Origin of the sequence: Pseudoduganella albidiflava (assembly GCF_004322755.1) — a bacterium.
GTDB lineage: Bacteria > Pseudomonadota > Gammaproteobacteria > Burkholderiales > Burkholderiaceae_D > Rugamonas > Rugamonas albidiflava.
The window spans coordinates 6,250,699-7,173,444 of record NZ_CP036401.1 but is presented as its reverse complement, the minus strand read 5'-3'; the positions used below and the strand labels follow the sequence as shown (position 1 = coordinate 7,173,444).

Genomic DNA, 922,746 nt, shown 5'->3' with positions numbered 1-922,746 from the left:
GCGCCGGGTTCTCCGGCCGCGCGTAATAACTGTGGACGAAATAGAAATACGCATCGTCGGGAATGCCGGCCCACATCGCATGGGGCGCGGTCTGCTTCACCTTGTTCCAGCCGATCTGCGGCACCTTGAAGCGCGAGCCGTCTTCCTGCAACTGCCCGTCGAGCTGGAAGCGCACCACTTCGCCCGGGAACAGGCCCAGGCCTTCGGCATTGCGTTCCTCGCTGCGCTCGAGCAGCATCTGCTCGCCCACGCACACGCCCATCAGCGGCTTGCTGGCGGCGGCGCGCATCAGCGCATCGTGCACGCCCGATTCGCGCAGGTGGGTCATACAGTCGAGCATGGAGCCCTGGCCGGGCAGCACGATGCGCTCGGCCGCGTCGATATCGGCGGGCACGCCGGAAATGGACACGTCCGCTTCCGGCGCGACGGCACGCAGGGCCTGCGCCACGGAGCGCACGTTACCCATGCCGTAGTCAACTACAACGATTTTTTTCATGATGTGAAAGCCGCGTGTCAGGTAACAGCGGGTTTACAGGCTTCCTTTGGTGGAGGGAATCGTACCGGCGGCACGCTCGTCGAATTCGGCAGCCATGCGCAGCGCGCGGCCGAACGCCTTGAAGACGGTCTCGCACTGGTGGTGGGCGTTGGTGCCGCGCAGGTTATCGATGTGCAGCGTGATGCCGGCGTGGTTGACGAAGCCGCGGAAGAATTCCAGCGTCAGGTCGACGTCGAACGTGCCGATCATCGCGCGGGTAAACGGAATGTGGTACTCGATGCCCGGGCGCCCGGAAAAGTCGATGACCACGCGCGACAGCGCTTCGTCCAGCGGCACGTAGGCGTGGCCGTAGCGGCGGATGCCCTTGCGATCGCCGATGGCCTTGGCCACCGCCATGCCCAGCGTGATGCCGACATCCTCGACGGTGTGGTGGTTGTCGATGTGCGTGTCGCCGGTCGCCTTGACGTCCAGGTCGATCAGGCCGTGGCGCGCGATCTGGTCCAGCATGTGGTCCAGGAAGGGCACGCCGGTATCGAGCTTCTGCACGCCGGTGCCGTCCAGGTTCAGGGCGACGCGGATCTGCGTCTCGTTGGTGTTGCGGATGACTTCTGCAATGCGCGAGGCTGGTGAATTCATGGGAAGCTCTGGGGTATTAGGATCGGTCCGCCAACGATGCGCGCAGCGCATCGAGGAAAGCGGCGTTCTCGTCCGGCGTGCTGACGGTGACGCGAAGGCAGTTCGTCAGCACACTGTGCATTTTACTCAAATTTTTAATCAGGATTTTACGACTTACCAGTTTGGCATGGATGCTGTCGGCATCCGGCACCCGGATCGTGATGAAATTGGCCGCCGACGGGAACACCTGCACGGCCGGGATCGCGGCCAGCGCCGCCGCCAGCGCCGTCCGCTGTTCGCGCAGCAGGCGGGCCTGCTCGTTCAGCACCTCGACATGGTCGAGCGCGAATTCGGCCGCCGCCTGCGTCATCACGTTGATGTTGTAGGGCGGCCGCACCTTCTCGAACTGCTCCAGCAGCGCCGGCGCCGCGGACATGTAGCCGAGGCGGATGCCGGCCAGGCCCAGCTTGGACAGGGTGCGCATCACGATCAGGTTGGCGAACTCCGGCAGGCGCCCCATGAAGCTCTGCTGTGCGAACGGCTCGTAGGCTTCGTCGACCACCACCAGCCCGTGCTCGCCCTGCGCGCGCAGGATCGCTTCGATATCGGCCGTGTCGAACAGGTTGCCGGTCGGGTTGTTCGGGTAGGCCAGGAAGATCAGGGCCGGCCGGTGCTGTTCGATGGCCGCCAGCATGGCCGGCAGGTCGAGCGTCAGGTCCGCCTTCAGGGCGACGCCGACGAAGTCCATGCCGGCCACCTGGGCCGAGCGCTGGAACATCACGAACGCCGGTACCGGCGCCAGCATCACGGCACGGCGGTCCTGCCACGCGCAGGTGGCGGCCATGATGGCGATCAGCTCGTCGGAACCGTTGCCCAGCAGGACATCGTAGCCGGCCGGGACCCCGAGCTTCGCGCGGATGCGCTCCTTCAGCGGGCCATAGGCGGCGGCCGGGTAGCGGTTCAGCGCCACCTCGGCGAGCCGGTTGCCCAGTTCGCGGCGCAGCGCTTCCGGCAGCTGGTAGGGATTTTCCATCGCATCGAGCTTCACGAAGCCGCTCGCATCCGGTACGTGGTAGCTCTTGTCGCTGCGCACGTCGGGGCGGATGGTATTGGCGATCAGGCTGTCGAGGGACATGCCGCTGTTACTCAAGATTCTTGCTCCAGTTGGTTATTCGGGGCTGTCGCCGGGGGCGACGGCCCTGCTTGCGGTCTTGCCGGTCCTGGGCTTTTTCGCCGAAGCCTTGGGCTGCGTTGCCGGGAAACCGGGGTCGGACCCCGGATCGGCGCTGCGGACCCGGCTCCTGGCACGAGCCCTGGGGTCAGGCCCCGGCGGCTCCACGGCCGGCGGTGCCAGGCGCCTGGCGCGGGTCTTGGGTTCAAGCGCCGGTGGCGCCACGGGCGCCGGTTCCGCCAGGCGCGCGGCCAGGATCCTGCAATAGTCGGGATTCAGTTCAAAGCCGGTGAAGTGGCGGCCCGTGTTGCGCGCCGCGACGGCCGTGGTGCCGCTGCCCATGAACAGGTCGAGCACCACGCCGCCGGGCGGACACGATGCCTTCACCATCCGTTCGATGATCTCGAGCGGCTTTTGCGTGGGGTGATCGACCCGCTCCGCATGCTGCCTGTGCAAGCGCGATACGCTCCAGAGGTCTTTCGGGTTGTAGCCCTGTTCTAGCCATTTCGCGCCGATGAAGATCGAGCGCGAGCGGGCCTTCTTGGTTTCGGCGTCGTACGGGATGCGCACGGCGTCGAGGTCGAAATAATAATCCTTGCGGCGCACGAAAAAGCCGATCGTGTCGTGCACCGACGAAAAACTGCGCACGGTGCCGCCCATCGACGGCACCCGGCGGTCCCAGATGATCTCGTTGATCATCGTCATCCGCCGTTTCAGCATCACGAAGATCTCCGGCGCCGAGCGCCACGTCGTGAATACATACAGGCTGCCGTTTTCCTTCAGCTTCGGCAGTGCCGCGTCGACCCAACGCTCGGTCCACGCCAGGAAATCGTCCACCGGTTGCTGGTCGGAGGCATTGCCGTAATCCTTGCCCAGGTTGTACGGCGGGTCCGTCAGGATCAGGTCGATCGAGCCATCCGGGATGCGCTGCAAGCCTTGCAGCGCATCCTCGCAGAACACCTGATCGAGCCAGGTGCTCATGACTTCAGCCGCAGCTCCGCGCTGCGCGCGTGCGCCTGCAGGCCTTCGCCGTACGCCAGCTCGGCGGCGACCTTGCCCAGCGTCTGGGCGCCGGCTTCGCTGACCTGGATCACCGACGAACGCTTCTGGAAGTCGTATACGCCCAGCGGCGACGAGAAGCGCGCCGTGCGCGACGTGGGCAGCACGTGGTTCGGGCCGCAGCAATAGTCGCCCAGCGATTCGGACGAGAAGCGGCCCAGGAACATCGCGCCGGCATGGCGGATCTTGTCGGCCCACTGTTGCGGCTCCTCGGCGGAAATCTCCAGGTGCTCGGCGGCGATGGCGTTGGCGATCTCACATGCCTCGTCCATGTCACGCACCTTCACCAGCGCGCCGCGGTCGGTCAGCGAGGTGCGGATGGTGTCCTGGCGCGGCATGGTCGGCAGCAGTTTTTGAATCGAAGCCTCGACTTGCGCGATGTAGTCCGCGTCCGGGCACAGCAGGATCGCCTGCGCCAGTTCGTCGTGCTCGGCCTGCGAGAACAGGTCCATGGCCACCCAGTCCGGGTCCGTGGTGCCGTCGCACACGACGAGGATTTCGGAAGGACCGGCAATCATGTCGATGCCCACGGCGCCGAACACGCGGCGCTTTGCGGCGGCCACGTAGGCATTGCCGGGGCCGACGATCTTGTCCACCGGCTGGATCGATTCGGTACCGTAGGCCAGCGCGGCCACGGCCTGCGCGCCGCCGATGCCGATCACGCGGTCGACACCGGCGATCGCGGCGGCGGCCAGCACCATCTGGTTCTTCACGCCATCCGGCGTGGGCACCACCATCACGATTTCACCGACGCCGGCCACCTTGGCGGGAATCGCGTTCATCAGCACCGACGAGGGATAGGCCGCTTTGCCGCCGGGCACGTAGATGCCCACGCGGTCCAGCGCGGTGATGCGCTGGCCCAGGATCGTGCCATCCGCTTCGGTGTACGTGAAGCCTTGCAGCTCCTGCTTCTGGCGCTCGTGGAACACGCGGATACGCTCGGCCGCGGTCTGCAATGCGGCGCGCTGCGCGTCCGGCAACGCCGCCAGCGCGGCATCGAGTTCGGCCTGGCCGATCTCGAACGCCTTCAGGTCGGCCGCGCCGCCGTTCGGGATGCGGTCGAACTTGTTGGTGTACTCGACCACCGCCTCGTCGCCGCGCGCACGCACCTGCGCGATGATCCCGGTGACGGCCTGTTCGATGGCGAAGTCGGTTTCCGCTTCGAACGCGAGCAGCGCGTCGAGCGTTTCCTGGAAATCGATGGCGGTGGAGTCGAGCTTGCGGATCTGGATCATGGTGGCTGGCTTCAGGGGTTTTACTGGTTTTTACTTGGCTTGCGAGGCTTTTTCAAAGGCTTCGAGGATCGGCTGCAGGCGCGCGCGCTTCAGTTTCAGCGCGGCCTGGTTGACCACCAGGCGGGACGAGATATCGCAGATCTCTTCCACTTCCACCAGGTTGTTGGCGCGCAGCGTGCTGCCGGTGCTGACCAGGTCGACGATCGCGTCGGACAGGCCGACCAGCGGCGCCAGCTCCATCGAGCCGTACAGCTTGATCAGGTCCACGTGCACGCCCTTCTTGGCGAAGTGCTGGCGCGCCATCTCGGTGAACTTGGTGGCCACGCGCAGCCGCGCGCCCTGGCGCACCGCGGTTTCGTAATCGAAGCCCGCCTTCACCGCCACCGACATGCGGCAGCGTGCGATGTTCAGGTCGATCGGCTGGTACAGGCCTTCGCCGCCATGCTCGAACAGCACGTCCTTGCCGGCCACGCCGAAATCGGCGGCGCCATGCTGCACGTAGGTCGGCACGTCGGTGGCGCGCACGATCAGCACGCGCACGTGCGGGTCGTTGGTCGGCAGGATCAGCTTGCGCGAGGTTTCCGGGTTTTCCGTGACGGTGATGCCGGCCGCCGCCAGCAGCGGCAGCGTGTCCTCGAAGATGCGGCCCTTCGACAGGGCGAGGATCAGTTGCGAGCGGTCGGTGGCCTGGGCAGGAAGTGTGCTCATGGTGATTGACGATTACTTGATGCGGGTGATGTTGGCGCCGACGGCGGAAAGCTTCACTTCCATGCGGTCGTAGCCGCGATCCAGGTGATAGATGCGGTCGACCAGCGTTTCGCCCTTGGCCGACAGGCCGGCGATCACCAGCGATGCCGAAGCGCGCAGGTCGGTGGCCATCACGGGCGCGCCGATCAGCTGCTGGGTGCCGTCGATGAAGGCGGTGTTGCCGTCGATGCGGATGCGCGCGCCCAGGCGGTTCATTTCCTGTACGTGCATGAAGCGGTTTTCAAAGATCGTCTCGGTCACGGTGCTCTGGCCGGCGGCGATCGTGTTGACGGCCATGAACTGCGCCTGCATGTCGGTCGGGAAGCCCGGGTATTCGGTGGTGCGGAACGATACCGGCGTGGGCCGCGCATCCATCTGCGCGCGGATCCACGTATCGCCCACGGTCAGGCGCACGCCCATCTCGCGCAGCTTTTCCAGTGCTGCATCGAGGATGTCGGTGCGGGTGTTGCGGATCGTGATGTCGCCGCCGGCGGCCGCCACGGCGCACAGGAAGGTGGCTGCTTCGATGCGGTCGGAGATCACCGCGTGCGCCGCGCCGTTCAGCGCCGGCACGCCCTGGATCACCAGGCGGTCGGTGCCGATGCCGTCGATCTTCGCGCCCATGGCCACCAGCAGGTTGGCCAGGTCCGTCACTTCCGGCTCGCGCGCGGCGTTTTCCAGCACCGTCTCGCCTTCGGCCAGCGTGGCGGCCATCAGCAGGTTTTCCGTGCCGGTCACCGTGATCATGTCGGTGACGACGCGGGTGCCCTGCAGTTTTTTCGCCTTGGCGTAGATGTATCCCGCGTCGATCGAGATCTCCGCGCCCAGTGCCTGCAAGCCCTTGATGTGCTGGTCGACGGGGCGCGAACCGATCGCGCAGCCGCCCGGCAGCGATACCTTGGCTTCGCCGAAGCGCGCCAGCAGGGGGCCCAGTACCAGGATCGATGCACGCATCGTCTTCACCAGCTCGTACGGCGCTTCCAGCTTGTCGATCTTCGCGCCGTTCAGCGTGACCTTGTCGCCGTCCTGCGCGACCGTCAGGCCGGTCTGGCGCAGCAGCCTGAGCATCGTCGACACGTCGTGCAGGTTGGGCACGTTCGACAGTTGCAGGTCGCCGGACGTCAGCAGGCCCGCGCACAGGATAGGCAGCGCCGCGTTCTTGGCGCCGGAGATCTGGATGTCCCCGACCAGGCGCTTGCCGCCGGTGATGAGCAGTTTGTCCATCGATTTTTTCCTTGGTTGTCTCGTTATGCCTTGGCCGCGAATTCTTCCGGGGTCAGCGTCTTCATCGACAGCGCGTGGATTTCCTCGCGCATGCGGTCGCCCAGCGCCGCGTAGACGATCTGGTGGCGCTGGATGGGGCGCTTGCCGGCGAAGGCGGGCGAGACGATGACGGCGGTGAAGTGCTGGCCGTCGCCCTCCACTTCCAGGTGGGTGCAGTCGAGGCCGGCGGCGATGTAGCCGTGGATTGCTTCAGGGGTGGTGGTCATGTTCGGTACCTCTTCAATATTTCTTCAACGTCTGGTTTTTTAATGGCTGCTCAGTGGCTGCTCGGTGGCTGCTCGGTGCCTGCTCAGTGCCTGCTCAGTGTCTCAGCCGGTAGCCGCTCTTCAGCAGCCGGATGGCCAGCAGCGCGAGCACCACCAGGAAGGCGGACACGATGGCCAGGCTGGTCCAGGGATTGATGTCGGACTGGCCGAAGAAGCCGTAGCGGAAGCCGTCGATCATGTAGAAGAACGGGTTCAGGTGCGACACGGTCAGCCAGAACGGCGGCAGCGAATGGATCGAATAGAACACGCCGGACAGGAACGTCAGCGGCATGATCAGGAAGTTCTGGAATGCCGCCAGCTGGTCGAATTTCTCGGCCCAGATGCCGGCGATCAGGCCCATCGTGCCGAGGATGGCGGCGCCCAGCAGCGCGAACGCGACGATCCACAGCGGCCAGGCGAACGACATGTGGGCGAACCACGCGGTGGCGATGAACACGCCCAGGCCGACGACGAGGCCGCGTACCATCGCGGCGATCGTGTAGGCCGAGAAGATTTCCCAGTGAGACAGGGGCGTCAGCAGCACGAACACCAGGTTGCCGGTGATCTTCGACTGGATCAGCGACGACGAGGAATTGGCGAACGAGTTCTGCAGCACGCTCATCATCACCAGGCCGGGGATCAGGAACGACGTGTACGACACGCCCTCGTAGACCTGCACGCGCCCTTCCAGCACGTGGCCGAAGATCAGCAGGTACAGCATGGCGGTAAGGATCGGCGCGGCGATGGTCTGCGTGGCCACCTTGTAGAAGCGCAGGGTTTCCTTGTACACCAGGGTGCGAAAGCCGGTCGACATCATTGCGCGGCCCCTCCGCCGGTGATTTCCAGGAAAATGTCTTCCAGGTCGGCCTGCTGCAGCTGCATCTCGTCGATCACGGCGCCGCTCTCGCGCAGGCGCGCCAGGATGGTTTCCACTTCCATGTATTCGTTGACCTTCAGGCTGTACTGGCGGCCCGAGGCGGACAGTTGCGAACCGGTCTCGGCGTGCAGTACCAGGTGCTGCAGGTCCGGCGGCAGGTCGCCCTGCTTCAGGTGCACGATCAGCTGCGAGCCGGAGATGCGGCGGATCAGCGAGGACATGGTGTCCAGCGCCACCACCTTGCCCAGCTTCATCATCGCCACGCGCTTGCACATCGCCTGCGCTTCTTCCAGGTAGTGGGTGGTCAGCACGATGGTATGGCCTTCGCGGTTCAGGCGCGAAATGAACTTCCACAGCGTCTGGCGCAGTTCGACGTCGACACCGGCGGTCGGCTCGTCGAGCACGATGACGGGCGGCTTGTGCACCAGCGCCTGCGCCACCAGCACGCGGCGCTTCATGCCGCCGGACAGCGCGCGCATATTGGTGTCGGCCTTGTTGGTCAGGTCGAGGTTTTCCATCACCTCGTCGATCCACTTGTCGTTGTTCGGCAGGCCGAAGTAGCCGGACTGCAGGCGCAGCGTCTCGCGCACGGTAAAGAACGGGTCGAACACCAGTTCCTGCGGCACCACGCCAAGCTTCCTGCGGGCGGCACGGAAATCGGTCACCACGTCGTGGCCATGGATCGACACGGAACCGCCGTCGGCGCGGATCAGGCCCGCGATGATCGAGATCAGCGTGGTCTTGCCGGCGCCGTTCGGCCCGAGCAGCCCGAAGAATTCGCCTTCCTCGATCGAGAGCGACACGCCGCCCAGCGCCTGCAGCGATTGATAGCGCTTCTGGACATTGCTGATTTGGATTGCTGTCATGCCTGGCTTGTTTGTGTTCTTTGCAACGCTGACCGTTGCGCTGGCGGCCGGCCCCGGACCGGTTCCGGGCCGTTGCCGTTCATGCGGGAGCTCGCGCCAATCTGGCAAGAGCAACGGTCAATTATATTGGAATTTCGACCCGATCACGCCCGGGCCGGCGGAAATACAGCGGAGAGGGGGGAAGGCGGGGGTCAATGGTGATGCAGTTCGGCGGTCTCGCAGGCTTGCGGCGATACCAGCGAACAGACGCCATACAGCTTGGTCAGGCTTTGCAGCATCGGCGGCAGGTTCACGAGGCGCAGCGTGATGCCGGCCGCGTGGGCGGCGCGTTGCCACGCCAGCATGACTGAGACGGCGGCCGAATCGACGGCCACCACGTTGCGCATGTCGAATTCGCTCTGGCCGGCCTGCAGCGCGGCCAGGCCGTGTTCCAGCGCCGCCGTGGCGTTATCGACGGTCAGCGCGGTCAGGGACAGCATGTTGTTCGAGCTGTCGTTCATGGGATTTTCGCCGTCTTTCATCTCGAAACGGGTTTCAGATACTGATTCAGACACTGAAGGGCCGGCACAAGGCCGGCCCGGGGATGGTTCCTGCTGCCGATTACTTCTTGGCGGTTGCCAGCGGCTTGTTTGCCAGCTGCTTGTTCTTCGCGGCCAGCGTCTTGATCAGGCCATCGATGCCGCCCTTGCTGATCTCGGTGTTGAAGGTGCCCTTGTAGGTTTCCACCAGCCAGGCGCCCAGCACGTTGATGTCGTAGATCTTCCAGCCTTCCGGCGTCTTCGCGACGCGGTAGTTCAGCAGCACCGGTTCGCCGCGGGTCATGTTGACCTGCGAACGCACTTCCACTTCGGTGTCGGCCGCATCGGCGCGCAGCGGCTTGAATTCGATCGTCTCGTTGCGCACCTGCGACAGGGCGCCGGAATACGTGTAGATCAGCAGCGTGCGGAATTCGGTGGACAGCGCGCGCTTCTGTTCCGGCGTGGCTTCACGCCAGTAGCGGCCGGCAGCCAGCGCGGTCATGCGCTCGAAATCCACGTACGGCAGGATCTTGGTTTCCACCAGGTCCATCACCTTGCGGGTGTTGCCAGCCTGGATTTCCTTGTCGTTCTTGGCGGTGTTCAGTACTTCCGAGCTGATGCGCTTGACCAGTTGGTCGGGCGCTTCGTTCGCGCCTTGTGCCGCGGCGAAGCCGGTGGTGGCAAACGCGATCGTGGCGACGGCGAGCAGTTGCTTGATCAGTTTCATGTGGTTTTACCTGGGTTGGTTGTACCGATATTTACTTGTACCGATATTGGTTACACGACAATGGTGGGCCGGTCCATGCCGGCCGCTGCGCCATTATAGCGGGGGTGGCGGAGCCGGCGCTCCGCCGTTACTGTCCCTTACTGTCGCTTACTGTCCGTTACGTGGCCGGCTGCGCTGCGCCTTCGCCGGTCGGCTTCACGGCCGGCTGTTCCGGCACGTTTTCTTCCGCCTTGGTCTCCGGCACGTCGCCGTCATATACCTGGCTCTGGCGGCGCTGCAGGAAACCGTCGCGCACGAACTCGTAGCGGTCGAGCGCCGCATCTTCCAGCAGTGACGACGCGTCGAGCAGCGAAGCACGCTGGTCGACCACGCGCACCACGCTGCCGATGGTACGGACATTGGTGGGATCCTTGTGCGACCACGGATCGGCCGCGAAGTCCAGTGGCAGGCCGGCGGTATCGCGCACCGTGGACGGGCCCAGCAGCGGCAGCATCATGTACGGGCCGGGTCGCACGCCCCAGCGGCCGAGCGTCTGGCCGAAGTCTTCCTTGTGCTTTTGCAGCCCGGCTTCGCTGGCGATGTCGATCAGGCCCAGCAAGCCGAACGTGGAATTGAGGGCGAAACGGCCAAAGTCGGAGACGGCGTCGCCACCCTTGCCTTGCAGCAGATTATTGCCACCGGTCCAGAGATCCTGGAGGTTGCCGAAGAAATTGTTCACGCCGGTCTGCACGAACGACGGCGTGACGTTCTTGTAGCCGGTCGCCACTGGTTTCAGCGCATAGGTATCGACCTTGTCGTTGAAATTGAAGACGGCGCGGTTCCAGTTTTCCATCGGATCGCGCTTGTCCGGGCCAACGGCGCACCCACTCAGGGTGACTGCCGCGGCCGCGGCGAGCAGCATCGGCAAAACGGAGGTTTGACGGCGCATCGGTTTCAGTCCTTTCCTTCAGCGGCTTTGCTGTAGATGAATTGGTTGATCAGGTCTTCCAGCACCGCGGCGGACTGCGTACGGGCGATCCGGTCGCCTTGGGCCAGGTTGTTTTCGTCACCCCCGGCCTCGATACCGACATATTGCTCGCCCAGCAGGCCAGCCGTGAGGATCTTGGCGGAGCTGTCCTTCGGGAACTTGTACGTCGAGTCCATCTCCAGCGTCACGGCCGCCTTGTACGATTTGTCGTCGAACGCGATCCGCGCCACGCGACCGACCACCACGCCCGACGCCTTCACGGCCGCCTGCGGACGCAGGCTGCCGATGTTGTCGAACTTGGCGGTGATTTCATACGTCTTCGCGAGCGAGAAGGTGCCGCTGTTGCCCGCCTTCAGGGCCAGGAACATCAGCGCGGCCACGCCGATCACGACGAACAGGCCGACCCACACATCCAGAGATTTGCGTTGCATTTTTACTTATCCTATCTGTTTTTCTGTAACCGCGCCGGGCATTCCCACGATGCAATTATTTGCTGACTGATTTGCTGCTGTGGCTGGCTTATTTGCTGAACATCAGCGCCGTCAGCATGAAGTCCAGCCACCAGATCATCAGCGACGACACGACCACCGTGCGGGTTGTGGCACCGGCCACGTCTTCCGGCGTCGGCCGCGTCTCGTAGCCCTGGTACAGGGCAATGAAGGTGATCGCGATACCGAACACCACGCTCTTGACGAAACCGTTGCCGACGTCCTTCCACAGGTCGATGCCGGCCTCCATCTGGGACCAGAATGCGCCGGCATCGACGCCGATCAGCCCGACCCCGACCAGGTAACCGCCCAGGATACCGACCGCGGAGAAAATCGACGCGAGCAGCGGCACGGCGATCACGCCGGCCCAGAAGCGCGGTGCCAGCACGCGCTGGATCGGGTTCACGGCCATCATTTCCATGGCGGACAATTGCTCGCCGGCCTTCATCAGGCCGATCTCGGCCGTCAGCGACGTGCCGGCCCGGCCGGCGAACAGCAGGCCCGTGATGACCGGCCCCAGTTCGCGGGTCAGCCCCAGCGCCACCAGCAAGCCCAGCGATTCGGAAGCGCCGTACTTGTTCAGCGTGTAGTAACCCTGCAAGCCCAGCACCATGCCGACGAACAGGCCGGACAGCGTAATGATCAACATCGAATAATTGCCGATGAAGTGCAGCTGCTCGATGACGAGGTGGGGCCGGCGCATCATGCCCGGCGACAGGCCCAGCATGGTGAAGAAGGTGCGCGCGGCGTAGCCGACGCTTTCCACGTAATCGCGCACGGTATTGCCGACGCCGGCAAGAACGCGGCGGCCGATCATTTGCGCACTCCCAGGCCCAGGTCGTCGGCCAGCGACTTGCCCGGATAATGGAACGGCACCGGGCCATCCGCCTCGGCATGCACGAATTGTTTGACGTATGGGTCGGTCGATACCATCATTTCAGCCGGCGTGCCGTGGGCCACGATCTTGCCCTGCGACAGGAAATACACGTAATCCGCGATGGTGAACGATTCCTTGACGTCGTGCGACACCAGGATGCTGGTGGAACCGAGCGCATCGTTCAGGTTGCGGATCAGGTTCGCCGTCACGCCCATCGAAATCGGGTCGAGGCCGGCGAAGGGCTCGTCATACATGATCAGTTGCGGATCCAGCGCGATCGAGCGGGCCAGCGCCACCCGGCGCGCCATGCCGCCGGAAATCTCGCCCGGCTTCAGCGGCGCCGCGTTGCGCAGGCCGACTGCGTTCAGCTTCATCAGCACGAGATCGCGGATCAGCTCTTCCGGCAAGTCCGTGTGCTCGCGCAGCGGGAACGCCACGTTTTCAAATACGGTGAGGTCGGTGAACAGCGCGCCGTGCTGGAACAGCATGCCCATCTTGCGGCGCAACAAATACAATTCCTTGGTTTTCAGCGTGTGGACGACCTGGCCATCCACGCTGACCTGGCCCTTGCTGGGCCGGATCTGCCCGCCGATCAGGCGCAATACCGTCGTCTTGCCACTGCCCGAGCCGCCCATGACCGCCACGACCTTCCCTTTCTGGAAGTCCATGTGAAGCCCCGCCAGGATGGGGCGCTTCCCATACGAGAAGTGCAGATCGCGGATTTCAACGAGGTTTGCCACGGCAGACAGTCTTTATTTTTAATGCCATATTGTAATGCAGAAAGCCCATACTCTGCTGCGCAAGCCCCAGGAATGGCTTATATGACAACGATTAAGTATTCGATGATACAACACTGCCAACTGTTGAGTCAGTAACTTACATTCCGCAAACCCTGTTAATTTTGTGCACGGCACCATTTCTCAAAACCGGGGTCAGACCCCGGTTTCAGGAAACATTTCCGGAATCTGGGGTCTGACCCCGGTTTTATGCAACACGCGGAATCTGGGGTCTGACCCCGGTTTTATGCAACACGAACTGTTGTAAAAAATCCGGGGACTGTCCCTCCCAGGGGGACTGTCCCTGTTGTTTTTACGACAAACAAAAAGCCCGCCGGGCGGACCGGGCGGGCTTTTGGAGGAATGCCGTGGATCAGCGTGGCAGGACGGAGTGGCCCATCAGGTACTCGTCCACCGCGCGGGCGCACTGGCGGCCTTCGCGGATGGCCCACACGACCAGCGACTGGCCGCGGCGGATGTCGCCGGCGGCGAAGATGCCGGGCTTGCTGGTGACGTAGGCATTGCTGCCTTCGGTGGCGGCGCGGGCATTGCCGCGGCCGTCTTTTTCGATGCCGAAGGCTTCCAGCACCTGTTGCACCGGCGAGACAAAGCCCATCGCCAGCAGCACCAGGTCGGCCTTCATCTCGAATTCCGAATCCGGCACTTCGGCCATCTTGCCGTCTTTCCACTCGACGCGGCAGGCGACCAGCTTCTCGACTTTGCCGTTCTTGCCTTCCAGGCGCTTGGTGGCCACCGCCCAGTCGCGCTCGCAACCTTCTTCGTGCGACGACGAGGTGCGCAGCTTGGTCGGCCAATACGGCCACACCAGCGGCTTGTTTTCCTGTTCCGGCGGCATCGGCATCAGTTCGAACTGCGTGATGGCCGCGGCGCCGTGGCGGTTCGACGTGCCCACGCAGTCGGAACCCGTATCGCCGCCACCGATCACGACCACGTGCTTGCCGGTGGCCTTGATCTGGTCTTTCACCTTGTCGCCGGCGTTGACCTTGTTCTGCAGCGGCAGGAAGTCCATCGCGAAGTGGACACCCTTCAGTTCGCGGCCCGGCACCGGCAGGTCACGCGGCTGTTCCGCGCCACCGGCGATCACCACGGCGTCGAATTCCTTTTCCAGGTCTTCCGGGAAGATGGTTTCCTTGGCCCAGTTGTTCACGTTGGCGGGGAAATCCTTGCCCACCAGCGTGTTCATGCGGAATTTCACGCCTTCCGCTTCCATCTGTTCGATGCGGCGGTCGATGTGGAACTTTTCCAGCTTGAAGTCGGGGATGCCGTAGCGCAGCAGGCCGCCGGCGCGGTCCGACTTCTCGAACACGGTCACGTCATGGCCGGCGCGCGCCAGCTGCTGGGCAGCCGCCAGGCCGGCAGGACCGGAACCGATGATGGCCACTTTCTTGCCCGTCTTGTGGTCGGCCGGCTGCGGCTTGACCCAGCCGTGTTCCCAGCCTTCGTCGATGATCTTGTGCTCGATCGACTTGATGCCCACCGGGTCGTTGTTGATGCCCAGCGTGCAGGCGCTTTCGCACGGCGCCGGGCAGATACGGCCGGTGAACTCCGGGAAGTTGTTGGTCGAGTGCAGCACGTCCAGCGCCTGGCGGTAGTGGTGGCGGTACACCAGGTCGTTCCAGTCGGGGATGATGTTGTTGACCGGGCAGCCCGTGTTGCAGAACGGGATGCCGCAATCCATGCAGCGTGCGCCCTGCACCTTGGCCTGCTCGTCCGTCAGCTTGAGCACGAACTCCTTGTAGTTCTTCAGGCGCGATTCCGGGGCCAGGTAGCTTTCGTCCTGGCGCTGGAATTCCATGAAACCGGTGATTTTTCCCATTTTCTCTAATTCCTAACTGATTGGCGCGATTACGCGGCGATGGCCTGGGTTTCAGCTTCGATCGAGGCGTTATCCGCCAGTTCGACCAGAGCGCGCTTGTATTCGTTCGGGAACACTTTCACGAACTTGCCACGGCTTTCGGCCCAGTTATCCAGCAGCAGGCGGGCGCGCGTGCTGCCGGTGTGCTTGAAGTGGCGTTCGATCAGGCGCTTCAGGATCGCTTCGTCCGATTCCGGCGTGCCGTTGCGATGCTGGGCGTGCCAGGTCGACTTGTCGTCGTGGTCGGCGGCCGGCAGCACTTCTTCCAGGCTGACCATCGACAGGTTGCAGCGCTTCTCGAAATCGCCGTCCGGGTCGTACACGTAGGCGATACCGCCCGACATGCCCGCCGCGAAGTTGCGGCCCGTGTGGCCCAGCACGACCACGGTACCGCCGGTCATGTATTCGCAACCGTGGTCGCCCGTGCCTTCGACGACGGCCGTGGCACCCGAGTTACGCACCGCGAAACGTTCGCCTGCCACGCCGTTGAAGAAGGCTTCGCCGGCGATCGCGCCGTACAGCACCGTGTTGCCGATGATGATGTTGTTGACGGCCCAGCCGCGGAACTCGGTATTCGGACGCACGATGATGCGGCCGCCCGACAGGCCCTTGCCCACGTAGTCGTTGCCTTCACCCACCAGGTCGATCGTGATGCCATGCGCCAGGAATGCGCAGGCCGACTGGCCGGCGGTACCCTGCAGCTGGATGTGGATCGTGTCGTCCGGCAGGCCGGCGTGGCCGTAGCGCGCCGCCACTTCACCGGACAGCATCGTGCCCACGGTGCGGTTGCGGTTCTTCACCGGCGAGATGAACGATACGCGTTCGCCCTTCTCCAGCGCGGCCTTGGCTTGCGCGATCAGCTTGTGATCGAGCGCGTTTTCCAGGCCGTGCTCCTGCTCTTCGTTGTGGTACATGCACAGGCCTTCGTTGACCCGCGGCTGGTAGAAGATGGCGGAGAAGTCCAGGCCCTGCGCCTTCCAGTGCGTGATCGCCTTCGACTTGTCCAGCAGGTCGGAACGGCCGATCAGTTCATCGTACGTGCGGATGCCCAGCTGCGCCATCAGTTGACGCGCTTCCTCGGCAACGAAGAAGAAGTAGTTCACCACGTGTTCCGGCTTGCCCTGGAACTTGGCGCGCAGCACCGGGTCCTGCGTGGCCACGCCCACCGGGCAGGTGTTCAGGTGGCACTTGCGCATCATGATGCAGCCTTCGACGACCAGCGGCGCGGTGGCGAAGCCGATTTCGTCGGCGCCCAGCAGCGCGGCGATGACCACGTCGCGGCCGGTACGCATCTGGCCGTCGGCCTGCACGCGGATCCGGTTGCGCAGGCCGTTCAGCACCAGCGTTTGCTGAGTCTCTGCGAGGCCCAGCTCCCACGGCGTGCCGGCATGCTTCACAGACGACAGCGGCGAGGCGCCGGTACCGCCGTCATGGCCGGCCACCACCACGTGGTCCGCCTTGGCTTTCGAGACGCCGGCGGCCACGGTGCCGATACCCACTTCCGACACCAGCTTCACGGAGATCGAAGCGCGCGGGTTCACGTTCTTCAGGTCGTGGATCAGCTGCGCCAGGTCTTCGATCGAGTAGATGTCGTGGTGCGGCGGCGGCGAGATCAGGCCGACACCCGGCACCGCGAAACGCAGCGTGGCGATGTAGCCCGACACCTTGTGGCCCGGCAGCTGGCCGCCTTCGCCCGGCTTGGCGCCCTGCGCCATCTTGATCTGGATCTGGTCCGCGGAATTCAGGTATTCCGCCGTCACGCCGAAGCGGCCGGACGCCACCTGCTTGATCTTCGAGCGCAGCGAGTCGCCTTCCAGCAGCGGAATGTCGACCACGACCTGGTCCTTGCCGATGACATCGGCCATCGTCGCGCCCTGCTTGATCGGGATGCCTTTCAGCTCGGCCTTGAAGCGGTTCGGATCTTCGCCGCCTTCGCCCGTGTTCGACTTGCCGCCGATACGGTTCATGGCGATCGCCAGCGTGGCGTGCGCCTCGGTGGAGATGGAACCCATCGACATGGCGCCGGTGGCGAAACGCTTGACGATCTCCTTGGCCGGCTCGACTTCTTCCAGCGGGATCGCCTTCGACGGATCGATCTTGAACTCGAACAGGCCGCGCAGCGTCAGGTGGCGGCGGCTCTGGTCGTTGATGATCTGCGCGTACTCTTTATAGGTGTTGAAGTTGTTGGCGCGGGTCGAGTGCTGCAGCTTGGCGATCGCGTCCGGCGTCCACAGGTGGTCTTCGCCGCGCACGCGGTAGGCGTATTCGCCGCCCGCATCCAGCGACTCGGCCAGCACCGGGTCGTTGCCGAAGGCCAGGTTATGCAGGCGCAGCGCCTCGTCGGCGATCTCGAACAGGCCGATACCTTCCACGTTCGACGCGGTGCCCTTGAAGTACTTCTGCACGACCGCCTTGTTCAGGCCCACCGCTTCGAAGATCTGCGCGCCGCAGTACGACATATAGGTGGAGATGCCCATCTTCGACATCACCTTCATCAGGCCCTTCCCGACCGCTTTGGTGTAGTTGTACAGCGCGGTTTCCGGCGTCAGGTCGCCCGGCATCGCGTGGGCCATCTCGGCCAGCGTTTCCATTGCCAGGTACGGGTGCACGGCTTCGGCGCCATAGCCCGCCAGCAGCGCGAAGTGGTGCGTTTCGCGGGCCGAACCGGTTTCCACGACCAGGCCGGTGGAAGCGCGCAGGCCCTTGCTGACCAGGTGCTGGTGGATCGCGGACGTTGCCAGCAATGCCGGGATCGCCACGCGGTCGGCGCACACGGCGCGGTCGGACACGATCAGGATGTTATGGCCGGACTTGATCGCGTCGACGGCTTCCGCACACAGCGATGCCAGCGACGCTTCCACGCCTTCCTTGCCCCAGGCCAGCGGGTAGCAGATCGACAGTTCGTACGACTTGAACTTGCCGCCGGTGTGGCCGCTGATGTGGCGCAGGCGCGCCATGTCGTCGAACGACAGCACCGGCTGCGACACTTCGAGGCGCATCGGCGGGTTGACGTTGTTGGTGTCCAGCAGGTTCGGTTTCGGGCCGATGAACGACACCAGCGACATCACCATCGCTTCGCGGATCGGGTCGATCGGCGGGTTGGTCACCTGGGCGAACAGCTGCTTGAAGTAGTTATACAGCGGCTTGAGCTTGTTGGACATGACGGCCAGCGGCGAGTCGTTGCCCATCGAACCGGTGGCTTCTTCACCGGCGGCGGCCATCGGCGCCAGCAGGAAACGCAGGTCTTCCTGGGTGTAGCCGAACGCCTGCTGGCGGTCCAGCAGCGATGCCGGCAGCTTTTCACCCTGGGCCGTGTACTTGGCGGCGTTCTGGTGCAGCTGGCTTTCAGCCAGTTTCAGGCTGTTCAGCTTGATACGGACAGCGTTGATCCATGCCTTGTACGGCTTGGCGTTGGCGTACGTATCCTTCAGCTCCTTGTCGTCGATGATGCGGCCGGCTTCCAGGTCGATCAGGAACATCTTGCCCGGCTGCAGGCGCCATTTCTGGATGATCTTCGATTCCGGGATCGGCAGCACGCCCGATTCGGATGCCATCACCACCAGGTCGTCATCCGTGACGATGTAGCGGGCCGGGCGCAGGCCATTGCGGTCCAGCGTGCCGCCGATGTAGCGGCCGTCGGTGAAGGCCATCGCGGCGGGGCCGTCCCACGGCTCCATCATCGCGGCGTGGTATTCGTAGAACGCCTTGCGGTTGTCGTCCATCAGCGTGTGGTTTTCCCACGCTTCCGGGATCATCATCATCATCGCTTGCGCCAGCGGGTAGCCCGCCATCAGCAGCAGTTCCAGCGCGTTGTCGAAGCAGGCGGTGTCGGACTGGCCTTCATAGATCAGCGGGAACAGCTTCTGCAGGTCGTCGCCCAGCACGGCGGACTTCATCACGCCTTCGCGGGCGCGCATCCAGTTGAAATTGCCCTTGACCGTGTTGATCTCGCCGTTGTGCGCGATCAGGCGGTACGGGTGAGCCAGCGGCCATTCCGGGAAGGTGTTCGTGGAGAAGCGCTGGTGCACCAGTGCCAGCGCGGAGATGCAGCGCGGATCCTGCAGGTCGCGGTAGTACACGCCGACCTGGTCGGCCAGCAGCAGACCCTTGTAGACGACCGTGCGGGCCGACATCGACGGCACGAAGAATTCGTTACCGTGCTGCAGCTTCAGCGCCTGGATCGCGTGGCCGGACGACTTGCGGATCACGTAGAGCTTGCGTTCCAGTGCATCGGTCACCATGATGTCGGCGCCGCGGCCGATGAAGATCTGGCGGATCACCGGCTCTTTCGCACGCACCAGCGGCGACATCGGCATTTCCGTATCGACCGGCACGTTGCGCCAGCCCAGCACGACCTGGCCTTCGATGCGCACGGCGCGCTCGATTTCCTGTTCGCATGCGATGCGCGACGCGCTTTCCTTCGGCAGGAACACCATGCCCACGCCGTATTCACCCGGCGGCGGCAGTTCCACGCCCTGCTTGCCCATCTCGTCGCGGTAGAACTGGTCCGGGATCTGGATCAGGATGCCGGCACCGTCGCCCATCAGCTTGTCGGCACCCACGGCGCCGCGGTGGTCGATGTTCTTCAGGATCTGCAGACCCTGTTCGATGATCGAATGGCTTTTCTGGCCTTTGATATGGGCTACGAAGCCGACACCGCAGGCATCGTGTTCGTTGGCTGGGTCGTACAAACCTTGCGCGTTCATGGGCACTTTCTCCGAAGCAGAGAGCCGTGAACACCTACCGTGGCGGGTACGCATGGCTCCGGTTTTGCAAATTGAAAACCGAGAATAGTGCATCGCACAAGTAAACTCAACTTAATTAATTAGGGTCGGAGTCAAATTAATTGCACTATTCTTGCGCAAAATTTTAATTAGGGACAGAGTGGGAGACATGAACAAAGATTGCTCGCCCCGGGAAATTTGACTAGCTGAAAGGCAAAAGTTGCTAAAAAACGGGGGTGGAGCAGGGGTTTCGCGAAGCATGCTTCGCGCCTGCGTAACGGTGCAGGCCTGCGAGCCTGCACTCCTCCCTGTCCCCGAATATTGGCAACATCTTTCGAATCAATGCATTAGCGTTAACGGGTGCTGCTGGGCTGGTTGCTAAACAACCGAAGAGGAAGCTACCGTGGGTTTCAAGCCGATGGTGGCTGTTTGAACGGCCGACCGCGCTTGGCTGGCAGGACTTGCCGCTTGGCCTTCTGCTCCAGTTCCTTCTTGTACTTGTCGGTGCCCAGCGGCCACCCTTTCAGCACGGCGGCTTCGACAACGGCGATCTGCGCGGCAGGCAGATGCTGCGCGGACAGCTCGATATAAGCCGCCTCCCGCTGGAACGGCGTATTGCCGAGCGACCAGTAAGACGGATGATCGGTGACGACGTTGTCCGACCGGACGCCCGCATGGTGGCCGTAGCTGGACCATGGGTACTCCTCCGCCGCGCCCGCCACGCCGGCACGGACCGGGGCAGCCTCGAGGTAGCGGCAGCAGGTCAGCAGGAAGTTGTCGGCATCGATGACCGAAGTCTTGTAACGCCCGTGCCACAGGGTGCCGGCGCGGCCGTATTTCTGGTTGAAGTAAGGCACATAGCAGCGGCCCAGCCATTGCATCATCTGGCCCAGCCCTTCCTCGTCGGAGGGCGTGGCCAGCAGGTGCAGCCCGTCCGGCAGCAGCACGTAGGCGTGGATGGCGACCTTGTAGGTCCGGGCTGCGGCGCGCAGCCAGGCGAGGAAGGTCGTGTAATCGTCCGTATCCTGGAAGATGCGCTGGCCGTTCAGGCCACGCTGGATGACGTAATGGGGCTGGGAAGGAACGATGAGTCGGGGCAGGCGGGCCATACCAGGGAAGGAAATCGGTGAAAACCGCCATGATACGCCGGCGGCAATCACACTGTCCCTGATTGTTTACGGAAACTGAAATTTCCCGCTGGCTCTGTCCCTATTAGTGCTTAAGACAAATTGAAACTGGTCGACAGGCTGTACCCCTCGCCATATGCGCTGCGCAGCGGCAGGTCCTGCCCCAGCCCGGTACGTGCCTTCTTGCGCAGCCGGTACACCAGCATGTCCACGCGGCGCCCGGCATCCGGATCGTCGCCACCAATGCCGGCCACGATGACCTGCCGCGGCACGGGCCGCGTATTGATCGTCAGCAGGTGCAGGAAATTGCATTCCTTTTCCGTCAGCGTGATCGCCTGGCCCTGCAGTTCGAGCTGGCGGGCCGCCAGGCGCAGGGTCCACTTGCTGGGCGCGGGCGCCGTTTCCTGCGGGCCGACACGACGGTCCAGCGCCTCGATATGGGCAGCCAGTTCGGGAAACTTGATGGGCTTGGTCAGGTAGTGGTCGGCCCCCAGGCGCAGGCCGAGGATGCGGCTGTCGAAATTGACCCGTCCCGTGAGCACAAGCAAGCCGATCTGGGGGTACAATTGGCGCATCCTCGGTATCACATTGATACCGTCCTCGTCGGGAAGACCAAGGTCCAGCACGACGACGCCGACATTACCCTGGCTCAACGCGGACCACATCTCGCCCGCGTTGCTGGTAATGCTGACACCGTGTCCTAATTCCCCCAGGTAATCCGCCATTTCTTCGGCGTATTCCAGGTTGTCTTCCACGATCAATATCTGCGTCATCGATGGCCATTTAATGTTGTTTCGTTACTCAAAGAATTATCACGGGAGTAACGATCCGGTGCAAGGTTTATACAGCAACCGGAAGCCAAATCCGGAACTTCTTGCCGCTTTCCGGCAAGTTTTGCACGCTGAGCGTGCCACCGTGCACTTCAATCACCGCTTTGGCCATGTATAAGCCAATGCCGGACCCGGCGATGCCCACCGCCGCAATGCCCCGGTAACCCTTGTCGAACAGCCGGGCGATTTCCCCTTCCGGTATCGGCGGGCCCCGATCGGCAACGGTGAATTCGATCCCGCCACCGTCCGCCTTGCCGGCCCACAATTCGATGGGCGACCCCGGCGGCGTGTACTTGATGGCATTGTCCAGGAGCACGTCGAGGCACATGCGCATGCCTTCCGGGTCGGCGCGCACCCATGCCGGCGCATCGCCGCCGTGCACGGCGATGCCGGGCCGGCGCACGCGGGCATGCGCGGCCGCCGCTTCCAGCAAAGCCGCCGGCTCGATGCCATTCTCGCGCTGCCGGCGCCCGATGGCCGCCAGCCGTTCCGGCGACAGGTATTCGTCGACCATGCCGAGCAGCCGGTCCACCGCGGTCTGGATCTTGTGATAGCGCTTCGTGGTGCCTTCATCGGCACCCTTGTCCGTCATCACCAGGCGCTGGATGGCACCATCGATGGTGGCCAGCGGTGAACGGAATTCGTGCGACAGCATCGACGCGAACTGTTTTTGCTGGTGTTCGAAAGCGCGGCGCGCGCTGATGTCGCGCGCCACGCCGACCAGCCGTCGTTCGTCCACCAGCGTGGATTCGATCTCCACGGCAATACCTTCCAGTTCCGCTTCGCGCAGCACGGTGTGGCGGGTACCGTCGCCCTGCCGGAAACGCGCCAGCCGCTCCGGCAAGTCGTGCAGCAGCGGCGCGGCAATGGCCTGCGCACGCTCCAGCACCTGCTCCGGCGACCAGCCGAAGCGCCGTGCGGCAACCGGGCTGACGTACAGCAGCTGCCCGGTCACACAGTCGAGCATCCAGTGGATGTCGGTGCCATGCTCGAGCAACAGCTGGTAGTCAGCTTTTTCCATGGCCGGCCGTCAGTCGACCAGCGGTGCGAAGATCTGCTGCAGGTCTTCCTGCGTCAGCGCCATTTTCTGCGACTCCCCTTCGGCCAGCACCGATTGCGCCAGGTCGGCCTTCTTCTGCTGCAGCACCTGGATCTTTTCTTCCAGCGTGCCCTTGGCAATCAGTTTATAGACGAACACCGGCTTGTCCTGCCCGATACGCCAGGCGCGGTCGGTGGCCTGCTGTTCGGCCGCCGGATTCCACCAAGGATCGTAGTGGATCACGGTATCGGCCGCGGTCAGGTTCAGGCCGACACCGCCCGCCTTCAGGCTGATCAGGAAGATCGGCACGGCGCCCTGCTGGAACGCGGCCACCTGGGCGCCGCGGTCGCGCGTTTCGCCGGTCAGCAACGCATACGGGATATCGCGCGAATCCAGTTCTTCCTGGATCAGCTCCAGCATCGACGTGAACTGCGAGAACACGAGGATCTTGCGCTTTTCTTCCAGCAAGTCTTCCAGCATCTGCATCAGGTCGGCCAGCTTGGCGGACCCGGCGGCCTGCTGCTTGCGGGTCGACAACGTTTTGACCAGCCGCGGATCGCAGCACACCTGCCGCAGCTTCAGCAGCGCTTCCAGGATGACGATCTGGCTGCGCGCCACGCCCTTGCGGTCGATTTCCTCGCGCACTTTCTGGTCCATCGCCAGCCGCACGGTTTCGTACAGGTCGCGCTGGGCGCCGGTCAGCTCGACCTTGCGCACCATTTCCGTCTTCGGCGGCAGTTCCTTGGCCACGCTGTCCTTGGTGCGGCGCAGCAGGAACGGCTTGATCCGGCGATTGAGCAACATCCGGCGCAACGGGTCGTCCTGCCGCTCGATCGGGTGGCGGAATTGCGAATTGAACGCTTTTTCATCGCCCAGCAAGCCCGGCAGCAGGAAGTGGAACTGCGACCACAGTTCGCCCAGGTGATTTTCCAGCGGCGTGCCGGACAGGCACAGCCGGTGCTTGGTGCGCAGCAGGCTGGCGCTTTGCGCCGCCTTCGAACGGGTGTTCTTGATGTAATGCGATTCGTCCAGGATCACCATGTGGAAATCGTGCTCGCGCAGTTTTTCCTCGTCGCGCGGCAGCAGCGCATACGTGGTCAGCACCAGGTCCGCTTCCGGGATCTTGTCGAACAGCTCGGCGCGGTCCTTGCCCTGCAGCAGCAGCACCTTCAGGCTGGGCGCGAAGCGGGCTGTCTCGTCCTGCCAGTTGCCCATCAGCGAGGTGGGCGCGATCACCAGTGTCGGGTGCGTCATCCGCCCCGATTCCTTTTCCACCAGGATGTGCGCCAGCGTCTGCACTGTCTTGCCGAGACCCATGTCGTCGGCCAGGATGCCGGCCAGCCCGTACTCGCGCAGGAATTGCATCCACGACAAGCCTTCGGTCTGGTAATCGCGCAGCGTGGCTTGCAGGCCGGCCGGGGTGGCCACCCGCTTGACCGACGAGAACTGGTTCAGCCGGCGCCCCATGTCCCGCAACTCTTCGCCGCCCGTCCAGTTGAACTCGCCCGTGCGGGACAGTTCGTCCAGCCGCGCCGCGTCCAGCGTGCTCATGCGAACGCTGTGGCGGATCTTGTCGTTGAAGTACAGTTCGCCCAGCGTGCCCAGGATCGGTTTCACGCGGGCCCAGGGCAGCGCCACGCGGGTGCCGCCGGGCAGCGTGGCCAGCATCTGGTCCGTTTCGCCGTGCATGGACAGCGCCTTGGCGCTGAAATCGTTCGGCATGTTGCGGATCATCTGCACCAGCACCGGCAGCAGTGGCACGCGTTCGTCGTTCACGGTGATGCCCAGCTCCAGCTCGAACCACGCATGGCCCGTTTCCGCGCCCTCTTCCTCGATCTCGGCATACCACTCGTCGACCGCCGTCACGTCATAGCGGTATTTCGATGTCTTCTCGACTTGCCAGCCTTCCGCCTGCAGCGCTTCGATGCCGGATTCGGCGAAGCGGATCCAGTCGGCCTGGCTGGCCAGCAGCAGGCCGCCGCGCACGGACGACAGCGGCAAGGCGGTCGGCTTGCGGAAACCCAGGTGGGTCAGCGTGTCGAGCGCGGCATTTTCCAGCGCCTCGTTGCGGACGATGATCTCGGTCACTTCGCCGCGCTGGCGCACCACGCGCTGCGATGGATCGAACGACACGCGCTCGCCATCGTAGTCATAGGACAGCACCGCGTAGTCGTGCCATTTCTGCACCGACCCGTCGGACAGCTGCGCCGCGTCGAGCACCAGGATCGGCCGCGGCCGGACATCTTCGCGCAAGCGCTGCGGCAAGGGCTGCGGCAGCGGCATCAATTGCTGCAAGCCATGGGCCAGCAGCAGTTGCGACACGCGCATTTTGTCATTCGGCATCAGCAATGGCGCCTGAGCAACCAAAGCCTGCAGTTCGGCCAGCGGAATGTCGGCGCCGCCCTGGTTCAGGTTCAGCACGCCGCACGACAGGTTGTCGATATACCACGGCGGTTCGGTGGGCAGCATGTAGTCGATCTGGTCGGCACCGGGGTGGCGCGCGCCGCCGGGCGCATGCTCGGGTGCCTCCACTTTCCAGCCCAGCCGCAAGCCCTTGCCTTCCTCGCGCCAGGCCAGGTTGGCGGTGCGCGCCTGGCCGGCCTTCATCGGGTAGACGAGGCCATTGCCGACGTCCGCCCAGGAGTTTGCCCACAGCAATTTTTCCTGCTCGGACAGCATCTGCAGCAGTGCCGCGCCGATCTTGCCGCGCGGTTCGGTGGCGCTGCCGGTCGGCGAATTCGGGCCGGTGCGCATGGCCACGAAGAAGCGCACCAGGTCTTCATCGCCCGGTTCCAGGAACGGCGGGGGTGCCGACAGCAGCGAAAACACTTCATTGACGGGGCTGGCGGCAGCCACGTCGCCGTTCGGGCGCAGCCGCGCCTTGTACAGTGCCAGCGCCACATGGCGGCCGCCGGACGTGGGGGCGAGCACGTAGATCAGCTTGTAGCTGGTCTGCTTCGGATCGGGATCGACCGGGGCCAGTTTTGCTTTCGGGTGCGCGGCCGCGTCGACCCGCTGCAACCAGATGGCAACCGCGTACGGCAGCTGGGTTGCCGGCGGGCTGGGGGGAGCGGAGGCAGGGGCAGCAGGAGTTGCAGGAGCTTCGTCGCGGGTCAAATCCATTGGTCGCATCGGTGTATTCAGGACGGTTCAAAAACAGCAACATGCAATATTATCCGCCAACAGCCTTTCTGTGTTTGCTTATGTTCTAACTTATCGGCGCAAGTCCCGTGGCGCGGTGGCGTCATGTATCATCAAAGGCTTGTCTGTTGAGAATAGAACACATGCTGCCTTCCATCGAACAACGCCTGGCCGCCGAGCTGGCCGCCAAGCCGGCCCAGGTGGCCGCCGCGATCGCCCTGCTGGACGAGGGCGCCACTGTCCCCTTCATTGCCCGCTACCGCAAGGAAGCCACCGGCGGGCTCGACGATATCCAGCTGCGCCTGCTCGAAGAGCGCCTGCGCTACCTGCGCGAGCTGGAAGACCGCCGCGAAGCCATCGTGGCGTCGATCACCGAGCAGAACAAGATGACGCCGGCATTGCTCGACGCCATCCTGCACGCGGAAGACAAGACCCGGCTGGAAGACCTGTACCTGCCCTACAAGCAGAAGCGCCGCACCAAGGCCCAGATCGCCATCGAGGCGGGCCTGGCACCGCTGGCCGACAGCCTGCTGGCCGATCCCGCCCTGGATCCGGAAAGCGTGGCCGCCCAGTACCTGCGCGAAGCCTTCACGACGCCGGACGGCAACAACCCCGGCGTGGCCGATACCAAGGCGGCACTCGATGGCGCCCGCCAGATCCTGATGGAGCGCTTCGCCGAAGACGCGAACCTGGTGCAATCGCTGCGCGAATACGTGCAGGAACATGGCGTGGTGGAATCGAAAGTTATCGAAGGAAAACAGGATGAAGGCGAGAAGTTCGCCGACTACTTCGCTTACTCGGAGCCGCTGTCCACCGTGCCGTCGCACCGTGCGCTGGCCCTGATGCGGGGCCGCCGCGAAGGCGTGCTGGACGTGACGCTGCGCCTGGATACCGAAGCGGAAAAGCCGAAATGGGATGCCCCGCACAACCCGTGCGAAAGCCGCATCGCCGCCCGCTTCGGCATCAAGGCCGCCGGCCGCCCCGCGGACAAATGGCTGACCGACACCGTGCGCTGGACGTGGCGCGTGAAAAGCTTCATGCACCTGGAAACCGAATTGATGGGCGCGCTGCGCGAAAAGGCCGAGCTCGATGCCATCAATGTGTTCGCCACCAACCTGAAAGCCCTGCTGCTGGCGGCGCCGGCCGGCCCGCGCGCGACGATGGGCCTGGACCCGGGCTTGCGCACCGGCGTGAAGGTGGCGGTGGTCGACGCCACCGGCAAGGTCGTCGATACCGCCACCGTGTACCCGCACCAGCCGCGCAACGACTGGGAAGGCACGCTGCATACGCTGGGCCAGCTGGCGGCGAAGCACAATGTGTCGCTGATTTCGATCGGCAACGGCACCGCGTCGCGTGAAACGGACAAGCTGGCGCAGGACCTGATCAAGCGCCGGCCCGAGCTGAACATGACGAAGATCGTCGTTTCCGAAGCGGGTGCGTCGGTGTATTCGGCATCGGAATTCGCCTCGCGCGAATTGCCGGACATGGACGTCTCGCTGCGCGGCGCCGTCTCGATCGCGCGCCGCCTGCAGGATCCGCTGGCCGAACTGGTCAAGATCGATCCCAAGTCGATTGGCGTGGGGCAATACCAGCATGACGTAAGCCAGACGCAACTGGCGCGCACGCTCGATGCCGTGGTCGAGGATTGCGTGAACGCCGTGGGCGTGGACGTGAACACCGCCTCGGCGCCGCTGCTGGCGCGGGTCTCGGGCCTGTCCGCCGGCGTGGCGCAGAGCATTGTCAGCTACCGCGACCTGAAAGGTGCCTTCACGTCGCGCGCGGCGCTGAAGAAAGTACCCCGGCTGGGCGACAAGACGTTCGAGCAGGCGGCCGGCTTCCTGCGCGTGATGAATGGCGACAACCCGCTGGATGCCTCGGCCGTGCACCCGGAATCCTATCCGGTAGTCGAAAAGATCCTGGCCGATATCAAGAAGGATATCAAGTCCGTCATCGGCGCCAGCTCGGTGCTGAAGACCCTGTCGCCGGCCCGGTATGCCGATGAAAAATTCGGCGTGCCCACGGTGACGGATATCCTGAAAGAACTGGAAAAGCCGGGCCGCGACCCGCGCCCCGAGTTCACCACCGCTACCTTCAAGGAAGGCGTGGAAGAAATCGCCGACCTGCGGCCGGACATGATCCTGGAAGGCGTGGTCACCAACGTGGCCGCGTTCGGCGCCTTCGTCGACATCGGCGTGCACCAGGATGGCCTGGTGCATATCTCGGCGCTGTCGAACAGCTTCGTGAAAGACCCGCACACAGTGGTGAAGGCGGGCCAGGTGGTCAAGGTGAAGGTGCTGGAGGTGGACGTGAAGCGCAAGCGCATCGCCCTCACCATGCGCCTGTCGGACAGCGCGCCGGCGCCGGGTTCCCGCCCGGAACAGCGCGCCGGCAGCCAGGAAGATCGCCGCAACGACCGCCGCGCCATGGGCCAGCAGCAAAAGAATGGGGCGCGCGAGCCGGCCATGGGCGGCTCGATGGCGGCCGCCTTTGCCAAGCTGCGCGGCTAATGGGGCAAGACACCACCGGGCGCCGCCCTCCCGGCGGCGCCGTCAGGAATCTTTCACGCTGAGCAACCGGCCCGCCACCCGGGCCAGCGCGTACAGCGCCAGCGACATCACGGCCGAAGAGCAGATCAGCACGCTGGCCCAGGCCAGTTCGTCCAGCTGGCGCAGCGCCAGCGTACCGCTGACCAATGGCGGCACCTGGATGCCGGCGATGATCAGCATGGCGATGGCCTGGCGGCGATAGGCGCTCACGCGGGCCGGCGCGTGCGTGAAGATGTCGCGTGCCTCGCCTTTCGGTGCGCGCCACAGCATCCAGCTCATCGAGTGGCCGGCCAGTTTCCAGCCGGCGGCGGTGGGCGCTTCCGCATAGTGGGGGTCTTCGATTTCCCGGGTGGAGGCAAAGTCGATCCGGTAGTCGTAAGGCTCGGGCAGATCGGTGCGAAAGGTGTAGATGCCGAACGGCGCCACCGATTCCAGGTGCCGGCCCTGGGCCGACTGGCTCTCCAGCCAGCGTTCGATGCGCTCGGGATGCCATGCGGCGCCCAGCTTGACTTTCCTGACCCGCCTGTTGCCCTGCTCCACTTCCATCCCGCGATCCTCCTGTCATGCCTTCGAGAGCGCTACCAGCGGATTATGGTAGCACGGTGGCAACTGTGCACCGCAGCACAAAAAGCTACAGTGCGTTGGCGGCACGGTATGGGCGGCGGCCCTGGTACCGTGCGGGGCACCGGCGCGGCGCGGCGGCTTTCCGCCACACGGCCGCGGCCTGCAGCGGGCACGGGAATCCCTGTAAAATGCCGGTGTTCCGATATTTTCGTTTTTTTCTTATTGAGGCAGCTATGAGCGACGTACAACAGTGGATCAAGGAAACCGTGACCAGCACTCCGGTAGTGCTGTTCATGAAAGGCACCGCGCAATTCCCGCAATGCGGTTTCTCCGGCCGCGCGATCCAGATCCTGAAGGCATGCGGCGTCGAGAACATCGCCACCGTCAACGTGCTGGAAGATGGTGAAGTGCGCCAGGGCATCAAGGAATACTCGAACTGGCCGACCATTCCGCAGCTGTACGTGCGCGGCGAATTCGTCGGCGGTTCGGACATCATGAGCGAGATGTACGAGTCGGGTGAGTTGAAGAAGCTGCTGGACAACAACGGCTAAGCACCCATGACCGGGCGCGCGCGGCGGATCGTCGTCGCCATCACGGGCGCCACCGGCGCCGTGTATGGCGTCCGGTTATTGCAGACACTGCAAACGCTTCCAGGCGTCGAATCCCACCTGGTGATTTCGGACGCCGCCATCCTGACCCTGCACGAAGAAACGGGCCTGGCACGGCGCGATGTGGAAGCGCTCGCCCATGTGGTGCACAAGGCCCATAACGTGGGTGCCTCGATCGCCAGCGGCTCGTTCCTGACCGATGCGATGGTGATCGCACCCTGTTCCATGAAAACGCTGGCCGCCGTGGCGCATGGCCTGGCGGACAACCTGGTGGCGCGGGCCGCGGATGTGATGTTGAAGGAGCGCCGCCGGCTGGTGCTGATGGTCCGCGAGACGCCGTTCAACCTGGCGCACCTGCGCAACATGACAACTGTCACGGAAATGGGCGGTATCGTGTTTCCGCCGCTGCCGGCCTTTTATCACCGTCCGCAAACGATCGACGACCTCGTCGACCACACGGTGGCACGCGTGCTCGACCTGATCGGGCTGGAAACGGCAGGCAGCGCGGCGCCGCGCTGGAACGGCCTGGGCGGCTGAAGGCGGCTCTAAGGCTCTAAGGCTCTAAGCGGCAACAGGTGCCGACGCAGGCTGGCCGGACTCAAGCTACCCGGAATCAAGCTTCCTGGAATAAAGCTGTGCGGAATTAACTTCCAACATCAGGCCGCCCGGCAATCAGGCGCCCGACATCAAACTGCCCGGGAACACGGTGTCCCAGGCAATCCCGCTGGATTACTTCGGATAGTTGACCCGCACGAGCATGCGGATGAATTCGCGCGCGATCTGGCGGTGATGTTCGTCGAGGCGCTGCAAGTCCGCGATCAGTTTCACGTCGGCCGATTCGAAACGCGACGGACCATTGCCGCCTTCGCCTGCCGGTGCGGCCGATTCCGGTCCGCCGAAACGCAGCCATTCCGCCGGCACACCCAGCCACTGCGCGATCATCCGGAGCTTTTCCTGCGTGGGGATCGCCTCGCCGACCAGCCACTTGCGCGCGGCATGCACGGTAATCGGGCGCCCTTCGAACCGGATGTTGAATTCCCGCGCCAGCCGTGTCGGGCTGTCCGGGGAGTAGTGGGCGTTTTTCAGAGCCTGCTGGAGCCGCTGGCTGAAGCTTTCGCGTTCATTCAAAGAATTCATAGTTGCACTATTTCACGTCACGATCTGAAAGTCAGTCTCAAGTGCGCTCAGACCAAATGTGACAAAATCGGGGTGGATACAATTAACATTGTAACCTCCAATCAATCACCGATTCCAGCCCTCAGCAACAATCAATGCAACATTTTGCGTATTTGTTGCACGATTGCATGTACCCATGATCTTTCGGCTGACGCCCTTGTTTGTCTCGACAGACACAACAGTTTATTTTATGCAACTACGAGGATGAGCCAAAAGAGAGGAGTGGTTACAGCCACTTCCTCTACCAGTTCATCCCTTGTGAGGCCTTATCTGATTTTGCTGCGATGACCGCTACTTTGTTAGTAGCAGGTACGAAAGTGTATGATGCCGCCACTATCCGTTTCACGGCGCACGATACCGTCTCGCCATAATTTGTGGAGGTGGGCGAGCGCTTCGCCCAGCGCAAAGCTGAGCATGTGAGCATCCAGCGGGCGCCGGAACATCAGGGGGACGATGTCCGCGGCCGTGCAGGGCGAGGCGCACGCGGCCACGACTTCTTCGAGCCGCGCGGCGTGGTGGTCGCGCAACTGCGCGATGCGCGTGTGCACGCCGCGGAATGGTTTGCCGTGCGCCGGCAGGACCAGCACATCGTCCGGCAGGTCGGCGAAGCGCTCCAGCGAATCCAGGTATTGCTGCAGTGGATTGCCTTCCGGCTCGATGGCGAATACCGACACATTGGTGGAAATCCGGGGCAGCACCATGTCGCCGGCGATCAGCACGTTCAGCGCGGCGCAATACAGCGAAGCGTGTTCGGGCGAATGGCCGAAACCGGTGATGACGCGCCAAGCATGGCCGCCAATCTCCACCTGGTGGCCATGCTCCAGCCGGTAGTATGAATGGGGCACGGACGGCACCAGCGATGGATAGTAATTCTTGCGGCTCTGCATTTTCTCCAGCATGTCCGGATCGGCCAGGCCGTGGCGCCGGAAGTGCTCCACCGCGCCGGTGCCGTCGACACCGGGCAGCGCGGCCGCCATCATCCGCGCGAAGCCGTACTCGCCGGCCGTCATCGCCAGCGGCGCGTTCCAGCGGGTGCACAGCCAGTCGGCCAGCCCCACATGGTCGGGATGGCAATGCGTGACGAGCACGCGGGCCAGCGGCTTGCCGCCGAAATGGCGCGCCATCACCGCTTCCCACCCGGCGCGGCTGTCCTCCGTGGCGGCGCCGCAATCGACCACGGTATACGTGTCGCCCGCGTCATCGAGCAGCCACAGGTTGATGTGATCCAGCGCGAACGGCAGCGGCAGCCGCAGCCAGCGGATACCCGGAGCGATGGCGAGGGCGTCGCCGGGCGCCGGCACGCTGTCGCCGAACGGGTAATGGAGCTGGGCTTCGAGGGGGTTCATCGATTCTCCAAAGGCGCGGTGCGCTACAATGTCCGGTACGCATTGACGTAACGTAAACGGAAGTCACTGATTGTAAGCCATGTCCACCTATACCATTACCGAGCTGGCGCGCGAATTCGATATCACGCCCCGGGCCATCCGCTTCTATGAAGACCAGGGCATCCTTGCGCCGTCCCGCGAAGGCGCCGGCGGCCGCAACCGCGTGTACACGCCGCGCGACCGCACCCGGCTCAAGCTCACGCTGCGGGGCAAGCGTCTCGGGCTGTCCCTGTCCGAGATCAAGAGCCTGGTCGACATGTATGAAACGCCGAAGGATACCGCGGCGCAGATGCACCGGTTCCTCACCGTGCTGGCGCAGCACCGCGAAACGCTGGAACAGCAGCGCGAGGATATCGAGATGTCGCTGGCCGAGATCGCTTCACACGAGGAAGAATGCCGGCGCTTGCTGGCGGCGCAGGAAAACGGCGAGCGGCTGGAGGCTAACGGCTGAGCTCGCGGGGCCACAAGGCCCTTGCCTGCGCGGCGCTTTACGTTTACGTTAACGTAACTGAGCGTAACTGAGCGTAACAGGCACATAGTCGACGCAAAATCCGAGCACGGTTGCGCGGTTTCGCCATTTCAAAACTACAGAAGACGAGGAAGACATGCTGCATCTCCCAGGCCTGACCTTTGACCATGGCGAGGATATCGCCGCGCTGCGCGAAGCCGTGCAGCAATTCGCCGCGGCGGAAATCGCCCCGCGCGCCGCGGAAATCGACCGCACCGACCAGTTCCCGATGGACCTGTGGCGCAAGATGGGCGAGCTGGGCTTGCTCGGCATTACCGTCGGCGAGGAATACGGCGGCGCCGGCATGGGCTACCTGGCCCATATCGTGGCCATGGAAGAGATTTCCCGTGCTTCCGCCTCAGTGGGGCTGTCGTATGGCGCCCACTCGAACCTGTGCGTCAACCAGATCAAGCGCAACGGCAATGAAGCGCAAAAGCGCAAGTACCTGCCCAGGCTGATCTCGGGCGAGCATATCGGCGCGCTGGCGATGTCCGAGCCGAACGCGGGTTCCGACGTGGTCAGCATGAAGCTGCGCGCCGACCGCAAGGGCGACCATTACGTGCTGAACGGCACCAAGATGTGGATCACCAACGGCCCGGATGCGGACACGCTGGTCGTCTACGCGAAGACCGACCTGGCGGCGGGGCCGCGCGGCATGACCGCGTTCCTGATCGAAAAGGGCTTCAAGGGCTTCTCGATCGCGCAAAAGCTCGACAAGCTGGGCATGCGCGGCTCGCATACGGGGGAACTGGTGTTCGAGGACTGCGAGGTGCCGGCCGAGAACGTGCTCGGCGGCGAAGGCAAGGGCGTCAACGTGCTGATGTCCGGCCTGGATTTCGAGCGCACCGTGCTGTCCGGCGGGCCGCTGGGCATCATGCAGGCCTGCATGGATGCCGTGGTGCCCTACGTGCACGACCGCAAGCAGTTCGGCCAGGCGATCGGCGAGTTCCAGCTGATGCAGGGAAAACTGGCGGACATGTATTCCACCATGATGGCATGCAAGGCTTATGTGTACGCGGTGGGCCAGGCCTGCGACCGCGCGGTGTCGCCGGAACAGGTGCGCGCGCTGCGCAAGGATGCCGCCGGCGCGATCCTGTACAGCGCCGAGAAGGCCACGTGGATGGCCGGCGAGGCGATCCAGGCCCTGGGTGGCAATGGCTACATCAACGAATACCCGGTGGGACGGTTGTGGCGCGACGCGAAGCTCTACGAAATCGGCGCGGGCACCAGCGAAATCCGCCGGATGCTGATCGGCCGCGAACTGTTCGCGGAAACCATGTAGTGTGAAGCAGGTGGTGAAGCAGGGATTTCGCGAGGCATGCTTCGCGCCTGCTGAACGGGACAGCGCTGCAAGGCTGCCCCGCGCCGGCAAGTAGTATTTGGCATGACGACGATGACCCAGCCCGCCTTCCCGAAACTGCTGTCCTCGCAGATCGCGTTCGACATCGCGCGCGCGATCCTCGATGGCTTCGACAAGCACTACCGCCTGTTCCGCCAGGCCAGCCAGGATGCGCGCGGCTATTTCGAGCGCGGCGAGTGGGCAGTGGCGCAGCAGGCGGCGCGCGAGCGGATCGGCTACTACGACCGCCGCGTGGAAGAGTGCGTGCGGCTGCTGGAAGACGACTACGTGCCCGAGGACCTGACCGACCAGGTATGGCGCGAATCGAAGCTGCACTACATCGGCCTCCTCACGCGTCACAAGCGCCCGGAGCTGGCGGAAACGTTCTTCAATTCGGTGTGCTGCACGATCCTGCACCGGCGCTACTTCAACAACGAATTCATCTTCGTGCGCCCGGTGGTCTCCACCGAGTACATCGAGACCGATGAAGCGGCGCCCACCTACCGCGTCTACTATCCGCAGGCCGATGGCCTGCGCTACACGCTGAGCCGCATCGTCACCAATTTCCAGTTCGGCACGCCGTTCGCCGACCTGGCGCGCGACATCGCCCGGGTGGAAAGCCGGCTGGCCCCGTTCTTCGCCGAGATGGCGCCGAACGCGCAGTTCCAGATCCTGTCCAGCCCGTTCTTCCGCAACAAGGGCGCCTACCTGGTCGGCAAGGCCGTCAACGGCGAGCGCGAACTGCCGTTCGTGCTGCCGGTTTTGCACGCCGATACCGTCCCGGGTGGTCAGCGCGGCCGGCTGCTGCTCGACACCGTGCTGACCGACCGCGAACAGGTCGAGATCCTGTTCTCGTTTACGCGCGCCTACTTCATGGTGGACATGGAAGTGCCGTCCGCGTACGTGCAATTCCTGCGCACGCTGCTGCCGCGCAAGCCGCGCAGCGAGATCTATACGGTGCTGGGCCTGCAAAAGCAGGGCAAGACGGCGTTCTACCGCGACTTCCTGCAGCACCTGAAGCACTCGTCGGACCTGTTCGAGACGGCGCCCGGCATCCGCGGCCTCGTGATGCTGGTGTTCGCGCTGCCTTCGTTCCCGTATGTCTTCAAGGTCATCAAGGATTTCTACCCGCCGCCGAAGGACACCACGCGCGCCCAGGTGAAGGAAAAATACCTGCTGGTCAAGCACCACGACCGGGTGGGCCGCATGGCGGACACGCTCGAGTATTCCAATGTGGCGTTTCCCCGCGCCCGCTTCGCCGAGGCGCTGGTGGCCGAGCTGAAGCACCATGCGCCATCGCAGGTCGAGGAAGAAGGCGACCAGCTGATCATCCGGCACCTGTACATCGAACGCCGGATGACGCCGCTGAACCTCTGGCTGTCGCAGGCCGAAGGCAGCGGCAACCAGGCGGCGCTGGAACACGGCATGGTCGAATACGGCAATGCCATCCGCGACCTGGTGGCGGCCAATATCTTCCCGGGCGACATGCTGTACAAGAACTTCGGCGTGACGCACCACGGCCGCGTGGTGTTCTACGACTACGACGAAATCGAATACATCACCGACTGCAACTTCCGCGCGATTCCGGCCGCGCGCAACGAGGAAGATGAAATGGCGTCCGAACCGTGGTATCCGGTCGCCAGGCACGACGTTTTTCCCGAACAGTTCGGCCAGTTCCTGCTGGGTAACCCGAACATCCGCCGCTGTTTCCTGCGGCACCATGCCGAGCTGCTGACACCGGAATGGTGGCAGCAGCGCAAGGAACGCATCCTCGACGGCATCGTCGACGATGTGTTCCCCTATCCGCAATCCATCCGATTCTGCCATTCCCCGGCACCGGCAACGGTGCCACCCTCACTGGAGACCATGAAATGAATGACCCGATCGTTATCGCCGGCGCAGCGCGCACCCCGATGGGTGCCTTCCAGGGCGATTTTTCCAGCCTGTCCGCCAACGACCTGGGCGCCGTGGCGATCCGCGCCGCCGTGGAGCGGGCCGGCATCGCGCCCGAACTCGTCGAGCACGTGTACTTCGGCAATTGCCTGATGGCGGGCCAGGGCCAGGCACCGGCACGCCAGGCCCTGCTGAAGGCCGGGCTGCCGACGTCCACCGGCGCCGTCACCCTGTCGAAGATGTGCGGCTCGGCGATGCAGGCGGCGATCTTCGCGCACGACCAGCTGGTGGCCGGCAGCGCCGACGTCGTCATCGCCGGCGGCATGGAATCGATGACGAATGCCCCCTACCTGGTGCCGAAGGGGCGTGGCGGCTACCGCATCGGCCACGGCATGCTGTTCGACCACATGATGCTGGACGGCCTGGAAGATGCGTACAGCAAGGATGAAAAAACCGGCGGCGGCCGCTCGATGGGCACCTTCGCCGAGGAATGCGCGACGAAATTCAGCTTTACGCGCGAGCAGCAGGATGCCTACGCCATCGAATCCGTGAAGCGCGCCCAGGCAGCGGCGGCGGGCGGCAAGTTCGCCTGGGAAATCGCACCGGTCACGGTGTCCGGCCGCGGCGGCGACACCGTCATCGACAAGGATGAAGGCCCGGCCAAGGCCAGACTGGAAAAGATCCCGTCGCTGAAACCGGCCTTCAAGAAGGATGGCACGATCACGGCCGCGTCGTCGTCGTCGATCAACGATGGCGCCGCCGCGCTGGTGCTGATGCGCGAATCCACCGCGAAAAAACTCGGCGCGCCGATCCTGGCGAAACTGGTCGGCCATGCCACCAATGCGCTGGCGCCGAACGAATTCACCACGGCACCGGTGGGCGCGATCCGGAAGCTGCTGGACAAGAATGGCTGGAAAGTGTCGGACGTGGACCTGTTCGAGATCAACGAAGCCTTTGCCGCGGTGCCGATGGCGGCCATGCACGAGCTGGACATCCCCCATGCGAAAGTCAACGTGCACGGCGGCGCCTGCGCGCTGGGCCACCCGATCGGCGCTTCCGGCGCGCGCATCATCGTCACCCTGCTGGGCGCGCTGAAGGAGCGCGGCGGCAAGCGCGGCGTGGCGGCCCTGTGCATCGGTGGCGGCGAAGCCACGGCTGTCGGCGTGGAGCTCGTGTAATGGCGGTGGCGTTGATCATCGGCGCGTCGCGCGGCATCGGCCACGAACTGGCGCGCCAGTACCTGCGGGATGGCTGGCGCGTGATCGCCACCGCCCGCAAGGCAACCGATTGCGCGGAACTGGCCACGCTCGGTGCGGAAACGCATGTGCTGGATGTGAACAACGTCGAGGCGGTGGCGGGCCTGGGCTGGAAACTGGATGGCGAACACCTCGACGTGGCGATCCTGAACGCCGGCGTGTACGGCCCGCGGCACGACGGTTTCCCGGTCCAGGCCGATTTCGACCAGGTGATGCACACGAATGTGCTGGCGGCGATGCGGCTGTTGCCCGTCATCGCCCCGCTGGTGGCCGCCGCCGGCGGCAAGCTGGCCGTGATGTCGTCGCGCATGGGTTCGCTCAGCGAGCGGAGCAGCCCGTCCGGCTCGCTGTACCGGGCCAGCAAGGCGGCGTTGAACTCGGTGCTGGTCGATACCGCGCTGGCGTTCGGCGAGCAGGGCGCCACATGCGTGGCCTTGCACCCCGGCTGGGTGCGCACCGACATGGGCGGCGCCGGCGCCGACCTGGACCCGGCGGACAGCGCCAGCGGCATCCGCGCCACGCTGGCCGCCCTGCCCGCTTCGCCGCAGCCGGTGTTCGTCGCGTACGACGGGCAGCCGATCGGGTGGTAGCAGCGCAGTTGAAGAACAGGCTGAACAAGAGCCCGCTGAACAATAAAGAAGACGAGGAGACCCATGGTACTGAGCGAAGAACACCGGATGATCCGCGACGCGCTGCGCGACTACGCCCGCGAGCGCCTGGCGCCGCAGGCGGCGCGGTGGGACAAGGAACATCACTTCCCGCAGGCGGAACTGAAAGAGCTGGCGGCGCTGGGCGCGTTCGGCGTGGCGGTGCCGGAAGAGCTCGGCGGTGCCGGCCTCGACTACGTGTCGCTGGCGCTGGTGCTGGAAGAAATCGCGGCCGGCGATGGCGGCACGTCGACCATCATTTCCGTCAATAACTGCCCGGTCTGCAGCATCGCGATGATGTACGCGAACGCGGCGCAGAAGGAGCAATGGCTGCGCCCGCTCGCGAGCGGCGCGATGCTGGGCGCCTTCTGCCTGACCGAACCCCACACGGGCAGCGATGCGGCCGCGCTGCGCACCACGGCCACGCGCGTTGGCGACGAGTACGTGATCAACGGCGTCAAGCAGTTCATCACCTCCGGCAAATACGCCGACGTGGCGATCGTGCTGGCGGTAACCGACAAGGCCGCGGGCAAGAAAGGCATCAGCGCATTCTGGGTCCCTACTTCCGCGCCCGGCTATATCGTTGCCGGCCTGGAGCAGAAAATGGGCCAGCATTCGTCCGACACGGCGCAGATCGTGTTCGACAATTGCCGGATTCCGGCGGAAAACCTGATCGGCGAGGAAGGCATGGGCTACAAGATCGCCCTGTCCGGCCTGGAAGGCGGGCGCATCGGCATTGCCTCGCAGGCGGTGGGCATGGCGCGCGCCGCCTTCGAAGCCGCGCTCGCCTATGCGAAAGAGCGTGAGACATTTGGGCAACCAATCTTCCAGCACCAGTCGGTACAATTCAAATTGTCCGAGATGGCAACGCAGATCGAGGCGGCGCGCCAGCTGATCCTGTACGCGGCGTCGATGAAGGATGCCGGACTGCCCTGCCTGAAGGAAGCGGCGATGGCCAAGCTGTTCGCGTCCGAAATGGCCGAGCGGGTCTGTTCCGATGCGATCCAGGTGCATGGCGGTTATGGCTACGTGTCGGATTTCCCCGTGGAGCGGATCTACCGGGACGTGCGCGTCTGCCAGATCTACGAAGGCACATCCGACATCCAGAAACTGCTGATCGCGCGGTCCCTGTGAATGTCGCAAAATTGCAGAGTTTCCACAGTTTTGCGTTCACGATGTGCCGGATGATCTTTTTTTGCCATTGCTCTTATACAATAGACAAATAGGAGATTTGCTATGTATCGAGTGATGCTGGTGGAAGACGACGCCCGCCTGGCCGACCTGGTCACGGAATATCTTGCGGGCTACGAGTTCAAGGTGGACGTGGTAAGCCGCGGCGACGAAGCGCTGGGCCGCTTCAAGGCCAGCCCGCCCGATATCGTGGTGCTGGACCTGATGCTGCCCGGCCTGGACGGCATGCTGGTCTGCCGCCAGCTGCGCGACATCACCAAGGTGCCGATCCTGATCATGACGGCCCGCGAGGATTCCTACGACGAGGTATCGCTGCTGGAACAGGGTGCGGACGACTTCATCAACAAGCCGGTGCAGCCGCGCGTGCTGCTGGCCCGCCTGCGTGCCCTGCTGCGCCGCGCCCAGGGCAAGGGCGCGACCGACCAGCTGACGTTCGGCGCGCTGTCGATCGCCACCAGCGACCGCACGGTCACGTGGCGCGGCGAACCGTGCGTGCTGAGCAATACGGAATACAAGCTGCTGCTGGTGCTGGCCGAATCCGCCGGCACCGTGCTGTCGCGCGATGCGCTGCTGAAGAAGATGCGCGGCATCGAATTCGACGGCCTCGACCGCAGCATCGACAACAGCATCTCGAAACTGCGGCGCAAGTTCGACGATGCCGATTCCGAGAAGATCAAGACCGTGTGGGGCGAAGGCTACCTGTTCTCCCCTTCCGCCTGGGCGCAGTAAGACCGCACTTTTCAGCCGACAACCCGCCGCCCGGCCTGACTGGAAACAGCCGGGCTGGCCTGCTTCGCGCGCATCAACCGAAGCATGTGCCGCCGCGCACGCCACTGGCATTCCTGGTGACCTCATTGGCCGGCTGCCGCGCCAGGGCCGGCGATTGAACCATCTCCGGCGCAACTGTACCGGATTGGGTACAGTCGCTGTCCAGTTACGCATCGCCAAGCATGGCATGTAATTAGCTTCAAGATAAGACCCAGCGCTATTGCCACCAGCGAGTCCTATCTTGAAGAGTTCGAAAGCAGGCCGGCCTGCCCGGCAAATTACCCACCCGCTGTCGCGTTCACTGTTGCGTTCAACATTCCGTACGCAGCTCGCCGCTGGCGCGGTCCTGCTGGCTCCCGCTGCCTTCTCCGGCACGCCGGACTTCCCCCTCGGTCCGCTGCCCATCGTGGAAATCGTCGGCATCGCGCCGCAATCGGCCGCCGCCATCGAGCGCGACCGCCTGCCCTATGCGGTACAGCGCGCCACCGACCGGGATGTCACGCAGGCGCGCGCCGACACGCTGGCCGACTACCTGTCGCGCCACGCGGCCGGCATCCACGTCAACGACATTTCCGGCAGCCCGTTCCAGACCGATGTCACGTTCCGCGGCTACCGGGCGTCGCCGGTGCTGGGCACGGGCCAGGGCCTGTCCGTGTACCTCGACGGCGTGCGCGTGAACGAGCCGTTCGGCGACGTGATCAACTGGGACATGGTGCCCGAAGCAGCGCTGGGCGCGGTCCTGCTGGTGCCTGGCTCGAATCCCCTGTATGGCCTGAATACGCTGGGCGGCGCGCTGGCGCTGACGACCAAGTCGGGCCGCAGCCATCCCGGCCTAATGGTGGAAGCCACGCTGGGCAGCGGTGCGCGCCGCCGGCTCGACATGTCGTATGGCACCGCATCGGCTGGATGGCACACCCTGCTGGCGGCAACGGCCTTCGACGAAGACGGCTGGCGCGACCACTCGGCGGGCCGGCTCGGCAATGTGTTCCTGAAAGTGGGCCGCACCGCCGGCGCCTCCGACTGGAGCGTTTCGCTGCTGGGCGGACGCAGCAGGCTGCTCGGCAACGGGCTGCTGCCGAGAGGCACCGCGGACGCGCCGGGCCTGTACGACCTGGACCGCCGCGCCGTCTATACCCACCCCGACCGCACGCGCAACCGGCTCGGCCAGGTGGCCATCAACCTGCAGCAGCAGCTGGGCAGAGATGCCGCGCTGACTGCGTCCGCCTACGTCCGCCACAGCCGGCGCGATACGGTCAATGGCGATGTGAACGACGACGCCGGCGAGGAGGCCAACGAGGATGCCGGCGACTGCGCCGCGGAGCCGGACGATCCGGGCTGCGACGCGGACGTCCATCCGCCAGCGCATCCTGCGGTACTGAACACCACGGCTTCGCGGCAGCGTGGCGAAGGCGCCAGTGTCCAGCTGGCCGTCACGCGCGGCGATCACCAGCTGAGCGCGGGCCTGTCGTTCGACCGCAACCGCGTCCGCTTCGCCCAGTTCGAGCAGGAGGGCTTCTTCAGCGCCACGCGCGAAGTGCTGGCCGATCCGGAAGAAGAACGTGAACCGTCATCGTCGGTTACCGGCCGTGCCCGCATGGCGGGACTCTACGCGAGCGATACGTGGCGGCTGGCGCCCGGCACCTATGCCACGCTGTCGGCGCGGTTCAACCACGCCCGGGTGGCGAATACGCTGACGAATGACGATGGCGTGCAGCCGCGCGAGGAATTCACTTACCGCAAGCTCAACCCGTCGCTCGGCATTGCCCGGCAGGTGAATGCCGCGCTGACGCTGTTTGCCAACGTGGCGCAAAGCAACCGCGTGCCGACCGTGATCGAGCTCGGTTGTGCCGATCCGGAACAGCCTTGCCGCCTGCCGGTGGGACTGCAGGCCGATCCCTACCTGAGCCAGGTGGTGTCGCGCACCGTGGAAGCCGGCGCGCGCTGGCGCACGGCGTGGGCGGACGCGGCGCTGTCGCTGTACCGCACCGTGAACCGCGACGACATCCTGTTCCACAGTGCCGGCACCAGCCAGCAGGGCTATTTCGCCAATTTCCCGCGCACGCGCCACGCGGGTGTCGATGCCGGCGGCACGGCGCGGATGGGCGACGTCACGCTGCGGGCCAGCTACAGTTACCTGGCCGCCGTGTATGCCGCCGATGGCGTGCTGTTTACAGGCGCCCGCAATGTGCGCGCAACCTCGGGAACGCGGCTGGCGGGCCTGCCGCGGCACACGCTGAAGCTGGGCGCCGACTGGGCTCCCGCGCCCGGCTGGACCCTGGGCGTGGACGTGCTGGCGGCATCGAACCTGCTCACGCAGGGCAACGAGGACGGCCTGACGGAGGATGCGAAGGACGACGAGCCGCCCCAGCGGGCCGACTGGCGCATCCGCGGCCACGCCCTGCTGCACCTGCGTGCCGGCTGGCAGCCAGCGCCCGGCTGGGAAGTGTTTGTGCGTGTCAACAATGTGCTCGACCGCCGCTTTGAAACCTACGGCACCGTGGCGGACGATGTCTTCCCGGGCGGCCGGCCGCTGGCGCCCGGCGCCGATGCGGCACCGGCACGCTTTGTCGCGCCCGGTGCGCCGCGCACGGTGCTGGCCGGCCTGCGCTACCGTTTCTGACACGACCCGGAAACGGAACAGCGGCGGCGCCGGGTGATCCGATCCTGCACAACCGCCCCGCGCGATGCCGCCTTAAGGGCACGCTCCCCACGCGTTCGCCCGCGTTTTCCTGCATTTGCCCGCATTTTCTCGGCCAGGATCATTGGCACGCAATTTGCCATTACCTCGTTGCGGCCGCCGTGCGCCGCGCCATGGCACCGGAACGGTCCGGCGCCCCAGGAGAGACAGACGATGAAGACAAAAGCTGCCATCGCGTGGCAGGCGGGCGCCCCGCTGACGATCGAGACCGTGGACCTCGCGCCGCCGCAGGCCGGCGAAGTGCTGGTGGAAATCAAGGCCACCGGTATCTGCCATACCGATTACTACACCCTGTCGGGCGCCGATCCCGAAGGCCTGTTTCCGGCGATCCTGGGCCATGAAGGCGCCGGCATCGTGCTGGAAACGGGGCCGGGCGTGACATCGGTGCGGGCCGGCGACCATGTGATCCCGCTGTACACGCCGGAGTGCCGGCAATGCAAATTCTGCCTGTCCCGCAAGACCAACCTGTGCCAGTCGATCCGGGCCACGCAGGGGCGCGGCCTGATGCCGGACGGCACCAGCCGCTTCACCCTCGACGGCAAGCCCATCCTGCACTACATGGGCACGTCCACCTTCTCGAACTACATCGTGGTGCCCGAGATCGCGCTGGCGAAGATCCGCGCGGATGCGCCGTTCGACAAGGCCTGCTACATCGGCTGCGGCGTCACCACGGGTGTCGGCGCCGTCGTGTTCTCGGCGAAGGTGGAAGCGGGCACCAACGTGGCGGTGTTCGGGCTGGGCGGAATCGGGCTGAACGTCATCCAGGGCGCGAAGATGGTCGGCGCCGACCGGATCATCGGCATCGACATCAATCCGGGCCGGGTCGACATCGCGCGCCGCTTCGGCATGACGGACTTCATCAATCCGCGCGACGCGGAGAATGTCGTCGACCACATCGTGCAGCTGACCGGGGGCGGCGCCGATTACTCGTTCGAGTGCGTCGGCAATACGGCGCTGATGCGGCAGGCGCTCGAGTGCACGCACAAGGGCTGGGGCCAGTCGTTCATCATCGGCGTGGCGGCCGCTGGCGAGGAAATCGCCACGCGGCCGTTCCAGCTCGTCACCGGGCGTCAATGGAAAGGCTCCGCCTTCGGCGGCGCGCGCGGCCGCACCGACGTGCCGAAGATCGTCGACTGGTACATGGACGGCAAGCTCAACATCGACGACCTGATCACCCACACCCTGCCGCTCGAGCGCATCAACGAAGGCTTCGACCTGATGAAGCGGGGCGAATCGATCCGTTCCGTCGTCCTGTACTGACCCATCACGCATCACGCATCACGAATCACGAATCACAACGAGGAGACACAGCATGGCCATCCACATCCATCCCGCCATCGACGCGGGCATCGCCCCGGAAACGCCGGGCTTCCAGGGCGGCACGCTGACGTGCCGCTGCGCCACCGATCCCGTCACCGTGCGCATCGGCAGCCAGGTGGCGCACAACCACGCCTGCGGCTGCACCAAGTGCTGGAAGCCGGACGGCGCGCTGTTTTCGCAGATCGCCGTGGTCGGCCGCGACAAGGTCGAAGTCACCGCCAACGGCCACAAGCTGCAGGTGGTGGACCCGGCCGCCACCATCCGCCGCCATGCCTGCACCGGCTGCGGCGTGCACCTGTACGGGCGCATCGACAACGCGCAGCACGCGTTCTACGGGCTGGACTTCGTGCACACGGAACTGTCGCGCGAACCCGGCTGGGCGCCGCCCACGTTTGCCGCGTTCGTCTCGTCCGTCATCGAGTCGGGCGCCGATCCGGAACAGATGGGGGCGATCCGCGCACGCCTGAACGAGCTCGGGCTGCCGCCCTACGATTGCCTGTCGCCGCCGCTGATGGACGCGCTGGCCGCCAATGCCGCGAAACTGGCGGGCACGCCACGCCAGGCTGGCTGAGGAGGCGCGCATGAAGCCGATCCTTGCCGCGGCGCTGCTGCTCCCCTTGCTTGCGGGCGGGGCGCCCGCCGCGCCCGCGAACGATTTCCCCACCGTGGCACGGGTCGAGTACGTGCTCGAGTGCATGAACAACCATGGCGGCAAGCAGGAAACCCTGTACCAGTGCGCCTGCGTGATCGACCGGGTCGGCGCGCAACTGGCGTACGACGACTATGTGACGATGTCCGCCGCGCTGCGCTACCAGACGCTGGAAGGGCCGCGCGGCGCCGAATTCCGCGACCCGCCAGGCGTCAAGACGATGGCCGCGAAGTACAAGGCGATCCAGGCCGAGGCGGCAAAGGCCTGCATGCTGCGCTAGCGCGTTAATTTGACAGGAAGCCGATGTGAGCAAACTATCATTTCCCGATTGTGTACGTTATGTACGCTGCGCGGTGCACGGCGTGGCGCTGGCCATGTGCATGGCCGCACCGGCGGCATTGGCCGACGCCACGCCCTACCAGGTCGTGGACGGCAACAAGGTCGATGCACGCACCATGAGCGGCTGGCGTACCTGGCGCGCGCTGGCCTGCGAGCGGTGCCACGGCGCGCAGCAGGAGGGCGCCGTCGGCCCCGCGCTGACGGCGAGCATGAAGACGCTGTCGAAGCAAGACTTCAAGAACACGGTGCTGCAGGGCCGCATCGACAAGGGCATGCCGAACTTCGACGGCAGCCAGCAGGTGGTCGACAATATCGACAACCTGTACGCCTACCTGAAGGGACGCTCGGATGGCGCCATCGCGCCCGGCAAGCTGCAAGAGGCCGGCAAGGTGCAGGAGGCCGGCAAATGACGCCCCGGATCGCGGCGCTGCTCGGCGCTGCCGTGCTGTGCGTGGCGGCGCCGGTGCCGGCCGCATCGCAACCTGCCGGGCAGGCCATGCCCGGCGTGGCGCCCAGGGTGGAGTCCAGGGTGGAGGCCAATGAGCGGCCCGTGCTGCGGGTCTGCCAGGACCCGAACAACCTGCCCTTCTCGCGGCGCGACCTGGCCGGCTTCGAGAACCGCATCGCCGCGCTGTTCGCCCAGGAGCTGGGCTGGGACATCGCCTACACATGGTTCCCGCAACGCATGGGCTTCATCCGCAACACGCTGCGCGCGAAGGAGCCGGGCACGGACCGTTTCAAGTGCGACCTGGTCACCGGCGTGGCGACCGGGTTCGACCTGGGCGCCGTGACGCGGCCCTATTACCGTTCCACCTATGCGATGGCCTATGTGGGCGGCAACGGGCTCGATGGCGTGCGCACGCTGGACGACCTGCTCGCGCTGCCGCTGGAACGGCGTGCTCGGCTCAAGCTGGGCGTCTTCGGCGGCTCGCCGGTGGCGGACTGGCTGCTGGCGCACGGCATGATGGGGCAGGTCGTGTCGTACCAGCCGCAATCGGGCGACGCCGAGCAATATCCCGGCCAGATCGTCGAGAACGACCTGGCCGCGGGCAAGGTCGATATCGCCTTCGTGTGGGGCCCGATCGCCGGCTATTTCGCCGGCCGGGCGCCGCAGCACCGCATCGTGGCCGTGCCGCTCGCATCGCCGCCGGGAAGCCGCTTCGACTTCGAGATCGCCATGGCGGTGCGCTTCGGCGACAAGGAACTGAAACAGCGCATCGACGGCCTGATCGACAGCAACCGGGAACGCATCGGCGCCATCCTCGCCGAATACGGCGTGCCGCTGCTCGATGAACAGGGGCGACTGATCGAAACGGACCAGGCGCGCTGAAGGTGGCGCCGGCGCGTGCCATGGCGGAGGCTGGAAGTGGCGACATTGAAAGTCTTCGCATTCGATCATGCCTGCGCCGGCGGAGCGGGAGCCACGCAGCCGTCGGCGGCCCAGCGCTTCGACGGCGCGCTGATGCTCCGCGCGCTGTGCGCCGACTTGCGGCGCCTGCCCGGTGTCGAACTGGTGACGCTCGACGACGCGGCCGCGCGCCCTGCCGGCGGAGTCTTTGACCGATGCTTCGACCAATGCTTCACCGACTGCGTGCTGGCCGCCGACGCCGTGTGGCCGCTGGCGCCCGTGGGCAGCGGCGTGCTCGAACGGCTGTCGCAAGACGTGCTGCGGCACGGGCGGATCCTGCTCGGCAGCACGCCGGCCGCGGTGCGGCTCGCCGGCAGCAAGCGGGCAGCCTGCCATGCCTTGCTGGGCGCGGGAATTCCCACCGTGGCCACGTTCGGCCCGGGCGACACGCTGCCGGCGGCGCCTGGTGCCTGGGTGGTGAAGCCGGACGACGGCGCCGGTTGCATCGATACCCGGCTGTTCCACGACCGCGGCGCGGCGCAACTGGCGGCCGCCGCGCACGTTGGCAGGGAACTCGTGCTGCAGCCATTCGTCGCCGGCCGCGTCGGCAGCCTCTCGCTACTGTGCCGCGACGGCGCCGCGTGCGTGCTGGGCTGCAACGAGCAGCGCATGGCCGTGCACGACAACCACTTCCGCTTCCTCGGCGTCACGGTCAACGGCCTGGCCGGCATGGCGCCCCAGCTCGAAGCGCTGGGGCTGGCCGTCGCCGCCGCGCTGCCGGGCCTGTGGGGCTACGCGGGTGTCGACTTCATCCTGGCCGATAGCGGGCCGCTGGTACTGGACGTGAACCCGCGGCTGACGATCGCCTATGCGGGCCTGCATGCTTCGACCGGTATCAATCCGGCTGGGGCGGTACTGGCGCTGCTGCAAGCGGGGATGCCGCTGCCGCTCCCCGGCCGCATGCCGGCCTGCATCGTGGACGTGCCCGCGTTCGCACCAGGCTAGGCGCAGCCATTGCCGACGCTCTCGGTGGGATATTTACTTGCCGTTGTCGCGGCATGGGCCGTACACTCGCCTTCGCGCAACTGTGCAATGTACCAAGAAGCGGATGTATCAACTACTGAAAACCATGCCTTCACGAATTACGCTTGATCTTCCTCGCCGGATACATTGAAATACATCATGCAGTCGCTTGCTATGCTGGATGCAATATTGGAAGAGGAATGGGGTTTCCGGTACTTTTCTTTCGATGCGGGCTGGTCGTTAGATGCAAAGATGGGCTCGATGCGTAATGGCCAAAGCAATGATCTGTTTGCTGTTTTCGATCCAGCAAGGTGTTTTATTCATGGGTTCGATCACGAATCGGCGATGTCATCCTGAATTTCAGATCCGCCAAAAATCTGGCCTGGCGTCCTGAACATATTCCCAAGCAATTTTATTCGTCGTTGACGGAGCCGGCGTTTCATATGGAGGATACGACTTCTGCATTTGGTATCCGCAGATTCCTAGGGAAGCGCTGAATAAATTGGTTTTAAACCACCCGGGCGATGGCTGGCTGCGTTGGCCTCAGGCGAGGCCGAGAAAGCGCATTTGATTGCTATGTAACGGCTGAATTTGTCGTTTTTTGGGCTTTATCGGGTGATTCTCGTCCTCAGGACGCAACTTGGGTATGTTGGCTGCCAAGGTACCTGCGAGCCAGTACGAGATTGGCAAAGCCGAACAGTGTGAACAGTTGAGCGTTGTTCTTCGCGAGGCCCCGATAACGGGTTTTACGATGTTTGAACAGGCACTTCACGACATGGAAGCAATGCTCCACTTTCGCTCGCACGCTCCCCTTCGCCCGCTCCAGTTTTTCCTTAGCCAGATCGACACCGCGTTTCTTGAGCTTTTGGCGCAGGCTCAGTTTCATCGCCACGTGCCACGTGATCGCTTTGCCAGCGTTCTCTGCACGCTTGCCAACGCCCTGGTACCCCGCATCGCCCAGCACCATCTTTTCGCCACCGTGCAGCAGTGCATGTGTCTGCGTGACGTCCGAAACATTGCCGGCCGTGCCGACAACGGTGTGCACCAGTCCGGTAGCCATGTCAGCGCCAATGTGCGCCTTCATCCCGAAGTGCCAGTCATTTCCCTTCTTCGACTGATGCATTTCAGGATCGCGCTTCTTGTCCTTGTTTTTGGTCGACGGCGGTGCCGCGATCAAGGTGGCGTCAACGATAGTCCCTTCTTGCATCACGAGACCTTTGCTGGCCAGATAGCTATTGATCTCGTCGAAAATCCGCTTCGTCAACTCATGCTTTTCGAGCAGTCGGCGAAACTTGAGCAGCGTTGTCGCATCCGGCGCAGACTCGTGCGTCAGATCGACTCCGACAAATCCGCGAATCGCCTGGCTATCGTAGATGGCGTCTTCAATGCCTTCGTCGGACAAGCCAAAGCACTGCTGGACGATGTACATGCGCAGCATGCGCTCCAGACCGATTGGAGGGCGGCCACGTCCATCGCCCTTGGGGTAATACGGCAGTAAGGCGGCAACCAATGCCGCCCAAGGAGTGATGGCCTCGATCTCAGCGAGGAAACGCTCGCGGCGTGTACGCTTCTTCTTGCCAGAGAACTCGACGTCGGAAAAGCTCGATTGCTTCATCATCGGGGCAGCAGAACGGGGATGTGTCATTGTGCCAGCACGGCAGCACGCCGTGGCAGCAAGATGGCGATTAAATCAGCGCTTCCCTAGGTTTGGATTCAGGGCGAGATGGATGTCGACACTTCACATTAAACTTTGCCCAAGTATAGAATTCTTTTGTCACATATGAACAGGCGGTCTACTCCTGCCGGTGATTTTGCGCCTTACTCTTTTCGTAGAAACCAACTTACATGCCCACTTCACTCCGATATCTTTTAGAACATCTAGAGGACCCGTTTTCGTTCTTTCCTATCCAATGCGTTTCCCGGTCGCTACAGCAATTAATTGAAAGTACAGACGAAGATTTTATCAGCCGAATGGGCCCACAGGGGGTGGCTCGAAAGTATTGGGATGTTCCTTCAGAGCTGCTTTACGAGGAAATCGGCCTACTCATTGGCGCTTCATTCGTGTTGGGTCAGGCAATGATTACGCAGACCATATCAATTCTTAACAAAATTCAAGAACTGGCTGCCCAGACTTCTGCCTTGCCGAGTGGGAAAGGAGCAATACTTTGTTTTCATGCATCGATACATACTGGCAGTGGACTTAGCCATCCGTGTATAGTCGATCTGGCTGCTAACTATTTCAAGCATCATAGTGAGTGGCCTGAACAGTGGGCGCTATCCGGCGGCGGCAGCTTGCAGGCACGAACGATTCAAGGATGCATAGCAATCGGAATGTCTCCTGGTGAAGTTACTGACAACATGTTCGCCGCGCTCCATACACTCGGCGATGCCAATAGCGGCATTGAGATAATTCAAGCGCGTATTGAACTATGGCGGGAACGTTTAGCAAGACACCTGTACTCAGTCTTAGGAATACCTGATCCAAAAATTTGACTGTTCGAAATCCGAAGAGGACCTTTTATGTCGCGACAATGCGAAGTGTACAGGTTCAGCGGCGGCCATCCGAGGCTACTACCACGTTACCCTCAAGACATTTCACCATAACATAAGCGCAGTCAAATCCAGACTCCATCCTTACATACAGATACCTCGACCACATCTGGCAAATAATTCGATATCATGAGCAGCAGTCAAAAATAGAACCTCTTCGCTGGATTAATTACTGTAGTACGGCCCATTTTGGTCGTAAACGGATGACCTTCGGTTGCCAAGCTTCCATGAATGCTAGATCAAAAAATACAAATTGCACTCGTACATCTAGACTTTCGTGCAGCATCAACGGCCGTGGTCCCTGATGGGTTTTTCTTGCCGGGCCCCAATCGATTCCGCGCATTTCCATGCCAAGTGCTCAGTTCAGTCGCTCAATTTCCTGTTGATCCCAATCTAGTTGCGATGTCTCATGTAGACAGCTGTGTAATTTGATGTATTGCTTACCCTTACCCTGGTTGCTTAATCGCGATAATTGACGGAATCACATGGATATCCGCTGCGAGATACCCCCTTTGCCATCGCCTATAATTTAAGAAACCTTGTAAATTTTCTTCCTTTCCGTGAGGTAAAATGTGGCGATAGCTAAACCTAACGCATACATGCAACCTACCATCCTTCCTACGCGCCCGGCCCCTAAGTTGCCAAAATGCAACTCGGGCACTGTCGACACGGCCTTGCTTATTGAAGAATTCAAGCGTATCTACTCTCGGGATAGAGTTCCGGTTCAGGTCGACTTCAGGAAATTAGTGAGTTGGCTTAAAGTCGGCGACCAGTTAACGCATCAGATTCATCCATATCCAGCGAAGCTATTGCCCCACATAGCACATTTCTTTGTTCATTGCAATATGCATGGCGGAGAAAAGTATGTACTAGATCCGTTCTGTGGATCTGGCACAGTAGCATTAGAAGCATCGCTGGCCGGCCACAATGCGTTGGTCGCAGATGCAAATCCTCTTGCAATATTGCTAACCAGAGTGAAGACCACTCCTTACAATTTGGAGCAGCTCAGAGAAGCCACTAAGAGGATTGTTGAACGTGCTGCCCGTCTCCGCACCGCGCCCGAGATCCTTGTTGTCAACAGTGAAAAGTGGTATGCACAAGATGTGAAGCGTCGGCTTGAGATACTTCTCCGTTCCATTAAGGAATACGATGACGCTGAAATTAAGGAATTTTTCCTCGTATGCTTCTCGGCCACTGCACGGAAAGTAAGTCGCATCGATCCTGCAATAGCGGTTCCAGTAATGTTACGGACGAAAGATGCGTTTAGCGAACAACAAAATTTACGCATTCTAGAGAGGCTAGCATGGGTTGAGGCTGCTCGCCCTTTAGACGAGTTTTTCCGCATTTGTCACGCTAATATTTCTCGGGTCGAGGCTGCAAACAAAGTGAACCCCGGACGCAAAGTTGTGAACGTAGTCAGCAATGATGCCCGCTCGCTTTCGTCGGACAAGATCCCCCCTGCAGGCGTTCCGTTAGTCATAACGTCGCCACCATACGGTACTGCGCAAAAATACGTTCGCTCCTCCAGCCTCTCACTAAATTGGCTAGAGCTTGTACCGCCTCATAGATTAGCTGAGTTCGAAGGCCACTCGATCGGTAGGGAGCACTCGCCAGCTTATCGAAATGAAATTAGTGCGCAGGCGTTACCATCAGCTTATGAATCGCTCTTAGTCGAGGTCAGCCGCACAAACATTCTGCGCGCTCATATTACGCGTCAATATCTATTGGAACTTAAGGTTGCACTCAAGGAGATGCATTCAAAATGCGCCCCTGGAGGTCGGATAGTAATAGTCATTGGTAACAACGAGGTATGTGGTCATACCCTATTCACGAATGAGTATATCTCTCAGGCAATGGAAGATCTTGGGTGCCAAGACGAACTAGTTCTCGTTGACCAGATTAAATCCCGAGGCCTGTTAACTAAGCGAAATAAAACCGCCTCAGTAATCGCCAAAGAATTCATTATGGTTTTTAAAAAGGCCAAGTAGCATGCGTACCGATCTCGAAAGTGCTATTCAAACATTGCGTCGCCATGCTTGGGATGACGAAATCCAATGGCCTCAGGTTGAACGTTGGCTGAACAATTTTCAAGGCGAAGTCGTTGATAGAGAGGACGAGCAGCTCTACGCACTGTATGCGCTCACCAGATTTATGTATTTTGGCCGCAGCCTTGTCCGTGAAATGCTTCGCTCTCTTTATAGAGATCATTTCGAAGCACCGATGAAGCAGCGTCTACGGCGCGCTAATAATAATACACGCGACGTACAACTCCTTGAAAACCTTTATCAAAATGAACTTCATACGACGCGATTTCTTGGGGTCGGCAACCCGGCAGAGAGCGGTGCGCACTTACTTTATTATTTTCGGCAAGAGAACCATTTACCGAAAAATCTTTTCGCGGACCTATCTTCCGCTTTCGAACCCCAAGCGCGAAATGGTCAGACCGTTGGATTTGTACCGCGCGATAAAAAAGTTAAACGATATGTTTTCTTTGATGATCTAGTCGGTTCAGGCACTCAGGTTAGCCAATACTTAAGTGGCTGCCTTCCAAGCATACGTGCAGAAGCTCCAAACGTCGAGTTAGCTTACATGTGTCTTTTCGGAACGAAAAAGGGTATGGAAAGAGCAAATGAAGCAGATCTCTTTGATGGGCGTGCTCAATGTCTATTTTTTTTAGACGACAGTTATAAGGCCTTTGAAAAGTCCTCGCGCTATTTCCAGTCGTCTCCAACATGGTTTAGCCTTGACATCATGCGCCGTATCGCTGAGCACTATGGTGCGAAACTTTGGGCTAATGATCCCCTCGGATATAGAGATGGCCAATTGCTTTTGTCTTTCTCCCACAATACTCCAGACAACGCTCCGCCTATTTTTTGGGACGAAAATTTCTATGTACAGTGGGCTCCCGTCTTCTTACGCTATTCCAAGATTTATTAAAATATGATTACACATTCCAATCCATTTGCGCTTGTAAAAGCCTCTGACATTACGGATCAGCTAATCAACGATCTTTGGGTAGAACTCGGCCACGTCGCGATTCGTTCCATTATCGAGCCGACCTCGACACGATCAAAATTTATCCTAGGCGGAAAAGGAACTGGGAAAACACACATCCTTCGATATTATTCGTACTCCGCCGTTAAACTACGCGGCAGACGCAAATCCGGATTAGATGTTATCGCGGAGAGCAAATTCCTTGCTGTGTTCCTCCGTGCATCAGGGTTGGACGCGCCTCGATTTGAAATCCCTGGGATTGACACTTTCGAATGGCAACAACTATTCTCGGTATATCTTGAGCTTTGTTTAGCTCAAGCAGTGCTGGATGCATTAGCGGATGTTGTCGTATCTACCCCGGGCGAAGAGTTCAATCAGGTCGAGTTCATTCAAGAGATCCAAACTAAGTTGGCAGGGGCTGATCTATCGAATTGTAATACGATAGTGGATCTTAAACGTTGGGTATTAGAGCAAACACGCAGTCTCGATGACGCAGTGAACAACGCTGCCTATACACGCAAGTTAGATGTTCGCGTCCCCTTCTCTATCGGCAAGCTCGCCATTCCAATTGCGCGTGCGATGGGAAAACTACACTCAAGACTTGCGGATATCCCTCTAATATATCTCATTGATGAGATAGAAAACTTCTCCGTAGCACAACAGCAGGTGGTTAATACGCTCATTCGCTATGGCGAAGGCTTAGCAACTTTCCGCGTAACTGGACGGCTTTATGCTCGGAAGACTAAGGCCACATTAGCGGATGGCGAGGAAAATCGGGAACATGCGGAATTTAAAACCGAAATCCTCGATGAGAAACTTAGGAATTATCCGAAGTATCCTGAATTTTGTTCAAAGTTCGTTAGGAAAAGATTACTTTTAGCTGGAATGGGTAGTGCTGTCGCTAATGAAAACTTTTCGCCAGCATCATGTTTCGAAGAGATCGATCAATCAAACTTTTACAACGAAGCTATCAATCTACTTGGCGTCGCAGATGGAGCGCAACTTTCACTAAAGAATTTCAGCGACGAACTTCGCGCGTTACTGAAAGATGCTTACTCAGAAGATTTGGCTCAGGAACTTACCTCTACCTTAACCGAGGGATTGCCGCCCCTGTTGCAAAAGTTAAACATTGTTCTATTCTGCAAAAAACTTTCGAAGCGAACTAAGTTGGCGCACTTAGCAGGTTTAGTCCGTCAGATGTCTGATGAATATTTTGAAAGCCACGGGCAAGCAAAAGGTCCATACGCAACAGCGTATGGACATTACTCAACAGATCTTTTTAGCCAAATTTGTCGAGACTCACGTCGCGCCCTTGGCGTACCATACGCTGGATTTGAAGTTTTTACACGTATGTCGTGGGGCAACCCTCGCAACTTGCTGATTGTGTTAGGTCATGCATATGAAATAGCCCGATTTAAGGAAATTGACTTTATTAATGGTCGACCTCTATCTATCCAACACCAAACGCAAGCAGCTGTCGACGCGGCACGATTCGCTTTCGAAAACGACTCAAATTACGGTCGTGTATCTGATGTAGCTAGAGATGCAACAAGACGTTTGGGAGAATTTTTGCGTACTGCGCGGTTTTCGTTACGTATTCCAGAAGTTTCTCCTCTTGCAGTTAGTTTTTCCGAGGACGACTTGAGCCCGAGCGCGCGTGAGGTCTTGAACGCCGCATTAAATTACTCTCTCATTTATGAAGTTTATGACGGGCGACCAGATAGAAATACCAAGATTCTAAATAGAAAAATTCAATTGAATGCGATGCTATCTCCTCGCTGGGGACTTCCTGTCGTCCGCCGAGGTGACATAAGCTTGAATCGAGATTTGCTAGATGCTATTTTCGTTGAGGGAAAGCGAGAGTCTTTTGACGCGCTTCTAAAGGCGGCGAGCTTACGCTGGAATAGCGTTATTCGCTCTCTTGGAACAGAAATTAGCCAACCAGCGTTATTCTAAATGATCGATTATTCAATCTACTATCAGCAAGAGCTCCACCCAAGCGAAATTAATGGTATTGCCCATCACGATATCTTCGTTTCCGCGTTCAATTCTAGTGAGCGTGTGAGAAAGGTGTATGAGCAGATTTCAGCTGATCGAAAAATCTGGTTAGTTCACCCCGAATATCGATACGATGCTGATGAGCTGCCTCAAAATCAAGAGATGGTTTTACCAAAGGTTAATAACGAGGCTGAACAGACATATGACCTGTTAGCTTCTTTAGGACCCTTGGATGGAAAAACTCTGTGCATCGACATTACTGGATTTATGAGGCATGTGTTGATCTCATTGATGGCAGGGCTCGCCCGAGTTAGCGTAGCACAAGTTACCGTCCTGTATTCTGAACCTGAAAGTTATGCGAAGCAGGAAGCAACTCAGTTCAGCACGAGTACATCAGGTAGCGTAAGAACTATTCTAGGAATGCGCCAAACTAGAGATGAACAAGCTCCTGACGTATTAATACTTGGAGTTGGCTTCGATGACAAACTCATTAGTGAAGTAATTAACCATAAAGAACACTTGGTAGTATATCCGGTACTAGGATTTCCATCACTAAGTCCCGATATGTTTCAACAAAGTGCCATCAGGGCCGCTCGAAGTGCAGCTCCGGCGCTCGATGAAGCATGGATAACGAAGAGGTATTTCGCGCCCGCGAATAATCCATTCGCCACCGCGACGGTTGTTTCTGAAATAGTTAAACGGCTCGATTTGGCGGGTATTCCGCCAAATATCTACTTGTCGCCGCTGTCGACTAAAGTCCAAGTGCTTGGCTTTGTGTTGTATTGGATTTTGGAAGGACAGTATCGCGGCGCCATATCGCCGCTCCTGCCAGAATGCGACACGTACGCACAGGAAACGACAATTGGACTGAAAAGGCTATGGAAGTACGACGTTGAGCTACAGCGTAAATAGTTACGCCCTCACTTCGTCCTATTGCGTTCGCTATGAACATATAGTGCCTGCGGGTGGGGATAACTGCGTGTAGCTAGCTAGCTGGGTTCGCCAACCCATCAAGTTCACCCACGTTACCGCGTCCTTGGCATTCAGCACCACGGCCTCCGGTCGTAAATTTCCACCATGCTCAGCGTCGGCGATGATGATCGTGAAGCCCTGACGCTTTTTGTTCAATCCCTGATGTGAAACAGGTCAGCGTCGCAAGTACTGCGGGCCGCGATCGGTAACGTGGATGTGCCGGGGGTTGCTCCTGCCCTTCTCGCCAATCCACCCATACCACCATTAGCTGGTTTCACCGGTCGACCGGACTTGAGTGGGAACGCCAGTAATTAGCGCTGATCCTTTCATGCAAAGCGTCCTGAGGTTGCACGGCAGAATCTTGCCACCGAGTCGTATAAATACGATTTTTCTCCTGAAATGTTGTTCATAAACAATTTTGTGGCACACTGATCGTCGTTAGATGAGTATTCTTTGTGCACATGGCAAAAACCACCCAATTTCACTCCGCAGCCGCACTCGATATCGCAGCTCGCCTTGGAGATCGACTCCGGAGAGCAAGGAAATCGCAGCGGCGCACCCTTGCCGATCTCGAACAGTCGAGCCGGATTCATCGCCAGACGCTTGCCCGGCTCGAGCATGGCGACCCGACAGTCTCGTTTGGCGTGGTATTGATTGTGCTCGAAGCCCTGGGCCAGCTGGCCGACCTGGAGATGCTCGTCGGGAACCCGGAGAGTGTCCGGCCACTCGTTTCCGACGATACCGATTCACTGAACAGGGATTTCTGATGGCGCGAACAACGATGGTCGTGTTCGACTGCACGACGCCAGCGGCCCCGATTCCTGTCGCATCATTCGGCTTGAAGCGTAACGGTGACGGCCGCTTCGCCTATGGCAAGCGGTATCTGCAGCGTCCCGCCGCGTTCAGCCTGGACCCGAGACATCTTCCGCTCGAGGACCGCGAACTCCTGCTGCCAAGGCAGCCCGATGGCACGTACGGCGTGCTGTCGGATGCCGGGCCGAACGCCTGGGGTGCGAAGCTTGCCGCACGCCTGCTGCGGCAGGCGCGCAAGCCGCTGCCCGGAAATCCCGTTGAGTGGTTTTTACAGTCGAAGCATTTTGGTTCGGGCTGTCTGGCCTTCGCGGCAAGTCCGGACGAACCGCCGCGGCTTGGCGACATTCCCTGCCGATCGTCGGACCTTTCGTCCCGACTGCTCGACGCATTGGATCGATACCTGAGCAATCCGGACCCTGACCTGGACGCGGAAACCGTCAACCTGCTATTTCCAGGCAGCGACCTGGGCGGCCTGCGTCCGAAGACGATCGTCATGCACGACGGCGTGGAGCACATTGCAAAGTTCAGCCGCCCCGATGATCTGTTCGATGTTCCGGCCGCCGAGTACGCGACGCTCAGGCTTGCGCACCTGGCCGGGATTACGGTCCCTTCGTTCGAACTGGTTTCGATCGGTTCTGGACAACGCTCGGTCCTGCTGGTGGAGCGTTTCGACCGTACCGGCAAAGGACACCGCATCCATTATCTCAGCGCCCATAGCCTGCTTCGACCAGGGCCGTTGAGCGCGGACCAGCGGGAATATCAAACCAGCTTTTCCTATGCCGCGATTGCCGAAGCCCTGCGGCCGCGCAATGATGCGGCGCCCGCGGATGCGCACGAGCTTTTTCGGCGCATGGTCCTCAATATCATGGTCGGCAATGTCGACGATCACCTGCGCAACCATGCCTTGCTGATGCGGGAACCCGGTGTCTTGCGCTTGTCCCCGGCATTCGACATTTGCCCCCACCTCGAGGCGCCATTCCGCGGACAGAACATCGGTGTTGGCGCCTTCGGCACCGCGAGCACGGTGGAGAACGCCCTCTCGCAATGCCGGCGATTTTTCCTGACGCTGGAAGAAGCACTGAAGATCGTCACCGAAGTGAAAGATGTCGTCTCGGGCTGGCGCCAGGAATTCGCGGACGCCGGTGTCAGCGAGACCGATCGGTACCGGATCGCCGGGTGCTTTGCGGTCGCGGAGGAAGCGACAGGCGTCCAAGTCAATCTTGGTTATCCAAGCCGCGGTGACGATACGGAAGACGGCTCCGGCCAGGCGCCAGCGCCATCCATGTAAGCATCGCCCTCACCGCACCACCACACCCCACGGCAGCTTGCCCACCGCGATATCGCGCAGCTTCTCATTACGCGCCGTATCGATCACGGAAACGCTGCCCGAGCGCCCATTCGCCACGTACAGCTTGGCACCATCGGGCGTCAGCGCCATGTTCCACGGCCGTTCGCCGACGCCGACGGTGGCCACCACCCGGTTGGTCTTCGTGTCGATGACGGACACGCTGGCGGCACCGCCGTTTGACACGTAGACGCGGCTGCCATCCGGGTGCACGGCCACACCGTTGGCGCGCAGGCCTGCCGGGATGCGGGCGACAATGGCATGGGTGGCCGCGTCGATCACGTACACCTCGTTGGCGTTCTCGGCGGCCACGTAGGCGCGGCTGCCGTCCGGCAGGAAGCCGATGCCGCGCGGCCGCGCGCCCACGGCGACCTGGGCCACCTGCTTGCGCGTGGCCATGTCGATAATGTCGACGGCGTCGCCGTTCTCGGCGCTGACGAACAGCTGTTTGCCGTCCGGGCTGAACACGGCGTGCTCGGGATTGCGGCCCTTCACGGGAATGGCGAACGCGCGCGTGTTCGTGCGGGTGTCCGTGACGACGATCTCGTGCTTTTCCTCCACGGCGGCGACGACCCAGCGGCCATCGGGCGACAGCGCCACGCCCTCGGGCGATTCGCCCAGGTCCACGGTGCCTTCGGGCGCGCGGCGCTCCAGGCTGACGATCTGCAGCCGGTTTTTCGGCTGGTCGCTGACGTAGAGCCAGCGGGCATCCCGGCTTACCGCCAGACCGCGCGGCTTGCTGCCGCCGGGTATTTCCGCCACGACCTCGTCGGTGGCCGTGTCGATCACGGAAATCGTGCCGGAACCTTCGTTCGGCACATAGGCGAACGGCGCGGCGAACAGGGCGGGGACACAGGCCAGCAGGGCGGCGGGAACAAGGAGGCGGCGAAGCGGCAGCATGGGTGTTCCTTTCAGGGCAAATGGCGATGGGGCGCCGATAGCGCTCCCACCACCGTGATCGTCAGGTCAGCACGGCACGGCCTTGCCGGGATGACGGATATGCAGGCGCTGCACCTTGCGATACAGCGTGTTGCGGCTGATATGGAGCTGCCGCGCCACCGTGGAAATGTTCCAGTCGTGCCGCTGCAGCTCGCGCAGCAAGGCCTCGCGTTCGGCATGTTCCAGCGGATTCAAGTCGTGCGAATTCCCGTCATCCGGATCGGTGGCTAGCGGATCGGTGGCATCCGGATCGGCAGCCAGCACATCGTCCTGTGGGAGGCCAGCGGCCAGCGGGCCAGCGGCGTGCGCGCCGGGATCGCGCGTGCCCGACAAGGCCTCTTCGCTATCCCGCATGGGGCTTTCCGGCGCGACAATACCGGTGCGGTACTCCGGCGGCAGGTCGTGCACCGTCAGGTGATCCGATTCGCGCAGCGCGATCATCGCGCGCAGCAGGTGCCGCAACTGGCGAAGGTTGCCCGGCCAGCGCTGCCGTTCCAGCGCGGCCAGCAGGGTTTCGTCGAGCGACAGCGGCGCGCCGTCATCGCTTTCCTCGGTGACGATCAGGCTGACGAGGGCGCGCACGTCGGTGCGTTCGCGCAGGGGCGGCAGCCGCAGCGTGATGCCCTGCAGGCGGTAGAACAGGTCTTCGCGGAACGTGCCCTTGGCAATCATCTGCTGCAGGTCGCAATGCGTGGCGCTGGTCACCTGGATATCCAGGGGCAGCGGGGCACCGCCGCCCAGCGGTACGATGGTGCGCTCTTCGAGCACCCGCAGCAGCCGGGCCTGCAAGGGATAGGGCATGTCGCCGATCTCGTCGAGGAACAGCGTGCCGCCATTGGCCTGGTACAGCTTGCCTTGCTGGCCTTCCTTGCTGGCACCCGTGAAGGCGCCCGCCCGGTATCCGAACAGTTCGCTTTCGATCAGCGTTTCCGGAATGGCCGCGCAGTTGATCGCCACGAACGGCTTGCCGGCGCGCGGTCCGGACCGGTGCAGCGCCTGGGCGAAGACTTCCTTGCCCGTGCCGGTTTCGCCGACCAGCATGATCGCCACGTTGCGCTCGCACACGCGGGTGGCGATGCGCACGTTGGCGGCCATGGCCGCGTCGCCGAAATGCACGCGCTCCAGCGGCGAAGGCGCTTGTGACGTGGGCGCGGCGGCTTGCCTGCCGGCGGATGACGTCACGCGCACCGGCGGCAGCATCACACTGTAGAAGCGGGCGCCATTGCGCAGGCCGAAGATCGGCACCGCGTGGAATGCCTTGCGCACCGTACTGTCCACCAGGCCCGGGAAGGAGCTGTTGAACAGTTCCGTGATGTCGTGGCCGACGATGTCCGCCGGCGCCGCAAAGCCCAGCTGGAACAGCGCGCAACGGGTGGCGGCCAGCACCTTGCCGGCGGGGTCCAGCGCGATCGCCCCCTCGCTCAGCGTGCCGATGAATTCGGGCCGGTTATGGAAGCGCAGGATGTAGTCGTGCCGGAAGCGGTCGAGGAAGACGCGGTTCTCGATCATCTGCACGGACATCGTGACGAGCGCCAGCGTGTGCTGCTGCGCCAGGCGCGATTCGCCGGACGCATCCAGCGCCGCGACGATTTCGCCTTCATGGTCGAAGATGGGGGCGCCGGCACAGCTGAGTCCGATGTGGCGGACCAGGTAATGCTCGTCCTGGTGCACGGTGACGGGGCGGCGCTCGGCCAGGCAGGTGCCCATGCCGTTGGTGCCTTGCGCCCGTTCGCTCCACACGGCGCCCGGCATCAGGCCCGAACGGGATGCCGCGTGGGTAAAGCCGGGGTCGCCGAAATAATTGAGCAGCACGCCGGCGGCGTCGGTCAGCACGATCGCGTAGCCCGAACCGGCCAGTTGCTGGTACAGGTTGGCCATCTCGACCTTGGCGACGGCCTGCACGCCCGCCAGCCGCTCGCGCCGCTCGGCCAGTTCGGCCGCATCGACCACCTCCGGCTCTTCGCGCCGCTCCGGGTCGAGCTGGTAATCGTGCAGGCAACGGATCCACGAACGGGTAATGGCGTTGCACGGGCCGGCCGCCCCGGAGCCGTCGCGGCCCTGGACGATCGAACGCACCCGCCGGACATGGGCCAGGGCACCATCGGACATGCTGTCTCCTTCGCCGCTGGCGGTACCGGCATCGGCATCCTGCCGCGGCTGTTGTCAACGCGTTGCGCGTGTGTTCACGATAGTACGCTGCCGTACAAAAATAAATATGCAAATTACAAAAATGTGGACAGCCGTGCGACACCTGCACGGTACCGTTGCCACGGATGCGGCACAGTGGCGCACCCCGGCTGGTCTGATTTTGAACATTTCGCGCTGTGCATGCCCTGCGTGCCGCTGGCACGTTCCATGCGCTTATCTCTCGGCTAGTGCTCGTCCACCACCGTGCCGGGCCACAAAACCAAGGAGACCCCCCATGTTCCTGCTGAACCGTGTCACCCGTGCCACGCGGCCCGGCCGCTGGTGGCCGTGCCTCGCGCTGGCCATTCTGCCCGCATTCGCGATGGCCGACTCGGATGTCGAAAAACTGACGAAGGACCCGAAGAACTGGGCGATGCAGGCCGGCGACCTGGCCAACCAGCGCTACAGCGAGCTGAAACAGATCAACGCCGGCAATGCCGGCCAGCTGACCGTCGCATGGACGTTCTCCACCGGCGTGCTGCGCGGGCACGAGGGCGGGCCGCTCGTCATCGGCGACATGATGTACGTGCACAGCCCGTTCCCGAACAAGGTCTTCGCGATCGCGCTGGAAGACCAGAGCATCAAGTGGAAATACGAGCCGAAGCAGGACCCGTCCGTGATTCCCGTGATGTGCTGCGACGTCGTCAACCGCGGTGTCGCCTATGCGAACGGCAAGATCTTCCTGCAGCAGGCCGACACGACCCTCGTGGCGCTCGATGCGAAGACCGGCCAGGAAATCTGGAAGGTCAAGACGGGCGACCCGAAAAAGGGTGAAACGACGACCAACACGCCGCACATCTTCAAGGACAAGGTGCTGACCGGCGTGAGCGGCGGCGAATTCGGCGTGCGCGGCCGCCTCACCGCCTACGACATGAATACGGGCAAGCTGGTGTGGCAGGCCCACAGCACCGGGCCGGACAAGGACATGCTGATCGACCCGGCGAAGACGATGACCTGGACCAACGGCAAGATGGCGCCCGTCGGCAAGGATTCGTCGCTGAAGAGCTGGAAGGGCGACCAGTGGAAGCTGGGCGGCGGCACCACGTGGGGCTGGTACAGCTACGATCCGGAACTGAACACGGTGTACTACGGCACCGGCAACCCCAGCACGTGGAATCCGCGCCAGCGCCCGGGCGACAACAAATGGTCGATGACGATCTTCGCGCGCGACCTCGATACGGGCATGGCGAAATGGGCATTCCAGATGACGCCGCACGACGAATGGGATTACGACGGTGTCAATGAAATGATCCTGGCCGACATCAAGGTGAAAGGCAAGATGCGCAAGGCCCTCGTGCACCTGGACCGCAACGGTTTCGGCTACACGATGGACCGCGTCAGCGGCGAGCTGCTGATTGCCGAGAAATTCGACCCGGCCGTCAACTGGGCCACGCACATCGACATGAAGACGGGCCGCCCGCAGGTGGTGGCCAAGTACAGCACCGACCAGAACGGCGAGGAAGTCAATTCGAAGGGTGTCTGCCCCGCAGCGCTGGGCTCGAAGGACCAGCAGCCGGCCACCTACTCGCGCAAGACCGGGCTGTTCTACGTGCCGACCAACCACGTGTGCATGGACTACGAGCCGTTCAAGGTGGAGTACGTGGCGGGCCAGCCGTACGTGGGCGCGACGCTGGAGATGTACCCGGCGCCGAACAGCCATGGCGGCCTGGGCAATTTCATCGCCTGGGATGCCGGCACCGGCAAGATCGTCTGGTCGAAGCCGGAGAAATTCTCCGTGTGGAGCGGCGCGCTGTCCACCGCGGGCGACGTGGTGTTCTACGGCACGCTGGAAGGCTACCTGAAAGCCGTCGATCACAACGGCAAGGAGCTCTGGAAATTCAAGACGCCGTCCGGCATCATCGGCAACATCAACACGTGGGAATACAAGGGCAAGCAGTACGTGGGCGTGTTGTCCGGCATTGGCGGCTGGGCCGGCATCGGGCTTGCGGCCGGCCTGACGAAGAGCACGGATGGACTGGGCGCCGCCGGCGGCTACAAGGACCTGGCGAAATACACCGAACTCGGTGGCGTGCTGACCGTGTTCGCGTTGCCGGATGCCGTGGTGCCTGCTGGCGAGAGGACGGCGGCGAAGGACCAGTAAGCGCCGCTGGACCGGTAAACGCCGCAATTCCCCGTCACGGGTGCGCCAGGCGCGGCGCCTTGTAGTGCTTCGGCATCGCAAGGCGCCGCAATCATTCCATGTCGTCCCTGGCCAGCCCCGCCCGCCTCACTCGATCACCGGTGCGATCGCCACCGGGGCATTCTGGCTGATCACCTGCACCCGCTCCGGCCACTCCGCAAACCGGTACACCATCACCCGGAACCCGGCGTTCGCATCGCCATCGAACGCGGCGCCCTCGGCGGCCGGCAGCGTGGCTTCGCGCAGTGGATCGCGCACCCGCACTTCGGCATCGCTCTTCGGCAGGAAGGCAAACCGCACGCCGGCACAGCGTCGGCTGCCGTAGTTCCCATCCAGGTGCCGCAGGTACTGCAGCGCCTGGTCGCAGGCCGCGCGCAGGTCGGCGCTTTCATACACGCCATCCACCCGCGCCACGATCGAAATGCGCGGGCCGAACGTGTACTCATTGATCTTGCGGTTCAGGACCAGCATGGCGTTTTCGTCGTAGGCCGCCTTCAGCAAGGGGAAGGTGGTACGGCCTGTCGCATCGAGCGGCAGATTGAGCTGCGTGGTCCGGCCGGACAGCGTCAGGCGCAGGCCGTCGAGCGGCTGGCTGCCATCCTTCGGCGACACCTGGTAATGGTTCTGCAAGAAATTCTTGGCCTTGCCGTATTTCGCGAACGCCACCATGGCCCGGTAGGCGTCGCGGTAGCTGACCCAGCCCGCTTCCTGCGCCTGCGCCGTGCCGCCGCCCATGCCGAGGCATAGGGCGAGCAGCAGCGGGACACGCGCGGCGAGGAATCGGGCGATGGGCATCATCAGAACCGGTAGACCAGCGCCGTCGACAGGGAAACGTTGGTCGGCCGCTCCACGAGCGGACTCTTCCTGGCATCGCCCACCAGGCGGCTGACCTGCAAGCCCGTGGTCATCATCCACGCCGGCGACAGCGCCCAGTTCCAGCGCGCACCGGCGCGCACATCCTCGATGCCCCCATCGGGATGGTATTCGGCATTGATGCCGTACTGATCGGCTTCCTCGGCCGTGACGCCGAAATACGCCATGTTGTAGGCGCGGTTGACGAGCGTGACGCCGGCCGACAGCGCCAGCGTGTGGTGCGGCGCGATATCCTGCTGCAGGTGCTGCAGGGCCACGTGCATGCGCAAGCCGTTGCGGTCGTTGCCGGCGCCGTACAGCAGGTTGGTGGTCACGCGCAGTTGCGGCGTCAGGTAGAAATTGGCGAAGCCGCCATACAGGACGCGGCGCCGGATCGCGTGCACGCCATCGAGCAGGTTGACGCTGTTGTCGGCCGTGAGGCCATCGCCGCCCTCGTTGGGCGCGAAACCGTCCGCGCCTGCCGCCGGCGGCGGCTCTTCCTTGACGTCGTCCTGCTTCACGTCGTCTTCCTTGACGTCGCCATCCTTGGGCGGCGGGAGTCCGGTAATGGGGTCCGGCAGCCACGTCGACGGTCCGCCCGGGTTGCCGGCATTGTCGCCGACGGTGCCGAGCCGGAACATCTTCGTGCCGGACGCATCGCGGCCCGGCGCCAGTGCCACCAGCGGACCATATTCCACGGAAGGAGAATTCGACAGGTGCATGCCCATGCTCATTCCCGAGATAAAAATGCCGTTGCTCCACTGGACCTGCAGCATCGGCAAGGCGGTGGTCCGGCGGTCGGCCGCTCCCTCGTAGCGTGGGGCATATTGCGCGCCAAGGCCCACGTACATATCGCGGCTACCGTCGGGCATGGGATTGATGGCGGGAGTTTGCGCGTGGGCCGCACCGCACGCGCCCGCCAAGGCAAGTACGAAAAACTTGTACATGTGTGCATTCTGAAAGAGCAATGCCTCCCATTTTATATGGCTTGCGGCCCAAGGTTGAACGTTGTCAAGTAACAGTGTGTGACGACACTACCACCGGCAAGTCGCTGCGCTCGACCATGATCAGGTGCGAAGGGGTCGTCAACGCCTGCGTGCAAACCGCTCGCGGGTCGGGCTGGTGGTCGACGCGGGTCACATGAATCTTGCGGCCGCTGCGGTAAACGTCGGTGACCGTTGTTTTAAAGCAACCATTCGGCCTGCTGCCGATGAAGACGCCGATGACCATGTAGCGGTTGAAATCCACCTGGGGCACCGGCAGCACCGGCACGCTCCGGCTCTTGTGCCGGGCCCAGAGTTCGTTCCAGGCGGCGGCATCGCGCACCACGACCGTTTCCGGCGTGGCCACGGCGGAATTGTCTTCCAGGTCCAGGCTGGTGAAGGCCATGTGCTCCGGCGTGGTGTCGACGAACGCCACTTCGCCCTCGTACCGGTCGACGACGGCCAGCGCCATCGGCGCGCCCAGGGCTTGCGCGCAGGGTGCCACCGTCATCAGCGTGCTGATTTCATAGCCGACCACGACCTTGCCGTTGTCGCCTTCCACCGTCGCTACGGCAGCCGACTGGCAGCCGGCCGCCTGCGAACCGGCGAAGACGCCGACCACCATGCTGCGCTGGAAGTCGACCTCCGGCAGCGGCGGCACCGGGCTGCGGCCCAGGTAATGCGCGTTCCACAGTGTTTCGAGGCCGGCCCGGTCGCGGACTACGACGTTGCGCGGCTGCGCGATTCCCGAATACTGGTCCTGCACCAGCGGCGCAAACGGCAGCGTGCCATCCTTGATGAACGGCACGACCTCGACCTTGTGCGCGCCGCCGAGGCCCAGGTCATCCTTCGCCAGGTTGGCCGCGGCAGTTTCCAGCAATGCACGGTAGCGCTCGTCCGTGCAGGTGGTGCGCGGCCCGGCGATCGTGTCGCCGGCGGTGCACAGCATCGCACCCGGCGTGAGGCGGTACAGCGTCGCGTTCCACGACATGTCCGCGCAATTGCCGGCACGGTCCCACAGCACCAGCTCGTTGTCGATGATGAACAGCCGGTTGCGCTGTTCGGCGCAGTCGGCCTTGCGTGCCTGGGCAATGAATTCCTCGCGCGCCGGTGCGCCCGGGGCCGGCTCGCCGACGGCGATGCCCTTCCCGCCCGCGACGGCCGACGTGGGTGACGACGACGGACCGCCGCCGCCGCACGCGGCGAGGGACAGGGCGGTCAGCAACAGCGCAGCTGCCTGGACTGCGGATCGATATGGACGCATTGCTAGCTCCTGGAAACAAGTCTTGTCATCGTATCCAGCCGCGTCCTCCCTGTCCGCACACACATGTCGGCTTTTTGTCATAAATTTGTCGGCCTGGATTTTCACGGCATTGGTTCTTATACAATGGCAACATGAACCGCCTGTTTCTACGCTTCTTCATCCTTGTGATGCTGTCGATCAGCGTAGCGGCCTTCATCGTGTACTTCACCATCGACCGCCTGTTTGGCGACCCATTGGAAAACATCGCGCGCAACCAGGCGGCAGCGCAGATTTTCCTTCTCGAGCAGTACGTGGACCAGGCGCCGGCCGACGGCTGGCTCGACCGCCTGAACAAGGTGCGCGAAGTGTCCGAGGTGCGCTTCGACCTGGTGCCGCTGGCCGTCGTGCGCGAGCACCTGTCCAACGCCGAGCGCGCGGCATTCGACCGCGGCGAAGTGGTGATCGACCTGGCCGACCGCTCGCTGTACCGCCGCGTCGACCTGAGCGGCGACCGCTACATCGGCAGCGACGAGGAAGCGATCCACGCGCAAAACCTGCCGATCGACATCAAGGTGGCACTGCAGATGGAAGCGGTGCGCTACCTGATCGTGGCGCTGGCGCTGCTGGTGCCGATCGGCTTCTGGTCGCGCTCGCACTGGCGCAGCCTGCAGCAGCTGATGAAGGTGGCGGACCGTTTCGGCGCCGGCCAGCTGAAGGCGCGCGCGGAGATGAAGCCGGGCGACAGCATCTACCCGCTGGCGGAACGGATCAACCACATGGCGGGCCGCATCGAAACGCTGCTGGAATCGCAGCGCGGCCTGCTGCATTCGGTGTCGCATGAAATCCGCACGCCGATCGCGCGGCTGGAATTCGCCTTCGAGCTGCTGCACGACACCGCCGAGGACGTGCTGCTGCAAAAGCGCATCGGCAGCATGCAGGGCGACCTGACGGAGCTGAAGTCGCTGGTCAACGAGCTGCTGGGCATGGCCCGGCTCGACAGCGACCAGCCGCTGCGCTATGAAACCTTCGACCTGACGGAAGCGCTGCGCAGCTGCGCCCACTCGCTGCCACCGGCCACCGTGTCGCTGGATGTTTCCGTGCCGGACGGCATGGGCACCTATTACGGCGACTGCCGCCTGCTGATGCGCGCCACCGGGAACCTGCTGCGCAACGCGCAAAAATACGCCAACAGCAAGGTAGCGCTCTCGGCGCTGAGCAAGCTGGGCGGCGTGACGATCACCGTCGACGACGATGGCCCGGGCATTCCGGAAGAGGAACGGGAAAAGGTATTCGAACCGTTCTACCGGCTGGACCGTTCGCGCGACCGCAACACGGGCGGTTTCGGGCTCGGGCTATCCATCGCCGGCAAGGCCATCTCGCTGCATGGGGGTTCGCTGAAGATCGAAACGTCGCCGCTGGGCGGGGCGCGGTTTACGATCAGTTTGCCGCCGGCATAGCTAGCGCACCGTTCGAGGCGGACAAAACAAGCCTTGGGATGTATTTCATGCCGGGGATCCAGGCCGAAAGCTAGACAATAGCTGGCACGGCTTCGAACGATGCCAGATTGACAGATGAGCGCCATCTGCGCTCCCAAGGTCGCGTCAGCACCCTTGTCGCGATATCGATCGAGATACTCTTCTCGCAGAGATAACCAGCGGCAGCCCGCGTGCCGAGCATTTCCTGCATGACCAGGCCGACTTCCACCTGCTCGGCACGAAGACGATCTGCCCTGGACTGTGCCGTATCGTCGTGAGCCGCGTCCGTGGCCCTTCGATCAAGATCCGTCATTGTCCCGCTCCGGTTTCTATTTTCCCCCATGCTAAATCCTCTTGGCGCACCCGGATGCCAGCGCATAGGCGTTCTCTCCGTGGGACTTGGCGTACAAGAATTGCACTTTGAAATCAGGGGCCGGATCAGTCCCCATTCCGAAAAACCGCAGAAAATCCATGAGCATGCATCCGGCGCCAGTGAAGAGGCGTCGCGTTTTCCCATTCCCGAAAAGCGCGGTAGAACGAGTTGTTGTCCTGGTAGCCGAGCAGGAATGCCACCTCTTTCACATCAACCGACAAGTCGGACAATAGCTGACGGCCCAGTTCCCGCCTGGTTTCGTTCAGCAACATCCTGAATGTCTTGCCCTCCGCTGTAATGCGTCGCTGCATGGTGCGCTCGCTGAGGCCCAATTCCCTTGCAACCGTTGCAATGTCGGAACGACCTGCTGCGAACGCCCGACGCAAAGCCGCCTTGACCTGGTTCTCGAAACTGGCTTCCGCTTCGAATTCACGCAAGGCGGCGGCCAACGCCGGGCTGACCATTCGGAGCATCTCGGGATTGTGATCGATGAATGGCAACGCCAGGTGTGCCGCCTCCAGGATCATGCGATCCTTCCCGGCACCGAAATGGATTCGACACCCGAAGTACGCTGTATGCAAATCGGTGCCTGAAATCCCATCTGGCGCGTGGCGGCGCAGCTCCACGATCGATGGCAATAGTCGCTGCCCTGTGCCACGCCGGCCGAGTTCGATCAACAATGCAAAGCTGGCTTCTACCGATATATACGGCTCGGGTTCCGTATCGCCAGGCCATGTGCTCGTGATGAAAATTTTTCCGTCTTTCTCATCGACGAGAAGCCGATCCGGACTGCACAGTCGCTTGTAACGAACGACACGCTCGAGTCCATCGCGGTAATTGGCCGCATAGAGTGCGGACACGAATGCCATCATGTGTTGGGCACTGCTTGTTTCACAGGCCATCCGGATACCAAAAGCAGGATCCCCGGAAATTGCCTCGATCGCCCGCCAAATTGAAAACAGTTGTGACGTGCTGATAAAAGCCGTTTCATCCAGGTGCAATGTTGCCGGCAGCGATGCCTGTTGCAGCACTGCGGAAGGCCGCAGTCCCAGCCTTTCAATGGATTTCCAGAATGCCGGCGGCAGCCTGCATCGATCCACCGACAATGTCGTCGTTGTCATTTTTTCTGCTTTATCGAAATTTCCGGCCACGTACATTGGCGCAGCGGAAGTATATCGGTCCAGGCGATTGGCGCACTTTGCAGGATCTTTGGCACGGTTTGCGTACACCCCAGGAACGCCCCAGCGATACCATCCTTTGACCGTTCCCTTCACCACCATCAAAGACAATCATGAGCCTGAAGTTTTATACCAATCCCAACTCGCGAGGCCGCATGGTCCGCTGGATGCTCGAAGAAATTGGCTGTCCGTACGAGACGATCGTGCTGGACTACGAGGCATCGAGCGCGGGCGACCAGTGGGGAGGCGCCGCGTTGGCCCGCCCCGAACGTGACGGCACGGACAGCATTCGCACGCGCTTTTTTGACGAGATCAATCCAATCGGGAAGATTCCTGCGATCGAGCACAACGGGCGAATCATTACGGAGACGGCGGCGATCTGCGCCTATCTTGCCCAGGCATTCCCCGAGGAAGGCCTGGCACCCAAGGCAGAGGAACTTGCAGATTACTATCGCTGGCTGTTTTTTGCCGCCGGGCCTGTCGAGCAGGCCGTTACCAATCATCGTGCCGGTTTCGTCCCCCTGCCCGAACAGGAGTTTTTCTTCGGTCATGGCAGCTATGAGCGCACCGTCGACCAACTCGAGCGGGCCGTACAGGCTCACCCGTATATCGCCGGCAACCGCTTCACTGCTGCCGATGTGTATGTCGGCTCGCACATTGGCTGGGGCCTGGCACTGGAAACCATGCCGCCACGGGATGCATTCCTGGCCTACGCTGGAAAACTGACGGCGCGCGATGCTTACAAGCGGGCGGTCACCAAGGACAATGCACTACTGGAGCGGACGGCGAAATAAGCTGCCTCGCCAGCGCGTTACCGCCAGATCTGCGCAGGATATTTTCCGCTGAGCCGTGCCTTGCCGTTATGGCTCAGCTCGCCTCGTGCGTGGGCGCCGTCAACTGCGTCACCACATCCGGCGCCCCATCCACCACCTTCTCGTACTCGGCAATCACCTGCGCGCCGAACAGCAGCAAGGTAGCGCCGATCTCCAGGCTGAACATCACCACGATCGCCGTCGTCATCGAGCCGTACACCACATTCACCTGCGACAGCGTGGAGAAGTACCACACCAGCACGTGGCGGGCGATTTCCCACAACACGGTGGCCGTCACGCCGCCGATCAGCGCATGCTGCCAGCTCAGCCGGCCCACCGGCATCACCATATAGATCGACGACAGCAGCAGCACTTCGCCGCCCAGCCCCAGCAGGTACAGCAGCGCGCCGGACAGCCCCTCCAGCGACCATTCGACGCCAAACAGCCGTACGCTTTCGGCACCGATCACCTGCAGGCTGCCGGCCACCAGCGTGACGACCAGCGCCCCGATGCCCAGGCACAGGATGTAGCAGTAGGGAAGAATGGCCGAGGTGAGGTAATGCCGCCGCCGTAATCCCACGCGGTGGATGAAGATCACCTTCATCGCGTTTTCCAGCACCGTGAATGCCAGCGAGCTGAAGAACAGCATCGTCAGCACGAGCAGCCAGCCGACCAGGTCGCGGTGTTCGAGGAAGTGCGCCACCTCCGCCACGATCGCGCTGGACTGGCCCGGCACCAGCCATTCCAGGTAATGGCCGATGGTTTCCAGCAGGTCGGCCGGATCGATCACGTGCGACAGCGCCACCACTACCAGCATCAGCAGGGGCACGATCGACAGCAGCGAATAGTAGGCGACGGCACCGGCCAGCAGCAATCCCTGGTTCGCGCGGAAACCCTTCAGGCAGCGCACGGTGAATCGCAGCGGATGGCCGAGCACGATGGCGACGGCCTGGCGGTTGAGGATAGGCATGATGCCGATTCTAGCGAGGCGCCAGCGGAAGCGCCGTCCTGCTGGGCCGTGCCGCCCCGCTACCGCCCCACTACCGCACCGCCGCCTCCAGCAAGGTCAGCGTCTGCCGCTCCGTATCCATGCGCGCCTGGATCCCCATCGGCAAGGTGAACTGGTGCCGGATGTGCCCGAACGACCACCCCGTCACGGCGGGAATCGCCAGCGGCCGCAAATGCTGGTCGGTCGTCTCGTCCAGGCTCAGCGACGGGCCATCGTCGGCCGGGCCGCAGCCTTCGAAGATGCCCAGCATGATGCCGGCCGCGGAACGGAAGGGCTGGTTCAGGTTCAACTGCATCAGCATGCGGTCGACGCGGTAAGGTTCTTCGTTGACTTCTTCGAGGAACAGCAGCGCATCGCGGATGTCGGCCGCATAGGGCGTGCCGGCCAGCGCGCTGACCAGCGCCAGGTTGCCGCCCATCAGCCGCCCGGTGCCGATGCCGGGCACCACCGTGCGCAGCGCGTAATGCGCATTGTCCGGCTCGTTGAATGCCTTGCGGCTGTTTTCCACGGCCATCGGAATCACGTACTCGTCCTCGGGCCGCATCAGCACGTTCAGCAGGTGTTCCGTTGAGTAGCCGGACAGGGTGGACATGCCGACCGGACCATGGAACGTCACCAGTCCGGCATGGCGGTGAATGGCCAGGTGCAGGGCCGTGATGTCCGAATAGCCGACCAGGATCTTCGGGTGGCGCCGCATCAGGCCGTAGTCCAGGTGCGGCAACAGCTGCATCGCGCCCGAGCCGCCCCGGATCGCCCAGATCGCGTGCACGTCCGGGTCGGCGAACATGCCGTGCAGGTCTTCCACGCGATGCTGCCAGGGGCCGGCGTAGTTGCCGTTCACTTCATCCAGGTAGCGGCCCAGCTTCACCCTGAAGCCGAGCGCGTCGGTGTTGGCGATGGCCTTGTCGATCGCCGCGCGCGACACTTGCCCGGCGGGCGTGACGAGGCCGATGGTGTCGCCGGGCAGCAGCCGCGGCGGTTTGATGAGTTGCATGGATTTTTTCCGGGAGGACGGTGCGGCCGCCGCCATCGGAAAAGCGGCGGCGGCCAACGCGGCGGCCAGCGAGGTTGCCAACGAGCGGCCGAAGCCGCGCCGGTCCACGGTCAGAAGAACTTGTACTTCAGGTTGAACGACAGGGCCCGGCCGCGCGGATCGGCCACGCGGGGATCCCAGCCGGCGCCCACCACTTCGTCCACGTTGTGCGCGGTGAACGGCGGTTCCTCGTCGAACAGGTTCTGGATACCGACCGTCAGCGTGGTGTTCTTGAAGCCGGTGTACGTGGCCGAGACGTCGTACTTCGTGTAGTGGTGCACGCGCGGATCGAAGCCGGGCGGGAAACCGCTCTTGCCGCCGTTCGGCACCTGGTCGTTGTAGCCGGAAGCGTAGCGCTGCAGCAGCAGCCCGCTCCAGTTGCCTTTCGAGACCGTCACGCTGGCGCTGTGCTTCCAGCGCAGGTACACGTCGCGGGTGTTGAACTGGCTGACCTGTTCCTTGTACTCCTGGCCCTCGAACTCGGCGAACTTGAAGCTGTCCATGTAGGTGCCGTCCAGGACCGCCGCGTACTTGTAGCCGCCGAGCGTGCCGTCGTAGCGCAGGCCGAGGTCCACGCCGCGGGTCTTCAGGCCGGCCGCGTTGATCCAGCCCGCTTCCACGTGGTCGATCACGCCGCTGGCCGGGTCGCGCACGATGTACTGCTGCAGGTATTGCCAGTTCTGCAGCACGACCTGCGGGGTGCGGTTCAGGATGCGGTCCTTGATGTTGATCGCCCACCAGTCCAGCGACAGCGAGAAGTTCCGGAACGGCTCCGCGACGACGCCCAGCGTGCCCTGCTTGGACGTTTCCGGCCGCAGGCCCGGATTGCCGCCGGTGTTGTAGCCGAGGCGGGGAATGGCGCAGAAGTCCGGGTTGCCCGGGTTCTTCGCGCAGCCTTCCTGGTCGATCACGCCGTTCGGCAGTTCCTGCGACAGCCGCCCCGCGTACAGCTGGGTGAAGCTGGGCGCCAGGAAGCCCTTGCTGGCCGACCCACGGAACAGCAGCCGTTCGGTCGGCTGGTAGCGGAACGCCACTTTCGGGTTGGTGGTGGCGCCGATCAGGCTGTAGTTGTCCTTGCGGATCGCCAGTTGCACTTCGAGGTCCTTGATCACCGGCACCAGCGCTTCGGCATACACGGCGCGGATATAGCGCGTGGCCTGGTCCAGGTTCGCGTTGCCCGGCGCCTGCCAGATCCTCGTGGCATCCACGACCTGCACGAACGAATAGGTTTCCTTGCGCAGGTCGAAGCCGGCCGCCATCGACACGGCGCCGGCCGGCAGGTTGAACACTTCGCCGGAGATCGCGCCATCGAACTGCGTCATCGTGGTGCGACCCTGGTTCAGGCGGCCGCGGAACTTGGCCGATTCGATCAGGTCCATCGCCTGCTGCGTCTGCGACTGGCCCGCACCCGTCCAGGGATTGATGATGCCGGTGCCCATTGCGGCGTACAGCTTGTCCGTCCACGCATAGCCGTCGACCAGGTCCACCGAGGACTTGCTGCCGGACTTCGACAGGCCCAGCTTGTAGTCGTACTTGCCGCCCAGCGTGCCTTCCAGCGCCACCAGCGCGCGGTAGTTATCGAGCACCACGTCCTGCGTGCGGTTGCCGACCGGCGTGGCGCGCCACTTGTACAGGATCGGCTTGCTGCGGTCGTAGCTGGCGATGTAGGGCGACAGGTCCTGGTAGTACGGGCCGCCCACGGGATAGGCATTGCCATTCGCCAGCGTGGTGGAAATCTGCAGCGGCGTCAGCTGCGCGGTGGTTTCGGTGCGCGAGCCGAGCAGCTCGACGAACATGCGGTGATCGGCGTTGAGCCTGAAGGTGCCGCGCGAGACGCCGGTGGTGCGCTCGACCGGGAAGGCCATCACATAGTCGCCGCCGTAGTCGTAGGCGCAGGAATATTTCGTGCGCGTGATCGGCGTGACATTGGTCCACAGCTCGCTCGCATATTGCGACATGCCCGGCACGGAATCGCAATTGCCCTGCAGGCTGAGCAGGTTGGCCTGCAGATACGTGGTGCTGTCGCCGGGCATCTTGAAGCCGGTGCCCAGCGCGCTGCCGGCGCCGCTGAGAAGGTTGGCATAGGGCGTGCCCGTGGTATCGGGCGACAGGCCGCGCCATGGCTGGTAGCCGTTGGCGAAGTCGCGCTGGCTCGATGACAGCTGGTCGGTGACGTCGCGCGTCACGCTGGCCATCACGTTCCAGCCATCGGCCTCCAGGTTGCCCAGGCCGCCCAGCAGCGTGTAGCGGCGTTCCATGCCGCCGCCCGCCTCGGTGGCGTTCAGCGTGGTCGACGCTTCAAGGCCTTCGTAGTCGGTCTTCAGGATGAAGTTGACCACGCCGCCGATCGCATCGGTGCCGTAGATCGCCGAGGCGCCGTCCTTGAGGATTTCCACCCGCGCGATCGCCGCCAGCGGGATCGAGTTCAGGTCGACCGCCTTGCCGCTGCCGCCGTTGTTGCCCATGCGGCGGCCGTTCAGCAGCACCAGCGTGGCGTTCGGGCCCAGGCCGCGCAGCGAGGCGAACGAGGCGCCGCCGGACGTGCGGTCGGCATCGGCGCCGAACACGTTGTTCCCCGACGTCATGTTGTCGGCACCGGTGCCGTTGGCCGACACCAGCCGCAACAACTGCTCGGCGTTCGTCACGCCGGCCTTCTGGATCGTGTCGAGCGTGATGGTCTGCACCGGCAGCGCGCCTTCCCTGGCCACGCGCTTGATGCTCGACCCGGTGATTTCCACGCGCTGCATCGGCTGCGCCCCTGCCTGGGCCCCTGCTTGCGACACTTCTTGCGCGATGGCCGGAGCCACGACACCCATCAGCGCGATCATGTGCGCCAGTTTTTTAACCTTCAAGAGCTTCTCCCGATGTGTTCAATGGTGCCTGCCGGCCTTCGCGCTCGTGGCGCCGGTCCGGCGTGCTCGTGCCTGTCATGGCCGCGGGTGGCACTGTCGTGGCGGTGCGCTATCCCGTGGGTGGGGCGGATTGCCGGCCCGGCCGTGGATTGACGGGAATGCATTGGCGAAATGCTATTCCCGCCGGGACATTTTAGCGGCCTCCTCCCCGAGAAGCGGGCGCACGCGCGGCGCGAGGTCCAGATATCGCCAGTTGGTGAATTCCACCGGGTGACGCTTGTAGTTTTTTAGCCACGGTTGCCGGATATCGGCCGAGATCGGGTGCGTCAGCAGCACCCACGGGTTGTAGGCATGCAGCAGGTCGGCCATTTCGCCATACAGCCTGGTGCGTGCCGGGCTGTCGGCCATCGTCCGTGCCTGTTCATAGCGCGCGTTGTAGGCCGGCAGGTTGAAGCGCGCATAGTTGGCGCGGCCCACGTTGCCGCCGTACAGCAGCTGGTAGAAATTGTCGCCGTCCGGGAAATCGGCCACCCAGTTGGTCTCGAACATCATCACCTTGCCCAGCCGCGAAGCCTTGATGATCTCGGTCTTCTTGTCCGTCACGAAGGTCACGCGCAGGTGGATCGACTCGAAGGTCTTGCGCCACATCTCGTCGCGGAGCCGGCCGACCATGGTCGGTTCGCTGTGCATCGTCAGCACCAGCGGGCGGCCATCGGGCAGCGTGCGGTACCCCGCCCTGCCCTGCGCGACATCCCGTTTGTAGCCATGGCGGTCCAGCAGCGCCCGCGCCAGCGCCAGGTCGTGGACCACCGGGCTGCGATACGCCGGATCGTGACCGAGCACGTTCGGCGGCAGCGGCGACTGCGCCGGGATGGCCAGCCCCTTCTTCAGCAGGGCCACATCTTGCGCGCCGTCGTAGGCCAGCGCGATGGCACGGCGCAGCGCCACCTTCTCCGGCGTGTAGCCGCCGATGACCGGGTGCTCCATGTTCATCCACATGTAATAGGTCTGCAGCACGGGGAACGGTTCGAGCACCATGCCGCGGCGCGCCAGCCCGGGCTTGAGCACCGGCACCTGCGAGCCCGGATCGAGCACCAGGTCGCGCATCGACTCGGGTACCTGCTCGATGTAGTCGAATTCGCCGTTCAGGTAGCCGAGCACGCGCGACTGGTATTCCTCCATGATCTTCACCTCGACCCGGTCGACCAGCGGCAGCTTCTTCCCTTGCCAGCGCCCGTGGTAATCCGGGTTCGCCAACAGCGTGATCCTGTCGCTGCGCTTCCATTCGCCGATGCGGAACGGCCCGCTGCCGACCGGATGGTTGCCCACCTGGCTGCCGTACTTTTCCGCCACCTCGCGGGCCACGGCGCCGGTGGCCGGCAGTGCAAGATAGAATGGCAGGCCGGGATCGGGTGCGCGCAGGCGCAGTTGCAGCGTGTAGCGGCCGACCGCCTGCAGGCCGGGGATATCGGTCGCGTAGCCGAACTTTTCGCGCAGCGCGCCATCGCCCAGCAGCTTGCCCTCGAACAGGAACAGCCACGGCGACTTGATGGCCGGGTCGTACAGCCGCTTGATCGCATACACGTAATCGGCCGCGGTCACCTCGCGCGCCTTGCCGCCGAATGCCGGGTCGGGGGCGAAGTGCATGCCGGGCTTGAGCTGCATGGTCCACGTGGTGCCGGCCGCATCGACCGTCGGCATGGCCGCCAGCGTGTTCGGGCGCAGTTTCACCGGACGCGCCAGGTAATCGTAGCGCAGCATGGGATCGAACAGGTTTTCCAGCAGCGACAGGCTGGCCAGGTCGGAGGCGACGGCCGGATCGAGAGCCGTTTCACCGGTGGACAACAGCGTGCGCAATACTTTCGGTTGCGCGGCCACGGCACCGGTGAGCGGGGTCCAAAATACGGCAGCGAATGCGGCGGCAAGCAGGCTGGCGGCGGCGGATCGGCGGGCTCGATTCATTGGCGCAGCATAAACCAGCTGCCGTTGCCAGTGGCACACCGGGCGGCCGCCGCGACAACTTTTTCGCATGCGCGACCGGCACTGCGCCATCGCGCACTCTATACTTTGCCTGCCAGGTCGAGCTTCGTCCCCTGTTTGGTTTGCCGTTTCGTTCTGTTTTATTCTCTTTCGCTTATGTCTCTTAACTATATCTGGGCCGGTTTCTTCCTTGTCGGCTTCACGGCCGCGCTGGCCCAGTGGATCTTCCTCGGCGACACGGAGATCTTCAAGAAGATCATCGACGGCACGTTCGACTCGGCGCGCAGCGCCGTGATGGATATCGCGCTGCCGCTGGCCGGCGTGATGACGCTGTGGCTGGGCATCATGAACATCGGCGAAAAAGCCGGCGCGATCGCCTGGTTCGCCAGGGTGATTTCGCCCTTCTTCTCGCGCATCTTCCCCGAAGTGCCGAAGGACCACCCGGCCACCGGCCACATGGTGATGAATTTCTCGGCCAACCTGCTGGGCCTGGACAACGCCGCCACCCCCTTCGGCCTGAAGGCGATGGAAAGCCTGCAGTCGCTGAACCCGGACAAGGATACCGCCAGCAATGCGCAGATCATGTTCCTGGTGCTGCACACTTCCGGCCTCACGCTGATTCCGCTGGCGATCATGGCGCAGCGCGCGATCCTCGGCGCGGCCGACCCGTCGGACATCTTCATTCCCTGCATGATCGCGACCTACGTGGCCACGGTGGCCGGCATCATCGCGGTATCGATCCGCCAGAAGATCAACCTGTTCGATTCCGTGCTGCTGTCGTGGATCGGCGGCATCACGGTGGCGATCCTGGCGATGATCTGGTACTTCACCAACTTCCTCAGCAAGACCGAAATCGAGACGGTGTCGAAGGTGGTCAGCAACCTGATCCTGATGGGCGTGATCACCGTGTTCCTGGTCGGCGCGATGCGCAAGAAGGTCAACGTCTACGAAGCCTTCATCGAAGGCGCGAAAGGCGGTATCCAGACCTCGATCACCGTGATTCCCTACCTGGTGGGCATGCTGGTGGCGATCGGCGTGTTCCGCAACGCGGGCGTGTTCGGCTTCATCGTCAGCGGCTTCGAATGGTTCTTCTCGGCGCTCGGCATGAACACCGATTTCGTGCCGGCGCTGCCGACCGCGCTGATGAAGCCCCTGTCCGGCAGCGGCTCGAAGGCGATGATGATCGACGCGATGCAGACTTACGGCCCGGATTCCTTCGTGGGGCGCCTGGCCTGCATCTTCCAGGGCTCGGCGGACACCACCTTCTACATCGTGGCGCTGTACTTCGGTTCGGTGGGCATCCGCAAGACCCGCTACGCGATCTCGTGCGGCCTGATCGCCGACCTGGCCGGCGTGATCACGGCGATCTGCGTGGCCTATGTATTCTTTGGTTGAAGGGTAGACGAATGCGATTGACGATGCGGCTGCGGCACCTTGCCCTGATCGGCTTGTTCCTGTGCGGTGGGGCGCGCGCCGACCTTCCCGAACCGGTGGCCCGTCTGGCCCACGCAGCCGGCATTCCCGAAGCGGCGATCGGTGCGATCGTGCTGCGCGGCGACACGATCCTGGTCTCGCACGGGGCGGACCAGCCGATGCTGCCCGCCTCGACGATGAAGGTGGTCACCGGCATCGTTGCCCTCGACGAACTGGGCCCGGCATTCCGCGGCCGCACCGAATTGCGCAGCAAGGGCGAAATCGCCGGCGGCGTGCTGAAAGGCGACCTGCTGGTGCGCGGCGGCGCCGACATGGACCTCGACGCGGATGCGATGGCACACCTGCTGGAGCGCCTGCGCGCCCTCGGCGTGCACCGCATCGCCGGCGACCTGGTGCTGGACCGCCAGCTGTTCCAGCCGCCCCGCATGGACCTCGGCAAGGGCGAGTTCGACGAGGCGCCCGAAGCGTATTACAACGTCACGCCGGACGCGCTGCTGCTGAACATGAACATGCTGACGGTGGACATGGATTCCACCGGCAAGGGCGGCGTGAAGGCGGCGGCGCTGCCGGAGCTGGACCGCGTGGCCGTGCGCTCCGCACAGTTGCTGGTCGATACCCCGTGCGAGAGCTGGGAAGACGGCTGGAAGCCCCCTACCACGGTCCGGGAAGGCGACCGGCTGGCGATCGTCCTGCACGGCACCTTCCCGCGCAACTGCCGCCAGGCATACCGCATCAACGCAATCGATCGCGACGACTTCGCCGATCGCCTGATCCGCGCCGCGTGGAAGCGCCTCGGCGGCACCATCGCCGGCCGCACGCGCACGGTGGACCTGGCCGGGCACACATCCGACCTGGCCGCGGCCGCGGCGGCACAGGGCGCGATCGGCAGCGCCGATGGCGGCAACGGCAGCAATAACGGCACCTCAACGCAGCCTGCCGGTCCCGCGGCGGCCGGGCTGTCATCCGGCGTCGATGCCGACGGCACGCGCCTGCTGGTGGCGCACCAGTCGCGCGCCCTGCCGGAGCTGGTACGCGACACGATGAAGGTGTCGGACAACGCGCAGGCGCGCATGCTGTTCCTGTCGCTGGGCAGCCTGCAGGCCGATGAAACGCTGGGCAGCCGCCCGCTGCCGGCCGGCCAGCGGCTGGCGATGCTGATGGCGGCGAACAATGGCGATACGTCGCAGCCGACCACCACGCTGGGGCGCGCCGAGGCGGTGGTACGCGGCTGGTTCAAGCGGCACGGCATCGACACCAGCGGCATGGTGGTGGAAAACGGCTCGGGCCTGTCGCGCATCGAGCGGCTGCGGCCCGTGCAGCTGGCCGCCGTGCTGGCCGCCGCCGAGGAATCGCCATGGGCGCCGGAGTTCCAGGCCAGCCTGCCGATCGTCGGCGTGGATGGCACCATGAAACGGCGCCTGAAGAACAGCCCGGCCGCCTCGCGCGCCCGCATCAAGACCGGCACCCTGCGCGACGGCGTGGCGGTGGCCGGCTATGTGCCGGACGCCAATGGCGAGCAGTGCATCGTTGTCGCCATCATCAACCACGACGGCATCGACCACGCCACCGGGCGCGCCGTCGTCGACGCGCTGATCGACTGGACCGCCAACAGCAGCGCCGCCGCGCCGATGTAGGCGTTCCGCTGGCGCAACCAACCCCAGCGGCAGAGGCCGGGGTCAGACCCGGCGGGTCTGACCCCAGGTTTTGCATCCTGGTTGGAAGCGAGCATGACCTCGCGCTTGTTAAAGCACCCGGGTAAAGCCTGCACGCACCAGCTCACGGTCGCCACAGTCGAAATGCCACCATTCGCTGTTGATGCCCACGAAGCCGGCGCCGAACATGGCGTCGCGCAGCAGCTGCCGGTTGGCGGCCTGCTGCGCCGTCAGCCGGCCGGTGGCCAGCATCTCAGGCTCCAGCGCGGGGTGGGACAGTTCAGTCATGTCGTCGAAACCGGTGCCCATGTCGAGTTCGCGGCCATCTTCGCCGGTGATCGTCGCGTCCACCGCCATGCCGTACGAATGGATCGAGCCGCGCGCCGGGTCGGCCAGGTACATGCGCAGCCCGGTACCGGCCAGCGCCTCCCATAACTGTTCCTGCACGCGGTGCGGCCGCAGCGCGTCCAGGACCAGCAGATGGCAGCCGGGCCGGCGCGCGGCCAGCCAGGCCACCGCGCGTTCGACCGCCGCGGCCGCGTCGCGGTGCAGCCACGCACAGTCGAGCGGCGAATACAGATCGCGGCCGACGAAGTTGTGCGGCGTCGCATAGCGCAGGTCGATGCCGATGCCGGCAATCGTCGACAGGTGCCGGTAGTCCGGGTGGGCCGCAATCTGCTCGCTGGTGATCGTGGGCGTCGTCATGCATGCTCCTCCTGGCCGCGGGCGTGACGGGAATAAGGCCGCGGCGACCGAACGTGACGGGAAAGGCCGCGGCGCCGGCGTTACGGCTTCTCCTCCGCCGCCGCAGCAGCGGCCGGTACGGGCTGAGGTGCCGGCTTCGGCGTCGTCAGCACTTCGAGGATCGCCGCGCTTTCCGCGTCCGGCCAGCCATCCCAGTTCGATTGCCGGTACTTGGTCTGGAATACCATCAGCGTATTGTGCGTGGCTTCGTCCAGCACGCCGGTATTGGGCACCGCGTAGCCATGCTGCGCCAGCTTTTTCTGGAACCACGCGATATCCGGCATGGCCGCCTCGAAGCGCGCCTTGTGCTGCGCCACCGCGCCGGCGTCCGGCCACAGGACCAGGCCCGCATCGGCCAGCTGCTTCCAGGGGAACAACGGCCCCGGATCCTGCTTGCGCTGCGGCGCGATGTCGGAGTGGGCAAGGATGTTTTCCGGTGCCACGTTGTGGCGCTTGACCAGGTCCTTCAGCAGCGGGATCAGCTGGTCGATCTGCGCCTGGGCGAACGGGTGGTACTGGCGCCGGCCATCGGGCGTCAGCGTGAAGCCCGGGTTGACGATCTCGATGCCGATCGAGCTGTAGTTCAGGTTCGTGAAATTTTTCCAGTTCGACAGGCCGGCATGCCAGGCGGCGTTCTTTTCATCGACCAGCGCATAGAACTTCGGCTGCGGTTCGTCGGTCAGCAGGTAATGGGCGCTGACTTCCTTCTCGGTCAGCAGCATGATCGAGCGCGGCAGGTCCGACACGGTGTAGTGCAGCACGATGAAACGCACGCGGCTCGCCTGGCCCTTCGCCGTCAGCGAGTGATCGACCTTGTACGGCGGTGCCGGCGGCGTGGTGGCGCAGCCGGCCAGCGCGGCGGCCAGCAGGGTGGCGAGAAGGATTTTAGTCATCGTGTCAGTCAGGTCATGGTTGATTCGGGCCGGATGGCCAGGCGCGCAGCCGCCGCGTGCGGCCGCACCGTTCTTTGTTCCAGCGACAGCATACCGTTTGCCACCTCCGGCAGCGACTCCCGCATTGCCTGCGCGACCAGCGGATGCAGCTGCGCCGCCCGGCCCGACAATACGATGGGCCGCGCGCCGAAGCGGGCCACCAGTGCCCGCGCCAGCCGGGCCAGTTCGGCGCCGGCCTGCCGCAGGATCTCGCGCGCCTCGGCATCGTCGTCCGCGCTGCGCGCCACCGCCAGCGCCAGCTGACCGATCTCGCCCCGTTCGCGCGCATAGATGAACTGCCGCGAGAACGACCAGTCGCTGCCGCCCACGTGGTCGAACACCGCCTGCGCCAGCGGCGAGGAGCGCCAGGCGCCGGGCTGCTCGTCCTCGCGGCGCCAGATGCGGCGCATCGCTTCGCGCGCGATCCAGAAGCCGCCGCCGCCATCGTCCAGCACCACGCCCCGGCCGCCGGCACGGTGGAACGTGCCGGCGGCGTCGATGAACGCAGCGATCGAGCCGGTGCCGGCATAGACCAGGTACCCGGCACCCGGTGCGAAGGCGTCGAGGAAGGCGATCTCGATATCGTTGCACAGGCTGATATCCCGCGGCGCCACGCCGAGCAGTTCCGCCAGCCAGCCGGTAAGCACGGCGCTGTCGCCGCCGAATCCCGTCAGCCCGGCATTGATGCGGCGCGGCCGGCCATGCGCGGCCGACGCATCGAGCACGTCGCGCGCCAGCGTCTCGAACGTGGCGCGCAGGCGCTCCCGCCCTGCCGGGCTGGCCATCTGCAAGGCGGACAGCCCGGCCACGTGCCCCTCGGCCACGATGGCGCCGCCGGCATCGGCCAGCGCCCAGCGCGTTTGCGTGCCGCCCGCATCGATGCCGAGACCGGTGTCCATCGTGCCCCCTACACTTTCGCGCTGGCGCGCGCGCTTTCGTTGCCGACTCGGTCGACAGCGGTGACGACCACGGCGCGCGCCGGCACCCCGGCCAGGTCGCGCAGCACCACCTCGTTCTTCGTGGCCGGTGCAACGGTGAAGCGCCATTCGTCGCCATAGCGGGCCCAGATGGCGTAGGTGATGGCGTTCTTCGATGTGCCCAGCGCCACCGCCAGGCCATTCTCGCCCCGCTTCACGGCCACCGTCGGCGCCTCGGGGGCGCGGTCGCCCAGCCATGGCGAGGCCGGCACCAGCGCGGCGCTCTGGTAGCTCTGCACCTTGAGCCGGTCATACAGGCCGCCGCGATTCTGCATCAGCGGGGCGATCGAGAAATGCAGGTGGCCACGCGCGGCCGGGCGGCTGCGCGTGACATCGATCTGCTGCACGATCTCGTTCGGCCCGAACGGTTTCGCGGAACCGTCGGCCGTGCGGCTGGTGAACAGGCCTGGCCACACGTGGCGGCCGCGCGTGTTCTGCGCCAGCCAGTAGTCGAGCAGCACCGGATAGGCCTGCGGCGCCTGGGCGATCGGCCAGTACAGCTGCGGCGCCAGGTAGTCGAGCCAGCCTTTCTGCAGCCACAGTTCGGCATCGGCGTACAGCTTGTCGTACTGGGAAAAGCCGGCGATGCCGCGCGGCCGGCGGTCCGGGCGGCCGATGCCGAACGGGCTGATGCCGAACTTGACCCATGACTTTTCGCGGCGGATGCCCAGGTAGATCTGCTCGATCAGCCTGTCGACATTCTGGCGCCGCCATCCGGCGCGGTCGAGCGTGCCGCCGCCGCGCACGTAGCGCTGCCACGATGGCTCGTCCGGGAACGGCAGCTCGGGCTTCTGCCAGGATGGCGTATCGAGCGCCGACGCTTCGCCGCCGGAAGCGGCCGGCGCCTCGATCGGATACGGGTAAAAATAGTCGTCGATGTGCACGCCGTCGATGTCGTAGCGGCGCACCACGTCGAGGATCACGTTCAGCGTCTGCTGCGCGGCCGCTTCTTCGCCCGGATCCATCCACAGCAGCTTGCCGTAGGTTTTCACGGCCTGCGGGTTGGTGTTCGCGAAATGCTCCTTGGCCAGCGGCGTGCGGGCGGCGCCATGGCGCGCGCGGTAGGGATTGAACCAGGCGTGCAGTTCCATGCCGCGGGCGTGCGCCTGGGCGATCCAGAATTGCAGGGGATCCCACATCGGCGACGGTTCCTTGCCCGAGCGGCCGGTCATGAACTCGGACCACGGTTCCAGTTTCGACGGATAGATCGCATCGGCGCTGGGCCGCACCTGCAGCACGATGGCGTTCAGGTTCAGCGCCTTGGCCCGGTCCAGGATGGCGATCGCTTCCGCCTGCTGCTTGGCCGGCGGCGCGTTGCTGCGGCTGGGCCAGTCGATGTTGGCGACGGTGGAAACCCACGCGGCGCGGAATTCGCGTGGCGCGGCGGGCGGTTCGTCCCCCGTGTAGCGCGGCGGTTCGGGGTGCGGCACGGGGCCGGCCGCCACCGGGCCGGCGGCGGGATCCTCGGGGCGCGTCGGGGATGTCGAGCATGCGCTCATGATTGCCGCCAGGACGCCGGCGCTGCCGGCGGAAAGCAAAAGCCGCTTGTTACGATCGAAAGCCAAGACCACTCCTGTGAAATAAGCGGCAATATTGTAATCCCAGCGGCCGGGTTCCCCGCGTCCCGGTCGCGTGGGATGCCCGCTGCGATCCACCGTTTTCCAGCCGGATCATCCGGAACACACCACCCGGCGCCCTGGCCCGGCTCAGTTCCGCCCGAATTCCGGGTCGATCTTCACCAGCGCCGTCATTGCGAACGCGGGAATCGTCGCCAGGGATGCCCAGATGAAGAAGTGCTGGTAGCCCATGAGTTCCTGCAGCCAGCCGCTGGCCATCTGCGGCACCATCATGCCCAGCGCCATGAAGCCGGTGCAGATCGCGTAATGGGCCGTCTTGTGCTCGCCCTCGCACACCATGATCATGTACATCAGGTAGGAGGCGAAGCCGAAGCCATAGCCGAACTGCTCGACCGCCATCGCCACCGCGATCAGGCCGATACTGTCGGGCTGGACCTGCGACAGGTAGACAAACACGAGGCCCGGCACGTGCAGGATGAAGGCCATTGGCCACAGGCAGCGCTTCAGGCCGAAGCGCGCGATGGCCAGGCCGCCCAGCAGGCCGCCCACCGTCAGCGCGATAATGCCGACGGTGCCATAGACGAAGCCCACCTGCGTGTTGTCCAGCCCCAGGCCGCCCTCGGCGACCGGGTCGAGCAGGAACGGCACCACCATCTTCAGCAGCTGCGATTCGCCGAGGCGGAACAGCAGCAGGAAGCCGAGGATGGTGACGATGCCCTTCTTGCGGAAGAAGGCGGCGAAGGTGAGCAGGAATTCGGTAAACGGATTGCCCTTCAGGCGCGCCCGCGTGTCGGCGGCCGGGCGCGGCAGCATGAAGAAGTGGTAAGTGCTCAGCAGCGCGAACACCACGCCCAGCAGGCCGAACACGATGGACCAGGCAGTGCGCGGATCGCCGGTGCGGGTGATCAGGATGCCGGCCAGCGCCACCAGCGCGCCCTGCCCAGTGATGTTGGCCAGGCGGTAGAAGGTGCTGCGCACGCCCACGTAGGCGGCCTGCTCCTTCTGCCCCAGCGCCAGCATGTAGAAGCCGTCCGCCGCGATATCGTGCGTGGCCGATGAAAAGGCCATCAGCCACAGCACGGCAAGGCTCATCTGGAAGAACGCCGGCAGGTGGGTGGTGAACGCCACCAGCGCCAGCGCCACGCCGGTCAGGCCCTGCAGCACCACGGTCCACTGGCGCTTGGTGCCGAACATTTCCACGATCGGCGCCCACAGCGGCTTGATCACCCACGGCAGGTACAGCCATGACGTGTAGAACGCGATATCGGCATTCGAGAAGCCGGTGTTCTTGTACATCACCAGCGACAGGTTCAAGACGGCGAAATAGGGAATGCCCTGGCCGAAGTAGAGGGTGGGCACCCACCACCAGGGACTGCGCTGCACAGCTTTCATTACATCCTTGTTATCGTTACAAACCGGGCGGTCTTGCCCGGCGATGCCGGGATCGGCGATGCGCGGGCGCCTGGCCATGCACCTGATCAGGCGCCGAGCGCCCCGCGCACGCTGCCGCCGGCCTGGGCCAGCAGGCTCGCGGCCTGCGGCACCGGCACCTTCTTCAGCAGTGCGACGATGGCCACCTTGACGTGGAAACCGCATTCCTCGAGCGCGGCCCGCGCGGCGTCTTCATCGGCGCCGGTGGCATGCATCGTCAGGCGCACCGTGCGCGCGAACAGCTTGGCGTTGGTGGGCTTCAAGTCTACCATCAAGTTCCCGTACACCTTGTGCAGCCGGACCATGATGGCGCTGGAAATCGTGTTCAGCACGATCTTCTGCGAGGTACCCGCTTTCAGGCGCGTGCTGCCGGAAATGACTTCGGGCCCGGTATCGAGCGTGATGCCGACATGCGCCGCGCCGGCCACCGGCGAAGCGGTGTTGTTGGCGATGCCGATCGTCAGCGCGCCGGCCGCGCGCGCGGCATGGAGGGCGCCCAGCACGTAGGGCGTGCCGCCCGACGCGGCGAGCAGCAGCACCACGTCATTCGCGGTGGGCGCCACCGACAGCAGGTCGCGCTCGCCCTGGGCGCGGTCATCCTCGGCCCCCTCGACGGCCACGAACATCGCGCCTTCGCCGCCGGCCAGCAGCGCCACCGCGCGCGTCGGCGGCCAGGAAAATGTGGGGTACAGCTCCACGCTGTCGAGCACACCGAGCCGGCCGGACGTGCCGGCGCCCACGTAGACCAGGCGCCCGCCCGCTTCGATGCGGGGTACCGCGGCCTCGATGGCGGCGGCCAGCTGCGGCGCGGCCGCGCGCACCGCCTGCACGGCATTGAACTGGTCGTCCACGAACGCCGCCACCAGGTCGGGAACCGGATACTGGTCCAGCTGCGTGTGTTCGCTGCTCGGGGTCTCGGTTTTCAGCATGACACGAGTGTAATGCGAAACCCTTCAGCCGCGCCGCATCTCTGCCACGAAATCGTAGTGGTCGCTGCGGCAGTAGGAATGGGTCAGCTCGACCGCCTCGCCATTCTCGAGATAGGCGATGCGGGTGATGAACAGCACCGCGTGGCCTTCCGGTACGCCGAGCTGCCGCGCCAGGTCGGCCGGGGCGTTCATCGCGCGGATGTGCTGCAGCGCGCGCACCGGCGGCTTGCCCACGCTTTCCAGGTACTGGTACAGCGAATCGCCGATGGCGGCCGGGTCGGGCACCACGGTGGCCGGCAGCACGCTCACTTCATAGGCCATCGCCACGTCGTCCGCGAGGCGCAGCCGTTCCAGCCGCGCCACACGCGTGTTGGGCGACAGGGCAAGGCTCATCTGCTCGTCCGCGCCGGCGATGACGAGTTCGCGCCGCAGCCAGCGCGAGCCCGGCTTGTAGCCGCGCTGCTGCAACTGCTCGGAAAAGCTGGACAGGTTCGACAGCGGCTGCTCGATGCGCGGCGCGATGTAGTTGCCGGAACCGCGCTTGCGCACTACGAGGCCCTGCTCGACCAGCTGGTCGATGGCCTTGCGCGCGGTGACGCGCGAGACCTTCAGCTGCTCGGACAGCGTGCGCTCGGACGGCAATGCCTGGTCCACCTGGTAGCGGCCCGCGAGCACGTCATCGGTCAGCTTGCGCGCGATCTGCATGTACAGCGGCGAGGTATCTAACTTTGAACCTTCCGGCTTTGACCCTTCCGGCTTCGAACCTTCGGGCTTTGAACCTTCCGGCTTCGAACCTTCGGACTGCCGGGTGGGGGGTTCCGATGCTTGCTGCAAAATCATGACAATTCTCCTATACCTTCTAGTTTAACGGTGAAGGACAATGCCCGCTGTTTTCATCCCGCACGAAGCGCCGCAGGCGGCGTTTCCATCCAGTCCCTGACTAACGGCGCCCGTTGCCGCCCTGACAAGAGGTTAATAATGAAGTTGTTCCGCACCATCTCCGCCGTACTTCTCGCTGTCGGCATCGCCTGCTCCGGCGCGGCAGGCGCAGCCAAGCTCGATCCCGACCATTACCTGCTGACGAAGGATGTCTTCACGAAGCTGAAAGCCATCGAGGTCGAGCTCGAAAAGTCCGGCTACCAGCCGAAGGACGACGATGACGACGAGGACAACGGCAAAAAAGGCAAGAAAGACAACGGCGGCCCGACCGCCGAGGAAGTGATGCGCAAGATCGAGTCGGACAAGGTGGCCATGGCGACGCTGAAGCGCCATAACCTGTCGAGCCGCGACTATGCGCTGACCATGCTCGCCATGTTCCATGCCGGCTTCTATGTCATGTTCGAGGAATCGATGGACAAGAAAGGCGCCGCCGACTTGCTGGCCACGTTCACCAAGGAACAGCGCGCCAACGTGGCATTCGTGCGCGCCATGAACCTCCAGAAGAAGAAGTAACACGGCACCCCAAGCTTGCCGGGCGGCGCTGCCGCCCCATTCGTTTTCTCAACAGCCGCAATGCTTCCCGGGCCCGGCATGGATCGCGCGCCCGGGCGCCGGTTCATGCACAGGCACGCAACAGGACAGGCATCGGTGCGCCACGCATCGTATCCTCCCAACGGCGACTCGAGGACCCGGCCCGAGCCTTTGATGCCGGCCGGTCGTCGCGGCATCCTTACCTGACATGGATATCGGCAGCATGCAGCACAAAGAACACCAGGTGGTCGTCATCGGCGGCGGCGTCGTCGGCCTCACGTCGGCCTGGTGGCTGATGGAGGCCGGCTTTCGCGTCGCCCTGGTCGAGCGCGCGCCCGCCGTCGGGAACGGTGCCAGCTACCGCAACGGCGGGCAGCTGAGCTACCGGTACGTGTCGCCGCTGGCCGATGCGGGCGTGCCGTGGAAAGCGCTGCAATGGCTGTTCCAGGAGGCAGGCCCGCTGCGCTTCAAGCCGGAAGCGGACATGCGGCAGTGGCGCTGGCTTGCCAGGTTCCTCGCCAACTGCAACGCGGCCAGCAACCGGCGCACCACCACCAAGCTGCTGGAACTGGGGGAACACAGCCGGCGCATGATGGCGCAACTGGAACCGGCCGTGCCGCTGGCGCAATTCGGCTGGCGCGATGCGGGAAAGCTCGTCGTGTACCGCTCGCGGGCGGCATTCGATGCCGCCGTCGCCAGGCCCGATCCGGACAACCGGCGCCGCGTGCTGTCCGGAGCCGACACCGCCGCGCTGGAACCGGCCCTGGCCGCGCTGGCGCCACGGCTTGCCGGGGGCATCTTCAATGCCGGCGAGGCGGTGGCCGATTGCCACGCATTCTGCGTGGCCCTGGAACGGCAACTCCAGGCGCATCCCCGCTTCGACGGCGTCATCCACGCCAACGCGACGTGCCTGTTCACGGAAAACGGCAGGGTCTCGGCCGTGCAGACGGACACCGGCTGGGTGACGGGCGAGCAGTTCGTGCTGGCGGCCGGGATCCAGAGCCGCGGCCTGGCCGCCACCGCCGGCATCGCGCTGCCGCTGTATCCATTGAAGGGCTACAGCCTGAGCGCGCCGATCGGCGACCAGCACACGGCGCCCGAGATCAGCGTGACGGATTTCGAACGCAAGACGCTGTACGCCCGCATCGGCAAGCAGCTGCGCGTGGCCGCGATGGTCGACATGGTGGGCGAAGACACGTCTCTGGACGCCCGCCGCGTGGCCGGCCTGGCGCGCCTGGTGCGCGAGACGATGCCCACCGCCGCCGACTACTCGCGCATGGAACCGTGGGCCGGGCTGCGCCCCGCCACCCCGAACAGCGCCCCGCTCCTCGGCCCCACCCGGCACGGCAACCTGTGGCTGAACGTGGGCCACGGCCCCCTCGGTTTCACCTTCGCCTGCGGCACCGCCGCCCTGCTCGCCGACCTGATGACCGGCCGCCCCACCCCGTTCCCCCTCGACTTCCTCGCCTGGCCCCGCGAAAACCAGTGACAGGCTCCAATTAATTTGAAATGTTTCCTCAAAAATGGGGTACGTCCCCATTTTCCTGGCAACTTTTCGTGGTGCGAGCGGTGCCGGGGCGTTATGGCGGATAATGTCGCCTTTTCATTGTCCGACCTGCCATGTCCAAGACGAAGACCCCGGCCGGGTGCCCTTGCGGCGGTGGGCCGTCGCTGGCGGCGTGCTGCGGCCCATATCTTGACGGGTTCGTTGACGGCAGCGCGCTGCCCGCCACGGCCGAGCTGCTGATGCGCTCGCGCTACACGGCCTACACGCTGAAGAACGAACCCTACCTGCTGGCCACCTGGCATCCCAGCACCCGCCCGACCGAGCGGATCGTCGATCCGGATGAGCCGTTGCAATGGCTGGGACTTGAGGTAAAATCGACTTTACGTTTACGTCAACGTAAAGCTGATTTCGCCGGCCAGGATCACCCGGACCAGGACTATGTGGAGTTCGTGGCGCGCTTCCGCCAGCACGGCAAGGGCCAGCGCCTGCACGAGATCAGCCGCTTCCTGCGCGAGCCCGACCCGGCCCTCGGCGGCACGCCGCGCTGGTTCTACGTCGACGGAGATTTTCCGATCAAAGAATAAAGGGGACACCGCATGCCGCACATCGACAGCAAACTCAATCCGCGCAGCGAAGACTTCCGCGCCAACGCCGCCGCCATGGAGGCCCTGGTGGACGACCTGCGCGCCCGCGTCGCCCAGGTGGCCGAGGGTGGCGGCCAGGCGGCCAGCGCGAAGCACACCGCGCGTGGCAAGCTGCTGCCGCGCGAGCGGGTGCGCCTGCTGCTCGATCCCGGCACGCCGTTCCTCGAATTCTCCCAGCTGGCCGCTTATGAAATGTATGACGGCGCCGCGCCATCGGCCGGCATCATCACCGGCATCGGCCGGGTGTCCGGCCAGGAATGCGTCATCGTCTGCAACGACGCCACGGTAAAGGGCGGCACGTATTACCCGATGACGGTGAAGAAACACCTGCGCGCGCAGGAGATCGCCGAGCAAAACCGGCTGCCGTGCATCTACCTGGTCGATTCCGGCGGCGCCAACCTGCCGAACCAGGATGAAGTGTTCCCCGACCGCGACCACTTCGGCCGCATCTTCTACAACCAGGCCAACCTGTCCGCGCAGGGCATTCCGCAAATCGCCGTGGTGATGGGCTCCTGCACAGCGGGCGGCGCGTATGTACCGGCGATGAGCGACGAATCGATCATCGTCAAGGAACAGGGCACGATCTTCCTGGGCGGCCCGCCGCTGGTGAAGGCGGCCACCGGCGAAGTGGTCACGGCGGAAGACCTGGGCGGCGGCGACGTGCACACGCGCCTCTCCGGCGTGGCCGACCACCTGGCGCAGAACGACACCCACGCGCTGGCCCTGGCACGCAACATCGTCTCGCACCTGAACCGCCAGAAGCCGCACACTCAGTTGCAATCTCATATGCGCGAAGTGGTGGAACCGAAATACGCGCCGGAAGAGCTGTACGGCGTGATCCCCGTCGACACCCGCAAGCCGTTCGATATCCGCGAAGTCATCGCGCGCATCGTCGACGGCAGCGAGTTCGATGAATTCAAGGCCCGCTACGGCACCACGCTGGTGTGCGGCTTCGCCCACATCCACGGCATGCCGGTGGGGATCGTCGCCAACAACGGCATCCTGTTCTCGGAATCGGCGCTGAAGGGCACCCACTTCATCGAGCTGTGCTGCCAGCGCAAGATCCCCCTGGTCTTCCTGCAGAACATCACCGGCTTCATGGTGGGCCGCAAGTACGAGAACGAAGGCATCGCCCGCAACGGCGCCAAGATGGTCACCGCTGTCGCCACGGCCGCGGTACCGAAGTTCACGGTGATCATCGGCGGCAGTTTCGGCGCCGGCAATTACGGCATGTGCGGCCGCGCGTATTCGCCGCGTTTCCTGTGGATGTGGCCGAACGCGCGCATTTCCGTGATGGGTGGCGAGCAGGCCGCCTCCGTGCTGGCCACCGTCAAGCGCGACGGCATCGAAGCCAAGGGCGGGCAATGGTCGCAGGACGAGGAAGCCGCGTTCAAGCAGCCCATCAAGGAACAGTATGAACACCAGGGCCATCCCTACTATGCCAGTGCGCGGCTGTGGGATGACGGCATCATCGACCCGGCCGATACCCGCACCGTGCTGGCCCTGGGCCTGTCGGCGGCGCTGAACGCCCCCATTCCCGACACGAAGTTCGGTGTCTTCCGCATGTAAGGAACCCAGCATGAACTACGACACCCTCACCCTCGACACGGCCGGCGCCGTCGCCACCGTCACGCTGAACCGCCCGGATGTGCGCAACGCGTTCAACGAACAGTCGATCGCCGAACTGACGGCCGCCTTCACGGCGCTGGGCCAGGTCGACGGGATCCGCGCCATCGTGCTGGCCGCGAACGGCGCGGCCTACTGCGCCGGCGCGGACCTGAACTGGATGAAGAAAATGGCCGGCTACTCGGACGACGAGAACCGGGCCGACGCCATGGCGCTGGCGAACATGCTGCGCACCATCCACGCATGCCCGAAGCCCGTGGTGGCCAAGGTGCACGGCGACTGCTACGGCGGCGGCGTGGGGCTGGTGGCCGCGTGCGATATCGCGATCGTCGCCGAGGAAGCGCAGTTCTGCCTGAGCGAGGTGAAACTGGGCCTGATCCCGGCCACCATCTCGCCGTATGTCATCAAGGCGATGGGGGAGAACGCCGCGCGGCGCTACTTCCTCACCGCCGAACGTTTCAATGCCAGGGAAGCGCTGCGCATCGGCTTCGTGCACGAAGTGGCCACCGCGTCGTCGCTGGATGGCCAGGTGGCCGCGGTGGCCGGCGCGCTGGCCGCCAACAGCCCCAATGCCGTGCGCGAGGCCAAGGCGCTGGTGCGCGAGATCGCCCACCAGCCCGTCACGGATGCGCTGGTGGCCGATACCGCCCACCGCATCGCGCACATCCGCGCCTCGGGCGAAGGCCGCGAAGGCGTGGCCGCGTTCCTTGAGAAGAGGAAGCCTTCCTGGCTCACCTGATTTTTGGAGTTTCAGTCTTGACAGATCAAACCAGCGACTGGGTGTCGCGCAGCCTGAAAAGCGTGTGGCACCCATGTACCCAGATGCAGCACCACGCGCGTGATGAAGATCGTGTGCCGCTGATCCCCGTCAGCCACGGCCGCGGCGCCTGGCTGTACGACCACGACGGCCGGCGCTACCTCGACGCGATCAGCTCGTGGTGGGTCAACCTGTTCGGCCACGCCAACCCGCGCATCAACGCGGCGCTGCGCGACCAGCTGGATTTGCTGGAGCACGCCATGCTGGCCGGCTTCACCCATGAGCCGGTGATCCGCCTGTCGGAACGGCTGTCCGCGCTGACCGGCGGCGTGCTGGGGCACGCGTTCTACGCGTCGGACGGCGCCTCGGCCGTCGAGATCGCGCTGAAGATGAGTTTCCACAGCTGGCGCAACGCCGGGCGCGGCGACAAGCAGGAATTCGTCTGCCTGCAAGGCAGCTACCACGGCGAGACGATCGGCGCGCTGGCCGTTACCGACGTGGCGCTGTTCAAGGATGCCTACGGCCCGCTGCTGCGCGCCACGCAGACCGTGATGTCGCCCGATGCGCGCCAGGCCCGCGATGGCGAAACCGTGCAGGACGTGGCACGCCGCGCCGCGGCGGACGTGCAGCGCCTGTTCGAAGAGAAAGCGGACCGGATCGCCGCCATCATCATCGAGCCGCTGGTACAGTGCGCGGCCGGCATGGCGATGCACGATCCGCTCTACCTGCGACTGGTGCGCGAACTGTGCGACAAACATGGCGTGCACCTGATCCTCGATGAAATCGCGGTGGGCTGCGGCCGCACCGGCACCTTCTTCGCCTGCGAGCAGGCCGGCATCTGGCCGGACTTCGTCACGCTGTCGAAGGGCATCAGCGGCGGCTACCTGCCGCTGTCGCTGGTGCTGACCAGGGACGAGATCTACCAGGCCTTCTACAGCGCCGACATCACGCGCGGCTTCCTGCACTCGCATTCCTACACCGGCAACCCGCTGGCATGCCGCGCGGCGCTGGCCACGCTCGACATCTTCGAGCAGGACAACGTGCTGGAGGCCAACCGCGCCCGTGCCGCCGCGCTGGGCGCGGCGATGGCGCCGCTGGCCGATCACGCACGGGTAAAAAACCTGCGCCAGCGCGGCATGATCCTGGCGTTCGACGCGACCGATGTCGACAAGACGTTCTCGCGCCGCTTCTTCGCCAACGCCACGCGCAACGAACTGCTGCTGCGGCCGATCGGCTCGACCGTCTACTTGATGCCGCCCTATATCCTCGACGACGAGGAGATCGCCGGCCTGGCCACGCGCACGCAGGCCGTCTTCGAACAAACGCTCGCGGAGGCAGGATGAACTTGCTGGATCAACTCGCCGCCAACCTGGATGGCTTGCGCGAACAGGGCCTGATCCGCACGCGCCGCACGGTCGACACGCCATGCGGCCCGCGCGTGACGGTGGATGGCCGCGAACTGCTGGCCTTCTGCAGCAACGATTACCTGGGCCTGGCCGCGCATCCGGCCGTTACCGCCGCGCTGCGCGAGGGTACCGGCCTGTATGGTGCGGGCAGCGGCGCCTCGCACCTGATCAGTGGCCACAGCCGCGCCCACGCGGCGCTGGAAGAGCGGCTGGCGGACTTCGCCGGCCCGCACCTGGTCGAGGCCCGCGCGCTGTACTTCAGCACCGGCTACATGGCCAACCTGGCCGCACTGACCGCACTGGCCGTGGGCGACCCGGACACGGAAATCTTCAGCGAAGCGCTGAACCACGCGTCGCTGATCGATGGCGCCCGGCTGTCGCGCAAACCGGTCAAGGTGTATCCGCATGCGGACGTCGAGGCGCTCGACGAACTGCTGGGCACCAGCCGTGCGTCGAGCAAGATCGTCGTCACCGATTCCGTGTTCTCGATGGACGGCACCGTGGCGCCGCTGCCGGAACTGCTGGCGCTGTGCGAAAAGCATGGCGCCTGGCTGGTGGTCGACGATGCGCACGGCTTCGGCACCCTGGGCGAGAATGGCCGCGGCGCGCTCGAGCACTTCGGCCTGCGCTCGCCTTACCTCGTCTACGTGGGCACGCTGGGCAAGGCCGCCGGGGTCGGCGGCGCCTTCGTTGCCGCGCACGCCACCGTGATCGACACGCTGGTGCAGCGCGCCCGCCCCTACATCTTCACGACGGCGGCGCCGCCCGCGCTGGCGCACGCGCTGCTGGCGAGCCTGGACATCATCGCCGGCGACGAGGGGCGCCAGCGCCGGTCGCACCTGGCCCGATTGGTGGCACAATGGCACGATGGCCTGCGGTTGAAGGGCTGGACAGCGCTGCCTTCGCAAACCGCGATCCAGCCCGTCGTCATCGGCGCCAACCAGGCAACGATGGACGCCGCCGCCGCGCTGTACGAGCGCGGCTTCTGGGTAGGCGGCATCCGCCCGCCCACCGTGCCGGCCGATTCGGCGCGGCTGCGCGTCACGCTGTCGGCAGCCCACGCGGAAGCGGAAGTCGCCCGGCTGGTCGACAGCATCAATGAAGTCAATGCCCAGATGGAAAGGAGCCGAGATGGCGCTTGAAGACCCGGTGGTCGTTCCGGTAGTGGACGCACCCGCGACAGTCGAAGAGGAACTGGAAGTGGACCCGGCACCTGCCACGGCCCTGGCCGCGAGCGGTATTCCGCCACGCTTTTCCTGCTTCGTGACAGGCACCGACACGGAAATCGGCAAGACGCTGGTTTCCTCGGCCATGCTGCATGCCCTGGTGCGCCAGGGCGTGAAGGCTTGCGGCATGAAGCCCGTGGCGGCCGGCGCCGTGCCGCGCGGCGGCCGCCTGCACAACGATGACTGCGACCAGCTCGAAGCGGCCGGCAACGTGCACCTGCCGCAGTCGATCACCACGCCGTTCCTGCTGAAGGAGCCGGCGGCGCCGCACATCGCGGCCGCGCTGGAAGGCATCGCCATCGACCCGGTGCCGATCCTGGCCGCCTACGTGGAAGTCGCCGCCGCCAGCGATGCCAGCGTGGTCGAAGGCGTCGGCGGCTTCCGCGTGCCGCTGACCGATAACTATGATACGGCCGACCTGGCGCAGCAGCTGGACCTGCCGGTGGTGCTGGTGGTGGGCATGCGCCTGGGCTGCATCAACCACGCGCTGCTGACCGTGGAAGCGATCGCCGCGCGCGGCCTGAAGCTGGTCGGCTGGGTGGCCAACGCGCTGGAACCGGAGATGGCGTTCGCCGACGAAAACATCGAGGCGCTGGCCGACCGCATTCCGGCGCCGTTGCTGGGCCGCGTGCCGCGCCTGGCCGATGCGACAGCCGCCGCCGCCGCCGAGTACCTGGATTTCACGAGCCTGCCGAACTGGCCGGCTCGCCGCAACACGAAATAATCATTTAAGGAAGAACCAGATGTCCCTGCATGAACCGAAAACCGTCGCCCTGCACCGCCCGACCGCGGTCATCAAGCTGCCCGAGTCGGCCACGTGGCCGCGCGAGGAAGTGCTGGCCCTGTTCGAACTGCCGTTCAACGAACTGATGTTCCGCGCGCAGGAAGCGCACCGCGCCAACTTCCCGGATGGCGACGTGGAACTGGCCACGCTGCTGTCGATCAAGACCGGCGGCTGCGAAGAGGATTGCGGCTACTGCCCGCAGGCCGCGCGCTACGACACCGGTGTCGAGGCCAAGAAGATCCTCGATACCGAAACGGTGCTGGAAGCGGCGAAGCAGGCCAAGGAAAACGGTGCCACGCGCTTCTGCATGGGCGCCGCCTGGCGCAGCCCGAAAGAGCGCGACATGGAAAAAGTCGAAACCATGGTGCGCGAAGTGAAGGCGCTGGGCCTGGAAACCTGCGCCACGCTGGGCATGCTGGAAGCGGAACAGGCCGAACGCCTGAAGGCCGCCGGCCTGGATTACTACAACCACAACCTGGACACGGCGCCCGAGTTCTACGACAACGTGATCTCCACCCGCCAGTACCAGGACCGCCTGGACACGCTGGGCCACGTGCGCGATGCCGGCCTGAAAGTGTGCTGCGGCGGCATCGTCGGCATGGGCGAGACGCGCGACCAGCGCGCCGGCCTGATCGCGCAGCTGGCGAACCTGAACCCTTATCCGGAATCGGTGCCGATCAACCACCTGGTGCAGGTGGAAGGCACGCCGCTGCATGGCCTGGACCGCCTCGACCCGCTGGAATTCGTGCGCACGATCGCCGTGGCGCGCATCACGATGCCGAAGGCGCGCGTGCGCCTGTCCGCCGGCCGCCGCGAACTGGGCGAGGCCGTGCAGGCCATGTGCTTCATGGCCGGTGCCAACTCGATCTTCTATGGCGACAAGCTGCTGACGACCGACAACCCGGAAGCGAACGACGACCGCGCGCTGCTGGCCAAGCTGGGCCTGTCGACCCGCGCCGCCATGCTCGAGTCGGTGCAGAAGGAAGCCTGCGGCTGCTGAGTTACCGCGCCAGCGCCCCCCAGAGGGCGCGGCGATGCATGTTGGTATCGGATACAGGCCACAAGCCTATTCAATCGCTCCACAAGAGCATGCAGTACCCCGACAGCGAAGGCCGGGGCCAGGCCCACCGGTCTGCCCCCAGGATTTGCACGCGGGGTTCATAAGAACAGGGAGACAACATGTTCAAGAAGATTTTGATCGCCAACCGCGGCGAGATCGCCTGCCGCGTCGCCGCCACGGCCCGCAAGATGGGCATCCGCACCGTTGCCGTGTATTCGGAAGCCGATGCCAACGCGAAGCACGTGGCCGTCTGCGACGAGGCCGTGCTGCTGGGCCCCGCGCCCGCCAAGGAAAGCTACCTGTGCGGCGAGAAGATCATCGCCATCGCGCTGGCCACCGGGGCGCAGGCGATCCATCCCGGCTATGGCTTCCTGTCCGAGAACGCGGAGTTCGCCGAAGCCTGCGCCGAAGCGGGCCTGGTATTCATCGGCCCGCCCGCCGCGGCGATGCGCGCGATGGGCTCGAAATCGGCGGCCAAGTCGCTGATGGAAAAGGCCGGCGTGCCGCTGGTGCCCGGCTACCACGGCGACGAGCAGGATGCCGCCTTCCTGCAGCGCGAAGCGGACCGCATCGGCTACCCGGTGCTGCTGAAGGCTTCGGCCGGCGGCGGCGGCAAGGGCATGCGCGTGGTCGACAATGCCGAGGCGTTCCGGGAAGCGCTGGCTTCCTGCAAGCGCGAGGCGATCAGCTCCTTCGGCGACGACAAGGTGCTGGCGGAAAAATACCTGCAGCGCCCACGCCACATCGAGATCCAGGTGTTCGCCGATACGCATGGCGACTGCATCTACCTGTTCGAACGCGACTGCTCGGTGCAGCGCCGCCACCAGAAGGTGCTGGAGGAAGCGCCTGCTCCCGGCATGACGGACGAACGCCGCGCCGCGATGGGCGATGCGGCCGTGGCGGCGGCGAAGGCGGTCGGCTACGTGGGTGCCGGCACCGTCGAATTCATTGCCAATCAAGACGGCAGCTTCTACTTCATGGAGATGAATACGCGGCTGCAGGTCGAGCACCCGGTGACGGAAATGATCACCGGCCTGGATCTGGTCGAATGGCAGTTGCGCGTGGCGGCCGGCGAGCCGCTGCCGAAGCGGCAGGATGACCTGAGGATCCACGGCCATGCGCTGGAAGCGCGGATCTACGCCGAGAATCCCGACAAGGGCTTCCTGCCGTCGATCGGCACGCTGCGCCACCTCGATACGCCCGAGGCGGTGCAGTTCGAGGTGGGCGGCACGCCATACCAGCCGGCCGCGGTGCGCGTCGATTCCGGCGTGCGCGAAGGCGATGCGATCTCGCCCTGGTACGATCCGATGATCGCCAAGCTGATCGTCTGGGGCGCCGACCGCAAGCAGGCCCTGGCGCGCATGGCGCAGGCCCTGTCGCAGTACCAGATCGTCGGCCTTGCCGGCAACGTGGCCTTCCTCAAGCGCCTGGTGGAAAGCGAGGCGTTCGCCAGCGCGGACCTGGATACGGGGCTGATCGAACGCAATGCCGAAGTATTGTTCGCGCCGGCGCGTTCGGTGCCCGTGGCCGCGCTGGCGCTGGCCGCCGTGGCGCTGATCGAGCATGAAAAGGCCGAGGCGCGCGGCACGAATGCGGCCGATCCGTGGGGCCGGGCGGTGGGCTGGCGCCTGAATGCCCGCTACGCCCGCACGCTGGCTTTCCGCGACGATGGCGGCCACGAATACGCTCCCGTGTTCACCTACCTGCCGCATGGCTGGGAACTGGCGATCAGGGGCCTGTCCGTCGACGTGGCGCTGCTGGCGCGCGATGGCGTGGACCTGTCGGTGCGGCTGGGCGATGCGTCGGTGCATGGCACCGTGCGCCGCGATGGCGATGCCTTCCACGTGTTCACCGGCGGCGGCCATTATGTGCTGCACCATGAAGATCCGCTGGCGCATGCCGGCGAAAGCGAAGTCGAAGGCGGCCGCCTGACCGCGCCGATGCCGGGCAAGGTCGTCGCCGTGCTGGCATCGCAGGGGCAGGACGTGAAGAAGGGCGAACCGCTCGTGATCATGGAAGCAATGAAGATGGAACATACGATCGCCGCGCCGCACGACGGCATCGTGGACGAAATCCTGTACGCGGTGGGCGACCAGGTGGCGGATGGCGCGCCGCTGCTGGCCTTCCGCGCCGCAGCCTGAAAGGAGCAAGATGCGTTTACTGGTGTACCGCCCCGATGGCAACATCGCCCCGTGGGCCGACGATTTCGCGCGCTGCCTGCCGCAGGCGCAGTGCGTGGCCTGGAGCGAAGGCGCCAGGCTGCCGCCCTGTGATTACGCCGTCGTTTGGGCACCGCCCGAAGCGATGCTGCGCGAACTGGCCGAAGTGAAGGCGATCTTCCTGATGGGCGCCGGTGCGGACGCGATCATGAAGCATGCCGGCACCCTGCCCGCCCACGTGCCGATCGTGCGCCTGGGCGATGCCGGGATGGGTGTGCAGATGGGCGAATACGTGGCGCACGCCGTGCTGCGCTACTTCCGCCGCTTCGACCATTACGAAGACCAGGCCGCCGCCGGCGAATGGAAGCCGCTGGCCACGCACGAGCGCGAGTCGTTCAGCGTGGGCGTGATGGGTGCCGGGGCCCTGGGGCGGCGCGTGCTCGATTGCCTGCGCCCGTTCGGTTTTCCGCTGCACGCCTGGTCGCGCAGCGCGAAGGAGATCGACGGCGTGCGCAGTTTCGCCGGCGACGACGGGCTCGATGCCTTCCTGCGCAGCACGCGCGTGGTGGTCTGCATGCTGCCGCTGACGGATGCCACGGCCAATATCCTGAACCGGACCAACCTGGCCAAGCTGCCCCGTGGCGCCTATGTGATCAACGTGGCGCGCGGCGCGCACGTGGCGGAGCCGGACTTGCTGGCCGCCATACAGTCCGGCCACATCGCCGGCGCCACGCTGGACGTGTTCCGCAACGAGCCGCTTCCGCGGCAGCATCCGTTCTGGGACGAACCGCGCATCACGATCACGCCGCATATCGCCGCGCTGACCTTGCGCGACGAAAGCGTGCGGCAGATCGCCGGCAAGATCGGCCAGCTGGAACGGGGCGAGCCGGTGGCCGACGTCATCAATCGAGAACTGGGGTACTGACATGAACCTGCCGAAGCAAGTAAAGATCGTCGAAGTGGGCCCGCGCGACGGCCTGCAGAACGAAAAGGAAAACGTGCCCGCCGAGGTGAAGATCGCGCTGGTGGACCGCCTGTCCGCCGCCGGTTTCCCGAACGTGGAAGCGGCGGCGTTCGTGTCGCCGAAATGGGTGCCGCAGATGGCCACCAGCCGTGAAGTCATGGACGGCATCGCGCGCAGGAGCGGCGTGATCTACTCGGCGCTGACGCCGAACATGCAGGGCTTCGACGCCGCGCTGGCCGCGAAGGCCGATGAGGTGGTGATCTTCGGTTCAGCGTCGGAAGCGTTCTCGCAGCGGAACATCAACTGCTCGATCGCCGAATCGATCACCCGCTTCGAGCCGGTGGCCCGGGCGGCGAAGGAGCATGGCGTGCGGCTGCGCGGCAGCATCAGCACCGCCTTCGGCTGCCCGTACCAGGGCGAGGTGCCGCTGGAAGCCGTGGCCGACGTGGTGGCCCGGATGCGCGACCTGGGCTGCGACGAGATCGACATCGCCGACACCATCGGCGTGGCCACGCCGCGGCACACGCAGGCGGTGATGGAAACGGCGATCCGGGCCTTCCGCATCGATGGACTGTCCGGCCACTTCCACGACACGTATGGCCAGGCGCTGGCCAACATCTACGCTTCGCTGGAACTGGGGATCGCGATTTTCCACTCGTCCGTGGCCGGGCTGGGCGGTTGCCCGTACGCGAAAGGCGCCACGGGCAACGTCGCTACCGAAGACGTGCTGTACCTGATGAATGGCCTGGGCATCGAAACGGGCGTGGACCTGGACGCGGTGGTGGACGCCGGCGACTACATCTCGCAATTCCTCGGGCGCAAGAGTTCCAGCCGCGCCGGGAATGCCCTGCTGGCCAAGCGCAACGGCTGAACGGCCAAAAACGGTGACAGTCACCATTATTTTTGAAACATTTCAAATTTAATGGTGCCTGTCACCGTTTTTCCGCGCTCGTGGCGTTGAAGCTGAGGTGATGCCGAGGTGGATGCTGAAAGCACGGCACAAACAAAAACCCCCGCAAGCCGAAACTTGCAGGGGTTCTTGATGAATCTTGGTCGGAGTACAAGGATTCGAACCTTGGACCCTCTGGTCCCAAACCAGATGCGCTACCGGGCTGCGCTACACTCCGAAGAAGCAAGATAATACCGCTCGAATCGATTGTCGTCAAGGCCCTCTTAAAAAATTCGTTGCGGGGCTCACATAGCAAATGAGCAATATGCGAATATAAGCATCCCTGTTCCAGGACTTGGAGCCATGCAACAGACCCTGACTTATCCCAACCGGCCGCGCCGCGGCGGGCTGGTGGCTGGTATTGCTGTCTCGATCTTGCTGCACGCCGTGCTGCTGGCGATCCTGCGCGCGCCGTCGGCGCCTCCCGCCCAGCCGGATGCGCGGCGCTGGACACAGCCGCTGACGATTCGCATCGTGCCGCCGCCACCGCCGCCTGAACCCGTTCCCCGCGCCGAACCGCCGAAGCCGCCCGTGGCAAAGCGGGACAAGCCGGCCGCCCGCCCGGCGCCGGCACGTGCGGCACCCGGGCGCACCGAGTCCGACACAGCCGAGCGTACGGAAATGACGGTCGTGTCGCCGAAGCCCGCCGACGCCGCCCCGCCGGACAGCCCGCCGACCTTCGATCCGGACGCCGCGCGTGCCGCCGCGCGGGCGATGGCAAACGACCTGGACACCCCATCGGGCAACTGGGTGGGAGAAAAGTTGAAGAAAGAAAAAGAAAGGCAGGAGACGCGGGATGAGCGACTGGGCCGCAACATCGCCGGATCGGCGCGCCCCGACTGCAAGACCGCCTATGCCGGTGCCGGCCTGCTGGCACCGCTGATCATGTTGATGGACAAGAAAGACAGTGGCTGCAAATTCTGACTAAAGGACAACGATGCTGACAATCCTCGGGAAACTCCCTTCGATCAACGTGCGCAAGGTGCTGTGGACTTGCCGCCTGCTGGAATTGCCGTATGAACTCGAGCCTTGGGGCAAGGGGGAACGCGACCCGAACGTGCCGGAATTCCTGGCGCTCAATCCGAATGCCCAGGTGCCGGTGCTGCGCGATGGCGATACGGTCTTGTGGGAATCGAACACGATCTGCCGCTACCTCGCGCACGACAGTTTCCTGCTGCCATCGGACCGGCTGCAGCGCGCCCGCATCGAGCAATGGATGGACTGGCAGGCTACGGAACTGAATGCTTCCTGGCGGGCGCCGTTCATGACGCTGTTGCGCGGCAGCACCCAGTTCAGCCCGGAAGCGGTGGCCGCGGGCGTGCGCGACTGGAATACCAAGATGACGCTGCTGGACCGCCACCTGGACCGCACCGGCGCCTTCGTGGCCGGCGATGCGCTGTCGCTGGCCGACGTGGTCATCGGCGTTTCCGTGCACCGCTGGCGCGCAACCCCGATCGAACGCGCCGAGCTGCCGGCCGTGGCCGCCTACATGGCGCGCCTGTCGGCAGTGCCCGGCTTTGCCGAAAACTGCGGCGACGCCACGCCCTGAGTAGAGCCGCCCAGGCACGGCAGCAAGGAAAACAGTGACAGGCTCCGATTAAAAAACCGGTGACAGGCACGATTTAATTTGAAATGTTTCCAAAAAAAATGGTGCCTGTCACCGTTTTTGAGTTTGAAGTGTTTCCGCCGGTGTTTGCCGGTCAGCCTTCGCCCTTCAGCGCCAGCGCGCGATCGTACAGGGCGTTCTTCTTCGCGCCCGTGATCTGCGCGGCCAGGCTGGCGGCCTGCTTGAGCGGCAGTTCGGCCAGCAGAATCTTCAGCACGCGCTCGGCTTCGGCTTCCTGCGCGTCCGATTGCGCGGCGGCACCTTCCACCAGCACGACGAACTCACCCTTCTCGCGGTGCGCGTCGGCGGCTAGCCAGGCCACCGCCTCGGACAGCGGGCAGCGGTGGATTTCCTCGAACAGCTTGGTGAGCTCGCGCGCGAACACCACCTGCCGCGTGGGCTCGAACACGGCCACCAGCGACTGGGCGAACTCGGCGATGCGGTGCGGCGCCTCGTAGAACACCATCGTGGCGGTCACGTTGCGCAAGCCCGCCAGCGCCGTCTCGCGCTGCTTCGGCTTGGCGGGCAGGAAGCCGACGAAATGGAACTGGTCGTTGACCAGCCCGCTGGCCGACAGCGCCGTGACGGCGGCCGATGCACCGGGCAGCGGCACCACGCGCAAGCCCGCCGCGCGCACCGCGTCGACGATCTTCGCGCCCGGGTCGGAAACGGCCGGCGTGCCCGCATCCGAGACCAGCGCGATGCGTTCGCCGGCCTGCAGGCGCCGCACGATGGTCTCGGCAGCTTCCCTTTCGTTATGCATGTGCGCCGCCAGCAACGGTTTGCTGATGCCGAAGCGCCCCATCAGGTGCGATGTGTTACGCGTGTCTTCGCAGGCGACCGCGTCGACCAGCCCGAGAACGTGCAACGCGCGCAGCCCGATGTCGGTAACATTGCCGATGGGAGTGGCCACTACATACAATGTTGCCGTAGGATACGTCTGAAGTGCGGTCTCGCCGAGCACCGGCAAGGCGGCGATCGGGCTGGATTCGTGAACTGTCATTGGGGGTAGCATGCTGGCGAATAAAATCAAAACACTGCTGTCGTGCGTGGTGGCCGCGCTTTCGGTATCCGCGTGCAGCACGCCCTGCGGCAGCCCGGGGGCATTGTGCGCGCCAATCGAGACCGTGACAAGCCCGCCGCCGCGCACCACCGCGCCGCCGGCACCGAAGCCGGCACCGCCGCCCGAGGAAACCGCGCAGGTCGAAACGTTCGCCGTCGCCATGCCCGGCACCACGCCGGAAAGCCAGGGTGCCGCCGCGGTGCCCGGCCAGACGGTGCGCATCGGCCTCGTGCTGCCGTTGCGCTCCGAAGCCCTGGGCCGCGCCGCGGACGCCGTGCGCGCCGGCTTCATGGCGGCCTGGGAACGCGACCGTGCCGGCTTCGAAGTCACCGTGGTGGAAACCGGCGATGCCGCCGAGGAGATCCTCTCCACTTACCAGTCCACCGTGGCGCAGCAGGACATCATCGTGGGCCCGCTGGCCCGCTCCGCCGTCACCACGATTGCCGCCAGCCCGCTGGTGACCAAGCCCACCATCGCGCTGAACCATCCCGAGGACCGCGAAGGCACCACGCTGCCGCCGCAGATGCTGTCGATCGGCCTGTCGATCGAGGAAGAGGCGCGCCAGGTGGCCGAGTGGGCCGCGCGTGAGCACCCGGCTGCCAGCGTGATGATCCTGTCCGGCAGCGCCGCGTGGCAGCGCCGCATCGCCAATGCCTTTGCCACGCATGCGCCGCAGGTCGGCATGACGACGAAGACGCTGGAACTCACCGCGCTGAACGGCTACCTGAGCGATGGCGAAATGGTGGCGCTGCGTGCCCGCCTCGCCGAGCAGCCGGTGGACCTGCTGTTCGCCGCGCTCGATGCCGACCAGACCCGCCAGCTCCGCACGGCGCTTGCCGCGCCGCCGCTGGGCGATATTCCGCTGTACGGCACTTCGTCGCTGAACCCGGGCCGCGTATCGCTGTACCAGGGCCCCGAGCTCGATGGCGTGAAGCTGCTCGACCTGCCGTGGCAGATCCAGCGCGACAATCCCACGGTGGCGAGCTATCCGCAGCCGGCCCCGCGCGACGAGGAACGCCTGACCGCCGACATGGAACGGCTGTACGCGCTGGGCATCGATGCCTTCCGCGTGGCGCGCGAGATCGCCGTGCGCCCCGGCCAGCCGATCACGCTCGATGGCGTGACGGGCCAGCTGTCGATCGACTTCGGCAACGGCCCGGCACGCGTCAAGCGGGTGGAGCCCGCCGCCATCTACCGCAACGGCGTGCCGGTGCCGATCACCACGCCATGATGCTTCCATGGCGCGCACCGACCTGCAGCGCAAGGGCCAGCTGGGCGAGGATGCCGCGCTCGACCACCTGCTTCGGCACGGCCTGGCCCTGGTCGAGCGCAACTTCCGCTGCAAGGGCGGCGAGCTCGATCTGATCATGCGCGACGGCGCGCACCTCGTGTTCGTCGAGGTGCGCCGCCGCCGCAGCCGCGCCTTCGGCGGTGCCGCCGCCAGCATCACGCCCGCCAAGCAGCGCCGCATGAAGATCGCCGCACAAGTCTTCCTGCTGCGCTACCGCCAGTTGCCGCCATGCCGCTTCGACGTGGTGGCGATCGATGGCGACACGCTCGGCTGGCTGAAGAACGTGCTGGACGCATAGTCCTGGCAAACGGCGGCGCCCGCCGTGCAAACAGGACCGACGAGATAACCGAAGTACTAACCGAAGTGCTAACCGCAGTGCTAACATGTCCGGCTGATCAATTTCCGCGGGTCTGCCTGCGCGGCCCCTGCCCGGGCCCCTGCACATGAAGACACGCACCTATTTACTGCTGATGCTGGTGGCGATCATCGTGCCGGTTGCCGGGCTGTCGACACTCGGGCTGTCGATGCTGCTGCAGTCCGAACGCGAATCGCGCCTGCGCGCCATCGAGGAAATGGCCAACTCCGCCTCGCTGCAAATCGACAGCGAGATCGGCAGGGCCGAAGCGGCTCTGCGCATCGTCGCCAATTCGCGGGAAATCGGCACGGACGATTTCGCCGCCCTCTACCGCCTGCTGTCGGCCACCCGCACTTCTCCGTTGAGCTGGACGCTGGTCGCCGATTATTCAGGCAGCGGCATCATCAACACATTGGTGCCGTACGGGACACCGCTGGCGCGGAACACCGGCAGGTGGGCCGCCGATATCTACGACGCGCAGGTGCCCCGGGTGGGCGGCTACTTCATCGGTGCCAGCTCGAAACGCGGTGTCGTGTCGGTCAATGTCCCGGTTCCCGCGGCGGCCGGCAAGAAGTATGTCGTCACCCAGATCTTCGACCCGGCTTACTTCAACAAGGTGTTCCAGCGCCATGTACTCGATCCGGACTGGATCATCGGCGTCTTCGACGCGAAAGGCATCTCGATCGCGCGCAGCAGGGGGGCCGCGCAGTTCGTCGGCAAGCCGGTGCGCCCTGCGCTGTATGAAGCGTCGCGCCGGCAGCCCAGCGGCATGGTGGCCAACATCACGCGCGAAGGCGTCCAGGTCTATACCGTGTTCGTGCGCTCCAGCCTCACCAGCTGGACCGTGGCGATCGGCGTTCCCGTCGATGAAATCGAATCGGCCGCGCGGCTCACCACGTGGTACGCCGCCGCGGCCCTGCTGGCCATCCTGGGCGGCGCCGTCAGCATCGCGGTGTTTTTCGGGCGCAGGATCGATCGCGCGCTCCAGGGCGCGACGTCGGCGGCGCACGCGCTGGCCGATGGCACGGTGATCGAGGTGGTGCCCTCCGGCCTGCAGGAAGCGGACGGGCTGTCGCACGTGCTGCACCGTACCGGCCTGGCGCTCGCACGGGAACGCGCCGCGCGCGCCGCGCTGGAAGAGGAAAGGGAACGGCTGCTGGACATGGAGCGCTCGGCCCGCCAGCGCGCCGAAGCGCAGGATCACGCCAAGGACAATTTCATTTCCATGCTGAGCCACGAGCTGCGCAATCCGCTCGCCGCGATCACCAACGCCCTCTCCGCCATCCGCATGCCGGCCATGCCGGCACCGCACCGCGACAAGGCATGGGATATCGCCAGCCGCCAGCTGGCGCATCTGACCCACATGGTCGGCGACCTGCTCGACGTACGGCGCGTCCTGTCCGGCAAGGTGACGCTGCAGACCGCCCGCGTCAATCTCGGCGAACTGGTGAAATTCTGCTGCGATTCGAAGATGGTGGCCAATGCCAAGGACCATGAATGGTCGGTCAGCGTGGTGCAGGCCCACGTGGTCGGCGATGCGAACCGGCTCACCCAGGTCGTCGACAATATCCTGGCCAACGCCATCAAGTACACGCCGGCCGGCGGCAGCATCACGGTGCGGATGTGGTGCGACGACGCCATGGCCGTCATCGAAGTGGCCGATACCGGTGTGGGCATCGCCCCGGACGTGCTCCCGACGATCTTCGACTCGCTCGTGCAGGGTCCGACGACCATCGACCGCTCGCAGGGCGGGCTGGGCCTGGGCCTTTCCATCGCGCGGGGCCTGGTGCACATGCATGGCGGAACCCTCAGCGCCGACAGCGAAGGCCCCGGCGAAGGCAGCACGTTCACCGTGCGCCTGCCGCGGGAGCCGCAGGATGCCGGACCACCCGTGTAATGACCGTTTCTGGCTCTTTTCCTGGATGAAGCCTGGCCGATGATTGCCCGCGCGCTCACGACACTGCTGCTGATGTTCCTCGCGGCGGGCCATCCAGTGGCCGCCGCCGCAGCGGAGCCGGCACCTCTGCTGGCCGATTACACCCACACCGCCTGGACCGAGCTCGATGACGCGCCGATGGGCGTGACGAAGTTCGCGCAAGGCCCGGACGGCTGGCTGTGGATCGCCACGCCGACCGGCTTGTACCGCTACGACGGCGTGCACTTCGAACGCACCGATACCGTCTACGGCCACGCGCTTTATTCCAGCAACATCATGGCGCTGGCCACCGCGCCGGATGGCGCGGTGTGGGTCGGCTACCGTGTCGGCGGGATCTCCGTGTTCAGGAAGGATGGCACGCATACGTACATGGAACGCGACGGCATCCGGCCGGTCGGCGTGATGCACCTGGAAGTGGCGCCGGACGGCGCGATCTGGGCCGCCATGCGCGATGGCCTGGCGGTACTGCCACCGGGCGGCAACCGCTTCCAGTACCTGACGGGCGAAGCAGGCCTGCCGGCCCGAGGCGTGTTCCAGATCCTGTTTGCCCGCGACGGCACGACCTGGATCGGTACCAATTCCGGCGCCTATTTCCGCAAGCCGGGCGAGGCCCGCTTCACGCACGCGTGGCCGCGCACGGCGCTGGTCTGGCTGGCCGAGGCACCGGATGGCACGCTCTGGGGCAACGACTTCGAACACGGCTACCACCGGGTGCGCACCGCGCCGCCGCCTGCGGGCCAGCCGGCCAGGCCCGAACTCGCCGGTGTCGGCATGTATTTCGACCGCCGCGGCACCATGTGGATCACCCATGCCGACAGCCTGGAACGCCGGGTCGCGCCGCACGGCCCTGGCCGCCCGGAGCAGTTCCTGTCGACCCTGAACGGCATCAGCGGCGCGCTGCTGGGCGCGATCTTCCAGGACCGCGAAGGCAACCTGTGGATCGGCACGTCGCGCGGTGTCGACCGCCTGCGGCCGAACCGCCTGCGCACCGTGCCCGTGTCCACGCCGCTGGAATATCCGGTGCTGGTGGCCGGGCCGGACGGCGGCATGTGGGCCGGCGACTACGCCCGCGACCTGTGGCGCTACAGCCCGGACAGGCGCATCCGCCGCGAAGTGCCGGGCGCCATCACCGCCAGCTATACGGCACCGGACGGCACGCTGTGGCTGGGCGGCATGGAAGGCATCGTGCGGCGCGCTCCGGACGGCACGCTGGCCACCATCGCTTCACCGGATGGCCTGAAAGGCATGCGCGTGCATGCCATGCAGCAGGATCGCGACGGCGCGCTGTGGGCTTCCTTCAACACCGGCACGGGCGTATACAAGCTGGCTGGCGACCGGTGGGTGAAGTCCGGCGGCCTGCCCGGCATTCCCGAACTGCTCACCACGTCCATGGCGCGCGATGGCGCGGGCGCGTTATGGATGGCGCACGTGCGCAGCCAGGTCACGGTGATCGATGGCGGCACGGTGCGCAGGCTGGGGCCCGGCGAAGGCCTGGCGCTGGGCACGGTGCTGTACCTGTGCTTCGACGGCAAGGCCGGCGGCGGCACCATGTGGGCTGGCGGGGAGAACGGCGTCGCCCTGTATCGCAACGGCCGATTCACGGCACTGCAGGGCAGGCGCAACGAACGTTTCCGGGGCGTGTCGGGCATCGTCCGGCTGCCCGACGGCGACCTGTGGCTGCATGGCGCCGATGGCCTGTACCGCATCGCCGCCGCCGAACTGGATGGGTGGCTGAACCACGGGCGGGCCGTGGACTTCGAGCGCTTCGATGCGCGCGACGGCATGCAGGGCCACGCCGCGCAACTCCGGCCCGTGCCCTCGCTGCGGCGTTCGCGCGACGGGCTGCTGTGGTATGCCACCACGGGATCGGTCGGCACCATCGACCCGGCCGGCATCGCGCGCAACCGCCTGCCGCCGCCGGTCGAGGTGACCGGCGTGCTGGCCAACGGTACGCACCATGCCATTACCAGGCACGTGCTCGGCCTGCCGCAGGGCACCAGCAGCCTGCAGGTCGATTTCGCCGCCCTTTCGCTGTCGATCCCGGAACGCGTGCGCCTGCGCTACCGGCTGGTCGGGCTGGATCGCGCCTGGCAGGAAACCGATGGGCGCACCGGGCGGCGCCAGGCCACCTACACCAACCTGGCTCCCGGCAATTACCGCTTCGAAGTCATCGCCGCCAACGAGGACGGGCTGTGGAACATGGAAGGCGCCGCGCTGGAGATCGCCATCTCGCCCACCTTCGTGCAAAGCGCCTGGTTCAAGGTCCTGCTGGCGATGCTCGCGCTGGTGCTGCTGTACGCCGCCTACGCCTTGCGAATCCGCTACCTGACCCGGCGGATGCACGACCGCCTGCACGAACGCCTGGCGGAGCGCACGCGCATCGCGCGCACCTTGCATGACACCCTGCTGCAAAGCATGCAGTCGCTGCTGCTGTCCTTCGATGCGCACAGCCGCTACCTGAAGGAGGGTACGCTGGAGCGCACGCGGCTCGACCAGACGCTCGACCTGGCCGAACGATTGCTCGTGGAAGGCAGGGACCAGATCATGGAATTGCGCGAGGGTGCGCCGGAAGTGCTGGAACTGACCCTCGGCCAGTACGGCAAGGGCCTGGCCGACCATGGACCGCACGCCTTCGACATGCGGGTCGCCGGCACGCCGCGGCCATTGCGCCCTGCCGTGCACGAAGAGATCTACGCCATCGCGCGCGAAGCCCTGTTCAACGCATCGCGCTATGCGGATGCCAGCCGGATCGAACTCGACCTGGAATACGGCAGCCGCGCGTTCACCGTGCGCATCCGCGATGACGGCCGCGGCCTGGCCGAATCCGTCGCGGCGGCGGGCCACCGTCCCGGCCACTGGGGCCTGGTGGGCATGCGCGAGCGGGCCAGCTGTGTCGGCGCCACCCTGGAAATCGCCAGCAAGCCCGGCGCCGGCACGGAAATCACGGTCACGCTGCCGGCCAGGAAGGCTTACTGAAGTGGGCGGCGCCGGACCGGCAAACAAGCGGCAATCTCGCGGTTCATCTCGCTGTTAATCCGGCTGTTAATCTTTTATTAAGCTGCTTTTGTAAGCATTATTAACAGGCGTTGCCGGTCGTGACGGTGCGCAGCACTATATAATTTCAAGACTATGACGAACCAACGCATCCTCTCGCACTTTCACGAAAGTGCCGAAACCAAGATCCAGTCCGCCACCGTGCTTGCCCAACCGCTGGCGCAGGCGATCGAACTGATGTTCTCAGCCCTTTCCAATGGCAACAAGATTCTTGCCTGCGGCAACGGCGGCTCGGCAGCCGACTCCCAGCACTTCGCTGCGGAGCTGGTGGGCCGTTTCGAGCGCGAGCGCTTCCCGCTGCCCGCGCTGGCACTGACCACCGATACGTCGCTGCTGACGGCGGTGGCGAACGATTACAGCTACCGTGAAATCTTCAGCAAGCAGGTCCAGGCATTCGGCCAGGCCGGCGATATCCTGCTGGCCATTTCCACCTCCGGCAACTCGGCCAATGTGATGGCCGCGATCGAGGCGGCGCTGGAACGCGAGATGCGCGTGGTGGCGCTGACCGGCAAGGGTGGCGGCGCGATCGGCAAGATGCTGACCGATGCCGACGTGCATATCTGCGTTCCCGCCGAGCGCACCGCGCGCATCCAGGAAGTACACCTGACGTGTATCCATTGCATTTGCGACGGCATCGATGTCGCCCTGTTCGGAGGAGATGTGAATGAGTAATGCACTGCTGGCACGTGTGCAGCGCCCGGTCGCGATTGCCCTGCTGGGCGGCGCGTTGATGAGCAGCCTGTCCGGTTGCGTCGGCCTGGTCGTCGGCGGTGCCGTCGCCGGCACGATGGCGGCATCGGACCGCCGCACGTTCGGCGCGCAGACCGAGGACAAGACCATCGCCGTCAAGGCCAGCAACCGGCTCCGCAACATCCTCGACGATACCGGCCACGTGAACGTCAATTCGTTCAACCGCAAGGTGCTGATCACCGGTGAAGTGCCCGACCAGGCGAAGAAGGATGCCGTCGAGCGCGAAGTGAAGGCCATCGAGGGTGTGCAGTCGGTCACCAATGAGCTGGCGATCGCCGGCCCGGCGAGCTACACGTCGCGCTCGAACGACACGCTGCTGACCACCAAGGTGAAAGCCAGCCTGGTCGACGCGAAGGATATTTCCGCCAATTCGTTCAAGGTGGTCACCGAGCGCGGCGAAGTGTACCTGATGGGCCGAGTGACGCAGTTCGAAGCCAACCGCGCCACCGAGATCGCGCGCGGCGTCAGCGGCGTGACGAAAGTGGTGCGCGTATTCGAATACATCTCGGAAGACGAGTACAAGCAGTACCAGAGCACGCCGGCCCCGGCGCAAGCGTCGAACTAACTGCATGGACTGACGGCCATCGATCATGAGCAGCTCTTCCAAAGCCTGGGTCAAGCCGGCGCTCGCGGCCGCCGTGATCGCCGGCCTGGGCTTCGCCGCCTATACCTCGCTGAACAGCGCGCCGGCCGCGCCGCAGGTCACGTTCACCGGCATCAAGGGTGAACGCATCACGCCGGCCGACCTGCGCGGCAAGGTGGTGATGGTGAATTTCTGGGCCACCTCGTGCGCCAGCTGCGTGGCCGAGATGCCGGAAATGGTCGACACGTACAACAAGTTCAAGGGCCAGGGCCTTGAATTCATCGCCGTGGCGATGAAGTACGACCCGCCGAACTACGTGGTCAACTTCACGGAAACGCGGCAGCTGCCGTTCAAGGTCGCGCTCGACATCACCGGCGAAGCGGCCAAGGCTTATGGCGACGTGTCGCTCACGCCGACCACCTTCGTCATCGACAAGGATGGCAAGATCATCAAGCGCTACGTGGGCAAGCCCGAGTTCGCGGCGTTGCACGCATTGCTGGCCAAGGCGTTGAAGGGGTAAGGCCCGGTTCGATCGCGCCGCCGATCGAAGCGGCACTGGCTGGCCCTTTCCTGCCGATGCGGCCCGCTACCCAGGCCACGATCCAGGCGTCCGCAAGCGCTATGCTGCAAGCAGATGCCGCGCGCGCGGCATCTGCTTGCCTCCTCGTCCCACTGATCGGGGCCTCTGTCCCAACACGCCATCGTGCCGGTGCCGGCCTGCCTATACTCGGGCTCTTTCGACATGGCGGCTCCGCGCCGCACCCGTGCCATGCGACCTGGAACGACGTTTTCGGTGATCCTGTTCGGACTGCCCACCCTCTTCTCCCTGCCGAAACAAGCGCACGCCGAAGATCCCCCCATCGCGACCGTGACGGTGACGGCCCGGAAGGAGCCGGTCGTCCGGAAACTGGACAAGACGGTCCATGACGTTGCGGCCATGCCGCGGGCGGCCAACGGCACCGCGCAGGACGTGCTGCAATCGACGCCCGAAGTATCGGTAACGGCCGACGGGCGCATCGCCGTCAAGGGCAATGACCAGGTCACGGTGCTGGTGGACGGCAAGCCGACGGCCACGATGTCGGGCGAAGAACGGGCGGTGGCCCTGCAGACCATGAGCGGGGCGGACATCGCCAGCGTCGAGGTGATCACCAACCCTTCCGCCGCCTACCAGGCCAATGGCGGCGCGATCGTCAACATCGTCCTGAAGCGCAATCGCCGGCCCGGTGCCCGCGCGCAGGTGCGGGCCAGCGCCGCGGACCGGGGCCTGTGGAATGCCGGCTGGTCGGGCGACATGGCCAGGAAAGACGTCAGCGTGCATGGCAGCCTGGCGTACCGCCGCGACGGCACGCAGAAATGGCGCCGCTCGGCGGTCGACTGGCATGATCCGTCCGGCCACGCAGCCGGCGACGGCGCTGGAGACGAAGGTGGAGACGGAACGAGATACAGCTTGCAGACCTCGGGCGTGTTCGTGCGCCGCATCGTCCGGAGCGCGGCACTGGGCATCGACTACACCCTGAGCGACACCGATAGCGTGAGCTTCTCCGCGCGGCACAACTCGCGCCGCTCGCGTCCACTGCTCGACACGCTGAACGTGGCGGGCAGCGGCACTGGCGAGACGGTGTATCACCGCATCTCCGAAGGCCCCAACGAGCAGTCCGACGACAGTGCCAGCCTGGCCTGGACCCGCCAGGGCGGCGGCAAGGCGCTCAAGGCCACCGTGCAGCGCAGCCGCACGACCGGCCTGCTCGACAAGTCCTACCGGGACGTCTTCGTCGCACCGGCGTACCCCACCGCGTACAGCCATGGCGCCACCAGGTCGGCACGCCGCCTCGACCAGGCCACGCTGGACTGGAGCCGGCTGGCGGGCAGCGGCGCCGTGCATGGACAGTGGGGCATGGGCGCCGATCTCCAGGACGAAGTGAACGACCTCCATAACTACCAGGCGTCCATCGATGCCTCGACGGGCATGGAAACGCCCGATCCCGATACGACCAACGGCTACAAGGTGAAGACGACGCTGGCCGCCGCCTACCTGACGAACCGGCTCAGGTACGGCCAATGGGAAGCCCTGCTGGGCGGCCGGTTCGAGCGCATGGAACTTCAGGTAGGGTCGGCGCAAACCACCCTGCGAACCGGGCATTGGCAGGCATTCAATCCCAGCCTCCACCTCGAGTATGCGCTCGCCGGCAATGCTGCCTTGACCCTCAGCTATCGCCGCAGCCTGCAGCGCCCGGATCCGCGCGACCTCAATCCATTCACGACCTACGTCGATGCGCAAAACCTCAGCCGCGGCAATCCCGACTTGGGACCGCAGCGCCTGGCCTCATGGGAGATCGGCACCACCGCGACAGCCGCGCAACTGAGCGGCAGCCTCGGCGCCTTCCACCGCACCAGCCGCGCCACGGTGGTCGATGCGCGCAGTAACGCGGGCGATGTGCTGGTGACGTCGAAACAGAATGGCGGACTGGCCCGCTCGACGGGCATCACCGGCTCGCTCGACTGGACACCCGCCGCGGCGCTGCGCCTGGGCGTGGACGGCAGCGTGTACCGCATCGCGCTGTCGACGCCCGATGCAGCAGCGCTGGTGCGCCAGCACGGCGCGTCGGGCTACCTGAACTTCAGGGCGGCCTACAGCGCCGGGCAGGACCACGTGTCGCTCGATGCGCACGTGCAGGCACCCGCCATCACGCCGCTGGGCCGGAATGGATCGACCAGCAACGTCAACCTGACGTGGAAGCGCGCCTTGACCGGGTCGCTGGACCTGACCGTCAACGCCAGCGATCTGTTCGATGGCAGCAAGCGCACTTACCGGACCGGGACAGCCACGTTCCGTCAGGCGGGCTTCGATCATTTCGTCGCCCGGCGTGTGTATCTGGGCTTCGTTCAAAAGATCGAGTGATGCGCGATCAGCCGCCCGGCCGAACCGCGGCGATGGCCTCGATTTCGATCATCGCCGCCGGGTCGTAAAGCGCCCTGATTTCAGCGATGGTGTCGGCCGGATACGGCGCGCTGAAGAACTTGCGGCGCAGTTCGACCACGTCCTGGAAATGCCCCATGTCGGTCACGAAGATGGTGACCTTCACGACATCGCCAAGGCTGGAGCCTCCCGCTTCCAGCACGCGCCGCAGGTTGGCGAATGCCTGCTCGCCCTGGGCGCGGAAGCCGCCCGCGACGATCCGGCCATCGTCGCCGGCGCCGGCCTGGCCGGAAACAAACAGCAGGTCGCCGAACCTGATGCCCTGCGAGAGCAGGAATGGTTCGTAGTTGTCCGGTTGGGTGATCACGCGTTCCAGCATGGTAAAGTCCTCTCGCTATCAGGGATGCGGCATCTGCCGATACCAGCAAGGTAAGTGCATCCCGTGGCGGCGACAAACTCGAAATCCTCAGGCATCAGGTGAACCCGGCTCATTCATAGCGCATGCGGCGACTCCCTCCCCTTTCGGCATTGCGCGCCTTCGAAGCGGCGGCGCGGCATGGCAGCTTCAAGGAAGCGGCCAGCGAACTCGCCGTGACACCCACCGCCATCAGCCACCAGATCCGCACGCTGGAAGAGCACACCGGCGTCGCGCTGTTCGATCGCCAGGTGCGCAAGGTCGTGCTGACCGAGGCCGGCAAGGCCCTGTATCCGGTGCTGCGCGACGGCTTCAATACCTTCGAGCTGGCACTGCAGCGCCTCGCCCGGCCGCAGGTATCACAGCGCGTGATGATCTCGACCACCAGTGCCTTCATGGCGTACTGGCTGGCCCCTCGGGTCGCCCGTTTTCGCGCTCTGCACCCCGGCATCGACCTGGAACTGCACGCTTCCGACCGGGCCGTCGCGCTGGATGGCGCTGGCGCCGACCTGGCGATCCGCTATGGCCGCGGCGAGTATCCCGGCATGGTGGCCGAGCCGCTGTTCAGCGACCGCTTCGCCCCGCTCGCCAGCCCGGATCTCGGCGCCGCGTCGATCGCGGACCTGCATCGCCTGCCGCTGGTCGACTTCAGGTGGGAGCACCAGCACCCGTCGAATCCCACGTGGGAGCGCTGGTTCGCCGCCGCCGGGCTGGCTGCCGGGCAGATACGCCCGCAGCTGCGCTTCTCGGACGAAGCGCATGCCATCGGCGCCGTGCTGGCCGGCCAGGGCGTCGCGCTGCTGAGCCTCGACCTCCTCGCCGCGGAACTCGCCGATGGCCGGCTGGTCCAGCCGTTCGGGCCGGCGATTCCGGGCCACACCTATCACCTGGTGCGCAGTGCCGGGCATGCGCCGGCGCCCCATGTGGAGGCCGCGCTGGCTTGGCTGAGGAGCCAGGCAGCCGTGGCAGCCAGGCTGCCAGGGTAAGGCGAAAGCGCCCCAGGCCCGACACTCTGCCGTTCGCCAGGCCTGCGCCAGAGCCACAACAACCAGTACCGGAATCTCGGTGATGGACCAATGGAATCCGATGGAAATAAACCCTTCATCTCTCGCCGTTTTATTTGGCGACTGAAGATCTACAATGACAGTACGTAACATCGCCCTTCCGATAACGCATTTGCCTTTTCGGTGATCAAATGAGCCCTGCACGCGTCGTTTTGACCCGCATTGCATTGTCCCTGCTGGCGGCAGGTGGTGCCCAGGCTGCGCAAGCCGGGCAGCTCGAATGCCCCGATGAGATAACTCCCGGCCACGTCACGCTGGCCTCGCGCGGCGAGTGGCAGCCGTATGTGCCACATTCCCTGCCACTATTCGGTGCGGGCATGTCCGTCGGCCCGCCCGCGAGCGAGATGCAACTGCGGGGCGAACCGCTGGATGCCAAAGGTAATGGCACGTCATATCGCTTCGGCGGAGCCGGCCAGGACGAAGAACGCTGGCTTGTTTGCAGATACGGCAGATCGGGTGAGTTCATCATGTCGCGCCGGCTCGACGACAAGATCAGGCAATGCATCATCAGGCATCACAAGCTGGTGGCCGGCAATCCGAGGCGCATCGAGATCCGCTGCAGCTGAGCTGAAACCCTTGCGTTACGGGCATCGGCAATACATGGCGAGAACAGGCACCAACGCCTGCCTTCGTTCACGTTAAAGCCACTCCACCTACAGCCACATCGCCAGCGCCGAATACACCGTCAACGCCACCATGGTTGCGCAGAACACCTTGCGCCACAACGGCTGCGACAGGTAGCGCCGCAGCAGTGCGCCGGCGCCGGTCCACACGGAGATGCACGGCAGGTTGACGGCGCAGAAGATCAGGCAGAACAGCGCGATCGCGACGGATGCCGGCATGCCTTGCGGCAGGAAGGCCGAGCTGCCCGTGATCGCCATGACCCAGGCCTTGGGATTGCAGAACTGGAAAGCGGCGGCGGCCATGAAACCCATGGGCTTGCGCGCCTGCTCGGCCTGGCCATCGAAACGCATGTCGCGCAGCTGCCAGGCCAGGTACAGCAGGTAGCCGGAACCGGCGACCCGCAGCGCGAACTGTGCCGCCGGCACCGCCATCACCAGCGCGCCGATGCCGGTCGCGCAGACGGCCAGCAGCGCACCGAAGCCGATGGTAATGCCCAGCATGTGCGGAATCGAGCGGCGAAAGCCGAACCAGATGCCGGACGAGGTCAGCATGATGTTGTTCGGCCCGGGCGTGATCGACGACACGAAGGCGAACATCATCAGCGGCAGGTAGGGGATCAGGAAGTGCATGACTCGCTCCACGGGTAACGTGTCCATGCTAAACCAAGTGCTCGGTACAGTACCGATACACCGGCGCCAGTATGCACGGCCTTCGTTGCGGCGCTTGTACCAGTACAGTTGCCGATGGCGGTGCTGGCCGATGGCTCCGCTGGCCGACGGCAGCGCCGGGGAAGCGCTAGTGCCTAGTGCCGGTCCCTGCCCTCGCGCTCCTTCCGCTTGCGGTGCGCGTACCACTCGCGCAGGATCGGCGACAGCGCCGACACGATCCCTGTAATGATGATCGCTATCCCCGCGTACAGCATGGTGTCATTTCGGATAAAGGATCATCTGCGTGCAGCGGAACAGCGCGATCGTCTTGCCGGTCGCCTTGTTGCTGACGGTGGCATCCCACACCTGCGTGGTCTTGCCCATGTGGACAGCGCGGGCCGTGACGGCGATGGTGCCGTCGCGCGCGGTGCCCAGGTGGTTCGACTTCAGCTCGATGGTGGTGAAGTTCTCGGCCCCTTCGGGCAGGTTGACGAAGCAGCCGTAGCCGCACGCCGTATCGGCCAGCGTGACCACCGTGCCGGCGTGCAGGAAGCCGTTGGGGGCGAGGTGGTGCTTCTGGATCTCGATCTCGGCCGAGAGTTCGCCCGCCGCTGCGGCCGTGAAGCGGATGTTCATGTGGTCCGGCAGCGTGCCGCCGGCGCGGCTGTTGAAGCGTTCGAGTTTTTGCTGGATGTCGTCCATGGTGGCCCCTCGTTGAATACCGCATCATAGACGAGGGCACGGCGCAGCGGACGGCGGCACCGGCCGAGCGAGCCTTCTAAACAACAGGCGGCGATCGGCCCGGCTTCATTTGGCCGGGATTCAATCGGCCTTGAAGTTCTGCCCCAGCGACATCGGCTTGTTCAGCAGGATCGTCTTCGGATCGCGGCAGATGATCACCAGGATCGCGATGGTCGCGAGATACGGCAGCATCGACAGGAATTGCGACGGCACGGCCAGCCCCATGCCCTGGCCGTGGAACTGCAGCACCGTCACGCCACCGAAGAGATAGGCGCCCAGCACCACGTTGCGCGGCTTCCAGGTGGCGAACACCACCTGCGCCAGCGCGATCCAGCCGCGGCCGGCCGTCATGCCTTCCACCCACATCGGCGTGAGCGCCAGCGACATGTAGGCGCCGCCCACGCCCGCCATGGCGCCGCCGAACAGCACGGCGGCATAGCGCAGCCCGATCACCGGCATCCCGATCGCATGCGCACTGTGCGGCGCTTCGCCCACGGCGCGGATCTGCAGGCCGATGCGCGTGCGCGCCAGCATCCAGCCCGCAGCGACGACCAGCAGCAGCGACAGGTAGACCACGGGATCGAAGCGGAACAGCAGCGGCCCGATGAAGGGTATGTCGGAGAGCACCGGGAACGACAGCGCTGCGATCGGTGCCACCGTCTGGCCGACCAGGTCGCGGCCGAGGAAGGCGGACAGGCCGATGCCGAACAGCGTCAGGGCCAGGCCGGTCGCCACCTGGTTGGTCTGCAGGGTGAGCACGAGGAAGCCGAAGATCAGCGACATCGCCATGCCGGCCAGCAGCGCGGCCAGCAAGCCAAGAGTGAGCGAACCGGTGGACACGGTGGCCATGAAGCCGGTAACGGCGCCCACCAGCATGATGCCCTCGAGCCCCAGGTTCAGCACCCCGGAGCGTTCCGCCACCAGTTCGCCGGACGATGCCAGCACCAGCGGCGTGGCGGCACCGGCGGTGCTGGCCAAGAATGCGATCACGTAGTCGGGATTCATGCGGCGATCTCCGGGGTTGCCGCCGTTTTCCCGGCGGGTGCCACGCGCACGCGCGGCTTGAAGCGGTAGTGGATGAACAGGTCCGCCGCCAGCAGGTAGAACAGCAGCAGCCCCTGGAACAGGCCGGTGATGGCGGATGGCAGCTGCAGCTCGATCTGCGCCGCCTCGCCGCCGATGTACAGCAGCGACATCAGCAGCGCCGCCAGCAGCACGCCCACCGGATGCAGGCGGCCGACATAGGCGACGATGATCGCCGCGAAGCCATAGCCGGGCGACACGGAAGGCTGCAGCTGCCCGATCGGGCCGGCCACCTCCCCCACGCCCGCCAGCCCCGCCATCGCACCGCTGACGAGGAACGCCAGCCACACGTTCTTCGGCGCCGAGAAGCCCGCATACAGCGCGGCGGCCGGCGCCATGCCGCTGACCTGCATGCGGTAGCCGGCGAAGGTGTGGCGGCAGAAGAACCACGCGCCCGCCACGCCGGCCAGCGACAGGAGGAAGGCCGCGTTGACGCGCAAACCCTCGACCAGCAGCGGCAGCGTGGCGGAGTCGCCGAACATCTTCGATTGAGGGAAATTGAAGCCATCCGGATCGCGCAGCGGGCCATGCACCAGGTAGCTCAGCAGCAGGTAGGCCACGTACACCAGCATCAGGCTGACGAGGATCTCGCTCGTGTTGAAGCGCGTGCGCAGCAGCGCCGGGATGGCCGCCCACGCCATGCCGCCCAGCGCCCCGGCGACGAGCATCAGCGGCAGCACCCAGGGCGCTTCCACGCCATCGAAGTACAGCGCCACGCAGCCGGCGATGATGGCGCCCACCGTCAGCTGGCCGTCCGCGCCGATATTGTGCACATCGGCCCGGAAACCGATCGCCAGGCCCACGCCGCACAGGATCAGCGGCGTGGCCTTCAACAGCAGTTCGCCCACGCCATACAGCGTGGTGGCCGGCTTGATGAAGTACACGTAGAACGCGTGCAGCGGTTCCTGGCCCAGCAGCAGGAACAGGATCGAACCGGTGACGAGCATGGCCAGCGCGGCGATCAGCGGCGAGGCGAGCATCATCGCGCGCGAGGGCGCGGGGCGGGCTTCAAGCCGGGACATGGCGGCTCCCTTCTTCCCTGGCGGTGGCGGGTCCGGCCCCTGTGGAAAAGTCGCCACTCATCCACACCCCGATCTGGTTGACGGTGGCTTCCTTCACCGGCACGGCGCGCGACAGGCGGCCCTTGGCCAGTACGGCGATGCGGTCGCACATCATGAACAGTTCGTCGAGTTCTTCCGAGATCACCAGCACGGCGACGCCCTGGTCGCGCAGGTCGATGATGGCCTGGCGGATCAGCATCGCCGCGCCGATGTCGACACCCCACGTGGGCTGCGCGAGCACCATCACCCTTGGTGCCAGCGCGATCTCGCGGCCGACGATGAATTTCTGCAGGTTGCCGCCGGAGAGGCTGGACGCCGCCGCGCCGGCGCCGGCGCATTTCACCTTGAAGCGGCTGATCACGCTGTCGGCGAAGTCGCGCACCGCGCCACGCCGGATCAAGCCCCCCGTGAAGCCACCCGCCAGGCCACTGCGCAGCATGCCGGCGCCCTCGGCCAGGTAGCCCGTCAGCAGCGCATTGTCCGCCAGCGACATGCCGGGAACCGCGCCGCGGCCGAGCCGTTCTTCCGGCACGAAGCCGAGGCCGAGCCGGCGGCGCGCCGCGGCGTTCAGCCGCCCCGCTTCGATGCCGCACAGCCGGATGCCAGCCGCACCGCGCAGCGGTACCTCGCCGGAAATCGCCTTCATCAATTCCTGCTGCCCGTTGCCGGAGACGCCGGCCAGGCCGACGATTTCGCCGGCATGCAGGTCCAGCGTGATGTCCCGCAGGTCGGTACCGAATGGATCGGGGCTGGGCAGCGACAGCTTGTTCAGCGCCAGCCGCACCTCGCCCGGTTCGCGCGGCGCCAGCGTGCAGGTGGGCAGGTCGCCACCGATCATCAGTTCGGCCAGTTCGTGCGCCGTCTGCGTGCGCGGCGTGGCGGTACCGGATACGCGGCCGGCGCGCAGCACGGTGGCGCGGTCGCACAGCGCCTGGATCTCGTCGAGCTTGTGGCTGATATAGAGGATGCTGACGCCTTCGGCCGCGAGCTGGCGCAGGGAGACGAACAGCTTCTGCACCGCATCGGGCGTCAGCACCGAGGTCGGTTCATCCATGATCAGCAGGCGCGGCGACTGCAGCAGGCAGCGCACGATTTCCACGCGCTGCCGCTCGCCGACGGACATGCTGTGCACGCGCCGTTCCGGGTCGAGCGGCAGGCCGTAGCGGGCCGATACTTCGCGGATGCGCGGTGCCAGCTTCGCTGGCGTGATCCTTTCATCGAGCGCCAGCGCGATGTTCTCCGCCACGGTCAGCGTTTCGAACAGGGCGAAGTGCTGGAACACCATGCCGATGCCGAGGCGGCGCGCGGCGGCCGGCGACGGGATCGTGACCTGCCTGCCTTCCCACAGGATCTCTCCGGCGTCGGGCCGCGTCACGCCATAGATCATCTTCATCAGCGTGCTCTTTCCGGCGCCGTTCTCGCCCAGCACCGAATGGATTTCGCCCGACATGACGGCCAGGTCCACGCTGTCGTTGGCGACCACGGACGGGTAGATTTTCGAGATGCCGAGCAACCGCAGCCGCGGCTCGGTTCGGTGCGGGCCGGGCGGCGCTGGCTGTGGTTCGTTCATCTGCGGCTCCATCGGGGTAATGGCACAGTCCGTGCAAGTTGCATGCCAACGGCTCCGCCCGGCATCCGGCCGGGCGCGCCCATCCAGGATACGCCATCGTCCATTTTGTATACAAACTGCACCAAAAAATGTGCACTATTGCCCCACTATCGTGCATCCGATATGGCGCGGCCCCGGCCATCGCGTGCACGCTTCGTGCTTTCCCATTACGATCGCGTGCGGATCGACCCCGCCCGATCCCGAACCGATGCGGAGACTGCCAATGACCAAGCACACCCCAGCGGAGCGCCCACCCGGCCGCCCCGCGCACGCCGCCGATCCGGCGGCGGACAGTAACGCAACAAGCAATGCCGTAAGCAAGGTAGCAAGCAAGGTAGCAAGTAAGGTAGTAAATAAGGTAGTAAACAAGGTCACCAGCAAGGCAGCAAACAAGGTGACCGGCAAGGAGGCAGGCAATGCGGTGGAAAACGCCGCCGGCACGGCACCAGCCAGGAAGCGCGGCGCCGCCGCGGTCGACCTGCGCATCTACAGCGCCGTCGTGAATGCCGTGATGGGCCACAAGCTGCCGCCGGGCACGCGGCTGGGCGAGGCCGAATTCTGCGAACTGTATGGCGTGAGCCGCACCACGGTGCGCAAGGCGCTGCAGCGGCTGGCGCATGACCATATCGTGGTGTTGCGCCCCAACCGCGGCGCGGTGGTGGCATCGCCCTCGCCGCAGGAAGCGCGCGACGTGTTCACGGCACGCCGCGCCATCGAGCGCGAGATCGTGCCGCTGGTGATCCGCAACATCACGCCCGCCTCGATCGGCCGCATCCGCGCCGCGCTCGACGCCGAAGAACAGGCACGCCGCAGCGGCGACCGCACCGCCTGGATCCGCCTGGGCGGCGAATTCCACCTGCTCATGGCCGAACTGGCGGGCAACGCCGTATTGCAGCGCTTCATGGTGGAACTGGTGTCGCGCTCGTCGCTGATCATCGCCGTCTATGAAAACCCGGGCGCGCCGATGTGCGGCAACCACGAACACCACGATCTGCTGGCGCTCATCGAACGGGGCGACGTGAAGGGCGCCACCGCGCTGATCGAGCACCACCTGGCGGAAATCGAGGCACGGCTGCATTTAGGCACACCGGAACGCAAGTTGAGCCTGGCCGAAGCACTGGGCGGGCTCTAGAAAATTGTATACAAAACGCCCCAAAATTGTGTGCATAATGCACCGGCAATGCACATCGGCAGCGTTGGAACGACCCGTCCTGGTGCGGCGTTACACAGCGGCGGACATTTCGTAGAGGAGACAGCGGGGTGGCCCGGTACTTGCTAAAGGTACTGTCGTGTTGCATGCAATCGATCGGCACATTGGATGCAATCCGTTACACAACACTTACAAGGACCCCGCATGAAGACCATTCGTTTTGCTGCTACCTTCGCCCTCGCCGCCACCTGCGCCAGCGCCGCCCACGCCGCCGACTGGAGCGATACGGCGCTGAGCTACCGCTACGGCTCGAAGTTCTCGGAGCCCTACAACGGCGCCGACATCGTCAAGCACGTGGTGAACTTCAGCCATGCCAGCGGCTATAAGTACGGCAGCAATTTCTTCAGCATCGATTACCTGATGTCGGACGAAAACGACCCGTCGGCCGTCGGCGCCCGGTCCGGCGCCCACGAAGCCTACGCGCTGTACCGCCACACCCTGGACCTGGGCAAGGTCACCGGCAAGAACCTCGCCTTCGGCCCGGTGCGCGGCGTGGGCATCACGGCCGGTTTCGACATCAACAGCAAGACCGATGCGGGCTACAACTCGAAGAAGCGCATGCTGGTGCTCGGCCCCACGGTGATGTTCGACGTGCCGGGTTTCCTGAACGTGAGCCTGGTGGCGTTGCATGAATCCAACGCTCCGTACAACGGCTTCACGCAAACCTCCACCAACCGCTACCGCTACGACACCCACGCGGCGCTGTTCAGTTCCTGGAGCATCCCGATCCCGAACGTGCCGCTGGAATTCGAAGGCTACGCGAACTACATCGGCACCAAGGGCAAGAACGAGTTCGGCGGCCCGACGGCGGTGGAAATCAATGTCGACATGAAGCTGATGTACGACGTGAGCCCGCTGCTGGGCGCCAACCCGAAGACCTTCAAGCTCGGCGTGGCCTACCAGTACTGGAAGAACAAGTTCGGCAACCCGTCCGATACCGTTCGCGGCGCCACGGCACGCACGCCGATGGTGCGTGCCGAATACCATTTCTGACCAACCTGAAAGAGGAACATCATGAATCGTCGCAAGCTGCTCGCCCTTGCCAGCCTGTCCGCCGCGCTGTCGGTGGCCGCCATCGCACCGGTGCAGGCACAGGAACCTCTGAAGGTGGGCTTTGTCTACATCGGCCCGGTCGGCGATGCGGGCTGGACATACGCCCATGAACAGGGCCGCCTCCAGATGGAGAAGGCGCTGGGCGGCAAGGTGAAGTCCACCTACGTGGAAAACGTGCCGGAAGGCGCGGATTCCGAACGTGTGATCCGCAAGCTTGCGGCGGATGGCAACAAGCTCATTTTCACCACCTCGTTCGGCTACATGAACGCGACGGAAAAAGTGGCGAAGGCTTTCCCGAACGTGGTGTTCCAGCACGCCACCGGCTTCAAGACCACGAAGAACATGGGCGCCTACGAGGCGCGCCTGTTCGAAGGCTCCTACCTGCAGGGCATCATCGCCGGCAAGATGACGAAGACGAATACGCTCGGCTTCGTGGGTTCGTTCCCGGTGCCGGAAGTGATCCGCAACATCAACGCCTTCACGCTGGGTGCGCAAAGCGTGAACCCGAAGATCAAGACCCGCATCATCTGGGTCAACAGCTGGTATGACCCGGCCAAGGAACGCCAGGCGGCGGAAACGCTGATCGCCCAGGGTGCCGACGTGCTGACGCAGAACACCGACTCCCCGGCCACCCTGCAGGCCGCACAGGAAAAAGGCAAGTACGCCTTCGGCTGGGATTCGGACATGCAGCGCTTCGCGCCGAAGGCGCACCTGACGGCCAGCACCAACCAGTGGGGTGGCTACTACACCGAAGTGGCGAAGGCCGTGCTGGCGGGAACGTGGAAGACCGGCCATGTGCACGGCGGCCTGAAGGAAGGCATGGTCAAGATGTCGCCCTTGAACACCGTGGTGCCGGCCGACGCGGCCAAGCTCTTCGAAGAGAAGAAGGCGGCTTTCGCGGCCGGCACGGCGGTACCGTTCACGGGCCCGATCAAGGACCAGTCGGGCGCCGTGAAAGTGGCCGCCGGCGTGCAGATGCCGATGAAGGAACTGATGTCGATGAACTTCTACGTGCAGGGCGTGGAAGGCACGATTCCCAAGTAATGATTCACGGGGAATGATTCCGGGGTCATGATTCCGGGGTATTGATTCCCGATTGATTCCCGCGCGATTCAACACGCGCTACGGGGCGGCTGATCCCGCCCCGCTTTTTTTTCTGGGCGGCAAATCCCGCCCCGCTTTTTTTGCTGGGCGGCTGATTCCGCCCCGCTTTTTTCGAGAAGAATCCATGACTGAACCGACAGCGCGCGACCACCAGTTCCTCACGGACGTGCTCGCGCTGGCCCAGCGCTCGCGCGACGAAGGCCATCACCCGTTCGCCGCCATCATCGCGGATGCCGATGGCAACGTGATCGCGCAGGCGATGAATGCCTCGAGCAGCGACCGCACCGCGCACGCCGAGATGAATGCGCTGCGCATCGCCTCGTCGCAGCACTCGCCGGACAGACTGGCCGGTGCCACGATGTACACGAACGCCGAACCCTGTGCGATGTGCGCCGGCGGCACCTACTGGAGCGGCGTGGGGCGCGTGGTGTACGCGATGTCCGAAGCCACGCTGCTGTCGCTGACCGGCAGCGATCCGGAAAACCCGACCCTGTCGCTGCCCTGCCGCCAGGTGTTCGCCGCCGGGCAGCGGCCTACCGAGGTGATCGGGCCGCTGCGCGAGGACGAAGCGAAGATCGCGCACGCGGGCTTCTGGCACAAGGCCTAGGCGTTATTCCGCCCTGGGCCGCAGTCGCATCGCCATCGGCGTCGGCCCCATCACGAACCCCATGACCTCGGCCGGTTCGCTGCGATCGCGTGCCCGCACGCCGGCGATGTCGAAACGGCCCAGCAGCACGGCCATCGCCACCTTCAGTTCCATCAGCGACAGGTAACGCCCCGGGCACATGCGCGGCCCGGCGCCGAACGGCAGTGCCACGCCCTTGTCCACTGTGCCGGCCAGCCAGCGTTCGGGATCGAAGCGCAATGGATCGGGGAAGGCCTTGTCGCCCACGCTGTCATGCCGCATCACGCACCACAGCAGCGTGTCCTTCGGCAGGTGCACGCCCAGCACCGTGGTGTCGCGCATGGCCTGCAGCGGCAGAAACGGTGCCGGCGGTTTCAGGCGCATCGCTTCCAGTGCGCAGGCGTCGAGGTAGTCGAGCGCAGCGATGTTTTCCACTGTCAGTTCGCGCGCATGCTGGCGCACTTCGGCCTGTGCGCGCTCCAGTGCCGGCGGGTTTTGCCACAGCAGCCAGATCAGCCAGGCCAGCGCGCTCGATGTCGTGTCTTCGCCGGCCAGCAGCATCGTCGAGACGTTGCCCGCGACGGCATCGTCGTCCACCCCGCTGCCTGGCTGTTCGGCCGCGGCCAGCATGGCCTGCAGCAGGTTCGCGGGGTGCTCCCGCAGCGCCGGCTCGGTCGCCATCGCGGCCCGCGCGGCGGCAATGAAACCATCGGTGGCCTCGCGCACCGCGCGCACGCTGCGCTCCAGCCGCCGGTCCGCCGGCAGCCTGCACCAGCGCCAGTAAGCGAACGGCAGCAGCGAACGGCGCGCGACACCCGCCAGCACGGTTTCCACGTGCTCCTGGATCGAGTCGCCGCCACTCTCGAGCGTGTTCACGTCCGCACCGAATGCAAGGCCGGCGATCACGTCCACCGCGTAGCGCTTCAGGTCCGCGTTCAGGTCGATGTCACGGTCGCCGGCTGCCAGCCAGCGGGCTTCCAGGCGCTGCGCCACCTGCACCATGCGGTCGAAGTAGGCGCGGATCGCCGTGGGCGAGAAGGCATGCATCACCATGCGGCGCTGGTCGCGCCAGACGTCGCCCTCGGCCAGGAACAGCCCCACGCTGCCACCCAGTTCCGCCGACACCTCGGCCGTGATGGCGGGACGCCGGAAGCCATCCGGCCGGTCGCGCAGCAGCGTCATGATGGCCGCGCTGTCGGACAGCACGACCACCTCGCTCGCCCCGATCCGCGCGCGGAACATGGCGCCATATTCCCGGCTCCAGCGTTCCATCGCCAGGTGGATCGTGGCGGGCTTCAGCTGCAGCGCATTGCCCAGCAGTGGCAGGCCGCGCGGACCGGGCAGGTCGGCGATGGCGCGCGGATGGGGCGTCGGCTGGGGCATGTTCACGGCGGCGGTTGTCATGCGGTCTCCTGTGCATTCGATGATGCCAGTGTGGCGCCCCGTGCGCCGGCGGTCTTGAACGTTTGCGACATGATGGCTGGGATTTTCAGAATTAGCGCATGGACAGAACGACATCGCGCCGCGATAGAATCGGCCCATGACAAACCAAGCCATGACTGCGCCCTTGCCGCCAACGGTCGCCCGCCTCGTCGCACCCGGCGTGCCGCTTGCCTCGTGCATTCGCGGCTACATGCTGCGCAGCACCCTGGACGTTTCCCTCGCGCCTGCCCAGCGGCTGAACCGCTTCCCTGCCACGCCATTCTGCGCGATCACCTGGATGATTGTCGGCAGCGGCGAGCTCGTCGAACCGGCCACGCCGGGCGCGGTGGCGCCCCAGGGCGCCGCCGTTTTCTCCGGCCCGCGCACACGGCCATGCGTAACAGGCAATCCCGGCCCGGTGCACACGCTGACGGTGCTGTTCTTCGCCGATGCGCTGCACGCGCTGACGGGCCTCGACATGGCCACGCTGCTCGATACCATGGCGCCGGCCGATACCGTGCTCGGCGACGAGTGGCACGAAGTGCTGGCCGCGGTGGTGGTGGCGCCCGATGACGACGCGCGGATCAGCGTGTTCGAAGCGTGGCTGGAACCGCGCTGGCGCGCAGCCCGTGGCGCGACGGGAGCCAGCGCATGGCTGCCGGCGCGGGACTGGGTGCAGGCGCTCGCGGTGCGCGCCGCGGCCACCGGCGCCGGACGTAGCGCCCGGATGGCCGAACGGCGCGTGCGGGCCTGGGCGGGGCATCCGCTGCGCACGCTGCGGCGCTTCGCCCGCGTGGAAGAATCGCTGCTTGCCGCGCGCGACGAGCACCAGGCCGGCCACGTGTCGCTGTCGGATGTCGCGCTGCGCGGCGGCTATTCGGACCAGGCGCACCTGTCGCGCGAAGCACGCGAGCTGATCGGCAACAGCCCGCGGGAGATCATCCGGCTGGCGGAGACGGATGAGAGTTACTGGCCGTACCGGATCTGGTGGTAGGAGGAAAACATGTGGAGAAAGTTCATTCTTGCCTGTGCCTGCGCGATGGCCTTCACTGAAGTTCATGGCGAGCCGCAAGTGGATGCGGCTGCCGCGGTGCTCGAACAATGCGACGAGTTTTCCCAGGCCGGCTTTCGGGAATGCCTGCAACGCAAGGTGCGTAACAGCTTGAAATCGCTCGCCCGGGCCGAAGCCAGGGCAGCGATCTCAGTCGAGCGATGGGATGAAGATGAGCAGTACATCGCGCGTGCCCGAAGCCGGCTGCGTGCATCGAAAAACGCTTTCGTGAAATACCGCGACGCGCAGTGCGCATTTGCCACGTCGCTCGGCGGCGGAGCGATTGGCGCGGCCCTGGAAATGCGCCGGCTGGCATGTGTCTATGGCCTCAATACAGAACGTACCGTGGCGCTGAAGCGGCTGACGGAGACCATGCCACTCGAATAACGGCGCCTGCTCACCCCCAGGCAATCGGCTCCTTGCCCTGCTCCCGCAAATAATCGTTCGCCCGTGAAAACGGCCCGCTGCCGAAGAACCCTTTGTGCGCCGAAAATGGCGACGGGTGCGGCGATGTGATGACGAGGTGCTTCGCCGTGTCGATCAGCGCCCGTTTGGCGATCGCGTAGCTGCCCCACAGGATGAACACCAGATGCTCGCGTTCTTCGGACAGCGTGCGGATCGCGGTATCGGTGAAGGTTTCCCACCCCTTCCCCGCATGCGAACCGGCGGCCCGGGCGCGCACGGTCAGCACGGCGTTCAGCAGGAACACGCCCTGCTCCGCCCAGTCGGACAGGTCGGTGCGCGTGCGCCGTATGCCCAGGTCGCTTTCCAGTTCCTGGAAGATGTTCTGCAGGCTCGGCTGCGGGCGGTTGCCGTCCGGGACGGAGAAACAGAAGCCCATCGCGGCGCCGGGCGTATGGTACGGGTCCTGCCCGAGGATGACGACCTTGACCTGGTCGAACGGCGTGAGGTCGAAGGCCCGGAAGATGTGCTTGCCCGGCGGGCAGCATTGGCCGGCGGCGTACTCGGCGCGGACAAAATCGGTGAGTTCGGTCCAGTAGGGCTTCTCGAACTCGGCGTGCAAGTGCTGCTTCCAGGATGGCTCGATGCGTACGGTCATGGTCGGGTCCGGATGTGAAAACGGCGGCCCGGGGGCCGCCGTCCGTACAGACAGATCAATGTCGAGCCAGCGTCTCGCCAGGTGACCGCGGTGGATCGCAGCTCGGCTGTGTGCAGCGGAGCCCCGATTATACGGCCCGTTGCGTGAACGACCCGCAGGCCACCGAAGCGTACAGGGTCACCCTGGGGAACCGGGCTCGATCGACTTGACCACCTTGCCCTGTTCATCCAGCATCTGGATCTGCGCCTTGCCGTCGGCACTGACCAGCAACAGCATCCTGGTGCGGCCCCGGGCATCCTTCAGCTGCAGCGACGACCCTTTGTCGCCGGTATTGCCCAGCCAGACGCGGTTGGCGCCCAGGCGACCCTCCTCTGTCAGCTTGTTCCAGTAGGGGCGCCGCTCGGCTTCCGGCAACTTGCGCGCTTCCTCGCGGAACCTCGTCAAGTCATCCATCGACGTCACCTTGAAATCCGGCACATCGTTGATGAGGACAGCCGTCGTCTGGCGGCTGGCACTGTCGTGGCTCAGTAGCTGCAGCGCCTGGTCCTGGCGGAAGCGGTCGAAGGTGAGGGACAAGCCGGACGACACCTGGCCGTCGGCGCCGATACTGCCTTTCTGGATCAGGCCGCCGTTTTCCGTACCTTCTTCATTGATGAACAACATGCCGGCAAAAGATCGCCGGTCCGGCCGGGCGCCCTCCTTCCCCTGCTTGAAATCGCCAGGGAACCGGGCCCTGTTTGAAATGACCAGGCGCTTGGTACCGTCCGGCTCGACGATATTGATGCGGCCCACGGTGATTTCATCGAAGGTCTGCTGGCGTTCGGTCTTGGCGCCGGTCAGCGCGAACACGGCGGCCAGGGTGGCTGCCATCGTCGTGGCACCGCTGAGGAAAGTCCGGATCTGCGACATGTGAATCTCCTTGGTTGGTCAATGGGTTTTGTTTTTCATGCGGCGCAGGCGCCATTCGATGAACAGTCCGACGAAACCGGAGGCGAGGACGATCGCGCCGAGAAACTGGAGGACGCGGTTGCCGGGCGCCTCGATGTGTTTCTCGTTGAGCAGTTCGAATCGCCGGCGGCCGTTTTCCGCCGGTTCCAGATAGGCGCTGCCGCGATAGGCCGTTGTCTCCACCGTCAGGGGCCTGGCCCGGTTCGCCTTGAAGTCGGCCAGCTGGCCGGCGAACTCTTCGGGCGTGATGATCTTGGCCAGTTGCCGCAGGTTCAGGATCTGCTCGTACTTGTCGAACACCAGTTCGCTTTCTCCGGCCAGGATCACGCCGGGCGAAAAATAGCGGTACACCTTGTTGGAATAGAAAATGCCATCGTTCGCGGCCAGCATCAGCGCAAAGCCGACGATCCACGCCAGCGCGCAGCCATACAGCCAGCGCTGGTAGTGATGCACCTGTACCGTCACCGCATGGTCGCTGAACCGGGTCACCGCCGGGATGTGCCGCAAGGTCGTGGCGAGCGTTTCCTTGTCGATGCCGTCCAGGAATGTGGCCGCGTCCATGCCCGTGCCGGCAAGGATGGCGGTGAACATTTCCGCGGATGGGACCGATTTATCGTTTTCCAGCTTCGAGAGGTAGGACTGTTCGATTCCGAGCTGTTCCGCGAACTGTGGCTGGGTAAGCCCGCGCTGCGTACGGATCTGTCTGAGTTTTTCGCCGAAGTTCATCGCATCGTTTCCTGGAAGTCATCGAATAGCCCGTATTCTTCGGCATTCATGCATGACTTGGAAGATGAATATTGATGAATTGACAAGAATTTCAGAGAAACTCATCCGCCTGGTCGTTCCCGCTGTTCTCGGCAGGTGCGTGCATCGACGGCAAGCGCATCCTGCGAACCAGGCAATGCCACTGCCGGGCCGGGCTCCGGGCGCAGCGGCGGAACATGGCGGTGTTCAAGACCGGTCTCGGCTGTTGTATGCCAGCATTGCTTTGCGGTTTTCTTTTAGTTCCATGCGGAAACTTATCGACAGGAAGCTGGCAATCCAATAGAGTAGGGGCTCGCGCGGTCCCTCAATCCCGCACCGCCACCCAGTTTCGATGTACCTGCGACGTACCGTCTGCAACAGCTCCCCTTTGCTACTACCAGCGCCACTTCAAGCGCTACAACAAACGCTACAAGTAACGCCATCACGCGCGTAGCGACGCAAGGCCCAGGAAATTATGTCATCAGTTCTTTTCGTTTCGCGCCGGAGCAAAGCCGCCTGCGCTGCCGCCTTCGCCCTCGCGTGCACGCACGGTGGCGCATACGCACAGGCCAAGTGGACCTTCGGCGGCTTCGGCACGCTGGTCGGCGTGCACTCCACGGAAAACCAGGCCGACTATACGGCCAGCCCGATATCGCCCGGCCAGGCCGGCCACAGCAAGGAGTGGGCGTTCGACGTGGATAGCCGGCTCGGCGCGCAGCTCGGCGTGCAGCTCGATAAACGCTGGTCGGCCGTCATCCAGGTGGTGCATGAAAAGGATGTGCGGGGCTCGTTCAGGCCGCATCTCGAATGGGCGAACGTGAAGTACCAGGTCACGCCGGAGCTGTCGGTGCGGGCCGGCCGCATCGCGCTGCCGCTGTTCCTGGCCGCGGACTACCGCAAGGCCAGCTACGCGCTGCCATGGGTGCGGCCCCCGGTCGAGCTGTACAGCCTGATGCCGATCTCCAGCAACGATGGCGTCGATGCCACCTACCGCTGGAACGCCTGGGGCGCCAAGCATGAGACCCAGGTCACGCTCGGCAATGCGGACGTGCAGATCACCCCTGAAATCCGCGGCAAGTCGCGCGATGCGTACGCCATTACGCAAAACACGACGATCGGCGCCCTGACGATGCGTGCCACCGCCGCATCGACGACGATGAACATTCCCGGTGCCGAAGAGATGTTCGATGCCCTGCGCAGCTTCGGGCCGCGCGGTGTCGCCCTGGCGAACCGCTACGACATCGCCTCGCGCAAGATCGACATCTACAACGCGGGTTTCAGCTACGATCCGGGCCACTGGTTCCTGATGGGCGAAATCGGGCGTGTCAATACCCGCTCCATGCTGGGTGACCAGACCGCGGGATATCTCAGCGGTGGATACCGGTTCGGCACCGTGGCGCCGTATGCCACGCTGGCCCGGGTCGACGTCAACATGGCCACCCAGGTCGACGGCGTGCCCACGGCGGGCCTGCCGCCCGCCGCGGCCGGGCTGGCAACCTTGCTGAACACCGAATTGAATGCGCGGCTGCGCTCCATCGGCGTGCAGGATACCGCCAGTGTCGGCGTACGCTGGGATATCGCGCCGAATTATGCGTTCAAGATGCAGCTCGACCGCGTGCGCCCGCGCGGTGGCTCGAACGGCACGTTGACCAACGTGCAGCCAGGCTTCCGTTCCGGCCAGGCGTTCGGCGTGATCAGCGCCGGCGTGGATTTCGTGTTCTGAGCGGGGCCGACATGTTGAAGCGAAAACTCTGTTGTACGCTCGCGGCCCTGCTGGTGGTCGGCAGTGCCGGCGCCGCCGACCTGGTGGTCATCGTCTCGGCACGCGCGCCGGTGACGGCACTGCGCGCCGACCAGGTTGCCGATATCTTCCTCGCCGAATCGAACCGCTTCCCGGACGGCGGCGAGGCGACGCCGGTCGACCAGCAGGTCGGCACGGTGCTGCGCGACGAATTCTATGTAAAGGTGGCGCGCCGCTCGCCTGCCCTGATGCGGGCCTACTGGACCAAGATGATTTTCACCGGCCGCGGCCAGCCGCCGCGTGAAGTGCCCGGCAATGCCGGCGTGAAGAAACTGGTTGCCGAGAATCCCGGCATGATCGGCTACATCGACCGCTCGGAGCTCGACCCGACCGTGCGTGCGGTGCTGATGGTGCGCTGATGGCGGCCGGGCGCCCCGCACCCCGCAAGATGCGCTGGCTCCGGCTCGGCCTGGAGACCTACGTTTCCTTGCCGCTGTTCATGCTCGTCCTGCTGGGCGTGGTGTGGGCCGCCTCGTTCCACTTCATCGGTAACGAACGGGTGGCCGCGCAGGCCGCCGCGCGCGAGTCGGTCGGCGAACTGCTCGACACCTACGAAGCGCACGTCGCGCGCAACCTGAACGGCATCGACCAGACGCTGAAGCTGGTCAAGTATGCCTCCGAGCGCAAGGGGCCGACCGCGGCGCTGCCGGAACTGGCGCAGGAAGGCCTGCTGCCGCCCGCCCTGGTATTCGCCGTGAGCATTGCCGATGCCTCCGGCCATATCGTCGCCAGCAACCCCGCCGCCTCCGAACAGAACGTGGCCGGCGAGCGCTATTTCGAGTATCACCGGCAGCGCGACAACGGCCAGGTGTACGTCTCCGAAACACAGCGCGACGTGACCCGCGACGACTGGCACATCCACTTCACGCGCCGGCTGAATGGCCCGGACGGCCTGTTCGCCGGCGTGGTGATCGTGGAAGTGGCCCCGGCCTATTTCACCAGTGGCTACGAGCGTTCGCGCCAGGGCGACCTGGGACTGCTGGCCATCCTCGGCACGGACGGCGTGGTGCGCGCCGCGCGCATCGGCGAAAACACGTCATGGGGCCAGCGCCTGGACCTCGCGGCATCGCAGGAAGCGTCCGCGCAACCGCGTACCACCACGCTGGACAACGTGCCCCGCTACACCGCCATGCGTACCCTGCGCACGTATGGCCTGGTGGTCGTGGTCGGCCTGGCCGAGGCCGAGCAGATGGCGGCATTCGAGGCCGGGCGCCTGACCCACATGTGGGAGGCGGGCACGGCGTCGGTCGTGCTGCTGATCCTGATCGCCCTGGTGTGGCTGTGGTCATGGCAGGGCGCCAAGGCGCGCCGCCGCGTGCGCCGCGCACAGGAAACCTATGCCGCCGCATCGGAAGCAAACCTCGATGCGTTCCTCGTGCTGCGTGCCGTGTATGGCAAGGACAAGCGGATCGCCGACTTCCGCATCGTCTCCACCAATACCCGCGCCGAGCTGATGACGGCGCGCAGCAAGGAAGAGATGCGCAATACGACGCTGCTGCAGTGGCTGCCGCGCGCGCGGGACAACGGCATCTTCGCCACCCTTTGCCGTATCACGGCCGAAGGCGGCGTGCAGCAGGAGGAATGGCATAACGACATGCCGGAAATCCAGGCCGAATGGATGCACTGGCAGGTGGTGGGCGTGGAGGGCGGCGTGGTGGCGATCCTGCGCGACATCACCGAGAGCAAGCGCGACGCGGCCCGCATCTTCCACATGGCGCAGCACGACGCGCTGACGGGCCTGCCCAACCGCAACCTGATCGGCGACCGCATCGAGCAGTCGATCCTGCACGCCGAACGGGAAGGGCAGGAAGTCATGGTGGCCTTCGTGGACCTGGACAGCTTCAAGCTTGTCAACGACACGCTGGGCCACACGGCCGGCGACGAACTGCTCAAGACGGTGGCCAGCCGCATGGTCGAGTGCGTGCGCAAGAGCGATACCGTGGGGCGCTTCGGCGGCGACGAATTCGTGCTGGTGCTGCCGCAGGCCGATGCGGACGATGCCGACCGCGCCATGCTGCTGGAAAAGGTCCTGGCCGCCGTGGTACGCCCTGTGGTGCTGGATGGCCAGGAAGTGCAGGTCAGCTGCTCGATCGGCGCGGCCGTGTACCCGCGCGATGGCGGCAGCCGCGATACGCTGATGATGAACGCCGATGCCGCCATGTACCGCGCCAAGGAAATGGGCAAGAACAACTGCCAGTTCTACGCGCAGGAAATGAACGCGGCGCTGGAAGAAAAGCTGGCGCTGATGGAAGGGCTGCGCCGCGCGGTGGACGACAACCAGCTGCGCCTGCTGTACCAGCCCAAGGTGGACCTGGCGAGCGGCCAGGTGTTCGGCGTGGAGGCGCTGCTGCGCTGGCAGCATCCGGAACGGGGCACGGTGCGCCCGGACCTGTTCATTCCGCTGGCCGAGGAAAGCGGCATGATCGTCGCCATCGGCGAATGGGTCTTGCGCGAAGCCTGCCTGCAGGCGCGCCGCTGGCAGGATGCCGGGCTGCCGCCGATCAGCATGTCGGTCAACGTGTCACCGCGCCAGTTCGACGATCCGCACCTGGTCAGGCGGGTCGCCGCCGCGCTGGCCGAAGCCGCCCTCGATGCGCAGTGGCTGGAACTGGAAGTGACGGAAAGCCTGATCATGCGCGACGTGCAGCAGGCCATCGACAAGATGCGCGAACTGGAAACCATGAGCATCGCGCTGTCGATCGACGACTTCGGTACCGGCTACTCCAGCCTGGCGGCATTGAAGTCGTTCCCGATCTCGCGCCTGAAGATCGACAAGTCGTTCGTGCGCGACCTGGCGCACAGCACGGACGACCAGGCGATCGCCCGGGCGATCATTTCGCTGTCGCACCAGTTGCAGATGCGCGTGATCGCCGAAGGGGTGGAAACCGAGCAGCAGCGCGATTTCCTGGTGGAGAATGGCTGCGACGAGATGCAGGGGTACCTGTTCAGCAAGCCGGTGCCGCCGGACGACATCGCGGCCATGCTGGCCAGGCCCAGCGAGGTCGCCGGCGCCGGCGCCTGAGCGCTTGCATCCCGGCTTGATGAGCGGCTGTCGGGGGCTGAATGTCCTCGGTAGCCGCTGCTTTCTTTCGCCATGGCCGCGCTTGCCGCGGCGATCCTCTTCCTTCTTCGCGCCGCATCTTCCTCTCGCGCTCCGCTTCTTCGCTGTCCAGCCCGCTTTTCTCCTTTGCTGTGTCTGCTGGCCGTCACGAGCCCGGATTACATGGCGTATCGTTGGTGCCATTAGGCAATAAATTGCTCATCATCAACTAGCGGTCGCTCGAACCCGCCTACGCTGCCTTGGTAGATCGCTGGCGGCTCGATTCGCCGCCCAGCATCCGGGCGGGCTCGATGGCATCGGGCCTCCGAAGAACCTGCGCTGGATTGCGGAGCTTTCGATGGGCGATGACAGGACCGGCGCATGGCGCGTGTGGAGCAAGCTCGAGCGCAAGGAAGAAGAGCTGAAATGGTGCGGACAACCGGGTGGCTTTGGCCGGCCCCATGACAGCATGGGCCGCCTGGCCGACGCGGCCTGCCACCTGTGGAGTTCCGAACAGATGGGGCGCGTGCAACGCGTGCGCCGGGCGCTGTCTGATTCGGGGCCGCTGGCGCAGCGCCTGATCGCCCAGAGACTAGCCGGCATCGACGTATCGGCGATCTGGCCCATTCTCCTGGCGGTGTGCGAAGACATTGCCCTGTACTACGGCGGGTCGGTGCTTGCGGGTGGAGTGATCGGCGGCGGCGTGGGTGCCTTCCTCGGCGGAATCGGCGCCGTGCCTGGCGCAGCGGCCGGCGCTGCCGCAGGCGCCTATGTCGGCGGCGCGCTGCTGTCGCTGCTGGGCTTGAAGTCCCTGGTGGAAGGTGTGTTCCAGGCCGTTCCCGAAGCGCTCGGCTACTACGAAAAAGGGTTCACCGAAGCGTGGGGACCAACCCGGCAGGATTACCTGTCGAACTTCGGCGTGGTGACAGGCGGCAGCCCATCGACGGCCGCGTTTTACCTGGCGCAGGGCCACGTTATGATGGCCATGACCATCGTTTCGGTACTGCTGGCCTACGTCACGCGGGGCAAGGGCGGCAGGGCGGCCGCGCTGAAGGAGATCAGCCAGAGCCCGCGCCTCGGGCCGAAAGCGGCGCAATGGTTCGAGCACAACGAAGCCAGGCTGAGCCAGCATCCGCTGCTGCGATCACGCGGCGGCGGCGGGGGTGGACATGGCGAGCCTCCAGCACCGCCGCCACCGCCTCCGCGCCGTCGTGGCCCCGATGAGGAACCTGAGCGGCCCCGGCCTAATGGCATGCCGAAGAAAGTAGTGCCGTGCTTCAAAACCAATGAGTTGCCTCGTTCAGGGTTTCCTGAGTTTGATCGGCAACTGGCCGGGCAGGAAAGGGGCCTCAATGATATGACGGTGAATGAATATATTGAGGGGCGCTCCCTTTTTGATGCAAAAGAGACTCAGCGGGATCCAAATATAGCGGTGAAGGCACGAGCAAAATATCGTAAGAAGCTCCTGGAAAAATATGCAAAGGAATATATAGGTGAAGGATTCTCTGTCCGAGAAGCCGACAAAAAATCTGAAGAAAAAGCTACCGAAATAATGAAGACGTTAGGTGCTCTACATAATCCAGATATGGTAGCCGGAGGCAGGGATAAAATCAGTGACTTTGGCGATCTGAATATCAATAAACGCATAGGCGCGCAATGGAGAAGGGGTGGACGTTTGACAGAACTGGACAGAGCCGCAAATGCTATTCCCAAAGCTGGCCGCACAGCTACAAAAATGAACGTAAGACTTGAACGGTGTAAATAAGGAGCAACTCATGGACGAAAATTTTGAGTACTTCCTGGAGAAAATGGGGCCAAGTTTTGACAAGCAGCATGTGCCCCTGTCGAGCATCGAGCGTTACCGCGGCAAGCTACCAGACCAGCTGTTGGCATACTGGAAAGCACATGGTTGGTGCGGCTATGCGGATGGCTTGTTTTGGACGGTCAACCCTCAAGAATATGAGCCAGTTCTGGAATCATGGATTGGTGACACACCATTTATGGAGCAGGATGCGTATCACATTATTGCCCGAGGTGCTTTTGGCGACTTGTATTTATGGGGCGAAAAAACTGGCGACTCGCTATCGATATTTGCACCGGGTTCTTACTGCTTTCCAACCGACTCGATACTGATTGGCGAAAAAATGAATTTAGGTGTACAAGCATTTTTTGGCTTGCTATCCCGTGATGAGAACGATTTCGCTGACATGTTCGAAGACGCATGCCAGAAACTAGGGCGCCTGAAGCGTGACGAGATGTATGGGTTTTTCCCTGCTTTGGCACTTGGCGGCCCTTCCACGCTTGATCATTTGCAGAAGGTCAAAGCTATTGAACACCTGGTGATTCTTGCGCAGTTTGAACCTCTGCGTGTAGCTACAATTCCGCCTGTATAACGAACAGGCAGCCACGGCTCCACGCACGACATCACCCCATTCGAGCCATCCGCATAATCGGATACCGCCCCGTAAACGACCTCGGGCAGCCAGGCTGATGGCTGCGGATTCCACATCCGCGCCGCCAGCCCGGCTGCCCGAGGCTGTGTGCTTCTTTGACTGCGCGGCTTAGCCGTTCACAGCTTCCAGCAGGTTATGCGCCTGCACATCCGCGTGGTACGAGCTGCGCACCATGGCGCCCACGGCGGCGTGGCCGAAGCCCATCTTGTACGCTTCCTCTTCGAACATCTTGAACACGTCCGGGTGCACGTAGCGGCGCACCGGCAGGTGGCTGTTCGACGGCGCCAGGTACTGGCCGATGGTCAGCATGTCGATGTCATGTTCGCGCATGTCGCGCATCACCTGCAGGATTTCCTCGTCCGTTTCGCCCAGCCCGACCATCAGGCCCGACTTGGTCTTCACGTGCGGGTAGCGTGCCTTGAAATCCTTCAGCAGCTTCAGCGAGTGCAGGTAGTCGGCGCCGGGGCGGGCTTCCTTGTACAGGCGCGGCACCGTTTCCAGGTTGTGGTTCATCACGTCCGGCAAGCCGCCGGCGAAGATGTCCAGCGCCTTGTCGAGGCGGCCGCGGAAGTCCGGCACCAGCACTTCGATCTGCGTTTTCGGCGACAGCGCCTTGGTCTTCGTGATGCACTCGACGAAGTGGCCGGCACCGCCGTCGCGCAGGTCGTCGCGGTCCACCGACGTGATCACCACATAGGACAGGCGCAGCTTGGCGATCGTGTTGGCCAGGTTGCCCGGCTCGTCCACGTCCAGCGGGTCGGGGCGGCCGTGGCCCACGTCGCAGAACGGGCAGCGGCGCGTGCACTTGTCGCCCATGATCATGAAGGTGGCCGTGCCCTTGCCGAAGCACTCGCCGATGTTCGGGCAGGAAGCTTCCTCGCACACCGTCACCAGCTTGTTTTCACGCAGGATGTCCTTGATCTCGTAGAAGCGGCTGGACGCCGATGCCGCCTTCACGCGGATCCACTCCGGCTTCTTCAGGCGCTCCACCTGCTCGATCGGCACGATCTTGATCGGGATGCGCGACGTCTTGCTGGCGCCTTTCTGCTTTTCGCTGGGGTTGTAAGCAGGGGCGGCGGCGGTCGTGGTTTCGGTGGTCATAGGGTTCTCTTGTGAATTCATTCAGGCGGCGGCGGAGAGTTCCGGGTGTGCGGGGGACGGCGCAACGTCGAGCTGGCGCACCAGTTCGTTGGCCAGCGCCAGCTGCACGTCGGCCAGCGGCACGTCGATACCCATCGAGCGCATGTCGATGGTTTCCAGGCCGGCATAGCCACAGGGGTTGATCCAGGTGAACGGCGCCAGGTCCATCGCCACGTTCAGCGACACGCCGTGGTAGGTGCAGCCATTGCCCCGGACTTTCAATCCGAGCGCGGCGATTTTCGCGCCGCGCTTCGGGCCATCGGCGATATAGATGCCGGGCGCGCCCTCGACGCGCTCGCCGGCCAGGCCATGCGCGGCCAGCACGTTGATGATCGCGGCCTCGATCCTGTGCACGAACTGCCGGGCATACAGCTTGCCGCCCGGCTTGTTGCGGCGCAGGTCCATCAGCAGGTAGATGACGACCTGCCCGGGGCCGTGGTACGTCACCTCGCCGCCGCGGTCGGTCTGCACCACGGGAATCCGCGCGGCGCCGCCCAGCAGGTGGCCGCGATCGGCACCCAGGCCCAGCGTGTAGACGGGTGGATGCTCGACGATCCACAGCTCGTCGGGCGTGTCCGGCGTGCGCGCATCCGTGAACGCGCGCATGGCGGCGAACGTGGGTTCGTAGTCGGCGGCGCCGAGATGGCGGATCACCGCCGGCGGGAGTGGCGTCGTGAACGAGCTGGTCGTGGACATGGCAGGGCTGCGCAGGTGAGTCAAAGCCCTGCCATTATACGCCGCGTGCCTTGTGCTTGCTCAAAGACCGGGCAGTTGCGCTGTTGCAATTACAGGACGATCTTGACCATCGGGTGGCCGGACAGCTCCGAGTACAGCGCATCGAGCTGTTCGCGGCTGGTCGCGCGTACGGTCACGGTCAGGCCGGTGTACTTGCCACCCGACGAAGGACGGGTCTCCACCCTGCCTTCATGGAAGGTCGGATCGTGCTTCGTGATGACTTCGATGATGGTCACGGTGAAGGCATCGTGCGTGGGGCCCATCACCTTGATCGGGAAGTCGCTCGGGTATTCGATGAGGGACTCTTTCGGAGGGATTGCAGCCATGGTATTTCCAATCGACAGTGGGAAGAAACAGATGAAGGAACTGATGAGTAAAAGCTGCGGGCAACGGTGAACTGCCACGCCAGTCCGTTATTTTATCGAATGCGGCGCGCGCCGGGGCGGCGCAAAAAAATGGCCAGCCTGGAGGCTGGCCGAAAAACTATTCTGGGCCGTAAAAACTGCGCACGGAATAGTCGGGACATGGGTACGGTCACGGGATCGCGTTGCTGCGGCATTCGAGTGCCTGTCGTGCGTGCTTTCCCGGCATTTCCATACTGTAGTCAGTGTACAAATCGCCCGCTACGGCTTTGTGACAGGCTGCATGAAAACGCGGATGAACGAACAAAATTCCGGTCTGGGCCGCCAAGTTGGCGTCCCAGCCGTGGAATATTCGTTTGTTAGCGCTCGCGGGCACCATCCGAACGGTCGGGCCGTCCGCCGCGCGGTTGCACGGCCGGGGCGGGCGCCGGGGCCGACGGCTGGGCCATCGGTGCCGGACGGGGCTGCATGACCGGCGGCGGCGCCGGTGCCGGCCGCGGCTGCATCATCGGCGGCGGGGCGGGAGCCGCGACGGGTGCGGGCCGCGGCTGGGCGGCTGGCGGCGGCTGCTGGATGGACATGCGCTGGGCAGCTTCCCGGCGGCTTTCGTCGCGCCGCGCTTCGGCCCGCTCCAGCATCATCTCGCGTTGCCGTTCCCTGCGCTCATCCTGGACGAACGCCCTCGATGGCGGCGGCTCCGGCCGCGCCTGCGGTGCCGGCTGAGCCACCGGCGCGTTGAACACCGGCTGGCTTGCCGGGCGCTCGACTTGTGGCCGGTCGATTTGCGGACGGTCGATTTGCGGCCTGTCGATTTGCGGCCGTTCCACGCGCGGCCGCTCGGTCACGATCACGTTATTGCCGCGCAGCGGAGCCTCGTTGCGCTCCCGCTGCATCCGCTCGGCCACGCTGTCGATGCCGCGGTCGCCCTGGAAGCGGTTCGCCATGCCATCGCGGCTACGGTCGACCTGCTGGCGGTCCGGCGTGCCATCGCCATCGCGGTCCGTTTGAAGACGGTTACTCGTCGTCACCTCACGGTTGCGATCGGTCTGCAGGCGGTCGGCGATGCTGTCGCGGTCGCGGCCGGTCTGCAGGCGGCCCGGCGCGCCGTCGTCGTCGCGGTCGGTCTGCAGCCGGTTGACTTGGGGACCGCTGATCTGCGGCCGGTCGATCTGCGGCCGGTTCACCTGCGCCCGGTCGGCGATGCCGTCGCGGTTGCGGTCCGGTGCCCGGGCAAAGCCAGGCACCACCGGCGCGGCGGCGACGGGCAGGTTGCCCCGGTTCGCCACGGATGCGCGCGGCAGGTTGTTGACGCGCACGCTGCGGCGATCCTCGAAATGTTCGCGGGGCACGATGGTGATGCCTTCGCGGCGCACCGGCGTGTTCTTCCACCGCTCGTTGCCGCTGTATTGCCAGCCCAGCCGACGCTCATGGTCCGCCGACACCTGGTAATGCGGCACATAGCGGTCGCGCGGGGTCAGCGGATACCAGCCCAGGCCAGGACGGTTGCGGCGGTCGCTGAACGACACGGACCAGCCGTCGCCGCCCACCCAGCCCACCAGCGCAGGCGCCCACACGGGCCGGCCCACGATGCGCCCGGGCGCCCAGTACCAGCGGTCGCGCACCGTCACCCAGCGGCCGTAGTGGAACGGCGCGTAGCCCCATGGCGCGTTGTCGACCCAGGTCCAGCCCCATGGCGCTACCCAGGCCCAGCGGCCGTCGCTGTAGGGCGACCAGCCGCTGGCGATGGAGCGTGGCGCCCACAGCGGGCCATAGTCGTCGTTGACGGTCCAGCTGCCGTACTGGTCCAGCTCTTCGTAGCCCGTCACGTAGGTGGGAACGTAGCGGGTGGCGATCGCGCCATCGTCGCGGCGGTCGCGCGCGAAGGCCCAGGCATCGAACGAATCCTGCAGCGCCTGGCCGGTGCGCACGTCGTCGCCGCGGATGTCGGCGCGCTTGCCGGTGCGCAGTGTCAGCGCGGTGCCGGCCGCCTCCAGGCGGGCGATGCCCATCAGCACGGAAACGGTCGTGGTATCCGGTTCGCGGTCGGTGTCGACGCGCACCGTGCCCGGCTCCGTGAGCAGCACGCGGCCGTGCGGCGTGGCCAGCTCGAAGCCGGACAGCGCCTGCGGATCGCGCACCCGCACGCTGGCCGAGCCATAGTTCAGGCGCAGGTGCATCACGTCTTCATCCAGTTCCTCGATGTCGAGCGCGCTGTCACCGTCCAGGCGCACCGCGACCGGGCCCACGCGGAACTCCGTGCGTGCGCCACGCGCGGTGGTGATGCGGTCGCCGCCCTTGACGGGCCAGTTCAGCAGCGAGCCGGTTTCGTCGCCATCGTCGGTGCGCACCGTGACCTGGCCCTCGGCGGCGGAGATGCGGCCCACCAGCGTCGGCGGCTCGGCGGCCAGCGCAAACGATGAGGCGGCCACGAAGGCCGCCAGCAACAGGAAATGCAGGAATTTGCGGGACATCAGGATCTCCGGCGACGTTATGTGGATCGATATGTGGTTCAGCTATCTCATATAACGCCGGAAATGGCCCGAAGTAGACGTTCGTTACAAATAATTTCCAATCGGCGATCAGGCGTTACGTTTGACGAAGAACAACGCCGCCCCCACCCCCATCAGCAAGCCGCCGAACACGCGGTTCTGCAGCCGCATGGCGCGTGCATCGCGGAAGTAGCCTTGCATCGTCGAAGCCAGGAAGGCATAGCCATGCATGACCGTCATGTCGATCGTCACCATCGTGGCGGCCAGGATCAGCAGCTGTGGCAACACCGGTTCGCCCTGCGTGATGAACTGCGGCAGCACGGCCACCATGAAGATGATGCCCTTCGGATTCGTGGCGTTGGTCAGGAAACCCGCCAGCAGGCGCCGTTTCACGGACGGCACCGCGGCGCGCGACGCCACCTCGACTTCCGCGCCTTCCTTCACCTTGGCGCGCCACTGCGACAGGCCCAGGTAGATCAGGTACAGCGCGCCCACCGTCTTGACGATATTGAACGCCACTTCCGACGCCAGCAGCAGCGAACCGACGCCGGCGCCGGCGATGAACAGCACCAGCAGCAGGCCCAGTTGCAGGCCCATCACCGTGGCGCTGGCTTTTTTCACGCCATACGACAGGCCGTGCGACATCGACAATACGGCGCCGGAGCCCGGCGACAGGGCGATGATGATGGCGGAAACGGCAAAACCGAACCAGGTGGCGAAGCTCATGAAGTCACTCTCGACAGATTAATTCCGGGAAAACAGGCGATTGTAGCGCGGCCGCGGCGCCGGGCGAGTGAGGTAAGATGCCGCATTATCATTAACGAGAGAATGACCGATGGCCGGAACCAGCCTGCTTGCCCTGATCGACGATATTGCCTCCATCCTCGACGACGTTGCCGCCATGAGCAAGGTCGCCGCGAAAAAGACCGCCGGCGTGCTGGGCGACGACCTGGCGCTGAACGCGCAGCAGGTGTCCGGCGTCAAGGCGGATCGCGAATTGCCGGTGGTGTGGGCGGTGGCCGTCGGCTCGATGAAGAACAAGGCCATCCTGGTGCCCGCCGCGCTGGCGATCAGCGCCTTCGCGCCGTGGGCGGTCACGCCGCTGCTGATGATCGGTGGCGCCTACCTGTGCTTCGAGGGTTTCGAGAAGCTGGCCCATAAATTCCTGCACAGCAAGGAAGAAGACGAGGCCCACCATGCCGAGCTGGTGTCGGCCGTGGCCAACCCGCAAGTCGACCTGGTGGCGCTGGAAAAGGAAAAGATCAAGGGTGCCGTTCGTACCGACTTCATCCTTTCCGCCGAGATCATCGTGATCGCGCTGGGTACCGTGGCGGGTGTGCCGTTTTCCCAACAGGTGGCCGTGCTGGTGGCGATCGCGCTGGCGATGACGGTCGGCGTGTATGGCCTGGTGGCCGGTATCGTCAAGATGGATGACGCCGGCATGTACCTGACGCAGCGCAGCGGCGCCGGCATGGCCGTGCCGCGCGCCATCGGCCACCTGCTGCTCGCCGCGGCGCCGAAGCTGATGAAACTGCTGTCCGTGCTGGGCACCGTGGCGATGTTCATGGTCGGCGGCGGCATCATCACGCACGGCGTGCCGTTCCTGCATCACGCGATCGAGAACGCGGCCGCGGCGACCGGCCCGGTGCTGGGCGCGATCACGCCGCACGTGGCGGACATCGTCGTGGGCGTGGTCACCGGCGCGATCGTGCTGGTTGGAGTTACCATCGTCAGCAAGCTGCTGCGCGGCATCAAGCGCAAGGCTTGAGGGTTCTGGTCTGATCACGGGCGGCGCATCGCAACGGCGGTGCCGCCCGCATCGACATCATTCCTGAAGGAGTATTCATGGCAATCCATCAACGTCCTACTTCCGCCTTTGTCGGCGCTTCCTGGCTGGCCCTGCTGGTTGGCGTCATCACTTACCTCGTCGGCTTGTGGAACGCGACGATGCAGCTGAACGAAAAAGGTTATTACTTCACGCTGCTGCTGTACGGCCTGTTCGCCGCCGTGTCGCTGCAAAAGTCGGTGCGCGACCGGATGGAAGGCATCCGCGTCACGTCGCTGTATTTCGGCCTGTGCTGGGTTTCCGTGCTCGCGGCGCTGGTGCTGCTGGGCGTGGGCCTGGTCAATTCCACGCTGGCGCCGAGCGAAAAAGGGTTCTATGCGATGTCCTATGCGCTGAGCCTGTTCGCGGCCGTGGCCGTGCAAAAGAATGTGCGCGATAGCGTGGAACCGGTGGAAGCGCTGCAGGAAAAGGTCTAGGCAGCCGCGTTATCCGATAAGTAACGGTTTCCGATAAGTCATGCTTCCTGATAAGTCGCGCTTCCTGATAAGTCGCGCTTCCCGATAAGTCGCGTTTTTCGATAAGCCACGCTTCCCGATAAATTACGCTTCCCGAAGTTACGCTTCCCGATAAGCCCCTGTTGCCGAGCAATGCCCGGCAACAGGGGCTTTGTCGTTTTTGAGTCCTTTATTTCGTTTTTAGTTCTTGGACATTTTCAAGCCTTTCGCCGTTTTTGATCTACATCAAGGTTTTAAAGTGTTGCCCTACCTAAACTGGAACCCGTATCGCAATTGCCATTAAGAAACTCTCGCAAAGCCTGGCCGCTCACCTGACTGGAACCATCATGACCACCATGCCGTCCGTGCAGTTCGATGCCGACATCATCCGCAAGCTGTCGATGTCCGGACCGCGCTATACCTCCTATCCGACCGCCGACCGTTTCACGGCGCGGTTCGGCTACGGCGATTACCTCGAGGCCCTGGCCGGGCTGACCTACCGCGGCGGGCGCCGGCCCCTGTCGCTGTACCTGCACGTGCCGTTCTGCGACCGGCTGTGCTACTACTGCGCCTGCAACAAGATCATCACGAAGGACCGCTCGAAGGCTGCCACCTACCTGGGCTACCTGAAACAGGAAACCGCCATGCAGGGCAAGCTGTTTGCCGGCATGAACCGCGTCGAGCAGCTGCACCTGGGCGGTGGCACGCCGACCTATTTCTCCGATGCGCAGATGGGCGAGCTGATGGCGCACCTGGGCCGCCACTTCGATTTCGCGCCGGACGCCGAGGGTGAGTATTCGATCGAGATCGATCCGCGCACCGTCGACGCACGGCGCATCCATTCGCTGCGCGCGCAAGGCTTCAACCGCGTCAGCCTGGGCGTACAGGATTTCGATCCGGACGTGCAGAAGGCCGTCAACCGCATCCAGCCCTACGAGGAAACGATGGCGGTGATGAACGCCGCGCGCGACGCCGGATTCCGCTCGATCAGCGTGGACCTGATCTACGGCCTGCCGAAACAGACGCTGCACACGATGGAGCAGACGCTGTCGAAGATCATCGTCGCCAACCCGGACCGCATCGCGCTGTACAACTACGCGCACATGCCGCACCTGTTCAAGCCGCAGCGCAGGATCAATGAAAGCGATTTGCCAGCATCCGCCACCAAGCTGGACATGCTGGCCCTGTGCATCAGCCGCCTGACCGCCGCCGGCTACGTGTACATCGGCATGGACCATTTCGCCAAGCCGGCAGACGATCTCGCCGTGGCCCAGCGCCAGGGCCGGCTGCACCGCAACTTCCAGGGCTATTCGACGCATGCCGAAACCGACCTGGTGGCGTGCGGCGTCTCGGCCATCAGCGCCGTCAACGGCACCTACAGCCAGAACGAGAAAACGCTGGACGAGTATTACGCGAAACTCGATGCCGGCAGGCTGCCGATCGCGCGCGGCTACCGGCTCGGCAACGACGACCTGCTGCGGCGCCTCGTGGTGCAGCGGCTGATGTGCGATTTCGCGCTGTCGCTGGCATCGGCCACCGAAGGCATGGCGGTGCCGTTCCGCGAGTACTTCGCGCCGGAACTGCGGGAATTGCAGGCGTTCGTGGCCGATGGCCTGGTAACGCTCGACGATGACTGGCTGTCGGTCACGCCGAAAGGCCGGCTGCTGATCCGGAACATCTGCATGGTGTTCGACGCCCACCTGCGGGAGGCGCGCCTGCAGGCCGCCGCGATGCCGGCTGCCGCGCTGGCGGCGCAACCGCTGCGCTTCTCGCGCACCATCTGAGCAACGGCGGGGAGATCATCATGGACGGGCTGAACCTGCTGCCCGTGTTCGCTGTCGGCGTGGCCGGCAGCGTGCACTGCGTCGGCATGTGCGGGGGGATCGTGGGAGCGCTGAGCGGCGCGCTGGGCAAGCCGGGGCCGGGCCGCACGATCCCGATCGCACCGGCCGCTTCGGCCATGCCCGCGCTGGCTGCCCTCGATGGCGCCGCGCGCGTGCTGGCCTACAACGCCGGGCGCATCGCCAGCTACATGGCGGCCGGCGCGCTGGCCGGCGGTCTCGCGAACGGCGCCGGCACGCTGGCACTGGCGGCACGCTGGCAGGGCGTGGCCTACCTGCTGGCCAACGCGATGCTGGTCGCCCTCGGCCTGTACCTGATGAATGCGTGGCATGGCCTGGCGCGCGTGGAAGCGGCCGGCAACGTACTGTGGCGCCGTCTGCTGCCGGCATTGCGATACCTGCTGCCGGCCGACAGCTTGCCCAAGTCCTTTGCGCTGGGTGCGCTGTGGGGCTGGGTACCGTGCGGCATGGTGTACAGCGTGCTGCTGACGGCGCTGCTGGCCGGTTCCGCCGCCGGCGGTGCCGCGGTGATGCTGGCGTTCGGCGCCGGCACGTTGCCCATGCTGCTGGCGCTCGGCGTGGCGGGCGCGCGGCTGCGCCCGGCGATGCAGCGCCCCGCCGTGCGCACCGTCTGCGGCACGCTGGTGCTGGGCTTCGGCACGCTGGGCCTGGTCCGCTACGGCGCCGGCCTGCCGCATGGCTGGCTCGACGCGCTGTGCCTGGGAGGGCCGGCATGAACGCCGTGCTGCAACCGCAGTGCTTTCATTGCGGCCTGCCGGTACCCGCCGGGTCAACTTTAACCGTGTCGATCGATGGCGCGCCGCGCGGCATGTGCTGCCCCGGCTGCGCGGCGGTCGCGCAGACGATCGTCGACATCGGCCACGAAAGCTATTACCGCGAGCGCACCGGCTTTGCCGCCACCGCGGAAGACGCCGGCCTGGTGCCGCCCGAACTGCGCCTGCTCGATGCCGACCCGCGCTTTGTTTCGCGGGACAGCGCCAACGATGCCGAACACGAAGCGGTGCTGCTGGTCGAGGGCATCCGCTGCGCCGCCTGCGTGTGGCTGGTCGAGGGCCGGCTGCTGGCATTGCCCGGCGTGATCGCCGCGGACCTGAACGTCGCCACCGAGCGGCTGGCCGTCCGCTGGCATGGCGGGCGCGTCGCCCTGTCGGCCATCCTGCAGGCGCTGCGCACGATCGGCTACAGCGCCTGGCCCTACGATGCCGCGCGCCACGAGGAACAGCTGCACAAGGCCGGCCGCACACTGGGACGCCAGCTGTTCGTGGCCGGCCTGGCGATGATGCAGGTGATGATGTACGTGGCTCCGTCGTACCTGGCCGGCGACGGCACGCTCGACGCGGACATGGCCGCGCTGATGCGCTGGGCCAGCCTGCTGCTGACGATTCCCGCGGTGGTCTACTCGGCGCAGCCGTTCTTCCGGGGCGCGTGGGCCAGCCTGCGCGCGCGGGCACCCGGCATGGACGTGCCGGTGGCGCTGGGCATCGCCGCCGCGTTCGGCGGCAGCTTCGTGGCCACGGTGCGCGGCAGCGGCGAAGTGTATTTCGACTCCGTCACGATGTTCGTGTTCCTGCTGCTGGCCAGCCGCTGGCTCGAACTGCATGCGCGGCGCAAGGCGGCCAGCACGCTGCAGCGCATGCGCCATGGCTTGCCCGCCGCCGCCACCCGATTCGCCGGCTGGCCGGCATCGGGCAATACCAGCGTCGTCCCCGCCGCCTCGCTGGTCCCGGGCGATCACGTCTTCGTGCGCACCGGCGAAGCCTTTGCCGCGGATGGCCTCATCGCCGAAGGGCGTACCTGCGTCGACCTGGCGCTGCTGACCGGGGAGTCCGCACCACAGCCGCGCGGGCCGGGCGATGCCGTGCCAGGCGGCGCCGTCAATGCCGGCCCCGCCGTCGTGCTGCGCGTCACGCACGCGGCCGAGCACAGCACGCTGGCCGGCTTGCTGAAACTGGTGGAGCGGGCCGGCAGCGCCAAGCCGCGCATCGCGCAATGGGCCGACAGCGTCGCCGCGCGCTTCACGGCCGCGCTGCTGCTGCTGGCATTGCTGGTGTTCGTGGCGTGGCACTTCGTCGACCCGGCGCGGGCATGGCCGGTGGCGATCGCGGTGCTGGTGGTGTCGTGCCCTTGCGCGCTATCGCTGGCCACGCCGTCGGCGCTGGCGGCGGCCACCGATGCGCTGCTGGGCAAGGGCGTGCTGGTGATGCGGCCGCACGTACTGGAAACGCTGCACCGTGCCACGCACGTGGTGTTCGACAAGACCGGCACGCTGACCGCCGGCCGCCCGACGGTGCAGGCGGTGCGTTTGCACGGCGGCGTGGACCGCAATGCCTGTATCGCCATCGCCGCGGCGCTGGAAGAGGGCAGCCTGCATCCGATCGGGCGTGCCATCGCGGCATTGGACAGCGAGCTGCCGCGGCTGCACGGCTGGCATGCGCGCGGCCTGTCGGAAACGCCCGGCCAGGGCTTGGAAGGCACGGTGCAGGGGCGCCGCTACCGGCTCGGCAACGGCGCCTTCGTGGCCGCGCTGGCGGGTGGCACGCCGCCGCCGGCGCTGCCGGACAGCACCGCCGTCTACCTCGGCACCGATGGCGAGTGGCTGGCCTGTTTCACGATCACCGATCCCTTGCGGCCCGACGCGCAAGCCACCGTCGACCATTTCCGCGCGCAGGGCAAGCAGGTGGTCCTGCTGTCCGGCGACCGGCAGGTGCTCGCCGATGCCGTGGCCGCGCAACTGGGCATCGCCAAGGCGATCGGTGACTGCCTGCCGGCGCGCAAGCTCGATTACGTGCAGTGCCTGCAGCGCAAGGGTGCCATCGTCGCCATGGTCGGCGATGGCATCAACGATGCGGCCGTGCTGTCCGCCGCCGACGTGTCGTTCGCGATGGGCAGCGGCGCCGCGCTGGCGCAGGTGAGCGCGGACACGGTGCTGCTGAACGGCCAGCTCGGCCTGGTGGCCGACACCGCCGCCACCGCGAACGTGACGATGCGCGTGATCCGGCAGAACCTTGCCTGGGCCAGCGTGTACAACGCGATTGCCATCCCCGCCGCCGCGATCGGCTTGCTGGGGCCATGGCTGTCCGGCGTCGGCATGGCCGCCAGCTCCGCGCTGGTGATCCTCAACGCGCTGCGGCTGCGCTATCGCTGAAACGGAGGCCGCCATGGAATCGCTGTACCTGCTGGTCCCCCTGTCCATCGCGCTGGTGTTCGGCGCGCTGTGGATCTTCTTCAAGGCCTCCGACGACGGCCAGTTCGACGACCTCGAAGGCCCCGCCCTGCGCGTCCTGCAAGACGATGACAACTGCTGAGCGACAACTGCTGAGCTGGTCGCAAAACAACACTGCGCAACCGGGGACAGTCCCCGATTTTTGGCAACAATCTTGTGGTGTCTACATCGCTTGCTGATACCTGGCGTATACGAACAATGTGCGCGGCTTATGGCGCGTCGGATATCCAACAAATTCGTAGCTCGCCAGCAAACTGTTGCCAAAATTCGGGGTCTGACCCCGGTTTTGGGCAATAGTTTTCGGGTGAAGTAATGCACTCGGTTAATTTTGACTTAGGTCAAAGTTTTTGAGCACCCCGCTGCGTAATCTGTGACGCATATCAAGAACTCGGGGGTGTTCAAGTGGAACAGAACTACAACTACAAGGTCGTGAAGCAGTTCGCGATCGCGACGGTGCTGTGGGGCGTCGTCGGCATGCTGGTCGGCGTGGTCATCGCCGCGCAGCTGGCCTGGCCGGGGCTCAATTTCGATGTGCCGTGGCTGACGTATGGCCGCCTGCGCCCGCTGCACACGAATGGCGTGATCTTCGCGTTCGGCATCTCGGGCCTGTTCGCCACCTCGTACTACGTGGTGCAGCGCACCTGCCAGGTGCGGCTGTTCTCGGACAGGCTGGCCGCCTTCACGTTCTGGGGCTGGCAGGCCGTGATCGTGTCCGCCGTGATCACGCTGCCGATGGGCCTCACGCGCGGCAAGGAGTACGCGGAACTCGAATGGCCGATCGCGATCCTCATCGCGGTGGTGTGGATCGCCTACGCCGTGGTCTTCTTCGGCACCATCGTGAAGCGCAAGGTGAAGCACATCTACGTGGCGAACTGGTTTTTCGGCGGCTACATCCTCGCCGTCACGCTGCTGCACGTGGTGAACGGCATGGTGATGCCGGCCACGCTGACGAAATCGTATTCGATGTACACCGGCGTGCAGGATGCGATGATCCAGTGGTGGTACGGCCATAACGCGGTGGGCTTCATCCTCACCGCCGGCTACCTGGGCATGGTGTACTACTTTATCCCGAAGCAGGCCGGGCGCCCGGTGTACTCGTACCGGCTGTCGATCGTGCACTTCTGGGCACTGATCTTCACCTACATGTGGGCCGGCCCGCACCACCTGCACTACACGGCGCTGCCCGACTGGACGCAGTCGCTGGGCATGGTGTTCTCGCTGATCCTGCTGGCGCCTTCGTGGGGCGGCATGATCAACGGGATCATGACCCTGTCCGGCGCATGGCACAAGCTGCGCACCGACCCGATCCTGAAGTTCATGATCGTCTCGCTGTCGTTCTACGGCATGGCCACCTTCGAGGGCCCGATGATGTCGATCAAGACCATCAACTCGCTGTCCCACTACACCGACTGGGGCATCGCCCACGTGCATGGCGGCGCGCTGGGCTGGGTGGGCTTCATCACGATGGGCTCGATCTACTACCTGCTGCCGCGCCTGGCCGGTCGGACGAAGATGTACAGCACCAGCCTGGTGGACGTGCACTTCTGGGTAGCCACCATCGGCGTGGTGCTGTACATCGCCGCGATGTGGATCGCCGGCGTGATGCAGGGCCTGATGTGGCGCGCCGTGAACCCGGACGGCACGCTCACCTATACCTTCGTCGAAAGCGTGAAAGCCACCTACCCGTACTACGTGGTGCGTTTCGCCGGCGGCACGCTGTACCTGGCCGGCATGGTGATCATGGCCTGGAACACGTGGATGACGCTGCGCGGCCGCGAGGTGCCGGTGGCCGCCATCCCGCAACTGAAAGCCGCCTGAGGAAAAACAACATGACATCTTCAACGAAATTCTCCCACGAGTGGATCGAAAAGAATCCCTGGCTGCTGATCGCGCTGGTGACGCTGGTGGTATCGGTCGGCGGCGCCGTCGAGATCGTGCCGCTGTTCTTCCAGAAATCGACCACCGAACCCGTGGCCGGCCTCACGCACTATTCGCCGTTGCGCCTGGCGGGCCGCGACATTTACGTGCGCGAAGGCTGCTATGCCTGCCATTCGCAGATGGTGCGCCCGTTCCGCGCCGAGACCGAACGCTATGGCCACTACTCGGTGGCCGGCGAGTTCGTGTTCGACCGCCCGTTCCAGTGGGGCTCGAAGCGCACCGGCCCCGACCTGGCCCGGGTGGGCACCCGCTACAGCGACGAATGGCACCGCACCCACCTGCGCAACCCGCGCGACGTGGTGCCGGAATCGAACATGCCCGGCTATCCATGGCTGGCCGAAACAAGGCTGGTCCCGCAGGACATCGTGCCGAAGCTGCGCGCGCTGCAGCGCCTGGGCGACGGCTACACGGAGGCCGAAATCGCGGCCGCACCCGCCGAACTGGCGGACAAGACGGAAGAAGACGCGCTGATCGCCTACCTGCAGGGCCTCGGCACGCTGATCAAATCAAGGAACTGACGCCATGAGCATCGAACACATTTTCGACAGCGCCAGCAGTGTGATGACGGTGGTCTCGTTCATCACCTTCGCCGGCATCTGCGCGTGGGCCTGGTCCACCCGCAAGCAACAGGATTTCGCGCAGGCCGCGCAGTTACCGTTCATGGAAGAAGTGCGGCACGAGGAGAAGCGCGATGTCTGATTTCACCAGCGAATTCTGGAACCTGTACATCGCCGTGCTGACGGTGCTGGGTATCCTGGGCTGCGGCGTGCTGCTGTACACGCAGTCCGTGCACAAGGTGTCCGCCGCGGATGCGGCCGCGGGCAAGGGGGTCGGAACGACAGGTCACGTCTGGGACGACGACCTGACGGAACTGAACACGCCGATGCCGCGCTGGTGGATGTGGCTGTTCTACCTGACGATCGTGTTCGGCGCCGCCTACCTGTTCCTGTACCCCGGCCTGGGCACCTACGCCGGCAAGCTGGGATGGCGCTCGGCCGGCCAGTACCAGCAGGAACTGGCGAAAGCCGACGAGGCCTATGGCCCGCTGTTCGACAAGTACCGCCGGCAAGACCTGAAGGCGGTGGCGGCCGATCCGCAGGCGCGCGCGATGGGCGAGCGGCTGTTCCTCACCTACTGCGCGCAGTGCCACGGCTCGGATGCGCGCGGCAACAAGGGCTTTCCGAACCTGGCGGACAGGGACTGGCTGCACGGTGGCGCGCCCGAGGCGATCAAGCAGACCATCATGCAGGGCCGCCATGGCGTGATGCCGCCGATGGGCGTGGCCATCGGTTCCGACAAGGATGTCGAGAACGTCGCGCATTATGTGCTGAGCCTTTCCGGCAGCAACGCGGCCGATCCGATCAAGAGCGTGTTCGGCAAGGGCAAGTTCACCGCCTGCCTGGCCTGCCATGGCGCCGGTGGTACCGGCAACCAGGCGCTCGGCGCGCCGAACCTGGCCGACAAGACCTGGCTGTACGGCGGCAGCGCCGACACGATCATGGAAACCATCCGCAAGGGCCGCGACAACACGATGCCCGCCTTCGGCGACTTCCTCGGCGAAGGCAAGGTGCACGTGCTGTCGGCGTACGTATGGGGCCTGTCCAACGACACGAGATGAAACAAGCCAGATGAAACGAAGTGAGACTGCCATGAACGCCCCCGTGCCGGAACAGGTGATCCGGATGTATGAAAAGCGCCAGCCGATCCATCCGCGCGAAACGGATGGCCGCTATGCGCGCCTGCGCTGGCTGTGCCTGTGGCTCACGCAACTGGCCTACTACGGCACGCCATGGCTCGTGTGGAACGGCCGCCAGGCCGTGCTGTTCGACCTGGGCACGCGCAAGTTCTACCTGTTCGGCCTGGTGCTGTGGCCGCAGGATTTCATCTACCTCGCGGCGCTGCTGATCATCTGCGCCTGGGGGCTGTTCCTGGTGACGGCGGTGGCGGGCCGCGTGTGGTGCGGCTTCGCCTGCCCGCAGACGGTCTATACCTCGATCTTCCTGTGGATCGAGCGCAGGATCGAAGGGTCGCGCGCCGCCCGCATCGCGCTGGACCGGCAAGGCCCGTCCGCCCGCAAGTTCGGCAAGCGCGTCGCCAAGCACCTCGCCTGGGGCGCCGTGGCGCTGTGGACCGGCTTCACCTTCGTCGGCTACTTCACCCCGGTGCGCGAACTGGGCACCGGAATCGCCACGCTGGCGCTGGGGCCGTGGGAATGGTTCTGGGTGCTGTTCTACGGCTTCGCCACGTACGGCAACGCGGGCTGGCTGCGCGAGCAGGTGTGCAAGTACATGTGCCCGTACGCCCGCTTCCAGAGCGCGATGTTCGACCGCGACACGCTGATCATCACCTACGACACGGGGCGCGGTGAACCGCGCGGCAAGAAGGCCACGGGCGGCGCCTGCATCGATTGCACGATGTGCGTGCAGGTCTGCCCGGCCGGTATCGACATCCGCAACGGCCTGCAGTACGAATGCATCGGCTGCGCCGCCTGCGTGGACGCGTGTAACAGCGTAATGGACAAGGTCGGCCAGCCGCGCGGCCTGATTCGCTACAGCACCGACCGGGCCATGACGGCGAACCTGGCGCCGGCAGAGATCCGCCAGCGGGCACTGCGCCCGCGCGTGCTGGCGTACGGCGCGGCGCTGCTGGCCATCACGCTGGCGGTCGGCTTCGCGCTGGCCACCCGCACGCCGCTGAAGATGGACGTGATCCGCGACCGCGGTTCGATGGGCCGCGAAGTGGACGGCGGCGCGATCGAGAACGTGTACCGGCTGCAGATCATGAACACCTCGGAGCAGCCGCACCGCTACCGGATCGCGGCCGCCGGGCTGCCCGGCCTGGCGCTGGCGACGGACGACGTGGTGGCACTGGCCGCCACCGAAACGCGCGCCGTGCCGGTGCGGGTGCGCGTGCCAGGGGAGGCACTGCGGGGCGCGGGCAAGACCGGCTCGAACCCGATCACATTCACGCTGACGGCGCTGGACGATGCGCGCCTGGCCGTCGAAGAACCCGCGGTCTTCATCGTGCCGCGCTGAGGAGATGACCATGCAAGCGATGACGATGTCCGCCACGCCCTGGTACCGCGAGCGCTGGCCTTGGCTCCTGATGGCCGGCCCGGCCGCCGTGCTGGTGGCCGGCTTCTATACCGGCTGGCTGGCCTTCGCGCAGCAGGACGCGCTGGTGGTGGGCGACTATTACAAGCGGGGCAAGGCGATCAACCAGGATTTGCGGCGCGACCGCACCGCCGCCGCGCTGCATGCCGCCGCCGCCCTGCGCTACGATGCCGCGCACGGGGTATTGCACGGCCGGCTATCGGCCAGCGCGCCGCTGCCCGGGCCCTTGCACGTGCACCTGGCGCACGCCACCCAGCCGGAGAAGGACTTGCGGCTCCTGGTGCGGCCCGATGCCGGCGGCAGCTTCGCCGTGCCGCTGCCGCTGCTCGAACGCAGCCGCTGGACCGTGCTGGTGGAAGACGAGCGGCGCACCTGGCGCCTGGAGGGGCAGTGGCAGTGGCCGGTGGAGCGTGAATTGACGCTGGCGGCTTCGGAATAAAGCAGGCGCCGCTGCTGCATCAAGCTGCATCGGTTGGCCGGCGAATACCGGTGGAAGCGCATGCATTCACCCCAAAGGCGAAGGACTGGGGTCAGACCCGTGGGGTCTGACCCCGGCATTTGCACTTGGGGTGGGCTTATCTAAGCGGCATCACGCGCAGGTCTCGGTCCCCGCCGTGATTGCCTTCAGCCGGGGCAGGTCGAGCACCTTGACCTCCCGGTTCGCCACCATCAGCAAGCCCTGCTTCTTGAACTTGTTCAGCAGCCGGCTGATGCTCTCGATCGTCAGCCCCAGGTAGTTGCCGATATCCTCGCGCGACATGCGCAGCTGGAACTCGGTGCTCGAGTAGCCGCGCGCCTCGTAGCGCGAAGCCAGGTTGACGAGGAAGGCGGCGAAGCGCTGTGTCGCCTGCATATTGCCCAGCAATAGCATCACGCTTTGCTCGCGCGTGATTTCCTGGCTCATCATGCGGTGGAAGTGGCGCAGCAGCGTGGGCATGTCCACCAGCAGCTGTTCCAGGCTGGCGAAGGGGATCTCGCAGACCTCGCTGTCTTCCAGCGCCAGCGCGCTGCAATAGTGCCTGTCGGTGCTGATGGCGTCCATGCCCAGCAGTTCGCCGCCCATCTGGAAGCCCGTCACCTGTTCTTCGCCGTTGGCGTTGATCTGGTAAGTCTTGAAATGGCCGAGCCGGATCGCGTACAGGTTCGTGAACGGCTCGCCGATACGGAACAGGTTCTCGCCCTTCTGCACCTTGCGGCGGCGGCCGATGATCTTGTCCAGCTTGTCCATGTCGCCCATGTCCAGCCCCATCGGCAGGCACAGCTGGTGCATGCTGCAGGTCGAGCAGCGTGCCTTGAGGATCTCGATCGTGGCGCCGGGCAGGGTCAGGGATGGCAGCTCATGCATCATTGTCGGGTCCGATGTCATCGTCCATTGTCGGTTGACCTCCAGTGTACTTGATCCCGCCTCGATCCCGCCTCGATCCCGCTGTCCGGGCAACCGCGCAACTTGCAGCTTGCGTGCCCTTCCGCACAGTGCGCCAGCGGGGAAGCGGCGCATAGTGTCCCGACAACATCGGGGCGGGGGAGACAATGCGTCCGCTTGGTATCAAAGCGAAAGTCGCGCTGGCGACGACCGTCACGTGCATCGTGATGATCGCGCTGGTCACCGTGCTGCAGGCCCGGCGCATGCAGGAGGATTTCACGCGCGTGCTGTTTGCCCAGCAGGATGCGCTGATCGCGCGCACCGCGCTCGAGGTGGATGAAAAGATGACGCTGCTGCGTGACATCGTTGCCGAATCGGCACGCTGGCAGCCCGGCGACATCTGCGCCGATCCGCCCGCGCTGCGTGCCCACTACGACTACCGCGCCGTCCTTCGCCTGTTCGATGACATCATCGTCGTCAGCCCGGCCGGCACCATCGTGGCCGATATCCCCGCGCTGCCGGGCCGCCCCGGCGTCAGCGTCACGGACCGCGCGTACTTCCAGCGGGTCATGCAGGAAAAGGCGCCCCTGATCGCGGAACCGGTGATCGGCAGGGCGAACCGGCAACCTGTCGTGCAGATGGTCGCCCCCGTGCTCAGCGAGGAAGGCGAGGTGGCCTGCGTGCTGATCGGCGTGCTGCGCCTGTACAAGAACAACCTGCTGGGCCACCTGCGCACGGCCAAGGTGGGCCGCACCGGTTACTACTACATCGTCACCGGCTACGAACCATCGGTCTACGTGGTGCACCCGGACCCTGCCCGCCTGCTGAAGCCACGCGGCCAGGAAGGCTATGCCGCCACCGTGCTGGCGATCCGCGGAGGGTTCGAAGGCACCACGATCAGCACCGACGGCCGCGGCGTGCGCGCGCTGCTCAGCTACAAGCGCCTGAAGACCGTCCCATGGATCCTGATCGCCAACCTGCCTGCCGAGGAAGCGTTCGAGCCGTTCGACGACCTGCTGGTGCGGCTTGCGCTGTGGGGCACGCTGGCTTCGCTCGTCACCGCGGCCGTCATCACCTTTATCACGCTGCGGCTGATGTCGCCGCTGATGCGGCTGCGCGATGCGATCGGCACCTTGCGCGGCACGCCGGGGCACTTCGCCCCGCTGCCGGTCACGTCGCGCGACGAGATCGGCGAGCTGACCGGGGCCTTCAACGACCTGATGCGCGAACGCGAGGCGGCCGACGCCCACGCCCGCGACCTGATGGCCGAGCTGGAAACCCGCGCCGCCGAGCTGGAACGGGCACGCGACCGGGCCGAGGCGGCCAACCGCGCCAAGAGCGATTTCGTCGCCAACATGAGCCACGAGATCCGCACGCCGATGAATGCCGTGCTGGGCATGGCGCAACTGCTGCAGAACACCGACCTGGCGCCGCAGCAGCGCAAGTACCTGCACATGATCCGCACCGCCGGCGATTCGCTGCTGGGCATCCTGAACGACGTGCTGGATTTTTCCAAGATCGAGGCGCAGCGGATGGAATTGTCGCCCGTCGAATTCGACCTGGACGAATCGATGAGCACCCTGGCCACGACGATGACGATGAACGCCGGCGAAAAGGAACTGGAGCTGGCCATCGTGGTCGACCCAGAAGTGCCGCGGCTGCTGCGGGGCGATGCGCTGCGGCTGCAACAGGTACTGGTGAACCTGGCCGGCAACGCGATCAAGTTCACCGCGCACGGCGAGGTCGTGGTCGAGGTGAGCCTGGTGGAGCACGGCGGCGGAGAGGCCGACGCGGTGCTGGGCTTCGAAGTGCGCGACACGGGCATGGGCATGAACCCGGAACAGCTGTCGCACCTGTTCCAGGCGTTCACGCAGGCCGACGAAAGCATCACACGCCGCTTCGGCGGCACGGGGCTGGGGTTGGCCATCACGCGCCGGCTGATCGAACTGATGGGCGGGGAAATCCATGTCGAGAGCGAACCGGGCAAGGGCAGCCGCTTCTGGTTCACGCTGCCATTCGGCGTGCTGCCGCGGCTGGAGGCGCCGCGCAAGCCGGCCGCCGGCCATCTCGCCGTGCTGGTGGCGGACGACAATGCCACCAGCCGCAACCTGATCGGCCGCCTGATCCGCACCTGGGGGTGGGAGGCGGACCTGGTCGATTCCGGCAGTGCCGCGCTGGCGATGTTCACGTTCCGCATGCGCACCGGCCGGCCATACGACGTGGTGCTGGCCGACTGGCACATGAGCGGCCCGGACGGGAATGCCCCCGCCGCGGCGATCCGGCGCGAGGCCGACGGGCACCGGCAGCCGATCGTGGTGATGCTCAATGCCTTTGCGCGCGAACGCCTGGAACAGATTTCAAGAAGCGCGGAAGCCGATGCGGTACTGGTCAAGCCGATCACCAGTTCCACGCTGTTCGATGCGCTGCACCAGGCCCTGGCGGCAAAGGGCGGCGGCGGCGAACTGGTGCCCGCCAACGCCCAGGGCCATGCGAACCGCCTGCAAGGCGTGCACTTCCTGCTGGTGGAAGACAATCCGCTGAACCAGGCCGTGGCGCGCGGCATCCTGGAACATGCCGGCGCCACGCTGGACGTGGCCGGCGACGGCCAGCAAGCCCTGGACGTGCTGCGCATCGACGCGCAGCGCTACGACATCGTGCTGATGGACATGCAGATGCCCGTGCTGGACGGCTTTTCGGCAACTGCCGCGATCCGCTCGGAACTGGCGCTGCGCCTGCCGGTGATCGCGATGACGGCCGGCGTGCTGGCCTCCGAGCGGGAACGCTGCATGGCGGCCGGCATCACCGACTTCATTGCCAAGCCGGTCGTCGTCGACGAGATGATGATGGTGATCGAGCGGCACCTGCCGGCGCGGCGCAGGCCGGCCGAAACGCCACCGCCGGCGGCCAAGGCGGCTGGCCCGCTGGTGGAGCCAGCCGCGGCGCAAGGGGGCGAACCCGTGTTCAGCATGGACAGCCTGGGGCGCGTGATGGGCCGCGATCCGAAAGGCCGGGCGCTGATGCGCAGGATGGTGGAAAGCGCCCTGGAAGGCGGCATGGCGCCGGCCGACGAAGCGGACCGCGCGCTCGCGGCCGGCGATGTGCAGGCGGCGGCGAACACCTTCCACGCGCTGCGCGGCGCCATCGGCGTGCTGGGGGCGAAACGCCTGATCCGGGCCACGATGGATGCGGAACTGGCGATCGCGGAATTGCCCGCCAGCGAACTGGCGCCGCATTTCGCGGCCGTACGCCATGAGCTGGCGCTGGTCCTGGCAGCGGGCCGCGCGTGGCTCGACCAGGCCGAGATGGCGGAAAGCTAGGCGCTGGCGTACCTGCGCCGCGCCACGCTAGCGGTTGCGATGGTTGAACAGCGCGCCGGCCGCCAGGCCGATGGCGAAAGCGCCATACACCAGCGCCAGGGAACGCTTCGACAGGCGCACGTCGAAGCCGGGCTGCAGGCGCTGTGGCGTCAGCTTGTAGTCGACGAAGCAGGCCACCGCCGATGCCGCCGCCGCCGAGGCCAGCTTGGAGGCCACGCCGGGCTTGTCGAAGATCTTGCCGGCGGCCTGCTCGAAGATGCTGGCCCAGAAATGCGAGCTGGCATGGTGGATCGCATAGCCGGTCAGCGTGTATTTCCAGGTGGGCTCGTCATGCACGAAGGCCCTGTCGCCCCACACCATGTGGCTGACCGCGTTCGCTCCCGCATACGGGCTGCCGGTTTCCTGCTTCGAGCGCAGCGCCAGCGCGCCTGTCGACGCCAGGCTGGCCAGTGCACCCGGCATCATGCCCTTGATGATGACCTGCTTCCAATCGTCCATGCTGTCCTCCAAATATTTGCAATTCTTCGTACACTGGGTCCCTCATGACGACGAGGACCTCCGATGCTGATCCTGCTCACCGGTTCGACCGGTTTTCTCGGTTCCCGCCTGTTGCCGCTGTTGCGCGCCAGGGGCCACCGCGTGGTGTGCGCCGGGCGCCGCGGCCAGCCCGGCTGCGACTTCATCGCGGCCGATTTCGCCCACGATAGCGAAAAATCGCACTGGGTGGCGCGCCTGTCCGGCGTCGACGCGGTGATCAACACGGTGGGCATCATTCGCGAGTCGCGCGGGCAGACGTTCGCGCGGCTGCACTCGGAAACGCCGCGCGCGCTGTTCGCCGCCTGCGCCGAGGCCCGCGTGCGCCTCGTGGTGCAGGTCTCGGCGCTGGGCGCGGACGAAGCGGCCACCACGCCGTACCACCTGAGCAAGAAGGCGGCGGACGATTTCCTCGCCACGCTGCCGCTGCGCTCCCGCATCGTGCAGCCGTCGCTGGTGTACGGCCCGGAGGGCGCCAGTGCCCGCCTGTTCCGCATGCTGGCCACCATGCCGTTCGCGGTGCGCTTCGGCAGCGCGCCGCAACCGGTGCAGCCGATCCACGTGGACGACGCGTGCCAGGCGATCCTGGCGCTGCTGGAGGAAACGGGCGGGCCGCGCAGCATGCGGGTGCCCCTGGTCGGCCCCGCGCCGCTGCCGTTCATCGGCTACCTGGCCACGCTGCGCCGCGCGCTGGGCCTGGGCCGGCTGCGCGTGCTGCCGCTGCCGGGTGCCGTGGCGCGCGGCGCAGCCTGGCTGGGCGGCTTCGTGCCGGGCAGCCCGCTCACGCCGGACACGCTGCGCATGCTCGCCCGCGGCAACACGGCCGATCCCGCCATGACGTCGCGGCTGCTGGGCCGCCCGCCGCGCGCTGTGGACAAGTTCATTACTCATCCACAGGCGGAACGCCGCGCGGCGCAACTGGACTGGCTGCTGCCGCTGCTGCGTATCAGCCTGGCGATCGTGTGGATCTGGACGGCCTTCGTCTCCGCCTTCGCGTGGCCGGTGGAAGACAGCTACCGGCTGCTCGAGCGCAGCGGCATTCCCGCCATGCTGGCGCCGCTGATGCTGTATGGCGCCAGCGCGCTCGATCTTGCGTTCGGCATCGGCACGCTGGCGCTGCCGCCGCGCTGGCGCCCCCCGCTGTGGCTGGCGCAGATCGCGCTGATCGGCTTCTACACGGTCGTGATCGCGCTGCGCCTGCCGGAATTCCTGTGGCACCCGTATGGCCCGCTCAGCAAGAACCTGCCGATGCTGGCGGCGATCTGGCTGCTGTACGAACTCGAAAAGGGGAAGACCTGATGGAATACCTGGTGGTGAAGTGGCTGCATATCCTCAGTGCCACGTTCCTGTTCGGCACCGGCATCGGCTCGGCATGGTATCTGCTGTTCAGCGTCGTCAGCCGCAACGTGGCGGCCATTGCCGTGGTGTCGCGCATCGTCGTGACGGCCGACTGGCTGTTCACGGCCACCACCATGGTCGCCCAGCCATTGACGGGCTTTTACCTGATCCACCTTGCCGGCTACCCGCTGCACAGCAAGTGGATCATGTGGTCGGTGATCCTGTTCGCCATCGCCGGGCTGTGCTGGTTCCCGGTGGTGTGGCTGCAAATGCGGCTGCGCGACCTGTCGGCCGCCGCCGCGGCGAACGGCACGCCCTTGCCGCCATTGTTCTGGCGTTATTTCAGGATCTGGGTTGTGCTGGGCGTTCCGGCGTTCTTCGCCTTCCTCGCAGTGTTCTGGCTGATGGTGGCCAAGCCCATGTAAAGTCTTTCGAAAATTTCGATAATAGGACGGCAATCTTTCCGTTTTTGTTTTCTACCCGACTTGTTCATACTTCATTCCATCGACGCAGCGCAGACGAAACAGCCAGGAAAACACGGCAGCGTAGCGCGGCGCCAGACTTTCGAAGATATCGACAATCATTTAATCCCAGGAGAAAACATCATGCCAATCGCCAAAGCCCAACCCGGTAAAACCCTGCTGAACGGCGCGGACCACACGCTGATCCTGATCGATCACCAGTCGCAGATGTCGTTCGCCACCAAATCGATCGATGCCACCGTGCTGCGCAATAACACCGCGCTGGTCGCGAAGGCCGCGGCTGAATTCAAGGTGCCGACCATCCTCACCACGGTGGCCGCCGAATCGTTCTCCGGCCCCATCTACGACGAAATCCAGTCCGTGTTCCCGGACCAGAAGCCGATCGACCGCACCACGATGAACACGTGGGAAGACCAGCGTATCGCCGACCGCGTCAATGCGATCGGCAAGGACCGCATCGTGCTGGCCGGACTATGGACGTCGGTGTGCATCGTCGGCCCCGCACTCTCCGCGCTGGACCAGGGTTTCGAGGTGTACGTGATCACCGATGCCTCGGGCGACATCACCGAGGAAGCGCACGAGCGCGCCGTGCAGCGGATGGTGCAGGCCGGTGCCCGCCCGATCACGTCGCTGCAATACCTGCTCGAACTGCAGCGCGACTGGGCCCGCGGCGACACCTACGACCAGACCGTGAAAACCTCGGTCCAGCACGGCGGTGCCTACGGCCTGGGGCTGGTCTACGCGAAGTCGATGTTCAACGCCTCGGAAGGGCATTGATGGCGGGCGCGCCCGGAGCGGGAGGGTCTCCGGGTGCCGCTTTCCACCGGGCGCCGCTGCTGGCAGTGCCCGGTAGCTGGTACTAGGGCGCGCGCCGCAGCAGCGCGGCCAGCCGATCGAGGTTCTGCTCGTTGGCACCGGCCACGAAACGCGCTACCTTCGCGCACTCGGCAGGGTCGCCGAAATGCATCGTCCAGCGCAGCCGCGTCTTGCCGTCCGCATCGGTGAACTCGAACGTGGCGCGGAACGCATGGCCGGAGACGTGGTCGAACACGATCCGTTCGCCCGGCACGATGTCCACGAAATGCGATTCGTTCGGATAGGTCGTGCCGTCCGGCCCGTGCATCACGAAGGTCCACGCGCCGCCCGCCGTGAAATCGAAACCCTGGAAGGTGCTCGTGAAGCCTTCCGGGCCCCACCATTGCGCCAGCTGTTCCGGATCGCTGAAGGCGGCGAACACCCGCCCGCGCGGCGCATCCAGCACGCGGGTCGTCACGATGTTGCAATCGTCCATGCTGCCGTCGTCCATGCCGCGTTCGCCGTCCATATTGCACTCGTCCATGTTTTCTCCGCTCGCGATCTTTGCGTCATTCGGTTGCTTCATTCGGTTGCTTCATTCGTTTGCAATATTCTAATGCGATATGATCGGCGTTCGATGGAGGACACATGGCCAACCCGCTGCTGAACCTGCCGCCGCTGGATGCCCTGCGCGGCTTCGTGGCGGCCGCGCGCCGCCTCTCCATCACCGCCGCGGCACAGGACCTGTGCCTGACGCAATCGGCCGTCAGCCGCCAGGTCCAGGCGCTGGAAGACCGGCTCGGCACGCCGCTGTTCGTGCGCGGCAACCGCGCCATCGCGCTGACGTACGCCGGCCGGCAACTGTTCGACCTCGCCTCGCCATGGCTGGACCAGCTGGCCGAACTGTCCGACACGCTGAAGCAGGCCACGCCGCACCCGGTAACCATTTCCGCCAGCATCGGCGTGGCCGGCCTGTGGATCCTGCCCCGGCTGGGCGCGTTCCAGGCGGCGCACCCGGACCTGGACCTGCGCCTGGCCACCAGCAACCGGCTGATGGACCTGCGCCACGATGGCGTGGACCTGGCGATCCGCTACGCGCCGCCATCGGCTGTTCCGGCCGATGCGGTGCGTCTGTTCGACGAGGACGTGGTGCCGGTCGCCAGCCCGGCGATCGCGGCTGCCGCCTTCGCGGCGCCGGATGGCCTTTCGCGCCAGGTGCTGCTGGACCTGGACGAACCGGGCCGTCCATTCCTTCAGTGGGCGCCGTGGTTGCAGCGGCATGCCTTGCCGTACCGTCCGCCAGCCACGCTGCGCTTCAACCAGTACGACCAGGTGATCGCGGCCGCGCTCGACGGCAACGGCGTGGCACTGGGCCGGCTTGCGCTGGTCCTGCCGATGCTGAAGGATGGCCGGCTGGTGGCCCAGATGGCGCGGCGCACGCGGGTCGACTACGCCTACTGGCTGCTGCAGGCCACCGCACAGCCGCGCCACGAAGTCGCCCTGGTGCAGGCATGGCTGCAAGGGCAGGTCGACATCACGTCACAGGAACTGGCGCAGCTGGCCGGCCAGGCCGGCAATGGCGGTGGCGGCGCGTCGCAGGCGGCTTGAAGGCAACCTCACCTCCAGCTCGAAATCGACCTGGCGCGTGCGCCGCACGCTCGACAGGTGCGTCGCCTGCACCGCCCGCAGCTCGGCCGCTTCATCCCGCTCCAGCAGGCGATCGATCCCGTCGCCGCCGGTGATCCACAGCGTGCCGCCCAGGCAGCGCACGCGGACGGTGCCGCGTGCCCGCAGCGTGGCCTGTTCCATCGGTTGCAAAATCAATCGCATGATGCCCTCCGCATGATGCCCTCCGCATGATGCCCTCCATTTTGCAGCGATTGTGCGGCACCGGGCGGCATGCCTCAAGCGCGAAACCGGCATCGGCCGCATGCGCGGCACGCATGGCTCGCATGCCCATTCGCCGCTGGTGGCAGCGTGCCGTGCAGCGCTATGCTGGCGTTTCACCAGGAGGATTGCATGGACAATGTACTGATCGTGACCGGCGCCACGCCGGCGGCGGACTGCAGGGAACGGCCATGAACGCTTTCCGTACCGCGAAAGCCCATGCCCCGCTGGCCGCCGTGCTGTGCGGCGGCATCATCGTCGGCCTGGCGCTGGGCATGCGCCATGTACAGGGCCTGTTCATGCTGCCGATGATCGGCACGCGTGGCTGGGGGCGCGAAGCGTTCGCGCTGGCCATCGCGCTGCAAAACCTGGTATGGGGGCTGGCGCAACCGGTCACGGGCATGATTGCCGACCGCTGGGGTGCGCGCCGGGTATTGGCCGCCGGCTGCGTACTGTATGCGCTCGGGCTGTACCTGATGGCGCATGCCGCCACCAGCATGGAACTGGCGCTGTCGGCCGGCCTGCTGATCGGCGTGGCGCTGTCCGGCACCACGTTCGGTGTCGTGTATGGCGCCATCAGCCGCATCGTGCCGCCGGCGCGGCGCAGCTGGGCGCTCGGCATGGCCGGCGCGGTCGGCGGCGTCGGCCAGTTCGCCATGGTGCCCGCCACGCAGCAGCTGATCGGCGGCCTGGGCTGGATGCTTGCGCTGACGGTGTTCGCCCTCGTCCTGGCTTTGGCGCTGCCGCTCGCATGGCCGCTGGACGACCGCCAGGCCGCCTCGCCGGACCGGCAGGCGCAGTCGATGGGCGGCGCGATCCGCGAAGCGTTGTCGCACCGCGGCTTCTGGCTGCTGAACCTGGGCTTTCTCGCCTGCGGCTTCCAGCTTGCGTTCATCGCCGGCCACTTCCCGGCTTTCCTGATGGACCAGGGCCTGCCGCCGCAGACTGGCGTGGCCGCGCTGGCCATCATCGCGCTGGCCAACGTGGCGGGTACTTACCTGTGCGGGCAACTGGGCGGCATCTACCGCCGCAAGTACCTGCTGGCCGGCCTGTACCTGGTGCGTTCCGCCGCGATGCTGGCGTTCGCGCTGCTTCCTGTCAGCACGGCCAGCGTCTACGCGTTCGCGTTCGTGATGGGCCTCACCTGGCTCGGCACCGTGCCGCTGACCAATGGCCTGGTCTCGCAGGTCTTCGGCGTGCGGTACCTGGCCACGCTGTTCGGTTTCGTGTTCGTCGGCCACCAGCTGGGCGGCTTCCTCGGCATGTGGCTGGGCGGCGCCGTGTTCGATGCCACCGGCTCGTACAACACGATGTGGCTGCTCGCGGTATTGATCGGCCTGGCCGCCGCCGCGCTGCACTGGCCGATCGACGACCGTGCCGTGGCGCGGCTGCAGGCGGCGTGATGAAGCGCCGCGAGTCGCTCGGCCACATCGCGGCGGTGCTCGCGCTGTGCGCCGTGTGCGCCTGGGCCACCGATGCGCTGCTGGACCCGGCCAGCGTGCTGGCGCTCGCCGCGATGTTCACGCTGTGCTAGCGCTTAGTTCGCTTGCGCCGTTACCCGAATTTGGTTAACATCGCGTTCAACAACGCCACCTGTTCAAACCGAGAACGAGAAATTGTTCAAAGTACTGGTGGCTTTTCTACATCTATGGTCTTCACACTGATCCCTTACACCAAGCCTTCCCGCACTGCGCGGCAGCTGATAGGGAAGTTGCAAGCTCAAGGCTTGGTTGTGAACGATATTCCCGCTACGGAAGCGTTCCTGGGACGAGTAAATTACTACCGTTTCCGCGGCTATTTATATCCTTACTTTGATCGGGCAAAGGCCAGACCGTGGCAATTTGCCGCGGGCACCAACGTCGAGCAAGCTCGACAAATGTATTGCTTCGATGAAGAGCTGCGTCATCTGCTTTTTGGCGTCCTTTCTCAAATCGAAGTTTTATTTCGCACGAAACTGGACGCCACAATGTCGCTCGCGTCAGGCGATGGATTTTGGTATCTCGAGCAGAAATGGTTTCATCGCCAGAGGTATCCGCAGCGAATCATCGACAGCCTTCATGCCGACTTCACCCGAAGCAAGGAAGAATTCGCGCAGCACTATCACCGTTCTTACTACAACCAAATTTCTTCATCTCACAAAGGCTTGCCGCCATTCTGGGTCGTTGCTGATCTCACTACGCTCGGGCAGATAAGGGAAATTTTCAGGGCATTGGATCAGCATGCAAAGGCGTTTGGCCACACTGCTGGAACACCTGTCAGTACATCGCTCGACAAAATGGCGCAAACATTGGGTGCAGCCAGTTTCGACATATTGCTATCCTGGATCGACGCATTGCGTGCGGTCAGGAATCTATGTGCACATCACACACGCTTATGGAACAGAAATCTGGCGGCACCGAGAAGCATAGACGTGCCAAACATTGTCAGCGTCTCTCCAGTAGGCAGTGGCCATCGAAACGCCCACAATACAACCTACACAGCCATCCTTGTCATACGGCAGATCAGCAAGATTTCGGGGCTCGTTGAAAACATCAAGGACGGCCTCAATCAGCTGTTAAAAAAATACCCGGAAGCTGATCGGGTCAAGACATCGATGGGGATGCCGGATCACTGGGAAACCTGCAGGATCTGGAGACCATAGACCCTGCATGCCTTTGCAGATCAAAGCGACTTCGCCGCCGTGCGCGCGATCTCCACGAACGCCTGCACGGCCGGCGCGGCGCGCGATAGATTACGCAGGATCAGCCCGACGCGCCGGCGCGCCGTGGGCCGCAGCGGCCGCGCGACGATGCGCGGATGCGTTTCCGCCATCGCGTGCGGCAGCGCCAGCTCGGGCATCACGGTGACGCCGTCGCCATTGTCGACCAGGCCCAGTACCGTGACCATCTGCGACATGCGGTAGCGCACGTGCGGCGCCAGCGCGGCATTGGCGAACAGTGGCTCGACCAGCGCCGAGCAACCCTGTTCCGGCATGATGAAGGGAATGCCCACCAGCTCATCCAGCGTAACGGACTTCTTGGCCGCCAGCGGGTGATCGCGCTGCAGCAGGGCCACCAGCTGGTCTTCGACCAGCGGTATGGTGTCGAAGCGGTCGTCCGGCAGCACGGCGAAACCGACATCCACGCGGCGGTCCGCCACCCACTGGATGACGGCGGCGTCCGGCCCCTCGTCGATCTGCACTTCGATGCCGGGATAGCGCGCGCGGAACGCCTGCAGGATCGCCGGCAGAAGTTTCAGCGACGACGTGGGGCCGAACGAGCCGATGCGGATCAGGCCCTGGTTCAGGCCGCGCGCCACCGAGGCATCCTGCCGCATCGCTTCCTGCAGGCCAAGGATCTCGCGGGCGCGCAGCAGCAGGCGGCGGCCCAGCTCCGTTACCTCGACGGCGGCCTGCTGGCGTTCCACCAGCTGCACGTCGAGTTCCTGTTCGAGCGAGCGGATGGCGTGCGAGACGGCGGACTGGCTGATGCCGAGACGCAGCGCAGCGGAGGTGAAGCCGCGCATCTCGGCCACCATCACGAAGATTTCCAGTTGGGTGAAGGTCATGGCTGGGGTATGGCTCCGGTTATGGCTCCGGTTATGGCTATGGTGATCCGGCGGATGAATCGGCCCATGAGCTTTTGCTCATTTGCCTATGAGTTTGGATTAGCAATACTGTATAGCTTCCCCAACCCCGGATGCAAGCGGAACATGAACAGCCCTCTCCTGAAAAACAATCTCGTGTACGTGAAACTCGTACTGGTCACCCTGTTCTGGGGTGGCACATTCATCGCCGGCCGCATCGTCGCCCATGCGCTGCCGGCTATGACGGCCGCCGCGCTGCGCTTCGCCGTGGCGGCGGTCCTGCTGCTGCTGGTCGCATGGATGAAGGAGGGCGGCCTGCCGCGCCTGAGCGGCAAGCAGATGGCGGCCACCGCGGCGCTGGGCCTGACCGGCATCTTCCTGTACAACCTGTGCTTCTTCGGCGCGCTGGGGTCGATGCCGGCCGGGCGCGCCGCGCTGTTCATCGCGCTGAACCCGATCGTGACCGCGCTGGCCGCCGCCGTGCTGCTGCGCGAACGGCTGCATGCCGTGAAGTGGGCCGGCATCGCGCTGGCCTTTGCCGGCGCGGCGATCGTCATCACCCGGGGCGACCCGATGGCGGCCCTGCATGACATCGGCCAGTCGCTGGGCAAGGGCGAACTGCTGATGCTGTGCGCGATCAGCAGCTGGGCCGCGTACACGCTGGTGGGCCGCGCCGCGCTGAAGGGCCTGACGCCGGTCGCCGCCACCACCTATGCCGCGCTGTGGGGCTTGCTGTTCCTGCTGGTGGGCGCGGGGCGCGACCTGGTGACGCTGCAGTGGAGCGCCATCGGCTGGCAGGTGTGGGGCAGCCTGGGCTACCTGGGCGCGTTCGGCACCGTGCTGGGCTTCGTCTGGTACTACGAGGGCGTGAAAGCGATCGGCGCATCGCGCACCGCCGTGTTCAACAACCTGGTGCCCGTGTTCGGCATCGGCCTGGCGGCGCTGCTGCTGGGCGAGCAGGTGCTGGCATCGATGGTGGCCGGCGGGGTGCTGGTGGCGGCCGGGGTGACGCTGACGAACCGCTGAACCGTTCACGTACTCGCGCACCTGTTTGCCGCTTTTGTGCCGCCCGGTATCGTGCGATGGCGGCGCGGCGATCTCCCTATCATGACGCGATCTGAAGGGAGGAGAAAGCATGCGGTACCTGATCCTGTTGCTGCTGGTGGCGCAGCTGGGCGGCTGCGCCACGGTGCTGTCGGACAGCGAGCGCACTGCCGTGGCGGGCAAGACCTATGTGATCACCGGTGCTTCCAGCGGGTTCGGCAAGGGCGTCGCGCTGGAGCTGGCGGCATTGCGCGCCAACGTGGTGCTGGCGGCGCGCCGCACCGATGCGCTGGAAGCCGTGGCGGCGGAAGCGGAGGCGAAAGGCGGCAATGCGCTCGTGGTGACGACGGATGTCAGCCGCCAGGAAGACGTGCAGCGGCTGCTCGATGCGGCGCTGGCGCGCTTCGGCCGCGTCGACGTGTGGATCAACAACGCGGCCGTGGGTGCCATCGGCGCGTTCGATAGCGTCCCGCTGGACGACCATGCGCGCATCGTCGACGTAAACCTGAAGGGCCTCATTTACGGCAGCCATGTGGCGATCCGGCAGTTCCGCAAGCAGGGCGCGGGCACGCTGGTCAATATCGGCTCGGTGGAAAGCGTGATCCCGCAGGCCTATCACGCAACGTATTCGGCCACCAAGGCGGCCACGCTGTCCCTCGGCCGCTCGCTGAACGAGGAATTGCGGCTGACCGGCGCCGGCAACATCGCGGTGGCCACCGTGCTGCCGTGGGCCACCGATACGCCGTTCTTCACGCACGCCGCGAACTACAGCGGCGGCACGCCGCGCATGCCGCTGATGGACGAACCGCAAAAGGTGGTGGATGCGATCGTGTGGGTGTCGGTGCACCCGCGGGAAGAACTGGCCGTGGGGTGGAAAGCCAAGGCCGCGTACGCCGGCGCGCGGCTGGCGCCCGACCTGGCCGAACGGTTCTCCGCCAATGTGGCCCACCATTACCAGTACGAGACGGCGCCGCCCGCATCGGCCACCGCCGGCGCGGTACACCGGCTGATGCCAGGTTCCACCGGCATCGATGGCGGCCACCGCGAACGCATCGAACGCGAGAACGAGGAACGCGCCGCGGCCCGGCGCGGGGATTGACCGTTATTGCTTGCCGGTGCCGAGCGTCTTCAGGTAATCCTCGTACACGTCGTACATGCCGCCGAAACCGCCTTCCATGGAGGCATGGCTGGCCAGGAAGATGGCGTTCTCAGCCGTGCTGGCATTCAACGGTGCGGAGTGCAGCGTGAAGGCCGTTTTTCCGTTGTCTTCCTCCAGCGTGACGGTGTTCAGCACTTCCAGTGGCCACATGGGCAGCAGCGGGTAGCGGATGCGGTTGCCCTGCTCGTCCGCGAAGCCGTTCACGAAGGCGAAGCGCTGCGGCGGCTCGATTTCCTGGAAATCGAAACGGCCCCACACATCCATGTCGGCCGTGCCGCCGCGCGGATGCATGCAATAGTGGAAGATGCCGCCGGGCCGCACGTCGGCCCGCGCCACCGTGATCGTGCATTCCTTCGGGCCCCACCAGTGCCGCAGGTGGTCCGGGTCGGTCATCGTCGCGAAGACCAGGTCGCGCGGCGCGTCGAACACGCGGCGGATGGTGAGTCCAACTTCGTCAGCGTTTGCCATGCTCGTTCTCCTTAGTTTGCACTTCAGCCAGGTAATCGTCGAGGCGGTCCAGGCGCTCTTCCCACAACCGGCGGTACTGGCCGATCCAGCCGCTCGCCTCGCGCAGCGGCGCCGCTTCCAGGCGGCATGGCCGCCACTGCGCATCGCGGCTGCGCGAGATCAGGCCGGCGCGCTCGAGCACCTTCAGGTGCTTCGTGATCGCCGGCTGCGTCATGTCGAACGGTGCCGCCAGTTCCGACACCGAGGCCTGCCCCCGCGCCAGGCGTGCCAGGATGGCGCGGCGGGTGGGGTCGGCCAGGGCCGCGAACGTCAGGCTCAATTGTTCGGAATGGAGAGATTGCTCGTCCATGGGGTAAGACCAAAAGCTTATTTAACCTGTTGGTAATGTAAGGCGCACAGCAGCGTGGTGTCAAGTCATTACCGTATCGCTTCAGTGCCGCAGCCTGAAATTCATGCGGAACGGGAATTCCTGGGTGCACGGCGTGCCGCCGCACAGCGCGGGCTTGTACTTTTCCAGCACCAGCACGTTGGCGATGACGGTCGTCAGCTGCGGGTCGGACGATCCGTACACCTTGATTTCGCTGGCGCGGCCATCCGCGCCGACGATGACGCCCATGTCGACGTTGCCGGCGATCTGCAGGCGCTCCTGCACGGCGGACATCGCCCGCATCAGGCTGCGGTAGCCGCGCGCGGGGAACGGCGGCTCGTCGCCGGGCGCCATGTGTTCATACATGCCGCGCAGGCGCGCCTTGTCCGTCTCGGACAATTCGGCATAGGTCTTGTCGGGCGGCAGGCTGAGGCGGATATTCTCGCGCTTGAGGAGGGTACCGGTGCGCGGCTCCTCCTCCTTCATGCGGTACTGCTGGGCGTGGGCGAGGCTGGTCGACAGTACCAGCATGGCGCCAAAGGCAAGAGCGATTCGCAAGTTGACGACTCCCTGGTGGAAACGCGGTTCATGACGCATCGATGTTCATCGAAAAACCAGCCATGATCAAATCGGCCAGGGTCCGGAAATCCAGGTGGCCCTTGATCGGCTTCATGCAACATCGCGGGGCCGCTAGCGGTAGGTTTTCAGCTGTTGGTTCTCCAGCGAGAAGCGGATGGCAAAAGGGAATTCCTGGGTACACGGTTTGGCATTGCACAGCGCCGGCTTGTATTTCTCCAGCATCAGCACGCTGGCGATCACCTGCGTCGTCTTCGGGTCGGGCGACTGGTAGACCTTGACGCTGTCGGCCCGGCCATCGGCACCGACGATCACGCCCATCTCCACCATGCCCTCGATCTGCACGCTGTTCTGGGCGGAACTGATTGACCGCATCAGCTTGCCATACCCGCGCGCCGGATACGGCGGCTCGTCATCCGGTCCCATGTTCTCGTACACGGCGCGCAGGCGGGCCTTGTCCGCCTCCGGCAATTCGGCATAGGTCTTGTCGGGTGGGAAGCTGATGCGTGCGGTACTACGGCGGAGATTACTGCCAGTCTGGGGATCGTCGGCTTTAATCGAGTATTCCTGGGCCTGCGCCAGCAAGGTCGACAGCGCCAGAACGGCGCCAATGGCAGGGATGATGCGCAAAATAAACTCCGCAATGGTAAATGCTGTTTATAGCGCATCACCCCCTGTCGAAAACTCACTATTTATCACACGGCAACTAATTTCCCAAAAACGGGGGACAGTCCCCGATTTTTGGCAACAATTTTGTGGTTTTTACACCGCATTCTTCTAACTGGCTTATCTGGCCAAGCGCGGCACGAATTTTTTGTCGGAATGCCGAAAAATCCCGTGCCTGCAAGAAAACTGTTGCTCAAAATCGGGGACAGTCCCCGGTGCGGGTGTTGTGGATTTACCACCCGGTGCCGGAGCAGTACTGTTCGACGTATTTCTGGTGCGACGGCAGCTGGGCCACGGTACGGTCGATGGTGCCGCTGATGTTGCCGAGGAAGCGGGCCAGTTCTTCATCGCCCATCAGGTCCGCGGTCTGGTGGTGCGAGGCGGGCAGGATGCCCTGGCCCAGCATCACCTGGATCCACGAGTTCTCGGCGAACAGTTCGTTCGGCACGCGGAACACGCGGCCGGTGTCGCGGAACAGGTCGATGCGGTGCTGCAGCGACGGCGGCAGCTTCATCGTGGCGGCGTCGCGCCAGTACGGCGTGTCGCGGCGGTTCGTCACGTTGTAGTGCAGGATGATGAAATCGCGGATGTGCTGGATTTCGTAGTCGGCCTGCTGGTTGAATTCGTCGATGTCGGCCTGGCTGATGCCATCCTGCGGGAACATCTGCATCAGCCGGATGATGCCGCGCTGGATCAGGTGGATGCTGGTCGATTCGATCGGTTCCAGGAAGCCGCTGGCCAGCCCGATGGCGATGCAGTTGCCCTTCCACGTCTGCTTGCGCTGGCCCGGCGTGAAGCGGATCACGCGCGGCGTCATCAACGGTTCGCCATCGACGGCCGCCTGCAGCGTGCGTAGCGCCGTTTCGTCGTCCGTGTAGCGGGTGGAGTACACCAGGCCATTGCCGACGCGGTGCTGCAGCGGGATCTGCCACTGCCAGCCCGCGTCGCGCGCGATCGAGCGGGTGTACGGCACCGCATCGCGCACCGATTTCGTCTGCAGCGCCACGGCGCTGTCGTTGAACAGCCAGTGCGACCAGTCCTCGTATTCCACGCCCATGGTCTGCCCGATCAGCAGGCCGCGGAAACCGGTGCAGTCGATGAACAGGTCGCCCTCGAGTTCGGCGCCGGAGTCCAGGCGCAGGGCGGTGATGTCGCCGCTCAGCAGGTTCTTGCGGACCTCGACGATCTTGCCTTCCACGCGCTGCACGCCATAGCGTTCCGAGAAGCGGCGCAGGAATTTCGCGTAGCGGCCGGCATCCATGTGGTAGGCGTAGTTCATGCCGTTGTTCGGCAGGTGCGCAAAGCGGTTCTTCAGGCCGGCCTTCAGTTCCAGGCAGTAGTCGCCGTAGTCGCCGGCGATGCCGCGCTCGCGGCCCTTGTGCCAGAAGTGCTGGAAGCCGGCCGTCCAGTGGTCGGTGCCGGTGGTGCCGAACGAGTGGATATAGTCCTCGTTCACGTTGCGCCAGTTTTCAAAGCTGATGCCCAGCTTGAAGGTGGCCATGGTCTCGGCCATGAACTCCTGCTCGTTGATTTCCATTAGGTGGTGAAAATTGAGCAGCGTGGGAATGGTGGCTTCGCCGACGCCGACCGTGCCGATCTCCTCGGACTCGATCAGCTTGATGTCCAGCAGCTTGCCCAGCGATTTCGACAGCCCGGCGGCGACCATCCATCCCGCCGTGCCGCCGCCGGCGATCACCACGCGGCGCACCGGTTTTTTCTGGCGTTGTTGTTCCATGTTCGTCTCCTTCTTGCCTTCTTGTAGTGGCTTCAGCGGTTCAGGCGCTTCAGCAGCTGGGCGCGCAGCGCGCGCGACATGTCCTCGGTCATCGGTGCCAGCATGCGCTGCGCGGCCGGCGGAATGTGGGCGGAAGTCTGTTCGTCGTGCTCGAACACGTAATGGCGGAACAATCCTTCCCACGCCTTGCGCTGCGCCGGCGGCAGGTCGCGGATCGTCATGATCGCGTACATCAGCGCGTTGGTCGCCGTATCGATGTAGTGCGGCGACTGGCGCCACCAGTAATTCACCAGTACGTTGAAGGCGTCGAGCGCCTCGACGTGGTGCCACCACATGCTGGGAATGAACAGCGCGTCGCCCGGTTCCATTTCGGCCACCTGGGCATGTTCCAGTGCCTCGGCAAAGCGCGGGAAGCGTTCGAAGTCCGGCGCATGCAGGTCGACCAGGCTGATCGCCTGCCCGGCCGGCGTGAAGTCCAGCGGCCCCACGTACAGGTTCGGCAACTGCTCGGGCGGGAACAGCGTGAAGCGGCGCCGGCCCGCCGTCACGCAGGCCAGGTTGTCCGGCGCGTCGTAGTGCGCGGCGATGCGCGTGCGGTTGCCGATCCAGATCGAGGCCAGTGGCTCGCGGCCGCCGCCCAGGTCGACGTCGTTCTCGGCGCGAAAACCGGGCAGGAAGGTATCGATCGTGGTGGAACCCACGTAGATCGCCGGCGGCTGCTCGTCGTTGCGATGCCCTTCCAGCTCGTCCAGCACGCCGCCCAGGGGCGCGTGCACGGGCCGGAAATTGAAGCCGGACAGGTCGTCGTTGTAGAAGAAGCGGCCGCCGATGTCCGGCAGGCCGAGCATCGCCACGACCGGCGCGCCGGTATAGAAGCGCTTCAGGTACGCGGACGCTGCTTCCTGCGATGCCTGCGCGGCGCGCACCATCGGCCACTGCGCCACCAGCCCGCGCAGCAGCAGCGGCTGCGTGGACGTCAGGATGCGGTCATTCAGGTCGCGCGGCGTGAGGCCGCGCAGTTCAGCGACGGGCAGCATGCTGCCGGTTCTTCCGGTCGATCAGCGCGCGGAATTGCGACAGCGACGCCAGCACCATGTGGATCGGCTGCAGGTAGCCGGCCCGGTGCAGCGCACCGATGGCTTCCGTGTCGAGCGCGTGCAGGCGTTCCTCGTGGATCGTGTAGAAGCCGGCGAGGCGGTTTTGCGAGCCGTCGTCCAGTTCGATGTCGAACACGAACGATTCCAGCAGCTCGTACTTCAGCAGCGCGTCGACGAAGGCCACGTTGCTCTGCAAGCCTTCGTGGATCGTGAACAGGATCGAGTTGATGCGTTCGAGGTATTCGGTGATGCCGCCGTGCGGCAGGAAGGCCGGCTCGCCTTCGGTACGGGAATCATCGGATTTAACTACGCGGGGGCTGTCCAGGTCCACGTGCACCAGCATCTCGTCGCCATTGCGGCCGATCAGGAACGGCTGGCGTTCGATCATCAGCGGGATTTCCGGTGCATCCCAGCCATCGGCTTTCAGGAACAGGTTTTCACCGGCCTGGAAGCCGAACAGCACGATCGGCTCGAAGCCGCGGCCATCTTCGGCCTTGCGGAACACGATCGGGTAATGCGCCTGCAGCGTGCGGAACTCGGCGGGGAAGGTGGCAACGTACATCTGCTCGTCGCCGAGGCCGGGGCCGTGGCGGGTGATGACCTTCAGGTCCTTGTGCTGGACGTTGTTCAGTAAAACGTGGTTCGTCATGCGTGTCTCGTCTGTTCTAGATTTTCTGTAGGCCGTGTAGGCGGATATGGTCGATCAGTTCGCGGTTCGACGGCAGCGCGCGCAGCATCTTGCGCGTGAGCTCGGCGGCTTCGCGGAAGTAGCCGCCGGCGCTGCCCGTGGAACCACGCCGCGTGATGCGTTCGCGGTCGGGCTGGAAGCCCATCCCGTACAGCACGTACTGCCAGCTGGCCGACGGGAAGACTTCCTCGATGCGGTTGAAGTCCAGGCGCGATGGCGGCCGGTGGCGCCACAGCGCCAGCAGTTCCTGCAGCCGCGCGGGAATCGTTTCGGCGCGGCGGTTGTCGTGCCAGTAATCCGAGGTACTGCGCGGATCCGTCCGGCCACTCAGCACATAGTGCAGCTTGAGGAACTCGATGACGCGCTCCCAGCGATAGGTAAAGGCGTCGTTGAAGCGGCGTGCCACGATGTCCATGGCCTCGCGCGTGGCCGGAAGATCGTCGCTGACCATCGCCGCCGACATTTCCACCAGCGCCAGCGCGGAAGCTTCCAGCGGTTCGATGAAGCCGGCGGACAGGCCGATGGCGACCACGTTGCGGTGCCAGAACTGCTCGCGGTAGCCGGGCTGGAACGTCAGCTTGCGCGGCGCGGGAATATCGTCCTTGCCGATATAGGCGCGCAGGTCCGCTTCCGCCTGTTCATCGCTCGTGTGCGCACTCGAATACACGTGGCCGATGCCGCGCCGGGTCGGCAAGCCGATATCCCAGATCCAGCCGGCACGCTGCGCGGTGGAGGTGGTCTGCGAGGCGATCGGGCTGTCGTCGCGCTCGTAGGGCACCTGCACGGCCAGCGCGCTGTCGTTGAACAGTATGTCCTTGCGGTGCAGCAGCGGCACGCCGTAGTGGCGGCCCAGCAGCAGCGACTGCATGCCGGTGCAGTCGATGAACAGATCGCCTGCGAGGGCGCCATGTTCCCTGGTCTGCAGCGAGGCGATGTCGCCATTGTCATGGCTGTTGACGGCGGTGACGTGGTCCGGCACGTAGCGCACGCCCAGCTTTTCCAGGCAGTGCTTGCGCAGGAACACGCCGAACTTGCCCGCATCGAGGTGATAGCCGTAGTTGGCCACGGCGGCGAATTCCGGCGTGGCCGGCTGCTTCGGTGCGCGGCCATGCACGCACAGGTGCGGCTGGAAGCTCACCAGGTCGGCGAACGGCACGCCCGGAACATCGCGCTGCCAGCTTTCCACCAGGTCGGCCTCGCCGAAGCCCTGGGGCAGCACGAACGGATGGAAGTAGTAGTCTTCCGCGCCGCCGCCGCTGCGCCAGCCGTTGAAGCGGGATCCCTGCTTGAACGCCGCATCGCACTCGCGGAAAAACGCCGATTCGGACACGCCGAGACGGTGCAGCGTGTCGCGCATCGATGGCCAGGTGCCCTCGCCCACGCCGATCGGCGCCACGTCCGGCGATTCGACCAGCGTCACGGTAAGCGCTGGATGGTCGGCGGCAATGACGCCGGCGGTCAGCCAGCCGGCCGATCCGCCGCCGACGATGACCACATGGTTGACCAGGCTGGAAACGGGCGGCTGGGACATGGGGAACCAAAATGAAAAGGTGGCAATTAGTCTAACCGAAAAACTAACGCTGGAAAGAAAAATCGGAGCGGCTCCGCTGCCTGCGAAGCCGCTCCCCTCTCATAGTATGAAAACGATTGTCAGAACTTGTAGCGCAGACCCAACATATAGCGCGCGCCAGCCTGGGTGGCATTGACCAGCATGCGCTCGTTACGGCCGTGCTGGCGCGTCGTTTCATTGGTCAGGTTGATGCCTTCGAACTGCATCGACAGCTGCGGCGTGATGGCATACCCCACCGACAGGTCGAACTGGCCGTAGGCTTCCGTGTAGACCGGGTTCGGTCCCGCGCCATCGAAGGTGGAAGCGAGGAATTTGTCGCGCCAGTTGAACGCGGCGCGCACGTTCCACTTGTCGTTTTCGTAGATACCGATCAGGTTGGCCGAATCGGACAGGCCGACCAGCGCGAACTGCTCGCCGGCGCTGGCGTTGTCGAAGCCCAGGCCGGAATCGACATACGTGTAGTTGGCCGACACCCCGAAGCCGCTGTTGCCGAACATGTGCTGCACGTTTACCTCGAAGCCTTTCAGGCTGGCCTTCTTCTGGTTCGAGAACGACGTGATGCGGAAGTTCGCGAGCGGATCGCCCGGCTGGCCGACGATGGTGCCGGTGGCGTTGCCGGAGGCATCATCCTTGCCTGGCGTGACGCCCGGTGCCGTCGGATGGTTGCGGAAGATGTAATTGCGGATGCACGTGGTATCGGCGCTGGCGCAGCCGTTGGCCAGGGCCAGGTTCCACAGTGCTCCGCCCACCGGCGTGTGCAGGTTGAACGGGTTGGCGTCGACCTGGGACTGGCCGGCATAGTTATCCAGGTTCTTCTTGAAGAAGCCCAGCGCGAAAAAGTTCTGCTTGCCGTAGTACCACTCGTACGACAGGTCGAGGTTCTTTGACTCCACCGGCTTCAGCCCCGGGTTGCCGGCAGTGCCGGTGCCGCCGTCCACGCGCGCCAGGTTACTGAGCACCGTGCCGCCCTGGATCTGGTCATAGCGGGGGCGCCCGATGGTTTCGCCGTACGACAGGCGCAGTTTCATGTCTTCGCGCAGTTCGATATCGGTATCGATGCTGGGCAGCAGGTTGTTGTACTTGCCGGTCAGCGTCGTGAAGTCCGGGGCGCCGAACTGCACCGGGAATTCATTCTGCGATACCCATGAGATGCCGGTGGCGGTCTGCACCAGCGCGGAAGAGACGATGTCGGTCTTCTCGTAGCGTACGCCGACGGCGGTGTGGATCGGCAGCGCCGTGTCCCAGTCGGTATTGAACTGCAGGTACAGCGCCTTGGATTTTTCTTCGGTGCGCTGGTCGGTATCCCAGGTGCCCTTGACCGAATACAGGTCCGGCCGGCCGGATGCCTTGATCGCCAGGTCGCGCACTTCGCCGAAGTTGAAGGTGTAGAAGTTGTTGAACAGTTTCGGGTTGCCGGAGCCGTCGATCTTGTCGAAGTAGCCGCGCACGGTGGCCGGATGCCACACACTGCTCGGGTAGTCGGCCGGGCTGGTGGCGCCGCCCCAGGTATCGCGCTGCATCGTCGAGAAGGCGGAACGGTTGTCGACCTTGGTGGCGGACAGGCCGAAGTTCAGCTGCGACGATTCCATCACCTTCAGGCGGCCCTTGAACTGGGCCTGGCTGATTTCGCCTTTCATGTAGCCGTTGCGGAACGCCGAGCCGGTCACCTGCTGCGGTGCGCGCGCGAAATCGGCACCGGCGATCGACAGCACGGGGAAATCCTCGCTGAAGTCGGCCGTGGTGTCGCCGCGGCTGAAGGACGCGGTGCCCAGCACGTTGTCCGAACCCCACGGGCTGTCGGCCTGCGATTCGGCGGTGGAACGGTGCACGTCCAGTTCCAGGCGCAGCGCGGAATTGACCTTCCACAGCGTGTTGAAGCCGACCGACTTGTTTTCGCTGACGGTGGCGAAGTCGGCGCCGCCCATGGCGATGTCGCTGGTCCCGGCAGGGAGGAACTCGGTGTACACCAGCGGGCCGGCGGCCGGGCCATCGGTCCAGCTGGAGGCGGACGGGCCGAAGTTGAACCACGCCGACAGGTCCTGGCGGCGCGTATGGATCTTGTTCTGCGAGTAGGTGTAGTCGAGCGTGGTGGTGAGATCCTTGCGCGGCGCGAACTGGAACGTCAGCTGGCCGTTGGTGCGCTCGCGCTGCACGCCGTTGAACGCGTAGTTCAGGTTTTGCGGCAGCGAATACACGTCGTTGGCGCCGGGCCGGTTGGTGATGTTTTCCGAGCCGGGCGCGCCGGGCTGGGGAATCGTGCCGCCCGCGGTGGAGCTGCCCCGGTACGGGCCCTTCCAGCCATTGCCCACGGATGCCGTGCTGTAGCCCAGGTTGCGTTCCTGGTAGCTGGCGGTGACCGCCACGCCGAACATGTTGTCGTTCCAGGTATTGCTGTAGATGCCCGAGATTTCCGGCGTCACGCGCTTGCCATCCTTGACGTCGCCCGGCAGGTTCGAGGCCGACTTGTCGTAGACGCCTTTCACCCCGACGGAAGCCTGCATGCCGGGGCGGTCGAGCGGGCGCGCCGTCATCACGTTCAGCGTGGCGCCGATGCCGCCGGTCGGCGTTTCGGCGCGGCTGGTCTTGTACACCTGCAGCTGCGACACCGCCTCGGAAGCGAGGTTGGCGAAGTCGAAGGCGCGGCCATTCAGGTCGCCCAGGTTCGACGTCGGCATCTGGCGGCCGTTCAGCAGCACCATGTTGAAGTCGGGGCCCACGCCGCGCACCGTGACCTTCGAGCCTTCGCCGATCGAGCGGTCGATCGACACGCCGGAAATGCGCTGCAGCGATTCGGCCAGGTTCGTGTCGGGGAACTTGCCGATGTCCTCGGCGACGATGCCGTCGACGATGCCGTCGGAATTGCGTTTCAGGTTCAGCGACGATTGCATCGAGGCGCGGATGCCGGTCACCACCACCGATTGCACCGGCTGCGACGACGACAGGTCGGCGCCCTGGCTTTGGGCAATGTCCTGTGCCCATGCCGGCAGCGCGGTGGCGGCGCAGGCGCTGGACACGGCCAGGGCGATCAGTTTCTGTTTGGTCCTTGGATAGTGCATGTGGTCTCCTGTGTTCTTATGGTTTTCTACCGATGAGTTCCTGCCTGGCGGCGCCAATCCATCCGGTCCACCTTGCTTTCCAAGGTATTCCAGAGGTGTATGGAAACGTTTCCATATCAGGTCGCTCAATGGTAGGTGGGCACTTCTACGTTGTCAATCGGAACAGATTTGTTGTTGGACGATACTGTTGTAAAAACTCATCTGGCGGGCTGGAAGACCCGCACGTATTCCACTTCCATGCGCCATGGCAGGCTGTCGTCGCGCACCGCGCCACCGAGGTCGCCGCCCACCGCGACGTTCAGCAGCAGGTACTGCGGCCGGTCGAACGGCCACTTGTCGTAGTCGCCATCCTTCGGGTTCGCCAGTTCGGCGTAATTGCGCCCATCGACACCCACGAGGATCCGGTCGTGCGTCCACGTGAGCTGGTAGTCGTGGAAGGCGCCGCACGCGTCGGGCACCATCGTCTTGCTGGTCTTGCCGGTGCCACGCGGCCAGTTCTGCGCATTCGTATAGATGCTGCCGAGGATTTCGCCGGGCTTGTGGCCCACGTGTTCCATGATGTCGATCTCGCCGTCGGCCGGCCACTTGCCGCCGGTGCCCAGCATCCAGATCGCCGGCCAGCTGCCCGGGCCGCACGGCAGCTTCGCGCGCACTTCGATGAAGCCGTGCGTCCAGCTGGCCTTGCCCCGCGTGACCAGCCGTGCCGACGTGTAGGCCTGGCCGCCGTAGTCCGGCATCGACGCCAGCGCTTCCTTGCGGGCGGTGATGACCAGGCGGCCATTCTTCACTTCGGCGTTTTCGCGGCGCGCGCTGGTGTAATACTGCAGTTCCCTGTTGTGCCAGCCGGTGCGGTTGAATGCGGTGTCGTAATCCCACTTCGCCGGATCGGGCAGGCCGTCGACATCGAATTCATCCGCCCATGCCAGCTTCCAGCCGGGAGGCGCTTCCATGGCCGGCGCGGCGTCGGCCAGCGCCAGCAGCGCCAGTGCCATGGCGGCAGCGATGCCGGTGGCGGTCGGTGAGCGTCGATGGAAAGCAGCCATGGTTCTCCGGATTGACGGCGCGGCAGGCGCATGCAAAGATGAATGTCGTTGTATGGTAACGTTTCCACTTTAACAGTGCAATCCGCGCCGCACTCTGCACCGCAGCATGCGTTGCGTTCTTGTCACATACCCGGGTACGAGATGAAGACAACCTTCTGGATCCTGCTGGCGCTGGCCGGCGCAGCCACCGGCGCCGGCGCCGCCGAAACCTTCCCCTGGCCGAACGGCGCCAAAGCGGCCGTCAGCCTGGCCTATGACGATGCCGCCGATTCGCAGCTCGATCATGCGATCCCCACGCTGGACAAATACGGCGTGAAGGGCACGTTCTACCTTACGCTCTCCAGCCAGACCATCGACAAGCGCCTGCCCGAGTGGCGCGCCGCCGCGCAACGGGGCCATGAGCTGGCCAACCACTCGCTGTTCCACCAGTGCCGGCGCTCGCTGCCGGAGCGCGGCTGGGTGGCACCGCACCGCGACCTGGACACGACGAGCGTGGCGCAGATGAAGGACCAGGTCACGCTGGCCAACACGATGCTGTACGCGATCGACGGGCGGCGCGAACGCACCTTCACCGCGCCTTGCGGCGACCTGCTGGCGGCCGGCGGGCAGGAGTACCTGCCGGCGGTGCACGCCGACTTCGTGGCGATCAAGGCAAGCGTCGGCCGCGGCGCCGTGCCGTCGATGGCGAAGCTGGATCCGTACCGGGTACCGGTGGTGGCGCCCGTCGGCCTCACCGGCCAGCAACTGATCGCGATGGTCAAGGAAGCGGCGGACAAGGGCACGATGGTGGCGTTCACCTTCCACGGCATCGGCGGCGACCACCTCGCCAATTCGAGCGCCGCGCACGAGGAACTGGTGAAGTACCTGGCCGACAACCGCAAGGTGTACTGGACCGACACGTTCCTGAACATCATGAAGCATGTGAAGGCTCAATGAACCTAATGCCGTTAAGTTAAGCGTTACCCGGCACATTGAGAGCGCGTGCATTCACCCCAACAGCGAAGGGCTGGGGTCAGACCCGACGGGTCTGACCCCGGAATTTGCACTTGGGGTTTGCTTAACCAAGCGGCACTACCCACTGGGCCCCGGATTCGGCAACGCGCGTCCGGCGGGAAGGGCGCGGCATCCGCCGCGTTTGGCGTGGGCGGGTGAGTTCCAGTATGCTCGTCATGTTTTGTCAGCGGAACAGGAATTTCAGTGGCAACCATCAAAGACGTCGCCCGCCTGGCGGGTGTGGGCCTGGGCACCGCGTCGCGCGCGATCAATGGCAGCGGCCCGGTGTCGCCAGCCACGCTGGAGCGCGTGCGCAAGGCCATCGACGAACTGGGCTTCCGGCCATCGCATGCGGCCCGGGCCCTGCTGTCCGGTTCGTCGAAGATGATCGGCGTGTACATCCCGGCGCTGTCCGGCACCTTCTTCACGCCGATCCTGCAGATCATCGATACCGAATTGCGCGCGGCGGGGCTGCACATGGTGGTGGCGTTCGGCGTGGGCCTCGGCAATGCGCGCCGCCAGGCCCTGGAAGGCATCGAGTTCCTGATCGAGCGCGGCTGCGATGGCCTGATCGTGATGACCAGCGCCCTGGACGAGGGCGACCTCGCGGTGGCCGGCAGCCGGCTGTCGCGCCTGGTCGCGCTGAACCATGGTTTCGCGACCATCCCGGACCAGTGCTTCACGGTCGACCACATGCTGGGGGGCCGCCTGGCCGCGCGCACGCTGCTGGAGAACGGCCACCGCGACATCGCGCTGCTGACCGGCCCGATGGAGCTGGAAGACAGCGTGGCCCGCATCGATGGCTTTCTCGCCGAGCTGGCGGCGGCGGGCATCGACACCACGGCGATGTGGCGGCGCGAAGGCGACTTCTCGCCGGCCGCCGGCTGGGCCGCGGCGCGCGAGCTGGTGGCGTCCGGCCGCAAGCCCACCGCGCTGTTCTGCGCCAACGACGAGATGGCCGTGGGCGCGCTGTCGCATTTCCAGGAAGCGGGCATCCGCGTGCCGCATGACCTGTCGGTGCTGGCCTACGACGACACGCCCAGCGCGGAGTATGCGGCCCCGCGCCTGACGTCGGTGCGCATGCCATGGCAGCAGATGACGCTGAACGGCATCAACCAGCTGCTGAACCTGTGCTACGACCTGAAGCGGCCGGTCGAGCGCGATTTCCCGGTGACGGTGACGCTGCGGGCCTCGGTGGCGAAACTGGACCGTTGAAGGTCGCCCGGCGAGCGCTAGAATGAGCGCTTCACCACCACGCATGCGGAGGCGACCGATGATCACACCACACATGGAGGCCCGCGTTCTCGCGCTGTATCCGATGCTGGGCGAGTTGCCCGCGCCGGACCTTGCCAGGCTGTTCGCGAATGCCGCCTACATGAAGGTGCCGGCCGGTGAACTGATGTTCGACGAGAACCAGCCATGCCGCGGCTTTCCGATGCTCATTTCGGGCAGCGCACGGGTCATCAAATCCTCCCCCAGCGGGCGCGACCTGCACCTGTACCAGGTACTCCCCGGCGAAACCTGCATTCTCACCAGCAGCTGCCTGCTGGCCAATGCCCCGTACCAGGCGCGCGGCGTGGTGCAGGAAGAGATCGAGCTGGTGCTGCTGCCGCCCGGCGCGTTCAAGCTGCTGTTCGCCCAGCTGGAAGTGTTCCGCAACCAGGTCTTCAACCGTTTTTCGGAACGGCTGACGGAGTTGATGAACCTCGTCACGGCCGTGGCCTTCCAGAAGCTCGACCAGCGCCTTGCTTCGCTGCTGGCGGCCAAGCCCAACCCCGTGGCGATGACGCACCAGGCCATTGCCGATGAACTGGGCAGTTTCCGTGAACTGGTGAGCCGCCTGCTGAAGGATTTCGAGCACAAGGGCTGGGTGCAGCTCGAACGGGGCCAGGTGGTGGTGCTCGACGCGGCGGCCCTGAAGAAATTCGTCAGCCTCTGACCGATGCGATCAGCGGGCCTGTGATCGGGCCTGTGATCGAGCTTGTGATCGGGTCTGTGATCGGGTCTGTAATATTTGTCACCGAGATTTTCCGCTCCGGTGGTGGAAACTTCCGTCCACACCCACTTCACCACACAGGAGCACACCATGTCACTTCGCATCAATGACGTCGCGCCCGACTTTACCGCCCGGACCACGCAGGGCACGATCCGCTTCCACGACTGGCTTGGCGAGGGCTGGGCGATCCTGTTCTCGCATCCGAAGGATTTCACGCCCGTCTGCACGACGGAACTGGGCTATATGGCCCGCATCGAACCCGAGTTCACGCGCCGTCACGCGAAGCTGATCGGCCTGTCCGTCGACCCCGTGGAAAACCACGACCGATGGGTGGCCGACATCGAGGAAACCCAGGGCGCGAAAGTGAACTATCCGATGATCGGCGATACCGACCTGGCCGTGGCAAAGCTCTACAACATGCTGCCGGCCGAGGAAGAGGGCACCAGCGAAGGACGCACCGCAGCCACCAATGCGACCGTTCGCTCGGTCTTCATCATCGGCCCGGACAAGCGCATCAAGCTGATGCTGACCTACCCGATGACGACCGGCCGCAACTTCGACGAGATCCTGCGCGTGCTCGATTCGATGCAGCTGACCGCGAAGCACAAGGTGGCCACCCCGGTGAACTGGAAGCAGGGTGACGACGTGATCATCACGCCGGCCGTCAGCAACGAAGAAGCCGAAAAATCCTTCCCCGGTTTTACAATGATCAAACCGTATCTGCGCACCACGCGGCAACCCGCCTGAGGTGCCATCCGGCCGGCTCACGAGGCCGGCCATCCGCCAGGAGCCCGACATGATTTTCCGCCAGCTGTTCGATCCCGTTTCATCGACCTACACGTACCTGCTTGCCGACGGCGGCGAGGCACTGCTGATCGATCCCGTCTACGAGCAGGTGCCGCGCGACCTGGCCCTGCTGCAGGAACTCGGCCTGGTGCTGCGGGCCACGCTCGACACGCACGTGCATGCCGACCATGTGACCGGCGCCTGGCGGCTGCACCAGCGCTGCGGCAGCGACATCGCGCTGGCCGCGGCCGCCGGCGCCGAACTCGTGGATCGCCCGCTGCGGCACGGCGACCGTATCGTGTTCGGTGCGCGCCACCTGGACGTGCGGGCCACGCCGGGCCACACCAACGGCTGCCTGACCTACGTGCTCGATGACGCCAGCATGGCCTTCACCGGCGACAGCCTGCTGATCCGCGGCTGCGGCCGCACCGACTTCCAGCAGGGCAGCCCGCAGCAGTTGTTCACCTCCGTGCGCGAGCAGATCCTGTCGCTGCCCGACAGCTGCCTGCTGTACCCGGCGCACGACTATCGCGGCATCACGGTCACCAGCGTGGCAGAGGAACGCCGCTTCAATCCGCGGCTGGGCGGCGAGGTCGACGTGGGCGATTTCACGGGCCACATGAACAACCTGCACCTGCCGCATCCGAAGATGATCGCGGTGGCCGTGCCCGCCAACCTGCGCTGCGGCCAGCCGGAAGGGGGCGCCCTGCCGCCGGAGGCGCCGGACTGGGCGCCGCTGACGCTGCGCTTTTCCGGCGTGTGGGAAATCGAGCCCATGGCGCTGCTCGAACATGGCGCCAAGGCACAAATCCTCGACGTGCGCGAGGAAGCGGAATTCATCGACAAGCTGGGCCACCTGCCGGGTGCGCGGCTGGTACCGCTGTCGCAACTGGCGGAGCATCTGGAAGCACTGGACAAGGAACGCCCGGTGGTAGCCGTCTGCCGCTCCGGCGTGCGCTCGGCGCAGGCTTGCGTGCTGCTTGCCAAGGCGGGATTCGGCCAGGTGGCCAACCTGGCCGGCGGCATGCTGCGCTGGAAAATCGAGGGCATGCCGGTGGCGGCGGAAGCGTGATCGCCTGCCGCCGCCAGTGACCGGGCGCCGCCAACCGAAATCGCCTGGCCGGATCGCTCGGGTATAATCGCCTGTTGCATTCCAACCAACATCGAATCCATCATGTCCGTACAGATCCGAAACAATGTTCATGTCGCGGGGAACGGGTCGGCCACCATGGTGTTCGCGCACGGGTTCGGCTGCGACCAGACCATGTGGCGCTTCCTGGCACCCGCCTTCGCCGAGCGCTTCCGCACGATCTCGTTCGATCTCGTCGGCAGCGGGCGATCCGATTTATCTGCCTATGACCGCGACAAGTACGGCACGCTGCACGGCTATGCGGACGACCTGCTGGAAATCCTCGACGCCTTCGCCACCGGCCCCGTGGTCTTCGTCGGCCATTCGGTCAGCACGATGATCGGCCTGCTGGCGACGATCAAGGCGCCGGAACGCTTCGTCGCCCAGGTCATGGTCGGGCCTTCGCCCTGCTATATCAACGATGGCGACTACGTGGGCGGCTTCAGCCGGGAAGACATCGGCGAACTGCTGGAAACGATGGATGCCAATTACCTGGGCTGGTCGAGCAGCCTGGCGCCCGCCATCATGGGCGCGCCGGGGCGCCCGGAGCTGCGCGCGGAGCTGACCGACAGCTTCTGCCGCAACGATCCCGAGATCGCCAAGCATTTTGCGCGCGTGACGTTCCTGTCCGACCACCGGGCCGACTTGCCGCATTCCACCGTGCCGGCGCTGATCCTGCAATGCAGTGACGACCTGGTGGCACCGCTGGAAGTGGGCCGCTACCTGCACCGCCACCTGCCGAACAGCACCCTGCACGTGATCGACAACGTGGGCCATTGCCCGCACATGAGCGCACCGACCGAGAGTTCGCGTGTCATAGAGGGCTTCCTCGCGCGGACCCTGCGCTGATCGACGTGAACGGCGCGCTTCCCGGAGGCGATACCCTGTTCGAGCACGCCGCCTGTGCCCTGGTGGTCACCGGCGCGGACGGCGTGATCCTGGGGGCCAACGCCACCGCCTGCACGTGGCTGGGCTACGGGGAAGAAGAGCTGGTCGGCAAGGTGCGCATGCGCGACCTGCTGCCGGTCGGCGCCCGGCTGTTCTATCACACGCATTGCCAGCCGATCCTGGAAGTGCAGGGATCGGTGGCGGAAATCCAGGTCAACCTGGTCAACCGCGGCAAGGAACGGCTGCCCGTGCTGATCAACATCGCGCGCCGCCAGGCGGATGGCGCCAGCTTCGATCACTGGGCCTTGTTCAAGGCGGCCGACCGCCACGCCTACGAGCGCGAGTTGCTGGCCGCCCGCAAGGCGGCCGAGGCGGCGCTGGAGGCGCGCCGCGAAGCCGAGACCCGGCTGCAGGCCGCGAACGCCCGGCTGTCGGCGGCCGACCGGCGCAAGGATGAATTCCTGGCCACGCTGTCGCACGAACTGCGCAATCCGCTGGCGCCGATGCGCAGCGCACTGGACGTGCTGACGTTCAAGCTGGGAAACAGCGCCGAACCACGCCTGATCCAGGCCTTCGACCGGCAATTGCGCCACCTTACGCGGCTGGTCGACGACCTGATGGAAGTCTCGCGCATCACCCAGGGGCGCATGCAGCTGAGCCGCGCCACGGTGGAGCTCACCGCGCTGGTGCGCAGCGCCGCGCACGACCTGGCGCCGATGATGGCGGCGGCACGGCATACCTTGCACGTCCACGTCGCCGACGGCCCGGTACTGGTCGACGGCGATGCGACCCGGCTGGCCCAGGTGGTGCTCAACCTGCTCGCCAACGCGGCGAAATACACGCCCGACGGCGGCACCATCGAACTGCACCTGGCGTGCGTTCCGGGCATGGCGGAGATCCGGGTACGCGACAACGGCATCGGCATCCCCACCGCCGCGCTGGCCACTGTGTTCGACATGTTTTCGCAGCTGGAACCGGCGCTGGACCGCGCCAAGGGCGGTCTCGGCATCGGCCTGGCGCTGGTGCGCGGCATCGTCGAACTGCATGGCGGCACGGTGGGCGCGGCCAGCGAAGGCCCCGGCCGGGGCAGCGAATTCACGGTGCGCCTGCCGCTGGCGATGGGCGCGGCCTGTCCCGCGGCGCCGGAGCAGGACGATACGCCGCCGGCATCCGTGCGCATCCTGGTCGTCGACGACAACCAGGACGCCGCCGAAACGCTGACGATGGCCCTGGCCATGTTCGGCTGCGAAACGCGCACCGTGCATACGGCTGGCGCGGCACTCGATATCGTTGCCGCCTTCCGGCCGGACGTGGCGCTGCTCGACATCGGGCTGCCCGACATGAACGGCTATGAACTGGCACGCCGGCTGCGCCAGGCGCCGGGCGGCACCGCCATGAAGCTGATCGCCATCACCGGCTGGGGGCAGCAGAAGGACCGCGAGCAGGCGCAGGCAGCGGGGTTCGACCACCACATGACCAAGCCCATCGAACTGGGCAAGCTGCGCGATCTCCTGGCCACGGAGTTTCCCGGCCGCTGAGCGGCACGGCACCCGCACGCTGGCGGGGCCGCGATTGCCACGGCGTGCAGTATCCCGATTCAGCGGATGGCGATCAACGCGAACATCCTGTGCAGTTCACGCAACACCGTGCGCTCCGGCTCGACGGCCGGTGCGGCCGCGCCCGGGACTGCCGGCGCGGACGGGCCGCGTTCCGTGACCTCGACCGGCTCGTCGCGTTCACTGGCCCCGGTAGCGGCGGACTGCTGGCGCACGGCTTGGCTGTTCATGATGATCTCCCCGTTGACGACGTTATCAAAAACCTCAAATCCAGTATACCGGACAGGATATTCTTGTATACTGGATTTTGCATTCGCTGCCACAGGAGCCCTGCCTTGTCCATGCCGCCACCCGCCATCGCGCCCGACGACGAACATTACTGGAGCGCGATCCGCCGCCAGTACACGCCTTCGCCCGAATTCATCAACCTGGAAAACGGCTATTTCGGCCCACCGGCCCTGCCGGTGCAAGCAGCGTTGCGCCGCTACCAGGAGCAGGTGGACCGGGAAAATTCCTATTTCCTGCGCGTGCGCTTTCCCGAGCGGCTGGAACAGGTGATGGCCGCACTGGCCGCGTTCACCGGTGCTGCGCGCGACGAGCTGCTGATCACCCGCAATGCGATGGAATCGCTGAACATCCTGATCCAGGGCTACCCGTTCGCGGCGGGCGACGCGGTGCTGCTGGCGCGGCATGACTACGACAGCGTCATCGACACCTTCGGCATGGTCGGCGAGCGCAGGTCGCTGCAGCTGGTGACGGTGGATGTGCCGCTCGATCCTGGCAGCGACGAGGAAATCGTGGACTTGTACGAGCGCGCCATCACGCCGCGCACGCGGGTGGTGCTGGTCACGCACCTGGTGCACCGCACCGGCCAGGTCATGCCGCTGGCGAAGATCGCTGCGATGGCGCGCCGGCGCGGGATCGACGTGATCGCCGACGCGGCGCATTCACTGGCCCACATCGATTACACGGTGCCCGCGCTGGGCGTGGAATTCGCCGCCTTCAACCTGCACAAGTGGGCCGGCGCGCCGCTGGGGACCGGGCTGCTGTACATCGCCAGGCACCGCATCGCCGATATCGCCCCGCTGTTCGGCGACGTGGGGCACGCGCCCGGCGACATCATGAAGCTCGGCCACTTCAGCGCGGTGCCCCCGGCCCCGGTGCTGGCGATCGAGGATGCGCTGCGCTTCCACGCATCGATCGGCACGCCCAACAAGGAGGCACGGCTGCGCTACCTGGCCCGCTACTGGATGGACCGCGTACGCGATGTGCCGGGAGTGCGCCTGTTCACGCCGCGCGACGCCCGGCGCCATGGCGCGCTGGCGTCGTTCGGCATCGCCGGCATGGCCGCCCGCGACGTGGCCGAACGGCTGATGCGCGACCACCGCATCTTCACCGTGGTGCGCGGCATCGGCGACGAGGAATGCGTGCGGGTGACGCCGCACCTGTATACCTCGCCCGATGATCTCGACGCGCTGGTGGCGGCGATCCGCGCGCTGGCGGGTTGAATCACTGGCGGTCGACCACCACGCGCGGAACGATGGGCGCCTGCATGACCTGGGCGATCAGGTAGCGCGCCGCGATGTCGCCGGGATTGTGATAGGTGCTTGGCTCGTCGAGGCGCATGACGAGGCAGTCGCCGGCGGCGAGGTCCCAGCGGCTGGTGCCGACGGTGATTTCCATCCGCCCCTCGATCATCCACAGTTGCCGGTCGATGTCCTGCGACGAGGTTTCATAGGCCACCCGCGCGCCAGCCGGGAAGGTGATCTCGACCATCTGGATCAGCGACGGCACCGTAGGCGAAAGAGTGCGGCGCACGTAGCCCGAACCCGGGTCGGTCCAGACCGGTTGCTCATCGGCGCGCGCGATCGGCGACGTCGCGTCGACCGGCCGCTCGAACAGCGAAGCCACCGGCACGCCGAGGGCGGCGGCCAGCTTGTCGAGCACCGTCGCGGTGGCGCTGCTTTCACCGCGTTCGATCAGGGAGATGTTCGACCGGCTCACGCCGCTGTGTTCGGCCAGCACCGCGAGGGTCATGCCGCGGGCGCTGCGCAGTTCGCGCAGGCGGTGGGCGATGATTTGATTGATATCCATGGGGCGCGAGTATACAGCCACACCACACGCCCGGCCGGCCCCGCAGCCGTACCGCGATCGATCCCGCGCCCGGCTAGAATACCGCCATGCCCCGCAAATCTCCGATCTTCCCCGGGCCCCGCACCGCGCGCGGCGCCGTCCTTGCCGTCCTGCTCTCCAACGCCGACCAGGCCGGCGCCGAACCACTGCGCGGCCGTGTCACGCTGGCGGCCATCGTGCGCGCGCTCAAGCGCAAGTACCACTGGCCGATCGACACGACGAGCTTCCCGTCCAACGCCGCCGATGGCCGCGCCACCTGGGCCACGGTGTACAGCCTGCCGCCCGACGTCATCGATGCCGCGCTGGACGAGAAGGGGCGGGACTGGCTGAAGGCGGCATCGTAGGAAGTGTCGTCAGGGTTCATGAAGGATTCATGAAGGACTAGTCGGAGAGCTCGCCAGAGCACTTGTCATCAAAGCAAGACTGTGACAGCATTGCCGCCGCTTCCACCACCTTTTGAAGGGAACATGATGACACCGCACCGGCTGGCCTTTGCAGCAGCACTCCTCCTTGCAGGCGCCGCGCACGCCCAGGTCGTCGAGCAGGCGCCCGGTACGTTCACCGCGCCGGGACAATCGGCCACGCAAGCCCTGTTCGACAAGGCTTACCGGCCCTATCCCCATGCCTATGGCGGGAACGAGGCGGCCAGCCCCAACGACAAGGTATTCCAGGAGCGTTTCAGGCGCGACCCGAGGCTGCTCGGCGGCTACCAGCTGACGCCGAACCTGGCCATCGAGGCGGGTTACGTGTACCTGCTGGACCGGGGCTTCCACCGTATCGATGCGTTCGAGCCGGACAACGCGCTGGGCAGCCTGAGCACCAGCAACTTCAGCAGCCACCTGGCGCTCAAGTACTCGCTGCCACTGACCGGCAGGCTGACTGCCTTCGGCAAGGTGGGCGTCGCCCACAGCGTGATGACCCCGAGCCTGAATGCGGTGGCGCTGGACAAGGCCTATGACACCGACAAGCCGGCACGCAAGAAGGAAGCCGACAGGGGCCGCTACCTGGGCGTGGGCGCGCAGTACAAGCTGAGCGACAAGGCATCGATCGACGCGCAGTATGGCAGCCACGGCGAGTCTGCCGGCAAGTGGGGCAAGGCCGCCAACTCCACCGGCGCCAGGGCCAACCTCAAGATCGGCTTCTGACGGCGCGCGCCGGATCAGCGGCGGTGCTTCTCGAAGAACCGCCAGATCGCTTCGTTCGCATCGAGATCGCGGCTGGTTTTCCCGATCGGCAGCCCGACGTTGAACGGGTCCGCACCGGGCCACGTGTGGCCGCCTTCCCGGATCGTGGCCAGCGCCACGCTCTGCTGCCCGTTGCCGGCCTCGATCCATGTCACGCTCGTTCCGTCGCCGGCATCCGTATCGATGACGCGGCGGCTTGCACCATCCGCCCCATCCTCGGCACGGATGCCGTTCCGCTTCAGCCAGTAGCCATACGTGTCTTCCGCCGACAGGTAGCCGGCCGGCTTGCCGGCGTACGCCACCACCTCGTCGGCGGTGCCGTGCACCAGCAGCATGCCGACCCGGCCGGGATTCGCATGGTGCTGCACCACCGGTTCCGGCATCGGCGCGCCGACCGGGGCCACCGCGGCGAACAGGTGCGGCAGTTCCGCCGCGACGCGCAGCGCGAAGAAGCCGCCGCGCGACAGGCCGGTGGCGTACACCCGCCGCGGGTCGACCCGGTAATCGGCCTTCAGCTTGTCCAGCAGTGCCGCCGTAAAGCCGATGTCGTCGGTGCCTTCGAGGTAGGACATGCCGAAACCGACGTTCCAGTCGCCCTTGATGCCGGCCGGGTAGACGACGATGAAGCCGTGCCGGTCGGCCGTGCGGTTCATCTGCGTGTACAGCATCTGTTCGGCCATTGTCATGCCGCCGCCATGGAAGTTGAAGACCACAGGGAAAGCCTGGCTCGGCGCGGCCGCATACGCAGGCGGCGTGTAGACCAGGTAGCGGCGTTTTTCCTCCTTGTGGACGAGCGATTTCACCTGCGCGAACGCGGGAGCGGCGGTGCAGGCGAGGACGATGAGGCTGAGCAGGATCTTCATGGGGCGTACGGTGTGGGTTGACCAGTACGCAGCATAGGAAGCCGGCGGTGAAATCGTGGTGAATTCCGGCCGGTTTCCATCACCGGCGCAGCGGCACGATGTCCACGCGGTAGCTGGCGGCGGCGGCGTGGAAGCCGATCTCCCAGCCCATGGCGGTGGCGATCCGCCGCAGCAGGTCCTGGCCGTGCTGGAAACCCTGCATCGTGCCCGCGCGGCCCGGCTCGACCGCGTTGCCGATGCTGAGTACCCCGCCCTGCGCACCCGGCCCGAAGGCTATCCGCAAGCCCGGCGCGCCGTGGAAGCGGGCATTGCCCAGGCAGTTATCGATGAGCAGCCTGGCCAGGTGGCGGTTACCGGTCACGTCCAGCCGGTCGGGCAGGTCGAGCACCAGCCCTTCACTGTCCCAGCCGCCGTCCACCAGCCGCAGCAGGCTTTCCTCGATGGCGCCGCGCAGGTCGAACGATTCACGGGCGATGTGCTCCGCGCGCGCCAGGGCGAACAGCACGTCGATGGTGTGGCCGATGTCCTCGAGGCCGGCCCGCAGCTGCGCCACCTCCTCCGTGCCGAGCGGCCGCGGGCCTGCCTGGCCGAGGACATTGTTCATCACCGTGAGAGGGGTGCGCAATTCATGGCTGACGTCGCGCGTGAAGGCGTGCTCGCGCCGCAGCGCCGCGTGCAGCCCGGCGATCGTGGTGCCGAGCTTGTCGGCCAGGTAGCCGATTTCATCCGGGCGCCGCCTTGCGCTGAAGGCGACGGTACCCTCCGGTGTCACATTGCGCACTTCCCGCGCCAGCTCGAGCAAGGGAGATACGAGCCGCCTGGCCAGCAGCCACGCCAGCAGCAGCGCCAGCGCGACCAGCCCGAGGGCAACGACGATCACGACACCGCCGACATCCTCGATCAGCTTGGCCACCACCAGCAGCGGCCCCACGTCGGCCAGCAGGTAGATGCGCTGCGAGCCATGCGCGCCCTGCAGGTCGAGCGCGCGGAAGTGGTAGTGCCGGCCCGTGCCGGCGAAGATCTCGGCGCGCGCCTTGCCGGCGGCCTGCACGCGCACTTCCGGCGGCAGCGTAGCGGTGCCGCGGTGGATGCCGATGAAATCGTGGGCCGGTGCCCGGACCTCGCCGTGCGCATGGAAATGCGCCGCGATGGCGGCCGACTCGCGCTCCAGCAGCCGGTCGACCAGCATGTCTTCCGTCACGTAGGCAATCACCAGCGCCAGTCCCGTATAGACCGCGCAGATCAGCACCGTGAAGCCGGCCAGCGCGGCGAACAGGCTATGCCGGATCGACCTGGCCATCGCTTGCAGTATTGCCTGACTCACTGCCTGACTCACTGCCTGACTCAGTGCCTGCCGCATTGCTTGCCGCATCGATTACCTCATCGGCCTGCAGCCGGTAGCCGAGCTGCGGGATGGTCACGATCGCGTGCGGCGCCCCGGCCAGTTCCAGCTGCCGGCGCAGCGCATAGACATGCGACTTGAGGGCATCGCTGTCCGGCGGATCGGCGCCCCACAGCTCGTGGATCAGCGCCGACCGCGACACGGCACGCGGAAAGGCGGTACACAGCATCAGCAGGATCTTGAAGCCGGCCTGCGTCAGCGCGACCGGTGCGCCGTTGCAGAGCGCCCGCCGCTCCCTCGGCAGCAGCACCAGCGACCCCACGCGCAGTTCCTGGCCGATGTGCAGCTGCCCGCGCCGCGCCAGCGCTTCGCAGCGCAGCGCCACCTCGCGCAAGTCGAACGGCTTGGTCACGTAATCGTCGGCGCCGCCATGGAAGCCGCGCGCCTTGTCCTCGAACGCATCGCGGGCGGTCAGCATCAGCACCGGCACATTGCGCGGCGCGCGCGCCTTAATGGCACGGCAGACCTCGAAGCCGTCGATGTCGGGCAGGTTCAGGTCGAGCAGGACCACGTCGTAGGATTCGCGCGTGGCGAGCTCGATGGCCAGCGCGCCGGTGGCCGCATGGTCCGCCTGCCACTGCAGGCCATCGAGGAACTGCACGATCTGGCGGGCGATCGCCGGGTGGTCTTCGACGACCAGGATACAGAGGGCGCTGCGGTTCATCGTGCTGTCGGGTCGCTGTGGGTGCCCGCCAGTATAGCCGGCCGCTCAGCCTTCCTGGCGGCCGCCCGCCGCGCGGTCATGCCGGTAGCGTTTCGCCAGCGGGAATGCCGGCAGCCAGGGCTCGCGGCGGATCGTCCACAGTTCATAGGTGGGCTGGAACTGGCCGGGCGCATCGAGCGCGCCGAGGTTCACCTCGATTTCATCGGCGCTGCGGGAGAAGACCGACGAGCCGCAGCGCGGGCAGAAGTGCCTGCCGGCGTAGTCGCGCGTCTCGCCTTCGATCGCCACGGCATCCTGGGGAAAGATGGCCGAGGCGTGGAACAGCGCGCCGTGGTGCTTGCGGCAATCGAGGCAGTGGCAGATGCCCACGCGGTACGGCGCGCCGGTCGCCACGATGCGCACGCTGCCGCACAGGCAGCCGCCCCTCACCTGCTCCATCACCTGCTCCATGCCTGGCCTGCCGTGATCAGCCACGGCGGCTCAACAGCCGCGCGGCGAGCGCCACGCCGACCACCGCCGCGCCCACCGCCAGAGCCGTGTTGCGCTGTCCGCCGTGGCGGCGCTGGCCGCCATGAATGCCGCTGGCGTCGGGCGCCGGCGTGTACATGGTGCCGACAGTATCCCTGGCCGGTTCCGCACGCCTGGACCACCGGTCCATGAAGCGTTTCATCAGCAGGTTGGTGAGCGGCGCCGCGAACTGGCCCAGCTTCAGCATGGTCTCGGGCATGCCGATCACGGTCGTGGCGCGCGGTTGCCGCGCCAGCTTGACCACGGCGTTCGCCACGGTTTCAGGCGCCAGCGCGCCGGGCGGATACGTCAGCCTGGCGCCCGTGTAGTTACCGGCATGGAAGATCGCCGGGGTATCGACGAAGGTGGGATAGACGTCGCAGATGTGGATGTCCGGATGGTCGTGCATTTCGCCGCGCAGTGCCGCGCTGAAGCCGCGCAGGCCGAACTTGCTGGCCGAGTAGGCCGCGGCATAGGGCGAGGTGATGTAGCCGCCCAGCGAGATCATGTTGACCCAGATGCCGTGGCCCTGGTGCACGAAGACTGGCAGCACGGCATGCGCCTCGTTCATGTGGCTGACGAGATTGGTCTCGACCACCTGCCGGTGGTCGGCCATCGGCACGTCCAGGTATTTGCCGACCACGCCGATGCCGACATCGCTGAACCACAAATCGATCCCGCCCAGCGCGGCGCGCGCCGCTGCCGCGAACGTCGCGACCGCGCCGGCATCGGTGACATCGACGATGCCGATTTCCGCCTGCCCGCCCGCTTCCCTGCAGCGGGTGGCGATATCCTCGAGACCCTCCCTGCCACGGGCACCCAGGACCAGGTACGCGCCCTGCCTGGCGAATGCCACCGCCGTCGCGGCGCCGATGCCGCTCGATGCGCCCGTGATAACGACGCGTAATGAGTTCTGCTTCATGCTGACCACCTTTCAACGGATGAAGGAGTCGAGCAAGTTACCCCATCCGCTTTGCGCGCGGCGCAGCGGTCGGCCCGCACGGCCGGCGCGAACGGGACCCGGCGTGGAAAAGCCGGCAGTGCACGCGCATGGCCATCGCATGAATGATCTCCAAAGCCATCGATCACGTGCTCCGTGATACAGCGCGACGATAACGGCCGAACATCGAAGTTTCCGTGCAAAAACGCTCAACCATGCTGCCTCGCGGCTTCCGGAAGGCGCAATCACCGGAAAGGGCCATCGACAAGCGGGCAATTGTTCAGCTATTATTGCGAGTGATTCTCATTTAGATTCTCATTTCGTTCCCACACCACAGGAGTAGTCAATGTTTTCCGATCGCGCAGCCAGCCCCGCCCCGCACCCGTCCCGCCAGCCTTCACGTGGGCGCCGGACGCGGCTGACGATGCTGTGCGCGAGCCTGTCGGTGGCCTATCCGCTGGCCTTGCATGCGGCGGAAGATCCCGCGGCGGAAGCCGTGGACGCGGCAGCCACGATGCAGACCGTCACCGTCACGGGCACGGCCGACAACAATACGGAAAACACGGGCTCCCTCGCCAGCCGCAAGGCCAGCGTGATGAAAGGCTTCGAATCGGTCCGCGACATTCCGCAGCCGGTGACGGTGATCACCCGCCAGTTGCTGGACGACCGCAACCTGCTCGACCTGCACGACGTGCTGCAGAACACGCCCGGCGTGTCGGTCGACTACACGGACAGCGAGCGCGTGTCGTACCACTCGCGCGGCTACCAGATCGATGCGCTGCAGGTCGATGGCATCACGATCAACCAGAGCGGTTCTCACTTCGTGCAGCCGGATACGGCCGTGCTGGACCGCGTGGAAGTGCTGCGCGGCGCCTCGGGCATGCTGCGCGGGTCGGGCAACCCGTCGGCCACCGTGAACATGGTGCGCAAGCGGCCCACGCGGGAATTCCAGCTGTCCGGCGCGGCCACGGTGGGGCGCTGGGACCGCCATCGCGTGGAAGGCGATATCTCCGGGGCGCTGAACGCTTCCGGCTCGCTGCGCGGCCGCGCCGTGGTGGTGGCGGACGAGAAGGAATTCTTCCAGAAGGCCAAGCAGGAAAAGCGCGAAGTGCTGTACGGCGTGGTCGAATACGACCTGGCCCCGTCCACCACGGTCACCGCGAGCCTGCAGCACACGGACCTGGATGCCACCGGCGCCTGGGGCGGCATGCCGGGCAACTTCGACGGTTCGCCGCTGTACCTGCCGCGCGATACCTACCTGGGCGTGGACTGGAACCGCTGGAACCGCTACAACGACATCGCCCTTGCCGAGATCGAGCACCGTTTCGCCAATGGCTGGACCGCGAAAGCCAGCGTGGCCTGGGTGCACCTGGCGCTGAAGGACGCCGGCTTCAAGCAGTCGTATTTCACGCGCGTGGCCGGCGCCACCAACCCCTACATGTTCAGCGTGGCGTCGGCGCAGTACACGGGTGCCGAGAGCACGCAGAAGGTATTGAACCTGGTGGCCAACGGCCCGTTCACGCTGTTCGGCCGCAAGCACGAGCTGATCGTCGGTGGTGAAGCGCTGCGCACCGAGGCGATCGACAGCTGGGGCCAGGGCAACCTGTACCCGCAAGTGGTGGACATCCGCACCTTCGACCCCTACACCACGTATGCCGAGCGCGACGTGGCCACGCCGGGCAGCGCCAATCCGAACTACACGCGCCAGAAGGGCGTGTTCGGCACGGCGCGGCTGTCCGTCACCGATCCGCTGACGCTGCTGGTGGGCGGGCGCCTGTCGTGGTGGGAATATGCCGTGCCGCGCACGCCGGCCAGCAACTACAAGATCGAGCGCGAAGCCACGCCGTTCGCCGGCCTCGTTTATGACTTCAACCAGAACGTCAACGCCTACCTGAGCTACACGGAAATCTTCACGCCGCAAAACGTGAAGGATGTGAACGGCAACATCCTGCAGCCGGTCCGCGGCGAGGACTACGAAGCCGGCGTGAAGGGCGACTTCTTCGGTGGCAAACTGACGGCATCGGCCGGCATCTTCCGCATCACCAACGAAGGCAAGGCGGTCGAGGATCTCGCCTCGAGCAATCCCTGCCTGCCGCACTACATTGCCGGCTTCTGCCGCGTGGCCGGCGGCAAGACGCAAAGCAAGGGCTGGGAACTGGAGATGGCCGGCGAGATCCTGCCGGGCTGGCAGGTGCAGGCGGGCTATACGAACACCCGCACCAAATACATCACCGACACCAACAGCGCCAATACCGGCCTGCCGCTGCGCAGCATCGATCCGCGCCACAAGCTGAACCTGTTCTCCAGCTACCGCTTCGAAGGCGCGCTGGCCGGCCTGACGGTGGGCGGCGGCGTGCGCACGCAGGATGGCAGCTACGTGACCGCCAGCGGCCTGACGACGCGCCAGGGCGGCTATTCGATCTTCAACGCGATGGCCGGCTACAGGTTCAACGAGCGTTACTCGGTGCAGCTGAACGTGGACAACCTGTTCGACAAGACGTACTACAAGAAATTCGCGCCCACCAACATCAGCTACTACTACGGCGATCCGCGCTACGTATCGCTGACGCTGCGCACCAGCCTGTAAGCGCGCGCCGTCACAGCGCCTGGCCGCCGGACACCTCGATCCGCTGGCCCGTCACCCAGCGGTTGCCGGGCGACAGCAGGCTGGCGATCATCGGTCCGATGTCGTCGGCCACGCCGACCCGGCCCAGTGCCGTCATCTGCGCCAGTGTGCGGTTCAGGTCGGGATTGTCACGCACCGCGCCACCGCCGAAATCGGTCTCGATGGCACCCGGCGCCACGGTGTTGACGGCGATGCCGCGGCTGCCGAATTCCTTGGCCATGTAGCGGGTCATCACTTCCACCGCTCCCTTCATCGCCGCATACGCGGCATAGCCCGGGAAGGTGAGGCGCGTCAGTCCGGACGACAGGTTGACGATCCGGCCGCCGTCGGCCAGCAGCGGCAGCAGTGCGCTGGTGAGGAAGAATACGCCCTTGAAATGCACGTCGACCAGGCGGTCGAACTGCGCCTCGGTGGTGTCGGCCAGCGGCGCGAATTCGCCGTGGCCGGCGTTGTTGACGAGGTGGTCGAACGTGTCGCGCTGCCACGTGTCGCGCAGGGCGCCGCGCAGCGTTTCCGCGAACGCCGGGAAGGATGCGATATCGCCGCTGTCGAGCCGGAACGCCAGCGCCTTGCGGCCCAGCGCTTCGATGTCGGCCACGACCGCCTGCGCTTCCTCGGCGCGGCTCTGGTAAGTCAGGATGACGTCGCCGCCCTGGCGGGCGATGCTGAGGGCGGTGTTGCGGCCGAGGCCGCGGCTGGCGCCGGTGACGAGGGAAATGGTGGTCATGCTGGGCTCCTTGGACAAAAGCTGGTTGGGAGACGCCATGATGCGGCCGCCGGCCGGCCGGAAATTTCCCGAATCCCCGGCGTTTTTGCCTGATCCTCCAAACGGCGTGGCGAAACGCCGGTTTCCGGTTACATTGGCGGCATGACGACCCTGCTCGACGCCGTGCGCCGCCACGCCGACCTCCATACGGATGCCAGCGGTCTCGGCATTTCCCCCATTCCCGGCCTGATGACCGTGCGCGCGTTCGCGCCCAGCGGCTTGCAGCACGCCATCGCCAGGCCGATCGTCTGCCTGGTGGTGCAGGGCAGCAAGAACGTGACGATGGGCACCACGTCGGTGGACTTCAGCGCCGGCGAGTCCCTGCTGATCACGGCCGACGTGCCGATCGTCAGCCAGGTCACCCGGGCCAGCCTGGCGGCCCCTTACCTGTCGCTGGTGCTGGAACTGGACCCGGCGCTGATCGCCGAACTGGGCGTGCAGATGGGCGCGGCGCCCGAAGAGACCCACGCGCCGGTGCGCGTCGACACCACCGATGCCGAAGTGGCGGATGCGGCGCTGCGGCTGCTGCGCCTGCTGGAGCGGCCCGCCGCCGTGCCCGTACTGCATGCCCAGCTGGTGCGCGAACTGCATTACTGGCTGCTGGCGGGGCGGCACGGTGCCGCGCTGCGGCGCCTGGGCTGGCCGAACGGGCCGGCACAGCGCGTGGCGCGCGCGGTCGCATTGCTGCGCAAGGATTTCACCCGCACGCTGCCGGTCGAGCGGCTGGCGGATGTCGCGGGCATGAGCCTTTCCTCCTTCCACCAGCATTTCCGTGCGGTGACGTCGCTGTCGCCGCTGCAATTCCAGAAGCAGCTCCGGCTGATCGAGGCGCGCCGGCTGATGCTGGCCGAAGGTGCTTCCGCCAGCAGCGCCGCCTTCGCCGTCGGCTATGAAAGCGTGCCGCAGTTCACGCGCGAGTACGGGCGGCTGTTCGGCACCACGCCGGTGCGCGATGCCCGGACAGCACGGGAGCGCCTCGCCCCGGCATAGGCCGGCATGGGAAGCTGCGCAGGCGTGCGCCGCGAGCACGATTGGCGCGGCGATTGGTGTTGCAGCCGGATTCGACATAGTATGGTCACTGCCGCGTGTCACTGCCGCGTATTGCTGCTGCCGCGTAGCGCCGCTGCTGCTTATTACAGCTGCGTACTGCTGCTGCGTACTGCAGCTGGGTACTGCTGCTGCGATTACTGCTGCATCACCACTCATCCTCTTATTCATTCGCTTCCGGCCGCCGATCATGACGAGCGAGCATCAGCCATCCGCAACCCCACCGGACCCGGACCAGAAGCCGGAGCTGTCGTTCGGCCAGCTGCTTTACCGCTTCCTGTTCTTCGACTGGCTGTTCCGCGACGTGAATGCGGCGCGCGACCTGTACGAACGCCACGCCGCCCGCCAGCACAACCAGCGCATGAGCCGCTACCTGCCCGTCTACCTGCGCCGCTGGTCGGTGCTGGCGGCATTCGATTTCTGCCTGGGCATCCTGTTCGAGAAGGTGGTGCAGGCCACGCTGCTGTCGGCCTGGTTCTTCACGTGGTCGTGCGTGACCGTGACCGGCATGGTCGTCATCACGGTGGCCTGGCTGTTCCTGGCGTTTGCGCGCATGCCCTGATTGCCCCGGCGCGCTGGCGAATGCTAGAGTGAAGCTCTCGCCGATCCGGGAGCCCCCCATGCGCAGCTTCACCAACGGTAGCCGCTCCGCCAGCAACTCCGCCAGCAACTCCGCCAGCAACTCCACTATCAACTCCACCAGCCGGTCCGCCATCCTGGTCAACCTCGCGCTGGCCCTGGCGGGCGGTTTCGCGATGCGCCAGGCTTTCGGCCTGGAGCCGGTGTGGTGGTTGGCCTGGATCGCGCCCGCGCCGCTGCTGGTGGCGGCCTTGCGCAGCGGTACCGGCGCGGCGCGGCTGCTGGTCCTGGCGGCGTCGCTGATCGCCACCAGCGGGCCGTTCTCCTATTTCGCGCTGCTGATGCCCGTGCCCCCCGCCGTGCTGGTCACCGTGCTGCTGGCCCTGACCTGGACGCTGGTGATCCTGCTGGCACGGCGCGCGATGCTGCGTACCGCCTCGCCGTGGGCCGTGCTGGCGTATCCGCTGCTGTGGTGCGCGGTGGATACGCTGATGGCCACCCTGCACCCGGACGGCAACTGGAGCAGCCTGGCGTACTCGCAGGCCGGTTTCGCGCCGGCCGTGCAGGTCGTGTCGCTGGCCGGGGTTGCCGGGCTGGTGTTCGGCCTGTCGCTGGTACCGTCGGCGATCGCCTTCGCGGTGACGCGCGGCTGGCGCGCGGCACGGGTGCCCGCCCTCGCCACGGTGGCGGTGGTGGCCGCCATCTTCGCGTTCGGCTACACGCGCATCCCCGCGGCGGCGCCGGCCGGCGGCGAGCTGGTGGGCCTGGTGTCGATCGACGACTTCATCGGCCCGCGCGTGCCGGCCGCGCACGCCGAGCGCATCTGGGCGCAATACGAACGCCACGTGGCCGCGCTGGCCGCGCAGGGCGCGCGCATCGTGGTGCTGCCGGAAAAGATCGCGGTGCTGGCGCCGGATGCCGCCGCGCCGCTGTCACGGCGCCTCGCCACGCTGGCCGCGCGCCATCGCCTGTGGCTGGTCGTGGGCATCGGCACCGACGACGGCGGCCGCAAGCACAACCTGGCCTGGCTGTTCGGGCCCGATGGCCGGCTGGGCGCCAGCTACCTGAAACACCACATGGCGCCGCCGGAGCGCGAATTCCTGCCCGGCGCCGCCTACGACGTGCGCACCATCGGCGGTACCGCCTACGGGCTGGCGATCTGCAAGGACATGCACTTCGCCGGCATGGGCCGGGCCTATGGCCAGCGCGGCGCGCAGGCGATGCTGGTGCCGGCCTGGGATTTCGGGCTCGATGCCTGGTATGCCGCCAGGCTGTCCGCGCTGCGTGGCGTCGAGAGCGGGTTTGCAATGGTGCGCGTGGCGCGCGACGGGCTGCTGACCGTCACGGATGCCTACGGCCGCGTAAGCGCCGAAGCCCGTTCGGCGCCGCTGCCCGGCGCGACCCTGCTGGCGGCCTTGCCGGCGCAGCGCATCGGCACGCTGTACGCGCGCACCGGCGATGCCTTCGGCTGGCTGTGCACGGCGGCCGCCGCGCTGATGCTGCTGCGGTGGCTGTGGCTGTGGCTCGATCGGCGGCGGCGCCCGGTTCAGGCCGGGAACGAAAAGCCCGCCGGATACGCGTGAAAGCCGTCGAAATCGGCTTTACCCACCGGTACGCCGGCCTGCCGCGCGATGGCGTACGCCATGCTGTAGTGGAAAAAGAAGTTGGGCAGGCCGTACAGCAGGAAGTAATCGGGCCCGTTGAAATGCAGTTCGGCAAACCCCGCCACCGTGTCCACCTGCCGTGCGGCGAGGTCGTCGAACGCCGCGGCGGGCAGCGCGTCCAGGTAGGCGATGGTGCTGGCCAGCTCGCGCCGCACACCTTCCAGCGTGAATTCCTCGCCCTCGAACGACACGATGTCCCGGCCCGCCAGCGGGCAGCTGACGCGCAGCGTGAAGCCGATGGCGGTGCGCGCCTGCTGCAGCAGCGGCGCCATGCCGGGGTGCAGCCGGTTGGCGGCCACCGCCGGATCGAAGGCGGCCACGTGCTGCAACAGCTGGTCCAGGTGATCCAGGTAATGCAGGAAAACGCGGGTCGGCAACATCATGCGGCAGGCTCCTGTTTGCTGGGATGGCAATGACGGGTATCATAGTCGATAGCGCCGCCGGGCCATCACCGGCGGTGACCGAAAACGGCTTCTTCCGGCTTCTTCCGGCTTCTTCCGGATTTTTCCGGATTGTTCCATTACTGCTTGTTCCCATTGCCGCCATGCGCCGCTGGATCCTCATCATGCTGCTGCTGATCTACCCGTTCCAGGTTGCCCTGGCGATGGCGGACCGCTGCTGCCTGACGACACCGCAGGGCGTGACGCATCACGCGAGCGCGGCGCAGCCGGATGCACAACCGGTGGCGCTGGCAGTGGACGACCACGGCAGCGCCAGCGATCCGCACTGCGCCGCCTGCGTGTTCGTGCACACGATCAGCGTTCCTCCCACCATCGCCATGCTGCCGGCCATGTACGGCACCGTGCCAGCATCGTCTTCCGCCAGCCACTGGCTGGCTTCGCATAGCCCCGGCCGTCCCGAACGGCCGCAGTGGCAGCCTGCCGCCGTCCAGTAGCGCAGGCATTCGGCACGCCTGATCCGATCCCCTCATCAGGAGCATCCATGTTCATCCAGCCCGGACGACGATTCGTCCCGGCCGTGGTGCTGGCCCTCGCCTGCGGCATTGCCGCGGCGGGGGAGCCGGCCACGGTCATTCCGCTCGACCTGCCGGCCGCCATCGCGCTGGCGGCCGAGCGCCATCCCGCCCTGCGCGCCGCGGCCCACGAGGCCAGCGCCAGCGCGGCCGCCGTGGAGCAGGCCGGCCGCCTGCCCAACCCCGAACTGGCGTACCTGCGCGAAGGCCACCGCGCGGGCAGCCGCACCACCACCGTGCAGGTCAGCCAGCCGCTCGAACTGGGCGGCAAGAGGAAGGCCCGCATCGCCGTCGCGCAAGGCGCGTTCGACCTGGCTGCCAGCGAGCACGCGCTGCGCCGCCAGGCCCTGCGCGCCGACGTCATCGACGCCTTTTATACGGCCCTGATCGCCGGGGAGCGCGTGCAGCTCGCCCAGGCAACGGTGGAGCTGGCCGGCAAGGGCCTGCAAGCCGCCGACGGCCGGGTCGCCGCCGGCAAGGTCTCGCCGGTGGAAGCCAGCAAGGCGCGCGTGGCACATGCCGATGCCCGCGCCGAACTGGCACGCGCGGCGGCGGACCTGGTGATCGCCCGCAATGCGCTGGGCGCGCTGGTCGGCGAGCCGCTCGAGGCGCGCGAGCTGGCCGGTGGCGCGGTGGACGCGCTGCCGCCGGTCGAAGCGCTGCCGGCGCTGTTGCAGCGGGCCGCCGTTGCGCTGTCCGTACGCCGCGCGCGCCAGCAGTTGACGTACCGGCAGGCACAGGCCGATGCGGAACGCGCGGCGCGCATGCCCGACGTGACGCTCACCATCGGCAGCCAGCGCGACGACCAGCTGGCGCACCGCCAGGCCGTGGTCGGGCTGGCCATCCCGCTGCCGCTTTTCGACCGCAATGGCGGCAACCTGGCAGCGGCCGTCGCCCGCACGGACGGTGCGCGGGCCGAACTGGAAGCGGCCGAACTGGCGGCGCATACCGGCCTCGCGGCCGCCCACCTGCGCTATGGCCAGGCGCGCGGCGAAGCCCTGCTGCTGGCGCAGGACGTGGTGCCCGAAGCGCGCAATGTGCACGCTCTCACCCTGAAGGGTTTCGAGTACGGCAAGTTCACCTTCCTCGACGTACTCGATGCGCAGCGCACCTATTTCCAGGCCCGCGCCCGGCAGTGGCAGGCCATGCTCGACGCGTGGCGCGCCCACGCCGACATCGAGCGCCTGGCCGGCCCGGCACAATCAGACTAAGAGACCGACATGACAAGAAAACAGATACTGGCGATCGCGCTGATGTGCGTCGCCGCCGCCTTGCTGGCCGCGCTGATGCTGTGGCGCCAGCCGGCCGGCACCGATGCGCATGGCCATGGCGGGCAGCAAGAACACGCCAACAATGAACATGCCAACAATGAACACGCCGACGATGGCAAGCACGAGGAACACGGGGAGCACAAGGAACACGAGGATTCGCACGGCCACGATGACCGCCATGCCGACACGGCGCCGCCGGCAGCACCCTCGGATGCGATCGCGATGAGCGAGGCGCAGATCAAGGCCAATGGCATCGCCATCGATGCCGCACAGCCGGCCGCCATCCGCGAGATGCTGCACCTGCCGGCGCAGGTGCGTGCCGATGCGGAGCGCACCGTCGCCATCGCGGCACCGGCACGCGGCATGGTGCAATCGGTGCCCGTTTCGCCCGGCAGCGTGGTGCGCAAGGGCGATGCCCTGGTGACGCTGCAAAGTCCGGAAGTGGCGCAATGGCGCGCCGAAGCCGCGGCCGCCGCGCAACGGCTGCAACTGGCGCGCACGGTGGCGGAACGCGAACGCAAGTTATGGGATGAGCGCATCTCGGCCCGGCAAGACCTCGACACCGCCCAGGCCACGCTGGGTGAAGCGCAGGTGCAGGCCGATGCCGCACGCCAGCGCCTGGCCGCCCTCGGTATCGCCGCGTCGGGCGGTGCCAGCGTCACCCTCCGCGCACCGCTGTCCGGCGTGGTGATCGACCGGCCCGCCGTTGCCGGCATGGCGTCGGACGGCACGCAGCCGCTGTTGACCATTGCCGACCTGGACCGGGTGTGGATCGAAGCCGCCGTGCCGTCCGGCAGCCTGGCGCAGGTGGAACCGGGCATGCCGGCGACGGTGACGGCGGCCGCGCTGGCCGACGCGGTGCAGGGCACCGTGTCGTTCGTCGGGCCGGTGCTGGGCGAAGCCACGCGGATGGCGACCGCCCGCGTCACGCTGGCCAATCCCGGCATGCGGCTGCGGCCGGGCATGCTGGCCACCGTCGACCTGCTCGGGCCGAAGGGCGATGCCGCCGTGACCGTGGCGGCTGATGCCGTGCAGACGATCCATGAACGCAGCGTAGTGTTCGTGCGCACTCCCGGCGGCTTCGAGGCGCGCACCGTCACCCTCGGGCGGTCGGACGGGCGGCGCACGGAAATCGTCAAGGGGCTGGCGGCCGGCACGCGCTACGCCGCGGCCGGCAGCTACCTGCTGAAGGCCGATCTCGGCAAGGCCGAAGCCGAGCACGATCACTAAGGGGCCGCCATGTATGCACAACTGATTGCCGCGGTCATCGCGCGGCGCTGGCTGGTCGTGTGCGCGGTGCTGTGCCTGGCCGCGCTCGGCCTGTACAGCTATCAAAAGCTGCCGATCGACGCGGTGCCGGACATCACCAACGTGCAGGTGCAGATCAACGCGCCGGCGCACGGCTACTCGCCGCTGGAAGTGGAGCAGCGCATCACGTTCCCGATCGAAACGGTGATGAACGGCTTGCCGGGACTGGAAGGCACGCGGTCGCTGTCGAAGTACGGCCTGTCGCAGGTGACGGTGGTGTTCCGCGACGGTACCGACATCTATTTTGCCCGCCAGCTCGTCAATGAACGGCTGCAGCAGGCCCGCTCCGGCTTGCCGCCGGGCGTGGAGCCGTCGCTGGGGCCGATCGCCACGGGGCTCGGCGAAATCTTCTACTGGACGGTGGAGGCCAGGGATGGCGCCCGCAAGCCCGATGGCACGCCGTACACGCCGACCGACCTGCGCGAGATCCAGGACTGGGTGGTGGCGCCGCAGCTGCGCGGCGTGCCCGGCGTTACGGAGGTCAACACGATCGGCGGCTACGAGAAGGAATTCCAGGTGGCGCCAGACATGGACCGGCTGGCGGCGCATGGCCTGAGCCTCGCGCAACTGATGACGGCGCTCGAACGCAACAACGGCAATGCCGGTGCCGGCTATATCGAGCGCGGCGGCGAACAGTTCGTGGTGCGCACGCCGGGCCAGCTGCGCACGCTAGAAGAAATCCGCAACATCGTGCTCGACGTGGTGCAGGGTGCGCCGATCCGCGTGCGCGACGTGGCCGACGTGGAAACGGGCCGCGAGCTGCGCACCGGCGCCGCCACGGAAAATGGCCGTGAAGTGGTGCTGGGCGCCGTGTTCATGCTGATCGGCGAAAACAGCCGCAGCGTGGCCGACGCGGCGCGGCACCGGCTGGAAGACATCAACCGCTCGCTGCCCGCCGGCGTGCAGGCCTTGCCCGTCTATGACCGCTCGGTGCTCGTCAACAAGGCCATCGGCACGGTGCGCACCAACCTGGCCGAAGGCGCGCTGCTGGTGATCGCGATCCTGTTCCTCTTCCTCTGCAACCTGCGCGCGGCGCTGATCACGGCCATGGTGATCCCGCTGACGATGCTGATGGTGTTTACCGGCATGGTGCAGGCAGGGGTCAGCGCCAACCTGATGAGCCTGGGCGCGCTGGATTTCGGCATCATCATCGATGGTGCCGTGGTGATCGTGGAAAACTGCATCCGGCGGCTGGCCCACGCGCAGGTCGCGGCGGGCAGGCCACTGACGCGTGGCGAACGCTTCGCCGAGGTGGCCGCCGCCGCCGCCGAGGCGCGCCGCCCGCTGCTGTTCGGCCAGCTGATCATCATGACGGTCTACCTGCCGATCTTCGCGCTGACCGGCATCGAGGGCCGCATGTTCCATCCGATGGCCGTGACGGTGGTGATGGCGCTGGTGGCGGCGATGGTGCTGTCGGTAACGTTCGTGCCGGCCGCCGTGGCGCTGTTCGTGACAAAACCCGTGGCCGAACGCGACAGCCGCATCATGGTCAAGGCGCGAGACTGGTATGCCCCGGTGCTCGACTGGGTGCTGCGCAACCGTCCGGTGGCCCTGACGTTCGCCGTGCTGGCCGTGCTGCTGTCGGGGTTGCTGGCGACGCGGCTGGGCACCGAGTTCGCGCCGAACCTGGACGAGGGCGACCTGGCCGTGCTGACCATGCGCATCCCCGGCACCAGCCTGCAGCAATCGGTGCGCATGCAGCAGCAACTGGAAAAATCCCTGCTGCAGCAGTTTCCCGAGATCGAGCGCATGTTCGCCCGCATCGGCACCTCGGAAGTGGCGACCGACCCGATGCCGCCGAACGCGGCGGACAGCTACATCATGCTGCGCCCCGAGAAGGAATGGCCCGCGCCGCGCAAGTCGCACGCCGAGCTGGTGGCGGCGATCACCGCGGCGGCCCAGCGCATCCCCGGCAACAACTACGAGTTCTCGCAACCGATCCAGCTGCGTTTCAACGAACTCATTTCCGGCGTGCGCAGCGACGTGGCCGTGAAGGTGTTCGGCGACGACCCGGAAGCGATGCAGGCCGCGGCCCGGCAGGTGGCGCAGCGCCTGCAGAAGCTGCCCGGCGCCGCCGAGGTGAAGGTCGAGCAGACCGAAGGCTTGCCGGCGCTGGCCTTGCAGGTCGACCGCATCAAGGCGGCACGCTATGGCCTGAACGTGGCGGACGTGCAGGAAGCCTTCGGCACGCTGGTGGGCGGGCGCGACGTGGGCCTGGTCTTCGAAGGCGACCGCCGCTTCGCGATCACGGTGCGCCTGCCGGAGGGCTTGCGCAACGACGTGGACACGCTGCGCCAGCTGCCGATCGCGCTGCCGGCCGCCTCTTCCTCGAACAATGGCCGCGCGTCCAGCATCCCGCTGTCCGAGATCGCCACGCTGGCGTTCGTGCCCGAGGCCAACCAGGTCAGCCGCGAGAACGGCAAGCGCCGCGTGGTGGTCACGGCCAATGTGCGCGGCCGCGATCTGGGCTCCTTCGTGGCGGACCTGAAGGGTGAGCTGAAGGGCGTGAAACTGCCGGCCGGCACCTGGCTGACCCTGGGCGGACAGTTCGAGAACCTGGAGAAGGCCGCGCAGCGGCTGGCCATCGTGGTGCCGCTGGCGCTGGCGATCGTCTTCGTGCTGCTGTACCTGATGTTCAACAGCCTGCACGACGGCCTGCTGGTCTTTACCGGCATTCCGTTCGCGATGACGGGCGGCGTGCTGGCCCTGTGGCTGCGCGGCATGCCTCTGTCGATCTCGGCGGCGATCGGCTTCATCGCCCTGTCCGGCGTGGCGGTGCTGAACGGTCTCGTCATGCTGTCGTTCGTCAGGGTGCTGCGTGAACAGGGCCACTCGCCGGAACAGGCGATCCGCGAAGGCGCGCAGGGCCGGCTGCGGGCGGTGCTGATGACGGCGCTCGTCGCGTCGCTGGGCTTCCTGCCGATGGCGCTGGCCACCAGCACGGGCGCCGAGGTGCAGCGGCCGCTGGCGACGGTGGTCATCGGTGGCATCCTGTCGTCGACGGCGCTGACGCTGCTGATCTTGCCGGCGCTGTACACGTGGCGCCGGAACGAGGAGGAGAAAACGGAACCGGTTACCTCCCGGAATTGAATCTCCCCTGATCGCCGATCCCCCTAAAATAATCCGCCACCGACATGACATGCGTTCAGGAGGCTTTATGGGAAGGAAAGATGTTCCGGGGATCGGCGAATATGGCGGGCCGGCCGGCGGCTGGGGAGCGCTGCAGGCGGTGGCCAAGGCGTTGCGGGGCGAGATGAATGCCCACAGCACCACCATCCTGCTGCAGGTGAACCAGCCCACCGGCTTCGATTGCCCCGGCTGCGCGTGGCCCGACCCGCGCCACGGCTCCTCGTTCGAATTCTGCGAGAACGGCGCCAAGGCCGTGTCGTGGGAAGCCACCAACAAGCGCGTCACGCCCGAGTTTTTCGCACAGCACAGCGTGAGCGAGCTGTGGCAGCGGGATGATTTCAACCTGGAGTTCGAAGGGCGGCTGACGCACCCGATGGTGTACGACGCCGCCACCGACCATTACGTGCCGATCGCGTGGGACGACGCGTTCGCCCGCATCGGCGCCGCGCTGCGCAGCCTGCCGGATCCTGACATGGCCGAGTTCTACGCGTCCGGCCGGGCCTCCAACGAGGCCGCGTTCCTGTACCAGCTGTTCGCGCGCGAATACGGCACCAACAATTTCCCGGACTGTTCGAACATGTGCCACGAAGCCACCAGCGTGGGCTTGCCGGAATCGATCGGCGTAGGCAAGGGCACCGTGTCGCTGGAGGATTTCGACCATTGCGATGCGATCTTTTCGTTCGGCCACAATCCGGGCACCAACCATCCGCGCATGCTGGCCACGCTGCGCGCGGCCGCGCTGCGGCATGCGCCGATCGTGGTCTTCAATCCGCTGAAGGAACGCAGCCTGGAACGCTTCAAGTCGCCGCAGAGCCCGGTCGAGATGACGGTGGGGAAGGCGGTGCCGATCGCCACGCATTACTACCAGGTACGCATCGGCGGCGACAGCGCGGTCGTGAAAGGCATGATGAAGGCACTGCTGGCGGCGGATGCCCGGCAGGTGGCCCAAGGGGGACCGAGCCTGCTGGACCGCGATTTCATCCGCGACCATACCAGCGGCTTCGCGACGCTGGTGGCGGATCTCGACAATACTTCCTGGGACGAGATCGAGCGGGTATCCGGCCTGCCGCGCGCGGACATCGAAATGGCGGCGGACGTGTATGCGAACGCGAAACGCGTCATCATCTGCTACGGCATGGGCATCACGCAGCACCGGCATGGCACTTCCAACGTGCAGCAGCTGGCCAACCTGCTGCTGCTCGGCGGGCATATCGGCCGGGAAGGCGCCGGCATCTGCCCGCTGCGCGGCCATTCGAACGTGCAGGGCGACCGCACCGTGGGCATCACCGAAATTCCCAGCCAGGGCTTCCTCGACTCTCTGGAGCGGGTGTTCGGCATCAAGGCGCCGCGCCATCATGGCCACGGCGCCGTGGCGGCGCTGGAGGCGATGCGCGACGGCCGGTCGAAGGCGCTGGTCTGCCTCGGCGGCAACCTGCCGGTGGCGATGCCCGATCCGCAAGCCTGCTTCGACGCCATCCGCGGCCTGGACCTGTGCGTCCACATCGCGACGAAACTGAACCGTTCGCACCTGCTGGTGGGGAAGAAGGCCGGTCAACTGAGCTTCATCCTGCCCTGCCTGGGCCGCACCGAACGCGACGTGCAAGCCACCGGGCCGCAATCGGTCACGGTGGAAGATTCGATGTCGATGGTGCATTCCTCGCACGGCACGCTGCCGCCGGCCTCGGAACACCTGCGCTCGGAACCGGCCATCGTGGCCGGCATCGCGAAAGCCACGCTGCCACAGTCGAAGGTCGATTGGGACGGGCTGGTCGCGGACTACAGCCGCATCCGCGACAAGATCGAACAGGTCTTCCCCGATTTCGACCACTACAACGAGCGCGTCGCCCAGCCGCGCGGCTTCCGCCTCGAAAGCCCGGCCATGCGGCGCGAATGGCGCACCAGGACAGGCAAGGCCAATTTCCTGGTCTCCGACAGCCGGCGCGAGCGCCCGCTGGCCCGCCCGGGCGAAGACGATCCGCTGGTGCTGGCCACGATCCGCAGCCACGACCAGTACAACACCACGATCTACGGCAAGAACGACCGCTACCGGGGCGTGACGGGCCGGCGCGACGTGATCTTCGTGCACGAGGACGACCTGGCCGCGCGCGGCCTGGAACATGGCGACATGGTCGACGTGGAAGCCGTGGCCGAGTGCGACCACCCGGACCAGCCGCGCATCCTGCGCAACCTGGTGGCCGTGGCCTTCGACATCGCGCGCGGCTCGGCGGCGGCGTATTACCCGGAAGCGAACGGGCTGGTGGCGCTGTCGAACTACGATGAACGCAGCGGCACGCCGTCGTACAAGTCGATTCCGATCGTGCTGCGGCGCGCCGCTTCGGGCGGGCAGGACAGGGCGGTGACGGATTGACCCATATTCCGCCAGGGCTGTTGGCTTACTTCGATACGCGGCAGGTGAAGGTCGCCAGCTCGAGCACGCCATTCTTCGCCAACGTGGTCGCCGTGCATTCCGTCGCTGCCTTCGGGATCGGATAGAACAGCTGCAGCAGACCACGCCCGCCGCCATAGCCGCAATACACGTAGGTCGGATACCAATGCGGCTGCTCGAAGCGCCAGAGCTGCGCCCGGCGCCCGCCACGCCCGGTCTCCTTGTTATCCTCCGGGACGAGGTATCCGGACTCCTCAGGCGGCCCATGCAACATTCCTGCAGATGTCAGCGGGGCCGCCTGCAGCATCGCGAAGCGCCAGCCCGCCGGGGCCTTGCCCTGCACTGATCCCGGCTCCAGCGTGGATGGACAGGCTATGTGATGCTCGGCGCCCCATACCGCATTCGAGCAGAACAGGCATACGGCACCGCCGACAGCTGCCAGCAGCGGGGTCATCGGGTAAGTCAGGTCGCTCATTCGATCACTCGGAAGGCCAGGGCATTGTTACTCGCATTCGGAAACGATCCGTCAGCATTGCGCTGTTGACGGGGCGGAGGGACTCGAATCAAACGCATGGTGATCTTACCGCCGTTGTTTCGCCACTGATCAACCACCCATATGCCAGAGTCCATCACGCGGACGACCAGCGCCGCATGCTGCCCAGTGTGCCGCTGCGGGTAACGGCCGTTCTTGTCGAAGGTGGCAATTGCCGTCCCCCTTCTGATCGAATTACCAGCTTCCATCACCCAATTGCCGGCGCGCCAAGTCGCTGTAGTCCTGCCTCTCAGACCCGAAACGTATTCCTTGATGAGGTCGACACATTCCCCGCTGCCCGCATTGGGGGTTTGACCTTTGGCTAGCTCATCGACACCGCTGTACACGTGGCCCATAGATCCCTTTCTTCCGACCGCAAATGGTCGTGGAATCCATGGTGACGAAAGTGAAAATCAGGATATTGATGGTAGGCAACAGCAAGAATCGAAACGCGCCAGTTGTCTACAAGACGCATCAGAACGCGTACAGAACAATCTCGAGGGACTCGTACATCTCTGCCAGGCAAACGTGCAGGTCGACAGCCGACTAGGCTAGCCGACTACGACGCTAGCGGGTAGCGGCGATGTGAAAGCCGCTGCCGGCGATTTCTTCCTCGTCCACTTCGGTGCGCGTGATGCCGGTCACGCGCGCGCCGGGCGGGCCGTGCCGCGACCAGGCCACCAGGGCTTCCACGTCCTGCTGCGGGCCGCGCAGGCAGGCTTCCACCGTGCCGTTGCGGCGGTTGCATACCCGGCCGGCGAGCCCCAGCGCCGCGGCCTGCGTTGCCAGCGCGTGGCGAAAGCCCACGCCCTGGACGGTTCCTTCGATGATCAGTCGGGTTGCCATGTCGTGCATCCGTTGGGTTTTCAGGATCGCTGCCACGCCAGTGTAGCGCCGATGCGATATTCAAACAGGTATCGGCAATTGGAAATTTGTCATTGGCGCACGCATATCGATGTGGGTACGATATTTCCAATAATGCACCGCCACACCGGCGGGAGACATACATAAAACATCGGAGACCACCATGCACCGCATCGCCCATCGCGTAGCCGCCGCGCTTCGCCACGCCTTTTCCCCATAGCCCGGTGACGTTGCCGGGCAAGTACCGCCCGGCCCCGGACACCTGAACCCATGCACGCGATCCGGCCGCTTACACGAGCGGCGCAGGTGGCGTTCGCACGCCCGTGCCATGGGAACGTCGACCTGATTCACACAACAAGCAACGATAACGCGGAGATGACAATGCTGAAAAAACTGGTGGTGGGCGCAATGCTCGCATGCGCGGCCGCTTCGAGCGGCGCGATCGAACTGGCCGGACTGCAGAATGCGCACGACCCGGGCACGATCACAAAGGATGGCGATACCTATTTCAACTTCACGACGGGCACCGGCATCTGGTATTCCACCTCGACCGACCTGCGGAACTGGCAGGGCGGCGCGGCCCCCGTGTTCGCGACCAATCCGGCCTGGGTCGAGCAGAAGATCCCCAACTTCAAGGCCAACGGCTCGTCGTACTGGGCGCCGGACGTGATCCAGATGAACGGCGCCTACTACATCTACTATTCGGTGTCGCAGTGGGGCACCACCAACTCGGCGATCGGCGTGGCACGCAGCCCCTCGCTGAAGAACCCGGTGTGGACGGACCTCGGCATCGTGGTGCAATCGTTCGGCCGCGGCAATGCCGAAATCAACGCGATCGACCCGGCCCTGTTCCGCGACCATGACGGCCGCGTCTTCATGAGCTTCGGTTCCTTCTTCGGCGGCATCGGCGTGGCCGAGATCGACCAGGCCACCGGCAAGCTGGCCAACTACGTGACCAAGGTCGCCGGCGGCACCAACGCCCGGCGCGATATCGAGGCGCCCTACATCACCCGCAACGGCGATTACTACTACCTGTTCACCAACCGCGGTTCGTGCTGCCGGGGCAGCGAGAGCACGTACTACGTGGAAGTGCAGCGCGCCACCAGCGTGGACGGCCCTTACTCCGAGCCGCGCACCATCCTGGCCAATGTCGATGGCCGGCACAAGGGCCCGGGCCACGTGGGCGTGCTGAAGCAGGGTGGCTGCAACTTCGTCTCCACGCACTACTACGACACGGCCGACAACGGCAACGCCAAGCTGCAGATCATGAAGATGACGTATGCCGACCGCGGTACCGATATCGACTGGCCGCAGCTCACGCGCGACTTCGACAGCTTCGAGGAAGGCTGCGACGGCGTCAGCGATGGCCGCTACGCGATCATGAACGGCGCCAGCGGCAAGGCGATGACGGTGGCCGATACCGCCATGCTGCGCGCCACCCAGCCGGGCGCGATGGTCCAGCAAAAGACCTTCGCCAACCTGAAGAACCAGTACTGGTACGTGATCGGGCACGGCAACGGCGACTACAGCGTGATCAACGAGCACAGCCTGCTGGCGATAGACGACTGGGAAGTGTCGATGTCGCCGGGCGCCAAGGTCGCACAGTGGTCCTACTGGGGCGGCGAAGGCCAGAAGTGGCGCTTCGCCGACGCCGCCAACGGCAAGCACACCATCCAGAACAAGATCAACGGCCTGATGGCCGAAGTGAGCGGCGGCAGCACGGCGAACAATGCGCCGGTCCTGCAATACCCGCTGCATGGCGGCGCCAGCCAGCAGTGGTCGCTGCAGCGCAAGTAATCCCCACTCAAAAGGAATGACCCCATGAATACCCGACTCGCTCACCTGGCCGTGGCCGCGCTGCTGGCAGCCGCCGGCACGACGGCCTCCGCCGATGTCCTCCTCGTCACCGACCGCGCCGCGTTCAATGCGCTCGGCACCATTGCCTACAACAGCAATTTCGACGATTTCGGCGCCGGCTTCAACGTGCCGGGCGATCCCTTCACCCGCGGCGATGTCACCTATGCGTCCGACATGAACATCACCGTCGGCGCCGGCACCGAATTCGGCATCGGCAGCTTGCGCACGCTGGTCTCGAACAATTACTTCAGCGGGCTGGCGGGTACCATCGCGGCGGGCTACAGCCTGTTCGGCTTCGATGCGGCGGTGAACGAAGGGCCGGTCGACATCACGATCACCACCAACCGGGCCAGCTACACGTTCAACGGCGTGGCCCTGGCCGACGGCGTGAGCGGCCTGACGTTCCAGGGCTTCCAGTCGACCGGTGCAGGCGAGTATTTCACGGGCTTTCGCATCGACACGCTGGGCGATGGCTACCTGCCCGGCATGACGGACGTCGCTGTCGGCGTGTCGCCGGTGCCGGAGCCGGCGACGGGCTTGCTGCTGCTGGGGGGCCTGGGTGTGCTGGGATTGGCGCGGTGGCGCAAGGTGCGCAGCTGAACCAGCGAATCGCGCGCCTGCCAATCAGGCAGATCTCCCGCCAGTGTTACCTGAACCGGTTCAATCGTAGTCCATGATATGGACGACGATCCGCTTCGTTGGACGGACCAGGTAATGCCGGTATTTGTCGCTGATCCGGACGCCAGGAATGACACAGGCATTCATCGAAGCGTTGGCAGGCAGCCCTTTCAGCTGCTCGAACGAGCAGCGCAGGGTCACCGGGCTATCCGATGAGTTCTCGAACGGCGTATCCTTCGGTGGCCAGTTGAAATCACTCCGGGCGACGATGATGTAGTTGGGCAGGCTGACGAGGCTTCCTTTCGATATCACGGCCTTCACGTACCCGAGCCGCCAGTCGCATGGCCCCGGAATGTAGCGGTCCACCGTCAACCGCGCCGTGAAGGCCGTGCCACGTCTTTCGACGCGAAGCGGAACACTTACCTCGGACGGGAAGCTTGCCCCTTCCAGGTAGCCGGCCAGGAACGACGGGATCGACTTGCAGCCACGGGCGCCATTGGTCTCATAATGGGCCGTCAGGCGCAGGCCGAATCGTGGGGAAATCGTGCCCGCCATCTCGATTTCGTTGCTGGACTGCCCGGCAAGCCGAGGGTAGGTGTGGTGTGCGGGATCGAGCTCATTGCCGATCGGCGGCAAAAGATACTCCGCCACGCGCGGTACCACGGCGACCAGCCCCGCTCCTGCAAGCATCAGCAATATCCAGCTGGTGCGCGACATGTCTTTCCTTTCGGGAGATGGCAACGAAAAAACGGCCGGTTGCTCGCGCAACCGGCCGTTTTCACATGCAGCAAGGAGCTATCAGGCGCCCAGCACTTCCAGCGCCTGGTTGAACGTGGCGCTCGGGCGCATCACGGCTTTCACCTTCGCGCTGTCCGGCTGGTAATAGCCGCCGATGTCGGCCGGCTTGCCCTGGATTTCCAGCAGTTCGGCAACGATCTTCTGCTCGTTCTCGCCCAGCGTCTTGGCCAGCGGCGCGAACTTGGCGGCCAGTTCCGCGTCTTCCGTCTGGTTCGCCAGTTCCTGGGCCCAGTACAGCGACAGGTAGAACTGCGAGCCGCGGTTGTCCAGCTCACCGGTCTTCGGCGACGGCGACTTGCGGTTGTCCAGCAGCTTGCCGGTGGCCGCGTCCAGCGTCTTGGCCAGCAGCTTGGCCCGCGCGCTGCCGGTCTTGATGCCCAGGTCTTCCAGGCTCACCGCCAGGGCCAGGAATTCGCCCAGCGAATCCCAGCGCAGGTGGTTTTCCTCGGTCAGCTGCTGCACGTGCTTCGGTGCCGAACCGCCGGCGCCCGTTTCGTACATGCCGCCGCCGGCCATCAGCGGCACGATCGACAGCATCTTGGCCGACGTGCCCAGTTCCATGATCGGGAACAGGTCGGTCAGGTAGTCGCGCAGGATGTTGCCGGTGACGGAGATGGTATCCAGGCCGCGGATCACGCGTTCCAGCGTGTAGCGCATCGCGCGCACCTGCGACATGATCTGGATGTCCAGGCCCGTGGTGTCGTGATCCTTCAGGTACGTGGTGACCTTCTTGATCAGTTCATTTTCGTGCGGGCGGTACGGGTCCAGCCAGAACACGGCCGGCATGCCGGAGTTGCGGGCGCGGGTGACGGCCAGCTTGACCCAGTCGCGGATCGGCGCATCCTTCACCTGGCACATGCGCCAGATGTCGCCCTTCTCGACGTTCTGCGTCAGCAGCACTTCGCCGGTGGCCAGGTCGGTGATGTTGGCGATGCCGTCTTCCGGCACTTCGAACGTCTTGTCGTGCGAACCGTATTCCTCGGCCTGCTGGGCCATCAGGCCCACGTTGGGCACCGTGCCCATCGTGCGCGGATCGAAGGCGCCGTGCCATTTGCAGAAGTTGATGATCTCCTGGTAGATGCGGGCGAAGGTGGATTCCGGGATCACGGCCTTGACTTCCTTCAGGCGGCCATCGGCACCGTACATCTTGCCGCCGGCGCGGATCATCGCCGGCATCGACGCGTCGACGATCACGTCGTTCGGCGAGTGGAAGTTGGTGATGCCCTTGGCGGAATCGACCATCGCCAGCGGCGGACGGTTTTCCTGGCAGGCGTGCAGGTCGCGTTCGACTTCTTCGCGCTGCGACGCCGGCAGCGTGGCGATCTTGTTGTACAGGTCGGCCATGCCGTTATTGACGTTGATGCCCAGGCTGTCGAACAGCGCGCCGTGCTTCTCGAACGCTTCCTTGTAGAACATGCGCACGCAGTGGCCGAACACGATCGGGTGCGACACCTTCATCATGGTCGCCTTCACGTGCAGCGAGAACATCACGCCGGTGTTCTTGGCATCCTCGATCTGCTTCTCGTAGAAGTCCAGCAGGGCCTTGCGGCTCATGAACATCGAATCGATGATCTCGCCTTCCTGCAGCGCGACCTTCGGCTTCAGCACGATGGTCTGGCCCGACTTGGTGATCAGTTCCATCTTGACTTCACGGGCGCGGTCCAGCGTCATCGACTTTTCGCCGTGGTAGAAGTCGCCGTGCGTCATGTGCGACACGTGGGTGCGCGATGCCTGCGACCACTCGGCCATCGAGTGCGGGTTCTTGCGCGCGTATTCCTTGACGGCGCGCGGGGCGCGGCGGTCGGAGTTACCTTCGCGCAGCACCGGGTTCACGGCGGAACCGATGCACTTGCCGTAGCGGGCCTTGATGGACTTTTCTTCGTCGGTCTTCGGATCGGACGGGTAGTCGGGCAGCTTGTAGCCCTTGCCCTGCAGTTCCTTGATGGCCGCCTGCAGCTGCGCCACCGAAGCGCTGATGTTCGGCAGCTTGATGATGTTCGCGTCCGGCTCCAGGGTTTTCTTGCCCAGCTCGGAGAGCACGTCGGGCACGCGCTGTTCTTCCGTCAGGTATTCCGGGAAGTTCGCGAGGATACGCGCGGCCACGGAAATATCGGCCTCGTCGACGCGGATGCCGGCGGGCTTGGTGAAAGTCCTGACGACCGGCAGGAATGCGTGGGTCGCCAGCAGGGGCGCCTCGTCGGTCAACGTGTAGATAATGGTCGGATCATTGCTCATGCGCTCGTTCCTCGGAATTCGTGGGGTTCCTGATACTGAAAAATCGCCTGCCTGGTCGCGCGTCAACGCAATATCCTTCATCACCGAGACGCTCCGGCGGCGCCAGGAGCCTGCGCGGTAGAAAACACTTCTTTCTGCCGTGCAGACTCCTTGGGACAGCGCCAAATCATACCCCAGTAGCCCCTGCTGAGGGGTCCGGAATGATGCTGTTTCGCTATGCCAGAGGTCGGGGTCCGGTAGCCGGGCAGGCCTGCCTTGCCGATCAAGTCTTATATAAGATATAGGACACGGGCGGTATTATGCACGAGCTTGGAGTGGGATGCCAGTTTTTGCCTTCACCCACATGCCCGGCCGATGCTCACGATTGGTCCTGCACCCGGAGCATTCTGGTGCGGCATCAACCCGGCTCGCCGGGTGATAGCGATACTGGTGGGATTTCTGCGCCAATGGTGCGGAAATCCCACCAAAGTATATCCACATTAGGTACACTTCGATGAAAGCAACGTTTATCGAACTGCCTTCATTCCAGCGCCTGCGTGCCGAATACTTCGATGACGATGCGTTCAGGGCCCTGCAGAGCGAATTGATGAAGAATCCCGAGGCGGGCGACGTGATCAAGGGTACCGGGGGCCTGAGGAAAATCCGCTATGCCGACGAGCGGCGCGGGAAAGGCAAGCGGGGCGGCCTGCGGGTCATCTCTGCGGGTCATCTATTTCTGGAAGGACGCCGAGGGCCAGTTCTGGTTATTTACCGTCTACGACAAGGACGAGGCACACGACCTCACCCCGGATCAATGCAAGATGCTGAAGCAGCGACTGGAGTCGGAAATCAAGGCAAGGAGAGCCCGACAATGACCAAACGAGATATTTTTGCCGACCTGATGGAAGGCTTCGATGCGCTGGAACAGGCGCGCGAAGGCAAGCTCACGCTTCGCACGTCGGAGGTGGAGTACAGGCCGGCGCCGGAAATGACACCCGAGAACGTGCGGGCGCTGCGCAAGAAGCTTCACGTATCCCAACCGGTATTCGCGCGAAAACTTCGTACCGAGGTGCGGACCATCAAGAATTGGGAGCAGGGTATCTCCAAACCCAATGATCAGGCCGCAATCCTGCTGAAACTGATCGACCTGAATCCCGCGATCCTCGACCAGATTGCGATCCTCTGACCCGAAAAGCCCACATCGTGGGCTTTGTCGTTACAGGGCCGTCGATCTCGCAGGGTGGTAGTGAACGGTGCGCCGGCATGCAAGCGCGCGGCCTGCAGGCCTGCCGCGCGGCTCAGCTGGCGTACTTCACGGAGCAGCCATACGGCTGCGTGACGGGCTTGCTGACGGCCTTGCCGGCCTTGACCTCGTCGATGGCCTGGATCACGTAGTTGGTGGAACCGGCGATGTCGGCGGCGTTGGAGCTGGGCTTGCTGTCGATGGCGCCGGCATAGACGATCTTGCCGGCCGGGTCGACCAGGTACATGTGCGGCGTGGTCTTGGCGCCGTAGGCCTGGCCGATCTTGCCGTCGTCGAGCACCAGCGCGGTCGGGGTGGCTTTCTTTTCCTTCGTCCAGCTGTTCAGCGAGCTGGCCACCTTGGGATCCTTCGTCGCGTTGCCGCTCGTGCTCACGGACAGCCACACCACATCCTTTGCCGCCGCGTGCTTCTGCGTGGCCGGCATGTTGCCGCTGTCATAGTGCTTCTTGACGAACGGGCAATCGGGATTGACCCATTCCAGCACCACGTACTTGCCCTTGTAGCTGTCCAGCGAAACCGGCTTGCCGGCCGTGTCCACGGCGGTGAAGGCGGGTGCCGGCTGGCCGACGGTGGCCTGTGCCGCGGCAAGGCCGCTGGCCAGCAGGCCGGCGGCCAGGAGTGCTGCTGTCGTCATCTTCTTCATGGGTTTCCTCGTCCAGGTTGATCACATCGGCGCAGGTCGGATCTTGCCCAGTGCCGCCCGCACCTGCTCCACGGTCAGCACCTCGGACAGCACTTGCGGCGGCTGGCTGTCATTCGCTCCAAACAACACATATACGGGCACCCCGCTGCGCCCCAGCCGGGCCAGCTGCTCGGTGATGGCGGGGTCGCGGCGCGTCCAGTCGGCGCGCAGCAGCACGACATTCCTGGCGCCGAAATCCTTCAGCAATTGCGCGTCGTTCAACACGGTGCGCTTGTTGAACTGGCAGGTGATGCACCATGCGGCCGTGAAGTCGATGAACACGGGCTTGCCGGCGGCGCGCGCCTGGCCGACCGCTTCGACCGACCACGGTGCCCAGTCGCCCGCCGCCTGCGCCTGGGCCGTCGCGGGTTCCGCCTTCAGCAGCGGCCATGCGAGATGCACGGCGCCGGCCAGCACCACCACGCCCGCCGCCGCGAACAGGCCGCGCGTGCGGCGCGACTGCACCGGCGTGCCGATCGTCCAGCAGGCGAACGCCAGCGCGACGAGCACCGCGGCCACGCCGGCCATCGCATCGATGCCGGTCTGCTGGCCCAGGACCCACAGCAGCCACACCACGGTGGCGAACATCGGGAACGCCATCAGCACCTTGAAGCGCACCATCCAGGCGCCCGGGCGCGGCAGCAGCCGGCCCAGCGCCGGCACCAGCGCCACGGCCAGGTACGGCGCGGCCATGCCGAGCCCCAGCACGGCGAAGATGGCCAGGGCGCGCGGCGCCGGTTCCGTCAATGCCACGCCCAGCGCGGCACCCATGAAGGGGGCGGTGCAGGGCGATGCCACGGCCACGGCCAGCGCGCCGCTGAGCGCATCGTCGACCAGCGGATTCTTCGCCCGATGGGCGGCCAGCGCGCCGGGCAACACGCCGCCGAACTCGAACACCCCGGCCAGGTTCAGCCCGATCAAGGTGAACAACGCGGCCAGCCCGGCAACGAACAGGGGCGACTGCAACTGGAAGCCCCAGCCCAGCCCGGCCCCACCGGCGCGCAGCGCCAGCAGCAGCCCGGCCAGCGCGACAAACGACACCACCACCCCGGCCGTGTAGGCCAGGCCGCCGGCCACCGCCTTGCCGCGCTGGTCGCGGTGCTGCACGAGGCTGAAGATCTTGAGCGACAGCACGGGGAACACGCAGGGCATCAGGTTGAGCAGCGCGCCGCCGAGGAAGGCGAACAGCAGCGACAGCATGAAGGACGTGGCGGCGGCAGGTGCAACGGACGTGGCGGGTGCGGGTGCCGTGGTCGTCGTCGCCGCCGCCGTGGCCGGCGCCGGCGCAGCACTGCCGAGCGCGGGCCACGGGCCCTCGACGGGAATCGACAGCGTCCAGCCGGCCGGCTGTCCCGGTACCACCAGCAGGGCTTTCATGACCGCCGGGCTCTCGCTGCGCTGCGGCGACAGGGGCACGCGCAGGCGCAGGGTGCCGTCCACCCACTGCTGGCCAGCCTTGGCGGCGTAGTCGATGACGCCGATATCCTCGGCAAAGTACTGCACTTCGCCGGACGGCGGTGCCGGCAAGCCGCGCACCTCGATCGCCAAGGCATTGTTTTCCACGCGGGCGGTGGCACTGGCGCCTTCGGGTGCCACCGGCGTGGCGGCGCGGGTCGCGTCGAACAGGGCGCCGTGGGCGGCAAGCGCCGCACCGGCGGGAACGACGAGTTCGAAGTCGCCCGCTTCGGGCAGGCAGATTTCCTTGCAGACCAGCCATTCGGCATGCAGGCCGATCTTCAGCTCGCTCCCGGAAAAACCGGCCGGCACTTGCACCGGCACGGGCAGCAGCACCTTGTTTTCGTAGCCGTAATTGGTCAGCGGACCGAGCGGGAGCTTCTTCGGCGTCGGCCAGGCGATTTCGCCGGCAGTGAAACCGGCCGGCAGCTTCCAGGCCAGCGTGGTGGCCAGTCCGGAATCGCCGGGATTCTTCCAGTACGTATGCCAGTGCGGCTGGTGGTCGATGGCCAGGCCCAGCCACAGCGTCTTGCCGGGCCGGATACCGTCCGGCGCATGGACGAGCAATTCGCTGCGCACATGGTCGGTGACGACCACGGGTCCGGCGGCCTGCGCCAGCGGCAGGGCAGCGAACTGCAGTGATAACAGCAGGCTGGCCGCCGCGAACTTGTACAGTGACGTCACTTCCCTCATCCTTGCCGATATCGATGCGTCAATGATAAGGCTTAATGGCCTCCCAGGCTTAAGGAGGCCTGATGCATTGCACTTACTGCGTCAGCGAGCGCTCCAGCTCGGCCATGCCGGCCGGCAGGTCGAGTTTTGCTCCCGAGGCCTGCATGCTCGATCCCAGCGCGTGCAGCGTGCGGAACAGGTTGTGCGCGCGGCTTTGCTCGCCCATCTGGCCGATGCGCACGATATTCAGGCCGAACGCGCCGGAAATTTCCACACGGTGCACGCGCGACAGGTCCGCCAGCACTTCGGCCGCCACGACGCCGTCCGGCACGACGATGCCCACCACCGAATTGAGCCGGTGCTCCTTCGCCACCAGCAAGCGCAGGCCCATGCCTTCGATGCCGGCCTGCAGTGCCTGGGAACAGTTCAGGTGACGCTCGAAACGCTTCGGCAGCGTTTCGCCGCACACCAGCCGCAACGCCTCGTGCAGTGCCAGGATGCCGGACACGGGCGCGGTGTAGTGGTAGGACTTCTGGTTCCAGAACTTGTCGGCCAGGTTCGCATCGAGGACCCAGTGGAACGGCAGGTCGCTGCGCGAGGCGATCTTCTTCGCCCAGGCCCGTTCGGAAAACGCCAGCAGCGACACGCCCGGGATCGACGACAGGCCTTTCTGCCCGCCGGTGATCACCGCGTCGATCTGCCAGTTGTCCATCTCCAGCGGCATCGTGCTGAGCGTGCAGACCGCGTCGACGATGACCAGCGCGCCATGTTCGCGTGCCAGTTGCGCGATGCCGGCCAGGTTGCCGTTGCAGACCGTGTTCGACGTTTCGCCCTGCACCAGCGTGACGGCGTCATAGCGCTTGCTGCGCAATGCGCGTTCCACGGCTTCCAGGCTGGCGCCTTCGTTGACACCCGCTTCCAGGATGGTGGCTTCACCGCGCACGCGGTTGACCATCTCGGCCATGCGGCGGCTGAAGTAGCCGTTGCAGATGCACAGCACCTTGTCGCCGGGGTGCACCAGGTTGGCGATCGCCATTTCCATCGCGGCGGAGCCCGGGCCGCCCACGCCGAGCACGTAGCGCGAGTTCGTCTGGAACACATAGCGGCCCATGTCCTTGACCTGGGCAATGACCCGGTTCATGGTCTCGCCCAGGTGGTTGATGACGATCGAGTTCGCCGTCGCCACGCTGTGCGGGATCGGCACGGGGCCGGCACCCATCATCAGCAGCGGTTCGTCGGGAAGGATCTCGTCCAGCGGAACGATATGGGGAACGCTGACGGCTTGATGCATGGCGGGCTCCGGGCAATGGGGATCGTCCAGCATAGCAGCCACTTGACAGCCCATCAACGCTGTACCGGCCGTCATGCCGAACACTTAAGTGAACGCTTGACTATTGACCGCGACACGCCGATACTCAAGTCCATGCTTGACCATGATGCCCGCCTCGATGCCGTTTTCCGTGCCCTGTCCGAACCCGCGCGCCGCGCGATCGTGCTGCGGCTGTCCCGTGGCAGTGCCAGCGTGAGCGAACTCGCCGAACCGCTGGCGATGTCGCTGGCCGCCGTGGTGCAGCACGTGCAGGCGCTGGAACAGAGCGGCCTGGTGACAACGCACAAGACCGGCCGGGTACGCACCTGCATGCTCGACCCGCAGGCGATCGGCCTCGCCGAGTCGTGGCTCAGCCAGCGGCGGCTGCAATGGGAAGGCCATTTCGACCGGCTCGGCGCCGTGCTTGCCGAGGACACCAACCCAGCCAGTGAAAGGAAATCATGAAGAATGCCAGCCATGTTGCGTCATCGCCGATTTTCCATGGTTCGTTCGTGATCGAACGGCGCTACCCGGTGCCGCCCGAACGGGTGTTCGCCGCATGGGCCGAACCAGCCTTGAAGGAGCGCTGGTTCCGCGGGCCGCCGGGATGGGAATTGTACGGCCGGTCGCTGGACCTGCGCGAAGGCGGCAGCGAAACGCTGAACGGGCGCTTTACCGGCCCACCGCCGCTGGACACCCGTTTCACCGCACGCTACCACCACGTGCTGCCGGCCCGGCGGCTGGTGTACATCTACGACATGCACCTGAACGGCACGCATCATTCCGCTTCGCTGGCGACGGTGGAATTCCTGCCGGACGGCGCCGGCACGCTGCAGCGTTTCCATGAGCAGGTGGCGTTCCTCGATGGCACCACGGCGGACAAAGGCGTGCCATCGCGCGAACACGGTACCGCCGTGCACCTCGATTGCCTCGCCGCCCTGCTCGCGGGAGGGCAGCGATGAACCTGACCCTGTACGCCCACCCCTTTTCGTCGTACTGCCAGAAAGCGATCATCGCGCTGTACGAACATGGCCTGCCGTTCACACTGAAGCGCATCAACGATGGCGATGCCGGCGCGGAAGAAGAATTCGCTGGCCGCTGGCCGATGCTGCACATGCCGCTGCTGGCCGACGGCACGCGCGACGTGATGGAAGCCACCATCATCATCGAGTACCTGGAACGCTATCGCGGCACGGCGCCGTCGCTGCTGCCGGGCGACGGCGACCGCGCGCTCGACGTGCGCTTCCTCGACCGCTTCTTCGACAACTACGTGATGACGCCCATGCAGCGCATCGTCTACGATGCGATCCGCCCGCCGGAACAGCACGACGCGCGCGGCGTGGCCGATGCCCGCGCATTGCTGGACCGCGCCTATGCGTGGCTCGACGCGCACATGGCCGGACGGCACTGGGCCGCCGGCGCGGATTTCACGCTGGCCGACTGCGCCGCCGCGCCGTCGCTGTTCTATGCCGACTGGGTCCACCCGATACCGGCGCGGCACGCGCATGCCCGGGCTTACCGGGCCCGGCTGCTGGCGCGGCCATCGGTCCAGCGCGCCGTGAACGAGGCAAGGCCCTATCGGCACCTGTTTCCGCCAGGAGCACCGGAACGGGATTGACTGCCGCCCGGCCGGGTAAGTACTCCTCGATGCAGTCGAACCGGCTGTTACCACCGGCGTGTGACTGACGATCAATCCACGGGTGATACGCCGTACTGCGAGGCGTCCCTCGGCGGATTCGTTCGCAAACCGTGCACCAGCGTACCGACGACGCTACCGTATGGCGGCATCATGCAGCCATACCGTACAACATCTCGAGGAGAGACATCATGGGTAAATACCTGCTTGCCTGGCTGCTGGGCGTTCCCGCCATCGTGCTGGTGCTGATCTACCTGATTTTCTGATGCGGCCGTGCTGCCGCGCGCAATGAAAAACGCCACCCGACGTGGCGTTTTTCATTTTTGGAACGGGTGAGGCGGCCACCCGCGATACTGTTCGGCTAAGCTAACTGGCCGGACCCATCGACCGCCGCCCGCCATGACCGACCCGACCCGCCGCGCCTTCCTGAAGCAATCGATCGTTGCCGCTTCCAGTCTCTCCAGCCTTGCCGCCCTGCGGGCCCATGCCGCCACCACGGGCGAAGCACCGGTCGCGGCGACCCGCCATGGCCAGGTGCGCGGCTACCGCGACAACGGCGTGCTCGTCTTCAAGGGCGTGCGCTATGGCGCCGATACCGCGCCGCGCCGCTTCCTCGCGCCACTGCCTCGACTGGGCGACGCCGAAGGATGGCGGCAAGTTCGGCGCGCCGCATGCGTCGGACATCCAGCTGGTGTTCGACAACATCGCCAAGCCGGGCGCCACCGCCATCGGCCCGCAGGCGCAGGCCATGGCGGACATGATGAGCGAGGCATTCATCGCCTTCGCGCGCAGCGGTGATCCCGACAGCAGGTTCATCCCGCGCTGGGAACCTTACGACATGACGCGGCGTCAGACCATGATCTTCGACGTGCCGCCCCGGCTGGAAGACGATCCGCGCGGCGCCGAACGGCGGATTTTCGCCAAGGTGCCGTATGTGCAGCCGGGAACGTGAGCAAGCCATGAGCAAGCCGTGAGCAGGAAATGAGCAAGACATGAGCAGCGTATAAGCAGGAACAGGCAGGACACGGGCGGACATCCGGAGCGAACCTGAGGGAAACCTGCGCGGCGGCGGACAATCGGCAACGGCGACCGGCGATAATGTCGCATCCATCTACCTTGCAATGCTTCTGTCATGCACTTGTCCATCGACCAGATCGCACACGAGTTCGATACCGCCACCTTTGCACGCGGCGAAGATTACGTACGCCGTCGCAAGGTCGTCACCTTCGAGTGGGACGATACATTCCTGTATGGCGAAGTCGAGGGCAGCGGCCCTGAAGTCTATGTGCAAAGCATTTACCTGGAAGCAGGCCGGCGCGGCTTGCGGGTAAAGGGTTCCTGCACCTGCCCGATGGACTACAACTGCAAGCACGTGGTCGCGGTGCTGCTGGCCAGCATGAAACACCAGAAGGCAGCGCCGGCGGCACCTCCGTCAGCCTTGCCGGCCAGTGCGGAACGATGGCTGGAACGCCTTGCGCGCACGTTCAAGCAAGCCAGCACGCCAGCGGTGCCGGCCCGCGGCCCGGAATACCGCCTGGTGTACGTGCTGGTGCCGGACGGCGAGGACGGCGCGCTGCGGCTGAACGTGTGCAAGGCGCGCCTGCGCAAGGATGGCGGCATCGTCGCCGCCACCATCCACAACGACTTCTACAGCCTGCTATCCACGCTGCCGAACTACATGCGGCCGGAGGACGAAGAGCCGGTCCGTCTGCTGTCCGCACTGCGCACCGGCAGCATGTTTGCCGGCGATATCCGGCCTGCCGGCCCGATCGGCACCCGCCTGCTGGAGCAGTTGCGTGCGGAAAACCGCCTGCTGTTCGCGCACTCGACCGCCAGGCTGAAGAACGGCGATGTGGTATCAGTCCGGCAAGGCCCGCGACGCAGCGCCACGCTCGGCTGGCACGCCGACGACGCCGACAACGCCGGCAATGACCAGGTCCGGCTGGGCTGGCGCTTCGACGACGGCACGCCGGTCGGCCATGTGCTGGCCACGGAGCCGGCACACTACGTGGACGGCGGCATGCTGGGCGAGCTGGCGCTGCCGCGGGAACTTGCCGTGCTTCCCCTTGCCGACCTGCTGGACCTGGTCGCGAACGCACCGCAACTGGCACCTCAGCAGCGCGCCGGCATGGCGGCACGCCTGGCCGCGCAAGGCCTGGACCGGGTGCTGCCCGCGCCGCTGGAACTGGCGACGCGCCAGCGCAGCGATATTGCACCGGTGCCGCACCTGCTGCTCGACAGCCGGGCCGCCAACCTCCGCGACAAGCCGGCGTGGGACGATCACGCGCTGCTGCATTTCAGTTACGACGGCCTATCCACCGAAGGCGAGACCGGACCGGTATTGCGCCGGACGACGGGGGACACGATCGAACTGGTGGCGCGCGACATGGAAGCCGAACGGGCGGCTGCGGGCCTGCTCGCCAGCCAGGGATTTGCCGCCGACACGGAGAAATCGCTACCGGGGCGATACCCTTCCATGCGGCTGCCTGCGCCACAAGACTGGATCGACTTCATGCGCCATGGCCTGCCGCGCCTGCGCACGGCCGGCTGGCAGGTCTCGATGAACACCGGTTTCCGCTTCGACTTCGATGATCCGCAAGACTGGTATGCCGAGCTGGACGAGGAAGGCGAGGGCGTCAGTGCCTGGTTCGCCCTCGGACTCGGCTTCGTCATCGATGGCCAGCGCCACGCCCTGCTGCCCCTGCTGCTGCAATTGATCCGCGCAGCGCCGCACGACTTCGATGCCACGGCCCTGGCCGCGCGCGCGGATGGCAGCGAGATCCTTGTCGACCTGCCCGATGGCCGGCGCGCTGCGCTGCCGTGGAGCCGCATCCGGCCGATCCTGGCCACGCTGGGCGAACTGTATTTCGCCGAACGCCTGGGCAGCACGCTGCGCCTGCCCGTGACGGACGCCGCCCGGCTGGCGGAACTGGAACGGGCCGCGCAGCTGCGCTGGATGGGCGGCGAGCGCCTGCGCGAACTGGGCAGGAAACTCGACGGCTTCGCCGGCGTCATGCCGGTCGCTGCGCCGGCCGGCCTGCGCGCCACGCTGCGCGCCTACCAGCTCGACGGCCTGGCCTGGATGCAGTTCCTGCGCGAATACGATTTCGCCGGCATCCTGGCCGACGACATGGGGCTCGGCAAGACGATCCAGACGCTGGCCCACATCCTGGTCGAAAAGGAGGCGGGCCGGCTCGATGCGCCCGCGCTGGTGGTGGCGCCGACCAGCCTGATGGGCAACTGGCAGGCCGAGGCCGCGCGCTTCGCGCCTGGCCTGCGCGTGCTGCTCCTGCATGGCAAGGACCGGGCCGCGCTGTTCGACGGGATCGGCCAGGCCGACCTGGTGCTGACAACCTATGCATTGCTCGGCCGCGACGAGGACGTGCTGCGCCAGCGGCGCTACCACCTGCTGATCCTGGACGAAGCGCAATACATCAAGAACAGCCGTTCCCGCGCCGCCCAGGTGGCCTGCCTGCTCGATGCGCGGCATCGCCTGTGCCTGACCGGTACCCCGGTGCAGAACCATCTGGGCGAACTGTGGTCGCAGTTCCATTTCCTGATGCCGGGCCTGCTGGGCGACGAAAAAGCCTTCAATGCCCATTTCCGCAAGCCCATCGAACAGCAGGGCGACACCTTGCGCAAGGACTTGCTGGCGCGGCGCGTGAAGCCGTTCATGCTGCGGCGGACCAAGGACAAGGTGGCCACCGAGCTGCCGCCGAAGACGGAGATCGTGCTGCCCGTGGAACTGGGGGGTGTGCAGCGCGACCTGTATGAAACGGTGCGCGTGGCCATGGACCGCAAGGTGCGCGACGAGATCGACCGCAAGGGCCTGGCGCGCAGCCAGATCGTGATCCTGGACGCGCTGCTCAAGCTGCGCCAGGCATGCTGCGACCCGCGCCTGCTCAAGGGACGCGATACCGCCAGCGCCGGCTCGGCCAAGCTCGACACGCTGATGGAGCTGCTGGACACGCTGCTGAGCGAAGGCCGCAAGGTGCTGGTGTTCTCGCAGTTCACCAGCATGCTGGCGCTGATCGCGGCGGCCCTGCGGGCCCGCGCTGTCGAGTTTGCCTTACTGACGGGCGACACGGTCGACCGCGCCGCGCCGATCGCTGCTTTCCAGGAGGGCAATGCCGCGGTGTTCCTGATCAGCCTGAAAGCGGGCGGCGTGGGGCTGAACCTCACTGCGGCCGATACGGTCATCCACTACGATCCCTGGTGGAATCCCGCCAGCGAAAACCAGGCCACCGACCGGGCCTGGCGCATCGGCCAGGAACGGCCGGTGTTCGTCTACAAGCTCATCGCACGCGGCACGCTGGAGGAAAAAATCCAGGAGATGCAGCGCCGCAAGGGCGAACTGGCCAACGCCGTGCTGGATGCCGAGGGGGCACTGGCGCCAGCGCTCGGCGTGGAGGAATTGCGGGCGATCCTTGCATAGCCGGTGGATTGCCGTCTTCAAGCCCACAGGCGCAGCGGCAACAAGTCCCATGCGGCCAGCACGATCGCCAGTTGCAGCACCGCCGCCATGGCCAGGGCATCGATCCGGCGGCCGCTCCCGCGCCGCAGCGCCAACGCCAGGCCGGCCAGCATCGCCACCGGCAAGGCGGCCGTGACGATCGCCAGCAGGGCACTGGCCACCGTCAGGTCGCCCAGCTGGAGCAATGACTGCCGGTAAAACAGCGGCAACGGCAGCAGCAGCGCCAGCACGCCCGCCAGTGGCATCGCCAGCGGATCGCGCGGCGGCAAGCGCCGCAGTGCCAGCCGCGCCAATCCCTTCGCCGCGATCCAGGCCAGTCCCAGCAGGCCGGCGGCCACGCTGCACCACAGCGATGCCAGGTACACCAGCGATACCCGTGCATGGCTTTGCGTGCCGGTGGTGAGGATGCGCTGCCCTTCTGCCGACAGGAGCAGCGCATGGGAGGGCAGCACCTTGCCGGGCGCGCGGAACAGCCCCTTCCCCGCATGGACCAGGGCCACCGCCGGGCCCTGGAACGGCTCCAGATGGAGGCCCGCGCCGCCGCCGCGCACCCGCGCGAAGCCAAACACGGTATCGATGAAGCGCAGGCTGTCGAAACGGTTGGGGGCGGGCACGTACCATCCCTCCCAAGGGCGCGGATCGAAAGGAGGCGGCACGCGCGGGGCGGGCGTGGCCATGGCCGGCACGAGTGCCTGCGCCAGCAGCGCATCGAAGCGCTGGTAATCGGCCGCTTCGTTGTCGGTATTGAAGGCGATGAAAAAGCCTTTCTGCGCTGCCGGGAACAGGCACAGCATGGCCTTGAAGCCGACCGTGCTGCCGCCGTGGCAGCGGGCCACCAGGCCGTGGCGGTCGAAGGTGCGCAGTCCCAGGCCATAGCCGACCTGCAGGCCCGCACGTGCCGCCTCGGTTCCCGCAGGCTCGCCCATCCGGCGCAGCAGGGCCGGATCGATGAAGCGCCGGCCGCCGATGCTGCCGTCGCCCATCAGGAAGCGGGCGAAGCGGCCCATGTCCGCCGCCGTGGTCGTGAACTGGCCGGCAGGGCGCATATACGATGGCATCGCCCCGCGGCGGGCGCCGTGCTCGAAGTGGCCCATGGCCAGGCGCGGATCGGCGGATTGCGTGACGAACGCGAAGGTGCTGTCGCGCATGCCCAGTGGCGCCAGCAGGGCCCCGTCCAGGTAGCGCTCGTAGCGCTGCTTCACGACGGCTTCGATGACCATGCCGAGCAGCGTGTAGCCCATGTTCGAATACGAATGCCGCGTGCCGGGGCGGTGGCGCACGCGCAGCAGCCCGCTGCCGGCCGGGAAGGCGGCGGCAAGCGGCGCATCGTCCCGCGCCTTCATCGTAAACACCTGCCAGAAATGGACATCGTCCAGCCCGGACGTGTGATCGAGCAGGTGCCGGAGGCGTACCGGGTCCCTGGCCTGCCATGGATTGTCGAAGACCATTTCGGGCAGCAGTACCGCCACGGGCATGTCCAGCGACAGGCGGCCTTCGGTGACCAGGCGCAGGATGCCGGTCGCCAGCAAGGTCTTGGCGATGGAGCCCACCTGCACGCGATGGTCCACCCGCATCGGCGCGCGGCTGCGGGCATCGCTGACGCCGGCGGCGCCATGGGTATCGAGGGTGGACCACACGGTGCCTTCGAGGCGCTGCGCTTGCAGCAGCGCGGCGATCCGGGGCGCGAGGGAGGTCGATGCCGAGCCGTGTGCCACATTGTGTGCCAGGCCTGGCGAAATAAAGGCAAGCAGGAATGCCAGCAGGGTGATCAGCGTTTTCAAGGGGTACCCGAACAAGGACGAGCCCTCAGCATACGCAGCCGGCGGTGAAAAATTGGTGAAATGCCGTCAGTTTGCGGACAGGTAGTCCGGCTGACAATCTCCGCTCCAACCATGAAGGAGCGACAATATGATCAAGCATGCAGCATTGGCCCTCGGCCTGGCAGCGGTGTTCCCGGCCGGTGCCAGCACCCTGTTCCCCACGGTGGGCGAAAAAGGGCCGCCACAGATCGGCATCGGCCTGGCCGCGCTGGTGGAGAACGAAGGCTACAAGGATGGCGGCACCGAAACCGAGCCGCTGCCGGTATTTTTCTACCAGGGCGAACGCTTGCGCGTGCTCGGCCCGCAGCTGACCTATCGCGTACTGGGCGACCGCGACAACTACATCGGCCTGCGCGTGGATTACCGTTTCGACGGCTACGACAAGGATGACGGCGCGATCTTCGACGGCATGGAGGAACGCAAGAGCGGCATCGCGGTGGGTGTCGCCGGACAGTTGCGGGCCGGCCCAGGCAACATCTACTACAGTGCGGCGAAAAGCGCTTCCGCCAGCAAAGGCATGTATGCGACCATTCAATATGGCATCCCGGCCACGGTCGGCGGATGGACGGTCACGCCGCGTGCCGGCGTCGAATATTTCAATGCAAAGTACGCGGACTATTATTTTGGCGTGCGGGCGCACGAAGCGCGCACCGGCCGCCCGGCCTATGCCCCGGGCAGCGCGTTCAACCTCGATGTCGGTGTCGACGTGCACCGCGACCTGGGCCGCCATCACACGGTGTTCGGCAGCGTGAAGTACCGCCGCTACGACGGCGCCATCAAGGACAGTCCCCTGATGGAGAAGGGCGCTTCGCCGCGGCTCAATATCGGCTACCTGTACCGCTTCTGACCGGATATGCAACGCGTCATCCTCATCGAAGACAACGAGCGCATGGCCGCCCTGGTGGCCAGCGGCTTGCGCGCCGCCGGCATCAGCGCCGACATTGCCGCCACCGCGTCGGAAGGGGCGGCGGCGCTGCGCCTGTCCACCTATTCCGCCATCGTGCTCGATCGCGGCTTGCCCGATGGCGACGGCCTGGCGTGGCTCGGCAGCCAGCGCCGCGCCGGGAATACCTTGCCGTGCCTGATCCTCACCGCGCGCGATGCGCTGCACGACCGGGTGGATGGCCTGGAAAACGGCGCCGATGATTACCTGGCCAAGCCGTTCTCGATGGTGGAGCTGGTGGCGCGCGTGCGTGCGCTCTTGCGCCGGCCCGCCGGCCTGGTCAGCCTGGTCGCCAGCTGGCAGGGCCTGCAGGTCGATCCCGCGCAGTCCAGCGTGCAGTACGGGAGCCAGACGCTGCGCCTGTCCGAGGCGGAAGCCCAGGTCCTGCTGTCGCTGGTGCGCGCCGGCGGTACGTTCCTGCGCCGCTCGCAGCTGGAAGCGGCCGCCTGGGGATTGAGCATTGCTACCACCAGCAATGCGCTGGACGTGGTGGTGTACCGGCTGCGCACCAAGCTGCTCAAGCTGGGCGCGCCGCTCGACCTGGTGGTACGGCGGGGCGTGGGCTATGCACTGGCCGGGCGCTAGGCTGGCGGCGATGCGGCGCTCGCTGGCCGGCCGGCTGCTCAGCGGCATCCTGCTGGCGGTGGGCGGCACCGCCATCGCCTTCGGCCTGCTGTTCCAGTGGATCGTGCTGAACAATTCATCGCTGATGGTGAAGGATGGCCTGGTGGGCCAGGGCGAAGAAATCCTCGACAACCTGCGCACTGGGCCGGACGGCAAGCTGCAGGTACGCATGCATGAACCCATGCAGACGGGCTACGACGCCTTCTACCGCAACCTCAAGTACCGGGTGCTCGACGCGCACGGCGCAGTGCTGGTGAGTTCCGAGCGGGACGGCCGGCCGCTGATGGCGTTCGCCGCCGCCGATGCCACGCGCTTCAGCCACAGCGACGAAGGCGGCGTGGCCCTGTCGGTCGCCACCATCCCGGCCACCCATGAAGGACAGCGCATCTATATCCAGACCGGGCGCAGCGACCGCTTCGCCGACCTGGCCATCGAGGCGATCACGCCGGCCGTATTCCAGAGCGCGGCGCTGGTGACGATCCTGGCCGTGCTGTCCCTGTCGGTGGTGCTGGTCTGGCTGACGCGGCGTGCCCTGCGCCCGGTGCGGGCCATCTCCATCGAAGCATCGCGCATTTCTCCCGACAGCATGGAACGGCGCCTGCCCACCGCGGGCCTGCCGGAAGAAATCGCGCCGCTGGTGAACGCCTTCAATGCGGCCCTCGACCGGGTGCAGGAGGGATACCGCAGCCAGCAGCGCTTCATTGCCAACGCCGCCCACGAACTGAAGACGCCACTGGCCGTGCTGCGCGCCGAGATCGAACTCGATGGCCATCGCGGCCATGAACGCTACCTGCGCGATATCGACCTGATGGCCCGCATCGTCCAGCAACTGCTGCAGCTGACCGAAGCGGCGGAGCGCTCCAGCTACGCGTTCCGGCCTGTCGACGTGGTGCAGATCGCCCGCGAGGTCTGCGATTTCCTGGCGCCGCTGGCGGCATCTTCCCGGATCGTGCTGGCACTGGACGGAGACGCGGATTGCGTGCTCGCGGCGGATCCTGGCGCGCTGTTCGGCATGCTCAGGAACCTGGTGGAAAATGCGCTGCGCTATTCCCCGCCGGGCGGCATCGTGACGGTGGAAGTGGCCGCCGGCCGCCTGCAGGTGAGCGACCAGGGCCCGGGCGTGGCGCCGCAAGAGGTGGCCTTCCTGTTCGAGCGCTTCTGGCGCAGCCAGGCGCGCCAGACCGATGGGGCCGGGCTGGGCCTGGCGATCGTGGCCGAAGTGGCACGCAACCATGGGTGGAACGTGCGCTACCGGCCGAACCTGCCGGCCGGGGCGGTGTTCGTTGTCGGATTCAATGAGGACGGATCGGCCCCATGATTTTCCTGCTACGCTAGCCGCCATGCACATCGGCCAACATCCCACGCATACCCTCGAATTGCGCGTACGCGAACTGCCGCAACTGTTCAATTCACTGGATCCCACTCCCTTCCTCAATCGGGACCTGGATCGCTCCTGCGAGGCCTATATCGAGAACTGGGCGTTGCCCCTGCCGTTCGACAGCCGCCTGCAACTTGTCATCCATGTCGAGCAGCCTGTCTCGGCCGCGGAAGCAGGCGAATTGCTGGCCGATGCCATCCACAATCACTACGGCTACAAGATCGAACTGGTGCGCGGAGAACTGGGCCAATTGCTGAGCCAGGGCCGCGCCAGCCTGGCGATCGGCCTTGTCTTCGTCGCGGCCTGCCTCACCGCTGGCGAGCTGATCTCCGGTGCATTCCCCGGACACGCCGCGAAGATTGCACGGGAAAGCCTGACCATCATCGGCTGGGTGGCCATGTGGCGACCCGTGCAGATCTTCCTCTACGACTGGTGGCCGTTGAAACGCCGCATCCGGACGCTGGAAAACCTGCGCTTTGCGCGGGTATCGGTGCTGCCTGGCCAAGGTACCGGCACGGCTGCCGGCTAGATCGGACCACCACCGGCAACTGTTCGCCGCGCTGTCATCATTCGGTCATCAAGCGGTCACGAGAGGGTCATTTATCGACATTAAAATCTTGTCGTTTTGCAACCCACCAGGCATAGGACCCAGCAATGAACAAGCCGAACGACTTGACGCCCGCAGTGATCGCGGCGGACGACACCGACAGCACTTCGTCGAATCACTTCAACGCCGTGCTCAGCGCACGCCTGAGCCGGCGCAACATGCTGCGCGGCGGGTTTGCCACGGCAGCCACCGCGGTCCTCGGTGGCATGGGCCTGGCCGGCTGCGGCGGTTCGGACGACGATCCCGTGATGCCGCCCACCACCAGCCCGACGCCGCCTGCCCCGGCGCCGGCTGAAAAACTGCTGGGCTTTGCCGCCGTGCCGAAGAGCCTGGCGGACAGCGTCAGCGTGCCGGCCGGCTATACCGCCACCGTGCTGTACGCGCTGGGCGATCCGCTCCGCGCCAGCACCCCGGCCTACAAGAACGACGGCACCGACGCCGATTTCGACAACCGCGCCGGCGACCACCACGACGGCATGGAATTCTTCGCGCTGTCCGCCACCGGCACGCCATCGACCACCGCGTCGGACCGCGGCGTGCTCGCCATGAACCACGAGGCGACCACCGACGAAAAACTGTCGTCCCACTTCCTGCACGCGAACGGCGGCACCACCAGCCTGCCGCGCCCGGCCGCCGAAGTGGACAAGGAAGTCGCCGTCCACGGCATCAGCGTGGTCGAAGTGAAGAAGACCGGCACCACCTGGGCCACGGTCACCGATTCCACGTTCAACCGCCGCATCACGCCGCTGACGGACGTGGAAATCGGCGGCCCGGCACGCGGCAGCGCGCTGCTGGTCACCAAGTACTCGCCGGATGGCACGCGCACGCGCGGTACCCTGAACAACTGCGGCAACGGCCGCACGCCGTGGGGCACCTACCTGTCGGGCGAAGAGAACTGGTCCGGCTACTTCGCGCGCTCGGCCACCGACGATGCCGCCCGCGACGCCAAGAGCGTGGCTTCGCTGCGCCGCTATGGCCGCAACCAGGGCGCCACGTCGCGCCACGGCTGGGAAACCGCCGGCACGGACGACAAGTACCAGCGCTGGGACATCAGCAAGAAGGGCGCTTCGGCCAACGGCAGCGACGACTACCGCAACGAGATGAATGGCCAGGGCTACATCATCGAAGTCGATGCCTACGACAAGACCAAGCCGGCCAAGAAGCGCAGCGCGCTGGGCCGCTTCGCGCATGAAAGCGCCGCGTTCGGCATCGCCACCGCCGGCCAGCCTCTGGCCGTCTACATGGGCGACGATTCGCGCAACGAATACATCTACAAGTTCGTTTCGGCCGCCGCCTGGGCCGCCGCCGACGCCACCCCGACGGACCGCATCGCCACCGGCGACAAGTACCTCGATTCGGGCAAGCTGTATGTCGCCAAGCTGAACGCCGACGGTACCGGCCAGTGGATCGAACTGTCGATGGACAATCCGCAGATCAAGGCGTACGCCGCCTACCAGTTCGCCGACCTGGCCGATGTGGTGGTCAACGCGCGCCTGGCGGCCGATGCCGTGGGCGCGACCAGGATGGACCGCCCGGAGTGGTGCTCGGTCAACCCGGCCAACGGCGAGATCTACTACACGCTGACGAACAACTCGAACCGCAACGTCAATCCGAGCGGCTCGTCGCAACTGGCACCGGATGCGGCCAACCCGCGCGCCTACACCGACATGAAGGGCAGCAGCGCGCAGAACGGCAATCCGAACGGCCACATCATCCGCTTCAAGGAAGGCACCGGCGCCGGCGCGGCCACCACCTTCCAGTGGGATGTGTACCTGTTCGGCGCCGAGAGCGGCGCGGATGCGACGAAGATCAACCTGTCGTCGCTGACCGCCGACCAGGACTTCTCCAGCCCGGACGGCCTGGCGTTCCTGAAGAGCACCGGCATCTGCTGGATCCAGACCGACGATGGCGCCTACACCGACGTGACGAACTGCATGATGCTGGCCGCCCTGCCGGGCCAGGTGGGCGACGGCGCCAAGACCACGCTGACGTACGACAAGGCCGACGGCAGCAAGCTGGCTGTGGATACCTTCGTGGGCAAGAAGGCGACTCCGGACACGCTGAAGCGCTTCCTGGTCGGCCCGGTGGGGTCGGAAATCACCGGCATCACGGAAACCCCGGACGGCAAGGCGCTGTTCGTCAACATCCAGCACCCGGGCGAAAGCACGTCGCTGGCCAATATCGCCGATCCGACCAAGTACACCAGCCAGTGGCCGAGCAACGCCGGCTACGGCCCGGGCAAGCGTCCCCGTTCGGCAACCATCGTCATCACGAAGAACGACGGCGGCCGTATCGGTACCTGATCGCCCCACGGCGTGAACGAAAAAGCCGGCGCTTGCCGGCTTTTTTTCGTTCGATGTCGTGCTTCGGGGCGCTCGTTCGCCGCCCGCTCAAATGAAGCCCGCGTTCGCGGCGGCCATTGTTGCCAGGACAGGCGCCGCTCACCGCGGCGCCGGCCGGTCAGTTGAAGACGCTGTACGAATCAGGATTCACGGCGCGGTAGGCAACCAGTTCAGCGCGCACCTCGGCGCGGGTCTTGCCTTGCGCGCCGGTGTCGATCGGCTGCGCCGGATATTGTTCCCCATGGACCAGTTCGCCACGCTGCCGGGCGATCAGCACCTCCGCTTTCACTTGTTCGCGTGTCTTGGTGGAGACGGTCTCGAACGTGTTTCCTGCGTATTGTTCGCCATAAGTCGCGTAGCCTGCGGCGGCATTGCGCTCGGCAACGATCTCGACACGGGTAATGCTGGCGCCTTCATGGGCCGACACGGCGGCGGAAGCGGACAAGGCGATGGTAGCGACGATGGCGGCGATGGTTTTCATGGTACGGCTCCTTGAAATGATTGGTGTAAGTTCGTCTCCTCGCCTTTTAAGTAGCCAGCAATTACATAGCACACTACTTATTTGACGCTTGCCGGGTTTGGCGGAAGACCAGTGAACGCACTTTACATCGCGCACGATCAAATAGCTAGCTAAATATCACTATGGATGCGATAGCGTTTTCTGGCGCGATGGACCGGCTTGGGCGCATTGGGTGAAAAGCAGGCCCCTGTTGCCGCACCGCGACAGGGGCGCGCTGGTAGATCAAATTCCTGAAAACCAATGGACGAAGCAAACTTGTTGGTTTGTAATGGTTCGATAGTCACGTCGACATCGATTGATACCTGGACATCCTCCAGCGATGCATCCCATTGTTACCACGGCCAAAAACCACCATGACTTCAATAAAACGCCTCGGCCTGATCACCGCAACCGCTTTCCTGGCATGCAGTGCGACGCCACTGCTCGGCGCCAGCCCGACATCGGCAGCACAGGCTGCGCAATCAGCAAAGAGCGCGACGGCGACGCAACGCATGGCGAAGCTGGCCGCCGACTATTACCAGTTCAACGGCCGGTTCGAACCGCTCTATGCCACCTATGCAGGAGATAACCGTTTCGATGACGAGCTTGGACTGAGCATCGCGCCTGCCGAGCGAGCCCGGCGCCATGCCGCCTATCGCGGATTTGCCACGCGGCTCAAGGCCATCGCACCCTCCCAGCTCAGCTCAGCAGACCAGATCAGCCACGAGATCATGGCGTACGAAATCCAGACGGTGCTGGACATGGCGTCGTTTCCGGATCACCTGATGCCGATAAACCAGATGGGCGCGATTCCGATGGAACTCGCCATGGTGGCGGATGGGAAGGGCGCGCTTCCGTTGGCGACACCGAAGCACTACGACAATTTGTTGCGTCGGCTGGTCCAGCTCACGCCATGGATCGACCAGGCCATCGCCAATATGCGCGCAGGAATCGAGGCCGGTGTCGTCCTGCCAAAGCCGCTGATCGTCTCGACACTGCCGCAGTACCGCGACCTTGCCACGACCGACATCGAAAAGAATCCGTTCTATGCCGGCATCAAGAACCTGCCGGATAACTTTTCGGCGGCCGAGAAAGCCAGGATCACGAAAGCGTACCAAAGCGAGATCACCAACCGGCTCCAGCCGGCACTCGCCAGGCTGGCAGCTTTCATGGAGAAGGAATACCTGCCGGCAGGACGTTCCACATCCGGCCTCTCCGACCTGCCGAATGGCGCAAAGTGGTACCAGCAGAATATCGCTTTTGCCACCACGACCCGGCTGACGCCGGACGAGATCCATGCGATGGGACTGGCCGAGGTGGCGCGCATCCAGCAGCAGTTCGCTGTGGTGGGTCCGAAGATGGGTTACCAGGGACCAGCTGCCGAACTACCGAAATGGGTAGCGGGCCAGTCCCGATACAGGCCGTTCAAGAATGACCAGGAAATCCTCGAGGTGTATCGAAAGCTCGACGTGGCCGTGGCATCGAAATTGCCTGCCTTGTTTACGCTGGTACCCAAGTCGCCATTGGAGCAGCGCCTGGAGCCCGAACTGACGCGGGCAACAGCGTCCGATCATTACACGGGACCGAGCACCGACGGAAAACGTCCAGGCATTTTCTGGTCTGTCGTGAATGACGCGAAGGAATACGACCGCACCAAGATGACCAGCCTGTACCTGCACGAGGGCAGGCCTGGTCACCACTTCCAGGTCGCCCTTCAGGTGGAAACACCCTTGCCGGACTTCCGCCGCTTCGGCGGCAATAACGCCTTTGCGGAAGGTTGGGCACTGTACGCGGAAACCCTGGGCAGCGAAATGGGCCTGTACGAAGAACCCGACCAGTATTTCGGGCACCTCAACAGTGAGCTGCTGCGCGCGGCACGCCTCGTGGTGGACACGGGTTTGCACGCGAAAGGGTGGAGCCGCGAACGGGCGATCGACTACCTGAAGGAAGTGAACGGTTACACGGACCAGGTTGCCAAGAGCGCCATCGAACGCTACATGGCGTTGCCCGCGCAGGCGCTCGGCTACAAGGTGGGTTCACTGAAGATCCAGGCGTTGCGCAAGCGTGCCGAGGAAGCCTTCGGCAAGCGCTTCTCGCTTCCTGCCTTTCACGCCGTCGTGATTGGCGACGGTTCGCTTCCTCTTGCCGTGCTGGAGCGTAAGGTGGAGCGCTGGATAGCAGAGGCCAAGTGAATGATGGTTTTCGCGATGGGCGACTTTTGACGGCGTAGTCGCCCAGGGCAGGCAGCGGGTTACTGCTCTATGGCCCGCTGCCGTTGTGGCTCATTTTCAGTTTGTGGCGCACTCATCGTTTCGCCACACCGCGTATCAGCTGACTATCGCTTATAAATCACAACGCTCCTTTGATCGTCGTCCAGAATTTGCCAGCATGGAACTCGGCTACCGTCCAGAAAGGCCCATCGAGCATCGGTGCACCGATCTGGGATGAGCTGGCAAAATCGAGGCCGTCGAATGACTGGCAAGTTCCGTTGACAAACAATGGCGCGCTGCATTTGGGGCGAACCGATTTTGTTGTCGTGGTCACGTTTGCGCCTGTCCGCAAATAGTGGGATGCGAAATCCGTTCCCCACGCCTGCGAGTCGCAGCCAACCGAGCGGACCGCTGCGTTGCGGGTGAACCAGCAACGTCGGGGAAACAGGCCGGCGTTCGCCAGCGGGTAAGTTGGCGGCGGTTCTTCAGGATTGAATCCCGCCGGCGCAAAATTGCCGGCGCCACCCCACATCGAGCCACCCCCGGCGTGCCCGAAAATTACCATGTCGGCGATTGGGGAAGCCCCGCCGTTGGAAGTAAGTTCGAGATCCACATCGGGCTCGGTGCTCGACACGCTGCCCGGATAAAACAGTGCAGCAAGGTTTGCATGGTTAGGCTCGGCAGTGGCGTCGAACAGATGGATGCTTAACGTTGAACCCGTGGTCGCAGTCAGGTTCGAGATATCGAACTGGTCGCCTTTGTTGATGTAGAGCTCATATCGCGCGTTGAAATTGGCCGGTGGCGCGGCCAGGGTCGCCGCACGCATGCTGACCGGCCGAATGCATTTCCAGTCGTTGAAATGGGCGCCGGCCTTTTTCGCCAGGCCACCCAGGGTATCGGTGTCGCTATCCGACGTGGCCGTGTCGCCGTCGGTTTTCCAGCGGCGCAGCACCGGGAGTGCATCCCGCGACACGATATCGCGGACCGCCCCGGCACCCAGGACCGCTGAACCCGGGGCAGGCATCAGTTGCGCTGTCACCCGGTCGGCTTCGTGCTCTGCCTGGTCCCCGGCGCGGCCGAGCATGATGTTCCCCGGCGTGGGGCCTGCGCCAGCCTGCTGAACCACATGCGTCAATTCGTGCGCCAGCAGGCGGGCGCCGTGCGCGGTACCCGGCGCAAACTGGCCTGCGTTGAAGACGATATTCCGGCCAACCGTGTAGGCGTGGGCGGAAACGGCCCGGGCCGATTCCGCCGCGTGGCGATCCGTATGCACCCGGACATGGCCGAAGTCATGGCCAAAGCCTGCCTCCATGCGGGCCCGCGTGGCAGTGTCCAGCGACTGGCCCGGCGCGCGCAGCACGCTGGCGACGCTGGCAGCGGCGTCGGCCTGGCCCGGCGCAACCGTTCCGGATGAAGGGCGGCCATGCGGTGCCACGGGCATGGGCGACGTGGCGATACGCGGTTGACGAAATACATGAACGGGCGCCGCGCTGGCTGGCCGTTGCGCGCCCACGACACCGATGGCAAGGCTGGATCTGGCCTGGCAGCGGGGACACGAACCGCCGCATGCACACGAATGCGGTGGCGCCGGGATGCGTTCAGGTTGAGTGACAGGTGCTGGGGCCGCGTGGCGCTGTACGAGAGGACCGCCGGTACGGCCGCCCGATGATTTTTTCTGTTCCAGTGCCAGCATGACATGCTCCTCTTCATTGAAGGAACCAGCCCGACGGTGGCCCGCATTGCCGGACCTTGGTGCGGCGATGTTAGCACGCGCGGCAGGGGGAGGTGGTGGTGGCGGGATCGGAGGGGTGCTGCAGGCCGGATGCGCCGGGCGAGGTTGGCGTGTGCCCGGCTGGCGTGTCCTCTACATCCGTGTGCTGAGGGGGCAAGAAGGCAGGTGGCCGCCAGCAGCGCAGATGGACTGGGTTCAGCAGTTCAACAATGAGGCGGCGCAGGTCGCGTAACGTGCCGGCGCATCAGAGGGTTCATGTATGTGTGGGGCGAAAAACACGGCGCTGAGTTGCTCGGGCCGTGTCCCGATCCGCAAACAATAAGCTGGTCGGAGTAACGGCCGCTTCCCGCAGCCGGAAGCGGCCAGTCGCAGCGTTCACTGTACATGGGCATCCCTGTTGCCGCCACCCTTGGGCTGGTGGCTGGCAAGGCCCGCTCCGACCAACCTGATTCCGCCCCGACCAACCGTATTCGCGCTAGTCACAGCGGAAACCGCCCTTACTCCACCGTCACCGATTTCGCCAGGTTCCGCGGCTTGTCCACATCCGTGCCCCGTGCCAGCGCGGTGTGATACGCCAGCAGCTGCAACGACACCACGTGCAGGATCGGCGACAGGCAGCCGTAGTGTTCCGGCATGCGGATCACGTGCACGCCTTCGCCAGAGGTGATGCGCGAATCGACGTCGGCGAACACGTACAGCTGGCCGCCGCGGGCACGCACTTCCTGCATGTTCGATTTCAGCTTCTCGATCAGCGCATCGTTCGGGGCGATCGTCACCACCGGCATCTCTTCCGTCACCAGCGCCAGCGGGCCGTGCTTCAGTTCACCGGCCGGGTAGGCTTCGGCATGGATGTACGAAATTTCCTTCAGCTTCAGGGCGCCTTCCAGGGCGATCGGGTAGTGCATGCCGCGGCCCAGGAACAGCGCGTTTTCCTTGCGGGCGAAATCCTCGGCCCAAGCAATGATCTGCGGTTCCAGCGCCAGCACGGCGGAGATCGCCGAAGGCAGGTGGCGCATGTCCTTCAGGTGCGCGGCTTCTTCTTCGTCGGTGAGGCGGCCATTGACTTGCGCCAGCGACAGCGTCAGCAGGAACAGGGCGGACAGCTGCGTGGTGAAGGCCTTGGTGGACGCCACGCCCACTTCGACGCCGGCGCGGGTGATGTACGCCAGCTTGCACTCGCGCACCATCGCGCTGGTGGCCACGTTGCAGATCGTCAGCGTGTTTTCCATGCCCAGCGAGCGGGCATGCTTCAGCGCGGCGATCGTGTCGGCCGTTTCGCCGGACTGGGAAATCGTCACCACCAGCGTGGACGGATTCGGCACGCTGTCGCGGTAGCGGTATTCGCTGGCGATTTCCACGCTGACCGGCACCTTGGCGATCGATTCGATCCAGTACTTGGCCGTCAGGCCCGAGTAGTAGCTGGTGCCGCAGGCCAGGATCAGCACGCGGTCGATTTCCTTGAAGACCTTGTGGGCGCCGTCGCCGAACAGCTCGGGCATGATGCCGGTCACGCCTTCCAGCGTATCGCCCACCACGCGCGGCTGCTCGAAGATTTCCTTCTGCATGTAGTGGCGGTACGGGCCCAGTTCCGCGGCGCCGGTGTGCGCGTGCACGGTTTTCACTTCACGCTCCACCTGCTTGCCGTTCACGTCGACGATCCAGGCGCGGCCCAGTTGCAGGTCAACCACGTCGCCTTCTTCCAGGTAGATGATCTGGTCGGTGGTGCCGGCCAGCGCCATTGCGTCCGATGCGACGAAGTTCTCGCCCTTGCCAAGGCCGACGATCAGCGGCGAGCCTTGGCGCGCAGCCACCACGCGGTGCGGTTCTTCGCGGGAGAACACGGCGATCGCATAGGCGCCATGCAGGCGCTTGACGGCCTGCTGCACGGTCTCGAACAGGTCGCCGGTGTACAGGTGATCGACCAGGTGGGCGATCACTTCGGTGTCGGTCTGGCTCTGGAACACGTAGCCCAGTGCCGTCAGCTCGGCGCGCAGTTCGTCGTGGTTTTCGATGATGCCGTTGTGGACCAGCGCGATGCGGGCGTTATCGGAATTGGGCGAGAAGTGCGGGTGGGCATTGTGCGAGGCCGGCGCGCCGTGCGTGGCCCAGCGGGTGTGGGCGATACCGGTGAAACCTTGCAGGCCGACTTCCTGCATCTGCTTTTCCAGTTCCGCCACGCGCGACGTGCTGCGCGAACGCTGCAGGCGGCCATCCGTGTGCAGCGCGACGCCACAGGAATCGTAGCCACGGTATTCCAGGCGCTTCAGGCCTTCGATCAGGATCGGGGTGATATTACGTTGCGCTACCGCGCCGACGATGCCGCACATGGTGACCTCTACAGTGAATGTTGATATGTCGACAATGGTAGTCCACTGGGATGGAAATATGCTTACTTATTATGTCGATATATGAAATAATATTTCGTCATTAACTAGTCATGAAATATTATTCCGTCCAAACCCGAATTCTGTTCTTATATTTCTCACGCAGCCTCTGGCATATCGATACAGAAAGGAAGACATGGAGATTTCACTGGATGAGCTGGACCGCCGCATCCTGAATGCGTTGCAGGAAGACGCCGCCATCACCAATGCGGAACTGGCGCAGGTCGTGCATGTGTCCGCCCCGACCTGCCTGCGCCGCGTCAAGGCGCTGCGCGATGCCGGCATCATCGAGCGCCAGGTGGCCATCGTGGCGCCCGACAAGGTAGGCTCGCGCTTGACGGCCATCGCCGAAGTCACGCTGGACGTGCAGGCGGCGGACAGGATGGCCGAGTTCGAGCTGCTGGTGGCGCAGGAAGCGGCGGTACTGCAGTGCTACCGGGTGTCGCCCGGACCCGATTTCGTGCTGGTCGTGCAGGTCGGCGACATGCCAGCCTATCACGCGCTGGCCCATCGCCTGTTCACGAGCCATGCCAATGTGCGCAACGTGAAGGCGTATTTCTCCACGTTCCGCAGCAAATTCGAGACCCGCATCGCCGTTTGACCGGCCGGCTTTATCCATGGTTATCCACCGCCATCCACAGGCTGCGCACGTGCTTGTCCACCGCCTTTTCCACTGCTGATACCCCGGTTATCTCCAGCTTATACAAGGTTATGCAGGCCCTTATACCGGCTTGATCACAAGGTTTTCCACAAAGTTTCCCACAGCCGTGTGCACCGGTCCTTGGCTGCCAGGCCATGGGGCGCGGCATTGCTGCAGCCGCGTGCACCCGTATGCCGGGCAAGGGCCCCAGGAATTTTCGGCTGTGCGTAAATGGGGTGGTTATTCCCCGACGCCCGGAGACCACGCCGCCACCTCCATCCTGGAGACACGACAGACGCTCGTCGTGCCAAATGAGCAGGCAAGGCAGCTTGCGGGAACGTTTGAAAGCCACCTGCCCACATGTTTTCCCAGGGCTTTTCCACAAACTTATCCAGCGCTGCCGCCACATCAAAAACACCGATTTACAAGCCATACAGGGCTATCCACGGCTTATCCCGGCCTTTTGCTCAGGCTTGCCCACAACCTTATCCCCATACGGGCATCGATAGCATGTTTACCGGCGATTCCAGCCTGCGTACGACATTGCACACTGGCTGCCCACCGGTTTTACCTGGGCTTGTGCACACGCTTGTCCACAGCGGGGCCGGGCGGCAGGGGCTAGAATGGCGCATGAATTACCTGGCCCACGTGTACCTGGCCCGGCATACCGATGCGGCGATGGTCGGCGCGATGCTGGGCGACTTCGTCAAGGCGAACGATGTCGCGGCGTACCCGCCCGAGATCGCGCGCGAAATCACGCTGCACCGTCATATCGACAGCTATACGGACAGCCATCCGGCCGTGCTGGCGTCGAAGGAATTGTTCGGCGAAGGCCGGCGCCGCTATGCGGGCATCGTGCTCGATGTGTTCTACGACCATGAATTGAGCCGGCACTGGCACCAGTGGTGCGACGTGCCGCGCGCGCTGCTGATCGCCCGCTTCTATGACGCGCTGGCGGCGCACGAGCCGATGCTGCCGCCGCGGCTGCGCGAGATGCTGCCCTACCTGGTGCGGCAAGACTGGCTGGGGGGTTACGCCACGTTCGATGGCGTGGAAGGGACGATCGCGCGGGTATCGCGCCGCCTGAGCCGCAATGGCGAATTGCTGCGCGACGGCGTGCAGGACCTGGTGCGGCACCGCGACGCCATCGCGGCAGGTTTCGAGCGCTTCTTCCCCGACCTGGTGCGGTTCGCGGAAGAGCGCAGGGCGCAACTGCTGCTTGCCTAGAACTGCTTGCCTGGAGCTGCTTGCCTAGAACTGCGTACTTATAGCTGCTTGCCTGGAGCTGCTTGCTTGGCGGCGTGCCTGGCCAATGACTGCCAGGCTGCCGTACCTGCCTGTTGCTTACTTCTTGGCCTTGACCGGACGCTGCCAGCCTTCGATCGTGACCTGCTTCGGCCGGGAAATCGTCAGCATGCCGGCCGGGGCGTTCTTCGTCAGCGTGGTACCGGCACCGATCGTGGCGCCGGCGCCCACCGTTACCGGGGCCACCAGCTGGCTGTCGCTGCCGATGAAGGCGTTGTCCTCGATGATGGTGCGGAACTTGTTGGCGCCGTCGTAATTGCAGGTGATGACGCCGGCACCGATGTTGACGCGCGAGCCCACTTCCGAGTCGCCCACGTAGGCCAGGTGGTTGGCCTTGCTGTGCGCGGCCACCTGGCTGTTCTTGATTTCAACGAAGTTGCCGACGTGGACATCCTCGCCCAGCGTGGTGCCGGGGCGCAGCCGCGCATAGGGCCCGATCAGCGATTTCGGGCCGACGGTGGCGCCCTCGATGTGGCAGAACGGCTTGATCTGCGCACCGGCTTCGATCGTCGCGTCGACGATCACGCTGTGCGCGCCGACCGTCACGCCATCGGCCAGCGTGACCTTGCCTTCGAAGACGCAACCGACATCGATCGTCACATCGCGGCCGCAAACCAGTTCGCCGCGGATATCGATGCGGGCCGGGTCCAGCACGGTCACGCCTTTTTCCAGCAGCGTGCGCGCCAGGTTGTTCTGGTGGATCCGTTCCAGCTCCGCCAGCTGCACCTTGCTGTTCACGCCCAGTACTTCCCATTCCGCGGACGGATGCGCGGACACGACCTCGACGCCATCGGCGACGGCGCGCGCCACGATGTCCGTCAGGTAGTACTCGCCTTGCGCGTTCTTGTTTTCCAGCGACGCCAGCCATTTTTTCAAGTGGCCGGTGGGGATGCACATGATGCCGGAATTGATTTCCTTGATGGCGCGCTCTTCTTCCGTTGCATCCTTTTCTTCGACAATGCGCACGATGCGATTATCCTCGCGAACGATGCGCCCCAGGCCGAACGGATTTTCCTGCACCACCGTGAGGATGCCCAGCTTGTCGGCACCGGCCGCATCGACCAGGCGCTGCAGCGAAGAAGTGGTGGTCAGCGGCACGTCGCCATACAGCACCAGCGTGGGTACCGCTTCATCCAGCACGGGCAGCGCCTGCATCACCGCATGGCCGGTGCCCAGTTGCGGTTCTTGCAGCGCCGCGGAGATTTCAACGCCGCCGCGTGCCTTCTGCTCCTCGAGAGCGGACAGCACCGTGGCGCCCCCATGCCCGTAAATCACACATAATTTAGCCGGGGCAAGGCCACGCGCCGTATCGATCACGTGCGCCAGCAACGGCTTGCCTGCCACCGGGTGCAGTACCTTGGGCAGGGCCGATTGCATGCGCTTGCCCATGCCGGCAGCGAGAATGACAACGTTCATAAGCTGAATTCGTTAAGTTAATAATATGTAAAAGTTTAACATGCAGACATCGTCCTACCGTACGTGGTTCCTGGTTGCCCTGCTGGCGCTTGTCGCGGCGTGCAGTTCACTGAAACTGGCCTATAACAATGGCGACACGCTGCTGTACTGGTGGCTGGACAACTATGTCGACTTCGATGACGAACAGAGCGACCAGGTCAAGAAGGACATCAACGACCTGTTCCGCTGGCACCGCAAGACCCAGTTGCAGGATTACGTGCACGTGCTGCAGCGCGCCCAGCAACAGTTGCGGGGCAATCCCACGCCGGCGGACCTGCGCGCCGACTATGACGATATCCGCGCCCGCACCCAGGCGCTGTTGCTGAAGGCGGCGCCGGACATCGCCGACCTGGCGCTGTCGCTGAAGCCCGAGCAGCTGGCGCAGATGGAAAAGAAGTTCGCCAAGAATAACGACAAGTTCCGCCGCGAGAACATGAAGGGCGATCGCGAAGACCAGAACGAATTCCGCTACAAGAAATCGATGGAGCAGTTCGAACTGTGGTTCGGCAGCTTCTCGCGCGAGCAGAAGGAGATCATCCGCAAGGCATCGGATGCGCGGCCACTCGATAACGCGATCTGGCTCGACGAACGCATGCGCCGCCAGCGCAACGTACTGGCCCTGGCGCGCCGGATCATGCAGGAAAAGCCTTCGCGAGAACAGGCAGTCGCGCAGATCCAGAGCCTGATCCGGGAAAGCTTCGCGCGCCTGGACAACTCCGAGCGCAAGGCCTTCTATGAAGCCAATACCAATGCATCGATCGGCCTGGTGCACACGGTGATCGGCATCGCCACGCCGGAGCAGAAAGCCCACGCGCAAAAACGCATGCAGGGCTGGATCAACGACTTCAATACCCTGGCGGCCGAAGTCAAGTGAGCGGTCACAGCACGCGAATCCCCAGGTCGCGATAAGGCGCCAGTTCGGCATCGGGCACCGGTCCGGCCGTGACGAGCGTATCGATGCGGCCCGCCTCGCACACCACGTACGAGGCGGCCGTGCCCAGTTTCTGCGGCGTTACCAGCGCCACCACGTGCTTCGATGCGTTGACGATGGCGCGCTTGACGGCCGCTTCCTCCGCATCGGCGACGGTCAGGCCAGCTGACGGGTGCAAGCCATAGGTGCCGATGAAGCAGACATCGGCCAGCAAGTGCCGATAGAAATCCACCGTTTCCGCGCCCAGGTTGACGCGGTACTGCGCGTGCACGCGGCCGCCGGCCATGCGTACCTCGATGGCCGGGTGATCGAGCAGCGCCAGCGCGGCCGGCAGGCTGTGCGTGGCCACCGTCAGCTTGCCCATGGCGGGCAACTGGCGCGCCAGCCATCCCGCCGTGGTGCCGCCATCGAGAATGACCAGCTGCCCCTCGGCCACCAGCGCCAGTGCTTTCCGGGCGATGTCCTGCTTGGCCACCGCGTCGTGCTGTTCGCGGGCCTGGTAGGCGTTCGGGATCGGCGAGGGCAGCAGCGCGCCGCCGCGGATACGCGTCAGTGCGCCCTGGCGGGCCAGTTCGTCGATATCGCGGCGGATCGTATCCTCGGACACGTCCAGCGCTGTGCCGAGTTCGCCTAGCTGCACCTGGCCGTGGCGTTGCAGTTGGTCGAGGATGCGGCGGAAACGTTCGTGCTTGAGCATGGCATGCATGAGAAGAGTTTTTGCGGCATTTTGCAGCTTCTTGCAATAATCTGCAAGAAAATGGTAGGCTTGGCATCATTGACACTTCCGGAATCTTTATGATGACGCTTACACCCGGCCCTTTCCGCGCCGTGCTGTTCGATCTGGACGGCACACTGGCCAACACGCTTCCCCTGTGCATCGAAGCCTTTCGTAGCGCCATCGAACCGGTGGCCGGTCGCACGTTGAGCGATGCGGAGATTGTCGCCACGTTCGGCCCTTCCGAAGAAGGCACGATCCGTGCGCTGGCACCGCAGCAGTACGACGAATGCCTGGCAGCCTACCTGCGCCACTACGCAACGAAGCATGCCGACTATCCCGCCGTATTCGAGGGCATGGCCGAATTGCTGCATGCGTTGCGCCAGCGCGGCGTGCGCCTGGGCATGGTGACGGGCAAGGGCGCGGAAAGCACGCGTTTATCGCTGCGCCAGTTCGGGCTGGAAAACATGTTCGACGTGATCGAGACGGGCTCGCCGCAGGGTCCGCGCAAGGCCGAGGCGCTGCGCGACGTGCTGGCGGCCTGGCAGCTGTTGCCGGCGGACGCGGTGTACATCGGCGACGCGCCGAGCGACATCACCGCCGCCCGCGCGGTGGGCATGCCCATCGTCTCCGCGGCATGGGCGGAGACCGCGGACACTGCGACATTGCGTGCGATGGCGCCTGACCTGCTGGCCGATTCCGTCGGCGAATTGCGCTCCTGGCTATGGCCGCGCTTGCACGCTGGCGCCGCCGCGGGCGGCATGTGGCTGGGCATCGCCCAACGCCTGCAGGCGCTCGCACAGGCCGGGCTGGCCTACGATCCCCACGTATTCGATGCCGAGCGCTACCAGGAAGTGCTGGCGCTGAGCCAGCAGATGCTGAGCCACCTGACGGGCCAGCCCGTCGCCCAGCTGCGGGATGCCATCGCGCTCGAGCGCGGTTATCCGACACCGAAGGTCGACATCCGCGCGGTGCTGTTCAACGGTACCGACCAGGTGCTGATGGCGCGTGAAAAGCACGACGGCGGGCGCTGGTCGCTGCCGGGCGGCTGGGCGGACGTCGGCTGCACGCCGTTCGAGGTGGCGGTCAAGGAAGTGCGCGAGGAAACCGGCCTGGACACGGAAGCCGTGCGGCTGCTGGCCCTGTGGGACAAGCGCGTGCACCCGCATCCGCCCCAGGCGTGGTACGTGTACAAGGCGTTCGTGCTGTGCCGGCCCACTGGCGGCGCGCTGCTGGCGGACACTCCTGAGACAAGCGAGGTACGGTGGGTCTCGCGCCATGAGCTGCCCGGGCTGCATCTGTCGGTCGACCGGGTCACGCTGTCGCAGCTGGAAACGCTGTTCGCCTTCGCGGAAAACCCGGACTTGCCCACCTTGTGCGACTGAGCACTCAAGCACGGACAAGTCAACTGTTGCCAAAAAAGGGGACAGTCCCCATTTTTTGGCAACATTTAACAATGTGGGCATTCACCAGAGTACGCGGGTACGCCAGGGGTACAAGGCCAGCGAGTGACCGGTTCACAAACCGTGGTTTTGTGGCACTCCCCACTACTAAATGTTGGCTAAGCGCGACAGAAAACGTTGCTGAAATTCGGGGACTGTCCCCGTTTTTTGGCAACAAATGCGGCGTGGTATAGTGCCCGCCTCATTTCCGCGTCACGTCGCCATGCAAAAGAAAAAGCCCGCCGCCAAAGTTCCCGTCCACGGTCCGCAGCACGCCAAGCAGGTGCGCATCATCGGCGGCAGCTGGAAGCGCACGCCGTTGCCGGTACTCGAGGCGCAGGGATTGCGGCCGACGCCGGACCGGGTGCGCGAGACGGTATTCAACTGGCTCAACCACCTGAAGGGCGACTGGGGCAATTTGCGCGTGCTGGACCTGTTCGCCGGCAGTGGCGCGCTCGGCTTCGAAGCGGCCAGCCGCGGGGCGCAGCAGGTGACGATGGTGGACGCGAACGCGACCATCGTGCGCCAGCTCCAGGCGATCCAGGAAAAACTGAACGCCACCAATATCGTGGTGCAGCGCGCCGATGCGCTGGCGCTGGCGCAATCGCTGGCGCAGCGGGGCCAGCGGTTCGACGTGATCTTCCTCGATCCACCGTACCAGGAAGATTTCCTGACGCGCGCCTTGCCACTGTGCGACAAGCTGGTTTCCGAAGGCGGCCTGGTCTATGCCGAATCCGGTCTGCCCCTGGTATCCGACGAAGGCGAGAGCCCGGAGTGGCTGGCAAACTGGGACGTGGTACGCCAGGACAAGGCCGGCATGGTGCACTTCCACCTGTTGCAGCGCCGGGCGGTATAGCGGCTGCGGCGGTCCCCGGCGGTGAAGGCACATTCCGTTTCAGGCATAATGCGCGTCTATTCCGTGCAAAAACGAGGAACCCAATGGTTGTAGCCGTTTATCCGGGAACATTCGACCCGCTGACCCGTGGTCACGAAGACCTGGTGCGCCGTGCATCGGGGCTGTTCGACACGCTGGTGGTCGGCGTGGCTGACAGCAAGAACAAGCATCCATTCTTCACCGTCGAGGAACGCCTGGAAATCGCCAACGAGGTGCTGGGCCATTATCCCAATGTGAAGGTGGAGAGTTTTTCCGGCTTGCTGAAGGATTTCGTGCGCCAGCACGATGCCCGCGTGATCGTGCGCGGCCTGCGCGCCGTGTCCGACTTCGAATACGAATTCCAGATGGCGGGCATGAACCGCTACCTGCTGCCGGATGTCGAAACGTTGTTCCTGACACCGTCGGACCAGTACCAATTCATCTCGGGCACCATCGTGCGCGAGATCGCCCAGCTGGGCGGCGACGTGTCGAAGTTCGTGTTCCCGTCCGTCGACCGCTGGCTGCGCAAGAAAATCGCGGCAAACGAGGCCGCTTAAAGGTTTTGCCATGGCTTTGATGATCACCGACGACTGCATCAATTGCGACGTTTGCGAGCCCGAGTGCCCGAACGAAGCGATCTACATGGGTCCGGAAATTTACGAAATCGATCCCGACAAGTGCACCGAATGCGTCGGCCACTTCTCGGAACCGCAATGCCAGCAGGTGTGCCCGGTGGCGTGCATTCCGTTCAACCCGGAATGGCGCGAATCGGAAGAGCAGCTGCGCGCGAAATACGAGCGCTTGGAAGCGGCCAAGGCCGCCTGAAACGCGCGTGAAGCGGCGCCGCCACGAAAAAGCATGATCGTGCGTGAGCCGGACAGGGCAGTGGTATAGTGCAACGGCACTTCCACAACACCGATCCGGAGACACGATGAATTCTTCCCGCAGACTGGTCTTGCACGGCGCCTGTGCGCTGCTGCTGGCCGCCGCCTTGCCCGCCGTTGCCGCCACCGACGTGGCCGGCGTGAAGTTCGACGACACCGCCACGGTCAATGGCCAACCCTTGAAGCTGAACGGTGCCGGCGTGCGCACCAAGGTCATCTTCAAGGTCTACGCGCTGGGCCTGTACCTGCCGGAAAAGAAGACCTCGGTGGCCGATATCCTGGCGACCCAGGGACCGCGCCGCATCCAGATCGTCAGCCTGCGCGACCTGACGTCGCAGGACTTCGGCGATGCGTTCATGAAAGGCCTGAACGCGAACACGGACGCCGCTGAACGCACGCGCCTGCTGCCGCAGACCAAGACGTTCGGCGAAATGTTCGCGGCCATTCCCGGCCTGAAGAAAGGCGACGTGCTGCTGGTGGACTGGATTCCCGGCACCGGCACGGTCTGCACGCTCAATGGCCGGAAGATCGGCGAAACGGTGCCGGACGTGGCATTCCATAACGCGATCCTGCGCATCTGGATCGGCAACGACCCGGCCGACACGGGCCTGAAGCCGAAACTGCTGGGCGGCTGACCGGCCATGAAAAAACCCGGGACCGCGGCAGGGCGCGGTCCCGGGTTTTTGCTTGAGCGCCTGGCTCGGACGCCGATACTCAGCTTTGATTAAGCGCGCGAAGCGAGGGCTTGCAGTTCGGCCGCCTCGCTGGGAGACGCTTTTTGCGAATTCATCATGCGCTTGAGCATGGCGGCATCGCGCATCTGGCGGCGCTGCAGGCGTTGTTCCTTCGTCAGTTTCGGCTTCACGACCAGCACGGCAGCCAGCGCCAGCCCGCGCAGCAGGGGCTTGAACAGCACCAGGAAGCCGACAGCCAGCGCACACACCATCAATACTTGCAGCGCGTCGCCTACACTCAGCGGCAAGAATTGGGTTGCGGAAACGAAATTGAACATGTTTTTCTCGGTTTACGTATAGAATCTACCGTAACTATAGTGCAGCGCAACATATCAATCCAATTTCGTTTCCCAATATAAATCATCACTTTCCTGAATGACTGAATCATGAGCTTCCTGACACTCGATTTGAACCTGCTGCGTGTTTTCGATGCCGTGATGACGGAGCAAAACCTGACCCGGGCCGCCGGCCACCTGGCCATGACGCAACCGGCCGTCTCGAACGCCATCAAGCGCCTGCGCGAGAGCCTGGGGGATGAATTGCTGATCCGTACCGCCTATGGCGTGAAGCCCACGCCGCGTGCGGAAGCGCTGTGGCCGTCGGTGCGCAGTGCCCTCGCATCGCTCGAAGCGGCGGTGGCGCCGGGATCGTTCGATGTGTCGAAAGCCCACGCCACGTTCCGCCTCGCCATGGCCGATGCCACCGCGGCGTTCTTCCTGCCGTCGCTGATGCGCTCGATCGAGGCGGAAGCGCCCGGCATCAATGTGCGCATGGTGCCGCTGACCACCCGCGAACCGCGTCCGATGCTGCTGCGTGGCGATATCGACCTGGCCGTCGGCTTCTTCCCCGGCGTGGCGGCACAGCTGTCGTATGAAACGGCATCGCCGATCCGCCACGAGCGGCTGTATTCCGGGATCTATGTGTGCGTGATGCGCCGCAACCACCCGCTGGCCAAGGAAGAACTGACGCTGGACAACTACTGTGAAGCGAACCACCTGCTGGTGAGCTTCTCCGGCCGCGCGCATGGCCTGGTCGACGAAGCGCTGGCGCAGCTGCAGCGCGAACGCCGCATCCTGCTGACGGTGAACCAGTTCTTCACGGCCGGCCGCGTGGTCGCCAACTCGGACCTGATCACCGTGCTGCCGAAGCACCTGATCGCTTCCACCGGCATGACCGATGCGCTGGTGTACAAGGAATTGCCGTTCACGCTGCCCGCCGTGCACCTGGACATGCTGTGGCACGAACGCGATGCCCGCAGCCCCGCCCACAAATGGCTGCGCGCGCAGCTGGAAAGCATGCAGCAGGGCGCGCAGCGGCTGGCGCCCGGCACTTTGCCGAAGGCCGATACGCACTGACCGCGAGGAACTGCCTCAACAACAGTGTCTTCTCCCTGGCGCGTTTAAGTTAAGCGCTACTCAACGCATTGAAAGCGCATGCATTCACCCCAACAGCAAAGGGCTGGGGTCAGACCCGCCGGGTCTGACCCCTGATTTTGCATCTGGGGTGGACTATCTAAACGGCAATAGCGTCTGTCCCTGCTTGAGCCAAACGCTTCACCCCTTCTCCGCCGACTTGTACCCGATCCGGAACCCGCCCCAGTGCTTGCCTTGCACGTAGATCGGCGCGGACAGGTCGTGCATCACTTCTCCCGTATCCCGCTTGTAGGTCTGCAGCAGGAACGGCCGCGTATTGCTGCCGCAGCGCTTGCCGGTGCGGTCGGTGAAGATGCGCTTGGTCCGGTTGTTGACGATGTCCACGTCGTAGTTGCCGGTCAGCGGCTGCGAATATTTCTTGTTGTGCGTCGGGAAATAGCCGCCATCGTCGACCGCCCCGGCGTAGGCCAGCTGCGGCATCGCGGCCAGCAAACCTTCCTGCAGCGGTGGCAGCACCCTATCCGTGAAACTGTCGAAGCGGGTGGTGTACTTGGGGGGATTGGTATTGGGAATCGGCTGGTAGCGGCGGTCGAACAGGGCTTCGCGCGTGATCTGGCCCTTGGCCAGCGCGTCCTCGAAAATCCGCCCCACCTCGGCTGCCGCGCGCTGGGCCGCGGCGCGCACCGCGTCATGCGACGTCGGCACATCCGCCTCGGCCAGTGCGCCGGCAATGATCTCGGCGCGGTCGGCCAGCGCCATCGCGGACGCCGCCACGCGCGGCAGATCGCGGTCGGTGGACAGCATGCCGTCGCGGATGCGCGCGATCGCATCGGCGATCACCTGGGCGGTCGCCACCTGTTCGCGTGACGCCCGGGCGATTTCATCGATTTCCTGCTCCGCGCTGCCGGACGACTGTTCGATCGCCGCCAGCAGGCCGTGCACGGTGCGCACATTGCCGGCCGCGCCGGTGACGGCATCGGCCAGCGAGGTCATGCCGGTACTGGCCTTTTCCGCTTCATCGTTGATCTCGCGCACCATCTGGCTGATCTCGTCGGTGGCGGCCTTGGTGCGCTGCGCCAGCTGGCGCACTTCGCCCGCCACGACGGCGAAGCCACGCCCCTGTTCGCCCGCGCGCGCCGCTTCGATGGCGGCATTCAGCGCCAGCAGGTTGGTGCGTGCGGAAATCTCGGAAATCGCGTCCGTGAAACCGGCGATGCGGCCTGCCTTCTGGCGCAGCGCGGCCATCGTGTCCGCCGCTGTCCGCGCGGCCGTGCTGGCACCGGAAATGCGCGACAGCCCGTTGTCCGCCTCGGCACGGCCGGCCACCGTTTCCTCGCGGACGCGGTGTGCCACCACGGCGGCCCGCTCGGCATTGGCGGCGATCTGGTCGGTGGTGGCGGCATTCTGGCGCGTCGCGGTGGCGATGCTGCCGGCCGTGTCGACGTCGTCGCCGATCTTTTTCTTGATCGAGTCGATGAAATACGAGGTTTCCGCGGCGCCGATCATGATGGCATCGATCTCGTTGCCCACGGTGGCGGCGAAGCGCCGTGGTCCGTCATCCCGGCCGCTGGTGCCGGCAAGGCGGGCAAGGTGGAGGGCCAGTACCGCGATCAGTGCGGCCAGCAAGGCCGGCCAGAGCGCCGCCGTGCCAAACACCAGCCAGGCGCAACCAACGCCCGCCACGATGGCGCCAACGGCCCATCCCGCTTGTTGCAATGCTGCGCGCTGCATCTCGTCTCCTCCGGCGCGGCGCCGGGGAGACGGGCCGTGCTCATTTGATGGGCAACTTGCTGGTATTCTTGACTTCTTCCATTACCGCATAAGTATGCGTTTCCCGCACGCCTTTTTGCAACAATGTTTTCCCAAGGAACTCCCGGTAGGCGGCCATGTCCTTCACGCGCGCCTTCACCAGGTAGTCGAAACCGCCGGCCACCATGTGACATTCGAGCACCTCGGGAATCAGTTGTACGCTATGCTTGAAGGCGTCGAACACTTCCGGTGTGGTACGGTCCAGCACCACTTCGATGAACACCAGCAGCGAAACGTCCAGCAGTTGCGGGTTCAGCTGGGCGGTATAACCCAGGATGTAGCCTGAATCGTGCAGCTTGCGCACCCGCTCCAGGCAGGCCGCCGGCGACAGGTTCACCCGCGCCGCCAGCTCCACGTTGCTGATGCGGCCATCGCTCTGCAATTCCATCAGGATCTTTTTACTGATCTTGTCCAGCATCGTCTATCCCCACCTTTAATTTTATTTGGTTAAATTCTCTCATCAAAAATGTTGTATGGCTAGCCCCCAGCATTACCAGAATTAATCCAGAAGAATCCCGCATACAATCGAATCATTGGCAATCGCCGCAAGAACCGACCACCGCACGCTCCGCAGACCCTGTTTGCCGGGCGTGTTTTGTTAGGGGGCGGCCGTTCTCTCAACCATTCTTCGATAAAGATTCCCCATGAATGCCCCAGTTCCCTTCAGCGCCTTGCAGGCCGAAATCCTGCGCGACCCGTCTCCGCTGCGCGCGGCGATCACGGCCGCTTACCGGCGCGACGAACGCACCGCCGTGCAATGGCTGCTGGCCCAGATCCGCGACCGCGGCAATGCCGTTACCCAGGACGCCCAGGCGCTGGCGCGCCGCCTGGTGACGGCGGTGCGTGAAAAGCGCACCCGCGCCTCGGGCGTGGACGCGCTGATGCACCAGTTTTCGCTGTCGTCCGATGAAGGGGTAGCGTTGATGTGCCTGGCCGAGGCGCTGCTGCGCATTCCCGACCAGGCCACGGCCGACCGCCTGATCGCCGACAAGATCAGCAAGGGCGACTGGCGCAAGCACCTGGGCGAATCGCCGTCGCTGTTCGTCAACGCGGCCACCTGGGGCCTGCTCGTCACGGGCAAGCTGGTCGGTTCGTCCAGCGAAGAGAAGCTGGGCTCGGCCATCACGCGGCTGATCGCCAAGGGCGGCGAACCGCTGATCCGCAAGGGCGTGGACCTGGCGATGCGCATGCTGGGTAACCAGTTCGTGACGGGGCAGACGATCGACGAGGCGATCCGCAATGGCCGCGACAACGAAGCGCGCGGCTACCGTTATTCCTACGACATGCTGGGCGAAGCCGCGCTGACGGAAGCCGATGCGGCCAAGTATTACGCCAGCTATGAACAGGCGATCCATGCGATCGGCCGCGCCTCGAATGGCCGCGGCATCCGCAATGGTCCCGGTATCTCCGTCAAGCTGTCGGCCCTGCATCCGCGCTACAGCCGCGCCCAGCGCGAGCGCGTGATGGCGGAACTGCTGCCGCGCCTGCGTGCCCTGATCCTGCTGGCGAAAGGCTACGACATCGGCCTGAACATCGACGCGGAAGAGGCCGACCGCCTGGAACTGTCGCTGGACCTGATGGAAGCGCTGGCGCAGGACCCGGACCTGGCCGGCTTCGAGGGCATCGGCTTCGTGGTGCAGGCTTACCAGAAACGTTGCCCGTTCGTCATCGATTACCTGGCCGACCTGGCACGCCGCAGCGGCCGCAAGTTCATGGTCCGGCTGGTCAAGGGAGCGTACTGGGATGCCGAGATCAAGCGCGCCCAGGTCGACGGCATGCCGGGTTATCCGGTCTACACGCGCAAGGTGTACACGGACGTCTCGTACCTGGCGTGTGCGCAGCGCCTGCTGGCCAGCACCGACGTCCTGTATCCGCAGTTCGCCACGCACAATGCACAGACGCTGTCGACCATCTACACGTGGGCCAAACGCGACGGCATCGACGACTATGAATTCCAGTGCCTGCACGGCATGGGCGAAACACTGTACGACCAGGTGGTGGGCAAGGACAAGCTGGACAAGGCCTGCCGCATCTACGCACCGGTGGGCACCCATGAAACGCTGCTGGCCTACCTGGTGCGCCGGCTGCTGGAAAACGGCGCCAATTCCTCGTTCGTCAGCCAGATCGTCGATGAAGCCATTCCCGTCGACACGCTGATCCAGGATCCGCTGGACCTGGCGCGCCGGCAGGGCGGTGCGCCGCACCCGGCCATCGCACTGCCGCGCGACATGTTCGGCACCGAGCGCGGCAATTCCGAAGGCATCGACCTGTCGAACGAGGATGTGCTGCGCGAGGTCGCCGCGGCGCTGGCTCCGGCGCGCACCTGGACGGCGGCACCGCTGCTGGCGGGTCCTGCGCCGGCGGAGCAGCCGGTCCAGCCGGTCCAGCCGGTATGCAACCCGGCACATCACGGCGATCTGGTGGGCCAGGTGACCGAAGCCACCGCCGCCGACGTGGCCCGCGCGCTGGCCAGCGCCAGCCATGCGGCGATGGACTGGCAGACGGTGGAACCGTCGGCGCGCGCCGATGCGCTGATGCGCGCGGCGGACCTGTTCGAAGCCAACAAGCTCGAACTGATGGCGCTGGCCATCCGCGAAGCCGGCAAGTCGCTGCCGAACGCCATTGCCGAGGTGCGCGAAGCGGTCGATTTCCTGCGCTACTACGCGCAGCAGATCCGCCACGAGAAAAACGTGCTGGCGCTGGGGCCGGTGACCTGCATCAGCCCGTGGAACTTCCCGCTGGCGATTTTCACGGGGCAGGTGGCGGCGGCGCTGGCGGCCGGCAACGTGGTGCTGGCCAAACCGGCCGAGCAGACGCCCCTGATCGCGCACCGCGCCGTGGAACTGCTGCATGAAGCGGGCATCCCCCGCGTGGCGCTGCAATACCTGCCTGGCCGCGGCGACGTAGTCGGCGCCGCCCTGTGCAGCGATTCTCGCGTCAAGGGCGTGATCTTCACGGGCTCGACGGAAGTGGCGCAGCTGATCAATCGCGTACTGGCGCAGCGGGCGGTGGCGGAGCACTGCGATATCCCGCTGATCGCCGAAACGGGCGGCCAGAACGCGATGATCGTCGATTCCTCGTCCTTGCCCGAGCAGGTGGTGCAGGATGCGATCTCGTCGGCGTTCGACAGTGCCGGCCAGCGCTGTTCCGCGCTGCGCGTGCTGTTCCTGCAAGACGATATCGCCGACAAGACGATCCGCATGCTGAAGGGCGCCATGAGCGAACTGAGGATCGGCAGCCCGGACCGGCTGGTGACCGATATCGGGCCCGTCATCGATGCCGAGGCCCAGCAAAACCTGCTGGCGCACATCGAACGCACCAAGCGCACCTGTGTCGCGCATTTCTCGCTGGGCTTGCCCGATGCCGCCCAGGGCACGTTCGTGCCGCCGACCGTGCTGGAAATCCGTTCGCTGGCGGAGCTGACCAAGGAAGTGTTCGGACCGGTAATGCACGTGATCCGCTACGGGCGCGCCGACCTGCCCAAGGTGATCGACCAGATCAACGCCAGCGGTTTCGGCCTGACGCTGGGCGTTCACTCGCGCATCGACGAGACGATCGACTACATCGCGCAGCGTGCGCACGTGGGCAATATCTATGTGAACCGCAACATCGTCGGCGCGGTCGTCGGCGTGCAGCCGTTCGGTGGCGAAGGCAAATCCGGTACCGGCCCGAAGGCGGGCGGGCCGCTGTACCTGAAACGGCTGCAGCGGGGCGCGGCGCCGCTCGAGACACATGCGCGGCAATCGACGCCCAGCGTGGATGCGCTGGCCGTGTGGCTGCGCGCCAAGGGCAAGGAGGCGCTGGCCACGCTGGCCGAGCAATACGTGCGGTCGACACCGCTCGGCACCGAGATCGTGCTGCCGGGCCCGACCGGCGAGCGCAATACGCTGCGCTACGAGGCGCGCGGCACGATCGCCTGCTTTGCCGACACCCAGGACGCGTTGCTGAACCAGCTGGCGGCCACGCTCGCGACCGGCAACCGTGCCGTGATCGTGGCGCATGCGACTTCACTCGTGCCCGCGGACTTGCCGCCCGCCGTGGAAGACCGCGTACAGGTCGTCGGCAGCCTGGAGGCGCTGAAGGACAGCTTCCAGATCGCCCTGGTGGAATCGTCGCTGGCGGCGCAGGTGAGGGTGCCGCTGGCCGAGCGCGATGGCGCGGTGGTCGGCGTCATCGACACGACGCCGGAAGGCGTGATCCCGCTGTGGCGGCTGATTGCCGAACGGGCGTTATGCGTCAACACGACGGCGGCGGGCGGCAACGCCAGCCTGATGACATTGGGCGCCTGACGGGTTCGATGCATTGAAAACAAAAAATGGCGCTGCGGCGCCATTTTTTTCGTCTTGCCGGTGCAGAAGCAGGCAGGATGCCCCCAGGAAGGCTTCCGAGGGCCCTTGCCGGCGTTTTATGACGCGATTCGTGTCCGTGGCGCCGCATCGCCCTGAACCGGCTACAGCCTCATCTGGAGCGTTCCAGGGCATCAGGAGGCCCGGCGTTCGTCATGCCCCATGGTTCCGGCAATAATTTTCGATGATGCCGAACGCGTAGCGGGAAGCCACGGTCTTCACGAATGCCATGAAATCGGTCGCGGCGGTTTCGTTGGCATTGTCCGAGATGGTGCGGATCACGGCGAACGGAATGCCCAGCTCGAAACACACCTGAGCCACCGCGGCACCTTCCATCTCCACCGCCAACAGCCCCGGCAAGGCGCTTTTCAGGGCCGCCAGGCGCATGCCGTCGTTGATGAACTGGTCGCCACTACCGATCAGCCCGCGATGCAGCGTGGCGCCGTTCTCGCCTTCCAGGAAGGTACTGGCCGCGCCAGCCAGCCGTGAACTCATGGCCAGGTCGCTGGGCAGGTGCGCCAGGCCGGTCAGCGGAACCTCGAAGCGGGGAAACAGGGGCGCGGCATCCATGTCGTGCTGTACCAGCGATTCGGCAATGACCACATCGCCGACCCGCACATTGGCATCGGCGCTGCCGGCCACGCCGGTAAAGAGGATGTGGGTAACTCCGAACCTTTCCACAAGCAGGGCAGCCGTCATCGCCGCAGCCACCTTGCCGATGCGCGACAGCACGGCCACCGCTTCCACGTTCCACAAGCTGCCCACCGTGTATTCGCGCATGCCGTGCACGTGCCGTTCAGGGTGCTGCATCGCCTGGATCAGGCCTTCCTGTTCTTCCGCCAGGGCGGAAATGATTCCCAAGCGCTTGTTTTTGCTCGAATTTTTGTCGTGGCTTTGAAAGATATGCATGGATTCCAGGATACTGGACAGCGCTTTTCTGTTGCTTTGCCTGCTTCTTTTGCTGCTGCTTCTGCTGCTTTCGCGCCGTTGGTTTACAAGAATAAGAATAAATATTTAAGCTGGTAGTAGATAGTAAACATCGACTTAACTGTGGATAACGCTGTTAACATCCACAAAATCAGTTATTTACGTGTCCAGTAACCACTAGGACAAGGATTGTATCCGAGCCGGATGAGTTCTGAACAAAAAATCCCGTAGACCCCTCCCGCTTGGTTTACGCACATCCGCTCCTGTGGATATGCAGCACCTTATCCACAGACACCTGCAAATTTGGCCTTTTTATGGCCTCCAGCCTGGCGGCAAGCCGTGCAATTCAGAAAAAACAGTCAGCAGTGACATGTCTCGGCTCGTCTTCGCCATGACTGAATGGTCTGCCAGACCATGGATCGAATCCTGTCGAACCATGTCTGCAATGTACGGGGCCGTCCTGGCTTCGTATTGGCGAGCTTTTTTTTGCAAAACGTTTTTTTGGGGCGATGTCGCTGGACGGAATTATTTCGTTCAGCACGCCGGGGTCCCGCCGGCGGCGCGAAGCGGCGTCGGTTTACAAGAATAAGTATGTATACAAGCTAGTAGTGGTTGTTAACAGTTTGCACTTTCTGTGGATAAGTCATCCGGGCACAGTGAAATCAACGGTTTACGGGCTGCACAACCGCACGCGTAAACCTTGTATGGCCGAGGAACGGTTTTTGGACAAAAATAGGCGGTCACGCTGATGCGCGGTTTACGCACAAACGGTGCCTGTGGATATCCATAAGCTTATCCACAGGCTCTCATCCACCAACGATGGAGCCATGATGACGCTGCAATCGCTGTTCCCCCATCCAATCATCCAGGGCCCGATGGCGGGCGGATGCACGACACCCGCGCTGATCGCCGCCGTGTCGAATGCCGGCGGCCTCGGTTCGATGGCGTGTTCCTTGCTGGCGCCGGATGCGATCCGCCGCCAGGTAGCGGACACCCGCCAGCTGACCGACAAGCCTTTCATGCTGAACTTTTTCGTCCAGGATCCGCCGCATCCCAGTGCCGAGGAGGTGGCGCGGGCGGTGAAATTGCTGAAACCCGTGTGGTCGTCGCTGGGCTGGTCCGAGCTGGCGCTGCCGTTCAAATGGTGCGAAGACTTTGCCGCCCAGTTCGCCGTGCTGCTGGAATTGAAGCCGGCCGTGGCCAGTTTTACGTTCGGCATACTTTCCGCAGCACAAGTACAGCAGTTGCATGCCGCGGGCATCTATGTGATCGGCACCGCGACGCGCGTGGATGAAGCGCTGGCCTGGCAGAACGTGGGCGCCGACGCGGTGATCGCGTCGGGCACCGAAGCCGGCGGCCACCGCGGCACGTTCATCGGCGACCAGCGCGACGCCACGCTCGATGCGCTTGCGCTGTTGAAGGCGGTGGTGGCCGAGGTCACGATTCCCGTGATTTCAGCGGGCAATATCATGACCGGGGCGGACGTGCGCGATCGGCTGAACCTCGGTGCCGCCGCAGTGCAAATGGGGACGGCGTTCCTGGTTACCGATGAAGCAGGCATCCATCCCGCCTATAAGCACCGGCTGCAGATTGCCGGCAACGCGCCGACCCGCCTGACGCGGGCGTTTTCCGGCCGCTATGCACGCGGTCTGGTGAACCGTTTCATGGAACAGATGGAAGCGGTGGAAGACCAGTTACCGCCGTATCCCGTACAAAATGCCTTGACCGGGCCGATCCGCTTCGAGGCGGCCAAGCGGGGCGATACCGAACTGATGTCCTTATGGTGCGGCACGGGCGTCGCGCGAGCCCGCCGCATGTGCGCAGCCAAGCTGGTAGAGACCCTGGTGGCTGAAATGGCAGGGCACCGTTCCATTAATTAATTGATATGTTCAGATCGGACTTTTTTGTTGTGCTGCAGCGCATCAAAAAATGCAAAATGTTGTAGTAAGTTGCTCAATGATAGCGGCAGTTGAAAAACAAAGTCTCCATGCAGAATGCAATTCGCCGATTTTAGGCTTGTTGCGCAAAGCACAAATCTCATTTGGTTCAGTAGTAGTTTGACAAAAGTTTATGGTAGTTATACGGTATTGTTAGGCATATTTGTTCTGGGTATGATCGACAAAAAATTTTAGCAGTATGTAAAGAATCCTCAGGGAGACGCGATGTCAAACTTCATCTTGGAAACAAGGAATTTGACCAAGGAGTTCAAGGGTTTCACTGCTGTTAATGACGTAAACCTGCGGGTTCAACGTGGTCATATTCATGCCTTGATCGGCCCGAACGGCGCCGGCAAGACAACCTGCTTCAACCTGCTGACGAAATTCCTGGTGCCGACCTCGGGCCAGATCCTTTTCAACGGCAAGGACATCACTTCCGCCAAGCCGGCGGAAATCGCCCGCATGGGCGTGATCCGTTCGTTCCAGATCTCCGCTGTTTTCCCGCACCTGACGGTGTTGCAGAACGTGCGCATCGGCCTGCAGCGCCAGCTGGGCACCACGTTTCATTTCTGGCGCAGCGAACGCACGCTGGATCAGCTGAACGCCCGGGCCATGGCGCTGCTGGCCGAAGTCGATCTCACCCAGTTCGCGGACACGATCACGGCGGACATGCCCTACGGCCGCAAGCGCGCGCTGGAGATCGCCACCACGCTGGCGATGGAACCGGAACTCATGCTGCTCGACGAACCGACCCAAGGCATGGGCCACGAGGATGTGCACCGGGTCACGGAGCTGATCAAGAAAGTCTCGAACGGCCGCACCATCTTGATGGTGGAACACAATATGAGCGTGGTATCGGGCATCTGCGACCGGATCTCCGTGCTGCAGCGCGGCGCGATGCTGGCCGAAGGCAGCTACGCCGAGGTGTCGAAAAATCCCCAGGTGATGGAGGCTTACATGGGCACGGAAGCAAGCGAACTGGTGGGAGCGCACTGATGAACGCGCCGGCCACCTCGAACGTCCACATGCCGGCCAGCCAGCCGGCGCAGGCGGCGCTGGAAATCGCCGACCTGCAAGCCTGGTATGGCGAGTCGCACATCCTGCACAACGTGAACATCACGGTGCGGCAAGGCGAAGTCGTCACGCTTTTGGGCCGCAATGGCGCCGGCCGCACGACGACCCTGCGCGCGATCATGGGCCTGACGGGCGCGCGCAAGGGATCGATCCGCATCAACGGGCAGGAAGCGATCAGCATGCCCACGCACCGGATCGCCCACCTCGGTGTCGGCTACTGCCCGGAAGAGCGGGGCATTTTCTCGTCGCTGTCGACCGAGGAAAACCTGCTGCTGCCGCCTACCCTGAAAACCGGCGAAAAAGGCATGTCGCTCGACGAGATCTACGACATGTTCCCGAACCTGAAGGAGCGCCGCAACAGCCAGGGCACCCGCCTGTCCGGCGGCGAGCAGCAAATGCTGGCCGTTGCCCGCATCCTGCGCACCGGCGCGCGCCTGCTGCTGCTCGATGAAATTTCCGAAGGGCTGGCGCCCGTCATCGTCCAGGGCCTGGCCCGCATGATCCGCACGCTGAAATCCAAGGGTTACACGATCGTCATGGTGGAGCAGAATTTCCGCTTCGCCGCACCCCTGGCGGACCGCTTCTACGTGATGGAACATGGCCAGATCGTCGAGACCTTTGCCGCATCCGAATTGAACGCCAAGATGCCGGTGCTCACCGAGCTGCTGGGCGTATAGCTAGTCATCACGCAAGTAATCGCGCAAATAACAGCGTAAATCATCAGGCATCAGTGTGCCGCCGCGCCCGTGGCGGCCCCATAACACCCAGTGAAGGAGACGACAATGAAATCGACTATCCAGCGTAACGCAATCGCCATGGCAGCCACCGCTGTCTGCGCCATCGGCCTGTCCGGTACCGCGTCTGCTCAGGTTTCGGGCGACACGATCAAGATCGGTTTCATCACCGACATGTCCGGCCTGTACACGGACATCGATGGCGCCGGCGGCGCCGAGGCGATCAAGATGGCGATCGCCGATGCCGGTACCGTCATCGCCGGCAAGAAAGTCGAATTCATCTCCGCCGACCACCAGAACAAGGCGGACATCGCCGCCTCCAAGGCGCGTGAATGGTTCGACCAGCAGGGCGTCGACATGCTGATCGGCGGTACCAATTCCGGCGCCAACCTGGCGATGGCCAAGGTGGCGGCCGAAAAGAAGAAGATTTTCATCTCGATCGGCGCCGGTTCATCGCGCCTGACCAACGAGGAGTGCACGCCGTACACGGTGCATTACGCGTATGACACCGTGGCGCTGGCCCGTGGCACGGGCGGCGCGATCGTCAAGCAGGGTGGCAAGGACTGGTACTTCATGACGGCCGATTATGCCTTCGGCCAGTCGCTGGAGGCGGACACCGCGGCTGTCGTGAAGACCGGTGGGGGCCGCGTACTGGGTTCGGTGAAGCACCCGCTGTCGGCCTCCGACTTCTCGTCGTTCCTGCTGCAGGCGCAGGCATCGAAGGCGCAGATCCTGGGCCTGGCCAACGCCGGTGGCGACGCGATCAACTCGATCAAGGCCGCCAACGAGTTCGGTATCTCGAAGAAGATGAAGCTGGCCGGCTTGCTGATCTTCATCAACGATATCCATTCCCTGGGCCTGAACACCACGCAGGGCATGTACCTGACGGATGGCTGGTACTGGGACCTGAACGCCGACACGCGCGCCTGGTCGAAGCGCTACTTCGCGAAGATGAAGAAGGAACCGTCGATGCTGCAGGCGGCCGACTATTCCGCCGCGTCCAACTACCTGAAGGCCGTGAAGGCACTGGGCACCGACGATTCGGACAAGGTGATGGCGCACCTGAAGAAAACCCCGATCAACGACATGTTCACGAAGAATGGCGTGATCCGCCCGGACGGCCGCATGGTGCACGACATGTACCTGATGGAAGTGAAAAAACCGGCGGAATCGAAGTACCCGTGGGATTACTACAAGGTGGTGGCCACCATCCCCGGCGAACAGGCCTACATGAAAAAGGCCGAGACCAAGTGTTCGTTGTGGAAGTAAGCAGGCAGAGCGGTTCGCAGCGCGCAGCGGTTTTTCCGGAGCGTTGAAACGGGCCGGCGGTTCGCTCCGCCGGCCCTGGACGTGCCCTGGACGCGAACGGCGTCGCAGTGCGCGTCGCGGTGGATTCGGTCGATCTGGCGGGGAGCAGGGCGGCAATACAGGCTGATGGCTGCTGGACTATTGGGCTGATGGCTGATGGCCGCTGGGTGGTTGCTGAGTGGTTGTTGATTGCCGCCTGCCCGTGGTTGGCTACCGGCCCTGCGCACCGTGTACCGGGTTCCCCACAGCCGCCTGTGCCGGCGCCGGTGTCCAGCGGCTGCGACGTAGCGTCCGCGTCCGCCGCGTCATGCGTCTGCTGTCCGGCTGCTGTCCAGGCCACGACGCCTGGTTGCGACCCTGGTTGCTACCGCATCCGCCGTCTTTCATCACCGTCGTCATCGCTGTTGTCATCTCTGTCGTCATCGCTGTCTGCACCATTCGATTATTTGTTATCACTCTTCGAGGAGAAGAAGGCATGGAAATTTTCGGCGTTCCCCTGCCAGCCATGATGAGCCAGCTGCTGCTGGGACTCGTCAACGGCTCGTTCTACGCGATGCTGTCGCTCGGGCTGGCCATCATCTTCGGCCTGTTGAACGTCATTAATTTCTCGCACGGCGCGATGTACATGATGGGCGCCTTCCTGGCCTGGATGGGCATGTCCTATCTCGGCGTGAGCTATTGGGTCATGCTGATCGCCGCGCCGTTCATCGTCGGCATCCTCGGCGTCGTCATCGAGAAAACCATGCTGCGCTGGCTGTACAAGCTGGACCACCTGTACGGCTTGCTGCTGACGTTCGGCATCACCTTGCTCGTGGAAGGGATCTTCCGCTCGTTCTACGGCGTGTCCGGCCAGCCATTCGACACGCCGGAACAGCTGCAGGGTGCCACCGACCTGGGCTTCATGATCTTGCCGAACTACCGCGGCTGGGTCGTCGTGGCGTCGCTGATCGTCTGCTTCGCCACCTGGTTCGTCATCGAGAAAACTCGGCTGGGCGCCTACCTGCGCGCCGGCACGGAAAACCCGAAACTGGTCGAGGCGTTCGGCATCAACGTGCCGCTGATGGTCACGCTGACGTATGGCTTCGGCGTGGCGCTGGCCGGTTTCGCCGGCGTACTGGCGGCGCCGATCATCCAGGTGTCGCCGCTGATGGGCTCGAACCTGATCATTGTCGTGTTCGCCGTGGTGGTGATCGGCGGCATGGGGTCGATCCTGGGATCGATCGTCACCGGGCTGGGCCTCGGCGTCATCGAGGGCCTGACACGGGTGTTCTATCCGGAATTCTCGTCGACCGTGGTGTTCCTCGTGATGGTCATCGTGCTGCTGGTGCGTCCCGCCGGCCTGTTCGGCAAAGAAAAGTGAGAGGACAACCATGAACAAGACAATCGGCTACGGCCTGCTGCTGGCGGCGGCACTGGTGGCGCCGTTCATCGGCTACCCGGTATTCCTGATGAAATTGCTGTGCTTCGCGCTGTTCGCCAGCGCCTTCAACCTGCTGATCGGCTTCACCGGCCTGCTGTCGTTCGGCCATGCCGCGTTCTTCGGCACGGCGGGCTACGTTGCGGGGAATGCCTTGAAGAACTGGGGCATGCCTGTCGAGCTTGGCCTCGTGGCCGGCGTGGTCGCCGCGGCACTGGTCGGCTTCCTGATCGGCGGCTTGGCGATCCGCCGCTCCGGCATCTATTTCTCGATGATCACGCTGGCGCTGGCGCAGATGGTGTATTTCTTCGCGCTGCGCTACACCGATTTCACGGGCGGCGAAGATGGCCTGCAGGGCGTGCCGCGCGGGCGGCTGCTGGGCACGATCGACCTGTCGAGCGACCTGACCCTGTACTTCGTCGTTCTCGCCTGCTGCGTGGTGGCGTTCGCGCTGATCGTACGGACCGTCCACTCGCCGTTCGGGCAGGTGCTGAAAGCGATCAAGGAGAACGAACCGCGTGCCATCTCGCTGGGCTACGACGTGGACAAGTACAAGCTGATGGCGTTCGTACTGTCCGCCGCACTGGCCGGCCTGGCCGGTGCCCTGAAGACCGTGGTACTGGGTTTCGAGACGCTGACGGACGTGCACTGGACGATGTCCGGCCTCGTCATCCTGATGACCCTGGTCGGCGGCATGGGCACGCTGGCCGGTCCGTTGCTGGGCGCCGTGATCATCATCGCGCTGGAAAACAAGCTGGGCGACTTCGGCACGGCAGTCGCCAGCGGTACCGGCATCGAATGGTTCAACACACTGGGCGAAGCCGTCAGCATGGTCACGGGCTTGATCTTCGTGGCGTGCGTGCTGCTGTTCCGGCGCGGTATCGTCGGCGAAATCGTGGCGGCGCTGGGCCGAAGAAAACCAGCGTGAAGCAGAGATGACGACGCCGGAATTTTCCGGCGTTGTTTTTTCCAGAGGGGTTTTACCCAACAAGCTGTGTACAACGACTCCAGAAAGAGGTGACCAACCATGCAGATGACGACATCGAAAACCGCGCTTGCCCTGGCCGTGGCACTGTTGCTCGGTGGCTGTGGAAGCGACGATGACGACGATCCGGAAGTACTGAACCAGAAGCCCGCCTGGCTCGGGGCGATCTCGACCGCCAGCTACGACGGCACCTCGGACGACTTGCTGACGGCAGGCCTGGGGACCACCGGGCTGGCCGCCGCCGCGCCACCTGTCTATAACGATCCCGCCAATCCCACCGCGCGCGAACTGCGCCGCAATGCCATCTTTGCCAATTACCGGGCCGTGCTCGACATCGCCACCAACAGCGGCTATGGCACGCTGTACGGGCCGAACGTGAACGCGGCCGGTGTGGCCACCAATGGCAGCGGCATGGTGGCGGGTACCGAATACCTCGCGTACACGGACGACGGCTCCGGCCGGCAAAACGTGACCTTGATGGTACAGGTGCCGAACAGCTTCGATCCCGTCAACCCCTGCATCGTTACCGGTACCTCGAGCGGCTCGCGCGGCATTTACGGCGCGATCGGCAGCGCCGGCGAGTGGGGCCTGAAGAACAATTGCGCGGTCGCCTATGCGGACAAGGGCAGTGGCACGGGCCTGTACACGTTCGACGACGACAGCGTCAACGGCTTGAACGGCGTGCGGACGTCGCGCACGTCCGCCGGCAAGGATGCCCATTTCGCGCCCGAATTGAGCGATGCGCAGCGCACCGCATTTGCCCAGCAATTCCCCGGGCGCGTCGCCTTCAAGCATGCGCACTCGCAGCGCAATCCGGAAAAGGACTGGGGCAGGGTCACGCTGCAAGCCATTGAATTCGCCTTTTACGTGCTCAATGAGAAGTACGGTGTCGTCGCCAAGGACAATACCAACCGCCTGGTTCGCTTCACGCCCGCCAATACGCTGACGATCGCTTCATCGATTTCCAACGGTGCCGGCTCGGCCCTGCTGGCCGCCGAACAGGATACGACCGGCCTGATCGATGCGGTGGCGGCGACCGAACCGCAAATCCAGCCGAACCGGACCGATGGCTACACCGTTCGGCAGGCCGGCACCACGGCCACGGCGCAAGGCAAGCCGCTGCTCGACTACTCGAGCTACGCCGCGTTGTACCAGCCATGTATCGCCGGTGGGGCAGGGCGCTGCGCATCGCTGGTGGCGAAAGGGCTGTTGACCGGCAACGACCTGGCGTCGCGCCAGGCCGATGCACGGGCGAAGATGCGCGCGTATGGCTGGACACCGGACGCGGAACCGCTGCAGGCCGCGCACGCGCTGACGAACATTCTCGTCGCCGTCACGTACGTGAATGCCTACGGCAAGTTCTCGGTGACGGACAATGTGTGCGGTTTCAGCTGGGGCACGGCGGACACCACGGGCTCGCCGGTCGCCTTGCCTGCCGCGACACGGGCCTCCAGTTTCGCCACGCAGAACGGCATCCTGGGTACGCCGATCTACGAGGAGTCGGTGGGTGGCGCCAAGCTGTACAACCTGGGCGTGTCGCGCTCCACGGGCATCGAAGACCAGTCGCTCGATGGCTTCCTGTGCCTGCGCTCGCTGGCGACCGGCGTCGACGCGGTGACCGGGGCGCCACTCACCGGTGACCGGGCGGCGCAGAGTGCCCGCGTGCGTGCCGGCATGACCGAGGTGCAGGCGACCGGCAACCTGCGCGGCAAGCCGGCGGTGATCGTCTCGGGACGGGCCGATGCGCTGATCCCGGTCAACCACGCCTCGCGCGCTTACGTGGGCTTGAATGCGGCCGTCGAGGGATCGGCGAGCAAGCTGCGCTACGTGGAAGTCACCAACGCCAACCACTTCGACAATTTCGCGAACGCGTTGCCGACCGTGATCGTGCCGCTGCACGTCTATCTGTTCCGCGCGCTGGACGCCGTGTACGCCAACCTGAAGAACAGTGCGACGGCGCTGCCGCCCTCGCAGGTCGTGCATACGGTCACGCGGGCCAGCAATGCCGTACCGATCACCGTGGCTAACGTGCCGCCGATTTCGGCGGTGCCGGGCACCAGTGCCATCACGGTCAGCGGCACGACGGTGAACGTGCCGGATTGATCCCGCGCCGCGCTGCGGCATGGCGGGAGAGGGAAGGGCGGGCCTGCGGGCCCGCCTTTTTTATGGTGCCGTGCGGTCCGCACGCGGGCCTCACAGGGCCTTCGGTAGCCGGGCCGTTCCGACGCTATCCGCTGCCGCGCCGGCTACAGCGCCGCCGCGTAAATGGCCCGGGCATCGTCGCGCGTGACATCGCGGGGGTTGTTGCCCAGCAGGCGGGTCTGCAGCATCGCATCGTCGGCGAGGCGGTCGAGGTCCGTCCCGGCAATGCCGACTTCGCGCAATGTGGCGGGGATGCCGGTCCGTTGGGCCAGTTGCGCCATCGCGGCCGCGAACGTCTCCGCCCGGGATTCGGCCGTGCCACGAGTGTCGGGCGCGATGATCTCGGCCAGCTCGGCATAGTGGCTGGCCGCCGCCGGCGCATTGAAGCGCAGGACATGGGGCAGCACCAGCGCATTGGACAAACCATGCGGGACGTGGAAGATGCCGCCGATCGGGTAGGCCAGGGCATGTACCGCGGCGACGGGTGCGTTGGCGAATGCCTGGCCCGCCAGCAACGCTCCGAGCAGCATCGCTTGCCGGGCTGCCAGGCTGGCGGTGCGGTCTTGGGTGGGCTGGCAGGCCGGCAACAGATTGGCCCACAGCAGGCGCAGTGCTTCACGTGCCAGCATGTCGGACAAGGGATTTTTCTTGTGCCGGCTCGTGTACGCTTCGATCGCGTGCACCATGGCATCGATGCCGGTCGCAGCAGTAACCGGCGGCGGCAAGCCCAGCGTCAGTTCCGCGTCGAGGATCGCCATGTCTGCGTACAGCTGCGGGGCGACCACGCCCATCTTCGTGGTGGAGCCGGTGGTGACAATCGCGATATTGGTGACTTCCGAGCCGGTGCCCGCCGTGGTCGGGATTTGCACGAGCGGTAATCGCTCACCGCGCACGTTGCCGATCCCGTACGCCTCCGCCAGCGGCTGGCGGCTGCCGGCCAGGACCGCGATGAGCTTCGCGACATCCATGGAGCTGCCACCACCGAGGCCGACGACGAGATCGGTTCCGTCCTGGCGCGCTGCCTCGACGGCCGCGAGCACGACGTGTTCGGGTGGATCGGCAATCACATCGCTGTAGGTCTTCACGTGGAATCCGGCGTTTTCCAGGCTGGCGATCGGTAGCGCAGCCAGGCCGGTGGCGAGGAACCCCGCATCGGTCACAACCAGCGCGCGGCGGGTGGCGGGGAAGCGGTCCCGGATATATTCACCGAGGCGGCGGCTGGCCCCGACGGTGGAGACGATGTGCGGCACGGTGCTGAAGGAAAAATCGTTCATCAGATTTTGCTCCGGATACGGCGCCCTGCTGGGCGGTATGGTTGACCGCATCTCCGTGATTGGCGGTCACACCAGCATACCTCAGCCGATGCGGCTCCGGCGGGCGGCAATGTTCTTCCGTACAATGTCGGGTTTGGTGGGGTGACTTCGGTGGCGTAAGAACAGGGGAGATCGGATGCTGGATATCGCGGTGTTGGGAGTGGCGGCCTTCGCGGCCGGCCTGGTGGATGCGGTGGTGGGCGGGGGAGGGCTGATCCAGATTCCCGTCTTGTTCTCCACTTTCGGCAATACCGCCCCGGCAACGCTCCTGGGTACCAGCAAACTGGCGGGCATTTTCGGGACCGCCGCCGCCGCGGTCAACTACGCGCGGCGCGTGTCGATCGCCTGGACCACGGCGGCGCCGGCCGCCTTTGCCGCCTTCCTGTTCGCGTTCTTTGGCGCGTACACCGTCACCAAGATTCCCGCCGATTTCATGCGCACGCTGTTGCCCTTCGTGCTAGTCGCCGTCGCGGTCTATACGTTCCGGCGCAAGGACCTGGGCAGTATCCATGCGCCGCTGCACAGCGGATTGAAGGAGCGCTTGCTGGCGGTTGTGATCGGCGCCTGTATCGGATTCTATGATGGCTTCTTCGGTCCGGGGACCGGCAGCTTCCTGGTCTTCCTGTTCGTGCGGCTGTTCGGGTTCGATTTCCTGGGTGCGTCCGCCGTGGCCAAGGTCGTCAACGTGGCGTGCAATTTGTCTGCGCTGATGTGGTTTGGCTATAGCGGGCACCTGCTGTGGCAGCTCGGCCTGATGATGGCCGTCTGCCAGGTAGCCGGTTCGCTGATCGGCACCAAGTTGGCGATGCGCCACGGCAGCGGTTTTGTGCGCAGGGTTTTCCTCGTGGTCGTGACGATCTTGATCGTGAAGACATCGTGGGATGCCTGGCAGCGCTGGTGATTGTTCCACGTGGAACACGCACGGTAACGCAACGGCCCGGCACTGCCGGGCTTTTGTTTCACGTGGAACATTGCGTTAACGAGCGCATTCATCGCAATTTTTTTTTACCAAAACATCTCAACAAAACGACGTTCCACGTGAAACATCCCTGGAATATTTCTGCCTAAAAAATTCGCAGTCCGCAAAAAACTCTATAATCTGGGTTCATCCCTCTGCTTCTCTTTCCACCATGTTATTTCCTACTGAATTCGACGTCATCGTCGTTGGCGGCGGCCATGCCGGCACCGAAGCTGCATTGGCGTCGGCCCGCATGGGTCAGAAGACCCTGCTGTTGACCCACAATATCGAAACGCTTGGCCAAATGTCGTGCAATCCGTCGATTGGCGGTATCGGCAAAGGCCACCTCGTCAAGGAGGTAGATGCGCTGGGTGGCGCGATGGCGATCGCCACGGACGAAGCCGGTATCCAGTTCCGCATTCTGAACTCGTCGAAGGGCCCGGCCGTGCGTGCCACGCGGGCCCAGGCTGACCGCATCCTGTACAAGGCCGCCATCCGCTCGCGCCTGGAAAACCAGCCTAACCTGTGGCTGTTCCAACAGGCCGTGGACGACTTGATGGTGGAGGGCGACCGTGTCGTCGGCGCCGTGACGCAGATCGGCTTGAAGTTCAAGTCGCGCGCCGTGGTCTTGACCGCCGGGACTTTCCTCGACGGGAAGATCCACGTCGGCTTGCAAAATTACTCGGCCGGCCGTGCTGGCGATCCCCCTGCGTTGTCGCTGTCCGCGCGCCTGAAAGAACTGAAGCTGCCGCAAGGCCGCCTGAAGACAGGCACGCCGCCGCGCATCGATGGCCGCAGCATCGACTTTTCCCAGATGACCGAACAGCCGGGCGACCTCGATCCGGTGCCGGTGTTTTCGTTCATGGGCAACACGGCCATGCATCCGAAACAGTTGCCGTGCTGGGTCACGCACACGAACCAGCAAACCCACGACATCATCCGTGGCGGCCTGGACCGTAGCCCGATGTACACCGGCGTCATCGAAGGCGTCGGCCCGCGCTATTGCCCGTCGATCGAAGACAAGATCCACCGCTTCTCGGCCAAGGAATCGCACCAGATCTTCCTGGAACCGGAAGGTTTGACGACGCACGAGTTCTACCCGAACGGCATTTCCACCAGCCTGCCATTCGACGTGCAGATCGCCCTGGTGCGTTCGATGAAGGGCCTGGAGAACGCGCACATCCTGCGCCCCGGCTATGCGATCGAATATGACTACTTCGACCCGCGCGGCTTGAAGGCATCGCTGGAAACCAAGGCCATCGCCGGCCTGTACTTTGCCGGACAGATCAACGGCACCACCGGCTACGAGGAAGCCGCCGCACAGGGCTTGCTGGCCGGCCTGAACGCCGCGCTGCAAACCCAGGGCAAGGAAGCCTGGACGCCGGCCCGTTCGGAAGCCTACCTCGGCGTGCTGGTGGACGACCTGGTCACACAAGGCGTGCAAGAGCCGTATCGCATGTTCACCAGCCGCGCCGAGTACCGCCTGTCGCTGCGCGAAGACAATGCCGACATGCGCCTGACGGAAATCGGCCGCAAGCTGGGCGTGGTGGGCGATGCGCAGTGGGAAGCCTTCGAGCGCAAGCGCGATGCGGTTGCCGCGGAACTCGAACGCCTGAAAGCAACGTGGGTCAATCCTCGCATCCTCGAGGCGGCGGAGTCGGAACGGGTGATTGGCCAGGCCATCGAACGCGAATACTCGCTGGCGGACTTGCTGCGTCGCCCGAACGTCGACTACGACACACTGGTGACGCTGACGGGCGCGGACGGCCGCAATCTCGGCGGTCCGGGCGTAACGGACGCGGCCGTCCAGGAACAGGTGGAAATCCAGCTGAAGTATTCCGGCTATATCGAACGCCAGCTGAAGGAAGTGGAACGGCACGAGCATTACGAAAATCTGAAGCTGCCCGAAGGGTTCAACTACCTGGACATCGCCGCCCTGTCGGTGGAAGTGCGGCAAAAGTTGAACAAGCATCGTCCTGAAACGCTGGGACAGGCGTCGCGCATTTCCGGCGTAACACCGGCGGCGATTTCGCTGCTGCTGGTGCACCTGAAGAAGGCCGGCTTCGGCGGCTTCGTCACACTGAAAGACGAGGCTGCCTGATGGCCGGGTTCGATCGCACCGCGCTGGGACAGGTGCTGGCACAGGGCGTTGCCGAGCTGGGCCTGGACCTGTCGTCCGCACAGCAGGAGCAGTTGCTCGACTACCTGGCCCTGCTGAACAAATGGAACCACGTCTACAACCTGACGTCCGTGCGGGACCCGATGCAGATGATGACGCTGCACCTGCTCGACTCGCTGGCCGCCGTTCCGGCCTTTGCCGGGGCCATGAACGTGCTCGACGTGGGAGCAGGGGGCGGGCTGCCCGGCATCGTATTGGCCGTCGCACGGCCGGACATGAAAGTGTCGATGATCGATACGGTGCACAAGAAAACCGCCTTCCTGACACAGGTGAAGGTGGAATTGGGCCTGGCGAACGTGACCGTGTACACGAAGAAGGTGCAGGAGCTGGCGGTCAAGGAACCGTTCGACGTGATCACGTCGCGCGCCTTCGCGGACCTGTCCGACTTCGTCGAGTGGTCGCATCACCTGCTGGCGGAACATGGCAAGTTCATCGCACTGAAAGGCACCGCACCGCAGGACGAGCGCGAGCGGCTGCCGGGCGACTGGAAAGTGGGCGATTTGCAGGCCTTGCGGGTGCCGGGACTGGATGCGGAACGGCACCTGGTTTTCGTCGAACGCGGCAGGGCGGTAAATAACCAACAAACCGTATAAATCGTATAAACGGTATAAACAGTTTATACGGTATAAATTATATAAATAGTATAAACGGTATAAATCGTATAAATAATATAAACGATATAAACCATATCGAAACCAGAACTGAAGCGAACAAGAAAAAAACCGATGGCAAAGATATTCTGCGTAGCGAACCAGAAGGGCGGAGTGGGCAAGACGACCACGACGGTGAACCTCTCCGCCGGCCTTGCCAAATTGAACCAGCGCGTATTGCTGGTCGACCTGGACCCGCAAGGCAATGCGACGATGGGGGCGGGTATCAACAAGGCCGGCCTGGCCGCATCCACCTATGAAGTCATGCTGGGCAGTGCCGATGTCGCCAGCGCGCGCCAGCGTTCCGAATCCGGCCGCTTCGACGTGCTGCCGGCCAACCGGGAACTGGCCGGCGCCGAAGTGGAGATGGTCGAGCTGGATAACCGGGAAAAGCGCCTGAAGGATGCGCTGGCGCTGGTCGACCAGGATTACGACTTCATCCTGATCGATTGCCCTCCGGCGCTGTCGATGCTCACGCTGAACGGCTTGTGCGCGGCACACGGCGTGATCATTCCGATGCAGTGCGAGTATTACGCGCTGGAAGGCTTGTCCGACCTGGTCAACACCATCAAGAAGGTGCACGCCAACCTGAACCAGGACCTGAAGATCATCGGCCTGCTGCGCGTGATGTTCGACCCGCGCATGACGCTGTCGCAGCAGGTCTCGGCCCAGCTCGAACAGCATTTCGGCGACAAGGTCTTCAAGACGATCATTCCCCGCAACGTGCGGCTGGCCGAAGCGCCGTCGTATGGCATGCCAGGGGTGTCGTTCGATCCGTCTTCCAAGGGAGCCCAGGCGTATATCGCCTTCGGCGCCGAGATGGTGGCGCGCATCAAGACGATGTAAGCAGGTCGGTACCCTTAACAAAAACCCACGTGCAGAAACTGGGGTCAGACCCGGCGGGTCTGACCCCGGCCTCTGCTGTTGGGGTAAGCGTTGGAAAACAAATGGCAACCAAAAAACTCAAAGGCCTGGGTCGCGGCCTCGATGCGCTGCTGGGCGGCGCTGACGACTCTCCCGCTCCCGTCGAGCCGGGCAATCCCTCCGAACTGCCGCTCGGCCAATTGCAACCGGGCAAGTACCAGCCGCGTACGCGGATGGATGAAGGCAGCCTGAACGAACTGGCCGCGTCGATCAAGGCGCAGGGCATCATGCAGCCGATCCTCGTGCGGCCGCTCGGCGGCGCGCAAGGCGACATCCGGTATGAAATCATCGCTGGCGAACGCCGTTTCCGCGCCGCGCTGATCGCCGGCCTCGACACCGTGCCGGTGCTGGTGCGCGAAGTGGACGATACGTCCGCCGCGGCCATGGCGCTGATCGAAAACATCCAGCGCGAAGACTTGAACCCGCTGGAGGAAGCACAGGGCATCCACCGCCTGATCACCGACTTCGCCTTCACGCATGAGCAGGCGGCCACCGCCGTGGGGCGTTCGCGCTCGGCCGTATCGAACCTGCTGCGCCTGCTGAACCTGGCCGCACCGGTGCAGACGATGCTGATGGCCGGCGACATCGACATGGGCCACGCCCGCGCCCTGCTGGCGGTCGATGCCGCCACGCAGATCACGCTGGCCAACCTCGTGATCGCAAAACGCCTGTCGGTGCGGGAAACGGAAAAACTGGTCACCCGCACGCAGGAAGAGCAGGACGCGCCACCGGAAGCCAGGGTGCGTGAAAAGTCGGGAGACATCCGGCGCCTGGAAGAAGAACTGTCCGACCGCTTTGCCACACCCGTCACGTTCCGCATCGGCGCGAAAGGCAAGGGTCAGATGATCATCGACTTCGCCGACCTGGAGATCCTGGAAGGCGTACTGGCCAAATTGCGCGAGCCGGCGAGCGAGTAAGCTGCCTGGACGGCCGGGGCGCGGACACAGCATTCCGGACGGCGCAGCCATGTCCCGCGCGATGCCGCACGCCCCAAACTGGCCGGCCTGGCATCCAGGTGCCGGTAACTTTCTCTCGCCTTCCGGCCCGGGATTTGGCAGCGAAAGTTATTCACATAATCGATGACGGTTATTCGGCAATTGCAAATGGCTGAGTTATTCACGAAACCACAGTGGATTTCCTATAAACAAACCACGCTGGTGATAATGCTGCCATTAGCATTTCCGCGTTTTTCGAAAAACACCTCTAAAAAATCGGCGACGCGAATAACGTATTGCCATTGTTCGCCATTGCAGCGCCCCGATATGGCGTTGGGAAGTAAGATGGCGGTTGCGCGGCAGGCATGAGCGTTGCGCAAAAGATACGGTATGACAGCGGGAAGAAGCGGCCAAAGCGGGGCAAACACACGGCGAAGAGGGGCGAATAGGCGGCAAACAGGGCTTAAGGCCCGGCTAAGTCTGCCATGCCCAAGTTGCTTGCACCACATCGGTGCAGGGGCTTGACGGATTAGTCACAATGTTGCCTGATTTGCTCCCGTGAGGTGCATCACGTTTGACGCAGCTCACGTAACAGTCCTATAATCCCGTGTCTTTGGGTCTTAAAGCTACGTTAAGAAGGTTGGCAAGTGAGTGATTCTGCAGCAAGTATCGCCCGGCCGGTCTTTCGCATCGTTGCCCTGCAATTAACCATCGCCGTCCTTTTTTCAGCCCTCGTCGCGCTCTTCGCCGGGGTGGGAAAAGGCTGGCCCGCCGCCATGGGCGGGGCGATCGCGGTGATGGGCAGCCTGGTCTACGCGCTGATCGTCACGCGTGCCAACGGCGACCCCAAAGCCATCTTCCGGCGTCATTTTCGCGCCGAGATGGTGAAATTATTCATTACAGCAGTGCTGTTCATTGCGGTGCTGGTGCTGTTTCCATCGGCCGCGTCGGTTTGGCTGATTTTAGGTTTCGCGGTGACGACCCTGGCTTATTGGTTCTCATTGCTCGCAGTTTAAATGCCGTTTGATGCCCTTCGAGAATCGAAGGATGCGGACAAAGTTTCTAAATTCAATACCAACTTTACTATGACGACTGAACACGCGGGGGGCCACGCAGGCCCGGCAAACGCCACCGAGTATATCCAGCACCACCTGACTCACCTTCAGAACACCGACGGCACGTACAACCTGGACACGTTCTGGATCTCCGCGATCCTGGGCGCCCTGTTCCTGTTCGTGTTCTGGCTGGCCGCCAAGCGCGCCACGGCGGGCGTGCCGGGCAAGCTGCAGAATTTCGTTGAATTCGTGATGGAAATCGTCAACGACACCGTCAACGGCGCATTCCACGCCAAGAGCAAGGTTATCGCCCCGCTGGCGATCACGATCTTCGTCTGGGTCTGGCTGCTGAACGCGATGGACTTCCTGCCGGTGGACCTGCTGCCAATGCTGCTGTCGATGGTTGGCGTGAACTACCTGCGTGTCGTGCCGACCGCCGACGTGAACCACACGCTGGGCATGTCGATCGGCGTGCTGATCTGCATCATCGGCTTCTCGATCAAGGCCAAGGGCGCCGGCGGCTGGGTCAAGGAACTGTTCACGGCCCCGTTCCACGCCAGTGGCCCGGTCGGCATGATCCTGCTGGCCCCTGCCAATTTCCTGCTGCAGATGGTTGAACTGCTGGCCAAGCCAATTTCGCTGTCGCTGCGACTGTTCGGCAACATGTATGCCGGCGAACTGATTTTCATCCTGATCGCGCTGCTGCCATGGTGGGCACAGTGGGCACTGGGTGGTCCATGGGCAATCTTCCACATCCTGATTGTGACGCTGCAGGCCTTCGTCTTCATGGCCCTGACGGTTGTGTACCTCGCCCTCGCGGTAGAGAAGCACTAATTTGGCACCTCGCCGGGCCGGAGACGGCCTGGCGGGATGCCGAGCGGTATGTAGTAAAAAGAGTTTTTTAAATCTGGTATCTGTCGTTTTTTTTAAATCTTAGGAGAAATCTAAATGCAAGCTCTGATCGCACAAGTACAAAGCATGACCGTTCTGTCCGTGGCTATCATCATCGGCCTGGCCGCAATCGGTACCGCTCTGGGCTTCGCTATCCTGGGTGGCAAGTTCCTGGAAGCTTCGGCACGTCAGCCTGAACTGATGCCGCAACTGCAAACCAAGCTGTTCGTTATCGCTGGTCTGCTGGACGCGATCTCGATGATCGGCGTTGGTGTTGCTCTGCTGTTCACGTTCGCTAACCCGTTCCTGACCCCGCTGACCGCCGCTATCGCAGGCCAGTAATTTACCGCTCCAACCAGGGGAAACTTTTTAGGAGCAAGGTATGAACATCAATATGTCTCTCATCGGTCAGATGATCACCTTCGCGGTGCTCGTTTGGTTCTCGATGAAATTCGTATTCCCGGCGCTGAATGCTGCGCTGGATGAGCGTGCCAAGCGTATCGCGGACGGTCTGGCTGCTGCCGAGCAGGGCCAGGCTTCGATGGCGGCAGCTGAAAAGCGCGCCACGGAAGCCCTGACCTCCGCGCGTGACGAAGCTGCGTCGCGCGTCGCGGACGCTGAAAAGCGCGCTCAGCTGATCGCTGAAGAAATCAAGGCCAACGCCAAGGCTGAAGCGGACCGCATCATCGCGACCGCCAAGGCCGAAGCCGACCAGCAGGTTACCCAGGCACGCGAGCAACTGCGTGCCCAGGTTGCCGACCTGGCAGTCAAGGGCGCCGAGCAAATCCTGAAGCGCGAAGTCAACGCGTCGGCCCACGCCGACCTGCTGAACCGCCTTGCGACCGAGCTGTAATTATGGCTGAACTCGCAACCGTCGCTCGTCCTTACGCGGAAGCCCTCTTCCGCGTAGCCCAGGCTGGCAACCTCGCGCAGTGGTCCGATCTGGTGTCCGAACTGGCCCAGATCGGTTCGCACGAAGAGGTGCTGGCATATGCCCGCAACCCGAAGGTGACGGACAGCGAATTGCTGGCCACCATCACCTCCCTGCTGAAGTCGCCGCTGACCGCGGAAGCGAACAATTTTCTCTCGACGCTGATCGAAAACGGCCGCATCGCATTGCTGCCGGAAATCGGCGCCCAATTCCACGACCTGAAGAATGGCGTGGAAGGTGCGGCGGATGCCGAAATCACGAGCGCATTCGATCTGGATGGCGCGCAAACCGCCACCCTGGTCGCCACGCTGGAAAAGAAATTCGGCCGCAAGCTGAACCCGCAAGTCACGGTCGATCCATCGCTGATCGGTGGCGTGCGCGTGGTGGTCGGTGACGAAGTGCTGGACACTTCGGTCCGCGCCCGGCTCGAACAGATGCGCGTCGCGCTGACGTCGTAATCGGGCAGGATCGCGTCCGCCGCGGCAGACCCTTATACCCTCGCGCAAGCTGAGAGAACACAATTAGGAGTTACCATGCAACTCAACCCATCTGAAATCAGCGAGCTGATCAAGAGCCGGATCCAAGGCATTGACAGTGGCGCTGAAGTGCGCAATCAAGGCACCGTCATCTCGGTTGCCGACGGTATCTGCCGCATCCACGGTCTGTCCGAAGTGATGCAAGGCGAGATGCTCGAATTCCCGGGCAACACCTTTGGCCTGGCCATGAACCTGGAGCGCGACTCCGTCGGCGCCGTGATTCTGGGTGCCTACGAGCACATCTCCGAAGGCGACACGGTGAAAACCACCGGCCGCATCCTGGAAGTGCCGGTCGGTCCGGAACTGCGCGGCCGCGTGGTCAACGCACTGGGCCAGCCGATCGACGGCAAAGGTCCGGTCGATGCCAAGCTGACCTCGCCGATCGAAAAGATCGCGCCGGGCGTGATCGCCCGTGAATCCGTGTCGCAGCCAATGCAGACCGGCCTGAAGTCGATCGACGCGATGGTGCCGATCGGCCGTGGTCAGCGCGAGCTGATCATCGGCGACCGCCAGACCGGTAAATCGGCTGTCGCAGTCGACGCGATCATCAACCAGAAGGGCCAGGGCATGACGTGTATCTACGTCGCCATCGGCCAGAAGGCTTCCACGATCAAGAACATCGTCCGCTCGCTGGAACAGCACGGCGCGATGGAATACACGATCGTCGTCGCCGCCACGGCGTCCGAATCGGCCGCCATGCAGTACATCTCGGCCTACTCGGGCTGCACGATGGGCGAATACTTCCGCGACCGCGGCGAAGACGCGCTGATCGTGTACGACGATCTGTCGAAGCAAGCCGTTGCCTACCGCCAGATTTCCCTGCTGCTGCGCCGTCCGCCGGGCCGCGAAGCGTACCCGGGCGACGTGTTCTACCTGCACAGCCGCCTGCTGGAACGCGCAGCCCGCGTGAACGCCGACTACGTGTCCGCCTTCACCAACGGCGCCGTGACCGGCAAGACCGGTTCGCTGACCGCACTGCCGATCATCGAAACGCAAGCTGGCGACGTGTCCGCGTTCGTGCCGACCAACGTGATCTCGATCACCGACGGCCAGATCTTCCTGGAAACCTCGCTGTTCAACGCCGGCGTCCGTCCTGCGATCAACGCCGGTATCTCGGTGTCCCGCGTCGGTGGTGCCGCGCAGACGAAAGTCATCAAGGGCCTGTCCGGCGGTATCCGTACCGACCTGGCGCAGTACCGTGAACTGGCTGCGTTCGCGCAGTTCGCTTCCGACCTGGACGAATCGACCCGCAAGCAGCTGGACCGCGGTGCCCGCGTGACGGAACTGCTGAAGCAGCAGCAATACTCGCCGCTGTCGACCTCGCTGATGGCCGCGTCGCTGTTCGCCGTGAACAAGGGCTTCCTGGACGATATCAGCGTCAAGCAAGTGCTGCCGTTCGAAGCGGGCCTGCATTCGTACCTGAAGTCGAAGCAAGCTGCCCTGCTGTCGAAGATCGAAGAAACCAAGCAACTGGACAAGGATAGCGAAGCAACGCTGTCCGCGGCCATCGCTGATTTCAAGAAATCCGGCGCATTTTAAGCGGCACGGCGGTTCACCCTGGTGAACCGCCATTCGCGCAGAAGGAGTAAGGACTCATGGCAGTAGGCAAAGAGATACGTGGCAAGATCAAGAGCGTAGAGAATACGAAGAAGATCACGAAGGCGATGGAAATGGTCGCCGCATCGAAAATGCGCAAGGCGCAGGATCGCATGCGCGCCGCCCGTCCCTACGCGGACAAGATTCGTAATATCGCCGCGAACCTGGCTGGCGCCAATCCCGAGTACACGCACCCGTTCCTGGCCGATGCCCAGGGCACGCAGGCAAAAGCCGTTGGCTTCATCATCATCACGACCGACAAGGGTCTGTGCGGTGGCATGAACACCAACGTGCTGCGCGCGGTGACGAACAAGACGAAGGAACTGGAAGCGGCCGGCAATAAAGTTGAAGCGGTCGCGATCGGCAACAAGGGCTTGGGTTTCCTGAACCGCATCGGTGTGCCCGTGGTGGCGCAGGCGACGCAGATCGGCGATACCCCGCACCTGGAAAAGCTGATCGGCCCCGTGAAAGTCATGCTGGAGAAGTTCCAGGAAGGCAAGCTGGACGCGGTTTACCTGTGCTACACCAAGTTCATCAACACGATGAAGCAGGAACCGATGGTCGAGCAGCTGCTGCCGCTGACCGCTGAAAAGCGCGCGGCGGACAAGGGCGGCATCACCTGGGATTACATCTACGAACCGGATGCAGGGACCGTCATCGACGAACTGCTGGAACGTTACGTGGAAGCCCTGGTGTACCAGTCCGTGGCGGAAAACCTCGCGTCCGAGCAGTCGGCGCGGATGGTGGCGATGAAGGCCGCCAGCGACAACGCCGGCAGTGTGATCGGCGAACTGAAGCTGGTGTACAACAAGACCCGCCAGGCAGCCATTACCAAAGAACTCTCTGAAATCGTGGCCGGTGCGGCAGCGGTTTAAAAACGAATTTAACTATATTTGAAGGAACGAAAATGGCTGATGGCAAAATCGTTCAGTGTATCGGCGCCGTGGTGGACGTGGAGTTCCCGCGCAACGCGATGCCTAAGGTTTTTGACGCGCTGAAAATGGCAGGCTCCGAGCTGACCCTGGAAGTTCAACAGCAGCTGGGCGACGGCATTGTCCGTACCATCGCGCTGGGTTCTTCCGACGGCCTGCGTCGCGGCATGACCATCCAGAACACCGGCAATCCGATCATGGTGCCAGTGGGTAACGGTACCCTGGGCCGCATCATGGACGTGCTGGGCAACCCGATCGACGAGCGTGGCCCTGTCTCGCAAGAGCAGACCGCGTCGATCCACCGCACCCCGCCGGCCTACGACGAGCTGTCGCCGTCGCAAGACCTGCTGGAAACCGGCATCAAGGTGATCGACCTGGTGTGCCCGTTCGCCAAGGGCGGTAAAGTCGGCCTGTTCGGCGGCGCCGGCGTGGGCAAGACCGTCAACATGATGGAACTGATCAACAACATCGCCAAGGCGCACTCGGGTCTGTCCGTGTTTGCCGGCGTGGGCGAGCGTACCCGCGAAGGTAACGACTTCTACCACGAAATGGCCGATGCCAAGGTCGTCGACCTGGACAACCTGGGCAACTCCAAAGTGGCCATGGTGTACGGCCAGATGAACGAACCGCCGGGCAACCGCCTGCGCGTGGCACTGACCGGCCTGACCATCGCGGAATCGTTCCGCGACCAGGGCAAGGACGTGCTGTTCTTCGTCGACAACATCTACCGCTTCACGCTGGCCGGTACCGAAGTGTCCGCACTGCTGGGCCGTATGCCTTCCGCCGTGGGCTACCAGCCGACGCTGGCCGAAGAAATGGGCCGCCTGCAGGAACGCATCACGTCGACGAAAACCGGCTCGATCACGTCGATCCAGGCCGTCTACGTCCCTGCGGATGACTTGACCGACCCGTCGCCAGCGACGACCTTCGGTCACCTGGATTCCACCGTCGTTCTGTCGCGTGACATCGCCTCGCTGGGTATCTACCCGGCAGTGGACCCGCTGGACTCGACTTCCCGCCAGCTGGACCCGCTGGTCGTCGGCCAGGACCACTACGACACGGCCCGCGCCGTGCAGGGCACGCTGCAGCGCTACAAGGAACTGCGTGACATCATCGCGATTCTGGGCATGGACGAACTGGCACCGGAAGACAAGCTGCTGGTCGCTCGCGCCCGTAAGATGCAGCGTTTCCTGTCGCAGCCGTTCCACGTCGCCGAAGTCTTCACCGGCGCACCGGGCAAGTACGTTTCGCTGAAGGACACGATCAAGGGCTTCAAGATGATCGCTTCCGGCGAACTGGATCACCTGCCGGAGCAGGCGTTCTACATGGTCGGCACGATCGAAGAAGCGATCGAAAAAGCCAAGAAGCTCGGTTAATACCGCATAAGCAGCCCGAGAAACCGTAGCGAGCGGTAGCAGTTTCGATTCCATAGCAGGTCGTACTTTGGTACGGCCGGTCCGCCGATGCGGAGCAACGGAGATCGAAAATGCAACGCGCAGTAGGTTTATCGGTGCTGCTTTGAATCCGATAGGACAACTATGGCTAACACTATTCACGTCGATGTGGTCTCCGCGGAAGAGCTGATCTTCTCCGGCGAAGCCACCTTCGTCGCGTTGCCGGGCGAACAGGGCGAGCTGGGTATCTACCCGAAGCACACGCCGCTGATCACCCGTATCCGTCCGGGCGCGGTGCGCATCCAGGTGCAGGGCAAGTCGGAAGAAGAGTTCGTCTTCGTCGCCGGCGGCCTGCTGGAAGTGCAGCCGAACGCCGTGACGGTCCTGGCCGACACCGCGATCCGCGGCGGCGACCTGGACGAAGCCAAGGCGCAAGCCGCCAAGAAACTGGCGGAAGAAAGCCTGGCCAACAACCAGACCGGCATCGACTACGCGAAAGCGCAGGCGGAACTGGCAGCGGCCATCGGCCAGCTGGCAGCCATCGCCAAGCTGCGCCAGAACAAGCACTGATCTGGATGCATCCAGAAAAAAGCAGCCTGCGGGCTGCTTTTTTTTTTCGTCCATTGCCTGGAAAGTTGCCAAAATTCGGGGTCTGACCCCGGTTTTCGGCAATTTTACAACCGGGGACAGTCCCCATTTTTTGGCAACATTTCCCGGATGTGAGAGGAGCTCGTCCGGCACGCAGGGCAGGCCCGCGGACGGCATGCTCGATATCGGGAAAAATTTCCTGAAAACGGGGACAGTCCCCGATTTTTGGAAATATTTCCAGGCGTCTCGATCAACGCGCCGACGTTAGCGGCAAAGGCCGTAAGCCTTGCGCTCGGGGAACCACCGATAGGTAAAGGTGCGCACCGGGTAGCGCTTCTCGGCAATGATGACATCGGACAGCACCAGGTCGAACCGGTCGGGCAGGCCGCTGTCGACGCCCAGCCGGATGCGCCATTGCGTGACATCCGCCGTGGCGACGGGCAGCAGCAGGCCGGGGATATCCGTGATCACTTCCACCATTTCCGCCCGGTTGTTGGTGCCGCGCTGGTAATAGCTCAGTACCTTGGCCTTGGCCACCGTGGCGCCTTTCGGCTGCGTGACGTTGAAGGCACGCGTGACGAACTGCACCCGGCCGCCGCGCGGCACCAGGTAGATGATGCCGAACTCGGCGCCGCCTTGCCGCAGCGTGACGGGACTGGTGGCGGAAACACTGACGCCTTCCGGGAGATTGAACGTCGACCCTTCAACCCACGTGTTGCAATCGGGGGTAGTGGCCATGTACAGCTGTTCGGGCTGGTAACTGTCGCCGCAACCGGTCATGGCAAGCAGTAGGGGGAGGGTGCAGAGCGCGAGTCGGCGCATGGTCGGTGTCGATGGTGATGGCAGCCGACAGTGTAACCGAGCGCCCGTCATTGTAACAACGGCATCGCGGCATGAACAATTGTCGTGCAGCAACCACAATATCATATGTCCCTGGCAACTTGCCAGCTGCTTCGTTTTGCACGTGGATTGCTTCCTAGTATGCTTGAGTCCGCGGCCATGCCCTCGCCGCACCCCATCCGTCTGCGCCCCATCCCCGCCTGAAATCCGTCGTCCGTCCGGCCGGCCATCGATCATCCTTTCAGGAAGCACCAATGCCAATCACCACCGTATCCGTGTCGTTCGCCAATGGTTTCGTCGGCGACGCCCTCAGGAACAATGAAGCGACCAACGCTTCCCTCGCCTCGACGCTCGGCTGGTCGAAGCTGCAATTCGAACAGGCCACGGACAACGGGCAGTTTGGCGGCGCCCAGGGCAACGACCTGTCGGGCACGATCCTCGTCACAGACGCGGCCGGCGTGCAGCACCGCATCGAAGGCGTGATCAACTGGCGCGCGCCCAGCGGTACCGTCAGCACCATGGTGTTCTATGCCAAGGGCAGCAGCTACACGCTGGCGAAGGCAGGAGGCGGCACGGTATTCATCGATCCCTGGACGGAGGCGAATGGCGATCCGCGCAGCTTCATCGGCCTGACCTTCAACGGCCAGGCACTGACGATCTCGAACGGGTCGGTCAGCGGCAACGCCGCCACCCAGGGCCTGCTCTCCACCTTGAACGCCTACCTGGCCAACCAGCCCAAGCTCACCGTCGGTGACGCCACCGTGGACGAAGGGGCAGGCACGGCCACGATCACCGTCTCGCTCAGCCAGACGAGCAGCGATACCGTCACGGTACGCTACACGTCCGTCGATGGCAGCGCCGTGGCCGGAACCGACTACAGCGCGGTGACGGGGACGCTGACCTTCGCACCGGGCCAGACCAGCAAGACGATCACGGTTCCGCTGACCGATACCGCGGCGATCGATGGCGCGCGCCACGTGTCCGTGGTGCTGAGCGACAGCACCTTCGCCGCCATCACGGACAACACCGGCGTGCTGACGATCACCGACAACGATGGCGCCGTGCCCATCGCCGCCACGGTCGCCAGCGTGGTGGCCGAAGACGGCGCGCACCTGGGCGCCACGCCTGTCGACAGCAGCGTCGGCGAAGGCGGCACGCTCGTCTATACGGTGATACTCAGCGGTACCGGCGGCGAGCATGCGCTGGTGCACGGCGGCAGTGCCGTCACGGCCGACCTGGGCACGCTGGCGTTTTCCGACGGCGTGACCTGGAAGAACGGCAACCCGGCTTCGGGCATCGTCGTCGTGCCGAACGGCGTGGGCAGCTTCAAGATCACCGTGCCGACGGTCGACGACAGCGCCATCGAATCGGCCGAAACGGCCGTGCTGACGGTGGGCGGCGTGACCGCGACCGGCACGATCACGGACAACGACAGCCAGGCCGTGGCCGCCGTCACGGCCGAGGATGCGGCGCACCCCGGCCTGCTGCCGGCCGACGACAGCGTCGCCGAAGGCGCGTCGCTGCTGTACACCGTGACGCTGAGCGGCGCCAGCCCCGTGACGACCGAATACGCGCTGGTCCTGTCCGGCACCGCCGGCGTGAGCGACACGTCGTCGTTCGCGTTCACTGCGGGCGTGACCTGGAAGAACGGCAATGCCGGCAGTGGCATCGTCGTCGTGCCGGCGGGCGTCACGACGTTCGGCGTCACCGTCGGCACGGTCGACGACGCGGTCATCGAAGCGGCGGAAACGGCCGTGCTGGCGGTGGGCGGGCTGTCCGCCACCGGCACGATCACGGACAACGACAGCCAGGCCGTCGCCAGCGTGCTGGCCGAGGATGCCGCGCATACCGGTGCCACGCCGGTCGATAACGCGGTGACCGAAGGCGCCACGCTGGTGTACACGGTGGCGCTGAACGGCGCGAGCCCGGCGGCCACCGAGTACACGCTCACGCTCGGCGGCACGGCGGCCCCGCAAGACCTGGGCAGCCTGTCGTTCAGCCATGGCGTGGCCTGGAAGCTCGGCAACGCGGCGAGCGGCATCGTCGTCGTCCCGGCCGGGGTCACCGGTTTCACGGTCACGCTGCCCACGGTCGACGATGCGCTGGTCGAAAACGCGGAAAGCGCCGTGCTGACGGTGGGCGGCGTGTCGGCCACCGGTACGATCGCCGACAACGACAGCCGCAGCATCTCGGCCATCGTGGCCGAGGATGCCGCGAACGTGGGTGCCAATCCGGTCGACAACGCCGTGGTGGAAGGGAATACGCTGCGCTATACCGTCAGCGTCAGCGCGGCCGGCGTGGCCGATGGCGAATATGCCCTCGCGTTGTCCGGCAGCGCCGCCACCGCGGACCTGGGCGCGATCACCTTCTCCGATGGCGTGGCCTGGAAAAACGGCGACCCCGCTACCGGCATCGTCGTCGTACCGGCCGCCGTCACCAGCTTCACGATCGATGTCGCCACGGTGGACGACGCGCTCGTCGAATCCGCGGAAAACGTCGTGATTACGCTGGGCGGCATCGTTGCTTCCGGTACCGTGACGGACAACGACGCGCCGGCCATCGCCGGCGTGACCGCGTTCGCCGCGGCGCAACCGTCCAGTGGCGCGACCAGCGTCACGGAGGGCGCGGCGCTGGCCTACGCGGTCACGCTGAACATGGCCGGCGCCGGCCCGGTCGCGTTCGCGCTGGCGTTGGGCGGCACAGCTGCCGCGCAGGACCTGGGCAGCCTGTCGTTCAGCGATGGCGTGGCGTGGCAGAACGGTACCGCGTCGAGCGGCATCGTCATCGTTCCGGCTGGCGTCACCGGTTTCACGGTCACGCTGCCGACGATCGACGACGCGCTGGTGGAGAATCCCGAGAGCGCCGTGCTGACGGTGGGCGGCGTGTCCGCCACCGGCACGATCACGGACAACGACAGCCGCAGCATCTCGGCCATCGTCGCCGAGGATGCCGCCAACGTGGGTGTCAACCCGGTCGACAACGCCGTGGTGGAGGGCAATACGCTGCGCTATACCGTCAGCGTCAGCGCGGCCGGCGTGGCCGACGGCGAATATGCCCTCGCGCTGTCTGGCACTGCCGCCACCGCGGACCTGGGCGCGATCACCTTCTCGCATGGCGTGGCCTGGAAGAACGGCGATGCGAGCACGGGCATCGTCGTGGTGCCGGCCGCCGTCACCAGCTTCACGATCGATGTCGCCACCGTGGACGACGCGCTGGTCGAACTGGCTGAAAACATCGTGATCACGCTGGGCGGCATCGTTGCTTCCGGTACCGTGACGGACAACGACGCACCGGCCATCGCCGCCGTTGCGGCCTTCGCCGCGGCGCAACCGTCCAGTGGCGCCACCAGCGTCACGGAAGGCGCGGCGCTGGCGTACGCGGTCACGCTGAACATGGCCGGTGCGGGCCCGGTCGCATTCGCGCTGGCGCTGGGCGGCACCGCTGCCGCGCAGGACCTGGGCAGCCTGTCGTTCAGCGATGGCGTGGCGTGGCAGGACGGTAACGCGTCGAGCGGCATCGTCATCGTTCCGGCCGGCGTCACGGCCTTCACGGTCACGCTACCGACGATCGACGATGCGCTGGTGGAGAATCCCGAGAGCGCCGTGCTGACGGTGGGCGGCGTGTCCGCCACCGGCACGATCGCGGACAACGACGTGGTGGTTGTTCCGCCGCCCGTACCGGAAACCCCGACCACGCCCGAGACGCCGCCGACGCCGGAAACCCCGACGACGCCCGAGACGCCTACGACGCCGGAAGTCCCGACGACGCCGGAAACGCCGACGACGCCGGAAACGCCGACCACACCCGAGACGCCAACGACGCCGGAAACGCCAACCACGCCGGAAACGCCAACCACGCCGGAAACGCCAACCACGCCCGAGACGCCGGCCACCCCCGGCCTCCAGATCGGCCTCGACCCGGCATCGGACGACGGCGCCAGCCAGTCCGACACCGTCACCAGCGTCGTCACGCCCGAGTTCACGATCAGCGGCGGCACGCTGCTGGCGCCCGGCGGCAGCGTGCGCCTGCTGAGCGCGGCCGGCGAGGTGGTGGCCAACAGTGCCATCACGGCCGAGGATATCGCCGCCGGCAAGATCAACGTCGGCGCCGGCTTGCTGGACGATGGCGTCTACACGTTCAATGCACAGATCCTCGATGCCAACGGCAACCTGGTGGCGCAATCCCCCGTGTCCGTCACCATCGTGACCGACGTCGATGGCGTGGCCCCGTCGATCGAGCTGGCGGCCAATGGGGGCGATTTCAACCATGACGGAGTGCTCGACTGGCAGCAGCACGCGGTGGCGCAAATGCCGATGCGTTCGCTGGCCGACTTCATGATGGGCAAGAACGCCGCGGCGTCCTCGTTCGGCGCGGTGCTCGCGGGTTCGGTGGGCAGCAGCGCCGAGGCGGTGCAGCTGACGGCGGGCGCCCAGCTGAAGGACCTGAGCCTGACCGACCTGCCGGCCGTGCTGCCGACCCAGTACCGTGCCACCTCGCCCGTGTTCAATTTCACGGTCACGGCGGAAGAGGGCGTGGCCAGCCTGCCCGACCTCGACGCGACGCGCGAAGGCCTGCAGACCCGGGTCGTCATCGACCTGGCGGGCGGCGGTTCGCTGGCGAACAATTTCCTCAAGTTCGACAGCGCCACGCAAAGCTATTACAGCTTCCTGGACGACGGCCGCCTGGACACGATGGACAACGGCGCCACGCTGGTGGACCTGAACCGCGACGGCCGCACCGATCGTATCGTGCTCACCTTGACGGATGGCGGCTGGGGCGACGAAGATGGGCTCGTCAACGGCACCATCGTCGACCCGGGCATGCTGGCGTTCGATACGCCGGACCACCAGGTCTACAGCATCGTCCTGGCCGGCGGCGACCGGTACTACACGGCCAGTGCCGCCGAGGCGGCGCAGAAGGCGGCCGTGGCCGGCAACGCGTTCGAAGGCGTGGCGTTCGACGCAATGCCGGGCGGGCAGCAGATGACGGCGTATTACCAGCCGTTCACGCAGGACTGGACTTTCGCGGCCGCCGGCCAGGCGCTGCCTTATGCATGCTATGGCGCGGTGGCCGGGGCGGGCGGCTTCACGGCCGCGGCGGCCGGCAGCGGTATCGGCACGCAATTCCACCTGTACCAGGATGCGCGCGGCCAGACCCAGCTGGTGTCGCTGGACGACGCGGCAAGCCTGGGCCTGGCGGCACAGGGCTACACCGACCGCGGCGCGAAGTTTGCCGCGACGACCACCAACGCGTTCGATTTCGACGCGGAAGGGTACCTTGTGGCCAACCAGGACAACGCGTCGGTGCAGGCCCTGGTGCAGCAACTGGCGGCAAGCTACCAGTCGAGCAGCGCGGCGGGCTTCATCGATGCCGTCGAGCAGAATTATTTTGAACAGGTCACGGTGATCGGCATCGCGCACGGCTCGGCCGCCACGGCCGCCGAGCTGAACGCCGCGTTCGGTACCGTGTTCACCAACTGATCGAGTCAATGTCGGGAGGCACATGAAACGAATGAAGTATCGCTCCGTGCACGCGGCGGTTGTCGTGGCTATGCTTGCGGCCGGGGCGCTGGGTGCCGCGACCGCAACTGCCCAGTCTTACCCGCAGTCTTACCGCTACTGGGGCGCCCACCTGGGCGCCAATACGCTGGACCACTGGGATGCCCGCGTCGATTTCGGCGGCGGCGTGGCTTTCGACGGCCGGGCCGAACTGAAGCGCGGCCTGCATGGCGGCATCCAGGTGGGGCATGCCACCGAACACGCGCGCTACGAACTGGAATACGAACGGGGCGCGCTGCGCGTCGAGCAGCTGGCGCTGGGGCCCGTGACCGAGGCGGCCGATGCGCGCGGCCACTACGATGCCGTGTTCGCCAATGCCTACCGCACCGACCGGCTGTCCGAATCGCTGGGCACCTTTGTCGGCGGCGGGATCGGCTGGGGGCGCGTCAAGCTGCCGGACCTGGCGCTGGGCAGTTTCAACTGCCGCTGTTTCGGTCCCGCGTCGAAAAGCGGATTCGCATGGCAGTTGCGCGCCGGCCTGGAATACCGCGTTGCGCCCGGGCAGGCGCTGTCGCTGCAATACACATGGCTGGCCTTGCCGGCGCCGGAGCGCGGTGGCGACGTGGCCGTGGACTACGAACGGCGCCGCTTCGGCGCCCTGTCGCTGGGCTATTCGCGGCACTTCTGACGTGCCGCGGCGCTTGCGCGCGCCAGAGAGCGGTCGACAATGATAGGCTGGTCTCTCTGACTCCAGGAGCAGCGCATGTTTCATCATCTCGGTATTGTCGTGACGGATTTCACGCGCAGCGCGGCGTTGTATGACGCCTGCCTGGCGCCGCTGGGAATCCGTCGCACCGAAACCGACATGGATTGGGCCATCTACGCTGCCGAGGGAGGCCAGCCGTTCATCTGGCTGGGCTCCGAGATCCCCACGTACTGGCGTGCCGGCCACCAGGCCGGCAATGCGCCGATCCATATCGCCTTCGCCGCCCCCGATCGCTCCGCCGTGGACAAGTTCTACGCGGCGGCGATGGAACACGGTGCCGAAGACCACGGCCCGCCCGGCTTGCGGGTGGGCTCGGGCCACTACTACAGCGCTTACATCCTCGACTTCGACGGCAACAACATCGAGGCGACGCTCCAGGAGAAGTAGCGTTCCCGAACGCCGGCTTTGCCGTGGCGGCAGGCCGGCACGCGCCGCCATCGCTCCCCCTTATCTTCCCTTCTCGCGCTGGCGCCGCTGCGCGGACTTGACGATCACCTTCCACTTCGCCCGTTCGGCAATCCGGTCCAGCGGCGTCTGCGCGCCCCGCCGGGCATCGCGCAACAGCTTGTGGTAATTGGCCAGCCGGTCCGGATCGGCGCCCGCGCGCACCGCGCAACCCGGTTCCAGCCCATGCTGGCAGTCGCGGAACTGGCAGTGCTGCGCCAGGTCGGCGATATCGTCGAACGTGGCGGCCAGCGTCTTCTCGTCGGCGTCCGGCCGCCAGGTGCGCAGGCCCGGCGTATCGACGATGCAGGCGCCGCCCGTGCAGCGGTGCAGCGAACGCGCGGTGGTCGTGTGCCTGCCGCGGCCATCGCCCTTGCGCGTGACGCTGGTTTCCTGGACGCCGGTGCCTGGCGCATCGTTCAACGCAGCGGTCAGCGTATTGGTCAGCGTCGATTTGCCGGTGCCCGACGCGCCGAGCAGGCACAAGGTCTGACCCGCCCCGAGCCACGGTTGCAAGGCTGCGGCAGCCGCGCCGCTCAAGCCATTGATCGCCAGCACGGCGATCCCGGCCGGCAGCCGGCGCTGGACCTCCGCCACTTTCTCGTCCACCTCCGTGGCGATATCGGCCTTGGTCAGCACCACCACGGGCGCGATATCGGCGCTTTGCACCACGGCGATATACCGCTCCAGCCGGCGCAGGTTGAAGTCGAGGTCCAGGCCCATGACCAGCAACGCGGTATCGATATTGCTGGCCAATACCTGGCGGCGGCCATCGTTGGCACGGCGCGCGACCTGCGTCAGCGGGGCGGCTCGCAAGGCGATCCAGTGTTCGCCGTCCAGGTCGTCGACAGCGACCCAGTCGCCCACCGCCAGCGCGTCTTCGTCGTCGGCCAGGGCCGACAGCAGGCGGGGCAGGGCACGCGCCTGCCGGTCGGCATGGCCGTCGTGCACGGTCATCCATTCGCCATGGATGGCGGCGATGCGCATCGGGCGCATGGTTGGCGTGGTATCCAGTGCCGCCAGGTGGCCGGCGGTCAGGTTGTTCAGTCCGATAGTGCGTAAAACATCGATGTCGATGTGCAGCATGATGGTGGTGTTCCCATGAGTTCACAGCTCGCGGCAGGCGCGAGCACAAGCCGCGCGCAAAGCTAGTGGCTTCGGGCGGCAACGTCGAAGGGGAAGGTCGGCGCGACAGGCGCCGGGAACACCGGGAAGATTACAACCGGGATGAGAACCGGGGAATCAGGCGAAGTCCAGCGCTGTTACGCGGCCGACAGGAAGGCAATGTCCGTGGCGTTCATGCTTGTCTCCTGTAGGCGTTAGTGGAACTGCAAGTTTCTCATTCCGTGATGGCTTCGTCAACCGCACAGCGTTGCACCGTGCGCACGCGGCAGTGCGCAGGCGCCAGCGCCGTGCGCAGCACGTCCAGCGCGCGCTGCGGCGCAGCGGCACCGCACATGAAGATGTCGACCGCGGCGAATTGCTGCTCGGGCCAGGTATGAATCGAGATGTGCGATTCAGCCAGCAGCACGACGCCGGTCACGCCGAGCCCGGGGCCGAAGCCGTGGAAATGGCTGTGCAGGATGTGCGCGCCGGCCGCTTGCGCCGACATACGCAGCAGCGCTTCGATGCGGGCACAGCTCGTCAGCTGGTCGGGTGCGATACCGGACAAGTCCGCCAACAGATGGGTTCCCTCGGCCTTGTAAGCACTCACTTATGGCCCCCGCCACCACCGCCCCAGCCGCCGCCGCCCGTGTTCGACGACCAGGTGGAGCCGCCGCCGTAGGTCCGCGCGAAGCCGCCCGTCCTGGGCCCCATGTTGGTCCAGCTGAGTACGGTCGAGACGAAGACGACGGCAATGCCGTAGATCCAGAACTTCTTCATGGCTTGTCGTTGTTATCCAGGAAGATCGCCGGCAGGTACAGCGCCAGCCCGGCCAGCACCGTGAAGGCGACCGTGCCGCCGAAATTGGCCATCAGCGGGATCGCGTTCAGCACGCCGGCCGCGATGATCAGGAACTTGGCCGAGCTGCGGTAGCGGGTGGTGCTGGCCAGCGTGCCCGGCGTGCGCGGTGGCGGCGGCGGTGTTGCCTTCAATACGGCGGGGAACCAGGCCTTCAGCTGGTCGAACGCCACGGGTGTGGAACGCGACCAGGTGATCTCGCTGGCGCCGCGTTCGGCCGCCAGCGTGACCTGGCCCGACTGGAATTCCTGGACCTCCATGACATCGCCCACTTCCACGCGCCAGTTGAATGCACCGGCGGCGAACGTCACGCGGGCAGGATAGTCATACAGCCACCGGTACGAGACGTTGTCGAGCATTGCCGACTCGCCGCGCCAGTCGGGCCACACGTCCATCGCGTCGGAGCGCTGCCAGCCATCGTCCGTCTCCACCAGCCAGGTAAAGCCGGCCCGGCTTCCGTACAGTAGGTATTCGGTCCACCCGGTGCCCTCGTCATCTTCGCGGCGCATCACGCCGATCACGGTGAGCCTCTGGCTGCCCAGCTTGCCCTCGGCACCCAGCGGCAGCGTGGTCGGCTCGGCCTCCACCCGCTCGCCGGCGCGCAGCACTTCGATCTTCGGGCTGGCTGCGTCGAGCTGCGCGCTGCAGGCCGGGCACACCAGGTTCGCCGTCATGCCCGGCAGGTACTTGATGCCGCTGCCGCACGACGGGCAATCGAGTGCCTGGACCTTGCCCCGCAAGCGGCCCGCCGTGCGGGCGATCTCCTGCTCGTCGCGCAGCAATTGCGGGCGCAGGCTGTCCAGCGTCACCGGCACGCCGCCGTAGGCCAGCGGCCGGTCGCCGTCGGAATAGTCCAGCGTGAGGAAAGCGCCGCCGCCGCGCAGGTCCGCCACTTTCGCCTGCCACCCGTCGGTCACGCGGAACGGCAGTTCACCCTGGCCGCCGGTGCAGCGCGCCGTGCGCACGTCCGCCGCCATCCAGCGCTCGCCGGCGACCATCACATACTGGCCGGCGCGCAGCTCGCCAAAGGCGGGCAGCGGGCCTTCCAGGCGCCGTTCGAGCGTGATCGTGAACTGGCCCGAGGCGTCACCCAGCCAGCCCGCCTGGCCATCGTCGAACAGCAGGTACCACTCGTTCCAGAAACCGGCCTCGTAGCGCAGCTGCAGGCGCCCGATGACGGTAAAGGGCCGCTTGGCCCACGTGCCGGACGTGCCGAGCTGGATCGGCGAATAGTCTTCCAGCACCTCCGAAATTTTGCCGAGGTCACGTACGCTGCCGGCATCCTTCAGCACGCCGGTGCGGCAGAACTCGCACACGGCCATCACGGCCGCATGCGAGCGGAAGCGCACTTCGGCGCCGCAGTTGGGGCAGGAAGCAGTGATCAATGCGCGGCCCGCGTCAGCCGATCAGTTTCTTCAGCAGCTCGGCTTTCGTGCTGTCATAGTCGGCGGCGGAGATCAGGCCCTTGTCCAGCAGGCCCTTGAGCTTTTGCAGGCGGCCCTCGATCGATTCCTCGGCCGGTGGCGCCACCGGCGCCGGCGCGGCCTGCACGGGGGCGGGGGCCGCTTGCGGCGCGACAGGCGTCAGCGAAGCGCCGACCGCCTGGCCCATCGCCTGGCCGATCGTCACGCCGGCGCCCAGCCCCGCGCCGATGCCGGCGATGCCGCCTTCGTTCTGCGCCGCCAGCGGGATCGCGGTGGCGGTCTGGTAGCGGGTGAAACCGGCCATCTTGTCGGCCGACAGGCCGCCCTTCATGCCGGCCGAGATGCGGTCGTCCAGCGCCCGCTGCAATTCGTCCGGCAGGCTCACGGACGCCACGTTGAATTCATCGAGGCCGATGCCGTAGCGCGCGAACGCATCGGCCAGGTCGCCCTTGATTTCCTGCGCCATCAGCGCCTGGTTGGCCGCCATGTCGAGGAAGGCCACGTTCGAGCCGCCGATCGAGCTGGCCATCGTCGACAGCAGGATGCCGCGCAGCTGGTCTTCCACTTCATCGCGCGTGTACGTGTCGCGGGTGCCGCTGATCTCGGTGAAGAACTTGCGGGCGTCCGCCACGCGATACGAATACATGCCGAAGGCGCGCACCCGGATCATGTCGAAATCCTTGTCGCGGATTGTCACCGGTTGCGGCGTGCCCCACTTGCGGCCGGTCTGCACGCGCGTGCTGAAGAAGTACACGTCCGACTTGAACGGCGCATCGAACAGCTTGTCCCAGTTCCTCAGGTTGGTCAGCACGGGCAGCGTCTGCGTCGTCAGCTTGTGCGTGCCGGGGCCGAACACGTCGGCGATCTGGCCCTCGTTGACGAACACCGCCACCTGCGATTCGCGCACCACCAGCACGCCGCCGTTCTGGATCTCGAAATCCTGCATCGGGTAGCGCCAGGCCAGCACGCCTTCCTGGTCCTCGTTCCATTGCAGGACATCGATGAACTGTTTCTTGATAAAGCTGCCGATACCCATCATGGACTCCTCAGGAAATGCAGGCGGCGTTGATGCCGCCGATGGAAAGGGAAATGGTGCCGAGCAGGCCGCCGAAGGCGCTGTTGCCCGCCTCGATCTGGTCCTTGGCCATCTTCAGTGCGCGCGTGGTCACCGCATAGGCCAGCGCCTGCACGATCATCGCGCCGAACACCCAGGCAAAGAATTCCTGGTAGTTACGCGTGTGCAGCAGCCCCGAGGCGATGGTCAGCGAAAAGCCCAGTAGCGCGCCGCCCAGCGACAGGGCCGCCGCATGGTTGCCTTGCCGGATCAGGTGGACTTCGTCGTACGGCGTCATCCACGTGTAAGCCTTGAAGAACACGGCCAGCAGCGCGGCGGCGATGCACAGGTGGATCAGGTAGTTGGCGACGGCGAACATGGTCTATAGTGGCAAACTTTCAAACGGAACATGATAATCCAGGCGCGGGGCAATGACCAAAAAGATTCTGATCCTGTCCGTGTTCGTGGTCGCCTCCTGCGGCCTGGCGTATGAACTGATCGCCGGCGCGCTGTCCAGCTACCTGCTGGGCGATTCGGTACTGCAGTTTTCCACCATCATCGGCTGCTACCTGTTCGCCATGGGTGTCGGCGCCCACCTGTCGAAATACGTGAAGGACGAGCAGGTGCTGGCGCGCTTCGTCGACGTCGAACTGGCCATCGGCCTGATCGGCGGCGTCTCCGCGGCCCTGCTGTTCCTGACGTTCTCGTGGTCGGCGGCCTCATTCCGGCTGCTGCTGTACGTGCTGGTGTTCATGATCGGCGCGATGGTCGGCATGGAAGTGCCGCTGGTGATGCGGGCACTGAACGCGCGCCAGACCGCGTTCGCCGATATCGTCAGCCGCGTGCTCACGTTCGACTACCTGGGCGCGCTGGCCGTGTCGCTGCTGTTCCCGCTGGTGCTGGCACCGTACCTGGGCCTGGTGCGCACCGGCTACCTGTTCGGCATGCTCAATATCGGCGTGGCGCTGTGGACCATCCATGTGTTCCGCGCCGAGCTGACGCACCTCGCCGGCCGCACCCTGCGGGCCTGCGGCGTGCTGGTGGCGCTGGGCTTCGGCTTTGCCAGTGCCGACCGGCTGACCCACTTCGGCGAACATTCGCTGTTCGGCGACGAGATCGTGTACGCCACCAGCACACCCTACCAGCGCCTCGTGATCACGCGCTGGAAGGACGACACACGGCTCTATATCAACGGCAACCTGCAATTCTCGTCGCGCGATGAATACCGGTACCACGAAGCGCTGGTCCACCCGGCGCTGGAACGCCTGCCGTGGGCCAGGCGCGTGCTGGTGCTGGGTGGCGGCGACGGCCTCGCGGCGCGCGAAGTACTGCGCTACAAGAACATCGAACAGGTGACGCTGGTCGACCTGGACCCGGCGATGACCGCCGCGTTCAAGTCGCGCGCCGAACTGGCCGCGCTGAACCACGGGGCGCTGTCGGACCCGCGCGTCAAAGTGATCAACGCCGATGCGGCCGTGTGGCTGCGCGACACCGGCGAGATGTTCGATGCCGTCATCGTCGATTTCCCCGACCCGTCCAGCTTCGCGCTCGGCAAGCTGTATTCGGTGCCGTTCTACAGCATGCTGCGGCACCACCTGGCGGCCAATGGCCTGGTGGTGGTGCAGTCGACCTCGCCGTACTTCGCGCCGCACGCGTTCTGGACCATCGATGCCACGCTGCGCGAAGTGGGCTTGCGAACCCACCCTTACCACCTGTATGTGCCATCCTTCGGCGAATGGGGCTTCATCCTCGCGTCGCCGCAGGGCGTCTACACGCCGCCGGCCTCGTACCGGCTGCCGATGCGCTTCCTGAACGGTGCCACGACGGCGGCGATGTTCACCTTCCCGCCGGACATGCAGCCCTTGAAGATGGCGCCGAACCGCCTGAATACCCAATCCCTGGTGCACGAGTTCGAGCAGGACTGGCACCGCACGATCCGCTGAGGACACCATGGAACGCCGTTCATTCCTGCGCTGGACCGCCGCTCTCGGGGCCGGCGGTGCCGCCGCCGCCGCGGGCATCGCCGCCTATGGGCGCTGGCGCGAAATCAAGCCCGCACTCCATTACCCCGGCCGCGCCGAAGGCCACCTTGTGCGCGACCGCCAGGCGCTGCCCGCGCCATCGGAAGTCATCGAGGCCGACGTCGCGGTGCTCGGTTCCGGCATCGCCGGCCTGACCGCCGCGTGGAAGCTGCGCCGCGAGGGGATCGAGGACGTGCTGATGGTCGATGGTCCGGAACCGTTCGGCAACGCGGCCGGCGGCGCCTATGGCGCGCTGGCCTATCCGACCGGCGCGCACTACCTGCCGATCCCGCCGCAGGAATGCCTGCACGTGCGGCACCTGCTGTACGACCTGGGTATCATCACGCGCGATCCGTACGGCCCGAAGCCGCATTACGATGAAAAGCTGATCCTGCACGCGCCCCATGAACGGCTGCTGTACGGCGGCAAGTGGCACGAAGGCATCACGCCGCGCGCCGGCGTGCCGCAGGCGGAACTGGCCGAGCATGCGCGCTTCAACGCCGAGATGGAAAAGCTGCATGGCATGCGCGGCGCGGACCGCCGCAAGATCTTCACGCTGCCGGCCGCGCATGCCTCGAACGATCCGGCCTGGCGCCGGCTCGACACCATCACGTTCAAGACCTGGCTGGAACAGAACAACTACCGGGCGCCAACCTTGCTGTGGTACCTCGACTATTGCTGCCGCGACGACTATGGCACCGGCGTCGATCGCGTCTCGGCCTGGGCGGGCCTGCATTATTTTTGCGCGCGCGGCGGCGAAGCCGCCAATGCCGAGGGCGGCGCCTGGCTGACATGGCCCGGCGGCCTGCAACCGCTGGCGGAGAAGCTGGCCGAACGCACCGGCGCGCAGCGGCGGGCCGGCACGGTGGCCTCCGTGAAGGCCGTGGACGGGCGCGCCGAGGCGCTGTGCTTCGTGCTGGAAAACGGCAAGCCGCGTACCTACCTGGTGCGGGCCCGCAAGGCCATCTGCGCGATGCCGCTGTTCGTGGCCAGCCATGTCGTCGACGACATCGCCAGCCATGGTTTCGATCCGGCCCGGCACATGCCGGCGTACGCGCCCTGGCTGGTGACGAACTTCCTGCTGGAGCGTTTCCCCGAAGAGCTGCCGGAAGCGCCGCTGTCATGGGACAACGTGGTGCATGGCACCCAGGGCCTGGGCTACGTGGTGTCCACCCACCAGGACATTCGCCAGACGCCGCCGGCGCAAACGGTCTTCACCAGCTATGTGGCGCTGGCCGACCGCGATCCGCGCGAAGCGCGCAAGTGGATGCAGTCCGCCGCGCCCGAGGAACTGCTGGCGCTGGCCACCGTCGACCTGCGCGCCGCCTACGGCGATGCGTTCGACGGCTGCGTGCAGCGTGCCGACATCACGCTGCGCGCCCATGCGATGGCCGCGCCGCTGCCGGGCTTCCTGTCCAATCCCGGCGTGCAGGCGCTGCGCGATGCCAGCGGGCCGGTGCTGTTCGCGCACTCGGACCTGTCCGGGTTTTCGGTATTCGAGGAAGCGTCGTGGTGGGGCTGGCAGGCGGCGCGGGCGGCACTGTCCTGAGATGAACGAACTGCACCTTCCCGCAGCGTTGCCGGTCCTGCAAGGCAAACACGTCGCGCTGCGGCCCATGGGCGAACAGGATGCGGCGGCGCTCTTCGCCATTTATGCCGATCCGCTCGTCATGCGTTATACGGACGAAGACCCGTTTCCCGACCTGGCCACGGTCGGACAGATGCTGGCCAGCGTGCGCCGCCTGCTGGCCAGTGGCCAGTCGCTGGAGTGGGCCATCGTGCTGGCCGATGGCGGCGAATTGATCGGCACGTGCGGCCTGCACAGCTTCGATGCGGCCGGCCGCGCTGCGCAGGTCGGGTGCCTGCTGAGGCGCTCGGCCTGGGGCAGGGGGCACATGGCGGAAGCGCTTGCCGTCTTGACGGCGTATGCCACAGGGGTACTGGGGCTGCACGCATTGCTGGCGGACGTCGCGCCGGAAAATGCGCGGGCACGGCGGATGTTCGAACGGCTCGGGTATCGGGAAGATGGCAGCGGCTTGCTCCGCATCGGGCTACGGCCGCAGAGCTAGCCAGCGGTCTCAATCCGCGTTCAGCTTCATTGCCGCATCCAGGTCCAGCATCGCCTGCACCGCGCCATCGAGCGGTGGCGACTGCACGCCCGTCACGCCCACGCTGCTGAAGATCGTTTCGATCGGCACGAAGCCTCGCGCCTTGCGGGAGTACAGGCCGGCCAGCACCAGCGCCCGCGTCGCCACCACATCGCCGTCGGACAGGATGCGCTGTTCGAACACCACGCGATTTTCCGTCCATGCGGCGATCCGCGTTTCCAGCACGAAGGGCTGGAACAGCCGCAGCTCGCGCCGGAAGCGGATCGCGCCGCCGCCGACGATCGGTGTCCACTTGTTCTTCAACACCGCGCCCAATAGCCCCATGCGCAGCATGATGTCGGTGCGGCCCAGGTCGAACAGTGTCCAGTAGCGGCCGTTGTTGACGTGGCCGTTCGTGTCGAGGTCGTTGAACCAGACCCGGAAGTCCAGGCGCGAGACGCCGTGCGGCGCGGCCAGCTTCGGACGGAACGGAGTGCTGATCAGCAGGTACAGCAGGCGGAACCACAGGTTCATCGGAATCCCGTTGAAAAAGCCGCATGCTGGCCCAGCAGGGCTGGTTTGGCAAGGAGGGTTTCCTCTAGCGGATCGGAAAACTTCGATAGATCAGCCGTCATAGATAGCTGCTTATCCATTGTAAAACAATATCTATGATGGGATGGAGATGTTATTATTGACCGATGCCTAAAAAGAGTACCGATGCTGATGCCCTTCCGACCCTGGTACGGGAACGCCTGATCGCCTGGGGAATGGTCCTGCGAGCTGAGCGACTGCGACAACGAATTACCATTGCAGACCTGTGCGAAAGGGTAGGGATATCCGAGGCAACCCTGCGACGCCTGGAGCGTGGCGATCCAGGGGCTGCCGCTGGCACTTATCTGGCGACACTTCTCGTGCTGGGCCTGTTCGATCAGGCGGTTCCATCGTTGCCGGCTTCGCTCGGTACGGCCACGGGACAAAGGGTAAGGCACGGAAAGCTGGAGCGTGGAGAAGGCGATGGCGACTACTTCTAGGCCGCTCTTCGTCTACCTCCAGCGTCCTGACACCGGCGACTGGGTTACGGTAGGCCGCTATCTCAAGCCAGCGGAAAACATCAACGGCCAATTTCGATACGCCCCCAGTTACGTGGACGCCGCTCTGGCATGGTCAATCGATCCGGTCAACCTGCCATTCAGGCCCGATACCGAATGGACTGCCGAGCGATACCAGGGCTTGCACGACGTGCTCAGGGATGCCTGTCCTGATGCCTGGGGCCAGGCGCTGTTGCGGCGAGTGCACAACCTTCCTGAAGGAGCCCCGCTGCAGCGCTACCTCGTCCTGGCAGGGAACACCGACCGATGGGGTGCGCTTGCCGTTGGTACCGGCAAGAAGCCATCGGTTGCCGAACTGGCGAGCCCTAAGCTGCCGCAACTGTCCCTGCTGGTCGAAGAACTGAATGCCATGAGTGAGCGCAGGCCGGCCGTTGATGTCAGGCTCAGGAAACGCCTGGTGCAAACCGCCAGTGTCGGTGGTGCCCGTCCCAAGGCGACTGTGCAGGATGAAGCTGGGCAGTATTGGCTCGTCAAGCCACAGGTAGCAACCGACGTGGCAGAAATACCTCGGTTGGAACACATGGCACAGCAATGGGGAGCAGCAAGCGGGTTGGACTTTGCGCAGACCGCTTTTCACGGCGCAGCGGCTGGCCGCAGCGCCGTGCGAGTGTTGCGCTTCGATCGCGAACATCACCAGCGCCGCATGTGTGTCAGTGCTGCGTCGCTGCTGCAAGCTGAATATCCCGGTGACGCGACGCACATGGACCGTTGGAGTTACCCGCGCCTGGCAGAGGAGTTACGCAGGATTGGCGCACCGGTCGAGGACCGCATCGAGTTATTCGGCCGCATGATCTTCAATGCGCTGTGCGGAAACGACGACGATCATGTGCGTAATCATGCGGTTGTCTACCGCCACGATCAAAAGCGCTGGCGGCTTGCCCCGGCGTTCGACGTGGTACCGAATCCCGTCGAGACTCCTCGCACGCTGATGCTCCAGCTGTCGATGGGAAGGTTCGATATTTCCCGCGCCGCTGCGCTAGCAGATACGCGGCGGTTCGGATTTGCCAACGTAGAGGAGGCGGAACGTTATCTCGACGATATTCTCGTCCGGGTGCGTAAAGGCTTTGATAGTACGGCGCACTGGCTGGGGCCTGAGTGGCAGGAGCTGCTGCTCACACGGCTGGAGGAAAACCAGAAACTTCTCCGTCGCTGAAACAAAACGGGCACCTCGTCGAGGTACCCGCCGTCACTGCCGCTTGGATAGGATCGACCCAGGGCAGGCCCTCCGTCAGCTCACTTCAACCGCAGCTTCAACTCGCCCGCCGCCTGGTCCATCGCACTGCGCACCGCCGGCACGTCGGAGAGCGCATTGAGCAGCCCGAAGTCGTGGATCATGCCGTTGTAGCGCACCGACTTGACCACCACGCCGGCGGCGTCGAGCTTGCGGCCGTAGGCTTCGCCTTCATCGCGCAGCACGTCGAATTCGGCGGTCTGGATCAGCGCGGGCGGCAAGCCTTTCAGCTGTTCGATGCTGGCCTGCAGCGGGGCTGCGTAGATCTCCTTGCGGGCCGCCGCGTCGCGGGTGTAATTGTCCCAGAACCAGGCCATCATGTTCTTCGTCAGGAAATGGCCATCCGCATACTGCTGGTAGGACGGCGTGTCGAAGTTCGCATCCGTCACGGGCCACAGCAGCACCTGGGCACGCAGCGCCGGGCCGCCCCTGTCCTTGGCCATCAGGCTGACCACCGCCGCCATGTTGCCGCCCACGCTATTGCCGGCGACCGCCAGGCGCTTGCCATCCACGCCGATTTCCGCGCCATGGGCGGCGACCCAGCGGGTGGCGGCATAGGCTTCGTTGATCGCCACGCCGTATCCCGCTTCCGGCGATGGCGTGTAGTTGACGAACACCGCCGCCGCGCCGGAACCGGCGACCAGGTCGCGCACCAGCCGTTCGTGCGTCGGGTAATCGCCCAGCACCCAGCCGCCGCCGTGGAAGAACATGAACACCGGCACCGTGCCCTTCACGCCGGCCGGGCGCACGATGGTCAGCTTGACCGGCTTGCCCTCCAGCGTGACCGTTTTTTCGCTCACATCGGCCGCCGGCAATTTCATCTTTGCGCCGGCCTGCGCACCCACCAGCACCGCGCGGGCTTCCTCCGGCGTCATCTGTTCGATCGGCTTGCCGCCTTCGATGGCTTGCAGGAAGCCGGCGGTTTGCCGTTCGACGCCGGGCAGGGCGCTGGCGGTGGTGGCTGCCGTGGCGGCGAGCAGGGCGGTGGCGAGCAGGGTTTTCACGGTGTTCATGGCAGTTCCTTTGCTTATTATTAGATAGTGAGCGATTTAAATGGTGGCGAAATCAGTTCGTTTGCGCGGCGGTCTCGATCAGCTTCGCCACTTCGGCCGGGCGCGACGTCATCACCACGTGGGAAGCGCCAGGGATGGCCACGGTTTTCCGCGACTGCGCACGGTCGGCCATGAATTTCAGCGCGGCGGCCGGGATATTCTTGTCGGCGGTGCCGTACACGAAGTACGACGGCAGGTTCTTCCAGGCTGGTGCGCTGGCTGCTTCCGTCAACGCCGCTTCGGCGATCGGGCGCTGGGCTACCGCCATCAGTTCGGCTTGCGCTTTCGGCACGTCGGCGGCGAACTGCTGGTGGAACTTGTCTTGCTGGATGTAGAAATCCTTGCCGCCGTCCGGCAGGGCCACCGGCTCGGCCAGTGCCGGGCCCAGGGTGCCGCCCGGGTAGCGGCCCGACAGTTCGAGCGCGGTCTCGCCCTGGTCCGGAGCGAAGGCCGCCACGTACACCAGGCTCTTCACGTTGGACTGGCCGTAGGCCGCGGCCGAGATCACGGCACCGCCGTACGAGTGGCCGACCAGCACCACCGGACCCTTGACGCTTTTCACGATGGTCGCCACGGCGGCCGCATCGCCTTTCACGCTGCGCAGCGGGTTGGCCGCGCCGATCACGTTGTAGCCGTCGGCGCGCAGCTTGGCGGCGACGCCGTTCCAGCTGGTCGAATCGGCGAATGCGCCGTGGACCAGGATGACGGTGGGCTTGACGCTGGCGGCCGGGGCGGCGATCGCCGAAGCGGAACCGATGATCGACAGGGCGAGGGCGATGGATTTGATGGCGTTCATGGTGATCTCCTAAAGTGAATAACGTTCGATTAGATAGCGTGCTACTTGTTTACTTCCATTGTGCCGGGATAATCCCGGCGCTGCGTTCCTGCCTGGTTGGCGCTGCTTGCTCCTTACTGCGTTACTTGCTCTCTGCTGCGTCAACCCATGGACTGAAGTATAGATAGCGCGCGATTCAATTGCAAGCTATTTTTAATCTTTTTTGCATGGTTTGAGCCGGCGCCCGTAGATATGTAAATTTGATATACGTTCTGCTGAATAATCAATATTTCATGTCTACCTGATCACGCTACACTGGCCTGACCACATTCCCCCTGGCCGACATGAAAATCACCAAGCTGACGTTGTACCGCGTACCGCCCCGCTGGATGTTCCTGAAGATCGAGACCGATGAAGGCATCACCGGCTGGGGCGAGCCGGTCATCGAGGGCCGCGCGCGCACCGTCGAAGCGGCCGTCAACGAATTGAGCGATTACCTGGTGGGCCAGGATCCGACACGTATCAACGACCTGTGGCAGGTGATGTACCGGGGCGGCTTCTACCGGGGCGGGGCGATCCTGATGAGCGCGATCGCCGGGGTCGACCAGGCGCTGTGGGACATCAAGGGCAAGGCGCTCGGCGTGCCGGTCTACGAGCTGCTGGGCGGCCGCGTGCGCGACAAGATGAAGATGTACAGCTGGGTCGGCGGCGACCGCCCGGCGGACGTCATCGAAGGCATCCTTACGCTGCGCGAGATCGGCATCCATACCTTCAAGTTGAACGGCACCGAGGAACTGGGCATGGTCGACACCGCCACCGCGGTGGATGCGGCCGTGGCGCGCATCGCGCAGATCCGCGAAGCGTTCGGCAACACCATCGAATTCGGCATCGACTTCCACGGCCGCGTGGCCGCGCCGATGGCCAAGGTGCTGCTGCGCGAGCTGGAGCCGTTCCGCCCCCTGTTCGTCGAGGAACCGGTACTGGCCGAGCAGGCCGAGTACTATCCGCGGCTGGCCGAGCACACGTCGATCCCGCTGGCGGCGGGCGAGCGCATGTACTCGCGCTTCGAATTCAAGCACGTGTTCCAGCGCGGCGGCATCGCGATCGTGCAGCCGGACCTGTCGCATGCCGGCGGCATTACCGAGTGCGTGAAGATCGCCGCGATGGCCGAGGCCTACGACGTGGCGTTCGCGCCCCATTGCCCGCTGGGCCCCGTGGCGCTGGCCGCGTGCCTGCAGGTGGATTTCGTGTCGCACAACGCCGTGCTGCAGGAGCAGAGCATGGGCATCCACTACAACAAGGGCGCCGAGCTCTTCGACTATGTCGTCAATCGCGAGGATTTCCAGATCACCGATGGCTACTTCCCGCCGCTGCCCAAGCCGGGCCTGGGTGTGATCGTCGACGAAGAGCGCGTCGTCGCCGCCAGCCAGAATCCGCCGGATTGGCGCAACCCCGTGTGGCGCCACCCGGACGGCAGCGTGGCGGAATGGTGACCACGCCCGCCCTCATCGGTCTGGACTGGGGCAGCACCAGCCTGCGCGCGTGGCTGGTCGCGCCCGACGGCGCCGTGCTGGAAGAGCGCAAGTCGGACCAGGGCGCCTCCACGCTGTCCGGCCATGGCGCCTTCGTGGCGGCGTTCGATGACGTGGCCGGTGCCTGGCGCGCCGCGCACGCCGGCTTGCCGGTGCTGGCATGCGGCATGGTCGGCAGCACGCACGGCTGGCTGGACGTGCCGTATGTGCGCTGCCCGGCCGGCGCCGCCGCATTGGCGGCCGGCCTGCGCCGTCCCGGGACGGGCGATGGCGCCGCATCCGCTTCCTCATCGATTTCCGCATCTGCTCCCTACATCGTGCCCGGCGTGCTGTTCGACGATACCAGCCTGCCGCCGGACGTGATGCGCGGCGAGGAAACGCAGGTGGTGGGCGCGCTGCACCTGCATGGCACACTGGGCGCGTCCAGCTGCGTGGTGCTGCCCGGCACCCACTCGAAATGGACGCAGGTCTGCGGCGAACGCATCGTGCGCTTCGCCACGCACATGACGGGCGAGCTGTATGCCGTGCTGCGCCAGCATTCCGTGCTGGGCCGCCTGATGCCGGACGATGCGCCGGTCGACCCCGATGCGTTCGTGCAGGGAGTCGACGCGGCGCGCGACCATGGCGAGCTGGGGCTGCCGCACCAGATCTTTGCCGCGCGCAGCCTCGGCGTCACCGGCCGCCTGCCGCATGAGATGCTGGCTGATTACCTGTCCGGTCTGCTGATCGGCCACGAACTGCGTGCTGGCCTGCAATGGCGCGCGATGGCCGGCCTGGGCTCGCAGCCGCTGGCGCTGGTGGGCGCGCCGAACCTGTGCGCCCGCTACCAGGTGGCGCTGCACCGCTTCGAGCGGCCCGCCGACCTGGTGCTGGATAACACGGCGCCCGCCGGGCTGCTCGCCCTGGCGCGCGCGGCAGGCCTGCTGCCGATTGACACCTGAAAGAATCCGATGACCGTTTTCGACGAAGCTTTTGCCGAACTGCCGCTGGTCGCGATCCTGCGCGGCCTGCTCCCCGAGGAAGCGGAAGGCATTGGCGCCGCGCTGTACGGCGCGGGCTTCCGCCTGATCGAAGTGCCGCTCAATTCGCCCGACCCGTTCGACTCGATTGCGCGCCTGGCGCGCAGCTTGCCGGCCGATGCCGTGCTGGGCGCCGGTACCGTGCTGGAGACTGACGCCGTGACGCGCGTGCGCGATGCCGGCGGCAAACTGATCGTGATGCCGCACGCCGACACCGAAGTGATCCGCGCGGCCAAGGCGGCGGGCATGTGGTGCGTGCCCGGCGTGGCCACGCCCACCGAAGCTTTCGCGGCACTCAGGGCGGGTGCCGATGCCCTGAAGCTGTTCCCGGCCGAACTGGTTTCACCGGCGGTCGTGCGCGCGATGCGCGCGGTGTTGCCAAAAGGCATCAAATTGCTGCCGGTGGGTGGCATAACCCCCGACAATATGGCAGACTTCCGCGCCGCCGGCGTGGCCGGCTTCGGTCTCGGCTCGGCGCTGTACAAGCCGGGCATGGATGCAGCGACAGTCGCCGCCAATGCCAGGGCATTCGTCGACGCGTGGAAATGACGACGCAACAGCAAGGACACCAGTAAAAACAAGCAAGCGCCGGTACCCGACCGGCGGTAACAGCCTGCAGTGAACCACCTGGAGACGCAATGAGCAAGCAATGGAAGCGCCCCGCGATGGCGCTGGCGACCGCATTCGCCATATCGAATGCGCTGGCGGCGCAAGTCATCGGCGTAGACGCGTCGGCACCCGCCGCGGCACCCGTCACCGGCCACTTGCAACTGGGCGCCGCGAGCACGCCGCGCGGCAGCGTGCTCGGCGCGAACAACCGCTACCTCACGCTCGATGGCCAGCCGTGGATGCCCGTGATGGGCGAGTTCCACTATTCGCGCAGTCCGGCCGCCACGTGGGAAGCGGAACTGGCGAAGATGAAGGCGGCCGGGATCACCGTCGTCGCCAGCTACGTGATCTGGAACCACCATGAACCGAAGGATGGCGCGTTCGACTGGAAGGGCAATCGCGACCTGCGCCGCTTCGTGCAGCTGTGCGGCAAGCTGGGGCTGAAAGCCGTGGTGCGCGTCGGCCCGTGGGTGCATGCGGAAGTGCGCTACGGCGGCATTCCCGACTGGGTGGTCGATGGCATGCGCACGCGCGGCAACGATCCGCAATACCTGCGCCATGTGGCGCGGCTGTACCGCGAGATCGGCGCGCAGCTGAAGGGCAGCCTGTGGAAGGATGGCGGTCCCGTCATCGGCCTGCAGCTGGAAAACGAATACAACCTGGGCGGACCGGGCGAAGGGGCGGAGCACATCGCCAAACTGAAGCAGCTCGCGCTGCAGGCGGGCATGGACGTGCCGTACTACACCGTCACCGGCTGGGATGGCGCGCAATATCCGTCCGGCCAGGTCACACCCGTGTTCGGCGGCTATGTCGACGAGCCCTGGGCCGTCTCCACCACGGAGCTGCCGCCGAAGGAAACCTACGCGTTCCGCTTCGACAGCCGCGTGTCCGGCGACCTGGGCGCGCAGACGAAATCGCACGGCCCCGGCACCGCCGAAACCGACATCGACAAGACACCGTTCCTGGGCGCCGAATACGGTGCCGGTTTGCCGTTCATGTACCGCCGCCGCCCGGTGGTCTCGCCGGACGATATCGCCTCGATGCTGCCAGTGCAGCTGGGCTCCGGCGTGAACCTGATGGGCTACTACATGTTCCACGGCGGGCGCAATCCGGTCGGCGGCACCACGCTGGAAGAAAGCAGCATCAGCGGCGGCTACAACGATACCCCGGCGATCAACTACGATTTCCAGGCTCCGCTGGGGCCGGACGGCCAGCAGCGCGCCGTGCTGGAATACCTGCGCCCCTTCCATTACTTCATCGCCGGTTTCGGCGACCGCCTGGCACCGATGACGGTACGCAAGCCGGACGTGACGCCGGAAGGCCCGAAGGACCTGCGCACCCCGCGCGTGGCGGTGCGCAGCAGCGGCGACAGCGCCTTCGTGTTCGTCAACAACCACGTGCGCCAGTACCCGATGCCGGCGCAGGCGCTGCAGTTCGACGTGAAGCTGGCTGGCGGCACAGTGCGATTCCCGCGCCAGCCGGTGACCGTGCCGAACGGCGCGTATGCGATCTGGCCGGTGAACTTCGACCTCGATGGCACGCGCCTGCGGTATGCCACGGCCCAGCCGGTGGCGCGCCTGGATGGCGGCGCCGACGGCATCACCTATGTGTTCGCCGCCAGCGCCGGGATCCCTGCCGAGCTGGCGCTGGAAGCGGATAGCGCCGCGATCGATACCGCGGCGCCGCGCAGCATGGCCGGCAGTGCCACCGTCGTCGATGTCACGCCGGGCACCGCGCGTGCATTGACGATCCGCCGCGCCGGCGCAAGACCGGTGCACCTGCTGGTGCTGCCGGCCGACCAGTCGCGCCGCCTGTCGATCGGCGAGATCGCCGGCCAGCGCCGCCTGGTCCTGAGCGGCCAGCAAACCTGGTTCGACGGCGGCAAGCTGCACCTGCGCTCCGTCGGCGAAGCCGCAATGCGATTTGCCGTGTATCCGGCGCTGGCCCGCACGCCGAAAGCGGCTGGTAGCGCTGGTAGCGCGACCTTGCGTGCGCAGGGCAGCGATGGCGTGTTCCAGGCATACGAAGCCACGCTGCCGGCGGTGCAGCTGACCGCCACGGCCGCTCCGCTGCGCCAGGCGCTGCCGGCACCGGCCGTGATGAAGGGCGGCCTCGCCAAGGCGGCCATCCAGCCGATCCCTGAAGCGTGGCGCACCGCCGCCACGTGGCGTATCGACGTGCAGCCGGACGCGCTGAAACACGTCGACGATGCGCTGCTGCAGATCGACTTCACCGGCGACATCGGCCGGCTGTTCGATGGCACGCGGCTGGCGGACGACTGGTACTACAGCGGCTACCGCTGGCAGTCCGGCCTGAAGGCACTGGCGGCAAATGGACAGCAGCCGAACGAACTGTCGCTGGCGGTGCTGCCGCTGCGTGCCGATGCCCCCGTCTACATCCCGAAAGAAGCACGGCCCGATTTCGGCGCGCAATCGCAGATTGCGCGCGTCAACAACGTGAGCCTGGTACCAGTCTACAAGGTCACCGTCACACCATAAAAATTCACACACCATCGGAGAAAGCATGAACTTCACCAACCAACCCGGTCGCCGCCACGCGATCGCCATCGCCGCGGCCATCTGCGCGATGCCGGCACTGGCCCAGACCACCGACACCCCGGCCGCCCCTGCCGCGCCTTCCGCTGAGACGCAGCAGGTCGTCGTGACCGGCATGCGCGCCAGCCTGCAGAAGGCCCAGGACCTGAAAAAGAACGCCGACCAGGTGGTCGACTCGATCGTGGCCGACGACATCGGCAAGCTGCCCGATTCGAACGTGGCCGAAGCGCTGCAGCGGATCACCGGCGTGCAGATCTCGCGCAGCCGCGGCGAAGGCGACCGGGTGCAGATCCGCGGCCTGTCGCAGACGCAGACGCTGGTCAACGGCCGCTCCATCTTCACCGCCGGCAAGGAACGCGGCCTGTCGTTCCAGGACGTGCCCTCCGAACTGCTGGCCGGCGCCGACGTGTACAAGAGCCCGACGGCCGAACAGGTCGAAGGCGGCATCGGCGGCGTGATCGACCTGCGCATGCGCCGGCCGTTCGACTTCGCCGGCCTGAAAGTGGCCGGCACCGTCAAGGCCACCGATGCCGACTATGCGGACAAGCGCAACGGCGAAGGCTCGCTGCTCGTGTCGAACCGCTGGAAACTGAACGGCCAGGATTTCGGCGCGCTGATCTCCATCGCCCACCAGAAGCGCAACTACCGTTCGGACATGCAGGAACTGGATCCGCCGTCCCAGCTGGCTGACGGTTCTGGCGCCTACGCGCCGATCGGCGCCTGGTATTCGTACGAGATGGGCGAGCGCGAACGCACCGGCATCAATTCGTCGCTGCAGTGGCGCCCGATGCGTGGCGTCGAGCTGTACCTGGATGCCAACTACACCAAGCTGGAAAGCACCACCGATACCTACGGCTTCTACGGTTCGCCGTACTGGCCGAACTGGACCGCCGAGACCAACTCCGGCGCCATGTGGCCACGCGGCAGTGTCACCACCGAGAACGGCAATGTCACGAAGGGCACGTTCTACGGCGCCGACCTGACGACCTCCGGCTACATCGGCGACAACGACACGAAGACCCGCCAGCTGGCGATCGGCGGTTCCTGGCGCGCCAACGGCTGGACCGTCAAGTCGGAGCTGGGCTACACGAAGAGCAATTTCGAGCGCTTCTACCAGGAGGTGCGCCTGGGCGTGGGCACCAGCAGCCCGGCATTCACGTATGACCTGACGACCGAGCTGCCGTCCGCGTACCCGGAACTGGCCAACCCGAACGACCTGGTCACGCCGTCGCAGTACTGGGCCAGCAAGGCCCTGTACTTCCGCCAGAAGAACGAAGGCCGCGAGACCACGTGGCGCGGCGACGTCGAGCGCAACCTGGACAGCGACCTGATCCCGCGCATCAAGGCGGGCGTTCGCCTGACCGACCGCAAGGCCTCCAGCTCCGAGATCAACACGATCGACGACATCTGGAACGCCGGCGGCACCGGCCCCGTGGGTGGCGCGCTGCCGGGCCTGGCGAGCCAGATCGGCACGATCCCTTACAGCGACCTGCTGCACCGCGAAGGTGCCGGCACGATCCCGAAACAGTGGCTGTCGATCGCCAACCTGGACTGGCTGCGCGACCCGCAGACCGTGCGCAGCGCGCTGGGCCTGGCGGTGCCGGCCTTCGACGCGGGACAGACCTTCGACTTCGGCGAGAAGACCCAGGCGCTGTACGGCATGGCCGACTTCGAATCCGAACTGCTGGGCAAGGAAGTGACCGGTAACTTCGGCGTGCGCTACGTGCGCACGAAAACCGAGCGCCGCTGGCAGGAACTGCAGAACAACGGCTACGTGACGCGCCAGGCCGATACCACCGACGACGACTTCCTGCCGAGCGTGAATGCGCGCATGGAACTGACCGACAAGCTGATCGCCCGCGTCGCCGCCTCGAAAGTGGTGACCCGTCCGGACTTCAACCAGCTGACGCCGAGCCTGTCGCTGGACGCCAACAACCGTACCGGCTTCGTCGGCAACCCGGACCTGCAGCCCCTGTCGGCGCGCCAGTTCGACACCACGCTGGAGTACTACCTGAGCCAGAGCGACTACGTGTTCGCCGCGGCGTTCTACAAGAAGGTCGACGGCTTCATCCAGACCACCACGAGCGACGTGAAGTATGGCGATACCACGTATGCGGTGCGCACGCCGTCGAACGGCAACGACGGCACGATCAAGGGCCTGGAGATCGGCTACCAGGGCTTCTTCACGAACCTGCCGGGCTACTGGAAAGGCCTGGGCCTGCAAGCCAATTTTACGTATGTGCACAGCAAGGCGCCGGGTCCGCTGGAAGGCCAGCAGACCGCGCTGGAAAACCTGTCGAAGCAGAGCTACAACATCGTCGGCATGTATGACTGGAACGACTTCGCGTTGCGCCTGGCGTACAACTACCGCGGCAAGTACCTGGCCGGCACGGAAAACTACTACGTGAACAACGGCGCGACGATGTCGCAGACGCCGGCGTACATGAACGGCTACGGCCTGGTCGACGCCTACGCCAGCTACCAGCTGACGAAGAACCTGAAGGTGGCGTTCGAAGTGAGCAACCTGACCCGCAAGTCGCGCAGCAGCTACTACGGCGTGACCGGCACGCAGTTCGGCCGCTACGCCGACGACCGCCGCTTCGGCCTGAGCCTGCAAGCGAACCTGTAAGTAATAGGGCATGCGGCCGGCGCGAGCGATTCGCCAGCGTCCGCCGCATGTGGCACTCACGTCGAATCATGCCGAACCACGCACCCCGCGTGGCTGATGGCCGCACCGACCGGCGCGGCCATTTTTTTCGCCCCTCGACCACGAGATATGACCACGACGTACCACCACGACGTACGACCACGACGTACGACAATGAGCTACTGGAGACCAAGATGATGACATTCGCATTCCGCCCCTTCGCGCTGGCGGCGCTGCTGAGCGCCGCCCTGTGCGCGGCAGCCCTGCCGGCGTCGGCCAACGAACCGCTGCTGGCCGGCGGCGATTACTCGGTGCTGCCGCTGATGGAAAAGCACGGCGCCATGTTCAGCGACCGCCAGGGCAAACCCGGCGACGCGCTGAAGATCCTGCGCGCATCTGGCCACAACATCGCCCGCCTGCGCCTGTACGAAGGCCCCGGTCCGGGCACCGGCAACGAAGGCTGGCACTGGCCGGCCGGCTCGATGGACTTGCCCGACCTGCTGAAGATGGCGCGCCGCAGCGCGGACCTGGGCATGCAGATCGAGCTGACATTCCACTACAGCGACTTCTGGACCAACAGCAAGACGCAGATCGTGCCGGCGAAGTGGCGCGCCGAGCTCGACAAACTGCCTGGCGACGACGCCCGCTTCGAGCGGCTGCGCCAGCTGGTGTTCGAGCGCACCCGCGAAGTGATGGCGGCGCTGAAGGCGCAGGGCACCACGCCGCAATACGTTTCGGTCGGCAACGAGACCGAGGGCGGCATGCTGTACCCCTATGGAAAACTGGGCGGCAAGACGCTCGACGAGAACTGGCCGCGCCTGGGCGCGCTGTTCCAGGCCGGCTACGACGGCGTGAAGGCCGTGTCGCCCGCCAGCCAGGTGATCATCCACCTCGACGACGGCGGCAACGTGGCCAAGTACCGCCACTACTTCGACCACCTGCAGAAGCTGGGCGTGAAGTGGGATGTGATCGGCGCTTCCTACTACCCGTTCTGGACCAAGCGCAGCGTGGCGCAGTTCACCGCATTCGCGAAGGAGATCACGCAGCACTACGACCGCGACCTGTTCGTGATGGAGACGGGCTTCAACTGGTCGCCGGTGCTGCCGAACGGCCATGCCGGCCAGTTGTCCGACAACGGCCCTTATCCCGCTTCGATGAGTTCCCCGGAAGGCCAGGCCGCGTTCATCGACGAGCTGCTGGGCGCCCTGCGCCGTACCGACCGCGTGCTGGGCGTGCTGTACTGGGATCCGGTGATGATCGAAGTGCCGGGCACCGGCTGGGCGGTGCGCGACGCCGACGGCAAGCCGGGCGCGAACGTCGTGTCGAACACCACGCTGTTCGACTTCAAGGGCCGTGCGCTGCCGGTGCTCGATGCGTGGCGCAAGCACACGCCGGCGCCGCGCAAGGAGTAATGGAACCCAGGTCCCGGCGTGTCTTTATGGACCTGGAACCAGCGCTCACTCCACTCGGCGTGACCCATCATTGGCTGAGCAGGCAACTGAAATGACAAGCAGAGCCAGAAAATTCAATTTTTTCTAAATTTCACGTTCCGTGAAAATTGAAATAAATTGAAAAACCTCGGTTGGACGTGTAGCATGGCGTCATCCATAGGGCATGACAATACGAGGGTCTTTAATGAATGAGCCACGTTACCGCGACGGTGCCGGTCAGGCCGAGGAGGAACTTGTCATGGCTGCCTTGGCGGCGCTGCAAGAGAAAACCGCCATCAAAGGCCACCTGGTAGAACTCGAGCCCGTCAAACCCGGCAGCTATGTACCGGACGCGTGTATCGATCTGGCACATGAGAATGGCACAAGCCGTTACCTGGTCGAGTGCAAATCCCTGGTAGACCGCAGGGGGCAACTCGATCTGGTCCGGCGGCAGCTCGAGTCTGTCGGCGCTCAAGGATTACTGGTCGCACCCCATGTGTCCAGAACCCTTGCCGAGCACTGCAAGGCAATCGGGTTGCAGTTCATCGATACCTGCGGCAATGCTTACCTGCGTGCGCCGGGACTGTTCATCCTTATTAGCGGCGAAAAGGACGACAACAGGCGCCCCGCCTTCGATGCCCCCAGAGGCCTCACGAATCCGGCAGGACTGCGCGTTGTCTTTGCCTTGCTGTCCAGGCCGGAACTCGTCAATGCGCCGTTCAAGGACATCGCGGTCCATGCAGGGGTCTCGCTCGGTACGGCCTATAACGCGCTGGAAGATCTGGAGCGGCGTGGTTATCTCATCAACAAAGGGAAAGCCGGGCGAAGAAAGCTGCTGGAGCGACGCCGCCTGGTGGACGAGTGGATGATCAATTTTCCCACCACGCTGCGTACCAAGCTGAATGGCAGGCGTTTCAGTGCCCCGGATCCCAACTGGTGGCAATCGTTCCATTCAGATGCCGGGTTTGCCTGGGGCGCGGAAGTCGCGGCCGCAAAAATGACCGGCTACCTCAAGCCTGTGACGCAAACGCTGTATGTCGAAGCCACCGACAGAGAGCTGTTGATCAAGACACTGGCCAAGCAATACCGGATCAAGCCTGACCTGAATGGTGAAATCGAGGTGCTGGAAAAGTTCTGGCATTGGCAGCCCGAATCGGCCGACAACGTCGCACCTCCGCTGCTGGTCTATTCTGAACTCCTGGCCATGCTGGACCCGCGCACACAGGAGACGGCAGAAATCATCAAGGAGCGGTTCATTGAAACCACGTTCGATAAGACCTGAACATCCAGTAGACCCGGTGACGGTCGATATCCTTCGTGCTGTAGCGGAAGAGGCACAAGCGGACAACATCGATTACATGCTGGTGGGCGCGACGGCGCGCGACATCTTGCTGACCCATGTACTCGGCCTTGCCCCAACCCGTGCGACGCGCGACGTGGATTTCGCCGTGGCAGTGAAAGATTGGAGCCAGTTCGCTGCCCTGAGAACGAGGCTTGTGGCACGGGGAAGTTTCGAGGAAGCCGGAATCCTGCAGCAGCGCCTCTATTACAAGGGCGAGAAAGGCGATCTGGAATACCAGCTCGACCTTGTGCCCTTTGGCGGCGTATCCCAGGGGACGAGTGAGATTGCGTGGCCTCCGGACATGAAAATCATCATGAACGTAGCTGGCTATGACGATGTTCTGGCCGCAGCGGAGTTGGTGACATTTGCCCCTGGTTTTGACGGCAAGGTCGTTTCGTTGGCGGGTCTAGCCATTCTCAAACTGGTTGCATGGTCGGATCGCGGAAGGGAGAACCCGCGCGACGCCTATGATCTTGTTCACTTGATCGACAACTACACTGCAGCCGGCAACCAGGATCGGGTGTACGGCGAAGACGGCGTCATCGAAGAGGGGGAGTACGACCCGGAGCTGGCCGGCGTATTTCTACTGGGACGGGATATGCAGAGAATGGCAAGCATGCAGACGCCCGCAGTGCTGCAGAAAATCATCGGGCACGACTTTGATCGGCTGGCAATCGATATGACCCGGTCGGTGCGTCATCTGGAGGACGCGGAGCAACGGGTCCAATCGCGTCTGCGTCTCCTGCAACGCGCGCTGGCCTCAATCGAAGTTGCATGAAGTTTCAAACGCGCGGTGCCACGGAGATCACGATTGACGGAGGCTGGTGGCAGCTCTATCATGGCTGACGCCCTTCTCCGCCGGTGCACCAGCACCGCAGGATCAACCCAGAAGCAGAGGGCTGTGATTGGAATTGCCCGGTAATGGCATCCCGATCCAGGTGATGCCTTTGGTTCGCAGTGTCAGTCCCCATGCACGACATCCTTTCCGACCGATTCGTCCGCTCCCACCTGAAGATGCGCCAGCTCGTGCTGCTGGTGGAACTTGGCCGCCATGGCTCGATCCTCCATGCGGCGCAGGCGGCCAACCTCACGCAGCCGGCCGCCTCGAAGCTGCTGGCCGAACTGGAACACGCGCTGAATGTGCAGCTGTTCGAGCGGCTGCCACGCGGCGTGCTGCCCACCTGGTATGGCGAAGTGCTGATCCGCCGTGCCGGCGCCGCGCTGGCGGAGATGGATGCGGCGCACCAGGAAGTGATGGAACTGTTGTCCGGCCTGTCCGGCAAGGTCAATATCGGCGCCGTGCTGACGCCTTCCGCCGGCCTGCTGCCTGATGCGATCAAGCTGCTCAAGACGCGCCATGCGCGGGTGCGCGTGTCCGTCACCGTCGACACCAGCAAGCTGCTGACCGACAAGCTGCGCGCCGGCGAACTGGATATCGTGATCGGCCGCGTGCAGGACTCGCACGCCGCCGGCGAACTGCATTTCGAACCGGTCACCGACGAACCGCACAGCCTGATCGCCGGCGCCGGCCACCCGCTCGCCACTCGCACCGGCCTGACGCTTGCCGATCTGGCCGGGGAACCGTGGATCGTGCCGCCGGCCGGCTCGGTGCTGCGCGACCGGCTGACGGCGCTGTTCCTGTCGCATGGCCTGGAACCGCCGTCGGACACCGTGGAAGCCATGGCGCTGCCCGTCATCGTCAACCTGCTGGCCGGCAGCCGCATGGTGTCGGCACTGCCCGCCGAACTGGTGCGGCCTTACCTGGACATGGGGCTGATCACCGTTCTGCCGTATGACCTGGGGCTGACGATGGACCTGTATGGTATCGTCACCCGCAAACAGCATCGCCTGTCGCCCGGGGCGGAAGCGATGCTTGCCACGCTGCGCGAAGTGGCCGCGCAGCGCTATCCCAGGGAGAATGGATGAAGGCCTGCAAACTGTTCCGTGCCGGCGACCGGCCCGTGCTGGTGGACGAGGATGCCGCGCTGACGCCGCTGTGCAGCGGCGACGAACGCGAAGACCGGCAGTTCGGCAAGGGCTTGCACAAGGAAATCGCGGCCTTGCAGGAGATGTTGTACGCCGAGCACCAGCGCAAGGTGCTGCTGGTGCTGCAGGGCGTCGATTGCGCCGGCAAGGACGGCACCGTGCACCAGCTGTTCCGCAAGATCAATCCGATGGGCCTGCGGCCGGTACGGTTCGACGTGCCCACGGTGGCCGAGACCGCGCGCGACTTCCTGTGGCGCGTGCACCTGCAGGTGCCGCGCAAGGGCGAGATCGCCGTGTTCAACCGCAGCCATTACGAAGATGTGCTGCACCCGATCGTGTATGACCGGATCGACGGCCCCGAGGCGGGCTGCCGCTACGCGCAGATCCGCGACTTCGAACGCACGCTGGCCGAATCGGGCACCACCATCGTCAAGGTATTCCTGCACATCTCGAAAGACGAACAGCGGCGGCGCCTGCAGGACCGCATCGACGATCCGGAGAAGCACTGGAAGTTCGATCCGGAAGACTTGAAGCACCGCGAGAAATGGTCCGAATACCACGCGGCGTATGAAAAGGCGATCGCCGAAACCGACGCGGCCCATGCGCCGTGGTACATCGTGCCGGCCGATTCGAAGCCGCACCGCGATATCGCGGTGGCGGCGCTGCTGGCCGAGACGATGCGCGGCATGAGCCTGGCGTTTCCGGCCGGCGATCCGAAGCTGGCCAAGCTGCGCGTGAAATAGGCGATCCCTCTCGCCCCGAACAGGTTTACTTCGAGGCTTCACCTTCGACGCTTCACCTTCGACGACTACCGCGTCATCCATACATCCGCCCCCGGTTGAATTGGCGCCGGCGGCGCGCATCCCCCGGCCGCCGATTGCAAAAGTGATATTGCCTGGCAAACAAGGTTACACTAGCGCATTGTCTTGCCATCGTGAATATGCCGCCATTCCACGCCCGCCTCGGGCTGCTCCTCGTCGTCCTGGCCCTTCCCATGGCGGCCCGGTCCAGTTCGCACCTCCTGACCGAGTACGCGCATACCGCGTGGCATGGCCAGCGCGGTGCGCCCGCCGACGTCGTGCAGTTTGCCCAGACACCGGACGGCTGGCTCTGGGTCAGTTCGCCCCATGGCCTGTTCCGCTTCGACGGCCTGGACTTCGAACGGATGGACAGCGTGCAGGGCCACCGGCTGCACTCGACCAACACGCTGGGATTGCTGGTCACGCGCGACGGCCGGTTATGGGTCGGCGACCGCTTCGGCGGTATCAGCGTGTTCTCCGCGGGGCGCATGCGTCTGTTCAAGGAGGCCGACGGGTTGCCGCCCGGCTCCGTGATGACGATGACGGAAGCGCCCGATGGCGGCGTGTGGGCCGCCACCAGTACCGGCCTGGGATACCTGGCGCCGGGCGCAGCGCGCTTCCGGCGTATCGGCACTGCCGAAGGCTTGCCGGTGACACGCACGCGCCAGGTGCTGTATGGCCGCGACGGCCGCCAGTGGGTATCGGTCCAGGGCGGGATCTACTACCGGGACCCGGGCGCCGCGCGCTACCGGCGGGCCTGGCCGCATATCGACATGATGGCGATCGCCGAGGCGCCGGACGGCACGATCTGGGGCTCGGACGGCATCGACAAGCACTATCGCGTGCTGGCGGCAGCGCCGCCCGGCAATCCGCCGCCGCGCGCGGAACTGGGCGGCAACGGTGCGCTGTTCGACCGCGACGGCAATATGTGGATCCTGAAGGTGGATGCGCTGGAGCGCCGCAGGGCGCCGTATGTCGGCCCCGCGGCCCGGCCGCAGCAGCTGACGCGCGCGAATGGCCTGAGCGGCCCGCTGATCCAGTCGGCCTTCGAGGACCGCGAGGGCAATATGTGGGTGGGCACCTCGGCTGGCCTGGACCGTTTGCGGCGCACTCGCCTGCGCACGGTCCCCGTCGATACGGCGTTCGACCGCCCCGGCGTGATCGCCGATGACCGTGGCGGTGTCATCATCGGCGACAGCCGCAAGCCGCTGCGCCACTATGACGTCGACGGTGCCGGCACCACGCTCGGCCGCATGGAACTGAGCGCGGCCTACCGCGCGCCCGACGGCGCGCTGTGGTTTGCCAATCACGAGGCACGCTGGCGCCGGACCGCGGCGGGCACGCTGGCAAGGCTGCCGCATCCGGCGGAGGTGAACGGTCACGACACCCAGGCCATGGTGAGCGATCGCCAGGGGCATATGTGGATGTCGATGGCGCGCGTGGGCCTGTTCCAGGTCAGGGATGGCGTGTGGCACAGGAACGGCGGCCTGCCGGGATTGCCGGATGGGCTGGCGCTGGCGCTGGCATGCGATGACGCGGGCCGTATCTGGGCGGCCTACCTGCGCAACAGGATCGCCATGATCGATCGCGGCAAGGTGCAAGTGTTCGACGGGTCCGCTGGCCTGAACCTGGGCAACGTCCAGGCGCTGCTGGTGGACGGCACGCGGATCTGGGCGGGCGGGCAAAATGGCCTGGCCTGGTATGACGGCCAGCGCTGGCATGGCGTGAACCCGGCTGGCGGACAGCCGTTGCGGGGCATCTCGGGCCTCGTCCGCACGCCGGATGGCGACTTGTGGCTGCACGGCTCCGACGGCATCAGCCGCATCGCCGCCGCCGATGTCGAGCAGCTGGTGCGGGCACCGGAGCGGCCGTTGCCCTATGAGCGTTTCGACGCGCTGGACGGCCTGGTGGGCAGCGCCGAACAACTGCGGCCATTGCCATCGCTGGCGCGCAGTACCGATGGCCGGCTGTGGTTCGCCACCGCCAGCGAAGTCGCCACCATCGATCCCGCCCGCATCCCCCGCAACGGCCTCGCCCCGCCGGTGCAGCTGCTGTCGGTGCGTTCCGGCGACATCGCCTATCCGCCCAGCGATGGCTTGCGCCTGCCGGCGGGCAGCCGCGACCTGCAGGTCCGGTACACGGCGCTCAGCCTGGCCGTTCCCGAGCGGGCCCGCTTCCGCTACCGGCTCGAAGGCGTGGACGAGCGCTGGCAGGAAGCGGGCGCGCGCCGTGAAGCGATCTATACCAACCTGCGCCCCGGCACCTACCGTTTCCAGGTCGTGGCCGCCAACGAAGACGGCGTGTGGAACGACAAGGGCGCCACGCTGCGGCTGGTGTTCCTGCCCCGGTTCGTGGAAACCACGCTGTTCGCCGTCCTGATGGCGCTGCTGGCGGTGGCGCTGCTGGGCGGGCTGTACCTGTTGCGCGTGCGCCGCCTGACCGCGCGGATGGTGGACCTGATGCACGAGCGGCTCGCCGAGCGGGAGCGGATCGCGCGGGGCTTGCACGACACCTTGCTGCAAAGCGTGCAGGGCCTGATCATGCTGTTCGACCAGCAGGCGCGCCGCCTGCCGGTCGGTTCCGAAGAGCGCGGCAAGCTGGAACAGACGCTGGACCTGGCCGATGCGCTGATGACCGAAGGGCGCGAATGCATCACGGACTTGCGTGCGGACAGCGCACCCGCCGAACTGGGCCAGGCGCTGACGCAGTACGGCCGCGTGCTGCTGCAGGAACGCTTTGCCGCCAGCATCCATGGCAAGCCGCGGCCGGTGTGCCCGAAGGTGCGCTCGGAAGTGCATGCGATCGTTCGCGAAGCGCTGTTCAATGCATCGCGCCATGCCCGCGCCAGCCTGGTGGAATTCATCATGGACTACCGCGCGGACCGGCTGGTGGTGCTGGTGCGCGACGATGGCTGCGGCATGGCGCCGGCACTGTCGGCGGGCCCGGGCCGGCCGCGGCACTTCGGCATCGTCGGCATGCGCGAGCGGGCGGCGGCGATCGGCGCCGCCTGGCGGCTGGACTCCGCGCCGGGCAAGGGCACGTCGGTGCACCTGGAGATCTCGGCCGAGCTCGCATATCCGGGGCGCCGTTCGGCCGCCCTGTTCAACCGGTTGCGCCCGCGCAGCCGGGCATCCGCCCGGGTGACGTAGGCGCCAGCCGCTCGAAAGAGCTAGTGATGGCGCGCTCTTCGTGGCGAATACAGGCGCCGGAAACGGCGCTAAGCTGTGCAGGCATGAAAACGATTTCAGCCATTCGATGGAAACCATTCGATGGAAGCCATTCGATGTCAGCCATTCGATGCCGCGAATCGATGCAGCGAATCTATGCAGCTATTAACCACGAGAGACCAGCATGACCAACCATACCAACCCGAACCCGCTGCGCCGCAACGTCCTGATGAGCGCAGCCACGGCGGCGGCCGGCGCCGCGGCAGCCGGTGTCACCCTGAATGCGTCCGCGGCGCCCGCGGTTGCGCCGCGTCGCGATGGCGGCATGCTCACCACGCGCGACGGGGTATCGCTGTACTACAAGGACTGGGGCCCGAAAACCGGCCAGCCTGTGGTGTTTTCCCATGGCTGGCCGCTGAATGCCGACAGCTGGGAATCGCAGATGTTCTTCCTGGCGAACCACGGCTACCGCTGCATCGCCCACGATCGCCGCGGGCACGGCCGCTCCAGCCAGCCCTGGGACGGCAACGACATGGACCACTACGCGGACGACCTGGCCCACCTGATCGAGACGCTCGACCTGAAGAATGCCGTGCTGGTCGGCTTTTCCACGGGCGGCGGCGAGGTGGCGCGGTATGTCGGCCGCCATGGCACGAAGCGCACGGCCGGGCTGGTACTGGTGTCGGCCGTGCCGCCGCTGATGCTGAAGACCGCCGACAACCCGGGCGGCCTGCCGCTCGAAGTCTTCGACGGCATCCGCGCCGGATCGGTCGCCAACCGTTCCCAGCTCTACAAGGATATCGCCGCCGGTCCGTTCTTCGGCTTCAACCGCCCCGGCGCGAAGGTGTCGCAGGGCCTGGTCGATGGCTGGTGGATGCAGGGCATGATGGCCGGGCACAAGAATACCTATGACTCGATCAAGGCATTTTCGGAAACGGATTTCCGCGCCGACCTGCGCAAGTTCGACAAGCCCACGCTGATCATCCACGGCGACGACGACCAGATCGTGCCGATCGATTCCTCCGGCCGCGCGGCCGCCGCGATCGTCAAGCACGCCAAACTGCTGGTCTATCCGGGCGCGCCGCATGGCTTGACGGACACCCACAAGGACCAGGTCAACAGCGACCTGCTGGCCTTCCTCAAGGGTTGAAGCGGAACGTGAAGCAAACGCGCGGCTAGAGGGAAATGATGCCGCGCTTGATGGCGATCGCGACCGCATGGGTGCGGTCGCTGGCGCCCAGTTTCGCCAGGATGGTGCGCATGTGGGTCTTGACGGTATCTTCCGCGATGCCCAGCTTCACGCCGATCTGCTTGTTGGCATTGCCGCTCGCGGCGCTGCGCAGTACCGCCACTTCGCGCTCGCTCAGGTGCGGCTGGCCCAGGTGCTCGACCAGCGTGCAGGCCACGTCGGGCGGTATCCAGCGGTTCCCCGCGTGCACCGCGCGTATGGCGGCGAGCAAGTCCTGGCGAACGCTGCTCTTCATCAGGATGCCGCAGGCACCCAGTTCCATCGCGCGGCGCAGGTGGTGATCGCCGCCCAGCGTCGTCAGCATGATCACCCGGGCATTGCCATGCTGCCCGCGCAACGCTTCCAGCGCCTGGATGCCATCCATGACGGGCATCGCGATGTCCATGATCGTGACATGCGGCCGCATGGCTGCGTAGGACGCCAGCACCTCGGCGCCATCCTCCAGCTCGCCGACCACGGCGAGATCCGGCTGGCTGCCGATCGTGTCGACCAGCCCGGCGCGCACGATCGGATGATCGTCGACGACGAGGACGCGGATCGGCGCCGCTTGGCTCGGTTCGGTAGTTCGCAAGGGGGCTCCATGGGCAGGGCGAGGAGGTCGACAGTGTAATACAGCTTCATTTCACCAAGCAATTCACGGCATCGGGCGGCCAGCCCACAGCCCCGCATGCAGATTTTTCACCCACACGGAGAAAGCACATCATGAAATTATCCAGACACCATGCCAAAGCCGCCATGACGGTGGCGTTTTTCGCCGCGCAGGCGCTGTCCGCCGCGTTCGCACAGACGCCGGCGGCAGCCGCCACGCCCAAGTTCGATGCCAAGGGCATCGCCCGGACCGAGACGGTGCGGCGCGATTTCGACGGCAAGCGGGAGGCGATCCAGGTGCGGGTCGACTTTGCCCCGGGCGCGTCGTTTCCCAAGCATTCCCACCCGGGCGTGGAAATCGCCTATGTCCTGAGCGGAACGATCCAGTACGAACTGGAAGGGAAGACCATCACGCTGCAGGCAGGCGAGTCGCTGTACATTCCAGCCGGCGCCGTGCACTCCGCGAAGAACGTGGGGCCGGCCATCACGGCGGAACTGGCCACCTACCTGGTGGAGAAGAACAAGCCGATCGTCATTCTCGACAAGTAAGCGTCCTGGCCACCGTGACGCGGTACGCGCGGACAGTACCTGCGCGGTGGCCTGCGGGGATCAGTTGTAGTAGGGCTCGGGATTGGCCAGCCGGAAGGCGGCCAGTTCCGCCTGCACTTCGGCGCGGGTCTTGCCTTGGCCCGGCGCGGCCTCCGCGACGAATGGGTACTGCTCGCCTGCCACCAGTTCGCCGCGCTCCTGGGCGATGCGCAGTTCGCCACGGACCTGGTCGCGCGTCTTGCTTGACTCGGTCTCGAAGTGGGTGCCCGAATACAGTTCACCGGAAGCAAACAGGTTGCCCGTGCTGGCGGCGCTCACGTGGATGCGGGGCACGTCACCGGGTTGCTGGGCCGAGACCTGCGCGGAAGCGAAGAGGGTGGCGGCGGAGAGGGCGATGGCGAGGGTTTTCATGGCGGTATCCTTGAACGAGATCGGTTATTTTAAGCGATTAAATAGCGTACTACTTATTGGTGACGACTGGGATCAGAAGCGGCCTTCCAGCGCCATCTCGGGGTTCGCCCGGCGATCGGCGGCCAGCTCTGCCGCGACTTCGGCGCGGGTCTTGCCGGTTCCGGCCGCATCGGAGGCAACGAACGGATACTGCTCGCCCGCCAGGATCTCACCGCGTTGCTGGGCGATGTGCAGTTCGGCGCGCACTTCTTCCCGGGTCTTCGTCGAGACGGCATCGGCATACGAACCGGCGTACGAGTCGTCAACGACCGGGCGATTGCCGGATGCCACCGCGGCCGAGTAGTCGGCGATGACTTGCGCCCGGGTCAGCTGGGTGGTAGCCGAGGCATTCACCGAAGCGAACAGGGCGGCGGCGGAGAGGACGATAGCGATGGTTTTCATGGTAGGGCTCCTTGGCAGGTGGGTTCAAGGTAAGTAAGTAGCTGGCTATTAAGTAGTTTGCTACTAATTACGTGGTTTGCTGCTGATTCCGTGTTGCGATGGAAGGATAATAAATCGTGCGCTATGCAATAGCAAGCGATTTTTATACAAAAGTTATTTGCCGAGGGAGCCTGGTTGAAATACGGATGAACGCCTGGCCGAGGCAGGTGCCCGCGGGTTGTCAATTCTGCCCACCGGCATGCCGATCCGCCGTCATCAGCCGCTCGGTCATCCGCTTGACCGCCCGCATCTGCCGCCCGGATTTCACGGCGAAATCCGGGTCGTCGTAGTTGAACCAGTCCCAGCACGCGTTCGGGTTCCTGAACCGGAGCGGCGCGGCCTGCGGGTACAGCATCACGATGCGGTTCGCGTCGGCCCATGGGTTATAGCCGGCATGCCGGACCCATGCTTCCTTGACGAGTGCCGACGTCTGCTTGCAGCCATGGAAGGCCACGTGCAGCCTGCAGCCGGCGCCATCGCGCTCGCAGCCGGGCGGCACGTACAGCCAGCCAGTGGCCGCCATGCCATGGGCGGCCGGGTCGGCCAGGAATTCAGCCTGGTCGAACTCGACCAGCCGGCCGGCGGCGCCATGGCCCGCCTTCGGGGTCAGCGTGCCATAGATCCATTGCAGCAGCTCGCCGGCACCGTCGACATCGCAATCGCTGATGTAGGGAGCGCCGAGCTGGTCGCAGCGGTTGCCGAAGCTTTCGGTCGGCATCGCGTGCTGGGCCCGCACATCCTTGCGGTAGCGGATGTTTTCCGGCGGGAGGTAATGCCGGTAGTACGCCTGCAAGTCGTTCATGACGGCCATCGGCACGACGCTGTCGGCCAGGCCGGAAAACAGCCAGACCCGGTGCCTGGCCAGGTTGGACGTGGGGTCGATCCGGCCGCGTGCGGCGTAGCTGCCGGTCAGCCGGATCAGTTCCGGCACATTGGTGCCGCCCGGCGCGACGCCGCACCAGGGGGTGCCGCTGGTGCAGCTGCAGCGCATGGTTGCCATGCTCAGGTTGCCGCGCGAGCACGAGTAAGGGCCCGCGGCGATGATGCCGGCGCCCGTCACGCTGGCCGAATAGGCGACGGCGAACTGCACCGCCATGTAGCCGCCGGACGACAGGCCGGATACGGACAACTGGCCGGTCTTCATGGCGGGCAGCGGCACGGCGGGCGCCGCGGCCTGGGCGAGCGAAGCCGATAGCAGCGACAACAGCAGCGACGACAGCAGCGTCGCCGCCAGGGAAGCAAGCGCGCAGAGATGACGGAAGGATGAAACACGCTTCATTGAACCGCTCCTGACCGGCACGCGTGCCGCACTCATGGTCCCTGATGTTCTGGAAGCCGGCACGGCGCAGTCCAGCCGGCATACAATGGCTTTTTACCACCACTCGTCGGATTCGACATGAATACTCTGTTCAGGTTCGCGGCCACGTCCGCGTTTGGCTTGCTGGCCGCCTCCGCGTTCGCGCAGCAACCCGCCGCCTCCAGTGCGGGCACGCCGGCAGCCGGTCCGGCAACCGCTCCGGCGGCGGCCCGCCCCGCCAGTTGCCCGGCCATCCTGCACCGCTCGTTCAAGCGCTTGCAGGACGAAGCATCGCAGGACCTGTGCCAGTATGCCGGCAAGGTGGTGCTCGTCGTGAACACCGCCAGCTACTGCGGCTACACGAAGCAGTATGAAGGCCTCGAGGCCCTGCATGCGAAATACGCCGGCAAGGGCCTGGTGGTACTGGGCTTCCCGTCGAACGACTTCGGCAAGCAGGAACCGGGTACGGCCAAGGAAATCGCCGACCTGTGCTTCAACACCTACGGCGTCAAGTTCCCGATGTTCGCCAAGACCGTGGTGTCCGGCAATGCGGCGAACCCGCTGTACGCCGACCTGATCAAGGCCACCGGCAAGGCGCCCGGCTGGAACTTCCACAAGTACCTGATCGGGCGCGACGGCAAGGTGATCGAGAACTTCCCGAGCAAGGTGACGCCGCAGGACAAGGCCCTGGTGGGAGCGATCGAGAAGGCGCTGGCTTCCTGATCAATCGCGGACGAGCTCGAACCCCTCGTCCAGCCACCCGGTCACTCCGCCCGGCATGACCTTCACGGGCCGCCCCAGTCTCGCCAGCCGGATGGCGGCACGGGCGGCGCCGTTGCAGTGCGGGCCGGCGCAATACGTCACGAACAGCGTATCGGCCGGGTACTCGGCCAGCTTCGAACCGATGATCTTGCGGTGCGCGAGATCGACGGCGCCCGGCAGGTGACCCTTGGCGTATTTTTCGGTACCGCGCACGTCCAGCACCACGAAATCCTGCTGCGGCGTGCCCAGCACGCTGTGCACGTCCCAGGAATCCGTTTCAAAGCTCAGCGAAGCTTCGAAATGGGCCAGTGCCGCGTCGGCGGGGGCGGCGGGAACTTCGGTCACGATCGACATGTTTATTCTCCTTGCTGGTTGGTTGACATCGAGGCTTCATTGTCGGGCTGCCGGCCCATGCGGCGCAGTGGCGCGGATGCCAATCTGCGTTAAGATCGCGCCATGACATCGCCCGCCACCAAACCCCACCTGGTCGTCGCGCTGGCCTATGATGGCCTGTGCACCTTTGAATTCGGCTGCACGGTCGAACTGTTCGCGCTCGAGCGCCCCGAGCTGGGCGTGGACTGGTACGACTTCCAGGTCTGCGCGGTGGAGCGGGGGCCGATCCGCGCGGCCGGCGGCATCACCGTGCAGGCCCGCTACGCGCCCGGCCTGCTGAAGAAGGCCGACACCATCGTCATTCCCGGCTGGCGCAACGCCGATGAAGCGCCGCCGCCGGCGCTGGTGGCGGCCCTGCGCGCCGCCCACGCCCGCGGCGCGCGCCTGTGCTCGATCTGTTCCGGCGTGTTCGTGCTGGCCGCGGCCGGCGTGCTCGATGGCCAGCGCGCCACCACGCACTGGCGCTATGCCGAACGGCTGGCGCAGCGCCATCCGGCGATCGCGGTCGAAGCCGATGCGCTGTACATCGACAACGGGCAGGTGATCACGTCCGCCGGCTCCGCCGCCGGGCTGGACATGCTGCTGCACCTGGTGCGCCGCGACTACGGCGCACGGGTCGGCAACATGGTGGCCCAGCGGCTCGTGGTGGCGCCGCATCGCGAGGGTGGGCAGGCGCAGTTCGTGCCCCGGCCGATGCCCGTCGACGAAGCGGGCCGCCTGGCAAAACTGATGGAGTGGCTGCGGCGGCATCCCGCGCAGGCGCACACGGTGGCCACGATGGCGGAACGGGCGGCGATGAGCGCGCGCACGCTGCAGCGCCAATTCCGGGATGCTACCGGCATGGGACCGGTCGAATGGCTGACGCGCGAACGGGTGGCCATCGCCAAGGAGCTGCTGGAATCGCCGCTGCCGCTCGCGCAGGTGGCCGAGCGGGCCGGCTTCGGCTCCGAGGAAACCCTGCGGCACCACTTCCGGCGGCTGGCCGCGACCTCGCCCGGCGCTTACCGAAAAGCATTCCTTGTTGCAGGCACATCCGTCGACTAAGCTGCATGGGCGCGGCCGCCGGCCGCGCTCCGCGAACCTGTACTTTCACAAAGGAGTCCACCATGCCCTATGTCGATGGTTTCGTCGTCCCCGTCCCGAAAGACAAGATCGAAGCGTATCGCGCGATGGCCGAAACGGCCGGCGCCGTGTGGCGCGAGCACGGCGCGCTGGAGTTCCACGAGTGTATTGCCGACGACGTGAAGGCGGGAGAGGTCACGTCCTTCCCTCAGGCCGTGCAGCTGAAGGAGGATGAAACCGTGTTCTTTTCATGGATCGTCTACAACTCGCGCGAAGAGCGCGACGTGATCAACGAGAAGGTGATGAATGATCCGCGCCTGAAGGATACGATGACGCCCGAATCGATGCCGTTCGACGGCAAGCGCATGTTCTGGGGCGGCTTCAACACTTTCGTCAGCCTGTAGTTCCGCCGGTCCGCGGTTTCGCCAGCTTCGCGTTACATCCGCTTCGGGTTACATCCCTCTTCACACTGACGCTGCGCCGGTCACCACTTCCGCGCGCAGCGCACCCCGCAGCGCGTTGCAGACCACGATATCCTCGGCCTGCGCCAGGGCGTCGCGCGTGATGACCGCTTCGGTGGCGCCCCATGCTTCCAGCACCACGGCGCGCATCACGCCCGGCAGCAGGCCGCTGGCCAGCGGCGGTGTCAGCCAGCGGCCATCGATGCGCACGAACACATTGCTGCGGCCCCCTTCGGTGAGTTCGCCCCGTTCGTTGAAGTGCAGCTGGTCGAACGCACCGTGGGCTTCGGCCGCCTTCCATGCCGCATCGTAGCCGGCGCGCAGCGTCGTCTTGTGGCGCAGGAACAGGTCGTCCGAGGTGGTCGGCGCATCGGCCAGCAGCACGCGCACCGGCTGCTGCACGGGCGCCAAAACTCCGCTCTGCACCGCGAAGCCGCCTGCCGCGTTCAATGCCAGCCGCAGGCGGCACTCGGCGCCAGGCGGCAACGCTTCGCAGCCGATCGCGATATAGGCCCTGGCAGCCGCCTCATCCCAACCGAAGCCGAAATAGCGGGCCGAGCGCGCCAGCCGCGCCAGGTGGCGTTCGACATGCCGCGCGCCGCCTTCGCGCGTGGCGTACATGGTTTCAAACAGCTCGAAATCGTTCGACAGGCCGGTGAGAAAGCGCGCCTTCAACTGGCACTCCGCGTATTCGTCCGCCGCCACGCTGTCATACACGATGCCGGCGCCCACGCCCATCTCGCCGCGCCGCACGCCGTCCACTGCCGGCTGCAGGGTCAGCGTGCGGATCGGCACGTTCAGGCAGAAATCCCCCTGCGCGCCGGGCCGCGGCGGATCGAACCAGCCGATCGCGCCCGTGTACAGGCCGCGCGGCTCGGGTTCCAGTTCGGCGATGATCTCCATCGTTCTCCGCTTCGGCGCGCCGGTGATCGAACCGCAGGGATACAGGGCCGTGAACAGGTCCGCCAGCGTCGCATCCGGGCGTACCTGTGCGTGCACGGTGGAGGTCATCTGCAACACGTTGCTGTAGCGCCGCACCTCGAACAGCGCCGGCACCTTGACGGTTCCGGTAACGGCCACCCGGCCGATGTCGTTGCGCAGCAGGTCGACGATCATCAGGTTTTCCGCGCGGTTCTTCGGGTCCGCGGCCAGGGCGGCGGCGCGCCGCGCGTTGTCGGCATCGATGTCGTCGGCCTGGCCCGGCAGTGCCGCCGGCGCGGTGCCCTTCATCGGCTGCGCGGTGAGCGTATCGCCCGCGCGCCGCACGAACAGTTCCGGCGACAGCGACAGCACCGCCGTGCCGTCGTCCGCCAGCACCAGGGCGCCATAGGGCACCGGCTGGCGCGCCCGCAGGCGCTGGTACAGTGCGCAGGGCGCGCCGAACGCATCGAAGCGCAGGCGGTACGTGTAGTTGACCTGGTAGGTGTCGCCGGCGGCGATGTAATCGCGGATGCGGGCGATCGCGGCCGTGAATGCCGCTTCGGTGACGTTGGCGTGGATGCCGGCCAGGCCGGCAACGCCGCCGCCAGCCCCGCAAGCGTTTTCGCGCCCGGCCAGCCAGCGCGCCACCGCCTCGCCGTCCAGGTGCTCGCAGCGGCGGAACAGCAGTACCTGCGCCAGCGGCACGCCCGCTTCGCGCGGCGGGATGCCGGCGATATGGTGACCAAGTTCATAGCTGCACAGCGCCACCGCGTACAGTCCCTCGGCGAGCGCCGCTTCCATGTCGCGCAGCAGTGCCGGCCAGGCATCGAACGTGGCGCAGCGCAGCGTGCGCGCATGGTCCGTCAGCAGGCGCGAATGGCCGCCGGCCGCGGCGTCATCGAGCAGGGCGAAGCATTCCGGGTGCATGGCGTCGCGCATCGCTTCAGCGCAGCAGCAGCGCGATCTGCGCGTTCGCGTCCTGCGCCGGGGACAGCGCGAAGCCGCTCTTCGCATAGCGGTGCCAGCGGCCCACCACGAAGGCCACCATCAGGCTCGCGTGGGCGGCGATGTCGCGTTCCTGGTCGCCGCCAGGGCCGGGCGCCGCGGCGGCATCGGCCGCGGCCTGCCGCAAGGCTCCCTTCAATGCCAGTTCCACGCGGTCGTAGAAGCCGTTCATGCGCTGCTGCAGCCGCTCGTCCTCGCCGACCAGCGCGTCGCCGATCAGCACGCGTGTCATGCCCGGATTGTTGGCGGCGAAGTGCAGCAGCATGGCGAGGATGTCGCAGGCCTGCGCCAGGCCGTCATGCTGGCGCTCGGTGATCTGGTTGATCAGGCCGAACACCGAGGTCTCGATGAAGTCGATCAGCCCTTCGAACATCTGCGCCTTGCTGGCGAAATGGCGGTACAGCGCCGCCTCGGACACCTCGAGCCGGCGCGCCAGCGCGGCCGTGGTGATCTTCTCGCCCTTGGGATGCTCGAGCATCGCGGCAAGGGCCTGGAGGATTTGCAGCTTGCGCTGGCCGGACGGTTGGGTTGCCATTATTCGATCACGGTATTGCGGCGCAGGCGGGACAGCCGTGCCGGCAGGTGTTTGACGGATTTTACTTTGACGTCGACCCAGCCGGGGCGGGTGAGGCGCTTGGGCGGATGGGCCGTGCCGATCGGGTCGCCCACCTTCAGGTATTGCGTGACCCATGCGGTGCGCATGCCCAGCGCGTGCGCGGTGCGCAGGTTGGCCAGCGTGTCCTCGACGAGGATGCAGCGGCGCGCGGCGACCTGCTGGCGGCGCATCACCTTGCGCAGCAACAGCTTCGACGGCTTGGGCCGCAACTGGCCGTGCACGCGCATCGATTCGATCGCGATGTGGTGCGAGAAGTGGCGCTGGATGCCGAGGTGGCGCAGCACCATCGTCGAATAGCGGTGCGGCGCGTTGGTCAGCAGCACCTTGCGGCCGGGCAGGCGCCGGAGCACCTGGCCGAGGCCTTTTTCATGGCGGATCATCGACAGCAGGTCGTCCATGCCGTGCGTTTCGGCGAGAAAATGGTCGGCGTCGACGCCATGGTGCTTCACCAATCCCAGCAGGGTGGCGCCGTAGCGCTTCCAGTACAGCGTGCGCGCGGCGTTGACGGCATCGATGTGCGCCGGCGTGGTGCCGTCGCCCAGCACGCGGGCGATGTACGTGTTCATGTTCGCCATGATCGCCGGGAAGATGGCGTGCGACGCGTTGTGCAGCGTGTTGTCGAGGTCGAACAGCCAGACCGGGGCCAAAGGTTTAATATTCACGTCTCTCGGAACTGCAAAGGTAGCCATGCGACGCCAGATTATAGTGATGTTTTGTTGCCTGTTCGTGTTTACCACGGGCCTGGCGTCGCGGGCGATGGCGGCGGATGCGGTTCAGAACCGGGGCGCGCTGTTCCGCGTCGAAGCGGCGCAGGGCAGCCCGGGCCACGTCGCATGGCTGTTCGGCACCATCCACGTGGGCACGAAGAGCTTCTATCCGCTCGAACCGAAGATCACCGCGGCGCTGGAAAACGCCGCCGTGCTGGCGCTGGAAGTCGATCCGCTGGGCAGCCAGGACGCCATCGCCCGCGCGGTGCGCGAATATGGCATGTACCCGTCCGGCCGCGGTCCGGCATCGGCCGACCTGCCCGCCGCATACCGGCCCCGCCTGGAGCGCCTGTTGCGCCAGTACGACGTGCCGCCCGCCTCGGTGGCGCCGATGAAGCCGTGGATGCTGGCCAGCCTGCTGACGGTGCGCGAATTCGAACGGCAGGGTTACCAGACCGACCTGGCCGTGGAGATATGGCTGTCGCAGGGTGCGCGGGCCCGCAAGCAGAAGATCGTCGAACTGGAATCGGTGCAGGCGCAGATGGCCCTGTTCGGACGCATGACCACGGGCGACCAGGCGCTGTTCCTGCAGGAGACGATCGATGCGATCGATGGCAGGGAACAGGCCAGCGACGCGCGCGCCATCGCCACCGCGTGGGCCACGGCCGACCAGGCCGCGCTGGACCGCATCGCCGCCAAGACCGCCACGGACGATACGTTCTCCGGCCGCTTCGTCAGCCGCGTGCTGCTGGACGAGCGCAATCCGCTGCTGGCGGACGGCATCGTGAAACTGCTGGCGCGCGAAAAGCAGAGCGTGGTCGCGATCGGGGTACTGCACCTGGTCGGCAGGAACAGCGTGCCGGAACTGCTGCGGCGGCAGGGCTTGCGGGTGGAGCGGGTGTACTGACGGGGAAGAGCGGGGGAGCGACAAGAACTGCGGAGGGAACGACAGGACTGCGGAGGGAACGACAGGACTGCGGGAGAATGACAGGGAATGGTGCCAAAAGTGGTGCCCTTTACGTGGATTGAACACGTGGCCTCTCCCTTACCAAGGGAGTGCTCTACCACTGAGCTAAAAGGGCATCTTTACCGCACGTGCACAGCATCTGGACGACCGATACTGGCGTTTCGCTGCAAAAAAAGGGCGGCTGTACCGCCCGTTTTTTTTAGTGAGACCGGATCATAGTGCCAAATGCCTGTTCGGTCAACACTTCCAGCAGCAGGCTGTGCTCGATGCGGCCATCGATGATGTGCACCGTGTTGACGCCCGACTTGGCGGCGTCGAGGGCGGACGAGATCTTCGGCAGCATGCCGCCGGAGATCGTGCCGTCGGCGAACATCTCGTCGATCTCGCGGGCCGACAGGTCGGTGACCAGATTGCCGTTCTTGTCCTGCACGCCGGCGATATTGGTCATCATGATCAGCTTTTCAGCCTTCAGGATCTCGGCGATCTTGCCCGCCACGACATCGGCATTGATGTTGTAGGCCTGGCCATCCTGGCCGAAACCGATCGGCGAGATGATGGGGATGAACGCATCGTCCTGCAGCGCCTTGACGACGGCCGGGTTGATCGCGTCGATCTCGCCGACGAAGCCGATGTCCAGGTACTGGCCGGGGTTTTCCTTGTCCGGCATGGCCATCTTGCGTGCGCGGATCAGGCCGCCGTCCTTGCCGGTCAGGCCCACGGCCTGGCCGCCGTAGTGGTTGATCAGCATGACGATGTCCTGCTGGACTTCGCCGCCGAGCACCCACTCGACCACTTCCATCGTTTCCTCGTCGGTGATGCGCATACCCTGCACGAACGTGCCCTGCTTGCCGATCTTCCTCAGCGCATTGTCGATCTGCGGGCCGCCGCCGTGCACCACCACCGGGTTCATGCCGACCAGTTTCAGCAGGATCACGTCGCGCGCGAAGCCATGCTTCAGGCGCTCATCGGTCATGGCGTTGCCGCCGTATTTGATGACGATGGTCTTGCCATGAAAATTGCGGATGTAGGGCAGCGCCTCCGCGAGGATCTGCGCCTTGATTGCCGGGGAAACGGCGGCGAGGTCATCGGCTGGCACATCCAGGTTCAAATTCGACAGTTGGCTCATGGCGGGTCCGGTAAAGAGTGTGGAACGATTTTACAGCGAAGCGGTCAGGAAGGCCGCATGCCACCGGCCTGTAACGGCCGGCAACGAAGATTTTGACGCGCATTATAGAGCCAAATCCGCATCAAATAAGTTGTCATTCCCGATACGATCGATTAGCCTCGGCACGATGAGCACCTGCGAGCGCTGCGGCGCCACTTTTCACTGCGCGATGGCGGATAACCAGGCCAGTAGCGAGGCCGGCGGCGATGAGGCGCCGTGCTGGTGCACGCATCTGCCGCCCGTCGTTCCGGTTCCGCGACAGGAAGGGGCAAAGGAAGGGCAAACCGCCACGGCGGCCGTGGGCTGCTGGTGCCCGGACTGCCTGAAGGCGCATATCGCGGCGCTGCGGCGGTAAAAAGCAATGCGGCGATAACGCGGCCCGGCTTGTCGGGCGCTCAGCCACCGCGCACCGTCGCGAAGAAGCGCATCATTTCGCGGCTCGCGTCCGGCCCCTTGCCGTCGGTATAGCTGCCGGCCGGGCTGCCTCCCGACCAGGCATGGCCGGCACCGTGGATCACCCAGTGCTCGGCCAGCGGCGACCCGTCGTGCAGCCAGTGCTTGGTGCGGGTGTATGCATGGCCGTCCGGCACGCGCCCGGCCAGGCGCGACGGCAGCGCCTTCGTCCCCAGTGGGTGGCTGCGCAAGCCCTGCGCCATCAGCTCCTCGCCGTTGGCGGGATGGACGGTCGTATCCTGGTCGCCGTGGAACACGATGATCGGCAGGCCGGCGCTTTTCACCGCGCGGGCACTGGCGCCGCGCTTCATCGCCGACAGTGCCGACGGCAGGTCGCGCGCCGCCGCGAACGGCAGCCCCGAATGCACGCCCACGGCGGCGAACAGTTCCGGATACAGGGTGCCGACGATGACGGCCATCGCGCCGCCGGCGGACATGCCGGCAACGTACACCTGGCCCGGTGCGACCGGATAGGTATTGATGATGTCGCGCGCGATGCCGGCGATGATCGACGGCTCGCCCTGGCCGTGCTTCTGGTCGAGTGCACTGAACCAGTTCCAGCAGCGCGAACTGTTCGCATCCCCCGACTGCGCCGGATACACGACGAAGCAGCGCCGCTCCTCGGCCACCGCGTTCATTCGCGTGCCGGCGGCGAAATCGTCCGGGTCCTGCGCACAGCCGTGCAGCATCACCACCAGTGGCAAGGCCTGGCCTTTCCAGCAGGACGGAACATACAGCTTGTAGGAACGGCTGCCCGCCTCGTTGGCATAAATGCCGCTCATGAAGTGGGCTCCCGGCGGCAGCCTTGCGGGGGCGGTCGGTGTATCGAAGACCGCGTCGGGCAAGTCGATCCCGGGCCGCCCGGAGGTGGCACGGGTGGACGCGGCGTGCGCCTTTGTGGACTGGGCCGCGGTGGGCGGCGCTGTAGTGGGCGATGTAGTGGACTGGTTACGGGACGGCGGCGTGTGTGCCGCCCTGGACGATCCGGCCAGGCTGCTGCCGAACAGCAGCCTGACCGTCTTTCGCATCTGCTTGAGCCAATGATGACCTTCGTTCATGCTGTTCCCCGGGGCTGTGGAGGCGTAGGTTGGTAACGGGCCAGCCGTGCGGGCGAAGTATTCATCGAGATCGATTCATCGGGATCGATTCATCGAGATCGAATCATCGGGATCGAATCATCGGGATCGAATACCAATCGTTGCGCGCCGTGCTGCGTCTCCTCTGCGCTCCGTGCGGTCCACGGGCCTTTTTTGGTCCAGTATAGCCAAATTCGCCAATCCGGGGTGCCGCACTGTATCGGCTAGAATACAGCCTCGCCAGAACGCTACCGCATCATGAAAACTGTTTTGCCGGAACATGTCACGCCCGTCCCGTCGCCCTGCGTCAGCCTGTGCAAGATGAACCGGGACACCGGCTTTTGCGAGGGCTGCCTGCGCACGATCGAAGAGATCGTGGCGTGGGGGCGTGCCGACGACGACTACAAGCGCGCCGTGTGGGCGCAGCTGCGTTTGCGCGAGCAGACGATCGATTTCGACTGACGTCCGGCAGCTGTCCGGAAAACGATGATGACCTTACCCGACTCCATCCGCGTGTTCGAACGCGGCTGGCTCTCCGCCAACAACGTGCTGCTGGTCGGCCGCCATGACACGGCGCTGATCGACAGCGGCTATGTGACGCACGCGCCGCAAACGCTCGAGCTGGTACGCCACGCGCTGCCGGGCCGCCGGCTCGACAGGCTGTTCACCACGCACCTGCATTCCGACCACTGCGGCGGCAACGCGCTGCTGCAGGCGCACTTCGGCTGCGATACGTTCGTGCCGGCTGCCGAGGAAGCCAAGGTGCGCCACTGGGACGAAGATGCGCTGACGTTCCGCGCCACCGGCCAGCAATGCCCGCGCTTCACGATCGACGGCGTGATCCGGCCCGGCGACGTGCTGGCGGTGGGCGACCTCGAATGGCACGTGCTGGGCGCACCCGGCCACCATGCGCATTCGCTGATCTGGTACTGCCCCGCGCACAGGATCCTGGTGTCGGCGGACGCGCTGTGGCAGAACGGCTTCGGCGTGATCTTTCCCGAGCTGGAAGGCGAGGAGGGCTTCGCCGAGGCGGGCGCCACACTGGACCTGATCGCATCGCTGGACGTGCGCCTCGTGATTCCCGGCCATGGCGCCATGTTCGAGGACGTGGAGGCATCGCTGGCGCGGGCGAGGCGGCGGCTCGATTTCCTGTCGTCGAAGCCGGCCCACAACGCCGAATACGCGGTGAAGGTACTGCTGAAATTCCTGCTGCTGGAGCGGCAGCGCATTCCCGTGGCCGGCGTGCAGGCGCTGCTGGCATCGATCCCGCTGGTGGTGGAAACCAACCAGCGGCACTTGCACAAGTCGGAAGAAGAACTCGCCGCCTGGGCCGTCAAGCAGCTGGTCCGGGGCCTGGCGGCGAAGGTCGAGGGCGACGACCTGGTGAACGTATAACGGCCGAGCAGTGGTAGAGCGTTACGTCTAGAATTCGCACGATCGTACTTTTATAAGTCTATAATCGTTTGATTCGATCCATCCCATCAACTTCATCAACAGCGAGTCGACCATGGCCTTGCCTCCCGTGCTGCAAAACCTGTCCCTTCCCGTGATTGCATCGCCGATGTTCATCGCCAGTGGCCCCGAACTGGTGGCGGCGCAGTGCAAGGCCGGCATCGTCGGTTCGTTCCCGGCCCTCAACGCCCGGCCGGCCGAGCTGCTCGACACGTGGCTGACCGACCTGCAGCGCGAACTGGCCGAGTTCCAGGCGGCCAATCCGGACAAGAAAGTGGGCCCGATCGCCGTCAACCAGATCGTGCACCAGTCGAACGACCGCCTCGCCCACGATGTGGAAGTGTGCGTGAAGCACCAGGTGCCGATCATCATCTCGTCGCTGCGCGCGCCGCCCAAGGAAATGCTCGACGCGATCCACAGCTATGGCGGCATCGTGCTGCACGACGTGATCTCGATCCGCCATGCGCAGAAAGCGCTGGAAGCGGGCGTCGATGGCCTGATCCTGGTGGCGGCCGGCGCCGGCGGCCATGCCGGCACGCTGTCGCCGTTCGCGCTGGTCGGCGAGGTGCGCAAGTTCTTCGATGGTCCGATCGCGCTGTCCGGCTCGATCGCCACCGGCGATGCGATCCTGGCCGCGCAGGCGATGGGCGCCGATTTCGCGTACATCGGTTCGCGCTGGCTGGCCACCCGGGAATCGAACGTGACGGAAGCGTACCGCGAGGCGATCGTGGAATCGTCGGCGGCCGATGTCGTCTACACGAACCTGTTCACGGGCGTGCACGGCAATTACCTGAAAAAATCGATCGTGGCCGCCGGCCTCGATCCGGAAGCGCTGCCCGAATCGGACAAGACCAAGATGAGCTTCGGCTCCGGTACCGCCAAGGCATGGCGCGACATCTGGGGCGCCGGGCAGGGCGTGGGATTGATGGAAGACGTGCCGACCACCGCGGAGATGGTGGCGCGGCTGAAGGCGGAGTACGACGCGGCGCGCAAGCGGCTGGCGCTGTAATCAAAAAAAGGGGCCGCCGGCCTAATGCCGTTCAGTTAGTCCACCCCAAGTGCAAATTCCGGGGTCAGACCCGGCGGGTCTGACCCCAGCCCTTTGCTGTTGGGGTGAACGCATGCGCTTCCAATGTGCCGGATGACGCTTAACTTAACAGCATCGGGCCACCGGCCCCTTTTGCTTTACTTCGCCGCCACCGGCGCCAGCGTTTCGTGCTGCGAGGTGGTGCGCTGCGGTGCCTTGTGCACCATCGTGTAGGCGTAGTCGACGCCCATGCCGTACGCGCCCGAGTGTTCCTTGACGATCTTCATCACGGCATCGTACGAATCGCGGTGCGCCCAGTCGCGCTGCCATTCCAGCAGCACCTGCTGCCAGGTCACCGGCACCACGCCGGCCTGGATCATGCGCTGCATGGCCATGTCGTGCGCTTCCTTCGAGGTACCGCCCGAAGCGTCGGACACCATGTAGATCTCGTAGTCGCCTTCCAGCATCGCGCACAGGGCGAACGTGGTGTTGCACACTTCCGTCCACAGGCCCGCCACGACCACTTTCTTGCGGCCGTTCTTCGCCAGCGCGTCGCGTACTTTCTGGTCGTCCCACGAATTCATCGAGGTACGTTCCAGGATGTCCTGGCCGGGGAACACGTCCAGCAGTTCGGGATAGGTGTGGCCCGAGAAGCTCAGCGTTTCAACGGTGGTGATGGTGGCCGGGATATTGAACACCTTGGCGGCTTTCGCCAGGCCGACGGTGTTGTTTTTCAGGACCTGGCGGTCGATCGACTGCACGCCGAAAGCCATCTGCGGCTGGTGGTCGATGAAGATGATCTGGCTGTTCTGCGGCGTCAGGACTTCCAGTTTCGGGTTGTTGGCGTTATTCGTCATGATGGGCACCTCGGGTGGGTTGTCAGTGGCGAAAATGGTATGCCAGACAACCCGCCGTGCCCATTGGCCTTATGTGGGAGAGCTTGCCGCCCCGATCAAGGGTGTCACTTCGACAAATCGGCGTTGTCGAGCGCCCACAGGCCGGGCAGGTTGCGCCAGTAGTTGTACGCATCCATGCCGTAGCCGACCACGAAACGGTTCGGGATCACCAGGCCGACCAGGTCGGGTTTCACGGGCTTGGTCTTGCCGATCGCCTTGTCCGCGAACACGACGATGACCACTTCCCTGGCGCCCATGTCCAGCAGGCGCTGCTTTACGTGCGCCAGCGTTTCACCTTCGTCGAGGATGTCGTCGACGACGATCACGGTGCGGCCCTCGACATTCGAGCGGGGCACCACCTTCCACACGACTTCGCCGCCGCGGTCTTCGTCGCCGTAGCGGCTCACGTGGATATAGTCGAATTCGAGCGGGAAGGTGAGCTGTGGCAGCAGGTTGCCGGTGAAGACGACGGCACCGCCCATCACGCCGAGCACGAGCGGAAATTCCTCGAGCTGGTTGAAGCGCGCGTTCAAGTCGTCGGCCACCTGGCGCACGGCGTCGGACACCTGCTGGGCGGTAAAGATTTCCTCGGCGTTGTCCAGCAGCGCACGGGCCCGTTGATGATGAAATTCTTGCATGACGTGGAAAGTTGCGTTGAAAAATGCGCCAATTATCCGCGATAACGATGCGCTTGTCCGGTCCCGTTTCAACCGGACTGGCAAGATATCGGCAGCTTATCGGCTGGGTATCTGCCGGGCGCCGGCAGAGTATTGGCAATGTGTTTACAAAGGATCGGCGGGGGCGTTCGCCGGGCAGCGGCTGCAGGCTGGCAGCGGCCGCCGGCCACTGCCGACTCACCTCAACTGTAGTCGCGCCGGTCGTCGATTACTTTACCGTCGTTGGGCAGGCTGCCACGCTGCACGAACAGGATCTCGCCGCGCAGCTTCGTCACATCGCGCAGGGTGGCCACGATGGCCGCGCCATCGCCGGCGCTTGCCGGATCGTCCACTTCGCACTGCAAGGTCATCGTCTCGTTCGCGATCGTGCCCGTCACCACCAGCCGCGCTTTCGCCACGCCATGGCGGCGCGCGATATCGTGTACCTGCGAAGGATGCACGAACATGGCCCGCACCTTGGTGGTCTGGTCGGCGCGGCCCAGCCAGCCGCGGATGCGCGCATTGGTGCGGCCGCATGGCGACGGTGCCGCGTTGGTGAGCAGTGCGGACAGGTCGCCGGTGGCGAAGCGGATCAGCGGATAGTCCGGGTTGAACACGGTGAGCACCACTTCGCCCACCTCGCCGGGCGGCACCGGTTCGCCGGTGCCGGGCCGGACGATTTCAAGGATCACGTCCTCGTCCAGCACCATGCCGGGATCGAGCACGCCGGCGGTGCGCGTCTCGTACGCGATGCTGCCGGCATCGGCGGAAGCATAGGCCTGGCACACGTGCGCAACGCCGTGCTCGGCGAACCACTTGCGCAGCGATTCGGGCAGCGCCTCGGCCGACACCAGGGCATGCGCCAGGCTCGATACGTCGGCCCCCGTTTCCGCGGCCTTTTCGAGGATGAGCTTGAGGAACGATGGCGTGCCCACATACGTATCGGGCCGCAGTGCCGCGATGGACTGCACCTGCAATTCCGTCTGGCCGCTGCCGGCCGGGATCACGGTGCAGCCGATCCGCGCGGCGCCGCTCTCGACCATGAACGCGGCCGGCGTGAAGTGGTAGGAAAAGCAGTTCTGCAGCAGTCCGCCGGCGCGCACGCCGGCCGCGTACATGGGCCGCGCGAAGCGCCACCAGTCGGCGCTGCGGCCCTCGGCATCGAAGATCGGCCCGGGCGACATGTAGATGCGCGACAGCGCGCGCGGCGCGGTGCTGGTCAGTCCGCCGAACGGGCTGTCCTGCCGCTGCAAGTCCTTCAGCTGCGACTTGCGCGTGACGGGCAACTGCGCCAGCGCGGCGCGATGATCGATCGCGTCGGCTTCCACGCCGTGCAGGATGCGCGCCCAGCCAGGAGCGGACTGCGCCTGCGACAGCAGCGCCGGCAAGCGCCGCATCAGGTCGCGCTCGCGGTCCTGTGGATCGCGGATTTCAAGGTCGTCCAGCGTGGCGCGGGACAAGAGCGTATTCATGGACCGCCTTCCGTGATGTCCTTCTGCAGCTTTTTCGTCAGCTTGCCGAAAATGATTTCGTGCGCACGCCTGAGCAGCGCGGCCGCTTCCTCGTCCGATACCGCTTTCAGGTCGTCGATCTGCACCCATTTCGCCCGCGCCAGGTAGGGCGCCGGGATGAAGCCTGGCCGGTCCGTCAGCGCCAGGAAGGCATCGTCGTCGACCTTGAAACTGATGCGGCCGGCCTTCGGATCGGTGTGCGTGGCTGCAAACATCTTGCCTCCCACCGAGAAGACCAGGCTCGATTCCCATTTCACATCCTGCGTGGCGCCGGGCAGCCCGGCACACAGTTTCTTTGCCTTGTTCAGGTTCATGACAGCCACCGCTTGCGCCGCTTGTAGAATTTCTGGTCGCGGAAGCTGCGCCGGCCCGCGCCGGACACGCCCAGGTAGAATTCCTTCACGTCCTCGTTGGCCGCCAGTTCCGCGGCATCGCCTTCCATCACCACGCGGCCGTTTTCCAGGATGTAGCCGAAGTCCGCGTAGCGCAGCGCCACCATGGTGTTCTGTTCGGCCAGCAGGAAGGACACGCCCTCGTTCGTGTTGAGGTCCTTCACGATGCCGAAGATTTCCTCGACGATCTGCGGCGCGATGCCCATCGATGGCTCGTCCAGCAGGATCATGGTCGGCTTGGCCATCAATGCCCGGCCGATCGCGCACATCTGCTGCTCGCCGCCCGAGGTGTAGCCGGCCTGGCTGGTGCGCCGCTCCTTCAGCCTGGGAAAGTAGTGATAGACCCGCTCCAGCGCCTCGCGCAGCTCGGCACGCGACAGCTTGCGCGTGTAGGCGCCGGTCAGCAGGTTTTCCTCGATCGTCAGGTGGCCGAAGCAGTGGCGGCCTTCCATCACCTGCGCCAGGCCGCGCGTGACCAGCGCGTTCGGCGTCAGCTGGTCCACGCGCTCGCCGTTGAAGCGCACTTCGCCCTTCGTCACGTCGCCCCGTTCGCCGCGCAGCAGCGTGGAAATGGTCTTCAGCGTGGTGGACTTGCCGGCGCCATTGGCGCCCAGCAGCGCCACGATGGCACCTTGCGGCACTTCCAGCGACACGCCTTTCAGCACCAGGATCACATGGTCGTAGATGACTTCGATATTGTTGACCGACAGCGTGCTCATGGCATGCAGGCCGGCTTCAGGTTTTTCTCGGCCGCGTACTTGTTCGACGATTCGTCGATCAGCTTCTTCACCAGCGCGCGGTCGCCCACGATCCAGTTCGGCGTGATGGCGTTCCACTTCTTGCCATCCCATTGCTGCACCTTCACGGCACCGGAACCTTCGTGGTCTTCGCAGCTGGTCTTCACGGTGGGGAACATGTTCGCCGCGCCCACCGCCTTCTGCCGCGCCGCGTCGATGTTCAGGTGTTCCAGGCCCCAGCGCATCTGCTCGCCGGTGACGGGCTTGCCCTTGCCGAATTTTTCCTGCGCGGTGCGCATCGCCTCGACGAACAGGATGCCGGCGGTCACGCCGCGCATGTGGTACACGGAACCGATGCGGGCCTGGTCGGACAGGTTGCCCTTGCCGGCCTTGTACAGCTTCGTACGGATTTCATCGAGCACCGGGTAATTGCCGGGGGTGTTGAACGACATCGCCGTGTAGCCCTTGGCGGCGTCGCCGGACGGCACGGTATCCTCCTCGGAGCCGGCCCACCACACGCCGAGGATCTTCTCGCGCGGGAAGCCGTTGCGCTGCGCGGTCTTGATCGCCACCGAATTCATCACGCCCCAGCCCCACAGGATCACGTGGTCGGGCCGCGCCTGCCGGATCTGCAGCCATTGCGCCTGCTGCTCGCTGCCGGGCGGCGCCACCGGGATCTTCACCAGTTCGAAGCCCTGCTGTTTCGCCAGCGCTTCCAGTACCGGCAAGGGTTCCTTGCCGAACGCGGAGTCGTGGTACAGGTGCACGATCTTCTTGCCCTTCAGCGAGCCGCCGTTCTTGTCGGCCAGGTATTTCACCATCGCGGCGGCCTGGCTCCAGTAGCTGGAAATGAGCGGGAATACGTAGGGGAATACCTTGCCGTTGGCCGCATCCGAGCGGCCGTAGCCCAGCATCGTCATCGGGATCTTGTCCTGCGGGATGCGGTCGAGGATGCCGTAGGCGATGCTGGTCGACAGCGGCTCGACCAGCGTGGCGCCGCCGCGCTGGGTTTTCAGGCGCTCGTAGCATTCCACGCCGCGCGACGGGTTGTATTCCGTCTCGCATTCCTGCCAGGCGATCTTGACGCCGTTGACGCCGCCCGCCGCGTTGACGAGCGAAAAATAGTCGATGATGCCGCCATAGAAGCCGGAGCCTCCCGAGGCGTACGGCCCGACGCGGTAGGAGGGCAGCGCCACGAACTGCTCCTGCGCGAAGGCAGGTGCGACGGTGGCAGCGAGCACTGCGCCGACGACGATCGAATGCAACAGCTTCATGATGGTCTCCTTTGGATTATTTTTAATGGGGGAACGGCCACAGGCGCAGCTTCTCCTTGCCGATCTGCCACAGGCGCGCCAGGCCATGCGGTTCCACGATCAGGAAGAAGATGATCAATGCGCCGAACACCATCAGTTCGAGGTTCGACGCCACGCTGGTGGGCAGCGCGAGGCCGTGCGCGGCGATGTTCAGGAACACCGGCAGCAGCACGATGAAGGCCGCGCCCAGGAACGAGCCGAGGATCGATCCCACGCCGCCGATGATGATCATGAACAGGATGCGGAACGACAGGTCAAGGCTGTAGGCTTCCGGCTCCACCGTGCCCAGGTAGGCAAACGCATACAGCGCGCCGGCCACGCCGCAATAGAACGAGCTGACGGCGAACGCCAGCAGTTTGGTGCGCATCGGGCGGATGCCGATCACCTCGGCCGCCATGTCCATGTCCCGCACCGCCATCCACGAGCGGCCCACGTTGGAGCGCACCAGGTTCTTGGCCAGCAGCGCCATCAGCGCCACCACCAGCAGTACCAGCACGTACTTGCGCTGCGGCGTGTCGAACACGTAGCCCATGATCTCGATGCGCTGCGCGGTGATCACGCCGGAAGCGCTGCCGCCGGTCAGCCATGAAATCTTCGTCAGGCACCAGATCACGAAGAATTGCGTGGCCAGCGTGGCGGCGGCAAGGTAGAACCCGCGGATGCGCAGCGACGGCAGGCCGAAGGCGATGCCGACGAGGGCCGCGCACAGGCCGCCCAGCACGAAGGCAAGCAGCATCGGGATGCCGGGGATGCGCGCCACGAAATTCCACGACGCGAACGCACCGACCGCCATGAACGCGGCGGTGCCCAGCGACAGCTGGCCGGCATAGCCGGTGAGGATGTTCAGGCCCAGCGCGGCCAGCGCGAAGATCAGGAAGGGAATCAGGATCGCCGACAGCATATAAGGGGAGGCAAGGAACGGCACCGCCAGCGCGGCGATGGCCAGCGTGGCGATCAGTGCGATGCGGTCCTGCCGTATCGGCAGCAGCTGGCCGTCGGCTTCGTAGGTGGTGCGGAATTGCCCGGCTTCGCGGTAGAACATGTCAGATCCTCCGGATGATCTTTTCGCCGAACAGCCCTTCCGGCCGCACCAGCAGGAACAGCAGCGCCAGCACGTAAGGGAACCAGCCCTCGATGCCGCCGCCGACCAGCGGGCCGATGTACACCTCGGCCATCTTCTCGGAAGCACCGATGATCAGGCCGCCGACGATCGCACCGGGTACCGACGTGAAGCCGCCCAGGATCAGCACCGGCAGGGCCTTCAGGGCGATGAATGTCAGGGCGAACTGCACGCCGTTGCGCGCACCCCACAGCAAGCCCGCCACCAGCGCCACCACGCCGGCCACGGCCCACAGGATCGCCCAGATGCGCTGCAGCGGGATGCCCACGGCGAGGGCGGCCTGGTGATCGTCCGCCACGGCGCGCAGGGCGCGGCCGACCTTGGTTTTCGCGAACAGCAGCGCCAGCACGGCAACCAGCACGCCGCAGATGATGGCGGCGATCACGTCGAACTGCGACACCACGATGTTGAAGCGGTCCAGCAGCGATTGCAGCGGCACGTCCTCGATCGGCAGCGGCAGCTGGTGTACCTGCGAGCCCCACAGCAGCTGCGCCAGGCCTTCGAGGAAAAAGGCCAGGCCGATGGTGGCCATGAACAGCGTGATCTCCGGCTGGTTCACCAGCGGGCGCAGCACCACCCGCTCGATGGCGATGCCGAGGAGGATCATCGCCACCGCCGTGCAGGGGATGGCCAGCCACAGCGACATGCCGAACTTGTCCATCAGGCCCACGCAGGTCAGCGCGGCGAAGAACACCATCGCGCCCTGGGCGAAGTTGAAGACACCGGACGCTTTGTAGATCAGCACGAAACCGATGGCCACCAGCGCATACATCACGCCCGACAGCAGGCCGCCGATCAGGACCTCGAAGAAGAAATTAATGTCCATGGCCGCCTTCCGCGCCCTCTGCACCATCGGCCGCTGTTCCAAGGTAGGCCTTGATCACTTCCGGATTGCCGCGCACCTCGTCCGGCGTGCCATCGCCGATCTTGCGGCCGTAATCGAGCACCACCACCCGGTCCGAGATATCCATCACCACCCCCATGTCGTGCTCGATCAGCACGATCGTCGTGCCGAACTGGTCGTTCACGTCGAGGATGAAGCGGCACATGTCCTGCTTTTCCTCCACGTTCATGCCGGCCATCGGTTCGTCCAGCAGCAGGATTTCCGGTTCGGCGGCCAGCGCGCGGGCCAGTTCGACCCGTTTCTGCAGGCCGTACGGCAGGCGGCCGACGGGGGTCTTGCGGATGTGCTGGATCTCGAGGAAGTCGATGATTTCCTCGGCCTTGCGGCGGTGGGCGATTTCCTCGCGCCGCGCCGGGCCCCAGTACAGCGCCTGCAGCAGGAAATTCGACTTCATCTTGAGGTTACGGCCGGTCATCACGTTGTCCAGCACCGTCATGCCCTTGAACAGTGCGATGTTCTGGAACGTGCGCGCGATGCCCGACTTTGCCGCCGCATGGCAATCCATGTTGCGCCGGTGCTGGCCGCGAAACACGATTTCCCCCTTCTGCGGCCGGTACACGCCGTTGATCACGTTCAGCATCGAGCTCTTGCCGGCGCCGTTCGGGCCGATGATCGCGCGGATCTCGTGCTGGCGCACGTCGAACGAGATGTCGGTCAGTGCCTTCACGCCGCCGAACGACAGCGAGATATTGCGCAGGTCCAGGATCACGGGGCCGATGTCCCGGCGGGGCTGGAACAGCGTGTCGGGTTCGTTCATCAGCATCGGTGCTTCTCCATTACGCCGCGCGCCGCACATCGGGCGGCAACACGCGGCTGTCGGCAATGCGCAGGTCGGCCGCCACGATGCCGCTGCGGCCATCCTCGAACTTCACCTGCGTTTCAATGTACTGCGAGGCGCGGCCCCCATACAGCGCCTCGATGAGCACGCGGTATTTTTCGGCGACGAACTTGCGGCGCACCTTGCGAGTGCGGGTCAGTTCATCGTCGTCCGGGTCGAGCTCCTTGTGCAGCACGAGGAAGCGGTGGATCTGCGTGGCGCTCATGGCCGCATCGGCGGCCAGGTCGGCGTTGACCTTTTCCACGCATTCCGTCATCAACGCATACACCTGCGGGTGGGCGGCCAGGTCGGCATAGCCGGAGTAGGCGATGTTGCGCCGTTCGGCCCAGTTGCCCACCGCGTCCATGTCGATATTGAGGAAGGCGCATACGGTATCGCGCCCATGGCCGAAGGCGACCGCTTCCTTGATGAACGGGAAGAACTTCAGCTTGTTCTCGATATAGTTCGGGGCGAAGATCGCGCCGCCGTTCAGGCGCCCCACGTCCGCCGCGCGGTCGATGATCTTCAGGTGGCCGTCCGCGTCGAAGATGCCGGCATCGCCGGTGTGGAACCAGCCTTGTGGATCGATCGCCTCCATGGTGGCATCGGGCCGCTTGAAGTAGCAGCTCATCAGCGTGGGCGACTTGACCAGCACTTCGCCATTGTCGGCCAGCTTCACGTCCACGCCCGGCGCGGCCATGCCGACGCTGTCGAACTTGATCTGGCCATCCGGCTGCAGGCAGATGTAGGCGCAGGTTTCGGTGGAGCCGTAGAACTGCTTCAGGTTGATGCCGATCGAGCGGTAGAAGCGGAACAGGTCGGGGCCGATCGCGGCGCCGGCCGTATATGCCACCCGCACCCTGGACAGGCCCAGCACGTTTTTCAGCGGGCCGTACACGAGCAGGTCGCCCAGCGCGTAGCGCAACCGGTCCGCCGCCGGGACCGGGCGGCCGTCGAGGATGTCGGCGCCCACGCGGCGCGCCACTTCCATGAAATGATGGAACATCCGGCGTTTCAATGTGCCCGCATCTTCCATGCGGATCATCACCTGCGTCAGCATGCCTTCGAAGATGCGCGGCGGGGCGAAATAATAGGTGGGGCCGATTTCACGCAGGTCGATCGTCACCGTTTCCGCCGACTCCGGGCAATTCACGGTGAAGCCCGCCACGAGTGCCTGGGCAAAGGAAAACAGGCAATCGCCGACCCACGCCATCGGCAGGTAGGACAGCACGTTTTCACTGTCGGTCAGCCGTTCGAAACCGGTGCCGCCGGCGCCGGCGGCGATCAGTGCCGCATGCGTCTGGCAAACGCCCTTCGGCTTGCCGGTGGTGCCGGAGGTGTACAGGATCACCGCGTTGTCCGATCCGCGGCCCGCTTCCACGGCGGCATCGAAACCGCCCGGGTTGGCCTGGTCCCACGCGCGGCCCGCTTCCTGCAGGCGCGCGAAGGACACCAGCTCGCGCTGGCGGTAGTGGCGCATGCCGCGCTCGTCGTCGTAGGCGATGTGCTCGATGCCGCCGTATTCGGCCTTCAGCTCGAACAGCTTGTCGACCTGTTCCTGGTCTTCCACGATCGCATAGCGGATCTCGGCGTTGTCCAGCACGTAAGCCATGTCCGCCGCCGGCGCATCCTGGTACAGCGGCACGGCTACGCCGCCCAGGCATTGCGCGGCCAGCATCGCCCAGTAAAGGCGCGGCCGGTTGTCGCCGATGATGGCCAGGTTCATGCCGCGCGTGAAACCAAGCGCGGCAAGGCCGCAGGCCAGGGCGCGTACTTCGTCGCCCGCCTGGGCCCATGTCCAGGCCTGCCAGATGCCCAGGTACTTTTCCCGGTAGGCGCACTTGTGCGGCCGGGTTCGCCCGTGTTCCAGCAGCAGGCGGGGGAATGTCTCCGGTATTGCGTCCATCAGTATCTCCCATTCGGATGCAGGGTGCGAGACGCGCTTTTTATGCAATGATATTAACTGCGATGCCTGCCCGGCGGTTGTCGTTTCAAAGACAATCGCCGCCACTTTCGATGGTGCGTTGCAATATGGGGCGCATCATGAACACGGCACGAATACAGCATGAATACAGCATAAAGGACAGCGTGGACATTCCCAGCCTGAAAGAAGCACTGCGCGGCGCCCTGTGGGCGCAGGCGCTGACGCCCGAGCAGATGGCGCGCGTGGAGGCCACCACGTTCGAGGTCTTCGTGCCGAAAGGCGGCTTCGTGTGCCACAAGGGGGAACTGGTCGACAACTGGATCGGCATCATTGCCGGCATGGTGAAGATGAACAATTTCTCGCCGTCCGGCAAGAGCGTCACCTTTACCGGCGTGCCGCCCGGCGGCTGGTTCGGCGAAGGTTCGCTGCTCAAGGACGAGCGCCGCAAGTACGATGCGATGGCGCTGCGCGACAGCCGCATCGCCCGCATGCCAGCCGACACCTTCCACTGGCTGCTGGAGACCAGCCTGCCGTTCACGCGCTTCCTGCTGATGCAGCTGAACGAACGGCTGGGCCAGTTCATCGGCATGGTCGAACACGAGCGGCTGCTCGATCCCGATACCCGGGTGGCGCGCTGCCTGGCCTCGCTGTTCAACACCCACCTGTATCCCGGCAGCCAGCGGCTGGTGCAGATCTCGCAGGAAGAAGTGGGGCTGTTGTCCGGCGCGTCGCGCCAGCGGGCCAACCAGGCCCTGCAGGTGCTGGAGCGGGAAGGGCTGTTGCGCGTGGATTACGGCGGCATCCGCATCCTCGACCTGGAGGGGCTCAGGAGCTTCGAGGCGCATGCCTGAACGCCACTGTGCCTGCGGGGTCCCGGCCATGCTGACCCGCTGGTGTCCCAGCCGTGTTGTAAACGATTCGCGTTCTGTGTTAGTGCCTTAACAAATGGCAGCTCCTTCCTGCTTTAGCCTGTCTCGGACACGGTGAATCAGGAGCTTTTCATGTTACAGCTGAGCAGAAAACAAGCAGGGTGGGCGGCAGTGGCAGGGGCCCTGGCGGCCGCCTACATGGTGGTCCGGACCAAGACGAAACAGGCCGAGGCGGAGAATCCCCCGGCCGGCCAGTTCGTGACCGTCGACGGGGTGAAGCTGCATTACCTGCAGCGGGGCGCTGGCCCCGTGGTCGTGCTGTTGCACGGCAATGGCGCCACGTCGCAGGATTTCGAACTGTCCGGCCTGATCGACATGCTGGCGCGCGACCATACGGTGATCGCCTTCGACCGCCCGGGCTTCGGCTACAGCGACCGGCCACGCAGCACGATCTGGACGCCGGCCGAGCAGGCCACGTTGCTGGCCGGGGCCCTGAAGACCTTGCAGGTCGACCAGGCCATCGTGCTGGGCCATTCCTGGGGCACGCTGGTGGCGCTGGCGATGGCGGTCGACAATCCCGCGCTCGTGCGCGGCCTCGTGCTGATGGGCGGCTATTACTACCCGAGTCCGCGCGCGGATGCGGTGCTGATGTCCGGTCCGGCGATCCCCGTGGTGGGCGACGTGATGCGCTTCACGGTGTCGCCGCTGCTGTCGCGCCTGCTGTGGCCGGGCCTCGTCAAGAAGATGTTCAGCCCCCGGCCGGTGGCCGACAGTTTCCAGCGCTGGCCCAAGTGGCTGTCGCTGCGGCCTTCGCAACTGCGTGCGGCCAGTGCCGAGACCGTGCTGATGATTCCGGGTGCCGCCAGCCTGCGCCATCGCTATCCCGAGATCACGATGCCGGTCACGATCTTCTCCGGCGATGGCGACAAGATGGTCAACCACGAACACAATGCCGAGCGGCTGCACCGCGAACTGCTGCAAAGCCAGCTGCATACGGTGCAGGACGCCGGCCACATGCTGCATTACGTGGCGCAGGACGAGATCGTGCGCGCGGTGCGCGATATCGCCGAGGGCCGCCCGCGCATGGACTTCCAGCAGACCACGCATCCGCTGGACGTGGACAACGAGCAGCCGAGGGTGCTGCACTGATGAGCGGCTGCGCGGTATCATTCGGCCACGTGTCTTTCGCATGTGCCACCGATACCCATCATGTCCACCATCGCTGCTTCCACCATCGCTGATTCCACCATCGCCGACCGCCTGGCCGCGCTGCGCCAGGCCATGCGACACCACGGCGTCGATGCCGTCGTGGTGCCGTCGTCCGATCCGCACCTGTCCGAGTACCTGCCGCCGCGCTGGAAAGGGCGCGAATGGCTGTCCGGCTTCACGGGATCGGTCGGCACCTTCATCGCCACGCAGGATGTCGCCGGCGTGTGGACCGATGGCCGCTACTGGACGCAGGCTGAAAGCGAACTGGCCGGCACCGGCATCGCGCTGATGAAGATCTCGTCCGGCGCCAGCACGGAATACGTGAACTGGCTGGCGGCCACCATGGCCGCCGGGCAGGTCGTCGCGGTCGACGGCGCCGTGCTGGGCCTGGCCATCGCCCGGCTCCTGCAGGCGGCGCTCGATGCGAAGGGCGTCACGCTGCGCACCGATGCGGACTTGCTCGACGAGGTGTGGCGCGACCGGCCCGGCTTGCCGCACGATCCCGTGTACGAGCACGCAGCGCCGTATGCCGTCACGCCGCGCACGGAAAAACTGGCCGCGCTGCACGCGGCGATGCGCGAGCAGGGCGCCGACCGCCACCTGGTTTCCACGCTGGACGACATCGCCTACCTGTTCAACCTGCGCGGATCGGACGTGAACTTCAACCCTGTCTTCGTCGCGCATGCGCTGGTGGGGCTGGACCACGCCACGCTGTTCGTGGACGACGGCAAGGTCAAGCCATCGCTGGCGGCGAAGCTGACGGCCGACGGCATCACCGTCGCGCCGTATGCGCGCGCCACCGCCGCGCTGGCCGAACTGCCGCCAGGTACCGTGCTGCTGCTCGACCCGCGCCGCATCACGCACGGCACGCGGCAGGCGGTGCCCGGTCACGTGAAAGTGGTGGAAGCGATCAACCCCAGCACGTTCGCCAAGTCGCGCAAGACCGAGGCGGAAGCCGCGCACGTGCGCGCCACGATGGAGCAGGATGGCGCGGCGCTGTGCGAATTCTTCGCCTGGCTGGAGGATGCGCTGGCACGCCGCCACGAAGCGCCGCTGGATGAAGTGGACATCGACCGCCACATCACGGCTGCCCGGGCGCGCCGGCCGGGCTTCGTCAGCCCCAGTTTCGGCACCATCGCCGGGTTCCGGGCCAATGGCGCGATCATGCATTACCGCGCCATCGAAGGGCAATGCGCCGTCATCGAGGGCGATGGCCTGCTGCTGATCGATTCCGGCGGCCAGTACATCGGCGGCACCACCGACATCGCGCGCGTGGTGCCGGTGGGCGACATCACGGCCGAACACCGGCGCGACTTCACGCTGGTGCTGAAGGGGATGATGGCATTGTCCGCCACCCGTTTCCCGCGCGGCACGAAGGCGCCGCTGCTCGATGCCATCGCGCGTGCGCCGATCTGGTCGGCCGGCATCGACTTCGGCCACGGCACCGGCCACGGCGTGGGGTTCTTCCTCAACGTGCACGAAGGACCGCATGCCATCACGCCTTCGATGATGCCGGAGCCGCATACGGCGATGGAACCGGGCATGATCACGTCGATCGAACCGGGCATCTACCGGCCCGGCAAATGGGGCATCCGCATTGAAAACCTGGTGCTGAACCGGGCCGACGGCACCACCGAGTTCGGCGAGTTCCTGCGCTTTGAAACGCTGACGCTGTGCCCGATCGACACGCGCTGCATCGACCGCGCACTGCTGCGCGACGACGAAATCGCGTGGCTGAACGATTACCATGCCACCGTGCGCGAGCGCCTGGCACCGCTGGTGAGCGGTGCCGCCCTCGCATGGCTCAATGAAAGGACCAAGGCACTATGAGTTCCCGTTCCACCAGGGCATCCAACGCGATCGACCGGCTCAAGCAGCGCAGCGGCAATCCGGGCTGGTCGATGTCGATCACCGGCAGCGGCCACTTCTTCCTGACCGAGGGGCCGGGCAAGCCGCCGCTGTGCCCGCCGATGGAGCTCGACGAATTCGTCGCCTTCGTCAATGCGCAGGGGCCGCAGACGCCGAAGCGCATCAGCAAGAACGATGTCGAATTCGAAAAACAGCTGGTGAAGAAGCCGCCCAAGGCCTGACATGACGCGCGACCTGCTGGGGGCCTACTGGACGTCCGCCGAACTGGTGACGAACGGCGTCATCTTCCTCAACCTGCTGGGCGCGCTGCTGCTCGGCATGCTGGTCGGCTACGAGCGCTCGTACCATGGCCGCGCCGCCGGCATGCGCACCTATGGACTGGTGTGCATGGCATCGGCCGCGCTGACGGTGATCGGCGGCTATCCCGAGCACTGGTTCGGCGGCCAGATGACCGCGCTGGTGGGCACCGATCCCACCCGCGTGATCCAGGGCATCGTCACCGGCATCGGCTTCCTGGGCGCCGGCGTCATCATGCGCGAGGGATTCAACATCAGCGGGCTGACCACGGCGGCATCGATCTGGGCATCGTCGGTGATCGGCATCCTGGTCGGCGTGGGCTTCTATGCGGCGGCGATGGGGCTGTCGCTGCTGTCGGCCGTGGTGATGATCTACCTGTCGAAGATCGAAGCGTGGTTGCCGTCGCGGCACGCGATCGCGATCACGCTGCGCTTCAAGCCGGGCTACGAACCGCAGGAAGAACGGCTGCGCGCGATGGCGAACGAGCGCGGCTACGAGATCGCCGGCGGTTCGCTGATGATCGCGCTGCAAGGGGGGCGGATGGAGTGGCGCTTCGTTGCGCTGGCCCACAGCAAGCGCAGCGGCGCCCCGCTTGGCAAGCTGGCGGAGGAGATGGCGCACTACGAAGGCGTGGAAGGGTTCCAGATCACGCATGCCCGCAACTGAAAAAAATTTCGTGAGACCGGGGGCAGACCCAGATGCTGCTTGGGTAAGCTCACCCCAAGTGCAAATTCCGGGGTCAGACCCGACGGGTCTGACCCCAGCCCTTCGCTGTTGGGGTGCATGCATGCACGTCCAATGCATTCAAAAACGGTCACAGGCTCCGATTTTTCTGAAACAGCCTGGCGCTTCACATCGAGGACAACAATGCTCGTCACATCGCAAGACGTACTGGATTTCTGGTTCCTGCCGATCGGCGTGAAGGGCCATAACACGCAGCGGCCGGAATGGTTCCGCAAGGATGATGCGTTCGATCGCCAGGTGTTCGCCGAGTTTGGCGATGCCGTGGAAGATGCGCTGGCGGGCGGCCTGCGGCAGTGGGACGACGAAGGCACCCAGGGTGCGCTGGCGCGCATCCTCGTGCTGGACCAGTTCACGCGCAATATCTACCGCGGCACGCCGAAGGCGTTCGCCGGCGATACGCTGGCGCTGGAAGCGGCGCTGGCGATCGACAACTCGGGCGCCAACCAGACGTTGCCCCCAGTGCAGCGCGCGTTTTCGTACATGCCGTTCGAACATGCCGAGAACCTGTCGATGCAGGACCGCTCGGTGATCCTGTTCGACAAGCTCGCGGCATCGGCCACGGGCTTCGAAAGCATGCTCGATTTCGCGAAACGCCATCGCGACGTGATCCGCAAGTTCGGCCGCTTCCCGCACCGCAACGCGATCCTGGGCCGCACGTCGACGCCGGAAGAAGTGGAATTCCTGCAAACGCCGGGATCGGGATTCTGATGCGCACGCTGGCCATCGTCGGCGCCGGGCACGTTGGCCGCACGCTGGGGCGCCTGTGGCAGGCGGCCGGCGTGTTCGACATCGCCGGCGTGCTGGCCCGTTCGCCCGCCTCCGCGCAGCGCGGCGTGGACTTCATCGGTGCCGGTGTTCCCGTCGCGCAGCCTGCCGACCTGCCTGCGGCCGACATCTACCTGCTGGCCGTGACGGATGACCAGATCGTGCCCGCCTGTGCGGCACTTGCGGCCACGCGGCCGCTGCAGGGCGCCATCGTGTTCCACTGCAGTGGCGCGCTGGCTTCCGGCACGCTCGAGGCGGCGCGGCAGGGCGGCGCGCTGCTCGCCAGCGTGCACCCGGTGCGCAGTTTCGCCGACCCGGCTGCCGTGGTGGCCGCGTTTGCCGGCACGTTCTGCGGCACGGAGGGCGATGCCGCGGCACTGGCCGTGCTGGTGCCGGCGCTGGAAGCGATCGGCGCGCGGCCCGTGGCGATCGATCCGGCGGCCAAGACCGTCTACCATGCCGCGGCGGTCTTCGCGAGCAATTACCTGGTCACCGTGCTCGATGCCGCGCTGCGTGCCTACCAGGCGGCTGGCATCCCCGCGGACGTGGCGCGCGAGCTGGCGCAGCCGCTGGCGCAGGAATCGCTGTCGAATGTCTTCCGGATGGGCGCGGCCGAGGCACTGTCCGGCCCCATCGCGCGGGGCGATTACGCGACCGTGCAGCGGCAGCAGGCCGCCGTGTCGGCGTGGGACGCCGATACCGGCACCCTGTATGGCGCACTGGTGCCGCCGACTGCCGCGTTGGCTGCTCGCAAGCATCGATAACCGCCAGTTAATCTTGTCCGCTTGACGTCAAAGCGTTGCGCCCGAGCAAAAAAACTGTCACGATCATCGACAAAATTGGCGCGAGGCAATAAGCTAGGTCCTCTTATCACTTATCACCGACCGGCGCCGCGCCGGACAGGGGACCGTTATGTTATTTCTGAAGTCCACGACCGTTACCAAGGCGCCCGGTATCTACGAGGTCGACATTGCCGCGAAACCGCCCGGCAAGACCTATGGCGTCTACCTGGCGACCGATCCGGACAATCCGCCGACCGCCGTGCTGGAGGCGCTGGCCGCCGCCGGCTTCCTGCAGACTCACAGCTCCGCCTACACCCACAAGGATCGCGGCAAGGTGCTCGACCTGCATTTCCAGAAGGATGGCACGGACCTGTTCAAGGGCTGGAAGCTGGAAGAATGCGAAGCCAACATGGCGCAGATCAACAAGATCTTCGGCGACGTGGGCGTCACCTTCACGCCGCGCGTCATGAGCCTGGCCGAAGCCTACGCCTAAGCGAAAAAGTTTCCTGGAAAATGGGGTACGTCCCCATTTTCCAGGAAGCCTGAGCGTAACGGCGGGGACAAGAATCAGGGGCGGTCCGGTCATCCGGTCCGCCCCTGTTTTCCATTCCCCCCGCCGATAGCTCAAGCCACATCGATGTGGTACAGGGCCCAGGGGCAGGCGCCGAAGCGCTCGGCCAAGGGGCGCGCCGCCATCTCGGGCACGCGGTCCGCATCGTAGACCGCCCACAGGGGGCCCAGTCCGCCGAGCGCCATCGGTGCGCCATCCAGGTGCGTCGCCACGATGAAGCGCTGCTTGCGCGCCTGGGCGCCGGTCACGGATGCCGCGTAGCCGTCGACGGCCCGCAGCGTAATGCGGGTGCCGTCGGTCACGGCGACGCCTGCGGCCTTCAGCACGTCGGCCAGCAGCGGGCCGGACAGCGTGTGCACCTTGCCATCGTATTCCAGCGTGGGCCGGATCGTCAGCGACGGCAGCGCGGCCAGCGCCCCGTAGTCGAAGGCCCACGCCTTCTCGAACGACAGCTTCTGCTTGAACATCATCTGGTCCGCCACCGGATCGAACTTGCCGCGATTGGCTTTCGGGATCGCGCCCGTGACCGTCAATAGTGCCGGGCCGCGCTGCGCGGTCTTCGGTGCAGCCAGCGCCGGCGCCGCGCCGGTGGCCGCCAGCGCGGCCAGGAAGCTACGTTTCTCCATCAGGTTTCCTTGTTGTTCTCGTTGCGGGAGTGGCCCACCCGCGGCCGCTCAGCGATGGCCACTCAATGGTGTCCGCTCAGCGAGGTCCATTCACATATGTCCCGTCACTTGTGTCCATTATCATAGCGTGATGGACCTGTTCCCCGCCGATGCCACCCTGCAGCCGATCCCGATCGAGGATGGCGAACTGGCGTTCCTGCCACAGCTTCCCCTGACCTTGCCGAACGCCGAGGTATTGCGCCGCCTGCTCGATGACATCGCCTGGCGCGAAGAAACCATCTACCTGTTCGGCAAGCCCCGTAAACAGCCGCGCCTGTCGGCTTGGTATGGCGAGGCCAGTTACACCTACTCCGGCCGCACCTTCCACCCGCTGCCATTCACGCCGCTGCTGCAGGACATCCGGCGCGCCGCCGAAGCGGCCACCGGAAAACGGTTCAACAGCGTGCTGCTGAACTGCTACCGCAACGAACGCGACAGCATGGGCTTCCATAGCGATGACGAACCGGAACTCGGCCCCGAACCGGCGATCGCCTCCATCACGTTCGGCGCCACGCGCACCTTCATCCTGAAGCACAAGAAGCAGCCGGCCACGGTGAAACTGGACCTGACCGACGGCAGCCTGTTGCTGATGGCGGGCACGCTGCAACAGCACTGGCGCCACGGAATCAACAAGGAAAGCAAGCCGCGCGGCTTGCGCATCAACCTGACGTTCCGCCTGATTCGGTAGAACCTGTCCAGGACTACACTTTATTAGGGTTTCTTAAGGAAACGCCGTCAGTTTGGGCGCGTTCTCTTCCTTTCAATAGCCATTACATCTTCTAACAATTATTACGGAAATGGACCTTTTATAAATATAGTCCGGTGTTATCTTGGTCTCGTCGCGGTTCCAAACACACTGAACAGCGATCCCGCAGCACTGTAAAACCAACCATTTTGCTGAGAGATCAACCATGAAAAACACCCTTCTTGCCCTTGTCGCTTCCGCTGCCGCCTTCGGCGCCGTGTCCGCCCATGCCGCCGATGGTTCGCCCTACGTGGGTATCGGTGGCGTCGTGTCCGAACACCGGTATAACAACATGGCCGGCGATACCACCGGCGCCGACAACGCCAAGCACGAGTACGGCGGCAAGTTCTTTGCCGGCTACCAGATCAATCCGATGTTCGCCGTGGAAGCCGGCTATACCGACTTCGGCAAGTCCGATTACAGCTATGCGGTCAACGGTGCCCGCGGCCGTGGCGAAGCGGATTCGAAATCGTATTACCTGGCGGGCAAGGCCAGCTACCCGGTGGCTGAAAAGGTCAACGTGTTCGGCAAGCTCGGCGTCGCGCACAACAAGAATGACGTGACCGTTTCCGGCCTGGCCGGCAACTACCGTGGCGAGTCGAGCCGCAATGCGGCGTACGCCGCGCTGGGCGCGGAATACGCGGTGACGGAAAAGGTCGGTCTGTCGCTGGAATACGAGCACTACGGCAAGAACGAAGTGGACATCGGCCGCAGCAAGGGTGCCGTGTCGCTGAACGCGCGCTACAGCTTCTAAGCTGCGGCGCGTTGCACCGGTCGAGGCCGGGCGCGACAGCCGGGCCGCGTGTTCGATGCGGCCCAATGTCCCTGTGCCCGCCTCCCCGCAACACCTTTCTTCGTGACGGAAGAAAAAACGGACTCCCTCGGGAGTCCGTTCTCGTTCATGGGGCCGGATTCAGGCTGCAAGATCCAGGCGGCCCGAATTCCGGCGGCCAGGATTCAAGCGGCCAGAGTTCAAGCGGCCATCGTTCAGTTCGTGAGTGGCTTGTAGCGGATACGCTTCGGCTTGGCGCCTTCTTCGCCGAGGCGCTTCTTCTTGTCCGCTTCGTATTCCTGGTAGTTGCCGTCGAAGAACGTGACCTGCGAATTGCCTTCGAATGCCAGGATGTGCGTGGCGATGCGGTCCAGGAACCAGCGATCGTGGGAAATCACCATCACGGAGCCGGCGAATTCCAGCAGCGCATCTTCCAGCGCGCGCAGGGTTTCCACGTCCAGGTCGTTCGACGGTTCATCCAGCAGCAGCACGTTGCCGCCCTTGAGCAGCGTCTTGGCCAGGTGCAGGCGGCCGCGTTCGCCACCGGACAGGTTGCCGACGATCTTCTGCTGGTCGCCACCCTTGAAGTTGAAGCGGCCCAGGTAGGCGCGCGACGGCATCTCGAAACGGCCCACGCTCAGCATGTCGGCACCGCCGGACACGTCTTCGAACACGGTCTTGTTGTTGGCCAGTTCGTCGCGGTTCTGGTCGACCAGCGAGACTTTCGCGGTCTTGCCGATGACGACTTCGCCGCTGTCCGGCGTGTCAATGCCGGCGATCATCTTGAACAGCGTCGATTTACCGGCACCGTTCGGGCCGATGATGCCGACGATCGCGCCCGGCGGCACGATGAACGACAGGTTGTCGATCAGCAGGCGGTCGCCGAACGCCTTGGACACGTTCTTGAATTCGATGACATCGTTCCCGAGGCGCTCGGCCACGGGAATGAAGATCTCCTGCGTCTCGTTGCGCTTCTGGTATTCGTATTCGGACAGCTCGTTGAAGCGGGCCAGGCGGGCCTTCGACTTGGCCTGGCGCGCCTTCGGGTTCTGGCGCGACCATTCCAGTTCCGTCTTCAGCGCCTTCTGGCGTGCCGATTCGGTGGATTCTTCCTGCTGCAGGCGGGCCTGTTTCTGGTCCAGCCACGAGCTGTAGTTGCCTTTCCACGGGATGCCGTGGCCGCGGTCCAGTTCAAGGATCCATTCGGCGGCGTTGTCGAGGAAGTAGCGATCGTGGGTGATGCCGACCACGGTGCCCGGGAAGCGCAGCAGGAATTGCTCGAGCCATTCGACGGATTCGGCATCCAGGTGGTTGGTCGGTTCGTCGAGCAGCAGCATGTCCGGCTTGGACAGCAGCAGCTTGCACAGCGCCACGCGGCGTTTTTCACCGCCGGACAGCACGCCGATTTTCGCATCCCATGGCGGCAGGCGCAGCGCGTCGGCGGCCATTTCCAGCTGCAGGTTCAGGTTGCCGCCATCGGCGGCGGCCAGGATCGATTCCAGGCGCTGCTGCTCGGCGGCCAGCGCGTCGAAGTCGGCATCTTCCTCGGCATACGCGGCGTACACGGCGTCCAGCTTCGCTTGCGCCTCGAACGCTTCGCCCAGGCCCGATTCCACTTCCTGGCGCACGGTCTTTTCAGGATCGAGCTGCGGTTCCTGCGGCAGGTAGCCGATCGACAGGCCCGGCATCGGGCGCGCTTCGCCCTGGATGTCGGTATCGATGCCGGCCATGATTTTCAGCAAGGTCGACTTACCGGAGCCGTTCAGGCCCAGCACGCCGATCTTCGCACCCGGGAAGAACGAGAGCGAAATGTCTTTCAGGATCTGGCGCTTGGGCGGGACGATTTTGCCCACGCGGTTCATGGTATAGACGTAATTTGCCATTGAGAAATTCTCGAATTGAGTGATGTAACTTTAAAGAAGGTCAACAAGGATACGCCAAACGGTGCCGGAGGGCCAGTGAGCCGCCAGTCAGGCCGCTGTCCGCCGGCTGGTCCAGAACCCTTCCGCGATATACAGCGCCAGCGCGCTCCAGATCACGATGAAGCCGGCCAGCCGCGCTGTCGAGAACCTTTCGTGGAAGACCAGCAGCCCGAGGATCATCTGGATCGTCGGCCCGATGTATTGCAGCATGCCGAGCACCGACAGCGGGATCTTGCGCGCGCCGGCGGCGAACAGCAGCAGCGGGATCGCGGTGATCGGGCCGGCGGCCACCAGCAGCGCGCGCGTCCAGTCGCTGGGCGTGTTGACGAAGGTGTTGGCGCCATGGACCGTCAGCCAGACGACATAGCCGCCGGCCAGCGGGAACAGCAGCAGTGTTTCGAACGACAGGCCTTCCAGCGCCGCCAGCGCGGCCGTCTTGCGCAGCAGGCCATAGGTGCCGAACGTGGCGGCCAGCGCCAGCGCGATCCATGGCAGGGCGCCGGCCTGCCAGGTGAGCCAGGCCACGCCGGTGGCGGCCACGCCGATCGCCAGCCACTGGCCGCCGCGCAGCCGCTCCTTCAGCACGAACAGGCCAAGCAGCACATTGAACAGCGGCGTGATGAAGTAGCCCAGGCTGGCGTCGATCACATGGCCGTTGTTGACGGCCCAGATGTAGATGAACCAGTTGGCCGACAGCAGCAGCGCGCTGGCGGCGAAGGTGGCCACGGTCCTCGGCTGTTTCAGCACCGCCGGCAGCCATTTCCACTGGCGGCGCACGCTCAGCACGATGCACAGGAACAGCAGCGACCAGACCATGCGGTGCGCCAGGATTTCCAGCGGTGGCACTTCGCCGATCGCATGGAAATACAGCGGGAACAGCCCCCACAGCAGGAATGCGGTGGTGGCGTTCAGCACGCCGCGGTAGCTGTCCTCCTTGTGCGCTGCCTGCGTCATGCCAGTTCCAGGTGCAGGATCGGATACGGGTGGCCGAAGGGATCGCGCGCCGAGCGGCCGACCTGGCGAAAGCCCATCCGCGCGTAAAAGCCGGCGGCCTGGCCATTCTGCTCGTTCACGTCCACTCTGGTGGCGCCCAGGGTGCCGATCGCGAATGCCGCCAGCGCGCGGCCGGCGCCGCCGCCACGCCGTTCCGGGTGCACGAACAGCATCTCGATGTTGCCGTCGGCCACGCCGATGAACGCATAGGGCGCGCCGGCAGCGTCGCGCAGGCAGTACAGTGGCGCAAACGTGCCGAGCAGTTCGCGCACCAGTGGCACCAGCGTGGCGATGGCTTCCTCGGACAGGAAGTCGTGGGTGGCCCGCACCGAGGCTTCCCATACCTCGAACAGGCGAGGGGCATCGGCGGCGGTGGCCTTGTCGATTTGTATAGTGTCATCTTTCATGAGCCGCGACCTTATCACAGTGGCGCAGCATGCGCTGCTCGTCGCCGGCTTGCTTTTAGAGGGCGGTTGGCCTATTGTGCAGTGCGCAAAAACATAATACGGGTGCAATTTTGACAGACAAAAAAAGCAGCCTCGCCACGCTGACGCTGGCGGCGGTAGGCATCGTCTACGGCGACATCGGTACCAGCCCTCTCTATACACTGAAAACCATCTTCGATCCCGACCATGGCCTGGCGCTGAACGAAGCCAACCTGCTGGGTGTCGTGTCACTGATCTTCTGGGGACTGACGATCGTCGTCTCGCTGAAGTACGTCACGCTGGTGCTGCGTGCCGACAACCGGGGCGAGGGCGGCATCATGGCCCTGATGGCGCTGGCGCTGAATTCGGTCAGCAAGCGCTCCGGCTGGCATTTTCCCCTGCTCGTGCTGGGCGTGCTGGGCGCCACCATGTTCTACGGCGACAGCGTAGTCACGCCGGCGATTTCCGTGCTGAGCGCGATCGAAGGCCTGGAAGTGGCCACGCCTGCGCTGGAGCACTATGTGGTGCCGCTGACCATCGTGGTGCTGGTGTCGCTGTATTCGGTGCAGCGCCACGGCACGGCCGGCATCGGCCGTTTCTTCGGGCCCGTGATGGTGCTGTGGTTCGCCGCGCTGGCGATCATGGGCATCGTCAACATCGTCGAACGGCCCGATATCCTGCGCGCCCTGAACCCGCTGCACGCGGTGCACTTCATGATCGACAACGGCTTCGTGGCGTTCGTCGGCCTGGGCGCCGTGGTGCTGGCGTTCACCGGCGCCGAAGCGCTGTACGCGGACATGGGCCACTTCGGCAAGCGGCCGATCCGCATGGCTTGGTTTGCCGTGGCGTTCCCCGCGCTGTCGCTGAACTATTTCGGCCAGGGCGCGCTGCTCCTGCACGCGCCGGAGGCGATCTCGAATCCGTTCTTCCAGCAGCTCGGCAGCTGGAGCGTCTACCCGCTGGTGGTGCTGGCCACGATGGCCACCGTGATCGCCTCGCAGGCGACGATTTCCGGCACGTTCTCGATGACCAAGCAGGCCATCGCCCTGGGCCTGCTGCCGCGCATGCGCATCATGCACACGTCCGAGCACCAGATCGGCCAGATCTACATCCCGGCCGTCAACTGGCTGCAGCTGATCGTCGTGCTGATCGCCGTGATCGGCTTCGGTTCCTCGGATGCCCTGGCCGGCGCCTACGGCATCGCCGTCTCGGCCACGATGCTGGCCACCACGATCCTGACGTTCTTCGTGATCCGCTACCGCTGGCACCTGCCGCTGCCGCTGTGCATCGCCGCCACCGGCTTCTTCCTGGTGATCGACGTGCTGCTGTTCTCGGCCTGCACGCTGAAGCTGTTCCATGGCGGCTGGATGCCGCTGCTGCTCGGTACCGCGCTGTTCACGATCATGCTCACATGGCGCACCGGCCGCCAGCTGGTGTTCCAGAACCTGGAAAAGCATGCGATCCCGCTGGAAGACTTTCTTTCCTCGCTGTTCGTGGCGCCGCCGGCGCGGGTGCCCGGCACCGCCGTGTTCCTGCGCGGCGAAAGCGATGGCGTGCCGCATGCGATGCTGCACAACCTGTCGCACAACAAGGTGCTGCACGAACGGGTGGTCTTCCTGACCGTGCACATCCTGGAAGAACCGTATGTGGCGGCGGCGGAACAGGTGCGCATCACCGACCTGGGACACCAGTGCTTCCAGGTCAACGTGGACTACGGCTTCAAGGACGAGCCGGACATTCCTGCCATCCTCGACCGGTGCGCCGACTACGGCCTGCGTTTCGAGATGATGGAAACCTCCTTCTTCATCGCCCGCCAGACCGTGATCTCGGCGCCGCAGCAAGGCATGGCGCCGTGGCGCGAACACCTGTTCGTGGCGATGTCGCGCAATGCCCGCGCCGCGGCCGACTATTACCAGATCCCGCCGAACCGCGTGATCGAGCTGGGCACCCAGGTGGAGATCTGAGATCGTTGCCATGAATTTGTAAAGAAATGTTGTGCCAGGGGAGCGGCAGTGGCAGTCTGTTAAACTTTCGCTCCACCGGCAACCTGCCATCAACCGTTTTCAACGAATTTTCAACGAATTTCCAATCCAGGTAAGAGTGACCATATGAAATCGATTTTCCAAATTCTCGCGACGCTGGCCTGCGCGCTGTCCCTGACTGCCTGCGGCGGCAGCGACGACGCACCGGTGACGACCCCTGCCGCCCCGACCGTGACGAAGGTCGACCTGGCCGTGGGCACCGGCATCGAAGCCATCGCCGGCGACACCCTCACCGTGGCCTACACCGGCTGGCTGTACGATGAAACCAAGACGGAAAACAAGGGCGCCCAGTTCGACCAGGCCGTCGCCACCACCCCGTTTACCTTCCAGCTCGGCAAGGGCATCGTGATCCCCGGCTGGGACCAGGGCGTGGTCGGCATGCGCGTGGGCGGCAAGCGCCGCCTGATCATCCCGGCAGCACTGGGCTATGGCAGCGTGGCGAAGCCCAACATCCCCGCCAACTCGACGCTGATGTTCGAGATCGAAGTGCTGACCATCAAGCGCTGAGCTTCGGTACAAAAAAATGGCGGCCTGCGGGCCGCCATTTTTTTTGCCGCGTTCGCGCCCGTCAAAGTCAGTCGCGCAAGGCGCCCACAGGTGCCAGCCGCAACGCGGCCAGCGTATGGCGTGCCGTGGCCAGCAGCGCCACCAGGGCCGCCAGCAGCGTTGCCGCCACGAGCGGCCACTGGCCCAGCGGCGCGCGCTCGACGAAGCCGGCCAGGTAGCGCTCGATCGCCAGCCAGGCCAGCGGCAAGCCGAGCAGCGCGCCAGCCGCCAGCAGTGCGGCGAACTCGCGGCCCAGCAGCCGGGCGATGGCACCCTTGCCGGCACCGTACAGCTTGCGCAGCACGATCTGCCGGCGGTTGCGCTGCACGCTGTAGGCGGCCAGCACATAGATGCCGAATGCGGCCAGGCCGACCGCGAGCGCGCTGGCCGTTCCCAGCATCCTGGCCAGCCGCGCATCTTCCTGGTAGGTCTGCGCGAACGGGGCGGCCGCCGGCTGCACGGCCATGATCCGGTCCGGGAAATAGCGCTGCCACAATGGCGCCAGCATGCGTTCCGCTTCGTCCACGACGGCCGCCGTGCGCAACGTGAGCACGCCATACTCCGGCGTCAGGATGTAGACGATCGGTTCGGTGCGCTGGCGCAGGTCGTTGTGGCGGATGTCCGGAGCGATGCCGACGATCGCGCCGCGCTCGGCGAACGGCGCCTGGCCGACCGCGGCTTGCGGAGCAGGATAGTCCAGTGCGGTGGCGGCAGCGGCGTTCAGCACGAGGGCATCGCCATTGGCCCGGTCGGTATCGGCCCGGTACAGGCGGCCGAACTGCGGCCGGATCCCATACACCTCGAAGAATTCGGGCGATACCGGCTTGATCTCGAGGCGCAGGTCGCGCCCGTCGCGGGTACGGAAACCCTGCACGATCTTCCTGCCATCGCGGCCAACCGCCTCGGCCGACAGGGCCACCCCACCGGCCAGTGGCAAGCGGCGCACCGCTTCGGCGAAGGCCAGGATGGCCTCCGGTTTGGCATCCTGCGGCAAGTCCACCGTGACCAGCTGCCCGGGATTGAAGCCGGGATCGGCCTGGCTGGCGAAGCGCGTCTGCCATGCCACGGCGATGGCCATGCCGCCGAGCGCGATCGCGGTGGCGAACTGCAGCGCCGTCAGCCCCCGGCGCAGCCATAGCCCGCCTACCGTTTCGCTGTTGTCGCGCCCCGCCAGCGCCGCCGCCGGGCGCACGCGCAGCGCTACCAGGGCCGGCCAGCCGCCAGCCAGCATGCCGACCAGCAGCGCCGCCAGCAGGGCAAGGGCGATACGCGCCGGGGCGAAGAAGCCTTGCAGGGTGCGGTCAACCAGGCCGGCAAAGGTGGGCAGCAGCATCCACGCGAGCATCATGCCCAGCACCGCGGCCAGCATGGACACCAGCACCGATTCGGCAAGGAACTGCGCCGCCATGCGCGGTGCGCTGGCGCCGAGCAGCTTGCGCAGGCCCGATTCGCGCTGGCGCTGCTGGGCACGCACGGTGGCCAGGTTGACGTAGTTCGTCACGGCCAACAGCAGCACCAGCAGCGCGATGCCAGCCAGCGCCAGCACGGTGGAACGCTTGCCGTAGCTGTCGCCGCTGCGGCTGGCCGCCATGTCGGGATCGAAATACGCATCCGGCAACGCAACGATCTTGACCTCGGTGCCGGGACCCTGCATGGTCTTGCCCATCGGGCCGCTGCGCATGCGCTGCTCCATCGGCGAGGCGTCGACGGCCTCCTGCAGCAGCGCTTCCAGTTGCCTGGCATCGGCGCCCGCCTTCAGCTTGAGGAAGACACCGCCGCGCTTCCAGTCCGGTACCAGCGTCCGTTCGGCCACCGGGCGTGCACGACTCAACGGTCCGGCCAGCGCTTCCCAGCGGGTCGTGGCGTTGGCAGGCGGATCGGGCAGCACTGCCGCCACCCGCAGGGTCTCGCCGTTCACCTGCACCGTGCGGTCCAGGACGCCGGCCGCCGTGCCGAACAGCCGGCGGGCGGTTTCCTGCGTCACCGCCAGTGCATCGGGCCGGGACAGGACCGCTGCGACGTCGCCGGCCACGGGCACGATGCCGAAAATCCCGGCAAACGCCGGGTCGACGGCCAGCAGCGCCACTTCGTGCAGGTGTTCGCCGGCCCGTATGGGTGCGTCCAGCGGCACGGCGATGCTGGCCTGTTCCACCATGCCGCTGTCCAGTGCCACCTGGCGCAGCGGCAGCATCGCACGGGTATTCCAGTCCGGGCGGGGGAACCAGTTGATGCGCTGCTTCAGTTGCACCACCCGCGCGGCATCGGGCACGTGGCTGTCGTAGCTGAAGCAGTAGCGCACGTAGCCGAGCAGCAGGAAGCACGCGGCGAAGGCCAGCGCCAGCCCGAGCACGGTCACCAGGGAAAAGCCGGGCTCGCGCAGCAGCAGGCGCCAGCCGATACGGAAATCACGCAACGTCATCGTTTCTCCTTCAGGATCGCAGGATGGCCACGGGCGTGGCGCGCAGCGCCGCCACGGTATGGCGCAGGGTGGCAAGGGCGGCCACCAGCACGGCGATGGCGGTGGCACCCAGCAGCGTCCAGCCGCCGATCGGCGCATGGTCGACAAAGGCGGCCAGGTAGGCGCGGATCGCCAGCGCGGCCGGGGGCAGCCCGATCACGGCGCCCAGTGCCAGCAGCACGGCGAATTCGCGCCCCAGCAGCCTGGCGATGGCGGCCCGGCCCGCGCCGTGCAGCTTGCGCAGCACGATCTCGCGGCCGCGCCGCTGCACGTTGTAGGCCGACAGCACGTAGATGCCGAACGCCGACAGCACGATCGCGACGATGCTGGCGGCACCCAGCAGGGAGGCCAGCCGGAGGTCCTGCGCGTAGCTCTCGGCGAGGTAGCTGGCGGCCGGGCGTACTTCGGGCATATCGTCCGGGAAGAACTTGCCGAACAGGCCGATCGCCTGCCGTTCCAGTTCACGCAGGTCGCCATCGCCGCGGATCGTCAGCACCGAGGCGTCCAGCGCGTTCCGGTAGTACATCGGCTGCGGGTTTTCGCGCAGCGATTCATGCCGCAGGTCGGGCGCGATGCCGATCACGCGCGCCGTCATCCGCTTGCCGTCGTGCTCGAACGAGACCAGGCCGCCCACCGCGGCTTGCGCCGAAGGGAAGCCCAGTGCCAGCGCGCCTGCCCGGTTCAGCATGACGGTGCCCGGCGCCGCGTCCCGCTCGATCTTCGGATCGAAGGTGCGCCCCGCCACGGCCGCCACGCCGTACACCTGGAAAAAATCGGCCGACACGTTGCGCGACACCAGCACGGTCTCGCGCCCGCCCAGCCGCCGGATCGGGCCATTCTGGCCGGCGAATGGCTGGCCCACGGCGTTCTCGGAAAACGCCACGCCGCGCACCTGCGGCAGGCGGCGCAGCGCTTCCCGGTACTGCAGGCCCTGCGGGCCTTGCCACAGCGCGCGCGGCAGCGACACCGTGAGCAGCGGAGCGGCATCGAAGCCCGGATCGGCCGCGCTGGCAAAGCGGGCCTGCCAGGCGATGGCCAGCGTGGCCGCGGTCAGGCCCATCGCCACGGTCAGCTGCAGTACGGTCAGCGCGCGCCGCAGCCACAGGCCGCCACGCGGCTCCATTTCGCGGCGCATGCCCAGCACGGCGGCCGGGCGCATGTCCAGCGCGATCCACAGCGGGTACAGGCCAGCCAGCAAGCCGGTTACCACGCCGACCGCCAGCGCCGCCAGGATGCTGGCCGGCGACATCATCTGGTCGAGCGGGCGGTCCAGCATGCCGGACAAGGCCGGCAGCAGCAGCCAGGCCAGCAGCAAACCCAGCGCGGTGGCCAGCAGGGCAACCAGCAGCGCCTCGGCCAGCAGCTGGGCGGCGAGGCGGAAGGCGCCCGCGCCCAGCACCTTGCGCAGCACGATTTCCGGCTGCCGGCGCGTGGTGCGCACGGCGGCCAGGTTGACATAGTTCGCCACCGCCAGCGCCAGCACCAGCAGGCCGATGAGGCCCAGGCCGATGACGATGGACCTGTCGCCATGGGCCGTGCTGCCGGGGCGTCCTTCCAGGCTGGTATCGAAGTACAGGTCGGGCAATGGGGTCAGCGCCAGGTCGACCATCTTGCGCGAGCCCAGCGTGCGCCGCAGGTCGGGCGGCAGCTCGCGCAGCAGCGGCGAGTTGTCGAATACGCGCTGCATGTGCGCGGTGAACTCCGCCGGGGCGATGCCGGGTGCCAGGCGCACGTACAGGTAGCCGGCGGTCATGCCCCACGATTGTTCCAGGTGCTCGCGGTATTCACGCGGCATCAGGATGCTGTCGAAGCTGTTCAACAGTTCGTAGTGCAGGGTTGCCGTTGCCGGCGGATCGGCCAGCAGCGCGGCCACGGTCAATGCCTTGCCTTCGATGTGCAGCACCTTGCCGAGTGCCTGGCGGGTGCCCAGCGTTTTCAGTGCCGCGCCGTAGGTCAGCGCGACCGCATCGGGCCTTGCCAGGGCCTGCGCCAGGTCTCCTTCCGCCGCGGCCAGGCCGAACACCTTCGTGAAGCCGGGCGTCACCGCCACCGCCTTCAGCCGCTGCATGCCGGACGGCGTGCGCACGCTGGCCATGGCCGGCATGGCCAGCACGGCTGCCTGTGTCATGCCGCTTTTTTCGGCCACGTGCACCAGCGGCAGCGGCATGCCCTCGAACCAGCCGGGCTTGCCGATCACGTTGATGTGCTGCTTGACCGCGTACACCTCGTGCGCCGCCGGCACATGGCGGTTGTAGCCGAACGAAAACGCCACGTAGGCCAGCAGCGCGAAACAGGTGGCGAAGCCGGCCGCCAGGCCGAGGATCGTGACGGCCGAATAACCCGGCTCGGCCGCCAGCTGGCGCCAGGCGAGACGCCAATGCCTCATGCGGCACGCAGCGCGTCGACGATGATGCGCCCGTCGAGCAGGTTCAAGGTGCGCGATGCCTGTGCCGCGTGGGCCGGCGAGTGGGTCACCATCACGACCGTGGTGCCTTCGGCGTTGATGGTGCGCAGCAGGCGCATCACGTCGTCGCCATGGGCGGTATCCAGGTTGCCGGTCGGTTCGTCGGCCAGCAGGATGGCCGGGCCGGCCACCAGTGCGCGGGCGATCGCCACGCGTTGCTGCTGGCCGCCGGAAAGCTGGGACGGCCGGTGCTTCGCACGGTGCGCCACGCCCAGCTTGTCCAGCATGGCCGCCACCTTCACCTTGCGTTCGCGCGCCGGCATGCCGGTGTATTCGAGCGCCAGCTCGACGTTCTCGAACACCGACAGTTCCTCGATCAGGTTGAAGCTCTGGAAGATGAAACCGATGCGGCCGCGCCGCAGTTCATTGAGCCGCGATTCGCTCCAGCCGGCCACGTTGCGGCCCTCGAACCAGTAGTCGCCGCTGGTCGGCACATCGAGCAGGCCCAGTACCGACAGCAGCGTGGACTTGCCGCAACCCGACGGGCCGGTGATCGCCACATACTCGCCGGCGTCGATCTCCAGGTCGATGCGGTCGAGAGCGGTGGTCTGCACTTCACCGGCCACGTGGATCTTGCTGACGCCTGATAGTTTGAGCATGGGGTATTCCTTTGTTGAGAGTGGGAGATTACTGCAAGTCGGCACTAGTCGAGCTGCAGCCGGGTCGAGTTGCCGAAGCCGGCATAGGTGGAAACGATCACGCGCTCGCCGGGCGCAAGGCCGGACAGTACTTCGATCTGTGCGTTGTTGCGCCGGCCCGCGCGGATCGGGCGGCGCTCGGCATGGGTGGCATCGGTGAACACATACACCCAGGCCGCGCCGGAGTCCGACACGAAGGCACCGTTCGGCAGCAGCAATGCCGGCGCCGGCTCGCCCAGCGTGATCTGCGCGTCCAGGCTCTGGCCGGGGCTCAGTACCGGCTGGCCTTCGGTGAACAGCAGCTCGGCGGTGAAGCGGCCATCCTTGATCTGCGGGTACACCGTGCCGACCTTCACCGGATAGCGGCGGCCGTCCTGGGTGACCACGCCGAGGCGGCCGACCGATACGCGGTTCAGGTAATACTCGTCGACCAGCGCGGACAGCTTGAAGCGCTGCGGGTCGTCGATGCGGCCGACGCGCTTGCCGGTGACGATCGATTCCCCCACCTGCAGGCGGAAATCGGTGAGCCGGCCGGCGACGGGGGCACGCACGGCCAGGGCGTCGACGGTCTGTTCCACCAGCCGCAGGCCGGTGGCGAGGCCCGTGATCGTTTCCTCCAGGCGCCCGAGCGCATTGCCGCGCACCTTGTCTTCCGCCTCGATGCTGTGCTGTTCGAGCGCCAGCGCGCGCTGCGCCTTGTCGTGCCTGTCCCGCGCTTCTTCCAGCGCCACGGCGGAAACATAGCCCTGGCTGGCCAGCCGTTCGGTGCGCGCCAGGGTTTTCTGCGCCTGTTCCAGTGCGAACGACAGGTCGTCCAGCCGGCGCTGGCGCTCGGTGCGGTTGCTCTGTTCGGCCACCCGCAGGGTCGACAGGTTGGAGATCTGCTGCGCGTATTCGGACTGGCGCGCCAGCAGCTCCAGGTTGCGCTGCGGGTTCGAGATGCGGAACAGCAGCTGGCCCCGGTCGACCAGGTCGCCGTCGCGGGCATGCACTTCCTCGATGCGGCCCGACTCCACGGAATCGAGCATGACGGCGGTCAGCGGTTCGGCGTTGGCGCGCACGGCGATATCGTCGCGGAAGATGCCCCGTTCGACGGTGACGATGCGCAGGTCGGCGCCGTCGACCTGCAGGCCGCGCGGCATCCAGTGCCAGATCGCGAAGCCGGCGGCCAGCACCGCCAGCAGGCCGGTGATCGCCAGGACGATGGTGCGGCCGCGGCGGCGCGGGACGACCATGTCCATCGCCGCGCCGCTGGCTGGCCTGGTGGGAGAGGGTGGCAGGATATGCATGCCCCTTCTATTGCAAGGCATGTGCCAGCCCTGTTTCCGCGCCTTCCGCCGGGGTTCTGGCCGAAAGCGGACAATAAGCGGACAAGGTGCGGTGTCCGCTTCCGGACAGGTCGCGAAAGCGCTGTCCGCGGGCCGAATGCTGCTGCTAGAATGCCCCGATCCCAACGCGCCAGCTTTCTTTCATGTCCGATTCCACCGCCCGCATCCTGATCCTCGACGACGATGCCGACGTGGCCTACGCGGCGCGCATGCTGCTGCGCCGCCGCTACGGCGAGGTGGCGGTGCTGCACGATCCGGGGCAGCTGGGTGGCGTGCTGGCGCGCGGCGTGCCGGACGTGGTGCTGCTCGACTTCAATTTCGCCCCGGGCCGCACCGACGGCGCCGAAGGTCTGGCCGCGCTGGACGTGCTGCGCCGCCAGCCGCAGCCGCCGGCCGTGATCGCGCTGACCGCGTATGCCGACGTGCCGCTGGCGGTGGAAGCATTGAAGCGCGGCGCCGCCGACTTCATCACCAAGCCATGGGATAACGCGCGGCTGGTGGCCGCCGTCGATACGGCGCTGGCGCGGCGGCGGCCCGCGGCCGGGACGGCACTGCGCGGTGCTTCCGAATTGATGGGCGATTCGGCGCCGATGCAGGCGGTGCGCGCCATGATCGCCGGCGTGGCGCCCACCGAGGCCAACGTGATGGTGCTGGGCGAGAACGGCGTCGGCAAGGAACTGGTGGCGCGCGCATTGCACGCGCAATCGCGGCGCGCCGCCGGCACTTTCCTCTCGGTGGACATGGGCGCGCTGCCGGAAGCCACCTTCGAGAGCGAGTTGTTCGGCCATCGCAAGGGTTCGTTCACGGATGCCAAGGCCGACCGCGCCGGGCGCTTCCAGGCCGCGCGGGGCGGCACGCTGTTCCTCGACGAGATCGGCAACATGCCGCTGGCCGGGCAGGCCAAGCTGCTGACGGCGCTGGAGCGGCGCGAGGTGACCCCGGTCGGCGCCGACCGGCCGGAAAGCGTGGATGTGCGCATCGTCAGCGCCACCAATCTCGATGAAGCGCGGCTGTTCGATCCCGCCGTGTTCCGTGCCGACCTGCTGTTCCGGCTCAACACGATCGTGGTGCGCGTGCCGCCGCTGCGCGAGCGGCGCGACGACGTACCGCTGCTGGCGCGGCACTACCTGGCGCTGTACGAGACGCAGTACGGCCGGCCGGCCCGGTCAATCGCGCCGGCGGCGGTCGATGCGCTGTGCGGGCACCCGTGGCCGGGCAATGTGCGGGCGCTGCGGCATGCGTGCGAGCGGGCCGTGATCCTGGGCGCGCATGCGGAGTACCGGATCGATGATTTCGGACTCGCCGCGGGCGCGATGCCGGCGCCGTCGCCTGCCGTCCCGGTGGCAGTGGGAGGATTGATGCCAGCGGTGACCGCCGCCGTACGAGAGGAAGCCACGCTGTCGTCGCTGGAGCGCGAGGCGATCGCTGCCGCGCTGGCGCAGGCGCAGGGCAATATCAGCCATGCCGCGCGGATGCTGGGCGTGTCGCGCGCGGCGCTGTACCGCAAGCTGGACAAGCATGGCATCTGAGCGGGGCATGCGGTTCGGCGTGCTGGCCGCCGCCGGTACACTGGCCGGCCTCGGTGCCTGCGCGGCGTCCGTGGCGGATTCGCCGCGCCTGCTGGTGCTGTGCGGGCTGGGTGCCGCCGCGGCCACGGTCGTGCTGTGGCGCTGCCTCGGGAAGCTGCGGCTGCCGGTCGCACGTCCCGAATCGCCGGTGCCCGCCGCGGCATGGCCGGCATCGGCCTCGGTGCTGGCGCTGGAAGCACGGCTCGAACACGCGCCGATCGCGCTGTTCCATATCGACGGCCTGACCGGGCCGGATACCGTCGCGCCGGTCAATGCGAATGCGCGGCGGCTGGTGGCGCCGGGGCGGGCCAGCGATCCGGAGGCGCTGTACGAACTGCTGGCCGCGCAGCCGGCGGACGAGCGGCGCCTGGTCAGCTTCGACACGGAGCGCGGCCTGGAGCGGGCGCTGGTGGCCGTTTCCACGCTGACCGTGCAGGGCGACGGGCAGCGGCTGGTCGCACTGATGCCGGTCGAGAGCCAGCTGGAGGCGGAAGCGCTCAACGCGTGGCGGCAGCTGGTGCATGTGCTGACGCACGAGATCATGAATTCGCTGACGCCGGTGGCTTCGCTGTCGCGCACCGCGCACGACCTGCTGGGCGAGCTGTCCGCGGACTTGCCGGCCGATGCCTCGGAAGACCTGTCCACCGCGCTCGATGCGATTGCCCGGCGCGCCGCCAGCCTCGTCGATTTCGTGTCGAGCTACCGGAGCCTGTCGACGCTGCCGCAGGCACAGCCCGAGCGGGTGCACCTGGGGCGGCTGTTCGCGCGGCTGGCGGCCCTGGTCGGCCCGCACTGGCAGGCACGGGGCGGCAGCGCCGAGTTCTCCGTCGAACCGGCATCGCTGGAAGTGATGGTCGATCCCGGCCAGCTGGAGCAGGCCCTGATCAACCTGCTGAAAAACGCCTCCGAGGCGACCGCGCAAGTGGCATCGCCGCGCGCCACCATCACGGCCCGGCTGGGGCGCGGCGGGCGGCTGCGCATCGAAGTCTGCGACAACGGCCCCGGCGTGCCCGTCGACCTGGCCCCGCACATCTTCACGCCCTTCTTCTCGACGAAAAAACAGGGCCGCGGCATCGGCCTGGCGATGGTGCGGCAGCTGGTGCACGGCAACGGCGGCACCGTGCGCTACGCCCGCTCCGTGAGCAACGGCGCCCGGTTCATCGTCAGTTTCTAGCGAAAGTTGCCAAAAACCGGGGTCAGACCCCGAATTTTGGAAATATTTCCTGGAATTGGGGTCTGACCCCGGTTCTGGGAAATGTTTTTGGAATTTGGGGTCTGGAGGAATGCTGGCTGGCAAGTCAGCATCGCTACGCCGGCAGGGAGCATGCTCCCTGAAACCCCGGCTACGCCCCCAGTTCTGGGAAGTGTTTTAGCGCAGCATGTCGATGTGCGGGATGCCGTCTTCGTCGTACGGATCGCTGATGGTGGTGAAGCCGAAGCTCTGGTAGAAGGCTTCCAGGCGCTGCTGGGCGCCGATGCGGATGCGGTGGCCGGGGTGCTGCCGTTCGGCGCGGCGGATGCCTTCGGCGACGAGCTGGCGCCCGATGCCGGTACCGCGGGCGGTGGCAGGGGTGAGGATGCGGCCGAGCGACATTTCGGTGTACTTGGCGCCGGGGGCGAGGCAGCGCAGGTAGGCCACCAGGCGGCGTTCGCCGGCGACTGTCTGCCAGGCCATCAGGTGATGGGCGGCCTGGTCGTGGTCGTCCAGGTCGGGATACAGGCAGGTCTGCTCCAGCACGAAGACTTCCTGCCGCTGGCGCAGCACTTCGTACAGGTCCCCGCGCGGAATGCTTTCAAACGCCAGCCACTGCCATTCGATCATTTCAATGCCCCATGTAAAGGGGCAATTGTAAGGGCAGTGGCCGGAGAGAACCGCTTAAACGACGGTCAGCGTGACGTCGATGTTGCCGCGGGTGGCGTTCGAGTACGGGCAGACGATGTGCGCGGCCTGCACCAGTTTCTCGGCCGTTTCACGGTCCAGGCCCGGCAGCGAGATCTTCAGTTCCACTTCGATGCCGAAACCGGTCGGGATCGGGCCGATGCCGACGCTGGCGTCGATCGAGGTATCGGCCGGCACGGCGATCTTGTCGCGGCCGCCGACGAATTTCATGGCGCCCAGGAAGCAGGCCGAGTAACCGGCGGCGAACAGCTGTTCCGGGTTGGTGCCTTCGGCGCCGTTACCGCCCAGTTCCTTCGGCGTGGTCAGCTTGACGTCCAGCACGCCATCGCTGGAGACGGAACGGCCTTCGCGGCCACCGGTGGATTTGGCATGGGCGCGGTACAGGACTTTTTCGATCGACATGGTGCAGTTCCTTTCAGCTAGGTAATATTCGATTCAATAGCGCACTATTTACAGGGTACGTATCGATTGCTTTTTTTTGCTGCCTGGGACGCTGTATGCGTCGTCCATGTGCACACTATACATAGAAGGCGATTTAATAGCAAGCGATTTATTATGAAATTGTCGTGACATCACAAGGCCGTTTCAAAGCCTTCCAGCACGTTGACGACATTGGTGCCCAGTTCGCGCAGCGCGCTGCCGCCCTCGAACACGAAGCAGGTCGGCAGGTTCAGCCATGCCAGGCGCTCGCCGAGCCGCAGGAAGTCGCCGCCGCCCAGGCCGAAGCCGCCATGCGCTTCGCCCTGGAAGGTATTGGCGCCCAGCGCCACCACGAGCGCTTCCGGCCGGTACATCGACAGGCGCACGCAGGCCGTTTCCAGCGCGGTAAACCAGGCTTGCGCCGTGGTGCGGGCCGGCAGCGGCAGGTTGCCGTTGTAGCCGTGGCCGGCGCCGTCGCCGGTTTCGTCGGCATGGCCGCTGTAGAACGGATACGCCTGGCGCGGTTCGGCGTGGACCGACAGGCACAGCACGTCGGCCCGGTCGTAGAAGATGCCCTGCGTGCCGCTGCCATGGTGGTAATCGACGTCCAGCACGGCCACGCGCTGCAGGCCATCGTCGAGCAGGTGCTGGGCGGCCAGGGCGGCATTGTTCAGGTAGCAGCCGCCGCCGAAGAAATCCGCGCCGGCATGGTGGCCGGGCGGGCGGGTCAGGGCAAAGCTGCCGCGCTCGCCCACGCGCAGCGCGTGCGCCGCGTTGACGGCGCAATCGGCACCGGTTTTCGCGGCGACCCAGGTGCCCGAGGTGAGCGGCGTGGTGGTGTCGATCGAGTACAGGCCCAGGCGCGCGCCGAGGTCCTCCGGCTCGATGTCGGCGCGCAGCGTGCGCACCGGCCACTGGGAAGCAAACGCGTCCCGCTGGGCGTGGTCCGGCGACTGGGCTGCCCATTCGCTCCAGGCATGGCGCAGGAAATGCAGGTAGCGGGGCGCATGCACGCGCTCGAGCGACATCAGCGGCACGCCATGCGGCGTGACGATCCGTCCCAGGCCGCGCCGCCCCAGTTCGGCAAGGATGGCGTCGATGCGATCGGGCGTGTCGTGCCCGGGAACGGCGTGCCCCTGCACGAGTTCGTGCCGGGGCCGCAGTTGGCCATGCTGTTCGTTAAAGAAGGTCAGCACGCCGGCGAGGGGGAATGGACTGCGGCGTCATGCGTGGTTCGGGCACAGGTTGCTGGCGCGGTAGGCTTTCACGTAGTCGTCGAAGCTGCCCGTCTGCGTGCGCTCCAGCTCGGCCTGTTCGGCCACCGAAGTGGCGGCCAGCGCGCCGAAATGCGCTTCCTGTTCCGGGCTCGGCGGATGCGAGCGGAAGTAGGCGGCGTGCCGCTGGCTTTGCGCGAGGCCGAAGGCGGCAAACGAATTGCCGTGCCGCGCCAGTTCCCGCAGCACGGCGGCCGACGGGGTGCGTTCAGGGTCGGCCAGCTTGGGGCCCTGCTGCGCCAGGGCATCCGTGTGCTGGGTATCGCCGCGCAGCGCATCGAGCAGTTCGGCCGCGGGGCGGATCCGTTCCAGCAGGTCCTCGCCCCAGGCGCGCAGCGTGATCTCCTGGCCATCGCGCGTCAGCGTCAGGCCGGGGCGGCGGCCTTCCTTCACCGTGCGGGCGAAGTTGCGCGCCAGGATCTCGCCTTCCTGCTCGTCGATCGCCGGGCTTTCCTCGAGTGCGCAATAGAGCAGGAATGCGTCGAGGAAGCGGCCGGTCGCCAGGCCCACGCCGACCGGCTCGAACGGATCGACGTCCAGGCAGCGCACTTCGATGTATTGCACGCCGCGGTTGCACAGCGCCTGGATCGGCCGCTCCCCGGTGCGGATCACGCGCTTCGGCCGGATCGTCGAGTAGTACTCGTTCTCGATCTGGATCACGTTGGTCGACAGCTGCTGCCATTCGCCGTTCGCGTCGCGGGTACCGATCTTCTGGTACGGCTCGTAGGGCTGGTTCACGGCGCGGGTCAGGGTGGCGACGTAGCTGTCCAGGCTGTTCTCATGGGGGCGCAGGCCGGACTGGGCATCGTTCTGGTAACCCAGGTCGCTCATGCGCAGGCTGGTCGCATGGGGCAGGTACAGGGTATCGGCCGACAGCGCTTCCAGCTTGTGCGGACGGCCGCGCAGGAAGCTGCTGTTCAGCGCCGGCGAGGTGCCGAACAGGTACATCAGCAGCCAGCTGTTGCGGCGGAAATTGCGGATCAGCGCCAGGTAGGCTTCGGACTGGTAGGCCACCGGAGTGAGCTGCCGGGTGGCCGGCTCGTTCTCGGCCAGGATGCGCCACAGGCGCTCGTCGAGCGAGTAGTTATAGTGGATGCCGGCGATGCATTGCATCGCCTTGCCGTAGCGCAGCGCCAGGCCGCGGCGGTACACATGCTTGAGCATGCCCAGGTTCGATTTGCCATACCAGGCGATCTGGATGTCCTCTTCGGCCGGCAACTGGCAGGGCATCGATTCGCTCCACAGCAGTTCGTCGCCCAGCTTGCTGTAGGCGAAGCGGTGGATGCCGTCCAGCTTGTCCAGCGTGGTGGCGATGTCGTTCTCGGCCGGCGTGATGAACTCGGCCAGCGTTTCCGCATAATCGGTGGTGATCTCCGGATGCGTCAGTGCCGAACCCCAGCCGGCCGGATGGGGCGTGCGCGCCAGGTGGCCATCCGGCTGCACCCGCAGCGTTTCCCGTTCGATGCCACGCAAGCCGCCCCGCAGCACGTCGCGGTGCCGTTCCTCGGCCAGCAGGGCCAGGCGGCGCGTCAGTAGAGTGGACAATTGGCTTTCCTTTCTGTGCATCAGACCAAAATATTGGTGCGAGAGTAACCGAAATTGTGAAAACACGTACGCCGGTCCCTGAACTCGCGCCGTGCCGGAGGGAGCCGTTCGCGGATTCTAGCAAAGCGGTATCGCCTGCTCGGGGCGGTGGCTAACCCTCGCCAGGCGCGCTGGCCCGCCCGCCGGTCACGCGGGCGATGCCGGCCAGGTCGTGCCAGCTCTGCACGCCGGCATACGATCGGGAAGACAGCAGCGCCTGCACGGCGGCCGACTGGTCATAGCCGTGCTCCATCAACAGCCAGCCGCCGGCCACGAGGTGCGCCGGGGCGCCCTCGATGATGGTGCGCAGCGCGGACAGGCCGTCGGCATGGTCGGTCAGCGCGCCGGGCGGTTCGAAGCGCAGGTCGCCCTCCGACAGGTGCCGGTCGCCGGCGGCGATATAGGGGGGATTCGAAACGATCAGGTCGAACGTTCCCTGCGCAACCGCCGTGAACCAGTCGCTGTGCTGGAAGTGCACGGTCACGCCGTGCCGTTCGGCGTTGCGGCGCGCGATGGCGAGGGCATCGGGGCTGACGTCGAGGGCCGTCACCTGCGCATCCGGGCGGGCGTGGGCGATGGCGACGGCGATGGCGCCGCTCCCGGTGCCCATGTCCAGCACGCGCCCGCGCGGCGGCAGGCGCTCCAGCGCCAGCTCGACCAGCAGTTCCGTTTCGGGACGGGGAATCAGCACGCCGGGACCGACCTGGAAATCGAGGCCGTAGAATTCGCGCCTGCCGACGATGTACGCGACCGGTTCGCCAGCCAGCCGGCGCTGCAGCAGGGCGGACACGCCGGCCGCTTCGGCGTCGGTCAGCGCGCGGTCGGATTGCGTGATCAGTGCCGTGCGGGTGATGCCGAGCGCGTGGCACAGCAGGATGCGCTGGTCGACGGGATCGAGCAGCGGCGCGCGCTGCAGCGCCGCCAGCGTGGTGCCGGGGACGACCAGCATGCTCATGCCTGCCGGCGCGCCAGCACCCAGATCATGGTCGCGGCCAGGATCGCGAACCAGACGGCCGACCATTGCGGCACCGACAGGCCGGCGAACATTTCCGCCTTGTCGCACAGTCCCTCCGCCTCGAACAGCCACGGCAGGTAAGTAGCGGTGGGAATCTTGTTCAGCGTGGTCGTCATCGGATCGATGCCGCACGAGAAGCCGGGATTGGCCAGCACGTACAAATGCTTGGCGACGACGCCGAGGCCGCCGATCGCCGCCGCCAGGCCGATGCCCGCGCCGATCTTCGGCTTGCGCCCGAACGCACCGACCAGGCAGCCGATGGCCACCGCGAGGAACAGGTAGCGCTGGATCACGCACATGGGGCAGGGCAGCATGTCCTTCACGTGCTGCAGGAACAGCGCGACGGCGACCACCAGCAGGGCGGCGGCGGCGGCGGACAGGAGGACGGTGCGCGGGCTCAGCGATTTCATCGTCATTAACATTGCTCGAATGGGAAGGCGCCAATTCTCGCATAAAGCGGCGCAGGCCGATGGACGCCGCCCGATCCTAAGGCCGAGCCCTGTCAGGGGGCATTGCAAGGCATGACCCCATCCGGGCACCATGACCTAAGGCCGAGCCCGTGTCAGGGGGTCAGGCACCATGACACGGGCTCGGCCTTGACGGCCTAGTCGCCGAGCGCGGCGAGCTGCTCGGCCTGGTGCTCGGCGGACAGCGCTGTCGTCAGCTCGGTCAGGTCGCCATCCATGATCATGTCGAGCTTGTACAGCGTGAGGTTGATGCGGTGGTCCGTCATGCGGCCTTGCGGGAAGTTGTAGGTGCGGATGCGCTCGCTGCGGTCGCCGCTGCCGATCAGGCTCTTGCGGGTGGCGGCTTCCTTCGACTGCTGCTCGCGCAGCTGCACGTCCTTGATGCGGGCCGCCAGCACCTTCATGGCCGAGGCCTTGTTCTTGTGCTGCGAGCGGTCGTCCTGGCATTCCACGACGATGCCGCTGGGCAGGTGGGTGATGCGCACGGCCGAGTCGGTCTTGTTGATGTGCTGGCCGCCGGCGCCGGAGGCGCGATAGGTGTCGATGCGCAGGTCGGCCGGGTTGATGTGCACATCTTCCACTTCATCCGCTTCCGGCATCACGGCCACCGTGCACGCCGAGGTATGGATGCGGCCCTGCGTTTCGGTGGCGGGTACGCGCTGCACGCGGTGGCCGCCGGATTCGAATTTCAGTTTCGAGTAGGCGCCGGTGCCGACGATGCGGGCAATCACTTCGCGGTAGCCGCCCAGGTCGCTTTCCGATGCCGACACGATTTCCACCTGCCACCGGCTGCGCTCGGCAAAGCGGGTGTACATGCGCAGCAGGTCGCCGGCGAACAGCGCGGATTCGTCGCCGCCGGTGCCGGCGCGGATTTCCAGGAAGATGTTGCGTTCGTCATTGGCATCCTTCGGCAACAGCATTTTCTGGAGGTCGAGTTCCAGGCCGGCCAGGCGGCCCTTGCCGGCTTCGATTTCTTCCTGGGCGAAATCCTTCATGTCCGGGTCGCCCAGCATCTGCTGCGCCTCGGCGATGTCGTCCAGTACCTGCTGGTAATCCTTGTACAGCGCCACCAGCGGGCCCAGCTCGGCATGTTCGCGGGTCATCTTGCGGTAGCTGTCCATATTGGCCGTGGCGCCTTCGGACATCAGCAGTTCGTCCAGCTCCACGAGGCGGTTGGCGAGTTGGTCCAGCTTGGCCAGCATTGATGGTTTCATGGTGTGTTCCGGTGTGGGTAGTCATCGCACCGGGGCCGGTGCGGCAGCGAAAAGAGGGGGAGCCGCTAACGGCGGCCGCGGAACAGCTGGGGCAGCAGTTCGGCCAGCTGGGCGCGTTCGGCGCCCTGGGCACGGTGCAGCGCCTGCTGCGGACCGTGCATGAACTTGGCCGTCAGGCCTTTCGACAGCGCTTCGAGCACGGCTTCCACATCCTCGCCCTTGGCCAGCAGCTTGCGGGCGCGGTCGAGTTCGGCCAGGCGGATCGCCTCGCCGTTTTCCTGCAAGCCCTGGATCACGGGCACCACGGCGCGGTCGTCGACCCAGTGCATGAACGATTGCACGCGCGTTTCGATGATCGCCTCGGCCTGCGCCACCGCGGCTTGCCGGTTTTCGATACCGGCCTGCACCACCTTGCCCAGGTCGTCGACGGTGTACAGGAACACGTCGTTCAGCCGGCCGACTTCCGGTTCGATATCGCGCGGCACGGCCAGGTCGACCATGAACATGGGTTTATGGCGCCGCGCCTTGATCGCGCGTTCCACCATGCCCAGGCCGATCAGCGGCAGCGACGACGCGGTGGATGAAATCAGGATGTCGTACTGGTGCAGCTGCGTCTGCAGGTCGGCCAGGCGCACGGCCTTGCCGTTGAAGCGGTGCGCCAGCAGTTCGCCGCGCTCCAGCGTGCGGTTGGCCACCGTGATCGACTTCGGGTTTTGCGCGGCGAAGTGCGTGGCACACAGGTCGATCATCTCGCCGGCGCCGATGAACAGCACGTTCTGCTCGGACAGCTTGTCGAAGATGCGCTGCGACAGCCGCACGGAGGCCGCCGCCATCGACACGCTGTGCGCGCCGATCTCGGTGGTGCTGCGCACTTCCTTGGCGACCGAGAAACTGCGCTGGAACAGCTGGTGCAGGTAGGTGCCGAGGCCGCCCGCTTCATCGGCGGTGCGGATCGCATCCTTGATCTGGCCGAGGATCTGCGTTTCACCCAGCACCATCGAATCGAGACCGGACGCGACACGGAAGGTGTGGCGCACGGCTTCATGCTGCGGCAGCATGTACAGGTGCGGGCGCAGTTCGGAATAGTTCAGCTGGTGGAAATCGGCCAGGAAATGCGCGCCGGCGTCGAGCGGGTTGGCGGCGCCGCTGGCCGCATACAGCTCGGTGCGGTTGCAGGTGGACAGGATGGCTGCCTCGTCACTGCCGTGGCCGTCGAGCCGCTGGAACCAGTTGCGCGCCGCGCGCACGGCCGACCCCAGCTGATCAGGCGCGAACGCCAGCCGTTCGCGCAGGGCGACCGGAGCTGTAGTGTGGTTGAGGCCGACGGCAAGAAGTTGCATTTCCAGAAAAATCAACGACGTAGGCCTTGATTATAGCCTGATGTGCGGCAACCGGCTTTGCCCGGCCGGGCTGGCAGGGATGGGACAAATCGTCCCAGTGGGGGCTTGCCGCCCGCCATCGAGCCGCCATCGAGCCGCCATTGGCGGCGGGCAGGCGCTCAATTGCCGAGTCTTAATTGCCGAGTCTGAATTGCCGAGTCTGAATTGCCGAGTGTTAGAGTGTTAATTGCCGAGTTTTTCGAGGCGGTAGCCGTAGCTGTAGACAGGCACGAGCCGGAAGCCGTTTTCCGGTTTCAGCTGGAGTTTATTGCGCACGCGCGACACATGCGTATCCATCGTGCGGGAAGGCACCTCGGTTTCCCGGATCCACACGGCCTCATGTATATAAGCGCGCGACAGTGGCCGGCCGATGTTGCGGAAAAACAGCAGAGCCAGGTAAAACTCCTTGTGCGTGACATCCAGCACATGCCCATCCATCAACAGCCGGCCCGGACGGGTTTCAAATACATATTGGCCGAAAGTCAGTTGCTCGGCACCGTTTTGCGCCGGGAAGGCGCGCCGCAGCAAGGCTTGCACCCGGGCCACCATTTCGCTGCGGCGCAAGGGCTTGATCATGTAGTCGTCCGCGCCCGCATCGAGGCCGGAAACGATGTCGTCTTCGCCGGAACTGGTGGTTAGGAACATGACGGGCGCGCCGTCGTTGAGCTTTTCGCGCGCCTTGCGCATCAGCTCGGCGCCCCCCATATCGGCAACCTGCCAGTCGAAGATGAGCATGTCGTAGCTGTCCTTGCGCAGCTGGCCGAGCAGTTCCTTGCCTGTCTGGAAGGCATGGCACACGTGGCCGGCGGAAGTCAGTACCTGGGAAATCAGCTCGGTCTGGCTTCGGTCATTGTCAAGGACTACGATTCTCATCTTATCGGTGGTTAAAGAACGGGGGTAAGGCTTGGTCACTGCGAATATAACAGGGTTTGCAATGTTGTTACTAATTTGACCAACAATTTCTGGTCAGAAACACGCTCCGTGCGGGCCCGTGGGATCGGTACACGGTACACTGGTTAAACGCCGTTTTCAATGAACTTTTTTGTTTGGCAACTTTTTAGGAGACACATTCGTGGACAGCGGCTGGGAATTGTTGCCTTATTCTTCAGATAACATCGCCGAGGTGCGGGAACGCTGCCGGCGGCTCGTCCGCCGCCGCGCCGCGCTGGCCGCGGGGGTCTCCGCGGTGCCGATTCCAGGCGTCGATATCGTCTCCGACGTGAAGCTGTTCACCCAGCTGATCGAGGAAGTGAACGCGGCGTTCGGCCTGACGGCCGCGCAGGTCGAGCGCCTGCAGCCGAAGTACCGGATGATCGCCTACGAAGCGTCGGTCAGCGTGGGGGGCATGCTGGTGGGCAAACTGATCACGCGCGACCTGGTCTTCAAGCTGCTGGCAAAGAGCGGGAAAAAGCTGGTGGCCAAACAGGCATCGAAAATCGTGCCGCTGGCAGGGCAGGTGGCATCGGCGGCGATCGGCTTCTTTGCCTTCCGGCAGATCGGCTACCAGCACGTGGATGCGTGCGCGAAGGTGGTGGAGGAATTGCTGGCGGCTAAGAACCGCTAGCCGCACGTGCGGGCCGGTGCGGTCCGAATGGTCCGCACCGGTACGGCCGGGATTACGCGTCCGGCAGCACGACGTTGACGTCGAGCACTTCCAGGTTGCCCTGGCGATCCAGCGAGATCTTGATGTCGTCGGCATTCACTTTCGTGTACTTCGAGATCACCTCGATCAGTTCCTTGTGCAGTGCGGGCAGGAAGTCCGGGCCACTGCGGCCGTTGCGTTCGCGCGCGATGATGATCTGCAGCCGCTCCTTCGCGGCGTTGGCCGTTTTCGGCTTGCTGGGGAACAGGAAAGATAGCAGGGCCATTTACTTTCCTCCAAAGATGCGCTTGAACAACCCCGGTTTTTCATAGTCCGTGAAGCGCAGTGGCCGGGTGTCGCCCAGGAAGCGGGCGATGACGTCTTCATAGGCTTCGGCCACGTCCGTGCCCTTGAAGTGGATCGCAGGGTTACCCTGGTTCGATGCATGCAGCACCTGTTCCGATTCCGGAATGATGCCGATCAGCGGGATGCGCAGGATTTCCTGCACGTCCGTGTAGCTCAGCATCTCGCCCGCTTCCACGCGCTTCGGCGCATAGCGGGTGATCAGCAGGTGTTCCTTGACCGGTTCGCCGCCGGACTGCGCGCGGCGCGACTTCGCCTGCAGGATGCCGAGGATGCGGTCGGAATCGCGCACCGACGACACTTCCGGATTGGTGACGACGATGGCTTCGTCGGCGAAGGTCAGCGCCATCAGGGCGCCATGCTCGATGCCGGCCGGCGAATCGCAGATGATGTACTCGAAACCCATGTCGATCAGTTCGGCCAGCACGCGCTCGACGCCGTCTTCCGACAGCGCATCCTTGTCGCGCGTTTGCGAAGCCGGCAGGATGAACAGGTTGTCGCAGTGCTTGTCCTTGATCAGTGCCTGCGGCAGCGAGGCTTCCTTGTTGATCACATTGATCAGGTCATAGACGACGCGGCGCTCGCAACCCATGATCAGGTCGAGGTTGCGCAGGCCCACGTCGAAGTCGATCACGGCGGTCTTGTGGCCACGCATCGCGAGACCGGTGGAGAAGCTGGCGCTGGAAGTCGTCTTGCCGACACCGCCCTTGCCGGACGTTACAACAATAATTCTTGCCACGAATAATCCTTTTAGTGTGAAAGCTCAGGCGCGGGGCGCGGACGCGTTGCCTGTTGAATTGCCTTAATTGACAGATTGTATATCCAGTTTGTCGCCGCTGAGCCTGATTTGTGCGGGCTGCTTGGCCTGCTCGACGGGGAAACCATCCTCGAACGTCCGGTAAACACCCGCGATCGACACCAGTTCTGGCGACATCGACAGGGCGAAGATGCGCGCGGTCGCGTCGCCGGAGGCGCCGGCCAGCGCGCGGCCGTTCAGGGTGTTGTACACATGGATGCTGCCGTCGGCGATGATCTCGGCGCCGTTGTTGACGACGGCCATCACGATCAGGTCGCCGCCGCGCGCATAGATGCGCTGGCCGGCACGCACCGGCGTGTCGATGATGATCGTTCCGGTATTGGCGGGCGCGGCAGGCGCGGCCGCCGATACTGGAGCGGGAGCGGGAGCGGGAGCAGGTGCCGGCGCTGGAGCAGGAGCCGGCACTGCGGTGGATGGGCCGGCATCGTCGCGCTTGCCGGTATCGATCGACAGGCCCAGGGCCTGGATTTCTTCCAGCATGTCCGGCCGCGCGTTGCGCACGGCCACCGGATTCAGGCGGTACTTCTTCAGCAGCTCGATCGTGCCGGCCCAGTCGATGCGTTCGGAACCTGGCGCCAGGTCGCCGACGTCGATGACGGCGAGGTCGCCTTCAAAAAAATCGGCAACGCCACCCGTCATGCCGCGCAGGGCGGCATCGAGGGCGATGAGGTCGGACGTGTGCAGGATCGCGGAGACGGCAACGACGGTGGAAATCTTGATTTCGATGGGCTTTTGAAACGGGCTTTTGGACATGACGGCAGTAAAAAGTTCGGGCAGGCCCGGGCCCGAGCATTTTACTGTCAAAAAACAATTATCGGTGAGGCATTTTCACGTACGGAACAGCCTCCCGGCCCTGTGTTCATGCGGCTTCAGCCGTGCCGCTGCCCGCTTCGGCGGCCACCTTGTTCGTCAGCGTACTGGCCACCGCATTGACCGCTGCATTGGCCGCTGCACTGGTCGCTGCATTGGTCGCTTCACTGGCCCATTCCGCGCGCATCTGCCGCGCCGCGTCGACCATATGCCGCAGGGCCGCCTCGGTTTCCGGCCAGCCGCGCGTCTTCAGGCCGCAATCGGGGTTGACCCACAGCTGTCCGGCCGGGATGACGGCGCGGGCACGGCGCAGCAGCGCCAGCATTTCCTCGCGGTCCGGCACGCGCGGCGAGTGGATGTCGTAGACACCCGGCCCGATGTCGTTCGGGTAGCGGAAATCGCCGAAGGCGTCGAGCAGCGCCATGGCCGAACGGGAGGTCTCGATGGTGATCACGTCGGCATCGAGCGCGGCGATCTGCGGCAGGATGTCGTTGAACTCGGCGTAGCACATGTGGGTATGGATCTGCGTGCCGTCCCGTGCCACCGCGGCCGTCAGGCGGAAGGCGCGCACCGCCCGGTCCAGGTAGGCGGCGCGGCGTGCCTGGCGCAGCGGCAAGCCCTCGCGCAACGCCGGCTCGTCGATCTGCACGATGTCGATGCCGGCCTGCTGCAGGTCGTCCACCTCGTCGCGCATGGCCAGGGCGATCTGGTCGGCCGTGTCGGCGCGCGGCTGGTCGTCGCGCACGAAGGACCATTGCAGGATCGTCACCGGACCGGTCAGCATGCCTTTCACGGGCAGTGGCGTGAGGCTTTGCGCATGGCGCGCCCATGCCACGGTGATTGGCGCCGGCCGCGACACGTCGCCCCAGATGACCGGCGGTTTCACGCAGCGCGAGCCATACGACTGCACCCAGCCGTTCCGGGTGAACGCGAAGCCGGCCAGGTGTTCGCCGAAGTACTCGACCATGTCGTTGCGTTCGGCTTCGCCATGCACCAGCACGTCCAGCCCCAGCGCTTCCTGGCGGCGGATCGCGTGTTCGATCTCGGCGCGCATGGCCGCTTCGTATCCGGTGCCGTCCAGGTCGCCGCGCTTGAAGGCGGCGCGGGCCGAGCGGATCGCCGGCGTTTGCGGGAACGAGCCGATGGTGGTGGTGGGGAAGGGCGGCAGGTTCAGCTTTGCTCCCTGCAGCAGCCGGCGCTCGGCGAAGGGCGATTTGCGCTGCGCGGCATGGTCCGGCAGGGCAGCCAGCCGAGCCCGCACTGCCGCATCGCGCACGCGCGGGCTGGCGCGGCGCGTGGCGATGGCCGCGCGTGACGCCGCCAGCGCTGCGGCTGCCGCCCTGGGCTGTTCGATCGCGGTTTTCAGGACCGCCAGCTCATCGAGCTTTTCATGCGCGAAAGCCAGCCACGATGCCAGTTCCGGATCGAGCGCGGTTTCCACCTCCAGGCTGTACGGCACGTGCAGCAGCGAGCACGAGGTGGACAGCCACAGCTGGCCGTTGCGCTTTTCCAGCAACGGCGCCAGCGTGCCCAGCGCCGCGTCGAGGTCGGTGCGCCAGATATTGCGGCCATCGACGATGCCGACCGACAGCACCTTGTGCACCGGCAGCCAGTCGGCCACGCTGACCAGTTCGTGCGCGGCACGCACGCCATCCACATGCAGTCCGGCGACGGGCAGGCGGCAGGCCAGCGACAGGTTCTCTTCCAGCGGCGAGAAATAGGTGGCCAGCAGCAGCGGCGCGCCAGCCTGGTTCAGCTGCCAGTACGCGGTGTCGAAGGCGCTGCGCCATTCCTGCGGCAGGTCGAGCCCGAGGATGGGTTCCTCGACCTGCACCCAGGCCACGCCCTGTTCCTTCAGCCGCGCCAGCACCTGGCCATAGATGGGTAAAAGGCGGGGCAGCAGGCAGTCCAGCAAATCGCGGCGCGGCGTCGCATCGGTGCTCCTGGCCAGCCACAGGAAGGTGAGGGGGCCGATCAGCGTGGCCTTCACGGCATGGCCCAGTGCCAGCGCTTCGTCCACTTCGTCGAACAGGCGGGTCGACGACAGTTCGAAGTGCGTGGCGGCGTCGAGTTCGGGCACCAGGTAATGGTAGTTCGTGTCGAACCACTTGGTCATTTCCAGCGCCGGGCTGCCGCTGTCGTGGCCGTCGTGGCCGTCGTGGCTGTTCTGGTCGTTGGCGCTACCGTGGCCACAGGCGCAGTCGCCGCGCGGTGCGCCGGCGCGTCCCCGCGCCAGCGTGAAGTAGCGCTCCAGCGGTGTTTCAGCCTGGAAGCCGAACCGCGCCGGTTCGCAGCCGAGCAGCTGGATGTGGTTGGCCACGTGGTCATAGAAGGCGAAGTCGCCCACGGTAACGAAGTCCAGGCCGGCATCGCGCTGGCGCGCCCAGTGGCGCGCGCGCAGCGCACGGCCTTCGGCTTCCAGTTCCGCAGCCGCCAGTTCACCACGCCAGTGGCGCTCCAGGGCCGTCTTCAGTTCGCGCTGTGCGCCGACGCGGGGAAAGCCGGGGATGTGCGTGTAAATGTTTTTCATGTCACAAGAGTTAAATATTGGTGAAGTAGAGTGTGCGACAATGCTATCTATAAGCCAAACGAAACATTTTGCGGTTTAACATGAAAATTATTCATTGACCATGCTGGAGATCCGCCATTTGCGCACGCTTGCCGCGTTGCGCTCCGCAGGCAGCCTCGTACGTGCGGCCCAACTGCTGAACCTCACCCAGTCGGCGCTGTCGCACCAGATCAAGTTGCTGGAAGACCGCTATGGCGGGCCGCTGTTCGAACGCAAGTCGGTGCCGATCGGCTTCACCGCCACCGGCGCGCGGCTGCTGCGGCTGGCCGACATGCTGCTGCCCGAGATCGAGCTGGCCGAGCGCGACGTGGTACGGCTGATGCAGGGTGACCAGGGCCAGCTGCGCGTGGCACTGGAATGCCATACCTGTTTCGACTGGCTGATGCCGGTGATGGATGAATTCCGCAAGCGCTGGCCCGACGTTGAAATCGACCTGGTGTCGGGCTTCCACAGCGAACCGGTCGACCTGCTGCGCGCCGGGAGCGCCGACCTGGTGATCGGCTCCGACTACCGGAGCCAGTACGCGACATTCCCGCTGTTCCGCTTTGAAATCCTGACCGTGATGGCGCAGAAGCACCGGCTGGCCAGCCAGCGCCGCCTCGCCGCCGCCGACTTCGAAGGCGAAACGCTGATCACCTATCCGGTGCCGGAAGAGCGCATCGACCTGATCCGCGAAGTGCTGCGGCCGGCGGACGTGCAATTCGGCCGCCGCACGGCCGAGCTCACGGTGGCCATCCTGCAGCTCGTGGCCAGCCGCCGCGGCATTGCCGCGCTGCCGAACTGGGCGATCAAGAACTATGTCGATTACGACTATGTGGTGGCCCGGCCGGTCGGCGACCATGGCCTGTGGAGCGACCTGTACGTGTCGGTACCGGAAGCATTGCGGCAAAAAGCGTACGTGGCGGATTTCGTGAAGGTGATCCGCGAGCAGTGCGCCGCATCGCTGGATGGCATTAAATTGCTCTCATGACGCAGAGTTTGATATTTATCAAATAACTGGCCAGCTCTGCCAATTAGCATGAAAGCCTTTGCGGAATCTCAGCCATTTTGCTCAGGTGAATTTGTCCGGCAGCCGTAGCTCAGCAACATTAGCTCAGCAACTTTAGCTCAGCAACATTAGCTCAGCAGCAGTAGCTCGGTAGCAGCAGCTCGGTAGCAGCAGCTCGGTAGCAGTAGCTCAGCAGCAGTAGCTCAGCAGCGGTAGCTCAGCAGCGGTAGCTCAGCAACATCAGCCCCGCACTATTCGCCCAGCAGTATTGGCCGGGATCGGTCCGCTCCGACGCTTTGCGAAAGGACGTCCCATGTTCATGCTTTCCCCGCAGTTCTTCCACGACTGGTCCGCTGCTGCCGCGTTTCCGATGACACCGCCAGCGACGCTGCCGGCGGCATTCTCGGCGGCATTTCCGGCCGCGCTGCCGAACGCGCTGCCAGCCGAGCTGGCCGATGTCACCCGCGGCTTCGCCGAATCGCAGGTGGCCGGCTGCAATGCGCTGCTGCGCGCAGCCTTCGAAAGCGGCGCCAGCCTGGTCGAGCTGAACGTGCATGCGACGCGCGAGGGTATCGCGGCGGCCAGCGCCGTCTCGAACCAGTTGCTGTTCGTGCGCGAACCCCGCGACCTGGTCTGCCTGACGGCGTCGCACTCCCAGCAAGCCATGGAACGTGCCCAGCGGTATGGCCGCCAGGTGGTCGGCGTGGCCAATTCGGCCCAGCATCGTTTAGGCGAGCTCAGCAAGGACTTCGCTGGTAGCTTGCCGCGCAACCCGATAGAATGAAAAGTAGTAGCGCTTCGACAACCCTGCTGACCTAGCTGGTCAGTGCACTGGAGAATGTACATGGAAGACGTAGTCATCGTTGCCGCGGCCCGTACCGCGGTCGGCAAATTTGGCGGCAGCCTGGCCAAGACCCCCGCAGCCGACCTCGGTGCGCACGTGATCAAGGGCCTGCTGGCGCAGACCGGCATCGATCCGAACCTGATCAGCGAAGTGATCCTGGGCCAGGTACTGACGGCCGGCGTGGGCCAGAATCCGGGCCGCCAGGCGGTGATCAAGTCCGGCCTGCCGAACGCGATTCCCGGCTACACGATCAACAAGGTGTGCGGCAGCGGCCTGAAGGCCACGTTCCTGGCGGCGCAGGCGATCAAGGCGGGCGACTCCGACATCGTCATCGCCGGTGGCCAGGAAAACATGAGCGCCTCGCCGCACGTGCTGAACGGTTCGCGCGACGGCTTCCGCATGGGCGACGTGAAGATGACGGACACCATGATCGTCGATGGCCTGTGGGACGTGTACAACCAGTACCACATGGGCATCACCGCCGAGAACGTCGCGAAGAAGTATGAAATCTCGCGCACCCAGCAAGATGAATTCGCGCTGCAGTCGCAGCTGAAGGCGGAAAAGGCGCAGAAGGAGGGCAAGTTCAAGGACGAGATCCTGCCGCTGGAAATCCCGCAGAAGAAGGGCACGATCGTGTTCGACAGCGACGAATACATCAAGGCCGGCTCCACGCTGGAAGGCCTGCAGGGCTTGCGCCCCGCCTTCAACAAGGAGGGTAGCGTTACCGCCGGTAACGCCTCCGGCCTCAACGACGGCGCCGCCGCCGTGGTGATGATGTCCGCCTCGAAGGCCAAGGAACTGGGCCTGAAGCCGCTGGCACGCGTCAAGGCTTACGCTTCGTCCGGCCTGGACCCGGCCTACATGGGCATGGGCCCGGTACCGGCCAGCACGCTGGCGCTGAAGAAGGCCGGCTGGTCGCCGCAAGACCTGGACCTGCTGGAAATCAATGAAGCCTTCGCCGCGCAGGCTTGCGCCGTGAACCAGGAAATGGGCTGGGATACCAGCAAGATCAACGTGAACGGCGGCGCGATCGCCATCGGCCACCCGATCGGCGCTTCCGGCGCGCGTATCCTGGTAACGCTGCTGCACGAGATGGTGCGCCGCGATGCCAAGAAAGGCCTGGCTTCGCTGTGCATCGGCGGCGGCATGGGCGTGGCGCTGGCCGTCGAACGCGAATAACAAGAGTAGTGAAGGGGGGCCACATACGCAGTGGCCCTTTGTTTTTGTGTGCGGAGTACGCTAATTAGAGGGGATGTCATATGGCACGAGTTGCATTGGTAACGGGCGGCATGGGCGGTCTGGGCGAAGCAATCAGCATCAAGCTGCTTGCACTGGGCTACAAGGTAGTAACCACGTATTCCCCGAACAACACGAAGTACCAGGCCTGGCTGGACGAGATGAAGGAGAAGGGTTACAACTTCGCCGCCTATCCGGCCGACGTGGGCGACTACGAGTCGGCCCAGGCATGCGTTGCCGCGATTACCCGCGACATCGGACCGGTCGACGTGCTGGTCAACAACGCGGGCATCACCCGTGACATGACGTTCAAGAAGATGGACAAGGTGAACTGGGATGCGGTGCTGCGCACGAACCTGGATTCCGTGTTCAACATGACGAAACCGGTCACCGACGGCATGGTCGAACGCGGCTGGGGCCGGATCATCAACATCTCCTCCGTCAACGGCCAGAAGGGCGCCTTCGGCCAGACCAACTATTCGGCCGCGAAGGCTGGCGTGCACGGTTTCACCAAGGCGCTGGCGCTGGAAGTGGCGCGCAAGGGCGTAACCGTGAATACCATCTCGCCGGGCTACATCGGCACCAAGATGGTCACCGAAATCCCGCAGGACGTGCTGGATTCGAAGATCCTCCCGCAAATCCCGATGGGCCGCCTGGGCAAGCCGGATGAAGTGGCTGGCCTGGTCGCCTACCTGGCGTCGGATGAAGCCGCTTTCGTGACGGGCGCCAACATCGCCATCAACGGCGGCCAGCACATGTCGTAAGCGGCAATGTGGCAAGCTGCCGGTATCCGGCAGTGCAGGTAACATGTAACAGGTAGCGCACGCGGGGACAGGTACCTGGTGTCGGGCAAGCCCGCACCGGGGCCTGTCCCCGACGTGTTTTCGGCTGCTGTCCTGGTGGCCTCGTTGGCGACTGTCCTCGCGCCTGCCCTGGCGGCTGGTTTAACGTCGGTTCCAACGTCCATTCCCGGCGCTTCCCTGTCATTCCCAACAATTTTCCATGCTTGCGAGGACCGCATGACCATCCTGCCCGACGGCGGCCTGTTCCTGGCTGAACTCGACGAACAACTGCTGCAGCCCGGCACCAAGGGCTTGCCGATCGCGCAGCCGCTGCGCCAGCACATGGTCGGCGTGCAGCGCTGGAACGTGCTCGCGGCCGACACCAGTTTTCCGGTGGCCGTGCTGAAGACCTCCAGCCTCCTGCACAACCTGGGCTGGATGCGGGCTTTTTGCGCCCGCTACGATGTGGTGCTGGCGCCGCACGGCAAGACCACGATGAGCCCGCAACTGTTCGGCGCCCAGCTGGCCAACGGCGCATGGGGCATCACGCTGGCGACGGCGCCGCAGGTGCTGGCCGCGGCGCGCTGCGGCGTGCGCCGCGTGCTGCTGGCCAACGAACTGGTCGCCTTGGCCGATATTCGCGCGCTGCTGGCACTGCTGCGCGACGATCCCGGCTTCGAGTTGTTCGTACTGGCCGATTCGGCGGAAGGCGTGCGGCGGCTGTCCGGCGCCGCGGCCGGCGCCGGGATCGGGCGGCCGCTGCCGGTGCTGGTGGAGCTGGGCATTGCCGGCAAGCGCGCGGGCTGCCGTACGCTTGACGATGCGCTGGCCCTGGCACGTACCATTGCCGCGGCGGCCGGATTGCAACTGGCCGGCATCGAAGGCTATGAAGGCTTGCTGGTCAGCGATGACCGGGCCGCCGATGTCGAGCGCGTCGAGGCCTTCCTTGCCCAGGTAAGCGCGCTGGCGCGGCAGCTCGATGCGGAGGGATTGTTCGGCGGCCCGCAGATCCTGCTGTCCGCGGGAGGCTCGTCGTATTTCGACCTGGTGGCGCGTGCGTTCGGCGCGGTGGCGGGCCTGTCGCGGCCGGTACTGCCGGTGTTGCGCAGCGGTTGCTACCTGACCAGCGATCATGGCCACTACCTGGAACTGACGGCGGAACTGGCGGCGCGCGAAGGGGCCGAAGCCCATGCGGCCGACGGACTGCGGCCGGCACTCGAAGTGTGGAGCATCGTGCTGTCGCGGCCGGAGCCGGGCCTGGCGATCCTGTCGATGGGTAAGCGCGACGCGTCGTACGACCTGAGATTGCCGCTTGCGCTGGCCGTGCACCGCCCGGGTGCCGTCCATCCCGCCGCATTGCCGGACGGCGCGCGCATCGACAAGATGAACGACCAGCATGCCTATCTGCGGCTGCCGGACGGGGTGGACGTCCAGGTAGGCGACCTGGTCGGCTGCGGCATCTCGCATCCCTGCACCACGTTCGACAAGTGGCCGGTACTGCTGCTCGTCGACGACGATTACAATGTGCAACGTGCCATCAACACACTTTTTTGACGATTTTTTTGAGGAGCCGCCACATGCCCGACCCTTCCGCCTACCTGTTCCCGCCCGTCGACCCGCTGCGCACCGGCATGCTGCAGGTGGACGAGCTGCACACGATCTACTGGGAAGAGGTGGGCAACCCGCAGGGCATTCCCGTGGTGTTCCTGCATGGCGGGCCGGGGGCCGGACTGTCCGTGCAGCACCGGCGCTTCTTCGATCCACGCCACTACCGGGTGATCCTGTTCGACCAGCGTGGCGCCGGCAAGTCGACGCCGCTGGGTGAAACGCGCGGCAACACCACGCAACTGCTGGTGTCGGACATGGAGCGGCTGCGCGAACTGATGGGCATCGACCGGTGGCTCGTGTTCGGCGGTTCGTGGGGCTCGACGCTGGCGCTGGCCTATGGCCAGACCCACCCGGAGCGCTGCCTTGGTTTCGTGCTGCGCGGGGTCTTCCTGTGCACGACGCGGGAAATCGACTGGTTCATCGACGGCGCCCGGTGGTTTCATCCGGAAATCCACGAGGAATTCGCGGCCGTCATTCCCGAAGCGGAGCGCGGTGACCTGCTCCAGGCCTACTACCGGCGCATCATGGATGCCGATCCGGACATCTACTGGCCGGCGGTCCGGGCATGGAGCCGCTTCGAAGGGCGCCGCGTATTCCTGATGCCGCAGCCGGAAGAAGCGCCGTGCGATACGCTGGACCTGGGGCTGGGCCGGCTGGAAGCGCACTATATGGCCAACCTGGGCTTTTTCGAGGAAGGCCAGCTGCTGAAGAACGTGGAGCGCATCGCCCACCTGCCGGCCGTGATCGTGCACGGGCGCTACGATGTGATCTGCCCGCCGGTCACCGCGTGGCAGCTGCACCGGCACTGGCCGGGCTCGGTCGTGAAAATGGTGCCGGACGCCGGCCACGGGGCCATGGAGCTGGGCATCAGCCGCGAACTGGTGGCGGCCACCGAAGCGTTCCGCCGGTTCGGGCGATTTTAAGCCAGCCGGCCTTCGCCGCCGTGCGGCGGCCCTGCTACACTTGCGCCTGGAGCGGGCATGTCGTCCCGCGGAGCGCACATAATAATATGGCAATGAACATTCAGCTGGGCGACATCGGCCACATCATTCAACTGGCGATCGCACCGGTATTTCTCCTGAACGGTGTCTGCACCGCCCTGATGGTGCTGATCAATCGCCTGGCACGCATCATCGACCGCTCGCGCGTACTCGAAGACCGGCTCGACATCGCCTACAACGACAATTACCTGACCGAGCTGGACGTGCTGTACCGCCGCTCGCACTACATCAACATGGCGATCACGCTGTCGACGCTGTGCGGCCTGTTCGTCGGCATCGTGATCGCCCTGCTGTTCGTGGGCGATACCACCGACGTCACGCTCGACAAATACATCGCCGGCCTGTTTGCCGCGTCGGTGGGCAGCCTGATCGCCAGCTTCGGCTTCCTGCTGCGCGAGATCTTCATCGCTTCGTCGGCGATGCGCGCGATGCGCCATGTGCGCCGGGCACCCAAAGCCGGCGAGCAGGCCGCGAAATAACGCCACGAAATAACGCCACGAAATAAACTTAGGCACGAATTCATGCACGACTACCAACGCCCCCCGACCCTGCACCGCTATGGCCCCCGCAACGAACTGGAGCAGGCGCTCAGCCTGGGCCATTTCGTGCTGCGGCCCGATGCCGGCTTCCTCACGCTGTCGTTCTCGCAGGCATGGAGCCGCGACCTGTTCGACCATTTCGGCGCCGATGCTTGCCTGGTCATCCATAACACCGAGGAATTCGGCGAACGCGTGCACCGCGCCGTGCAGCGCACGCTGCCGAACTGGGCCGGTATCGACGGCGCCGTCGAATACGGCAGCCGTGCGCGGCTGGGCTCGGCGTTCACGATGGCCGCGCAGGACGCGGCGGAGCAGGAATGGAAGTTCGCCTGGCGGCCGATGCATGCGCAGGCAAGCATGAACCCCGTGGTGATCCGGATCGGCAGCCTGGAGAATTTCGCCGAAGTACGGACCCGCGACCAATACCCGGCCTGAGCGGCTCGGGGCCGGGCAACGATGGTCAGCGCGGCGCCGGCGGCACGGCCGCGCCGGTGCGGGCGATGTCCGTGCCGGCCGAGGGCAGCGCGCGCGGGGCGATCCCCTTGTCGAGCCGCGCCATCACGGCGCCCATCATGCGCTCGATGTCGCCGCGGATGATGTTGGTGCCGAGGATGCCCGGCACGTAGAAACTGGGCATCATGCGGCCCGTGTACAGCACTTTCGTGCCACCCGTTTCCGGCACGGGCACCAGTTCCCAGCGCGATTCGTAATGCTTCATGTCGCCGGAAATGAGCGCGATATCGATCGACGACATCGGTTGCTCGGTCGCGCGCACGATCAGGTGGATCGAGCGGGACATGAACAGGAAGCGGGCATTGCCGAACTGTTCGATGATCACTTCATTGCCGTTGCGTGACAGCACCCGGCACGACACCAGGTCCGGCACGAATTCCTCCATCCTGTCATACCCGGTAAGGATGCGCCAGACCACCGGCAGCGGCGCCTGTACGGTGCCGCTGGCATCGATCTCGTACATGTGCAGCGCATCCTGCATGATGCGCTTGACGGCTACCTGCAGCTTGGGCGCGTCGGTACGCGGCCCCTGCGCGAACACCAGCGCGGGCGCACTCCACCCTAAACACAATAGCAGCAACAGTTGCCTCATGGTTCCAGCGTACGGTAACGGGGTAAGGAACACAAGGGTAGCCACGCGTGTACGGTTAACTGGCGCACCGAGCCTGTTCCACGCCCGGCTGCCCGGTTCGCGTCCGCCTGGAACCTGGCCAGTTCCGGACACGAACCCGGCGGTGCTCAATGGGCGGCCACGGCCGGCTGGCGGAAGGTGTCGAGCACGTAGTCGCTCATGCTGTCGGCGAGGACCTGTTCGCCGATGAAGATCTTGCCGGCCTGCTCCTTGCGCAGCATGTCCGCTTCCTCGTCGCTGTGGGTGCGCACGACGGTGCGGATGCCCGGATTCAGCGCACGCGCCGTTTCGATCATCGCGCGCACGTGGAAGGTATCCGGGGTGGCGATCACCAGCATCCTGGCGTGGGCGATGTGGGCCTGGATCAGCACCGCCGGCTCGCCCGCGTTGCCGGCGACGGCGGGGATGCCGTCGCGCCGCAGTTCGTCGACCAGTTCGCGGTTCTGTTCCGCCACCACGTAGTGAATGCCGTGCTCGTTGAGCGTGCGGGCGATGTGGCGCCCGACGCGGCCGTAACCCACCAGCACGACCTGGCCGGACAGCTTGGTGCGCGCCGTGGTCATCGGCAGTTCGGCCAGCGGGTCGGCCGGCCGGTCGAACTTGGCCGCCAGCAGCTTGTTGCGGCCGAGCCAGCGCTCCAGCGGCCCGCTGGCGGCGAACACCAGCGGATTGAGGGCGATCGAGATGATGGCGCCGGCCAGCAGCAGGCTCTGGCCATCTTGCGGCATGAGCTTCAGCGAAATGCCCAGGGCGGCGAGGATGAACGAAAACTCGCCGATCTGGGCCAGGCTGGCCGACACCATCAGCGCCGTCTTGACCGGATAGCGCAGCAGCACCACCAGCAGGAAGGCGGCCAGCGACTTGCCGAAGATGATGATCGCCACCACCGCCAGCAGCTGCAGCGGCTGTTCCATGATGATGGACGGTTCGAACAGCATGCCGACCGACACGAAGAACAGCACCGCGAAGGCGTCGCGCAGCGGCAGTGATTCCTGCGCCGCGCGGTGCGCCAGCGCCGATTCACGCAGCACCATGCCGGCGAAGAAGGCGCCCAGCGCGAACGAGATGCCGAACAGCTTGGTTGCCGCGAACGCGATGCCGACGGCGGCCGCGATTACGCACAGCGTGAACAGTTCACGCGAGCCGGTGCGCGCCACTTGCCAGAGGATCCACGGGAACAGCTTGCGGCCCACCGCCAGCATGAAGACGACGAATACCGCCACCTTGCCCAGCGTGATGGCCAGCGTCATCCAGATGCTGGCGTTCGGATCGACGCCGGTCGTGTCGCCGCCCAGCGAAGGCGCCAGCGCCGGCAGCAGCACCAGCACGATCACCGTCACCAGGTCTTCGACGACCAGCCAGCCCACTGCGATGCGGCCGTTGAAGGTATCGAGGATGCCCCGTTCTTCCAGCGCGCGCAGCAGCACCACGGTACTGGCGACAGACAGTGCCAGCCCGAACACCAGCCCGCCGCCGATCGACCAGCCCCACCAGTGCGCCAGGCCCATGCCCATCGCGGTGGCGGCGGCAATCTGCAGCAGGGCGCCGGGCAGCGCCACCTTGCGCACTTCCCACAGGTCTTCCAGCGAGAAATGCAGGCCCACGCCGAACATCATCAGCATGACGCCGATCTCGGCCAGCTGGCCGGCCAGCGCGGCATCGGCGACGAAGCCGGGGGTGGCGGGGCCCAGCAGGATGCCGGCGGCGAGATAGCCGACCAGGGCGGGCAATTTGAGGCGGGCGGCGATGAAGCCGAGGACGAGACCGAAGCCGAGCGCGGCAGCGATGGTGGTGATCAGCGGGACGTCATGGGGCATGCAGGCAGGGTTCCTTTCGGGAGGGTGCGGGACGGCGGATGCCGGCCCTTGCCGAAAGTATAAACGGCCGACGCTGCTGCCTCGGCCGTTTTTCCGCCGTTGGCTACATCAAAGCTTGCGAACGACCACGCTGCCGATCGAGTAGCCGGCACCGAACGAGCAGATGACGCCGACGGCGCCGGCCGGCAGGTCGTCCTGGTACTTGTGGAAGGCGATGATCGAGCCGGCCGACGACGTGTTCGCGTACGTGTCCAGCACCACCGGCGCTTCGTCGGCCGTGGCATCGCGGCCCAGGATCAGGCGGGCGATCAGCTGGTTCATGTTCAGGTTGGCCTGGTGCAGCCAGTAGCGGCGGACCTCCTCGACCTGCAGGCCGGCGCTGGCGATCGACTGCTTGATCATCTCGGCGGCCATCGGGCACACATCCTTGAACACCTTGCGGCCCTGCTGCTTGAACAGCTTGTCCGGCTGGCCCACGCCGGCTTCGTCGAAGCGGTTCATGAAGCCGAAGTTGTTGCGGATGTTGTTCGAGAACGAGGTCTTCAGTTTCATGTCGACGATCTCGAACTTGTGTGCCGAGACGGCGGCATCGCGCGCTTCGATCACGATGGCCGTGCAGGCATCGCCGAAGATGAAATGGCTGTCGCGGTCGCGGTAATCCAGGTGGCCGCTGGTGATTTCCGGGTTCAGCACGAGCACCGCGCGGGCCTGGCCGGTCTGCACGGCCGTGGCGCCGGTCTGGATGCCGAAGGTGGCGGACGAGCAGGCCACGTTCATGTCGAAGCCGAAACCTTCGATGCCCAGGGCCTGCTGCACCTCGACCGCCATGGCCGGGTACGGGCGCTGCATGTTCGAACAGGCGACGATCACCATGTCGATGTCGGCGGGCGCGCGGTTGGCGCGGGCCAGCGCTTCCCTGGCGGCGGCCACGCAGATCTCCGCCTGCAGCGACAGTTCCTCGTTGGCGCGCTCGGGGATGCGCGGCGCCATCCGTTGCGGGTCGAGGATGCCGGCCTTGTCCATCACATAGCGCGACTTGATGCCCGACGCCTTTTCGATGAACGCGGCGGACGACGGTTCCAGCGCGACGACCGTGCCTGCCTCGATGGCGGCGGCATGTTCCCGGTTGAACAGTTCCACATAGGCGTTGAAGGCTTCCACCAGCTCTTCGTTCGAGATCGCGTGCGGCGGCGTGAACAGCCCGGTACCGCTGATAACGGCTTGTTTCATAAGCAAACTTTCGAATTCGTTAAGTGGCGCGTGCGCCGCTGAGGCGCAGATTTTACCTGAAGAAATGCCTGAAAAATCGGCATAAAAAAAGGCGCTGTTCGCGTTAATTGGCCCTGCCGGTGGTCACGAAACTTTTTTGCATGCCGAGCGCAACAAAGAGCCGACCACCCTAGGCTTGCGCCACGGCAATGTGCAACCATTGCCGCGGTGCCGTCAGCTCAGCGGCATCGAGCACACGTAGCCAGCCGGTGTAATTGGCGAGATAGCGGCTGGCAACGCCATTGAATCGCCGCAGCCAGGTCTTGAAGCGGCTATGCCATCCATTGACACCCTGGATATGGAGTGCGCCGCGCGCCCGGATGCCGGCACGCACATTGATCGCTTCGTGCGTGATGCCGGCCTGCTTCGCAAATGCCTGGTAGGCCTTGGCCGAATCGCTGACGAGCAGTACATCGGGCGCCAGCACGGGCTTCAGGTGTTTCATCAGCTGGCCGGCAGTGACCGGGCCGCGGCCTGTGACGAAGTCACACGTTTGCCGGTTGCGGTCACGAGCGACGAGGATGCAGTCCAGCTCGCTGCTGATGCCGCGCCGGCTGGCCTTGCCGCCGCGCTTTCGGGGCGGGCGGCTCAGGTGCCGCGAGCCTTTTTGTGATTCCAAAAGGTAGCTTTCGTCAGCCTCGACGATGCCTGATAGCTGCGGACGGGGCGCCCGCAGCAAGGCGGCGATGAAACGGTGGCGCCATCGAAAGCTGGTCGACTTGGCCACCCGGACGCACCTGGCTGCCGAGCGCACCGGGATCGACTCGATGAGGCATTGCAGGTATTGCAGCCACTTGTCGCGCAGACGCAGACGGGCAAGCGGTGTGCCGGTCAAGGCGTTGAAGCTGCGCCGGCACAGCACGCAGCGATAACGCTGCAAGCCACTGGCCTGTCCGCAACGGTGAGATTTCTCGCAGCCGCAATGCGGACACGGCGGCCTTCCGGCGGCTTCTTCGATCAGGCGATGGCACTGCCCTGGTTGCTCGACGCTGGCCAGAAAGCCCAGCAGCAACGCGACCTGATCTTCTGAAAGCTGTTGATGGATCAACGCTTCGATCAATACCTGAACATCCGCCGTGCCCATGTCGCCTCCTGATATACATGAAGTATCTCAACAGGAAGTCGGACTATGATTCCGGCGGGAAGTTCCCCGAATTACCGCGCACAGCGCCTAAAAAAACGACGCCCGAAGGCGCCGTCCTGCCATCCGGCGCAGCCCGTGCTTACTTCGCGGCGGCCTGCACGATCGCCGATTCCGGCTTGGCGGTCTGCACCGGCAAGCCCTTCAGGTGGTTCAGGGCCTGCGCCAGCTGGAAGTCGCCGGCGCCGCCGTACTCGAGCGGCTTGCGCTTCTTCTCCAGTGCCAGGATGCGTGCCTGTTCCTCCAGCTCGTCGCGGCGCTCCTTGGCGGCTTCCGCTTCGCGGTCGTTCGCCAGGTGGCGGGACAAGTCCGCCTCGCGCATGCGCAGCGCGTTCAGGCCGTCGCCGTCGGCATATTCGTTGACTTTCAGGTCGGGCACGATACCCTTGGCCTGGATCGCGCGGCCGTGCGGCGTGTAGTAGCGCGCCGTGGTCAGCTTCAATGCCGTGTCGGCCGTCAGTTGCCGGATGGTTTGTACCGAACCCTTGCCGAACGTCTGCGTGCCGAGGATCGTTGCGCGGCCGTAGTCCTGCAGCGCGCCGGCCACGATTTCGGAGGCGGACGCGGAACCGGTGTTGACCAGCACCGCCAGCGGGATGCGCTTGACGGCGTCGGGCAGGCGCGCCAGCGGGTCGCTGTCGCTGCGCAGCGAATAGTACTCGGCGCGCGCGTAGTAGATCTGCTTCGAATCGGGCAACTGGCCGTTGGTGGACACCACGGGCGTGTCTTTCGGCAGGAACGCCGCGGCCACGCCGATCGCTCCCTGCAGAACGCCGCCGGGATCGTTGCGCAGGTCGAGCACCATGCCCTTCAGGTTGGGATCCTGGCGGTACAGTTCGGTGATCTTGGCGGCCAGGTCGTCCACTGTCGGTTCCTGGAACTGCGCCACGCGCAGCCACGCGTAGCCCGGCTCGACGATCTTGCCCTTGACGCTCTTTTGCAGGATTTCCTCGCGCACCAGGTTGAACGTGAGGGGCAGCGGCTCATCGTCGCGCAGCACGGTCAGCGTGACCTTGCTGTGCGGCTCGCCGCGCATCTTCTTCACCGATTCATCGAGCGACATGCCTTTCAGCGGCATCGCGTCGAGGCGGGTGATCAGGTCGCCGGCCTTGATGCCGGCGCGGTAGGCGGGCGAATCCTCGATCGGCGCGACGATGCGGATATAGCCTTCGTCGCCCTGGGCGATCTCGATGCCCAGGCCCACGAAACGGCCCTGCGAGCCTTCGCGCAGCTCCGCGTAGGCCTTCTTGTCGAGATAGGCCGAGTGGGGATCGAGCGAGGCAACCATGCCGGAGATGGCGTCGGTCAGCAGTTTCCTGTCCTCGACCTGCTCGACGTAATCGGACTTGATCAAGCCATACACATCGGCCAGCTGGCGCAGCTCCTCCAGCGGCAGGGCAGGTTCCTCGGCACGTTGCGCCATCGCGGAAAACTGCAGCGAAACGGCGATGCCGGCCACGACGCCGAGGCCGACCAGGCCCGCGCGGTTGAGTGCACCCTTCAGGCCACCCTTCGCGCTCTTGCCCACCTTATTGCCCACGTTTTCGCTCACCTTATCGCCCACGTCCGTGCCGGCGCCGTTGCTATCGCGATGGTTCACGCGATTGTTCACGCAGTTACTCATGTAGATGCCCTTCAAGACGCGCAGCGGTCACTCGACGGCCGCCGGATCAGTATAAACCCGATTTTCCACAATGTAGTGGCCTGCGCACGGCGCGCCGGCGCCTGGACGCGATTTAGCTTGCCCTTCGATTCATTTTTATAAACCGGACAACATTGCCGCTTCTTGACGGCTTGTACGTCTGCGTTAATGAGAGTAAGGAAATGTAAGAATGCCGGAAAGGCATGAAATCGCGTCCTACACTTGGCCCGTATTTCTCTCTACCCTGAAGTGGTTTTGGCCTGCGTTCCCAGCGCAGGCTTTTTTTTGCACGGAGCATTCATGAACACGTTGAAGAAGGGCGCGGCCGCGCTGGCCGCCGCTTTGCTGATCGCCGGCCCGGCGGGCGCGCTGCCGATGATGGACATGCGCGCGCAGGACTTGCTGATGATGGCGCCTGCGCTGAAGGACTCGCTGAAACTCAATGCCAACCAGCAGACCCTGTGGCAGCAGACCGAGAGCCGGACCCGGGCGCTGCTGCGCGAGCGCCAGTCGCGCGCGGAACGGATGCAGGCCGCATCGCTGCAGGCCTTGCAGAAGGCCGATGTCGAATTGCGCGACCTGGCCGGCGCGCTCGACGGGGAAGGCGGCGCCGAACTTGCCGAGCAAAAGCAGCTGCGCGAGTGGTGGCTGACGGTGAACGATGCGCTCGACGAAACCCAGCGCCGCGCGGTGGCCGTGTTCCTCGCCGAGCAGCTGCAACGCAAGCCCGAAGGGCCGGGTGGCGGCAATGGCGGCGGTGGCGGACCGCGCGGCGAAGGCGGCGGCGGGCACCGTGGCGGGCCGGGAGGCGGAGCGGGCGGGGGCATGGGTGGTGGCATGGGCAACATCGGCGGCGGGATCGGCATCGGCCGCTGAGCGCCGGCGGCGCGCGGTGCAGGGCAGGTGCACGTGCAGGTGCAGGTGCGCGCGTCCGCAACCTCGTGTACGCTAACGGATGGGCCAGCGACGCCATGCGGCAGCGCGCCACCCGCAACCAAGAGTCAATCCCGGGACCGGGCCCCACGAAGGACCGTTCCCCTTTCCGAAAGCGGCCACGTGAAACGACATCTCCTCTCCACCCTCATTCTTGCACTGTGCGCCACGGGCGCGATGGCAGCCGACACCGCTGCGCCGGTATCCGGCATCGACATCCAGTACATCGACCATGGCGTGCGCCCGCAAGACGACTTCTTCGAACACCTGAACGGCGGCTGGCTGAAGACGGCCGAGATCCCGGCCGACAAGGCCAGCTGGGGCTCGTTCATGAAGCTGCGCGACGATACGCTGCCACAGCTGCGCGGCATCATCGAAGCTCTGGCGGCGCGCAAGCACCTGCAGGGTGACGAAGCGAAGATCGCCGACCTGTACGCCAGCTACATGGACGAGAAAAAACTCGATGCGCTGGGCACCGGGCCGCTGAAAGCGGAGCTGGCACGCATCGCCGCCGTGAAGGACAAGGCGGCATTGCCCGCACTGGTGGCGTACCTGAACCGCCTGGGCGTGGTGACGCCGTATGCGGTGCGCGTGTCGCAGGATGCACGCGAATCGTCGCGCTACGTGGCCTACGTGGCGCAGAGCGGCCTGGGCTTGCCGGACCGCGATTACTACCTGAAGAAGGACGACGCCAAGCTGGCTGACGCGCTGGCGAAATACGAGCTGCACATCGCCAGGGTGCTGGCACTGGCCGGCCAGAAGGATGGCGCCGCGCAGGCGAAGCACATCGTGGCGCTGGAAACCGCGCTGGCGCAGGCGCAGTGGACCAAGGTGGAAAACCGCGATCCCGTGAAGCGCTACAACAAGGTGGCGATCGGGCAATTGGCCGCGCTGGCGCCCGGCTATGACTGGCAGGGCACCCTGGCCGCCGCCGGCATCACGGGCCAGACGGCAAAAGTGCCTGCCCAGGTTCCCGCTCAGGTGCCTGCTCAGGTGCCTGCTCAGTTGCCCGCTCAGTTGCCTGCTCAGTTTCCCGATTATGTGATCGTGATGCAGCCCAGCTACCTGCAGGGTTTCGTGAAGGTGCTGAACGACACCGATCTCGCTACCTGGAAGGCCTACTTCACGTGGCAGCTGCTGCGTGAAGCGTCGCCGTACCTGTCGAAGCCGTTCGCCGATGCGCACTTCGCGTTCTATGGCACCGTGCTGACGGGCGTGACGGAACAGCCGCCACGCTGGAAGCGTGGCGTGGGCGTGGTCGAAGGCGCGATCGGCGAAGGCCTGGGCAAGCTTTACGTGGCGCAGCACTTCCCGCCGGAGCGCAAGGAGCGGATGGAAAAGCTCGTCCAGAACCTGCTGGCCGCATACCGGCAGAGCATCGACACGCTCGACTGGATGAGCCCCGAGACCAAGAAGGAAGCGCAAGCCAAGCTGGCCAAGTTCACGCCGAAGATCGGCTATCCGGACAAGTGGCGCGACTACACGAAGTTCAAGACCGTGCGTGGCGACCTGCTGGGCAACCTGCGCCGTGCCACGGAGTTCGACTACGACCGCAACATCGCCAAGCTGGGCCAGCCGGTCGACCGCACCGAGTGGGGCATGACGCCGCAAACCGTGAACGCCTATTACCGCTCGACCACCAACGAGATCGTGTTCCCGGCCGCGATCCTGCAACCGCCGTTCTTCGATGCGAAAGCGGACGATGCCGTGAATTACGGCGCGATCGGTGCCGTGATCGGCCACGAGATCAGCCATGGCTTCGACGATTCGGGCAGCCAGTCCGACGGCGACGGCAACCTGCGCAACTGGTGGACCGAGCAGGACCGCGCCAACTTCAAGGCCAAGGCCGACCGGCTGGTGGCGCAGTACGACGGCTACAGCCCGCTGCCCGGCTACAACGTCAACGGCAGGCTCACCCTGGGCGAGAATATCGCCGACAACTCGGGGCTGGCGATCGCGTACAAGGCGTACAAGCTGTCGCTGAACGGCCAGCCGGCGCCGGTGATCGACAGCCTGACGGGCGAGCAGCGCTTCTACATGGGCTTTGGGCAGGTATGGCGCGCCAAGATGCGCGAAGCGCAGCAAATCGTGCAGGTGAAGACCGACCCGCATTCGCCGGGCCGCTTCCGCGCCAACGGTACCGTGGTCAACCAGCCCGGCTTCTATGAAGCATTCGGCGTGAAGGAAGGCGACAAGCTGTATTTGAAGCCGGAAGAACGCGTGATCATCTGGTGATGAGCATCCGGTAACGAGCATCCGGTGACGAGCACCGGGTTTCCACCTGGCGTCGAGCATCCAGTGAGGTGCTGGCAAAAAGACCACAGGCCGTGGTCTTTTTGCATTCACGGCGGGCCGGTATGGTATTGTCGGCCGACCGGCATCGACCGGTAAACCCATTGTCCAAACTAGAGGGAAATACACCTTGAAACGACACCTGTTAAGTGCATTGACGCTGAGCCTGTTGGCCGGCGTGTGCGGCGTTGCCGGCGCGGCCGACAAGGCCCCGACCAAGACCGCCGCATCGGGCATCGCGATCGAATATATCGACCCATCCGTGCGCGCCCAGGACGATTTCTTCGTTCACACCAACGGCAAGTGGCTCGCCACCACCGAGATCCCGGCCGATAAATCCAGCTGGGGCGCGTTCCACAAGCTGCACGAGGATACCCAGCCGCAGCTGCGCAAGATCATCGAGGACGCGGCCGCGAGCGCGAAGGATGCGGACCAGCAGCGCATCGGCGACTTCTACGCCAGCTTCATGGATGAAGCGCGCGTCGAGCAGCTGGGCGTCGCGCCGATCAAGGACAACCTGGCGAAAATCGCCGCGATCGGCGACAAGAAAGCGCTGCCGCAGCTGTTCGCCGAATTCAACCGCCATGGCGTGACGGCGCCGGTGAACCTGACCATCCACCAGGACAACAAGGATTCGACCAAGTACGTGGTCGATTTCTTCCAGGACGGCCTGGGCCTGCCGGACCGCGACTACTACCTGAAGAAGGATGACGCCAAGCTGGCCGAGGCGCTGGCCAAGTACGAGACCCACGTGGCGAAGATGCTGACGCTGGCCGGCGATGCGAATGCCGCCGCCAATGCCAGGGCCATCGTGGCGTTCGAGACCGAGATCGCCAAGATCCAGTGGAGCAAGGTCGAACTGCGCGACCCGGTGAAGGCGTACAACAAGTACGACATCGCCAAGGTCGGCGAGCTGATGCCCGGCTTCGACTGGAATGCCTACCTGGCCGCCACCGGCATCCAGGGCAAGGCCACGTATGTGATCGTCAGCCAGCCGACCTATTTCCAGGCACTGGACAAGGTGCTGGCCGATACGCCGATCGATACACTGAAGGCCTATGCGCAGTGGCAGCTGATCCACGAAGCCGCACCCTACCTGTCGAAAGCCTTCGTCGACGAGAACTTCGCGTTCTACGGCACCACGCTGTCGGGTGCGACCGAGAACCGGCCGCGCTGGAAGCGCGCCGTCAGCTCCACGGAAGCGGCGCTGGGCGAAGCGATCGGCAAGGTCTATGTGCAGCAGCACTTCCCGGCCGAATACAAGGCGCGCATGGAAGTGCTGGTGAAAAACCTGCTGACCGCGTTCCGGCAAAGCATCAATACGCTGGACTGGATGACGCCGGCCACGAAGAAGGAAGCGCAGACCAAGCTGGCCAAGTTCACCACCAAGATCGGCTACCCGAACAAGTGGCGCGATTACTCGGCGCTGACGGTCAAGCGCGACGACCTGCTGGGTAATGTGCAGCGCGCCAACGAGTTCAACTACAACAAGGAATTGAACAAGCTGGGCAAGCCGATCGACCGCGACGAGTGGCTGATGACGCCGCAAACCGTGAACGCCTACTACAACCCGGAAATGAACGAGATCGTGTTCCCGGCCTCGATCCTGCAGCCGCCATTCTTCGATCCCAAGGCGGATGACGCGGTGAACTACGGCGCGATCGGCGGCGTGATCGGCCACGAGATCAGCCACGGCTTCGACGACCAGGGCGCCCAGTACGACGGCGACGGCAACCTGCGCGACTGGTGGAGCCCGGCCGACCACAAGAACTTCAAGGCCAAGACCAGCCAGCTGGTGGCGCAATACGGCGCCTACAGCCCACTGCCGGGCTATAGCGTGAACGGCGAGCTGACGCTGGGCGAGAACATCGGCGACAACTCCGGCCTGGCCGTGGCGTACAAGGCCTACAAGCTGTCGCTGAAGGGCAAGAAGGCGCCGGTGATCGATGGCCTGACGGGCGACCAGCGCTTCTACATGGGGTGGGCGCAGGTATGGCGCATGAAGATGCGTGAACCGGCGCAGATCGTGCAGATCAAGACCGATCCGCACGCTCCTGGCCAGTTCCGCGCCAACGGCACGATGCGCAACCAGCCGGGCTTCTACGAAGCCTTCAAGGTGAAGACCGGCGACAAGATGTACCTGGCGCCGAAGGAGCGCGTGATCATCTGGTAAGCGTGCTTGTGTGAAAAAGGCCCGCCCGCGCGAACCGCGGGCGGGCCTTTTTACAATGTCAGCGCGATCAGGAGCGTGCGCGCCGCGTGAACGTCAGGCCGAGCAGGCCCAGGCCCAGCAGGGCCAGCGTGCCCGGTTCCGGCACGTCGGCTTGAGCCAGCTTGAACTGGCCGCCGTTACGCACCAGGAACTCGCCCGGCTGCGCATTGGGCGAGTTGCCGCCCAATGCCGAGACGATATCCTGGGTATCCGCGTTCGGCACGCATCCCGGCGGCGTTCCCGGGCCGCAGTTGCCGTTGTTGACGCTGGCGTTGGTGGTGACAAAGCCCAGTGTCGTGCCGAGCGGCAGCGCATTGCCGGCCGAGTCGAGCCACACGCCGGTGGCCAGGTAGGTCGCTTCGAATTCCAGTGTCAGCGGGCCATTGCTGGATGGCGTGGCATCCGGATTGACCGAACCGGCGCTTTCGCCGAACGGCGTGGCGAGCTGGGCAAAGCTGGCGATCAAGATGCCGGAGTTGGCGCCGCGCAGCGGGGCACCAGCGCCGGTGGAAGTGCCCCAGGCATAATCGACACCGGCCGAATCGCCGGCATTGTTGTCATCCACCCCATCGTAGTAGTAGATGTCCAGGCGGCCGGTGTTGGTGAATGTCAGCTGGCCCGACGCCAGGTCGCCGTTGCCGGTGCCGTTGTAGTAATGCGCGGTGATCTGTTGCGGGTTGCCGGGACCGAACAGGCTGCCGCTGAAGTTGAAGATGCCGGTGTCCGTGAACGTGAAGTTCGGGCCGGGATTTCCCCCGCCCAGGTTGGTATTGATGTAGCTGTGGCCGTCGATCGACAGGTCGGTGATGCCGTTGATGACGGGTTGGGCTCCTGGCAAGTCAAGCTGCCAGTTCAGCAGTTGCGTTTCCGCCGTGGCGGGCAATGCCACCAGCGTCGCGGCCACTGCCAGGCCGGCGAACGCTGTTTTCAGATACTGGGTATGGAACATTTTTTTCTCCTGTGAGGACAATTTTGCGGGGCAACGACTGCCGGTCGTACCAATGCAGAAACCATGCCACAGGATTTATCTGACTGATTCTTAAGACTTAACCTATACCGTTAGTTACTTTCCTAAAGCTACTTGTAAAAGCCTTCGACACTATCGGTTACGCATCAGTGTTGACAGGGGACGGCGATGCGAACGCGCATCGGGGGCGGGACCAGCGCCGATACGCCCCATATAGACGGGCGAGGATGCTTCGCCCACCAATGCGCGGGTTTCGCGCGCAAGGATCTCGGCCATGCCCAACAGCTCGGGCACCTTGGAAAAGCCGCGCTTCTGCTGCACGTAGCGGGCGAAGATCAGTGGTGTCATCTCGGGCTGCATGAACAGGCCAAGGTTTGTCAGGGTCAGCCAGAAACGCTGCACGGCACGCCCTGCTGCCACGTAATCGTCGATCGTTTGCGCCGGGACGTGGGCGTGGATGACGTAGTGGGCGGCGCATGCCAGGCCCGGTGCCAGGTCCATCTGCATGCGGGGCAGGGCAGTACCCAGCAGCGCATTCATGCGTGCATTGCGTTCCCAGCTGTGCATTGCCCAGCGCATCAGCTTCAGCGTCATCCGGTCGACACCCAGTGCCTGGTCCGGCACCTTTTCTTCGCTGTGGCGCCGGCCCCAGTCGATGATGCGGCGATGCGTTTGGTAGGCTTCCGGCATCAGCAGTCGAAGTTTGGCGTTGCGAAACATCAGCCGCGCCGCCCGCCACCGCTCGGTAAACGATTCCAGCCATTGAATGTGATAGCCGGGGCCGACGGCGGCCGCCATTGCCGCCTTCTCGGTATCGGACAGGGGGCGGGTACTCATCCTGCGGCGCTGCACGGTCCGCTGTTCGATGGCCGGGATCAGCGGCGATGGCTGGACGGTTGCGTCGGCAACGAAGTTCACGTCGAAGACGGGCGCTTCGAGCGGCGACGCCGGATCGCGTTGCGCATCGGCCCGCAATCCGTGGCCGCTGGCCGCGATGGCGATGGTCTCCAGCAGGGCGCCGAACGAAATCTGGCTGGGGTGCCCGTCCAGGTCATATACGCAATGGTCGCGCGTATCGGTGCAATGGACCCGCACGGCCGCGTCGCCGACAAGTTCGAAGCGCCAGTCCTGGGTGTTGTCGCCGCTGGGCGCCCAGCGCGCCTTGTCGAGAATGGCGAGTACGGTGTCACGGCTCATGACTGCTCCAGGGTTTGTTCGATGCGGCGGCGTGCCTTGGCGATGACGAAGCGCTGCCATGGATGACGGTTGCCGCCGGGGCGCCATGTCTTGACCAGCTTGTCCCGGAAACCGTCGTAATGCATGCCCCGCGGCGCGGCGATCACATCACCCCGCTTGAGCAGGATCTTGATGGCTTGCACACCCACGATGGCCGCGCAGAGCTGGCATGCCATGATGGTCGAGGGGCCTCGGCGCTCGGCCAGGTTGAGTGCCTCGGGCATGACCAGGTATGGCCGGTGCAGTGCGGCCGGTGCCAGGCCGACCAGGAAACGGACCGCCTTGCCCAGTTCATCCTGCCCCTTCCAGCCGAAGTATTCCTCGAACGACATCCGGCCCGGCAGGAAATTCAGGTTCGCCACGCCCATGCCCAGCGGCGCGGCGGTAGTGGCCGGAATCCGCAGCCGCGTGCAGGCATCGAATACCGCTTCGCGGGCGTCGAAGGCGAAGAAATCAAGCCCATCGACATACAGGTCGACGCCATCGAGGAATTCGTCGGCATTGGTGGCATGGACACCCTTTGGAAAGATGCGGATATCCACTTCCGGGTTGATATCACGGGCCATGCGTGCCATGACCTCGGCCTTCGGCTGGTTCAGCGTGGATACCATCGCGCCGGCCTGGCGATTGAAATTGGGGACATCGAACGTGTCGAAGTCGGCAATGTGAAAGCGGGTGATGCCCAGGCGCACAAGTGTGAGCAATTCACCGCCACCGACGCCGCCCACACCAGCGATGGCGACACGCTTGCCGCGCAGTGCCTGCTGCTCGTCCGGCGTGACCCAACCGATATTGCGGGAAAAGGCGCGAGTGTAGTCGAACTGGTTTTCCATCGCTCAGCTCATGCCTTTCAGACGGCCGATGATGCCAGCCTGTTCGCGTGGGGAGTAAAAATGCGTATAAAAAGAACGGTCGCCCGGCGCGGCGCGGCCGCCGCCGACCCGTTCGACTTCCGACTTCATGTAGTCGAGGTCGAGGCACAGCAGGTAGGCCGGAGCGTTGACGCGCGGATTCATGCGGGGTTCGCTGAGCAACTGGAAGCCCATCATCTTCTGGTAGAAACGATGGTGGCGCGGATTGACCTCGATAAACAGATGCGTGCAGTGATGGAGATCGTGGGCATGCAGGAAGGCCAGATGCCATAGTGCCGCCATCGACTGCCGCGAACCGCCATTCGCATCGAACGCCAGTTTCGTGAATTCGCATACCCGCGCACCGCGCGCCCGGTAGGCGTCGATTTCCGGCTTGAACAGTTCGTCGGCCAGGATGCCGGACTCGGAGTCGAGCCCGATCGTGATCGTGCCGACAACCTCGCCCTGGTCAGTCGAGGTCAGCGTGATCCTGTTCGGGTCATCCGTCAGCATGTGCGTGCCGGCATAGCCGCGCCAGGCATACATTTTATTGATGAGCAAACTCGCCTTGTTTCGGCCTTCGGCAGTATCAAGCATGCGTACACTGAAAGAATGTTCGTTAGTGGTGATGTCCTGCATATTCCCCGGCAGGGAATCGTCGAGCGCGGGAAGTCTTTCGCTGTCGGCATCGGACTGGCCAGTGACCTCGCGGTCGCCGGATGTTTTGGTTGCATTCATGAAAATGAACCTTTCGAAGTCACCTGCGGCCCATCCTCGACCCGGGAAGGCAATGCTCCGGAATCGTCCAGCCCGGGAGTCAGCTCAATTGAGTTCGCCAAGCAATGCGCGGATCCGTTGATCGGCTGCGGCATCACCGTGCGCGGCAATTAACTGTTGTAACTGCGCACGCGCCTGTGGCTTGTCACCCGATTGCTTGAGAGCATATGCCAAATGATAGCGCGCTTCCCGCATCGACGGCGCTACCGCTACAGCCTGCTTCAATACTGCAATCCCGCGCGGTACCTGCCCTTCCTCGACCAGAATCCAGCCCAGCGTATCGGCCACGGCGCCGCTCTTGCTGTCCAGCTTGTAGGCTTGTTCGGCGGTCGGCAGGGCTCGCGCATCCTTTTCCTGGTGATAGGCCCATGCCAGGTTGTTCAGGATCGTTGCGCTGGGCTGCACGTTTTTCAGCAGGGCTTGCCAGTGTTCGATCGCCGGCTTGTACTGGCGGGCAGAGGTATAAGCTTCCGCGAGGTAGGCGCGCACCGAGACATCGTCGGGGTGTTCCTTCTGCCACGCAGCGACACGGCGCAGCCCTTCGGCCCCGTTCCCCTGGGCGGCCAGTACCATGTGCTGGCGCAAGACCACGTCGCGCGTCCGGCCCAGCTGATAGGCTTTCTCGTAGGCGGCCAGCGCGGCCGGATAGCGCTTCTGCTCAGCCATCCAGTCGCCCTCCATCATGTAGCCAGCCTTGGCATTGTTCTTTTGCGCCTGCACCTGGCGCAACAGCGCCTGCATCTGGTCGCCCCGGCCCTGCCGCTTGAGGACCTGCAGCAGCATGACCTCGGCCTCAAGATGATCGGGCTGGAGCTGCAGGACTTTTTTCAATGCGCTCTCGGCAGCGCCATCGTTCTGCCGCACCACGTGCACCGCGGCCACGCGCAGGTGAGCCAGCGGTGTGTCCGGCATCAGGCTGGCAAGTTTCTGGTAGCTCTCGATAGCGCCGGCGGTATCGCCTTCGGCCAGTTGGGCCTGGCCCAGCATGTCCAGCAGGCTGGCGTCGGACGAATGCGCGACCTGGGCATTGCGGATCAGGGCGAGTGCCTTGCGCTGCTGGCCCGTGCGCAGGTATTGCGCGCTCAACTGGATTACCGGCGGCACCGCATGCGGTTGCGCGTCGCGCGCGCGTTCCAGCCAGTAGGTCACCTGGTCCATCCGGTTTTCCGCACCGGCCAGGTTTGCCAGCGCATTCATCGCCGCAACGCTTTTCGGATAAGCCGTGACATAGGCGGTAAGCCTTTGCCTGGCGGCAGCGGGATGCTCGCGCCGGTCCATCTCGGCAAGGCTGGCCACGGCCGGGAAGTAAGCCGGGGCCAGGCGCACGGCGCGTTCGAAGCTGGCACGCGCCTCGGCGTCCTGCCGCTTGCCGAGGTAGGCTTGGCCGGCCACCTGAAGCAACTCGGGCTTGGCGCCGTTGCGGCTCTCCAGCGTCTTGACTGTGCTCAGTGCCTTGTCGAACTCCTGCAGCCGCAAGGCTGTCAGCGCCAGGAGGAGGCCGCTTTCGCCACCGGGATCCAGGCGCTCGGCCGCTTCCAGCTCGGCGAAGCCGCGTTCCCGCTGGCCATTGGCGATCCGGACAAGGCCAAGTGAACGCCGCGCTTCCGCCAGTTTCGGATCCAGGGCGACGGCACGCTCCAGGTAGGCGGTGGCCTGGCCATGCTGCTTCAGTGCAAGCGCCGCCTTCCCGGCCATCGCGAAGGCCGCTGCATCAGCGTCGCGCTCCAGTACCGGCGCCAGTACCTTCAGCGCTTCCTTGGCCTGGCTCGACTCGGTCAACGCGGCGGCCAGCAGGCGCCGCGCATCGGCATTGCCGGGAAGGGCCTGCACGTAGCGCCGCAAATGCTCCTCGGCCTGTGGCAACGAGCGCAGTTTCAGCTGCATCGAGCCAGCCAGGAAGACCGTTGGCCAATGGTCGGGGTTGACCCGCAATGCCGCCTGTGCGGCGGCAAGCGCCTCTTTGTACTGGCCTTGCTCGGCTTCGAGCAATCCCCGCACGTACAGGGTACCCGGATTGTTGGGGGCGACCTGTGCCGCCTTCGCGAGTTCCGCGCGCGCGGCCGCATAGTCCTTGTTGCCCATGAGGAGGTGCGCCTTCTGCAACCGTGCCAGGAGATTCTTCGGCGCGATGGCGAGGACACGATCGTACGCCGCGAGCGCCGCGGCCGGCTGATGGTTGGCCTTGGCCAGTTCGCCCTTCAGCAGCCAGGCGCTGGTATTGTCGGGCGCGGTACGAAGTACGTCTTCCGCCAGCCGGGCAGCCCCGCCGAGGTCGCCATCCAGCAAGTCCTGGCGCGCCAGACCCAGCATGGCGTCGACATGTGCCGGATCGCGTTCGAGCGCCTTCGCGTAGGCTTGGCGAGCCAGGGCACCCTGCTGTAATCCCAGCAGGGCCTCGCCGCGCAACGCGAGGCTGCCTGCGTCGTCCATGCCGCTGCGTTCGAGCTCGTCGAGTGCCCGCTGGAACTGGCCCTGCAACAGCTGTGCGCGCGCTATGGCCGGCACGGTCCTGGCGGCTGGTGCACCGAGCTGGGCGGCACGGCGCGCTTCTTTTTCCGCTGCCGCGCCGTCGCCCAGCACAATGTGGATATTGGCGAGCGACAGGCGTGCTTCGCGATTGTCGGGCGTTTCTTGCAGGGCATTTTTCAACTGGATCATGGCCGCCCTGTGATCGCCTGCCTGTTCGTACTGGCGGGCTTGCGCCAGCAGCGTTTCAGGCGACTCCGAACCGCATCCGGTGATTGCCAGGAACGTACTACAGGCAATGAGCAGGTAAGCGCGTGCATCGACACTTGCTTTGACCAAACCGTACATGGTAATCCCCGATTAATAGTAAGGGTGACCAATGGTTACACGGACGTGCATTTTGAGCAAGAGTTGGCGATCGCGACCATCAGGCAGCGGCGATGTCGACATGCAGGACATCGGTAGCGGTGGAGTCGCCGCAGATGGCGGCTCTCGAGCAGTCAGTCAGGAAGGGCCAGGCTACACCGGAGAGTGGTGGAAACCTGGCAAGGTGTGCATGTTGCCGCCACTGGACCAGCGGGACGCTGCAAAGGCGTCTTCCTTTGCCGTTGCGTGCCAGCTTCCATGTGACGCGCCAATGCGTTCAATTACAACAAGGAATTGAACAAGTTGCGGCAAGCCGGTCGACTGCGATGAGTGGCTGATGACGCCGCAAACCGTGAACGCCCGTGACAACCCGCAACTGAACGGGATCGTGTTCCGGCCAGCTCAGGCAATCAGCTTCAGGCGGTTGACGATACCTTCCGCTTCCCGTACGGAGAAAAAGTACGGATACAGCGATCGCTGTGCCTGGCCGGCCGGCTTGTCGGCGGTGCCGCCGAACTGGCTGATCTGTTCCGCCATATCGGTCAGCTCGACACCCAGCAGGTAGGCGGGAGCCTGTACACGGGGGTTTTCCCGGACCGTACCCACGCGCTTGAAGCCCAGCATGCTTTCGTAGAAGCGGCGGTGACGCGGGTTGACTTCGATCAGCGCATGGGTGCGGCCGTGCATGTGGTGAGCGTAGAGATAGAGTGTGTGAAACAGGGCGCCCAGGGCGTGTTTCGACCGCACGGTATGATCGAATGCGAGCTTGGTGATTTCACAGAGTTGCGCGCCGCGCTCGCGCAACGCATCGGCGTGGTCCTTGAAAATCTCGTCCGCCAGCAGCCCGGACTCGGAGTCGATGCCCAGGGTCACGGTACCGATCGTGGTGCCGTCCTTTTCCGATGCGGCCAGCGTGATCCGGTTGGGATTGGATTCGACCTTGTGGGAAGAACCATAGCCGCGCCACGCATACATCTTGTTGATCAGCAAGCTGGCGGAATTGCGGCCTTCTTCGGTATCGGCCAGGCGGATGCCGAACGTCTTTGTATCGATGAGGACATTTTGAAGAGCGCCGGAGGGTTCAGCCTCCGATACGGGCAAGTCGTTCTTCAACCCGAGATCGTTGTCCAGATGATCTCCCGGCCCGGAGGCATTTGCCCTTTTGCTAAAGGTTGCCATGAGTTCCCCTCCGTTGATACTCAATGATGCGTTTTGCCGGTCCAGCGATTGCTTCGGCCTGGGCTGTCCATCCAGGCACTCCCGCCGAGGGAGAAAGCCGAAGAATCAGTGCGCCTGCTCTTGTTCAAGTCAACTATTGCAAGGTCCGGTACCAGGTTCAGGGTGAAGGCTGGAGCACAAGCCTTCGGCGATCGCCAGGTGCCATGCGTGATCATCCATCTTTTGCGGCCGGGAGAAGACCCGTCGCTATCGTTGCGTTATCTCATGTACAGTTGCAATGCCCGCATTGCAGCGATCATATACCGAAGCCGGGCTCAAGGATCGCAAAGATTGATGGATACAGGCCTGCAAGCGGATGTGGGGTGGTCGGGGACGTCATACCCACCCGGATTGTCACCGCTGGAAGAGTGCTGCTCCGATGGTGAATCGATCCTGAACATTCTTCGGGCATGACCTCCCGCCGGGCCGCGCAACGGCCATGCCGGCGCAATGCGCTTTCCGGGATCTTGCTCAGCCTTTTGGCGGCTGGGCGGCTTCGGCGGCGGAGGGGGCGCCGGCGGCAGGTGCTGCGGTCGCAGGTGCGGCGGCGGCAGGGGCGGGCGCTTCGGGTTCCTTGAACTTGGCGCCGGACTGGTTGGCCATGAACACCACCGCGCGCGCTACTTCGACATCGTCCAGATCCGGGTTGCCGCCCTTGGCCGGCATGGCGCGCAAGCCTTCGATCGCGTGCTTGACGACCGTGTCATAGCCTTGCGCAAGGCGTGCCGCCCAAGCACCGCTGTCGCCCGTTTTCGGGGCACCCGCGATACCCGCGCCATGGCAGGCCTGGCAGGTCGACGTGTATACCGCTTCGGCGGTCTGCAACACTTTTGGTGCGTTCGCATCCTTGAACGTGAAGCCTTCGTCGGCGACCGGTTTCAGGCGGCTCGCGATGGCTTCGGGCGACATGGCGTCGGAACCGGCACCGGTCAATTTTTGCTGAGTGACGAACTGGACCAGCAGGACAATGCCGAAGATGGTGACGAGGAAAAATGCGATGACTGCTGCTGCAAGCTGCTTCGGAGTCCGGATGACGGATTGGTGCTCGTGGTGTGCGTCGCTCATGATTTCCTTAGTACAAGTGGCTGGTAGACCAGCGCGTTAATGTTGTGCACATCTGGGTACTTGGGTATGGCAGACTTCTGGCCGAGAAACCGGCTGATTATAGTCCCAAAATTATGGAGCGGGAAACAACTCGGCCATGCGGGAAACGCCACGCCGTCACCGCTTCGCAGGGGCGGGGCACGATCCCGGTGAGCAAAATACTTGTGCTTTCGGATAGACGCGCGGCACGAAAGCCGGTATCCTTCGGTTCTCCGTGCGGCTGTAGCTCAGTGGATAGAGTATTGGCCTCCGAAGCCAAGGGTCGCTGGTTCGATCCCAGCCAGCCGCACCAATAGAATCAATGCGTTACGAGGGTATTCGGTATCCGGACAGACATGTTCCTGTTCGTGTAACCCTCAAGTAACCTTCCTGTATTACCTCTCCTGTATTACCTCTTCTGCATTACCTCTCCTGCACCGCACTTCCCGCATCACCTCTGCATCACCCCCTGTCTTGCCCCACGCTCCTTCGGTTCTCTCTGTGCAAGCCGATAGGCCGTTTCCATCGCCTTTCGTTGGCTGCCTGCACGTTGCGGCAGGGCACACTGACTTTCAGATTGCTACTTTTGGTGACGAAAGGTGTGCAGCCCCCAAAGCCCGTGCGAACTGCGCACAACGCGGCTGCATCGCCGGAAATCCAGAAAATACCTTGCTGAGCAGCCCGTGGACAGTCGTGCCGATGCCTCTTTTCACGCATGGAAATTGTCGTATAATCAACTGAGCGAATTTCTTCGGAATAACGATAAGGGTAACAAATGGTCATCCAGGTTCCGCTCTTTTCATCGAAGATCGCCAATGAAGGCGTGGACCTGGCCGGCGCATTGCACCGCGTGCTCGAGCGGAACTGGTACGTGCTCGGTACGGAGGTGGCCGCCTTCGAAGCGGAATTCGCCGCCTATCAAGGGACCGAATCGTGCATTTCCGTGGCAAACGGCACGGACGCCCTGGAAATCGCCCTGCGCACGCTGGATATCGGCCCGGGGAAACGGGTGGCACTGGTGGCCAATGCGGGGTTTTATGGCAGCACCGCGGTGCATGCCGTGGACGCCGAGCCGTGCTACGTGGATGTCGATGACGCCACGCTCACGATGGCCCCTGCGGCCCTGCAGGCGGTGCTGGCCACGGGCGTCGATGCCGTCATCGTCACGCACCTGTATGGCCAGATGGCCGACATCGAGCGGATCGCCGCGCTTGCCACGGATGCCCGGGTGCCCCTGATCGAGGATTGCGCCCAGTCGCATGGCGCCATCCGCAACGGCACCCGCGCCGGCTGCTTCGGCGACCTGGCCTGCTTCAGTTTTTATCCGACCAAGAACCTTGGCGCCATCGGCGACGGCGGTGCCATCACGACCAACGACAAGGAACTCGAGACGCGGGCCCGCCGCCTGCGCCAGTATGGCTGGGGCAAGAAGTACCATGTGACCGAAGCGGGCGGGCGCAACAGCCGGCTCGACGAATTGCAGGCCGCCGTGCTGCGTGAAAAACTGCCCATGCTCGACGACTGGAATGCCCGGCGCCGCGCCATCGCCGCCAGGTATTCCGCCGCCTTTGCCGGCTTGCCCATCCGCTTGCCAGCGTCGAACGGCGGCGATCATGTCGCCCACCTGTATGTGATCCGCGTGCCGGACCGCGCCGCTTTCATCGCCAGCATGGGCGCCGCCGGCATTGCCACCGATATCCACTATCCCGTGCCCGACCATCTGCAGCCTGCCTACGCGCAGGCTGGCAACGTCGCCTTGCCGGTGACGGAAGCCGCCAGCGGCACGGTGGTCACGCTGCCGTGTTTTCCAGGGCTCGACGATGAAAGTGTCGAGCGTGTCATTGCCGCGGTGCGCAGCCACTTCGGCACCGGCCAGTGACATGCTCAGCCTGATTGTTCCTGTCTACGGGAATGAAGGTTCGCTGCCGGAACTGCTGGCCGCGGTCACCCGGCTGAACGACAGCGTCGGCGGCGATTTCGAAACCGTCTTCGTCGTCGATGCGAGTCCCGACAACTGTTATGTGTTGTTGCGCAAACAGCTGCCGCAACAGCGCTTCCGGTCGCAACTGGTCCTGTTGTCGCGCAATTTCGGCTCCTTTGCCGCCATTCGCATGGGCCTGCAGTTTGCCAGGGGCAGCCGCTTCGCCGTGATGGCGGCCGACTTGCAGGAACCGCCCGAACTGGTGTTGCGGATGAACGACATCCTGCAGCGCGACGAGGCCGATGTGGTGGTCGGCGTGCGCGAGGGGCGCAGCGATCCGCTGGCTTCGCGGTTGATGTCCGGCGCTTTCTGGTGGCTGTACCGCAAGTATGTGATGCCGGACGTTCCACCGGGCGGCGTCGACATGTTCGGCTGCAACCGCGATTTCCGCGATACCCTCCTCACGCTCGAAGAGCGGCATTCTTCGCTGATCGGGCAACTGTTCTGGATCGGCTACCGCCGCAGCGTGGTGCCTTATACACGGCTGGAGCGCCAGCATGGCAAGTCCGGCTGGACCTTCCGGAAGAAATGGAAGTACCTGATGGACAGCGCGTTCTCGTTTACCGACCTGCCCATCAAGCTGCTGATCCGCGTGGGCGCCGCCGGCACCGCCCTCGTGACGGCGCTTGCCGTGGTGGTGGTGGTGGCCCGTCTCAACGGGCTGATCGCCGTGCCCGGTTATGCCATGACCATCCTGACGATGGCCCTGCTCGGTTCCATCAACCTGTTCGGTCTCGGTATCGTCGGCGTCTATGCCTGGCGCACCTATGAAAACACCAAGCAGCGGCCCAACGCCATCCACCGCCAATCCCACGTCTTCGAGGGCGCCCATGTACATGCACACCAACGTTGATTATTTCATCCACGAGCGCGCCATGTGCGAGTCGCCGCACATCGGCAAGGGCACCCGTGTGTGGGCATTCGCCCATGTATTGCCGGAGGCGCGCATCGGCGCGGACTGCAACGTCTGCGACAACGTGTTCATCGAGAACGATGTGCGCGTGGGGGACCGCGTGACGATCAAATGCGGCGTGCAGTTGTGGGATGGCGTCACGCTCGAGGACGACGTGTTCGTCGGGCCGAACGCCACCTTCACCAATGACATCTTCCCGCGCAGTAAGAAATTCCCCGAGAAATTTGCCCGCACCATCATCCGGCGCGGCGCCTCGGTCGGGGCCAATGCCACCATCCTGCCGGGCATTACTGTCGAGCAGGGCGCGATGATCGGCGCCGGCGCCGTGGTCACCCGCTCGGTGCCGCCGAATGCCATCGTGGTGGGCAACCCGGCGAAGATCGTCGGCTATGTCGATGCCAAGCCGGTGCCTGCCGGCGATACCGCGCCGGCGGGAGCCCGGGGAGCGGGATTGAATGTCAGCGCCACCGATGTACGCGGCGTGACCCTGCACAAGATGAAGGAAGCGGCGGATATTCGCGGCAGCCTGTCGGTGGGCGAATTCGACCGGGATATTCCCTTCGTGCCGGCGCGTTATTTCCTCGTGTATGGCGTGCCCACCGCGGAAACCCGCGGCGAGCATGCGCACCACGAGTGCCACCAGTTCCTGGTGGCCATCAAGGGCTCGGTGCACGTGGTGGCGTTCGACGGCAGGAAGCGCGAGGAATTCGTGCTCGATGCCGCCACCACGGGCCTGTACCTGCCGCCGATGACCTGGGGTATCCAGTACAAATACTCGAGCGATGCCGTGTTGCTGGTGTTCGCCTCGCACCACTACGACAATGCCGACTACATCCGCAGCTATGACGAGTACGTCGAGCTGATCTCGCACCGGTATGCATAAGGGCAGCGGCCTGCGTTTCCTGCTTGCCGGGGGATTGAACACCGCTGTCACCTACCTGATGTACCTGGCGCTGCTCGACGTGGCCGGCTACCAGGCCAGCTATGCCATCGCCTTCGTGTGCGGTATCGGCATCAGCTATGTGCTGGGCCGCGTGTTTGTCTTCAAGGTGCACCAGGGCTACCGCTCGGTCCTGATGCTGCCGCTGGTGTACCTGGTGCAGTACGCGGTCGGGGCTGCCGTTGTGTGGACGTGGGTCACCTGGCTGCGCCAGCATCCGGCGCTGGCACCAGCAGTGGCCATTCTCGTCACGCTGCCGCTGACCTATCTTTTGAGTAAGTTCGCGTTCGCGGGAAAAATCCGATGAGTGCGATGACCGGGTGGCTGCAGCGCCAGTGCTTCAGCTGGCGGGAACTGTTTATCCTGACGCTGGTCGGTATCGTGGCCAATGCGTACTTCCTGGCGAATTACTCGCCGTCCATCGATGACGAGCTGGCGGCGGTGCGCGCCAGCAGCGAAATCTGGATCGCGCAGGGGCGCTTTACCACGTATCTGGTGGAAACCCTGCTGTTCCCGCAGGCGTCCATTCCCTTCAGCCCGTATCTGTTCCTGGCCGTGATGCTGGCGCTGACGCACATGCTGCTCGTGCGTGCCCATGGCATAACGCCGGGCTGGCGCAGCTACGCGGCCTACTGCCTGTTCGTGACGTACCCGACCTGGTGGCTGATCGAGGAATTTTCGGCCAATGTGCCGGCGACCGGCATCGGCTTCCTGCTGGCCGCCGCCGCGCTGTGCCTGCAGGCGGAAGCGCCAGCCGATGCGCTGCGCCGCTTCTTTCCCGGCTTCTCTCCCCACTTCTCTCGCCATGAGGCCGGCCGGCTGCTGGCGATCGGGCTGTTGCTGGCGCTATGCGCCGGCGCCTACCAGACCCTGCTGCTGCTGTTCGCCTGCGGAACGATCGGCGTCGCCCTGTGCCGTTCGATCCAGGGCGATGCCGCCTTCCCATGGCGGCAGACGTGCCTGCGGATTTTTCACGGCGGTGTCTGCCTGGTCGCGGGGGCGTTGTTGTACTTCGTGTTGAACAAGCTGGCGCTGGGCCTCTCCGGCACCCGGCCGGAATACGTGGCCGGCTTCATCAATCTCGACAATCTGAAAGCGCCGTACTGGCTGGTGGGATCGATTGCCTTGGAGGCCTGGCAGATCTATTCCGGCTCGGCCGGGCAGTTCGGGGCGGCGATGCCGGCCGCGGCCGTGGCACTGGCCTGCACGGTGGTCGCGGTGGCCCGTGCCCGCCCCGGCTTGGCGCTGCCGAACTTGCTGTTGTTCGCAATCCTGCTGGGAACGCCTTTCCTGCTGTGCTTGCTGACGGGGCCGGCCAGCCTGCCGCTGCGTGCGATGGTGGCCTTGCCCTATGTGATCTGGCTGTCTGCGCTGCTGGCCTTTACGTACCAGCGTGGCGCCGCCTGGATCGCCGGCCTGGTGGTGTTTGCGCTGTTCCAGCTGCAAGTCGTCAACCTGACGTCGCAATACATCGCCACCGCAACGCTGGTCCAGCACCAGGACCGCTTCATGGGGTTCGACATCGGCCGCCGCTTGCTGCTGTTGCGTGGCGGCGACGAGGCCGGAAAGCCGATCTGGCTCGACGCCTACGGCCACGGCGCGGAAGAGCGGGTATCCCTGTTCGCCGCAGCCCAGACGGGCGTGACCAGGGGCTCCTTCTTCGGCTGGGACAAAGGCAATCTCCAGCGCATCGCCGCGTATTTGCGGGTGCTCGGCTTCGACACTGTCCGTCCGGCACCGCCCGCTGCGCGCAGCGCGCTCACCAGCCAGTTCGAACAGATGCCGGTATGGCCGCACGAGGGTTCGTTGCGCCGTAGCGGCGATTATTACCTGCTCAAACTGGGCAAGACGCCGGATGCCGCGCATGCCGTCCCGCCCGGGAAATGACGGCCTGGGCCGGCCGAGATGAAGCCACGGGGCTGGGTGGCGCTTCAGCCGCGTGCGGGATGCGGGAACGCCGCTGCGCGCACGTCATGGTAGAGGTCGAGTGTATCGAGTGACTACGCATTTGCGATGGCTCATGCCATTCATTGATGTGGACCCAAGCGGGTTGACAAGAATTCGTTGCCGGGACTGTCGGAAATCTTTACACCGAGTTTGTGAAAAAACAATTCCTAAGCGTAAGTAGTTGATTTTATTGACGTGATTTTTCTGGCACGATCCATGCTAGATAAGGTCAAGGCAAGACCAACCGCTTATTTCCAGGAGAAATCATGAAACTCAAATCGCTGCTCGCCGCGGCCGCCCTGTCCGCCTTCGGTATCACGCCAGCATTCGCAGGCGTGGCGGGCATGGCAGACTTGTCCATCTCGCGCCTGCTGGTGGTAGGCACCGATGGCCAGCCGAGCCCGCTCGCTCCGCAGATCCAGATCAGCAGTGACTCGCGCACCGGCAATGCGAGCTCGAACTACAATGGCATCGAAGGCACCGGTGCCGGCCAGGGCAGTATCACCGATGTCGTTCTGGGTGGCGGTACCGCTGCGGTCGACGTGAAATACCGTAGCGCCGGTCCGGATGCCGCGGCTGTCAATGCCATCTATGGCGGCAACGCGGAAAACAATGTCACCGCGAATTTCATGACGAACCAGGGCAATTTCGCACTGGGCGACATGAACATCACCGGTAACGCACTGGCTGGCGGTGCAAACGGCCTGACCCGAGCCGACTCTTCGGCCGACTTCCCTGAAGCGGTGGGCGGTGCCAATGCCACCATCCTGAACGGCGTGACCGTGACCACGAACTTCGAGATCGGCACGACCGCTCAACTGGGCTTCGCGTTGACGTACGACGCGTTTGTTCGCGCCTTCGTCGATCCGCTGCTGCCAGCCGGTACCAAGGCACTGGCATCGGGCGCGATCAACTTCAGCCTGACGCTGAACGACATCACGGACGAAGGCAATGTCTTCAACGTGCTGACCTGGACGCCGCCGCAGCTGAACCGTGGCCTGCAAGCTGCGAACTCGACCCAGAACAGCGTGCATGACTTCGAAGGCACGATCCTGTCGCCGATCCGCACCCTGGTCGCTGGCCGCAACTACAGCCTGGTGATCTCGCAAGCGTCGAACTCGACGATCCGCCTGAACGCCGTGCCGGAACCTGAATCGCTGCTGCTGGTCGGCCTGGGCCTGCTGGCCATGGGTGTGACGGCTCGCCGCAAGCGTCTGCAATAATCGCGGGACGCTCCCGTTCCACCAAGCCCGGGCATGCCCGGGCTTTTTCCATTGGTACCTTCCATGCCAAGACATACCGCCGATACCACCAACGTCACAGGCCTGGCACAGGCAGGGGGGCGTGTGCTGCGGCCGCGGACGACCGCCCAGGTGCAACGGATCGTCCGGCTCGCCAACCGGCGTGGCTGGACCATCAACCCGGTCTCGACCGGGCTCAATTACGGCTATGGCGGTACGTCACCCGTCCGGCCCACCGATATCCAGCTCGACCTGGGCAGGATGACGTCGATCCGCAATGCGGCCGAGATTTCGCGCGGCAATCCGGTGGCCGTCATCGAACCCGGCGTCACCCAGCAGGCCCTGTATGCGTGGCTGCAGCAGCACCATCCGGATCTCGCCTTCAATGTCACCGGCTCGGCGCGCGAGACCAGCATCATCGGCAACGCGCTGGATCGCGGCGTGGGGTATTTCGGGCCGCGCCGGGAAGATCTGTTCGGCCTGGAAGTCATCACGGGCACGGGTGAGCTGATCCATACAGGCTTTCGCCGCCTTGGCGAGTCGTCGCCGCTGGCGCACAGCCATCCTTACGGACTGGGCCCGATCCTGGATGGCCTGTTTTTCCAGGGGAATTGCGGCATCGTGACGAGCGCCTGCTTCCGGCTGGTGCCCAGGCGGCCCCGGGCCGTTGCCGTATCGCTCGGGCTGCGCGAGGGCAAGAGCCTGGCCCCGTTCATCGACCGGCTTGCCGAGCTGAAGCGGGAAGCCGTGATGGATTCGGTCACGCATATCGGCAATCGCCAGCGCAGCAATGCATCGCTGATGTATGGCATCACCACCTATCTCGAGCAGCAATGCGGCCGTACGCCGCAAGCCGCCGCCGTGGAAGCGAAGGAGGCGCTGGCGCTGGTCGCCAAGGGCGAGTGGACGAGCCTGGGGGCCGTTACCGGCTCGGCAGCGCAAGTGCGTGCCAACCTTGCCGAAGTGCGCAAGCGGATCGGCGACATAGCCACTGTGCGCGAGTTAAGCGAGGAAAAGCTGGCGCTGGGTTACCGGATCATGCATGCGCTGCGCTTTTTCCGCGCAGCGCGGGCAAATGCCGCCGCCATCGCCGCGATTCGCCCCCTGCATGTGCTGGCGCTCGGCCAGCCGACCGATGCGGCGATCGACAACTTGCTGTGGCGGTATGGCCGCAGCGACCTGCCGGCCACCCAGCTCGACAGGACCAGCTGCGGCCTGATCTTCATCAACCCGGCCTTGCCGATGAATGGCGCGCTGGTCGAGGCGCTGGTTCGCGAGCTGGAGGAAGTGGCCCGGCCGTTCGAACTGTATATGACGATCAATATTGAAACGGCCACTTCACTGGTCGCCGTGATCAACCTGCTGTTCAACCGCGACGATGCCGCCGAGTCCGCGGCGGCCCGGAAAACCGCCGATGCGTTGCACGCACACTTGCGCGCGCGGCAGCTCGAGGTCTACCGTGCACGGGCGGACATGATGGAAAGCGTCGTCGATCCGGCCGATCCGTACTGGCAAGCCGTCGGGGCCATCAAGCACGCGCTCGATCCGAATGGCGTGATCGCGCCAGGCCGCTACAGCCCCTGATCAGGGCATGCCACGCTGTGGCGGTGCCTGGCAGCGTTTGGCAGCCTGCCGTGCCGGCGTAGTCACCGCCGGCGGCAGGCCGGTCAAAGCTGTTTCAGCAGCGCGCGCGCCTGCTCGGCCTGGGCAATGTCGCCTTTCGCGGCCAGCAGGGTTTCCAGTTCCTTGCGTGCCGCGGCCTTGTCGTTATTGCGTGCGTACGCCGCGGCGAGGTGGTAGCGAATGTCGGCGGCGGCAGGTTCGGCCGCGCTGGCCTGCTTCAGCAGCGGCAAGCCACGTCCGAGGTTGCCTTTCTCGACCAGTATCCAGCCGAGCGTATCCATGGCGGCGCCACTCTGCGGAAGTGCTTTCATGGCCCGTTCGGCCGTTTCCAGCGCGCGTGGGTCTCCCGCTGACTGATATGCCAGGGCCAGGTTGTTCAAGATGATGCCGTTGTCGGGCAAGTCTTTCAGCAGGGCCGTGAAAGTGTCGATCGCGGCCGGGTATTTCTTTTGCGCGACGTAGAGCTCACCCAGGTAGACGGCGATCGCCCTGTCCTGCGGGCGCTCGCTGCGCCATTGCTGGACGAGCTTGAGTGCCTCGTCGGTGCGGCCGGCTTGCCGATATGCGTTGGCCAGCTTGATCCGCAGTGGCGACGATGCCTTGTTTTCCTGCAGTGCACGCTGGTAGACGGGAATCGCCAGGTCGGGCTTCTGCTGCGCTTCGCGCACTTCCGCTTCCACGATCAATCCGGCGATCAGGTTGCCGGGGCGGCGCTGCACGTCCCGCGCGAACATGATGGCCTGCTCATGGTTGCCGCGGCGTGTCTCGACGGCGGCCCGGGCCAGCAGGATGCCCACGTCGTCCGGCTGTTCGGTGTGCGCCTTGCGCAAGGTGTCGGCGGCCAGGTCGCGTTCACCCAGCGCTTCGTATGCAGCGGACAGGCGCGCCGTGATGCCGGTCGTGCGCGGCTGCACGGTAGCCAGCCGGCCATAGGCTTCCAGCGCCGCGGCCTTGTTGCCGTTGGCTGCCTGCACCTTGCCGAGCATATCGAGCAGCAACGGGTTCTCGGGATCTTCCAGCTGCACGGCGGAGATCAGCGTCAGCGCCTTGCGCTTTTCGCCCGTGGCAAGGTATTGCTGTGTCAGCCGCAATGCCGGCCCCACCAGCTTTGGCGCGGCAGCGTTGGCTTTTTCGAGCCATTTGGTCGCGTCCGCCTGCTTGTTCTCGATGAGTGCCAGGTCGGCCAGGGCCAGCATCGCTTCCGCACTGCCGGCGTTCTTGTCGATGAACCCCTGGTAACGCTGGCGCGCCGCATCCGGCTTCCCGTCCGCGATGTCCATCCGCGCCAGGTTATTGACTGCCGTGAAGTAGGTCGGCTGCAACTGCATCGACTTTTCAAAGGCAAGCCGCGCGTCGCTCCGCTTGTTCTGGCCAAGCAGCGCGCCGCCCTGCAGGTTGTACAGCAGGGCGCTCTTGGGCGCGCGCTGCAGCATCTGGTTGATCACCGCCAGCGCCTGCTCATACTGTTTCAATTGCAGGTGCGTCATGCCCAGCACGATGCCGGTGTCGATCGCCTTGGGCGCACTCAACTCCAGGCCTTTGCGCATGGACTTGATCGCACCGTCGGCGTCGCCCTTGCTCATTTTCGCCAGGCCCAGGCCCATGTGCAGCTGCGCATCGGCGGGCGCCAGTTCCAGGGCCCGCTGATAGATCGCCGTCGCCTTGTCGTACTGCTTCAGGTTCAGGTACGCGCGGGCGCCGACATTGAGCAATGCGGTATCGTCGGACTTGTCGAGATAGTTTTTCAGCTCCGCCAGCGCATCCTGCGGCCGGTTCATGCCCAGATAGACCGAGGCAAGCATCTTGCGCGCGTAGAGGTTGCCGGGGTCGGACTCGATATATTTTTTCAGGTGCTGCTCGGCCTGCGGGAAGGAACCCAGCGTGAACTGGGTCGCGCCGGCCAGCAGCTGGCTGGGCAAATGTTCCGGTGCTGCTTTCAGCACATTCAGGACATTGTCGAGCGCCGCCTTGTACTTGCCTTCCGAAAAATCGAGCAAGGCTTGTGCATGGTAGGCAAGCAGGTTCCCCGGCTCCAGCTTCCTCAGCGCGGCGATATCCGCGCGCGCCGCATCGAACTTGGCCTGGCTGATGTCGAGGTAAGCCTTTTGCAGGTGCGCGGCGCCTGTGCCGGGACTGAGCTTCAGCGCCTTGTCATAGGTGATGCGCGCCGCGTCCAGCTTGCCGATCGCCTTGTCGAGATCGGCGCGGAACATCAGCGCATCGACATCGGCCGGATTGTGCGCAACCGCGCTGTCGGCCAGGCGCGTTGCGCCAGCGATGTCATCCTTCAGCAAGGCGTGGCGCGCGAGGCCGTTCAGCGCAGTGCTGTTGTTTGGTTCGAGTTGTAACGCACTCTCGAAGGCCTGCCGGGATTCATCCAGTTTTTCCAGGGCGAGGAACGCGTCGCCACGCAGGCCCAGCAGGGTAGCGTCGGGCGGCGCTGAGGCAGTCTCATCCAATACAGCCTGGGGTTTATTCAGCAGCAACAGGGACTTGGCCAGCAGCGGCAAGACCTCGGTGCGGTTGCTGCCGAGATCGATGGCGCGCCGCAATTCCTTCTCGGCCGAGACATGGTCGCCCGTTTTCAGGTACAGGCGGCCGAGCGCCAACCGCGCGGCGGCGTCGTCAGGCCTGGCCTGCAGCGCATTCTTGAGCTGGATGATCGCCGCCTTGCTGTCGCCCTTGCTTTCGTATTGCTTGGCCTGGGCGATCAGCTGTTCGGGAGACTCATCTTTCGAGCACCCTGCCATGGCTGCAAGAACCAACACGAGGGCTGCCGCTACTTGCTTGTTAGTCATGCTGTGATGCATAGATCGTCCTATCGATAGCACTGTCGAGCGCGGACTTCCCGGGCGCTAGCATCGAAGATCATATACTGAGGAAACACAAAGGTGTTAATAAAATTAAATTATAGAAAGGGCAAGACCGAGTGACTACTTGGTTAAAACGCGACACCATTCAACGCGGCACTTTGTACGCCTGCGGCCATCCGGCAGGGGCCGCAGCGAGGCCGTAAGTTCTCATAAGCACGTTACTTCCCTCTGTAATTTCTGGTCGGAAACACAACCGATGCGCCTGCGCAACGCTTTGCTTTTTTTCCTGTCAATTCGACAATTTCCTGACATTCTTAGTTAACAACAAGGTTATGCTTTCCGGCATTGCCTAAGCAGTTATTGCGTTCGAATTCAACAAAAGATCTTGCGTTAGCGCTGAGTCATGGTCGAGTTACCCGTGTAAAATCTGGTCGTATCATTCCTGCAATTTCTGGTAGACAACTTCGACTGACAGCTGTGGGGAACCGCTGGGTTCAAGCGCGCCAACTGAGAAGCATCGTTATCAATATTGTATTAGTGGAATTTTTGATATATAGTTGGCATAAAGACAAATTGTAATTCTCGAACGGAACCCGTATGGAAAACGATCAGATCGTTGCGGTAGTGGGGCTGGGTTATGTGGGCTTGCCCCTGGCAGTAGAGTTCGGCAAAAAGCGTACGACAATCGGCTTTGACCTGTCGGACGCGAAGGTCGAGAATTACAAGCGTTTCATCGACCCGACCGGCGAGGTCTCGACGGACGAGCTGAAGGCGGCTCGCCATTTGACGGTCACCACCGATCCGGCCGCGCTGGCGCAGGCCGACTATATCGTGGTTGCCGTGCCCACCCCGGTCGACACGGCGCACAATCCCGATTTCGGGCCGCTGATCGGCGCTTCCACCAGCGTTGGCAAGCACATGAAGCGCGGCGCCATCGTGGTCTATGAATCCACCGTCTATCCCGGCGCCACCGAGGAAGTCTGCATTCCGATCCTGGAAAAACAGTCCGGCCTCAAGTGGAAGAAAGATTTCCATATCGGCTTCTCGCCGGAGCGCATCAACCCGGGCGACAAGCAGCACACACTGACCACCATCCTGAAGGTCGTTTCCGGTGACGACGCGGCCACGCTCGAAACCGTGGCGCAGCTCTATGAATCGATCATCACCGCCGGCGTGTACCGCGCGTCGAGCGTGAAAGTCGCCGAGGCGGCAAAGGTCATCGAGAACACGCAGCGCGACCTCAACATCGCCCTGATGAACGAGCTGGCCATCATCTTCGACAAGATCGGCATCGACACGCTCGAAGTGCTGCAGGCCGCCGGCACCAAGTGGAACTTCCTGCCGTTCCGGCCGGGCCTGGTAGGCGGGCACTGCATCGGCGTCGATCCCTATTACCTGACCCACAAGGCCGAGATGATCGGCTATCACCCGCAGGTGATCCTGGCCGGCCGCCGCATCAACGACGGCATGGCCAAGTACGTGGCGGAGAAAACGGTCAAGGAGCTGATCGCCACGGGCTGCCACGTGAAGGGCGCCAAGGTGAACGTGCTGGGACTGACGTTCAAGGAAAACTGCCCGGACCTGCGCAATTCGAAGGTGGCGGACGTGGTGGCGGAACTGCAATCGTATGGCCTGGACGTGCATGTGTATGACCCGGTCGCCGATGCCGACGAAGCGATGCACGAATACGGCATCAAGCTGGAAAGCTGGGAGGCGCTGCCGCGCGCGAATGCCCTGGTGGCCGCGGTATCGCACAAGGAGCTGCTGGCGTTGTCGCTGACCGACCTGGCATCGAAGCTGGACGATTGCGGCTGCTTCATCGACGTCAAGTCGCAATTCCCGCTGTCAGGCCTGCGCGAAGCGGGTTACGCCGTCTGGCGCTTGTAAGCGCCGAACCATAAAGGCATGCACGCCGTGAGCAAGTTCGACAACGTGACGGAACACCTTCGCAGCCAGCCATATCGCTGGCTCGTGACAGGTGCCGCCGGCTTCATCGGCTCCAACCTGGTCGAGGCGTTGCTGAAACTCGGCCAGCGCGTGACGGGGCTGGACAATTTTTCCACTGGCCACCAGCACAACCTCGACCAGGTGCGCGAAGCGGTTGGCGAGCAGGCCTGGGCAGCCTTCCATTTCATCGAAGGCGACATCTGCAATGCCGATACCTGTGTCCGCGCCTGCGACGGCATTGATTTCGTGCTGCATGAAGCGGCGCTTGGTTCCGTTACCCGGTCCATCGAGAATCCTCAGCGCACGCACGATGTGAACGTGACCGGCTTCGTCAACATGCTGGTGGCGGCGCGCGATGCCAGGGTGAAGCGTTTCGTGTACGCGGCATCGAGTTCCACCTATGGCGACCACCCCGGCTTGCCCAAGGTCGAAGACCGGATCGGCAAGCCCCTGTCGCCCTATGCCGTGACGAAGTACGTCAACGAACTGTATGCCGAAGTGTTTGCCCGCTGCTACGGCATCGAGGCGATCGGGCTGCGCTACTTCAACGTGTTCGGCCGGCGCCAGGATCCGCAAGGCGCGTATGCCGCCGTTATCCCGCAATGGGTGGCGGCGATGATCGGCAATATGCCGGTGTTCATCAATGGCGACGGCGAAACCAGCCGCGATTTCTGCTTCATCGACAACGTGGTGCAGGCCAACCTGCTGGCCGCGCTGGCCACCGCGCCGGAAGCGGCCAGCACGGTCTGCAACGTGGCGCTGAATCAGCGCACCAGCCTCAACGAGCTGTACCACATGATGCGCGAACTGCTGCAGGAGCGTTTTCCGCACCTGCGGGAAGCGCAACCGCAATACAAGAACTTCAGGGCCGGCGACGTGCGCCATTCGCAGGCCGATATCACCCGGGCGCGTGAATTCCTGGGCTATGCACCGACGCATGACATCGCGGCCGGGCTCAGGGAAGCAATGGATTGGTACGTGCAGCACCTGGCTAGCGCCAGCTGAAAAGTGGTTCCACAAGCCGCGTTCGACGGTACGGGAATAAAAACTAGGTGTATGCCCTGGGGGGTAAAAAATGTTAAGAATCTCCAACCACTACATATCCAAAGTAGTGTTCAGCCTGCTGTTCCTGGAAGTCCTGATCCTCATCGGTTCATTCTATGCAGGTGCCGGGCTGCGTATCTTCGACGGCGACGAGTTCGTGCTGCCGAAGCTCGACCATTTCTTCATGTCCGCCTGCGTGTTTGCGGCCGCGATCGTGTTTTCGATGAGCGCGCTGGGCATGTACCAGGTCAAGGTCAGCGAAGGCTTGCGCAATCCGTTCTTCCTGCAACTGATGCCGTCGTTCGCGATGGGCTTCTGCATCCTCACGCTGGTGTTCTACCTGGCGCCCGACCTGTATTTCGGCCGCGGCATCCTGATCCTGGTGTTCTGCATTTCGGGGACCGGGATCGTGCTGGCGCGCATCGTGTTCCTGAAAAGTTCCGAGCTGTCGATCCTCGAATCGCGCATCATGTTCGTCGGCTGCGGCCAGCTGGCCAAGGAATGTGGCGAGCTGGTCACGCGCAGCGGCAGCTATCACAAATACCACGTCGCAGGCTACGTGGCGGTGCCCGGCGAGGACATCACGGTGCCGCGCGAACGCCTGCTGGCACTCGATCCCGGTAGATCGCTGGTACAGCTGGCGCGGCAGAACCGCGTCAGCGAAATCGTGGTCTCCGTACAAAATCGACGTGGCGGCACGTTCCCGATCAAGGATTTGCTCGACTGCAAGCTGTACGGCATCAACGTCACCGATTCCACCACGTTCTTCGAACGTGAAACCTGCCAGATCCGCGTCGATTCCGTACAGCCGAGCTGGCTGGTGTTCGGCGGCGGCTTCGACCAGAGCTGGATGCGCACGTTCATGAAGCGCAGCTTCGACGTTACCGCCAGCCTGCTGTTGCTGGTGGTGACGCTTCCCGTGATGCTGGTGACGGCGCTGGCGATCTATATCGAAGACCGCGCCCCGATCTTTTATTCGCAGGAACGGGTCGGCAAGAACGGCAACGTGTTCCGCGTGCTGAAGTTTCGCAGCATGTTCACCAATGCGGAACAGGGTGGCAAGCCGCAGTGGGCCGCCAAGAACGATCCCCGCGTCACCCGGATCGGCAACATCATCCGCAAGCTGCGGATCGACGAGTTGCCGCAGATCCTGAATGTGCTGAAGGGTGAAATGAGCTTTGTCGGCCCGCGGCCGGAGCGGCCGTACTTCGTCGAACAGTTGACCGAGCGCGTGCCGTACTACAACGTGCGGCACAGCATCAAGCCCGGCATTACCGGCTGGGCACAGGTGCGCTACGGATATGGCGATTCCGTCGAGGACGCCGTACAGAAGCTGCAGTACGACCTGTATTACGTGAAGAACAACAGCCTGCTGCTCGACGTGCTGGTGTTGATCGACACCTTCAAGGTCGTGATGTTCCGGGGAGGCCGCTGAGCGGCCCCGGGCTGCACGGCCGCGCGGAGTGCTGATGCCGGTCAGTACCGCTTCCTTCAGCTACGCCAGCGCCGCGCTGGCGTTTGTGCTCTTGTGCGTGCCGTTGTTGACACGCTGGCGTGGCCGGCCGCACACCCGCCTGATTGCCGTCGCGTGCGCCGTGATGGCGCCATGGAGCATGGCGATGATCGGCCTGGCCCATGGCGCCGTGCCGGTGATGGCCGCCGAGTTGGCCGAACTGCTGCGCAACGCCACCTGGACCACCGTCCTGTTCGCCATGCTGGGCCAGCTGCGTGCGCCCGGCGGGGCGCGCCGCCGCAGTGGCATGCTGACGTTCTCCGCCGCACTGTACCTGCTGCTGCTGGGTGCGACCCTGGCCGAGGCGGCCCTGCCTGCCGGCCTGCATTTCCAGGTCAGTGTGATCGGCCGTGTCGGTGTCGCCGTGCTGGGCATGCTGCTGATCGAGCAGCTGTACCGCAATGCCGGCACGCAGAGCCGCTGGGCCATCAAGTTTGCCTGCCTGGGACTGGGCGGTATTTTCGCGTATGACTTCTACATGTACAGCGACATGCTGCTGTTCCGTGAACTGAACGGCGACCTGTGGACTGCCCGCGGCGTGGTCAACGCGCTGACCGCGCCGCTCCTGGCACTGTCGTTGCTGCGCAGCGCATCCTGGACCGGGCAGCTGGCCGTGTCGCGCCGGATGCTGTTCCATTCGGCGGCGCTGATCGGTTCCGCGATCTACCTGCTGACGATGAGTTCGGCGGCCTATTACCTGCGCTTCGTGGGCGGCAGCTGGGGTTCGCTGATGCAGCTCGTGTTCCTGTTCGGCGCTTCGATCCTGCTGGTGGGGATCCTTTTCTCGGGCAGCTTCCGTGCCTGGCTGAAGGTATTCATCAGCAAGCATTTCTACCGCTATAACTACGATTATCGCGACGAGTGGCTGAGCTTTACCCGCACGCTGTCGCATCCGGGGCCGGGTCTCGGGGAACGTACGATCCAGGCGCTGGCGGCACTCGTGGAAAGCCCGGGAGGGGCACTGTGGATCCGGCGCGATGCGCGCTGCGAGCCGGCAGCGCACTGGCATACCGCGCCGCCGACCGCCATCGAACCGGCCGATTCGCCGTTCTGCCGCTTCATCGAAGAAAAGCAGTGGGTCGTGGACCTGGACGAGCGGGTGACGGGCGAGCCGGTGCTGCCGCAATGGCTGCGTACCTTCCCGCGCGCATGGCTGGTGGTACCGCTGATGCTGCATGGCCGCCTGCTTGGCTTCACCGTCCTGCAACAGCCGCGCAGTCCTGTTGCGCTGAACTGGGAAGTCCTGGACCTGCTGAAGGTGGCAGGTACCCAGGCGGCCAGTTACCTGGCCCAGCAGGAAGCCGACAATGCGCTGATGCTGGCGCGCCAGTTCGACTCGTTCAACCGCTTGTCGACCTTCGTGGTCCACGACCTGAAGAACCTGGTGGCGCAGCTGTCGCTGCTGACGGCGAATGCGGAAAAGCATCGCGACAATCCGGAATTCCAGCGGGACATGCAGGATACGGTAAGCTATTCGGTGCAAAAGATGAAACTGATGCTGCAAAAGCTCAGCCGTACCGCCACCACCGAGCATGCGCGGCCGCTGGCCGTGGACCAGGTGCTGGCCGGGGCGCTGGCCTTGAAGGCGGCATTCGAACCGAAACCGGCACTGCATGTGGGGCAGTCCGGCTTGCGCGTGCTGGCCGATGCCGAACGCCTGGAGCGTGTGCTGGGGCACCTGATCCAGAACGCGATCGAGGCCACGCCGCGCGATGGCCGGGTGTGGGTGCGCGTCGATGGCAGCGAGCACGCGGTCATGATCGAAATCGGCGATACGGGGCAGGGCATGGATGAGGAGTTCGTGCGCGAGCGCCTGTTCAAACCGTTCGACTCGACCAAGTCGGCCGGGATGGGCATCGGCGCCTTTGAGAGCCGGGAATATATCCACGAACTGGGTGGCCAGCTCGACGTGCGCAGCAAACCAGGGCAAGGCACCACGTTTACGGTGACGCTGCCGCTGTACGGCGCGGGCGCCCTCGGCGCCGCCGCCTGAGGGCCGGGATGAAGAGCGTCGGGAACAAGGGCGCCGGGAAGAAAAGCGCCGGCATGAACGTGACTTGAGCGCGCCGACCTGAACGTGCGGAGATCAGGCGCCGATAGTGAAAGCGCTGGTATTGACAGCACGGATGGCTGAAGCGCCGATAGCTGAAGCGGATTTAAAGCCGGGAGCCCGGCAAGAGGACTGTTGTGACGCAAACCAAACCAAAGCTGTTGATCATCGAGGACGATCCCGGCCTGCAAAAGCAGTTGCGCTGGAGCCTGGACGCCTATGACGTGGTGGTGGCCGGTGATCGCGAAGCCGCGCTGGCCCAGTTGCGCCGCCATGAACCGGCCGTGGTGACGATGGACCTGGGGCTGCCACCCGATCCGGATGGCGCCACCGAAGGCCTGGCCACGCTGGAACAAATGCTGGCGCTGCTGCCGGACACGAAGGTGATCGTCCTCACCGGCAACCAGGACCGCGGACACGCGGTCAAGGCCATCGCCATGGGGGCATACGACTTCCACCAGAAACCCTGCGAGCCGGACTTGCTCAACCTGGTGATCCAGCGCGCCTTCGTGCTGCACGGCTTGCAACAGGAACACCGCCGTTTGCAGCAGGGGCAGGCCGACTCGCCGCTGTCGGGACTCATCAGCCGCGATCCCGGCATGCTGAAGGTATGCCGCAACATCGAGAAAGTGGCCCCCAGTTCCGCCACGGTGATGGTGCTGGGCGAAAGCGGCACCGGCAAGGAAGTGCTGGCGCGTGCGCTGCACCAGCTTTCACCGCGCGCCAAGGAGCGCTTCATGGCCATCAACTGCGCGGCGATTCCCGAAACGCTGCTGGAATCGGAGCTGTTCGGCTATGAGAAGGGGGCCTTTACCGGCGCGGTCAAGCAAACCAAGGGCAAGGTCGAACTGGCCAACGGCGGCACGTTCTTCCTCGACGAGGTGGGCGACCTGCCGATGGCGCTGCAGGCGAAACTGCTGCGCTTCCTCCAGGAACGCGTGATCGAGCGGGTCGGCGGCCATGATGAGATTCCCGTCGACGTGCGCATCATCTGCGCCACGCACCAGAACCTGAAAACGCTGGCCGCCACCGGCAAGTTCCGTGAAGACCTGTATTACCGCCTGTCGGAGATCGTCTTGACCATCCCGCCGCTGCGTGACCGCAATGGCGACGCGGTATTGCTGGCCCAGCATTTCAAGAACCGCTTCTGTACCCAGGAGGGGCGCACGATGCTGCACTTCGCCCCCGATGCGCTGGCGCAGATCGCCCGCTACGACTGGCCGGGCAACGTGCGCGAAATGGAAAACTGCATCAAGCGGGCGGTCATCATGGCCGATGGCCCGGCCATCACGGCGGACGACCTCGGCCTGGGGCTCGGCCCGGTCGAAGACGAGCCACTGAACCTGCGCCAGGTGCGCGACGAGGCCGAGTACAAGGCGATCGTCAAGGCGCTGGCGCGGGTCGAGGGCAACATCGTCAAGGCTTCCGAGCTGCTCGGTGTCAGCCGCCCGACGCTGTATGACCTGATGGACCGCCACGCGATCCGGCCCACGGTAGCCTCGGCCTGACAGGCGCCGATGGGCTTCCTGCTGTTGCTGTATGCGGCGCTGCTGGTCTATGGCAGCTGGTATCCGTTCGCATGGGGCGAGCCGGTGGCGCCACCGCTCACCTTCCTGCATACATTGCCGACGTACCTGGACAAGGGCGACGTCATCCAGAACGTGCTGGTCTACATGCCATTCGGCTTGCTGGTGGTGGCATGGTGCGGACGGCGCATGCCGTTCGCGGCCGGGTTGCTGCTGGCCGCCGTGGCCGGTACCGCGCTCAGCCTTGGCATCGAAGCCGTCCAGCAGTACCTGCCGTCGCGGGTACCGTCACTGGTCGACGTGGCGATGAACTTCGGTGGCAGCCTCATCGGCGGGATGTTCGGCGGGCTGGTCAGCCGCCGCACGGCGCCGGGCGCCACGCTGCTGCGCCTGCGCGACGACTGGTTCCGGCCCGGACCGCTGGCCAGCACGGGCCTGATCGTCATCGCCCTGTGGATGCTGTCGCAAACCACGCCGCTGGTACCTTCGCTCGACATCGCCCAGCTGCGCGGCAAGCTGGGTTACCTGTACCGTTCGATGATGGCACCCTACTGGTTCAGCTGGGGCAAGCTGGCGACGTTGTGGTGCTACCAGGTGGGGCTCGGCATCCTGCTGTGCACCCTGCTGCATACCGGCCGGCCGCTGCTCCGGCTGTATGTCCTGCTGACGGCGTTTGTCTGCGCCTGGAAACTGCTGGTCGTCGGGCGCGTGCTGTCGCTGGAACTGATCGCGGCGCTGGCGCTGGCGTTGCCGGCGCTGGTCATGCTGCGCAACCTGCGGCCCAACGTGCTGGCGATTGCCGGGGTGCTGCTGCTCGCTGCCGGGCTGGCGATCTACGAAACGCTGCCCGGCGATGCCGCGGTGTTCCAGCCGGCGTTCAACTGGGTACCGTTCGAAGGCCAGATGAACGACCTGTCGGGGCTGGAGAATATCCTGGAGTTCCTGTGGCCGCCGATGGCGATGGCATGCCTGTTGCGGCAAGCGCTGCCGTTCCACCGGCAGGATGCCGGCGCCGTGCTGGGCACGGCGGTGCTGGCGCTGGGCATGTTCCTGCTGGAGTGGCTGCAGCTGTCGCTGCCGGGACGCTATGGCGATATCACGCAGGTGGTGCTGGCATGCATCGGCTGGATCATTCCATGGTGCGTCCGGGGCCACGGCATGCGGGCCGCCGGGCCGCGGGGACGTACCGCCGTGCGGCCCGGGTGACGCCGGGCCGCACAGCGATCATTGCGCCGCGGTTTCCGAGGCTGCCTTCGCGGCGGCATCGTCCCCGGTTTCCGGGGCCACCTTCGCGGCCGCATCGTCCCCGGTTTCAGCCTTGTCTTCCTTCCCGGGCAACGGTTCCACCTTGCCATCCCACTTGCGGGCACCGACCAGCATGTTACGCAGGCCATCGAGCGGGAAATCGTGCTGGTAAGCGACCTTGGCGTGCTTCACGGCGAGGTCGTACTGCTTGGCACGGAAGTAGGCGATGCCGAGGTTGTAGTTGACGGACGGGTTGTCCGGCGCCATGTCGTAGGCTTTCTTCAACATCGGCATGGCGCGCTCCGCCTGCCCCATGCTGTACAGGTATTTGCCGTATGCACCCCAGGCCATGCCGTCGTCCGGCTGGAAGCGCACGGCGCGCTCGAAATAACATTCGACCGGATACCTGGCGTTGAACAGCTGGGTGACCTTGGTGCGCATCGCCACCGCCGCCATCGTCGTCAACGCTTTCACGTGGTTGGGGAATACCCGCAGCGTGTAGTCGAGGTCACCACCGATCGCGCCGGTGTTGCCCTTCACGCCAGCGGCAACTTCGTCGGTATAGTGGGCCATTTCAACGAGGTACAGGGCATCGGGCGGCGCATCGCGGTAATCGAAGGGCCCGAGTGCATTGTCCAGTTCGCCACAATACGGTTTGGCGCTGGCAAACGCGGCGGCCAGCAGCAATGTGGCGGGCACCAGGTATCGCAATGTCGATTTCAGGGTCAGCATGCTTCGCTTCCTTTCACCTGCGTGGTAGGCACGGCAACGGTTACCGCGTTCAACAGACGCGCCAATTCGGCAGTGCGGGCGCGCCGGGAATTGGCGGCCACCGCCTCGTCGGAAGCAAGCGGCGCGTGGCCCGCTTCCGCCAACTCGAGAAAGCGCAGCAGCGCCGCCTGGATGCCGGCCTTGTCGTCGAGCGGGCCGATGGTATCGATGCCGGCGTGGCGCAAGGCGGCGGCGGTATCGCCCGTGGTGTCCGTCAACGCCAGTACTGGCCGGCGTGCGCGCAGGTATTCATACAGCTTGGCCGGGATCTGGTGATTGCAGTTGGTGGCCTGTAAAACCAGCAGGCCATCCGCACCCAGCATTTCGGCCAGCGCGTCGCGATAGGCGATGTGCGGCGCCAGGCTGACGATGTCTCCGATGCCGTATTTTTCGATCAGTGGTACCAGGAAGTCGTCATGCGCGGTGGCGCGCAGCACGACGCGCAGGCGCATGGCCGTGACGGTGCCGCCGGCCTTCAGGCCGGCCAGCGCTTCGAAGAAGGGTACCGGGTCGCGTTCGGACGGGTAGATGATGCCGCTGTGGATCAACGTGAACGGCCTGCCCGCGATGGGCGCGGCCGCCTTTTGCGAGGCGGCGGCCGTGCTGAAGTTTTCCTCGTCGTAGCCGTTTTCGATCAACGCAAAGCGGCTGACGGGAATATCCGGGAAACGCTTCGTGTACGTGACGATAGCGCCCGGCGTCGTGCACACGGCCAGCGCGCAATTGCGCACTGTTTTCTCCTCGATCCAGCGATAGAAGCGCCGCGTCAGCGGATCGGCGGGATAGTCCACATCCGTCATCGGGTCGCGCAGGTCGGCGATCCATGGCAGGCCCGTCAGTTTGTGCAGCACCAGGCCGATCAGCTTTGCGCTGGCGATCGGGTACGTGGTCCAGATCACTTGCGGCTTGTACTTGCGGATCATCTGCAGCCCGGCCGGAATCGCACCCAGGCACCAGGACACCCAGCGGTCGGGCAGCGCCATCCAGCCGACATAGCGGCCACGCACGGAAAGGTGGCGCGAGGTATCGAGCGCGAAGGCGCGGTGCACGATCGCTTCCCGGGGAATTTCGGCCATCTGGTCGTTGCCGCTGTTGGCGTAGGCGCGCGGGCTGGCGGACAGTACCAGCGGCTGCCAGCTGTGCTGAGGCAGGTATTGCGAAAACTTCAGCGTGCGCTGGATGCCGCTGCTGCCGCGCATCGGCGGATAGTGATAGGCCACCATCAACACGCGGTTCATGCCCGCGCTCCGGTTTCGGCGACCCATGCCGCCGTCCAGGCGGCGACTTGGTCGCGCCATTCGCGGCGCGAGAACGTATGATCCGCCGCGTGCAGCGTATGACGCTGCACGCGCGGCGCGGCCAGCAGCTTTCGCCATTGGCGCGATGCCTTCACCATGTCCAGGAACTCCTGCGCCGTCAAGTCGGCGCCACTGATGATCAATAAAATCGGTCCCGCAAAACCCTGCCAGCCGGCCAGCATGCGGGCATGCAGGTCCGGACTGGCCGGCATGGCGGGAACCGCGGCCGCTGCTTGCGCCGCCGGCGCCGCGACCGGCGCTTCGGCAGGGCCGCGCCGCGATGCCCGCAACAGGCCACTGAACGAACGCAGCGCCTTGCCGAACTCGAACTGGCCGCTGGCGATCTTCTTCCACAGTGCCGGCTGCAGAAGGCGTTCCACGTAATAGTGCTTCAACGTGGCGCGGGCCAGGCCATCCGGGGTGCGCGCCCAGGGATTGAGGAGCACCAGGCCGGAGACCCGGCGGTCATGCCGCGCATAGAACAGCGCCGCGCTGGCCGCATCGCACAAGCCCCAGATCACGACTTCCTGCAAGCCCGGCACTGCGGCCATGAAGCGGTCGATGGCGGCGCGCAGGTCGGCATCCACGCCCTCGAAATTGCGTGCCGGGCCGCTGCTGTCGCCCATGCCGCGGTAATCGAAGCGCATGGCGGGGATGCCCTGTGCCGCGAGCGCCCGGGCCAGCAAAGCGAACTGGCGGTGGCTGCCGGCACGGTATTGCGGCCCGCCGACAACGATCAGCACACCGCGCCGTGCGGGCGCCGCGGCCGGGCTCAGGATCGCCGTCAGCCATTCATCGGCGCATGGAAAAGTGAGGGCTTGTTCGTCAGGCTGCATGGCACGGCTCGGACAGCGATTGGAGGGTGGCATCCAGCAGTGCGGGGCACTCCTCGATCTCCTGCGTGGCCCAGAATTGCGGGCCGGCGACGACGCGCGTCGACATGATCGCGCCGCCGGCAGCCAGCGCCGCCGCGGCGCGCGCGGCAACAGGGGACAGCGGGCGGCCGCTTTCGGCCGCCATTTCAAACCAGTGCACCGGACAGGCCGGCGGCGCGAAACCCTCGGCGGTGCGCGCTTCGATCGCCAGCGCGAGGGCGGGATCGAGCAGGTATCCGGCGATTTCCAGCGGCTGGCCTGCCGCGAGACTCTGCTTCAGCGCGGCGGTGCCACCGCCGCCGCTATTACTATCCTTGCCATCCTTACCATCCTTGCCATCCTTGCCATCCGCCAGCATCTGGCTCGCCACTTTCAGGCGCAGGAATTGCGTGAGGAACTGGCTGCCGTTGGTCACCGGTTGCCACAGCAGCAGGGCGGACGGGGCATGTGCCTGGGCCACGTCCAGGGCCAGCAGGGCGCCGAGGCGCAAGCCCCACAGCCCGGCAACGCAGCTGCTTTGCTGTTCGAGCCAGGCCATGCCGCGCGCCGCATCCTGGTGCCAGATGTCCCAGCGTGCATCGCCGAAATCGCCGGCGCTGTCGCCGCAACCGTACAAGTCCATCTGCAGCACCGCGTATCCGCGGCGCGCCAGTGCGCGCGCCTGCAGCGCGGCCATGCGGCGCGACTTGTTCATTTCCTCGGCAAACGGGTGGAGGTAAAGCCATGCGCCGCGGCATGCCGTGGCGGGTGCATGGTACAGGCAGAAACGCGCCGCCGCGCCGGAGCCCAGGAAGAATGGCTGCGCCGGTGGCGCGGCGGCGATGGCGTTCATGTCAGGCCGTGAGCTTGTGCTTCACGAAGGCGGCCAGGCTGCCCAGCGTGGCGAAGGTTTCCGCGCTGATCTCGTCATCGTCGACACTGAAGCCGAACTGTTCTTCCAATGCGCCGATCAGCTGGACGACCGCCATCGAATCCAGTTCCGGGATGCTGCCCAGCAGGGCGGAATGCTCGTCCAGCGAGCGGCCCGCCGGGCCCAGCGCGAGAACGTCGATGACAATCTGCTTTACTTCGTCGAGATACATGTTTACTCCGTGGTTGAGGTTTGCTGCCGCGTGGCGACTGGCGCAGGGCCGGGAGCGGATTTGCCGCGCAACCTCTGTACCATGGCGTTACGATCACCGGCGGCGGCATGCAGCTGGCGAAGTACCGGCCAGCGGTAATGGTTGACATGGTACATGGTCCGGATTTCGTCGGTCCAGCGCGTATGCCATTCCATCACTTTGCCGTAGAACTCCAGCCGCGCGTACTGCTTTTCGTCAAACAGCCGCTGGCAGCATTCCTCCCTCATCAACAACGTTGGCGACAGGCTGGCCGGCACCGATTCGTCGTAGGTTGTTTTCAGCACGATCAAGGCGCCGTCGCCTTCGATGCACAGGTCCATCGCCACCAGCTGTGGCGCCAGCCCGGGGGCTTCGAACCAGTAGCGGTACACCGCGGCCTGGCCGCGGCGTGCGAACCCTTCGAGCATGCTGGTGTAGAAGCGGCCCTGGTCATTGTCCGGATGGATCGCGGTACCCAGCTGCGCCTTCCAGCCGGCGCTTTCCAGCCGGCCGTAGTCGGCCACGGCGGCGGCCATCTGTTCGGGCAACCGGTCGATCTGCATGCGCGTGACGACGCCATCCTTCTGCAGCCGCGAGCGCTGCTTTTTCAGGTTGTTCCGCAAGTTCTTGCCGCGCGCATTCCAGTATTCCTCGAAGGTGCCGGCGATCGGCACGTGGGCGGTGCGGATGTAATCGAGCGTGCCGGTGACGGCGCTGTCGGCCGGGCGCGTTTCCAGTTGCGGATCGCGCTGCTTCAGGCCGACCATCAGCGCGAAGCCGGGAAGCTTGCGCGTCAACGATGGCAGCAATCGCTCGAGCTCGATGGCGCCATGGTGCAGCCACAGGCCGATCGGCGCCTGCGATGGCTGCAGCGCTTCCCACACGCCGCGGCCGCGCGGCTGGAGTATGCCCATCGCGACCGTTTCGCCAGCCAGTTCGCATACCGCGAGCTGGCAGCGCGGATCGCCGAATTCCGCCAGCAGCGGCTGCACGAACTCGGGTTCGAGCAATGGCGTTCTGCTGGTGGCAGCATTCAGCCGCTGCCACGCCCGGGCATGGTCGGCAAACGCGCTTGCCGGATACAGCTGCCATGTCATTGCGGTCATTGCGGGCCTCCTTGTTCACCTTTGACCGCGCTGCGCACCTGGCCGATCATCCATTCGATTTCGTCATCGCGCAATTCCTGGTGGCAGGGAAATTGCAGCACGCGACGCGACAGGTCCACGCTGTTTTCACACACGCTCGCGTCCACGCCTGGCCACAGGTATTCGCCGAAGCGGATCACCGGCACGCCGCCGCCCTTCAGCTGGCGAAACAGGGCCTCGGGTTCGTCGCACAGCAGCGGGAACACCCACGGGTAGACACCATCCGGCAGGGTAGCGAACAACGGGCGGCAGCCCGGCAGTGCCGACAGCGCGTCGTACAGGCGCCGGTAATTGCGGCGGCGTAGCTCACCCATCCGGCGGCGCGACACGAGCCGCAGCATCGACCGCGAATACAGCGACGAACGCTTGGTCAGCCAGGCCGGATCGAAACCGAAGCCGCCGTCGGACGATCCCGGGGCCAGCGCCGGCCCCTGGCCATGGCGGCGTGCCTTGATCAAGCCCCACAGCGCGTTCTTGGCGGCCATCGGCAGCTTCATCAATGCGCGCAGCAGCGGCAGGCGGCCATACGCAAAACCATTTTCGATCGAGTTCAGCAGCACTTTCGCCTCGAAGCCGGCGCCGGCGGACTGCAAGGCCACGCCGTCGAGCCGGTGGCGCGCCGATACCAGGCAGCCGCCTTCGTACACGGGGAAGAACTTCATGCTGCTGGCGATCGCATAATCACCCCATGAGCCCAGTGGACGGCCGGCATGCTGGCCCAGGAACGAGTGGGCACAGTCTTCCAGCAACTGGATGCCGCGCTCGTCGCAAAAGGCGCGTAGTGCGGGTAGGGGTTGGTGGAAGCCGTAATAGTTGGTTGCCATGAGCGCCTTGAGGTTACCGGTGCCGGAAGCCTTGGCGGCCAGGTCGTCCAGGTCGACGGTGGTGTCGGGACGGATACGGTAGAACAGCGGCGTGGCACCGGCCCAGATGACGGGTTCGATCATCGATGCGCAGTGATAGGACGGCACAAGCACCGCGTCGCCCGGACCCACGCCCATCTGTTTCAGCGCCAGGGCGATGGCCACGCGGCCACTGGTCACGAAACGGACCTCGCCGGCATCGAGAATCGACGGCGCCGCAGGGCCGCCCATGCGCAGGAACGATGCCAGCGACAACGCGGGCGCGACCGGCAGGCGAGAGCGCGGATAGTCGGCTGGGACGAGTGGCGGAGACTGCACTGCTGCGGGCCTGACATCTGCCGGCTTCACATCTGAAATGCTGATCTTTCCCATGGTCGTCTCGGTTGCAGCCAATTTCCAGGATAAAACTAACGGCGTTTCACATCATACATCAAAAGATTGCCAAAAATTCACGTTAATTGTTGTTTTCGGAACAATGGAAGAGCTATTTTTCCGCCAAACCTTGCCAAAAAACAGGTAGGAATAGATTGTAAAATGTTAATATTCCCGCCTAGGTTTCCGTGTGGTTACAAATCAGTTACATTTGCGGACCAGCCCTTTGCAGGACATGACATGAGCGACCTGATCCACGACTTCATTTTCCGCTCGGCCCGCCGGACTCCTGGCGCCGAAGCCCTTGTGCACGGTGGCCGCCGCCTGGATTACGCAGGGCTCGCCGACCTGGTCCAGCGCACCGCTGCCGCCCTGCTGGTGTCCGGCCTCGAGCGGGGCGAACGCGTGGCGGTCTACATGGAGAAGAATGTTGAAAACGTCGGCGCCATGTTCGGTGCGGCGGCGGCCGGTGGCGTATTCGTGCCGGTCAATCCGCTGCTGAAGCCGGAGCAGGTCGCTTATATCCTGGCCGACTGCAATGTCCGCGTGCTGGTCACGACGATCGACCGCCTGAAGCTCCTGTCGGAAGTACTGCCGGCTTGCCGCGATCTGCGCCTGGTGGTGGCGGTGGGCGGGGGCGACTCGCTGCCCGCGGTGCAAAACGTCGAAGTCCTGTCGTGGGATGCCGTCATCGCGCGCGGTCTCGGTGAAACGCGCACACCGCATCGCGTGATCGATGGCGACATGGCCGCGATCCTCTACACGTCCGGCAGTACCGGCAAGCCGAAAGGCGTGGTGCTGTCGCACCGGAACATGGTGGCCGGCGCGCAGAGCGTGGCCAGTTACCTGGACAATACTCCGCAAGACCGCATCCTGGCCGTGCTGCCACTGTCGTTCGACTATGGCCTGTCGCAGTTGACCACGGCATTCCATGTGGGTGCCACGGCCGTGCTGATCAACCACCTGCTGCCGCGCGACGTGCTCAATGCCGTCGTTGCCGAGCGCATTACCGGGCTGGCCGCCGTGCCGCCGCTGTGGATCCAGCTGGCGCCGCTGGCGTGGCCTGCCGATTGCACGCTGCGCTACCTGACCAATTCCGGCGGCGCCATGCAGCGACCCACGCTCGACGCGCTGCGCCGTGCGTTGCCGAACGCGCGGCCGTTCCTGATGTATGGTCTGACCGAAGCGTTCCGCTCGACGTACCTGCCGCCGGAAGAACTGGAGCGCCGCCCCGATTCGATGGGCAAGGCGATCCCGAATGCCGAGGTGGTGGTGCTGCGGCCGGATGGCACCGAGTGCGCGCCGCACGAGCCGGGTGAACTGGTCCATCGTGGCGCGCTGGTATCGCTCGGCTACTGGAACGATCCCGCCAAGACCGCCGAGCGCTTCAAGCCGGTGGCGCCGCGCCATTACGGCCTGCCGCTGGTGGAATTGGCCGTATGGTCCGGCGACACGGTGCGCCGCGACGAGGACGGCTTCCTTTACTTCATCAGCCGCAACGACGAGATGATCAAGACTTCCGGCTACCGCGTCAGCCCGACCGAGGTCGAGGAAGTGGTGTATGCGCGCGAGCACGTGGCCGAGGCGGCCGCCATCGGCGCCAGGCATCCGGTGCTGGGCCAGGCGATCGTCGTCATCGTCTTGCCGCGCGAGGGCGCGGCCCTGACGGCGAATGACCTGCTGGCCGCCTGCAAGCCTTGCCTGCCGGCCTACATGCTACCGCAGAAAGTGGTGATCGCCGATGGCGCCCTGCCGCGCAACCCGAACGGCAAGATCGACCGCAAGCTGCTGTCGCTGCAATATGAGAACGTCTTCCTGGAGCAGCAGCAATGAGCGCGCCCCGTCCCCAGCACGCGCCGCTGCTGCAGTTTCCCGTCGTCGACGACTGCCTGCACATCGGCGGCATGCCGCTGACCCGGCTGGCACAGCGGGTCGGCCAGACGCCGTTCTACGCGTATGACAGGGGCGCGCTGACGGCGCGCGTGGCCGAGCTGCGCCGCCACCTGCCGGCCGACGTGCACCTGCACTATGCGATGAAAGCCAATCCGATGCCGGCGGTGGTGCAGCACATGGCTGCCCTGGTGGACGGCATCGACGTGGCTTCCGGCGGCGAGTTGCGGGTAGCGCTCGATACCCCGATGAATCCCGTGCATATCAGCTTTGCCGGCCCGGGCAAGAGCGACCTGGACCTGTCATGTGCGATTGCCGCCGGCATCGTGCTGAACCTGGAGTCCGAGGGCGAAACCGAACGTGCGGCACGCATCGGCGACCATCTCGGCATCACGCCGCGCGTCAACGTGCGCGTCAATCCCGACTTCGAACTGAAATCCTCCGGCATGAAGATGGGCGGCGGGCCGAAACAGTTCGGCGTCGATGCCGAGCGCGTGCCTGCGCTGCTGCGGCGCATCGGTGAACTGGGCCTGGATTTCCATGGTTTTCACATCTTCTCCGGCTCGCAGAACCTGAAGGCCGCGGCGCTCCACGAAGCGCATGAAAAAACCTTCGCACTGGCGCTGCGGCTGGCGCAGGATGCGCCGCGCGCGCCGCGCATCCTGAATATCGGCGGCGGCTTCGGCATCCCGTACTTCCCGGGCGAGGATCGGCTCGACCTGGCGGCCGTCGGCAGTAACCTGCATGCGGTCATGGACGAAGTGCGTCCGCAGTTGCGCGGCGCCCAGGTCGTCATCGAGCTGGGTCGCTACCTGGTCGGCGAAGCTGGCGTGTATGTGTGCCGCATCGTCGACCGCAAGGAATCGCGGGGCAGCGTCTACCTGGTGACGGATGGCGGCCTGCATCATCACCTGTCCGCGTCCGGCAACTTTGGCCAGGTGATCCGCAAGAACTACCCTGTCGTCATCGGCAACCGCGTGCATGGCGGCGAGCGCGAAAAGGCGTCGGTCGTCGGACCGCTGTGCACACCGCTGGACGTGCTTGCCGACGGAATGGACCTTGCACGGGCACAGCCTGGCGACCTGGTCGCGGTACTGCAGTCGGGCGCCTACGGCGTGTCGGCCAGCCCGGCCGGCTTCCTCAGCCATCCAGCCGCACCGGAAATCCTGGTCTGACACGGCTGGCCCGAACCACATGATTTGATGCGAGCGAGAGGTGCACGATGAGCGGTATTTGCGGATGGATCGGCCACGGTGCGCAAGACCGTGAGCTGATCGGCAGGATGGCCGTGCCACTGGCGCGGTTCGACGGCGGCGCCGTGCACCAGGCCGAGGGTAGCCGCTCCGCCGCGGCCGTGGCGGGCGCCGGCGATGTCCATCGCCAGGAGGGCTTGCTGATCGCATTGTGGGGCCATCCGGTGCTGCGCGATGCGGCGCTGGCCGAGCAGGCCAGCGTGCGCGGCACGGCGGCGGTGCTGGCCGCGCAACGCCACCTGGGCGCGGAAAAACTGTGTGCATTGCTGGGCGGGCCATTCGCGCTGTGCATCCTCGACGAACACGCCGGCGAGGCGATCCTGGCGATCGATCGCCTGGGCGTGCATCCACTGACCTGGCAGCTGGCTGGCGAGGCGCTGCTGTTCGCTTCGTCGGCGGACGCACTGGTCCGCCATCCGCTGGCACGCGCCGGCATCGATCCGCAGGGTATCTACAACTACGTGTACTTCCACATGGTGCCGGCGCCGGGCACCGTGTACCGGGACCAGCAGCGCCTGCTGCCAGGCCATTACCTGCATTACCGCCAGGGCCGCGTGGAAACCCGTCCGTACTGGAAGATGACGTTCCACGAAGATGGCAAGCGCTCCTTCGAAGACTTGAAGGCGGACTTCCTCGCGCAGCTGAAGAACGGCGTGCGCGAAGCGTCCGCCGGGGCGAAGGTGGGGGCATTCCTGTCCGGAGGAACCGACAGTTCGACCATCGCCGGCATGCTGTGCGACGTCGGGGGCGTGCCGGCCGACACGTATTCGATCGGCTTCGCCGCGCAGGGCTACGACGAGATGGAATATGCGCGCATCGCGTCGCGCCATTTCGGCACGAAACACCATGAATACTATGTGACGCCCGATGACGTGGTGGCGGCGATCCCCAGCGTGGCCGCCGTCTGCGACCAGCCGTTCGGCAACGCTTCGGCGGTGCCGGCTTTCTACTGCGCACAGATGGCACGCAAGGATGGCGTGACGCGCATGCTGGGCGGCGACGGCGGCGATGAACTCTTCGGCGGCAACGAACGCTACGCCAAGCAGCACGTGTTCGCCCGCTACGAGCAGGTGCCGTCGCTGTTTCGCAAGGCGCTGCTGGAACCCGCCATCTTCAACTTCCCGGGCGGCGACCGGGTCACCCTGCTGCGCAAGGCGCGCAGCTATATCGAACAAGCCTCGGTGGCGATGCCGGCCCGGCTGGAAACCTACAACCTGCTGGGCCGCTACGGCGCGCGGCAGGTATTCACCGACGACTTCCTGGCCGGCACCGACACCAGCCAGCCGCTGGCCGGCCTGGCGCAAACCTACGGCGCCAGCGAGGCGAAAAGCCTGATCAACCGGATGCTGGCGCTGGACCTGAAGATCACGCTGGCGGACAACGACCTGCCGAAAGTCATGAAAGCTTGCGAGCTGGCCGGCGTGGAAGTGGCGTTCCCGTTCCTGAACGACGCAATGGTCGCCTTTTCCGCCGGCCTGACACCGCAGCAAAAGCTGAACGGCACCCAGCTGCGCTGGTTCTTCAAGGAGGCCCTGAAAGGCTTCCTTCCACCGGAAATCATCACCAAGCAAAAGCATGGCTTCGGACTGCCGTTCGGCGTCTGGCTGCAGGAGCACAAGGCCTTGCAGGAGCTGGCGTCCGACAGCTTGACCGACCTGAAATCGCGCGGCATCGTGCGCGGCGACTTCATCGAGCAACTGACCGGCACGCACTTGCGTGAACACGCCGGATACCACGGCACCATGGTGTGGGTGCTGATGATGCTGGAGCAGTGGTTCCGCCAGCGCCCGGGGAGCTGACATGCGCACCCGGGTCTGCATCTCGATCGACACCGAATTTTCCATCGGCGGCGCGTTCACCAGCCCGGACAGGCAACCCGTCGCGGAACCGATGGTCTGGTGCGAGGTCGGCGGCCGCTCGCAGGGCCTGGGTTTCCTGCTCGACCAGTTCGAACGGCACCGGATCCCCGCCACGTTCTTCGTCGAAGCGGCGCATCGTTACTATTTCAAGGACCAGGACCCGATGGGCGGCATCGTTCGCCGCATCGCCGCCGGCGGACATGAAGTGCAGTTGCACACGCATCCCTGCTGGGCCGTGTTCCAGCACGAAGACTGGCGCGAGCGGGTGCGGCGCGAACCGCTGCAGGACGAGTTCTTCGGCCGCGCCGAGGAAGACACGGTGCACCTGCTGCGCCAGGGCCAGCAGACGTTTGCTTCCTGGGGCTTGCCGGCACCGACGGTTTTCCGGCCGGGGAACATGCAGCACGACGATGCGATGTTCGCCGCGATGGCCCGCTGCGGCATCCCGTACAGTTCCTGCGTGGGCCTCGCGGTATTCGACAGCAACGATCCCCGTTATCGCCTGTACAGCGGTGCGCACCGCCGCCACGGCGTGCTGGAGATGCCGGTACTCACATTCCAGGATTGGCGGCTCGGTGGCCGCCGCCACCTGAAGACGCTGACGATCGCCGGGACCAGCTTTGCCGAGACGAAGCTCTTGCTGGAGCGCGCCCATGAACAGCAGGTTCCCCTGGTCGTGCTGCTGACCCATCCGTTCGAATACGTGCAGCGGCGCGATGACCAGATGCGCACTGCGCGCGGCAATGCGCTGCACCAGGACCGCCTGGCGCGCCTGTGCCGCTACCTGGACGGCAACCGCGACCGTTTCCTGCCCACCGGCATGGGCGAGGCGGGCAGTGCCTTGCAGGCGGCTCCGGATGAACGCAATGTACTGTTGCACGGCAGCGGGTGGCGCAGCATTTGCCGGCTCGCCGAGCAGGCCGTGAACGACCGCTACGGCAGCTGGGCGCTGGCGCGACAGGGAGCGCCCGCATGATCGCCGCCCTTCGCCACCGCATCGATGCGCGCTTCGGCACGTGGCGCGGCCTGGTGCGGCTGCTGCTGGCGCACGCCGAGCGCACCGCCGGCCGCCTGCGGCCGTTCGACTTGCATGATCCGCAGGCGGTGCGCCGCGTGGTGTTCGTCTGCCTGGGCAATATCTGCCGCAGCGCGTATGCCGAGCAGGTCGCGCGCGCCGAAGGGTTGCACACGGCATCGCTGGGTCTGTCGACCACGACCGGCGTTGGCTCGCCGGAGCCGGCGCTGGCGGCCGCCGCGCGCCAGCGCATGCCGATGGATGCGCATCGCGCGCGCGACTGGCAGGATTTCACCGTGCAGCCGGGTGACCTGCTGCTGGTCATGGAAGTGCGGCAGGCGCACGAGCTGACGCGCAGGCTGGGCGGCCGGCGCGACGTGCAGGTGGCACTGCTCGGCAACTGGTGCACGCCACCGTTCCCGCACCTGCATGATCCATTCACACTGTCCGACGCGTATTTCGATACCTGCTTCACCCGTGTCCGCCAGGCTGTTGGCCGGCTGGCGAACGACGTTCCGAATGCACGCGCCGCGCCGGCGCAAAAGAGGGGCTAGCGATGAGCCGCGAATTCTCGCTTTACCTCGACGCCTTGCGCTTCCTGGCGGCGTTGATGGTGGTCGTCTACCACATGAACATGCGCTGGCTCAGCACCGAGATCCTGCCACTGTCCGGTCATGGGCACGCCGCGGTGATGGTGTTCTTCGTGCTTTCCGGCTACGTGATCTCGACCATTCACGCCAAGCGGGAAAATACCCCGGCCGAATACTGGGCCAGCCGCCTGTCGCGCTTTTACTCACTGGCCATTCCCGTGGTCCTGGCGACGCCATTGCTGGATCTTGCCGGTGCGGCACTGCGTCCGGACATCTACCAGGGCTGGACCACCCATGGCCTCGCGCCCGTTCGCATCGCCACCAGCCTGGCATGGCTGAACGAAGTGTGGACGATCTCCATCATGTCGTTCTCGAACACGCCCTACTGGTCGCTGTGCTATGAGATGTGGTACTACATCATGTTCGCGGTCTGCGTATTCACCGCCGGCCGCACGCGGGTGTTGTTGCTGGCCGGTTGCGCACTGGTGGTGGGGCCGAAGATTCTCCTGCTGGCGCCGGTGTGGGCCATGGGCGTCGTGGTGCATCGCTGGCGGCTGCTGCAGCGCACGTCCTTCGCCACCGGCCTGGCGTTGTTCCTTGGCTCGATCGTTGCATTCGGCCTGTTCCAGCATTACCGGCTGACCGACCTGGGCAGTGCCTGGATGCGCAGCCTGGTCGGCGAAACCTGGCATCATCAGTTGACGTTTTCCCGTTTCGCGCTGACCGATTACCTGCTGGGCATGATCGTGGCCGCCCACTTCGTCGGCGCCCGCGCTGTCGCACCGATGCTGCTGGGCCGCATCCTGGTGCCGCTGGAGCGGCCGATCCGCTGGCTGGCTGGCTACACGTTCTCGCTCTACCTGATGCACCAGCCGCTGCTGCTGTTCTTTGGCGCGGCGATCGGCGGCGACCCGGCCGGCTACCTGTATTTCTTCGAAGTGCTGGGCGCCATTCTCGTCACCGTGTGGCTGGCGGGTTCCATCACCGAGGGGCGCCGGCACCTGTTGCGCGCGCGGCTGCTGGCACGGTTGCAATCCCTGCAGGGATCACGCTGGCTTGCCGCGCGAGGCGCCCCGTGACGGCCAAACCTCACATGCCAGCCGTGGTGCTGGGTATCGATACGCCCATCGGACTGGCCATCGTGCGCAGCCTGGGCCGGCGCGGCGTACCGGTCTATGGCGTGGCACGCAGCGTTGCCGCGCCTGGGCTGTCGTCACGCTATCTGTGCGAAGGCATGCTGCGCGCGGAAGATGCGGCGGGCACGCTCGACCAGCTGGAGCAGCTGGCGCAGCGGCTAGGCACCGCGTGCCTGTTCGCGATCTCGGAAGGCGACATCGCATTGCTGAACCGGCACCGCGATCGCCTGGCCGGCTACCGGCTGATGTTCCCGGACGCAAGGCGGATGGAGACCGTGCTGGACAAGCAGAAGACCTATGCCGCGGCCGACAAGGCTGGTGTGCCGGTTCCTCGCACGGTACAGCCGGCCACCTTCGCGGAAGCGCAAGCCGCGGCACCGGCGCTGCGCTATCCCGTCGTGCTGAAATGGGCCGAGCCGAACGAAGCCGGCATCGTGTTGCGCCGTGCGGGGCTGGTACTGGACAAGACCCGCTATTGCCATGACGGCAGCGAATTGCTGGACTACCTGCGGCAATTCGAGCCGGTCGGCCGCTATCCGATGATCCAGGAATACTGCGCAGGCCATGGCCTGGGGCAGTTTTTCCTGATGCATGAGGGCCGGGCCCACTGTGTGTTCCAGCATCGCCGGCTGCATGAATGGCCGCCGGAAGGGGGCGTGTCGACGCTGTGCGAATCGGTGTCGCTCGAGCACCATGCGGCGTTGCGGGAACGCTCGCTGGCGCTGCTGCGGGAACTCGACTGGGAAGGCATCGCAATGGTCGAGTACCGCTACGACCCCGAGCGCGATGAAGCGGCGCTCATGGAGATCAACGGCCGTTTCTGGGGCAGCCTGCCGCTGGCCTGCCATGCCGGCGCCGACTTTCCCTGGCTGGCCTACAGCCTGCTGGGTGTCGGCGCGGCGCAGCCACAGCCCCGTTACCGTGCCGGCCTGCGCTGCCGTTTCATGATTCCGGAAACGAAGCGCCTGGCGCGCCTGCTGTTCCAGCCCGGCGCAGTGGCGGACCGCAAGCTGGTGTTCTCGCGCGGCGGCGAACTGGCCGGGTACCTGCGCGACTTCCTGCGTCCGTCCACGCGCTATTACCTGTTCACCTGGTCGGATCCGGCCCCATTCCTGCGCGACCTGTGGCACGTGGTCCGTCGCACCGGCTGACGAATACCTGAGGAGCTTGGATGCAGAGAATGGAAACCCCCGGCGTACGCAACAGTGCCGCATGCAGCGAGGCCGCACCGTGAAGATCGCCGTTGTCATTCCGTATTACCAGCGCCGGCCGGGCATCCTGGCGCGGGCGTTGCGCGCAGTGGCGGTCCAGACGGTCGATGCGCAGCTGGACGTGATCGTCGTCGATGACGGTTCGCCGGTGCCGGCGCGCGATGAAGTGGCACAGTTATCGGCCGGAGAACGGTCGCACGTGCGGATCGTGGAGCAGAAGAACGGCGGTCCGGCGGCAGCCCGCAACGCGGCGCTCGATCACGTCACGCCCGATACCGAACTGGTCGCCTTCCTCGATTCCGACGATACCTGGGAGCCGGATCATCTGGCCAGCGCACTGCGTGCGCTGAGCGCCGGCTACGATTTCTACTTTGCCGACTTTTACCAGTTGAACCAGACAATCAGCGCATTCGAACGCGCCGGACGCATCGAACCGGCCCGCCACGCCCTGCTGCCGGGCGAGCGCCATCTTCACGTGTACCAGGCCGACATGCAGTCGCAGATCCTGGGCGGCAACGTGATCGGCACGTCGACCGTCGTGTACCGCTTCCGCTCGTTCCGCACCTTGCGCTTTCGCGAGGAATTCGTGTATGCCGGCGAGGATTACCTGTTCTGGCTCGACCTGTCGCGCATGACGGACCGCATCGCGTTCTCGTCCGCCCGCGAAGTGGTGTATCGGGATGGCGTCAATGTGTTCGCCGGATCCGGTTGGGGAACGGAAAAATCGTTGATCCGCCTGCACTACGAAATGAAATACAAGAAGGCCATCGCTCGCCTGTATCCGCTCACCGAGCGCCAGGTGAAGGAAAACCGCGAAGCGGTGCAGGCGCTGCGGCGCGGCTTCGTGGCGGATGTGCTGCATCGCGTGGCGCACCGCAAGCCGTTCCTCGACGTGATGTGGAAGCAGTTGCGGATCGACGCGCGCAGCGTGTTGTGTTTCATTCCGCTTGCGATCGGGCTGATGCTGCGGCGGGAGCGCAACGCGTGAGCCGGGTCCTCGTCAGCATCCTGAACTGGAATGGCGCGGCGCAAACCCTCGATTGCGTGAGCGATCTGCTGCGCCAGCAACTGCCTGCCGGTGTCACAGCCGACATTCTTGTCATCGATAACGGCTCGGCCCCGGCCGACGCGCAGGCGCTGGCACACGGCCTGGCCGGCTTGCCCGTCGCGTTGCGTCGCGAGTCCGTCAACCACGGATTCGCGGGTGGACACAACCTGGCGGTCGACCGCGCCCTGGACGACGGCCATGACTTCCTATGGCTGGTCAACAGCGACGCGGTGATGGGCAGCGTCACCGTGCTGGCGCAACTGCTGGCATTGATGGCGGCGGACGATCGATGCGGCGCCGCTTCGCCGCTGCTGGCGATCCTCGACCAGCCCGAGAAAGTCTACTTTTGCGGTAATTTCCACGACTGGTCGCGGCTCGATACCCACCGCGCCAGCAATGTCGACGATGCACGCAGCAAGGCCTGCCGGCTACAGGCCCAGCAGTGGGTACCCGGCACCGCGATGTTGCTGCGAACGCAGGCACTGCGCGCGGCCGGCAAGCTCGACGAGCGCATGTTCGCTTACTACGAAGACGACGAACTGTGTGCCCGGCTGGCCGCACACGGCTGGCATAGCGCGGTGGCGTACGACGCGCGCGTGCTGCACGCGATGCCGCGGCGTGAAACCGACCGCCCGGCGTACTACTTTTACCTGATGGCCCGCAATTACCTGATTTTCTGGCACGGCAGCACGCCGGCGGCGCATCGGCGCCGTCTCGGGCTGAAGCTGCTCGACCGCGCGCTGTACGACGTGAACCGCCTGTACTACCGGGGCTTTCCCGAGCAGGCGCGGGCAGCATTGCTCGGTGTGGACGACTTCCTGCGCCGCCGATACGGCCGGCCGGCACTCGACCGTCATGCGGGGCTTCGCCTGCGCGTGTTGCGTGCCCTGTTGTGGGTGCCTCATCTGCGTGTACTGCGCCGGCTCGACCGCACTGCGTGACGTGTCGAGTCGACGCATTGGCGGTCTCAGCCTATTGATCGCGCAGCTTCCTCGTGTCATTATTCCATGCTCAACCTTGCCCGCGCATCAAGCTGGGCTCGGTTGGCTGCAAGACGGGATCCCTGCCATTGCGGGCCGGTCGGCGTCATTTGGAGCTACCGAGTTGAATCGCTCGTTTCGGCACGCCGTCGGATCGGAGGGCGGTCGGCAAGAATCATGGGCGTGGCGCCGCGTTGCTGAAAAAAGCAGCCTCGACAGCCCCCTAAACACCCTCAGGTGCATTACCATCTGGCTATTGTCCGCTTCACGTCCGGCAACAAGACCAGACTCCGCACGTTGCCAGGCAGTCTCCCTGCAGCCTGGCATGCGCAGGCAACCGAACAGAATGCTGGGCTATGCAATGCTCGCAGCAATGAGAAGTCATAAATATAGTATTCAATAATTAGTAGCGCAAAATATAATTAGTAATACACAATAAATAATAATTAGCAGTTGTTGAAGATGCACGGCACGATTGGTAACTTGCTCCGTTACCAATTAAAGATGTCGAGCCACTCAACAGGGGAGTGTGCTATGGCCTCAGAGTTTACCAAGGACGGCAACACCGATCAGCTTTTACCGGACGATTACGAATCCGGCGAGCCCTTGATCTGTGCTGTCGAAGAAGATAACTCTGCAAACATAACGCATGTGACTATCAATCAATCCGATTTCGGCATCCGCGTTGCCGATAATGACTCCGGGCGTGCTTCCGCGAGCATGCTCATCAACAAGATGTATGCCTGGCGCGGCTATGCAGGCACACACCGGATCGATAACAACCCTAACCGTATCACCCTGGCTGCCTCCGACAAGGGGGAAGTCATCGGAACCGTAACGCTGGGCATCGATTCATCGATGGGAATCCTGGCCGACGAGGTATTTTCGGACTATATCGAGGAATTTCGTGCGCGTGGCGCGAAGGTCTGCGAGATTACCAAGCTTGCTTTTGCCCCGCACGTGAAATCGAAAAGCGCACTGGCTTCGCTGTTCCATGTGCTTTTCATTTATGGCCATTATCTGCACAACTGCACCGATGTATTCATCGAGGTGAATCCACGCCATCGTCGATATTATATGAACATGCTGGGATTTAACCAGATCGGTGAATTGCGGAGTAATCCGCGCGTCGATGCGCCGGCATATCTGCTGCATGTGAGCATGGATTATGTCAATGAGCAGATCCGCAAGCTCGGTGGTACCAGCATGCATCCTGCCGGCGAGCGTTCTTTATATCCCTTCTTTTTTTCGCCACGCGAAGAGCAAGGGATTGCCAGCCGTTTGCTGCAGATTGGCTGAGTTCTTGTTGCGCCTGCGACGATGTGGCGATGGCCGCGTCGTCGTCGCGGCGTGTGCCGTTGTCGCGTAGGCAGGTACGGCAACGATCGATGTGCTCCGCGAGGGCACGCTGGCTCCAGGCCAGGCAACGATGCCAGACGGTGGCGAAAGCCTTACCGGGCCGGGAAAGCGGCCGGGGCCGAACCGCGGTAGCGGTGGACTGGCAGGGTGTACAGACGTGCGATGCGTGTGACGTAATCGCGCGTTTCCCGATAAGGGGGAACGCCGCGATGGCGCAGCACGGCACCCTCGCCGGCGTTATAGGCAGCGGCCACCAGCCGCACGTCGCCGTCGAACATGGCCAGCAGTTGGCGCAGGTAGGCCAGGCCGCCGCGCACATTGGATTCAGGGTCGAATGGATTGCTGACACGGAACCGCTGCGCGGTTTCCGGAATGAGCTGCATCAGGCCCTGGGCATTCTTGGGCGACACGGCATCCGCCCGAAAACCGGACTCGACCGCAATAACGGCCATGGCAAGATCGGGATCGACTTGGTACGCTGGGGCGAGCCGCTCGACAATGCGCCTTACCGGCACGCTGGCATCCGGGTAATCGGGACGGCCCCACGGGTCGGGATCCAGGTCCACCCGCAGCGGCAGCGGCGGCGGCACCATGCAGGCCGGCAGTGATGCATCCTCCCGCGGCGGCAATGCCTGGACCAGGCGCGTGGCCTGGACATGCCCCTGGTCCGCCGCCGCGGAGAACAGCCGCCATGCCAGCGCATCGTCGCGCGGCATGCCGCGGCCATTCGCCGCCATCCAGCCGAGTGCATACTGGCCATCGGCCGACCCCAGCCGCGCGGCCTGGCAGTACAGGGCGGCCGCTGCCGCCGGGTCGCGCGGCATGCCTTCGCCGTGCTCCAGCTGGGCTGCCTCGGCCAGCAGGCCGGTCACATCGTTTCCCGCGGCACCGGCCGTGCAGCAGGTCGCCGCGAACAGCCATAGCACGATGAACGAGCAGCGTCCCATGGCGTTACTTGCGGCCATCGCGCGCACTGTGGCGCGCCAGGCTGGCGTTAAGCTGGGCGATGATTTCGGAAGCAGCCTGGACGATCTGGTTCGAATCGAAGCCGGCGCGCGCCATTTCCCGATAGAACGAGCGCGCCAGCAGGCGGGCCACGTGGTCCGGTTTCTGGTAGACGATCTTGGCGGCGGTTCCCTGCAGTTCCTGGGCCAGTGCGAGCTGGGTAAAGCGGGAAGCCAGGATGCCCCGCATTTGCCGCATCTGCACAGCCCGGCCAACGAACAGGGCGACGGTCTCGAGCAAGGCCAGGTCTTGCTCGTCGAAGCAGCCTTTGGCGGTGCCGCAACTGGCCGTCAGCGTGCCGGCCACGCGGTCTTCGATGCGGATCGGGGCCAGCATCAGGCTGCGGCCGGGAGCCGCCGGCCGGCGTGCCATCACGGCGTAGGGTGAAGCGAGAATATCGTCGACCAGCATCGAAGTGCCGTTGGCGAAGACCTGGCCGGCCAGGCCTTCGCCGCGCGCGACCAGCGTGGCGGCGGCCTCCTGGGTTAATGGACCATGGCTGGCAGCAATGCTCATCCGGGCGTTCTCGCCCTCGCCATTGACCAGCATCACCGAACAGATTTCCGCGCCCACCAGGGTGGCGGCAAGCGCAGCGTGTGCGGCGAGGTCATCGTGGGCGGCAGGAATATCGCGGCACAGCTGATGGATCTTGCTCAACGGGTCGTCGGCCATCGGAACCTCCAGGGGCTTTTCATTCTAGCGGCCGTGGCCGCAAGTTCATGCTGCTTCTGGCCCGGACTTGCGCGGCGACAGAAACGCTTTGTGGAACAGGTGTCGTGCGAGCAGCAGTGGCGGCATCCGCAGCCAGTTGCCACGCAGGTAGAGCAGGAAGCGCGCCACGGGACTGAAGCGGTCGCCGCAACTGGCGTGGTCCGGCACCAGGACGCGGCGGAACAGCGCATCCATCAGCGCCAGCAGCGCGGGCGACGGCCCCGACAGTTCGTTGCGCACCGTTTCCGGCACGGGCGTGTCCAGCAACATCACGCCGTAGCGCAAGGCATAGAACAGCGGTCTTTCGAGTTCCAGCCGGCGCGCACGGGGTACCAGTTCGGCCCAGAAACGGCGGTCGGTACCGAAATGGCACAGCAAGCGATGGATGTCGAACAGGTCGCGTAGTCCGTTGTTGAACTCGCCGTCGCTGAACAGGTGGACGGCACTGTGCAGCACCATGTCCGCCGGTGCCAGCACGTGCAGCCCCGGCGTGCCGGCCACGGGTATGGCAGCGGCCCGCAATAGTGCCGGATCGGGCCGCAACGCGGCTGTCTTCGGCAAGATCGCGTGGTGGACGTCGATCATCGAGGAACGCCGCAGGTGACGCATCGGCGGTAACTCGTGCATCCATTCGCGGTAATAGCGCTGGTCGTAGGCGTCATGGTGGGTTCCGGCCCAGCCGGCCAGCATCAGTGCCGCTTCCGCCTCGCCAATGCGCTCTTCCGGCACCAGCACGTCGATGTCCGAGAACAGCCGGCCCTGTGCGGGCGGCAATCCAGCCACCGTGTAAGCGGCGCCTTTCAGCAAAATAAGCGGCACATCCAGCCCGGCGAGCGCTTGCCGGATCAGCCGGACTTCCCACAGCACGCCCTGGCGGTGGCGGCAAGCCAGCACCCTGGCCCATGCCAGCTGCTCGCGCGCCGCCGGCACGATGCGGTCCAGCAGGCCACGTTCTTCCAGCAGGCACGACAGGATAGCCAGCAGGTTTGCGGCACCGGCCTGCCGCAGCAGCAAATCCCATCCGGCATCATCCAGCGCCGGCAACCGTTCGGGGGAACGCAGCGCGGCGGTGAGCAACGAATCGAGATGGTCGCGCGTCATGGCAGGCTGTCGAAGAAGGCGAGCGCTTCGTCCAGTACGCCATAGCGGAACCGGTAGCCCTGGCTGCGTTCGACAAGATCGGCGAGGGCGGTGAACCCTTCGGCGCCGAGCAGGCTGTAATTGAAGCAGTTCTGGGCCAGCTGCATGAAGGTGTCGGCGCGCGGCATCGGCTCGGCGGTCACCGCGGCACCGGCCTCGAAGCGGGGGAACACGACCCACGCCGGCAATGCGGCCTCGCCGGCCCGTGCCACGCTGTCGGCCGGAGCGCGCAAGTGCGCGACAGTGCCTTTCACGGTGTCCGTGACAGCGCGGCTCATCACGCTGCCGGGGACGTACTCGCGAATGACGCCGATCGAGGCATTCTTCAGGCTGATTGGCCGGGGCAGGGGATGCAGCATGCCGTCGTCCAGGCGCAACAGCGTCAGTTCATCGGACAGCAGCCGCCAGCCGCCACGGCCTACCAGGGCCGCGCACAGCGTGCTTTTGCCGGAACCGGGCGGTGCCGGCAAGATCACGGCCCGACCTGCTTTCTCGACCACGGCCGCATGCACGATCAGGTAGCGGTTGGCGCGGCTCGACACGCACCAGTTCAGTCCCCATTCGAACATCGGGAACGCCTGGTCCAGCGGCAGCGGCTTGAACATCGAGCGGCCATCGTACAGCAGCGTGACTTGTGGCCGCAGCCAGCGCCGCAGCGTGACGGGACGGACCAGGTCGAGGTGAAAATCGGCAAAACCTTCGCGCAGCGGATAGTCACCGTACAGCAGATGAATGCCGTCGGCGACGCTGGCGATGGGCGAGCGCAGCAGCGTGGTGAAGCGGCCGGTGCGCAGGTGAATGCCCGGCCCGGCAAGGTGCTCGCCCAGCTGGGCACGGGTCAGGCTGCCAACGGTCGTCATGTGCGGCTCAGCAGGGTTCAATCAAGTCGAGCCGGCGCAGCGTGGCCAGCAGCTCGGCCAGCTCCAGTGCGGCCAGCTCTTCCGGGGTCACATCCCCGTCGCGCAATGCCAGCAACAGCGCCATCGCTTCCTCGGACAACAGATGGGTATCGCCGGACAGGTCGTTATACAGTACGAAGGCGCCGTCCCAGCCGCGGTGCAGCAGGGCCTGGCCAGGAACGAGACGCCAGGTTGAAGCCATCAGTACATGGTGCCTTGCAGATACTCGACGATCTTGGCGCCATCCCACTTCACGCCGGCCGTCGGCGTGTAATAGCCTTTGGCCTGGTATTCCAGCCAGATGCGCTGCAGCATGGGCACCGTCTGGAACGTCGACAGGCCCGCCTGCACGTTCAGGTAGGCCGCCATCAGGTGCCGGCCAATGCCGTCCCTGTCCCATTTTTTGGGATCGAGGATTGCGATCTGGGTAGAGCCGCCATATGACTTCGCGTTCTGGCTGTTGCAGCTGAAGACACGGGTATAAGGCGCGTTCTTGTCGCAACCGCGAGGCCAGCCGGCATTCTTCCAGTAGCCGGGCGACCGGCCGGCACAGGTCGGCGGCGGGCCGCGGAAGCTTTGCAGGCCGCCGGACAGGAAGCCCGATGGGGTCGTGCATACCTCGGCTGCCATGCCGGGCTGGCTGTGCAGTGTCAGCAATACGCCGGAGGCGGCAACGCCAGCGCGGGCAAAGCGGCGCCGCGCCGCGCCTTCAGACGACAGTTCTGCCGTGACGGGAACTGGTGCGTCATGCTGTTGTTCGGTGGCCACGTCGGTTTCCTTCTTGGTGGTCGGTCAGTTGGTTGGGTATTGCGAAAATACTAAGCAATTACCGTTCCTGACCGCCGAAGCCTGTTCGTAAACTTTGTAAATCAATGACTTGGGGCAAAGGAACGCGCCATTTCGATTGATTTTGCGCAGAGGCTGTAAAAATTCTCGACAGCGGATAGCTTAGAAGAAGCTTTCCGGGATCACGAGGATGTCGCCGGGACGCATCGACACGTTCGCCGAGATATCGCCTTCCTTGATCAGGTCGTTCAACCGCACACGATATTGTTGCTGTTTGCCGTCCACGTTGCGGATGATCGTGGCCTTGTTTCCAGCGGCAAATTCCGTCACGCCGCCCACCGCTATCAGCACGTCCATCAGCGACATGTCGCGCCGGTAAGGCAATGCCTGCGGTCGCGCGGCCTGGCCGATCACGCGGATCTGTTCTCCATAGGTTCCCGTGAAACCAGTGACGATGACGGTGACGACCGGCTGCTGGATGTACTTGGCCAGCGCCTTTTCGATGTCGCGTGCCAGTTCGGTAGGGGTCTTGCCGCTGGCTTCGAGATCCTCGACCAGCGGAGTTGTGATCTTGCCGTCCGGCCGCACGGGCACGCTTTGCGACACTTCAGGATTGCGCCAGACAACGATATTGACGTTATCGCCAGGGCCGATCAGGTAATGGGACGCCGGCGCGGGCCCCGCATCGACCATCGTATTGCCCGAACTGGCGCAACCGCCCAGGGCACCCAGCATGATCGCGCCTGCTGCCAGCCATTTGAACAGCGTTTGGTATTTCACGGGACTCTCCAGTCTGGTCATTGCAACGATAAGGTCCGAGCTGCAGTGAAGACTGCGGTCTGAACTGTGGCATCGAAGTGTGGCATCGACATGCGCCATCGCTCAGCGTTGGCAGTCATTACCTACTCGTAACTTTCATTGTGTAAATTTTGTGTTGCTTATTTTATACGAGACAACCAAGCGGTCGTGCAATTTTCTACTTCTTGGTATCACTTTGCTGCAACAATTCCCTGACGTAGTGCACCGGGATGGCATATGAAATTCCGCTCGGCTGGCTGATGGCATTTTCCTTCTGGCCCTTCAGGAAGGTCATATTCAGTACGCCGTACACCAGGCCGCTATCGGGGTCATACACAGGACTGCCGCTGTTGCCCGGATAGGCGGTGCCGTCGAGTTGCAGGATCTTGAAAGGGCGGCGTTGCAACTGGTTGATCGCGCGTGAATCCAGCCCGCGCGAAGTCAGCGAGGGCAGCATGATCGGTGTGATGGCCGACAGCATGGCCCGGTGGGTCACGGGCGTCAGTCCCAGGTTCATGCCGAGAGGGAAACCGGTGAAGGCCAGTGCCTGCCCTTCGGCGACGGCGCCGCTGCCGTCCAGTTGCAGCGCGGGGAGCGGTTTGCCGGTAAGCCGCAAGTGCGCCAGGTCGTGCTCGCGGTCGAGGGCGGCCACGGTCGCGGGACGAAAGTCCAGCTTGTCGCCCATGCCGATGACGATGCCCAGCGTTTCCATTTTCTCCACGTCCAGATTCGGCAGCGCATGGGCGTTGGTGATGATCGACAGGCCGTCGCCCACCGCGAAGCCGGTCGCGACGAAGACGATGGCGGGGCTGCGGGTGCGGAGCAGGGTACCGATGCCGACGACGGAAGGCTTGACGGACGGAATCGTATCCTTCAGCGCCGCGAAAACCGGCGGCGTGAACGCGAGCATGACAATCAGGCAGGCCGGCAGCACACGGTACAAAAGGCGGGTCACGGGGTTCATCGGCTCAGGATATCAGAAATGCATTAACTTACAGTGACAAAAAATTTCCAAAATAAAATTGTTTTTACGTATTGTCAGCGGTTTGCAACGCTCTATCGCGTGCCATGTTGTAAAGAAAAATTAATATCAACAGGCAACGCTTTCGTCGCACTTTCTGCGGTATGATAGAGCAATTGATGTAATTTAAGCAATATTCAGGAAGGCTGGCGGGTGGTGGCAAATGGCGTGGTTGTGGTGTCCTGAATGGCTTAGCTGAAAGCGAGTTAACAAGATGGCAGAAATGATGGCCCTGCTTTTGAGCTTCCTCAAAGCAATTGGCAAGTACCGCTGGTATGCGGTGGCAATCACCTGGTTGGTTGCCGTTGTCGGCTGGACCGTGGTGTCCAGGCTGCCCAATGATTACCAGGCTTCGGCGCGCGTTTACGTTGATACCCAAAGTATCTTGAAGCCTTTGCTTGCAAGCATGACCACGCTGCCAAATACGGAACAGCAAGTGATGTTCATGCGGCGCACGCTGATCAGCCGCCCGAACGTGGAACGCGTGCTGCGCATGGTCGATCTCGACATCACGGCGAAGACCCCGAAAGAACATGAAAAGATCGTCGACGAGTTGATGAACCAGATCCGGATCATCGGCACCGAGCGCGACGACATTTACACAATTTCCTATAACAATCCCAATCCGAAGCTGGGCAAGGACGTCGTGCAATCGCTGCTGACGATCTTCGTGGAAGGCAGTTTCGGCGGGAAGAAGCAGGAATCGGAAAAGGCGATCCAGTTCATCGATGACCAGATCAAGATGTACGAGGAAAAGCTGGCCACGGGTGAAAATGCGCTGAAGGAGTTCAAGATTCGCCACATGGGCCTGCTGCCACGGCAGGGCGGCGACTACGCGTCCGCCTACGGCGACCTGAGCGAAAAAATCAGCCAGGCCCGGCTGGAGTTGCTGGAAGCGGAAGAAGCGCGCAACGCGATCAAGCGCCAGATCGCTGGCGAAGACATGGCACCGGTGACCGATACGGCGGAACGGGCCATCGTCAATCCGGAAATCGATGGCCGCATTTCGAACGTGGAAAAGAACCTCGACCAGCTGCGCTTGCAGTTCACCGAGGAACATCCGGACATCGTGGCGGCCAAGCGCCTCCTCGGCCAGCTGGAGCAACGCAAGAAGGACGAAGCCAAGAAGGTTCGCGCAGCCGACCCCGGTGCCAGCTACAGCCCGATGCTCCAGCAGATGAATGTCCAGCTCTCCGTTGAGGAAGCGCGCATCGCATCGCTGAAGGCACGGGTGGGCGAATATTCGTCGCGCCTGGCGCAAATGCGGTCGCTGAGCACCCAGGCACCGGAAGTGGAAGCCCAGCTGGCCCAGCTGAACCGCGATTACGCCGTGAACAAGGAAAATTACGAGAAGCTGGTGCAGCGCCGCGAATCGGCCAAGCTGTCGGGTGACCTGTCCACGGTCACCGACATGTTGACCTTCCGCGTCGTCGATCCACCGTCGGTACCCAGTGTGCCGGCCGGGCCGAACCGGCCACGCCTGTACACGCTCGTCCTGCTGGGCGCGCTCGTTGCCGGCCTGGGCACTGCGCTGTTGCTGAGCCAGATCCGGCCGACCTTCCTCAGCCAGACCAACCTGCGCGAAGTCACCGGCCTGCCGATCCTTGGCAGCATCGGCATGAACTGGACGGACCAGCAGAAAGTGCGCCGCCGCCGCCGCCTGTATGCCTTTGCCGCCGCCGTCGCCTCGCTGATTACCGCGTATGGCGGAGTATTGGCCTTCACTGTTTTCCGGCAAGCCTGAGCCGGGGGAAAGCACAGGATACATCGTGAGCATCATTGAAAAAGCCGCCAATCGTATCGGCAAGTCCGCAGAACCCGCAGCGCCGCTGGCCCAGGTGCGTAATCAGCCTATTGCGCAGTCTGTTGCGCAGCCTGCCGCGTCCGTACCGGAACCGGTCATGGACAGCCAGGATGTCGCAGTGGCCGAGTTGCCCGAAGTCGAGGCGAGGGCGCAGGGACCCGCGGTCGCGTTGTCCAATCCGGAGCCGGCGGCACCGGAACCGCTGCGCCGCAGTGGCCGCATGATCGAACTGGACCTGGCCCGCATGAACGATGCCGGCCTCGTCACCGCGGCCGGTGGGCGCACCAACCTGGTCGAGGATTTCCGCATCATCAAGCGGCCGCTGATCAAGCGGGCCTTCGTGGCGCGCAAGCCGAACGCCAATCCGGGCAACCTGATCATGATCACCAGTTCGCTGCCGGGCGAAGGCAAGACATTTACGTCGATCAACCTGGCAATGAGCATCGCCATGGAACTCGACCACACCGTGCTGCTGGTCGATGCCGACGTGGCCCGTCCTTCCGTGCTGCGCACGCTGGGGCTGCCGGCCCAGCGCGGCCTGATGGACATCTTGCTGGATGAACACCTCGACATGTCCGAAGTGATGTTGCGCACTAACGTCAACACCTTGTCGATCCTGCCGGCAGGCACGTCGAATCCGCGCGCCACGGAATTGCTGGCCAGCCAGGCGATGAAGTCGCTGGTGCTGGAAATCGCCAGCCGCTACCCGGACCGAATCGTGATCTTCGATTCGCCGCCGTTGCTGCTGACGAGCGAAGCGCACGTGCTGGCCAGCCACATGGGCCAGATCGTGGTGGTCGTCGAGTCGGAGAAAACGACCCAGCACGCGGTCAAGGAAGCGCTGCAGCAGCTCGAAGGCTGCAGCAATGTCAATCTCGTCTATAACAAGTCGCGCGAGCTGAACACGTCCAGCAAGTACGACTATCACTATGGCTAAACGTCGTGCCCGCTGTGCCGTGCTGGGCTCGGCGATGCTGCTTGCGCTGCTGCCGTCGGCGGTGCGCGCGGCATGGCAGGTCAAGCCGAGCGTCGAATTGCGCGAGACATGGTCGGATAATCCGCAGCTGCGCAGCGACAACGAAAAGCAGAGCCAGTTCATCACTTCGGTATCGCCAGGCGTCACGATCACGAACGACACTCCGCGGCTCCAGGTGGCGGCATCGTACCGGCTGAATGCTTTCGCCTATTCAGATCGCCGGGCGACGGGAAGCGATCGCTTCAACAATTCCTTGAACGCGACCGTCAAGAGCAGCGTGATCCAGGATCTCCTGTTCGTCGACGCGACCGCCGGCATCTCGCAGGCGCAGGTCTCCGCATTCGGCCCGGTCAGCAACAATGGGTATTCCGATACCAATCGCAGCGAGGTGCGTTCCTACCGCGTGTCGCCATACATCGTGCATCAGTTCGGCGCCTTCGCCACCACGCAACTGCGTTACTCGCATGACCTGGTCGACAGCGACCAGGTCGGTTTCGGCCGCAGTACCTCGGACGTCATCGATCTGTCGCTCAACAGCGGGCAGGCTTTCAAGACACTCGGTTGGGGCCTGCAGCTGAACCGTGAAACCGTGGAAGACAGTATCGCGCCAAAATCGATCAACAGCTCGGCGCTGGCCAACCTGCGCTATTCGCTGAACCGGCAATTCAACCTGACGGCCACTGGCGGCTACGACAAGTTCGATTACGACGGCATGGGCGAGGGAACCAAGGGCGCCTCCTGGTCGCTGGGGTTCGGCTACGAACCCAGCACGCGGACCAGCGTGCGCATGTCGGCTGGCCGCCGCTACTATGGCAACAGTTACTTCCTGGCCGTTTCGCACCGCAGCCGCAATACGGTGTGGAGCATCAACTACAGCGATGACGTGACCACGAGCCGCAGCAATTTCCTGCTGCCATCGTCGGTCGACACGGCGGCCATGCTGAACCAGATGTACCAGGCCAATTTTCCCGACCCGGTCATGCGCGCAGCGTTCGTCGAAGCCTACATCCGGGCCTTGGGCCTGCCGCGCTCGCTGCCGAATGCCATCAACTATTTCAGCAATCGCTATTCGCTGCAGCGGCAGTTCAACGCATCGGTTGCCTTGCGCTCGGCGCGCACCACCACGACGGTCACGCTGTACAAGTCGCGTCGTGAAGCGCTGTCCCTGGTGCAATATGACAGCCCGCTGCTGGGCAGCGAGCAGCAGAACCTGAACGACAATACCGACCAGACCGGCATTTCGCTGAACGTCGGCTACCGGCTCAGCGCACTCACCGCCGCGGCACTGTCCGCCAGTACCGGCCGTAGCAAATCACTCAGCGGCAACCTCAGCGAAAACAACCGGCAACTACGGTTCAACGTGTCGCACAGCTTCCAGCCACGTTTGAGCGGCACGGTGGAAGTTCGGCGCAGCTCTGGCGGGCTGGCCTTGCAGAACAGCTCCTATGCGGAGAATGCAGTGTCGGCCTCCCTTTCGATGAATTTCTGACCGAGCGAGACCTTTTCATGTACGAGAGTTACTACGGGCTCAGCGACAAGCCCTTCCGCTTGCGCCCGGACCCCCACTTCTTTTTCGGTAGCAAGGGCCACAAACGGGCCATGGCTTACCTGGACTACGGGTTGGCGCAGGGCGAAGGGTTCATTGTGATCACCGGCGAAGTCGGTGCCGGCAAGACGACGCTGGTGCGCAACCTGTTCCGCCAGCTCGAATCGGATCGCATCGTGGCCGCGCACATCGTCAACACCCACGTCAACGCGGACGACATCCTGCGCGGCGTGGTGGCGGCCTTTGGCCTGCCGTTCGAGGACAGCGCCAGCAAGACCACGCTGCTGGCCCGCCTGGAGACCTTCTTGCGCGGTTGCGACCAGGCAGGCAAGCGGGCGCTACTGGTGGTTGATGAAGCGCAGAACCTGACACCCCGCGTGGTGGAAGAATTGCGCATGCTGTCCAATTTTCAGTCCGATGATAAGCCACTGCTGCAGACTTTCCTGCTGGGCCAGCCGGAGTTCCGCGCCACGCTGCATAACCCCGGCATGCAGCAACTGCGCCAGCGCGTGATCGCCACCTATCACCTGGGACCGATGGATGAGCTGGAGACCCAGGCCTATATCGAACACCGCTTGCTCACCGTGGGCTGGCAAGGCGATCCGTCATTTACGCCGGCGGCCTATGCGGCCATTTACGAATTCACGGGAGGCATTCCGCGCAAGACCAATCACCTGTGCGACCGCCTGCTGCTGATGGGTTTCCTTGAGGAGATGCATGCCTTCACCGATGCCGACGTCGACACCGTGATTCGCGATATCCAGCAGGAGTTCGACGCACCCTCCGCCACGCAGGCTGCCGCGGGAACATTGGCGGAGCCGGGCGGGTTCGATGCGGAAAGCGCCGTGTTCGCGAACCAGTACCCGGCCGTGCTGGATGAGCGCATGCTGCGGCTGGAACGCTCGATGGGCTCGGTCCTGTCGATCCTGAAGCGGATCGTCAGCACGCCGGCCGGCGCCAACCAGGCCGTGGATGAATGACATGACCGACAGCGGCAAACCGGTTTCCATCGTGTGCGTCATCGACGCGCCTTCGCTGATCGCGGCACGCGTCGCCGCTCGGCCGGACGAACGCCAGGAGATGCCATGAACGCGCCCATACGCCCCTTGCACGCGCCCGCGCCCGCGCCGAATGCTGCCGCGCTGCGCAATGCGATGACGATCGACGTCGAGGATTATTTCCAGGTGTCGGCCTTCGCCGACCATATCGCGCGCGACAGCTGGCCGTCGCGCGAATGCCGGGTCGAAGCCAACATCGAACGCATCCTCGCGATCCTGGAAGAGGGCGGCGCGCGAGGCACATTCTTCACGCTCGGCTGGATCGCCGAACGCTATCCAGCCATGGTGAAGCGTATCGTGGCCGGCGGGCACGAACTGGCCAGCCACGGCTACGGGCATTTGCGGGCGTCGGACCAGACCCGTGAACAGTTCCTGGACGACGTCGCCCGCAGCAAGGCCATTTTGGAAGACATCGGCGGCACCCCTGTGCTGGGTTACCGCGCACCCAGCTTCTCGATCGGTCCCGCCAACCTGTGGGCATTGGACGTGCTGCAGGAGGCGGGTTACCGCTACAGTTCGTCGATCTATCCGATCGCGCATGATCACTATGGCATGCCCGACGCACCCCGTTTCGCGTTTTACCCGGGCGGCACGGATGGCTTGCTGGAGGTGCCGATCACCACGGTGCGCATGATGGAGCGCAATCTGCCCGCCGGCGGCGGCGGTTACTTCCGTTTGCTGCCGTATGCCCTGTCGCGCCGCCTGATGCGGCGCGTGAACGACAAGGACGGGCAGCCGGCCATCTTTTATTTCCATCCGTGGGAGATCGATCCGGGCCAGCCGCGCATCGGCGGCGTCGGCGCCAAGACCCGCTTCCGGCACTATGTCAACCTGGAGCGGATGGAGCGCCGGATCCGCGCGCTGACGCGTGATTTCCAGTGGGACCGCATGGACCGCATCTTCCTGGAGCGTGCATGAGCGCCATCATCGAACAGGCCATGCAGCGCGCCCAGGCAGGCGTGGCCGCTGCCGCGGAACCGGCCACGCCGCCGCTGGCCGAGCCGGCCGCGCAACCGGGGCCACTGTCGGTGCGGCTGCTGGGGGCCGAGAGCGCCGATCGGGCACGCTGGGACGCGTTCGTCCAGGCCTGCCCGGAAGCCACGTTCTTCCACCGTGCCGGCTGGCAGCGGGTGATCGAGGAAGCCTTCGGCCACCGTACCTGGTTCTTCCTGGCCGAGCGTGATGGGCACATCGAAGGCGTGCTGCCGCTGGCGCAGATCAAGAGCCGCCTGTTCGGCCACGCATTGATCGCACTGCCATTCTGCGTATACGGCGGCGTGGCGGCGCACACGGGTGAAGCCCGGGCGGCACTCGACGCCGAAGCGTTGCGGCTGGCAGGTTCGTTGAACGTGGGCCACCTCGAATACCGCAATTACACGCCCGCCCACCCGGACGACGCGGCCTGGCTGGGCAAGGACCTGTATGTGACCTTCCGCAAGGAAATCAGCGGCGACGACGAGGCCAACATGAACGCCATTCCGCGCAAGCAGCGCGCGATGGTACGCAAGGGCATCAAGCTGGGATTGACGGGCGAGGTCGACCGGGATGTCGAGCGTTTCTTTACCGCCTATGCAAACAGCGTGCATCGCCTGGGTACCCCGGTGTTCTCGAAAAAGTATTTCCGCTTGTTGAAGGAAGAGTTTGGCGACGATTGCGAAGTACGCGTCATCGTGCAGGGCGAAGGCAGCGAAAAGCGCCTGGTGGCCGGCGTGCTGAGCTTTTTCTTCCGCGATGAAGTGCTGCCCTATTACGGTGGCGGCATGCCGCTCGCGCGCGACGTGGCCGGGAACGACTTCATGTACTGGAACCTGATGCAGGCGTCCGCTGCAAAGGGATACCGTATTTTCGATTTTGGCCGCAGCAAGCGCGGCACCGGCGCATTCGACTTCAAGAAAAACTGGGGCTTCGTGGCCCAGCCGCTGCCGTATGAATACCGCCTGGTCGCATCGCATGACCTGCCCGATGTGAATCCGCTGAACCCGAAGTACCAACTGTTCATCAAGCTGTGGCAGAAACTGCCGTTGCCGCTGGCGAACGTGCTGGGTCCGCATATCGTCAAAGACCTGGGGTGACACCGTGGAAGACCTGCTGTTGCTGGTGCATCGCATTCCCTATCCTCCCAACAAGGGGGACAAGATCCGCTCCTGGCACCTGCTCCGGCACCTTGCCGCGCGCTACCGCGTGCACCTGGCAACTTTCGTCGACGACCCGGACGACTGGCAGTATGTGGCACATGTGCGCAAGTTGTGCGCCTCGAGCCATTTCGCGCCGCTGAACCCCCGCCGCGCGCGGCTGCGCAGCCTGCGCGCGCTGCTGGCAAATCGCGCGCTTTCCCTGGATTACTACAGCGACCGTTCCACCCGTGCCTGGGTGCGCCGCACGATGCGTGATGCGGGCATCGAACGCGTGGTGGTGTTCTCGTCGCCGATGGCGCAGTACACGCAGGACCTGCCCGAGGTGCGCTGCGTGGTCGACCTGTGCGACGTCGATTCCGAAAAATGGCGTGCCTACGCGGACAAGAAAGCGTGGCCGGCCAGCCTGCTGTACGGTTACGAGGCGGATCGCCTGTTGCGCTACGAGCGCCAGGTGGCGGCCGACAGCGATGCGGCATTGTTCGTGTCGGCCCCCGAGGCCGAGCTGTTCCGTACCCTCGCGCCGGAAAGCGCCGCCCGCATCGGCTGGTTCGGCAACGGCGTCGATACCGCCTATTTTTCGCCCGATGCCGGCCATGCCAACCCTTACGCATCCGGCGAAACCGCCCTGGTGTTCTGCGGCGCGATGGATTACTGGCCGAACGTCGACGCGGTCCAGTGGTTTGCGCAGGACGTCCTGCCGCTGGTGCGCGCCCGCGTGCCGCAGGCATCGTTCGTGATCGCCGGTGCACGGCCGGCACCGGAAGTGCAGGCGCTGGCGAAGCTGCCCGGCGTGACCGTCACCGGCACCGTGCCGGACGTACGTCCCTATGTCGCCCACGCGGCGTTGTCGGTGGCGCCGCTGCGCGTGGCACGGGGTATCCAGAACAAGGTGCTGGAAGCGATGTCGATGGCGAAAGCCGTCGTCGTCAGCCCCCAGGCGCTGGAAGGCATCGACGCCGCGGTCGGCAGCGAGGTGCTGCTGGCCGAGCATGCGGCGGACGTGGCCGACACGATCGTTGCCGCCCTGGCGGATGACAGCTTGCGGGCGGCCGTCGGCCATGCGGCCCGCGCCCGCGTCGAGGCTTCGTATGGCTGGGATGCCCGGCTGGCACCACTCGATGCGCTGCTGGAGGCGCCCCGGCAGCCTGCCGGTACCGCGCCGCTGCGGGCCGCCATCCCTTCACCGACATGGAACCGGGCATGAATACCGTTACCGTTACCGAAGAAGCCAGGCTGGCCGCGGCGCGACCCGCGAACGATGCGCCGCCCACGGCGCAGTGGTGGATCGCCGGCCTGGCCGTGCTGTTGCCGCTGCTCGCCTATCTCGGCACGGCGGCGTCGATCGTATCGATCTGGGAACGCTCGGAAACCTTCGCACACGGGTTCGTGATCGTGCCGATCACGCTGTGGCTGGCCTGGCGCCGCCGCGCGCAACTGGTGTCGTTGCCGGTGCGCCCCTGCTGGCCGGCCCTCGCGGTGCTGCTGCTGTGTGGCGCGGCCTGGATGCTGGCCATGCTGGGCGACGTGCTGGTGGTGCGGCAGTATGCATTCGCCGTGATGATCCCGCTGGCCGTGCTGGCCGCGTATGGCAAGGCGATCGCCCGCGCGCTGGCGTTTCCGCTGGCGTTCCTGCTGTTCGGCGTGCCGGTCGGCGAGGGCTTGATCGAACCGCTGATCGGCATCACCGCCAATTTCACGGTCGACGCCCTGCGCCTGACCGGCATTCCCGTGCTGCGCGAGGGGAACAACTTCAGCATCCCGAGCGGCAACTGGTCGGTGGTGGAGGCATGCAGCGGCCTGCGCTACCTCATCTCGTCGGTCACGCTGGGTTGCCTGTATGCGTACCTGACCTACCAGTCGACTTGGCGCCGGGTGCTGTTCATCGTCGTCGCTCTCGCGCTTCCGGTGCTGGCCAACGGCTTGCGCGCCTACATGATCGTGATGATCGGCCACTCCAGCAACATGACGCTGGCCGTCGGCGTGGACCACCTGATCTACGGCTGGGCATTCTTCGGCCTGGTGATGCTGCTGCTGTTCTGGATCGGCAGCTTCTGGCGCGAGGATGCGCCGGCCGTTGCCGCGTCGGCAAACGCGATCCCCCGGCTCTCGTCCGCGTCGCCGGCACGGGTCGCCGCGGCCGTGCTCGGCGTGGCGGTGTGCGCTGGCGTGTGGCCGGCCTACGGCTGGTATATCGAGCGCGGCAACGCAACGCCACCTGCGGCCGAGCTGGCGACGTTCGCGGCCCGGGCCCCTGCCGCGCCGGCATTCACCGAGTGGCAACCGGATTTCGCGCCAGCCAGCGCGACCTTGCGCAACTTCTACCAGGTCGGCACCCAGCCGGTGGGCTTCGTGCTCAAGTACTACCGCGACGGCAATGGGGGCAAGCTGATCAGTTCCACCAACCGGCTGACGGCACAGCGTAGTGGCTGGCATGAGACCGGCGTGGCGATCCGGACCGAAACCATCGCCGGCCGGCCGCTCGTCATGCGGGAAACCACGCTGATGGGACCTGGCGGACGCGTCGTCGTCTGGCAGTGGTACGACATCGGCGGTCGCCCGACGACCAGCAACTACGTGGGGAAATTGTTGCAAACGAAACAAAAATTTCTGACTGGCAGTGACGATGGCGCAGCCTTGATGCTGTTCTCGCCATACGACGAGGATCCCGCCACGGCGCGCCCCGCGCTGCGCACTTTCCTGCAGGCCCATCTCGCCTCGATCGACGCCGTGCTTGCCGCCAATGCGCGACAGTGAACCCATGAACGACGCTCCGCTCATCGTCCACCTGATCTATCGGCTCGATTTTGGTGGGCTGGAATCGCTGCTGGTCGAACGGATCAACCGGATGCCAGCCAGTGCCTACCGGCATGCGATCGTGTGCCTGACCGATTCCAACCCCGCGTTCGCCAGGAAAATCACCCGTGCCGGCGTGGCGATCCACGCGCTGCACAAGCAGCCCGGCCAATCGCCGGGAACGCACGTGGCGCTGTGGCGCCTGCTGCGCGAACTGCGTCCGGCAGTGCTGCATTCATATAACCTGTCCGCTGTCGAATATGGCCCTGCGGCGCTGCTGGCCAGCGTCCCGGTGCGCATCAACGGTGCCCATGGCCGGGATCACGACGATCCGCACGGCACCAACCGGAAACACAATGCGCTGCGCCGGCTGATGGTGCCCTTCTATGATTGCTGCTATGCGAACTCGGCGGCCATGGAGCAGTGGAACCGGGACGTGATCCGCGTGCCCCCGTACAAGAGCCGGATGCTGGCAAACGGCATCGATGCCGAGCGCTTCCATCCCGGCCTGCCGGATGAGACGGTGCGGCCGGACGGCTGGCCGTTCGACCCGGCGCACTTCGTGATCGGCACCGTCGGCCGCGTGCAAGCCGTGAAGGATCATGCCACCTTGCTCGCCGCTTTCGCGCTGCTGCGCGAGCGGCGGCCGGAGCTGCCATTGCGGTTGGCGATCGTGGGCGACGGTCCGCTGCTCGAATCGATGCGCGCCAAGGCCGCGTCGCTCGGCCTGCAGGATGCGGTCTGGCTGCCGGGGGCGCGCACCGACATCGCGCAGGTCCTGCGCAACCTCCACGTGTTCGCCATGTCGTCGATCGCCGAGGGCACGCCGGGTTCCGCGCTGGAAGCGATGGCCAGCGGCTTGCCGGTGGTGGGAACGCGCGTGGGCGGCATTCCCGAAGTAGTGGACGATGGTGTCACGGGCCTGCTCGTGCCGCCATCCGATCCGGGCGCGATGGCGGCTGCATTCGAGCGATACGCCGGATCGCCCGAACTGGCGGCGCGGCACGGTGCCGCGGGCCGCGAGCGGGTGCTCCACAAATACAGCATGACGGCGATGGTCGCGGCCTACCAGGGCATGTACGACAGCCTGTGCGAACGAAAGATCAAGACCAGAGGGGCGGTGACATCATGTGCGGAATAGTGGGCATACTGGATACGCGTGGCCGGCGCGACATCGACGAAGCACTGCTGCGGCGAATGAACGATACCCAGTTCCACCGGGGGCCCGATGAAGGCGACATCTACCGTGAACCCGGCGTCGGTTTCGGCCATCGCCGCTTATCCGTGATCGACCTGTCGCTGGGCCAGCAGCCGCTCGGCAATGAAGACGGCAGCGTGATGGTCTGCTACAACGGCGAGATCTACAACTACCGCGAATTGACGGCCGAGCTGAAGGCGCTGGGCCACGTGTTCAAGACCAACAGCGACACGGAAGTAATCGTGCACGCGTGGGAAGAATGGGGCGAGGCCTGTGTCGAACGTTTCCGCGGCATGTTCGCCTTCGGCCTGTGGGACCGCAACCAGCAGCTGATGTTCCTGGCGCGCGATCACATGGGCGTGAAGCCGATGTTCTACACGATGCTGCCGGATGGACTGTTCGCGTTCAGCTCCGAACTGAAAGCCCTGCGCTCGCTGCCCGGCCTGCCGCGCGAGATCGACCCGCGCGCCGTCGAGGATTATTTCGCCTACGGCTACGTGCCGGAACCGAAGACGATCTACAAGGGCGCGTTCAAGCTGTCGCCGGGTTACCGGCTGGTGCAGAAGGTGGGCGCGCCGCTCGCCACGCCGCAGCGCTGGTGGGACGTGCCGTTCAAGCTGCACCATGCGATGACGGAAAGCGACGCGCAAGGCGAACTGGTCGAGCGGTTGCGCGATGCGGTGCGCAGCCAGCTGGTGGCCGAAGTGCCGCTGGGGGCTTTCCTGTCGGGTGGCGTCGATTCCAGTGCCGTGGTGGCGATGATGGCTGGCCTGAACAATGCTCCCGTGAATACCTGTTCGATCGGCTTCCGCGACCGCGCGTTCGACGAATCCGCGTACGCGGCGCAAGTGGCGCAGCAATACCGCACGGACCACCATGTGCAAACAGTCGATACCGACGACTTCGGCCTGCTCGATACCCTGTCCGACCTGTACGACGAGCCGTATGCCGACAGTTCGGCGATCCCCACCTACCGCGTGTGCCAGCTGGCGCGCCAGCGCGTGACCGTGGCGCTGTCCGGCGACGGCGGCGATGAAAACCTGGCGGGTTACCGACGCTATCGCTACACGATGGCGGAAGAACAGGTACGCGGCCGGATTCCGTCCGCATTGCGCCGCCCGCTGTTCGGCACGCTGGGCCGCTATTACCCGAAGGCCGACTGGGCACCGCGCGTGTTCCGTGCCAAGAGCACCTTCGAATCGCTGTCGCGCGACCTGGTGGAAGGCTATTTCCATGGCGTGTCGATCATGACGGATGCGATGCGCTCGCAGCTGTTTTCAGACACCTTCCGCGCCGGCCTGCAGGGCTATCGTGCGATCGACGTGATGCGTGGCCACGCGAACAATTCGCCCACCGACGATCCGCTGTCGCTGATCCAGTACCTGGACATGAAGACCTACCTGCCGGGCGACATCCTGACGAAGGTGGACCGTGCCAGCATGGCGCATGCGCTCGAGGTCCGCGTGCCACTGCTGGATCACCAGCTGGTCGAGTGGATTTCCGGCCTGCCGCCGGAGATGAAGCTGAAAGGCAGCGAAGGAAAATACATCTTCAAGAAAAGCATGGAAAAGTACCTGCCGCACGATATCCTGTACCGGCGCAAGCAGGGCTTCGCGGTGCCGCTGGCCGCATGGTTCCGCGGGCCGTTGCGCGAACGCGTGCGAACTTCGCTGCTGGGCCCGAACCTGGCCGCCACCGGGATGTTCAATGCCGCCTTCCTGGCCGAGATGGTGGAACACCACCAGTCGGGCCGCCGCGACTACAGCGCGCCGATCTGGACGCTGCTGATGTTCGAAGCCTTCCTGAAAAAAGAAATGCAGGCGTAACATGGGAACCTCCGACATTGCCGGTATCGCCGATATCGCCGCGCGCCCGCTGAAAATCCTGCACGTGCTGGATCATTCGATCCCGCTGCACAGCGGCTATACCTTCCGCACCCGCTCGATCCTGCAGCAGCAGCGCGCCCTGGGCTGGGACACGCACCACATCACCAGCCCGAAGCACGCGGCGGCCAACGGCAGCGCCGGCGACACGCATGAAACCGTCGACGGCCTGTGCTTTTTCCGCACCGAGCCGGCGCACGGCATGCTGTCGCGCATGCCGGTGCTGAACCAGCTGGCCGTGATCGACCGGCTGGCCACCCGCCTGCTGCAGGTGGCGCGGGAAGTGAAGCCGGACATCCTGCATGCGCATTCGCCGGCGCTGAACGCTGTCGCGGCGCTGCGCGTGGGCCGCAAGCTGGGCATTCCCGTCGTGTATGAAATCCGCGCCTTCTGGGAAGACGCGGCGGTCGACCATGGCACCAGCAAGGAATGGGGCATGCGCTACCGCCTCACCCGTGCCATGGAAACCTGGGCATTGAAGCGTGTCGATGCGGCCACCACGATCTGCGAGGGATTGCGTACCGAGATCGTCGGCCGGGGCATTCCCGCGCAAAAGATCGCAGTGATTCCGAACGCGGTCGATATCGGCGATTTTTCGGTGGGCGGCGTGCGCGACGAGGCGCTGGCGCGCGAGCTGGGCCTGGAAGGAAAAACCGTGCTGGGCTTCATCGGCTCGTTCTACGCCTATGAAGGCTTGAACGTGCTGCTCGACGCCCTGCCGGCCATGCTGGCGCGGCGGCCCGACTTGCGCGTGCTGCTGGTGGGCGGCGGCCCGCAGGACGGGGCGCTGCGGGCGCAAGCCGGGGCGCTCGGCATCGGCGGCCAGGTGGTCTTCACGGGCCGGGTCCCGCACCAGGAAGTGCAGCGCTATTACAACCTGGTCGACGTGCTCTGCTATCCGCGCCTGAAAATGCGGCTGACGGATCTCGTGACGCCCCTGAAGCCGCTGGAAGCGATGGCGCAGGGACGCCTGCTGGCCGCCTCCGACGTGGGTGGGCACCGCGAACTGATCGAGGACGGGCGCACGGGCGTGCTGTTCACCGCGGGCGACGCAGCCGCCCTGGCGAAGCGCGTGCTGGACTTGCTGGCCGCACCGGAGCAGTGGCCGCAGCTGAAGGAACAGGGCCGGCGCTTCGTCGAGAATGAACGCAACTGGACGGCCAGCGTGGCGCGCTACCGGAAGGTGTATGGCGACCTGGTCGCGGGAGAGCGCACATGACGGCATTGTCGATCGGCCTGGTAGGACCGCTGCCGCCGCCTTCCGGCGGCATGGCAAACCAGACCCTGCAACTGGCCGCGTTGTTGCGCGGCGAGGGCATCGAGGTCGTGACCGTGCAGGTCAACGCGCCATACCGGCCCGCCTGGACTGGCCGCATCAAGGGGCTGCGCGCCGTCGCGCGGCTGCTGCCCTACCTGGCTTGCCTGTGGCGCACGGCCGGCAGCGTGCAGGTGTTCCACGTGATGGCCAATTCGGGCTGGTCGTGGCACCTGTTCGCCGCGCCTGCGATCTGGATCGCCCGCCTGCGCGGCAAGCCCGTGGTCGTCAATTACCGGGGCGGCGAGGCCGACGACTTCCTGGCCCGCGCGCGCCGCTGGGTGGCGCCGAGCATGGAGCGCGCGGATGCCGTCATCGTGCCGTCCGGCTTCCTGGAAACCGTGTTCGGCAAGTACGGCCTGGCGACACAGGTGGTACCGAACATCGTCAGCCTGGAGCGCTTTTCATCGGCGCGGGAAGTGCAAGCCGGTACCGGTCCCCGCCTGCTGGTGGCCCGCAACCTGGAACCGATCTACGACAACGCGTCCGCATTGCGCGCCTTTGCCCTGGTGCGCGAACGCCATGCGGATGCCACGCTGGTGATTGCCGGTTCCGGCCCGCTGCGCGCCGAACTGGAAGGGCTGGCGGCGGAGCTGGGTGTCGCCCAGGCCGTCACGTTCACCGGCCGCGTCGACAACGCAGCCATGGCGGCGCTGTACCGTAACGCGGACGTGATGCTCAATCCCAGCCTGGTCGACAACATGCCCAATTCCGTGCTCGAATCGCTGGCCTGCGGCGTACCCGTGGTCAGCACGAACGTCGGCGGCGTGCCCTATCTCGTCGAAGACGGCCGTACCGCATTGCTGGTACCGCCCCGGGCCCCCGAGGCCATGGCCACAGCCGTCCTGCGGCTGGCGGCCGAGCCCGCGCTGGCTGCTTCCTTGCGCGAAGCAGGGTTGCGCCAGGTGCAGTCCTACACGTGGGCGAGCGTGCGGCCGCGCCTGCTCGCTGTCTATCAACACGTGCTGGCCAGCCGTGCCGGCACCACCGCGGTGAGCCAGCCATGAGCATGCAGAACGTGCGCTATCGCCCGGCGCCCTACACGGCGCTCGTCACGAACCTGATCTTCCCGTTGCACGAACGGGTCAAGCAGCACAGCAGCGTCGCGGTGCGCAAGCAGCTCGAGGAATCGCAGTACTGGCCGGAGGAACGGCTGCGCGACCTGCAGCTGCAACGCCTGCGCCGCCTGCTGGCGCGGGCCGCCACCTCGGTGCCGTATTTCCGCGACCTGTTCGCGCAGACCGGCTTCGACCCGGCGCGCGACCTGCACAGCCTGGACGACCTGGCCCGGCTGCCGTTGATGGACAAGGCTGTCATCCGGGCCAATGCCGACCGGCTGAAAGCCTCGGATGCGGTGGGCCTGGCCCGCTTCAACACCGGCGGCTCCACCGGCGAGCCGCTGATCTTCTACATCGGCAAGGAGCGCGTCAGCCATGACGTGGCCGCGAAATGGCGCGCCACGCGCTGGTGGAACGTCGATATCGGCGACCCGGAAATCGTGGTGTGGGGCTCGCCGATCGAACTTGGCGCGCAGGACCGCGTGCGCGCACTGCGCGACCGGCTGCTGCGTACGCATCTGCTGCCGGCATTCGAAATGTCGGCGGCCAAGCTCGACGGATTCGTGGCGCGCATCCGTGCCCACAAGCCGCGCATGCTGTTCGGTTATCCGTCGGCGCTGTCGCACATTGCGCGCCATGCCCGGGACAAGGGGCAGCGCATGGACGACCTGGGCATCCGCGTCGCCTTCGTCACGTCCGAGCGCCTGTACGACGAGCAGCGCGCGCAGATTTCCAGCACCTTCGGCTGCCCGGTCGCCAACGGCTACGGCGGGCGCGATGCCGGCTTCATCGCGCACCAGTGCCCGGAAGGCGGCATGCACATCACCGCAGAGGATATCGTCGTCGAAATTCTCGGCGCCGACGGCAAGCCAGTGCCGCGCGGGAAGTCCGGCGAGATCGTCGTCACGCACCTGGCCACCGGCGACTTCCCGTTCATCCGCTACCGCACCGGCGACATCGGCGTGCTGGGCACGCAGCAATGTGGTTGCGGGCGCGGCTTGCCGCTGCTGCAGGAAATCCAGGGCCGCAGCACCGATTTCCTGGTCGCGCAGGACGGTACCGTGATGCATGGGCTGGCCCTCGTGTACATCCTGCGCGACCTGCCGCAGGTACAGGCGTTCAAGATCACGCAGGAAAGCCTGGACCTGACGCGTGTGCAGGTGGTGCTGGCTGCGCCATTGGAAACCCCGGCATTCGACACGCTGCGGCGCCAGATCGAGCGGGGCTTCAAGGCCCGCCTGGGTGCCGGCGTCGGCGTCGAGGTCGAACGGGTCGCCGAGATCGCTCCTGAAAAATCCGGCAAGTTCCGCTACGTGGTCAGCAAGGTTGCCACCGGGAGTATCGCCGCATGAGGGACGTCGTCATCACATTGCTGGTGTTCGGCTCGCTGCCGTATATCTTCAAGCGTCCCTCGCTGGGCATGGTCATGTGGATCTGGATCAGCGTGATGAACCCGCACACGCAAGGCTGGGGTTTCGCGCGCGATTTCCCGTTCGCCGCCATCATCGCCGTGACGACCGTGGCGGCCATGGCCACCAACGCGCACCGCAAATACCGCTATCCGCTGACCCCCGTTACCGTCACGTTCGTGGTCTTCGTCGCCTACATGTGCCTGACGGCCGCGTTCGCGATCCACCCGGACTACATCATGCCGCAGCTGATCAAGGTGCTGAAGATCATGGGCATGACGATCGTCGTGATGATGCTGCTACGCAAGCGCAAGCATGTCGAATGGCTGATCTGGACGGTCGTGATCTCCATCGGTTTCTATGGCGTCAAGGGCGGCATCTTCACGCTGCGCAGCGGCGGCCAGTACCGCGTGTGGGGACCGATCGGCACCTTCATCGACGGCAACAACGAGATCGCACTGGCGCTGGTGATGACGATCCCGCTGATGCTGTACCTGTACACGCTGCTGGACAACAAGTGGGCCAAGCGCGCGATGATCCTGTCGATGGTGCTGTGCGCCCTGGCGTCGCTGGCGTCGTATTCGCGCGGCGCGGCGATCGCGATGGTGGGCATGCTGGCCTTCCTGTGGCTCAAGAGCCGCAACAAGGTCATGCTCGGCATGCTGCTGATCCTCTGCGTACCGGTCGCGCTGGTATTCATGCCCGAGCAGTGGCACGCCCGCATCGACACGATCGACGAATACGAGCAGGATCTGTCGGCGATGGGCCGCATCAATGCCTGGTGGATGGCCTACAACCTGGCCAACGACCGGCCGCTGGGCGGTGGCTTTGAAATCTATGATCCGCACGTGTTCCAGCTGTATGCGCCGATCCCCGAGGATGTGCACGCCGCGCACAGCATTTATTTCCAGGTGCTGGGCGAGCATGGCTGGGGCGGGCTGGTAATCTACCTGGCGCTTGGCATCTTCACCTGGCTGACCGGGTCGCGCATCATCAGCCGTTCGGCCCGTTTTACCGAACTGGCATGGGCCGGCAACCTGGCGCGCATGGTCCAGGTCAGCCTGCTGGGCTTTGCCGTCGGCGGCGCTTTCCTCAGCCTCACGTATTTCGATGTACCGTATTACCTGATGGCGGCCATGGTGGCGACCCACCTGATCGTCGAGCGCGAGCGGAAGATGCTGGTGCCGAAGCCACTCGTCAGTCCCCTTGCGCCGGAACCCGAGCCGCCGGATGAAACGGCTCCAGAAGAAGAGCTTCGCCATGAAACAGCCTGAATCCGGCGCTGCCGCCGCCGTCCACGCCAGCACCGCACCGCTGCTGGAAAAAAGCCTGCTGTCGCTGCTGTCGCCGGGAGGCCGGCATGGCCTGTCGATCCTGATCTATCACCGCGTGCTGCCCCGCAAGGACCCGCTGTTTCCCAGCGAGGTCGATGCCGCCGAGTTCTCGGCCCAGGTCGGCATGCTGAAGTCGCACTTCCGCGTGCTGCCGCTGCTGGAAGCGGTGCGGCGCTCCCGGGAAGGCACGCTGCCGCCACGCGCGGCGGCGATCACGTTCGACGACGGCTATGCCGACAATGCCGAGGTGGCGTTGCCGATCCTTCAGCGGCATGGCCTGCACGCCACCTTCTTCGTCGCCACCGGCTTCCTGAACGGCGGGCGGATGTGGAACGACAGCGTGTACGAACTGGTGCGGCGTGCGCCGGACGGCGTGCTCGATGCCACCCCGCTGGGTCTCGGCACGCATCCCCTCCACACGGAGGCCGATCGCCGGCAGGCCATCCCCGCGCTGATCCGGCAGTTGAAATACCTGCCGATGGCCGAGCGGCAGCAGCAGGTCGACCGGCTGGTGGACCTGGCCGGCGCGGCGTTGCCGGAAGACCTGATGATGACGACCGCCCAGGTGCGGAAACTGCATGCGGCCGGCATGGGCATCGGCGCGCACACCGTCAATCACCCGATCCTGGCGCGCCTGCCGGACCATGAGGCGCGCGACGAGATCGCACAGGGCAAGCTGGCACTGGAAGACATGATCGGCGCCAGCGTGCCACTGTTCGCCTACCCGAACGGCAAGCCGGGCGAGGATTACGAGGCACGCCACGTGGCGATGGCGCGTGAACTGCGTTTCGAGGGCGCCGTGTCCACATCGTGGGGCGCCAGCCGCGGCCGGCCGGACCTGTTCCAGCTGCCCCGCTTTACACCATGGGACAGGAGCCGGTTGCGCTTCGTCCTGCGCATGGCACGCAACCTGACCACGAGCGCACAGCTGGCGTAACAAGGAACACCCCCGCATGTCATTGAAGAAGGACGTCCTGCACGGACTGAAATGGGTCGCCGGTGCCAAGTTCGCCAGCCAGATCATCAGCTGGGTCATCACGATCATCGTGATGCGCATGCTGGTGCCGGCCGATTATGGCCTGATGGCGATGGCTTCCGTGTTTCTCGCCTGGTGCGCCATGTTCGTCGAGATGGGCCTGGCGCCGGCGCTCGTGCAGGCCAAGGAAGTGTCCACCCAGAAGCTGCGCCAGGCCTATGGCCTGTTCACGCTCGTCAATTTCGTCGTGGTGCTGCTGCTGGTGGCGTGCGCGCCGCTCGCCGAGCGCTTCTTCGCCGAACCGCACCTGGCCGACCTGATCCGGCTGATGTCGCTGCAATTCGTGCTGGCACCGTTCGGCCTGGTCTCCGAAGTGCTGCTGCAGCGCGGCCTGAATTTCCGCGCCCGCTCGCTGCTGGACCTGTCGCAGTCCGTGCTCACCGCCTTCGTCACGCTGGCGCTGGCATGGTGGGGCATGGGGGTATGGTCGCTGGCGCTGGGCATCATCGTCGCCGCGCTCTACCGCACGATAGCGGTCAACGTCGTCGCGCCGTTCCCGCACCTGCCGCTGTTTTCCTGGCAGGGCATGCGTGCGCTGCTGACGTTCGGCGGCAAGGTATCGGCCTCGCGCTTCCTGTGGTTCTTCTTCACCCAGGCCGACACGGTGATCATCGGCCGCACGCTGGGCGGCGAAATCCTCGGCGTGTATTCGGTGGCGCTGCACCTGGCCAGCCTGCCGGTACAGCGGGTGTCCGGCATCCTGAACCAGGTCGCGTTCCCCGCGCTGGCGCGTTACCAGAACGACCGCGCCGCGATCGCCCGGCAATTGCTCAAGGCATTCGAGCTGGTGTCGCTGGTCGCGTTCCCGATCCTGTGGGGCATGGCGGCAACCGCCAGCGACATCGTGCTGGTCTTCCTCGGCGCGCACTGGCGGGAAGCGATCCTGCCGCTGCAGGTGCTGTCGCTGATCATGCCATTCCGCACCGTGGTGCAGTTCCTGCCCGCCGTCACCGACGCCGTCGGGCGCCCCGGCATCGCGCTGCAGAACGGCATCGTCGCGTGCACGGTGATGCCGCTTGCCTTCTATGCGGGAACGCACTGGGGCATCTTCGGCGTCGCCATGGCCTGGGCACTGGTGTATCCGTTCGTCCTGCTGATCAACATGCACCGCATGCTGGGCGTGATCGGGCTCACGATGGGCGAAGTGGCGATGCGGATGCTGCCGGCGATGCTGTCCGGCGCCGCCATGTGCGCGGCCGTGACGGGTGTGCACGGCCTGCTGGACCAGGTGGTGGACCGCCGGATCGCGCTGGCGATCCAGGTGGCGGCCGGCGCCGCCGGCTACCTGGCGGCGAGCTGCCTGCTCAATCGCGCGGCCGTCGTCGAAGTCTGGGGCATGCTGCGCCGCAAGCGGCAGGTCGCCTGATGGCGATGCACCGCGTTCGTGTCCTGCCAAAGGAATTCGAGTTCGATGCGCAGGAAGGCGAAACCCTGTTGCGCGCCGCCGAGCGCGCCGGCATCCGCCTGCCCAGCTCCTGCCGCAACGGCACCTGCCGTACCTGCCTGTGCGGCAGCGACGGCGGCCCCGTGCGCTACCTCGTCGAATGGCCCGGCCTGTCGTTCGACGAGCGCCTGGCGCACGACGTGCTGCCCTGCGTGGCGGTGGCGGAAGGCGACATCACGCTGTTCGCTCCGGCGGCGCGCAAGCTGCCACCCGCCTAGTTTCGGTGCGCAAGCTGCCATCGTCCCTGCGCCGGGGCGTGATGCCGGCGCGGCCAGCCTAGCCGGCGCTGCCGCCATTGCGCAACCGGGCCAGCAGCGCTTCGGTCTGCTCGTTCAGCGGCTGGCCATGGCGCCGCAGCAGCTGCACGTGCAGTACCAGGTTTTCCAGCACCAGCTTGGCGGAAACGGCCAGCAGCGTGATCTGGCGATCCGCCTCGCTGAACGATTCCATCTTGTCGGCCATCTCGCACAGGTGGCTGGCGACAAGGCCCCGCAAGTCTTTTTCGTCGAACGGCAAGTCGGCGAAATCGATCGGGTCCTCGAGCTCCACTTCCTGCATCAGGGTTTCCAGTTCCTGCTGGGTAATCGACATCGGCAGCTCCCGTGTTGCTTTCCATCCGTCATGCATTCATTGTAGGCCAACGGGCCCGGCAACCGCGCTAGAATCACTGCACCCCGGAGGCGATTCCCTTGGCGCTCATCATCTTCACACAACAACTGGCGCGTTTCCTGCCTGTGCCGCAGCTGGTCACGCAGGCAGCCACCTTGCGCGCCGCGCTCGACGAAGTGGCCGCCGCCGACCCGCGCCTCGGCGCGTATGTGCTGGACGACCAGGGCCGGCTGCGCGCCAACGTGGTGGCCTTCATCGATGGCCGGCGCTGCCATGACCGCGCCTTGCTGGACGATCCCATCCGGCCCGATTCCACCATCCACATCCTGCAGGCACTTTCCGGAGGTTGACATGACGGCGCAAGCATTCATCGCTACCCGCAAGGGATTGTTCGAACTGGCCAGGGAGGAGGGCGCCTGGCGCCTGTCCGCGCCGCACTTTCCCGGCGATCCGGTATCGATCGTGTTGCACGACGGGCGCGACGGCGCAACCTACGCGGCGCTGAACCTGGGCCACTTCGGCGCCAAGCTGCACCGGCGCGATGCCGGCAGCGCGGCCTGGACGGAAGTCGCCGTACCGGTCTATCCGCCCAAGCCGGAGGGCAGCGACGACAAGACCGACTGGACCATGAAGCAGATCTGGGCGCTGGAAGCCGGCGGTCCCGACCAGCCTGGTGTACTGTGGGCCGGCACCTTGCCGGGCGGCCTGTTCCGCTCGAACGACCGCGGCGACAGCTGGCAGCTGGTCGAATCGTTGTGGAACGTCCCCGGGCGGGCGCAGTGGTTCGGCGGCGGCTATGACACGCCGGGCATCCACAGCATCTGCGTCGACCCGCGCGACAGCGCCAGCGTGCTGGTCGGCGTTTCCTGCGGCGGCGCATGGCTGACCAGCGACGGCGGTGAAACGTGGTCGCTGCGCACGCAAGGCATGGCGGCACGCTACATGCCGCCGGAACTGGTCCACGATGGCGCGGCGCAGGACCCACACCGCATCGTGCGCTGTGCCGGCATGCCCGATGTGCTGTGGTGCCAGCACCATAGCGGCATCTGGCGTTCGGTGGACAATGGCGAGCGCTGGGAAGAAGTGGAAGCGCCGGCGTCGTCGTTCGGCTTTGCCGTCGCCGTGCATCCCGCCGATGGCCATACGGCATGGTTCGTGCCGGCCATTGCGGACCAGCAGCGGGTGCCGGTCGGGGCGGCGCTGGCCGTCAACCGCACGCGCGACGGCGGCACCACCTTCGAAACGGGACGCGCCGGCCTGCCACAACGGGATTGCTACGATCTCGTCTACCGGCATGGCCTGGCCGTGGCCAGCGATGGCGCTACCTTGCTGATGGGATCGACGACTGGGGGACTGTGGCTGTCGGACGATGAAGGAAGCAGCTGGCAAGCCATCTCGGCCCACCTGCCCCCCATCTATGCGGCAAGGTTTGCCGACCTGCGCTGAGCGCGCGATCGGGCAGCGGCTGTCACGACCTTCTGCCTGGCTGCCAGGCGCTCACGCGCCCCAGTAGCACAGGAACATGTCGACGGCCGTCTCGACCACCGCCGTCTCCTGCGCCTCGTCCAGTCCCGGCTGGGCCATCGCCACCTGCGGCCAGAACGCAAACGTCTTCAACTGGCCCTGCAGCACGGTGGCCATGAACGCTGGATCGCCCGCCTTCAGCTTGCCGTCCGCCTGGGCGGCGCGCAGCAGCGCGGCCGCGCCTTCTTCCTTTTCCGACAGCTTCGCCACCATGCTGCGTGCCCGTTCGGGTGTATGGATCGCTTCGGCGATCGCCACGCGCGCCAGGTCGAGGAAATAGGGATCGCGCAGCAGCGCCACCTTCTGGCGCAGCAACTCCATCAGTTGCGTCCGCAGCGGCTGGTCGGCGCGGTAAAGCGCCGGGGCGGCACTGGCGCTGCAATCCCACAGCTCTTCGAGAATCTGGGCGAACAGGTCGTCCTTGCTGGGGAAATGGTTGTAGACGGTGCGTTTCGATACCCCGGCGGTGGCCGCCACGCGGTCCATCGACGTGGCATCGAAGCCGTTGGAACGGAATTCGGCGATCGCCGCCTGCACGATGGCGGCACGCTTGCGGTCTGTAAGGCGGGAAGTCGTCATGCCGCCATTTTACACCGGGTAGTTTACTTTTCCCCAGCCGCGGGCTACACTGCAAACTACACTGTGTAGTGTACTTATTATGCCGGTGTAGTGAACAAGGTAATGCAATGTGCCAGGCCATTGTCCGCCCCGAAAAAGGATTCCCATGCAAACGACTACCGCCCACGTCTCGCCCCAGGTCCACAAGGGCCGTTTCCGTAACCCGGCGCGGATGCAGCGCGGCAGCCTGGGCAAGATGCTCGGGATCATGTGGCGGGCGCTGTTCGACAAGCCGGCCGGCACCATCCCCGCCATGCCGATCCCGGTTCAGGCGATGACGCGGACCGCCATCGAGGCAGCCCCGGACCAGACCGTGTGGCGGCTCGGGCATTCGACCGTGCTGCTGAAGCTCGAAGGCGGGCTGTGGCTGACCGACCCCGTCTTCGCGCGCCGGGCTTCGCCGTTCAGCTGGCTGGGCCCGGCGCGTTTCCATGCGCCGCCCGTGGCGCTCGACGACCTGCCGCCGCTCGAAGGCGTGATCCTGTCGCACGACCACTACGATCACCTCGATCGGGCCGCGGTCCTGGCACTGGCGGCCAGGACTGCGCACTTCATCGCGCCACTCGGCGTTGGCGACCGCCTCGTGAAATGGGGTATCCCGGCTGGCAAGGTACGGCAACTGGACTGGTGGCGTTCCATCAAGCTGGGCAATGTCGAGCTCACGTGCACCCCGGCGCAGCATTTCTCCGGTCGCGGCCTGTCTGATGGCAACAGCACGCTGTGGTGCTCATGGGTCATCGCGGGCGCCACCCGGCGCGTATTCTTCAGCGGCGACTCCGGCTACTTCCGCGGCTTCAAGGCGATCGGCGACCGCTTCGGCCCGTTCGACCTGACGATGATCGAAACCGGCGCCTACGACGAGCAATGGCCGGACGTGCACATGCAGCCGGAGCAAACCCTGCAAGCGCATATGGACCTGCGCGGCAAGGTGCTGTTGCCGATCCATAACGGCACGTTCGACCTGGCCTTCCACATCTGGCAAGAGCCGCTGGAGCGGATTGCCGCGCTGGCGGTCCAGCACGGCCAGTCCCTGGCCACGCCCGTCATCGGCGCGCCGCTGTCGCTGGACGAGCCCGACGCGCCGCAGCGGTGGTGGCGTACCGTGCAGGAAAGCGCTCCCGTGCTGTAGGGCGCCCGGCCGGGCGTTTCCGCATCGGGGTGGCGATCACGTATAGTGGCGCCGGCGACCCGCCGCATTCCCGTGCGGCGGCGCGAAATCGTCACGACCGACAGCAAGGAAACCCCATGGCGCACACCCCCAGCCCCGAACAGGCAGACATCCTCCATTCCCGGGCCAGCGTGGTGCACATCGATGCCGTGGCCGGCGCAGGCAAGACCACCACGATGGCCATGATCGCCCGCGACGCCTGTGCCCGCGGCCTGGGGCCCGCCGCGATCGCGTGCCTGGCGTTCTCGGCCGGTGCCCGGAAGCGTTTCGCACAAAAGCTCGCGGAAGAGGGCGCGCCAGCGGGGCTCGTCGTGAGCACCGTCGGCGACCATGCGTTGCGCCATTTGAACAAGCTCATGAGCACTGGCATGCTGGACTTGCCGCCCCGGATCACCGGGCGGGAGATGCGCGAGCGGCTCGTGCAGGCGGCCGAACAAGTCTGGCAGCGCTACGAGCGCGCCGGCATCGCCACCGATTTCGACTTCGGCATCGAGCACAGCACCGATCGCATCGATCACCTGCTGCAAGTGCTGCGGCAGCTGAAGGCGGCCTTGAAGACGCACCAGTTCACGGAAGACGATTTCCGTTCCGTCGACCTGCATGAAATCAGCGAGGAACATGACTTGCCGGTGCAGCTGATCGAGATCTGCGCCGAGTATGAGCGGCTGCGGGAACCGTCGCCCGGCGAGTTCGCCTGGCAGGCGGAAGACGACTTCGTGCCGGACCTCGTGCGCCTGCTGGCCCTGTATCCGGCCGCCCTGGATCACCTGTGGCACGCAGCGCTGTATCTGGTCGATGAATGGCACGACGTGAATGCCGCCGAGTTCAAGCTGATCGCCCTGCTGAAACGGCGCGGCAGGCTGGTCGTGGTCGGTGACCGCGACCAGGTGATCGATGAAGCGCGCGGCGCCGAGCTGCGCTTTTCCGCCGAGACGTTCCTGGCCGCGTATCCGGAAGCGGTGCGCTTCCCGCTGCGCAGATCGCGCCGCTTCGGACCCTCCGTATCGCGTGCCGTGTCCCGCCTCACGTCCCGGCAGGTGGAGTCGTTCGAAGGGCTGCATACGGTGCAGCACAAGCTGCGCTACGCGCCACCCGTTCCCGGCAGCTGTGCGGCGGCGGTGATTGCGCACGCCAGGAAAGTGCACGAGGCCGAGCAGGGCGTGCAATGGTCCGACATCGCGATCATCACGCGCGATGACGACCAGAGCATCGACATCGAAAATGCCCTGATCGATGCACGCATCCCCTACCGCTGCGAAGACGTGGTGTCCTACCTGCTGCGCCCGGAGATCCTGTTCATGCGCGCCTTGCTGCACATCGTCAGCGGCCACTACGACACGCTGGAAAAGGATGCATCGACCGTGCAGGCCATGGTGAGCGCGCTGGCGGCCTTCGTGTCGATGCCCGCCGACCGGCAGCAATTCGAGGTCGACTACATGAAGACGGGCCGGTCGCCACGCAAGACGCCGCTGGAAGAAGCGATCGAGTCGGTGCAGGGGACACCGTCCGCGCTGCGCTGGTTTTTCGACGGCATCGTGGCCACGCACCGGGAAACGGACAGCCAGCTCACCCGGAACTGGAAAGCCAGATTCGGGGCCTGCGTCGCGGAACTGACGGCGAACAGTGCCAGCCTGCCCACGGCGGCGGCGGTATTGCAGGCGGTCCAGCGGATGGTGGACTTGCCCGCCGCGGTCGGCAGGGCGGTGCCGAGGCGCAGCGAGGCCGATTCCGCGGTCAGGTCGATCCGCAGTTTCACCCAGTTCGCCGAGGCGTGCGGCAAGATGTCGATCGCGCAGTTCCTGACCGAACTGCGCGGCCGGCAGGGCAAGCTGTCGGCCCGCACGGACGCGCAGCGCCATCGCGCCCAGCTGGTGCTGACCACGGTGAGGGCGGCCAAGGGCCAGGAATGGGATCACGTCATCCTGCCGTACCTGGAGCGGGGCGAATTCCCCCGCACGGCGAACCTGGCCGAAGAGAAGCGCTTCCTGTATGTTGCGATGACGCGCGCCCGCGCCAGCCTGGCGCTCGCGGAACCCGATGACGGTCATCGCGAGTTGTGGAGCTCCCTGCTGCATGGGGTTGCGGCACGTACCGGCGCTGGTGAGCCAGCGCCATAAAAAAAGCGGCCCGCGGGCCGCCAAAAGCGAGAACGAAGCGTGCGGCCTTGGATCCGCACAGGCTCCTGGGACAGTTCTCGATGAAAACGCTCAGAACCGGTACATGACCGACGCTTCCCACGTGCGGCCGAACAGCGGCCGGGCATTGATCGGGCCGCTGCCGCCCGTGGTCAGGCGCGAGTTGCCTTCGGTGAGGCCCAGTTCGTTCGACAGGTTGTTGCCGCTGACGCGGAACTCGATCTTCTCGCCCAGCCGGAACACGGCGCCGGCGTCGACGGTCTTGTAGGACGGCAGGTATTGCAGGTTGGCCTGGTCCGCCCAGCGTTCGCCGATATACGTGTAGGTGCCATACACCCGCAGCTCGTTGTCGCCCATCGGAATGCGGTATGACGGCGTGAAGCGCCCCTGCAGCTTCGGCTGCCGCTGCACGCGCTTGCCCGCCGTGACCGGATTGTCCTTGTATTCCGAATCCTGCCAGTTGCCCGTCAGCGTCAGCGTCAGGTCGCGTACCGGGCGCAGGCCCAGTTCGAATTCCACGCCATGGCCCTTGGAACCGCTGACGGAGTTCAGCAGCGTGCCGTCGGCGAGGATCTGCTGGAAGGCGATGCCATCGAAATCGGTGCGGAAGTAATTCACATACGCGCTGTACAGCGGGGTCGCCGTCTTGAAGCCGATCTCGAACTGCTCGATGGTCGGCGTCGGCAACAGGCCGCGGTCGTCGACGTTGGCCTGGGTGCCGGCATTGCGCAGGTCGTCGAACGCCACGAAGGTGTGGCCCTTGTTGGCGCGGGCGAACACGCTGGCATCGCGCCCCAGCTTGAAGTTGCCGCCGATCGTGAAGGACGTGGCCGAATCGGTGCGCGTCAGCGCGGTATTCGCGCCGGTGGGCATCGACGTGCCGTTGTTGTACACGGTCAGCGGGTTGTTGTCCGTATCGCCGGTCGCCAGGCGCGACACCGTCGCATCGAGCTTTTGCCGCTCGCGGCGCAAGCCGCCATCGACCTTGATCCGGTCGTTGACCTTCCATTCGTTGGCGATGAACAGTGCGGTGTTGCTGCCGTCATACGATGCGATGGGCGCGAAATTGACGGGACCTTCCTTGCCCTGGTTGGAGACGATCACGCCGTTGTCGAGCCGCACGTCGATCAGCCGGGCATTCGGCACGGCCGTCATCAGGTGGCTGTTGCCCAGGTACCAGACGTCGTCCGACGAATAACTGGCAAAGTAGCCGCCGATCGTGACAGTGTTGTCCTTCATCCATTCGCGGCTGACGCGGATCTCGTCGGTGGCCGATTGCAGCTGCTTTTCCACGGCCCACAGGCCCGCCTGCACCACCTGCTGGGTGTCAGCGACCGGCGTGCCATCCAGGTAGGTGGCGCTGGCGGCGGTGGCGGTGCGGCCCGGCACGGCGCCACGGTGCGTGGCCAGCGCGCTGGACAGGTAAGCGCCCATCGACAGCGGATTGTTCCCGGTAAACATGGCGATGGTGTTCAGGTCGCCATCGAAATAATTGAACTTGTTCGACACGCTCCAGCCGGCGATGGTTTGCGCGAAATCGATGCCGAACACCGTCGACTTCAAGCCGCGGCCATCGCCAAGGTCATAGTCCAGCGTACGCCCTGGGCCGGCCTCGACCGTGAAGCGCCGCATCTCGCCGCTCATCAGCGTTCCCGTCAGCGGATCGAAGCCCGGGAATTCCGTGATGGTGCGGCCCTCGTTCGACGAGATCAGCGGCACGCCCGTGTAGAACGCGTTCTTGTCGTCGGTGCGGCGGGCATAGAAGGTGACCTCGCCCGCATCGAGCTTGCGCGTCAGCGTGGCCGTGATCTGGCTGCCCTTGTCCGCCGGGAAGCCGGCATCGCGCACGCCACGGGTGTTGCGGTAGAAACCGCCCACCGTGCCGTACCAGTTGTCGGCAATCTTGCCGCCATAGAATACGTCCATGCGGCGCAGTTCGCCGGTGCCCGTCGAGAAGCGGATCGAGCCTTCCGGGGTGTCGGTGCCTTTTTTCAGGATGAAGTTCATCGTCGCACCCGGCTGGCCGTTCGAGAAGATCGTGCTGGGGCCGCCGCGCAACACTTCCACGCGCTCGATCGTGTCATCCAGGCGGAATGCCGACGAACCTTCGAAGAACGACAGCGTCGGCACCGGGTAGATCGGGTTACCCATCAATTGCACCGACACGAAGGGCGAATCGGAACCGGACGGGAAGCCGCGCACTTCGATGTTGGCGCCGGACTGGCCGCCCGTGGCTTCGGCATACACACCCGGGACCAGCTTCAGGATATCGGCCGTGCTGATCGGGGCGGCCTGCCGCAACTGTTCCTCGCTCGCGGTGGTGATCGAAAACGCCGAGTCGAGCTTGCGCACGCCGCCGGTGGCGACACCGGTCACCACTACCTGCTGGATTTCGGTCTGCACGGCATCGCTGCCCTGTTGCGCCCCGGCGCCCGAAGCACCGGCCGTGTCCTGCACGGCGGGCGGGGCCGGGCTCTCTTGCGGCGTGGCCGCGCGCGCCTGGCTGGCCAGCGCAAGAATGGCGAGGGAAATCGAGGACAGCAGGAATCTGTTGTTCATGGCGGGGTGCTTTCTTGTAGGGATTGTCGTCTCCGGACAATGCGCTGGGGGAACCGGCGCTGCCGTGTATTCGTCAGGCCATCTGGCCATCGTGCAAACATTGAAACGCAAAAATGATATCGATGTCAATCAAAATGCTATCGATGTCATTTTGCGTGACAAGCGTGGCCGATCTGTCATAATGCGCCGACATTTTCCTTCAGGACGACCCATGGCCACTGCGAAGACCGACACCGGATTGACGATGGAAGACCTGGCCGTGCTGGCCGGCGTCTCCACGATCACCGTGTCGCGGGCATTGCGCAACAGCCCGCTGGTGACGGAAGCCACCCGCGAAAAAGTGCGGCGCGTGGCCGAAGAACAGGGTTACCGCTTCAATGTGAGCGCTCGCAACCTGCGCATGGGCCGATCGTATTCCGTCGCGGTTGTTGTAGAAATGACACCCGCGAAGGGCCGGCCGATGTCCGATCCCTATCCATTGGAGTTGCTGGGCGGCATCACCCAGGAGTTGACGACGGCGGGCTACAGCGTCGTGCTGACGTCGAAGCAATTGCTGGACACGGCGCCGGTGCAGGGTGCCGACGGCCTGATCCTGCTGGGCCAGGGATCGCATGGCGAAGCGGTGACGGCGCTGAAGAAAACCGGCCGGCCGCTGGTCGTCTGGGGCGCGCCCGAGCCCGGTTCGGACACGGTGGTGGTCGGCAGCGACAACCGCAAGGGCGGCGCCAGCGCGGCGCAGCGCTTCCTCGAGCAGGGCCGTACCCGGCTGGTCTTCCTCGGCGATGTCGACCATGCCGAAGTGCAGGAACGCTGCGCCGGTTTCATCGATGCGCTGGGGGGCCAGGGGAGCGTGCACATCATGCGGCCCAAGGCTTTTACCTTTGAGGCGGGCTTCGCCTGCATTTCCGCACTGCTGAAGAAAAAAAACCAGCCCTTCGATGGCGTGTTTGCCGCCAGCGACCTGCTGGCGATGGGAGCGATCCGGGCATTGGCCGAGAAAGACCTGCGCGTGCCGGAAGTCGTCTCCGTCATCGGCTACGACGATACCCCGGGCGCCGCGAGCTTCATCCCGCCGTTGACGTCGGTACACCAGTACCTGCGCGATGGTGGCGTGCTGCTGGCAAAGAAAATGCTGGACCTGATGAACGGCCAGCCTGCCGTCTCCGAAATGCTGCCCACGACCCTGATGGTGCGGCACACCTGAGCTGATGTGATGTAACGAATGCGCCGCCGCACGGCGGATCGTCCGCTGTGGCGCAATTATCCAAACCGGTTTGAATGAGTGAGGAGCCTGTGATCCAACCACCCAAGCAACGCTTTGCCCCCGACCCATGGTGCTTGCGCGAAACCGCGCCCGACCCTGCCACCCATTTCCTGCACGAGACCCTGTTCGCCCTCGGCAATGGCTATATCGGCGTGCGCGGCACGGCCGAGGAGGGCTGGAGCGGGCCCGCCGGCACCTCGCGCGACGGTACCTACCTGAACGGCTTCTACGAGTCGGAGCCGATCCACTATCCGGAAACGGCCTATGCGCTGGCAAAGACCAACCAGTTCATGTTGAACGTGCCCAACGCCAAGGGCCTGGCGATCTGGCTGGACGAGGAACGCTTCGACCCGCTGCAGGGCACATTGGATGCCTACGAACGGTCGCTCGACCTGCGCCGCGGCGTGCTGGAACGGTCGCTGCGCTGGACATCGCCTTCCGGCAAATCGATCGCCGTCCACAGCCGGCGCGTGGTCTGCTTCGACAACAAGCACCTGCTGGCGCTGGAAATCACGGTGACGCCACTGAACTTCTCCGGCACCCTCCGCATCGTTGCCACCCTCGATGGCGCCGTGCGCAACCTGGAAGCGGGCGACGACCCGCGCGTGGGCTCGGCCGTGTCGGGGGCATCGCTGGAACTGCTGTCGGCCGAACAGGAAGACGGCTTCAGCGCGCTCGTGCAGCGCACCCGCAACAGCGGCTTCACGCTGGTCAGCGCCACCCTGGTGGACGCGCCGGGCACCGTCCGGTGCAGCCGTGCCGCCCTGCGCCTCGAAGACGCCTGCGAGGTGCCGGCCGTACAGGGCCAGCCGGTGCGCGCCACCAAGTACGTGTCGTATCACACGTCGCGCGATTATCCGGAAAGCGAGCTGCTGCCCCGCAGCCGCGCGCTGCTCGACGCAGCGCGGCGCGACGGGTTCGACGCCCTGGCAGCCCGGCAGGCCGACTATCTGGCCGATTTCTGGCGCCAGGCCGACGTGGAAATCGATGGCGACGACCTGCTGCAGCAAGGCATCCGCTTCAACCAGTATCACCTGCTGCAATCGGCGGGGCGCGACGGCAAGACCAACATCTCGGCAAAGGGCGTGACGGGCGAGGGCTACGAGGGCCATTATTTCTGGGATACGGAAATCTACATCTTCCCCTTCTTCCTGTACAACAAGCCGGAAATCGCCCGCGCGCTGCTGGAGTACCGCTGGGCCGGCCTGGAGGCCGCACGCCGCCGCGCGCGGCAGATGTCGCACCCGAAAGGCGCGCTGTACCCGTGGCGCACCATCGCCGGCGAAGAATGCTCCGCTTACTTCCCGGCCGGCACCGCGCAATACCATATCAATGCCGATATCGCCTATTCGATCCGCCAGTACCTGGACGCCACCGGCGACGACGACTGGATGCGCGCGCACGGCGCCGAGATCGTCATGGAGACGGCGCGCATCTGGCTCGGCATCGGCAGCATCGACCGGCACGGCCGCTTCGTCATCAATGAAGTAACGGGGCCCGACGAATACACGGCCCTCGTGAACAACAACTACTACACGAATGCGATGGCGCAGGCGCACCTGGAATTCGCCGCCGCACTGGCCGCCCGCCTGGCGACCGAATTCCCCGCGGACTTCAGCCGTATCGCCAGCGCGATGGCGCTGGAAGCAGGCGAGCCGGAAGCGTGGCGCAGCGCCGCCGCGAAGATGCACCTGCCGTATGACGAGGCCTTGGGCATCCATGAACAGGACGACAGCTTCCTGTCCAAGAAGCGCTGGGATTTCGACAGTACGCCGGCGGAAAACTATCCGCTGCTGCTGCATTACCACCCGATGGTGATCTACCGCCACCAGGTGTGCAAGCAGGCCGACGTGGTGCTGGCGCTGCTGCTGCTGTCCTCCCGCTTCGGGCTGGACGACAAGCGCCGCGACTTCGACTACTACGAGGCGGTGACGACGCACGACTCGTCGCTGTCCTCCTGCATCTTTTCCATCGTGGCGGCGGAGGTGGGCTATGCCGACAAGGCGTACGACTACTTCATGGAAACGGCGCGCATGGACCTCGACGACACCCACGGCAATACCTGCCATGGCGTGCACACGGCCGCCATGGCCGGTACCTGGCTCGGTGTCGCGCAAGGTTTCGGCGGCATGCGCACCGACGGCGGCACGCTGCGGTTCGCGCCCACGCTGCCGGCACGCTGGCGCGGCTACCGCTTCCGCATCCACCTGCGCGGCTGCCTGCTGGAAGTCGGCGTCGCGGCGGCCGGCACCCGCTACCGCCTGGTGCAGGGCGATGCCCTGCATTTTTCCCACCACGGCAAGGCGATCACACTGACGGCCGCCCAGCCTGAACACATGGAGGCAGCATGACCAGCAGCATAAGCACCAGCATGAGCCGTGGAATGAAGCGGTACCAGGCCGTGATCTTCGACCTCGATGGCGTGATCACCGATACCGCCCGCTACCACTACCTGGCCTGGCAACGGCTGGCCGATACGCAGGGCGTGCATTTCGACGAAGCGTTCAATGAACACCTGAAGGGGATCGACCGCATGGGATCGCTCGAACTGATCCTCGCCGCATCGCCGCGCCGCTATACCGATGCCGAAAAGCTGGCGCTGGCCACGGAAAAGAACGAGCATTACAAGGAGCTGATCGCCACGATGACGCCCGCCGACCTGCTGCCCGGCGCCACCGCGGCGCTCGACGCGGCGCGTGCCGCCGGGCTGAAGATCGGCCTGGCGTCCGTCAGCCGCAATGCCTTTACCGTACTGGACCGGCTTGGCATTACCCACCGCTTCGACTACGTCGTCGATGCCGGCACGATCGCCAGGGGCAAGCCGGATCCGGAGATTTTCCTGAAGGCGGCGCGCGAACTGGGCGTGGTGCCAGGCGATTGCTTCGGCGTGGAGGATGCGGTGGCCGGCGTTGCCTCGATCAAGGCGGCCGGCATGTTTGCCGTGGGCGTCGGCGATCCACGCGTGCTGGCCGCGGCGGACGTGGTGATACCGGACCTGACGGCGTTCCGCATCCCCTGCACCGCCATCACCAATAAAACAACGATAACAAGCAAAACCAAGGAGACACCATGCAACGGCGCCGCATCCTGTTCATCCTGTTCCTGATCTACTTTGTCTTCGCGATCCTGTTGAACAGCGTGGGCACGGTGATCCTGCAGGTCATCAACAACTATGGCGTCGGCAAGTCCGCCGCCAGCGTGCTCGAAGGGTTCAAGGACCTGCCGATCGCGATCGTTTCCTTCCTGGTCGCCTCGTTCCTGCCACGGCTGGGCTACAAGCGGGCGATGCTGATCGGACTGGCGATCGTCACCTGCGCATGCCTGGCGATGCCGCTGGTGCCGGGGTTCGCCACGGCCAAGCTGCTGTTTCTGTCGGTGGGCGTGGCGTTCGCGCTGACCAAGGTATCGGTGTATTCCACGCTGGGGCTGATCGCCACCAGCCGCAAGCACCATGCTGGCATGATGAACACGCTGGAAGGCTTCTTCATGGTCGGCGTGCTGTGCGCGTACTGGATGTTCAGCTTCTTCATCGATTCAAGCGATCCGGCGTCGCGCAGCTGGCTGAACGTGTACTGGCCGCTGGCTGCCCTGTGCGCCGTCACGTTCGTGCTGCTGGCCACCACCACGTTCGACGAACGGCTCGCCGCGCTGCCGGCCGAACGGACACCCGCCCAGGATTTCGCCGCGATGCTCAAGCTGTTCTTCAAGCCGCTGGTCTGCATCTTCGTCGTCACCGCGTTCCTCTACGTGCTGATCGAGCAGAGCGTCGGTACCTGGCTGCCCACGTTCAACAACGAGATCCTGAAGCTGCCGGCGGCAATGAGCGTTCAGGTGACGAGCATCTTCGCGGCGTGCCTGGCGGCGGGCCGGCTGTCGGCTGGCGTCGTGTTGCGGCGCGTGCACTGGTATCCGGTCATGAACGGCTGCCTGGTCGGCATGGCCGCCGTCGTGCTGCTCGCCCTTCCGCTGACACATGGCGTGATCGCCAATCCGGATGTCACATGGTTCACCGCGCCGCCGGCAGCATTCCTGTTCCCGCTGATCGGGCTGTTCATGGCACCGATCTACCCGGGCATCAATTCAGTGATGCTCAGTTCGCTACCGCCGCACCAGCATTCGGCGATGACCGGCCTGCTGGTGATCTTCTCGGCACTGGGCGGCACCACCGGTTCGCTGGTCACCGGCTATGTGTTCGGCGCCTTCAGCGGCCACACCGCGTTCTACCTGACCCTGGTGCCGATCGCAGTCGTGCTGGTGATGCTGTTCTTCTTCCGCCGCGCCGTCGAAGGAGCCAGCGGCGGCGAAGTATCTTCCATGAACTGTCCGCGATGAACTGTCCGCTATGAAGTGTCCGCTATAATCGGCGGCCAGCACTGACGGCCGCCCGGCACCATCCCCGCATGAACCTGAAAGCCCTGGCCGACGCGCTCGGCATGTCGAAGACCACCGTCAGCCGTGCGCTGAACGGCTACCCCGAAGTTTCCGAGACCACCCGCGAGCGTGTGCTGGCCGCGGCCGCGGCCAGCGGCTACCGCGCCAACCCGGTGGCGCGCCACCTCGCGGTCGGCCGCAGCAACGTGCTCGGCATCATTTACCCGCTGCTGCCGGCGGACCTCGGCGATCCGATGTTCCTGGACGTGGTGGGCGGGGTTTCCGCCGCACTGGAAGCGGCGGGAATGAATTTCATCATCGTGCCCGTGTCGCCCGCCAATGAACTGCGCTCCTACCAGCAGATGGTGCAGGGGCGCCGGGTGGACGGATTGATCGTCAGCCGCACGCAAGTCAACGATCCGCGCATCGCGTATTTGCTGGAAGCCGGTTTTCCGTTCGTGGCCCATGGCCGTACCGCGAGCGCCGGGTCGCACGCCTGGTTCGACTACGATAATGCGGCGGGAATCCGCTCTGCGGTCGATGCGCTGGTGGCGCAGGGCCATCGCCGCATCGCGCTGCTGGGCTCACCCGTCATGCTCAGTTTCGCGCGCCAGCGCCGCGACAGTTTCATTGCCAGCATGGCCGGCGCCGGCTTGCAGCCGGCGGCCGGGCACGTGATCGAAGCGGCGATCGACCGGCGCGGCGGCCATGAAGCGATGCGCCGGTTGCTGGCGACCGACCCGCCGCCCACCGCGGTCATCGTCGACAACCACTTGTCCGGTGTCGGTGCCGTGCGTGCCTTGCTGGATGCCGGCATCGCGATCGGCCACGACATGTCGTTGATCGTCTGGGGGCGCATGGCCGATGGGCTGGCCGGCCTCGATGTCACGACGATCGACCAGCCCGATGCGGTGGCGGCGGGAACGAAGATGGGAGAGATGTTGCTGGCGCTGCTGAACGGCGTGCCGGCAACGCAGTTGCAGGCCTTGTGGCAGCCGGTGCTGGTACCCGGCGCAACGGTCGGGCGTGCGCCGGATTGAAGGATCAGGGTTGACGTTCGAGGGTTGACGTTCGAATGTTGACGTTCGAATGTTGACGTTCGAATGTTGACGTCCGAGGGGCGGGGCTGGGCGCTGCTCAGCCCTTCCGGCGCCGGGGCGGCACGGTGCGATCCGGTTCGTCCACCGCGGCAAGGCCGTTGGCGGCATAGCCGCCGTGCTGCAACAGGTCGGAAAAGGTGCGCCGGCGGATTTCGTCGCGCAGCAGTTCGGCCACTACCTGCGATTTCAGCAGGCCCATCTCGCCGGCCTCTTCGGCCAGGTCGCGCGGCAGGTTGATTTCGATTGTCGTCATGGGCAGCAAGGTCTCTCGGTCAGGCCAGGATCAGGCGGTTGATGTAGGGGTCGAAAGGGAAGGGGCCGGCATACGGTTCCGGTTCATACACATAGGCATAGCTGCGAAACAGCGAGTACTGGATCTGCAGCATCAGGCGGGGCTTGCCGACGGGTGGCGCCCCCTTGTGCACGCCGGCGGTATCCACGGCAAAGCCGAAGCCGCGCTCGCCGACCGCCATGATCAGCCGCTCCTCGCCGTATTCGCGGCTCACTTCGCCATCGGACTGGATCTTCAGCCGTACCGGTGCGCGTGTCCGGTGCGTGCCGCGCACATACACGTGCGGGCCGTCATCCGGTCCCACGTCGGTCAGGTAGACGATCACCTTGAAGTAGCGCCAGTCTTCGGAATCGCGGTGGAACGTCTGCAGGTCCGAGCGCTGGCCGGCTGCCGGAAACGACCAGCGCACGCCCAGCTGGGAAATCGTGGGCTTGCAGCCGATGTAGCGCTCGGCCAGTTCGAGCAGCCGGCTGTCGTTGGCCAGCGCCAGGATATGCGGGCAGCGCACGATGTCGCGCAGGCTGTATTCCGCCAGCCGCGCCGCCGGCGGCACCCGGGCCAGCGTGAAGGTGGAAGCATCGTCCTGCCGGTCCGTGAGGATCTTGTCGGCCAGGTAAGCCCGGATGTCATCGCACTGGGCGGTGGTCAGCACGTTGCCCAGCGCCGCATAGCCTTCGGCGTGCAGGCCGTCCAGCAACTGCGTGCGTGCCGGCACGGGTGCGCGCTTACCGTGGCGCACGCGTATCCAGTTGCGGAACAGGCGCACGCACAGGCCCCGCAGGGGCGGTGAAACGATGATGCGCTGGAGGTAGTACAAGAAACTGTTGGCGGGCTTGAAGCCATGTCCTGGCGTCAGTCTTGCGTATCTCATATGGGGCTCCACCGGGGCCAGGGAATGAGATACGAAGTTAGCGTGGGGGAAGATTGCGGTATTGACGCTCAGCAGTACTGTGAAGCAGGACAACGGTTGGCGGGATGAGCGGATTGATGCAGATCAGCAGGGCCGCCACGCGTGCCAGCATGTGTGGCGGCCGAGGACAAGAGCCTACATATTGCGCCGGTACTGGCCACCGGTCTCGAACAGCGCATTGGTGATCTGGCCCAGCGAACAGACCCGCACCGCGTCCATCAGTTGCTCGAACACGTTACGGTTGTCGATCGCCGCCTGCTGCAAGGCGGCCAGGGCAGCCGGCGCGGCATCCGCGTGGCGTGCCTGGAAGTCGGCCAGCCGGCGCAACTGCGACTGCTTCTCGTCGTCCGTCGAGCGCGCCAGTTCGATCGTCTGCGGGGCTTCCACGCCCTTGGGATTGCGGAACGTGTTGACGCCGATGATCGGCAGCGAACCATCATGCTTCCGGTGCTCGTACAACAGCGACTCTTCCTGGATCTTGCCGCGCTGGTAGCCGGTTTCCATCGCCCCCAGCACGCCGCCCCGTTCCGCGATGCGCTCGAACTCCTGCAGCACGGCTTCTTCCACGAGGTCGGTCAGCTCGTCGATGATGAACGCGCCCTGGTTGGGGTTTTCGTTCTTCGCCAGCCCCCATTCGCGGTTGATGATCAGCTGGATCGCCAGCGCGCGGCGCACCGATTCGTCGGTGGGCGTGGTGATCGCTTCGTCGTAGGCATTGGTGTGCAGCGAGTTGCAGTTGTCGTAGATCGCGATCAGTGCCTGCAGCGTGGTGCGGATGTCATTGAAGTCGATCTCCTGCGCGTGCAGCGAACGGCCGGAAGTCTGGATATGGTACTTCAGCTTCTGGCTGCGTTCGTTCGCGCCATACTTGTCGCGCATCGTCACGGCCCAGAGGCGCCGTGCCACGCGGCCGAGCACGGTGTATTCCGGGTCCATGCCGTTCGAGAAGAAGAACGACAGGTTCGGCGCGAAGTCGTCGATGTGCATGCCGCGCGCGAGGTAGGCTTCGACAAAAGTGAAGCCGTTCGACAGCGTGAAGGCCAGTTGCGAGATCGGATTGGCCCCGGCCTCGGCGATATGGTAGCCGGAGATCGACACCGAGTAGAAATTGCGCACGCCGTGGTGGACGAAGTATTCCTGGATGTCGCCCATCACCTTCAGTGAAAACTCGGTGGAGAAGATGCACGTGTTCTGTCCCTGGTCTTCCTTCAGGATATCGGCCTGCACCGTGCCGCGGACGTTCTGCAGCACCCACGCGCGGATCTTCGCCGCCTCGTCGTCGGTCGGCTGGCGGCCGTTCTGCGCCACGAACTTGTCCAGCTGCTGGTCGATCGCGGTGTTCATGAACATCGCCAGGATGGTCGGCGCCGGGCCGTTGATCGTCATCGATACCGAGGTGGACGGGTTGCACAGGTCGAAGCCGTCGTACAGCACCTTCATGTCGTCCAGCGTGGCGATCGATACGCCGGAGTTGCCCACCTTGCCGTAGATGTCCGGCCGCGGGGCCGGATCGGCGCCATACAGCGTCACGGAATCGAAGGCGGTCGACAGGCGCTTCGCGTCGAGCCCCTCGGAGACCAGCTTGAAGCGGCGGTTGGTGCGGAACGCATCGCCCTCGCCGGCAAACATGCGTGTCGGATCCTCGCCCTCGCGCTTGAAGGCGAACACCCCCGCCGTGTACGGGAACGAGCCGGGCACGTTTTCCAGCATCAGCCAGCGCAGCAGCTCGCCATGGTCTTCGTACTTCGGCAGCGCCACCTTGCGGATCTTCGTGCCGGACAGCGTGTGCTGCACGAGCCCGGTGCGGATTTCCTTGTCGCGGATTTTCACCACGTATTCGTCGCCCGCGTAGGCGGCCTGCATGTCCGGCCACATGGCCAGCAGTTTCTTGGCCCCGCTGTCCAGCGCGTGATCGCGCTCGGCGATCACGTCATCGAAGTCGGCGCCCTTGCCGGCGGCCGACAGCATGCGTTTCGCTTCCGTCAATTGCTGGCGTTCGCGTGCCAGCACGGCCTGCCGGCGCACCTGCTTGTGGTAGCCGCGCACGGTGTCGGCGATCTCGGCCAGGTAGCGCGCCCGGGCCGGCGGCACGATCACGTTCTTGCCGGACGAGAAGCGCACATCGACGCGCGGCAACTGGCCCGGCTGCGTGCGCAAGCCGAATTGCGCCAGCTTCGGCAGCAGGCCGTGGTACAGCGCGGTCACGCCATCGTCGTTGAAGCGCGATGCCTGGGTGCCGAACACGGGCATCTCGTCCGGCTGGCTGGTCCACAACTCGCGGTTGCGCTGGTACTGTTTCGCCACGTCGCGCAGCGCATCCTGCGCGCCCTTGCGGTCGAACTTGTTGATGGCGATGAAGTCGGCGAAATCGAGCATGTCGATCTTCTCGAGCTGGGAAGCGGCGCCGAATTCGGGCGTCATCACGTACATCGACACGTCCACGTGCGGCACGATCGCGGCATCGCCCTGGCCGATGCCGGAAGTTTCCACGATCACGAGGTCGAAGCCGGCCACCTTGCAGGCACGGATCACGTCCGGCAGCGCCTGCGAAATCTCCGACCCCGCCTCGCGCGTGGCCAGCGAACGCATGAAGACACGATGCCGCGGTTCGCCACCCTGGTGCCATGGATTGATCGCGTTCATCCGGATGCGGTCGCCCAGCAGCGCGCCGCCGGATTTGCGGCGCGACGGGTCGATCGAGATCACCGCGATGTTCAGGGCATCGTCCTGGTCGAGGCGGATGCGGCGGATGAGTTCATCGGTCAGCGACGACTTGCCGGCGCCACCGGTGCCGGTGATGCCGAGCGTGGGCACGCGTAGCGCATCGGCGGCTTCCGCCAGCTGCCGGCGCAGCGCCGCGTCGGCCTTGCCGTTCTCCAGCGCCGTGATCAGCTGGGCCAGCGGGCGGTGGCGCTCCACGATGGCGCCATCCTGGAGCGGTGCCAGCGACGTGGGCGAGTACTGCGACAGGTCGACGTCGCATTGCTGCACCATCCAGTCGATCATGCCTGCCAGGCCCATGCGCTGGCCATCTTCGGGGCTGAAGATGCGCGTCACGCCATACGCATGCAGCTCGGCGATCTCGGCCGGCACGATCACGCCACCGCCGCCGCCAAACACCTTGATGTGCGCGCCGCCGCGCTGGCGCAGCAGGTCGATCATGTACTTGAAGTATTCGACATGGCCGCCCTGGTAGCTGGAGATCGCGATGCCCTGCACATCCTCGGCCAGCGCGGCCGTCACCACTTCGTCGACCGAGCGGTTGTGCCCCAGGTGCACCACTTCCACGCCGTGCGACTGCAGGATGCGGCGCATGATGTTGATCGACGCATCGTGCCCGTCGAACAGCGAGGCGGCGGTGACGAAACGTACCTTGTTGGCCGGCCGCGGCGGTTGCGCATCGGCGGCGAGGGTCTTGGCGGAAGTCAGATCGTTCATGGAGTTCCCTGAGAATTCTGGCGGATCGCGATGATCCGATTATATGTCGCAATGGAGTTACGTTGACGTAAACGTAAATTAGCGCAAGAAGTTGCCCTAAAACCGGTGACAGGCTCCGATTTCCGGGAAATATTTCCCGGAAAATGGTGACTGTCACCGTTTTTATGTAAATCGGAGCCTGTCACCGTTTTTTGCCGGTCATGCGGCGTGCTGGTGCGAGCCGCCGAAGGCCGCCAGGAGGCGGGCCTGTTCGGCGTGGTAGGTCTCTACCGCCTTTTCCTTCACATGACCGAAGCCGCGGATTTTTTCCGGCAGGGCCGCCAGTGCCACGGCGGTGTCATAGTTTTCCGGCGTCAGGCGTGCCAGCACGTCGGCCATCACCTGCCGGTATTGGCCGATCAGTGCGCGTTCCATCTTGCGTTCCGCGGTGCGGCCGAAGATGTCGAGCGGGCCGCCGCGCAAGCCCTTCAGGCGCGCCAGCACCTGGAAGGCCTTCCACGTCCACGAACCGTATTCGGCTTTCACCAGCCGGCCCTGGGCATCCTTCTTCGCGAACACCGGCGGCGCGAGGTTGAATTTCAGCGTGAAGTCGCCTTCGAACTGGCTCTTCAACTGTTCGACGAATCGGCCATCCGTGTACAGCCGTGCCACTTCGTATTCATCCTTGTAGGCCATCAGCTTGGCCAGCGCTTTCGCCACCGCGATCGACAGCCGTTTCGACGGCATGCCCAGCGCGGCTTCGCGGTCGCGCACCTGTTCGACGAATTGCTGATACAGGCCGGCATAGGCGGCATCCTGGTAGCCGGTCAGGAAGTCGACACGCTTGCGCAGGATGCTGTCCAGGCTTTGCGGCATCTGCACCACCACCGCCTGCGCGGGCGTGGCGATCAGCTCGACGCGCTTGACATCGACCGCCGCGCGCCGTCCCCACAGGAAGCTTTTCTTGTTCGATTCGACGGCCACGCCGTTCATCTCGATCGCGCGCAGCAGCGCCGCCTCGGTGAGCGGAATGCGGCCGCGCTGCCAGGCATAGCCCAGCATGAACAGGTTGGCGGCGATCGAGTCGCCCATCAGCCCGGTCGCCAGCCTGGTCGCGTCGACGAAATCGGCGGCACCGGCGCCGCCCACCGACTCCTCGATCAGCGCGCGCACATCCGCCACCGGGTATTCCCAGTCGGCATTTTGCGCGAACGTGCCGGGCGGCTGTTCGTGCAGGTTCACGACGGCCAGCGTGCGGCCCGGGCGCATCTTGGCGATGGCATCCGCCGCGCCCGTGGTCAGCATGTCGCAGCCCAGCACGAGATCGGCCTCGCCGGTGGCGATGCGCTGGGCGCGCAGGTGCGCCGGCGACTGCACGATCTTGACATGCGACGTGACGGAGCCGTTTTTCTGCGACATGCCCGTCATGTCCAGCACCGAGGCCCCTTTGCCCTCGAGGTGCGCGGCCATGCCCATCAGCGCGCCCACGGTGATCACGCCGGTGCCGCCGATGCCGTTGATCAGGATGTTGTAAGGCTGCTCGCACGCCGGGATCAACGGCTGCGGCAGGGCGCCCCAGTCTTCCGTGTGGGTCTTGTCGGCCTTCGATTTTTTCAGCGTGCCGCCTTCCACGGTGACGAAGCTGGGGCAGAAGCCTTTGACGCACGAGTAATCCTTGTTGCAGCTGGACTGGTCGATCGTGCGCTTGCGCCCGAACTCGGTTTCCTTCGGCAGGATCGACACGCAATTGGACTGGATGCCGCAATCGCCGCAGCCTTCGCACACCGCCTCGTTGATCACCATGCGCTTGTCCGGATCCACCAGCTCCTTCTTTTTCCTGCGGCGCCGCTTCTCGGCTGCGCAAGTCTGGTCGTAGATCAGCACCGTGCAGCCGGCAATGTCGCGCAGTTCGCGCTGCACCGCATCCATCTCCTTGCGGTCGTGCAGCGTCACGAACGCGGGCAGGTTCGAGCGGTCCGCATAGCGGGACAGGTCTTCCGTCACCAGCGCGATACGCTTCACGCCTTCGGCGGCCATCTGCTGCGCGATCATCGGCACCGACACCGTGCCGTCGACCGGCTGGCCGCCCGTCATCGCCACCGCGTCGTTGTACAGGATCTTGTAGGTGATGTTCACCCTGGCCGCCACCGCGGCGCGAATGGCGAGATAGCCGGAGTGGAAATAGGTGCCGTCGCCCAGGTTCTGGAACACGTGCGGAACGGAGGAAAACGCCGCCTGCCCGATCCACGGCGCGCCTTCGCCGCCCATGTGCGTGGTCAGCTTGTTCATGTCCGGGTAGATCGACGTGGCCATCACGTGGCAGCCGATGCCGGCCAGCGCGAAGCTGCCTTCCGGTACCTTGGTCGATGTGTTGTGCGGGCAGCCGGAGCAGTAGAACGCGGGCCGGAACGGCGTGCTGATGGCCTTCTGCAGCACGGCATCCTTGGCATCGAGGAACACCAGCCGCGCCTTGATCTGGTCGCGGACATGCGGATCGGCCACATAGCGCTCGATGCGCGAGGCGATCACCCGGGCCACCTGGGATACCGAGAAATCGGCCTTCGGCGGCAGCAGCCATTCGCCGCGCGGCGCCACCCATTCGCCCTTGTCGTCGAACTTGCCGATCACGCGCGGGCGCACGTCGTCGCGCCAGTTATACAGCTGTTCCTTCAACTGGTATTCGACGAACTGGCGCTTTTCCTCCACCACCAGGATCTCGTCCAGCCCCTGGGCGAATTCGCGCACCGAGTCCGGCTCCAGCGGCCATGGCATCGAAACCTTGAACAGGCGCAGGCCGACCCTGGCCGCCATCGCCTCGTCGATGCCCAGTTCTTCCAGCGCCTCCAGCACGTCCAGGTAGGATTTGCCGGAAGCGATGATGCCCAGCTTCGCATCGGGGTTGTCGATCGTCGTGTGATTCAGCCTGTTTTCGCGCGCGTAGGCCAGTGCCGCATAGATCTTGTAGTCCTGCATCAGCGCTTCCTGGTTGCGCGCCTGCCGGCCCAGCGGCACGTTGGACAGCCGCGCATTCAGGCCGCCTTCCGGCATGTGGAAGTCCTGCGGCAATTTCACCTGCACGCGGAAGGGATCGGCATCCACCGACGAGGAGGATTCGACCGTATCGGCCAGCGCCTTGAAGGCCACCGCGCAGCCGGAAAAGCGCGACATGGCCCAGCCGTGCACGCCGAGATCGAGGTATTCCTGCACATTGCACGGGTACAGCACGGGGATCATGCAGGCCGAGAAGATATGGTCGGACTGGTGCGGCAGTGTCGACGAATAGGCGCCGTGGTCGTCGCCCGCCACCAGCAGCACGCCGCCGTGCCGCGCCGTGCCGGCATGGTTCATGTGCTTGAAGACATCGCCGCAGCGGTCCACGCCCGGGCCCTTGCCGTACCACATGGCGAACACGCCATCGTATTTCGCCGGGCCGACCAGGTCGACCTGCTGCGAGCCCCAGACAGCCGTTGCCGCCAGGTCTTCGTTCACCCCCGGCACGAACTGGACATGGTGGGCCTCCAGGTGCGGCTGCGTCTTCCACAGCGTTTCATCGAGGCCGCCCAGCGGCGAGCCGCGATAGCCGGAAATGAAGCCAGCCGTGTTCAAGCCAGCAGCCATGTCGCGTTTGCGCTGCATCAAGGGCAGGCGCACGAGGGCTTGTATGCCGGAGAGGAAGATCTTGCCGGAAGTGGCGGTGTACTTGTCGTCCAGGCTGACGTCGTTCAGGCGGACTGGCTGCGGGCCGTTCGCGCCGGGAAGCGGGGCGGCGGCACCGGGACCTTTGACCGAGGTATCGGGCATGGCTTGTCTCCAAAATCTTGTTTCGGTTGCGCCTGTGCCATCGCACTTCGGGTAGAAACTGTCCGGCCCAGGCCACTGCCGGATCCGTGCGGTCTTGTGCCGCTCTTTGCCGGATCCGTCGACCGCCCTGGTAGGCAGTCATCGAATCAGTGTACGCCGGGGTTGACGTATGCGGAAATAGGGTTTGGGGATGGGGGTATAAGAAAAAGTGATGGCTATGCCATCACGGCATGGCGTTACCGCAGCTGGGCACCCGGCCATGCGCCGCTGGTGCACAAGCGGTGCACCACGTCGAGCGCCAGCCGGCTGATCGCCGTGGCGGCCGTGGTCGGCGGCAGGTTGCGGGAAGCACACAGCACCACCGTGCGTGAAATCGCCGGCTCGCCGATGTCCAGCCAGCGCATCTGGCCGCGCTCGATTTCCGGCAGTACCGGCGCCACGGGCAGGATGGTAGCGCCCATGTCCGCCATCAGGGCCGATTTCAGGATCGCGATCGAGTTGATTTCAATGACGCCCGCGGTCGCCAGCCCGGCGGCATGGGCCACGGCCTCGATCCGGGGCCGCACGCCATGCTGCAGTCCGGGCAGGATCAAGGTGGTGCCCAGCGCCTCGGCCAGTGACACGGCGGTGCGGCCCGGGAACCACGGTGCATCCGCGCGGCAGATGTAACGCAGCGCCTCCTCGGCCAGCGGGGTGGTGGCGAAAGGCGTCAGCTGGCCATCATCGAACAGCACGGCCAGGTTGACCCGGCCGGACTTCAGCTGCTCGGCCAGGTGGCCGGTCAGTTCTTCCGTCAATTGCAGCGTGATGTCGGGATACTGCTCGCGTGCCGCCGCCAGCAGTGGCAAGGCCAGGGCGGCTGAGATGCTGTGCGGCAGTCCCAGCGTGACCGTGCCGGACGGCCGGGCGGAGTGGCTGACGGCGGAACGGGCATCCTCGACCTGCTTCAGGATCGCCTGCGCATGATCGTAGAACACCTTGCCCGCATCGGTACTGTGCACGCCCTGGGCGCTCCGGTGCAGCAGCAGGGCGCCCAGCTCTTCTTCGAGCTGGCGCAATTGCTGGGTCAGCGCCGGTTGCGCCACGTGCAGTACCCCGGCGGCCCGGGACAAGGAGCCGTGTTCCACTATTGCAACAAAATACCGCAGCTGGCGCAGTTCCATGTTTCTCGCAGGGTTATAGTAATACTTTTTAGAAACATTTTGCTATACTGGCCTGTAACCAACCCTCAACCAGTCCGATCGCAGCCAGATGCTGAAGAAAGTCGAATCATCGCAGTTAAAGCCGGGCATGTACATCCATGAGCTGTCGTGCGACTGGATGGACCACCCTTTCCTGCGCAATCGCTTCCTGCTGGCGAACGACGCTGAAATCCAGCGGATTCACGCGGCTGGCATCCGCATCGTGATCATCGATACGGCCAGGGGGCTCGATGCCGATGCGCCCACGGTCGAACAGGCGGCCGCGGCCACCGAAGTGGAAATGCAGGACATTGCCGCACGCACGGTACGCCCGGCCAGGGTGCCGCTCGGCGAAGAACTGGAACGGGCCACGCGGATCCGGCGCCAGGCCGCGGACCTAGTCAAGAACGTCATGACCGATGCGCGCCTGGGCAAGGCCATCGAGGTAGGGCCCGTGCGGCCGGTGGTGCAAAGCATTACCGAGTCGATCCTGCGCAATCCGGGGGCGTTGACGGGGCTGCTGCGCATCAAGACCAAGGACGACTACACCTTCCTCCACTCGGTCAGCGTGTGCACGCTGCTGGTCGCGTTCTGCCATGCGCGGGGCATGGATGACGGCATCGTACGCGAGGCCGGCCTGGGCGCGCTGCTGCACGATACCGGCAAGGCGCTGGTACCGGATGCCATCCTGAACAAGCCGGGACCGCTGACGGACGAGGAATTCGCGATCATCCGCCGCCATCCGGAAGATGGCTACAACATCCTGCGCCGCTCGCCCGACATCGGCGAGATCGCGCTCGACATCACGCGCCACCACCACGAGCGGATCGACGGCTCCGGCTATCCGGACAAGCTGGCCGGCGGCGAGATCGGCGAACTGCCGAAAATGGCGGCCATCGTCGATGTCTACGATGCGATCACGGCCGACCGCTGTTATCACAAAGGGATTCCGGCGGCGGCGGCATTGCGCAAGCTGCACGAATGGAGCAAGTTCCATTTCGATCCGGCCCTGGTGCAGGCCTTCATGCGCTGCGTGGGCATCTACCCGGTGGGCACGCTGGTGCTGCTGGAATCGGGGCGGCTCGGTGTCGTCGTCGAGCCCCATGAAAGCAATTTGCTGGCACCGAAGGTCAACGTGTTCTTCCATACCAGGCGCAACGTGTACATCCGGCCGGAACTGGTGGACCTGTCGCGCGGTTTCGGTGCCGGTGGCGCGGACAAGATCGTCAGCCACGAAAACCCGGTGCGCTGGAATGTCGACCCGGCGCGCTTCATGACGCCGGCGTAACGGCGGATCGCCGGCACTGTTTCAAGACCTCGGCGGATCGCCGGCACTACTTCACGACCTCGGCAGCCCGCCGGGCCTGCTATACAGATCAGAAGAACTCGGCGGTATCGTTCGATTCGACGGTCTGCAGCAGCCCGCCGCTGACCAGCTCGTCATAGTGGCAGGCCATGTTGCGGCCGTGGCTCTTGGCAAAGTACAAGGCCTGGTCGGCGCGGCCCAAAATCACCACCGGCGCCTCATAGGCGCTGATCGCCACGAAGCCGACGCTGACGGTGACCTTGCCCACCTGGGGGAAATCGTGCTGCTCCACGTTCATGCGGAAGCGGTCGATGATCACCTTGGCATTGTCCAGCGTCGACGAGCGCAGCAGCACCACGAATTCCTCGCCGCCGAAGCGGAACACCCGGTCCTGCGCGCGGAAGGACGAAGTCAGCAGGTTGGCGATCAGGATCAGCACCTCGTCGCCGTACAGGTGGCCGAAGCGGTCGTTGACGTGCTTGAAATGGTCCACGTCCACCACGGCCAGCCACTGCTTTTCCTCTTCCGTGCGCTGGCGGCGCTCCGTTTCGCCCGGCAGCAGCGTCAGCGCATCCTGTTCGGCGCTGGAGGCCAGCAGCATCTTGTTCAGCTGGTCGTCGAAGGTCTTGCGGTTCAGCAGGCCGGTCAGCGAGTCACGCTCGCTGTAGTCGAGCAGGTTCTGGAAGTTCTTGTACACGCTGACGATGCCGCGGATGACGTGGATGGTGTCGGGCGTGTACGGGGTCGGGTTGACGATCTGCAGGCAGGTGTCGGCCTTGGCACCCAGCCAGATCGGCAGCCACAGCGTGTGCGTGCCGTCCTCGTCGACCTCGTCGGCGGACGCTTCATGGCGGGCGATGCACCGCTCCAGCGCGGGGAAATGCGCGATCGGTTCGCCCGGGCTGGCGGGATCGCTGGCTTCCTCCATCCTGGCCGCCTGCCCCGCGACCACCAGCGCGCGAGGCCGCACGTACAGGTGGCCACGGACATTGGCCAGCGTCAGGACGCGGGCACGGCTGGCGCCCGCCAGTTCCTGCACCGCCGAGATCACCGAGATGTCCAGCATCGTGTGATCGCGGTGGCCGGTCATGTCCACCATGTGTTTCAGTAGGGAATCCATACTCTCGTCTAGATGATTACGGCATCTGCTTCCAAATCGATAAGGCACACAGTGACGCAGAGCACGAGGCCTTTCCCAAGGACAGTTGATCAGGATAAATGGTTTTTATAACAGGAGCAATTATCCAGGGCGAAAATAGTTGAAAAACGCAACGATTCTACTCTGAGTAGCATTTTGGCAGCGCCATTCCGGGCGTTGTCGGCGGCTCGCCACACATGTTGCGCGCTTCGACGTTCCCTTCGGCAAGCTTGCTCTACATCAATCTTGCCCGTCGGCATAAAACCTATAGTTACCTCACTGGCGCAGCACACAGCACCAGAATCCAACCCACCACAAGGTACCTACAGGAGGAATCATGAAAGCACTGATCAATGCAGCCCGTCAATTCGCCAAGGATGAAGAGGGTATCACCGCTATTGAATACGGCCTGCTGGCCGCGGTGATTGCCGCCGCCATTATTGCCTCGTTCGGGACGCTGGCCACTGGCGTTGGCACTGCGTTCACCACGATCGCTGGGCGCCTGGCTGACGCGTTAGGCTAACCCACCGGCCCGCCGACACCGCCGGCGGGCCTTCTCTCACTGCACATACGATGAACGAGGGACTTCACATTATTCTCCTGTGGCTGGTGCTGCAGGCAGCCGTGACCGATCTGGCGTTACGGCGTATTCCCAACGTCCTGGTGCTGTGCGGCTTGCTGCTGTCGCTCGTGCTGCACTCCGTCACCGGTCCCATGACCGGCCTGCTCGCGACCTGGCTTGCCGGGCTGGCCACGGGATTTTGCATTTTCCTGCCCTTGTATTTGCTGCGCGGCATGGCTGCCGGCGATGTCAAGCTGATGGCCATGGCGGGCGGCTTCGTGGGCCCCGCGCTGGCTCTGCGCATCGCCACGCTGGCTTTCCTGATCGGCGGCGTGCTTGCCTTGGTCATGCTGATCCGGAACGGCCGCTGGCGCATCCTTGCCGGCAACCTGAAAACCCTGCTGTGGCCGATGCTAGGCCGGCTCGCAGGCTATCCAATGCAACCGGTAACGGTTACCCGCGACGCCAGTGCCGGTGGCATTCCCTATGGCGTGGCGATCGCCCTGGCCACCGCTGTCGTGGTGTTCCGGACACACGGTTTTACTTTTGCCTGAGGTCAATATCCGTCGGGAAACCCCCGCCTAAAATTGCTCCTCCACAACGCAGGAGCGCGACGATGGACCTTCAAATCTCTGCAGGTGAAACGACCGGCGGGCAGTGCCAGCTGCCCCCCCAGCCGAAGACGGTGCGCGAGACAGGGCTGGAGCTGACCCTGCTTGCCGAGCTGGCATCCAAACAACTGTTCGGCTCTGGAAAGACGCACTTGCCCGTCCTCACGACACGGTTGCGCCTGTCGATCAACGTGTTGCGCGAAGTCCTCGACTTCATGGTGGCCGAGCAGCTCGCCGAAGTCGCCTGGCGCGGCGATACCGATATCGACGTGCAGTACCAGCTCACATCGGCCGGCCGGCAACGTACCGTGGCCTGGCTCGAACGCAGCCCGTACACGGGGCCGGCGCCGGTGCCGCTGGAAACCTACCGCGCGCTGGTGCAGCGCCAGTCGGCCTTGCTGCCGACGGTGGCGGCACAAGATGTCGCCAGCGAATTCGCCGACGACTGCCTGCCCGCCGCCGTGCGCGAACTGGCCGGTGCCGCGCTGCATGCCCACCGCTCGCTGCTGCTGCATGGGCCGTCCGGCAGCGGCAAGACCACGCTGGCGCGCCGGCTCGGCCGCTTGCTGCACGGCACGGTGGGGGTACCGTACGCGATCCTGATGGGCGAGGAAATCGTGCAGGTGTTCGACAGCGCGATCCATCATCCGCCGTCCGCAGCGGCACAGGGCCGCGCGATCGGCGAACGGCGCAGCACCGACAGCCGCTGGGTATTGTGCAACCGCCCCGTGCTGCACATGGGCGCGGAACTGGCGCTGGACATGCTGGACCTGCGCCACGACCCGTTTTCCGGCAGCTACCAGGCGCCGCCGCACGTGAAGGCGACAGGCGGGCTGTTCATCGTCGATGACCTGGGCCGGCAGCGCGTGCCGGCTGCCGAATTGCTGAACCGTTTCGCGCAGCCGCTCGACACGGGGGCCGAATACCTGGCGTTGCAGGGCGGCCGCAAATTCGTCGTGCCGTTCGACGTGACGATGATTTTCGTCACCAACCTGGAGCCGCAGGCGCTGCTCGATCCATCGTCGCTGCGCCGGCTGGGCTACAAGGTGCATGTGGGGCCGATCGGCGAAGGCGCCTACCGCACGCTGTTCCGCCAGCAGTGCCGCGCGCTGGGCATCGCGCCGGACGAAGCGGCGCTGGCTTACCTGATCAACGAACTGCACCGCGACAGCGGCCAGCCGCTGCTGGCCAGTGTCCCGCGCGACATCCTGTCGCGCATTGCCGATTTCGCCGCATTCACGGGCCTGCCGGCAGTCATGTCGGTGGCTGCCCTCGATCAGGCCTGGTCGAGCATGTTTGCCACCACGGGCATGCAGTTCACCGCTGCCGCCGATACCACCTTCTTCGAGAGGATTGCATGAAAAACCGCCGTGCTTACACGATGATGGCCATTGCCATCGTGCTTGGCCTGGCCGCGGTCGCCCTGGCCTCGCGCTGGCTGTTGCGGCAGGCGCCGAGCACCGCTGCCCACGTCGTCGTCGCCACTGCCGACGTCAACCTCGGGCAGCGCCTCGGGCCGGAAACCGTGAAACTGGCCGAATGGCCCGCCGACAGCCTGCCGGCTGGCGCGCTGACCGATCCGCTGAAGCTGTCCGGCAGGGTGTTGAAGACCAGCGTGCTGCGCGGCGAACCGCTGACGGAAGCGAAGCTGGCCCCGGCCGGCACGCTGGGTGGCCTGTCCGCCCTGATTACCGAAGGCAAGCGCGCCATCACCGTACGCGTCAACGACGTGGTCGGCGTGGCCGGTTTCGCGCTGCCCGGCAATTTCGTCGACATCCTCGTCAGCACGCAGGCCGATACCAGCACCGCCGAGGACCGTGAAGCCATTTCGAAGATCGTGCTGGAGCGCATCCTCGTCCTGGCGGTCGCGCAGGAAGTCGGGCGCGACGATACCAAGCCGCGCGTCGTCAATGCCGTGACGCTGGAAGTGTCGCCGGAACAGGCCGAAATGCTGGACCTGGCACGCAGCGTCGGCAACCTGTCGCTGGTGCTGCGCAACCAGATCGACCCGCAACCCGGCACCACGGCCGGCGCAACCAAGAGCAGCCTGCTGGGTCTCGCCTCGCCGAAAGCGGTCGAGGCCGCGATTGCCGCCCCGGCCCGCCGCGCACCGGTACGGCAAGCCAGCGCCGCCCCGTACCGCCACTGCATCGGTGCCATCGATGGCTTGCGCAGCCGTAAAGAATGCCTGTGAGGAAGATGACATGAAACTCCATTCCGCAATGCTGCTTGCCGGGCTGTCGGCCGCGGTCCATGCCCATGCCGCTCCGGCCCTGCCGGCCGTGTCCACGACGGCGGCCGTGATCGACGCACCGGTGGCGGACCCCGGCCGCCGCAAGCCGGCGGCGCCCGAACGGGCCGATGGTCCGCGCTGCCGCGGCCAGGCCGCCGCGCCGGGCCAGCTCGCCCTGCAGCTCGGCAAATCCACGCTGATGCGCTTGCCGGAAACGATCGTCAACCGCAGTGTCGGCAATCCGGCCGTTCTGCAGGCGATGGCGGTGGCTCCGGATACGCTGTACCTGGCCGGCGCCGATGTCGGCAGCACCAACATGATCGTGCAGGTGAAAAGCGGTGCCTGCAGCGTGATCGAAGTCACCGTCGCGATGGATGTCTCGGCGTTGCAGGCAGCCCTGGCCGCGCTGCTGCCCGACGAAAAGGAAATCCGCGTGAGCGCCGCCGCCGATACGGTGGTGTTGAGCGGTACCGTGTCGGACGGTGTCACGCTGGCACGCGTGGTGGAACTGGCGCAAGCCTACGTGCGGCGGCCGGCCAGGCCGCTCGCCGGCGGCAGGGATGGCGAAGGCGGTACCGGCGCCAGCAAGACGGACAGCGCCGTCGGCGGCGGTCAGAACGGCGCCGGCGCGCGCATCGTCAACATGCTGGGCGTCAGCGCACCGCAGCAGGTGATGCTGGAAGTGAAGATTGCCGAAGTATCGAAGACCCTGCTCGACAAGCTGGAAGCGGGTACTGCCCTGCGCCTGCGCGGCGGCGAATGGACTGCGGCCGTGGTGTCGAACTTCCTCACCGAAACGTTGAAGGGCGGGGTGCAGGTGGCAAAGTCACCGTTCAACGCCTTGCGGCTCGATGCCCAGCGCGACCATGGTTTGGTGCGCCTGCTGGCCGAACCCACGGTGATGGCGATCAGCGGCCAGGAAGGCAGCTTCCTGGCGGGCGGCAAGATCTTCATCCCGGTCGCCCAGGACAACAACAAGGTGACGCTGGAAGAAAAGGAATTCGGCGTCGGCTTGCGCTTCACCCCCACGGTGCTGGCGGGCGGGCGGATCAGCCTGAAAGTGGCACCGGAAGTATCGGAACTGTCGCGCGAAGGGATCGGGCTGACCGCCAACGGCATCAATGGCGCCGCCATCATGCCCCTGATTACGACCCGCCGCGCCACCACGACGGTACAGCTGTTCGATGGCCAGAGCTTCGCGATCGGCGGCCTGATCCGCAATAACCAGGTCAGCAATATCGGTGCCTTGCCGGTGCTGGGCGAAGTGCCGGTGCTCGGCACCCTGTTCCGCAGCACCGATTTCCAGCAAGACCGCACCGAGCTGCTGTTCCTGGTCACGGCACACCTGGTCAAGCCCTTGCCGCCGGGTGTGGCATTGCCGACCGACGCGCTGCAGTCGGCCCGCGGCAACAACCTCTTCATCGGCGGCAAGATGGAAGCGACGATGCCTGCCATCCGGCCAGTACCGACCGCGCCGTCTTCCTCGTCATCTGCCCCGCCGTCGTCCCAGTTTCAGCTGAAGTAAGGAGATTTCCATGAAAACCAGCTTGCTCATGGCAACGATGATTGCCGCGCTGTCCGGCTGCGGCGAAGCCATCGTGCGCACGACCCCGCAGTGGGACGCCCGTTTCGGCGACGCGACACGGGCCGCGTTCGCGCGGCAGGTGATCGATCCGGGCGCCGGCCGCGACAACCGGCCGGCGAACGGCCTGGATGGCCACAGCGCGGCCGCGGCACAGCAGCGCTACCAGAAATCGTTCGCCGCGCCGCAGCCCGCGCAATCCGTGTTCACCATCGGCGTCAGTGGTGCGCAATGAAACCCTCAGTGAAACCCTCAGTGAAGCCCGCAATGAAGCCTGCTTTCAAGCGCGCACGCAAGCCGGTCCCGGCACTCGCGCGGCGCCCGCGCGGCGTGATCCTGATCATGTACGCGGTCATGCTGACGCTGATCCTGGGCTTCACCGGCCTGGTGCTCGACCTGGGATTGGTGTATCTGCGGCGCGCCCAGCTGCAGGCTGCCGCCGACACGATGGCCATCACCGCGGCATCCATGCTGAACGGCACGGCGGCGGGACTGGAAAACGCTGTCAGCGAGGTCAGGAAAAAAGCCCAAACGCTGCATGGTGTCGCTGGCGGCGATACGGTGACGGATGTGCTGCGGTTCAGCGTCAATCCCCATGCCCCGGCGGCGGCCTGGCTGCCGGCAGGGAGCGTCGGGGCTGACGCGGTCGCCGACATGCTGTACGCCCGCATCGATATCGGCGCGCTGGGCGCCGGCGTGCGCGAAGTACAACCGCTGCTGATGGGTATTTTCGGCGTCATGGCGCCATTCGATGTGCGCCCGGTTGCCGTGGCAGGGCGCCGCTCGCTGAACGTGACGCCGCTTGCCATCTGCGCGCGCTCGAAGATTGCCGGTGGGATTCGCTCCAACAAGACCGGTCTTCTGGAGAGGGTAAGCTACGGTTTTCGCTATGGTATTACCTATAACCTGCTGAGGCTGAACCCGAATGGCCTGGACCCCGTGTTCTATTACGTGGATCCGCTCGCGGCGCCCGGCGTGGGCAATGAACCGGCCGCGACGAAAGATACCATCATGGCGCCGTTCATGTGCTCGGGTACGATCGCCTATCCCCGCATCGGCACCGGCAGCCTGAGGATCGCCAGGCAGGCCACGTTCGGCCTGGCAGCGCAGCTCAATTCGCGCTTCAACCAGTACGGCAGCGGGAACGCGGCGATGGACTGCACGCGCGACGCGGCACCGCCCGACACCAATATCAAGAGCTACGCACAGACAGGAGCGAACTGGCACTATGAGACGCCGGTCAATACCAGCGCCGAGCCAAAGATGGTTTCCGAGGGACTGGGCACGGTCGCCGACCTTTCTCCGGGGGATCTGGAAGCACTGAAACCGGCGCCCACCGCCTACGGGGTGCGGTGGGCCTACCGGATTCCCCGCAGACCGACCAATGTCAAGATCACCGGTTCCTGGGATGTCATGTATCCCTCCACGTCGGCTTACACGGGACCAAAGAACTATCCAGTGGACGCGCCGTATTTTTCCACCAACGGCACGACCTACGATACCAATCCCGCGCCCCTGACACCCGCCCGGCAAGGGCGCCGGCTCATGTATGTTCCGTTGCTGGAATGCCGGGCGGCGGACGGCCCGAACATCACCAGGGCAAGCGTGCTTGCCTATGGCGTGTTTTTCCTGACCGCTCACGCCAGTGCCAGCGAGGTACCCGGCGAATTTACCGGCTTCGTCGCCCTTGCCGACGAGGGCACGCTGGCCGGCGACGTGGAGCTGATCCGATGAACCGCCAGCCGCACCGCGAACGCGGGATCGCCACCATCGAAATGGCCGCCGTGGTCACGCTTACCATCGTCATCCTGGCGATGATCGTGCTGTCCGGCCGCCTGACCTGGCACGCCATCGCGCTCACGAAAGGTGTCGCGAATACCAACCGCATCGTCGCGACACTGCCGAGGGCGACCATCGTTGGCGGTTCGACTGCCCTGAAGCTGTTCACGATCAATACCGTGTACGACGCCACCCGGTCGGCCGGCCTCGATATCCAGCCGGACGAGGAACTGTTCGACGTGAATTGCGGACTGTTCAATTGCACCGATATCGGTTTCAGTTCCATCACCGTTTCGGCGGCGATCCTCTTCCACGACACGATCTTCGGCAGCGTTTACCAGCAAGTCCTTCCCGAAAATCTCACCATACCTGCCGCAGCAACGCAAACCTATGCGACCACTACGCCCAAAGTGCTGGACAATAAATGACGCCCGCGGCCTCGTCACCATCGAACTGGCGCTCGTGCTCGGCACCTTCCTGCTGCTCGTGCTGGGCACGCTCGAGGTTGCCCGCGTGATGTACGTGCTCAACACCGTGCAGGATGTCACGCGCGTGGCGGCCCGTGCCGCCACGGTGACGGACTTTACCAACGCCGCCGCGATGGACGCGCTCCGCGCCCGGGCGCTGCTCGGCTCCGCCAGCGGCACGCTGCCGCTGGTGCCCGAGCTGGGTACCGCGAACGTGCACATCGAGTACCTGGGCCAGTCGGCCAACGGCACCGTGACCGCGATCACCCGGCCGCAGTGCCCGGCGCAAAACGTCGTGAACTGTGCCATCAGCCCGCATGCGGGGTCGTGCATCCGCCTCGTGCGCGTCAGCATTTGCGGCGCGACCGGCGCTGGCGGGGCCTGCACGCCGCTGAACTATCAACCGATGACCGGGATCGTTCCCGGCCTCGCATCGCTGTCCATCCCCCCCTCGGCAACCCTCGTCAAGGCCGAGTCGCTGGGTTACGTCCAAGGCGAGAACAACTGTCTCTGAACAAGGAAAACGCCATGAAAGCTTTGATGATCAGCAAGGATAGCCTGTTGCATGCGGAAATCGCCGCGCAGGGGTCGGCGCGCATGCCGGCACTGCAACTGGTGGCATCGCGCCAGGGCCTGCGCGATGCGGCCGAACGGCCGCTGGCCGACCCGCCCGACCTGGTGATTTTCGATGCCGGCGGCGTCGAGCCGGGCGACTGGGAAATCGTCGAAAGGCTGGCCCGGCAATATCCGAACGCGCGCTTCATGCTGCTGGCGCGCGAGGCACACCAGGAGCTGCTGATTCGCGCGATGCGTGCCGGCATGCGCGAGGTGCTGCAGCTGCCGCTGGTGCACCGGGCGTTCCATGAAGCGATGGACCGCATCGAGATCGAGACCGGCGTCACGCGGATGCGCGACGGCAAGGTACTGGCCCTCATCGCCTGCAAGGGCGGCAGCGGCGCGACCTTCCTGGCCACCAATTTCGCCTATGCGCTGGCGACGCTGGCCGACAAGAAAGTGCTGGTGATCGACATGCATGGCCAGTTCGGCGATGCCACGCTGTACGTGTCGGACCAGAAGCCGGCGATGACGCTGGCCGATGTCTGCGCGCAGATCAACCGCATCGATGGCGCCTTCCTCGACTCGTGCCTGGTGCATGTGACGGCGAACTTCGGCGTGCTGGCCGGGGCCGACGATCCGGCCAAGGCGGCCGACATGAAGCCGGAACACATGGAAGCGATCTTGCGCGTGGCGCGCCAGCACTACGACTTCATCGTGCTGGACGTGGGCCGCCAGATCGATGCACTGTCGCTGCGCGCGCTCGACAATGCCGACACGATCTACCCGGTGCTGCAGCTGGCGCTGCCGGATATCCGCGACGGGCGCCGCCTGCTCGACATCTTCCGCTCGCTGGGCTATCCGATGGAGCGCACGCGGCTGATCGTCAACCGCTACGAGAAGGGCGGCAAGCTGCGCCTGGCGGACCTGGAACAGGCGCTCGGCGCCGAGGTCGTGCATACCGTGCCGAACGATTACCTGTCCGCCACCGACTCGGTCAACCAGGGCATCCCCGTGCTGCAGCTCGCGCGCGGCAGCCACGTCGCGCGCAGCCTGGCGGACCTGGTCGAGGTGGTGACCGAGCGGCGCGTCACGGAATCGAAAGGCCTGTTCGACAGGCTGTTCGGCCGCAGCCTGGCCGAAGCCTGACCACCGCCCCCCGAGGAGAACCGAGATGAGCCTGCGCGAACGCCTCGCCCTGGCGGAAGAACCCCGCCACACGGCCGCCGTGCTGCCTGCCCCGTCGCAGGCCGCCTACCGCGAGCTGAAAGCCATGATGCACCAGCTGATCCTGGACCGCATCGACCTGGAGCGCCTGAAGCGGCTGACGCCCGACCAGTTCAAGCACGAGCTGGCGCTGCTGGTGCAGCGCATCATCGAAGACGAGCGGATCGTGCTGAACCAGACCGAGCGCCACGACCTGGTGCTCGACATCCAGCATGAAATGCTGGGCTTCGGTCCGCTGGAACGCCTGCTGTCCGACAACAGCATTTCCGACATCCTCGTCAACACGCATGCCAAGGTGTACGTGGAGCGCGCCGGCCGTCTCGAGCTGACGGACGTCACATTCAACGACAACGCCCACCTGATGAAGATCATCGAGAAGATCGTCTCGCGGGTCGGCCGCCGGGTGGACGAATCGAGCCCGATGGTCGATGCGCGGCTGCCGGATGGCTCGCGCGTCAACGCGATCATTCCGCCGCTGGCGGTGGATGGCCCGATCCTGTCGATCCGGCGTTTTTCCGTCCATCCGCTGACGATGCAGAACCTGATCGAGAACAAGAGCCTGACGCCGCCGATGATGCAGGTGCTGCAGGCATTAGGGCACGCCAAGATCAACATCCTGGTCTCGGGCGGCACCGGCAGCGGCAAGACCACGCTGCTCAATGTGCTGTCCGGCTATATCCCGCCGAACGAGCGGATCGTGACGATCGAGGATGCCGCCGAACTGGCCATGCGCCAGCCGCACGTGGTGCGCCTGGAAACACGGCCGTCCAATATCGAGGGCAAGGGCGAGGTGAACCAGCGCGCGCTGGTGCGCAACGCGCTGCGGATGCGGCCCGACCGCATCATCCTGGGCGAGGTGCGGGGCCCCGAGGCGCTCGACATGCTGCAGGCGATGAACACCGGCCATGAAGGATCTCTGGCGACGATCCACTCCAACACCCCGCGCGACGCGCTGACACGGCTGGAAAACATGGTGGGCATGTCGGGCGTGAACCTGACGCCGCGCGCCGCGCGCCAGCAGATCGCCTCGGCGGTGACCGTGGTCCTGCAGGTATCGCGGCTGACGGACGGCGCGCGCAAGCTGGTCAGCCTGCAGGAAGTGACCGGCATGGAAGGCGAGGTGATCGCGATGCAGGAGATTTTCCGCTTCGAGCAGACCGGCGTCGATGCCAAGGGCAAGGTGCAGGGCCACTTCTTCGCCACCGGCGTGCGGCCCCGCTTCGCGGAACGGCTGGCCATGTTCGGCGTGCCGGTAGCCGAGAATGCATTCGATCCGGACCGCGTGTTCGAATAGGAGCCAGCGATGGACATGGTATTCACCGCGTTCGCGGTACTGGTATTTGCCGCCGTGATCTTCATGGTGGAGGGGGCATGGATGTGGTGGGGCACCAGCCATGGCCGAAGCGCGCGCCGCATCGCGCACCGGCTCGACCTGATGTCCGGCCGCGCCGAAGGCGGTGAACGGATCAGCATCCTGAAGCAGCGCCGCTATGCCGCATCGCCTGGCCTGGAGCATTGGCTGCGCGGCATGCCGCAACTGGCACGGCTCGACCGGCTGCTGTTGCAGGCCGGCGGGCGCTGGCATGTCGCGCAATTTCTCGGCTGGTCGTGCGCCTTGCCGTGTGGCGCGCTGCTCGTGCTGGCGTTGCTGAAGCCGCCGCTGCTGCCGGCGTGCGCACTGATGGCCAGCGCTGTCGGCGGGCCATACTGGGTGTTGCTGCGGGCCCGCCGCAAGCGGCTGAGGAAGATCGAGGAACAATTGCCGGAGGCCGCCGACTTCCTGGCGCGCGCGCTGCGCGCCGGCCACTCCTTCGCCAACGTGCTGAAGATGGTGGGCGACGAGATTCCCGAGCCGATCGGTGCCGAATTCAAGGCCGCCTATGAGGAAATCAACTATGGCGCACCGATGAACGAGGCGCTGCACGGTCTCGCCGAGCGGGTCCCGCTGACCGACCTGCGCTACTTCGTGCTGGCCGTGCTGATCCAGCGCGAGTCGGGCGGCAACCTGGCCGAGCTGCTGAACAATATCAGCCGGCTGGTGCGTTCCCGGCTGAAGCTGCAGGGCCAGGTGCGCGTCCTGTCGGCCGAAGGGCGCATGTCGGCCTGGGTCCTCGGCTTGCTGCCGCTTGTCATGCTGGTCCTGATGAGCGTGGTCAACTACCAGTACATCAGCCTGCTGTGGACCGATCCGCTCGGTGTGAAGATGCTGTGGTCCGCCGGCGGCGCGATGGCCATCGGCGCCTTCTGGATGCGTAACGTCGTGAGGATTCGCGTATGAACGGGAACCAATTGTTATTCCTGGTGATCGTCTTCATCGCCGCAGCCGGGGTGACGCTGGCGGGGATCGCGATCTTTTCGCCGATCCCGTTGCGCGAGCGCTTGCGCGGGTTTCGCGGCGCAGCGGAGGAGGAGCCGGTCAATGGCGGCCAAGGCGAATGGGTGGCCCGCGTGGCGCGCGTGGCCAAGCCGCTGACGAAACTGTCGCTGCCCGAGGAGGGCTGGGAACGTTCGCCGCTGCGCACGAAATTCATCAACGCGGGCTGGCGCAGTGCGTCGGCGCCCACGCTGTACTTCGCGGCGAAGACCCTGCTGTCGCTGGGCGCACCGGCCCTGCTGGCGCTGCTGCTGGTGGGCAGCATGTCGGGCGCGCGCAACGGCTTCATGCTGTTGCTGTTTTCCAGCGCGGCGCTGGGCTACTACTTGCCGAACATCCTGTTGTCCCGCACCGCCGAGCGGCGCCAGCGCGAGATCTTCGAGACCATCCCCGACGCCCTCGACCTGATGACGGTGTGCGTCGAAGCAGGGCTGTCGATGGAGCGGGCGCTGACCAAGGTGGCGGCCGAGATCGACATCAAGAGCGCCGTGCTGGCACAGGAGTTCCAGCTCGTGCTGATGGAAATGCGCGCCGGATTTTCCAAGGAAAAGGCGTTGCGCAACTTCGCGCTGAGGAGCGGCGTGGACGATGTCGACACCCTGGTGGCGATGCTGATCCAGGCCGAGCGGTTCGGTACCAGCATGGGCGACTCGCTGCGGATCCACTCGGACAACCTGCGGCTCAAGCGCACGCTGCTGGCGGAAGAGGCGGCTGCCAAGATCGGCTTGAAGCTGCTGTTCCCGCTGATCTTCTGCATGTTTCCGTCACTGATGATGGTGCTGATGGGGCCGGCAGTGATCCGGCTGGTGACCGTGGTCTTGCCGGCGATGTCCGGCCAGAATTGAATGGAGGCAAAATGAATAGCACCAAGATGAACACCACCAAGATGAATACTACCGGGACACTATCCCGGACCCCGCGTGCTTGCCGGATGGCGGCTGCCGCCTGTGCCGGGGCGCTGCTGCTGGCCTGCGGCCAGCGGCAGATCATCCCGGAACCCACGCGGCACGCCGTGCCGGTACCGGCCGTGGGGGCGGACGGATACTACGCGATCGGCCGTGCTGAGCATGCCGCGCGCCGGTTCGACGCCGCGCAGCGTGCGTGGCACGCGGCATTGCGGCTCGATCCGCGCCATGCCGATACCCGCAATGGCCTGGCCGTGCTGCTGGCCGAGCGCGGCAACCTCGGCGCGGCGATCGCGCTGTGGCACACGCTGGTCGAGGAAGCCACGGCCCTGCCGCCGGCCGGGCAGGCTTTCCTGCTCGGGAACCTGGGCTATGCGTTGCACTTGCGCGGGAACCACGGCGAGGCGGTAACGCTGCTGAAAAAGGCTTGCCTGCTGGACCCTCACCATCCGCGCGCATGGGAGCACCTGGCCAGCGTGTTCGAGGCGCTGGGGCAGCAGGACCGCGCGCTGACGATGCGGAAACAGGCACGCACGCTGCGGATGCATGATATCCGCCACGACTACGAATTGACCGGCGCACGCCCGCCCCAGGCGGCAGCACCCGCGATGCCGGTGCCGGACCCGTGGCCGGAAAGTTTCGCCCGCACGGAACTGCGCCAGGCCGGCGCCGTGATCGAAGTGCACCAGGTCGCGGCCGCGACGGAGCCGGTGCCACCGCGCCTCGCGAAAGGCAAGCGCGAAGATGATCTCGGCGGCCACGGCGACCACGCAGGTGTCCGGCTTGAAATCAGCAACGGCAATGGCGCGCGCGGCATGGCGGCCGCCTGGAAGCACCGGCTGGCGGGGCCGGAGTGGCAATCGGTAAGGCTGACGAACGAGAAGCCCTACGCGGTAGTCTCGACGCGCATCGAGTACCGTGGCGAGTCCGGGGCTGGCGTGGCGGCGCGTGCGCTGGCTCATCGTCTCGGCCTGCCTGCGCCGCGCGAACTGGCGGACCGCGGCGCCGCTGCCGGCGGAGCCGGCGTGCGCATCGTGCTGGGATGGGATCAGCGTGGCGTGTCCGTGGCGGCAGGGAGGGGCACCGCACAGGGCACCCTGCAGGCACCCTGATGCGAAACCGGTAGGGTCGCCTGTCGGCCCGATTGCCGGCTCAGTGCCAGCTCAGTGCCCGCTTGATGATCCTGGTGCCAGCCGGGCACCGCCAGCGTGGCGGTGCCAATCGCGGTGCCAATGCCGGACTCAGTTCCAGTTCACATGGCCCAGGCCACGCGCGCTGGCGTTGCGGCTCGCGGGCCGGCCATACACGGTGGCCGAACCCAGGCCGGTCAGGCGCAGGCTGGCGGAAGTCCTGGCAAACACCGTCGCGCCACCCAGGCCCGTCATGTCGACGTCGACGCTGTCCGATTTCAAGCCTTGCGCATCGAGGTTGCCGACGCCGCCGAGGCGCGCATGCAGCTTGCGGCTTTCGCCGCTGACCACCATCTGGCCGGCGCCGCGCAGGTTCAGCGCCACGCTTTCCGCCAGCCCCGTATTGACGGTCATGCTCCCGGCCCCGTTCAGGTTGGCGTCCAGGTTGCGGTAGTGCGCCTGCATGCGCACGGCGCCGGCGCCATCGAGCGCCACGCGCAGCCGCTCGCCGGCGAAACCATGCACGTCGGCGGAACCGACACCGGCCGATACCAGCTCGGAAAGGTTGGGCAGCGTCAGTTCGGCGCGCAGCTCCGGGCGGCCGAAATGCATGCGTGGCAGGTCCGTGCCGATGCGCAGCGTGTCGCCGCGCTGCGTGACCAGCACCTTCGGCAGGTAGCGGCGTTCACCCGAGATCACCAGCGCCGCTTGCGGGCCCTGCTTGAGCTTCAGGTCGATCACGCCATCCAGTACCACCTTCACGGTGCGCGCGTCGACGGCGCGGGACTCGCTGATGATGTCGGCCGCCTGGACGATGCCGCCCGCATTGGCGACAAGGGCCACGGCCATCATCGTTGCGTTGATAAACTTGTTCATCAGGGTCTCCGTTCGCTCGGCTGGGAAAGGCGCTTACAGGGCGGCTTTTTCCGCGGCGCTCAGGCGTTTCGCGCTGACCTTGACGACCGCCATCGGCGCGCCTTCGACCGCCACGGCATACACTTTCGGCTCCGGTGCGGCGTGGCCGATGCGGGCGGCGGCGGCGCTTGCAATGCCGGTCGCGCCGACGATGACGACGGTGGCGAGGAAGATGGTTTCCATGTGTTTGGCGATGTTCATGATGCGCTCCTTTGAGGTGTTCAGTCAGTGCTGCGTTGGTGTTGTGTGCTGCGGTGATTGAACTATAGGGAGCCCGCGGTTCGTCCACCACGCGGATGCGACGAACGGCGCTTTTCGCGCGATGAACTGCATGGGTGGCGGGGCGTGCGCGCGCCGGAGGAAGTGTGCCGATGAGCCGGCCAGGCGGCCGGCCATGGTGGATCAGGTGCGCACGTGGATCAGGCGTGGATCGGATGCGGGCGCGGATCAGATCAGCGCGGCGATGGCTTCGCCCACCTGCGTGGTGGAAGCCTGGCCGCGCATGTCCGGCGTATGCGGTCCGTCGCGCAGCACCTGCTCGATGGCGGCCATGATGGCGTCGTGCGCCGCGTGGTACGGCGCGGCGCCGTTGCCGAGGAAGTCCAGCATCATCGCGCCGCTCCAGATCATCGCCACCGGGTTGGCGATATTCCTGCCGTAGATATCCGGTGCCGAGCCATGCACCGGTTCGAACAGCGATGGCAGCGTGCGCTCGGGGTTCAGGTTGGCCGATGGCGCGATGCCGATCGTGCCGGTGCAGGCGGGCCCCAGGTCGGACAGGATGTCGCCGAACAGGTTGGAGGCCACCACCACATCGAAGCGCTCCGGGCTCAGCACGAAGCGGGCGCACAGGATGTCGATGTGGTACTGGTCCCATGTCACATCGGCATACGAGGGTGCCATGGCTTTCACGCGCTCGTCCCAGTACGGCATGCTGATCGAGATGCCGTTCGACTTGGTGGCCGAAGTCAGGTGCTTCTTCGGGCGCGACTGCGCCAGCTCGAATGCGTACTTCAGGATCCGGTCCACGCCTTTGCGGGTGAACACGGCTTCCTGCAGCACGGTCTCGCGTTCGGTGCCTTCGAACAGGCGCCCGCCGACGGCCGAGTATTCGCCTTCGGTATTTTCGCGCACCACATAGAAATCGATGTCCCCCGGCTGCTTGTTGGCCAGCGGGCATGGAACACCCGGCATCAGCCGCACCGGGCGCAGGTTCACGTACTGGTCGAACTGCCGGCGGAACTGGATCAGCGAGCCCCACAGCGAAACGTGGTCCGGCACCGTGTCCGGCCAGCCGACCGCGCCGAAATAGATGGCGTCGAAATCCTTCAGCCGGGCGAACCAGTCGTCCGGCATCATCTTGCCGTGCTGCTGGTAATAGTCGCAGTTGGCCCACTCGAACGTGGTGAATTCCAGCGGCAGGTTGAAGCGCCGCGCCGCTGCCTGCAGCGTGCGCAAGCCCTCCGGCATGACTTCCTTGCCGATCCCGTCGCCGGCAATGACGGCGATGCGTTGAGTTTTCATGTAATCCCCCTGGTTGAATACCCCGAGCATAGAGTATGTACGGTTTGGATATAATCGGCATTTTCGTTACTCGACTGTTCACGAATCGTGAAGAATCTACCCGCGCTGGATGACTTGCACCTGTTTTGCACCGTGGTCCGGCTGAAGAGTTTCGCCGCCACGGCCCGCGTGCTGGGCGTTTCCAATGCCCTGGTCAGCAAGCGAATCGGCGTGCTGGAAGCGTCGCTCGGGGTGCGCCTGCTGCATCGCACCACCCGTACCGTGGCGCTGACCGAGCAGGGGCAGGTGGTCCACGGCTGGGCGCTGCGCATCCTGGACGATGTGGAACAGATGGGCGATGCGGTCGCCACGGAGCAGGCCGCGCCTGCCGGCCTGCTCCGTATCTGCACCAGCTCGGGCTTCGGGCGCAATCGCGTGTCGCCAGCCCTGTCCGCACTGGCGAAACGCTACCCGGCACTGGAAATCCAGCTGGAGCTGCTGGACCGCCCGGTCGACCTGATCGGCGAAGATTTTCACCTCGACATCCGGGTCGGCCAGGCCCACGAACCGCACCTGATCTCGCGCCGCATCGCCCGCAATGCCCGGGTCCTGTGCGCCGCGCCCGCCTACCTGGCCGGGTACGGCACGCCGGCCGCATTGGCCGGCCTGGCATCGCACCGCTGCATCGTGATCCGCGAGCGCAACGAGGAGTTCGGGCGCTGGACCCTGCAGGGGCCGCGCGGGACGGAAACGGTGAAGGTGAGCGGGCCGCTATCGGCCAGCAACGGCGAAGTGGTGCATGGCTGGGCGCTGGATGGCCACGGCATCATCCTGCGCTCGCTGTGGGACGTGGGGCCGTCGCTGGAGCGGGGCGAACTGGTGCGCGTGCTGCCGGACTACCAGCAGCCCGCGGATGTGTGGGCGATCTATCCGTCGCGCCTGTCGACGTCGGCGCGGCTGCGGGTATGCGTCGAGTTCCTGGAAGAATGGCTGCGCAGCCAGTAGAAACGTTTACGGACTCCGGTTCCCGGCAACAATGCCTGAAACAAAGCCGTCCGCCGCCAGGGCCGTCAGGCGGCGGTGCCGTCCTCTTCATCCACCCTGGCGGCCCGCATCCACTGCACCAGCGGCAGGGCATCCCTGAAACCGCCGGCGATCATCGGCACCAGCGCATCCGGATCGTTCAGGTCCAGGTCCACGTCGGTCCACACGAAAAAGCTTTTCAGCTTGATGAACTCGATGTGCTCATGCCCGGGGTCGAAGCCTTTCGGCGGGCGCTGCAGCTTGCCTTCGTTCTGGATCGTGCCGTAGGTGGCCTTCAGGCCACGGCTGGCGAGCGCCTTGCGAAAGCCCGCCGCGTCTTCCACCATATGCCGGCGCAGCGCGCGCAGCCGGTGCGGCGGCGGCATGTATTCGCCGGCACCGAACTGCAACTGGCCGTGGCCGTTCAGCTGGAAATAATAGGTGGGCCCGCCGGACTGGCTCGGGCGGCGCAAGTCGCTGGGGGCCAGCGCGGCCGAGAAGTTGGTCTTGTACGGGCTCTTGTCGTGGGCGAAACGCACGTCGCGGTTGATGCGGAAGATCGCCTTCTTCGGATTGCAGAACTTGACCTCGCGGTCGAATTTGCCCGTTTCGGCAATCACCTGCGTCACGAGTTCGAGGAACTCTTCGCGGAGGATGTCGTAGCGCGGCTTGTTCATCACGAACCACGGGCGGTTGTTGTTCTCGGCCAGCTCTTGCAGGTAGCCGTTCAGGTCACGCAAATGCATCGGGTTCTCTTTATCTTTCGCTTGTTGCTTTGCTTGTTGCGTTGCTTGTTGCCTTGCTTGTTGCCTCGCTTATTTCTTCGGCACTGGCCGCTTGCCGACGGTAATGGCAAGGTCCGATTCGCGATTCTTGCGCAACACGCGCATGGTGGCCTTGCCGCCCGGCTGCAGCTGGGCAATCAGGTTCAGCATCTCGTTGGTGTCGCGCACCGGCTTGCCGTCGACAGAGAGCAGGATGTCGCCCGGTTTCATGCCGGCCTTGTCGGCCGGGCCATTGCGCACCACGCCGGCGATGATCGCCCCGCTTTCGCGCTGCAAACCAAAGCTTTCCGCCAGCTCCGGCGTGATCTCCTGCGATTCGACGCCGATCCAGCCGCGCACCACGTGGCCGCTCTTGATGATCGATTCCATCACCGTTTTGGCGGTGCTGACGGGGATCGCGAAGCCGATGCCCACCGAGCCGCCCGTTTGCGAATAGATCGCCGAATTGATGCCGAGCAGGTTGCCGTTGGTGTCGATCAGCGCGCCCCCCGAGTTGCCGAAATTGATCGCCGCATCGGTCTGGATGAAGTTCTCGAAATGGTTGATGTGCAGGTTGTTGCGGCCGAGCGCAGAGATGATTCCCATCGTCACGGTCTGGCCCACGCCGAACGGATTGCCGATCGCCAGCACCACGTCGCCCACCTTGGCGCTATCCACATTGCCGAGGATGATCGCCGGCAGCTGCTTCAGCTCGATCTTGATGACGGCCAGGTCGGTTTCGGGATCCGTGCCCACCAGCTTCGCGGACGACTTGCGGCCATCCGCCAGCACCACCTCGATCTCGTCCGCCGCTTCCACCACGTGGTAATTGGTCAGGATGTAGCCGTCCGGGCTGACGATCACGCCGGAGCCCAGGCTGTTCGGATCATCCTCTTCTTCCTCGTTGTCGTTGCCGCGGTCGCCGAAGAAACGCTTGAAGTACGGATCGCGCAGCAGCGGGTGCTTGTCCGGCATCGCCTTCGAGGTGAGGATGTTGACGACGGCCGGCATGGCGCGGCCGGCGGCGGTGCGGAAGGAGTTCGGCGTGGGGGCCGGCGCGGCGATGGTGGCCGAAGCCGGCTGGGCCGGTGTGCCCAGCTGTTGCACCGTGCCCGAGCGCGCGATGGGCCAGTCCGGCCGCATCGCGGAATAAACGAAATACAGTGCCAGCACGATGGTCACCGCTTGCGCAAACAATAACCACAGTCGTTGCATGGCGTTCCTACAGGATGGCGGCTCGCAGCCGCTCGGTTATTTTTTCAGGGCGTCGCGGATTTCGCGCAGCAGCAGCACATCTTCCGCCGGTGGCGCCGGCTCGGACGGCTTGCTGGGTTCCTCCAGCCGCTGGCGGGCTTTATGCACCAGCCGCACCATCTGGAAGATCACGAACGCCAGGATGAGGAAGTTTAACAGGATGGTGAGGAAATTCCCGTAGGCGAGGACCGCGCCCAGCTTCTTGGCCTCGGCCAGCGGCAGGCTCGGGTCCTGGTTGTTCAGCGCGACATAGTAATTGGCGAAATCCAGCCCGCCGATCAGCTTGCCGATGGGCGGCATGATGATGTCTTGCACGAGGGAATCGACGATCTTGCTGAACGCGGCGCCGATGATCACGCCCACCGCCAGGTCGATCACGTTACCCCGCATCGCAAACTGTTTGAATTCCTGCATCATGCCCATGGCGATCCTCCTCTGGTGGTAGTCGTTTATCCCTGGATCATACTGTCTTTTCAATACCCTGCCCAAGCAGACTGGAGCGGCGTTTACGGTGCGCCGCAACATGGGCACCATTTTTACTATTGCAACCTTTTCGCTTTGATGAGTGTTTATGTTCACTTATAATTTTGTGTTGCTATAGGTCTGTTGTCGCTTTACAAATATTCGAATTTTTATAAGATTGGGGTTTGTATGAGCATTGAGAAGCAGGTCGATCCCAGCCGGCGAGGTCTGTTAGTGGCCACCTGTGCTGCGGGTGGCGTAATCGGCGTCGGCACCGCGGGCGCCTTGGTCAGCACGTTTCAACCTTCCGAGCGCGCCAAGGCCGCGGGCGCGCCGGTCGAAGTCGATATCTCTTCCCTGGCGCCCGGTGAAATGGTCACCGTCGAATGGCGCGGCAAGCCGGTATGGATCCTGCGGCGCACCCCTGAAATGCTCGCTTCGCTGAAGAAGACCGATGGCCAGGTCGCCGACCCCGGCTCGGAGCGCAATCCCGACGAATTCACCCCTTCCTACTGCATCAACGAGGCGCGCGCGCGCAAGGCCGAATACCTCGTCGCCATCGGCATCTGCACCCACCTGGGCTGCTCGCCCTCCACCAAGTTCACCCCTGGCCCGCAACCCTCGCTGCCCGACGACTGGAACGGCGGCTTCTTCTGCCCCTGCCACGGCTCCACGTTCGACCTGGCCGGCCGCGTATTCAAGAACAAGCCGGCGCCGGACAACCTGGTGGTGCCACGCCACATGTACCTGAGCGACACCCGCATCCTGATCGGCAAAGACGAGAAAGGCGAGGCATAACATGGGCGCGTTCAAGGAGACGAAACTACCGGCCGATGCGCCGGCGGCACAGAAGGCACTGGGCTGGGTCGACGACCGCTTCCCCCTGACCAAGCTGTGGAACGATCAGTGGGGCCGCTACTACGCGCCGAAAAACTTCAACTACTGGTACATCTTCGGCTCGCTGGCGATGTTCGTGCTGGTGCTGCAGATCGTGACGGGCATTTTCCTCACGATGCACTACAAGCCCGATGCCAACCTGGCGTTCAACTCGGTCGAATACATCATGCGCGAGGTGCCGTGGGGCTGGCTGGTGCGCTACATGCACTCCACCGGCGCCTCGGCCTTCTTCATCGTCGTCTACCTGCACATGACGCGCGCGTTGCTGTACGGTTCCTACCGCAAGCCGCGCGAGCTGATCTGGCTGTTCGGCTTTGCGATCTTCCTGTGCCTGATGGCCGAGGCCTTCTTCGGCTACCTGCTGCCGTGGGGCCAGATGTCGTACTGGGGCGCCCAGGTCATCGTCAACCTGTTCGGCGCGATTCCGCTGATCGGCCCGGACCTGTCGCTGTGGATCCGCGGCGACTACGTGGTGTCCGACGCCACGCTGAACCGCTTCTTCGCCTTCCACGTGATCGCCATTCCTCTGGTGCTGCTGGGCCTGGTGGCTGCCCACCTGATCGCGCTGCACGAAGTGGGCTCGTCGAACCCGGACGGCATCGAAGTGAAGGAAAACCTGGGGCCGGACGGCCACCCGGTCGACTCGATCCCGTCGCACCCGTACTACACGGTGCACGACCTGTTCGGCGTGTCGGTCTTCCTGCTGATTTTCTCGGCCGTGGTGTTCTTCGCACCGGAAATGGGCGGCTACTTCCTCGAGTACAACAACTTCCTGCCGGGCGACCCGCTGAAGACGCCGCTGCACATTGCGCCGACCTGGTACTTCACGCCGTTCTATTCGGTGCTGCGCGCCATCACCGCCGACTTCATGTGGGTGATGATGGTCGCGGTGGCCGCTTACGTAAGCTTCCTGTGGCTGAAGTCGAAGCTGGCGTTCCACACCAAGGCCGTGATCGCCGTGATTTCCATCGTCGTCATCATCGGCATGCTGCCGCAGGTGCTCGATGCGAAATTCTGGGGTGTCGTGTTCTTCGGCGCTTCGGTGGTAATCCTGGCGTTCCTGCCATGGCTGGATCACTCGCCGGTGAAATCGATCCGCTACCGTCCGACCTGGCACAAGTACCTGTACACACTGCTGGCGATCACGTTCGTTGCGCTCGGCTACCTGGGCACGCAACCGCCTTCAGTGATCAAGACAATCGTGTCGCAGGCGGGAACGCTGTATTACTTCGCGTTCTTCCTGCTGATGCCATGGTGGAGCACGATGGGCACCTTCAAGAAGGTTCCCGATCGCGTCGTCTTCCATGCACATTGAACCGGCCATTGGCAAAGGACACGAATGATGAATTTCACCAAGAAGTTTTTCGCCTCGACCTTCTTCTCGCTGGTGACGCTGCTGCCGGCGCTGGCGATCGGGGCCGAGGGCGGCCACCCGCTGGACCGGGCGCCGGACCGGTCGACGAACATGGCGGCACTGCAGAATGGCGCCAAGCTGTTCGTCAATTACTGCCTGAACTGCCACAATGCGTCGTCGATGCGGTACAACCGGCTGCGCGATATCGGCCTGTCGGAAGACCAGATCCGCAACAACCTGCTGTTTACCGGCGAGAAGGTGGGTGAGCTGATGACCACCGCCATGCCGGCCAAGGATGCCAAGGCCTGGTTCGGCGTGGTGCCGCCCGATCTTTCCGTGATTTCGCGGGCGAAATCCGGCCCGGCAGGGTCCGGCGGCGACTACCTGTACACCTACCTGCGCACCTTCTACAAGGACGATACCCGGCCGACCGGTTTCAATAACCTGGTGATCCCGAACGTGGCGATGCCGCACGTGCTGTGGCAACTGCAGGGAGTCCAGGCGGCGAAATGGGTGGATGAAAAGGATCCGCACGATCCCGCCAAGACGGTCCACAAGTTCGCCGGCTTCCAGCAGCTGACACCCGGCACCATGAGCCAGCTCGAGTTCGACACCGCCGTGGCCGACCTGGTCGGTTACATGGAATGGATGGCGGAACCGGCCGCGCAGACCCGCAAGCGGCTGGGCGTGGCCGTGCTGCTGTTCCTGTCCGTCTTTGCCTTCCTGGCCTGGCGGTTAAATGCCACGTATTGGAAAGAAGTCAAATAAAAATTTGATTTCTGCTTGCCGATTTTGGTAAGGTCTCGTTTTTGCTCCGCGCGCACACCATGCCGCGCGGCCAACTGGGGTGAACCGTTCGCGGTCTCGCCCCCTTTGTTTTCTTAAGGAACTACCAACATGATGGTTCTCTACTCGGGCACCACCTGCCCATTTTCCCAGCGCTGCCGCCTGGTCCTGTTTGAAAAAGGCATGGATTTCGAAGTGCGCGACGTCGACCTGTTCAACAAGCCGGAAGACATTTCGACGATGAACCCGTATGGCCAGGTACCGATCCTCGTCGAACGTGAGTTGATCCTGTATGAATCGAACATCATCAACGAGTATATCGACGAGCGCTTCCCGCACCCGCAGCTGATGCCGGCCGACCCGCTGATGCGCGCGCGTGCCCGCCTGATGCTGTTCAACTTCGAGAAGGAACTGTTCGTCCACGTGCACACGCTGGAAAGCGAGCGCAACAAGACGAACGACAAGAGCCACGACAAGGCCCGCGCCGAGATCCGCGACCGCCTGACCACGCTGGCACCGCTGTTCCTGAAGAACAAGTACATGCTTGGCGACGAGTTCTCGATGCTCGACGTGGCCGTGGCCCCGCTGCTGTGGCGCCTGGATCACTACGGCATCGAACTTTCGAAGACGGCGGCGCCGCTGATGAAGTATGCCGAGCGCATCTTCTCGCGCCCGGCCTACATCGAAGCGCTGACGCCGTCCGAGAAAGTGATGCGCCGGTAACAGGCGGTTTCGCGGCATCCTTCGCGGCCGCGCCGCGCCCGGTGTCGCGCAAGCTCATGCAATACCGGTGCCGGCCAGTCGGCGCGGCACCGGCTTTCCAAGAATAGTCATGGCAGAAATCTCAACCAAGCCCTACATGCTGCGCGCCATCTATGAATGGTGCACGGACAGCGGCTATACGCCTTACCTGGCGGTGAAGGTCGACTCCGCGACCACGGTGCCGATGGAGTACGTGAAGAAGGGTGAAATCGTGCTGAACATCAGCTACGGCGCCACGTCGGGACTGAAGATGGACAACGACAGCATCCGCTTCCACGCCCGCTTCGGCGGCGTGTCGCGCGAGATCTTCATCCCCGTCAATAATGTGATGGCGATCTACGCCAACGAGAACGGCCAGGGCATGGCGTTCGAGCCCGTGCTCGGCCAGTCCGCCACGGCGCCCGCACCCGCGGCGGAACCGCCCGCACCGGCGCTGTCGTCGGTACCGTCGCCGTCTTCCGCGCCCACGCCGGTGCCCGCGAAGCCCGACGACAATGGCCCGGACGACGGCGGCGACGGACCCAAGAAGGGCGGCCGGCCCACCCTGACGCGTATCAAATAGCGTATAATTTCGCTGTTGTTCAGATCACGCCGGCTTAGCTCATTTGGTAGAGCAGTTGATTTGTAATCATCAGGTGGCCAGTTCGAAACCGGCAGCCGGCACCAGTAAAATCAAGCACTTAGCCCAGCCTTTACGGTTGGGCTTTTTGCTATCTGGGCGCCATGTAGGCACTGTGTAGGTTTTTCCTGCGGCCCGCGATTTGCCCATTGCAGGTGGCCGGTACCGGTGCCCCGCAGCCGAGCTAACCCCTGGAGTAATTGGTAGCCAGCTCTTGCATCAACTGCGCCTCTACGGCCAGATGCGCAACCAACTCCCCCAGCCCCATCACTGTTACGTCGATCCACCAGTTGAGCAAGTCGGCTGCGTTAGTCGGCAGACGACCACGCTGCCACTTGACAGGCTACCTGTTTCGGTTAGGATCGCTCAGGCCCGCACCCAACTCGCCACGACTAAACGTAGGGGCAGTTGCATAGCGACGGACCGAGTACAAACCTCGCCGCTCGCATCGGGCCCGCTCCTACTGACCGTGCATATCGCTCGGAGGGTTGTTGTTGGCCGTGTTGGAGATCACCATTGGTGTGCGCGCAGCGCCTACCCTCGATACGGCCATGGAGAACACTGCGCTTTGTTCCGGCAGATCTTGGCATAGGGCTGACGGATACCTGCCAAGTAAGGCATCACCCCATATCACACTCATACATCATCTTCGTAAGCGTCCGGCGACACCACGTTCCGCAGCAGCTCAGTCCTGCGTACAGTTCATAAGGGGAACAGCAAGTCGATCTTGCTGTTCGGGCAAGTCAGTAGTTGGGCCTGTCGGTCAGCCAGCGGGCAGGATCGAGCCCATTGAGCTTGGCCGTGGCAAGCAGGCTTTGGATGGCAGCAGCACGGCGCCCGGCACGTTGCGAGCACCAAAAAGCCAGTTCTTCGTGCCGATCGCGATGGGCCGTATCACGTTTTCGACCGCTCGATTGAAACCGCACAGGTGATGGAAGAGCTGATCGCTATGGCGAAAAGATTCAAGCAGGCAGTCGAGCGCCGAGCTTGACTTGATCTCAACGCCGATGAGGTGGCGTTTTACGACGCGCTGGCTAACAATGAAGAGTCTGTGCGAGAACTAGACGACGAAACGCTGAAAAGATCGCCCATGAACTGGCAACGAGCTTACGCCAAAATGTTAGCGTGGAATGGGCCGTGCGTGATAGCGTACGAGCCAAGCTGCGGCTTCTGGTCCAACGCATTTTGCGTAAGTACACGCCAGTAAAGCAGGCTGAAACCGTGGAAATGGTGATGTAACAGGCGAAATCGCTGTGTGCCAAATGGGCATAAAGCAGCCTTAGTACGCCACCGCCACGCTTGCAAGAGCGCCTAATGCTCGCGGTATTACGGTGGACGTTCCGGAACAAGCGATTGGATAATAAATACAGTTTTCGGAGAATGAATATGAAGGAAATCTCACTAGACGACAGTGGCAAACGTGGCTTTGAAAAGCTGTTCGCACATTGCTCGGAATGGAGCTCTAAACACCAGGCTGAGGTCGGGATAGCAGAAATGGCATTGGGGGTGGCGATCGTCGCATGGGGAGTGCAAGCTGGACACATTCACTTTGGAAACGAGGTGGTAGCGACAGAACTTTCCAACGGTGGATTGATGGGCGCGGCGATTGGCGCAGGTGTTGGGGGAGTTGGTGCGGCTATTCTTGGATCTATTGGCGTTGCGGGAGCCTTCACGTTTGGGATACCAGCAATTGCCCTCGCTACCGGTGGGATGGTAATTCTCGGAGCAGCTGGCTACGGCGCAGGAGATATAGCAGAAAAACTGCTGACGCCGCATCCTGCGTTAACCGATATTTTCGCCGGTGGGACCCTTTTATTCGTCGGTATGGCATTGATTGTAGACGGTGCCCGCCGTGTCGTAAAAGACAAACGAGTCTTGTACCTTGCGTCAAAATTTTCCGACGGGATCATTCAACTGGCGCCGTTAACTGCCAGAATCGTCGCAAGAACTTGGGACGAACTGCTCGACATTAAAATGGAGCTTGCGACGAGCCCTGCTGCAGGATTAACGACTGCAACAACAGCGGCAGCAGGGGCGGCGATAGGCGGGGCCTTGGCAGCTAGCTCGGTTACTGTGTTCGGCTCCCATGCTATTGGCGCTGCAGCACTTTCGCTCGGCCTTGTATCCGCACCCCTCTGGCCATTACTAGCAGGCTGCGCTGCCGGCGCTGCAGTCGGTATAGCAGCGTGGAAAGGCATCAAGCACTACCGTGGCGACAATCAACCTGCAAAATAGTGCTCATGATCAGATAAATCGACTGACTGAAAAAGTCTGCTTTCGATGAGGAAGATGGGAAGCAAGCCGTGCTGTTACGAGGTGAACTATGCAACTTCGCGATGTACTGATTCGGCTGGATTTCGAAGAGGACTGGGCCACTATGACGGACCAGCTCCCTGGGTATTATTTTAACTTCGGTAATCTTAAACTGAGTGCCACGCAAGTTACCAACCTATATTTACAACCCGTTTTTTTTATCTCTGGGATGATCATAACTCCTAGAAGTATTACGGAAATTTCGTCTGATATACCGGTTGAGGTGGAGTCGTTTGAGCAGGGGGTTGCATGGATCGTTTACCTGCTCGGCGAGAAATTTATTCCGTTCAAGACGACATCTTGGGTTGATGATGGTCGTCGATGGTCTGAGCACCTTCCGTGGGAGCGGTCACGTAAAGCGTTCGAAGGTCGACCGCAATGTAGCGTGGAGCGCGATTGGTTCCGGGTAGCAGCGAAGAAGATTCGGAATCACGCATCGGCTGCGGGCGCGTCCGATATGATTATTTTTCGTTTCGACGGGGAGGTTTTATCAATTGAAATGCCCGGCACGCATTTGGCGATGCCTGCCCAAGGAAAAGCATGGGATAGCGAATATTCTCTGGCTGCAACGAGAATGTCGGCACTGGCAAAAAGAATAATGGGCACCACAGTGTATTTGGGCGTTTGGAAGGGACAGCTGCAAATCGACAGATGTTGCTACCCCATTCTGCCGCGTGCGGACGACGCGGATGCAGGATCAACAGCGAAAGCCGATCCGCCTTAAAAAGTGGGTATCGAATGCTGTTACAGTAACTATGTTCACAATCCTTCCACTGAAGTCCCATTCCTACTCAGCCAGTCTTTCCGCAGCTCGTAGTCTGGTAGCACGCGCTCAATGCGGCGCCAGAACTCGGGGGTGTGATGGGGCTCGTGCAAGTGCACCATCTCATGCACTACCACGTATTCGGCGATTCGCGCGGGGAGTAGGATGGTCTTCCAATGGAAGTACAGCAAGTTGCCCTTGCCGCACGATCCCCAACGATAGCCCAGATCTTGAACCTTCACGCCGACAGGCGTGACCTCCATGCGCGCGGCGTAGTCCGCTACCTTGGCGGACAGCCAACGCGTGGCGTTGCCGCAGTACCAGCGGATCATGTGCTCACGACCTACGTCAGCCAACGCCTTGGGCATCACGAAGCGGCCACCAACTAGCTTTACCGGCACTATCGATTCGTCAACCAGGCGCAACCGATAGCTGCGACCGAGATAGAGGAAACCTTCGCCTTCGACGAACTCTTTATTGGGCGACTCACGGCTATAGGTTTCTTGCCGTGCCAGTTGTTGATAGATCCACATGCGCTTACGCTGAACGAAGTCGCGCAAGACCGCTTCTGTCGCCGTTGACGGTGCTGAGAGAATCAGATCCCCACTGCGGTCGACTGTAATCTCCAAAGACCGCCGAGCGGCGCTGCGCCGGATTTCGAAGTGCAAATCATCGACGGTGAGGATGTTCATGACGTCATGAGCCTCTCGTGGTTCGCACGTGCCAGCTCCATCAATTTATCGACCAAGGCTTCGATCTGCGGTGTCGGCAACAGACGCGAACGCATCAGCAACTCGAAGATGCGCGTGTTCAGCCCATCCTGCGCTGGCTGTCGATTGGGGCGCCAGAAATTCGGCGTCAATTCCGCCGTGATCGTGTCCACAACTTCTACCGTCAAATCCACCAGTTTCGTGCGTTCGACATTCGTCATCGGCGCATCGCCAACAGCAGTGTCAACCACCAGCCGAAGGAAGGGGCCGTAGTGTTCGGGCAGTTCTGGCAAGCGATCGTCATGGTCCACGGCCCCACTGCGAATCTCGTCAACCAAGACTTTAAGTGCCTGCGCCAGTTGGTCCCAATGGTCGCCCAGCTTGTCGAACAGATCGGCCAAGCGTTCACTCAATTTGCGGAAGGCGACCGGGTCCTGATCCATGTGCTCGCGAATGTGCGCGCGTATCGCGTGCTCCATTTCGGATGCCTTGGCGCGGTCACTCGGCTCGCGCATTACTTTCATGGCGAAGTCGGCGTCGGTGAGCGAGATGGGTGCAATCTTAGGGTCTACGCCCAAAGAGATGACATGTTCGTCAATCAGCTTGCGAACTTTGGCGCCTACATCCTTGCCCAGCACCGGCGTATCGCGGTAGCGGTTGCGCGCGCTCGCGTAAATGAAGGCCAGCAGCTTCGCGTCCGGCGCGAAAGGCAAGCCTTCTGGCCGTGGCAGCACCACGTCGAGCGTACTCAGGAACTGTTTGAGCTTGACAGTAAATTCGGCACGCAGACGCTCATTGCCGAGTACTTCAACGCAGGACTCAAAATCAGTGAGGCTCTCAATACCTCTGCTGCGGAACAGATCGACCACGCGCAAGTGGCGGTCACGCAGAACCGGAATCTCGTCTTTCAGGCTCTGCAAAGCCCCTTCAACGTCTTCGTCGGCGTAGACGTTGAGGGCCTGTTTGAGATGATGCGCAAGGCCAAAGTAGTCGACCACGATGCCGAACTGTTTGCCGTAGCCGGTTCGATTTACGCGCGCGATGGTTTGCAGCAGTTCGGCCTCGCGGATCGGGCGGTCCAGATACATCACCCCCTCGATTGGTGCGTCGAAGCCGGTCAGCAGCATCGATTTGACAATCAGGAATGCCAGCGGATCGGTCTTGGTCGCGTCCTTGTGCAACAGTGGCTTTTTGAAGCGCTTGATGCGCAGCTCCTGGGCTGCGCCATCAGTCCATTGCTTCCACACCGGAGCATCGTTATTGCCACCGGAGATGATCGGCGCGAACTCAAGCGTGCGCAGTGTGTCGCGATAACGCCATGCTTGCACTTGCGCCTGCAGGGCTGGCGGTCGACGGCACAGGGCTTCGTCATCCATCACCTTGTCGTCAACGCTCAAGGCTTCGGCTTCGGCCAGCAGCGCGTCGCGTGCCATAGAAAACGCATCGACATAGCGCACTACCGCCAACCGGCTGTACGCCACTACTTGAGCTTTAAATCCGTTGGGCAGAATGTGCGTCACGTAATGGCGCAGCATGTCACGCGCCTTATCGGCGATAAGTGCGGGCGCCTCGAAAATCTGACCTTTGGTTGCGTACTTCTGGCGAATCGCTTCGAGTTCCTCCGGCGTGTGCTCGCGGAACAGGTCTTCAAACAATTCGTCCAGATTGGCGCCGTCCTTGACCGCACCAACGGCCGTGCGGCCCTCGTAAAGTATGGGGACGATGGCACCGTCATCTTCAGCCTCACGAATCGTATAGCGGTCGATGAACTCGCCAAAAATTTCATGCGTGCGCTTCTTGTCGCCCATCAAAATCGGCGTGCCGGTAAAGCCAATGCGCGCGCAGTTAGGCAAGCCGGCTTGCAGTGCTGCCTGCAAGTCACCGCTCTGGCCACGGTGCGCCTCGTCTACCAAAATCAGGATGCTGTCGTCTTCGTTGAGCACCTCGGGCGGTGCCGACTCGCGCACCGCATACCGAGGCAGATCCTCCGGCGTGAGGCCAGGTTCTCCGTTCGCGTCGCCAGCGCGCTGTTTTTGGATCATGCCGAACAATAGGCCCGGTCCCCTGCGACGCAACATCGCCTGCAGCTTGTCAGCAGAACTGGCACGTTCCACCGACTCGCCTGTTAAAGCGGCGGTCAGGGTAAGCTGCTGCTCCAGATCGGTGCGGTCAGTCACCACCACCACTTTGAAACGGCGAAGCAGGGGATCGGTACGCAGCTTGCGAATCAAAAACACCATAGTCAGGCTCTTGCCCGAGCCCTGCGTATGCCAAACGATACCGCCGCGCCGGTCATGTTCGCCGTCCTCAAGCCGTGTCTTGCCGGTGCGCAGGCGTTCTATCGCGCGCGTGACGGCGCGATACTGCTGATAGCGGCAAACGGTCTTGATGGTATGGCCGTCGATATTCATGAAGAGCGTAAAGTGGCGCAGCACGTCGAGCAGCGTGCCCGGTTCAAACATCCCGGCAACCAGGCGCTCCTGCTCGGACAGATGGGCTTTGCCGAGCTTCGTGCACACGTCTTCCTCGGTCATCGGCGCCACCGTCTTCCAGGCAGCGTAGTGTCGGAATTCTGCGCCGATGCAACCAACCCTGGCCGTGTTGAAACAGGTTGCCACCAGCAACTGGTTCGTGTGGAACAGCGCCTCATTGCCCTCGTTGTCATCGACTTCGCCACTGGCCCGGCGCGCGTTGCTATAGCGGCGCAACTGGTCCACGGCTTCGGCGAGCGGCTCGGGCACCGCTGGGCTCTTGCACTCGACCACGACTAGCGGAATGCCGTTCACCAGCAGCACCAGGTCAGGCACGATGAAGGCCTTGCCCCGGTTGAATCCAGGCGGGCAGTCCACGCGGTACTGATTGATGACAGTAAATTCGTTGCGTTCCGGGTGATCCCAGTCGATATAGTGGATGGTTTGGGCCCGGCCACCGTCCCAGCCTGGCAAGCCATCGACCGTGATACCGCCGTGCAGCAGTTCGGTAGCGGTGCGGTTCGCCTCCATCAAGCGGTGCGAGGGGATGCGCGTGATAGCGCTCATGGCTTGTATAAGACGCTCATCGTCCAGCCACGGTTGTTCGACCCCGGCTATTTCACGCAGATTAAGCGCGTAGAGCTGGCGGCGCAGCATGGCCTCTTGCACCACCTCGGCAAAGGTGGCGCGCCCGGTGGTGGCAGGCCGATCTATATCACCGACGACATAGCGCCACCCCATGGCAGTCAGTTGCTCAACAAACGGGCGTTCGACTTCGTCCAATTCCCAGTCCATAACTCTCCTAAGCGTTTGCTAAGCCATTGATTTTATTGAGGAGGATGAAAACTGCGACATCCCAAGCATCCATTTCCATCCGATTCCATCCATTTACATCCGTTTAGGATGGGCTTACCCCTTTGGGCCCAGTCGATAGGCGGCGGTTCGCCCCGCCCCTTCCAGCAGCAGTAATTCGGTCGACTTCATTCGCTTGAGCAGATCTTTCGCCTGCCCGTCGGAAAGCCGGCAAAGTTCTATCACTTCGGCACGTCGAATTGCGCCATGTTCGCGCACGTAGTTCAGCACCAGCTGCTCATGCTGAAGATTGCTGAAGCCAAGTTGCCTGATGTAGGCGGCCTTGCCACCCTCTGCCTGATAGACACTGGCAGCGAGCGTGTAAGTGCGCCCGCGCGTGGCGCCGTGGGCCTGTGCGAGGCCAGCCTCGACCAATGCCTCCAGTGTGCGCTTGGCTTGCGCCGGCTCGCGCTGAATGTGAATAGCAAGTTCGTCGGTGGTAAGGCGTTTCAGGCCGCGCAGCGCAGCCAAGGCGATCAGACTGTCGATCGGCAATGCGCTGCCGAGCCGGCCTTCTTCTTCGACCACGCTTTTCAGAAATGCCTCGTCCGCGTCCGTCGTCGCCAATCGTAGAACGACGCTGCTTGCATCGGTACGCCGGTAGTCAGGCTCGGGCCGTCCAAAGCGCAACATGCCGCGATAGATTTTATCGACACCACGCCCCGAGCGCTCCACCACGCCGATGCGCTTCATCGCATCGGCCAAAGCGCGGTTGCGCGGACGCGGCTCGGTGGTCAGCAAATTCGCCAACGTCACGCCTTCCATCAGCCCACCGGGGTTGCTGATCGTCAGTCCATCATCGTCCATCCGCACATGTACGGCACCCAAGCGGTGATAGTCGCGATGCACCAGTGCGTTGGCTACAGCTTCGCGAAAGGCGCCTAGATCCACCTTGGGAACAGGCACGCGGAACAGGCCAACCTGTATCTCGCGTTCGGGGTTGTAGGGACGGAAATTCGTCTCCAGCCAGTCGAGCGCCTTGAGCAACGGAAAGCGGCGGAATTCGTTGAAGCCGACCGCCTCGCGCGCGAGCACCTGGAACGCGAACTCGTGCGTGGGCACCAGCTCGCGCAAGGCCAGCTCCTTACCAACCAGCAGCAGGCCGGTGAGCGTGGGGGCACGGGTGCCGTCGCTCTGGCGCGCCGTCAGGCCAAGCGCGCCGTCGAGCGCCTCGTCGTCGAGTTCCAGTAGGACGCGGTCGCCGCCAAATTGCTGCACGCACTGGCGCAGCCGCTCGCGCTCAAGCGGGTCAAGGTCGCTCAGTTGGGCGCCGGCCACCGCCTGTGCCGAGGCGTCCACCAAGCCGAAAGTTGTGGCGCGGCTGGCGCGGTCGTGCGGCAGCATCGCCACGCATTCGGGCTGGCCGTCGGCCTTCAGGCGCCGACGGAGGTACACGCCGCCGGTGGTCGCCACTTCGCCGTGTGCCTTGGGTACCTTGATGCATGCCACATTTACAGCGCTCAGTACGACGGGCACGACCGTGACCGCTAACGATGGCGATGTACGAGCAGCCACTAGACCGGCCAAGCCGGCCACCTGCAAGCGATCAGTGTGTAGCCCGGTCGGCGTGCCGTCGTCTTCCACCCCCAGCCAGAGCTCGCCACCATCGGCATTGGCCAGACAGATCACTGCCTCGACCAGATCCTTGTCGGACAGGCATTTGCGGTCACTCTTGAACTCGACGGTAAGCGATTCGCGCTGGGGCAGAATAGGGGGCATGGCTACGAGCCTGCTGTTTCAAGTATCGGCGCAATGCGGACCCGACCGGTCAGGAGGTCATCCATCAAACCAGATTTGGTTTTTTTTAACTTGCTCAAGGTACTTGCTTCGCTATCGATCACAGAACTGGACTCATCTAGGATCCGTACAATCTCGCGTTGCTCTGTCATCGAAATAGGAACAGCAATTGCCAATTTTCGAAATGTCGACTGTTGAATACCTTCCACTGTCGAACCGCTGCCCATCCGGAAGAGGCGACGACGGAACGGCTCACCAAGCAATAAATATTTAAGAAACGTATTGATAGTACTTTGACCGCTCTGAAGAATAATCATGCGCTGTGCAAATGCGAGTCGCTCATCGCTCTCGATTTGGGCGACATTACCGAGCGGGGCCTCCATCGTAAAAAGCACGTCCCCTTGTTGTGGGATTCCCCTTGTCATCCATTCATCATAGGTTCTCTCGCTGATGAACTCCTGGGGTTCAGTATCGACATACCCCAACCGAACATTTTTCGCCGTGATCAAAGGAATTCCTGAGGCACACTTCACAGGCGTCTTACCACGATAGTCAATAATGCGATCTACGAATTCTTCGATTTGACCAGAACGCCAGTCATTTGGAATCCAACCCAGCGGCGAGTTCTTGTAAAGATGCGGCGTCTGGCTCTGAGGCGGGCGTAGTTCTCCGTTGGCATCGATGCCACGGGTCAGCAGGTCATGCAACAGCCCCTGCTTGACCTGCTTGAGCTTCTCGATGATCGCTTCGGTCTGCCGAATGGTGGTCTCCAGTGCATCGAGGACCATTGCAATTTTGCGCCGTTCGTTGCCAGGTGGTCCAAATACTTGCAATGTGTAAACGTCATTCCTATTTAATCCAGGTACACCTGTTGACGAACCGAGCCGACTTAACGGCAAGTATGATAGTAACCAGTAAAGCCAGCGCTGATCGTCAGACTCGCATTTGACCCAATAAGTCGTATCAATCGGCCAGAATGATTCATCCGTCCAGCAGACTTTGCCTGCACTGCCTTTTCGGCCGACGATAATGCCAGGGCCTTCAATAAGTACACTATCATGTCGACCAACTTCTCCGTTTGATCCGAACACTGGATATCCATGCCCAGTCCGAATTTCGGATGGCAAGGGTTCGCCGTATTCAAGTGAAAGCAAATCACCCAAATCAGACATAACCTAGCCCTCCAAGGTATGCGCTCAGCGTAGTCGAGGCGATATTGCGTTCTTGCTCCAATGCGGCCAGCGTCACTCGATACTTGTCCCACCAGTTTTCAAACTCGGAAACAACTAGCAGCCGATGCGCGGCTATGCAACGCTCCAGGATAGACACCATGTCATTGCTCAAGATGGTCAGCAGCAGGTCAGCCGCGCTGGAATCATCGAGCCCATCGACAGCCGAATTAAGCCGCACCGTAAAGCCCTGCTCCTGCGCCTTGATCTCTTTCTTCAATGCGCCCAGTTGCGTCTTCCACGCCTTCCCCTGTGCCTCGTCCACAACAGGCTCGTCATCAGCAACCTCGGCTTCGTCGCCGTCTTCACCCGCACCTTTGCTTAGTGCTATGGCCTTGATCTGGCTGTCCAACTCGACCTTGCGAGCATCCAGCGCGGCTTGCGCATCGACGAAATCGGCCATCAGGAACTTGACCAGCTTGTGTTCGAGCGGTTTGTCCTTGCTTTGCTCGTCGTCCATGGCCGCCAGTATGCTGGTGCGCCATGCGTCGACAACACCCTTGGGGCCGCGCGCCATCAGAGTCATAAACTCGTACTTAGCATCGTCCCAAAAACCGGCCACGATGCCGCGCACCTGGAACCGTCCAAGCACGCCAGCGGGCTCCATGGCCTCGGTGAAGCTGTATAACAGGTCGTTGCGTAGGCCAACCAAGCTGGCGGCGCCTGCAATTGAGGTGATACGCGGGCTATGTTCACGCCACCATGCGGCGAAGGCGGCGCGCACCGCCTGTTCGCGCTGGAGCAGGCCGGGGTTGGTTTCGATGGCAGGCTTAATGGACTGGCGTGTCGTGAGCTGCGGCGCGAAATCGAAGTAGTTTGCGTCTCGCTCCACCAGAAGCGCCAGCGGGTCGAGGCCGTGCGCGGCTAGCATGTCGGCCTTGGCCGCCACCTCGGCCTTGGGCACACCGCCCAGCAGGTGCGCACGCACGTCGTGCTGCTCCGGCGCAGGTGCGTTGTCGGCGTAGCGGCGGATGTTGAGGTTGTAGTCGTTCTCGCGCAGCGTGGCCGTGCTGATGATGGCGGAGAAACCAGGTTCGGCCTTGAAATTTTCGAACGTGTTGACGATCTTTTCGATGTGTTCCGGCAGCAGGTAGTTCTGCGCGCGGCCCTCGAAATATTCGCGGTCGGCGTTGATGAATAACACTTGGCCACGACGCTCGCCCACCTTGCCGCTGGCATTGCCCTGGCGCTGGCGCAGCACCAGCACGCAGGCGGGAATGCCTGTGCCGTAGAATAGGTTGGCTGGCAAGCCGATCACCGCTTCGACCAGATCGGCCTCGATCATGGCGCCACGGATGGCGCGCTCTTCGCCGCCACGGAACAGCACACCGTGCGGCATCACGGTGGCAAGCTGGCCGCCGTCGCGCAGCACGGCCACCATGTGCTGCAGGAACATCAGGTCGGCCTTCTTACTTCCCAGGGACACCTCGCCGTAGCGGAAGCGCTCGGCGCGGAACTTGGGGGTCCATACGGACTGGCCGGCGCGGTCAGTGTCGGCACTGCCCCAGTTGATCGAGAAAGGCGGATTCGACAGCACGCGGTCAAAGCGCATCAACTCGCCCCCTTCCACGTGCTGCGGTTCGGCCAAGGTGTCCTCGTTTCGCAAGTCGGCGCTGCTGATGCCATGCAAGAGCATGTTCATCTTGGCGATGGACCAGACGGTGCCGTTCGCCTCCTGGCCGCACAAGTCAGCGCGGGTGCCATCGCCGCCATGTTCGTCGATGTACTCTTTGGCCATGATCAGCATACCGCCCGAGCCCACGCACGGGTCGTAGATGCTGTGATGTTGCTCTGGCTTGACTAGGCGTACCATCATGCGCACGACTGAGCGTGGCGTGTAAAACTCGCCACCCTTTTTGCCGGCCGAGTCTGCGAACTCGCCGATCAGGTATTCATAGGCCGCGCCTAGTAGATCGGGGAACTCGAAATCTTCGTTACGCAGGCGATAGATGCCGAAGTGGCTGATGAGCTGTCGCAGCTTGATGTCGGGGATTTTGCTCTGGCCGACTTTGCGTGAAAAGTCGATATGTTCCAGCACCTCGGCCAAGCTGGAGTTGTTGCTCTCAAGTCCCCCGAGTGCACGATTGAGGAAACCACCCACGTCAACGTGGGCCTCGTTAACCAAATAATCCCATCGCGATGTTGGGGGCACATAAAACGACTGCCCGTACCAGCGTTTGAGGTTGGCACTTTCCTGTGCTTCGGATTCGGATTTACCGCTTGCCCGTTCCTGAGCCAGGACCTGCTCGCGGCGCTGATCAAACACGTCCGAGCAACGTTTGAGGAACAGCATTCCGAAGATGTATTCTTTGAATTCTGAAGCATCCATCTTGCCGCGCAAGATGTCAGCGGCCTTGAATAAGTGGCGTTCTAGTTGCGGCAGTGTGATTGGCATTCTGAGGCTGGAGATGAGGAGTGATGCGGCGAACAGCAGATCATCCGCGCGAACCAGAGTATCGTTTACGCCAAAGCAACTGTCAAACTGGCTTCACGCTTACTGTCGTTCAGGGGCGGCCTCGCGCTTACGGCGCCACACGGTTGCAGTAAATGGTTTGCAAGCTCGCTCCCAGGTCGCCACGACTAAAGATAGGGCGTTCTGTGTAGTGCTGGATTGGGCACCAACCCCGCCGACCCCATCGGGCTTGCCTTCTTCCCACCCGGTCAACAGCCATGTCTTTTGCTGGCCGTGCTCGTCCAGCGGCAGGATCGCCGTCATTGGCCCCTTGCTGGTGCGCCCGTGGTCTTTTCTCTGAAGGTTTTGGAGAGCGCTTGCTGGATGCGAAGTTACACCGGGAAAAGCACGCCGCGGGGTGTAACCGAGAATGTAACCGACGCAGGCGAACATCACCTTCTGCACTAGCCGGGAGGCTTACTAACCGGCGAGCGAAAGTCAAATGTGGTAACGAGGCCAACGAAAGCGACTTCTTCTGTCGTGTCGCTTCATCCGACAGACAGCCGAGCTGGCCGACAGTCACCCAAGACTTACAGTCCTCCGAGCTGCACGTAACGTCGTCGCCGCGACCACTCGTCGTTCTGCTCGAACATCAGTACGCCGATCAGGCAGATGATGGCGCGCTCGTTCGGGACGATTCAGCTCCTGGGTCCCCGAATCTGCCGCGCCGATTACATCATGATGTAATTTGTATGCTGGCCGCGATACTGCTTCGCTCCCCTCATCTGGTATTACTGCATGACGTAATACGGGGCATCCATGTCCAGTTCTTGCAATTGCGCAATCAAATCAGCCATTGCCGGATATGCCGCCTCATGCGGCATATCCGCAACCATCGAATTCCAGTGATGACAAAATGCGCTGGACTCTCCTGCGCCCGGCAGGTCGGCTTTGCCATCGCAACGTTGCTGCGCTGCCAGTTCCATGTCCAGTTCAGCCATCGCTGGCTATGCCACTTCGTCCAGCATATCCGCAACCGGCATGGGGGCAACGTCTATACAGAGCATAGATGTTGTCGAATTTTGGCGGCCAGTATCGGCGCTGCTTGAGACAACATCTATACACATCGACTCCGCAACATCTATAGACTTGAACGCTCGCGTCTTTCGCTCTGGTTTGCACGGTGCCGTCATGATGGCCGCGAAGCTTTTTGCCTTGCGCTTTGCCAGTACCGGCAGCTTCAGGCCCAGCAAGGGAATCAGAATCTCATGGTGCTGACCCAACACAGCAATCAGCGTATCGCACACGGCAGGTTCGTTTAAAAGCTCCGGGTGCGATTTCAATGCTTCCAGCACCGCATGCCCAGCCGCGTCGCTGGTCGGCTTGCCGAGCCGCCTTGCGCGTGGCTGGTGCACCAACCCGAAGCGTTGGCCAACCTGCTGCTGGAAGTCGGCCAGCATCTTCTTGATTTTTTTGGGACCGCCAGCAAGTGCGCCACCCTGCAGCCGACCGGCGACCAAGGGCAGCAGCAGGACGTGGCAATGCGGTGCGGCTTCATCCATGTGGACAACGGCGCTGATGATGGGGACTTTGAAAAAGTGGCCTGCCCATGCAACGGCGGCGATGAAATACTCGCGATGCCCGACCGCGCTGTGAGTCGGAAGACTGAAGACCAGTTCCAGCGCCATGACGGCATCGCGACGCAGTTTCTTGACGCCGGCGTGGCCGAGCAGAGCCTGCGCCTGCTCGGCCACGCCGGCGGCAGTAGTAGGGCCCCGCAACATGTAGTTTAGGGCCGTTCGCGCAGGGTTGATTCCACTGGCTGCGCTTGCACCCAATTCAGCCTGTAACTCCCGCAGGTTGTGCATGGCCGCCACCTTGATGATGTTTTTTGGCGACGTGACACCACGCACGGTACGAGTGTTCAAACTCTTGAGCCGCAAAAACAGTGAATCAGTCATACGAATCCTCTACATGCTGCGTAAGCCAACGCCAACGCCAACGCCAGCATCAGCGGCAGGTCGGCCATTGGCGGTGTCAGTAAGCGCAGTGCGGCAGCGTGCAGGCAGTGGATTATGGCCGGTGCCGAACGCTTGGGAGTTTTTGCCGTTTCGAAGAGGTCCGGTTCTGCTTGGTGGCGACTGGCCTTTTCCTTTATTGGCTTAGGTTGTAGGCGCGCCATTACGCACCGCCGTTCAAGATGTTGGCGACAGCGGCAACAGGCCAGAGTAGTAATTTCCCGCGCTTGATTGGACGGATGCCGAAGCATTCGCCGGTAAGGCAGTGGTTCTTGAGGACGGTCTGGGTTGCTCGGCACATAGCGTGCGCGAACTCAGCCGTTGTTATGTGGTCGCGGCCATTGGCGACTGTTGCCAAGGCTGGCGGCAGTTGAATTGTCTGCATCATCTTTCCCTTTCATGGAATTGATGGGCAGATTCTCCTATCCTATATTGCCGCGCTGAGCCTCACGGGAAACTAGGATGCAACCGGGAATTTCCCGGGAATTTTTCAAGGAATAAGCCCCTCCTTGCGCAATTCGATCAGATGATTCTGAACGGTTTTGAGCTGTGGCTCAACATCATCTTTATCTAGTTTTAAATACCTTAAAACCTGGCGTGCGCCAGGACGCGGTCCGTGTGTCATCTCGATATTGTTCCAACTTTCGATGATGCGTCGTCGGCACCCGCGTTCTCGAGAAATATCCAGAGCTTTTCTACGTTCAACGGGCGACATTTTCGCACTCGCTTCCGGCAAGGGAGAATCTTCAGTTGTCGTTTTAATGAATGGCCGGAGCCAGCTCTTCTTCAATTCATCAAGCTGCGCCCGGAGTAAGAGCAGACGTTCATCTTGCAGCGCAGCTTCGCTCGGGACACCTTTATGATCCATGGCCGTCCATTTGGCAATCTCCTGCTCTATCTCATCAATCTTGCAACCAAGCTCCCGCCAGTATTGTCGCTCGCTTTCCTTGGCCGGATCATTCTTGCTATCGGACTGAAAGGCCAGTTTTTCCCTATTCTCCGGTGCCAACTCGTCCCACTGGAAAGGATAAAAACTGGACTTGACGCGCTCCTGCAATTCCGTCGGGAGCGCCAATAGCGGCATGTCGAAATAGTGTGCCAGTTCCAGGCGAAGTGATTTCCATGGCTCGGAAGTGGGTATCAAAGATGAGGTAGGCTCGTTAAATGCTTGGCCGTTCTCAACCGTTCGCCAGACGATACGCTCAGCTTCGGCAATAAGTGCCGCCCCCGAATTGTCTTGCTGGTGGAGTGCCCGAAGTTTCGCTGTCACGAAGCCGGCCGCATAGTCATCCATCTCCCACTTTGCTGAAACGTCAGACGACTCCCATGCCAGGCGCCTTGCGACATCCCGAAGTATCATCACGATTTCTTGATCCATTGCCACCCCTTCAGGTGTCGGTCTTCATGAATTGGGGCACCAGTCAGGCCGGTGAAGGAGCCGGTTTTTCGTCCGCTAAAACTAGACTGGCGCTATAAATCGTGACGGATGCGGTCAGCCGGACGTTACCACTCGCAATCCTGCTGGCGCTGGTACGAAGTCCACGCCAGCCTGTTCCAGCATCCATCCCTCGATTTTGATATGCCACTTGCGCAGCAGGTCCAGCGGGCGTCGAATGTAATTCTGTTCGCGCACGCCCTGCGGTGCATGCCCCTGAATTTGGGCCGCGATTCCGGCCGGCGTCTCGGTCCACTCGCTCAGCGTCGCGAAACTGCGGCGCAGGCCATGCAATGTCAAGTGCGGCAACCCGGCAACGGCCACCGCCTCATTGTGAGCAATGCGCGGCTCGGCCAAACGTCCAGACTTCACAGCCGGGCTACTGAACACCCATTCATTTCGGCGCGGCAGCGCGGACAGTATTTGCGCGACATACGGCGTGAGCGGGACCATACGGAAATCTTCCATCTTGTCGCTCAGCCTCATACTGCACCACTGAAAATCGACATCGTCCCAGCGCAAACTGGCTAGTTCTTCGCGGCGTGCGCCGACAATCAGCAGAGTTTGCAGATAGGCAGCGATGACTGGATTTCCAATTTGTTTGACGGCCCCGAACCAGGCGGCCAGTTGCTCGCGCTGTAATAGGTCGTGCTTCATTTTCGGCTTGCCCAGTATCTCCCGGACCTTGGTGCTCTTCGCTGCGTTCGTGGTCACGATAACGGAATAGCTTGGGTGTAGCGTGCACCAGTTGAGGCAAGCTTTTAGCAGGCGCATGGCCAGCCGGCCGCTGGACGGTCGCGCCAAAGCCTCTGCCTTGGCCCAAGCTTCCACATGCACGGCCGTCAGGTCGATCAGGCGTACATTGGCCAGCGTCGCCAGCGGGCCCGGCTCGGTAAGCTTTGGGCTACGCTTACGCTTCTCGCCACCAGCTTGAATTATTTTCCTGTGCGCCGCTATCTGGTGCTTTCCCCAATGCGGGGTGCGCTCCGCGACGTAAACCGGCCAGACAGCACCAAGGGTCACGGAGTCGCGCACCGCAGCAGCAGCGGCTTCCACCTTAGTCGCCTCTTGGGCCGCTTGCCGGGCTGCTCGCACTTGGCGCGGGTCAATGCCTTGGTCGGTCAATGCTTTGTAGCGCGTAGCTTCAGCCTGGGCTTTACCTACCGTCCAAGTACGAGTGTCGCCAATGGTGACTCGGAGAGTCTTCCCGTTCAGGCGAGTTTCGAAGATGTAAGACCGGGAGGCGCTGGCGGTGACACGCAAGCCGAGACCGGGCGTTTTGGCATCCCAGAATATGCTCTGCTGTTTGCCAGCTTCGCACTCGAAACTGCCCACCCTGGCCGCTGTGAAATTGACCTTCGCCATTTGCTGCCGCCTTCCGTGTAGGCACCATGTAGGCAAAGTCTAGCAAAATAAGGGAAGTCATAGGAATCAATATTTGGCATAAAAGCATCTGGATTTTGTCGAATCCCCTATGAGGAGGCGGTTTTCTGGCAGCCAAATCAATACATCGAAAAACAAAATTCCAACGATTTGTAATCATCAGGTGGCCAGTTCGAAACCGGCAGCCGGCACCAGGCATCAGGCTTGACATCGAGGGGCACATGCAAATTTGCATGTGCCCTTTTTTGTTTTCACGGCCTCCCGGATAGGTTGTCGGAAACCCGTGATTCTGGCCGCGGCGGCATACCTTGAAGCCCGACAGGAGATCACAAGAACCTTTGCCTCCTGTGATGCCGGTTCGCCCCGCCTGCCATGCCGCGGCCTCGCACCGGACTGCGCTATGCTCAGGTTTCATGTCGGAACCGGCAACACTTTGCGAAGTGGCAGACCAGCATTGCCGCCACAGACTGTGGCATTCGCACCCTCGGCACGCGCGATCGGCACGAATACGGTATATGATGATTCCAAGTGGAAACAAAAATGTTCAAATGCCCTATCTGAGCCGATTTTTCAGCTGCCTGACCCTGCTTGCCCTGCTGGCTCTGCCCTGGCTTCCAGGGATCGTTCACGCGGCAGCGCCCGCGCCGTGGTCCACGCTGGCCCATACGTCGTTTCTCCACCACAAGGCCCCATCGCTGGGCGTGGGCACCTCCCTGGCCCAGGATCGGCAGGGGTTCATCTGGCTCGGTACGCAGACCGGCCTGATGCGCTGGGACGGTTTCCAGTTCCGGCGCTATCAGGCGGCGCCCGGAAAATCCGGTTCGCTGCTGGACAGCTATATTCTCAACCTCCGCGTCGACAGCACCGGCCGCCTGTGGATCGGCACCAATAGCGGCGGCATTGCGCGGTACGACGCCGCGCGGGACAACTTCATTTCCGTCGGGGTGGGGAAGGGCGGCCTGAGCCATGTGCAGGTCACCTCGCTGGCCGAGGATGGCAAAGGCGGCATGTGGGTTGGCACCGGCGCGGGGCTGGAGCGCATCGATGCCGCGGGTGTGGTGCACGGCGCGCACAGCGGTGCTCCCCAGGTCGACAGCATGGCGCTGGTCAAGAGTGGCATCGAGTCGCTGCTGCGCGATCGCAGTGGCACGCTGTGGATCGGCACGAAGAAGGGTTTATGGCGGCGCAGCGCGGATGACCAGCCGCTCGTGCCGGTGCGCCTGCCGGTCGAAGGCGCCGGCCAGCCAACGATCAGCACGCTTTACCAGGATAGCGCCGGCAGGGTCTGGATCGGCACGCGTGCCAATGGCGCTTTCATGCAAGGCGATTCCCGCCAGGGCCCGGTCGTGGTAGGCGAGTCGCCGGCCCCGTCGACCCTGCAGAACGAGCGGATCTATTCCATCGTGGAGAAGACCGCCGGCGTGGTATGGCTGGGAACCGAAGGCGGTGGAATCGTCGAGGTCGACGTCGAGCACGGCCGCACGCGCCGTATCCGGCACCATGCGGAAATCGCGGACAGCCTGATCGAAGATGATGTCAGTGCAATGTTGCGCGACCACAGCGGGCAGGTATTCGTCGCCACGATGGATGGCCTCAGCCAGCACGACCCGCGCACCAACGGCATCATTACCATCCGCTCGCTGGGAAGCCCGGGGAAGCTCGACGTACCGAGCCTGCTGGCACGGCCGGATGGCAGCGTATGGTTCGGCGTCATGGCGGGAAGGATCGAGATCGTCGACCCGACCCGGGGCGCAATGGGGGAATTCGCGCCGGCGACCGGCACGCGAACCAGGGGGCTGCCGAAGAGCCGTGTCCTGGCGATGGCCAATGGTCCCGGGGACACGGTGTTCATCGCTACCCAGCACGGTGTGTTTCGCAGTACGGCGGACGGCCGCGACATCCGGCGCATCGATATAGCCGGGCGCCCCGGCGCAAGTCCGGCCTGGAGCGTGGCCTGGCACGACGGCGTGCTGTGGTTGGGCGGGCTGGACGGTATCTGGGGCCTGAAGATGGCGCCGGACGGATCGGCGCAGGTCATCCGTCATGAAGACCGTGCGCTGGGCGATTCCCGTGTCACGGCAATCCGGGCACTGGACGATGGCAGCGTCTGGGTCGGGACCATGGCGGGCCTGGCCCGGCTCGATACCAGGACCAACGCCGTGGAGCGGGTATCGCTCGATCCCGCCGCCCAGCCGGACACGCCGGGCCACTATGTGTCGTCGATCATCCAGGACACCAGGGGGCGCGTGTGGGTTTCCACCTTCTCGGCCGGCATCGCCGTGCTGGAACGCACCGATGCGCAGGGACGGCACTGGTTCCGCCGCTTCGGCACCGCCGAAGGTCTTCCCGACAACGGCGTGAATGCCCTGGTGCTGGACGCGGCTGGACGGATCTGGATCAGTACCGACAACGGCGTAGCGGGAATCGATGCCGATACGTTCGTCATACGAAAACTCGGCATTGCCGACGGCCTGCAGATTTCGGCCTACTGGACCGGCGCGGGGGTGCGGACCCCAGCCGGGGATATCGTGTTCGGCGGCGTTGCCGGCGTGACGGTCCTGCGGCCGGCGCACCTGAAGCGGCCCGGCTATCGCCCTTCCATGGCCATCACGCAGGTGTCGCTGGGTGGCAGGAGCATGACATCGGTGCCGTCGAACGGGGGCACCGGCTTGCCGCTGCGGATCGCGCCCGAAGAACGGGAGCGCGGCATCGCTCTGGAATTCTCCGCGCTCGATTTTGCGCCGCCCGGCTACCGCCAGTATGCCTACAGGCTCGATGGCTTCGACCGGGACTGGATCGAAACCAGCGCCGTGCCACCCCGGGCGGGCTACACCAACCTGCCGCCGGGGAAATACACGCTCGAACTGCGTGGCACGGCAAGCGACGGAGCGGACGCCATCCTGCGCGTGCCAGTCGTCGCGCTGCCCGCCTGGCACCAGAAAGACTGGGTGCGCGTCCTGGGTGGCCTGTGCGTGCTTCTCCTGCTCGTGCTGCTGATGCAGGCGCGTACCTCGCTGCTGCGCCGGAAGAAGCGCGAACTGGAAGCGATCATCGCCGGCCGCACAGCGGAGTTGCGGGCGACCCAGGCGCGGCTCGAGGAGCTGGCCTATGGCGATACGCTGACGGGCCTGCCGAACCGGCGCCTGTTCAACGATACGCTGCGCCGGATGACCGCGCAGGCGGCGCGTGGCGGCCAGCCGTTCGCCCTGCTGCTGGTCGACCTCGATCATTTCAAGTCGGTCAACGACACGCTGGGGCACGATGCCGGCGATGCGCTGCTCGTCACTGCCGCGGAGCGCCTCCGGTCGGTCGTGAGGGAAGGCGACCTCGTTGCGCGCCTGGGCGGCGACGAGTTCGCGATCCTGCTGGCGCCGGGCTACGAACCCGCGGTCGTGCAGGATATCTGCGAGCGGATCGTGGCCGCCATCGCCACCCCGGTCATCCATGGCGAGCACACGATGCACATCAGCGCAAGCGTCGGCGTGGCAGGCTATGCCAAAGAGCAGGACAGCGCCGAGCGGCTCTACAAGTGCGCCGATATCGCGCTCTACAAATCCAAGGAAGCCGGGCGCAATACCTGGTCTGCCTACGACGCCAGCAGTTCGCCGCTGACCACTGGCTGATCCCGGCCGCAGGCGCGCAGTCCCGCCATCGTGGCTCGTGCAGCGATCGCTGGACAGCCACGCCTGCTAATATCCGTGCTTTTCAAGGCCTGGAAAAGTCATCATGGAAGTCGACAGCACGGGCCGAACGTTCCGGAGCACTACATGACCTCTTCCGCCGCAAACGATTTTGCCCGTCCCTCGAACTGGCAGGATTTCGAGCGTTTGTCCATCGCCCTGTTATCCGAGATCTACGCGACCCGCCTGCGCCGCTGGGGCAGCGCGGGCCAGCGCAAGAATGGCGTGGATGCGTGGGCGAAGCTGGCCGATGGCCGGGTGGTGGCATTGCGGATCGAGGGGCGCACCGAGCGTTATGGCCAGCCGCTGACCCCGGCCGATGTCGACATGGCGCTGGCGGAGGCGGCGGACTTCCCCCATCCGGCCGATGAGTTCATCCTGTTGTCGGCAGGGCCCGGCGATGCCGGATTGCAGGCGCATGCGGCCGGGTTGAGCGCCAGCCGGCAGGCCGCCGGCCAGTCCTCGGTGGCGGTCTGGGGCTGGCCAACGATCGCTGCCCACATCGGCCAGCAGCCGAAAGTGCGCGGCGTGTTCTATGGCCATGAAGCCAGGGCTTCCGGCAAGTTCAAGCTGGTCCTGCTTGCCGCCGCCGTCCTGGTGGTCGCCGGCGGCGCCGGCTCGCTCTTCCTCGGCAAGAACGCCATCGACGCGTCGCAGGCCAGGCCGCCGAATGCGGCGGCGAATGTCGGCAACATCGCCGCCAACCTCGATGAGCTGACCGCCACTTACCAGCAATGCCAGGAGCTGTTGGGCAGCAATACATTCACCTTTACCGGCGAGCTGATCGAAACCTGCCGGGATCCCGCGGCAAGCCAGCTGGCCGCGCTGTCGAAGAAGGTCGACAGGCAGCGTTCCGGCTTCGACGCGCAAGTGCAGGCCGAACTGGCGCGGCTGCTGGTGATCTTCCACGAAGATGTGCGCGAAGCCGTTGCGGTCACATCGGTGGCCCATGCGTTCGACAACGAAGTGGTGCAATCGATGAAGGATGGCTGTGCGGCGGAGCAGGCGAACGATCGCAATGCGCAGGCCATGAAACAAGCCGCCATCGGGCAGGCCGGCGCAAAGCAGGCAACAGTGAAGCAGGCAGCTGTGAAACAGGCCGGCATGGCGGCGGCGGCGGCCCAGGTGAGGTACTACTACCTGCTCAAGGATTTCATCATTCCGGAGATGGCGGCGGCCAGGGAAATCCTCCAGCTGCATGCCAGCGGCGCGCCCGCGCCGGAGCCGATGAAGGCGGCCGCCGGGCGCATGGAGCAATTGCTGACGGCGCGGATGGCGTATGCGCCGAAGGAAACCCGCTGGCCCCTCACGCTGTCGTCGCTCAAGCACACGGCCGCGCGAGACTCCGTTCCCGGCGCGGGGCAGGCCAGCGACGCGGCGGAAGAAGCGCGCTGGCGCGACGTGCTGGCGCAGTCGGCCACCCGGTCGCTGCGCGGCCGGGCCAAGGATATCGACGCGCTGATCGCGTGCGGCGTCCTCAAGGAAGATGCCCGGGCGCTGGCGCCGGCGAACTGACCCAGCTGACCGGCCAGTTCAATGCAGCGCGGCATCCCCTGCCGGTTTGATAAGATGAGCACAACGTTCAATCACGGGAGTGCTCATGGCTCTGCAACACGCTTCTTCCGGCCAGGTCATCGCATTGCAGCGCAGCGGTGAAGACGGCTCGCAGTTTTCTTCGATCGCATTGGCCAAGACCGACGATATCGAACTGATCCGCCTGGTGCTGCCCACCGGGAAAACCATGCCCGAACACTGGGTCAAGGGAGAAATCACGCTGCAATGCCTGTCCGGCGAAATCGCCGTGGAGGCGCATGGCCGCACGGCGACGCTGCATGGCGGCGAAATGCTGTTTCTCGCCGGGGCAACGCCGCATGCGCTGAAAGCGGTAGCCGATTCGGTGGCCTTGCTGACGATCGTGCTGAAGAGCTGACCCGCCCGTTTCCCGGTCCATGCCGCGTCACGGGCACAGGTAGCGCACCGCATACAGTGTGCGCGGGCTGCCGAGCGGCATGCCGTTGACGGGATTGCGGTCCAGCTGCGCGACGTTGTCCAGCTGCAGGCAAGCGCCGGCTGTCACGCTGGTTCCCGTCACGAACACATGTGTCACGCCGGCTGCGCGCAATGGCGCGGCCGCCAGCGCAAGCCCGCGGGGCGCGCTCAGGCTCGGTGGCAATCCCATCATTCGCCGTGCTTCCGGCATGCTGACGACACGGTTCGACAGCGCCGCGCCGAACAGCGGATAGTGCCAGCTGCGGTCGGCGGTATTCAGGATCGTCGACCCGGCCGGCAACGCATCGAGCAGCGGCGGGTATTCATAGAACGCCGGCCGCGCCGTCTGCCGCGACAGCACGATACGGTCGCCGAACTGCAGCGCCTGGCGCGACAGAAACACGCCCAGCATCGCCACGATGCACACGGCAAGGGTGATATCGAACACCCGGCGCCACTGGCCGGTGGCTTGCGTGACGACCCATGCCAACAGTGGCAGTGCCAGCGGCAATGCCCCCAGCACATAGCGCGGCTGCCGGTCGCCCAGCAGGAACCATGCGGCCACGATGAACAGGACCGCGAACAGCAGCGACAGGCGCACCCGGTGCAGGCGCGGGCCATCGCGCACCGCCGCGGCGGCCAGCGCCACCGCCGTGCCGGGAATGGCCGTGGCGACGAAGGCACCCAAGCCCGAGCTGTGCTTGAAGTTCTGGCCGTAGTGCTGCGTTTCCATCCATGGATAGACCAGCCACTGCCAGGTATTGCTGACCCATTCGAGTTGCGTCACCTGGCGCAGCGACAGGTCGAAATCCGGCGCCGGCAGCCAGCCCATCCATTTGCCGATCAGCGGTACGCCGACCGGATGCAGCGGATTGCCGAGCACGATCGCGTTGCGCAGTAACCAGAAGCCGCCCGCCAGCGCTGCCACCGTGCCGAACACGGCCGCGTTGCGCAGTGCGCCGGCCAGGGTGCGGCCGCGTGCGCAGGCCACCAGCCCGACGGCCATGGCGCTCAGCAGGTGCAGGCTCTTGAAGCCGATCGCCAGTCCCATGCACAGGCCGGCCAGGGCCATGGCCAGCGGTGGGCGCAGCGATGACAGCACGAAACACATCGCCAGCGCCGCGAAGGCCATGCCGCCGATATCGGCGCCCAGCTCGACCGATGAAAACGCGACCATCGGCACGCCGAGCAGGCCGCAGCAGGCATACAGCGACGCCTTGCGATCGGCGTCGGCCTGCCGGCACAGCGTGTACGTGGCCATCACCAGTGGCACCAGCAGCAACAGGTCGGCGCTTGACACGAGCCGTTCCGGCAGCCAGTCGAGCAAGACCGCCCACAGCACGCTGGCATTGGCAGGGAAGGTATGGGGAAAGTTGCGGTCCCATCCCATCAGCGAGTGGGTTTGCAGCAAGTCGACGGACAGGGGCAGGTGATAGGCCATCACCTCGTAGCCCTGGGGCCGCCCGAAGGCCAGCAGCACACCGGCCAGCAGGAAAACAGCCAGGGTCAAAACAGCCAAGGTCAGCCATGGGAGGAATTCGCGCTGCCCGCGTGGCCAGGAGAAACCGGCCGGCATGGCAGGGACGAGGCGCAGCGCCAGCACTGCCAGCAGCAGCAGCAGTGCCGCGTGGCCGACGGAAGCGCCGGGCCAGCCGGTCATCAACTCCAGCAACCCCAGGGCATGGAAGGGCAGCAGCATGGCACCGAAGAACACGGTGACCGCCACCAGGCCCCGTTCGGCGGCGAAGCGGCGCGCTACGGCAGCCGCGGTCCAGGCACACAGCAGCAGGTAAAGAAACGCGCTCACCGCAGATGCTCCGCGACAGTGCGCACCGCCTGCCACAGCGTCGCCAGGTAATTGTGGAAGCCTTCGCTGAACGCGAAGTAAACGATGGCGGAGCATGCCGATGCCGCAGCGGGCACTTTCGACACCAGCGCAGCGGGAAGCCGGCTCATGGCGTGTCCTTTCTGAAGCTGTTGCCGCACACGACCTCGACGTGGAAACGGGGCCGCTTCTTCGTCGATTCATAGACCTTGGCCAGGTATTCGCCGATGATGCCCAGGCTGAGCAGCTGCACGCCGCCCAGCAGGTACATGGGGATGACGCCGGAGGCCCACCCGGGTACCGCCTCGTGCGTAAACAGGCGGATGCCGAGCGCCCATGCGGTCAGCAAGAGGCTGCCCAGCGATACCAGGACGCCGGCACCGGTGATCAGCCGCAGCGGAGAAGCCGTGAAGGAGGTAACGCCTTCCCAGGCCAGGGCCAGCATCTTGCGCAGCGGATATTTGGATTCGCCCGCGAAGCGCGACGCGCGATCGAATTCGACGACGGACGTGCGGTAGCCGAGCTGGGGAACCAGCCCGCGCAGGAACAGGTGGGTTTCCTCGTAGTCGCGCAGCGTTTCAACCGCCCGGCGGCTCATCAGGCGGAAGTCGGCATGGTTGAACTGTACCTGCACGCCCAGCAAGGCGAGCAGCCGGTAATAGCCTTCGGCGCTGCACCGCTTGAAGAAACTGTCCACGGCCCGGCAGCGCCGCACCGCGTAGACGATTTCGCTGCCGGCGCGGTAATCGTCCAGCATGCGGGGAATGGCGTCGAGATCATCCTGCAGGTCGGCATCGAGGCTGACGAGCACTTCGCCGGGCGCCGTCAGCAGGCCGCACAGCAGGGCATTCTGGTGCCCACGGTTGCGGCTCAACTTGATGCCGCAGACGGTGGGGAATGCCGCCGCATATTCGCCGATGAGGCGCCAGGTGCAATCGCTGCTGCCGTCGTCCACGTAATAGATCGCACTGCCCGGTGCCGCGCGGCCTTCGGCCTTGAGCCGGTCCAGCAGGACCACCAGGCGGCGTGTGGTTTCCGGCAATACCTCCTGCTCGTTGAAGCACGGCAGCACGAGGCTGACGACCGGCGCTGACCGCAATTCCAGTGCCGGTTCCGGTGGCTTCGAGAAGTCCAGGTGCCATGGATGCAGGGTTTCCATACGATTTCTCCAATCGTGGTCAGCAGTTGGGCAGGAAAAGCCGGCCGTCGGCAGGCATAGCAGTGCAAGGCGTTCGCGGAGCCTGGACGCCCGTAAAAGCAATGCCGGCGCACCGCGAGACAAGCAAGCTGTGCGCCGGCAGATTGGCACGGAAAGTGGGGAATCGCGCAGGCATGATGACAAACGTGCAAGCTAATCCGTCAAGTCTATCATGCCTTTTGGTAAGTTAATTGGACTGAATCAAGAGTTACTTTGAAGCGGGCGCAAGTGTCTCATCACGGGGATCGCGGGCCAGCATCCGGGCCACCAGCGCTTCCGGCTTGACGCCATCGAACAGCATCGATGCCACGCCATTGGTGAGCGGCATGTCGACGCCCAGCCGGGCGGCCAGTTCGCGCACGGCCTTGGCGCATGGCACGCCTTCGGCCACGTGCCCCAGCTCGGCCACGATGGTATCGAGCGCCTTGCCTTGCGCCAGGCCCAGGCCCACGCGCCGGTTGCGCGACAGGTCGCCCGTGCACGTGAGGATCAGGTCGCCCATGCCTGTCAGGCCCATGAACGTTTCGATATTGCCGCCCAGCGTGGTACCCAGCCGGGTCACTTCGGCCAGGCCGCGGGTGATCAGCGCGGCGCGGGCATTCAGGCCCAGGCCCATGCCGTCCGCGCAGCCGGTGGCGATGGCCATCACGTTCTTCACGGCACCGCCGACTTCCACGCCGATCAGGTCGTCGCTTGAATAGACGCGCATCGTACCGCCGTGCACCACGGCCACCACGCAGTCGCGCAATGCCGCCGAGGTCGAAGCGATGGTCAGCGCGCAGGGCAGGCCGCGCGCGACCTCCTGCGCGAAGGATGGACCCGACAGCGCGCCGCCGGCGATCTCGTCGCCCAGCACATCCCGGAAGATCTGGTGCGGCAGCAAGCCTGTTTCGTACTCGAACCCCTTGCACAGCCAGACCAGGTTCGGGATCGGCCGCCCCTTCAGGCTGTGCAGCAAGGGCCGCAGGCCGGCGACGGGCGTGGCTGCGATGAGCAAGCCCTCCTCGCCATCGGCAGCGCCGTCGCGCTGCACGTGGGCAACGGCCTCGTCGAAATCGGCTGTCACGCGCAATGCCGGCGGAAAGGGAAAACCGGGCAGGTAATGGGTGTTGTCGCGTGCGGCAGCCATGTCGGCCATCGCATCGGCGTTGCGGCCCCACAGGAGCACGTCATGGCGCGCGGCCACGGCGATGGCGACGGCCGTGCCCCAGGCACCGGCGCCCAGTACGGTAATACGGCGCCGGTTCGCTTGATTCTCTTGCATGTCGAATACCCCGGATACCGCAGCGGCGGTATCAAAAAACCCCGATACCGCCGTTGCGGTATCCAAAAACGCCTTACATCGCCGTCTCGGTATCCAATATCAGCGATACCGCCACGGCGGTATCAAAGACCCCAGACGTCGCTGCTGCGCACGAAGCCGTTCAAGCCATCGCGATGCCGCACCTTGACCCAGCCGTTCGCGCCGGGCTCGCCCAGCTCCAGCAGAACGCCCTTGTCGGCCGTAAATACCACGGCGGACGTGTCATCCTCGGCCGTGCGCACCTTCACGTTCGGTACGCGCACGATGACGTTGCGGCGGGAGGAGAGGCCGCGCGCGGGTGTCCAGGCCAGGTCGCCGGACATGTCGCGCACCTTGACCCAGTCGCCATAGGTCAGCACGACTTCCAGCGGCGCGCCGCGCGGCACGATGAACAGCTTGACGCCCTTGGTGGACGGGGCGTCGTACAGCACGGCGGGCGCCGCGCCAACCGTCTTGTAATCGGCAGCCCAGCTGGTGGTGCTCAGCAGCAGAGCGGCTCCTATTATCAAGCGGGTAATACTCATTGCTAAAAACTTTCGTCCAAAATGATCAAAGGCCACAATGGGCCTTTGAATGGGAGAAGCGGCTGCGGGAATTCAATCCGGGGATGCCCCCGGCCGCTCCCGGTTCAGCGATTACTGAACGGTGTTGGTGCCTTCGGCGGTCTTGGCTTGCTGTTCGGCGATAGCCTGCAGGCGCTGCTGGTAGAACACTTCGAAGTTGATCTCGGCCAGGTGGACTGGCGGGAAACCGGCACGGGTGATCAGGTCGGCGATGTTGGCGCGCAGGTACGGGTACACGATGTTCGGGCAACCGATACCCAGCAGCGGATCCAGCTGTTCGGCCGGGATGTTGCGTGCTTCGAAGATGCCTGCCTGCTTGCCTTCCACCAGGAACGCCACCTTGTCGGCTACCTTGGCGGTCACGGTGATCGTCACGGTGGATTCGAAGATGCCTTCCTGCAGGGGCACGGCGCCCACGTCCAGGGCTACTTCGATCGACGGAGCTTGCTGTTCCAGGAAGATTGCCGGGGAATTCGGCTGTTCCAGCGACATGTCTTTCAGGTAGACGCGTTGGATTTGGAATACGGGTTGCAGGTTTTCGTCAGACATGGAACGCTTTCAATGAATTGGACAGATGATTATCGTCGTCCGCCCCGAGCCGGTTGTGCTGGCCTGGATCAAACGCGTGGGCAATTGTAGCAAAACAAATATGCGGAACAGCCTTTTTTTGCCCCGCGTTGCATTTTTATTAATCGACGTAAATCGTCAGCCATTCAGCAGCGGATCGAGGCGGCCGGCCTGGTCCAGCGCATACAGGTCGTCGAAGCCGCCGACGTGGGTTTCGCCCACGTAAATCTGCGGCACCGTGCGGCGCCCCGTCTTCTGCATCATCACCTGGCGCTGCGCCGGATCGAGATCGACGCGGATCTTGTCGATATTCTTGATGCCCTTGCTTTCCAGCAGCCGCTCGGCGCGGATGCAGTACGGGCAGATGGCGGTGGTGTACATGGTTACTTGAGCGGTCATGGCGGTAATCCTTTCTTTACTTGGTGATCGGCAACCCTTGGGTTTTCCACGCTTCGATGCCGCCGTCGAGAACGACCACATCGGCGAATCCCGCCTTTTCCAGAATCTTTGCGGCGCCATAGGCGCGCGTCCCTTTTTGGCAGACGACCACGGCCGTCCTGTTCTTGAATTTGTCCAGCTCGCCGCTGCGCTTGGCCAGTTCCCCCAGCGGGATATTGCGTGCATCGGGCAGGTGGCCTTCACCGAAGGCGGCGGCGTCGCGTACGTCCACAATGGTGGCTTTGGCGCGGTTTATCAACAGTGTAACCTGCTGCGGCGTCGCCCTTTTGCCCCGTTGCGTGAGCGCTGGCCACAGCAGCGCGCCGCCCGACAACACGGCAATGCCAACGAGAAAGATATGGTCGAGGATGAATTTCACTTAGCTTCCATTGGTTGAAGTCAATCCGCGCATTATAAAATAGAAGACGAACAACGGCCCCGGCCGACGATTTCCTATCCTACCCTCCTGAGAAGATTGCTCTATGTACAAAATTGTTTTCATGCGTCATGGCGAGTCCACGTGGAATCTCGAGAACCGTTTCACCGGCTGGACCGACGTGGACTTGACCGAGAAAGGCGTGAAGGAAGCGAAATCCGCCGGGGAAGTGCTCAAGCGCGAAGGCTACACGTTCGACCTGTGCTACACCTCGGTGCTCAAGCGCGCCATCCGCACCCTGTGGCTGACGCTCGATGAAATGGACCTGATGTACCTGCCGGTGAAGAACGACTGGCGCCTGAACGAGCGCCACTATGGCGCCCTGCAGGGCCTGGACAAGGGCGAGACCGCCGCCAAGTTCGGCGACAAGCAGGTGCTGGTCTGGCGCCGCAGCTACGATATTCCGCCGCCATCGCTGGAAGAGGGCGACGACCGCGCTTCGTTCAACGACCCGCGCTATGCCGGCCTGCCGAAAGAGCAGATCCCGCTGACCGAATGCCTGAAGGATACGGTGGCCCGCGTGCTGCCGGCGTGGAACGAGGAAATCGCCCCGCAGATCAAGGCCGGCAAGAAGATCCTGATCTCGGCCCACGGCAACAGCCTGCGCGCCCTGATCAAGATGCTGGACAATATCAGCGACGAGGAAATCGTTGGCCTGAACATTCCGAACGGCCAGCCGCTGGTGTACGAACTGGACGCCGACCTGAAGCCCATCCGCCATTACTACCTGGGCGATGCGGATGCGATCGCCGCCGCGCAAGCCGCGGTGGCCAACCAGGGCAAGGCCAAGTAACGCTCGATGCCAGTTCACCGTTCGCGGCGCGCCAGCGCCTGGTTTGCCGCGCTCGGCGTGGCTGCGGCCGTGGCCATCGCTCCACTTGCGCCGGGATTCGGCGGGGGCGAGGCCCTTGCCGCCGCGCCATCCAAGCAGCCAGCCAAGCAGCCGACCAACCGCAGCAAGCAGAAAGCCGCCGCCGAGGCGGAGCGCGCCGCGCTGCAGCAAAAACTCAATGCCCTGAAGCGCGACATCGGCCAGACCGAAAGCGCGCGCGAGGACGCGGCCGACACGCTGGCCGAGTCCGAACAGGCGATCTCGAACGCCAATCGCCAGTTGCGCGAACTGGCCGACGAAACGGCCGCCACGACGGCGAAGATCACCGAACTGTCGACCGAACGCGAGCGGCTGGCCGGCACGATCGCCAGCCAGAAGGGGCAACTGGCCCGGCTGCTGCGCGAGCAGTACGTGGCCGGCAACGAAGACCGGATCAAGCTGCTGCTGTCCGGCGACAACCCGAACCGCATCAACCGCGACCTGCAACTGATGTCCTACGTCTCGCAGGCGCAGGCGCAGCTGATCGAATCGCTGCGCACCAACCTGGCGGCCGTGGAAACCAACCAGGCCGAGGCGCAGAATGCGCGCGATGAGCTGGTGGAAATCGCCGAGGAAGAAAGCCAGCAGAAAACGCTGCTGGAACAACAGAAGGCCCGGCATGCCGCACTGGTGGCGAGCCTGTCGCAAAAGCTCGACACGCAGCGCAAGGAGGTCGGGCGCATCGAGCGCGACGAACAGCGCATGGGCGCGCTGGTCAACCGCCTCAACAAATTGATCGAAGAACAGGCCCGCGCCGCCGCGGCGGAAAAGGCCCGCCAGGAACGGCTGGCTGCGCAACGCGCGGCCAGGGCGAAAGCCGAAGCGGAAGCCCGGGCCCTGGCGGCGGCCAAGGCCAAGGCCGAACGCGAGCGGCTGGCGCGCGAACGCAGGGAACAGAAATCGGCGCAGAAGCCGGAGCCGAGGATCGCCCAGAAGCCCGAGTCCAGGCCCGATATCAAGCCAGACTCCAGGCCGGACACCGCGCCCGAGCCGAAACCGGAACCGAAGATCGCCCAGCGCGAACCGGTGAAACCGGAGCCGCGCGACGAGGGCGCGGCCCGCCCGGCGGACGTGGCGCTGGCGCCCGCCGCGCCGGCCGGCGCGTTCGCCAGCCTGAAGGGGCAGATGCGCGCGCCCGTGTCCGGCCGCGTGGCTGCCCGCTTCGGCAGCAAGCGCGGCGACGGCCCGAGCTGGAAGGGCGTCTTCATCCTCGCCGGCGAGGGCACCGAAATCCGCAGCGTGGCCCAGGGCCGTGTCGTGTTCGCCGACTGGCTGCGCGGCTTCGGCAACCTGATCATCGTCGACCATGGCGGCCAGTACATGAGCATCTATGGCAACAACCAGTCGCTGCTCAAGCGTGCCGGCGACGTGGTCAAGGGCGGCGACGTCATCGCCGCGGCCGGCAACAGCGGTGGCAACGAGGAATCGGGTTTATACTTCGAGCTGCGCCACCAGGGCCGGGCGTTCGATCCCGCCGAGTGGGTGAAGTTCTGACAAGCGTTGATTGCAGGCGTGCCGTATGCGCAGCTCGACCCCAGTCCTTGCAGTTGGGGGGAGCGCATGCAATATCGACTCGCTGGCCGACCCTCCGTAGTACCTCAGTGGAACATCAATGGGTAACAAACTCAAGAGTATCGGCCTGATCGGCCTGGGCATGGTGGCCGGCGTGGCCGCCTCCATGAACTTTTCCGCGCTCGCGCAGCGGATCGACGCCCCGTTGCCGCTGGAAGAATTGCGCCAGCTGTCGGATGTGTTCGGCCTGATCAAGAGCGACTACGTTGAAAACGTGGACGACAAGAAGCTGCTGCAGGAAGCGATCGCCGGCATGGTGTCGTCGCTCGATCCGCATTCGGTGTACCTGGACGAAAAGGCGTTTCGCGAAATGCGCGAATCGGTGCAGGGCAAGTTCGTCGGCATCGGCATCGAAGTCTCCACCGAGGATGGCTACGTGAAGGTGGTTTCGCCCATCGAGGATACGCCGGCGTTCAAGGCGGGCATCCGCTCCGGCGACCTGATCACCCGCATCGACAACGTGCCGCTGAAGGGCCTGTCGCTGGACGAGTCGATCAAGAAGATGCGCGGCGAGCCGCGCACCAAGGTCGTGCTGACGATTTCCCGCAAGGGCGAGGACAAGCCCCTGATCGTGCCGATCGTGCGCGAGGAAATCCGCGTGCAGAGCGTGAAGGCGAAGCTGGTCGAGCCCGGCTACGTGTGGCTGCGCATCTCGCAGTTCCAGGAGCCCACCGTCGAGGAGATGGTCAAGAAACTGGCGGCGCTGTACGAGAAGACGCCGGACATCAAGGGCATCGTGCTGGACCTGCGCAACGATCCGGGCGGCGTCGTGCCGGGCGCGATCGGCGTGTCGGCGGCGTTCCTGCCGAAGGATTCGGTGGTCGTTTCCACCAATGGCCAGCTGGCCGATTCGAAACAGACCTTCTATGCGCGGCCCGAATACTATGCCGGCCGCCACCCGGGCGACCCGCTGGCCAGGCTGCCCGCGGCGGTGAAGACCGTGCCGCTGGTGGTGCTGGTGAATGCCGGTTCCGCGTCGGCTTCCGAGATCGTCGCCGGCGCGCTGCAGGATTACAAGCGCGCCACCGTGATGGGCAGCACCACGTTCGGCAAGGGCTCGGTGCAGACGCTGCGCCAGCTGACCGCCGACACGGCCGTCAAGCTGACGACCGCGCGCTACTACACGCCGAAGGGCCGGGCCATCCAGGCCAAGGGCATCGAGCCGGACGTGCACGTCGATGAAACGGCCGAAGGCGATGGCCTGAACAGCCTGCGCCTGCGCGAGGCGGACTTGCAGAAGCACCTGTCCGGCGACGACAAGGAAACCCGCCCCGTGCGCCACGACGAACTGGAAGAAGAGCAGCGCCTGCTGGCGCTGGCGAAGAAGCAGAAGCCGGTCGAATACGGTACCCGGGAAGACTTCCAGCTGGCCCAGGCGCTGAACCACTTCAAGGGCTTGCCGGTGAAGCTGGCCAAGGCCGACACGCCGGCGGAAAAGGGCGCTGCCGAGATTCTCGTCAAGCCGGATACCAAGACCGACACCGTCAAGCCGGAAGACAAGAAGGCGCCGCCCTCGCACGTGGCGCCGCCGAAAGCGACGCCGCCCAACGCCGCGCCGCTGGAAGCGCCGTCCTTGCAAACAAAATAATCGCGCATGAACGACGAACAGCTGCTGCGCTATTCGCGGCATATCCTCCTCGACGAGATCGGCATCGAGGGCCAGCAGAAGCTCCTCGGCGCGCGGGTGCTGGTGATCGGCGCCGGCGGCCTCGGTTCGCCCGCCGCGCTGTACCTGGCGACGGCCGGCATCGGCCACCTGACGATCGTCGACGACGACGAGGTCGACCTGACCAACCTGCAGCGCCAGATCGCCCACACCACGGCGCGCATCGGCCAGCCCAAGGCGCTGTCGGCAAAGGAAGCGATCGCGGCGATCAATCCGGACGTGCGGGTGACCGCGCTGATCGAGCGCGTGGACGATGCGCGCCTGGCCGAACTGGCCGCCGCCAGCGACGTCGTCCTCGATTGCACCGACAACTTCAAGACACGCCATGCCGTCAACCGCGCCTGCGTGGCGGCACGCGTGCCGCTGGTCTCCGGTGCCGTGATCCGCTTCGACGGCCAGGTCAGCGTGTTCGACCCGCGCAGCGCCGAGGCGCCGTGCTACTCGTGCCTGTTCCCGCAAGACCAGGCGTTCGAGGACGTGGCGTGTTCGACGATGGGCGTGTTCGCGCCGCTGGTGGGCGTGGTCGGCGCCACCCAGGCGGCCGAGGCCCTGAAGATCGTGATGGGCATCGGCACCTCGCTGGCCGGCCGGCTGCTGCTGCTCGACGGCTTGCGCATGGAGTGGACCAGCATCGGCGTGGGGCGCGCGGGCGGCTGCCCGGTTTGCGCCACGTGGAACCGGTGACAGGCACAGATGCCGCTCAGATAAGCCAACCCCAACCGCAAAATCTGGGGTCAGACCCGTCGGGTCTCGTATCTTGAGCGTACCGACAATTCAGTGGATACTTCCGCTGCAGTTCCGGCCAGGCAAGGACACACCGCTCGGGATTAAGGCTTCGAGCCTGTGGGTCAGATAGGTGGCCTTGCCTGTTTTTTCATTGAAGTCCGTACGGTATCTTGGGACGGCGTTCTTACGCTAAGCCCGCATACGAGAGAGGAAATGATGGAAATGGCAGTAACCCCGGTAGTTGGCGTTGATGTGAGCAAGAAGAAGCTCGATATTGTTCTGCTGGTCAGTGGCAAAGCGAAATCGAAGACGCTCAGCAATACGCTGGAAGGTTACCAGGAACTGGTCGAATGGTTGGTCAAGCAGAAGGTCTCTCCAGACAGCGCTCACGTGTGTCTGGAAGCGACCGGTGTCTATAGCGAGCCGCTTGCTCTGTGGTTGCACGATGCGGGCATTATGGTGAGCGTCATCAATCCAGGCTGCATCAAAGGTTTTGGGCAGTCCGAAAACATCCGCAACAAAAACGATCAAATTGACGCCGGGCTGATCGCCCGGTTCTGTGCTGCGAAGAGGCCGCCAGTTTGGGTGCCACCTCCAAAGGAACAGCGTGAACTCAAGGGTTTGAGCGATCGGCTGCTTGCGCTCAAGGACATCAGGCAACAGGAAAAGAACCGGATGGAAGCTCATGATTTTGCCGGTCAGGCCGACTTGGTGAAAAACGTCGATGAGCACGTAAAATGGCTCGATCAAAAGATCACCGAGCTGGAAAAGGAGATCGACGATCACATCGACAGGCATCCTGGCCTGAAACATGACGCCGATCTGATGCGCAGTATTCCGGGCATTGGCAGCACTACGATAGCTAAGGTCCTAGGCCACATTGGTGACATTAGGCGCTTCGGATCGGCCAAGGCACTTGCGGCATTTATTGGAGTCAGTCCAAAGCAAAAAAGCTCTGGAACATCAGTGCGCGGTCGGACAAGCATGAGCAAGATCGGCAACAATGATCTGCGTAGTGCACTGTACATGCCTGGCATGGTCGCCAAGCGGTACAACAACTTGCTGAAGACCTTTGCCGAGCGCCTGAGCGCCAATGGCATGGCTCCCAAGGCCGTCACCGGCGCCGTCATGCGCAAGCTGGTTCATTTGATTTACGGCGTGGTTTGCTCTGGCAAGCCATTCGACCCGAATTTTTTGAATTCGGGCCTTGCAAAACAAGACGGTATCTGACCCCGGCAGTTGCCGTTGGGGTAGATGCAGGCGCTAGTGGCATGCAGAGCGGCTCGAGCAAGCGTCATGAGTAACAGGCCCGTTTTCCTCGAAACATTTCCCGGAAAATGGTGCCTGTCACCGGTTTTCCGGTAACTTCTCTTTACCTCCTTTTTCACCGTCGTGTAGCATTTCGGGCTTATACTTCAGCACTTTCGCTTTTTCACCGTGTCCTGAAGCTTCATGAAAATAGGTCTCCCTGTCATGCGCCGCGCGCGTGGTTTTACCCTCATTGAAATCATGGTCGTCGTCGTCATCATGGGCGTGCTGGCCGCGCTCGTGGTGCCCAAGCTGCTGGCCCGCACCGGCGAATCGAAGGTCGCCGCCGCGAAGGTCGACATCGCCACCATCATGCAATCCTTGAAACTGTACAAGCTCGACAACACTCGCTATCCGACCACCGAGCAGGGCCTGCAGGCGCTGCTGGTCAAGCCCACGTCCGGCCCGGCCGCCAACGGCTGGAAGGAAGGCGGCTACCTGGAAAAGATGCCGAAGGATCCGTGGGGCTTCCAGTACCAGTACCTGTCGCCCGGCATCAAGGGCGAGGTGGACGTGTTCTCGACCGGCGCCGACGGCCAGCCGGGCGGTACCGGCGAGGATGCCGACATCGGCTCCTGGGAAAACTAAGCGGCGGATCGCAGCATGCGCCAGCGCGGCTTCACCCTGATCGAGCTGCTGGTGGTGCTGGTCATCATCGGCTTCACGCTGGGGCTGGTGATGGCGAACATGGCGCCGAGCGGGCGCCAGGCGATGCAGCAGGAAGCGCAGCGCGTGGCCCTGCTGCTGCAGCTGGCGCGCGACGAAGCCATCGTGCGCAACCGCCCGATCGCGTTCGAGGCCGGCACGCAGGGCTACCGCTTCCTGGTGCGCGAAGGGCGCGAATGGAAGACCCTGCCGCAAGACGACATGCTGCGCGAACGCGCCTTCAAGCGCACCCCGATGACCCTGCTGCTCGATCCCCCCACCAATCTTCCTGGCGCGCCGCTGCGCATCGTGTTCGGCCGCGAACCGGTCGACAAGCCATTCGTGCTGACGCTGGCGCATGACGACGTGCGCACCGCGGTGCGGGCCGATGGCATCGGCCATTTCACGGTGGAGTAAGGTGAACGGCACGACGACGCGGCCCGGCGAACGGGGTTTCACGCTGCTGGAAGTGCTGGTGGCGCTGTTCATCGTCGGCACGGCGCTGGTCGCCGCGCTGCAGGCGATCGGCAGCCTGACCCGCAACAGCGAAGGCTTGCGCACGACCATGATGGCCACCTGGTCGGCCGAGAACCGGCTGGTGCAGATCCGCCTGGCACGGGTTTTCCCATCGGTGGGCAAGACCTCGTTCGCCTGCCCGCAGGGCGACCTGCAACTGCAGTGCGAGGAAGAAGTGATCATCTCGCCGAACCCGCTACTGCGCCGCGTCGAAGTCTCCGTGTACGACACCGCCAATCCGCAACGCCGCATCATCAAGCTGGTGCAACTGGTGCTCAAACCATGAGGCAGCGCGGCTTCACGCTGATCGAGCTGCTGGTGGCGATCTCCGTGCTGGCGATCGTGGCCGTGCTGGGCTGGCGCGGGCTGGACAGCATCCTGCGCTCGCGCGTGGCGCTGACACAGGAAATGGAGCAGACGCGCGGCATCCAGCTGGCCTTCGCGCAGTTGCAGAACGACCTGGAACAGCTGGCCCCGAGCGAGGTGATCGGCGCCACGCGGCAAAACCTGGTGGCCGACAACCTGCGCCTGATCTTCGTGCGCACGCATGCGCCGGACCTCGGCCCCACGCAGCTGGTGGTGGTCAGCTACCGCCTGCGCGACGGCGTGCTGACGCGCCGCGAATCGGCCGCCACGCGCGACCTCGTGCAGCTCGACGCGCTGTGGCAGGTCGCCCTGTCCGATGGCGACCCGGTGCCGGGTGTCGGCCTGCATGCCGGCGTGGCGGGCATGGGCGTGCGCCTGTGGACCAATGGCGGATGGACGCAGCCGCAGAATGGCGGCACCAGTGCAGGAACAAGCAGCTCCGGGGCCCCGGCCCCTGGTGGCACAAGCGGCACCACCGGGCCGACCGGCCTGGAAATGTCGCTGCAACTGATCAATGAACCGAACCCGCTGGTGAAGGTCTTGCTGCTGGGGGCGACATGAGGCGGGCCTTACAGCGCCAGCGCGGCGTCGCCGTCGTGACCGCGCTGCTGCTGACGACGCTGGCGGTGACGATCGTGGCCAGCCTGTTCTGGCAGCAGCAGGTGCAGGTGCGCTCGGTGGAAAACCAGCGGCTGCACTTGCAGACGCGCTGGATCCTGCGGGGCGCGCTGGACTGGGCGCGGCTGATCCTGCGGCAGGACGGGCTGGACAACCCGACGGTCACTCGCGCCGATGGGGTGTGGGCCACGCCGCTGGCCGAGACGCGGCTGGACCAGTACGTGGAGCGCGAACGGATCGAGGGCGAGGATTACGACGCCACGCTGAAGGGCCAGATTTATGACGCGCAGTCGCGTTACAATCTGGCAAATCTGGCCTCCGACGCCGGCATCAACGCGGAGGAAACGCGGGCATTCGGGCAGCTGCTGAGCCTGTTGCAGCTGGACGCCGGCCTGGCCCAGCCGGCGGCGCAACTGGTGCTGCGCGCCGCGCAGGCGGCGCAGCAGCAGGGTGCAGGCAGCGCACCGATGCCCTTGCAACGTGTCGACGATCTGCTCGTGGCGGGCTTTCCGCAGGCAGCCGTCGAAAGGCTGCGCGACTTCGTCGTCGTGCTGCCGCGGGGGCAGCAGGTGAACGTGAACACGGCGCCGGCGGAAGTACTGGCCGCGGCCGTCGAAGGCATGTCGCTGTCGGAAGCGCAGGCACTGGTTGCGGCGCGCCAGCGCACATCATTCGCGAACGTCGGCGATTTCAATACGCGCGTACAGGGCCGGAAATCGCTGGCACAGGTCGTGGTGCGCAGCGACTACTTCCTCGTGCTGAGCCAGGTGCGGCTGGACCGCGCGGCGCTGGAATCGTGGGCGCTGATCAGGCGCGGGAAACCAGGCCAGCCGATCACCCTCGAGTGGATACGGGAAATCTAAGGAAAGCAAACCGTTTTGACGACTCTCTACATAAGTTATCCCGCCCGCGCGTCCGCGGCCGACATCGGCGCGGCGTGCGCCTATGCGCAGGTGGGCGACGGCGGCAACCTGATGCAGCAGGGCGCCGGCGCGCTGGGCAAGCTGGGCGACCTGGTGGCGGCGAGCCGCAAGGTGGTGCTGCTGCTCGCCGCCGCCGACGTGACACTGCTGCGCGTGGCGGTGCCGCCGCTCTCCGGCAGCCGGCTGAAGGCGGCCATCCCCAACCTCGTCGAGGAACAGCTGCTGGGCGATCCGGACGACTGCGTGTTCGCCCTGGGGCCGGCGCAGCCTGGCGGCAGCGAGCGCACCGTGGCCGTGGTGCAGCGCGCCTGGCTGGACGTACTGGTAAAGGCGCTGGTGCAGCAGGGCGCGCGCGCCGTGGCCGCGCTGCCGGCGCAACTGTGCCTGCCGCTGGCGCCCGGCGGCGTGTCCGCATCCCTGGCCAGCGACGAAGGCGGCCTGGAACTGGCGCTGCGTACCGGTCAATATGAAGGCATGGGCCTGGCATTGCCGGCGCAGCCGGACGGCGCGCTGCAAGTGCTGCGCGCGCTGGCCGGCGAGGCACCCGTCACGCTGTATGTGCCGCCCGCGCAGCACGCGCAGTACGAAGCGCTGCTGCCCTCCGTGGTAGGCATCACGCTGGAAGAAGATCACTGGGCGCACCGGATCGCGGCCAGCAAGGCCGTGCAGCTGGACCTGGCGGCCGGGCTCGCGGCGGCAAGCGGCGCCCGTGCGCAGGCCTGGAAGCAGTGGCGCTGGCCGTTGCGGCTGGCGCTGCTGGCGGTGCTTGTCAACCTCGTGGGCCTGAACGTGGAATGGCTGCGCATGAAACGCGAGGCCGAGGCATTGCGCCAGTCGATGGTGCAGATTTTCCGCGCTGCCTACCCGAACGAGAAGGTGGTGCTCGATCCGGCCGCGCAGCTGCGCGCCAACATCGCCCGCGCAAAGGCGGGCGGCGGCGCGTCGGCAAAGGATGACTTCACGGCGCTGGCCGCCGCGTTCGGCGAGGCGCTGGGAGCGCTGCCACGGCGCGACGTCGTGGCCGGCCTCGAGTACCGCGAGCGCGCGCTGGTGGTGCGCCTCAAGCCCAACAGCGTCGATGGCGGCGCCCTGGCGCAGGTGCAGGCGCAACTGGCGCCGCGCGGGCTGACGCTGACGGAAACGGGGGCGGGAACATGGGAATTGCGCGCGGGAGGCAAATGGTGAGTGAAGCAAGGAACGGCACGGCAGCCAGCGGGCTTGCAAGCAATGGACGCACAAGCAATGGGCTGGTCGGCATGCGTGCCGCGGCCGGGGCCTTCTGGAGTGCGCGCACCGAACAGGAGCGCCGCTTCCTGGCGGTGGGCGGCATCGTGGTCGGCCTGGCGCTGGTGTATGCGGTGCTGGTCGATCCGGCGCTGACGGGCCGCGAACAGCTGCGCAAGGCATTGCCGCAACTGCGCCAGGAAACGGCGGAAATGCAGGCGCTGGCGGCGCAGGCCGCGCAACTGGGCGCGCAAGCTCCGGTGCAGGTGCAGCCGCTGTCGCGCGAAAGGTTGACGGCGGCACTGGCGGCACGCGGGCTGGACGCGCAAAACCTGGCCGTGACGGGCGATTACGTGAAGGTGGACTTCAAGGGCGTGCAGTTCGCCGGTCTCGTGACGTGGCTCGATGCCGTGCGCCGCGACGAGCGGCTGGCGGTGCAGGAAGCGAAGATCGGCACGCAGGGCGGCAAGGAAGACAGCGCCGGCCTGGTGGATGCCACGCTGACCCTGCGCCAGGAAGCGGGCAGCCGATGAAGCGTTTCATCCTCTGGCTGCTGGCGATCGCCGTCACGGCCGTGCTGACGCTGCTCGTGTTCTTCCCCGCCACGTGGGTAGCCGCGCTGGTGGAAAAACAGACCGGCGGGCGCCTGGCGCTGGGCGACGCGCAGGGCACGCTGTGGCGCGGCTCCGCCTTTGTCGGCGGTGCGGCCAGCGGCAATGGCGCGGTCACGCCGCTGCTGCCGGGGCGTTTCGCCTGGAAGCTGTCGCCGCTGTCCCTGCTGGGCAGCGTGCGCATGGAACTGGAGAACCCGGAAGCGCTGACGCAGCCGGTCATCTTCACGGGCAGCTGGCGCGCCTGGCAATTGAGCCCGGCGGCGCTGAAGCTGCCGGCCGATGGCCTGGCCGGCCTGGGCGCGCCGCTCAATACGCTGGCGCTGTCCGGCCGGCTGCAACTGGCATGGACCTCGCTCGCCCTCGCGCTGGAGAACAAGAACATCCTGGTGAACGGCGTGACCACGCTGCAGATGCAGGATGTCTCGTCGCGCCTCGCGCCGATCCGGCCGCTGGGCAGCTACCAGCTGGCGCTGGACTGGGCCGGCCAGCAGGCTGCCGTGGCGCTGACGTCCACCAAAGGGCCGCTGCTGCTGTCCGGCAGCGGCCAGTTGCGCAACGGCCGGCTGCAATTCTCCGGCCAGGCCGAGGCGGCCGCCGGCTATGAAGATTCCCTTGGCAACCTGCTCAACCTGCTGGGCCAGCGCCGCAATATCGGCGGTAAAAACATCATCGCACTCGAGTTCAGATAATGAAAACTGCAAGCAAACGTCAACTTCCCGCGCTGCGGCGCCTGTCCGCCGGTGCGCTGCTGTGCTGCGTGCTGTCCTCTTCCGTGGGCCCCGCATGGGCCGCGCCGCAGGATGAAGCCGCGCTGAACTTCGTCGGTGCCGATATCGAATCCGTCATCAAGGCGGTGGGCCACTACACCAACATCACGTTCCTGATCGATCCGCGCGTGAAAGGCACGATCACGCTGGTCTCGGAAAAATCCATCAGCAAGTCGCAGGCCTTCGCACTGCTGACCTCCGCCTTGCGGCTGCAGGGCTATGCGATCGTCAGCGGCGACGGCTTTGCCAAGGTGGTGCCGGAGGCGGAAGCCAAGCTGCAGGCCACCCCGACCATCGTGACAGGGCAGGCCGCGCCGAAAGGCGACCAGGTGGCCACCCAGGTATTCCAGCTCAATCACGAGTCGGCGGCGAACCTGGTGGGCGTGCTGCGCCCGCTGATCTCCACCAACAACACGATCAACGCGAATCCCGGCAACAACACGCTGGTGATCACCGACTATGCGGACAACCTGAAGCGCCTGTCGAAAATCATCGCGGCCATGGATACGCCGGCGTCGGCGGACATGGACGTGATCCCGGTACGCCACGCGATCGCCAGCGACATCGCCTCGATGATCAACAAGCTGATGGAGCCGGGCAAGGGTGGCGATGGCGGCGGGCAAGTCTCGGCGCTGGCCGACCCGCGCACCAACTCGCTGGTGCTGCGCGCACCCTCGGTGGCGCGTGCCAACCTGGCCCGCTCGCTGATCGCCAAGCTGGACATGCCCACCTCGCAGTCGGGCAACGTGCACGTGGTGTACCTGAAGAACGCCGATGCCACGCAGCTGGCGGAAACGCTGCGCGCCGTGATGTCCGGCGAAACGCCGGTCAATACCGGCGCGTCCGGCAATGCGCTGAACAATGGCGCCATGATGCAGACCGGCGCCAACAACACCATCGGCCAGAGCGGCATGTCGTCGCAGAACTCGGGCCCGACCAATCCGCTGCTGTCGGGGAACCGCACGGGCACCCAGCAGGGCACCACGGGCGGCACGGCCGGCTTCATCCAGGCCGATGCCTCGACCAACACGCTGATCATCACCGCGCCGGAAACGATCTACCGCAACCTGCGCGCCGTGATCGACCAGCTCGACGTGCGCCGTGCCCAGGTCTACATCGAAGCGCTGATCGTCGAGGTCTCGGTCGACAAGGCCTCCGAATTCGGCGTGCAGTGGGTGGGCGCTTCCGGCAACAGCAACAGCGATTACCGGATCGGCGGCCTGCAGTCGTTCTCCAGCGGCGGCAACAACCTGGTCAACGTCTACAACGGCGACGCGGCGCCCAGCAATGGCCTGACGATCGGCATCTTCAAGCAGCTGGCAGGCGGCAAACTGGGCCTGGGCGCCGTGGCGCACACGCTGGAAACGACCGGCAACGGCAATATCCTGTCCACGCCGAACATGATCACGCTCGATAACGAAGTGGCCACCATCCGCGTGGGCCAGAACGTGCCGATCCTGACCGGCCAGTTCACCACCACGTCCGGCACCAACACCAATCCGTTCCAGACCATCGACCGCAAGGACGTCGGCCTGACCCTGAAGGTGAAGCCGCAGATTTCCGAAGGCGGCACGATCAAGATGGCGATCTATAACGAATCGTCGTCGGTGGACCAGTCGTCGCTGACCACCTCGTCGTCCGGCATCATCCTGAACACGCGCGTCATCGAGAACAACGTGATCGCCGACGATGGCCAGATCATCGTGCTGGGCGGCCTGATCGAGGATACCGCGTCGGACGGCGTGGAGAAGGTGCGCGGCCTGGGCGACATTCCGGTGCTGGGCAACCTGTTCAAGTACAACACGCGGGCGCGCAAGAAAACCAACCTGATGGTGTTCCTGCGCCCGGTGGTCATCCGCAACAAGGAACAGAGCATGAGCCTGGCCGCCGACCGCTACGACTACATGCGTGCCTCGGGCGCCGATTTCACGCCGAGCGACACGATCCTGCTGCGCCAGCTGGGCCAGCCGCAACTGCCGGCGCTGAACAACGGCGTGCCGGTCGGCTCGCCGACGGTGGCCGCGCCGGTGCCGCCGGCACCGGTACCGGCCGGGGCGCCGGGAGCGGCCCAGCCGGTACCGCAAACCACGCGGCAGCAGTGATGCTGGCTCATCTGAACAGGCGGCATCATGGATAATCTTCTTCCTTACGCGTTCGCCCGCGATTTCCTCGTGCTGGCCAGGGGTGGCGAACGCGATGGCACGGTCGAGGTGCTGGTGTCGAACGCCACCGCGCCTTCGGCGATCGCCGAGGTGTCGCGCCGTTTCGGCCGCATCCAGCTGCGACCGCTGCCGCGCGCGCAGCTGGAGGAAGCCATCGCCGCGGCCTATGCCGGCGCCGGTGGCGACGTGTCGCAGGTGGCCGACGAATTCGACGCCGACCTGGACCTTACCCGGCTGCTGCAGGATGTACCGGCCATCGAAGACCTGCTCGAATCGTCGGACGACGCGCCGGTGATCCGCATGATCAATGCGCTGCTCACCCAGGCGCTGCGCGAGGGCGCGTCGGACATCCACGTCGAACCGTTCGAGCAGATTTCCGTGGTGCGCTTCCGCATCGACGGCGCGCTGCGCGACATCGTCAAGCCGAGAAAGGCGATCCACGGCTCGCTGATCTCGCGTATCAAGATCATGGCGCAGCTGGACATCGCCGAGAAGCGCCTGCCGCAGGATGGCCGCATCACGCTGCGGGTGGGCGGCAAGCCGGTCGACGTGCGCGTGTCCACGCTGCCGACCGGGCACGGCGAACGGGCCGTGCTGCGTTTGCTGGACAAGGAAGCCGGCCGCCTGGACCTGCAGCACCTGGGCATGAGCGAGCCGATGCTGGCCCGGTTCAACGGGCTGCTGGCGCAGCCGCACGGCATCGTGCTGGTGACGGGGCCGACCGGTTCCGGCAAGACCACCACGCTGTATGCCGCGCTGTCGCTGCTGAACTCGACGACGACGAACATCCTCACCGTCGAGGACCCGATCGAATACGACCTGGCCGGCGTCGGCCAGACGCAGGTGAACTCGCGCATCGACATGACGTTCGCGAAGGCGCTGCGGGCGATCCTGCGCCAGGATCCGGACGTGATCATGATCGGCGAGATCCGCGACCTGGAAACGGCGCAGATCGCCGTGCAGGCTTCGCTGACGGGCCACCTGGTGCTGGCCACGCTGCACACCAACGATTCGGCATCGGCCGTGACCCGCCTGCTGGACATGGGCATCGAACCGTTCCTGCTGTCGTCATCGCTGCTGGGCGTGCTGGCGCAGCGGCTGGTGCGCAAGCTGTGCGGCGAGTGCAAGCGCAGCGAGGTGACGCCGGGCGGGCACGTGTGGCATGCGGTCGGCTGCGACGCCTGCGGCCAGACGGGCTACCAGGGCCGGGTCGGCATCTACGAACTGCTGCAGACGACGGACCGGATCCGCGGCCAGATCCACGACCGCGCCTCCGAAGCGGCGATCAAGGACACGGCGCTGGCGGACGGCATGACGACGATGCGCGAGGACGGCGAGCGCTGGCTCGCCAACGGCACCACGACGCTGGCCGAGCTGCTGCGCGTCGCCAAGGATTGAGATCGGGGATGAACTGAATGCCGGCATTCCGTTATGAAGCCGTCGATGCGGGCGGGGCCACGAAGAAAGGCGTCGTCAACGCGGACAGCCCGCGCGCCGCGCGCGCCGACCTGCGCGCCAGGGGACTGGTACCGATCAAGGTGGACACCATCGCGGCGCAGGTCGATGCCAGTGGCGCATCGACGCGCCGCGGGCTGGGCGAAAAACTGTCGACGACGGAACTGGCGCTGTTCACGCGCCAGATGGCCAGCCTGCTGGAAGCGGGGCTGCCGCTGGAGCAAGCCTTCACCGCACTGCTGGAACAGGCCGAGCGGCCGTATGTGCGCGACCTGATCGCCTCGATCCGCTCCGAGGTGATCGGCGGCGCGGCGCTGTCCGACGTGCTGAAACGCCACCCGCGCGACTTCGCCGAGATCTACCGCGCGCTGGTGGCGTCGGGCGAGCAGATCGGCCAGCTGTCGCGCGTGCTGTCGCGGCTGGCCGACTACATCGAACGGCGCAACGCGCTGGTGCAGAAGGTGCGGCTGGCGTTCACCTATCCCGCCATCGTCACGGTGGTGGCGTTCGCGATCGTGATCTTCCTGCTCACTTACGTGGTGCCGCAGATCGTGTCGGTCTTCGCCAATACCAAGCAGAAGCTGCCGCTGCTCACGGTGATCATGCTGGGTGTCTCGGATTTCGTGCGCAACTACGGGCTGGTCGTGCTGGTGCTGCTGATCGGCGGCTGGATCGCGTGGCGCCGCGCGCTGCAGAACATCGCGCTGAAAACGCGCTGGCACACGTGGCTGCTGACCGCGCCGCTGTACGGCAAGTTCGAGCGCAGCCTGAACACGTCGCGCTTCGCTAGCACGCTGGCGATCACTACCGGTTCCGGTGTGCCGATCCTGCGCGCGCTGGAAACCAGCCGGGATACGCTGTCGAACGTGGCCATGCGCCAGCTGGTGGAAGAGGCCAGCGATGCGGTGCGCGAGGGCGTGAGCCTGGCGCGGGCGCTGTCGGCCCAGAAGCATTTTCCGCCGATGCTGATCCACATGATCCGCGCCGGCGAAATCACCGGCGAGCTGCCGGCGATGCTGGAGCGCGCCGCCGCCGCGCAGGAAGCGGACCTGGAGCGCCGCACGCTGACGATCGCCGGGCTGCTGGAGCCGGCGCTGATCCTGGCGATGGGCGTCGTCGTGCTGCTGATCGTGCTGGCCGTGCTGATGCCGATCATCGAGATCAACCAGCTGGTGCGCTGATGGCCGCCGCAAGATTCTTACCGGAGTTGGAATGAACCGTTTGCCGCATCACCTTCCCGCCATTGCCACCCTGGCCGCCGTGGTGGCGCTGACCGCGTCCACGGCCTACTGGAGCCTGCAATTGTTCAAGCCGCAGCAGCGCCAGATCGCCGTGGTGCCGGTGCAGGAAACACCGCCGCCGCCGGTCGACGCGGCACTGGGACTGTTCGGCGGGCAGGCCACGATCGCTACCGCCAGCACGTATGAGTTGCGCGGCGTGGTAGCTGCCCGCGACGGCCGCGGCAGCGTGGCGATCATCGCCACCAGCGGCGATATACCGAAGGCTTACCCGGTCGGCAAGGAAGTGGCGCCGGGCGTCACCGTGGAGGATGTGCAGGCGCGCCACGTGACGCTGCTCGACGGCGGCGTGCGCAAACGCCTCGACCTGCTGCCGGATGCCGGTGTGTCATCGACCACCGCCGCGCCGCTGGCGCCCGTGAACCGGGCCGCACCACCGCCTGTCGCCATGCCGGCGCCACAACCTTCCGCCACGCCGCTGGTCACGCCGCCCGCCGGCACGCCGACCGGCCCTGCCGGCCAGCCCGCACCTGTACAGATGGGACCAGCCCAGCGGCCCAGCCTCCAATAAACAGGCTCGGCTCCTGCTGCCGTTACGATAAGCCCACCCCAAGTGCAAAACCCGGGGTCTGACCCGTCGGGTCGGACCCCAGCCTCTGCCGTTGGGGTGTATGCATGCAATAACCAATAAATAGGGATGAACCCAGTTTCGAGGAAATTCTTCAAGAACAGGCTGTCCGGCGATCCGGTCGGTCCCCATTCTTCACGCAACTAAGTTTCAAGCAACTAATCGTCCGGATCCGGCTTCAGCTTTGCCTTTGCAATGGCGGCCTTGGCGGCCTGGCGCTCGGCGGACTTGCTGCGCTCGTGCGGCCCGGCCGCGCGCGCCTTGGCCAGCGCGGCGAACGGGTTGCGCGGCTTGGTGAACGATTGCGACGGCTCGATGCGCAGGCGCATCTTTTGCCGGGTTGCCAGGGCCTTGTTTGCCATGATCTAAACCGTGTGGATTACAGGACGTAGCGGGACAGGTCCTCGTTGACGGACAGCGCTTCCAGTCGCTGGTTTACATAGTCTGCATCGATGACGATATGCTTGTCGCCCGGGTCGCTCGCGGCGGTGGCCGAGAAAGAGATTTCCTCCAGCAGCTTTTCCATCACCGTGTACAGCCGACGCGCGCCGATGTTCTCGGTGCGTTCGTTGACCTGGAACGAGATCTCCGCCAGGCGCGTGATGCCGCCCGGGGCGAATTCCAGCGTCACGCCTTCGGTGGCCAGCAGCGCCGCGTACTGCAGTGTCAGGCAGGCATCGGTGCTGGTCAGGATGCGCTCGAAGTCGGCGATCGACAGCGATTCCAGTTCCACGCGGATCGGGAAGCGGCCTTGCAGTTCCGGGATCAGGTCCGACGGTTTCGCCAGGTGGAAGGCGCCGGAAGCAATGAACAGGATATGGTCCGTCTTGATCATGCCGTACTTGGTGTTCACGGTGGTGCCTTCGACCAGCGGCAGCAGGTCGCGCTGCACGCCGGCGCGCGACACGTCGGCATTGCCCATCTCCGAACGGGAAGCGATCTTGTCGATCTCGTCCAGGAACACGATGCCGTTCTGTTCCACGTTCTGGATCGCCTTCTGCTTCATCTCGTCTTCATTGACGAGCTTGGCCGCTTCCTCGTCCAGCAGCACCTTCATCGCATCGCGGATCTTGATCTTGCGGGCTTTCTTGCGGTTGCCGCCCACGCCGGCGAACATCGACTTGATCTGCTCGGTCATTTCTTCCATGCCGGGCGGTGCCATGATCTCCATCTGCGGCGCCTGGTCGGCCAGCTCGATCTCGATTTCCTTGTCGTCCAGTTCGCCCTGGCGCAGCCGCTTGCGGAAGGTCTGGCGCGTGGTGTCCTTCTCGGCCGGCGCATCGTTGCTGGCCGAGAAGCCGAAGTCGCGCGGCGGCGGCAGCAGGATGTCGAGCACGCGGTCTTCGGCCGCATCCTCGGCGCGGGCGCGCACCTTGGCCATCTCGGCCTGGCGCGTCTGCTTGATGCCGATGTCGATCAGGTCGCGGATGATGGTGTCCACGTCGCGGCCCACATAGCCCACCTCGGTGAACTTGGTGGCTTCGACCTTGATGAAGGGGGCGTCGGCCAGCTTGGCCAGGCGGCGCGCGATCTCGGTCTTGCCGACACCGGTCGGGCCGATCATCAGGATGTTCTTCGGCGTGATTTCATGGCGCAGCGGTTCCTCGACCTGCTGCCGGCGCCAGCGGTTGCGCAATGCGATCGCCACGGCCTTCTTCGCCTTGCCCTGGCCGACGACGTGCTTGTCCAGTTCGCCGACGATTTCCTGCGGGGTCATGTTCATATGATGTTATTCCTGCTGTTGTCCGTGGTTGTCGAGGGTGGCCCGTTGGGCCATCAATCCAGCGTTTCGATAATGTGCGACAAATTCGTGTAGATGCACAGTTCACCGGCGATCGTCAGCGATTTCTTCACGATCTCGGCAGGTGTGAGCTCGGTGTTCTCGAACAGCGCCTTGGCCGCCGACTGCGCGTACACGCCGCCCGAACCGATCGCGCCGATACCGTCTTCCGGCTCCAGCACATCGCCATTGCCGGTGATGATCAGGGTCGATTGCGCATCGGCGACCAGCAGCATGGCTTCCAGCCGGCGCAGCACGCGATCGGTGCGCCAGTCCTTGGCCATTTCGACGGAGGCGCGCAGCAGGTTGCCCTGGTGTTTTTCCAGCTTCGCTTCAAAGCGGTCCAGCAGCGTGAACGCATCGGCGGTACCGCCGGCAAAGCCGCACAGGACCTTGCCCTGGTACAGCTTGCGCACCTTGCGGGCCGAGCCCTTCATGACGATATTGCCCAGCGTTACCTGTCCATCGCCGCCCAATGCCACCTGGTCGCCGCGCCGGACGGAAAGGATGGTCGTGCCGTGAAATTGTTCCATAGTTGCCTCAAGTGATGACGCCAGCCGCGAAAATGGGGGCCGATCAAAAAATTGCAAGGCGGATAAAAAACCTGTCAGTATCGATGTGGCAACAGCCTGGCGACACTGCCATACCCCAGCAGGCGCGCCAGCGCCGCGACCATGTGGTTCAGCTCGCGAAATTCGATGCGCCGGTCCGGCCCGGCCAGTTGTTGCAGCAGCGCCAGCAGGTGCCCGGCCGCCACGTAATCGATCCGCGCCAGCCGCGAACAGTCGAAGACCAGCGCGGGCCCCCGTTCGGCATGGTCGCGGATGGCCGACCACACTTCCGTGGCGTTACCCTCGATCATGCGTGGCAGCAGGTAGCGGTCGCCGGCCGGCGCGGCAAGCTGCCGAGGCGTGCTGGCCACCTTGCCCGGCGGCGTGAACGGTGGCGGCGACACTTCGAACGTCACACAATAATCCATGGCGGCTTCCTCGAACTCCTTTTCGCGGTTCAGCAGGCGCAGCAGTTCGAGCAGCAGCAGCCACGGCGCGGCGCCATCGTCGCGCCGGCCGACGTCGACGATGGCGCGCACCTGCCGCAACAGTTCTTCCGCGCCCCCCAGGATCAGTTCGCGCCCTTGCTGCACCTCGCGCAGGGTGTCGTGCAGCAGGGCGCAGCCGTCCGGTTCGACCGCGGTGACGCGGGAAAAATCCAGCCGCAGCACGGCAGCGCCGTCGGCCGCCCTGCGCAGGTGGGCGATCTGCGCGCTGGTGGCGGCATCGAGCACGCCGGCCAGCGTGGCGGTCGGGGTGACGCCGCTGTAGGTGGCGGTGTCATCGGCCAGCGCGGGATTCCACGGTGGCGGCGACGTTTCAAACGTACTGGCGTAGTCGATCGAGAGACTGTCGAACGCTTCCTGCCGTCCGAGCACGGCGTACAGGTCGAACAGCATCCACCAGGCGGTGCGGTCGCTGGCCGGTCCGCCATGGACGGCGGCGGCCAGCAGGCGGCATGCTTCATCGGCTTCGCCGTTGGCGTACAGGATCGCCGCTTCCTCGACCACGGGCGCGCTTTCGGCGGCAGCCGCTTCGACCGGGATGTCGTCGTCTTCCAGCAGTTCGGTGACCGCCTCGTCGGGCGGGCTGCCCTCGGCAGGGGGCGCAGCGCGCCGGGGAGGGCGCCGAAAGGCCGGTTCATCGAACATGTCGGCCGCCATCGCGGCTTCGATCGCATCGATTTTCAGCACGGTGGCGCGGGCGATATCGCGTTGCAGGTCCAGTTGCTGCTGTATCTGCAGGCTCGACTGTGCGTCATCTTCCCGGCGCTGCAGTTCGCTGTTGGCGGCCAGGCGTGCATAAGCCTCGTCCTCGTCCTCCTCGACGGCCGGCTTGTCTTTGCGGAAAAGGGAAAAGAGACCCATCGCGCTAGTGTAGCCCAGAGGCAAACATGAGCTTGGCACGGCAGGAAATAAAAAAGCATGCCGAGGCATGCTTTTTCATGGGAAGAAGGGCGGGTCAGTCGCCGTACAGTTTCTGTTTCAGCTCGCGCCGCTGCTGCGCTTCCAGCGACAGCGTGGCGGTGGGGCGGGCGATCAGGCGCGGAATGCCGATCGGCTCGCCCGTTTCCTCGCACCAGCCATATTCGCCATTGTCGATGGCCACGATCGATTGCTGGACTTTCTTCAGCAGCTTGCGTTCGCGGTCGCGGGTACGCAATTCCAGCGCATGCTCTTCCTCGATGGTGGCGCGATCGGCCGGATCGGGTACCAGCACGGTTTCACGCAGGTGTTCGGTGGTTTCGCCGGCGTTTTTCAGCAGTTCCTTTTCCAGGGCCTGCAGCTTGGCCTTGAAGAACGCCTGTTGCGCCGGATTCATATAGTCCTTGTCGCTCATCGCGAGGATTTCTTCTTCGGTGAGGATAGGCGCTTCCGCGGGGGACTTATTTGTTTTGGTCATGACTTCGCTTACCTTCGATACGACAGAGTTTTCAAATTCCAGCCGGGAGGCCGCATGGCCTGGACCGGACGCGGCCCCACAAAAACCGGGTTAGTTTATACCAGACATTGTTCCAAACCGCGAATAAAGATGTCTTTTGGCAGATTCTTGCCGATAAACACCATCTTGCTGCCGCGCACGTCGTTTTCGCCCCATTTCGCCCCCAGGTCGCTGCCCATCAATTGGTGCACGCCCTGGAACACGACCTTGCGCTCAGCGCCCTGCATCCACAATACGCCTTTGTAGCGCAACATGCGAGGGCCGTAAACATTCACGAGCCCACCCAGGAATTCATCCAGCCTGGCTGAATCGAACGGGCGCTCGCTCGTGAATGCAAAGGCGGAAATATCGTCCGTATGGTGCGCGTGGTGGTGGCTCGGGTGATCGCAATGTTCGCCATGTTCGTGATCATGCTCATGATCGTGATGTTCATGATCATGTTCCTCGGCAGCAAGGAAATCCGGATCGATCTCCAGCTTTTCATTCAGGTTGAACCCTTTCAGGTCCAGCACTTCGGTGATCGGCGCATTGCCGAAATCGGAGCGGCCGATCGGCGCGCGCGGATTGATGCGCTTCAGGCGCGCCGTCAGTTCCTCGATCGCGGCGGCATCGACCAGGTCGGTCTTCGACAGCAGGATCTTGTCGGCGAAGCCCACCTGGCGCTGGGCTTCCTCGTTGGCGTCGAGCTGCTGCATCGCATGGCGCGCGTCGACCACGGTCACGATCGCATCGAGCAGGTAATGGCTGCCCACTTCCTCGTCGATGAAGAAGGTTTGCGCGACCGGGCCGGGATTGGCCAAACCGGTGGTTTCGATGACCACGCGGTCGAAGGCGATTTCGCCGGCGGCGCGTTTCTTCGCCAGGTCCGACAGGCCGATGATCAGGTCGCCACGCACCGTGCAGCAGATGCAGCCATTGTTCATCTCGACGATCTGTTCGCGGCTTTCCTGCACCAGGATTTCATTGTCGATATTCTCCTGGCCGAATTCGTTCTCGATCACGGCGATGCGCATGCCGTGCTGTTCGCGCAGGATGCGGTTCAGCAGCGTGGTTTTGCCGGCGCCGAGAAAGCCGGTCAGGATAGTGGTCGGAATCAGTGCCATGTCAGTTGAAAGAATCGGTTGCCAAAATCAGAATCGGTCGATTATGCCGGAATTCCAATTATGCTGTCCAATCGCACAATTGACCTCGATCAGCCCGTGCCTTTGCCTGTTTTGGCTCGCGGATGGGTCTTGTCGTACACCTCGGCCAGGTGCTGGAAATCGAGTGCCGTATACACCTGGGTCGACGTGATGCTGGCATGCCCCAGCATTTCCTGCACGGCCCGCAAGTCGCCGGAAGACTGCAGCACATGCGAGGCGAACGAATGCCGCAGCATGTGCGGATGCACGTGGACCGGCGCGCCGGCGGCGATCGCATGGCGCTTCAGCCGCATCTGCACGACACGCGGCGACATCCTGCTGCCGCGTTCGCTCACGAACAGCGCGGCACTGCCGTCGGACGGGGCGGGGCGCACCCGCAGCCAGGCGTCGATCGCGGCCAGCGCGGCCTTGCCGACCGGTACGCGGCGCATCTTGTTGCCCTTGCCGGTCACCACGACTTCGGCATTTTCCCGTTCGAGCCAGCCTGCCGACGCGCCGGTCGTTGCGTCGGCCTTGCGAAAGTGCGTATCGAGCCCGCACAGTTCGGATACCCGCAAGCCGCTGGAATACAGCAGTTCGAACATCGCGCTGTTGCACGATTCGGCCGGGGTCGGGGTAGCTGCCCGGCGTGCCGGCGTTGCGACCAGCTGCACGGCATGGTCGACCGACAGGGCTTTCGGCAGCAGTTTCGGCCGTTTCGGTGCGCGTACCCCGTCGACCGGGTTGGCCGCCAGGGCCGTGTGGTCGGCCAGCCAGCCGAAAAAGCTGCGCCAGCCGGACAGCTTGCGGGCTATCGAGCGGGGTTGCTGGCCGCCCGCGTGCAATTTCGCGGTGTAGCGGCGGATGTCCGCGTGGGTGATGGCGGTCCAGTCCTGCCCGCCGTGCAGCCCGGCCAGTTCGGCCAGGTCGCGGCCATAGGCGTCGACCGTGCGCGGCGACAGCTTGCGCTGCGTGGCCAGGTGCCGCAGCCACTCCGCGCTCCAGTCGGCCATGCCGCGCGGATCGCCCATGCTCAGGCCAGCAGCGGGGCCAGCGCGACGCTGGCCGTTTCGCCGATGTGCACCAGGAAATCGGTGGCCATCAGCGACGTGAAGCGTTCCGGATCGGGCGAGCCCATGATCAGCAGGCCGAAGGCCGCGCCGCCGGCGCCGGGCTGGCGCAGCGCCACGATCACGGCGGACTTGATCGAGCCGGCATCCTCGAGCCAGCGCACCGCTTCGAAATCGTTGTTGCTGCCGCAGTAGGGCGTAAGCAAGCCGTTGGCGAATAGCCGGGCATCGTCGGATACGCCGGCCGCGAACCATTCCTGCGCATGGGCCGGCGCGACACCGAACAGGCGCAGCGTGGCCGCCGGCACATTGAACGCGGCCTTCAATCCTTCTGTGACGGCACGCGGCATCGCGGCCACGTCGCGCTCGCGCAGCAGCGACTGATTCCAGGCGTGGAACCGGTTGGCGATGGCCTGGTTTTCCTGCGCATTGCGGTTCAGTTCGGCAAGGCGCAGTTCCAGCGCCTTGTAGCGCTCGCGCATCACTTCCATCTGGCGCTCCTGCAGCGACACGGCGCGGCCGGTCAGCGGGCTGGACAGCCGGACGTCGCCCAGCAGGCTTGCGTGTTCTTCAAAAAAATGGGGATGGTCTGCCAGGTATTGCGCGACAGCCGAGGAATCCAGGGTAGCGGTCATTGTTGTCACTTTAAGAAAAGCAAGCAACATTCTACCCGACGGACCGGCAAAAAAAGAACGCTCCGGCAAACTGCCCCCGGAGCGCTTCTCCCTCGCACTGTGAAGACTGGACTAGAAAAGCAGACGGACTGGATAAGCGGTCGGACTTAAAAGCGGACTGACTGAAAAGCGGACTGAAAAACGGATCAGAAATTGTGGTGCACACCCAGCGCATAGTGCTTGCGGGTGTCGTCATTGGTGGCGGCCACGGTGAACGGCGCCTTTTTCACCGACAGGTCGAGATACAGGTAGGTCCGCGGCGACAGGCTGTACTCATAGCCGACCGATGCCTGCTTGGTCTTGATCACGCCATCCGGATCCTTCTGGCCATAACCGACCAGGAACTTGTTCGCGCCAACGGTGTAGTTGGCGCCCACCACCCAGGCGCTGATATTCTCGTTGGTCCACATCGTGTGGCCCAGGTCCTGGCGCTGGTAGGAAGCCATCAGCTTCAGGTCGGGAATCGGCTTGTACGAGGCCGCCACCGACCACAGTTCCGTTTCGATGGCATTGCGTTCGGCGCCCACCATGGCCGCGAACGGACCGTTGGTGTAGGTGGCGCTGACCGAGTACGGATTCGCCGATGCCGTCGAGTTGGCCGCGTATTGCGGTGCCGAGGCGGTGCCCTTGCCGATGATGGCCGGGCCATTGTTGGCTTCCTTGGTGGCCACCGATACATTGACCTGGAACCCGGCCCATACCGGCGTGTTGTAGAACACCGCGTTGGAGAAGCGGTTGATCGAATTGCCGACAACGCTCAGCGGGTCGCTCGAATAGCCGGCCACGTGCAGGTCGGTCTGGTAGCCGGCTACCGCGGGCAGGCCGGACCATGGCTCGAACTGGGTCGAGGTTTCCTGGTAGGCGGTCAGGCCACGGCCGATGCGTACGGTACCGAACGCGCCCTGCAGGCCCACGCGGCTCTGGCCCTGGAACAGCGGACGCACATTGTTCTCGAGCGCGCCGGTATCGGGATCGTAGCGGATTTCCAGCTGGAACAATGCCTTGAGGCCATTGCCGAGATCTTCGACACCGCGGAAACCCAGCTTGTTGTTATCGCGGCGGGTAACCTGCGTGGCGTCGTTGGCGGTGTGGGTGGTGCGCTGAATGCCGGCGTCGATCGTGCCGTAGATGGTCACGGAAGACTGGGCGGCGGCACCGCCGAAGGCGGCCGTCAGGGCCAGGGCAACCAAGGATTTCTTCATTTGTCGTTCCCTCTGTTCTGAATTGATTGGTTCAAGAAGCCAGCGGTGGATGCTTGTGAAACTGGACAGGTGCACCTTAGATGAGGTTGCTGTCGAGCGCCGTGGATTGGTCGATTGACGGCACGAGTCTTGGTTGAAAACGCTAAATCTTCCGAATCTTGTTGTATTTATAAAACGGTAGTTTTACGGTGCCAACTGGTTTATTCACGTCATGTAATCCTTTCATTGGTAAGGTAATCACGGACAGCGTAGCCGGACCACTGCTTGACCTCGTTTGCGCGAGATCAAGCGAAGTCAACCTTGTATTAGACGTGCAACAATTCGCTACATAAACTGTTCAGTTACGCCTTACTCTCACAACGACAAGAAAACGCAGCAGGCGAAACCCGGCATGGCCGGGGGCCGCGATAAGCAGCGTTCAGGAGACCGACATGGCCAATCGTGAAGAGCTGGCAGTGATCCGGGGTGCGCGAGCGGGAGACCCCGAATGCCAGTTGAAACTGGGTAAGCTCTACCTTGCCGGCGGTGCCGGCTTGCCGTGCAGCCCACCTACCGCGCTGCACTGGCTGTCACGCGCGGCAGCCGCCGGCCTCGACGAGGCATGGCTGCTGATCGGCCGCCACATTCCCTGGCAATATGCCAGCCACCACCGCGCCACGCTGCTGGAGTGGTATGCCCGCGCCAGCGATGCCGGCATCGTCCAGGCCGCGATCACGCTGGGCCAGCTCCTGCTGCAGGAGCCGGCCATTACGCAGCCCGGCTTGTGCCAGCGTGCCCGGCGCGCGCTGGACACGGCGCAGCGTGCCGGGGCCGGCGAGGCGGGCGCCTTGCTGGCGCGGCTTCGCCTCGCCGGCCACGAAGCAGCACCGGTGCCGATGGCGCTGGCGGGGCGCGGCACCGGCGAAGCACAGCCGGGTGAGCCGGCCCTTGCCCTCGACACCGCGCTGCCGCTGGCACGTGCGCTGCTTGCACAGGCACCGGCCGATTGCGCCGCGTGGTCGGGATCGGCCGCGGATGCCCGCCTGCTGGCGCGCTGCGCGGAAGCACTGATGCAGGAAAGCGGCACTGCGTCTGGCGCGGAAGGCGACGAGGCGCAGCGCATGCGCGAGCTGGCGGCCACGGCGGGCGATCGCCACGCGCAACTGGCGCTGGGCTTGCAACTGGCGCGCATCGACGCGGGGGGCATGCGGCTGGCGCAAGGCCCGGCCAGCTTCAAGCGAGCGGTGCGCTGGCTCACGCGCGCCGGCGAGCAGGGCCTGGCCGAAGCGTGGTTCGCGCTGTCGCGCATCTATGTGAAACCGGAGTTTTCGCAGCGCTGCGTGGGCGAGGCGCAAGCGTGCCTGGAGCGGGCGGCGGCACTGGGGCATGGTGGCGCGCAGCTCGAATGCGGCCTGCAGGCATGGCGCATGCGGCGCAGCAGCGACTGCAACGACGTGAAGGCGGCGTACTGGCTGCAAAAAGCGGCGGCGCAGCACTGCCCCCAGGCCGCCGAAGCGCTGGCCCGGATCGCGCCGGCTCCAGATGCCAGCGGGTGGGCGGTGGCACTGCTGCCGTTGCTGACGCGGGAACTGGTCAGCAGCCAGCCGCTGCTGGCGGCGCGCATCGAACTGGCCGCGCTGTTCGGGCTGACCCGGGCGGAAGCGTTGTTGCTGGATGTGAAGGCGGCCGACCAGGGCCATTGCCTCGTCGTCGACATCCGCGCCAGCTATGGCCGCGGGCGGCGCCGGCTGGTACTGGTGGAAACCGCCCGGCAGCGCCAGGCGCTGGAGCGCATCGCGCGCCAGTTCGAGCAGGTCGACAGCAAGCTGGAAGGCAATTACCGGCAGCGGCTGTACCGCTTCAAGACATGGCTGCAGTCGGTCGATGGAGCCGACGAAGGCGGCCGTGCGCAGCTGGCCGCCTAGGTTCGCTGGCGGTTCCTTGCAACCGGGTCAGACGGTAATGCCGCTAAGTTAAGCGTTACCCGATACGTTGGAAGCGCATGCATTCACCCCAACAGCGAAGGGCAGGGGTCAGACCCGCCGGGTCTGACCCCGGAATTTGCACTTGGGGTGGGCTTATCTAAGCGGCATTAGGGTCAGACGGTAATGCCGTTAAGTTAAGGCGGCGTGACTGTTTGAGTTGGCGTCAGGGGGCTCGCTGTCGGAGGAATGATGGCTTGCAAGCCATCACCGCCTGGCAGGCGCGAAGCATGTTTCGCGAAACCCCTGCCAAGCCACCAATCCGCTAGCGCCGCGAACTACATCTAATTCCGCTAACTAAGCGGCATTAGGTTCAGACCGTGATCTCGCCTTCGAACACCGTGACGGCGGGACCGGTCAGGTAGACCGGTTCGCCATCGCCGGCCCAGGCAATCGACAGTTCGCCGCCGCGCGCATCCACGCGCACCGGCGAATCGAGCAGGCCGCGGCGAATGCCCGCCACCACGGCCGCGCAGGCACCGGTGCCGCACGCCAGCGTTTCGCCGGCGCCGCGCTCGAACACGCGCAGCTTGATGTGCTGGCGGTTTACCAGCTGCATGAAGCCGGCGTTGACCCGTTTCGGGAAATGGGCATGGTGCTCGATCAGCGGGCCGGTCAGTTCGACCGGCGCCGTGTCCACGTCGGGCACCACCTGCACCGCATGCGGATTGCCCATCGACAGCACCGACACCAGCACGGTTTCCTTTTCCCCCGCCAGTTCCAGCACCAGCGGCCACAGCGTATCGTCGCCTTCCGGCTGCCCGGCCAGGCCTTCCGTATCGAAAGGCACCAGGGCGGTGTCGAAGATGGGGGCGCCCATGTCCACCGTGACGCTGCCATCTTCTTCCAGCCGCGGCGCGATGATGCCCGACATCGTTTCGACAGCGATGCTGCGCCGCTCCGTCAAGCCCTTCTCGGCCACGAACTTGGCGAACGCACGCGCCCCGTTGCCGCACTGTTCCACTTCGCCGCCATCGTTGTTGAAGATGCGGTAGCGGAAATCGCAGCTGGGGTTCGTCGACTTTTCCACAACCAGCAACTGGTCGGCGCCGACGCCGAAGCGCCGGTCCGCCAGCGCCTTCCACTGCGCGGTCGTGAAGTCGATCTGCTGGTTGATGGCATCGATCACGACGAAGTCGTTGCCGGCGCCATGCATCTTGGTGAATTTGAGTTTCATCGCTTGTTCGAGTAGAAGGACGCTTCGCCGTTGGGGCGGGTCTTGTAGCGCTTGTGAGTCCAGAAATATTCCGCCGGCGCTTCGCGCACGCGCTCCTCGATGAATTCGTTCATGCGGCGCGTGGCGGCAACCATGTCGGTACCAGGGTAATTGTCCCACACCGGATAGAACTTGACGCGCCAGCCTTGATAATTCGGCAGGAAAGTGGCGATCACGGGCATGACCTGCGCGCCGGTGGTGGCGGCGATGCGGGCGGTGGCCGTCAGGGTCGCGGCCGGCACGCCGAAGAATGGCACGAACTCGGCATCCTTCTCGCCGAAATCCATGTCCGGCAGCATGAAGTAGGGCAGCCGGTCGCGCAGCGCGCGCAGGATCGGCTTGATGCCATCCTGCCGCGTGAACAGCTTGACTGGCTTGAAGCGAGCCCGGCCGGCGCGCAGCACCGCGTCGAACGTGGCGTTCTTTTGCGTGACGTACATCGACGAGGCCGAGGCTTCCATCGCGATCGATGCGCCGCCCACATCCAGGCACACGAAATGCGGGCACAGCAGGATGGTCGGCTTTTCCGTCATCGCCGCCACCGGGATCTGGCCCGGCGGCATGCCGTCGCTGGTCTCGATGCGGATCAGCCGGCGCAGCCGGGCTTCGGATGCCCACCACAGCACCGCCCGTTCGAACACGCTGCGCGAATATGCCTGGAAATGGCGGCGCGCCAGGTCGCGGCGCTGCGCTTCCGACAGTTCCGGCATCGCCAGGCGCAGGTTGACCAGCGCGATCTCGCGGCGCGGGCCCATGATGATGAACAGCAGGCTGCCCACCGCCGTGCCGAAGCGGCCCAGCACGGGCAGCGGCAGCCAGTGCAGCAGCCACATGAAACCAAGCAGGATCTTCATGCGGCCTCCGCCGTAGTGGGGGCCGCCACGCCGGGCGGTACCTTGTAGCGGTTATAGCTCCAGTAATACTGGGCCGGGCAGCCGGCGATCAACTGCTCCATCGCCGCATTGATCGCCCGTGCCTGCTGCGCGTTGTCGCCTTCCAGCGAGCCGGGGAACGGCACGAAGTGGACCAGGAAACCGCGCCCGCGCGGCAGCCTTTCGGCATAGGTCAGCACCACCGGCGCGTCGCCGCCCAGCCTGGCCATCTTGGCCGGCAGCGTCATCGTGTAGGCCGGCCGTCCGAAGAACTCGGCCCACACGCCTTCGCCTTCCTGCGGCACCTGGTCCGGCAGGATGCCGATGGGCTTGCCTGACTTGAGGAACTTGGCCAGCATCCGCACGCCGGACAGGTTGGCCGGCGCCAGCAGCATCTGGCCGCGGGCACGCGCCACTTCCACCAGCGGCTTCATCGCCGCCTGCTTCGGCGGGCGGTACATCACCATGATCGGGCTGTCGTGCGACACGCGTTGCGCGGTCATTTCAAAACAGCCAAGGTGTGGCGTGAGGAACACAATGCCACGCCCCGCGCGCAGGTGTTCTTCGACCAGTTCATAGTTTTTCAGGAACACGCGGCGTGCGATCCGCTGGTCCGATGCCAGCCAGACGAATGGCAATTCGGCCACGGCCTTGCCGGCCTCCGCGACGGCCTGGCGCAAGTGGCTGCCATAGCCGGCGCGTGCCATGTTCTCGCGCATCCGGCGGCGATAGGAAGGTGATAAAAGGTATACGGCCCATCCCAGGACACTTCCCATTGCATGCAGCAAGGGCAAGGAGAATATTGAGAAGAAACGGAAAATTCGTAACAGCATGAACTCGAAAAAAAGAAGTGTGCCTGCGCAAAAATTTTTGAAGAAGCGTAAAATACCACGCAGCAGTGACCGCCGAGTTAACAGACAACTTGCGAGGCGGGATAAAAATATCGCTAAAGCGTCGCAAGCCGTATGGGTTGTTGCGACAGATTTTTTCAACTCGAGTCACAGACACTTATACAGGAGCTTGCGATGTCTTCCATCGATTACCTCTTCACGTCCGAATCCGTTTCCGAAGGCCACCCCGACAAGGTCGCGGACCAGATCTCCGACGCCATCCTCGACGCCATCCTGGCCCAGGATCCCACTGCCCGCGTGGCCGCCGAGACGCTGTGCAATACCGGCCTCGTCGTGCTGGCCGGTGAAATCACCACCCACGCGAACGTGGATTATATTCAGGTCGCCCGGGAAACCATCAAAAGCATCGGCTACGACAACACCGACTACGGCATCGACTACCGCGGCTGTGCCGTGCTGGTGGCCTACGACAAGCAGTCGCCGGACATCGCCCAGGGTGTCGACGAAGGTGCGGGCATCGACCTCGACCAGGGCGCTGGCGACCAGGGCCTGATGTTCGGCTACGCCTGCGATGAAACGCCGGAACTGATGCCGGCCGCGATCTACTACTCGCACCGCCTGGTCGAGCGCCAGTCGCAGCTGCGCAAGGATGGCCGCCTGCCGTGGCTGCGCCCGGATGCCAAGTCGCAGGTCACGCTGCGCTACGTGAACGGCCGCCCGGTGGCCGTGGACACGGTCGTGCTGTCGACCCAGCACGCGCCGGAAATGCAGCACAAGCAGATCGAGGAAGCGGTGATCGAAGAGATCATCCGCCCGGTGCTGCCGAAGGAATGGCTGAAAGACACGAAATACCTGGTCAACCCGACCGGCCGCTTCGTCATCGGCGGCCCGCAGGGCGACTGCGGCCTGACCGGCCGCAAGATCATCGTCGACACCTACGGCGGGGCCGCGCCGCACGGCGGCGGCGCCTTCTCCGGCAAGGATCCGTCGAAGGTCGACCGCTCGGCCGCCTACGCGGCCCGCTACGTCGCCAAGAACGTCGTCGCCGCCGGCCTGGCGCGGCAGTGCCAGGTGCAGGTGTCGTATGCGATCGGCATCGCCCGTCCCATCAATATCACCGTCTATACCGAAGGCACCGGCGTGATCCCTGACGAGAAGATCGCCGAACTGGTGCATGAGCACTTCGACCTGCGCCCGAAAGGCATCGTGCAGATGCTGGACCTGCTGCGTCCGATCTACCGCAAGACCGCCGCGTATGGCCACTTCGGCCGCGAAGAGCCGGAATTCAGCTGGGAACGCACCGACAAGGCCGCCGCCCTGCGCGCCGCCGCCGGCCTGTCCTGAAAGCTGCTCGACAAGCCGCCGCTGGCGGCTAGCGTCATCACCGCAGCAACAAAAAAAACGGAGGTCACGGCATGCATGCCGTGATCACCGGTTTTTTGTTATAGAATGCCTGTTCTCCGAGGAGCGTTGCGACGGATCATTCGAATCCGCCAGGCTCGGACACTTCTGCAACCGCGCTCACGTCAACTTTTTTCAACATGAAAGGAGGCGTGATGAACGCCGTACTCAAAGATTCCCAGGATTACATCATTGCCGACATCGGCCTGGCCGCGTGGGGCGAGAAGGAAATCAAGATCGCCGAAACGGAAATGCCTGGCCTGATGGCGATCCAGGAAGAGTTCGCTGCTGCCCAGCCCCTGAAGGGCGCGCGCATCACCGGCTCGCTGCACATGACGATCCAGACCGCCGTGCTGATCCGCACGCTGGAAGCGCTGGGCGCGCAAGTGCGCTGGGCTTCGTGCAACATCTACTCGACCCAGGACCACGCCGCCGCCGCCATCGCCGCGGCCGGCACGCCGGTCTTCGCCGTCAAGGGCGAAACGCTGGACGAATACTGGGACTACACCCACCGCATCTTCGAATGGCCGGGCGAAGGCGTGTACTCGAACATGATCCTGGACGATGGCGGCGACGCCACGCTGCTGCTGCACCTGGGCGCGCGCGCCGAGAAGGATGCCTCGGTGCTGGACAATCCGGGTTCGGAAGAAGAAATCTGCCTGTTCAACTCGATCAAGGCCCGCCTGGCGAAGGATGCCACGTGGTACTCCAAGCGCCTGCCGCAGATCCTGGGCGTGACGGAAGAAACCACCACCGGCGTGCACCGCCTGTACCAGATGCACAAGGAAGGCAAGCTGGCCTTCCCGGCCATCAACGTCAACGATTCCGTGACCAAGTCGAAGTTCGACAACCTGTACGGCTGCCGTGAATCGCTGGTGGACGGCATCAAGCGCGCCACCGACGTGATGATCGCCGGCAAGATCGCCGTCATCGCCGGCTATGGCGACGTGGGCAAGGGTTCGGCGCAGGCCATGCGTGCCCTGTCGGCCCAGGTGTGGGTCACCGAGATCGATCCGATCTGCGCGCTGCAGGCCGCGATGGAAGGCTACCGCGTCGTGACGATGGACTACGCGGCCGAACACGGCGACATCTTCGTCACCTGCACCGGCAATTACCACATCCTCACCGAACAGCACATGCTGAAGATGAAGGACCAGGCGATCGTCTGCAACATCGGCCACTTCGACAACGAGATCGACGTTGCCGCGCTGAAGAAGTATCAGTGGGAAAACATCAAGCCGCAGGTGGACCACGTGATCTTCCCTGATGGCAAGCGCATCATCCTGCTGGCCGAAGGCCGCCTGGTCAACCTGGGTTGCGGCACGGGCCACCCGTCGTACGTGATGAGCTCGTCGTTCGCGAACCAGACCATCGCCCAGATCGAACTGTTCCTGCACAAGGACAAGTACCCGGTCGGCGTCTACACGCTGCCGAAGCACCTGGACGAGAAGGTCGCGCGCCTGCAGCTGAAGAAGCTGAACGCGCAGCTGACCGAGCTGACGGCAGAGCAAGCCGCCTACATCAACGTCAAGGTCGAAGGTCCGTACAAGCCGGAACACTACCGCTATTGATCGGTACGAAGGCCGGCGCGAGCCGGCCTTTTTTTGCCGATTGTTAGCCGCTTTTCAGCGCTGGTTCCACCGTATTTCGCTGTTTCGCTATTTCGTTATTTCCGCTTGAGGCTTGTATTCCCTATGCGTCTGGTCTTGACCTGGTTTATCAATGCCGCGGCCCTGTTCGCAGTGCCTTACCTGATGCATTCCGTCGACGTCACGAGCGTCGGCGCAGCCCTGATCGCGGCGCTCATCCTCGGGCTGGTGAACACGCTGATCCGTCCATTGCTGCTCCTGCTGACCTTGCCCGTAACGGTGCTGTCGCTGGGCCTGTTCATCTTTATCGTCAACGGCTTCACATTCTGGCTGGTGGCGCAATTCGTGAACGGCTTCACCGTGACGAGCTTCTGGGCGGCGGTCGGCGGCGCATTGCTGTACAGCGTGATTTCCTGGGCCCTCTCCACACTGTTGTTGAAAGACGCCGATGGCTGACCACAATTTTAGTATCGAATTTTTCCCGCCCAAGACGGCGGAAGGCGCGGAAAAGCTGCGCGCCACGCGCGCCAAGCTCTCCGAATTGCACCCGAAGTATTTTTCCGTCACGTTCGGCGCCGGCGGCACCACCCAGCGCGGCACGCTGGAAACCGTGCTCGACATCATGGGCGCCGGCGAGCAGGCCGCGCCGCACCTGTCCTGCGTGGGGGGCACGCGCGAATCGATCCGCGCCATCCTGAACGAATACAAGTCGCATGGCATCAAGCGCGTCGTCGCGCTGCGCGGCGACCTGCCCAGCGGCTACGGCGCGGCCGGCGAATTCCGCTATGCCAACGAGCTGGTGGAATTCATCCGCGCCGAGACGGGCGACTGGTTCCACATCGAAGTGGCGGCCTACCCGGAAGTGCATCCGCAGGCGAAATCGCCGCAATCGGATCTCGATGCCTTCGTGCGCAAGGTGGATGCGGGCGCCGATGCCGCGATCACGCAGTATTTCTACAACGCCGACGCCTACTTCCAGTTCGTCGACGCCGCGCACAAGGCCGGCGTCACCGTGCCGATCGTGGCTGGCATCATGCCGATCACCAACTACACGCAGCTGATGCGCTTCTCCGACATGTGCGGCGCGGAGATCCCCCGCTGGGTGCGCCTGAAACTGGCCAGCTTCGGCGACGATACCGCGTCGATCAAGGCCTTCGGCCTGGACGTGGTGACGTCCCTGTGCGAGCGCCTGCTCGCCGGCGGCGCCCCAGGCCTGCACTTCTACAGCATGAACCAGGCCGCCGCCACGACGGCCCTGTGGCAGCGGCTGGTCAAGTAATATAGGGGCGGGCCCTAGTGCTGTTAAGTTAAGCGTTACCCGACACATTGGAAGCGCATGCATTCACCCCAACAGCGAAGGGCTGGGGTCAGACCCGCCGGGTCTGACCCCGGAATTTGCACTGGGGGTGGGCTTATCGAAGCGGCATTAGGTGTACGTCCCCATTTTTGAAGCAACATTCATCCCGCTTCGGTGATGATACGGTCCAGCGCGATGTCGTGGCCGTCGCTGCCGAACTCGGCGGCGAGGCAGGAATAGGCGATGCCCACCGTCGCCGGCCGCGGCGCCTTCTCCAGCGTGCGATCGTAGAAGCCGCCGCCATAGCCCAGCCGGTAGCCTTGCGCGTTGAAGCCCAGGCAGGGGACCAGCAGGGCCGGCGGGCAGGGCGCGATCCGCAAGTCGGCCGGCACCGCGATGCCCATCGCATCCTTCACCAGCGGCTCGCCGATCTGCCAGGCCGCGAAGTCCAGCGGCGCATCGCGCTTCAGCACGACCGGCAACAGCAGGCGCACGCCCAGCCGCGCCAGTTCGGCATAGGCGGGGTGCAGGTCGGGTTCGTCGCGCAGCGGCCAGTAGACGCCCAGCGTGTCCACTCTTGCTTCATGCCACCACTGCACGATGTGCCGGCAGAGGTCGGCATCCCACTGCGCGCGGGTATCGGCCGGCAAGTTGCGCCGTTCAGCCAGCAATTGCTTGCGCAACGTAGCCTTTTCCGCCGCGGCCGTCTGTACGCTGGCGGGTGGTAGCCCTTCAGTCAGGCGTGTTATTCTAGGGTCGCTGGTCATGTCACTTTTTGAGAGTCGTATCTTGATTTCCCCGTCGAAATGGATAGCCGGCGCACTGCTCGCGATTTCCTGCGCCATCACGCCCCTCGCCATCCCGCAAGACCTGGGCGACAGCCGCAAGGAGGACGATGCGTTCCTGCTGCTGCGCGACTCGGTGCGCCGCAACGACGCCACCAAGGCCGAGTTCTATGCGGCACGGCTGAGCGACTATGCCATTCCGTCCTACGTTGATTATTATCGGCTGAAATCCCATTTCACGGCCGCCACCTCGGCCGAGATCCTGGCTTTCCTGCAGCGCTACGAAGGCACGGCGATTGCCGACCGCCTGCGCAACGACTGGCTGCTGGAACTGGGCCGCAAGCGCGAATGGGCCCTGTTCGACCAGCAGTATCCGCTGTTCGTGCTGAAGGACGATACCCAGGTCAAGTGCTATGCCTTGCTGTCGCGCCTGTCGAAAGGCGAGAACGTGGCCACGGACGCCCGCACGCTGCTGATCTATCCGCCGTATTACGGCGAGGGCTGCAGCGCGCTGATCGCGTCGCTCGCGCAGACCGGCCAGTTCAGCCAGGAAGACCTGTGGGCGCAGGTGCGCCTTGCCGGTGAAACGAAAGCCACCGGCCCGGCACGCCGCACGATCATGCTGCTCAATGGCTCGGACAAGAAGATCGCCCAGGCGATCGACGTTCCTGCCGTGGTGCTGGCAAAAGGCGTCGGCGACACGAAGGCCGACCGCGAAGTGTTCCTGGTCGCGCTGGGCCGGGCCGCCCGCACCAGTGTCAAGCTTTCGGTGCTGGCGCTCGAGAAAGCATTGCCGAGGCTGACGCCGCAGGAGCAGGCGATCGGCTGGGCCAATATCGCCCTGCCGGCATCGTATGCGGTGGACCCGGAAACGTCCGGCTACTGGCGCCGCGCCAATGGGGCGCCGCTATCGATCGACCAGCACCAGTGGCGCACCCGCTATGCGCTGCGCGACGGCAACTGGCAACTGGTGCGCGACTACCTCGCGGCCATGCCGGCACAACTGCGGCAGGATCCCACCTGGGTGTACTGGCAGGCGCGCACGTTCGTGGCGCTGGCCGGCGGCCGCATGACGCCCGAGGCGCAGTTCCTGTACCAGAGCATTGCCGACCGCGAGGATTACTACGGCCTGCTGGCCGCCGAGGAACTGGGCCGCACGGTCACCATCCCGGCGCCCGGCGCGCCGGTGACGGCGCAGGAAATCGCCGCGATCGCCACCAACCCGGGTATCCGCCGCGCCCTGAAATTCTTCGACATGCGCCTGCGTTTCGAAGGCCTGCGCGAGTGGAACTGGGAAGTGCGGCACCTGTCCGACCGCGAGCTGATCGCCGCTGCCGAGTATGCGCGCCAGCACCATATTCTCGACCGCATGGTGTACACGTCCGAGCGCACCCGCGCGCTGGCCGACTACACGCACCGCTACCCGGCACCGCACGATGAAATCATGCGCCCCACCACGAATACCCTGGGCCTCGACCGCGCCTGGGTCTACGGCCTGATCCGGCAGGAGTCGCGTTTCGTGATGAACGCGCAGTCGAGCGCGGGGGCGTCGGGCCTGATGCAGGTAATGCCTTCCACCGGGCGCTGGGTGGCCAACAAGATCGGCCTGACGAATTTCGTGCAGGACATGCTGACGGACGTGCGCACCAACATCCTGCTGGGCGCCAACTACATGAACATGGTCCTGGGCAGCATGGACGGTTCGCAGGTACTGGCCACCGCCGCGTACAACGCCGGTCCCGGCCGGCTGCGCTCATGGCGCTCGAAGCTGGACAAGCCGATGGATGCCACCGTGTTCATCGAATCGATTCCGTACTCCGAAACGCGCGGCTATGTGAAGAACGTGATGACCAATGCCACCTATTACGCGGCGCTGTTCGAAGGGCGGCCGCAATCGATGAAGGCGCGGCTGGGTGTCGTCACGCCGAAGGGCTACAGCGAGAAGGACATGCGCGAGCCGGACCCGCGCGGCCAGGAACCGCAGCAGACCAGTTTTTCGAGCCGCTGATTCCGGCGCGCTCGCCTACTTTCCCGCATCCTCCACCGCATTTGCCACCGCATTTTCCACCTTCATGCAAACGATCGAACTCGACCCTACACTGAGCAACACCCTCGCCGCCGCGCGCCAGCCCGGCCTCACGCTCGTCATCGGCAACAAGAACCTGTCTTCGTGGTCGATGCGGCCGTGGGTGGCCATGACCGCCTTCAACATCCCGTTCACCGAAGTGCGCGTGAAGCTGGACCGCCCGGAAACCTCCGGCACCATCGCCCGCTACACGCACAGCGGCCGCGTGCCCGTGCTGCTGGCCGGCGACATCACGATCTGGGACAGTTTGGCGATCTGCGAGTACCTGGCCGAGCAATTCCCCGACAAGCACCTGTGGCCGCAGGACGTGGCGGCGCGCGCCACCGCGCGCTCGATCTGCGCCGAAATGCACTCGAGCTTCGCGGGCCTGCGCAGCAACATGCCGATGAATATCAGCGCCAGCCTGCGCGGCCAGGGCCGCACGCCGGAAACGCAGGCCGACATCGGCCGCGTCAGCGAAATCTGGGAAGAATGCCTTTGCCGCTTCGGCCACAACGAATTCCTGTTCGGCGATTTTTCCCTGGCGGACGCGTTCTTCGCCCCGGTCGTCACCCGCTTCAATACCTATGACGTGGCATTGCCGCCGGCGCTGTCGGCCTACTGCGAACGGATCACCCGGCACCCGGCCGTGGCGCGCTGGATCGAGGAGGCGCATGCCGAAGCGGGCGAAAGCGCGGCAGGGAGCCTGGAGCAGGAATGAAGACCTATGTGGTTGGCGGTGCCGTCCGCGATGAACTGCTGGGACTGCCCGTCAAGGACCATGACCACGTCGTTGTCGGCGCCACGCCGGAACAGATGGTGGGGCAGGGCTTCCGCGCCGTCGGCAAGGATTTCCCCGTATTCCTGCACCCGGAAACCCACGAGGAATATGCGCTGGCCCGCACCGAGCGCAAGACCGCGCCCGGCTACAAGGGTTTCGTCTTCCACACCGCGCCGGACGTGACGCTGGAGCAGGACCTGGTGCGCCGCGACCTGACGATCAACGCGATCGCCCGCGCCGCCGATGGCACGCTGACCGATCCGTTCGATGGCCGCGGCGACATCGCCCGCCGCCTGTTCCGCCATGTGTCGGACGCGTTTGCCGAAGACCCGGTGCGCATCCTGCGCGTGGCCCGCTTTGCCGCCCGCTTCACCGATTTCACGGTGGCGCCGGAAACCAATGCCCTGATGCGCCGCATGGTCGACGAAGGCGAAGTCGATGCGCTGGTGCCCGAGCGCGTGTGGCAGGAACTGTCGCGCGGCCTGATGGAGCAGCGGCCGTCGCGCATGCTGCAGGTATTGCGCGACTGCGGCGCGCTGGCGCGCATCGTGCCGGAACTAGACCGCCTGTGGGGCGTGCCCCAGCCCGAGAAATGGCATCCGGAAGTCGATACCGGCATCCACCTGGAACAGGTGGTCGATTACGCGGCGCGGCAGTGTTGCGACTTGCCGGTACGTTTCGCGGCGCTGCTGCACGACCTGGGCAAGGGCGCCACGCCGGCGGATCAATGGCCGGCCCACCATGGCCATGAAGGCCTCGGCGCCACGCTGGTGAAGGACGTGTGCGCGCGGCTGAAGGTGCCGACCGAGTGCCGCGACCTGGCGGTGCTGGGCGCGCGCGAGCACGGCAACGTGGCACGCGCGCTGGAACTGCGCTGCAACACCATCGTGAAGCTGTTCGAACGCAGCGATGCGTTCCGCAAGCCGGCCCGCTTCCTGCAGTTGCTGCAAGTGTCCGAATGCGATGCGCGCGGCCGGGAAGGCCCCGGCGGCTCGTTCCGCGACGCGCCATTCCCGCAGCGCGACTACCTGGAGCGGGCATTGGCCGCCGCGCGTGGCGTCAACGCCGGCGAAATCGCCCAGGCCTGCACGGAACAGCCGGAGCGTATTCCCGAGCTGGTGCGGGAAGCCCGGGTGCGCGCGGTGCGCGAAGCGCTGGCCCGGCCCGACGAGCGGGATGAGGTGGACGAGGCGAACGGGACGAACGAGCGGAACGAGACGAATCAGCCGGCGGCGCACACGCCAGGCGGCGCGGGAGCACGCTGATGGCGCGCTTGAACCTGTTCCGCAATCCGCTGCACAAATGGCTGGGCCGCCCCGAACCGCGGCCGACCATTCCCGTCAAGGAATTGCGCGAACGGGACCGGCGCCGCATGCTGAAGCATTTCCTGCAGATCGAAGGGCGCGACCGCCTGCTGCGCTTCGGTTCGCCCATCACCGACGAGCAGGTGGCGAAGTATGTCGAGGGCATCGACTTCGACCGCGACATCGTGTTCGGGGTCTACAACCGCGTGTTCCGTCTCGTCGCGGTGGGGCACCTGGGATTCGCGGAACGGCAGCCGGAACAGCACGGCGCCACGGACAAGGACCGCGTGGCCGAATTCGGCGTGTCGGTATTGAAATCGGCGCGCGGGCTGGGCATCGGTTCGAAGCTGTTCGAGCGCGCCGCGATCGTCTGCCGTAACCACGACGTCGACACGCTGACCATGCATTGCCTGTCGTCGAACCAGATCATGATCCACATCGCGAAGAAGGCCGGCATGGAAATCCACCGCGACTATGGCGAGGCCGATGCCTACCTGAAGCTGGGCCCGGCCGATCCGGCCAGCGTGCTGCAGGAAGCGATGCAGGAACAGCTGGCCACCATCGACTACGCGCTGAAAGCCAATGTGCGGCGCGCCGCCAAGCTGTGGGACATGCTGCCGGGGCGCGGCAAGAAGGAATAGCGCGGCATCGATGCCGGCTTACCGGCGCGCATTCAGGTAAACCGGATTCCCCAGCAGCAGAAGGTGCCCCGCGGCAGCGATTACGTCGACGCGCACCCAGTGCGGCCTGCCGTCGCCGGCCAGCGTGAATACGCTATCCACGTCACGCACCGTGGGGTCCGCCAGCGGCGTGATTTCCCTGCCGTTGTCGACGATACGCAGCCGCGCTCCCGCCACCCCCGCCGTTCGCACGCGGAACCGTACCGCCGTGCCGGCCGGCGCATCGAGCGCATCGCCCATCATCGCGGTGTTGCCGTTCGCTTCCGCACGCACGTCCAGCAGCCGGTCGGGCGAGCCTTCGATGTCGACGAAGACGTGGCCCTTTCGGATACCGTCCAGGATCGCCGACTGCGACAACGCCGCCGCATGCACGACGGTGGCCGGTATTCCGGGCGGGCTCTCGTCCGGCCGGTGGCTGTCGCTGCCACCGATCGCCGTGATCCGGTAGCCCCGGTCGAGTTGCGCCTCCCAGAAGGGGATGCCGGACCAGCGGGTGCCGGCATCCTTGCCATTGACGGCTTCGATCGCCTGCACCAACGCCATGTCGGTCCGCGTGTCCCAGCCGCAGCCCATGCAGTCTTCGCCGGACGGGCGCACCGGGTGGTTGATCGACACCAGGCCACGCAGTGCCTGCGCATCCTTCAATACCGTATCCCAGCCGCGGCGGAAATCCAGCGGCGCCAGCGTGCCGAACAGGTTGGCATGGCCATGAAAAGTGGTGATCTCGCGGCCGGGCATCAACAGCAGCGTATCGAAATACGGTTGCAGTTCGCCCAGCGCCTGCGCATGCGACACGGTGTTGTGTTCAGTGACGGCCAGGAAGTCCAGCCGGCGCGCCGCCGCGGCTTGCGCCAGAACGAACGGCGGGCACGGCACGCTGGCCGAACCGCCGCGGTTGCGGCAACTGCCATCGGAGTGCCCCGTGTGGCTGTGCAGGTCGCCGCGGTACCAGCGTGCGCCGGTGGCCAGCGCCGCGTCATCCGAGGCCTGCCCGCGCGAGAACGTCACTGTCGCCGTGTAGTCGGCGGTGGCATTGGCGCGCATGTTGGGAATGCCGAGCAGCAGCGCCCATTGCCCGGCCAGCGCCGGCACCGCCAGGTAGGAAGGCGTGGCGTCGACGGTACCGACCGTGAAGGTGCGCTTGTTGCCCCCGCTCCAGCCGCGCGGCATGCCGTCCGGGCCGATCAGGCCCAGGTCGATCACGCTGCGCTGTTCCCTGCCCGTGTAGTCGAACGTGACGGTCACGCGGTCGACACCGGGCGGTACCGCGAACGGCACTTCCCGGTAGGTCTGGTGGTCGGTACCGGTCAGGCGTCCGTGCAACACCAGGTCGGTGGACTGGGCGGCCGCCTGCTCCAGCAGGCCGCACAGCAGGATGGCCAGTCCGGCAAGCCGCTCAAAACGCATACTTCAGTGCCGCGCGCACGGTGCGGCCCAGCAGCGGGCGGGCAATGAACGTGTTGGCACCGGCATCGGCGCTGGCCAGTTCGCCGGCGCGCGGGTTGCCTTCGGTGAGGCCCTGCGAATTCTCCACGTTGTCCACGTACAGGAATGCCTCGACCGCCGGCGTGGCCTGCCAGCGCGCCGAGAAATTCAGCATGTGGTACTTGGGCAAGACCACGGTGTTGGCCGAGTCCACGTAGCGCTTGCCCTGGTATTCGTACGCCAGTTGCAGGCGCAGCTTGTCGCCCAGCAGGTTCACGCCGGGCACCAGCCGGGCGCTCACTTTCGGCACGCGGATCAACGCATTGCCCGAGTAGTCGCGCGGCACCGGCAGGTTGTTGACCCGGTCCGTATAGCGCAGGTCTCGGTACTCGGGATCCTGCAATGTCAGGTTGAAGCCCAGGTCGACCAGGCTGCTGGGGAACAGCCGGCCTTCCAGCTCCAGGCCGAAGGTACGCGACGATGCGTAGCCGGTCTGTGGGCGCGATGTCGCGTTATCGATCGAAAACACGTTGTTCGTGTACGCCACGTTGTCGTACTTCGAATAGAACAGGGTGGGATACAGTTCCAGCATCGCGCTGCTGTACTTGTAGCCCAGCTCGCCCAGGTCCATCGTCTGGATCACCGGCACCGCGGCCGGCGAGGTAATGTAGGACGACAGGTTCGGCAGGCGGAACGCCTTGGTCCACCGGCCGAACACGCCCGACGTGCGCGCCAGTTGCCAGTTCGCGCCGAGCGTCCAGCCCATCTTGTCGAAGTCGTTGTCGTAGTAATCCAGCACGCCGGTACCGGTGCGTATCTTCGAGGTGGCGAACTTGCCCAGATCGACGTTGGCACCGCGCTCGGTCCAGCCGCGCGTATTCACCTTTTCCCAGCGCACGCCGCCATCGATGCGCAGGCGCTCGTCGACCTGCCATTCGTCCGACAGGTACAGCGCGTGCGTGCGCGACTTGCCGCGCGCGTGCTCCCATTCGTACCCGTAATTGTAGATGCCGCGCTCGGTAATCGTGCCGGCCACGCGGCCGGCGGCGTCGAGGCCGGCCAGGTCCAGCAACGGCGCCTGGCTTTGCGCGCCAAGCAGCACGGTCGACGAATAACGGTCGAATCCCTGCGTGAAGCGGGCAAAATAGTAGCCAAGGGTGACGTCGTGCGTTTGCGTGCCGGCGGCGAACTTGCGGGACAGGCGCAGGTCGTTGACGGTTTCCTCCAGCGGCATCGTCACGCCGCGCAGCCCGCCGACCAGCAGCAGGCCGTTCGGATCCGCGTAATCCGTCCCTGGCGCGTCGACGCGCCGCAGCGCCAGCCGCGTGGCACCCGGCACGCGCGCCAGCAAGCCTTGCGATTGCCGCAGGAAGGCTTCGCTGGACAGCAACTGGTTCGGGAACACGCCGTTGCGCTGCGTGTCCGTGCTGGAATGGCGCAGCGATTCGGCCAGCTTCCAGCCGCCCAGTTCCTTCTCGAGCGCGACGGTGAACTGCTTGCGCTTGACGTGCGTGCCTTCGCCGTTGTCGAAACGGTAGGTGGCGCCGTTCCCCATCCGCATGTCGACCACCCTGGTCTGCGGCCCGGCCACGGTGCCGCGGTTGCCGTCGAAGCCGGGAATCGCCGCGATATCGCCATCCGGGTAAGTGCGCATCGGAATGCCGAGGAACAGCGCCACCTTGTCGTCCAGGTGCTTGAAGTCCAGGGCGATGCGGCCGCCGTCGAGCATGCGCGTCAGTCGCACGCGCACCTGGCCACCATCATTGGCGCGATAGCCGGGCGAGCGGATGCCGTCGTCGATGCGGTAAAAGCCGCCGATACCGCCTTTCCAGCCATTGCCGAGTGGCGTGCCGGCCCAGAAGTCGACGCGCCGCATGCCGAAATTGCCGGCGCCGACCTTGACGATGCCGCTCGCCGTGTCGCCGATCTCGCGCGTACGGAAGTTGATCGCACCGGCCGGCGCGTTCGTGTAGAACACCGACGACGGGCCGCCGCGCACGACCTCGATGCGTTCGATCGTCTCGTCGAGGCGGAATGCCTGGTCGGCATTCAGGTAGCCCAGCGAAGGATCGTGCTGCACCGGAATGCCGTCTTCCAGCAGCGTGACCGAACCGAAGCCATCGACAGGAATACCGCGAGCGCGAATATTGCCCGATGCTTCGCCGCCGGAAGCTTCGACCCAGAACCCGGGGACCGATTTCAGCGCTTCCGTCACCGACGTGGGGGCCTGCATTCGCAGCGCGTCCTCGTCGATCGTGGTGATCGAATAGCTGGCCTTCGATTTGGTGCGGGTACCGGCACCGGCGCGGCCGGTCACGATCACGACATCATGGGGAGCATCCGCCGCCTGTTCTGTCGCTGGCGGCGGCTGGACGTTTTCCTGTGCGAGCAGGGGAGCGCTGGCGAGGGCCAGCATGGCCGCGCGTACGGCATGGCGGATGATCGGCGAATTCACGTTGTCCTTTGCTGGTCTGGATGAACGCGCCAGACACTAGCAAAGGAATATGAAGCGATGATGACGAAAAGAAAACTCCGCGCACCGCGCGGCCGCCGTCAGACCAGCGGCAGCGCCGTCGTGTCCTTGATGCGTTGCAGCGCAAAGCTGGACTTCACGTCCAGCACGGCCGGATGCCGCAACAGCGTGGCCATCATGAAGCGCGAAAAGTGGTCCATGTCTTCCACGTGCACGCGCAGCAGGTAGTCCATTTCCCCCGTCATCGCATAACACGCCACCACTTCCGGCCAGCCTTCCACGGCCACGGCGAAATCCTCGCGCGGCGAGACGGTACCCGGCAGCGCACCGAGCGCGCGGGCCGTGCTGTGCGCCACCGCGGCGGCATCGCTGTGCTTTTCCAGCCGCACGTTGACATAGGCCAGCAGGCCCAGGCCGATCTTGTCCGGATCGAGCAGCGCCACGTACTGGCGGATCACGCCTTCCTCTTCCAACCGCTTGATGCGGCGCAGGCAGGGCGAGGGCGACAGGCTGACCTGCTCGGCCACGTCCTGGTTCGACAGGCGGCCATCTTCCTGCAGGATCGATAGGATTTTACGGTCTGTCTTGTCCAGTGTGATCTTGGTCATAATCTCCTCGTGGCATGCCTGATAACGCAATATTATTGCTCAAAACATGCGCCGATGGGAAATCTTTGCAATTTAATTCTCCCCCGCGAAGCCTATACTTTTCGCTATTCGATAAAAGGAGACGCACATGCAATTCACGCCCTGGGAGAACCCGATGGGGACCGACGGATTCGAATTCGTCGAGTTCGCCGCGCCCGATCCGAAAGCGCTCGGCCAGCTGTTCGAGAACATGGGATTCACGGCCATCGCCCGCCACCGCACCAAGGATGTCACGCTGTACCGCCAGGGCGAGATCAACTTCATCATCAACGCCGAAGAGCACTCGTTTGCCCAGCGCTTCGCCCGCCAGCACGGCCCCTCCGTGTGCGCGATCGCGATCCGCGTCGACGATGCGGCCTACGTCTACAACAAGGCGCTGGAAATGGGCGCCTGGGGCTTCGACAACAAGACCGGCCCGATGGAACTGAACATCCCCGCCATCAAGGGCGTCGGCGATTCGCTGCTGTACCTGGTCGACCGCTGGCGCGGCAAGAATACCGCCAAGGGCCAGGCGCCCGGCAGCATCGGCGACATCAGCATCTACGACGCCGATTTCGTGGCGATCCCGGGCGTGGACCCGAACCCGGTGGGCAACGGCCTGACCTATATCGACCACCTGACGCACAACGTCTACCGTGGCCGGATGGCCGAGTGGGCCGGCTTCTATGAGCGCCTGTTCAATTTCCGCGAGATCCGCTACTTCGACATCACCGGCAAGCACACGGGCCTGAAGTCGAAGGCCATGACTTCGCCGTGCGGCAAGATCCGCATCCCGATCAACGAATCGTCGGACGACAAGTCGCAGATCGCCGAGTACCTGAACGAATACCACGGCGAAGGCATCCAGCACATCGCGCTCGGTACCGACGACATCTACCGCTCGATCCAGGGAATGCGCGACAGCGGAATCGCTTTCCAGGATACGATCGAAACGTATTACGAACTGGTCAACCGGCGCTTGCCGAACCACGGCGAGAACCTGGAAGAGCTGCGCCGACTGCGCATCCTGATCGACGGGCAGGCCTCAAGTGAACAGCAACGCGAATTGCTGCTGCAGATCTTCACGCAGAACGTGATCGGCCCGATCTTCTTCGAGATCATCCAGCGCAAGGGCGACCAGGGCTTTGGCGAAGGCAATTTCCGCGCGCTGTTCGAATCGATCGAGCTCGACCAGATTCGCCGCGGCGTGCTGGAGGATAAACCGACGGCAACGGCGTAAGCAGCAGGACCACCACAGCACAGCCGGCAGCGCCCCGCCAGAGGGCGCGCCGGCTGGAAGCTTTCAGCAGCACATATTGGAGACAAACCCATGAACGCACCTCACAAGGGTACGGAGCTAGGCAAAGAGGACATCACCCTCGAAGACAAATGGACGCTGGAGCGCGGCAGCGCGTTCCTCACCGGCACGCAGGCGCTGATCCGCCTGCCGATGCTGCAGCGCGAACGCGACCTGAAGGCCGGCCTGAATACCGCCGGCTACATCACCGGCTATCGCGGTTCGCCCGTCACGTCGATCGACCAGACGGCGGTGAAGGCGAAAAAATACCTGGAAGCGCACCACGTCAAGTTCCACCCCGGCATGAACGAAGACCTCGCCGCCACCGCGGTCTGGGGCACCCAGCAGACCAACCTGTTCCAGGATGCCAAATACGACGGCGTGTTCAGCATGTGGTACGGCAAGGGCCCCGGCGTGGACCGCTGCGGCGACGTGTTCAAGCACGCCAACAATGCCGGCAGCTCGAAGCACGGCGGCGTGCTGGTTCTGGCCGGCGACGACCACGCGGCGAAATCCTCGTCCACCGCGCACCAGTCGGACCATATCCTGGCCGCGTGCGGCATTCCCGTGCTGTATCCGTCCTCGGTGCAGGAGTACCTCGACTATGGCCTGCATGGCTGGGCCATGAGCCGCTACACGGGCCTGTGGGTGGCGATGAAGTGCGTGACGGACATCATCGAGTCCGGCGCCGTCATCGACTTCGATCCGGACCGCGTGCAGATCGCCATGCCGGACGACTTCGAGCTGCCGCCGGGCGGCCTGAACATCCGCTGGCCGGACGCGGTGCTGGACCAGGAAGTGCGGATGAACAGCTACAAGTGGTACGCGGCCCTCGCGTACTGCCGCGCCAATAAACTCAACAAGATCATCTGGGACAGCCCGCGGCCGAAGATCGGCATCATCACCGCCGGCAAATCGTATCTCGACACGCGGCAGGCGCTGGCCGACCTGGGCATCGACGAACAGGCTGCCGCCGACATCGGCATCCGCCTCTACAAGGTCGGCATGACGTGGCCGCTGGAGGCCGATGGCGTGCATGAATTCGCGCGCGGGCTGGACGAGATCCTGGTGGTGGAAGAAAAGCGCCAGATCCTCGAATACGCGCTGAAGGAAGAGCTGTACAACCTGCCCGATGGCCAGCGCCCGCGCGTGGTCGGCAAGTTCGACGACACGGGGGAATGGTCGAACCAGCACCGCAGCGGCCACGGCGACTGGCTGCTGCCGGCCACCTATGAGCTGAACCCGGCGCAGATCGCCCGCGCGATCGCCAGCCGCATTTCGCACTACTGCGCCGGCCATCCGGTGGCGAAGCGTGTCCAGGAACGCATCGCCTTCCTGGAAGCGAAGGAACTGGTGCTGAAGAACGTGCCCGCCAAGGCCAATCCCGAGACCGACCGCACGCCGTATTTCTGTTCCGGCTGCCCGCACAATTCGTCCACCAAGGTGCCCGAAGGTTCGCGCGCGCTGGCCGGTATCGGCTGCCACTACATGGTGCTGTGGATGGACCGGGAAACGTCGACCTTCACGCACATGGGCGCGGAGGGCGTGACGTGGGTCGGGCAGGCGCCGTTCACGAACGAGCAGCACGTGTTCACCAACCTGGGCGACGGCACCTATTTCCACTCGGGCATCCTGGCGATCAGGGCAGCGGTGGCGGCCAAGGTCAACATCACCTACAAGATCCTGTTCAACGACGCGGTGGCCATGACAGGCGGCCAGGCCTTCGACGGTCCGCTCGATCCGGGCATGATCTCGCGGCAGATCGCCGCCGAGGGCGTCACGCCGATCATCGTCGTCACCGACGATCCGGACAAGTACCCCGACGATTACGCATGGGCGCCCGGCGTGACGGTGCGCCACCGTTCGGAGCTGATGGACGTGCAGAAGGAACTGCGCAACAAGCCCGGCGTCTCGGCCATGATCTATGACCAGACCTGCGCCTCCGAGAAACGGCGCCGCCGCAAGCGCAACGAATACCCGGACCCGGCCAAGCGCGTGGTCATCAACGAAGCCGTGTGCGAAGGCTGCGGCGACTGCTCGGTGCAGTCGAACTGCCTGTCCGTGGAGCCGCTGGAAACGGAACTGGGGCGCAAGCGCCAGATCAACCAGTCGAGCTGCAACAAGGATTACTCGTGCGTGTCCGGCTTCTGCCCGTCGTTCGTAACGGTGGAAGGCGGCCAGCTGAAAAAGCCGAAGAAGGCCGCCGCTGGCGGCGAGGTCCCCGCCTTGCCGGCACCGGTGCTGCCATCGACCGCGCAGCCCTACGGCATCCTCGTCACCGGCATCGGCGGCACCGGTGTCGTCACCGTCGGTCAGATCCTGGCGGTAGCGGCGCACGTGGAAAACAAGGGTGCCGTGGTGCTGGACATGAGCGGCCTGGCGCAGAAGGGCGGACCGGTAATGTCGCACGTGCGGCTGGCCGACCGGCAGGCGGACCTGCACTCGACGCGCGTGGGCACCGGCAGCGCCGACCTCGTGATCGGCTGCGACCAGATCGTCACCGCCAGCCGCGATGCCTTGTCCCGGATGGGCGAGGGCCGCACCTGGGCCGCGATCAATTCCACCGGCGCGACCACGGCGGCCTTCGTGAAGAACCCGGACTGGCAATTCCCCGGCAGCAGCTCGCGGGCGGAAATCGTGCGCGCCTGTGGCGAAGACCGTGTCGACTTCCTCGATGCCGGCCATATCGCCACCTCGCTGATGGGCGACGCGATCGCCACCAACATGTTCATGCTGGGCTACTGCTTCCAGAAAGGCCACGTGCCCTTGTCGGAAGCATCGCTGATGAAGGCGATCGAGTTGAACGGCGTGTCGGTGGCCTTCAACAAGGCCGCCTTCAACTGGGGCCGCTACGCCGCGCACGACCTGGCGGCCGTGTCGAAAATGGCGTTGCCTGCGCAGGTGATCGAATTCAAGCGCACGCAATCGCTGGACGAGCTGGTTGCCCGCCGCGTGGAACTATTGACGGCGTACCAGAACGCGGCGTACGCCCGCCAGTACACGGACTTCATCGACCAGGTACGGCGCGCCGAGGAACCGCTGGGCACGAAGCGGTTGACGGAAGCGGTGGCGCGCTACCTGTACAAGCTGATGGCCTACAAGGACGAGTACGAAGTCGCCCGCCTGCACACGGATCCGGCGTTCCGCCAGAAGATCGAAGGCATGTTCGAAGGCGAATACACGGTGAAGTTCCATCTGGCGCCGCCGCTGCTGGCGAAGAAGGACAAGGATGGGCACCTCGTCAAGCAGCAGTTCGGTCCGTGGATGCGCAGCGCCTTCGGCGTGCTGGCCAAGCTGAAGGGCTTGCGCGGCACCCCGCTCGACGTGTTCGGCTACACGGCGGAACGGAAGATGGAGCGGGCGCTGATCGGCGAGTATCGCGATCGCGTGCTGGCGCTGCTGCCGACGCTGGCGAAGGAAAACCTCGATACGGCGGTGGCCATCGCGCGCATTCCGGAAGACATCCGCGGCTATGGCCACGTGAAGGAGCGTCACCTGAAGGCGGCGAAGCAGAAGGAGGCCGCGCTGCTGGCGGCGTATCACACGCCACCCCGCGCGGCGACACCCGCGCCGGCCGTGGCACCGCACGCGGCCTGACGGCCGGCAAGGGGCACCCCGGCGGTGCCCCTTGTTCTTCTGGCCGGTTCCTTCTCCCCTGGTGCGTTCTGACCTGTCCTATCGTCCTGCAAGCACCGCACAACGCATAAGCAATCACGAAAGGCTTCGTTCAAAAAAGGCAACACGCTTCGTATGATCTGGTTCCCACAAGGACCAACCATGCCGAGTATGAAGACCAAAAATCTGATTGCAGTCGCAGTATGTTCCCCATTCTGCGGTATGCCCCTGCTGGCGCAGGGGCAGGCTGACACGCCGCCCGAAGGGGCGGCGCCCTCCGTCGTCATCACGGGTTCGCGCATTCCGCGCACCAGCATCGAAGGCCCATCGGCCGTCACCGTAATCACCGCCGAGGACATCACCCGCCAGGGCTACCGGAACGTATTCGATGCGCTGAACAACCAGGTGCAGAACAGCGGTTTCGTGCAGGGCGCCGATTTCGGCAACACCTTCACGCCATCGGCCAATACGATCAGCCTGCGCGGGCTGGGCCCGAACCACACGCTGGTCCTGCTGAACGGACGCCGGCTTGCCGATTTCCCGATCGCCTACGAAGGCACCGTCAACTTCACCAACCTGGCCAACATTCCATCCACCGTCGTGGAAAGGATCGAGATCCTGTCCGGTGGCGCTTCGGCGATCTACGGCTCCGATGCGATCGCCGGTGTCGTCAACATCATCCTGAAAAAGCAGCACAGCGGCTTCGACGCCAACCTCAAGGCTGGCGGCACCACGCGCGGCGGCGGCGCCGACCGGCGCGTGCAGTTCACCGGCGGGCAGCAGTTCGGCAAGCTCGATACCGTGTTCGCATTCGAGGTCAGCGAGCGCCAGCCGCTGGCCGCCTACCAGCGCGACTTCATGGCCACCCGGGATGGCACGCCGACCAACGTGCTGTCGCGGCGCAATGTCAGCGCCGGCCGCTACGTGGACCCGGGTGGCACCTGCGATGCGATCGGCGGCCTGTTCGACGGCAGTGTCGTGCGCTATGCCGCGCGTACCGGAGCGTACTGCGCGAGTCCGAAAGTGGGGCCCACGTACTGGACCGTGCAGACCAGGAACCTCAGCAAGAATGCCTACGGCAGCGCCACCTATGCACTGAGCGAGGACACCACGCTGTTCGCCGACGTGCTGGCCGGCCATAACGGCACCCAGAACAACACGCGCGGCCTGTCGTGGACGTCGCAATCGACCGCCAGCGGCTACTTCCTGAACCGGAACACCGGCAACTACGAAGCGTGGACGCGCTACATCTCGCCCGAGGAAATGGGCGGCGTGGAGCAGTTCAACCGTGCCTGGACCGACCGCGCGCTGGCCGCGTCGGTGGGGGCGCGGGGGCGCATTCCCGGAACCGGCTGGAAGTACGAGGCGGGCTACAGCGCCTCCTGGTACAAGAGCGAGAACCACGTGCCGCGCGCGCTTGCCAACATCGACGGCTTTTTCCTCGGCCCGCGCCTGGGGACCGACGAGGATGGCGTGGCGATCTACACGCCCGACCCGGCGCGGCTCGCCACGCCATTGACGCCGGTCGAATTCGGCGTCATCAAGGGCCTGTCGCACAGCGAGGACGAGTCGTGGACCAATACGCTGTCGGCCACCCTGAACGGTACGCTGTACGAGCTGCCGGCCGGGCCGCTGCAGCTGGCCGTCGTCGCCGAAGCGGGGCGGCAGGGCTTCTCGAACGTGCCCGATCCGCGCATCAACGAAGGCTACTTCAACGTCACCACGCGCAGCGACGTGACGGAGGGAACGCGCACCCGCTACGCGGCCGGCGCCGAAGTAAATGTCCCCGTCCTGAAGACCCTGAATGCCACGCTGGCCGGCCGCTACGACCGCTACAAGTTCGCCGGGCGCACCAGCGGCAAGTCCACCTATGCCAGCGGGCTCGAATGGCGGCCGGCAAAGGAGCTGCTGCTGCGCGCGAACCGCGCCACCAGCTTCCGCGCGCCGGACATGAACTACATCTACAAGGCGCGCGGCACCGGCTATTACTCGTCCACCACGGATTACTACCGCTGCGGCCTGGCCGGCCAGCCGCTCGATACCTGCGACTACGCCAACGTGTCGCCCGGCGCGGACTACGTGCAGAACGGCAGCCGCGACCTCAAGCCGGAGCGGGGCCGTTCGTATGGCGCCGGCATCGTCTGGTCGCCCAGCTCGGCGTTCGACGCGTCGGCCGACTACTGGAACATCCGCATCGACGACCTGGTGACGAACCTGTCGGCGGACCGCCTGCTGCGCGACGAGGCGGCATGCCGGCTGGGCGCGGCGGACATCAACATCCCGAGCTGTGTCGATGCGCTGGCCCGCATCACGCGCTATCCCGCCGATTCGCTGGTGCGCCCAGGTGAGATCCGCGAGATCCGCGTGAATCCGATCAACGCCGCGCAGCTGGGCAGCAGCGGCTTCGACGTCAGCGCGAAATATGCGCTGCGTACCGCCGCGCATGGCGTGTTCACGGTGCGGGGCAACTACTCGAAAACGGTGACGCGCCGCTCGCGGCAGTTCGCCGGCGACCCGGTCAGCGACGAGCTGCATTCGTTTGAAAGCGCGGACTGGCCGGACAAGCTGACCGCCAGTGTGAACTGGAACGTGGGGCCGTGGGCCACCACGGTGTTCGCCACCCGCTACGGCAAGATCCCCAACGCCGCGTGGACCGATTACCTGTCACCGACCACGCTCGTCAACGTCAGCGCCGTGTACCGCGTGACGGACCGCCTGACCGTTTCGCTGATCGTCAACAACGTGGCCAACAGGATCAAGTCCGACACCACCGCCGGCTGGCCGAACTACCCGGTCGGCAGCTACAGCCCGGTGGGCCGCACCGGCTGGATCGAACTGAATTATCACTTCGGCTCCTAGGAAAGCGAGGGCCGGTGTGGGTGGCGAGCCGTAAGTCTATAATGCTCCGGCCGTGGCGGGACCGGCACGCGATCCGTGCCGCGTTCCGCTTTTCTTCATTGGTCGATCCGACCCTCACCGGAGCCCTGTAGATGATTCGCACCGCACTGTCGCTTGCCTTGCTCGCCGCCTTGCCGCTTGCCCATGCCGCACCCGATCTCACCACCGTGTCGGAACGCTCCGGCTTCCAGGCCACCGGGCGCTACGACGAAGTGATCGAGTTGTGCGCGGACTTCCAGAAGGCGTATCCGAAGGCGGTGCGATGCCTTGAATTCGGCCGCACGCCGGAGGGGCGGCCGATGCTGGCGCTGGCCGTGTCGAAGAGCGGGGCGCTCACCGCCGACGCGGCGAAGAAGAAGAACATTCCCGTGCTGCTGGTGCAGGGCGGTATCCATGCGGGCGAGATCGACGGCAAGGATGCCGGCTTCCTGGCGGTGCGCCATGCACTCGACGGCAAGCTCGCCGGCGCCGCGCTCGACAGGCAGGTGCTGCTGTTCGTTCCCGTCTTCAACGTGGACGGCCACGAGCGCTTCGGCCCCAACAACCGGCCGAACCAGCGCGGGCCGGTGGAGATGGGCTGGCGCGTGACCGCGCAGAACTACAACCTGAACCGCGACTACCTGAAGGCCGACGCGCCCGAGATGCAGGCGATGCTGGCGCTGGTGAACCAGTGGGACCCGCTGGCCTACATCGACCTGCACGTGACCGATGGCGCGAAGTTCGAGCCGGACGTGTCGATCCAGGTGGAACCCGTGCACGGCGGCGATGCGGCATTGCGCGAGGCCGGCACGGCGCTGCGCGACAATGTGATTGCCGACCTGCGCCAGCAGGGTTCCGATCCGAAGCACTTCTATATTTCGTTTGCCAGGACGGATGAACCGCAATCGGGCTTCGTCGACGAAATGTCCGGGGCGCGTTTCTCGACCGGCTACTTCTACCTGCGCAACCGCTTCGGCATGCTGGTCGAAACGCACTCGTGGAAGGATTACCCCACGCGCGTGAAGATCACGTACAACACGATCGTGTCGGTGATGAACCAGGTGGCGAAGCATGGCACCGCGTGGCGCCAGGCCGCGCTGGCCGCCGATGCGCGCGCCACCGCGCTGGGAGGGCAGGACTTCCCGCTCAGCTACCGGACCACCGACAAGGTGCGGACGATCGACTTCCGCGGTTATGAATTCAAGCGCGTGCCGTCCGATGTCTCCGGCGGTATCTGGACGCAATACGACGAGACGAAGCCGCAGCTGTGGAAGGTGCCGCTGCGCGACGAGATCGTGCCCGACTTCACGATCAAGGCGCCGGCCGGCGGCTACCTGGTGCCGGCGGCGCAGGCCGGCGCCGTGGGCGCCAAGCTGAAACAGCACGGCGTGGCATTCAAGGTGCTGGCCGCCGCGCCGGGCAAGGTGGAAGTGGAAGCGTTCCGCGCAACGAAGACGAAGCTGACGCCCCAATCGTTCGAGGGACACCAGATGCTGGCGGTGGAAGGGGCGTGGAACACCGAAGCGCGCGAGGTGGGCGCCGGAGCGCTGTTCGTGCCGATCGCGCAGCCGAAGGCGCGCCTGGTGATGACGATGCTGGAACCGCAGGGCGCCGATTCGCTGCTGGCGTGGGGCATGTTCACTGCCGCCTTCGAGCGCAAGGAGTACATGGAAGAGTACGTGGCCGAAGAGGTGGCGCGCGAACAGCTGAAGGACCCGGCCGTGGCCGCCGCGTTCAAGGAAAGGCTGGACAACGATCCGGACTTCGCGAAAAGCTCGCGTGCCCGGCTGGACTTCTTCGCCAGGCGGCATGCATCGTGGGACGAGCGGTTCAACCTGTATCCGGTGTATCGCACGGACCGGAAGTTCTGAAGCCGGTACGGCAATAATCGAACGCAGCAAAGACAGGGACGGAACCGGATGCCGTTAAGTTAAGCCCACCCCAAGTGCAAATTCTGGGGTCAGACCCGCCGGGTCTGACCCCAGCCCTTCGCTGTTGGGGTGAATGCATGCGCTTTCAATGTGTCGAGCAACGCTTAACTAAGCGGGGTCAGGAGACGTCCCCATTTTTCGACCATTACTTCGGCTGCAGCGGAATGATCCCCGGCACGGTGGCCGGCGTCGAGCACGGTTCTTCGTCGAACGCGATATCGCCCAGCGGGTTGGCCACGCCATCCGTCTTCAGGTCCGTGAAGCCGAACAGGCCGCGGTCCATCAGGTGCGACGGCACCACGGTGGACAGGGCCGAGAACACGCTTTCCACGCGGCCCGGGGTTTTCTTTTCCCAGTCGCGCAGCATCGCCTTGATCTGCTTGCGCTGCAGGTTTTCCTGCGAGCCGCACAAATCGCATGGAATGATCGGGAAGCCCTTCACGGCGGCGTAGCGCTCCGTGTCTTCTTCCTTCACATAGGCCAGCGGACGGATCACCATGTGCTTGCCGTCGTCGGAAACCAGCTTGGCCGGCATGCCCTTCAGCTTCCCGCCGAAGAACATGTTGAGGAAGAAGGTTTCCAGGATGTCGTCGCGGTGATGGCCCAGCGCGATCTTGTTGCAGCCCAGTTCATCGGCCACGCGGTACAGGATGCCGCGGCGCAGGCGCGAGCACAGCGAGCAGGTCGTCTTGCCTTCCGGGATCAGGCGCGTGACGATCGAGTAGGTATCCTGGTTTTCGATATGGAACGGCACGCCCAGTTCCGTCAGGTAGCGGGGCAGCACCTCGGCCGGGAAGTTCGGCTGCTTCTGGTCGAGGTTGACGGCGACGATGTCGAAGTGGATCGGTGCGCGCTCGCGCAGCGTCAGCAGGATATCGAGCAGCGCGTAGCTGTCCTTGCCGCCGGACAGGCAGACCATCACCTTGTCGCCGTCCTCGATCATGTTGAAGTCGCCGATCGCCTGGCCCACCAGGCGGCACAGGCGCTTGTGCAGCTTGTTGTTCTCGTAGGCGATCTTGTCCGCGCCCTTGTCCGCACCCTTGTCCGCACCTTTTACCGCGGCGTTGTCGACGACGGCGTTCATGCTTCATCCTTGATGTGGAATACTTCGACGCCGACGCCTTCGCAATCGGGATAGACGTCCGGCTTCATGGTGGACAGGCGCACGGCGCGCACGCGCGGGTGGGCCAGCAGTGCCTTCACCAGGTCGTCGCACAGGGTTTCCTGCAGGTGCACGTGGCCCTCGGCCATGCGCGCGGCGATCGTGTCGCGCATGAAGTCGTAATCGACCACTTCATGCAGTTCGTCGGCCTGCGGCGTCGACACCGCGAGCGGGATATACAAGTCGACATTGAACAGCACGCGCTGCTCGCCCTTCTTCTCGAATTCGTGGACGCCGATATTGATCAGCACTTCGTAATTGCGCAGGAACAGCCGGCGGCAATCCTGCAGGCGGGGGTGGGTGAGGGCGGACAGCATGGTGGCGATAGTGGCTATTTAAAAAATGATTCGGCGAGAAGTTCGGCGAGAAGTTCGGCGAGAAGCGATCGGCGAGAAGTTATTGGGGCGACGATATTGGGCACGCAGTTATCGGGCACGCAGTTATTTGGCTAGAAACATCACGTCGCGCGGCAGCGGCAGCAGGTGCTGGCCACCGTCGACCAGCAGCGTGGTGCCCGTCACCGCGCGCGCCGTTGCCGCGTACAGCACGGCCGCGGCGATGTCTTCGGGAGTGCTGGAGCGTCCCAGTGGCGTTTGCGTGTGGGCCTTGGCGAATCCTGCCTCGCTCTGGTCACCGGACACCATGGTGATGCCCGGTGCCACGCCGACCACGCGCACCTTCGGCGCCAGCGCCTGGGCCAGCACCGTGGTCGCGGTGTGCAGCGCCGCTTTCGACAGCGTGTACGACAGGAAATCGGGATTGAGATTGTACAGCTTCTGGTCCAGCAGGTTGACGACCACGCCCTGGGCACCATCCGCCACATGGGCGTGCAAGGCCTGCGCCAGCAGCACCGGCGCGGCCACGTTGGCGCGCATGTGCGCATCCAGGCGGGCACTGGTGAAGTCGGTGGCGCTGTCGTAGTCGAACAGGGAAGCATTGTTGACGATGCAAGTGACCGGGCCCAGCGCGTCGGCGGCGGCGGGCAGCAGGCGCCGCACGGCTGCTTCGTCGCCCAGTTCGCCATGCACCAGTGCCGCGCGGCGGCCCATGGCGGCGATCTCGCGGGCGACTTCCTCGGCATCGGCGCGGGAAGCGCGGTAATGCACGGCCACGTCCCAGCCGGCGCGCGCCAGTGCCAGCGCAATGGCGCGGCCGAGCCGGCGGCCGGCACCTGTTACCAGCGCCACCGGCGCGCCATGGTGGCCGGCGGCGGACTGCTCGCTGTTCGCTTGGTGTGTTGTCGTCATGTCAGATCGTCAAGTTGGGGAGCCATCCCCGATTCGCTACAATGCGGGGCATGTCTCTTCCCGCACCTTCTCCGGACGCGCTGGCCGCGTCGCAAGCCCTGCAGCAGCAGATCGCTGCCGATGTGGCGCGCCACGACGGCGTGCTGTCCTTTGCCAGTTTCATGGAAACGGCGCTGTATGCGCCTCGCCTCGGCTATTACACCGGTGGCGCGGCCAAGCTGGGCAAGGACGGCGATTTTACAACCGCGCCGGAGATGTCGCCGCTGTTCGGCGCCGCGCTGGCGCGCGTTGCCGCCGACATTATCGCCCAAAGCGCACCCAACATCCTCGAATTCGGCGCCGGCACCGGCAAACTGGCGCGCGACGTGCTGACCGAGCTGGCCAGCATGGGAGTGGCGGTGGAGCGCTATGCGATCGTCGAACTGTCCGGCGAACTGCGCGCGCGGCAGCAGGAAGCGTTGCGCGATTTTCCGCAGGTGGTCTGGCTGGATGGCTTCCCCGACGCGTTCGACGGCGTGGTGCTCGGCAATGAAGTGCTGGATGCGATGCCCGTGCACCTGGTCACGAAAACCGCCGATGGCTGGCGCGAGCAGTGCGTGACGGTGGCGGACGGCCGCTTCGACTACGTGGCCGCCGAGCCGGCGCCGGGGCTGCTGGAGCAGGTCGCCCGGCAGATCCCGGACCATGACACCCTGCCGGAAGGCTACGTGACGGAATTGCACGGTACCGCATGCGGCTTCATGGGCACGCTGGGCGCCTTGCTGGCCAGGGGCCGCGGTGCCGCGATCCTGCTCGACTACGGCTTTCCGGCCCACGAGTTCTATCATCCGGACCGCTCGGCCGGCACGCTGATGTGCCATTACCGCCATCACGCGCATCCCGATCCCTTCTTCCTGCCCGGCTTGCAGGACATTACCGCGCACGTGGATTTCACCGCGATGGCGCTGGCGGCGCAGGATGCAGGGGCCGAGGTGCTGGCCTACATGAACCAGGCGACGTTCCTGCTGGGCGCCGGCATCGGCGACCTGCTGCTGCGCACCGACCCGGCCGATACGAAAGCCTACCTGCCGCAGTCGAACGCGGTGCACAAGCTGCTGTCGCCGGCGGAAATGGGCGAGCTGTTCAAGGTGCTGGTGGTGGGCAAGGACGTTGCGCTGCCACCGGTGCTGATGGCCAGCGACCGCGCTTACCGCCTGTAGCCGGCGCGCGCCGGCGCCACGTTCATCCCCTGTTACTGTGCAAAAATTGTTATAAGTTCGGCTATTATGGTTGACCTGGCGCGAAACCCGTCGTGACGCGCGGCTGAGAATATTGGAACGATGGGAAAGATCCATACACATTATGACAACCTGAAAGTGGCCCGCGGTGCGCCACCGGAAGTCGTACGTGCCGCCTACAAGGCGTTGAGCCAGAAATACCATCCCGACAAGAACCCTGGTGACGAGCGCGCGGCGCGCATCATGGCGATCGTCAACACCGCCTATGGCACGCTGGCCGATCCGCAGCGGCGCAGGGAACACGACGAGTGGATCGCCCAGGAAGAATACGAGATCGAACTGGTGGACAGCACGCGCCAGGACGATCCGCACCGGGTGGCCGATGCGCCCGTCGGCGCGTGGTCCGACGGGGTGCAGCCGGTGCGCCGCCGCCAGCGCCTGCTGACCAGCTGGCGCTGGTGGCTGACGGCGGTGAGCTGCCTGGGTGCCGGCTGGCTTGGCGGCGTGCTGACGGTGGCGGAGCCGCGCCAGGTGTCGAGCGTGGTCGCTGCCGCCTGGGGAGCCAAGCCGGCGGGCGAGGTCACCGCCAAGGCGACCACGTATCCGCGTGCCGCGCAGGGCCAGGTGGCGAGCGATGGCTGGGAGACCGCGCCCCGCCCCTATTCGCCGGACAGCGACATGCAGCCGCCGCCGATCAAGGTGGTGGCGCTGTCGCAGGTGATCCTGCCCGGCTATGCGGGCGATTGCGAGAACGAAACGCCGGCGCTGGTGGCGCCGAACGGCGAGCCCTGGCCCACGAAATCGGGTTACGTGGAAGGATTCCCGCAGATGAGCAAGGGCCAGGACATGCAGCTGACGCTGGACAACAGCGACAACGCCTTCCCCGTGTTCATCCGGGTCTTCGACCTGGAGCGCCGTTCCAACGTGCGCTACGTATTCGTTCAGGCGCAGGACCGGTTCGTGGTCGACCAGCTGGCCACGGGCAGGTACGAGATCCGCTACCAGAACATCGACCTGGCCGGCACGAACAGCTGCGCGCGCCGCTAACCCGGCTGGCGGGCCACTTGTAAACGGCGTGGCAGATAAAAGCGCGGCCGCCTTTTATCTTTCTCCGCCAAGCCGTTGCAAATGCCTTGCCGTGGCAGGCTGCGACAAGGCGACTGACAGGCGAAACGATGAAGGGGGAGGTAATGCGAAATGGCGTGACCACCGAAGCGGATACCTGCCGCGAGTTCGTCACACCCCGCCTGATGAAAACAGGCTGGGGCGCGCCGCCGCGCGTGACTGGCGAACAGCGCAGCTTCGCCAATGGTCACGTCATCGTGGCAGGTGGCAAGGTCGACATGCGCAGCCATGAGGCAGAGGTCATGCGCCTGCTGGGCGAGATCGACGCCTTGGTGACCGAGGTGCCGGCATGACCGACCGCATCACGCCGGCCCCGCCGGCTCAGGCTCCATTTGAAAACTACGCCGCCGTCCACACCGACATTGTCGCGCTGCTGGAGGCTGCCCGCCGCGTGGCCGCACGCAGCGTCAATGCCCTGATGACCGCCAGCTATTGGGAGATCGGACGTCGCATTGTCGAGCTCGAACAGGCCGGCAAGGACAGGGCCGGGTACGGCGAAACATTGATCGAACGTCTGTCGGAGGACCTGACTACCCGGTTTGGCCGCGGCTTCAGCAGGCAGAACCTCTGGCAAATGCGTGCATTTCACCTTGCCTGGCCCACAAGCAGGATTTCGCAGGCACTGCCTGCGAAATCGTCCGCCATTCGAATTCTCCAGACACCGTCTGGAGAATCTACGCAAGCCGGAAATATCCGGACAATGGCTGCGCAATCGTCTCCTAAACGACAGCTGGTTTCGCGTCGACCTGCTGTTCTTTCATCGCCGCCTCAAGTGCCTGCTGGTCATCGATCTCAAGATCGGCAAGTTCAGCAAGTTCAGCCATGCCGATGCCGGCCAGATGCACATGTACCTGAACTATGCCCGCGAGCACTGGATGAAACCGGGTGAGAACCCACCGGTAGGCCTGATCCTGTGTGCCAGCAAAGGCAGCAATGAAGCCCACTACGCGCTCGAAGGCTTGCCCAACAAGGTGCTGGCCGCCGAATACCAGACTGTGCTACCCGATGAAAAGATGCTGGCCGAGGAGCTGGAAAAGACGCGGCGCGAGCTGGATTCGCGGATGATAGCGCGCGGCAGCGATGTAGAGGGCAGCGTTTGAAGGCATGGCCCGGATATGACAAGGAATAATGCGATGGCAGCGAAGAAGACAAGCGAAGCCACCCCCAGCTGGATTGACATCAAAGCCAGGCTGGCCGACTTCGACCGAGCCGGTCTGCTAGGGCTGGTGCAAGACTTGTACGCCGCCAGCAAGGACAACAAGGCTTTTTTGCACACGCGCTTCGGGCTGGGCGGTGACCCGCTGGAACCTTACAAGGACGTGATCAGTCGCTGGATCAGTCCAGCGGACTATCGGAACCCGATCTCGGTCAGCAAAGCCAGGAAGGCGATCAGCGATTACAGAAAGGCGCTGGGCCAGCCGAACGGCCTGGCCGAACTTACGGTGTTCTATTGCGAAGAAGTGTTCGATTTCCTGTCCCGTTGCGGCATGGACGACGAAGGATTCTATGATGCGTTGATGCGGATGTTCGAGCAGGCGCTGAAATACGTCACGGCGCTGCCCGCCGTGCAGCAAACCGCATTCCTCGCCCGTCTGGATCGGGTGCGCCAATTGGGGCGCGATGTCGGCTGGGGCGTGGGCGATGATTTTGACCATGTCTGGTCGGAGGCCGGGTTGGCGGGCGCAGAATGAGAAGCCTGATGGTGACAGATGATCAGGCAGAAGGCAGGATTTTCATTCAACTCGGTGACGACTCGGGCTTCATGGCGATTCGCGCGGGATGAACGGTCCTGATGTCGAGCAGGCTTTGGCGCTGAAAAGACTGCGAGCCGAAAATGCCATGGAATGACGCCGGGAAAATCGCAGTGCCCCGCAGCCCTGCTGATAAACACAAGGCCAGTCAGCACTTGGCCGGCCGTCCAGCACTATTTGCGAGGAATCCGGCCTTCCCTAAACGCATCGTCCCGCGCGACGCCCGGCCGGGCTGACGCATACCATTGAAAACTGAGAAAATGTCTACGCGGACAGCGTCCGCATGGGCACCCCTTGTTTGAACACCGGAGCTTTTACCACACCATGGCGCAACTGACCGGCCTTGCCGCACTGCTCATCGAGCCGCATTCCGGAATGCGGGCGAACCTGCAGAACATGCTGACCACCCTGGGCCTGGCCCGCGTGGACGTGGCGACCAACGCGCAAGGCGCGCTGCGCGTCCTGGCGGCGCGGCAGTTCGACCTGATCCTGTGTGAATACGAGCTGGAAGGGGGCCAGGATGGCCAGCAGTTGCTGGAAGACCTGCGCCAGCAGGAACTGATCGCGCCAGCCACGCTGTTCTTCATGGTCACGGCGGAAGGGCAGAGCAGCAAGGTCACCAGCGTGGCCGAACTGATGCCGGACGATTACATCCTGAAGCCTTTCAAGGCCGATACCCTGCTGGCCCGCATCGAGCGGGCGCTGGACCGGCGCGCCGCCTTGCTGCCCGTGCAAGCCATGCTGGACGCGGGCGATTACCGCGCGGCGATCGCCGCCTGCGCGGAACAGGAAGCGGCGCTGCCGCGCTACAAGGCCGATTTCATGCGCCTGCGGGCGGAAACCCACTTGCTGCTGGGCGAACCCGAGCAGGCCGAACACGTGTATGCCCTGGTGTGGCAGGAACGCCAGGCGCCGTGGGCGCGCCTCGGGCAGGCCAAGACGCTGGCGCTGCGCGGCCGCATCGACGAGGCGCGCGACATGCTGGCCGAGCTGCTGGGCCATAACGAGCGCTATCTGGCCGCCTACGACTGGCTGGCCCGGGTTCACGAGGAGGCCGGCCAGCTGGCCGAAGCGCAGGCCGTGCTGTCCGATGCCGCCACGCTGTCGCCGCACGCCGTCGGGCGGCTGCGCCGGCTGGGCGAGGTGGCGCTGGAGGCGGGCGACGCCGATTCGGCCGAACGGGCACTCAAGCAGGTGTTGCAGCGTGCCCGGTTTTCCGAATTCCGCGATCCGGAAGATCACGCCAGGCTGGCCCAGTCGCTGCTGAGAAAGGGCGACGCGGCCCAGGCCGAACTGGTGATCCGCGACATGGAGCGCTCGCTGGCGAACCGCGAGAACACGCCGGTGTGCGCCGCGATCGCCACGGCGATGCTGCTGGAAGCCACCGGCGATACGGCGCGCCTCGGCGCCGCGCTCGACAGCGCGCTGGCCGGCGTGCGGCTGGCGCCTCACCTGTCGGCCGGCATGAAACTGGAGCTGGCGCGTACCTGCCTGGCGGCCGGGCGCGAACAGCAGGCCTCCGAAGTGATGCGCGACGTGATGTCCAGTGCCGGCGGTGGCGCGCCGATGGCGAAGGCGATGCGCCTGCTGGAACAGTCGGGCAAGGGCGACATGGCGAACCGGCTGGCCCGAGAAAGCCGGCACGCGGTGGCGGAAATGGTGGCGCAGGGCGCGGCGCAGGCCAAGGCCGGCGACCTGCGCGGCGCGGTCGACACGCTGCTCGATGCCGTGCACAAGCTGCCGGACAACCCGCAAGTCGTGTTCAATGCCGCTGTCGCCGTGCTGAAATACCTGGAACGCACGGGATGGGACGAGAAGCTGGGCACCAAGGGCATCGAACTGGTGGCGCACCTGCGCCGCCTTGACCCGGCCAACGCCCGGCTGCCGGCGCTCGGCGGCCTGCAGGAAGAACTGCTGAAAAAATACAACGTGCGCCCCGGCCGCCGCACCGTTACGGTACGGCAGCGCGCGTAATCGCGTCGGGCGGCGTCCCTGCGTCTCAGGCGGCGGCGCGCCCTGGCCCGCTTGCTTGTCCGCTTGTTTGTACGCTTGCTTGTCCGCTCATCGGTCCCCGCAGTGGCCCATCCAGCGTGGCGCAGGTATCCCGCTCGAACTGGCCGGGCGGCATAGGCCGCGCGAACAGGTAGCCCTGCGCCTCGTCGCAGTCGTGGGCGCGCAGGAAATCCGCCTGCGCCATCGTTTCCACTCCCTCGGCGATCACCTCCAGCCCCAGCGCGTGCGCCAGGCTGATGGTGGCGCTGACGATGGCCGCATCGTTCGGGTCGGACTCGATATCCTTGACGAAACCGCGGTCGATCTTGATGCGGTCCAGTTCGAACAGCTTCAGGTACGACAGCGACGAGTAGCCGGTGCCGAAATCGTCGATCGCCACGCGAATCCCCCGCGCCCGCAGTGCCTGCAGCAAGGCACGGCTGCGTTCGGGGTCCTGCATGGCCGCCGATTCCGTGATTTCCAGCTCCAGCAGCGCCGGGTCCACGCCCGCGTCCGCCAGCATGCCGTCGAGCTGCGCCAGCAGGCCGTGACCTTGGCATTGCCGGGCGGACAGGTTGACCGCCAGCCGCAAGTGGCCCAGCCCGACCGTCTGCCAATGGCCGAGCAGTCCGATCGCGCGCTGCAGCACCCATTCGCCCAGCGGCAGGATCAGGCCGGATTCCTCGGCGATGGGAATGAAACGGTCCGGCCCCACGGTGCCCAGTTCCGGATGGTGCCAGCGCAGCAGGGCCTCGGCACCGATCACGGCACCACTCGGCAGGTCGATCTGCGGCTGCAGGTACAGCTCGAATTCGCGCTGTTCCAGCGCCTGCCACAGGCGGCTTTCCAGCAGCAGGCGCTCGTGCGTGGCGGCATTCATGTCGCGCGAGAAGAACTGGAAATTGCCGCGGCCCCGGCTCTTCGCCGCGTACATCGCCGTATCGGCATGCTGCAGCAGCGTGTTGGCATCTTCACCATCCACCGGGTACATCGCGATGCCGACACTGGTGCCGCTGTGCACGGCCTGGGCCTGCAGCGGATACGGCCGCGCCAGCATGTCGACGATACTGGCCGCCATGTGGCCAGCCTCGTCCGGCGTGACATGGCCGGTGACGACAATGAATTCGTCGCCGCCGAGCCGGGCGATGGTGTCCACCTGGCCCAGCAGGTCGCGCAGCCGCTGCGCCACCGCCAGCAACAGCTGGTCGCCTGTCTGGTGGCCGTGCGTATCGTTGATTTTCTTGAAGTGGTCCAGGTCGAGGAACATCACGGCCACCGTATGCCGTTGCCGGCGCGCCCGTGCCAGCGCAGCTTCCAGCCGCAGGTTCAGCGACAGGCGGTTTTCCAGGCCCGTCAGCGGATCGTGGTGGGCCAGCCGGTGGATGCGTTCCTGGGCGCGGCGCTGCTCGGTCAGGTCGTGCAGGATCGCCACGAACAGGTGTCCGCCCGGGACTTCCACTTCGCTGACCGATACCGCCAGCGGGAAAGCGGCGCCATCGCTGCGCCAGCCGGTGGCTTCGTGCTCGCGCGTGGTGCCGGTCGCGATACGGCGCAGCAGGGCCACCGGGGTATCGCCTTCGCCGACCGGCAGCAGCCGTGCCAGCGGCAGTCCGGCCATCAGCTCGGGCGAGTAACCGAACAGCCGGCCGGCCGCCACGTTGGCGCTGGTCAGCATGCCGTCGGTGGAAATGGTCAGGATCGCGTCCGCCGCCTTTTCCAGGATCGCCTGCAGCCGCGCCTCGCGTTCCTGCAGCCGGGCCGTGCTGGCCTCCACCTGGGCGCGCACCGAGGCCTGTTCGCCGCTGGTCAGCAGCAGCAGGCCGCCCAGCAGGCTGGTCAGGACCAACCCCGCACTCAGCACGGACCAGCTCTGCCAGCCGCGCTGGCTGGCCAGGTAGGCCGCCGTGGGCGTCAGTGTCAGCCGGTACTGGCGGCCGCCGAAACCCAGCAATTGTTCGTATGCGGGCTCATCCGCCGCACCGACGAGGGGCGGCGACAGCATCGCGCCAGTGGCTTCATCGCGCAGGCTGGCCAGCAGGTGGGGAAAGCCGACCTGGCGCATCACGCTGTCCAGGTAAGTACTGGGTTCGAGCGCGATCAGCATGACGGCGCCCGGCGGCTCGCTGCCACCCGAGGGCACGGCCTGCATCAGCGCCACGCCCTGGTTCCGGTCCGGCTGGACCAGTGTCAGGGGAGCGCTGGCGGTCGGTTCACCGCTGGCCAGCGCCTGCCGAACGGCCGCGGCGCGCACTGGCTCCGACAGCATGTCGAGCCCCAGGTAGATGCGGTTGCCGCGCGGTTCGGCATAGGCGGCCACGACATACCGGTCGCGCTGCGGCGCCGGGCGCAAGGTCCCGTCGGCATCCGGCGCGCGGATCGCGTAGGTCGGGTCGACCACCTTGCGGGCCCACGTTTCGAAGGTGTCGCGGTCGGCGCCGGCCACCGGCACCAGCCAGCCCATCGTCAGGATTTCCGGGTGGCGCACCTGGTAGCCGTGCGCGATATTGCGGAAGATTTCCGGACGAATATGGCGGCTGTTGCCGCTGATGGCATTGGCGATCGCGAACAGGTAGCGCTCGTGCTCGGACAGCTTGGCGTGCAGCAGGTCCGATGCCTGCTGTGCCTTCAGCTGCACCTGTTGCATCTGCTGGTGCGATTCCCACCGGCGCACCTGCAGGAAGATCACCAGGAACAGCGCCACCAGCACCAGCATCGGGCCGCCGACGGTCCAGCGCCGGCGCGACCACAAGGCGCGCGGCTGGCCAACGACGGTCCAGGCCAGCGGCGCGCCCAGCAGGATACCCAGCACGTCGCCTACCCACCAGATGAACCAGCTGGCGAGCACCTCGTCCGCCGGGATGACGCCGAGCAGCCCCAGCGCGCACAGCGACAGCGTGCTGCTGATCAGGGCCAGCACCGGCGGCAAGGCCAGGAAGCGCAGCACATCGCGGCCGGCGCCGATGGCCGGGTGCACCCAGCGGGCGAACGCGTGCATCCCGGCATAGCCCTGCAGCGTGGCGGCGGCGGTGGTCGCCAGCGCGGCGGCAGCCAGCGTGCTTGTCGACACCACGGCCGCGTTCGGCAATGCGTGCAGGTTCAGCAGCAGGGTACCCAGTGCGACGCCGGGCAGCAGGCGCGCTCCGCCGCTGACGAGTGCCGCCAGCGCCAGGCCGGCGGGAAGGAAGAAGGGGGTGGCAAAGCCCGGCATCAGGGCCAGTTCGAGACCGGCGGCTCCCAGGGCGGCATAGGCGGCCGCCAGCAGGAGGTTGGCCGGCAGGCGGCGCTGAAGGAGAGTCAAAAAGGGTGCTCCAGGGTGGGCCGGCATACGGCTGACTTGCGGATTCTATAGCAAAGCATGCAACGTAAAAACAACACTTGCATTTCCCACGGGGTAGCCGCTACAATCTCGCCCCGAAGCAGGCAGTTAGCTGCTCGATACCAAGTGTTTGTGTCGAGACGTTGACAGTTTTGATTTTATGCTTCATACTCTGCGGTTCCTCGCGGAGGGGTGGCCGAGTGGTTAAAGGCAGCAGACTGTAAATCTGCCCTCTTATGAGTACACTGGTTCGAATCCAGTCCCCTCCACCAAGTTTTCGCAAGGAAGCTGAGTGCAATGTAGTGAAACGGAACCTCGCGGGTGTAGCTCAATGGTAGAGCTGAAGCCTTCCAAGCTTAAGACGAGGGTTCGATTCCCTTCACCCGCTCCAGTCTTCGTTGCAAAGTGGTAAAAAAGCCCTTTTAGCTCAGTGGTAGAGCACTCCCTTGGTAAGGGAGAGGCCACGTGTTCAATCCACGTAAAGGGCACCAGAATTCACTGCGCGATCGATGGTAATCCAGTCGATCGCGCAGTAGCATCAGACAGCAGTATCAGTATTCAATCTGACAGTCGGGCGCGTGCCCAGCAATATCTTAAAAATTGTTAGGAGTCTAAAATGGCAAAAGGTAAGTTTGAGCGGACTAAACCGCACGTGAACGTTGGCACCATCGGTCACGTCGACCATGGCAAGACCACCCTGACCGCTGCAATCGCAACCGTGCTGTCGAAGAAGTTCGGCGGCGAAGCCAAAGCCTACGACCAGATCGACGCTGCTCCGGAAGAAAAAGCACGCGGCATCACGATCAACACCGCGCACGTCGAGTACGAAACCGCTGCCCGTCACTACGCGCACGTTGACTGCCCAGGCCACGCCGACTACATCAAGAACATGATCACCGGCGCAGCCCAGATGGACGGCGCGATCCTGGTGTGCTCCGCAGCTGACGGCCCGATGCCGCAGACCCGCGAACACATCCTGCTGGCCCGTCAGGTTGGCGTGCCTTACATCATCGTGTTCCTGAACAAGTGCGACCTGGTCGACGACGCGGAACTGCTGGAACTGGTGGAAATGGAAGTGCGCGAGCTGCTGTCCAAGTACGAGTTCCCTGGCGACGACCTGCCAATCATCAAAGGTTCGGCACGTATGGCGCTGGAAGGCCAGCCGGGCGAAATGGGCGAAGAGTGCATCATCCGCCTGGCGGACGCACTGGACACCTACATCCCGACGCCTGAGCGCGCTGTGGACGGCGCCTTCCTGATGCCTGTGGAAGACGTGTTCTCGATCTCCGGCCGCGGTACCGTGGTGACCGGCCGTGTCGAGCGTGGCGTGATCAAGGTCGGCGAAGAAATCGAAATCGTCGGCATCATCGACACCGTGAAGACGACCTGCACCGGCGTGGAAATGTTCCGCAAGCTGCTGGACCAGGGTCAAGCTGGCGACAACGTCGGCCTGCTGCTGCGCGGCACCAAGCGTGAAGACGTGCAGCGTGGCCAGGTTCTGGCCAAGCCGGGCTCGATCAAGCCGCACAACCACTTCACCGGCGAGATCTATGTTCTGTCGAAGGATGAAGGCGGCCGTCACACCCCGTTCTTCAACAACTACCGTCCTCAGTTCTACTTCCGTACGACGGACGTGACCGGCTCGATCGAGCTGCCAGCGGACAAAGAGATGGTCATGCCGGGCGACAACGTGTCGATCACCGTCAAGCTGATCTCCCCGATCGCCATGGAAGAAGGCCTGCGTTTCGCAATCCGTGAAGGCGGCCGTACCGTCGGCGCCGGCGTCGTAGCCAAGATCCTGGGCTAATCAGCAGTTTAGTAGTAAAGAGTCCGCCAAGTAATGCTGGCACCCAACAACGTTGGGTGCTAGAATTACGGATTCCACTGTAAGTTTTACGTAGGGGCGTAGCTCAATTGGCAGAGCGTCGGTCTCCAAAACCGAAGGTTGGGGGTTCGATGCCCTCCGCCCCTGCCACCGAATTCTGGTGCAGGGCACCGAAAGTAAAAACGAATGTCTAATCAATCCGTGCAAACCGTTGGCACGAGCGGCGACAAGCTGAAAGTCGTGCTCGCGGTGGTTGCAGCGATTGCAGGCGTAGTCGGGTTCTTCTACCTGGCAGGTCAACCAACCCTGGTGCGGGCAGCTGCGCTTGTGGTTGGTTTGCTTATTTCCGTCGGCATTGCCTACACCTCCACTTCCGGCCGTGACTTCATCAATTTCTCGAAAGAAGCTGTTCGCGAAACCAAGAAAGTCGTCTGGCCTACGCGCAAAGAAGCAACGCAGATCACGCTGATCGTGTTTGCTTTCGTGGTGGTGATGGCGATGTTCCTTTGGGGAACGGATAAATTGCTTGAGTTCCTGTTGTACGACTTGATTCTTGGCTGGAAAAACTAAATGAGCGATAACGTGCAAGACGACGCAACCGACGTTCCTGTGCCAGGCGATGCGCCGGCGCAGGACGCGGCTGCTCCTGTCAGCGTACCGGTCAGCAACAAGCGCTGGTACGTGGTGCATGCTTATTCCGGCATGGAGAAAAGCGTGCAGCGTGCCCTGACCGAGCGTGTCGAACGCGCGGGCATGCAAGACCAGTTCGGCCAGATCCTGGTGCCGACTGAAGAAGTTGTCGAAGTAAAGAACGGTCAGAAATCCGTGACCGAACGCCGTTTCTTCCCGGGCTACGTGCTGGTGGAAATGGAAATGACGGACGAAACCTGGCACCTGGTGAAGAACACCGCCAAGGTTACCGGCTTCATCGGCGGCAAGTCGAACAAGCCGACGCCGATTCCGGCCCGCGAGATCGAAAAGATCATGACGCAGATGCAGGAAGGCGTCGAGAAGCCGCGGCCGAAAGTGCTGTACGAAGTGGGCGAGCAAGTCCGCATCAAGGATGGTCCGTTCACCGACTTCAACGGCAACGTCGAGGAAGTCAACTACGAGAAGTCCAAAGTGCGCGTCTCCGTCACCATCTTCGGTCGCGCTACCCCCGTCGAACTCGAATTCGGGCAGGTCGAGAAGGTCTGATCTGCCTCCCGCCTAACGGAGCGTTCAATCCGTACGAGGAGCCCTGCCAGTCAGTATCGGCGGGGCGCTACCACTCAAATCCAACGATAGGATAGCCATCATGGCAAAGAAAATCATTGGCTTTATCAAGCTGCAAGTGCCAGCTGGTAAGGCAAACCCGTCTCCTCCGATCGGCCCGGCGCTGGGTCAGCGCGGTCTGAACATCATGGAATTCTGCAAGGCGTTCAACGCGCAGACCCAGGGTATGGAACCAGGCATGCCGATTCCGGTGGTGATCACCGCCTTCGCGGACAAGTCCTTCACCTTCGTGATGAAGACCCCGCCGGCAACCTTCCTGATCAAGAAGCACTCGGGCGTGCAAAAAGGCTCTCCGAAGCCGCACACCGACAAGGTCGGCACGCTGACCCGCGCTCAAGCGGAAGAAATCGCAAAACTGAAGACCCCGGATCTGACCGCCGCCGACATGGAAGCCGCAGTGCGCACCATCGCTGGCTCGGCACGTTCGATGGGCATCACCGTTGAGGGCTTCTAATCATGGCAAAACTGTCCAAGCGCGCACAAGCCATCAAGGCTAAAGTTGACCGCACCAAAGTGTACCCGTTCGACAACGCCGTATCGCTGATCAAGGAACTGGCCACCGCCAAGTTCAATGAATCGATCGACGTGTCCGTCCAGCTGGGCGTGGATCCGAAGAAGTCGGACCAGGTCGTGCGCGGCTCCGTCGTGCTGCCAGCAGGCACCGGCAAGACCGTTCGCGTGGCCGTGTTCGCTTCCGGCGACAAGGCTGAAGCTGCCAAGGCAGCTGGCGCCGACGTGGTCGGCATGGAAGACCTGGCAGAACGCGTGAAGGCCGGCGACATGCCGTTCGACATCGTGATCGCTTCGCCGGACACCATGCGTATCGTCGGTACCCTGGGCCAGATCCTGGGCCCGCGCGGCCTGATGCCGAACCCGAAAGTCGGCACCGTGACGCCTGACGTCGCTACCGCCGTGAAAAACGCGAAAGCTGGTCAAGTGCAATACCGTACCGACAAGGCCGGTATCATCCACGCGACCATCGGCCGCAAGTCGTTCAGCGACGCCGATCTGAAGACCAACCTGGTCGCCCTGATCGAAGCCCTGAACAAGGCCAAGCCGGCCTCGTCGAAAGGCGTGTACCTGCGCAAGGTCTCGCTGTCGTCGACGATGGGCGCAGGCGTCCGTGTCGATCACGGCACGCTGGCTGCTTAAGTCAAGTATTAAGTCCTCGTGCCTGCCGGGTAACTGAGCAGGCGAGAGGCAGATCTTTGGGCTGGCGGATCCGCAAGGGTTCGCCAGGCAATCAAAGACCGTTGGGCTCAGTGCAGCAGGCAGGCACCGGGTTAATAGTCGGGGTAATACCCGTTCCCAACGCAGATGGTGTACCCGAACAAGTTTTGCAGTCCATTGGACTCCTAACCTCGGACGCCGTTGTTCGAAACCGATGCGGAAATTTTTCTGCATCTCACAAGGAGATTGACCGTGGGTCTCAATCTGAATGACAAAAAGGCCGTTGTCGCCGAAGTTTCCGCAAAAGTAGCATCTGCGCAAACGATCGTCGTGGCTGAGTACCGTGGCATCCAGGTTGCTCACTTGACGAAACTCCGTGCAACCGCGCGTGCCCAGGGCGTGTACCTGCGTGTTCTGAAGAACACGCTGGCTCGTCGCTCTGTCGAAGGCACGCAGTTCGCCAACCTGGCCGATGCAATGACCGGTCCGCTGATCTACTCGATCTCGGATGATGCCGTGGCAGCAGCGAAAGTCATCAACGACTTCGCCAAAACCAACGACAAGCTGGTCGTCAAGGCAGGTAACTATGCAGGCAAGCAGCTCGACGTGGCTGGCGTGACTGCACTGGCGAGCATCCCGAGCCGTGAAGTCCTCATCTCGCAGCTGTTGGGCGTCATGCTGGCACCGGTTTCCGGCTTTGCACGTGGTCTGGCTGCACTGGCAGCCAAGAAGAGCGAAGGTTCCGAAGCTGCTCCGGCGGCCGAAGAAACCGCAGCAGCTTAATTGCCGCACGTTCTCGTCAAGTAATCAATCTGTAGCATACAAATCAATTAGGAGTTTCAAATGGCAATTAGCAAAGACGATATCCTGAACGCAGTGTCCGAAATGTCCGTGATGGACCTGAACGACCTGGTCAAGGCATTCGAAGAGAAGTTCGGCGTGTCGGCAGCTGCAATGGCAGCTCCGGCAGCTGGCGGCGGCGCTGCTGCTGCTGCTGTTGAAGAGCAGACCGAGTTCAACCTGGTGCTGACCGAAGTCGGCGCGAACAAAGTCGGCGTCATCAAGGCAGTTCGTGAAATCACCGGTCTGGGCCTGAAAGAAGCCAAGGACGTGGTTGACGGCGCACCGAAGACCGTGAAAGAAGCCCTGTCGAAAGCTGACGCAGAAGCCGGCAAGAAGAAGCTGGAAGATGCTGGCGCCAAGGCCGACCTGAAGTAATTTAGTATCATAGGCGCCGGTATTACTTAGCGCCCGAGCCAAAGCCCAGGCCCTCCCTCTTGAAGGGGGAGGGCCGGCTTTGGCTCCTTTGTCGTCCCTGCTGTATTTAACGACATCAGTTCAGCAACATCGTTTCAGCAACACCGTTTCAGCAACATCGTTTCAGCAAGACCGTTTCAGCAACATCGTTTCAGTAAGACCGTTTCAGCAGCACCTTTTTAGCATCATCCTCGTCCCAGTACCTAGTCCCGACACGAGATGGTAGTGCCTTGAGGTTTCGCCTGAGTGCCGTTCGGTTTCCACCGATTGCAAGCATACAAGCCGAAACCTGAATTTTCTACCCTTTCCTGTCACTCACGGAGTGTCCATGCACTACTCATTTACTGAGAAGAAGCGCATCCGCAAATCATTCGCGAAGCGCGCCAACGTCCACAACGTTCCGTTCCTGCTGGCGACCCAGCTCGAGTCGTACGAAAACTTCTTGCAAGAGCACACTCCGGTGGCAAGCCGCAAGAACGAAGGCCTGCAATCGGCCTTTACTTCCATCTTCCCGATCGTTTCGCACAACGGCTTTGCACGCCTGGAGTTCCTCTCCTACGTGCTGGGCGACCCCGCCTTCGACGTGAAAGAGTGCCAGCTCCGTGGCCTGACCTTCGCTTCCCCGCTGCGCGCCAAGGTGCGCCTGGTGATCCTGGACAAGGAATCGCCGACCAAGCCGGTCGTCAAGGAAATGAAGGAACAGGAAGTCTACATGGGCGAACTGCCCCTGATGACGACCACCGGTTCGTTCGTGATCAACGGCACCGAGCGTGTCATCGTGTCGCAGCTGCACCGTTCCCCGGGCGTGTTCTTCGAACACGACCGCGGCAAGACGCACTCGTCCGGCAAGCTGCTGTTCTCGGCCCGTATCATTCCTTACCGCGGTTCGTGGCTGGACTTCGAGTTCGACCCGAAGGACATCCTGTACTTCCGCGTCGACCGTCGCCGCAAGATGCCGGTGTCGATCCTGCTGAAGGCCATCGGCATGACGCCGGAACAGATCCTGGCGAACTTCTTCGTGTTCGACAACTTCAACCTGCGCTCGGAAGGCGGCGAACTCGAGTTCGTGGCCGAACGCCTGCGCGGTGAAGTCGCGCGCTTCGACATCGTCAATCCGAAGGATGGCAAGACGATCGTCACGAAGGACAAGCGCATCAACGCCAAGCACGTGCGTGAAATCGAAGCAGCCGGCATCCAGCACATTTCCGTGCCGGAAGACTACCTGCTGGGCCGCGTGCTGGCCAAGAACATCGTCGATCCGGAAACGGGCGAAGTGGTGGCCTCGGCCAACGACGAGCTGACCGAAGAGCTGCTGAACCGCCTGCGCGACGCCAACATCAGCGCCATCCAGACGCTGTACACCAACGACCTGGACCAGGGTGCCTACATCTCGCAGACGCTGCGTATCGATGACACCGCCGACCAGAACGCCGCGCGCGTGGCGATCTACCGCATGATGCGTCCTGGCGAACCGCCGACCGAAGAATCGGTGGAAGCGCTGTTCAACGGCCTGTTCTACAGCGCCGACCGCTACGACCTGTCCGCCGTCGGCCGCATGAAGTTCAACCGCCGTATCGGCCGTGACGAACTGACCGGCGCGATGACGCTGGCCAACGAAGACGTGCTGGCCGTGATCAAGATCCTCGTCGAGCTGCGCAATGGCCGCGGCGAAGTCGACGATATCGATCACCTGGGTAACCGTCGCGTGCGCTGCGTGGGCGAACTGGCCGAAAACCAGTTCCGCGCCGGCCTGGTGCGCGTGGAACGTGCCGTCAAGGAACGCCTCGGCCAGGCCGAAGCGGACAACCTGATGCCGCATGACCTGATCAACAGCAAGCCGATCTCGGCCGCGATCCGCGAATTCTTCGGTTCGTCGCAGCTGTCCCAGTTCATGGACCAGACCAACCCGCTGTCCGAGATCACCCACAAGCGCCGTGTTTCCGCACTGGGCCCGGGCGGCCTGACGCGCGAACGCGCCGGCTTCGAGGTGCGCGACGTGCACCCGACCCACTACGGCCGCGTGTGCCCGATCGAAACGCCGGAAGGCCCGAACATCGGCCTGATCAACTCGCTGGCACTGTATGCCCGCCTGAACGAATACGGCTTCCTGGAAACCCCGTACCGCAAGGTCGAGAATTCCAAGGTCACCGACAAGATCGATTACCTGTCCGCCATCGAAGAAGGCCGCTACATCATTGCGCAGGCGAACGCCCGCATCAATGAAGAAGGCCAGCTGGACGACGAACTGGTGTCGGCCCGTGAAGCCGGCGAAACCATCCTGGTTTCCCCTGAGCGCATCCAGTACATGGACGTGGCACCGGGCCAGATCGTTTCCGTGGCAGCTTCGCTGATTCCGTTCCTGGAACACGATGACGCGAACCGTGCACTGATGGGCGCCAACATGCAGCGCCAGGCCGTGCCTTGCCTGCGCCCTGAAAAGGCGCTGGTTGGTACCGGTATCGAACGCACCGTTGCGGTCGACTCCGGCACCACCGTGCAGGCGCTGCGTGGCGGCGTGGTGGACTATATCGATGCAGGCCGCGTGGTGATCCGCGTCAACGACGAAGAGGCGCAAGCCGGCGAAGTCGGTGTGGACATCTACAACCTGATCAAGTACACCCGTTCCAACCAGAACACCAACATCAACCAGCGTCCGATCGTGCAAGTGGGCGACCGCGTGGCCAAGGGCGACGTGATCGCCGACGGCGCATCGACCGACCTGGGCGAGCTGGCACTGGGCCAGAACATGACCGTGGCCTTCATGCCGTGGAACGGCCTGAACTTCGAGGATTCGATCCTGATCTCGGAAAACGTCGTGAAAGACGACCGTTACACCTCGATCCACATCGAAGAACTGTCCGTGGTGGCCCGCGACACGAAACTGGGCGCGGAAGAAATCACCCGCGACATCTCGAACCTGGCGGAAAACCAGCTGGCCCGCCTGGACGAATCGGGCATCGTGTACATCGGCGCCGAAGTGCAGGCCGGCGACACGCTGGTCGGTAAAGTGACGCCGAAGGGCGAAACGCAACTGACGCCGGAAGAAAAGCTGCTGCGCGCGATCTTCGGCGAAAAAGCATCCGACGTGAAAGACACGTCGCTGCGCGTGCCATCGGGCATGGTCGGTACCGTGATCGACGTGCAGGTGTTCACCCGCGAAGGCATCCCGCGCGACAAGCGCGCCCAGCAGATCATCGACGACGAGCTGAAGCGCTACCGCCTGGACTTGAACGACCAGATGCGTATCGTGGAAGGCGATGCCTTCCAGCGTCTGGAAAAGATGCTGATCGGTAAGATCGTCAATGGCGGTCCGAAGAAGCTGGCGAAGGGTGCCGCGATCACCAAGGAATACCTGGCCGACCTGGACAAGTATCACTGGTTCGACATCCGCCCGGCGGACGACGATGCGGCGACCGCGCTGGAAGCGATCAAGGAATCGATCAACGAGAAGCGCCACCAGTTCGACCTGGCCTTCGAAGAGAAGCGCAAGAAGCTGACGCAGGGCGATGAACTGCAGCCTGGCGTGCAGAAGATGGTCAAGGTCTACCTGGCCGTCAAGCGCCGCCTGCAGTCGGGCGACAAGATGGCGGGCCGCCACGGTAACAAGGGTGTGGTCTCGCGTATCGTGCCGGTGGAAGACATGCCGTACATGGCCGACGGTACGCCGGCGGACGTGGTGCTGAATCCGCTGGGTGTTCCGTCGCGTATGAACGTGGGTCAGATCCTCGAGACCCACCTTGGCTGGGCAGCGAAGGGCCTGGGCATCCGTATCGGCGAAATGCTGGCTCAGCAGATCAAGGTCGAAGAGATGCGCAAGTACCTGACGACCGTGTACAACGAGTCCGGCGCCAAGGAAGACATCGCCTCGCTGTCCGACGACGAGATCATGAAGCTGGCGGCCAACCTGAAGAAGGGTGTGCCGTTCGCCACGCCGGTGTTCGACGGTGCGCACGAATCGGAAATCCGCCGCATGCTGGACCTGGCGTATCCGGACGAGATCGCCACGAAGCTGGGCATGACCCCGTCCAAGAACCAGGTCACGATGTACGACGGCCGTACCGGCGAAGCATTCGAGCGCAAGGTCACCGTGGGCGTGATGCACATGCTGAAACTGCACCACCTGGTCGACGACAAGATGCACGCCCGCTCGACCGGCCCGTACTCGCTGGTGACGCAGCAGCCGCTGGGTGGTAAAGCCCAGTTCGGCGGCCAGCGCTTCGGTGAGATGGAGGTGTGGGCACTGGAAGCGTACGGCGCATCGTACGTGCTGCAGGAAATGCTGACCGTGAAGTCCGACGACGTGAATGGCCGTACCAAAGTGTACGAAAACCTCGTCAAGGGCGATCACGTGATCGAGGCCGGCATGCCGGAATCGTTCAACGTGCTGGTGAAGGAAATCCGTTCCCTGGGTATCGACATCGACCTGGAACGCACCTAAAAGGCAAATGCCGAACCCAACGGCAGAAGCAGGGGTCAGACCCGCCGGGTCCGACCCCAGGTTTCCGCCTCTGGGTGCAAAGCCTGCACGACTCGCTGGCGGAAGCGCCGCGAAAAACTGAAGAATTCATCACTACCTGGAGTGATACATGAAAGCCCTGCTCGATTTATTCAAGCAAGTACAGACGAACGAGACCTTCGACGCGATCAAGATCGGTCTCGCCTCGCCTGAAAAAATCCGTTCGTGGTCCTACGGCGAAGTCAAGAAGCCGGAAACCATCAACTACCGTACCTTCAAGCCCGAGCGGGATGGCCTGTTCTGCGCCAAGATCTTTGGCCCGATCAAGGACTACGAGTGCCTGTGCGGCAAGTACAAGCGCCTGAAGCACCGCGGCGTGATCTGCGAAAAGTGCGGCGTGGAAGTCACGCTGGCCAAGGTGCGCCGCGAGCGCATGGGCCACATCGAACTGGCTTCGCCGGTCGCCCACATCTGGTTCCTGAAATCGCTGCCGTCGCGCCTGGGCATGGTCCTGGACATGACGCTGCGCGATATCGAACGCGTGCTGTACTTCGAAGCATATGTCGTGACCGATCCGGGCATGACGCCGCTGAAGAAGTGCCAGATCATGTCGGAAGACGACTACGCCGCCAAGTACGAAGAGTACGGCGACGACTTCACCGCCTTCATGGGTGCCGAGGGCATCCGCGAACTGCTGCGCTCGATCGACATCCACCGCGATGCCGAAACGCTGCGCGTGGAACTGAAGGAATCGAAGTCCGAAGCGAAGATCAAGAAGTACGCCAAACGCCTGAAAGTGCTGGAAGCGTTCCAGCGTTCCGGCATCAAGCCGGACTGGATGATCATGGAAGTGCTGCCGGTGCTGCCGCCGGAACTGCGTCCGCTGGTCCCGCTGGATGGCGGCCGTTTCGCCACGTCCGACCTGAACGACCTGTACCGCCGCGTCATCAACCGTAATAACCGCCTGAAGCGCCTGATGGAACTGCGCGCACCGGAAATCATTACGCGTAACGAAAAGCGCATGCTGCAGGAAGCAGTGGACTCGCTGCTGGACAACGGCCGTCGCGGTAAAGCGATGACCGGCGCCAACAAGCGTCCGCTGAAGTCGCTGGCTGAAATGATCAAGGGCAAGGGCGGCCGTTTCCGCCAGAACTTGCTGGGCAAGCGCGTCGACTACTCGGGCCGTTCGGTCATCGTGGTGGGTCCGCAGCTGAAACTGCACCAGTGCGGCCTGCCGAAGCTGATGGCCCTGGAACTGTTCAAGCCGTTCATCTTCAACAAGCTGGAACTGATGGGTCTCGCCACCACCATCAAGGCCGCCAAGAAGCTGGTCGAGCAGCAAGAGCCGGTCGTCTGGGACATCCTGGAAGACGTGATCCGCGAACACCCGATCATGCTGAACCGTGCGCCGACGCTGCACCGCCTGGGTATCCAGGCATTCGAGCCTGTACTGATCGAAGGCAAGGCCATCCAGCTGCACCCGCTGGTCTGCGCCGCGTTCAACGCCGACTTCGACGGTGACCAGATGGCAGTCCACGTGCCGCTGTCGATCGAGGCACAGATGGAAGCGCGCACGCTGATGCTGGCGTCGAACAACATCCTGTTCCCGTCGAACGGCGAACCGTCGATCGTGCCGTCCCAGGATATCGTGCTGGGTCTGTACTACGCGACCCGCGAGGCGATCAACGCCAAGGGCGAAGGCATGCTGTTCCCGGACGTGTCGGAAGTGATCCGCGCGTACGACAACAAGGAAGTCGAGCTGGCTACCCGCATCACCGTGCGTATCGTCGAGAATCCACGCGATCCGGCGACGGGCGAGTTCGTCCGTACCGTCACGCGTTATGAAACGACGGTCGGCCGCGCCATCCTGTCTGAGATCCTGCCGAAAGGCCTGCCGTTCAGCGTGCTGAACCGCCCGCTGAAGAAGAAGGAAATCTCGAAGCTGATCAACACGTCGTTCCGCAAGTGCGGCCTGCGCGCCACCGTGGTCTTCGCCGACCAGCTGATGCAGTCGGGCTTCCGCCTGGCGACCCGCGCCGGTATCTCGATCTGCGTGGACGACATGCTGGTGCCGCTGGAGAAGAAGACGCTGATCGCGACCGCCGAGTCGGAAGTGAAGCAGATCGAACAGCAGTACGCTTCCGGTCTGGTGACCGCGGGCGAGCGCTACAACAAGGTCGTCGACATCTGGGGCAAGACCTCGGACGAAGTCGGCAAGGCGATGATGGACCAGCTGAAGGTGGAAGACGTCGTCAAGCGCGACGGCACCAGCACCACGCAGGAATCGTTCAACGCGATTTACATGATGGCCGACTCGGGCGCCCGCGGTTCCGCAGCGCAGATTCGCCAGCTGGCCGGTATGCGCGGCCTGATGGCGAAACCGGACGGTTCCATTATCGAAACGCCGATTACCGCGAACTTCCGCGAAGGCCTGAACGTTCTGCAGTACTTCATCTCGACCCACGGTGCTCGTAAAGGCCTGGCCGATACGGCACTGAAGACGGCAAACTCGGGTTACCTGACGCGCCGCCTGGTCGACGTGACGCAGGATCTGGTCGTGATCGAAGACGATTGCGGCACCTCGAACGGCACGCTGATGAAGGCGATGGTCGAAGGCGGTGAAGTCATCGAGGCACTGCGCGACCGTATCCTGGGCCGCGTGGCGAACAACGACGTGGTCAATCCTGAAACCCAGGAAACCGTGTATGAAGCCGGCACGCTGCTGGACGAAGACATGGTCGAAGACATCGAACGCATGGGCATCGACGAAGTCAAGGTCCGCACGCCGCTGACCTGCGACACCCGTTACGGCCTGTGCGCGAAGTGCTACGGCCGCGACCTGGGCCGTGGCCAGCTGGTCAACACCGGCGAAGCCGTCGGTGTGGTGGCGGCACAGTCGATCGGTGAGCCGGGTACCCAGCTGACGATGCGTACGTTCCACATCGGTGGTGCGGCATCGCGTGCAGCCGTGGCCTCGTCCGTCGAAGCCAAGTCGAACGGCACCGTGCGCTTCACCGCCACGATGCGTTACGTCACCAACGGCAAGGGCGCCCAGATCGTCATTTCGCGTTCCGGCGAAGTGCTGATCACGGACGACCATGGCCGTGAGCGCGAACGCCACAAGGTGCCGTACGGCGCGACCCTGATCGTCAAGGATGGCATGACGATCAAGGCCGGCGTGCCGCTGGCGACGTGGGATCCGCTGACCCGTCCGATCATTACCGAATACGCCGGTACCGTGCGTTTCGAGAATGTCGAAGAAGGCGTCACCGTGGCCCGCCAGGTGGACGAAGTGACCGGTCTGGCAACGCTCGTCGTGATCGACGCGAAGCGCCGCGGTTCGCTGACGAAGACCGTGCGTCCGCAAGTGAAACTGCTGAACGACGACGGCGCGGAAGTGAAGATCGCCGGCACCGAACACGCCGTGGCGATCGGCTTCCAGGTCGGCGCGCTGATCATGGTGAAGGATGGCCAGCAGGTGTCGGTGGGTGAAGTGCTGGCACGTATCCCGACCGAATCGCAGAAGACCCGCGACATTACCGGTGGTCTGCCGCGCGTTGCCGAACTGTTCGAAGCACGTTCGCCGAAAGACGCCGGCATGCTGGCGGAAGTCACCGGTACGGTGGCGTTCGGTAAGGAGACGAAAGGCAAGCAGCGCCTGGAAATCACCGACATGGACGGCAACAAGCACGAGTTCCTGATCACGAAGGACAAGCAGGTGCTGGTGCACGACGGCCAGGTGGTGAACAAGGGCGAGATGATCGTGGACGGCCCGGCCGATCCGCAGGACATCCTGCGCCTGCTGGGCATCGAAGCCCTGGCCCGCTACATCGTCGACGAAGTGCAGGACGTGTACCGTCTGCAGGGCGTGAAGATCAACGACAAGCACATCGAGGTGATCGTTCGCCAGATGCTGCGCCGCGTGCAGATCCAGAACGCCGGCGACACCGACTACATCGTCGGCGAGCAGGTGGAGCGTTCGGAGCTGCTGGAAGAGAACGACAAGATGAATGCCGCGGCGAAGCTGCCGGCCACGTATGAAAACGTGCTGCTGGGTATTACCAAGGCATCGCTGTCGACCGACTCCTTCATCTCGGCCGCATCGTTCCAGGAAACCACCCGCGTGCTGACCGAAGCCGCGATCATGGGCAAGCGCGATGGCCTGCGCGGCCTGAAGGAAAACGTGATCGTCGGCCGCCTGATCCCTGGCGGTACGGGTCTGGCCTTCCACCGCGCCCGCCGCGAGAAGGAAGTGTGGGAAGCGGAAGAGCGCAACGCGCTGCTGCAAGCCGAGCGTCAAGCGCAGGCTGGTGCGGAGCTGGAAGCGCTGGATGCTGCTCCTGCGGAACAGCACCACCACGAGGGCGGCGAAGGCTGATCCTCGATGTAGCCTTCGGGCTATAAAATGAAAACGGCACCGGAAGGTGCCGTTTTTTTTTTGCGAATTTCTCGCTGTACCTAGTGCACGATCGCCTGGTGCCGCGGCTCCGTGCCACCCGTTGATATATCCTCCGTCGTGGCCGAGGCGGTTGGCGCCACGATGACCAGGTAATCCCCGGCACTCACCGGTTCCCAGCGCCATTCGGCGGCAATGACGGTCGTTGCGATGGTGCCCAGCAGGAGGGCGATGGCTTGCAGGTAGGTTCGGTTCATGATGGTCCCTTGTCGTGATCGGATCCTGCCTGGCGCAGCTTGAATCAGATAAATCGTCAGATAAATGCCAACAGGAAATGCCATGCTACGCAAGCGAGCGGTGCGTCATTTTGATCTGGCGCAAACCTTGCCGAATGTCATTGAACTGCTGCAACACCGTTTAACGAGCGGGGTTGCCATCGCTGTCGAGCACCACGATATCTCCCCAGCCCAGTTCGCGAATGCGCGGCTCGATCTTCTTCAGGTCGCCCACCACCAGCCACACCACATCGTCCGGGCGGATGAATTTCGCGGCGGCGCCGGCCAGTTGCGGGGCGCTCAAGCTGCGCATGCCGGCGGCGTAATTCGCCCAGTAATCCTCCGGCAACCCCAGGTTGATGGTTTCCAGCGCGGCTGATTCCAGCGCATTGATCGTCTCGAAACGCCCGGGCAGGCGCGAGGTCATGTTGCGCATGATGCTGGCGAATTCGTTGCCCTGGATCGGCCGCTTGCCGGCGATGTCGTGAATTTCCTTGTTCACCTCGATCATCGATTCCTTCGTCTTGTCCGACTGCACGGCGATCAGCGTAAAGAAGTTGCGCGGGCCGCGCACGCTGGTCAGCCGACCCACGCCGCCATAGCTCCAGTGCTTGTCCAGCCGCAGGTTGCGGTTCAGGCGCGACGTCGCCATGCCGCCGAAATTCTGCATCACGGGCTCCATCGCCAGGTCTTCCGGCTGGCCCGGCGGCAGCGACAGGTGGCCGGCAAGGATGGTCGATTGCAGCGCGCCGGGCTTGTCGATCAGGTAGATGCGCTTCGCCACCGGCGCCGCGGGTGCCGTGGCGGCCGCCTTCGCGGGGGCACTGCCGGCCTGCCACTTGCCGAACGACGCTTCCAGCAGCGGCACCACCTGCGCCAGCGTGGTGTTGCCGGTCACCACGATGGTCGCGCTGCCGGGCTTGAACCATTCGCCATGCCAGCGAACCACGTCGTCGCGCTTCAGGCTCGCCACGGAGTTCTCGAAGCCCGACGCGGGCAGCGCATAGCTGCTGCCGGCGCCGTACAGGATGGCCGGCAGGGTGCGCAGGGCCAGTGCGTTCGGCTGCGCCTTTTCCTGGGCGATGCCGGCCAGCCGCCGCTGTTGCGCCAGCGCGAACTGGTCGGTGGGGAAGGCCGGCGCCAGCGCCGCTTCGGCCAGAAGGGCCAGCGATGGCGCCAGGTTGGCCGACATCGCCTGCAGCCGCACCAGCGACATGTCCGACCCGGTGCCCGTGAACAGGCGCGCGCCCAGCGATTCCAGCGCGTCCGACATCTGGTAGGCATCACGAGCCCTGGTGCCCTTGTCCAGCAACTCCAGCGTCAGCGAGGCCAGCCCGGCTTTTTCCGGCGTGTCCGCCGCCGTGCCCGCATCGATGGCCAGCGCCACGTTGACGATCGGGGCGGCGTGCCGTTCCAGCAGCACCACTTTCACACCGTTCGACAGCGTGGCCTTCTGCATCGCCGGGAATTTCACGTCCGGTGCGTCGCCCAGCGCGGGCAGCACTTTCCGGTCCACGGCCGGCGCGGCGGCGGACACCTTGGCGAACGGTTTCACCGTCATCGTGTAATGCGGCGCGCGCAGCCACTGCCCGGCCACCGCCTTCAGTGCGGCCGGCTGGGCGGCAGACAGCGTGTCGAGCTGCTTCAGGTAGGCATCCGGCGTGCCGCCGTAGGTCATGCTTTCGGCCAGCACGTCCGAGCGGCCGCCGAAACCGCCCAGGCGCTCGATGCCGCGCGCGAACGCCGCCAGCGTGCTGGCTTTCACGCGCGCCACTTCCGGCGCGGTCGGTCCCTTGTCCAGCAGTTCGGCCAGCGCCGCGTCGAGTTCCCGCTCCACCAGCGCCGGATCGACACCGGGCTTGACCGTGACGGCGATGTCGAATGTGCTCGACAGTTCGCTGACGTCGACACCCGCCGAGACGCCGGTGGCCAGCTTCTTCTCGTCGATGAGCCGGCGGTTCAGCCGCGCATTCCTGGAATTGGCCAGCACGTCGGACACCATGCCGAGCTTCACCACGTCGCTGTCGCGCCAGCCCGGCACGTGCCAGCTGCGATAGATGCGCACTTGCGGCACCTGGTCTTCCATTTCATCGCGCACATTGCCGTCCAGCCGGGGCACCCAGGCCTCCAGGCGCGGCAATGGCGGGCCGGGCGGAATCGATTCGAAGTATTTTTTCACGAGCGCCAGCGCGCGCTCCGGAGTGATGTCGCCGGCCAGCGAGATCACCGCGTTATTCGGGCCGTAGTAGGTGCGGTACCACTCGCGGATATCGTCCAGCGACGCGGCCGCCAGGTCTTCCATGCTGCCGATCACCGGCCATGAATAGGGGTGCGAATACGGGTACATCCTGGCCGACTTTTCCAGGTGCACCCTGCCATAGGGCTGGTTCTCGCCCTGGCGCTTTTCGTTCTGCACCACGCCCCGTTCGCGTTCGAGCATCTCCTTCGAGATGTAATTGCCGAGAAACCCCATCCGGTCCGCTTCCAGGTACAGGGTGCGTTCCAGCGCCGACACGGGCACGTCCTCGAAGAAATTGGTCCGGTCGGTATTGGTCGTGCCGTTGCGGTTGTTGGCCCCCAGGTCGTCCATCGCTTCGCGGAAGCCGTGCGGATGGTTTTCCGATCCGTTGAAGAAGAAGTGCTCGAACAGGTGCGCAAAGCCGGTCTTGCCGCGCTTCTCGTTGCGGGAGCCCACGTGGTACCAGATATTCACGCCCACCACCGGCACGCTGTGGTCTTCGTGCACGATCAGTGTCAGGCCGTTCTGCAGCGTGAACTGCTTGTAGGGGATCACATACGCCTGGCGCTGGTACGGCGCGGCAGCGGGGGCTTTCTCTGCCGGAACCCTGGTGCCGGCCGGCGCGGCCAGTGTTCCAGCGCTGGTGCAGGCTGCCAGCAAGGCAAGGGCGATCGTGCGTTTCATGCGGCTCCCCGATGGTGGACGGATCGGGATATTGTAGCGCGCAGGAACGGCCATGCCGGACCGGACGCCACGGCCATCATGCTAAGATTTGGTCCATGATTCCATCGGCCCTGTTTACTCCCGCCCAGCAGAAATTGCTGGGCTTGTTGTTTGTGCGGGTGAATGAAGGATTTCACCTGAACGAGATCATGCGCCAGACTGGGCTCGGCAGCGCATCGGCCCAGCGCGAGCTCAAGCGGCTGCACGAATCGGGCCTGATCATCTCCGAACGGATCGGCAATGTGCGCCAGTTCCGCCCCAACAAGGACAGCCCCGTCTACGAGGAATTGACCAGCATCGTCAAGAAGACGTTCGGCTTGCTCAGCGTACTGCATTCCACGCTGGGGCCGCTGCGCAAGTCGCTGAACGTGGCGTTCGTGTACGGCAAAACGGCAAGGGAACAGGAAGCGAGCGCGGATGCCGTCGAGTTGCTGCTGATCGGCGAGAACACCACGTATGGGGAATTACTGAACCGGATGCCGGTGGCGGAGCGGCTGCTGCGCCGCAAGATCAACCCGAACCTGTATTCGCTGCCGGACTTCCAGCGGCGCGTGCGGGAACAGCAGGGGTTCATCCTGACCATGCTGGAAGAACGCAAGATCTTCGTGCTGGGCGATGAGACGGACCTGGATCGCATCGTGCAGGATGCGCAGGCGGGATAAGCAAGGCGTGCAAGAACCGCCAGGCAAGTCAGCAGGCAAACGAATCAGGCAGATCGATCTCGAAGGGGTGTACTCGGCGGAAGTTCACTTGGCCCGGTCCGGCAGCGCCATGTCATTGGGCAGGCGCTGGCCGGTCGCCTGCGCGGGCAATGCGCGCTCGAGCGGGAAGCCCAGTGCGAAGCGGGTATAGCGGCCCACTTCCGATTCGCAGGAAATCGTGCCGCCGAACGCCGTCACCACCTTGTGGCAGAAGGCCAGGCCCATGCCAGTACCGCCGCCCGTCTTGCGCGTCGTGTAGAACGGTTCGAACACGTGCGGCAGCACATCGGCGGCGATGCCGTGGCCCGTATCGGTCACCACCAGCATGTTCTGGTCGAAATCCCGGTAGCACTCGATCACCACCGCGCCTTCGCCCTTGGTCTTCAGCGCGTGCAGGGCGTTCTTGAGCAGGTTGTACAGCACGTAGACCAGCAGCGTATCGGAGCCGTAGAAACGGTAGTCGTCGCTCAGCCGGGTACTGACTTTTTCCCGCTCGCGCTCCGTAAACGGGTAGCAGGCCAGCGCCTCGTCGACCACCTTCCTGATCGAGTGCATCGCGAAATTGTCGCGTTCCAGCGAGCCCACGCGGGCCGATGCCAGCAGCATGTCGACGATGAAGTTCGAGCGCGATACTTCAGCCTCGATATGCCGCGCGATCTCGCTCAGGTATTCCAGCTGTTCCTCGTTCAGGCCGGGAGCCTGCGAGCGCCGGTAGCCGGCGATCAGTTCCGGCAGGCTGCGCGCCAGCACGCGCGACTGGCTGCGGATGGTGGCCAGTGGCGTGCGGACCTCGTGCGCGATGCTGGCGGCGGTGGCCAGCGGATCGGCCAGCAGGTTGTGCCGCACCATCGCCTGGGCGATCAGGCCCAGGCTGGCGGCAATGAACAGCACGCCCGGCGGATAGAACTCCACGCCGTAGTTGCACAGGTAGTCGATGGATGCCACGGCATAGATCAGGATGCTCACGAGGCAATAGCGCAGCCGCGCCTTTTCCGTCGACAGCGCCACCTGCTGCCGGCGGTACAGCAGGTACAGGCCGCGCAGGATCACCACCACCGTCTGGAGCAGGTGCACCGGGTGCAGCCAGCCGGCGCGCGGATAGAAGCCGTAGAAATAGGTGTAGAGGCCGGACAGCAGCCAGTCGGTGGAAGGAATCAGCAGCGCCAGCACGCCGGCCAGCGCATAGCTGGCTTGCACGAAGGGGCGTTCGCTGCGGCGGCCCGTCAGTTCCGCGATGAAGTGGTACAGCGTGGTGGGCAGGAACAGGATCGGCAGGTAGCCCAGGCGCACCAGGATCAGCGCCGTGTCCGGGTTCGTGACCTGGAACATCAGGGCCCACGTGGCTTGCCAGCAGAACGTGGTGATGCAGATGAGGAAAAAGGTCAGGCTGGCACGGTTCGCTCCGCGCGAATTCAGCACGTACACGCCGTAGCTGATGAATACCAGCGAGACCAATCCCGGCAAGATCGAATACATGCGCGCTCCTTGGGGAGATGACAGTGAACAGGCAAGCGATCTTAGCAACAGAAAATTGTGCAGTGCGTGCCAAGTTCCCCGTATCTGGCTAAAGGTTGCGTTTAGTCAAAAGGGAATAATGCTTTAAGGCAAAAAGTAGAGGTGTTCTGCATCCTTTCAAACACCTTGCCGGCGGCCGGCGTCCACTTCCCAGGAGAACATCATGTTTATGCATGCCAACGTAGCGAACGAAGCCCAGACCAGCGCTGCGCTGACGTTCCATCACCAGCTCTCGATCTACCTCAAGGATTCGAATGCTTATGGCAATACGTATTTTGCGCGTTATTTCGAATGGCAGGGGATTTGCCGCGAAAAATGGTTCTACGAGTGCATTTCACGCGACATGCTGCAACAGGAGGGGGTGTTCATCACCAAGCATGCGGAGCAGGACTTCCTGCAGGAGACGTTCCCGTTCCAGGACATCACCTGCGAAGTCAACAGCTATGACATCAAGCGTTGCTCGTTCTGGCTGGAGTTTCGTTTCTACGCCAACGGCGAACTGGTGGCGAGAGGGCGCCAGCAGCTGGTCTTTGCCAGCCACACCAAGCAGATCAAGGCATTGCCGGAGCTGGTCTTGAAGCGCATCGGCCGCTACGCCCTGAAGAACTGATGCGGGGAGCAATCGAAGACAGCCCGGCGTCCCGACGCGCGCCACTGCGCCGAGAGACCAGTACCCCTTCCACTTCACCTGGCAGACACACGCGTGCCCAAACAATGCCGCGTATTGGCCAGGCACTGACGATCAAGGCACGCGCTGCTGCGCGATCCAGCCGTCGATCTTCGCTTCCAGCAAACTGAGCGGCAATGTGCCGTCACCCAGCACCTGTTCATGGAAAGCCGGCAGGCTGAACCGATCACCCAGCGCCGCCTGCGCCCGTTGCCGCAACTCCATGATCTTCAATGCGCCGATCTTGTACGCCAGCGCCTGCCCCGGCCAGGCCATGTAGCGTTCCGTTTCGCTGCGCGCCACCGCGTCGTAGCCCAGCGTGTCTTTCATGTACTGGATCGTTTGTTCGCGCGTCCACCCTTTCGCATGCATGCCGGTATCGACCACCAGGCGCGTCGCACGCAGCAGTTCATCGTTCAGGTGGCCGAAGTACTGGGCCGGATCGTCGAACAGGCGCATCTCCCGGCCGAGCGTCTCGGCGTACAGCGCCCAGCCTTCCGTGAATGCCGTGTTGCCGCCGAACTTGCGGAAGTTCGGCAAGCCCAGCTCCTGCATCAGCGCGATATGGAAGTGGTGGCCCGGCTTGCCCTCGTGCAGGAACAGCGTCGTCATGCCCGTGCTGCCGTACTTCGCCGGATCGGTGACGACGGACCAGAACACGCCCGGCCGCGATCCATCCGCCGCCGGCGCCGTGTAATGGTCGGAGGCCGTGTCGCGCGACAGTTCCGGTTCCAGCCGCAAGTCCAGCCTGGCCTTCGGCAGCAGCGTGAACATGGCCGGCAGCTTTTCATCGAGCACGCCATCGAGCTTGCGGTACACGGCCTGCACCTCGTCTTCCGTCTTGAACGGGAAGAAGCGCGGCTGTTGCGAGACCCACACCGGCAGCCCGGCCGCAGGGCCGTCATAGCCCAGTTGCGGGCCCAGCTTGGCGAACTCGGCCTGGATACGTGCCACCTCCTTCAGGCCGATCTCGTGGATCGCTTGCGGCGTCAGGTCGGTGGTGGTCGACTCGGCCACGCGCACCGCATACCAGGCGCGGCCATTAGGCACTTCCGAAAAGCCCGTCGACGTGCGGCAGGCTGGAATGTAGTCCTGCTCGATGAATGCGGCCAGCCGCGCCAGCGCGGGCTGCAGCTGCGCCACCGCGGCGCGGTAATCGGCTGTCAGCGCGGCCTTGTCGGCGTTGGAAAAGGCGGCCGGCATGCGCGTGACGGGCGTGTAGTAGATGCTCTGTTCCGGTGCCGTGCTGACCAGCTTTCTGAACTGCGGCAGCGCCGACACCATGATCGCCTTCGGCTGCGTGACGCCGGAGCGCATGCCTTCGCGCATGTTGGCGATGGCCTGGTCGATCCACGCCGGCAATTGCGTGAGCCGGTTCAGGTAAGCGCGGTATTGCTTCACCGTGGTCAGCGGTTGCGACGCTTCGCCGCTGGCGAAATTGGCCAGGGTCACCGGCATGCTGTCCATCTGGCTGAGCGGCAGCAGGTGGCCCGGATACGGCTCATACGACAGCAGCGTTTTCAGCTCGAAGGCCAGCACGTCGTAGTTGATGCGGTCGCGGTGCGTCAGCTTGTGGCGGTCGATCGCCCCCAGCCGGCGGGTGTAGTCGCGGTAGCGGGCGAACTGCCTGGCCCGTTCGGCCGGCGCGATGGCCATGCCGATCTGGTCGTCGAAGCGGTTGTCGCCATTGTCGGTGGCGTACACCGGCTCATAGCGGGCGATGGCGTCGTAGTACTCGTCCGCCAGCGCCAGGAATTGCTTGCTTTCCGCCGCGGATACGGCGGCCGATACCTTGCCGGCGGTCTTGTGGACCGGTGGCGTGGCGTGTGCCGGGCCGAAGGCCAGCAGCAGGGCCGCGGTCAGCGCGCCCAGGGTCATGCGAGATGTCATGCGTGATTTCCAAATATGGATAGTTAGAAACAAACGGCGCAAGCATAAGCGATCTGTCGCGGCGGCGAAACGGATTTGTCGCCACGGTTCGGGAAACTGTATTGATTTGTCGCGACGGTATGAATGGCAAGTCAGTGCATTTAAACTAACTCTCGGTCAGTGCCCGGGCTGACGACCGCATCGATTCATCACGCTGATTCATCGTTCGATTCATTGTCGATCTCAACCTCGCACTAAGGAAAATAAAATGAAGAAACTGATTGGTTCCGGCCTTCTGGCCGCGGCCCTGGCCGCGCCTTTGCATGTGTCCGCCGCGGACACCGTCGACTGGGTGAACTGGACCGGACTGGCCGGCACGGCCGTCCAGAACGGAAATACCGTCGACGTCACATTCAGCGACACCTCGGTGGGCCTGACCCATGCCGATTACTTTACTGGCGAAGCGGCCTACATCAGCAGCGAGGTCACGAATGGCCCTGGCACCGACGGCATGTTCAGCTTTGTCGGCGGAACCAATGTCGTGCACCACGTGCACTTCTCGGAAGCAGTCCGCAATCCCTACCTGGCCATCGTCAGCCTGGGCAGCTCAAGTGTCGGCGCGTCGTTCGCGTTTTCCAATGTCGGCAGCATCACGCTGATCAGCGAAGGCGACGGATACTACGGCGACGGCGAACTCAGCATTTCCGGCGGCACGGTCACCGGCCTGGAAGGCCATGGCGTGGTGCGCCTGAACGGCAGCTTTACGGACCTGTATTTCACGACCCCGCAGGATGAGTACTGGTATGGCGCGTCGATCGGCATACCGGTCGTGGCGGTGCCGGAACCCGGCACCTGGTGCATGCTGGCCGCAGGCGGGGCCATGCTCGGCATGCTGGGCCGCCGCCGCAAGGATGGCAAGCAGGAACAGTCCACCTGAGCCAGACCCATCCGGCCGGTGCGGGGGCGCCGGCCGGATGGCGGAAATGTCTGCTCATTCAGGTAAATTGTATTGCTTTGTCATATCGGTGTTGTTCCGATGGTAATGCCATTAGACTAACGTAAAGCTTGTATCAAGCAAGCAATAACCGTTATCTAACGCAATCAATCAGGAGCACGCATGAAAAAACTGTTCGGTCTCGGCCTGCTAGCCGCCACCCTGGCTGCACCGCTGCACGCTTCCGCCGATCCGGTGAGCTGGATCGACTGGAGCGGCAAGGCCGGCAGCATCGTCCAGGACGGCAAGACGATCGATGTCGCCTATACCGGCGCGGCGGGTATCTCGCATTCCGACTACTTCTCCGGCTTCCCGACAACGTTCACCAGCGACGAGGTGAGCAACGGCCCCGGCTCGAACGGTTTCCTGCAGCTTTCCGGCGGCGCGTCGGCACAGCACCATCACATTCATTTTTCGTCTGCTGTCGTCAACCCCTACGTCGCCTTCCTCAGCCTCGGCGCCTTCAATGGTGCCGCCACGTTCACGTTCCAGGGCGTCAACAAGATCGACCTGTTCAGCCAGGGCAGCGGCCCGTGGGGCGGAGGCGGCCTGACGGTCTCCGGCAATGTCGTGAGCGGCGCCGAAGGCAATGGCGTGGTGCGCCTGAACGGCACGTTCACCGACCTGTACTTCACGACGCCTGTCTATGAGAACTGGTACGGTGCCGCGATCGGCGCCGCCGAGGTGTCGCCGGTCCCGGAACCGGGCACTTGGGGCATGTTGCTGGCCGGCGGCGCCGTGCTGGCGCTGGTGGGCCGCCGCCGCGGCAGCGACAAGTTCGCGCACGCAGCGTAATCGCCACCCCTGCTGGAAACCCGGTGACACAAAATTGGTAGTGAAGCAGGGGTTTCGACGAGCATGGCTCGTCGCCTGCGTAACGGAGATGGCCTGCAGGCTATCTCTCCTTCCAGGCTCCGATTCTTTGCAATGTTTCCGGAAAAATGGTGACTGTCACCGTTTTTCGTGCAATGTTTCCGGGAAAATGGTGACTGTCACCGTTTTTCGGAAATCGGAGCCTGTCCCCGGTTTTTTTGTCACCGGATTGTGGTTGGCGTTTTGCAGCGCTCATGCCGGTTCCGAGGTTTCGGCGAGCCGGTGTTCGTACAGCGCGGCCACCACGTCCGACTGGGTGACGATGCCGACGAAACGCTCGTTGGCGTCGACAATGGGGATGTGGTGCAGCCCGGCATCGGCCATCAGCGGCACCAGGTCGACGATCGGCGTATCGGCTTGTGCCACGCGCGGGCGTGCCGTCATGATCTGGCCCACCACTTCCGCCTTTTCCGTGTGCGACAGGCCGGTCGGCTTCAAGAACTCCTTCAGCTTTTCGCGCATGCCGCGGTAGTCGTCCAAGCCGCTGTGCTTCAGGAAATCGCTCTGCGTGACGATGCCGATCACGCGCCGCGCCGGATTGAGCACGGGCAGGGCGGCGATATGGCGCTCGCGCATCGCGTGCCATGCCTCCGTCAGCGGCGTGGCGAATTCCGCCGTCACCACGTCGCGCGACATGATGTCGCCGCAGGTGATCACGCCGAAGCGGCGCTGGTAGGCGCGCAATTCGGTCTGCAGGAACAGCGCTTCCAGGTCGTCGCGGCTGATGTCGAGCACCTGGCCATAGCGCCGCAGCACGGCATCCAGGTCTTCCGGCTTGAAGCCCAGCCGCACGGTCGGCACCTCATCCCTGGTGGCATGCGGATTCGGATGCGACAGCGTCTGCGCGTGTGGATAGCGCCGCCCCGTCAGGTTGTTGTAGACGATCGCCGCGGCCACCAGCAGCACCGAATCCACCAGCACCGGGCCCAGCGCGAATGAAAAGCCGGCCGCATGCACGGCGGGGCCGCCGATCACGGCCGTCAGTGCCGCTGCGCCGCCGGGTGGGTGCAGGCAGCGCATGAAGAACATGACGGCGATGGCGAGCGCCGTGCCCACCGCCGCCAGCGCGGGCATCGGCATCAGGTGGCCCAGCCAGCGCACGCAGGCGGCGCTGACCAGGGCGGAGATGACGTTGCCACCGATGACGGACCACGGTTGCGCCAGCGGGCTGGCCGGCACGCAGAACAGCAGCACCGACGAGGCACCCATCGGCGCCACCAGCCAGATCGCATCGTCACCCAGCATCAGGTGGGCGACCGTGCCCGTCACGAAGAGTCCCAGCAGGGCGCCGACGCTGGCACGCAGGCGTTCCTGGATGCTGGCCGTGCTGGGAGCGGGCAGCAAAACACTAAACAAAGATCTTACACGCATCTTTTGATTATCCCATGGCGACCCCATGCGCGACCAGATCCAGCGGCAGCGCGGTCGTGTATTTGATCTGTTCCATCGAAAAAGCCGACGAGACGCCGGTCAGGTTGGCCACCCGGATCAGCTTCTTGTAGAAGCGGTCGTAGCCGTCGATATCGGTGGTGACCACCTTCAGCAGGTAGTCGACATCGCCGCTCATCCGGTGGAATTCCATCACTTCGGGCAGCGCGATGACGGCGGCGGCAAACCTGGCCAGCCATTGTTCGTCATGCTGGCTGGTGCGCACGCTGACGAACACAGTGACGGGCAACCCGGCCTTGCGGCGGTTCACCAGGGCGACGCGGCGGTCCAGGTAGCCGTCGTCCTGCAGCCGCTTCAGGCGCTTCCAGCAGGGCGTGCTGGTCAGCCCGACCTTTTCCGCCAGATCGGCCACGGACAGCGTGCCATCCACCTGCAACGCACCCAGGATCGCGTAATCGAATTTGTCGAGATCGTCCATGCTGAATTTTCCAATTTATAAGAACAAACATGCTCATTATGCGGTCAATACAAGACTATTTGGCATGGCTGCTCCGCCGTTGTCCGCTAAGCTGGGTGGATGGACAATGAAATCTATCTCGACGGAAACGCCACGACGGCCGTCCTCCCTGCCGCACTGCGGGCCGCCACGGAAGCCATGGCGGAGCGCTACGGCAACCCCAGCAGTACTCACGCCACGGGGTTGAAGGCAAAAGCGCTGCTGGACGCCGCGCGCGAACGCGCCTGCCGCCTGCTCGGAGTCGGCCCCGGCCGGCTGATGTTCAACAGCGGCGCCACCGAAGGCATCCAGACCGCGGTCTTGTCCGCGCTGTGCGCAGTGCGGGCCCGCCGGACCGCGGGGGAACCGGCGGGCACGCTGCTGGTCTACGGGGCCACCGAACACAAGGCCGTACCGGAGAGCCTGGCGCACTGGAATGTACTGCTGGGCCTGGACCTGGAACTCGTGCCGCTGCCGGTAGGGCACGACGGGCGCCACGATCTTGCCGCGCTGCGCCGGCTGGCGCCACACGCCGCGTTCGTCTGCACGATGGCCGCCAACAACGAGACCGGCGTGATCTCGGACCTGGCCGGCATCGCCGCCGCGCTGGCGGACAGCCCGGCCCTGTGGATGGTCGACTGCGTGCAGGCGCTGGGCAAGCTGCCGCTCGACCTGGCCGCCACCCGCATCGACTACGCGCCATTTTCCGGCCACAAGCTATATGCGCCGAAGGGCGTCGGCATGCTGTACGTGCGTGCCGGGGCACCGTTCACGCCGCTGATGAAGGGCGGCGGCCAGGAGACGGGCTGGCGTTCCGGCACCGAAAACATGGCCGGCATCGCCGGGTTCGGCGCGGTGCTGGCGGCGCTGGAGCCGGGCAGCCTGCCGGACGGCGCCACGTTCCGCTCCCATGCCGAACTGTGCGCGTTTCGCGACCGGCTGGCGGATGCGCTGGGCCAGGCGCTGCCCGGCATCGTCTTCAACGCGCCTTTCGACAAGGCATTGCCGACCACGCTCAATTTTTCCGTGCCAGGCTTGTCCAGCAAGGAATTGCTGGACCTGTTCGACGCCGCCGCCGTGCGCGTCTCGGCCGGCAGTGCCTGCTCCGCCGCGAAGGCGCAACCGTCGCATGTGCTGGAGGCGATGGGCTTGCCCGAATGGCGCAGCAGCAATGCCGTGCGGCTGTCGTTCGGCCCGCTGATGGAAGAGGCCACCGTGGAGGAAGCCTGCGCGCGCATCGCCCGCTGCGGCGCGGCCCTGCGCCAGGCAGGCTTGCTGGGCGAACCGACGGCGGCACGGCCGGACGGCTTGCTGCAGCTGAGCGCTGGCGGCAGCCACACGTGGCTGGTGTTCGATGCCGCCAGCGGCAGATGCGCCGTGATTGATCCACAACCGGCGCTGGAAGACCGCATCGGCACGCTGCTGCGCGCGCACGGCTATCGCGAGGCGGTCCGGCTGTCCACGCACGACGGCACGGGGTGGCCGGCCGCCGGCGACAGCCTGGGCCTGGGCGCGCAATGCCTGCGCCGCCTGGCGTCCGGCACCGGCCGCCAGTGCTACCTGCTAGGCCCGGACGGCGAAGCGCCGCGCCATGCTTTCATCGGCGCCGCCGATCCTGCCGGCCTGGCGCAGCTGCTGCCCGCGAATATCCTGCTGTGCCCGGGAAGGGATGCGCCCGATGCGCCACCGGCGCTGTGCACGGTGCCGCCCGCGGATACCGCCCCGGCATCGCTCGCCGGCATGCATCTCGATGCGGCCGCCGTGGCAAGCCTGCTGCGCGAGCACCCCGCCGCGCTGCTGGTCGATGTCCGTGAGCCGTACGAACATGCGGCGACCGCCCGGTTCGCCGGCCTGCGCGCGGTCAGCATTCCCCTGAGCCGGCTGGCGGGAGAGCTCCCCGCGTGGCTGGCGCGGGCCGAGCGGGTCCCGCTGGTGTTCTTTTGCCGCAGCGGCAACCGCAGCGCCCGCGCCGCCGGTTGCCTGCGCAGCCTGGGCTATGCCGAGGCTTACCATCTGCAAGGCGGTATCGCCCTGTCCTGAGCAGCCTGGGGGCAAACCGGTTCTGCATGAGGCGGCCCACGGGCCACCTTTGACGTTTACCTGAGCCACGCTCATGGCGCCGAGGGCGGGTTTTTTGCACTGCACCATCGTTGTGTCCGCTAGCGAACAGTGGCGTGACGTGCGACGGCATAATATTTCCTGCAACATACTCCAGCCGTGGCAGGCCTCCTTGCCAGCCACCCCGAAGCGAGGCTCCCTTGAAAGAACACTTCAAATCGTGGCCCGGCTTCATCGCCGGATTCCAGGAAGCCGCGCCCGGTTCCGCCGCACCCGATACCGAAGCAGACCTGCCGTTCCGCGCAGAGCTCTACAGTGCCCAGCAGATGGCGCACCACGGCCGCACGCTGGCGGAAACGCATGTGCTGAGCAAGCGCCGCGGCCCCGACCAGCTGCTGTCGCGCCTTGCCGACAATGCCCGCGTGCTGCGTGGCACCGCCGAGGAATTGACGTCCGCCGTCAAGGAAGGGCGGCAGATCACGCCCGCATCCGAATGGCTGCTGGATAACTACTACCTGATCGAAGAACACATCCGCATCGCCCGGCGCCATTTGCCGAAGGATTACAGCAAGGAGCTGCCGCGCCTTGAAAAAGGCGCGGTCGACGGCACGCCGCGGGTCTACCGGCTGGCGCTGGAAGTGATTGCCCATGGCGATGGGCGGGTCGATCCGGAAAGCCTGTGCCGCTTCGTGGAGGCCTACCAGGAACTGGCCCCGCTGACCCTGGGCGAGCTGTGGGCGATTCCCATCATGCTGCGCCTGGCGCTGCTGGAAAACCTGCGCCGGGTGGCCGCGCGCGTGGCCGAAAACCGCTACCAGCGCGACCTGGCCAACAGCTGGGCCGACGGAATGGTGGAAATCGCCGACAAGAATCCTTCCGGCCTGATCCTGCTGGTGGCCGACATGGCGCGCTCCAATCCGCCCATCACGAGCGGCTTCGTGGCCGAGCTGGCGCGGCGCCTGCAGGGCCAGAGCCCGGCGCTCACGCTGGCGCTCACCTGGGTCACCTACCGGCTGGCCGAAGCGGGGCAGACGATCGAGCAGCAGATCCAGGCCGAGATCGGCCAGCAGGCGGCCGACCAGGTGTCGATCGCCAACACGATCGGCAGCCTGCGCTTCCTCGGCACGATGGACTGGCAGGAATTCGTCGAGACGATGAGCACCGTGGAGCGGGCGCTGCGCGAAGACCCGTCCGGCATCTATGGCGCGATGGACTTCGCCACCCGCGACCATTACCGCCATGTGGTGGAAAAGGTTGCCCGCGGTTGCCGGCTTACCGAGGCGCAGGTGGCGCAGGAGGCGGTCGAGCTGGCGCGCGCGCATGCCGGCAGCGACGATCCGCGCCACGGCCACGTGGGCTTCTACCTGGTCGACAAGGGCGTGCTGCTGCTGGAGAAGAAGGTGGCGCGGCGCCGTTCGCCGCGCGAATCGCTGCGCGCCACCGTGCGCGCCGCGCCGCTTGCCTCGTACCTGGGCGCGATCGCCGCCCTGTCCGTGATCGCCACCGCGCTGATGGTCGAGCGCGCGATGCGCGACGGCGTGGCCGGCTGGGAAACCGTGGTGCTGGCCGTGCTGGGCCTGATGGGCAGCAGCCAGCTGGCACTGGCGCTGGTGAACTGGGTGGCCACGCTGGTGACGCATCCGAGCCCGCTGCCGCGGATGGATTTCAAGGCCGGCATTCCTTCCGATGCGCGCGCCATCGTCGTCGTGCCGTCGCTGTTCTACAGCCTGGAAAATGTCGACGAACTGTGCGAGCAGCTCGAGGTACGCTTCCTTGCCAACCGCGACCCGAACCTGCATTTCTGCCTGCTGTCCGACTTTGCCGATGCACCGGCTGAAACGCTGCCCACCGATGCCGGCCTGCTGGAGCGGGCGCGTGCCCATATCGAAGACCTGAACCGCAAGTACGGGCAGGAAGACAACGCCTGCCCGTTCGTGCTGCTGCACCGGCCGCGCCTGTGGAATCCCGCCGAAGGAGCGTGGATGGGGCAGGAACGCAAGCGCGGCAAGCTGGCCGACCTGAACCGCTTCCTGCGCGGCGGCGCGCGCGACCGCTTCACGCTGGTGGTCGGCGACAGCGGCCAGCTGCCGACCGTGAAATATGTGATCACCCTGGATGCCGACACGCAGCTGGCGCGGGACTCCGCGCGCCAGTTCATCGCCACCATGCGCCATCCGCTGAACCAGCCTGTGGTGAAGGAGATGGGCAGGGGGGCGGGCGGGCAGCGCTGCAACCGCGTGGTGTCCGGCTATGGCATCCTGCAGCCGCGCGTGGCTGTCAGCCTGCCCAGCCCGGACGCCTCGCTGTACGAGCGGCTGTGCGGCGGCGAACCGGGCATCGACCCGTACACGCGCACCGTGTCCGACGTGTACCAGGACGTGTTCGCGGAAGGGTCGTTCATCGGCAAGGGCATCTACGACGTGGACGTGTTCGAGCAGGTGCTGGGCGAACGCTTCCCGGATAATCGCATCCTGTCGCACGACCTGCTGGAAGGCTGCTACCTGCGCGCCGGCCTGCTGTCCGACGCCCAGCTGTACGAGCAGTATCCGCAGCGTTACCTCGACGACGTGAGCCGCCGCCACCGGTGGATCCGCGGCGACTGGCAACTGGCCGGCTGGCTTGCCGGCCGGGTGCCCACGGCGAGCGGCACGCGCGGAAAGAACCCGCTGTCGGCGCTGTCGCGCTGGAAGCTGTTCGACAACCTGCGCCGCAGCCTGGTGGCGCCGGCACTCACGCTGTCGCTGCTGTTCGCCTTCGCCGTGTTGCCGCATCCCTGGTTCTATACCAGCATGGTGCTGGCCATCATCTTCGTGCCCGCCATCGCCGCCGCGCTGTACGACCTGTCGCACAAGTCGCCGGACACGCTGTGGCGGCAGCACCTGCCGAACTCCCTGCGCCGCAGCGGCCTGCAGTTCGCCCATGGCGGGCTGTCGCTGGTGTTCCTGCCCTACGAGGCCTACATCAGCCTCGACGCGATCGCCCGCACGGCCTGGCGCCTGCTGGTGTCGAAGCGGCACCTGCTGCAGTGGCGCCCCTCGGCGCTGTCGCGCGCGAACGGCGGCCTGGTGGCCAGCTGGCGCGCCATGTGGATGTCGCCGGTGCTGGCGCTGGCCGTGGGCACCGCACTGGCGCTGTGGCGCATGAAGGCGTTCGAGGCGGCCGCCATCTTCCTGGTCGCCTGGCTGGTGGCGCCGGTGGTGGCGTGGTGGATCAGCCGCCCGGTCGAGCGCCTGCAGGCGCAGCTGGGCAACGGCCAGCGCCAGTTCCTGCATACGGTGGCGCGCAAGACGTGGGCATGGTTCGACACCTTCGTCGGGCCGGACGACAACTGGCTGCCGCCCGATAACGTGCAGGAACACCCGGGCATGGTGATCGCGCACCGCACGTCGCCCACCAATATCGGCATGGCGCTGCTGGCCAACGTCAGCGCCTACGATTTCGGCTACCTGACCCTGGCGCAGCTGCTGCAACGCACCCGCAACACGCTGGACACGATGGGCGAACTGGAACGCTACCAGGGGCATTTCTACAACTGGTACGACACCCAGTCGAAAAAGCCGCTGCACCCGGTCTACGTGTCGACCGTGGACAGCGGCAACCTGGCCGGCCACCTGCTGGTGCTGCAGGCGGCGCTGCTCAACGCGGCGGACGAACCGGTCGTCGGGCCGCGGGTCGTCACCGGACTGGAAACCACGCTGGCCGTGCTGCAGGAAGCGCTCGCCGGCGCGGAAGGCACCGCCACTGCCGATCCGGGGGCGATCACGGCACTGCGTGAGGCGCTGGTACCGCAGCAGCATCCTTCCAGCCTGCCTGAATTGCGGGCGTACCTGGAACGCGCCAGCGCCGCCGCCGACGCGTTCGCGGCCCAGCCGGCGCTGGCCGATAACGCCACCGCGCGCACGTGGGCCGGCGCGCTGGCCGCGCAATGCCGCGCCGCCTTCGACGACCTGGTCCTGCTGGCGCCGTGGATCGGCGCAGGCACCGGTCCGGAAGCGGCCGGCGCGGGCGTCGTCGACACCGTGCTGCTGAAGATCCCGACCCTGCGCGAACTGGCGTCGTATCCGCCAGCCGGGGCGCCGCTGTCGGAACTGGCGCCGGGCGAGCGGGAGCGCCGCGAACAGCTGGGCGTGCTGGTGGAGCAGGGCGCCGCCGTGGCGCGCGAGCGCATGGCGCACCTGCGCGAACTGGCCGGGCAAGCGTGCAGCTTCGCCCAGCTGGACTATGGTTTCCTGTACAACCGCACCACCAGGCTGCTGGCGATCGGCTACAACGTCACCGAGCGCCGCCTCGACGCCAGCTATTACGACCTGCTCGCCTCCGAGGTGCGGCTGGCCAGCTACGTGGCCGTGGCCCAGGGCCAGCTGCCGCAGGAGCACTGGTTCGCCCTGGGCCGGCAGCTCGCCATCGTCCATGGCCAGCCGGTGCTGATGTCGTGGAGCGGCTCGATGTTCGAGTACCTGATGCCGCTGCTGGTGATGCCGACCTATCCGAGCACCCTGCTGGACCAGACCTACCGCTCGGTGGTGGCGGCACAGATCGAATACGCGCGCCAGCGCAACGTCCCATGGGGTATTTCCGAATCCGGCTATACCACCGTGGACGCGGCGATGAACTACCAGTACCGCGCGTTCGGCGTGCCCGGCTTGGGCATGAAGCGCGGCCTGGCGGACGACCTGGTGATCGCGCCCTATGCGTCGATGATGGCGCTGATGGTGGATCCGGAAGCGGCCTGCCAGAACCTGGAAAAGATGGCCGGCCTCGGCTTCATCGGCCGCTACGGCTTCTACGAGGCGATCGACTACACGCCGGCGCGGCTGCCGCGCGGCCAGCCGTTCGCGGTGGTGAAATCGTTCATGGTGCACCACCAGGGCATGGGTTTCCTGGCGCTGTCGTACCTGCTGCACGACAGGCCGATGCAGCGCCGCTTCGAATCCGACCCGATGCTGCAATCGGCGCTGCTGATGCTGCAGGAGCGCAGCCCGCGCATCGGCGCGTTCTTCTCCACCAGTTCCGAGCAGGCCGCCGCCGTGCGCTCCACCTCGCATGACCAGGCCGCGCCGGTGCGCGTGCTGGCGCAGCCGAACACGCCGGTACCCGAAGTGCAGTTGCTGTCGAATGGCCGCTACCACGTGATGGTGACGGCGGCGGGCGGCAGCAGCAGCCGCTGGCACGACCTGGCCGTGACGCGCTGGCGCGAGGATACGACGCGCGACAACTGGGGCCAGTTCTGCTACGTGCGCGACGAGGACGGCCACTTCTGGTCGAACACCTACCAGCCCACGCTGGCCGAGCCGGAACACTACGAGGTGATCTTCTCCGAGGGCCGCGCCGAATACCGGCGCACCGACCGTGGCATCGACCTGCATACCGACATCGTGGTCTCCCCGGAGGACGATATCGAGATGCGCCGGCTGCGCGTGACGAACAATTCGAACCGCCCGCGCACGCTCGAACTGACCAGCTTTGCCGAAGTCGTGATGGCGCCGGCCGCGGCCGACATGGCGCACCCGGCGTTCTCGAAGCTGTTCGTGCAGACCGAGATCCTGGGCGACGAGAGCGCCATCCTCTGCACGCGGCGCCCGCGCGGCAAGGGCGAGCAATCGCCGTGCATGCTGCACGTGATGACGGTGCACGATGCCGAGGTGCTGGAAGTCTCGTTTGAAACCGACCGGGCCCACTTCATCGGGCGCGGCAACAGCGCGCGGGCGCCGCGCGCACTGGTCGAGCCGGGCCCGCTGGCCGGCGGCCACGGGTCGGTGCTGGACCCGGCGGTGGCGATCCGCTACCGCATCACGCTGCCGCCGGACAGCACGGCGACGATCGATATCGCCACCGGCATGACCGAGACCCGCGAGGCGGCGCGGCACCTGATCGACAAGTACCAGGACCGCCACATGGCCGACCGGGTCTTCGAGCTGGCCTGGACGCACAGCCAGGTGGTGCTGCGCCAGCTGAACGCCAGCGAAGCCGACGGCCAGCTGTACAGCCGCCTGGCGAACCACGTGATCTATCCGAACGCCGCGCTGCGCGCCGATCCGTCGGTGCTGATCAAGAACCACCGCGGCCAGTCGAACCTGTGGCCGTATGCGATCTCCGGCGACCTGCCGATCGTGCTGCTGCAGGTGAAGGATTCCGCCAACATCGAGGTGGCGCGGCAGATGGTGCAGGCGCACGCCTACTGGCGCCTCAAGGGCCTGACGGTGGACCTGGTGATCTGGTTCGAGGACACTTCCGGCTACCGCCAGGCGCTGTACGACCAGATCATCGGCATGATCGCTTCCGGCATCGATGCGCAGGCGATCGACCGGCCGGGCGGCATCTTCGTGCGGCCGCTCGAGCAGATCTCGAGCGAAGACCGGATCCTGCTGCAGACCGTGGCGCGGATGATCGTCAACGATGCCCGCGGCCCGCTGGCCGAGCAGGTCAAGCGCTCGGCCCCGCCGGTGCTGCGCGTGCCGCCGCTGCTGGCCGATTCGCGCGGCGAGTATGACGACGCCGGCCCGGCCACGCACGTGCCGCACGACCTGATCCTGTGGAACGGCTTCGGCGGCTTCACGCCGGACGGGCGCGAATACGTGATCGTCACCGGCCATGGGCGCGTCACGCCGGCGCCGTGGTCGAACGTGCTGGCCAACGCGCAGTTCGGCAGCGTGATCTCGGAAAGCGGGCAAGCCTACACCTGGCATGAGAACGCCCATGAATTCCGGCTCACGCCCTGGCACAACGACCCGGTCACCGATGCCGGCGGCGAAGCGTTCTACCTGCGCGACGAAGCCAGCGGCCACTTCTGGTCGCCCACGCCGCTGCCGGCGCGCGGCAGCGGCGATTACGTTACGCGCCATGGCTTCGGCTACAGCACCTTCGAGCATACCGAGGCGGGCATCGGATCGGTCATGACCACGTATGTATCGAACGACGCGCCGGTGCGCTACACCGTGCTGAAGGTGCGCAACGGTTCACCGGTGGCGCGCAAGCTGTCGGTCACCGGCTATGTCGAATGGGTGCTGGGCGAGATGCGCTCGAAGTCCGCCATGCACGTCGTGACCGAGCTCGATGCGGTGAGCGGCGCGCTGTTCGCCCGCAATCCGTACAACATGGAATTCTCGGGCCGCGTGGCGTTCTTCAGCGTCGACGCGGCGACGCGCACCGTGACCTCGGACCGTACCGAATTCCTGGGCCGTAACGGCACGCTGGCCAGTCCGGCCGCGCTGCGCCGCCAGCGGCTGTCCGGCAAGGTCGGCACCGGCCTCGATGCCTGCGCCGCGCTGCAGGTGCCGTTCGAACTGCTGCCGGGCGAGGAGCGCGAACTGGTCTTCGTGCTGGGCATGGGCGGGCGCCGCAATGCCGACGCCAGCACGATGGCGCAGAAGCATGGCGGTGCCGCCGCCGCGCGCGATGCGCTGGCCGCCGTGCATGCGCACTGGCAGGCCACGCTGGGCGCGGTACGCATCGCCACGCCCGAACCGGCGCTGGACGTGATCGCCAACGGCTGGCTGATGTACCAGACCATCGCCTGCCGGCTGTGGGCGCGCAGCGGCTATTACCAGTCCGGCGGCGCGTTCGGCTACCGCGACCAGCTGCAGGATGCGATGGCGATGGTGCATACCGAACCGCAGCTGCTGCGCGAGCACCTGGTGCTGTGCGCGGCGCACCAGTTCGCCGAGGGCGACGTGCAGCACTGGTGGCATCCGCCGTCCGACCGCGGCGTGCGCACCCATTGTTCGGACGACTACCTGTGGCTGCCGCTGGCCACCGCCCGCTATGTCAAGGTGACCGGCGACCTGTCGGTGCTCGACGAGGAAGCGCAGTACCTGGAAGGCCGGCCGGTGAAGGCCGACGAGGATTCCTACTACGACATGCCCGGCCGCTCGCCGCTGGCGGAAAACCTGTACCAGCACTGCGTGCGCGCGATCCGCCACGGCTTGCGCTTCGGCGAGCGCGGCCTGCCGCTGATCGGCTCCTGCGACTGGAACGACGGCATGGACAAGGTGGGCGCGGAAGGCAAGGGCGAAAGCGTGTGGCTGGCGTGGTTCCTGGTCGACGTGCTGCGGCAGTTCGCCGAGGTGGCGGAGCGGCGCGGCGATGGCGGATTCGCCGCGGAATGCCGGTCCGAGGCGGTCAGGCTGGCGGAAAATGTCGAGAAGAACGCGTGGGATGGCCAGTGGTATCGCCGTGCCTATTTCGACGACGGTACGCCGCTCGGCTCGCACGAAAGCGAAGAGTGCCAGATCGATTCGATCTCGCAAAGCTGGGGCGTGCTGTCCGGCGCGGCCGATCCCGAGCGCGCGCGCGGCGCGATGGCGCAGGTCGACGCGCGGCTGGTGCGCCGCGACGCCGGCTTCATCCAGCTGCTCGACCCGCCGTTCGACAAGGCCGACCCGAACCCCGGCTATATCCAGGGCTATGTGCCGGGTGTACGGGAAAACGGCGGCCAGTACACGCATGCCGCGGTCTGGACCGTGATGGCGTTCGCCGCGCTGGGCGATACCGCGAAGGCCTGGGAGCTGATGCGGCTGATCAACCCGGTGCAGCACGCATCCAGCGCGGAAAACGTCGCCATCTACAAGGTCGAACCGTACGTGGTCACGGCCGACATCTACGCGGTCGAACCGCATGTGGGGCGCGGCGGCTGGAGCTGGTACACCGGCTCGTCCGGCTGGATGTACCGGCTGATCCTGGAGTCGCTGCTGGGCGTCACGCGCAACGGCGACCGGCTGTCGCTGGCGCCGAAGATGCCGGACGAGTGGGATGGCTTCGAGCTGTCGTATCGCTACGGTTCGTCGACCTATGCGATCCGCATTTCGCGCGGCGCGCCCGGCCTCACGGTCGATGGCGTGGCGGTGGCGGGCAACGAGATCGCGCTGGCCGACGACCGGCGCGAGCACGCCGTCGAACTGCGCGTACCCTGAAAGTTGCTAGGAAAATGGGGACGTACCCCATTTTCTTGGCAATATTGCTTGAAAAATGGGGTACGTCCCCATTTTACGGGGGTCTGACCCCCGCACCTGCCTCCGGGGCAAGCATGCGGACATCAAAGGCCCACCGCGGTACCGGCGCCCATCAGCGTGGCCACGCCCAGCACCACGAAGATCACGGCGGCGATGCCGTGCACCACCTTCAGGTTGACGGCGGTGGCGGCGCGCTTGCCCAGGTACACGGCGGGTACGTTCGCCAGCATCATGCCCAGCGTGGTGCCGATGACGACGGGAATCAGCGCGTCGAAGCGGGCGGCCAGCGCCACGGTGGCGATCTGCGTCTTGTCGCCCATCTCGGCCAGGAAGAAGGCGACCAGCGTGGCGGTGAACACGCCGTAGCGGCTGGCCGGTGCGTCGTCCTCGTCGATCTCGTCCGGCACCATGATCCACGCGGCCATGGCGATGAAGCCCAGGCCGAGGATCCAGCGCAGCGCACCGGGCCCCAGCAGCTCGGTCAGCCAGGTGCCGACGGCCGCGGCGCAGAAATGGTTGACGATGGTGGCGACGAAGATGCCGCCGACGATCGGCAGCGGGCGGCGGAACTGGGTGGCGAGCACGAAGGCGAGCAGCTGGGTCTTGTCGCCGATTTCGGCGAGGGCGACGATGCCCGTGGAGACGAGGAAGGCTTCCATATAGGTGGCTGGGGGCCGGATGTTAACCAAGGATCCATGGGCGGTCCCGGCCCCGTGGTCAATGCGGCCGCCCGTGGATCATTGGTCTCGCCAGGCCCGCGCGCTGCCGACATCGTGTCAACATCCACGCCGGCCACCTGCGCCACGGCCTGCGGGCCGATCGTGTTGACGCAGGTTCTGCCGGCAAGGCCGGCAGGAGGCTACTCCCCAAAGAACGGGCGCCATGATAGCAGAACCGGCCGGGCAGGCGGTGGAAATGCCGTGCAGATAAAATGCAATGCAGTTAAAAAAGCCCATATGCTATTCTGCACCGCGCCCGCACCGGCGATCCCGGTGCCAGCCCGACTCTTTCAAAGGAAGCACATGCGAAAACCCTCTCTGCGCCTGGCGATATCCGCCGCGCTGGCACTGCTCGCAACGGCGGCCCATGCCCAGGATCCACTCAGCTACGCCCGCTACAACGAGGTCCGCACCACCGACCTGTACCTCGACCTCAAGGCCGATTTTTCCCGCAAGACGCTGGCCGGGTACGCCGAGCTGACCCTGAACTGGCTGGACAAGAACGTGCGCACGCTGGTGCTTGATACGCGCCAGCTGAAGATCGCCCGCGTGCAGGTGCAGAACGACGACGGCCGCTGGGTGCCCGTCTCGTACCTGCTGGACCGCCCCGATCCGAAGAAGGGCCAGGCGCTGCGCATCTCGCTGCGCAGCCAGCCGAAGAAGGTACGCGTGTACTACAACACCGCGCCCACCGCCGGCGCCCTGCAGTGGCTGACGCCGATGCAGACACTGTCCGGCAAGCGCCCGTTCATGTTCAGCCAGTCGCAGGCGATCGAGGCCCGCTCGTGGGCCCCGGTGCAGGACACGCCGGCCGTGCGCTTCACCTATGGCGCCCGCATCGAGGCGCCGGCCGGCATGCGCGTGGTGATGAGCGCCGAGAACGACCCGCAGGCCACCGGCGCGGGCGGCTGGAAATTCCGCATGCCGCAGCCGGTGCCGTCGTACCTGCTGGCGATCGCGATCGGCGAGATCGACGTGCGCACTGTCGGCCCGCGCTCGGCCGTTTACGCGGAACCGGGGCGCATCGAGGCCGCCGCGTTCGAGCTGGCCGATACGGAAAAGATGATCGCCGCCGCCGAATCGCTGTACGGCCCGTACCGGTGGGGGCGCTACGACATGATCGTGCTGCCGCCGTCGTTCCCGATCGGCGGCATGGAAAACCCGCGCATGACGTTCCTGACGCCGACCATGATCGCCGGCGACCGCAGCCTGAACGACCTGATCGCGCACGAGCTGGCGCATTCGTGGTCCGGCAACCTGGTCACCAACGCCTCGTGGAAGCACTGGTGGCTGAACGAAGGCTTCACCACCTATGTGACGACCCGCATCATCGAGATCCTGTACGGCCTGGAAGTGGCCGACATGAACCTGCAAGTCGAACAGGAAGAAGCGCTGGCGTCGCTGAAGGACATTCCGGCGGCGAAGCAGGCCTTGCTGACGCGCGACCCGGACGTCAACCCGGAGACCTACACGGATGAAGGCCTGGCCTATCCGAAGGGCGCCTGGTTCCTGCGCACGCTCGAGCAGCGCGCCGGCCGCGAAGTGTTCGACCCGTTCCTGCGCGGCTGGTTCGACCAGCACGCGTTCCAGTCGGCCACCACCGAACAGTTCCTCGCCTACCTGCGCGCCAACCTGCTGGACAAGCATCCCAACGTGATGAGCCAGGCGGAGCTCGACGAGTGGCTGTACGGCGCGGGCATCCCGGCCACCGCGCAGCGCGTGGTCTCGCAGCGCTTCAAGGCCGTCGATGCCCAGCGCGACGCATGGCTGAAGGGCGAACAGGCGACCGCCGACCTGACCGCGCGCAGCTGGAGCGCGCCCGAGTGGATGCACTTCCTGAACGACATCGACAACAAGGCCAGCGCGCAGCAATTGCGCGAGCTGGACCAGACCTTCGCGCTGAAGACCAGCAAGAACAACGAGATCGCCTACCGCTTCTACCTGGCGTCGGTGCATGCCGGCTATGACGTGCGCGAGCAGCTCGACGCATTCCTGATGAGCGTGGGGCGCCAGAAATTCGTGGTACCCCTGTACACCGCGCTGCTGAAGAACCCCAGGGATGCGGCCTGGGCGAAGAGCGTGTTTGCCAAGGCGCGCCCCCGGTATCACCCGGAAACGCAGAAGTCGGTCGACCGGCTGCTGAAGAAGTAACCGAGCAAAGCAAGGAGCAAGGATGCTGTTGAAGAAAACCACTGCCGCGCTGGTGCTGTGCGCCTGCGCGTCGTTTGCCACCGTCAGCGCGCCGGCGCTGGCTTTCGATACCGCCGCCGCGCCTTCCGCTGCCGCGGCACCGGCCTTCGACCTGGCGCGCGACGTCAACCGCGCATTGAAGACCTTCGACGTGCCGGGCATCGCGATCGCCATCGTCAAGGACGGCAAGGTCATCGCCACCCAGGGCTTCGGCGTGCGCAGGCTGGGCGACCCGGCGCCGGTCACCTCGAAGACGCTGTTCGAGATCGCCTCGAATTCGAAGGCGTTCACCGCGGTGGCGCTGGCCCGGCTGGTCGACGAGGGCAAGCTCGATTGGGACGATCCGGTCATCCGGCACCTGCCGGACTTCCGCATGCACGACGCCTATGTGACGCAGGAAATGACGGTGCGCGACCTGCTGACGCATCGCAGCGGCCTGGGCCTGGGCGCCGGCGACCTGCTGTGGTGGCCGACGACGACGTTCTCCACCGACGAGATCATCCACAACCTGCGCCACGTGAAGCCGGCCACCAGCTTCCGCGCCAACTACGCGTACGACAACCTGCTGTACATCGTGGCCGGCCGCATCATCGCGCAGAAATCCGGCAAGAGCTGGGGCGATACGGTGAAGGCGCAGATCCTCGATCCGCTGGGCATGGCCGATACCACCACCAGCGTGGCGGCGATGCTGAAGGCGGCCGACTACTCGGCGCCGCACAGCAAGATCAATGGCCGGCAGTCGGTCGTCAAGCCGATGCCGGTCGATAACGCGGTGGGCGCGGTGGGCATCAACACCAGCGCCGAGGACATCGCGAAATGGATGAACGCGCTGCTGGCCGGCGGCGAAATGCCGGGCGGCCAGCGGCTGTTCTCCGCCACGCAATCGAAGGAAATCTGGACACCGGTGACGCCGATGAAGATCGCCGAACCGCAGGGAGCGCTGGCCGCCACGCGCGCCAACTTCAATGCCTATGGCCTTGGCTTCAACATCCGCGACTACCGCGGCAAGAAGCTGGTGCTGCACGGCGGCGCGCTGCAGGGCTTTTATTCGCGCGTGCTGATGGTGCCGGAAGAGAGGCTGGGCATCGCGATCTTCACTAATGCGGAAAATAGCGGTTCGATGACGTCGCTGCAATGGCGCATCCTCGACCATTACCTGGGCGCCGCACCGACCGACTGGATCGGGGTCATCGCCGCCGAGGAACAGGAGCGCCTGCGCAAGGACCAGGAAAAGATCGGCAAGGCCACGGCCGCTCGCGCCGCCGGCTCGAAGCCTTCGCTGCCGCGCGCCTCGTACGATGGCGAGTACAGCGATCCGTGGTACGGCAAGGTCGTCATCCGCCACGAAGGGAAGAAGCAGCTGATGCAGTTCACGCGCACGCCGGATCTGGTCGGCGAGATGGAGCACTTCCAGCACGACACGTTCATCGTGCGCTGGAAGGAACGCAACTTCAACGCCGATGCCTACATCACCTTCGCGCTGAACCCGGATGGCTCGATCGAACGCGCGAAGATGTCGGCCATCTCCGACGAAACCGACTTCAGCTACGACTTCCACGACCTGGCGCTGACGCCGGTGAAGGGGAGCAAGCCGAAGTAACGGTCTGGCAATTTCACCCAGCAAAGTTGCCCAACACCGGGGCTGAGCCTCATGGCGCTTTGATAAGCCTACCCCAAGTGCAAATTCCGGGGTCAGACCCGGCGGGTCTGACCCCAGCCCTTCGCTGTTGGGGTGAATGCAGGCGCTTTCAATGTGCTGGCAACACGTCCCCGGTCAGCCCGCCGCTTTGCTGCGCCGCCGCGCAAACGCGCTCACCACGACTAGTCCACCGAACAGCATCGCGTACGTCGACGGCTCCGGTACCGGCGCGGCCACGTAGCGCACGTTCGTGAAGAACATGCCATTGTTTTCCCACTCGCCCGATACCGTGATCGACGTCACCGGCTTGTCGAACAGGATGCCCGCGAAGACGGGCACGGAGATGTTGTAGTTGTGGACGTGGTTTTCAAAGAAGACATGCGAACCGTCGTCGAAGGTCACGATCATCGGCGTCGGCTGCAATGAACCGCCGGGCGAATACAGCCCGCCGCCGATGCCGTACACATCGACGCCGAAGGCGATGATGGGATCGGCGAAAGTGAAGGTAGCGCTATCTGGTGGCGCATAGTAAACGAAGTTGCCTTCAACAAAATTGAAGCGGTCGCTGTAGCCGCCGAATTCGAAGCTTTCGTTATTGCACCACTGGACCGCGTTGCACGTGAAGGTCACGTCGCCCCAGCTCCAGGAATAACCGTCGCGCACATAGGGCCCGGAAAAGTCCTGGTGCTGGGCATTGCTGCCGATGAGCGTATCGAACGGAATGGCATCTTCGGTAAAGTAACCGCTGGCGTGCGAGGTGAGTGCGGTCGCCGCGAGCATCAGCCCGGCTAGTGCTTTGCGCATGTGGAACTCCTGGTAAGAGAGAGGATCATCGGTACCGCGATAGCGGTAACTGATGATAGCGCTAGCACCGTTGGGAATGGATGAGCGGGAAAAATTATTTTAAACTATATAAAAATTTACAACAGTTGCCATTGTCGCGCCCCCTGCCGCAAGAGTAAGCTAGCACACTGCCGGGTAATCATTCCGGAATTGCCATAAAAGGTAATTGCCATACGTTCAAACATTGTTGTTGTAACAGTGAGTTTCAGTGAGACTGTTTCATGTGCAAATGCAGCATAATCACGCGGTTGTCATAAAGTGAAAGTTTCTTCGCATGAATGAGCTGATGTTGTCGGTTGCCGCCGTGTGCGGTTCCATGGTGGTAGGCTTCGTGGTGTTTTGCAGCTTCATGAGCCGCCTCCAGCGCAGGTGAAATGCGGCAGCCGCCGGCCTGCGTCGCCCGGCGGCTGTGGGTGTCAGGCAGCGATCTGCCGACCCGCCAGCATCATTGCTTCACGAACTTCAGTGTCATCCGGTCGCTTTCGCCGATCGCCGCATATTTCTCGCGTTCCGCATCCTTGTTCCCGTACGTGGGCGGCAATGCCCACACGCCGCCCTTGTGGTCGGCCGTATCCTTCGGGTTCGCGTTCACATCGGATTTCGCCATCAGCTTGAAGCCGGCCGCCTCGGCGAGCCGGATAACGTACGCTTCGTGCACGTAGCCGCTCGACGCCGTCGCATCCTGCGGCTTCGATGCCGGCAGGCGGTGGTCGACGACACCGAACACGCCGCCCGGCTTCAGTGCGTCGTGAACGCTCTTGAACACTTCCTTCAGCCGCGCGTCGCCTTCGTTCGTCCAGTTATGCACATTGCGGAAGGTGAGCACCATGTCGGCGCTGCCTTTCGGCGCGTAGCTGAATACGCCGTTGCCCGGTTCGAACGCGCCCAGCTGCACCTTGCCGAAGGCGGCCGGATTGGCGTCGAGCTTTTGCTTGAAGCGCTCGCCGGCGCGCGCCACGTTGGGCGCCTTCGAATCCGGCGTCGCGCCGGCAGCGACCAGCTTGCCCCGCTCGCGCAGGTAGGGCGCCAGGATTTCCGTGTACCAGCCGCCACCGGGCGACAGTTCCACCACCGTCATGTCCGGCCGGATGCCGAAGAACGTCAGCGTCTCGTAGGGGTGGCGGTAGGTATCCCGTTTCACGTTGTCCGGGCTGCGCTGGCTGCCGTTGATGGCAGCCTTCAGCGCATCGTCGGCCAGCGCCGGCGTGCTGCAGGTCGCTGCCAGGATGGCGGCGGCGAGGATTCGTTTCATGCGATCTCCTTATGAACATATGCGCGGCGCGAAATTGGCCGCGACCGGGCGATGATGTGCAATAAAGACAAGCCGGTCAAGCCAAATGAGGCGAGGCGCGACGGGAGATCGCCGAGAGGTGCCGCCTACTCCTGCCAGTGCCGCACGTAATAGGGCGCCGCGATGGTGCAGGCGGCATCGGGCACCGGTGCGCCGCGTACCTCGCGCAGCGGCAGCACGCCGGCCCAGGCGCGCACGTCCATGTCTTCCGGGTCGTCTTCCGGCGGTCCGCTGCGAACCTTGCATGCCGCCTCGGCCAGCGCGATGCGCAGCACCGTGGTGGCGGCGTATTCGTTGTCGTTGCCGGGCCGGATCTCGGCCTGCCGGCCAGGCGCCAGGTGTTCCATGAATGCCTCCAGCGCATCGCGCTTGTCCACTTCGCCGCTTTCCTCGACCTTCTCGAAGCGGCCGTAGATCACGGCGCTGCGGTAGTTCATCGAGTGGTTGAACGCGGAGCGCGCCATCACGAGGCCATCGACATGCGTGATCGTCACGCAGCATTCGTCGTCCAGCAGGCGTTTCACCATGCGGCTGCCATTCGAGCCGTGGATGTACAGGTGCTCGCCGATGCGCCAGCATGCCGTGGGGATGCAGTGAACGCCATGGTCGTCGCGGAACGCCACGTGGCAGATCCAGGCGGCGTCGATGATCGCATGCAGCACCGCCGGATCGTGGCTGGCGCGGTTGGCGGAACGCTTGACCTGCGTGCGGGCCGACGGGGCCGACGGGGCAGTGGGTTGGGCTGCAGGTTCTGCTGCAGATTCGGCGGCGGAAGGGGAAGTATTCATGGTCTCCATTCGGTGGGTTGAGGGCGCACTATAATGGCGCTGCTGGCTCCCGGAACAGGTCCAGGGGCGGCCAACCGAATGGAACCACGATGGATTACGCACTGCTGTTGTCGAACTTCGCGCGCGACCATGGGCACCGCAGCTGGCCGCGCCAGCGGCTGCTGCATGAATGCCTGCGCCATGCGATCCGTGCCGGCACGCTGGCGGCCGGCACGCGGCTGGTGGCCACGCGTGCCCTGGCGGCCGAGCTGGGCGTGGCCCGCAACACTGTGCTGTACGCCTATGAACAGCTGGCCAGCGAAGGTTTCGTGGTGCCGGACCGCCGCGGCACCGTGGTGGCCCGCTTCGTGCCCGAACCGGCAGCCGATGCGGCAACGCAGCGGCGTGGCCGGCTGCCGGCGGCGCAGGCCGGCCTGTCGCGCCGCGCCCTGAACCTGCGCCCGCTGTCGAATGGCGCCAGCGACGCCCAGGCCTTCGTGCCGGGCGTGCCGGACCTGCAGGCGTTTCCGCTGGCGCTGTGGCGCCGGCTGCTCGACCGGGCCTGGCGCGGACTCGATCCGGCGCAGCTGAACTACGGCGACCCGGCCGGCGCCTGGCCGTTGCGGACCGCGATCGCGGATTACCTGCGGGCGTCGCGGGGCGTGGTGTGCGAAGCCGGGCAGGTATTCATCACCGATGGCAGCCAGAGCACGCTGGACCTGTGCGCCCGTGCCTGCGCCGACGAAGGCGACACGGTATGGCATGAAAACCCCGGCTACGGCGGCGCGCTGGCGGCATTCCGCCACGCCGGCCTGGCGGTGGAAGGCATCGCGGTGGACGAGGAGGGCATGGCGCCTTCGGCGCAGGACTGGCAGGCGCGCCGGCCAAGGCTGGTCTACACCACGCCGTCGCACCAGTACCCGGTAGGCACCGTGCTGTCGCTGGCCCGGCGGCTGGCGCTGATCGACGGCGCCCGCCGGAGCGGCGCGCTGATCATCGAGGACGACTACGACAGCGAGTTCCGCCACGACGGCCCGCCGCTGGCGGCAATGCAGGGGCTGGCGCCGGATGCGCCGGTGCTGTACTGCGGCACGTTCAGCAAGACCATGTTCCCCGGCCTGCGCATCGGCTACCTGGTGGTGCCGCCCGGCCTGGCGCCGCAACTGGCGCTGCTGCGCGCCCAGTCATCGGCGGCGGGGCGGGTGGCCGAGCAGCTGGCGCTGGCGGAATTCGTCACCAGCGGGCAGTTCCTGCTGCATTTGCGGCGCATGCGGCGGCTGTACCGCGAACGGCGCGATGCGCTGGTCGCCGCCCTGGAAAAACACCTGGGCCGCATCGCCACCGTGCATGGCGCCTCGGCCGGCATGCACCTGTCGCTGCGCTTGCCGGACTGGCTGCCGGATGAAGCGATCCGCGCCAGGGCTCGCGAGGAGGGCATCGTCGTGAATGCGCTGTCGGCCCACGCGGTGCAGGAAGCCGCGGCTGGCCAGGTCCCCTGGAATGGACTGATGCTGGGCTATGCCCAGGTACCCGCGGAAGCGATGGAAGGATTGGTGAAGCGGCTGGCGGCCGTGATCCACCTGGCCGCCTATGAGGCGGAGCGCTTCCGGCCGGCGCAGGGCCGGCCGGAAGTGCGCCCGAAATTACACCGGGACGCGCGTCAGAACGCGTAGTCGGCGCGCACGTACATGCTGCGGCCGTTGATGCCGAACGGGCAGGTTTCCCAGCAGTGCGTGAAGCCCAGTTGCGGGAACGGTGCAGCGCGCGTCTTGTCCCACTCGGTCGGGTAGGTGTCGAACACGTTGTTCACGCCCAGTTGCAGGCCGAGCTTCTTCGTGAAGTTGTAGCGCAGCGTCATGTCGGCGATCCACTTGCCTTCCCAGGTCTGGATGAAGCCCGGCGTGAAGCCCTGGCCCTGCACCTCGCCGTAGTAGTTGGCGCGCACGTTGCCGTTCCACTTGCCCATCGTGTAGTCGGCCGACAGCACGTGGTGCTTGCGCGGCTGGCCATGCTCGATCAGCGTGACCTGCGATGCGTCGAACAGCTGTTCGCCGGTCAGGATCGACGAGGTGGAGTGGCGGCCGGTGACTTCGGTCTTGTTGAAGCCCAGCTGGCCGGACAGCACCAGCGTGGAGCCCGGCCAGCGCGACGTATGTTCGGCCACGATGTCGATGCCGCGCGTCTTGGTGTCGACGGCATTGGTGAAGAACTGCGCCTGGCCCACCTTCAGCGGCACCAGCACGTTGGCGATCGGGCCGCCGCCCGCTTCCGGCGAGATCGTGCTGGAGAACACGATGCGGTCCTTGATCTTGATCTGGTACACGTCGGTCGTCAGCGAGAAGTTCGGCAGCGGACGCAGCACGATGCCCATGCTGGCGTTGCGCGAGGTTTCCTCCTTCAGCGGCGCGATCCCCAGTGCCCGCGTGACTGGGCTGTCCTGGCGCGCGGTCAGCGTCTCGGTCAGCACGCCGGCGGCGTTCAGGTTGGTCGACACGGAGCTGTAGAACGCTTGCTGCACGCCCGGGGCGCGGAAGCCGGACGAGAAGCTGCCGCGCACGCCCACCTGTTTCGACGGATCCCAGCGCGCGGTGACCTTGCCGGTGGTAGTGCTGCCGAAGTCCGAGTATTTCTCGTAGCGCACCGCGCCCGTCAGCATCAGCGTGTCGAGCGCGCGCCATTCCACGTCGCCATACAGCGCGATGTTGTGGCGGCCTTCGTCCACCTCGGTCGACGGCGTGTAGCCCGGGAAGCCCTGGGTGCCCGATGCGGCCACCGTGCCGGCCGGCGTGAGGATCTGGATCGCCGGGTTGTTGGTGCGGCCATACTGGTACGACACCGGATCGCCGGCCACGATCTCGTAGCCGTCGCGCCGCCATTCGAAGCCGGTGGCGAAGAACACGCCCTTGGCGACCGGGCCTTTCAGGTCGGCGTTGAACGTGGTCTGGTTGAACTTCAGCTTGCCGGTATCGGCTTCCAGCGGCGATTCGCCATAGATGCCGCCGCCGTTGGGGCGCGGCTCGTACCAGTAGCTGACATTGATCGTGTTCTTTTCATGGAACGCCAGTTCGCTGCGGCCATGGTTGACGGAGACGTCGGCCTTCCATTCATTGGGCAGGTCGAGCCGGTAGCCGACGGCCAGCGAGGCATCCTTGACGGTGGTGCGGATGTTCGGCAGGTAGCCTTCCGGGTACACGGCCGTGACAGTGCGGTCGTCGCCCGCCGAGCGGAAGAAGCCGGACGAATCGCCCTTGCGTTTCGAGGCGCCGCCGAATGCATAGAACTCGCCGCCGCGGCCGGCCGGCAGGGCCGCGTTGGCCCACAGGTAAGCGTCCTTCGCGTCGCTGTCGCCGATGCGCTGCGTGACGCGGGGCGGATCGGTGCGCGCGGTATCGAGGCCGGCGCGGTTGGTTTCGTTGCGGCGGCGGCCTTCCACGGAAACGTTGATGTAGCCGCCATCGCTGCCCAGCGCCCAGCCGCGGTTCACGCTGCCGGAAATCATGTCGCCGTCGCCTTCGGACGTGGTGCCCACCTGGCCGGACACCTGGGTTTCGTTCACGTTCGACTTCAGCACGATGTTGATCACGCCGGCGATCGCGTCGGAACCGTATTGCGCGGCGGCGCCGTCGCGCAGCACTTCGATGTGGTGGATGGCCGACAGCGGGATCGCATTGATGTCGGTACCGGCCGAGCCGCGGCCCACGGTCTGTTGCACGTTGACCAGCGCCTGCTGGTGGCGGCGCTTGCCGTTCACCAGCACCAGCAGCTGGTCCGGGCCCAGCGAGCGGAGCGTGGCGGGGCGGATGATGTCGGTGCCGTCGCTGATGAAGGTGGACGAGAAGTTGAACGACGGGTCGAGCGATTGCAGCAGCTTGCCCAGTTCCAGCGGGCCGGCGGTCTGCATGTCCTTCACGTTGATCAGGCCCACCGGCGCGGCGGTGTCGAGCGCGGTGCGGGCGGCGGAACGCGAACCCAGCACGACCACGGTTGCCTGTTCGGTCGGCTGTTCGGCTTGTTGCACCGCTGCGGTGCCGGATGGCTGGGCATCGGCGGCGGTCTGCGCGGAAGCGTGCGCGGCCAGCAACAGGGCGGCGCTGGCGAGCACGGTACGGCGGAAAGTGTTCTGCTTCATGTGTCTTTTATCGTCTCTTGGTTGGATGGGGGCGAAGCATGCATGGGGGTGTCCCGCGCTGAGTCTACCCGGCCCGGTAATAAAGTAGTAACGCCCTGTTGCGCCGAATGAACGTGCTGAAAATATTGCGTGATTTATATGACGAAGTCGCTTACCCTGTTGCCCCTCCATCTGCCGGACCCGGCAATTTCTCGGCCGGGCGCGACATTTTTACGACAGTCAAGCGTGAGGGGGTTCAAGCGTGAAGCGGTGAAGTGGCCGCTGCCGGTGGCCGTGCAGGGCACCGCCACGCCACTGTGGAGTGGGAAGTACATGCGGGCCGCCGCGCGGGCGATCACGCTGTCCGGCCCCGGCTGGAAGCCGCACCTGGCTGCCGGCGCCAGCGCCGGATCGATCGGTTTCCGCGCTACCGCCAGGAAAGCGGGGCGATGCCTGACCGGAGGGCTAGCCCTGGTCCAGCATCCATTCCTTCAGGCCATCGACCCACTTCCTGGCGGGCAGGTTGTAGGTCTTCCGGATGGCTGCCGCACGTTCGTACAGTACGGAAAAGTCCAGCACCGGGGCGGTCTTGAACGCGATCGCGACGATGTTCGCATCGTGCACTTCGGGCAGCCACACCACGGCATCGAAGGCCAGTTCCATGTGCTGCAGGTTGCGCTCGTAGTTGTCGAATTCGCCGAACACGTTGGCCGTCATGATGCCGTGTTCCGTCAGGCAGTCGCTGCACGCCTGGTAGAACTCGGGCGAGTCCAGCACCGGGCCGCGCGCTTCCTCGTCGTACAGGTCGACCTGCAGCACGTCGATGGCGCCGCGGTTGGCCGGGTCGTGGACGAAATCGAGGGCATCCATCTGGCGTACGTTCAACCGTTCATCGTTGGGCGGCAGGCCGAACATCGCCTCGCACACCGCGATCACGTTGGGATTGAGTTCGGCGACCGATACGCGGGCGCCGGGGAAGCGCCCGTGGCAGAACTTCGTCAGCGCGGCGCTGCCCAGGCCGAGCTGGGCAATGTGGCGGGGCTGCTGCAGGAACAGCATCCACATCATCATCATCTGCACGTACTCGAGCTCGATGGCGTCGGGCTTCGACAGCCGCATTGCGCCCTGCACCCACGACGTGCCGAGGTGGAGCGAGCGTACGCCTTCGAATTCGGTGATGGTGGCGGGAGGGTGGCCGGGCTGGTCGAAACGGGTCTTTTGCATCCCGGAAGTTTACCAGCCATGAAAAAAAGGCGCCGAAGCGCCTTTTTTGGGAGCGTACTGCTCGAGTTGATTACTGCTGTTTGCGACGACGTGCTGCGAAGGCCAGCACGCCCAGGCCGCCGGCCAGCATGCCGTAGGTTGCAGGTTCCGGAACTGCCGTCACGGTGAAGTTGCCGCCGTAGCTGGCCACGTCGCCGGTGACGGTGCCGTTCACGACCAGCGTCAGCGGGCCGGACACATCCTGACCCAGGATGGCAGCGATCGACAGGGAACCCAGGTCGGCCGTTGCAACGTCCACGCCGTTCAGCGTTACGTCGGTGAACGTTACATCGCTCCAGGCGCTGGCGTTGTTGATCAGGCCAGCGAAGACCGTGCCCACACCGTCGAAGCCGGTGAAGGTGAACGTGTCGCTGAAGGCGCCCTCGGTGTGGGTGTTGCCCACGAGTGCCGAGTAGACGTTCGGGCCGCCGATCAGGTCGACGGTGATGTCATCGGCGAATGCGGAGCCGAAGGCGGGCAGCAGTGCGGCTGCCAGTACGAGAGATTTCAATTTCATGCTTTACCTCGTCGAAGAGTTATTAACTATAAGGAGTCGACAAGTTAAGCCAGCTTTAAGGTGTTGTCAATAATTTATTGAAGCCGTTACAAATAGGTACAAAAAAAAGACGCCGCGGCGTCTTTTGGTAAATTAACGTAAGTTGCTGATTTATAACAGGTTTTAGATTAAAAAGATTTCATTTGGAAATATATAATTCCGGAGTTTAATATTAATTCCTGGAAAAATACTTGATGATCATCAAGTTTAAATATCACAAGGAAATAATATTTCGACAAGGACATTATTAACGAGAAACTTTTAATTCTTGTTGGACATTTTAATGTCGACTGATGGTTTTCTTCGGCTCAGCCAGGCCAGCATCCCCAAGCCACCAAAAAGCATTGCATAGGTATCCGGCTCCGGAACCGGACTGATATTGATCGTCCCCGCATAGCTGGCCGAAGCGCCCCCCATCGCGCCTTCCACGGTGCCATACACCGTCAGCACCAGCGGGCCCATGATCGGCGTATTGATCAGCCAGCCGTATTCGAAGACGCCGTCGTCCGTCAGCGTCATGTCATTGCCGTTAATCTCCGCCCTGTCGAAGTTGATGTTTGAGAACGGCTGGAAGCCGATCGTGACCACGCTCGAGTCGACGAACCAGCTGCCGTCCGAGGGCGAGAAGTTGAACGTGTCGATGAAGGCGCCCGTCTCGATGTGCGTGACGCCGAAGTGCGCCGACAGCGTGCCATCGGCGGCGCCGCCCAGGTTGACATTGGTGACGGAGTTGTCGGCCTGCGCCGCCCCCGCGAAGGCCAGCGCGGCTGCCAGTGCCGCGCCCGGTAAAAACGAGTGACATTTCATGATGATTCCCCGGTTGAAGTGCGGCCCGACGCGGGCCGCGTAGGGACACATTAGAACTGCCGGGTTCAGTTGCGAGGCCTTTCTTGTTGACTTTTGCGCAAGTTCAATGCGTCAAATTGCGCGACATCATGCCTGCCGGACACGATTCCCGGGTGGCACCTTCGGTTGTCCCCTCAGTGACTCCCTCAGTGACTCGCTCCGTGACCCTCAGCTACCGCCTGCCTCAGGCGGCGTCCGGCAGGCTGGCCGGCAACAGCAGTGTCACGGCCAGGCCGCCACCGTCGCGGTTCGCCAGCGTGATCCGGCCGCCATGTGCCTCGGCGATCTCGCGCGCCAGCGCCAGACCCAGGCCGGTGCCGCTGCGCTTGGTGGAATAGAAGGGCACCAGTGCGTTCGCCAGCACCGTATCGCTCATGCCCGGCCCCCGATCCCGCACTTCGATGCGCACGGTGTCCTGCACGTGGCGGATGTCCAGCGCGACGGCCTCCGGCGGCGAACCCGATTCATGGGCGTTCTTCAGCAGGTTCAGCAGCGCCTGCTCCAGCTGGGCGGCATCGAAGGCCGCCGCTTCGGCCGGCAGCGTGCCCACCACCCGGAACGGAACCTGTTCGGCCAGGCGGGCCACGAAGCCGGGCCATGGGTGCGGCTGGCGGCGCGGCGCCGGCAGCTTGGCGAAGCGCGCATAGCCGAGGATGAAGCCTTCCAGGTGGCGGGTGCGTTCCTCGATCGTGGCAAGGATCTGCGGCAGGCGTTCGGTCTGCCCACGGCGCACCAGTTCCGCGCCGGAATGGGCGAGCGACGCCAGCGGGGCCAGCGAATTGTTCAGTTCATGGCTGATCACGCGGATCACTTTCTTCCATGTCTGCACTTCCTGGCGCCGCAACTCCAGCGTGAGCTGGCGCAGCAGCAGCAATTCGTGGCGCCGGCCGTTCAGGTTGAAGCGGCGGCGCGCCAGGTGGAACACTTCCTCGCTGTCGCCCTCGCCGGTCGTGAACAGGCCATCGCCGCCACGGGCGACCGCTTCGCGCAGCGGCACGGCGGAACGTTCCAGCAGCGCGTCCAGCCGGTGTCCTTCGAGCTTGCGCCCGCCGTGCAGCATGTGCCGCGCCGCCACGTTGGCGTACACGATCGCGCCCGCATCGGCCACCAGCAGCATCGCCACCGGCGTGTTCTGCACCATGGTGTCCAGCAGCAGTTCGCGCTGCACGAGGTTGAGGCGCTGTTCGCGCAACACTTCGCCCAGCGCGTTATGGGCGTCCACCAGTTCGCGCAGCTCGTCGCCCTGGGGCCAGTGCAGGCTGAAGGAGAAGTCGCCGTCGCGGTAGCTCGTGACGGTGCCGGCCAGTGCCCGGTACAGCGAGATGATCGGCTTGAGCTGCGAGCGGATCGTGATCACCGACAGCGGCACCACGCACAGCAGGCACACCGACAGGACGAGCCAGGGCCGGTCGGGAAAATAATGGTCGAGCGCCAGCGCGATCAGGATGCCGACGGTGAGCAGGGTGCCGACCAGCGCCGACCAGCGCGTAAGAAGCGAAAGCCGGATGGCTTTCGGGCGTGTTCCGGTATCGATGGCTGCGCGGCCATCCTTGCCGGCAGGGTTGCCGCCCGGCGGATGCGCCATCAGGGCCGCGCGATGCCGAGCCGCTCCATGCGGCGGTACAGCGCCTGGCGCGACAGGCCCAGTTCCGCGGCCGCCTGCGCCACGATGCCGTTGGCGCGCGCCAGCGCGGAACTGATCGCGTCGCGGTCCGGTTCAACGTCCGGCGCGCCGGCGGGAGCGGTCGCCGCGGGCAGCCCCAGGTCGGCGGCGCCCACCTCCGGCCCGGCGGACAGCAGCCGGGCACGCGCCATCACGTTCTTCAGCTCGCGCACATTGCCGGGCCAGGCATGCGCCAGCAGCGCCGCTTCGGCATCCGGGCGCAGCGACTTGCCGGTGCCGAGGAAGTGGCGCGCCAGCGGCAGGATGTCGCCCGGCCGTGCGGCCAGCGCCGGCAATTTCAGTTCGATCACATTCAGGCGGTAATACAGGTCTTCGCGAAAGGTGCCGGCGCGGATCATGGCCGGCAGGTCGGCATTCGTGGCGCTGACCACGCGCACCGCCACCTTCCGCTCGCGGTTCGAGCCCAGGCGCTCGAAGCGGCCCGTCTCCAGCACCCGCAGCAGTTTCATCTGGCCGGCCAGCGGCAGGTTGCCGATTTCGTCGAGGAACAGGGTGCCGCCATCGGCCGCCTCGAACTTGCCTTCGCGGGCTTTCGACGCGCCGGTGTAGGCACCGGCATCGGCGCCGAACAGTTCCGCCTCGATCAGTTCCGCCGGCAGCGCGCCGCAATTGAGCACCACGAACGGGCCGTCCGCCACCGGCGAGTTGGCCTGGATGATCTCGGCGATGCGTTCCTTGCCGGTGCCGTTCGGACCGCTGACCAGCACCGGCACGTCGGCCCGCGCCACCTGGCAGGCCAGGTGCAGCACGCGTTCGGTGGCCGGATCTTGCCAGACGATGCCGCGCAGGTCGTATTGCTCCAGTTCGCGCCGCTGGCGCAGCTCGCCCTGCAGCCGCTGGCGCAGCGCGCGGTTGGCCTGGCCCAGCTCCAGCAGGTTCTTGACGGTGGCCACCAGCCGCCCGTCGTTCCAGGGCTTGGCCAGGTAATCGGCGGCGCCGGCCTTGATCAGGTCCACCGCCGCATCCAGGTGCGTCCATGCCGTGAGCAGGATGACCGGCAGGTCGGGGTGGCGCTTGCGGATCGCCCGGAACAGCGCCACACCTTCCTCGCCGGACGTGGTGTCGGCACTGAAGTTCATGTCCTGGATGACCAGGTCGACCGTGGCGGCGTTGCGCTCGAGCAGGGCCAGGCCCTCGTCGGGTGAAGCCGCGCGCAGGGCGGCGATATCGTGCAGTGAAAACAGCACTTCCAGCGCCATTGTGATGGCGGCATTGTCGTCGATGATCAGTACGGTCGGCATGGTGGCGTCAGCATAACATTGCTGTACTTCATTGCGGCACTTCCTCAAACCACCCCGCGGGTGGCGGTGGCCGGCGAAATGCTGGCCGCGCGCCAGGCCGGGCCATACACGGCGGCGATGCCCAGGGCCAGGAAGGCCGCGGCGCCGGCCAGCAGGTAGCTGGCCGGCAGCCGTGCCAGTTCCAGGTTCGTCACCAGCAGGTGGTTCAGGCCCAGCGCGCCTAGCAGCCCGGCGGCCACACCGGCGCTGGTGATCATCACGTTCTCGGTGATGAAGTAGCGCAGGATGTCCACCCGGCGCGCCCCCAGTGCACGGCGCACGCCGATCTGCTTGCGCCGCTGCGTGACCCACAGGCTGGCCATGCCGACGATGCCGCTGGCGGTGACCAGCATCAGCAGCACGCTGACGGCGACCAGCATCCAGGCCAGGCCGCGGTCTGCGCGATAGCGGTTCCTGCGATCCTCATCGAACGTTTTCGCACGTACCACGATCTGGTTGTTGGCATCCTTGCGCAGGACCGCTTCCGTTTCCTTCATCACGCGGTCGCGCTGGCCCGGTTCGGCGCGCACCGTGTACATGGCGCGCGGCGACGTGATGCGGCGAATCGGCTGGATGATCGACATCTCGCCCCGTTCGCCCACCTCGGCGCCGGTCGATTGCAGACGCTCGACCACGCCGACCACGCGGGCCGCCGTGGCATCGCTGCCGGTGCCGAAGTACACCTGCTTGCCGACATAACTGGCCGAGTCGGGCCACACTTTTTTCGCCAGCGCCCGGGTGATGATGATCACGCTGGTTTCATAGGCGTCCTTCGTCATGTCCAGGTTCACCACCTCCGTGGGCTGGAAGTCGCGGCCTTCCACGAGTTTCAGGCCCCATGTCTTGACCAGCGAATCGGGTGACACGTAGTACGCGGTTCCCGTCGACACCTTCACCTGGTCGCGGCTCGCGGCCATGCCCGTATTGTTGCCCGAATTGGACAGCGGAACCTGGTTGGTCTGCGCCACCGATTCCACGCCCGGCACGGCGCGCAGGAGCGCGGCCTGGCGGACCTGTTGCGCCACCATGTCGTTGAAGGTGCTTGCGGAATTGAGTTCGCTGACCTGCAAGTGGAAGATGTCGGCCTCGCGCTCCACGCCCGACGGCCGGTCCATGACGGCCTGGCGCACGTTGACGATATGCAGCGCGTTGGCCAGGATCGCGAGGCTCAGTGCAACCTGCACGGCCACGAGGACGGGGCCGGTCTTGTTGCGCATCAGCGCGGCCAGGATGGGACGAAATTCCGGGTTGAATGCCATCTCGGTCTCCTATTGGGATTTCAGTTGCAGGGCAGGGGTCACCTGGCAGGCCCGCCAGGTGGGCAGCAGGCCGGCCAGGATCGCCGCGGCCACGGCCATTGCGAACGTCACGCACAGCATGGCCCAGTCCATCCGCGCCACGAGCGCCAGCTCTTTCGACTGCAGCGAGATCAGGCCCAGTGCGCCCAGTGCCAGCAGCAGGCCCAGTACGCCACCGGCCAGGCCGATGACGGCCGTCTCGACCAGGAATTGATGAAAGATCTCCTTGCGCGAGGCGCCCAGGGCGCGGCGCACGCCAACTTCCGGCGCCCGTACGGAAAACTTCGCCAGCAACAGGCCCACGGTGTTCACCAGGCACAGCAGCAGGAAGCCGAATGCGAGCCAGGCCGACAGCTTGTTGTCGTTGCCAACCACCTTCAGGTGTTCCAGCCATTCGGTGAGGTTGTACAGGTGGTTCGGTGCATTGCGCGGCATGCGGCCCAGCTTGCGCTGCTCGGCCGCATAGCCGTCGATCCAGTCCTGCAACGCGGCGCGGTCGGCCGCGGAGTGCAGCTCGAACCAGAACTGGATCCAGGTGCACTCGGAGCGGATGAAGGCCTGGTAGCCGGCACCGGCGCTGCTGGTGCAATTGGTGCTGCCGCTGTTGTTCCATTCGTGCCGCACGGCCGTTGCCATGGGCAGGAAGAATTCATCCTCCTCGTCGAATGCGCCCATGCCCACGATGCGGTGGAAGCGCGGGATCGGATCCCAATTGTCGATAACGCCCGTGATCAGGAAATCGAAACCGTTGTAGCGCAGCCGCCGGCCCACCGGGTTGTCGTTGCCATACAGCTTTTCCGACAGCGCGCGGGTCAGGACCATCACGTCGGCACCCGCCTTGTCGTCCGCCTCGCTCCACGCCTGGCCATGCAGGAAGGGAATCTCGAACATGGCGAAGAAATCGCGATAGGGGCCGCCGCCGGTGACGACGAACGGCGCGATATCCTTGCGATCCGGCTGGATCGTGCCGCCCAGCCCCATCATCGCCGTGCGCCGCGCACCCTGGCCGCTGGCCTGGAGATTCATCGCATCGGTGTAGCTGACCTGGTCGTCGTTGGGTTTGTCGCCCGGCGAATAGCCTTCCAGCGGGCCGTTGTTGAACACGACCGAGATCATCCGCTCGCTCTTGTGCGGCATCGGGTTGCCGGACATGACATGCAGGATCGTCAGCGTCGACACGCTGGCGGCCACGCCGATGGCCAGCGTGAGCACCATCAGCGCCGTCAGCGCCGGGTTGCGGCGCAGGTTGCGCAGGCCCAGTTTGAAGTAATAACCGAACATATGGGACGAGAACATGCCGTCTCCTTACGCCGCCAGCGTGGGCGACTTGCGCACCAGGTCCGATACCTGGCCATCGATGATATGCACGTTGCGCTGCGAGCGGGTGGCCAGCTCGGGGTCGTGGGTGACCATCAGGATCGTGGTGCCCTGGGCATTGATCTCCTCCAGCAGTTCCATCACGCCACGCGCCATCTGCGTGTCGAGGTTGCCGGTCGGTTCGTCCGCCAGCAGCAGCTTCGGGGTGCCGGCCAGCGCCCGGGCAATCGCCACGCGCTGTTGCTGGCCGCCCGACAGCTCGGCCGGGTAGTGCTTCATGCGCGACGCCAGGCCCACCTTGGCCAGCGCATCCTCGATGCGTTCCTTCCGTTCGGCCGCGTTGAAGCCGCGATAGCGCAGCGGCACGTCGACGTTGTCGAACAGCGACAGGTCGGGAATCAGGTTGAAGCCCTGGAAGATGAAGCCCAGCTTCTCGTTGCGCAGCTTCGAGCGGGCGTTGTCGTCCATGCCTTTCACGTTGATGCCATCGAGGATGTATTCGCCGGCGGTGAATTCCTCCAGCAGACCGGCGATGTTCAGGAAACTCGTCTTGCCCGAGCCGGACGGCCCGGTGACGGTGACGAACTCGCCCTGTTTCACATGAATCTCGAAGCCGCGCAGCGCGTGCGTTTCGATCATGTGGGTACGATAGACTTTGCTCAGGTTTTGCATGCGCAGCATGGTGGCCTCTTGTCGGAAGTGAGTGATGACTGCTTACTTGACTGCTTACTTGTTGATGGCGACGCGCTTGGCGTTCTCGAATGTTTCGGTGCCGGCGACGACGACCCTGTCGCCCTGTTTCAGGCCGGACAGGATTTCCACGGCGTTGATGCTGGTGGCGCCCATGCGGATCGGCGTGCGCACGGCCACGCCATCCTGCACGAGGTAGGCGTAGCGGCCGCCTTCGGATTCCACGAAGGGCCCGCGCGGCAGCAGCAGCACATTGGCTTTCTCGTCGATCAGCAGGCGTGCCTGCACGCGCTGGCTCTGGCGCAGGCCGTCAGGCTGCCGGCCTTCGAAGCGCACGCGCGCCAGCACCTGGTTCTTCACCACTTCCGGCGACAGGGCCGACAGCTTGCCGGGCGTGGTGGCGCCGTTCACCGTGATCTCGGCGCGCATGCCCAGGCCCAGGTCGTTGACATAGGTTTCCGGCACTTCGAGTTCGACTTCCAGCGCGGACAGGTCGACCAGCGTCATCAGCGGCGTGTTGGCCTGCACCACGCTGCGGTTGGCCACGCTCAAGGTCCCGATGAAGCCGTCCACGGGGGCGCGCACGGTCAGCTCGTCGACGCGGCGCCGGGCATTGGCCAGCACCAGCTTCTGCCGTTCCAGCTGCGCCGTTTTCGTGCGCAGCGCCAGGTCGACATCGTCCTTCTCCAGCGTGGATGCCTGGATGGCATGGCGTGCCCGGATCTCGGCGGCGCGCAGCGCATCCCTGGCTTTCTGGTAATCGATCTTGGCGACCACGCCTTCGTTGGCCACGCCGTCGTAGCGCTCCAGTGTGCGCTGCGCGGACAGGCGTTCGATCTCGGCCGTGTCGGCATCGCGCTGCGCCAGCAGCTTCTGCTTGCGTGCCAGGATCTGCTGCCGCGCCACTTCGGCGGCCAGTTCCTGGTAGCTCGACTGCTCTTTCTTCAGCTCGTCGGTCAGGTCGGGCGATTCCAGCACGGCCAGCACATCGCCCTGTTTCACGGTATCGCCGGCGCGCACCTTCAGCGTGACGGTGGAGGAGGGCGCCGTCGAGTACAGCGTGGGGCTGACGGCGGCCACGATGCGGCCGTTGACGGCGGCATCGCGGACCAGCGTGCCGCGCGTGACTTCGGCGACGCGCAGGCGCGCCGCGCTGACCGAATGCTCGCTGGCGGACCAGTTGCGCACTGCCAGGAAGGCGGCGGCGGCGAGCAGGGCCACGCCGCCGGCCAGCAGCGCGCGGCGCTGCCATTGCCGGCCGGGGGGCGTGGCGAGGACGGTGTCCTGGTGGGAGGTGTCGCGGATCATGGTGGGGCCTGCAAGGTCAATGTTGCCTTTTACATTGCAGAAACCGTGCCAGATGCTAAGTAATTGTTTTTACAGCGTTTCAGTGTGGCGTGTCCGCCGTCCGGTCTTGTCCGGTACTGTCCGGTAGCGTCCGGCGCAGCTGTCCAGTTGCTATCGCCGTTTTTTCGGTTTCTTGGCGATGACTTCGCGGCAATCGCCCTTCAGCGTGGCGTTGTCGTAGTCCGTCCAGCCATAGCTGTCCACCCAGCGGGTGTGGCGCTTGAAGGTAGGGGACAGGAAGCTCCATTCCAGGCGGTCGGCGGGGTAGCGGATGTCGGCCATGTCCAGCAGCGTGTGGAACATGTTTTCGGTGGCCAGTTTCGCCTTGCGGTGCCGGTGCAGCTGGCGCACCTTGTCCGGGTAGCGGTCGCCATATTGTTCCGAGTACCACATGAATGCCGGCACGCGGAATTCATATTGCGTGTTGTGGCCATGGAAGGCGATGCGGCAGGCGCCGTCGTACAGCGTCTGGCCATGGTCGGCCACGTACAGCAGGGCGGCCGGCTGCCTGGCCGATTTCAGGCGATCGAGCACCTGCGCCAGGAACCAGTCGGTGTACAGGATGGTGTTGTCGTAGCTGTTGTTCAGCCGCGGCTTGATGGCGATGTCGGTATAGACCGGCTTGTCGATGCCGAACAGCGATGGCTGCCAGCGGTCGAACGCCTGCGGGTGGCGCTGGCTGTAGTTCCAGTGGCTGCCCAGCGTGTGCAGCACGATCAGCTTTTTCGGCGTGCGGTCGGCCATCGCCACGCGCAGCGGTTCGAACAAGACCTCGTCGAGCGTGGACTTGTCCGAGAAGCCGCCCAGGTTGGTGAACTGCACCACGTCCGCCTCGCGGGCGAACACGGACACCGGCGTGTCGAACTTGCCGAACGAGATCTGGTTCGACAGCCACCAGGTACGGAAGCCCGCTTCCTTGTAGGCGGTGATGAAGGATTTTTCGCTGAAGCCATCTTTCAGGCTCTGCCGCGCCGGCTTGCGGGAAATGATCACGGGGACCGACAGCCGCGTGGCCGAGACCGCCGTGATCACGTCCGGCAGCGGTACCAGGTTGGCTTCCCGGGCCAGCAGCGGGTTGGTCTCGCGCCCGTAGCCGAACAGGCTCCAGCGGTCCTGGCGCGACGATTCGCCGATCACGAGCACGATCGTTTCCGGTACGTCGTCGGCCCCGGGCTGGTCGGCGCCGAACCTGAAATGGCGGCTGGTTTCGTTCAGCTGGGCGAGGTAGCGCCGCTCGCGGTAGAAATCGATGCCGCGCGCGGCCAGGCCGAACGGCCAGGAATCGATGAAGGACTTGAAGTGCACGGGCGGGCGGGCCCATTGCGGCAGCGGCGGCAACGGCCAGCCGGTGGCGTGGGCGCCGCGGCTGCCGTCGCCGGCCTGCGCCGGGGCGGAGGCCGAAGCGGAGGCGGAGGGGATTTTGCCGGCACCGAATTCCCACGCATAGGCCGCCAGCAGCGCGAAGCCGCCCAGCAGCGCGAGGGCCACCCAGCGCGACGCACCCTGCCAGTCCAGGCCGCGGGTCTGGCGCGCGGCGCGGAACGTCATCACCCACCAGGCGGCCACGCCGGCCATCACGGCCAGCATCGTCCATACGGTGCCGCCGAGGAATTCGAGTGCCTCGACGGGGCTGGTTTCTGCCAGGATGCCCAGGTGGTGCGTGGAGATGCCCTGGCCATAGAACGCCAGCAGGTAGATTTCCGTGGGCAGCGCCATGAACGCGGGGATCAGCAGCCAGTGAAAATAGGCCGGGCGCTTGAACACCGCCCAGACGGCGGTCCAGGCGGCGATCTCGATGCCGAGGATCTGCCAGCCATCGCGCACGGGATTGTCGAGCAGGATGCGGATCCACGGCACCAGCGACAGCGCCAGGTAACTGAGCAGGATGAACAGGTGGGCCGGGCGCGGCCAGCGCAAATTCTGGAGCAACGGTGGCATACGGCGATATCGGACGGGCAGGCCCCGGATGAGCAATGGCATGACGGATGAGCGCACAAGCGGCATGCGCACAGATGGGCGCGCAGGGGCCGGCGCGCCAGCCACGGCGCGCGACGGACGCGCACACGGGCATGGGGCGCTATTATCGGTGCTTTTCATGCCGCCGGGCAGCCGTTGCCGCGCTTAATTGCTTTGCAAATCAGTTGACTGGGCTTTGCGCTCCGTCTATACTCGCGAGTTCTCAATTTAGTCTGCACCTCGTATACGCTTTTTCAGCGCCACCTTCAGAAGGGGTGGCTGTTTGCGTCTTTCGCGAGCGCGGCTCTGGAGACTGGTTTTAGCCCCCGGGAGCACGACTCAGCTGTGATTCAGCTGTGATTCGGCTGCCCGGGTTGTCAATAGCAGTAATTTTGTTGGATTTAGAACGATGCCAACCATCAATCAATTGATTCGCAACCCACGTACCGCCCTGGTCGTGAAGAGCAAATCGCCGGCACTTGAAAACTGCCCGCAAAAGCGTGGCGTGTGCACCCGCGTGTACACCACCACTCCGAAGAAGCCTAACTCGGCACTGCGTAAAGTTGCCAAGGTGCGCCTGACCAACGGTTTCGAAGTCATTTCGTACATCGGCGGCGAAGGCCACAACCTGCAGGAACACAGTGTCGTGCTGCTGCGCGGCGGCCGTGTGAAAGACTTGCCGGGTGTGCGTTACCACATGGTTCGCGGCTCGCTGGATACCCAGGGCGTCAAGGACCGTAAGCAGGCTCGCTCGAAGTACGGTGCCAAGCGCGCCAAGGCAGCCAAGAAGTAATTTTCTGCACTAAGTCGTACTTAGTCGCATACACAATGAGTTGAGGCGGTCGCGAGACCGAGTAAGTGTGAGGCCATGATGGCCCACGCGAGTGCCGAACGAGGCACTCAACTGAAGACAGGAAGGAATAGACATGCCACGTCGTCGTGAAGTACCCAAGCGCGAAATTCTGCCGGATCCAAAGTTCGGCAACACCGAAGTCGCCAAATTCGTCAATGTTCTGATGCTGTCCGGCAAGAAGTCGGTCGCAGAAAACATCATCTACGGTGCATTCGACCATATCCAGCAAAAATCCGGCAAGGATCCGCTGGAAGTGTTCACCGCAGCGATCAACAACGCCAAGCCAATGGTTGAAGTGAAGTCCCGCCGTGTCGGCGGCGCGAACTACCAGGTGCCGGTTGAAGTGCGCCCAGTGCGCCGCCTGGCCCTGTCCATGCGTTGGCTGCGCGAAGCTGCGAACAAGCGCAGCGAAAAGTCGATGCCGCAACGCCTGGGTGGTGAGCTGCTGGAAGCTGCGGAAGGCCGCGGCGGCGCAATGAAGCGCCGTGACGAAGTGCACCGCATGGCAGAAGCGAACAAGGCGTTCTCGCACTTCCGCTTCTAAACACTCCGGCCGGCAAGACCGGCCTTTGTTCAAGCCGGGCGCATTTTTGATTCAAAAGTGTCGCTCGGTTTTGTCCATTCAAAGATTTAGGATCTCATTATGGCCCGCAAGACCCCCATCGAGCGCTACCGCAACATCGGTATTTCCGCTCACATCGACGCTGGTAAGACGACCACCACCGAGCGCGTGCTGTTCTACACCGGCGTGAACCACAAGATTGGTGAAGTGCACGACGGCGCCGCCACCATGGACTGGATGGAGCAGGAACAAGAGCGCGGCATCACGATCACGTCCGCGGCCACGACCTGCTTCTGGAAAGGCATGGCCAACAACTTCCAGCCGCACCACATCAACATCATCGATACCCCGGGCCACGTCGACTTCACGATCGAAGTGGAACGTTCGATGCGCGTGCTGGACGGTGCCTGCATGGTCTACTGCGCAGTGGGCGGTGTGCAGCCACAGTCGGAAACCGTGTGGCGCCAGGCTAACAAGTACAAAGTGCCGCGTCTGGCCTTCGTCAACAAGATGGACCGTACCGGTGCCAACTTCTTCAAGGTCTACGAGCAGATGCGCGCTCGCCTGAAGGCCAACCCGGTGCCGATCCAGATCCCTATCGGCGCTGAAGATTCGTTCGCCGGCGTGGTCGACCTGGTCAAGATGAAGGCGATCATCTGGGATGACGCATCCCAGGGCATGAAGTTCGACTACGAAGACATCCCGGCACACCTGCAGGCGCAAGCCGCCGAGTGGCGCGAGAAGATGGTCGAAGCGGCCGCCGAATCCAGCGAAGAGCTGATGAACAAGTACCTGGAAGAAGGCGACCTGTCGGAAGCCGAGATCAAGCAGGCGCTGCGCGCCCGTACGATCGCTTCGGAAATCGTGCCGATGATGTGCGGCACCGCGTTCAAGAACAAGGGCGTGCAGGCCATGCTGGACGCCGTCATCGAATACCTGCCTTCGCCAGTGGACATCCCACCGGTCGGCGGCACCGACGACGACGAGCAGCCTGTCACCCGTACCGCTTCGGACGACGAGAAGTTCTCCGCGCTGGCATTCAAGATCATGACCGACCCGTTCGTTGGCCAGCTGGCGTTCTTCCGCGTGTACTCGGGTTCCGTGAACTCGGGCGACACCGTGCTGAACTCGGTGAAGAACCGCAAGGAACGCCTGGGCCGCATCCTGCAGATGCACGCCAACCAGCGTGAAGAAATCAAGGAAGTGCGCGCTGGCGACATCGCCGCTGCCGTGGGCCTGAAAGACGTGACGACCGGCGAAACGCTGTGCGATCCGACCGCGGTGATCATCCTGGAACGCATGGTCTTCCCTGAGCCGGTGATCCAGCAGGCCGTCGAGCCGAAGACCAAGTCCGACCAGGAAAAAATGGGCCTGGCGCTGAACCGCCTGGCACAGGAAGACCCGTCGTTCCGCGTGAAGACCGACGAAGAATCCGGCCAGACCATCATCGGCGGCATGGGCGAGCTGCACCTGGAAATTATCGTCGACCGCATGAAGCGCGAATTCGGCGTGGAAGCCACCGTCGGCAAGCCGCAGGTTGCCTACCGCGAGACGATCCGCAAGACCGTCACCGACGTGGAAGGCAAGTTCGTCAAGCAGTCCGGTGGTCGCGGCCAGTACGGCCACGCCGTGCTGACGATCGAACCGCAAGAGCCGGGCAAGGGCTTCGAGTTCGTCGACGCCATCAAGGGCGGTGTGATTCCTCGCGAATACATCCCTGCAGTGGAAAAAGGTGTGCGCGAAACGCTGAACACCGGTGTCCTGGCCGGCTACCCGGTGGTCGACGTGAAAGTGACCGTGACCTTCGGTTCCTACCACGACGTGGACTCGAACGAAAACGCGTTCCGCATGGCCGGTTCGATGGCATTCAAGGACGGCTGCCGCAAGGCATCCCCAGTCATCCTCGAGCCGATGATGGCCGTGGAAGTGGAAACGCCGGAAGACTACGCCGGTAACGTGATGGGCGACCTGTCGTCCCGTCGCGGCATGGTGCAGGGCATGGACGAAATCCCGGGCGGCGGCGGCAAGATCATCAAGGCCGAAGTTCCGCTGTCCGAAATGTTCGGTTACTCGACCTCGCTGCGTTCCGCAACGCAAGGCCGTGCAACCTACACGATGGAATTCAAGCACTACTCCGAAGCGCCGAAGCACGTTATCGACGCGATCGTGACCGCGAAAGCGAAATAAATCAGAATAGCGTTTATCGGCCGGGGCAAAACCCCGGCCGGACAACCTTAAATCATAGTTCTAAGGAAGAAATAAAATGGCAAAAGGTAAGTTTGAGCGGACTAAACCGCACGTCAACGTCGGCACCATCGGTCACGTCGACCACGGCAAGACCACGCTGACCGCGGCAATCGCAACGGTGCTGTCGAAGAAATTCGGCGGCGAAGCCAAGGCCTACGACCAGATCGACGCTGCTCCGGAAGAAAAAGCACGCGGCATCACGATCAACACCGCGCACGTCGAGTACGAAACCGCTGCCCGTCACTACGCGCACGTTGACTGCCCAGGCCACGCCGACTACATCAAGAACATGATCACCGGCGCTGCCCAGATGGACGGCGCGATCCTGGTGTGCTCCGCAGCTGACGGCCCGATGCCGCAGACCCGCGAACACATCCTGCTGGCCCGTCAGGTTGGCGTGCCTTACATCATCGTGTTCCTGAACAAGTGCGACCTGGTCGACGACGCGGAACTGCTGGAACTGGTGGAAATGGAAGTGCGCGAGCTGCTGTCCAAGTACGAGTTCCCTGGCGACGACCTGCCAATCATCAAAGGTTCGGCACGTATGGCCCTGGAAGGCCAGCCTGGCGAAATGGGCGAAGAGTGCATCATCCGCCTGGCGGACGCACTGGACACCTACATCCCGACGCCTGAGCGCGCTGTGGACGGCGCCTTCCTGATGCCTGTGGAAGACGTGTTCTCGATCTCCGGCCGCGGTACCGTGGTGACCGGCCGTGTCGAGCGTGGCGTGATCAAGGTCGGCGAAGAAATCGAAATCGTCGGCATCATCGACACCGTCAAGACCACCTGCACCGGCGTGGAAATGTTCCGCAAGCTGCTGGACCAGGGTCAAGCTGGCGACAACGTCGGCCTGCTGCTGCGCGGCACCAAGCGTGAAGACGTGCAGCGTGGCCAGGTTCTGGCCAAGCCGGGCTCGATCAAGCCGCACAACCACTTCACCGGCGAGATCTATGTCCTGTCGAAGGATGAAGGCGGCCGTCACACCCCGTTCTTCAACAACTACCGTCCTCAGTTCTACTTCCGTACGACGGACGTGACCGGCTCGATCGAGCTGCCAGCGGACAAAGAGATGGTCATGCCGGGCGACAACGTGTCGATCACCGTCAAGCTGATCTCCCCGATCGCCATGGAAGAAGGCCTGCGTTTCGCAATCCGTGAAGGCGGCCGTACCGTCGGCGCGGGTGTTGTAGCCAAGATCCTGGGCTAAGCTTTAGCGTTGATGCGGCGGGACAGGGCGTGATATCATGCCGGTCCCGCTGCTTTTATGTTGAAGCAGTAGTGTTGTAAAGCGTTGCATATTTCTACATTGCCGGAGCAGGTGTTTCGCCGCCCGGTTCGTTCTTTTTAAGGAATCAGCATGTCCACCCCGAATCAAAAGATCCGCATCCGCCTGAAGGCTTTCGACTACAAACTGATCGACCAGTCCGCACTGGAAATCGTTGACACCGCCAAGCGCACCGGCGCCGTGGTCAAAGGTCCGGTTCCCCTGCCGACCCGCATCCAGCGTTACGACGTGCTGCGTTCCCCGCACGTGAACAAGACCTCGCGCGACCAGTTCGAAATCCGTACCCACCAGCGCCTGATGGACATCGTGGATCCGACCGACAAGACCGTTGACGCACTGATGAAGCTGGACCTGCCGGCTGGCGTGGACGTCGAGATCAAGCTGCAGTAATCGATTCGCGTGGATGGCACTGCCATCCAGGCATAAGGAAACCGGAGCCTCGAGCTCCGGTTTTTTTTTGCCGGTGCTTCGCAGCCCGGCTTCACGCGGAGCCGCAAACCGGCGGTGTCAAGCAGGCTTGTTCAGCATCAGCCAGAAAATCACGACCAGGGCAGTGAAGGCCGGGATGCCGAGCAGGAACCACAGCCGCTGGTAGCGCCAGTACAGCGGGGGCAGGGCGCTGCCGGTGGCGTCGGCGACCCGCGCCAGGTCACGCATGCGGATCTGCAGCCATACGACCGGCAGCCAGCAGGCGCCGGCCAGCAGGTACAGCGCGACCGACGACACGATCCAGGTGCTGAGCCATGGATAACCGGCCAGCCAGACCATGGCGAAGCCGGTGACGGGCTGCACGATGACGGCGGGGGTGGTGAACAGCCAGTCCGCCAGCACGGCGCGTTCGGTGACCACGCGGATCGCCCGCACGTCGCCGCTGCGGTCGGTAATCCACTTGAAGAACGCAATGCCCATGCCGGTGCCGAACAGCACCGTCGAGCTGAGCACGTGCAGCAGTTTGAGTAGCATGTAGTGGTCCATGGGGCGACTATCGCATCGGCCGGGGTCGGGGCCGAGCCCGGCACGAGTGGCAATGCCGGGCGCTTCCCGGCACCCGGCCGCGAGTGGCTACCTTCGTGTCGGCGTGGCGCGGCGCCAGGCCTGCGGTGGCCGCGCCATTGCCAATGGTGCGCTCAGGCTCCGGATTCCCTCAACCGGCGCGTTGCGCAAGGCGGCGCCGTGCTCCCAGCACGAGGAGGCCGGCGCCCAGCATCAGGTAGGTCGTCGGTTCCGGTACCGCCAGGACGTTGGCCCAGGCGGCGGCATAGCTGCTGAAGGACAGGTTGAGCGCGATATCGTGGTCGAGATCGTTGCGAGCGATCAGCGAGAAGGTGTCGCCGTAACTCAAGGACGATGCTCCGTTGCCCAGCTCCAGGTGATGGAAGAAGCTCTGGTGAGGTTGATCCAGCGATACGTAGTTCAAAAAGACGCCGAAGGATGCCCGGCCCGGCAGGATGGGCAAGGCAGGGTCGCTGGTCTGCACCGAAGCGTCCGCCCGGCCGGCCACGGTAAAAGCGCTGTGTGCCTTGAGGAGGATCGACACGTTCTGCCACGCCGATCCGTACGCGCCGTCACCGTGGCGCTGCAGCGATCCGGTATCGACCGCGGTCTGCAGGTTACCCAGCTGCCCGTTCGTCGTGGCTGACGCCCAGTAACCGTAATAACTTGCCTGCGCGTTGACCGGGACGGGGAGGGCTGGATCGAACCTGTCGAAATCGTGGTGATCGCCGTTGGTGAAGCTGGCTTCGAATTCCGTGCTGCGCGGACCGAATTGGTACCCCGCGGCGACGCCATCGTCCGGCGTGAGATCGATCACACCGAACTGGACGTTGGCAAATGCGGACGATGCGGTGGTGTGCACGGCGGCGGCAGCATGCGAGCAGAGCAGAGAGGTACAGGCAAGGGCCGCCGCGGTGCTGAGATAACGATTCATGAGCATTCCTTTTCAGCGAGGGTGATGGAGCGGATGGGTCCGCCCTCCGGAGTGCATTGCTATCAACATGAAAGTGTCCTAATTGCAACACAGTCCAGTCTAGCAGATCGTTATCAGCCGCGGCATTGCACCGCAAACGCTCGTAGCGCCGCGCATACGGTGGCTCCGCCGAGCGGCTACACAAAAGCAAATAAAATTCGATCTTGTTCCAAGAATACGATATCTCCCATGGTCCGTTAGCGCAGATACAACACAATGGCGACCAGCATCCTGTAAAACCCCAAATATTTTTGTATGTTCTCGACAGTTGTGAGAAATTGCTAAGAATCGTTACGGGATGTAACGGCGAATTCACACATAATATTCGGGAGAAATAACAATGCAGCTGACATTGAAACGCAGCGTAATTGCGGTCGCGGCCACGCTCGCCGTACCTGCCGTACTGGCCCAGCAGGCGCCGGCGCCCCAGCCCAGCCAGACCGTGTACATCACCGGTTCCAACCTGAAGCGCGCCGACAAGGAAGGCACCTCGCCCGTCCAGGTCGTGACGGCCCAGGACATCAAGGATACCGGCGCCCAGACGGTGCAGGAACTGATGCGCTTCGTGCCGGCGATCGGCTCGGACAGCAATTACGACAGCACCGATGGCGGCTTCTCGCGCGGCGTGTCGACGGCGTCGCTGCGCGGCCTGTCGTCCACCTCGACCCTGATCCTGCTGAACGGCCGGCGCATGTCGCCCTCCGCGTATGCCGATCCGAACGACGGCAATTCCACGCTGTATGACCTGAACAGCATTCCGGTCAGCGCGCTCGACCGCGTCGAGATCCTGAAGGACGGCGCCTCCGCCGTGTATGGTTCCGATGCCATCGGCGGCGTGATCAACTTCATTACGAAGAGCAATTACCAGGGCTTTGAATTCGGCGCACGCGCCAGTGCCAACGACGATGGCGAATTCGCCCGCCGCGGCGTCAGCGCGGCTTGGGGCAAGGGCGACCTCGATACCGACGGCTACAACGTGTTCTTCACCGCCGATGTCTCCAAGCGCGACCGTACCGCGCTGCGCGACGCGACGGATATCGCGTTCAGCCAGTACCAGCAACTGAACGGCCGCTTCGCCACGCCATACGGCAGCCAGATCTCGCAACATCCAACGTTCTACCGGGAGAGCGCGCCGGGTTCGCGCAACTTCGGCGTGAACCGCACCAATGCCGCGGACCGCCTGCGCACCACGCTGGGCTGCGACCCGTCGGAGCAGCTGGTGGGCACCACGCAGATGGGCTTCCCGGCCACCAGCGTGTGGGTCGGCCGCACCTTCTGCAACTACGACGCGACCCGCTTCCTCGAAGCGCAAAGCGAAGGCAAGGATGCCGTCGTGATGAGCCGCGGGGTGCTGAAGCTGGGCGCCAATGCGCGCGCATTCGCCGAGGTGGCCTACGCCCGTTCCGAGCGCACGTACACCGGCACGCCGATCACGCTGGGCCAGTCGTCGACCAACAACTTCACGGCGACCGGCGTTGCCGAACCGTTCCAGGCCATCCTCGAGATCGGCCATCCGGACAACCCGTTCCCGAACGCGCGCGCCTCGGTCGGCTACCGTTTCGCCAACCTGCAGGGCGGCACGCAAAACCTCAACGAAAGCACCCGCCTGCTGGTGGGCGCCGAAGGGGAATTGCGCGGCTGGACGTGGGATACCGGCCTGCTGTGGAACCGTTCGGAGCGTGAAGAAACCTACAACGACCGGCTCTACCTGCCGACGCTGCGCAAGCTGAACACGGGTACCACGCTGGCCCAGCTGGCCGCCGATCCCACCCTCGCGCAGGACGTCTCCAATCTCGGCCGCGCCTCCATCCTGCAGTGGGATGCCAAGGCCAGCACGCAGTTCGGCCAGTTGCCGGGCGGCGCGATGGGCCTGGCATTGGGCGTCGAAGTGCGCCGCGAGAAGATCCAGCTCGACCCGACGCCGGTGCTGGCCACCGGCCAGATCTTCGGCCTGGTCAACTCGATCATCGATGGCGAGCGCGACGTCAAGTCGGCATTCGTCGAGCTGCGCACGCCGCTGCTGAAGAACCTGGAGATGGACTTTGCCGGCCGCGCTGACAAGTACCCGGGCATCAAGACCAACTACGTGCCGAAAGTGGGCGCGAAGTGGACGGCCTTCGACGGCCTCGCCTTCCGCGGCACGTACGCGAAGGGCTTCCGCGCACCGGCACTGGTGCAGGTGACGCCGGGCGGCTCGCAAGTCTTCCTGCGCGACCTGTTCGACCGCCGCCGCTGCGAAGCCGACGAGCGCACGCCGAAGCCGGGTGCGACCGAGGTCGATTGCGCGAAGACCGCCGCCGGTACCGGTGGCGCCAACCCGGACCTGGTGCCGGAAAAATCGCGCAGCTACTCGCTGGGGCTGATCTATTCGCCGACCAGCAGCCTGGACTTCCTGGTCGAGTACTTCCGCATCCGCAAGGAAGGCGAAGTGGTGCAGGGCTCCGCGTTCGAGGCGATCAAGAACGAAGACCGCTTCCCGCAGAACGTGGTGCGCGACCCGAACCCCGCCAACTTCGTGACCGACGCCAGCGGCAAACCGATCGAGAACACGGGGCCGCTGCTGATGGTCAAGCTGCCATGGGAAAACCAGGGCGCGACCGAAGTGCGCGGCATCGACTTCGAAGTGCGCCACCGCGCGCGGCTGGGCGACTGGGGTGGCCTCAGCACCAAGCTGAACGGTACTTACATGACGCACTATTCGCTGTCGCAGCACGCCGGCGACATCGAGCACAACCTGGTGGGCGGCAACGCCGGCATCTACGACTGGAACCTGTCCAGCGGAATGGAACTGCCGCGGCTGAAGTTCAACCTGGCCAGCACGTGGACCCGGGGCGACCATGCCGTGAACGCTTCGGTCAACTATGTGGGGACCGTTTCGCTGAAGCGTTACGTCAACGCCGACACGGTCTACGACCAGCCGTTCTGCCACTACGGCACGGCGAAGCCGGGCGATGCCGAACCGAACCGCGACGCCACGGTGCCGCTGTACGAAGAGTACTACCCGGACTGCAAGATCGGCCGCTGGGTCACCTTCGGCCTGGGCTATACGTACACCGGCTTCAAGAACCTGACGCTGAACGTGAACGTGCAGAACCTGTTCGACAAGCGCGCGCCATACGATCCGGCCGAGGGCATTTCGAGCACCTTCCTGCCGGAAGCCGGCTACAACCAGGCCTTGCACAACAACTACGGTCGCTACTTCACCGTCAGCGCGAAGTACGCGTTCTGACCGTCCGCAGGGATGCCGCTCCCGCGGCGTCCCTTGCCCTGTCACCGGCAAGCCCGGCGGCAGGGCATGCCGGCACCGCGCGCCACCGCGCCGGTGCTGCTTCGCCATCCGCTTTCCACGTCCCTGAAAAAGCCATTCCGTGCCCGCGTTGCGCGCTGTGCAAACTTTGTGCAACAGACATCGACATACCTCGTACTAACTTGTTGCGTCAAGAGGCAAATCAAAGTACACTAGCCGGCTTCGGTATGGGAATGTACTTTTTCGTCCTTACCATTTTTAGTAGTTCAATGTAGTTAAACTTAGCCCCGCCCAATCGTAGGTGGGAATGGAGAAAAAATGAGCCTTGGCCTCCTCGGTCGCAAGGTTGGCATGATGCGCATCTTCACGGACGACGGGGATTCGATCCCTGTGACCGTGCTGGACGTGTCGAACAACCGCATTGCGCAAATCAAAACTCCTGAAACGGATGGTTACTCCGCTGTTCAGGTCGTATTCGGTCAACGTCGCGCTTCCCGCGTGACCAAAGCCGCTGCGGGTCACTACGCCAAAGCTGGTGTCGAAGCCGGTACTCTGCTGAAAGAGTTCCGTGTCGATGCAGCCAAAGCTGCCGAACTGAAAGCTGGCGAAGTCGTCGCCGTTTCGCTGTTCGAAGTCGGTCAGAAGATCGACGTGCAGGGCACCTCGATCGGTAAAGGCTACGCCGGTACCATCAAGCGTCACAACTTCGCTTCGGGTCGTCAGACTCACGGTAACTCGCGTTCGCACAACGTACCAGGCTCCATCGGTATGGCGCAGGACCCGGGCCGCGTGTTCCCTGGCAAGCGCATGACCGGTCACATGGGCGACGTCACCGTCACCACCCAGAACCTGGAAATCGCTCGTATCGACGCTGAACGCCAGCTGCTGCTGGTCAAAGGCGCGGTGCCAGGCGCGAAAAACGGTCAGGTGGTCGTCTCGCCAGCCGTTAAAGTCAAAGCTAAGAAGGGAGCTTAATTCATGGAACTCAAGCTCTTGAACGCTGAAGGTCAAGCCGCGTCCAACGTTGCTGCTGCAGACACCGTCTTCGGCCGCGATTACAACGAAGCCCTGATCCACCAGATCGTGGTTGCTTATGCAGCGAACGCCCGTAGCGGCAACCGCGCGCAGAAGGACCGTGAACAGGTTCACCACACGACCAAGAAGCCTTGGCGCCAGAAAGGCACCGGCCGCGCCCGTGCTGGTATGTCGTCGTCGCCACTGTGGCGTGGCGGTGGTCGCATCTTCCCGAACTCGCCTGACGAGAACTTCACCCACAAAGTGAACAAGAAGATGTACCGCGCAGGTCTGTGCTCGATCCTCTCCCAGCTGGCTCGCGAAGAGCGCCTGGTAGTGATCGAAGAACTGTCGATCGAAGCCCCGAAGACCAAGCTGCTGTCGCAAAAGCTGACCGGCCTGGGTCTGGATTCGGTCCTGATCATCACCGACAACATCGAAGAAAACCTGCTGCTGGCTTCCCGCAACCTGCCGAACGTGCTGGTCGTGGAACCGCGTCATGCAGATCCAATGTCGCTGGTCTTCTACAAGAAGATCCTGGTTACCAAAGCGGCACTGGCCAAGATTGAGGAGTTGCTGGCATGAGCGCCGTCAAATTTAGCGAAGAGCGCCTGTTGAAGGTGCTGGTGGCGCCGGTCATTTCCGAAAAGGCCACCATGGTCGCGGAAAAGAACGAGCAGATCGTGTTCCGTGTTGCTCCGGACGCGACCAAGCCAGAAATCAAGGCCGCCGTTGAACTGCTGTTCAAGGTCGAAGTGGAATCGGTGCAGACCGTCAACCGCGAAGGTAAAGTCAAGCGTTCGGGTCGTTTCATCGGCCGTCGCAATGCTACCAAGCGTGCTTTCGTGTGCCTGAAGCCTGGCCAGGAAATCAATTTCTCCGAGGAGGCTAAATAATGGCACTCGTTAAGATGAAGCCAACCTCCCCAGGCCGTCGCGGCATGGTGAAAGTTGTCAACGCCGACCTGTACAAGGGTCGTCCGCTGGCAGCGCTGGTTGAGAAAAAATCGAAGACCGCCGGCCGTAACAACAACGGCCACATCACCACCCGTCATATCGGTGGTGGTCACAAGCAGCACTACCGTATCGTCGACTTCAAGCGCAACAAGGATGGTATCCCGGCGAAAGTGGAACGTATCGAATACGATCCGAACCGCACGGCGCACATCGCCCTGCTGTGCTACGCCGACGGCGAGCGCAAGTATGTCATCGCGTCGAAAGGCCTGTCCGTCGGCGATACGCTGATGAACGGCTCGGAAGCGCCGATCAAGGCCGGCAACACCCTGCCGATCCGCAACATCCCGGTTGGTACCGTGATCCACTGCGTCGAAATGCTGCCAGGTAAAGGTGCCCAGATGGCACGTACCGCCGGTGCCGCAGTCGTGCTGATGGCCCGCGAAGGTACTTACGCCCAGGTGCGTCTGCGCTCCGGCGAAGTGCGCCGCGTGCATATCGAGTGCCGCGCAACCGTGGGCGAAGTCGGCAATGCCGAACACAGCCTGCGCAAGATCGGTAAAGCCGGTGCGATGCGTTGGCGCGGTGTCCGCCCGACCGTCCGTGGTGTCGTGATGAACCCGATCGACCACCCGCACGGTGGTGGTGAAGGCCGTACCGCCGCTGGTCGTCACCCAGTGTCGCCATGGGGCCAGCAGACCAAGGGCAAGAAGACGCGTTCGAACAAGCGCACTTCTTCGATGATCGTCTCGCGCCGCGGCAAGAAATAAGGATAAATCATGACCCGTTCATTGAAAAAAGGGCCGTTCTGCGACGCCCACCTGGTGAAGAAAGTCGAAGCCGCGCAAGCGACCAAAGACAAGAAGCCAATCAAAACCTGGTCCCGCCGTTCGACGATCATGCCTGACTTCATCGGCCTGACGATTGCCGTGCACAACGGCAAGGTGCACGTGCCTGTGTACGTGTCCGAGAACATGGTTGGTCACAAGCTCGGCGAGTTCGCGCTGACCCGTACGTTCAAGGGCCACGCTGCTGACAAAAAGGCGAAGAAATAATGGAAACCAAAGCAATCCTCAAAGGCGTGCGCCTGTCGGATCAAAAGGGTCGCCTGGTGGCTGACCTGATCCGCGGCAAGAAGGTTGACGCCGCGCTGAATATCCTGCAGTTCAGCCCGAAAAAAGGCGCCACCATCATCAAGAAGGTGCTGGAGTCCGCCATTGCGAACGCCGAGCACAACGATGGTGCCGATATCGACGAGCTGTACGTGAAAACGATCTACGTCGAAAAGGGCCCGATCCTGAAGCGCTTCACCGCGCGCGCAAAGGGCCGTGGCGACCGTATCTCGAAGCAGTCCTGCCACGTCTACCTGACGGTCGGAAACTAAGGAGCCAAGATGGGACAGAAAATTCATCCAACCGGCTTCCGTCTGGCCGTTACCCGTAACTGGGCTTCCCGCTGGTACGCGACCAACGGTAACTTCGCTTCGATGCTGAACGAAGACCTGAAGGCACGCGCCTACCTGAAGAAGAAGCTGAAGAACGCCTCCGTCGGCCGCATCGTCATCGAGCGTCCTGCGAAGAACGCCCGCTTCACCGTGTACAGCTCCCGTCCGGGCGTTGTGATCGGCAAGAAGGGCGAAGACATCGAAGTGCTGAAGTCGGAACTGACCAAGATCATGGGCGTGCCGGTGCACGTCAATATCGAGGAAATCCGCAAGCCGGAAATCGATTCGCAGCTGATCGCCGATTCGATCGCCCAGCAGCTGGAAAAGCGGATCATGTTCCGCCGCGCCATGAAGCGCGCAATGCAGAATGCAATGCGCCTGGGCGCCGTCGGCATCAAGATCATGTCTTCCGGCCGTCTGAACGGCATCGAGATCGCCCGTACCGAATGGTATCGCGAAGGCCGCGTGCCTCTGCATACCCTGAAGGCGGACATCGACTACGGCACGTCCGAAGCATCGACCACCTACGGCATCATCGGCGTCAAGGTGTGGGTGTACAAGGGTGACCGTTCCGCCACCGGCGAAGCACCAGTCATCGACACCCCGGCCGACGAGAAGAAGCCACGCGGTCCGCGTCGCGACGACGGTAAGCCGGGCCGTGGCCCACGTCCAGGTCCGGGCGCCAAACCAGGCGCCCCAGCCGCTCGCCGCGCTGCGAAGCCGGCTGCAGCTGAATAAGCAGGAGAAAAAGCATGCTGCAACCATCTCGCAGGAAGTATCGTAAAGAGCAGAAAGGCCGTAACACCGGTATTTCGCATACGCGCGGCACCGCCGTGTCGTTCGGCGAATTCGGTCTGAAAGCCGTCGCGCGTGGCCGTATCACGGCTCGCCAGATCGAAGCTGCCCGTCGTGCCATGACCCGTCACATCAAGCGTGGCGGCCGTATCTGGATCCGTATCTTCCCGGACAAGCCGATTTCGAACAAGCCGGCTGAAGTCCGTATGGGTAACGGTAAGGGTAACCCGGAGTACTACGTGGCTGAAATCCAGCCAGGTAAAGTGCTGTACGAAATGGACGGCGTTGGCGAAGAGCTGGCACGCGAAGCGTTCCGCCTGGCTGCTGCCAAACTGCCGCTGGCAACCACCTTCGTGGTGCGCCAGGTTGGCCAATAATTGGAGTGAAATATGAAAGCATCTGAACTCCGCGGCAAAGACCAGGCTGCTCTGCAGAAAGAACTGAACGACCTGCTGAAGGCACAGTTCGGCCTGCGTATGCAAAGCGCCACGCAACAGCTGAGCAACAACTCGCAGCTGAAGAAGGTCCGCCGCGACATCGCACGCGTCAAAACGGTAATGAACACGAAGGAAGCCAAATGAACGAACCAGTGAAACAGTCGCTCAAGCGCACGCTGATCGGTAAAGTGGTGTCCGACAAGATGGACAAGACCGTCACCGTGCTGATCGAGCGTCACGTCAAGCACCCTCTGTACGGCAAGATCATCGTGCGTTCGGCTAAATACCACGCACATGACGAAACCAACCAGGTCAAAGCCGGTGATACGGTGGAAATCTCGGAAGGTCGTCCGATCTCCAAGACGAAGGCGTGGACGGTGACCCGTGTAGTGCAAGCTGCACAAATCGTCTAAAAAGAAAGCCGGACGGGAACGTTGCGTTCCCGTCCGTTTTCCAATTAGTTCTTGCAGGCCCGCAGGTTGTATGTAATACTTGCGGGCTTCGTTCATGTATCGCCGCTAAGTGTCTATCCACAGACGCGGTTTCGCGGTCAGTACTGTATGAAGGTCAAGCACCCAAACAATGATGCAGCAGCGTCGTTGGCGGGACCAAGACTGACCGAGAGGTCCGCATTGTGTGGATTCTTCGGCTTAAGTTGGGAAAGAGAATACTATGATTCAAACTGAAAGCCGGCTCGAGGTAGCCGACAACACCGGTGCGAAAGAAGTTATGTGCATCAAGGTGTTGGGCGGTTCCAAGCGCCGTTACGCTGGCATCGGCGACGTGATCAAGGTCACGGTTAAACAGGCACAGCCACGCGGCCGTGTCAAAAAAGGTGAAATTTATAACGCCGTGGTTGTGCGCACCGCTAAGGGTGTGCGTCGCCAGGACGGTTCCCTGGTCAAGTTCGATGGCAACGCTGCCGTCCTGCTGAACTCCAAGCTGGAACCGATCGGTACCCGTATCTTTGGCCCGGTGACGCGCGAGCTGCGCACCGAGAAGTTCATGAAGATCGTGTCCCTGGCACCGGAAGTCCTGTAAGGAGTCACAATGGATAAGATTCGCAAAAACGACGAAGTCGTCGTCCTGACCGGCAAGGACAAGGGCAAGCGCGGCGTAGTGACCCAGCGTGTAGACGCTGAGCACGTCGTGGTGGAAGGCGTGAACGTGGCCAAGAAGGCCGTCAAGCCGAACCCGATGACGGGCGTAACTGGTGGCATCGTCGACAAGACCATGCCGATTCACGTGTCCAACGTTGCTCTGTTCAACGCTGCGACCGGCAAGGCCGATCGCGTGGGCTTCAAGGAAGTGGACGGTAAAAAAGTCCGCGTCTTCAAGTCCTCCGGCGAAGTAGTGAAGGGGTAATTGAAAATGGCCCGTCTGCAACAAGTATACAAAGAGAAGGTCGTTGCCGAGTTGACCGAGAAATTCGGCTACAAGTCGGTAATGGAAGTGCCGCGCCTGACCAAAATCACCCTGAACATGGGTGTGGGCGAAGCAATCGCTGACAAGAAGGTCCTGGAGCACGCTGTTGGCGACCTGACCAAGATCGCCGGCCAGAAGCCTGTGACGACCAAGTCGCGTAAAGCTATCGCTGGTTTCAAGATCCGCGAAGGCTACCCGATCGGTACCATGGTGACCCTGCGTGGCGCCCGCATGTATGAATTCCTGGATCGCTTCATCACCGTGGCACTGCCGCGCGTGCGTGACTTCCGTGGTGTGTCCGGCCGCTCGTTCGATGGCCGCGGTAACTACAACATCGGCGTGAAAGAGCAGATCATCTTCCCGGAAATCGAGTACGACAAGATCGACGCGCTGCGTGGCATGAACATCTCGATCACCACGACCGCCAAGACCGACGACGAAGCGAAAGCTCTGCTCGCCGCATTCAAATTCCCGTTCAGGAACTAACCGATCATGGCAAAACTCGCACTGATTAACCGTGAACAGAAGCGTGCCGACCTGGTGGAGAAATTCGCCGCCAAGCGCGCCGCCCTGAAAGCCATCATCGACGACCAGTCGAAGTCGGAAGAAGAGCGTTACGAAGCCCGCCTGAAACTGCAGGCCCTGCCGCGTAACTCCGCTCCGACCCGCCAGCGTAACCGCTGCGCCATCACCGGCCGTCCACGTGGCACCTTCCGTAAATTCGGTCTGGCCCGCACCAAGCTCCGTGAATTCGCCATGCGTGGTGAAATCCCGGGTATGACCAAAGCCAGCTGGTAATAGGAGAATAAGCAATGAGTATGAGCGATCCTATCGCCGATATGCTGACCCGTATCCGCAATGCACAGGGTGTGAAGAAGACCACCGTTGCAATGCCGTCGTCGAAAGTCAAAGTGGCGATCGCCTCCGTCCTGAAGGACGAAGGCTACATCGAAGATTTCGCAGTGTCCTCCAACGAAGGCAAAGCGGAACTGCAAATCGGCCTGAAGTACTACACCGGCCGTCCTGTCATCGAGCGCCTGGAGCGCGTGTCCCGTCCGGGTCTGCGCGTCTACAAAGGCAAGGATGAAATCCCGACCGTGATGAACGGCCTGGGCGTGGCAATCGTGTCGACCCCGCAAGGCGTCATGACCGATCGCAAAGCGCGCGCTACCGGCGTCGGTGGCGAAGTCATCTGCTTCGTGGCTTAAGGAGTAACACATGTCTCGAGTAGCTAAAATGCCGATCGCCGTGCCGGCTGGCGCCGAAGTCGCCATCTCCGCACAAGCGATCACCGTCAAGGGCCCGCTGGGCACCCTGACCCAGAGCCTGAACGGCCTGGTTAAAGTTGAAAACAACAACGGCACGCTGTCGTTCGATGTGGCCAACGAATCCCGTGAAGCGAACGCCATGTCCGGCACGCTGCGCGCACTGGTCAACAACATGGTCACCGGCGTCACCAAGGGCTTCGAGAAGAAGCTGTCGCTGGTCGGCGTGGGTTACAAGGCACAGGCACAAGGCGACAAGCTGAACCTGTCGCTGGGCTTCTCCCACCCGGTCGTGCATGCAATGCCGGCTGGCGTGACCGTGGCCACCCCGACCCCGACCGAAGTCGTGATCAAGGGTATCGACCGTCAACAGGTCGGCCAGGTTGCCGCAGAAGTTCGTGCTTACCGCTCCCCTGAGCCTTATAAAGGCAAGGGCGTCCGCTATGTGGACGAAGTGGTTAAGATCAAAGAAACCAAGAAGAAGTAATTAGGGGCTGACGATGGATAAAAAGCAATCTCGTCTGCGCCGCGGACGTCAAACCCGCATCAAGATCGCGCAACTGAAAGTGAACCGCCTGTCGGTCCACCGCACTAACCTGCACATTTACGCGAACCTGATCAGCCCGGACGCTAAAGTTCTGGTTTCGGCGTCTACCGTGGAAGCAGAAGTTCGCGCCGAACTGGCCGGCAAGTCGGGCAAGGGTGGTAACGCCGCCGCTGCCGCACTGGTGGGCAAGCGCGTCGCCGAAAAGGCAATCAAGGCAGGTATCACCGAAGTAGCGTTCGACCGCTCCGGTTTCCGTTACCACGGCCGTGTGAAGGCGCTGGCTGATGCCGCGCGTGAAGCCGGTCTGAAGTTCTAAGGGTACGATCATGGCAAAAATGCAAGCAAAAATGCAAAGCGACAAGCCGGATGACGGCATGCGCGAAAAAATGATCGCGATCAACCGCGTGACCAAAGTGGTCAAGGGTGGTCGTATCATGGGCTTCGCGGCGCTGACCGTGGTTGGTGACGGCGATGGCCGCATCGGCATGGGCAAGGGCAAGTCGAAGGAAGTTCCGGTCGGTGTGCAGAAGGCAATGGAAGAAGCCCGTCGCAACCTGATCAAGGTGCCTCTGAAGAACGGTACGCTGCAGCACACGGTGACCGGCCGCCATGGCGCCTCGCGCGTCATGATGAGCCCGGCCAAGCCTGGTACTGGCGTCATCGCTGGTGGCGCAATGCGCGCTATCTTCGACGTGATGGGCGTGACGGACGTGGTGGCGAAATCCACCGGTTCGAACAACCCGTACAACCTGGTGCGCGCCACCCTGGACGGCCTGTCGAAAATGAGCACTCCTGCCGAGATCGCTGCGAAACGCGGCAAGTCGGTAGAAGACATTCTGGCTTAAGGGGATGACCATGAGCACTATCAAAGTCAAACTGGTGAAGGGCCTGATCGGCACCCGCCAAGACCACCGCGCTACCGTGCGTGGTCTGGGCCTGCGCCGTGTCAACTCGGTTTCCGAGCTGCAGGACACGCCATCGGTACGCGGCATGATCAACAAGGTCGCTTACCTCGTTAAGGTTGTATCGTAAGCCCCGGCTTACGATCTGGAGAACACAATGGAATTGAATACCATTCAACCAGCCGAAGGCGCGAAACACGCCAAGCGCCGTGTTGGCCGCGGTATCGGCTCCGGCCTGGGCAAGACTGCCGGCCGTGGTCACAAAGGTCAGAAATCGCGTTCGGGCGGCTTCCACAAGGTCGGCTTCGAAGGCGGTCAGATGCCTCTGCAGCGCCGCCTGCCGAAGCGTGGCTTCAAATCGCTGAACGCAACCTTCAAGGCTGAAGTTCGCCTGTCCGACCTGAACAACCTGGCAGTCGGCGAAGTCGACCTGCTGGTGTTGAAGCAGGCTGGCGTGCTGTCCGTGCTGGCCCGCGACGTGCGCGTGATCGCATCTGGTGAAATCACTAAAGCAGTGTCCATCAAGGGCCTGAAAGTGACCGCCGGCGCGAAAGCAGCCATCGAAGCGGCTGGCGGCTCGGTAGCCTGAGACGCTTGAGCTTGAACGGAGCGAAAATTGGCGACTAATCCGCAGCTTGCTAAAAGTGCCGCAGCCGGTTTCCCCTGGAACCGTCTGTGGTTTTTGCTGGGCGCTCTGGTAGTCTACCGCATCGGGGCACACGTCCCGGTGCCGGGGATCGACCCGGTACAGCTGGCCGCACTGTTCAAGTCGCAAGAGGGTGGCCTGCTGGGCATGTTCAACATGTTCTCCGGCGGCGCCCTGTCGCGCTTCACGGTGTTTGCGCTGGGCATCATGCCCTACATCTCGGCCTCGATCATCATGCAGTTGCTGTCGATCGTGTCGCCGCAAATGGAAGCGCTGAAGAAGGAAGGGGAAGCTGGCCGTCGCAAGATCACCCAGTACACCCGTTACGCCACCGTGGGCCTGGCATTGTTCCAGGCATTCGGCATCTCCGTCGCGCTGGAAGCCCAGCCTGGCCTGGTGATCGATCCTGGCATGGCGTTCCGCTTCACCACCGTCGTGACGCTGCTGACCGGCACCATGTTCCTGATGTGGCTGGGGGAGCAGATTACCGAGCGTGGTCTCGGTAACGGCATCTCCATCATCATCTTTGCCGGTATCGCCGCCGGTCTGCCGAGCGCAATGGGTAGCTTGTTCACCCAGGTGTCGACCGGTGCGATCAGTGCGATCTCCGCCATCATCATCGTGATCCTGGTCGCAGCCGTGACCTATGTCGTGGTGTTCGTGGAACGTGGCCAGCGCAAGATCCTGGTGAACTATGCCAAACGTCAGGTCGGCAACAAGATCTACGGTGGGCAAACCAGCCACCTGCCGCTGAAGCTGAACATGGCAGGCGTGATTCCGCCGATCTTCGCATCGTCGATCATCTTGTTCCCGGCCACTATCGTGGACTGGTTCGCACGTGGCGCGGACAACAGCAACCCTGTTGTGCGCTTCCTGAAAGATCTGGCTGCTTCGTTGAGCCCAGGCGAGCCCATCCATGCACTGCTGTATGCTGTGGCAATCGTGTTTTTCTGCTTCTTCTACACCGCACTGGTGTTCAACAGCAAGGAAACAGCGGACAACTTGAAGAAGAGCGGGGCCTTTGTGCCAGGGATTCGTCCCGGTGAGCAGACTGCCCGTTACATCGACAAGATCCTGACCCGATTGACCCTGGCAGGCGCCGTCTACATTACCCTGGTGTGCCTGTTGCCGGAGTTTATGCAAGCCCAGTGGAAAGTGTCCTTTGTATTCGGCGGCACCTCCCTGTTGATCATCGTGGTCGTGACCATGGACTTCATGGCCCAGGTCCAGAACTACGTGATGTCGCAGCAATATGATTCACTGCTGCGCAAGGCGAACTTCAAGGGCGGCATTCCGACCCGCTAATTGGCAATGGCACGATAAGGTCACCATGGCAAAAGACGACGTCATACAGATGCAGGGCGAGATTCTGGAGAATCTCCCGAATGCAACGTTTCGAGTAAAGCTGGAAAACGGCCACGTGGTGCTCGGCCACATTTCGGGTAAAATGCGGATGAACTACATCCGCATTCTCCCCGGTGACAAGGTAACGGTGGAGTTGACGCCGTACGACCTCTCCCGGGCCCGTATTGTGTTCCGGACCAAGTAATTTTAAGTATCGAATCCAAGAAGAGAGTGCAAAATGAAAGTTAACGCTTCAGTCAAGCGGATCTGCCGCAACTGCAAGATCATCAAGCGCAAAGGCGTCGTTCGTGTTATCTGCGTCGAACCGCGTCACAAGCAGCGTCAAGGTTAATCGAGGAATAACGAATGGCACGTATTGCAGGGGTTAACATCCCAAATCACCAGCACACCGTGATCGGCCTGACGGCAATTTACGGTATCGGCCGTCCGCGCGCGCAGTTCATCTGCGCACAGACGGGTGTTGCTACCAACAAGAAGATCAAGGACCTGGACGACAGCGAGCTGGAAAAGCTGCGTGATGAGATCGGCAAGTTCGTTGTTGAAGGCGACCTGCGCCGCGAACTGTCCATGAACATCAAGCGTCTGATGGACCTGGGTTGCTACCGCGGCATGCGTCACCGCAAGGGCCTGCCGGTCCGCGGCCAGCGTACCCGCACCAATGCTCGTACCCGCAAAGGTCCGCGCAAAGCCGCTCAATCGCTGAAGAAATAATCTAGGAAACCACTATGGCCAAGCAACAAAGTAGCGCAGCAGCAGCGCGCGTTCGCAAGAAAGTCAAAAAGAACGTCGCTGAAGGCATCGCTCACGTTCACGCTTCGTTCAACAACACGATCATCACGATCACCGACCGCCAGGGCAACGCCCTGTCGTGGGCAACTTCGGGCGGCGCCGGCTTCAAGGGCTCCCGTAAGTCGACCCCGTTCGCAGCGCAGGTTGCTGCCGAAGCGGCTGGTAAAGTTGCGCAGGAATGCGGCGTCAAGAACCTGGAAGTGCGTATCAAGGGCCCAGGTCCTGGTCGCGAATCCGCTGTTCGCGCGCTGAACAACCTGGGCATCAAGATCACCGAGATCCAGGACGTGACGCCAGTGCCGCACAACGGCTGCCGTCCGCCGAAGCGTCGCCGCATCTAAGCACCATCGGATGCATTGACCATGGCCGGTTCCCCGCGAACCGGCCACCGTCACCCTGATGTAAAAATCGCTGGAACAGTTGATCGGAAACGGTTACACTGTCCGGCTATTTTTGCCTGTCGATTTTTCGTCGGCGGGCTTGTTGAGCCACCGTCTGACGGATTAGAGGGTCAGACTAGCGCCTGTTCGCATCCACCGATGTGATCCGGGGCGTCATTTATATTTAAGGAAAATACCGTGGCACGTTATATCGGACCAAAAGCAAAACTCTCCCGCCGTGAAGGCACTGACCTGTTCCTGAAGAGCGCCCGCCGCTCGCTGGATTCCAAGTGCAAGCTGGACATCAAGCCAGGCCAGCACGGCGTCAAGTCGGGTGCCCGCACCTCCGACTACGGCAACCAGCTGCGCGAAAAGCAGAAGGTCAAGCGTATGTACGGCGTGCTGGAACGCCAGTTCCGCCGCTACTTCGCCGAAGCCGACCGCCGCAAGGGCAACACCGGCGAAACGCTGCTGTCCCTGCTGGAAACCCGCCTGGACAACGTTGCTTACCGCATGGGCTTCGGCTCGACCCGCGCTGAAGCACGCCAGCTGGTCTCGCACAAGGCTTTCACCGTGAACGGCAATGTCGTGAACATCGCTTCGTACAACGTGAAAGTGGGCGACGTGATCGCCGTGCGCGAAAAGGCCAAGAAGCAGACCCGTATCCTGGAAGCGCTGTCGCTGGCAGAACAAGTCGGCATGCCGGCATGGGTGTCGGTCGATTCCAAGAAAATGGAAGGCACCTTCAAGTCGTTCCCGGAACGTAGCGAAATCGCTGCCGACGTCAACGAATCGCTGATCGTCGAACTGTATTCGCGTTAATCGCGGTTCGTAGCAAGCACAGAATCACCTGCCCACTCACCGAGTGGGCTTTTTCACTAATGCCATCAGCCTTATCGGTGTAACGAGCCGAGGGTAATGAAAAGGACATTTCAATGCAAAACAGTTTGTTGAAGCCACGTATCATCGACGTCGAAGCGCTGGGCGCCGGTCACGCAAAAGTCGTGATGGAGCCATTCGAGCGCGGCTACGGCCACACGCTGGGCAACGCCCTGCGTCGCGTGCTGCTGTCGTCGATGATCGGCTACGCGCCGACCGAAGTCACCATCGCCGGCGTCGTGCACGAGTACTCGTCGCTGGATGGCGTGCAGGAAGACGTGGTCGACCTGCTGCTGAACCTGAAGGGCGTGGTCTTCAAGGTCCACAACCGCGATTCCGTCACGCTGACCCTGAAGAAGGAAGGCGAAGGCGCCGTGCTGGCCTCGGATATCGACCTGCCGCACGACGTGGAACTGATCAACCCGGATCACGTGATCGCTCACCTGACCGCCGGTGGCAAGCTGGACATGCAGATCAAGGTCGAAAAAGGCCGTGGCTATGTGCCGGGTAACGTGCGCCGCCTGTCGGAAGACACCAACAAGACGATCGGCCGCATCATCCTGGACGCTTCGTTCTCGCCGGTGCGCCGCGTGTCGTATGCCGTGGAATCGGCCCGTGTCGAGCAGCGTACCGACCTGGACAAGCTGATCATCAACATCGAAACCAACGGCGTGATCACGCCGGAAGAAGCGATCCGCCAGTCGGCACGCGTGCTGGTCGACCAGCTGAACGTGTTCGCCGCGCTGGAAGGCACGGAAGCCACCGCCGAAGCACCGTCGCGTGCTCCGCTGGTCGATCCGATCCTGCTGCGTCCGGTCGACGACCTGGAACTGACCGTCCGTTCGGCGAACTGCCTGAAGGCCGAGAACATCTACTACATCGGCGACCTGATCCAGCGTTCGGAAAACGAACTGCTGAAGACGCCGAACCTGGGCCGCAAGTCGCTGAACGAGATCAAGGAAGTGCTGGCATCGCGCGGCCTGACCCTCGGCATGAAGCTGGAAAACTGGCCGCCAGCAGGCCTGGAGAAGTAATTCTGGTGGGGCGGCGATAAACCTACTGCGCGGGCACATTTCCGGCCTGCGATACTCGCCGTACGTGAGTACGGCTGCGTTTCTTAGCCGGAACTGAGCCCTGCTCGCTACGGTTTCTCGCCACCCTTCAGTTGCAATTGTTTTACCCGTCCGAGCATATTGCCCGGGCGCTTTTAACCTTATTAACCGACCCGCGCCATTGGCGATCGAAGAGTCCGGAATTAAACACCTCGAAAGGAAGTACCATGCGTCACCGTCACGGCCTCCGTAAACTGAACCGTACCTCGTCCCACCGTCTGGCAATGCTGCGCAACATGACTGTTTCGCTGCTGCGTCACGAAGCGATCAAGACCACTGTGCCGAAAGCCAAGGAACTGCGTCGCGTCGTCGAGCCGATCCTGACCCTGGGCAAGACCGACACGCTGGCCAACAAGCGCCTGGCATTCGCCCGCCTGCGCGACCGCGAAATCGTCCAGAAGCTGTTCGCTGAACTGGGCCCGCGCTACGCTACCCGCAACGGCGGCTACCTGCGCATCCTGAAGATGGGCTTCCGCGTCGGCGACAACGCACCGATGGCTTACGTCGAACTGCTGGACCGTCCGGAACCAAGCGACATCGAAGCAGCACCGACCGCTGAAGAGTAATCTCAGCCGTTACCTGAAAAAGCCGGGCTTGCCCGGCTTTTTCTTTTCCGCAACGCCTCATTCGCGCGTTTCGATATACCATCGCATGGTTCCCCCGCCGAGTCGCCGTATGTCTTTCCTTCCCCGCCTCCTGATCCTGTTCGCCGCCTTCCTGTCGCTGCTGGCACCCGCCCGCGCCGAGGAAGAGTTCCTGCCGCCGCACGTCGCCTTCCAGTTTTCCGCCCGCATGGCCGATGCGCAGACCATCGAAGCCACCTGGCGCATCGCCGAGGGGTACTACATGTACCGCGAGCAGTTCAAGTTCAGGGCGGCTGGCGCGCAGCTCGGCACGCCGCGGATCCCGCCCGGCAAGGTCAAGTTCGATGAAACCTTCAACAAGGACGTGGAAACCTACCGCCAGCGCGTGACGATCCGCGTGCCGGTCGAGGCGGCCGGCCCGTTCACGCTGACCGCCACCGGCCAGGGCTGTTCCGACAAGGGCCTGTGCTATTCGCCGCAGGATGCCACGGCGCAGTTGTCGCCGGCAGGCGGTCCGGCGTCCGCAGCCGGGGCTTTCGGCCTGCCCGCAATGAGCCGCCCGGGCGACGCGATGATGGATGCACCTGGCGACACACCGCCGGCAGCCACCGCGCAGGGCGAACCAGGCGGCGTTCCAGCGGGTGCGCCGCCCCCTCAAAGCGAGCTGGGCCGCATCGAACGCGCGTTGCAGGGCGGCCGCATGACCGTCATCGTGCCGCTGTTCCTGCTGCTCGGGCTGGGCCTGGCGTTCACGCCCTGCGTGCTGCCGATGGTGCCGATCCTGTCGTCGATCGTCATCGGCGAAGGCAAAGGGGCCGGCCGTGCACGCGGGCTGGCGTTGTCGCTGAGTTATTCGCTGGGCATGGCGATCGTCTACACCGCGCTGGGTGTCGCCGCCGGGCTGGCGGGCGAAGGCCTGGCCGCCGCGCTGCAGAATCCCTGGGTGCTGGGCGGCTTCGGCATGCTGCTGGTCCTGTTCGCGCTGTCGATGTTCGGCGTGTACGAACTGCAGGTTCCCGCTGCGCTCCAGACCCGGCTTGCCGCCGCGTCGGGCCGCCAGTCGCGCGGCAAGCTCGCGGGCGTGTTTGTCATGGGCGCCATCTCGGCCCTGATCGTCGGCCCCTGCGTGGCGGCGCCGCTGGCCGGCGCGCTCGTGTATATCAGCCAGACACGCGACGTGGTGATGGGCGGCACCGCGCTGTTTTCGATGGCGGCCGGCATGAGCGTTCCGCTGATATTGGCCGGTGTTTCGGCCGGCGCCCTGTTGCCGAAAGCGGGCGCGTGGATGGATGCGGTCAAGCGCTTCTTTGGCGTGTTGCTGCTGGCTATGGCATGGTGGCTGGTATCGCCCGTATTACCGGCAACAGTACAGATGGCCGGGTGGACAGTGCTGGGTATTGCCTATGGCATTTATTTACTGCGGCATCATAAAGGCTGGCCGGCGCAAGCCATCGCCGCGTTGTTCATCGGCTTTGGTATTGTCCAGATGATCGGCGTGGGCACTGGCGGGCGCGATCCCTTGGCACCGCTGGCGCATTTGCGCGAAGGCGCCGCCGATGAATTGCCATTCAAGCGGATCAAAAACGTGGCCGAGCTGGATCGTATTCTGGCCGATACCGGCGGCAAGACGGTGATGCTGGATTTTTACGCCGACTGGTGCGTGGCTTGCAAGGAAATGGAGAAACTGACGTTCAGCAAACCCGCGGTGCAGCAGAAACTCGGCAATACGATCTGGCTGCAGGTCGATGTCACCGCGAATAACGACGACGACAAGGCGCTGCTGAAACGCTTCAATTTATTCGGCCCGCCGGGGATTATCTTTTTCGACCGCAATGGCCGCGAAATCGCCGGCAGCCGTGTCATCGGTTTCCAGGATGCCGCGACCTTCGAGGTATCGTTGAGCCGGCTGAACTGACGTAACGAGCCAACCCCGAAAGCGCCCGCGTGGCGCTTTTTTTTCGCCCCGCAGCCGTCGAGAACGAGCCCAATCGGACCGCTTCGTGTCTTTGCGCGCCAATATCTGGCACGTTCACGCAGGATTCTGGCATGAAGCGGCCCCAAAAATGGGCGGCAGCGCCGCCCTTGTCACAACTTACGACCGGAGGCTCAACCGTGACGGTGCTGGTGTCCCTTGCGCTTGCCACGCAGCGAATGCTCGTCGAACACCTTCTGCTGGACCGGCGTCAGCGCCGCATAGAAAGTCTTCAATGCCGCCAGCCGGGTTTCCTGGTGCGCCACGCGTGCCTTCGAGAATTCCAGGCGTTTCTCCGCCCGCTGCGTCGCATTCAATTCCTTGAACGATGCGCGGTCTGCCCGGGCAATATCCTGGCGCGGCGCAATGGCGGCAAGATAGGTAGCCCAGGCCGCTTCCTGGTTCCTCGTCAATTTCAACGCCTCGTGCAATTTCTGCTGGCGCTTTTCAATCCGTTCGGCGCGTTTTACCGGATCGAACCGGGTTTCCGCATAAGTGCGCTGTTGCGGCGTTTCCTGGGCCGGGGCAGCCATTGCAGCGGAACCGATACTGAGCATCGTCAGGCCGACGATAATACTTTTACGCAGGATATTCATTTTAAATCCTTCAGGGGGTGAATTCGGATGTGCTCACAGCACTGCACGGAAAACAGTTTCTCAACGCAGTGTTTCCATGAAGTGTCCCGGCCGCCGCTTTTTGTATCCGATTGTTTCCTTGCAAACCGGCCAGCCATATACAAGACGATACAAACCGCCGTTGGTCTTCGCCTGCCGAAGTGGCGATAATTGGAGGATGGAACCCACACCTAGCATTTTGATCGTCGACGACGATCGCGATATCCGCACGCTGCTGGCGGATTACCTGGAGACCAACGGCTACAGTACTCATGGCGCGGCGGACGGCACCGCCATGTGGAAGCTGCTCGACGAGACCAAGCCCGACCTGATCGTGCTGGACCTGAACATGCCGGGCGAGGATGGCCTCACGCTGTGCCGCAAGCTGCGCGCGCATTCGAACCTGCCCGTGATCATGCTGACCGCGCGCAGCGAACCGCTGGACCGCATCCTCGGCCTCGAGATGGGCGCCGACGATTACCTGCCGAAGCCTTTCGAGCCGCGCGAACTGCTGGCGCGCATCCGCAGCGTGCTGCGGCGCAGTAACGCGATGCCGTCCGGCGGCATGGACAAGACGTCGCAGATCCGCTTCTCGAACTGGACGCTCGACCTCACCGCGCGCCACCTGCTCAATCCCGATGGCGTGGTGATCATGCTGTCCGGCGCCGAGTTCCGGCTGCTGAAGGTGTTCCTGGAACACCCGAACCGCGTGCTGAACCGCGACCAGCTGCTGAACCTGACCCAGGGCCGCGATGCCGACCCGTTCGACCGTTCGATCGACATCCAGATCAGCCGCTTGCGGCAAAAGCTGGGCGAAGATGCGCGCGTGCCGCAGATCATCAAGACCGTCCGCAACGGTGGCTATGTGCTGGCCGGCACCGTGTCGGTCGAGCCGCGCGCGTGAGCGGGCCGCATTGACGTGGGCACACTGAAGAATTTCGTCAATTCGATGACCGGGCGCGTCTTCCTCGCGCTGATGGTCGGCATCGTGGCCTCGGCCGCGCTCACGCAGTGGCTGGCCATCAACGAACGCCAGCGCACGCTGGAACGTTACCGGAATTACCATTCGCTGGAACGCGCCGAGCAGATCATCGAAACCACCGATGTGGTGCGCCCGGAATCGCGCGCGCAATACCTGGCCGTGTCCAGCAAGAGCAGCATGCGGCTGGAAATCGCCAACGACAACGACCTCACGCTGCATCCCGCCACCGAGTTCTCCGCGGCGCTGGCGCAGCGCCTGCCGCGCGATTTCCAGGTGATCGCGATGGCCGAAAAACCGCCGCAGTGCGACCAGCGCACCAGCACGATGACGCTGTTCGGCCCCGGCCCGTGGCGCGGCACCTGCGAGTCCGTCAAGGTGGTGATGACGGATGGGCAAGTCTTGAAGCTCTCGGTACTGCCGCCGCGCGGCTCGATCCCCACCGGCCACAACGAATACGCCGTCTTCGTGCCGTTCCTGCTGTGCATCGCGATCCTTGCTTACTTCGTCACGCGGATGGCGGTGCGGCCCGTCAAGCAGCTGGCCCAGGCGGCCAAGGACCTGGGCAACGATATCAACAAGCCGCCGCTGGAACTGGTCGGCGCGGCGGAAATCCGCCAGGCGAGCGCCGCGTTCAACGCGATGCAGGGCCGCATCCGCCAGCACATCATCCAGCGCACCGAAATGCTGGCGGCGATCACGCACGACCTGCAGACGCCGCTGACGCGGATGCGCCTGCGCCTGGAAAAGGTCAGCGATGCCGACTTGCAGAACAAGCTGATCGGCGACCTGTCGGCGATGCAGCAGATGATCCGCGAGGGCCTCGACCTGGCGCGCAGCATGGATACCACCGGCACGATGCAGAAGCTGGATCTCGACTCGCTGCTGGACAGCGTGTGCGCCGATGCCATCGACGCCGGCCAGCCGGTCGAACTGAAAGGCAGGGCAGGCATGGCGCTGCTGGGCCGGCCGCTGGACGTGCAGCGCTGCCTCGTCAACCTGATCGACAACGCCGTCAAGTATGGCCAGAAAGCCCACGTGACGGTCGAGCGGCTGGCCGGCGCGGCCCGCATCCGCATCCGCGACGAAGGACCGGGCATTCCGCAAGACCAGCTGGCGCGCGTGTTCGAACCGTTCTACCGGGTAGAAACGTCACGCTCGCGCGAATCCGGCGGCACGGGCCTGGGCCTGACGATCGCCCGCAATATCGCCGAACAGCACGGCGCCACGCTGAGCCTGGCCAACGGCGATGCCGGCGGCCTGGAAGCGGTGCTGACCTTGCCCGAGTTCTATGCCGGGAAATAGCCGGCCGAACCGGCCGGTCAACGCGGCAGGTCAACGCGGCAGGCAATGGCCTGCACGTAACGACGCGGTAGCAGTTCGATGCGACAATGTCCGATTAGTTCCGCAGGGAAATAATCCAATCATCATCATCCAGCAAGTATAAAAAATGAAAAAGACCACCTTGGGAGTACTGGTTGCTGCCGCCATCGTCGCTGGCGCCGGCGCCTGGCACGTCGCGCGGGCGCCGCAGGAAGGGCAGCATGCCGCCGCCGGCGGCCGCGGCCAGGAGAAGGGGCAGGGGGGAGGCCAGGAGCGGGGCCAGGGCCCGACCACCGTCAACATCGTCGCGCCGAAGCGGCAGGACGTGCCGGTCGTGCTGCAGGCGAACGGCACCGTGAGCCCCATCAGCACGGTGGACCTGCATCCCCAGACCACCAGCACGATCGTCAAGGTGCATGTGAAGGAAGGCGATTTCGTCAAGGAAGGCCAGCTGATGTTCTCGCTGGACAGCCGCAGCGAATCGGCCAACCTGCAGAAGGCCCAGGCCGAAGTGGCGCGCGACCGCGCCAACCTGGCCGACCTGGAGCGGCAATACCAGCGCAGCATGGAACTGCTGCGGCAGAAGTTCATCGCCCAGGGCGCCGTGGATACGCTGAAGAGCCAGGTCGATGCCGCCCGCGCCGAGATGGAAGCCAATATCGCCGCGGCCCGCGCGATCCAGGTGGGCCAGAGCTACACGGCGATCCGCGCGCCGATGTCGGGCCGGGTGGGCGGCATCAACGTCTATCCGGGCAGCCTGGTCCAGCTGTCCACCTCGCTGACGACGATTACCCAGCTCGACCCGATCAACGTCGCCTTCACGGTGCCGGAAACCAGCCTGGCCGCGCTGCTCGACGCGCAGCGGGCCGGCACGGTGCCGGTGCAGGTGTTCCACCGCGATTCCAAGACCCCGATCGAGGGCCGCCTGTCGTTCATCGACAATACCGTCGACCCGCAGGCGGGCGTGATCCGCGTGAAGGCGCAGTTCGCCAACCGCGACACCCGGCTGTGGCCGGGCCAGTACGTGAACACCGAAGTCACCGTGCAGACGCTGCGCGATGCGCTGGTGGTGCCGCAGAACGCGATCATCACGAACACCCGCGGCACCTTCGTCTACACCGTGGGGCCGGACAGCACGGCCAGGGTGGCGAATGTCGAGCGCGTGCACGCGTTCGGCACCGATGCCGCCGTGCGCGGCCTGGCCGGCAATGAAAAAGTCATCGTCGAAGGCAAGCAGAACCTGCGCCCGGGCGGCAAGGTGCGGGTGGCCGAAGCGCGGGTGCCCGAAGCGCGCCTGGCCGAGCAGGGCAAACGCAGTGGTCACGACAAGGGTGGCGTCGAATGAACCTTTCCGAGCTCTCGATCCGGCGTCCCGTGATGGTAGTGCTGCTGTCGCTGTCGCTGATCCTGGCGGGCGTGCTGGCCTACCTGTACATCCCCGTCGCGGCGCTGCCCAGCTATAACACGCCGATCATCAACGTGTCGGCCGACCTGGCCGGCGCCAGCCCGGACACCATGGCGTCGTCCGTCGCGCTGCCGCTGGAAAAGCAGTTCTCCACGATTCCCGGCCTCACGCTGATCACGTCCACCAGCACGCAGGGCAACACCTCGCTGACCCTGGAATTCGATTCCAGCATCGACGTCAACGAAGCCGCCGTCGACGTGCAGGCCGCGCTGCTGCGCGCGCAGCGCCAGCTGCCGCAGGAAATGACGGACCTGCCGTCCTACCGCAAGATCAACCCGGCCGATGCGCCGGTGCTGTTCATGGCGATGAATTCGCCATCGCTGTCGCTGTCCGAACTGAACGACTACGCGGAAAACCTGATCGCGCCCAGCCTGTCCACCTTGCCCGGCGTGGCGCAGGTGAACGTCAATGGCCAGAAGCGCTTCGCCGTGCGGGTGCGCGCCAAGTCCGACTTGCTGAACGCCCGCGACCTCACGCTGGCCGAAGTGCAGGCGGCGATCCGCAGCGCCAACGCCAACACGCCGCTGGGCGTGCTCGATGGCCCGGAGCAGACCCTGACGATCCAGGGCAACAGCCAGCTGATGAAGGCTGCCGACTATCGCGACCTGATCATCGCCACCCGCAACGGCGAACCGGTGCGGCTGAAGGACGTGGCCACCGTCGAGGACAGCTTCCAGTCGATCAAGTCGTTCGGCAGCTACAACGGCGAGCGCTCCATCGTGCTGCTGGTCCAGCGCCAGCCGGATGCGAACACCGTGCAGGTGGTGGACAGCGTGAAGGCGCTGCTGCCGCGCTTCCGTGCCCAGCTGCCGGAGTCGATCAACATCAGTCTCGTCAACGACCGCTCGGTATCGATCCGCGAAGCGATCCATGACGTCAACCTCACGCTGGCGCTGACCATCGTGCTGGTGGTGCTGGTGATCTTCCTGTTCCTGCGCCGCGCGGTGGCCACGCTGATCCCGGCCATCACCATGCCGATCTCGCTGCTGGGCGCGCTGGCGCTGCTGTACGCGCTCGGCTACAGCCTGGACAACATCTCGCTGCTGGGCATCACGCTGGCCGTCGGCCTGGTGGTCGACGACGCCATCGTGGTGCTGGAAAACATCGTGCGGCATATCGAGCACGGCAAGAAGCCGCTGCAGGCCGCGCTGGTCGGTTCGCGCGAGATGGGCTTCACCATCGTGTCGATCTCGATCTCGCTGGTGGCCGTGTTCATCCCGATCTTCTTCATGCCCGGCGTGATGGGATTGATGTTCCGCGAATTCGCGGTGATCGTGGCGCTGGCCGTGCTGGTGTCGGCACTGGTCTCGCTGACGCTGGTGCCGATGATGGCGGCGCGCTTCCTGCCTGCCGATTCGCATGAACACGCCGGCGACGATACCTTCCTCGGCCGCCACTTCGAGCGGGGCTTCAACGCCGTGCTGAAGGGCTATGGCCGCACGCTGGACCTGGCGCTGCGCCACCGCTACATTGTGCTGGCCGTGGCGGTGGGCACGTTCGTGCTGACCGTGGCCATGTATGCGACGATGCCGAAGGGCTTCTTCCCGGAAGAGGATATCGGCCAGTTCCGCGTCAACACCGAAGCCTCCGAGGACATCTCCTCGAGCGCGATGCTGGCGCTGCAGGACCGCGTGGCAGCGATCATCCAGGCCGATCCCGCCGTGAAGAGCGTGGTGTCGTTCACCGGCGGCGGCAATTCGGGCCGCATGTTCGTGGTGCTGGTGCCGCGCGGCGAACGCCAGGCCATGCCCGAGGTGCTGGAAGGCTTGCGCAAGAAGATGCGCAACGTGGCCGGCATCCAGGTGTACATGTCGCCGGTGCAGAACCTGCAGCTGGGCGGCCGCCCCAGCAAGAGCCGCTACCAGTACACGCTGCAATCGGTCAGCCCCGATTCGCTGAACGACTGGGCCGAGCGCTACCTGGAGCGCATGCGCGCCGATCCCGACTTCCGCGACGTGACCAGCGATTCGCAGAACAAGGGCCTGCAAGCCACGCTGAACATCGACCGCGACAAGGCCAGCACGCTGGGCGTGGCGATCGGCGACCTGCGCACCGCGCTGTACCTCGCCTTTGGCGAGCGTCAGGTATCGACGATCTATTCGTCCGCCGCCAGCTACTACGTGATCCTGGAAGCGGCCGACGAGGACCGCCGCTACGAGGATGCGCTGAACAAGGTGTCGGTGCGCAACGCGGCCGGGCAACTGATCAAGCTGTCCAGCTTCGCCACCGTGCAGCGCACGGTCGGCCCCACCGCCGTCAACCACCAGGGCCAGCTGCAGGCCGTGACGGTGGCGTTCAACCTGGCGCCCGGTGTGCCGCTGGGCCCCGCCACGGCGAAGATCGATGCGATGGGCCAGGAATTCGGCCTGCCGCCATCGATCATCACCAACTACGGCGGCGACGCGGCGGTGTTTGAAAAATCGCAGGGCAGCCAGGTGATCCTGATCGTGGCCGCGCTGGCCGTCATCTATGTACTGCTGGGCGTGCTGTACGAAAGCTTCATCCATCCGCTGACGATCCTGGCCGGGCTGCCGTCCGCAGCGGTGGGCGCGCTGTTTACCTTGTGGCTGTTCGACATGGACCTGACGATGATCGCCATCATCGGCATCCTGATGCTGATCGGCATCGTCAAGAAAAACGCCATCATGATGATCGACTTTGCCTTGCAGGCGCAGCGGGAGCAGGGCGCGGCACCCGCTGCCGCGATCCGCGAAGCGTGCATCCTGCGTTTCCGCCCGATCATGATGACGACCCTGGCCGCCTTCATGGGCGCGCTGCCGATCGCCCTGGGCCTGGGCGCCGGCGCCGAACTGCGCCAGCCGCTGGGCCTGGCCGTGTGCGGCGGGCTGATCTTCTCGCAGGTGATCACGCTGTACGTCACGCCCGTCATCTACCTGTTCCTCGACAAGTACAGCGGCAACGGCCCGATGAGCGACGCCGAACTCGTCGAGCCACCGCCGGAACCGCACAAGGTGGAACTGAAGGCCGTGAACCTGTCCTGAAGAAAAGCAAAAGTTGCCCGAAAAATGGGGACGTACCCCATTTTTCAGGCAACTATCACCGGCAGGACTGCTTGAAAGCGGAGTTTCCCGGCCCCAACTGGCTCACAAGGTGCGGATACATACGGTAACATCCGTTAACTGCAAGCTCGCGTAAGCTTGCCCGACTTGGCCCGGCACCGCCGGTTTGCGCACAGAAAACGGTTTATCTTGCTCCAGCACAGCCATACCCACGGTCCCGACGAAGTCTGCCCCACCTGCGGCCAGGTCATCCCGGCCGTTGGCCTGCCGCTCCGGTATGGCGACAACAAGCCGAACCGCACCGGCCTGGCCATTGCGATCGGCCTGCACGTCCTGATCGTCGCGTTGATCATGATGAACCCGGAAACGCTGATCAAGCTGAAGCCGCCATCGAAGGCTGGCGAGATGGTGTACATCACGCCGCCATCGCCGACGCCCACGCCGCCCAAACCGCAGCCCGCGCCGCAAAAAACGGCGCCGCAAAAAACGGCGCCGCAAAAGCAACCGAAAGTCGCCCAGGCCAAGCCGCGCCCGGCGCCGCCGCCCATCAAGCGCACCAACAACGACGCCATCACCGATCCGAACCGGCAGGAAACCCCGCCGCCGCCGGTGAAGGCCGACATGACGCCGCCGCCACCGGACGTGACCGACATGTCGCAGATGGTGGAAGCGGCACGCCGCCGCCGCGGCGCCGTCGAGACCCCGACCACGGAAAGCGCCGAGAGCGCCGATGCGAAAGCCAAGGCCCGCGCGGTTGCCAACATCATGGGCGCCCAAGGGCGCAACTCGGCTGGCGAGCGCGACGATTCGGGCGGCATCTTCGACGTGCAAAACCAGACATTCAACAGCGCCGACCTGAAATTCCGCGGCTGGAACACCAACTTCAAGCGCCGCTGGCTGTCGCAGGTGAAGGTCGAGCTGGGCAGCGAGATCGACATTGAAAATGCCGTCGTCACCAAGATGATCGAGCTGATCCGCAAGGAAAAGCCGGGCGACTTCGAATGGGAATCGCACCGGCTGGGCCGTGTCGTGAAGATGAGCGCCCGGAAGGAAGACGAGGCGGAATTGCGTGCCTTCCTGCTGAAGGAAATGTACCCGCGCTATATCCGCCCGGCGGGCCGGTAGCCATCCATCAGGCCCGCTGCGGGGCGCGTTGCAGCGCCTCGCCGGCCCAGTAAAGCAGGGCCGCGGCCGGCATCGCCATGCCGGCCAGCAGCGCGGCGTGCCAGCCGTAGCCTGCATACACCCAGCCGCCCAGCGCGGAACCCACCGCGCCGCCCGCGAAGAACACGGCGAAATACAGGCCGTTCAGGCGGCTGCGCACGTCGGCGCCCAGCGTGAAGATGGCGCGCTGGCCCAGCACCAGGTTGGCCGCCACGCCCATGTCCAGCACGATCGACGCCACCACCAGGATCGCCAGCGCCACATGGTGCGAACCGGTGGCGTGGGAAAACAGCAGGGGCAGGGCGAAGCCCGCGATGCCCAGGCCCAGCGCGGCGGCCGTGGCCGGCAGGCTGTGGCCCGCATCGGCCAGCTTGCCGGCAACCGGCGAAGCGACCGCGCCGGCCATGCCGACCAGCGCGAAGATCGCGATACCCGTCTGCGACAGGCCGAACGACGGACCGGCCAGCGCCAGCGGCACCACGGTCCAGAACAGGCTGAACGCACCGAACAGGCCGGCATGGTAGGCGGCGCGGCGGCGCAGTACGGGCGTGGTACGGAACAGCGTCCACAGCGAACCGATCAGTTTTGCATACGATGTGCGCGACTGCGGCACCCGCTGCGGCAATTTCACGCGCAGCACGACGGCCAGCAGCGCGATCAAGCCGGCCGCGCCGGCAAACACCACGTGCCAGCTGGCGTGGTCGGCGACCAGGCTGGCCACCGGCCGCGCCAGCATGATCCCCAGCAGCAGCCCGCTGACGACCTTGCCGACCGTGTGCCCCCGCTTCGATTCATGCGACAGGTGGGCGGCGAACGGCACCAGGATCTGCGCCGCGACGGAGCCCACCCCGATGGCCAGCGCCGCGGCCAGGAACACCGGCGCGCTGGTGGCGAAGGCGGCAACGGCCAGTGCCACGGCCGTGGCGGCCAGCGCGGTCACGACCAGCCGGCGGTTTTCCAGCAGGTCGCCCAGCGGCACGATGAAGAGCAGCCCCAGCGTATAGCCGACCTGCGTCAGCGTGACGATCAGCCCGGCCGCACTGGCCGACAGCCCGGTGGCGGCCGCGATCGGCCCCACCAGGGTTTGCGCGTAGTACAGGTTGGCGACGATGAGCCCGGCGGCGGCGGCCAACAGCAGCACCATCGAGGGTGCGATATGGTCATGCGGTTCTTGATGCGATGTCATGGCGTTCCCCATGGAAGTGAATGGGACCAGTCTGGGGCGTCGCCGATGGCCTGTGATCCGCCATCGGGGGCGCCGCGTACCGGCAGGATTGGATGGGGAAAGTGTACGCAGCGAAAGAGAGAAGATAATCCCCCAATAATCGACCTATACTTTTCACTTTATGTGAACAATAGGCGCCACCATGGACAAACTGCGGGCCATGCAAGTCTTCGTGCGCATCGTCGAAGCGAACAGTTTTACCCGGGCGGCCGAAACGCTGGGCCTGCCCCGCGCGGCGCTCACGGCCACCATCAAGAACCTGGAAGCGTACCTCGGCACCACGCTGCTGCAGCGGACCACGCGCAAGCTGGCGCTGACGCCGGATGGCGCCGACTACCACGCGCAGTGCGTGCAGATCCTCGATGCGGTGGCGCTGGCCGAACAGGGTTTCCGGGCCGGCGCCGGCAAGCCCCGGGGCACGCTGCGGGTCGACCTGCCGGACGCCGTGGGCCGCCACGTGGTCCTGCCCCACATCGCCGCCTTTGCCGAGGCGTGGCCCGAGCTGGCGCTCACGCTCAGCTTTTCGGACCGGCTGGTCGACCTCACGCAGGAAGGCATCGACTGCGCGCTGCGCGTGGGCGACTTGCAGGATTCATCGCTGGTGGGGCGGCAGGTGGGCAGCATGCGCTTCGTGACGTGCGCGGCGCCCGCCTACCTGGATCGCCACGGTGCGCCGCAGAGCATCGGCGACCTGCGGCACCACCAGGGCATCGTGCATTTCTCCGGCCGCACGGGGCGGCCGTTCGACTGGGACTTCCTCGCCGATGGCGAGCTCGTCAAGACCCAGGTGCCGGGCCGCATCGCGGTCGACAATGCCGATGCCAACGTGGCCTGCGCGCTGCAGGGCCTCGGCATCACGCAGGCGGCCCGCTACCAGGTGCGCGGCCACCTGGAGCGGGGCGAGCTGGTGGCATTGCTGGCCGACACCCCGCCGGCGCCGATGCCGGTCTCGCTGCTGTATCCGCGCGGGCGGATGGCGGCGCCGAAGCTGCGCGTGTTCGCGGAATGGCTCACGGAACGGCTGGCCGGGGAGCCGGATCTCTGCCTGGCGCCAGCCTCAACCCAATAGCTCCAGGCAATGTTGCCAAGATTCGGGGACAGTCCCCATTTTTTGGAAACATTCCGAATAGCTGGCTAATAGCTATGCGACCACTGCTGTTTTCGGCTTATTTTCGTGGAAAAGTTGCCAAGAAACGGGGACTGTCCCCAGGTATGCGGGTGGGCCCGGTGTTGTTTTGCGACCAGCTGGGCAATAAAAAAGCGGGCCGGCGGCCCGCTTGATCGGTGGCTGTGCGACAGGCTTACAAGCCCTTCAGCTTGCGCGCGATATCCAGTGCGAAATACGTCAGCACGCCATCGGCGCCGGCGCGCTTGAAGGCCAGCATCGATTCCATCATCACCTTGTCGTGGTCGAGCCAGCCGTTTTGCGCGGCCGCCTTGATCATCGCGTATTCGCCGCTGACCTGGTAGGCGAACGTCGGCACCTTGAACTCGTCCTTCACGCGGCGCACGATGTCGAGATACGGCATGCCGGGCTTCACCATCACCATGTCCGCGCCTTCCTGCAGGTCGCCGGCCACTTCGCGCAGTGCCTCGTCGCTGTTGGCGGGATCCATCTGGTACTGGTTCTTGTCGCCCTTGCCGAGGTTCTTCGCCGAGCCGACGGCATCGCGGAACGGGCCGTAGAACGCCGAGGCGTACTTGGCCGAGTAAGCCATGATGCGCGTGTGGATGTGGTCCTTGCCTTCCAGCGCCTGGCGGATCGCGCCGATGCGGCCATCCATCATGTCCGATGGCGCAACGACATCCACGCCCGCTTCGGCCTGCGTCAACGCCTGGCGCACCAGCATGCCGGTGGTGATGTCGTTGATCACGTAGCCGGCTTCGTCGATCAGGCCATCCTGGCCGTGGCTGGTGTACGGGTCCAGCGCCACGTCGGTGAGGATGCCCAGCTCAGGGAAATTCTTCTTTAGTTCACGCACGGCGCGCGGCACCAGGCCTTCCGGATTGGTGGCTTCGATACCGTCCGGCGTCTTCAGCGATGCGTCGATGACCGGGAACAGCGCCAGCACCGGAATGCCCAGCGACACGCACTCTTCGGCCACCTTCAGCAGCAGGTCGACCGAGACCCGTTCCACGCCCGGCATCGACAGCACCGGCTCGCGCACGTTGCTGCCTTCGAGGATGAAGACCGGGTAGATCAGGTCCGCCGCGGTGACCACGTTCTCGCGCATCAGTGCGCGGGAAAACGGATCGCGGCGCATGCGGCGCATGCGCATCGCGGGGAACTGGGCGGAGAAGTGGGAGCTGTGCATCGCTGGGGATTCCTTATTCGGGGTCGGACTCGGACTCGGGTTCGGGCGCGGGGGGATCGACGTTCAGCCCGACCAGCTCCTCGATCTTCGCGGTGGCTTCGTCGATGCCGACACGCTTCAGCGCCGAGAACAGCTGCACGGTGAACGGGAAGCCTTCGCCGTCTTCGTCGACATAGCTGTCCAGCTTGGCCTGGGCCTGGCGCAGCGTGTTTACCGCCTCGCTGCGGGTCAGCTTGTCGGACTTGGTCAGGATGCAATGGATCGGCTTGCCCGTGGGAGCGAACCATTCCAGCATCTGGATATCCAGGTCGGTGAACGGGCGGCGCGCATCCATCATCAGCACCAGCGCGGCCAGCTGGTCGCGGCGCTGCACGTAGTCGCCCAGCAGGCGCTGCCAGTGCAGCTTGGCGTCGCCGGACACTTCCGCATAGCCGTAGCCCGGCAGGTCGGCGATCAGGCAGCGCACCTCGTCCATGTTGGTCGGGTCATGGCGGTGCATGGCCACGTGCGCCCCGCCTACGCTGAAGAAGTTGATGTGCTGCGTGCGGCCCGGCGTCTTCGAGGCGAACGCCAGCCCCTTCTGGTTGCAGAGAATATTGATGGCGGTCGATTTGCCCGCGTTGGAACGGCCGGCGAAGGCGATCTCCGGCACCGTGGTACGGGGCAGGTCGCGCAGGTGGTTGACGGTCGTGAAGAAGCGGGCTTGCCAGAGCTTGGACATGAAGAATTGCTACGAGAACAGGCAGTCGTGCCGGGAAGCTATTGTACAATAAGGAGTTACGGCCCGCTTCCGGGCAGGTCGGAGCACTCGAACATTGCGACATTTTATTGACTCGTTTCCTTAAGCTGGCTAAATGAGGTGCTGAATGAATCGTAGGTATTCACCAGTGGTACGCTCGATGTTCATAGCAATGATGGCGCTCTTCGCGGGGACGGCCAGCGCCGCCACCCCGCAGGCGCCGAAAGTGGATCCGGCCAAGGGCGCCACGCTCTATGCCGACGGCGATCCCGCCCGCGGCCTGCCTTCCTGCCTGTCCTGCCACGGCGCCGCCGGCAATTCCACGATCGTCGCCAATCCCAAGCTCGCCGGACAACCCGAGGGGTACCTGTACAAGCAGCTGGTGGACTTCACCAAGCCGGATCGCGCGCAGCCGATCATGACGACGTACGCCAAGATGCTGACGGACGAGGAAAAGAAGAACATTTCCGCGTACCTGGCCGCCCAGTCGCAGAAGCCGGGCGCCGCGAAAAACCGCGAGTCGATCGAATTGGGCAAGAAGATCTACCGCGGCGGCCTGGCCGAGAAAGCCGTGCCGGCGTGCGCCAGCTGCCACGGCCCGGCCGGTGCCGGCAATCCTTCGAAATACCCGCGCATCGGCGGCCAGCACCAGGACTACACGATTGCCCAGCTGGGCGCGTTCAAGGGCCACGGCCGCAAGAACAGCGTCGAGATGACGACGATCGCGCAGCGCATGACCGACGATGAAATCAAGGCCGTGGCCGATTACGTGGCCGGACTGAAATGAGCGGGTGCCTGGGTTGATTGACAGCGCACGCGCGGTCGACAGGCGGATGACATGGAAAAAAAGGCGGCTACCTCGACGGGGCCGCCATTTTTTTTGTTACTATGCCTGACGAAATTGTATACAAAAAGCCGGGCTTCACATGCAGTTCCACATGAAGTGTCAAATGAGTACAGTCGCATGAGCACCACCGTATGAGCACCACCAGCACGACGGGCATCCGTCTCAATACCCGCCGCCAGGCGTTCAACGAAGCGGTCGAATTGCTGTCTTCGATGCGTTTCGCGATCGCGCTGCTGGTGATGATCGCGATTTCCGCCATCATCGGCACGATCATGCAGCAGAACCAGCCGATGCCGAACTACGTGAACCAGTTCGGCCCGTTCTGGTTCGACGTGTTCGACAAGCTGGGGCTGTACGCCGTGTATTCGGCCTGGTGGTTCCTGGTAATCATGGGCATCCTCGTCGTTTCCACCTCGCTGTGCGTGGTGCGCAATGCGCCGAAGATGGTGAAGGACATGCGCAGCTGGCGCGAGAACGTGCGCGAACAGTCGCTGCGCAATTTCCACCACAAGGCCGAATGGCAGTCGCCGCTGCAGGCGAACGCGCTGGCCGGCCAGGTGGCGCAGCGCCTGGCGCATGCGGGCTACCAGGCCAGGGTCGTGGAAAAGGACGGCGGCCTGCTGGTGGCGGCCAAGCGCGGCGCGGCCAACAAGTTCGGCTACATCTTCGCCCACAGCGCCATCGTCATCATCTGCGTGGGCGGGCTGCTCGATTCGGATATTCCCATCCGCTTGCAGCAGTGGGCGCTGGACAAGACACCGTTTACCGGCGACGGCCTGATCGCGGCGATCCCGGACAAGCACCGCCTGGGCGTGTCGAATCCCACGTTCCGCGGCAATACCGTGATCCCGGAAGGGCAGGCCAGCAGCTCGGCCGTGCTGTCGCGGCCGGACGGGGTGCTGATCCAGGACCTGCCATTCACGATCCAGCTGAAGAAGTTCACGATCGATTTCTACAGTACCGGCATGCCGAAGCTGTTTGCCAGCGATGTGGTGGTGCGCGATAACGCCACCGGCGAGACGCAAACGGCCACCATCGAAGTCAACAAGCCGTTCATCTGGAAAGGCCTGGCCGTGTACCAGGCCAGCTTCGAGGATGGCGGCAGCAAGCTGAAACTGACCGGGTTCCCCATGCAGGGCACGCAAAGCGGCAAGTTCGCGATCGACGGCATCGTCGGCAACGCCACCAGGCTGGACGATGCCCACACGGTCGAATGGACCGATTTCCGCCCGTTCAACGTGGAAAACACCGCCAGCCAGGACGTGCGCGCCGTGAAGCAGGGCGAGAAGCTGGGCAGCGCGTTTGCCCTGGGCCTCGACAAGCACCTGGGTTCGGCCGCCAAGAACGCCAACAACAAGGATCTGCAGAACGTCGGCCCCAGCGTGCAGTACAAGGTGCGCGACCAGACCGGCCAGGCGCGCGAATTCCAGAACTACATGCAGCCGGTCACGCTGGAAGGCGTGCCGATGTTCCTGTCCGGGGTGCGCGCCAGCCCGGGCGATCCGTTCAGCTACCTGCGCATCCCGGCCGACGATGAACACAGCGTGCGCGACTGGATGCGCCTGCGCGCCGCGCTGCACGACCCGGCGCTGCGCGAACGTGCCGCCGGCACGTATGCGGCGCGCATGTCGCCAGGCGGTGGAAAAAGCGACACGGTACAGTCGCAGCTGGCGCTGTCGGCCCTGAAGAGCCTCGAGATCTTCGCCGGCGACAAGGAGGCGGGCGGCTACATGTCGGTCAGCCGTTTCCTGGAAAAGGTGCCGAAGGCGGAGCAGGAAAAGGCGGCTGACATCTTCATGAAGATACTCAACGGCACGCTGTGGGAACTGTGGAACGTGGCGCGCGAGCGCGACGGCCTGGCCGCCATCGCGCCGGACGAGAAGCATGCGCGCTGGCTGCAGCTGTCGATGAATGCCCTGTCCGACAGCTTCTTCTATGGCGCGCCCGTCTACCTGCAGCTGGACGAGTTCGAGCAGGTGAAGGCTTCCGTGTTCCAGGTGACGCGTTCGCCCGGCAAGTCGGTGGTGTACCTGGGCTGCCTGTTCCTCGTGCTGGGCGTGTTCGCGATGTTCTACGTTCGCGAGCGGCGCCTGTGGGTGTGGGTCCGCGGCCAGGAGGACGGGGCGCACGCGCTGATGGCGATGAGCACGCAGCGCCGCACGCTCGATTTCGACCGCGAATTCGACGAACTGAAGGAAAAGCTGCCGCTGAAGGCGTAAGCTGGCGGAGCGGGCCAAAAAGCAGGCGGACGGCAGGCGGACGGCAGGCGGCAGGCAAGGCACGATACGAGAAGCTGGAGACCATGATGGAAATTACCCAAAACCAACCCTACGCGGCCACCCCCGGCTACTTCCGCCGGCTGTCGGCTTTCGACTGGCTGTTCGGCCTGGCGCTGCTGGCCGGCGCGCTGTTCGGCCTGAACCGCTACGGCGCGTACATGGACGGGTACGAAAAGGCCATCCTGCTGCTGTCCGTGCCCACCTTCGCGGCACTGGGCTGGCACTGGAAGCCGATGCGCGGGCTGATGCTGGCGATGGCGGTGCTGGCGCTGGGCGCGATCGCCATGTACGGCGGCGAGCTGGCGGCGGGCGAGAAGCGTTTCTGGCTGCGCTACATGCTGTCGAGCCAGTCCGCGATCCTGTGGATGAGCGTGTTCTTCTTCCTGTCCACGCTGTTCTACTGGATCGGGCTGGTGGCCCGTTCCTCCGCCGGCGGCGCGATCGGCGCGCGGCTGTGCTGGGGTGGCCTGTTGCTGGGCTGGACCGCGATGATGGTGCGATGGTACGAGTCCTACCTGATCGGGCCCGACGTCGGCCACATTCCCATCTCGAACCTGTATGAGGTCTTCATCCTGTTCTGCCTGATCACGGCGATGTTCCACCTGTACTACGAAGGCCGCTACGCGACCCGCCAGCTGGGCCCGTTCGTGATGCTGATCGTCTCGGCGGCGGTTGGCTTCCTGCTGTGGTACACCGTCACGCGCGATGCGCACGAGATCCAGCCCCTGGTACCGGCGCTGCAGAGCTGGTGGATGAAGATCCACGTGCCGGCCAACTTCATCGGCTACGGTACGTTCGCGCTGGCCGCCATGCTGGGCTGGGCGTTCCTGCTGAAGTATGAACGGCCGCGCACCATGTGGATCTGGCTGGTGGCCGTGCCGCTGGGGTTCATCGCCATCATGAACCTGGTTGCCTTCGTGACCGATGCGAGCGAGGCGATCCGCAATTCCACGCTGGGCACCAGCAAATTCATCCTCGGCCTCGTGGTGCTGTTCGCCGTGACGAACCTGCTGCGCAACCGGCTGGCGGAACGCATCCCCGATGCCGAAGTGCTGGAAGACATCATGTACAAGTCGATCTCGGCCGGCTTCGCCTTCTTCACGATCGCCACGATCCTGGGCGCGCTGTGGGCGGCCGAAGCGTGGGGCGGCTACTGGTCGTGGGACCCGAAGGAAACCTGGGCACTGATCGTGTGGCTGAACTATGCGGCATGGCTGCACATGCGGCTGATGTCCGGCCTGCGCGGCCGCGTGGGCGCATGGTGGGCGCTGGTCGGCCTGGTGGTCACCACGTTCGCCTTCATGGGTGTCAACATGTTCCTGTCGGGCCTGCATTCCTATGGCGAGCTGTAAGCGGGACCGGGAGCGCTTAATGCTGTCCTAAACGAATGGTTACCGGGATTGGTGTAAGGTTCATATAATTTTTCCCGCCCGGAGCCATCATGTTGATCAAGCGTTCCTCCAACGGCATCGACCTGCCGTTCTCCTCCGAAATCACGCCGCGCCATGTGTTCGAAGCGCGGCGCGATTTCATCCGGCAGATCGCCGCGGGCACGATCGCCAGCGGCGCACTGCTCGAGATGCTGACGCGCGAAGCGTTCGCCCAGGGCACCGGCCAGAAACTGCCGGCCAGGCTGAATCCCTCGTACTCCGCGCTGGACAAGCAGACCCCCCGCAAGGACGCGACCACCTACAACAATTTCTACGAGTTCGGCACCGACAAGAGCGACCCGGCCGAGAATGCGGGCACCCTGCGCACACGGCCGTGGACGGTGGCGATCGAAGGCGAAGTGAAGAAGCCGATGACGCTCGACATCGACTCGCTGCTGAAGCTGGCGCCACTGGAAGAACGCGTGTACCGCCTGCGCTGCGTGGAAGGCTGGTCGATGGTGATCCCGTGGGTGGGCTACTCGTTCTCGGAAATCATCAAGCGCGTGGAACCGACCGGCAACGCGAAATACGTGGAATTCATCACGCTGGCGGACCGGCAGCAGATGCCCGGCGTGCGCAGCCGCGTGCTGGACTGGCCCTACGTGGAAGGCTTGCGCATCGACGAGGCGAACCACCCGCTGACCCTGCTCACGCTGGGCATGTACGGCGAAGTGCTGCCGAACCAGAACGGCGCCCCGGTGCGCCTCGTGGTGCCGTGGAAATATGGCTTCAAGTCGGCCAAGTCGATCGTCAAGATCCGGTTTACACGCGACATGCCGCGCACCGCATGGAACAAGTCGGCACCGTCCGAATACGGTTTTTATTCGAACGTGAATCCCGACGTGGATCACCCGCGCTGGTCGCAGGCTTCCGAGCGGCGCATCGGCGAGGATTCGTTCCTGTCGCGCAAGCGCAAGACGCTGCTCTTCAACGGCTACAACGACGTGGGCTCGCTGTATTCGGGCATGGATCTCAAGAAATGGTTCTGATGCAGCCCACCGCGCGGCAGCTCACGGGCATCAAGGCGCTGGTGCACGTGCTGGCGCTGGTGCCGCTCGCCCGCCTGGTCTACCTCGTCTTCACCGACGCGCTGGTCGAACCGCTGCAATACATCACGCACTCGACGGGCGACTGGACACTGTACTTCCTGTGCATCGCGCTGGCCGTCACGCCGCTGCGGCGCCTGTCGAAGTGGAACTGGGTGCTGAAGCTGCGGCGCATGCTGGGCCTGTACGCGTTTTTCTACGGCCTGCTGCACTTCATCACCTTCCTGTGGTTCGACCATTTCTTCGACGTGGCGGCCATGCTGAAGGACGTCGCCAAGCGGCCGTTCATCCTGGTCGGCTTCATCGCCTTCGTGCTGCTGATCCCGCTGGCGGCCACCAGCACCAACGCGATGGTGAAACGGCTGGGCGGCAAGAACTGGCTGTGGCTGCACCGGCTGGTCTACGCGATCGTGCCGCTCGGCGTGCTGCATTACTGGTGGATGAAGTCCGCCAAGAACGACCTGGCGCAGCCGCTGCTGTTCGCCTGCATCGTCGGCGCGCTGCTGTTGATGCGGGTGTGGTGGGCGCGCCAGAAAAGCAAAGCGCCGGCTCGCGCCAGCGCCTGAAAAGTTGCCTGAAAAATGGGGACGGACCCCATTTTTCGAGCAACATTGCCTGAGGTCTCGGAAGTTTCCTGAAATCGGGGTCTGACCCCGATTTCAGGCAATATTCAGCGGATCACCGACTCCAGCGCGAACAGCTCTTCCGGCGTCTCGCGCCGGCGCACCAGGTGCACCTGGCCGCCGTCGACCATCACCTCGGCGGCGCGGCCGCGGGTGTTGTAGTTGGACGCCATCGTCATGCCATACGCGCCGGCCGTCTTCATGACCAGCAGGTCGCCAGCCTCGACAGGCAGTTCGCGGTCGCGCGCCAGCCAGTCGCCGGATTCGCAGATCGGGCCGACCACGTCGAACACGGCGCCGGCCGTTTCACGTTTGACCACGGGCTGCATGTCCATCCACGCCTGGTACAGGGCAGGGCGGGCCATGTCGTTCATCGCCGCGTCGACGATGCAGAAGTTCTTCTCTTCGCCGTGCTTGATGAATTCCACCTTCGTCAGCAGCACGCCGGTATTGCCGACGATCGAACGGCCCGGCTCGAAGATAACCTTGATGCCGCGGCCGCCGTGCTTTTCCGCACGCCACGCATCGACCCGCTGGAATACGCGGTTCACGTAATCGCCAGCCGGCGCGGGCTGCTCTTCGCCGGCCACGCCGTAGTCGATGCCCAGGCCGCCGCCGAGGTCCACGTGGTGCAGGTGGATGCCTTCGGCCGCCAGGGCGTCGATCAGCTCGATCAGGCGGTCCAGCGCTTCCAGCAGCGGCGTGTCGTCCAGCAGCTGCGAGCCGATGTGGCAGTCGATGCCGACCGGCTCCAGGTTCGGCAATTGCGCGGCGGTACGGTAGGTGGCCAGCGCATCGTCGAAGGCCACGCCGAACTTGCTGGCCTTCAGGCCGGTGGCGATGTACGGGTGCGTCTTCGGATCCACGTTCGGATTCACGCGCAGCGAGATGCGCGCCTTCTTGCCCAGCGCGCCGGCCACGGCGTTCAGGCGGTGCAGCTCGGGGATCGACTCCACGTTGAAGCACAGGATGTCATGGCCGAGCGCCAGGCGCATCTCCGCCTCGCTCTTGCCCACGCCCGAGAAAATCACTTTCTTCGGATCGCCGCCGGCGGCGATCACGCGCAGCAGTTCGCCGCCCGACACGATGTCGAAGCCGGCACCGCGGCGCGCCAGCAGGTCCAGGATCGCCAGGTTCGAATTGGCCTTCATCGCATAGCAGATGAGGGCATCGCGGCCGGCGCAGGCATTTGCATAGGCATCGAAGTTGTCCAGCAGCTGGGCCCTGGAGTACACATAGGTCGGCGTACCGAATTGCTCTGCAATGGCGGGCAGGGAAACGCCTTCGGCGTGCAGCACGCCGTTCTGATAGTCGAAGTGGGACATGGATGAACTGAGAGTCTGCGGAAGAATTTACTGTTGTGATGCGGGGGGCGTCGAAGGAACGGGAGCGGAAGGTGGCGCCACGCCGGGCTTGCCGGTCGGCGAATCGGTCTTGACGGGGGGCTTTGGCAGGTACAGGGCACCGGTCTGGCCGCAACCGGCAAGCGATACGGCGATCAGCATGGGAATCAAGATACGCGCTGGAGTGGACTTCACGATTAGAATCTCGTTATTACAGAACCCTTGGAGTGTAGCATGACCGAAACCGAATTCCTGGACCTGGCCGACAGCACGCTGAATGCCATCGAAGCCGCGCTGGACCGCCTGAACGACGACAACCGGCTCGATGTCGAATGCAGCCGCAACGGCAACGTGCTGGAAATCGAATTCCTGCACAACGGTTCCAAGGTCATCGTCAACAGCCAGGCCGCGATGCAGGAACTGTGGGTGGCCGCGCGCTCCGGCGGCTTCCACTACCGCCGTGTTGATGGCCGCTGGATCGACACGCGCGACGGCGGCGAGCTGTTCGACGCGCTGTCGCAGATCGCCACCGAACAGTCCGGCGGCTCGCCGGTGATCGTCAGCGAAAACCCGTAACGTTGGGAACTTTCGCGATCCGCATCCCGAAAATCTTTTCACCCTACTGCAACGGCCGGGGTCAGACCCGCCGGGTCTGACCCCAGGGTTACGCCTTTGGGGTGAACGACATCAAAAACGGTGACAGTCACCAATTAATCTGGAACATCTGTTTCCGGAAAAACGGTGACAGTCACCAATTAATCTGAAACAGCTGTTTCCGGAAAAATGGTGCCTGTCACCGTTTTTGTGTCACCGATTTTGCAAAGCACGCTTCGCGAACCCACCGGTCAAGCCACCGGTTTTCTTCGGTCACGCCAGCCGGTTATCGGCGATGTGATAGTGCGGGTCCTCGAACTCGTTCACCTCGACCATGCCCTTGGCATTCGTGAGGATTTCCAGGCAGTCCGGCGACAGGTGCCGCAAGTGCAGCGTCTTGCCGGCCTGCTGGTAGCGCGTGGCCAGCGTGTCGATCGCTTCCACGGCCGAGTGGTCCACCACCTTCGCGTCGCGGAATTCGACCACCACGTGCGCCGGGTCGTTCTTCGGGTCGAACAGCGCGGCGAAGTTGGCCGTCGAGGCGAAGAACAGCGAGCCCTTCAGCGTGTACACCTTCCAGCCGCGCTCGTCGGTCGAGATGTCGGCGCGGATTTCCTTGGCGTGCTGCCACGCGAACACCAGCGCCGCGAACACCACGCCGGCCAGCACCGCCACCGCCAGGTCCGTGAGCACGGTGATCAGCGTGACGCCGACCACGATCACGGCATCCTGCCGGGGAATCTTGCGCAGCGTTTGCAGGCTGCCCCAGGCGAAGGTCTTTTCGCAGACCACGAACATCAGCCCCACCAGCGCGGCCAGCGGAATCATCTCGATCCAGCGCGACAGCAGCACGATGAACCCCAGCAGGAACAGCGCGGCCGTGATGCCGGAGATGCGGTGCCGGGCGCCGTTGTTGATGTTGATCATGCTCTGGCCGACCAGCGCGCAGCCGCCCATCGAGGCGAACAGGCCGCTGATCACGTTCGCCAGCCCCTGCGCCATGCTTTCCCGGTTCGGCCTGCCGCGCGTATCGGTGATGGCATCGATCAGGTTCAGCGTCAGCAGCGTTTCGATCAGGCCGATGGCGGCCAGGATCAGCGAGTACGGCAGCACGATGTACAAGGTGTCCAGTGTCGCCGGCACCTGCGGCAGGTGGAACGTGGGCAGGCCGCCGGCGATCGAGCCCATGTCGCCGACGGTTTTCGTATCGATGCCCAGCGCGGCCACGAGGCCGGAGACAAGCAGGATCGCCGCCAGCGATGCCGGCAGCGCTTTCGTCAGCCGCGGCAGCACGTAGATGATCGCCATGGTCAGCGCCACCAGCCCCAGCATCGTCCACAGCGCATCGCCCCGCAGCCACTGCCCGCCCACCTTGAAGTGGCCGAACTGGGCGATGAAGACGACGATGGCCAGGCCGTTGACGAAACCCAGCATCACCGGATGCGGCACCATGCGGATGAACTTGCCCAGCCTGAACGCGGCGAACAGCAACTGGAACACACCCATCAGCACCACGGCCGCGAACAGGTATTCGGGCCCGTGCGAGACCACGAGGCTCGTCATCACCACGGCCAGCGCGCCCGCCGCGCCGCAGATCATGCCCGGCCGGCCCCCCAATGCGGAGGTGACGAGGCAAACGATGAACGCGGCATACAGGCCGGTCAGCGGGCTGACGTGCGCCAGCAGCGCGAAGGCGATCGCCTCCGGCACGAGGGCCAGCGAAACGGTGATGCCCGACAGGACATCGGTGCGCAGCTGCGCGGGATTTGGCAGGGAGAAGGTCATGTTCGGTACTCGTAAAAAAACAATGCCGGACATCCGGGCAGTCATGCCCGAATGTCCGGCACCAGCATCGGCCGCGGCTGCCGGTTCTAGAACAGCTCGTTCTTGACGGCGTCGCGCGCCTTTTCCTCTTCCGGCGTGCCGCGCGTGGCGCCTTCCAGGCTTTCGACGCCGACGCCCGGCGGGTTCTCGGCATAGTAGTAATCGCCATTGGCCATCACGATCCCGTCCGGCACCGGCCGTTCCTCGACCGGGATGGTCTTCAGCGCCTTCTGCATGTAGCCGATCCAGATCGGCAGCGCCAGGCCGCCGCCCGTTTCACGGTTGCCCAGGTTCTTCGGCTGGTCGTAGCCGATCCAGGCGATGCCCACCAGCTTCGACTGGTAGCCGGCGAACCAGGCGTCGATCGAGTCGTTGGTCGTGCCGGTCTTGCCGGCCAGGTCCGGGCGCTTGAGGATCTGCTGGGCCTTGGCGGCGGTGCCATAGCGCGCCACGTCGCGCAGCATCGAATCCATCAGGAACGCGTTGCGCTCGTCGATCACGCGGTTGCCTTCCACGCCGGCGCGGTCGGGCGCGGCCTGCGACAGGATGCGGCCGTTGGCATCGGTGACTTTCGAGATCAGGTAAGGCGTCACCTTGTAGCCGCCATTCGCGAACACGGCATAGGCGCCGGCCATCTGCAGCGGCGTCACGGCGCCGGCGCCCAGCGCCAGGGTCAGGTAGGGCGGGTTCTTGTCCGCTTCGAAACCGAAGCGCGTGGTGAATTCCTGGCCATATTTCGCGCCGATCCTGTGCAGGATGCGGATCGACACCATGTTCTTGGACTTCGTCAGGCCGCGCCGCATCGTCATCGGGCCTTCGTAGCGGCCGTCGTAGTTCTTCGGTTCCCATGCCTGGCCGCCGGTCTGCCCGGCGTCGAAGGAAATCGGCGCATCGTTGATGATGGTGGCCGGCGACAGGCCGCGCTCCAGCGAGGCGGCATAGATGAACGGCTTGAACGAGGAACCCGGCTGGCGCCATGCCTGCGTCACGTGGTTGAACTTGTTGCGGTTGTAGTCGAAGCCGCCCACCATCGCCTTGATCGCGCCATCCTCGGTGCTGGCGGCCACGAAGGCCGATTCGATTTCCGGCATCTGCGTGATCTGCCAGTCCTTCTCCTCCTGCATCACGCGGATCACGGCGCCACGGCGGATGCGGCGGTTCGGCGCGGCCTTGTCGGACAGCCATGCCTTGCCCATCGCCAGCCCGGCGCCGGTGATGGTGATTTCCTCGCCCGAGGCGGTCATCGCCGTCACTTTCGCCGGCGATGCCGACAGCACCATGGCGGCCACGATATCGTCGCTGTCCGGGTGCTCGGCCAGTTCGGTCTCGATCACCTCGTCGGCTTCGGCGCGGTTCTTCGGCAGGTCCACGTAGGCTTCCGGCCCGCGGTACGGGTGGCGGCGCTCGTAATCCATCACGCCCTTGCGCAGCGCGAGGTAGGCGGCATCCTGGTCGGCCTTGGTGATCGTGGTGAACACGTTCAGGCCGCGCGTATAGGTGTCTTCCTTGAACTGTTCGTAGACGAGCTGGCGCGCCATCTCGGCCACGTATTCGGCATGCACGCCGAATTCGCTGCTGTCGGTCTTCACCTTCAGCTGTTCGTTCTTCGCCTCTTCGTACTGCGCCGGCGTGATGTAGCCCAGGCTTGCCATGCGCTGCAGGATGTATTGCTGGCGCGTCCGGGCGCGCTTCGGGTTCACCACCGGGTTGTAGGCGGAGGGCGCCTTCGGCAGGCCGGCCAGCATGGCCGCTTCGGCGATCGAGATGTCGCGCAGGTCCTTGCCGAAGTAGATCTGCGCCGCCGACGCGAAGCCATAGGCCCGCTGGCCCAGGTAGATCTGGTTCATGTAGACCTCGAGGATCTGGTCCTTCGTCAGGTTCTGCTCGATCTTCCAGGCCAGCAGCGCTTCATAGGCCTTGCGCTTGAGGGTCTGTTCGCTGGAAAGGAAGAAGTTGCGCGCGACCTGCTGCGTGATCGTCGAGGCGCCCTGGCGCGCGCCGCCGGTGGCATTGTGGAATGCCGCGCGCAGGATGCCCAGGTAATCGACGCCGCCGTGCTCGTAGAAGCGGTCGTCCTCGATCGCCAGCACGGATTTCTTCATCACGTCCGGGATGTCCTTGAAGCGCACCAGGTTGCGGCGTTCCTCGCCGAATTCGCCGATCAGCACGTTGTCGGCCGAATAAATCCGCAGCGGCATCTTGGGGCGGTAATCGGTCAGCGTATCGAGCGAGGGCAGGCTGGGGTAAGCCAGCGCCAGCCCGAACACGACGAGCAGCACCAGGACCAGTACCAGCCCCACCACGGAACCGAGCGCCATCAGCAGCAGGTTCTTCGGGGACTTCGACTTGGCCTTGTTGGAAGCGTTGTTCGGAGGAGTCATGCAGGGAAAACCTTTGAAATTTTGTGCAGGCATTATAAGCGAGCCGCTTCCGCTGGCGCGCTAGCCCGGCGCGGCAGTGAACAAGCCGCCAACTGTCTTGTCGGCCTGGCCACGTATCGGCGCCAGAGTGTGGCTTCCCGCGCACATGAAAGTAAATGTGCCTAGCGGAAATACCTTTACAGTTGCCCTGCGGAATTGCTAGCATCCATCTTGCCGTCCGGAATTTTTCACGTAAGCGACGGTTTTCAAACGGATTTTTCACTTTTTACTAATTATTCCGGAGCGGTTCCCCGCCGTGCCGGGCAGGGAATGCATCGATGATGCCAGACTGGAAGACGCTGTTCGGCGGCGCCGCGCCACCGCTCGTCGGGCTCGACATCAGCAGCTCCGGCGTGCGCCTGGTCGAACTGGCCGAAGCCGGCAAGGAAGGCATGCGTGTCGAGCGCTGCGCGGCCGAGGCGCTGCCGCGCGGCGCGGTGGCCGACGGCAACATCGAAAACCTGGACCAGGTGGTCGACGCGGTGCGCCGCCTGCTGAAGAAAAGCGGCACGCGGGCGCGCCACGTGGCGCTGGGCATGCCGCCGGCCGCCGTCATCACGAAAAAGATCGTGCTGCCCGCCGGCCTCTCCGAGGAACAGCTGGAAGTGCAGGTCGAGTCCGAAGCCAGCCAGTACATCCCCTTCGCGCTCGACGACGTGAGCCTGGACTTCGACGTCATCGGCCCGGTGGGCAGCTCGCAGGACGACATCGAAGTGATGCTGGCCGCGGCCCGCCGCGAAAAGATCGAGGACCGCGTCGCCGTGGCCGAGGCATCCGGCCTGAAGGCTTCCGTGATGGATATCGAATCGTATGCCGCGCGCGCCGCGGTAACCCGCGTGGCGGCGCAGATGCCCGGCGCGGCCGCGGGGCAGGTGATCGCGCTGTTCCAGATGGGCGCGTCGATTACCCATGTGTCGGTACTGGTCGACGGCGTCACGGTCTGGGAAAGCGAAAAGCCGTTCGGCGGCAATTCGCTGACGCAGGACATCGTGCGTGCCTACGGCCTGGCCTTCGACGAAGCCGAGGCGCGCAAGAAGACATGGAGCATGCCGCCGGGCGGCGCGCAAGGCAGCGACGTGCCGGGCAACTACGCGGCCGACATGCTGCAGCCCTTCCTGGAATCGGCCGCGCTGGAAGTCACGCGCGCGATCCAGTTCTTCTTCACCTCCACCCCCTACACGAAGATCGACCAGATCTTCCTGGCCGGCGGCTGCGCGATGCTGCCCGGCCTGCTGGACATCGTGGCCAGCCGCACGCGCATCGCCAGCGCGGTGGTCTCGCCGTTCCACGGCATGGCGCTGGCGCCCGGCGTGCGCGAGCAGCAATTGCGCGCCGACGGGCCGGCCTACCTGGTCGCCTGCGGCCTCGCCCTGAGGAGGTTCGGCTGATGGTCCGCATCAACCTGCTGCCCCACCGTGAAGAAAAGCGCAAGCAGCGCAAGGCGGCGTTCGTCGCGCTGCTGGTGCTGTCGGCGCTGATCGGCGTCGGCATCGTGCTGCTGGTGGGCGGCTACAACGCGCGCGCCATCGCGGTGCAGGAACAGCGCAACGCGGTCCTGCAGACGGCGATCACGGCGCTGGACGGCAAGATCGCCCGCATCGCCACCCTCAAGCAGGAAATCGAGGCGCTGAAGGCGCGCCAGCAGGCGGTGGAAGACCTGCAGGGCGACCGCAACCAGCCGGTCTACCTGCTCGACGAGCTGGTGCGGCAGACACCGGAAGGCGTTTACCTCAAAGGCTTCCGCCAGGATGGCCAGCGCGTGACGGTCGACGGTTACGCGCAATCGCAGGAGCGCGTGTCCGAACTGCTGCGCAACCTGTCCAGCGCATCGCCGTGGCTGGAACGGCCGGACCTGATCGAGGTGAAGGCGGGCGTGATCGGCCAGGCGAAGAACCCGCGCAAGGTCGTCGAATTCTCGCTCGTGGTCGGCATCAAGCGCCCTCGCCAGGGGGATGCCAACGACAAGGAAGGCAACGACGCGGACGGTAACGAAGCAGACGGCGGGACCGGCACGCCGGCCGCCGCGAAGGCAGGCTGACATGGCAATCGCAAAGGTATTCGACAAGGGAAACGACAGGGCAGGCGGCAAGGCGGCCGGCAAGGGAATCGACAAGGTAGTCGAAAAGCGGCGCCTGGCCGAATCGCTGGCCGCGCAATTCCAGGGCCTGAACGGCGTGCATCCCGGCCAGTGGCCGCTGGCGCCGCGCATCCTGTGCGGCATCGGCGTGGTGATCGGCATGCTGGTGCTGGGCTACTTCGGCTACTGGAGCAGCCAGTTCGAGGAACAGGAGGCGGGTGCCGCCCAGGAACAGCAGCTGCGCGACAAGTACCGGCTGAAGACGGCGCAGGCGATCAACCTCGATGCGCTGACGGCCCAGAAGGCACAGGTGGACCAGTACGTGGTGCGCCTCGAGAAGCAGCTGCCCAGCAAGGCCGAGATGGCGGCGCTGCTGTCGGACATCAACCAGGCCGGCGTTGGCCGGGGCCTGCAGTTCGAGCTGTTCAAGCCCGGCCAGGTGGTGGCGCGCGATTACTACGCCGAGCTGCCGATCGATATCAAGGTGACCGGCGGCTACCACGACCTGGGCGCATTCGCCGGCGACATGGCGAACCTGCCCCGCATCGTCACGCTGAACAACATGGAACTGGTCACGAACAAGGATGGCACGCTGACGCTGAACGCGGTCGCCAAGACCTTCCGCTACCTCGACCAGGATGAAGTGGCCGCGCAGAAGAAGGCGGCCGAAGAGAAGAAGAAGGGTGGCAGGAAATGACGCCGATGATGAAACAGGCAAGGCTTCCCGCCGCGCTGCTGTTGCTCGCGTTCCTGGCAGGCTGCGGCGACCGCGACGAACAGGAAGTGCGCCAGTGGATGAAGGAAGTGGACGCGACGACCCGCGTGGCCGTCAAGCCGCTGGCCGAGCCGAAGACGTTCATGCCGTTCGCCTACGCGTCGGCGGGCTCGCCGGATCCGTTCGATCCGAACAAGCTGCTGACCGACCGCGCCGCCGCCCGCCCGGGCACCGGCGTGGCGCCGGATACCAGCCGGCGCAAGGAACCGCTCGAGGGCTTCCCGCTCGACACGATGCGCATGGTCGGCATGATGAAGAAGGGCCGCTCGGTGCTCGCCCTGCTGCAGATCGACCGCACCGTCTACCAGGTGCAGGCCGGACAGCGGCTGGGCCAGAACTACGGCATCGTCACGTCGGTGTCGGAAAGCGCCGTGAACGTGAAGGAAACGGTACAGGATGCGAGCGGCGAATGGGTCGAGCGCATCGCCACGTTGGAACTGCAGGAAAGCAAGGAGATCTCCCCATGATCGCAATGGACACCATGCGCCGCTTCGGCGCCGCCCTGGCGCTCGCACTGACCTGCGTGGGCGCCAGCATGCCGGCCCGCGCGCAAGCCGGCAATGCGATCGAATCCGTGACCGCCAGCCGGCAGGGCGCAAACGTGATCGTGAAGATCGCCCTCGGCCACGCGCCCGCCGCGGCACCGGTGAGCTTCGCGACCGCGAACCCGCCGCGCATCGCGCTCGATTTCGGCAAGACCAGCAACGCCACCGGCAAGACCGCGCAGGACATCGAGGTGGGCGACCTGCGCAGCGTGAACGCGGTGCAGGCGGGCGACCGTTCGCGCCTCGTGTTCAACCTGAAGCGCGCGCTGAACTACGCCACGGCGGTGGACGGCAAGAACGTGATCCTGACCATCGATGGCTCGGGTGGTGTCGCCACGGCGCTCGATGCGCGCGGGGTGCCCGCGGCTGCCCCGGTGGTCCCGGTGGCCCCGAAGGCGGCCGGCAAGCCCGGGCTGCGCGCCGTCGATTTCCGCCGCGGTACTGGCGGCGAGGGCCGCATCGTCGTCGACCTGCCGAACAACACCGTGGCGGTCGACGTGAAGCAGAACCCGAAGGGCGTCACCGTCGATTTCCTGAAGACCGGCCTGCCGGAGACGCTGCGCCGCCGGCTGGACGTGACCGACTTCGGCACGCCGGTCACCCGCGTGACCACCGCGCCGCAAGGCGAGAACGTGCGCCTGCAGGTGGAAGCTACCGGCCTGTGGGAACAGAACGTGTACCAGAGCGACACGCAGCTGGTGATCGAAGTGAAGCCGATCAAGGAAGACCCGAACAAGCTGGTGCAGGGCACCCAGGGTTATCGCGGCGAGAAGGTGTCGTTCAACTTCCAGAACATCGAAGTGCGTGCCGCGCTGCAGGCGGTGGCCGACATCTCGGGCCTGAACATCGTCTCTTCCGACAGCGTGACGGGCAGCCTGACGCTGCACCTGAAGGAAGTGCCGTGGGACCAGGCGCTGGACGTGATCCTGCAGGCCAAGGGCCTGGACATGCGCAAGAACGGCAACGTGATCTGGATAGCGCCGAAGGAAGAGCTGCTGACCAAGGAAAAGCTGGAGCTGGAGCAGCGTGCCCAGATCGCCGACCTGGAGCCGCTGAAGTCGGAAATCTTCCAGCTCAACTACCAGAAGGCCGAGGCGTTCAAGATGGTGTTCGGCCTCGACGGCGCCAGCGATGCGAAGAACCGCATCCTGTCGCGCCGCGGCAGCGCCATCATCGAACCGCGTACCAACCAGCTGTTCGTGACGGACATCCCGTCCCGCCTGGAAGAAGTGCGCAAGCTCATTTCCAAGACCGACATCGCCAGCCGGCAGGTGCTGATCGAGGCGCGCATCGTCGAAGCCAACGATGGCTTCACGCGCAACCTGGGCGCCAAGCTGGGCTTCGCCGACTTCAAGGGCACCAACGGCGGCAACCACGCCTTCGTATCCGGCAACATGACGGGTGCCGGCCGGCTGACCGGGCAGGTGGAGCCGTCCGGTTCGGCCGACGACTTCAGCAACACGCAGTTCATCAACCTGCCGGCGGCGCCGATCAACGGCGTGGCGGCGGGCAGCCTGGCCGTGAGCCTGTTCAACTCGGCCGCGAACCGCTTCCTGAACCTGGAACTGTCGGCGCTGGAAGCGGACGGCACCGGCAAGATCATCTCCAGCCCGCGCGTGGTCACGGCCGACAAGTCGGTGGCCACCATCGAGCAGGGCCTGGAGCTGCCCTACCAGGTGGCGACCAGCAGCGGCGCCACGTCGATCGTGTTCCGCAAGGCCAACCTGCGCCTGGAAGTGATCCCGCAGATCACCCCGGACGGCAACGTCGTCATCGACGTCGACGTCAACAAGGACAGCGTGGGCGCCGAAACCCGCGCCGGCTTCGCGATCGACACCAAGCACGTGAAAACCCAGGTGATGGTGGAAAACGGCGGTACCGTCGTGCTGGGCGGCATCTACCAGCAGACCGAGCGCAACAACGTGTCGAAAGTGCCGCTGCTGGGCGACGTGCCCGTGCTCGGCCACCTGTTCAAGACCACCAGCCGCACCAGCGAAAAGACCGAGCTGCTGGTGTTCATCACGCCGAAGATCGTGGCCGACAAGGTCTCCGCCCGCTGATCCACAAAAAGCCGGCCACTGGCTACAATCGTCTTGCAATGTTTCCTGAAAAACGGTGACAGGCTCCGATTACGTTGGAAAGTGTTTCGAAACCGGAGCCCCTCACCAGTTTTGCGTCAATGTTTCCTGAAAAACGGTGACAGGCTCCATTTTTTTTGCAACGTCCCCTGAAAACCGGTGACAGGCTCCGATTACGTTCGAAAGTTTTCGAAATCGGAGCCTGTCACCGGTTTTGTTCGAAATCGGAGCCTGTCACCGGTTTTGACGGGGCATCGCGTGGAGGCAAGTCTTGCCACTCGGATTACAATGGTGCGATATGCACTAATCTGATCCGCGATGCAAAATGTATTTTTGGTAGGACTGATGGGGGCGGGCAAGACCACGATCGGTCGCCTGCTCGCCCGCAAACTGGGCATGCGCTTCGTCGATTCCGATCACGAGATCGAGGAACGCACCGGCGCCACGATCCCGTGGATCTTCGAGATCGAAGGGGAAGCCAGCTTCCGGCGCCGCGAGGCGGAAGTGATCCGCGACCTGTGCGGCCAGCAGGGCATCGTGCTCGCCACCGGCGGGGGCGCCATCCTCAATCCCGAATCGCGCGCGCTGCTGCGCGAACACGGCACCGTGATCTACCTGCGCGCCAGCATCACCAGCATCCTTGCCCGCACGGGCCACGACAAGAACCGGCCGCTGCTGCAAACAGCCGATCCGCGCAAGAAACTCGAGGAGTTGCTGGCCCAGCGCGAGCCGCTGTACCTGGAGATGGCGCGCATCGTCGTCGATACCGGCCGGCCTAACGTACAATCGATGGTCCAGATCATCATCAACCAGCTGGACGCCCTGGCTTGCCAGGATGCGCCCAACTGTATTACGCAGGCACAGGCTTCCATGAACGAACAGACCAATATCCTCCTGAACGTGGACCTCGGCGAGCGCAGCTACCCGATCTCGATCGGCCCGGCCGTGCTCGACGACAGCGCCATGCTGGCGCGCCACGTCGGCGGCCGCAAGGTCGCGATCATCACCAACACCACCGTCGCGCCGCTGTACCTGGAGCGCCTGGCCGCCCCGCTGGCCGCGGCGGGCAAGGAAGTGATTTCCGTGGTGCTGGATGACGGCGAGGAGCACAAGAACTGGGCCAGCCTGATGCGGATCTTCGATACGCTGCTGGCCAACAAGTGCGACCGCAAGACCACGCTGGTGGCACTCGGCGGCGGCGTCATCGGCGACCTGACCGGCTATGCCGCCGCGTCGTACATGCGCGGCGTGGACTTCATCCAGGTGCCCACCACGCTGCTGTCGCAGGTCGATTCCTCGGTGGGCGGCAAGACCGGCATCAACCACCCGCTCGGCAAGAACATGATCGGCGCGTTCTACCAGCCGAAGGTGGTGCTGGCCGACACCTCCACGCTGGAAACGCTGCCGCAGCGCGAGCTGGCCGCCGGCCTGGCCGAGGTGATCAAGTATGGTCCGATCATCGACGAGCCGTTCTTCGACTGGATCGAAGCCAATATCGGCAAGCTGGTGGCACGCGACCGCGCGGCGCTGGCCTACGCGATCGCCCGCTCCTGCGAAATCAAGGCGGACGTGGTGCGCCAGGACGAGCGCGAAGGCGGCCTGCGCGCGATCCTGAACTTCGGCCACACCTTCGGCCACGCCATCGAGGCGGGCATGGGCTACGGCGCCTGGCTGCACGGCGAAGCCGTCGGCTGCGGCATGGTGATGGCGGCCGACCTGTCGCACCGGCTGGGCTACATCGATGCGCACACGGTGGAACGCATCCGCAGCGTGGTCGCCGCGGCCGGCCTGCCCGTCAAGGCGCCGGACCTGGGCATCGACCGCTGGCTGGAGCTGATGGAAGTCGACAAGAAGAACGAGGGCGGCGCCATCAAGTTCATCCTCATCAAGCCGCTGGGCACGGCCATCGTGACGACGGCGCCGCACGAGGCGCTGCTGGCCACTCTCGCGGCCTGCGTGGAGTAGGCATGGAAGAAGCGCTCGCTCCCTACGCCGCGCATTCGGACAAGGGGCGCGGGCGCCGCTATGCCGAAACGGCGCACGCCTCGCGCAGCCAGTTCCAGCGCGACCGCGACCGCATCATCCACAGCACGGCGTTCCGCCGGCTCGAATACAAGACCCAGGTGTTCCTGAACCACGAGGGCGACCTGTTCCGCACGCGGCTCACGCACAGCCTGGAAGTGGCGCAGGTGGGCCGTTCGCTGGCGCGCAACCTGCGGCTGAACGAAGACCTGGTGGAGGCGATCGCGCTGGCCCACGACCTGGGCCACACGCCGTTCGGCCATGTCGGGCAGGACGTGCTGAACGAATGCATGAAGGAGCACGGCGGCTTCGAGCACAACCTGCAAAGCCTGCGCGTGGTCGACCACCTGGAAGAGCAGTACGGCGCGTTCGATGGCCTGAACCTGATGTTCGAGACGCGCGAGGGCATCCTCAAGCACTGCTCGGCCACGAACGCCCGGCAGCTGGGCGAAGTGGCCCAGCGCTTCCTCGACAGGACACAACCGTCGCTGGAAGCGCAGCTGACCAACCTGGCCGACGAGATCGCCTACAACAGCCATGACATCGACGATGGCCTGCGCTCCGGCCTGATCACGATCGCGCAACTGGAACAGGTGGATTTCTTTGCCCGGCTGTGGCGCGAAGTGCAGGACAAGTACCCGGGCCTGACCGGCCGCCGCGCCATCTATGAAACGCTGCGCCGGCTGATCACGGCGCTGGCGGATGACCTGATCGCCACCTCGCTGGAGCGCATCGCCGAGGCGAACCCGCAAAGCATCGACGAGGTGCGCGCCGCGCCGCCGCTGATCCGCTTTTCCGACCCGATGCGCAAGGATGCGACGGAGCTGAAGCGCTTCCTGCGCGAGAACCTGTACCGCCACTACAAGGTGAACCGGATGCGGCTGAAGGCCAGCCGCATGGTGCGCGAGCTGTACGACGCGTTCACGGCCGATCCGCTGCTGCTGCCGCCGGACTACCGCGAACCGTCCGGTGACGCCACCAGGCAGGCCCGCCGCATTGCCGACTATATCGCCGGCATGACGGACCGCTATGCGATCCATGTGCACCGGAAACTGTATTCGCTGGAGGAGCTGTGATTCGTATCGGGCTGGAGCGCTGATCCGCTTGACCTTTTGTCTTCCATGGACAACGCTGAGAAACACTCCTGGAGAAAGCATGATGAACGAGGAACCCGTCATGGAAGAAGGCTCGAATGTTTCCCAATCCAATGCGCAGCGTGCCACGTCGGCGCATTGCGCAACGAACGGCAGCGAGCGCCGTTTCGCCGCGGTCGAGCGCGATGTGGCCGTGATCGGCTCGAATTATGCTACCAAGGAAGATCTCGTCAAGCTGGAGTCGCGCGTCCAGGATCGCCTGTCGCGCATCGAAAGCGGCATGGCAGGCATCGAGAACCGGCTGGTGCGCTGGTATTTCGGCACGTCCGTTGCCCTCGTCGCGCTGGTTTTTTCAATCGGCAAACTCATGCAGTGAGTCCATGCACCAGGCCCATGCAGCAAGCCCGGGCACTGATCTCAAGCAGCAAGCCCATGCAATAAGCCCATGCAACAAGCCCATGCAACAAGCCCATGCAATAAGCCCATGTACTGAGCCCATGTACTGAGCCCATGCAATGAGCCCATGCAGTGAGCCGATGCATCAAGCTCCCGCACGAAGCTCAAGCATTAAGACCTTGATCTCATCCGCCGCACCGGCGGCACGGCATCAGAACATCCGCGCCTGCGCATTCGACCCCAGCAACTCCACCAGCAGTTTCTTCACCGGCGCCGGCAGCGCCGCGTCCGCAAGCCGCCCCGCATCCAGCCATACGTAACGGCCATCCGCCGCCAGCGGCGCGCGCTGGGCCAGCGTGACCAGCACGGGCACGATCTGCAGCCGGTAATGGGTGAACACGTGCGTGACCGTGTTCAGGCGTTCGCGCGATTCCGCCACGCCGAACGGCAGCAGCGCGCTGGCCACCGCATCGTCGTCGACCTCGGGCAGGGCATCGTCGTCCGCGGCGACATGGCCGTTCACCTCGGGCAGCGACAGCAGGCCGCCCCAGATGCCGGCACCGGGCCGCTGCTCCAGCAGCACCTGGCCGCCATGCACGACGAGCAGCATGGTCGTGTGCTTTTCCGGCGTGGCCTTCTTCGGCTTGCGCACCGGGAGTTCCCTGGTGCGGCCGGTGGCAAAGGCCACGCAGCGCGCCTGCATCGGGCAGCGCGCGCAATCCGGGCTGCTGCGGGTGCACAGCGTGGCACCCATGTCCATCAGGCCCTGCGTGTACGATTCGATGCCCTGGGCGGGCAGGAGCGCTTCGGCGCGCCGCCACATCGCTTCTTCCGTCCTGCGTTCGCCGGGGAAGGTGTCGATGCCGAACACGCGGGCAAACACGCGCTTGACGTTGCCATCCATGATCGCGGCGCGCGCGCCGCCGGAGAACGCGGCGATCGCCGCAGCCGTGGAGCGGCCGATGCCGGGCAGTTCGGCCAGCAGCGCCGGGTCGGCCGGGAACACGCCGCCGTATTCCGCCACCACGCGCTGTGCGCACTTGTGCAGGTTGCGGGCGCGCGTGTAGTAACCCAGGCCGCTCCATTGCGCCATCACGTCTTCGACCGGCGCGGCGGCCAGGTCGTGCACGGTGGGGAAGCGCTCCAGGAAACGGGCGTAATAGCCGAGCACCGCGGCCACCTGCGTCTGCTGCAGCATGATCTCGGAAAGCCAGATGCGGTAGGCATCGCGGGTGTTTTGCCACGGCAGCGTATGCCGGCCGTGCTGCTGCTGCCACGCGATCAGCGCGGCCGAAAAAGTGGGGTCGTCGTACTGCAAATTCGTCTTTCCAATCCAGCCTAGTAGGGCGGTTCCGTGTCGATGGCGGCCGCGATCGCGTCGGCCAGCGCGGCCAGCCCTGCCTTCTGCCGTTCCAGCGCCGCCTGCGTGCGCTCGAAGGCTTCGATTTTCTGTTCCAGCGTGTCGGCCGCGTCGTGGATGCGCCCGATCGACGCCTGGCGGCCCTTCAGCTGTTCGCGGTGCTGCCGGACCTGCGCCTCCAGCGGTCCCATGATCACCTTCAGCCAGCTCTCGCATTCCGCGTTGGCCGCCTTGAAGCAGCGCTTGACCTGCGACGCGATGGTGTCGAAGAAGCGCTCCATCAGCACGGTGCGGCTGGTGGTCAGCAGCGCGGCGGCGCCGAACTGCTTCTGGTACAGCGCTTCGATGTCCGATACCTGCGCGCGGTACTTCGCCAGGCCGAAGGGCGGCGGTGGCGGCAGCGCCACGCCATGCTCGGCGGAGAACTGCCGGTACACGCCTTCCATCGTGGTGCGGATTTCCACGGCCTTGCGGTCCGATTCCTCCAGCTCCGCCTGCACGCTGTCGAAGAACAGGCGCACCGCCTCGCGCAGGCCGGCCGACCAGTGGCTGCGCGCCATCGCCTCGCGTGCCTGCAGCACGTGGTCGCGCAGCACGTCCATGCCCAGCGTGCCGTACAGCTCCGTCGACAGGCGCGTGAACGCGGTGCGCGCCGCCTGCATGCGGAACAGGCTGGCGTCGAATTCCTTTTTCTCGGCATCGACGCGGCGCACCATGTGGGCGATCACGTTCTGGTTCTTGCCGCGCAGGCTGTTCAGTTCATGCAGCTGTTCGGCGATGCCGCGCTGCTTCGCGGCCAGCATGGCGCCCTGTGCGCCGTTCAGCGCGCCCAGGTCCTCGGCCAGGCGCCGCCGCACGATGTCCCGCTTGGCCGGGATCAGCTCGTCGAACAGCGCCTGTTCCAGCCGGCCCACGCGGCTGCGTTCCAGCAGCGCGTCGTCGCCCGTGATCTTCGCCACGAGCGCCTTGTGCGCCGAGACCGGAAACACCTGGCGCTCGTCGACGGCCAGGAGCTGCGCCGCGTGTGCCCGCTGGCGCGCGATCTCGCCATCGACTTCGGCTTCCGAGCGCAGCGGGTCCCACATGCCGTCGATCTTGTTCAGCACGACCATCCGGCCCGCGCCGGCGCCGATGTGCTCGCGCCAGACTTCGATATCGCTCTTCGTCACGCCCGTATCGGCGGCCAGGATGAACAGCACGGCATGGGCGCTGGGGATCAGGTTCAGCGTCAGCTCCGGCTCGGTGCCGATCGCGTTCAGGCCCGGCGTGTCCAGGATCACCAGGCCCTGCTTCAGGAGCGGATGCGGGAAATTGATGATCGCATGGCGCCAGCGCGAAATTTCCACCATGCCTTCCTCGTTCACCGTGGCCGCCAGGTCGGGATCGTCCGGGTCGTACAGGCCATAGCGGCGCGCTTCGTCCACCGGCACGGCGCGGGTCTGGCTGACCTGGCGGAACGCCTCGTGCATGTCGGCGGCCGCGTCCACGTTCAGCGGCAGCACGGTCCATGCGCGCGGGTCGTCGCGGTAATCGCTGGTGGAGAGGTTGGCGGCCCGGGTCTCGATCGGCAGCAGCCGGATCGAGGCTGGCTGGGCGGGATCGTACAGCAGCTCGGTGGGGCACATGGTGGTGCGGCCGGCCGCCGACGGCAGGATGCGCTGCCCGTAGTCGGCGAAGAAGATCGCGTTGATCAGCTCCGATTTGCCGCGCGAGAACTCGGCGACGAAGGCGACCGACAGCTTGTCGTCCGTCAGCCGGGCCAGCGTGCGGGCGATGCGCTGGGCGGTGGCGGCATCGAGCAGGTCGGCCGCCTGCGCGCCGTCGCGGTAGGCGCGCAGCGCCGCCGCCACGCCCTGGCGCCAGGCACTGTACTGTTCGAGGTCGCGCATCATGGCTGGTTTCGCTTCACTTTTGACAACTCATTTTTGGCAACTGACACAATAGAAGGTGGAGCGCTGCCCCTGCTTGATCTGCCGGATCGGGGCGCCGCACACGCGGCACGGCAGGCCCGCCCGGTCGTACACGAAATACGTGTTCTGGAAATAGCCGGACTGGCCATTCACCGCGATGAAGTCGCGCAGCGTGCTGCCGCCCTGGACGATCGCCTCGGCCAGCACGTCGCGGATCGCCTGCGCCAGCTTCTCGTAGCGCGCCAGGCCGATGCGGCCGGCCGGCGTCTTCGGGTTGATCCCGGCGCGGAACAGGCTTTCGGAACAGTAGATATTGCCGACACCGACCACGATGTCGCCGGCCAGCAGGGCCGACTTCACGGCGACCGTGCGGCCGCGCGTCTTCCGGTACAGCAGTTCGCCGGTGAATTCCGGGCCGAGCGGCTCCACGCCCAGGCCGCGCAGCAGCAGGTGCGAATCGAGCTCGCCTTCCTCGTTCGGATGCCACAGCACGGCGCCGAAGCGGCGCGGGTCCGTCATGCGCAGCACCTGCTGCCCCTGCGGGCCTTCCACCACGATGTCGATGTGGTCGTGCTTCTGCGCCGGCACGCCCGGCGGCAGCACGCGCAGGTGGCCGCTCATGCCCAGGTGGATGATCAGCGTGCCGTGTTCGAATTCCACCAGCAGGTACTTGCCGCGGCGCCCCGTCGTCGTCACCGTGCGGTCGGCCAGGATTTCCGGCAGGGCGGCGGGGAAGGGCCAGCGCAGGCCGGCCCGGCGCAGCACCACCTCGCGCACGGCGCGGCCTTCGATGTGGGGCGCGACGCCGCGCCGGGTGACTTCAACTTCCGGTAATTCTGGCATAAGGCTGATGGCGGATCGGACGATGGAAAATGTGTGCTGCAAGTTGTACGGTGGTGCCGCGAGCCGTACCGGGGCTCGTACCGGGCCTGCATTCCAGCTTGTGCATCACAGCCCGTGTATCACAGCCCATATTACCGAGGGAAACAAGGCCGGCAATGCACCATGCCTGCGCGTTACAGCAGCGAAGCCGTGCCGGCGATGGTTGGGCGTAGAATCAGGGTTTGACCCGACCTGGATGCAAGCCTTGAAATACGCACTCGCCATTGTAACCCTCTCGGCCCTGCTGTCCGCGTGCGCTGTTGCGCCACAAAAACAGGCAGTCGGCGAAGCCGCCGCCGCGCCGGCAGCGTCTCCCACAGTGGCTGCGGAGTCCGAGGACCCGGGCGCGGACGCCATCGCCGCTACCCTGCAGCACGAGGAAAAGCTGCCCGCCGTCGAGCTGACCAGCGACCTGTTCTACAAGCTCACCAAGGCCGAACTGGATTTCAAGCGGGGCCAGTGGCAAAGCGCCTATGTGTCGATGATGGTGCTGGCGCAGCAGACCCGCGACCCGCGGCTGGCGCGCCGGTCGGCCGAGATGGCGCTGGCCGCCAAGCAGGGCAACGAGGCGCTGGCGGCAATCCGCCTGTGGCGCGAACTGGCGCCCGATTCCGATGAGGCGGTGCAGTATTTCCTGGGCTTTTCCGTGCTGGGCGACGACCTGTCCGAGTCCGAGCAGGTCTTCGCGCAGCGCCTGGGCGCCACACCGGCCGAGGCGCGCGGCCTCGTCATGTTCCAGATGCAGCAGTACCTGCTGCGGGCGAAGGACAAGGCCGCGGCGTTCGCGCTGATGGAACGCGTGCTGGCACCCTACGGCGCCACGATGGAAAGCCACCTGGTGCTGGCCCAGGCCGCCTACGCGGCCGAGAATCGCGACCGCGCGATGGCCGAGGCGAAGCGCGCGCTGGAACTGAAGCCCGATTCCGAACTGTCGGCGCTCACGCTGGCGCAGGTGATGGGCGATGCCGACGCGGCCGGCCAGCTGTTCGCCGGCTTCCTGAAGAAGAACCCGAACGCGCGCGAGGTGCGCTCGGCGTACGCGCGCCTGCTGGTGGAGCAGAAGCGCTACGACGCGGCGCGCGCCCAGTTCGAACGGATGCTGAAGGATGAACCGGACAATCCCGGCACGCTGTACGCCTTGGGCATCATGTCGATCCAGGCCAGCGACCAGAAGGGCGCGGAAGACTACCTGCGCCGTTTCGTGGCCGTGCTGGGCGACAGCGACGATCCGGAGCGCGACCCGTCGAAAGGGCTGATGCTGCTGGCGCAAATCGCCGAGGAGCGGGGCGATTTCGACGGCGCGCTGGGCTGGCTGGACAAGGTGAGCAGCGACGACCCGCGGCTGTACATGACGTCGCGCCTGAAGCGCGCGCACCTCACCGCGAAGAAGGGCGAGCTGGAACGGGCCCGCACCATGCTGCACGAGATCGCCGCCGTCGATCCCGCCGAGCAGGCCGAGGTGCTGCAGACGGAGGGCCAGCTGCTGCGCGATGCCGGCCGCAACGGCGAAGCCTACATGCTGCTGGCCGATGCCGTGCAGCGCTTCCCGGACAGCCCGGACCTGCTGTACGACTTCGCGCTGGCCGCCGAAAAGCAGGACAAGCCCGAGGAAATGGAAGCGGCGCTGCGCAAGGTGATGGCCGCCGTGCCGGACAACCACCACGCCTACAATGCGCTCGGCTACTCGCTGGCCGAGCGCGGCGTGCGCCTCGACGAAGCGCATGCGCTGATCGACAAGGCCCTGAAGATGGCGCCGAACGATCCCTACATCATGGATTCGATGGGCTGGGTGCAGTTCCGCCAGGGCCGGCTGGACGAAGCGGAAGCCACGCTGCGCCGTGCCTATGCGCTGCGCAGCGATGCCGAGATCGCGGTGCACCTGGGCGAAGTGCTGTGGCAGCGCGGCAAGCGCGACGAGGCGCAGAAGCTGTGGCGCGCAGCGCGCGCCAAGGACCCGGGCAGCGACGCGCTGCGCGATACGCTGGCGCGGCTGAACACCAGTCTGTGATAAAAAACGGTGCCGGAATCCTTGCGGGATCCCGGCACCGGCTTCAATGCCCGCTTGATCAACCAACGAATAATCAACGAATAACCAACGAAGAACAAGGACCGCATGAGCAAGGCCCGCCTTTCCACCCGCATTTCCACTCGCATCGGCATTCCTTGCGCCATCCTGGCCTGCGCGGCCGGGCTGCTGGCCGGCTGTGCCAGCGCACCGCCGGCCGCGCTGTCCACGGCCGCCGTGGCGCCGTATGCCAGCAAGGTCGAACTCGATGGCCGCCTGTCCGTCAACTACCTGCGCGCCGGCAAGCAGGAATCCATTTCCGGCAAGTTCGCCTGGCGCCAGAGCGAGGCGCGCACCGATGTGACGCTGGCCTCGCCGCTGGGGCAGACCATTGCCACCATCGCCGTCACGCCCGGCGCGGTCACCCTCAAGGAAGGCAACAACCCGCCGCGCACGGCCAGCGATGTCGACACGCTGACGGCGCAGGTGCTCGGCTGGCCGCTGCCCGTGTCCGGCCTGCGCGACTGGCTGCAAGGCTACGCGGTGGCGGCCGATGGCCAGCGCTTCGCGGCCAGCCCGGCGCAGCCGAAAGTGACCACGCACGATGGCTGGGAACTGGAATTCGTGTCGTGGCAGGAGGGCGCGGCGCCGCCCAGGCCGCGCCGCATCGATGCCCGCCGGGGCGCCACCGGCGACATCGAGAACATCGACATCCGCATCGTGGTCGACGGAGCCGCCGCGCCATGACGGGCCGCGACGACGATCGCCTGCTGGCCTGCCCGGCACCGGCCAAGCTGAACCTGTTCCTGCACGTGACGGGCCGCCGTCCGGACGGCTACCACCTGCTGCAGACGGTGTTCCAGATGATCGACCGCTGCGATACGCTGGACTTCACGCTGCGCGGCGACGGGCAAATCCGCCGCGTGACCGAGATTCCCGGCGTGCCGGAAGAGCAGGACCTGGTCATTCGCGCCGCCCGCGTGCTGCAGGCGGAAGTCTTGCGCCGCACGGGCACGCCACCGCCGGGCGTTGACATCGCGCTCCACAAGATCCTGCCGATGGGCGGCGGGCTGGGCGGCGGCTCGTCCGATGCCGCCACCACGCTGCTGGCGCTGAACCGGCTGTGGAAGGCCGGGCTGTCGAAACAGGAGCTGATGGACCTCGGCCTGCCGCTGGGCGCCGACATCCCGTTCTTCATCTTCGGCGAAACGGCGTTCGCGGAAGGCGTGGGCGAGGCGCTGCAAGCCGTCGCGGGACCGGACTGTTGGTATGTCGTCATCGAACCGGGCGTGCAAGTGCCGACTGCACACATTTTTACGTCGGAGCATTTGACAAGGAACACAGCCGCCGTCATAATCTCGGACTTTTCCAGGCACTACGCGGTTCAGAGCAGTGAGCTGCGACAGTTCGGGAAAAACGATTTGCAACAAGTGGCCACCCGCTTGTTCCCGCCGGTAGCCGAGGCGGTGGAATGGCTGGGGGCTCACGGCGATGCCAGGATGACTGGCTCCGGTGCATGCGTGTTCTGCGCGTTTTACAGCGAAGAACAAGCCGATGCGGTGCTCGATGAATTTCATCGACAGGCACCAGCCACCTGGAAGGGGTGGAAAGCAAAGGCGCTGGGCAGGCACCCGCTGGCACTTTGAACGGTGTGAAAGTTGCGAAGCGTAAAAAGATTTGGTGTTACGTCGTTTTGCTAGTATAATGCTCGCCATCTGACGGAACACAGTCAGTCAAGCGTAGGGGAATCGCCAAGCTGGTTAAGGCACCGGATTTTGATTCCGGCATACCAAGGTTCGAATCCTTGTTCCCCTGCCACCAATTCTTCAAGTCTGTCGAAGCGCAGCGCAGCGCGGGTTCGTAAGGTGCGTAGCCTGGACAGCCTAGAAAATAAAAAAAATGCCCCTGCTCAGCCGGGGCTTTTTTATTCCGACGCCGATTTCCTGTGTGTTTATCGGTGGTATTTCAAGTCAAAGCTTACCTTCCTGGGACTCCCATGGCTTATGAAAACCTGATGGTTTTTACCGGCAACGCTAATCCTGCGTTGGCAGAAGGGGTCGCGAAAAATCTCGGCATCCCTCTCGGCAAAGCGGTCGTTTCGAAATTCTCGGACGGCGAAGTAATGGTCGAAATTAACGAAAACGTCCGCGGTAAAGACGTCTTCGTGCTGCAGTCGACCTGCGCGCCCACCAACGACAGCCTGATGGAACTGATCCTGATGGTCGATGCCCTGAAACGCGCATCCGCTGGCCGCATCACGGCCGCCATCCCTTACTTTGGTTACGCCCGCCAGGACCGCCGCCCGCGTTCCGCCCGCGTCGCGATCTCGGCCAAGGTGGTTGCCAACATGCTGGAAGAAGCCGGTGTCGAGCGCGTCCTGATCATGGACCTGCACGCCGACCAGATCCAGGGTTTCTTCGATATCCCCGTCGATAACATCTACGCTTCGCCGATCCTGCTGGGCGACCTGCAGAAGAAGGATCACCAGGACCTGCTGGTGGTGTCGCCCGACGTCGGCGGCGTGGTGCGTGCCCGTGCGCTGGCCAAGCGCCTCGGCTGCGACCTGGCGATCATCGACAAGCGCCGTCCGAAAGCCAACGTTTCCGAAGTGATGAACATCATCGGCGACGTGGAAGGCCGCAACTGCGTGATCATGGACGACATGGTCGACACCGCCGGCACGCTGGTGAAAGCCGCCGAAGTGCTGAAGGAACGCGGCGCCAAGAAAGTCATCGCGTATTGCACGCACCCGGTGCTGTCCGGCCCGGCGATCGAGCGCATCACCAATTCGTCGCTGGACGAACTGGTGGTGACGGACACGATCCCGCTGTCCGACGCCGGCAAGGCTTGCGGCAAGATCCGCCAGCTGACCTGCGCCCCGCTGCTGGCTGAAACGTTCAAGCGCATCATCAAGGGCGATTCCGTGATCTCCCTGTTCGTCGACTGATTTTTTCGGCGAAGCATCCGATTCGAGGCGGCGTCGCTGATTTCCAGCGGCGCCGCCGAAGTTTTATCCGGCGGCGGTGATCGACCGTTGCCGGTTTCCGGAGTTTCCTGGTCGCGGGAAGCTCCATAACAACGGGGTGACGAACCCCGGCTCTTTTTGGAGTATCAAATGAAAGTTGTTGCATTCAAACGCGAACTGCAGGGCACGGGTGCGAGCCGCCGCCTGCGTAATTCCGGCCAGACCCCTGGCATCATCTACGGCGGCACCGAAGCCCCGGTGACGATCGCCCTGGACCACAACGCGCTGTACCACGCGCTGAAGAAGGAAGCCTTCCACGGCGCCGTGCTGGACCTGGAAATCGACGGCAAAGTGCAGCAAGTGCTGCTGCGCGACTTCCAGATGCACGCATACAAGCAACTGGTCCTGCACGCTGACTTCCAGCGCGTCGACGCAAACCAGCCGGTGCACGTCAAGGTGGCACTGCACTTCGAAAACGCTGAAGTCTCCCCGGCAGTGAAACTGCACGGCGCGACCATCAGCCACGTGACCAACGAAATCGAAGTGTCCTGCCTGCCGGGCAAGCTGCCTGAGTTCATCACCGTCGACCTGACGAACATGGACGTCGGCACCTCGCTGCACGCATCGAACCTGTCGCTGCCAGAAGGCGTGACCCTGGTCACCCACGGTTCCGACCTGACCATCGCTACCGCATCGGTACCGGCTGGCCAAGTGTCCGCCGACGCTGCCGCGACCGAAGAAAAGAAGTAATCTTCTTCGGCATCGAGAAAAACCCGCTCCGGCGGGTTTTTTTTCGCCTGTATTTCCGGGAACCGGGGTCAGTCCTGCCTCTTGATGAGTGATTTTTGATGCTTCGACAGCAGTTGCGGTCGGTGTCGGACCGCTGCGGCGGACCGACCGGTCTTCTCCGGATTTGCCGCTTTGTTTCCCAGAACCGGGGTCAGACCCCGATTTCAGGAAATATTTCCTGAAAATGGGGTCTGACCCCGGTTCCTGGAAATATTTCCGTTTAGCGGCGATCTCCGCGATAATCCGCCTTTTCCATTCTCCAGCGCGCCATGACCATCCGCCTGATCGTCGGCCTCGGCAACCCCGGCCCCGAATACGAGCAAACCCGCCACAATGCCGGCTTCTGGCTGGTCGACAACCTCGCCAATGGCCGCCTGCAGCGCGAGAGCCGCTTCAATGCGCTGGCGGGGAAGACGTCGATCGGCGGCAGCGAGGTGTGGCTGCTGGAACCGCAGACGTACATGAACCGCTCCGGCCAGTCGGTGGGCGGCCTGGCGCGCTTCTTCAAGATCAATCCCGACGAGATCCTCGTCGTGCATGACGAACTCGACCTGCCGCCCGGCGTGGCCAAGCTGAAGAAGGGCGGCTCTTCCGGCGGCCACAACGGCCTGAAGGACATCACCGCCGCCCTCGGCACGCAGGATTACTGGCGGCTGCGCATCGGCATCGGCCACCCGCGCACGCTGAACCTGGCGCAGAACGTGGCCGATTTCGTGCTGCACCGCCCGCGCCGCGAAGAGCAATTGCTGATCGATGAAGCGATCCGCAAGAGCCTGGACGTGATTCCCCTCGCCGTCGCCGGCAAGATGGCGCAGGCGACCATGGAACTGCACAGCGCCTGAATGGGCCGGCGGTGCCGGCCCCGCCACTTCCTCTGCACCTCGCCTCAGCTCGCCTCGCCAACCGCTGCATCCCTGCATTCCCTCGCGCTCCAGCTCATCCGGCCTGCCGGACCCAGCCGCGCGCAGGGAATCGCCTCCTGGTGACCCGTTGGCCAGGCATTCATTACCCGTACACATTTGCTACAAAAGCGGCACAACTCCACGACGGATTGTGCTGCGCACCATCGCTAAGATGCCTTCACTCGAACGGGAGGCGCAAATGACTACACCATCTCGCGCAATGCCGTGCCAGGCGCACGGTTCCAGCCTCCCTCCAGCCCGGACCCCGGCCTGCCAGCGCGAGCAGACCGACTTGCGTCCCAGGCGGTAATCAGTATCCGGCCAGCGCCGGTAGCGACCAGTACCCCGACAGCATGCATCGCCACCAAGCGCGATGCACCCAGGCCGGCAACGCCATGCGCGTCGCCGCGGGGCCCCGTTTTGCCTGATTTTCCAAGGAGCATCCATTGAACATCGTAGAACTCACCCACGTCGAGAAGGCGTACGGGAAAGACCAGGGCAGGGTTGTTGCGCTGCACAAGCTCAGCCTCCACGTGCAGCCGGGCGAATTCGCCTGCGTCTGGGGCGCCTCGGGCAGCGGCAAGTCCACGCTGCTCAACCTGGTCGGCCTGCTGGACCGTGCCGACCTGGGCACCGTGCGCATCGACGGCACCGATTACGCCACCCTCGGCGAAACGGCCGCCGCGCAATTCCGCAATGCCACGATCGGCTTCGTGTTCCAGGGCTTCAACCTGGTGCCGGTACTGAGCGCGCTTGAAAACGTGATGCTGCCCTTGCAGATCGCCGGCGTGCCGGCCGCCGAGGGCAAGGCCCGCGCCCTCCGCATGCTGGCCGACGTGGGCCTCGAACAGCAGGCCCGCAAGCTGCCGGACGAAATGAGCGGCGGCCAGCGCCAGCGCGTGGCGATCGCCCGCGCGCTCGTCAACGACCCGAAGCTGGTGCTGGCCGACGAGCCCACCGCCAACCTCGATTCCGTCACCTCCGAATCCGTGATCGGCCTGATGCGCAGGCTGAACGAGGAAAAGGGCGTCACCTTCGTGTTTTCCACCCACGATGCGCGGCTGCTCGGCTATGCCAGCCGGCGGCTGGAACTGTCCGACGGCCGCATCGTCACCGATACCCGCAACGCCAGCGAAAGGGCCGCATGATGGACATGATCACCCGCTTCAAGCTCGCCGCCCGCAACGCGGCCCGCAACCGCCGGCGCAGCATGGCCACGCTGGCCTCGGTCGTCATCGGCTTCGTTGCCCTGTCGCTGTTCGAGGGCTATTTCGTATCCGTCTACAGCTCGCTCGAAGACGAGGTCATCGTCGGCGAACGGCTCGGCCACCTCACCGTCGGCAAGCCCGGCCTGTTCGACAAGGGCGCGCAAGACCCGCGCCGGTATGCCTTCACCGACCGCGAACTGGCGCGGGCCACGTCCCGGCTGTCGGCACTGCCCGGCGTCAAGCTGGTCAGCCCGCGCATCACGATGTCGGGCCTGGTCAGCAACGGCGACACCTCGCGCATCTATATCGGCGAGGGCATGCGCGCCGAGGACATGCTTGCGCTGCGCGGCGAAAAGTATGCGGACCAGCCCGGCAAGCTCGATCCGCAGCGCACCCAGGGCGCCGTGTTCGGCAAGCGGCTGGCCGAGTCGCTGGGCCTGAAAGTGGGCAGCGATGCCACGCTGCTGGGCGCCACGCTGGACGGCATGGTCAACGCGGTCGGCATCGAAATGCTGGAAGCGTCCGCCACCGGCAGCCTGGGCACCGACGACAAGTTCGTGCTGGTGTCGCTGGCCACGGCGCGCCGCCTGATGGCCTTCGAAGGCGCCGAGCGCATCGTGCTGCTGCTGGAAGACGGCAGCGACCTGCCGGCCACCGCCGCCGCCGTGAAGAAGGTGCTGGCCGCCGAAGGCATCCCCGTCGAGGTGCGCGACTGGCGCACGCTGTCGGTCTACTACAACCAGGTGAAAAGCCTGTTCGACATGATGTACCTGTTCATCAGCGTCGTCGTCGCCATCGTCGTGCTCGCCAGTGTGTTCAACACGATGGGCATGACGATCACCGAACGCACCCGCGAGATCGGCACGCTGCGCGCGCTGGGCATGCAGGTGCGCACGCTGGACAGCCTGTTCGTGCTGGAAGGCATGCTGATCGTGGCCATCGGCTGCGGCCTCGGCATCGCCATCACGCTGGCCGCCGGCTTCCTCATCAACGGCGCCGGCATCACCTACATGCCGCCGGACGCGGCCGCCGAAGTGCCGCTCGTCGTCGAGCTCGTCGCCGCCAACCTCGGCGGTTCCCTGTTCACGCTGGTAGTCCTGGCCGCCCTGGCCTCCTACCTGCCCGCCCGGCGCGCGTCGCGCCGTAACATCACCGGAGCACTTTCTCATGTTTAACGCAAAAAACCTGGTGCGGCTGTTGCTGGCGGCCGCCGTGACATTCGAGGCGCAAGCCGCGCCCGTAGCGCCCGACCCCAACAAGCTGCTCGAACAGAGCGACATGGCGCGCGGCGGCGGGCTGAAAGGCGTGCAGCTGAACAGCAGCGTCACCGAGATCCGCGACGGCCAGCCCGGTTCCGAGCTGAAGCTGCAGATCCAGGCCGCCGCCACCGACAGCCTGATCAGCTTTACCGAGCCGCCGCGGGTACGCGGCAACCGCATGCTGATGCAGGGCCGCAATATGTGGTTCGCCTCGCCGGACGTGCGCAAGCCCGTCGCCATCTCGCCACGCCAGCGCATGCTGGGCGAAGCGTCGAATGGCGACATCGCCACCACCAACTACAGCCGCGACTACGATGCCACGCTGGTGGGCGAAGGCACCGTCGATGGCCGCTCCGTCTGGGTGCTGGACCTGAAGGCGAAATCGGGCTCGGTGGCGTATGACCGCATCCGCTACTTCATCGACAAGGAAAACGCCCTCGGCATCAAGGCCGAGTACTTCGCCGTGTCCGGCAACGTGCTCAAGACCGCGCGCATCGAATACGACAACCACGTGCGCCATGACGGCCGGACCGTGCGCTTCGTCAGCAGGATGGAAATCGCCGACGCGCTCGAACCTTCCAAGCGCACCATCCTCAAATACTGGGACGTGAAGGTCGACGACATCTCATCGGCCACGCTCAGCCTGGCGAACCTGACGCGGAATTGATGCGCAACTGATGGGCAATCAAGTCCTGGTCTGATCAAGTCCACGATCGATCAAGTCCACGATTGAAGCAGGCCCAATCCACCACCAACGAGGTTCCACATGCGATGTGCTCTGGTAGTGCTGGCCACCCTGGCGGCCTGCGCGGGGGAAGTGTCGGCCCGCGATCCGGAATTCGGCGCCGACCTGGTGCTGTTCAGCTCCCTGTACGACGTGCGCGGCGACAGCCCCTACAACCCGGACAACCTGCTGGCAGGGATCCCGCGCATGGAGCACGGCGCGCAAGCCCGCCTGCGCTGGCGCATGGAAGGCAAGTACGGCGTGCTGGCCATCGGCCCGCGCGTGACCTACAGCCGGGCCACCGGCACCAGCGCGGCCAGCGGCGACAAGCGGGACACGAAGGCGTATCTGCAGAGTTGGCTGGTGGAAGGGCGCCTCGGCAATGTCGACCTGTTCTACAGCCGCGAGCTGATGCTGTGGGGGCCTTCGCAATTCGCCTCGCCATCGAACCCGTTCTTCACGGAGACCAACCAGGTGAACCCGTTCACGGAACTGCCCTCGCGCGATTTCGCCGGCGCCCGCTGGCGCATCGACGATCGCAACACGGTGGCGCTGGTGCGCAATGTCGACGAAGGCCGCGACCGCGAATTGCTGCGGCCATTCAAGCCCGAAACAGCGTTGCGGGCCGACCATGTGGGCGATGCGTTCGCCGTCGGCGCCGTGGCCTCGTACCGGGCCGGCCGAAAGCAGTACGGGGCCTATGGCCAGTGGACCGTCAACGATGCCGTCATCGTGTACTTCGATGCCGCCACGTTCCGCGGGTCGCGCCGGCTGCTGGCCCTGGCACCGGGCGCCGCGAGCAACGGCACGCAGGACTGGCAGCTGGCAACGCGGGCCGACGACCGCAAGCGCCACTACGACGTGCTTGTCGGCGGTTCCTACACCTTCGAAGGCGGCAGCACCGTGAACCTGGAATACCGCCGCAACACCGAGGGCTACACGGCGGCCGAGCGCGCGGCGCTGGACGCGTTCGCCGTCGCGCAGGCTGGCCGCTTCCGCGGCAGTGATCCCTTCAGTAATCCCTTCGCCGCCGGTGCCGCGGCGGGGCAGCTGGGCGCCGTGGTGCAACCGTATGCCCGCACCTTCGGCCGCGACACGGTCTACGCGCAATACGTGAACCGCCGCATCGCCCCGTCCACCAGCCTCGTGGCGCAGGTCAGCTACGGCCTGGGCTCGAAGGACGGCAGTACCACGATCGTGATTTCCCACGACCTGAACGACCGCATCAAGCTGGCCGCCAACCTCACGGTGCCATTCGGCTCGCGGCATGGCGACACCCGCCGCTACCTGGACAGCGTGCTGTTCCTCGGCATGACGGCAAGTTTCTGACATTCGACAAAACAATCAGGGGCAGAAGATGAACATGCATGACGACTTCGCACCGCGCGACCTGGTGGACCTGCTGCGACAGCAGGCGGCCCGGCTGCCGGATTTCCCGGTATTGACCTACCTGCGGGACGGCGAGGAAGCCGCCGCCACCGCCACCTTCGCCCAGCTCGACAGGGAAGCGCGCGCCATCGCCCAGGCGCTGATCGCCAGCACGCAGCCCGGCGACCGGGTGATGCTGCTGTACCTGCCGGGCATGGAATTCACCAGCGCGTATTTCGGCTGCCTGTACGCGGGCCGGATCGCGGTGCCGCTGCCGCCGCCGCGGCCGGCGCGCCTGCAGCAGACGCTGGAAAAACTGCTGGCCATCGGCGCCTCGGCCGCGCCGCGCGCGGTGCTGACCACGCGCCTGCTGGCGGACAAGGCGGCCGAGTCGTTCGATGCCATGCCGGCCCTGCGCGGCATGGCCTGGATCGCCAGCGAAGAAGTCGACATGGCGGGCGCCGATGCATGGCAAGCCCCGCGCATCGATCCGCACGACGTGGCCTTCCTGCAGTACACGTCCGGCTCCACCGCGCTGCCGAAAGGCGTGATGCTGACGCACGCGAACCTGCTGGCCAATACCGGCTACTTTGCCCGCGGCTGCGCGCACGGCGAGCATTCGAGCCTGCTCAACTGGCTGCCACCGTTCCACGACCTGGGCCTGATCTATGGCCTGCTGACGCCTATCCGGCTGGCGATCCGCGGCTACATCATGCCGAACGCCTCGTTCGTGCAGCAACCGTCGCGCTGGGTGCGCGCCATCAGCCGCTACCGCATCACGCACACGATGGGTCCGAACTTCGCCTTCGACCTCGCCATGAAGAGCGTCACGGCCGGCGAGCTGGCCGAACTCGACCTGTCGTGCTGGCAGGGTGCCCTCAATGGCGCCGAGCCGGTGCGCATGGAAACCATGCGCGCCTTCACGGAGAAGTTCGCGCCGGCAGGCTTCAGGGCAGGTGTCTTCAACCCCAGCTGGGGCCTGGCCGAAGCCAGCTGCATCGTCACCGGCAGCCACCTGGAGGCGGCCGGCCAGGCACCGCACGGCCTGCACGTGGATACCCGCGCGCTGGAAATGCACCGCGTCGCCATGCGCGCCGAGGGCGGAACGGGCACCACGTGGCTGGCCTGCAGCGGCTATCCGATCGGCGACACGGAACTGGCGATCGTCGATCCGGCCACCCGCCGGCATTGCGCCGCGGACCGCGTGGGTGAAATCTGGGTGCGCAACGCCGCCGTCGGCGCAGGCTACTGGGAAAATCCGGAACGCACCGAAGACACCTTCGGCGCCGTGCTGGTGGAGGACGATGCGCAGGTCAGCCCGCGGCGCTGGATGCGCACCGGCGACCTGGGCTTCCTGCACGACGGGCAGGTCGTCATCGCCGGCCGCATGAAGGACGTGATCATCATCCGCGGCCGGAACCACTATCCCCAGGATATCGAACATACCGTCGACAGCGCGCACCCGCTGCTGCGCCCGGCCGGCGCGGCGGCGTTCGCGGTGCCTGTCGACGGCACGGAGCAGTTGTGCGTGGTGGCGGAAACCGACCGCCGTTTCAACGCCGGGCGGGATACCGAGGAAGTGCTGACGGCCATCCGCCGCCGCATCGCCGACAGCCACGAGCTGAAGGTGGCCGGTATCGCGCTGATCCGCCAGGGCACGATCCCGAAGACCACCAGCGGCAAGGTACAGCGGCGCGCCACCAGCGCGATGTTCCTGGACGGCACGCTGGAAGAAAAGGCGGCCTGGCGCAGCCCGGCGCTGCTGGCCGCGCCCGAAACCGCCGAGTCCACGGCGGGACCGGCCCCGGCCAACGCGGCCCGCATCGAGGCGTGGCTGCGCGAGCGTGTGGCAGCGCTGGCCGGGCTGCCGCTCGAGGCAATCCGCCCCGAGCGCGCGTTTGCCGACTGGGGCCTCGATTCGAACGACGCCGTGCGGCTCTCCGGCGAACTGGAACGGCAGTTCCAGCTGGTCTTGCCCACCACGCTGCTGTTCGATCACCCGACACCGGCCGCCTGCGCGCGGCACCTGGCCACGCTGGCCGCGCCGGCGATACCGGCGCAGGCGGCGGCCCCGGCACAGGACGGCGTGGTCGTCGTCGGCATGCACGGCCGCTTCCCCGGCGCGCCGGACCTGGCGTCGTTCTGGGAACTGCTGCGGGAAGGGCGCCCGGCGGTCGGCCTGCCGCCGGCGGCGCGCGGTGCGCTCGGTGCCGCCGGCCAGGCCGGCTGGCTGGACGACATTGACGGCTTCGATGCGCCGTTCTTCCACCTGGCCGCGCACGAAGCGGCGCGCATGGACCCGCGCCAGCGCCTGCTGCTGATGAGCGCCTGGCATGCGCTGGAGGCGGCACGCATCCCGCGCGAACAGCTGGCCGGCAGCCGCACCGGCGTGTTCGTCGGCGTCAGCGGCCAGGAATACGGCCAGCGCGTGCTGGACGAGACGGATGGCGCCCACGCCGCCACGGGCGGCGCCAACAGCATCGTCGCCAACCGGCTGTCGTACTTCCTCGACCTGCGCGGCCCCAGCCTGGCCATCGACACGGCGTGTTCGTCGTCGCTGGTCGCGCTGCATACGGCATGGCGCAGCCTGCTCGACGGCGACTGCGATACCGCCATCGTGGCCGGCGTCAACCTGCTGCTCGACGAGCGGCTGTCGGCCACGCTGCGCCGCGCCGGCATGCTGTCGCCCAGCGGCGCCTGCCACAGCTTCGACGCGGCGGCCGACGGCTACGTGCGCGGCGAAGGCGTGGTCACCGTCGTGCTGCGCCGCCGTGAAATGGCCGAGGCTTACGGCAATCCCATCCTCGCCCGCATCGCCGGCAGCGCCATCAACCAGGATGGCCGCAGCTTCGGGCTGACGGCGCCGAACGGCAACGCCCAGCAGCAACTGGTGCGCGCCGCGCTCGATGCCGCGGGCATCGCCGGCGCCGCCCTGCAGTACGTGGAAGCGCACGGCACCGGCACGGCGCTGGGCGATCCGATCGAGTGGAACGCGCTGAACGCCGTGGTCGGCGCCGGCCGTGGCGATGGCGGCATGCCGTGCCTGGTCGGCACTGTCAAGGCCAATATCGGCCACCTGGAAGCGGCCGCGGGCCTGGCCGGCTTCGCCAAGGCCGTGCTGTGCCTGCGGTACCAGCAGGTGCCGCCCGTTGCCGGGCTGGCGCAAGCCAATCCCCGGCTCGATCGCGCCGAAGGCCGGCTGCACCTGGCCGACGGCAAGCCGCTGGCCGCGCCGCTGCGCCACGTGGGCGTCACGTCGATGGGCTTCGGCGGCAGCAATGCCCACGTGATCCTGGAGCGCCATGACAGCGTGGCATCTTTGGCCGCGCAGCCATCCGATTGCCTGCCTGATTCACTGGCCGCCACCGTGCTGCCGGTCGGCGCGGAATCGGCAACGGCGCTGGACGCGCTGTGCCGGGCCTATGCGCGGCAAGTGCGCGACGAACCGGCGGCGCTTCAGCGTATCGCCCGCGCCGCCGCGGCGGGCCGCTCGGCACTGTCGCACCGCGCCGTGGCCATCGGTACCGATGCGGCGGACATCGCTGCGCAACTGGACGGCGGAACCCCGTTGCGCGGCGACGTGACCGGCCGCGCGGCGCCGCGCATCGCTTTCGTGTTCGGCGGGCAGGGCGCGCAGCACGCCGCGATGGGCGCGGACCTGTACCGCCATGTGCCGGCCTATCGCGAAGCATTCGATGCCGCCGCCGCCGCGTTCGCCCGGCACGGCTTGCCGGTGGCGGACCACCTGTATGGCGCCGCGCCGCTGGATGACGCGGTGCTGGCGCGGACCGCGTTCGCCCAGCCCGCGCTGTTCGCCTGCGAATACGCGCTGGCGTGGACGCTGATGGCCGGCGGCATCCAGCCGGCCGCCGCGTTCGGCCACAGCCTGGGCGAGTACGTGGCCGCGTGCATCGCCGGCGCGCTCGACCTGGACGACGCCGCGCTGCTGGTCGCCACGCGCGCCCGGCTGATGGCGCGCTGCACCGGCGGCGCGATGCAGGCTGTCACCGGGCGTGCCGACCTGCTCGACAGCTGGCTGGGGCGGCTGCCCGGCGGCGTCGAAGTGGCGGCCGTCAACGCGCCCGGCGTGGTCACGCTGACCGGCCCGGCCGCGGCGCTCGACACCGCCCGTGCCGCCGCGCAGGCGGCCGGCTTCACGGTGCAGGCGCTGCAGGTCGAAACGGCGTTCCACTCGGCGCTGATGGACCCGGTGCTGGAGGAATTCGGCCACGTGGCCGCCGGCATCGGCTACCGCACGCCCGTGATCCCGCTGTACGGCAACCTGCACGGTGCCCGGCTGGCGCAGGTCGATGGCGCCTACTGGACCGGGCACCTGCGCCGCACCGTGCGGTTCGCCGACTGCATGGCCGCCGCCCAGGAAGACGGTGCCGACGTGCTGCTGGAAATCGCCCCGCAAGCGGTGCTGGCCGGGCTGCTGCGGCGCGGCGCCTTGCCCGGCACCGAAGTGGTGTCGTGCGTGCCCGGCGAAGCGGCGCGCGGCCTGCTTGCCGCGCTGGGCCGCCTGTACTGCATCGGCGCCCGGCCCGACTGGGCGGCACTGCTCGGCACCGACGCCGATCCCGCCATCGCGCTGCCCGCCTATCCGTTCGATCTCGCTCCCCACTGGATTTCCCGTTCCGAGGCCCCCGCAATGAATGCTCCCCATACTCCCGCGGCGGTTGCCGCGACCATTCCAGCTTTCGACACCGCCGGCTGGCTGCGCACCGCGCTGGCCGAACTGCTGCGCTGCCCGCCCGCCGCGCTGGACAGCCGCCGCAGCTTCCTGGAAAGCGGCGCCGATTCGCTGGTGCTGACCGAATTCGGCGGCCGCATCGAAGCGCACTTCGGCGTGCGGGTGGAATTGCCCGCGCTGTTCGAAGGGCTCGATACGATCGAGCGGCTGGCCACGCACCTGGCGTCCCATGCGCCGGTGACGGCCGCGCCATCCGTAGCGCCGGCCACTTCAGTTGTGGAGGCGAATCCGGCGGCTGCTCCACTCGCCGCGGCGATGCCTGCGATTGCACCCCTTGCCGCCGCAATGCCGGCGGCCGGCGGCATCGGCGACCTGGCCCGGTTGTTCGAGCAGCAGCTCGCCACGCTGCGCGATGCGATGGCGCTGCAGGTATCGCAAGGCGGCAGTATGGCCGCCGTCACGCCATCCGCCGTACAGCTGGCCGATGTTCAGCCAATCAATATTCAGCCAGCCATGGCTCCGCAGGCCGCCGTACAGCCCATCCCCTCGCCGCAGCCGCCGGCCGCGCCGGCCCTCGACAGCCGCAAGCAGGCCCACATCGACGAACTGGCCCGCGCCTACACCGCGAAGACCGCCGGCTCGCGTGCGTATGCCGAGCAGCACCGCGCCGTGTTCGCCGATTACCGCAGCTCGCTGGGCTTCAAGCGCGCCACCAAGGAGATGATCTATCCGCTGGTGGTCGACCGGGGCGCCGGCAGCCACATCACCGATGTCGACGGCAACGACTATGTCGACCTGACCATGGCTTTCGGCGCCTGCCTGTTCGGCCACAACCCGCCGATGGTGGTCGACGCCTTGCGCCGGCAACTGGCCGACGGCATCCAGGTGGGGCCGAAATCGCCGTTGTCCGGCCGGGCCGCCGCCCTGGTCGCGCGGCTGACCGGCGCCGAGCGCGTGGCGTTCGCCAACTCCGGCACCGAAGCCGTGATGACGGCGATCCGGCTGGCACGCGCCGTCACGGGCCGCACCCGCATCATCCGGTTCACCGGCTCCTACCACGGCCATGCCGATGCCACGCTGGCCAGCGCCGGCCGCAACGGCCCGGAAGGCCAGCCCGGCGCACCCGGCGTGCCGGCATCGAGCGCGCGGGAAGTGGTCATGCTGGAGTGGGGCACCGAGGCCTCGCTGCAAAAGATCCGCGAACTGGCGCCGGAAGCGGCGGCCATCATCGCCGAGCCGGTGCAGAGCCGCCGCCCCGGCCTGCAGCCGAAGGCATTCCTGCAGGCGCTGCGCGGCATCGCCGACGACACCGGCTGCGCGCTGATGTTCGATGAAATCATCACCGGCTTCCGGCTGCACGCCGGCGGCGCCCAGGCCTGGTATGGCGTGCAGGCCGACATCGCCTCGTACGGCAAGGTGGCCGGCGGCGGCATGCCGATCGGGATCATCGCCGGCCGCGCGCGCTTCATGGATGCGATCGACGGCGGCGCCTGGCGCTATGGCGACGATTCCGCGCCGCGCCAGCCGCACACCTTCTTTGCCGGCACGTTCTCGGGCCATCCGCTGACGATGGCGGCGTGCATCGCCGTGCTGGAGCGCATCGAGGCTGAAGGCGAAGACCTGTACCGCACGCTGAACGGCCGCACGGAACGGCTGGCGGCGCGGCTGAACGCGCACTACGCCGCCGCGCAATTCCCGATCCGCGTCGACCACGCCGGCTCGCTGCTGCGCTTCGTGTTCTTCAACAATTTCAGCGTCGAGTTCCAGCCCGTCGAAGCGAACCTGTTCTTCTATCACATGACCCTGCGCGGCGTGTACATCTGGGAAGGGCATACCTGCTTCCTGACCACCGCGCACGCCGATGCCGACCTGGAACGCATCGTCGCCGCCGCCATCGACAGCGCCAACGCGATGCGTGCCGGCGGCTTCTTCCCGGCGCCGGACGGTGGCGGCATAGTGCCGGACAAGACAGCAGACAAAACGCCGGACCAGGCGCAGGACAAAGCACAGGTCAAAGCGCAGGAAAAAACGCCCGCCGCGCCGCACGAAGCCGCGCTGGCGCTGGACGATTTCGCGCTGGCCGCGTTCGCCGACGCCCTCGTCAGGCTGGGCTGGCGCGAGGATGTGGCGGCCGCCGTGGCGCCGTCCCACGGCAGGCTGCTGAACCGCATGCTGGAACACCTGGGCACGGCCCGCGGCGATGCGCTGCGCCGGCTGGCCGCCACGCTGCCGCAGCGCCGCGCCGTGCTCGATGAGCGCCTGCCGCGGGCCATCGCCGCGCTGGCCGTCCGCAGTGCGGAAGCGTTGCCGGAGGTGCTGGCGGGCCGGCGCGAAGCGGTCGACGTGCTGTTCCGCGGCGAAGGTTTCGAATGGCTGACGCGCCTGTATGCGGAAGCACCCGGCGCGGCCGCCGCCAACGAACGGCTGGTCCAGGCGGTGCTGGAATGCCAGCGTGGCGCGGGCCGTCCGCTGCGCATCCTGGAAGCAGGCGCCGGCACCGGCACCGTCGCGCGCCAGCTGCTGCCCCGCCTGGGCAGCGGCAGCGAATACTGGTACACCGACATCTCGCCGGCATTCCTGGCCCGTGCCGAACATGAGCTGGCCGATGGCCGCGTCACGTACCGGCGCTTCGACATCACCCGCGCCGCGGCGGCGCAGGACATCGGCGGCACGTTCGACGTGGTCATTGCCGCCAACGTGGTGCATGCCACGCCGGACCTGGGCGCCACGCTGGCCAACCTGTCCTCGCTGCTGGCCGATGGCGGCACGCTGCTTCTGCAGGAATGCACCCACCCGCACGCGTGGCTGGATCTCGTGTTCGGCATCACCGAAGGCTGGTGGCAGCGCGCGGATACCGACGTGCGTCCCACCCACGCGCTGATGCCGCCGGAACGCTGGCACGATCGCCTGGCTGCCGCCGGGTTCAGGCAGCCGGAAACACTGGCCCTTGCTGCCGGGCAGGCGGTGCTGAGCGCACAGCCGAACCGCGACATGCTGCTGCCGATGTCGGAAGCGCAGCGCCAGATCCTCGTCCACCTGGAGCTGGGCGAACGCATCGCGCCGGCCTACAACGAAGGCGCGCTGTTCGCCATCACCGGCGAGCTCGATGCCGGCCTGCTGGAGCAGGCATGGGCCGCCGCGGCGGCACGGCACCCGCTGCTGCGCGCCCGGGTGGCCGAAGGGGACACGCAATTCGTGGTGCCCGCCGACGCGACCGTGGCGCTTCAGCACGTTGCGCTTCAACAGGTGGATTTTTCCATGCTGGGCAACGGTGCGAAGGAGCGTGCCCGCGACTGGATCGCGGTGCGCCAGCGCACGCCGCTCGATCCGCGCCGCGGCCCGCTGGCCGGCGCCTGGCTGCTGCGGCTGCCGTCCGGCGAAGCGTGGCTGTACCTGCTGGCGCACCACCTGGTCATCGACGGCATGTCGTTCGGCCGCCTGGCCGGCGAACTGTGGGCGCTGTACGGCGCGCTGCGGAACGGCGACGCTTCGGGCACCACGGCGCAGCTGAAGCCGGTGCTGCCGGTGGCGGCGGCATGCCGCAAGCTCGACGACATCGATCCGGCCGCCGCCGCGTACTGGCGCGACCGGCTGGCGCAGGTGCCGCCGGCGCCCGAGCTGCCCACCGACCGCCCGCTGCCGGCCGTGCAGCGCTTCGAGGCGGGCCGCGTCACGCTGCAACTGCCGGCGGCGATGCTGGACGCCGTGCGCCAGCTGGGCGCGGCCGCCCAGGCCACGCCGTTCATGACCCTCAACGCGGCCTGGCGCCTGCTGCTGGCCCGGCTGGGCGGCGCCGCCCGTTTCGTCATCGGCGTGCCCGTGTCCGTGCATCCGGCCGCGGCGGCCGAGTCGTATGTCGGCTTCGGCGTCAACGTCGTGCCCCTGATGGCCGAGGTGGTGGCCGACCAGCCGTTTACCGGCTTCCTGCGTGCCGTGCGCGCCGAAGTGGCCGACGCGCTGTCGCATCGGGCTTTCCCGTTCGCCGACATGGTGCGCACCGCCGGCCTGGAACGCGATCCGGCCCGGCCCGCCCTCGTGCAGGTGCTGTTCAATTGCGAAGCGCACGATGCCTGGCAGGGTGCCGGCGTGGCGACGCGGACCCTGGTGCCGCCCGCTACCCACACGAAGTACGAACTGACGCTGGATGCGCTGCTGGGCACCGATGGCATCGAACTGGTGCTGACCTATTCGGCGGCGCTGTTCGATGAAGCCACCGCGCTGCGGATGCTGCGCCGCTATGCGCACCTGCTGCAACGGATTACCGCCGCGCCGCAACAGCCGCTGGCCGCGTTCGATGCGCTGCTGCCGGAAGAGCGCGAAGCCGTCACGCGGCAGGCGCCGGTGGCCATCAACGAAAGCTGCCTGCACCGGCTGGTCGAGGCGCAGGCCGCGCGCGACCCGGACGCGGTGGCGCTGCGCCACGGCGCCGCGACGATGACGTTCGGCGCACTCGATGCCCGCGCCAACCGGCTGGCCAACGCGCTGCTGGCGCGCGGCGTACGGCCGGAAGACCGCATCGCCGTCTGCCTGCCGCGCACCATGGACCTGCCCGCGGCATTGCTGGCCGTGCTGAAAGCGGGCTGCGCCTATGTGCCGGTCGATCCGGCCTACCCGGCCGCGTACATCGAGACCGTGCTGCGCCTGTCCGGCGCCGCGCTGGTGATCACCGCCGCCGGCATGGGCGAGGTGGCGCTGGGCACGTGCCCGCGCCTGATCCTGGACGATGCTGTGCTGGCTGCGCAATCGCCGCAGGTACCGCCGGTCGAGGTCTCGCCGCACCAGCTGGCCTACGTGATCTTCACGTCCGGCTCCACCGGCGAACCGAAGGGCGTGGCGATCGAGCACCGCACCGTGTGCACTTTCCTGGACTGGGCCGCCGCCGAGTTCACGGCCGGCGAACGGGCCGGCATGCTGGCGTCGACCTCTGTGTGCTTCGACCTGTCCGTGTTCGAGCTGTTCCTGCCGCTGGCGCATGGCGGCAAGGTGATCCTGGTCGACAACGTGCTCGCGCTGACGCAGGACGGCGACTTCGCTGCGCAGTTTTCCGACGTGACCCTGGTAAACACCGTGCCCAGCGCCGCCGCCGAGCTGGCCCGGCAACAGTGCCTGCCAGCGGCGGTGCGGGTATTGAACCTGGCCGGTGAAGCGCTGCCGCAGGTGCTGGTCGACCAGGTGCGCGCGCTGTGGCCGCACCTCACCGTCTGCAACCTGTACGGCCCGACCGAGGACACCACGTATTCCACGTGGCTGCGCCTGGCGCCGGGCGAGGGCGGCGCCGTGACGATCGGCCGTCCGCTGCCGGGCACCCGGCTGTACCTGCTCGATCCCCATGCCGACGGCGCGCCGCAGCCGGTGCCGGCCGGCGCGCAGGGCGAGATCTGCCTGGCCGGCAATGGCCTGGCGCGCGGCTACCTGGGCCGCCCCGGCATGACCGCCGGGCGCTTCCTGCCCGATCCGCTGTCCGGCATCCCCGGCAGCCGCATGTACCGCACGGGTGACCTGGGCCGGCTGCTGCCCGACGGCACCGTGGAATACCTGGGCCGGCGCGACGACCAGTTGAAGATCCGCGGCCACCGCGTGGAACTGGGCGCCATCGACGCGGCGCTGCGCGCCGTGCCGGGCGTCGAGGCCGGCGCCGCCGTGGCGCACGGCGAACCGGCGCGGCTGGCGGCTTTCTACAGTGCCCCTGCCGGCGTGGACGACCTGGGCGACACCATCCGCGCCGCGCTGGCCGAGCGCCTGCCGCGCTGGATGGTGCCGTCGTCCTTCCACCGGCTGGCCGCGCTGCCGCTGACGCCGAACGGCAAGACCGACCGCCGCGCGCTGGCCAGCCTGGCTACCGAGGTGCCGGACAGCGGCGCCGCCGGGCATCTGCGGGCACCCCGCAACGCCATCGAGGAAGACCTGGTGCAGCGCTTTGCGCGCCACCTCGGCCTGGCGCCGGAAGCGATCGGCATCGACGGCGATTTCTTCGCGCTCGGTGGCCACTCGCTGCTGGCCACGCGGCTGCTGTTCGACGTGAACACTCACTGGCAGGCGGCGCTGCGCCTGTCCGACCTGATGACGCGGCCGACCGTGGCCGAACTGTCGCAAACGCTGCTGGCCGCGCTGGCCGAGGGCGTGGGCGACCTGCATGAACTGGTGGCCGAAGTGTCCGCCCATTCCGCGCTGTAAGGAGAAGCACATGGATATCATCGACAAGATCGCCGGCCTGTCCCGCGCCCAGACCGAAGCGCTGCTGGCACGCATGCGCGAACGGCGCGAAGTGGTGGCCCGCGGGCAGGGCGTGCCGCGGCTGGACCCCGATCCGGAGCGCCGCCGCAAGCCTTTCCCGCTGACGGAAATCCAGCAGGCCTACTGGGTCGGCCGGCAGGGCGGCTTCGCGATGGGCAACGTGTCCGCGCACGGCTACCTGGAAGTCGAGGCACGCGGTGCCGACTTGCAGGGACTGGAACGTGCGTTCAACCGCGTCATCGCCCGGCATGACATGCTGCGCGCCGTGATGCAGTCGGACGGCAACCAGCGCATCCTGGCCGACGTGCCGTACTACCGCTTCAGGGTGGAAGACCTGTCGGCGCTGCCGGCGGCGGAGCGGGGCGAACGCCTGGCCGCGCTGCGCGAGGAACTGTCGCACCAGGTGCTGCCGGCCGACGTGTGGCCGCTGTTCGAGATCCGCGCCAGCCGGCTGCCGGACGGCCTGCTGCGCCTGCACCTGTCGCTCGACGTGCTGATCCTGGATGCGCACAGTTTCGACCTGATCAGCGCCGACTGGCAGTACTACCACGACCACCCGGAAGGCGAACTGGCACCGCTGGCGTTCTCGTTCGCCGACTACGAAGCGGGGCTGCGGCAGATGGAGGGCACGCCGGCGTTCCAGGAATCGCTGCACTACTGGCGCAACCGGCTGGACGACCTGCCGCCGCCGCCGGAATTCCCGCTGGCGCGCAGCCCGGAATCGATCGCCGCGCCGAAGTTCACGCACCGCAGCCTGCGCCTGCCGCGCGCCGACTGGGAAGCGCTGAAGAAGCGTGCCGGCGCGCTGCGCATCACGCCGGCCGCGCTGCTGCTGTCGATCTATGCCTGCGTGGTGCGGCGCTGGTCGCAGTCGCCGCGGTTCACCCTGAACCTGACCCTGTTCAACCGGCTGCCGTTCCACCCGGACGTCGACCGGCTGGTCGGCGACTTCACCACCGTCACGCTGCTGGCGTTCGACCTGTCGACCCCGCGCGCCTTTGCCGACATCGCGCTGGGCGTGCAGCGGCAGCTGTGGCAGGACCTCGACCACCGCGCCGTCAGCGGCGTGCGCGTGCTGCGCGAACTCACCGAGCGCCGGCGCGGCGCCGGGTCGGTGATGATGCCGGTGGTCTTCACCGGTGCCCTGAACGGGAATGTGAACGGCAACGGCAACGGCCAGGGCGACACGGACGTGGCGCCGCTGGACTGGCTGGGCCATACCGCCTATGCCGTCACGCAGACGCCGCAGGTGTGGCTCGACTGCCAGGCCGGCGAGTACGGCGGCGACCTGGCCATCGACTGGGACAGCGTGGATGAACTGTTCCAGCACGGCTTCGTCGACGCCATGTTCGATGCCTTCAGCGGCCTGCTGCAGCGGCTGGCCCGCGACGGCGCCGCGTGGCAGCACCCGCGGCTCGACCTGGTGCCGGCCGCCCAGCAGGCCCTGGTGGCCCGCAGCAACGCCACCACGGCGCCCGTGCCGGCCGGACTGCTGCACGAACCACTGCTGGCGCAATGCCATGCGCGGCCGGACAGCCTGGCGGTGGCCGACGGCGGCCGCACGCTGACCTTCGGCGCGCTGTACCGCGAAGCCAACGCGCTGGCCCATGCGCTGTGCGCCCGCCAGGTGCCGACCGGTGCGCTGGTGGCCGTGATGCTGCCGAAGTCGGCCGCCCAGGTGGTGGCCGTGCTGGGCATCCTGGAAGCGGGCACCGCCTACCTGCCGATCGAACCGGGCCTGCCGCAGGAACGCATCGATGAAGTGCTGCGCCTGTCCGGCGCGGCCGCCGTCGTCACCGATGCGGCCACGCTGCGGCACCGCTCCATCGCCGGTTGCCTGGTCATCGAGCTCGATGGGCTGGTGCCGGGCACGCCGCGGCCGCTGCCGGCCCTGCGCGCGCCCGGCGACCTGGCGTACGTGATCTACACGTCCGGCTCGACGGGCACGCCGAAGGGCGTGGCGATCGACCACCGCGGCGCGCTGAACACCTGCGCCGACGTCAACCAGCGGATGGGCGTCGGCGCGAACGACCGCGTGCTGGGCCTGTCCGCGCTCAACTTCGACCTGTCGGTGTGGGACATCTTCGGCGTGCTGGGCGCCGGCGGCGCGCTGGTGCTGCCGGCGCCCGGCCAGGCGCGCGAACCGGCGCACTGGGCGGAGATCATGGCGCGCCATGGCGTCACGCTGTGGAACACGGTGCCGGCCCTGCTCGACCTGTACGTCGGCTACCTGCGCGACGTGGCCGAACGGCCGGATACGCGGCTGCGCGTGGCGATGATGAGCGGCGACTGGATCTCGCTGGCATTGCCGGCGCAGCTGCGCACCTGGTGCCCGAACGCGGCCATCTACAGCCTGGGCGGCGCGACCGAGGCCTCGATCTGGTCGGTCCTGCACCCCGTCGGCGAAGTCGATCCCGCCTGGCGCAGCATCCCGTACGGCAAGCCGATGGCGAACCAGCGCTTCCATGTGCGCGACACGAACCTGGACGATTGCCCGGTCGGCGTGCCCGGCGAACTGTGCATCGGCGGCATCGGCGTGGCGGTCGGCTACTGGAACGATGGCGAACGCACCGCGCAGGCCTTCGTGACCTGCCCGCGCAGCGGCGAGCGGCTGTATCGCACCGGCGACCTGGGGCGCTGGCTGCCCGACGGCACGCTGGAAATCCTCGGGCGCCTCGACTTCCAGGTGAAGGTCAACGGCTACCGCGTGGAGCTGGGCGAGATCGAAAGCGCGATGAATGCCTGGCCGGGCGTGCAGACGGCGGTCGCCAGCGTGGGCGCCGGCAAGGCCGGCCAGCTGGTCGGCTATTACCTGCGCGACGACGCGGGCAGTACCGCCAAGCTGCAGGGCGTGCTGTCGCAGCCGGGCCTGCGCCTGCTGGACGGCGCCGGCACGGCGCTCAACGACACGGCGCCGCGGCGTATCGCACGCCGTTCGACGCGGGTGTTCGCCGCCGACACGGTTCCGCCGGAAGCCCTGGCCCGCCTGCTCGAACCGCTGCGCCAGGGCGGCGAGGATGGCATGCCGCGCTACCGCTACGCGTCGGCCGGTGGCCTGTATCCGGTGCAGCTGTACCTGCACATCCGCCGCGTGGCGGGGATCGAATCCGGCATGTACTACTACCACCCGGTGCGCAACGTGCTGCAACGGCTGCCGGCCGGCGCGGAGCTGGACCTGGAGCTGTACCCGCGCCGCAACCAGCCGATCGTGGCCGCCGCCGCGTTCCAGCTGTTCCTGGTCGGTTCGCGGCAGGCGATCGAGCCGCAGTACGGCGCGGCGGCACCCACGCTGTGCCTGCTGGAGGCCGGCGCCATCAGCCACCTGCTGGAAGATGCCGCGGCCGCGGCCGGCCTGGGCCTGGTGCAGCTGGGCGGCTTCGATGCCGAACGGGCCGGCGATCCATTCGCGCTGGGTGCCGATGCGATGTACCTGCACATGCTGGCCGGCGGTCTGCCGGGGCAGCAGGCGGCGGATGCGGATGCGCCGCTGTCGAAGGCCGCGTTCGAGGATGGCCTGCGCGCCCACCTGGCCCGCCGCCTGCCCGAGTACATGGTGCCGCGCCAGTTCGTGCGGCTCGACTCGCTGCCGCTGTCCGCCAACGGCAAGGTGGACCGCAAGGCGCTGCCGGAGCCGGTGGCCAGGCAGGCGCAGGGCAGCACGCGCGCCGGCGCCACCAGCCCGCTGGCCGCCGACATCTGCGCGCTGTGGGCGGACGTGCTCGGCGTCGCGCAGGTGGGCCCGGACGACAACTTCTTCGACCTGGGCGGCACCTCCGTGGACATGATCCGCATTCACACGCGGCTCCAGCCCCGCCTGCCGCGCGAGGTGAGCCTGCTCGACATGTTCTTCGGCCACCCGACCATCGCCGACCTGGTGCGGCACGTGGAGGGCGCCGCCATGCCGGCCACCGGGACCTGCACGACCAATGACAACAACGCACCGCGCGGCCGCCGCCGCCGGGCTCAATGACACCATTCAGGGGAACACCATGAAAGAGAACCAAGTTTCGTCCGGCAAGATCGCGATCATCGGCATCAGCGGCCGCTTCCCGGGCGCGCCCGACGTGGAAAGCTTCTGGAACATGCTGTGCGAAAGCCGCAGCGCGCTGCGCCAGTTCACGCCGGAGGAAATCCGCGCGGGCATCGATGCCCACGACTACCTGACCGTGCCCTACGTCGAGCGGCAGGTGGCCGGCGGCGGCTGGGTCGGCGCCGGCTACCACCTGCCGGACGTGGACAAGTTCGATGCCGGCTTCTTCGGCTATTCGCCCAGCGAGGCGGAGCTGATCGATCCGCAGCAGCGGCTGTTCCTGGAAGCGTCGTGGGCGGCGATGGAAGATGCCGGCTACGCGCCGGACGGCTACCGCGGCACGGCTGCCGTGTATGCCGGCACCGGGCTGTCGCGCTACTTCCTGAATAATGTGTATTCCAACCGCGAGATCATGTGCGCATCGGACCGCGACCTGATCGCCGGCATCGGCAACGAACCGGACTACCTCAGCAACCGCGTCGCCTACAAGCTCAATCTCACCGGCCCTTCCGTCACGGTGCAGACGGCGTGCTCCACGTCGCTGGTGGCGATCCACATGGCGTGCCAGGCGCTGCGCGCCGGCGAATGCGACCTGTCGCTGGCCGGCGGGTCGATGGCCACCGTGCCGGCCGGCCACGGCTACCACTACACGGAAGGCAGCCTGAATTCGGACGATGGCTGCATCCGCGCCTTCGACGCGGGCGCCAAGGGCACCGTGTTTTCCGAGGGCGGAGTGGGCGTCATCGTGCTGAAGCGCCTGGAAGATGCCGAGGCGGACGACGACAACATCTACGCGGTGATCCGCGGCTCGGCCGTCACCAACGATGGCTCGCACAAGGCCGGCTACACGGCACCGGGCATCGATGGCCAGGTGGAGGCAGTGACGCGGGCGCTGAAGGCCGCCCGCACCAACCCGGACGACATCGGCTACATCGAGGCGCACGGCACCGGCACGTCGCTGGGCGACCCGATCGAGATCACCGCCCTGACGCGCGCCTTCCGCGCCCACACGGACCGCAGCGGCTATTGCGCGATCGGTTCCGTGAAAACCAACGTGGGCCACCTGGCGCCCGCTGCAGGCGTGGCCGGCGTGATCAAGGCCGCGCTGGCCGCGCGTTCCGGCATGCTGCCTCCCAGCCTGCATTACGATACGCCGAACCCGCGCATCGATTTCCCGGCGACGCCGTTCTTCGTCAACGACCGCCTGAACGAATGGCGCACGGCGCCCGGCAGCAAGCGGATCGCCGCCGTCAGCTCGTTCGGCATCGGCGGCACCAATGCCCACCTGATCCTGGAGGAGCCGCCGGTCACCAAGCCCACCGTGTCGGGCGAGAAGCTGCGCATCTTCCCGCTGTCGGCGAAGACGCCCGGCGCGCTGGGCCGCGCCGCCGGCCAGCTGGCCCGCTTCCTCGAGCGCCACCCGGAAACGGACCTGGACGACGTGGCGTTCACGCTGCAGGAGGGGCGCCGCGCATTCGACCAGCGCGGCACCGTGGTGGCGCGCACCGCCGCCGAACTGATCGGCAACCTGGACAAACTGGCAAAAGAGCCGGGCAAGACACCCGCACTGCCGGCCACGAAGAAACTGGCCTTGCTGTTCACGGGCCAGGGTTCGCAGTACGCCGGCATGGCGCGCGAGCTGCATGCGCAGTTCACGGTCTTCCGCGATACGTTCGATGCCTGCTGCGCCACGCTGGCGCGCCACCTCGACACCGACCTGGCCCGGCTGCTGCTGGCCGGGGCCCCCACGGAGGCGGACAGCGCGCTGCTGCGTGAAACACGCCATGCGCAACCGGCGCTGTTCACCGTCGAATACGCGCTGGCGATGCAGCTGCAGGCCTGGAAGATCGCGCCGGCCGCGCTGCTGGGCCACAGCCTGGGCGAATACGTGGCCGCCACCGTGGCCGGCGTGTTCACGCTGGACGACGCGTTGCGCCTGGTGGCACTGCGCGGCCGACTGATGCACGCGATGCCGGCCGGCGCCATGCTGTCGATCGGGGGCGGCGAGGCGGAGGCGCGTGGCTGCCTGCGTGAAGGCATCGAGCTGGCCGCCGTCAACAGCCCGCGTGCCAGCGTCGTTTCCGGTCCGCTGGCGGCCATCGATGCGCTGGCGGCCGAGCTGGAGGCGGCCGGCACCGGCTGCCGCAGGCTGCAGACCTCGCATGCCTTCCATTCCGCGATGATGCGGCCACTGGCCGGGCAGTTCCGCGCCGCCGTCGCCGCGGCCGCACCGCGGGCGCCAACGATTCCGGTGGTGTCGAACGTCACCGGCACATGGCTGACGGCGGCCGAGGCCACCGATCCCGATTACTGGGTGCGTCACCTGCTGTCGCCCGTGCTGTTCCAGGCCGGCGTGGAAACGCTGCTGGCCGATGGCTGCGGCTTCCTCGTCGAAGCCGGGCCGGCGGGCGTGCTCAGTACCTTCGTGCGCCACATCGCCGGAACCGTCGCGGGCAAGCCCGCCGCCGTGGCTGTGCCCCTGATGCGCCATCCGCAGGATGCGCTGCCCGCCGACCGCTTCCTGCTGGCCGCCCTGGGCAACCTGTGGGCGGCGGGCCATGCGCTCGACTATGCCGGCGTGGATGCGTTCAACCTGGGCCGCCGCATTCCGCTGCCCACCTATCCGTTCGCGCGCGAACGCCACTGGATGGAGCCGCCGCTGGCGCCGAGCGGCAGCCTCGATGCGGGCCTGCGCCGCAGCGCCGACATGGGCGAATGGTTCCATGCCGCGTCGTGGCGCCGGCAGCCGTGGCTGGATGCCGTGCCCGCGCTTGCGGGCCGCAAGGTACTGCTACTGGCCCATGACGATGCCCAGGGCAATGCGCTGGCGGCGGCCTTGCGCGGCGTCGGCGCCACCGTGGCCTGGGCCGAGCCGGGCCCCGCGTTCGGCGTGCTGGACGACGGGGCGTACTGGGTGCGCCCAGACCAGCCGGCCGACTGGGAAGCGCTGGCGCGGCATGCCGGCAAGCCCGATGCGATCGTCCATGCCTGGCTGCTGCCGGCCAGCGGCGGCGACACGGTCGCCAACAGCGGCGCCACGCTGGAACTGGGCTTCCACACGCTGCTGGCGCTGACGCAGGCATTCGGCAACGATGCCGGTGAACGGCTGCCGCTGCTGAGCGTGGCCAGCGAAGTGTTCGACGTGCAGCCGGGAGAAGCGGTCGATGCCGTGAAGGCCACGATGCTGGGCGCGCACCTGGCGATCGGCTACGAACACCGGGCCATCGCCAGCCGCGTGCTGGACGTGCAGGACGGGATACAAGACAGGGTAGAGGACAGGGTAGAGGACGTTGGCCGGCTGATGCTCGACGAGCTGGCCCGCCTGCAGGCGGCGCCGCATGCGCCGGCCGGCCCGGCGGACCAGTTCGTGGCGGAGCGGCACGGCGCGCGCTGGCTGGCCCATGTCGAGACGATGGCGGTGCCGGAACCGGCAGTGCCGGCCACGCTGGCGGCCGAGGGCACGTACCTCGTCACTGGCGGCCTGGGGGGCCTGGGCCTGGAGTTTGCCGACGTGCTGGTGGAGCGCGGTGCGCGCCACCTGGTGCTGGTGGGCCGCAACACGCTGCCGCCGCAGGCCGAATGGAACGCGTGGCTGGCGGCGCATCCCGGCGATGCCGCGGGCCACGAACGTATCCGCCGCCTGCAGCGCATGGCGGCGCGCGGCGCGCAGGTCGCCACCGAGCGGTGCGACATCACCGATCCGGCCGCGGTGCGTGCCATGGTCGGGCGCGTGCACGGTGCCATGCCACCCGTGCGCGGCGTCGTCCACGCGGCCGGCATTGCCGGTGCCGGCATGATGGCGTTGAAGACCCGCGCCCAGGCCGACGCCGTGCTGGCGCCGAAGGTGCTGGGCGCGCTGGCGGTGGAAGAAGCATTGGCCGGCCAGCCGCTCGATTTCTTCGTCGTCGTGTCGTCGCTGTTCGGCACGATCGGCGGCATCGGCCAGGCCGATTACGCGGCCGCCAACGCCTTCCTCGATGCGTTTGCCCGGAGCCGCAGTGCGCGCGGCCGGCGCACGCTGTCGCTGGCCTATGGCGGCTGGCGCGAAGTCGGCATGGCGGTCGCCATGGGCCATACGCCTTCCGCGCCGGCGCTGCCGGCCGGCCGCACGCTGGCCCACCCATACCTGTTCAGCCGCGCCGAGGAAGGCGCCACGTTGCGGTTCACCGCACACCTGCGTGCGCAGGACCATTGGGCGCTGCAGGACCACCGCATCCACGGCACCCCCGTGATGCCGGGCACGGCGCTGATCGAGATGGTGCGCGCCGCGTGGGAGGAAGCGGCCGGCGGTGGCGAGGGAGGAGAGGGTCATGCATGCACCCTGGGCGACGTGTTCTTCTACCGCCCGCTGTTCGTGCCGGCCGACCGGCTGGTCACGGTCGACGTGCTGCTGCAGCGCGTGGGCGAGGGTTATGCGGTCGAGGTGAAGGAGGGGGACAGCCCCGTCTTGTCGGCCACCGTGTCGGCTGGCGTCCGGGCCGGCGCGCCGGAGGCCGACCTGGCGGCGATCGCCGAGGAATGCCGCGCCGACGTGCTGGAATTCCCCGGCGGCGCCGCGGCGATGGTAGGCGAGGATGGCTTCCTGGAACTGGGACGCCATTGGCAGGTGGTGCGCCGTATCCGCCTGGGCGGGCGGCAACTGCTGGGCGAGCTGGCACTGCCGGACGGCATGGCGGACGACGCCGCGCTGGGCCTGCACCCGGCCTTGCTGGACATGGCCACCGGCCCGATCACCGGCCACCTGCTGGCGCGGCTGGACCTGGGGCTGCAGGACGAATACCTGCCGTTCACCTACGGCGCCCTGGCTGTCCACGGCCGGCTGGGCACGCACCTGTACAGCCACGTGAAGTTCGGCGGCATCTCCGACGACCGCGACGTGATCCGCTTCGACATCGCGCTGTACGCGCCGGATGGCACGGTGCTGGCCGAGGTGACCGACTTCCAGCTGCGCCGGGTTCCGGCCGGGGCATTGAAGGCACAACCCGCTGCCGCCGCGCCGGCCGTGGACGACGGCTCGATCTCGCCGCAGGAAGGCCGCGCGCTGTTCGCCCGCGCCCTGTCGCTGAGGAATGGCGGCCACTGGATCGTCAATCCGCACCCGGTGGACGCGCTGCTGCGCAAGCTGCGCGACGAGCGCATCGCACCGGCCGCCGCCCCCGTGGAGAAGAAAAAAGTGGTGCGCGAGGACGTGATCGCCGCGCCGCCCACCAATCCCACCGAGGAAGTGCTGGTGGGGATCATCGAAGGCGCGCTGGGCATCACGCCGGTGGGCATCCACGACAACTTCTTCGACCTGGGCATCGATTCCGTGATCGGCATCCAGGTGGTGTCGCATGCCCGCAAGCATGGCGTGCTGCTGAAGCCGAACCAGCTGTTCGAACACCAGACGGTGGCCGAGCTGGCGGCCGTGGCCGAGGCGATCGGGGAAGCGCCAGCACCGCAGGCCCCCGCGCCCGAGCCGGAGCTGGTGGCCGCCGACGACCTGAATGCCGTGCTGCACGCGCTGGCCGACTGACCACGGAATTGACGAAACCGAGCAGTGGATTGAACGACAGACGAGACCCGAGAGCGACCCATGAACAAGCAGGATATACAGGAAGTACACCGGCTCACGCCACTCCAGCAGGGCATGCTGTTCCATACCCTGGAGGCGCCGGGCAGCGGTGTCTACGTCGAGCAGTTCGCCTGCCCGGCGGGCGGGCGGATCGACGGCGCGCGCTGGCGGGAGGCGTGGAACCTCGTGCTGGGCGCCAGCCCGGTGCTGCGCGCCGCCATCGCCTGGGAAGGCCTCGAACACCCGCTGCTGGTGGTGACGAAGTCGGCGACGGTGGACGTGATCGAGATCGATGCCACGGGCGATGACGACAGTGCATTCGCCGCGCGCCTGGATGCGCTGCGCCGCGAAGAGGCGGCGCGCGGATTCGACCTGCGCCGGCCACCGCTGCTGCGCCAGGCGCTGCTGCATCGCGAGGACCGCAGCGTGGTGTTCTGGACCTACCACCACGTGCTGCTCGATGGCTGGTCGGCCTTCGTGGTGCTGGGCTCGCTGCTGTCCGCGTACGCCGCGCTGGCCGATGGCCAGGCCTGGCAGCCGCGCCCGGCGCCGGGCTGGGGCAATTACCTGGGCTGGCTGCGCGGCCGCGACAAGGCCGCCGCGGAATCCTACTGGCGCGGGCGGATGGCGGGGTTCCATGCGCCCACGCCGCTCGGCCTGGTCAAGCGTCCGGCACCGGACAGCGGGGCTGATGCCGGCGCCACGGCAACGGCGGAACTGGGAGAGGCCCTGGGCAGCCGCCTGCGCGACACGGCCCGGACCTTGCGCGTCACCCCCGGCACGCTGCTGCAAGCCGCCTGGGCGCATTTGCTGGCCCTCTACAGCGGCGAGGATGACGTGGCGTTCGGCGCCACCGTCGCGGGCCGGCCACCCGAGCTGGCCGGCGCGGATGCGATGGTGGGGCTGTTCATCAACACGGTACCGGTGCGCGTGCGCATCGATCCGGCCGAAACGGTGCGCGGCTTCGCCGCCCGGCTGGGCGCCGCGCTGGTGGCGCAACGCGAACATGAACATGCGTCGCTGACCGATATCGCCGGCTGGAGCGAAGTGCCGCGCGGCCGGGCGCTGTTCGACTCGATGCTGGCCATCGAATCGTTCCCGACCACGGACGGCTTCAGCCTGCCGGATGTCAGCGTGTGGCAGCACACGAACTTCCCGCTGGCCCTGGTCATCGACCCGGTGGGCCGCATGCGCATCAAGGCGCTGTACGACGCGCGCCAGTTCGACGCCGGTGCGATCGCCGGCCTGCTGTCCCATTACCGCGAGCTGCTGTCGCGGATGGTGGGCGACGTGGACCTGCCGGTCGGCACGCTGTCGATTGCCCCGGGCACCGACCTGGCACTGCAGGACGCGTGGAACCACCGGCCCGCCGTGCACGCGGCGTCCGACCTGGGCGAGCTGCTTGCCCGCCAGGTGGCCGAACGGCCCGACGCGCCGGCCATCGTGTCGGGCGATGGCCATGCGACCTACGCGGAACTCGACCTGCGGGCACGGCGCCTCGGTGCGCGGCTGCTGGCCGCCGGCGTCCGCGCGGGCGACACGGTGGCCTTCGCGTTCGAGCCGGGCGTGCCGATGATCGCCGCGCTGGTGGCGATCACGCGCCTCGGCTGCGCCTACGCACCGCTCGATGCGCGCCTGCCGGCGCCACGGCTGGCGCAAATGATGACCGACCTGCGCATTCGCCACGTGGTGACGGACGGCGCCCATGCGGCACTGTTCGACATCGCCGGGGTGACGGTCCTGCTGGCCGGCGAGGATGAGAAGGATGTGCCGTTGAAGGATTGGCCGGAAACCGATCCGGCGCGCATCCTGTACGTGATCCACACGTCCGGCTCCACCGGCAAGCCGAAGGCGGCCGGCGTGTTCCACGACAGTTTCACGCGCTTCCTCGGCTGGTGGAACAGGGAGTTCGCATTTGCCCCGGGCGAGCGCTGCCTGCTCGTCAACAAGATCACGTTCGACCTCGCGCAGAAATGCGTGTGGGGCGCGCTGGCGACGGGCGGCATCCTGCACCTGGCGCCCACGCGCCACTTCGACCCGGTGCATGCACGCGAACAGGTGGCGGCGCATGGCATCGGCTGGATCAACTGCACGCCGAGCATGGCCTATGCGATGGTGGAAGCTGATTCCTGCAGCCATGATGCGCTGGCATCGCTGCGCCTCCTGTTCGTCGGCGGCGAGCCGGTGGACAAGCGCCGGCTGGCGCCCTGGCTGCTGTCGCCGGGTTGCACGACCGAGCTGGTCAACACCTACGGCCCGACCGAATGCACGGACCTGTGCACCACCCACCGGTTTACGCGCGACGAGTTCGTGGACCTCGCCGCGCCCGTCACAGTCGGCAGCGTTCTGCCTGGCCTGGCCGTGCATGTGCTGGACCGTTTCGGCAACCGCCTGCCGGCGGGCGTGACGGGCGAGGTGGCGATCGCCGGCGGTTCGGTGGGCGCCGGCTATCTGAACAACGCGCAGATGAGCGCACAGAAATTCCTGCCTGATCCGGGGATGCGGGGCGCGCGGCTGTACCTGACGGGCGACCTGGGTTACTTCCGCGCCGACGGCACGCTGGTCGTGCAAGGCCGCGTCGACTTCCAGGTGAAGCTGCGCGGCTACCGCATCGAGCTCGATGCGATCGGCCATGAACTGCGCGGCCATCCGGCCGTGCTGGACGCCGTGGCCGCCGTGACGCCGGATGGCCAGCGCCTGGTCGCCTACGTGGTGCCGGAAGGTGGCGCCGCATGGACGCCCGCGCTGCAGGACGAGTGCCGCGCATGGCTGGCGGCCCGCCTGCCCGACTACATGGTGCCCGCGCGCTACGTGCCGCTGGCCGCGCTGCCGCTGAACGCGAACGGCAAGCTCGATCGCGGCGCGCTGCCGTCCCCGGAGCTGGGCATCGGCCTGGGCAACTCGGACGTGGAGAGAATCGCCCCACGCGACGACATCGAAGCGAAGCTGGCCGGCATCTGGGCCGCCGTGCTGGGCACGGACGAATTCGGTGTCACCGACGATTTCTTCGACCTGGGCGGCCATTCGCTGTCGATCACGCAGGCGTATGCGCGGCTGCAGAAGACGTTCGGCGTGCGCATTCCCCTGTCCGTGCTGTTCGAGCAGCCGACCATCGCCGGGCAGGCCGCCGCGTTGCGCGAGGCCGGCGCGGATGGCGCGGATGGCGCCAACGGCAACCAGGCCGCGGCGCGGCAGCCGGCGATCGCCACCGGCCAGCGGCCGGAACGCCTGCCGCTGTCGTTCTCCCAATCGCGGCTGTGGTTCCTGCACCAGTACGACCCGGCCAGCATGGCCTACCACGTGCCGAACGCGCTGCCGCTGGCGGGCACCGTCGACCGCGCGGCGCTGCAACGGGCGCTGGACTGGCTGCATGCCCGCCATGAATCGCTGCGCACCCGCTATCCCGAGGCGGACGGCATGCCGTGGCAGGAAGTGACGCCACCGACGTCGGTGGCTCTTGAATATGACGACCTGCGCGGCGCGGCCGACGCGGCCGAGCGGTTGTCCGCCATCGCCACCGCCGAGGCGGCGCAGCCGTTCGACCTGCGTGCCGGCCCCGTGGCCCGCTACCGGCTGGTGCAGGGCGACGACCGGGCCATCCTGCTCGTGTCGCTGCACCATATCGCCACCGATGGCTGGTCGATGGACGTGATGATGCGCGAGCTGTCGGCCGCGTACGCCGCGTTCTCGGCCGGCGGTGCGCCGCAGGCGGCGCCGCTGCCGATCCAGTATGCGGACTACGCGCTGTGGCAGCGTGCCGACCTGGCCGGCGACAAGCGCGGCCGGCTGGTCGATTACTGGCGCACGGAACTCGACGGCAGCCAGCCGCAGATCACGCTGCCGTATGATTTCCCGCGGCCCGCCGCGCGGTCGTCGGCCGGCGGCCTGCACGTCTCGCACATCCCCGCGGACGTCTGCGCGGCACTGCATGGTGCGGCCAGTGCGGCCGCCGGAAGCGGTAGCACGGCGTTCATGACGTGGCTGGCGCTGTATGAACTGCTGCTGTACCGCTGGAGCGGCCAGCCGGACTTCAATGTGGGCAGCCCGATCGCCAACCGCAACCTGGAAGAAACCGAAGGCGTGATCGGCTTCTTCGTCAACACGCTGGTGCTGCGCGCCCGCATGGAGGGCGGGCAGACCTTTGCCGGCCTGCTCGACGACGTGCGCCGGACCGCGCGCGCCGCCTACGACCATGCCGAGCTGCCGTTCGAGTTGCTGGTGGACGAGCTGAATCCGCCGCGCAGCGCGAATACGCTGCCGTTCTTCCAGGTCGGCTTCGCACTGCAGCGCGCCTACGAGGACACGTCGCTGATCGACAGCACCGAATGGATTGCCCGCTTCGACCTGCAACTGGTGCTGCATGAAAGCGCCGATGGCGGCCTGCGCGCGCACTGGGAATTTGCACGCGACCTGTTCCTGCCCGACACGGTGGCGCGGCTGGCCGATTCGTTCGCGCTGCTGGCGCGGCAGGTGGCGCAGGCGCCCGCCGCGCCGCTGCGCGACCTGGCGCTGGTCGATGGCGCCGGGCGCGCACGGATGCTGGCGCTGGCGCGTGGCGCCAAGCCCGCATTGCCGATTGCCACGGTGCATGAGCTGTTTGCCCAACAGGCGCTGCTGGCACCGGCGAAAGTCGCCCTGGTGCAGGGCGAGCTGCGGCTGGGCTACGATGAACTGAACCGCCGCGCCAACCGGCTGGCCCATCACCTGCTCGGCGAGGGCGTGGCGCCGGGCGGCATCGTCGGCGTGGCGCTGCCGCGCGGGCCGCAACTGATCGTCGCGCTGCTGGCCGTGCTGAAGGCCGGCTGCGCCTACCTGCCGCTCGATACGGAATACCCGCGCGAACGCACCGCCTACATGCTGGCGAACGCGGGGGCCGGGGCCGTGCTGACGGATGTCCACGGCGCCGCGCTGCTGCCGGCATTCGACGGTGTCGTGCTGGATGTCGACGCTCCGCAAGTCGCGGCGCTGCGCGATACGAACCCGGACGTGCCGAACGATCCGCGCGCGCTGGCCTACGTGATGTACACGTCCGGCACCACCGGCAAGCCGAAGGGCGTGATGATCGAGCACCGCAGCATCGTGCGGCTGGTGCGCGAAGCCGGCTATGCCGACTTTTCCGCGGACGGCACGTACCTGCAATACGCGCCGGTGGGCTTCGATGCCTCCACGTTCGAGATCTGGGGCAGCCTGCTGAACGGCGCGCGGCTGGTGCAGGCGCCCGCCGGCGTGGTGGGCCTGGACCAGCTGGCCGGGCTGGTCGCCGGCGAGCGGATCGACACGGTGTTCGTGACGGCCGCGCTGTTCAACCAGCTGGTGGACCAGCATCCGGAATCACTGGCCGGCGTGCGCCAGCTGCTGACGGGCGGCGAGGCGATGTCGTCGCCGCACGCCGCGCGGGCAATCGAAGCCATGCGCGCGGGGAGCAAGGGAGAACTGATCCACGTGTACGGCCCCACCGAATGCACCACCTTCGCCACCGCCGGGAAGGTGAGCATGGCCGATGCGCTGGCCGGCACGGTGCCGATCGGCCGGCCGATCGACCATACCGACACCTATGTGCTGGACGAAGCGCTGGAGCCGGTACCGGTGGGCGTGCCGGGCGAGCTGTACATCGGCGGCGCCGGCGTGGCGCGCGGCTACCTGAACGCGCCGCAGCAGAGCGCCGAGCGCTTCGTGGCCGATCCGTTCGGGGCCGACAGTGCGGCCGCGGGTTCGCGGCTGTACCGCACCGGCGACAAGGTGCGCTGGAACGCCGGCGGCACCCTGGAATTCCTGGGCCGGATGGACGACCAGGTGAAGATCCGCGGTTACCGGATCGAGCCGGCCGAGATCGAGGCGCAACTGGCGGCTTGCCCGGGTGTCAACGGCGCGCTCGTGCTGGCGCTGGGCGACAGCGCCGACAAGCGGCTGGTGGCCTATGTGACCTGCACCGAGGGCACCGGCGTCGCTTCGCCCACGCCCGCCCTGTTGCGCGATTACCTGGCGCAGCGGCTGCCCGCCTTCATGATCCCGGGCGCCTACGTGCTGCTGGACCGCTTCCCGGTCACCGCGAACGGCAAGGTCGACCGCCGTGCGCTGCCGCTGCCCGATGCCGATGCGCTCGGCGCCGGTGACTACGTGGCGCCGGAGACGGCGCTCGAAGAGTCGATCGCCACCGTCTGGGGCGAGATGCTGGGCCTGGAGCGGGTAAGCGTGACGGCCGATTTCTTCGCACTGGGCGGTAATTCGCTGACGGCGACCCAGTTGCTGGCGCGGGTGCGCGCCTCGCTCGGCCATACGGTCACGCTGCCGGAATTCTTCAGCGAGCCGACCGTGCGGGCGATGGCGTTCCGCATCGAGCATGCCGACACGGCGCGCGCCATGGATGCGGCGGAAAGCCGGCTCGATGGCGAGGCCGAATCCGCGCTCGTGCTGCCGGAACCGCTGCCGCCGCTGGCATCGAGCCTGGAGCACGTGCTGCTGACGGGCGCCACCGGTTTCGTGGGCGCCTACGTGGCGGCCGACATGCTGGAGCGCTGGCCGCGCGTGACGCTGCATTGCCACGTGCGCGCGGCGCATCCGGCCACCGGCCTGCGCCGCCTGCGCGACAACCTCGACCAGTACGGCCTGTGGAAGGAGGGCTATGCCGCCCGTATCCGCGTGCTGACGGGCGACCTGGCCGACCCGCGGCTGGGCCTGGACGACGAGCACTACGCCACGCTGGCGCGCGACGTGGACCTGGTGGTGCACAACGCCTCGCGCCTGAACCATGTGCTGCCTTACCAGGCGCTGCGCCGGGATAACGTGGAGCCGACCAGGCGCCTGCTGGAGCTGGCCGCCACGGCCAAGCGCAAGGGCTTCGTGCTGGTCTCGACCGCAGGGGTGCTGCAGGGTGAGAGTGGCGGCACTTTCGACGAGGACGTGCGGGTCGAGGAGATCGGCCAGAGCGCGCGCGAAGGCTACAACGCCAGCAAGTGGGTATCGGAACTGATGGTGCGCCGCGCCGCCCGGGCCGGCATTCCTGCCCAGATCATGCGGCTGGGCCGCGTGGTGGTGGACAGCCGAAGCGGGGCAGGACGGATGGACGATTTCGTGGCGCTGTTCGTGCGCACCTGCCTGCAGGTGGGCGCGTGGCCCGACCGGCCCTTCGTCGAGCAGTTCGTGCCGGTCGACCACGTGGCGCGCGCCATCACGGCGCTGGCCGCCGATTACACCAGCACCGGCGTGCACCACCTGGTCGGCGACGACAGGCGCGACTGGAGCCGGCTGCTGCCCGATTTCGTCGATTGCGCCGATGCGGGGCTGAAGCGCATGCCCATCCGCGACTGGGTGGACGCGGTCAAGGAACGCAGCGCGGTCGAACCGCTGCCGTTCGCCCCTTACCTGTTCTGGTGGGACACCGACGCGGCGGCGCCGGAAGAAAAACGCCTGAAAGTGAAGCAGGCAAAAACCGTGCGCAGGCTGGCCGGCCATGGGCTGCGCGAACCGCGCATCGACAGCGAGGCATGGCAGCGCTATGTCGGCGCGATCTTCGCTGCCGAAGGCATGTCCGCGAAGCCGAAAAAGCGCGGCATCTTCGGTTAACAAACCCTACAAACGATTACACATCACGGAGAGAATCATGAATTCAGCTGCCTACAATGTAGTTCGCAACGAAGAAGACCAGTACTCGGTCTGGCCCGCCTACCGCCCGGTACCCGCTGGCTGGACCACCGTCGGCGACGCGGCAGACCGCGAGACCTGCCTCGAACGCATCGAGCAATTGTGGACCGACATGCGGCCGCGCAGCCTGCGCACCGCGAAGGAGCAGTAGCCATGCCTACCCTGCGTACCATCACTTTCGGCTGCCCGCTGGACGGCGCCGCCCCGAGGAGACCGCCGCCACCGTGCGGAGTTTCTTCACCCATGCCTGGCGGCTGCTCGACGAGGCGGGCCTGGCGGCACGCTGTTTCCGCTACGTGGCGCCGCCGGTCGAGCAATGGCTGCCCGATGCGGACCCGGTGGCCGCCGGGCGCACCGCGGTGCAGCTGGAACAGGCGCTGGGCGAGAACATCTGGTGCTGCCTGCCAGGGCCCGCCTGCGATACCCGGGACAGCGTGGCGCGGCGCGTGGACCTGATCGATGCGATCGTGGGGGAAACGCGCCACGTGTTCACCAACATGCGCGTGGCCGGCGAGCAGGGGCTGCACAACGAGGCCGTGGCGGCCGCCGCCGAAACGATGGCGCGGCTGGGCAGCACGCCGGCGCGGCAGCAAGACAACTTCCGCTTCGCCGCGCTGGCCTGGATCAAGCCGGCCACGCCATACTTCCCGGCCGCCTGGCACGATGGCGCGCCGGGCTTCTCGGTGGCGCTGGAACTGGCCGGCCCGTTCCTGCAGGCGTGCGGCCGGCATGACAACTTCGCCGACCGGCTCGATGCCTGCCGCGAGGAACTCACCAGCCGCGTGGCGCGGACGCTGCCCGTGCTGGTACGGCTGGCGCGCGAGCAGGGCGTGCGCTTCCTCGGCTACGACCTGTCGCTGGCGCCGTTCCCCGGCGACGAGACGAGCGCGGTGGCCGTCGTCGAAAGCCTGAACGGCAGCCGCTTCGGCCAGCTCGACTTCATGTTCGCGCTGTATGCGGTGAACGACATGCTGCAGCATGCGCTGCCGAACCTGCCGATGGTGGGCTTCAACGGCACCATGCTGTCGGTGCTGGAAGACACGCGGCTCGCCGAGGCCACGGCTGCCGGCGACGTGGGCGTGAAGGACCTGCTGCTGCTGTCCACCGTGTGCGGCTGCGGGCTGGACATGATTCCCGTTTCCGCCGACAGCGATCCGGCGCGGCTGGCCACGCTGGTGCGGGCCATGTCCACCATCGCGCAGAAGTGGCGCAAGCCGCTGATCGCCCGGCTGCTGCCCGCCACCACGAACCTGCGCGGCGTGACCCGCTTCGAGCACGATTTCATCGTCAACACCGCCGTGCTGCGCCTGGATACGCCCACCTTCATGCCGACCGAACGGTTCGGCGTCTTTGCACCGCTGCGCCGCGCAGCCTGAGGAGAACACCATGAATCCCTGGTTCACCCATTTTTCCCGTCCCGCCCCGCACGCCGGCGCGCGCCTGCTCTGCCTGCCCAGTTCGGGCGGCGGTTCCACGCTGTACCGCCCCTGGCTGGGCGGGCTGGAAGACGTCGAACTGCAGGCGGCACTGCTGCCCGGCCGCGAGCGGCGCATGCTGGAGGCGCCCGTGCAGACGATGGCGGCGATGGTCGATGGCCTGGTGCCGGCCGTGACCGCGCTGGCCGACCGGCCTTATTTCCTGTTCGGCCACAGCATGGGGGCACTGATCGCCTTCGAGCTGACGCGTGCGCTGGTCGCCCGCGCCGTGCCGCTGCCGCGCCGGCTGTTCGTGTCCGCCTTCCGCGCACCGGACATGCCGAACCCGAAACGCGACCTGCACGCGCTGCCGGACGACGAATTCATCGATGCGCTGCGCGACTATGGCGGCACGCCGGAAGCGGTGCTGCGCCACCGCGAAACGATGGACGCGCTGCTGCCGATGTTGCGCGCCGACTTCCGCATGCATGAAACCTATCGCTACCACGCGGCCCGTCCGCTGCCGGTGCCGATCACGGCGCTGGCCGGCCGGGCCGACGATGCCGTGCCGGCCAGCCAGATGGCCGGCTGGGCGAAACAGACCGATGAAGGGTTCACGATGCATCACTTCGACGGCGCCCATTTCTTCATCCATGACGACCGGGATGCCGTGCTGAAAACGCTGGGTGAGGCGATCCATGAAGAACTTGCGTTTGCCTGACGATGAGCCGCTGCTCGTCTGGGTGCGCACCGCCGACGTGGCGGCCGCGCTGCCGCAGGCGCAAGGCTGGCTCACCCCGGCAGAGCGGGAGCGCGCGCGGCGCTTCGTGTTCGATGGCGACCGCGCCGACTTCCTGGCCAGCCGCTTCCTGCTGCGCCGCGTGCTGGCCGAGCTGGCGGACACCGAACCGGAACGCCTAGCGTTCGACACCAGCCGCCATGGCAAGCCCGCCTTGCGCGGCCGGCCCGACCTGGCGTTCAACCTGTCGCACTGCCGCGGCGCTACCGTGCTGCTGATCGGGGCTGGCGCCGCGGCCGGGGTGGACATCGAACTGGTGCAGCCCGGCCGCGCCGACCCGCTGGTGGCGCAGCGGCTGTTCCACCGCGCCGAACAGATCCAGCTGCTGGCCTGCCCGCGCGGCGGCTACGACCGCCTGTTCCTGCGCTTCTGGACGCTGAAGGAAGCGGTGCTGAAGGCCGAGGGCAGCGGCCTGGCGCTGCCGCTGGACGCGTTTGCCGCGCTGATCGATGACGACAGCATCGTGCCCCTGACGGTGCCGCTCGCGCTGGCCGCCCGCCCGTTCGCCTTCGGCCAGGTGGAGCTGGCGCCGGACCTGGTGTGTGCCTGGACCCGCGTGTGCGCCGACCGGCAGGTGCCGACCACGTGGCAGCTGGGCGCCAGCGGGACGGTCTACCCGGCACCCCAGGTGCGGCTGGGTACTGGCAGCCACCGGCCCCGCCAGGCGGCCGGCCTGCCGCCTGCGGGCAGGAAAGCCGCACTGGCGGCGCTGGTACTGGGAGGGTAGGTCAGGGCGGGTAGGTCTGGGAGGGTAGATCAGGGAGGGTAGGTGAGGGAGGACAGGTCGGGAGGAGGGCTGCGGTGAGGCTATGCCGCAACTGAACGATAACCTGGCGCCAACTTCTCTGCCTAAAAGTTGCTTGCCGGTATCAATGGAGATGATGGTGGCGTATACTCGGCAGTAACCAGTTTCTCCGCAAAGCAGCATCGATGAGCCTTCCCGCCCTTTCCGCCGTGCCGGTGCACAGCCGGCTTCCCGCCTGGATGGGAAAGGCGCCGCTGGTCCTGGTGCCAGCGTTCGTTCTGCTGGCCGCTACGCTGGCCGCCCTGGGGGCTTATTCGCTGACCTGGGAACGGCAGGTCGCGCGGCTGGAGCGCGCCGCCATTCCGCGCCTGGAGCGTTTCGCGATCCAGCTGTTCGCGCCGCCGCGGCGCTATACCTACCTGCCGCACCTGCTGGCCAATGACCGCACGCTGCGCAATGCGCTGGCGCAGCCGCACAAGCCCGGCCTGGTGCACGATGCCAACCTTCATCTCGCGCGGATGCGTGCCAGCACCGGCGCCACGGAGCTGTACGTGCTCGATTCGGGCGGCACGGCGATCGCCGCGTCGAACTGGCGGGACCCGATCAGCTTCGTGGGCGTCAACTATGCGTACCGGCCGTACTACAGCCGCGCGGTGGCGGAAGGGGGCGCGCATTTCTATGCGATGGGGACCACGTCGCACCGGCCGGGTTTTTTCCTGTCCCAGCAGGTGAAGGCGGCGGACGGTGCCTTGCTGGGCGTGGCCGTGGTCAAGGCCGACCTGACGATGCCGGAAGTGCACGACTATGGCGGCGAAGTGCTGGTGACGGATGCCGGCGGCGTGGCCTTCCTCAGTTCGCGCGAGGACTGGCAATACCGGCCGCTGGCGGCGCTGTCGGCGCGTGCCGGCGCCAGCGTGGCCCGCACGCGCCAGTACGACGGCGTGCTGCGCGCTCCGCTGGACGTGCATACCGGACGCACGCTGGACAGCGGCGCGACCATCGTCGACATCGGCGGGCACGGCAGCTACCTGATGGTGCGCCGGCCGGTGCCGGAAACGGACTGGCACGTCAACCTGCTGCTGCCGCTGGACGAGGTGAAGGGCACGGCGCTGGGGGCCGCGCTGCTGGCGGCCGCCGCGATCGCGCTGGCCGCGCTGTCGCTGCTGTACCTGTGGCAGTTCCGCCTGCGCCAGGCCGAACGTGAGCGCTCCCGCGCGGCGCTGGAGGAAGCGCACGCCGCGCTGGCCCGGCAGCACGAAACGCTGACGGCGCTGTCCGAGGAATTGCGCGTGCAATCGTCCACCGACAGCCTGACGGGCCTGTTCAACCGCCGCTATTTCATGGACAGCCTGGAGCGCCTGCTGGATACCGCGCAGCGCCACGGCGAGCCGCTGGCCCTGATGCTGGTCGATGCCGACCATTTCAAGCGCGTCAACGACGAGCATGGCCACCCGGCCGGCGACGAGGTGCTGCGCCGGCTGGGCGCGATGCTGCTGGAAGAAACCCGCGACGGCGACGTGGCGGCCCGCTACGGCGGCGAGGAATTCATTGTGGCCTTGCCCCGCACCGACGCGCCGGCCGCGCTGGCGGTGGCCGGCCGCATGCTGGCCCGGATGCGCGCCATGCGTGTGCCGGTCGATGGCGGCACGCTGACCGTGACGGTATCGATCGGGCTGGCGGCGGCCCGGCCGGGCGAGGCGGTGGCGGAAATCATCCGGCGCGCCGATGCGGCACTGTACGAGGCCAAGCGCGGCGGCCGCGACCAGGCGGTGTTCGACGCCGCAACAGCCCCCTGACAGGGCGCCGCGCCCGGCGGGCGGCGCTATAATGCGACTATTTTCCGCACCGCGCAGGGCACTGTCGGCGACGGCATTACATATTTCACAAGGAATTCCATGAGTCTCAAATGCGGCATCGTCGGCCTGCCCAACGTCGGCAAGTCCACCCTCTTCAACGCGCTGACCAAGGCCGGCATCCCCGCTGAAAACTACCCGTTCTGCACGATCGAGCCGAACGTGGGCGTGGTCGAGGTACCGGATCCCCGCCTGAAGCAGCTGGCCGACATCGTCAAGCCCGAGCGCATCGTCAACGCGATCGTGGAATTCGTCGACATCGCCGGCCTGGTGGCCGGTGCGTCGCAGGGCGAGGGCCTGGGCAACCAGTTCCTGGCCCACATCCGCGAAACGGATGCCATCGTCAACGTGGTGCGCTGCTTCGAAGATGAAAACGTGATCCACGTGGCCGGCAAGGTCAGCCCGCTGGACGATATCGCCGTGATCCAGACCGAGCTGGCGCTGGCGGACATGGGCACCGTGGAAAAAGCCATCCACCGCGAAAACAAGAAAGCCCGTTCCGGCGACAAGGATGCCGCGAAGCTGGTGGCGCTGCTGGAAAAAGTGCTGCCGGCGCTGAACGATGCAAAACCTGTTCGCGCGCTGGGCCTGTCGGCTGACGAAATGGACATCATCAAGCCGCTGTGCCTGATCACGGCCAAGCCGGCGATGTATGTGGCCAACGTGTCCGACACCGGTTTCAAGGACAACCCGCTGCTGGACCAGTTGACCGCCTACGCGGCCGAGCAGAACGCACCGATCGTGGCGATCTGCGCCGCCATCGAAGCGGAAATCGCCGACCTGGAAGACGCCGACAAGACCGAGTTCCTGGCCGACATGGGCATGGACGAGCCAGGCCTGGACCGCCTGATCCGCGCCGGCTTCAAGCTGCTGGGCCTGCAGACCTACTTCACCGCTGGCGTGAAGGAAGTGCGCGCCTGGACGATCCACGTGGGCGACACCGCCCCGCAAGCCGCCGGCGTGATCCACACCGACTTCGAGCGCGGCTTCATCCGCGCGCAGACCATCGCGTTCGACGACTTCATCGCCTTCAAGGGCGAGGCGGGCGCCAAGGAAGCGGGCAAGATGCGCGCCGAGGGCAAGGAGTATGTGGTGAAGGATGGGGATGTTTTGAATTTCTTGTTTAACGTGTAAGGATGTGGTTGGGATCCGAGTGGATTCCAATGTGTTGAGAAAAGCCCCGGTTCTTTGATGGAATCGGGGTTTTTTTACTTCACACCCGGAGCGGTCCTCGCGGGGTGAATGTTTGGAAGTTTGAGCAGGGACCGATACCTGACGTGTCGCTGCACGTGGCTCCGAGCACGGCACTCATTGCGCCGTGCCTGTGGGCTCACTAGCCAAAGTCATTTCCGATCCGCCGCGGTGAGAGTCGCGTTACGTGCCATTGAAGCGCTGGCGTAGCACGATCACGAAGTGACCTAAGCGAATATCTACATGAAGGTCGGCTCTTGTGATCGTCATGTCATATCCCGGCCAAACGTGCCATTGCCGCACCGAAGCCGCGTTATGCCCACAAACCGCGCCGTCTTGTCGATCCTTCTAAGCTCCGACCAACGGCGCGTCGGACATTTGGAGCAAGTCTGCACCTATGGGAAATTTTCATCAAGTCCGGCTGGACGCTCGGACGTACGCAGCACGACGGAATGCCCGGTAACGTGCAGCCTGATGAGCCATTGGGAAATGAAGTCTCAGGAGGCCCATGGAGTAAGGCCGATCTGATCGGCGCCTATTCAAAGAAGGTAAAAAGGAAATAGCATTTGCTTCTTTGGTAACATGATCGTACACTCGTCAAGCGTGTGTGTGCTGAACGCATAAGTGGCAGAAAATTGAAGTGATTGCATAATTAAAAATACTTTCGTATTTGGCAGCACGGACGGGCAATTACGTAACGCGCTCCAAGCGTTATTTCCAGGGAGTTGTAATTGGTAGAGAAGCTAAAGGTGAATGCGCAGCCGGGAAAAAAGCTTACATGTTTTTGCCGTGACTGCCATCGTGAAACAAAGCATGAAATAATCACTGAAGCAACTTTAAGTGGTACTTACTACGATGGAGGATTCTCCACAGATTGGATGACTAAACATCAAATAGCAAGATGTCTTGGCTGCGAAACATTTTCTTTTCGGAAGGAAGCTGGCACGGAGCATGATAATGTGCAAATTGGAGAGAATGAGTGGGAGTATCAACCAATTGTGGATGTGTATCCGAATCCTCGTGAGGGAAGACAGCCGTTAGCTGATGTTGGACTTCTTCAGGACAAAATTCAGCGTATTTACGAAGAATCACTCCAAGCTTTAAATGATACTCAACCTGTCCTGTGTGGGATCGGAATCCGAGCACTCATCGAAACTGTCTGCAAAGACAAAAAAGCAATTGGCAGCGATTTATATAATAAGATTAATTCGCTTGTCGGGCTTGGTGTATTAACTCAGGACGGTGCGGATATTTTACATAAACTTCGAACTCTCGGAAATGATGCGGCTCATGAGGTTAAACCACATTCACTTCAAGAGCTTGGCCTTGCCTTTGATGTGGTGGATCATCTATTGTTGGGTGTTTATATCTTGCCGGAGCATGCAAAGAAGACATTCAAATAGATAGTAATCAGGTAAGATTTTCGAATAAGCTGCTCTTTACTTTTGCTTTGATCGAGCAGCTTATGTGTCCCGGCTTGTTTAACAATCCGTGGGCTGATTGGTTTAAGTATTCGTATGGAACGGTTTGATGAGTTGCACTAAAATGTTTTTCTGATTGCGCGCCGGTCGCATTGCTGCACAGACAACGCACAAATTGTTTTCACTTGTCGATATTCAGGGTCGAGCAGCAAAAATATCGGTGGTCCGGTTATTTTGGTTTATAAGGATGGCTCACTATAAAAGGCCGTGCAAAGTAGCGAGTCCTTAGAATGCATCCACCAACTATAAAGTCGGAATCCAGCGATTCGAATGAAGATAGAGCAGCATCGGTATTCGATGTGACCAGGATTTATTTATTCCACGTCAGCCTTGGTAAGCGCCGCGCAGCTAACCGCCCGGCAGCCAGAATTTACTTAATAAACCCAACCAGCGCCGGCACCACCTGCTCCGGCGCCTCATCAATCAACCAGTGCCCCGAGCCCTTGATAATCACGCTCTGCACATCTTCCGCATACATGCGCGCCTGATTTCCCAGGAAATCCCCCGCCGATTTCTCTCCAGCGATGGTCAACACGGGCATCGTGAGCTTCGTTTTGCTCATGGGCCCGAAATCTGCGGCATCCTGCTCGAAACCGCTGAAGTAGGCGAAGCCGGCACGCATGCCACCCGGCTGCGCATAAGCGGCGGTGTACAGCTTGCGGTCCGATTCCTTGATCGACTTCGCCTTGTCGGCGGAAAAATCGTTCCAGAAATGTTCGAAGTAGATGCGCTCCCGGCCTTTCACCAATGCCAGCGGCGTCTCGCCATAGAAGTGGAAATGCCAGACAGCCTGGGCGGGGAAGGCATTGCGCCAGTCGCCCACGCCGGGAACAAAGGCATCCATCACGACCAGGCGGCTGGTATCGGCAGGGAACTGGGCCGCATAGCCATAGGCGACCATCATGCCGATGTCATGGCCGACCACGGCGGCCGGTTCGCTGCTGACCGATTTCACCAGCGCATGGATATCGGCCGCCATCGTCTTCTTGTCATAGCCGCCCGCCGGCTTTTCCGAGCCGCCGGCACCGCGCAGGTCCGGCACGATCACGGTGTGGGTCTTGACCAGTTCGCGCATGGCCGGTGCCCACATATGGCCCGTTTGCGCATACCCATGCAGCAGCACCACCGGCGTGCCCTTGCCGCCGATCTTGTAGTGGAGCCGCACGCCGTTGACCTGCGCATACTTGTCGGTGAATCCCTCGACCGGCTTGTCGATCGGCGGAGCGGCATGCGCGACATGCACGCATAGCGCCATGGCAACCGCTGCGACAGTGCGCAGGCCGGCGGAAGACTTTGCATTGCAGTTGGTGTACATGGTGTTCTCCAGGCGGTGAAGGACGGCGCGACGACGCGGAATGGTCGTTCGAATATCATGCGCGCGGAGCACTCGACGGCAAAGCCAAACCGCAACTCTTTTGGGAGAGGCGGGCGGCAAGACTCGCGACCGGTCTGCTCATCCGCCGTGGACGCCGTCTGCACTGCCGGCCCGGCGGCCAGTAACCCAATCAGTCGCCTCCACTGCACGCGCGCTTCACGCACCTCGGATGTTGCCAGAACAGCACTGCAGTAGAATGCAGCTCACTTCGCGCACCGCGAGCCCGTGACGCATTACAGGAATCCCATGACCATCAAGCCACCATCCGCCACGTTCAACGAGTTCGGCCAGCAGAACGCCGCGCAGCATCGGGAACTGGGCCATTACGTCGCCAACGATGCCACTTTCCCCACGGCGTACCTCAGGGCGGTGGCCGCCATCGCCAGCTCGGACGGCATCCTCAACGTGGCCGACTTCAATGCCCTGAAAGACGTGGCGGCGCTGATGAACGATTCGGCGCTGGCCAGGGTGGTATTGCTGGAATGCGTCGAACGTCCGCTGGACTGGAAAACGGCGTTTGAAAATCTGCACGCGGCTTCGGCGGGTATCGATCAGGCCACCGCGGAAGAAGCGTTCGAGGCGGCCCGTTCTCTGCTGTCGATCCAGGGAACGCGCAGCAGGGACATGGCGCGCGATTTCGCCGAAGCGCTGCGGTACCAGATCCGCCCGGCGGAACTGGAGGTATTCCCGACGGATGAAAAAAGCCTGTGGAGCAAGGTGAGCCTTGGCTCGGTGCGCATGCTCAAGGGGCGCAAGTATGCTGACCTGGCGGACCTGTGCGTTCGCGCCACCGGCGACGTATCGCTGGCGAACGCCGTCCTCGAGTTCGAGCAGGGAGCACTGGACAAGGCGGAGCTGACCGCCCGGATGACTTCGGCGTGCGCGCGCGTGAGCCAGGAAATAGCGGCGTTCAACTCGCGCATCGCGGACTATGAAACCAGCAGCGAGACCGCGGTGGCCTTCCTCGAGTCGGCCCACGGACTGCAGAAGCAGGTCGGGCAGCGCCTCGCCATTGCCGATGCGCGCATCGCTTTCGAACGCGAGACCTTCGACGAAGACCTGGAAGAAGCCATCCACGACGCGGGCAACGCGTTCGAGCGGGAAGTCGTCGACCGCCTCAATACGGACCAGTGGAAACGCGCGGCAACGTGGGAGAGCATCGCCAAATCCACCTTCGGCAAAGAGCTGGAACGGCGGGTGAACCGGATCATCTCCCGGCGGGAACGCTCGCTCCAGCTGATCCATGAGGATCTGCGCCTGTTCCAGGAAGAGATGGCTCTATCGCGCAGCACGATCCTGAAACGGCTGCACCACACCGAACTGGCCGGCGCGGCCCCGGCGCTGCGCCTGGGAACGCGGCTCCGGAACGGGGCCGAGGATGCCACCAACATGACGCTGAAAGTGGGCGGCGCGGCCGCCATCGGAACCGGCGCGGCAGCCTACTTCCTGGGGGCGGCCGCGGTGATGCCGGTGATCGCGCCAGTGGCGCCCATCGTCGGCGGCGCGCTGCTCGTCGCGGGCGCGTTCAAGTGGATGATGAATTCCGCGGAACGCAAGCTGGAGGAAGTCGGCCACCAGCGCGAGATGTTCGAGAAGGCTTTCCGGCAGCAGCTGGAAGCGGCGCGCGGGGAACTGGCGGCGCAGCTCGATACCACGTCGCAGCAGTTCCACCAGGCCGCCGACCGGATGGTGCAGCCGGTGCTCCTCGAAGCCCAGGCGGCCGACCGGCTGGCCACCCTTCACCTGAAGATGGCGCGCAAGCTGAACGACCATTCGCAGAAGGCCCTGGCAGAGATGCTCGCGGCGCTGCCGAAGTGACGCGGTGATAATTGTTGAGTTTTGCGGGATGCCGGCTGCGGTAGCATGAGTGATGCAACCATCGATGCACGGGCAGGCTCCAACCATGCGCCGCACGTGCATCGATGCGAACGCCGCATGCGCGGGCTCCAGCGGAAAATGACCTCCGGCGCCGCGCCGAACCGGAACCATACTGAAAAGGAAAACTGATGCGTCTCCTGATTGCCCTCATCCTGCCGTGGCTGACGTTCTTCACCATCGGGCGTCCGATCGCCGGCGTGATCTGCCTGATCCTGCAAATCACCCTGATCGGCTGGCTCCCGGCAACCATCTGGGCCGTGTATGCGCTCAGCCAGTACAAGACCGACCAGAAGATCGAAAACGCCCTTCGCCAGCGCAACTGACCGGCCCATGACACGGGGGATGGGCAGGAAACACTGCCCCGCGAGGTGATGCCGCAGGCACGCCGGTCAGAACGCTTCCAACTCATCCGCCTTTCCGGTCGCCGGCATCGCTGGCTTCACCACCGGCTTGGCGGCCGCCGCGACCGGTGCCTCCACCACACGTACTGGTGCCGGCCGCGCATCAACCTTGCGGCCCGATGCCCCGCCGCAGCGGCAATGGCAATCGCCGCCGCCAGCGCGTCGCGCTTGAACACCCCCACCACCCGCGCCAGCCCGACGACGGGCGAAACGCCTGAGATTTTGAGAAGAAAAATTTATTGAATCAGAGACATTTGAAGAGTTTTCAATAGCTCAACACATGTTACGATTCGTAACTTTTCGTCCAGGCATTGCGCCTGGTGTCATTTCTCACGCTTCCCCAGACCATGTCCATCCTGATTCTCGACAGCCGCGTTGCGGCAGTCCACGTTCCCGCCGCGCTGCCACCCGGAATGCGCCTGGTCATCCTCGATCCGGCGCTCGACGGCCTGGAACAGATTGCCGCGGCGATCGGGGAAGAGCGGGATGTGGGCGCGATCCATATCGTGTCGCACGGGGCACCCGGCATGCTGCAACTGGGCAGTACGGAAGTCACGCTGGCCAGCCTTGCCACCGCCACCGGGGCGCTGGCGGCGGTGGGCCGCGCGCTGGCGCCGCAGGGCGACCTGCTGCTGTATGGCTGCGAAGTGGGACAGGGCGATGCCGGCGCGGCCTTCGTCGCGGCACTGGCGGAATTGACGGGGGCGGACGTGGCCGCGTCCACCGATCTCAGTGGCCCGGCTGATGCGGGAGGCAATTGGCGCCTGGAGCGCATCGACGGGGCGGTCGAGGCGGCGCCGCTGGCGGACGACGGCTTTGGCCTGCTGGCCCTGATCACCGGTACCGCCGCGGACGAAAGACTGCTTGGCACCTACGGGAATGACACGATCCGGGGTGGCGATGGCAATGACGACCTGGACGGCTGGGGTGGCAACGACAGCCTCGATGGCGGCGCCGGCAACGACACGGTGGTCGGCGACACGAGCGGCAATACGACGCTCGCCGGCGGCGCCGGCAACGATACCCTCTGGCTGTCGCGCACGGGCAACTACTCGTCATCGCCACGCTTCTTCACGGCACGCGGCGATGAAGGGGATGACCTGTTCCGCATCAGTAGCGTGAAGCGCCTGGACACCGTCAACATCAGTGGCGGCACCGGCCGCGACACGTTCCACTTCGAGTGGTTCGAGGAGGGCGCGGTCACGATCACGGACTTCGCCGCTGGCGCGGCTGGCGACCGCATCGATCTCGAAGGGGCCGTCATCAACGATTCCTACGGCGCGGGCCAGGGCGGCAATCCGTTCGCCCCGGGCGGCGTGCTGCGCCTGGCGCAGGCCGGCAGCGACACCACCATCAGTGTGCGCCAGGAGGATGGTGCCTACAAGGTGATGATCACGCTGAAGAATGTGCGTGCCACTGCGCTGACCGCCGACAATTTCACAGGCGGCTTCCGGCCGGACGGCGCGGTCATGCCGGGCGAAACGCACACCGGCACCGAGTACGGCAACACGCTCCTGGGCGGCCTGTTCGGCGACAGCCTGTCCGGCCTTGGCGGGGATGATGCGCTGGGCGGCGGAGGGGACCACGATACGCTCGACGGCGGCGACGGCGATGACACGCTGGATGGGGGCGGCGGCAACGACCGCCAGCTGGGCGGCGACGGCGACGACACCCTGTACGGCAGGCATGGCGACGACACGCTGCTGGGCGGTGCCGGCGCCGACGAGATCCACGGCGAAGCCGGTTCGGACAGCATCGACGGCGGCAGCGGCGACGACCGGCTTTCCGCTGAACTGCAGGGCGGCAGCGACACGCTGCGCGGCGGCGAGGGCAACGATACCTTCCGGCTCAGTAATCCCTATGACCCTTATGGCCACTCCGTCAGAGGGGGCAGCATCGAGGCGGACGGCGGGGCGGGCGATGACGTGTTCGAGCTGGACACACTGGACGGCACCCGCAACGTGGTGCTGACAGGCGGCAGCGGCCGCGATCTCTACCGGTTCAACAGTGCGTGGGGGCTCGATGGACCGATCGTCATCGCGGACTTCATGGCGGGTCCCGGAGGGGACCGGATCGACTTGACGCCGTCCCTGGAAACGCTGGAGCAATGGGCGCGTTTCGGTGGCGGGAATCCGTTCGGCTCGGATCAGCCGATTCTGCGCCTCGTGCAGAGCGGTGCGGATACGCTGCTGCAGGCCCTTTCCTGGAAAGAGCCTGCTGAATGGTTCACGCTGGCGCACTTGCAGGGCGTGGCGGCCGCTTCGCTGACGATGGATAACTTCATCGGTACGCTCGACCCTACCGGAAATCCCATTGCGGGCTTGTCGTTGAATGGTACCGAGGCCGCCGACAGCTTCCGCGGCGGCAAGCTCGGCGACACCCTGGCGGGCAATGGCGGAAACGACGTGCTGTACGGCGAGGGAGGCGCCGACCGGCTCCATGGCGGTGCCGGCGACGATTCGCTCGAGGGTGGCCTCGGCAGCGATACCGTATCGGGGGGCAGCGGCAACGATACGCTCAGGGCCGAGACGGGTAGCGACGACCTCGATGGCGGCGACGGCGCGGACCGGTTATTCAGCACATTGACGGGCAAGGCGCGCCATGCGCTGCATGGCGGCGCGGGAAATGACACGTTCGCCATCGATACCGACAAGGCCGCCAGCGGCAGCACGATCGCGGCCGATGGCGGTGCGGGTGACGATACCTTCCAGCTGTCGATCGGCACGGCGGATACGGCGATCACGCTGGCAGGGAACGAGGGTGCCGACACCTACCTCGTCCAGTCGACACGCATCGCCGGCACCGTCAGGATCAGCGACTTCGGCGCCGACGACGTGCTCGACCTGCGCAGCCTGGTGCGGTATCACGGCGGCTACCAGGGTGGCAATCCGTTTGCGCCAGAGAACGGCATCTTCCGCCTGGTCCAGCAAGGCGATGACGTACTGGTGCAGTTCATGCCCAGCTGGGGCACGTTCGGCACCGTGGTCACGCTGGCCAATACGGTTGCCGCGTCGCTGACGGCAGCCAATTTTGCCGGCTATGGCCCCGACGGCGGGGGTGTTCCAGGCTTGCAGCTGAGTGGTTTCGGCGTCCTGACCGGCTCTTTGCTGGACGACACGATCACCGGCAGCGGCGGCGACGACGTCCTCTCGGGCAACGGCGGCAACGACGTGCTGTTCGGCGGATCCGAAACGGCCGGCGGCGACCGGCTGCTGGGCGGGTACGGCGCCGATACGCTGCACGGCGAGGGTGGCGCCGATAGCCTGGACGGCGAACAGGGCAACGACCTGCTGTTCGGCGGCGCCGGCGATGACACGATGCGTGCGGCCCAGGGTATCGACACGCTGAAGGGCGGCGATGGCAACGACAGCCTGGTCGCGAACGAGTACGCGGTGCTCGACGGCGAAGCCGGTGATGACGTCCTGCGCGTGGAATGGTCGGCGTGGGGAAGAGAAGGCGCGGTGGTGCTGACCGGCGGTGCGGGCCGCGATGTGTTCGACCTGGGCGGCGGCGCCCCCACACCTATCACGATCACCGACTTCCAGGTCGGGGCAGGGGGTGACTGGCTTGATTTCTCAAGGCTCGCGCGGGGAGGCTACACGTGGGCGGACCCGTTCAGGGACGGATTCCGCTGGGTCCAGGCCGGCGCGGACGCCGTGCTGCAAACGACTCTCGGGAGCAGTTGGGACGACTACCGGACCATCCTGGTCTTGCAGAACGTGCAAGTGGCGCAGATCACGCAGGATAACTATCTCAGCCTGACGCTGACCGGGAGCGGTTCTCTGTTCGGTGGCCCCGGCCGCGATTCGCTCACCGGTTCCGATGGCCACGATGCGCTGATCGCGGGCCTCGGCACCGACACGCTGACAGGAGGCGCTGGCGGCGACTGGTACACCATCGACGGAAAGGACGTTGTCATCGAACTGGCTGGCGGCGGCAACGACACTGTGCAGAGCTGGGACAGCCTCACGCTGCAGGAGCACCTGGAGAATGGCACGCTCCTGGCAGGTGGCACGCTGACCGGCAATGCCGCGGACAATCGGCTGCACGCCTACCACGAAGCCGGCACGCTTGCGGGCGCCGGCGGCAACGATACGCTCGTCGGCAGCCACCTGGAGGACCTGCTGCAGGGCGGCGCCGGCAACGACAGCATGGCTGGCGAAGACGGCAACGACACGCTCGAAGCAGGTACCGGCAGCGATACCGTTTCCGGCGGCTATGGCGACGATACGCTGGTGTTGCCCGGGGCGCGGGAAAGCTACACCCTGCAGTCGACGCTGGCAGGGCTGCGCCTGGTCAGCGCCGCCACGCAAGAGGACATCGTCGCCACGGAAGTCGAGCATTTCAGGTTCGCCGATGGCACCTGGGCCCTGGCTGAACTGACCGCGGGGCTGACAGGACCCGGGAACGATGTCGTGACCGGCACCCCCGATGCCGACAGGCTCGATGGCCTGGCCGGCGCTGACACGATGGCGGGCGGTGCCGGCGACGACACCTACGTAGTCGAGAACCATGGCGACGTCGTGTCGGAACGGCAGGGCGACGGCGACGATACTGTCGAGGTCGCATTTGCCGATGGCGGCCGGTACCTGCTGCCGGACCAGGTGGAGAACGCCGTCGTCACCGCCCCCGGACTGGTGCGGGTCGATCTCGAAGGAAACGCGCTGAATAACCTGCTGGCCGGCAACGGTGCGGCCAACCGGCTGACCGGCGGCGACGGACGCGATGTCCTGGAAGGCGGCGCCGGCAACGACACGATGGACGGCGGCGCCGGTAACGATGTCCTTGTCGTCGATGCGATCGGCGACGTCGTCATTGAATCGGCCGATGGCGGCAGGGATACCGTGGTGATTTCCGGACTGGCCACCTACACGCTTGGCGCCAATTTCGAAGGCCTGGCATACGAGGGCAGTGGCGCGTTCACCGGCACCGGCAATGCGCTCGATAACCGCCTGTGGGGCGGGACCGGCAACGACAGGCTCGATGGCGGCGCAGGCGACGACCTGTTCTACGCCTCACCCGGCAAGGACACGCTGCTGGGCGGCGCCGGCAACGATACGATGGCGGCGTTCGACGACGCCGGCAGCCTGCAGTTCGATGGCGGCGCCGGCAACGATGGCGCGCAATACGCGTGGAACCTGGCCGATGTGCGCATCACGCGGCCCACGGAAAGCGACGTGCTGGTGGTGCATGTCGCCACGGGTACCGCGATCCTGGCCCGCAACACCGAACGCTTCCTGTTCAAGGACAAGTACCTGGTGCTGGCGGATATCCGCACTGCCTATGCCGGCCCGGGCGCCGACACCCTGAACGGCACGGCGGCAGCCGATCGCCTCGATGGCGCCGGCGGCAACGACCAGCTGTCGGGTCTGGGCGGCAACGACACCCTCGATGGCGGGGCCGGATCGGACAAGCTGGCCGGTGGCAGCGGCGACGATCTGTACTACGTCGATGCCGCCGGCGACAAGGTCACCGAGCTGGCCGGCGAAGGCATCGACACCGTCAATACCACGCTGGCGAAATACGCGCTCGAGGCCAATGTCGAGAACCTGGTCTACGCGGGCACCGCTGCCTTTGCCGGTACCGGCAATGTGCTGGCGAACGCCATGTCGGGCGGACTGGGCAACGACTCGATCGACGGCGCCGGCGGCATCGACACGTACGTGGCCGCGGGCGCCTTCGCCGACTACACCCGCCAGCGCCCGAACGCGGCCGAAATGGTGCTGGTCAAGGGCAGCCAGAAGATCACGCTGAAGAACATCGAGCAGGTGAAATTCACCGACGGCGTGAAGACGCTGGCCGAGCTGGCCCTGAACGTGGCATCGCTGGGCAACGACACCTTGACCGGCACGGACGGCAACGATGTCCTCGACGGCCTGGCCGGTGCCGACCGGCTGGGCGGCGGCAAGGGGAACGATACCTATGTGGTCGACAACCTGGCCGACGTGATCGTCGAAAACGCGGCGGAGGGACAGGACCTGGTCAAGGTGGCGCTGGCGCAGGGAACGTATGCGCTGGCGGTGAACGTCGAAGACGCCACGGTCACGTCCACCGGCGCGGTCGGCCTCACCGGCAATGGCCTGGCCAACTTCCTGACCGGTAACGCCGCGGCCAATGCGCTGGCCGGCGGCGCCGGCAACGATACGCTCGATGGCGGCAAGGGCAGCGATGTGCTCGCCGGCGGCGTTGGCGACGACACGTATTACGTCGACATCGCCGGCGACAAGGTCACCGAGCTGGCCAGCGAAGGCACCGATACCATCGTTACCTCGCTGGCCAGGTACGTCCTGGCGGCCAACCTGGAAAACGTGGTCTACACCGGCACCGCGGCCTTTACGGGTACCGGCAATGCGCTGGACAACGAACTCGCCATCGGCAATACCACTGGCGCCAGTGCGATCGACGGCGGCGCCGGCACCGACACCTTCGTGGCGGCGGGCGCGTTCGCGGACTACGCGCGCCAGCGCCCGAACGCCACCGAGCTGGTGCTGGTCAAGGGTACCCAGAAGATCACGCTGAAGAATGTCGAGCAGGTCCGCTTTGCCGATGGCGTGAAGACGCTGGCCGAGCTGTATGTAAACGTCGCCTCGGTGGCCAGCGACACGCTGTCCGGCACCGATGGCGACGACCAGATGAACGGCCTGGCCGGCGCCGACCAGCTGGCGGGCGGCAAGGGCAATGACCTCTACACGGTCGACAACGCCGGCGATGTGGTCATCGAGCTCGCGGACGAAGGCATCGATACCGTCAACATCGCCATCGCGGCGAAGATGACGTACGTGCTGGCCGAGTACTTCGAGCATGCTGCGATCACCTCCACCGTGGCGATCAATGTCACCGGCAATGCCGCGGACAACACACTGACCGGGAACGCTGCGGCCAATGCGCTGGTCGGTGGCGAGGGCGACGACACCCTCATCGGTGGCAGGGGCAACGACACGCTGACCGGCGGCGCGGGAGACGATGTCTACAGCGTCGACGCGGCTGGCGACGTGGTCGTGGAAGCTGCGGACGGCGGTTACGATATCGTCGAGGCGACCGTCACGAAGGTGACGCTGGCGGACAACGTCGAAGAACTGCGCTTTACGGGCAAGGCGGCCTTCACCGGCATCGGCAATGCGCTGGATAACGTCATCGGCGGCGGCGCGGGCAATGACAGGTTCACGGGTGGCGCGGGCAACGACACGTTCGTCATCGGCGCGGGCAACGACACGATCACCGATTTCACCAGCGGTGTCGACACGCTGGCGATCAACCGCTCGATCGGCACCGGCACGGTCGATGCGGTCACGCTGGCCGGGCCGGGTGGCTTCTCATCCGCCACGGAACTGGTGGTTTTATCGACGGCAGTGGCGAGCCTGACGGTGGCCAACGTGGTCAAGGCGATCGGCAGCGCGGCGCAAGCCTACGGGAAAGGCGACACGGCGTTGTTCGCGCTGCATGACGCCAAGTCGACCGCGCTGTACCTGTTCACCAGCAGGGACGACAACGCTGTCGTCAGCGCGAACGAACTGGTGCAGATTGCCACGCTGACCGGCGTGCAGGCGTTCACGCCGGACGATATCGGCTTCCTGGTGCCTTGAGAAGCACCATCAACCACGGATGACCCGGCAGGGCGAGGCGAATACGTCTGCCCTGTTCATCCGGTATGCATGGACTGTATGACGCAATCAAACTCTTCTTCCGCCAGCGGGACAACCTATTTTGTCTCGTCTTTTCCACGAACCATCGATCACTTCCGGACGGGTGCCGGCGGCGACCTGATCGATCTGTTCGACGTGCTTCGGCAACGCTCCACGAGCGAGGATGGAACCAACCCGTTTGCTGAAGGCGGCGCAGTGAAGCTGGTGCAGCGCGGTGCCGACACGGTGCTGCAGTGGCGGCTCTACCAGGACTACCAGGATGTGCTGGTCTTGCGGAACGTGACCGCGGGCACGCTGGTGTCAGCCAACATCGTTGGCGGCATTTCACCGGACGGTGCCCCGGTATCCGGCCTTGCCCTGCAGGGGACGGATGGCGGCGATACGCTTTACGGCGGCGAATTCGCGGATACGATCGCCGGCCTCGATGGCAATGACGCTATCCGGGGCGACGGCGGGCAGGACGTGCTCGATGGCGGAGACGGCAAGGACACGATTGCCGGTGGATTCGGCGGCGATACCCTGCTGGGCGGCAGCGGCGACGACCTGATATGGGCCGACCGCGAGGCGTATGACGCGCGTGAATACTTCGCCGACAGCCTGGATGGCGGCGATGGCAACGACACGCTCGTTTCCAAGGGGGGCCGCGACACGCTCGATGGCGGCAGCGGCGACGACCGGCTCCAGGTATGGGGAGCCGCCGATATCGTGCGGGGCGGTGCCGGTAACGACACCTTCATCATCCGGCCCGTGGCCGGCGTGGTCACGCGGCTCTACGGAGAACAGGAGCGCGACACCTACGCGTGCGAGATCCGGGGCTACCATTACCCGGGCGGGTCGATCGAGATCACCGGATTCGAAGCTGGCGTGAACGGTGACGTGATCGACATCGGGAGCAGCCTGTCGCACGTGCTCCAGGATGCCAACCCGTTCGGTAGCGTCGGCCTGGCCCGGCTGGTGCAGCAGGACGGCGACGTGGCGGTGCAGTTCGATGTCGATGGGCGCGGTACGCAATCGGCCATGACGACGGTGTTCCTGCTGAAGGATGTCGACCTGGCATCGATCACGGCGGAAAACCTGAGCGGCATTTCCCCGGATGGCAGCCCCGTCCACATCGTGCGCAACGGTACCGATGGCAACGACTACCTGTACAACGCGCATTTCAAGAGCGACTTGTACGGCGGCAGCGGCGACGACACCCTGTACGGTGGCATGGGCGAGGCGCGGCTGTACGGCGAGGCCGGCAATGACATGCTGGCTGCCGGCAGTAGCGACACGCTGATGGATGGCGGCGACGGCAACGACACGCTGCAATCGGCCGCGTATGGCAGCTCGACGATGCTGGGCGGCGCGGGCAACGATGTCCTCCACATCGGCAGCCTTGCCGCCATCGCCGACGGCGGCACGGGCGACGACGTCATGAACCTTCCAGGCCGTGGGCCCGGTTCATGGCAGGACGAAGCCACGGTGCGAGGTGGCGAAGGACGCGATACGTTCATCCTCAACTGGGAGGGCGACCGTGCCGAGCCTGTCTCGATCGACGATTTCAAGGCCGGGGCAGGTGGCGACCGCATCGATCTCGACAGGCTGCTGGCTTCGCAGGACCTTTCGCATGGTTCTGGCGAAAATCCATTCTCGCCAGCCGCCAGCTTCCTGAGGCTGGAGCAATCCGGTGCCGATACCTTGCTTCAAATCGGCAGGCCATGGGGCGGCGACACCGACTGGCAGACCATGCTGGTGCTGAAAAATGTCGCGATGGCCGGTATGACGGCGGCCAATTTCGTTGGCGGGATCTCGCCCGACGGTTCGCCGGTGGCGGGCAGCATACTGGAGGGAACGGAGGCTGGCGACAACCTGGCGGGAACGACCTTCAACGATACGCTGTCAGGCATGGGTGGCAACGACGTGCTCGACGGAAAAGGCGGCAACGATTCGCTGGAGGGCGGCGGTGGCGACGATGTCCTGTACGGCCAGGGTGGTGCCGACACCTTGCTGGGTGGCGACGGGAATGACCGCCTGTACGACACGGCCGATACCGATGGCGCGCAATATCTGGCTGGCGGCGCGGGCGATGACCTGATCAATTTCGAGACGGGCCGGGTTACCGTGCTGGGCGACGATGGCGACGACCTGCTCACCATCCACATCCGGGACGGTGCCGCGGTCACGATGGATGGCGGTACGGGGCGCGATACCTTCAAGATCATCGGCAAGGAGCGCTTCGAAGGCAGTATCCGGATCGACGGCTTCGAGGCGGGGCGCGACGGCGATGTGATCGACCTCGCGGATGTGCTTGAGAAAATGCTTGGCAGTTACATTGGCGGGGCCAGCTACACGGGCGACAATCCATTCGAATCGGGCACGCTGCGGCTGCTGCAGCAGGGCACAGATGTCGCGTTGCAGTGGCGGCATTATCAAGCGCATACAACCTTGCTGACCCTGGCGGATGTGGCGCTGGCGGGCTTGGTCAACGCGAATTTCGGCGGCCTGGCGATCGATGGGACGGCCATGCCCGGGCAGCTGATCACCGGCGACGGCAAGAACGAGTTTCTGGGTGGCGGTTTGTTCGCCGATACCATCGTGGGAGCCGGCACGGCCGAGTATCTCTACGGCAGGGGCGGCAGCGATTCGCTGCTGGGAGAGGGCGGCGATGACCGGATCGAGGGCGAATTGGGCAACGACTACCTCGATGGCGGGGCCGGGAAGGACACCCTGGATGGTGGCGCCGGAAACGATACGCTCGTCGGCGCCTCGGGGGATTTCCTGCGTGGCGGCGAGGGCGACGACCGTTATGTCCTCGCCGAACGCGGTGCCGTGATCGATACCTACAACGACTACGGCCAGGATACGGTGGAAATCCGCTTCGCCGGCGCATTCGTGCTGGCCGAGGGACTCGATCACCTGGCCAGCGGTGCCACGGGGGCAGCCCACTTGACTGGCAATACCGGTGCCAACAGTATTACCGGCGCGGCCGGCGCCGACATTCTCGAAGGTGGCGGTGGCAACGACACGCTCGATGGCGGTGCGGGAGGCGACACGCTGGCCGGTGGCGCCGGCGACGATACCTATGTGATCGACAGCCGCGACGATGTCATCACCGATACCCAGGGTGCCTACAATGGCGTGATCACATCGCTGGATAGCTTCCGGCTGGCGCAATCTTTCACCAGCTTGCGCTATACCGGAACCGGCAACTTCAGCGGCAAGGGCTCGGCTGGTGGCGACCGCATCGACGGCGGTGCCGGCAATGACACGCTGGAAGGCTTCGCTGGCGCGGATCGGCTGGATGGCGGCTCGGGCAACGATTCCCTGGCCGGCCACGATGGCGACGACGTGCTCGACGGTGGCGCCGGAAACGACACATTGTCCGGTGGTGACGGCTACAACGTCCTGCGTGGCGGCGACGGCGACGATACGCTTGATGGCGGTGCTGGCAAGGGTTACCTGGGCGGTGGCGCCGGCGATGACCTGTACATCGTGGGTGACCGGATCGCGCAGATCGTCGAGGAAGACCATGGCGGCACGGATGCGATCCGGCTGGAGCTCGGCTTCGACAGCTGGTATTACCTTGCTCGCAACGTGGAACATGTCACGGTCGTAGGAAACCATGCCATGAAGGTGTACGGCAATGAATCGTCGAATCACCTGAAGGGGGCAGGCGGCAATGAAACACTGCTCGGGCTGGCCGGCAATGACACGCTGGATGGCGCCACGGGTGCCGACCAGCTCGAAGGCGGCGACGGCGACGATGTCTATTTCATCGATAACGCCGGCGACACGGTCGTGGAAAATGCCAGGGCCGGCAGCGACCGGATCGTGACCACGCTTGCCAGCTTCGCACTTGGCGCCAATGTCGAAGACCTGGCCTATGCCGGCACGGCGACATTCATCGGTACCGGCAATGCTCTCGACAACGTGATCGCGGCCGGCAAAGGCAACGGCACGATCGATGGCGCCGGCGGCAAGGACACGTACGTGGCCGACGGCGCCTTTGCCGATTACACACGCCAGCGGTCGAGCGCCACCGAACTGGTGCTGACCAGGGGGACCCAGAAGATCACGCTGAAGAACATCGAACAGGTGCAGTTTGCCGACGGCGTGAAGATGCTGGCCGAGCTCATCCTGCACGTGCCTTCGGTCGCGAACGACACCCTGACCGGCACGGACGGCGATGACATCCTCGATGGCCTGGCCGGTGCCGACCGGATGAGCGGCGGCAAGGGCAGCGATCGCTACATCGTCGACAATGCCGGCGACGTGATCGTTGAAAACGCGGCGGAAGGCCACGACATCGTCCAACTTGCGCTGGCGAAGGGGACATATGCGCTAGCCGCGAATGTCGAGGATGCCACGGTCACGTCCACCGGCGCGGTCGGCATCACCGGCAATGGCCTGGCCAACGTGCTGACGGGGAATGGCGCTGCCAACGCCCTGCGCGGCGATGCCGGCAACGACACGCTGGACGGCGGCAAGGGCAGCGACCAGCTGGCCGGCGGCAGCGGCGACGATCTGTACTACGTCGATTCCGCCGGCGACAAGGTCACCGAACTGGCCGCCGAAGGCAGCGACACCGTCAGCACCACGCTGGCGAAATACACGTTGGCGGCCAATGTCGAGAACCTGGCCTACGCCGGCTCCGCTGCGTTTGCCGGCACCGGCAATGCGCTCGACAACGTGATCGCCGCCGGCAAAGGCAACGACTCGGTCGACGGCGCCGGCGGCATCGATACGTATGTGGCTGCAGGCGCCTTTGCCGATTACACGCGCCAGCGTCCGAACGCGACCGATGTCGTGCTGGTCAACGGCAGCCAGAAGATCACGCTGAAGAATGTCGAACAGGTGAAGTTCACGGATGGCACGAAGACCATGGCCGAGATCTTCCTGAACGTGGCGTCGGTGGCCAGCGACACGCTGGTCGGCACGGACGGCAACGATAGCCTCGACGGCCTTGCTGGCGCCGACCGGATGAGCGGCGGCAAGGGGAACGATGTCTATGTGGTCGACAATGCCGCCGACGTGATCAGCGAAAACGCCGCCGAGGGCCACGACATCGTCCGCCTTGCGCTGGCGAACGGCATCCATGTGATGGCGGCGAACGTGGAAGATGCCACGGTCACTTCCACCGGCGCAGTTGGCATCACTGGCAACGACCTGGCCAACATCCTGACCGGGAATGCCGCTGCCAATACGCTGGCCGGCGGCGCCGGCAACGATACGCTCGATGGCGGCAAGGGCAGCGATGTGCTCGCCGGGGGCGTTGGCGACGACACGTATTACGTGGACATCGCCGGCGACAAGGTCACCGAGCTGGCGAACGAAGGCACCGATACGATTGTCACCGTGCTCACGCAATACACGCTGGGTGCCAACGTCGACAACGTGATTTACACCGGCACCGCGGCCTTCGCGGGTACCGGCAATGCGCTGGACAACAGGATCGCTGGCGGCAGCGGCGGCAACACGATCGACGGCGGCGCCGGCATCGATACCTTCGTGGCGGCGGGCGCTTTCGCCGATTACGCGCGCCAGCGCCCGAACGCTACCGACCTGGTGCTGGTCAGGGGCGCCCAGAAGATCACGCTGAAGAACGTCGAGCAGGTGCAGTTTGCCGATGGGGTGAAGACACTGGACCAGCTGTACCTGAACGTGGCCTCGGTGGCCGACGACACGCTGTCCGGCACCGATGGCGACGACCAGATGAACGGCCTGGCCGGCGCCGACCAGCTGGCGGGCGGCAAGGGCAATGACCTCTACACGGTCGACAACGCCGGCGATGTGGTCATCGAGCTCGCGGACGAAGGCATCGATACCGTCAACATCGCCATCGCGGCGAAGATGACGTACGTGCTGGCCGAGTACTTCGAGCATGCTGCGATCACCTCCACCGTGGCGATCAATGTCACCGGCAATGCCGCGGACAACACACTGACCGGGAACGCTGCGGCCAATGCGCTGGTCGGTGGCGAGGGCGACGACACCCTCATCGGTGGCAGGGGCAACGACACGCTGACCGGCGGCGCGGGAGACGATGTCTACAGCGTCGACGCGGCTGGCGACGTGGTCGTGGAAGCTGCGGACGGCGGTTACGATATCGTCGAGGCGACCGTCACGAAGGTGACGCTGGCGGACAACGTCGAAGAACTGCGCTTTACGGGCAAGGCGGCCTTCACCGGCATCGGCAATGCGCTGGATAACGTCATCGGCGGCGGCGCGGGCAATGACAGGTTCACGGGTGGCGCGGGCAACGACACGTTCGTGATCGGCGCCGGCAACGACACGATCACCGATTTCACCAGCGGTGTCGACACGCTGGCGATCAACCGCTCGATCGGCACCGGCACGGTCGATGCGGTCACGCTGGCCGGGCCGGGTGGCTTCTCATCCGCCACGGAACTGGTGGTTTTATCGACGGCAGTGGCGAGCCTGGCGGTGGCCAGCGCGTCCAAGGCGATCGGCAGCGCGGCGCAATCCTACGGGAAAGGCGACACGGCGCTGTTCGCGCTGCATGACGCGAAGTCGACCGCGCTGTACCTGTTTACCAGCAAGGACGACAATGCCGTCGTCAGTGCTAACGAACTGGTGCAGATTGCTACGCTGACCGGCGTGCAGGCGTTCACGCCGGACGATATCGGCTTCCTGGTGCCTTGAGTCCTTTGTTCGCCGGCACCGCCGGCGCGGCCGCAACGACTTCGCCGGATTTCCCGTTCACCTGAACGGGCACCGCGCCGGCGCAGGGCGGTCGGAACGCTTCCTCAGAACTCTTCCCACTCATCCGCCTTGCCGGTCGCCGGTACCGCCGGCTTCACGGCCGGCTTCACGGCCGACGTGGCCGGCGCCTTTACCGCACGGGTTGCCGGTGCCGGCCGCGCCGCGACATGACGAGCGGACGCCAGCGCTGGAGCAGCGGTGGCGATCGCCGCCGCCCGCGTGTCGAGCTTGAACAGCCCCACCACCTGCGCCAGCTTGGCGGCCTGGTCCTGCATCGAACCTGCCGCGGCGGCCGATTGCTCGACCAGGGCCGCATTCTGCTGGGTCGCTTCGTCCATCAGGCCGATCGACTGGTTCACCTGCCCGATGCCGACGGCCTGTTCCTTGGTGGCGTGGGTGATCTCGCCCATGATGTCGGCGACGCGGCGGATCGATTCGACCACCTGTTCCATCGTGGCGCCGGCCTGGTCGACCAGCTTCGCGCCGGCGTCCACCTTCTGCACCGAATCGCCGATCAGGCCCTTGATTTCCTTGGCCGCCGCGGCCGAGCGCTGGGCCAGCGTGCGCACTTCCGATGCCACGACCGCGAAGCCGCGGCCCTGTTCGCCGGCGCGGGCCGCTTCCACGGCGGCGTTCAGCGCCAGGATATTGGTCTGGAAGGCGATGCCGTCGATGACGCCGATGATGTCGACGATCTTGCGCGACGATTCGTTGATCGAGCCCATCGTGGTGATGACCTGGCCTACCACCGCGCCGCCTTCGGTGGCCACGTTCGATGCCGTGATCGCCAGCTGGTTGGCCTGGCTGGCGTTGTCGGCATTCTGGCGCACGGTACCGGTGATCTGCTCCATCGAGGCGGCGGTTTCCTGCAGCGAGGCGGCCTGCTGTTCGGTGCGGCTCGACAGGTCCAGGTTGCCGGCGGCGATTTCGCCCGAGGCGCCGGCGATGGTTTCGGTCCCGCCGCGCACTTCGGTGACGATCTTCACCAGGCTGTCGTTCATGTGGCGCAGCGCGCGCAGCAGGGCGCCGGTTTCATCGTTCGTTGTGGCATCGATGCTGCGGGTCAGGTCGCCGCTGGCCACCGTTTCGGCCAGTTCGACCGCTTCCTGGATCGGGCGCACGATGCCGCGGGTGAGCACCCACGAGCACAGCGCGCCGAGCGTCACGGCCGCCGCGGCCAGGATGCCGAGCATGCGCGCGCTGTCGGCGATATCGGCTTCGATGTCCCTGGCGGTGGCGTCGATGCGGCCCTGCTGCATCTTGACCAGCTTGCCCAGCGTGCTTTCATAGATGTCGGCCGCCGGCATGTATTCTTCGTTGAGGATGCGCGCCGATTCCTCCGGATTGCCATCGGTGCGCGCCTTGATCGCCTTGTCCTTGGCCTGGGTATAGGCCTTGCGCAATTCGCCGATGCGCTTGAACAGCGCGCGCTCTTCCTCGCTTTCCAGCAGCGGTTCGATTTCCTTGATCAATGCGGTCGAGCGGCCGGATGTCTTGGCGCCGTCGGCCTTGAAAAACTCCGCCAGGCTCGGGTCGTTGCTCTTGACGATGGCGGCCGTGCGGCGCACCGCGGCGAAGGTCTGGGTATGCCATTCGCTCATCAGGCGTTCCTTGACCAGCGGCGCCGCCATCATGGCGCTGGTCTCGTTGCCGATCGTGTTCAGGCGCCAGATGGCGGCCACCGCGATCACGACGGTGAGCCCGAGCACCAGCGTAAACACCACGCCGAGGCGTGCTCCGATTTTCATGTTGGCGAAAGCTTTCATCCCGTTTCCTCTTGACTGCTGTATTCAAAACGCGATTGTATCGTTCCGAATAGTAATTATTTATGTTTTGCGGAAACTACGTATCCTGGAATGCGACAGTTGGTTACGTGGATGGGTCGGCAGCCGGTTGGTTTTTTGAGCGTAACAATTGGATAGTTTTCAACTGGTTAACACATGTTACCATTTGTAATTTTAACGATTTGCGTCCGGCGTTGACTCGCCGCAACCATTCCAACCGATCGCCCCCACACATGACCTCATTCATTGGCACCCCACAAAACGAAACCCGGAACGGCACCGACGGCAATGATTCCCTGAGTGGCGGAGGAGGCAATGGCCTCCTGATGGCCATGATCGGCCCTGGCACGGATGTGCTGGAAGGCAGCGCGGAGGACGACAAGCTCATCGGGACGACCGGCAACGACACGCTGGACGGCCTGGCCGGCAACGATACGATGACCGGCCTGCGGGGCGATGACGTGTATGTGGTGGACGCGGCCGGCGACGTGGTCGTGGAAGCCGGCAATGGCGGCAGGGACACGGTGCGCACGGCGCTGGCCCAGGCCAGCCTGGCGGCGAACGTGGAGGAATTGACGTACACCGGCAGCGGCGATTTCCATGGGATCGGCAACTCCATTGCCAATCTGATCACAGGTTCGGCGTCGGGCGACAACACGCTCGATGGCGGGGCTGGCGCGGACACGCTGGTCGGCGGCAGCGGGCGCAACGAATTCATCGTCGATTCGGCCAGGGATGTGATCGAGCTGGATACCAATGAATACAGCATGGTGAAGGTGGCGTTCAGCGCAGCCGGCAACTACACCCTGCAAGAGAATGTGAACGATGGCGCGATCACCGCTTCATCGACCGTGAAGGTCAACCTGGCCGGCAACGCGCTGGACAACGTGTTGACGGGCAGTGCCGGCAGCAACCTGCTCGACGGCGGCAGCGGCGACGATACGCTCGATGGCGGTGCCGGCGCCGATACCCTGCAGGGCGGCAACGGCGACGACACGTATATCATCAGCGACAACCTGGACAAGATCACCGAAGGTGAATCCACGGGTGCCAGCGATACCGCGCTGGTGTCGGTGGCCAGCTATTTCCTGCCCGCCTGGGTGGAAGTGGGCCGCTACACCGGTACCGGCGCCGTGGCTCTGACCGGCAACACCACGAACAACTCCCTGGTCGGCGGTGCCGGCGACGATACGCTGAACGGCGGCAATGGCGGCATGGACACGCTCGAAGGCGGCATCGGCAACGACCTGCTGGTGGCGGGCGCCGGCGATTCGGTCCTGGTGGGCGGCGCCGGCAACGATTCGCTGCGCGGCGGCGCGGGCGACGACGTGCTGGTCGGCGGCGATGGCGCGAACACGGCCGACGGCGGCGCCGGCGCCGATACGCTGCAACTGGAGGGCGAGCTCGCCGATTACACGTTCACCCGGCAGCCGGGGTATGGCGCGCTGGTCACGCGGATCGGCACCAGCGAGACCGTCACGATGCGCAATATCGAGACGGTGTACTTCACCGGGACGGACGAAGAAGTGCTGGTGGCGGACCTGCTGGCGGGCCAGCCCGGCGAGGGCAATGACACGATCACCGGCAGCGACGCGAACGACACGCTCGACGGCCTGCAGGGCCAGGACCAGATGGCCGGCGGCAAGGGCGACGACACGTACAAGGTCGATCACCTGGGCGACACGATCGTGGAAGTGGCGGCCGAAGGCATCGACACGGCCATCGTGCATATCGCTTCCGGCGTGTACGGCCTGGCCGCCGAGGTGGAACATGGCACGCTGGCCGGCAGCGCGGCCGCCGGACTGGCGGGCAATGCCGGCGCCAACCGCCTGACCGGCAATGGCGCGGCCAACACGCTGTCCGGCGCGGAAGGCAACGACACCCTGGACGGCGGGGCGGGCGCCGACCAGATGACGGGCGGCGCGGGCGATGACATCTTCTTCGTCGACGAAGCGCGCGACGTGGTGATCGAGGCGGCTGGCCAGGGCATCGACACGGTCAGCACGTCGCTGGCGAAATACACGCTGGCGGCGAACGTGGAAAACCTCGTCTACACCGGTACCGCGGTGTTTACCGCCGCAGGCAATGAGCTCGACAACATGATCTCGGGCGGAACCAACAGCGAAACGATCTTCGGCGCGGCCGGCAGCGACACCTACGTGGCAATTGGCGCGGCGGCCGACTACGTGCGCCAGCGTCCGAACTCGATCGACCTGACCCTGATCAAGGGTACGCAGCGGATCACGCTGAAGGGCATGGAGCAAGTGAAGTTCACCGACGGCGTGAAGACGATGGCCGAGCTGTTCGTCAACGTGGCGTCGATCGGCAACGACACGCTGACCGGCACCAGCAGCAACGACACCATCGACGGCATGGCGGGCATCGACGAGATGAGCGGCGGCCAGGGCAACGATACCTACGTGGTCGACCAGGCCGGCGACAAGGTCATCGAGGCTGCCGCCGAGGGCCGCGATACCGTCCAGGTGGCGATGGAGAAGGGCACCTATGCGCTGGGCGCCAACGTGGAAGACGCGAAAATCACCTCCACCGGGCTCGTCAACCTCACCGGTAACGCCCTGGCCAACCTCCTGACCGGTAACGACGCGGTCAACACGCTGGTTGGCGGAGCGGGCGACGACACCCTGGTGGGCGGCATGGGCAATGACGTGCTCACCGGCGGCGCCGGCAACGACACGTATCACGTGGATGCGGCGGGCGACAAGATCACCGAACTGGTGAACGAAGGCACCGACACCGTCATCACCACGCTGGGGACGTACACGCTGGCGGCCGATGTCGAGAACCTGACGTACAGCGGCGCCGCCGCCTTTTCCGCCAACGGCAACGCGCTCGACAACGTGATCACGGGCGGCAAGGGCAACGATACGGTCAATGGTGCCGGCGGCACGGATACCTATGTGGTCACCGGTAACTACGCCAGCTATGTCCGTTCGCGGCCGAATGCCGGCGACGTGGTGCTGACCAAGGGCAGCCAGAAGATCACGCTGAGGAACTTCGAGAAGGTGCAGTTCGCCGATGGCGTGAAGACCATGGCCGAGCTGTTCCTGAACATCGTGTCGGCGGGTAACGACACGCTGGTCGGCACCGATGGCAACGACACGCTCGACGGCAAGGGCGGCGCGGACCTGCTCACCGGCGGCAAGGGCGACGACCTGTACGTCGTGGACAGCGGCGGCGACACCATCGTCGAGCTTGCGAACGAGGGCCGCGACACGGTGCATGTGTCCCTGCTGGGCGGCACCTACCTGCTGGGGGCGAATGTCGAGGATGCGAAGGTCGTGTCCGGCAACACGCTTGGCCTCGCCGGTAACGCCCTCGCCAACCTCCTGACCGGTAACGCCGCCGCCAACACGCTGACCGGCAACGCCGGCAACGACACGCTGGACGGCGGCCGGGGCGCCGACAGCCTGCTGGGCGGCGTCGGCGACGACACGTATCACGTGGACGTGGCGGGCGACAAGGTCATCGAACAGGCAGGCGAAGGCCGCGACACGATCGTCACCTCGCTGGCGAAATTCACGCTGGCTACCCATTTCGAGAACCTGGTGTACAACGGCACCGCGCTGTTTTCCGGTACCGGCAACGCGCTGGACAACGAAATGGCGATCGGCGGCAGCAGCGGCACGCTCGATGGCGGGGAGGGCACCGACACCTTCGTGGCGGCAGGCGCCTTTGCCGACTATGCGCGCCAGCGCCCGAACGGCACCGAGCTGGTGCTGGTCAAGGGCAACCAGAAGATCACGCTGAAGAACATCGAGCAGGCGCGCTTCACCGACGGGGTGAAGACCCTGGCCGAGCTGAACCAGAACGTGGCGTCGCCGGCCAACGACACGCTGGCCGGCACGGATGGCAACGATGCGCTGGACGGCCTGGCCGGCGCCGACCGGCTCGTGGGCGGCAAGGGCAACGACGTGTACACGGTCGACAACGCCGGCGACACCGTCATCGAACTGGCCGACGAAGGCGTTGATACCGTCAACATCGCCATCGCGGCGAAGATGACGTACATGCTTGCCGACCACGTCGAGAACGCGACGATCACGTCCACGACGGCGATCAATGTGACGGGCAATGCGGCGAACAACACGCTGACCGGCAACGCCACGGCCAACATCCTGGCTGGCGGCGGCGGCAACGACACCCTCATCGGTGGCAAGGGTAACGACACGCTGGCTGGCGGCGACGGCGACGACATCTACAGTGTCGACGCCACCGGCGACGTGCTGACGGAAACTGCAAGCGGCGGCCGCGATATCGTGCAGGCCACGGCCTCGAAGTACACGCTGGCGGCCAATGTCGAGGACCTGTTCTATGTTGGCACCAGCCTGTTCACCGGCATCGGCAATGCGCTGGATAACGTGATGGAAGGCGGTGCGTTCAACGACAAGCTGACCGGCGGGCAGGGTGCCGACACGTTCGTCATCGGTGCCGGCAACGACACCGTCACCGATTTCACGAGCGGCGTCGATACGCTGGCAATCAACCGCGGGATCGGTGAAGGCAAGTTCAACTCCGAGACCATGGATGCGCCGGGCGGTTTCGGCTCCAGCACGGAGCTGGTGTTCTTCACGAAGACGTTGGGCAGCCTGACTTTGGCCAATGTCGCCAAGGCGATCGGCAGCGCGACCAGCGCCTACGGCACCGGCGACACCGCGCTGTTCGCGGTGCACGATGCGGCCGGCACCGCCCTGTTCCTGTTCACCAGCAAGAACGACGATGCCATCGTCAGCGGGAATGAGCTGGTGCAGATCGCCTCGCTGACGGGCGTGCAGACCTTCGCGGCGGACGATATCAGCCTGCCCACCCTGTAAGCCGCGCGGCCTGGCCGCGTGATCGATGGGCGGCCCGGGCAACCGGGCCGCCCTTTGTTTTTCCCGGGGCTGCCGGCGGCTGGTGTAGCCTGTCGCCATGGATTCCCTGATCTCCGCCGCGGCGCGCGCGCTGGCCGCCGGCGACCCGCTGGCGGCATTGAACCGGATCGCACTGCGTGGCGACCCGCCGGCACTCGCGCTCCGCGGCATTGCCATGGCCCAGATGGGCGAGCACCCGCGCGCGCGCGAACTGCTGCGCAGCGCCGCGCGCGGGTTCGGCGCCCACGAAGCGGTGGCGCGTGCCCGCTGCCTGGTGGCGGAAGCCGAAGTGGCGCTGGCCATGCGCGACATCGGCGGGTCGCCACGGCCGCTGGCGCTGGCCGCCGCCACCCTGGAGGCGCATGGCGACCATGCCAACGCAGCGCAGGCACGGCTGGTGGAAGCGCGCCGCCTGCTGCTGCTGGGGCGCCTGGCCGAGGCGGAAGGAGCGCTGGCGCGACTCGATACGCGCGGCTTGCCGCCGGTGCTGGCGGCCATCGCCGCGTTGAGCGCGGCCGAACTGGCGCTGCGTGCGCTGCGTATCGCCGCGGCGCGCGACGCCCTGCGGGGAGCACACGCGGCGGCCTCCGATGCCGGCATACCGGTCTTGCTGGCCGAGGTGGAGGAAGCGTGCCGGGCGCTCGACCGTCCCGCCGCCCGCCGCGTCGCCAACGGCGGTGCGCAAGTGCTGCGGCTCGGCGAAGTGGCGGACTTGCTAGCGTCGGATACGCTGGTGATCGATGCCTGCCGCCGTGGCCTCGGCGCCGGCGGCACGTGGCTGCCGCTGGCGCGCCGGCCGATATTGTTCGCACTCGCGCGGGCGCTTGCCGAAGCCTGGCCCGGCGATGCCAGCCGGGAGGCGTTGATCGCGCGCGCCTTCCGCATGCGGCATGCCGACGAGACCCACCGGGCACGCCTGCGGGTCGAGATCGGCCGGCTGCGCGCGCTGGCTTCGCCGCTGGCGGACATCGACGCCACCGCGCAGGGCTTCGCGTTGCGGCCCCGCGGCGCGCGCGGCGTGGTCCTGCTGGAGCCGCCCATCGATGGCGACGGCGCGGCGCTGGTGGCACTGCTGGCCGATGGCGTGCCCTGGTCCACCTCCGCGCTGGCGCTGGCGCTGGATGCCAGCCAGCGCAGCGTCCAGCGCGCGCTGGCCGGGCTCGAAGCCGGCGGGCAGGTGCGCGCGGTGGGCGGTGGCCGGTCACGCCGCTGGCTGGCACCGCCGCTGACGGCATTCACGACGATCTTGTTACTCCCCGCCGGGCTGCCGATTCGCTAGAGTGGTTTCACGGCGCCCGGCGCGGCGCTCTTTCCTCAAGGAGTCATCCATGAACGACATCCCCAACAAACAGCACGTGGAGGCCGGCAGCCAGGCCGCCGACATCGTCCGCGAGTACGGCCCGTTCGCCGGCGCGACCACGATCCATGGCGTGACGCACGATGGCACGCAGGTGTGGGCCGCCACCGGCGCCAGCCTGCTGGCCTTCGATCCCGAAAGTGGCGCGGTGACACGCTCGCTCGACCGCACGGGCGACGCCGGCACGGCCTTCGACGGCACATACCTGTACCAGATCGCCGGCACGCGGATCGACAAGATCGATCCCGCCAGCGGCGCGGTCGTGGCGTCGATCCCGGCGCCCGGCAGCGGCAGCGATTCGGGAATGGCCTGGGCCGACGGCAGCCTGTGGGTGGGCCAGTACCGTGACCGCAAGATCCACCAGGTCGATCCCGACAGCGGTGCGATCCGCCGCACCATCGAGAGCAGCCGCTTCGTCACCGGCGTGACCTGGGTCGACGGCGAACTATGGCATGGCACCTGGGAAGGCGAGGCCAGCGACATCCGCCGTATCGACCCGCACAGCGGGGCCGTGCTGGAACGGCTCGACATGCCGCCCGGTACCGGCGTGAGCGGCCTCGAATCCGATGGCGGCGACCTGTTCTACTGCGGCGGCGGGGCGAGCGGCAAGGTGCGCGCCGTGCGGCGGCCGATGGCGAAGGGGGCGGGCACTTAGCCCCGCTGAGGAAAGACCGCGTTCGACGCTGGTCAGATAAAGCCTACCCCAGATGCAAATTTCGGGGTCAGGGAGGAATACTGGCTCGCAGGCCAGTATCGCTACGTCGGCAAGGAGCGATGCTCCTTGAAACCCCGACTACGCCCCGCCGGGGTGAAGCAGGGGTTTCGCGAAGCATGCTTCGCGCCTGCGGAACGGTGCTGGCATGCAGGCCAGCACTCCCTCCTGACCCCAGCCTTTCGCTGCTGGGGTGAACGCATGCGCTTTCAAATTGTTCAGTTCACATTCATGTGTCGGACACCGGTTTTCGCCAGCATGCCGGAATTGTTCACACAAAAAACCGGTGTCCGACACCATGAACCCGGTGTCCGACACCAGATCGCCGCCATCGACTGCATCGCACTTGCCGACGTCACCCAGCCCACCACACAAAATGGTTCGGTTCGACAGCTTGTTCCAGGCCATCATCCGCGGCAAGCCTCTCTGTACGCTCTCCATTCCCCAAACGCGGCATCAATGGAAGGAGTGCGGACATGGCAATATTGAACGACATCGCAAGTGGCACGGGCGGGCTGGCGCGGATCACCGGCACCGTGCGCGACGACGTACTGGCTGGCACCAACGGCAATGACACGCTGGATGGCCTGGAAGGCGACGACACGATGCGGGGCGGGCTGGGCGACGACGAGTACCACGCGGATGCCGCCGGCGACGCGATCGAGGAGATCGCCGGCGGCGGCATCGACAGGGTACATGCCACATCGGGCCGCTACAAATTGCCGGCCAACGTGGAGGCACTGCGGTATGAAGGTGGCGGATCGTTCACCGGCATCGGCAACGCGCTGGACAACTCCCTCGCCAGCGGCAGTGGCGACGACCGGCTGGAAGGCGGGGGGGGCGACGACCACCTGGCGGCCGGCGCCGGCGACGACACGATGATGGGCGGCGCGGGCAACGACGCCATCGTCGCGGGCTCCGGCAACGACGTGTTCGACGGCGGCACGGGTATCGACACCGTGCATGCGATGGCGGCGCGGGAAAGCTATACGATCCGCCGGGCCGGCAGCGACGGCCTGGTATTCACCTGGCGAAACGACGGCGGCGGTGGCGGCAGCCAGACGCTCCTGGTGCAGAACGTGGAGTATTTCGGCATGGCCGGCAAGGTCCATTCGCTGGCCGAGCTGCTGGCCGGACTGCCGCCGGACGGCAGCGACAGCATTGCCGGCACCGCGGGCAGCGACTGGATCGATGGCTTCGATGGCATCGACACGCTGGCCGGTGGCGCGGGCAACGATACCTACCTGGTGCGCAACGCCGGCACCGCGGTGGTCGAACTGGCCGGTGGCGGCATCGACACGGCACTGGTCGCCTATGCGGGCAAGGCCTGGCAACTGGCCGGTTTCGTCGAGCACGGCGTCGCCGTCGAGGGCAAGCTCGCCGTGTCCATCGACGGCAACGCGCTGGCCAATGCACTGACCGGCAACGCCGGCGCCAATGTACTGGCGGGCGGCGCCGGCAATGACACGCTCGATGGCGGCAAGGGCAGCGATGTGCTGGCCGGCGGCAGCGGCGACGACATCTATTACGTGGACGCGGCCGGCGACATGGTCACGGAGCAGGCGGGCGATGGCACGGACACCGTGGTCACGACGCTGGCGAAGATCACGCTGGCGGTGAATGTCGAGAACGCGGCTTGCGCGGGTACCTCGTCGTTCACGGCCACCGGCAATGCCCTCGACAACGTGATCACCGGTGGGGCGGCCGACAACAGGGCCGATGGCGGTGCCGGTACCGATACGTTCGTGGTGAGCGGTGCCTTCGCCGACTACACGAGCGAGCGCCCCAACGCGGCCGATGTGGTGCTGGAAAACGGCACGCAGACGATCACGCTGAAAAACTTCGAACAGGTGCGGTTCAGCGATGGCGTGAAGACGATGGCCGAGATCTTCTTCAACGTGGCCTCGAGCGCCAACGATACGCTGGTCGGCACCAATGGCAACGATACGATGGATGGCCTGGCCGGCGCGGACCAGGCCAGGGGCCTGAAGGGCAACGATACCTACCACGTCGACCATGCCGGCGACACGGTCGTCGAACTGGCCGGCGAGGGGCACGACATCGTCAATGTCGCGATCAAGGCCAAGGTCACCTGGACCCTGGGCGCGCACGTCGAAGACGCCACGATCACCTCGGCCTCGGCCGTCAACATCGCCGGCAACGCCGCGAACAACCGGCTCACCGGCAACGGCGCCGCGAACGTGCTGGCGGGCGGCGACGGCAACGATATCCTGGTGGGTGGCAAGGGCAGCGACACGCTCGACGGCGGCACCGGCGACGATTTCTACATCGTGGACACGGCCAGGGACCAGGTCGTGGAGGGGACGAACGGCGGCTACGACATCGTCGAGACCACGGCCTCGAAGCATGTGCTGTCGGCCAATGTCGAGCAATTGCGCTTCACCGGAACGGGCGCTTCCACCGGCGTCGGCAATGAGCTGGACAACGTCATCATCGGCGGCGCCGGCAACGACAAGCTCACCGGTGGCGCCGGCAGGGATACGTTCGTGATCGGCATCGGCCACGATGCGATCGCCGACTTCGCCAGCGGCGGCGACCGGCTGTCGATCGACTGCGTGGTCGGCAATGGCGATACGGTGGTCGACGGTGCCGCCAGGGTGGCCGGACCCGGCGGCTTTTCGGCCGAGGCCGAGCTGGTGATCTTCACCCACAACGCCACGAGCCTGACGGCGGCCGGTGCGGCCAAGGCCATCGGCAGCGCGGGCGGGGCGTACGCCGCCGGCGACACGGCCCTGTTCACGCTGCACAGCGGCAGCACCACCGCCGTGTACCTGTTCACCAGCAGTGGCGCCGATGCGCTGGTCAGCGCGGTAGAGCTGGAGCAGCTCGCCACGCTGACCGGCGTGAGCACGGCCAGCGCGGGGGACTTCCTGTTCGCCTGACGGGTGAAGTTCAAAGCTCGAAGGTCGACGCTTGGTGCCTGACGCCGGCTCAACCCAGCACGAAGCGTTTCTGCGCCGGCAGGCAATGCCGGTGCAGGTCGTAGCCATCGACGATGGCTTGGCGTGCCGCGGTGCGCAGGTGGACCAGGCTGCCGCGCTGTTCCAGCGCGCCGGCGATGGTCGCCGCCAGCGCCTCGTGGTCGAAGAAATCCGTCAACAGGCCATTGCGGCCGTGCTCGATCACTTCTTCCAGCGGCGCGGTGCGCGAGCCGACGATCAGGCAGCCGGTGCTCATCGCTTCCATCAGCGACCAGGACAGCACGAACGGGTAGGTGAGGTAGGTGTACACGGCCGATACCTGCATCAGCTGCGTCAGCAGCGCGTGCGGCACGCGGCCGACGAAGTGCACGCGGCTCATGTCCAGGCGCGGCATCACCTCGTCGCGGAAGATGCCTTTCCATGTCTTGCCCTGCGGCGCGGCGGCACCGTAGCTGACGCCGTCGCCGCCGACGATGATCACCCGTGCATTGGGCCGCAGCCGCTGCAGCAAGGGCAGCGCGCGCATGAAGATATGGTAGCCGCGGTAGGGTTCCAGCTGGCGCGAGACGAACGTCACCACCTCGTCGCCCGGCCGTAGCGTCACGCCGGCGCCGCTCAGCGATACGGTGGCCCGCGCATCGGGGCGGAAGCGGTCGGTATCGATGCCGTCATGGATCACGCTGATGCGGTCGCGGAACCAGGCGGGATGGCGGTCGGCCTGGAACACCGTCGGCGACAGGCCGGCATCGGCCACCGACATGGCGTGCAGCAGGTGGGTGTTGCGCAGCCGCAGCCGCTGCAGGCTGGCCAGGTCGGGCGGAGCCGAAAATTCCGGGTCGAAATGCGAATCGCCGCCTTCGGCCCCGTAATAGTATTCGGTATAGATCAGCAGGCGGGCGCGCGGGAAGACGTCCTTCACATACAGGGCTTCGCCCCACCCCGGGTGTGCGAACACGATATCCGGCGTGAAGCCTTCCTTCTTGAGGCTGTGCAGCGCCGCGGCGGCCGATTCGCCGCGCAGCACCTTGCTGTACAGGTCCTTCAGCTGCGGGGCCTGCTGCCGCGCTTCCGCCGGCACGCGCGCCTGGTGCACGAAATAACGCACGCCGGGCAGGCGGTCGGCCTGCCCGGCCATGCCCAGCGCCAGCACTTCGTGGCCTTCTGCGGCCAGCGCGGGCGCCAGGTGGCGGAACTGGCCGGGGAAATTCTGGTGAATGAAGAGGATGCGCGCCACTTACTTTGCCTGCTCCTTGTCCTTGGTCGTGTTGTTGTTCGTGTCCTTGCCTGCCACGCCGCCTTTGCCGCCGCCTTTTCCTTCGAACTCGGCGATCGCCTTGCTGAAGCCGCCGACCAGCGCGTTCGGCACCGCCAGCGACAGCTGGTAGTGCTCGACCAGGAAGCCGCCGCCGGTATTGCGCAGCACGCCACTGGCCTGGCACGTGCCCATCTGCGTGTCCAGCTGCTCGTCGAACCACACATAGCGGCGGTCGGACGAGAAATACACATTACGCTTTTGCGCCGTGAACGCCCACGCCTTCCTGGCCTCGAAGTGCGGCCGGGCCCAGGCCTTGAACTGGTCGCGCGTCCAGACTTCGCTCTTGTCGGTGCCGATGTACACACCGTTCGGGGCGATCTTGTCGAAGTAGGCCGGCCGTGCGTGGGCCGCATCGTCGTGCCAGCCGTCGACGAAGGCATTGACCTGCCGCGTGAACTCCGCGGCATCCGGCAGCTGCGCGTGCGCGGGTGCTGCGAACAGCACGACGGTGGCTGCCGCGGCGGCGAAAGTGGTGGCCAGGGACCTCATCGACTCCTCCTGTCGGGCGAAACCGGGAGGATACCTCAGCGGCGCGGCGCCTGCCATTTCGCTTGCCATTTCCGTAACACGGCGCGGCAGGGACCCGCCTTGGCCGCGCCGTCTTGTAAGCGGCGCGGCCGGGCGCGATGCTGCCTGTATAATCGGCGGCTTCACTGCTACCCAAGAGAGTCATGGCTTCATCCAACGATAATGTCAGCATGGCGCTGTTCTGCGACTTCGAGAACGTCGCACTCGGCGTGCGCGACGCGAACTACGAGAAATTCGATATCAAGCCCGTGCTGGAACGCCTGCTGCTCAAGGGTAGCATCGTGGTCAAGAAGGCTTACTGCGACTGGGATCGCTACAAGGGCTTCAAGGGCCCGATGCACGAAGCGAACTTCGAGCTGATCGAGATCCCCCACGTGCGCATCTCCGGCAAGAACTCGGCCGATATCCGCATGGTCGTCGACGCGCTGGACCTGTGCTACACGAAGGCCCACGTCAACACCTTCGTCATCATTTCCGGCGATTCCGACTTTTCGCCGCTGGTCTCCAAGCTGCGCGAGAACAACAAGAAGGTCATCGGCGTGGGGGTCAAGGATTCCACCTCCGACCTGCTGGTGGCCAACTGCGACGAATTCATCTTCTACGACGACCTGGTTCGCGAGAGCCGCCGCCAGCGCCGCGACGTGCGCGACCAGCAGCAGCCGAAGCGCTCGCCGGAAGAAGAAAAGAAGAAGCGCGAAGAATCGGAGCGCCGCCGTGTCGAGGCCCTGGACATCGCCTACGAAACCTTCGATGCCCTGATCGCCGAGCGTGGCGACAGCGGCAAGATTTGGGCCTCGGTGCTGAAGGAAGCGATCAAGCGCCGCAAGCCCGATTTCAACGAGGCTTACTACGGCTTCCGCACCTTCGGCAACCTGCTGGAAGAAATGAAGGCGCGCGGCCTGCTCGAATTCGGCCGCGACGAGAAATCCGGCGCGTATGTCTATCGCAGCAGCCTGGCGCCGACGCCGGTGCAGGCGGCCGACGCTGGCGATGCCGAAACGGCGAGCGAAGCGGTGGTGGCAACGCCGGAAGCGGCCGAGTCCCAGGACAAGCGCGAAGGCCGGCGTGGCCGCGGCAACCGTGGCGGCCGCAATCGCCGCGGCGGTGCGCCGGAAGTCGCGGAAGCCCCGGCACATGCCGGCCCGTGGGGTGCGCAGGGCGACGCCCAGTCGGAAGCGCGCGGCGAGCTGGCGGATGATGCTGCCGGTGAGGACTCGCGCGAGTACGCCAGCGAGGACAATCAGGACGACAATCTGGACGCCGATGAGGCGGTCAATGAGCTGGCCGAAGACCTTGGCGAGGAAATCGACGACGGTGCCGACCTGGATACGGAAGAAGTGGCGGTAGCGCTTGAAACGGCCGCCGCCGATTACGCGAGCGAACTGGCGTCGGCCGAGCAGGCGCTGGAAGAAATGGCCCGCGAGGTCCGGGAAACGCGCCGCGCCCGCGCCGCCGCGCAAGTGACGACCGCCGAACAGGCGGCCCGCGCGCTTGCCGCGCTTCATGCTGAAACTGAGGCGGAAACCGAGGCGGAAACCGGGGCCGAAACCGCGGCCGTGCCGGAAGTGCAGGCCGAGGCCGAAGCACCGGCCGAGGAGCCGGCCGAGGCCGCGCCGGCCAAGCGTACCCGCACCAGTGCGCGCAAGCAGGCGGCCGCGAAGAAGACCACCAGGGGCGGCAAGGCCAAGGCCGGCGCCGAGCCCGCACCTGCGCCGCAGGCCGAGCCGGAGCCGATCCCCGCACCGGAACCGGTAGCGGAAGAAGGCGCCGCGCCGCTGGAGCCGGCCGAACCGGCGCCTGACGAGGCACCGCCGCCCGCCAAAAAGCCGCGCACGCCTTCGCGCAGCAGGCTGCCGCGCAAGCCGAAGAGCAAGCCCGAGGAAGGTTCCGAAGGCTGATCGGGAGTGACGGAGCATCGGCGCCCGCCGGTGTTCCGTCTCGGCGTCCAGCCGATGCTTCATTGCCTTGTCTATGGCAATTTACTGCCGGTCGCTTTGCTGCCATACTGCGCGTCAGAAGAACTCATGGCGGCTGTCGATGGCGATCCTGTCTGAAATCACCCTGTATCCGATCAAGTCCTGCGGCGGCATCGCGCTGCGCACGGCAACGCTGACGCGCGCGGGCCTGATGTCCGAGCAGATCTACGACCGCGAATGGATGGTCGTGGATGCCGCCGGCATGTGCCTGACCCAGCGCGAGCATCCGAAGATGGCGCTGATCGCGCCGCGCCTCAAGCTCGATACGCTGGAACTGCGCGCGCCCGGCATGCTGCGCCTGGAAATCCCGCTCGGCCTGCCCGACCCCGATAACGCCCCCACGCTGTCCGTGCAGGTATGGGACGACACGCTGCAAGCCTATGACTGCGACGCGCTGACGGCCGCCTGGTTCAGCAACTACCTGGGCGTGCCATGCCGGCTGGTGCGCTTCCATCCGGACGCGCTGCGCGTGGCCAACCCGAAATGGACGGGCGGCGTGGAAGCGCCCACGCTGTTCTCCGACGGCTACCCGGTGCTCGTCATCGGCGCAGAATCGCTGCGCGACCTGAATGGCCGGCTGGAAGGCGCGGGCCGCGCGCCGTTGCCGATGAACCGCTTCCGCCCGAACCTCGTCATCGACGGCATCGGTCCCTACGAGGAAGACTATGTCGACACGTTCCGTGCCGGCGGCGCGGTGCTGAAACCCGTCAAGCCTTGCCCGCGCTGCCCGATCCCGTCGATCGACCAGGCCACCGGCGAGTTCGGCCCCGATCCGCTGGACATCCTGCAAGGCTACCGCGCCAAGCCGGAAGTCGATGGCGGCATCTGCTTCGGCATGAACAACATCCTGCTCGAGGGCGACGGCGAATCCGTGCGCGTGGGCCAGGAAGTGGACGTGGAACTGGCCTTCTGAGCCGCCGCCGATGAGCGATTCCAACGAAGACCTGGCCGCGGAAAACCGCGCGCTGCGCGCCCGCATGGCCTGGATGCTGGAGCAGGCCGAGCGCAACCACGACATCATGATGCGGCACCAGGCGTTCGACCTGGAAATCGTCGGCGCCACCAGCTTCCCCGAGCTGATCGGCAGCATCTTCAGCACGCTCCCCGTGATTTCGGAACTGGACAGCGTGACGCTGTCGCTGGTCGACGAGGGCGACGATATCCGTACCGTGATGGAGCGGCTGGGCGTCGACTTCGCCGCGTTCCCGGACCTGCTGTTCGCCGCCGGCATCGGCCAGCTCGATCTCGGCGGCGAGCCGAAGCCGCTGCTCGGCGCCTACGATGCACGGCGCGATGCGCGGCGCTTCCCGCACGCCGCGCCGCCATTGCAGAGCGTGGCCATCGTGCCGCTGCTGCGCAACCGTCGCGTGATCGGCACCCTGAACCTGGGCAGCCGCGATCCCACCCGCTTCACGCCCAGCCTGGGCACCGACTTCGTCGAGCACATGGCATCGATCATCGCGATCTGCCTGGAAAACGTGATCAGCAACGAGATGCTGAAGTACATCGGGCTGACCGATTCACTGACGGGCGTGTACAACCGCCGCTACCTGGACCGGCGCCTGCTGGAGGAAATCGCGCGGGCGCGGCGCCAGCGCTACGACCTGTCGTTCATGTACATCGACATCGACCATTTCAAGCGCATCAACGATACGCTGGGCCACCAGGGCGGCGACGAGGTGCTGCGCGAGGTGGCCGGCCGCATCAAGCGCGAACTGCGCCTGTCGGACGCGCTGGCCCGCTTCGGCGGCGAGGAATTCGTCGTGCTGCTGATCGATGCGGACCTGGACAGCGCCGCCTTCGTGGCCGAGCGCATCCGCGCCGGCATCTCGGCGGCGATGATCGACCTGGATGGCGGCGTGAAGGTGTCCGTCACCGGCTCGATCGGCGTGGCTTGCCTGGAGAGTACCGACGAGACGGGCGCCACGGGTGTCGCCGCCGATGTCGTGGCGCGGGAACTGATCGCCCATGCCGACGAGGCGCTGTACCAGGCCAAGGCGGGCGGGCGCAATCGCGTGATCCGGTACAGCGGGCAATGAGGTGCCTCCGGTAGCGCCCCGGCCTCCGCTTTAGCGATACAAACTATTGTTTTGCAAGTAAAAAAGGGTCTTCTGGGCAGGCCTCGCCGGCGCTAATATGGCGTTCGTCGCCAACCGCAGCACCGAGCCATGCACGGAGAATCCATGCACCCGACCCGCCTCGCCCGCACGTCCCTGTCCTCGTCCCTATTGCTCGTCACTGCGGCGCTGTGCGCCACGTCCGCGCTTGCCGCCACCACGCCGGCCGTCGTGGATTTCCGCACCTGTGCGAAACCGGAGTGGCCGAAGGAGGCCTTGCGCAAGGAGCAGCAGGGCAAGGTCACGCTGGCCTACCGGATCGATGAAAGCGGCGCCGTGACCGATTCGAAGATCGTCCAGTCCAGCGGCTTTCCCATGCTGGACATGGCCGCGCGCGACGGCATCGTCAAATGCCGCTTCACGCCGTCGACGCGGGATGGCAAGCCGCAGGCGGCCTGGATGAAGATGCAGTACGTGTGGACGCTGCAAAGGACGCCGGCCGACCCCGCGGTCGTGGCGCAGCGCTTCGAGGCCGACCGCGAGGCGGCGGAGGGCGGCGATGCCGCGGCTGCACTCCGGGTGGCGCAGCGTTACCTCACCGCCACGGACGGCTCCCGCGATCCCGAAAAGGGGACCTGGTGGCTGCGCAAGGCGGCCGACGGTGGCAACGCCGAGGCGATGGAATTGCTGGCGGGGCTGCTGTTCCAGGGGACCAGCATGGCGCAGGACAAGGAGGATGCGGTCCGCTGGCTCGAACAGGCCGCGGAGCAGGGCCGCGCCAATGCGCAGGCGATCCTGGGCGTGCTGCTGCTCAGCGGGAATGGCGTCACGCTGGACGAGGGCGCAGGGGAGGAATGGCTGGTCAAGGCGGCGCAGCAGGAGCATCCGCAGGCGCAGGCGCAACTTGCGGCGCTGCGCATGCGGCGCGGCAGCGTGGATGCCGACTCGATCGCGATGCTCGAGCGTGCCGCGGGGCGCAACGATCCTCTGGCCCACGTGGTCCTGGCGCGCTGCTACCGGCAGGGCACCGGCGTCGGGCAGGACCAGGCCAAGGCCTTCGCACTGTACGCCAGGGCGGCGGCCAGCGGCAACGCCGAAGCGCGGCGCGCGCTGGCGGACCTGTATGACAAGGGCATCGGCCTGCCGGAAGACAGGCTGGCCGCCGCCACGGTGCTCGGGCGTTCCGGCGCAGCGAAGGCTGGCCGCGAGGCTAGCCGCGCGGCTGCAGGGCAATGACGGCCATGCCGCCCAGCGCGAGGGCGGCACCCAGGCCATCCCAGCGGGTCAGCGCGATGCCGTCGACGAAGCGCAGCCACAGCAGGGCCACCGCGATGTACATGCCGCCATATGCCGCATAGGTGCGCCCGGCGGCCGTGGGGTGCAAGGTAAGCAGCCACGCAAACAGGGCCAGGGAAGCGGCGGCCGGTATCAGCAGCCACGCCGAACGGCCATTCTTCAGCACCAGCCAGGGCAGGTAGCAGCCGGCGATCTCGGCCAGCGCCGTGACGGCGAACAGCAGCGACAGGCGCAGCATCTCCATGCCTGCCGCGCCCCTATCCGAGCAGGATATGTTCGGCGCGCGCCACCGCCTGCGCATTGCCGCGCAGGACCACCACGTCGCCCGCTTCCAGCACCATGTCCGCGCCGGCGTCGAGCCGCTCGCGGCCGCGCCGGATCGCCATCACTTCGGCGCCTTCGACATCGAGTTCGCCCACCGTGCGGCCGACGCAGTTCGACGCCTCCGTCAGCGTCACCGTATGCAGGCGCGCCGTTTCCGCATCGTCGCCGACGTCGCTGATGCCGTGGAAGTAGCCGCGCAGCGAGGCGTAGCGTTCCTCGCGCGCGGCCTGCACGCGGTGCACCACCTTGCGCAGCGGCACGCCGAGCATGACCAGCGCGTGCGAGGCCAGCATCAGGCTGCCCTCCATCAGTTCCGGCACCACCTCGGCGGCGCCGGCCGCCTTCAGGCGATCGAGGTCGGAGTCGTCGTGGCTGCGCACGATCACCGGCAGCGTGGGCGCCATCTCGTGCACCAGGTGCAGCACCTTCAGCGCCGATGGCGTGCTGGCATAGGTGATCACCAGCGCGCTGGCGCGGTAGATGCCGGCCGCCACCAGGCTTTCGCGCCGCGCCGCATCGCCATAGGACACGCTGGCACCCGCTGAACGGGCTTCCTGCACGCGGGTGGGATCGAGGTCGAGCGCGTGATAGGCGATGCCTTCTTCCTGCAGCAGCGTGGCCAGGCTCTGGCCGCTGCGGCCGAAGCCGGCCACGATCACGTGCTGTTGCGTGGCCATCGTGCGCGCCGCGATCTGGGTGAGGTTCAGCGATTGCATCATCCATTCGTTGCTGGAGAATTTCAGCACCAGCTTGTCCGATTGCTCGATCAGGAACGGCGCAGCCAGCATCGACAGCACCATCGACGCCAGCACCACCTGGATCACGAAGGGATCGACCAGCTCCATGCCGCCGGCCACGTTCAGCAGTACGAAGCCGAACTCGCCGGCCTGCGCCAGGGCCAGGCCGGTGCGCATCGACACGCCGTCCGAAGAGCCGAACAGTTTCGCCAGGCCGGCGATCAGGGCGAACTTCAGCAGCACGGGGAAGACCAGCAGCGCCAGCACGAGCCACCAGTTGTCCAGCACCACGCGCACGTTCAGCAGCATGCCGATGGTGATGAAGAACAGGCCGAGCAGCACGTCGCGGAATGGCTTGATGTCTTCTTCCACCTGGTGCTTGTATTCGGTCTCGGAAATCAGCATGCCGGCCACGAAGGCGCCCAGCGCCATCGACAGGCCGGCGCGCTCGGTGATCCAGGCCGCGCCCAGCGTCACCAGCAGCAGGTTCAGCATGAACAGCTCCTGCGAGCGGCGCTTGACCACCACCGTGAACCAGCCCCGCATCAGCTTCTGGCCGAAGAACAGCAGCAGCACCAGTACCAGCACGGCCTTCAGGGCCGCCCATCCCAGCGTGACCAACAGGTTGTCGGGGTCCTTGGCCAGCGCCGGGATCATGATCAGCAGCGGCACCACGGCGATATCCTGGAACAGCAGGATGCCGATGATCTTGCGGCCGTGTTCCGATTCCAGTTCCAGCCGCTCGGTGAGCATCTTGACGACGATGGCGGTGGAGGACATGGCCAGCGCGCCGCCCAGCGCGAAAGCGGCCTGCCAGGAGATGTGGATCGACGGCGGCAGCGCACGCGCGATCACCCAGCCAAAGGCGATGGTCGCAATGATGGTGAGCCCCACCTGCGCCATGCCGAGTCCGAAGACGTCGCTGCGCATCGATTTGAGCTTCGGCAGCGAGAATTCGAGGCCGATCGAGAACATCAGGAAGACCACGCCGAATTCGGCCAGCGCGTGGGTGGCATGGCTTTCCTCGGCCAGCCCCAGCGCGTTCGGGCCGATCAGGATGCCCACGGCCAGGTAGCCGAGCATGGGCGGCAGGTGCAGCATGCGGAAGGCGACCACGCCCAGCACCGCGCTGCCCAGCAGCAGGAGTGTCAGTTCAAGGGGGGAGAACACGGACGTGCTCCGGGAATGGCCGGTGGGGGAAGCGCGAAATGCTACGGTCGGGGGGAGTTTGTAACATCTGGCAAGTTTTTTGCTTTCCCAATTCGGCTATACTTTCGGCCATGAGTGTAACCCATGAAAAAACAATGCTGAAAGCTTTTGATGCAACGACCGCACGCCGCGCGCTGGAGCTGGCGCGCGAAGCCCTGCAAATCGAGGCGGATGCGCTGACCGCGCTGCATGCCCGCCTGGCAACGGATGAGAGCGTTGGGAAAGCCGTCTCGCTGCTGCTGAACTGCAAGGGACGCGTGGTTGTGTCCGGCATCGGCAAGTCCGGCCACATCGGGCGCAAGATCGCCGCCACGCTGGCCTCCACCGGCACCCCGGCGCTGTTCGTGCATCCGGCCGAGGCGGCGCATGGCGACCTGGGCATGGTGACGCCGGACGACGCGTTCATCGCCATCTCGTATTCCGGTGAAAGCAGCGAGCTGATGGCCATCCTGCCGGTGGTCAAGCGCATGGGCGGCACGGTGATCTCGATGACGGGCAAGCCGGAGTCGAGCCTGGCGAAACTGGCGGACGTGCACCTGGACGTTTCCGTGGCGAAGGAAGCCTGCCCGATGAACCTGGCACCGACGGCGTCGACCACCGTCACGCTGGCGCTGGGCGATGCGATCGCCGTGGCGCTGCTGGACCTGCGCGGCTTCAAGGAAGAGGACTTTGCCCGCTCGCATCCGGGCGGCGCGCTGGGCCGCCGCCTGCTGACCCACGTGCGCGATGTCATGCGCCAGGGCGATGCGATTCCCGCCGTGGCGGCCGATACCCGTTTGCCGGATGCGCTGATGCAGATCACGCAGAAGGGCATGGGCATGACGGCCGTGGTCGATGCACAATACCGGCCGGTGGGCGTGTTCACCGACGGCGACCTGCGCCGCATGATCGACAAGGTGCAGGATTTCGGCAAGGTCGTCATCGGCGACGTGATGCATGCCGATCCGCGTACCATCGGGCCGGAAAAACTGGCCGTCGACGCGGTGGCCATCATGGAAGAGTACCGCATCAACCAGATGCTGGTGGTCGACGACGATGGCAAGCTGGTCGGCGCGCTGCACATCCATGACCTGACCCGCGCAAAGGTGATCTGATGAGTATTCCTGTCAACGTGGCCAACCTCGAACGGGCAGCGAAGGTCAAGCTGTTCATTTTCGACGTCGACGGCGTGCTGACCGATGGCGGCCTGCACTACGGTGCCGAGGGCGAAGCGTTCAAGACCTTCAACGTGCAGGATGGCCTGGGCATCAAGCTGCTGCAGGAATCGGGCGTGCTGACGGGGATCATCAGTGCGCGGCGTTCGCCGCAGGTGGTGGCCCGCGCCAGGGACCTGGCGATCGAATTCGTGCACCAGGGCGGGCACGACAAGCTCACGCCGTTCAAGGCGCTGCTGGAGCAGCTGAACCTTACCGAGGAGCAGGTGGCGTTCATCGGCGACGACGTGGTCGACATCCCGATCCTCTCGCGCGCCGGTTTCGCGGTGGCGGTGCCGAATGCGCGGCCGGAAGTGCTGTCGCGGGTCCATCACGTGACCGAACACCGCGGCGGCCACGGCGCGGTGCGCGAAATCTGCGAATTCGTGATGCGCGCCCAGGGCAGCTACGACCGCGTGATGGCCCAGTTTCTCGGGTGAGAAGTGAGGCAGGGGATACGGGCCCGGGAAGCGCAATGTTGTTCGGGTAAGCCCACCCCAGGTGCAAATTCCGGGGTCAGACCCGGCGGGTCTGACCCCAGCCCTTCGCTGTTGGGGTGAATGCATGCGCTTTCGATGAGTCAGGTACGCTTGATCCAACGGCGGTGGGGCAGAGAAGCAGGCCTTGAAGACGGGTCTGATGAATGGACATGAAATGACAGGAAGATAACGGAGAAGCCATGCGCAACCAGCGAACCGCACACCGCTACCGGCTGTCGATCGGCATGATACTCGCGCTGCTCGGCGCGCTGGGCTCGTTCTGGCTGCTCGAGCTGATGAACCGGGCCGGCGAGGACATGGCCGCCGGCATCAAGGTCGACGAGCCGGACAACATCGTCGAGCGCTTTTCCTACGTGCGCATGACGGAAACCGGCCAGCCCAGCTACATCATTTCGGGCGACAGGCTGACGCACCGTCCGTCCGACGACTCGTCGGAGATCGACAATCCCGTGGTGCGCAGCCTGTCGGGCGACAAGCCGCCGATGGATATCCGTGCCCGGCATGCCCGGGTCGACCAGGACAACACACGCGTCACGCTGACGAAGGACGTGGACATCCACCGTGCCGCGTCGCCCACCACGCGCGACATGCACATGGTTACCGAGAAGCTGGTCATCTACCCGGAGGAAGACCGCATGGAAACCGACCTGCCGGTGCGCATGGAAAGCGGCGGCGCCACCGCCACCGGCATCGGCATGCAGGCCAACAATGCCACGCGCCAGGTGCAACTGGGCCGCGGCACCATCGTGTATCCGCCGCGGGCGCGACAATAACCAGATGAACATCGAAATGAACATCGAGATGAACATCGAGACGAACAGCGTACAGGAATCGAAGATGAAGAAACTCATGATGGCGGCCCTCGTGCTGCTGGGCGCGGCGGGCTATGCCGCCGCCGAGAAGGCCGATTCGTACAAGCCTACCGAGATCAATTACGGCCGCCTCGACGCGGACGACGTCAAGCAGGTGTACACCTTCACCGGCGACGTGACGCTGACGCGCGGCACGCTGCGGATGAAGGCCGACAAGGCCGTGGTCACCTATTCGCCGGAGGGCTACCAGCTGGCCACGCTGACCGGCGGCGGCAAGAAGGTCGCGTTCCGCCAGAAGCGCGACGGCGAGGGCGACCAGTGGATGGAAGGCGAGGCCGACCGCATCGAATACGATGAAAAGGCCGAGCTGGTGAAGATGTATTCGAAGGCCAAGATCCGCCGCCTGGAAGGCAACAAGCCGAGCGACGAGGTGGAAGGCGAATTCATTTCGTACGACAGCCGCCGCGAGTTCTTCAGCGTGCGCAATACCAGCACCGGGGCCGACAAGCCGGGTGCCGGCCGCGGCACGATGGTGATCCAGCCCAAGCGTACCGCGCCGCCAAGCCCGGCGCCTTCCGCCACCCAATCGCCGGCCGCGCCGGCAGCGGGGAATTAAATGGCGCAGGCGCAGGAAAATTGCAGCAGCACGCTGATCGTGCGCGGCCTGCAAAAGAGCTATGGCAAGCGCCAGGTGGTGCATGACGTGTCGTTGCAGGTGGCATGCGGCGAAGTGGTCGGCCTGCTGGGGCCGAACGGTGCCGGCAAGACCACGTCGTTCTACATGATCGTGGGCCTGGTGGCGTCCGATGCCGGCACCATCGACCTCGATGGCACCGACATTTCCACCCTGCCGATCCACAAGCGTGCCACCCTCGGCCTGTCGTACCTGCCGCAGGAAGCGTCGGTGTTCCGCAAGCTGACCGTGGAAGAAAACATCCGTGCCGTGCTGGAGATCCAGAAGGTAAACGGCAAGGCGCTCACCAGGGCGGAGATCGACGAGCGGCTGAACGCGCTGCTGGCCGACCTGCAGATCGAGAAGCTGCGCGAGAACACGGCGCTGTCGCTGTCCGGCGGTGAACGGCGCCGGGTGGAGATCGCCCGCGCGCTGGCGACCAATCCCCGCTTCGTGCTGCTGGACGAGCCGTTTGCCGGCGTCGACCCGATCGCCGTCATCGAGATCCAGCGCATCGTGCGCTTCCTGAAGGAGCGCAGCATCGGCGTGTTGATCACGGATCATAACGTGCGGGAAACGCTGGGCATCTGCGACCGGGCGTATATCATCAACCAGGGCAGTGTGCTGGCTTCCGGCCGGCCCGACGACATCATCGCCGACGAGTCCGTACGTCGTGTCTATCTGGGTGAACATTTCCGCATGTGAGCGGCCTTGACCAGACCTCAACCAGCTCCTAATCAGCCATGAAACAGTCTTTGCAACTGCGTACTTCCCAGCACCTCGCGCTGACGCCGCAATTGCAGCAGTCGATCCGGCTGCTGCAATTGTCCACGCTGGAGCTGCACCAGGAACTGGAACAGCTGCTGACCGATAACCCGCTGCTGGAGCGGCTCGACGATCCGCTCGACCGCTCGGTGCGCCTGCTGGCCGATGGCGCGATCAACACGACGCAGGGGACCGGCGAGGCGCCACCGGAAGGCGGGCCGCCGCAGGATACGCCCGCCGCGCCGGAACCCGAGCCGTTCGATGGCGGCGAAGGCGAAGGCCTCGATACCGGCGCCGGCGATACCGACTGGAGCAGTGCCGGCAGCAGCAAGGGCCCGGACGACGACGATTCCCGTCCCCAGCTGGAAGCCAGCCACCGCAGCCTGCGCGAGCACCTGATGGAGCAGATGCGCGTGACCGTGCTGGAGGCGCGCGACCGGGGCCTGGTGGAACTGATCATCGATGCGCTCGACGATAACGGCTACCTCGAGGAAAGCCTGGAAGAGATCCACGAGCGCATGCCGGAAGAGCTGGAAATCGAGATCGGCGAATTGCGCACCGCGCTCAACCTGCTGCAGAGCTTCGATCCGCCGGGCATCGGCGCGCGCAACGCGTCCGAGTGCCTGGCGCTGCAGATCCGGCGCATGCCCGGCGTGCCGCTGGTCACGCGGCGCATGGCGCTGTGCATCGTTGAAAAACACTTGCAGTGGTTTGCCCAGCGCGACTTCAACAAGCTCAAGAAGGCGCTCGACTGCGACGACGAAGACCTGCGCGAAGCACAGGCCGTGATCCGCCAATGCAATCCGCATCCGGGCGCCGCCTTCGCGGCCGACGTGTCAGACTACGTGGTACCGGATGTGGTGGTAAAGCGGGGGCGCAACGGCTGGATCGTCACGTTGAACAACGACGTGATGCCCCGCCTGCGTGTCAATGCGCTGTACGCCAGCCTGCTCAAGCAGGGCAAGGGCGAAACGCAGATGAATGCACAGCTGCAAGAAGCAAAGTGGCTGATCAAGAATATGCGCCAGCGCTTCGACACGATCCTCCGCGTGGCGCAGGCCATCGTCGAACGGCAGAAGAACTTTTTCTCGCATGGCGCGGTGGCAATGAGGCCCCTTGTGTTGCGTGAAATAGCTGATACACTGGGCCTACACGAGAGTACTATCTCTCGGGTAACAACTCAAAAATATATGCTGACGCCGCATGGCATGTTTGAGTTGAAGTACTTTTTTGGCAGCCACGTTGCAACCGAAGCTGGCGGGGAAGCATCCTCGACTGCGATACGGGCGCTGATCGTGCAATTCACAGGAGCCGAAGACCCGAAGAACCCTTTATCCGACAGTAAGATTGCGGACATGCTGGGTGAACAAGGCATGGTGATTGCGCGACGCACTGTTGCCAAATATCGCGAAGCATTGAAAATTCCCCCGGTCAGCCTCCGCAAATCGCTATAGCAGCTCGTTGCAAGCGCATTTGCAAACCCCTTTGCAAGCCCTTGCGGCAAATCCTGGTAGTGCTTGGGTTCCTCTGCGCCGCCTTGCCTGTTTTGGCGGATAACGCACGAACCTGTTATATCTTCTTTAGGAGTGTGTGTATGAATCTGACCATCAGTGGACACCATATCGACGTTACCCCTGCCATTCGCGAGTATGTGCAGAACAAGCTGGAACGCGTTAGACGCCATTTCGATCAGCTGATCGATGTAAGTGTGATCCTGAGTGTAGATAATCTCACCGAGAAAGAGAAAAGACAGAAAGCCGAAATCAATCTGCGCATGTCGGGCAAGACCGTATTCGTTGAAAGTGTCGCCCAGGATCTGTATGCGGCCATCGATACTCTGATCGACAAGCTGGACCGCCAGGTCATGAAGCACAAGGATAAAGTGCAGAACCACAACCACGAAACCATCAAGCACCTGAGCGAGGCCGAGATCCCCGCATCGCCCGCATAACGACGGGCGCAGGTCGCGGTGGCAGAACTGCTCCGGTTCTGCCACCGCTGCAACCGCTACAACAGAAGGGCGCGCGATGCGCCCTTTGTTACGTCCGGGTCCAAGGTTTACGTCACACACGCCGCATCCATGGCTAGAATGAGGCCAATAACGACAACGATGCGAGACACCATGACCGACCACGTCCATACCAAGGTGCGTAACGGCACCGGCTTCATCACGCTCGACCGGCCCAGGACATTGAACTCGCTGTCACTCGACATGATCCGGGCGATCACCGGCGCGTTGCTGGCCTGGCGCGACGACGATGACATCGCGGCCGTAGTCATCCGCAGCAGCACCGACAAGGCGCTGTGCGCCGGCGGCGACATCCGCTTCTTCCATGCCGCCGGCGGTGCCACTCCGCAGGGCGGCAGCGCCCAGGTCGAGGATTTCTTCACCGAGGAATACGCGCTGAACTACCTGGTGCACTGCTTCCCGAAGCCGTACGTGGCCATGATGGATGGCGTGGTGATGGGCGGCGGCATGGGCATCGCCCAGGGCGGCCCGCAATGCGGCGTGCGCGTGGTAACCGACCGCACACGGCTGGCAATGCCCGAGGTGAACATCGGGCTGTTCCCGGACGTGGGCGGCAGTTATTTCCTGTCGCGCGCGCCCGGCAAGCTGGGCCTTTATCTCGCGCTGACGGCGCTGGCGATCGGCGCCGCCGATGCGCTGTACTGCGGGCTGGCCGACCATTATGTTCCCGCCGCCGAGCTGCCGTTGCTGGCCGACCTGGTCGGCTCCACGGCGGGTGCCGGGCTGCGCGAAGCGGTCGCCATGTTCGCCCGGCCGCTGCGCGGCGAGGCGGGGCCGTCGGAGCTGCAGGCGCACCGTGCGCTGATCGACGACCATTTCGCGCACCGCTCGGTGGCCGGCATCGTTGCTTCGCTGCGCCGCGACGATCATCCGTTCGCGCAGAACGCACTGGCCGCGATCGCGCGGCGTTCCCCGCTGATGCAGTGCGTGACAGCCGAGATGCTGCGGCGTGGCGCCACGATGGGCATCGCCGATTGCCTGCGCATGGAGCGCAACCTGGTGCGCCGTGCGTTCGAACATGGCGAAGTGATCGAAGGCGTGCGTGCGCTGGCGATCGACAAGGACCATGCGCCCCGCTGGAATCCGCCATCGCTCGAGGAGGTAAGCGATGACACCGTGGCCCGCTTCTTCGAGCCCGCATGGCCCGCATGGGCCCATCCGTTGCGCCACCTGTGAGCCTGCCATGAAACGCCGTGATTTCCTTGCTTTGCCTGCCGCCGCCGCCGCAGCGCTTGCGCTGCCCGCATGGGCCCATGATGCACCGGTTGCCGCACCGCAGGCCGCGGCGCCGCCGGTGGACGCTCCGCTGGTGGACCACCACCAGCACCTGTTCAGCCCGGCGATGGCCCGGCTGCTCGATACCGGCGCCGGCGGGCCTTCGGTGATCACGGCGAAGGATCTGGTCGCGCTGCTCGATACCGCCGGCATCCGGCGTGCCGTGCTGCTGTCCGTCGCCTATGTATGGGGAAGCCCGGCGCGCAAGATCGAGGACGAGCTTGCGAAGGTGCGCGCCGAGAACGACTTCAATGGCGCCCAGGCCGCGCTGTATCCTGGCCGGCTGCTGGCTTTCTGCAGCATCAACCCGCTGAAGGACTATGCGCTGGAAGAACTGGAGCGCTGCGCCGCGCTGCCCGACCTGAAGCATGGCTTGAAGCTGCATTTCGGGAATTCGGACGTGCAGCTGGAGTTGCCCGAACACGTGGCGCGGCTGCGGCAGGTATTCGCCGCGGCGAATGCGAAAAAAATGGCGATCGCCGTGCACATGCGGGCGTCCATTTCCAGGCGCCGTCCGTACGGCGCCGCGCAGGCGCGCATTTTCCTCGAGCAGCTGTTGCCTGCCGCGCCGGACGTGACGGTGCAGGTCGCGCACCTGGCCGGTACCGGCCCCGGCTACGGCGATCCGCCGTCCGATGAAGCGCTGGGCGTGCTGGCCGACGCCATGGCAGCGCGCGATTCCCGCACGAAACGCCTGTGGTTCGACGCTGCCACGATGGCCAATCCGGAGATCACCCCGCCCCAGCGGGAACAGCTGGCGAAGCGCATCCGGCAGATCGGCACCGAGCGGATCCTGTTCGGCTCGGATGCGGCCGCCGGCAAGAACCTGCGGCCGCGCGAAAGCTGGGCCGCGTTCCGGCAACTGCCGCTATCGGAGGCGGAATTCAAGCGGATCGCGGGGAACGTGGCGCCGTATATGCGGTGATTTTTTGGTGTGCGCCTGCAAGCGCACACTCCTTTGCATCGCCTAGTGCTGTTCCCGATGGCGAAACAGGGAATTCGCGGAATGTATTCCGCGCCTGTGTAGCGGTGTGCGCTTGCAAGCGCACACTCCTTTGCACCGCCTGACTTAGTGTTGCTCGCGGTGGCGAAACAGGGAATTCGCGGAATGTATTCCGCGCCTGTGTAGCGGTGTGCGCTTGCAAGCGCACACTCCTGTGCATCGCCTGACTTAGTGTTGCTCGCGGTGGCGAAACAGGGAATTCGCGGAGTGTACTCCGCGCCTGTGTAGCGGTGTGCGCTTGCAAGCGCACACTCCTTTGCATCGCCTAGTGCTGTTCCCGATGGCGAAACAGGGAATTCGCGGAGTGTACTCCGCGCCTGTGTAGCGGTGTGCGCTTGCAAGCGCACACTCCTGTGCATCGCCTGACTTAGTGTTGCTCGCGATGGCGAAACAGGGAATTCGCGGAGTGTACTCCGCGCCTGTGTAGCGGTGTGCGCTTGCAAGCGCACACTCCTTGCATCGCCTAATGCTGTTCGCGATGCCGCAACACCACCCGCTCGCTCGCATTGAAATGCCGTGCGAGCCGCTCGGCCATGTAGACGGAACGGTGCTGGCCGCCGGTGCAGCCGATGGCCACGGTCAGGTAGCTGCGGTTGTCCGTCTTGAAGGCGGGCAGCCATTTTTCGATGAACCCGCGGATGTCGCCGAACATTTCCTCGGCGCTCGGCTGTGCATCGAGGAAGGCGATCACGGGCGCATCGCGGCCGTTCAGCGGGCGCAGCGACAGGTCGTAGTACGGGTTGGGAATCGCGCGCACGTCGAATACGAAGTCCGCGTCCTGCGGCACGCCCACCTTGAAGGCGAACGATTCGAAGAACAGTGTCAGCGGTGCATTCTCGCTTTCGACCAGCTCCTTGATCCAGGCGCGCAGCTTGTTGGCGGAAATTTCCGACGTGTCGATCACGTGGCCCAGTTGCTCGATCGCGGACAGGCGCTCGCGCTCCTCGCCGATGCATTCGATCAGCGTGCGGCGCGCGGCCGGATTCTTGCCCGGATGGAGTTCGTGCGACAGCGGGTGGCTGCGGCGGGTTTCCGAGAAGCGGGCCACCAGCGAATGGGTGCTCGCCGTGAGGAACATGATCTTCACGTCGTGCCCCAGTTCGCGCAGCTTGCGCACGTCGCCCGGCAGGCTGGAGAGCGAGGCCGCGCTGCGGGCGTCGACGGCCACGGCCAGCGCCGCGGTGCCATCCTCGGCCAGCGTGGCAACGAGGTTTGCCAGCAGGGCTGGCGGCAGGTTATCTACACAGTAATAGCCGGTGTCTTCGAGGACGTTCAGGGCCACCGATTTGCCCGAGCCGGAAATGCCGGTAATGAGGACGATGCGCATGGGCGCATGATACCTCAAAACGGCAGGGGTACGGACGGTCTCAGCGCCGCCAGAAACGATCGAGCAGCGGCGTCACGCTGGTACCGTGGACAACGATCGACAGCATGATGACAGCGACCGTAATGCTGATCAGGCTGCGCGCCAGCGGCTCCGGCAAGCCATGGGTGATCGCATACATCAGGTAATACAGCGAGCCGATGCCGCGCACGCCGAACCAGGCGATGATGACGCGTGTCCGCGTGCTGCCACGGCCGAGTGTGAGAAGCACGCTGGCGGGGCGCGCCACCGCGAACAGGAACAGCGCGGTGGCCCAGCCGCGCCAGTCGTCGAGCCAGTACACGGCGGCACCGCCCAGCAGCAGGACCAGGGTCAGTTCCGACAGCCGCTCCAGGTGCTCCTTGAACAGCAGCGAATTGGCGGAAATGGTGTCCTGCACGGGCTCGACGCCATTCTCGGTGATGATCGCCTTGCCGCAGCGCGCCGCCAGCGTCAGCTCGGTCTGGCGCAAGGCCACGCCGGCCGCGAACACGGCGAGGAAACCCCACGCCTGCACCGAGACGGTCAAGCCATACGACACGGCGATCAGGCCCAGGCCCATCAGGTCATCCAGCACTTCGTGCTGCGGCCGGTAGCGGCGCAACGCATGGCTCAGCCGCGCGAGGCCGGACCCGCAGGCACAGCCGATCGCGATGCCGCCGATGGTGCCCCACAGCAGCTCCATGCCGAGCCAGTGCAGGCCATGCGGCCCCAGGTCATGCAAGCCGAGCAGGCCCAGCCCCAGCATCACGAACGGGAAGGCGCTGCCATCGTTCATGCCGGCCTCGGAGCTGAGCGAAAAGCGCACCGGATCCTTGTCGCCGGCATGGCGCAGCTGCACGTCGCTCGCCAGCACCGGATCGGTGGGCGCCAGTATCGCACCGAGCAGGATGCCGGCGCCGAGCGGCAAGTCCAGCACGTAATACGCGAACAGGGTCATCAGCAAGACCGATATCGCCATCGCCAGCCAGGCCAGGCGAATCGACGGCAGCCAGCGCGGGATCGTCACGGGGACGGGCATCTTGATGCCTGCCGAGAACAGCGAGATCAGCACGGCCACTTCCGTCAGGACTTCGAGCAGCGGCGCTTCCACGAGCGGATCGAAGGACAGGATGCCCAGGCCGAGCGGCCCCACCACCAGGCCAACGGCGAGGTAGATCATCGCGGACGTGAAAGGGAGATGAGCGATCGGCGTTCCCCACAATCCGCGCGCCAGCATCAGGCAGCCGATCAGGAGGAACCACTGGAAGGTCGGCATGGAGGAGTACCAGGACTGCGAGGCCCGATCTTACCGGCTCACGGCCCAGCGTGGCGCCAGCGACAGCGGAGCAGGAGTGGAGCAGGGGTTTCGCAGAGCACTGCTCTGTGCCTGCGGAACGATGTGGCCATGCATGGCCACAGCTTCACCGAGCATGCTCGGTGCTGCGGAACGGTGCACGCTTGCAAGCGTGCACTCCTTGGCAACGTTGCAATGAAGGGGACTTCAGTCCCCGCTCATTGCCTGCCGTTGGTGGAACAGAAATTCACCGAGCCTGCTCGGTGCTGCGAAACGGTGCTGCCTTGCAAGGCAGCACTCCTCGGCAGCACTGCAATGAGTGAGCGACTTCAGTCGCCACTCATTGCTTGACGCTGGTGGAGCAGGGGTTTCGCAGAGCACTGCTCTGTGCCTGCGGAACGGTGCACGCTTGCAAGCGTGCACTCCCTGGCAACGTTGCAATGAAGGGGACTTCAGTCGCCACTCATTGCTTGACGCTGCCGCTCCATGAACTCCTGCAGCGTATCGATGCCGCGCAATTGCAGGATGGTGTTCCGTACGGCGGCTTCCAGCAGCACCGCGATGTTGCGGCCGGCGGCAACCGGGATCACGACCTTGCGAATCGGCAGGCCCAGCACGTCCTCGGTGGGGAACTGGAAGGGCAGGCGCTCGACTTCTTCCTCGAGGGCCGAGCGGCGCACCAGGTGGACGATCAGCTTCAGGCGCATCTTGCGGCGCACCGCCGTCTCGCCGAAGATCGCCTTGATGTCCAGCAAGCCCAGCCCGCGTACTTCGAGCAGGTTCTGCAGCAGGGGCGGGCAGCGGCCCTCGATCATGTTCGGTGCGATGCGGGAGAATTCGACGGCATCGTCCGCCACCAGGCCATGGCTGCGGGAAATCAGTTCCAGGCCCAGCTCGCTCTTGCCCAGTCCGGAATCGCCGGTGATCAGCACCCCTACGCCGAGCACGTCCATGAACACGCCGTGCATGATGATGCGTTGCGCCAGCTTCTTCGACAGGTACACGCGCAGGAAGTCGATCACCTGGGCGGCCGGCAGCGGCGTGGAAAACAGCGGGATGTTCTTTTCGTCGCAGATCGCCAGGATGTCCGGCGGCGTTTCCAGCCCTTGCGCCACGATCAGCGCGGGCGGCCCGCCGGCGATCAGCTCGCCAATGACATGGGCGCGCGTGAGCGCCTTGAGCCGGTGGTAATAGTTGATTTCCTGGTGGCCGAACACCTGGATGCGGCCCGGGTGGATCGTGTTCAGGTGGCCTACCTGGTCGGCGGCCGAGGCGGCGTCGCCGGAGATCGTTCGTTCGCCGCCGGGAAAGCCGGCGAACCAGCCCAGTTGCAAAGTTTCCCGATTGTCGTCGTACAGGCGTTGAATCGTCAGGGGATTTTGCAGCATGGGCTTTTTTTATTGTGGAAGAGGCCGCGGCCCGTTCAGCCGGCGGCCTGCAAGCTGGGCTGCCAGTTCACGATGCGGCGATGCACGGACTGGGGATCGGGGTCGGTGGAGAGCGCTTGACGGAACCCGTCGTCCGAAAACATCTCAGCGATCTCGGACAGGATTTCCAGGTGCTGCTGGGTCACATGATCGGGAATCAGCAGGAAGAACAGCAGGTTCACTGGCTTGCCATCCGGCGATTCGAATGGAATCGGTTCGGCCAGCCGTACAAAGGCCGCCAACGGCGACTTCAGGCTCTTCGCGCCCTTGACCCTGCCGTGCGGCACGGCCACGCCATGGCCGAGGCCGGTAGAACCCAGCCGTTCGCGGGCAAACAGGTTGTCCGAAACGGTCGAGCGGGCAATCCCGCAGTTGTTCTCGAAAATCAAGCCTGCTTGCTCGAAAGCGCGCTTCTTGCTGGAAACTTCCAGGTCTAGCTGAACGTTCTCGGGCGAAAGGATTTTACTCAGGTTGTTCATAACGCGACGTAATTGGTGCGGCGCACAAAGGTGGCTGGCGAGCAGAATTATAGGCCTGTTTGTCCGCCGTGTAACCCGAAATTGCTCGGTCCGGCAACGGCGCCTCGTTACCGGCCAGCTTGCCATGCACGCATTGAAAAGTATCTGGAATAGCAAGCAATGCGCGTGGCGCTATTTCCACGTCAAAACAATGTCGAGCGCCGACATTTCACTCGCATGAATCCGCATTCACCGATTATTGCGCGTTTCCGGTGAACGTGCCGCGAGCATCCTGAAGCTGAGCATACTCTCAATATGGATGCTTTGCGCTGTCTCAATTATTGTCTTGCATTGCGTAAATTCGATGGCCGCCCGCCCTTGGTGAAGTTGCTGCGCCAGGGATTGATGTCGAGGCCGCCACGGCGCGTGTACCGCGCATACACGGTCAGATGCGCAGGCTGGCACTCGCGCAGGATGTCGACGAAGATCCGCTCCACGCACTGTTCATGGAATTCGTTGTGCTCGCGAAAGCCGATCAGGTATTTCAACAGGCTTTCCTGGTCGATCTGCGGGCCGGAATAGCTGATCTGCACGCTGCCCCAGTCGGGCTGTCCGGTCACCAGGCAATTCGATTTCAGCAGATGCGAGACCAGCACTTCCTCGACCGGCAATTCCTCGAAGTTGGCCTTCAGGATCGATGGCTGCGGCGAGTAATTGTCCACCTCGATATCCAGGCGGTCCAGCAGCAGGCCCTCCAGCTCGCCCATCTGCAGCTTGCCGAAATCCTCCTGCATCGTCAGCACCACATGCACGTTCGCGCCGGTGGCGGCGGACAGGTCCTGCTGCAGCAGGTCGCGCAGCGCCTCCGGGCCACCCAGCCGGGTCTGGTTGAACGAATTCAGGTACAGCTTGAACGATTTCGATTCGATGATGTTCGGCGAATCGGCCGGCACCGTGATCCGCGCCACCGCCACCTGCGGCTTGCCGCGCATGTTCAGCCACGACAGTTCATAGGCGTTCCAGATGTCGACACCGAAGAACGGCAGCGTGCCTGTCAGGCCGAGCTCGTCACGCTTGCCGATGCGCGGGATCGGAAACAGCAGCTCCGGCGCGTAATCGGTGCGGTAAGCGGAGTTCTTGCCGAGGGGAGAATGTTCGGGGGAGTTCGACATGGCGGGCCTTCTGGAACGGGACAGCCTGCCATGGTAGCGTAAAACGGGTACCGGCAACAGGCCCGGTCAGGTTCGGTGGCAGGCTCCATCTTCTGGAAACATTTCCCGGAAATTGGTGCCTGTCACCGTTTTTCAAGCCACCCACGATCAGGCATGGACCCCGATGCCGCTCAGGTGAGGAGAATTGGCCCTCGAGGCAGCGCTTGAGCCGTTGGTGTCCGACACCAGGCCGCCACCGCTGTTCGTCCCTGTTTACAGGAACAGCTTGTAGACCGGGTTCTGCGTTTCGTCCCAGTACCGGTAGCCGAGGGTGGCGAGGAACTTTGCGAATTCATCCATTTCTTCCGACGGCACCTGCAGGCCGATCAGGATGCGGCCCACGTCGCCGCCCTGCGAGCGGTAGTGGCACAGCGAAATGTTCCAGTTCGGCGCCATGCTGTCCAGGAAGCGCATCAGCGCGCCCGGGCGCTCGGGGAATTCAAAGCGGTACAGCAACTCATCCCGCGCCAGCGCGCTCTTGCCGCCGACCAGGTGGCGCAGGTGGGACTTGGCCAGTTCGTCGTGCGTCAGGTCCAGCGTGCGGAAATCGTGCTCCTCGAAGCGCCGTGCCAGCGCGCTCGATTCGCCGCGGTCGGCGATCTGGATGCCGACGAACACATGGGCCTGGTCCTGGTCGCTGATCCGGTAGTTGAATTCCGTGACGTTGCGCGGGCCGATCAGTTCGCAGAAGCGCTTGAAGCTGCCGCGCTGTTCGGCCATCGTCACCGCGAACACGGCTTCGCGGAACTCGCCCAGCTCGGCGCGCTCGGCCACGAAGCGCAGCCGGTCGAAGTTCATGTTGGCGCCCGAAGTGACGGTGATCAGCGTTTCATTGCGAATCGGATTCTTGGTCAGCTCGGCGCGCTCGATATACGCCTTGGCACCGGCCACGGCCAGCGCGCCGGACGGTTCCAGGATCGAACGGGTATCCGTGAACACATCCTTGATCGCGGCGCAGATCGCATCCGTGTCGACGATGATCACATCGTCCACGTACAGCTGCGCGAGCCGGAAGGTTTCCTCGCCGACCAGGCGCACCGCGGTGCCGTCCGCGAACAGGCCCACGTCCGGCAGGGTCACGCGTTCACCGGCCTTGAGGCTGCGCGCCATCGCATCGGCATCCATCGTTTCCACGCCGATGATCTTGATGTCGGGGCGGATCTGCTTGATGTACGCGGCCACGCCGGAGATCAGGCCGCCGCCGCCGATCGCGATGAAGACCGCATGGATCGGGCCGGAGTGCTGGCGCAGGATTTCCATGCCGATGGTGCCCTGGCCGGCGATCACGTCCGGATCGTCGAACGGGTGCACGAACGTCAGCTTCTGTTCCTTCTCCAGCGTGAGCGCGTACTGGTAGGCATCGGTATAGGACTCGCCGTGCAGCACCACTTCCACGTTGTCGCCGCCGCGCGCCTTGACCGAGTCGACCTTCAGCAGCGGCGTGGTGGTGGGCATCACGATCACGGCGCGGCAGCCCATGCGGGCGGCCGACAGGGCCACGCCTTGCGCATGGTTGCCGGCGGAAGCGCAGATCACGCCGCGCTTGAGCTGGGTTTCCGACAGGTGCGCCATCTTGTTGTAGGCGCCGCGAATCTTGAAGCTGAATACGTCCTGGATATCCTCGCGCTTGAAGTAAATGCGGTTCTGGCAGCGCTGGGACAGGTTCGGCGCCAGTTCCAGCGGCGTTTCGTGGGCGACGTCGTAGACGCGCGCGGTGAGGATCTTCTTCAGGTAGTCGGTAGTCATGGTCGGCAAACAGTTGAATCCAGGCGGATGGCGGATGCGAATCGCTCAAGACCCGGTTGGCGGTAGCCTGGGAAATGCGCGAGCAGTGCGCGAAGGAGGGCAGGGGTGCGCGGGGATGGTGCGCGCCTGCTCATTCGTGCGGGGTTGACAGGTGTCGGATCATTATAATGGGAAGCTTGCGCTACCCGCCAAATCTTCACCGTGCCTGGTCGAGATGGCCGGCATGTCCGAAACCGCATGAGCGAATTTGCAAGAGTCAACATGAACCACCAGCATGAGCCAACAGCATGAGCCAACCCGCATGAGCCAACCCGCATGAGCCAACCCGCATGAGCCAACCCGCATGAGCCAACCCGCATGCGCCACCCGCATGACTGAAAATGCATGATTGAAAACGCCATTGCCTGGCTGCTGGCCTTCCTGGCCGCGCCGGAAGTGGGGTTGACGTCGGTCTTCATCATCTCCTTTGTTTCCGCGACCCTCGTCCCCCTCGGCTCCGAACCGGCCGTCTTCGCTGTCTGCAAGGCCAATCCCGAACTGTTCTGGCCCGCGATCCTCGTGGCCACCTGCGGCAACACGCTGGGCGGCATCGTCGATTACTGGATGGGGTATTACGCCAAGGCGGCGTTCGCGAAAGAGCGCGAGAGCCGCTGGTTCGCCTGGCTGTCGCACTACGGCGCCAAGACGATGCTGCTGTCGTGGGTGCCCGCCATCGGCGATCCGCTGTGCACGCTGGGCGGATGGCTGAAGTTGCCGTTCTGGCCCGCCGTCGGCTACATGGCGATCGGCAAGTTCGCCCGCTACCTGACGATGACGGCGGCGCTGTTGTACATTCCCGATGGTTTCTGGCGTTCGCTGGTCCACATGCTGGGCGGCTGAAAACGCTGCACTTTATTTTGCTCGACCGGATTCGGCGCACGTTTTTGGCATTTTCGCATGCCAAAGCTGCATGGATTTTGACGATCAAGCCAGCTGGCCAAATATTATTCTGTCACTTGACGTTCACGTAACCCGGCAAAAAATAGGGGTGTTGGGGCGTGGTGCGCCGCAATAAGCTAAAATGGACCCCTTAGTGACCATCTCCAGCGTCTTCTGTATCCCCCGCACACATGAACGCACCAGCACAACTCCAGGTATTGCTCGCAGAATCGCCGGACGGCCACGCGCCGACCCGCGTCCGTGAAATCCCCTACAACTACACATCGTTCTCCGACCGCGAGATCGTCATCCGCCTGCTGGGCGAGGAATCGTGGCAGCTGCTGGACGAGCTGCGCAGTGCCCGCCAGACCGGCCGCTCCGCGCGCATGCTGTACGAGGTACTGGGCGATATCTGGGTGGTTCGCCGCAATCCGTACCTGCAGGACGACCTGCTGGACAACCCGAAGCGTCGCCAGGCCCTGATCGACGCGCTGCACCACCGCCTGTCCGAGGTGGACAAGCGGCGCATGGCCATCGATGCCGGGGAATCGGGCGAAGCCGCCGCGAAGCGCGCCTCCAGCGTGGAAAAACTGCTGGCCGCCGCCAGCAAGGCCGTGGCCGATTTCGGCGACGAATTCCGCGTCATGTACGACCTGCGCAAGCGCGCGGTCAAGGTGCTGGGCCGCTACACCGCCAAGCACAACATCTGCTTCGACGGCATGAAGCGCGTCTCGCACGTGACCGACGCCACCGACTGGCGCGTCGAATACCCGTTCGTCGTGCTCACGCCGGATGCGGAAGAGGAAATGGCCGGCCTCGTCAAGGGCTGTATCGAACTGGGCCTGACGATCATCCCGCGCGGCGGCGGCACCGGCTATACCGGCGGCGCGATCCCGCTGACGCCGATGTCGGCCGTGATCAACACGGAAAAGCTGCTGCGCATCGACCCGGTGGAAATGAAGGTGCTTCCTGGCCTCGATCGCGATTACGCTACCATCTACACCGAGGCGGGCGTGATCACGAACCAGGTGTCGGTCGCGGCCGAAAAGGCCGGCTTCGTGTTCGCTGTCGATCCCACCTCGGCGCACGCTTCCTGCATCGGCGGCAATATCGCGATGAACGCGGGCGGCAAGAAGGCCGTGCTGTGGGGCACCGCGCTGGACAACCTGGCCTCGTGGCGCATGGTCGACCCGAACGGCGACTGGCTCGACGTCACTCGCCTGGACCATAACCTGTCCAAGATCCACGACACGCCGCTGGCCCGCTTCAAGCTGGAGTGGACGCACCCGAACGCGAAGGGCGAAGCGAAAGGCGCGCCGTTCAAGACCGAGATCCTGGAAATCGCCGGCCGCAAGTTCCGCAAGGAAGGCCTGGGCAAGGACGTGACGGACAAGTTCCTGGCCGGCCTGCCGGGCATCCAGAAGGAAGGCTGCGATGGCCTGATCACGTCGGGGCGCTGGATCCTGCACAAGATGCCGAAGTTCACGCGTACCGTCTGCCTGGAATTCTTCGGCCAGGCGCGCGATGCGATTCCTTCGATCGTCGAGATCAAGGATTACCTGGATGGCCTGCCGGCCAAGGGCGAGCAGTTCGCCACGCTGCGCCTGGCCGGCCTGGAGCACCTCGACGAGCGCTACCTGCGCGCCGTCGGCTATGCCACCAAGTCGAAGCGCGGCGTGCTGCCGAAGATGGCCCTGTTCGGCGACATCGTTGGCGACAATGAAGACGCCGTGGCGCTGGCCGCCTCGGAAGTCGTGCGCCTGGCCAATACCCGCGTGGGCGAAGGCTTCGTCGCCGTCAGCCCGGAAGCGCGCAAGAAGTTCTGGCTCGACCGCGCCCGCACGGCGGCGATCGCCAAGCACACCAACGCGTTCAAGATCAACGAGGACGTCGTCATCCCGCTGAACCGGATGGGCGAATACACGGACGGCATCGAGCGCATCAACGTCGAGCTGTCGATCAAGAACAAGCTGCAGCTCGCCACCGCGCTGCGCGAATACTTCGAAGCGGGCAACCTGGCGATCGGCAAGAGCGACGACGCGTCCGAGGATGGCGTGGGCGATGCCGAGATGCTGGGCGACCGCCCGCAGCAGGCCCTGGCGCTGCTCGACCAGGTGCAGGAACGCTGGACCTTCATCCTGGCCAACCTGGACAAGCCGCTGGAATCGGCGCGGCTCGAGCTGTACCAGCTCGGCCTGCAGGAACTGAGCGGCGCGTTCGAGGAGCGCCTGCAGCGCCAGCCGGCCGCCACGCTGTTCGACGTGGTGCAGGACCGCACCGTGCGCATCAGCTGGAAGCAGGAAATCCGCGCCGTGCTGCGCCAGATCTTCAACGGCGCCGCCTACAAGCCGATCCTCGACGAGGCGCAGGCGATCCACAAGAGGATCCTGCGTGGCCGCGTGTTCGTGGCGCTGCACATGCACGCCGGCGACGGCAACGTTCACACCAACCTGCCGGTGAACTCGGACCATTACGAGATGCTGCAGGACGCGCACAAGGCCGTGGCCCGCATCATGACCCTGGCGCGTTCGCTGAACGGCGTGATCTCGGGCGAGCACGGCATCGGCATCACCAAGCTGGAATTCCTCACCGAGGATGAAATCGGCGAATTCCGCGACTACAAGCTGCGCGTCGACCCGGAAGGCCGCTTCAACAAGGGCAAGCTGCTGAACCTGCCCGGCATGGATGCGGACTTGCGCAACGCGTACACGCCGTCGTTCGGCCTGATGGGCCACGAATCGCTGATCATGCAGCAAAGCGATATCGGCGAGATCGCCAACAGCATCAAGGACTGCCTGCGTTGCGGCAAGTGCAAGCCGGTCTGCAACACGCACATTCCCCGTGCGAACCTGCTGTATTCGCCGCGCGACAAGATCCTGGCGACGTCGTCGCTGATCGAGGCGTTCCTGTACGAAGAACAGACCCGCCGCGGCATCTCGATCCGCCACTGGGAAGAGTTCGAGGACGTGGCCGACCATTGCACCGTGTGCCACAAGTGCGAAACGCCATGCCCGGTGAACATCGACTTCGGCGACGTGTCGATGAACATGCGCAACCTGCTGCGCAAGATGGACAAGCGCTCGTTCAATCCGACCAAGGCGGCGACGATGTTCTTCCTGAACGCGACCGACGCGGGCACCGTCAACGCGGCACGCCAGGCGATCGTCGGCGTCGGCGCCAAGGCCCAGCGCCTCGGCAACGAGGTGTTCAAGAAGGTGGCGCGCCAGCAGACCAAGGCACCGCCGCCGACCACGGGCAAGCCGCCGATCCGCGAGCAGATCATCCACTTCGTCAACAAGAAGATGCCGGGCAACCTGCCGAAGAAGACCGCGCGCGCGCTGCTGGATATCGAAGACAACAAGATGATCCCGATCATCCGCGATCCGAAGAAGACCAACGCCAACACGGAAGCGGTGTTCTACTTCCCGGGTTGCGGTTCGGAGCGGCTGTTCTCGCAGGTGGGCCTGGCCACCCAGGCCATGCTGTGGGAAGTGGGCGTGCAGACGGTGCTGCCGCCGGGCTACCTGTGCTGCGGCTATCCGCAGCGCGGCGCGGGCGACTACGACAAGGCCGAGAAGATGATGACGGATAACCGCGTCCTCTTCCACCGCATGGCCAATACGCTGAACTACCTGGACATCAAGACCGTGCTGGTCTCGTGCGGCACCTGCTACGACCAGCTGGCCACGTACGAGTTCGAGAAGATCTTCCCCGGCTGCCGCATCATGGACATCCATGAATACCTGCTGGAGAAGGGCGTCAAGCTGGAAGGCGTGACCGGTACCCGCTACATGTACCACGACCCCTGCCATACGCCGATGAAGCTGCAGGACCCGATGAAGACCGTGAATGCCCTCGTGCAAACGCACGATTCGGTGAAGATCGAGAAGAACGACCGCTGCTGCGGCGAATCGGGCACGCTGGCCGTGGCGCGGCCGGACATCTCCACCCAGGTGCGCTTCCGCAAGGAAGAGGAGATGGTCAAGGGCGCGGACAAGCTGCGCGCCGATGGCTTCGACGGCGACGTGAAGATCCTCACGAGCTGCCCGGCCTGCTTCCAGGGCCTGTCGCGCTTCAACGAGGATTCGGGCACCACCGCCGACTACATCGTCGTGGAAATCGCCCGTCACCTGCTGGGCGAGAACTGGATGCCCGACTACGTGAACCGCGCCAACGACGGCGGTATCGAACGCGTGCTGGTGTAAGGCATGGAAGCGGCAGCCTGCGACCTGTGCAACCTGCTGGCGGCGCCGCCGGCCGGCGCCGTCATCTGGCAGGATGACGCGCTGACCGTCGTCGCCGTCGACGAGCCGGGCTACCCCGGCTTCACGCGCGTGGTGTGGAATGCGCACGTGAAGGAGATGACCGACCTGTCTTCCGCCGAGCGCGATCGCGTGATGCGCGCCGTGTGGGCCGTGGAAGCGGCGCTGCGCGACGTGCTCGCGCCGCACAAGGTCAACGTGGCCAGCTTCGGCAACATGACCCCGCACGTGCACTGGCACGTGATCCCCCGCTATGCGGACGATGCGCACTTCCCGAACCCCACGTGGGGCGCGCGCCAGCGCGATCCCGCCGCTGCCGCGCTGGCCGTGCGCACCGCGCTGCTGCCCGAGCTGCACGCCACCATCCGCGAGCGCATGGCGCATGATGCCGACGCCGAGGTTTGACGCATCCTGCATGCTGCATCGAACAACTGAACTGAACTGAGCTGATCCACCATGGCCAACCCCACCGCTATTACCCTGCACAACAAGTCGCGCACCCTTGAAATCGCCTTCGACGACGGTGCGTCGTTCAACATCCCCTTCGAGCTGCTGCGGGTGTATTCGCCATCGGCGGAAGTGCAGGGCCACGGCCCCGGCCAGGAAACGCTGCAGGTCGGCAAGCGCGATGTCGGCATCACCGATCTGGAACCGGTCGGCCAGTATGCGCTGAAGCCGATCTTCACGGATGGCCATGCGTCCGGCCTGTACACCTGGCAATACCTGTATGACCTGGGCGCCAACCTCGACGCGCGCTGGCACGACTACATCGGCCGCCTGCACGCCGCCGGCTTCTTCGGCGATACCGGCCGCGAACCTGGCGCCGTCCTCCACGGCACGGCTGCCCCTTCCCACCACGGCTGCGGCCACCGGCACTGACCCATCCCCGCCGGCGGCATTCTCGCCGGCAAGCTGTTGTAAAAAACTTGGGGACTGTCCCTAATGCCGTTAGGTTAAGTCCACCCAAGGGCAAATTCCGGGGTCAGACCCGGCGGGTCTGACCCCAGCCCTTCGCTGTTGGGGTGAATGCATGCGCTTTCAATGCGCTGGATGACGCGTGTCCTGACGGCATTAGAGACTGCCCCCGGTGTTGTTTTGCAACCAGCTCGGCAGTTGTCCCGAGCATGTCAACGTTGCATGGGAATGCTGTAGAAGCAGATCGTTCTGACAATATTTTGTTGCTGTGGGGCTACTTTTTGATGGATTGCAGCGGTGCGATATTGTGCGCACCAAGGTGTGGCATGAGAATAGTGTTCTCTGACCGTTCCGCATTCCCAGGAAGACTTCATGCCCAAACTTACCGTCCGCTTCAGCCTGATGGCTGCGCTGTGCCTGTTTACCGTGATGATCGCGATCGGCGCGGCGCTTGGCGTGTTCATGATCAACCGTTCCAACAGCGCATTGTCGCTGGTGCAGGATATCGCCCTGGAAACGCAGGCGATCAATGACATCTACAAGGACGCCACGCGGGTACGCTCGAGCCTGAACCGTGCGTACTCGGAAGCGCGCGACGGCGGCCAGGTGGAGGGCAATGGCAGCGCCCTCGGCAATGCCACGAATTACCTGGTCCGTACCCGCAAGGCCCTGGCCGATTTCGTCGCCGCACCGCCATCCGAAGGGACCGATGTGCAGTTGCGCAACGACCTTGTCGCGGCATCGGCACGCATGCTCGATACGCTCGATGCAGGCATCGCCGCGCTGAAAGGCAACGACGTCGCCGGCTTCGCCACCATCAACAGCCGTGACCTGACGCCGCGCGGCGCCGAGATTTCCAAGCTGCTGGAAAAATTCCAGAAAGAGAACACCGAACGCGGCGAAGCGCTGATGAAGGAACGCGATGGCGAGTACCGCCTGGTGCTGTGGCTGGTGGCGCTCGGCCTGGCCGGCGCGCTGGCGCTGGTGGTCGCCATGCACATCTTCCTGCGCAACCTCGTCATCGCACCGCTCGAGCGTGCCGTCGAGCTGCTCGATGGCGTGGCGCATGGCGACCTGACCGCCCGCGTCGATGCCCAGGGCAACAACGAGATCGACCGCCTCATGCGCGGTATCGCGAAAATGCAGCAAAGCCTGATCGAGATGGTGTCGAACGTGCGCAGCGGCGCGCAGGCGATCGGCACGGCCGCCAGCGAGGTTGCCATGGGCAACCAGGACCTGTCGTCGCGTACCGAAAGCCAGGCCAGCGCGCTGGAAGAAACCGCCGCCACGATGGAAGAGCTGACGAGCACCGTGAAAAGCACCGCCGACAACACGATGCAGGCCCGCGAGCTGGTCGAGGCGACTTCCTCGAAGGCCGCCGCGGGCGGCACCGTCATGGGCCAGATGGCGGAAACGATGGCGGCCATCGACGCATCGTCGCGCAAGGTGGTCGACATCATCGGCGTGATCGACAGTATCGCCTTCCAGACCAATATCCTGGCGCTGAACGCCGCCGTGGAAGCGGCCCGCGCCGGCGAGCAGGGCCGCGGCTTCGCGGTGGTGGCTTCCGAAGTGCGCACGCTGGCCCAGCGCAGCGCCACGGCGGCCAGGGAGATCAAGGCGCTGATCGACGATTCCGTCGACAAGGTGGGCTCCGGCAGCATGCTGGCGAACCAGGCGGCGCAGGCCATGAACGAGATGGTGACCAGCGTCCAGCGCGTGACCGGCATCGTCGTCGATATCGCCGAAGCCAGCCGCGAGCAGAGCAACGGCATCGCGCAAGTGAACCAGTCGATCACGCAGATGGATGAAGTCACGCAGCGCAATGCGGCGCTGGTAGAGGAAGCGGCCGCCGCCACCCAGGCCATGCAGCACGAGACGGAAAACCTGCTGGGCGCCGTCAGCGCCTTCAAGCTGTCGGGCGATGCCGCGCAGGCCCACGTTCCTGCATCCGCGCCGGCACCTGCCCATGCCGCGGCACGGAAACCGGCACCCGTCAAGCCGGCGGTCGCCTTGCCACGCGCACCCGCCGCCGCGAAGGCGCCGCAGCAGCGTGCGCAGAAGCCGGCCGCCAAGGCCCCCGCCGCGGACGAGTGGGAAGAGTTCTGAACCTGCAGCGCCGGCCGCGCTGCCTTCATGATTCCTGCGCCGCCTCCAAGGCGCCTGCGCCCCTTACCGGCGCTGCCAGGTCCACGCCTGCGTGGCGATCGTCACCGGCCGCGGAATCAGCTTTTCGCGGTAGAACAGGTCGGCCACCTTCTGCTGGTTGGCCACGATCGAAGCATCCACCGGCGCCACGCCCGCTTTCTGCCGCCCCAGCCACGTGGCGATGACATCCGGCGCCACGCCCACCTGGGGCGCCACCAGCGCCACCATTTCCTGCTGGTGCGTTGTAGCCCACTTGCCGGCCAGGGCGATCTGCTCCAGCAGCGTGGCCACCGCCTGGGGCGCGCGTTTCACGAACGCGCGCGAGGCCAGATAGAAGCCATTGGCCTGCAACAGGCCCGTGTAGTCAGCCACCACGCGCGCGCCATAGGCTTTCTGTGCCGCCGCGAGATACGGATCCCACACCACCCAGGCATCGACGCTGCCGCCATCGAACGCGGCACGCGCTTCGGAAGGGCCGAGGAAAATCGGTTTCACGTCGCGGATCGTCAGCCCGGCCTTGTCCAGCGCTGCCACCAGCAGCAGGTGCGAGCCGGAGCCCTTGGCGAAGGCGATGCGCTTGCCTTTCAGCTGCGCCACCGTGCGGATCGGCGATCCGGGCTTGACGATGATCGCCTCGCTGGTCACCGGCGGCGGCTCGGCACCCACGTAGACGACATCGATGCCGGCGGCCTGCGCGAAGATTGGCGGCGGCGCACCCGTGGTGCCGAAATCGATGCTGCCCGCGTTCAGCGCCTCGAGCATCTGCGGCCCGGCCGGGAATTCGATCCACTTCACCGTGGTGCCGCCCGGCGCGAATGCCTTCTCGACGGCGCCCTGGCGCTTCAGCATCGCCAGCAGGCCGCCGCCTTTCTGGAAGCCGATCCGGATCGTCTCGGCCCGTGCCGGCAACGCGGCAAGCAGCAGCAGGGCCAGCAGCGCGGTCAACAACTTCTTCATCGTTTCTCCTTGTTTCAGTTCAAGTGCTTTCACGTTCGATCAATGCACATTCGAGCAGGTTCAGGCGGGCAGGCTTCGGCTCCGCCGGCAGTTCGCCCAATGCCTGCAGGATGCGCTGGGCGGCGATCTCGCCGATCTCGCGGCCGGGCGGCCGGATCGTCGTCAGGCTGGGCAGCAGCAGCGGCGAGAACGCGTAGTCGCCGAAGCCCATCAAAGCGCAGCGCTGCGGCACCTGCAGGCCAGCACGCTGGGATGCCAGCAGGGCACCGGCCGCCAGGTTGTCGTTGGCGAAGATGATCGCGTCCGCCGCCTTGCGTCCCCCTCGGCGGCTGCGTGTCAGTGCTTCCAGCGCCTGGCGCCCCGCGTCGAACGGCGCTTCCTCCGTCGGCGCATAGGTCCACGGCTCCAGGCCGTGCTCCTCCAGCGTGGCCGCATAGCCATCGCGGCGGTCCAGTGCCGACAGGTCGCCCGCCACGCTGTTCTGCACGAAGGCGATGCGGCGGTAGCCTTTGGCCAGCAGATGGCGCGCCGCCTGCACGCCCACCTCGCGATTCGAATAGCCCACCTGGATCGGCTTGCGGCGCGGCGCGTAATCCCATGTCTCGACGACCGGAATGCCGGCCGCCGCCAGCAGCGCCTCGGTGCCGCGCGAGTGGAAGCGGCCCACCACGGCCAGCGCCGCCGGCGACCAGCCGAGGAAGGCGCGCACCGCGTTTTCTTCCTGCTCGGCCGAGAAGTAGCTCGATGCCAGCAGCAGCTGGTAGCCGTGACGGGTCAGCGTGTCGTTGAAGCCCTGGATGGTGCTGGCGAAGATCGGTCCCGAGATGTTCGGCACCACCATGCCCACCACCTTGTTGTGGGCCGATGACAGGCCGCCAGCGGCCAGGTTCGGCACATAGTTCAACTGCGCGACCGCGGCATCGATCCGCGCCCCCAGCTCCTCCGAGACATAGCCGTTCTTCTTCAGGTAGCGCGATACCGTGATCGAGCCGACGCCGGCCAGCTTCGCGACGTCATGAATCGTGGCGCGCCCGGAACCACGGCGTTTCCTGGCTTGCCCAGGCATATTCTCAAACGACATATCGATGCTCCATTTGATTCTTTGACTTCATTTTTGCCTTCGCCGACACTGCGACGGTATCGGTACCATACAAAAAAGTCTAGCAGTCTTCGCATCGGGCACCAAGCTGGTTTTCCGCAGGTGCAGAACGGTTTTTCGCATATTGGGGATCTCATGAAACGGCAGCAACGCAGTCAGCATCAAACGAACAGGCATCGGAACATACACCTCGGCGTGGCCGCCGGATTGCTGCTCGGCGCGCGGCTTGCCGCTGCCGCGGAAACGGCTCCGGAGCCGGCGCCGGCACCCGAGCCGGCCGCGCAAGGCGAGGCCGTGGTGGCCTCGGTCACCGTCACCGCAACGCGCCGCACGGCATCGCTGCAATCGGTACCGCTCGCAGTATCGGTGGTCAGCGGCGAGCAGCTGGAGCTGGCCAACCGCACCAGCATCGACACGGTGGTGCAGGAAATCCCCAGCGCCGCGTTCCGCCAGCAGGGCGGCAACAAGGACTCGACCCTGTTCGTCCGTGGCATCGGTACCATATCGACCTCGCCGGGCGTCGAACCCACGGTTTCCACCGTGGTCGACGGTGTCGTGTACGCCCGCCCGGGCCAGGCCACGATCGACCTGCTGGACATCGACCGCATCGAAGTGCTGCGCGGCCCGCAAGGCACGCTGTTCGGCAAGAACGCTTCGTCCGGCGTGCTGAACATCGTCAGCCGCACGCCGTCCGAACAGCTGGCCGGCTACGTCGATGCCTCGGCATATACCGGCCATGAGAAGCGCGTGCGGGCGGGCATCAGCGGCGCATTGCAGCCGGGCGTGCTGCGCGCATCGATCAACACGGCGTATGCGGATTACGACGGCAATGTGAAGAACGTGCATGCCGGCGGCGGCCGGGTGAACGGCCATGAACGCCGCGGCGTGCGCGGCCGGCTGGACATCACGCCCAATGCGGACACCGATATCTCGCTGATCGCCGATTACCTGAGATCGGAAAGCTCACCCACGGTGGTGGCGTACAAGCAGGCCAGTGCGCCGTTTGCCCAGGCGCTGCTGCCGGTCGTCGCCAGTGCCGAAAACCGCCAGGTCAGCTTCGACCTGCCCAACGCGATCGACGACACCAACAAGGGCCTGTCCGCGCAGGTGAACTGGCGCCGCAACGGCTACACGCTGACCTCGATCACGGCATGGCGCGCCTGGGACAACACGCAGCACACCACCACGTCGGCGATCGGCAACAGTGCCGAGGTGGCGCGCATCACGAGCACTTATCCGGCCACGCGCGACATCGGCACGCTGGCGTTCACGCAGGCATCGCAGGAGCTGCGCATCGCGTCGCCGCGCATCGAGCTGGCTTCCCTGGGCGCGTTCGACTACGTGGCCGGCCTGTTCTACCTGCATGGCAAGGACCGCGAAACCTACCAGCGGATCGTCACCACCAACGCCACCAGCAACGCCGCCACGGCGGCCACCAATAACGGCCGTGCCGACTACGGCATCGAGAGCGACAGCTACTCGGCCTTCGGCGAAGCCACTTTCCACTTCAGCCCGGCATGGCGCGCGATCGCCGGCGCGCGCTGGACGCGCGATGAACTCGCATACGACCACGTGCGCACATCGACACAGGAAAGCGCATTCCCGGGCGTGCAGCCGGGCACGCAAAGCGCGGGCGACACGGCCTCCAGCGGCTGGTCGGGGCGCCTCGGCCTGCAGCACGATTTCTCGCCGGCCGTGACGGCATACGGCACCTGGTCGCGCGGCTACAAGGGCCCGGCCTACAACGTGTTCTTCAACATGCTGCCGCGCGATACGCTGGCGCTGGCACCGGAGACATCGAGCTCCCTTGAACTGGGCGTCAAGGCCGCCGCGTTCAACCGCCGGCTCACGGCCAACCTGGCGCTGTTCCACACCGACTACGCCAACTACCAGGCCAATTTCTATGACACGGTGGCCGGCGCGGTCGTCACGCGCCTCGTCAACGCGGGCGACGTATCCACGCGCGGCGTGGAACTGGACGTGACGGCGCGCCCCACGCCGCAGCTGACCTTCACCGGCGCCTTCGCCTGGACCGATGCGCAGGTGGAGGCGTTCAACTGCCCGGCAAACGCCGCCGCGTCGTGCAACCTGAATGGCAAGACGCTGCCGTTCGCGCCGCGCTTCAAGGGCTTCGTGCGCGGCGCGTACCGGCTGCCGCTGGCCAGCGGCCACGAGGTCAACCTGAACCTCGACTACAGCTACCAGAGCCGCACGCAGTTCGACCTGTTCCAGTCGCCGGATGCGATCCAGCCGGGCTACGGCATCGTCAACGCGGCGATCGAACTGGCCCAGCCGGCGGCCGGCTGGCGCGTTGCCCTGGTCGGCAAGAACCTGGCCGACAAGTCGTATGCGACCAACCTCGTCACCGGTACCGGCACCGTGCACCGCGTGGTCCCGCGCGACGACCGCCGCTATGTCGGCATCACCGCGCGCAAGGAGTTCTGATGGCCGCGCGCAAGCAACTGAGCCTGACGGCTTTCCTGATGCGCCACGGCCACCACGTGGCGGCGTGGCGGCATCCCGATACCGATCTCGTGTCGCCGCCGTTCGAGGTCTATCGCGACGCCGTGCAGCGCGCCGAACGGGCTTGCCTGGACGCTGTCTTCCTGGCCGACAGCGTGGCGTTGACGGGTGCGCCGTCGGTCGAGCCGGTCACGCTGCTGTCGGCGCTGGCCGCCGTCACCAGCCGCATCGGCCTGGTCGCCACGGCCACCACCACCTACAACGAGCCGTACACGGTGGCGCGCCAGTTCGCCTCGCTCGACAGTATCTCGAACGGCCGCGCGGGCTGGAACCTGGTCACCTCCGACAATGCCGCGGAAGCCGCGAACTTCGGCCGCGAACGCCATGTCGACCATGCCGCGCGCTATGCCCGGGCCCGCGAATTCCATGACGTGGTCGACGGCCTGTGGCAAGGCTGGGAAGAGGGGGCGTTCGTCAACGACAAGGCGGGCGGCCGGCTGCTCGACTCGGCGAAGGTCCGCCGCCTGGATTATCGCGGCGAGCACTTTGCCGTGTCCGGACCGCTCAACGTGCCCCCCAGCCCGCAGGGCAAGCCGGTGGTGGTGCAGGCCGGCAGTTCGGAGACGGGCCGCGAGCTGGCCGCCGCCACGGCCGACGTGGTGTTCACGGCACAGGCAACGCTGGCCGATGCGCAGGCGTTCTACCGCGACATGAAGGGGCGGGTCGAGCGGCACGGCCGTGCGCCGGACAGCCTGCGCATCATGCCAGGGATCTTTGCCGTCGTTGGCACATCGGAGCAGGAGGCGCAGGACAAGTTCGGCCTGCTGCAGGGCCTGATCGAGCCCGGCGCGGGCCTGGCACTGCTGGGGCGCATGATCGGCAACTTCGACCTGTCGGGCTATCCGCTCGACGGCCCGCTGCCGGACTTGCCGGTCACGCAGGATGGCCAGCGCAGCCGCCAGCAATTGCTGACCGCGATCGCGCAGGGTGAGAATTTATCGATCCGGCAACTGTATGAGCGCATTGCCGGTGGCCGCGGCCATTTCACCGTGATCGGCACGCCGGAGCAGGTGGCGGACCAGATGCAGGCGTGGTTCGAAAGCGGCGCGGCGGATGGCTTCAACCTGATGCCACCGACCTTGCCGGGCGGGCTGGATGATGTACTGCGCCTGGTCGTGCCGGAATTGCAACGGCGCGGATTGTTCCGCACTCGTTACGAAGGCACGACCTTGCGCAGCCACCTGGGGCTGCGGGAGGGGAAGTAACGGCACGGCAGGGGGCCGGTACAGCGGGGTGTTGGCACAGCTCGATATCGACAAAGCACTGCCCGGACGATTCACGCGCCGGGCAATCCACGCATCTGGCAATCCACGCATCTGGCAACCCACGTATCGGGCAATCCATGCATCGGGAGATCGATGCATTCAATACAAGCCATGTGCGCTGGCCAGCGCACACGGCGACACAGGCCCGGGCAATGCGCCCGGCAATCAGGAAAAGAGGTCCTGCTGCGCCGCGTTGCGGCGCGCCGTGTGAAACCGGATCAGTTGACCGCGCCGGCGCGGCGGCGCTGCACGTATTCCTCGTAGCGGCGCTGTTCGCGTTCCCAGATATAACGGAACGCGGCACGGGCGGCCGGCGGCAAGGTACGGATCGCCTCGGCATTGAACGCCATCGGCGCGGGCGGCTTGCCACCCTGGGCGCGGCGCGCCTGCGCATCGGTTGCGTCGATCATCTGGCGGGTCGCCTCATCGATCTCCGGAAAGTAAATATCCTTGGGGAGTTGATGTTGAAGCTCCATTGTCTTCCTCCGTATCAGTAGACAGATGCCGTGTCGGAAAGACCGGCTTGCTCACTTAACGCAGCCTTGCCGAAGCTGGTTGACAGATTTTTGAAAAACTGGTGGAAATTGCATATTCGTCAAGGTGTATGGCGATGAAGCACCGTGTATTGGCCTGGCCGATGCCTGCGGATCCGCACTTTCCCACTACGACGGAGCGCCGGGCGGCCCCCGGGCGCTGCCTCCTGGATGACGCTTGTATAATGCCGGGAGATCAACCTGTACCACTGTACTGTCCCACTGTACTGTCCACTGCACTCACCGCACCTACGCTAATGACCAACACCACCCATTTCGGCTACAAGACCGTCAACGAGGATGAGAAAGTAAAGGAAGTCGCCAAGGTCTTCCATTCCGTCGCCGCCAAGTACGACGTGATGAACGATCTGATGTCCGGCGGCCTGCACCGCATCTGGAAGACGTTCACCATTGCCAACGCGGGCGTGCGCCCGGGCATGAAGGTGCTGGACATTGCCGGCGGCACGGGCGACCTGGCCAAGGCATTCGCGAAGCAGGCGGGGCCGACTGGCGAAGTCTGGCTCACCGATATCAACGAATCGATGCTGCGCGTGGGCCGCGACCGGCTCTTGAACAAGGGTCTCGTGACCCCCACCTTGTTGTGTGATGCGGAAAAGCTGCCGTTCCCCGACAATTATTTCGACCGTGTCAGCGTGGCCTTCGGCTTGCGCAACATGACGCACAAGGACCAGGCGCTGGCGGAAATGCGCCGCGTGCTCAAGCCCGGCGGCAAGCTGCTGGTGCTGGAATTCTCGAAAGTCGCGGAACCGCTGCAAAAACCGTATGACCTGTATTCGTTCTCGGTGTTGCCATGGCTGGGCAAGCGCATCGCCAACGATTCGGAAAGTTACCGTTACCTTGCTGAATCGATCCGCATGCACCCCGACCAGGAAACGCTGAAGACGATGATGCAGGCGGCAGGACTGGAGCGGGTCCAGTATTACAACCTGACGGCAGGTGTGGCCGCTTTACATACCGGCATCAAACTGTAATCAACTCTAGGACAAAGCCATGAAACTGAAAAGACTCCTGGTTGGCGCCACCCTCGCGCTGGCCGCCATCTCCATGACGGCGGAGCTTGCCGCGCGCCCGATGGGCGGTGGCAAATCGTTCGGCCGCCAGTCGCAGAGCGTGAAGAACATGGCGCCACGCCAGGCGCAGCCGGCCACGCCGCAGCAGCAGAACGCGGCGCGTCCCGCCAACCAGCCCACGCCGGCGCCGGCCATGCCGGCCAAGAAGCCGAGCATGTGGAAGGGCATCCTCGGCGGCGCACTGCTGGGCCTGGGCCTGGGCGCGCTGCTGTCGCACCTGGGCATCGGCGGCGCGCTGGCCAGCGCCATCGGCACGATCCTCACGTTCGCGCTGATCGCCGCGGCCATCTTCTTCATCTGGCGCCTGATCAAGGGCAAGTCGCAGGGTAACCGTCCTCAGCCGGCCAGCGCCTACGCCGGCGGTTTCGGCGGCGGCAATGGCGGCTTCGGCAACGCAACGCCGCAGGGTGGCTCGGCCACGCCGGAAATCGGTTCGCGCCTGCAGCCGTCCGGTTTCGACCTGAACAAGGCAGCGCCGGCACAGGCGCCGCACCAGCAATGGGGCGTGCCGGCCGACTTCGACCAGGCCGCGTTCCTGCGCCATGCCAAGAGCAATTTCATCCGCCTGCAGGCCGCCTGGGACAAGAGCGACGTGAACGATATCCGTGAATTCACGACGCCGGAAGTGTTTGCCGAACTGCGCATGCAGATCCAGGAACGCAACGGCAAGGCCGACTACACGGACGTGGTGGAAATCGAAGCCGAACTGCTGGGCATTGAAAACACGGGAACCGAGTATGTTGCCTCGGTGCAGTTCTCCGGCCGCGTCAAGCCGGCCCCGGATGCACTGCCGGAACCGCTGAACGAAGTGTGGAACCTGGTCAAGCCGGTCAACGGCGATGCCGGCTGGCTGCTGGGCGGTATCCAGCAGGTCGCCTGAGGTTCCGCATCGGGCGTCCTGTATCGGGCATCCTGTATCGCGCATATCGCCATCAGCGCTTGATGACCATCGTGCAGGGTTAATCTCCAGCAAACTGGTAAGATCGAAACCGCCCCGGAATTCCTGGGCGGTTTTGTTTTTTTGCGCTCCCTAATTTGCGTCGCTGACCACATGTTCCCATTCCCCAGTGCCTTGCCGACCCTGTCGATGCCGGCCGCCGCCACCATCAACCACCTGCTGGCGCAGGAGCCCTGGGCTCGCGCCGAGCTGAAGCAATACGCGGGCAGGGTTGCCCGCATCGATGCGTCGCCCGTCGAGCTGCGCCTGCGCGTGGCCGCGGACGGTATGGTCGAGGCCGCGACTGCCGGGCAGGCGGCCGCTGTCACGATCCGCATGAAACTGTCCGACCTGCCGCTGATCGCGCAAAACCGCGAGCGGGCGTTTTCCTATGTGCAGATCGAAGGCGATGCCGAATTCGCCAACGCGATCTCGCGGCTGTCGCAGGCGCTGCGCTGGGAGGCCGAGCACGACCTGGAGAAGCTGGTGGGGCCGGTGGCGGCGGTGCGCATGGTGGCAGGCGCGAAATCGGCGCTGGCATCGCTGAAGAACGGGCACCGCAAGGCAACGGAAAACGTCGCCGAGTACTTTCTCGAGGAAAATCCGGTGCTCGTGCGGCCCGTGACAGCCCAGGCCTTTGCCGGCGACGTCACGCGACTGCGCGACGATGTCGAGCGTTTCGCCAAGCGGCTGGAGAAGCTGGAACAGAAGATCAACAATAAAACCAAGCAAAGCGTCCACCCTCGATGATCCTGAAATTCCTTCGCCTGTTCAAAATCCTGCGCGTGATCGTCAAGTATGGCCTCGACGAAATCGCGATTTCCGGCTTCGACAAACCCGGCATCAACCGCTTCTTCGACACGGCCTTTTTCTGGCGCGATATCTCGACGGCGCGGGCCATCCGCCTGCGCATGGCGCTGGAAGAGCTGGGCCCCATCTTCGTCAAGCTGGGGCAGGTGCTGTCCACCCGCAGCGACCTGCTGCCTCCCGACCTGATCGCCGAACTGTCCAAGTTGCAGGACCGCGTGCCGCCCTTCGATTCCGACCTGGCGGTGGCGCAGATCGAACGTTCGCTGGGCGCCCACCCGGACCAGCTGTTCGCCCGTTTCGAGCGCGTGCCGGTGGCTTCGGCGTCGATCGCGCAGGTGCACTTCGGCGCGCTGCCGGACGGCACGCCGGTGGCCGTCAAGGTGCTGCGCCCCGGCATGAAGAAATTGATCGACGAGGACGTGGCCCTGATGAACCTGGCCGCCGACATGATCAACCGGCTGTGGAAGGATGCCCACCGCCTGAAGATGAAGGAAGTGGTCGCCGAGTTCGACAAGTACCTGCACGACGAGCTGGACCTGATGCGCGAGGCCGCCAACGCGGCCCAGCTGCGGCGCAACTTCGCCGAGTCGAACCTGCTGATGGTGCCCGAGATGTACTGGGATTACTGCTCCAGCGACGTGATCACGATGGAGCGCATGACCGGCATCCCCGTGTCGCAGATCGACCGGCTGGTGGAAGCCGGCGTCGACATGAAAAAGCTCAGCAGCGATGGCGTGGAGATTTTCTTCACGCAAGTGTTCCGCGATGGCTTCTTCCATGCCGACATGCACCCGGGGAATATCCTCGTGTCGATCGACCCGGCCACGTTCGGCCGCTACATCGCGCTGGACTTCGGCATCGTCGGCACGCTGAACGACTACGACAAGGATTACCTGTCGCAGAACTTCCTGGCGTTCTTCCGCCGCGACTACAAGCGGGTGGCCGAGGCCCACATCGAATCGGGCTGGGCGCCCAAGGATACCCGGGTCGACGAGCTGGAGGCGGCCGTGCGGGCGTGTTGCGAACCGATCTTCGACCGGCCGCTGAAGGACATCTCGTTCGGCCAGATTTTGCTACGCTTGTTCCAGACATCGCGCCGTTTCAATGTCGAGGTGCAGCCGCAGCTGGTGCTGCTGCAAAAGACGCTGCTCAATATCGAAGGCATGGGCCGCGTGCTGGACCCGGACCTGGATTTGTGGAAGACCGCGCGCCCGCACCTGGAGCGCTGGGTATCGGAGCAGGTGGGCTGGCGCGGGCTGGTGGACAAGCTGAAGGCGGAAGCGCCCCGGTATTCGCATATCCTGCCGCAGTTGCCGCGCCTGACGCACCAGGCGCTGACGGCGCTGGGCGAGCGCGACAACAGTACCAACGAGTTGCTGCGGCAACTCGCGGAGGAACAGCGACGCACCAACCGTTTACTGAGCTTTTTCGTTTATTTCGTCGGTGCATTCGTGGCTGGGGCCGTCGGCTTCCAGGCCTGGCTGCGCTGGCATGGAGTGATGTGAATGCCTGAATTCGATACGCGCGACCCCCTCGATCCCGGTTTCTGGGATGAACGCTTCGCCCAGCAATTCATGCCCTGGGACCTGGGCGGCATTCCCGAGCAACTGCGCCGCCTGGTCGCTTCGCGCGATGCCGCGGCCGATGCGGCGGTCGTGCCACCCGTCGCCCTGATCCCCGGCGCCGGCTCCGCCTACGAGCTCGACCTGATGTGCGAGGCCGGCTGGGAAGCGCTGGCCATCGATTTCTCGCCCATCGCGGTGGCGCGGGCGAAACAGGTGGTCAAGCGCTGGCCCGAGCGGATCGTGCAGGCCGATTTCTTCGCCTGGCAGCCGCCTCAGGCACTGGACGTGATCTACGAGCGCGCCTTCCTGTGCGCCCTGCCGCCGGAGCACCAGCCGCGCGTGGTGCAGCGATGGGCCGAACTGCTGCCGCACGACGGCTTGCTGGCCGGCTACTTCTTCTTTGGCGACACGCCCAAGGGCCCGCCGTTCGGCATCGCCCGCGCCGAGCTGGACACGCTGCTGGCGCCGCATTTCACCCTAGTCGAGGACGAACCCGTTCCCGATTCGCTGCCCGTCTTCGATGGCCAGGAGCGGTGGATGGAGTGGCGGCGCCGCTAACGCGCACTGGCTGAGCCCGTGTCAGCGTGCCTGACCCCCTGACACGGCCTCGACCATTCCACGTGTTAGGGTGCCTGGAAGGAGTGATCCCTTGCAAGGGATCACCGCATTGCAGGCGAGCAGCGGTGCTGCCCGAGACCCCTGCAATGCCCCCCTGACACGGCCTCGACCATTCCAGGCCGCTCTTTTTGAAACATTTCTGCAAAATCGGAGCCTGTCACTAGTTTTCCGCCCCGGCAAGTGAGGCTGTGTCCGCAAAAACACTTATAATTCAGGGTTTTTGATGTTTTTTGCGGAGTAACAGATGCCTATCTATGCCTACCGCTGCGAGGAATGTGGCTTTGCCAAGGATGTGCTGCAAAAGATCTCCGATCCGCAGCTCACGGAATGCCCTTCCTGCGGCAAGTCCACCTTCAAGAAGCAGTTGACCGCGGCCGGCTTTCAATTGAAGGGCACCGGCTGGTACGTGACCGATTTCCGTGGCGGCAATAAGCCAGCCACCGGCGTGGCCGGCGGTGCGGCGAAAGCCGACAGTTCTAGTGGCGATGGTTCGAAAACGGAATCATCGGCTGCCTCGTCGCCTGCGCCCGCGGCGCCGACCGTGCCGGCGGCAACCGGCACCGGCGACAAGAAATAAGGTGCTGATGAACACGATTCGCAAGTGCTTCCTGACGGGGTTGCTGGTCCTGGTGCCGCTGGCCATCACGGCCTGGGTGTTGAACATCATCATCGGCACGCTGGACCAGTCGCTGCTGTTCGTCCCGGAACGCTGGCAGCCGCGCACGCTGGTGGGCTTCGACATTCCCGGATTCGGCGCGATCCTGACCATCCTCATCGTGTTCGTCGTCGGCCTGCTGGCCAACAACCTGATCGGCAACTACATCCTGCGGCTGTGGGAAAAGCTGCTGCACCGGATTCCGGTCGTCAGCTCGCTGTACGGCAGCGTGAAGCAGGTGTCGGACACGCTGTTTTCATCGTCCGGCAATGCCTTCCGCAAGGCCGTGCTGATTCCGTACCCGCACGCGGACTCGTACACGATCGGGTTCCTGACGGGCGCTCCCGGTGGCGACGTCAAAAACCACCTGGTGGGAGACTATGTCTCCGTGTATGTGCCAACGACGCCGAACCCGACTTCCGGTTTCTTCCTGATGATGGCGCGCGAAAACGTGGTGGAGCTCGACATGACCGTCGACGCCGCCCTGAAGTACATCGTATCGATGGGCGTGGTCTCTCCCGAATGAAGCGTCCGAATGATGCGCCCGAATGACCCAATTGCTGTCCAGCTCGACTACAGCTCAAATTAACCTGAACGAGAAATAACCATGTCAATGCGTACTCACTACTGCGGGCTCACCACCGAAGCCCTGCTGGGCCAAACCGTCAGCCTGTGCGGCTGGGTGCATCGTCGCCGCGACCACGGCGGCGTGATCTTCATCGACCTGCGCGACCGCGAAGGCCTGGTGCAGATCGTCTGCAATCCGGAGCAGGCCGACGTCTTCAAGACGGCCGAGTCCGTGCGTAACGAGTACTGCCTGCGCGTCACCGGCATCGTCAAGGACCGCCTGGCCGGTACCGTCAACAACAACCTGAAGTCCGGCAAGATCGAAGTGGTCTGCTCGCAGCTGGAAGTGCTGAACCCGTCCGTGGCCGTGCCGTTCCAGCTGGACGACGACAACCTGTCCGAAACCACCCGCCTGACGCACCGCGTGCTGGACCTGCGCCGCCCGCAAATGCAGAACAACCTGCGCCTGCGCTACAAGGTGACGATGGAAGTGCGCAAGTACCTGGACGAGCTGGGCTTCATCGACATCGAAACGCCGACGCTGACCAAGTCCACCCCGGAAGGCGCACGCGACTACCTGGTGCCGTCCCGCGTGAACGCCGGCCAGTTCTTCGCGCTGCCGCAATCGCCGCAGCTGTTCAAGCAGCTGCTGATGGTGGCCAACTTCGACCGCTACTACCAGATCACCAAGTGCTTCCGCGACGAAGACCTGCGTGCCGACCGCCAGCCTGAATTCACGCAGATCGACTGCGAAACCTCGTTCCTGAACGAGCAGGAAATCCGCGACCTGTTCGAAGACATGATCCGCAAGGTCTTCAAGAACACGCTGTCGATCGACCTGCCGAACCCGTTCCCGGTGATGGACTTCTCGGAAGCCATGGGCCTGTACGGTTCCGACAAGCCGGATATGCGCGTCAAGCTGCAGTTCACCGAACTGACCGAAGTGATGAAGTCGGTGGACTTCAAGGTCTTCTCCGCCGCCGCCAACCTGCCGAACGGCCGCGTGGTGGGCATGCGCGTGCCGAAGGGCGCCGAGATGCCGCGTTCGGAAATCGACGCGTACACCCAGTTCGTCGCCATCTACGGCGCCAAGGGCCTGGCGTACATCAAGGTCAACGAGAAGGCCAAGGGCCGTGATGGCCTGCAGTCGCCGATCGTGAAGAACATCAACGACGAAGCGCTGGCCAAGATCCTGGAACTGACGGGTGCCGAAGACGGCGACCTGATCTTCTTCGGCGCCGACAAGGCGAAGGTCGTCAACGACGCGATCGGCGCGCTGCGCGTGAAGATCGGCCACAGCGAATTCGGCAAGAAGAACGGCCTGTTCGACGACGTGTGGGCACCGCTGTGGGTGATCGACTTCCCGATGTTCGAATACGACGAGGAAGACGACCGCTGGACCGCCACGCACCACCCGTTTACCGCGCCGAAGGATGGCCACGAAGACATGCTGGAAACCAATCCGGGCGCCTGCATCGCCAAGGCCTACGACATGGTGCTGAACGGCTGGGAACTGGGCGGCGGCTCGATCCGTATCCACAAGGAAGACGTGCAGTCGAAAGTGTTCCGCGCGCTGAAGATCGGTGCCGAGGAAGCGCGCCTGAAGTTCGGCTTCCTGCTCGACGCGCTGCAGTACGGCGCGCCGCCGCACGGTGGCCTGGCGTTCGGCCTGGACCGCATCGTCACGCTGATGACGAAGTCGGACTCGATCCGCGACGTGATCGCCTTCCCGAAAACGCAGCGCGCCCAGGATCTGCTGACGCACGCGCCATCGGAAGTGGACGAGAAGCAGCTGAAAGAGCTGCACATCCGCCTGCGCGCCGCCGAGCCGAAAGTGGCTGGCTAAAAAGTGAAAGGGCGCCTCGGCGCCCTTTTTTATGCCTGTCGATTCAATCGCAATGACCCCGGAAGCGGACCCTGGGGTCAGACCCGGCGGGTCTGACCCCGGCATTTGCCGTTGGGGCAAGCAAGCGACGCAGCCCTTTAGCGTATGACCAAACCCCCGAAAATCCCCATCTCCGTCCTGGTCGTCATCCACACGGCCGACCTGCAGGTGCTGCTGATCGAGCGCGCCGGCCACCCCGGTTTCTGGCAGTCCGTCACCGGCTCGCTGGATGCGGTCGACGAACCGCTGGCGGGCACCGCCACGCGCGAGCTGTTCGAGGAAACCGGCATCGTGGTCGATGGCCAGCGCATCGCGCTGCGCGACTGGCATTTATCGAACGTGTACGAGATCTACCCGATCTGGCGCCACCGCTACGCGACCGGTGTCACGCACAACACGGAACACGTGTTCAGCGTGGAAGTGCCGCGCGATATCCCCATCATGCTGTCGCCACGCGAGCACACCGCGCACGTGTGGCTGCCCCATCTCGCGGCGGCGGACAAGTGCTTCAGCGCGTCGAACGCGGAAGCCATCCTGCAACTGCCGCGCATTCTGGGGCGCTGACGGCGGATCTCAGCGCACGGCTGGCCGGCGCGAGCGCCGCAGCTGGGCGATCAGCAGCGCGACACCGGCCGCGCCCAGCAGGGGCAGGCTGCCGGGTTCGGGCTCGCTTTGCCCCTGGGCCTGCGGACGGTAGGCCAGATCGCCGGCAAGGAATTCGCCGAAGTAGGCGCCGGTCTGGTTGAACAGCGATACCGAACCGGGGGCTGGCGCGCCCTGGTCCGTGCCGGCCATGCCGATCGGCGCATCGGTTTCAAATACCAGGCGGCTGGCGGCCTGCTGGGGCGCGCCATTGCCGTGGCCGGGCGCGCCGGCAGCCGTGATACCGGCAGCGGCTGGTTGCGTATCCGGCAGCATGGCAAACGCCGGGGTGGATGCCGCCGCCAGCGTGGCCAGCGCAGTGCAAAGCGTCGTGCAGAAAGTTCTGATCGCCATAAAGCCTCCCGTTCGCGTCAGTTAGTATTGGAAACTCGAAGTTCCTCTGTTGAATAGACTATAGGCCATTCCTCTCACCTCGGCAGCAACAAAAGTGTGAATGGCACACAATTGGCGCAGTTGCCATGCAGGAAAACCACGGGCCGGAGTAAAGTAGAGAAATTGGCGCGGCGCCGGGCCGCGAGGCAGGCCTGCGGGTGCCAGCCGCGGATTCATGCATGAATTCGCCGCCGCACGATTGCCCGGGATGAAAGAGCACGGTTGGCGCTAGAATGGCTTTCATGAAGATCAAAGTCGCCACCTACAATATCCACAAGGGCGTGTCCTACCGCAGCAAGCCGCGGGTGCTCGCACTCAAGCAGGCCATCGCCGCCTTCGATGCCGACCTGATCTTCCTGCAGGAAGTGCAGGGGCAGCACGACCGGATCGCCGCCCGCTTCGGCGAAGAGCGCCATGGGCCCAAGCACTGGCCCGAGCGCAGCCAGCATGAATTCTTCGCGGGCGAATCGCACCAGTCCGTGTATGGCCTGAACGCGCAATACGACCATGGCCACCACGGCAACGCGCTGCTGTCGAAGTACCCGATCGCCAAGTGGACCAATACCGACGTTTCCGACCATGCCTATGAAGCGCGCGGCATCCTGCACTCCATCGTGGAAACGCCCAAGGGCGTGGTGCATTGCTACGTGATCCACCTGGGCCTGTTCGAACGCAGCCGCGTGCGGCAGGTGGAGGCGCTGATCGACGCGGTGAACCTTTCCGCACCCAATAACGAACCGGTGATCATCGCCGGCGATTTCAATGACTGGCGCAACACGCTGAGCGCCAAACTGCGCAAGGCGCTGGGAGTGGTCGAGGTCTTCGACGAGATCGGTGCCGGCTCCAGCCTGGGCGACCTGGTCCGTACCCTGGCGCGGCGGCAGGCGGCGGTCCGTCCGGCCCGCACCTTCCCATCCGCCTTGCCCTTCTTTCGCCTGGATCGCATCTACGTCCGCGGCTTCGAGGTAGAATCGGCGCAGGTCCTGCATGGTCCGATCTGGGCCAAGCTGTCGGACCATGCACCGCTCGTCGCTACCCTGAAACTGTTATAGCGTTATGCGCCCTGTCGATTTCATCGCCGACAACGAAGTCAAACTCCTGCACTGCGGTACCGAATTCTTCCCTGCCTTGATGGAAGCGATCGATGCCGCGCAGTATGACGTTTACTTCGAGACTTACATTTTCGCGGACGATGAAACAGGGCAAGCCGTGCAGGCCGCGCTGATGCGCGCGGCGAAGAGGGGCGTGACGGTGCGCATGATTACCGACTGGTTCGGCACCGGTGCCGGGCGGGTCAAGCGGATGCATGCGCAATTGCTCGAGGCGGGCGTCGGGCACCGTATCTTCAATCCGTGGTTCAAGCGCGGCATTTCGCGCACCCATCGCAAGATCTGCGTCGTCGACCGCTGCATCGCCTTCGTGGGCGGCATCAATGTCAACGACGACATGTTTTGCGACTACAACCATGCCATCAGCCTGACCGCGCCGCGCTGGGATTTCGCCGTGGCGGTCAAGGGGCCGCTGGTGGCGAATATCCACAAGGAAGCCGTGGCGCAATGGCGGCGCCTGGGCCGCATGCCGCTCACCGAGCGGATCGGCTTGTACCAGGAAACGCGCCGCGCCAACAAGGCCGCCGCGGAAGCCAGCACCACCGTGCATGCCGGCTTCGTGGTGCGCGACAACCTGCGCAACCGCAACACCATCCAGCGCGCCTACCTGAAGGCCATGGGCGCGGCGCGCAAGAGCGTGCTGCTGGCGAACCCATATTTCGCGCCCGGCCGCAAGTTCCGGCGCGCGCTGTCGCAAACGGCGCAGCGCGGCGTCGAAGTGATCCTGCTGATCGGCGTGGGCGAGCACTGGCTGCAGGATGCGGTGGCGCATTCGTTCTATCCGAAACTGCTGGCCTCCGGCGTGCGGGTAGTGGAGTATCGCAAGACCCAGCTCCATGCCAAGGTGGCCGTGATCGACGATGAATGGGCCACCGTCGGCTCTTCCAATGTGGATGGACTGAGCCTTTTCTTGAACCAGGAAGCGAATGTCGTGATCAAGGATGCCGCCTTCGCCAAGGATTTGCGCAGGCACATCGAGGTGGCCCTGGCCGAAGGCGTGGAAATCCACGCGCACGAATTCCAGCACGTCGGCCGCTTCCGCCGCATCGGCTACGAGATCGCCTACGTGGTGTACCGCACGCTGATGCGCATTTTTGCAGTGGGAAAATACGCTTGATGGATAACGTAAGGATCGACAAATGGCTGTGGGCGGCGCGCTTCTTCAAGACCCGCAACCTGGCCATCGACGCGATCGACAACGGTAAAGTAAAAATCAACGGCGACCGCGTGAAGCCGGCGCGGCTCGTCAAGCTGGGCGAAAAGCTGTACATCAACAACGGTTCCGACGAATGGGATGTGCTGGTGGTCGGCCTGTCGGACCAGCGGCAGGGCGCGCCGATCGCCCGCACCCTGTATGAGGAAAGCGAGGAATCGCTGGCCCGGCGCGCCAAGGAAGCGGAGCGGCGCAAGCTGTTCCACGAACCGGCGGCCGACCTGAAGGGCCGGCCGACCAAGCGCGACCGGCGCGCCCGGGACCAGATCGACCATGGGGAGTGACTTCGGTCGCTTCCGTGGTGAAAACCGGTGGCTCGACAGGGGTTTCGCGGAGCATGCTCCGCGCCTGTCAAGCGATGATGGCATGCATGCCGTCACTCCTTCCAGGCACCATTTTTTGTACTTCGGTCGCTTCCGTGGTGAAAACCGGTGACAGGCACCATTTTTTTGGAAACAGCACCCAAAAAAATGGAGCCAGTCACCCCTGCTAACACAGCCGCGGGTGCGCCAGCAGCCGACATCCACTGCCGCGGATGTGCGGGCAGCCAACATCTGGCGCGTCTGGTTTTTCCGCTGTCAACCCCCGCGCGCAAGGCCGGGTGCAAAATAGAACGCCACCTCTAACGATCCCGTTTGACATTTATCCAGCCCTGGATAATAGTACGAGCGTTCGTAATTTTTTTCACACGAAGCAAACCTGCCGGGGGAAAATCGAAGTTCCTTTCTCTCCTGAAGCCGGACGCCAAAGTGAGTAACTTAGCCATCAATACTTCGACAAAATTCATGCGCAAGGGCGAAATGACCCGCGCCGCCATCCTCGACGTGGCGTTGGACCTGGCCAGCCGTGACGGACTGGAAGGCCTGACCATCGGCTTGCTGGCGGACCGGATGAACATGAGTAAATCGGGCGTATTCGCCCACTTTGGCTCGCGTGAAGATTTACAGCTGGAAGTGTTGAAGCTTTACCACCGCCGTTTCGAACAAGAAGTGTTTTACCCCAGCATCAAGGAAGCGCGCGGCTTGCCGCGCCTGCGCATGATGTTCGCGCACTGGGTCAAGCGCGTGTCCGTCGAGATCGCGTCCGGCTGTATTTATATCAGCGGCGCCGTCGAGTACGACGACCGCCCGGGCCCGATCCGCGAAGCGCTGGTGACGATGGTCGGTGCCTGGCAGGGCGCGCTGTTGCGCGCCACGCAGCAGGCGATCGAATGCGGTCACCTGAAGGCGGATACCGATGCGCAGCAGCTGGTGTACGAGATGTATGGCCTGATCCTGGCCGTACACCACGATGCCCGCTTCCTGCGCATCCCCGGCGCCGTCGAACGCGCCACGGTCGGCTTCAACCGCCTGGTCGAAAACTATCAGTCTTGAATTTACAGTCATAACACCTGCCGCATCCACAAGGTGCGGCATCAATCACACTTAGCCTACAGTCGCAGGAGATAAACATGGGTCAATACGTCGCGCCAATCCGGGATATGCAATTCGTTCTGCATGAGTTCCTGAAGGTGGAAGAGCAGCTCAAGGAACTGCCGGCCCACGCCGAGACCGATGCCGACATCATCAACGCCGTGCTGGAAGAAGGCGCGAAGTTCACGTCCGAAGTGCTGTTCCCGCTGAACCACTCCGGCGACCGCGAAGGCTGCCACCACGATGTCGAAGCGAAGACCGTCACCACGCCGAAAGGCTACAAGGAAGCGTACAAGCAGTACGTGGAAGGTGGCTGGGCGGCGCTGGCGTGCGATCCCGAATACGGCGGCCAGGGCTTGCCGGTGGTGCTGAACAACTCGTTCTACGAGATGCTGAACTCGTCGAACCAGGCATGGACGATGTACCCGGGCCTGTCGCATGGCGCCTACGAGTGCCTGAAGGAACACGGTACGGACGAGCAGAAGAAGACCTACCTGCCGAAGCTGGTGTCGGGCGAATGGACCGGCACCATGTGCCTGACCGAACCGCATTGCGGCACCGACCTGGGCCTGCTGCGCACCAAGGCGCTGCCGAACGACGACGGTTCCTGGACCATCACCGGCAACAAGATCTTCATCTCGGCCGGCGAGCATGACATGTCGGAAAACATCCTGCACCTGGTGCTGGCCCGCGTGCCGGACGCACCGGAAGGCTCGAAGGGCATCTCGCTGTTCCTGGTCCCGAAATTCCTGCCGGACGGTAACGGCGGCATCGGCGAGCGCAACCCGATCTTCTGCGGCGCCATCGAAGAAAAGATGGGCATCCACGGCAACTCCACCTGCCAGATGAACCTGGACGGCGCCAAGGGCTGGATCATCGGCCAGCCGAACAAGGGCCTGAACGCGATGTTCGTGTTCATGAACGCCGCCCGCCTGGGCGTGGGCATGCAGTCGCTGGGCCTGACCGAAGTGGCTTACCAGAATGCGCTGGTATACGCCAAGGACCGCCTGCAAATGCGCTCCCTGTCCGGCGCCAAGGCACCGGACAAGCCAGCCGACCCGATCATCGTGCACCCGGACGTGCGCCGCATGCTGCTGACGGCGAAAGCCTTCGCCGAAGGCGCCCGCGCGCTGACCAGCTACGTGGCCCTGCAGATCGACCGTGAACTGAACCACCCGGACGAAGAAGTGCGCAAGGAAGCCGGCGACGAAGTGGCCCTGCTGACGCCGATCGTGAAAGCCTTCATCACCGACAACGGCTGGATCGCCACCTCGGAAGCGATGCAGGTGTTCGGCGGCCACGGCTACATCGCCGAATGGGGCATGGAGCAGTACGTGCGCGACGCCCGCATCAACATGATCTACGAAGGCACCAACACCGTGCAGTCGCTGGACCTGCTGGGCCGCAAGATCCTGATGGACAACGGTTCGAAGCTGCGCAAGTTCGGCGAGAAGATCCGCGCCTTCGTGGAAGAGAACGGCACCGATGAAGCGATGTCCGAATTCGTCACGCCGCTGGGCGACCTGGGCGAGAAAGTCACCAAGCTGACGATGGAAATCGGCATGAAGGCCTTCCAGAACCAGGATGAAGTGGGCGCCGCCGCCGTGCCTTACCTGCGCGTTGCCGGCCACCTGGTGTTCTCGTACTTCTTCGCGCAGATGGCCAAGATCGCGCTGGAGAAGCAGGATTCGGACGACAAGTTCTACAAGGCCAAGCTGGCCACCGCGCGCTTCTACTTCGGCCGCCTGTACCCGGAAACCGCGATGCTGATCCGCCAGGCACGCTCGGGCGCATCGAACCTGATGGCGCTGGACGCCGACCTGTTCTAACAGACCAAGGACAACAACAATGACCAATTTCACTGTCAAAAAAGTCGCCGTGCTCGGCGCCGGCGTGATGGGCGCGCAGATCGCCGCCCACTGCGTGAACGCCAAGGTGCAGGTCGTGCTGTTCGACCTGCCAGGCAAGGAAGGCACGCCGAAGAACGGCATCGTCCTGAAAGCCATCGAAAACCTGAAAAAACTGTCGCCGGCACCGCTGGGCGACAAGGAAGACGCCGCGCTGATCCAGGTCGCCAACTATGAGGACAACCTGGACCAGCTGGCCGACTGCGACCTGATCATCGAAGCGATCGCCGAGCGCCTGGACTGGAAGCACGACCTGTACAAGAAAGTGGCCCCGCACATCGGCGCCAACGCGATCTTCGCGTCGAACACGTCCGGCCTGCCGATCCACCAGCTGGCTGAAGGCTTCGACGCGGAACTGAAGGCGCGCTTCTGCGGCGTGCACTTCTTCAACCCGCCGCGCTACATGCACCTTGTGGAACTGATCCCCACCGAAGCGACCCGTCCGGAAATCCTGGACCAGCTGGAAACCTTCCTGACCTCCGTGCTGGGCAAGGGCGTGGTGCGTGCGAAAGACACGCCGAACTTCATCGCCAACCGTGTCGGCATCTTCGGCATGCTGGCCACCATCCACCAGGCCGAGAAGTTCGGCCTGTCGGTGGACGTCGTCGACGACCTGACCGGCGCCAAGCTGGGTCGCGCCAAGTCCGGCACCTTCCGCACGGCGGACGTGGTCGGCCTGGACACGATGGGCCACGTGATCAAGACCATGCAGGACAACCTGAAGGACGATCCGTTCGCCAGCGTCTACAAGACGCCCGACATCCTGGCGAAGCTGATCGAGAAGGGCGCGCTGGGCCAGAAGGCCGGCGGCGGCTTCTACAAGAAGGTCGGCAAGGATATCCAGCGCCTCGACTTCGCCACCGGCGAATACGTGGCCGGTGGCGGCAAGGCCGCCGACATCATCGCCCGCATCCTGAAGGAAAAGGACCCGGTCAAGAAATTCAAGGCGCTGCGCGAATCGACCAACCCGCAAGGCCAGTTCCTGTGGGCGATCTTCCGCGACGCGTTCCACTACATCGCCTACCACCTGGACACGATCGCCGACAACGCACGCGACGTGGACTTCGCCATGCGCTGGGGCTTCGGCTGGAAAGTCGGCCCGTTCGAAACGTGGCAGGCCGCCGGCTGGAAGCAGATCGCCGAGTGGGTGAAGCAGGATATCGAAGAAGGCAAGGCGCTGACGGACGCACCGCTGCCGGCTTGGGTCTTTGACGAGAAAGTGGCCGACAAGGGCGTGCATACGCCGGAAGGCTCGTACTCCGCCAAGTCGAACAGCTACGTGCCGCGCTCGAACCTGGCCGTCTATGAACGCCAGGCATTCCGCGCCCCGGTACTGGGCAGCGGCGACACCGACCCGTCGAAAGCCGGCACCACCGTCTTCGAAGACAACGACGTGCGCCTGTGGCATTCCGGCGACGACGTGCTGGTGATCTCGCTGAAAACCAAGATGCACGTGATCGGCCAGGGCGTCATCGATGGCCTGAAGCGCGGCCTCGCCGAAGCCGAGAAGAACTTCAAGGGCCTGGTGATCTGGGGTACCGACGCGGCCGAAGGCGGCGCGTTCTCCGCCGGCGCCGACCTGCAATCGGCCCTGCCGGCCTTCATGGCCGGTGGCCCGAAGGCGCTCGATCCGCTGATCAAGGACCTGCAGAACACCTTCATGGCGATGAAGTACTCGAACGTGCCGGTGGTGGCCGCGGTGGCTGGCCTGGCGCTGGGCGGCGGCTGCGAGATGGCGCTGCATGCGTCGCGCCGCGTGGCGTCGATCGAGTCGTACATCGGCCTGGTGGAAGTGGGCGTGGGCCTGATCCCGGCCGGCGGCGGCCTGAAGGAAGCGGCGGCACGCGCCGCCAAGGAAGCCAAGGGCAACGACATCCTGCAATTCCTGAAGACGGGCTTCATGAACGCGGCCACCGCGAACGTGTCGAAATCCGCGCTGGAAGCCAAGGCGATGGGTTACCTGAAGGAAGACGACATCATCGTCTTCAACCCGTATGAACTGCTGCACGTGGCGAAGGTCACCGCGCGCTCGATGTTCGATTCCGGCTACCGCGCACCGCTGCAGCGCCCGGTCACGGTCACCGGCCGCTACGGCTGGGCCACGATCCGCGGCCAGCTGGTCAACATGCGCGACGGCGGCTTCATCTCCGCGCACGACTACAAGCTGGGCGACATGATCGCCGAGATCGTTTCCGGCGGCGACATCGACCAGGGCAGCGTGGTGTCCGAGCAGTGGCTGCTGGACATGGAACGCAAGGCCTTCCTGGAACTGCTGAACAACCCGAAATCGCAGGAACGGATCATGGGCATGCTGCAGACCGGCAAACCGGTGCGTAACTAATCGCGGCCGACATCAAGGAAAAAACATGAGCAAACAACTGCAAGACGCATACATCGTCGCCGCGACCCGCACCCCGATCGGCAAGGCCCCGCGCGGCGTGTTCAACAAGACCCGCCCGGACGACCTGCTGGTGCACGCGATCCGCGGCGCCATGGCCGCCGTGCCGAACCTGGACCCGGCACTGATCGTCGACGCGATCATCGGCTGCTCGTTCCCGGAAGCGGAGCAGGGCTTCAACGTGGCGCGTAACGCCGTGGTGCTGGCCGGCCTGCCGAACACCGTGGGCGGCGTGACCGTCAACCGCTACTGCGCATCGGGCATCACCGCGCTGGCGATGGCGGCCGACCGCATCCGCGTCGGCGAAGCCGACGTGATGATCGCCGGCGGCGTCGAATCGATGTCGATGGTGCCGATGATGGGCCACCATCCCTCCATTAATATGGAGACGTTCAGGGACGAGAACGTGGGCCTGGCCTACGGCATGGGCCTGACCGCCGAGAACGTGGCCAAGCAGTGGAAGATCTCCCGCGAAGACCAGGATGCGTTCGGCCTGGAATCGCACCGCCGCGCCATCGCCGCCCAGCAGGCCGGCCTGTTCAAGGACGAGATCACCGCGGTGGAAGCCATCACCCGCACGCCGGACCTGAAGACCGGCGAGATCAAGGTATCGAAGCGCCTGGTCGAGAACGACGAAGGCCCGCGCGCCGATGCGTCGGCCGAAGGCATGGCCAAGCTGAAGCCGGTGTTCGCCGCCAAGGGTTCCGTGACGGCGGCCACGTCGTCGCAGATGTCCGACGGCGCCGGCGCGCTGATCGTGGTCTCCGAGAAGATCCTGCGCGAACACAACCTGACGCCGCTGGCCAAGTTCTCGTCGTTCGCCGTGCGCGGCGTGCCGCCGGAAATCATGGGCATCGGCCCGAAGGTGGCGATTCCGGCAGCGCTGGCCGCCGCCGGCATCACGCAGGACCAGCTGGACTGGATCGAACTGAATGAAGCGTTCGCGGCGCAAGCGCTGGCCGTGATCCGCGACCTGAATCTTGATACGAGCAAGGTGAACCCGATGGGCGGCGCGATCGCGCTGGGCCATCCGCTCGGCGCGACCGGCGCTATCCGCGCCGCGACCGTCGTGCACGCCCTCCGTCGCAACAACCTGAAGTACGGCATGGTCACGATGTGCGTGGGTGCCGGCATGGGCGCCGCGGGCATCATCGAACGCGTGTAAAAACAAACAAGGCGCCGCCGGTGCATCCTTACCCCAACGACAACAGCCGGGGTCAGACCCATCGGGTCTGACCCCAGGTTTCGCAGTGGGGTTTGGTATGAAGCCGGTGGCCCGCTAGCAACAAAAGGGCGCCGTGGATATGATTCCCGGCGCCCTTTATTCATCTGGAAGAAGGAAGAGACATGACGATCGAAGTCAGCAAGGCCAACGGCATCCTCACGCTGGAATTCAACCGCATCGAACGCAAGAACGCGATCACCTCGGCGATGTACCAGTCGCTGGCCGATGCGATCAACGCCGCCCAGGACGACACCGACGTGCGCGCCATCCTCCTGGCCGGCAAGCCGGAAGCCTTCACGGCCGGGAACGACCTGGAAGATTTCATGAAGACGGCGGCTACCTACACCGGCGCTTTCGGCGACCGCCCCGTGTTCCAGTTCATGCGCGCGCTGTCCGGATCGGCCAAGCCGGTGGTCGCCGCCGTCAGCGGCCTGGCCATCGGCATCGGCACCACCCTGCTGATGCACTGCGACCTGGTCTACGCGGCCGACGGCACGAAATTCTCGGTGCCGTTCACGCAGCTGGGGCTGTGCCCGGAATTCGGTTCCTCGCTGCTGATGCCGCTGGCCGGCGGCCACGCGCGCGCCGCCGAGAAGCTGATGCTGGGCGAGCCGTTCACCGCGCAGGAAGCCTACGACATGGGCATCGTCTCGAAGGTGCTGCCCGCCGCCGAGGTGCTGGACCATGCCCGCGCACAGGCCGCGAAACTGGTCGCGCTGCCCGCCGCGTCGATCCGCACCACCAAGCGGCTGATGACTTCTTCGCGCAAGGCGCAGCTGGAAGCCATCATCGCCGAGGAGAGCAAGCTGTTCTTCGAGATGCTGCAAGGCGCCGAGGCGAAGGAAGCGTTTACCGCCTTCTTCGAGAAGCGGAAGCCGGACTTCACGAAGTTCAGCTGATGCTACACTGGGCCGATGGCCCGCCCGCTCCTCATATTCGACCTGGATGAGACCCTGGTACACGCCACCACGGCGAACCTGGAATGGCCCGCGGACTTCCTGTTCGCGGGCTATCGCGTCCACAAGCGGCCTTTTCTCTCCACGCTGCTGCAGCGGGTCGAACCGCTCTACGACCTGGCGGTCTGGTCGTCCGGCTCGCCGCTGTACGTGGAGCGGATCGCCAGCGAAGTGTTCGGTACCTTCCCACTGAAATTCGCGTGGAACGCCGAACGCTGCATCCAGCGCGTCGACCTCCGCACGCAGGGCTATGTGTACATCAAGGACTTGCGCAAGGTACGAAGCCAGGGCTACGACGTGGAGCGCATCACGATCGTGGACGATTCGCCGGAAAAGATTTGCAGGCAGCCCCGCAATCACGTGCTGGTGAAAGCGTTCCTGGGCGACCCCACGGACCGCGAGTTGCTCGCAATTGCCGATCTGCTGGTCGCCCGGGCCAGCCGGGAATGATGCGAGCCGGCCAGGGCGGCATGGCTGCCTGGCTCACCGATTCATCCTTCACGTGCTGCGCGGACGCCGCATTGGCCGATTGCAAGACGCGCGCGCCCATCTGCCTCATCCATCTATATAATCGCCCACACCGGGCTTGGTTTCCGCCCACTACCCGACGACGAAACCCCGTGCCCATCGCCCCCGACCAGTTCGACTACGAAGCCGCCTTGCGCGGCTGCGCGCGCGGCGACCGCCAGTCGCTGCGCAAGCTGTACGACCAGGAGGCACCGCGCCTGCTGGGCGTGGCGCTGCGCATCGTGCGCGAGCGCCAGGCAGCGGAGGATGTGCTGCACGACGCCTTCGTCAGCATCTGGACGAAAGCCGGAACCTTCGATGCGGCGCGTGGCGCGGGCCGCGGCTGGATCTACAGCATCGTGCGGTACCAGGCACTGGATGCGATCCGCAGCGGGGCGCGCGAAGTGCTGGTCGACGACGAGGAAGCGCTGGACACCATCGACAGCGACGCCACGGCGCACATCGCCGATGCCTTCGAATTGCGGCAAGACCTCGGCCGCCTGGAACACTGCCTGACACAGCTCGACGCGGCCAAGCGCAACAGCATCTTGTATGCGTACGTGGACGGCTGCTCGCACAGTGAAATCGCCGAACGCCTGAAGTCGCCGCTGGGTACCGTCAAGGCATGGATCAAGCGCGGCCTCACCGCGCTGCGGGAGTGCATGGTATGAGACCGATCCGCGATCCCCACGAAGTCGCCGGCGAATACGTGCTCGGCACCTTGTCCGCCGAACGGCGCCGCGAAGTCGAGCAGGCCTTGCCGGACGATGCCGCGCTGCGCAGCGCCGTGCAGTACTGGGAGCAAAGGCTGCTGCCGCTGACGGAACTGGCCGAGCCGGTCGAGCCATCGGCCGCGCTGTGGGCGCGCATCGAGCGCAGTATCGAAGCGTCGACGGCGGCGGCACCGGCGGCACCGGCAACCGCGCCTGTGCGCGGCAAGGCGCCCGGAACCGGCTGGTGGAACAAGCTCGATCTGTGGCGCGGCCTGGCCGCCGGCGGCTTCGCGGCCGCGGCGATCATGGCGGTGGTGGTGGGCGTGCGCATGCAGGCGCCGGAAGCGCCGAACTACATGGTGGTGCTGGCCACGCCGCAGAACGCGGCGCCGGGCTGGGTGATCCGCGCTACCGGGCCGAATTCGATCCGCCTCGAACCGCTGGTGAAGACCGCCGTGCCGGCGCAGCGCGCGCTGCAATTGTGGACCAAGGCCGATGGCTGGAGTGGCCCGGTGTCGCTGGGCCTCGTCACGCCGGGCCGGGCGGTCGACGTGCGGCTGGATAAACTGCCGCCGCTGCAGCCGAACCAGCTGTTCGAGATCACGCTGGAACCGGAGCAGGGCTCGCCGATCGGCCGCCCGACGGGACCGATCCTCTACATCGGCCGCGCCGTGAAGGTCATGTAGGCGCGGCCCTGCCTCCTTACTTGATCGCGATGGCGATGTCGCGCAAGCCCGGCACGCCAGTGCCGATCACGGATGCCGCCGGTGTCGCTGCACCGTTGACGGGCGTCGCTACGCCGGACATCAGGTCGATCCGGTACAGGGTGCTGGGCCCCGTGGCCGAGCTGCGCAGCGCCGCCAGTGCCAGGCCGTTCGCACCACCGGCGATATCCATGCCCACGTCGCCGGCGGCATCCACGCCCAGCCGGCCCACGTCCACCAGCGTGCCGTCGTTCGGCGGTGTCTGCATCGCCAGCACGTCGGTAGCCGTGTCCAGGTCGAACAGGATGGTTGCCGTCGCGCCGGCGATGCTGTTGTTATAGGCGGCGGCCGTGACCATGGCCGCGCCGCTCGCGCGATTGATGGCGCCGTCGGTGGTCGTCGCGCCCGTATCGACATTGATGCGCAGGCTCTGGCCCATGTTGCCGATCACGCGCAGGCGGTCCGCCACCGGGTTGAAGTCCACCGCGAACGCGGTGCCGGCGATCGCGGCGTAGGGCGCGGTGGTATCGGCGGTGTCGGCCATCAGCGTGGCTTTCACGGTGGCGACGCCGGTCGCCGGATCGATCGTCACGATGCGCGCGGCCGACGTGATCCCGTACAGCATGCCGTCCTTTGGCCGGATATCGATGCCCAGCAGCGTTTCGCCGCCATTCAGGCCCGATACGGCGACCGTGGTGTCGATCGTGTTCGGCGTGGCCACCTTGAAGGCGACCAGGCGGTTGTCGTCCGTCAGCCCATGGATGACGGGTGCCTGGGCCGGTTTCAGCGCGATGCCGCGGATGTCTTCCGAGCCGCCCACCGCGGCCACCAGCGTGGCAGGGGTCGAGGTTGCCGCCAGGTTGATGCTGTACAGGTTGCGCGCGCCGGCCACGGTCGCCACCATGTAGCCCATGTTGGTGCGCGCATCGATGTCGAAGCCGTTGGCCGCCGAGGCGTCGATGCCCAGCGCGACGGGCGTGGCCAGCGTGCCGTTGTTCGGCGGGTTCTGGATGTACAGCATGTCGGTCACGGTATCGAGCGCGTACAGCGTGGTGGTGCCGGTGCCGGCGAACGAATTCGTGTACGCCGATGCGGTGACCTGCGTCGTGGCGGCGCCGCCGTTGATGTTGCCGTCGGTGGTAGTGGCGCCCGTGTCGACATTGATGCGCAGGCTTTGCCCCATGTTGCCGACCACGCGCAGCCGGTCGGCGACCGGATTGAAGTCCACGCCGAAGTCGGTGCCGTCCAGTGCCGTGAACGGTGCGGTGGTGTCGGCCGCATCGGCCATCAATGTGGCTTTCAGCGTGGCGGCCCCGCTCGCGGTATCGATGGTGTACAGGCGGCCCGTCGAACCCACGCCATACAGCTTGCCGTCCGCCGGGCGGAAGTCGATGCCGAGCAGGTTTTCGCCGGCCTGCAGCCCGGAGATCATGGCGGTGGTGCGTACCGTGCCCGGCATGTCGCGGTTGAAGGAAATCAGCTTGTTGCTGGCGGTCAAGGCAAACACGTCGCCCGGCACCACCGGCACGCCCGGCGTGGGGGTGGGCATCGGCGTTCCGGTGTCGTTGTGGTTGCCGCCGCCACCGCAGGCGGCGATGCCGAACGCGAGCGAAATGGCCAGGGCAAGGGTGGAAAACTGTGGTCGGTTCATGATCGGTCCTCGGTAGTTGTAAGCTCAACAGCTGCCGGGATGGCAATGTTGTGCATGTACTACTCGCGGGAGGACCGATTGGATGCAGCGTATCGAAAATATTTTTTCCGGTATCCGCGGAGCCCCTCAGGCCGTCGCCACCCGGGGTGCCGGCCGCTCTTCCCTGATCGGCAGGTTCACCAGCGCCGCCGCCAGGGCCAGTGCGGCATCGGCCCACCACATCCAGCTGTAGTCGCCCGTCACCGTCACCGCCACGCCGCCCAGCCAGGCGCCGAAGAAGCCGCCCACCTGGTGGCTGAACAGCGTAAGCCCGAACAGCGTGGCGAGGTAGCGGGTGCCGAACAGTTTCGCGGTCAGCCCGGCGGTCGGCGGCACGGTGGCCAGCCACGTCGCGCCCAGCACCGCGGCGAACACGTAGAACGTCAGCGGCACTTTCGGCGCGGCGAGGTACAGCAGAACGGCGATGGCGCGCGACGCGTACATCCACGACAGGATCGTCTTCATCCGCACCCGGTTGCCCAGCGCACCAGCGGCCAGGCTGCCGGCCACGTTGGCCAGGCCGATGATGGCCAGCGATGCCGATGCCACGTTCGCGTCCAGCCCGCACAGGCTGACTTCACCCGGCATGTGCGTGACGAGAAAGGCGATATGGAAGCCGCAGGTGAAAAAGCCGGCATGCAGGCACCAATAGCTCCGGTCGCGCAGCGCGATCTTCAGTTGCTGGCGCAGCGTGATGCCGGCCGATTCCGCCGCGGCGCTGGCCGGTGGCCGGGGCTGGCCGCGCAGCCACCATGCCATCGGCGCGGTGGTCAGGGCGATCGCCGCCATCATCCACATCGCGTGCATCCAGCCGAACGCCGACATCACGGCCTGGTTCAGCGGCGCGAACACGAACTGGCCCATGCTGCCGCCCGCGTTGATCACGCCGCCGGCGAACGAACGGCGCTCGGCCGGAATGTGCTTGGCCGTGGCGCCGATCAGGATCGAGAAGCTGCCGGCGCCCGCGCCGGCGGCGCTGAGGATGCCGATCGCGAAGATCAGGCCCCACTCGCTCGTCACCTGCGTGGTCAGCGCGGAGCCGGCGGCCAGCATCACGGCGCCCAGCACGATGACGCGGCCCGGACCCCAGCGGTCGGCGGCGGCGCCGAACACCGGCTGGACCACGCCCCATACCAGCTGGGCGATCGCCATCGCGAAGCTGATCGTGGCGATGCCCAGTCCCGTATGCGTGTTCAGCGGCGAAAGAAACAGCCCCATCGAGCCGCGCGTACCCATCGTCACCATCAGGATCGCGGCCGCCACCAGCACGAATGTCCAATGGCCAGTGGCGCCGCGGGCGGCAGGCGGGGAAGTTGTCCGGAGCGAGGTAAGCATGGGATTTCCAGAGTCGAAGGGAGCACCCATTATCGACAGCGGGCAAGGCCGGGACAAATGATAAGATTTCCGCCTTACTATAGAAAATCTCTACCATGACGGTTCCGGTGAAAGCCCTGCTGGCATTCGATGCGGCGATGAAGCACAACAGCTTCGCGCTGGCAGCGGAGGAGCTGCACGTGACGCCCGGCGCCGTGGGGCAGCAGATCCAGAAGCTGGAGCAATGGCTCGGCGTGCCGCTGTTCGTCCGGTCGACGCGGCAGGTGCAGCCGACCGCCGAGGCCATCAACTACTGGAGTGCCGTCGCACCGGCGCTGGCGCGCATCCAGCATGTCAGCGACCAGTTGCGCCTGCAGCAGAGCAACGAGGTGTGGCTGTCGATGCCGCCGACCCTGGGGGCCAAGTGGTTCGCGCCGCGCATGGCGGCATTCCTGGCGCGGCATCCCGGCATCTCGCTGCATCTTTCCGCCACCACCGCGCTGGTCGACCTGGGGCGCGACCGGATCGACCTGGCGATCCGCCATTTCGACGGCAACGATCCGGCCCTGCACGCGGACCTGCTGTGGCACGACGAAGTTCACCTGTACTGCACGCCGGCCTATGCACGAAAGCTGCGCCTGAAAAATCCCGCGGACCTGGCGCGCGCAACGCTGCTGCACACCACGTTCCACCCGCACTGGATGGAATGGCTGCTGCGCTTCTCGCCGCTGAGCGCACGCGAGATCGACGCGATCCCCAGCCAGCACTTCGACCAGGGCATCCTCGCCATCGAGGCGGCGCGGCACGGCCAGGGAGCGGTACTGAGCAGCGCGGCCCTGACCGAGGTGGAAATGCGCGACGGCCTGCTGTGCGAGCCGTTCGCACATGCTCTGCCGCTGCCGAAGAGCTATTACGTCGTGCACCATCGGCAGGCGCCGCTGCGTCCCGCCGCCGTGGCGCTCAGGGACTGGCTGCTGGAAGCGGCCGGCCAGCAGGGCGGCGTTCCCCGTCAGGCTGCCGGGCGCCGGCGGTAATGACTCAGCGTGGGGCCGGTGCCGCCCAGCTGGTCGATGCTGTCGCCGAACATCCGGGCGGAAGCCGCCAGCACCAGTGCTTCCCCGGCCGCCGGCCGTTCCAGCAAGGCGGGCGTGACATGCGCCAGCACCGGTATTTCCTCGGCCAGCGGCACGCCGTGGTCGGCAAACAGGCCGTCCTCGCCCGAGCCGGCAACGGTGCGGACGCGCCGGCTTTCCCGGTAAGTGCTGAAGCCCCACAGTTGCGCCACGCAGTGCAGCGCCATGGCCATCACTTCGCCACGGGGATAGAGCCCGAGCAGCGTCTCCCGGAAACCGCCGCGCAGGCTGCCGTTCACGCGCGACCAGGCGTTGCCATGGATGAGCGCCCCCGCCAGGTCCGCATGGCAGACCAGCACGCCGCCGGAATAGGCGCCGACGAACATCGCGTCCTCGCCCGGATGCAGCGCGTGCCACAGCGAGACTTCGCCGGCGTGCTCGTAGCCGTCCGCCGCGAGTTCGCGCACGATGCCTGCCGCGCGGGCCGCGTCATTCCCGGCGGGAGTCCCGAAGCTGCCTGGCTGGTCGGTCGCGCACACGATGGACAGTTCCCAGCGCATCGCGGCCGCCTCGCGCGCCATCTCCGCGTTCATCCCGCGTCGCCGCCGGTATCGGCATCTTCCGGCACCGACGTGTTCACGGCCGGCGCCTCCTGCCCGGCGCGGTGTGCCGCCATGGCATCCAGCACGATGGCATCGAGGCCTTCGCCCCGCGCGGTATCCATGTGCAGGTAGAGCCGGTTGCGCATGCGCGGCGCCCAGTAGCGCTGGATGTGCTGGGCGATGCCCGTCCGCGCCTCCTCCAGGTCGGGGAAAGAGGCATAGAAGCTGCCGATCTGGTTGGCCATCGTGACCAGGTTGTCGATGTTCATCCGCGCACCTCCGCGAGCGGCTTGCCTGCCCCGTCAGCCCCCAGGCCGGAATCGGCCAGCTCCAGTTGCTCGGTATTGAAGCGCTGGTACTCGCGCTGCCATTCGGACGGCTGCTGTACCGGCATCACCTGCACGGCGGTGACCTTGTATTCCGGGCAGTTGGTGGCCCAGTCGGAGTTCTCCGTGGTGATCACGTTGGCGCCCGATTCCGGGAAGTGGAAGGTGGTGTAGACCACGCCCGGCTGCATGCGCTCGGTGACCAGGGCGCGCAGCACGGTCTCCCCGGCGCGGCTCTGGATGCCCACCCAGTCGTCGTTCTTGATGCCGCGTTCCTGCGCATCGTGCGGGTGGATCTCGAGCCGGTCCTCGTCATGCCAGCGCACGTTTTCCGTGCGCCGCGTCTGGGCGCCCACGTTGTACTGCGACAGGATGCGGCCGGTGGTCAGGATCAGCGGATAGCGGCGCGTGACCTTCTCGCTGGTCGCCACATACTGTGTGATGATGAAACGGCCCTTGCCGCGCACGAAGGTATCGACGTGCATGGTCGGCGTGCCTTCCGGGGCCGCATCGTTGCAGGGCCACTGGATGCTGCCCAGCTCATCGAGCCGGCGGTAGCTGACGCCCGTGAAGGTGGGCGTGAGCTGCGCGATCTCGTCCATGATTTCCGATGGATGGCGGTAGTTCATCGGATAGCCCAGCCGGTTCGACAGCGCCATTGTCGCTTCCCAGTCGGCCAGGCCGGCGCGCGGCGGCATCACCTTGCGCACGCGGGAGATGCGCCGCTCGGCATTGGTGAACGTGCCATCCTTTTCCAGGAATGACGAGCCGGGCAGCAGCACATGCGCGTACTTGGCCGTCTCGTTCAGGAAGATGTCCTGCACCACGATGCACTCCATCGCCGACAGCGCCGCGGTCACGTGCTGCGTGTTCGGATCGGACTGCACGATATCCTCGCCCTGGCAATACAGGCCCAGGAAGCTGCCATCGAGCGCCGCCTCGAACATGTTCGGAATCCGCAGGCCGGGTTCGTCCTGCAGCGGCACGCCCCAGGCCTGCTCGAACAGGCCGCGCACGGTGCTGTCGGAAACGTGCCGGTAGCCGGGCAGCTCGTGCGGGAACGAACCGATGTCGCACGAGCCCTGCACATTGTTCTGGCCGCGCAGCGGATTCACGCCCACGCCTTCGCGCCCCACGTTGCCGGTCGCCATGGCCAGGTTGGCGATCGCCATCACGGCCGTCGACCCCTGCGCATGTTCCGTCACGCCCAGGCCATAGTAGATCGCCGCGTTGCCGCCGGTGGCATACAGCCTTGCCGCCGCGCGCACCTGCGCCGCCGGCACGCCGGTCACGCTTTCCATCTCCTCCGGCGAATTGGCCGGCTGCGCCACGAAGTCGCGCCACTGCAGGAAGGCGCGGTCCTCGCAGCGTTCGGTAATGAACTCCTCGGCAAGAAGACCTTCGGCGACGATGACGTGCGCCAGCGACGACAGCAGCGCCACGTTGGTGCCGGGCCGCAGCTGCAGGTGGTAATCGGCGCGCACATGCGGCGACTTGATCAGGTCGATGCGGCGCGGATCGGCGACGATCAGGCGCGCGCCCTGGCGCAGCCGCTTCTTCATCCGCGAGCCGAACACCGGGTGGCCGTCGGTCGGGTTGGCGCCGATCACCAGCACCACGTCGGTGTGCTCGATCGACTTGAAGCTCTGCGTGCCGGCCGATTCGCCCAGCGTCTGCTTCAGGCCGTAGCCGGTCGGCGAATGGCACACCCTTGCGCATGTATCCACGTTGTTGTTGCCGAAGGCCGCGCGCACCAGCTTCTGCACCAGGTAGCCTTCCTCGTTGGTGCAGCGCGACGACACGATGCCGCCGATCGCATCGCGGCCGTGCTTCGCCTGGATGCGGCGGAATTCCGATGCCGCGTAATCCAGTGCTTCGTCCCACGACACTTCGCGCCACGGATCGGTGATCTTCGCGCGGATCATCGGCTTGGTGATACGGTCCTTGTGCGTGGCATAGCCCCACGCGAAGCGGCCCTTCACGCAGGCGTGGCCTTCGTTGGCCTTGCCGTCCTTGGCCGGCACCATGCGCACCACCTCGTTGCCCTTCATCTCGGCGTTCAGCGAGCAACCCACGCCGCAATAGGCGCAAGTGGTGGTGATGCTGTGCTCCGCCTGGCCCAGCCAGATCACCGATTTCTCCGTCAGCGTCGCCGTCGGGCAGGCTTCCACGCAGGCACCGCACGACACGCATTCCGATTCCATGAACGGTTCGTTCTGTCCGGCCGAAACGCGCGAGTCGAAGCCGCGGCCGGAGATCGTCAGCGCGAACGTGCCCTGGGTTTCCTCGCACGCCCGCACGCAGCGGTTGCAGACGATGCACTTCGACGAGTCGAACGTGAAGTAGGGGTTCGATTCGTCCTTCTTCAGCTTGAGGTGGTTGTCGCCATCGTAGCCGTAGCGCACCTCGCGCAGGCCGGTCACGCCGGCCATGTCCTGCAGCTCGCAGGCGCCGTTGGCGGGGCAGGTCAGGCAGTCGAGCGGGTGGTCGGAGATGTACAGCTCCATCACGCCCTTGCGCAGCTGCTGCAATTTGGCCGACTGCGTGCGCACCACCATGCCTTCCTCGGCCGGCGTGGTGCAGGAAGCCGGATAGCCGCGGCGGCCGTCGATCTCGACGAGGCACAGCCGGCACGAGCCGAACGGTTCCAGGCTGTCGGTGGCGCACAGCTTGGGAATGTTGATGTTGCCCAGTGCGGCGGCGCGCATCACCGAGGTGCCCGCCGGGACGGTCACGCGCTCGCCATCGATCTGCAGCGTGACGTAGTCGGTGAACACGGCGGGCGGCGGCGTGCCCAGGTCGCGGGCCAGGATGGTTTCGATCATCGTGTTCTCCTCAGGCGGCGTGCCGGGACGTATCCGGCTGGCCGAAGTCTTGCGGGAAGTGGTTCAGTGCCGACAGCACCGGATAGGGCGTCATGCCGCCCATCGCGCACAGCGAGCCGTTCAGCATCGTGTCGCACAGGTCGCGCAACAGATGAATTTGCTGGACAGGCTGGGCGCCGGTGCGGATCTTGTCGATCACCTCCACGCCGCGCGTGGAACCGATGCGGCAGGGCGTGCACTTGCCGCACGATTCGATGGCGCAGAATTCCATCGCGTAGCGCGCCAGCTTCGCCATGTCGGCGCGGTCGTCGTGCACCACGATGCCGCCGTGCCCCAGCACCGCCCACAGCGCGGCGAACGCTTCGTAGTCGAGCGGCGTATCCCATTGCGATTCCGGCAGGTAGGCGCCGAGCGGGCCGCCCACCTGCACCGCCTTGATGGGGCGTCCCGAAGCACTGCCGCCGCCATAGCCGTACAGGATCTCGCGCAGCGTCACGCCGAAGGCCAGCTCGATGAGGCCGCCCTGTTTGATGTTGCCGGCCAGTTGCACCGGCAGCGTGCCGCGCGAGCGGCCCATGCCGTAGTCCTGGTAGTACGCGGCGCCCTTGTCGAGGATGACGGGCACGGTGGCCAGCGACAGCACGTTGTTGATGACGGTGGGTTTGCCGAACAGGCCGGCCAGTGCCGGCAGCGGCGGCTTGGCGCGCACGATGCCGCGCTTGCCCTCCACGCTTTCCAGCAGCGCGGTTTCCTCGCCGCAGATGTAGGCGCCGGCGCCCTTGCGCACTTCCAGCTCGAACGCGCGGCCGGAGCCCAGCACGTCCGCACCGAGGTAGCCGTGGTGGCGCGCGACGGCGATGGCGCCCTCCAGCCGGGCGATCGCATGCGGGTACTCGCTGCGCACGTAGATGTAGCCGCGCGTGGCGCCGACGGCGATGCCGGCGATGGTCATGCCTTCGACCAGCACGAACGGATCGCTTTCCATGATGATGCGGTCGGCGAAGGTGCCGGAATCGCCTTCGTCGGCATTGCAGACGATGTATTTTTCCGTGCCCGGCGCCTTCAGCACCGTGTTCCACTTGATCCCGGTGGGGAAGGCGGCGCCGCCGCGGCCGCGCAGGCCGGAGGCGGTCACGGTGGCCACGATCTCCGCCGGCGCCAGTGCCAGGGCATTGCGCAGGCCGCGGTAACCGTCGTGCGCAAGGTAGTCGGCCAGCGAGCGCGGCTCGGTGATGCCGATGCGGGCGAAGGTCAGCCGCTGCTGGCGCGCCAGGTAAGGAATCTCCTCGACCAGCCCGAGCGCGAGCGGGTGGCCGGATGCCCAGCCGGCATCGAACAGGCCGGGGACGTCCGCCGCATCGACAGGGCCGAAGCCGGTGCGGCCTTGCGGCGTCTCCACCTCGACCAGCGTTTCAAGCCACAGCAGGCCGCGGGTGCCATTGCGCACCACGGCGATGTCGAGCCCGCGCCGCGCCGCTTCGGCCGCGATCAGGGCCGCCACTTCGTCCGCGCCCACCGCCAGCGCGGCCGAATCGCAGGGCACGTAGATGCGCGTGGTCATACGGCCTCCCGCGGCATGGCGGCTGCCATTAGCGCATCGAAGCGTGCCGGGCTTACCCGGGCGAACACGGCTTCGTTGATCGTCAGCGCCGGCGCGCTGGCACACTGGCCCAGGCAGTACACCGGTTCCAGCCCGAAGGCGCCGTCGGCGCTGCGGCCATGCAGGCCGCAGCCCAGCGTGCGCTCGGCATGCTCCAGCAAGCTGTCGCTGCCCATGCTCTGGCAGGCTTCGGCGCGGCAGACCTGCACCACGCAGCGGGGCGGCGGCTCGGTGCGGAAGTAGTGATAGAACGTGATCACGCCGTGCACTTCGGCGCGCGACAGGTTGAAGTGCGCGGCGATGGCTGGCACGCGGTCCGGCGGGATGTAGCCGGCACTGTCCTGCAGCCCGTGCAGCATTGGCAGCAGCTGGTCTTGCCGGTCGCCGAGGCGGGCGAACAGCTCGGCGAGGATGTCATCGACGGCGGCCTGGGTGGCCTGGACGGAAGGGGTATCGACGGCGGGGTTGGCAACTGCGGGCATGGCGTCTCCTGGTGTGGCCGCTTATGCTCTGGTTTGCATATGCGGCCCGTGTTTATTGGTCTATTTATCGTGTAAATTCAGGCTAGCACCCTCCGAAAACACTATCAATAGGAAGGATTTTGCATATGCTCACCGTGGAAATCCGGCCCGACTGGTTCCTGCGCGATGCCCACGGCAGTGCCACCGCGCTGCCTGCGCTGCTGGCGCTGCTGGGCGCCGTCAGCGAGACGGGCAGCATCAGCAAGGCCGCCACCCAGGGCGGCATGTCCTACCGCCACGCCTGGGGGCTGCTGCAGCAGTTCAGCGAACGCTTCGGCGCGGCCCTCGTGCACAAGGTGCGCGGGCAGGGCACGGTGCTGACGCCGCTGGCGGAAAAGCTGATCTGGGCCGACCGCCGCATCGGCGCGCGCCTCACGCCGCTGCTCGACAGCCTGGCGTCGGAGCTGCAGCAGGAGCTCGCCCGGGTGCTGGCCGCCGACACGCGCGGCGTACGTCTGACCGCATCGCACGGCTTCGCCGTGGCAGCGCTCGTGGCGCAGTTGCGCGAAGGGGGCGGCGCGGTGGACATCAGCTACCGCAGCAGCACCGAGGCGGTGGCGGCGCTGGCGCGCGGCGAATGCGACCTGGCCGGGTTCCACCTGCCGCTCGGGAAGTTCGAGGGCGCGGCGGCGGCAAATTACCGGCCGTGGCTGAACAACGGGCGCCACGCCTTCCTGCACCTGGCCTTCCGCGAGCTGGGCCTGTTCGTCGCGCCCGGCAATCCGAAGGGCGTTACCGGCCTGGCCGACCTGGCCCGGCCCGACCTGCGCTTCGTCAACCGCCAGCACGGCTCGGGCACCCGCGTGCTGCTGGAACTGCTGCTGGCCGACCGCGGCATCGACCCGGGCGCCATCCCGGGGCACGACAGCGCCGAATTCACGCACGCGGCGGTGGCGGCCTACGTGGCGAGCGGCATGGCGGACATCAGCTTTGGCGTGGAAACGGCGGCGCGGCGCTTCGGCCTGGGCTTCATCCCCGTGTGCCGCGAGCGCTACTTCCTCGCCTGCGACCGGGCGGCCCTGGCCCAGCCGTTGCTGGCCGGCGTGGCAGCGGCCATGGCACACGAGCGCTTCCGCGCCGCGCTGGCCGACCTGCCGGGCTACGACGGCACGCTGGCCGGCACCGAGGACGACCTGTCCACGCTGTTTTGATAATTTGCCAAACTTAACCGCGGTCAAGGATCGTTCGGGCGCCAGCCCGCTAAGATGGGTTGCGTCTGATGCCGGACAAAAGCTTGTCCAGGCTCATCAGGCAGCGCAGAATACAAAAAAAATAACACCATCCCAGGCACCCCGAGGAGACCGGCATGAGCAAGGCACTGGAAGGCATACGCATTCTCGACTTCACCCATGTCCAGTCCGGACCCACCTGCACCCAGCTGCTGGCCTGGTTCGGTGCCGACGTCATCAAGATCGAGCGGGCCGGCGAGGGCGATGCCACCCGCGCCCAGCTGCGCGACATTCCCGACGTCGACAGCCTGTATTTCACGATGCTGAACCATAACAAGCGCTCGATGACGCTCGATACCAAGCGGCCGGCCGGCAAGGCGGTGCTGGAAACGCTGATCCGCGATTGCGACGTGCTGGTGGAGAACTTCGCGCCCGGCGCGATGGACCGCATGGGCTTTTCCTGGGAGCGCATCAGCGAACTCAATCCGCGCATGATCGTGGCCTCCGTGAAGGGCTTCGGGCCGGGGCCCTACGAGCAGTGCAAGGTGTACGAGAACGTGGCGCAATGCGCCGGCGGCTCGGCCGCCACCACGGGCTTCGACGACGGGCCGCCCGTCGTCACCGGGGCCCAGATCGGCGACAGCGGCAGCGGCCTGCACCTCGCGCTGGGCATCGTCACGGCGCTGTTCCAGCGCACCGCCACGGGGCGCGGCCAGCGCGTGCAGATCGCCATGCAGGATGCGGTGCTGAACCTGTGCCGCGTGAAGCTGCGCGACCAGCAGCGCCTGGAACGCACCGGCGTGATGGAAGAGTATCCCCAGTATGCCAACGGCCGCTTCGGCGAATCGGTGCCGCGCGCCGGCAATGCCTCCGGCGGCGGCCAGCCCGGCTGGATCCTCAAGTGCAAGGGCTGGGAAACCGATCCGAACGCCTACATCTATTTCATCGCCCAGGCGGCCGTGTGGCCGGCGATCTGCCGCGTGATCGGCCGCGAGGGATGGATCGACGATCCGGCCTATGCCACGCCGCGCGCCCGGCTGCCGCACCTGATGCAGATCTTCGCCACCGTCGAGGAATGGACCAAGACACTGACCAAGTTCGAGGTGATGGAGATCCTGAACCGCGACGACATCCCGTGCGGGCCGATCCTGTCGATGAAGGAACTGGCCGAAGAACCGTCATTGCGCGCCACCGGCACCATCGTCGAGGTCGACCATCCGGAACGCGGACCCTATCTCACCGTCGGCAATCCGATCAAGCTGTCCGACAGCCCGACCACGGTGCGGCGCTCGCCGCTGCTCGGCGAGCACACGGGCGAAGTACTGTCGCAGCTCGGCTACAGCGACGAGCAGATCGCCGCGCTGCGCGCCGAACGCGTGATCTGAACGCGGGGGGACGCGATGCGCACGCTGGTGATGTTCCATCCCGATTGCCTGGAGCACCTGCCGGGGCCGGGCCACCCCGAGTCGCCGGAACGGCTGCACGTGGTGATGCGGGCGCTGTGGGAGCCGGAATTCGCCGGACTGGCATGGCGCGAGGCGCCGCGCGGCAGCCGCGAACAGCTGCTGCTGGTGCATGACGCGGACTATGTCGATACCGTGGCCGCGATGGCGCCCCTCCAGGGCAAGGCGGTTCTCGACGGCGGCGACACGGTGATGTCGCGCGGCTCGTGGGATGCCGTGATGTGCTGCGTGGGCGCCGCCTGTGCCGGCGTCGATGCCGTGCTGGCGGGGGAGGCGGACAACGTGTTCTGCGCCACCCGCCCGTGCGGCCACCATGCGGAACCGGATCGGGCGATGGGCTTCTGCATCTTCAACCAGGTGGCCATCGCGGCCCGGCATGCATTGCATGCGCACGGCCTGGCGCGGGTGGCCGTGATCGATTTCGATGTCCATCACGGCAACGGCACGCAGGCCGCCTTCCACGCCGAGCCGCGCCTGTTCTTCGGCTCCAGCCACCAGTCGCCGCTGTATCCCGGCACCGGCGCGGCCAGCGAGCACGGCGGCAGCAACAATATCGTCAACGTGCCGCTGCCGCCGGGCTGCGGCTCGCAGGCGTTCCGCAACAGCGTGGCGATGCGGCTGCTGCCGGCGCTGCGCGCGTTCGCGCCCGAGCTGATCCTGGTTTCCGCCGGATTCGATGCGCACCGGCTCGATCCGCTCGCCCAGATGGAGCTGGACGACGAGGACTTCGGCTGGATCACCCGCGAAGTGATGGCCATCGCGGCGGACGTGTGCGGCGGGCGCATCGTCTCCGTGCTGGAAGGCGGCTACAGCGGCACCGGGCTGGCCGGCGGCTGCGCCGCCCATGTGCGGGCGTTAATGGGAAGGTAGTGCCTGCGCGCCTGCGCGCCTGCGCGCCTGCCCGCCTGGTGCTGGACACCCGTTGTCGGGGTGTCGGACACCGGTGTTTTCGTGAATGCCGTCAAGGTAAGCCCACCCCAAGGGCAAATTCCGGGGTCAGACCCGCTGGGTCTGACCCCAGCCCTTCGCTGTTGGGGTGAACGCATGCGCTTTCAATGTGCCGGATGACGCTTAACTTAACGGGCTTGGTATCCTAGACACCAAGGCCGGCGCACCGGCAGCCGTCAGCCCGCCGTCGGTATCAGCCGCCCGATCCACTCGGCGCCATCGTCGAGCAGGAATTGCCGGAACGCGCTGGCCACCGGCGGCAGCCGTTTCTCGCGGCGGTGCACCACGTACCAGTTCAGCATCAGCGGAAAGCGCTCGACCGGCAGTACCACCAGGCTGCCCGCCGCCACTTCGCGGCCGATCGTGTGCGCCGACAGGAAGCCCAGGCCGATGCCGGCGATGACGGCCTGCTTGATCGTCTCCGTGCTCTTGATCTCCATCGCCACCTGCAGCTCGGCCAGCCGCGGCCCGAATGCATCCTCCATCGAATGCCAGGTATCGGAGCCCCGTTCGCGCACCACGAACGGGTGCCGCACCAGTTCGCGCAAGGCGATCGGTTCGCGGCCAACTTCCGCCAGCGGATGCTGCGGCGCGGCGACGATCACATAGGGGTGTGGCGCGAATGCATCGTTCTGCGTGTCGTGCGATGGCGGGCGCACCATCACGGCGAGATCGGTGCGGTTGGCCGCCAGCTGCCCGAGCAGCTCTTCGCGGTTGTGCACGGTCAGGTTCAGCTGCACGCCCGGATGGCGCCGCGCGAACGCCACCATCAGCTGGGGGAAGAAGTAGTCGCCGGCGCTGATCACGGCCACGTCCAGGCGGCCACCGGAAATGCCGCGGTGCTGGGCCATCGCCGCCTCGGCGTCCTCGAACTGCTGGATGATGGCGCGGCTGAACGGCAGCAGTTCGGCGCCCGCCTGGGTGAGAAAGGTCTTCTTGCCCAGCTGCTCGAACAGCGTGGCGCCCACGTGGCCTTCCAGCGTGCGGATCTGCGTCGACACGGCCGGCTGCGTCAGGTGCAGTTCCTCGGCGGCGCGGGAAAAGCTCAGGTGGCGCGCCACCGTCTCGAAGGTCTTCAGCTGGCGCAGTGTGGCATTCCGCATGGCGCTCCCGGTGTCGTGGCCACCCCATTCACGGCGATTGGGGATGTATTAAGGATCGCTGATGATTATCCCTAAAAACTTTAACTTTTGGTAATCATTCGACGGGCCTAGTATCGGTCAGGTCAGCACCACCCGCACAACAATCGACGGAGGAGACCATGACGATCACCGGCAGCGCCGCCACGGCGCAGCGAAATGCCTGGAACGCGGCCTTCCACGAACTGGGCTTGCCCTGGTTCTGGGATACCGGCTGCGAATTGCCCGACTGCGGCGCCGAACACGCCTGCGTACGCGACTACCTGGTCAGCCACCAGCCCCACCTGCTCACTGTCTACGACGCCGACTTCCTGGTGGCGGCGATCCTGGCCACCAAGGAGCGCTGCGAGGCGCAATGCCTGGCGGCCGGCGGCGACCTGGCCGTGGCGATGGACTGGCGCGAGCTGCGCCAGCCGCAGATCGGCATCTGAATCCTGGTTGCCGAAGCGTGCGCGATTACCACTACTCGAAACGATTTTTTGATTCTTAACCGCGGTCAAGGATATGCGAAAACCGTTCTTCCACAATCGTCCCATCTGTTGAACTTCAAATAAGGGATCGAGGCCACGCGGCACCAGCCGGAGGCCGCGGTCAACAAAAGGTTCCAGAGTCTTTCGGCAGGACCCAACAGGAGACAAGACCATGAGCAACCCACTGCACCGCAACATCGCCCGCCACCGCCTGCGAAGTTCCAGCTCCCCGCCAGGAGCGACGCCACGAACAGCGGTATCCGAACAGCGCTGAATAATAGATGGGAGACATTGCATGAAAACCGACGCACCGAAAGCAATCGAAAGGCCAGCATCGTTCCGCTGGATGCAACTGATCATGGGTATCGTCTGCATGGCCATGATCGCCAACCTGCAGTATGGCTGGACCCTGTTCGTCAATCCGCTCGCCGAGGCGCACGGCTGGACCAAGGCATCGATCCAGGTGGCCTTCACGATCTTCATCCTGACCGAAACCTGGCTGGTGCCGGTCGAGGGCTGGGCCGTGGACAAGTGGGGCCCCCGCCCCGTGGTGCTGTTCGGTGGCCTGCTGTGCGCCATCGGCTGGGTGATGAACTCGTATGCCGACACCCTGGCCGTGCTGTACATCGCCGCGGCGATCAGCGGCATCGGTGCCGGCGCCGTCTACGGCACCTGCGTGGGCCAGTCACTGAAATGGTTCCCGGACCGCCGCGGCCTGGCTGCGGGCCTGACCGCCGCCGGCTTCGGCGCCGGCTCGGCCGCCACCATCATCCCGATCTCGAACATGATCGCGGAGCGCGGCTACCAGGACACGTTCCTGTACTTCGGCATCGGCCAGGGCGCGATCGTGATCCTGCTGGCGCTGATGATGGTGCGTCCGCCCCACACGGCGAGCAAGGCCATCAAGAAGAAGATCAACCCGAACGTGCTGCAGACAACGGCCGACTTCAAGCCTTCGCAGATGGTGCGTACCCCGGTGTTCTGGGTGATGTACACGATGTTCGTGCTGGTCGCCGCCGGCGGCCTGATGGCCACCGCGCAAATGGGGCCGATCGCAACCGACTTCGAGATCGATGGCGTGAAGTTCAACATCATGGGCATGGTCCTGCCGGCACTGACCTTCGCCCTGGCGATCGACCGGGTGCTGAACGGGTTGACGCGGCCATTCTTCGGCTGGGTATCGGACCAGATCGGCCGGGAGAAGACGATGTTCATCGCCTTCGCGCTGGAATCGGTGGGCATCATCCTGCTGTACTACTTCGGCCGCGATCCGATCATGTTCGTCATCCTGACCGGCCTGGTGTTCTTTGCCTGGGGCGAGATCTACAGCCTGTTCCCCGCCACCACGGCCGACACGTTCGGTACCCGCAACGCCGCCGGCAATGCCGGGTTGATGTACACGGCGAAGGGCACGGCATCGATCTTCGTGCCGATCTCCAGCATCATCACGGCCATGACGGGCAGCTGGGAAGCCGTCTTCTTCGTCGGCTGCGGCATGAATGCGGTGGCTGCCATCATGGCCTGGTGGGTGCTGCGGCCGATGCGCAAGCGCTTCATCGAAGAGTCGTCCGGCACCGTCAGCGTGCAGGATGACGAGAAGCTGATGACCGGCAGCGCCGGCACCACGACCGCATCGCCGCTGCCGAACTGACCGGCAACCCCGCGGCAATGCCGCGGCATCCCCCCGGCAAGTCCGCATGCACCGCGCGTGCATGCGGACTGCCCACGCCCTACTGTTCCTGACGAGGCTCCCCATGATCCAGCACTGGATACGTTTCACGCATCTCGACACCTTGCGCTTCGGCACGCTCGAGGGCGACAAGATCCGCGTTTTCAAGGGCGACATGTTCGATGCGCCGCAGCGCACGGACATCGCCATCCACCTGGCCGAGGTGCAGCTGTGCACGCCCGTCGTGCCGGGCAAGGTGCTGGCGATGTGGAACAATTTCCATGCGCTGGGCAAGAAGCTGGGGCTGCCGCCGCCGGAAGAACCGTTGTACCTGATGAAGCCGCCCACCTCGTACCTGGCGCCGGGCGGCACGATCCGCAAGCCGCGCGGCGACGGCAAGGTAGCCTTCGAAGGCGAGCTGGCGATCGTGATCGGCCGCAGCTGCAGCGGCGTGTCCGTGGAGAACGCGCCCGACCATATCTTCGGCTACACCTGCGCCAACGACGTGACCGTGAGCGAGATCATCGGGCGCGATCCCACATTCCCGCAATGGGTGCGCGCCAAGGGCTTCGACACCTTCTGCCCGTTCGGCCCCGTCGTCGCCACCGGGCTCGATCCGGCGATGCTGGTGGTGCGCACCATCCTGAACGGCGAGGTGCGGCAGGACTATCCCGTCAACGACATGGTGTTCTCCGCGGCCGAGCTGGTCAGCCGCGTGTCGCAGGACATGACTTTGGAACCGGGCGACCTGCTGCTGTGCGGCACGTCGGTCGGCGTGGGCTCGATGCGTCCGGGCAGCACCGTCGTGGTGGAGATCGACGGCATCGGCAGGCTCACCAACCGTTTCGAGTAAACCCAGGGAGCAGATGATGAAGATCGCAGTGATCGGAGCGGGAGCAATCGGTGGACTGGTGGGGGCGCGGCTGGCGCTGGCGGGCGAGGATGTGACGTTCATCGTGCGCGGCGCGAACCTGGAAGCCCTGCGCAACCGGGGCATCAGGCTGATCGAGGCCGACGGGCAGGTGCGGATCGCCGCGCAGGTGCGCGCCACCGACGACTACGAGGCCGCGGGCCCGCAGGACGTGGTCATCGTGGCGCTGAAGGCGCACCAGGTGGCCGACGTCGCTGGCCGCATCGGTGCGCTGTTCGGCCCGGAGACCGTGGTGGTGACCATGCAGAACGGCATCCCGTTCTGGTACTTCCATCGCCACGGCGGCGAATTCGACGGGCGGCCGGTGCTCAGCGTCGATCCCGCCGGGCAGCTGGCGCAGGCCATCCCGCCGGCGCGCATCCTCGGCTGCGTGGTCTATCCGGCGGCGGAGCTGGTGTCGCCCGGCGTGATCCGCCACATCGAGGGCAGCCGGTTTCCGCTGGGCGAACTCGATGGCAGCACGAGCGAGCGGGCCGGCAGGGTTGGCGCCTGCTTCGAGCATGCGGGCCTGAAGGCACCGGTGCTGGAGAATATCCGCGCCGAGATCTGGCTGAAGCTGTGGGGCAACCTCAGCTTCAATCCGATCAGCGCGCTGGCGCATTCCACGCTGGTGGACATTTGCCAGCACCCGCTGGCGCGCGGCCTGGCCGCTAGCATGATGCGCGAGGCCGAAGCGGTGGCGGCCAAGCTGGGCATCGCCTTCCGCGTCACGCTGGACCGCCGTATCGAAGGCGCGGAAAAGATCGGCAAGCACAAGACGTCGATGCTGCAGGATGTCGAAGCAGGGCGGGGACCGGAGATCGACGCGCTGGTGGGCTCGGTGATCGAACTGGCGCGCATGACGGGCACGGCGACGCCGCACATCGATTCCGCGTACGCTCTGGTGAAGCTGCTGGAGCAGTCGATGGCCGAGGCGCGCGGCGGCGTGCGGCTGCACAAGGCGGTGGCGGCCTGACGGCGCCAGGCCCGGACGAAAAAAAACCGGGACAGCGCATCGTCCCGGTTTTCGTGACCCCTCGAGCCTTACAGGCCCCAGGTGTAGGCCGCTTCTTCGCGGTCCTGCTGCTGGTCGCTCAGCTTGTCGCGCCATTCCAGCTGGAAGAACTGGGCGATCAGGCCTGCGAGGGAGAAGTCGTTGTTCTGTTGCTTTGCGGTATCAGTGAGGCCGTTCATTTTGCTGCTCCTTGAATGGTTGAAAGCGTGTATGCCTTTGATTATAAAGGCGGTACACCCCCGGTCCAATTGACGGCAGCCATAACGGTCATTCAATGTGTGAATGACTGTCTATGAAAACGCGCTCAAAAATCAGGCAAATTTATTTAGTGAGTGTCGGTAGGAAACTGTTGTTTTCGTTCGCTGCCTGGGGTAACCGGACAGTGAGCCCAGGCATGGTTTCCGCGCTGCATGCCTAGATCTTGCCCTGGTGCTTCAGCCGGCTCAGCGTCTCGGGCGACAGGTTCAGGTAGTACGCCAGCTCCTTCTTCGGCAGCCGCTCGAACATGTCCGGAAACTTGCGCATGAAGCGGTGCACGCGGCCGGGCGCATCGAGCAGGTGCAGCGTGATCGTGTGGGCCATGATGCCGCTCATCAGGTTCATCACCTCGTACTCGAACGCCTGCTTCACCGTGCTGTGGCTCTGCAGGAAATCCACCCACTGCGACAGCGGCATGCTGGCCACCCGCGCCTTCGTCATGCACACGATGCTGTACGGCGTCGGCGTCTTCAGGCACCACGCGGCATAGCTGGTTTCGATGTCGCGCTCGGAGGAGAAGCGCAGGATCATTTCCTTCGCCTCGTGGTTAGTGACCAGCCGCTTGAGGATGCCGTCCAGGATGAAGTACTGCTGCATGTCGTACACGCCCTGGTTCAGGAGCAGGTCGCCCTTCTGGTGATTGGTCACCGTCAGGTATGGCTCCAGGGCGGCCATTTCGCTGTCGCGCATTTCCTTGAGAACGATGTTCTGTTTCAGCTGTGCGCGAATGATGTTGCGTTCGGGGTGATTTGCGATGAGCGTCATGTGCAACCGGCCAACATACACGAGATTGTCATCATGCGGTGAATCTTGACCGCGGTCAATGATTCAAATCAGAGCCGCTGGCTATGATGGTTCCAGGGCGAATCGGCTGGCCAGGTCGCCTGAACCGACGGGCACCCCGACAATAAATGGAGACAACCATGACCCACAATGTATCGGTAGAAGTCACCGACGGCTTCCACCTGGTGATCGATGCGCTGAAACACAACGACATCGATACGATCTTCGGCCTGGTCGGGATACCGATCACCGATCTCGCCCGCCTGGCGCAGGCCGAAGGCATGCGCTTCATCGGCTTCCGGCACGAGCAGAACGCGGGCAACGCGGCCGCCATCGCCGGCTACATGACGAAGAAGCCGGGCATCTGCCTGACCGTGTCGGCACCGGGCTTCCTGAACGGGCTGACCGCGTTGGCCAACGCCACCACCAACTGCTTCCCGATGATCCTGATCTCCGGTTCCAGCGAACGGGAAATCGTCGACCTGCAGCAGGGCGACTACGAGGAGATGGACCAGCTGAACGTGGCGCGCCCGCACTGCAAGGCAGCGTTCCGCGTGCTCAAGGCCGAAGACATCGGCATCGGCATCGCGCGGGCCATCCGCGCCGCCGTCTCCGGCCGCCCCGGCGGCGTGTACCTCGACCTGCCGGCGCAACTGCTGGCGCAGACGATCGAGGCCGGCCACGCCCAGCGCTCGCTGGTCAAGGTGATCGATGCCGCGCCACGGCAGCTGCCGGCGCCCGAGTCGGTGGAGCGCGCGCTGGCACTGCTGAAGGGCGCGAAGAAGCCGCTGATCCTGCTCGGCAAGGGGGCCGCCTATGCGCAGGCCGATGCCGACATTCGCGCCTTCGTCGAACGCACCGGCATTCCCTACCTGCCGATGTCGATGGCCAAGGGCCTGCTGCCCGACACGCATGCGCAGTCGGCGTCCGCGGCGCGCTCGTTCGTGCTGGCCGAGGCCGATGTGGTGGTGCTGGTCGGCGCGCGCCTGAACTGGCTGCTGGCGCACGGCAAGGGCAAGACCTGGGGCAAGCCGAAGCAGTTCGTGCAGATCGATATCGCGCCGACGGAAATGGACAGCAACGTGGCGATCGCCGCGCCGCTGGTCGGCGACATCGGTTCCTGCGTGGGCGCGCTGCTGGCGGGGCTCGATGGCGCCGGCATCGACAAGCCGGATGAAGAATGGCTCGGCGCGATCGCCCAGCGCAAGGAACAGAACACGGCGAAGATGGCCGCGCTGCTGGACAGGAACCCGGTACCGATGAATTTCCACAGCGCGCTGCGTTCGATCCGCGACGTGCTGAAGGAGTACCCGGACATCAACCTGGTCAACGAAGGCGCCAACACGCTCGACTTCGCGCGCAGCATCATCGACCAGTACCAGCCGCGCAAGCGTTTCGATTCGGGCACCTGGGGCATCATGGGCATCGGCATGGGCTTCGCGATCGGCGCGGCGGTCACCAGCGGCAAGCCGGTGGTGGCGGTGGAAGGCGACAGCGCCTTCGGCTTCTCCGGCATGGAGCTGGAGACGATCTGCCGCTACGAGCTGCCCGTCACCACCATCGTGTTCAACAACAACGGCGTGTACCGCGGTACGGACGTGAACCCGACCGGCGGCAAGGACGTGGCGCCCACCGTATTCGTCAAGAATGCCCGCTACGACAAGATGATCGAGGCGTTCGGCGGCATCGGCTACCACGCCACCACGCCGGAAGAACTGGCGCGGGCACTTTCGGAGGCGATCGCCGCCGGCAAGCCTGCGCTGATCAACGCCGTCATCGATGAAACGGCCGGCACCGAAAGCGGGCGCCTGACGAACCTGAATCCGCAAAGCGCCGCGAAAAAGTAAATCCACACCTGTGATTTTCCACGACGCCGGCATCACCAATGCCGGCGCGGGGCCCCGCTACGACTGAACAAAGACCTCAACAAGGAGACTGCACCATGAGCAAGCCACTGGAAGGCATCAAGATCATCGACTTCACCCACGTCCAGGCCGGCCCCGCCTGCACCCAGATGCTGGCCTGGTTCGGCGCCGACGTGATCAAGGTGGAGCGGCCGGGCGCGGGCGACGTTACCCGTTCGCAGCTGCGCGACATTCCCGGCGTCGATGCGCTGTACTTCACCATGTTGAACAGTAACAAGCGCTCGCTGACGCTCGACACCAAGACCGCCGAGGGCAAGGAGATCCTGACGAAGCTGATCAAGGAATCCGACGTGCTGGTGGAGAACTTCGGTCCCGGCGCGCTGGACCGGATGGGTTTCACATGGGAGCATATCCGCGAGCTGAACCCCGGCATGATCGTGGCGTCGGTGAAAGGCTTCAGCGACGGCCACCATTACGAGGACCTGAAGGTGTACGAGAACGTGGCGCAGTGCGCCGGCGGCGCGGCGTCCACCACCGGTTTCGACGACGGCCCGCCGACCGTCAGCGCCGCCGCGCTGGGCGACAGCAATACCGGCATGCACCTGGCCATCGGCATCCTGACGGCGCTGCGTTCGCGCGATGTCACGGGCCGCGGCCAGAAGGTGGCGGTATCGATGCAGGACAGCGTGCTGAACCTGTGCCGCGTGAAGCTGCGCGACCAGCAGCGCCTGGACCGCGTGGGCTACCTGGAAGAGTATCCGCAGTACCCGCACGGTACCTTCTCCGACGTGGTGCCGCGTGGCGGCAACGCCGGCGGCGGCGGCCAGCCGGGCTGGGTGCTGAAGTGCAAGGGCTGGGAAACCGATCCCAACGCGTATATCTACTTCACGATCCAGGGACACGCCTGGGCGCCGATCTGCCGCGCGATCGGCAAGGAAGAGTGGATCGACGATCCCGCCTACATGACGGCGCAGGCGCGCCAGGACAAGATCTTCGACATCTTCGGTACCATCGAGGAATGGCTGAAGGACAAGACCAAGTTCGAGGCGGTGGACGTGCTGCGCAAGTTCGACATTCCGTGCTCGCCGGTGCTGTCGATGAAGGAGCTGGCCAACGATCCGTCGCTGCGCGCCAGCGGCACCATCGCCGAGGTGGACCACAAGGAGCGCGGCAAGTACCTGACCGTGGGCAGCCCGATCAAGTTCTCGGACCTGAAGGTGGAGATCAAGGGCTCGCCACTGCTGGGTGAACATACCGACGAGATCCTCGAGTCGCTCGGCTACAGCCAGAATCAGATCGCGGCGCTCCACGAACAGCGCGTCGTCTGACCCCGGGTCGGATTTTCCAGGTTCTTCCCGTTCGCGCGCCTGTTACGAGCAGGCGCGCATTTTTCATTCAGGAGCTCACATGACCACCGAGATCGACTTCGAACAGCTGGTACGCGGCATCGGCGACGGCGTCATCGTCTGCGATGCGGCCGGCGCGATCACGTTCTGGAACGATGCCGCCACGCGCATCTTCGGCTTCACGGCCAGCGACGCGCTCGGCCACTCGCTCGACCTGATCATTCCCGAACGGCAGCGGCAGCGCCACTGGGATGGCTATCACAAGACGGCGGCCACCGGTGAAACGCGCTATGGCAACGACCTGCTGCGCGTGCCCGCGCTGCACAAGGAAGGCAAGCCGCTGTCGATTGCGTTCACTGTCGCCATGCTGTACGACCCGGCCGGCCAGGTGGCGTCGGTCATCGCCGTGGTGCGCGACGATACCGCGCGCTGGAGCGAGGAGCGGGCCCTGAAGGCCCGCGTGCGTGAACTGGAAGCGGCCGCGCGCAGCGAGCCGGTGGCTTCCTGACGGATCACGGCGCCGTGGCGCTCACGTCCCAGCACGCCGCCGTGTAGCGCACGGTATCGCCGTCGACGAACGGTGCGAAGGCTGCCACGGCCTGCGGCACGATCGCCGCCCGGGCCGCGGCATCGAGCCGCGGCAGCGCGCGTCCCACGGGGCCCATCATCGTCGCGTAGCGGGCCAGGTCGCGCTGCGGGAACGCGCATGGCACGTCGCGCGGCGCGATGCGGATGTCCTGCCAGCCGGCACCGGCGAGAATGCCGTGCACGCGTTCCGCATCGGCAAACGCGAACTGGCCAGGATCGTCCGGCTTGCGGGGCGGCTGCGCCGGCAGTTGCGCGCCCACCGCGTGCTCGGCGGCAGTCATGAACGGATTCTCCTCGGCAGTGCGCCACGCGAAGAACCGCAGCGTGCCGCCGCTGCGCACCGCCTGGCGCAGGTTCGCGAACGCGGCGTCGGCATCCTCGAAGAACATCACGCCGAAGCGCGACACGAGCGCGTCGAAGCTGGCCGGTACGAACCCGTACTGCTGCGCATCCGCACACACGAAGTCGGCAGGCACGCCCCCGGCAGTGGCCTCGGCCCGCGCGACGGCGATCATCGGCGCCGAGATGTCGATGCCGGTGGCGTGGCCCGTGCGGCGCGCCAGCGCGAGCGTGGTGCCGCCGGTGCCGCAGCCTACGTCCAGCACCCGCTGGCCGATGTCGACACCTTCCACCAGCAGGGTCTCGATCCCGCGGAACATCTCGTCGAGCAGTTCGCGCAGGTCGACCCAGGCGTTGCCACCGGTGGTGTTCCATAGTTCCTGTTGAGTAAGCGGATTCTCGGCCATGTTTTGTCCTTTCATGTAAACAAATCAATGCTACCTGCTGTCGCGGGTGAATGTCCTGGACCACCGATCCGCTGGCTTCGGGCGATGCGGGATGGATTGGCACGCGGCGCCGTGCAAGGCGCCGAGCCACCTGGGGTGCCCGACCTGGCACGGGATCCTGCGCGCAGCGGAGGCGGGAGCGTTCGGAGCCGTCCGTCAGGAAAATAGATCGGAATGCGTGCCACTGCGCACGAAGATGACCTGCCCGTGCTTGCCGCTGTCGTCGAGAAGGTAAATGAGCAGGAAGTCGCCACCGACGTGGCACTCCCGATGGCCAAGCCAATCACCTGACAGTGCATGATCGAGCCATTCGGGCGGTAGTGGGCCGTCGTTGGCAATGAGCAGCGCCATTGCTTCCTTCAGGCGGTTCATGTCGTACCGGCCCGAATGGGACAGGCGCTGCCAGTCCTTCAGGAACTGCTTCGTGTAATCGCTGGCACGAGGAAGGGGCGTCCGTTTACTTGCCGCCGGCTTTTTCGAGGTCATTGATCAGTTCCTCCGCCGTAGCGAAGCGGGCGCGGCGGTTTCCGGCGAGCTCGCTCGCTTCAGCCATGGCCGCCCGGCTGGCCGCATTCGGCGCTTTGATTGCAAACGGCAACTCTTCATCCGCAACCACACGGGTGAGGAACACACGTACGGCGTCCGAAATGGTCAGCCCCATGGCGGACAGCGTTTCCGCCGCTTGCTTCTTGATGTTCTCGTCCACACGGACATGAATCATGGTGGTAGCAGCCATATTGAACTCCTCGAGATAAATTGAGATACATTGTATCTCGCTTGTTTGATTGCTGCAAATTTGAGCAGATCCGGTGGCGCGCGTTCATATATCGATATACGCCAATCGACTGAGGCGCTTGCCGCATTAGCAAAACCGAAACGATTCGTTCCCCCGCCCGGGAGCCGTCGTTACCATCCTTGCATCGTCATCACCTGTCATGACAGGCCAAGCAAGGACACCGCACATGACTCTTTTCCGGGCACTCGAATCCTCCGCGGCACCGCTGTACTCGCAAGTGCGCGAACGCCTGCGCGAGCGGATCGTCGACGGCACCTACGAACCGGAAGCGCGCCTGCCCGCCGAAAGCGAGATCAGCGCGATCTTCTCCGTCAGCCGCATCACGGTGCGCCAGGCGCTGGCCGACCTGCAGCACGAAGGCCTGATCGTCAAGGTGCCCGGCAAGGGGACGTTCGTGGCCCAGCCCAAGCCGACCCAGGACCTGGCGCGGCTGGAAGGCTTCGGCGAAGCCATGTCGCGCCGCGGCCATACCGTCATCAACCGCGTGCTCAGCCACCTGACGGTGCCGGCCGAAGCCCACGTGGCCAGCCAGCTGCACCTGCCCGCCAGCGCCCGGGTCACGGAAATCCGGCGCGTGCGCCATGTCGACGATGCGCCGGTGTCGTATGAAATCACCTACCTGCCGACCCGCATCGGCGACCGGCTGCGCGGCGAGAACCTGGCCGAACGCGACATCTTCCTG

The 922,746-nt window shown here is 65.1% G+C and carries 770 protein-coding genes, 9 tRNA genes, 4 pseudogenes and 2 riboswitches (2 of these 785 cut by a window edge); of the genes and pseudogenes, 481 read left to right on the top strand and 302 right to left on the bottom strand.

Annotation, left to right across the window (positions count from 1 at the left end; translation table 11 throughout):
- The 22 genes from hisH to EYF70_RS29775 form a co-directional block, all read right to left on the bottom strand.
- On the bottom strand, positions 1 to 496 hold the 5' portion of the coding sequence (gene hisH / locus EYF70_RS29880; protein WP_131148625.1) for an imidazole glycerol phosphate synthase subunit HisH. It extends 143 nt beyond the left edge of the window; the window shows 496 of its 639 coding nt (coding positions 1–496); it begins with the start codon at positions 494 to 496; its stop codon lies beyond the left edge, outside the window.
- Between the two features lie 33 nt (positions 497 to 529).
- Positions 530 to 1,132, bottom strand: a complete 603-nt coding sequence (gene hisB / locus EYF70_RS29875) for an imidazoleglycerol-phosphate dehydratase HisB (protein WP_131148624.1) — start codon at positions 1,130 to 1,132, stop codon at positions 530 to 532.
- Between the two features lie 16 nt (positions 1,133 to 1,148).
- Positions 1,149 to 2,246, bottom strand: a complete 1,098-nt coding sequence (gene hisC / locus EYF70_RS29870; protein ID WP_131148623.1) for a histidinol-phosphate transaminase — start codon at positions 2,244 to 2,246, stop codon at positions 1,149 to 1,151.
- A 33-nt stretch (positions 2,247 to 2,279) separates the two neighbouring features.
- A complete protein-coding gene (locus EYF70_RS29865; protein WP_229420621.1) occupies positions 2,280 to 3,263 on the bottom strand; it encodes a DNA-methyltransferase in 984 nt (327 codons plus the stop codon).
- On the bottom strand, positions 3,260 to 4,576 hold the full coding sequence (gene hisD, locus EYF70_RS29860) for a histidinol dehydrogenase (RefSeq protein WP_131148622.1): 1,317 nt from the start codon (positions 4,574 to 4,576) through the stop codon (positions 3,260 to 3,262). The genes EYF70_RS29865 and hisD overlap by 4 nt, the downstream gene beginning before the upstream one ends.
- A gap of 30 nt (positions 4,577 to 4,606) precedes the next feature.
- Positions 4,607 to 5,284: an ATP phosphoribosyltransferase gene (hisG, locus tag EYF70_RS29855; RefSeq protein WP_131148621.1), complete on the bottom strand. Its 678-nt coding sequence runs from the start codon at positions 5,282 to 5,284 to the stop codon at positions 4,607 to 4,609.
- 12 nt (positions 5,285 to 5,296) lie between these two features.
- On the bottom strand, positions 5,297 to 6,547 hold the full coding sequence (gene murA / locus EYF70_RS29850) for a UDP-N-acetylglucosamine 1-carboxyvinyltransferase (protein WP_131148620.1): 1,251 nt from the start codon (positions 6,545 to 6,547) through the stop codon (positions 5,297 to 5,299).
- 23 nt (positions 6,548 to 6,570) lie between these two features.
- The gene (locus EYF70_RS29845; protein ID WP_131148619.1) at positions 6,571 to 6,813 is read right to left on the bottom strand and encodes a BolA family protein; all 243 of its coding nucleotides are present in this window, start codon (positions 6,811 to 6,813) and stop codon (positions 6,571 to 6,573) included.
- A gap of 94 nt (positions 6,814 to 6,907) precedes the next feature.
- Positions 6,908 to 7,669: an ABC transporter permease gene (locus tag EYF70_RS29840; protein ID WP_131148618.1), complete on the bottom strand. Its 762-nt coding sequence runs from the start codon at positions 7,667 to 7,669 to the stop codon at positions 6,908 to 6,910.
- On the bottom strand, positions 7,666 to 8,595 hold the full coding sequence (locus EYF70_RS29835; RefSeq protein ID WP_131148617.1) for an ABC transporter ATP-binding protein: 930 nt from the start codon (positions 8,593 to 8,595) through the stop codon (positions 7,666 to 7,668). Before EYF70_RS29835 ends, EYF70_RS29840 begins: the two co-directional genes overlap by 4 nt.
- A 191-nt stretch (positions 8,596 to 8,786) precedes the next feature.
- A complete protein-coding gene (locus EYF70_RS29830) occupies positions 8,787 to 9,095 on the bottom strand; it encodes an STAS domain-containing protein (protein ID WP_131148616.1) in 309 nt (102 codons plus the stop codon).
- 100 nt (positions 9,096 to 9,195) lie between these two features.
- Positions 9,196 to 9,840, bottom strand: a complete 645-nt coding sequence (locus EYF70_RS29825; RefSeq protein WP_131148615.1) for an MlaC/ttg2D family ABC transporter substrate-binding protein — start codon at positions 9,838 to 9,840, stop codon at positions 9,196 to 9,198.
- 157 nt (positions 9,841 to 9,997) lie between these two features.
- The gene (locus tag EYF70_RS29820) at positions 9,998 to 10,768 is read right to left on the bottom strand and encodes an MlaA family lipoprotein (RefSeq protein ID WP_131148614.1); all 771 of its coding nucleotides are present in this window, start codon (positions 10,766 to 10,768) and stop codon (positions 9,998 to 10,000) included.
- 5 nt (positions 10,769 to 10,773) lie between these two features.
- Positions 10,774 to 11,238: an outer membrane lipid asymmetry maintenance protein MlaD gene (gene mlaD / locus EYF70_RS29815; RefSeq protein ID WP_131148613.1), complete on the bottom strand. Its 465-nt coding sequence runs from the start codon at positions 11,236 to 11,238 to the stop codon at positions 10,774 to 10,776.
- An 88-nt stretch (positions 11,239 to 11,326) separates the two neighbouring features.
- Positions 11,327 to 12,112, bottom strand: coding sequence for a lipid asymmetry maintenance ABC transporter permease subunit MlaE (mlaE, locus tag EYF70_RS29810; protein ID WP_131148612.1), 786 nt, complete (start codon positions 12,110 to 12,112; stop codon positions 11,327 to 11,329).
- Positions 12,109 to 12,912 carry an ABC transporter ATP-binding protein gene (locus EYF70_RS29805; protein WP_131148611.1) on the bottom strand — a complete coding sequence of 268 codons (804 nt, stop codon included), beginning with the start codon at positions 12,910 to 12,912 and terminating at the stop codon, positions 12,109 to 12,111. The genes mlaE and EYF70_RS29805 overlap by 4 nt, the downstream gene beginning before the upstream one ends.
- A 409-nt stretch (positions 12,913 to 13,321) precedes the next feature.
- Positions 13,322 to 14,785 (bottom strand): glutamate synthase subunit beta, encoded by a 1,464-nt coding sequence (locus tag EYF70_RS29800; protein ID WP_131148610.1) that lies wholly within the window; start codon positions 14,783 to 14,785, stop codon positions 13,322 to 13,324.
- Between the two features lie 29 nt (positions 14,786 to 14,814).
- Positions 14,815 to 19,530 carry a glutamate synthase-related protein gene (locus EYF70_RS29795; RefSeq protein WP_131148609.1) on the bottom strand — a complete coding sequence of 1,572 codons (4,716 nt, stop codon included), beginning with the start codon at positions 19,528 to 19,530 and terminating at the stop codon, positions 14,815 to 14,817.
- Positions 19,531 to 19,958: 428 nt separating this feature from the next.
- Positions 19,959 to 20,657 (bottom strand): transposase, encoded by a 699-nt coding sequence (locus EYF70_RS29790; protein WP_131148608.1) that lies wholly within the window; start codon positions 20,655 to 20,657, stop codon positions 19,959 to 19,961.
- Positions 20,658 to 20,767: 110 nt separating this feature from the next.
- Positions 20,768 to 21,448, bottom strand: coding sequence for a response regulator transcription factor (locus EYF70_RS29785; RefSeq protein ID WP_131148607.1), 681 nt, complete (start codon positions 21,446 to 21,448; stop codon positions 20,768 to 20,770).
- A 67-nt stretch (positions 21,449 to 21,515) separates the two neighbouring features.
- The gene (locus EYF70_RS29780; RefSeq protein WP_131148606.1) at positions 21,516 to 22,526 is read right to left on the bottom strand and encodes a PAS domain-containing sensor histidine kinase; all 1,011 of its coding nucleotides are present in this window, start codon (positions 22,524 to 22,526) and stop codon (positions 21,516 to 21,518) included.
- A gap of 9 nt (positions 22,527 to 22,535) precedes the next feature.
- Positions 22,536 to 25,667 carry a DEAD/DEAH box helicase gene (locus EYF70_RS29775; RefSeq protein WP_131149427.1) on the bottom strand — a complete coding sequence of 1,044 codons (3,132 nt, stop codon included), beginning with the start codon at positions 25,665 to 25,667 and terminating at the stop codon, positions 22,536 to 22,538.
- 161 nt (positions 25,668 to 25,828) lie between these two features.
- On the opposite strand from EYF70_RS29775, the gene EYF70_RS29770 reads away from it, so the two are divergent.
- Complete coding sequence (locus tag EYF70_RS29770) at positions 25,829 to 28,192, top strand: Tex family protein (RefSeq protein ID WP_131148605.1); 2,364 nt, start codon at positions 25,829 to 25,831, stop codon at positions 28,190 to 28,192.
- Between the two features lie 42 nt (positions 28,193 to 28,234).
- Here the strand turns inward: EYF70_RS29770 and EYF70_RS29765 are convergent, their stop codons facing one another.
- Positions 28,235 to 28,777 (bottom strand): DUF2812 domain-containing protein, encoded by a 543-nt coding sequence (locus EYF70_RS29765; protein WP_131148604.1) that lies wholly within the window; start codon positions 28,775 to 28,777, stop codon positions 28,235 to 28,237.
- 251 nt (positions 28,778 to 29,028) lie between these two features.
- Here EYF70_RS29765 and grxD point away from each other — a divergent pair, with 251 nt between their 5' ends.
- A complete protein-coding gene (gene grxD / locus EYF70_RS29760; protein ID WP_131148603.1) occupies positions 29,029 to 29,346 on the top strand; it encodes a Grx4 family monothiol glutaredoxin in 318 nt (105 codons plus the stop codon).
- A 6-nt stretch (positions 29,347 to 29,352) separates the two neighbouring features.
- Positions 29,353 to 29,940, top strand: coding sequence for a UbiX family flavin prenyltransferase (locus EYF70_RS29755; RefSeq protein ID WP_131148602.1), 588 nt, complete (start codon positions 29,353 to 29,355; stop codon positions 29,938 to 29,940).
- Positions 29,941 to 30,132: 192 nt separating this feature from the next.
- On the opposite strand, the gene EYF70_RS29750 is transcribed toward EYF70_RS29755, so the two are convergent.
- Together EYF70_RS29750 and EYF70_RS29745 are read right to left on the bottom strand one after the other, a co-directional pair.
- Positions 30,133 to 30,540, bottom strand: coding sequence for a hypothetical protein (locus EYF70_RS29750; RefSeq protein WP_131148601.1), 408 nt, complete (start codon positions 30,538 to 30,540; stop codon positions 30,133 to 30,135).
- A 338-nt stretch (positions 30,541 to 30,878) separates the two neighbouring features.
- Positions 30,879 to 31,925 carry an MBL fold metallo-hydrolase gene (locus tag EYF70_RS29745; protein WP_131148600.1) on the bottom strand — a complete coding sequence of 349 codons (1,047 nt, stop codon included), beginning with the start codon at positions 31,923 to 31,925 and terminating at the stop codon, positions 30,879 to 30,881.
- A gap of 79 nt (positions 31,926 to 32,004) precedes the next feature.
- Between EYF70_RS29745 and EYF70_RS29740 the strand changes: the two genes are divergently transcribed.
- The 15 genes from EYF70_RS29740 (at position 32,005) to EYF70_RS29670 (ending at position 47,300) form a co-directional block, all read left to right on the top strand.
- Positions 32,005 to 32,415, top strand: coding sequence for a MerR family transcriptional regulator (locus EYF70_RS29740; protein WP_131148599.1), 411 nt, complete (start codon positions 32,005 to 32,007; stop codon positions 32,413 to 32,415).
- Positions 32,416 to 32,569: 154 nt separating this feature from the next.
- On the top strand, positions 32,570 to 33,754 hold the full coding sequence (locus EYF70_RS29735; RefSeq protein ID WP_131148598.1) for an isovaleryl-CoA dehydrogenase: 1,185 nt from the start codon (positions 32,570 to 32,572) through the stop codon (positions 33,752 to 33,754).
- Between the two features lie 111 nt (positions 33,755 to 33,865).
- A complete protein-coding gene (aceK, locus tag EYF70_RS29730; RefSeq protein WP_131149426.1) occupies positions 33,866 to 35,686 on the top strand; it encodes a bifunctional isocitrate dehydrogenase kinase/phosphatase in 1,821 nt (606 codons plus the stop codon).
- Positions 35,683 to 36,882: an acetyl-CoA C-acyltransferase gene (locus tag EYF70_RS29725; protein ID WP_131148597.1), complete on the top strand. Its 1,200-nt coding sequence runs from the start codon at positions 35,683 to 35,685 to the stop codon at positions 36,880 to 36,882. The genes aceK and EYF70_RS29725 overlap by 4 nt, the downstream gene beginning before the upstream one ends.
- Positions 36,882 to 37,550: an SDR family oxidoreductase gene (locus EYF70_RS29720; protein WP_131148596.1), complete on the top strand. Its 669-nt coding sequence runs from the start codon at positions 36,882 to 36,884 to the stop codon at positions 37,548 to 37,550. The genes EYF70_RS29725 and EYF70_RS29720 overlap by 1 nt, the downstream gene beginning before the upstream one ends.
- Before the next feature lie 63 nt (positions 37,551 to 37,613).
- Positions 37,614 to 38,741: an acyl-CoA dehydrogenase family protein gene (locus tag EYF70_RS29715; RefSeq protein ID WP_131148595.1), complete on the top strand. Its 1,128-nt coding sequence runs from the start codon at positions 37,614 to 37,616 to the stop codon at positions 38,739 to 38,741.
- Positions 38,742 to 38,843: 102 nt separating this feature from the next.
- Positions 38,844 to 39,527, top strand: a complete 684-nt coding sequence (locus EYF70_RS29710) for a response regulator (protein WP_131148594.1) — start codon at positions 38,844 to 38,846, stop codon at positions 39,525 to 39,527.
- A 343-nt stretch (positions 39,528 to 39,870) separates the two neighbouring features.
- Complete coding sequence (locus EYF70_RS29705) at positions 39,871 to 42,186, top strand: TonB-dependent receptor (RefSeq protein ID WP_229420620.1); 2,316 nt, start codon at positions 39,871 to 39,873, stop codon at positions 42,184 to 42,186.
- A 231-nt stretch (positions 42,187 to 42,417) separates the two neighbouring features.
- Positions 42,418 to 43,524: an S-(hydroxymethyl)glutathione dehydrogenase/class III alcohol dehydrogenase gene (locus tag EYF70_RS29700; RefSeq protein WP_131148592.1), complete on the top strand. Its 1,107-nt coding sequence runs from the start codon at positions 42,418 to 42,420 to the stop codon at positions 43,522 to 43,524.
- Between the two features lie 52 nt (positions 43,525 to 43,576).
- A complete protein-coding gene (gene gfa, locus EYF70_RS29695) occupies positions 43,577 to 44,155 on the top strand; it encodes an S-(hydroxymethyl)glutathione synthase (RefSeq protein WP_131148591.1) in 579 nt (192 codons plus the stop codon).
- Between the two features lie 10 nt (positions 44,156 to 44,165).
- Positions 44,166 to 44,513 (top strand): hypothetical protein, encoded by a 348-nt coding sequence (locus EYF70_RS29690; RefSeq protein WP_131148590.1) that lies wholly within the window; start codon positions 44,166 to 44,168, stop codon positions 44,511 to 44,513.
- Positions 44,514 to 44,607: 94 nt separating this feature from the next.
- Positions 44,608 to 44,982 (top strand): c-type cytochrome, encoded by a 375-nt coding sequence (locus EYF70_RS29685; RefSeq protein ID WP_131149425.1) that lies wholly within the window; start codon positions 44,608 to 44,610, stop codon positions 44,980 to 44,982.
- Positions 44,979 to 45,902: a quinoprotein dehydrogenase-associated putative ABC transporter substrate-binding protein gene (locus EYF70_RS29680; protein ID WP_131148589.1), complete on the top strand. Its 924-nt coding sequence runs from the start codon at positions 44,979 to 44,981 to the stop codon at positions 45,900 to 45,902. The genes EYF70_RS29685 and EYF70_RS29680 overlap by 4 nt, the downstream gene beginning before the upstream one ends.
- A gap of 36 nt (positions 45,903 to 45,938) precedes the next feature.
- Positions 45,939 to 46,925: an ATP-grasp domain-containing protein gene (locus EYF70_RS29675; protein ID WP_131148588.1), complete on the top strand. Its 987-nt coding sequence runs from the start codon at positions 45,939 to 45,941 to the stop codon at positions 46,923 to 46,925.
- Between the two features lie 177 nt (positions 46,926 to 47,102).
- The gene (locus EYF70_RS29670; RefSeq protein ID WP_165497819.1) at positions 47,103 to 47,300 is read left to right on the top strand and encodes a hypothetical protein; all 198 of its coding nucleotides are present in this window, start codon (positions 47,103 to 47,105) and stop codon (positions 47,298 to 47,300) included.
- Positions 47,301 to 47,571: 271 nt separating this feature from the next.
- On the opposite strand, the gene EYF70_RS29665 is transcribed toward EYF70_RS29670, so the two are convergent.
- Positions 47,572 to 48,561 (bottom strand): IS5 family transposase, encoded by a 990-nt coding sequence (locus tag EYF70_RS29665; RefSeq protein ID WP_131148586.1) that lies wholly within the window; start codon positions 48,559 to 48,561, stop codon positions 47,572 to 47,574.
- Positions 48,562 to 48,788: 227 nt separating this feature from the next.
- Here EYF70_RS29665 and EYF70_RS29660 point away from each other — a divergent pair, with 227 nt between their 5' ends.
- The 7 genes from EYF70_RS29660 to EYF70_RS29630 all read left to right on the top strand — a co-directional run bounded on the left by EYF70_RS29660 (position 48,789) and on the right by EYF70_RS29630 (position 57,558).
- Positions 48,789 to 49,436: a hypothetical protein gene (locus EYF70_RS29660; protein ID WP_131148585.1), complete on the top strand. Its 648-nt coding sequence runs from the start codon at positions 48,789 to 48,791 to the stop codon at positions 49,434 to 49,436.
- 731 nt (positions 49,437 to 50,167) lie between these two features.
- Positions 50,168 to 51,481 carry a DNA adenine methylase gene (locus EYF70_RS29655; protein ID WP_165497818.1) on the top strand — a complete coding sequence of 438 codons (1,314 nt, stop codon included), beginning with the start codon at positions 50,168 to 50,170 and terminating at the stop codon, positions 51,479 to 51,481.
- Between the two features lies 1 nt (position 51,482).
- Positions 51,483 to 52,430 (top strand): phosphoribosyltransferase-like protein, encoded by a 948-nt coding sequence (locus EYF70_RS29650; RefSeq protein WP_131148583.1) that lies wholly within the window; start codon positions 51,483 to 51,485, stop codon positions 52,428 to 52,430.
- A 3-nt stretch (positions 52,431 to 52,433) separates the two neighbouring features.
- Positions 52,434 to 54,443, top strand: coding sequence for an ORC-CDC6 family AAA ATPase (locus tag EYF70_RS29645; RefSeq protein WP_131148582.1), 2,010 nt, complete (start codon positions 52,434 to 52,436; stop codon positions 54,441 to 54,443).
- A complete protein-coding gene (locus EYF70_RS29640; protein WP_131148581.1) occupies positions 54,444 to 55,397 on the top strand; it encodes a hypothetical protein in 954 nt (317 codons plus the stop codon).
- A gap of 521 nt (positions 55,398 to 55,918) precedes the next feature.
- On the top strand, positions 55,919 to 56,224 hold the full coding sequence (locus EYF70_RS29635; RefSeq protein ID WP_131148580.1) for a helix-turn-helix domain-containing protein: 306 nt from the start codon (positions 55,919 to 55,921) through the stop codon (positions 56,222 to 56,224).
- A 14-nt stretch (positions 56,225 to 56,238) separates the two neighbouring features.
- The gene (locus EYF70_RS29630) at positions 56,239 to 57,558 is read left to right on the top strand and encodes a type II toxin-antitoxin system HipA family toxin (RefSeq protein WP_165497817.1); all 1,320 of its coding nucleotides are present in this window, start codon (positions 56,239 to 56,241) and stop codon (positions 57,556 to 57,558) included.
- 9 nt (positions 57,559 to 57,567) lie between these two features.
- Here the strand turns inward: EYF70_RS29630 and EYF70_RS29625 are convergent, their stop codons facing one another.
- The gene (locus EYF70_RS29625) at positions 57,568 to 58,515 is read right to left on the bottom strand and encodes a beta-propeller fold lactonase family protein (RefSeq protein ID WP_165497816.1); all 948 of its coding nucleotides are present in this window, start codon (positions 58,513 to 58,515) and stop codon (positions 57,568 to 57,570) included.
- Between the two features lie 66 nt (positions 58,516 to 58,581).
- Entirely contained in the window at positions 58,582 to 60,663 is a 2,082-nt protein-coding gene (locus EYF70_RS31980; RefSeq protein WP_131148578.1) for a sigma-54-dependent Fis family transcriptional regulator, read from the bottom strand.
- A gap of 313 nt (positions 60,664 to 60,976) precedes the next feature.
- Here EYF70_RS31980 and EYF70_RS29615 point away from each other — a divergent pair, with 313 nt between their 5' ends.
- On the top strand, positions 60,977 to 62,842 hold the full coding sequence (locus EYF70_RS29615; RefSeq protein WP_131148577.1) for a methanol/ethanol family PQQ-dependent dehydrogenase: 1,866 nt from the start codon (positions 60,977 to 60,979) through the stop codon (positions 62,840 to 62,842).
- Between the two features lie 126 nt (positions 62,843 to 62,968).
- On the opposite strand, the gene EYF70_RS29610 is transcribed toward EYF70_RS29615, so the two are convergent.
- The 3 genes from EYF70_RS29610 to EYF70_RS29600 all read right to left on the bottom strand — a co-directional run bounded on the left by EYF70_RS29610 (position 62,969) and on the right by EYF70_RS29600 (position 65,980).
- Positions 62,969 to 63,679, bottom strand: a complete 711-nt coding sequence (locus EYF70_RS29610; protein WP_229420619.1) for a hypothetical protein — start codon at positions 63,677 to 63,679, stop codon at positions 62,969 to 62,971.
- Positions 63,679 to 64,680: a MipA/OmpV family protein gene (locus tag EYF70_RS29605; RefSeq protein WP_131148576.1), complete on the bottom strand. Its 1,002-nt coding sequence runs from the start codon at positions 64,678 to 64,680 to the stop codon at positions 63,679 to 63,681. The genes EYF70_RS29610 and EYF70_RS29605 overlap by 1 nt, the downstream gene beginning before the upstream one ends.
- 64 nt (positions 64,681 to 64,744) lie before the next feature.
- The gene (locus EYF70_RS29600; protein ID WP_165497815.1) at positions 64,745 to 65,980 is read right to left on the bottom strand and encodes a protease complex subunit PrcB family protein; all 1,236 of its coding nucleotides are present in this window, start codon (positions 65,978 to 65,980) and stop codon (positions 64,745 to 64,747) included.
- Between the two features lie 131 nt (positions 65,981 to 66,111).
- Here EYF70_RS29600 and EYF70_RS29595 point away from each other — a divergent pair, with 131 nt between their 5' ends.
- Positions 66,112 to 67,416, top strand: coding sequence for an ATP-binding protein (locus EYF70_RS29595; RefSeq protein ID WP_131148574.1), 1,305 nt, complete (start codon positions 66,112 to 66,114; stop codon positions 67,414 to 67,416).
- Between the two features lie 70 nt (positions 67,417 to 67,486).
- Here EYF70_RS29595 and EYF70_RS29590 read toward each other — a convergent pair whose 3' ends face one another.
- Both EYF70_RS29590 and EYF70_RS29585 read right to left on the bottom strand, forming a co-directional pair.
- The gene (locus tag EYF70_RS29590) at positions 67,487 to 67,747 is read right to left on the bottom strand and encodes a hypothetical protein (RefSeq protein WP_131148573.1); all 261 of its coding nucleotides are present in this window, start codon (positions 67,745 to 67,747) and stop codon (positions 67,487 to 67,489) included.
- A gap of 125 nt (positions 67,748 to 67,872) precedes the next feature.
- The gene (locus EYF70_RS29585) at positions 67,873 to 69,087 is read right to left on the bottom strand and encodes an AraC family transcriptional regulator (protein ID WP_229420964.1); all 1,215 of its coding nucleotides are present in this window, start codon (positions 69,085 to 69,087) and stop codon (positions 67,873 to 67,875) included.
- An 11-nt stretch (positions 69,088 to 69,098) separates the two neighbouring features.
- On the opposite strand from EYF70_RS29585, the gene EYF70_RS29580 reads away from it, so the two are divergent.
- Entirely contained in the window at positions 69,099 to 69,779 is a 681-nt protein-coding gene (locus EYF70_RS29580) for a glutathione S-transferase family protein (RefSeq protein WP_218943740.1), read from the top strand.
- Between the two features lie 73 nt (positions 69,780 to 69,852).
- Here EYF70_RS29580 and EYF70_RS29575 read toward each other — a convergent pair whose 3' ends face one another.
- From EYF70_RS29575 to EYF70_RS29560, 4 genes are all read right to left on the bottom strand, one after another.
- Positions 69,853 to 70,767 (bottom strand): YihY/virulence factor BrkB family protein, encoded by a 915-nt coding sequence (locus tag EYF70_RS29575; RefSeq protein ID WP_131148572.1) that lies wholly within the window; start codon positions 70,765 to 70,767, stop codon positions 69,853 to 69,855.
- Positions 70,768 to 70,837: 70 nt separating this feature from the next.
- Positions 70,838 to 71,800 carry a S66 peptidase family protein gene (locus tag EYF70_RS29570; RefSeq protein WP_229420618.1) on the bottom strand — a complete coding sequence of 321 codons (963 nt, stop codon included), beginning with the start codon at positions 71,798 to 71,800 and terminating at the stop codon, positions 70,838 to 70,840.
- A gap of 110 nt (positions 71,801 to 71,910) precedes the next feature.
- Positions 71,911 to 74,691 carry a TonB-dependent receptor domain-containing protein gene (locus EYF70_RS29565; RefSeq protein WP_229420617.1) on the bottom strand — a complete coding sequence of 927 codons (2,781 nt, stop codon included), beginning with the start codon at positions 74,689 to 74,691 and terminating at the stop codon, positions 71,911 to 71,913.
- A gap of 174 nt (positions 74,692 to 74,865) precedes the next feature.
- On the bottom strand, positions 74,866 to 76,653 hold the full coding sequence (locus EYF70_RS29560) for an ABC transporter substrate-binding protein (RefSeq protein ID WP_131148571.1): 1,788 nt from the start codon (positions 76,651 to 76,653) through the stop codon (positions 74,866 to 74,868).
- A 174-nt stretch (positions 76,654 to 76,827) separates the two neighbouring features.
- Here EYF70_RS29560 and EYF70_RS29555 point away from each other — a divergent pair, with 174 nt between their 5' ends.
- Positions 76,828 to 78,066 carry a spore maturation protein gene (locus tag EYF70_RS29555; RefSeq protein WP_131148570.1) on the top strand — a complete coding sequence of 413 codons (1,239 nt, stop codon included), beginning with the start codon at positions 76,828 to 76,830 and terminating at the stop codon, positions 78,064 to 78,066.
- Positions 78,067 to 78,077: 11 nt separating this feature from the next.
- Positions 78,078 to 79,739: a D-alanyl-D-alanine carboxypeptidase/D-alanyl-D-alanine-endopeptidase gene (locus EYF70_RS29550; protein ID WP_229420616.1), complete on the top strand. Its 1,662-nt coding sequence runs from the start codon at positions 78,078 to 78,080 to the stop codon at positions 79,737 to 79,739.
- Between the two features lie 108 nt (positions 79,740 to 79,847).
- Here the strand turns inward: EYF70_RS29550 and EYF70_RS29545 are convergent, their stop codons facing one another.
- The 7 genes from EYF70_RS29545 to EYF70_RS29515 all read right to left on the bottom strand — a co-directional run bounded on the left by EYF70_RS29545 (position 79,848) and on the right by EYF70_RS29515 (position 87,052).
- A complete protein-coding gene (locus tag EYF70_RS29545) occupies positions 79,848 to 80,462 on the bottom strand; it encodes a M15 family metallopeptidase (protein WP_131148569.1) in 615 nt (204 codons plus the stop codon).
- Positions 80,463 to 80,542: 80 nt separating this feature from the next.
- A complete protein-coding gene (locus EYF70_RS29540) occupies positions 80,543 to 81,394 on the bottom strand; it encodes an N-acetylmuramoyl-L-alanine amidase (RefSeq protein ID WP_131148568.1) in 852 nt (283 codons plus the stop codon).
- Positions 81,395 to 81,402: 8 nt separating this feature from the next.
- A complete protein-coding gene (locus tag EYF70_RS29535; protein ID WP_131148567.1) occupies positions 81,403 to 82,332 on the bottom strand; it encodes an N-acetylglucosamine kinase in 930 nt (309 codons plus the stop codon).
- Between the two features lie 8 nt (positions 82,333 to 82,340).
- Positions 82,341 to 83,981, bottom strand: a complete 1,641-nt coding sequence (locus EYF70_RS29530; protein ID WP_229420615.1) for a glycoside hydrolase family 10-like protein — start codon at positions 83,979 to 83,981, stop codon at positions 82,341 to 82,343.
- 135 nt (positions 83,982 to 84,116) lie between these two features.
- Positions 84,117 to 85,379 (bottom strand): MFS transporter, encoded by a 1,263-nt coding sequence (locus tag EYF70_RS29525; protein WP_131148566.1) that lies wholly within the window; start codon positions 85,377 to 85,379, stop codon positions 84,117 to 84,119.
- 86 nt (positions 85,380 to 85,465) lie between these two features.
- Positions 85,466 to 86,347, bottom strand: coding sequence for an N-acetylmuramic acid 6-phosphate etherase (locus tag EYF70_RS29520; protein WP_131148565.1), 882 nt, complete (start codon positions 86,345 to 86,347; stop codon positions 85,466 to 85,468).
- 24 nt (positions 86,348 to 86,371) lie between these two features.
- The gene (locus EYF70_RS29515) at positions 86,372 to 87,052 is read right to left on the bottom strand and encodes a GntR family transcriptional regulator (RefSeq protein WP_131148564.1); all 681 of its coding nucleotides are present in this window, start codon (positions 87,050 to 87,052) and stop codon (positions 86,372 to 86,374) included.
- A 273-nt stretch (positions 87,053 to 87,325) separates the two neighbouring features.
- On the opposite strand from EYF70_RS29515, the gene EYF70_RS29510 reads away from it, so the two are divergent.
- The 12 genes from EYF70_RS29510 to EYF70_RS29455 all read left to right on the top strand — a co-directional run bounded on the left by EYF70_RS29510 (position 87,326) and on the right by EYF70_RS29455 (position 100,821).
- Positions 87,326 to 87,799, top strand: coding sequence for a hypothetical protein (locus tag EYF70_RS29510; RefSeq protein WP_131148563.1), 474 nt, complete (start codon positions 87,326 to 87,328; stop codon positions 87,797 to 87,799).
- A 241-nt stretch (positions 87,800 to 88,040) separates the two neighbouring features.
- The gene (locus EYF70_RS29505; RefSeq protein ID WP_131148562.1) at positions 88,041 to 89,306 is read left to right on the top strand and encodes a D-amino acid dehydrogenase; all 1,266 of its coding nucleotides are present in this window, start codon (positions 88,041 to 88,043) and stop codon (positions 89,304 to 89,306) included.
- Positions 89,307 to 89,437: 131 nt separating this feature from the next.
- On the top strand, positions 89,438 to 89,908 hold the full coding sequence (locus tag EYF70_RS29500) for a YchJ family protein (protein ID WP_131148561.1): 471 nt from the start codon (positions 89,438 to 89,440) through the stop codon (positions 89,906 to 89,908).
- Positions 89,909 to 89,920: 12 nt separating this feature from the next.
- Positions 89,921 to 91,537, top strand: coding sequence for a carboxyl transferase domain-containing protein (locus tag EYF70_RS29495; RefSeq protein WP_131148560.1), 1,617 nt, complete (start codon positions 89,921 to 89,923; stop codon positions 91,535 to 91,537).
- 10 nt (positions 91,538 to 91,547) lie between these two features.
- Positions 91,548 to 92,333 carry an enoyl-CoA hydratase/isomerase family protein gene (locus EYF70_RS29490; protein ID WP_131148559.1) on the top strand — a complete coding sequence of 262 codons (786 nt, stop codon included), beginning with the start codon at positions 91,548 to 91,550 and terminating at the stop codon, positions 92,331 to 92,333.
- 17 nt (positions 92,334 to 92,350) lie between these two features.
- Positions 92,351 to 93,694, top strand: a complete 1,344-nt coding sequence (locus EYF70_RS29485) for an adenosylmethionine--8-amino-7-oxononanoate transaminase (RefSeq protein ID WP_131148558.1) — start codon at positions 92,351 to 92,353, stop codon at positions 93,692 to 93,694.
- Entirely contained in the window at positions 93,691 to 94,899 is a 1,209-nt protein-coding gene (bioF, locus tag EYF70_RS29480) for an 8-amino-7-oxononanoate synthase (protein WP_131148557.1), read from the top strand. Before EYF70_RS29485 ends, bioF begins: the two co-directional genes overlap by 4 nt.
- Positions 94,889 to 95,707, top strand: a complete 819-nt coding sequence (gene bioD / locus EYF70_RS29475; protein ID WP_131148556.1) for a dethiobiotin synthase — start codon at positions 94,889 to 94,891, stop codon at positions 95,705 to 95,707. Before bioF ends, bioD begins: the two co-directional genes overlap by 11 nt.
- 19 nt (positions 95,708 to 95,726) lie before the next feature.
- Positions 95,727 to 96,767 (top strand): biotin synthase BioB, encoded by a 1,041-nt coding sequence (bioB, locus tag EYF70_RS29470; RefSeq protein ID WP_131148555.1) that lies wholly within the window; start codon positions 95,727 to 95,729, stop codon positions 96,765 to 96,767.
- A gap of 179 nt (positions 96,768 to 96,946) precedes the next feature.
- The gene (locus EYF70_RS29465) at positions 96,947 to 98,968 is read left to right on the top strand and encodes an acetyl/propionyl/methylcrotonyl-CoA carboxylase subunit alpha (RefSeq protein WP_131148554.1); all 2,022 of its coding nucleotides are present in this window, start codon (positions 96,947 to 96,949) and stop codon (positions 98,966 to 98,968) included.
- Between the two features lie 10 nt (positions 98,969 to 98,978).
- Positions 98,979 to 99,911 (top strand): 2-hydroxyacid dehydrogenase, encoded by a 933-nt coding sequence (locus tag EYF70_RS29460; protein ID WP_131148553.1) that lies wholly within the window; start codon positions 98,979 to 98,981, stop codon positions 99,909 to 99,911.
- Between the two features lies 1 nt (position 99,912).
- Positions 99,913 to 100,821: a hydroxymethylglutaryl-CoA lyase gene (locus EYF70_RS29455; RefSeq protein ID WP_131148552.1), complete on the top strand. Its 909-nt coding sequence runs from the start codon at positions 99,913 to 99,915 to the stop codon at positions 100,819 to 100,821.
- A gap of 179 nt (positions 100,822 to 101,000) precedes the next feature.
- Here EYF70_RS29455 and EYF70_RS29450 read toward each other — a convergent pair.
- Positions 101,001 to 101,077 (bottom strand) — tRNA-Pro (locus tag EYF70_RS29450).
- A 125-nt stretch (positions 101,078 to 101,202) separates the two neighbouring features.
- Between EYF70_RS29450 and EYF70_RS29445 the strand changes: the two genes are divergently transcribed.
- Positions 101,203 to 101,823 carry a hypothetical protein gene (locus EYF70_RS29445; protein WP_131148551.1) on the top strand — a complete coding sequence of 207 codons (621 nt, stop codon included), beginning with the start codon at positions 101,203 to 101,205 and terminating at the stop codon, positions 101,821 to 101,823.
- Between the two features lie 13 nt (positions 101,824 to 101,836).
- Positions 101,837 to 102,448, top strand: coding sequence for a glutathione S-transferase family protein (locus EYF70_RS29440; protein WP_131148550.1), 612 nt, complete (start codon positions 101,837 to 101,839; stop codon positions 102,446 to 102,448).
- Positions 102,449 to 102,599: 151 nt separating this feature from the next.
- Here the strand turns inward: EYF70_RS29440 and rsmI are convergent, their stop codons facing one another.
- Positions 102,600 to 103,508: a 16S rRNA (cytidine(1402)-2'-O)-methyltransferase gene (gene rsmI / locus EYF70_RS29435; protein WP_131148549.1), complete on the bottom strand. Its 909-nt coding sequence runs from the start codon at positions 103,506 to 103,508 to the stop codon at positions 102,600 to 102,602.
- Between the two features lie 10 nt (positions 103,509 to 103,518).
- Between rsmI and EYF70_RS29430 the strand changes: the two genes are divergently transcribed.
- The 8 genes from EYF70_RS29430 (at position 103,519) to EYF70_RS29395 (ending at position 114,436) form a co-directional block, all read left to right on the top strand.
- A complete protein-coding gene (locus EYF70_RS29430) occupies positions 103,519 to 104,799 on the top strand; it encodes a penicillin-binding protein activator (protein WP_131148548.1) in 1,281 nt (426 codons plus the stop codon).
- A gap of 7 nt (positions 104,800 to 104,806) precedes the next feature.
- Positions 104,807 to 105,157, top strand: a complete 351-nt coding sequence (locus tag EYF70_RS29425; RefSeq protein ID WP_131148547.1) for a YraN family protein — start codon at positions 104,807 to 104,809, stop codon at positions 105,155 to 105,157.
- A 145-nt stretch (positions 105,158 to 105,302) separates the two neighbouring features.
- The gene (locus EYF70_RS29420) at positions 105,303 to 107,111 is read left to right on the top strand and encodes a sensor histidine kinase (protein WP_131148546.1); all 1,809 of its coding nucleotides are present in this window, start codon (positions 105,303 to 105,305) and stop codon (positions 107,109 to 107,111) included.
- Between the two features lie 39 nt (positions 107,112 to 107,150).
- Complete coding sequence (locus tag EYF70_RS29415; protein ID WP_131148545.1) at positions 107,151 to 110,126, top strand: sensor histidine kinase; 2,976 nt, start codon at positions 107,151 to 107,153, stop codon at positions 110,124 to 110,126.
- 153 nt (positions 110,127 to 110,279) lie between these two features.
- The gene (locus tag EYF70_RS29410) at positions 110,280 to 110,876 is read left to right on the top strand and encodes a phosphoheptose isomerase (RefSeq protein ID WP_131148544.1); all 597 of its coding nucleotides are present in this window, start codon (positions 110,280 to 110,282) and stop codon (positions 110,874 to 110,876) included.
- A complete protein-coding gene (locus tag EYF70_RS29405; protein ID WP_131148543.1) occupies positions 110,869 to 111,519 on the top strand; it encodes a BON domain-containing protein in 651 nt (216 codons plus the stop codon). The genes EYF70_RS29410 and EYF70_RS29405 overlap by 8 nt, the downstream gene beginning before the upstream one ends.
- A 25-nt stretch (positions 111,520 to 111,544) precedes the next feature.
- Positions 111,545 to 112,057 carry a TlpA disulfide reductase family protein gene (locus tag EYF70_RS29400; protein WP_131148542.1) on the top strand — a complete coding sequence of 171 codons (513 nt, stop codon included), beginning with the start codon at positions 111,545 to 111,547 and terminating at the stop codon, positions 112,055 to 112,057.
- A 273-nt stretch (positions 112,058 to 112,330) separates the two neighbouring features.
- Entirely contained in the window at positions 112,331 to 114,436 is a 2,106-nt protein-coding gene (locus EYF70_RS29395; protein WP_165497814.1) for a TonB-dependent receptor, read from the top strand.
- A 7-nt stretch (positions 114,437 to 114,443) separates the two neighbouring features.
- Here the strand turns inward: EYF70_RS29395 and EYF70_RS29390 are convergent, their stop codons facing one another.
- Complete coding sequence (locus EYF70_RS29390) at positions 114,444 to 114,833, bottom strand: RidA family protein (protein ID WP_131148540.1); 390 nt, start codon at positions 114,831 to 114,833, stop codon at positions 114,444 to 114,446.
- A gap of 122 nt (positions 114,834 to 114,955) precedes the next feature.
- Between EYF70_RS29390 and EYF70_RS29385 the strand changes: the two genes are divergently transcribed.
- Both EYF70_RS29385 and EYF70_RS29380 read left to right on the top strand, forming a co-directional pair.
- Entirely contained in the window at positions 114,956 to 115,855 is a 900-nt protein-coding gene (locus EYF70_RS29385) for a LysR substrate-binding domain-containing protein (protein WP_131148539.1), read from the top strand.
- A 209-nt stretch (positions 115,856 to 116,064) separates the two neighbouring features.
- The gene (locus EYF70_RS29380; RefSeq protein WP_131148538.1) at positions 116,065 to 116,499 is read left to right on the top strand and encodes an STY0301 family protein; all 435 of its coding nucleotides are present in this window, start codon (positions 116,065 to 116,067) and stop codon (positions 116,497 to 116,499) included.
- Positions 116,500 to 116,586: 87 nt separating this feature from the next.
- Here EYF70_RS29380 and EYF70_RS29375 read toward each other — a convergent pair whose 3' ends face one another.
- The 5 genes from EYF70_RS29375 to EYF70_RS29355 all read right to left on the bottom strand — a co-directional run bounded on the left by EYF70_RS29375 (position 116,587) and on the right by EYF70_RS29355 (position 121,659).
- Positions 116,587 to 117,186 (bottom strand): LysE family translocator, encoded by a 600-nt coding sequence (locus tag EYF70_RS29375; protein WP_229420614.1) that lies wholly within the window; start codon positions 117,184 to 117,186, stop codon positions 116,587 to 116,589.
- A gap of 297 nt (positions 117,187 to 117,483) precedes the next feature.
- Complete coding sequence (locus EYF70_RS29370) at positions 117,484 to 117,906, bottom strand: PaaI family thioesterase (RefSeq protein ID WP_131148537.1); 423 nt, start codon at positions 117,904 to 117,906, stop codon at positions 117,484 to 117,486.
- A 120-nt stretch (positions 117,907 to 118,026) separates the two neighbouring features.
- Positions 118,027 to 118,950: an ABC transporter permease gene (locus EYF70_RS29365; RefSeq protein ID WP_131148536.1), complete on the bottom strand. Its 924-nt coding sequence runs from the start codon at positions 118,948 to 118,950 to the stop codon at positions 118,027 to 118,029.
- Positions 118,947 to 120,050: an ABC transporter permease gene (locus tag EYF70_RS29360; protein ID WP_131148535.1), complete on the bottom strand. Its 1,104-nt coding sequence runs from the start codon at positions 120,048 to 120,050 to the stop codon at positions 118,947 to 118,949. The genes EYF70_RS29365 and EYF70_RS29360 overlap by 4 nt, the downstream gene beginning before the upstream one ends.
- The gene (locus EYF70_RS29355) at positions 120,037 to 121,659 is read right to left on the bottom strand and encodes an ABC transporter ATP-binding protein (protein ID WP_131148534.1); all 1,623 of its coding nucleotides are present in this window, start codon (positions 121,657 to 121,659) and stop codon (positions 120,037 to 120,039) included. Before EYF70_RS29355 ends, EYF70_RS29360 begins: the two co-directional genes overlap by 14 nt.
- A gap of 262 nt (positions 121,660 to 121,921) precedes the next feature.
- Between EYF70_RS29355 and EYF70_RS29350 the strand changes: the two genes are divergently transcribed.
- From EYF70_RS29350 to EYF70_RS29335, 4 genes are all read left to right on the top strand, one after another.
- A complete protein-coding gene (locus EYF70_RS29350) occupies positions 121,922 to 122,830 on the top strand; it encodes a GntR family transcriptional regulator (RefSeq protein ID WP_131148533.1) in 909 nt (302 codons plus the stop codon).
- A 222-nt stretch (positions 122,831 to 123,052) separates the two neighbouring features.
- A complete protein-coding gene (locus EYF70_RS29345) occupies positions 123,053 to 123,901 on the top strand; it encodes an outer envelope protein (protein WP_131148532.1) in 849 nt (282 codons plus the stop codon).
- An 18-nt stretch (positions 123,902 to 123,919) separates the two neighbouring features.
- Positions 123,920 to 125,005, top strand: a complete 1,086-nt coding sequence (locus tag EYF70_RS29340) for a BMP family ABC transporter substrate-binding protein (protein WP_218943846.1) — start codon at positions 123,920 to 123,922, stop codon at positions 125,003 to 125,005.
- Positions 125,006 to 125,189: 184 nt separating this feature from the next.
- Complete coding sequence (locus EYF70_RS29335; RefSeq protein WP_131148530.1) at positions 125,190 to 125,672, top strand: nucleoside deaminase; 483 nt, start codon at positions 125,190 to 125,192, stop codon at positions 125,670 to 125,672.
- 3 nt (positions 125,673 to 125,675) lie between these two features.
- Here the strand turns inward: EYF70_RS29335 and EYF70_RS29330 are convergent, their stop codons facing one another.
- Positions 125,676 to 127,094 carry a cytochrome P450 gene (locus EYF70_RS29330; protein ID WP_229420613.1) on the bottom strand — a complete coding sequence of 473 codons (1,419 nt, stop codon included), beginning with the start codon at positions 127,092 to 127,094 and terminating at the stop codon, positions 125,676 to 125,678.
- Between the two features lie 136 nt (positions 127,095 to 127,230).
- Between EYF70_RS29330 and EYF70_RS29325 the strand changes: the two genes are divergently transcribed.
- A complete protein-coding gene (locus EYF70_RS29325; RefSeq protein WP_229420612.1) occupies positions 127,231 to 128,106 on the top strand; it encodes an AraC family transcriptional regulator in 876 nt (291 codons plus the stop codon).
- A gap of 9 nt (positions 128,107 to 128,115) precedes the next feature.
- Positions 128,116 to 128,550, top strand: coding sequence for a lysozyme inhibitor LprI family protein (locus tag EYF70_RS29320; RefSeq protein WP_131148529.1), 435 nt, complete (start codon positions 128,116 to 128,118; stop codon positions 128,548 to 128,550).
- 10 nt (positions 128,551 to 128,560) lie between these two features.
- Here the strand turns inward: EYF70_RS29320 and EYF70_RS29315 are convergent, their stop codons facing one another.
- From EYF70_RS29315 to EYF70_RS29305, 3 genes are all read right to left on the bottom strand, one after another.
- Entirely contained in the window at positions 128,561 to 129,223 is a 663-nt protein-coding gene (locus tag EYF70_RS29315) for a uracil-DNA glycosylase (RefSeq protein ID WP_131148528.1), read from the bottom strand.
- A 177-nt stretch (positions 129,224 to 129,400) separates the two neighbouring features.
- Positions 129,401 to 130,132 carry a hypothetical protein gene (locus tag EYF70_RS29310; RefSeq protein ID WP_131148527.1) on the bottom strand — a complete coding sequence of 244 codons (732 nt, stop codon included), beginning with the start codon at positions 130,130 to 130,132 and terminating at the stop codon, positions 129,401 to 129,403.
- Between the two features lie 18 nt (positions 130,133 to 130,150).
- Complete coding sequence (locus EYF70_RS29305; RefSeq protein WP_131148526.1) at positions 130,151 to 130,897, bottom strand: helix-turn-helix domain-containing protein; 747 nt, start codon at positions 130,895 to 130,897, stop codon at positions 130,151 to 130,153.
- Positions 130,898 to 131,390: 493 nt separating this feature from the next.
- On the opposite strand from EYF70_RS29305, the gene EYF70_RS29300 reads away from it, so the two are divergent.
- From EYF70_RS29300 to EYF70_RS29280, 5 genes are all read left to right on the top strand, one after another.
- Positions 131,391 to 132,638, top strand: a complete 1,248-nt coding sequence (locus EYF70_RS29300; RefSeq protein ID WP_131148525.1) for a porin — start codon at positions 131,391 to 131,393, stop codon at positions 132,636 to 132,638.
- 11 nt (positions 132,639 to 132,649) lie between these two features.
- On the top strand, positions 132,650 to 133,075 hold the full coding sequence (locus EYF70_RS29295; RefSeq protein WP_131148524.1) for a type 2 periplasmic-binding domain-containing protein: 426 nt from the start codon (positions 132,650 to 132,652) through the stop codon (positions 133,073 to 133,075).
- On the top strand, positions 133,075 to 135,738 hold the full coding sequence (locus EYF70_RS29290) for a bifunctional diguanylate cyclase/phosphodiesterase (protein WP_131148523.1): 2,664 nt from the start codon (positions 133,075 to 133,077) through the stop codon (positions 135,736 to 135,738). Before EYF70_RS29295 ends, EYF70_RS29290 begins: the two co-directional genes overlap by 1 nt.
- Positions 135,739 to 136,114: 376 nt before the next feature.
- Complete coding sequence (locus EYF70_RS29285) at positions 136,115 to 137,521, top strand: DUF6861 domain-containing protein (protein WP_131148522.1); 1,407 nt, start codon at positions 136,115 to 136,117, stop codon at positions 137,519 to 137,521.
- A gap of 10 nt (positions 137,522 to 137,531) precedes the next feature.
- Positions 137,532 to 138,149 carry a GAD-like domain-containing protein gene (locus EYF70_RS29280; RefSeq protein WP_131148521.1) on the top strand — a complete coding sequence of 206 codons (618 nt, stop codon included), beginning with the start codon at positions 137,532 to 137,534 and terminating at the stop codon, positions 138,147 to 138,149.
- A 168-nt stretch (positions 138,150 to 138,317) separates the two neighbouring features.
- Here EYF70_RS29280 and lipA read toward each other — a convergent pair whose 3' ends face one another.
- The 5 genes from lipA to EYF70_RS29255 all read right to left on the bottom strand — a co-directional run bounded on the left by lipA (position 138,318) and on the right by EYF70_RS29255 (position 143,661).
- Positions 138,318 to 139,310, bottom strand: a complete 993-nt coding sequence (lipA, locus tag EYF70_RS29275; RefSeq protein WP_131148520.1) for a lipoyl synthase — start codon at positions 139,308 to 139,310, stop codon at positions 138,318 to 138,320.
- Positions 139,311 to 139,331: 21 nt separating this feature from the next.
- Entirely contained in the window at positions 139,332 to 140,045 is a 714-nt protein-coding gene (gene lipB, locus EYF70_RS29270; protein ID WP_131148519.1) for a lipoyl(octanoyl) transferase LipB, read from the bottom strand.
- Positions 140,046 to 140,134: 89 nt separating this feature from the next.
- Entirely contained in the window at positions 140,135 to 140,410 is a 276-nt protein-coding gene (locus tag EYF70_RS29265) for a DUF493 family protein (RefSeq protein ID WP_131148518.1), read from the bottom strand.
- 395 nt (positions 140,411 to 140,805) lie between these two features.
- Positions 140,806 to 142,917, bottom strand: a complete 2,112-nt coding sequence (locus EYF70_RS29260; protein ID WP_174800439.1) for a DUF6600 domain-containing protein — start codon at positions 142,915 to 142,917, stop codon at positions 140,806 to 140,808.
- Positions 142,918 to 143,025: 108 nt separating this feature from the next.
- A complete protein-coding gene (locus EYF70_RS29255; RefSeq protein WP_131148517.1) occupies positions 143,026 to 143,661 on the bottom strand; it encodes a LysE family transporter in 636 nt (211 codons plus the stop codon).
- Between the two features lie 109 nt (positions 143,662 to 143,770).
- On the opposite strand from EYF70_RS29255, the gene EYF70_RS29250 reads away from it, so the two are divergent.
- The 12 genes from EYF70_RS29250 (at position 143,771) to EYF70_RS29195 (ending at position 155,790) form a co-directional block, all read left to right on the top strand.
- Positions 143,771 to 144,703 (top strand): DUF808 domain-containing protein, encoded by a 933-nt coding sequence (locus tag EYF70_RS29250; RefSeq protein WP_131148516.1) that lies wholly within the window; start codon positions 143,771 to 143,773, stop codon positions 144,701 to 144,703.
- A gap of 77 nt (positions 144,704 to 144,780) precedes the next feature.
- Positions 144,781 to 145,197 carry an inner membrane protein YiaA gene (gene yiaA / locus EYF70_RS29245; protein ID WP_131148515.1) on the top strand — a complete coding sequence of 139 codons (417 nt, stop codon included), beginning with the start codon at positions 144,781 to 144,783 and terminating at the stop codon, positions 145,195 to 145,197.
- A gap of 365 nt (positions 145,198 to 145,562) precedes the next feature.
- Positions 145,563 to 146,999, top strand: coding sequence for an oxygen-independent coproporphyrinogen III oxidase (hemN, locus tag EYF70_RS29240; protein ID WP_131148514.1), 1,437 nt, complete (start codon positions 145,563 to 145,565; stop codon positions 146,997 to 146,999).
- Between the two features lie 20 nt (positions 147,000 to 147,019).
- Positions 147,020 to 147,793: a sulfite exporter TauE/SafE family protein gene (locus EYF70_RS29235; protein ID WP_131148513.1), complete on the top strand. Its 774-nt coding sequence runs from the start codon at positions 147,020 to 147,022 to the stop codon at positions 147,791 to 147,793.
- Entirely contained in the window at positions 147,790 to 150,222 is a 2,433-nt protein-coding gene (locus tag EYF70_RS29230; RefSeq protein ID WP_131148512.1) for a heavy metal translocating P-type ATPase, read from the top strand. The genes EYF70_RS29235 and EYF70_RS29230 overlap by 4 nt, the downstream gene beginning before the upstream one ends.
- 13 nt (positions 150,223 to 150,235) lie before the next feature.
- Entirely contained in the window at positions 150,236 to 150,382 is a 147-nt protein-coding gene (gene ccoS, locus EYF70_RS29225) for a cbb3-type cytochrome oxidase assembly protein CcoS (protein WP_131148511.1), read from the top strand.
- Between the two features lie 320 nt (positions 150,383 to 150,702).
- Positions 150,703 to 152,118, top strand: a complete 1,416-nt coding sequence (gene ccoN, locus EYF70_RS29220; RefSeq protein ID WP_174800438.1) for a cytochrome-c oxidase, cbb3-type subunit I — start codon at positions 150,703 to 150,705, stop codon at positions 152,116 to 152,118.
- An 11-nt stretch (positions 152,119 to 152,129) separates the two neighbouring features.
- Entirely contained in the window at positions 152,130 to 152,756 is a 627-nt protein-coding gene (ccoO, locus tag EYF70_RS29215) for a cytochrome-c oxidase, cbb3-type subunit II (RefSeq protein ID WP_131148509.1), read from the top strand.
- Positions 152,757 to 152,760: 4 nt separating this feature from the next.
- On the top strand, positions 152,761 to 152,937 hold the full coding sequence (locus EYF70_RS29210; RefSeq protein ID WP_131148508.1) for a cbb3-type cytochrome oxidase subunit 3: 177 nt from the start codon (positions 152,761 to 152,763) through the stop codon (positions 152,935 to 152,937).
- Positions 152,930 to 153,856, top strand: a complete 927-nt coding sequence (gene ccoP / locus EYF70_RS29205) for a cytochrome-c oxidase, cbb3-type subunit III (RefSeq protein WP_131148507.1) — start codon at positions 152,930 to 152,932, stop codon at positions 153,854 to 153,856. The genes EYF70_RS29210 and ccoP overlap by 8 nt, the downstream gene beginning before the upstream one ends.
- 31 nt (positions 153,857 to 153,887) lie before the next feature.
- The gene (gene ccoG, locus EYF70_RS29200; protein ID WP_131148506.1) at positions 153,888 to 155,273 is read left to right on the top strand and encodes a cytochrome c oxidase accessory protein CcoG; all 1,386 of its coding nucleotides are present in this window, start codon (positions 153,888 to 153,890) and stop codon (positions 155,271 to 155,273) included.
- Between the two features lie 10 nt (positions 155,274 to 155,283).
- Positions 155,284 to 155,790, top strand: a complete 507-nt coding sequence (locus EYF70_RS29195) for a FixH family protein (RefSeq protein ID WP_229420611.1) — start codon at positions 155,284 to 155,286, stop codon at positions 155,788 to 155,790.
- Between the two features lie 150 nt (positions 155,791 to 155,940).
- Here EYF70_RS29195 and fnr read toward each other — a convergent pair whose 3' ends face one another.
- On the bottom strand, positions 155,941 to 156,699 hold the full coding sequence (gene fnr / locus EYF70_RS29190; protein WP_131148504.1) for a fumarate/nitrate reduction transcriptional regulator Fnr: 759 nt from the start codon (positions 156,697 to 156,699) through the stop codon (positions 155,941 to 155,943).
- Positions 156,700 to 156,881: 182 nt separating this feature from the next.
- Here fnr and EYF70_RS29185 point away from each other — a divergent pair, with 182 nt between their 5' ends.
- Positions 156,882 to 160,031, top strand: coding sequence for a response regulator (locus tag EYF70_RS29185; RefSeq protein WP_131148503.1), 3,150 nt, complete (start codon positions 156,882 to 156,884; stop codon positions 160,029 to 160,031).
- A gap of 27 nt (positions 160,032 to 160,058) precedes the next feature.
- Here the strand turns inward: EYF70_RS29185 and EYF70_RS29180 are convergent, their stop codons facing one another.
- Positions 160,059 to 160,529, bottom strand: a complete 471-nt coding sequence (locus EYF70_RS29180; RefSeq protein WP_131148502.1) for a hypothetical protein — start codon at positions 160,527 to 160,529, stop codon at positions 160,059 to 160,061.
- Positions 160,530 to 160,592: 63 nt separating this feature from the next.
- Between EYF70_RS29180 and EYF70_RS29175 the strand changes: the two genes are divergently transcribed.
- The 3 genes from EYF70_RS29175 to EYF70_RS29165 all read left to right on the top strand — a co-directional run bounded on the left by EYF70_RS29175 (position 160,593) and on the right by EYF70_RS29165 (position 163,162).
- On the top strand, positions 160,593 to 161,864 hold the full coding sequence (locus tag EYF70_RS29175) for an SDR family oxidoreductase (protein WP_131148501.1): 1,272 nt from the start codon (positions 160,593 to 160,595) through the stop codon (positions 161,862 to 161,864).
- A complete protein-coding gene (locus EYF70_RS29170; protein ID WP_131148500.1) occupies positions 161,864 to 162,328 on the top strand; it encodes a DUF2269 family protein in 465 nt (154 codons plus the stop codon). Before EYF70_RS29175 ends, EYF70_RS29170 begins: the two co-directional genes overlap by 1 nt.
- Before the next feature lie 180 nt (positions 162,329 to 162,508).
- Positions 162,509 to 163,162, top strand: a complete 654-nt coding sequence (locus EYF70_RS29165) for a hydrolase (protein ID WP_131148499.1) — start codon at positions 162,509 to 162,511, stop codon at positions 163,160 to 163,162.
- A gap of 82 nt (positions 163,163 to 163,244) precedes the next feature.
- Here EYF70_RS29165 and EYF70_RS29160 read toward each other — a convergent pair whose 3' ends face one another.
- A complete protein-coding gene (locus tag EYF70_RS29160) occupies positions 163,245 to 163,724 on the bottom strand; it encodes an SRPBCC family protein (RefSeq protein WP_229420610.1) in 480 nt (159 codons plus the stop codon).
- Positions 163,725 to 163,828: 104 nt separating this feature from the next.
- Here EYF70_RS29160 and EYF70_RS29155 point away from each other — a divergent pair, with 104 nt between their 5' ends.
- Entirely contained in the window at positions 163,829 to 164,788 is a 960-nt protein-coding gene (locus EYF70_RS29155; protein WP_131148498.1) for a LysR substrate-binding domain-containing protein, read from the top strand.
- Here the strand turns inward: EYF70_RS29155 and EYF70_RS29150 are convergent.
- Positions 164,720 to 165,010 (bottom strand): hypothetical protein, encoded by a 291-nt coding sequence (locus EYF70_RS29150; protein WP_131148497.1) that lies wholly within the window; start codon positions 165,008 to 165,010, stop codon positions 164,720 to 164,722. The two genes, EYF70_RS29155 and EYF70_RS29150, sit on opposite strands and share 69 nt — an antisense overlap.
- Before the next feature lie 248 nt (positions 165,011 to 165,258).
- Between EYF70_RS29150 and EYF70_RS29145 the strand changes: the two genes are divergently transcribed.
- The 3 genes from EYF70_RS29145 to EYF70_RS29140 are packed head-to-tail and all read left to right on the top strand — an operon-like array spanning position 165,259 to position 167,708.
- Positions 165,259 to 166,470 carry an MFS transporter gene (locus EYF70_RS29145; RefSeq protein WP_131148496.1) on the top strand — a complete coding sequence of 404 codons (1,212 nt, stop codon included), beginning with the start codon at positions 165,259 to 165,261 and terminating at the stop codon, positions 166,468 to 166,470.
- Positions 166,470 to 166,601, top strand: a complete 132-nt coding sequence (locus tag EYF70_RS31870) for a hypothetical protein (RefSeq protein ID WP_259772410.1) — start codon at positions 166,470 to 166,472, stop codon at positions 166,599 to 166,601. Before EYF70_RS29145 ends, EYF70_RS31870 begins: the two co-directional genes overlap by 1 nt.
- Before the next feature lie 12 nt (positions 166,602 to 166,613).
- Complete coding sequence (locus EYF70_RS29140) at positions 166,614 to 167,708, top strand: Abi family protein (protein ID WP_131148495.1); 1,095 nt, start codon at positions 166,614 to 166,616, stop codon at positions 167,706 to 167,708.
- A gap of 20 nt (positions 167,709 to 167,728) precedes the next feature.
- Here the strand turns inward: EYF70_RS29140 and EYF70_RS29135 are convergent, their stop codons facing one another.
- The gene (locus EYF70_RS29135; protein WP_131148494.1) at positions 167,729 to 168,613 is read right to left on the bottom strand and encodes a LysR family transcriptional regulator; all 885 of its coding nucleotides are present in this window, start codon (positions 168,611 to 168,613) and stop codon (positions 167,729 to 167,731) included.
- A gap of 144 nt (positions 168,614 to 168,757) precedes the next feature.
- Here EYF70_RS29135 and EYF70_RS29130 point away from each other — a divergent pair, with 144 nt between their 5' ends.
- Together EYF70_RS29130 and EYF70_RS29125 are read left to right on the top strand one after the other, a co-directional pair.
- On the top strand, positions 168,758 to 169,657 hold the full coding sequence (locus EYF70_RS29130; protein WP_131148493.1) for a DMT family transporter: 900 nt from the start codon (positions 168,758 to 168,760) through the stop codon (positions 169,655 to 169,657).
- A 109-nt stretch (positions 169,658 to 169,766) separates the two neighbouring features.
- Positions 169,767 to 170,774, top strand: a complete 1,008-nt coding sequence (locus EYF70_RS29125; RefSeq protein ID WP_131148492.1) for an SDR family NAD(P)-dependent oxidoreductase — start codon at positions 169,767 to 169,769, stop codon at positions 170,772 to 170,774.
- 3 nt (positions 170,775 to 170,777) lie between these two features.
- On the opposite strand, the gene EYF70_RS29120 is transcribed toward EYF70_RS29125, so the two are convergent.
- From EYF70_RS29120 to EYF70_RS29075, 10 genes are all read right to left on the bottom strand, one after another.
- Positions 170,778 to 171,302: an SRPBCC family protein gene (locus tag EYF70_RS29120; RefSeq protein WP_131148491.1), complete on the bottom strand. Its 525-nt coding sequence runs from the start codon at positions 171,300 to 171,302 to the stop codon at positions 170,778 to 170,780.
- The gene (locus EYF70_RS29115) at positions 171,289 to 171,651 is read right to left on the bottom strand and encodes an ArsR/SmtB family transcription factor (protein ID WP_131148490.1); all 363 of its coding nucleotides are present in this window, start codon (positions 171,649 to 171,651) and stop codon (positions 171,289 to 171,291) included. The genes EYF70_RS29120 and EYF70_RS29115 overlap by 14 nt, the downstream gene beginning before the upstream one ends.
- 81 nt (positions 171,652 to 171,732) lie before the next feature.
- Positions 171,733 to 172,227 carry an energy transducer TonB gene (locus tag EYF70_RS29110; protein ID WP_131148489.1) on the bottom strand — a complete coding sequence of 165 codons (495 nt, stop codon included), beginning with the start codon at positions 172,225 to 172,227 and terminating at the stop codon, positions 171,733 to 171,735.
- Between the two features lie 132 nt (positions 172,228 to 172,359).
- Positions 172,360 to 172,875: an energy transducer TonB gene (locus tag EYF70_RS29105; protein WP_131148488.1), complete on the bottom strand. Its 516-nt coding sequence runs from the start codon at positions 172,873 to 172,875 to the stop codon at positions 172,360 to 172,362.
- A 268-nt stretch (positions 172,876 to 173,143) separates the two neighbouring features.
- On the bottom strand, positions 173,144 to 174,646 hold the full coding sequence (locus EYF70_RS29100; RefSeq protein ID WP_131148487.1) for a tryptophan halogenase family protein: 1,503 nt from the start codon (positions 174,644 to 174,646) through the stop codon (positions 173,144 to 173,146).
- Between the two features lie 32 nt (positions 174,647 to 174,678).
- On the bottom strand, positions 174,679 to 175,683 hold the full coding sequence (locus EYF70_RS29095) for a cupin-like domain-containing protein (protein WP_131148486.1): 1,005 nt from the start codon (positions 175,681 to 175,683) through the stop codon (positions 174,679 to 174,681).
- A complete protein-coding gene (locus EYF70_RS29090) occupies positions 175,667 to 176,392 on the bottom strand; it encodes a SapC family protein (RefSeq protein ID WP_131148485.1) in 726 nt (241 codons plus the stop codon). Before EYF70_RS29090 ends, EYF70_RS29095 begins: the two co-directional genes overlap by 17 nt.
- 16 nt (positions 176,393 to 176,408) lie before the next feature.
- Positions 176,409 to 177,962: a tryptophan halogenase family protein gene (locus tag EYF70_RS29085; RefSeq protein WP_131148484.1), complete on the bottom strand. Its 1,554-nt coding sequence runs from the start codon at positions 177,960 to 177,962 to the stop codon at positions 176,409 to 176,411.
- Positions 177,963 to 178,081: 119 nt separating this feature from the next.
- Positions 178,082 to 181,057 (bottom strand): TonB-dependent receptor, encoded by a 2,976-nt coding sequence (locus EYF70_RS29080; protein WP_131148483.1) that lies wholly within the window; start codon positions 181,055 to 181,057, stop codon positions 178,082 to 178,084.
- A 197-nt stretch (positions 181,058 to 181,254) separates the two neighbouring features.
- A complete protein-coding gene (locus EYF70_RS29075; protein WP_131148482.1) occupies positions 181,255 to 182,100 on the bottom strand; it encodes a glycoside hydrolase family 16 protein in 846 nt (281 codons plus the stop codon).
- Between the two features lie 141 nt (positions 182,101 to 182,241).
- On the opposite strand from EYF70_RS29075, the gene EYF70_RS29070 reads away from it, so the two are divergent.
- The 7 genes from EYF70_RS29070 (at position 182,242) to EYF70_RS29040 (ending at position 189,430) form a co-directional block, all read left to right on the top strand.
- Complete coding sequence (locus EYF70_RS29070) at positions 182,242 to 183,036, top strand: polysaccharide deacetylase family protein (protein WP_131148481.1); 795 nt, start codon at positions 182,242 to 182,244, stop codon at positions 183,034 to 183,036.
- 261 nt (positions 183,037 to 183,297) lie between these two features.
- Positions 183,298 to 184,308, top strand: a complete 1,011-nt coding sequence (locus EYF70_RS29065) for a LacI family DNA-binding transcriptional regulator (protein ID WP_131148480.1) — start codon at positions 183,298 to 183,300, stop codon at positions 184,306 to 184,308.
- A gap of 58 nt (positions 184,309 to 184,366) precedes the next feature.
- Positions 184,367 to 185,032, top strand: a complete 666-nt coding sequence (locus tag EYF70_RS29060) for a Crp/Fnr family transcriptional regulator (RefSeq protein ID WP_131148479.1) — start codon at positions 184,367 to 184,369, stop codon at positions 185,030 to 185,032.
- A 147-nt stretch (positions 185,033 to 185,179) separates the two neighbouring features.
- Positions 185,180 to 185,836: a peroxiredoxin gene (locus EYF70_RS29055; RefSeq protein ID WP_131148478.1), complete on the top strand. Its 657-nt coding sequence runs from the start codon at positions 185,180 to 185,182 to the stop codon at positions 185,834 to 185,836.
- A gap of 49 nt (positions 185,837 to 185,885) precedes the next feature.
- Positions 185,886 to 186,947 (top strand): rhodanese-like domain-containing protein, encoded by a 1,062-nt coding sequence (locus tag EYF70_RS29050; RefSeq protein ID WP_131148477.1) that lies wholly within the window; start codon positions 185,886 to 185,888, stop codon positions 186,945 to 186,947.
- Positions 186,948 to 187,049: 102 nt separating this feature from the next.
- Positions 187,050 to 187,853 carry an alpha/beta fold hydrolase gene (locus EYF70_RS29045; protein ID WP_131148476.1) on the top strand — a complete coding sequence of 268 codons (804 nt, stop codon included), beginning with the start codon at positions 187,050 to 187,052 and terminating at the stop codon, positions 187,851 to 187,853.
- Positions 187,854 to 187,858: 5 nt separating this feature from the next.
- Positions 187,859 to 189,430 carry a hybrid sensor histidine kinase/response regulator gene (locus EYF70_RS29040; RefSeq protein ID WP_131148475.1) on the top strand — a complete coding sequence of 524 codons (1,572 nt, stop codon included), beginning with the start codon at positions 187,859 to 187,861 and terminating at the stop codon, positions 189,428 to 189,430.
- A gap of 59 nt (positions 189,431 to 189,489) precedes the next feature.
- Here EYF70_RS29040 and EYF70_RS29035 read toward each other — a convergent pair whose 3' ends face one another.
- Complete coding sequence (locus EYF70_RS29035) at positions 189,490 to 189,678, bottom strand: hypothetical protein (RefSeq protein WP_131148474.1); 189 nt, start codon at positions 189,676 to 189,678, stop codon at positions 189,490 to 189,492.
- A gap of 111 nt (positions 189,679 to 189,789) precedes the next feature.
- Between EYF70_RS29035 and EYF70_RS29030 the strand changes: the two genes are divergently transcribed.
- Positions 189,790 to 190,956, top strand: coding sequence for an aminotransferase class V-fold PLP-dependent enzyme (locus EYF70_RS29030; RefSeq protein WP_229420963.1), 1,167 nt, complete (start codon positions 189,790 to 189,792; stop codon positions 190,954 to 190,956).
- Between the two features lies 1 nt (position 190,957).
- Here the strand turns inward: EYF70_RS29030 and EYF70_RS29025 are convergent, their stop codons facing one another.
- Entirely contained in the window at positions 190,958 to 191,542 is a 585-nt protein-coding gene (locus EYF70_RS29025) for a helix-turn-helix domain-containing protein (RefSeq protein ID WP_131148472.1), read from the bottom strand.
- A gap of 86 nt (positions 191,543 to 191,628) precedes the next feature.
- Here EYF70_RS29025 and EYF70_RS29020 point away from each other — a divergent pair, with 86 nt between their 5' ends.
- Both EYF70_RS29020 and EYF70_RS29015 read left to right on the top strand, forming a co-directional pair.
- Positions 191,629 to 191,925: a hypothetical protein gene (locus tag EYF70_RS29020; protein ID WP_131148471.1), complete on the top strand. Its 297-nt coding sequence runs from the start codon at positions 191,629 to 191,631 to the stop codon at positions 191,923 to 191,925.
- A gap of 123 nt (positions 191,926 to 192,048) precedes the next feature.
- Positions 192,049 to 192,726, top strand: a complete 678-nt coding sequence (locus EYF70_RS29015) for an outer membrane beta-barrel protein (RefSeq protein ID WP_131148470.1) — start codon at positions 192,049 to 192,051, stop codon at positions 192,724 to 192,726.
- A gap of 14 nt (positions 192,727 to 192,740) precedes the next feature.
- Here the strand turns inward: EYF70_RS29015 and EYF70_RS29010 are convergent, their stop codons facing one another.
- The 5 genes from EYF70_RS29010 to EYF70_RS28990 all read right to left on the bottom strand — a co-directional run bounded on the left by EYF70_RS29010 (position 192,741) and on the right by EYF70_RS28990 (position 197,123).
- Positions 192,741 to 193,628 carry an extracellular catalytic domain type 1 short-chain-length polyhydroxyalkanoate depolymerase gene (locus tag EYF70_RS29010; protein WP_131148469.1) on the bottom strand — a complete coding sequence of 296 codons (888 nt, stop codon included), beginning with the start codon at positions 193,626 to 193,628 and terminating at the stop codon, positions 192,741 to 192,743.
- A gap of 79 nt (positions 193,629 to 193,707) precedes the next feature.
- Positions 193,708 to 194,928, bottom strand: a complete 1,221-nt coding sequence (locus EYF70_RS29005; protein WP_131148468.1) for a sensor histidine kinase — start codon at positions 194,926 to 194,928, stop codon at positions 193,708 to 193,710.
- Positions 194,906 to 195,694: a response regulator transcription factor gene (locus tag EYF70_RS29000; protein ID WP_131148467.1), complete on the bottom strand. Its 789-nt coding sequence runs from the start codon at positions 195,692 to 195,694 to the stop codon at positions 194,906 to 194,908. Before EYF70_RS29000 ends, EYF70_RS29005 begins: the two co-directional genes overlap by 23 nt.
- Before the next feature lie 45 nt (positions 195,695 to 195,739).
- Positions 195,740 to 196,132 (bottom strand): GFA family protein, encoded by a 393-nt coding sequence (locus EYF70_RS28995; RefSeq protein WP_131148466.1) that lies wholly within the window; start codon positions 196,130 to 196,132, stop codon positions 195,740 to 195,742.
- A gap of 28 nt (positions 196,133 to 196,160) precedes the next feature.
- Entirely contained in the window at positions 196,161 to 197,123 is a 963-nt protein-coding gene (locus EYF70_RS28990; RefSeq protein WP_131148465.1) for an SDR family oxidoreductase, read from the bottom strand.
- A 364-nt stretch (positions 197,124 to 197,487) separates the two neighbouring features.
- On the opposite strand from EYF70_RS28990, the gene EYF70_RS28985 reads away from it, so the two are divergent.
- Positions 197,488 to 199,728, top strand: a complete 2,241-nt coding sequence (locus tag EYF70_RS28985) for a TonB-dependent siderophore receptor (protein WP_131148464.1) — start codon at positions 197,488 to 197,490, stop codon at positions 199,726 to 199,728.
- 10 nt (positions 199,729 to 199,738) lie between these two features.
- Here the strand turns inward: EYF70_RS28985 and EYF70_RS28980 are convergent, their stop codons facing one another.
- Positions 199,739 to 200,494 carry an SDR family NAD(P)-dependent oxidoreductase gene (locus tag EYF70_RS28980; RefSeq protein WP_131148463.1) on the bottom strand — a complete coding sequence of 252 codons (756 nt, stop codon included), beginning with the start codon at positions 200,492 to 200,494 and terminating at the stop codon, positions 199,739 to 199,741.
- Positions 200,495 to 200,635: 141 nt separating this feature from the next.
- Between EYF70_RS28980 and EYF70_RS28975 the strand changes: the two genes are divergently transcribed.
- From EYF70_RS28975 to EYF70_RS28965, 3 genes are all read left to right on the top strand, one after another.
- Positions 200,636 to 201,523: an AraC family transcriptional regulator gene (locus EYF70_RS28975; RefSeq protein ID WP_131148462.1), complete on the top strand. Its 888-nt coding sequence runs from the start codon at positions 200,636 to 200,638 to the stop codon at positions 201,521 to 201,523.
- A gap of 247 nt (positions 201,524 to 201,770) precedes the next feature.
- Entirely contained in the window at positions 201,771 to 202,142 is a 372-nt protein-coding gene (locus EYF70_RS28970) for a hypothetical protein (RefSeq protein WP_131148461.1), read from the top strand.
- 58 nt (positions 202,143 to 202,200) lie between these two features.
- Complete coding sequence (locus EYF70_RS28965; protein ID WP_131148460.1) at positions 202,201 to 203,742, top strand: nitrilase-related carbon-nitrogen hydrolase; 1,542 nt, start codon at positions 202,201 to 202,203, stop codon at positions 203,740 to 203,742.
- On the opposite strand, the gene EYF70_RS28960 is transcribed toward EYF70_RS28965, so the two are convergent.
- Positions 203,706 to 204,206, bottom strand: coding sequence for a DUF1993 family protein (locus EYF70_RS28960; protein WP_131148459.1), 501 nt, complete (start codon positions 204,204 to 204,206; stop codon positions 203,706 to 203,708). The genes EYF70_RS28965 and EYF70_RS28960 overlap by 37 nt on opposite strands.
- Before the next feature lie 182 nt (positions 204,207 to 204,388).
- On the opposite strand from EYF70_RS28960, the gene EYF70_RS28955 reads away from it, so the two are divergent.
- The 5 genes from EYF70_RS28955 (at position 204,389) to EYF70_RS28935 (ending at position 212,872) form a co-directional block, all read left to right on the top strand.
- Positions 204,389 to 204,718 (top strand): hypothetical protein, encoded by a 330-nt coding sequence (locus tag EYF70_RS28955; RefSeq protein ID WP_131148458.1) that lies wholly within the window; start codon positions 204,389 to 204,391, stop codon positions 204,716 to 204,718.
- Between the two features lie 47 nt (positions 204,719 to 204,765).
- A complete protein-coding gene (locus tag EYF70_RS28950) occupies positions 204,766 to 206,007 on the top strand; it encodes a TolC family protein (protein ID WP_131148457.1) in 1,242 nt (413 codons plus the stop codon).
- A 9-nt stretch (positions 206,008 to 206,016) separates the two neighbouring features.
- Complete coding sequence (locus EYF70_RS28945; RefSeq protein WP_131148456.1) at positions 206,017 to 207,297, top strand: efflux RND transporter periplasmic adaptor subunit; 1,281 nt, start codon at positions 206,017 to 206,019, stop codon at positions 207,295 to 207,297.
- 9 nt (positions 207,298 to 207,306) lie between these two features.
- Positions 207,307 to 210,465, top strand: a complete 3,159-nt coding sequence (locus EYF70_RS28940) for an efflux RND transporter permease subunit (protein ID WP_131148455.1) — start codon at positions 207,307 to 207,309, stop codon at positions 210,463 to 210,465.
- A 67-nt stretch (positions 210,466 to 210,532) separates the two neighbouring features.
- Positions 210,533 to 212,872, top strand: coding sequence for an FdhF/YdeP family oxidoreductase (locus tag EYF70_RS28935; RefSeq protein WP_131148454.1), 2,340 nt, complete (start codon positions 210,533 to 210,535; stop codon positions 212,870 to 212,872).
- Between the two features lie 25 nt (positions 212,873 to 212,897).
- Here the strand turns inward: EYF70_RS28935 and EYF70_RS28930 are convergent, their stop codons facing one another.
- The 3 genes from EYF70_RS28930 to EYF70_RS28920 all read right to left on the bottom strand — a co-directional run bounded on the left by EYF70_RS28930 (position 212,898) and on the right by EYF70_RS28920 (position 214,268).
- Entirely contained in the window at positions 212,898 to 213,365 is a 468-nt protein-coding gene (locus EYF70_RS28930; RefSeq protein ID WP_131148453.1) for an STY0301 family protein, read from the bottom strand.
- Complete coding sequence (locus EYF70_RS28925) at positions 213,362 to 213,778, bottom strand: BPSL0067 family protein (protein ID WP_131148452.1); 417 nt, start codon at positions 213,776 to 213,778, stop codon at positions 213,362 to 213,364. The genes EYF70_RS28930 and EYF70_RS28925 overlap by 4 nt, the downstream gene beginning before the upstream one ends.
- 211 nt (positions 213,779 to 213,989) lie before the next feature.
- Positions 213,990 to 214,268, bottom strand: a complete 279-nt coding sequence (locus EYF70_RS28920) for an acylphosphatase (protein WP_229420609.1) — start codon at positions 214,266 to 214,268, stop codon at positions 213,990 to 213,992.
- Between the two features lie 399 nt (positions 214,269 to 214,667).
- On the opposite strand from EYF70_RS28920, the gene EYF70_RS28915 reads away from it, so the two are divergent.
- Positions 214,668 to 216,083, top strand: coding sequence for a family 43 glycosylhydrolase (locus EYF70_RS28915; protein ID WP_131148450.1), 1,416 nt, complete (start codon positions 214,668 to 214,670; stop codon positions 216,081 to 216,083).
- A 24-nt stretch (positions 216,084 to 216,107) separates the two neighbouring features.
- A complete protein-coding gene (locus EYF70_RS28910) occupies positions 216,108 to 216,743 on the top strand; it encodes a PEP-CTERM sorting domain-containing protein (protein WP_131148449.1) in 636 nt (211 codons plus the stop codon).
- Between the two features lie 60 nt (positions 216,744 to 216,803).
- On the opposite strand, the gene EYF70_RS28905 is transcribed toward EYF70_RS28910, so the two are convergent.
- The gene (locus EYF70_RS28905) at positions 216,804 to 217,478 is read right to left on the bottom strand and encodes a hypothetical protein (protein WP_131148448.1); all 675 of its coding nucleotides are present in this window, start codon (positions 217,476 to 217,478) and stop codon (positions 216,804 to 216,806) included.
- A gap of 81 nt (positions 217,479 to 217,559) precedes the next feature.
- Positions 217,560 to 219,794 carry an NADP-dependent isocitrate dehydrogenase gene (locus EYF70_RS28900; RefSeq protein ID WP_131148447.1) on the bottom strand — a complete coding sequence of 745 codons (2,235 nt, stop codon included), beginning with the start codon at positions 219,792 to 219,794 and terminating at the stop codon, positions 217,560 to 217,562.
- 493 nt (positions 219,795 to 220,287) lie between these two features.
- Between EYF70_RS28900 and EYF70_RS31975 the strand changes: the two genes are divergently transcribed.
- Positions 220,288 to 220,959 carry a helix-turn-helix domain-containing protein gene (locus EYF70_RS31975; RefSeq protein WP_307722094.1) on the top strand — a complete coding sequence of 224 codons (672 nt, stop codon included), beginning with the start codon at positions 220,288 to 220,290 and terminating at the stop codon, positions 220,957 to 220,959.
- A gap of 112 nt (positions 220,960 to 221,071) precedes the next feature.
- Here EYF70_RS31975 and EYF70_RS28885 read toward each other — a convergent pair whose 3' ends face one another.
- From EYF70_RS28885 to EYF70_RS28875, 3 genes are all read right to left on the bottom strand, one after another.
- Positions 221,072 to 221,680, bottom strand: coding sequence for a redoxin domain-containing protein (locus EYF70_RS28885; RefSeq protein ID WP_131148445.1), 609 nt, complete (start codon positions 221,678 to 221,680; stop codon positions 221,072 to 221,074).
- A gap of 21 nt (positions 221,681 to 221,701) precedes the next feature.
- Positions 221,702 to 223,867, bottom strand: coding sequence for a protein-disulfide reductase DsbD family protein (locus EYF70_RS28880; RefSeq protein WP_131148444.1), 2,166 nt, complete (start codon positions 223,865 to 223,867; stop codon positions 221,702 to 221,704).
- Between the two features lie 73 nt (positions 223,868 to 223,940).
- Positions 223,941 to 225,137, bottom strand: coding sequence for a pyridoxal-phosphate-dependent aminotransferase family protein (locus EYF70_RS28875; protein ID WP_131148443.1), 1,197 nt, complete (start codon positions 225,135 to 225,137; stop codon positions 223,941 to 223,943).
- A 132-nt stretch (positions 225,138 to 225,269) separates the two neighbouring features.
- Here EYF70_RS28875 and EYF70_RS28870 point away from each other — a divergent pair, with 132 nt between their 5' ends.
- The 6 genes from EYF70_RS28870 (at position 225,270) to EYF70_RS28850 (ending at position 231,226) form a co-directional block, all read left to right on the top strand.
- Positions 225,270 to 225,620: an ArsR/SmtB family transcription factor gene (locus EYF70_RS28870; protein WP_131148442.1), complete on the top strand. Its 351-nt coding sequence runs from the start codon at positions 225,270 to 225,272 to the stop codon at positions 225,618 to 225,620.
- Positions 225,617 to 226,117, top strand: a complete 501-nt coding sequence (locus EYF70_RS28865; protein ID WP_131148441.1) for an SRPBCC family protein — start codon at positions 225,617 to 225,619, stop codon at positions 226,115 to 226,117. Before EYF70_RS28870 ends, EYF70_RS28865 begins: the two co-directional genes overlap by 4 nt.
- Positions 226,114 to 226,773, top strand: a complete 660-nt coding sequence (locus EYF70_RS28860) for a glutathione S-transferase family protein (RefSeq protein WP_131148440.1) — start codon at positions 226,114 to 226,116, stop codon at positions 226,771 to 226,773. The genes EYF70_RS28865 and EYF70_RS28860 overlap by 4 nt, the downstream gene beginning before the upstream one ends.
- Positions 226,774 to 226,904: 131 nt before the next feature.
- Entirely contained in the window at positions 226,905 to 227,057 is a 153-nt protein-coding gene (locus tag EYF70_RS31210; RefSeq protein WP_165497536.1) for a hypothetical protein, read from the top strand.
- A 317-nt stretch (positions 227,058 to 227,374) separates the two neighbouring features.
- Positions 227,375 to 227,743, top strand: a complete 369-nt coding sequence (locus EYF70_RS28855) for a carboxylesterase family protein (protein WP_218943739.1) — start codon at positions 227,375 to 227,377, stop codon at positions 227,741 to 227,743.
- A gap of 180 nt (positions 227,744 to 227,923) precedes the next feature.
- The gene (locus tag EYF70_RS28850; protein WP_131148439.1) at positions 227,924 to 231,226 is read left to right on the top strand and encodes a DEAD/DEAH box helicase; all 3,303 of its coding nucleotides are present in this window, start codon (positions 227,924 to 227,926) and stop codon (positions 231,224 to 231,226) included.
- A 17-nt stretch (positions 231,227 to 231,243) separates the two neighbouring features.
- Here the strand turns inward: EYF70_RS28850 and EYF70_RS28845 are convergent, their stop codons facing one another.
- Positions 231,244 to 233,046 (bottom strand): serine hydrolase domain-containing protein, encoded by a 1,803-nt coding sequence (locus tag EYF70_RS28845; protein WP_131148438.1) that lies wholly within the window; start codon positions 233,044 to 233,046, stop codon positions 231,244 to 231,246.
- Positions 233,047 to 233,173: 127 nt separating this feature from the next.
- Between EYF70_RS28845 and EYF70_RS28840 the strand changes: the two genes are divergently transcribed.
- From EYF70_RS28840 to EYF70_RS28820, 5 genes are all read left to right on the top strand, one after another.
- Positions 233,174 to 233,932, top strand: a complete 759-nt coding sequence (locus tag EYF70_RS28840; RefSeq protein WP_131148437.1) for a MipA/OmpV family protein — start codon at positions 233,174 to 233,176, stop codon at positions 233,930 to 233,932.
- Positions 233,933 to 233,938: 6 nt separating this feature from the next.
- Entirely contained in the window at positions 233,939 to 234,613 is a 675-nt protein-coding gene (locus EYF70_RS28835) for a response regulator transcription factor (protein WP_131148436.1), read from the top strand.
- Positions 234,594 to 235,970, top strand: coding sequence for a sensor histidine kinase (locus tag EYF70_RS28830; protein ID WP_165497813.1), 1,377 nt, complete (start codon positions 234,594 to 234,596; stop codon positions 235,968 to 235,970). The genes EYF70_RS28835 and EYF70_RS28830 overlap by 20 nt, the downstream gene beginning before the upstream one ends.
- Positions 235,971 to 235,992: 22 nt before the next feature.
- Entirely contained in the window at positions 235,993 to 236,559 is a 567-nt protein-coding gene (locus EYF70_RS28825) for a hypothetical protein (RefSeq protein ID WP_131148434.1), read from the top strand.
- Positions 236,560 to 236,684: 125 nt separating this feature from the next.
- Positions 236,685 to 238,940 carry a PhoX family protein gene (locus EYF70_RS28820; RefSeq protein ID WP_131148433.1) on the top strand — a complete coding sequence of 752 codons (2,256 nt, stop codon included), beginning with the start codon at positions 236,685 to 236,687 and terminating at the stop codon, positions 238,938 to 238,940.
- Between the two features lie 157 nt (positions 238,941 to 239,097).
- Here EYF70_RS28820 and EYF70_RS28815 read toward each other — a convergent pair whose 3' ends face one another.
- Positions 239,098 to 239,460, bottom strand: coding sequence for a DUF4148 domain-containing protein (locus EYF70_RS28815; RefSeq protein WP_131148432.1), 363 nt, complete (start codon positions 239,458 to 239,460; stop codon positions 239,098 to 239,100).
- Between the two features lie 392 nt (positions 239,461 to 239,852).
- On the opposite strand from EYF70_RS28815, the gene EYF70_RS28810 reads away from it, so the two are divergent.
- Complete coding sequence (locus tag EYF70_RS28810) at positions 239,853 to 241,670, top strand: DUF885 domain-containing protein (protein WP_131148431.1); 1,818 nt, start codon at positions 239,853 to 239,855, stop codon at positions 241,668 to 241,670.
- Between the two features lie 157 nt (positions 241,671 to 241,827).
- Here EYF70_RS28810 and EYF70_RS28805 read toward each other — a convergent pair whose 3' ends face one another.
- Together EYF70_RS28805 and glmS are read right to left on the bottom strand one after the other, a co-directional pair.
- Positions 241,828 to 243,381 carry an eCIS core domain-containing protein gene (locus EYF70_RS28805; protein WP_131148430.1) on the bottom strand — a complete coding sequence of 518 codons (1,554 nt, stop codon included), beginning with the start codon at positions 243,379 to 243,381 and terminating at the stop codon, positions 241,828 to 241,830.
- A gap of 536 nt (positions 243,382 to 243,917) precedes the next feature.
- The gene (glmS, locus tag EYF70_RS28800; RefSeq protein WP_131148429.1) at positions 243,918 to 245,747 is read right to left on the bottom strand and encodes a glutamine--fructose-6-phosphate transaminase (isomerizing); all 1,830 of its coding nucleotides are present in this window, start codon (positions 245,745 to 245,747) and stop codon (positions 243,918 to 243,920) included.
- 193 nt (positions 245,748 to 245,940) lie between these two features.
- Here glmS and EYF70_RS28795 point away from each other — a divergent pair, with 193 nt between their 5' ends.
- Both EYF70_RS28795 and EYF70_RS28790 read left to right on the top strand, forming a co-directional pair.
- Positions 245,941 to 246,405, top strand: coding sequence for an Lrp/AsnC family transcriptional regulator (locus EYF70_RS28795; protein ID WP_131148428.1), 465 nt, complete (start codon positions 245,941 to 245,943; stop codon positions 246,403 to 246,405).
- 669 nt (positions 246,406 to 247,074) lie between these two features.
- Positions 247,075 to 247,671 (top strand): acyl carrier protein phosphodiesterase, encoded by a 597-nt coding sequence (locus tag EYF70_RS28790; protein ID WP_165497812.1) that lies wholly within the window; start codon positions 247,075 to 247,077, stop codon positions 247,669 to 247,671.
- A 117-nt stretch (positions 247,672 to 247,788) separates the two neighbouring features.
- Here the strand turns inward: EYF70_RS28790 and glmU are convergent, their stop codons facing one another.
- A complete protein-coding gene (gene glmU, locus EYF70_RS28785; RefSeq protein ID WP_131148426.1) occupies positions 247,789 to 249,165 on the bottom strand; it encodes a bifunctional UDP-N-acetylglucosamine diphosphorylase/glucosamine-1-phosphate N-acetyltransferase GlmU in 1,377 nt (458 codons plus the stop codon).
- A 40-nt stretch (positions 249,166 to 249,205) separates the two neighbouring features.
- Here glmU and EYF70_RS28780 point away from each other — a divergent pair, with 40 nt between their 5' ends.
- Positions 249,206 to 250,078: a DUF6279 family lipoprotein gene (locus tag EYF70_RS28780; protein ID WP_131148425.1), complete on the top strand. Its 873-nt coding sequence runs from the start codon at positions 249,206 to 249,208 to the stop codon at positions 250,076 to 250,078.
- Between the two features lie 4 nt (positions 250,079 to 250,082).
- On the opposite strand, the gene EYF70_RS28775 is transcribed toward EYF70_RS28780, so the two are convergent.
- The gene (locus EYF70_RS28775) at positions 250,083 to 250,841 is read right to left on the bottom strand and encodes a DeoR/GlpR family DNA-binding transcription regulator (RefSeq protein WP_131148424.1); all 759 of its coding nucleotides are present in this window, start codon (positions 250,839 to 250,841) and stop codon (positions 250,083 to 250,085) included.
- 89 nt (positions 250,842 to 250,930) lie between these two features.
- On the opposite strand from EYF70_RS28775, the gene EYF70_RS31430 reads away from it, so the two are divergent.
- From EYF70_RS31430 to EYF70_RS28745, 5 genes are all read left to right on the top strand, one after another.
- Positions 250,931 to 252,235 (top strand): NUDIX hydrolase N-terminal domain-containing protein, encoded by a 1,305-nt coding sequence (locus tag EYF70_RS31430; RefSeq protein WP_218943738.1) that lies wholly within the window; start codon positions 250,931 to 250,933, stop codon positions 252,233 to 252,235.
- Between the two features lie 280 nt (positions 252,236 to 252,515).
- The gene (gene rsmD / locus EYF70_RS28760; RefSeq protein ID WP_174800437.1) at positions 252,516 to 253,148 is read left to right on the top strand and encodes a 16S rRNA (guanine(966)-N(2))-methyltransferase RsmD; all 633 of its coding nucleotides are present in this window, start codon (positions 252,516 to 252,518) and stop codon (positions 253,146 to 253,148) included.
- Between the two features lie 83 nt (positions 253,149 to 253,231).
- The gene (coaD, locus tag EYF70_RS28755; protein WP_130186883.1) at positions 253,232 to 253,723 is read left to right on the top strand and encodes a pantetheine-phosphate adenylyltransferase; all 492 of its coding nucleotides are present in this window, start codon (positions 253,232 to 253,234) and stop codon (positions 253,721 to 253,723) included.
- A gap of 10 nt (positions 253,724 to 253,733) precedes the next feature.
- Positions 253,734 to 253,991, top strand: a complete 258-nt coding sequence (locus EYF70_RS28750; RefSeq protein ID WP_131148422.1) for a YfhL family 4Fe-4S dicluster ferredoxin — start codon at positions 253,734 to 253,736, stop codon at positions 253,989 to 253,991.
- Positions 253,992 to 254,097: 106 nt separating this feature from the next.
- Positions 254,098 to 254,685, top strand: coding sequence for a chalcone isomerase family protein (locus tag EYF70_RS28745; protein ID WP_131148421.1), 588 nt, complete (start codon positions 254,098 to 254,100; stop codon positions 254,683 to 254,685).
- Positions 254,686 to 254,774: 89 nt separating this feature from the next.
- Here EYF70_RS28745 and EYF70_RS28740 read toward each other — a convergent pair whose 3' ends face one another.
- Positions 254,775 to 255,062: a hypothetical protein gene (locus tag EYF70_RS28740; protein WP_131148420.1), complete on the bottom strand. Its 288-nt coding sequence runs from the start codon at positions 255,060 to 255,062 to the stop codon at positions 254,775 to 254,777.
- A gap of 108 nt (positions 255,063 to 255,170) precedes the next feature.
- On the opposite strand from EYF70_RS28740, the gene EYF70_RS28735 reads away from it, so the two are divergent.
- Entirely contained in the window at positions 255,171 to 256,139 is a 969-nt protein-coding gene (locus EYF70_RS28735; RefSeq protein WP_131148419.1) for a LysR family transcriptional regulator, read from the top strand.
- Between the two features lie 198 nt (positions 256,140 to 256,337).
- On the opposite strand, the gene EYF70_RS28730 is transcribed toward EYF70_RS28735, so the two are convergent.
- Positions 256,338 to 257,888, bottom strand: a complete 1,551-nt coding sequence (locus tag EYF70_RS28730) for a methyl-accepting chemotaxis protein (RefSeq protein ID WP_131148418.1) — start codon at positions 257,886 to 257,888, stop codon at positions 256,338 to 256,340.
- Between the two features lie 40 nt (positions 257,889 to 257,928).
- Positions 257,929 to 258,384, bottom strand: coding sequence for an Lrp/AsnC ligand binding domain-containing protein (locus EYF70_RS28725; RefSeq protein WP_130186877.1), 456 nt, complete (start codon positions 258,382 to 258,384; stop codon positions 257,929 to 257,931).
- Between the two features lie 226 nt (positions 258,385 to 258,610).
- Between EYF70_RS28725 and putA the strand changes: the two genes are divergently transcribed.
- Positions 258,611 to 262,255, top strand: coding sequence for a trifunctional transcriptional regulator/proline dehydrogenase/L-glutamate gamma-semialdehyde dehydrogenase (putA, locus tag EYF70_RS28720; protein ID WP_131148417.1), 3,645 nt, complete (start codon positions 258,611 to 258,613; stop codon positions 262,253 to 262,255).
- A 210-nt stretch (positions 262,256 to 262,465) separates the two neighbouring features.
- Here putA and EYF70_RS28715 read toward each other — a convergent pair whose 3' ends face one another.
- The gene (locus EYF70_RS28715) at positions 262,466 to 263,221 is read right to left on the bottom strand and encodes a 5'-methylthioadenosine/adenosylhomocysteine nucleosidase (protein WP_131148416.1); all 756 of its coding nucleotides are present in this window, start codon (positions 263,219 to 263,221) and stop codon (positions 262,466 to 262,468) included.
- A 788-nt stretch (positions 263,222 to 264,009) separates the two neighbouring features.
- On the opposite strand from EYF70_RS28715, the gene EYF70_RS28710 reads away from it, so the two are divergent.
- The 7 genes from EYF70_RS28710 to EYF70_RS28680 all read left to right on the top strand — a co-directional run bounded on the left by EYF70_RS28710 (position 264,010) and on the right by EYF70_RS28680 (position 272,797).
- The gene (locus tag EYF70_RS28710; protein ID WP_307722093.1) at positions 264,010 to 265,119 is read left to right on the top strand and encodes an NAD(P)H-dependent flavin oxidoreductase; all 1,110 of its coding nucleotides are present in this window, start codon (positions 264,010 to 264,012) and stop codon (positions 265,117 to 265,119) included.
- A 282-nt stretch (positions 265,120 to 265,401) separates the two neighbouring features.
- A complete protein-coding gene (locus tag EYF70_RS28705; protein ID WP_131148415.1) occupies positions 265,402 to 266,172 on the top strand; it encodes an ABC transporter ATP-binding protein in 771 nt (256 codons plus the stop codon).
- Positions 266,172 to 266,927, top strand: a complete 756-nt coding sequence (locus tag EYF70_RS28700) for an ABC transporter ATP-binding protein (protein ID WP_229420608.1) — start codon at positions 266,172 to 266,174, stop codon at positions 266,925 to 266,927. Before EYF70_RS28705 ends, EYF70_RS28700 begins: the two co-directional genes overlap by 1 nt.
- A gap of 105 nt (positions 266,928 to 267,032) precedes the next feature.
- Positions 267,033 to 268,253, top strand: coding sequence for an ABC transporter substrate-binding protein (locus tag EYF70_RS28695; RefSeq protein WP_371861694.1), 1,221 nt, complete (start codon positions 267,033 to 267,035; stop codon positions 268,251 to 268,253).
- A gap of 514 nt (positions 268,254 to 268,767) precedes the next feature.
- Positions 268,768 to 269,652 (top strand): branched-chain amino acid ABC transporter permease, encoded by an 885-nt coding sequence (locus EYF70_RS28690; RefSeq protein WP_131148414.1) that lies wholly within the window; start codon positions 268,768 to 268,770, stop codon positions 269,650 to 269,652.
- A gap of 10 nt (positions 269,653 to 269,662) precedes the next feature.
- Positions 269,663 to 270,637: a branched-chain amino acid ABC transporter permease gene (locus EYF70_RS28685; RefSeq protein WP_131148413.1), complete on the top strand. Its 975-nt coding sequence runs from the start codon at positions 269,663 to 269,665 to the stop codon at positions 270,635 to 270,637.
- A 99-nt stretch (positions 270,638 to 270,736) separates the two neighbouring features.
- Positions 270,737 to 272,797, top strand: a complete 2,061-nt coding sequence (locus EYF70_RS28680; RefSeq protein ID WP_165497811.1) for a 3-hydroxybutyrate oligomer hydrolase family protein — start codon at positions 270,737 to 270,739, stop codon at positions 272,795 to 272,797.
- Between the two features lie 143 nt (positions 272,798 to 272,940).
- Here EYF70_RS28680 and EYF70_RS28675 read toward each other — a convergent pair whose 3' ends face one another.
- Entirely contained in the window at positions 272,941 to 274,110 is a 1,170-nt protein-coding gene (locus EYF70_RS28675) for an iron-containing alcohol dehydrogenase (RefSeq protein WP_131148412.1), read from the bottom strand.
- Positions 274,111 to 274,285: 175 nt separating this feature from the next.
- On the opposite strand from EYF70_RS28675, the gene EYF70_RS28670 reads away from it, so the two are divergent.
- The 14 genes from EYF70_RS28670 (at position 274,286) to EYF70_RS28605 (ending at position 287,700) form a co-directional block, all read left to right on the top strand.
- Complete coding sequence (locus EYF70_RS28670; protein ID WP_131148411.1) at positions 274,286 to 275,050, top strand: sulfite exporter TauE/SafE family protein; 765 nt, start codon at positions 274,286 to 274,288, stop codon at positions 275,048 to 275,050.
- A 229-nt stretch (positions 275,051 to 275,279) separates the two neighbouring features.
- Positions 275,280 to 277,208 (top strand): tRNA uridine-5-carboxymethylaminomethyl(34) synthesis enzyme MnmG, encoded by a 1,929-nt coding sequence (mnmG, locus tag EYF70_RS28665; protein ID WP_131148410.1) that lies wholly within the window; start codon positions 275,280 to 275,282, stop codon positions 277,206 to 277,208.
- Complete coding sequence (gene rsmG, locus EYF70_RS28660) at positions 277,208 to 277,879, top strand: 16S rRNA (guanine(527)-N(7))-methyltransferase RsmG (RefSeq protein WP_131148409.1); 672 nt, start codon at positions 277,208 to 277,210, stop codon at positions 277,877 to 277,879. The genes mnmG and rsmG overlap by 1 nt, the downstream gene beginning before the upstream one ends.
- A 132-nt stretch (positions 277,880 to 278,011) precedes the next feature.
- Positions 278,012 to 278,782 carry a ParA family protein gene (locus tag EYF70_RS28655; protein WP_131148408.1) on the top strand — a complete coding sequence of 257 codons (771 nt, stop codon included), beginning with the start codon at positions 278,012 to 278,014 and terminating at the stop codon, positions 278,780 to 278,782.
- Positions 278,783 to 278,883: 101 nt separating this feature from the next.
- The gene (locus EYF70_RS28650; RefSeq protein ID WP_131148407.1) at positions 278,884 to 279,777 is read left to right on the top strand and encodes a ParB/RepB/Spo0J family partition protein; all 894 of its coding nucleotides are present in this window, start codon (positions 278,884 to 278,886) and stop codon (positions 279,775 to 279,777) included.
- Positions 279,778 to 280,442: 665 nt separating this feature from the next.
- Positions 280,443 to 280,811, top strand: a complete 369-nt coding sequence (locus EYF70_RS28645) for an ATP synthase subunit I (protein WP_131148406.1) — start codon at positions 280,443 to 280,445, stop codon at positions 280,809 to 280,811.
- Positions 280,812 to 280,880: 69 nt separating this feature from the next.
- The gene (atpB, locus tag EYF70_RS28640) at positions 280,881 to 281,684 is read left to right on the top strand and encodes a F0F1 ATP synthase subunit A (protein WP_131148405.1); all 804 of its coding nucleotides are present in this window, start codon (positions 280,881 to 280,883) and stop codon (positions 281,682 to 281,684) included.
- A 114-nt stretch (positions 281,685 to 281,798) separates the two neighbouring features.
- Positions 281,799 to 282,083, top strand: coding sequence for a F0F1 ATP synthase subunit C (gene atpE / locus EYF70_RS28635; RefSeq protein ID WP_130186860.1), 285 nt, complete (start codon positions 281,799 to 281,801; stop codon positions 282,081 to 282,083).
- 40 nt (positions 282,084 to 282,123) lie between these two features.
- On the top strand, positions 282,124 to 282,594 hold the full coding sequence (locus EYF70_RS28630) for a F0F1 ATP synthase subunit B (protein WP_131148404.1): 471 nt from the start codon (positions 282,124 to 282,126) through the stop codon (positions 282,592 to 282,594).
- A 2-nt stretch (positions 282,595 to 282,596) separates the two neighbouring features.
- Positions 282,597 to 283,130, top strand: coding sequence for a F0F1 ATP synthase subunit delta (locus EYF70_RS28625; RefSeq protein ID WP_131148403.1), 534 nt, complete (start codon positions 282,597 to 282,599; stop codon positions 283,128 to 283,130).
- A gap of 75 nt (positions 283,131 to 283,205) precedes the next feature.
- A complete protein-coding gene (gene atpA, locus EYF70_RS28620; protein WP_131148402.1) occupies positions 283,206 to 284,747 on the top strand; it encodes a F0F1 ATP synthase subunit alpha in 1,542 nt (513 codons plus the stop codon).
- Between the two features lie 56 nt (positions 284,748 to 284,803).
- On the top strand, positions 284,804 to 285,679 hold the full coding sequence (atpG, locus tag EYF70_RS28615; protein ID WP_131148401.1) for a F0F1 ATP synthase subunit gamma: 876 nt from the start codon (positions 284,804 to 284,806) through the stop codon (positions 285,677 to 285,679).
- 32 nt (positions 285,680 to 285,711) lie between these two features.
- Entirely contained in the window at positions 285,712 to 287,112 is a 1,401-nt protein-coding gene (gene atpD / locus EYF70_RS28610; RefSeq protein WP_131148400.1) for a F0F1 ATP synthase subunit beta, read from the top strand.
- A gap of 162 nt (positions 287,113 to 287,274) precedes the next feature.
- Positions 287,275 to 287,700 carry a F0F1 ATP synthase subunit epsilon gene (locus tag EYF70_RS28605; RefSeq protein ID WP_131148399.1) on the top strand — a complete coding sequence of 142 codons (426 nt, stop codon included), beginning with the start codon at positions 287,275 to 287,277 and terminating at the stop codon, positions 287,698 to 287,700.
- A gap of 282 nt (positions 287,701 to 287,982) precedes the next feature.
- Here EYF70_RS28605 and EYF70_RS28600 read toward each other — a convergent pair whose 3' ends face one another.
- On the bottom strand, positions 287,983 to 288,456 hold the full coding sequence (locus EYF70_RS28600; RefSeq protein ID WP_229420607.1) for a hypothetical protein: 474 nt from the start codon (positions 288,454 to 288,456) through the stop codon (positions 287,983 to 287,985).
- A 356-nt stretch (positions 288,457 to 288,812) separates the two neighbouring features.
- On the opposite strand from EYF70_RS28600, the gene EYF70_RS28595 reads away from it, so the two are divergent.
- The 3 genes from EYF70_RS28595 to EYF70_RS28585 all read left to right on the top strand — a co-directional run bounded on the left by EYF70_RS28595 (position 288,813) and on the right by EYF70_RS28585 (position 295,209).
- Positions 288,813 to 294,038 (top strand): beta strand repeat-containing protein, encoded by a 5,226-nt coding sequence (locus EYF70_RS28595; protein WP_131148397.1) that lies wholly within the window; start codon positions 288,813 to 288,815, stop codon positions 294,036 to 294,038.
- Between the two features lie 22 nt (positions 294,039 to 294,060).
- The gene (locus tag EYF70_RS28590) at positions 294,061 to 294,744 is read left to right on the top strand and encodes an outer membrane protein (protein WP_131148396.1); all 684 of its coding nucleotides are present in this window, start codon (positions 294,061 to 294,063) and stop codon (positions 294,742 to 294,744) included.
- Between the two features lie 75 nt (positions 294,745 to 294,819).
- A complete protein-coding gene (locus EYF70_RS28585; protein ID WP_131148395.1) occupies positions 294,820 to 295,209 on the top strand; it encodes a VOC family protein in 390 nt (129 codons plus the stop codon).
- A 60-nt stretch (positions 295,210 to 295,269) separates the two neighbouring features.
- On the opposite strand, the gene rsgA is transcribed toward EYF70_RS28585, so the two are convergent.
- The 6 genes from rsgA to EYF70_RS28560 all read right to left on the bottom strand — a co-directional run bounded on the left by rsgA (position 295,270) and on the right by EYF70_RS28560 (position 300,085).
- Positions 295,270 to 296,352, bottom strand: a complete 1,083-nt coding sequence (rsgA, locus tag EYF70_RS28580) for a ribosome small subunit-dependent GTPase A (RefSeq protein ID WP_131148394.1) — start codon at positions 296,350 to 296,352, stop codon at positions 295,270 to 295,272.
- 253 nt (positions 296,353 to 296,605) lie between these two features.
- Positions 296,606 to 296,980, bottom strand: a complete 375-nt coding sequence (gene speD / locus EYF70_RS28575; protein WP_229420606.1) for an adenosylmethionine decarboxylase — start codon at positions 296,978 to 296,980, stop codon at positions 296,606 to 296,608.
- Entirely contained in the window at positions 296,977 to 297,150 is a 174-nt protein-coding gene (locus EYF70_RS31205; protein WP_165497810.1) for a hypothetical protein, read from the bottom strand. Before EYF70_RS31205 ends, speD begins: the two co-directional genes overlap by 4 nt.
- Positions 297,147 to 298,613, bottom strand: coding sequence for a DUF4178 domain-containing protein (locus EYF70_RS28570; protein ID WP_131148393.1), 1,467 nt, complete (start codon positions 298,611 to 298,613; stop codon positions 297,147 to 297,149). Before EYF70_RS28570 ends, EYF70_RS31205 begins: the two co-directional genes overlap by 4 nt.
- Positions 298,614 to 298,626: 13 nt before the next feature.
- On the bottom strand, positions 298,627 to 299,688 hold the full coding sequence (locus EYF70_RS28565) for an SPFH domain-containing protein (RefSeq protein ID WP_131149406.1): 1,062 nt from the start codon (positions 299,686 to 299,688) through the stop codon (positions 298,627 to 298,629).
- A gap of 10 nt (positions 299,689 to 299,698) precedes the next feature.
- Positions 299,699 to 300,085: a DUF350 domain-containing protein gene (locus EYF70_RS28560; RefSeq protein ID WP_131148392.1), complete on the bottom strand. Its 387-nt coding sequence runs from the start codon at positions 300,083 to 300,085 to the stop codon at positions 299,699 to 299,701.
- 52 nt (positions 300,086 to 300,137) lie between these two features.
- Between EYF70_RS28560 and EYF70_RS28555 the strand changes: the two genes are divergently transcribed.
- From EYF70_RS28555 to EYF70_RS28545, 3 genes are read left to right on the top strand one after another with little or no spacing between them, the layout of a single operon-like run.
- The gene (locus tag EYF70_RS28555; RefSeq protein WP_131148391.1) at positions 300,138 to 301,649 is read left to right on the top strand and encodes a polyamine aminopropyltransferase; all 1,512 of its coding nucleotides are present in this window, start codon (positions 300,138 to 300,140) and stop codon (positions 301,647 to 301,649) included.
- Between the two features lie 7 nt (positions 301,650 to 301,656).
- Positions 301,657 to 303,276 carry an FAD-dependent oxidoreductase gene (locus EYF70_RS28550; RefSeq protein ID WP_131148390.1) on the top strand — a complete coding sequence of 540 codons (1,620 nt, stop codon included), beginning with the start codon at positions 301,657 to 301,659 and terminating at the stop codon, positions 303,274 to 303,276.
- Position 303,277: 1 nt separating this feature from the next.
- The gene (locus EYF70_RS28545; RefSeq protein WP_131148389.1) at positions 303,278 to 303,796 is read left to right on the top strand and encodes a GNAT family N-acetyltransferase; all 519 of its coding nucleotides are present in this window, start codon (positions 303,278 to 303,280) and stop codon (positions 303,794 to 303,796) included.
- Between the two features lie 9 nt (positions 303,797 to 303,805).
- Here EYF70_RS28545 and EYF70_RS28540 read toward each other — a convergent pair whose 3' ends face one another.
- The gene (locus tag EYF70_RS28540; RefSeq protein ID WP_131148388.1) at positions 303,806 to 304,348 is read right to left on the bottom strand and encodes an acyl-CoA thioesterase; all 543 of its coding nucleotides are present in this window, start codon (positions 304,346 to 304,348) and stop codon (positions 303,806 to 303,808) included.
- A gap of 164 nt (positions 304,349 to 304,512) precedes the next feature.
- Between EYF70_RS28540 and EYF70_RS32045 the strand changes: the two genes are divergently transcribed.
- The gene (locus tag EYF70_RS32045; protein ID WP_131148387.1) at positions 304,513 to 304,845 is read left to right on the top strand and encodes a helix-turn-helix domain-containing protein; all 333 of its coding nucleotides are present in this window, start codon (positions 304,513 to 304,515) and stop codon (positions 304,843 to 304,845) included.
- Complete coding sequence (locus EYF70_RS28530; protein WP_131148386.1) at positions 304,829 to 306,076, top strand: type II toxin-antitoxin system HipA family toxin; 1,248 nt, start codon at positions 304,829 to 304,831, stop codon at positions 306,074 to 306,076. Before EYF70_RS32045 ends, EYF70_RS28530 begins: the two co-directional genes overlap by 17 nt.
- Before the next feature lie 80 nt (positions 306,077 to 306,156).
- On the opposite strand, the gene EYF70_RS28525 is transcribed toward EYF70_RS28530, so the two are convergent.
- Positions 306,157 to 307,167 carry an alpha/beta hydrolase gene (locus EYF70_RS28525; RefSeq protein WP_131148385.1) on the bottom strand — a complete coding sequence of 337 codons (1,011 nt, stop codon included), beginning with the start codon at positions 307,165 to 307,167 and terminating at the stop codon, positions 306,157 to 306,159.
- 52 nt (positions 307,168 to 307,219) lie between these two features.
- A complete protein-coding gene (locus tag EYF70_RS28520) occupies positions 307,220 to 308,002 on the bottom strand; it encodes an alpha/beta fold hydrolase (protein WP_131148384.1) in 783 nt (260 codons plus the stop codon).
- Between the two features lie 323 nt (positions 308,003 to 308,325).
- Here EYF70_RS28520 and dgoD point away from each other — a divergent pair, with 323 nt between their 5' ends.
- The 12 genes from dgoD to EYF70_RS28460 all read left to right on the top strand — a co-directional run bounded on the left by dgoD (position 308,326) and on the right by EYF70_RS28460 (position 326,218).
- Positions 308,326 to 309,474: a galactonate dehydratase gene (dgoD, locus tag EYF70_RS28515; protein ID WP_131148383.1), complete on the top strand. Its 1,149-nt coding sequence runs from the start codon at positions 308,326 to 308,328 to the stop codon at positions 309,472 to 309,474.
- Positions 309,468 to 310,454: a 2-dehydro-3-deoxygalactonokinase gene (locus EYF70_RS28510; protein WP_131148382.1), complete on the top strand. Its 987-nt coding sequence runs from the start codon at positions 309,468 to 309,470 to the stop codon at positions 310,452 to 310,454. The genes dgoD and EYF70_RS28510 overlap by 7 nt, the downstream gene beginning before the upstream one ends.
- Before the next feature lie 9 nt (positions 310,455 to 310,463).
- Entirely contained in the window at positions 310,464 to 311,081 is a 618-nt protein-coding gene (locus EYF70_RS28505) for a 2-dehydro-3-deoxy-6-phosphogalactonate aldolase (RefSeq protein WP_131148381.1), read from the top strand.
- A gap of 89 nt (positions 311,082 to 311,170) precedes the next feature.
- Positions 311,171 to 313,639 (top strand): beta-galactosidase, encoded by a 2,469-nt coding sequence (locus EYF70_RS28500; RefSeq protein WP_131148380.1) that lies wholly within the window; start codon positions 311,171 to 311,173, stop codon positions 313,637 to 313,639.
- A 25-nt stretch (positions 313,640 to 313,664) separates the two neighbouring features.
- Positions 313,665 to 316,325 (top strand): TonB-dependent receptor, encoded by a 2,661-nt coding sequence (locus EYF70_RS28495; RefSeq protein WP_131148379.1) that lies wholly within the window; start codon positions 313,665 to 313,667, stop codon positions 316,323 to 316,325.
- 212 nt (positions 316,326 to 316,537) lie between these two features.
- A complete protein-coding gene (locus tag EYF70_RS28490; protein ID WP_165497809.1) occupies positions 316,538 to 317,755 on the top strand; it encodes a glycoside hydrolase family 53 protein in 1,218 nt (405 codons plus the stop codon).
- Between the two features lie 223 nt (positions 317,756 to 317,978).
- Positions 317,979 to 319,055: a type IV toxin-antitoxin system AbiEi family antitoxin gene (locus EYF70_RS28485; protein ID WP_165497808.1), complete on the top strand. Its 1,077-nt coding sequence runs from the start codon at positions 317,979 to 317,981 to the stop codon at positions 319,053 to 319,055.
- 16 nt (positions 319,056 to 319,071) lie between these two features.
- Positions 319,072 to 319,893: a nucleotidyl transferase AbiEii/AbiGii toxin family protein gene (locus tag EYF70_RS28480; protein ID WP_131148376.1), complete on the top strand. Its 822-nt coding sequence runs from the start codon at positions 319,072 to 319,074 to the stop codon at positions 319,891 to 319,893.
- A gap of 191 nt (positions 319,894 to 320,084) precedes the next feature.
- The gene (locus EYF70_RS28475) at positions 320,085 to 321,041 is read left to right on the top strand and encodes a LysR family transcriptional regulator (protein ID WP_131148375.1); all 957 of its coding nucleotides are present in this window, start codon (positions 320,085 to 320,087) and stop codon (positions 321,039 to 321,041) included.
- On the top strand, positions 321,038 to 321,844 hold the full coding sequence (locus EYF70_RS28470) for a PPK2 family polyphosphate kinase (protein WP_131148374.1): 807 nt from the start codon (positions 321,038 to 321,040) through the stop codon (positions 321,842 to 321,844). Before EYF70_RS28475 ends, EYF70_RS28470 begins: the two co-directional genes overlap by 4 nt.
- 197 nt (positions 321,845 to 322,041) lie before the next feature.
- Positions 322,042 to 325,050 carry a sensor histidine kinase gene (locus EYF70_RS28465; RefSeq protein WP_131148373.1) on the top strand — a complete coding sequence of 1,003 codons (3,009 nt, stop codon included), beginning with the start codon at positions 322,042 to 322,044 and terminating at the stop codon, positions 325,048 to 325,050.
- A gap of 202 nt (positions 325,051 to 325,252) precedes the next feature.
- On the top strand, positions 325,253 to 326,218 hold the full coding sequence (locus tag EYF70_RS28460; RefSeq protein ID WP_174800436.1) for an alpha/beta fold hydrolase: 966 nt from the start codon (positions 325,253 to 325,255) through the stop codon (positions 326,216 to 326,218).
- 25 nt (positions 326,219 to 326,243) lie between these two features.
- Here EYF70_RS28460 and EYF70_RS28455 read toward each other — a convergent pair whose 3' ends face one another.
- A complete protein-coding gene (locus EYF70_RS28455; RefSeq protein WP_131148372.1) occupies positions 326,244 to 326,888 on the bottom strand; it encodes a response regulator transcription factor in 645 nt (214 codons plus the stop codon).
- A gap of 131 nt (positions 326,889 to 327,019) precedes the next feature.
- Here EYF70_RS28455 and EYF70_RS28450 point away from each other — a divergent pair, with 131 nt between their 5' ends.
- Positions 327,020 to 327,454 carry a cupin domain-containing protein gene (locus EYF70_RS28450; RefSeq protein ID WP_218943737.1) on the top strand — a complete coding sequence of 145 codons (435 nt, stop codon included), beginning with the start codon at positions 327,020 to 327,022 and terminating at the stop codon, positions 327,452 to 327,454.
- Between the two features lie 60 nt (positions 327,455 to 327,514).
- On the opposite strand, the gene EYF70_RS28445 is transcribed toward EYF70_RS28450, so the two are convergent.
- The 3 genes from EYF70_RS28445 to EYF70_RS28435 all read right to left on the bottom strand — a co-directional run bounded on the left by EYF70_RS28445 (position 327,515) and on the right by EYF70_RS28435 (position 329,624).
- Positions 327,515 to 327,865 carry a DUF4148 domain-containing protein gene (locus EYF70_RS28445; protein ID WP_131148371.1) on the bottom strand — a complete coding sequence of 117 codons (351 nt, stop codon included), beginning with the start codon at positions 327,863 to 327,865 and terminating at the stop codon, positions 327,515 to 327,517.
- A 72-nt stretch (positions 327,866 to 327,937) separates the two neighbouring features.
- Entirely contained in the window at positions 327,938 to 328,306 is a 369-nt protein-coding gene (locus tag EYF70_RS28440) for a DUF4148 domain-containing protein (RefSeq protein WP_131148370.1), read from the bottom strand.
- Positions 328,307 to 328,526: 220 nt separating this feature from the next.
- Entirely contained in the window at positions 328,527 to 329,624 is a 1,098-nt protein-coding gene (locus EYF70_RS28435) for an extracellular catalytic domain type 2 short-chain-length polyhydroxyalkanoate depolymerase (RefSeq protein ID WP_131148369.1), read from the bottom strand.
- A gap of 117 nt (positions 329,625 to 329,741) precedes the next feature.
- Here EYF70_RS28435 and EYF70_RS28430 point away from each other — a divergent pair, with 117 nt between their 5' ends.
- Complete coding sequence (locus tag EYF70_RS28430) at positions 329,742 to 330,365, top strand: glutathione peroxidase (protein WP_131148368.1); 624 nt, start codon at positions 329,742 to 329,744, stop codon at positions 330,363 to 330,365.
- Here the strand turns inward: EYF70_RS28430 and EYF70_RS28425 are convergent, their stop codons facing one another.
- Positions 330,366 to 330,758: a rhodanese-like domain-containing protein gene (locus tag EYF70_RS28425; protein WP_131148367.1), complete on the bottom strand. Its 393-nt coding sequence runs from the start codon at positions 330,756 to 330,758 to the stop codon at positions 330,366 to 330,368.
- Positions 330,759 to 330,860: 102 nt separating this feature from the next.
- Here EYF70_RS28425 and ftrA point away from each other — a divergent pair, with 102 nt between their 5' ends.
- Both ftrA and EYF70_RS28415 read left to right on the top strand, forming a co-directional pair.
- On the top strand, positions 330,861 to 331,841 hold the full coding sequence (ftrA, locus tag EYF70_RS28420; RefSeq protein ID WP_131148366.1) for a transcriptional regulator FtrA: 981 nt from the start codon (positions 330,861 to 330,863) through the stop codon (positions 331,839 to 331,841).
- A 62-nt stretch (positions 331,842 to 331,903) separates the two neighbouring features.
- The gene (locus EYF70_RS28415; protein WP_131148365.1) at positions 331,904 to 332,263 is read left to right on the top strand and encodes a DUF1428 domain-containing protein; all 360 of its coding nucleotides are present in this window, start codon (positions 331,904 to 331,906) and stop codon (positions 332,261 to 332,263) included.
- 60 nt (positions 332,264 to 332,323) lie between these two features.
- Here EYF70_RS28415 and pabB read toward each other — a convergent pair whose 3' ends face one another.
- The 3 genes from pabB to EYF70_RS28400 are packed head-to-tail and all read right to left on the bottom strand — an operon-like array spanning position 332,324 to position 335,551.
- Positions 332,324 to 334,180, bottom strand: a complete 1,857-nt coding sequence (gene pabB / locus EYF70_RS28410) for an aminodeoxychorismate synthase component I (RefSeq protein ID WP_229420605.1) — start codon at positions 334,178 to 334,180, stop codon at positions 332,324 to 332,326.
- Between the two features lie 4 nt (positions 334,181 to 334,184).
- Positions 334,185 to 334,781, bottom strand: a complete 597-nt coding sequence (gene slmA / locus EYF70_RS28405) for a nucleoid occlusion factor SlmA (RefSeq protein ID WP_131148364.1) — start codon at positions 334,779 to 334,781, stop codon at positions 334,185 to 334,187.
- Positions 334,781 to 335,551, bottom strand: coding sequence for a pyrimidine 5'-nucleotidase (locus EYF70_RS28400; protein ID WP_131148363.1), 771 nt, complete (start codon positions 335,549 to 335,551; stop codon positions 334,781 to 334,783). Before EYF70_RS28400 ends, slmA begins: the two co-directional genes overlap by 1 nt.
- 19 nt (positions 335,552 to 335,570) lie before the next feature.
- On the opposite strand from EYF70_RS28400, the gene EYF70_RS28395 reads away from it, so the two are divergent.
- Positions 335,571 to 336,476 (top strand): TraB/GumN family protein, encoded by a 906-nt coding sequence (locus tag EYF70_RS28395; protein WP_131148362.1) that lies wholly within the window; start codon positions 335,571 to 335,573, stop codon positions 336,474 to 336,476.
- Positions 336,477 to 336,576: 100 nt separating this feature from the next.
- Here EYF70_RS28395 and EYF70_RS28390 read toward each other — a convergent pair.
- Positions 336,577 to 336,651 (bottom strand) — tRNA-Thr (locus EYF70_RS28390).
- Positions 336,652 to 336,735: 84 nt separating this feature from the next.
- The gene (gene argB, locus EYF70_RS28385) at positions 336,736 to 337,662 is read right to left on the bottom strand and encodes an acetylglutamate kinase (protein WP_131148361.1); all 927 of its coding nucleotides are present in this window, start codon (positions 337,660 to 337,662) and stop codon (positions 336,736 to 336,738) included.
- On the opposite strand from argB, the gene EYF70_RS31970 reads away from it, so the two are divergent.
- The gene (locus EYF70_RS31970; RefSeq protein ID WP_307722090.1) at positions 337,661 to 338,056 is read left to right on the top strand and encodes a cysteine-rich CWC family protein; all 396 of its coding nucleotides are present in this window, start codon (positions 337,661 to 337,663) and stop codon (positions 338,054 to 338,056) included. The two genes, argB and EYF70_RS31970, sit on opposite strands and share 2 nt — an antisense overlap.
- 40 nt (positions 338,057 to 338,096) lie before the next feature.
- Here EYF70_RS31970 and EYF70_RS28375 read toward each other — a convergent pair whose 3' ends face one another.
- Positions 338,097 to 339,212 carry an extracellular catalytic domain type 1 short-chain-length polyhydroxyalkanoate depolymerase gene (locus tag EYF70_RS28375; protein ID WP_131148360.1) on the bottom strand — a complete coding sequence of 372 codons (1,116 nt, stop codon included), beginning with the start codon at positions 339,210 to 339,212 and terminating at the stop codon, positions 338,097 to 338,099.
- Between the two features lie 276 nt (positions 339,213 to 339,488).
- Between EYF70_RS28375 and EYF70_RS28370 the strand changes: the two genes are divergently transcribed.
- The 3 genes from EYF70_RS28370 (at position 339,489) to EYF70_RS28360 (ending at position 341,691) form a co-directional block, all read left to right on the top strand.
- Positions 339,489 to 339,692: a DUF1289 domain-containing protein gene (locus EYF70_RS28370; RefSeq protein ID WP_131148359.1), complete on the top strand. Its 204-nt coding sequence runs from the start codon at positions 339,489 to 339,491 to the stop codon at positions 339,690 to 339,692.
- Positions 339,693 to 339,716: 24 nt separating this feature from the next.
- Positions 339,717 to 340,625 (top strand): MBL fold metallo-hydrolase, encoded by a 909-nt coding sequence (locus EYF70_RS28365; RefSeq protein ID WP_131148358.1) that lies wholly within the window; start codon positions 339,717 to 339,719, stop codon positions 340,623 to 340,625.
- A 112-nt stretch (positions 340,626 to 340,737) separates the two neighbouring features.
- On the top strand, positions 340,738 to 341,691 hold the full coding sequence (locus tag EYF70_RS28360) for an NAD(P)H-dependent flavin oxidoreductase (RefSeq protein ID WP_131148357.1): 954 nt from the start codon (positions 340,738 to 340,740) through the stop codon (positions 341,689 to 341,691).
- 176 nt (positions 341,692 to 341,867) lie between these two features.
- Here EYF70_RS28360 and EYF70_RS28355 read toward each other — a convergent pair whose 3' ends face one another.
- The 10 genes from EYF70_RS28355 to EYF70_RS28310 form a co-directional block, all read right to left on the bottom strand.
- Entirely contained in the window at positions 341,868 to 342,566 is a 699-nt protein-coding gene (locus tag EYF70_RS28355) for a hydrolase (RefSeq protein ID WP_131148356.1), read from the bottom strand.
- Between the two features lie 104 nt (positions 342,567 to 342,670).
- Positions 342,671 to 343,243, bottom strand: a complete 573-nt coding sequence (locus EYF70_RS28350; RefSeq protein ID WP_131148355.1) for a hypoxanthine-guanine phosphoribosyltransferase — start codon at positions 343,241 to 343,243, stop codon at positions 342,671 to 342,673.
- Positions 343,244 to 343,464: 221 nt separating this feature from the next.
- The gene (locus EYF70_RS28345; RefSeq protein WP_131148354.1) at positions 343,465 to 344,733 is read right to left on the bottom strand and encodes a phenylacetate--CoA ligase family protein; all 1,269 of its coding nucleotides are present in this window, start codon (positions 344,731 to 344,733) and stop codon (positions 343,465 to 343,467) included.
- A complete protein-coding gene (locus EYF70_RS28340; protein ID WP_131148353.1) occupies positions 344,730 to 345,086 on the bottom strand; it encodes an MmcQ/YjbR family DNA-binding protein in 357 nt (118 codons plus the stop codon). Before EYF70_RS28340 ends, EYF70_RS28345 begins: the two co-directional genes overlap by 4 nt.
- A complete protein-coding gene (locus tag EYF70_RS28335; RefSeq protein ID WP_131148352.1) occupies positions 345,083 to 345,883 on the bottom strand; it encodes an ABC transporter ATP-binding protein in 801 nt (266 codons plus the stop codon). Before EYF70_RS28335 ends, EYF70_RS28340 begins: the two co-directional genes overlap by 4 nt.
- On the bottom strand, positions 345,880 to 347,175 hold the full coding sequence (locus tag EYF70_RS28330) for an ABC transporter substrate-binding protein (protein WP_131148351.1): 1,296 nt from the start codon (positions 347,173 to 347,175) through the stop codon (positions 345,880 to 345,882). Before EYF70_RS28330 ends, EYF70_RS28335 begins: the two co-directional genes overlap by 4 nt.
- Before the next feature lie 22 nt (positions 347,176 to 347,197).
- The gene (locus EYF70_RS28325; protein WP_131148350.1) at positions 347,198 to 348,256 is read right to left on the bottom strand and encodes a branched-chain amino acid ABC transporter permease; all 1,059 of its coding nucleotides are present in this window, start codon (positions 348,254 to 348,256) and stop codon (positions 347,198 to 347,200) included.
- Between the two features lies 1 nt (position 348,257).
- Positions 348,258 to 349,154, bottom strand: a complete 897-nt coding sequence (locus EYF70_RS28320) for a branched-chain amino acid ABC transporter permease (protein WP_174800463.1) — start codon at positions 349,152 to 349,154, stop codon at positions 348,258 to 348,260.
- Entirely contained in the window at positions 349,150 to 350,001 is an 852-nt protein-coding gene (locus EYF70_RS28315; protein ID WP_131148348.1) for an ABC transporter ATP-binding protein, read from the bottom strand. Before EYF70_RS28315 ends, EYF70_RS28320 begins: the two co-directional genes overlap by 5 nt.
- 13 nt (positions 350,002 to 350,014) lie before the next feature.
- Positions 350,015 to 351,961: an AMP-binding protein gene (locus tag EYF70_RS28310; RefSeq protein WP_131148347.1), complete on the bottom strand. Its 1,947-nt coding sequence runs from the start codon at positions 351,959 to 351,961 to the stop codon at positions 350,015 to 350,017.
- Between the two features lie 137 nt (positions 351,962 to 352,098).
- On the opposite strand from EYF70_RS28310, the gene EYF70_RS28305 reads away from it, so the two are divergent.
- From EYF70_RS28305 to EYF70_RS28270, 8 genes are all read left to right on the top strand, one after another.
- Complete coding sequence (locus EYF70_RS28305; protein ID WP_371861690.1) at positions 352,099 to 352,830, top strand: Crp/Fnr family transcriptional regulator; 732 nt, start codon at positions 352,099 to 352,101, stop codon at positions 352,828 to 352,830.
- Positions 352,831 to 352,980: 150 nt separating this feature from the next.
- Complete coding sequence (locus EYF70_RS28300; RefSeq protein WP_131148346.1) at positions 352,981 to 353,997, top strand: alpha/beta fold hydrolase; 1,017 nt, start codon at positions 352,981 to 352,983, stop codon at positions 353,995 to 353,997.
- A 60-nt stretch (positions 353,998 to 354,057) separates the two neighbouring features.
- Entirely contained in the window at positions 354,058 to 355,887 is a 1,830-nt protein-coding gene (locus EYF70_RS28295) for an aminopeptidase P family protein (protein ID WP_174800435.1), read from the top strand.
- Positions 355,884 to 356,147: a hypothetical protein gene (locus tag EYF70_RS28290; RefSeq protein WP_131148345.1), complete on the top strand. Its 264-nt coding sequence runs from the start codon at positions 355,884 to 355,886 to the stop codon at positions 356,145 to 356,147. The genes EYF70_RS28295 and EYF70_RS28290 overlap by 4 nt, the downstream gene beginning before the upstream one ends.
- Position 356,148: 1 nt before the next feature.
- A complete protein-coding gene (locus EYF70_RS28285; RefSeq protein ID WP_131148344.1) occupies positions 356,149 to 356,889 on the top strand; it encodes an MgtC/SapB family protein in 741 nt (246 codons plus the stop codon).
- 201 nt (positions 356,890 to 357,090) lie between these two features.
- On the top strand, positions 357,091 to 357,675 hold the full coding sequence (locus EYF70_RS28280; protein ID WP_131148343.1) for a DUF924 family protein: 585 nt from the start codon (positions 357,091 to 357,093) through the stop codon (positions 357,673 to 357,675).
- Positions 357,675 to 358,496: a Rossmann-like and DUF2520 domain-containing protein gene (locus EYF70_RS28275; protein WP_131148342.1), complete on the top strand. Its 822-nt coding sequence runs from the start codon at positions 357,675 to 357,677 to the stop codon at positions 358,494 to 358,496. Before EYF70_RS28280 ends, EYF70_RS28275 begins: the two co-directional genes overlap by 1 nt.
- 148 nt (positions 358,497 to 358,644) lie before the next feature.
- Positions 358,645 to 359,007: a hypothetical protein gene (locus EYF70_RS28270; RefSeq protein WP_131148341.1), complete on the top strand. Its 363-nt coding sequence runs from the start codon at positions 358,645 to 358,647 to the stop codon at positions 359,005 to 359,007.
- A 131-nt stretch (positions 359,008 to 359,138) separates the two neighbouring features.
- Here the strand turns inward: EYF70_RS28270 and EYF70_RS28265 are convergent, their stop codons facing one another.
- A complete protein-coding gene (locus tag EYF70_RS28265) occupies positions 359,139 to 359,711 on the bottom strand; it encodes a putative pterin-binding protein (protein ID WP_131148340.1) in 573 nt (190 codons plus the stop codon).
- A gap of 130 nt (positions 359,712 to 359,841) precedes the next feature.
- Between EYF70_RS28265 and EYF70_RS28260 the strand changes: the two genes are divergently transcribed.
- Both EYF70_RS28260 and EYF70_RS28255 read left to right on the top strand, forming a co-directional pair.
- Positions 359,842 to 360,438 (top strand): alpha-ketoglutarate-dependent dioxygenase AlkB family protein, encoded by a 597-nt coding sequence (locus EYF70_RS28260; protein ID WP_131148339.1) that lies wholly within the window; start codon positions 359,842 to 359,844, stop codon positions 360,436 to 360,438.
- A gap of 223 nt (positions 360,439 to 360,661) precedes the next feature.
- A complete protein-coding gene (locus EYF70_RS28255; protein WP_131148338.1) occupies positions 360,662 to 361,249 on the top strand; it encodes an outer membrane beta-barrel protein in 588 nt (195 codons plus the stop codon).
- A 233-nt stretch (positions 361,250 to 361,482) separates the two neighbouring features.
- On the opposite strand, the gene ettA is transcribed toward EYF70_RS28255, so the two are convergent.
- The 3 genes from ettA to EYF70_RS28240 all read right to left on the bottom strand — a co-directional run bounded on the left by ettA (position 361,483) and on the right by EYF70_RS28240 (position 364,589).
- Positions 361,483 to 363,150 (bottom strand): energy-dependent translational throttle protein EttA, encoded by a 1,668-nt coding sequence (gene ettA, locus EYF70_RS28250; protein ID WP_131148337.1) that lies wholly within the window; start codon positions 363,148 to 363,150, stop codon positions 361,483 to 361,485.
- 87 nt (positions 363,151 to 363,237) lie between these two features.
- Entirely contained in the window at positions 363,238 to 364,143 is a 906-nt protein-coding gene (gene rarD / locus EYF70_RS28245) for an EamA family transporter RarD (protein ID WP_131148336.1), read from the bottom strand.
- The gene (locus tag EYF70_RS28240; protein WP_218943736.1) at positions 364,140 to 364,589 is read right to left on the bottom strand and encodes a GNAT family N-acetyltransferase; all 450 of its coding nucleotides are present in this window, start codon (positions 364,587 to 364,589) and stop codon (positions 364,140 to 364,142) included. Before EYF70_RS28240 ends, rarD begins: the two co-directional genes overlap by 4 nt.
- Positions 364,590 to 364,696: 107 nt before the next feature.
- Here EYF70_RS28240 and EYF70_RS28235 point away from each other — a divergent pair, with 107 nt between their 5' ends.
- Positions 364,697 to 366,571: a potassium transporter Kup gene (locus EYF70_RS28235; RefSeq protein WP_371861747.1), complete on the top strand. Its 1,875-nt coding sequence runs from the start codon at positions 364,697 to 364,699 to the stop codon at positions 366,569 to 366,571.
- Between the two features lie 144 nt (positions 366,572 to 366,715).
- Positions 366,716 to 367,156, top strand: a complete 441-nt coding sequence (locus tag EYF70_RS28230; RefSeq protein ID WP_131148334.1) for an FKBP-type peptidyl-prolyl cis-trans isomerase — start codon at positions 366,716 to 366,718, stop codon at positions 367,154 to 367,156.
- A 67-nt stretch (positions 367,157 to 367,223) separates the two neighbouring features.
- Here EYF70_RS28230 and EYF70_RS28225 read toward each other — a convergent pair whose 3' ends face one another.
- Genes EYF70_RS28225 through EYF70_RS28210 form a run of 4 tightly spaced genes read right to left on the bottom strand, consistent with a single transcriptional unit; the run spans position 367,224 to position 374,044 of the window.
- The gene (locus tag EYF70_RS28225; protein ID WP_131148333.1) at positions 367,224 to 369,614 is read right to left on the bottom strand and encodes an ABC transporter permease; all 2,391 of its coding nucleotides are present in this window, start codon (positions 369,612 to 369,614) and stop codon (positions 367,224 to 367,226) included.
- 10 nt (positions 369,615 to 369,624) lie between these two features.
- Positions 369,625 to 372,039, bottom strand: coding sequence for an ABC transporter permease (locus EYF70_RS28220; RefSeq protein WP_131148332.1), 2,415 nt, complete (start codon positions 372,037 to 372,039; stop codon positions 369,625 to 369,627).
- The gene (locus EYF70_RS28215; RefSeq protein WP_131148331.1) at positions 372,036 to 372,716 is read right to left on the bottom strand and encodes an ABC transporter ATP-binding protein; all 681 of its coding nucleotides are present in this window, start codon (positions 372,714 to 372,716) and stop codon (positions 372,036 to 372,038) included. The genes EYF70_RS28220 and EYF70_RS28215 overlap by 4 nt, the downstream gene beginning before the upstream one ends.
- Positions 372,717 to 372,760: 44 nt before the next feature.
- The gene (locus EYF70_RS28210) at positions 372,761 to 374,044 is read right to left on the bottom strand and encodes an efflux RND transporter periplasmic adaptor subunit (protein WP_229420603.1); all 1,284 of its coding nucleotides are present in this window, start codon (positions 374,042 to 374,044) and stop codon (positions 372,761 to 372,763) included.
- Positions 374,045 to 374,226: 182 nt separating this feature from the next.
- Here EYF70_RS28210 and EYF70_RS28205 point away from each other — a divergent pair, with 182 nt between their 5' ends.
- Together EYF70_RS28205 and EYF70_RS28200 are read left to right on the top strand one after the other, a co-directional pair.
- Complete coding sequence (locus EYF70_RS28205; protein WP_131148330.1) at positions 374,227 to 375,612, top strand: sigma-54-dependent transcriptional regulator; 1,386 nt, start codon at positions 374,227 to 374,229, stop codon at positions 375,610 to 375,612.
- Positions 375,602 to 376,825, top strand: a complete 1,224-nt coding sequence (locus EYF70_RS28200; protein WP_131148329.1) for a sensor histidine kinase — start codon at positions 375,602 to 375,604, stop codon at positions 376,823 to 376,825. The genes EYF70_RS28205 and EYF70_RS28200 overlap by 11 nt, the downstream gene beginning before the upstream one ends.
- 195 nt (positions 376,826 to 377,020) lie before the next feature.
- Here EYF70_RS28200 and EYF70_RS28195 read toward each other — a convergent pair whose 3' ends face one another.
- The 9 genes from EYF70_RS28195 to EYF70_RS28155 all read right to left on the bottom strand — a co-directional run bounded on the left by EYF70_RS28195 (position 377,021) and on the right by EYF70_RS28155 (position 385,777).
- Positions 377,021 to 377,473 (bottom strand): GNAT family N-acetyltransferase, encoded by a 453-nt coding sequence (locus tag EYF70_RS28195; RefSeq protein ID WP_131148328.1) that lies wholly within the window; start codon positions 377,471 to 377,473, stop codon positions 377,021 to 377,023.
- A 54-nt stretch (positions 377,474 to 377,527) separates the two neighbouring features.
- The gene (locus EYF70_RS28190; RefSeq protein ID WP_131148327.1) at positions 377,528 to 377,953 is read right to left on the bottom strand and encodes an organic hydroperoxide resistance protein; all 426 of its coding nucleotides are present in this window, start codon (positions 377,951 to 377,953) and stop codon (positions 377,528 to 377,530) included.
- 170 nt (positions 377,954 to 378,123) lie between these two features.
- Positions 378,124 to 379,167, bottom strand: coding sequence for a histone deacetylase family protein (locus tag EYF70_RS28185; protein ID WP_131148326.1), 1,044 nt, complete (start codon positions 379,165 to 379,167; stop codon positions 378,124 to 378,126).
- Between the two features lie 27 nt (positions 379,168 to 379,194).
- Positions 379,195 to 380,790 carry a glutamate--cysteine ligase gene (gshA, locus tag EYF70_RS28180; protein WP_371861689.1) on the bottom strand — a complete coding sequence of 532 codons (1,596 nt, stop codon included), beginning with the start codon at positions 380,788 to 380,790 and terminating at the stop codon, positions 379,195 to 379,197.
- 151 nt (positions 380,791 to 380,941) lie between these two features.
- A complete protein-coding gene (prmC, locus tag EYF70_RS28175; protein WP_131148324.1) occupies positions 380,942 to 381,778 on the bottom strand; it encodes a peptide chain release factor N(5)-glutamine methyltransferase in 837 nt (278 codons plus the stop codon).
- Positions 381,779 to 381,780: 2 nt separating this feature from the next.
- Positions 381,781 to 382,260 carry a disulfide bond formation protein B gene (locus tag EYF70_RS28170; RefSeq protein ID WP_307722089.1) on the bottom strand — a complete coding sequence of 160 codons (480 nt, stop codon included), beginning with the start codon at positions 382,258 to 382,260 and terminating at the stop codon, positions 381,781 to 381,783.
- Between the two features lie 188 nt (positions 382,261 to 382,448).
- On the bottom strand, positions 382,449 to 383,525 hold the full coding sequence (gene prfA, locus EYF70_RS28165) for a peptide chain release factor 1 (RefSeq protein ID WP_131148323.1): 1,077 nt from the start codon (positions 383,523 to 383,525) through the stop codon (positions 382,449 to 382,451).
- 65 nt (positions 383,526 to 383,590) lie between these two features.
- On the bottom strand, positions 383,591 to 384,865 hold the full coding sequence (hemA, locus tag EYF70_RS28160; protein WP_131148322.1) for a glutamyl-tRNA reductase: 1,275 nt from the start codon (positions 384,863 to 384,865) through the stop codon (positions 383,591 to 383,593).
- 222 nt (positions 384,866 to 385,087) lie between these two features.
- Positions 385,088 to 385,777 carry a response regulator transcription factor gene (locus EYF70_RS28155; protein ID WP_131149396.1) on the bottom strand — a complete coding sequence of 230 codons (690 nt, stop codon included), beginning with the start codon at positions 385,775 to 385,777 and terminating at the stop codon, positions 385,088 to 385,090.
- 199 nt (positions 385,778 to 385,976) lie between these two features.
- Here EYF70_RS28155 and EYF70_RS28150 point away from each other — a divergent pair, with 199 nt between their 5' ends.
- On the top strand, positions 385,977 to 386,468 hold the full coding sequence (locus tag EYF70_RS28150; protein WP_229420602.1) for a hypothetical protein: 492 nt from the start codon (positions 385,977 to 385,979) through the stop codon (positions 386,466 to 386,468).
- 52 nt (positions 386,469 to 386,520) lie between these two features.
- On the opposite strand, the gene minE is transcribed toward EYF70_RS28150, so the two are convergent.
- The 4 genes from minE to metE all read right to left on the bottom strand — a co-directional run bounded on the left by minE (position 386,521) and on the right by metE (position 391,006).
- Positions 386,521 to 386,772, bottom strand: a complete 252-nt coding sequence (gene minE / locus EYF70_RS28145; RefSeq protein WP_131148321.1) for a cell division topological specificity factor MinE — start codon at positions 386,770 to 386,772, stop codon at positions 386,521 to 386,523.
- Complete coding sequence (minD, locus tag EYF70_RS28140) at positions 386,773 to 387,588, bottom strand: septum site-determining protein MinD (RefSeq protein WP_131148320.1); 816 nt, start codon at positions 387,586 to 387,588, stop codon at positions 386,773 to 386,775.
- A 63-nt stretch (positions 387,589 to 387,651) separates the two neighbouring features.
- Positions 387,652 to 388,419, bottom strand: coding sequence for a septum site-determining protein MinC (gene minC, locus EYF70_RS28135; RefSeq protein WP_131148319.1), 768 nt, complete (start codon positions 388,417 to 388,419; stop codon positions 387,652 to 387,654).
- A 106-nt stretch (positions 388,420 to 388,525) separates the two neighbouring features.
- A complete protein-coding gene (gene metE, locus EYF70_RS28130; protein WP_131148318.1) occupies positions 388,526 to 391,006 on the bottom strand; it encodes a 5-methyltetrahydropteroyltriglutamate--homocysteine S-methyltransferase in 2,481 nt (826 codons plus the stop codon).
- Between the two features lie 100 nt (positions 391,007 to 391,106).
- Between metE and EYF70_RS28125 the strand changes: the two genes are divergently transcribed.
- From EYF70_RS28125 to EYF70_RS28090, 8 genes are all read left to right on the top strand, one after another.
- The gene (locus EYF70_RS28125; RefSeq protein ID WP_131148317.1) at positions 391,107 to 392,015 is read left to right on the top strand and encodes a LysR family transcriptional regulator; all 909 of its coding nucleotides are present in this window, start codon (positions 391,107 to 391,109) and stop codon (positions 392,013 to 392,015) included.
- Positions 392,016 to 392,346: 331 nt separating this feature from the next.
- Positions 392,347 to 392,817: a phasin family protein gene (locus EYF70_RS28120; protein ID WP_131148316.1), complete on the top strand. Its 471-nt coding sequence runs from the start codon at positions 392,347 to 392,349 to the stop codon at positions 392,815 to 392,817.
- A 60-nt stretch (positions 392,818 to 392,877) separates the two neighbouring features.
- Positions 392,878 to 394,056 (top strand): acetyl-CoA C-acetyltransferase, encoded by a 1,179-nt coding sequence (locus EYF70_RS28115; RefSeq protein WP_131148315.1) that lies wholly within the window; start codon positions 392,878 to 392,880, stop codon positions 394,054 to 394,056.
- Between the two features lie 80 nt (positions 394,057 to 394,136).
- Entirely contained in the window at positions 394,137 to 394,877 is a 741-nt protein-coding gene (gene phbB, locus EYF70_RS28110; protein ID WP_131148314.1) for an acetoacetyl-CoA reductase, read from the top strand.
- Between the two features lie 255 nt (positions 394,878 to 395,132).
- Positions 395,133 to 396,449, top strand: a complete 1,317-nt coding sequence (locus tag EYF70_RS28105; protein ID WP_131148313.1) for an amino acid deaminase — start codon at positions 395,133 to 395,135, stop codon at positions 396,447 to 396,449.
- Between the two features lie 23 nt (positions 396,450 to 396,472).
- Positions 396,473 to 397,426, top strand: coding sequence for a prolyl aminopeptidase (gene pip / locus EYF70_RS28100; protein WP_131148312.1), 954 nt, complete (start codon positions 396,473 to 396,475; stop codon positions 397,424 to 397,426).
- A gap of 92 nt (positions 397,427 to 397,518) precedes the next feature.
- On the top strand, positions 397,519 to 397,983 hold the full coding sequence (locus EYF70_RS28095; RefSeq protein ID WP_131148311.1) for a DUF2721 domain-containing protein: 465 nt from the start codon (positions 397,519 to 397,521) through the stop codon (positions 397,981 to 397,983).
- A 42-nt stretch (positions 397,984 to 398,025) separates the two neighbouring features.
- Positions 398,026 to 398,478: a hypothetical protein gene (locus EYF70_RS28090; RefSeq protein ID WP_131148310.1), complete on the top strand. Its 453-nt coding sequence runs from the start codon at positions 398,026 to 398,028 to the stop codon at positions 398,476 to 398,478.
- A gap of 25 nt (positions 398,479 to 398,503) precedes the next feature.
- On the opposite strand, the gene EYF70_RS28085 is transcribed toward EYF70_RS28090, so the two are convergent.
- The 5 genes from EYF70_RS28085 to EYF70_RS28065 all read right to left on the bottom strand — a co-directional run bounded on the left by EYF70_RS28085 (position 398,504) and on the right by EYF70_RS28065 (position 404,837).
- Positions 398,504 to 399,148, bottom strand: coding sequence for an SRPBCC family protein (locus EYF70_RS28085; protein WP_131148309.1), 645 nt, complete (start codon positions 399,146 to 399,148; stop codon positions 398,504 to 398,506).
- A gap of 146 nt (positions 399,149 to 399,294) precedes the next feature.
- Positions 399,295 to 401,004 (bottom strand): cation:proton antiporter domain-containing protein, encoded by a 1,710-nt coding sequence (locus tag EYF70_RS28080; RefSeq protein WP_131148308.1) that lies wholly within the window; start codon positions 401,002 to 401,004, stop codon positions 399,295 to 399,297.
- A gap of 108 nt (positions 401,005 to 401,112) precedes the next feature.
- Positions 401,113 to 402,234: a beta-ketoacyl-ACP synthase III gene (locus EYF70_RS28075; RefSeq protein ID WP_131148307.1), complete on the bottom strand. Its 1,122-nt coding sequence runs from the start codon at positions 402,232 to 402,234 to the stop codon at positions 401,113 to 401,115.
- Positions 402,235 to 402,403: 169 nt separating this feature from the next.
- The gene (locus tag EYF70_RS28070; protein WP_229420601.1) at positions 402,404 to 403,357 is read right to left on the bottom strand and encodes an IS1595 family transposase; all 954 of its coding nucleotides are present in this window, start codon (positions 403,355 to 403,357) and stop codon (positions 402,404 to 402,406) included.
- Positions 403,358 to 403,496: 139 nt separating this feature from the next.
- Positions 403,497 to 404,837 carry a S41 family peptidase gene (locus tag EYF70_RS28065; RefSeq protein ID WP_131149393.1) on the bottom strand — a complete coding sequence of 447 codons (1,341 nt, stop codon included), beginning with the start codon at positions 404,835 to 404,837 and terminating at the stop codon, positions 403,497 to 403,499.
- Between the two features lie 519 nt (positions 404,838 to 405,356).
- Between EYF70_RS28065 and EYF70_RS31315 the strand changes: the two genes are divergently transcribed.
- The 3 genes from EYF70_RS31315 to EYF70_RS28050 all read left to right on the top strand — a co-directional run bounded on the left by EYF70_RS31315 (position 405,357) and on the right by EYF70_RS28050 (position 410,454).
- A complete protein-coding gene (locus tag EYF70_RS31315) occupies positions 405,357 to 405,932 on the top strand; it encodes a hypothetical protein (protein WP_179966303.1) in 576 nt (191 codons plus the stop codon).
- A 180-nt stretch (positions 405,933 to 406,112) separates the two neighbouring features.
- Positions 406,113 to 408,224 carry a M13 family metallopeptidase gene (locus tag EYF70_RS28055; RefSeq protein WP_371861688.1) on the top strand — a complete coding sequence of 704 codons (2,112 nt, stop codon included), beginning with the start codon at positions 406,113 to 406,115 and terminating at the stop codon, positions 408,222 to 408,224.
- A 187-nt stretch (positions 408,225 to 408,411) separates the two neighbouring features.
- Positions 408,412 to 410,454, top strand: a complete 2,043-nt coding sequence (locus tag EYF70_RS28050; RefSeq protein ID WP_131148306.1) for a M13 family metallopeptidase — start codon at positions 408,412 to 408,414, stop codon at positions 410,452 to 410,454.
- A 67-nt stretch (positions 410,455 to 410,521) separates the two neighbouring features.
- On the opposite strand, the gene EYF70_RS28045 is transcribed toward EYF70_RS28050, so the two are convergent.
- The 7 genes from EYF70_RS28045 to EYF70_RS28015 form a co-directional block, all read right to left on the bottom strand.
- A complete protein-coding gene (locus EYF70_RS28045) occupies positions 410,522 to 411,442 on the bottom strand; it encodes a PEP-CTERM sorting domain-containing protein (RefSeq protein WP_131148305.1) in 921 nt (306 codons plus the stop codon).
- A 150-nt stretch (positions 411,443 to 411,592) separates the two neighbouring features.
- Complete coding sequence (locus EYF70_RS28040) at positions 411,593 to 412,657, bottom strand: nitroreductase family protein (RefSeq protein ID WP_131148304.1); 1,065 nt, start codon at positions 412,655 to 412,657, stop codon at positions 411,593 to 411,595.
- The gene (locus tag EYF70_RS28035) at positions 412,654 to 413,529 is read right to left on the bottom strand and encodes a ThiF family adenylyltransferase (RefSeq protein WP_131148303.1); all 876 of its coding nucleotides are present in this window, start codon (positions 413,527 to 413,529) and stop codon (positions 412,654 to 412,656) included. The genes EYF70_RS28040 and EYF70_RS28035 overlap by 4 nt, the downstream gene beginning before the upstream one ends.
- Before the next feature lie 3 nt (positions 413,530 to 413,532).
- On the bottom strand, positions 413,533 to 414,285 hold the full coding sequence (locus tag EYF70_RS28030) for an N-acyl amino acid synthase FeeM domain-containing protein (RefSeq protein ID WP_229420600.1): 753 nt from the start codon (positions 414,283 to 414,285) through the stop codon (positions 413,533 to 413,535).
- Positions 414,286 to 414,369: 84 nt separating this feature from the next.
- Positions 414,370 to 417,138: an XrtA/PEP-CTERM system TPR-repeat protein PrsT gene (gene prsT, locus EYF70_RS28025; RefSeq protein ID WP_131148302.1), complete on the bottom strand. Its 2,769-nt coding sequence runs from the start codon at positions 417,136 to 417,138 to the stop codon at positions 414,370 to 414,372.
- Between the two features lie 420 nt (positions 417,139 to 417,558).
- Complete coding sequence (locus tag EYF70_RS28020; protein WP_229420599.1) at positions 417,559 to 418,335, bottom strand: N-acyl amino acid synthase FeeM domain-containing protein; 777 nt, start codon at positions 418,333 to 418,335, stop codon at positions 417,559 to 417,561.
- A 510-nt stretch (positions 418,336 to 418,845) separates the two neighbouring features.
- Positions 418,846 to 419,439, bottom strand: a complete 594-nt coding sequence (locus tag EYF70_RS28015) for a c-type cytochrome (RefSeq protein WP_131148301.1) — start codon at positions 419,437 to 419,439, stop codon at positions 418,846 to 418,848.
- Positions 419,440 to 419,694: 255 nt separating this feature from the next.
- Here EYF70_RS28015 and EYF70_RS28010 point away from each other — a divergent pair.
- From EYF70_RS28010 to EYF70_RS27975, 8 genes are all read left to right on the top strand, one after another.
- Positions 419,695 to 419,770, top strand: a tRNA-Arg gene (locus EYF70_RS28010).
- 462 nt (positions 419,771 to 420,232) lie between these two features.
- A complete protein-coding gene (locus tag EYF70_RS28005; protein WP_131148300.1) occupies positions 420,233 to 421,336 on the top strand; it encodes a DegT/DnrJ/EryC1/StrS family aminotransferase in 1,104 nt (367 codons plus the stop codon).
- A gap of 1 nt (position 421,337) precedes the next feature.
- Complete coding sequence (locus EYF70_RS28000; RefSeq protein ID WP_131148299.1) at positions 421,338 to 422,291, top strand: glycosyltransferase family 2 protein; 954 nt, start codon at positions 421,338 to 421,340, stop codon at positions 422,289 to 422,291.
- On the top strand, positions 422,275 to 423,234 hold the full coding sequence (locus tag EYF70_RS27995) for a WxcM-like domain-containing protein (RefSeq protein ID WP_131148298.1): 960 nt from the start codon (positions 422,275 to 422,277) through the stop codon (positions 423,232 to 423,234). The genes EYF70_RS28000 and EYF70_RS27995 overlap by 17 nt, the downstream gene beginning before the upstream one ends.
- Positions 423,227 to 423,598, top strand: a complete 372-nt coding sequence (locus EYF70_RS27990) for a GtrA family protein (protein WP_131148297.1) — start codon at positions 423,227 to 423,229, stop codon at positions 423,596 to 423,598. Before EYF70_RS27995 ends, EYF70_RS27990 begins: the two co-directional genes overlap by 8 nt.
- Positions 423,595 to 425,178 (top strand): glucosyltransferase domain-containing protein, encoded by a 1,584-nt coding sequence (locus EYF70_RS27985; protein ID WP_131148296.1) that lies wholly within the window; start codon positions 423,595 to 423,597, stop codon positions 425,176 to 425,178. The genes EYF70_RS27990 and EYF70_RS27985 overlap by 4 nt, the downstream gene beginning before the upstream one ends.
- A gap of 326 nt (positions 425,179 to 425,504) precedes the next feature.
- Positions 425,505 to 426,461: an EDSAP-1 family PEP-CTERM protein gene (locus EYF70_RS27980; RefSeq protein WP_131148295.1), complete on the top strand. Its 957-nt coding sequence runs from the start codon at positions 425,505 to 425,507 to the stop codon at positions 426,459 to 426,461.
- 63 nt (positions 426,462 to 426,524) lie between these two features.
- Positions 426,525 to 428,063, top strand: coding sequence for an FAD-binding oxidoreductase (locus EYF70_RS27975; RefSeq protein ID WP_165497807.1), 1,539 nt, complete (start codon positions 426,525 to 426,527; stop codon positions 428,061 to 428,063).
- An 83-nt stretch (positions 428,064 to 428,146) separates the two neighbouring features.
- Here EYF70_RS27975 and prsT (EYF70_RS27970) read toward each other — a convergent pair whose 3' ends face one another.
- Positions 428,147 to 430,900, bottom strand: a complete 2,754-nt coding sequence (gene prsT, locus EYF70_RS27970; protein WP_165497806.1) for an XrtA/PEP-CTERM system TPR-repeat protein PrsT — start codon at positions 430,898 to 430,900, stop codon at positions 428,147 to 428,149.
- Between the two features lie 612 nt (positions 430,901 to 431,512).
- On the opposite strand from prsT (EYF70_RS27970), the gene EYF70_RS27965 reads away from it, so the two are divergent.
- The 6 genes from EYF70_RS27965 (at position 431,513) to EYF70_RS27940 (ending at position 440,201) form a co-directional block, all read left to right on the top strand.
- Positions 431,513 to 432,802 carry a nucleotide sugar dehydrogenase gene (locus EYF70_RS27965; protein WP_131148292.1) on the top strand — a complete coding sequence of 430 codons (1,290 nt, stop codon included), beginning with the start codon at positions 431,513 to 431,515 and terminating at the stop codon, positions 432,800 to 432,802.
- A gap of 18 nt (positions 432,803 to 432,820) precedes the next feature.
- Positions 432,821 to 433,867 (top strand): SDR family oxidoreductase, encoded by a 1,047-nt coding sequence (locus EYF70_RS27960; RefSeq protein WP_131148291.1) that lies wholly within the window; start codon positions 432,821 to 432,823, stop codon positions 433,865 to 433,867.
- A 106-nt stretch (positions 433,868 to 433,973) separates the two neighbouring features.
- The gene (locus EYF70_RS27955; protein WP_307722087.1) at positions 433,974 to 435,341 is read left to right on the top strand and encodes a TIGR03013 family XrtA/PEP-CTERM system glycosyltransferase; all 1,368 of its coding nucleotides are present in this window, start codon (positions 433,974 to 433,976) and stop codon (positions 435,339 to 435,341) included.
- 34 nt (positions 435,342 to 435,375) lie between these two features.
- Positions 435,376 to 437,412, top strand: a complete 2,037-nt coding sequence (prsK, locus tag EYF70_RS27950; protein ID WP_131148289.1) for an XrtA/PEP-CTERM system histidine kinase PrsK — start codon at positions 435,376 to 435,378, stop codon at positions 437,410 to 437,412.
- Between the two features lie 194 nt (positions 437,413 to 437,606).
- Entirely contained in the window at positions 437,607 to 438,977 is a 1,371-nt protein-coding gene (gene prsR, locus EYF70_RS27945; RefSeq protein WP_131148288.1) for a PEP-CTERM-box response regulator transcription factor, read from the top strand.
- Between the two features lie 9 nt (positions 438,978 to 438,986).
- The gene (locus EYF70_RS27940; protein WP_131148287.1) at positions 438,987 to 440,201 is read left to right on the top strand and encodes a VanZ family protein; all 1,215 of its coding nucleotides are present in this window, start codon (positions 438,987 to 438,989) and stop codon (positions 440,199 to 440,201) included.
- Between the two features lie 18 nt (positions 440,202 to 440,219).
- Here EYF70_RS27940 and EYF70_RS27935 read toward each other — a convergent pair whose 3' ends face one another.
- Genes EYF70_RS27935 through EYF70_RS27905 form a run of 7 tightly spaced genes read right to left on the bottom strand, consistent with a single transcriptional unit; the run spans position 440,220 to position 446,610 of the window.
- Entirely contained in the window at positions 440,220 to 440,972 is a 753-nt protein-coding gene (locus EYF70_RS27935) for a tetratricopeptide repeat protein (RefSeq protein WP_131148286.1), read from the bottom strand.
- Positions 440,966 to 442,249, bottom strand: a complete 1,284-nt coding sequence (locus EYF70_RS27930) for a glycosyltransferase (protein WP_218943735.1) — start codon at positions 442,247 to 442,249, stop codon at positions 440,966 to 440,968. Before EYF70_RS27930 ends, EYF70_RS27935 begins: the two co-directional genes overlap by 7 nt.
- Positions 442,246 to 443,145, bottom strand: a complete 900-nt coding sequence (locus tag EYF70_RS27925) for a hydrolase 1, exosortase A system-associated (RefSeq protein ID WP_131148285.1) — start codon at positions 443,143 to 443,145, stop codon at positions 442,246 to 442,248. The genes EYF70_RS27930 and EYF70_RS27925 overlap by 4 nt, the downstream gene beginning before the upstream one ends.
- Positions 443,135 to 444,016 (bottom strand): hydrolase 2, exosortase A system-associated, encoded by an 882-nt coding sequence (locus EYF70_RS27920; protein ID WP_131148284.1) that lies wholly within the window; start codon positions 444,014 to 444,016, stop codon positions 443,135 to 443,137. Before EYF70_RS27920 ends, EYF70_RS27925 begins: the two co-directional genes overlap by 11 nt.
- 1 nt (position 444,017) lies before the next feature.
- Positions 444,018 to 444,266 (bottom strand): acyl carrier protein, encoded by a 249-nt coding sequence (locus EYF70_RS27915; protein WP_131148283.1) that lies wholly within the window; start codon positions 444,264 to 444,266, stop codon positions 444,018 to 444,020.
- A 2-nt stretch (positions 444,267 to 444,268) separates the two neighbouring features.
- Positions 444,269 to 445,390, bottom strand: a complete 1,122-nt coding sequence (locus EYF70_RS27910; RefSeq protein ID WP_229420598.1) for a GNAT family N-acetyltransferase — start codon at positions 445,388 to 445,390, stop codon at positions 444,269 to 444,271.
- Positions 445,387 to 446,610 (bottom strand): aminotransferase class I/II-fold pyridoxal phosphate-dependent enzyme, encoded by a 1,224-nt coding sequence (locus tag EYF70_RS27905; RefSeq protein WP_229420597.1) that lies wholly within the window; start codon positions 446,608 to 446,610, stop codon positions 445,387 to 445,389. The genes EYF70_RS27910 and EYF70_RS27905 overlap by 4 nt, the downstream gene beginning before the upstream one ends.
- A 294-nt stretch (positions 446,611 to 446,904) precedes the next feature.
- On the opposite strand from EYF70_RS27905, the gene EYF70_RS27900 reads away from it, so the two are divergent.
- The 10 genes from EYF70_RS27900 (at position 446,905) to EYF70_RS27855 (ending at position 458,945) form a co-directional block, all read left to right on the top strand.
- Positions 446,905 to 448,497, top strand: a complete 1,593-nt coding sequence (locus tag EYF70_RS27900; RefSeq protein ID WP_131148281.1) for an acyl-CoA ligase (AMP-forming), exosortase A system-associated — start codon at positions 446,905 to 446,907, stop codon at positions 448,495 to 448,497.
- On the top strand, positions 448,494 to 449,729 hold the full coding sequence (locus EYF70_RS27895; protein ID WP_131148280.1) for a pyridoxal-dependent decarboxylase, exosortase A system-associated: 1,236 nt from the start codon (positions 448,494 to 448,496) through the stop codon (positions 449,727 to 449,729). Before EYF70_RS27900 ends, EYF70_RS27895 begins: the two co-directional genes overlap by 4 nt.
- Positions 449,730 to 449,776: 47 nt before the next feature.
- Entirely contained in the window at positions 449,777 to 451,606 is a 1,830-nt protein-coding gene (locus tag EYF70_RS27890) for an asparagine synthetase B family protein (protein WP_131148279.1), read from the top strand.
- Between the two features lies 1 nt (position 451,607).
- Positions 451,608 to 452,642: a polysaccharide deacetylase family protein gene (locus tag EYF70_RS27885; protein WP_131148278.1), complete on the top strand. Its 1,035-nt coding sequence runs from the start codon at positions 451,608 to 451,610 to the stop codon at positions 452,640 to 452,642.
- Positions 452,639 to 453,235 carry an arsenate reductase/protein-tyrosine-phosphatase family protein gene (locus EYF70_RS27880; protein WP_131148277.1) on the top strand — a complete coding sequence of 199 codons (597 nt, stop codon included), beginning with the start codon at positions 452,639 to 452,641 and terminating at the stop codon, positions 453,233 to 453,235. The genes EYF70_RS27885 and EYF70_RS27880 overlap by 4 nt, the downstream gene beginning before the upstream one ends.
- Positions 453,236 to 453,237: 2 nt before the next feature.
- Positions 453,238 to 454,350 carry an acyltransferase family protein gene (locus EYF70_RS27875; protein ID WP_131148276.1) on the top strand — a complete coding sequence of 371 codons (1,113 nt, stop codon included), beginning with the start codon at positions 453,238 to 453,240 and terminating at the stop codon, positions 454,348 to 454,350.
- Positions 454,347 to 455,558 (top strand): carboxylate--amine ligase, encoded by a 1,212-nt coding sequence (locus EYF70_RS27870; protein ID WP_131148275.1) that lies wholly within the window; start codon positions 454,347 to 454,349, stop codon positions 455,556 to 455,558. The genes EYF70_RS27875 and EYF70_RS27870 overlap by 4 nt, the downstream gene beginning before the upstream one ends.
- A gap of 61 nt (positions 455,559 to 455,619) precedes the next feature.
- Positions 455,620 to 456,606 (top strand): glycosyltransferase family 2 protein, encoded by a 987-nt coding sequence (locus EYF70_RS27865; RefSeq protein ID WP_131148274.1) that lies wholly within the window; start codon positions 455,620 to 455,622, stop codon positions 456,604 to 456,606.
- The gene (locus EYF70_RS27860) at positions 456,603 to 457,607 is read left to right on the top strand and encodes a glycosyltransferase family 2 protein (protein ID WP_165497805.1); all 1,005 of its coding nucleotides are present in this window, start codon (positions 456,603 to 456,605) and stop codon (positions 457,605 to 457,607) included. The genes EYF70_RS27865 and EYF70_RS27860 overlap by 4 nt, the downstream gene beginning before the upstream one ends.
- Before the next feature lie 501 nt (positions 457,608 to 458,108).
- Positions 458,109 to 458,945: an N-acyl amino acid synthase FeeM domain-containing protein gene (locus EYF70_RS27855; protein WP_229420596.1), complete on the top strand. Its 837-nt coding sequence runs from the start codon at positions 458,109 to 458,111 to the stop codon at positions 458,943 to 458,945.
- Between the two features lie 152 nt (positions 458,946 to 459,097).
- On the opposite strand, the gene EYF70_RS27850 is transcribed toward EYF70_RS27855, so the two are convergent.
- The 8 genes from EYF70_RS27850 to EYF70_RS27815 all read right to left on the bottom strand — a co-directional run bounded on the left by EYF70_RS27850 (position 459,098) and on the right by EYF70_RS27815 (position 465,278).
- Positions 459,098 to 459,952 (bottom strand): transglycosylase SLT domain-containing protein, encoded by an 855-nt coding sequence (locus EYF70_RS27850; RefSeq protein ID WP_131148272.1) that lies wholly within the window; start codon positions 459,950 to 459,952, stop codon positions 459,098 to 459,100.
- A gap of 4 nt (positions 459,953 to 459,956) precedes the next feature.
- The gene (locus EYF70_RS27845; protein WP_131148271.1) at positions 459,957 to 460,682 is read right to left on the bottom strand and encodes a GAF domain-containing protein; all 726 of its coding nucleotides are present in this window, start codon (positions 460,680 to 460,682) and stop codon (positions 459,957 to 459,959) included.
- A 45-nt stretch (positions 460,683 to 460,727) separates the two neighbouring features.
- A complete protein-coding gene (locus tag EYF70_RS27840) occupies positions 460,728 to 461,822 on the bottom strand; it encodes a nucleotidyltransferase domain-containing protein (RefSeq protein WP_131148270.1) in 1,095 nt (364 codons plus the stop codon).
- Positions 461,819 to 462,721, bottom strand: a complete 903-nt coding sequence (locus EYF70_RS27835) for an HprK-related kinase A (RefSeq protein WP_131148269.1) — start codon at positions 462,719 to 462,721, stop codon at positions 461,819 to 461,821. Before EYF70_RS27835 ends, EYF70_RS27840 begins: the two co-directional genes overlap by 4 nt.
- A gap of 7 nt (positions 462,722 to 462,728) precedes the next feature.
- Positions 462,729 to 462,962 (bottom strand): HPr-rel-A system PqqD family peptide chaperone, encoded by a 234-nt coding sequence (locus tag EYF70_RS27830; RefSeq protein ID WP_131148268.1) that lies wholly within the window; start codon positions 462,960 to 462,962, stop codon positions 462,729 to 462,731.
- The gene (locus tag EYF70_RS27825) at positions 462,962 to 463,528 is read right to left on the bottom strand and encodes a hypothetical protein (RefSeq protein WP_131148267.1); all 567 of its coding nucleotides are present in this window, start codon (positions 463,526 to 463,528) and stop codon (positions 462,962 to 462,964) included. The genes EYF70_RS27830 and EYF70_RS27825 overlap by 1 nt, the downstream gene beginning before the upstream one ends.
- 180 nt (positions 463,529 to 463,708) lie before the next feature.
- Positions 463,709 to 464,347, bottom strand: coding sequence for an XrtA/PEP-CTERM system exopolysaccharide export protein (locus EYF70_RS27820; protein ID WP_131148266.1), 639 nt, complete (start codon positions 464,345 to 464,347; stop codon positions 463,709 to 463,711).
- A 175-nt stretch (positions 464,348 to 464,522) separates the two neighbouring features.
- Positions 464,523 to 465,278 (bottom strand): S1 family peptidase, encoded by a 756-nt coding sequence (locus EYF70_RS27815; protein WP_229420595.1) that lies wholly within the window; start codon positions 465,276 to 465,278, stop codon positions 464,523 to 464,525.
- A 301-nt stretch (positions 465,279 to 465,579) separates the two neighbouring features.
- Here EYF70_RS27815 and EYF70_RS27810 point away from each other — a divergent pair, with 301 nt between their 5' ends.
- The 17 genes from EYF70_RS27810 to EYF70_RS27730 all read left to right on the top strand — a co-directional run bounded on the left by EYF70_RS27810 (position 465,580) and on the right by EYF70_RS27730 (position 486,572).
- A complete protein-coding gene (locus tag EYF70_RS27810; protein ID WP_131148264.1) occupies positions 465,580 to 467,109 on the top strand; it encodes an XrtA system polysaccharide chain length determinant in 1,530 nt (509 codons plus the stop codon).
- A gap of 157 nt (positions 467,110 to 467,266) precedes the next feature.
- Positions 467,267 to 468,106 (top strand): XrtA-associated tyrosine autokinase, encoded by an 840-nt coding sequence (locus EYF70_RS27805; RefSeq protein WP_131148263.1) that lies wholly within the window; start codon positions 467,267 to 467,269, stop codon positions 468,104 to 468,106.
- The gene (locus EYF70_RS27800) at positions 468,099 to 469,634 is read left to right on the top strand and encodes a TIGR03016 family PEP-CTERM system-associated outer membrane protein (protein WP_131148262.1); all 1,536 of its coding nucleotides are present in this window, start codon (positions 468,099 to 468,101) and stop codon (positions 469,632 to 469,634) included. The genes EYF70_RS27805 and EYF70_RS27800 overlap by 8 nt, the downstream gene beginning before the upstream one ends.
- Positions 469,635 to 469,651: 17 nt before the next feature.
- Positions 469,652 to 470,671, top strand: a complete 1,020-nt coding sequence (locus tag EYF70_RS27795) for an XrtA/PEP-CTERM system-associated ATPase (protein WP_131148261.1) — start codon at positions 469,652 to 469,654, stop codon at positions 470,669 to 470,671.
- Between the two features lie 105 nt (positions 470,672 to 470,776).
- Positions 470,777 to 471,667 (top strand): XrtA system polysaccharide deacetylase, encoded by an 891-nt coding sequence (locus EYF70_RS27790; RefSeq protein WP_131148260.1) that lies wholly within the window; start codon positions 470,777 to 470,779, stop codon positions 471,665 to 471,667.
- The gene (locus tag EYF70_RS27785) at positions 471,664 to 472,821 is read left to right on the top strand and encodes a FemAB family XrtA/PEP-CTERM system-associated protein (RefSeq protein WP_229420594.1); all 1,158 of its coding nucleotides are present in this window, start codon (positions 471,664 to 471,666) and stop codon (positions 472,819 to 472,821) included. Before EYF70_RS27790 ends, EYF70_RS27785 begins: the two co-directional genes overlap by 4 nt.
- A 4-nt stretch (positions 472,822 to 472,825) precedes the next feature.
- The gene (locus EYF70_RS27780; protein WP_131148259.1) at positions 472,826 to 474,088 is read left to right on the top strand and encodes a TIGR03087 family PEP-CTERM/XrtA system glycosyltransferase; all 1,263 of its coding nucleotides are present in this window, start codon (positions 472,826 to 472,828) and stop codon (positions 474,086 to 474,088) included.
- Positions 474,085 to 475,638, top strand: a complete 1,554-nt coding sequence (gene xrtA, locus EYF70_RS27775) for an exosortase A (RefSeq protein WP_131148258.1) — start codon at positions 474,085 to 474,087, stop codon at positions 475,636 to 475,638. Before EYF70_RS27780 ends, xrtA begins: the two co-directional genes overlap by 4 nt.
- 4 nt (positions 475,639 to 475,642) lie before the next feature.
- The gene (locus EYF70_RS27770; protein WP_131148257.1) at positions 475,643 to 476,818 is read left to right on the top strand and encodes a TIGR03088 family PEP-CTERM/XrtA system glycosyltransferase; all 1,176 of its coding nucleotides are present in this window, start codon (positions 475,643 to 475,645) and stop codon (positions 476,816 to 476,818) included.
- Positions 476,806 to 478,701 carry an XrtA/PEP-CTERM system amidotransferase gene (locus EYF70_RS27765; protein ID WP_131148256.1) on the top strand — a complete coding sequence of 632 codons (1,896 nt, stop codon included), beginning with the start codon at positions 476,806 to 476,808 and terminating at the stop codon, positions 478,699 to 478,701. Before EYF70_RS27770 ends, EYF70_RS27765 begins: the two co-directional genes overlap by 13 nt.
- 49 nt (positions 478,702 to 478,750) lie before the next feature.
- Positions 478,751 to 479,977: a TIGR04063 family PEP-CTERM/XrtA system glycosyltransferase gene (locus EYF70_RS27760; protein ID WP_131149383.1), complete on the top strand. Its 1,227-nt coding sequence runs from the start codon at positions 478,751 to 478,753 to the stop codon at positions 479,975 to 479,977.
- A complete protein-coding gene (locus EYF70_RS27755) occupies positions 479,974 to 481,080 on the top strand; it encodes a glycosyltransferase family 4 protein (protein ID WP_131148255.1) in 1,107 nt (368 codons plus the stop codon). Before EYF70_RS27760 ends, EYF70_RS27755 begins: the two co-directional genes overlap by 4 nt.
- On the top strand, positions 481,077 to 482,483 hold the full coding sequence (locus tag EYF70_RS27750; RefSeq protein WP_229420593.1) for a phenylacetate--CoA ligase family protein: 1,407 nt from the start codon (positions 481,077 to 481,079) through the stop codon (positions 482,481 to 482,483). The genes EYF70_RS27755 and EYF70_RS27750 overlap by 4 nt, the downstream gene beginning before the upstream one ends.
- A complete protein-coding gene (locus EYF70_RS27745; RefSeq protein WP_131148254.1) occupies positions 482,480 to 483,814 on the top strand; it encodes a putative O-glycosylation ligase, exosortase A system-associated in 1,335 nt (444 codons plus the stop codon). Before EYF70_RS27750 ends, EYF70_RS27745 begins: the two co-directional genes overlap by 4 nt.
- Positions 483,801 to 484,811 carry a polysaccharide deacetylase family protein gene (locus tag EYF70_RS27740; RefSeq protein WP_218943733.1) on the top strand — a complete coding sequence of 337 codons (1,011 nt, stop codon included), beginning with the start codon at positions 483,801 to 483,803 and terminating at the stop codon, positions 484,809 to 484,811. The genes EYF70_RS27745 and EYF70_RS27740 overlap by 14 nt, the downstream gene beginning before the upstream one ends.
- Positions 484,812 to 484,827: 16 nt before the next feature.
- Positions 484,828 to 486,276 (top strand): lipopolysaccharide biosynthesis protein, encoded by a 1,449-nt coding sequence (locus EYF70_RS27735; protein ID WP_131148253.1) that lies wholly within the window; start codon positions 484,828 to 484,830, stop codon positions 486,274 to 486,276.
- Positions 486,276 to 486,572, top strand: coding sequence for a 2Fe-2S iron-sulfur cluster-binding protein (locus tag EYF70_RS27730; RefSeq protein ID WP_131148252.1), 297 nt, complete (start codon positions 486,276 to 486,278; stop codon positions 486,570 to 486,572). The genes EYF70_RS27735 and EYF70_RS27730 overlap by 1 nt, the downstream gene beginning before the upstream one ends.
- Positions 486,573 to 486,630: 58 nt before the next feature.
- On the opposite strand, the gene EYF70_RS27725 is transcribed toward EYF70_RS27730, so the two are convergent.
- Positions 486,631 to 486,945 (bottom strand): hypothetical protein, encoded by a 315-nt coding sequence (locus EYF70_RS27725; protein ID WP_131148251.1) that lies wholly within the window; start codon positions 486,943 to 486,945, stop codon positions 486,631 to 486,633.
- Between the two features lie 98 nt (positions 486,946 to 487,043).
- Here EYF70_RS27725 and EYF70_RS27720 point away from each other — a divergent pair, with 98 nt between their 5' ends.
- Together EYF70_RS27720 and EYF70_RS27715 are read left to right on the top strand one after the other, a co-directional pair.
- Positions 487,044 to 487,313, top strand: coding sequence for a MoaD/ThiS family protein (locus tag EYF70_RS27720; protein ID WP_131148250.1), 270 nt, complete (start codon positions 487,044 to 487,046; stop codon positions 487,311 to 487,313).
- Between the two features lies 1 nt (position 487,314).
- The gene (locus EYF70_RS27715; protein ID WP_131148249.1) at positions 487,315 to 488,409 is read left to right on the top strand and encodes a WD40/YVTN/BNR-like repeat-containing protein; all 1,095 of its coding nucleotides are present in this window, start codon (positions 487,315 to 487,317) and stop codon (positions 488,407 to 488,409) included.
- 51 nt (positions 488,410 to 488,460) lie between these two features.
- On the opposite strand, the gene EYF70_RS27710 is transcribed toward EYF70_RS27715, so the two are convergent.
- Positions 488,461 to 489,066, bottom strand: coding sequence for a TetR/AcrR family transcriptional regulator (locus tag EYF70_RS27710; protein WP_131148248.1), 606 nt, complete (start codon positions 489,064 to 489,066; stop codon positions 488,461 to 488,463).
- 145 nt (positions 489,067 to 489,211) lie between these two features.
- Here EYF70_RS27710 and EYF70_RS27705 point away from each other — a divergent pair, with 145 nt between their 5' ends.
- Positions 489,212 to 490,234: an MBL fold metallo-hydrolase gene (locus EYF70_RS27705; RefSeq protein ID WP_131148247.1), complete on the top strand. Its 1,023-nt coding sequence runs from the start codon at positions 489,212 to 489,214 to the stop codon at positions 490,232 to 490,234.
- A gap of 116 nt (positions 490,235 to 490,350) precedes the next feature.
- Entirely contained in the window at positions 490,351 to 492,390 is a 2,040-nt protein-coding gene (locus EYF70_RS27700; protein ID WP_131148246.1) for a 3'-5' exonuclease, read from the top strand.
- 90 nt (positions 492,391 to 492,480) lie between these two features.
- Here the strand turns inward: EYF70_RS27700 and EYF70_RS27695 are convergent, their stop codons facing one another.
- Positions 492,481 to 494,967 (bottom strand): TonB-dependent receptor, encoded by a 2,487-nt coding sequence (locus EYF70_RS27695; protein ID WP_131148245.1) that lies wholly within the window; start codon positions 494,965 to 494,967, stop codon positions 492,481 to 492,483.
- A 211-nt stretch (positions 494,968 to 495,178) separates the two neighbouring features.
- Here EYF70_RS27695 and EYF70_RS27690 point away from each other — a divergent pair, with 211 nt between their 5' ends.
- The 5 genes from EYF70_RS27690 (at position 495,179) to EYF70_RS27670 (ending at position 501,642) form a co-directional block, all read left to right on the top strand.
- Complete coding sequence (locus EYF70_RS27690) at positions 495,179 to 496,171, top strand: LacI family DNA-binding transcriptional regulator (protein WP_229420592.1); 993 nt, start codon at positions 495,179 to 495,181, stop codon at positions 496,169 to 496,171.
- Between the two features lie 89 nt (positions 496,172 to 496,260).
- Positions 496,261 to 498,582: a glycoside hydrolase family 65 protein gene (locus EYF70_RS27685; RefSeq protein WP_229420591.1), complete on the top strand. Its 2,322-nt coding sequence runs from the start codon at positions 496,261 to 496,263 to the stop codon at positions 498,580 to 498,582.
- Complete coding sequence (gene pgmB / locus EYF70_RS27680; protein ID WP_229420590.1) at positions 498,579 to 499,337, top strand: beta-phosphoglucomutase; 759 nt, start codon at positions 498,579 to 498,581, stop codon at positions 499,335 to 499,337. Before EYF70_RS27685 ends, pgmB begins: the two co-directional genes overlap by 4 nt.
- On the top strand, positions 499,301 to 500,563 hold the full coding sequence (locus EYF70_RS27675; protein ID WP_131148242.1) for an MFS transporter: 1,263 nt from the start codon (positions 499,301 to 499,303) through the stop codon (positions 500,561 to 500,563). Before pgmB ends, EYF70_RS27675 begins: the two co-directional genes overlap by 37 nt.
- A 68-nt stretch (positions 500,564 to 500,631) precedes the next feature.
- Entirely contained in the window at positions 500,632 to 501,642 is a 1,011-nt protein-coding gene (locus EYF70_RS27670; RefSeq protein WP_131148241.1) for a substrate-binding domain-containing protein, read from the top strand.
- A 97-nt stretch (positions 501,643 to 501,739) separates the two neighbouring features.
- Here EYF70_RS27670 and EYF70_RS27665 read toward each other — a convergent pair whose 3' ends face one another.
- The 5 genes from EYF70_RS27665 to EYF70_RS27645 form a co-directional block, all read right to left on the bottom strand.
- Positions 501,740 to 501,955 carry a hypothetical protein gene (locus EYF70_RS27665; protein WP_131148240.1) on the bottom strand — a complete coding sequence of 72 codons (216 nt, stop codon included), beginning with the start codon at positions 501,953 to 501,955 and terminating at the stop codon, positions 501,740 to 501,742.
- 19 nt (positions 501,956 to 501,974) lie between these two features.
- On the bottom strand, positions 501,975 to 502,865 hold the full coding sequence (locus tag EYF70_RS27660) for a phytanoyl-CoA dioxygenase family protein (RefSeq protein WP_131148239.1): 891 nt from the start codon (positions 502,863 to 502,865) through the stop codon (positions 501,975 to 501,977).
- Positions 502,866 to 503,039: 174 nt separating this feature from the next.
- Positions 503,040 to 506,342, bottom strand: a complete 3,303-nt coding sequence (gene icmF / locus EYF70_RS27655; RefSeq protein ID WP_131148238.1) for a fused isobutyryl-CoA mutase/GTPase IcmF — start codon at positions 506,340 to 506,342, stop codon at positions 503,040 to 503,042.
- 198 nt (positions 506,343 to 506,540) lie between these two features.
- The gene (locus tag EYF70_RS27650; RefSeq protein WP_131148237.1) at positions 506,541 to 510,122 is read right to left on the bottom strand and encodes an indolepyruvate ferredoxin oxidoreductase family protein; all 3,582 of its coding nucleotides are present in this window, start codon (positions 510,120 to 510,122) and stop codon (positions 506,541 to 506,543) included.
- A gap of 236 nt (positions 510,123 to 510,358) precedes the next feature.
- Positions 510,359 to 511,285 (bottom strand): LysR substrate-binding domain-containing protein, encoded by a 927-nt coding sequence (locus tag EYF70_RS27645; RefSeq protein ID WP_131148236.1) that lies wholly within the window; start codon positions 511,283 to 511,285, stop codon positions 510,359 to 510,361.
- A 127-nt stretch (positions 511,286 to 511,412) separates the two neighbouring features.
- Here EYF70_RS27645 and EYF70_RS27640 point away from each other — a divergent pair, with 127 nt between their 5' ends.
- A complete protein-coding gene (locus tag EYF70_RS27640; RefSeq protein ID WP_229420589.1) occupies positions 511,413 to 512,591 on the top strand; it encodes an HD-GYP domain-containing protein in 1,179 nt (392 codons plus the stop codon).
- An 88-nt stretch (positions 512,592 to 512,679) separates the two neighbouring features.
- Here EYF70_RS27640 and EYF70_RS27635 read toward each other — a convergent pair whose 3' ends face one another.
- A complete protein-coding gene (locus EYF70_RS27635) occupies positions 512,680 to 513,729 on the bottom strand; it encodes a GGDEF domain-containing protein (protein WP_131148234.1) in 1,050 nt (349 codons plus the stop codon).
- Positions 513,730 to 514,084: 355 nt separating this feature from the next.
- Here EYF70_RS27635 and EYF70_RS27630 point away from each other — a divergent pair, with 355 nt between their 5' ends.
- From EYF70_RS27630 to EYF70_RS27565, 14 genes are all read left to right on the top strand, one after another.
- Complete coding sequence (locus tag EYF70_RS27630; protein WP_131148233.1) at positions 514,085 to 514,270, top strand: Flp family type IVb pilin; 186 nt, start codon at positions 514,085 to 514,087, stop codon at positions 514,268 to 514,270.
- 50 nt (positions 514,271 to 514,320) lie between these two features.
- Positions 514,321 to 514,863, top strand: a complete 543-nt coding sequence (locus tag EYF70_RS27625; protein WP_131148232.1) for an A24 family peptidase — start codon at positions 514,321 to 514,323, stop codon at positions 514,861 to 514,863.
- 62 nt (positions 514,864 to 514,925) lie between these two features.
- Positions 514,926 to 516,281 carry a DUF8689 domain-containing protein gene (locus EYF70_RS27620; protein ID WP_131148231.1) on the top strand — a complete coding sequence of 452 codons (1,356 nt, stop codon included), beginning with the start codon at positions 514,926 to 514,928 and terminating at the stop codon, positions 516,279 to 516,281.
- Complete coding sequence (cpaB, locus tag EYF70_RS27615) at positions 516,278 to 517,114, top strand: Flp pilus assembly protein CpaB (RefSeq protein ID WP_131148230.1); 837 nt, start codon at positions 516,278 to 516,280, stop codon at positions 517,112 to 517,114. The genes EYF70_RS27620 and cpaB overlap by 4 nt, the downstream gene beginning before the upstream one ends.
- 10 nt (positions 517,115 to 517,124) lie before the next feature.
- On the top strand, positions 517,125 to 518,678 hold the full coding sequence (locus EYF70_RS27610) for a type II and III secretion system protein family protein (protein ID WP_131148229.1): 1,554 nt from the start codon (positions 517,125 to 517,127) through the stop codon (positions 518,676 to 518,678).
- Positions 518,679 to 518,688: 10 nt separating this feature from the next.
- Positions 518,689 to 518,970, top strand: coding sequence for a hypothetical protein (locus EYF70_RS27605; protein ID WP_131148228.1), 282 nt, complete (start codon positions 518,689 to 518,691; stop codon positions 518,968 to 518,970).
- A gap of 95 nt (positions 518,971 to 519,065) precedes the next feature.
- Positions 519,066 to 520,469 (top strand): pilus assembly protein TadG-related protein, encoded by a 1,404-nt coding sequence (locus EYF70_RS27600; RefSeq protein WP_165497803.1) that lies wholly within the window; start codon positions 519,066 to 519,068, stop codon positions 520,467 to 520,469.
- A complete protein-coding gene (locus EYF70_RS27595; RefSeq protein WP_131148226.1) occupies positions 520,466 to 520,942 on the top strand; it encodes a hypothetical protein in 477 nt (158 codons plus the stop codon). Before EYF70_RS27600 ends, EYF70_RS27595 begins: the two co-directional genes overlap by 4 nt.
- Positions 520,905 to 521,495, top strand: coding sequence for a TadE/TadG family type IV pilus assembly protein (locus tag EYF70_RS27590; protein ID WP_131148225.1), 591 nt, complete (start codon positions 520,905 to 520,907; stop codon positions 521,493 to 521,495). The genes EYF70_RS27595 and EYF70_RS27590 overlap by 38 nt, the downstream gene beginning before the upstream one ends.
- 14 nt (positions 521,496 to 521,509) lie before the next feature.
- Entirely contained in the window at positions 521,510 to 522,685 is a 1,176-nt protein-coding gene (locus EYF70_RS27585) for a CpaE/TadZ family protein (protein WP_131148224.1), read from the top strand.
- A 25-nt stretch (positions 522,686 to 522,710) separates the two neighbouring features.
- Complete coding sequence (locus EYF70_RS27580) at positions 522,711 to 524,057, top strand: TadA family conjugal transfer-associated ATPase (RefSeq protein WP_131148223.1); 1,347 nt, start codon at positions 522,711 to 522,713, stop codon at positions 524,055 to 524,057.
- Positions 524,058 to 524,066: 9 nt separating this feature from the next.
- Positions 524,067 to 525,041 carry a type II secretion system F family protein gene (locus tag EYF70_RS27575; RefSeq protein ID WP_131148222.1) on the top strand — a complete coding sequence of 325 codons (975 nt, stop codon included), beginning with the start codon at positions 524,067 to 524,069 and terminating at the stop codon, positions 525,039 to 525,041.
- Complete coding sequence (locus EYF70_RS27570) at positions 525,038 to 525,982, top strand: type II secretion system F family protein (protein WP_131148221.1); 945 nt, start codon at positions 525,038 to 525,040, stop codon at positions 525,980 to 525,982. Before EYF70_RS27575 ends, EYF70_RS27570 begins: the two co-directional genes overlap by 4 nt.
- An 11-nt stretch (positions 525,983 to 525,993) precedes the next feature.
- Positions 525,994 to 527,154, top strand: coding sequence for a LytR C-terminal domain-containing protein (locus tag EYF70_RS27565; protein WP_131148220.1), 1,161 nt, complete (start codon positions 525,994 to 525,996; stop codon positions 527,152 to 527,154).
- A 129-nt stretch (positions 527,155 to 527,283) separates the two neighbouring features.
- On the opposite strand, the gene EYF70_RS27560 is transcribed toward EYF70_RS27565, so the two are convergent.
- From EYF70_RS27560 to EYF70_RS27550, 3 genes are all read right to left on the bottom strand, one after another.
- Positions 527,284 to 528,048 carry a GIN domain-containing protein gene (locus EYF70_RS27560; RefSeq protein ID WP_131148219.1) on the bottom strand — a complete coding sequence of 255 codons (765 nt, stop codon included), beginning with the start codon at positions 528,046 to 528,048 and terminating at the stop codon, positions 527,284 to 527,286.
- Between the two features lie 33 nt (positions 528,049 to 528,081).
- Complete coding sequence (locus tag EYF70_RS27555; protein WP_131148218.1) at positions 528,082 to 528,288, bottom strand: hypothetical protein; 207 nt, start codon at positions 528,286 to 528,288, stop codon at positions 528,082 to 528,084.
- 246 nt (positions 528,289 to 528,534) lie between these two features.
- Entirely contained in the window at positions 528,535 to 529,611 is a 1,077-nt protein-coding gene (locus tag EYF70_RS27550; protein WP_131148217.1) for a tartrate dehydrogenase, read from the bottom strand.
- Between the two features lie 87 nt (positions 529,612 to 529,698).
- Here EYF70_RS27550 and EYF70_RS27545 point away from each other — a divergent pair, with 87 nt between their 5' ends.
- A complete protein-coding gene (locus EYF70_RS27545) occupies positions 529,699 to 530,595 on the top strand; it encodes a LysR family transcriptional regulator (protein WP_131148216.1) in 897 nt (298 codons plus the stop codon).
- 65 nt (positions 530,596 to 530,660) lie between these two features.
- Here the strand turns inward: EYF70_RS27545 and EYF70_RS27540 are convergent, their stop codons facing one another.
- From EYF70_RS27540 to mscL, 3 genes are all read right to left on the bottom strand, one after another.
- Positions 530,661 to 531,359: a DUF2461 domain-containing protein gene (locus tag EYF70_RS27540; RefSeq protein ID WP_131148215.1), complete on the bottom strand. Its 699-nt coding sequence runs from the start codon at positions 531,357 to 531,359 to the stop codon at positions 530,661 to 530,663.
- 69 nt (positions 531,360 to 531,428) lie between these two features.
- Positions 531,429 to 532,592 (bottom strand): Do family serine endopeptidase, encoded by a 1,164-nt coding sequence (locus EYF70_RS27535; protein ID WP_131148214.1) that lies wholly within the window; start codon positions 532,590 to 532,592, stop codon positions 531,429 to 531,431.
- 36 nt (positions 532,593 to 532,628) lie between these two features.
- A complete protein-coding gene (gene mscL, locus EYF70_RS27530; protein ID WP_131148213.1) occupies positions 532,629 to 533,054 on the bottom strand; it encodes a large conductance mechanosensitive channel protein MscL in 426 nt (141 codons plus the stop codon).
- 228 nt (positions 533,055 to 533,282) lie between these two features.
- On the opposite strand from mscL, the gene petA reads away from it, so the two are divergent.
- The 6 genes from petA to EYF70_RS27500 all read left to right on the top strand — a co-directional run bounded on the left by petA (position 533,283) and on the right by EYF70_RS27500 (position 537,558).
- Complete coding sequence (petA, locus tag EYF70_RS27525; RefSeq protein ID WP_131148212.1) at positions 533,283 to 533,891, top strand: ubiquinol-cytochrome c reductase iron-sulfur subunit; 609 nt, start codon at positions 533,283 to 533,285, stop codon at positions 533,889 to 533,891.
- A 1-nt stretch (position 533,892) separates the two neighbouring features.
- The gene (locus EYF70_RS27520; protein ID WP_131148211.1) at positions 533,893 to 535,305 is read left to right on the top strand and encodes a cytochrome b; all 1,413 of its coding nucleotides are present in this window, start codon (positions 533,893 to 533,895) and stop codon (positions 535,303 to 535,305) included.
- 27 nt (positions 535,306 to 535,332) lie between these two features.
- Positions 535,333 to 536,112, top strand: coding sequence for a cytochrome c1 (locus EYF70_RS27515; RefSeq protein ID WP_131149380.1), 780 nt, complete (start codon positions 535,333 to 535,335; stop codon positions 536,110 to 536,112).
- Positions 536,113 to 536,241: 129 nt separating this feature from the next.
- Positions 536,242 to 536,853, top strand: coding sequence for a glutathione S-transferase N-terminal domain-containing protein (locus EYF70_RS27510; RefSeq protein ID WP_090436157.1), 612 nt, complete (start codon positions 536,242 to 536,244; stop codon positions 536,851 to 536,853).
- 109 nt (positions 536,854 to 536,962) lie between these two features.
- Positions 536,963 to 537,454 carry a ClpXP protease specificity-enhancing factor gene (locus tag EYF70_RS27505; RefSeq protein WP_131148210.1) on the top strand — a complete coding sequence of 164 codons (492 nt, stop codon included), beginning with the start codon at positions 536,963 to 536,965 and terminating at the stop codon, positions 537,452 to 537,454.
- Between the two features lie 28 nt (positions 537,455 to 537,482).
- Positions 537,483 to 537,558 (top strand) — tRNA-Thr (locus EYF70_RS27500).
- Between the two features lie 655 nt (positions 537,559 to 538,213).
- Here EYF70_RS27500 and EYF70_RS32040 read toward each other — a convergent pair.
- A pseudogene (locus tag EYF70_RS32040) lies at positions 538,214 to 538,427 on the bottom strand (transposase domain-containing protein); the annotation flags it as partial.
- Here EYF70_RS32040 and EYF70_RS27490 point away from each other — a divergent pair.
- The 3 genes and pseudogenes from EYF70_RS27490 to EYF70_RS27480 form a co-directional block, all read left to right on the top strand.
- Positions 538,416 to 538,750 (top strand): annotated as a pseudogene (locus EYF70_RS27490) (type I restriction enzyme endonuclease domain-containing protein); the annotation flags it as partial. The pseudogenes EYF70_RS32040 and EYF70_RS27490 sit on opposite strands and share 12 nt — an antisense overlap.
- A 114-nt stretch (positions 538,751 to 538,864) precedes the next feature.
- On the top strand, positions 538,865 to 539,746 hold the full coding sequence (locus EYF70_RS27485; RefSeq protein ID WP_131148209.1) for a hypothetical protein: 882 nt from the start codon (positions 538,865 to 538,867) through the stop codon (positions 539,744 to 539,746).
- A gap of 88 nt (positions 539,747 to 539,834) precedes the next feature.
- Positions 539,835 to 540,548: a hypothetical protein gene (locus tag EYF70_RS27480; protein WP_131148208.1), complete on the top strand. Its 714-nt coding sequence runs from the start codon at positions 539,835 to 539,837 to the stop codon at positions 540,546 to 540,548.
- Between the two features lie 35 nt (positions 540,549 to 540,583).
- Here EYF70_RS27480 and EYF70_RS27475 read toward each other — a convergent pair whose 3' ends face one another.
- The 10 genes from EYF70_RS27475 to EYF70_RS27425 form a co-directional block, all read right to left on the bottom strand.
- A complete protein-coding gene (locus EYF70_RS27475; RefSeq protein WP_131148207.1) occupies positions 540,584 to 541,279 on the bottom strand; it encodes a M48 family metallopeptidase in 696 nt (231 codons plus the stop codon).
- Entirely contained in the window at positions 541,276 to 544,563 is a 3,288-nt protein-coding gene (locus tag EYF70_RS27470; RefSeq protein ID WP_131148206.1) for a type I restriction endonuclease subunit R, read from the bottom strand. Before EYF70_RS27470 ends, EYF70_RS27475 begins: the two co-directional genes overlap by 4 nt.
- A gap of 114 nt (positions 544,564 to 544,677) precedes the next feature.
- Entirely contained in the window at positions 544,678 to 546,339 is a 1,662-nt protein-coding gene (locus EYF70_RS27465) for an ATP-binding protein (protein WP_131148205.1), read from the bottom strand.
- A 2-nt stretch (positions 546,340 to 546,341) separates the two neighbouring features.
- Positions 546,342 to 547,529 (bottom strand): restriction endonuclease subunit S, encoded by a 1,188-nt coding sequence (locus EYF70_RS27460; RefSeq protein WP_131148204.1) that lies wholly within the window; start codon positions 547,527 to 547,529, stop codon positions 546,342 to 546,344.
- Positions 547,522 to 549,981 (bottom strand): type I restriction-modification system subunit M, encoded by a 2,460-nt coding sequence (locus EYF70_RS27455; RefSeq protein ID WP_131148203.1) that lies wholly within the window; start codon positions 549,979 to 549,981, stop codon positions 547,522 to 547,524. The genes EYF70_RS27460 and EYF70_RS27455 overlap by 8 nt, the downstream gene beginning before the upstream one ends.
- 99 nt (positions 549,982 to 550,080) lie before the next feature.
- Positions 550,081 to 550,302 (bottom strand): hypothetical protein, encoded by a 222-nt coding sequence (locus tag EYF70_RS27450; RefSeq protein WP_131148202.1) that lies wholly within the window; start codon positions 550,300 to 550,302, stop codon positions 550,081 to 550,083.
- Positions 550,303 to 550,769: 467 nt separating this feature from the next.
- Positions 550,770 to 550,979 carry a hypothetical protein gene (locus EYF70_RS27445; RefSeq protein WP_131148201.1) on the bottom strand — a complete coding sequence of 70 codons (210 nt, stop codon included), beginning with the start codon at positions 550,977 to 550,979 and terminating at the stop codon, positions 550,770 to 550,772.
- 6 nt (positions 550,980 to 550,985) lie between these two features.
- Positions 550,986 to 551,939: a plasmid recombination protein gene (locus tag EYF70_RS27440; RefSeq protein ID WP_131148200.1), complete on the bottom strand. Its 954-nt coding sequence runs from the start codon at positions 551,937 to 551,939 to the stop codon at positions 550,986 to 550,988.
- 547 nt (positions 551,940 to 552,486) lie between these two features.
- Positions 552,487 to 553,374: a hypothetical protein gene (locus EYF70_RS27430; protein WP_131148198.1), complete on the bottom strand. Its 888-nt coding sequence runs from the start codon at positions 553,372 to 553,374 to the stop codon at positions 552,487 to 552,489.
- A gap of 114 nt (positions 553,375 to 553,488) precedes the next feature.
- Positions 553,489 to 554,796 (bottom strand): tyrosine-type recombinase/integrase, encoded by a 1,308-nt coding sequence (locus EYF70_RS27425; RefSeq protein ID WP_131148197.1) that lies wholly within the window; start codon positions 554,794 to 554,796, stop codon positions 553,489 to 553,491.
- A 566-nt stretch (positions 554,797 to 555,362) separates the two neighbouring features.
- Between EYF70_RS27425 and EYF70_RS27420 the strand changes: the two genes are divergently transcribed.
- The 3 genes from EYF70_RS27420 to EYF70_RS27410 all read left to right on the top strand — a co-directional run bounded on the left by EYF70_RS27420 (position 555,363) and on the right by EYF70_RS27410 (position 560,424).
- Positions 555,363 to 558,437, top strand: coding sequence for a ligand-binding sensor domain-containing diguanylate cyclase (locus EYF70_RS27420; protein ID WP_165497802.1), 3,075 nt, complete (start codon positions 555,363 to 555,365; stop codon positions 558,435 to 558,437).
- Between the two features lie 144 nt (positions 558,438 to 558,581).
- Positions 558,582 to 560,009: a hypothetical protein gene (locus tag EYF70_RS27415; protein WP_131148195.1), complete on the top strand. Its 1,428-nt coding sequence runs from the start codon at positions 558,582 to 558,584 to the stop codon at positions 560,007 to 560,009.
- An 85-nt stretch (positions 560,010 to 560,094) separates the two neighbouring features.
- A complete protein-coding gene (locus tag EYF70_RS27410; protein ID WP_131148194.1) occupies positions 560,095 to 560,424 on the top strand; it encodes a cupin domain-containing protein in 330 nt (109 codons plus the stop codon).
- 27 nt (positions 560,425 to 560,451) lie between these two features.
- Here EYF70_RS27410 and EYF70_RS27405 read toward each other — a convergent pair whose 3' ends face one another.
- The 8 genes from EYF70_RS27405 to EYF70_RS27375 form a co-directional block, all read right to left on the bottom strand.
- Positions 560,452 to 562,290 carry a hypothetical protein gene (locus EYF70_RS27405; RefSeq protein ID WP_131148193.1) on the bottom strand — a complete coding sequence of 613 codons (1,839 nt, stop codon included), beginning with the start codon at positions 562,288 to 562,290 and terminating at the stop codon, positions 560,452 to 560,454.
- Positions 562,287 to 562,439 carry a hypothetical protein gene (locus tag EYF70_RS31200; protein WP_165497801.1) on the bottom strand — a complete coding sequence of 51 codons (153 nt, stop codon included), beginning with the start codon at positions 562,437 to 562,439 and terminating at the stop codon, positions 562,287 to 562,289. Before EYF70_RS31200 ends, EYF70_RS27405 begins: the two co-directional genes overlap by 4 nt.
- Positions 562,436 to 563,467: a glycosyltransferase family 2 protein gene (locus tag EYF70_RS27400; RefSeq protein ID WP_131148192.1), complete on the bottom strand. Its 1,032-nt coding sequence runs from the start codon at positions 563,465 to 563,467 to the stop codon at positions 562,436 to 562,438. The genes EYF70_RS31200 and EYF70_RS27400 overlap by 4 nt, the downstream gene beginning before the upstream one ends.
- Positions 563,468 to 563,714: 247 nt before the next feature.
- Positions 563,715 to 564,770: an NAD(P)H-dependent glycerol-3-phosphate dehydrogenase gene (locus tag EYF70_RS27395; protein WP_131148191.1), complete on the bottom strand. Its 1,056-nt coding sequence runs from the start codon at positions 564,768 to 564,770 to the stop codon at positions 563,715 to 563,717.
- 122 nt (positions 564,771 to 564,892) lie between these two features.
- Positions 564,893 to 565,333, bottom strand: a complete 441-nt coding sequence (locus tag EYF70_RS27390; RefSeq protein WP_131148190.1) for an SH3 domain-containing protein — start codon at positions 565,331 to 565,333, stop codon at positions 564,893 to 564,895.
- Positions 565,334 to 565,444: 111 nt separating this feature from the next.
- Entirely contained in the window at positions 565,445 to 565,921 is a 477-nt protein-coding gene (gene secB, locus EYF70_RS27385) for a protein-export chaperone SecB (protein WP_131148189.1), read from the bottom strand.
- Positions 565,922 to 566,077: 156 nt separating this feature from the next.
- Positions 566,078 to 566,338 (bottom strand): glutaredoxin 3, encoded by a 261-nt coding sequence (grxC, locus tag EYF70_RS27380; RefSeq protein WP_131148188.1) that lies wholly within the window; start codon positions 566,336 to 566,338, stop codon positions 566,078 to 566,080.
- Positions 566,339 to 566,354: 16 nt separating this feature from the next.
- Positions 566,355 to 566,756, bottom strand: coding sequence for a rhodanese-like domain-containing protein (locus tag EYF70_RS27375; RefSeq protein ID WP_131148187.1), 402 nt, complete (start codon positions 566,754 to 566,756; stop codon positions 566,355 to 566,357).
- 103 nt (positions 566,757 to 566,859) lie between these two features.
- Here EYF70_RS27375 and gpmA point away from each other — a divergent pair, with 103 nt between their 5' ends.
- The 17 genes from gpmA to EYF70_RS27290 all read left to right on the top strand — a co-directional run bounded on the left by gpmA (position 566,860) and on the right by EYF70_RS27290 (position 584,055).
- Positions 566,860 to 567,606 carry a 2,3-diphosphoglycerate-dependent phosphoglycerate mutase gene (gpmA, locus tag EYF70_RS27370; RefSeq protein WP_131148186.1) on the top strand — a complete coding sequence of 249 codons (747 nt, stop codon included), beginning with the start codon at positions 566,860 to 566,862 and terminating at the stop codon, positions 567,604 to 567,606.
- A 6-nt stretch (positions 567,607 to 567,612) separates the two neighbouring features.
- A complete protein-coding gene (locus EYF70_RS27365) occupies positions 567,613 to 569,178 on the top strand; it encodes a peptidoglycan DD-metalloendopeptidase family protein (RefSeq protein WP_131148185.1) in 1,566 nt (521 codons plus the stop codon).
- Positions 569,179 to 569,296: 118 nt separating this feature from the next.
- On the top strand, positions 569,297 to 570,844 hold the full coding sequence (locus tag EYF70_RS27360) for a S41 family peptidase (protein WP_131148184.1): 1,548 nt from the start codon (positions 569,297 to 569,299) through the stop codon (positions 570,842 to 570,844).
- Positions 570,845 to 570,850: 6 nt separating this feature from the next.
- Entirely contained in the window at positions 570,851 to 571,606 is a 756-nt protein-coding gene (locus EYF70_RS27355; RefSeq protein ID WP_131148183.1) for a HesA/MoeB/ThiF family protein, read from the top strand.
- A gap of 255 nt (positions 571,607 to 571,861) precedes the next feature.
- On the top strand, positions 571,862 to 572,878 hold the full coding sequence (locus tag EYF70_RS27350; protein ID WP_229420588.1) for an IS110 family RNA-guided transposase: 1,017 nt from the start codon (positions 571,862 to 571,864) through the stop codon (positions 572,876 to 572,878).
- A 222-nt stretch (positions 572,879 to 573,100) separates the two neighbouring features.
- Positions 573,101 to 573,544 (top strand): type II secretion system major pseudopilin GspG, encoded by a 444-nt coding sequence (gene gspG, locus EYF70_RS27345; protein WP_131148182.1) that lies wholly within the window; start codon positions 573,101 to 573,103, stop codon positions 573,542 to 573,544.
- A gap of 15 nt (positions 573,545 to 573,559) precedes the next feature.
- Positions 573,560 to 574,018 carry a type II secretion system minor pseudopilin GspH gene (gene gspH / locus EYF70_RS27340; RefSeq protein ID WP_131148181.1) on the top strand — a complete coding sequence of 153 codons (459 nt, stop codon included), beginning with the start codon at positions 573,560 to 573,562 and terminating at the stop codon, positions 574,016 to 574,018.
- Position 574,019: 1 nt separating this feature from the next.
- On the top strand, positions 574,020 to 574,403 hold the full coding sequence (gene gspI, locus EYF70_RS27335) for a type II secretion system minor pseudopilin GspI (RefSeq protein ID WP_229420587.1): 384 nt from the start codon (positions 574,020 to 574,022) through the stop codon (positions 574,401 to 574,403).
- Positions 574,400 to 575,044 (top strand): PulJ/GspJ family protein, encoded by a 645-nt coding sequence (locus tag EYF70_RS27330; RefSeq protein WP_131148179.1) that lies wholly within the window; start codon positions 574,400 to 574,402, stop codon positions 575,042 to 575,044. The genes gspI and EYF70_RS27330 overlap by 4 nt, the downstream gene beginning before the upstream one ends.
- Positions 575,041 to 575,964, top strand: a complete 924-nt coding sequence (gene gspK, locus EYF70_RS27325) for a type II secretion system minor pseudopilin GspK (RefSeq protein WP_131148178.1) — start codon at positions 575,041 to 575,043, stop codon at positions 575,962 to 575,964. The genes EYF70_RS27330 and gspK overlap by 4 nt, the downstream gene beginning before the upstream one ends.
- Before the next feature lie 15 nt (positions 575,965 to 575,979).
- Positions 575,980 to 577,209, top strand: coding sequence for a type II secretion system protein GspL (gene gspL / locus EYF70_RS27320; protein WP_131148177.1), 1,230 nt, complete (start codon positions 575,980 to 575,982; stop codon positions 577,207 to 577,209).
- Positions 577,203 to 577,781: a type II secretion system protein M gene (locus EYF70_RS27315; RefSeq protein WP_229420586.1), complete on the top strand. Its 579-nt coding sequence runs from the start codon at positions 577,203 to 577,205 to the stop codon at positions 577,779 to 577,781. The genes gspL and EYF70_RS27315 overlap by 7 nt, the downstream gene beginning before the upstream one ends.
- Positions 577,778 to 578,551: a type II secretion system protein N gene (gene gspN, locus EYF70_RS27310; RefSeq protein WP_131148176.1), complete on the top strand. Its 774-nt coding sequence runs from the start codon at positions 577,778 to 577,780 to the stop codon at positions 578,549 to 578,551. Before EYF70_RS27315 ends, gspN begins: the two co-directional genes overlap by 4 nt.
- Complete coding sequence (gspD, locus tag EYF70_RS27305; protein ID WP_131148175.1) at positions 578,551 to 580,731, top strand: type II secretion system secretin GspD; 2,181 nt, start codon at positions 578,551 to 578,553, stop codon at positions 580,729 to 580,731. The genes gspN and gspD overlap by 1 nt, the downstream gene beginning before the upstream one ends.
- A gap of 27 nt (positions 580,732 to 580,758) precedes the next feature.
- Positions 580,759 to 582,189, top strand: coding sequence for a type II secretion system ATPase GspE (gene gspE, locus EYF70_RS27300; protein ID WP_131148174.1), 1,431 nt, complete (start codon positions 580,759 to 580,761; stop codon positions 582,187 to 582,189).
- Positions 582,190 to 582,206: 17 nt separating this feature from the next.
- Positions 582,207 to 583,427 (top strand): type II secretion system inner membrane protein GspF, encoded by a 1,221-nt coding sequence (gspF, locus tag EYF70_RS27295; protein WP_131148173.1) that lies wholly within the window; start codon positions 582,207 to 582,209, stop codon positions 583,425 to 583,427.
- A gap of 31 nt (positions 583,428 to 583,458) precedes the next feature.
- On the top strand, positions 583,459 to 584,055 hold the full coding sequence (locus EYF70_RS27290; RefSeq protein ID WP_131148172.1) for a type II secretion system protein N: 597 nt from the start codon (positions 583,459 to 583,461) through the stop codon (positions 584,053 to 584,055).
- A gap of 215 nt (positions 584,056 to 584,270) precedes the next feature.
- Here the strand turns inward: EYF70_RS27290 and EYF70_RS27285 are convergent, their stop codons facing one another.
- From EYF70_RS27285 to EYF70_RS27245, 9 genes are all read right to left on the bottom strand, one after another.
- Entirely contained in the window at positions 584,271 to 584,474 is a 204-nt protein-coding gene (locus tag EYF70_RS27285) for a hypothetical protein (RefSeq protein ID WP_131148171.1), read from the bottom strand.
- Between the two features lie 17 nt (positions 584,475 to 584,491).
- Positions 584,492 to 585,835: an ATP-dependent protease ATPase subunit HslU gene (gene hslU / locus EYF70_RS27280; protein ID WP_131148170.1), complete on the bottom strand. Its 1,344-nt coding sequence runs from the start codon at positions 585,833 to 585,835 to the stop codon at positions 584,492 to 584,494.
- A gap of 53 nt (positions 585,836 to 585,888) precedes the next feature.
- On the bottom strand, positions 585,889 to 586,425 hold the full coding sequence (gene hslV, locus EYF70_RS27275) for an ATP-dependent protease subunit HslV (RefSeq protein WP_131148169.1): 537 nt from the start codon (positions 586,423 to 586,425) through the stop codon (positions 585,889 to 585,891).
- Between the two features lie 74 nt (positions 586,426 to 586,499).
- Entirely contained in the window at positions 586,500 to 587,810 is a 1,311-nt protein-coding gene (locus EYF70_RS27270) for an STAS domain-containing protein (RefSeq protein WP_131148168.1), read from the bottom strand.
- 94 nt (positions 587,811 to 587,904) lie between these two features.
- Positions 587,905 to 588,345, bottom strand: a complete 441-nt coding sequence (gene dksA / locus EYF70_RS27265; protein WP_131148167.1) for an RNA polymerase-binding protein DksA — start codon at positions 588,343 to 588,345, stop codon at positions 587,905 to 587,907.
- A 95-nt stretch (positions 588,346 to 588,440) separates the two neighbouring features.
- Positions 588,441 to 589,487, bottom strand: a complete 1,047-nt coding sequence (locus EYF70_RS27260; RefSeq protein ID WP_131148166.1) for a CobW family GTP-binding protein — start codon at positions 589,485 to 589,487, stop codon at positions 588,441 to 588,443.
- Between the two features lie 89 nt (positions 589,488 to 589,576).
- Positions 589,577 to 590,536: a tyrosine recombinase XerC gene (locus EYF70_RS27255; protein ID WP_131148165.1), complete on the bottom strand. Its 960-nt coding sequence runs from the start codon at positions 590,534 to 590,536 to the stop codon at positions 589,577 to 589,579.
- A 2-nt stretch (positions 590,537 to 590,538) separates the two neighbouring features.
- Positions 590,539 to 591,210, bottom strand: coding sequence for a DUF484 family protein (locus EYF70_RS27250; protein ID WP_131148164.1), 672 nt, complete (start codon positions 591,208 to 591,210; stop codon positions 590,539 to 590,541).
- A gap of 185 nt (positions 591,211 to 591,395) precedes the next feature.
- Positions 591,396 to 592,451: a porin gene (locus EYF70_RS27245; RefSeq protein WP_131148163.1), complete on the bottom strand. Its 1,056-nt coding sequence runs from the start codon at positions 592,449 to 592,451 to the stop codon at positions 591,396 to 591,398.
- Positions 592,452 to 592,882: 431 nt separating this feature from the next.
- Here EYF70_RS27245 and EYF70_RS27240 point away from each other — a divergent pair, with 431 nt between their 5' ends.
- Entirely contained in the window at positions 592,883 to 594,355 is a 1,473-nt protein-coding gene (locus EYF70_RS27240) for a tetratricopeptide repeat protein (RefSeq protein WP_131148162.1), read from the top strand.
- A 370-nt stretch (positions 594,356 to 594,725) separates the two neighbouring features.
- Here EYF70_RS27240 and dapF read toward each other — a convergent pair whose 3' ends face one another.
- From dapF to EYF70_RS27225, 3 genes are read right to left on the bottom strand one after another with little or no spacing between them, the layout of a single operon-like run.
- A complete protein-coding gene (gene dapF, locus EYF70_RS27235) occupies positions 594,726 to 595,589 on the bottom strand; it encodes a diaminopimelate epimerase (protein WP_131148161.1) in 864 nt (287 codons plus the stop codon).
- The gene (locus tag EYF70_RS27230) at positions 595,586 to 596,482 is read right to left on the bottom strand and encodes an LpxL/LpxP family acyltransferase (protein WP_131148160.1); all 897 of its coding nucleotides are present in this window, start codon (positions 596,480 to 596,482) and stop codon (positions 595,586 to 595,588) included. The genes dapF and EYF70_RS27230 overlap by 4 nt, the downstream gene beginning before the upstream one ends.
- Positions 596,479 to 597,333, bottom strand: coding sequence for a lysophospholipid acyltransferase family protein (locus tag EYF70_RS27225; protein WP_131148159.1), 855 nt, complete (start codon positions 597,331 to 597,333; stop codon positions 596,479 to 596,481). Before EYF70_RS27225 ends, EYF70_RS27230 begins: the two co-directional genes overlap by 4 nt.
- Before the next feature lie 192 nt (positions 597,334 to 597,525).
- On the opposite strand from EYF70_RS27225, the gene metK reads away from it, so the two are divergent.
- From metK to metF, 4 genes are all read left to right on the top strand, one after another.
- Entirely contained in the window at positions 597,526 to 598,695 is a 1,170-nt protein-coding gene (gene metK, locus EYF70_RS27220; protein ID WP_131148158.1) for a methionine adenosyltransferase, read from the top strand.
- A 112-nt stretch (positions 598,696 to 598,807) separates the two neighbouring features.
- Positions 598,808 to 598,881, top strand: a riboswitch (S-adenosyl-L-homocysteine riboswitch).
- 26 nt (positions 598,882 to 598,907) lie between these two features.
- On the top strand, positions 598,908 to 600,323 hold the full coding sequence (gene ahcY / locus EYF70_RS27215) for an adenosylhomocysteinase (RefSeq protein ID WP_131148157.1): 1,416 nt from the start codon (positions 598,908 to 598,910) through the stop codon (positions 600,321 to 600,323).
- 123 nt (positions 600,324 to 600,446) lie between these two features.
- Positions 600,447 to 600,797, top strand: a complete 351-nt coding sequence (locus tag EYF70_RS27210) for a phage holin family protein (protein ID WP_131148156.1) — start codon at positions 600,447 to 600,449, stop codon at positions 600,795 to 600,797.
- Complete coding sequence (metF, locus tag EYF70_RS27205; protein WP_131148155.1) at positions 600,790 to 601,620, top strand: methylenetetrahydrofolate reductase [NAD(P)H]; 831 nt, start codon at positions 600,790 to 600,792, stop codon at positions 601,618 to 601,620. Before EYF70_RS27210 ends, metF begins: the two co-directional genes overlap by 8 nt.
- Positions 601,621 to 601,799: 179 nt before the next feature.
- Here the strand turns inward: metF and EYF70_RS27200 are convergent, their stop codons facing one another.
- Positions 601,800 to 602,321, bottom strand: coding sequence for a 5-formyltetrahydrofolate cyclo-ligase (locus tag EYF70_RS27200; protein ID WP_229420585.1), 522 nt, complete (start codon positions 602,319 to 602,321; stop codon positions 601,800 to 601,802).
- 106 nt (positions 602,322 to 602,427) lie between these two features.
- Here EYF70_RS27200 and EYF70_RS27195 point away from each other — a divergent pair, with 106 nt between their 5' ends.
- The 4 genes from EYF70_RS27195 to EYF70_RS27180 all read left to right on the top strand — a co-directional run bounded on the left by EYF70_RS27195 (position 602,428) and on the right by EYF70_RS27180 (position 607,214).
- Positions 602,428 to 604,431 (top strand): lytic transglycosylase domain-containing protein, encoded by a 2,004-nt coding sequence (locus EYF70_RS27195; protein ID WP_131148153.1) that lies wholly within the window; start codon positions 602,428 to 602,430, stop codon positions 604,429 to 604,431.
- A gap of 64 nt (positions 604,432 to 604,495) precedes the next feature.
- Positions 604,496 to 605,209 (top strand): glutathione S-transferase family protein, encoded by a 714-nt coding sequence (locus tag EYF70_RS27190; RefSeq protein WP_131148152.1) that lies wholly within the window; start codon positions 604,496 to 604,498, stop codon positions 605,207 to 605,209.
- On the top strand, positions 605,206 to 606,534 hold the full coding sequence (locus tag EYF70_RS27185; protein WP_131148151.1) for a multifunctional CCA addition/repair protein: 1,329 nt from the start codon (positions 605,206 to 605,208) through the stop codon (positions 606,532 to 606,534). Before EYF70_RS27190 ends, EYF70_RS27185 begins: the two co-directional genes overlap by 4 nt.
- The gene (locus tag EYF70_RS27180; protein WP_131148150.1) at positions 606,534 to 607,214 is read left to right on the top strand and encodes a GNAT family N-acetyltransferase; all 681 of its coding nucleotides are present in this window, start codon (positions 606,534 to 606,536) and stop codon (positions 607,212 to 607,214) included. Before EYF70_RS27185 ends, EYF70_RS27180 begins: the two co-directional genes overlap by 1 nt.
- 18 nt (positions 607,215 to 607,232) lie before the next feature.
- Here the strand turns inward: EYF70_RS27180 and EYF70_RS27175 are convergent, their stop codons facing one another.
- The 3 genes from EYF70_RS27175 to EYF70_RS27165 all read right to left on the bottom strand — a co-directional run bounded on the left by EYF70_RS27175 (position 607,233) and on the right by EYF70_RS27165 (position 611,759).
- The gene (locus EYF70_RS27175) at positions 607,233 to 608,660 is read right to left on the bottom strand and encodes a CehA/McbA family metallohydrolase (protein WP_131148149.1); all 1,428 of its coding nucleotides are present in this window, start codon (positions 608,658 to 608,660) and stop codon (positions 607,233 to 607,235) included.
- On the bottom strand, positions 608,650 to 611,133 hold the full coding sequence (locus EYF70_RS27170; RefSeq protein ID WP_218943732.1) for a TonB-dependent receptor: 2,484 nt from the start codon (positions 611,131 to 611,133) through the stop codon (positions 608,650 to 608,652). The genes EYF70_RS27175 and EYF70_RS27170 overlap by 11 nt, the downstream gene beginning before the upstream one ends.
- 98 nt (positions 611,134 to 611,231) lie before the next feature.
- Complete coding sequence (locus EYF70_RS27165; RefSeq protein WP_130186612.1) at positions 611,232 to 611,759, bottom strand: Lrp/AsnC family transcriptional regulator; 528 nt, start codon at positions 611,757 to 611,759, stop codon at positions 611,232 to 611,234.
- A 127-nt stretch (positions 611,760 to 611,886) separates the two neighbouring features.
- On the opposite strand from EYF70_RS27165, the gene hppD reads away from it, so the two are divergent.
- From hppD to EYF70_RS27145, 4 genes are all read left to right on the top strand, one after another.
- Entirely contained in the window at positions 611,887 to 613,017 is a 1,131-nt protein-coding gene (gene hppD, locus EYF70_RS27160) for a 4-hydroxyphenylpyruvate dioxygenase (protein ID WP_131148148.1), read from the top strand.
- Positions 613,018 to 613,107: 90 nt separating this feature from the next.
- On the top strand, positions 613,108 to 616,671 hold the full coding sequence (locus EYF70_RS27155) for an indolepyruvate ferredoxin oxidoreductase family protein (RefSeq protein ID WP_131148147.1): 3,564 nt from the start codon (positions 613,108 to 613,110) through the stop codon (positions 616,669 to 616,671).
- Positions 616,672 to 616,911: 240 nt separating this feature from the next.
- Complete coding sequence (locus tag EYF70_RS27150) at positions 616,912 to 619,548, top strand: TonB-dependent receptor plug domain-containing protein (RefSeq protein WP_229420584.1); 2,637 nt, start codon at positions 616,912 to 616,914, stop codon at positions 619,546 to 619,548.
- A 131-nt stretch (positions 619,549 to 619,679) separates the two neighbouring features.
- Positions 619,680 to 621,437 (top strand): M14 family metallopeptidase, encoded by a 1,758-nt coding sequence (locus tag EYF70_RS27145; RefSeq protein WP_131148145.1) that lies wholly within the window; start codon positions 619,680 to 619,682, stop codon positions 621,435 to 621,437.
- 205 nt (positions 621,438 to 621,642) lie between these two features.
- Here the strand turns inward: EYF70_RS27145 and ttcA are convergent, their stop codons facing one another.
- The 3 genes from ttcA to EYF70_RS27130 all read right to left on the bottom strand — a co-directional run bounded on the left by ttcA (position 621,643) and on the right by EYF70_RS27130 (position 623,906).
- The gene (ttcA, locus tag EYF70_RS27140) at positions 621,643 to 622,581 is read right to left on the bottom strand and encodes a tRNA 2-thiocytidine(32) synthetase TtcA (RefSeq protein ID WP_131148144.1); all 939 of its coding nucleotides are present in this window, start codon (positions 622,579 to 622,581) and stop codon (positions 621,643 to 621,645) included.
- Positions 622,578 to 622,976 carry a dihydroneopterin aldolase gene (locus EYF70_RS27135; RefSeq protein WP_131148143.1) on the bottom strand — a complete coding sequence of 133 codons (399 nt, stop codon included), beginning with the start codon at positions 622,974 to 622,976 and terminating at the stop codon, positions 622,578 to 622,580. The genes ttcA and EYF70_RS27135 overlap by 4 nt, the downstream gene beginning before the upstream one ends.
- Before the next feature lie 123 nt (positions 622,977 to 623,099).
- Complete coding sequence (locus EYF70_RS27130; protein ID WP_131148142.1) at positions 623,100 to 623,906, bottom strand: SDR family oxidoreductase; 807 nt, start codon at positions 623,904 to 623,906, stop codon at positions 623,100 to 623,102.
- A gap of 50 nt (positions 623,907 to 623,956) precedes the next feature.
- Here EYF70_RS27130 and EYF70_RS27125 point away from each other — a divergent pair, with 50 nt between their 5' ends.
- The 7 genes and pseudogenes from EYF70_RS27125 to EYF70_RS27100 all read left to right on the top strand — a co-directional run bounded on the left by EYF70_RS27125 (position 623,957) and on the right by EYF70_RS27100 (position 629,973).
- Positions 623,957 to 625,105, top strand: a complete 1,149-nt coding sequence (locus EYF70_RS27125; RefSeq protein WP_131148141.1) for a class I SAM-dependent methyltransferase — start codon at positions 623,957 to 623,959, stop codon at positions 625,103 to 625,105.
- A 120-nt stretch (positions 625,106 to 625,225) separates the two neighbouring features.
- Positions 625,226 to 626,170, top strand: a complete 945-nt coding sequence (locus EYF70_RS27120) for a J domain-containing protein (RefSeq protein ID WP_131148140.1) — start codon at positions 625,226 to 625,228, stop codon at positions 626,168 to 626,170.
- 143 nt (positions 626,171 to 626,313) lie between these two features.
- A pseudogene (locus EYF70_RS32035) lies at positions 626,314 to 626,463 on the top strand (type I restriction endonuclease subunit R); the annotation flags it as partial.
- Positions 626,464 to 626,537: 74 nt separating this feature from the next.
- Positions 626,538 to 626,822 (top strand): annotated as a pseudogene (locus EYF70_RS31965) (DUF1016 N-terminal domain-containing protein); the annotation flags it as partial.
- Positions 626,823 to 626,826: 4 nt separating this feature from the next.
- Entirely contained in the window at positions 626,827 to 627,348 is a 522-nt protein-coding gene (locus EYF70_RS31960; RefSeq protein ID WP_307722086.1) for a PDDEXK nuclease domain-containing protein, read from the top strand.
- Positions 627,349 to 627,381: 33 nt separating this feature from the next.
- The gene (locus EYF70_RS31275) at positions 627,382 to 627,939 is read left to right on the top strand and encodes a hypothetical protein (protein ID WP_174800434.1); all 558 of its coding nucleotides are present in this window, start codon (positions 627,382 to 627,384) and stop codon (positions 627,937 to 627,939) included.
- A 384-nt stretch (positions 627,940 to 628,323) separates the two neighbouring features.
- Entirely contained in the window at positions 628,324 to 629,973 is a 1,650-nt protein-coding gene (locus EYF70_RS27100; protein ID WP_131148139.1) for a tetratricopeptide repeat-containing response regulator, read from the top strand.
- Between the two features lie 25 nt (positions 629,974 to 629,998).
- Here the strand turns inward: EYF70_RS27100 and EYF70_RS27095 are convergent, their stop codons facing one another.
- Positions 629,999 to 633,289 (bottom strand): EAL domain-containing protein, encoded by a 3,291-nt coding sequence (locus EYF70_RS27095; protein ID WP_229420582.1) that lies wholly within the window; start codon positions 633,287 to 633,289, stop codon positions 629,999 to 630,001.
- Between the two features lie 204 nt (positions 633,290 to 633,493).
- Here EYF70_RS27095 and EYF70_RS27090 point away from each other — a divergent pair.
- From EYF70_RS27090 to rpoC, 13 genes are all read left to right on the top strand, one after another.
- Positions 633,494 to 633,579: transfer RNA gene (locus EYF70_RS27090), tRNA-Tyr, on the top strand.
- A gap of 45 nt (positions 633,580 to 633,624) precedes the next feature.
- Positions 633,625 to 633,698, top strand: a tRNA-Gly gene (locus tag EYF70_RS27085).
- Positions 633,699 to 633,723: 25 nt separating this feature from the next.
- Positions 633,724 to 633,798, top strand: a tRNA-Thr gene (locus EYF70_RS27080).
- A gap of 125 nt (positions 633,799 to 633,923) precedes the next feature.
- Positions 633,924 to 635,114 (top strand): elongation factor Tu, encoded by a 1,191-nt coding sequence (tuf, locus tag EYF70_RS27075; protein WP_130186564.1) that lies wholly within the window; start codon positions 633,924 to 633,926, stop codon positions 635,112 to 635,114.
- Positions 635,115 to 635,206: 92 nt separating this feature from the next.
- Positions 635,207 to 635,282 (top strand) — tRNA-Trp (locus EYF70_RS27070).
- 36 nt (positions 635,283 to 635,318) lie between these two features.
- Positions 635,319 to 635,702 (top strand): preprotein translocase subunit SecE, encoded by a 384-nt coding sequence (secE, locus tag EYF70_RS27065; protein WP_131148137.1) that lies wholly within the window; start codon positions 635,319 to 635,321, stop codon positions 635,700 to 635,702.
- Positions 635,703 to 636,329, top strand: a complete 627-nt coding sequence (nusG, locus tag EYF70_RS27060) for a transcription termination/antitermination protein NusG (RefSeq protein WP_131148136.1) — start codon at positions 635,703 to 635,705, stop codon at positions 636,327 to 636,329.
- Positions 636,330 to 636,429: 100 nt separating this feature from the next.
- The gene (rplK, locus tag EYF70_RS27055) at positions 636,430 to 636,861 is read left to right on the top strand and encodes a 50S ribosomal protein L11 (protein WP_131148135.1); all 432 of its coding nucleotides are present in this window, start codon (positions 636,430 to 636,432) and stop codon (positions 636,859 to 636,861) included.
- Positions 636,862 to 636,863: 2 nt separating this feature from the next.
- Positions 636,864 to 637,559: a 50S ribosomal protein L1 gene (rplA, locus tag EYF70_RS27050; protein ID WP_130186597.1), complete on the top strand. Its 696-nt coding sequence runs from the start codon at positions 636,864 to 636,866 to the stop codon at positions 637,557 to 637,559.
- Positions 637,560 to 637,829: 270 nt separating this feature from the next.
- Positions 637,830 to 638,360 (top strand): 50S ribosomal protein L10, encoded by a 531-nt coding sequence (rplJ, locus tag EYF70_RS27045; protein WP_131149375.1) that lies wholly within the window; start codon positions 637,830 to 637,832, stop codon positions 638,358 to 638,360.
- A gap of 60 nt (positions 638,361 to 638,420) precedes the next feature.
- On the top strand, positions 638,421 to 638,795 hold the full coding sequence (rplL, locus tag EYF70_RS27040) for a 50S ribosomal protein L7/L12 (RefSeq protein WP_130186596.1): 375 nt from the start codon (positions 638,421 to 638,423) through the stop codon (positions 638,793 to 638,795).
- 367 nt (positions 638,796 to 639,162) lie between these two features.
- Positions 639,163 to 643,272 (top strand): DNA-directed RNA polymerase subunit beta, encoded by a 4,110-nt coding sequence (gene rpoB / locus EYF70_RS27035; protein WP_131148134.1) that lies wholly within the window; start codon positions 639,163 to 639,165, stop codon positions 643,270 to 643,272.
- Between the two features lie 148 nt (positions 643,273 to 643,420).
- Entirely contained in the window at positions 643,421 to 647,668 is a 4,248-nt protein-coding gene (rpoC, locus tag EYF70_RS27030; protein ID WP_131148133.1) for a DNA-directed RNA polymerase subunit beta', read from the top strand.
- Positions 647,669 to 647,748: 80 nt separating this feature from the next.
- Here rpoC and EYF70_RS27025 read toward each other — a convergent pair whose 3' ends face one another.
- Complete coding sequence (locus EYF70_RS27025) at positions 647,749 to 647,943, bottom strand: hypothetical protein (protein WP_131148132.1); 195 nt, start codon at positions 647,941 to 647,943, stop codon at positions 647,749 to 647,751.
- A 160-nt stretch (positions 647,944 to 648,103) separates the two neighbouring features.
- Positions 648,104 to 650,884 (bottom strand): M16 family metallopeptidase, encoded by a 2,781-nt coding sequence (locus EYF70_RS27020; protein ID WP_165497800.1) that lies wholly within the window; start codon positions 650,882 to 650,884, stop codon positions 648,104 to 648,106.
- Between the two features lie 95 nt (positions 650,885 to 650,979).
- Here EYF70_RS27020 and EYF70_RS27015 point away from each other — a divergent pair, with 95 nt between their 5' ends.
- Positions 650,980 to 651,585: a helix-turn-helix domain-containing protein gene (locus tag EYF70_RS27015; protein WP_131148130.1), complete on the top strand. Its 606-nt coding sequence runs from the start codon at positions 650,980 to 650,982 to the stop codon at positions 651,583 to 651,585.
- Positions 651,586 to 651,669: 84 nt separating this feature from the next.
- Here EYF70_RS27015 and EYF70_RS27010 read toward each other — a convergent pair whose 3' ends face one another.
- Positions 651,670 to 653,100 (bottom strand): sensor histidine kinase, encoded by a 1,431-nt coding sequence (locus tag EYF70_RS27010; RefSeq protein WP_131148129.1) that lies wholly within the window; start codon positions 653,098 to 653,100, stop codon positions 651,670 to 651,672.
- 202 nt (positions 653,101 to 653,302) lie between these two features.
- Between EYF70_RS27010 and EYF70_RS27005 the strand changes: the two genes are divergently transcribed.
- Entirely contained in the window at positions 653,303 to 653,749 is a 447-nt protein-coding gene (locus EYF70_RS27005; protein ID WP_131148128.1) for an acyl-CoA thioesterase, read from the top strand.
- A 132-nt stretch (positions 653,750 to 653,881) separates the two neighbouring features.
- Here EYF70_RS27005 and EYF70_RS27000 read toward each other — a convergent pair whose 3' ends face one another.
- Entirely contained in the window at positions 653,882 to 655,696 is a 1,815-nt protein-coding gene (locus tag EYF70_RS27000; protein ID WP_131148127.1) for a DUF885 domain-containing protein, read from the bottom strand.
- Positions 655,697 to 655,943: 247 nt separating this feature from the next.
- Between EYF70_RS27000 and EYF70_RS31420 the strand changes: the two genes are divergently transcribed.
- Together EYF70_RS31420 and EYF70_RS26990 are read left to right on the top strand one after the other, a co-directional pair.
- Positions 655,944 to 656,612 carry a PEP-CTERM sorting domain-containing protein gene (locus EYF70_RS31420; RefSeq protein ID WP_218943731.1) on the top strand — a complete coding sequence of 223 codons (669 nt, stop codon included), beginning with the start codon at positions 655,944 to 655,946 and terminating at the stop codon, positions 656,610 to 656,612.
- Between the two features lie 180 nt (positions 656,613 to 656,792).
- Positions 656,793 to 657,464 carry a PEP-CTERM sorting domain-containing protein gene (locus EYF70_RS26990; RefSeq protein ID WP_131148126.1) on the top strand — a complete coding sequence of 224 codons (672 nt, stop codon included), beginning with the start codon at positions 656,793 to 656,795 and terminating at the stop codon, positions 657,462 to 657,464.
- Positions 657,465 to 657,734: 270 nt separating this feature from the next.
- On the opposite strand, the gene EYF70_RS26985 is transcribed toward EYF70_RS26990, so the two are convergent.
- Together EYF70_RS26985 and EYF70_RS26980 are read right to left on the bottom strand one after the other, a co-directional pair.
- Complete coding sequence (locus EYF70_RS26985) at positions 657,735 to 658,913, bottom strand: HPP family protein (protein ID WP_131148125.1); 1,179 nt, start codon at positions 658,911 to 658,913, stop codon at positions 657,735 to 657,737.
- Between the two features lie 7 nt (positions 658,914 to 658,920).
- Positions 658,921 to 659,409 (bottom strand): Lrp/AsnC family transcriptional regulator, encoded by a 489-nt coding sequence (locus EYF70_RS26980; RefSeq protein ID WP_131148124.1) that lies wholly within the window; start codon positions 659,407 to 659,409, stop codon positions 658,921 to 658,923.
- A gap of 99 nt (positions 659,410 to 659,508) precedes the next feature.
- Between EYF70_RS26980 and EYF70_RS26975 the strand changes: the two genes are divergently transcribed.
- Both EYF70_RS26975 and EYF70_RS26970 read left to right on the top strand, forming a co-directional pair.
- The gene (locus EYF70_RS26975) at positions 659,509 to 661,467 is read left to right on the top strand and encodes an aminotransferase class V-fold PLP-dependent enzyme (RefSeq protein WP_131148123.1); all 1,959 of its coding nucleotides are present in this window, start codon (positions 659,509 to 659,511) and stop codon (positions 661,465 to 661,467) included.
- Between the two features lie 218 nt (positions 661,468 to 661,685).
- Positions 661,686 to 670,394 carry a glycoside hydrolase family 94 protein gene (locus tag EYF70_RS26970; RefSeq protein ID WP_371861683.1) on the top strand — a complete coding sequence of 2,903 codons (8,709 nt, stop codon included), beginning with the start codon at positions 661,686 to 661,688 and terminating at the stop codon, positions 670,392 to 670,394.
- 122 nt (positions 670,395 to 670,516) lie between these two features.
- Here EYF70_RS26970 and EYF70_RS26965 read toward each other — a convergent pair whose 3' ends face one another.
- Positions 670,517 to 671,092 (bottom strand): TMEM165/GDT1 family protein, encoded by a 576-nt coding sequence (locus EYF70_RS26965; RefSeq protein WP_131148122.1) that lies wholly within the window; start codon positions 671,090 to 671,092, stop codon positions 670,517 to 670,519.
- A 92-nt stretch (positions 671,093 to 671,184) separates the two neighbouring features.
- Positions 671,185 to 671,313, bottom strand: a riboswitch (yybP-ykoY riboswitch).
- Positions 671,314 to 671,455: 142 nt separating this feature from the next.
- Between EYF70_RS26965 and EYF70_RS26960 the strand changes: the two genes are divergently transcribed.
- Entirely contained in the window at positions 671,456 to 673,303 is a 1,848-nt protein-coding gene (locus EYF70_RS26960; protein ID WP_131148121.1) for a M1 family metallopeptidase, read from the top strand.
- Positions 673,304 to 673,325: 22 nt separating this feature from the next.
- Complete coding sequence (locus tag EYF70_RS26955; protein ID WP_131148120.1) at positions 673,326 to 674,942, top strand: serine hydrolase; 1,617 nt, start codon at positions 673,326 to 673,328, stop codon at positions 674,940 to 674,942.
- A gap of 174 nt (positions 674,943 to 675,116) precedes the next feature.
- Here EYF70_RS26955 and EYF70_RS26950 read toward each other — a convergent pair whose 3' ends face one another.
- From EYF70_RS26950 to EYF70_RS26940, 3 genes are all read right to left on the bottom strand, one after another.
- Complete coding sequence (locus EYF70_RS26950; RefSeq protein ID WP_131148119.1) at positions 675,117 to 675,785, bottom strand: PEP-CTERM sorting domain-containing protein; 669 nt, start codon at positions 675,783 to 675,785, stop codon at positions 675,117 to 675,119.
- A gap of 484 nt (positions 675,786 to 676,269) precedes the next feature.
- Complete coding sequence (locus tag EYF70_RS26945) at positions 676,270 to 677,076, bottom strand: class I SAM-dependent methyltransferase (protein ID WP_131148118.1); 807 nt, start codon at positions 677,074 to 677,076, stop codon at positions 676,270 to 676,272.
- Positions 677,077 to 677,201: 125 nt separating this feature from the next.
- On the bottom strand, positions 677,202 to 677,903 hold the full coding sequence (locus tag EYF70_RS26940; RefSeq protein ID WP_131148117.1) for a pyridoxamine 5'-phosphate oxidase family protein: 702 nt from the start codon (positions 677,901 to 677,903) through the stop codon (positions 677,202 to 677,204).
- Between the two features lie 89 nt (positions 677,904 to 677,992).
- On the opposite strand from EYF70_RS26940, the gene pdxR reads away from it, so the two are divergent.
- Positions 677,993 to 679,555, top strand: coding sequence for a MocR-like pyridoxine biosynthesis transcription factor PdxR (pdxR, locus tag EYF70_RS26935; RefSeq protein ID WP_131148116.1), 1,563 nt, complete (start codon positions 677,993 to 677,995; stop codon positions 679,553 to 679,555).
- Here pdxR and EYF70_RS26930 read toward each other — a convergent pair.
- From EYF70_RS26930 to EYF70_RS26880, 11 genes are all read right to left on the bottom strand, one after another.
- Positions 679,543 to 682,011, bottom strand: a complete 2,469-nt coding sequence (locus tag EYF70_RS26930; RefSeq protein WP_131148115.1) for a TonB-dependent receptor plug domain-containing protein — start codon at positions 682,009 to 682,011, stop codon at positions 679,543 to 679,545. The two genes, pdxR and EYF70_RS26930, sit on opposite strands and share 13 nt — an antisense overlap.
- Before the next feature lie 444 nt (positions 682,012 to 682,455).
- Positions 682,456 to 683,214, bottom strand: a complete 759-nt coding sequence (locus EYF70_RS26925; RefSeq protein ID WP_131148114.1) for a spermine/spermidine synthase domain-containing protein — start codon at positions 683,212 to 683,214, stop codon at positions 682,456 to 682,458.
- 70 nt (positions 683,215 to 683,284) lie between these two features.
- Positions 683,285 to 683,770, bottom strand: coding sequence for an FxDxF family PEP-CTERM protein (locus EYF70_RS26920; protein WP_131148113.1), 486 nt, complete (start codon positions 683,768 to 683,770; stop codon positions 683,285 to 683,287).
- 300 nt (positions 683,771 to 684,070) lie between these two features.
- On the bottom strand, positions 684,071 to 684,667 hold the full coding sequence (locus EYF70_RS26915; protein WP_131148112.1) for an FxDxF family PEP-CTERM protein: 597 nt from the start codon (positions 684,665 to 684,667) through the stop codon (positions 684,071 to 684,073).
- A gap of 172 nt (positions 684,668 to 684,839) precedes the next feature.
- On the bottom strand, positions 684,840 to 686,240 hold the full coding sequence (locus tag EYF70_RS26910) for a sensor histidine kinase (protein ID WP_131148111.1): 1,401 nt from the start codon (positions 686,238 to 686,240) through the stop codon (positions 684,840 to 684,842).
- Complete coding sequence (locus tag EYF70_RS26905) at positions 686,240 to 687,580, bottom strand: sigma-54-dependent transcriptional regulator (protein WP_131148110.1); 1,341 nt, start codon at positions 687,578 to 687,580, stop codon at positions 686,240 to 686,242. The genes EYF70_RS26910 and EYF70_RS26905 overlap by 1 nt, the downstream gene beginning before the upstream one ends.
- 44 nt (positions 687,581 to 687,624) lie before the next feature.
- The gene (locus EYF70_RS26900; protein ID WP_131148109.1) at positions 687,625 to 688,878 is read right to left on the bottom strand and encodes an ABC transporter permease; all 1,254 of its coding nucleotides are present in this window, start codon (positions 688,876 to 688,878) and stop codon (positions 687,625 to 687,627) included.
- 9 nt (positions 688,879 to 688,887) lie between these two features.
- Complete coding sequence (locus EYF70_RS26895) at positions 688,888 to 690,213, bottom strand: ABC transporter permease (RefSeq protein WP_307722085.1); 1,326 nt, start codon at positions 690,211 to 690,213, stop codon at positions 688,888 to 688,890.
- 9 nt (positions 690,214 to 690,222) lie between these two features.
- A complete protein-coding gene (locus EYF70_RS26890) occupies positions 690,223 to 690,915 on the bottom strand; it encodes an ABC transporter ATP-binding protein (RefSeq protein ID WP_131148108.1) in 693 nt (230 codons plus the stop codon).
- Between the two features lie 45 nt (positions 690,916 to 690,960).
- The gene (locus EYF70_RS26885) at positions 690,961 to 692,232 is read right to left on the bottom strand and encodes an efflux RND transporter periplasmic adaptor subunit (protein WP_131148107.1); all 1,272 of its coding nucleotides are present in this window, start codon (positions 692,230 to 692,232) and stop codon (positions 690,961 to 690,963) included.
- 150 nt (positions 692,233 to 692,382) lie between these two features.
- Positions 692,383 to 694,209: a phosphoethanolamine transferase gene (locus tag EYF70_RS26880; protein WP_131148106.1), complete on the bottom strand. Its 1,827-nt coding sequence runs from the start codon at positions 694,207 to 694,209 to the stop codon at positions 692,383 to 692,385.
- Positions 694,210 to 694,636: 427 nt separating this feature from the next.
- Here EYF70_RS26880 and rpsL point away from each other — a divergent pair, with 427 nt between their 5' ends.
- From rpsL to rpsJ, 5 genes are all read left to right on the top strand, one after another.
- Positions 694,637 to 695,020: a 30S ribosomal protein S12 gene (gene rpsL / locus EYF70_RS26875; RefSeq protein ID WP_130186567.1), complete on the top strand. Its 384-nt coding sequence runs from the start codon at positions 694,637 to 694,639 to the stop codon at positions 695,018 to 695,020.
- A 133-nt stretch (positions 695,021 to 695,153) separates the two neighbouring features.
- The gene (gene rpsG / locus EYF70_RS26870) at positions 695,154 to 695,624 is read left to right on the top strand and encodes a 30S ribosomal protein S7 (RefSeq protein ID WP_130186566.1); all 471 of its coding nucleotides are present in this window, start codon (positions 695,154 to 695,156) and stop codon (positions 695,622 to 695,624) included.
- 99 nt (positions 695,625 to 695,723) lie between these two features.
- On the top strand, positions 695,724 to 697,829 hold the full coding sequence (fusA, locus tag EYF70_RS26865; RefSeq protein WP_131148105.1) for an elongation factor G: 2,106 nt from the start codon (positions 695,724 to 695,726) through the stop codon (positions 697,827 to 697,829).
- 76 nt (positions 697,830 to 697,905) lie between these two features.
- The gene (gene tuf, locus EYF70_RS26860; RefSeq protein ID WP_130186564.1) at positions 697,906 to 699,096 is read left to right on the top strand and encodes an elongation factor Tu; all 1,191 of its coding nucleotides are present in this window, start codon (positions 697,906 to 697,908) and stop codon (positions 699,094 to 699,096) included.
- A 150-nt stretch (positions 699,097 to 699,246) separates the two neighbouring features.
- Positions 699,247 to 699,564 carry a 30S ribosomal protein S10 gene (gene rpsJ, locus EYF70_RS26855; RefSeq protein WP_050409777.1) on the top strand — a complete coding sequence of 106 codons (318 nt, stop codon included), beginning with the start codon at positions 699,247 to 699,249 and terminating at the stop codon, positions 699,562 to 699,564.
- Between the two features lie 117 nt (positions 699,565 to 699,681).
- Here the strand turns inward: rpsJ and EYF70_RS26850 are convergent, their stop codons facing one another.
- Positions 699,682 to 700,137, bottom strand: coding sequence for a DUF2269 family protein (locus tag EYF70_RS26850; RefSeq protein ID WP_229420580.1), 456 nt, complete (start codon positions 700,135 to 700,137; stop codon positions 699,682 to 699,684).
- Positions 700,138 to 700,318: 181 nt separating this feature from the next.
- Positions 700,319 to 701,101 carry a PEP-CTERM sorting domain-containing protein gene (locus tag EYF70_RS26845; protein ID WP_165497799.1) on the bottom strand — a complete coding sequence of 261 codons (783 nt, stop codon included), beginning with the start codon at positions 701,099 to 701,101 and terminating at the stop codon, positions 700,319 to 700,321.
- Between the two features lie 379 nt (positions 701,102 to 701,480).
- Here EYF70_RS26845 and EYF70_RS26840 point away from each other — a divergent pair, with 379 nt between their 5' ends.
- The 30 genes from EYF70_RS26840 (at position 701,481) to dsbD (ending at position 720,839) form a co-directional block, all read left to right on the top strand.
- On the top strand, positions 701,481 to 704,369 hold the full coding sequence (locus tag EYF70_RS26840; protein WP_131148102.1) for a TonB-dependent receptor: 2,889 nt from the start codon (positions 701,481 to 701,483) through the stop codon (positions 704,367 to 704,369).
- 336 nt (positions 704,370 to 704,705) lie between these two features.
- Complete coding sequence (gene rplC / locus EYF70_RS26835) at positions 704,706 to 705,362, top strand: 50S ribosomal protein L3 (protein ID WP_131148101.1); 657 nt, start codon at positions 704,706 to 704,708, stop codon at positions 705,360 to 705,362.
- A 3-nt stretch (positions 705,363 to 705,365) separates the two neighbouring features.
- Positions 705,366 to 705,986, top strand: a complete 621-nt coding sequence (gene rplD, locus EYF70_RS26830) for a 50S ribosomal protein L4 (RefSeq protein WP_131148100.1) — start codon at positions 705,366 to 705,368, stop codon at positions 705,984 to 705,986.
- Positions 705,983 to 706,297, top strand: coding sequence for a 50S ribosomal protein L23 (rplW, locus tag EYF70_RS26825; RefSeq protein ID WP_131148099.1), 315 nt, complete (start codon positions 705,983 to 705,985; stop codon positions 706,295 to 706,297). The genes rplD and rplW overlap by 4 nt, the downstream gene beginning before the upstream one ends.
- Positions 706,297 to 707,124: a 50S ribosomal protein L2 gene (gene rplB / locus EYF70_RS26820; RefSeq protein ID WP_131148098.1), complete on the top strand. Its 828-nt coding sequence runs from the start codon at positions 706,297 to 706,299 to the stop codon at positions 707,122 to 707,124. The genes rplW and rplB overlap by 1 nt, the downstream gene beginning before the upstream one ends.
- Before the next feature lie 9 nt (positions 707,125 to 707,133).
- Positions 707,134 to 707,409, top strand: coding sequence for a 30S ribosomal protein S19 (gene rpsS / locus EYF70_RS26815; protein ID WP_093556914.1), 276 nt, complete (start codon positions 707,134 to 707,136; stop codon positions 707,407 to 707,409).
- Entirely contained in the window at positions 707,406 to 707,738 is a 333-nt protein-coding gene (gene rplV, locus EYF70_RS26810) for a 50S ribosomal protein L22 (RefSeq protein WP_174800461.1), read from the top strand. Before rpsS ends, rplV begins: the two co-directional genes overlap by 4 nt.
- 9 nt (positions 707,739 to 707,747) lie before the next feature.
- Positions 707,748 to 708,536, top strand: coding sequence for a 30S ribosomal protein S3 (rpsC, locus tag EYF70_RS26805; RefSeq protein WP_131148097.1), 789 nt, complete (start codon positions 707,748 to 707,750; stop codon positions 708,534 to 708,536).
- 14 nt (positions 708,537 to 708,550) lie between these two features.
- Entirely contained in the window at positions 708,551 to 708,970 is a 420-nt protein-coding gene (rplP, locus tag EYF70_RS26800; RefSeq protein ID WP_056337588.1) for a 50S ribosomal protein L16, read from the top strand.
- A gap of 12 nt (positions 708,971 to 708,982) precedes the next feature.
- Positions 708,983 to 709,174, top strand: a complete 192-nt coding sequence (rpmC, locus tag EYF70_RS26795; RefSeq protein ID WP_130186550.1) for a 50S ribosomal protein L29 — start codon at positions 708,983 to 708,985, stop codon at positions 709,172 to 709,174.
- Positions 709,171 to 709,443 carry a 30S ribosomal protein S17 gene (gene rpsQ, locus EYF70_RS26790; RefSeq protein WP_131148096.1) on the top strand — a complete coding sequence of 91 codons (273 nt, stop codon included), beginning with the start codon at positions 709,171 to 709,173 and terminating at the stop codon, positions 709,441 to 709,443. The genes rpmC and rpsQ overlap by 4 nt, the downstream gene beginning before the upstream one ends.
- 259 nt (positions 709,444 to 709,702) lie before the next feature.
- Positions 709,703 to 710,071 carry a 50S ribosomal protein L14 gene (gene rplN / locus EYF70_RS26785; RefSeq protein WP_130186548.1) on the top strand — a complete coding sequence of 123 codons (369 nt, stop codon included), beginning with the start codon at positions 709,703 to 709,705 and terminating at the stop codon, positions 710,069 to 710,071.
- Positions 710,072 to 710,080: 9 nt separating this feature from the next.
- Positions 710,081 to 710,395, top strand: coding sequence for a 50S ribosomal protein L24 (gene rplX / locus EYF70_RS26780; RefSeq protein WP_131148095.1), 315 nt, complete (start codon positions 710,081 to 710,083; stop codon positions 710,393 to 710,395).
- Between the two features lie 6 nt (positions 710,396 to 710,401).
- Complete coding sequence (gene rplE, locus EYF70_RS26775) at positions 710,402 to 710,941, top strand: 50S ribosomal protein L5 (RefSeq protein WP_131148094.1); 540 nt, start codon at positions 710,402 to 710,404, stop codon at positions 710,939 to 710,941.
- A 6-nt stretch (positions 710,942 to 710,947) separates the two neighbouring features.
- On the top strand, positions 710,948 to 711,253 hold the full coding sequence (rpsN, locus tag EYF70_RS26770; RefSeq protein WP_130186545.1) for a 30S ribosomal protein S14: 306 nt from the start codon (positions 710,948 to 710,950) through the stop codon (positions 711,251 to 711,253).
- Positions 711,254 to 711,267: 14 nt separating this feature from the next.
- Complete coding sequence (gene rpsH / locus EYF70_RS26765; protein WP_131148093.1) at positions 711,268 to 711,663, top strand: 30S ribosomal protein S8; 396 nt, start codon at positions 711,268 to 711,270, stop codon at positions 711,661 to 711,663.
- A gap of 10 nt (positions 711,664 to 711,673) precedes the next feature.
- Complete coding sequence (gene rplF, locus EYF70_RS26760) at positions 711,674 to 712,207, top strand: 50S ribosomal protein L6 (RefSeq protein ID WP_131148092.1); 534 nt, start codon at positions 711,674 to 711,676, stop codon at positions 712,205 to 712,207.
- A 13-nt stretch (positions 712,208 to 712,220) separates the two neighbouring features.
- On the top strand, positions 712,221 to 712,583 hold the full coding sequence (gene rplR, locus EYF70_RS26755; RefSeq protein ID WP_130186542.1) for a 50S ribosomal protein L18: 363 nt from the start codon (positions 712,221 to 712,223) through the stop codon (positions 712,581 to 712,583).
- Between the two features lie 10 nt (positions 712,584 to 712,593).
- Positions 712,594 to 713,112, top strand: a complete 519-nt coding sequence (gene rpsE / locus EYF70_RS26750) for a 30S ribosomal protein S5 (RefSeq protein WP_050409755.1) — start codon at positions 712,594 to 712,596, stop codon at positions 713,110 to 713,112.
- 4 nt (positions 713,113 to 713,116) lie between these two features.
- Positions 713,117 to 713,299, top strand: coding sequence for a 50S ribosomal protein L30 (rpmD, locus tag EYF70_RS26745; RefSeq protein ID WP_130186541.1), 183 nt, complete (start codon positions 713,117 to 713,119; stop codon positions 713,297 to 713,299).
- 27 nt (positions 713,300 to 713,326) lie between these two features.
- Positions 713,327 to 713,758, top strand: a complete 432-nt coding sequence (rplO, locus tag EYF70_RS26740; protein ID WP_130186540.1) for a 50S ribosomal protein L15 — start codon at positions 713,327 to 713,329, stop codon at positions 713,756 to 713,758.
- A 27-nt stretch (positions 713,759 to 713,785) separates the two neighbouring features.
- Positions 713,786 to 715,120 (top strand): preprotein translocase subunit SecY, encoded by a 1,335-nt coding sequence (gene secY / locus EYF70_RS26735; protein WP_130186539.1) that lies wholly within the window; start codon positions 713,786 to 713,788, stop codon positions 715,118 to 715,120.
- A 25-nt stretch (positions 715,121 to 715,145) separates the two neighbouring features.
- Positions 715,146 to 715,364, top strand: a complete 219-nt coding sequence (gene infA / locus EYF70_RS26730) for a translation initiation factor IF-1 (RefSeq protein ID WP_005663428.1) — start codon at positions 715,146 to 715,148, stop codon at positions 715,362 to 715,364.
- A gap of 33 nt (positions 715,365 to 715,397) precedes the next feature.
- Complete coding sequence (gene rpmJ, locus EYF70_RS26725; RefSeq protein WP_005663407.1) at positions 715,398 to 715,511, top strand: 50S ribosomal protein L36; 114 nt, start codon at positions 715,398 to 715,400, stop codon at positions 715,509 to 715,511.
- A 14-nt stretch (positions 715,512 to 715,525) separates the two neighbouring features.
- On the top strand, positions 715,526 to 715,891 hold the full coding sequence (rpsM, locus tag EYF70_RS26720) for a 30S ribosomal protein S13 (RefSeq protein ID WP_130186538.1): 366 nt from the start codon (positions 715,526 to 715,528) through the stop codon (positions 715,889 to 715,891).
- Positions 715,892 to 715,905: 14 nt separating this feature from the next.
- Entirely contained in the window at positions 715,906 to 716,310 is a 405-nt protein-coding gene (gene rpsK / locus EYF70_RS26715) for a 30S ribosomal protein S11 (RefSeq protein WP_028101645.1), read from the top strand.
- A 237-nt stretch (positions 716,311 to 716,547) separates the two neighbouring features.
- Complete coding sequence (gene rpsD / locus EYF70_RS26710; protein WP_131148091.1) at positions 716,548 to 717,171, top strand: 30S ribosomal protein S4; 624 nt, start codon at positions 716,548 to 716,550, stop codon at positions 717,169 to 717,171.
- 113 nt (positions 717,172 to 717,284) lie between these two features.
- Positions 717,285 to 718,262, top strand: coding sequence for a DNA-directed RNA polymerase subunit alpha (locus tag EYF70_RS26705; RefSeq protein ID WP_130186536.1), 978 nt, complete (start codon positions 717,285 to 717,287; stop codon positions 718,260 to 718,262).
- A gap of 245 nt (positions 718,263 to 718,507) precedes the next feature.
- The gene (gene rplQ, locus EYF70_RS26700) at positions 718,508 to 718,906 is read left to right on the top strand and encodes a 50S ribosomal protein L17 (RefSeq protein ID WP_130186535.1); all 399 of its coding nucleotides are present in this window, start codon (positions 718,508 to 718,510) and stop codon (positions 718,904 to 718,906) included.
- Between the two features lie 109 nt (positions 718,907 to 719,015).
- Entirely contained in the window at positions 719,016 to 720,839 is a 1,824-nt protein-coding gene (gene dsbD / locus EYF70_RS26695; RefSeq protein WP_229420579.1) for a protein-disulfide reductase DsbD, read from the top strand.
- A gap of 191 nt (positions 720,840 to 721,030) precedes the next feature.
- Here the strand turns inward: dsbD and EYF70_RS26690 are convergent, their stop codons facing one another.
- Positions 721,031 to 721,492 carry a Spy/CpxP family protein refolding chaperone gene (locus EYF70_RS26690; protein ID WP_131148089.1) on the bottom strand — a complete coding sequence of 154 codons (462 nt, stop codon included), beginning with the start codon at positions 721,490 to 721,492 and terminating at the stop codon, positions 721,031 to 721,033.
- A 196-nt stretch (positions 721,493 to 721,688) separates the two neighbouring features.
- On the opposite strand from EYF70_RS26690, the gene EYF70_RS26685 reads away from it, so the two are divergent.
- From EYF70_RS26685 to EYF70_RS26665, 5 genes are all read left to right on the top strand, one after another.
- The gene (locus EYF70_RS26685) at positions 721,689 to 722,414 is read left to right on the top strand and encodes a response regulator (RefSeq protein WP_131148088.1); all 726 of its coding nucleotides are present in this window, start codon (positions 721,689 to 721,691) and stop codon (positions 722,412 to 722,414) included.
- 24 nt (positions 722,415 to 722,438) lie between these two features.
- Complete coding sequence (locus EYF70_RS26680) at positions 722,439 to 723,794, top strand: ATP-binding protein (protein WP_131149371.1); 1,356 nt, start codon at positions 722,439 to 722,441, stop codon at positions 723,792 to 723,794.
- Between the two features lie 145 nt (positions 723,795 to 723,939).
- Positions 723,940 to 725,157: an efflux RND transporter periplasmic adaptor subunit gene (locus EYF70_RS26675; RefSeq protein ID WP_131148087.1), complete on the top strand. Its 1,218-nt coding sequence runs from the start codon at positions 723,940 to 723,942 to the stop codon at positions 725,155 to 725,157.
- Positions 725,154 to 728,279: an efflux RND transporter permease subunit gene (locus EYF70_RS26670; protein ID WP_131148086.1), complete on the top strand. Its 3,126-nt coding sequence runs from the start codon at positions 725,154 to 725,156 to the stop codon at positions 728,277 to 728,279. The genes EYF70_RS26675 and EYF70_RS26670 overlap by 4 nt, the downstream gene beginning before the upstream one ends.
- Before the next feature lie 207 nt (positions 728,280 to 728,486).
- Positions 728,487 to 729,422, top strand: coding sequence for a hypothetical protein (locus EYF70_RS26665; protein WP_131148085.1), 936 nt, complete (start codon positions 728,487 to 728,489; stop codon positions 729,420 to 729,422).
- Between the two features lie 7 nt (positions 729,423 to 729,429).
- On the opposite strand, the gene EYF70_RS26660 is transcribed toward EYF70_RS26665, so the two are convergent.
- Complete coding sequence (locus EYF70_RS26660; RefSeq protein WP_229420578.1) at positions 729,430 to 730,647, bottom strand: MFS transporter; 1,218 nt, start codon at positions 730,645 to 730,647, stop codon at positions 729,430 to 729,432.
- Positions 730,648 to 730,828: 181 nt separating this feature from the next.
- Between EYF70_RS26660 and EYF70_RS26655 the strand changes: the two genes are divergently transcribed.
- Positions 730,829 to 731,755, top strand: coding sequence for a LysR family transcriptional regulator (locus EYF70_RS26655; RefSeq protein WP_131148084.1), 927 nt, complete (start codon positions 730,829 to 730,831; stop codon positions 731,753 to 731,755).
- Positions 731,756 to 731,987: 232 nt separating this feature from the next.
- On the opposite strand, the gene hemB is transcribed toward EYF70_RS26655, so the two are convergent.
- Both hemB and yihA read right to left on the bottom strand, forming a co-directional pair.
- Entirely contained in the window at positions 731,988 to 733,001 is a 1,014-nt protein-coding gene (gene hemB, locus EYF70_RS26650; RefSeq protein ID WP_131148083.1) for a porphobilinogen synthase, read from the bottom strand.
- 13 nt (positions 733,002 to 733,014) lie between these two features.
- Complete coding sequence (yihA, locus tag EYF70_RS26645) at positions 733,015 to 733,722, bottom strand: ribosome biogenesis GTP-binding protein YihA/YsxC (RefSeq protein ID WP_131148082.1); 708 nt, start codon at positions 733,720 to 733,722, stop codon at positions 733,015 to 733,017.
- 145 nt (positions 733,723 to 733,867) lie between these two features.
- Here yihA and EYF70_RS26640 point away from each other — a divergent pair, with 145 nt between their 5' ends.
- The 5 genes from EYF70_RS26640 (at position 733,868) to msrQ (ending at position 739,908) form a co-directional block, all read left to right on the top strand.
- A complete protein-coding gene (locus tag EYF70_RS26640; RefSeq protein ID WP_131148081.1) occupies positions 733,868 to 734,527 on the top strand; it encodes a c-type cytochrome in 660 nt (219 codons plus the stop codon).
- 191 nt (positions 734,528 to 734,718) lie between these two features.
- Positions 734,719 to 736,806: a cytochrome c biogenesis protein ResB gene (locus EYF70_RS26635; protein WP_131148080.1), complete on the top strand. Its 2,088-nt coding sequence runs from the start codon at positions 734,719 to 734,721 to the stop codon at positions 736,804 to 736,806.
- 86 nt (positions 736,807 to 736,892) lie between these two features.
- Positions 736,893 to 738,218: a c-type cytochrome biogenesis protein CcsB gene (ccsB, locus tag EYF70_RS26630; RefSeq protein ID WP_131149369.1), complete on the top strand. Its 1,326-nt coding sequence runs from the start codon at positions 736,893 to 736,895 to the stop codon at positions 738,216 to 738,218.
- A gap of 89 nt (positions 738,219 to 738,307) precedes the next feature.
- Positions 738,308 to 739,285 carry a protein-methionine-sulfoxide reductase catalytic subunit MsrP gene (gene msrP, locus EYF70_RS26625; protein WP_131148079.1) on the top strand — a complete coding sequence of 326 codons (978 nt, stop codon included), beginning with the start codon at positions 738,308 to 738,310 and terminating at the stop codon, positions 739,283 to 739,285.
- The gene (gene msrQ / locus EYF70_RS26620; RefSeq protein ID WP_131148078.1) at positions 739,276 to 739,908 is read left to right on the top strand and encodes a protein-methionine-sulfoxide reductase heme-binding subunit MsrQ; all 633 of its coding nucleotides are present in this window, start codon (positions 739,276 to 739,278) and stop codon (positions 739,906 to 739,908) included. Before msrP ends, msrQ begins: the two co-directional genes overlap by 10 nt.
- Before the next feature lie 104 nt (positions 739,909 to 740,012).
- Here the strand turns inward: msrQ and lysA are convergent, their stop codons facing one another.
- Both lysA and lptM read right to left on the bottom strand, forming a co-directional pair.
- Positions 740,013 to 741,290, bottom strand: coding sequence for a diaminopimelate decarboxylase (gene lysA, locus EYF70_RS26615; RefSeq protein ID WP_131148077.1), 1,278 nt, complete (start codon positions 741,288 to 741,290; stop codon positions 740,013 to 740,015).
- 27 nt (positions 741,291 to 741,317) lie between these two features.
- Positions 741,318 to 741,503, bottom strand: coding sequence for an LPS translocon maturation chaperone LptM (gene lptM / locus EYF70_RS26610; protein WP_229420576.1), 186 nt, complete (start codon positions 741,501 to 741,503; stop codon positions 741,318 to 741,320).
- A 39-nt stretch (positions 741,504 to 741,542) separates the two neighbouring features.
- Here lptM and cyaY point away from each other — a divergent pair, with 39 nt between their 5' ends.
- A complete protein-coding gene (cyaY, locus tag EYF70_RS26605) occupies positions 741,543 to 741,884 on the top strand; it encodes an iron donor protein CyaY (protein WP_131148076.1) in 342 nt (113 codons plus the stop codon).
- Positions 741,885 to 742,175: 291 nt separating this feature from the next.
- Here the strand turns inward: cyaY and EYF70_RS26600 are convergent, their stop codons facing one another.
- Positions 742,176 to 743,687, bottom strand: a complete 1,512-nt coding sequence (locus tag EYF70_RS26600; protein ID WP_131148075.1) for a SulP family inorganic anion transporter — start codon at positions 743,685 to 743,687, stop codon at positions 742,176 to 742,178.
- Between the two features lie 86 nt (positions 743,688 to 743,773).
- Positions 743,774 to 746,044 carry a penicillin-binding protein 1A gene (locus tag EYF70_RS26595; RefSeq protein WP_174800460.1) on the bottom strand — a complete coding sequence of 757 codons (2,271 nt, stop codon included), beginning with the start codon at positions 746,042 to 746,044 and terminating at the stop codon, positions 743,774 to 743,776.
- A 383-nt stretch (positions 746,045 to 746,427) separates the two neighbouring features.
- Here EYF70_RS26595 and EYF70_RS26590 point away from each other — a divergent pair, with 383 nt between their 5' ends.
- The 8 genes from EYF70_RS26590 to EYF70_RS26555 all read left to right on the top strand — a co-directional run bounded on the left by EYF70_RS26590 (position 746,428) and on the right by EYF70_RS26555 (position 755,113).
- Entirely contained in the window at positions 746,428 to 747,534 is a 1,107-nt protein-coding gene (locus tag EYF70_RS26590; RefSeq protein WP_131149367.1) for a pilus assembly protein PilM, read from the top strand.
- Entirely contained in the window at positions 747,534 to 748,184 is a 651-nt protein-coding gene (locus EYF70_RS26585) for a PilN domain-containing protein (RefSeq protein ID WP_131148073.1), read from the top strand. Before EYF70_RS26590 ends, EYF70_RS26585 begins: the two co-directional genes overlap by 1 nt.
- 1 nt (position 748,185) lies before the next feature.
- A complete protein-coding gene (locus tag EYF70_RS26580; RefSeq protein WP_131148072.1) occupies positions 748,186 to 748,920 on the top strand; it encodes a type IV pilus inner membrane component PilO in 735 nt (244 codons plus the stop codon).
- 5 nt (positions 748,921 to 748,925) lie between these two features.
- The gene (locus EYF70_RS26575) at positions 748,926 to 749,465 is read left to right on the top strand and encodes a pilus assembly protein PilP (RefSeq protein ID WP_307722083.1); all 540 of its coding nucleotides are present in this window, start codon (positions 748,926 to 748,928) and stop codon (positions 749,463 to 749,465) included.
- Between the two features lie 5 nt (positions 749,466 to 749,470).
- Complete coding sequence (locus EYF70_RS26570; protein WP_131149365.1) at positions 749,471 to 751,603, top strand: type IV pilus secretin PilQ; 2,133 nt, start codon at positions 749,471 to 749,473, stop codon at positions 751,601 to 751,603.
- Positions 751,604 to 751,966: 363 nt separating this feature from the next.
- Positions 751,967 to 753,586 carry a bifunctional shikimate kinase/3-dehydroquinate synthase AroKB gene (gene aroKB, locus EYF70_RS26565; RefSeq protein WP_307722151.1) on the top strand — a complete coding sequence of 540 codons (1,620 nt, stop codon included), beginning with the start codon at positions 751,967 to 751,969 and terminating at the stop codon, positions 753,584 to 753,586.
- Positions 753,587 to 753,588: 2 nt separating this feature from the next.
- Positions 753,589 to 754,719: a deoxyguanosinetriphosphate triphosphohydrolase gene (locus EYF70_RS26560; protein WP_131148070.1), complete on the top strand. Its 1,131-nt coding sequence runs from the start codon at positions 753,589 to 753,591 to the stop codon at positions 754,717 to 754,719.
- Positions 754,720 to 754,798: 79 nt separating this feature from the next.
- The gene (locus EYF70_RS26555; RefSeq protein ID WP_131148069.1) at positions 754,799 to 755,113 is read left to right on the top strand and encodes a hypothetical protein; all 315 of its coding nucleotides are present in this window, start codon (positions 754,799 to 754,801) and stop codon (positions 755,111 to 755,113) included.
- 231 nt (positions 755,114 to 755,344) lie between these two features.
- Here the strand turns inward: EYF70_RS26555 and mutY are convergent, their stop codons facing one another.
- Genes mutY through mutM form a run of 3 tightly spaced genes read right to left on the bottom strand, consistent with a single transcriptional unit; the run spans position 755,345 to position 759,246 of the window.
- Positions 755,345 to 756,451, bottom strand: coding sequence for an A/G-specific adenine glycosylase (gene mutY, locus EYF70_RS26550; RefSeq protein ID WP_229420575.1), 1,107 nt, complete (start codon positions 756,449 to 756,451; stop codon positions 755,345 to 755,347).
- A gap of 20 nt (positions 756,452 to 756,471) precedes the next feature.
- Positions 756,472 to 758,385 (bottom strand): dynamin family protein, encoded by a 1,914-nt coding sequence (locus EYF70_RS26545; protein ID WP_131148068.1) that lies wholly within the window; start codon positions 758,383 to 758,385, stop codon positions 756,472 to 756,474.
- A gap of 27 nt (positions 758,386 to 758,412) precedes the next feature.
- Complete coding sequence (gene mutM, locus EYF70_RS26540; RefSeq protein WP_131148067.1) at positions 758,413 to 759,246, bottom strand: bifunctional DNA-formamidopyrimidine glycosylase/DNA-(apurinic or apyrimidinic site) lyase; 834 nt, start codon at positions 759,244 to 759,246, stop codon at positions 758,413 to 758,415.
- A gap of 358 nt (positions 759,247 to 759,604) precedes the next feature.
- On the opposite strand from mutM, the gene EYF70_RS26535 reads away from it, so the two are divergent.
- The 22 genes from EYF70_RS26535 (at position 759,605) to EYF70_RS26430 (ending at position 806,063) form a co-directional block, all read left to right on the top strand.
- On the top strand, positions 759,605 to 761,293 hold the full coding sequence (locus tag EYF70_RS26535) for a tetratricopeptide repeat protein (RefSeq protein WP_307722082.1): 1,689 nt from the start codon (positions 759,605 to 759,607) through the stop codon (positions 761,291 to 761,293).
- Between the two features lie 105 nt (positions 761,294 to 761,398).
- The gene (gene lolB, locus EYF70_RS26530) at positions 761,399 to 762,037 is read left to right on the top strand and encodes a lipoprotein insertase outer membrane protein LolB (protein WP_131148065.1); all 639 of its coding nucleotides are present in this window, start codon (positions 761,399 to 761,401) and stop codon (positions 762,035 to 762,037) included.
- Positions 762,034 to 762,936 (top strand): 4-(cytidine 5'-diphospho)-2-C-methyl-D-erythritol kinase, encoded by a 903-nt coding sequence (ispE, locus tag EYF70_RS26525; RefSeq protein WP_131148064.1) that lies wholly within the window; start codon positions 762,034 to 762,036, stop codon positions 762,934 to 762,936. The genes lolB and ispE overlap by 4 nt, the downstream gene beginning before the upstream one ends.
- A 95-nt stretch (positions 762,937 to 763,031) precedes the next feature.
- Positions 763,032 to 763,108 (top strand) — tRNA-Gln (locus EYF70_RS26520).
- 178 nt (positions 763,109 to 763,286) lie between these two features.
- A complete protein-coding gene (locus EYF70_RS26515; RefSeq protein WP_131148063.1) occupies positions 763,287 to 764,237 on the top strand; it encodes a ribose-phosphate pyrophosphokinase in 951 nt (316 codons plus the stop codon).
- A 168-nt stretch (positions 764,238 to 764,405) separates the two neighbouring features.
- A complete protein-coding gene (locus EYF70_RS26510) occupies positions 764,406 to 765,005 on the top strand; it encodes a 50S ribosomal protein L25/general stress protein Ctc (RefSeq protein WP_131148062.1) in 600 nt (199 codons plus the stop codon).
- 308 nt (positions 765,006 to 765,313) lie between these two features.
- Positions 765,314 to 765,886 (top strand): aminoacyl-tRNA hydrolase, encoded by a 573-nt coding sequence (gene pth / locus EYF70_RS26505; protein WP_131148061.1) that lies wholly within the window; start codon positions 765,314 to 765,316, stop codon positions 765,884 to 765,886.
- 506 nt (positions 765,887 to 766,392) lie between these two features.
- Positions 766,393 to 767,094: an ABC transporter ATP-binding protein gene (locus tag EYF70_RS26500; RefSeq protein ID WP_131148060.1), complete on the top strand. Its 702-nt coding sequence runs from the start codon at positions 766,393 to 766,395 to the stop codon at positions 767,092 to 767,094.
- Complete coding sequence (locus EYF70_RS26495; RefSeq protein WP_131148059.1) at positions 767,091 to 768,329, top strand: ABC transporter permease; 1,239 nt, start codon at positions 767,091 to 767,093, stop codon at positions 768,327 to 768,329. The genes EYF70_RS26500 and EYF70_RS26495 overlap by 4 nt, the downstream gene beginning before the upstream one ends.
- On the top strand, positions 768,322 to 769,080 hold the full coding sequence (locus EYF70_RS26490; protein WP_131148058.1) for an outer membrane lipoprotein-sorting protein: 759 nt from the start codon (positions 768,322 to 768,324) through the stop codon (positions 769,078 to 769,080). The genes EYF70_RS26495 and EYF70_RS26490 overlap by 8 nt, the downstream gene beginning before the upstream one ends.
- A gap of 99 nt (positions 769,081 to 769,179) precedes the next feature.
- Positions 769,180 to 770,466 carry a hypothetical protein gene (locus EYF70_RS26485; protein ID WP_131148057.1) on the top strand — a complete coding sequence of 429 codons (1,287 nt, stop codon included), beginning with the start codon at positions 769,180 to 769,182 and terminating at the stop codon, positions 770,464 to 770,466.
- A gap of 34 nt (positions 770,467 to 770,500) precedes the next feature.
- The gene (locus tag EYF70_RS26480) at positions 770,501 to 781,372 is read left to right on the top strand and encodes a non-ribosomal peptide synthetase/type I polyketide synthase (protein WP_165497796.1); all 10,872 of its coding nucleotides are present in this window, start codon (positions 770,501 to 770,503) and stop codon (positions 781,370 to 781,372) included.
- A 10-nt stretch (positions 781,373 to 781,382) separates the two neighbouring features.
- Complete coding sequence (locus EYF70_RS26475; RefSeq protein ID WP_131148055.1) at positions 781,383 to 785,402, top strand: non-ribosomal peptide synthetase; 4,020 nt, start codon at positions 781,383 to 781,385, stop codon at positions 785,400 to 785,402.
- Positions 785,403 to 785,421: 19 nt separating this feature from the next.
- Positions 785,422 to 790,977, top strand: a complete 5,556-nt coding sequence (locus EYF70_RS26470; RefSeq protein ID WP_165497795.1) for a type I polyketide synthase — start codon at positions 785,422 to 785,424, stop codon at positions 790,975 to 790,977.
- Between the two features lie 60 nt (positions 790,978 to 791,037).
- Positions 791,038 to 798,579, top strand: coding sequence for a non-ribosomal peptide synthetase (locus EYF70_RS26465; protein WP_131148053.1), 7,542 nt, complete (start codon positions 791,038 to 791,040; stop codon positions 798,577 to 798,579).
- A gap of 37 nt (positions 798,580 to 798,616) precedes the next feature.
- Complete coding sequence (locus EYF70_RS26460) at positions 798,617 to 798,808, top strand: MbtH family protein (RefSeq protein ID WP_131148052.1); 192 nt, start codon at positions 798,617 to 798,619, stop codon at positions 798,806 to 798,808.
- A 73-nt stretch (positions 798,809 to 798,881) separates the two neighbouring features.
- Positions 798,882 to 800,033, top strand: coding sequence for a DUF711 family protein (locus tag EYF70_RS26455; protein WP_165497794.1), 1,152 nt, complete (start codon positions 798,882 to 798,884; stop codon positions 800,031 to 800,033).
- 10 nt (positions 800,034 to 800,043) lie between these two features.
- The gene (locus EYF70_RS26450) at positions 800,044 to 800,793 is read left to right on the top strand and encodes a thioesterase II family protein (protein WP_131148050.1); all 750 of its coding nucleotides are present in this window, start codon (positions 800,044 to 800,046) and stop codon (positions 800,791 to 800,793) included.
- Positions 800,771 to 801,598 (top strand): 4'-phosphopantetheinyl transferase family protein, encoded by an 828-nt coding sequence (locus EYF70_RS26445; protein WP_131148049.1) that lies wholly within the window; start codon positions 800,771 to 800,773, stop codon positions 801,596 to 801,598. Before EYF70_RS26450 ends, EYF70_RS26445 begins: the two co-directional genes overlap by 23 nt.
- Positions 801,599 to 801,801: 203 nt before the next feature.
- Entirely contained in the window at positions 801,802 to 803,412 is a 1,611-nt protein-coding gene (locus tag EYF70_RS26440; protein WP_131148048.1) for a sensor domain-containing diguanylate cyclase, read from the top strand.
- A 99-nt stretch (positions 803,413 to 803,511) separates the two neighbouring features.
- Entirely contained in the window at positions 803,512 to 804,603 is a 1,092-nt protein-coding gene (gene ychF, locus EYF70_RS26435) for a redox-regulated ATPase YchF (RefSeq protein ID WP_131148047.1), read from the top strand.
- Positions 804,604 to 805,391: 788 nt separating this feature from the next.
- Complete coding sequence (locus tag EYF70_RS26430; protein ID WP_131148046.1) at positions 805,392 to 806,063, top strand: DUF4145 domain-containing protein; 672 nt, start codon at positions 805,392 to 805,394, stop codon at positions 806,061 to 806,063.
- A 448-nt stretch (positions 806,064 to 806,511) separates the two neighbouring features.
- Here EYF70_RS26430 and EYF70_RS26425 read toward each other — a convergent pair whose 3' ends face one another.
- Positions 806,512 to 807,396 (bottom strand): alpha/beta fold hydrolase, encoded by an 885-nt coding sequence (locus EYF70_RS26425; RefSeq protein WP_218943842.1) that lies wholly within the window; start codon positions 807,394 to 807,396, stop codon positions 806,512 to 806,514.
- Between the two features lie 366 nt (positions 807,397 to 807,762).
- Here EYF70_RS26425 and EYF70_RS26420 point away from each other — a divergent pair, with 366 nt between their 5' ends.
- The 4 genes from EYF70_RS26420 (at position 807,763) to EYF70_RS26405 (ending at position 824,083) form a co-directional block, all read left to right on the top strand.
- Entirely contained in the window at positions 807,763 to 809,334 is a 1,572-nt protein-coding gene (locus EYF70_RS26420; protein WP_131148045.1) for a FliH/SctL family protein, read from the top strand.
- Positions 809,335 to 809,522: 188 nt separating this feature from the next.
- Entirely contained in the window at positions 809,523 to 809,717 is a 195-nt protein-coding gene (locus tag EYF70_RS26415) for a YqaE/Pmp3 family membrane protein (protein WP_131148044.1), read from the top strand.
- Between the two features lie 425 nt (positions 809,718 to 810,142).
- Positions 810,143 to 817,378: a DUF4347 domain-containing protein gene (locus tag EYF70_RS31955; RefSeq protein WP_131148043.1), complete on the top strand. Its 7,236-nt coding sequence runs from the start codon at positions 810,143 to 810,145 to the stop codon at positions 817,376 to 817,378.
- A gap of 78 nt (positions 817,379 to 817,456) precedes the next feature.
- Entirely contained in the window at positions 817,457 to 824,083 is a 6,627-nt protein-coding gene (locus EYF70_RS26405) for a calcium-binding protein (RefSeq protein ID WP_165497793.1), read from the top strand.
- Between the two features lie 104 nt (positions 824,084 to 824,187).
- Here the strand turns inward: EYF70_RS26405 and EYF70_RS26400 are convergent, their stop codons facing one another.
- Positions 824,188 to 825,909, bottom strand: coding sequence for a methyl-accepting chemotaxis protein (locus EYF70_RS26400; protein WP_131148041.1), 1,722 nt, complete (start codon positions 825,907 to 825,909; stop codon positions 824,188 to 824,190).
- A 344-nt stretch (positions 825,910 to 826,253) separates the two neighbouring features.
- On the opposite strand from EYF70_RS26400, the gene EYF70_RS26395 reads away from it, so the two are divergent.
- The 3 genes from EYF70_RS26395 to EYF70_RS26385 all read left to right on the top strand — a co-directional run bounded on the left by EYF70_RS26395 (position 826,254) and on the right by EYF70_RS26385 (position 832,810).
- Positions 826,254 to 830,759 carry a beta strand repeat-containing protein gene (locus EYF70_RS26395; RefSeq protein WP_165497792.1) on the top strand — a complete coding sequence of 1,502 codons (4,506 nt, stop codon included), beginning with the start codon at positions 826,254 to 826,256 and terminating at the stop codon, positions 830,757 to 830,759.
- Positions 830,760 to 830,856: 97 nt separating this feature from the next.
- On the top strand, positions 830,857 to 832,077 hold the full coding sequence (locus EYF70_RS26390; RefSeq protein ID WP_131148039.1) for a helix-turn-helix domain-containing protein: 1,221 nt from the start codon (positions 830,857 to 830,859) through the stop codon (positions 832,075 to 832,077).
- Positions 832,078 to 832,126: 49 nt separating this feature from the next.
- Positions 832,127 to 832,810: a Vgb family protein gene (locus tag EYF70_RS26385; RefSeq protein WP_131148038.1), complete on the top strand. Its 684-nt coding sequence runs from the start codon at positions 832,127 to 832,129 to the stop codon at positions 832,808 to 832,810.
- A gap of 138 nt (positions 832,811 to 832,948) precedes the next feature.
- Here EYF70_RS26385 and EYF70_RS26380 read toward each other — a convergent pair whose 3' ends face one another.
- Positions 832,949 to 833,278 (bottom strand): hypothetical protein, encoded by a 330-nt coding sequence (locus tag EYF70_RS26380; protein ID WP_131148037.1) that lies wholly within the window; start codon positions 833,276 to 833,278, stop codon positions 832,949 to 832,951.
- Between the two features lie 65 nt (positions 833,279 to 833,343).
- Between EYF70_RS26380 and EYF70_RS26375 the strand changes: the two genes are divergently transcribed.
- Positions 833,344 to 835,770, top strand: a complete 2,427-nt coding sequence (locus EYF70_RS26375) for a calcium-binding protein (protein ID WP_131148036.1) — start codon at positions 833,344 to 833,346, stop codon at positions 835,768 to 835,770.
- Positions 835,771 to 835,819: 49 nt separating this feature from the next.
- On the opposite strand, the gene EYF70_RS26370 is transcribed toward EYF70_RS26375, so the two are convergent.
- Positions 835,820 to 837,043 (bottom strand): glycosyltransferase, encoded by a 1,224-nt coding sequence (locus tag EYF70_RS26370; RefSeq protein WP_131148035.1) that lies wholly within the window; start codon positions 837,041 to 837,043, stop codon positions 835,820 to 835,822.
- Complete coding sequence (locus EYF70_RS26365; protein WP_131148034.1) at positions 837,044 to 837,613, bottom strand: nuclear transport factor 2 family protein; 570 nt, start codon at positions 837,611 to 837,613, stop codon at positions 837,044 to 837,046.
- Between the two features lie 182 nt (positions 837,614 to 837,795).
- Between EYF70_RS26365 and EYF70_RS26360 the strand changes: the two genes are divergently transcribed.
- The 4 genes from EYF70_RS26360 to EYF70_RS26345 all read left to right on the top strand — a co-directional run bounded on the left by EYF70_RS26360 (position 837,796) and on the right by EYF70_RS26345 (position 842,921).
- On the top strand, positions 837,796 to 839,550 hold the full coding sequence (locus EYF70_RS26360; protein WP_131148033.1) for an NYN domain-containing protein: 1,755 nt from the start codon (positions 837,796 to 837,798) through the stop codon (positions 839,548 to 839,550).
- A 139-nt stretch (positions 839,551 to 839,689) separates the two neighbouring features.
- Entirely contained in the window at positions 839,690 to 840,541 is an 852-nt protein-coding gene (locus EYF70_RS26355; RefSeq protein ID WP_131148032.1) for an MOSC domain-containing protein, read from the top strand.
- Between the two features lie 10 nt (positions 840,542 to 840,551).
- The gene (locus EYF70_RS26350) at positions 840,552 to 841,667 is read left to right on the top strand and encodes a GGDEF domain-containing protein (protein ID WP_131148031.1); all 1,116 of its coding nucleotides are present in this window, start codon (positions 840,552 to 840,554) and stop codon (positions 841,665 to 841,667) included.
- Between the two features lie 144 nt (positions 841,668 to 841,811).
- A complete protein-coding gene (locus EYF70_RS26345; RefSeq protein ID WP_229420573.1) occupies positions 841,812 to 842,921 on the top strand; it encodes a TonB family protein in 1,110 nt (369 codons plus the stop codon).
- On the opposite strand, the gene EYF70_RS26340 is transcribed toward EYF70_RS26345, so the two are convergent.
- A complete protein-coding gene (locus tag EYF70_RS26340) occupies positions 842,896 to 843,225 on the bottom strand; it encodes a YnfA family protein (protein WP_131148029.1) in 330 nt (109 codons plus the stop codon). The genes EYF70_RS26345 and EYF70_RS26340 overlap by 26 nt on opposite strands.
- 13 nt (positions 843,226 to 843,238) lie before the next feature.
- Positions 843,239 to 845,212 carry a monovalent cation:proton antiporter family protein gene (locus EYF70_RS26335; RefSeq protein WP_131148028.1) on the bottom strand — a complete coding sequence of 658 codons (1,974 nt, stop codon included), beginning with the start codon at positions 845,210 to 845,212 and terminating at the stop codon, positions 843,239 to 843,241.
- Between the two features lie 110 nt (positions 845,213 to 845,322).
- On the opposite strand from EYF70_RS26335, the gene EYF70_RS26330 reads away from it, so the two are divergent.
- From EYF70_RS26330 to EYF70_RS26290, 9 genes are all read left to right on the top strand, one after another.
- Positions 845,323 to 846,345, top strand: coding sequence for a KpsF/GutQ family sugar-phosphate isomerase (locus tag EYF70_RS26330; RefSeq protein WP_371861682.1), 1,023 nt, complete (start codon positions 845,323 to 845,325; stop codon positions 846,343 to 846,345).
- Positions 846,345 to 846,884: a KdsC family phosphatase gene (locus EYF70_RS26325; protein ID WP_131148026.1), complete on the top strand. Its 540-nt coding sequence runs from the start codon at positions 846,345 to 846,347 to the stop codon at positions 846,882 to 846,884. Before EYF70_RS26330 ends, EYF70_RS26325 begins: the two co-directional genes overlap by 1 nt.
- A 239-nt stretch (positions 846,885 to 847,123) precedes the next feature.
- Complete coding sequence (gene lptC / locus EYF70_RS26320) at positions 847,124 to 847,717, top strand: LPS export ABC transporter periplasmic protein LptC (RefSeq protein WP_229420572.1); 594 nt, start codon at positions 847,124 to 847,126, stop codon at positions 847,715 to 847,717.
- Between the two features lie 4 nt (positions 847,718 to 847,721).
- Positions 847,722 to 848,372, top strand: a complete 651-nt coding sequence (lptA, locus tag EYF70_RS26315) for a lipopolysaccharide transport periplasmic protein LptA (RefSeq protein ID WP_307722081.1) — start codon at positions 847,722 to 847,724, stop codon at positions 848,370 to 848,372.
- Positions 848,373 to 849,134 carry an LPS export ABC transporter ATP-binding protein gene (gene lptB / locus EYF70_RS26310; protein WP_131148025.1) on the top strand — a complete coding sequence of 254 codons (762 nt, stop codon included), beginning with the start codon at positions 848,373 to 848,375 and terminating at the stop codon, positions 849,132 to 849,134.
- A 38-nt stretch (positions 849,135 to 849,172) separates the two neighbouring features.
- On the top strand, positions 849,173 to 850,648 hold the full coding sequence (locus tag EYF70_RS26305) for an RNA polymerase factor sigma-54 (protein WP_131148024.1): 1,476 nt from the start codon (positions 849,173 to 849,175) through the stop codon (positions 850,646 to 850,648).
- Between the two features lie 140 nt (positions 850,649 to 850,788).
- Positions 850,789 to 851,145 (top strand): ribosome hibernation-promoting factor, HPF/YfiA family, encoded by a 357-nt coding sequence (gene hpf / locus EYF70_RS26300; RefSeq protein WP_131148023.1) that lies wholly within the window; start codon positions 850,789 to 850,791, stop codon positions 851,143 to 851,145.
- Between the two features lie 171 nt (positions 851,146 to 851,316).
- Positions 851,317 to 852,399 carry an enoyl-CoA hydratase/isomerase family protein gene (locus tag EYF70_RS26295; protein ID WP_131148022.1) on the top strand — a complete coding sequence of 361 codons (1,083 nt, stop codon included), beginning with the start codon at positions 851,317 to 851,319 and terminating at the stop codon, positions 852,397 to 852,399.
- A gap of 7 nt (positions 852,400 to 852,406) precedes the next feature.
- Positions 852,407 to 853,423 (top strand): amidohydrolase family protein, encoded by a 1,017-nt coding sequence (locus EYF70_RS26290; RefSeq protein WP_131148021.1) that lies wholly within the window; start codon positions 852,407 to 852,409, stop codon positions 853,421 to 853,423.
- A gap of 541 nt (positions 853,424 to 853,964) precedes the next feature.
- On the opposite strand, the gene rapZ is transcribed toward EYF70_RS26290, so the two are convergent.
- The 6 genes from rapZ to ilvA all read right to left on the bottom strand — a co-directional run bounded on the left by rapZ (position 853,965) and on the right by ilvA (position 860,982).
- Positions 853,965 to 854,828 (bottom strand): RNase adapter RapZ, encoded by an 864-nt coding sequence (rapZ, locus tag EYF70_RS26285; protein ID WP_131148020.1) that lies wholly within the window; start codon positions 854,826 to 854,828, stop codon positions 853,965 to 853,967.
- A gap of 40 nt (positions 854,829 to 854,868) precedes the next feature.
- Complete coding sequence (locus EYF70_RS26280; protein WP_131148019.1) at positions 854,869 to 856,122, bottom strand: cation:proton antiporter; 1,254 nt, start codon at positions 856,120 to 856,122, stop codon at positions 854,869 to 854,871.
- Positions 856,123 to 856,592: 470 nt separating this feature from the next.
- Complete coding sequence (gene hprK / locus EYF70_RS26275; RefSeq protein ID WP_131148018.1) at positions 856,593 to 857,528, bottom strand: HPr(Ser) kinase/phosphatase; 936 nt, start codon at positions 857,526 to 857,528, stop codon at positions 856,593 to 856,595.
- Positions 857,529 to 857,563: 35 nt separating this feature from the next.
- Positions 857,564 to 858,046, bottom strand: coding sequence for a PTS sugar transporter subunit IIA (locus EYF70_RS26270; protein WP_131148017.1), 483 nt, complete (start codon positions 858,044 to 858,046; stop codon positions 857,564 to 857,566).
- 317 nt (positions 858,047 to 858,363) lie between these two features.
- Positions 858,364 to 859,197: an NADPH-dependent 7-cyano-7-deazaguanine reductase QueF gene (queF, locus tag EYF70_RS26265; RefSeq protein WP_131148016.1), complete on the bottom strand. Its 834-nt coding sequence runs from the start codon at positions 859,195 to 859,197 to the stop codon at positions 858,364 to 858,366.
- Positions 859,198 to 859,449: 252 nt separating this feature from the next.
- Positions 859,450 to 860,982, bottom strand: coding sequence for a threonine ammonia-lyase, biosynthetic (ilvA, locus tag EYF70_RS26260; protein WP_131149360.1), 1,533 nt, complete (start codon positions 860,980 to 860,982; stop codon positions 859,450 to 859,452).
- A gap of 384 nt (positions 860,983 to 861,366) precedes the next feature.
- Here ilvA and EYF70_RS26255 point away from each other — a divergent pair, with 384 nt between their 5' ends.
- From EYF70_RS26255 to EYF70_RS26235, 5 genes are all read left to right on the top strand, one after another.
- On the top strand, positions 861,367 to 861,861 hold the full coding sequence (locus EYF70_RS26255) for a YqaA family protein (protein WP_131148015.1): 495 nt from the start codon (positions 861,367 to 861,369) through the stop codon (positions 861,859 to 861,861).
- A gap of 230 nt (positions 861,862 to 862,091) precedes the next feature.
- Complete coding sequence (locus EYF70_RS26250) at positions 862,092 to 866,105, top strand: DUF3683 domain-containing protein (protein WP_131148014.1); 4,014 nt, start codon at positions 862,092 to 862,094, stop codon at positions 866,103 to 866,105.
- A 3-nt stretch (positions 866,106 to 866,108) separates the two neighbouring features.
- Positions 866,109 to 866,567: an HIT family protein gene (locus EYF70_RS26245; RefSeq protein ID WP_131148013.1), complete on the top strand. Its 459-nt coding sequence runs from the start codon at positions 866,109 to 866,111 to the stop codon at positions 866,565 to 866,567.
- A gap of 51 nt (positions 866,568 to 866,618) precedes the next feature.
- The gene (locus EYF70_RS26240; RefSeq protein WP_131148012.1) at positions 866,619 to 867,041 is read left to right on the top strand and encodes a gamma-butyrobetaine hydroxylase family protein; all 423 of its coding nucleotides are present in this window, start codon (positions 866,619 to 866,621) and stop codon (positions 867,039 to 867,041) included.
- A 408-nt stretch (positions 867,042 to 867,449) separates the two neighbouring features.
- Entirely contained in the window at positions 867,450 to 869,186 is a 1,737-nt protein-coding gene (locus tag EYF70_RS26235) for a methyl-accepting chemotaxis protein (protein WP_131148011.1), read from the top strand.
- 63 nt (positions 869,187 to 869,249) lie between these two features.
- Here EYF70_RS26235 and EYF70_RS26230 read toward each other — a convergent pair whose 3' ends face one another.
- Together EYF70_RS26230 and EYF70_RS26225 are read right to left on the bottom strand one after the other, a co-directional pair.
- Positions 869,250 to 870,182, bottom strand: a complete 933-nt coding sequence (locus EYF70_RS26230; protein ID WP_131148010.1) for a sulfonate ABC transporter substrate-binding protein — start codon at positions 870,180 to 870,182, stop codon at positions 869,250 to 869,252.
- A 19-nt stretch (positions 870,183 to 870,201) separates the two neighbouring features.
- Positions 870,202 to 871,263, bottom strand: a complete 1,062-nt coding sequence (locus EYF70_RS26225) for a LacI family DNA-binding transcriptional regulator (protein ID WP_131148009.1) — start codon at positions 871,261 to 871,263, stop codon at positions 870,202 to 870,204.
- A 213-nt stretch (positions 871,264 to 871,476) separates the two neighbouring features.
- On the opposite strand from EYF70_RS26225, the gene EYF70_RS26220 reads away from it, so the two are divergent.
- Positions 871,477 to 873,726: a TonB-dependent receptor gene (locus EYF70_RS26220; protein WP_229420571.1), complete on the top strand. Its 2,250-nt coding sequence runs from the start codon at positions 871,477 to 871,479 to the stop codon at positions 873,724 to 873,726.
- Positions 873,726 to 875,009, top strand: a complete 1,284-nt coding sequence (locus EYF70_RS26215; protein ID WP_174800433.1) for an LLM class flavin-dependent oxidoreductase — start codon at positions 873,726 to 873,728, stop codon at positions 875,007 to 875,009. The genes EYF70_RS26220 and EYF70_RS26215 overlap by 1 nt, the downstream gene beginning before the upstream one ends.
- A gap of 278 nt (positions 875,010 to 875,287) precedes the next feature.
- Here the strand turns inward: EYF70_RS26215 and EYF70_RS26210 are convergent, their stop codons facing one another.
- Complete coding sequence (locus EYF70_RS26210; RefSeq protein ID WP_131148007.1) at positions 875,288 to 875,479, bottom strand: hypothetical protein; 192 nt, start codon at positions 875,477 to 875,479, stop codon at positions 875,288 to 875,290.
- Positions 875,480 to 875,859: 380 nt separating this feature from the next.
- Here EYF70_RS26210 and ubiE point away from each other — a divergent pair, with 380 nt between their 5' ends.
- From ubiE to nudB, 9 genes are all read left to right on the top strand, one after another.
- Positions 875,860 to 876,594 carry a bifunctional demethylmenaquinone methyltransferase/2-methoxy-6-polyprenyl-1,4-benzoquinol methylase UbiE gene (ubiE, locus tag EYF70_RS26205; protein ID WP_131148006.1) on the top strand — a complete coding sequence of 245 codons (735 nt, stop codon included), beginning with the start codon at positions 875,860 to 875,862 and terminating at the stop codon, positions 876,592 to 876,594.
- Positions 876,595 to 876,613: 19 nt separating this feature from the next.
- The gene (locus EYF70_RS26200; RefSeq protein WP_131148005.1) at positions 876,614 to 877,573 is read left to right on the top strand and encodes a Tim44 domain-containing protein; all 960 of its coding nucleotides are present in this window, start codon (positions 876,614 to 876,616) and stop codon (positions 877,571 to 877,573) included.
- 171 nt (positions 877,574 to 877,744) lie between these two features.
- Positions 877,745 to 878,380 carry a ubiquinone biosynthesis accessory factor UbiJ gene (locus EYF70_RS26195; RefSeq protein ID WP_229420570.1) on the top strand — a complete coding sequence of 212 codons (636 nt, stop codon included), beginning with the start codon at positions 877,745 to 877,747 and terminating at the stop codon, positions 878,378 to 878,380.
- Positions 878,377 to 879,945: a ubiquinone biosynthesis regulatory protein kinase UbiB gene (gene ubiB, locus EYF70_RS26190; RefSeq protein WP_131148004.1), complete on the top strand. Its 1,569-nt coding sequence runs from the start codon at positions 878,377 to 878,379 to the stop codon at positions 879,943 to 879,945. Before EYF70_RS26195 ends, ubiB begins: the two co-directional genes overlap by 4 nt.
- Positions 879,946 to 880,563 carry a methyltransferase gene (locus tag EYF70_RS26185; RefSeq protein WP_131148003.1) on the top strand — a complete coding sequence of 206 codons (618 nt, stop codon included), beginning with the start codon at positions 879,946 to 879,948 and terminating at the stop codon, positions 880,561 to 880,563. It begins immediately after the preceding gene.
- Between the two features lie 304 nt (positions 880,564 to 880,867).
- On the top strand, positions 880,868 to 881,200 hold the full coding sequence (locus EYF70_RS26180) for an FmdB family zinc ribbon protein (protein WP_131148002.1): 333 nt from the start codon (positions 880,868 to 880,870) through the stop codon (positions 881,198 to 881,200).
- 16 nt (positions 881,201 to 881,216) lie between these two features.
- Positions 881,217 to 881,804: a DUF502 domain-containing protein gene (locus EYF70_RS26175; protein WP_131149357.1), complete on the top strand. Its 588-nt coding sequence runs from the start codon at positions 881,217 to 881,219 to the stop codon at positions 881,802 to 881,804.
- Positions 881,805 to 881,885: 81 nt separating this feature from the next.
- Complete coding sequence (gene aspS / locus EYF70_RS26170; RefSeq protein WP_174800432.1) at positions 881,886 to 883,691, top strand: aspartate--tRNA ligase; 1,806 nt, start codon at positions 881,886 to 881,888, stop codon at positions 883,689 to 883,691.
- A 144-nt stretch (positions 883,692 to 883,835) separates the two neighbouring features.
- A complete protein-coding gene (nudB, locus tag EYF70_RS26165) occupies positions 883,836 to 884,294 on the top strand; it encodes a dihydroneopterin triphosphate diphosphatase (RefSeq protein WP_131148001.1) in 459 nt (152 codons plus the stop codon).
- Positions 884,295 to 884,303: 9 nt separating this feature from the next.
- Here nudB and EYF70_RS26160 read toward each other — a convergent pair whose 3' ends face one another.
- Entirely contained in the window at positions 884,304 to 884,726 is a 423-nt protein-coding gene (locus tag EYF70_RS26160; RefSeq protein ID WP_131148000.1) for a PEP-CTERM sorting domain-containing protein, read from the bottom strand.
- Positions 884,727 to 885,007: 281 nt separating this feature from the next.
- Here EYF70_RS26160 and EYF70_RS26155 point away from each other — a divergent pair, with 281 nt between their 5' ends.
- From EYF70_RS26155 to EYF70_RS26105, 11 genes are all read left to right on the top strand, one after another.
- Complete coding sequence (locus EYF70_RS26155; RefSeq protein ID WP_131147999.1) at positions 885,008 to 885,817, top strand: endonuclease/exonuclease/phosphatase family protein; 810 nt, start codon at positions 885,008 to 885,010, stop codon at positions 885,815 to 885,817.
- 4 nt (positions 885,818 to 885,821) lie between these two features.
- The gene (gene clsB, locus EYF70_RS26150; protein ID WP_131147998.1) at positions 885,822 to 886,991 is read left to right on the top strand and encodes a cardiolipin synthase ClsB; all 1,170 of its coding nucleotides are present in this window, start codon (positions 885,822 to 885,824) and stop codon (positions 886,989 to 886,991) included.
- Positions 886,991 to 887,371 (top strand): RNA-binding S4 domain-containing protein, encoded by a 381-nt coding sequence (locus tag EYF70_RS26145; RefSeq protein WP_131147997.1) that lies wholly within the window; start codon positions 886,991 to 886,993, stop codon positions 887,369 to 887,371. Before clsB ends, EYF70_RS26145 begins: the two co-directional genes overlap by 1 nt.
- 501 nt (positions 887,372 to 887,872) lie before the next feature.
- A complete protein-coding gene (locus tag EYF70_RS26140; protein ID WP_131147996.1) occupies positions 887,873 to 888,460 on the top strand; it encodes a TetR/AcrR family transcriptional regulator in 588 nt (195 codons plus the stop codon).
- Positions 888,461 to 888,537: 77 nt separating this feature from the next.
- A complete protein-coding gene (locus tag EYF70_RS26135; protein ID WP_131147995.1) occupies positions 888,538 to 890,328 on the top strand; it encodes an acyl-CoA dehydrogenase C-terminal domain-containing protein in 1,791 nt (596 codons plus the stop codon).
- A 19-nt stretch (positions 890,329 to 890,347) separates the two neighbouring features.
- Entirely contained in the window at positions 890,348 to 892,747 is a 2,400-nt protein-coding gene (locus EYF70_RS26130) for a 3-hydroxyacyl-CoA dehydrogenase/enoyl-CoA hydratase family protein (RefSeq protein WP_131147994.1), read from the top strand.
- Positions 892,748 to 892,772: 25 nt separating this feature from the next.
- On the top strand, positions 892,773 to 893,969 hold the full coding sequence (locus EYF70_RS26125) for an acetyl-CoA C-acyltransferase (protein WP_131147993.1): 1,197 nt from the start codon (positions 892,773 to 892,775) through the stop codon (positions 893,967 to 893,969).
- 182 nt (positions 893,970 to 894,151) lie between these two features.
- Complete coding sequence (locus EYF70_RS26120) at positions 894,152 to 894,928, top strand: enoyl-CoA hydratase (RefSeq protein WP_131147992.1); 777 nt, start codon at positions 894,152 to 894,154, stop codon at positions 894,926 to 894,928.
- A 15-nt stretch (positions 894,929 to 894,943) separates the two neighbouring features.
- Positions 894,944 to 895,435 (top strand): HAD family hydrolase, encoded by a 492-nt coding sequence (locus EYF70_RS26115; RefSeq protein WP_131147991.1) that lies wholly within the window; start codon positions 894,944 to 894,946, stop codon positions 895,433 to 895,435.
- A 170-nt stretch (positions 895,436 to 895,605) separates the two neighbouring features.
- The gene (locus EYF70_RS26110; RefSeq protein ID WP_229420569.1) at positions 895,606 to 896,163 is read left to right on the top strand and encodes a sigma-70 family RNA polymerase sigma factor; all 558 of its coding nucleotides are present in this window, start codon (positions 895,606 to 895,608) and stop codon (positions 896,161 to 896,163) included.
- Entirely contained in the window at positions 896,160 to 896,891 is a 732-nt protein-coding gene (locus EYF70_RS26105; RefSeq protein WP_131147989.1) for an anti-sigma factor, read from the top strand. The genes EYF70_RS26110 and EYF70_RS26105 overlap by 4 nt, the downstream gene beginning before the upstream one ends.
- A 16-nt stretch (positions 896,892 to 896,907) precedes the next feature.
- On the opposite strand, the gene EYF70_RS26100 is transcribed toward EYF70_RS26105, so the two are convergent.
- Both EYF70_RS26100 and EYF70_RS26095 read right to left on the bottom strand, forming a co-directional pair.
- Positions 896,908 to 898,560, bottom strand: coding sequence for a DUF4394 domain-containing protein (locus EYF70_RS26100; protein WP_131147988.1), 1,653 nt, complete (start codon positions 898,558 to 898,560; stop codon positions 896,908 to 896,910).
- 126 nt (positions 898,561 to 898,686) lie between these two features.
- Positions 898,687 to 899,934, bottom strand: a complete 1,248-nt coding sequence (locus EYF70_RS26095; RefSeq protein WP_131147987.1) for an MFS transporter — start codon at positions 899,932 to 899,934, stop codon at positions 898,687 to 898,689.
- 95 nt (positions 899,935 to 900,029) lie between these two features.
- Here EYF70_RS26095 and EYF70_RS26090 point away from each other — a divergent pair, with 95 nt between their 5' ends.
- Positions 900,030 to 900,947, top strand: coding sequence for a LysR substrate-binding domain-containing protein (locus EYF70_RS26090; RefSeq protein ID WP_131147986.1), 918 nt, complete (start codon positions 900,030 to 900,032; stop codon positions 900,945 to 900,947).
- Here the strand turns inward: EYF70_RS26090 and EYF70_RS26085 are convergent.
- The 5 genes from EYF70_RS26085 to EYF70_RS26065 are packed head-to-tail and all read right to left on the bottom strand — an operon-like array spanning position 900,923 to position 906,821.
- A complete protein-coding gene (locus EYF70_RS26085; protein WP_131147985.1) occupies positions 900,923 to 901,579 on the bottom strand; it encodes a DUF6928 family protein in 657 nt (218 codons plus the stop codon). The two genes, EYF70_RS26090 and EYF70_RS26085, sit on opposite strands and share 25 nt — an antisense overlap.
- Positions 901,576 to 901,857, bottom strand: a complete 282-nt coding sequence (locus tag EYF70_RS26080) for a formate dehydrogenase subunit delta (RefSeq protein WP_131147984.1) — start codon at positions 901,855 to 901,857, stop codon at positions 901,576 to 901,578. Before EYF70_RS26080 ends, EYF70_RS26085 begins: the two co-directional genes overlap by 4 nt.
- Positions 901,854 to 904,739 carry a formate dehydrogenase subunit alpha gene (fdhF, locus tag EYF70_RS26075; protein ID WP_131147983.1) on the bottom strand — a complete coding sequence of 962 codons (2,886 nt, stop codon included), beginning with the start codon at positions 904,737 to 904,739 and terminating at the stop codon, positions 901,854 to 901,856. The genes EYF70_RS26080 and fdhF overlap by 4 nt, the downstream gene beginning before the upstream one ends.
- Before the next feature lie 10 nt (positions 904,740 to 904,749).
- A complete protein-coding gene (locus tag EYF70_RS26070) occupies positions 904,750 to 906,300 on the bottom strand; it encodes a formate dehydrogenase beta subunit (protein ID WP_131147982.1) in 1,551 nt (516 codons plus the stop codon).
- Complete coding sequence (locus tag EYF70_RS26065; RefSeq protein ID WP_131147981.1) at positions 906,297 to 906,821, bottom strand: formate dehydrogenase subunit gamma; 525 nt, start codon at positions 906,819 to 906,821, stop codon at positions 906,297 to 906,299. Before EYF70_RS26065 ends, EYF70_RS26070 begins: the two co-directional genes overlap by 4 nt.
- A 125-nt stretch (positions 906,822 to 906,946) precedes the next feature.
- Here EYF70_RS26065 and EYF70_RS26060 point away from each other — a divergent pair, with 125 nt between their 5' ends.
- From EYF70_RS26060 to EYF70_RS26050, 3 genes are all read left to right on the top strand, one after another.
- Positions 906,947 to 908,011 carry a substrate-binding domain-containing protein gene (locus EYF70_RS26060; protein WP_131147980.1) on the top strand — a complete coding sequence of 355 codons (1,065 nt, stop codon included), beginning with the start codon at positions 906,947 to 906,949 and terminating at the stop codon, positions 908,009 to 908,011.
- A 155-nt stretch (positions 908,012 to 908,166) separates the two neighbouring features.
- Positions 908,167 to 909,414, top strand: coding sequence for a formyl-CoA transferase (gene frc, locus EYF70_RS26055; protein ID WP_131147979.1), 1,248 nt, complete (start codon positions 908,167 to 908,169; stop codon positions 909,412 to 909,414).
- 15 nt (positions 909,415 to 909,429) lie between these two features.
- Positions 909,430 to 910,362 (top strand): histone deacetylase family protein, encoded by a 933-nt coding sequence (locus tag EYF70_RS26050; RefSeq protein WP_131147978.1) that lies wholly within the window; start codon positions 909,430 to 909,432, stop codon positions 910,360 to 910,362.
- A 254-nt stretch (positions 910,363 to 910,616) separates the two neighbouring features.
- Here EYF70_RS26050 and EYF70_RS26045 read toward each other — a convergent pair whose 3' ends face one another.
- Complete coding sequence (locus EYF70_RS26045) at positions 910,617 to 911,543, bottom strand: LysR family transcriptional regulator (protein ID WP_131147977.1); 927 nt, start codon at positions 911,541 to 911,543, stop codon at positions 910,617 to 910,619.
- Positions 911,544 to 911,701: 158 nt separating this feature from the next.
- Between EYF70_RS26045 and EYF70_RS26040 the strand changes: the two genes are divergently transcribed.
- From EYF70_RS26040 to EYF70_RS26025, 4 genes are all read left to right on the top strand, one after another.
- Entirely contained in the window at positions 911,702 to 912,010 is a 309-nt protein-coding gene (locus EYF70_RS26040) for a hypothetical protein (RefSeq protein WP_131147976.1), read from the top strand.
- A gap of 334 nt (positions 912,011 to 912,344) precedes the next feature.
- Positions 912,345 to 913,700: an oxalate/formate MFS antiporter gene (gene oxlT / locus EYF70_RS26035; RefSeq protein WP_131147975.1), complete on the top strand. Its 1,356-nt coding sequence runs from the start codon at positions 912,345 to 912,347 to the stop codon at positions 913,698 to 913,700.
- A gap of 103 nt (positions 913,701 to 913,803) precedes the next feature.
- Entirely contained in the window at positions 913,804 to 914,571 is a 768-nt protein-coding gene (locus tag EYF70_RS26030; protein ID WP_131147974.1) for a fumarylacetoacetate hydrolase family protein, read from the top strand.
- A gap of 16 nt (positions 914,572 to 914,587) precedes the next feature.
- Positions 914,588 to 915,604, top strand: coding sequence for a 2-dehydropantoate 2-reductase (locus EYF70_RS26025; protein ID WP_131149355.1), 1,017 nt, complete (start codon positions 914,588 to 914,590; stop codon positions 915,602 to 915,604).
- A 68-nt stretch (positions 915,605 to 915,672) separates the two neighbouring features.
- Here EYF70_RS26025 and EYF70_RS31195 read toward each other — a convergent pair whose 3' ends face one another.
- Both EYF70_RS31195 and EYF70_RS26020 read right to left on the bottom strand, forming a co-directional pair.
- Positions 915,673 to 915,822, bottom strand: a complete 150-nt coding sequence (locus EYF70_RS31195) for a hypothetical protein (protein WP_165497791.1) — start codon at positions 915,820 to 915,822, stop codon at positions 915,673 to 915,675.
- A gap of 235 nt (positions 915,823 to 916,057) precedes the next feature.
- Positions 916,058 to 916,666 carry a Crp/Fnr family transcriptional regulator gene (locus tag EYF70_RS26020; RefSeq protein ID WP_131147973.1) on the bottom strand — a complete coding sequence of 203 codons (609 nt, stop codon included), beginning with the start codon at positions 916,664 to 916,666 and terminating at the stop codon, positions 916,058 to 916,060.
- Positions 916,667 to 916,824: 158 nt separating this feature from the next.
- Here EYF70_RS26020 and oxc point away from each other — a divergent pair, with 158 nt between their 5' ends.
- The 3 genes from oxc (at position 916,825) to EYF70_RS26005 (ending at position 920,403) form a co-directional block, all read left to right on the top strand.
- Positions 916,825 to 918,531 (top strand): oxalyl-CoA decarboxylase, encoded by a 1,707-nt coding sequence (gene oxc / locus EYF70_RS26015; protein WP_174800431.1) that lies wholly within the window; start codon positions 916,825 to 916,827, stop codon positions 918,529 to 918,531.
- Between the two features lie 95 nt (positions 918,532 to 918,626).
- Positions 918,627 to 919,877 (top strand): formyl-CoA transferase, encoded by a 1,251-nt coding sequence (gene frc / locus EYF70_RS26010; RefSeq protein ID WP_131147971.1) that lies wholly within the window; start codon positions 918,627 to 918,629, stop codon positions 919,875 to 919,877.
- A gap of 79 nt (positions 919,878 to 919,956) precedes the next feature.
- On the top strand, positions 919,957 to 920,403 hold the full coding sequence (locus tag EYF70_RS26005) for a PAS domain-containing protein (RefSeq protein ID WP_131147970.1): 447 nt from the start codon (positions 919,957 to 919,959) through the stop codon (positions 920,401 to 920,403).
- 4 nt (positions 920,404 to 920,407) lie between these two features.
- On the opposite strand, the gene EYF70_RS26000 is transcribed toward EYF70_RS26005, so the two are convergent.
- The 3 genes from EYF70_RS26000 to EYF70_RS25985 form a co-directional block, all read right to left on the bottom strand.
- Positions 920,408 to 921,229, bottom strand: coding sequence for a class I SAM-dependent methyltransferase (locus EYF70_RS26000; RefSeq protein ID WP_131147969.1), 822 nt, complete (start codon positions 921,227 to 921,229; stop codon positions 920,408 to 920,410).
- A 195-nt stretch (positions 921,230 to 921,424) separates the two neighbouring features.
- Positions 921,425 to 921,754 carry a type II toxin-antitoxin system YafQ family toxin gene (locus tag EYF70_RS25990; RefSeq protein ID WP_131147968.1) on the bottom strand — a complete coding sequence of 110 codons (330 nt, stop codon included), beginning with the start codon at positions 921,752 to 921,754 and terminating at the stop codon, positions 921,425 to 921,427.
- Entirely contained in the window at positions 921,726 to 922,004 is a 279-nt protein-coding gene (locus EYF70_RS25985; RefSeq protein ID WP_131147967.1) for a type II toxin-antitoxin system RelB/DinJ family antitoxin, read from the bottom strand. The genes EYF70_RS25990 and EYF70_RS25985 overlap by 29 nt, the downstream gene beginning before the upstream one ends.
- A gap of 226 nt (positions 922,005 to 922,230) precedes the next feature.
- On the opposite strand from EYF70_RS25985, the gene EYF70_RS25980 reads away from it, so the two are divergent.
- On the top strand, positions 922,231 to 922,746 hold the 5' portion of the coding sequence (locus EYF70_RS25980; RefSeq protein ID WP_131147966.1) for a GntR family transcriptional regulator. The gene runs 249 nt beyond the window's last position; only the first 516 of its 765 coding nucleotides appear in the window; the start codon lies at positions 922,231 to 922,233; its stop codon lies beyond the right edge, outside the window.

Excerpts from the sequence above, each read along its gene's own strand:
- EYF70_RS26885 (WP_131148107.1), bottom strand. The coding sequence starts at position 692,232 with ATGATCCGCGACACCTCCCACCAGGACACCGTCCTCGCCACGCCCCCC.
- dsbD (WP_229420579.1), top strand. The coding sequence starts at position 719,016 with ATGTCTTTCCTTCCCCGCCTCCTGATCCTGTTCGCCGCCTTCCTGTCG.
- EYF70_RS29740 (WP_131148599.1), top strand. The coding sequence starts at position 32,005 with ATGTCCACCTATACCATTACCGAGCTGGCGCGCGAATTCGATATCACG.
- EYF70_RS29115 (WP_131148490.1), bottom strand. The coding sequence starts at position 171,651 with ATGGACGAGCAATCTCTCCATTCCGAACAATTGAGCCTGACGTTCGCG.
- EYF70_RS27570 (WP_131148221.1), top strand. The coding sequence starts at position 525,038 with ATGAACGGGAACCAATTGTTATTCCTGGTGATCGTCTTCATCGCCGCA.
- rplN (WP_130186548.1), top strand. The coding sequence starts at position 709,703 with ATGATTCAAACTGAAAGCCGGCTCGAGGTAGCCGACAACACCGGTGCG.
- EYF70_RS25985 (WP_131147967.1), bottom strand. The coding sequence starts at position 922,004 with ATGGCTGCTACCACCATGATTCATGTCCGTGTGGACGAGAACATCAAG.
- EYF70_RS27930 (WP_218943735.1), bottom strand. The coding sequence starts at position 442,249 with ATGAACCGCGTGTTGATGGTGGCCTATCACTATCCGCCGATGCGCGGC.
- EYF70_RS27965 (WP_131148292.1), top strand. The coding sequence starts at position 431,513 with ATGGAAAACGATCAGATCGTTGCGGTAGTGGGGCTGGGTTATGTGGGC.
- EYF70_RS28260 (WP_131148339.1), top strand. The coding sequence starts at position 359,842 with ATGGACCTGTTCCCCGCCGATGCCACCCTGCAGCCGATCCCGATCGAG.
- EYF70_RS28715 (WP_131148416.1), bottom strand. The coding sequence starts at position 263,221 with ATGCATATCTTTCAAAGCCACGACAAAAATTCGAGCAAAAACAAGCGC.
- gspF (WP_131148173.1), top strand. The coding sequence starts at position 582,207 with ATGCCGGCATTCCGTTATGAAGCCGTCGATGCGGGCGGGGCCACGAAG.
- EYF70_RS28525 (WP_131148385.1), bottom strand. The coding sequence starts at position 307,167 with ATGAACACCGTGAAAACCCTGCTCGCCACCGCCCTGCTCGCCGCCACG.
- prfA (WP_131148323.1), bottom strand. The coding sequence starts at position 383,525 with ATGAAACCATCAATGCTGGCCAAGCTGGACCAACTCGCCAACCGCCTC.
- EYF70_RS28325 (WP_131148350.1), bottom strand. The coding sequence starts at position 348,256 with ATGTTCTACCGCGAAGCCGGGCAATTCCGCACCACCTACGAAGCCGAC.
- EYF70_RS29000 (WP_131148467.1), bottom strand. The coding sequence starts at position 195,694 with ATGAACCGCAGCGCCCTCTGTATCCTGGTCGTCGAAGACCACCCGGCG.
- bioD (WP_131148556.1), top strand. The coding sequence starts at position 94,889 with ATGGCGCTTGAAGACCCGGTGGTCGTTCCGGTAGTGGACGCACCCGCG.
- EYF70_RS29075 (WP_131148482.1), bottom strand. The coding sequence starts at position 182,100 with ATGGCTGCTTTCCATCGACGCTCACCGACCGCCACCGGCATCGCTGCC.
- rapZ (WP_131148020.1), bottom strand. The coding sequence starts at position 854,828 with ATGCGCATCGTCCTCATTACCGGCATTTCCGGCTCGGGCAAATCGGTG.
- rsgA (WP_131148394.1), bottom strand. The coding sequence starts at position 296,352 with ATGCTGCACATCGACATCGATGTTTTACGCACTATCGGACTGAACAAC.
- rplA (WP_130186597.1), top strand. The coding sequence starts at position 636,864 with ATGGCAAAACTGTCCAAGCGCGCACAAGCCATCAAGGCTAAAGTTGAC.
- EYF70_RS28280 (WP_131148343.1), top strand. The coding sequence starts at position 357,091 with ATGCTCGTCACATCGCAAGACGTACTGGATTTCTGGTTCCTGCCGATC.
- EYF70_RS27515 (WP_131149380.1), top strand. The coding sequence starts at position 535,333 with ATGAATTTCACCAAGAAGTTTTTCGCCTCGACCTTCTTCTCGCTGGTG.
- rplP (WP_056337588.1), top strand. The coding sequence starts at position 708,551 with ATGCTGCAACCATCTCGCAGGAAGTATCGTAAAGAGCAGAAAGGCCGT.
- EYF70_RS26985 (WP_131148125.1), bottom strand. The coding sequence starts at position 658,913 with ATGCGTGTAAGATCTTTGTTTAGTGTTTTGCTGCCCGCTCCCAGCACG.
- EYF70_RS26515 (WP_131148063.1), top strand. The coding sequence starts at position 763,287 with ATGGCTTATGAAAACCTGATGGTTTTTACCGGCAACGCTAATCCTGCG.
- EYF70_RS29510 (WP_131148563.1), top strand. The coding sequence starts at position 87,326 with ATGAAGTTGTTCCGCACCATCTCCGCCGTACTTCTCGCTGTCGGCATC.
- EYF70_RS31205 (WP_165497810.1), bottom strand. The coding sequence starts at position 297,150 with ATGAAGAAGTTCTGGATCTACGGCATTGCCGTCGTCTTCGTCTCGACC.
- infA (WP_005663428.1), top strand. The coding sequence starts at position 715,146 with ATGGCAAAAGACGACGTCATACAGATGCAGGGCGAGATTCTGGAGAAT.
- EYF70_RS29725 (WP_131148597.1), top strand. The coding sequence starts at position 35,683 with ATGAATGACCCGATCGTTATCGCCGGCGCAGCGCGCACCCCGATGGGT.
- EYF70_RS28920 (WP_229420609.1), bottom strand. The coding sequence starts at position 214,268 with ATGGCAACCCGACTGATCATCGAAGGAACCGTCCAGGGCGTGGGCTTT.
- EYF70_RS28960 (WP_131148459.1), bottom strand. The coding sequence starts at position 204,206 with ATGATGTTGCCGACCCGCGTTTTCCTGCATTACCTGGATCACCTGGAC.
- EYF70_RS29145 (WP_131148496.1), top strand. The coding sequence starts at position 165,259 with ATGAACGCTTTCCGTACCGCGAAAGCCCATGCCCCGCTGGCCGCCGTG.
- hpf (WP_131148023.1), top strand. The coding sequence starts at position 850,789 with ATGAATCTGACCATCAGTGGACACCATATCGACGTTACCCCTGCCATT.
- EYF70_RS29820 (WP_131148614.1), bottom strand. The coding sequence starts at position 10,768 with ATGCGCCGTCAAACCTCCGTTTTGCCGATGCTGCTCGCCGCGGCCGCG.
- EYF70_RS27470 (WP_131148206.1), bottom strand. The coding sequence starts at position 544,563 with ATGGACTGGGAATTGGACGAAGTCGAACGCCCGTTTGTTGAGCAACTG.
- EYF70_RS28685 (WP_131148413.1), top strand. The coding sequence starts at position 269,663 with ATGAACAAGACAATCGGCTACGGCCTGCTGCTGGCGGCGGCACTGGTG.
- EYF70_RS26100 (WP_131147988.1), bottom strand. The coding sequence starts at position 898,560 with ATGAACCGACCACAGTTTTCCACCCTTGCCCTGGCCATTTCGCTCGCG.
- dapF (WP_131148161.1), bottom strand. The coding sequence starts at position 595,589 with ATGAAACTCAAATTCACCAAGATGCATGGCGCCGGCAACGACTTCGTC.
- yiaA (WP_131148515.1), top strand. The coding sequence starts at position 144,781 with ATGGCAATCCATCAACGTCCTACTTCCGCCTTTGTCGGCGCTTCCTGG.
- mutM (WP_131148067.1), bottom strand. The coding sequence starts at position 759,246 with ATGCCAGAATTACCGGAAGTTGAAGTCACCCGGCGCGGCGTCGCGCCC.
- EYF70_RS28225 (WP_131148333.1), bottom strand. The coding sequence starts at position 369,614 with ATGACGTTGCGTGATTTCCGTATCGGCTGGCGCCTGCTGCTGCGCGAG.
- EYF70_RS26245 (WP_131148013.1), top strand. The coding sequence starts at position 866,109 with ATGGAAGCGGCAGCCTGCGACCTGTGCAACCTGCTGGCGGCGCCGCCG.
- EYF70_RS31430 (WP_218943738.1), top strand. The coding sequence starts at position 250,931 with ATGATGACGCTTACACCCGGCCCTTTCCGCGCCGTGCTGTTCGATCTG.
- mlaD (WP_131148613.1), bottom strand. The coding sequence starts at position 11,238 with ATGCAACGCAAATCTCTGGATGTGTGGGTCGGCCTGTTCGTCGTGATC.
- EYF70_RS27640 (WP_229420589.1), top strand. The coding sequence starts at position 511,413 with ATGTACATCCATGAGCTGTCGTGCGACTGGATGGACCACCCTTTCCTG.
- EYF70_RS27290 (WP_131148172.1), top strand. The coding sequence starts at position 583,459 with ATGAACCGTTTGCCGCATCACCTTCCCGCCATTGCCACCCTGGCCGCC.
- EYF70_RS28820 (WP_131148433.1), top strand. The coding sequence starts at position 236,685 with ATGAACAAGCCGAACGACTTGACGCCCGCAGTGATCGCGGCGGACGAC.
- EYF70_RS27630 (WP_131148233.1), top strand. The coding sequence starts at position 514,085 with ATGAAAGCACTGATCAATGCAGCCCGTCAATTCGCCAAGGATGAAGAG.
- EYF70_RS29290 (WP_131148523.1), top strand. The coding sequence starts at position 133,075 with ATGGCGGCCGGGCGCCCCGCACCCCGCAAGATGCGCTGGCTCCGGCTC.
- EYF70_RS29375 (WP_229420614.1), bottom strand. The coding sequence starts at position 117,186 with ATGCACTTCCTGATCCCCTACCTGCCGCTGATGATGTTCGCCTTCGTG.
- EYF70_RS28020 (WP_229420599.1), bottom strand. The coding sequence starts at position 418,335 with ATGGCAACCTTTAGCAAAAGGGCAAATGCCTCCGGGCCGGGAGATCAT.
- EYF70_RS27400 (WP_131148192.1), bottom strand. The coding sequence starts at position 563,467 with ATGGAAACCCTGCATCCATGGCACCTGGACTTCTCGAAGCCACCGGAA.
- EYF70_RS28265 (WP_131148340.1), bottom strand. The coding sequence starts at position 359,711 with ATGGAGAAACGTAGCTTCCTGGCCGCGCTGGCGGCCACCGGCGCGGCG.
- EYF70_RS27285 (WP_131148171.1), bottom strand. The coding sequence starts at position 584,474 with ATGGCAAACAAGGCCCTGGCAACCCGGCAAAAGATGCGCCTGCGCATC.
- rpsC (WP_131148097.1), top strand. The coding sequence starts at position 707,748 with ATGGGACAGAAAATTCATCCAACCGGCTTCCGTCTGGCCGTTACCCGT.
- EYF70_RS26125 (WP_131147993.1), top strand. The coding sequence starts at position 892,773 with ATGAGCAAACAACTGCAAGACGCATACATCGTCGCCGCGACCCGCACC.
- EYF70_RS29535 (WP_131148567.1), bottom strand. The coding sequence starts at position 82,332 with ATGGACACCGGTCTCGGCATCGATGCGGGCGGCACGCAAACGCGCTGG.
- coaD (WP_130186883.1), top strand. The coding sequence starts at position 253,232 with ATGGTTGTAGCCGTTTATCCGGGAACATTCGACCCGCTGACCCGTGGT.
- EYF70_RS26450 (WP_131148050.1), top strand. The coding sequence starts at position 800,044 with ATGAATCCCTGGTTCACCCATTTTTCCCGTCCCGCCCCGCACGCCGGC.
- EYF70_RS27350 (WP_229420588.1), top strand. The coding sequence starts at position 571,862 with ATGATGGAAATGGCAGTAACCCCGGTAGTTGGCGTTGATGTGAGCAAG.
- EYF70_RS27770 (WP_131148257.1), top strand. The coding sequence starts at position 475,643 with ATGAACGACGCTCCGCTCATCGTCCACCTGATCTATCGGCTCGATTTT.
- EYF70_RS29800 (WP_131148610.1), bottom strand. The coding sequence starts at position 14,785 with ATGGGAAAAATCACCGGTTTCATGGAATTCCAGCGCCAGGACGAAAGC.
- EYF70_RS29745 (WP_131148600.1), bottom strand. The coding sequence starts at position 31,925 with ATGAACCCCCTCGAAGCCCAGCTCCATTACCCGTTCGGCGACAGCGTG.
- EYF70_RS26135 (WP_131147995.1), top strand. The coding sequence starts at position 888,538 with ATGGGTCAATACGTCGCGCCAATCCGGGATATGCAATTCGTTCTGCAT.
- EYF70_RS26555 (WP_131148069.1), top strand. The coding sequence starts at position 754,799 with ATGATGAACGAGGAACCCGTCATGGAAGAAGGCTCGAATGTTTCCCAA.
- EYF70_RS29835 (WP_131148617.1), bottom strand. The coding sequence starts at position 8,595 with ATGACAGCAATCCAAATCAGCAATGTCCAGAAGCGCTATCAATCGCTG.
- rplW (WP_131148099.1), top strand. The coding sequence starts at position 705,983 with ATGAGCGCCGTCAAATTTAGCGAAGAGCGCCTGTTGAAGGTGCTGGTG.
- EYF70_RS28520 (WP_131148384.1), bottom strand. The coding sequence starts at position 308,002 with ATGAACGCCATCAAATCCATCGCCCTCGCCCTGTCGATCATCGGTTCC.
- EYF70_RS29135 (WP_131148494.1), bottom strand. The coding sequence starts at position 168,613 with ATGACCTTCACCCAACTGGAAATCTTCGTGATGGTGGCCGAGATGCGC.
- pgmB (WP_229420590.1), top strand. The coding sequence starts at position 498,579 with ATGACCAGCAGCATAAGCACCAGCATGAGCCGTGGAATGAAGCGGTAC.
- EYF70_RS27990 (WP_131148297.1), top strand. The coding sequence starts at position 423,227 with ATGCATAAGGGCAGCGGCCTGCGTTTCCTGCTTGCCGGGGGATTGAAC.
- EYF70_RS27795 (WP_131148261.1), top strand. The coding sequence starts at position 469,652 with ATGTACGAGAGTTACTACGGGCTCAGCGACAAGCCCTTCCGCTTGCGC.
- EYF70_RS29580 (WP_218943740.1), top strand. The coding sequence starts at position 69,099 with ATGAGCCTGAAGTTTTATACCAATCCCAACTCGCGAGGCCGCATGGTC.
- EYF70_RS26020 (WP_131147973.1), bottom strand. The coding sequence starts at position 916,666 with ATGACGCTCATCGCAAATCACCCCGAACGCAACATCATTCGCGCACAG.
- EYF70_RS29335 (WP_131148530.1), top strand. The coding sequence starts at position 125,190 with ATGACTGAACCGACAGCGCGCGACCACCAGTTCCTCACGGACGTGCTC.
- EYF70_RS29210 (WP_131148508.1), top strand. The coding sequence starts at position 152,761 with ATGAGCATCGAACACATTTTCGACAGCGCCAGCAGTGTGATGACGGTG.
- EYF70_RS26440 (WP_131148048.1), top strand. The coding sequence starts at position 801,802 with ATGAGCCTTCCCGCCCTTTCCGCCGTGCCGGTGCACAGCCGGCTTCCC.
- EYF70_RS29155 (WP_131148498.1), top strand. The coding sequence starts at position 163,829 with ATGGCCAACCCGCTGCTGAACCTGCCGCCGCTGGATGCCCTGCGCGGC.
- EYF70_RS28655 (WP_131148408.1), top strand. The coding sequence starts at position 278,012 with ATGGCAAAGATATTCTGCGTAGCGAACCAGAAGGGCGGAGTGGGCAAG.
- frc (WP_131147979.1), top strand. The coding sequence starts at position 908,167 with ATGAGCAAGGCACTGGAAGGCATACGCATTCTCGACTTCACCCATGTC.
- lipB (WP_131148519.1), bottom strand. The coding sequence starts at position 140,045 with ATGTCCACGACCAGCTCGTTCACGACGCCACTCCCGCCGGCGGTGATC.
- EYF70_RS26290 (WP_131148021.1), top strand. The coding sequence starts at position 852,407 with ATGAAACGCCGTGATTTCCTTGCTTTGCCTGCCGCCGCCGCCGCAGCG.
- EYF70_RS28490 (WP_165497809.1), top strand. The coding sequence starts at position 316,538 with ATGATGACATTCGCATTCCGCCCCTTCGCGCTGGCGGCGCTGCTGAGC.
- EYF70_RS29175 (WP_131148501.1), top strand. The coding sequence starts at position 160,593 with ATGCTGATCCTGCTCACCGGTTCGACCGGTTTTCTCGGTTCCCGCCTG.
- EYF70_RS29310 (WP_131148527.1), bottom strand. The coding sequence starts at position 130,132 with ATGTCGCAGATCCGGACTTTCCTCAGCGGTGCCACGACGATGGCAGCC.
- EYF70_RS29370 (WP_131148537.1), bottom strand. The coding sequence starts at position 117,906 with ATGGACGACATCCAGCAAAAACTCGAACGCTTCAACAGCCGCGCCGGC.
- EYF70_RS29825 (WP_131148615.1), bottom strand. The coding sequence starts at position 9,840 with ATGAAACTGATCAAGCAACTGCTCGCCGTCGCCACGATCGCGTTTGCC.
- EYF70_RS27480 (WP_131148208.1), top strand. The coding sequence starts at position 539,835 with ATGCAACTTCGCGATGTACTGATTCGGCTGGATTTCGAAGAGGACTGG.
- EYF70_RS28505 (WP_131148381.1), top strand. The coding sequence starts at position 310,464 with ATGACCGTTTTCGACGAAGCTTTTGCCGAACTGCCGCTGGTCGCGATC.
- EYF70_RS26130 (WP_131147994.1), top strand. The coding sequence starts at position 890,348 with ATGACCAATTTCACTGTCAAAAAAGTCGCCGTGCTCGGCGCCGGCGTG.
- EYF70_RS29055 (WP_131148478.1), top strand. The coding sequence starts at position 185,180 with ATGTCACTTCGCATCAATGACGTCGCGCCCGACTTTACCGCCCGGACC.
- EYF70_RS27555 (WP_131148218.1), bottom strand. The coding sequence starts at position 528,288 with ATGAACATCGCCAAACACATGGAAACCATCTTCCTCGCCACCGTCGTC.
- EYF70_RS28795 (WP_131148428.1), top strand. The coding sequence starts at position 245,941 with ATGGAGATTTCACTGGATGAGCTGGACCGCCGCATCCTGAATGCGTTG.
- hemB (WP_131148083.1), bottom strand. The coding sequence starts at position 733,001 with ATGCACAGCTCCCACTTCTCCGCCCAGTTCCCCGCGATGCGCATGCGC.
- EYF70_RS29865 (WP_229420621.1), bottom strand. The coding sequence starts at position 3,263 with ATGAGCACCTGGCTCGATCAGGTGTTCTGCGAGGATGCGCTGCAAGGC.
- EYF70_RS29025 (WP_131148472.1), bottom strand. The coding sequence starts at position 191,542 with ATGGATATCAATCAAATCATCGCCCACCGCCTGCGCGAACTGCGCAGC.
- EYF70_RS26390 (WP_131148039.1), top strand. The coding sequence starts at position 830,857 with ATGGATTCCCTGATCTCCGCCGCGGCGCGCGCGCTGGCCGCCGGCGAC.
- EYF70_RS31200 (WP_165497801.1), bottom strand. The coding sequence starts at position 562,439 with ATGAGCCGGCTTCCCGCTGCGCTGGTGTCGAAAGTGCCCGCTGCGGCA.
- EYF70_RS28000 (WP_131148299.1), top strand. The coding sequence starts at position 421,338 with ATGCTCAGCCTGATTGTTCCTGTCTACGGGAATGAAGGTTCGCTGCCG.
- EYF70_RS26210 (WP_131148007.1), bottom strand. The coding sequence starts at position 875,479 with ATGATCGACGCAACCGATGCGCAGGCGCGCCGCGCCCAGGGTGGCAAG.
- rpsJ (WP_050409777.1), top strand. The coding sequence starts at position 699,247 with ATGTCCACCCCGAATCAAAAGATCCGCATCCGCCTGAAGGCTTTCGAC.
- EYF70_RS28825 (WP_131148434.1), top strand. The coding sequence starts at position 235,993 with ATGCACATCGGCCAACATCCCACGCATACCCTCGAATTGCGCGTACGC.
- hprK (WP_131148018.1), bottom strand. The coding sequence starts at position 857,528 with ATGCTGCAAAATCCCCTGACGATTCAACGCCTGTACGACGACAATCGG.
- nusG (WP_131148136.1), top strand. The coding sequence starts at position 635,703 with ATGAGCGATAACGTGCAAGACGACGCAACCGACGTTCCTGTGCCAGGC.
- prsK (WP_131148289.1), top strand. The coding sequence starts at position 435,376 with ATGCCGGTCAGTACCGCTTCCTTCAGCTACGCCAGCGCCGCGCTGGCG.
- EYF70_RS28400 (WP_131148363.1), bottom strand. The coding sequence starts at position 335,551 with ATGGCTACCTTTGCAGTTCCGAGAGACGTGAATATTAAACCTTTGGCC.
- tuf (WP_130186564.1), top strand. The coding sequence starts at position 633,924 with ATGGCAAAAGGTAAGTTTGAGCGGACTAAACCGCACGTGAACGTTGGC.
- EYF70_RS29125 (WP_131148492.1), top strand. The coding sequence starts at position 169,767 with ATGCGGTACCTGATCCTGTTGCTGCTGGTGGCGCAGCTGGGCGGCTGC.
- EYF70_RS28775 (WP_131148424.1), bottom strand. The coding sequence starts at position 250,841 with ATGCATGCCATGCTCAAGCACGAACGTTTCCGCCGCATCCTCGACCAA.
- EYF70_RS28745 (WP_131148421.1), top strand. The coding sequence starts at position 254,098 with ATGAATTCTTCCCGCAGACTGGTCTTGCACGGCGCCTGTGCGCTGCTG.
- EYF70_RS26195 (WP_229420570.1), top strand. The coding sequence starts at position 877,745 with ATGTTCCCATTCCCCAGTGCCTTGCCGACCCTGTCGATGCCGGCCGCC.
- EYF70_RS28860 (WP_131148440.1), top strand. The coding sequence starts at position 226,114 with ATGAACCTGACCCTGTACGCCCACCCCTTTTCGTCGTACTGCCAGAAA.
- EYF70_RS27960 (WP_131148291.1), top strand. The coding sequence starts at position 432,821 with ATGCACGCCGTGAGCAAGTTCGACAACGTGACGGAACACCTTCGCAGC.
- EYF70_RS28305 (WP_371861690.1), top strand. The coding sequence starts at position 352,099 with ATGAACACGGCACGAATACAGCATGAATACAGCATAAAGGACAGCGTG.
- EYF70_RS27735 (WP_131148253.1), top strand. The coding sequence starts at position 484,828 with ATGTCATTGAAGAAGGACGTCCTGCACGGACTGAAATGGGTCGCCGGT.
- EYF70_RS28750 (WP_131148422.1), top strand. The coding sequence starts at position 253,734 with ATGGCTTTGATGATCACCGACGACTGCATCAATTGCGACGTTTGCGAG.
- EYF70_RS27025 (WP_131148132.1), bottom strand. The coding sequence starts at position 647,943 with ATGAACCGAACCTACCTGCAAGCCATCGCCCTCCTGCTGGGCACCATC.
- rplO (WP_130186540.1), top strand. The coding sequence starts at position 713,327 with ATGGAATTGAATACCATTCAACCAGCCGAAGGCGCGAAACACGCCAAG.
- EYF70_RS28540 (WP_131148388.1), bottom strand. The coding sequence starts at position 304,348 with ATGAACCTGTGGTTCCGCCTGCTGTACCTGCTGATCAGCACTCCGTTC.
- secE (WP_131148137.1), top strand. The coding sequence starts at position 635,319 with ATGTCTAATCAATCCGTGCAAACCGTTGGCACGAGCGGCGACAAGCTG.
- EYF70_RS26355 (WP_131148032.1), top strand. The coding sequence starts at position 839,690 with ATGGCGATCCTGTCTGAAATCACCCTGTATCCGATCAAGTCCTGCGGC.
- EYF70_RS28460 (WP_174800436.1), top strand. The coding sequence starts at position 325,253 with ATGACCAACCATACCAACCCGAACCCGCTGCGCCGCAACGTCCTGATG.
- EYF70_RS26445 (WP_131148049.1), top strand. The coding sequence starts at position 800,771 with ATGAAGAACTTGCGTTTGCCTGACGATGAGCCGCTGCTCGTCTGGGTG.
- EYF70_RS28350 (WP_131148355.1), bottom strand. The coding sequence starts at position 343,243 with ATGCAAGAATTTCATCATCAACGGGCCCGTGCGCTGCTGGACAACGCC.
- EYF70_RS27445 (WP_131148201.1), bottom strand. The coding sequence starts at position 550,979 with ATGGCTGAACTGGACATGGAACTGGCAGCGCAGCAACGTTGCGATGGC.
- EYF70_RS29445 (WP_131148551.1), top strand. The coding sequence starts at position 101,203 with ATGCAACAGACCCTGACTTATCCCAACCGGCCGCGCCGCGGCGGGCTG.
- EYF70_RS27000 (WP_131148127.1), bottom strand. The coding sequence starts at position 655,696 with ATGACATCTCGCATGACCCTGGGCGCGCTGACCGCGGCCCTGCTGCTG.
- EYF70_RS27850 (WP_131148272.1), bottom strand. The coding sequence starts at position 459,952 with ATGGGACGCTGCTCGTTCATCGTGCTATGGCTGTTCGCGGCGACCTGC.
- EYF70_RS28035 (WP_131148303.1), bottom strand. The coding sequence starts at position 413,529 with ATGGAAAACCAGTTCGACTACACTCGCGCCTTTTCCCGCAATATCGGT.
- EYF70_RS28790 (WP_165497812.1), top strand. The coding sequence starts at position 247,075 with ATGAATTACCTGGCCCACGTGTACCTGGCCCGGCATACCGATGCGGCG.
- gpmA (WP_131148186.1), top strand. The coding sequence starts at position 566,860 with ATGTACAAAATTGTTTTCATGCGTCATGGCGAGTCCACGTGGAATCTC.
- ubiE (WP_131148006.1), top strand. The coding sequence starts at position 875,860 with ATGACCAACACCACCCATTTCGGCTACAAGACCGTCAACGAGGATGAG.
- EYF70_RS29425 (WP_131148547.1), top strand. The coding sequence starts at position 104,807 with ATGGCGCGCACCGACCTGCAGCGCAAGGGCCAGCTGGGCGAGGATGCC.
- EYF70_RS29015 (WP_131148470.1), top strand. The coding sequence starts at position 192,049 with ATGATGACACCGCACCGGCTGGCCTTTGCAGCAGCACTCCTCCTTGCA.
- rplL (WP_130186596.1), top strand. The coding sequence starts at position 638,421 with ATGGCAATTAGCAAAGACGATATCCTGAACGCAGTGTCCGAAATGTCC.
- frc (WP_131147971.1), top strand. The coding sequence starts at position 918,627 with ATGAGCAAGCCACTGGAAGGCATCAAGATCATCGACTTCACCCACGTC.
- EYF70_RS29345 (WP_131148532.1), top strand. The coding sequence starts at position 123,053 with ATGAAGACCATTCGTTTTGCTGCTACCTTCGCCCTCGCCGCCACCTGC.
- EYF70_RS26705 (WP_130186536.1), top strand. The coding sequence starts at position 717,285 with ATGCAAAACAGTTTGTTGAAGCCACGTATCATCGACGTCGAAGCGCTG.
- EYF70_RS28590 (WP_131148396.1), top strand. The coding sequence starts at position 294,061 with ATGAAACGAATGAAGTATCGCTCCGTGCACGCGGCGGTTGTCGTGGCT.
- EYF70_RS28855 (WP_218943739.1), top strand. The coding sequence starts at position 227,375 with ATGGCGCCGATACCGCGCCGCGCCGCTTCCTCGCGCCACTGCCTCGAC.
- EYF70_RS29710 (WP_131148594.1), top strand. The coding sequence starts at position 38,844 with ATGTATCGAGTGATGCTGGTGGAAGACGACGCCCGCCTGGCCGACCTG.
- EYF70_RS28300 (WP_131148346.1), top strand. The coding sequence starts at position 352,981 with ATGTTACAGCTGAGCAGAAAACAAGCAGGGTGGGCGGCAGTGGCAGGG.
- EYF70_RS28990 (WP_131148465.1), bottom strand. The coding sequence starts at position 197,123 with ATGAAGCAGAACTCATTACGCGTCGTTATCACGGGCGCATCGAGCGGC.
- hslV (WP_131148169.1), bottom strand. The coding sequence starts at position 586,425 with ATGGAACAATTTCACGGCACGACCATCCTTTCCGTCCGGCGCGGCGAC.
- EYF70_RS26050 (WP_131147978.1), top strand. The coding sequence starts at position 909,430 with ATGCGCACGCTGGTGATGTTCCATCCCGATTGCCTGGAGCACCTGCCG.
- EYF70_RS26400 (WP_131148041.1), bottom strand. The coding sequence starts at position 825,909 with ATGAAAGCTTTCGCCAACATGAAAATCGGAGCACGCCTCGGCGTGGTG.
- EYF70_RS28290 (WP_131148345.1), top strand. The coding sequence starts at position 355,884 with ATGAGTTCCCGTTCCACCAGGGCATCCAACGCGATCGACCGGCTCAAG.
- EYF70_RS29650 (WP_131148583.1), top strand. The coding sequence starts at position 51,483 with ATGCGTACCGATCTCGAAAGTGCTATTCAAACATTGCGTCGCCATGCT.
- EYF70_RS29755 (WP_131148602.1), top strand. The coding sequence starts at position 29,353 with ATGACCGGGCGCGCGCGGCGGATCGTCGTCGCCATCACGGGCGCCACC.
- hisD (WP_131148622.1), bottom strand. The coding sequence starts at position 4,576 with ATGATCCAGATCCGCAAGCTCGACTCCACCGCCATCGATTTCCAGGAA.
- EYF70_RS28170 (WP_307722089.1), bottom strand. The coding sequence starts at position 382,260 with ATGACGATGAAATCGCTGAGCCCGCGCACCGTCCTCCTGTCCGCCGCC.
- EYF70_RS27185 (WP_131148151.1), top strand. The coding sequence starts at position 605,206 with ATGAAGACCTATGTGGTTGGCGGTGCCGTCCGCGATGAACTGCTGGGA.
- rpoB (WP_131148134.1), top strand. The coding sequence starts at position 639,163 with ATGCACTACTCATTTACTGAGAAGAAGCGCATCCGCAAATCATTCGCG.
- EYF70_RS26975 (WP_131148123.1), top strand. The coding sequence starts at position 659,509 with ATGGACAATGAAATCTATCTCGACGGAAACGCCACGACGGCCGTCCTC.
- EYF70_RS28240 (WP_218943736.1), bottom strand. The coding sequence starts at position 364,589 with ATGAAAGATGACACTATACAAATCGACAAGGCCACCGCCGCCGATGCC.
- EYF70_RS28495 (WP_131148379.1), top strand. The coding sequence starts at position 313,665 with ATGAACTTCACCAACCAACCCGGTCGCCGCCACGCGATCGCCATCGCC.
- pip (WP_131148312.1), top strand. The coding sequence starts at position 396,473 with ATGCCCGACCCTTCCGCCTACCTGTTCCCGCCCGTCGACCCGCTGCGC.
- dksA (WP_131148167.1), bottom strand. The coding sequence starts at position 588,345 with ATGACCAAAACAAATAAGTCCCCCGCGGAAGCGCCTATCCTCACCGAA.
- EYF70_RS29170 (WP_131148500.1), top strand. The coding sequence starts at position 161,864 with ATGGAATACCTGGTGGTGAAGTGGCTGCATATCCTCAGTGCCACGTTC.
- rpmC (WP_130186550.1), top strand. The coding sequence starts at position 708,983 with ATGAAAGCATCTGAACTCCGCGGCAAAGACCAGGCTGCTCTGCAGAAA.
- EYF70_RS29465 (WP_131148554.1), top strand. The coding sequence starts at position 96,947 with ATGTTCAAGAAGATTTTGATCGCCAACCGCGGCGAGATCGCCTGCCGC.
- EYF70_RS28850 (WP_131148439.1), top strand. The coding sequence starts at position 227,924 with ATGCACTTGTCCATCGACCAGATCGCACACGAGTTCGATACCGCCACC.
- EYF70_RS29300 (WP_131148525.1), top strand. The coding sequence starts at position 131,391 with ATGTCATCAGTTCTTTTCGTTTCGCGCCGGAGCAAAGCCGCCTGCGCT.
- gspN (WP_131148176.1), top strand. The coding sequence starts at position 577,778 with ATGAAGCGTTTCATCCTCTGGCTGCTGGCGATCGCCGTCACGGCCGTG.
- EYF70_RS29625 (WP_165497816.1), bottom strand. The coding sequence starts at position 58,515 with ATGCTGCCGCTTCGCCGCCTCCTTGTTCCCGCCGCCCTGCTGGCCTGT.
- EYF70_RS28255 (WP_131148338.1), top strand. The coding sequence starts at position 360,662 with ATGAAAAACACCCTTCTTGCCCTTGTCGCTTCCGCTGCCGCCTTCGGC.
- lipA (WP_131148520.1), bottom strand. The coding sequence starts at position 139,310 with ATGACCACCGAAACCACGACCGCCGCCGCCCCTGCTTACAACCCCAGC.
- lptA (WP_307722081.1), top strand. The coding sequence starts at position 847,722 with ATGAACATCGAAATGAACATCGAGATGAACATCGAGACGAACAGCGTA.
- EYF70_RS26915 (WP_131148112.1), bottom strand. The coding sequence starts at position 684,667 with ATGTGTCCCTACGCGGCCCGCGTCGGGCCGCACTTCAACCGGGGAATC.
- EYF70_RS27810 (WP_131148264.1), top strand. The coding sequence starts at position 465,580 with ATGGCAGAAATGATGGCCCTGCTTTTGAGCTTCCTCAAAGCAATTGGC.
- cyaY (WP_131148076.1), top strand. The coding sequence starts at position 741,543 with ATGACCGAAACCGAATTCCTGGACCTGGCCGACAGCACGCTGAATGCC.
- ubiB (WP_131148004.1), top strand. The coding sequence starts at position 878,377 with ATGATCCTGAAATTCCTTCGCCTGTTCAAAATCCTGCGCGTGATCGTC.
- atpA (WP_131148402.1), top strand. The coding sequence starts at position 283,206 with ATGCAACTCAACCCATCTGAAATCAGCGAGCTGATCAAGAGCCGGATC.
- EYF70_RS28155 (WP_131149396.1), bottom strand. The coding sequence starts at position 385,777 with ATGAGAATCGTAGTCCTTGACAATGACCGAAGCCAGACCGAGCTGATT.
- EYF70_RS29665 (WP_131148586.1), bottom strand. The coding sequence starts at position 48,561 with ATGATGAAGCAATCGAGCTTTTCCGACGTCGAGTTCTCTGGCAAGAAG.
- EYF70_RS27565 (WP_131148220.1), top strand. The coding sequence starts at position 525,994 with ATGAATAGCACCAAGATGAACACCACCAAGATGAATACTACCGGGACA.
- EYF70_RS29440 (WP_131148550.1), top strand. The coding sequence starts at position 101,837 with ATGCTGACAATCCTCGGGAAACTCCCTTCGATCAACGTGCGCAAGGTG.
- EYF70_RS28900 (WP_131148447.1), bottom strand. The coding sequence starts at position 219,794 with ATGAGCAATGATCCGACCATTATCTACACGTTGACCGACGAGGCGCCC.
- minE (WP_131148321.1), bottom strand. The coding sequence starts at position 386,772 with ATGGCCCTGCTATCTTTCCTGTTCCCCAGCAAGCCGAAAACGGCCAAC.
- EYF70_RS29600 (WP_165497815.1), bottom strand. The coding sequence starts at position 65,980 with ATGCGTCCATATCGATCCGCAGTCCAGGCAGCTGCGCTGTTGCTGACC.
- EYF70_RS28340 (WP_131148353.1), bottom strand. The coding sequence starts at position 345,086 with ATGAACCTGAACAAGGCAAAGAAACTGTGTGCCGGGCTGCCCGGCGCC.
- EYF70_RS28070 (WP_229420601.1), bottom strand. The coding sequence starts at position 403,357 with ATGGGCACGGCGGATGTTCAGGTATTGATCGAAGCGTTGATCCATCAA.
- EYF70_RS26085 (WP_131147985.1), bottom strand. The coding sequence starts at position 901,579 with ATGAACGCGGAGATGGCGCGCGAGGCGGCCGCGATGCGCTGGGAACTG.
- EYF70_RS28670 (WP_131148411.1), top strand. The coding sequence starts at position 274,286 with ATGCTGGATATCGCGGTGTTGGGAGTGGCGGCCTTCGCGGCCGGCCTG.
- EYF70_RS28995 (WP_131148466.1), bottom strand. The coding sequence starts at position 196,132 with ATGGAGCAGGTGAGGGGCGGCTGCCTGTGCGGCAGCGTGCGCATCGTG.
- EYF70_RS28975 (WP_131148462.1), top strand. The coding sequence starts at position 200,636 with ATGACGACCCTGCTCGACGCCGTGCGCCGCCACGCCGACCTCCATACG.
- EYF70_RS26850 (WP_229420580.1), bottom strand. The coding sequence starts at position 700,137 with ATGCTACTCAAACTGCTGCACGTGCTCAGCTCGACGGTGCTGTTCGGC.
- EYF70_RS27660 (WP_131148239.1), bottom strand. The coding sequence starts at position 502,865 with ATGAGATACGCAAGACTGACGCCAGGACATGGCTTCAAGCCCGCCAAC.
- EYF70_RS27430 (WP_131148198.1), bottom strand. The coding sequence starts at position 553,374 with ATGGATCAAGAAATCGTGATGATACTTCGGGATGTCGCAAGGCGCCTG.
- EYF70_RS31970 (WP_307722090.1), top strand. The coding sequence starts at position 337,661 with ATGGCGGGTCCGGTAAAGAGTGTGGAACGATTTTACAGCGAAGCGGTC.
- EYF70_RS26600 (WP_131148075.1), bottom strand. The coding sequence starts at position 743,687 with ATGACCTTCTCCCTGCCAAATCCCGCGCAGCTGCGCACCGATGTCCTG.
- hemA (WP_131148322.1), bottom strand. The coding sequence starts at position 384,865 with ATGCAACTTCTTGCCGTCGGCCTCAACCACACTACAGCTCCGGTCGCC.
- EYF70_RS28205 (WP_131148330.1), top strand. The coding sequence starts at position 374,227 with ATGTCCGATTCCACCGCCCGCATCCTGATCCTCGACGACGATGCCGAC.
- EYF70_RS27230 (WP_131148160.1), bottom strand. The coding sequence starts at position 596,482 with ATGAAGATCCTGCTTGGTTTCATGTGGCTGCTGCACTGGCTGCCGCTG.
- rpsM (WP_130186538.1), top strand. The coding sequence starts at position 715,526 with ATGGCACGTATTGCAGGGGTTAACATCCCAAATCACCAGCACACCGTG.
- EYF70_RS29455 (WP_131148552.1), top strand. The coding sequence starts at position 99,913 with ATGAACCTGCCGAAGCAAGTAAAGATCGTCGAAGTGGGCCCGCGCGAC.
- EYF70_RS26485 (WP_131148057.1), top strand. The coding sequence starts at position 769,180 with ATGCGATGTGCTCTGGTAGTGCTGGCCACCCTGGCGGCCTGCGCGGGG.
- EYF70_RS26490 (WP_131148058.1), top strand. The coding sequence starts at position 768,322 with ATGTTTAACGCAAAAAACCTGGTGCGGCTGTTGCTGGCGGCCGCCGTG.
- EYF70_RS29260 (WP_174800439.1), bottom strand. The coding sequence starts at position 142,917 with ATGTCCCGCAAATTCCTGCATTTCCTGTTGCTGGCGGCCTTCGTGGCC.
- EYF70_RS28970 (WP_131148461.1), top strand. The coding sequence starts at position 201,771 with ATGACGAGCGAGCATCAGCCATCCGCAACCCCACCGGACCCGGACCAG.
- EYF70_RS27595 (WP_131148226.1), top strand. The coding sequence starts at position 520,466 with ATGAACCGCCAGCCGCACCGCGAACGCGGGATCGCCACCATCGAAATG.
- EYF70_RS27225 (WP_131148159.1), bottom strand. The coding sequence starts at position 597,333 with ATGCTGTTACGAATTTTCCGTTTCTTCTCAATATTCTCCTTGCCCTTG.
- dgoD (WP_131148383.1), top strand. The coding sequence starts at position 308,326 with ATGAAAATCACCAAGCTGACGTTGTACCGCGTACCGCCCCGCTGGATG.
- EYF70_RS29635 (WP_131148580.1), top strand. The coding sequence starts at position 55,919 with ATGGCAAAAACCACCCAATTTCACTCCGCAGCCGCACTCGATATCGCA.
- EYF70_RS27540 (WP_131148215.1), bottom strand. The coding sequence starts at position 531,359 with ATGCATTTGCGTGACCTGAACGGCTACCTGCAAGAGCTGGCCGAGAAC.
- EYF70_RS26945 (WP_131148118.1), bottom strand. The coding sequence starts at position 677,076 with ATGAAACGAATCCTCGCCGCCGCCATCCTGGCAGCGACCTGCAGCACG.
- minC (WP_131148319.1), bottom strand. The coding sequence starts at position 388,419 with ATGTCCAAAAGCCCGTTTCAAAAGCCCATCGAAATCAAGATTTCCACC.
- EYF70_RS29230 (WP_131148512.1), top strand. The coding sequence starts at position 147,790 with ATGAACGCCGTGCTGCAACCGCAGTGCTTTCATTGCGGCCTGCCGGTA.
- EYF70_RS29785 (WP_131148607.1), bottom strand. The coding sequence starts at position 21,448 with ATGACGCAGATATTGATCGTGGAAGACAACCTGGAATACGCCGAAGAA.
- EYF70_RS27665 (WP_131148240.1), bottom strand. The coding sequence starts at position 501,955 with ATGACGACAATCGAAATCAACCTGCCGCGCGACCTGGCCGAAGAGGCC.
- EYF70_RS29640 (WP_131148581.1), top strand. The coding sequence starts at position 54,444 with ATGATCGATTATTCAATCTACTATCAGCAAGAGCTCCACCCAAGCGAA.
- EYF70_RS28550 (WP_131148390.1), top strand. The coding sequence starts at position 301,657 with ATGGAACGCCGTTCATTCCTGCGCTGGACCGCCGCTCTCGGGGCCGGC.
- rpsE (WP_050409755.1), top strand. The coding sequence starts at position 712,594 with ATGGCAAAAATGCAAGCAAAAATGCAAAGCGACAAGCCGGATGACGGC.
- EYF70_RS28125 (WP_131148317.1), top strand. The coding sequence starts at position 391,107 with ATGCTGGAGATCCGCCATTTGCGCACGCTTGCCGCGTTGCGCTCCGCA.
- EYF70_RS28465 (WP_131148373.1), top strand. The coding sequence starts at position 322,042 with ATGCCGCCATTCCACGCCCGCCTCGGGCTGCTCCTCGTCGTCCTGGCC.
- pdxR (WP_131148116.1), top strand. The coding sequence starts at position 677,993 with ATGGATTACGCACTGCTGTTGTCGAACTTCGCGCGCGACCATGGGCAC.
- mnmG (WP_131148410.1), top strand. The coding sequence starts at position 275,280 with ATGTTATTTCCTACTGAATTCGACGTCATCGTCGTTGGCGGCGGCCAT.
- EYF70_RS28230 (WP_131148334.1), top strand. The coding sequence starts at position 366,716 with ATGAAATCGATTTTCCAAATTCTCGCGACGCTGGCCTGCGCGCTGTCC.
- EYF70_RS28925 (WP_131148452.1), bottom strand. The coding sequence starts at position 213,778 with ATGGGCCACGTGTACAGCGGTGTCGATGAGCTAGCCAAAGGTCAAACC.
- EYF70_RS26580 (WP_131148072.1), top strand. The coding sequence starts at position 748,186 with ATGGCAATCGCAAAGGTATTCGACAAGGGAAACGACAGGGCAGGCGGC.
- mscL (WP_131148213.1), bottom strand. The coding sequence starts at position 533,054 with ATGGGCATGATGCAGGAATTCAAACAGTTTGCGATGCGGGGTAACGTG.
- EYF70_RS29690 (WP_131148590.1), top strand. The coding sequence starts at position 44,166 with ATGAAGCCGATCCTTGCCGCGGCGCTGCTGCTCCCCTTGCTTGCGGGC.
- ccoP (WP_131148507.1), top strand. The coding sequence starts at position 152,930 with ATGTCTGATTTCACCAGCGAATTCTGGAACCTGTACATCGCCGTGCTG.
- EYF70_RS29560 (WP_131148571.1), bottom strand. The coding sequence starts at position 76,653 with ATGAATCGAGCCCGCCGATCCGCCGCCGCCAGCCTGCTTGCCGCCGCA.
- EYF70_RS27255 (WP_131148165.1), bottom strand. The coding sequence starts at position 590,536 with ATGGGCGATCCGCGCGGCATGGCCGACTGGAGCGCGGAGTGGCTGCGG.
- EYF70_RS26950 (WP_131148119.1), bottom strand. The coding sequence starts at position 675,785 with ATGCGCAAAGCACTAGCCGGGCTGATGCTCGCGGCGACCGCACTCACC.
- EYF70_RS26395 (WP_165497792.1), top strand. The coding sequence starts at position 826,254 with ATGGCCATGATCGGCCCTGGCACGGATGTGCTGGAAGGCAGCGCGGAG.
- ahcY (WP_131148157.1), top strand. The coding sequence starts at position 598,908 with ATGAACGCCGTACTCAAAGATTCCCAGGATTACATCATTGCCGACATC.
- EYF70_RS26470 (WP_165497795.1), top strand. The coding sequence starts at position 785,422 with ATGAAAGAGAACCAAGTTTCGTCCGGCAAGATCGCGATCATCGGCATC.
- EYF70_RS29845 (WP_131148619.1), bottom strand. The coding sequence starts at position 6,813 with ATGACCACCACCCCTGAAGCAATCCACGGCTACATCGCCGCCGGCCTC.
- EYF70_RS26890 (WP_131148108.1), bottom strand. The coding sequence starts at position 690,915 with ATGCTGCGCATGCAAAACCTGAGCAAAGTCTATCGTACCCACATGATC.
- EYF70_RS29120 (WP_131148491.1), bottom strand. The coding sequence starts at position 171,302 with ATGGCAAACGCTGACGAAGTTGGACTCACCATCCGCCGCGTGTTCGAC.
- EYF70_RS28695 (WP_371861694.1), top strand. The coding sequence starts at position 267,033 with ATGAAATCGACTATCCAGCGTAACGCAATCGCCATGGCAGCCACCGCT.
- EYF70_RS28045 (WP_131148305.1), bottom strand. The coding sequence starts at position 411,442 with ATGTTCCATACCCAGTATCTGAAAACAGCGTTCGCCGGCCTGGCAGTG.
- rplK (WP_131148135.1), top strand. The coding sequence starts at position 636,430 with ATGGCAAAGAAAATCATTGGCTTTATCAAGCTGCAAGTGCCAGCTGGT.
- EYF70_RS28885 (WP_131148445.1), bottom strand. The coding sequence starts at position 221,680 with ATGAAGAAGATGACGACAGCAGCACTCCTGGCCGCCGGCCTGCTGGCC.
- EYF70_RS28015 (WP_131148301.1), bottom strand. The coding sequence starts at position 419,439 with ATGAGCGACGCACACCACGAGCACCAATCCGTCATCCGGACTCCGAAG.
- EYF70_RS28740 (WP_131148420.1), bottom strand. The coding sequence starts at position 255,062 with ATGTTCAATTTCGTTTCCGCAACCCAATTCTTGCCGCTGAGTGTAGGC.
- EYF70_RS28630 (WP_131148404.1), top strand. The coding sequence starts at position 282,124 with ATGAACATCAATATGTCTCTCATCGGTCAGATGATCACCTTCGCGGTG.
- EYF70_RS27940 (WP_131148287.1), top strand. The coding sequence starts at position 438,987 with ATGGGCTTCCTGCTGTTGCTGTATGCGGCGCTGCTGGTCTATGGCAGC.
- nudB (WP_131148001.1), top strand. The coding sequence starts at position 883,836 with ATGACCAAACCCCCGAAAATCCCCATCTCCGTCCTGGTCGTCATCCAC.
- EYF70_RS28200 (WP_131148329.1), top strand. The coding sequence starts at position 375,602 with ATGGCATCTGAGCGGGGCATGCGGTTCGGCGTGCTGGCCGCCGCCGGT.
- EYF70_RS29405 (WP_131148543.1), top strand. The coding sequence starts at position 110,869 with ATGAGTAATGCACTGCTGGCACGTGTGCAGCGCCCGGTCGCGATTGCC.
- EYF70_RS26240 (WP_131148012.1), top strand. The coding sequence starts at position 866,619 with ATGGCCAACCCCACCGCTATTACCCTGCACAACAAGTCGCGCACCCTT.
- EYF70_RS29545 (WP_131148569.1), bottom strand. The coding sequence starts at position 80,462 with ATGACGACGCCCACGATCACCAGCGAGCAGATTGCGGCCCACCCGGAC.
- EYF70_RS28080 (WP_131148308.1), bottom strand. The coding sequence starts at position 401,004 with ATGCCCCATGACGTCCCGCTGATCACCACCATCGCTGCCGCGCTCGGC.
- EYF70_RS27560 (WP_131148219.1), bottom strand. The coding sequence starts at position 528,048 with ATGAACAAGTTTATCAACGCAACGATGATGGCCGTGGCCCTTGTCGCC.
- EYF70_RS28980 (WP_131148463.1), bottom strand. The coding sequence starts at position 200,494 with ATGACCACCATTTCCCTCGTCACCGGCGCCAGCCGCGGCCTCGGCCGC.
- EYF70_RS29685 (WP_131149425.1), top strand. The coding sequence starts at position 44,608 with ATGTGCATGGCCGCACCGGCGGCATTGGCCGACGCCACGCCCTACCAG.
- EYF70_RS28500 (WP_131148380.1), top strand. The coding sequence starts at position 311,171 with ATGAGCAAGCAATGGAAGCGCCCCGCGATGGCGCTGGCGACCGCATTC.
- EYF70_RS27820 (WP_131148266.1), bottom strand. The coding sequence starts at position 464,347 with ATGACCAGACTGGAGAGTCCCGTGAAATACCAAACGCTGTTCAAATGG.
- EYF70_RS26025 (WP_131149355.1), top strand. The coding sequence starts at position 914,588 with ATGAAGATCGCAGTGATCGGAGCGGGAGCAATCGGTGGACTGGTGGGG.
- petA (WP_131148212.1), top strand. The coding sequence starts at position 533,283 with ATGAGCATTGAGAAGCAGGTCGATCCCAGCCGGCGAGGTCTGTTAGTG.
- EYF70_RS28935 (WP_131148454.1), top strand. The coding sequence starts at position 210,533 with ATGGGAAGGAAAGATGTTCCGGGGATCGGCGAATATGGCGGGCCGGCC.
- EYF70_RS28210 (WP_229420603.1), bottom strand. The coding sequence starts at position 374,044 with ATGCATATCCTGCCACCCTCTCCCACCAGGCCAGCCAGCGGCGCGGCG.
- gfa (WP_131148591.1), top strand. The coding sequence starts at position 43,577 with ATGGCCATCCACATCCATCCCGCCATCGACGCGGGCATCGCCCCGGAA.
- EYF70_RS28930 (WP_131148453.1), bottom strand. The coding sequence starts at position 213,365 with ATGAGCGACCTGACTTACCCGATGACCCCGCTGCTGGCAGCTGTCGGC.
- EYF70_RS29185 (WP_131148503.1), top strand. The coding sequence starts at position 156,882 with ATGCGTCCGCTTGGTATCAAAGCGAAAGTCGCGCTGGCGACGACCGTC.
- EYF70_RS27130 (WP_131148142.1), bottom strand. The coding sequence starts at position 623,906 with ATGACGACAACACACCAAGCGAACAGCGAGCAGTCCGCCGCCGGCCAC.
- rsmG (WP_131148409.1), top strand. The coding sequence starts at position 277,208 with ATGGCCGGGTTCGATCGCACCGCGCTGGGACAGGTGCTGGCACAGGGC.
- EYF70_RS27885 (WP_131148278.1), top strand. The coding sequence starts at position 451,608 with ATGCGCACCCGGGTCTGCATCTCGATCGACACCGAATTTTCCATCGGC.
- rplF (WP_131148092.1), top strand. The coding sequence starts at position 711,674 with ATGTCTCGAGTAGCTAAAATGCCGATCGCCGTGCCGGCTGGCGCCGAA.
- atpD (WP_131148400.1), top strand. The coding sequence starts at position 285,712 with ATGGCTGATGGCAAAATCGTTCAGTGTATCGGCGCCGTGGTGGACGTG.
- EYF70_RS26585 (WP_131148073.1), top strand. The coding sequence starts at position 747,534 with ATGGTCCGCATCAACCTGCTGCCCCACCGTGAAGAAAAGCGCAAGCAG.
- atpE (WP_130186860.1), top strand. The coding sequence starts at position 281,799 with ATGCAAGCTCTGATCGCACAAGTACAAAGCATGACCGTTCTGTCCGTG.
- ilvA (WP_131149360.1), bottom strand. The coding sequence starts at position 860,982 with ATGACTACCGACTACCTGAAGAAGATCCTCACCGCGCGCGTCTACGAC.
- EYF70_RS28360 (WP_131148357.1), top strand. The coding sequence starts at position 340,738 with ATGGCCTTGCCTCCCGTGCTGCAAAACCTGTCCCTTCCCGTGATTGCA.
- EYF70_RS29790 (WP_131148608.1), bottom strand. The coding sequence starts at position 20,657 with ATGGCCCGCCTGCCCCGACTCATCGTTCCTTCCCAGCCCCATTACGTC.
- EYF70_RS28730 (WP_131148418.1), bottom strand. The coding sequence starts at position 257,888 with ATGCAGCGCGCAGCATTGCAACAAGCGGGATGGGCCGTTGGCGCCATC.
- EYF70_RS28330 (WP_131148351.1), bottom strand. The coding sequence starts at position 347,175 with ATGAAGCTGTTGCATTCGATCGTCGTCGGCGCAGTGCTCGCTGCCACC.
- EYF70_RS29415 (WP_131148545.1), top strand. The coding sequence starts at position 107,151 with ATGATTGCCCGCGCGCTCACGACACTGCTGCTGATGTTCCTCGCGGCG.
- EYF70_RS28725 (WP_130186877.1), bottom strand. The coding sequence starts at position 258,384 with ATGCTGGACAAGATCAGTAAAAAGATCCTGATGGAATTGCAGAGCGAT.
- EYF70_RS26640 (WP_131148081.1), top strand. The coding sequence starts at position 733,868 with ATGAATCGTAGGTATTCACCAGTGGTACGCTCGATGTTCATAGCAATG.
- EYF70_RS28470 (WP_131148374.1), top strand. The coding sequence starts at position 321,038 with ATGAAGGCCTGCAAACTGTTCCGTGCCGGCGACCGGCCCGTGCTGGTG.
- phbB (WP_131148314.1), top strand. The coding sequence starts at position 394,137 with ATGGCACGAGTTGCATTGGTAACGGGCGGCATGGGCGGTCTGGGCGAA.
- EYF70_RS28560 (WP_131148392.1), bottom strand. The coding sequence starts at position 300,085 with ATGTTCGCCGTCGCCAACTACCTGATCCACCTGTGCATCGCCGCCGCG.
- EYF70_RS26235 (WP_131148011.1), top strand. The coding sequence starts at position 867,450 with ATGCCCAAACTTACCGTCCGCTTCAGCCTGATGGCTGCGCTGTGCCTG.
- EYF70_RS29735 (WP_131148598.1), top strand. The coding sequence starts at position 32,570 with ATGCTGCATCTCCCAGGCCTGACCTTTGACCATGGCGAGGATATCGCC.
- EYF70_RS29500 (WP_131148561.1), top strand. The coding sequence starts at position 89,438 with ATGTCCAAGACGAAGACCCCGGCCGGGTGCCCTTGCGGCGGTGGGCCG.
- EYF70_RS27420 (WP_165497802.1), top strand. The coding sequence starts at position 555,363 with ATGCCCTATCTGAGCCGATTTTTCAGCTGCCTGACCCTGCTTGCCCTG.
- EYF70_RS27505 (WP_131148210.1), top strand. The coding sequence starts at position 536,963 with ATGGCAGAAATCTCAACCAAGCCCTACATGCTGCGCGCCATCTATGAA.
- EYF70_RS29160 (WP_229420610.1), bottom strand. The coding sequence starts at position 163,724 with ATGGACGAGTGCAATATGGACGGCGAACGCGGCATGGACGACGGCAGC.
- EYF70_RS26365 (WP_131148034.1), bottom strand. The coding sequence starts at position 837,613 with ATGAGGTCCCTGGCCACCACTTTCGCCGCCGCGGCAGCCACCGTCGTG.
- EYF70_RS28835 (WP_131148436.1), top strand. The coding sequence starts at position 233,939 with ATGCAACGCGTCATCCTCATCGAAGACAACGAGCGCATGGCCGCCCTG.
- EYF70_RS31975 (WP_307722094.1), top strand. The coding sequence starts at position 220,288 with ATGAAAGCAACGTTTATCGAACTGCCTTCATTCCAGCGCCTGCGTGCC.
- ftrA (WP_131148366.1), top strand. The coding sequence starts at position 330,861 with ATGACATCGCCCGCCACCAAACCCCACCTGGTCGTCGCGCTGGCCTAT.
- EYF70_RS29180 (WP_131148502.1), bottom strand. The coding sequence starts at position 160,529 with ATGGACGATTGGAAGCAGGTCATCATCAAGGGCATGATGCCGGGTGCA.
- EYF70_RS27455 (WP_131148203.1), bottom strand. The coding sequence starts at position 549,981 with ATGCCAATCACACTGCCGCAACTAGAACGCCACTTATTCAAGGCCGCT.
- EYF70_RS26425 (WP_218943842.1), bottom strand. The coding sequence starts at position 807,396 with ATGGCGCTATGCGTGCATGTCGCGCATGCCGCTCCGCCGATCGACAAG.
- hisB (WP_131148624.1), bottom strand. The coding sequence starts at position 1,132 with ATGAATTCACCAGCCTCGCGCATTGCAGAAGTCATCCGCAACACCAAC.
- rplD (WP_131148100.1), top strand. The coding sequence starts at position 705,366 with ATGGAACTCAAGCTCTTGAACGCTGAAGGTCAAGCCGCGTCCAACGTT.
- EYF70_RS29265 (WP_131148518.1), bottom strand. The coding sequence starts at position 140,410 with ATGGCTGCAATCCCTCCGAAAGAGTCCCTCATCGAATACCCGAGCGAC.
- metK (WP_131148158.1), top strand. The coding sequence starts at position 597,526 with ATGTCTTCCATCGATTACCTCTTCACGTCCGAATCCGTTTCCGAAGGC.
- cpaB (WP_131148230.1), top strand. The coding sequence starts at position 516,278 with ATGAAAAACCGCCGTGCTTACACGATGATGGCCATTGCCATCGTGCTT.
- EYF70_RS26495 (WP_131148059.1), top strand. The coding sequence starts at position 767,091 with ATGATGGACATGATCACCCGCTTCAAGCTCGCCGCCCGCAACGCGGCC.
- EYF70_RS26480 (WP_165497796.1), top strand. The coding sequence starts at position 770,501 with ATGCATGACGACTTCGCACCGCGCGACCTGGTGGACCTGCTGCGACAG.
- oxc (WP_174800431.1), top strand. The coding sequence starts at position 916,825 with ATGACCCACAATGTATCGGTAGAAGTCACCGACGGCTTCCACCTGGTG.
- EYF70_RS26345 (WP_229420573.1), top strand. The coding sequence starts at position 841,812 with ATGCACCCGACCCGCCTCGCCCGCACGTCCCTGTCCTCGTCCCTATTG.
- EYF70_RS26180 (WP_131148002.1), top strand. The coding sequence starts at position 880,868 with ATGCCTATCTATGCCTACCGCTGCGAGGAATGTGGCTTTGCCAAGGAT.
- EYF70_RS29380 (WP_131148538.1), top strand. The coding sequence starts at position 116,065 with ATGAGCCCTGCACGCGTCGTTTTGACCCGCATTGCATTGTCCCTGCTG.
- EYF70_RS27415 (WP_131148195.1), top strand. The coding sequence starts at position 558,582 with ATGACCTCTTCCGCCGCAAACGATTTTGCCCGTCCCTCGAACTGGCAG.
- bioF (WP_131148557.1), top strand. The coding sequence starts at position 93,691 with ATGAACTTGCTGGATCAACTCGCCGCCAACCTGGATGGCTTGCGCGAA.
- rplQ (WP_130186535.1), top strand. The coding sequence starts at position 718,508 with ATGCGTCACCGTCACGGCCTCCGTAAACTGAACCGTACCTCGTCCCAC.
- EYF70_RS29070 (WP_131148481.1), top strand. The coding sequence starts at position 182,242 with ATGAAGACAACCTTCTGGATCCTGCTGGCGCTGGCCGGCGCAGCCACC.
- EYF70_RS29085 (WP_131148484.1), bottom strand. The coding sequence starts at position 177,962 with ATGTCCCAGCCGCCCGTTTCCAGCCTGGTCAACCATGTGGTCATCGTC.
- EYF70_RS29385 (WP_131148539.1), top strand. The coding sequence starts at position 114,956 with ATGCGGCGACTCCCTCCCCTTTCGGCATTGCGCGCCTTCGAAGCGGCG.
- EYF70_RS27890 (WP_131148279.1), top strand. The coding sequence starts at position 449,777 with ATGAGCGGTATTTGCGGATGGATCGGCCACGGTGCGCAAGACCGTGAG.
- EYF70_RS29130 (WP_131148493.1), top strand. The coding sequence starts at position 168,758 with ATGAACAGCCCTCTCCTGAAAAACAATCTCGTGTACGTGAAACTCGTA.
- fnr (WP_131148504.1), bottom strand. The coding sequence starts at position 156,699 with ATGATGCATGAGCTGCCATCCCTGACCCTGCCCGGCGCCACGATCGAG.
- rpmD (WP_130186541.1), top strand. The coding sequence starts at position 713,117 with ATGACCATGAGCACTATCAAAGTCAAACTGGTGAAGGGCCTGATCGGC.
- prsT (WP_131148302.1), bottom strand. The coding sequence starts at position 417,138 with ATGTACGGTTTGGTCAAAGCAAGTGTCGATGCACGCGCTTACCTGCTC.
- EYF70_RS28910 (WP_131148449.1), top strand. The coding sequence starts at position 216,108 with ATGAATACCCGACTCGCTCACCTGGCCGTGGCCGCGCTGCTGGCAGCC.
- EYF70_RS29045 (WP_131148476.1), top strand. The coding sequence starts at position 187,050 with ATGTCCGTACAGATCCGAAACAATGTTCATGTCGCGGGGAACGGGTCG.
- EYF70_RS26305 (WP_131148024.1), top strand. The coding sequence starts at position 849,173 with ATGAAACAGTCTTTGCAACTGCGTACTTCCCAGCACCTCGCGCTGACG.
- EYF70_RS27710 (WP_131148248.1), bottom strand. The coding sequence starts at position 489,066 with ATGACGACTTCCCGCCTTACAGACCGCAAGCGTGCCGCCATCGTGCAG.
- EYF70_RS29630 (WP_165497817.1), top strand. The coding sequence starts at position 56,239 with ATGGTCGTGTTCGACTGCACGACGCCAGCGGCCCCGATTCCTGTCGCA.
- grxD (WP_131148603.1), top strand. The coding sequence starts at position 29,029 with ATGAGCGACGTACAACAGTGGATCAAGGAAACCGTGACCAGCACTCCG.
- EYF70_RS31870 (WP_259772410.1), top strand. The coding sequence starts at position 166,470 with ATGAAGCGCCGCGAGTCGCTCGGCCACATCGCGGCGGTGCTCGCGCTG.
- EYF70_RS26510 (WP_131148062.1), top strand. The coding sequence starts at position 764,406 with ATGAAAGTTGTTGCATTCAAACGCGAACTGCAGGGCACGGGTGCGAGC.
- EYF70_RS28075 (WP_131148307.1), bottom strand. The coding sequence starts at position 402,234 with ATGAAACAAGCCGTTATCAGCGGTACCGGGCTGTTCACGCCGCCGCAC.
- EYF70_RS29150 (WP_131148497.1), bottom strand. The coding sequence starts at position 165,010 with ATGCGATTGATTTTGCAACCGATGGAACAGGCCACGCTGCGGGCACGC.
- EYF70_RS26375 (WP_131148036.1), top strand. The coding sequence starts at position 833,344 with ATGGCAATATTGAACGACATCGCAAGTGGCACGGGCGGGCTGGCGCGG.
- gspK (WP_131148178.1), top strand. The coding sequence starts at position 575,041 with ATGAGGCGGGCCTTACAGCGCCAGCGCGGCGTCGCCGTCGTGACCGCG.
- rpmJ (WP_005663407.1), top strand. The coding sequence starts at position 715,398 with ATGAAAGTTAACGCTTCAGTCAAGCGGATCTGCCGCAACTGCAAGATC.
- fusA (WP_131148105.1), top strand. The coding sequence starts at position 695,724 with ATGGCCCGCAAGACCCCCATCGAGCGCTACCGCAACATCGGTATTTCC.
- EYF70_RS27460 (WP_131148204.1), bottom strand. The coding sequence starts at position 547,529 with ATGTCTGATTTGGGTGATTTGCTTTCACTTGAATACGGCGAACCCTTG.
- EYF70_RS28430 (WP_131148368.1), top strand. The coding sequence starts at position 329,742 with ATGAATACTCTGTTCAGGTTCGCGGCCACGTCCGCGTTTGGCTTGCTG.
- rsmI (WP_131148549.1), bottom strand. The coding sequence starts at position 103,508 with ATGACAGTTCACGAATCCAGCCCGATCGCCGCCTTGCCGGTGCTCGGC.
- EYF70_RS28530 (WP_131148386.1), top strand. The coding sequence starts at position 304,829 with ATGGCGACTACTTCTAGGCCGCTCTTCGTCTACCTCCAGCGTCCTGAC.
- EYF70_RS27580 (WP_131148223.1), top strand. The coding sequence starts at position 522,711 with ATGAGCCTGCGCGAACGCCTCGCCCTGGCGGAAGAACCCCGCCACACG.
- EYF70_RS27835 (WP_131148269.1), bottom strand. The coding sequence starts at position 462,721 with ATGACGACCGTTGGCAGCCTGACCCGTGCCCAGCTGGGCGAGCACCTT.
- EYF70_RS26005 (WP_131147970.1), top strand. The coding sequence starts at position 919,957 with ATGACCACCGAGATCGACTTCGAACAGCTGGTACGCGGCATCGGCGAC.
- EYF70_RS27650 (WP_131148237.1), bottom strand. The coding sequence starts at position 510,122 with ATGCCCGATACCTCGGTCAAAGGTCCCGGTGCCGCCGCCCCGCTTCCC.
- EYF70_RS29505 (WP_131148562.1), top strand. The coding sequence starts at position 88,041 with ATGCAGCACAAAGAACACCAGGTGGTCGTCATCGGCGGCGGCGTCGTC.
- rsmD (WP_174800437.1), top strand. The coding sequence starts at position 252,516 with ATGCAAAAGAAAAAGCCCGCCGCCAAAGTTCCCGTCCACGGTCCGCAG.
- EYF70_RS27360 (WP_131148184.1), top strand. The coding sequence starts at position 569,297 with ATGGGTAACAAACTCAAGAGTATCGGCCTGATCGGCCTGGGCATGGTG.
- icmF (WP_131148238.1), bottom strand. The coding sequence starts at position 506,342 with ATGAACGATCTGACTTCCGCCAAGACCCTCGCCGCCGATGCGCAACCG.
- EYF70_RS32045 (WP_131148387.1), top strand. The coding sequence starts at position 304,513 with ATGCCTAAAAAGAGTACCGATGCTGATGCCCTTCCGACCCTGGTACGG.
- EYF70_RS29195 (WP_229420611.1), top strand. The coding sequence starts at position 155,284 with ATGCAAGCGATGACGATGTCCGCCACGCCCTGGTACCGCGAGCGCTGG.
- EYF70_RS29330 (WP_229420613.1), bottom strand. The coding sequence starts at position 127,094 with ATGACAACCGCCGCCGTGAACATGCCCCAGCCGACGCCCCATCCGCGC.
- EYF70_RS29050 (WP_131148477.1), top strand. The coding sequence starts at position 185,886 with ATGATTTTCCGCCAGCTGTTCGATCCCGTTTCATCGACCTACACGTAC.
- EYF70_RS27675 (WP_131148242.1), top strand. The coding sequence starts at position 499,301 with ATGCAACGGCGCCGCATCCTGTTCATCCTGTTCCTGATCTACTTTGTC.
- EYF70_RS26270 (WP_131148017.1), bottom strand. The coding sequence starts at position 858,046 with ATGAACAACCTGAGTAAAATCCTTTCGCCCGAGAACGTTCAGCTAGAC.
- EYF70_RS27725 (WP_131148251.1), bottom strand. The coding sequence starts at position 486,945 with ATGTCGATTACCCAGCAGGAACTGGAAACCCTGATGCAGGAAGTGGAG.
- EYF70_RS29770 (WP_131148605.1), top strand. The coding sequence starts at position 25,829 with ATGCTGCCTTCCATCGAACAACGCCTGGCCGCCGAGCTGGCCGCCAAG.
- EYF70_RS26095 (WP_131147987.1), bottom strand. The coding sequence starts at position 899,934 with ATGCTTACCTCGCTCCGGACAACTTCCCCGCCTGCCGCCCGCGGCGCC.
- EYF70_RS27920 (WP_131148284.1), bottom strand. The coding sequence starts at position 444,016 with ATGAACGCCATCGCCGCCGCGCCACCGGCGCAGCCATTCTTCCTGGGC.
- EYF70_RS29390 (WP_131148540.1), bottom strand. The coding sequence starts at position 114,833 with ATGCTGGAACGCGTGATCACCCAACCGGACAACTACGAACCATTCCTG.
- EYF70_RS27120 (WP_131148140.1), top strand. The coding sequence starts at position 625,226 with ATGGGAAAGATCCATACACATTATGACAACCTGAAAGTGGCCCGCGGT.
- EYF70_RS26560 (WP_131148070.1), top strand. The coding sequence starts at position 753,589 with ATGGAAGAAGCGCTCGCTCCCTACGCCGCGCATTCGGACAAGGGGCGC.
- EYF70_RS29060 (WP_131148479.1), top strand. The coding sequence starts at position 184,367 with ATGATCACACCACACATGGAGGCCCGCGTTCTCGCGCTGTATCCGATG.
- oxlT (WP_131147975.1), top strand. The coding sequence starts at position 912,345 with ATGAAAACCGACGCACCGAAAGCAATCGAAAGGCCAGCATCGTTCCGC.
- EYF70_RS27535 (WP_131148214.1), bottom strand. The coding sequence starts at position 532,592 with ATGCAACGACTGTGGTTATTGTTTGCGCAAGCGGTGACCATCGTGCTG.
- EYF70_RS28370 (WP_131148359.1), top strand. The coding sequence starts at position 339,489 with ATGAAAACTGTTTTGCCGGAACATGTCACGCCCGTCCCGTCGCCCTGC.
- EYF70_RS26105 (WP_131147989.1), top strand. The coding sequence starts at position 896,160 with ATGAGACCGATCCGCGATCCCCACGAAGTCGCCGGCGAATACGTGCTC.
- EYF70_RS28955 (WP_131148458.1), top strand. The coding sequence starts at position 204,389 with ATGCTGCTGCTGATCTACCCGTTCCAGGTTGCCCTGGCGATGGCGGAC.
- rplB (WP_131148098.1), top strand. The coding sequence starts at position 706,297 with ATGGCACTCGTTAAGATGAAGCCAACCTCCCCAGGCCGTCGCGGCATG.
- EYF70_RS26940 (WP_131148117.1), bottom strand. The coding sequence starts at position 677,903 with ATGAATACTTCCCCTTCCGCCGCCGAATCTGCAGCAGAACCTGCAGCC.
- EYF70_RS31420 (WP_218943731.1), top strand. The coding sequence starts at position 655,944 with ATGAAGAAACTGATTGGTTCCGGCCTTCTGGCCGCGGCCCTGGCCGCG.
- EYF70_RS28095 (WP_131148311.1), top strand. The coding sequence starts at position 397,519 with ATGAACATTCAGCTGGGCGACATCGGCCACATCATTCAACTGGCGATC.
- aspS (WP_174800432.1), top strand. The coding sequence starts at position 881,886 with ATGTCAATGCGTACTCACTACTGCGGGCTCACCACCGAAGCCCTGCTG.
- ccoO (WP_131148509.1), top strand. The coding sequence starts at position 152,130 with ATGACATCTTCAACGAAATTCTCCCACGAGTGGATCGAAAAGAATCCC.
- putA (WP_131148417.1), top strand. The coding sequence starts at position 258,611 with ATGAATGCCCCAGTTCCCTTCAGCGCCTTGCAGGCCGAAATCCTGCGC.
- atpB (WP_131148405.1), top strand. The coding sequence starts at position 280,881 with ATGACGACTGAACACGCGGGGGGCCACGCAGGCCCGGCAAACGCCACC.
- EYF70_RS28115 (WP_131148315.1), top strand. The coding sequence starts at position 392,878 with ATGGAAGACGTAGTCATCGTTGCCGCGGCCCGTACCGCGGTCGGCAAA.
- EYF70_RS26920 (WP_131148113.1), bottom strand. The coding sequence starts at position 683,770 with ATGAAATTGAAATCTCTCGTACTGGCAGCCGCACTGCTGCCCGCCTTC.
- aroKB (WP_307722151.1), top strand. The coding sequence starts at position 751,967 with ATGGGGGCGGGCAAGACCACGATCGGTCGCCTGCTCGCCCGCAAACTG.
- EYF70_RS26465 (WP_131148053.1), top strand. The coding sequence starts at position 791,038 with ATGAACAAGCAGGATATACAGGAAGTACACCGGCTCACGCCACTCCAG.
- EYF70_RS28445 (WP_131148371.1), bottom strand. The coding sequence starts at position 327,865 with ATGAAAACCCTCGCCATCGCCCTCTCCGCCGCCACCCTCTTCGCTTCC.
- EYF70_RS27985 (WP_131148296.1), top strand. The coding sequence starts at position 423,595 with ATGAGTGCGATGACCGGGTGGCTGCAGCGCCAGTGCTTCAGCTGGCGG.
- aceK (WP_131149426.1), top strand. The coding sequence starts at position 33,866 with ATGACCCAGCCCGCCTTCCCGAAACTGCTGTCCTCGCAGATCGCGTTC.
- EYF70_RS27800 (WP_131148262.1), top strand. The coding sequence starts at position 468,099 with ATGGCTAAACGTCGTGCCCGCTGTGCCGTGCTGGGCTCGGCGATGCTG.
- EYF70_RS27190 (WP_131148152.1), top strand. The coding sequence starts at position 604,496 with ATGCAAACGATCGAACTCGACCCTACACTGAGCAACACCCTCGCCGCC.
- EYF70_RS27450 (WP_131148202.1), bottom strand. The coding sequence starts at position 550,302 with ATGACGGCGATCCTGCCGCTGGACGAGCACGGCCAGCAAAAGACATGG.
- EYF70_RS26930 (WP_131148115.1), bottom strand. The coding sequence starts at position 682,011 with ATGAAGCAGAACACTTTCCGCCGTACCGTGCTCGCCAGCGCCGCCCTG.
- rplX (WP_131148095.1), top strand. The coding sequence starts at position 710,081 with ATGGATAAGATTCGCAAAAACGACGAAGTCGTCGTCCTGACCGGCAAG.
- EYF70_RS28585 (WP_131148395.1), top strand. The coding sequence starts at position 294,820 with ATGTTTCATCATCTCGGTATTGTCGTGACGGATTTCACGCGCAGCGCG.
- EYF70_RS28270 (WP_131148341.1), top strand. The coding sequence starts at position 358,645 with ATGTTATTTCTGAAGTCCACGACCGTTACCAAGGCGCCCGGTATCTAC.
- EYF70_RS26000 (WP_131147969.1), bottom strand. The coding sequence starts at position 921,229 with ATGGCCGAGAATCCGCTTACTCAACAGGAACTATGGAACACCACCGGT.
- EYF70_RS27260 (WP_131148166.1), bottom strand. The coding sequence starts at position 589,487 with ATGGCACTGATTCCGACCACTATCCTGACCGGCTTTCTCGGCGCCGGC.
- EYF70_RS26685 (WP_131148088.1), top strand. The coding sequence starts at position 721,689 with ATGGAACCCACACCTAGCATTTTGATCGTCGACGACGATCGCGATATC.
- EYF70_RS29795 (WP_131148609.1), bottom strand. The coding sequence starts at position 19,530 with ATGAACGCGCAAGGTTTGTACGACCCAGCCAACGAACACGATGCCTGC.
- EYF70_RS28310 (WP_131148347.1), bottom strand. The coding sequence starts at position 351,961 with ATGGACGCAATACCGGAGACATTCCCCCGCCTGCTGCTGGAACACGGG.
- EYF70_RS28475 (WP_131148375.1), top strand. The coding sequence starts at position 320,085 with ATGCACGACATCCTTTCCGACCGATTCGTCCGCTCCCACCTGAAGATG.
- EYF70_RS29010 (WP_131148469.1), bottom strand. The coding sequence starts at position 193,628 with ATGAAGATCCTGCTCAGCCTCATCGTCCTCGCCTGCACCGCCGCTCCC.
- EYF70_RS29250 (WP_131148516.1), top strand. The coding sequence starts at position 143,771 with ATGGCCGGAACCAGCCTGCTTGCCCTGATCGACGATATTGCCTCCATC.
- EYF70_RS28870 (WP_131148442.1), top strand. The coding sequence starts at position 225,270 with ATGCTTGACCATGATGCCCGCCTCGATGCCGTTTTCCGTGCCCTGTCC.
- EYF70_RS27620 (WP_131148231.1), top strand. The coding sequence starts at position 514,926 with ATGGACCTTCAAATCTCTGCAGGTGAAACGACCGGCGGGCAGTGCCAG.
- queF (WP_131148016.1), bottom strand. The coding sequence starts at position 859,197 with ATGTCGAACTCCCCCGAACATTCTCCCCTCGGCAAGAACTCCGCTTAC.
- EYF70_RS27175 (WP_131148149.1), bottom strand. The coding sequence starts at position 608,660 with ATGCGTTTTGAGCGGCTTGCCGGACTGGCCATCCTGCTGTGCGGCCTG.
- EYF70_RS28780 (WP_131148425.1), top strand. The coding sequence starts at position 249,206 with ATGCAGACATCGTCCTACCGTACGTGGTTCCTGGTTGCCCTGCTGGCG.
- hemN (WP_131148514.1), top strand. The coding sequence starts at position 145,563 with ATGACCACCATGCCGTCCGTGCAGTTCGATGCCGACATCATCCGCAAG.
- EYF70_RS29280 (WP_131148521.1), top strand. The coding sequence starts at position 137,532 with ATGGACGAAAATTTTGAGTACTTCCTGGAGAAAATGGGGCCAAGTTTT.
- EYF70_RS29525 (WP_131148566.1), bottom strand. The coding sequence starts at position 85,379 with ATGAAAGCTGTGCAGCGCAGTCCCTGGTGGTGGGTGCCCACCCTCTAC.
- EYF70_RS28030 (WP_229420600.1), bottom strand. The coding sequence starts at position 414,285 with ATGAATGCAACCAAAACATCCGGCGACCGCGAGGTCACTGGCCAGTCC.
- EYF70_RS26925 (WP_131148114.1), bottom strand. The coding sequence starts at position 683,214 with ATGCAAAAGACCCGTTTCGACCAGCCCGGCCACCCTCCCGCCACCATC.
- EYF70_RS27805 (WP_131148263.1), top strand. The coding sequence starts at position 467,267 with ATGGACAGCCAGGATGTCGCAGTGGCCGAGTTGCCCGAAGTCGAGGCG.
- ettA (WP_131148337.1), bottom strand. The coding sequence starts at position 363,150 with ATGGCAAATTACGTCTATACCATGAACCGCGTGGGCAAAATCGTCCCG.
- EYF70_RS27610 (WP_131148229.1), top strand. The coding sequence starts at position 517,125 with ATGAAACTCCATTCCGCAATGCTGCTTGCCGGGCTGTCGGCCGCGGTC.
- EYF70_RS28335 (WP_131148352.1), bottom strand. The coding sequence starts at position 345,883 with ATGAGCACGCTGTCGGTCAACAATATCGAAGTCATCTACGACCATGTG.
- EYF70_RS29830 (WP_131148616.1), bottom strand. The coding sequence starts at position 9,095 with ATGAACGACAGCTCGAACAACATGCTGTCCCTGACCGCGCTGACCGTC.
- xrtA (WP_131148258.1), top strand. The coding sequence starts at position 474,085 with ATGAATACCGTTACCGTTACCGAAGAAGCCAGGCTGGCCGCGGCGCGA.
- EYF70_RS28425 (WP_131148367.1), bottom strand. The coding sequence starts at position 330,758 with ATGTCGATCGTGACCGAAGTTCCCGCCGCCCCCGCCGACGCGGCACTG.
- EYF70_RS27390 (WP_131148190.1), bottom strand. The coding sequence starts at position 565,333 with ATGAGTATTACCCGCTTGATAATAGGAGCCGCTCTGCTGCTGAGCACC.
- EYF70_RS29765 (WP_131148604.1), bottom strand. The coding sequence starts at position 28,777 with ATGGAAGTGGAGCAGGGCAACAGGCGGGTCAGGAAAGTCAAGCTGGGC.
- EYF70_RS27465 (WP_131148205.1), bottom strand. The coding sequence starts at position 546,339 with ATGCCCCCTATTCTGCCCCAGCGCGAATCGCTTACCGTCGAGTTCAAG.
- EYF70_RS31955 (WP_131148043.1), top strand. The coding sequence starts at position 810,143 with ATGTCCATCCTGATTCTCGACAGCCGCGTTGCGGCAGTCCACGTTCCC.
- EYF70_RS27125 (WP_131148141.1), top strand. The coding sequence starts at position 623,957 with ATGTCTCTTCCCGCACCTTCTCCGGACGCGCTGGCCGCGTCGCAAGCC.
- bioB (WP_131148555.1), top strand. The coding sequence starts at position 95,727 with ATGTCCCTGCATGAACCGAAAACCGTCGCCCTGCACCGCCCGACCGCG.
- EYF70_RS26060 (WP_131147980.1), top strand. The coding sequence starts at position 906,947 with ATGCTCACCGTGGAAATCCGGCCCGACTGGTTCCTGCGCGATGCCCAC.
- EYF70_RS26070 (WP_131147982.1), bottom strand. The coding sequence starts at position 906,300 with ATGACCACGCGCATCTACGTGCCCTGCGATTCGGCCGCGCTGGCGGTG.
- EYF70_RS28650 (WP_131148407.1), top strand. The coding sequence starts at position 278,884 with ATGGCAACCAAAAAACTCAAAGGCCTGGGTCGCGGCCTCGATGCGCTG.
- EYF70_RS28600 (WP_229420607.1), bottom strand. The coding sequence starts at position 288,456 with ATGGCCACTACCCCCGATTGCAACACGTGGGTTGAAGGGTCGACGTTC.
- EYF70_RS26965 (WP_131148122.1), bottom strand. The coding sequence starts at position 671,092 with ATGGAAGCCTTCCTCGTCTCCACGGGCATCGTCGCCCTCGCCGAAATC.
- EYF70_RS26185 (WP_131148003.1), top strand. The coding sequence starts at position 879,946 with ATGCCTGAATTCGATACGCGCGACCCCCTCGATCCCGGTTTCTGGGAT.
- EYF70_RS27730 (WP_131148252.1), top strand. The coding sequence starts at position 486,276 with ATGGCGATGCACCGCGTTCGTGTCCTGCCAAAGGAATTCGAGTTCGAT.
- EYF70_RS26200 (WP_131148005.1), top strand. The coding sequence starts at position 876,614 with ATGAAACTGAAAAGACTCCTGGTTGGCGCCACCCTCGCGCTGGCCGCC.
- EYF70_RS29020 (WP_131148471.1), top strand. The coding sequence starts at position 191,629 with ATGCCCCGCAAATCTCCGATCTTCCCCGGGCCCCGCACCGCGCGCGGC.
- EYF70_RS28005 (WP_131148300.1), top strand. The coding sequence starts at position 420,233 with ATGGTCATCCAGGTTCCGCTCTTTTCATCGAAGATCGCCAATGAAGGC.
- EYF70_RS28565 (WP_131149406.1), bottom strand. The coding sequence starts at position 299,688 with ATGGGTATCGGCAGCTTTATCAAGAAACAGTTCATCGATGTCCTGCAA.
- EYF70_RS28355 (WP_131148356.1), bottom strand. The coding sequence starts at position 342,566 with ATGACGAATAACGCCAACAACCCGAAACTGGAAGTCCTGACGCCGCAG.
- EYF70_RS28940 (WP_131148455.1), top strand. The coding sequence starts at position 207,307 with ATGTATGCACAACTGATTGCCGCGGTCATCGCGCGGCGCTGGCTGGTC.
- EYF70_RS26845 (WP_165497799.1), bottom strand. The coding sequence starts at position 701,101 with ATGAATCGTTATCTCAGCACCGCGGCGGCCCTTGCCTGTACCTCTCTG.
- EYF70_RS29605 (WP_131148576.1), bottom strand. The coding sequence starts at position 64,680 with ATGTACAAGTTTTTCGTACTTGCCTTGGCGGGCGCGTGCGGTGCGGCC.
- EYF70_RS28065 (WP_131149393.1), bottom strand. The coding sequence starts at position 404,837 with ATGGCGCAACGTGCCGAGGAACCTGCCCTGCCGCTGGAGGAGCTGCGC.
- EYF70_RS26030 (WP_131147974.1), top strand. The coding sequence starts at position 913,804 with ATGATCCAGCACTGGATACGTTTCACGCATCTCGACACCTTGCGCTTC.
- ccsB (WP_131149369.1), top strand. The coding sequence starts at position 736,893 with ATGGAAATTACCCAAAACCAACCCTACGCGGCCACCCCCGGCTACTTC.
- EYF70_RS26655 (WP_131148084.1), top strand. The coding sequence starts at position 730,829 with ATGGACAAACTGCGGGCCATGCAAGTCTTCGTGCGCATCGTCGAAGCG.
- EYF70_RS28105 (WP_131148313.1), top strand. The coding sequence starts at position 395,133 with ATGACCATCCTGCCCGACGGCGGCCTGTTCCTGGCTGAACTCGACGAA.
- EYF70_RS28700 (WP_229420608.1), top strand. The coding sequence starts at position 266,172 with ATGAACGCGCCGGCCACCTCGAACGTCCACATGCCGGCCAGCCAGCCG.
- EYF70_RS29095 (WP_131148486.1), bottom strand. The coding sequence starts at position 175,683 with ATGCTGCCCGTCGCTGAACTGCGCGGCCTCACGCCGCGCGACCTGAAT.
- EYF70_RS28840 (WP_131148437.1), top strand. The coding sequence starts at position 233,174 with ATGATCAAGCATGCAGCATTGGCCCTCGGCCTGGCAGCGGTGTTCCCG.
- EYF70_RS27880 (WP_131148277.1), top strand. The coding sequence starts at position 452,639 with ATGATCGCCGCCCTTCGCCACCGCATCGATGCGCGCTTCGGCACGTGG.
- EYF70_RS27785 (WP_229420594.1), top strand. The coding sequence starts at position 471,664 with ATGAGCGCCATCATCGAACAGGCCATGCAGCGCGCCCAGGCAGGCGTG.
- EYF70_RS29780 (WP_131148606.1), bottom strand. The coding sequence starts at position 22,526 with ATGGAAAAAGCTGACTACCAGCTGTTGCTCGAGCATGGCACCGACATC.
- EYF70_RS27865 (WP_131148274.1), top strand. The coding sequence starts at position 455,620 with ATGCAGCGAGGCCGCACCGTGAAGATCGCCGTTGTCATTCCGTATTAC.
- msrQ (WP_131148078.1), top strand. The coding sequence starts at position 739,276 with ATGGTTCTGATGCAGCCCACCGCGCGGCAGCTCACGGGCATCAAGGCG.
- EYF70_RS29430 (WP_131148548.1), top strand. The coding sequence starts at position 103,519 with ATGCTGGCGAATAAAATCAAAACACTGCTGTCGTGCGTGGTGGCCGCG.
- EYF70_RS27900 (WP_131148281.1), top strand. The coding sequence starts at position 446,905 with ATGAGCGACCTGATCCACGACTTCATTTTCCGCTCGGCCCGCCGGACT.
- rpsQ (WP_131148096.1), top strand. The coding sequence starts at position 709,171 with ATGAACGAACCAGTGAAACAGTCGCTCAAGCGCACGCTGATCGGTAAA.
- EYF70_RS29320 (WP_131148529.1), top strand. The coding sequence starts at position 128,116 with ATGTGGAGAAAGTTCATTCTTGCCTGTGCCTGCGCGATGGCCTTCACT.
- rplE (WP_131148094.1), top strand. The coding sequence starts at position 710,402 with ATGGCCCGTCTGCAACAAGTATACAAAGAGAAGGTCGTTGCCGAGTTG.
- EYF70_RS29315 (WP_131148528.1), bottom strand. The coding sequence starts at position 129,223 with ATGACCGTACGCATCGAGCCATCCTGGAAGCAGCACTTGCACGCCGAG.
- EYF70_RS29540 (WP_131148568.1), bottom strand. The coding sequence starts at position 81,394 with ATGACTAAAATCCTTCTCGCCACCCTGCTGGCCGCCGCGCTGGCCGGC.
- EYF70_RS27765 (WP_131148256.1), top strand. The coding sequence starts at position 476,806 with ATGTGCGGAATAGTGGGCATACTGGATACGCGTGGCCGGCGCGACATC.
- rpsG (WP_130186566.1), top strand. The coding sequence starts at position 695,154 with ATGCCACGTCGTCGTGAAGTACCCAAGCGCGAAATTCTGCCGGATCCA.
- EYF70_RS26690 (WP_131148089.1), bottom strand. The coding sequence starts at position 721,492 with ATGAATATCCTGCGTAAAAGTATTATCGTCGGCCTGACGATGCTCAGT.
- EYF70_RS26545 (WP_131148068.1), bottom strand. The coding sequence starts at position 758,385 with ATGATGCGCGACCTCGAACAGTACAGTGCCTGGCGCCAGGGCGTGGCG.
- EYF70_RS29645 (WP_131148582.1), top strand. The coding sequence starts at position 52,434 with ATGATTACACATTCCAATCCATTTGCGCTTGTAAAAGCCTCTGACATT.
- EYF70_RS26895 (WP_307722085.1), bottom strand. The coding sequence starts at position 690,213 with ATGTTCTCGTCCCATATGTTCGGTTATTACTTCAAACTGGGCCTGCGC.
- EYF70_RS27135 (WP_131148143.1), bottom strand. The coding sequence starts at position 622,976 with ATGCTGTCCGCCCTCACCCACCCCCGCCTGCAGGATTGCCGCCGGCTG.
- EYF70_RS27625 (WP_131148232.1), top strand. The coding sequence starts at position 514,321 with ATGAACGAGGGACTTCACATTATTCTCCTGTGGCTGGTGCTGCAGGCA.
- EYF70_RS26330 (WP_371861682.1), top strand. The coding sequence starts at position 845,323 with ATGAGTGTAACCCATGAAAAAACAATGCTGAAAGCTTTTGATGCAACG.
- hppD (WP_131148148.1), top strand. The coding sequence starts at position 611,887 with ATGCAATTCACGCCCTGGGAGAACCCGATGGGGACCGACGGATTCGAA.
- gspH (WP_131148181.1), top strand. The coding sequence starts at position 573,560 with ATGCGCCAGCGCGGCTTCACCCTGATCGAGCTGCTGGTGGTGCTGGTC.
- EYF70_RS27015 (WP_131148130.1), top strand. The coding sequence starts at position 650,980 with ATGATTCCATCGGCCCTGTTTACTCCCGCCCAGCAGAAATTGCTGGGC.
- EYF70_RS29165 (WP_131148499.1), top strand. The coding sequence starts at position 162,509 with ATGCCAATCGCCAAAGCCCAACCCGGTAAAACCCTGCTGAACGGCGCG.
- EYF70_RS28595 (WP_131148397.1), top strand. The coding sequence starts at position 288,813 with ATGCCAATCACCACCGTATCCGTGTCGTTCGCCAATGGTTTCGTCGGC.
- pabB (WP_229420605.1), bottom strand. The coding sequence starts at position 334,180 with ATGCGCGACGCCATGCACCCGGAATGCTTCGCCCTGCTCGATGACGCC.
- EYF70_RS28085 (WP_131148309.1), bottom strand. The coding sequence starts at position 399,148 with ATGAGGCAACTGTTGCTGCTATTGTGTTTAGGGTGGAGTGCGCCCGCG.
- EYF70_RS26065 (WP_131147981.1), bottom strand. The coding sequence starts at position 906,821 with ATGCCCGCAGTTGCCAACCCCGCCGTCGATACCCCTTCCGTCCAGGCC.
- EYF70_RS27915 (WP_131148283.1), bottom strand. The coding sequence starts at position 444,266 with ATGTATCTCGACGAAGTAAAGCAGATTGTCATCGACGTTCTCGCGCTG.
- EYF70_RS29575 (WP_131148572.1), bottom strand. The coding sequence starts at position 70,767 with ATGCCTATCCTCAACCGCCAGGCCGTCGCCATCGTGCTCGGCCATCCG.
- EYF70_RS28415 (WP_131148365.1), top strand. The coding sequence starts at position 331,904 with ATGCCCTATGTCGATGGTTTCGTCGTCCCCGTCCCGAAAGACAAGATC.
- EYF70_RS26080 (WP_131147984.1), bottom strand. The coding sequence starts at position 901,857 with ATGAACATCGACAACCTGGTCACGATGGCCAACCAGATCGGCAGCTTC.
- EYF70_RS29775 (WP_131149427.1), bottom strand. The coding sequence starts at position 25,667 with ATGGATTTGACCCGCGACGAAGCTCCTGCAACTCCTGCTGCCCCTGCC.
- rpsL (WP_130186567.1), top strand. The coding sequence starts at position 694,637 with ATGCCAACCATCAATCAATTGATTCGCAACCCACGTACCGCCCTGGTC.
- EYF70_RS28965 (WP_131148460.1), top strand. The coding sequence starts at position 202,201 with ATGCGCAGCTTCACCAACGGTAGCCGCTCCGCCAGCAACTCCGCCAGC.
- gspD (WP_131148175.1), top strand. The coding sequence starts at position 578,551 with ATGAAAACTGCAAGCAAACGTCAACTTCCCGCGCTGCGGCGCCTGTCC.
- EYF70_RS27645 (WP_131148236.1), bottom strand. The coding sequence starts at position 511,285 with ATGGAACTGCGCCAGCTGCGGTATTTTGTTGCAATAGTGGAACACGGC.
- EYF70_RS26595 (WP_174800460.1), bottom strand. The coding sequence starts at position 746,044 with ATGGCGCTCGGTTCCGTGGTGGGGCTGGTACTGGTCCTGGTGCTGCTC.
- EYF70_RS26120 (WP_131147992.1), top strand. The coding sequence starts at position 894,152 with ATGACGATCGAAGTCAGCAAGGCCAACGGCATCCTCACGCTGGAATTC.
- EYF70_RS26090 (WP_131147986.1), top strand. The coding sequence starts at position 900,030 with ATGACGGTTCCGGTGAAAGCCCTGCTGGCATTCGATGCGGCGATGAAG.
- EYF70_RS29660 (WP_131148585.1), top strand. The coding sequence starts at position 48,789 with ATGCCCACTTCACTCCGATATCTTTTAGAACATCTAGAGGACCCGTTT.
- EYF70_RS26160 (WP_131148000.1), bottom strand. The coding sequence starts at position 884,726 with ATGGCGATCAGAACTTTCTGCACGACGCTTTGCACTGCGCTGGCCACG.
- prmC (WP_131148324.1), bottom strand. The coding sequence starts at position 381,778 with ATGCTGGTCGTCCCCGGCACCACGCTGGCGGCGCTGCAGCGCGCGCCG.
- EYF70_RS26910 (WP_131148111.1), bottom strand. The coding sequence starts at position 686,240 with ATGGCGCATCCGCCGGGCGGCAACCCTGCCGGCAAGGATGGCCGCGCA.
- EYF70_RS28865 (WP_131148441.1), top strand. The coding sequence starts at position 225,617 with ATGAAGAATGCCAGCCATGTTGCGTCATCGCCGATTTTCCATGGTTCG.
- lptB (WP_131148025.1), top strand. The coding sequence starts at position 848,373 with ATGGCGCAGGCGCAGGAAAATTGCAGCAGCACGCTGATCGTGCGCGGC.
- EYF70_RS26670 (WP_131148086.1), top strand. The coding sequence starts at position 725,154 with ATGAACCTTTCCGAGCTCTCGATCCGGCGTCCCGTGATGGTAGTGCTG.
- EYF70_RS27895 (WP_131148280.1), top strand. The coding sequence starts at position 448,494 with ATGAGCGCGCCCCGTCCCCAGCACGCGCCGCTGCTGCAGTTTCCCGTC.
- lolB (WP_131148065.1), top strand. The coding sequence starts at position 761,399 with ATGAGCAAGGCCCGCCTTTCCACCCGCATTTCCACTCGCATCGGCATT.
- EYF70_RS29080 (WP_131148483.1), bottom strand. The coding sequence starts at position 181,057 with ATGCACTATCCAAGGACCAAACAGAAACTGATCGCCCTGGCCGTGTCC.
- EYF70_RS27750 (WP_229420593.1), top strand. The coding sequence starts at position 481,077 with ATGAGCATGCAGAACGTGCGCTATCGCCCGGCGCCCTACACGGCGCTC.
- EYF70_RS29400 (WP_131148542.1), top strand. The coding sequence starts at position 111,545 with ATGAGCAGCTCTTCCAAAGCCTGGGTCAAGCCGGCGCTCGCGGCCGCC.
- hisC (WP_131148623.1), bottom strand. The coding sequence starts at position 2,246 with ATGTCCCTCGACAGCCTGATCGCCAATACCATCCGCCCCGACGTGCGC.
- EYF70_RS26460 (WP_131148052.1), top strand. The coding sequence starts at position 798,617 with ATGAATTCAGCTGCCTACAATGTAGTTCGCAACGAAGAAGACCAGTAC.
- EYF70_RS29410 (WP_131148544.1), top strand. The coding sequence starts at position 110,280 with ATGACGAACCAACGCATCCTCTCGCACTTTCACGAAAGTGCCGAAACC.
- gspE (WP_131148174.1), top strand. The coding sequence starts at position 580,759 with ATGGATAATCTTCTTCCTTACGCGTTCGCCCGCGATTTCCTCGTGCTG.
- EYF70_RS29090 (WP_131148485.1), bottom strand. The coding sequence starts at position 176,392 with ATGACGAACCACGTTTTACTGAACAACGTCCAGCACAAGGACCTGAAG.
- EYF70_RS28545 (WP_131148389.1), top strand. The coding sequence starts at position 303,278 with ATGAACGAACTGCACCTTCCCGCAGCGTTGCCGGTCCTGCAAGGCAAA.
- EYF70_RS28450 (WP_218943737.1), top strand. The coding sequence starts at position 327,020 with ATGAAATTATCCAGACACCATGCCAAAGCCGCCATGACGGTGGCGTTT.
- EYF70_RS27910 (WP_229420598.1), bottom strand. The coding sequence starts at position 445,390 with ATGACCGCAATGACATGGCAGCTGTATCCGGCAAGCGCGTTTGCCGAC.
- EYF70_RS27740 (WP_218943733.1), top strand. The coding sequence starts at position 483,801 with ATGAAACAGCCTGAATCCGGCGCTGCCGCCGCCGTCCACGCCAGCACC.
- EYF70_RS27975 (WP_165497807.1), top strand. The coding sequence starts at position 426,525 with ATGCCAAGACATACCGCCGATACCACCAACGTCACAGGCCTGGCACAG.
- EYF70_RS28190 (WP_131148327.1), bottom strand. The coding sequence starts at position 377,953 with ATGTCGATCGAAAAAGTCCTGTACCGCGCCCATGCCAAATCCACCGGT.
- EYF70_RS27315 (WP_229420586.1), top strand. The coding sequence starts at position 577,203 with ATGGTGAGTGAAGCAAGGAACGGCACGGCAGCCAGCGGGCTTGCAAGC.
- argB (WP_131148361.1), bottom strand. The coding sequence starts at position 337,662 with ATGAGCCAACTGTCGAATTTGAACCTGGATGTGCCAGCCGATGACCTC.
- rplC (WP_131148101.1), top strand. The coding sequence starts at position 704,706 with ATGAGCCTTGGCCTCCTCGGTCGCAAGGTTGGCATGATGCGCATCTTC.
- EYF70_RS26255 (WP_131148015.1), top strand. The coding sequence starts at position 861,367 with ATGATTGAAAACGCCATTGCCTGGCTGCTGGCCTTCCTGGCCGCGCCG.
- EYF70_RS27875 (WP_131148276.1), top strand. The coding sequence starts at position 453,238 with ATGAGCCGCGAATTCTCGCTTTACCTCGACGCCTTGCGCTTCCTGGCG.
- EYF70_RS28440 (WP_131148370.1), bottom strand. The coding sequence starts at position 328,306 with ATGAAAACCATCGCTATCGTCCTCTCCGCCGCCGCCCTGTTCGCTTCG.
- EYF70_RS29030 (WP_229420963.1), top strand. The coding sequence starts at position 189,790 with ATGCCGCCACCCGCCATCGCGCCCGACGACGAACATTACTGGAGCGCG.
- EYF70_RS31275 (WP_174800434.1), top strand. The coding sequence starts at position 627,382 with ATGGCAGCGAAGAAGACAAGCGAAGCCACCCCCAGCTGGATTGACATC.
- EYF70_RS28880 (WP_131148444.1), bottom strand. The coding sequence starts at position 223,867 with ATGAGGGAAGTGACGTCACTGTACAAGTTCGCGGCGGCCAGCCTGCTG.
- EYF70_RS28220 (WP_131148332.1), bottom strand. The coding sequence starts at position 372,039 with ATGAGGCATTGGCGTCTCGCCTGGCGCCAGCTGGCGGCCGAGCCGGGT.
- EYF70_RS27145 (WP_131148145.1), top strand. The coding sequence starts at position 619,680 with ATGATTCGCACCGCACTGTCGCTTGCCTTGCTCGCCGCCTTGCCGCTT.
- EYF70_RS27395 (WP_131148191.1), bottom strand. The coding sequence starts at position 564,770 with ATGCAAGAGAATCAAGCGAACCGGCGCCGTATTACCGTACTGGGCGCC.
- EYF70_RS28810 (WP_131148431.1), top strand. The coding sequence starts at position 239,853 with ATGACTTCAATAAAACGCCTCGGCCTGATCACCGCAACCGCTTTCCTG.
- EYF70_RS28365 (WP_131148358.1), top strand. The coding sequence starts at position 339,717 with ATGATGACCTTACCCGACTCCATCCGCGTGTTCGAACGCGGCTGGCTC.
- EYF70_RS31315 (WP_179966303.1), top strand. The coding sequence starts at position 405,357 with ATGAACACGTTGAAGAAGGGCGCGGCCGCGCTGGCCGCCGCTTTGCTG.
- prsT (WP_165497806.1), bottom strand. The coding sequence starts at position 430,900 with ATGACTAACAAGCAAGTAGCGGCAGCCCTCGTGTTGGTTCTTGCAGCC.
- rpoC (WP_131148133.1), top strand. The coding sequence starts at position 643,421 with ATGAAAGCCCTGCTCGATTTATTCAAGCAAGTACAGACGAACGAGACC.
- EYF70_RS26880 (WP_131148106.1), bottom strand. The coding sequence starts at position 694,209 with ATGCCACCGTTGCTCCAGAATTTGCGCTGGCCGCGCCCGGCCCACCTG.
- mlaE (WP_131148612.1), bottom strand. The coding sequence starts at position 12,112 with ATGATCGGCCGCCGCGTTCTTGCCGGCGTCGGCAATACCGTGCGCGAT.
- EYF70_RS27995 (WP_131148298.1), top strand. The coding sequence starts at position 422,275 with ATGCACACCAACGTTGATTATTTCATCCACGAGCGCGCCATGTGCGAG.
- EYF70_RS27790 (WP_131148260.1), top strand. The coding sequence starts at position 470,777 with ATGAACGCGCCCATACGCCCCTTGCACGCGCCCGCGCCCGCGCCGAAT.
- EYF70_RS26420 (WP_131148045.1), top strand. The coding sequence starts at position 807,763 with ATGACCATCAAGCCACCATCCGCCACGTTCAACGAGTTCGGCCAGCAG.
- EYF70_RS26635 (WP_131148080.1), top strand. The coding sequence starts at position 734,719 with ATGAGCACCACCAGCACGACGGGCATCCGTCTCAATACCCGCCGCCAG.
- EYF70_RS26575 (WP_307722083.1), top strand. The coding sequence starts at position 748,926 with ATGATGAAACAGGCAAGGCTTCCCGCCGCGCTGCTGTTGCTCGCGTTC.
- EYF70_RS29255 (WP_131148517.1), bottom strand. The coding sequence starts at position 143,661 with ATGAGCTTCGCCACCTGGTTCGGTTTTGCCGTTTCCGCCATCATCATC.
- EYF70_RS27100 (WP_131148139.1), top strand. The coding sequence starts at position 628,324 with ATGGCGCAACTGACCGGCCTTGCCGCACTGCTCATCGAGCCGCATTCC.
- rpsH (WP_131148093.1), top strand. The coding sequence starts at position 711,268 with ATGAGTATGAGCGATCCTATCGCCGATATGCTGACCCGTATCCGCAAT.
- EYF70_RS27210 (WP_131148156.1), top strand. The coding sequence starts at position 600,447 with ATGCGTCTGGTCTTGACCTGGTTTATCAATGCCGCGGCCCTGTTCGCA.
- EYF70_RS26225 (WP_131148009.1), bottom strand. The coding sequence starts at position 871,263 with ATGTCGTTTGAGAATATGCCTGGGCAAGCCAGGAAACGCCGTGGTTCC.
- EYF70_RS27005 (WP_131148128.1), top strand. The coding sequence starts at position 653,303 with ATGTTTATGCATGCCAACGTAGCGAACGAAGCCCAGACCAGCGCTGCG.
- EYF70_RS26325 (WP_131148026.1), top strand. The coding sequence starts at position 846,345 with ATGAGTATTCCTGTCAACGTGGCCAACCTCGAACGGGCAGCGAAGGTC.
- EYF70_RS27925 (WP_131148285.1), bottom strand. The coding sequence starts at position 443,145 with ATGCAGCCTGACGAACAAGCCCTCACTTTTCCATGCGCCGATGAATGG.
- EYF70_RS28985 (WP_131148464.1), top strand. The coding sequence starts at position 197,488 with ATGTTTTCCGATCGCGCAGCCAGCCCCGCCCCGCACCCGTCCCGCCAG.
- EYF70_RS27010 (WP_131148129.1), bottom strand. The coding sequence starts at position 653,100 with ATGTATTCGATCTTGCCGGGATTGGTCTCGCTGGTATTCATCAGCTAC.
- pth (WP_131148061.1), top strand. The coding sequence starts at position 765,314 with ATGACCATCCGCCTGATCGTCGGCCTCGGCAACCCCGGCCCCGAATAC.
- EYF70_RS27425 (WP_131148197.1), bottom strand. The coding sequence starts at position 554,796 with ATGGCGAAGGTCAATTTCACAGCGGCCAGGGTGGGCAGTTTCGAGTGC.
- rpsS (WP_093556914.1), top strand. The coding sequence starts at position 707,134 with ATGACCCGTTCATTGAAAAAAGGGCCGTTCTGCGACGCCCACCTGGTG.
- EYF70_RS28950 (WP_131148457.1), top strand. The coding sequence starts at position 204,766 with ATGTTCATCCAGCCCGGACGACGATTCGTCCCGGCCGTGGTGCTGGCC.
- EYF70_RS28805 (WP_131148430.1), bottom strand. The coding sequence starts at position 243,381 with ATGCTGGCACTGGAACAGAAAAAATCATCGGGCGGCCGTACCGGCGGT.
- EYF70_RS26475 (WP_131148055.1), top strand. The coding sequence starts at position 781,383 with ATGGATATCATCGACAAGATCGCCGGCCTGTCCCGCGCCCAGACCGAA.
- EYF70_RS29570 (WP_229420618.1), bottom strand. The coding sequence starts at position 71,800 with ATGCAACTCATCAAACCGCCGCGGCTGCTGCCCGGCGACACCATCGGC.
- EYF70_RS26295 (WP_131148022.1), top strand. The coding sequence starts at position 851,317 with ATGACCGACCACGTCCATACCAAGGTGCGTAACGGCACCGGCTTCATC.
- EYF70_RS28395 (WP_131148362.1), top strand. The coding sequence starts at position 335,571 with ATGTTTTGTTGCCTGTTCGTGTTTACCACGGGCCTGGCGTCGCGGGCG.
- EYF70_RS28315 (WP_131148348.1), bottom strand. The coding sequence starts at position 350,001 with ATGCTGATGAACGAACCCGACACGCTGTTCCAGCCCCGCCGGGACATC.
- EYF70_RS28735 (WP_131148419.1), top strand. The coding sequence starts at position 255,171 with ATGAGCTTCCTGACACTCGATTTGAACCTGCTGCGTGTTTTCGATGCC.
- EYF70_RS27475 (WP_131148207.1), bottom strand. The coding sequence starts at position 541,279 with ATGAACATCCTCACCGTCGATGATTTGCACTTCGAAATCCGGCGCAGC.
- EYF70_RS27165 (WP_130186612.1), bottom strand. The coding sequence starts at position 611,759 with ATGACCAAGATCACACTGGACAAGACAGACCGTAAAATCCTATCGATC.
- glmS (WP_131148429.1), bottom strand. The coding sequence starts at position 245,747 with ATGTGCGGCATCGTCGGCGCGGTAGCGCAACGTAATATCACCCCGATC.
- EYF70_RS29700 (WP_131148592.1), top strand. The coding sequence starts at position 42,418 with ATGAAGACAAAAGCTGCCATCGCGTGGCAGGCGGGCGCCCCGCTGACG.
- EYF70_RS26590 (WP_131149367.1), top strand. The coding sequence starts at position 746,428 with ATGCCAGACTGGAAGACGCTGTTCGGCGGCGCCGCGCCACCGCTCGTC.
- EYF70_RS27840 (WP_131148270.1), bottom strand. The coding sequence starts at position 461,822 with ATGACGCGCGACCATCTCGATTCGTTGCTCACCGCCGCGCTGCGTTCC.
- EYF70_RS26960 (WP_131148121.1), top strand. The coding sequence starts at position 671,456 with ATGCGAAAACCCTCTCTGCGCCTGGCGATATCCGCCGCGCTGGCACTG.
- EYF70_RS27755 (WP_131148255.1), top strand. The coding sequence starts at position 479,974 with ATGACGGCATTGTCGATCGGCCTGGTAGGACCGCTGCCGCCGCCTTCC.
- EYF70_RS29365 (WP_131148536.1), bottom strand. The coding sequence starts at position 118,950 with ATGAATCCCGACTACGTGATCGCATTCTTGGCCAGCACCGCCGGTGCC.
- EYF70_RS26380 (WP_131148037.1), bottom strand. The coding sequence starts at position 833,278 with ATGATGGCCTGGAACAAGCTGTCGAACCGAACCATTTTGTGTGGTGGG.
- EYF70_RS31195 (WP_165497791.1), bottom strand. The coding sequence starts at position 915,822 with ATGAACGGCCTCACTGATACCGCAAAGCAACAGAACAACGACTTCTCC.
- EYF70_RS28375 (WP_131148360.1), bottom strand. The coding sequence starts at position 339,212 with ATGAACGAAGGTCATCATTGGCTCAAGCAGATGCGAAAGACGGTCAGG.
- EYF70_RS27155 (WP_131148147.1), top strand. The coding sequence starts at position 613,108 with ATGAACGCACCTCACAAGGGTACGGAGCTAGGCAAAGAGGACATCACC.
- EYF70_RS26340 (WP_131148029.1), bottom strand. The coding sequence starts at position 843,225 with ATGGAGATGCTGCGCCTGTCGCTGCTGTTCGCCGTCACGGCGCTGGCC.
- EYF70_RS28875 (WP_131148443.1), bottom strand. The coding sequence starts at position 225,137 with ATGCATCAAGCCGTCAGCGTTCCCCATATCGTTCCGCTGGACGAGATC.
- EYF70_RS29550 (WP_229420616.1), top strand. The coding sequence starts at position 78,078 with ATGCGATTGACGATGCGGCTGCGGCACCTTGCCCTGATCGGCTTGTTC.
- yihA (WP_131148082.1), bottom strand. The coding sequence starts at position 733,722 with ATGTCCAAGCTCTGGCAAGCCCGCTTCTTCACGACCGTCAACCACCTG.
- glmU (WP_131148426.1), bottom strand. The coding sequence starts at position 249,165 with ATGAACGTTGTCATTCTCGCTGCCGGCATGGGCAAGCGCATGCAATCG.
- EYF70_RS29715 (WP_131148595.1), top strand. The coding sequence starts at position 37,614 with ATGGTACTGAGCGAAGAACACCGGATGATCCGCGACGCGCTGCGCGAC.
- EYF70_RS28275 (WP_131148342.1), top strand. The coding sequence starts at position 357,675 with ATGCGCACGCTGGCCATCGTCGGCGCCGGGCACGTTGGCCGCACGCTG.
- metE (WP_131148318.1), bottom strand. The coding sequence starts at position 391,006 with ATGAAAAACATTTACACGCACATCCCCGGCTTTCCCCGCGTCGGCGCA.
- EYF70_RS28690 (WP_131148414.1), top strand. The coding sequence starts at position 268,768 with ATGGAAATTTTCGGCGTTCCCCTGCCAGCCATGATGAGCCAGCTGCTG.
- EYF70_RS29490 (WP_131148559.1), top strand. The coding sequence starts at position 91,548 with ATGAACTACGACACCCTCACCCTCGACACGGCCGGCGCCGTCGCCACC.
- EYF70_RS26040 (WP_131147976.1), top strand. The coding sequence starts at position 911,702 with ATGACGATCACCGGCAGCGCCGCCACGGCGCAGCGAAATGCCTGGAAC.
- EYF70_RS27690 (WP_229420592.1), top strand. The coding sequence starts at position 495,179 with ATGGCCACTGCGAAGACCGACACCGGATTGACGATGGAAGACCTGGCC.
- EYF70_RS28285 (WP_131148344.1), top strand. The coding sequence starts at position 356,149 with ATGACGCGCGACCTGCTGGGGGCCTACTGGACGTCCGCCGAACTGGTG.
- EYF70_RS29285 (WP_131148522.1), top strand. The coding sequence starts at position 136,115 with ATGGGCGATGACAGGACCGGCGCATGGCGCGTGTGGAGCAAGCTCGAG.
- EYF70_RS29325 (WP_229420612.1), top strand. The coding sequence starts at position 127,231 with ATGACAAACCAAGCCATGACTGCGCCCTTGCCGCCAACGGTCGCCCGC.
- atpG (WP_131148401.1), top strand. The coding sequence starts at position 284,804 with ATGGCAGTAGGCAAAGAGATACGTGGCAAGATCAAGAGCGTAGAGAAT.
- EYF70_RS27845 (WP_131148271.1), bottom strand. The coding sequence starts at position 460,682 with ATGGCCGACGACCCGTTGAGCAAGATCCATCAGCTGTGCCGCGATATT.
- EYF70_RS29355 (WP_131148534.1), bottom strand. The coding sequence starts at position 121,659 with ATGAACGAACCACAGCCAGCGCCGCCCGGCCCGCACCGAACCGAGCCG.
- EYF70_RS26280 (WP_131148019.1), bottom strand. The coding sequence starts at position 856,122 with ATGCCGACCTTCCAGTGGTTCCTCCTGATCGGCTGCCTGATGCTGGCG.
- EYF70_RS27745 (WP_131148254.1), top strand. The coding sequence starts at position 482,480 with ATGAGGGACGTCGTCATCACATTGCTGGTGTTCGGCTCGCTGCCGTAT.
- EYF70_RS27245 (WP_131148163.1), bottom strand. The coding sequence starts at position 592,451 with ATGAAGAAATCCTTGGTTGCCCTGGCCCTGACGGCCGCCTTCGGCGGT.
- EYF70_RS29305 (WP_131148526.1), bottom strand. The coding sequence starts at position 130,897 with ATGAACTTCGGCGAAAAACTCAGACAGATCCGTACGCAGCGCGGGCTT.
- rplR (WP_130186542.1), top strand. The coding sequence starts at position 712,221 with ATGGATAAAAAGCAATCTCGTCTGCGCCGCGGACGTCAAACCCGCATC.
- EYF70_RS28345 (WP_131148354.1), bottom strand. The coding sequence starts at position 344,733 with ATGAATACGCTCTTGTCCCGCGCCACGCTGGACGACCTTGAAATCCGC.
- ccoG (WP_131148506.1), top strand. The coding sequence starts at position 153,888 with ATGAACGCCCCCGTGCCGGAACAGGTGATCCGGATGTATGAAAAGCGC.
- EYF70_RS27270 (WP_131148168.1), bottom strand. The coding sequence starts at position 587,810 with ATGGGTCTCTTTTCCCTTTTCCGCAAAGACAAGCCGGCCGTCGAGGAG.
- metF (WP_131148155.1), top strand. The coding sequence starts at position 600,790 with ATGGCTGACCACAATTTTAGTATCGAATTTTTCCCGCCCAAGACGGCG.
- rarD (WP_131148336.1), bottom strand. The coding sequence starts at position 364,143 with ATGACGCAGGCAGCGCACAAGGAGGACAGCTACCGCGGCGTGCTGAAC.
- murA (WP_131148620.1), bottom strand. The coding sequence starts at position 6,547 with ATGGACAAACTGCTCATCACCGGCGGCAAGCGCCTGGTCGGGGACATC.
- EYF70_RS29515 (WP_131148564.1), bottom strand. The coding sequence starts at position 87,052 with ATGCAGATCGCGCGCAAGCTGACCGATGACGTGCTCGCGGGCCGCTAC.
- EYF70_RS26215 (WP_174800433.1), top strand. The coding sequence starts at position 873,726 with ATGGCCGCGCGCAAGCAACTGAGCCTGACGGCTTTCCTGATGCGCCAC.
- hslU (WP_131148170.1), bottom strand. The coding sequence starts at position 585,835 with ATGAACATGACCCCGCAGGAAATCGTCGGCGAACTGGACAAGCACGTC.
- EYF70_RS29520 (WP_131148565.1), bottom strand. The coding sequence starts at position 86,347 with ATGCTGAAAACCGAGACCCCGAGCAGCGAACACACGCAGCTGGACCAG.
- EYF70_RS29235 (WP_131148513.1), top strand. The coding sequence starts at position 147,020 with ATGGACGGGCTGAACCTGCTGCCCGTGTTCGCTGTCGGCGTGGCCGGC.
- rpsN (WP_130186545.1), top strand. The coding sequence starts at position 710,948 with ATGGCAAAACTCGCACTGATTAACCGTGAACAGAAGCGTGCCGACCTG.
- ccoS (WP_131148511.1), top strand. The coding sequence starts at position 150,236 with ATGGAATCGCTGTACCTGCTGGTCCCCCTGTCCATCGCGCTGGTGTTC.
- EYF70_RS29035 (WP_131148474.1), bottom strand. The coding sequence starts at position 189,678 with ATGAACAGCCAAGCCGTGCGCCAGCAGTCCGCCGCTACCGGGGCCAGT.
- EYF70_RS28555 (WP_131148391.1), top strand. The coding sequence starts at position 300,138 with ATGACCAAAAAGATTCTGATCCTGTCCGTGTTCGTGGTCGCCTCCTGC.
- EYF70_RS28120 (WP_131148316.1), top strand. The coding sequence starts at position 392,347 with ATGTTCATGCTTTCCCCGCAGTTCTTCCACGACTGGTCCGCTGCTGCC.
- EYF70_RS27980 (WP_131148295.1), top strand. The coding sequence starts at position 425,505 with ATGAAACTCAAATCGCTGCTCGCCGCGGCCGCCCTGTCCGCCTTCGGT.
- EYF70_RS29350 (WP_131148533.1), top strand. The coding sequence starts at position 121,922 with ATGACCAAGCACACCCCAGCGGAGCGCCCACCCGGCCGCCCCGCGCAC.
- EYF70_RS26840 (WP_131148102.1), top strand. The coding sequence starts at position 701,481 with ATGCAGCTGACATTGAAACGCAGCGTAATTGCGGTCGCGGCCACGCTC.
- lptC (WP_229420572.1), top strand. The coding sequence starts at position 847,124 with ATGCGCAACCAGCGAACCGCACACCGCTACCGGCTGTCGATCGGCATG.
- EYF70_RS31980 (WP_131148578.1), bottom strand. The coding sequence starts at position 60,663 with ATGTCCGATGGTGCCCTGGCCCATGTCCGGCGGGTGCGTTCGATCGTC.
- EYF70_RS26675 (WP_131148087.1), top strand. The coding sequence starts at position 723,940 with ATGAAAAAGACCACCTTGGGAGTACTGGTTGCTGCCGCCATCGTCGCT.
- rpsK (WP_028101645.1), top strand. The coding sequence starts at position 715,906 with ATGGCCAAGCAACAAAGTAGCGCAGCAGCAGCGCGCGTTCGCAAGAAA.
- lysA (WP_131148077.1), bottom strand. The coding sequence starts at position 741,290 with ATGTCCCACTTCGACTATCAGAACGGCGTGCTGCACGCCGAAGGCGTT.
- EYF70_RS27250 (WP_131148164.1), bottom strand. The coding sequence starts at position 591,210 with ATGACCGCTACCCTGGATTCCTCGGCTGTCGCGCAATACCTGGCAGAC.
- EYF70_RS27705 (WP_131148247.1), top strand. The coding sequence starts at position 489,212 with ATGCAAACGACTACCGCCCACGTCTCGCCCCAGGTCCACAAGGGCCGT.
- EYF70_RS26155 (WP_131147999.1), top strand. The coding sequence starts at position 885,008 with ATGAAGATCAAAGTCGCCACCTACAATATCCACAAGGGCGTGTCCTAC.
- EYF70_RS27520 (WP_131148211.1), top strand. The coding sequence starts at position 533,893 with ATGGGCGCGTTCAAGGAGACGAAACTACCGGCCGATGCGCCGGCGGCA.
- EYF70_RS28915 (WP_131148450.1), top strand. The coding sequence starts at position 214,668 with ATGCTGAAAAAACTGGTGGTGGGCGCAATGCTCGCATGCGCGGCCGCT.
- EYF70_RS29295 (WP_131148524.1), top strand. The coding sequence starts at position 132,650 with ATGTTGAAGCGAAAACTCTGTTGTACGCTCGCGGCCCTGCTGGTGGTC.
- EYF70_RS27605 (WP_131148228.1), top strand. The coding sequence starts at position 518,689 with ATGAAAACCAGCTTGCTCATGGCAACGATGATTGCCGCGCTGTCCGGC.
- EYF70_RS27635 (WP_131148234.1), bottom strand. The coding sequence starts at position 513,729 with ATGGATTCCCTACTGAAACACATGGTGGACATGACCGGCCACCGCGAT.
- EYF70_RS28215 (WP_131148331.1), bottom strand. The coding sequence starts at position 372,716 with ATGCTCAAACTATCAGGCGTCAGCAAGATCCACGTGGCCGGTGAAGTG.
- EYF70_RS26660 (WP_229420578.1), bottom strand. The coding sequence starts at position 730,647 with ATGACATCGCATCAAGAACCGCATGACCATATCGCACCCTCGATGGTG.
- EYF70_RS28295 (WP_174800435.1), top strand. The coding sequence starts at position 354,058 with ATGTCCACCATCGCTGCTTCCACCATCGCTGATTCCACCATCGCCGAC.
- EYF70_RS28195 (WP_131148328.1), bottom strand. The coding sequence starts at position 377,473 with ATGATCGAATGGCAGTGGCTGGCGTTTGAAAGCATTCCGCGCGGGGAC.
- EYF70_RS29460 (WP_131148553.1), top strand. The coding sequence starts at position 98,979 with ATGCGTTTACTGGTGTACCGCCCCGATGGCAACATCGCCCCGTGGGCC.
- grxC (WP_131148188.1), bottom strand. The coding sequence starts at position 566,338 with ATGACCGCTCAAGTAACCATGTACACCACCGCCATCTGCCCGTACTGC.
- EYF70_RS27590 (WP_131148225.1), top strand. The coding sequence starts at position 520,905 with ATGCGACCACTACGCCCAAAGTGCTGGACAATAAATGACGCCCGCGGC.
- EYF70_RS27150 (WP_229420584.1), top strand. The coding sequence starts at position 616,912 with ATGCCCCTGCTGGCGCAGGGGCAGGCTGACACGCCGCCCGAAGGGGCG.
- EYF70_RS29005 (WP_131148468.1), bottom strand. The coding sequence starts at position 194,928 with ATGGCCAGGTCGATCCGGCATAGCCTGTTCGCCGCGCTGGCCGGCTTC.
- EYF70_RS28675 (WP_131148412.1), bottom strand. The coding sequence starts at position 274,110 with ATGAACGATTTTTCCTTCAGCACCGTGCCGCACATCGTCTCCACCGTC.
- EYF70_RS26980 (WP_131148124.1), bottom strand. The coding sequence starts at position 659,409 with ATGGACGATCTCGACAAATTCGATTACGCGATCCTGGGTGCGTTGCAG.
- EYF70_RS27935 (WP_131148286.1), bottom strand. The coding sequence starts at position 440,972 with ATGCTGACCCTGAAATCGACATTGCGATACCTGGTGCCCGCCACATTG.
- ispE (WP_131148064.1), top strand. The coding sequence starts at position 762,034 with ATGACGGGCCGCGACGACGATCGCCTGCTGGCCTGCCCGGCACCGGCC.
- EYF70_RS28680 (WP_165497811.1), top strand. The coding sequence starts at position 270,737 with ATGCAGATGACGACATCGAAAACCGCGCTTGCCCTGGCCGTGGCACTG.
- EYF70_RS29840 (WP_131148618.1), bottom strand. The coding sequence starts at position 7,669 with ATGATGTCGACCGGCTTTCGCACCCTGGTGTACAAGGAAACCCTGCGC.
- EYF70_RS27180 (WP_131148150.1), top strand. The coding sequence starts at position 606,534 with ATGGCGCGCTTGAACCTGTTCCGCAATCCGCTGCACAAATGGCTGGGC.
- EYF70_RS26350 (WP_131148031.1), top strand. The coding sequence starts at position 840,552 with ATGAGCGATTCCAACGAAGACCTGGCCGCGGAAAACCGCGCGCTGCGC.
- gspG (WP_131148182.1), top strand. The coding sequence starts at position 573,101 with ATGAAAATAGGTCTCCCTGTCATGCGCCGCGCGCGTGGTTTTACCCTC.
- EYF70_RS26140 (WP_131147996.1), top strand. The coding sequence starts at position 887,873 with ATGCGCAAGGGCGAAATGACCCGCGCCGCCATCCTCGACGTGGCGTTG.
- EYF70_RS29495 (WP_131148560.1), top strand. The coding sequence starts at position 89,921 with ATGCCGCACATCGACAGCAAACTCAATCCGCGCAGCGAAGACTTCCGC.
- EYF70_RS29595 (WP_131148574.1), top strand. The coding sequence starts at position 66,112 with ATGAACCGCCTGTTTCTACGCTTCTTCATCCTTGTGATGCTGTCGATC.
- EYF70_RS28830 (WP_165497813.1), top strand. The coding sequence starts at position 234,594 with ATGCACTGGCCGGGCGCTAGGCTGGCGGCGATGCGGCGCTCGCTGGCC.
- EYF70_RS27585 (WP_131148224.1), top strand. The coding sequence starts at position 521,510 with ATGAAAGCTTTGATGATCAGCAAGGATAGCCTGTTGCATGCGGAAATC.
- EYF70_RS26045 (WP_131147977.1), bottom strand. The coding sequence starts at position 911,543 with ATGCGGAATGCCACACTGCGCCAGCTGAAGACCTTCGAGACGGTGGCG.
- EYF70_RS29670 (WP_165497819.1), top strand. The coding sequence starts at position 47,103 with ATGCAGTCGCTTGCTATGCTGGATGCAATATTGGAAGAGGAATGGGGT.
- tuf (WP_130186564.1), top strand. The coding sequence starts at position 697,906 with ATGGCAAAAGGTAAGTTTGAGCGGACTAAACCGCACGTCAACGTCGGC.
- ychF (WP_131148047.1), top strand. The coding sequence starts at position 803,512 with ATGAGTCTCAAATGCGGCATCGTCGGCCTGCCCAACGTCGGCAAGTCC.
- EYF70_RS26230 (WP_131148010.1), bottom strand. The coding sequence starts at position 870,182 with ATGAAGAAGTTGTTGACCGCGCTGCTGGCCCTGCTGCTGCTTGCCGCG.
- slmA (WP_131148364.1), bottom strand. The coding sequence starts at position 334,781 with ATGGCAACCCAACCGTCCGGCCAGCGCAAGCTGCAAATCCTCCAGGCC.
- EYF70_RS26900 (WP_131148109.1), bottom strand. The coding sequence starts at position 688,878 with ATGGCATTCAACCCGGAATTTCGTCCCATCCTGGCCGCGCTGATGCGC.
- EYF70_RS27700 (WP_131148246.1), top strand. The coding sequence starts at position 490,351 with ATGGCGCACACCCCCAGCCCCGAACAGGCAGACATCCTCCATTCCCGG.
- EYF70_RS25990 (WP_131147968.1), bottom strand. The coding sequence starts at position 921,754 with ATGACCTCGAAAAAGCCGGCGGCAAGTAAACGGACGCCCCTTCCTCGT.
- EYF70_RS29585 (WP_229420964.1), bottom strand. The coding sequence starts at position 69,087 with ATGGTGGTGAAGGGAACGGTCAAAGGATGGTATCGCTGGGGCGTTCCT.
- EYF70_RS29590 (WP_131148573.1), bottom strand. The coding sequence starts at position 67,747 with ATGACGGATCTTGATCGAAGGGCCACGGACGCGGCTCACGACGATACG.
- EYF70_RS28705 (WP_131148415.1), top strand. The coding sequence starts at position 265,402 with ATGTCAAACTTCATCTTGGAAACAAGGAATTTGACCAAGGAGTTCAAG.
- EYF70_RS28510 (WP_131148382.1), top strand. The coding sequence starts at position 309,468 with ATGGTGACCACGCCCGCCCTCATCGGTCTGGACTGGGGCAGCACCAGC.
- EYF70_RS27575 (WP_131148222.1), top strand. The coding sequence starts at position 524,067 with ATGGACATGGTATTCACCGCGTTCGCGGTACTGGTATTTGCCGCCGTG.
- EYF70_RS27440 (WP_131148200.1), bottom strand. The coding sequence starts at position 551,939 with ATGACTGATTCACTGTTTTTGCGGCTCAAGAGTTTGAACACTCGTACC.
- EYF70_RS28435 (WP_131148369.1), bottom strand. The coding sequence starts at position 329,624 with ATGAAGCGTGTTTCATCCTTCCGTCATCTCTGCGCGCTTGCTTCCCTG.
- clsB (WP_131147998.1), top strand. The coding sequence starts at position 885,822 with ATGCGCCCTGTCGATTTCATCGCCGACAACGAAGTCAAACTCCTGCAC.
- EYF70_RS27020 (WP_165497800.1), bottom strand. The coding sequence starts at position 650,884 with ATGAAACGCACGATCGCCCTTGCCTTGCTGGCAGCCTGCACCAGCGCT.
- EYF70_RS27365 (WP_131148185.1), top strand. The coding sequence starts at position 567,613 with ATGCCAGTTCACCGTTCGCGGCGCGCCAGCGCCTGGTTTGCCGCGCTC.
- fdhF (WP_131147983.1), bottom strand. The coding sequence starts at position 904,739 with ATGATCGAAACCATCCTGGCCCGCGACCTGGGCACGCCGCCGCCCGCC.
- EYF70_RS26405 (WP_165497793.1), top strand. The coding sequence starts at position 817,457 with ATGACGCAATCAAACTCTTCTTCCGCCAGCGGGACAACCTATTTTGTC.
- EYF70_RS27670 (WP_131148241.1), top strand. The coding sequence starts at position 500,632 with ATGAACCTGAAAGCCCTGGCCGACGCGCTCGGCATGTCGAAGACCACC.
- EYF70_RS29615 (WP_131148577.1), top strand. The coding sequence starts at position 60,977 with ATGTTCCTGCTGAACCGTGTCACCCGTGCCACGCGGCCCGGCCGCTGG.
- EYF70_RS28605 (WP_131148399.1), top strand. The coding sequence starts at position 287,275 with ATGGCTAACACTATTCACGTCGATGTGGTCTCCGCGGAAGAGCTGATC.
- EYF70_RS28040 (WP_131148304.1), bottom strand. The coding sequence starts at position 412,657 with ATGAGCCGTGACACCGTACTCGCCATTCTCGACAAGGCGCGCTGGGCG.
- EYF70_RS26905 (WP_131148110.1), bottom strand. The coding sequence starts at position 687,580 with ATGCCGACCGTACTGATCATCGACGACAATGCCGCCATCACAATGGCG.
- EYF70_RS28625 (WP_131148403.1), top strand. The coding sequence starts at position 282,597 with ATGGCTGAACTCGCAACCGTCGCTCGTCCTTACGCGGAAGCCCTCTTC.
- EYF70_RS27510 (WP_090436157.1), top strand. The coding sequence starts at position 536,242 with ATGATGGTTCTCTACTCGGGCACCACCTGCCCATTTTCCCAGCGCTGC.
- EYF70_RS29610 (WP_229420619.1), bottom strand. The coding sequence starts at position 63,679 with ATGATGCCCATCGCCCGATTCCTCGCCGCGCGTGTCCCGCTGCTGCTC.
- hisG (WP_131148621.1), bottom strand. The coding sequence starts at position 5,284 with ATGAGCACACTTCCTGCCCAGGCCACCGACCGCTCGCAACTGATCCTC.
- EYF70_RS27240 (WP_131148162.1), top strand. The coding sequence starts at position 592,883 with ATGGCCAATCGTGAAGAGCTGGCAGTGATCCGGGGTGCGCGAGCGGGA.
- EYF70_RS29555 (WP_131148570.1), top strand. The coding sequence starts at position 76,828 with ATGTCTCTTAACTATATCTGGGCCGGTTTCTTCCTTGTCGGCTTCACG.
- EYF70_RS27855 (WP_229420596.1), top strand. The coding sequence starts at position 458,109 with ATGCACGGCACGATTGGTAACTTGCTCCGTTACCAATTAAAGATGTCG.
- EYF70_RS29750 (WP_131148601.1), bottom strand. The coding sequence starts at position 30,540 with ATGAATTCTTTGAATGAACGCGAAAGCTTCAGCCAGCGGCTCCAGCAG.
- EYF70_RS26145 (WP_131147997.1), top strand. The coding sequence starts at position 886,991 with ATGGATAACGTAAGGATCGACAAATGGCTGTGGGCGGCGCGCTTCTTC.
- EYF70_RS26385 (WP_131148038.1), top strand. The coding sequence starts at position 832,127 with ATGAACGACATCCCCAACAAACAGCACGTGGAGGCCGGCAGCCAGGCC.
- EYF70_RS26250 (WP_131148014.1), top strand. The coding sequence starts at position 862,092 with ATGAACGCACCAGCACAACTCCAGGTATTGCTCGCAGAATCGCCGGAC.
- EYF70_RS26570 (WP_131149365.1), top strand. The coding sequence starts at position 749,471 with ATGGACACCATGCGCCGCTTCGGCGCCGCCCTGGCGCTCGCACTGACC.
- EYF70_RS28485 (WP_165497808.1), top strand. The coding sequence starts at position 317,979 with ATGAATGAGCCACGTTACCGCGACGGTGCCGGTCAGGCCGAGGAGGAA.
- secB (WP_131148189.1), bottom strand. The coding sequence starts at position 565,921 with ATGTCTGACGAAAACCTGCAACCCGTATTCCAAATCCAACGCGTCTAC.
- EYF70_RS27715 (WP_131148249.1), top strand. The coding sequence starts at position 487,315 with ATGACGGCGCAAGCATTCATCGCTACCCGCAAGGGATTGTTCGAACTG.
- EYF70_RS27355 (WP_131148183.1), top strand. The coding sequence starts at position 570,851 with ATGAACGACGAACAGCTGCTGCGCTATTCGCGGCATATCCTCCTCGAC.
- EYF70_RS29720 (WP_131148596.1), top strand. The coding sequence starts at position 36,882 with ATGGCGGTGGCGTTGATCATCGGCGCGTCGCGCGGCATCGGCCACGAA.
- EYF70_RS27330 (WP_131148179.1), top strand. The coding sequence starts at position 574,400 with ATGAGGCAGCGCGGCTTCACGCTGATCGAGCTGCTGGTGGCGATCTCC.
- EYF70_RS29680 (WP_131148589.1), top strand. The coding sequence starts at position 44,979 with ATGACGCCCCGGATCGCGGCGCTGCTCGGCGCTGCCGTGCTGTGCGTG.
- EYF70_RS28945 (WP_131148456.1), top strand. The coding sequence starts at position 206,017 with ATGACAAGAAAACAGATACTGGCGATCGCGCTGATGTGCGTCGCCGCC.
- EYF70_RS28905 (WP_131148448.1), bottom strand. The coding sequence starts at position 217,478 with ATGTCGCGCACCAGCTGGATATTGCTGATGCTTGCAGGAGCGGGGCTG.
- EYF70_RS29100 (WP_131148487.1), bottom strand. The coding sequence starts at position 174,646 with ATGGAACAACAACGCCAGAAAAAACCGGTGCGCCGCGTGGTGATCGCC.
- EYF70_RS27550 (WP_131148217.1), bottom strand. The coding sequence starts at position 529,611 with ATGAAAACTCAACGCATCGCCGTCATTGCCGGCGACGGGATCGGCAAG.
- EYF70_RS26115 (WP_131147991.1), top strand. The coding sequence starts at position 894,944 with ATGGCCCGCCCGCTCCTCATATTCGACCTGGATGAGACCCTGGTACAC.
- EYF70_RS26990 (WP_131148126.1), top strand. The coding sequence starts at position 656,793 with ATGAAAAAACTGTTCGGTCTCGGCCTGCTAGCCGCCACCCTGGCTGCA.
- EYF70_RS26955 (WP_131148120.1), top strand. The coding sequence starts at position 673,326 with ATGCTGTTGAAGAAAACCACTGCCGCGCTGGTGCTGTGCGCCTGCGCG.
- ttcA (WP_131148144.1), bottom strand. The coding sequence starts at position 622,581 with ATGAACGCCGTCGTCGACAACGCCGCGGTAAAAGGTGCGGACAAGGGT.
- EYF70_RS29360 (WP_131148535.1), bottom strand. The coding sequence starts at position 120,050 with ATGTCCCGGCTTGAAGCCCGCCCCGCGCCCTCGCGCGCGATGATGCTC.
- msrP (WP_131148079.1), top strand. The coding sequence starts at position 738,308 with ATGTTGATCAAGCGTTCCTCCAACGGCATCGACCTGCCGTTCTCCTCC.
- EYF70_RS27410 (WP_131148194.1), top strand. The coding sequence starts at position 560,095 with ATGGCTCTGCAACACGCTTCTTCCGGCCAGGTCATCGCATTGCAGCGC.
- EYF70_RS27830 (WP_131148268.1), bottom strand. The coding sequence starts at position 462,962 with ATGGCTTCAACCTGGCGTCTCGTTCCTGGCCAGGCCCTGCTGCACCGC.
- EYF70_RS29420 (WP_131148546.1), top strand. The coding sequence starts at position 105,303 with ATGAAGACACGCACCTATTTACTGCTGATGCTGGTGGCGATCATCGTG.
- EYF70_RS28090 (WP_131148310.1), top strand. The coding sequence starts at position 398,026 with ATGCACGACTACCAACGCCCCCCGACCCTGCACCGCTATGGCCCCCGC.
- EYF70_RS28815 (WP_131148432.1), bottom strand. The coding sequence starts at position 239,460 with ATGAAAACCATCGCCGCCATCGTCGCTACCATCGCCTTGTCCGCTTCC.
- EYF70_RS26360 (WP_131148033.1), top strand. The coding sequence starts at position 837,796 with ATGGCTTCATCCAACGATAATGTCAGCATGGCGCTGTTCTGCGACTTC.
- EYF70_RS27695 (WP_131148245.1), bottom strand. The coding sequence starts at position 494,967 with ATGAACAACAGATTCCTGCTGTCCTCGATTTCCCTCGCCATTCTTGCG.
- EYF70_RS26415 (WP_131148044.1), top strand. The coding sequence starts at position 809,523 with ATGCGTCTCCTGATTGCCCTCATCCTGCCGTGGCTGACGTTCTTCACC.